Annotated in this window: 837 protein-coding genes, 11 tRNA genes, 3 rRNA genes, 1 other RNA gene, 8 pseudogenes and 1 riboswitch (2 of these 861 only partly in view); of the genes and pseudogenes, 492 read left to right on the plus strand and 368 right to left on the minus strand. The window is 71.0% G+C overall.

The features are described from left to right. The 3 genes from tig to DEJ19_RS05760 form a co-directional block, all read left to right on the plus strand. Positions 1–1,213: the 3' portion of a trigger factor gene (gene tig / locus DEJ19_RS05750; RefSeq protein WP_027464695.1), read on the plus strand. It extends 95 nt beyond the left edge of the window; 1,213 of the gene's 1,308 nt are visible here — the last part of the coding sequence; its start codon lies beyond the left edge, outside the window; the stop codon is at positions 1,211–1,213. Positions 1,214–1,380: 167 nt separating this feature from the next. Beyond that, positions 1,381–2,010 (plus strand): ATP-dependent Clp protease proteolytic subunit, encoded by a 630-nt coding sequence (locus DEJ19_RS05755; RefSeq protein ID WP_071405541.1) that lies wholly within the window; start codon positions 1,381–1,383, stop codon positions 2,008–2,010. Between the two features lie 26 nt (positions 2,011–2,036). After that, entirely contained in the window at positions 2,037–2,696 is a 660-nt protein-coding gene (locus tag DEJ19_RS05760; RefSeq protein WP_027464696.1) for an ATP-dependent Clp protease proteolytic subunit, read from the plus strand. A 63-nt stretch (positions 2,697–2,759) separates the two neighbouring features. Here DEJ19_RS05760 and DEJ19_RS05765 read toward each other — a convergent pair whose 3' ends face one another. Further along, complete coding sequence (locus tag DEJ19_RS05765; RefSeq protein WP_181441613.1) at positions 2,760–3,368, minus strand: copper resistance CopC family protein; 609 nt, start codon at positions 3,366–3,368, stop codon at positions 2,760–2,762. A 50-nt stretch (positions 3,369–3,418) separates the two neighbouring features. Further along, positions 3,419–4,147 (minus strand): YcnI family copper-binding membrane protein, encoded by a 729-nt coding sequence (locus DEJ19_RS05770; protein WP_181441612.1) that lies wholly within the window; start codon positions 4,145–4,147, stop codon positions 3,419–3,421. A 236-nt stretch (positions 4,148–4,383) separates the two neighbouring features. Here DEJ19_RS05770 and clpX point away from each other — a divergent pair, with 236 nt between their 5' ends. Next, positions 4,384–5,664 (plus strand): ATP-dependent Clp protease ATP-binding subunit ClpX, encoded by a 1,281-nt coding sequence (clpX, locus tag DEJ19_RS05775; RefSeq protein WP_017886000.1) that lies wholly within the window; start codon positions 4,384–4,386, stop codon positions 5,662–5,664. Between the two features lie 112 nt (positions 5,665–5,776). Here the strand turns inward: clpX and DEJ19_RS05780 are convergent, their stop codons facing one another. Both DEJ19_RS05780 and DEJ19_RS05785 read right to left on the minus strand, forming a co-directional pair. Next, on the minus strand, positions 5,777–7,801 hold the full coding sequence (locus DEJ19_RS05780; protein WP_111234014.1) for a M3 family metallopeptidase: 2,025 nt from the start codon (positions 7,799–7,801) through the stop codon (positions 5,777–5,779). Between the two features lie 227 nt (positions 7,802–8,028). Next, a complete protein-coding gene (locus DEJ19_RS05785; RefSeq protein ID WP_111234013.1) occupies positions 8,029–8,610 on the minus strand; it encodes a TetR/AcrR family transcriptional regulator in 582 nt (193 codons plus the stop codon). A 122-nt stretch (positions 8,611–8,732) separates the two neighbouring features. Here DEJ19_RS05785 and DEJ19_RS05790 point away from each other — a divergent pair, with 122 nt between their 5' ends. Beyond that, positions 8,733–9,572 carry an alpha/beta fold hydrolase gene (locus DEJ19_RS05790; protein WP_111234012.1) on the plus strand — a complete coding sequence of 280 codons (840 nt, stop codon included), beginning with the start codon at positions 8,733–8,735 and terminating at the stop codon, positions 9,570–9,572. Between the two features lie 206 nt (positions 9,573–9,778). Here the strand turns inward: DEJ19_RS05790 and DEJ19_RS05795 are convergent, their stop codons facing one another. Together DEJ19_RS05795 and valS are read right to left on the minus strand one after the other, a co-directional pair. After that, on the minus strand, positions 9,779–10,030 hold the full coding sequence (locus DEJ19_RS05795; protein ID WP_181441611.1) for a hypothetical protein: 252 nt from the start codon (positions 10,028–10,030) through the stop codon (positions 9,779–9,781). 65 nt (positions 10,031–10,095) lie between these two features. Continuing rightward, entirely contained in the window at positions 10,096–12,690 is a 2,595-nt protein-coding gene (gene valS, locus DEJ19_RS05800; RefSeq protein WP_258377467.1) for a valine--tRNA ligase, read from the minus strand. A gap of 288 nt (positions 12,691–12,978) precedes the next feature. On the opposite strand from valS, the gene proP reads away from it, so the two are divergent. Then, on the plus strand, positions 12,979–14,544 hold the full coding sequence (gene proP / locus DEJ19_RS05805; protein ID WP_228513609.1) for a glycine betaine/L-proline transporter ProP: 1,566 nt from the start codon (positions 12,979–12,981) through the stop codon (positions 14,542–14,544). 147 nt (positions 14,545–14,691) lie between these two features. Here proP and DEJ19_RS05810 read toward each other — a convergent pair whose 3' ends face one another. The 4 genes from DEJ19_RS05810 to DEJ19_RS05825 are packed head-to-tail and all read right to left on the minus strand — an operon-like array spanning position 14,692 to position 19,941. After that, positions 14,692–16,428: an ATP-binding cassette domain-containing protein gene (locus DEJ19_RS05810; protein ID WP_111234011.1), complete on the minus strand. Its 1,737-nt coding sequence runs from the start codon at positions 16,426–16,428 to the stop codon at positions 14,692–14,694. Next, positions 16,425–17,324 (minus strand): ABC transporter permease, encoded by a 900-nt coding sequence (locus DEJ19_RS05815; protein WP_111234010.1) that lies wholly within the window; start codon positions 17,322–17,324, stop codon positions 16,425–16,427. Before DEJ19_RS05815 ends, DEJ19_RS05810 begins: the two co-directional genes overlap by 4 nt. Further along, the gene (locus tag DEJ19_RS05820) at positions 17,321–18,316 is read right to left on the minus strand and encodes an ABC transporter permease (RefSeq protein WP_111234009.1); all 996 of its coding nucleotides are present in this window, start codon (positions 18,314–18,316) and stop codon (positions 17,321–17,323) included. The genes DEJ19_RS05815 and DEJ19_RS05820 overlap by 4 nt, the downstream gene beginning before the upstream one ends. Before the next feature lie 5 nt (positions 18,317–18,321). Then, on the minus strand, positions 18,322–19,941 hold the full coding sequence (locus tag DEJ19_RS05825; protein WP_111234008.1) for an ABC transporter substrate-binding protein: 1,620 nt from the start codon (positions 19,939–19,941) through the stop codon (positions 18,322–18,324). A 32-nt stretch (positions 19,942–19,973) separates the two neighbouring features. On the opposite strand from DEJ19_RS05825, the gene DEJ19_RS05830 reads away from it, so the two are divergent. Further along, positions 19,974–20,573 (plus strand): acyl-CoA-like ligand-binding transcription factor, encoded by a 600-nt coding sequence (locus DEJ19_RS05830; RefSeq protein WP_110864855.1) that lies wholly within the window; start codon positions 19,974–19,976, stop codon positions 20,571–20,573. A gap of 143 nt (positions 20,574–20,716) precedes the next feature. Here the strand turns inward: DEJ19_RS05830 and DEJ19_RS05835 are convergent, their stop codons facing one another. Next, a complete protein-coding gene (locus DEJ19_RS05835) occupies positions 20,717–21,739 on the minus strand; it encodes a cation diffusion facilitator family transporter (protein WP_111234007.1) in 1,023 nt (340 codons plus the stop codon). Positions 21,740–21,983: 244 nt separating this feature from the next. On the opposite strand from DEJ19_RS05835, the gene ileS reads away from it, so the two are divergent. The 5 genes from ileS to DEJ19_RS05860 are packed head-to-tail and all read left to right on the plus strand — an operon-like array spanning position 21,984 to position 28,537. Continuing rightward, a complete protein-coding gene (gene ileS / locus DEJ19_RS05840; protein ID WP_111234006.1) occupies positions 21,984–25,241 on the plus strand; it encodes an isoleucine--tRNA ligase in 3,258 nt (1,085 codons plus the stop codon). Further along, on the plus strand, positions 25,238–26,806 hold the full coding sequence (locus DEJ19_RS05845) for a bifunctional folylpolyglutamate synthase/dihydrofolate synthase (RefSeq protein WP_181441610.1): 1,569 nt from the start codon (positions 25,238–25,240) through the stop codon (positions 26,804–26,806). Before ileS ends, DEJ19_RS05845 begins: the two co-directional genes overlap by 4 nt. Then, a complete protein-coding gene (locus tag DEJ19_RS05850; RefSeq protein ID WP_111234005.1) occupies positions 26,803–27,219 on the plus strand; it encodes a DUF4233 domain-containing protein in 417 nt (138 codons plus the stop codon). The genes DEJ19_RS05845 and DEJ19_RS05850 overlap by 4 nt, the downstream gene beginning before the upstream one ends. Before the next feature lie 35 nt (positions 27,220–27,254). After that, the gene (gene ndk, locus DEJ19_RS05855) at positions 27,255–27,674 is read left to right on the plus strand and encodes a nucleoside-diphosphate kinase (RefSeq protein ID WP_017885984.1); all 420 of its coding nucleotides are present in this window, start codon (positions 27,255–27,257) and stop codon (positions 27,672–27,674) included. A 14-nt stretch (positions 27,675–27,688) separates the two neighbouring features. After that, a complete protein-coding gene (locus DEJ19_RS05860; protein WP_111039262.1) occupies positions 27,689–28,537 on the plus strand; it encodes a DsbA family protein in 849 nt (282 codons plus the stop codon). Positions 28,538–28,603: 66 nt separating this feature from the next. Here DEJ19_RS05860 and DEJ19_RS05865 read toward each other — a convergent pair whose 3' ends face one another. Together DEJ19_RS05865 and DEJ19_RS05870 are read right to left on the minus strand one after the other, a co-directional pair. Beyond that, the gene (locus DEJ19_RS05865) at positions 28,604–29,467 is read right to left on the minus strand and encodes a DsbA family protein (RefSeq protein WP_111234004.1); all 864 of its coding nucleotides are present in this window, start codon (positions 29,465–29,467) and stop codon (positions 28,604–28,606) included. Between the two features lie 31 nt (positions 29,468–29,498). Next, positions 29,499–30,101 carry a vitamin K epoxide reductase family protein gene (locus tag DEJ19_RS05870; protein WP_239001455.1) on the minus strand — a complete coding sequence of 201 codons (603 nt, stop codon included), beginning with the start codon at positions 30,099–30,101 and terminating at the stop codon, positions 29,499–29,501. 347 nt (positions 30,102–30,448) lie between these two features. Here DEJ19_RS05870 and DEJ19_RS05875 point away from each other — a divergent pair, with 347 nt between their 5' ends. Both DEJ19_RS05875 and DEJ19_RS05880 read left to right on the plus strand, forming a co-directional pair. Continuing rightward, on the plus strand, positions 30,449–33,424 hold the full coding sequence (locus tag DEJ19_RS05875; protein ID WP_181441609.1) for an Rne/Rng family ribonuclease: 2,976 nt from the start codon (positions 30,449–30,451) through the stop codon (positions 33,422–33,424). A 1-nt stretch (position 33,425) separates the two neighbouring features. Next, positions 33,426–34,355, plus strand: coding sequence for a hypothetical protein (locus DEJ19_RS05880; RefSeq protein WP_111234003.1), 930 nt, complete (start codon positions 33,426–33,428; stop codon positions 34,353–34,355). Between the two features lie 95 nt (positions 34,356–34,450). Here the strand turns inward: DEJ19_RS05880 and DEJ19_RS05885 are convergent, their stop codons facing one another. Continuing rightward, the gene (locus DEJ19_RS05885) at positions 34,451–34,723 is read right to left on the minus strand and encodes a DUF4031 domain-containing protein (RefSeq protein WP_071405560.1); all 273 of its coding nucleotides are present in this window, start codon (positions 34,721–34,723) and stop codon (positions 34,451–34,453) included. Positions 34,724–34,902: 179 nt separating this feature from the next. Between DEJ19_RS05885 and rplU the strand changes: the two genes are divergently transcribed. From rplU to DEJ19_RS05960, 15 genes are all read left to right on the plus strand, one after another. Continuing rightward, positions 34,903–35,211, plus strand: a complete 309-nt coding sequence (gene rplU / locus DEJ19_RS05890; RefSeq protein WP_027464715.1) for a 50S ribosomal protein L21 — start codon at positions 34,903–34,905, stop codon at positions 35,209–35,211. Between the two features lie 12 nt (positions 35,212–35,223). Continuing rightward, on the plus strand, positions 35,224–35,475 hold the full coding sequence (gene rpmA, locus DEJ19_RS05895) for a 50S ribosomal protein L27 (RefSeq protein WP_017885976.1): 252 nt from the start codon (positions 35,224–35,226) through the stop codon (positions 35,473–35,475). Between the two features lie 104 nt (positions 35,476–35,579). Further along, positions 35,580–37,157, plus strand: coding sequence for a GTPase ObgE (obgE, locus tag DEJ19_RS05900; RefSeq protein ID WP_111054875.1), 1,578 nt, complete (start codon positions 35,580–35,582; stop codon positions 37,155–37,157). 7 nt (positions 37,158–37,164) lie between these two features. Next, positions 37,165–37,983 (plus strand): glutamate 5-kinase, encoded by an 819-nt coding sequence (gene proB, locus DEJ19_RS05905; protein WP_258376045.1) that lies wholly within the window; start codon positions 37,165–37,167, stop codon positions 37,981–37,983. Positions 37,984–38,398: 415 nt separating this feature from the next. After that, positions 38,399–39,664, plus strand: coding sequence for a glutamate-5-semialdehyde dehydrogenase (locus tag DEJ19_RS05910; protein WP_111234002.1), 1,266 nt, complete (start codon positions 38,399–38,401; stop codon positions 39,662–39,664). Positions 39,665–39,704: 40 nt separating this feature from the next. Further along, positions 39,705–39,905, plus strand: coding sequence for a hypothetical protein (locus DEJ19_RS05915; protein WP_035807661.1), 201 nt, complete (start codon positions 39,705–39,707; stop codon positions 39,903–39,905). 11 nt (positions 39,906–39,916) lie between these two features. After that, on the plus strand, positions 39,917–40,516 hold the full coding sequence (nadD, locus tag DEJ19_RS05920) for a nicotinate-nucleotide adenylyltransferase (RefSeq protein ID WP_027464719.1): 600 nt from the start codon (positions 39,917–39,919) through the stop codon (positions 40,514–40,516). Continuing rightward, positions 40,513–42,030 carry a hypothetical protein gene (locus DEJ19_RS05925; protein WP_284176590.1) on the plus strand — a complete coding sequence of 506 codons (1,518 nt, stop codon included), beginning with the start codon at positions 40,513–40,515 and terminating at the stop codon, positions 42,028–42,030. The genes nadD and DEJ19_RS05925 overlap by 4 nt, the downstream gene beginning before the upstream one ends. A 132-nt stretch (positions 42,031–42,162) precedes the next feature. Beyond that, positions 42,163–42,537 (plus strand): ribosome silencing factor, encoded by a 375-nt coding sequence (gene rsfS / locus DEJ19_RS05930; RefSeq protein ID WP_027464721.1) that lies wholly within the window; start codon positions 42,163–42,165, stop codon positions 42,535–42,537. Positions 42,538–42,645: 108 nt separating this feature from the next. Then, positions 42,646–42,718: transfer RNA gene (locus tag DEJ19_RS05935), tRNA-Ala, on the plus strand. 79 nt (positions 42,719–42,797) lie between these two features. Further along, a complete protein-coding gene (locus tag DEJ19_RS05940) occupies positions 42,798–43,721 on the plus strand; it encodes an aldose 1-epimerase family protein (RefSeq protein WP_111234257.1) in 924 nt (307 codons plus the stop codon). Next, positions 43,700–45,217 (plus strand): anthranilate synthase component I family protein, encoded by a 1,518-nt coding sequence (locus DEJ19_RS05945; RefSeq protein ID WP_111234256.1) that lies wholly within the window; start codon positions 43,700–43,702, stop codon positions 45,215–45,217. The genes DEJ19_RS05940 and DEJ19_RS05945 overlap by 22 nt, the downstream gene beginning before the upstream one ends. 46 nt (positions 45,218–45,263) lie before the next feature. Beyond that, positions 45,264–46,133, plus strand: a complete 870-nt coding sequence (imuA', locus tag DEJ19_RS05950; RefSeq protein ID WP_258377496.1) for a DnaE2-dependent mutagenesis accessory factor ImuA' — start codon at positions 45,264–45,266, stop codon at positions 46,131–46,133. After that, positions 46,130–47,758, plus strand: a complete 1,629-nt coding sequence (locus tag DEJ19_RS05955) for a DNA polymerase Y family protein (protein ID WP_111234255.1) — start codon at positions 46,130–46,132, stop codon at positions 47,756–47,758. The genes imuA' and DEJ19_RS05955 overlap by 4 nt, the downstream gene beginning before the upstream one ends. A 34-nt stretch (positions 47,759–47,792) precedes the next feature. Beyond that, positions 47,793–51,203: an error-prone DNA polymerase gene (locus DEJ19_RS05960; protein ID WP_111234254.1), complete on the plus strand. Its 3,411-nt coding sequence runs from the start codon at positions 47,793–47,795 to the stop codon at positions 51,201–51,203. A gap of 63 nt (positions 51,204–51,266) precedes the next feature. On the opposite strand, the gene DEJ19_RS05965 is transcribed toward DEJ19_RS05960, so the two are convergent. Both DEJ19_RS05965 and DEJ19_RS05970 read right to left on the minus strand, forming a co-directional pair. Then, complete coding sequence (locus tag DEJ19_RS05965) at positions 51,267–52,778, minus strand: sensor histidine kinase (RefSeq protein ID WP_111030518.1); 1,512 nt, start codon at positions 52,776–52,778, stop codon at positions 51,267–51,269. Next, positions 52,775–53,452 carry a response regulator transcription factor gene (locus DEJ19_RS05970; RefSeq protein WP_017885962.1) on the minus strand — a complete coding sequence of 226 codons (678 nt, stop codon included), beginning with the start codon at positions 53,450–53,452 and terminating at the stop codon, positions 52,775–52,777. Before DEJ19_RS05970 ends, DEJ19_RS05965 begins: the two co-directional genes overlap by 4 nt. 195 nt (positions 53,453–53,647) lie before the next feature. On the opposite strand from DEJ19_RS05970, the gene DEJ19_RS05975 reads away from it, so the two are divergent. Next, on the plus strand, positions 53,648–53,962 hold the full coding sequence (locus DEJ19_RS05975; RefSeq protein WP_110864838.1) for a hypothetical protein: 315 nt from the start codon (positions 53,648–53,650) through the stop codon (positions 53,960–53,962). Between the two features lie 59 nt (positions 53,963–54,021). Here the strand turns inward: DEJ19_RS05975 and DEJ19_RS05980 are convergent, their stop codons facing one another. After that, on the minus strand, positions 54,022–55,116 hold the full coding sequence (locus tag DEJ19_RS05980) for an FUSC family protein (RefSeq protein ID WP_111234259.1): 1,095 nt from the start codon (positions 55,114–55,116) through the stop codon (positions 54,022–54,024). Between the two features lie 80 nt (positions 55,117–55,196). On the opposite strand from DEJ19_RS05980, the gene DEJ19_RS05985 reads away from it, so the two are divergent. Continuing rightward, the gene (locus tag DEJ19_RS05985; protein WP_110864837.1) at positions 55,197–56,441 is read left to right on the plus strand and encodes an aminoglycoside phosphotransferase family protein; all 1,245 of its coding nucleotides are present in this window, start codon (positions 55,197–55,199) and stop codon (positions 56,439–56,441) included. 567 nt (positions 56,442–57,008) lie between these two features. Beyond that, complete coding sequence (locus DEJ19_RS05990; protein ID WP_176708427.1) at positions 57,009–59,135, plus strand: DEAD/DEAH box helicase; 2,127 nt, start codon at positions 57,009–57,011, stop codon at positions 59,133–59,135. 119 nt (positions 59,136–59,254) lie between these two features. Here the strand turns inward: DEJ19_RS05990 and DEJ19_RS05995 are convergent, their stop codons facing one another. Continuing rightward, positions 59,255–59,527: a mycoredoxin gene (locus DEJ19_RS05995; RefSeq protein WP_027464730.1), complete on the minus strand. Its 273-nt coding sequence runs from the start codon at positions 59,525–59,527 to the stop codon at positions 59,255–59,257. Positions 59,528–59,585: 58 nt separating this feature from the next. Here DEJ19_RS05995 and DEJ19_RS06000 point away from each other — a divergent pair, with 58 nt between their 5' ends. Next, positions 59,586–61,115 carry a CYTH domain-containing protein gene (locus DEJ19_RS06000; RefSeq protein ID WP_071405572.1) on the plus strand — a complete coding sequence of 510 codons (1,530 nt, stop codon included), beginning with the start codon at positions 59,586–59,588 and terminating at the stop codon, positions 61,113–61,115. 111 nt (positions 61,116–61,226) lie between these two features. Here the strand turns inward: DEJ19_RS06000 and DEJ19_RS06005 are convergent, their stop codons facing one another. After that, the gene (locus tag DEJ19_RS06005; protein WP_111047942.1) at positions 61,227–63,398 is read right to left on the minus strand and encodes a S9 family peptidase; all 2,172 of its coding nucleotides are present in this window, start codon (positions 63,396–63,398) and stop codon (positions 61,227–61,229) included. 29 nt (positions 63,399–63,427) lie between these two features. Further along, complete coding sequence (locus DEJ19_RS06010) at positions 63,428–64,627, minus strand: Fic family protein (protein ID WP_284176591.1); 1,200 nt, start codon at positions 64,625–64,627, stop codon at positions 63,428–63,430. Positions 64,628–64,750: 123 nt separating this feature from the next. Between DEJ19_RS06010 and DEJ19_RS06015 the strand changes: the two genes are divergently transcribed. Beyond that, on the plus strand, positions 64,751–65,950 hold the full coding sequence (locus tag DEJ19_RS06015) for an amidohydrolase (RefSeq protein WP_111233667.1): 1,200 nt from the start codon (positions 64,751–64,753) through the stop codon (positions 65,948–65,950). A gap of 88 nt (positions 65,951–66,038) precedes the next feature. Here the strand turns inward: DEJ19_RS06015 and DEJ19_RS06020 are convergent, their stop codons facing one another. Both DEJ19_RS06020 and DEJ19_RS06025 read right to left on the minus strand, forming a co-directional pair. Beyond that, on the minus strand, positions 66,039–66,929 hold the full coding sequence (locus DEJ19_RS06020) for an aminodeoxychorismate lyase (RefSeq protein WP_027464735.1): 891 nt from the start codon (positions 66,927–66,929) through the stop codon (positions 66,039–66,041). A gap of 19 nt (positions 66,930–66,948) precedes the next feature. Then, positions 66,949–67,299 carry a tryptophan synthase subunit alpha gene (locus DEJ19_RS06025; RefSeq protein WP_027464736.1) on the minus strand — a complete coding sequence of 117 codons (351 nt, stop codon included), beginning with the start codon at positions 67,297–67,299 and terminating at the stop codon, positions 66,949–66,951. Positions 67,300–67,363: 64 nt separating this feature from the next. Between DEJ19_RS06025 and DEJ19_RS06030 the strand changes: the two genes are divergently transcribed. Further along, on the plus strand, positions 67,364–67,888 hold the full coding sequence (locus DEJ19_RS06030) for an 8-oxo-dGTP diphosphatase (RefSeq protein WP_181438017.1): 525 nt from the start codon (positions 67,364–67,366) through the stop codon (positions 67,886–67,888). A gap of 24 nt (positions 67,889–67,912) precedes the next feature. Here DEJ19_RS06030 and DEJ19_RS06035 read toward each other — a convergent pair whose 3' ends face one another. From DEJ19_RS06035 to DEJ19_RS06045, 3 genes are all read right to left on the minus strand, one after another. Continuing rightward, the gene (locus tag DEJ19_RS06035) at positions 67,913–68,200 is read right to left on the minus strand and encodes a hypothetical protein (RefSeq protein ID WP_110864711.1); all 288 of its coding nucleotides are present in this window, start codon (positions 68,198–68,200) and stop codon (positions 67,913–67,915) included. Positions 68,201–68,216: 16 nt separating this feature from the next. Beyond that, positions 68,217–69,518: an ABC transporter permease gene (locus tag DEJ19_RS06040; protein WP_111233666.1), complete on the minus strand. Its 1,302-nt coding sequence runs from the start codon at positions 69,516–69,518 to the stop codon at positions 68,217–68,219. Between the two features lie 229 nt (positions 69,519–69,747). Continuing rightward, complete coding sequence (locus tag DEJ19_RS06045; RefSeq protein ID WP_027464738.1) at positions 69,748–71,436, minus strand: cation:proton antiporter; 1,689 nt, start codon at positions 71,434–71,436, stop codon at positions 69,748–69,750. Positions 71,437–71,551: 115 nt separating this feature from the next. On the opposite strand from DEJ19_RS06045, the gene DEJ19_RS06050 reads away from it, so the two are divergent. The 3 genes from DEJ19_RS06050 to DEJ19_RS06060 all read left to right on the plus strand — a co-directional run bounded on the left by DEJ19_RS06050 (position 71,552) and on the right by DEJ19_RS06060 (position 75,296). Next, positions 71,552–72,808: an inorganic phosphate transporter gene (locus DEJ19_RS06050; RefSeq protein WP_035807670.1), complete on the plus strand. Its 1,257-nt coding sequence runs from the start codon at positions 71,552–71,554 to the stop codon at positions 72,806–72,808. Continuing rightward, a complete protein-coding gene (locus DEJ19_RS06055; RefSeq protein WP_027464739.1) occupies positions 72,808–73,104 on the plus strand; it encodes a hypothetical protein in 297 nt (98 codons plus the stop codon). Before DEJ19_RS06050 ends, DEJ19_RS06055 begins: the two co-directional genes overlap by 1 nt. 704 nt (positions 73,105–73,808) lie before the next feature. Next, positions 73,809–75,296: an aspartate ammonia-lyase gene (locus tag DEJ19_RS06060; RefSeq protein WP_111233665.1), complete on the plus strand. Its 1,488-nt coding sequence runs from the start codon at positions 73,809–73,811 to the stop codon at positions 75,294–75,296. A 75-nt stretch (positions 75,297–75,371) separates the two neighbouring features. Here the strand turns inward: DEJ19_RS06060 and DEJ19_RS06065 are convergent, their stop codons facing one another. Beyond that, complete coding sequence (locus DEJ19_RS06065) at positions 75,372–76,457, minus strand: YihY/virulence factor BrkB family protein (protein WP_110864715.1); 1,086 nt, start codon at positions 76,455–76,457, stop codon at positions 75,372–75,374. A 191-nt stretch (positions 76,458–76,648) separates the two neighbouring features. Then, positions 76,649–77,968 carry an MFS transporter gene (locus DEJ19_RS06070; protein WP_084741172.1) on the minus strand — a complete coding sequence of 440 codons (1,320 nt, stop codon included), beginning with the start codon at positions 77,966–77,968 and terminating at the stop codon, positions 76,649–76,651. Between the two features lie 69 nt (positions 77,969–78,037). Here DEJ19_RS06070 and DEJ19_RS06075 point away from each other — a divergent pair, with 69 nt between their 5' ends. The 3 genes from DEJ19_RS06075 (at position 78,038) to DEJ19_RS06085 (ending at position 81,567) form a co-directional block, all read left to right on the plus strand. Continuing rightward, positions 78,038–78,409, plus strand: a complete 372-nt coding sequence (locus DEJ19_RS06075; RefSeq protein WP_173035534.1) for an FKBP-type peptidyl-prolyl cis-trans isomerase — start codon at positions 78,038–78,040, stop codon at positions 78,407–78,409. Then, on the plus strand, positions 78,409–79,245 hold the full coding sequence (locus DEJ19_RS06080) for an aldo/keto reductase (protein ID WP_111233664.1): 837 nt from the start codon (positions 78,409–78,411) through the stop codon (positions 79,243–79,245). The genes DEJ19_RS06075 and DEJ19_RS06080 overlap by 1 nt, the downstream gene beginning before the upstream one ends. Before the next feature lie 78 nt (positions 79,246–79,323). Beyond that, positions 79,324–81,567, plus strand: a complete 2,244-nt coding sequence (locus tag DEJ19_RS06085; protein ID WP_258377441.1) for a HelD family protein — start codon at positions 79,324–79,326, stop codon at positions 81,565–81,567. Between the two features lie 150 nt (positions 81,568–81,717). Here DEJ19_RS06085 and DEJ19_RS06090 read toward each other — a convergent pair whose 3' ends face one another. Genes DEJ19_RS06090 through DEJ19_RS06100 form a run of 3 tightly spaced genes read right to left on the minus strand, consistent with a single transcriptional unit; the run spans position 81,718 to position 84,201 of the window. Further along, positions 81,718–81,987: a protealysin inhibitor emfourin gene (locus tag DEJ19_RS06090; protein ID WP_111100781.1), complete on the minus strand. Its 270-nt coding sequence runs from the start codon at positions 81,985–81,987 to the stop codon at positions 81,718–81,720. A gap of 29 nt (positions 81,988–82,016) precedes the next feature. Further along, positions 82,017–83,066 (minus strand): M4 family metallopeptidase, encoded by a 1,050-nt coding sequence (locus tag DEJ19_RS06095; RefSeq protein WP_110864719.1) that lies wholly within the window; start codon positions 83,064–83,066, stop codon positions 82,017–82,019. Positions 83,067–83,124: 58 nt separating this feature from the next. Continuing rightward, entirely contained in the window at positions 83,125–84,201 is a 1,077-nt protein-coding gene (locus DEJ19_RS06100) for a glycoside hydrolase family 6 protein (protein ID WP_146250689.1), read from the minus strand. Between the two features lie 182 nt (positions 84,202–84,383). On the opposite strand from DEJ19_RS06100, the gene DEJ19_RS06105 reads away from it, so the two are divergent. The 8 genes from DEJ19_RS06105 to DEJ19_RS06140 all read left to right on the plus strand — a co-directional run bounded on the left by DEJ19_RS06105 (position 84,384) and on the right by DEJ19_RS06140 (position 89,703). Beyond that, on the plus strand, positions 84,384–84,833 hold the full coding sequence (locus DEJ19_RS06105) for a VanZ family protein (protein WP_084741173.1): 450 nt from the start codon (positions 84,384–84,386) through the stop codon (positions 84,831–84,833). Between the two features lie 100 nt (positions 84,834–84,933). After that, positions 84,934–85,203 carry a 30S ribosomal protein S15 gene (rpsO, locus tag DEJ19_RS06110; protein WP_017885935.1) on the plus strand — a complete coding sequence of 90 codons (270 nt, stop codon included), beginning with the start codon at positions 84,934–84,936 and terminating at the stop codon, positions 85,201–85,203. Between the two features lie 323 nt (positions 85,204–85,526). Next, the gene (locus DEJ19_RS06115; protein ID WP_111233662.1) at positions 85,527–86,144 is read left to right on the plus strand and encodes a CE1759 family FMN reductase; all 618 of its coding nucleotides are present in this window, start codon (positions 85,527–85,529) and stop codon (positions 86,142–86,144) included. Positions 86,145–86,278: 134 nt separating this feature from the next. Beyond that, entirely contained in the window at positions 86,279–86,611 is a 333-nt protein-coding gene (locus DEJ19_RS06120) for a hypothetical protein (protein ID WP_146237708.1), read from the plus strand. After that, positions 86,608–87,570, plus strand: a complete 963-nt coding sequence (locus DEJ19_RS06125) for an FAD:protein FMN transferase (protein ID WP_111233661.1) — start codon at positions 86,608–86,610, stop codon at positions 87,568–87,570. Before DEJ19_RS06120 ends, DEJ19_RS06125 begins: the two co-directional genes overlap by 4 nt. Continuing rightward, positions 87,570–88,127: a ferric reductase-like transmembrane domain-containing protein gene (locus tag DEJ19_RS06130; protein ID WP_111233660.1), complete on the plus strand. Its 558-nt coding sequence runs from the start codon at positions 87,570–87,572 to the stop codon at positions 88,125–88,127. The genes DEJ19_RS06125 and DEJ19_RS06130 overlap by 1 nt, the downstream gene beginning before the upstream one ends. Beyond that, positions 88,124–89,389 (plus strand): NADH-ubiquinone oxidoreductase-F iron-sulfur binding region domain-containing protein, encoded by a 1,266-nt coding sequence (locus DEJ19_RS06135; protein WP_111233659.1) that lies wholly within the window; start codon positions 88,124–88,126, stop codon positions 89,387–89,389. The genes DEJ19_RS06130 and DEJ19_RS06135 overlap by 4 nt, the downstream gene beginning before the upstream one ends. Continuing rightward, positions 89,386–89,703: a ferredoxin gene (locus DEJ19_RS06140; protein WP_284176592.1), complete on the plus strand. Its 318-nt coding sequence runs from the start codon at positions 89,386–89,388 to the stop codon at positions 89,701–89,703. The genes DEJ19_RS06135 and DEJ19_RS06140 overlap by 4 nt, the downstream gene beginning before the upstream one ends. A 34-nt stretch (positions 89,704–89,737) precedes the next feature. Here DEJ19_RS06140 and DEJ19_RS06145 read toward each other — a convergent pair whose 3' ends face one another. Further along, entirely contained in the window at positions 89,738–90,955 is a 1,218-nt protein-coding gene (locus tag DEJ19_RS06145) for a coiled-coil domain-containing protein (protein ID WP_111233658.1), read from the minus strand. 281 nt (positions 90,956–91,236) lie between these two features. On the opposite strand from DEJ19_RS06145, the gene DEJ19_RS06150 reads away from it, so the two are divergent. Next, on the plus strand, positions 91,237–93,516 hold the full coding sequence (locus DEJ19_RS06150) for a polyribonucleotide nucleotidyltransferase (RefSeq protein ID WP_110864729.1): 2,280 nt from the start codon (positions 91,237–91,239) through the stop codon (positions 93,514–93,516). 188 nt (positions 93,517–93,704) lie between these two features. Here DEJ19_RS06150 and DEJ19_RS06155 read toward each other — a convergent pair whose 3' ends face one another. Both DEJ19_RS06155 and DEJ19_RS06160 read right to left on the minus strand, forming a co-directional pair. Then, entirely contained in the window at positions 93,705–94,232 is a 528-nt protein-coding gene (locus DEJ19_RS06155; RefSeq protein WP_110864730.1) for a YbhB/YbcL family Raf kinase inhibitor-like protein, read from the minus strand. 280 nt (positions 94,233–94,512) lie between these two features. After that, a complete protein-coding gene (locus tag DEJ19_RS06160) occupies positions 94,513–95,160 on the minus strand; it encodes a TetR/AcrR family transcriptional regulator (protein ID WP_071405592.1) in 648 nt (215 codons plus the stop codon). A gap of 251 nt (positions 95,161–95,411) precedes the next feature. Here DEJ19_RS06160 and DEJ19_RS06165 point away from each other — a divergent pair, with 251 nt between their 5' ends. Continuing rightward, positions 95,412–96,746 (plus strand): M16 family metallopeptidase, encoded by a 1,335-nt coding sequence (locus DEJ19_RS06165; RefSeq protein WP_071405593.1) that lies wholly within the window; start codon positions 95,412–95,414, stop codon positions 96,744–96,746. A gap of 8 nt (positions 96,747–96,754) precedes the next feature. Then, positions 96,755–97,357, plus strand: a complete 603-nt coding sequence (locus DEJ19_RS06170) for a histidine phosphatase family protein (RefSeq protein ID WP_027464756.1) — start codon at positions 96,755–96,757, stop codon at positions 97,355–97,357. Between the two features lie 49 nt (positions 97,358–97,406). Here DEJ19_RS06170 and DEJ19_RS06175 read toward each other — a convergent pair whose 3' ends face one another. Further along, the gene (locus DEJ19_RS06175; protein ID WP_111233657.1) at positions 97,407–97,898 is read right to left on the minus strand and encodes a GNAT family N-acetyltransferase; all 492 of its coding nucleotides are present in this window, start codon (positions 97,896–97,898) and stop codon (positions 97,407–97,409) included. A 23-nt stretch (positions 97,899–97,921) separates the two neighbouring features. Here DEJ19_RS06175 and DEJ19_RS06180 point away from each other — a divergent pair, with 23 nt between their 5' ends. Together DEJ19_RS06180 and DEJ19_RS06185 are read left to right on the plus strand one after the other, a co-directional pair. Beyond that, positions 97,922–98,668 (plus strand): 4-hydroxy-tetrahydrodipicolinate reductase, encoded by a 747-nt coding sequence (locus DEJ19_RS06180; protein ID WP_258377439.1) that lies wholly within the window; start codon positions 97,922–97,924, stop codon positions 98,666–98,668. Between the two features lie 14 nt (positions 98,669–98,682). Further along, on the plus strand, positions 98,683–99,147 hold the full coding sequence (locus DEJ19_RS06185) for a tetratricopeptide repeat protein (protein WP_017885925.1): 465 nt from the start codon (positions 98,683–98,685) through the stop codon (positions 99,145–99,147). Between the two features lie 19 nt (positions 99,148–99,166). Here DEJ19_RS06185 and DEJ19_RS06190 read toward each other — a convergent pair whose 3' ends face one another. Continuing rightward, positions 99,167–100,081 (minus strand): TIGR01777 family oxidoreductase, encoded by a 915-nt coding sequence (locus tag DEJ19_RS06190; protein WP_111233655.1) that lies wholly within the window; start codon positions 100,079–100,081, stop codon positions 99,167–99,169. Positions 100,082–100,119: 38 nt separating this feature from the next. Here DEJ19_RS06190 and DEJ19_RS06195 point away from each other — a divergent pair, with 38 nt between their 5' ends. The 14 genes from DEJ19_RS06195 to dapF all read left to right on the plus strand — a co-directional run bounded on the left by DEJ19_RS06195 (position 100,120) and on the right by dapF (position 114,916). After that, positions 100,120–100,950: a thymidylate synthase gene (locus tag DEJ19_RS06195; RefSeq protein WP_111233654.1), complete on the plus strand. Its 831-nt coding sequence runs from the start codon at positions 100,120–100,122 to the stop codon at positions 100,948–100,950. Continuing rightward, the gene (locus tag DEJ19_RS06200; protein WP_111233653.1) at positions 100,950–101,450 is read left to right on the plus strand and encodes a dihydrofolate reductase; all 501 of its coding nucleotides are present in this window, start codon (positions 100,950–100,952) and stop codon (positions 101,448–101,450) included. The genes DEJ19_RS06195 and DEJ19_RS06200 overlap by 1 nt, the downstream gene beginning before the upstream one ends. Positions 101,451–101,575: 125 nt before the next feature. Beyond that, positions 101,576–102,553, plus strand: a complete 978-nt coding sequence (dapA, locus tag DEJ19_RS06205) for a 4-hydroxy-tetrahydrodipicolinate synthase (protein ID WP_017885921.1) — start codon at positions 101,576–101,578, stop codon at positions 102,551–102,553. A 49-nt stretch (positions 102,554–102,602) separates the two neighbouring features. Beyond that, a complete protein-coding gene (locus DEJ19_RS06210; RefSeq protein WP_027464761.1) occupies positions 102,603–104,279 on the plus strand; it encodes a ribonuclease J in 1,677 nt (558 codons plus the stop codon). Between the two features lie 130 nt (positions 104,280–104,409). Next, entirely contained in the window at positions 104,410–107,343 is a 2,934-nt protein-coding gene (locus DEJ19_RS06215) for an FtsK/SpoIIIE family DNA translocase (RefSeq protein WP_111233652.1), read from the plus strand. Between the two features lie 5 nt (positions 107,344–107,348). Beyond that, the gene (gene pgsA / locus DEJ19_RS06220; RefSeq protein ID WP_071405653.1) at positions 107,349–107,993 is read left to right on the plus strand and encodes a CDP-diacylglycerol--glycerol-3-phosphate 3-phosphatidyltransferase; all 645 of its coding nucleotides are present in this window, start codon (positions 107,349–107,351) and stop codon (positions 107,991–107,993) included. Further along, the gene (locus DEJ19_RS06225; RefSeq protein WP_111233651.1) at positions 107,990–108,517 is read left to right on the plus strand and encodes a CinA family protein; all 528 of its coding nucleotides are present in this window, start codon (positions 107,990–107,992) and stop codon (positions 108,515–108,517) included. The genes pgsA and DEJ19_RS06225 overlap by 4 nt, the downstream gene beginning before the upstream one ends. Before the next feature lie 154 nt (positions 108,518–108,671). Further along, the gene (locus DEJ19_RS06230; protein WP_027464765.1) at positions 108,672–108,980 is read left to right on the plus strand and encodes a helix-turn-helix domain-containing protein; all 309 of its coding nucleotides are present in this window, start codon (positions 108,672–108,674) and stop codon (positions 108,978–108,980) included. Positions 108,981–109,066: 86 nt separating this feature from the next. Then, the gene (locus DEJ19_RS06235; protein WP_071405602.1) at positions 109,067–109,291 is read left to right on the plus strand and encodes a DUF3046 domain-containing protein; all 225 of its coding nucleotides are present in this window, start codon (positions 109,067–109,069) and stop codon (positions 109,289–109,291) included. A 272-nt stretch (positions 109,292–109,563) separates the two neighbouring features. Continuing rightward, entirely contained in the window at positions 109,564–110,625 is a 1,062-nt protein-coding gene (gene recA, locus DEJ19_RS06240) for a recombinase RecA (protein WP_027464767.1), read from the plus strand. Next, positions 110,622–111,536: a regulatory protein RecX gene (locus tag DEJ19_RS06245; protein WP_111233650.1), complete on the plus strand. Its 915-nt coding sequence runs from the start codon at positions 110,622–110,624 to the stop codon at positions 111,534–111,536. The genes recA and DEJ19_RS06245 overlap by 4 nt, the downstream gene beginning before the upstream one ends. 26 nt (positions 111,537–111,562) lie before the next feature. Continuing rightward, a complete protein-coding gene (gene miaB / locus DEJ19_RS06250; protein ID WP_111233649.1) occupies positions 111,563–113,059 on the plus strand; it encodes a tRNA (N6-isopentenyl adenosine(37)-C2)-methylthiotransferase MiaB in 1,497 nt (498 codons plus the stop codon). Then, a complete protein-coding gene (gene miaA / locus DEJ19_RS06255) occupies positions 113,046–114,029 on the plus strand; it encodes a tRNA (adenosine(37)-N6)-dimethylallyltransferase MiaA (protein ID WP_502869786.1) in 984 nt (327 codons plus the stop codon). The genes miaB and miaA overlap by 14 nt, the downstream gene beginning before the upstream one ends. Then, the gene (gene dapF / locus DEJ19_RS06260) at positions 114,026–114,916 is read left to right on the plus strand and encodes a diaminopimelate epimerase (RefSeq protein WP_111233648.1); all 891 of its coding nucleotides are present in this window, start codon (positions 114,026–114,028) and stop codon (positions 114,914–114,916) included. Before miaA ends, dapF begins: the two co-directional genes overlap by 4 nt. A gap of 112 nt (positions 114,917–115,028) precedes the next feature. On the opposite strand, the gene DEJ19_RS06265 is transcribed toward dapF, so the two are convergent. Beyond that, positions 115,029–115,640 carry a class I SAM-dependent methyltransferase gene (locus DEJ19_RS06265; RefSeq protein ID WP_111087549.1) on the minus strand — a complete coding sequence of 204 codons (612 nt, stop codon included), beginning with the start codon at positions 115,638–115,640 and terminating at the stop codon, positions 115,029–115,031. Positions 115,641–115,701: 61 nt separating this feature from the next. On the opposite strand from DEJ19_RS06265, the gene hflX reads away from it, so the two are divergent. Beyond that, positions 115,702–117,243 carry a GTPase HflX gene (gene hflX / locus DEJ19_RS06270; protein ID WP_111233647.1) on the plus strand — a complete coding sequence of 514 codons (1,542 nt, stop codon included), beginning with the start codon at positions 115,702–115,704 and terminating at the stop codon, positions 117,241–117,243. Positions 117,244–117,441: 198 nt separating this feature from the next. Here hflX and lexA read toward each other — a convergent pair whose 3' ends face one another. Next, entirely contained in the window at positions 117,442–118,086 is a 645-nt protein-coding gene (gene lexA / locus DEJ19_RS06275; RefSeq protein ID WP_027464773.1) for a transcriptional repressor LexA, read from the minus strand. A gap of 236 nt (positions 118,087–118,322) precedes the next feature. Between lexA and DEJ19_RS06280 the strand changes: the two genes are divergently transcribed. The 15 genes from DEJ19_RS06280 (at position 118,323) to DEJ19_RS06350 (ending at position 132,351) form a co-directional block, all read left to right on the plus strand. Next, positions 118,323–118,700, plus strand: coding sequence for a LysM peptidoglycan-binding domain-containing protein (locus DEJ19_RS06280; protein WP_027464774.1), 378 nt, complete (start codon positions 118,323–118,325; stop codon positions 118,698–118,700). Positions 118,701–118,764: 64 nt separating this feature from the next. After that, positions 118,765–119,871, plus strand: coding sequence for a histidinol-phosphate transaminase (locus DEJ19_RS06285; RefSeq protein ID WP_110864745.1), 1,107 nt, complete (start codon positions 118,765–118,767; stop codon positions 119,869–119,871). Next, positions 119,868–120,470, plus strand: a complete 603-nt coding sequence (gene hisB, locus DEJ19_RS06290; protein ID WP_111233646.1) for an imidazoleglycerol-phosphate dehydratase HisB — start codon at positions 119,868–119,870, stop codon at positions 120,468–120,470. The genes DEJ19_RS06285 and hisB overlap by 4 nt, the downstream gene beginning before the upstream one ends. Then, positions 120,467–121,105, plus strand: coding sequence for an imidazole glycerol phosphate synthase subunit HisH (gene hisH, locus DEJ19_RS06295; protein WP_110864747.1), 639 nt, complete (start codon positions 120,467–120,469; stop codon positions 121,103–121,105). The genes hisB and hisH overlap by 4 nt, the downstream gene beginning before the upstream one ends. 97 nt (positions 121,106–121,202) lie before the next feature. Then, the gene (gene priA / locus DEJ19_RS06300) at positions 121,203–121,949 is read left to right on the plus strand and encodes a bifunctional 1-(5-phosphoribosyl)-5-((5-phosphoribosylamino)methylideneamino)imidazole-4-carboxamide isomerase/phosphoribosylanthranilate isomerase PriA (RefSeq protein ID WP_017885902.1); all 747 of its coding nucleotides are present in this window, start codon (positions 121,203–121,205) and stop codon (positions 121,947–121,949) included. Positions 121,950–121,953: 4 nt separating this feature from the next. Continuing rightward, on the plus strand, positions 121,954–122,769 hold the full coding sequence (locus tag DEJ19_RS06305; protein WP_111233645.1) for an SseB family protein: 816 nt from the start codon (positions 121,954–121,956) through the stop codon (positions 122,767–122,769). 59 nt (positions 122,770–122,828) lie between these two features. Continuing rightward, positions 122,829–123,704 carry a ParA family protein gene (locus DEJ19_RS06310; RefSeq protein WP_017885900.1) on the plus strand — a complete coding sequence of 292 codons (876 nt, stop codon included), beginning with the start codon at positions 122,829–122,831 and terminating at the stop codon, positions 123,702–123,704. Continuing rightward, a complete protein-coding gene (locus tag DEJ19_RS06315; RefSeq protein WP_171907825.1) occupies positions 123,688–124,491 on the plus strand; it encodes a segregation and condensation protein A in 804 nt (267 codons plus the stop codon). Before DEJ19_RS06310 ends, DEJ19_RS06315 begins: the two co-directional genes overlap by 17 nt. Next, a complete protein-coding gene (gene scpB, locus DEJ19_RS06320) occupies positions 124,481–125,170 on the plus strand; it encodes an SMC-Scp complex subunit ScpB (protein ID WP_258377438.1) in 690 nt (229 codons plus the stop codon). Before DEJ19_RS06315 ends, scpB begins: the two co-directional genes overlap by 11 nt. Before the next feature lie 1,279 nt (positions 125,171–126,449). Further along, positions 126,450–127,238: a pseudouridine synthase gene (locus DEJ19_RS06325; protein WP_231495626.1), complete on the plus strand. Its 789-nt coding sequence runs from the start codon at positions 126,450–126,452 to the stop codon at positions 127,236–127,238. Between the two features lie 58 nt (positions 127,239–127,296). Then, on the plus strand, positions 127,297–128,409 hold the full coding sequence (locus DEJ19_RS06330) for a prephenate dehydrogenase (protein WP_111233643.1): 1,113 nt from the start codon (positions 127,297–127,299) through the stop codon (positions 128,407–128,409). 191 nt (positions 128,410–128,600) lie between these two features. Next, positions 128,601–129,296, plus strand: a complete 696-nt coding sequence (cmk, locus tag DEJ19_RS06335) for a (d)CMP kinase (protein ID WP_051596569.1) — start codon at positions 128,601–128,603, stop codon at positions 129,294–129,296. Positions 129,297–129,405: 109 nt separating this feature from the next. Continuing rightward, positions 129,406–130,926, plus strand: coding sequence for a ribosome biogenesis GTPase Der (gene der, locus DEJ19_RS06340; protein ID WP_071405612.1), 1,521 nt, complete (start codon positions 129,406–129,408; stop codon positions 130,924–130,926). A gap of 121 nt (positions 130,927–131,047) precedes the next feature. After that, positions 131,048–131,674 carry a hypothetical protein gene (locus tag DEJ19_RS06345; protein ID WP_146250688.1) on the plus strand — a complete coding sequence of 209 codons (627 nt, stop codon included), beginning with the start codon at positions 131,048–131,050 and terminating at the stop codon, positions 131,672–131,674. A 155-nt stretch (positions 131,675–131,829) separates the two neighbouring features. Then, on the plus strand, positions 131,830–132,351 hold the full coding sequence (locus DEJ19_RS06350; RefSeq protein ID WP_111233641.1) for a hypothetical protein: 522 nt from the start codon (positions 131,830–131,832) through the stop codon (positions 132,349–132,351). Between the two features lie 93 nt (positions 132,352–132,444). Here DEJ19_RS06350 and DEJ19_RS06355 read toward each other — a convergent pair whose 3' ends face one another. Both DEJ19_RS06355 and DEJ19_RS06360 read right to left on the minus strand, forming a co-directional pair. Beyond that, the gene (locus DEJ19_RS06355) at positions 132,445–134,601 is read right to left on the minus strand and encodes a RecQ family ATP-dependent DNA helicase (RefSeq protein WP_220035331.1); all 2,157 of its coding nucleotides are present in this window, start codon (positions 134,599–134,601) and stop codon (positions 132,445–132,447) included. A 76-nt stretch (positions 134,602–134,677) separates the two neighbouring features. Further along, positions 134,678–136,153: a hypothetical protein gene (locus DEJ19_RS06360; protein WP_111233640.1), complete on the minus strand. Its 1,476-nt coding sequence runs from the start codon at positions 136,151–136,153 to the stop codon at positions 134,678–134,680. Between the two features lie 70 nt (positions 136,154–136,223). On the opposite strand from DEJ19_RS06360, the gene DEJ19_RS06365 reads away from it, so the two are divergent. The 4 genes from DEJ19_RS06365 to DEJ19_RS06380 all read left to right on the plus strand — a co-directional run bounded on the left by DEJ19_RS06365 (position 136,224) and on the right by DEJ19_RS06380 (position 138,342). Then, the gene (locus DEJ19_RS06365) at positions 136,224–137,054 is read left to right on the plus strand and encodes an endonuclease/exonuclease/phosphatase family protein (protein WP_111233639.1); all 831 of its coding nucleotides are present in this window, start codon (positions 136,224–136,226) and stop codon (positions 137,052–137,054) included. Then, positions 137,051–137,632: a DUF2238 domain-containing protein gene (locus DEJ19_RS06370; protein ID WP_146250687.1), complete on the plus strand. Its 582-nt coding sequence runs from the start codon at positions 137,051–137,053 to the stop codon at positions 137,630–137,632. Before DEJ19_RS06365 ends, DEJ19_RS06370 begins: the two co-directional genes overlap by 4 nt. Positions 137,633–137,769: 137 nt before the next feature. After that, a tRNA-Pro gene (locus tag DEJ19_RS06375) sits at positions 137,770–137,843 on the plus strand. A 292-nt stretch (positions 137,844–138,135) separates the two neighbouring features. Continuing rightward, a complete protein-coding gene (locus DEJ19_RS06380) occupies positions 138,136–138,342 on the plus strand; it encodes a hypothetical protein (protein WP_146243503.1) in 207 nt (68 codons plus the stop codon). 737 nt (positions 138,343–139,079) lie between these two features. Here DEJ19_RS06380 and DEJ19_RS06385 read toward each other — a convergent pair. The 3 genes from DEJ19_RS06385 to DEJ19_RS06395 form a co-directional block, all read right to left on the minus strand. Beyond that, positions 139,080–139,229, minus strand: coding sequence for a hypothetical protein (locus DEJ19_RS06385; protein ID WP_220035330.1), 150 nt, complete (start codon positions 139,227–139,229; stop codon positions 139,080–139,082). A gap of 239 nt (positions 139,230–139,468) precedes the next feature. Beyond that, positions 139,469–139,987 carry a GNAT family N-acetyltransferase gene (locus DEJ19_RS06390; protein WP_111046585.1) on the minus strand — a complete coding sequence of 173 codons (519 nt, stop codon included), beginning with the start codon at positions 139,985–139,987 and terminating at the stop codon, positions 139,469–139,471. Positions 139,988–140,568: 581 nt separating this feature from the next. Continuing rightward, a protein-coding gene (locus DEJ19_RS06395) for an IS3 family transposase (RefSeq protein ID WP_284176593.1) occupies positions 140,569–141,719 on the minus strand; the annotation gives its coding sequence in 2 pieces (ribosomal slippage) (positions 140,569–141,452 and positions 141,452–141,719; 1,152 coding nt in all). Between DEJ19_RS06395 and DEJ19_RS06400 the strand changes: the two genes are divergently transcribed. Together DEJ19_RS06400 and DEJ19_RS06405 are read left to right on the plus strand one after the other, a co-directional pair. Then, positions 141,718–145,623: an SGNH/GDSL hydrolase family protein gene (locus DEJ19_RS06400; RefSeq protein ID WP_111233778.1), complete on the plus strand. Its 3,906-nt coding sequence runs from the start codon at positions 141,718–141,720 to the stop codon at positions 145,621–145,623. The genes DEJ19_RS06395 and DEJ19_RS06400 overlap by 2 nt on opposite strands. Before the next feature lie 86 nt (positions 145,624–145,709). Beyond that, entirely contained in the window at positions 145,710–146,171 is a 462-nt protein-coding gene (locus DEJ19_RS06405; RefSeq protein WP_111100753.1) for a hypothetical protein, read from the plus strand. A 595-nt stretch (positions 146,172–146,766) separates the two neighbouring features. On the opposite strand, the gene DEJ19_RS06410 is transcribed toward DEJ19_RS06405, so the two are convergent. Then, on the minus strand, positions 146,767–147,582 hold the full coding sequence (locus tag DEJ19_RS06410) for a hypothetical protein (RefSeq protein ID WP_146250697.1): 816 nt from the start codon (positions 147,580–147,582) through the stop codon (positions 146,767–146,769). Positions 147,583–147,808: 226 nt separating this feature from the next. Here DEJ19_RS06410 and DEJ19_RS06415 point away from each other — a divergent pair, with 226 nt between their 5' ends. The 3 genes from DEJ19_RS06415 (at position 147,809) to DEJ19_RS06425 (ending at position 150,615) form a co-directional block, all read left to right on the plus strand. Then, the gene (locus DEJ19_RS06415) at positions 147,809–148,957 is read left to right on the plus strand and encodes a hypothetical protein (RefSeq protein ID WP_146250696.1); all 1,149 of its coding nucleotides are present in this window, start codon (positions 147,809–147,811) and stop codon (positions 148,955–148,957) included. Between the two features lie 155 nt (positions 148,958–149,112). Next, positions 149,113–149,499, plus strand: coding sequence for a hypothetical protein (locus tag DEJ19_RS06420; protein WP_111100750.1), 387 nt, complete (start codon positions 149,113–149,115; stop codon positions 149,497–149,499). Positions 149,500–150,435: 936 nt separating this feature from the next. Beyond that, complete coding sequence (locus tag DEJ19_RS06425; RefSeq protein ID WP_111092345.1) at positions 150,436–150,615, plus strand: hypothetical protein; 180 nt, start codon at positions 150,436–150,438, stop codon at positions 150,613–150,615. Positions 150,616–150,681: 66 nt separating this feature from the next. Here the strand turns inward: DEJ19_RS06425 and DEJ19_RS06430 are convergent, their stop codons facing one another. Further along, on the minus strand, positions 150,682–151,251 hold the full coding sequence (locus DEJ19_RS06430; protein ID WP_258370802.1) for a GNAT family N-acetyltransferase: 570 nt from the start codon (positions 151,249–151,251) through the stop codon (positions 150,682–150,684). 39 nt (positions 151,252–151,290) lie between these two features. Beyond that, entirely contained in the window at positions 151,291–151,596 is a 306-nt protein-coding gene (locus DEJ19_RS06435; RefSeq protein WP_111100749.1) for a hypothetical protein, read from the minus strand. Positions 151,597–151,678: 82 nt separating this feature from the next. On the opposite strand from DEJ19_RS06435, the gene DEJ19_RS06440 reads away from it, so the two are divergent. Beyond that, a complete protein-coding gene (locus DEJ19_RS06440; protein WP_111233775.1) occupies positions 151,679–152,062 on the plus strand; it encodes a hypothetical protein in 384 nt (127 codons plus the stop codon). Positions 152,063–152,132: 70 nt separating this feature from the next. Here the strand turns inward: DEJ19_RS06440 and DEJ19_RS22005 are convergent. Continuing rightward, positions 152,133–152,794, minus strand: a pseudogene (locus DEJ19_RS22005) (ABC transporter ATP-binding protein). Here DEJ19_RS22005 and DEJ19_RS22010 point away from each other — a divergent pair. Both DEJ19_RS22010 and DEJ19_RS06460 read left to right on the plus strand, forming a co-directional pair. Beyond that, positions 152,763–154,334 carry a hypothetical protein gene (locus DEJ19_RS22010; protein ID WP_146250695.1) on the plus strand — a complete coding sequence of 524 codons (1,572 nt, stop codon included), beginning with the start codon at positions 152,763–152,765 and terminating at the stop codon, positions 154,332–154,334. The pseudogene DEJ19_RS22005 and the gene DEJ19_RS22010 sit on opposite strands and share 32 nt — an antisense overlap. An 803-nt stretch (positions 154,335–155,137) precedes the next feature. After that, complete coding sequence (locus DEJ19_RS06460) at positions 155,138–155,989, plus strand: helix-turn-helix domain-containing protein (RefSeq protein ID WP_111233771.1); 852 nt, start codon at positions 155,138–155,140, stop codon at positions 155,987–155,989. A gap of 251 nt (positions 155,990–156,240) precedes the next feature. Here the strand turns inward: DEJ19_RS06460 and DEJ19_RS06465 are convergent, their stop codons facing one another. Next, positions 156,241–160,086 (minus strand): TIM-barrel domain-containing protein, encoded by a 3,846-nt coding sequence (locus tag DEJ19_RS06465; protein WP_220035335.1) that lies wholly within the window; start codon positions 160,084–160,086, stop codon positions 156,241–156,243. A 490-nt stretch (positions 160,087–160,576) separates the two neighbouring features. Here DEJ19_RS06465 and DEJ19_RS06470 point away from each other — a divergent pair, with 490 nt between their 5' ends. Next, entirely contained in the window at positions 160,577–160,978 is a 402-nt protein-coding gene (locus tag DEJ19_RS06470; RefSeq protein ID WP_111233770.1) for a nuclear transport factor 2 family protein, read from the plus strand. A 473-nt stretch (positions 160,979–161,451) separates the two neighbouring features. On the opposite strand, the gene DEJ19_RS06475 is transcribed toward DEJ19_RS06470, so the two are convergent. The 3 genes from DEJ19_RS06475 to DEJ19_RS06485 form a co-directional block, all read right to left on the minus strand. Beyond that, positions 161,452–161,970: a GNAT family N-acetyltransferase gene (locus DEJ19_RS06475; RefSeq protein ID WP_111233769.1), complete on the minus strand. Its 519-nt coding sequence runs from the start codon at positions 161,968–161,970 to the stop codon at positions 161,452–161,454. Positions 161,971–162,104: 134 nt separating this feature from the next. After that, positions 162,105–162,635 carry a hypothetical protein gene (locus DEJ19_RS06480; RefSeq protein WP_111233768.1) on the minus strand — a complete coding sequence of 177 codons (531 nt, stop codon included), beginning with the start codon at positions 162,633–162,635 and terminating at the stop codon, positions 162,105–162,107. Positions 162,636–162,734: 99 nt separating this feature from the next. Then, positions 162,735–163,169: a winged helix-turn-helix transcriptional regulator gene (locus DEJ19_RS06485; protein ID WP_349775278.1), complete on the minus strand. Its 435-nt coding sequence runs from the start codon at positions 163,167–163,169 to the stop codon at positions 162,735–162,737. Positions 163,170–163,293: 124 nt separating this feature from the next. On the opposite strand from DEJ19_RS06485, the gene DEJ19_RS06490 reads away from it, so the two are divergent. Continuing rightward, the gene (locus DEJ19_RS06490; protein ID WP_111233767.1) at positions 163,294–163,947 is read left to right on the plus strand and encodes an FMN-dependent NADH-azoreductase; all 654 of its coding nucleotides are present in this window, start codon (positions 163,294–163,296) and stop codon (positions 163,945–163,947) included. Positions 163,948–163,956: 9 nt separating this feature from the next. On the opposite strand, the gene DEJ19_RS06495 is transcribed toward DEJ19_RS06490, so the two are convergent. Beyond that, positions 163,957–164,667 (minus strand): SDR family oxidoreductase, encoded by a 711-nt coding sequence (locus tag DEJ19_RS06495; protein WP_111233766.1) that lies wholly within the window; start codon positions 164,665–164,667, stop codon positions 163,957–163,959. Between the two features lie 55 nt (positions 164,668–164,722). Between DEJ19_RS06495 and DEJ19_RS06500 the strand changes: the two genes are divergently transcribed. Further along, the gene (locus tag DEJ19_RS06500) at positions 164,723–165,118 is read left to right on the plus strand and encodes a MerR family transcriptional regulator (RefSeq protein ID WP_111233765.1); all 396 of its coding nucleotides are present in this window, start codon (positions 164,723–164,725) and stop codon (positions 165,116–165,118) included. A gap of 10 nt (positions 165,119–165,128) precedes the next feature. Here the strand turns inward: DEJ19_RS06500 and DEJ19_RS06505 are convergent, their stop codons facing one another. Further along, positions 165,129–165,506 carry a VOC family protein gene (locus DEJ19_RS06505; protein WP_111094649.1) on the minus strand — a complete coding sequence of 126 codons (378 nt, stop codon included), beginning with the start codon at positions 165,504–165,506 and terminating at the stop codon, positions 165,129–165,131. Between the two features lie 112 nt (positions 165,507–165,618). Then, positions 165,619–166,314: a helix-turn-helix transcriptional regulator gene (locus DEJ19_RS06510; RefSeq protein WP_111233782.1), complete on the minus strand. Its 696-nt coding sequence runs from the start codon at positions 166,312–166,314 to the stop codon at positions 165,619–165,621. A 99-nt stretch (positions 166,315–166,413) separates the two neighbouring features. Here DEJ19_RS06510 and DEJ19_RS06515 point away from each other — a divergent pair, with 99 nt between their 5' ends. Further along, positions 166,414–166,977 (plus strand): hypothetical protein, encoded by a 564-nt coding sequence (locus DEJ19_RS06515; protein WP_111233764.1) that lies wholly within the window; start codon positions 166,414–166,416, stop codon positions 166,975–166,977. 239 nt (positions 166,978–167,216) lie between these two features. Next, positions 167,217–168,287: a magnesium and cobalt transport protein CorA gene (locus DEJ19_RS06520; RefSeq protein ID WP_111233763.1), complete on the plus strand. Its 1,071-nt coding sequence runs from the start codon at positions 167,217–167,219 to the stop codon at positions 168,285–168,287. 61 nt (positions 168,288–168,348) lie between these two features. Here DEJ19_RS06520 and DEJ19_RS06525 read toward each other — a convergent pair whose 3' ends face one another. From DEJ19_RS06525 to DEJ19_RS06535, 3 genes are all read right to left on the minus strand, one after another. Then, positions 168,349–169,128 carry a hypothetical protein gene (locus DEJ19_RS06525; RefSeq protein WP_111100739.1) on the minus strand — a complete coding sequence of 260 codons (780 nt, stop codon included), beginning with the start codon at positions 169,126–169,128 and terminating at the stop codon, positions 168,349–168,351. 25 nt (positions 169,129–169,153) lie between these two features. Next, positions 169,154–169,693, minus strand: coding sequence for an RNA polymerase sigma factor (locus tag DEJ19_RS06530; protein ID WP_111233781.1), 540 nt, complete (start codon positions 169,691–169,693; stop codon positions 169,154–169,156). Between the two features lie 307 nt (positions 169,694–170,000). After that, positions 170,001–171,518 carry a SulP family inorganic anion transporter gene (locus tag DEJ19_RS06535; protein WP_111233762.1) on the minus strand — a complete coding sequence of 506 codons (1,518 nt, stop codon included), beginning with the start codon at positions 171,516–171,518 and terminating at the stop codon, positions 170,001–170,003. A 213-nt stretch (positions 171,519–171,731) separates the two neighbouring features. Here DEJ19_RS06535 and DEJ19_RS06540 point away from each other — a divergent pair, with 213 nt between their 5' ends. Further along, the gene (locus tag DEJ19_RS06540) at positions 171,732–172,118 is read left to right on the plus strand and encodes a MerR family transcriptional regulator (protein WP_111233761.1); all 387 of its coding nucleotides are present in this window, start codon (positions 171,732–171,734) and stop codon (positions 172,116–172,118) included. A 29-nt stretch (positions 172,119–172,147) separates the two neighbouring features. On the opposite strand, the gene DEJ19_RS06545 is transcribed toward DEJ19_RS06540, so the two are convergent. Continuing rightward, entirely contained in the window at positions 172,148–173,008 is an 861-nt protein-coding gene (locus DEJ19_RS06545; protein WP_111233760.1) for a helix-turn-helix transcriptional regulator, read from the minus strand. A 117-nt stretch (positions 173,009–173,125) separates the two neighbouring features. Here DEJ19_RS06545 and DEJ19_RS06550 point away from each other — a divergent pair, with 117 nt between their 5' ends. The 3 genes from DEJ19_RS06550 to DEJ19_RS06560 all read left to right on the plus strand — a co-directional run bounded on the left by DEJ19_RS06550 (position 173,126) and on the right by DEJ19_RS06560 (position 176,051). Further along, positions 173,126–173,818 carry an SDR family NAD(P)-dependent oxidoreductase gene (locus DEJ19_RS06550; protein ID WP_111233759.1) on the plus strand — a complete coding sequence of 231 codons (693 nt, stop codon included), beginning with the start codon at positions 173,126–173,128 and terminating at the stop codon, positions 173,816–173,818. Between the two features lie 185 nt (positions 173,819–174,003). Then, positions 174,004–174,840: an HAD-IIB family hydrolase gene (locus DEJ19_RS06555; RefSeq protein ID WP_111233780.1), complete on the plus strand. Its 837-nt coding sequence runs from the start codon at positions 174,004–174,006 to the stop codon at positions 174,838–174,840. Then, complete coding sequence (locus DEJ19_RS06560; RefSeq protein ID WP_027464806.1) at positions 174,837–176,051, plus strand: glycosyltransferase family protein; 1,215 nt, start codon at positions 174,837–174,839, stop codon at positions 176,049–176,051. The genes DEJ19_RS06555 and DEJ19_RS06560 overlap by 4 nt, the downstream gene beginning before the upstream one ends. Positions 176,052–176,457: 406 nt before the next feature. On the opposite strand, the gene DEJ19_RS06565 is transcribed toward DEJ19_RS06560, so the two are convergent. The 3 genes from DEJ19_RS06565 to DEJ19_RS06575 all read right to left on the minus strand — a co-directional run bounded on the left by DEJ19_RS06565 (position 176,458) and on the right by DEJ19_RS06575 (position 178,275). Continuing rightward, entirely contained in the window at positions 176,458–176,658 is a 201-nt protein-coding gene (locus tag DEJ19_RS06565; protein WP_111057409.1) for a hypothetical protein, read from the minus strand. A 95-nt stretch (positions 176,659–176,753) separates the two neighbouring features. Continuing rightward, on the minus strand, positions 176,754–177,803 hold the full coding sequence (locus tag DEJ19_RS06570) for an LLM class flavin-dependent oxidoreductase (protein WP_111233757.1): 1,050 nt from the start codon (positions 177,801–177,803) through the stop codon (positions 176,754–176,756). A gap of 79 nt (positions 177,804–177,882) precedes the next feature. Continuing rightward, complete coding sequence (locus tag DEJ19_RS06575) at positions 177,883–178,275, minus strand: VOC family protein (RefSeq protein WP_111233756.1); 393 nt, start codon at positions 178,273–178,275, stop codon at positions 177,883–177,885. Between the two features lie 70 nt (positions 178,276–178,345). On the opposite strand from DEJ19_RS06575, the gene DEJ19_RS06580 reads away from it, so the two are divergent. Continuing rightward, positions 178,346–179,212: an SMP-30/gluconolactonase/LRE family protein gene (locus DEJ19_RS06580; RefSeq protein WP_111233755.1), complete on the plus strand. Its 867-nt coding sequence runs from the start codon at positions 178,346–178,348 to the stop codon at positions 179,210–179,212. 289 nt (positions 179,213–179,501) lie between these two features. After that, positions 179,502–180,509 carry an SPFH domain-containing protein gene (locus DEJ19_RS06585; protein WP_152377666.1) on the plus strand — a complete coding sequence of 336 codons (1,008 nt, stop codon included), beginning with the start codon at positions 179,502–179,504 and terminating at the stop codon, positions 180,507–180,509. Between the two features lie 24 nt (positions 180,510–180,533). On the opposite strand, the gene DEJ19_RS06590 is transcribed toward DEJ19_RS06585, so the two are convergent. The 8 genes from DEJ19_RS06590 to DEJ19_RS06625 all read right to left on the minus strand — a co-directional run bounded on the left by DEJ19_RS06590 (position 180,534) and on the right by DEJ19_RS06625 (position 187,637). Continuing rightward, positions 180,534–180,848 carry a DMT family transporter gene (locus DEJ19_RS06590; RefSeq protein WP_111233754.1) on the minus strand — a complete coding sequence of 105 codons (315 nt, stop codon included), beginning with the start codon at positions 180,846–180,848 and terminating at the stop codon, positions 180,534–180,536. Beyond that, complete coding sequence (locus DEJ19_RS06595; RefSeq protein ID WP_083389444.1) at positions 180,848–181,195, minus strand: DMT family transporter; 348 nt, start codon at positions 181,193–181,195, stop codon at positions 180,848–180,850. The genes DEJ19_RS06590 and DEJ19_RS06595 overlap by 1 nt, the downstream gene beginning before the upstream one ends. Continuing rightward, the gene (locus tag DEJ19_RS06600; RefSeq protein WP_111233753.1) at positions 181,192–181,806 is read right to left on the minus strand and encodes a TetR/AcrR family transcriptional regulator; all 615 of its coding nucleotides are present in this window, start codon (positions 181,804–181,806) and stop codon (positions 181,192–181,194) included. The genes DEJ19_RS06595 and DEJ19_RS06600 overlap by 4 nt, the downstream gene beginning before the upstream one ends. A gap of 135 nt (positions 181,807–181,941) precedes the next feature. Next, positions 181,942–183,210 carry a sugar ABC transporter permease gene (locus tag DEJ19_RS06605; protein WP_111038919.1) on the minus strand — a complete coding sequence of 423 codons (1,269 nt, stop codon included), beginning with the start codon at positions 183,208–183,210 and terminating at the stop codon, positions 181,942–181,944. Continuing rightward, positions 183,207–183,971: an ATP-binding cassette domain-containing protein gene (locus DEJ19_RS06610; protein ID WP_110864792.1), complete on the minus strand. Its 765-nt coding sequence runs from the start codon at positions 183,969–183,971 to the stop codon at positions 183,207–183,209. Before DEJ19_RS06610 ends, DEJ19_RS06605 begins: the two co-directional genes overlap by 4 nt. A gap of 129 nt (positions 183,972–184,100) precedes the next feature. Then, positions 184,101–185,216, minus strand: a complete 1,116-nt coding sequence (locus DEJ19_RS06615) for a sugar ABC transporter substrate-binding protein (RefSeq protein WP_111233752.1) — start codon at positions 185,214–185,216, stop codon at positions 184,101–184,103. Positions 185,217–185,412: 196 nt separating this feature from the next. Further along, a complete protein-coding gene (locus tag DEJ19_RS06620) occupies positions 185,413–186,585 on the minus strand; it encodes an ROK family transcriptional regulator (protein WP_027464817.1) in 1,173 nt (390 codons plus the stop codon). Between the two features lie 116 nt (positions 186,586–186,701). Continuing rightward, the gene (locus DEJ19_RS06625) at positions 186,702–187,637 is read right to left on the minus strand and encodes a ketopantoate reductase family protein (RefSeq protein ID WP_111233751.1); all 936 of its coding nucleotides are present in this window, start codon (positions 187,635–187,637) and stop codon (positions 186,702–186,704) included. A 78-nt stretch (positions 187,638–187,715) separates the two neighbouring features. On the opposite strand from DEJ19_RS06625, the gene DEJ19_RS06630 reads away from it, so the two are divergent. Further along, the gene (locus tag DEJ19_RS06630; RefSeq protein ID WP_111233750.1) at positions 187,716–188,282 is read left to right on the plus strand and encodes a TetR/AcrR family transcriptional regulator; all 567 of its coding nucleotides are present in this window, start codon (positions 187,716–187,718) and stop codon (positions 188,280–188,282) included. A gap of 9 nt (positions 188,283–188,291) precedes the next feature. On the opposite strand, the gene DEJ19_RS06635 is transcribed toward DEJ19_RS06630, so the two are convergent. Beyond that, a complete protein-coding gene (locus tag DEJ19_RS06635) occupies positions 188,292–189,473 on the minus strand; it encodes an epoxide hydrolase family protein (protein WP_111233749.1) in 1,182 nt (393 codons plus the stop codon). Between the two features lie 93 nt (positions 189,474–189,566). Between DEJ19_RS06635 and DEJ19_RS06640 the strand changes: the two genes are divergently transcribed. Continuing rightward, positions 189,567–190,160: a MarR family winged helix-turn-helix transcriptional regulator gene (locus DEJ19_RS06640; protein WP_111233748.1), complete on the plus strand. Its 594-nt coding sequence runs from the start codon at positions 189,567–189,569 to the stop codon at positions 190,158–190,160. Then, positions 190,157–191,077 (plus strand): NmrA family NAD(P)-binding protein, encoded by a 921-nt coding sequence (locus DEJ19_RS06645; protein ID WP_111233747.1) that lies wholly within the window; start codon positions 190,157–190,159, stop codon positions 191,075–191,077. The genes DEJ19_RS06640 and DEJ19_RS06645 overlap by 4 nt, the downstream gene beginning before the upstream one ends. Here the strand turns inward: DEJ19_RS06645 and DEJ19_RS06650 are convergent. The 4 genes from DEJ19_RS06650 to DEJ19_RS06665 form a co-directional block, all read right to left on the minus strand. Next, on the minus strand, positions 191,046–191,309 hold the full coding sequence (locus DEJ19_RS06650; RefSeq protein WP_220035334.1) for a hypothetical protein: 264 nt from the start codon (positions 191,307–191,309) through the stop codon (positions 191,046–191,048). The two genes, DEJ19_RS06645 and DEJ19_RS06650, sit on opposite strands and share 32 nt — an antisense overlap. 50 nt (positions 191,310–191,359) lie before the next feature. Further along, positions 191,360–191,629, minus strand: a complete 270-nt coding sequence (locus tag DEJ19_RS06655) for a hypothetical protein (RefSeq protein ID WP_181441582.1) — start codon at positions 191,627–191,629, stop codon at positions 191,360–191,362. A 184-nt stretch (positions 191,630–191,813) separates the two neighbouring features. Beyond that, the gene (locus tag DEJ19_RS06660; RefSeq protein ID WP_258375917.1) at positions 191,814–192,170 is read right to left on the minus strand and encodes a nuclear transport factor 2 family protein; all 357 of its coding nucleotides are present in this window, start codon (positions 192,168–192,170) and stop codon (positions 191,814–191,816) included. A 59-nt stretch (positions 192,171–192,229) separates the two neighbouring features. Further along, positions 192,230–197,701 (minus strand): discoidin domain-containing protein, encoded by a 5,472-nt coding sequence (locus DEJ19_RS06665; protein ID WP_111233744.1) that lies wholly within the window; start codon positions 197,699–197,701, stop codon positions 192,230–192,232. 151 nt (positions 197,702–197,852) lie between these two features. Here DEJ19_RS06665 and DEJ19_RS06670 point away from each other — a divergent pair, with 151 nt between their 5' ends. Further along, on the plus strand, positions 197,853–199,007 hold the full coding sequence (locus DEJ19_RS06670; protein WP_181441581.1) for a low temperature requirement protein A: 1,155 nt from the start codon (positions 197,853–197,855) through the stop codon (positions 199,005–199,007). Between the two features lie 167 nt (positions 199,008–199,174). On the opposite strand, the gene DEJ19_RS06675 is transcribed toward DEJ19_RS06670, so the two are convergent. After that, entirely contained in the window at positions 199,175–201,004 is a 1,830-nt protein-coding gene (locus tag DEJ19_RS06675; RefSeq protein ID WP_258377446.1) for a BCCT family transporter, read from the minus strand. 54 nt (positions 201,005–201,058) lie between these two features. Continuing rightward, the gene (locus DEJ19_RS06680; protein WP_111100716.1) at positions 201,059–201,343 is read right to left on the minus strand and encodes a YrhK family protein; all 285 of its coding nucleotides are present in this window, start codon (positions 201,341–201,343) and stop codon (positions 201,059–201,061) included. A 257-nt stretch (positions 201,344–201,600) separates the two neighbouring features. Here DEJ19_RS06680 and DEJ19_RS06685 point away from each other — a divergent pair, with 257 nt between their 5' ends. From DEJ19_RS06685 to DEJ19_RS06700, 4 genes are read left to right on the plus strand one after another with little or no spacing between them, the layout of a single operon-like run. After that, entirely contained in the window at positions 201,601–202,872 is a 1,272-nt protein-coding gene (locus DEJ19_RS06685) for an ABC transporter substrate-binding protein (protein ID WP_111233742.1), read from the plus strand. Between the two features lie 25 nt (positions 202,873–202,897). Beyond that, the gene (locus DEJ19_RS06690) at positions 202,898–203,854 is read left to right on the plus strand and encodes a carbohydrate ABC transporter permease (protein ID WP_111233741.1); all 957 of its coding nucleotides are present in this window, start codon (positions 202,898–202,900) and stop codon (positions 203,852–203,854) included. Beyond that, positions 203,851–204,762 (plus strand): carbohydrate ABC transporter permease, encoded by a 912-nt coding sequence (locus tag DEJ19_RS06695; protein WP_111038946.1) that lies wholly within the window; start codon positions 203,851–203,853, stop codon positions 204,760–204,762. Before DEJ19_RS06690 ends, DEJ19_RS06695 begins: the two co-directional genes overlap by 4 nt. A 10-nt stretch (positions 204,763–204,772) precedes the next feature. Beyond that, positions 204,773–207,283 (plus strand): glycoside hydrolase family 31 protein, encoded by a 2,511-nt coding sequence (locus DEJ19_RS06700; RefSeq protein ID WP_111233740.1) that lies wholly within the window; start codon positions 204,773–204,775, stop codon positions 207,281–207,283. Positions 207,284–207,465: 182 nt separating this feature from the next. On the opposite strand, the gene DEJ19_RS06705 is transcribed toward DEJ19_RS06700, so the two are convergent. The 4 genes from DEJ19_RS06705 to DEJ19_RS06720 are packed head-to-tail and all read right to left on the minus strand — an operon-like array spanning position 207,466 to position 210,771. Beyond that, entirely contained in the window at positions 207,466–208,512 is a 1,047-nt protein-coding gene (locus DEJ19_RS06705) for a LacI family DNA-binding transcriptional regulator (RefSeq protein ID WP_111233739.1), read from the minus strand. Between the two features lie 54 nt (positions 208,513–208,566). After that, entirely contained in the window at positions 208,567–209,280 is a 714-nt protein-coding gene (locus DEJ19_RS06710) for a GAF and ANTAR domain-containing protein (protein ID WP_111233738.1), read from the minus strand. Next, positions 209,277–209,990, minus strand: a complete 714-nt coding sequence (locus DEJ19_RS06715) for a GAF and ANTAR domain-containing protein (protein ID WP_111233737.1) — start codon at positions 209,988–209,990, stop codon at positions 209,277–209,279. The genes DEJ19_RS06710 and DEJ19_RS06715 overlap by 4 nt, the downstream gene beginning before the upstream one ends. Then, the gene (locus DEJ19_RS06720) at positions 209,983–210,771 is read right to left on the minus strand and encodes a helix-turn-helix transcriptional regulator (protein WP_111233736.1); all 789 of its coding nucleotides are present in this window, start codon (positions 210,769–210,771) and stop codon (positions 209,983–209,985) included. The genes DEJ19_RS06715 and DEJ19_RS06720 overlap by 8 nt, the downstream gene beginning before the upstream one ends. A 184-nt stretch (positions 210,772–210,955) precedes the next feature. On the opposite strand from DEJ19_RS06720, the gene DEJ19_RS06725 reads away from it, so the two are divergent. The 4 genes from DEJ19_RS06725 to DEJ19_RS06740 all read left to right on the plus strand — a co-directional run bounded on the left by DEJ19_RS06725 (position 210,956) and on the right by DEJ19_RS06740 (position 213,792). Beyond that, positions 210,956–211,288 carry a hypothetical protein gene (locus DEJ19_RS06725; RefSeq protein WP_071405799.1) on the plus strand — a complete coding sequence of 111 codons (333 nt, stop codon included), beginning with the start codon at positions 210,956–210,958 and terminating at the stop codon, positions 211,286–211,288. Beyond that, positions 211,282–212,322: an AraC family transcriptional regulator gene (locus DEJ19_RS06730; RefSeq protein WP_111233735.1), complete on the plus strand. Its 1,041-nt coding sequence runs from the start codon at positions 211,282–211,284 to the stop codon at positions 212,320–212,322. The genes DEJ19_RS06725 and DEJ19_RS06730 overlap by 7 nt, the downstream gene beginning before the upstream one ends. A 134-nt stretch (positions 212,323–212,456) precedes the next feature. After that, positions 212,457–213,566, plus strand: a complete 1,110-nt coding sequence (locus DEJ19_RS06735) for a fatty acid desaturase family protein (RefSeq protein WP_110864824.1) — start codon at positions 212,457–212,459, stop codon at positions 213,564–213,566. 4 nt (positions 213,567–213,570) lie between these two features. After that, a complete protein-coding gene (locus DEJ19_RS06740) occupies positions 213,571–213,792 on the plus strand; it encodes a cold-shock protein (RefSeq protein ID WP_306789659.1) in 222 nt (73 codons plus the stop codon). Between the two features lie 688 nt (positions 213,793–214,480). Here DEJ19_RS06740 and DEJ19_RS06745 read toward each other — a convergent pair. Further along, complete coding sequence (locus DEJ19_RS06745) at positions 214,481–215,164, minus strand: hypothetical protein (RefSeq protein WP_110865654.1); 684 nt, start codon at positions 215,162–215,164, stop codon at positions 214,481–214,483. Positions 215,165–215,363: 199 nt separating this feature from the next. Between DEJ19_RS06745 and DEJ19_RS06750 the strand changes: the two genes are divergently transcribed. The 10 genes from DEJ19_RS06750 to DEJ19_RS06795 all read left to right on the plus strand — a co-directional run bounded on the left by DEJ19_RS06750 (position 215,364) and on the right by DEJ19_RS06795 (position 223,524). Beyond that, the gene (locus DEJ19_RS06750) at positions 215,364–215,879 is read left to right on the plus strand and encodes a GNAT family N-acetyltransferase (RefSeq protein WP_111234127.1); all 516 of its coding nucleotides are present in this window, start codon (positions 215,364–215,366) and stop codon (positions 215,877–215,879) included. Further along, a complete protein-coding gene (locus DEJ19_RS06755; RefSeq protein ID WP_111234128.1) occupies positions 215,876–216,538 on the plus strand; it encodes an HAD-IA family hydrolase in 663 nt (220 codons plus the stop codon). Before DEJ19_RS06750 ends, DEJ19_RS06755 begins: the two co-directional genes overlap by 4 nt. Next, positions 216,535–217,185 carry an HAD family hydrolase gene (locus tag DEJ19_RS06760; RefSeq protein ID WP_111234129.1) on the plus strand — a complete coding sequence of 217 codons (651 nt, stop codon included), beginning with the start codon at positions 216,535–216,537 and terminating at the stop codon, positions 217,183–217,185. The genes DEJ19_RS06755 and DEJ19_RS06760 overlap by 4 nt, the downstream gene beginning before the upstream one ends. A 19-nt stretch (positions 217,186–217,204) precedes the next feature. Continuing rightward, positions 217,205–218,965, plus strand: coding sequence for an AMP-binding protein (locus DEJ19_RS06765; protein ID WP_111234130.1), 1,761 nt, complete (start codon positions 217,205–217,207; stop codon positions 218,963–218,965). A gap of 20 nt (positions 218,966–218,985) precedes the next feature. Then, positions 218,986–219,525: a GNAT family N-acetyltransferase gene (locus tag DEJ19_RS06770; RefSeq protein WP_111234131.1), complete on the plus strand. Its 540-nt coding sequence runs from the start codon at positions 218,986–218,988 to the stop codon at positions 219,523–219,525. A gap of 31 nt (positions 219,526–219,556) precedes the next feature. Beyond that, entirely contained in the window at positions 219,557–220,417 is an 861-nt protein-coding gene (locus DEJ19_RS06775; RefSeq protein ID WP_111234132.1) for a hypothetical protein, read from the plus strand. 49 nt (positions 220,418–220,466) lie between these two features. Further along, positions 220,467–220,952, plus strand: coding sequence for a luciferase domain-containing protein (locus tag DEJ19_RS06780; protein ID WP_258377480.1), 486 nt, complete (start codon positions 220,467–220,469; stop codon positions 220,950–220,952). A 196-nt stretch (positions 220,953–221,148) separates the two neighbouring features. Beyond that, complete coding sequence (locus tag DEJ19_RS06785; RefSeq protein ID WP_111095987.1) at positions 221,149–222,081, plus strand: ABC transporter ATP-binding protein; 933 nt, start codon at positions 221,149–221,151, stop codon at positions 222,079–222,081. Next, positions 222,078–222,941, plus strand: coding sequence for an ABC transporter permease (locus DEJ19_RS06790; protein WP_111055522.1), 864 nt, complete (start codon positions 222,078–222,080; stop codon positions 222,939–222,941). The genes DEJ19_RS06785 and DEJ19_RS06790 overlap by 4 nt, the downstream gene beginning before the upstream one ends. 94 nt (positions 222,942–223,035) lie before the next feature. Beyond that, positions 223,036–223,524, plus strand: a complete 489-nt coding sequence (locus tag DEJ19_RS06795; protein WP_111234133.1) for a hypothetical protein — start codon at positions 223,036–223,038, stop codon at positions 223,522–223,524. A gap of 12 nt (positions 223,525–223,536) precedes the next feature. Here the strand turns inward: DEJ19_RS06795 and DEJ19_RS06800 are convergent, their stop codons facing one another. Next, complete coding sequence (locus DEJ19_RS06800) at positions 223,537–224,142, minus strand: dihydrofolate reductase family protein (RefSeq protein WP_111234134.1); 606 nt, start codon at positions 224,140–224,142, stop codon at positions 223,537–223,539. 103 nt (positions 224,143–224,245) lie between these two features. Between DEJ19_RS06800 and DEJ19_RS06805 the strand changes: the two genes are divergently transcribed. Beyond that, positions 224,246–226,201, plus strand: a complete 1,956-nt coding sequence (locus DEJ19_RS06805; protein WP_111234135.1) for a family 43 glycosylhydrolase — start codon at positions 224,246–224,248, stop codon at positions 226,199–226,201. Positions 226,202–226,401: 200 nt separating this feature from the next. Then, positions 226,402–227,814 carry a protein kinase domain-containing protein gene (locus DEJ19_RS06810; RefSeq protein ID WP_181441631.1) on the plus strand — a complete coding sequence of 471 codons (1,413 nt, stop codon included), beginning with the start codon at positions 226,402–226,404 and terminating at the stop codon, positions 227,812–227,814. 596 nt (positions 227,815–228,410) lie between these two features. Here the strand turns inward: DEJ19_RS06810 and DEJ19_RS06815 are convergent. Then, on the minus strand, positions 228,411–229,208 hold the full coding sequence (locus tag DEJ19_RS06815; RefSeq protein ID WP_111234137.1) for an SDR family NAD(P)-dependent oxidoreductase: 798 nt from the start codon (positions 229,206–229,208) through the stop codon (positions 228,411–228,413). A gap of 110 nt (positions 229,209–229,318) precedes the next feature. Here DEJ19_RS06815 and DEJ19_RS06820 point away from each other — a divergent pair, with 110 nt between their 5' ends. Next, on the plus strand, positions 229,319–230,224 hold the full coding sequence (locus DEJ19_RS06820) for an AraC family transcriptional regulator (protein WP_111234138.1): 906 nt from the start codon (positions 229,319–229,321) through the stop codon (positions 230,222–230,224). Between the two features lie 6 nt (positions 230,225–230,230). Here DEJ19_RS06820 and DEJ19_RS06825 read toward each other — a convergent pair whose 3' ends face one another. The 6 genes from DEJ19_RS06825 to DEJ19_RS06850 form a co-directional block, all read right to left on the minus strand. Then, positions 230,231–230,716, minus strand: a complete 486-nt coding sequence (locus DEJ19_RS06825; RefSeq protein ID WP_111234139.1) for a tetratricopeptide repeat protein — start codon at positions 230,714–230,716, stop codon at positions 230,231–230,233. Continuing rightward, the gene (locus tag DEJ19_RS06830) at positions 230,713–232,611 is read right to left on the minus strand and encodes a DUF6807 family protein (protein WP_111234140.1); all 1,899 of its coding nucleotides are present in this window, start codon (positions 232,609–232,611) and stop codon (positions 230,713–230,715) included. Before DEJ19_RS06830 ends, DEJ19_RS06825 begins: the two co-directional genes overlap by 4 nt. After that, positions 232,608–234,287, minus strand: coding sequence for a hypothetical protein (locus DEJ19_RS06835; RefSeq protein WP_111234141.1), 1,680 nt, complete (start codon positions 234,285–234,287; stop codon positions 232,608–232,610). Before DEJ19_RS06835 ends, DEJ19_RS06830 begins: the two co-directional genes overlap by 4 nt. Beyond that, positions 234,287–235,237, minus strand: a complete 951-nt coding sequence (locus tag DEJ19_RS06840; protein ID WP_111234142.1) for a carbohydrate ABC transporter permease — start codon at positions 235,235–235,237, stop codon at positions 234,287–234,289. Before DEJ19_RS06840 ends, DEJ19_RS06835 begins: the two co-directional genes overlap by 1 nt. Continuing rightward, on the minus strand, positions 235,234–236,208 hold the full coding sequence (locus tag DEJ19_RS06845) for a carbohydrate ABC transporter permease (RefSeq protein WP_220035347.1): 975 nt from the start codon (positions 236,206–236,208) through the stop codon (positions 235,234–235,236). The genes DEJ19_RS06840 and DEJ19_RS06845 overlap by 4 nt, the downstream gene beginning before the upstream one ends. 123 nt (positions 236,209–236,331) lie before the next feature. Further along, positions 236,332–237,612, minus strand: coding sequence for an extracellular solute-binding protein (locus tag DEJ19_RS06850; protein WP_258377481.1), 1,281 nt, complete (start codon positions 237,610–237,612; stop codon positions 236,332–236,334). A gap of 245 nt (positions 237,613–237,857) precedes the next feature. Here DEJ19_RS06850 and DEJ19_RS06855 point away from each other — a divergent pair, with 245 nt between their 5' ends. From DEJ19_RS06855 to DEJ19_RS06870, 4 genes are all read left to right on the plus strand, one after another. Continuing rightward, on the plus strand, positions 237,858–238,925 hold the full coding sequence (locus DEJ19_RS06855; RefSeq protein ID WP_110895417.1) for a LacI family DNA-binding transcriptional regulator: 1,068 nt from the start codon (positions 237,858–237,860) through the stop codon (positions 238,923–238,925). 131 nt (positions 238,926–239,056) lie between these two features. Then, the gene (locus DEJ19_RS06860) at positions 239,057–240,259 is read left to right on the plus strand and encodes a Gfo/Idh/MocA family protein (protein ID WP_111234161.1); all 1,203 of its coding nucleotides are present in this window, start codon (positions 239,057–239,059) and stop codon (positions 240,257–240,259) included. Continuing rightward, complete coding sequence (locus DEJ19_RS06865; RefSeq protein ID WP_111234144.1) at positions 240,256–241,467, plus strand: DUF993 family protein; 1,212 nt, start codon at positions 240,256–240,258, stop codon at positions 241,465–241,467. The genes DEJ19_RS06860 and DEJ19_RS06865 overlap by 4 nt, the downstream gene beginning before the upstream one ends. Continuing rightward, positions 241,464–242,369, plus strand: a complete 906-nt coding sequence (locus tag DEJ19_RS06870; RefSeq protein WP_111234145.1) for a sugar phosphate isomerase/epimerase family protein — start codon at positions 241,464–241,466, stop codon at positions 242,367–242,369. The genes DEJ19_RS06865 and DEJ19_RS06870 overlap by 4 nt, the downstream gene beginning before the upstream one ends. 32 nt (positions 242,370–242,401) lie before the next feature. On the opposite strand, the gene DEJ19_RS06875 is transcribed toward DEJ19_RS06870, so the two are convergent. Together DEJ19_RS06875 and DEJ19_RS06880 are read right to left on the minus strand one after the other, a co-directional pair. After that, the gene (locus DEJ19_RS06875; RefSeq protein ID WP_111234146.1) at positions 242,402–243,076 is read right to left on the minus strand and encodes a class I SAM-dependent methyltransferase; all 675 of its coding nucleotides are present in this window, start codon (positions 243,074–243,076) and stop codon (positions 242,402–242,404) included. Between the two features lie 207 nt (positions 243,077–243,283). Continuing rightward, positions 243,284–244,033 carry a FadR/GntR family transcriptional regulator gene (locus tag DEJ19_RS06880; RefSeq protein ID WP_110865573.1) on the minus strand — a complete coding sequence of 250 codons (750 nt, stop codon included), beginning with the start codon at positions 244,031–244,033 and terminating at the stop codon, positions 243,284–243,286. Positions 244,034–244,317: 284 nt separating this feature from the next. Here DEJ19_RS06880 and DEJ19_RS06885 point away from each other — a divergent pair, with 284 nt between their 5' ends. Genes DEJ19_RS06885 through DEJ19_RS06910 form a run of 6 tightly spaced genes read left to right on the plus strand, consistent with a single transcriptional unit; the run spans position 244,318 to position 250,584 of the window. Next, positions 244,318–245,736 (plus strand): MFS transporter, encoded by a 1,419-nt coding sequence (locus DEJ19_RS06885; protein ID WP_110865572.1) that lies wholly within the window; start codon positions 244,318–244,320, stop codon positions 245,734–245,736. After that, positions 245,733–247,502 (plus strand): dihydroxyacetone kinase family protein, encoded by a 1,770-nt coding sequence (locus DEJ19_RS06890; RefSeq protein ID WP_111234147.1) that lies wholly within the window; start codon positions 245,733–245,735, stop codon positions 247,500–247,502. The genes DEJ19_RS06885 and DEJ19_RS06890 overlap by 4 nt, the downstream gene beginning before the upstream one ends. A 25-nt stretch (positions 247,503–247,527) precedes the next feature. After that, complete coding sequence (locus DEJ19_RS06895; RefSeq protein WP_111234148.1) at positions 247,528–248,013, plus strand: ribose-5-phosphate isomerase; 486 nt, start codon at positions 247,528–247,530, stop codon at positions 248,011–248,013. Next, entirely contained in the window at positions 248,013–248,828 is an 816-nt protein-coding gene (locus DEJ19_RS06900; RefSeq protein WP_111234149.1) for a triose-phosphate isomerase family protein, read from the plus strand. The genes DEJ19_RS06895 and DEJ19_RS06900 overlap by 1 nt, the downstream gene beginning before the upstream one ends. Continuing rightward, positions 248,825–249,670, plus strand: a complete 846-nt coding sequence (locus tag DEJ19_RS06905; RefSeq protein WP_111234150.1) for a sugar phosphate isomerase/epimerase family protein — start codon at positions 248,825–248,827, stop codon at positions 249,668–249,670. Before DEJ19_RS06900 ends, DEJ19_RS06905 begins: the two co-directional genes overlap by 4 nt. Then, positions 249,667–250,584, plus strand: a complete 918-nt coding sequence (locus tag DEJ19_RS06910) for a phosphogluconate dehydrogenase C-terminal domain-containing protein (RefSeq protein ID WP_111234151.1) — start codon at positions 249,667–249,669, stop codon at positions 250,582–250,584. Before DEJ19_RS06905 ends, DEJ19_RS06910 begins: the two co-directional genes overlap by 4 nt. Positions 250,585–250,616: 32 nt before the next feature. On the opposite strand, the gene DEJ19_RS06915 is transcribed toward DEJ19_RS06910, so the two are convergent. Then, a complete protein-coding gene (locus tag DEJ19_RS06915; protein WP_111234152.1) occupies positions 250,617–252,212 on the minus strand; it encodes a D-apionate lactonase family protein in 1,596 nt (531 codons plus the stop codon). Between the two features lie 80 nt (positions 252,213–252,292). Here DEJ19_RS06915 and DEJ19_RS06920 point away from each other — a divergent pair, with 80 nt between their 5' ends. The 3 genes from DEJ19_RS06920 (at position 252,293) to DEJ19_RS06930 (ending at position 254,108) form a co-directional block, all read left to right on the plus strand. Continuing rightward, the gene (locus DEJ19_RS06920) at positions 252,293–253,054 is read left to right on the plus strand and encodes an SDR family NAD(P)-dependent oxidoreductase (RefSeq protein ID WP_111234153.1); all 762 of its coding nucleotides are present in this window, start codon (positions 252,293–252,295) and stop codon (positions 253,052–253,054) included. Between the two features lie 258 nt (positions 253,055–253,312). Beyond that, the gene (locus DEJ19_RS06925; protein WP_071406076.1) at positions 253,313–253,507 is read left to right on the plus strand and encodes a hypothetical protein; all 195 of its coding nucleotides are present in this window, start codon (positions 253,313–253,315) and stop codon (positions 253,505–253,507) included. A gap of 85 nt (positions 253,508–253,592) precedes the next feature. After that, positions 253,593–254,108, plus strand: coding sequence for a hypothetical protein (locus tag DEJ19_RS06930; protein WP_146250725.1), 516 nt, complete (start codon positions 253,593–253,595; stop codon positions 254,106–254,108). Between the two features lie 9 nt (positions 254,109–254,117). On the opposite strand, the gene pdxR is transcribed toward DEJ19_RS06930, so the two are convergent. Next, positions 254,118–255,560 (minus strand): MocR-like pyridoxine biosynthesis transcription factor PdxR, encoded by a 1,443-nt coding sequence (pdxR, locus tag DEJ19_RS06935; RefSeq protein WP_111234155.1) that lies wholly within the window; start codon positions 255,558–255,560, stop codon positions 254,118–254,120. Positions 255,561–255,581: 21 nt separating this feature from the next. On the opposite strand from pdxR, the gene DEJ19_RS06940 reads away from it, so the two are divergent. The 9 genes from DEJ19_RS06940 to DEJ19_RS06980 all read left to right on the plus strand — a co-directional run bounded on the left by DEJ19_RS06940 (position 255,582) and on the right by DEJ19_RS06980 (position 270,247). Next, positions 255,582–256,331 carry a pyridoxamine 5'-phosphate oxidase family protein gene (locus tag DEJ19_RS06940; RefSeq protein WP_111234156.1) on the plus strand — a complete coding sequence of 250 codons (750 nt, stop codon included), beginning with the start codon at positions 255,582–255,584 and terminating at the stop codon, positions 256,329–256,331. Positions 256,332–256,513: 182 nt separating this feature from the next. Beyond that, positions 256,514–257,467 carry a C40 family peptidase gene (locus tag DEJ19_RS06945; RefSeq protein ID WP_111234157.1) on the plus strand — a complete coding sequence of 318 codons (954 nt, stop codon included), beginning with the start codon at positions 256,514–256,516 and terminating at the stop codon, positions 257,465–257,467. Between the two features lie 93 nt (positions 257,468–257,560). Beyond that, on the plus strand, positions 257,561–258,793 hold the full coding sequence (rlmN, locus tag DEJ19_RS06950) for a dual-specificity RNA methyltransferase RlmN (protein WP_111234158.1): 1,233 nt from the start codon (positions 257,561–257,563) through the stop codon (positions 258,791–258,793). Positions 258,794–259,359: 566 nt separating this feature from the next. After that, positions 259,360–260,881, plus strand: a 16S ribosomal RNA gene (locus DEJ19_RS06955). Positions 260,882–261,314: 433 nt separating this feature from the next. Next, positions 261,315–264,443, plus strand: a 23S ribosomal RNA gene (locus DEJ19_RS06960). A 152-nt stretch (positions 264,444–264,595) separates the two neighbouring features. Continuing rightward, positions 264,596–264,712 (plus strand): 5S ribosomal RNA (gene rrf, locus DEJ19_RS06965). The 16S, 23S and 5S rRNA genes sit together here, the layout of an rRNA operon. A gap of 127 nt (positions 264,713–264,839) precedes the next feature. Beyond that, complete coding sequence (locus DEJ19_RS06970; protein WP_111234182.1) at positions 264,840–265,970, plus strand: ROK family transcriptional regulator; 1,131 nt, start codon at positions 264,840–264,842, stop codon at positions 265,968–265,970. Between the two features lie 105 nt (positions 265,971–266,075). Beyond that, on the plus strand, positions 266,076–268,091 hold the full coding sequence (locus tag DEJ19_RS06975) for a beta-galactosidase (RefSeq protein WP_111234183.1): 2,016 nt from the start codon (positions 266,076–266,078) through the stop codon (positions 268,089–268,091). Then, the gene (locus DEJ19_RS06980) at positions 268,088–270,247 is read left to right on the plus strand and encodes an alpha-galactosidase (RefSeq protein ID WP_258377488.1); all 2,160 of its coding nucleotides are present in this window, start codon (positions 268,088–268,090) and stop codon (positions 270,245–270,247) included. The genes DEJ19_RS06975 and DEJ19_RS06980 overlap by 4 nt, the downstream gene beginning before the upstream one ends. Before the next feature lie 347 nt (positions 270,248–270,594). Here the strand turns inward: DEJ19_RS06980 and DEJ19_RS06985 are convergent, their stop codons facing one another. After that, on the minus strand, positions 270,595–273,141 hold the full coding sequence (locus tag DEJ19_RS06985; protein ID WP_111234184.1) for a glycoside hydrolase family 2 protein: 2,547 nt from the start codon (positions 273,139–273,141) through the stop codon (positions 270,595–270,597). 116 nt (positions 273,142–273,257) lie between these two features. Between DEJ19_RS06985 and DEJ19_RS06990 the strand changes: the two genes are divergently transcribed. The 6 genes from DEJ19_RS06990 to DEJ19_RS07015 are packed head-to-tail and all read left to right on the plus strand — an operon-like array spanning position 273,258 to position 281,000. Then, positions 273,258–274,943 carry an ABC transporter substrate-binding protein gene (locus DEJ19_RS06990; protein ID WP_111234185.1) on the plus strand — a complete coding sequence of 562 codons (1,686 nt, stop codon included), beginning with the start codon at positions 273,258–273,260 and terminating at the stop codon, positions 274,941–274,943. 34 nt (positions 274,944–274,977) lie between these two features. Further along, positions 274,978–275,967, plus strand: coding sequence for an ABC transporter permease (locus DEJ19_RS06995; protein ID WP_071247140.1), 990 nt, complete (start codon positions 274,978–274,980; stop codon positions 275,965–275,967). Between the two features lie 14 nt (positions 275,968–275,981). After that, positions 275,982–277,022 carry an ABC transporter permease gene (locus DEJ19_RS07000; RefSeq protein ID WP_111023919.1) on the plus strand — a complete coding sequence of 347 codons (1,041 nt, stop codon included), beginning with the start codon at positions 275,982–275,984 and terminating at the stop codon, positions 277,020–277,022. Then, complete coding sequence (locus DEJ19_RS07005) at positions 277,019–277,975, plus strand: ABC transporter ATP-binding protein (RefSeq protein ID WP_051596654.1); 957 nt, start codon at positions 277,019–277,021, stop codon at positions 277,973–277,975. Before DEJ19_RS07000 ends, DEJ19_RS07005 begins: the two co-directional genes overlap by 4 nt. Beyond that, the gene (locus DEJ19_RS07010) at positions 277,972–278,865 is read left to right on the plus strand and encodes an ABC transporter ATP-binding protein (RefSeq protein WP_110865154.1); all 894 of its coding nucleotides are present in this window, start codon (positions 277,972–277,974) and stop codon (positions 278,863–278,865) included. Before DEJ19_RS07005 ends, DEJ19_RS07010 begins: the two co-directional genes overlap by 4 nt. After that, positions 278,862–281,000, plus strand: coding sequence for a glycoside hydrolase family 36 protein (locus tag DEJ19_RS07015; protein WP_111234186.1), 2,139 nt, complete (start codon positions 278,862–278,864; stop codon positions 280,998–281,000). Before DEJ19_RS07010 ends, DEJ19_RS07015 begins: the two co-directional genes overlap by 4 nt. Positions 281,001–281,209: 209 nt before the next feature. On the opposite strand, the gene DEJ19_RS07020 is transcribed toward DEJ19_RS07015, so the two are convergent. From DEJ19_RS07020 to DEJ19_RS07045, 6 genes are all read right to left on the minus strand, one after another. Next, positions 281,210–281,629 (minus strand): tripartite tricarboxylate transporter TctB family protein, encoded by a 420-nt coding sequence (locus DEJ19_RS07020; protein ID WP_110865152.1) that lies wholly within the window; start codon positions 281,627–281,629, stop codon positions 281,210–281,212. 105 nt (positions 281,630–281,734) lie between these two features. After that, positions 281,735–282,367, minus strand: a complete 633-nt coding sequence (locus DEJ19_RS07025; protein ID WP_111234187.1) for a response regulator transcription factor — start codon at positions 282,365–282,367, stop codon at positions 281,735–281,737. Then, the gene (locus DEJ19_RS07030) at positions 282,364–283,566 is read right to left on the minus strand and encodes a sensor histidine kinase (protein WP_181441634.1); all 1,203 of its coding nucleotides are present in this window, start codon (positions 283,564–283,566) and stop codon (positions 282,364–282,366) included. The genes DEJ19_RS07025 and DEJ19_RS07030 overlap by 4 nt, the downstream gene beginning before the upstream one ends. Before the next feature lie 29 nt (positions 283,567–283,595). Next, a complete protein-coding gene (locus DEJ19_RS07035; protein ID WP_111234189.1) occupies positions 283,596–284,393 on the minus strand; it encodes an ABC transporter permease in 798 nt (265 codons plus the stop codon). Then, positions 284,390–285,229 carry an ABC transporter ATP-binding protein gene (locus DEJ19_RS07040; protein ID WP_181441635.1) on the minus strand — a complete coding sequence of 280 codons (840 nt, stop codon included), beginning with the start codon at positions 285,227–285,229 and terminating at the stop codon, positions 284,390–284,392. Before DEJ19_RS07040 ends, DEJ19_RS07035 begins: the two co-directional genes overlap by 4 nt. 164 nt (positions 285,230–285,393) lie before the next feature. Next, positions 285,394–285,966, minus strand: coding sequence for a hypothetical protein (locus tag DEJ19_RS07045; RefSeq protein ID WP_111100944.1), 573 nt, complete (start codon positions 285,964–285,966; stop codon positions 285,394–285,396). Between the two features lie 139 nt (positions 285,967–286,105). Here DEJ19_RS07045 and DEJ19_RS07050 point away from each other — a divergent pair, with 139 nt between their 5' ends. Next, positions 286,106–287,038: an NADP-dependent oxidoreductase gene (locus DEJ19_RS07050; RefSeq protein WP_111234191.1), complete on the plus strand. Its 933-nt coding sequence runs from the start codon at positions 286,106–286,108 to the stop codon at positions 287,036–287,038. A gap of 35 nt (positions 287,039–287,073) precedes the next feature. On the opposite strand, the gene DEJ19_RS07055 is transcribed toward DEJ19_RS07050, so the two are convergent. Then, on the minus strand, positions 287,074–287,577 hold the full coding sequence (locus DEJ19_RS07055; protein ID WP_220035349.1) for an HNH endonuclease: 504 nt from the start codon (positions 287,575–287,577) through the stop codon (positions 287,074–287,076). Between the two features lie 459 nt (positions 287,578–288,036). Next, positions 288,037–288,561, minus strand: a complete 525-nt coding sequence (locus DEJ19_RS07060; protein WP_111234192.1) for a hypothetical protein — start codon at positions 288,559–288,561, stop codon at positions 288,037–288,039. A gap of 267 nt (positions 288,562–288,828) precedes the next feature. Here DEJ19_RS07060 and DEJ19_RS07065 point away from each other — a divergent pair, with 267 nt between their 5' ends. Further along, positions 288,829–290,631 carry an alpha/beta hydrolase family protein gene (locus DEJ19_RS07065; RefSeq protein ID WP_111234193.1) on the plus strand — a complete coding sequence of 601 codons (1,803 nt, stop codon included), beginning with the start codon at positions 288,829–288,831 and terminating at the stop codon, positions 290,629–290,631. Between the two features lie 508 nt (positions 290,632–291,139). Here the strand turns inward: DEJ19_RS07065 and DEJ19_RS07070 are convergent. From DEJ19_RS07070 to DEJ19_RS07085, 4 genes are read right to left on the minus strand one after another with little or no spacing between them, the layout of a single operon-like run. Further along, positions 291,140–291,691, minus strand: coding sequence for a hypothetical protein (locus DEJ19_RS07070; protein WP_111234194.1), 552 nt, complete (start codon positions 291,689–291,691; stop codon positions 291,140–291,142). Then, positions 291,688–292,236: a hypothetical protein gene (locus tag DEJ19_RS07075; protein ID WP_146250728.1), complete on the minus strand. Its 549-nt coding sequence runs from the start codon at positions 292,234–292,236 to the stop codon at positions 291,688–291,690. Before DEJ19_RS07075 ends, DEJ19_RS07070 begins: the two co-directional genes overlap by 4 nt. Positions 292,237–292,254: 18 nt before the next feature. Beyond that, positions 292,255–294,807: a DEAD/DEAH box helicase gene (locus DEJ19_RS07080; RefSeq protein WP_111234195.1), complete on the minus strand. Its 2,553-nt coding sequence runs from the start codon at positions 294,805–294,807 to the stop codon at positions 292,255–292,257. Next, positions 294,807–297,062 (minus strand): site-specific DNA-methyltransferase, encoded by a 2,256-nt coding sequence (locus DEJ19_RS07085; RefSeq protein ID WP_258377490.1) that lies wholly within the window; start codon positions 297,060–297,062, stop codon positions 294,807–294,809. Before DEJ19_RS07085 ends, DEJ19_RS07080 begins: the two co-directional genes overlap by 1 nt. 548 nt (positions 297,063–297,610) lie before the next feature. Here DEJ19_RS07085 and DEJ19_RS07090 point away from each other — a divergent pair. Next, positions 297,611–298,789, plus strand: coding sequence for a hypothetical protein (locus DEJ19_RS07090; RefSeq protein WP_220035350.1), 1,179 nt, complete (start codon positions 297,611–297,613; stop codon positions 298,787–298,789). Between the two features lie 200 nt (positions 298,790–298,989). On the opposite strand, the gene DEJ19_RS07095 is transcribed toward DEJ19_RS07090, so the two are convergent. The 7 genes from DEJ19_RS07095 to DEJ19_RS07125 all read right to left on the minus strand — a co-directional run bounded on the left by DEJ19_RS07095 (position 298,990) and on the right by DEJ19_RS07125 (position 304,924). Further along, positions 298,990–299,658 carry a MupG family TIM beta-alpha barrel fold protein gene (locus tag DEJ19_RS07095; RefSeq protein WP_258377491.1) on the minus strand — a complete coding sequence of 223 codons (669 nt, stop codon included), beginning with the start codon at positions 299,656–299,658 and terminating at the stop codon, positions 298,990–298,992. Continuing rightward, positions 299,564–301,060 carry a PTS transporter subunit EIIC gene (locus DEJ19_RS07100; RefSeq protein ID WP_111234199.1) on the minus strand — a complete coding sequence of 499 codons (1,497 nt, stop codon included), beginning with the start codon at positions 301,058–301,060 and terminating at the stop codon, positions 299,564–299,566. The genes DEJ19_RS07095 and DEJ19_RS07100 overlap by 95 nt, the downstream gene beginning before the upstream one ends. A gap of 44 nt (positions 301,061–301,104) precedes the next feature. Then, on the minus strand, positions 301,105–302,028 hold the full coding sequence (murQ, locus tag DEJ19_RS07105) for an N-acetylmuramic acid 6-phosphate etherase (protein ID WP_111234200.1): 924 nt from the start codon (positions 302,026–302,028) through the stop codon (positions 301,105–301,107). Between the two features lie 8 nt (positions 302,029–302,036). After that, positions 302,037–302,924: a MurR/RpiR family transcriptional regulator gene (locus DEJ19_RS07110; RefSeq protein WP_181441637.1), complete on the minus strand. Its 888-nt coding sequence runs from the start codon at positions 302,922–302,924 to the stop codon at positions 302,037–302,039. Positions 302,925–303,124: 200 nt separating this feature from the next. After that, complete coding sequence (locus tag DEJ19_RS07115) at positions 303,125–303,604, minus strand: DUF4395 domain-containing protein (protein WP_111234202.1); 480 nt, start codon at positions 303,602–303,604, stop codon at positions 303,125–303,127. Continuing rightward, complete coding sequence (locus DEJ19_RS07120) at positions 303,601–304,080, minus strand: thioredoxin family protein (RefSeq protein ID WP_284176595.1); 480 nt, start codon at positions 304,078–304,080, stop codon at positions 303,601–303,603. The genes DEJ19_RS07115 and DEJ19_RS07120 overlap by 4 nt, the downstream gene beginning before the upstream one ends. Positions 304,081–304,171: 91 nt before the next feature. Beyond that, positions 304,172–304,924 (minus strand): hypothetical protein, encoded by a 753-nt coding sequence (locus tag DEJ19_RS07125; RefSeq protein WP_111233932.1) that lies wholly within the window; start codon positions 304,922–304,924, stop codon positions 304,172–304,174. A gap of 91 nt (positions 304,925–305,015) precedes the next feature. Between DEJ19_RS07125 and DEJ19_RS07130 the strand changes: the two genes are divergently transcribed. Further along, complete coding sequence (locus DEJ19_RS07130; protein ID WP_258377458.1) at positions 305,016–305,234, plus strand: DUF1653 domain-containing protein; 219 nt, start codon at positions 305,016–305,018, stop codon at positions 305,232–305,234. Positions 305,235–305,297: 63 nt separating this feature from the next. On the opposite strand, the gene DEJ19_RS07135 is transcribed toward DEJ19_RS07130, so the two are convergent. From DEJ19_RS07135 to DEJ19_RS07155, 5 genes are all read right to left on the minus strand, one after another. Continuing rightward, on the minus strand, positions 305,298–305,738 hold the full coding sequence (locus DEJ19_RS07135) for a hypothetical protein (RefSeq protein WP_146250708.1): 441 nt from the start codon (positions 305,736–305,738) through the stop codon (positions 305,298–305,300). Positions 305,739–305,995: 257 nt separating this feature from the next. Beyond that, complete coding sequence (locus tag DEJ19_RS07140) at positions 305,996–307,453, minus strand: hypothetical protein (RefSeq protein ID WP_146250709.1); 1,458 nt, start codon at positions 307,451–307,453, stop codon at positions 305,996–305,998. After that, a complete protein-coding gene (locus tag DEJ19_RS07145) occupies positions 307,450–307,710 on the minus strand; it encodes a hypothetical protein (protein WP_146237741.1) in 261 nt (86 codons plus the stop codon). The genes DEJ19_RS07140 and DEJ19_RS07145 overlap by 4 nt, the downstream gene beginning before the upstream one ends. After that, entirely contained in the window at positions 307,697–308,494 is a 798-nt protein-coding gene (locus tag DEJ19_RS07150; protein ID WP_258377461.1) for an ABC transporter ATP-binding protein, read from the minus strand. Before DEJ19_RS07150 ends, DEJ19_RS07145 begins: the two co-directional genes overlap by 14 nt. Before the next feature lie 2 nt (positions 308,495–308,496). Then, positions 308,497–308,751, minus strand: a complete 255-nt coding sequence (locus DEJ19_RS07155) for a hypothetical protein (RefSeq protein ID WP_111233936.1) — start codon at positions 308,749–308,751, stop codon at positions 308,497–308,499. A 136-nt stretch (positions 308,752–308,887) separates the two neighbouring features. Between DEJ19_RS07155 and DEJ19_RS07160 the strand changes: the two genes are divergently transcribed. After that, positions 308,888–312,397, plus strand: a complete 3,510-nt coding sequence (locus DEJ19_RS07160; protein WP_111233937.1) for a TM0106 family RecB-like putative nuclease — start codon at positions 308,888–308,890, stop codon at positions 312,395–312,397. A gap of 83 nt (positions 312,398–312,480) precedes the next feature. Continuing rightward, entirely contained in the window at positions 312,481–312,795 is a 315-nt protein-coding gene (locus tag DEJ19_RS07165; protein WP_111233938.1) for a hypothetical protein, read from the plus strand. A 208-nt stretch (positions 312,796–313,003) separates the two neighbouring features. Here DEJ19_RS07165 and DEJ19_RS07170 read toward each other — a convergent pair whose 3' ends face one another. The 5 genes from DEJ19_RS07170 to DEJ19_RS07190 form a co-directional block, all read right to left on the minus strand. Continuing rightward, complete coding sequence (locus tag DEJ19_RS07170) at positions 313,004–313,429, minus strand: SseB family protein (RefSeq protein WP_146250710.1); 426 nt, start codon at positions 313,427–313,429, stop codon at positions 313,004–313,006. Positions 313,430–313,524: 95 nt separating this feature from the next. Further along, positions 313,525–314,328: an SDR family oxidoreductase gene (locus tag DEJ19_RS07175; RefSeq protein WP_110865118.1), complete on the minus strand. Its 804-nt coding sequence runs from the start codon at positions 314,326–314,328 to the stop codon at positions 313,525–313,527. Between the two features lie 157 nt (positions 314,329–314,485). Further along, a complete protein-coding gene (locus DEJ19_RS07180) occupies positions 314,486–315,151 on the minus strand; it encodes a GOLPH3/VPS74 family protein (protein ID WP_111233940.1) in 666 nt (221 codons plus the stop codon). A gap of 76 nt (positions 315,152–315,227) precedes the next feature. Next, entirely contained in the window at positions 315,228–316,019 is a 792-nt protein-coding gene (locus DEJ19_RS07185) for an HNH endonuclease family protein (RefSeq protein ID WP_258377459.1), read from the minus strand. 71 nt (positions 316,020–316,090) lie between these two features. Beyond that, complete coding sequence (locus tag DEJ19_RS07190; RefSeq protein ID WP_146250711.1) at positions 316,091–319,480, minus strand: DEAD/DEAH box helicase; 3,390 nt, start codon at positions 319,478–319,480, stop codon at positions 316,091–316,093. A 436-nt stretch (positions 319,481–319,916) separates the two neighbouring features. Between DEJ19_RS07190 and DEJ19_RS07195 the strand changes: the two genes are divergently transcribed. After that, positions 319,917–320,918 (plus strand): helix-turn-helix transcriptional regulator, encoded by a 1,002-nt coding sequence (locus DEJ19_RS07195; RefSeq protein ID WP_111233942.1) that lies wholly within the window; start codon positions 319,917–319,919, stop codon positions 320,916–320,918. 43 nt (positions 320,919–320,961) lie between these two features. Here DEJ19_RS07195 and DEJ19_RS07200 read toward each other — a convergent pair whose 3' ends face one another. After that, positions 320,962–322,374, minus strand: a complete 1,413-nt coding sequence (locus tag DEJ19_RS07200; RefSeq protein ID WP_017886540.1) for an amino acid permease — start codon at positions 322,372–322,374, stop codon at positions 320,962–320,964. A gap of 76 nt (positions 322,375–322,450) precedes the next feature. On the opposite strand from DEJ19_RS07200, the gene DEJ19_RS07205 reads away from it, so the two are divergent. After that, the gene (locus DEJ19_RS07205) at positions 322,451–322,951 is read left to right on the plus strand and encodes a DUF427 domain-containing protein (RefSeq protein WP_181441602.1); all 501 of its coding nucleotides are present in this window, start codon (positions 322,451–322,453) and stop codon (positions 322,949–322,951) included. 93 nt (positions 322,952–323,044) lie between these two features. Here the strand turns inward: DEJ19_RS07205 and DEJ19_RS07210 are convergent, their stop codons facing one another. Next, entirely contained in the window at positions 323,045–323,377 is a 333-nt protein-coding gene (locus DEJ19_RS07210; RefSeq protein WP_111233944.1) for a hypothetical protein, read from the minus strand. A 90-nt stretch (positions 323,378–323,467) separates the two neighbouring features. Between DEJ19_RS07210 and DEJ19_RS07215 the strand changes: the two genes are divergently transcribed. From DEJ19_RS07215 to DEJ19_RS07225, 3 genes and pseudogenes are all read left to right on the plus strand, one after another. Beyond that, a complete protein-coding gene (locus tag DEJ19_RS07215; RefSeq protein ID WP_111233945.1) occupies positions 323,468–323,848 on the plus strand; it encodes a DoxX family protein in 381 nt (126 codons plus the stop codon). Beyond that, positions 323,815–324,318 (plus strand): annotated as a pseudogene (locus DEJ19_RS07220) (DUF6264 family protein); the annotation flags it as partial. The gene DEJ19_RS07215 and the pseudogene DEJ19_RS07220, both read left to right, overlap by 34 nt. Before the next feature lie 96 nt (positions 324,319–324,414). Continuing rightward, complete coding sequence (locus DEJ19_RS07225) at positions 324,415–324,849, plus strand: hypothetical protein (RefSeq protein WP_111233946.1); 435 nt, start codon at positions 324,415–324,417, stop codon at positions 324,847–324,849. A 4-nt stretch (positions 324,850–324,853) separates the two neighbouring features. On the opposite strand, the gene DEJ19_RS07230 is transcribed toward DEJ19_RS07225, so the two are convergent. Further along, positions 324,854–325,474, minus strand: coding sequence for a hypothetical protein (locus tag DEJ19_RS07230; RefSeq protein WP_071404197.1), 621 nt, complete (start codon positions 325,472–325,474; stop codon positions 324,854–324,856). A 380-nt stretch (positions 325,475–325,854) separates the two neighbouring features. Beyond that, positions 325,855–327,309 (minus strand): APC family permease, encoded by a 1,455-nt coding sequence (locus DEJ19_RS07235; protein ID WP_071404196.1) that lies wholly within the window; start codon positions 327,307–327,309, stop codon positions 325,855–325,857. Positions 327,310–327,406: 97 nt separating this feature from the next. Here DEJ19_RS07235 and DEJ19_RS07240 point away from each other — a divergent pair, with 97 nt between their 5' ends. After that, positions 327,407–327,835, plus strand: a complete 429-nt coding sequence (locus DEJ19_RS07240; RefSeq protein WP_110865109.1) for a DUF6892 domain-containing protein — start codon at positions 327,407–327,409, stop codon at positions 327,833–327,835. A gap of 35 nt (positions 327,836–327,870) precedes the next feature. Here the strand turns inward: DEJ19_RS07240 and DEJ19_RS07245 are convergent, their stop codons facing one another. The 3 genes from DEJ19_RS07245 to DEJ19_RS07255 are packed head-to-tail and all read right to left on the minus strand — an operon-like array spanning position 327,871 to position 330,527. Beyond that, positions 327,871–328,482: a uracil-DNA glycosylase gene (locus DEJ19_RS07245; RefSeq protein ID WP_111093155.1), complete on the minus strand. Its 612-nt coding sequence runs from the start codon at positions 328,480–328,482 to the stop codon at positions 327,871–327,873. After that, positions 328,479–329,681 (minus strand): glycosyltransferase, encoded by a 1,203-nt coding sequence (locus DEJ19_RS07250; RefSeq protein ID WP_111030293.1) that lies wholly within the window; start codon positions 329,679–329,681, stop codon positions 328,479–328,481. The genes DEJ19_RS07245 and DEJ19_RS07250 overlap by 4 nt, the downstream gene beginning before the upstream one ends. Before the next feature lie 9 nt (positions 329,682–329,690). Further along, on the minus strand, positions 329,691–330,527 hold the full coding sequence (locus DEJ19_RS07255; RefSeq protein ID WP_111233947.1) for a DUF429 domain-containing protein: 837 nt from the start codon (positions 330,525–330,527) through the stop codon (positions 329,691–329,693). A gap of 153 nt (positions 330,528–330,680) precedes the next feature. On the opposite strand from DEJ19_RS07255, the gene ligD reads away from it, so the two are divergent. After that, positions 330,681–331,703 (plus strand): non-homologous end-joining DNA ligase, encoded by a 1,023-nt coding sequence (gene ligD, locus DEJ19_RS07260; RefSeq protein WP_111233948.1) that lies wholly within the window; start codon positions 330,681–330,683, stop codon positions 331,701–331,703. Between the two features lie 17 nt (positions 331,704–331,720). Here the strand turns inward: ligD and DEJ19_RS07265 are convergent, their stop codons facing one another. The 3 genes from DEJ19_RS07265 to DEJ19_RS07275 form a co-directional block, all read right to left on the minus strand. Then, on the minus strand, positions 331,721–331,864 hold the full coding sequence (locus DEJ19_RS07265; protein ID WP_181441603.1) for a hypothetical protein: 144 nt from the start codon (positions 331,862–331,864) through the stop codon (positions 331,721–331,723). Further along, positions 331,861–332,022, minus strand: a complete 162-nt coding sequence (locus tag DEJ19_RS07270; protein WP_163343780.1) for a hypothetical protein — start codon at positions 332,020–332,022, stop codon at positions 331,861–331,863. The genes DEJ19_RS07265 and DEJ19_RS07270 overlap by 4 nt, the downstream gene beginning before the upstream one ends. Positions 332,023–332,165: 143 nt before the next feature. Next, entirely contained in the window at positions 332,166–333,209 is a 1,044-nt protein-coding gene (locus tag DEJ19_RS07275) for an ATP-dependent DNA ligase (RefSeq protein WP_111233949.1), read from the minus strand. Between the two features lie 203 nt (positions 333,210–333,412). Between DEJ19_RS07275 and DEJ19_RS07280 the strand changes: the two genes are divergently transcribed. Then, a complete protein-coding gene (locus tag DEJ19_RS07280) occupies positions 333,413–334,456 on the plus strand; it encodes an MBL fold metallo-hydrolase (RefSeq protein ID WP_181441604.1) in 1,044 nt (347 codons plus the stop codon). A gap of 21 nt (positions 334,457–334,477) precedes the next feature. On the opposite strand, the gene DEJ19_RS07285 is transcribed toward DEJ19_RS07280, so the two are convergent. The 4 genes from DEJ19_RS07285 to DEJ19_RS07300 form a co-directional block, all read right to left on the minus strand. After that, positions 334,478–335,110 (minus strand): FMN-dependent NADH-azoreductase, encoded by a 633-nt coding sequence (locus tag DEJ19_RS07285; RefSeq protein ID WP_111233951.1) that lies wholly within the window; start codon positions 335,108–335,110, stop codon positions 334,478–334,480. 141 nt (positions 335,111–335,251) lie between these two features. Further along, positions 335,252–336,862 (minus strand): putative Ig domain-containing protein, encoded by a 1,611-nt coding sequence (locus DEJ19_RS07290; protein WP_111233952.1) that lies wholly within the window; start codon positions 336,860–336,862, stop codon positions 335,252–335,254. Between the two features lie 253 nt (positions 336,863–337,115). Continuing rightward, positions 337,116–338,984, minus strand: a complete 1,869-nt coding sequence (locus tag DEJ19_RS07295; protein WP_111233953.1) for a hypothetical protein — start codon at positions 338,982–338,984, stop codon at positions 337,116–337,118. 178 nt (positions 338,985–339,162) lie between these two features. After that, on the minus strand, positions 339,163–340,065 hold the full coding sequence (locus DEJ19_RS07300; RefSeq protein ID WP_111233954.1) for a LysR substrate-binding domain-containing protein: 903 nt from the start codon (positions 340,063–340,065) through the stop codon (positions 339,163–339,165). A 105-nt stretch (positions 340,066–340,170) separates the two neighbouring features. Here DEJ19_RS07300 and DEJ19_RS07305 point away from each other — a divergent pair, with 105 nt between their 5' ends. After that, a complete protein-coding gene (locus tag DEJ19_RS07305; protein WP_111233955.1) occupies positions 340,171–343,653 on the plus strand; it encodes a proline dehydrogenase family protein in 3,483 nt (1,160 codons plus the stop codon). A gap of 112 nt (positions 343,654–343,765) precedes the next feature. Here the strand turns inward: DEJ19_RS07305 and DEJ19_RS07310 are convergent, their stop codons facing one another. Beyond that, on the minus strand, positions 343,766–344,209 hold the full coding sequence (locus DEJ19_RS07310) for an acyl-CoA thioesterase (protein ID WP_110865093.1): 444 nt from the start codon (positions 344,207–344,209) through the stop codon (positions 343,766–343,768). Continuing rightward, the gene (locus DEJ19_RS07315; protein ID WP_111233956.1) at positions 344,206–344,814 is read right to left on the minus strand and encodes a QsdR family transcriptional regulator; all 609 of its coding nucleotides are present in this window, start codon (positions 344,812–344,814) and stop codon (positions 344,206–344,208) included. Before DEJ19_RS07315 ends, DEJ19_RS07310 begins: the two co-directional genes overlap by 4 nt. Positions 344,815–344,873: 59 nt before the next feature. Between DEJ19_RS07315 and DEJ19_RS07320 the strand changes: the two genes are divergently transcribed. Then, entirely contained in the window at positions 344,874–346,055 is a 1,182-nt protein-coding gene (locus DEJ19_RS07320) for an acyl-CoA dehydrogenase family protein (RefSeq protein ID WP_071405382.1), read from the plus strand. A gap of 39 nt (positions 346,056–346,094) precedes the next feature. Here DEJ19_RS07320 and DEJ19_RS07325 read toward each other — a convergent pair whose 3' ends face one another. Both DEJ19_RS07325 and DEJ19_RS07330 read right to left on the minus strand, forming a co-directional pair. Beyond that, complete coding sequence (locus DEJ19_RS07325) at positions 346,095–348,173, minus strand: S9 family peptidase (protein ID WP_111233957.1); 2,079 nt, start codon at positions 348,171–348,173, stop codon at positions 346,095–346,097. After that, positions 348,170–349,066, minus strand: a complete 897-nt coding sequence (locus tag DEJ19_RS07330; protein WP_110865090.1) for a patatin-like phospholipase family protein — start codon at positions 349,064–349,066, stop codon at positions 348,170–348,172. Before DEJ19_RS07330 ends, DEJ19_RS07325 begins: the two co-directional genes overlap by 4 nt. A gap of 113 nt (positions 349,067–349,179) precedes the next feature. Here DEJ19_RS07330 and DEJ19_RS07335 point away from each other — a divergent pair, with 113 nt between their 5' ends. Then, a complete protein-coding gene (locus DEJ19_RS07335) occupies positions 349,180–349,989 on the plus strand; it encodes a GAF domain-containing protein (protein WP_110865089.1) in 810 nt (269 codons plus the stop codon). A 41-nt stretch (positions 349,990–350,030) separates the two neighbouring features. After that, positions 350,031–350,216 (plus strand): hypothetical protein, encoded by a 186-nt coding sequence (locus tag DEJ19_RS07340; protein ID WP_111093138.1) that lies wholly within the window; start codon positions 350,031–350,033, stop codon positions 350,214–350,216. A 102-nt stretch (positions 350,217–350,318) separates the two neighbouring features. Here DEJ19_RS07340 and DEJ19_RS07345 read toward each other — a convergent pair whose 3' ends face one another. Next, the gene (locus DEJ19_RS07345) at positions 350,319–351,350 is read right to left on the minus strand and encodes an NADPH:quinone reductase (protein WP_111233958.1); all 1,032 of its coding nucleotides are present in this window, start codon (positions 351,348–351,350) and stop codon (positions 350,319–350,321) included. Positions 351,351–351,498: 148 nt separating this feature from the next. Further along, positions 351,499–351,861 carry a winged helix-turn-helix transcriptional regulator gene (locus DEJ19_RS07350; RefSeq protein ID WP_111233959.1) on the minus strand — a complete coding sequence of 121 codons (363 nt, stop codon included), beginning with the start codon at positions 351,859–351,861 and terminating at the stop codon, positions 351,499–351,501. A 108-nt stretch (positions 351,862–351,969) separates the two neighbouring features. Here DEJ19_RS07350 and DEJ19_RS07355 point away from each other — a divergent pair, with 108 nt between their 5' ends. After that, on the plus strand, positions 351,970–352,617 hold the full coding sequence (locus DEJ19_RS07355) for an NAD(P)-dependent oxidoreductase (protein WP_111233974.1): 648 nt from the start codon (positions 351,970–351,972) through the stop codon (positions 352,615–352,617). Between the two features lie 177 nt (positions 352,618–352,794). Here the strand turns inward: DEJ19_RS07355 and DEJ19_RS07360 are convergent, their stop codons facing one another. Continuing rightward, complete coding sequence (locus DEJ19_RS07360) at positions 352,795–354,117, minus strand: MFS transporter (protein ID WP_111233960.1); 1,323 nt, start codon at positions 354,115–354,117, stop codon at positions 352,795–352,797. A gap of 136 nt (positions 354,118–354,253) precedes the next feature. Between DEJ19_RS07360 and DEJ19_RS07365 the strand changes: the two genes are divergently transcribed. Next, positions 354,254–355,111 carry a LysR substrate-binding domain-containing protein gene (locus DEJ19_RS07365; protein ID WP_071405389.1) on the plus strand — a complete coding sequence of 286 codons (858 nt, stop codon included), beginning with the start codon at positions 354,254–354,256 and terminating at the stop codon, positions 355,109–355,111. A 168-nt stretch (positions 355,112–355,279) separates the two neighbouring features. On the opposite strand, the gene DEJ19_RS07370 is transcribed toward DEJ19_RS07365, so the two are convergent. Then, a complete protein-coding gene (locus DEJ19_RS07370; protein ID WP_146250712.1) occupies positions 355,280–356,527 on the minus strand; it encodes a hypothetical protein in 1,248 nt (415 codons plus the stop codon). Between the two features lie 97 nt (positions 356,528–356,624). Between DEJ19_RS07370 and DEJ19_RS07375 the strand changes: the two genes are divergently transcribed. Beyond that, on the plus strand, positions 356,625–357,593 hold the full coding sequence (locus DEJ19_RS07375) for an aldo/keto reductase (RefSeq protein ID WP_111233962.1): 969 nt from the start codon (positions 356,625–356,627) through the stop codon (positions 357,591–357,593). Between the two features lie 148 nt (positions 357,594–357,741). Here DEJ19_RS07375 and DEJ19_RS07380 read toward each other — a convergent pair whose 3' ends face one another. Further along, positions 357,742–358,377, minus strand: coding sequence for an NADPH-dependent F420 reductase (locus DEJ19_RS07380; RefSeq protein ID WP_111233963.1), 636 nt, complete (start codon positions 358,375–358,377; stop codon positions 357,742–357,744). A gap of 76 nt (positions 358,378–358,453) precedes the next feature. Here DEJ19_RS07380 and DEJ19_RS07385 point away from each other — a divergent pair, with 76 nt between their 5' ends. From DEJ19_RS07385 to DEJ19_RS07400, 4 genes are all read left to right on the plus strand, one after another. Further along, entirely contained in the window at positions 358,454–358,750 is a 297-nt protein-coding gene (locus DEJ19_RS07385; protein ID WP_027465216.1) for a GNAT family N-acetyltransferase, read from the plus strand. 22 nt (positions 358,751–358,772) lie between these two features. After that, on the plus strand, positions 358,773–359,234 hold the full coding sequence (locus DEJ19_RS07390; RefSeq protein ID WP_111233964.1) for a VOC family protein: 462 nt from the start codon (positions 358,773–358,775) through the stop codon (positions 359,232–359,234). 83 nt (positions 359,235–359,317) lie between these two features. Beyond that, positions 359,318–359,788 (plus strand): MarR family winged helix-turn-helix transcriptional regulator, encoded by a 471-nt coding sequence (locus DEJ19_RS07395; RefSeq protein WP_051596672.1) that lies wholly within the window; start codon positions 359,318–359,320, stop codon positions 359,786–359,788. After that, the gene (locus DEJ19_RS07400) at positions 359,785–360,294 is read left to right on the plus strand and encodes a metallophosphoesterase family protein (RefSeq protein WP_111233965.1); all 510 of its coding nucleotides are present in this window, start codon (positions 359,785–359,787) and stop codon (positions 360,292–360,294) included. Before DEJ19_RS07395 ends, DEJ19_RS07400 begins: the two co-directional genes overlap by 4 nt. 103 nt (positions 360,295–360,397) lie before the next feature. Here DEJ19_RS07400 and thiD read toward each other — a convergent pair whose 3' ends face one another. From thiD to thiM, 3 genes are all read right to left on the minus strand, one after another. After that, on the minus strand, positions 360,398–361,984 hold the full coding sequence (gene thiD, locus DEJ19_RS07405) for a bifunctional hydroxymethylpyrimidine kinase/phosphomethylpyrimidine kinase (protein WP_111233966.1): 1,587 nt from the start codon (positions 361,982–361,984) through the stop codon (positions 360,398–360,400). Next, positions 361,981–362,730, minus strand: coding sequence for a thiamine phosphate synthase (thiE, locus tag DEJ19_RS07410; RefSeq protein WP_111233967.1), 750 nt, complete (start codon positions 362,728–362,730; stop codon positions 361,981–361,983). The genes thiD and thiE overlap by 4 nt, the downstream gene beginning before the upstream one ends. Continuing rightward, the gene (gene thiM / locus DEJ19_RS07415) at positions 362,727–363,593 is read right to left on the minus strand and encodes a hydroxyethylthiazole kinase (RefSeq protein ID WP_181441605.1); all 867 of its coding nucleotides are present in this window, start codon (positions 363,591–363,593) and stop codon (positions 362,727–362,729) included. The genes thiE and thiM overlap by 4 nt, the downstream gene beginning before the upstream one ends. Then, positions 363,582–363,677, minus strand: a riboswitch (TPP riboswitch). It overlaps the preceding gene by 12 nt. 68 nt (positions 363,678–363,745) lie before the next feature. On the opposite strand from thiM, the gene DEJ19_RS07420 reads away from it, so the two are divergent. From DEJ19_RS07420 to DEJ19_RS07440, 5 genes are all read left to right on the plus strand, one after another. Then, a complete protein-coding gene (locus DEJ19_RS07420) occupies positions 363,746–364,696 on the plus strand; it encodes an NUDIX domain-containing protein (protein WP_111233968.1) in 951 nt (316 codons plus the stop codon). 103 nt (positions 364,697–364,799) lie between these two features. Continuing rightward, on the plus strand, positions 364,800–365,546 hold the full coding sequence (locus DEJ19_RS07425) for a phosphotransferase enzyme family protein (protein WP_181441606.1): 747 nt from the start codon (positions 364,800–364,802) through the stop codon (positions 365,544–365,546). Then, positions 365,543–366,619: a winged helix DNA-binding domain-containing protein gene (locus DEJ19_RS07430; RefSeq protein ID WP_111233970.1), complete on the plus strand. Its 1,077-nt coding sequence runs from the start codon at positions 365,543–365,545 to the stop codon at positions 366,617–366,619. Before DEJ19_RS07425 ends, DEJ19_RS07430 begins: the two co-directional genes overlap by 4 nt. 113 nt (positions 366,620–366,732) lie before the next feature. After that, positions 366,733–367,662, plus strand: coding sequence for a J domain-containing protein (locus DEJ19_RS07435; protein ID WP_071405400.1), 930 nt, complete (start codon positions 366,733–366,735; stop codon positions 367,660–367,662). Positions 367,663–367,769: 107 nt separating this feature from the next. After that, positions 367,770–368,147: a hypothetical protein gene (locus tag DEJ19_RS07440; protein WP_175330823.1), complete on the plus strand. Its 378-nt coding sequence runs from the start codon at positions 367,770–367,772 to the stop codon at positions 368,145–368,147. On the opposite strand, the gene DEJ19_RS07445 is transcribed toward DEJ19_RS07440, so the two are convergent. After that, positions 368,141–368,503 carry an RNA-binding S4 domain-containing protein gene (locus tag DEJ19_RS07445; RefSeq protein ID WP_071405402.1) on the minus strand — a complete coding sequence of 121 codons (363 nt, stop codon included), beginning with the start codon at positions 368,501–368,503 and terminating at the stop codon, positions 368,141–368,143. The genes DEJ19_RS07440 and DEJ19_RS07445 overlap by 7 nt on opposite strands. Before the next feature lie 33 nt (positions 368,504–368,536). On the opposite strand from DEJ19_RS07445, the gene DEJ19_RS07450 reads away from it, so the two are divergent. Together DEJ19_RS07450 and DEJ19_RS07455 are read left to right on the plus strand one after the other, a co-directional pair. Next, positions 368,537–368,794, plus strand: a complete 258-nt coding sequence (locus DEJ19_RS07450; RefSeq protein ID WP_258377460.1) for a hypothetical protein — start codon at positions 368,537–368,539, stop codon at positions 368,792–368,794. 426 nt (positions 368,795–369,220) lie between these two features. Then, complete coding sequence (locus DEJ19_RS07455) at positions 369,221–370,378, plus strand: hypothetical protein (RefSeq protein ID WP_284176596.1); 1,158 nt, start codon at positions 369,221–369,223, stop codon at positions 370,376–370,378. A gap of 19 nt (positions 370,379–370,397) precedes the next feature. Here DEJ19_RS07455 and DEJ19_RS07460 read toward each other — a convergent pair whose 3' ends face one another. Further along, positions 370,398–371,912, minus strand: coding sequence for a S1C family serine protease (locus DEJ19_RS07460; protein WP_258377419.1), 1,515 nt, complete (start codon positions 371,910–371,912; stop codon positions 370,398–370,400). A gap of 159 nt (positions 371,913–372,071) precedes the next feature. Here DEJ19_RS07460 and DEJ19_RS07465 point away from each other — a divergent pair, with 159 nt between their 5' ends. The 5 genes from DEJ19_RS07465 to DEJ19_RS07485 all read left to right on the plus strand — a co-directional run bounded on the left by DEJ19_RS07465 (position 372,072) and on the right by DEJ19_RS07485 (position 376,221). After that, the gene (locus tag DEJ19_RS07465) at positions 372,072–373,106 is read left to right on the plus strand and encodes a FecCD family ABC transporter permease (protein WP_110864611.1); all 1,035 of its coding nucleotides are present in this window, start codon (positions 372,072–372,074) and stop codon (positions 373,104–373,106) included. Continuing rightward, positions 373,103–374,134 (plus strand): FecCD family ABC transporter permease, encoded by a 1,032-nt coding sequence (locus DEJ19_RS07470; protein ID WP_258377420.1) that lies wholly within the window; start codon positions 373,103–373,105, stop codon positions 374,132–374,134. The genes DEJ19_RS07465 and DEJ19_RS07470 overlap by 4 nt, the downstream gene beginning before the upstream one ends. A 158-nt stretch (positions 374,135–374,292) precedes the next feature. Then, a complete protein-coding gene (locus DEJ19_RS07475) occupies positions 374,293–374,772 on the plus strand; it encodes an FHA domain-containing protein (protein WP_051596676.1) in 480 nt (159 codons plus the stop codon). Continuing rightward, complete coding sequence (gene ftsR / locus DEJ19_RS07480) at positions 374,772–375,476, plus strand: transcriptional regulator FtsR (protein ID WP_111233498.1); 705 nt, start codon at positions 374,772–374,774, stop codon at positions 375,474–375,476. Before DEJ19_RS07475 ends, ftsR begins: the two co-directional genes overlap by 1 nt. Before the next feature lie 184 nt (positions 375,477–375,660). Beyond that, complete coding sequence (locus tag DEJ19_RS07485; protein WP_027465231.1) at positions 375,661–376,221, plus strand: MerR family transcriptional regulator; 561 nt, start codon at positions 375,661–375,663, stop codon at positions 376,219–376,221. Between the two features lie 348 nt (positions 376,222–376,569). On the opposite strand, the gene DEJ19_RS07490 is transcribed toward DEJ19_RS07485, so the two are convergent. Beyond that, complete coding sequence (locus DEJ19_RS07490) at positions 376,570–377,382, minus strand: ParA family protein (RefSeq protein WP_027465232.1); 813 nt, start codon at positions 377,380–377,382, stop codon at positions 376,570–376,572. 60 nt (positions 377,383–377,442) lie between these two features. Between DEJ19_RS07490 and DEJ19_RS07495 the strand changes: the two genes are divergently transcribed. The 3 genes from DEJ19_RS07495 to DEJ19_RS07505 all read left to right on the plus strand — a co-directional run bounded on the left by DEJ19_RS07495 (position 377,443) and on the right by DEJ19_RS07505 (position 381,632). Then, the gene (locus DEJ19_RS07495) at positions 377,443–380,853 is read left to right on the plus strand and encodes a pyruvate carboxylase (protein WP_111233499.1); all 3,411 of its coding nucleotides are present in this window, start codon (positions 377,443–377,445) and stop codon (positions 380,851–380,853) included. Position 380,854: 1 nt separating this feature from the next. Further along, complete coding sequence (locus DEJ19_RS07500) at positions 380,855–381,358, plus strand: peptide deformylase (protein ID WP_071405406.1); 504 nt, start codon at positions 380,855–380,857, stop codon at positions 381,356–381,358. A 142-nt stretch (positions 381,359–381,500) separates the two neighbouring features. Then, positions 381,501–381,632, plus strand: a complete 132-nt coding sequence (locus DEJ19_RS07505; protein WP_258366694.1) for a hypothetical protein — start codon at positions 381,501–381,503, stop codon at positions 381,630–381,632. A 911-nt stretch (positions 381,633–382,543) separates the two neighbouring features. Here DEJ19_RS07505 and DEJ19_RS07510 read toward each other — a convergent pair. Further along, positions 382,544–384,481, minus strand: coding sequence for an AMP-dependent synthetase/ligase (locus DEJ19_RS07510; protein ID WP_111233500.1), 1,938 nt, complete (start codon positions 384,479–384,481; stop codon positions 382,544–382,546). A gap of 121 nt (positions 384,482–384,602) precedes the next feature. Here DEJ19_RS07510 and DEJ19_RS07515 point away from each other — a divergent pair, with 121 nt between their 5' ends. From DEJ19_RS07515 to DEJ19_RS07525, 3 genes are all read left to right on the plus strand, one after another. Then, positions 384,603–385,556, plus strand: a complete 954-nt coding sequence (locus DEJ19_RS07515; protein WP_111233536.1) for an ROK family glucokinase — start codon at positions 384,603–384,605, stop codon at positions 385,554–385,556. A gap of 108 nt (positions 385,557–385,664) precedes the next feature. Next, positions 385,665–386,390, plus strand: coding sequence for a lysophospholipid acyltransferase family protein (locus tag DEJ19_RS07520; RefSeq protein ID WP_071405408.1), 726 nt, complete (start codon positions 385,665–385,667; stop codon positions 386,388–386,390). A 104-nt stretch (positions 386,391–386,494) separates the two neighbouring features. Beyond that, positions 386,495–387,880: a class II 3-deoxy-7-phosphoheptulonate synthase gene (locus tag DEJ19_RS07525; protein ID WP_111233537.1), complete on the plus strand. Its 1,386-nt coding sequence runs from the start codon at positions 386,495–386,497 to the stop codon at positions 387,878–387,880. Between the two features lie 155 nt (positions 387,881–388,035). Here the strand turns inward: DEJ19_RS07525 and pknB are convergent, their stop codons facing one another. Then, on the minus strand, positions 388,036–390,111 hold the full coding sequence (pknB, locus tag DEJ19_RS07530; RefSeq protein ID WP_111233538.1) for a Stk1 family PASTA domain-containing Ser/Thr kinase: 2,076 nt from the start codon (positions 390,109–390,111) through the stop codon (positions 388,036–388,038). A gap of 82 nt (positions 390,112–390,193) precedes the next feature. Then, on the minus strand, positions 390,194–391,459 hold the full coding sequence (locus DEJ19_RS07535) for a LysM peptidoglycan-binding domain-containing protein (RefSeq protein ID WP_258377421.1): 1,266 nt from the start codon (positions 391,457–391,459) through the stop codon (positions 390,194–390,196). Positions 391,460–391,631: 172 nt separating this feature from the next. Between DEJ19_RS07535 and DEJ19_RS07540 the strand changes: the two genes are divergently transcribed. Continuing rightward, positions 391,632–391,988, plus strand: a complete 357-nt coding sequence (locus tag DEJ19_RS07540; protein ID WP_171907813.1) for an Rv2175c family DNA-binding protein — start codon at positions 391,632–391,634, stop codon at positions 391,986–391,988. A 71-nt stretch (positions 391,989–392,059) separates the two neighbouring features. Here DEJ19_RS07540 and DEJ19_RS07545 read toward each other — a convergent pair whose 3' ends face one another. Next, positions 392,060–393,178, minus strand: coding sequence for a polyprenyl synthetase family protein (locus tag DEJ19_RS07545; RefSeq protein ID WP_111233501.1), 1,119 nt, complete (start codon positions 393,176–393,178; stop codon positions 392,060–392,062). 96 nt (positions 393,179–393,274) lie between these two features. Here DEJ19_RS07545 and DEJ19_RS07550 point away from each other — a divergent pair, with 96 nt between their 5' ends. The 23 genes from DEJ19_RS07550 to DEJ19_RS07660 all read left to right on the plus strand — a co-directional run bounded on the left by DEJ19_RS07550 (position 393,275) and on the right by DEJ19_RS07660 (position 421,146). After that, positions 393,275–393,670 (plus strand): SCO2097 family morphological protein, encoded by a 396-nt coding sequence (locus tag DEJ19_RS07550; protein WP_110864614.1) that lies wholly within the window; start codon positions 393,275–393,277, stop codon positions 393,668–393,670. 1,396 nt (positions 393,671–395,066) lie between these two features. Then, positions 395,067–395,498 carry a division/cell wall cluster transcriptional repressor MraZ gene (gene mraZ / locus DEJ19_RS07555; protein WP_111100995.1) on the plus strand — a complete coding sequence of 144 codons (432 nt, stop codon included), beginning with the start codon at positions 395,067–395,069 and terminating at the stop codon, positions 395,496–395,498. A 106-nt stretch (positions 395,499–395,604) separates the two neighbouring features. Then, positions 395,605–396,570, plus strand: coding sequence for a 16S rRNA (cytosine(1402)-N(4))-methyltransferase RsmH (gene rsmH / locus DEJ19_RS07560; RefSeq protein WP_071405412.1), 966 nt, complete (start codon positions 395,605–395,607; stop codon positions 396,568–396,570). Between the two features lies 1 nt (position 396,571). After that, positions 396,572–397,285 carry a cell division protein FtsL gene (ftsL, locus tag DEJ19_RS07565; protein ID WP_111233502.1) on the plus strand — a complete coding sequence of 238 codons (714 nt, stop codon included), beginning with the start codon at positions 396,572–396,574 and terminating at the stop codon, positions 397,283–397,285. Positions 397,286–397,334: 49 nt separating this feature from the next. Further along, a complete protein-coding gene (locus DEJ19_RS07570; protein WP_111233503.1) occupies positions 397,335–399,104 on the plus strand; it encodes a peptidoglycan D,D-transpeptidase FtsI family protein in 1,770 nt (589 codons plus the stop codon). A gap of 14 nt (positions 399,105–399,118) precedes the next feature. Further along, a complete protein-coding gene (locus tag DEJ19_RS07575) occupies positions 399,119–400,765 on the plus strand; it encodes a Mur ligase family protein (RefSeq protein ID WP_071405414.1) in 1,647 nt (548 codons plus the stop codon). After that, a complete protein-coding gene (locus tag DEJ19_RS07580) occupies positions 400,762–402,270 on the plus strand; it encodes a UDP-N-acetylmuramoyl-tripeptide--D-alanyl-D-alanine ligase (protein WP_111233504.1) in 1,509 nt (502 codons plus the stop codon). Before DEJ19_RS07575 ends, DEJ19_RS07580 begins: the two co-directional genes overlap by 4 nt. Continuing rightward, positions 402,267–403,370, plus strand: coding sequence for a phospho-N-acetylmuramoyl-pentapeptide-transferase (gene mraY / locus DEJ19_RS07585; protein ID WP_071405416.1), 1,104 nt, complete (start codon positions 402,267–402,269; stop codon positions 403,368–403,370). Before DEJ19_RS07580 ends, mraY begins: the two co-directional genes overlap by 4 nt. 4 nt (positions 403,371–403,374) lie before the next feature. Further along, on the plus strand, positions 403,375–404,910 hold the full coding sequence (gene murD / locus DEJ19_RS07590; protein ID WP_111233505.1) for a UDP-N-acetylmuramoyl-L-alanine--D-glutamate ligase: 1,536 nt from the start codon (positions 403,375–403,377) through the stop codon (positions 404,908–404,910). After that, entirely contained in the window at positions 404,873–406,138 is a 1,266-nt protein-coding gene (ftsW, locus tag DEJ19_RS07595; protein ID WP_071405418.1) for a putative lipid II flippase FtsW, read from the plus strand. The genes murD and ftsW overlap by 38 nt, the downstream gene beginning before the upstream one ends. After that, entirely contained in the window at positions 406,135–407,232 is a 1,098-nt protein-coding gene (gene murG, locus DEJ19_RS07600) for an undecaprenyldiphospho-muramoylpentapeptide beta-N-acetylglucosaminyltransferase (RefSeq protein ID WP_071405419.1), read from the plus strand. Before ftsW ends, murG begins: the two co-directional genes overlap by 4 nt. Beyond that, positions 407,229–408,650, plus strand: coding sequence for a UDP-N-acetylmuramate--L-alanine ligase (gene murC / locus DEJ19_RS07605; RefSeq protein WP_111233506.1), 1,422 nt, complete (start codon positions 407,229–407,231; stop codon positions 408,648–408,650). Before murG ends, murC begins: the two co-directional genes overlap by 4 nt. Further along, positions 408,647–410,035 carry a cell division protein FtsQ/DivIB gene (locus DEJ19_RS07610; RefSeq protein WP_111233507.1) on the plus strand — a complete coding sequence of 463 codons (1,389 nt, stop codon included), beginning with the start codon at positions 408,647–408,649 and terminating at the stop codon, positions 410,033–410,035. The genes murC and DEJ19_RS07610 overlap by 4 nt, the downstream gene beginning before the upstream one ends. A 146-nt stretch (positions 410,036–410,181) precedes the next feature. Beyond that, positions 410,182–411,342, plus strand: coding sequence for a cell division protein FtsZ (gene ftsZ, locus DEJ19_RS07615; protein WP_027465251.1), 1,161 nt, complete (start codon positions 410,182–410,184; stop codon positions 411,340–411,342). A gap of 7 nt (positions 411,343–411,349) precedes the next feature. Next, positions 411,350–412,072 (plus strand): YggS family pyridoxal phosphate-dependent enzyme, encoded by a 723-nt coding sequence (locus DEJ19_RS07620; protein WP_111233508.1) that lies wholly within the window; start codon positions 411,350–411,352, stop codon positions 412,070–412,072. 41 nt (positions 412,073–412,113) lie between these two features. Further along, positions 412,114–412,698: a cell division protein SepF gene (locus DEJ19_RS07625; protein WP_111095408.1), complete on the plus strand. Its 585-nt coding sequence runs from the start codon at positions 412,114–412,116 to the stop codon at positions 412,696–412,698. Between the two features lie 68 nt (positions 412,699–412,766). Next, on the plus strand, positions 412,767–413,063 hold the full coding sequence (locus tag DEJ19_RS07630) for a YggT family protein (RefSeq protein ID WP_084741074.1): 297 nt from the start codon (positions 412,767–412,769) through the stop codon (positions 413,061–413,063). A 185-nt stretch (positions 413,064–413,248) separates the two neighbouring features. Next, positions 413,249–413,929, plus strand: coding sequence for a DivIVA domain-containing protein (locus DEJ19_RS07635; RefSeq protein ID WP_071405424.1), 681 nt, complete (start codon positions 413,249–413,251; stop codon positions 413,927–413,929). 2 nt (positions 413,930–413,931) lie between these two features. Next, positions 413,932–414,618 carry a signal peptidase II gene (gene lspA / locus DEJ19_RS07640; RefSeq protein WP_258377423.1) on the plus strand — a complete coding sequence of 229 codons (687 nt, stop codon included), beginning with the start codon at positions 413,932–413,934 and terminating at the stop codon, positions 414,616–414,618. After that, positions 414,615–415,544 carry an RluA family pseudouridine synthase gene (locus DEJ19_RS07645; RefSeq protein ID WP_111233509.1) on the plus strand — a complete coding sequence of 310 codons (930 nt, stop codon included), beginning with the start codon at positions 414,615–414,617 and terminating at the stop codon, positions 415,542–415,544. The genes lspA and DEJ19_RS07645 overlap by 4 nt, the downstream gene beginning before the upstream one ends. 960 nt (positions 415,545–416,504) lie before the next feature. Continuing rightward, positions 416,505–419,984, plus strand: a complete 3,480-nt coding sequence (gene dnaE / locus DEJ19_RS07650; protein ID WP_071245757.1) for a DNA polymerase III subunit alpha — start codon at positions 416,505–416,507, stop codon at positions 419,982–419,984. Between the two features lie 11 nt (positions 419,985–419,995). Beyond that, positions 419,996–420,346, plus strand: a complete 351-nt coding sequence (locus DEJ19_RS07655; protein WP_111233510.1) for a DUF2200 domain-containing protein — start codon at positions 419,996–419,998, stop codon at positions 420,344–420,346. Next, a complete protein-coding gene (locus DEJ19_RS07660) occupies positions 420,343–421,146 on the plus strand; it encodes a hypothetical protein (protein WP_111233511.1) in 804 nt (267 codons plus the stop codon). The genes DEJ19_RS07655 and DEJ19_RS07660 overlap by 4 nt, the downstream gene beginning before the upstream one ends. 59 nt (positions 421,147–421,205) lie before the next feature. Here the strand turns inward: DEJ19_RS07660 and DEJ19_RS07665 are convergent, their stop codons facing one another. Beyond that, positions 421,206–422,660 carry a glycosyltransferase family 2 protein gene (locus tag DEJ19_RS07665; protein ID WP_111233512.1) on the minus strand — a complete coding sequence of 485 codons (1,455 nt, stop codon included), beginning with the start codon at positions 422,658–422,660 and terminating at the stop codon, positions 421,206–421,208. After that, positions 422,657–424,027, minus strand: coding sequence for a glycosyltransferase family 4 protein (locus DEJ19_RS07670; protein WP_111233513.1), 1,371 nt, complete (start codon positions 424,025–424,027; stop codon positions 422,657–422,659). Before DEJ19_RS07670 ends, DEJ19_RS07665 begins: the two co-directional genes overlap by 4 nt. A 168-nt stretch (positions 424,028–424,195) precedes the next feature. On the opposite strand from DEJ19_RS07670, the gene DEJ19_RS07675 reads away from it, so the two are divergent. Both DEJ19_RS07675 and DEJ19_RS07680 read left to right on the plus strand, forming a co-directional pair. Beyond that, positions 424,196–425,017, plus strand: coding sequence for an ABC transporter permease (locus tag DEJ19_RS07675; RefSeq protein ID WP_111023116.1), 822 nt, complete (start codon positions 424,196–424,198; stop codon positions 425,015–425,017). Then, the gene (locus DEJ19_RS07680; protein WP_258377424.1) at positions 425,014–425,742 is read left to right on the plus strand and encodes an ABC transporter ATP-binding protein; all 729 of its coding nucleotides are present in this window, start codon (positions 425,014–425,016) and stop codon (positions 425,740–425,742) included. Before DEJ19_RS07675 ends, DEJ19_RS07680 begins: the two co-directional genes overlap by 4 nt. Positions 425,743–425,783: 41 nt before the next feature. Here DEJ19_RS07680 and DEJ19_RS07685 read toward each other — a convergent pair whose 3' ends face one another. The 4 genes from DEJ19_RS07685 to DEJ19_RS07700 form a co-directional block, all read right to left on the minus strand. Next, positions 425,784–427,457 (minus strand): glycosyltransferase family 61 protein, encoded by a 1,674-nt coding sequence (locus DEJ19_RS07685; RefSeq protein WP_111233514.1) that lies wholly within the window; start codon positions 427,455–427,457, stop codon positions 425,784–425,786. Between the two features lie 81 nt (positions 427,458–427,538). Continuing rightward, positions 427,539–429,131 (minus strand): polysaccharide pyruvyl transferase family protein, encoded by a 1,593-nt coding sequence (locus DEJ19_RS07690; RefSeq protein WP_111233515.1) that lies wholly within the window; start codon positions 429,129–429,131, stop codon positions 427,539–427,541. 78 nt (positions 429,132–429,209) lie between these two features. Beyond that, on the minus strand, positions 429,210–430,379 hold the full coding sequence (locus tag DEJ19_RS07695; protein WP_284176597.1) for an acyltransferase family protein: 1,170 nt from the start codon (positions 430,377–430,379) through the stop codon (positions 429,210–429,212). Positions 430,380–430,400: 21 nt separating this feature from the next. After that, the gene (locus DEJ19_RS07700; RefSeq protein WP_111233517.1) at positions 430,401–433,088 is read right to left on the minus strand and encodes a bifunctional glycosyltransferase/CDP-glycerol:glycerophosphate glycerophosphotransferase; all 2,688 of its coding nucleotides are present in this window, start codon (positions 433,086–433,088) and stop codon (positions 430,401–430,403) included. A 141-nt stretch (positions 433,089–433,229) separates the two neighbouring features. On the opposite strand from DEJ19_RS07700, the gene DEJ19_RS07705 reads away from it, so the two are divergent. After that, positions 433,230–434,906: a glycosyltransferase family 2 protein gene (locus tag DEJ19_RS07705; protein ID WP_181441559.1), complete on the plus strand. Its 1,677-nt coding sequence runs from the start codon at positions 433,230–433,232 to the stop codon at positions 434,904–434,906. A gap of 41 nt (positions 434,907–434,947) precedes the next feature. Then, positions 434,948–435,649 carry an SGNH/GDSL hydrolase family protein gene (locus tag DEJ19_RS07710; protein ID WP_181441560.1) on the plus strand — a complete coding sequence of 234 codons (702 nt, stop codon included), beginning with the start codon at positions 434,948–434,950 and terminating at the stop codon, positions 435,647–435,649. Here DEJ19_RS07710 and DEJ19_RS07715 read toward each other — a convergent pair whose 3' ends face one another. The 5 genes from DEJ19_RS07715 to DEJ19_RS07735 form a co-directional block, all read right to left on the minus strand. Further along, positions 435,650–436,702, minus strand: a complete 1,053-nt coding sequence (locus tag DEJ19_RS07715; RefSeq protein WP_111233520.1) for a glycosyltransferase — start codon at positions 436,700–436,702, stop codon at positions 435,650–435,652. A gap of 22 nt (positions 436,703–436,724) precedes the next feature. After that, entirely contained in the window at positions 436,725–436,880 is a 156-nt protein-coding gene (locus DEJ19_RS07720; protein WP_181441561.1) for a hypothetical protein, read from the minus strand. 102 nt (positions 436,881–436,982) lie between these two features. After that, positions 436,983–439,637 carry a glycosyltransferase gene (locus DEJ19_RS07725; RefSeq protein ID WP_111233521.1) on the minus strand — a complete coding sequence of 885 codons (2,655 nt, stop codon included), beginning with the start codon at positions 439,635–439,637 and terminating at the stop codon, positions 436,983–436,985. Next, on the minus strand, positions 439,637–441,091 hold the full coding sequence (locus DEJ19_RS07730; protein ID WP_111233522.1) for a glycosyltransferase family 2 protein: 1,455 nt from the start codon (positions 441,089–441,091) through the stop codon (positions 439,637–439,639). The genes DEJ19_RS07725 and DEJ19_RS07730 overlap by 1 nt, the downstream gene beginning before the upstream one ends. Further along, the gene (locus DEJ19_RS07735) at positions 441,088–442,446 is read right to left on the minus strand and encodes a rhamnosyltransferase WsaF family glycosyltransferase (protein ID WP_111233523.1); all 1,359 of its coding nucleotides are present in this window, start codon (positions 442,444–442,446) and stop codon (positions 441,088–441,090) included. Before DEJ19_RS07735 ends, DEJ19_RS07730 begins: the two co-directional genes overlap by 4 nt. Before the next feature lie 53 nt (positions 442,447–442,499). Here DEJ19_RS07735 and hisD point away from each other — a divergent pair, with 53 nt between their 5' ends. From hisD to DEJ19_RS07750, 3 genes are read left to right on the plus strand one after another with little or no spacing between them, the layout of a single operon-like run. Continuing rightward, the gene (gene hisD / locus DEJ19_RS07740; protein ID WP_111233524.1) at positions 442,500–443,807 is read left to right on the plus strand and encodes a histidinol dehydrogenase; all 1,308 of its coding nucleotides are present in this window, start codon (positions 442,500–442,502) and stop codon (positions 443,805–443,807) included. Between the two features lie 13 nt (positions 443,808–443,820). Next, positions 443,821–444,321 carry a transcriptional regulator NrdR gene (gene nrdR, locus DEJ19_RS07745; RefSeq protein WP_027465260.1) on the plus strand — a complete coding sequence of 167 codons (501 nt, stop codon included), beginning with the start codon at positions 443,821–443,823 and terminating at the stop codon, positions 444,319–444,321. Continuing rightward, the gene (locus DEJ19_RS07750; protein ID WP_111095413.1) at positions 444,318–445,394 is read left to right on the plus strand and encodes a quinone-dependent dihydroorotate dehydrogenase; all 1,077 of its coding nucleotides are present in this window, start codon (positions 444,318–444,320) and stop codon (positions 445,392–445,394) included. The genes nrdR and DEJ19_RS07750 overlap by 4 nt, the downstream gene beginning before the upstream one ends. Before the next feature lie 226 nt (positions 445,395–445,620). On the opposite strand, the gene DEJ19_RS07755 is transcribed toward DEJ19_RS07750, so the two are convergent. Continuing rightward, positions 445,621–446,196 (minus strand): DUF3043 domain-containing protein, encoded by a 576-nt coding sequence (locus tag DEJ19_RS07755; protein ID WP_110864629.1) that lies wholly within the window; start codon positions 446,194–446,196, stop codon positions 445,621–445,623. Between the two features lie 52 nt (positions 446,197–446,248). On the opposite strand from DEJ19_RS07755, the gene DEJ19_RS07760 reads away from it, so the two are divergent. The 6 genes from DEJ19_RS07760 (at position 446,249) to DEJ19_RS07785 (ending at position 453,024) form a co-directional block, all read left to right on the plus strand. Further along, entirely contained in the window at positions 446,249–447,700 is a 1,452-nt protein-coding gene (locus tag DEJ19_RS07760) for a dipeptidase (RefSeq protein ID WP_111233525.1), read from the plus strand. 58 nt (positions 447,701–447,758) lie between these two features. Next, positions 447,759–448,127: a HesB/IscA family protein gene (locus tag DEJ19_RS07765; RefSeq protein WP_035808216.1), complete on the plus strand. Its 369-nt coding sequence runs from the start codon at positions 447,759–447,761 to the stop codon at positions 448,125–448,127. A 293-nt stretch (positions 448,128–448,420) separates the two neighbouring features. After that, on the plus strand, positions 448,421–449,323 hold the full coding sequence (gene ctaC / locus DEJ19_RS07770) for an aa3-type cytochrome oxidase subunit II (protein WP_111233526.1): 903 nt from the start codon (positions 448,421–448,423) through the stop codon (positions 449,321–449,323). Positions 449,324–449,334: 11 nt separating this feature from the next. Continuing rightward, complete coding sequence (gene ctaD, locus DEJ19_RS07775; RefSeq protein ID WP_027465266.1) at positions 449,335–451,071, plus strand: aa3-type cytochrome oxidase subunit I; 1,737 nt, start codon at positions 449,335–449,337, stop codon at positions 451,069–451,071. Between the two features lie 4 nt (positions 451,072–451,075). Next, on the plus strand, positions 451,076–451,492 hold the full coding sequence (locus tag DEJ19_RS07780) for a cytochrome c oxidase subunit 4 (protein ID WP_111233527.1): 417 nt from the start codon (positions 451,076–451,078) through the stop codon (positions 451,490–451,492). Between the two features lie 158 nt (positions 451,493–451,650). Beyond that, positions 451,651–453,024, plus strand: coding sequence for a glucose-6-phosphate dehydrogenase (locus DEJ19_RS07785; protein ID WP_071405720.1), 1,374 nt, complete (start codon positions 451,651–451,653; stop codon positions 453,022–453,024). Positions 453,025–453,234: 210 nt separating this feature from the next. Here DEJ19_RS07785 and DEJ19_RS07790 read toward each other — a convergent pair whose 3' ends face one another. Both DEJ19_RS07790 and DEJ19_RS07795 read right to left on the minus strand, forming a co-directional pair. Next, complete coding sequence (locus tag DEJ19_RS07790) at positions 453,235–455,196, minus strand: glycoside hydrolase family 15 protein (protein WP_258377425.1); 1,962 nt, start codon at positions 455,194–455,196, stop codon at positions 453,235–453,237. 78 nt (positions 455,197–455,274) lie between these two features. After that, complete coding sequence (locus tag DEJ19_RS07795; protein WP_111225147.1) at positions 455,275–456,339, minus strand: App1 family protein phosphatidate phosphatase; 1,065 nt, start codon at positions 456,337–456,339, stop codon at positions 455,275–455,277. Between DEJ19_RS07795 and DEJ19_RS07800 the strand changes: the two genes are divergently transcribed. The 13 genes and pseudogenes from DEJ19_RS07800 to holA all read left to right on the plus strand — a co-directional run bounded on the left by DEJ19_RS07800 (position 456,319) and on the right by holA (position 473,643). Then, complete coding sequence (locus tag DEJ19_RS07800; RefSeq protein WP_284176599.1) at positions 456,319–457,125, plus strand: TetR/AcrR family transcriptional regulator; 807 nt, start codon at positions 456,319–456,321, stop codon at positions 457,123–457,125. The genes DEJ19_RS07795 and DEJ19_RS07800 overlap by 21 nt on opposite strands. Before the next feature lie 229 nt (positions 457,126–457,354). Next, positions 457,355–458,281 (plus strand): ABC transporter ATP-binding protein, encoded by a 927-nt coding sequence (locus tag DEJ19_RS07805; protein WP_027465271.1) that lies wholly within the window; start codon positions 457,355–457,357, stop codon positions 458,279–458,281. Then, positions 458,278–458,994, plus strand: coding sequence for an ABC transporter permease (locus tag DEJ19_RS07810; protein WP_110864634.1), 717 nt, complete (start codon positions 458,278–458,280; stop codon positions 458,992–458,994). Before DEJ19_RS07805 ends, DEJ19_RS07810 begins: the two co-directional genes overlap by 4 nt. Beyond that, positions 458,991–459,719 (plus strand): ABC transporter permease, encoded by a 729-nt coding sequence (locus DEJ19_RS07815; RefSeq protein WP_071405717.1) that lies wholly within the window; start codon positions 458,991–458,993, stop codon positions 459,717–459,719. Before DEJ19_RS07810 ends, DEJ19_RS07815 begins: the two co-directional genes overlap by 4 nt. After that, entirely contained in the window at positions 459,716–460,639 is a 924-nt protein-coding gene (locus DEJ19_RS07820; RefSeq protein WP_110864635.1) for an ABC transporter substrate-binding protein, read from the plus strand. The genes DEJ19_RS07815 and DEJ19_RS07820 overlap by 4 nt, the downstream gene beginning before the upstream one ends. Before the next feature lie 273 nt (positions 460,640–460,912). Continuing rightward, positions 460,913–462,325, plus strand: coding sequence for a cytochrome ubiquinol oxidase subunit I (locus DEJ19_RS07825; RefSeq protein WP_071405716.1), 1,413 nt, complete (start codon positions 460,913–460,915; stop codon positions 462,323–462,325). A gap of 16 nt (positions 462,326–462,341) precedes the next feature. Beyond that, a complete protein-coding gene (gene cydB, locus DEJ19_RS07830; protein ID WP_027465276.1) occupies positions 462,342–463,346 on the plus strand; it encodes a cytochrome d ubiquinol oxidase subunit II in 1,005 nt (334 codons plus the stop codon). 10 nt (positions 463,347–463,356) lie between these two features. Continuing rightward, a complete protein-coding gene (gene cydD, locus DEJ19_RS07835) occupies positions 463,357–465,048 on the plus strand; it encodes a thiol reductant ABC exporter subunit CydD (protein WP_111233528.1) in 1,692 nt (563 codons plus the stop codon). Next, complete coding sequence (cydC, locus tag DEJ19_RS07840) at positions 465,045–466,733, plus strand: thiol reductant ABC exporter subunit CydC (RefSeq protein WP_111233529.1); 1,689 nt, start codon at positions 465,045–465,047, stop codon at positions 466,731–466,733. The genes cydD and cydC overlap by 4 nt, the downstream gene beginning before the upstream one ends. Before the next feature lie 50 nt (positions 466,734–466,783). Further along, positions 466,784–469,345 carry a leucine--tRNA ligase gene (gene leuS, locus DEJ19_RS07845; protein WP_111233530.1) on the plus strand — a complete coding sequence of 854 codons (2,562 nt, stop codon included), beginning with the start codon at positions 466,784–466,786 and terminating at the stop codon, positions 469,343–469,345. Between the two features lie 106 nt (positions 469,346–469,451). After that, complete coding sequence (locus DEJ19_RS07850) at positions 469,452–470,207, plus strand: ComEA family DNA-binding protein (protein WP_111233531.1); 756 nt, start codon at positions 469,452–469,454, stop codon at positions 470,205–470,207. Between the two features lie 720 nt (positions 470,208–470,927). Then, positions 470,928–471,947: pseudogene (locus DEJ19_RS22015) on the plus strand (ComEC/Rec2 family competence protein); the annotation flags it as partial. Between the two features lie 676 nt (positions 471,948–472,623). Further along, positions 472,624–473,643, plus strand: coding sequence for a DNA polymerase III subunit delta (gene holA, locus DEJ19_RS07855; protein ID WP_027465301.1), 1,020 nt, complete (start codon positions 472,624–472,626; stop codon positions 473,641–473,643). Positions 473,644–473,853: 210 nt separating this feature from the next. Here holA and rpsT read toward each other — a convergent pair whose 3' ends face one another. After that, positions 473,854–474,114: a 30S ribosomal protein S20 gene (gene rpsT, locus DEJ19_RS07860; protein WP_017886662.1), complete on the minus strand. Its 261-nt coding sequence runs from the start codon at positions 474,112–474,114 to the stop codon at positions 473,854–473,856. A 222-nt stretch (positions 474,115–474,336) separates the two neighbouring features. Between rpsT and DEJ19_RS07865 the strand changes: the two genes are divergently transcribed. Continuing rightward, positions 474,337–475,503 carry a pyridoxal phosphate-dependent aminotransferase gene (locus tag DEJ19_RS07865; RefSeq protein ID WP_111233532.1) on the plus strand — a complete coding sequence of 389 codons (1,167 nt, stop codon included), beginning with the start codon at positions 474,337–474,339 and terminating at the stop codon, positions 475,501–475,503. A gap of 291 nt (positions 475,504–475,794) precedes the next feature. Further along, entirely contained in the window at positions 475,795–477,642 is a 1,848-nt protein-coding gene (gene lepA, locus DEJ19_RS07870) for a translation elongation factor 4 (RefSeq protein WP_017886664.1), read from the plus strand. Between the two features lie 7 nt (positions 477,643–477,649). Here the strand turns inward: lepA and DEJ19_RS07875 are convergent, their stop codons facing one another. Next, the gene (locus tag DEJ19_RS07875) at positions 477,650–478,147 is read right to left on the minus strand and encodes a hypothetical protein (RefSeq protein ID WP_284176600.1); all 498 of its coding nucleotides are present in this window, start codon (positions 478,145–478,147) and stop codon (positions 477,650–477,652) included. 131 nt (positions 478,148–478,278) lie between these two features. On the opposite strand from DEJ19_RS07875, the gene DEJ19_RS07880 reads away from it, so the two are divergent. Continuing rightward, the gene (locus DEJ19_RS07880; RefSeq protein ID WP_035808235.1) at positions 478,279–478,926 is read left to right on the plus strand and encodes a DUF1990 domain-containing protein; all 648 of its coding nucleotides are present in this window, start codon (positions 478,279–478,281) and stop codon (positions 478,924–478,926) included. A 58-nt stretch (positions 478,927–478,984) separates the two neighbouring features. On the opposite strand, the gene DEJ19_RS07885 is transcribed toward DEJ19_RS07880, so the two are convergent. After that, positions 478,985–479,677, minus strand: coding sequence for an HAD family hydrolase (locus tag DEJ19_RS07885; protein WP_181438084.1), 693 nt, complete (start codon positions 479,675–479,677; stop codon positions 478,985–478,987). A 29-nt stretch (positions 479,678–479,706) separates the two neighbouring features. On the opposite strand from DEJ19_RS07885, the gene hemW reads away from it, so the two are divergent. Then, positions 479,707–480,960: a radical SAM family heme chaperone HemW gene (hemW, locus tag DEJ19_RS07890; protein ID WP_111234280.1), complete on the plus strand. Its 1,254-nt coding sequence runs from the start codon at positions 479,707–479,709 to the stop codon at positions 480,958–480,960. 42 nt (positions 480,961–481,002) lie between these two features. Here the strand turns inward: hemW and DEJ19_RS07895 are convergent, their stop codons facing one another. Next, complete coding sequence (locus DEJ19_RS07895; protein WP_309146906.1) at positions 481,003–481,476, minus strand: DUF4870 domain-containing protein; 474 nt, start codon at positions 481,474–481,476, stop codon at positions 481,003–481,005. Positions 481,477–481,586: 110 nt separating this feature from the next. Between DEJ19_RS07895 and hrcA the strand changes: the two genes are divergently transcribed. From hrcA to DEJ19_RS07970, 15 genes are all read left to right on the plus strand, one after another. Next, positions 481,587–482,606, plus strand: coding sequence for a heat-inducible transcriptional repressor HrcA (gene hrcA / locus DEJ19_RS07900; RefSeq protein ID WP_027465308.1), 1,020 nt, complete (start codon positions 481,587–481,589; stop codon positions 482,604–482,606). 33 nt (positions 482,607–482,639) lie between these two features. Further along, positions 482,640–483,752 carry a molecular chaperone DnaJ gene (gene dnaJ, locus DEJ19_RS07905; RefSeq protein ID WP_017886671.1) on the plus strand — a complete coding sequence of 371 codons (1,113 nt, stop codon included), beginning with the start codon at positions 482,640–482,642 and terminating at the stop codon, positions 483,750–483,752. After that, entirely contained in the window at positions 483,752–484,489 is a 738-nt protein-coding gene (locus tag DEJ19_RS07910; RefSeq protein WP_111234273.1) for a 16S rRNA (uracil(1498)-N(3))-methyltransferase, read from the plus strand. The genes dnaJ and DEJ19_RS07910 overlap by 1 nt, the downstream gene beginning before the upstream one ends. Before the next feature lie 38 nt (positions 484,490–484,527). Then, complete coding sequence (locus DEJ19_RS07915; protein WP_111093755.1) at positions 484,528–484,881, plus strand: histidine triad nucleotide-binding protein; 354 nt, start codon at positions 484,528–484,530, stop codon at positions 484,879–484,881. Next, a complete protein-coding gene (locus DEJ19_RS07920) occupies positions 484,871–486,013 on the plus strand; it encodes a PhoH family protein (protein ID WP_111234274.1) in 1,143 nt (380 codons plus the stop codon). Before DEJ19_RS07915 ends, DEJ19_RS07920 begins: the two co-directional genes overlap by 11 nt. Then, positions 486,010–486,471 carry an rRNA maturation RNase YbeY gene (gene ybeY / locus DEJ19_RS07925; protein ID WP_017886675.1) on the plus strand — a complete coding sequence of 154 codons (462 nt, stop codon included), beginning with the start codon at positions 486,010–486,012 and terminating at the stop codon, positions 486,469–486,471. The genes DEJ19_RS07920 and ybeY overlap by 4 nt, the downstream gene beginning before the upstream one ends. 3 nt (positions 486,472–486,474) lie before the next feature. Continuing rightward, complete coding sequence (locus DEJ19_RS07930) at positions 486,475–487,797, plus strand: hemolysin family protein (RefSeq protein WP_110864648.1); 1,323 nt, start codon at positions 486,475–486,477, stop codon at positions 487,795–487,797. Next, the gene (gene era, locus DEJ19_RS07935; protein ID WP_111234275.1) at positions 487,794–488,732 is read left to right on the plus strand and encodes a GTPase Era; all 939 of its coding nucleotides are present in this window, start codon (positions 487,794–487,796) and stop codon (positions 488,730–488,732) included. Before DEJ19_RS07930 ends, era begins: the two co-directional genes overlap by 4 nt. Before the next feature lie 73 nt (positions 488,733–488,805). Beyond that, on the plus strand, positions 488,806–490,044 hold the full coding sequence (locus DEJ19_RS07940) for a sensor histidine kinase (RefSeq protein ID WP_111234276.1): 1,239 nt from the start codon (positions 488,806–488,808) through the stop codon (positions 490,042–490,044). Further along, on the plus strand, positions 490,041–490,730 hold the full coding sequence (locus DEJ19_RS07945; protein WP_111023147.1) for a response regulator: 690 nt from the start codon (positions 490,041–490,043) through the stop codon (positions 490,728–490,730). Before DEJ19_RS07940 ends, DEJ19_RS07945 begins: the two co-directional genes overlap by 4 nt. 112 nt (positions 490,731–490,842) lie before the next feature. Next, complete coding sequence (locus tag DEJ19_RS07950; protein WP_111023148.1) at positions 490,843–491,595, plus strand: ABC transporter ATP-binding protein; 753 nt, start codon at positions 490,843–490,845, stop codon at positions 491,593–491,595. Further along, positions 491,592–492,992, plus strand: coding sequence for an ABC transporter permease (locus DEJ19_RS07955; protein ID WP_111234277.1), 1,401 nt, complete (start codon positions 491,592–491,594; stop codon positions 492,990–492,992). The genes DEJ19_RS07950 and DEJ19_RS07955 overlap by 4 nt, the downstream gene beginning before the upstream one ends. Positions 492,993–493,434: 442 nt before the next feature. Beyond that, positions 493,435–495,210 carry a 2-isopropylmalate synthase gene (leuA, locus tag DEJ19_RS07960; protein ID WP_071405366.1) on the plus strand — a complete coding sequence of 592 codons (1,776 nt, stop codon included), beginning with the start codon at positions 493,435–493,437 and terminating at the stop codon, positions 495,208–495,210. Between the two features lie 227 nt (positions 495,211–495,437). Next, positions 495,438–496,340 (plus strand): DNA repair protein RecO, encoded by a 903-nt coding sequence (gene recO, locus DEJ19_RS07965; protein WP_181441649.1) that lies wholly within the window; start codon positions 495,438–495,440, stop codon positions 496,338–496,340. Continuing rightward, entirely contained in the window at positions 496,337–497,134 is a 798-nt protein-coding gene (locus DEJ19_RS07970; RefSeq protein ID WP_071251399.1) for an isoprenyl transferase, read from the plus strand. Before recO ends, DEJ19_RS07970 begins: the two co-directional genes overlap by 4 nt. 35 nt (positions 497,135–497,169) lie before the next feature. Here the strand turns inward: DEJ19_RS07970 and DEJ19_RS07975 are convergent, their stop codons facing one another. Further along, positions 497,170–498,117 (minus strand): LysR family transcriptional regulator, encoded by a 948-nt coding sequence (locus DEJ19_RS07975; protein ID WP_111234278.1) that lies wholly within the window; start codon positions 498,115–498,117, stop codon positions 497,170–497,172. Between the two features lie 70 nt (positions 498,118–498,187). On the opposite strand from DEJ19_RS07975, the gene DEJ19_RS07980 reads away from it, so the two are divergent. The 4 genes from DEJ19_RS07980 (at position 498,188) to DEJ19_RS07995 (ending at position 501,859) form a co-directional block, all read left to right on the plus strand. Beyond that, a complete protein-coding gene (locus DEJ19_RS07980; protein ID WP_111234279.1) occupies positions 498,188–499,243 on the plus strand; it encodes an aminotransferase class V-fold PLP-dependent enzyme in 1,056 nt (351 codons plus the stop codon). A gap of 107 nt (positions 499,244–499,350) precedes the next feature. Continuing rightward, positions 499,351–500,736, plus strand: a complete 1,386-nt coding sequence (locus DEJ19_RS07985) for a glycine--tRNA ligase (RefSeq protein ID WP_110864656.1) — start codon at positions 499,351–499,353, stop codon at positions 500,734–500,736. A gap of 128 nt (positions 500,737–500,864) precedes the next feature. Beyond that, on the plus strand, positions 500,865–501,599 hold the full coding sequence (locus DEJ19_RS07990) for a DsbA family oxidoreductase (protein ID WP_111234354.1): 735 nt from the start codon (positions 500,865–500,867) through the stop codon (positions 501,597–501,599). A gap of 5 nt (positions 501,600–501,604) precedes the next feature. Beyond that, positions 501,605–501,859 (plus strand): hypothetical protein, encoded by a 255-nt coding sequence (locus DEJ19_RS07995; RefSeq protein ID WP_284176602.1) that lies wholly within the window; start codon positions 501,605–501,607, stop codon positions 501,857–501,859. Positions 501,860–501,867: 8 nt separating this feature from the next. Here DEJ19_RS07995 and DEJ19_RS08000 read toward each other — a convergent pair whose 3' ends face one another. After that, positions 501,868–502,353, minus strand: coding sequence for an aminoacyl-tRNA deacylase (locus tag DEJ19_RS08000; protein WP_110864659.1), 486 nt, complete (start codon positions 502,351–502,353; stop codon positions 501,868–501,870). 47 nt (positions 502,354–502,400) lie between these two features. Here DEJ19_RS08000 and dusB point away from each other — a divergent pair, with 47 nt between their 5' ends. The 12 genes from dusB (at position 502,401) to DEJ19_RS08060 (ending at position 518,033) form a co-directional block, all read left to right on the plus strand. Next, entirely contained in the window at positions 502,401–503,567 is a 1,167-nt protein-coding gene (gene dusB, locus DEJ19_RS08005; RefSeq protein ID WP_110860455.1) for a tRNA dihydrouridine synthase DusB, read from the plus strand. Then, entirely contained in the window at positions 503,564–504,859 is a 1,296-nt protein-coding gene (locus DEJ19_RS08010) for a deoxyguanosinetriphosphate triphosphohydrolase (RefSeq protein WP_110864660.1), read from the plus strand. Before dusB ends, DEJ19_RS08010 begins: the two co-directional genes overlap by 4 nt. Before the next feature lie 40 nt (positions 504,860–504,899). Continuing rightward, the gene (gene dnaG, locus DEJ19_RS08015) at positions 504,900–506,819 is read left to right on the plus strand and encodes a DNA primase (RefSeq protein ID WP_071405357.1); all 1,920 of its coding nucleotides are present in this window, start codon (positions 504,900–504,902) and stop codon (positions 506,817–506,819) included. Positions 506,820–507,928: 1,109 nt separating this feature from the next. Further along, entirely contained in the window at positions 507,929–509,545 is a 1,617-nt protein-coding gene (locus tag DEJ19_RS08020; RefSeq protein WP_111233421.1) for an ABC transporter substrate-binding protein, read from the plus strand. An 84-nt stretch (positions 509,546–509,629) separates the two neighbouring features. After that, positions 509,630–510,739 carry an ABC transporter permease gene (locus DEJ19_RS08025; protein ID WP_071405355.1) on the plus strand — a complete coding sequence of 370 codons (1,110 nt, stop codon included), beginning with the start codon at positions 509,630–509,632 and terminating at the stop codon, positions 510,737–510,739. Between the two features lie 2 nt (positions 510,740–510,741). Further along, positions 510,742–511,740: an ABC transporter permease gene (locus DEJ19_RS08030; protein ID WP_111100540.1), complete on the plus strand. Its 999-nt coding sequence runs from the start codon at positions 510,742–510,744 to the stop codon at positions 511,738–511,740. After that, positions 511,737–513,434, plus strand: a complete 1,698-nt coding sequence (locus DEJ19_RS08035; protein ID WP_111233422.1) for an ABC transporter ATP-binding protein — start codon at positions 511,737–511,739, stop codon at positions 513,432–513,434. The genes DEJ19_RS08030 and DEJ19_RS08035 overlap by 4 nt, the downstream gene beginning before the upstream one ends. 148 nt (positions 513,435–513,582) lie before the next feature. Then, a complete protein-coding gene (locus tag DEJ19_RS08040) occupies positions 513,583–514,512 on the plus strand; it encodes an ATP-binding cassette domain-containing protein (RefSeq protein WP_111233423.1) in 930 nt (309 codons plus the stop codon). Next, positions 514,509–515,519: a D-isomer specific 2-hydroxyacid dehydrogenase family protein gene (locus DEJ19_RS08045; protein ID WP_258377410.1), complete on the plus strand. Its 1,011-nt coding sequence runs from the start codon at positions 514,509–514,511 to the stop codon at positions 515,517–515,519. The genes DEJ19_RS08040 and DEJ19_RS08045 overlap by 4 nt, the downstream gene beginning before the upstream one ends. Positions 515,520–515,634: 115 nt before the next feature. Continuing rightward, positions 515,635–515,707: transfer RNA gene (locus tag DEJ19_RS08050), tRNA-Asn, on the plus strand. A gap of 86 nt (positions 515,708–515,793) precedes the next feature. Next, positions 515,794–517,326: a hypothetical protein gene (locus DEJ19_RS08055; RefSeq protein WP_111100542.1), complete on the plus strand. Its 1,533-nt coding sequence runs from the start codon at positions 515,794–515,796 to the stop codon at positions 517,324–517,326. Positions 517,327–517,457: 131 nt separating this feature from the next. Beyond that, on the plus strand, positions 517,458–518,033 hold the full coding sequence (locus tag DEJ19_RS08060; RefSeq protein ID WP_244993470.1) for a pentapeptide repeat-containing protein: 576 nt from the start codon (positions 517,458–517,460) through the stop codon (positions 518,031–518,033). Positions 518,034–518,046: 13 nt separating this feature from the next. On the opposite strand, the gene DEJ19_RS08065 is transcribed toward DEJ19_RS08060, so the two are convergent. Further along, a complete protein-coding gene (locus DEJ19_RS08065; protein ID WP_111233424.1) occupies positions 518,047–519,549 on the minus strand; it encodes an ArnT family glycosyltransferase in 1,503 nt (500 codons plus the stop codon). 52 nt (positions 519,550–519,601) lie between these two features. Between DEJ19_RS08065 and DEJ19_RS08070 the strand changes: the two genes are divergently transcribed. Beyond that, the gene (locus DEJ19_RS08070) at positions 519,602–520,090 is read left to right on the plus strand and encodes a hypothetical protein (protein ID WP_071405350.1); all 489 of its coding nucleotides are present in this window, start codon (positions 519,602–519,604) and stop codon (positions 520,088–520,090) included. A 70-nt stretch (positions 520,091–520,160) separates the two neighbouring features. Here the strand turns inward: DEJ19_RS08070 and def are convergent, their stop codons facing one another. Then, positions 520,161–520,736 (minus strand): peptide deformylase, encoded by a 576-nt coding sequence (gene def / locus DEJ19_RS08075; protein WP_111095210.1) that lies wholly within the window; start codon positions 520,734–520,736, stop codon positions 520,161–520,163. Positions 520,737–520,775: 39 nt separating this feature from the next. Between def and DEJ19_RS08080 the strand changes: the two genes are divergently transcribed. The 6 genes from DEJ19_RS08080 to DEJ19_RS08105 all read left to right on the plus strand — a co-directional run bounded on the left by DEJ19_RS08080 (position 520,776) and on the right by DEJ19_RS08105 (position 525,781). Further along, positions 520,776–521,690 carry a DMT family transporter gene (locus DEJ19_RS08080; RefSeq protein ID WP_171907811.1) on the plus strand — a complete coding sequence of 305 codons (915 nt, stop codon included), beginning with the start codon at positions 520,776–520,778 and terminating at the stop codon, positions 521,688–521,690. A 158-nt stretch (positions 521,691–521,848) separates the two neighbouring features. Then, positions 521,849–523,060 carry a glycosyltransferase gene (locus tag DEJ19_RS08085; RefSeq protein WP_111233425.1) on the plus strand — a complete coding sequence of 404 codons (1,212 nt, stop codon included), beginning with the start codon at positions 521,849–521,851 and terminating at the stop codon, positions 523,058–523,060. 13 nt (positions 523,061–523,073) lie between these two features. Beyond that, positions 523,074–523,148: transfer RNA gene (locus DEJ19_RS08090), tRNA-Ile, on the plus strand. Between the two features lie 7 nt (positions 523,149–523,155). Next, the gene (locus DEJ19_RS08095) at positions 523,156–524,280 is read left to right on the plus strand and encodes an AI-2E family transporter (protein ID WP_171907810.1); all 1,125 of its coding nucleotides are present in this window, start codon (positions 523,156–523,158) and stop codon (positions 524,278–524,280) included. Next, positions 524,277–525,122 carry a DUF1684 domain-containing protein gene (locus DEJ19_RS08100; protein ID WP_111233426.1) on the plus strand — a complete coding sequence of 282 codons (846 nt, stop codon included), beginning with the start codon at positions 524,277–524,279 and terminating at the stop codon, positions 525,120–525,122. Before DEJ19_RS08095 ends, DEJ19_RS08100 begins: the two co-directional genes overlap by 4 nt. A 158-nt stretch (positions 525,123–525,280) precedes the next feature. Continuing rightward, positions 525,281–525,781 (plus strand): DUF3145 domain-containing protein, encoded by a 501-nt coding sequence (locus DEJ19_RS08105; RefSeq protein ID WP_027465337.1) that lies wholly within the window; start codon positions 525,281–525,283, stop codon positions 525,779–525,781. Between the two features lie 240 nt (positions 525,782–526,021). Here the strand turns inward: DEJ19_RS08105 and DEJ19_RS08110 are convergent, their stop codons facing one another. The 6 genes from DEJ19_RS08110 to aceE form a co-directional block, all read right to left on the minus strand. Continuing rightward, on the minus strand, positions 526,022–527,266 hold the full coding sequence (locus DEJ19_RS08110; RefSeq protein WP_027465338.1) for a beta-ketoacyl-[acyl-carrier-protein] synthase family protein: 1,245 nt from the start codon (positions 527,264–527,266) through the stop codon (positions 526,022–526,024). A gap of 87 nt (positions 527,267–527,353) precedes the next feature. Further along, positions 527,354–527,602, minus strand: coding sequence for an acyl carrier protein (locus DEJ19_RS08115; RefSeq protein WP_017886710.1), 249 nt, complete (start codon positions 527,600–527,602; stop codon positions 527,354–527,356). Positions 527,603–527,724: 122 nt separating this feature from the next. Further along, positions 527,725–528,777, minus strand: coding sequence for a beta-ketoacyl-ACP synthase III (locus DEJ19_RS08120; RefSeq protein WP_258377411.1), 1,053 nt, complete (start codon positions 528,775–528,777; stop codon positions 527,725–527,727). Continuing rightward, on the minus strand, positions 528,774–529,715 hold the full coding sequence (locus DEJ19_RS08125; protein ID WP_111233427.1) for an ACP S-malonyltransferase: 942 nt from the start codon (positions 529,713–529,715) through the stop codon (positions 528,774–528,776). Before DEJ19_RS08125 ends, DEJ19_RS08120 begins: the two co-directional genes overlap by 4 nt. 95 nt (positions 529,716–529,810) lie before the next feature. After that, positions 529,811–531,037 (minus strand): PucR family transcriptional regulator, encoded by a 1,227-nt coding sequence (locus DEJ19_RS08130; RefSeq protein ID WP_027465341.1) that lies wholly within the window; start codon positions 531,035–531,037, stop codon positions 529,811–529,813. Between the two features lie 7 nt (positions 531,038–531,044). Beyond that, positions 531,045–533,789, minus strand: coding sequence for a pyruvate dehydrogenase (acetyl-transferring), homodimeric type (gene aceE / locus DEJ19_RS08135; RefSeq protein WP_110864671.1), 2,745 nt, complete (start codon positions 533,787–533,789; stop codon positions 531,045–531,047). A 241-nt stretch (positions 533,790–534,030) separates the two neighbouring features. Between aceE and DEJ19_RS08140 the strand changes: the two genes are divergently transcribed. Next, positions 534,031–534,519, plus strand: a complete 489-nt coding sequence (locus DEJ19_RS08140; RefSeq protein WP_111095207.1) for a peroxiredoxin — start codon at positions 534,031–534,033, stop codon at positions 534,517–534,519. Positions 534,520–534,575: 56 nt separating this feature from the next. After that, the gene (locus DEJ19_RS08145) at positions 534,576–535,502 is read left to right on the plus strand and encodes an alpha/beta fold hydrolase (protein ID WP_181441553.1); all 927 of its coding nucleotides are present in this window, start codon (positions 534,576–534,578) and stop codon (positions 535,500–535,502) included. A gap of 98 nt (positions 535,503–535,600) precedes the next feature. Here DEJ19_RS08145 and DEJ19_RS08150 read toward each other — a convergent pair whose 3' ends face one another. The 5 genes from DEJ19_RS08150 to DEJ19_RS08170 all read right to left on the minus strand — a co-directional run bounded on the left by DEJ19_RS08150 (position 535,601) and on the right by DEJ19_RS08170 (position 540,088). Next, positions 535,601–537,187, minus strand: a complete 1,587-nt coding sequence (locus DEJ19_RS08150) for an alpha/beta fold hydrolase (protein ID WP_111233428.1) — start codon at positions 537,185–537,187, stop codon at positions 535,601–535,603. Then, entirely contained in the window at positions 537,184–538,164 is a 981-nt protein-coding gene (locus DEJ19_RS08155) for an amino acid--[acyl-carrier-protein] ligase (RefSeq protein ID WP_204166209.1), read from the minus strand. Before DEJ19_RS08155 ends, DEJ19_RS08150 begins: the two co-directional genes overlap by 4 nt. Then, positions 538,161–539,336 carry an acyl-CoA dehydrogenase family protein gene (locus DEJ19_RS08160; protein ID WP_111233429.1) on the minus strand — a complete coding sequence of 392 codons (1,176 nt, stop codon included), beginning with the start codon at positions 539,334–539,336 and terminating at the stop codon, positions 538,161–538,163. Before DEJ19_RS08160 ends, DEJ19_RS08155 begins: the two co-directional genes overlap by 4 nt. After that, the gene (locus DEJ19_RS08165) at positions 539,333–539,632 is read right to left on the minus strand and encodes an acyl carrier protein (RefSeq protein ID WP_111033509.1); all 300 of its coding nucleotides are present in this window, start codon (positions 539,630–539,632) and stop codon (positions 539,333–539,335) included. The genes DEJ19_RS08160 and DEJ19_RS08165 overlap by 4 nt, the downstream gene beginning before the upstream one ends. 81 nt (positions 539,633–539,713) lie before the next feature. Continuing rightward, positions 539,714–540,088, minus strand: coding sequence for a holo-ACP synthase (locus DEJ19_RS08170; RefSeq protein WP_181441554.1), 375 nt, complete (start codon positions 540,086–540,088; stop codon positions 539,714–539,716). Positions 540,089–540,194: 106 nt separating this feature from the next. Here DEJ19_RS08170 and DEJ19_RS08175 point away from each other — a divergent pair, with 106 nt between their 5' ends. Together DEJ19_RS08175 and DEJ19_RS08180 are read left to right on the plus strand one after the other, a co-directional pair. Continuing rightward, the gene (locus DEJ19_RS08175) at positions 540,195–541,232 is read left to right on the plus strand and encodes a nitroreductase family protein (RefSeq protein ID WP_111233430.1); all 1,038 of its coding nucleotides are present in this window, start codon (positions 540,195–540,197) and stop codon (positions 541,230–541,232) included. After that, positions 541,229–542,803: a phenylacetate--CoA ligase family protein gene (locus tag DEJ19_RS08180; RefSeq protein WP_258377412.1), complete on the plus strand. Its 1,575-nt coding sequence runs from the start codon at positions 541,229–541,231 to the stop codon at positions 542,801–542,803. The genes DEJ19_RS08175 and DEJ19_RS08180 overlap by 4 nt, the downstream gene beginning before the upstream one ends. A gap of 18 nt (positions 542,804–542,821) precedes the next feature. Here the strand turns inward: DEJ19_RS08180 and DEJ19_RS08185 are convergent, their stop codons facing one another. The 5 genes from DEJ19_RS08185 to DEJ19_RS08205 form a co-directional block, all read right to left on the minus strand. Continuing rightward, complete coding sequence (locus tag DEJ19_RS08185; protein WP_111233431.1) at positions 542,822–543,373, minus strand: hypothetical protein; 552 nt, start codon at positions 543,371–543,373, stop codon at positions 542,822–542,824. Then, on the minus strand, positions 543,370–544,350 hold the full coding sequence (locus tag DEJ19_RS08190; protein WP_111192931.1) for an aldo/keto reductase: 981 nt from the start codon (positions 544,348–544,350) through the stop codon (positions 543,370–543,372). The genes DEJ19_RS08185 and DEJ19_RS08190 overlap by 4 nt, the downstream gene beginning before the upstream one ends. 65 nt (positions 544,351–544,415) lie before the next feature. Further along, complete coding sequence (locus DEJ19_RS08195; RefSeq protein ID WP_111233432.1) at positions 544,416–544,949, minus strand: hypothetical protein; 534 nt, start codon at positions 544,947–544,949, stop codon at positions 544,416–544,418. Between the two features lie 42 nt (positions 544,950–544,991). Continuing rightward, entirely contained in the window at positions 544,992–545,864 is an 873-nt protein-coding gene (locus DEJ19_RS08200; RefSeq protein ID WP_111233433.1) for a hypothetical protein, read from the minus strand. Further along, positions 545,864–546,508 (minus strand): SatD family protein, encoded by a 645-nt coding sequence (locus DEJ19_RS08205; RefSeq protein WP_111233434.1) that lies wholly within the window; start codon positions 546,506–546,508, stop codon positions 545,864–545,866. Before DEJ19_RS08205 ends, DEJ19_RS08200 begins: the two co-directional genes overlap by 1 nt. Positions 546,509–546,755: 247 nt before the next feature. On the opposite strand from DEJ19_RS08205, the gene DEJ19_RS08210 reads away from it, so the two are divergent. Together DEJ19_RS08210 and DEJ19_RS08215 are read left to right on the plus strand one after the other, a co-directional pair. Beyond that, positions 546,756–548,924, plus strand: coding sequence for a hypothetical protein (locus DEJ19_RS08210; RefSeq protein ID WP_146250673.1), 2,169 nt, complete (start codon positions 546,756–546,758; stop codon positions 548,922–548,924). A 54-nt stretch (positions 548,925–548,978) separates the two neighbouring features. After that, positions 548,979–549,051: transfer RNA gene (locus tag DEJ19_RS08215), tRNA-Val, on the plus strand. A gap of 47 nt (positions 549,052–549,098) precedes the next feature. Here the strand turns inward: DEJ19_RS08215 and DEJ19_RS08220 are convergent. Further along, a complete protein-coding gene (locus DEJ19_RS08220; protein ID WP_051596779.1) occupies positions 549,099–549,455 on the minus strand; it encodes a putative quinol monooxygenase in 357 nt (118 codons plus the stop codon). Between the two features lie 172 nt (positions 549,456–549,627). Between DEJ19_RS08220 and DEJ19_RS08225 the strand changes: the two genes are divergently transcribed. After that, positions 549,628–550,560: an AraC family transcriptional regulator gene (locus DEJ19_RS08225; protein WP_111233436.1), complete on the plus strand. Its 933-nt coding sequence runs from the start codon at positions 549,628–549,630 to the stop codon at positions 550,558–550,560. Between the two features lie 8 nt (positions 550,561–550,568). On the opposite strand, the gene DEJ19_RS08230 is transcribed toward DEJ19_RS08225, so the two are convergent. Then, positions 550,569–551,408 carry a helix-turn-helix transcriptional regulator gene (locus DEJ19_RS08230; RefSeq protein ID WP_111233437.1) on the minus strand — a complete coding sequence of 280 codons (840 nt, stop codon included), beginning with the start codon at positions 551,406–551,408 and terminating at the stop codon, positions 550,569–550,571. A 106-nt stretch (positions 551,409–551,514) separates the two neighbouring features. On the opposite strand from DEJ19_RS08230, the gene DEJ19_RS08235 reads away from it, so the two are divergent. Beyond that, positions 551,515–552,486 carry an SDR family NAD(P)-dependent oxidoreductase gene (locus DEJ19_RS08235; RefSeq protein ID WP_111233438.1) on the plus strand — a complete coding sequence of 324 codons (972 nt, stop codon included), beginning with the start codon at positions 551,515–551,517 and terminating at the stop codon, positions 552,484–552,486. 161 nt (positions 552,487–552,647) lie between these two features. On the opposite strand, the pseudogene DEJ19_RS08240 reads toward DEJ19_RS08235, so the two are convergent. Beyond that, positions 552,648–553,634: pseudogene (locus DEJ19_RS08240) on the minus strand (IS481 family transposase); the annotation flags it as partial. A 655-nt stretch (positions 553,635–554,289) separates the two neighbouring features. Between DEJ19_RS08240 and DEJ19_RS08245 the strand changes: the two are divergent. The 4 genes from DEJ19_RS08245 to DEJ19_RS08260 all read left to right on the plus strand — a co-directional run bounded on the left by DEJ19_RS08245 (position 554,290) and on the right by DEJ19_RS08260 (position 558,223). Next, complete coding sequence (locus DEJ19_RS08245; RefSeq protein ID WP_258377413.1) at positions 554,290–555,657, plus strand: quaternary amine ABC transporter ATP-binding protein; 1,368 nt, start codon at positions 554,290–554,292, stop codon at positions 555,655–555,657. Then, positions 555,654–556,595, plus strand: coding sequence for an ABC transporter permease (locus tag DEJ19_RS08250; protein WP_111233439.1), 942 nt, complete (start codon positions 555,654–555,656; stop codon positions 556,593–556,595). Before DEJ19_RS08245 ends, DEJ19_RS08250 begins: the two co-directional genes overlap by 4 nt. 118 nt (positions 556,596–556,713) lie before the next feature. Then, entirely contained in the window at positions 556,714–557,622 is a 909-nt protein-coding gene (locus DEJ19_RS08255; protein WP_111233440.1) for a glycine betaine ABC transporter substrate-binding protein, read from the plus strand. 403 nt (positions 557,623–558,025) lie between these two features. Next, positions 558,026–558,223, plus strand: a complete 198-nt coding sequence (locus tag DEJ19_RS08260) for a nucleoside triphosphate pyrophosphohydrolase family protein (RefSeq protein WP_146250674.1) — start codon at positions 558,026–558,028, stop codon at positions 558,221–558,223. Positions 558,224–558,251: 28 nt separating this feature from the next. Here DEJ19_RS08260 and DEJ19_RS08265 read toward each other — a convergent pair whose 3' ends face one another. Continuing rightward, positions 558,252–558,716: a hypothetical protein gene (locus DEJ19_RS08265; protein ID WP_111233441.1), complete on the minus strand. Its 465-nt coding sequence runs from the start codon at positions 558,714–558,716 to the stop codon at positions 558,252–558,254. Positions 558,717–559,046: 330 nt separating this feature from the next. Here DEJ19_RS08265 and DEJ19_RS21965 point away from each other — a divergent pair. Then, positions 559,047–559,130, plus strand: a pseudogene (locus tag DEJ19_RS21965) (hypothetical protein); the annotation flags it as partial. Between the two features lie 59 nt (positions 559,131–559,189). Here the strand turns inward: DEJ19_RS21965 and DEJ19_RS08270 are convergent. Then, positions 559,190–559,294: pseudogene (locus DEJ19_RS08270) on the minus strand (IS481 family transposase); the annotation flags it as partial. Positions 559,295–559,543: 249 nt separating this feature from the next. On the opposite strand from DEJ19_RS08270, the pseudogene DEJ19_RS08275 reads away from it, so the two are divergent. After that, positions 559,544–560,637 (plus strand): annotated as a pseudogene (locus tag DEJ19_RS08275) (fatty acid desaturase family protein). Between the two features lie 68 nt (positions 560,638–560,705). Here DEJ19_RS08275 and DEJ19_RS08280 read toward each other — a convergent pair. Further along, complete coding sequence (locus DEJ19_RS08280) at positions 560,706–562,154, minus strand: phytoene desaturase family protein (RefSeq protein ID WP_111233443.1); 1,449 nt, start codon at positions 562,152–562,154, stop codon at positions 560,706–560,708. A gap of 111 nt (positions 562,155–562,265) precedes the next feature. Between DEJ19_RS08280 and DEJ19_RS08285 the strand changes: the two genes are divergently transcribed. The 3 genes from DEJ19_RS08285 to DEJ19_RS08295 are packed head-to-tail and all read left to right on the plus strand — an operon-like array spanning position 562,266 to position 566,610. After that, the gene (locus DEJ19_RS08285; protein ID WP_111233444.1) at positions 562,266–564,101 is read left to right on the plus strand and encodes a thiamine pyrophosphate-requiring protein; all 1,836 of its coding nucleotides are present in this window, start codon (positions 562,266–562,268) and stop codon (positions 564,099–564,101) included. Further along, a complete protein-coding gene (locus DEJ19_RS08290) occupies positions 564,098–565,240 on the plus strand; it encodes an enolase C-terminal domain-like protein (protein ID WP_111233445.1) in 1,143 nt (380 codons plus the stop codon). The genes DEJ19_RS08285 and DEJ19_RS08290 overlap by 4 nt, the downstream gene beginning before the upstream one ends. Next, the gene (locus DEJ19_RS08295) at positions 565,240–566,610 is read left to right on the plus strand and encodes a sugar porter family MFS transporter (protein ID WP_220035321.1); all 1,371 of its coding nucleotides are present in this window, start codon (positions 565,240–565,242) and stop codon (positions 566,608–566,610) included. The genes DEJ19_RS08290 and DEJ19_RS08295 overlap by 1 nt, the downstream gene beginning before the upstream one ends. A 263-nt stretch (positions 566,611–566,873) precedes the next feature. Here DEJ19_RS08295 and DEJ19_RS08300 read toward each other — a convergent pair whose 3' ends face one another. Then, positions 566,874–569,921 carry an FAD-binding and (Fe-S)-binding domain-containing protein gene (locus DEJ19_RS08300; protein ID WP_111233446.1) on the minus strand — a complete coding sequence of 1,016 codons (3,048 nt, stop codon included), beginning with the start codon at positions 569,919–569,921 and terminating at the stop codon, positions 566,874–566,876. A 124-nt stretch (positions 569,922–570,045) separates the two neighbouring features. Here DEJ19_RS08300 and ctaD (DEJ19_RS08305) point away from each other — a divergent pair, with 124 nt between their 5' ends. The 3 genes from ctaD (DEJ19_RS08305) to DEJ19_RS08315 are packed head-to-tail and all read left to right on the plus strand — an operon-like array spanning position 570,046 to position 573,798. Next, positions 570,046–571,815, plus strand: a complete 1,770-nt coding sequence (gene ctaD / locus DEJ19_RS08305) for an aa3-type cytochrome oxidase subunit I (protein WP_111233492.1) — start codon at positions 570,046–570,048, stop codon at positions 571,813–571,815. A 22-nt stretch (positions 571,816–571,837) separates the two neighbouring features. After that, the gene (locus DEJ19_RS08310; RefSeq protein ID WP_111233447.1) at positions 571,838–573,031 is read left to right on the plus strand and encodes a cation:proton antiporter; all 1,194 of its coding nucleotides are present in this window, start codon (positions 571,838–571,840) and stop codon (positions 573,029–573,031) included. A gap of 53 nt (positions 573,032–573,084) precedes the next feature. Continuing rightward, positions 573,085–573,798: a DUF4396 domain-containing protein gene (locus tag DEJ19_RS08315; protein WP_111233493.1), complete on the plus strand. Its 714-nt coding sequence runs from the start codon at positions 573,085–573,087 to the stop codon at positions 573,796–573,798. Positions 573,799–575,401: 1,603 nt separating this feature from the next. On the opposite strand, the pseudogene DEJ19_RS08320 reads toward DEJ19_RS08315, so the two are convergent. Together DEJ19_RS08320 and DEJ19_RS08325 are read right to left on the minus strand one after the other, a co-directional pair. Further along, positions 575,402–576,555: pseudogene (locus DEJ19_RS08320) on the minus strand (IS30 family transposase). 99 nt (positions 576,556–576,654) lie between these two features. Beyond that, positions 576,655–576,909 carry a hypothetical protein gene (locus tag DEJ19_RS08325; protein ID WP_146250675.1) on the minus strand — a complete coding sequence of 85 codons (255 nt, stop codon included), beginning with the start codon at positions 576,907–576,909 and terminating at the stop codon, positions 576,655–576,657. Positions 576,910–577,542: 633 nt separating this feature from the next. On the opposite strand from DEJ19_RS08325, the gene DEJ19_RS08330 reads away from it, so the two are divergent. The 3 genes from DEJ19_RS08330 to DEJ19_RS08340 all read left to right on the plus strand — a co-directional run bounded on the left by DEJ19_RS08330 (position 577,543) and on the right by DEJ19_RS08340 (position 579,584). Continuing rightward, on the plus strand, positions 577,543–577,830 hold the full coding sequence (locus tag DEJ19_RS08330; RefSeq protein WP_111233450.1) for a SecDF P1 head subdomain-containing protein: 288 nt from the start codon (positions 577,543–577,545) through the stop codon (positions 577,828–577,830). 755 nt (positions 577,831–578,585) lie between these two features. Further along, positions 578,586–578,804, plus strand: coding sequence for a hypothetical protein (locus tag DEJ19_RS08335; protein WP_146250677.1), 219 nt, complete (start codon positions 578,586–578,588; stop codon positions 578,802–578,804). 126 nt (positions 578,805–578,930) lie between these two features. Further along, positions 578,931–579,584, plus strand: a complete 654-nt coding sequence (locus DEJ19_RS08340) for an HAD family hydrolase (protein ID WP_111233452.1) — start codon at positions 578,931–578,933, stop codon at positions 579,582–579,584. 18 nt (positions 579,585–579,602) lie between these two features. Here the strand turns inward: DEJ19_RS08340 and DEJ19_RS08345 are convergent, their stop codons facing one another. Continuing rightward, a complete protein-coding gene (locus DEJ19_RS08345) occupies positions 579,603–580,850 on the minus strand; it encodes an MFS transporter (RefSeq protein WP_111233494.1) in 1,248 nt (415 codons plus the stop codon). Positions 580,851–580,983: 133 nt separating this feature from the next. On the opposite strand from DEJ19_RS08345, the gene DEJ19_RS08350 reads away from it, so the two are divergent. After that, a complete protein-coding gene (locus tag DEJ19_RS08350; RefSeq protein WP_146250678.1) occupies positions 580,984–581,508 on the plus strand; it encodes a hypothetical protein in 525 nt (174 codons plus the stop codon). 145 nt (positions 581,509–581,653) lie between these two features. Continuing rightward, entirely contained in the window at positions 581,654–581,959 is a 306-nt protein-coding gene (locus DEJ19_RS08355; RefSeq protein ID WP_111233453.1) for a hypothetical protein, read from the plus strand. A 63-nt stretch (positions 581,960–582,022) separates the two neighbouring features. On the opposite strand, the gene DEJ19_RS08360 is transcribed toward DEJ19_RS08355, so the two are convergent. After that, the gene (locus DEJ19_RS08360) at positions 582,023–582,202 is read right to left on the minus strand and encodes a hypothetical protein (RefSeq protein ID WP_146250679.1); all 180 of its coding nucleotides are present in this window, start codon (positions 582,200–582,202) and stop codon (positions 582,023–582,025) included. Positions 582,203–582,301: 99 nt separating this feature from the next. On the opposite strand from DEJ19_RS08360, the gene DEJ19_RS08365 reads away from it, so the two are divergent. Continuing rightward, positions 582,302–582,787 (plus strand): GNAT family N-acetyltransferase, encoded by a 486-nt coding sequence (locus DEJ19_RS08365; protein ID WP_111233454.1) that lies wholly within the window; start codon positions 582,302–582,304, stop codon positions 582,785–582,787. A 407-nt stretch (positions 582,788–583,194) separates the two neighbouring features. Here the strand turns inward: DEJ19_RS08365 and DEJ19_RS08370 are convergent, their stop codons facing one another. The 4 genes from DEJ19_RS08370 to DEJ19_RS08385 form a co-directional block, all read right to left on the minus strand. Then, complete coding sequence (locus DEJ19_RS08370; RefSeq protein WP_258377414.1) at positions 583,195–584,388, minus strand: glycosyltransferase; 1,194 nt, start codon at positions 584,386–584,388, stop codon at positions 583,195–583,197. A 122-nt stretch (positions 584,389–584,510) separates the two neighbouring features. After that, complete coding sequence (locus tag DEJ19_RS08375) at positions 584,511–585,848, minus strand: ABC transporter substrate-binding protein (protein ID WP_111233456.1); 1,338 nt, start codon at positions 585,846–585,848, stop codon at positions 584,511–584,513. A 56-nt stretch (positions 585,849–585,904) separates the two neighbouring features. After that, positions 585,905–586,735 (minus strand): carbohydrate ABC transporter permease, encoded by an 831-nt coding sequence (locus DEJ19_RS08380; protein WP_111100576.1) that lies wholly within the window; start codon positions 586,733–586,735, stop codon positions 585,905–585,907. After that, entirely contained in the window at positions 586,735–587,607 is an 873-nt protein-coding gene (locus DEJ19_RS08385; protein WP_258377415.1) for a carbohydrate ABC transporter permease, read from the minus strand. The genes DEJ19_RS08380 and DEJ19_RS08385 overlap by 1 nt, the downstream gene beginning before the upstream one ends. Positions 587,608–587,962: 355 nt before the next feature. Here DEJ19_RS08385 and DEJ19_RS08390 point away from each other — a divergent pair, with 355 nt between their 5' ends. Continuing rightward, positions 587,963–588,808 (plus strand): inositol monophosphatase family protein, encoded by an 846-nt coding sequence (locus DEJ19_RS08390; protein WP_111233458.1) that lies wholly within the window; start codon positions 587,963–587,965, stop codon positions 588,806–588,808. 83 nt (positions 588,809–588,891) lie between these two features. Here DEJ19_RS08390 and DEJ19_RS08395 read toward each other — a convergent pair whose 3' ends face one another. The 6 genes from DEJ19_RS08395 to DEJ19_RS08420 all read right to left on the minus strand — a co-directional run bounded on the left by DEJ19_RS08395 (position 588,892) and on the right by DEJ19_RS08420 (position 594,509). Beyond that, positions 588,892–589,911: a LacI family DNA-binding transcriptional regulator gene (locus DEJ19_RS08395; RefSeq protein WP_181441556.1), complete on the minus strand. Its 1,020-nt coding sequence runs from the start codon at positions 589,909–589,911 to the stop codon at positions 588,892–588,894. A 2-nt stretch (positions 589,912–589,913) separates the two neighbouring features. Beyond that, entirely contained in the window at positions 589,914–590,564 is a 651-nt protein-coding gene (locus DEJ19_RS08400) for a heme utilization protein (RefSeq protein WP_111233460.1), read from the minus strand. A gap of 167 nt (positions 590,565–590,731) precedes the next feature. Next, positions 590,732–591,751, minus strand: coding sequence for a LacI family DNA-binding transcriptional regulator (locus DEJ19_RS08405; protein WP_111233461.1), 1,020 nt, complete (start codon positions 591,749–591,751; stop codon positions 590,732–590,734). 138 nt (positions 591,752–591,889) lie between these two features. After that, positions 591,890–592,996 (minus strand): tyrosine-protein phosphatase, encoded by a 1,107-nt coding sequence (locus DEJ19_RS08410; RefSeq protein WP_111233462.1) that lies wholly within the window; start codon positions 592,994–592,996, stop codon positions 591,890–591,892. Between the two features lie 169 nt (positions 592,997–593,165). Beyond that, the gene (locus tag DEJ19_RS08415) at positions 593,166–594,008 is read right to left on the minus strand and encodes a chymotrypsin family serine protease (RefSeq protein WP_111233463.1); all 843 of its coding nucleotides are present in this window, start codon (positions 594,006–594,008) and stop codon (positions 593,166–593,168) included. 3 nt (positions 594,009–594,011) lie between these two features. After that, on the minus strand, positions 594,012–594,509 hold the full coding sequence (locus DEJ19_RS08420) for a hypothetical protein (RefSeq protein WP_111233464.1): 498 nt from the start codon (positions 594,507–594,509) through the stop codon (positions 594,012–594,014). Positions 594,510–594,697: 188 nt separating this feature from the next. Here DEJ19_RS08420 and DEJ19_RS08425 point away from each other — a divergent pair, with 188 nt between their 5' ends. After that, positions 594,698–595,351, plus strand: coding sequence for a TetR family transcriptional regulator (locus DEJ19_RS08425; protein ID WP_111233465.1), 654 nt, complete (start codon positions 594,698–594,700; stop codon positions 595,349–595,351). Between the two features lie 45 nt (positions 595,352–595,396). On the opposite strand, the gene DEJ19_RS08430 is transcribed toward DEJ19_RS08425, so the two are convergent. Together DEJ19_RS08430 and DEJ19_RS08435 are read right to left on the minus strand one after the other, a co-directional pair. Beyond that, on the minus strand, positions 595,397–595,924 hold the full coding sequence (locus DEJ19_RS08430; protein WP_111233466.1) for a COG4315 family predicted lipoprotein: 528 nt from the start codon (positions 595,922–595,924) through the stop codon (positions 595,397–595,399). A 129-nt stretch (positions 595,925–596,053) separates the two neighbouring features. Continuing rightward, positions 596,054–596,566, minus strand: a complete 513-nt coding sequence (locus DEJ19_RS08435; protein ID WP_111233467.1) for a hypothetical protein — start codon at positions 596,564–596,566, stop codon at positions 596,054–596,056. A 133-nt stretch (positions 596,567–596,699) separates the two neighbouring features. On the opposite strand from DEJ19_RS08435, the gene DEJ19_RS08440 reads away from it, so the two are divergent. Continuing rightward, positions 596,700–597,071 carry a tRNA-dihydrouridine synthase gene (locus DEJ19_RS08440; protein ID WP_152377983.1) on the plus strand — a complete coding sequence of 124 codons (372 nt, stop codon included), beginning with the start codon at positions 596,700–596,702 and terminating at the stop codon, positions 597,069–597,071. Continuing rightward, positions 597,071–598,375: a glutathionylspermidine synthase family protein gene (locus tag DEJ19_RS08445; protein ID WP_111030207.1), complete on the plus strand. Its 1,305-nt coding sequence runs from the start codon at positions 597,071–597,073 to the stop codon at positions 598,373–598,375. The genes DEJ19_RS08440 and DEJ19_RS08445 overlap by 1 nt, the downstream gene beginning before the upstream one ends. A gap of 6 nt (positions 598,376–598,381) precedes the next feature. Here DEJ19_RS08445 and arr read toward each other — a convergent pair whose 3' ends face one another. The 5 genes from arr to DEJ19_RS08470 all read right to left on the minus strand — a co-directional run bounded on the left by arr (position 598,382) and on the right by DEJ19_RS08470 (position 601,543). After that, positions 598,382–598,804, minus strand: a complete 423-nt coding sequence (gene arr / locus DEJ19_RS08450) for an NAD(+)--rifampin ADP-ribosyltransferase (protein ID WP_111233468.1) — start codon at positions 598,802–598,804, stop codon at positions 598,382–598,384. A 20-nt stretch (positions 598,805–598,824) separates the two neighbouring features. Beyond that, a complete protein-coding gene (locus tag DEJ19_RS08455; RefSeq protein ID WP_111100586.1) occupies positions 598,825–599,217 on the minus strand; it encodes a hypothetical protein in 393 nt (130 codons plus the stop codon). Then, positions 599,214–599,786 carry a TetR/AcrR family transcriptional regulator gene (locus DEJ19_RS08460; RefSeq protein ID WP_111233469.1) on the minus strand — a complete coding sequence of 191 codons (573 nt, stop codon included), beginning with the start codon at positions 599,784–599,786 and terminating at the stop codon, positions 599,214–599,216. Before DEJ19_RS08460 ends, DEJ19_RS08455 begins: the two co-directional genes overlap by 4 nt. After that, positions 599,779–600,627 (minus strand): alpha/beta fold hydrolase, encoded by an 849-nt coding sequence (locus tag DEJ19_RS08465; protein ID WP_111100588.1) that lies wholly within the window; start codon positions 600,625–600,627, stop codon positions 599,779–599,781. The genes DEJ19_RS08460 and DEJ19_RS08465 overlap by 8 nt, the downstream gene beginning before the upstream one ends. A 73-nt stretch (positions 600,628–600,700) precedes the next feature. Then, positions 600,701–601,543 carry an SDR family NAD(P)-dependent oxidoreductase gene (locus DEJ19_RS08470; protein ID WP_111233495.1) on the minus strand — a complete coding sequence of 281 codons (843 nt, stop codon included), beginning with the start codon at positions 601,541–601,543 and terminating at the stop codon, positions 600,701–600,703. 124 nt (positions 601,544–601,667) lie between these two features. Between DEJ19_RS08470 and DEJ19_RS08475 the strand changes: the two genes are divergently transcribed. Continuing rightward, complete coding sequence (locus DEJ19_RS08475) at positions 601,668–602,867, plus strand: MFS transporter (RefSeq protein ID WP_258377416.1); 1,200 nt, start codon at positions 601,668–601,670, stop codon at positions 602,865–602,867. A 53-nt stretch (positions 602,868–602,920) separates the two neighbouring features. Beyond that, a complete protein-coding gene (locus DEJ19_RS08480; protein WP_111233471.1) occupies positions 602,921–603,496 on the plus strand; it encodes a GrpB family protein in 576 nt (191 codons plus the stop codon). A 25-nt stretch (positions 603,497–603,521) separates the two neighbouring features. Here the strand turns inward: DEJ19_RS08480 and DEJ19_RS08485 are convergent, their stop codons facing one another. The 3 genes from DEJ19_RS08485 to chrA all read right to left on the minus strand — a co-directional run bounded on the left by DEJ19_RS08485 (position 603,522) and on the right by chrA (position 606,335). Further along, positions 603,522–604,520: a nuclear transport factor 2 family protein gene (locus DEJ19_RS08485; RefSeq protein ID WP_258377417.1), complete on the minus strand. Its 999-nt coding sequence runs from the start codon at positions 604,518–604,520 to the stop codon at positions 603,522–603,524. 184 nt (positions 604,521–604,704) lie between these two features. Then, entirely contained in the window at positions 604,705–605,100 is a 396-nt protein-coding gene (locus DEJ19_RS08490; protein ID WP_071405294.1) for an arsenate reductase ArsC, read from the minus strand. A 14-nt stretch (positions 605,101–605,114) separates the two neighbouring features. Further along, positions 605,115–606,335, minus strand: coding sequence for a chromate efflux transporter (chrA, locus tag DEJ19_RS08495; RefSeq protein ID WP_111233472.1), 1,221 nt, complete (start codon positions 606,333–606,335; stop codon positions 605,115–605,117). A 45-nt stretch (positions 606,336–606,380) separates the two neighbouring features. Between chrA and DEJ19_RS08500 the strand changes: the two genes are divergently transcribed. Further along, positions 606,381–607,049 carry an arsenate reductase/protein-tyrosine-phosphatase family protein gene (locus DEJ19_RS08500; RefSeq protein ID WP_111233473.1) on the plus strand — a complete coding sequence of 223 codons (669 nt, stop codon included), beginning with the start codon at positions 606,381–606,383 and terminating at the stop codon, positions 607,047–607,049. 175 nt (positions 607,050–607,224) lie between these two features. On the opposite strand, the gene DEJ19_RS08505 is transcribed toward DEJ19_RS08500, so the two are convergent. Further along, entirely contained in the window at positions 607,225–608,382 is a 1,158-nt protein-coding gene (locus DEJ19_RS08505) for a glycosyltransferase family 4 protein (RefSeq protein WP_146250680.1), read from the minus strand. Between the two features lie 285 nt (positions 608,383–608,667). On the opposite strand from DEJ19_RS08505, the gene DEJ19_RS08510 reads away from it, so the two are divergent. Further along, positions 608,668–609,306: a hypothetical protein gene (locus tag DEJ19_RS08510; protein ID WP_181441557.1), complete on the plus strand. Its 639-nt coding sequence runs from the start codon at positions 608,668–608,670 to the stop codon at positions 609,304–609,306. 309 nt (positions 609,307–609,615) lie between these two features. After that, positions 609,616–609,957 carry a DUF4333 domain-containing protein gene (locus DEJ19_RS08515; protein WP_110863898.1) on the plus strand — a complete coding sequence of 114 codons (342 nt, stop codon included), beginning with the start codon at positions 609,616–609,618 and terminating at the stop codon, positions 609,955–609,957. Between the two features lie 25 nt (positions 609,958–609,982). Here the strand turns inward: DEJ19_RS08515 and DEJ19_RS08520 are convergent, their stop codons facing one another. Next, positions 609,983–610,480 (minus strand): hypothetical protein, encoded by a 498-nt coding sequence (locus DEJ19_RS08520; protein WP_110863897.1) that lies wholly within the window; start codon positions 610,478–610,480, stop codon positions 609,983–609,985. A 137-nt stretch (positions 610,481–610,617) separates the two neighbouring features. Then, positions 610,618–611,451, minus strand: coding sequence for an SDR family oxidoreductase (locus DEJ19_RS08525; protein ID WP_071405286.1), 834 nt, complete (start codon positions 611,449–611,451; stop codon positions 610,618–610,620). 135 nt (positions 611,452–611,586) lie between these two features. Here DEJ19_RS08525 and DEJ19_RS08530 point away from each other — a divergent pair, with 135 nt between their 5' ends. Then, positions 611,587–611,955 (plus strand): hypothetical protein, encoded by a 369-nt coding sequence (locus DEJ19_RS08530; protein ID WP_146250681.1) that lies wholly within the window; start codon positions 611,587–611,589, stop codon positions 611,953–611,955. Between the two features lie 10 nt (positions 611,956–611,965). Here DEJ19_RS08530 and DEJ19_RS08535 read toward each other — a convergent pair whose 3' ends face one another. Then, positions 611,966–612,295: a hypothetical protein gene (locus DEJ19_RS08535; protein WP_110863895.1), complete on the minus strand. Its 330-nt coding sequence runs from the start codon at positions 612,293–612,295 to the stop codon at positions 611,966–611,968. A 105-nt stretch (positions 612,296–612,400) separates the two neighbouring features. On the opposite strand from DEJ19_RS08535, the gene DEJ19_RS08540 reads away from it, so the two are divergent. From DEJ19_RS08540 to DEJ19_RS08550, 3 genes are all read left to right on the plus strand, one after another. Beyond that, complete coding sequence (locus DEJ19_RS08540) at positions 612,401–613,357, plus strand: AraC family transcriptional regulator (protein WP_111233476.1); 957 nt, start codon at positions 612,401–612,403, stop codon at positions 613,355–613,357. A gap of 118 nt (positions 613,358–613,475) precedes the next feature. Next, a complete protein-coding gene (locus tag DEJ19_RS08545) occupies positions 613,476–614,090 on the plus strand; it encodes a DapH/DapD/GlmU-related protein (RefSeq protein WP_111054623.1) in 615 nt (204 codons plus the stop codon). Positions 614,091–614,332: 242 nt separating this feature from the next. Continuing rightward, positions 614,333–614,749 (plus strand): VOC family protein, encoded by a 417-nt coding sequence (locus DEJ19_RS08550; protein ID WP_110863892.1) that lies wholly within the window; start codon positions 614,333–614,335, stop codon positions 614,747–614,749. On the opposite strand, the gene DEJ19_RS08555 is transcribed toward DEJ19_RS08550, so the two are convergent. From DEJ19_RS08555 to DEJ19_RS08565, 3 genes are all read right to left on the minus strand, one after another. After that, positions 614,730–615,677, minus strand: a complete 948-nt coding sequence (locus DEJ19_RS08555) for a methyltransferase family protein (RefSeq protein ID WP_111233477.1) — start codon at positions 615,675–615,677, stop codon at positions 614,730–614,732. The genes DEJ19_RS08550 and DEJ19_RS08555 overlap by 20 nt on opposite strands. 75 nt (positions 615,678–615,752) lie before the next feature. After that, positions 615,753–615,899 carry a hypothetical protein gene (locus DEJ19_RS08560; protein ID WP_164941096.1) on the minus strand — a complete coding sequence of 49 codons (147 nt, stop codon included), beginning with the start codon at positions 615,897–615,899 and terminating at the stop codon, positions 615,753–615,755. Between the two features lie 125 nt (positions 615,900–616,024). Then, positions 616,025–617,245 carry an alcohol dehydrogenase catalytic domain-containing protein gene (locus tag DEJ19_RS08565; RefSeq protein WP_111233478.1) on the minus strand — a complete coding sequence of 407 codons (1,221 nt, stop codon included), beginning with the start codon at positions 617,243–617,245 and terminating at the stop codon, positions 616,025–616,027. A 123-nt stretch (positions 617,246–617,368) separates the two neighbouring features. Here DEJ19_RS08565 and DEJ19_RS08570 point away from each other — a divergent pair, with 123 nt between their 5' ends. After that, a complete protein-coding gene (locus DEJ19_RS08570; protein WP_071244508.1) occupies positions 617,369–617,707 on the plus strand; it encodes a DUF3140 domain-containing protein in 339 nt (112 codons plus the stop codon). A gap of 38 nt (positions 617,708–617,745) precedes the next feature. After that, positions 617,746–617,946: a hypothetical protein gene (locus tag DEJ19_RS08575; protein WP_111110269.1), complete on the plus strand. Its 201-nt coding sequence runs from the start codon at positions 617,746–617,748 to the stop codon at positions 617,944–617,946. A 26-nt stretch (positions 617,947–617,972) separates the two neighbouring features. Here DEJ19_RS08575 and DEJ19_RS08580 read toward each other — a convergent pair whose 3' ends face one another. Together DEJ19_RS08580 and DEJ19_RS08585 are read right to left on the minus strand one after the other, a co-directional pair. Next, positions 617,973–618,827, minus strand: coding sequence for a glycoside hydrolase family 16 protein (locus tag DEJ19_RS08580; RefSeq protein WP_110863937.1), 855 nt, complete (start codon positions 618,825–618,827; stop codon positions 617,973–617,975). A 103-nt stretch (positions 618,828–618,930) separates the two neighbouring features. Continuing rightward, positions 618,931–619,191, minus strand: a complete 261-nt coding sequence (locus DEJ19_RS08585; protein ID WP_071405277.1) for a hypothetical protein — start codon at positions 619,189–619,191, stop codon at positions 618,931–618,933. Between the two features lie 75 nt (positions 619,192–619,266). On the opposite strand from DEJ19_RS08585, the gene DEJ19_RS08590 reads away from it, so the two are divergent. After that, positions 619,267–620,229: an SDR family NAD(P)-dependent oxidoreductase gene (locus DEJ19_RS08590; RefSeq protein ID WP_181441558.1), complete on the plus strand. Its 963-nt coding sequence runs from the start codon at positions 619,267–619,269 to the stop codon at positions 620,227–620,229. 196 nt (positions 620,230–620,425) lie between these two features. On the opposite strand, the gene DEJ19_RS08595 is transcribed toward DEJ19_RS08590, so the two are convergent. Continuing rightward, a complete protein-coding gene (locus DEJ19_RS08595) occupies positions 620,426–621,652 on the minus strand; it encodes a cobalamin-independent methionine synthase II family protein (protein WP_111233480.1) in 1,227 nt (408 codons plus the stop codon). Positions 621,653–621,803: 151 nt separating this feature from the next. Between DEJ19_RS08595 and DEJ19_RS08600 the strand changes: the two genes are divergently transcribed. Next, complete coding sequence (locus DEJ19_RS08600) at positions 621,804–622,652, plus strand: DUF1684 domain-containing protein (protein ID WP_111233481.1); 849 nt, start codon at positions 621,804–621,806, stop codon at positions 622,650–622,652. Between the two features lie 102 nt (positions 622,653–622,754). Further along, the gene (locus DEJ19_RS08605) at positions 622,755–623,777 is read left to right on the plus strand and encodes an SLAC1 family transporter (protein WP_111233482.1); all 1,023 of its coding nucleotides are present in this window, start codon (positions 622,755–622,757) and stop codon (positions 623,775–623,777) included. A 69-nt stretch (positions 623,778–623,846) separates the two neighbouring features. Here the strand turns inward: DEJ19_RS08605 and DEJ19_RS08610 are convergent, their stop codons facing one another. Continuing rightward, positions 623,847–624,407, minus strand: a complete 561-nt coding sequence (locus DEJ19_RS08610; protein WP_111233483.1) for a histidine phosphatase family protein — start codon at positions 624,405–624,407, stop codon at positions 623,847–623,849. Between the two features lie 103 nt (positions 624,408–624,510). On the opposite strand from DEJ19_RS08610, the gene DEJ19_RS08615 reads away from it, so the two are divergent. The 3 genes from DEJ19_RS08615 to DEJ19_RS08625 are packed head-to-tail and all read left to right on the plus strand — an operon-like array spanning position 624,511 to position 628,330. Continuing rightward, positions 624,511–625,809: an LLM class flavin-dependent oxidoreductase gene (locus tag DEJ19_RS08615; protein ID WP_111233484.1), complete on the plus strand. Its 1,299-nt coding sequence runs from the start codon at positions 624,511–624,513 to the stop codon at positions 625,807–625,809. Then, positions 625,806–627,191, plus strand: coding sequence for an NtaA/DmoA family FMN-dependent monooxygenase (locus tag DEJ19_RS08620; RefSeq protein ID WP_110863882.1), 1,386 nt, complete (start codon positions 625,806–625,808; stop codon positions 627,189–627,191). Before DEJ19_RS08615 ends, DEJ19_RS08620 begins: the two co-directional genes overlap by 4 nt. Beyond that, positions 627,188–628,330, plus strand: a complete 1,143-nt coding sequence (locus DEJ19_RS08625) for an LLM class flavin-dependent oxidoreductase (RefSeq protein ID WP_111100607.1) — start codon at positions 627,188–627,190, stop codon at positions 628,328–628,330. The genes DEJ19_RS08620 and DEJ19_RS08625 overlap by 4 nt, the downstream gene beginning before the upstream one ends. A gap of 137 nt (positions 628,331–628,467) precedes the next feature. Here the strand turns inward: DEJ19_RS08625 and DEJ19_RS08630 are convergent, their stop codons facing one another. Genes DEJ19_RS08630 through DEJ19_RS08640 form a run of 3 tightly spaced genes read right to left on the minus strand, consistent with a single transcriptional unit; the run spans position 628,468 to position 631,413 of the window. Then, positions 628,468–629,484, minus strand: coding sequence for a transporter substrate-binding domain-containing protein (locus DEJ19_RS08630; RefSeq protein WP_111233485.1), 1,017 nt, complete (start codon positions 629,482–629,484; stop codon positions 628,468–628,470). A 40-nt stretch (positions 629,485–629,524) separates the two neighbouring features. After that, positions 629,525–630,298: an amino acid ABC transporter ATP-binding protein gene (locus DEJ19_RS08635; RefSeq protein WP_111100609.1), complete on the minus strand. Its 774-nt coding sequence runs from the start codon at positions 630,296–630,298 to the stop codon at positions 629,525–629,527. Continuing rightward, the gene (locus tag DEJ19_RS08640; protein ID WP_111232816.1) at positions 630,298–631,413 is read right to left on the minus strand and encodes an amino acid ABC transporter permease; all 1,116 of its coding nucleotides are present in this window, start codon (positions 631,411–631,413) and stop codon (positions 630,298–630,300) included. Before DEJ19_RS08640 ends, DEJ19_RS08635 begins: the two co-directional genes overlap by 1 nt. 154 nt (positions 631,414–631,567) lie before the next feature. Here DEJ19_RS08640 and DEJ19_RS08645 point away from each other — a divergent pair, with 154 nt between their 5' ends. The 4 genes from DEJ19_RS08645 to DEJ19_RS08660 all read left to right on the plus strand — a co-directional run bounded on the left by DEJ19_RS08645 (position 631,568) and on the right by DEJ19_RS08660 (position 635,949). Continuing rightward, on the plus strand, positions 631,568–631,819 hold the full coding sequence (locus DEJ19_RS08645) for a DUF4287 domain-containing protein (RefSeq protein WP_111054606.1): 252 nt from the start codon (positions 631,568–631,570) through the stop codon (positions 631,817–631,819). Between the two features lie 113 nt (positions 631,820–631,932). Beyond that, complete coding sequence (locus DEJ19_RS08650; protein WP_111100610.1) at positions 631,933–632,940, plus strand: putative endonuclease domain-containing protein; 1,008 nt, start codon at positions 631,933–631,935, stop codon at positions 632,938–632,940. An 82-nt stretch (positions 632,941–633,022) separates the two neighbouring features. Then, positions 633,023–634,402, plus strand: coding sequence for an alpha/beta fold hydrolase (locus DEJ19_RS08655; protein WP_181441482.1), 1,380 nt, complete (start codon positions 633,023–633,025; stop codon positions 634,400–634,402). After that, the gene (locus tag DEJ19_RS08660) at positions 634,399–635,949 is read left to right on the plus strand and encodes a GMC family oxidoreductase (RefSeq protein ID WP_111232814.1); all 1,551 of its coding nucleotides are present in this window, start codon (positions 634,399–634,401) and stop codon (positions 635,947–635,949) included. The genes DEJ19_RS08655 and DEJ19_RS08660 overlap by 4 nt, the downstream gene beginning before the upstream one ends. A gap of 47 nt (positions 635,950–635,996) precedes the next feature. Here the strand turns inward: DEJ19_RS08660 and DEJ19_RS08665 are convergent, their stop codons facing one another. Together DEJ19_RS08665 and DEJ19_RS08670 are read right to left on the minus strand one after the other, a co-directional pair. Further along, positions 635,997–636,563 (minus strand): GIY-YIG nuclease family protein, encoded by a 567-nt coding sequence (locus DEJ19_RS08665; protein ID WP_111232813.1) that lies wholly within the window; start codon positions 636,561–636,563, stop codon positions 635,997–635,999. A gap of 539 nt (positions 636,564–637,102) precedes the next feature. Then, the gene (locus DEJ19_RS08670; protein WP_111093429.1) at positions 637,103–637,948 is read right to left on the minus strand and encodes a siderophore-interacting protein; all 846 of its coding nucleotides are present in this window, start codon (positions 637,946–637,948) and stop codon (positions 637,103–637,105) included. A gap of 84 nt (positions 637,949–638,032) precedes the next feature. On the opposite strand from DEJ19_RS08670, the gene DEJ19_RS08675 reads away from it, so the two are divergent. The 10 genes from DEJ19_RS08675 (at position 638,033) to DEJ19_RS08720 (ending at position 648,839) form a co-directional block, all read left to right on the plus strand. Next, positions 638,033–638,716, plus strand: a complete 684-nt coding sequence (locus DEJ19_RS08675) for a biliverdin-producing heme oxygenase (protein WP_111089093.1) — start codon at positions 638,033–638,035, stop codon at positions 638,714–638,716. Between the two features lie 195 nt (positions 638,717–638,911). Continuing rightward, entirely contained in the window at positions 638,912–641,569 is a 2,658-nt protein-coding gene (locus DEJ19_RS08680; RefSeq protein WP_111232812.1) for a phosphoenolpyruvate carboxylase, read from the plus strand. A 566-nt stretch (positions 641,570–642,135) separates the two neighbouring features. Further along, on the plus strand, positions 642,136–643,344 hold the full coding sequence (locus DEJ19_RS08685; protein ID WP_258377355.1) for a multidrug effflux MFS transporter: 1,209 nt from the start codon (positions 642,136–642,138) through the stop codon (positions 643,342–643,344). A gap of 59 nt (positions 643,345–643,403) precedes the next feature. Beyond that, a complete protein-coding gene (locus DEJ19_RS08690) occupies positions 643,404–643,739 on the plus strand; it encodes an STAS domain-containing protein (protein WP_017886068.1) in 336 nt (111 codons plus the stop codon). Next, positions 643,739–644,152: an ATP-binding protein gene (locus tag DEJ19_RS08695; RefSeq protein WP_035808261.1), complete on the plus strand. Its 414-nt coding sequence runs from the start codon at positions 643,739–643,741 to the stop codon at positions 644,150–644,152. The genes DEJ19_RS08690 and DEJ19_RS08695 overlap by 1 nt, the downstream gene beginning before the upstream one ends. 130 nt (positions 644,153–644,282) lie before the next feature. Further along, on the plus strand, positions 644,283–645,266 hold the full coding sequence (locus DEJ19_RS08700; RefSeq protein WP_111232809.1) for a helix-turn-helix transcriptional regulator: 984 nt from the start codon (positions 644,283–644,285) through the stop codon (positions 645,264–645,266). A 64-nt stretch (positions 645,267–645,330) separates the two neighbouring features. Then, positions 645,331–645,948 (plus strand): RBBP9/YdeN family alpha/beta hydrolase, encoded by a 618-nt coding sequence (locus DEJ19_RS08705; protein WP_111232808.1) that lies wholly within the window; start codon positions 645,331–645,333, stop codon positions 645,946–645,948. A gap of 106 nt (positions 645,949–646,054) precedes the next feature. Next, positions 646,055–647,122 carry a hypothetical protein gene (locus tag DEJ19_RS08710; protein WP_111232807.1) on the plus strand — a complete coding sequence of 356 codons (1,068 nt, stop codon included), beginning with the start codon at positions 646,055–646,057 and terminating at the stop codon, positions 647,120–647,122. Positions 647,123–647,256: 134 nt separating this feature from the next. Next, positions 647,257–648,102, plus strand: coding sequence for a Nif3-like dinuclear metal center hexameric protein (locus tag DEJ19_RS08715; protein ID WP_111232806.1), 846 nt, complete (start codon positions 647,257–647,259; stop codon positions 648,100–648,102). Between the two features lie 2 nt (positions 648,103–648,104). Then, entirely contained in the window at positions 648,105–648,839 is a 735-nt protein-coding gene (locus tag DEJ19_RS08720; RefSeq protein WP_027465445.1) for a zinc ribbon domain-containing protein, read from the plus strand. A gap of 411 nt (positions 648,840–649,250) precedes the next feature. Here the strand turns inward: DEJ19_RS08720 and rnpB are convergent. The 3 genes from rnpB to map all read right to left on the minus strand — a co-directional run bounded on the left by rnpB (position 649,251) and on the right by map (position 651,408). Further along, positions 649,251–649,611, minus strand: an RNA gene (rnpB, locus tag DEJ19_RS08725) — RNase P RNA component class A. A 142-nt stretch (positions 649,612–649,753) separates the two neighbouring features. After that, positions 649,754–650,503, minus strand: coding sequence for a polyphosphate--glucose phosphotransferase (gene ppgK / locus DEJ19_RS08730; protein ID WP_027465446.1), 750 nt, complete (start codon positions 650,501–650,503; stop codon positions 649,754–649,756). A gap of 41 nt (positions 650,504–650,544) precedes the next feature. Next, positions 650,545–651,408, minus strand: coding sequence for a type I methionyl aminopeptidase (map, locus tag DEJ19_RS08735; protein ID WP_071403965.1), 864 nt, complete (start codon positions 651,406–651,408; stop codon positions 650,545–650,547). Between the two features lie 206 nt (positions 651,409–651,614). On the opposite strand from map, the gene DEJ19_RS08740 reads away from it, so the two are divergent. The 6 genes from DEJ19_RS08740 (at position 651,615) to DEJ19_RS08765 (ending at position 661,406) form a co-directional block, all read left to right on the plus strand. Beyond that, positions 651,615–651,794, plus strand: coding sequence for an SPOR domain-containing protein (locus DEJ19_RS08740; RefSeq protein ID WP_027465448.1), 180 nt, complete (start codon positions 651,615–651,617; stop codon positions 651,792–651,794). 125 nt (positions 651,795–651,919) lie between these two features. Beyond that, positions 651,920–653,257 (plus strand): type I glutamate--ammonia ligase, encoded by a 1,338-nt coding sequence (glnA, locus tag DEJ19_RS08745; RefSeq protein ID WP_027465449.1) that lies wholly within the window; start codon positions 651,920–651,922, stop codon positions 653,255–653,257. 36 nt (positions 653,258–653,293) lie between these two features. Then, the gene (locus DEJ19_RS08750; RefSeq protein ID WP_111232805.1) at positions 653,294–656,245 is read left to right on the plus strand and encodes a bifunctional [glutamine synthetase] adenylyltransferase/[glutamine synthetase]-adenylyl-L-tyrosine phosphorylase; all 2,952 of its coding nucleotides are present in this window, start codon (positions 653,294–653,296) and stop codon (positions 656,243–656,245) included. Positions 656,246–656,816: 571 nt separating this feature from the next. Beyond that, positions 656,817–658,403 carry a glycosyltransferase family 2 protein gene (locus tag DEJ19_RS08755; RefSeq protein ID WP_110863861.1) on the plus strand — a complete coding sequence of 529 codons (1,587 nt, stop codon included), beginning with the start codon at positions 656,817–656,819 and terminating at the stop codon, positions 658,401–658,403. After that, positions 658,396–659,982, plus strand: a complete 1,587-nt coding sequence (locus tag DEJ19_RS08760) for a glycosyl hydrolase (protein WP_110863860.1) — start codon at positions 658,396–658,398, stop codon at positions 659,980–659,982. Before DEJ19_RS08755 ends, DEJ19_RS08760 begins: the two co-directional genes overlap by 8 nt. Beyond that, on the plus strand, positions 659,979–661,406 hold the full coding sequence (locus DEJ19_RS08765; protein ID WP_110863859.1) for a UDP-glucose dehydrogenase family protein: 1,428 nt from the start codon (positions 659,979–659,981) through the stop codon (positions 661,404–661,406). Before DEJ19_RS08760 ends, DEJ19_RS08765 begins: the two co-directional genes overlap by 4 nt. Before the next feature lie 443 nt (positions 661,407–661,849). Here the strand turns inward: DEJ19_RS08765 and glnA (DEJ19_RS08770) are convergent, their stop codons facing one another. Next, the gene (gene glnA / locus DEJ19_RS08770; RefSeq protein WP_027465453.1) at positions 661,850–663,274 is read right to left on the minus strand and encodes a type I glutamate--ammonia ligase; all 1,425 of its coding nucleotides are present in this window, start codon (positions 663,272–663,274) and stop codon (positions 661,850–661,852) included. 141 nt (positions 663,275–663,415) lie between these two features. Between glnA (DEJ19_RS08770) and DEJ19_RS08775 the strand changes: the two genes are divergently transcribed. After that, positions 663,416–663,871, plus strand: a complete 456-nt coding sequence (locus DEJ19_RS08775) for an RDD family protein (RefSeq protein ID WP_071244549.1) — start codon at positions 663,416–663,418, stop codon at positions 663,869–663,871. A 497-nt stretch (positions 663,872–664,368) separates the two neighbouring features. Here DEJ19_RS08775 and DEJ19_RS08780 read toward each other — a convergent pair whose 3' ends face one another. Beyond that, the gene (locus DEJ19_RS08780; RefSeq protein WP_027465455.1) at positions 664,369–665,085 is read right to left on the minus strand and encodes a DUF4191 domain-containing protein; all 717 of its coding nucleotides are present in this window, start codon (positions 665,083–665,085) and stop codon (positions 664,369–664,371) included. A 128-nt stretch (positions 665,086–665,213) separates the two neighbouring features. Here DEJ19_RS08780 and DEJ19_RS08785 point away from each other — a divergent pair, with 128 nt between their 5' ends. Next, entirely contained in the window at positions 665,214–666,068 is an 855-nt protein-coding gene (locus DEJ19_RS08785; RefSeq protein WP_146248271.1) for a hypothetical protein, read from the plus strand. Positions 666,069–666,156: 88 nt separating this feature from the next. On the opposite strand, the gene sucB is transcribed toward DEJ19_RS08785, so the two are convergent. From sucB to DEJ19_RS08800, 3 genes are all read right to left on the minus strand, one after another. Continuing rightward, positions 666,157–667,659 carry a 2-oxoglutarate dehydrogenase, E2 component, dihydrolipoamide succinyltransferase gene (gene sucB / locus DEJ19_RS08790; protein ID WP_071403959.1) on the minus strand — a complete coding sequence of 501 codons (1,503 nt, stop codon included), beginning with the start codon at positions 667,657–667,659 and terminating at the stop codon, positions 666,157–666,159. A 70-nt stretch (positions 667,660–667,729) separates the two neighbouring features. Next, positions 667,730–669,103 carry a dihydrolipoyl dehydrogenase gene (gene lpdA, locus DEJ19_RS08795; protein ID WP_027465458.1) on the minus strand — a complete coding sequence of 458 codons (1,374 nt, stop codon included), beginning with the start codon at positions 669,101–669,103 and terminating at the stop codon, positions 667,730–667,732. Positions 669,104–669,259: 156 nt separating this feature from the next. Beyond that, complete coding sequence (locus tag DEJ19_RS08800; RefSeq protein ID WP_111232803.1) at positions 669,260–670,750, minus strand: leucyl aminopeptidase; 1,491 nt, start codon at positions 670,748–670,750, stop codon at positions 669,260–669,262. A 76-nt stretch (positions 670,751–670,826) separates the two neighbouring features. On the opposite strand from DEJ19_RS08800, the gene DEJ19_RS08805 reads away from it, so the two are divergent. The 5 genes from DEJ19_RS08805 (at position 670,827) to DEJ19_RS08825 (ending at position 676,722) form a co-directional block, all read left to right on the plus strand. After that, positions 670,827–671,756: a proteasome assembly chaperone family protein gene (locus DEJ19_RS08805; protein WP_027465460.1), complete on the plus strand. Its 930-nt coding sequence runs from the start codon at positions 670,827–670,829 to the stop codon at positions 671,754–671,756. Positions 671,757–671,913: 157 nt separating this feature from the next. Continuing rightward, complete coding sequence (locus DEJ19_RS08810) at positions 671,914–673,233, plus strand: MFS transporter (protein ID WP_071403956.1); 1,320 nt, start codon at positions 671,914–671,916, stop codon at positions 673,231–673,233. Positions 673,234–673,426: 193 nt separating this feature from the next. After that, on the plus strand, positions 673,427–674,686 hold the full coding sequence (locus DEJ19_RS08815) for an RNA polymerase sigma factor (RefSeq protein ID WP_027465462.1): 1,260 nt from the start codon (positions 673,427–673,429) through the stop codon (positions 674,684–674,686). A gap of 6 nt (positions 674,687–674,692) precedes the next feature. Further along, positions 674,693–675,952, plus strand: a complete 1,260-nt coding sequence (locus tag DEJ19_RS08820; protein WP_017886091.1) for a MurT ligase domain-containing protein — start codon at positions 674,693–674,695, stop codon at positions 675,950–675,952. Then, entirely contained in the window at positions 675,949–676,722 is a 774-nt protein-coding gene (locus DEJ19_RS08825) for a type 1 glutamine amidotransferase (RefSeq protein ID WP_111232802.1), read from the plus strand. Before DEJ19_RS08820 ends, DEJ19_RS08825 begins: the two co-directional genes overlap by 4 nt. Before the next feature lie 134 nt (positions 676,723–676,856). On the opposite strand, the gene DEJ19_RS08830 is transcribed toward DEJ19_RS08825, so the two are convergent. Further along, positions 676,857–677,081 (minus strand): DUF7455 domain-containing protein, encoded by a 225-nt coding sequence (locus tag DEJ19_RS08830; protein WP_017886093.1) that lies wholly within the window; start codon positions 677,079–677,081, stop codon positions 676,857–676,859. Between the two features lie 167 nt (positions 677,082–677,248). Between DEJ19_RS08830 and DEJ19_RS08835 the strand changes: the two genes are divergently transcribed. Continuing rightward, positions 677,249–679,375 carry a DNA gyrase/topoisomerase IV subunit B gene (locus DEJ19_RS08835; protein ID WP_071403953.1) on the plus strand — a complete coding sequence of 709 codons (2,127 nt, stop codon included), beginning with the start codon at positions 677,249–677,251 and terminating at the stop codon, positions 679,373–679,375. A gap of 233 nt (positions 679,376–679,608) precedes the next feature. Here the strand turns inward: DEJ19_RS08835 and DEJ19_RS08840 are convergent, their stop codons facing one another. After that, positions 679,609–682,095 (minus strand): DNA gyrase/topoisomerase IV subunit A, encoded by a 2,487-nt coding sequence (locus DEJ19_RS08840; protein ID WP_111232824.1) that lies wholly within the window; start codon positions 682,093–682,095, stop codon positions 679,609–679,611. A 43-nt stretch (positions 682,096–682,138) separates the two neighbouring features. Between DEJ19_RS08840 and DEJ19_RS08845 the strand changes: the two genes are divergently transcribed. Beyond that, positions 682,139–683,305: an alkaline phosphatase family protein gene (locus DEJ19_RS08845; RefSeq protein ID WP_181441481.1), complete on the plus strand. Its 1,167-nt coding sequence runs from the start codon at positions 682,139–682,141 to the stop codon at positions 683,303–683,305. A 30-nt stretch (positions 683,306–683,335) separates the two neighbouring features. On the opposite strand, the gene sepH is transcribed toward DEJ19_RS08845, so the two are convergent. After that, a complete protein-coding gene (gene sepH, locus DEJ19_RS08850; protein WP_163343679.1) occupies positions 683,336–684,364 on the minus strand; it encodes a septation protein SepH in 1,029 nt (342 codons plus the stop codon). A 298-nt stretch (positions 684,365–684,662) separates the two neighbouring features. Here sepH and DEJ19_RS08855 point away from each other — a divergent pair, with 298 nt between their 5' ends. Then, a complete protein-coding gene (locus DEJ19_RS08855; RefSeq protein WP_017886098.1) occupies positions 684,663–684,962 on the plus strand; it encodes a DUF4193 domain-containing protein in 300 nt (99 codons plus the stop codon). 142 nt (positions 684,963–685,104) lie between these two features. Here the strand turns inward: DEJ19_RS08855 and DEJ19_RS08860 are convergent, their stop codons facing one another. Continuing rightward, complete coding sequence (locus tag DEJ19_RS08860) at positions 685,105–685,536, minus strand: DUF3093 domain-containing protein (RefSeq protein WP_110859581.1); 432 nt, start codon at positions 685,534–685,536, stop codon at positions 685,105–685,107. A gap of 63 nt (positions 685,537–685,599) precedes the next feature. Between DEJ19_RS08860 and dut the strand changes: the two genes are divergently transcribed. The 5 genes from dut (at position 685,600) to dxs (ending at position 692,661) form a co-directional block, all read left to right on the plus strand. Next, positions 685,600–686,091, plus strand: a complete 492-nt coding sequence (dut, locus tag DEJ19_RS08865) for a dUTP diphosphatase (protein WP_111093906.1) — start codon at positions 685,600–685,602, stop codon at positions 686,089–686,091. Further along, positions 686,088–686,810: a DUF3710 domain-containing protein gene (locus DEJ19_RS08870; RefSeq protein WP_027465470.1), complete on the plus strand. Its 723-nt coding sequence runs from the start codon at positions 686,088–686,090 to the stop codon at positions 686,808–686,810. The genes dut and DEJ19_RS08870 overlap by 4 nt, the downstream gene beginning before the upstream one ends. Positions 686,811–686,941: 131 nt before the next feature. Continuing rightward, positions 686,942–687,646 carry a DUF3159 domain-containing protein gene (locus DEJ19_RS08875; protein ID WP_258370579.1) on the plus strand — a complete coding sequence of 235 codons (705 nt, stop codon included), beginning with the start codon at positions 686,942–686,944 and terminating at the stop codon, positions 687,644–687,646. 128 nt (positions 687,647–687,774) lie between these two features. Then, the gene (gene acnA / locus DEJ19_RS08880; RefSeq protein WP_111232800.1) at positions 687,775–690,591 is read left to right on the plus strand and encodes an aconitate hydratase AcnA; all 2,817 of its coding nucleotides are present in this window, start codon (positions 687,775–687,777) and stop codon (positions 690,589–690,591) included. A gap of 132 nt (positions 690,592–690,723) precedes the next feature. Then, positions 690,724–692,661: a 1-deoxy-D-xylulose-5-phosphate synthase gene (gene dxs, locus DEJ19_RS08885; RefSeq protein WP_111232799.1), complete on the plus strand. Its 1,938-nt coding sequence runs from the start codon at positions 690,724–690,726 to the stop codon at positions 692,659–692,661. A gap of 115 nt (positions 692,662–692,776) precedes the next feature. Here dxs and DEJ19_RS08890 read toward each other — a convergent pair whose 3' ends face one another. The 4 genes from DEJ19_RS08890 to DEJ19_RS08905 form a co-directional block, all read right to left on the minus strand. After that, positions 692,777–694,915, minus strand: coding sequence for a 3-hydroxyacyl-CoA dehydrogenase NAD-binding domain-containing protein (locus DEJ19_RS08890; protein ID WP_111232798.1), 2,139 nt, complete (start codon positions 694,913–694,915; stop codon positions 692,777–692,779). A 2-nt stretch (positions 694,916–694,917) separates the two neighbouring features. Beyond that, entirely contained in the window at positions 694,918–696,135 is a 1,218-nt protein-coding gene (locus DEJ19_RS08895; protein ID WP_110863846.1) for a thiolase family protein, read from the minus strand. Between the two features lie 128 nt (positions 696,136–696,263). Further along, entirely contained in the window at positions 696,264–697,601 is a 1,338-nt protein-coding gene (locus tag DEJ19_RS08900; protein WP_502869788.1) for an HRDC domain-containing protein, read from the minus strand. Beyond that, positions 697,598–698,179: a DUF3000 domain-containing protein gene (locus tag DEJ19_RS08905; RefSeq protein WP_017886108.1), complete on the minus strand. Its 582-nt coding sequence runs from the start codon at positions 698,177–698,179 to the stop codon at positions 697,598–697,600. The genes DEJ19_RS08900 and DEJ19_RS08905 overlap by 4 nt, the downstream gene beginning before the upstream one ends. A 23-nt stretch (positions 698,180–698,202) precedes the next feature. On the opposite strand from DEJ19_RS08905, the gene DEJ19_RS08910 reads away from it, so the two are divergent. Beyond that, positions 698,203–699,426 carry an alpha/beta fold hydrolase gene (locus DEJ19_RS08910; RefSeq protein WP_111232797.1) on the plus strand — a complete coding sequence of 408 codons (1,224 nt, stop codon included), beginning with the start codon at positions 698,203–698,205 and terminating at the stop codon, positions 699,424–699,426. Positions 699,427–699,518: 92 nt separating this feature from the next. Here DEJ19_RS08910 and DEJ19_RS08915 read toward each other — a convergent pair whose 3' ends face one another. The 3 genes from DEJ19_RS08915 to DEJ19_RS08925 all read right to left on the minus strand — a co-directional run bounded on the left by DEJ19_RS08915 (position 699,519) and on the right by DEJ19_RS08925 (position 701,225). Beyond that, the gene (locus DEJ19_RS08915) at positions 699,519–699,722 is read right to left on the minus strand and encodes a hypothetical protein (RefSeq protein WP_111232796.1); all 204 of its coding nucleotides are present in this window, start codon (positions 699,720–699,722) and stop codon (positions 699,519–699,521) included. Between the two features lie 136 nt (positions 699,723–699,858). Continuing rightward, positions 699,859–700,317, minus strand: a complete 459-nt coding sequence (locus DEJ19_RS08920) for a SufE family protein (RefSeq protein WP_027465483.1) — start codon at positions 700,315–700,317, stop codon at positions 699,859–699,861. Next, the gene (locus tag DEJ19_RS08925) at positions 700,314–701,225 is read right to left on the minus strand and encodes a sulfurtransferase (protein WP_110863844.1); all 912 of its coding nucleotides are present in this window, start codon (positions 701,223–701,225) and stop codon (positions 700,314–700,316) included. The genes DEJ19_RS08920 and DEJ19_RS08925 overlap by 4 nt, the downstream gene beginning before the upstream one ends. Before the next feature lie 171 nt (positions 701,226–701,396). On the opposite strand from DEJ19_RS08925, the gene zapE reads away from it, so the two are divergent. After that, positions 701,397–702,419: a cell division protein ZapE gene (gene zapE, locus DEJ19_RS08930; protein ID WP_110863843.1), complete on the plus strand. Its 1,023-nt coding sequence runs from the start codon at positions 701,397–701,399 to the stop codon at positions 702,417–702,419. 210 nt (positions 702,420–702,629) lie between these two features. Next, a complete protein-coding gene (locus DEJ19_RS08935) occupies positions 702,630–703,904 on the plus strand; it encodes an ammonium transporter (RefSeq protein WP_110863842.1) in 1,275 nt (424 codons plus the stop codon). A gap of 197 nt (positions 703,905–704,101) precedes the next feature. Here the strand turns inward: DEJ19_RS08935 and DEJ19_RS08940 are convergent, their stop codons facing one another. Further along, complete coding sequence (locus DEJ19_RS08940; protein ID WP_071403939.1) at positions 704,102–705,073, minus strand: aldo/keto reductase; 972 nt, start codon at positions 705,071–705,073, stop codon at positions 704,102–704,104. 116 nt (positions 705,074–705,189) lie between these two features. Here DEJ19_RS08940 and DEJ19_RS08945 point away from each other — a divergent pair, with 116 nt between their 5' ends. Both DEJ19_RS08945 and DEJ19_RS08950 read left to right on the plus strand, forming a co-directional pair. Further along, positions 705,190–705,597 (plus strand): ChaB family protein, encoded by a 408-nt coding sequence (locus DEJ19_RS08945; protein WP_111232795.1) that lies wholly within the window; start codon positions 705,190–705,192, stop codon positions 705,595–705,597. Between the two features lie 67 nt (positions 705,598–705,664). Further along, positions 705,665–706,633 carry a beta-ketoacyl-ACP synthase III gene (locus tag DEJ19_RS08950; RefSeq protein WP_111022822.1) on the plus strand — a complete coding sequence of 323 codons (969 nt, stop codon included), beginning with the start codon at positions 705,665–705,667 and terminating at the stop codon, positions 706,631–706,633. 116 nt (positions 706,634–706,749) lie between these two features. Here the strand turns inward: DEJ19_RS08950 and DEJ19_RS08955 are convergent, their stop codons facing one another. Beyond that, positions 706,750–707,622 (minus strand): hypothetical protein, encoded by an 873-nt coding sequence (locus DEJ19_RS08955; RefSeq protein ID WP_181441480.1) that lies wholly within the window; start codon positions 707,620–707,622, stop codon positions 706,750–706,752. A 38-nt stretch (positions 707,623–707,660) separates the two neighbouring features. On the opposite strand from DEJ19_RS08955, the gene DEJ19_RS08960 reads away from it, so the two are divergent. Then, positions 707,661–708,308: a hypothetical protein gene (locus tag DEJ19_RS08960; RefSeq protein WP_111232794.1), complete on the plus strand. Its 648-nt coding sequence runs from the start codon at positions 707,661–707,663 to the stop codon at positions 708,306–708,308. 17 nt (positions 708,309–708,325) lie between these two features. Here DEJ19_RS08960 and DEJ19_RS08965 read toward each other — a convergent pair whose 3' ends face one another. From DEJ19_RS08965 to DEJ19_RS08985, 5 genes are all read right to left on the minus strand, one after another. Then, entirely contained in the window at positions 708,326–709,246 is a 921-nt protein-coding gene (locus DEJ19_RS08965) for a hypothetical protein (RefSeq protein ID WP_111232793.1), read from the minus strand. A gap of 259 nt (positions 709,247–709,505) precedes the next feature. After that, positions 709,506–709,874, minus strand: coding sequence for a flagellar assembly protein FliW (gene fliW, locus DEJ19_RS08970; RefSeq protein WP_027465503.1), 369 nt, complete (start codon positions 709,872–709,874; stop codon positions 709,506–709,508). Further along, positions 709,871–710,752 carry a flagellar hook-associated protein FlgL gene (gene flgL / locus DEJ19_RS08975; protein ID WP_111232792.1) on the minus strand — a complete coding sequence of 294 codons (882 nt, stop codon included), beginning with the start codon at positions 710,750–710,752 and terminating at the stop codon, positions 709,871–709,873. Before flgL ends, fliW begins: the two co-directional genes overlap by 4 nt. Before the next feature lie 2 nt (positions 710,753–710,754). Continuing rightward, entirely contained in the window at positions 710,755–712,176 is a 1,422-nt protein-coding gene (gene flgK, locus DEJ19_RS08980) for a flagellar hook-associated protein FlgK (RefSeq protein ID WP_111232791.1), read from the minus strand. Positions 712,177–712,180: 4 nt separating this feature from the next. Next, positions 712,181–712,666 carry a flagellar protein FlgN gene (locus DEJ19_RS08985; protein ID WP_111093921.1) on the minus strand — a complete coding sequence of 162 codons (486 nt, stop codon included), beginning with the start codon at positions 712,664–712,666 and terminating at the stop codon, positions 712,181–712,183. A 443-nt stretch (positions 712,667–713,109) separates the two neighbouring features. Here DEJ19_RS08985 and DEJ19_RS08990 point away from each other — a divergent pair, with 443 nt between their 5' ends. From DEJ19_RS08990 to DEJ19_RS09085, 20 genes are all read left to right on the plus strand, one after another. Further along, the gene (locus DEJ19_RS08990; RefSeq protein WP_111101193.1) at positions 713,110–713,925 is read left to right on the plus strand and encodes a sigma-70 family RNA polymerase sigma factor; all 816 of its coding nucleotides are present in this window, start codon (positions 713,110–713,112) and stop codon (positions 713,923–713,925) included. A 118-nt stretch (positions 713,926–714,043) separates the two neighbouring features. After that, positions 714,044–714,883 (plus strand): flagellin N-terminal helical domain-containing protein, encoded by an 840-nt coding sequence (locus DEJ19_RS08995; RefSeq protein WP_181420034.1) that lies wholly within the window; start codon positions 714,044–714,046, stop codon positions 714,881–714,883. A gap of 106 nt (positions 714,884–714,989) precedes the next feature. Further along, positions 714,990–716,378, plus strand: a complete 1,389-nt coding sequence (gene fliD, locus DEJ19_RS09000; RefSeq protein ID WP_181441479.1) for a flagellar filament capping protein FliD — start codon at positions 714,990–714,992, stop codon at positions 716,376–716,378. Positions 716,379–716,389: 11 nt separating this feature from the next. Next, positions 716,390–716,863 carry a flagellar export chaperone FliS gene (gene fliS, locus DEJ19_RS09005; RefSeq protein ID WP_084740422.1) on the plus strand — a complete coding sequence of 158 codons (474 nt, stop codon included), beginning with the start codon at positions 716,390–716,392 and terminating at the stop codon, positions 716,861–716,863. Beyond that, positions 716,853–717,179, plus strand: coding sequence for a hypothetical protein (locus DEJ19_RS09010; RefSeq protein ID WP_111232789.1), 327 nt, complete (start codon positions 716,853–716,855; stop codon positions 717,177–717,179). Before fliS ends, DEJ19_RS09010 begins: the two co-directional genes overlap by 11 nt. 239 nt (positions 717,180–717,418) lie before the next feature. Then, the gene (locus DEJ19_RS09015; RefSeq protein ID WP_017886135.1) at positions 717,419–717,763 is read left to right on the plus strand and encodes a flagellar basal body protein; all 345 of its coding nucleotides are present in this window, start codon (positions 717,419–717,421) and stop codon (positions 717,761–717,763) included. Next, positions 717,760–718,155 (plus strand): flagellar basal body rod protein FlgC, encoded by a 396-nt coding sequence (locus DEJ19_RS09020; protein WP_111232788.1) that lies wholly within the window; start codon positions 717,760–717,762, stop codon positions 718,153–718,155. The genes DEJ19_RS09015 and DEJ19_RS09020 overlap by 4 nt, the downstream gene beginning before the upstream one ends. After that, positions 718,155–718,496: a flagellar hook-basal body complex protein FliE gene (gene fliE / locus DEJ19_RS09025; protein WP_027465513.1), complete on the plus strand. Its 342-nt coding sequence runs from the start codon at positions 718,155–718,157 to the stop codon at positions 718,494–718,496. The genes DEJ19_RS09020 and fliE overlap by 1 nt, the downstream gene beginning before the upstream one ends. After that, a complete protein-coding gene (fliF, locus tag DEJ19_RS09030) occupies positions 718,496–720,166 on the plus strand; it encodes a flagellar basal-body MS-ring/collar protein FliF (protein WP_111232787.1) in 1,671 nt (556 codons plus the stop codon). The genes fliE and fliF overlap by 1 nt, the downstream gene beginning before the upstream one ends. Further along, positions 720,163–721,215 carry a flagellar motor switch protein FliG gene (fliG, locus tag DEJ19_RS09035; protein ID WP_253183659.1) on the plus strand — a complete coding sequence of 351 codons (1,053 nt, stop codon included), beginning with the start codon at positions 720,163–720,165 and terminating at the stop codon, positions 721,213–721,215. Before fliF ends, fliG begins: the two co-directional genes overlap by 4 nt. Further along, positions 721,208–721,882, plus strand: coding sequence for a FliH/SctL family protein (locus DEJ19_RS09040; protein WP_111232786.1), 675 nt, complete (start codon positions 721,208–721,210; stop codon positions 721,880–721,882). Before fliG ends, DEJ19_RS09040 begins: the two co-directional genes overlap by 8 nt. After that, positions 721,879–723,222 (plus strand): FliI/YscN family ATPase, encoded by a 1,344-nt coding sequence (locus tag DEJ19_RS09045; protein ID WP_111232785.1) that lies wholly within the window; start codon positions 721,879–721,881, stop codon positions 723,220–723,222. Before DEJ19_RS09040 ends, DEJ19_RS09045 begins: the two co-directional genes overlap by 4 nt. Next, positions 723,222–723,653: a flagellar FliJ family protein gene (locus DEJ19_RS09050; RefSeq protein WP_071403924.1), complete on the plus strand. Its 432-nt coding sequence runs from the start codon at positions 723,222–723,224 to the stop codon at positions 723,651–723,653. Before DEJ19_RS09045 ends, DEJ19_RS09050 begins: the two co-directional genes overlap by 1 nt. Then, on the plus strand, positions 723,650–724,387 hold the full coding sequence (locus tag DEJ19_RS09055; protein WP_111232784.1) for a C40 family peptidase: 738 nt from the start codon (positions 723,650–723,652) through the stop codon (positions 724,385–724,387). Before DEJ19_RS09050 ends, DEJ19_RS09055 begins: the two co-directional genes overlap by 4 nt. Next, entirely contained in the window at positions 724,384–725,781 is a 1,398-nt protein-coding gene (locus DEJ19_RS09060; RefSeq protein WP_111232783.1) for a flagellar hook-length control protein FliK, read from the plus strand. The genes DEJ19_RS09055 and DEJ19_RS09060 overlap by 4 nt, the downstream gene beginning before the upstream one ends. 25 nt (positions 725,782–725,806) lie before the next feature. Then, entirely contained in the window at positions 725,807–726,250 is a 444-nt protein-coding gene (locus DEJ19_RS09065) for a flagellar hook assembly protein FlgD (protein ID WP_071403921.1), read from the plus strand. Between the two features lie 70 nt (positions 726,251–726,320). After that, positions 726,321–727,496 (plus strand): flagellar hook protein FlgE, encoded by a 1,176-nt coding sequence (locus tag DEJ19_RS09070; RefSeq protein WP_111232782.1) that lies wholly within the window; start codon positions 726,321–726,323, stop codon positions 727,494–727,496. Positions 727,497–727,683: 187 nt separating this feature from the next. Then, the gene (locus tag DEJ19_RS09075; RefSeq protein WP_163343662.1) at positions 727,684–727,857 is read left to right on the plus strand and encodes a hypothetical protein; all 174 of its coding nucleotides are present in this window, start codon (positions 727,684–727,686) and stop codon (positions 727,855–727,857) included. Positions 727,858–727,935: 78 nt separating this feature from the next. After that, positions 727,936–728,262: a Cd(II)/Pb(II)-sensing metalloregulatory transcriptional regulator CmtR gene (cmtR, locus tag DEJ19_RS09080; RefSeq protein ID WP_111101187.1), complete on the plus strand. Its 327-nt coding sequence runs from the start codon at positions 727,936–727,938 to the stop codon at positions 728,260–728,262. Next, complete coding sequence (locus DEJ19_RS09085) at positions 728,244–728,933, plus strand: cation diffusion facilitator family transporter (protein WP_111232781.1); 690 nt, start codon at positions 728,244–728,246, stop codon at positions 728,931–728,933. The genes cmtR and DEJ19_RS09085 overlap by 19 nt, the downstream gene beginning before the upstream one ends. Before the next feature lie 25 nt (positions 728,934–728,958). On the opposite strand, the gene DEJ19_RS09090 is transcribed toward DEJ19_RS09085, so the two are convergent. The 3 genes from DEJ19_RS09090 to DEJ19_RS09100 form a co-directional block, all read right to left on the minus strand. After that, positions 728,959–729,249 carry an ArsR/SmtB family transcription factor gene (locus DEJ19_RS09090; RefSeq protein ID WP_110863823.1) on the minus strand — a complete coding sequence of 97 codons (291 nt, stop codon included), beginning with the start codon at positions 729,247–729,249 and terminating at the stop codon, positions 728,959–728,961. Between the two features lie 120 nt (positions 729,250–729,369). Beyond that, entirely contained in the window at positions 729,370–729,525 is a 156-nt protein-coding gene (locus tag DEJ19_RS09095; protein WP_017887460.1) for a hypothetical protein, read from the minus strand. 89 nt (positions 729,526–729,614) lie between these two features. Continuing rightward, a complete protein-coding gene (locus DEJ19_RS09100) occupies positions 729,615–730,250 on the minus strand; it encodes an isochorismatase family protein (protein ID WP_111101185.1) in 636 nt (211 codons plus the stop codon). 115 nt (positions 730,251–730,365) lie between these two features. Here DEJ19_RS09100 and DEJ19_RS09105 point away from each other — a divergent pair, with 115 nt between their 5' ends. After that, positions 730,366–731,313 carry a GlxA family transcriptional regulator gene (locus DEJ19_RS09105; RefSeq protein ID WP_111232780.1) on the plus strand — a complete coding sequence of 316 codons (948 nt, stop codon included), beginning with the start codon at positions 730,366–730,368 and terminating at the stop codon, positions 731,311–731,313. A gap of 122 nt (positions 731,314–731,435) precedes the next feature. Here the strand turns inward: DEJ19_RS09105 and DEJ19_RS09110 are convergent, their stop codons facing one another. The 8 genes from DEJ19_RS09110 to DEJ19_RS09145 all read right to left on the minus strand — a co-directional run bounded on the left by DEJ19_RS09110 (position 731,436) and on the right by DEJ19_RS09145 (position 740,209). Next, positions 731,436–733,037 (minus strand): Na+/H+ antiporter, encoded by a 1,602-nt coding sequence (locus DEJ19_RS09110; RefSeq protein ID WP_071404013.1) that lies wholly within the window; start codon positions 733,035–733,037, stop codon positions 731,436–731,438. A 135-nt stretch (positions 733,038–733,172) separates the two neighbouring features. Further along, positions 733,173–734,306, minus strand: a complete 1,134-nt coding sequence (locus DEJ19_RS09115; protein WP_111232779.1) for a DUF475 domain-containing protein — start codon at positions 734,304–734,306, stop codon at positions 733,173–733,175. A gap of 146 nt (positions 734,307–734,452) precedes the next feature. Continuing rightward, positions 734,453–736,021, minus strand: coding sequence for a helix-turn-helix domain-containing protein (locus tag DEJ19_RS09120; protein ID WP_181422612.1), 1,569 nt, complete (start codon positions 736,019–736,021; stop codon positions 734,453–734,455). Between the two features lie 110 nt (positions 736,022–736,131). Continuing rightward, positions 736,132–736,923, minus strand: a complete 792-nt coding sequence (locus tag DEJ19_RS09125) for an anti-sigma factor (protein WP_111232778.1) — start codon at positions 736,921–736,923, stop codon at positions 736,132–736,134. Then, positions 736,920–737,465 carry an RNA polymerase sigma factor gene (locus tag DEJ19_RS09130; RefSeq protein WP_071244624.1) on the minus strand — a complete coding sequence of 182 codons (546 nt, stop codon included), beginning with the start codon at positions 737,463–737,465 and terminating at the stop codon, positions 736,920–736,922. The genes DEJ19_RS09125 and DEJ19_RS09130 overlap by 4 nt, the downstream gene beginning before the upstream one ends. 68 nt (positions 737,466–737,533) lie before the next feature. Then, positions 737,534–738,166, minus strand: coding sequence for a class F sortase (locus DEJ19_RS09135; protein ID WP_181441478.1), 633 nt, complete (start codon positions 738,164–738,166; stop codon positions 737,534–737,536). A gap of 14 nt (positions 738,167–738,180) precedes the next feature. Further along, a complete protein-coding gene (locus tag DEJ19_RS09140) occupies positions 738,181–739,020 on the minus strand; it encodes a DUF4397 domain-containing protein (protein WP_111232776.1) in 840 nt (279 codons plus the stop codon). Positions 739,021–739,129: 109 nt separating this feature from the next. Then, a complete protein-coding gene (locus tag DEJ19_RS09145) occupies positions 739,130–740,209 on the minus strand; it encodes a hypothetical protein (protein WP_111232775.1) in 1,080 nt (359 codons plus the stop codon). 128 nt (positions 740,210–740,337) lie between these two features. On the opposite strand from DEJ19_RS09145, the gene DEJ19_RS09150 reads away from it, so the two are divergent. The 13 genes from DEJ19_RS09150 to csrA all read left to right on the plus strand — a co-directional run bounded on the left by DEJ19_RS09150 (position 740,338) and on the right by csrA (position 751,043). Continuing rightward, entirely contained in the window at positions 740,338–740,634 is a 297-nt protein-coding gene (locus DEJ19_RS09150) for a flagellar FlbD family protein (RefSeq protein WP_111054172.1), read from the plus strand. A 1-nt stretch (position 740,635) separates the two neighbouring features. After that, on the plus strand, positions 740,636–741,460 hold the full coding sequence (locus DEJ19_RS09155; RefSeq protein WP_111039553.1) for a motility protein A: 825 nt from the start codon (positions 740,636–740,638) through the stop codon (positions 741,458–741,460). Between the two features lie 2 nt (positions 741,461–741,462). After that, positions 741,463–742,392, plus strand: coding sequence for an OmpA/MotB family protein (locus DEJ19_RS09160; RefSeq protein WP_111232774.1), 930 nt, complete (start codon positions 741,463–741,465; stop codon positions 742,390–742,392). A 143-nt stretch (positions 742,393–742,535) separates the two neighbouring features. Further along, positions 742,536–743,414, plus strand: a complete 879-nt coding sequence (locus tag DEJ19_RS09165; protein ID WP_111101177.1) for a flagellar motor switch protein FliM — start codon at positions 742,536–742,538, stop codon at positions 743,412–743,414. After that, on the plus strand, positions 743,414–744,118 hold the full coding sequence (fliN, locus tag DEJ19_RS09170) for a flagellar motor switch protein FliN (RefSeq protein WP_111232773.1): 705 nt from the start codon (positions 743,414–743,416) through the stop codon (positions 744,116–744,118). The genes DEJ19_RS09165 and fliN overlap by 1 nt, the downstream gene beginning before the upstream one ends. A 7-nt stretch (positions 744,119–744,125) precedes the next feature. Beyond that, positions 744,126–744,686 (plus strand): FliO/MopB family protein, encoded by a 561-nt coding sequence (locus DEJ19_RS09175; RefSeq protein WP_027465539.1) that lies wholly within the window; start codon positions 744,126–744,128, stop codon positions 744,684–744,686. Then, positions 744,683–745,519 (plus strand): flagellar type III secretion system pore protein FliP, encoded by an 837-nt coding sequence (gene fliP / locus DEJ19_RS09180; RefSeq protein WP_027465540.1) that lies wholly within the window; start codon positions 744,683–744,685, stop codon positions 745,517–745,519. Before DEJ19_RS09175 ends, fliP begins: the two co-directional genes overlap by 4 nt. A gap of 9 nt (positions 745,520–745,528) precedes the next feature. Then, the gene (locus DEJ19_RS09185) at positions 745,529–745,804 is read left to right on the plus strand and encodes a flagellar biosynthetic protein FliQ (protein ID WP_027465541.1); all 276 of its coding nucleotides are present in this window, start codon (positions 745,529–745,531) and stop codon (positions 745,802–745,804) included. Beyond that, positions 745,804–746,562: a flagellar biosynthetic protein FliR gene (locus tag DEJ19_RS09190; protein WP_071403902.1), complete on the plus strand. Its 759-nt coding sequence runs from the start codon at positions 745,804–745,806 to the stop codon at positions 746,560–746,562. Before DEJ19_RS09185 ends, DEJ19_RS09190 begins: the two co-directional genes overlap by 1 nt. 4 nt (positions 746,563–746,566) lie before the next feature. Continuing rightward, positions 746,567–747,760: an EscU/YscU/HrcU family type III secretion system export apparatus switch protein gene (locus DEJ19_RS09195; RefSeq protein ID WP_111232772.1), complete on the plus strand. Its 1,194-nt coding sequence runs from the start codon at positions 746,567–746,569 to the stop codon at positions 747,758–747,760. Beyond that, positions 747,757–749,811: a flagellar biosynthesis protein FlhA gene (locus DEJ19_RS09200; protein ID WP_111022852.1), complete on the plus strand. Its 2,055-nt coding sequence runs from the start codon at positions 747,757–747,759 to the stop codon at positions 749,809–749,811. The genes DEJ19_RS09195 and DEJ19_RS09200 overlap by 4 nt, the downstream gene beginning before the upstream one ends. Then, positions 749,786–750,760, plus strand: coding sequence for a hypothetical protein (locus DEJ19_RS09205; protein ID WP_111232771.1), 975 nt, complete (start codon positions 749,786–749,788; stop codon positions 750,758–750,760). The genes DEJ19_RS09200 and DEJ19_RS09205 overlap by 26 nt, the downstream gene beginning before the upstream one ends. A gap of 4 nt (positions 750,761–750,764) precedes the next feature. Beyond that, the gene (gene csrA / locus DEJ19_RS09210) at positions 750,765–751,043 is read left to right on the plus strand and encodes a carbon storage regulator CsrA (RefSeq protein ID WP_071403899.1); all 279 of its coding nucleotides are present in this window, start codon (positions 750,765–750,767) and stop codon (positions 751,041–751,043) included. 68 nt (positions 751,044–751,111) lie between these two features. On the opposite strand, the gene DEJ19_RS09215 is transcribed toward csrA, so the two are convergent. Then, positions 751,112–753,250 carry an acyl-CoA dehydrogenase family protein gene (locus tag DEJ19_RS09215; protein WP_111232770.1) on the minus strand — a complete coding sequence of 713 codons (2,139 nt, stop codon included), beginning with the start codon at positions 753,248–753,250 and terminating at the stop codon, positions 751,112–751,114. Positions 753,251–753,448: 198 nt separating this feature from the next. On the opposite strand from DEJ19_RS09215, the gene DEJ19_RS09220 reads away from it, so the two are divergent. Further along, positions 753,449–754,915 (plus strand): peptide MFS transporter, encoded by a 1,467-nt coding sequence (locus DEJ19_RS09220; protein WP_181441477.1) that lies wholly within the window; start codon positions 753,449–753,451, stop codon positions 754,913–754,915. 166 nt (positions 754,916–755,081) lie between these two features. On the opposite strand, the gene DEJ19_RS09225 is transcribed toward DEJ19_RS09220, so the two are convergent. From DEJ19_RS09225 to DEJ19_RS09245, 5 genes are all read right to left on the minus strand, one after another. Further along, on the minus strand, positions 755,082–755,396 hold the full coding sequence (locus tag DEJ19_RS09225; RefSeq protein ID WP_146250624.1) for a hypothetical protein: 315 nt from the start codon (positions 755,394–755,396) through the stop codon (positions 755,082–755,084). Between the two features lie 777 nt (positions 755,397–756,173). After that, complete coding sequence (locus DEJ19_RS09230; protein ID WP_111232768.1) at positions 756,174–759,542, minus strand: ATP-binding protein; 3,369 nt, start codon at positions 759,540–759,542, stop codon at positions 756,174–756,176. After that, positions 759,539–760,327, minus strand: coding sequence for a DUF4194 domain-containing protein (locus DEJ19_RS09235; protein ID WP_111232767.1), 789 nt, complete (start codon positions 760,325–760,327; stop codon positions 759,539–759,541). Before DEJ19_RS09235 ends, DEJ19_RS09230 begins: the two co-directional genes overlap by 4 nt. Continuing rightward, on the minus strand, positions 760,324–761,874 hold the full coding sequence (locus tag DEJ19_RS09240) for a DUF3375 family protein (RefSeq protein ID WP_111232766.1): 1,551 nt from the start codon (positions 761,872–761,874) through the stop codon (positions 760,324–760,326). The genes DEJ19_RS09235 and DEJ19_RS09240 overlap by 4 nt, the downstream gene beginning before the upstream one ends. 115 nt (positions 761,875–761,989) lie before the next feature. After that, a tRNA-Val gene (locus DEJ19_RS09245) sits at positions 761,990–762,062 on the minus strand. Between the two features lie 215 nt (positions 762,063–762,277). Between DEJ19_RS09245 and DEJ19_RS09250 the strand changes: the two genes are divergently transcribed. From DEJ19_RS09250 to DEJ19_RS09270, 5 genes are all read left to right on the plus strand, one after another. Next, positions 762,278–762,349 (plus strand) — tRNA-Gly (locus DEJ19_RS09250). A gap of 82 nt (positions 762,350–762,431) precedes the next feature. Then, a tRNA-Cys gene (locus DEJ19_RS09255) sits at positions 762,432–762,505 on the plus strand. A gap of 47 nt (positions 762,506–762,552) precedes the next feature. Next, positions 762,553–762,627, plus strand: a tRNA-Val gene (locus DEJ19_RS09260). A 127-nt stretch (positions 762,628–762,754) separates the two neighbouring features. Continuing rightward, complete coding sequence (locus tag DEJ19_RS09265; protein WP_111232765.1) at positions 762,755–763,669, plus strand: helix-turn-helix transcriptional regulator; 915 nt, start codon at positions 762,755–762,757, stop codon at positions 763,667–763,669. A gap of 86 nt (positions 763,670–763,755) precedes the next feature. Beyond that, the gene (locus tag DEJ19_RS09270) at positions 763,756–764,940 is read left to right on the plus strand and encodes an MFS transporter (RefSeq protein WP_258377354.1); all 1,185 of its coding nucleotides are present in this window, start codon (positions 763,756–763,758) and stop codon (positions 764,938–764,940) included. Between the two features lie 10 nt (positions 764,941–764,950). Here DEJ19_RS09270 and DEJ19_RS09275 read toward each other — a convergent pair whose 3' ends face one another. Next, complete coding sequence (locus DEJ19_RS09275; protein ID WP_111232763.1) at positions 764,951–765,133, minus strand: helix-hairpin-helix domain-containing protein; 183 nt, start codon at positions 765,131–765,133, stop codon at positions 764,951–764,953. 296 nt (positions 765,134–765,429) lie between these two features. On the opposite strand from DEJ19_RS09275, the gene DEJ19_RS09280 reads away from it, so the two are divergent. Together DEJ19_RS09280 and DEJ19_RS09285 are read left to right on the plus strand one after the other, a co-directional pair. Beyond that, positions 765,430–765,924 carry a hypothetical protein gene (locus DEJ19_RS09280; RefSeq protein ID WP_111232762.1) on the plus strand — a complete coding sequence of 165 codons (495 nt, stop codon included), beginning with the start codon at positions 765,430–765,432 and terminating at the stop codon, positions 765,922–765,924. A 246-nt stretch (positions 765,925–766,170) separates the two neighbouring features. Further along, positions 766,171–767,223, plus strand: coding sequence for a BLUF domain-containing protein (locus DEJ19_RS09285; protein ID WP_181441476.1), 1,053 nt, complete (start codon positions 766,171–766,173; stop codon positions 767,221–767,223). A gap of 4 nt (positions 767,224–767,227) precedes the next feature. On the opposite strand, the gene DEJ19_RS09290 is transcribed toward DEJ19_RS09285, so the two are convergent. The 6 genes from DEJ19_RS09290 to DEJ19_RS09315 form a co-directional block, all read right to left on the minus strand. Beyond that, complete coding sequence (locus DEJ19_RS09290) at positions 767,228–767,728, minus strand: GNAT family N-acetyltransferase (RefSeq protein ID WP_111232760.1); 501 nt, start codon at positions 767,726–767,728, stop codon at positions 767,228–767,230. Positions 767,729–767,758: 30 nt separating this feature from the next. Beyond that, on the minus strand, positions 767,759–768,736 hold the full coding sequence (locus tag DEJ19_RS09295) for a DUF1345 domain-containing protein (RefSeq protein ID WP_220035297.1): 978 nt from the start codon (positions 768,734–768,736) through the stop codon (positions 767,759–767,761). A 51-nt stretch (positions 768,737–768,787) separates the two neighbouring features. Beyond that, the gene (locus tag DEJ19_RS09300; RefSeq protein WP_111232759.1) at positions 768,788–769,963 is read right to left on the minus strand and encodes a zinc-dependent alcohol dehydrogenase; all 1,176 of its coding nucleotides are present in this window, start codon (positions 769,961–769,963) and stop codon (positions 768,788–768,790) included. Next, complete coding sequence (locus DEJ19_RS09305) at positions 769,960–770,412, minus strand: hypothetical protein (RefSeq protein WP_146250622.1); 453 nt, start codon at positions 770,410–770,412, stop codon at positions 769,960–769,962. Before DEJ19_RS09305 ends, DEJ19_RS09300 begins: the two co-directional genes overlap by 4 nt. A gap of 303 nt (positions 770,413–770,715) precedes the next feature. Further along, entirely contained in the window at positions 770,716–772,371 is a 1,656-nt protein-coding gene (locus tag DEJ19_RS09310; RefSeq protein WP_111232757.1) for a catalase, read from the minus strand. A 134-nt stretch (positions 772,372–772,505) separates the two neighbouring features. Then, the gene (locus DEJ19_RS09315) at positions 772,506–773,258 is read right to left on the minus strand and encodes an HpcH/HpaI aldolase family protein (RefSeq protein ID WP_181441475.1); all 753 of its coding nucleotides are present in this window, start codon (positions 773,256–773,258) and stop codon (positions 772,506–772,508) included. Between the two features lie 256 nt (positions 773,259–773,514). Between DEJ19_RS09315 and DEJ19_RS09320 the strand changes: the two genes are divergently transcribed. Further along, on the plus strand, positions 773,515–774,108 hold the full coding sequence (locus tag DEJ19_RS09320) for an HdeD family acid-resistance protein (RefSeq protein ID WP_111232755.1): 594 nt from the start codon (positions 773,515–773,517) through the stop codon (positions 774,106–774,108). Next, complete coding sequence (locus DEJ19_RS09325) at positions 774,108–774,398, plus strand: hypothetical protein (protein WP_111031764.1); 291 nt, start codon at positions 774,108–774,110, stop codon at positions 774,396–774,398. The genes DEJ19_RS09320 and DEJ19_RS09325 overlap by 1 nt, the downstream gene beginning before the upstream one ends. Before the next feature lie 15 nt (positions 774,399–774,413). Here DEJ19_RS09325 and DEJ19_RS09330 read toward each other — a convergent pair whose 3' ends face one another. Beyond that, entirely contained in the window at positions 774,414–775,289 is an 876-nt protein-coding gene (locus tag DEJ19_RS09330; RefSeq protein ID WP_111232754.1) for an alpha/beta fold hydrolase, read from the minus strand. Positions 775,290–775,345: 56 nt separating this feature from the next. Between DEJ19_RS09330 and DEJ19_RS09335 the strand changes: the two genes are divergently transcribed. Together DEJ19_RS09335 and DEJ19_RS09340 are read left to right on the plus strand one after the other, a co-directional pair. Continuing rightward, positions 775,346–775,759: a helix-turn-helix domain-containing protein gene (locus DEJ19_RS09335; protein ID WP_111232753.1), complete on the plus strand. Its 414-nt coding sequence runs from the start codon at positions 775,346–775,348 to the stop codon at positions 775,757–775,759. Next, entirely contained in the window at positions 775,756–777,141 is a 1,386-nt protein-coding gene (locus tag DEJ19_RS09340) for a hypothetical protein (protein ID WP_111232752.1), read from the plus strand. The genes DEJ19_RS09335 and DEJ19_RS09340 overlap by 4 nt, the downstream gene beginning before the upstream one ends. Positions 777,142–777,160: 19 nt before the next feature. Here DEJ19_RS09340 and DEJ19_RS09345 read toward each other — a convergent pair whose 3' ends face one another. Then, positions 777,161–777,367, minus strand: a complete 207-nt coding sequence (locus DEJ19_RS09345) for a hypothetical protein (protein WP_111232751.1) — start codon at positions 777,365–777,367, stop codon at positions 777,161–777,163. Between the two features lie 133 nt (positions 777,368–777,500). On the opposite strand from DEJ19_RS09345, the gene DEJ19_RS09350 reads away from it, so the two are divergent. Then, positions 777,501–777,572 (plus strand) — tRNA-Gly (locus DEJ19_RS09350). Between the two features lie 284 nt (positions 777,573–777,856). On the opposite strand, the gene DEJ19_RS09355 is transcribed toward DEJ19_RS09350, so the two are convergent. Genes DEJ19_RS09355 through DEJ19_RS09365 form a run of 3 tightly spaced genes read right to left on the minus strand, consistent with a single transcriptional unit; the run spans position 777,857 to position 779,507 of the window. Then, positions 777,857–778,126 (minus strand): DUF6510 family protein, encoded by a 270-nt coding sequence (locus tag DEJ19_RS09355; RefSeq protein ID WP_111101151.1) that lies wholly within the window; start codon positions 778,124–778,126, stop codon positions 777,857–777,859. Continuing rightward, positions 778,126–778,917, minus strand: a complete 792-nt coding sequence (locus tag DEJ19_RS09360) for a ferredoxin reductase (protein ID WP_111092549.1) — start codon at positions 778,915–778,917, stop codon at positions 778,126–778,128. The genes DEJ19_RS09355 and DEJ19_RS09360 overlap by 1 nt, the downstream gene beginning before the upstream one ends. Next, positions 778,914–779,507: a molybdopterin-dependent oxidoreductase gene (locus tag DEJ19_RS09365; protein WP_027465568.1), complete on the minus strand. Its 594-nt coding sequence runs from the start codon at positions 779,505–779,507 to the stop codon at positions 778,914–778,916. Before DEJ19_RS09365 ends, DEJ19_RS09360 begins: the two co-directional genes overlap by 4 nt. Before the next feature lie 235 nt (positions 779,508–779,742). Between DEJ19_RS09365 and DEJ19_RS09370 the strand changes: the two genes are divergently transcribed. Genes DEJ19_RS09370 through DEJ19_RS09405 form a run of 8 tightly spaced genes read left to right on the plus strand, consistent with a single transcriptional unit; the run spans position 779,743 to position 788,797 of the window. Continuing rightward, a complete protein-coding gene (locus tag DEJ19_RS09370; RefSeq protein ID WP_111232750.1) occupies positions 779,743–781,344 on the plus strand; it encodes an ABC transporter substrate-binding protein in 1,602 nt (533 codons plus the stop codon). Next, positions 781,341–782,369, plus strand: coding sequence for an ABC transporter permease (locus tag DEJ19_RS09375; RefSeq protein WP_111232749.1), 1,029 nt, complete (start codon positions 781,341–781,343; stop codon positions 782,367–782,369). The genes DEJ19_RS09370 and DEJ19_RS09375 overlap by 4 nt, the downstream gene beginning before the upstream one ends. After that, complete coding sequence (locus DEJ19_RS09380) at positions 782,366–783,253, plus strand: ABC transporter permease (protein WP_071244656.1); 888 nt, start codon at positions 782,366–782,368, stop codon at positions 783,251–783,253. Before DEJ19_RS09375 ends, DEJ19_RS09380 begins: the two co-directional genes overlap by 4 nt. Then, positions 783,250–785,037 carry a dipeptide ABC transporter ATP-binding protein gene (locus DEJ19_RS09385; protein WP_111232748.1) on the plus strand — a complete coding sequence of 596 codons (1,788 nt, stop codon included), beginning with the start codon at positions 783,250–783,252 and terminating at the stop codon, positions 785,035–785,037. Before DEJ19_RS09380 ends, DEJ19_RS09385 begins: the two co-directional genes overlap by 4 nt. Beyond that, positions 785,034–787,118 carry a CocE/NonD family hydrolase gene (locus DEJ19_RS09390; protein WP_111232747.1) on the plus strand — a complete coding sequence of 695 codons (2,085 nt, stop codon included), beginning with the start codon at positions 785,034–785,036 and terminating at the stop codon, positions 787,116–787,118. Before DEJ19_RS09385 ends, DEJ19_RS09390 begins: the two co-directional genes overlap by 4 nt. Continuing rightward, positions 787,115–787,789, plus strand: a complete 675-nt coding sequence (locus DEJ19_RS09395; RefSeq protein ID WP_110863768.1) for a TetR/AcrR family transcriptional regulator — start codon at positions 787,115–787,117, stop codon at positions 787,787–787,789. Before DEJ19_RS09390 ends, DEJ19_RS09395 begins: the two co-directional genes overlap by 4 nt. A 29-nt stretch (positions 787,790–787,818) precedes the next feature. Next, complete coding sequence (locus tag DEJ19_RS09400) at positions 787,819–788,241, plus strand: SIP domain-containing protein (protein WP_111232746.1); 423 nt, start codon at positions 787,819–787,821, stop codon at positions 788,239–788,241. 52 nt (positions 788,242–788,293) lie between these two features. After that, complete coding sequence (locus DEJ19_RS09405) at positions 788,294–788,797, plus strand: Dps family protein (protein ID WP_071244661.1); 504 nt, start codon at positions 788,294–788,296, stop codon at positions 788,795–788,797. A gap of 86 nt (positions 788,798–788,883) precedes the next feature. On the opposite strand, the gene DEJ19_RS09410 is transcribed toward DEJ19_RS09405, so the two are convergent. The 6 genes from DEJ19_RS09410 to DEJ19_RS09435 all read right to left on the minus strand — a co-directional run bounded on the left by DEJ19_RS09410 (position 788,884) and on the right by DEJ19_RS09435 (position 795,506). Continuing rightward, a complete protein-coding gene (locus DEJ19_RS09410; RefSeq protein ID WP_111232745.1) occupies positions 788,884–789,546 on the minus strand; it encodes a response regulator in 663 nt (220 codons plus the stop codon). Continuing rightward, entirely contained in the window at positions 789,543–790,790 is a 1,248-nt protein-coding gene (locus DEJ19_RS09415) for a sensor histidine kinase (protein WP_181441474.1), read from the minus strand. Before DEJ19_RS09415 ends, DEJ19_RS09410 begins: the two co-directional genes overlap by 4 nt. After that, positions 790,787–791,506, minus strand: a complete 720-nt coding sequence (locus tag DEJ19_RS09420) for a DedA family protein (protein ID WP_111232820.1) — start codon at positions 791,504–791,506, stop codon at positions 790,787–790,789. Before DEJ19_RS09420 ends, DEJ19_RS09415 begins: the two co-directional genes overlap by 4 nt. A gap of 93 nt (positions 791,507–791,599) precedes the next feature. After that, positions 791,600–792,484 carry a glycosyltransferase family 2 protein gene (locus DEJ19_RS09425; RefSeq protein ID WP_071244664.1) on the minus strand — a complete coding sequence of 295 codons (885 nt, stop codon included), beginning with the start codon at positions 792,482–792,484 and terminating at the stop codon, positions 791,600–791,602. Continuing rightward, positions 792,481–793,974, minus strand: a complete 1,494-nt coding sequence (gene rfaE2 / locus DEJ19_RS09430) for a D-glycero-beta-D-manno-heptose 1-phosphate adenylyltransferase (RefSeq protein WP_111232743.1) — start codon at positions 793,972–793,974, stop codon at positions 792,481–792,483. The genes DEJ19_RS09425 and rfaE2 overlap by 4 nt, the downstream gene beginning before the upstream one ends. Next, positions 793,971–795,506 (minus strand): aldehyde dehydrogenase family protein, encoded by a 1,536-nt coding sequence (locus DEJ19_RS09435; protein ID WP_111232742.1) that lies wholly within the window; start codon positions 795,504–795,506, stop codon positions 793,971–793,973. Before DEJ19_RS09435 ends, rfaE2 begins: the two co-directional genes overlap by 4 nt. Positions 795,507–795,640: 134 nt before the next feature. On the opposite strand from DEJ19_RS09435, the gene DEJ19_RS09440 reads away from it, so the two are divergent. Beyond that, on the plus strand, positions 795,641–796,729 hold the full coding sequence (locus tag DEJ19_RS09440) for a glycosyltransferase family 9 protein (protein ID WP_111232741.1): 1,089 nt from the start codon (positions 795,641–795,643) through the stop codon (positions 796,727–796,729). A gap of 577 nt (positions 796,730–797,306) precedes the next feature. Here DEJ19_RS09440 and DEJ19_RS09445 read toward each other — a convergent pair. The 7 genes from DEJ19_RS09445 to DEJ19_RS09475 form a co-directional block, all read right to left on the minus strand. Further along, entirely contained in the window at positions 797,307–798,011 is a 705-nt protein-coding gene (locus tag DEJ19_RS09445) for an SDR family oxidoreductase (RefSeq protein WP_056068617.1), read from the minus strand. A gap of 62 nt (positions 798,012–798,073) precedes the next feature. Continuing rightward, positions 798,074–799,507, minus strand: a complete 1,434-nt coding sequence (locus tag DEJ19_RS09450; protein WP_258377353.1) for a PfkB family carbohydrate kinase — start codon at positions 799,505–799,507, stop codon at positions 798,074–798,076. After that, positions 799,504–800,127, minus strand: a complete 624-nt coding sequence (locus tag DEJ19_RS09455; protein WP_111022892.1) for a D-sedoheptulose-7-phosphate isomerase — start codon at positions 800,125–800,127, stop codon at positions 799,504–799,506. Before DEJ19_RS09455 ends, DEJ19_RS09450 begins: the two co-directional genes overlap by 4 nt. Further along, the gene (locus DEJ19_RS09460; RefSeq protein ID WP_111232740.1) at positions 800,124–801,452 is read right to left on the minus strand and encodes a glycosyltransferase; all 1,329 of its coding nucleotides are present in this window, start codon (positions 801,450–801,452) and stop codon (positions 800,124–800,126) included. The genes DEJ19_RS09455 and DEJ19_RS09460 overlap by 4 nt, the downstream gene beginning before the upstream one ends. Beyond that, positions 801,449–802,450 carry a glycosyltransferase gene (locus tag DEJ19_RS09465; RefSeq protein ID WP_111232739.1) on the minus strand — a complete coding sequence of 334 codons (1,002 nt, stop codon included), beginning with the start codon at positions 802,448–802,450 and terminating at the stop codon, positions 801,449–801,451. Before DEJ19_RS09465 ends, DEJ19_RS09460 begins: the two co-directional genes overlap by 4 nt. Positions 802,451–802,537: 87 nt before the next feature. Further along, a complete protein-coding gene (locus DEJ19_RS09470) occupies positions 802,538–803,617 on the minus strand; it encodes a glycosyltransferase family 9 protein (RefSeq protein WP_111232738.1) in 1,080 nt (359 codons plus the stop codon). Next, positions 803,614–804,171, minus strand: coding sequence for a D-glycero-alpha-D-manno-heptose-1,7-bisphosphate 7-phosphatase (locus DEJ19_RS09475; protein ID WP_111232737.1), 558 nt, complete (start codon positions 804,169–804,171; stop codon positions 803,614–803,616). The genes DEJ19_RS09470 and DEJ19_RS09475 overlap by 4 nt, the downstream gene beginning before the upstream one ends. A 100-nt stretch (positions 804,172–804,271) precedes the next feature. Here DEJ19_RS09475 and DEJ19_RS09480 point away from each other — a divergent pair, with 100 nt between their 5' ends. The 3 genes from DEJ19_RS09480 (at position 804,272) to DEJ19_RS09490 (ending at position 806,804) form a co-directional block, all read left to right on the plus strand. Next, positions 804,272–805,255, plus strand: coding sequence for a glycosyltransferase family 9 protein (locus DEJ19_RS09480; RefSeq protein WP_111232736.1), 984 nt, complete (start codon positions 804,272–804,274; stop codon positions 805,253–805,255). A 50-nt stretch (positions 805,256–805,305) separates the two neighbouring features. Continuing rightward, positions 805,306–805,662, plus strand: coding sequence for a PRC-barrel domain-containing protein (locus DEJ19_RS09485; protein WP_027465587.1), 357 nt, complete (start codon positions 805,306–805,308; stop codon positions 805,660–805,662). A 161-nt stretch (positions 805,663–805,823) separates the two neighbouring features. Beyond that, entirely contained in the window at positions 805,824–806,804 is a 981-nt protein-coding gene (locus DEJ19_RS09490; protein WP_111232735.1) for an SGNH/GDSL hydrolase family protein, read from the plus strand. Here the strand turns inward: DEJ19_RS09490 and DEJ19_RS09495 are convergent. Beyond that, the gene (locus tag DEJ19_RS09495; RefSeq protein ID WP_111232734.1) at positions 806,761–807,630 is read right to left on the minus strand and encodes a universal stress protein; all 870 of its coding nucleotides are present in this window, start codon (positions 807,628–807,630) and stop codon (positions 806,761–806,763) included. The genes DEJ19_RS09490 and DEJ19_RS09495 overlap by 44 nt on opposite strands. 176 nt (positions 807,631–807,806) lie before the next feature. On the opposite strand from DEJ19_RS09495, the gene DEJ19_RS09500 reads away from it, so the two are divergent. Continuing rightward, on the plus strand, positions 807,807–808,286 hold the full coding sequence (locus DEJ19_RS09500) for an NUDIX hydrolase (protein ID WP_111232733.1): 480 nt from the start codon (positions 807,807–807,809) through the stop codon (positions 808,284–808,286). 216 nt (positions 808,287–808,502) lie between these two features. Continuing rightward, positions 808,503–810,584: an MSCRAMM family protein gene (locus tag DEJ19_RS09505; RefSeq protein WP_111232732.1), complete on the plus strand. Its 2,082-nt coding sequence runs from the start codon at positions 808,503–808,505 to the stop codon at positions 810,582–810,584. 483 nt (positions 810,585–811,067) lie between these two features. Here the strand turns inward: DEJ19_RS09505 and DEJ19_RS09510 are convergent, their stop codons facing one another. Together DEJ19_RS09510 and DEJ19_RS09515 are read right to left on the minus strand one after the other, a co-directional pair. Next, on the minus strand, positions 811,068–812,429 hold the full coding sequence (locus DEJ19_RS09510) for an MFS transporter (protein ID WP_111232731.1): 1,362 nt from the start codon (positions 812,427–812,429) through the stop codon (positions 811,068–811,070). A 229-nt stretch (positions 812,430–812,658) separates the two neighbouring features. Beyond that, on the minus strand, positions 812,659–813,339 hold the full coding sequence (locus tag DEJ19_RS09515) for a hypothetical protein (RefSeq protein WP_146250620.1): 681 nt from the start codon (positions 813,337–813,339) through the stop codon (positions 812,659–812,661). Between the two features lie 327 nt (positions 813,340–813,666). On the opposite strand from DEJ19_RS09515, the gene DEJ19_RS09520 reads away from it, so the two are divergent. Continuing rightward, positions 813,667–813,882, plus strand: coding sequence for a hypothetical protein (locus tag DEJ19_RS09520; protein ID WP_027465592.1), 216 nt, complete (start codon positions 813,667–813,669; stop codon positions 813,880–813,882). Here DEJ19_RS09520 and DEJ19_RS09525 read toward each other — a convergent pair. Beyond that, a complete protein-coding gene (locus DEJ19_RS09525) occupies positions 813,879–814,616 on the minus strand; it encodes a YidC/Oxa1 family membrane protein insertase (RefSeq protein WP_111232729.1) in 738 nt (245 codons plus the stop codon). The two genes, DEJ19_RS09520 and DEJ19_RS09525, sit on opposite strands and share 4 nt — an antisense overlap. 61 nt (positions 814,617–814,677) lie before the next feature. Continuing rightward, positions 814,678–814,971: a hypothetical protein gene (locus tag DEJ19_RS09530; RefSeq protein ID WP_110863747.1), complete on the minus strand. Its 294-nt coding sequence runs from the start codon at positions 814,969–814,971 to the stop codon at positions 814,678–814,680. Positions 814,972–815,037: 66 nt separating this feature from the next. On the opposite strand from DEJ19_RS09530, the gene ybaK reads away from it, so the two are divergent. The 17 genes from ybaK (at position 815,038) to DEJ19_RS09615 (ending at position 833,699) form a co-directional block, all read left to right on the plus strand. Continuing rightward, complete coding sequence (ybaK, locus tag DEJ19_RS09535; RefSeq protein WP_071244681.1) at positions 815,038–815,523, plus strand: Cys-tRNA(Pro) deacylase; 486 nt, start codon at positions 815,038–815,040, stop codon at positions 815,521–815,523. Between the two features lie 96 nt (positions 815,524–815,619). Next, positions 815,620–818,226, plus strand: a complete 2,607-nt coding sequence (locus tag DEJ19_RS09540; protein WP_111232728.1) for an ATP-dependent Clp protease ATP-binding subunit — start codon at positions 815,620–815,622, stop codon at positions 818,224–818,226. 837 nt (positions 818,227–819,063) lie between these two features. Further along, positions 819,064–819,297: a hypothetical protein gene (locus DEJ19_RS09545; RefSeq protein WP_138803336.1), complete on the plus strand. Its 234-nt coding sequence runs from the start codon at positions 819,064–819,066 to the stop codon at positions 819,295–819,297. Between the two features lie 252 nt (positions 819,298–819,549). Continuing rightward, positions 819,550–820,092, plus strand: coding sequence for an adenine phosphoribosyltransferase (locus tag DEJ19_RS09550; RefSeq protein WP_017887364.1), 543 nt, complete (start codon positions 819,550–819,552; stop codon positions 820,090–820,092). A 123-nt stretch (positions 820,093–820,215) separates the two neighbouring features. Continuing rightward, positions 820,216–822,237, plus strand: a complete 2,022-nt coding sequence (gene thrS / locus DEJ19_RS09555; RefSeq protein WP_111232727.1) for a threonine--tRNA ligase — start codon at positions 820,216–820,218, stop codon at positions 822,235–822,237. After that, the gene (locus DEJ19_RS09560) at positions 822,237–822,890 is read left to right on the plus strand and encodes an HIT family protein (protein WP_258370549.1); all 654 of its coding nucleotides are present in this window, start codon (positions 822,237–822,239) and stop codon (positions 822,888–822,890) included. Before thrS ends, DEJ19_RS09560 begins: the two co-directional genes overlap by 1 nt. A gap of 13 nt (positions 822,891–822,903) precedes the next feature. Next, positions 822,904–823,824, plus strand: coding sequence for a pyridoxal 5'-phosphate synthase lyase subunit PdxS (gene pdxS / locus DEJ19_RS09565; RefSeq protein ID WP_111232726.1), 921 nt, complete (start codon positions 822,904–822,906; stop codon positions 823,822–823,824). Next, positions 823,814–824,425 carry a pyridoxal 5'-phosphate synthase glutaminase subunit PdxT gene (gene pdxT, locus DEJ19_RS09570; RefSeq protein WP_111232725.1) on the plus strand — a complete coding sequence of 204 codons (612 nt, stop codon included), beginning with the start codon at positions 823,814–823,816 and terminating at the stop codon, positions 824,423–824,425. Before pdxS ends, pdxT begins: the two co-directional genes overlap by 11 nt. Before the next feature lie 119 nt (positions 824,426–824,544). Beyond that, positions 824,545–825,312: a YebC/PmpR family DNA-binding transcriptional regulator gene (locus DEJ19_RS09575; protein ID WP_017887357.1), complete on the plus strand. Its 768-nt coding sequence runs from the start codon at positions 824,545–824,547 to the stop codon at positions 825,310–825,312. A 2-nt stretch (positions 825,313–825,314) separates the two neighbouring features. Then, positions 825,315–825,962 (plus strand): crossover junction endodeoxyribonuclease RuvC, encoded by a 648-nt coding sequence (gene ruvC, locus DEJ19_RS09580; RefSeq protein ID WP_071403845.1) that lies wholly within the window; start codon positions 825,315–825,317, stop codon positions 825,960–825,962. After that, on the plus strand, positions 825,959–826,579 hold the full coding sequence (gene ruvA / locus DEJ19_RS09585) for a Holliday junction branch migration protein RuvA (protein WP_111232724.1): 621 nt from the start codon (positions 825,959–825,961) through the stop codon (positions 826,577–826,579). Before ruvC ends, ruvA begins: the two co-directional genes overlap by 4 nt. Beyond that, positions 826,576–827,619 carry a Holliday junction branch migration DNA helicase RuvB gene (gene ruvB, locus DEJ19_RS09590; protein ID WP_111232723.1) on the plus strand — a complete coding sequence of 348 codons (1,044 nt, stop codon included), beginning with the start codon at positions 826,576–826,578 and terminating at the stop codon, positions 827,617–827,619. The genes ruvA and ruvB overlap by 4 nt, the downstream gene beginning before the upstream one ends. Positions 827,620–827,709: 90 nt before the next feature. Then, positions 827,710–828,111 (plus strand): preprotein translocase subunit YajC, encoded by a 402-nt coding sequence (locus DEJ19_RS09595; protein WP_111232722.1) that lies wholly within the window; start codon positions 827,710–827,712, stop codon positions 828,109–828,111. Positions 828,112–828,202: 91 nt separating this feature from the next. Further along, positions 828,203–829,954 carry a protein translocase subunit SecD gene (gene secD / locus DEJ19_RS09600; protein ID WP_111232721.1) on the plus strand — a complete coding sequence of 584 codons (1,752 nt, stop codon included), beginning with the start codon at positions 828,203–828,205 and terminating at the stop codon, positions 829,952–829,954. After that, entirely contained in the window at positions 829,954–830,958 is a 1,005-nt protein-coding gene (secF, locus tag DEJ19_RS09605) for a protein translocase subunit SecF (RefSeq protein WP_111232720.1), read from the plus strand. The genes secD and secF overlap by 1 nt, the downstream gene beginning before the upstream one ends. After that, complete coding sequence (locus DEJ19_RS09610) at positions 830,958–831,305, plus strand: rhodanese-like domain-containing protein (RefSeq protein WP_111232719.1); 348 nt, start codon at positions 830,958–830,960, stop codon at positions 831,303–831,305. Before secF ends, DEJ19_RS09610 begins: the two co-directional genes overlap by 1 nt. Before the next feature lie 69 nt (positions 831,306–831,374). After that, positions 831,375–833,699, plus strand: coding sequence for a RelA/SpoT family protein (locus DEJ19_RS09615; RefSeq protein WP_228513657.1), 2,325 nt, complete (start codon positions 831,375–831,377; stop codon positions 833,697–833,699). 354 nt (positions 833,700–834,053) lie between these two features. On the opposite strand, the gene DEJ19_RS09620 is transcribed toward DEJ19_RS09615, so the two are convergent. The 3 genes from DEJ19_RS09620 to deoC all read right to left on the minus strand — a co-directional run bounded on the left by DEJ19_RS09620 (position 834,054) and on the right by deoC (position 836,642). Next, on the minus strand, positions 834,054–834,626 hold the full coding sequence (locus tag DEJ19_RS09620; protein WP_181441473.1) for a type IV toxin-antitoxin system AbiEi family antitoxin: 573 nt from the start codon (positions 834,624–834,626) through the stop codon (positions 834,054–834,056). Between the two features lie 196 nt (positions 834,627–834,822). Next, the gene (locus tag DEJ19_RS09625; protein ID WP_111232717.1) at positions 834,823–835,776 is read right to left on the minus strand and encodes an ROK family protein; all 954 of its coding nucleotides are present in this window, start codon (positions 835,774–835,776) and stop codon (positions 834,823–834,825) included. Positions 835,777–835,910: 134 nt separating this feature from the next. Next, a complete protein-coding gene (deoC, locus tag DEJ19_RS09630) occupies positions 835,911–836,642 on the minus strand; it encodes a deoxyribose-phosphate aldolase (RefSeq protein WP_083404120.1) in 732 nt (243 codons plus the stop codon). Positions 836,643–836,685: 43 nt separating this feature from the next. Here deoC and DEJ19_RS09635 point away from each other — a divergent pair, with 43 nt between their 5' ends. Genes DEJ19_RS09635 through DEJ19_RS09650 form a run of 4 tightly spaced genes read left to right on the plus strand, consistent with a single transcriptional unit; the run spans position 836,686 to position 840,850 of the window. Further along, positions 836,686–838,218, plus strand: a complete 1,533-nt coding sequence (locus DEJ19_RS09635; RefSeq protein ID WP_258377352.1) for an SDR family oxidoreductase — start codon at positions 836,686–836,688, stop codon at positions 838,216–838,218. Next, positions 838,215–838,799: a GDSL-type esterase/lipase family protein gene (locus tag DEJ19_RS09640; RefSeq protein ID WP_111232715.1), complete on the plus strand. Its 585-nt coding sequence runs from the start codon at positions 838,215–838,217 to the stop codon at positions 838,797–838,799. Before DEJ19_RS09635 ends, DEJ19_RS09640 begins: the two co-directional genes overlap by 4 nt. After that, entirely contained in the window at positions 838,799–839,248 is a 450-nt protein-coding gene (locus DEJ19_RS09645) for a DUF6804 family protein (RefSeq protein ID WP_111232714.1), read from the plus strand. Before DEJ19_RS09640 ends, DEJ19_RS09645 begins: the two co-directional genes overlap by 1 nt. A 48-nt stretch (positions 839,249–839,296) precedes the next feature. Next, positions 839,297–840,850, plus strand: a complete 1,554-nt coding sequence (locus DEJ19_RS09650; protein ID WP_111232713.1) for a stealth family protein — start codon at positions 839,297–839,299, stop codon at positions 840,848–840,850. A 561-nt stretch (positions 840,851–841,411) separates the two neighbouring features. Here DEJ19_RS09650 and DEJ19_RS09655 read toward each other — a convergent pair. The 5 genes from DEJ19_RS09655 to ctaE all read right to left on the minus strand — a co-directional run bounded on the left by DEJ19_RS09655 (position 841,412) and on the right by ctaE (position 846,794). Continuing rightward, positions 841,412–842,371 (minus strand): phosphodiesterase, encoded by a 960-nt coding sequence (locus DEJ19_RS09655; RefSeq protein ID WP_071403836.1) that lies wholly within the window; start codon positions 842,369–842,371, stop codon positions 841,412–841,414. 167 nt (positions 842,372–842,538) lie between these two features. Continuing rightward, positions 842,539–844,227 (minus strand): cytochrome bc1 complex cytochrome b subunit, encoded by a 1,689-nt coding sequence (qcrB, locus tag DEJ19_RS09660; RefSeq protein ID WP_071403835.1) that lies wholly within the window; start codon positions 844,225–844,227, stop codon positions 842,539–842,541. Next, positions 844,227–845,291 carry a cytochrome bc1 complex Rieske iron-sulfur subunit gene (qcrA, locus tag DEJ19_RS09665; protein ID WP_027465615.1) on the minus strand — a complete coding sequence of 355 codons (1,065 nt, stop codon included), beginning with the start codon at positions 845,289–845,291 and terminating at the stop codon, positions 844,227–844,229. Before qcrA ends, qcrB begins: the two co-directional genes overlap by 1 nt. 33 nt (positions 845,292–845,324) lie before the next feature. Next, positions 845,325–846,134, minus strand: coding sequence for a cytochrome bc1 complex diheme cytochrome c subunit (qcrC, locus tag DEJ19_RS09670; protein ID WP_071403834.1), 810 nt, complete (start codon positions 846,132–846,134; stop codon positions 845,325–845,327). Between the two features lie 21 nt (positions 846,135–846,155). After that, positions 846,156–846,794 (minus strand): aa3-type cytochrome oxidase subunit III, encoded by a 639-nt coding sequence (gene ctaE, locus DEJ19_RS09675; protein WP_027465617.1) that lies wholly within the window; start codon positions 846,792–846,794, stop codon positions 846,156–846,158. A gap of 70 nt (positions 846,795–846,864) precedes the next feature. On the opposite strand from ctaE, the gene trpD reads away from it, so the two are divergent. Continuing rightward, the gene (gene trpD, locus DEJ19_RS09680; protein ID WP_111030102.1) at positions 846,865–847,920 is read left to right on the plus strand and encodes an anthranilate phosphoribosyltransferase; all 1,056 of its coding nucleotides are present in this window, start codon (positions 846,865–846,867) and stop codon (positions 847,918–847,920) included. A gap of 497 nt (positions 847,921–848,417) precedes the next feature. On the opposite strand, the gene glpK is transcribed toward trpD, so the two are convergent. Both glpK and DEJ19_RS09690 read right to left on the minus strand, forming a co-directional pair. Continuing rightward, complete coding sequence (glpK, locus tag DEJ19_RS09685; RefSeq protein ID WP_111232712.1) at positions 848,418–849,929, minus strand: glycerol kinase GlpK; 1,512 nt, start codon at positions 849,927–849,929, stop codon at positions 848,418–848,420. Between the two features lie 83 nt (positions 849,930–850,012). Then, positions 850,013–850,738: an MIP/aquaporin family protein gene (locus tag DEJ19_RS09690; RefSeq protein WP_111232711.1), complete on the minus strand. Its 726-nt coding sequence runs from the start codon at positions 850,736–850,738 to the stop codon at positions 850,013–850,015. A 315-nt stretch (positions 850,739–851,053) separates the two neighbouring features. Here DEJ19_RS09690 and dhaK point away from each other — a divergent pair, with 315 nt between their 5' ends. From dhaK to dhaM, 3 genes are all read left to right on the plus strand, one after another. After that, positions 851,054–852,055: a dihydroxyacetone kinase subunit DhaK gene (gene dhaK, locus DEJ19_RS09695; protein WP_071403831.1), complete on the plus strand. Its 1,002-nt coding sequence runs from the start codon at positions 851,054–851,056 to the stop codon at positions 852,053–852,055. Positions 852,056–852,159: 104 nt separating this feature from the next. Next, positions 852,160–852,786, plus strand: a complete 627-nt coding sequence (gene dhaL / locus DEJ19_RS09700; protein WP_111039347.1) for a dihydroxyacetone kinase subunit DhaL — start codon at positions 852,160–852,162, stop codon at positions 852,784–852,786. Then, entirely contained in the window at positions 852,783–853,517 is a 735-nt protein-coding gene (gene dhaM / locus DEJ19_RS09705; RefSeq protein WP_111232710.1) for a dihydroxyacetone kinase phosphoryl donor subunit DhaM, read from the plus strand. Before dhaL ends, dhaM begins: the two co-directional genes overlap by 4 nt. A gap of 62 nt (positions 853,518–853,579) precedes the next feature. Here dhaM and DEJ19_RS09710 read toward each other — a convergent pair whose 3' ends face one another. Continuing rightward, entirely contained in the window at positions 853,580–854,158 is a 579-nt protein-coding gene (locus tag DEJ19_RS09710; protein ID WP_111232709.1) for a TetR/AcrR family transcriptional regulator, read from the minus strand. Between the two features lie 54 nt (positions 854,159–854,212). On the opposite strand from DEJ19_RS09710, the gene DEJ19_RS09715 reads away from it, so the two are divergent. Beyond that, positions 854,213–855,433, plus strand: coding sequence for a beta-ketoacyl-[acyl-carrier-protein] synthase family protein (locus DEJ19_RS09715; protein WP_111232708.1), 1,221 nt, complete (start codon positions 854,213–854,215; stop codon positions 855,431–855,433). Here the strand turns inward: DEJ19_RS09715 and DEJ19_RS09720 are convergent. After that, the gene (locus DEJ19_RS09720) at positions 855,420–856,253 is read right to left on the minus strand and encodes a helix-turn-helix domain-containing protein (protein ID WP_181440244.1); all 834 of its coding nucleotides are present in this window, start codon (positions 856,251–856,253) and stop codon (positions 855,420–855,422) included. The genes DEJ19_RS09715 and DEJ19_RS09720 overlap by 14 nt on opposite strands. Before the next feature lie 102 nt (positions 856,254–856,355). Here DEJ19_RS09720 and DEJ19_RS09725 point away from each other — a divergent pair, with 102 nt between their 5' ends. Beyond that, positions 856,356–857,036: an SDR family NAD(P)-dependent oxidoreductase gene (locus DEJ19_RS09725; protein WP_071403827.1), complete on the plus strand. Its 681-nt coding sequence runs from the start codon at positions 856,356–856,358 to the stop codon at positions 857,034–857,036. Positions 857,037–857,108: 72 nt separating this feature from the next. On the opposite strand, the gene DEJ19_RS09730 is transcribed toward DEJ19_RS09725, so the two are convergent. Further along, positions 857,109–857,507, minus strand: coding sequence for a GNAT family N-acetyltransferase (locus DEJ19_RS09730; RefSeq protein ID WP_349775270.1), 399 nt, complete (start codon positions 857,505–857,507; stop codon positions 857,109–857,111). Positions 857,508–857,738: 231 nt separating this feature from the next. Between DEJ19_RS09730 and DEJ19_RS09735 the strand changes: the two genes are divergently transcribed. Further along, a complete protein-coding gene (locus tag DEJ19_RS09735; RefSeq protein WP_111232707.1) occupies positions 857,739–858,770 on the plus strand; it encodes an alcohol dehydrogenase catalytic domain-containing protein in 1,032 nt (343 codons plus the stop codon). A 15-nt stretch (positions 858,771–858,785) separates the two neighbouring features. Here DEJ19_RS09735 and DEJ19_RS09740 read toward each other — a convergent pair whose 3' ends face one another. The 6 genes from DEJ19_RS09740 to DEJ19_RS09765 all read right to left on the minus strand — a co-directional run bounded on the left by DEJ19_RS09740 (position 858,786) and on the right by DEJ19_RS09765 (position 864,012). Continuing rightward, positions 858,786–859,427 (minus strand): copper resistance CopC family protein, encoded by a 642-nt coding sequence (locus DEJ19_RS09740; protein WP_111232706.1) that lies wholly within the window; start codon positions 859,425–859,427, stop codon positions 858,786–858,788. Between the two features lie 191 nt (positions 859,428–859,618). Then, the gene (locus DEJ19_RS09745) at positions 859,619–859,774 is read right to left on the minus strand and encodes a hypothetical protein (protein WP_163343611.1); all 156 of its coding nucleotides are present in this window, start codon (positions 859,772–859,774) and stop codon (positions 859,619–859,621) included. Positions 859,775–859,912: 138 nt separating this feature from the next. Beyond that, entirely contained in the window at positions 859,913–860,179 is a 267-nt protein-coding gene (locus DEJ19_RS09750) for a DUF4190 domain-containing protein (RefSeq protein ID WP_111232705.1), read from the minus strand. Positions 860,180–860,302: 123 nt separating this feature from the next. After that, complete coding sequence (locus DEJ19_RS09755; protein ID WP_111232704.1) at positions 860,303–862,696, minus strand: ATP-binding cassette domain-containing protein; 2,394 nt, start codon at positions 862,694–862,696, stop codon at positions 860,303–860,305. Between the two features lie 91 nt (positions 862,697–862,787). After that, on the minus strand, positions 862,788–863,240 hold the full coding sequence (locus tag DEJ19_RS09760; protein WP_111232703.1) for an NUDIX hydrolase: 453 nt from the start codon (positions 863,238–863,240) through the stop codon (positions 862,788–862,790). Positions 863,241–863,250: 10 nt separating this feature from the next. Further along, positions 863,251–864,012, minus strand: coding sequence for an SDR family oxidoreductase (locus tag DEJ19_RS09765; protein ID WP_027465633.1), 762 nt, complete (start codon positions 864,010–864,012; stop codon positions 863,251–863,253). A 154-nt stretch (positions 864,013–864,166) separates the two neighbouring features. On the opposite strand from DEJ19_RS09765, the gene DEJ19_RS09770 reads away from it, so the two are divergent. Together DEJ19_RS09770 and DEJ19_RS09775 are read left to right on the plus strand one after the other, a co-directional pair. Then, positions 864,167–864,640, plus strand: coding sequence for an NfeD family protein (locus DEJ19_RS09770; RefSeq protein ID WP_110863722.1), 474 nt, complete (start codon positions 864,167–864,169; stop codon positions 864,638–864,640). Beyond that, positions 864,637–865,839, plus strand: a complete 1,203-nt coding sequence (locus tag DEJ19_RS09775; protein ID WP_110863721.1) for an SPFH domain-containing protein — start codon at positions 864,637–864,639, stop codon at positions 865,837–865,839. The genes DEJ19_RS09770 and DEJ19_RS09775 overlap by 4 nt, the downstream gene beginning before the upstream one ends. A gap of 72 nt (positions 865,840–865,911) precedes the next feature. On the opposite strand, the gene DEJ19_RS09780 is transcribed toward DEJ19_RS09775, so the two are convergent. From DEJ19_RS09780 to DEJ19_RS09820, 9 genes are all read right to left on the minus strand, one after another. Further along, positions 865,912–866,262, minus strand: a complete 351-nt coding sequence (locus tag DEJ19_RS09780) for an RNA polymerase-binding protein RbpA (protein ID WP_027465636.1) — start codon at positions 866,260–866,262, stop codon at positions 865,912–865,914. 110 nt (positions 866,263–866,372) lie between these two features. Then, positions 866,373–867,965, minus strand: a complete 1,593-nt coding sequence (gene lnt, locus DEJ19_RS09785) for an apolipoprotein N-acyltransferase (RefSeq protein ID WP_258377351.1) — start codon at positions 867,963–867,965, stop codon at positions 866,373–866,375. Positions 867,966–867,976: 11 nt separating this feature from the next. After that, complete coding sequence (locus DEJ19_RS09790) at positions 867,977–870,415, minus strand: DEAD/DEAH box helicase (protein ID WP_111232701.1); 2,439 nt, start codon at positions 870,413–870,415, stop codon at positions 867,977–867,979. Beyond that, a complete protein-coding gene (tatC, locus tag DEJ19_RS09795; protein WP_111232818.1) occupies positions 870,412–871,164 on the minus strand; it encodes a twin-arginine translocase subunit TatC in 753 nt (250 codons plus the stop codon). The genes DEJ19_RS09790 and tatC overlap by 4 nt, the downstream gene beginning before the upstream one ends. 623 nt (positions 871,165–871,787) lie before the next feature. Then, the gene (locus DEJ19_RS09800) at positions 871,788–872,759 is read right to left on the minus strand and encodes a helix-turn-helix transcriptional regulator (protein WP_111030116.1); all 972 of its coding nucleotides are present in this window, start codon (positions 872,757–872,759) and stop codon (positions 871,788–871,790) included. After that, positions 872,752–873,804 carry a helix-turn-helix transcriptional regulator gene (locus DEJ19_RS09805; RefSeq protein WP_111232946.1) on the minus strand — a complete coding sequence of 351 codons (1,053 nt, stop codon included), beginning with the start codon at positions 873,802–873,804 and terminating at the stop codon, positions 872,752–872,754. Before DEJ19_RS09805 ends, DEJ19_RS09800 begins: the two co-directional genes overlap by 8 nt. 71 nt (positions 873,805–873,875) lie before the next feature. Then, positions 873,876–874,796 (minus strand): FKBP-type peptidyl-prolyl cis-trans isomerase, encoded by a 921-nt coding sequence (locus DEJ19_RS09810; protein ID WP_111031701.1) that lies wholly within the window; start codon positions 874,794–874,796, stop codon positions 873,876–873,878. A 42-nt stretch (positions 874,797–874,838) separates the two neighbouring features. Continuing rightward, entirely contained in the window at positions 874,839–876,017 is a 1,179-nt protein-coding gene (locus DEJ19_RS09815; RefSeq protein WP_111232947.1) for a tRNA (adenine-N1)-methyltransferase, read from the minus strand. After that, positions 876,014–876,763, minus strand: a complete 750-nt coding sequence (locus DEJ19_RS09820; protein WP_232750091.1) for an HAD family hydrolase — start codon at positions 876,761–876,763, stop codon at positions 876,014–876,016. Before DEJ19_RS09820 ends, DEJ19_RS09815 begins: the two co-directional genes overlap by 4 nt. Positions 876,764–876,915: 152 nt before the next feature. Between DEJ19_RS09820 and DEJ19_RS09825 the strand changes: the two genes are divergently transcribed. Next, entirely contained in the window at positions 876,916–877,839 is a 924-nt protein-coding gene (locus DEJ19_RS09825) for a proteasome assembly chaperone family protein (protein ID WP_027465645.1), read from the plus strand. Positions 877,840–878,344: 505 nt separating this feature from the next. Here DEJ19_RS09825 and mshC read toward each other — a convergent pair. From mshC to DEJ19_RS09840, 3 genes are all read right to left on the minus strand, one after another. Then, positions 878,345–879,589: a cysteine--1-D-myo-inosityl 2-amino-2-deoxy-alpha-D-glucopyranoside ligase gene (mshC, locus tag DEJ19_RS09830; RefSeq protein WP_111232948.1), complete on the minus strand. Its 1,245-nt coding sequence runs from the start codon at positions 879,587–879,589 to the stop codon at positions 878,345–878,347. Next, positions 879,586–880,416 carry an undecaprenyl-diphosphate phosphatase gene (locus DEJ19_RS09835; protein ID WP_027465647.1) on the minus strand — a complete coding sequence of 277 codons (831 nt, stop codon included), beginning with the start codon at positions 880,414–880,416 and terminating at the stop codon, positions 879,586–879,588. The genes mshC and DEJ19_RS09835 overlap by 4 nt, the downstream gene beginning before the upstream one ends. A gap of 62 nt (positions 880,417–880,478) precedes the next feature. After that, the gene (locus tag DEJ19_RS09840) at positions 880,479–881,807 is read right to left on the minus strand and encodes a M20/M25/M40 family metallo-hydrolase (RefSeq protein WP_111232949.1); all 1,329 of its coding nucleotides are present in this window, start codon (positions 881,805–881,807) and stop codon (positions 880,479–880,481) included. Positions 881,808–881,968: 161 nt separating this feature from the next. On the opposite strand from DEJ19_RS09840, the gene DEJ19_RS09845 reads away from it, so the two are divergent. Further along, positions 881,969–882,054 (plus strand) — tRNA-Leu (locus tag DEJ19_RS09845). Positions 882,055–882,422: 368 nt separating this feature from the next. On the opposite strand, the gene DEJ19_RS09850 is transcribed toward DEJ19_RS09845, so the two are convergent. From DEJ19_RS09850 to DEJ19_RS09885, 8 genes are all read right to left on the minus strand, one after another. Then, the gene (locus tag DEJ19_RS09850) at positions 882,423–883,007 is read right to left on the minus strand and encodes a CxxCxxCC domain-containing protein (RefSeq protein ID WP_111232950.1); all 585 of its coding nucleotides are present in this window, start codon (positions 883,005–883,007) and stop codon (positions 882,423–882,425) included. Between the two features lie 11 nt (positions 883,008–883,018). Then, positions 883,019–884,158 (minus strand): zinc-dependent alcohol dehydrogenase, encoded by a 1,140-nt coding sequence (locus DEJ19_RS09855; RefSeq protein ID WP_111232951.1) that lies wholly within the window; start codon positions 884,156–884,158, stop codon positions 883,019–883,021. Between the two features lie 141 nt (positions 884,159–884,299). Continuing rightward, positions 884,300–885,781 (minus strand): HD domain-containing protein, encoded by a 1,482-nt coding sequence (locus DEJ19_RS09860; RefSeq protein ID WP_146250636.1) that lies wholly within the window; start codon positions 885,779–885,781, stop codon positions 884,300–884,302. Between the two features lie 150 nt (positions 885,782–885,931). Continuing rightward, complete coding sequence (locus tag DEJ19_RS09865; RefSeq protein WP_027465651.1) at positions 885,932–887,260, minus strand: NAD(P)/FAD-dependent oxidoreductase; 1,329 nt, start codon at positions 887,258–887,260, stop codon at positions 885,932–885,934. A gap of 32 nt (positions 887,261–887,292) precedes the next feature. Continuing rightward, positions 887,293–887,502, minus strand: a complete 210-nt coding sequence (locus tag DEJ19_RS09870) for a hypothetical protein (protein WP_017887301.1) — start codon at positions 887,500–887,502, stop codon at positions 887,293–887,295. A gap of 7 nt (positions 887,503–887,509) precedes the next feature. Beyond that, on the minus strand, positions 887,510–889,300 hold the full coding sequence (locus DEJ19_RS09875) for a DEAD/DEAH box helicase (protein ID WP_071403990.1): 1,791 nt from the start codon (positions 889,298–889,300) through the stop codon (positions 887,510–887,512). Positions 889,301–889,500: 200 nt separating this feature from the next. Next, positions 889,501–890,745 carry a DNA polymerase IV gene (dinB, locus tag DEJ19_RS09880; RefSeq protein WP_111096011.1) on the minus strand — a complete coding sequence of 415 codons (1,245 nt, stop codon included), beginning with the start codon at positions 890,743–890,745 and terminating at the stop codon, positions 889,501–889,503. 401 nt (positions 890,746–891,146) lie between these two features. Next, a complete protein-coding gene (locus DEJ19_RS09885) occupies positions 891,147–892,310 on the minus strand; it encodes an acyl-CoA dehydrogenase family protein (protein WP_111232953.1) in 1,164 nt (387 codons plus the stop codon). Between the two features lie 23 nt (positions 892,311–892,333). Between DEJ19_RS09885 and DEJ19_RS09890 the strand changes: the two genes are divergently transcribed. Next, positions 892,334–893,128, plus strand: coding sequence for an SGNH/GDSL hydrolase family protein (locus DEJ19_RS09890; protein WP_071244716.1), 795 nt, complete (start codon positions 892,334–892,336; stop codon positions 893,126–893,128). Between the two features lie 152 nt (positions 893,129–893,280). Here the strand turns inward: DEJ19_RS09890 and DEJ19_RS09895 are convergent, their stop codons facing one another. From DEJ19_RS09895 to DEJ19_RS09910, 4 genes are read right to left on the minus strand one after another with little or no spacing between them, the layout of a single operon-like run. Next, entirely contained in the window at positions 893,281–894,654 is a 1,374-nt protein-coding gene (locus DEJ19_RS09895) for a serine hydrolase domain-containing protein (RefSeq protein ID WP_181441504.1), read from the minus strand. A gap of 42 nt (positions 894,655–894,696) precedes the next feature. Continuing rightward, positions 894,697–895,929: a D-alanyl-D-alanine carboxypeptidase family protein gene (locus tag DEJ19_RS09900; RefSeq protein WP_146248641.1), complete on the minus strand. Its 1,233-nt coding sequence runs from the start codon at positions 895,927–895,929 to the stop codon at positions 894,697–894,699. Positions 895,930–895,954: 25 nt separating this feature from the next. Then, positions 895,955–896,587 carry a DUF1097 domain-containing protein gene (locus tag DEJ19_RS09905; RefSeq protein WP_111232955.1) on the minus strand — a complete coding sequence of 211 codons (633 nt, stop codon included), beginning with the start codon at positions 896,585–896,587 and terminating at the stop codon, positions 895,955–895,957. Next, positions 896,580–897,899, minus strand: coding sequence for an amidohydrolase family protein (locus tag DEJ19_RS09910; protein WP_111232956.1), 1,320 nt, complete (start codon positions 897,897–897,899; stop codon positions 896,580–896,582). The genes DEJ19_RS09905 and DEJ19_RS09910 overlap by 8 nt, the downstream gene beginning before the upstream one ends. A 147-nt stretch (positions 897,900–898,046) precedes the next feature. Between DEJ19_RS09910 and DEJ19_RS09915 the strand changes: the two genes are divergently transcribed. The 3 genes from DEJ19_RS09915 to DEJ19_RS09925 are packed head-to-tail and all read left to right on the plus strand — an operon-like array spanning position 898,047 to position 901,428. Continuing rightward, positions 898,047–898,724: a FadR/GntR family transcriptional regulator gene (locus DEJ19_RS09915; RefSeq protein ID WP_111232957.1), complete on the plus strand. Its 678-nt coding sequence runs from the start codon at positions 898,047–898,049 to the stop codon at positions 898,722–898,724. Further along, positions 898,721–899,833: an acetamidase/formamidase family protein gene (locus DEJ19_RS09920; RefSeq protein WP_111232958.1), complete on the plus strand. Its 1,113-nt coding sequence runs from the start codon at positions 898,721–898,723 to the stop codon at positions 899,831–899,833. The genes DEJ19_RS09915 and DEJ19_RS09920 overlap by 4 nt, the downstream gene beginning before the upstream one ends. After that, positions 899,830–901,428 (plus strand): AtzH-like domain-containing protein, encoded by a 1,599-nt coding sequence (locus DEJ19_RS09925; RefSeq protein ID WP_111232959.1) that lies wholly within the window; start codon positions 899,830–899,832, stop codon positions 901,426–901,428. Before DEJ19_RS09920 ends, DEJ19_RS09925 begins: the two co-directional genes overlap by 4 nt. Here the strand turns inward: DEJ19_RS09925 and DEJ19_RS09930 are convergent. Beyond that, entirely contained in the window at positions 901,425–902,243 is an 819-nt protein-coding gene (locus tag DEJ19_RS09930) for a TrmH family RNA methyltransferase (protein WP_110864530.1), read from the minus strand. The genes DEJ19_RS09925 and DEJ19_RS09930 overlap by 4 nt on opposite strands. Positions 902,244–902,497: 254 nt before the next feature. Here DEJ19_RS09930 and DEJ19_RS09935 point away from each other — a divergent pair, with 254 nt between their 5' ends. The 3 genes from DEJ19_RS09935 (at position 902,498) to DEJ19_RS09945 (ending at position 904,858) form a co-directional block, all read left to right on the plus strand. Continuing rightward, entirely contained in the window at positions 902,498–903,331 is an 834-nt protein-coding gene (locus tag DEJ19_RS09935; protein ID WP_071403987.1) for a Sir2 family NAD-dependent protein deacetylase, read from the plus strand. A 107-nt stretch (positions 903,332–903,438) separates the two neighbouring features. After that, complete coding sequence (locus DEJ19_RS09940; RefSeq protein WP_111094284.1) at positions 903,439–904,077, plus strand: histidine phosphatase family protein; 639 nt, start codon at positions 903,439–903,441, stop codon at positions 904,075–904,077. 49 nt (positions 904,078–904,126) lie between these two features. Next, positions 904,127–904,858, plus strand: a complete 732-nt coding sequence (locus DEJ19_RS09945) for a hypothetical protein (protein WP_111232960.1) — start codon at positions 904,127–904,129, stop codon at positions 904,856–904,858. Positions 904,859–904,878: 20 nt separating this feature from the next. Here the strand turns inward: DEJ19_RS09945 and DEJ19_RS09950 are convergent, their stop codons facing one another. Together DEJ19_RS09950 and DEJ19_RS09955 are read right to left on the minus strand one after the other, a co-directional pair. Further along, positions 904,879–905,949 (minus strand): glycosyltransferase family 4 protein, encoded by a 1,071-nt coding sequence (locus DEJ19_RS09950; protein ID WP_111109916.1) that lies wholly within the window; start codon positions 905,947–905,949, stop codon positions 904,879–904,881. Between the two features lie 5 nt (positions 905,950–905,954). Next, complete coding sequence (locus DEJ19_RS09955) at positions 905,955–906,947, minus strand: alpha/beta fold hydrolase (RefSeq protein WP_258377375.1); 993 nt, start codon at positions 906,945–906,947, stop codon at positions 905,955–905,957. A 113-nt stretch (positions 906,948–907,060) separates the two neighbouring features. On the opposite strand from DEJ19_RS09955, the gene treS reads away from it, so the two are divergent. Both treS and DEJ19_RS09965 read left to right on the plus strand, forming a co-directional pair. Beyond that, positions 907,061–908,770 (plus strand): maltose alpha-D-glucosyltransferase, encoded by a 1,710-nt coding sequence (gene treS / locus DEJ19_RS09960; protein WP_071403984.1) that lies wholly within the window; start codon positions 907,061–907,063, stop codon positions 908,768–908,770. Between the two features lie 35 nt (positions 908,771–908,805). After that, positions 908,806–909,552, plus strand: coding sequence for a 3'-5' exonuclease (locus DEJ19_RS09965; RefSeq protein ID WP_111223637.1), 747 nt, complete (start codon positions 908,806–908,808; stop codon positions 909,550–909,552). Positions 909,553–909,730: 178 nt separating this feature from the next. Here DEJ19_RS09965 and DEJ19_RS09970 read toward each other — a convergent pair whose 3' ends face one another. The 3 genes from DEJ19_RS09970 to glgA form a co-directional block, all read right to left on the minus strand. Further along, positions 909,731–909,979, minus strand: coding sequence for a type B 50S ribosomal protein L31 (locus DEJ19_RS09970; RefSeq protein ID WP_017887280.1), 249 nt, complete (start codon positions 909,977–909,979; stop codon positions 909,731–909,733). Positions 909,980–910,081: 102 nt separating this feature from the next. Then, complete coding sequence (locus DEJ19_RS09975; RefSeq protein ID WP_017887279.1) at positions 910,082–910,864, minus strand: ABC transporter ATP-binding protein; 783 nt, start codon at positions 910,862–910,864, stop codon at positions 910,082–910,084. Between the two features lie 9 nt (positions 910,865–910,873). Beyond that, positions 910,874–912,073, minus strand: a complete 1,200-nt coding sequence (gene glgA, locus DEJ19_RS09980) for a glycogen synthase (RefSeq protein WP_071403766.1) — start codon at positions 912,071–912,073, stop codon at positions 910,874–910,876. Positions 912,074–912,120: 47 nt separating this feature from the next. Here glgA and DEJ19_RS09985 point away from each other — a divergent pair, with 47 nt between their 5' ends. Beyond that, positions 912,121–913,362 (plus strand): glucose-1-phosphate adenylyltransferase, encoded by a 1,242-nt coding sequence (locus DEJ19_RS09985; protein WP_111232961.1) that lies wholly within the window; start codon positions 912,121–912,123, stop codon positions 913,360–913,362. A 99-nt stretch (positions 913,363–913,461) separates the two neighbouring features. Further along, complete coding sequence (gene serB, locus DEJ19_RS09990) at positions 913,462–914,100, plus strand: phosphoserine phosphatase SerB (protein ID WP_111039106.1); 639 nt, start codon at positions 913,462–913,464, stop codon at positions 914,098–914,100. Between the two features lie 12 nt (positions 914,101–914,112). Here serB and fabG read toward each other — a convergent pair whose 3' ends face one another. Then, entirely contained in the window at positions 914,113–914,826 is a 714-nt protein-coding gene (gene fabG / locus DEJ19_RS09995) for a 3-oxoacyl-ACP reductase FabG (RefSeq protein WP_071403764.1), read from the minus strand. A 165-nt stretch (positions 914,827–914,991) separates the two neighbouring features. Here fabG and DEJ19_RS10000 point away from each other — a divergent pair, with 165 nt between their 5' ends. The 3 genes from DEJ19_RS10000 to DEJ19_RS10010 are packed head-to-tail and all read left to right on the plus strand — an operon-like array spanning position 914,992 to position 916,684. Continuing rightward, a complete protein-coding gene (locus DEJ19_RS10000) occupies positions 914,992–915,414 on the plus strand; it encodes a DUF3099 domain-containing protein (protein ID WP_051596733.1) in 423 nt (140 codons plus the stop codon). Beyond that, on the plus strand, positions 915,414–915,722 hold the full coding sequence (locus DEJ19_RS10005; protein WP_371830589.1) for a hypothetical protein: 309 nt from the start codon (positions 915,414–915,416) through the stop codon (positions 915,720–915,722). The genes DEJ19_RS10000 and DEJ19_RS10005 overlap by 1 nt, the downstream gene beginning before the upstream one ends. Next, positions 915,719–916,684, plus strand: coding sequence for an SURF1 family cytochrome oxidase biogenesis protein (locus tag DEJ19_RS10010; protein WP_111232962.1), 966 nt, complete (start codon positions 915,719–915,721; stop codon positions 916,682–916,684). Before DEJ19_RS10005 ends, DEJ19_RS10010 begins: the two co-directional genes overlap by 4 nt. A 756-nt stretch (positions 916,685–917,440) precedes the next feature. Here DEJ19_RS10010 and DEJ19_RS10015 read toward each other — a convergent pair. After that, a complete protein-coding gene (locus DEJ19_RS10015; RefSeq protein WP_111232963.1) occupies positions 917,441–919,039 on the minus strand; it encodes an ABC-F family ATP-binding cassette domain-containing protein in 1,599 nt (532 codons plus the stop codon). A gap of 115 nt (positions 919,040–919,154) precedes the next feature. Here DEJ19_RS10015 and DEJ19_RS10020 point away from each other — a divergent pair, with 115 nt between their 5' ends. After that, positions 919,155–919,754 (plus strand): biotin transporter BioY, encoded by a 600-nt coding sequence (locus DEJ19_RS10020; protein WP_111094281.1) that lies wholly within the window; start codon positions 919,155–919,157, stop codon positions 919,752–919,754. 282 nt (positions 919,755–920,036) lie between these two features. Here the strand turns inward: DEJ19_RS10020 and DEJ19_RS10025 are convergent, their stop codons facing one another. The 4 genes in view from DEJ19_RS10025 to sufD are tightly spaced (at most 57 nt apart) and all read right to left on the minus strand, a layout consistent with a single transcriptional unit that may run on beyond the window. Continuing rightward, on the minus strand, positions 920,037–920,366 hold the full coding sequence (locus DEJ19_RS10025) for a metal-sulfur cluster assembly factor (RefSeq protein ID WP_017887270.1): 330 nt from the start codon (positions 920,364–920,366) through the stop codon (positions 920,037–920,039). Beyond that, the gene (gene sufC, locus DEJ19_RS10030; protein WP_071403760.1) at positions 920,366–921,139 is read right to left on the minus strand and encodes a Fe-S cluster assembly ATPase SufC; all 774 of its coding nucleotides are present in this window, start codon (positions 921,137–921,139) and stop codon (positions 920,366–920,368) included. Before sufC ends, DEJ19_RS10025 begins: the two co-directional genes overlap by 1 nt. Positions 921,140–921,196: 57 nt before the next feature. Continuing rightward, complete coding sequence (locus DEJ19_RS10035) at positions 921,197–921,523, minus strand: non-heme iron oxygenase ferredoxin subunit (protein WP_371830590.1); 327 nt, start codon at positions 921,521–921,523, stop codon at positions 921,197–921,199. Then, a protein-coding gene (sufD, locus tag DEJ19_RS10040) for a Fe-S cluster assembly protein SufD (RefSeq protein WP_111232964.1) crosses the window boundary here: on the minus strand, positions 921,523–922,746 show its 3' portion. The gene runs 87 nt beyond the window's last position; 1,224 of the gene's 1,311 nt are visible here — the last part of the coding sequence; its start codon lies off the right edge, out of view; the stop codon is at positions 921,523–921,525. The genes DEJ19_RS10035 and sufD overlap by 1 nt, the downstream gene beginning before the upstream one ends.

A 922,746-nucleotide genomic window follows, 5' to 3' on the forward strand; every position in this document is an offset into this window, starting at 1 on the left:
CTACAAGCACATCGCCGAGCAGATCAACATCCCCGGCTTCCGCAAGGGCAAGGTCCCGCCGGCGATCGTCGACCAGCGCGTCGGCCGCGGCGAGGTCCTGAACCACGCCGTCGGTGACGCCATCGACAACTTCTACCGCCAGGCGGTCGAAGAGCAGGAGCTGCGCATCCTCGGCCGTGCCGAGGCCGACGTCGCCGAACTGCCGAACGTCGCGGACTTCACCGGCGACCTCGTCCTCACCTTCGAGGTCGACGTCCGCCCCGAGTTCGACCTGCCGGACTACTCCTCGTACGAGCTCACCGTCGACGCCGTCGAGGTGTCGGACGACGAGATCGAAGAGGAACTGCAGAACCTCCGCACCCGCTTCGGCACGCTCGTGACGGTCGACCGTCCGGCGAAGACCGGCGACTTCGCGCAGATCGACCTCACCGCCAGCATCGGCGACGACGAGGTCGACTCGGCCACCGGCGTCTCCTACGAGATCGGCTCCGGCGACCTGCTCGAGGGCATCGACGAGGCGCTCGAGTCCCTGACCGCCGGTGAGTCGACGACCTTCGAGTCGAAGCTCGTCGGTGGCGACCGCGAGGGCGAGACCGCTCAGATCGCCGTCACCGTCACCGCCGTCAAGGAGCGCGAGCTCCCCGAGGCCGACGACGAGTTCGCCCAGATCGCCAGCCAGTTCGACACGATCGACGAGCTCAAGGCCGACCTGAAGGAGCAGATCGCGAAGTCCAAGACCTTCGGTCAGGGCGCCGCGGCTCGCGACAAGCTCGTCGAGAAGCTCACCGAGGACGTCAACATCCCGATCTCGGAGCAGCTCATCGCCGACGAGGTGCACCGTCACCTCGAGCAGGAGAACCGCCTCGAGGACGAGGAGCACCGCAAGGAGGTCTCCGAGTCCAGCGAGACCGCCTTCCGCTCGCAGATCCTCCTCGACGCGATCGCCGAGAAGGAAGAGATCCAGGTCTCGCAGGAGGAACTGACCCAGTACCTCATCCAGGCCGCCGCGCAGTACGGCATGGAGCCGGCCGAGTTCATCAAGGTCATCGACCAGAACGGCCAGATCCCCGGCATGGTCGGCGAGGTCGCTCGTTCGAAGGCGGTCGCGACCGTCCTGTCCAAGGTGACCGTCAAGGACACCAACGGCGACGCCGTCGACCTCTCCGCCTTCACGGCGGGCGTCGCGCAGGAGCCGGCAGGGGACGCCGAGTAACGATCTCGACGCCACCAGTACGACAGACGGGAGGCGCGGTGCCAGCTGGCACCGCGCCTCCCGTCCGTATTTCCGCACCACCGCATTGCTGTCGGCGAACAGACGAGAACTGGTGCGTTGCACCCGATAAGTTCGACAACAAGCGACAACTGAACGGGAGCTTTTCCATGGCCGAAGCAACACTGAACCCCAGTGTTTTTGACCGCCTTCTGAGAGACCGGATCGTGTGGCTCGGCTCCGAGGTCCGCGACGACAACTCGAACGAGATCGCAGCCAAGCTGCTGCTGCTCGCCGCCGAGGACCCTGAGAAGGACATCTACCTCTACATCAACTCGCCCGGTGGTTCGATCACCGCCGGCATGGCGATCTACGACACGATGCAGTTCGTCCCGAACGACATCGTCACCGTGGGCATCGGCCTCGCCGCGTCGATGGGGCAGTTCCTGCTGTCCTCCGGCACGCCCGGCAAGCGCTACATCACGCCGAACGCGCGCGTGCTGCTCCACCAGCCGTCCGGTGGCTTCGGCGGCACCGCTGCCGACATCCAGACGCAGGCCAAGGTCATCCTCGACATGAAGCAGCGCATGGCGGAGCTCACGGCTGAGCAGACCGGCAAGTCGGTCGAGCAGGTCCTCAAGGACAACGACCGCGACAACTGGTTCACGGCGCAGGAAGCGCTCGAGTACGGCTTCGTCGACCACCTCCGCGCCTCGAGCGCCGAGGTCATCGGCGGTGGTGGCACCGTCGGCGACGGCGAGACGCCCACCAGCGCAGCCGAGCCCGACGCCCAGTCCTGATCACCACCGAAGAAAAGGAAACGAGAATGCATCTCCCCATGCTCGGTGGCGCGCAGAACGTCCCGGCTCCGTCCAATCGGTACATCCTGCCGAGCTTCGAAGAGCGCACGGCCTACGGCTACAAGCGCCAGGATCCGTACGCCAAGCTGTTCGAGGACCGCATCGTGTTCCTCGGCGTGCAGGTCGACGACGCGTCGGCTGACGACGTCATGGCCCAGCTGCTCGTGCTCGAGTCGATGGACCCCGACCGCGACATCGTGATGTACATCAACTCGCCCGGTGGCTCGTTCACCGCGATGACGGCGATCTACGACACGATGCAGTACATCCGTCCGCAGATCCAGACGGTCTGCCTCGGACAGGCTGCCTCGGCCGCGTCGGTGCTGCTCGCCGGTGGCACCCCCGGCAAGCGCCTCGCGCTGCCGAACGCCCGTGTGCTGATCCACCAGCCCGCGACCCAGCAGGGTGGCGGTCAGGCGTCCGACATCGAGATCCAGGCAGCGGAGATCCTCCGCATGCGTACCTGGCTCGAGGAGACGCTGTCGAAGCACTCCAACAAGACGCCGGAGGAGATCAACCACGACATCGAGCGCGACAAGATCATGTCCGCGCAGGAAGCCGTGGAGTACGGCCTGATCGACCAGGTCCTCACCAGCCGCAAGAACCTGCCGGCGCTCGTCAAGTAGCACCAGCAGGAACGACGAAGGCCCCGCACCGAACGGTGCGGGGCCTTCGTCGTTGCGCGGTGGTCAGTCCTCGTTGTCGTCGGACTCCGGGGCCGGCTTGCGGCGCAGGAGCAGCAGCACCGCGACGACCACGCCGACCAGCACGACGCCACCGGCGCCGATCCAGATCGCGTCGGACGCCGCCGAGTCGCTCGATCCCGAGGCGGTGCCGGTGGTGGTGTCCGAGCCGGCGTCGTCGTCACCAGCGGTGGCGCAGGTCGGGGGCTTCGCCGCACCCGAGGCCGGGGTGAAGCCCGACGGCGCCTTCCACGTGAAGGGGTACTCGTCGGACACGGTGTGCCCGTCGGCGGAGACGATCTGCCACTCGACGGTGTACTTGCCCGAGTCGCCGAGGGCTGCGGCCGTGGTCATCGACGGCCCCTCGACGTCGACGCAGCCGTCCTCGTAGTACTTGCCGTCCGGGCCGACGATGCGGAACGCGAAGCCCGACCCCGAGTCGCCGATGTCGAGCAGCTTGTCGTTCGTCGTGATGTCGAACGTCTTCGGCAGTTCGGTCAGGGTGCCGCCGACCTCCGGGTCGGACGAGATCAGGTAGTTGTGTGCGCTGGCCGGACCGGCGAGCCCGAGGACCGCACCACCGGCGATCGCGACGGCCGCGGCTGTCCCGGCCACGAGCCTCCAGGCAGAGGACCGAGGCCGGGACCGACGCGAGCCGCGCTGCGTCACTTGGCGGAGCTCCGACGACGCGTGCCGGCGACGGCGACGACCAGGGCGACGGCGCCGAGCACCAGGCCGCCGAGGCCGAGGAAGCGACCGACCAGGTCGGGGTCGTTCGAGGCGGTCGAGCCGGCGGCCTCGGCCGTCGGGGTGGCGGCGATCGGGTCGCCGTCGTCGTCCGTCGCCTCGGCGGCGGTCAGCGTGATCGAGGGTGCCGGGTGCTCGGGCTCGGCTTCGCCGGCCTTCTGTTCCTGGTTCCACTCGACGCTGCCCTTCTCGCAGGTCTGGATCGCGGGGAACTCGACCAGGTCACCGACCTTGCCGTCCGGCAGCGAGAACGAGAGCGCGAAGGTGTCGCGCTCGTCGGCGGGCAGGGGGGTCTTCGCGGTGTACGTGACGCTGGTGACGCGCTCGGCGGCCGTCTCGGCGTGGTCCTCGTCGGATGCCGACGCCGACGGGTCGGTGTAGGGCTCGGTCGCCTTCGTGATCGTCCAGTTCGGGTTCACGGTGGGCGTGACCTCGATGACGGACTCCGGCACCTGGAACTGGATCTTCGTCGTGGGGGAGCCGTCGCAGCCGTGCGGGACCGAGAAGGTCGCCGTGGTGTACGAGTTCGCTGCGGTCGACGTGGCCGTGGCGGACACGTGTGCGCTGGCCGCCGTGGCGCTGCCGAGGACGATGACGGCTGCGACACCGAGGGTGACGGCGCCGCCGGCGGCGAGACGCTTCTGCATGGGGTTCCTTCCGGGGTGGTTCTGCACCTGCTGTTCTACAAGATGTAGAGAAGTCCGGATCACCGTAGCAGGCTCGCACGCCCTGGGCGAACGCGCGGGCGGATTCCGGAGGGGCATCGCGGTCGGTGTCACCGGTTGCGGTTAGGCTCGTGTCCACGACGAGGTGCCCACCAGCAGCGGTGCACCAGCGGTGGTGCGACAGCGCGGCCGGCATGTCCAATCAGGGAGGCACGGGAATGGCACGCATCGGAGAGAGCGGCGATCTCCTCAAGTGCTCGTTCTGCGGCAAGAGCCAGAAGCAGGTCCAGCAGCTCATCGCCGGACCGGGCGTCTACATCTGCGACGAGTGCGTCGAGCTCTGCAACGAGATCATCGAGGAACGTCTGGCCGAAGCCGGCGAGGACACCTCGAGCGGGGACTTCGAACTGCCCAAGCCGCGGGAGATCTTCGACTTCCTGCAGGAGTACGTCATCGGGCAGGACCCGGCGAAGCGCGCCCTCGCCGTGGCCGTCTACAACCACTACAAGCGCATCCGGGCGCAGGGGCAGATCACCGCCGCCGAAGACCGCGACGACATCGAGATCGCCAAGTCGAACATCCTGCTCATCGGCCCGACCGGCTGCGGCAAGACGTACCTGGCGCAGACCCTGGCCAAGCGCCTCAACGTCCCGTTCGCCGTCGCGGACGCCACAGCCCTGACCGAGGCCGGCTACGTCGGCGAGGACGTCGAGAACATCCTCCTCAAGCTCATCCAGGCCGCCGACTACGACGTGAAGCGTGCCGAGACCGGCATCATCTACATCGACGAGGTCGACAAGATCGCCCGCAAGGCCGAGAACCCGTCGATCACCCGCGACGTCTCGGGCGAAGGCGTGCAGCAGGCGCTGCTCAAGATCCTCGAGGGCACGGTGGCCTCGGTCCCGCCGCAGGGCGGCCGGAAGCACCCGCACCAGGAGTTCATCCAGATCGACACGACGAACGTGCTGTTCATCGTGGCGGGTGCGTTCGCCGGGCTCGAGGACATCGTGTCCTCGCGCGTCGGCAAGCGCGGGATCGGCTTCGGGGCACCCCTCCACAGCGCGACCGACCACCAGGACCTGTACTCCGAGGTGCTGCCGGAAGACCTGCACAAGTTCGGTCTGATCCCCGAGTTCATCGGTCGTCTGCCCGTCGTCACCACGGTGTCGCAGCTCGACCAGGCGGCGCTCATGCAGATCCTGACCGAGCCGAAGAACGCGCTGGTCAAGCAGTACCAGCGGATGTTCCAGATCGACGGCGTGGAGCTCGAGTTCGACCAGGGTGCGCTCGAGGCCATCGCGGACCTCGCGGTGCTGCGCCAGACGGGTGCCCGCGGGCTCCGGGCGATCCTCGAGGAGGTCCTCGGCCCGGTGATGTTCGACGTCCCGTCCGACGACGACGTCGCCCGAGTGGTGATCACCCGCGAGTCCGTGCTCGAGAACGCGGCGCCGACGATCGTGCCGCGGCCTCGGGCCAAGCGCGTCGAGAAGTCGGCGTAGCCCTCCGGAACCAGCGAACGGACACAGCACCACGGGATTCCGTGGTGCTGTGTCCGTTTCGTGGTGCGGTGCGGTGCGGTGCGACGGCGCTCGGCGGCCTGCGCCGGCGCGCCTACTCGAGCCCGCGGCGCCGCAGCAGCGGGCCGACCTCGGCGTCGCGGCCGCGGAAGTCCCGGTACGCCTCGAGCGGGTCCTTCGCCCCGCCGACCCCGAGCAGACGCTCGGCGAACCGCCTGCCGGCTGCACGGTCCAACCCGCCGTTGTCGCGGAACCACTCCACCGTGTCGGCGTCGAGCACCTCGGACCAGATGTACCCGTAGTAACCGGCGTCGTACCCGCCCGAGAACGTGTGTGCGAAGTACGTCGACGAGTAGCGCGGCGGCACGGCCTCGACCGCGATGCCGGCGGCGGCCAGGGCGTCCCGCTCGAAGTCCTCGACGGACGTCACCGCCGCGGCGTCGGCCGCCGAGAGCCGGTGCCACGCCTGGTCGAGCAGTGCGGCGGCGAGGTACTCGGTCGTGCCGAAGCCCTCGTTGAACCCCTCGGACTCGCTGAGCCCCAGGACGAGCTCGGGCGGCAGGGGTGCTCCGGTCTCGTGGTGCTTCGCGTAGTTCGCCAGCACGGACGGCCACGACAGCCACATCTCGTTCACCTGGCTCGGGAACTCGACGAAGTCCCGCTCGACGTTCGTGCCGGAGAACCGCGGGTAGGTGGTGCGGGCGATGAGGCCGTGCAGGGCGTGGCCGAACTCGTGGAAGAGCGTCTCGACCTCGTCCTGGATGAGCAGGGTGGGGGAGCCGGCGGACGGCTTCGCGACGTTGAGGTTGTTGACCACGACGGGCAGGGTGCCGAGCAGCTCGGACTGCTCGACGACCGGGTTCATCCACGCGCCGCCGCGCTTGCCGTCACGTGTGTAGAGGTCGAGCAGGTACAGCCCCACGGGCTCGCCGTCGTCGGCGGTGACCTCGAAGACCCGGACCTCGTCGTTGTAGCCGCGCAGGTCCGGGCGCTCGGTGAAGGTCAGGCCGTACAGGGCGCCGGCGGCGTGGAAGACCCCGTCGTGCAGGACCCGGTCGGCCTCGAAGTACGGGCGGAGCGCGGTGCTGTCCGCGGCGAACTGCTCGCCGCGCAGGATCTCGGTGGCGTACGCCCAGTCCCACGACTCGATGTCGAACCCGACCGTGCGCGACCGGACAGCGCGCTCGTCGTCGGCGTTCCGTGCCGCGGCGCCGACGAGCGAGGACAGCAGCCCGTCGACGGCCTCGGGGGTCTTCGCCGTTTCGTCGGCGGTCACCACGGCGGCGTGGTTCGGGAACCCGAGCAGCTCGGCGCGCTCGGCCCGCAGCCGGACGATGCGGAGCAGCACCTCGCGGTTGTCGTACTCGTTGCCGCGACGACCGCGGGCGAGCGAGGCGCGCATGATCCGCTCACGCAGGTCGCGGTTCGCCAGCGAGGACAGCCACGGGTGTCCGGTGTAGAGCGGCAGCGTGATGAGCCAGCCGTCGAGGCCCCGGTCGGCGGCAGCGGCGGCCGCGGCGGACTTCGCCCCGTCGTCGAGCCCCTCGAGCTCGTCCTCGCTCGTCACGTGCACGGCGGAGTCGTTGGTGTCCTCGAGCAGGTTCCGCTCGAAGGTCGTCGTCAGGGTCGAGAGCTCCTGGTTGATCGCGGTCAGACGCTCCTTGCCCGCGTCGTCGAGGCCCGCGCCCGCCAGGGTCATCTCGGCGTGGGTCCGCTCGACCAGGCGCAGCGCCTCACCGGTCAGCCCGGCGGCTTCGGCACCGTCGAGCACCTCCTGCACGCGGGCGTACAGGCGGGAGTCGAGCGTGATCGCGTCACGGTGGGCGGCGAGGAGCGGGGAGACCTCGGCCTCGAGGTCGTGCAGCTCCGGCGTCGAGTCGGCCGACGACAGCGTGAAGAACACGTGGCTGACGCGGGTCAGCAGCTGCCCGGATCGCTCGAGTGCGACCAGGGTGTTCTCGACCGTCGGGGCGTGCGGGTCGGTGGCGATGGCCTCGACCTCGGCGCGCTGCTCGGCCATGCCGGCCTCGAACGCCGGTCGGTAGTGCTCGAGTCGCACGTCGCCGAAGGGCGGCAGGGCGTAGGGGAGGGTGCTCGGGACGTCGAACGGGGTTGCCATCTGCCCACCCTATGCACGGGTGCTGGAGTCCGTTCCTTCCCATGACGCCCGGACTGGGAAGCGGGATCGGGCGTCCCTGGTCGAAAGAACCGACCAGGTACGCCCGGAACGACCAGGGACGCCCGGAACGACCCGGCACGCGCACCCGCGCCCGGCGCGACCAGCGGACGGACGGGAGGCCCGTGGCGGCGCCGCCACGGGCCTCCCGTCCGCTCGCTGGTCGCGTGTCAGCGCATCGCGGCGTCGATCAGGGTCACCGCGGCACGACGCGCGTGCGCGGCCGGCGCCGTGGTGCCGGCGATCGCCGCGGTGGTCTGCGCGCCCTCGGCCAGCAGCGCGAGCTGCGCAGCGAGTTCCTCGGCGTGCTCGGGGTCGGCGACGACCTCGGCGGTGAGCTGCTGCACGAACCGCTGGAACGAGTCCTTGTGCTCGCGCGCGATCTCGGCGACCGCGGGCGAGGTCGCACCGAGCTCGCCGAACGCGTTGATGAACCCGCAGCCGCGGAACGTGTCGTCGCCGAACCAGGACTCGAGGAAGTCGTAGACCGCCAGGAGCTTGTCGCGCGGGCTGGTCGCAGCCTCGACCGCGCCGTGCACACCCTGCTCCCACATGTCGTGGCGGCCGGCGAGCACCGCGGCGATGAGCTGCTCCTTGCCGGGGAACGCCGCGTACAGCTTCTTGAGGGAGACCCCGGCGCCCGTGCGGATCTCGTCCATCCCCACCGACTGGATCCCGCGCGTGTAGAACAGCTGGTCCGCGACCTCGACGATGTGTGCTCGGACGTCCGGCTCGACGGTGCTGGTGGCCATGTGTGTACCCCGTTCCCTGAGTGTTCACCGTTCTCGAGTTGCGCTGGGAACGGGCGTTCTCTACTGTAGTCCACATCGGCGGAGAACGATCGTTCTCCGCGATACTCAGGGAAGGAACGATCATGGGTGCCATCAACGTCGGAACCGAGAACAGCGTCGACATCGAACTCCACTACGAGGACAAGGGCCAGGGGCAGCCGATCGTGCTGATCCACGGCTTCCCCCTCGACGGCAACTCGTGGGAGGGGCAGGTCCCGATGCTCCTCGAGGCCGGCTACCGCGTCATCACGTACGACCGCCGTGGCTTCGGCCAGTCCTCGCAGCCGTCCACCGGCTACGACTACGACACCTTCGCCGACGACCTGCACACGGTCCTCGAGACCCTCGACCTGCGCGACGTGATCCTCGTCGGCTTCTCGATGGGCACCGGCGAGATCGCCCGCTACATCGGCCGCCACGGTGAGGACCGGATCGCGAAGGTCGCGTTCCTCGCCTCGCTCGAGCCGTTCCTCGCCATCACCGACGACAACCCCGACGGCGCCGGCCCGATGTCGTTCTTCGAGGGCATCGCCGCCGACGTGGCGAAGGACCGTTACGCGTACTTCACGAACTTCTACCAGGACTTCTTCAACCTGTCGGAGAACCTCGGCACCCGCATCTCCGAGGAGCAGGTCCGCAACGCCTGGAACATCGCGGCCGGCTCCGGCTCGATCGCGTCCGCGGCCGCACCCCTGACCTGGCCGACCGACTTCCGTCAGGACATCCCGAAGGTCACCGTCCCCGCACTGATCGTGCACGGCACGTCGGACAACATCCTCCCGATCGACGCCACCGGACGACGCTTCACCCAGGCGCTGCCCGCGGCGAAGTACGTCGAGATCGAGGGTGCCCCGCACGGCCTGCTCACCACGCACACCGCCGAGGTGAACGAGGTCCTGCGCACCTGGCTCGCCGAGTCCTGATCCCTCGGCGATCACGCGGGCGCTCCCCGGCGGGGGCGCCCGCATCGTGAGCACAAATGGTCGGGTCCCCACCGGGGACCCGACCATTTCTGCACTCCAAGCGCCGCGCAGCGAGCAGCGCGCAGCGCGCCCCCGCGCAGCGCGCCCGCGCGCAGCGCGCCCGCGCGCAGCGCGCCCCCGCGCAGCGCGCCCGCGCGCAGCGCGCGCTAGTCCTCTTCGCCCGCGTCGTCCGGGTTCGTCACCTGGGCGTGCCCGAGCGCGTCGAGGTGGATCGAGGTGCCGTCGTCGAGCTCGACGATCGGCTTGCCCTCGAGGAAGGTCAGGGTCCAGCCCCACGTCGCCGTGTCGACGGACTCCGCCGCGAGCTCGTCCTCGACCCCGCGCACGGCGACGACCATCGTCTCGGGCAGTCGCGCAGGCGGCTCCCCACCCAGGTTCCAGCGTGTGCCCAACTGCATCCGTGCCTCCAGTCCGGTGGTGGACGGGCCGGGTCACCAAGGCGACCCGGCCCGGACAGGCGACGTTACGCCTGCTGCTCCGCGAGCTCGATCTCGGTGACGGCGAGCTCGTCGCCGTCGACGAACGACAGGTTCTCGATGCGGCCGACGGCCGCCAGGTCGACCGCCGCGCGCTCGATGAGCACCCGCGTCTCGGCGGGCGCCGCGACGACCGCACGCGTCACGGGCGTCTTCTGCGACGCCTTCGCCGCCGTCTTCGCCCCGCGGATCCCGATCAGCGCCTGTCCGACGGCCGCGAGCAGCCCGGTGGGGGCCGCGTCGGTCGGCAGGTCGGCCGCGGTCGGCCAGGAGGCCCGGTGCACGCTGGAGTCGTGGGTCCAGGCCCACACCTCTTCCGTCGCGTACGGGAGGAACGGTGCCAGCAGTCGGAGCAGCACGTCGATCGCGCCGCGCAGCGCCAGGACCGCGCTCGCCTGCGTCTCGTGCGTCGCGTCGGACGCGGTGCCGTAGGCGCGCTCCTTCACGAGCTCGAGGTAGTCATCGCAGAACGTCCAGAAGAAACGCTCGGTGATCTCGAGGGCCCGGGCATGGTCGAACCCGTCGAACGCCGCGGTGGCCTGCTCGACGACGGCACCGAGCTCGGCGAGCATGTCGACGTCGAGCGCCTCGGTGACGCTCGTGGCGCCCTCGGGCAGCGGGAAGCCGTAGACGAACTTCGCCGCGTTGAGCACCTTGATCGCCAGACGACGGCCGACCTTGATCTGCTTCGGGTTCTGCGGGTCGAACGCCGCGTCGGTGCCGAGCTTGGACGAGGCCGCCCAGTAGCGGACCGCATCGGCGCCGTGCTGCTCGAGGATCGACAGCGGCGTGACGACGTTGCCCTTCGACTTCGACATCTTCTTGCGGTCGGGGTCCACGATGAAGCCGGAGATGGAGGCGTGCTTCCACGGCACCACGTCGGCCTCGAGCTGGCTGCGGAGCACGGTCGTGAACAGCCACGTGCGGATGATGTCCTGCGCCTGCGGGCGGACGTCGTACGGGTACACCAGGTCGTAGAGCGCCGGGTCGGTCTCCCACTTGCCCGCGAGCTGCGGCGTGAGCGACGAGGTGGCCCAGGTGTCCATGACGTCGAGCTCGCCCTGGAACCCGCCGGGCACGCCGCGCTGGTCCTCGGTGAAGCCGGGGGCGGGCTCGGAGGCCGGGTCGACGGGCAGCTGCGCCTCGGTCGGCACGATCGGCTGGTCGAACACCGGGTTGCCGTCGGCGTCGAGCGGGTACCAGACGGGCAGCGGCACGCCGAAGAAGCGCTGGCGCGAGATGAGCCAGTCGCCGGACAGGCCACCGACCCAGTTGTCGTAGCGCACGCGCATGAAGTCCGGGTGGAACGCGATCTCCTCGCCGCGCTGGCGGAGCGTGCTCTTCAGCTGCTCGTCGCGCGCACCGTTGACGATGTACCACTGGCGGGTCGACACGATCTCGAGGGGCTTGTCGCCCTTCTCGAAGAACTTCACCGGGTGCTGGATGGTCTTGACGTCACCGATCAGCTCGCCGGACGCGGTCAGGGCGTCGACGACGACCTTCTTGGCCGAGAACACGGTCTTGCCGGCCATCTCGGCGTAGAGCTCCCGGCCCGTCGCCGACTCGATCCAGGCGGGCTCGTCCGAGCGCACGCGGCCGTCGAAGCCGATGATCGCGCGGTTCGGCAGCTGCAGCTCCCGCCACCACACGACGTCGGTGGTGTCACCGAAGGTGCAGACCATCGCGATGCCGGCACCCTTGTCCTTCTGCGCCAGGTGGTGTGCGAGCACCGGGACCTCGACGTCGAACAGGGGGGAGCGGACCGTGGTGCCGAAGAGGTCCTGGAACCGCTCGTCGTCCGGGTGGGCCACCAGGGCGACGCAGGCGGGCAGGAGCTCGGGGCGGGTGGTCTGGATGACGACGTCGTCGCCACCGTCGGTGCGGTGGAAGGCGATGCCGTGGTACGCGCCGGGCATCTCCTTGTCCTCGAGCTCGGCCTGCGCGACCGCGGTGCGGAAGGTGACGTCCCACAGGGTCGGGGCGTCGGCCTGGTAGGCCTCGCCGCGCTCGAGGTTGCGCAGGAACGCGCGCTGGGCGCTCGCCCGCGAGGTGTCGTCGATGGTGCGGTACGACTGGGTCCAGTCGACCGACAGCCCGAGCGTGCGGAAGAGCTCCTCGAACTGCTGCTCGTCCTGCACGGTCAGGCGCTCGCACAGCTCGATGAAGTTGCGGCGCGACACGGGCAGCTGGTCGGCGGCCTTCGAGGACTTGCCGTCCCCGCCCTCGAACGGCGGCGTGAAGTCGGGGTCGTACGGCAGCGTCGGGTCGCAGCGGACGCCGTAGTAGTTCTGCACACGGCGCTCGGTGGGCAGACCGTTGTCGTCCCAGCCCATCGGGTAGAAGACGTGCTTGCCGCGCATGCGCTCGAACCGGGCCTTGAGGTCGGTGTGCGTGTACGAGAACACGTGCCCGATGTGCAGCGAGCCGGAGGCGGTGGGCGGCGGGGTGTCGATCGACCAGACGGCGTCGCGGTGACCGGCGGCGTCGCGGTCGAAGCGGTAGGTGCCGTCCTGCTCCCAGACCGGCCCCCAGACCTGCTCCAGTCCGTCGACGCTCGGCTTCTCGGGCATGGGCTTGGTCATGGGTGTGCCTTCCGTACGTGTGTGCGGCACCGAGTCCGTGATGAGGTGCCTGAGTGTTCCGCGCCTGACGCGCGGTGCCCCAATCGTAGCGGCCGTGCACGCGTACGAAGGCGGACGAACCGGTCGGACGCGGCCATCACCGAGCAGCGCCTAGCACACCGAACTGTCGGACACGCCCGGAGCCTGCTAGTCTTCCTGGGTTTGTCCGGCGAGCGCAGGGTTCGCAGGAGCTGCAACGTCGCCGTCCGCCGGACGCCCGAAGGAAGCACCGCACCCCGGAGGAACGACTTGGCACCGAACAACGCACCCCACCCGCACGGCGATCGGCCGTTGCGCACGAAGGGCGCCGCGAAGCGCGCTCGTCGCGATCTGACGAAGGACGACGTCACCGTCGTCGAGGAGTCACTGCTCAAGCGTGCCGTCGCGGCTGCCGCGCTCGGCAACGCCATGGAGTGGTTCGACTTCGGCATCTTCGCGTACCTGACGGTCACCATCTCGCAGGTGTTCCTGCCGCAGGGCGACCCGGCCGCGAACATCGTCGCCACGTTCGGCTTCTTCGCCGCCGCGTTCATCGTGCGCCCGATCGGTGGTGCCGTGTTCGGCCCGATCGGCGACAAGATCGGCCGCCAGAAGGTCCTCGCGCTGACGATGATCCTGATGGCCGCCGGCACGCTCATGATCGGCCTGATCCCGTCGTACGACACGATCGGCTTCTGGGCCCCGGTCCTGCTGCTCGTCGCCCGCTTCGTGCAGGGCTTCTCGACCGGTGGTGAGTACGGGGGTGCCGCGACCTTCATCGCCGAGTACTCGCCCGACAAGCGCCGCGGCTTCATGGGCTCGTGGCTCGAGTTCGGCACCCTCGCCGGCTACGTGCTCGGCGCCTCGATCGTCACGGGCCTGCAGTTCGGCCTGTCCGAGGACGCCCTGCTCAGCTGGGGCTGGCGCATCCCGTTCATCGTCGCGGGCCCCCTCGGCCTGATCGGCCTCTACCTGCGCCTCAAGCTCGAGGAGACCCCGGCGTTCCAGAAGCAGCAGGAGCAGGCCGCCGAGCGCGAGGGCCAGAAGACCCCGTTCCTCAAGCTCTTCGCCGAGAACTGGCGCTCGCTCATCATCTGCATCGGCCTGGTCCTGGTCTTCAACGTGACCGACTACATGCTGCTGTCGTACATGCCGACCTACCTCGAGCAGAACCTCGGCCAGAACGCCACGTTCGGCCTGATCCTCATCGTCATCGTGATGCTGCTCATGATGGTCGTCATCACGTTCGGCGGTCGGCTGTCCGACAAGTTCGGGCGTCGTCCGGTGCTCGCCGCCGGCTGCATCGGCTTCATCCTGCTGTCCTGGCCGGCCCTCAAGCTGGTCCAGACCGGCACCGGCGTCGGCGTCTTCGCCGGCCTGCTGATCCTCGGCGTCGTACTGGTCACGTTCACCTCGACCATGCCGTCGACGCTGCCCGCGCTGTTCCCGACGATCATCCGCTACGGCGCCCTGGCGATCGCGTTCAACGTGTCGGTGTCGCTCTTCGGCGGGACCACCCCGCTCGCGACCGCTGCGCTCATCAACGCCGCGAAGGACGCCGGGTACGGCTGGGCCGAGGACATCCCCGCGTTCTACCTGATGCTCGCCGCCGTGATCGGCCTGGTCGCGGTGTACTTCACCAAGGAGACCGCCGCGAGCCCGCTCATGGGCTCCGGCCCGACGGTCGGCTCCGAGGACGAGATCGCCGGCGTCATCGAGGACTACAACGACCCGACGTCGGAGCTCGCGCAGTCCGACTGGGCGAAGGACTTCTCGACGAGCGAGATCCCGATCATCTCGGCCGACGCCGCCCAGAAGGAACCCTCCGGTTCCTGACCACGGGGCCGCCCCGCGGCAACCCGGCCAGGAGGCCCGGTGCACGTCCGTCACGGACGCGCACCGGGCCTCCTGGCCGTTCAGGGCCGTCGGTGACGTCACGCGCGCAGCGACAGTCCACGGGTGCGAGTGCGCGTGGACGGTCGCTCAGCCCGTGGGGCCGGCTGCGGTCCCTGCGGCGGGGCCCGCTGCCAGCCGCTCCGCGGCGTGCAGCAGCCGCGCGGTCACCGGGTGCGCCGGGCGCGCGAAGACCTCGGCGGCGGGGCCGTGCTCGACGACCGCGCCCCGGTGCACCACGAGCACGTCGTCCGCCATCCGCCGGACCGCCCGCAGGTCGTGCGAGACGAACACCATCGCCACCCCGGTCTCGTCGCGGAGCCGTTCGAGCAGCCGCAGCACGGCGTCCTGCACCGTGGCGTCGAGGGCGGTCACCGGCTCGTCGAGCACGATCACCTCGGGGTCGGTCGCCAGCGCACGGGCGATCGCGAGCCGCTGGCGTTGCCCGCCGGACAGGGTGCGGGGGGAGCGGGACCGCAGCACGGGGTCGAGGTCGACCTGTCGCAGTGCCGCGTCGACCCGTTCGCCGAGCGCACCGCGTGCCCGCCGTTCGTCACCTCGTGAGAACGCGTCGGCGAGGACGCGCTCGACGTTCCACCGTTCGTCGAACGTCGCGCCGGGGTCCTGGACGACGGCCGCGACCCGGTGCCGTCGGGGGCGGCGCTCGCGCTCGGGCAGCGGGACCCAGGGTTCGTCGTCGAGCGTGACCGCGCCGGCGTCGGGCGTCTCGAGCCCGAGGAGCATCCGCGCCAGCGTCGTCTTGCCCGAGCCCGAGGCGCCGATCACCCCGAGCACCCGGCCGCGCTCGAGCCCGAACGACACGTCGTCCACCGCGAGCACCCCGTCGTACTCCCGCGAGAGCCCCTGCGACGCGAGCACGTCCCTCGCACCGTGCGAGGTTGCCCGCTCGGTGCCGCGGCTGCCGATCGGCGCACGGTGCGGAGTCGTGCGGTCGGTGCGAGGTTGGCCGCTCGGTGCATCGTCAGAGGGCTGCACGGAGCCATCGACCTCGCACCGGTCTGCGAGATCGGCACCGTGCGCCGGCGCGGGCGCCGCCGCGGCAGCACCGGCCGCGCGCACCAGCGCCCGGGTCGCGGGGTGCTGCGGCGCCGCGAAGACCTCGGCGACCGGGCCCTGCTCGACGATCCGGCCCTCGTGCACGACGGCGACCCGGTCGGCCCACCCCGCGACGAGCCCCAGGTCGTGCGTGATGACGAGCAGTCCGGCACCCCGGGTCTGCGCCGCCCGCAGCTGTTCCATCACGGTGACGGCGACCCCGGCGTCGAGGGCCGTCGTCGGTTCGTCGGCGACCAGCAGCGCGGGGGACCCGACGGTCGCCGCGGCGATGAGGGCCCGCTGTCGCATCCCGCCCGACAGTGTCCCGGCGAGCCGGCCGTCGGTCGCGATGTCCGGGTCGAGGCCCACCGCGGCCAGTGCGTCGCGCACGGCGTCCACGCGCTCGGCCGCACGCATCTCGGTGTGCAGGCGGAGGCTGTCGGCGACCTCGCGCCCGACGGGGCGCAGCGGGTCCAACGCGCCCAGGGCCTCCTGGCCGACGTAGCCGACCCGCGATCCCCGAAGCCGACGCCACCGCCGGTCCGTGTACCCGCCGACGTCGACGCCGTCGACCGTGAACACGTCGGCGTGCACGGCGGCGCCGGGCGCGGACAGGCCGAGCACGGCGCGGGCGGTGACGGTCTTGCCGGAGCCGGACGCCCCGACCAGGGCGACGCACTCGCCGGCGTCGACGCGCAGGCCGACACCGTGCACGATCGGGGTGCCGCCGATGGCGACGGTGAGCCCGCGGACGTCGAGGACGGCGCTCACCGCGCGGCCCCGGTCCGTCGGATCGCCCGGCCGAGCACGGTGACGGCGGTCGCGAGCACCACGATCGCGAGTCCGGGGAAGGTGCTCATCCACGGCGCGGTCTGCAGGTACGTGCGACCGTCGGCGAGCATCGCGCCCCACTCCGGCGCGGGCGGGGGCGTGCCGACGCCGAGGTAGCTCAGCGCCGAGGCCCACACGACCGCCTGCCCGACCCCGAGCGTGGCGACGGCGACGACGGGCCAGAGCGCCGTCGGCAGCACGTGCCTGACTACGGTGCGGGCGGGGGAGCGGCCGAGCAGCACCGCCGTCTCGACCACCTGCGAACTCCGGGCGGCCCGGACCAGGCCGCGCACGATCCGGGCGTAGCCGGGAGCGGTCGCGAACCCGACGGCGAGCACCGCCGGCACCGGACCCGGACCGGTCACGGCGATGACGACCAGGGCGACGAGCAGCAGCGGCAGGGCGAACGCGACCTCGGTGACGCGGCCGATGACGGCGTCGAGCAGTCGTCCGAGTCGTCCGGCCCCGGCACCGAGACCGGCGGCGACGCCGAGCAGGACGCCCACGCCGCCGCCGATCAGGGTCGCGGCGACGCCGACGACGAGCGATGCCCGGGTCCCCGCGACCACCCGCGCCAGGACGTCGCGTCCGGACTCGTCGGTGCCGAACGGGTGCGCGCCGCTCGGGGCGGCCAGGGCATCTGCGGGGTGCACCGCGAGTGGGTCCCCGCCGCCGAGCAGGGCGGGCCACACCGCCGCCACGACGGCGACCAGGACGACCACCCCCGCGGCGATGCCGCCGGCGCCGAGCGTCCCCCCACGGACGCGCTCGGTGCCGACGGCGGTCTGGTGGCCGGGCGCTCCGGTCTGGAGGCCCGGGTCGGCGATCCCGCTCACCGCGCGCCCGCCGGACGGCCGGGCCCACGGCGTCGCGCAGCACCGGGGCGCAGGGCCGCGTTCCGTGCGGCGCTGCGCGGGTCGACGGCACGTTCGACCAGGTCGGCCACGGCCAGCACGACCACGTACGCGGCCGCCGACACCATCGCGATGCCGGCGACGAGCGGCATGTCCCGCTGGGTGACCGCGGTGACCAAGGCACGGCCGATGCCGGGCAGGGCGAACACGGACTCGACGACCACGGCCCCGGAGACGAGCGACCCGAAGGCCCACGCGGACAGCGCGATCCCGGGCAGGGCGGCGTGCCGGAGCAGGTGCCGTCCGAACAGGCCGAGGCGGGTCTCGCCCCGACCCCGGGCGGCGAGTGCGAAGGCCGAGCGCTGCGCGTCGACCACGCCGTCGCGCACGGTCTCGGCCAGGTACCCGGCGACCGGCACGGCCACGGTCAGTACCGGCAGCACCCAGCCGCGCGCGGTGCCGTCACTGACCGCCGGCACCCACCCCAGGGACGTGGCGAACACCACGATGAGCACGCTGCCGAGCCAGAAGTGCGGCATCACGCTCGCGGTGACGCTCAGGGCGCTGGTGAGCCCGGCGGCGATCCGGCCGCGTTGCGTCGAGGCCCACGCGGCGACGATCGCGAGCACCCAGGCGACGACGAGGCCGGCGACCGCGAGCGTCAGCGTGACGGGCAGCTGCTGGGCGAGGAGCGTCGCGACCGGGGTGCGGAAGGCGTACGAGTCGCCGAGCTGCCCGGATGCCAGGCGTCCGAGGAACACCGCGTACTGCACCAGGACCGGCTGGTCGAGGCCGTACTCGTGGCGGACCTGGGCGACGGCCTCGGCCGAGGCCTGCGACCCCGGTCCGCCCAGGATCGCGAGCGCCGGGTCACCGGGGATGAGCCGGATCGCGACGAAGACGATCGTCGCGACGGCCCAGAGCACGCCGATGCCCCCGGCGAGCCGCCGGACGGCCCACCAGACCCACCGCATCCGGGTCAGCGGTCGATCCAGGCGGTGCCGAACCACGGCGTCGAGACCGGGGTGGTCCGGATGCCGTGCACGGCCGAGCGCACCAGGAAGTGGTTCTGCTGGTCGTACAGGGGGAGCACGGTGTCGCGCGCCAGGATCGCCTTCTGCGCCTGCTCGTACAGGTCGGCACGGTCGTCGGCGTCCGAGGTGCGGGCGGCCTGCTCGAGCAGCCGGTCGACGGCGGGGTCGTCGAGCTGGGCCAGGTTCGCGAAGTAGCCCGACGGTGCCGGTTCGATGCTCGCGCTGTCGTACAGGATGCGCAGGACGTCGGGGCCGACCTTCGTGTACGGGGCGCTGACGACGTCGTACTCGTTCGCGGCGAGGGCGGCGTACCAGCTGGACAGGTCGAGTTCGTCGAGCACGACCTTGAACCCGACGGCCTTCTCGGACGCCTGGATCTGCTGGAACAGGCTGCGCTCGGCCGGCACCGACTGGTTCGTCGAGACGGGGAACGTCACGGTGAGCTGCTGGCCGTCCTTCTCGCGGATGCCGTCGGACCCGACCTTCCACCCGGCGTCGTCGAGGAGCTGCTTCGCCTTGGTGGGGGAGTAGTCGAACCGGCTCTTCTCCGAGTACGCGAGCGGCTCCGCGCTCGAGAGCACCGAGTACGAGCGCTTCGCGGTGCCGAGGAACAGCGACTGCAGGCCGGGGTCGATCTCGGCACCGGCGATGAAGGCCTGGCGCACCGCTTCGTCGCGGAACACCCCGTGCCCGGAGTTCAGCTCGAGCCGGTTCGAGGCGCCGGGGCGCGGGGCGTCGAGGTCGCGGATGGCGCCCTTCGCCGACGCGGCCTTGAGCTGGTCGGGCTGGGCGTTGTCGATCACGTCGACCTGACCGGACTGCAGCGCGGCGTAGCGCGAGGTCGAGTCCGGCAGGAACCGCCACGTGATGCCGGACAGGCGCGGCTTCGTCGCGCCCCAGTAGTCGGTGTTCTTCGTCAGGGTGACGCGGTCGCCGTGCTTCCAACCGGTGACCTCGAAGGGGCCGGTGCCGACGGGGGACTCGCAGTTCGTCGCCTGCTTCCGTTCGAGCGCCTTCGGGGACTCCATGCCCACCCAGGGCTGCGAGAAGGACTCGAGCAGCGCGCTGTCCGGTCGGCTCAGCGTCAGCGTGACGGTGTGCTCGTCGGTGGCGGTCGCCTTCGTGATGGACTGCAGCGCCAGGTAGCCGGTGCTCGAGGCGGTGGCCGGGTCCTGCACGTGCTCGATGTTCGCCACGACCGCGGCGGCGTCGAACGGGGTGCCGTCGGTGAAGGAGACGTCGTCACGCAGGGTGAACGTCAGGGTCTTCCCGTCGTCGCTCGTGCTCCACTTCGTCGCGAGCTCCGGCGTGGGATTGCCGTCCTCGAGCCCGACCAGCTCCTCGATGTACTGCGTCGCCAGGAGCGCCTGCGGGTAGTTGCCGCCGACGTGCGGGTCGAGGCAGGTCGGTTCGGCGTCGCCGGAGGCGTAGGTGAGCGTGCCGCCGGCGACCGGGGTGCTGCTCCCGGTGCTCGTGCCCGGTCCGCTGCAGGCAGCCAGGACGAGCAGGACCGCCGAGGCGCCCGCGACGGCGGTGAGGGTTTTCTGTACTGAGTCCAAGATCATGGCTGACCGAGTCTAGCGGTTTACTGGGGCCCATGGACGAACCGATCCGCCGCGGTGGCCGACCCCGACGCTCGAGCGCCGAGGTGCTCGCGGACGCCGCCGCCGAGCTCTTCCTCGAGCAGGGGTACGGACGCACCACGGTCGACCAGATCGCCGCCCGCGCCGGGGTCAGCCGTGCGACGTTCTTCAACTACTTCCCGGCGAAGGCCGACGTGATGTGGCTCGAACTCGACGCCGCCGTCGCCGGGCTGCCCGGGTACCTCGCCGCCTCGACCGAGCCGAGCGTCGTCCGGGCCGTCGAGCAGGCGCTGCTCGCAGCAGCCCGTGCCCACGACCCCGAGCGGGTGCCGTGGGCCGTTGCGCAGGCCGAGGTCATGGGCATCGGGCCCGAGCTGGTGGCGGGCGTCGCGGTCCGGGTGACGGCGCAGCACGAGGCCGTCGCCGCCTTCGTCGCGGGCCGCACGGGGGAGCAGGCGCGCTCACTCTGGCCGCAGACGGTGTCCGGCGCGATGCTCGGTGCCGCCGCCGCGGCGTTCGGGGTGTGGGTCACCGACGGGGTCGGCCGCCGTGCGCTCGTCGAGTACGTCGCGGCGGCACTCACCCCGGTGGTCGCGGGCCTCGACGCCCGCTGACGCGCCGGCGTCTTTGCGCGACGCCGCCTCGCCCGCGTGACGCCGCCGAATCCGGCGGCGTCTCGAGCACATGGCGGCGTCAGACGGACACGCCGGCGTCTTGCGACACGAACCCCGCCGCCGGCCACCCACCCAGTCGACGCTCACTCCGTGCGCAGGGTCCCCGCGCCACCGGACGCCACGTCCGAAGCCGTGCCGTCCCGCACGACCTCGGGCACGTCGCCGTCGGTCGGCACCAGCGAATCGTCGCCCGGGTAGCTCAGGGTGAGGACGGCCTCCTCGATGTAGGGGCTGTCCTCGAGCGACTGCTCCACCTCGCGCAACCGCACCGCCACGTGTTCCTCGGTCTCGTTCCCCGTCAGGTCGACGGCCGCGACGAGGTACACCCGCGACGGCCCCACGAACTCCAGGTGCAGGTAGGTGACCCGCTCGACCTGCGACCGGCCCAGCAGCTCGACGAGCACGGCGTTCTCGAGCTCCGGGGACGTGCTCTGGCCGAGCAGGAACCGGCGGTTGCGATCGATCAGGACGATCGCGACGATCCCGAGCAGCACACCGATCGCGATGGAGCCGAGTGCGTCGAAGACCGCCAGCCCGGTGACCTGGTGCAGGAACACCCCGAGGAACGCCACGACCAGGCCGATCAGCGCCGCCGCGTCCTCGGCGAACACCGCACGGAGCGTCGGGTTCGACGACTGCAGCACGTGCCGCAGCACCGGGACCTTGCGCTTCGTCGCGGCACCGTGCGCCTGCCGGTACGCCTGCAGGAAGCTCGTGCCCTCGAGCAGGAACGCGACCCCGAGCACGACGTAGTTGAGGACGACGTCCTCGGCCGGCCCGGTGTCCCCGAACTCCGAGATGCCGTGGTAGACCGACACGATCGCACCGGCCGTGAACAGCCCGAACGCCGCGAACATCGACCAGATGTAGGTCTCGCGTCCGTACCCGAGCGGGTGTGCGGTGTCCCGCTTCCTGCCGCCCCGTCGTTCCGCGACGAGCAGGAACACCTCGTTGCCGGTGTCCGCCCAGGAGTGCGCCGCCTCGGCCACCATCGAGGCCGAACCCGACACGAGCGAGGCGATCGTCTTCGCGATCGCGACGAGCAGGTTCGCCCCGAACGCGATCAAGACGGTGACGAGTGACTCCGGGCGTTCTTCTGCGGGCATCGCTCAAGCATGCTCCCGTCCGGTAAAGTCGTGTTCCACGAGCATCGATCCGGCCATCACCGGGGAGCTTCCGGAAGAACGCGGAGCGCACCAGCGCCTCCGTCAGTAGAACCGGGCGGGTTCGGGACCGTCACCATCCCCGACACAGAGTGGTCGCACAGCGCACGTTGGGCGGCAAACGAGGTGGTACCGCGGAACCTGTTTCCGTCCTCGTGGAGATCGAGCGAACCCACAAGGAGTCCCGGTGCCGTACCCGTTGAACGCCGATGCCGATGGCGTCGTCCCCTCGCCGAGCTTCCCCGCCGTCGAGCGGGGCATCCTCGCCTTCTGGAAGCGCGACGACACCTTCCAGGCGTCCATCGACGCGCGACAGGGCTGCCCGGAGTGGACCTTCTACGACGGGCCGCCCTTCGCCAACGGTCTGCCGCACTACGGGCACCTGCTGACCGGCTACGCCAAGGACGTCTTCCCGCGCTACCAGACCATGCGCGGCAAGCAGGTGCACCGCCGCTTCGGCTGGGACACCCACGGCCTGCCCGCCGAGCTCGAGGCGATGCGCCAGCTCGGCATCACCGAGAAGCACGAGATCGACGCCATGGGCATCGACGTCTTCAACGCGGCCGCCAAGAAGTCCGTGCTGCAGTACACCGACGAGTGGCAGGAGTACGTCACCCGCCAGGCGCGCTGGGTCGACTTCGAGGACGACTACAAGACCCTCGACGTCACCTTCATGGAGAGCGTGCTCTGGGCGTGGAAGCAGCTCTGGGACAAGGGCCTCGCCTACGAGGGCTTCCGGGTCCTGCCGTACTGCTGGAACGACCAGACGCCGCTGTCCAACCACGAGCTGCGCATGGACGACGACGTCTACAAGATGCGCCAGGACCAGTCCGTCACCGTCTCGTTCCCGCTGCACGGCGACCGCGCTTCCGCGCTCGACCTGACCGGTGTGCGCGCGCTCGCCTGGACGACGACCCCCTGGACCCTCCCGACGAACGCCGCGTTGGCAGTCGGACCGGCGATCGCCTACGCGGTCGTCCCGGCAGGGCCTGGAGGCGCGGCTGACGGTGCCGACGCCGGTTCCGTCTCCTACCTGCTCGCGTCCGACACCGTGGCCGCGCACGCGAAGGAGCTCGGCTACGCCTCGGGTGACGAGGCGCTCGCCGCCGTCGCGCGCACGCTGACGGGCGCCGAGCTCGACGGCGTCGAGTACGAGCGGCTGTTCGACTTCCTAGCCGACCAGGAAGGGTACGAGAACGCTTGGCGAGTACTGGTCGCCGAGTACGTCGAGACCGGTGAGGGCACCGGCATCGTGCACCAGGCCCCGGCGTACGGTGCCGACGACCAGGAGGTCTGCGCCGCGGCCGGCATCCCCGTCGTGCTGTCGCTGGACGAGGGCGGCGTCTTCACGTCGCAGTTCGGCGAGGTCGCCGGCCTGCTCTGGTCGGACGCGAACAAGCCACTGACCAAGGCCGTCCGCGACGCCGGGCGACTGCTCCGCCAGGCGTCCTACGAGCACAGCTACCCGCACTGCTGGCGGTGCCGGAAGCCCCTCATCTACAAGGCCGTCTCGTCGTGGTTCGTCCGCGTCACCGAGCTCCGCGACCGCATGGGCCAGCTCAACCAGGACATCAACTGGGTGCCGGACAACGTCAAGGACGGCCAGTTCGGCAAGTGGGTCGGCAACGCCATCGACTGGTCGGTCTCGCGCAACCGTTACTTCGGCACGCCGATCCCGGTGTGGCAGTCCGACGACCCCGAGTACCCGCGCACCGACGTGTACGGCTCGCTCGCCGACATCGAGCGCGACTTCGGTCGCCTGCCGGTGAACGCCGAGGGCGAAGTGGACCTGCACCGGCCGTTCATCGACGACCTGACGCGGCCGAACCCCGACGACCCCACGGGCAACTCGACGATGCGCCGGATCACCGACGTGTTCGACGTGTGGTTCGACTCCGGCTCGATGCCGTACGCCCAGGTGCACTACCCGTTCGAGAACGCTGCGTGGTTCGAGTCGCACAGCCCGGCCGACTTCATCGTCGAGTACATCGGGCAGACGCGCGGCTGGTTCTACGTGATGCACGTGCTCTCCACCGCGCTGTTCGACCGGCCGGCGTTCCAGAACGTCATCAGCCACGGCATCGTCCTCGGCTCGGACGGCCAGAAGATGTCGAAGTCGCTCCGGAACTACCCGGACGTCTCCGAGGTCTTCGACCGCGACGGTGCCGACGCCATGCGCTGGTTCCTGATGTCCTCGTCGGTGATCCGCGGCGGCAACCTCGTCGTCACCGAGGAGGGCATCCGCCAGGGCGTCCGCGAGTTCATGCTGCCGCTGTGGTCGACGTACTACTTCTTCACCCTGTACGCGAACGCCTCGGGTCCCGACGGGTACCGGGCCCAGCGCCGGACCGACTCGACCGACGTGCTCGACCGGTACCTGCTCGCGAAGACCCGGGTCCTCGTCACCGACGTCCGGACGCACCTCGACGCGCTCGACACCCCGCTCGCAGCCCAGGCCGTCCGCGACTTCGCCGACGTGCTCACGAACTGGTACGTCCGCCGCTCGCGCGACAAGTTCTGGACCGGGGCCGACGCGGACGCCGGCGCCGAGACCCGTGCGGCGTTCGACACGCTGTACACCGTGCTCGAGACCCTGACCCGGGTCGCCGCCCCGCTCGCGCCGCTCGTCACCGAGGAGATCTGGAAGGCCCTGACCGGCGGACGCAGCGTCCACCTGACGGACTTCCCGGACCCCGACGAGTTCCCCGCCGACGACGCCCTCGTCGACGCGATGGACCGCGTGCGCGACGTCGCCTCGAAGGGCCTGGCGCTCCGCAAGGCCACCGGCAAGCGCGTCCGCCTGCCCCTGGCCACGCTGACCCTGGTGGTGCCGGACCCGGCCGCGGTCGAACCGTTCGCCGACATCCTGCGCGACGAGCTCAACGTCAAGCGCGTGGTGCTCGAGGCCCAGGCCGAGGAATCGCTGGCGCAGTACGGCATCGAGCGGAAGCTCACCGTGAACGCCCGCGTCGCCGGTCCCCGCATCGGCAAGCAGGTGCAGCAGGTGATCCCGGCCGCCAAGAAGGGCGACTGGACCGCGACCGACTCCGGCGTGACCGTCGGTGGCGTCGACCTGATCGAGGGCGAGTACTCACTCGACCTCACCGTGGCCGACGCCTCGGTGGCCGTGGCGTTCCTCGACGAGGGCGGTTTCGTGGTGCTCGACACCGTGACGACGCCCGAGCTCGAGGCCGAGGGGCTCGCCCGTGACGTCGTCCGCGCCGTCCAGCAGGCCCGCCGCGACGCCGACCTCGACGTCAGTGACCGCATCGCCCTGACCCTCCGGGTGGACGACACGGCCGACGGCGCGGTCCGCGCGCACCAGGAGCTCATCGCGGGGGAGACCCTGGCGACGAGCGTCGAGATCGTGCCCCTCGGGGCGGACGACACCACCACCGACGTCGGTGACGGTGCGAAGGTATCCGTGGAGGTAGCACGCGCATGAGTGACCACGACCAGTACGACGACCACGAGGCGAACGAGGAGTTCGTCGGACACGACGAGCTCGACGGTCACGGTGTTGATGGGCGCAGTGAGGACGGCATCCGGATCCCGGTCGGCCCCTCCGGCGACGCTCCAGCCGACGCCGTGCCCTACGGCGGCGACGACGACGAGGTCCGCCGCGTCGAGGCCGCCCTGTACGCCCGCATCGGCGAACAGGCCCCCGAGCGCCGGCTGACCGCCACGCGCCGCGCCGTCGAGCTGCTCGGCGACCCGCACCTGGCGTACCCGGTGATCCACGTGACGGGCACGAACGGCAAGACGTCGACCGCGCGCACCATCGAGAGCATCGTCCGGGCCCACGGCCTGCGCACCGGCCTGATGACGAGCCCGCACCTGGTGTCGATCCGGGAGCGCATCGTGGTCGACGGTCAGCCGATCGCGGCGGACCGGTTCGTCGAGAACTGGGACGACATCGCCCCGGTGCTCGAGATCACCGACCGCGAGCTCGCCGACAAGGGCGAACTCCCGCTGACCTTCTTCGAGGCGCTCACGGTCCTCGCCCTGGCGTGCTTCGCCGAGGCCCCGGTGGACGTCGCCGTGATCGAGGTCGGCATGGGCGGCGAGTGGGACTCCACCAACGTCGTGCAGAGCCAGGTGTCGGTGTTCACGCCGATCGCCATCGACCACACGAAGCAGCTCGGTGCCACCGTGGCCGAGATCGCCCGCACCAAGTCGGGCATCGTCAAGCCGTCGTCCGCCGTGGTCTCGAGTCGGCAGGTCCCCGAGGCCCTCGCCGAACTCGAGCGTGCCGCCGAGCTCACCGAGTCCACCCTGGCTGTTGAAGGCATGGGCCCCTTCGAGCCGGTCACTGACCGTCGCGGAGCGGCGGGCAGTCCGAGCTTGCAGGGAGGATTCAGCGTCGTCGATGTCACCCCGGCCGTGGGAGGACAGCTCATCACCGTGCAGGGCATCGCCGGCCGCTACGACGACCTGTTCCTCCCGCTGTTCGGCCGGCACCAGGCCGAGAACGCCGCCGTGGCGATCGCGGCGGTCGAGTCGTTCCTCGGTCGCGGGGCCCAGGCCCTCGACGAGGACGTCCTGTCCGAGGGCATCGCCGGCACGACCAGCCCCGGCCGCCTTCAGCCCATCGCGACCGACCCGACCGTCGTCGTCGACGCCGCGCACAACCCGCACGGTGCGAAGGCCCTGGCCGATGCCCTGCCGGTGGCGTTCCCGTCCGAGCACGTCGTCGGCGTCGTCGGGATCCTCGGCGACAAGGACGCCCGCGGGTTCGTCCGCGCGCTCAAGGACACCGTCGCGACGTTCGTCGTGACGCAGCCGCCGGGGGAGCGAGCGCTCGACGCGGACGAGTTCGCCCGGGTCGTCGTCGACGAGGTCGGCGAGGACCGCGTCGTCGTCGAGCCGTCCCTGGCGTCCGCACTGCAGGAAGCGCGCAGCCTGGCCGACGAGGCCGACGCCGAGGACGCCCTCGTGCTCGTCGCGGGCTCCATCGTGATGGTGGGCGCGGTCATGGACCTCGTGCACCGCGAAGGCGAGGCGAAGTGACGGACGCACCAGGGGCCTCCCGGCCGGGCCGCGCACCGCGCACCCGGAAGCCGCGCCGCGAACGCGGGGCGCAGGAGAGCCTGCTCTCGATCACGCTCGTGCTCGAGGCGATCATGTTCTTCTTCCCCATGCTCGTCGTCTTCGGCAAGGGCACGCTGCCGCCCGCCGCGGCCTTCGGCGGGGGCATCGGCGCGATCATCGTCCTCGCAGCTGCCTCACGTCTGACGGGCAACCGGGCCGGTGTATGGTTCGGGTGGCTGCTGCAGGCGGCCATCCTCGCCACCGGGTTCATCGAACCGTTCATGTTCGCGGTCGCCGTGGTGTTCCTGGCGCTGTGGGTCTTCTGCTTCGTCAAGGGCGGTCAACTGGACCGTCAGAACGCCGCGCGCCGAGCGGCCATGGGCGAGGACTGACCACCACATTCGACCCCGAACACAGGGAGTACTGCGTGTCCGACTTCGAAGAGACCCTCGTCCTCGTCAAGCCCGACGGCGTCGCCCGCCAGCTGACCGGTGAGATCCTCCGCCGGATCGAGGCGAAGGGCTACGAGCTCGTCGACCTGAAGATGCTCACCGCACCGCGCGACCTGCTCGACGCGCACTACGAGGAGCACCAGGGCAAGCCGTTCTTCGAGCCGCTCGTCGAGTTCATGCAGTCCGGTCCCGTCGTCGCCGTGCGCGTCGCCGGCAACGGTGCGATCGCGGGCTTCCGCTCGCTCGCCGGCACCACCGACCCGACCTCGGCCGCGCCCGGCACCATCCGTGGTGACCTGGGCCGCGACTGGGGCCTCAAGGTGCAGCAGAACCTGGTCCACGGTTCGGACAGCCCTGAGTCGGCCGCGCGCGAGCTCGCGCTCTGGTTCGCCTGAGCGACGGGGACGACGTGACGAACAACGACCGACCCACCAAGAACGAGCGGCGTCAGCACGCCCGAGAGGTCGCACGCCAGCGCGCGGACGCCGAGAAGCGCCGCAAGCGCCGCAACAAGTGGTTCCTGCAGGGCGGCATCGGCCTGGGCATCGTGGCGATCGCCGCGATCATCGCGATCGTCGTGGTGAACGTGAACAACGCGCCCGTGGTGTCCGCAGCCGGGCCGAAGAACATGGCCACCGGCGCGATCCAGTTCACCGGCCAGGACGGCAAGGTCACCCCGGTGACCACGCCGGCCGTCTCCCCGACGGGCTCGGCCTCGCCGGTCCCGACGGCGAACAGCGACGGTGCCGTGACGGTCACCGAGTACGTCGACTGGGCCTGCCCGGTCTGCAAGCAGTTCGAGGCGGCCTACTCCGACCAGATCCTCGACAAGGTGAAGTCGGGTGACGCGACCCTGGCGATCCAGCCGGTGTCGATCCTGGACCGCAGCTACGCGGGCTCCCGCTACGCCAGCCGTGCCGCGAACGCCGCCATGTGCGTGGCGAACTACGCACCGGACAAGTTCCTCGACGTGCAGACGCAGTTCTTCGAGAACCAGCCGGCCGAGGGCACCAAGGGCCTGACCAACTCCGAGATCGCGAAGCTCGTCAAGGCGGGCGGCGCGACCGGTTCGGACCTGTCCCAGTGCCTGTCGTCCGAGCAGTTCAAGGGCTGGGTGACGAAGTCGACGCAGGCCGTCACCACGAACGAGGCGCTCGCGGGCACGCAGGGCTTCGGCACGCCGACGATCGTCGTCGACGGCAAGCGCCTGGACGACCTGAGCACCGTCATCACCGCGATCGACGCCGCGGCGAAGTAGCACTCCCCGCACGACCGACGGCCCTCGCTCCCATCCGGGAGCGGAGGCCGTTCGTCGTGAGGGGGGCTAGGACGTTTCGCCGTGCTCCCGGACGAAGGCCGCGAACGCGTCGACGTCGGCGAGGGACGCCGCGCCGTCCGCGTTGTACTGCTCGCCGTCGACGATGATCGTCGGCGTGCTCGTGATCCCGTCGAGCGACGAGTTCGGCACCGGGTCGTTCATCGCCCGGTTCGTGGCGTCGGCGACCCACCCGACGAAGTCCTGCCGGGTGATGCACGGTGTCACGGCTGGGTCCGTCGCTCCGGCTTCGCGCGCGAGCGACGCCAGCTCGTCGTTCGTGAGTCCGCGCGTGCTCTCCGAGGGCTGGTGGTCGTAGAGCGAGCTGTTGAAGGCCAGGAACGCGTCCGGGTCGTGGTCCGCGACGCACGCGGCAGCCGCAGCGGAGCGGGTCGAGTACCGCGATCCGAGCGACACGCGGTCGAGCAGCCCGAGCGGATGCAGCTCGAGGGTGGCGGTGCCGTCCTCGACCCACTGCCGGATCCGGGGCATCTGGGCCGTCTCGAACTGGTTGCAGTACGGGCACATGTAGTCCGCGTAGATCGTGATCGCGGTCTTCGAGCCGTCCTGCTCGGTCGGCGTCGGGGTCCCGCCGTCGGGCACCGCGCGCGTCTCGACGGGCACGATCCTGCCGTGCACCCCGGTGAGCAGGACGCCGTCGCTCGCCGCGTTCCGCGGACCCGGCCCGGCGGGCTGCACGGAGTTCGCGATGACCAGGACGACCACCGCGACCACCGCGAGGCCCCCGACGATGATCCCGCTGATGCCGAGGGTGCGGAGGCGACGACGGCGCGACTGCTCCGCCGCCCGTGCCGCTCGCGCACGTTCCCGTGCGGCGTCCCGGCGCGCCCTGCTGCTCTCGATCTCGCTCATCGATCCCGAGCGTAGGGGCAGCGGGGACGGCTCAGAAGCTGGTGAGGACCGCGGGGAACTTGATGATGATCGTGACGATGATGACCAGGTAGTTCGCCAGCGCGAACGCCCAGCTGAAGGGCAGGAGCGACCGCCCGACACGCTGTGCCCCGGCGCCGAAGCGACCCTGGGCGGCGTTCCAGATCGTGAACACCCAGAACATCGGGATCGTCATCGACCAGACGAGCATGCACCACGGGCACAGCGCGCCGATGACGAACACGGTCTGCGTGAACAGCCAGGTCACGAACACCCACGCCAGGAAGACCCCGGCGTTGAAGACGATCCAGAACCAGCGCGAACCGTTCCGGAACCCGGCGAGCAGCAGCACGGCGACCGCGATCGGGGCGACGAACCCCATGACGCCGAGCAGCGGGTTCGGGAACCCGAACAGGTGCCCCTGCCAGCTGGCCATCACGTCGGAGCAGTTGATGAACGGGTTCACGTCACAGCTCAGGACGGCCTTCGGGTTCTCGTACTTCGTGAACTCGTCGAGGACGAGCCGGAACGATCCGAACAGGCCGACGATCCCGGTGACGAGCAGGAAGACCGCCATCGCGATCGGACGACGGGGGGCAGGTGCAGACGCGGTCACGCGGTCATCATCGCATGCGGGTTCCGGTGCTTTCCGGGTGCGGCATGCGATAATGCCTGGAGGTCGTGCGGCCAACCGCACACCGAAGAGAGCTTTCCGAGTGACGCCCCACCGGGCCGAACCCGGACGATCCGGTGCGGTGAGAGCGCACTGTGGTCGGGCAGCGTCACTCCGATGCCGAGCCGGAACGGGCCGGGTGCCCGGACCGGAACGGGCGCGGACGCAACGAGAAGTTGACGCGGACCGATCACGAGACAGCGAGCGCGGGGGCGTCGACGCCGCCCGCCACGACACAGAATTCCCGCCACCCGAAAGGGTGCGAGTGGGGCCGAGGAGTGCACCAGTCCATGGTGGAGCAGAACAACGACAACACGACCAACGACGAGAACGCGCCGAAGCGCCGGAGCCGCCTGTTCGGCGGTCGCCGCGCCCGGTCGTCCGGCCAGGAGGCCCGTGGGGGCGCCGAGCAGGCACCCCACGCCGACGAGACCCTCGCGCTGACGGGCGGCGCTGACGCCCGTCCCGCGGCCAGCGTCGCGTCGGCCGGTTCGCCGGACTCTCCCGATTCGCCGGACTCGCCCGACTCCCCGGCGTCGCCCGTCGAGCCGACCGACACCGGGGCGGTCTCCGTCGCGGTCGAGGCCGTCGCCGACAGCGGTGCCGAGCCGCACGACGTGAGCACGCTGACCGGCGACCTGCCGGTCGTGACGGGCGACCGGTCGGCCACCGCGACCGACGGGGCGGACGCGGACCGCGCCTCCCGTCCGGCCGACGCCGCACCGACGGCCGAGGTGAGCGGCGACGCCGCACCCGCCGACGAGCCGTTCGTGCCGAAGGCCACGAGCACGCTCAGCCTGATCTTCCACGCGCCGGTGCTGCCGGAGCTGCCGCAGCGCGCGCCCCGGTTCGAGCGTGACCGCGACCGTGACCGCGACGAGGACGACCGCTACGACCGCGAGGACCGCTTCGACCGCGACCGTGACGACCGCGACGACCAGGGCGGCTCGCGCCGTCGCTCGCGTCGCCGTGGTTCGAGCGCCGACCGCGAGGCCCGCGAGCCGCGCGACCACCAGGAGCCGCGCCGCCGCGAGCCGGAGCTCATCACCGAGCCGCAGCGCATCAAGGGCTCGACCCGGCTCGAGGCGAAGAAGCAGCGCCGTCGTGACGGCCGCGACGCCGGACGCCGCCGCCAGGTGGTCAGCGAGGACGAGTTCCTCGCCCGCCGCGAGAGCGTCGACCGCCAGATGATCGTCCGCTCCAGCTCGTCGACGATCGAGATCGGCGTGCTCGAGGACGGCATCCTCGCCGAGCACTACATCACCAAGTCCGAGAACGTGTCGCTCATCGGCAACGTCTACCTCGGCAAGGTGCAGAACGTCCTGCCCTCGATGGAGGCGGCGTTCGTCGACATCGGTCGTGGCCGGAACGCCGTGCTCTACGCCGGTGAGGTCGACTGGAACTCCGTCGAGACCGGCAACCACGGTCGCCGGATCGAAGCAGCACTCAAGCCGGGCGACAAGGTCCTCGTGCAGGTCACGAAGGACCCGGTCGGCCACAAGGGTGCCCGCCTCACCAGCCAGATCTCGCTGCCGGGTCGCTACCTGGTCTACGTGCCGAACGGCTCGATGAACGGGATCTCGCGCAAGCTGCCGGACACCGAGCGTGCCCGACTGAAGAAGATCCTGAAGGAGGTCCTGCCGGAGCACGCGGGCGTCATCGTGCGCACCGCCGCCGAGGGCGCGACCGAGGAGCAGCTCACCCGCGACGTGCAGCGCCTGACCAGCCAGTGGGAGGCCATCCAGAAGAAGGTCGCCGGTGGTCACGCACCGGTCATGCTGCACTCCGAGCCGGACCTGCTCATCAAGATCGTCCGTGACGTCTTCAACGAGGACTTCACGAAGCTGATCATCGACGGCGAGGCCGCCGGCGGCACCATCGACGAGTACCTGTCGGCCGTGGCCCCGGACCTCAAGGACCGCGTCGTCCGCTACGAGGGCCCGGACTCCTTCGAGGAGTTCCGCCTCAACGAGCAGATCGACAAGGCGCTCGACCGCAAGGTCTGGCTGCCCTCCGGTGGTTCGCTCGTCATCGACCGCACCGAGGCCATGACGGTCGTCGACGTCAACACGGGCAAGTTCGTCGGCTCCGGCGGCAACCTCGAGGAGACGGTCACGAAGAACAACCTCGAAGCCGCCGAGGAGCTCGTCCGCCAGCTCCGCCTGCGCGACATCGGCGGCATCATCGTCGTCGACTTCATCGACATGGTGCTCGAGGAGAACCGCGACCTCGTGCTCCGCCGCCTGGTCGAGTGCCTGAGCCGCGACCGCACGAAGCACCAGGTCGCCGAGATCACCTCGCTCGGCCTCGTGCAGATGACCCGCAAGAAGATCGGTGTCGGCCTGCGCGAGTCCCTCGACGAGGTCAACGCGAAGATCAACGACAACAACGCCGACCCGGGCCCGAGCAAGGGCCGTCGCAAGGGCCGCGGCGGGAACGGCAACGAGAACGGCCGATCCGACAACGGCAACGGCAACGGTGGCAAGGGGAACTCCGGTTCCTCGGGGCAGTCGAACGGTGCCTCCGGCCAGGCGCACCAGATCACCGACGACGTGAAGAACGCGCTGTCGCGGATCGCCGCCTCGACCCTCTCGCACGACGAACAAGAGGCCGCAGCAGCTGCCGTGACCGCGACCGCGACGGAGGCCACGGCACCGTCGTCGGCCGACGCGTCGACCGGCCCGGACAGCACGGGTGGCGAGCAGCCGACCGGTTCGAAGCGTCGTCGCCGTGGCCGTGGCGGCCGCGGGGCAGAGCAGCAGAGCGGAGACCAGCAGGGCGGCGACCAGCAGGCCGCTGCCGACGCTCGGGCCACCGATGCACTGCAGGCACCCGCTGCCGAGCAGTCGGACCCGTCTGGGTCGTCGGTCACCGCTGAGCCCGCCGTGATCGTCGAGCCCGAGGCGCGCGCGCCGAAGGTCGCTGCTCCGGCCGTCACCGAGCCCGCAGCCGCACCGAAGGCGAAGGCCCCGGCCCGCCGTCGCGTGAGCTCGAGCGCCACCGTGACGCCGACCGACAACACCGTGGCGATCCTGGACATCCCGATCGCCGCGGCGCCCAAGCGCGAGCCCCGCGCGGTCGCCCCGGACGCCGAGTCCCTGCTCGACTCGGTGCTCCAGGCGCTCCCGGAGCCGAAGCAGCCCGGACAGGGGCGCTCGCGCTCCCGCCGGGTCTCGTCGCCGAGCATCAGCGCTCCCGCCACGCCGACGGAGGAGTCGACCGACGACGCCGACGGCTCCGACGGCTCCGTGATCCTGGGGAACTGACGTGTCGAACCCGGGCGACCCGCAGCAGCAGCGTGGGTACTACGGTGCGGGCTGGTCCCAGCCCGCACCGCCCGGCCCGGGTGCCCAGCAGCCCGGCGGCCCGGTGCCGCCGCAGCAGGGCGGCGTGCCGCAGTACGGGCGTCAGCCCGGTGCCGGCGCGCCGTACGCCCCGCCGCGGCCGCCCCGTGCCCCGGCCGACCCCCGCCGGGCCTTCGCGCCCGGCGCCTCGGTGACGAACACGGCCGGTGCGCTCATCGCCGTGGTGGCCCTGGTGCTCGTCGAGTTCGTGTCCGGGCTCTTCGGGCTGCTCGGCACCTCGCTCGTGGTCAGTCCGTTCCGGCACTACGGCGCCGGCACGAGCCTGCTCGGCAGCTTCACGACCGGGGTCTTCGTGGCTCCGTTCCCGTACTACGTCGGCGCGTTCCTGGCCCTGGCGTTCCTGACGCCGATCGACCGCCGCAGCCCGCTGCCGAGGCTCCTGCTCCGCGTGGTCCTCGCCGGCGCCGCGGGCACGGTGGCCCTGATGCTCGTCGGGGTCTTCACCGGCTCGTTCGGAGCGGCCACCGCCGGCGGCTCCCAGCTCGTCATCGACGTGCTCACGCGACCGCTGCAGAACGGTCTGCCGTTCACCGTGATGCTCCTGGCGACCGCCACGGCAGCTTGGCTCTGGCTCGGTCGGCCGCGCCGCGGACGTGGCTCGTCGACGACCCCGGGGATGCCGGGCACCGTCCGACCCGCCGACGCGGTCCCACCCTCGACGATCCAGCCGCAGGCACCACAGCAGCCACAGCAGCAGCAGCCGGCACCGTACGGGCAGGGGCGCGTGCAGCCCGACCCCCACGGCCAGTACGGCGGCCAGTACGGCGCCGGGCCACGCCCAGACCAGCAGCAGCCCCCGGCGAACCCCTGGGGCGGTCCAGCGCCCCGCTGAGCCCGTTCGCGCGGCCCTGCGAGCCGGCGGCGCACCGTGCGCGGTGCCGGGCGGGGCGGACGCACGCCGCGCCTCCCGGGCGTCCGGACGGGCGGTCAGAGACCGCGCTTGTCCCGCTGCGCCACGCGCAGCCCACTGCGGATCAACCGCAGCACGAGCTCGCGACCGGTCACGGCCGAGGCGCCAGCGGCCACCAGTTCGTCGTACCGCGAGAGCGGGACGTCGTAGTGGTCGTGGTCGAACGCACGGCGCGGCACACCGGCCCGCGCAGCGAACGCGTGGAGTTCCGCGTAGGATTCATCACTGACGAGGTGCGACCACAGTGTGTCGTGGGCGGGCCACGTCGGTGGGTCGATCAACACGGTCACCGTGCAATCGTACGGGTGTCGCCGTTTGACCGGACCCAGGGTGATCGAGTATTCTCGGTCCCTGGTGTCAGCGGGCCGTTCTGCCTGCGTCGCCGATCGGGCCCGGCCTTCCGGGAGCCGCTCGTGCAGAAGTGGGCACCCGAGACTTCCCTCAAGCAGAGTTACGTAAGGATTTCCACGTGGTTTACGCAGTAGTGCGCGCCGGCGGCCGTCAGGAGAAGGTCGAGGTCGGCACCATCCTGACCATCGACCGTGCCAAGGCGGACGACAAGGGCAACATCGACCTCGCCCCCGTGCTCCTCGTGGACGGTGACAAGATCACGTCGGCGGCTTCCGAGCTCGCGAACGTGACCGTCACCGCCGAGGTGCTCGACGACCTCCGTGGTCCCAAGGTCATCATCCAGAAGTTCAAGAACAAGACCGGGTACAAGAAGCGCCAGGGTTTCCGCGCTGAGCTGACCCGCGTCAAGATCACCAAGATCGCGTAAGGGAGTCAACTCATGGCACACAAGAAGGGTGCGAGTTCCACTCGCAACGGTCGTGACTCGAACGCACAGCGCCTCGGCGTGAAGCGCTTCGGTGGCGAGGTCGTCAACGCCGGCGAGATCATCGTCCGCCAGCGCGGCACGCACTTCCACCCGGGCGCCAACGTCGGCCGCGGTGGCGACGACACGCTGTTCGCCCTCTCGTCCGGTTCGGTCGAGTTCGGCACCAAGGGTGGCCGCAAGGTCATCAACATCGTCAACGCGTAGTCGTTCGAGCGACTGCAGCTGGAGGGGCGGGCCGAGTGCCCGCCCCTCCTTCGCTTTTCCCGCCGACGATCCCGTCGGCACAACGAAACACCTGGAGTGGACCCATGGCGACCTTCGTCGACCGCGTGACCCTGCACCTCAGCGCGGGGCACGGCGGCAACGGCTGCGTGTCGGTCCGCCGTGAGAAGTTCAAGCCCCTCGCCGGGCCCGACGGCGGCAACGGCGGTGACGGTGGCGACATCGTGCTCGTGGCCGACCCGCAGGTGACGACGCTGCTCGGCTACCACCGTTCGCCGCACCGCTCGTCGAAGAACGGGCAGCCCGGCATGGGTGATCACCGCAGCGGTGTCAGCGGCGAGGTCCTCGAACTCCCGATGCCCGTCGGCACCGTGGTGTACGACGAGTCCGGCGAGGTCATCGCCGACCTCACCGAGCCCGGCATGCGCGTCGTCGTGGCCCCTGGTGGACAGGGCGGCCTCGGCAACGCGGCGCTCTCCACCACGAAGCGCAAGGCCCCCGGCTTCGCGCTGCTCGGCACCGAGGGCTGGGCGGGGGACATCAGCCTCGAGCTGAAGACCATCGCCGACGTGGCCCTCGTCGGGTTCCCGAGCGCCGGCAAGTCCTCGCTGATCGCGGCCGTCTCCGCCGCCAAGCCGAAGATCGCGGACTACCCCTTCACGACCCTCACCCCGAACCTCGGTGTCGTCGAGTCCGGTGACACCCGCTTCACCGTCGCCGACGTCCCCGGTCTGATCGAGGGCGCGTCCGAGGGCAAGGGCCTGGGGCTCGAGTTCCTGCGCCACGTCGAGCGGTGCGAGGCGCTGCTCCACGTCATCGACTGCGCCACGCTCGACCCGGGCCGCGACCCGATCAGCGACCTCGACGTCATCCTCGGCGAGCTCGAGCGCTACCCGGTCCCCGAGGGCCAGGTGCCGCTGCTCGAGCGCCCGCAGCTCATCGCCCTGAACAAGATCGACGTGCCCGAGGCGCAGGAGCTCGCCGAGTTCGTCACCGCCGAGCTCGAGGGCCGGGGCTACCGGGTCTTCCCGATCTCCACGGCGTCCCGCAAGGGGCTCCGCGAGCTGACGTTCGCCCTGGCCGACATCGTCGAGCAGGCCCGCGCCGCCCGTGCGGCCGAGCCGGTCCCGGAGCGCATCGTGCTCCGCCCCCGCTCGGTCAACGAGAAGCCGTTCACCGTGCGCGCCGAGGGCGGCGAGGAGCACCGCTTCTACCGCGTCCGCGGCGCCAAGCCGGAGCGCTGGGTCCAGCAGACCGACTTCACCAACGAAGAGGCGATCGGCTACCTGGCCGACCGGCTCGCGAAGCTCGGCGTCGAGGACGGCCTGTTCAAGGCCGGAGCCGTCGCCGGCTCCACCGTCGTCATCGGTGGCGACGGCGGCATGGTGTTCGACTGGGAGCCCACGCTCACGTCGACCGCGGAGCTCATCACGAGCGCCCGTGGCACCGACGCGCGCATCGGTGCGACGTCGCGTCCGACCCGCAACGAGCGGCGCGAAGAGTACTTCGAGCGGATGGACGCCAAGGCGGCCGCCCGTGCCGAGCTCGAGCAGGAGCGCGTCTCCGGGCTCTGGGTGGACGACGAGGTGGTGACCAGCGACCAGCTCGGCACCGGCGACCAGTTCGACGCCGACCAGGTCGAGACCAGCGACCAGAAGGACTGACCGCGGCATGACCGACACGACCGCCCGCACCGACCTCGGACCCGTCACACGGCGCGAGGACATCCCGCGTGCGCGGCGGATCGTGGTCAAGGTCGGCTCGTCCTCGGTCAGCGGTGACGCCGCCGGCCAGATCGGCCCCCTGGTGGACGCGCTGGCTGCCGCCTACGGCCGGGGGACCGAGGTCGTGCTCGTGTCGTCCGGTGCGATCGCGACCGGGTTCCCGTTCCTCGGACTCGAGGGCCGTCCTGACGACCTCGCCACGCAGCAGGCTGCGGCCGCCACCGGGCAGAACGTCCTGATGTTCCGGTACCAGAAGGAACTCGACCGGCACGGTGTCGTCGCGGCGCAGATCCTGCTCACCGCGGGTGACCTGCAGAACCCCACGCACCGGGTGAACGCCCAGCGCGCCATCGACCGCTTGCTCGCGCTGCGGGTGCTGCCGATCGTGAACGAGAACGACACCGTCGCCACGCACGAGATCCGCTTCGGCGACAACGATCGGCTCGCGGCCCTGGTGGCTCGGCTGCTCGGCGCCGATGCCCTCGTGCTGCTCTCCGACGTCGAGGCGCTCTACACGGCACCCCCGGAGCAGCCCGGCGCGACCCGCATCGACGAGGTGCCGTTCGGCGACGAGCTCGCCGGGGTCACCTTCGGCTCGATCGGCACCGCCGGCGTCGGCACCGGGGGAGCGGGGACCAAGGTCGCCGCCGCACGGCTCGCGGCCGAGGCGGGCACCGCGGTGCTCGTGACCGACACGGCGCTGGTCGACCGCGCGCTGGCGGGCGAACACCTCGGTACCTGGTTCCACGCCGCACCGCATTCCTGACGCAGCCCGCACCGCGCCCGGAGCGGCGGCAGCGAGTGGTCACGACTCCCCGTCGGGACGGTGCCGACTGGTCGGAGACCGTCGGTGTGGGCGTCGCCGAGCGACGGTCTGTGACCGCTCGCGTGGCGCAGGACGACGTGTCGTGACCGGTCGGTGGGGTGGACGCGACCGCCTGGAGGCCCGGCGCCGGTCCCGGAGACCGGTGCCGGGCCTCCAGGCGGTCACGGCTCACCGACGGGACGCGGTTGTGTGGTCGGGAACCGTCGGCGCGGGCGTCACGGAGCGACGATCGGTGACCGCTCGGCAGGCGGGTGACGACGTGTCGTGACCGGTCGGTGGGGCGGACCGGGCCTGGAGGCACGGCGAGCGTCCCGCACGCCCGTCACGAACCGAGGGGCGGACCTACAATCGGTCCATGTCGTCGATCGCGCCCGCCCCGACCCTCACCGACAAACTCGTGGCGGCACGGGCCGCCTCGTCGGCGCTCGCGACCGCGACGACCGCCGTCAAGGACGCCGCCCTCGGCGCGATCGCCTCGGCGGTGCGTGCCGCGACCGACGAGATCGTCGCCGCGAACCACGACGACCTCGTCGCCGGCGAGGACGGCGGGCTCTCGTCCGGGCTGCTCGACCGGCTGCGACTCGACCCCGTCCGGATCGAGGCCCTCGCCGCCGCGGTCGAACACGTCGTCGGGCTGACCGACCCCGTGGGGGAGCACGTGCGCGGGTCGCAGCTGCCGAACGGACTCCAGCTCACCCAGGTGCGCGTGCCGTTCGGTGTCGTCGGGGCGATCTACGAGGCACGCCCGAACGTCACCGTCGACATCGCCTCGCTCGCGCTCAAGTCGGGCAACGCCGTCGTGCTCCGTGGCGGATCGGCGGCCCAGCACACGAACGCCGTGCTCGTCGCCCGGATCCAGGACGCGGTCGAGTCGGTCGGCCTGCCCCGCGACCTGGTGCAGACCATCGACGAGTTCGGCCGCGCCGGTGCCACCGAGCTCATGCGGGCACGGGGCCTGGTCGACGTGCTGATCCCGCGGGGGAGCGCCGCACTCATCCAGACCGTCGTCACCGAGTCGCAGGTGCCCGTCATCGAGACCGGTGCGGGCGTCGTGCACGTGTTCCTCGACGCGTCCGCGCCCGAGCAGCGTGCGGTCGACATCGTCCTGAACAGCAAGGTGCAGCGGCCGAGCGTGTGCAACGCCCTCGAGACCCTCCTGGTGCACGAGGCCGCGGCCGAACGGCTCCTGCCGCTGCTGGCCGACCGGCTGCGGGCGTCCGGTGTCACGCTGCGCGGTGACGACGCCACGCGGGCGATCGTGCCCGGGGTGCTCCGCGCCACCGACGACGACTGGGCGACCGAGTCGATGGACCTCGACCTGTCGATCCGCGTCGTGACCGACGTCGACGCGGCGACGGCGCACATCGCCCGGTGGTCGACGCACCACACGGAGTCGATCGTGACGAACGACGTCGACACCGCCGAACGGTTCCTGGCGACCGTCGACTCGGCGGTCGTGATGGTGAACGCCTCGACCCGGTTCACCGACGGCGGCGAGTTCGGTTTCGGGGCAGAGGTCGGCATCTCGACGCAGAAGCTGCACGCGCGCGGTCCGATGGGCCTGCCGGAGCTGACGAGCACGAAGTGGATCGTGCGCGGCTCCGGGCAGATCCGCGGCTAGACTGAACGGCGTCTTTCCCCGACCGAACGGAGCACGAACGATGACCCTCCTCGCAGAAGCTGCTGAGCACGCCTCCGGGGCGCCCGCGTTCGTGTTCCCCATGGTCGGCGCCCTCTTCTTCATCTTCCTCGGCTTCGTGACCTGGAGCTTCCGCGACGTGGCCTACCGCCACTCTCAGAAGTTCGAGGCCACCCGCCACCACGAGACGGGTGTCGACGAGTTCGGTCACACCAAGATCTGACCGACCACTCGATGCTCGAGACCACCGGACGGCCACGCATCGGCGTGATGGGTGGCACGTTCGACCCCATCCACCACGGGCACCTGGTCGCGGCGTCCGAGGTGGCGCGGGCGTTCGACCTCGACGAGGTCGTCTTCGTCCCCACCGGACAGCCGTACATGAAGTCCGACGTCACCGACGCCGAGCACCGGTACCTGATGACCGTGATCGCCACCGCGTCGAACCCGATGTTCACCGTCAGCCGCGTGGACATCGACCGCCCGGGGCCGACGTACACCGTCGACACCCTGCGGGACCTGCACGAACAACGGCCGGATGCCCAGCTCGTCTTCATCTCGGGCGCAGACGCCGTTCAGCAGATCGTCGACTGGAAAGACCATGATGGTCTCTGGGACCTCGCGCACTTCGTGGCCGTGACGCGTCCGGGACACGCCTTGAGCCTCACCGGATTGCCCGAGCGGGACGTAAGCTTGCTCGAAGTCCCTGCACTGGCCATATCCTCGACGGATTGCCGTGACCGGGTTCGACGGGGGTTCCCCGTCTGGTACTTGGTTCCCGACGGTGTCGTCCAGTACATCTCCAAGCACCATCTGTATCGGAGCGTTGCATGAGTTCGTCCGACGCGCAGCCGCCCCTGTCGCGGCGCCAGGCGCGCGAGCGGGAGCGTGCCGCCGCGGCCGGTTCGCAGCCCGCGACGCCGCCCCCGACCGTCGCCGCACCCGCCGCCGAGACCCCCGAGTCCCGTCGTCGCCCCGGGTCGCACGTCGCCCCGGCCCCCGGTGGCCCCGCCCAGTCGTCCGCACCGGCATCGGCGCAGACTCACCCCGGGTCCGCCCCGTCCGTCCCGGCGTCGGCACCCGCGGCCGGTGTGCCGCCGTTCCCGCCTGCTTCGGCGACCGAGATCGTCCCCGGCAGCGGCGGGCTCACCCGACGGCAGATCCGGCAGCTGCGTGCCGCCGAGCGTCAGGCGGTCCTGCCGGTCCCGCTGCAGAACCCCACGCCCCAGTCGTCCGACCGCACCGTCGAGGACGTCCTCGGGTCGGTGGACACGATCGACCCCTCCGCCGCGCCGCAGAGCGCTCCGGACGCCGAGGCCGCGCACGACGAGCAGCCCGCTGCCCCGACGGTCCTCGACCAGGCCGCGGTCGCCCAGGCCACCGAGGCCGACGGGTCCCCGGACGCGCTCGAGCCCCTCGAGGAGGCCGCTGCGCACGCCGAGGAGCCCCGCCGCCACCGGTCGACGTGGTCGCCGCCCGCCGACGTCACCGAGTCCGACGCGTCCGCGACCGACGTCCCGGAGTCTGGAGCGCCGGAGACCGACGCCCCGGCGGGCGACGTCCCCGAGTCCGACGCTCCTGCGGACGAGACGACCGACGTCGCACCGGCGGACGAGTCGTCCGAGGACGCTCCGGCCCGGTCTGCCGACGACGCTCCCGCTCCCGCTGCCGGGTCGCAGCCCGCCGTCACGCCGGTCCCGATCCCGACGAACGCCGCCGCAGCGACCCCCGCGGTGTTCCCGCTCTCGCTCGACGCCGAGGACGACGACACCAACGAGGTGCCGCTGCCCGAGCCCGCGACCGAGGCCCCGAAGGTCCCCGCGGCGTTCCAGCGTCCGACCGAGCCGAAGCCGGTGACCACGGCCTTCGCGCCGCCCGCCGGCCACTGGTCGCAGCAGGCGCACGACTCGAACGACTCCGAGGTGCACGACGCCGAGACGGGCACCCGCCGCGTCGCGGTGACGAACACGAACGCGATCATCCTGCCGAACTCGGCCCTGGCCGACCCCACCGGTGCGCTCAACGCGACGGGCGAGGTGATCCTGACCGGGTCGATCGACCTGCCGGCGTCGCTGTCGTCGACGGGGTCGCACCGGCCGATCGACGGCGCCGAGGTCGACCGCCTGCTCGAGCAGCAGGACGAGCAGCCCGAGACCGACGCCAGCCCGGTGCGGGCCAGCCGCGCGGTGTCCAGCCACACCTCGACCCGTCAGGTCGTGCTCGCCGCCGCCAAGCCGAAGGAGTCGCGTACGCCGCTGATCCTCGGTGTGACGGTCGGCGCGGTCGGGTTGGCCGCGGCCGGCGTCATCATCACCGCACTGCTCACCACCCACGCGTTCGGCGGCTGACCGCTGCCGTCCTCGACGTCCGTTCTCCACCACCCCGCCGACCCTGGCCTGGCCGCTGTCGGCGGGGTGGCTTATGATCGTGACCCATCAAGCGAACCGGCTGCCCGTCGGTTCGACGACCGGAAGGAATCCGTGACCGCCTCCACTCGCGCACTGGAACTCGTGCAGGCCGCAGCACTCGCGGCCGACGCCAAGCAGGCCGAGGACCTCGTCGCTCTCGACGTGACCGGGCCGTTGCAGCTCACGGACGTGTTCCTGCTCGCAACCGGTCGGAACGAGCGCAACGTGCAGTCCATCGCCGATGCCGTCGAGGAACGCCTCCTCGAGCTCGGTGCCAAGACGCTCCGCCGCGAAGGCCGTACCGAGGGCCGTTGGGTCCTGATCGACTTCGGCGAGATCATCGTGCACGTCTTCCACGACGAAGACCGCCAGTACTACTCACTCGAGCGTCTCTGGGCCGACTGCCCGACGATCCCGCTCGAGCTCCCGGTGGACCACACCGCCTGATCAGCGACGCGCCCGGGTGACGGCTTCGATTTCGTTGCCCGGCGTTCGCATGGTGTACGCTTCTATGGTGCCTCCGGGGAACCGGTTGGTACGGAAGCAGCACGATCTGGGTCTGTGGCGCAGCTGGTAGCGCACCTGCATGGCATGCAGGGGGTCAGGGGTTCGAGTCCCCTCAGATCCACCCTCAACCCCGTCGTTCCTCGGAACGGCGGGGTTTTTCGTGCGCCCGGCGGGACTCGGTGGCCCGATACGCTGAGCCCATGAGCAACGACGCGCCGCTGTCCGGGTCCCCGCTGACGATCGCCTCCGCCGGGTACACGGCCGACATCGCCACGGTCGGAGCGACACTGCGGACCCTGCGGCACGAGGGCCGAGACCTGGTCGTCCCGTTCGACGCCGACGAGGTCCGCCCGGTCTTCCGCGGTGCCGTCCTGGCCCCGTGGCCGAACCGGATCGTCGACGGCGAGTACTCGTTCGGCGGCGTCGATCACGAACTGGCCCTCACCGAGCCCGCACGGCACCACGCCCTGCACGGACTCGTCGCGTGGACGGACTTCCGCGTGCAGGAGCAGGCGGACGACCGCGTGGTGCTCGCCACGACCGTCCAGGCGCAGCAGGGCTACCCGTACCGCGTCGAGGTCACCGTGGAGTACCGGCTCGACGCCGAGGGGCTGCACACGACGATCACCGGGACGAACACCGGAGCCGAGGACGCACCGTGGGGGACCGGCCCGCACCCGTACCTCGTCGCGGGTACCGGCACCGTCGACGACTGGACCCTGACGCTCCCCGCCGCCCAGGTGCTCGAGGTGACGCCGGACCGGCTCGTCCCGACCGACCTGGTCCCCGTGCACGACGAGTTCGACCTGCGCACGCCCACGCTGATCGGCGACCGGTTCATCGACCACGCCTTCACCGGCTTCGATCGCGACACCGCCGGCCTCGCCACCATCGCGGTCACGGCGGCGGACGGTCGCGGGGTCCGTGCGACCTTCGGGCCGGAGTGCGGCTGGGCGCAGGTGCACACCGCCGACCACGTCGTCCCCGAGTACCACCGCGCCGGTCTCGCCGTCGAGCCGATGACGTGCGCCCCCGACGCCTTCAACGACGGCGAGGACCGCGGCCTCCTGGTGCTCGCGCCCGGTGCCTCGCACGCCGCCGCATGGACGATCGCCGCGATCTGAGCACCCCCGACCCCGGCGTCCGCGTCGAGGTCCGCCGACTCGACCCGGTCCCCGACCTCGCGGCCCTGGCGGCGCAGGTCCCCGGGGACCTGGTGTGGCTCGACTCCGGCCTGCCCGACGGTGCCCCCGCCACGGCTCGACCCCGGGCACGGTGGTCCGTGCTGGCGTGGACGGACGGGCCGTTCGCCGCCCGGTTCCGGCACCAGGACCGTCGCGCGCACCTGACGGTCGCCGCGCCCGCCGAGGGGTGGTTCGGGCCCGCCCGATCCGAGGAGCGTCCGGCCTTCGCGGTGCTGGCGGACCTGCTCCGACGCACGCCCCGCCTGCCCGAGCCGGTCGTCGGGTGCGGGTTCGCGCTGGGCTGGGTCGGGTTCCTCGGCTACGAGCTCGGCCGCGAGTCCGGCGGCCCGGACCGCACCGCCGACGGGTACGCCGACGCCGACCTGCGGTTCGTCGACCGCGCCGTCGTCGTCGACCACACCGGTGGCGCCTGGGCGCTCGCGCTCGTCGCCGACGCGGAACCGGCGGCCAGCACGCGGAACCGCGCGTGGCTCGAGGAGCTCACCATCCCCACGACGTCGGCCGGCGTCGTGGACGCGGCCACGGGCCTCCCTGCCGGGGTGTCCACGGCGACCGGACGCGTCACGCGCGCCGCCTACGAGCGGGCGGTCGACGCGTGCCGCGCGGAGATCCGCGAGGGGAACGCGTTCCAGGTCTGCCTCACCACCGCCTTCGCGGTCGGACTGGAGGCCCGTGGCGGCCCCGGTACGGACCCGCACCTGGACGAGTACCTGCGGATGCGGGCGGCCGATCCCGTCCCGTTCGGTGCGTTCCTGCGGCTCGGCGCGCTGCGCGTGGCGAGCCGGTCACCGGAGCGGTTCCTGCGGATCGACGCGGCCGGAGCGGTGCTCGCGGAGCCGATCAAGGGCACGCGGCGGCGGCTTACCGACGCGGTGGCGGACGCGGCCGCGCGGGACGACCTGGCGGCGAGCCCGAAGGACCGCGCCGAGAACGTGATGATCGTCGACCTGCTGCGGAACGACCTGCTGCGGACCGCGGTGCCCGGGTCGGTGCACGTCGAGCGGCTGTGCGCCGTCGAGACGTACGCCAGCGTGCACCAGCTGGTCTCGACGATCGGGGCGGTGCTGCCGCCGGGGACGTCGCGGGCCGACGTGGTGCACGCGGCGTTCCCGCCGGGGTCGATGACCGGGGCGCCGAAGAGCAGTGCCACGGCGATCGCGGACCGGCTCGAGGGGGCGCCGCGCGGGGTGTACTCGGGCGCGATCGGGTACTTCTCGGCGAGCGGGGCGGTCGACCTGTCGGTGGCGATCCGTAGCCTCGTGACCGTGCTCGACGAGTCGGGTGCGGTGCGTTCCCGGACCCTCGGAGCCGGGGGAGCGGTGACCTGGTCGTCGGTGCCCGCGGACGAGGCGGACGAGGTCGAGACCAAGACGCGGTCGGTGCTCGGCGGGGTCGGGGCGGTCGCCAGCTGGTGAGCTGATGCCCTGATCCGAACACGTGTTCGACCAGGACTGTCCACGGATGTCGGACGCGATTGACATCATCGAACACATGTTCGAATATGAGGGCATGCAGACGGCGGCGGCACTCCGGTCGCCCACCCCGGACCGGGGCGGGCGGAGCGGTGCTGCACGCGGCGGCAGCGGTGCGGGCGGTGGCGGTGCGCGCCGTGGGCCGGACCACCTGAGCGATGCCCGGGCCGCGCTCGACCGCATCACGTCCCTGCGGTCCCGGGTGGCCGACATGGAGTCCACCCGGGTCGACACCGCCGGGCTCCCCACCGCCCCGGCGCTCGAACCCCTGCTGCCCGGTGGCGCGATCCGGGTCGGTGGCACCTACGCCGTCCCCGAGTCGGTGCTGCTCGCGATCACGATGCTGCAGGCGGCCTCGGCGGCCGGGGCGTGGTGTGCGGTCGTCGGGGTGCCGTCCTTCGGGATCGAAGCCGCCGCCGCCGCGGGGATCGACCTCGAACGGCTCGTGCTCGTCCCCGATCCGGGTGACCAGTGGCTCGCCGTGACGGCGGCGATGGCCGACGTCGCCCAGATCGTCCTCACCCGACCGCTCAGCCGGGTCGTGCCGGGCGACGTGGCACGGCTGTCGGCCCGCCTGCGACAGCGCGGTGGCGCACTCGTCGCGCTCGGCTCCTGGCCCGGGGCGGACGTCACGCTGCGGGTCACGTCCTCGACGTGGAGCGGCATCGGTCAGGGCCACGGCCACCTGACGGAGCGCCGGGCCACCGTGACCGCGACCGGGCGTGCCGGCGCGGTGCGTCCGGCGACCGCCGAGCTGCTCCTGCCCGCGGCCGACGGTGCGGTCCGGGCCGCCACACCGGTGCCGATGGTGGGCTCCGGGGACACCCGCGTGCTGCGGCCCGTGGCGGTGGCGTCGTGATCGCCTCCGGGCGCGTCCGGACCGACGCGATCACGCGGGGAGCGGCACTGCCCGAACCACCCCCGACCCGGACGATCGTGCTCTGGTGCCCGGACTGGCCGGTCATCGCGGCGGCTCGGGCCGGTGGCACCCCGCCGGAGCAGCCCCTCGCCCTGACCGCGAAGGGGCTCGTGTTCGCGAGCTCCGCGTCCGCGCGTGAGCAGGGTGTCGTGCGGGGGCTCCGCGTGCGTGAGGCGCAGGCGCGGTGCCCCGAGCTCCTCGTGCAGCCCTACGACGACGCCCTCGACCACCGCGCGTTCGAGCCCGTCATCCGTGCGGTCGAGGCGGCGGTCCCGGGGGTCGAGGTGCTGCGGCCGGGCACCCTCGCGCTCCGCGCCCGCGGGCCGGCCCGGTACTACGGCGGTGAGCGCGCGGCGGCGGCGACCCTCGCCGGCATCGCCGCCGACCACGGCGCCCCCGCGGTGCGGGCCGGGGTGGCCGACACCCCGTTCGCGGCGGACCAGGCCGCCCGGGCCCGTCCGGTGCGTCCCGGCGAACGGGTGCGGCTCGTGCCCGTCGGGGGATCGGCGGACTTCCTCGCGCACCTGCCGCTCGGCGTGCTCGGCGACCCCGACCTCACGACGGTGCTCGACCGGCTCGGCATCACCACGCTCGGCGACTTCGCGGCACTCGGCGACGAGCAGGTGCGGGACCGCTTCGGCGTGGCCGGGGCGTTCCTGCACCGGTTGGCCGGGGGCCGCGACCCCCGCGAGATCGCGGCGCGTGAGATCCCGCCGGAACTCCGGGTCGAGGCGTCGTTCGAACCCCCGCTGGACCGTGCCGACCAGATCGCGTTCGCGTTCCGGCGTTCCGCCGACGACTTCGCCGAGCGACTCCGGGCCGCGGGGCTCGTGGCGACGACCATCCGTGTGGGGATCGTCGACGAGCGCGACATCCTGCTCGAACGGACCTGGGCGCACCCGCGCTGGTTCGACGCCGCCGACGTGGTCGACCGGGTGCGGTGGCAGCTCGCCGGTGGGGTGGCCCCCAGCGGGCTCGAGGCGCCGGTCACCTCGGTCGTGCTCGAGCCGGTCGCCGTCGACGACATGGCGAACCACGAGCGCGGGCTGTGGGGCTCCGGCCCGGACGAGCGCGTGCACCACGGCCTCGCCCGGATCCAGGGCATGGTCGGCCACGACGGTGTGGTGAGTCCGCGCATCGGTGGTGGCCGCACCCTGTCCGAGCGCGTGGTGCTCGTGCCGTGGGGTGACGCGCCCGCCGGTGGTGAGCGTGCCCTGGCGACCGTCCGCGACCGACCGTGGCCCGGCAAGCTGCCCGGCCCGCCACCAGCCACCGTGCTCGAGCGTCCCCGAGCGGTCGACGTCGTCGCCGTCGGCGGTGCGAGCGTCGACGTCGACGAGCGCGGCGTGCTGTCCGGCGTACCCGACCGGTTCCGCGCCGAGGGCGACCGGGGCGGCGGGTTCTCCGCCGTGACGGCCTGGGCGGGGCCGTGGCCGCTCGTCGTCCGGTGGTGGGAGTCCGGCGGCCGACGCCTGCACCGGCTCCAGCTCGTCGACGCCGAGGGGCGCGCCTGGTACCTGGTGCTGGCGGACCACCGCTGGTGGGCAGAGGCGATCGCGACGTGACCCCGACCACCACCACCGACAGGAGCGTGACCTGATGGGCTACAGCAACCCACCCATCCCGTGGTCGCAGTTCGAGCGTGCCCTGTCCGACAAGCGGAGCCCGGGCACGGCCCACGACGGCGACGGCGGCGACAGCCCGGCGTGGTCGCGGAAGCGCGAGCCGTACGTCCCGTCACCGCTCGACACCGACGGCGGGCCCGTGGTGCCGTACGCCGAACTGCACGCGCACTCGGCCTTCAGCTTCCTCGACGGCGCCAGTCAGCCCGAGCACCTGTTCGAGGAAGCCGCTCGGCTCCGGCTGCACGCCCTCGCGCTCACCGACCACGACGGTTTCTACGGGGCCGCCCGGATGGCCGAGGTCGCCGAGTCGTACCCGCAGGTCGGCACCGTCTTCGGCACCGAGCTGTCCCTGGGGCTGACCGAACCGCAGAACGGTGTGCCCGACCCCGAGGGTTCGCACCTGCTCCTGCTCGCCGACGGCCAGGACGGCTACCACCGGCTCGCCGGCGCGGTGACGAGCGCACACCTGGCCGCCGGGTCCGAGAAGGGCAGCCCGCAGTACGACCTCGACGACCTCGCCGCGCGGGCGGACGGGCACTGGCGTGTCCTCACCGGGTGCCGGAAGGGCTCCGTGCGGCAGGCCCTCGAGCAGGGTGGCGAGTCCGCCGCCGAGACCGCACTCCGGGTGCTGCTCGACCGGTTCGGCAGCCGCAACGTCGTCGTGGAGCTGCTCGACCACGGCGACCCGCTCGACAGCGCCCGCAACGACGCCCTGGCCACCATCGCCGCGAAGCACGCGCTGCCCCTGGTCGCCACCGGCAACGTGCACTACGCCACCCCCGACCGGTTCCCGGTGGCGACCGCACTCGCGGCGGTGCGTGCCCGCCGCAGCCTCGACGAGATCGACGGCTGGCTGCCGGCCGCCGACACCGCCCACCTGCGCTCCGGCGCCGAGATGGCCAGACGGTTCGGGCGCTACCCCGGCGCGATCGAGCGGACCGTGGAGCTCGCCGACGAGCTCGGGTTCCGGCTGAAGACCGTGCAGCCCGGGCTGCCCGACCTCGACGTCCCGGACGGGCACACCGCGATGTCGTGGCTCCGCGAGCTCACGTGGACGGGTGCCCGGAGGTTCTACCCCGGCAGCGCCGACGGCGTCGACCCCCGCAAGCGGGAGCGCATCGAGCGTGAGCTGTCCGTGATCGAGGAGAAGAACTTCCCGGGGTACTTCCTGATCGTGCGCGACATGGTGCAGTACGCCCGCGGTCGGGGCATCCTCTGCCAGGGGCGGGGCTCGGCGGCGAACTCGGCGGTCTGCTACCTGCTCGAGATCACCGCGGTGGACTCGATCCGGTACGGGCTGCCGTTCGAGCGGTTCCTGTCGGCGATGCGCGACGAGGAACCCGACATCGACGTCGACTTCGACTCGGACCGCCGCGAAGAGGTGATCCAGTACGTGTACGCCAAGTACGGCCGGCACAACGCCGCCCAGGTCGCGAACGTCATCACCTACCGGCCCAAGGGCGCGGTGCGCGACATGGCGAAGGCGCTCGGTCACAGCCCCGGGCAGCAGGACGCCTGGTCGAAGCAGGTCGAGCGGTGGGGGTCGGTGACCGAGAGCCAGGACCACGACATCCCGCCGGCGGTCGTCGGGCTCGCGAGCGACGTCCTCGGGTTCCCGCGGCACCTCGGCATCCACTCCGGCGGCATGGTGCTGACCGACCGCCCGGTGGGCGAGGTCGTGCCGATCGAGCACGCCCGGATGGACGGCCGCACCGTGCTGCAGTGGGACAAGGACGACTGCGCGTACATGGGGCTCGTGAAGTTCGACATGCTCGGGCTCGGCATGCTCGCGGCGCTGCAGTACTCGTTCGACCTGGCGGCAGAGCACTGCGGGGAGCGCTGGGAGATGCACTCCATCCCGAAGGAGGAACAGGGGGTCTACGACCAGCTCTGCCGCGCGGACACGATCGGGGTGTTCCAGGTGGAGTCCCGTGCGCAGATGGGCACCCTGCCCCGACTGCTCCCGCGGCGGTTCTACGACCTGGTGATCGAGGTCGCACTCGTCCGCCCCGGGCCCATCCAGGGCGGCGCGGTGCACCCGTACATCCGCCGGCGCACGGGCGAGGAACCGATCACCTACATGCACCCGGCGCTCGAACCCGTGCTCGAACGCACCCTCGGGGTCCCGCTGTTCCAGGAACAGCTGATGCAGATGGCGATCGCGGTCGGCAACTGCTCCGGTGACGACGCCGACCTGCTGCGACGGGCGATGGGGTCGAAGCGCGGGCACGAGAAGATCGACCGGCTGCGCGACAAGCTCTACACGGGGATGGCGGACAACGGCATCCACGGTGCCGACGCCGACGCGATCTACGCGAAGATCCAGGCGTTCGCGAACTTCGGCTTCGCGGAGAGCCACTCGATCAGCTTCGCCCTCATCGTCTACGCGAGCGCGTGGATGCGGCTGCACTACCCGGGGGCGTTCCTGGCGGCACTGCTCCGGGCGCAGCCGATGGGGTTCTACTCACCGCAGACCCTGGTCGCCGACGCCCGGCGGCACGGCGTCCGCGTACTGCGACCGGACATCCTGCGGTCCGGGGTCGACGCCACGCTCGAACCGCTGCCGGACGGGGACGCCCCTGCCGGTGACGACGCGTGCCTGGCCACCGAGCAGCCACCGGTGCTGCCCTTCGACAAGGCGCTCCCCGACGACACCGCGAGCCACCGACGCGACGGTGCCTTCGCCGTGCGGCTCGGGCTCGCCGAGGTCGCGTCGCTCAGCCGGAAGAGCGCCGAGAAGATCGTCGCGGAGCGGGACGCGAACGGCCCCTTCCGCGACATGTCGGACCTGGCCCGCCGGGTCGGGCTCACCACGCCGCAGCTCGAGGCCCTCGCCGCCGCCGACGCCTTCGCCCCGTTCGACATCGACCGCCGCGGTGCGATGTGGTCGGCTGCCCAGGCAGCCGCCGAGCGTCCGGACCAGTTGCCGGACACGCAGGTGTTCGTGCAGCCGCCGCTGTTCGGGCAGATGACGAGCGGGGACGTGCTCATCGCCGACATGTGGTCGACGGGCATGACGACCGACGACCACCCCGTCCGGCACGTGCGCGACCGGCTCGCAGCCCGCCGGGTGCTCAGCGTGCAGGACACCGCGACCGCCGAGACCGGACGACGGGTCGAGGTCGGCGGGATCGTGACGCACCGGCAGCGTCCGGCGACGGCCTCCGGCATCACGTTCCTGAACGTCGAGGACGAGACCGGGCTGGTCAACGTCATCTGCAGCGTCGGGGTCTGGGGGCGCTTCCGCCGGGTGGCGCGGGAGTCCCCGGCGGTGATCGTCCGGGGCATCCTCGAGCGCTCGCCCGACGGGGTCGTCAACCTGGTGGCGGACCGCATCGAGCACCTGTCGCTGTCCGTCCGCACCCGCTCGCGGGACTTCCAGTGAGCGGTCTGCTCGACTGAGCGGACGTGCCCGAGTGAGCGGACGTGCCCAGGCGAGCCGTCGTGCTCAGCGCACCTCGGGCAGGCGGATCGTGACCTCGAGCCCACCGGCGGGCACGTTGCGGAGCGACGCCGTGCCTCCCGCCCGTTCCGCCACCGCACGCACGATCGCGAGTCCCAGCCCCGAGCCGCCGGGCAGGGCGCCGGCACCGGTCGACGGGTCCGGGTTCGGGCGGGACGTCCGGGCCTCGTCCGGACGGGTGAAGCGGTCGAACGCCACCGGGATGAAGGACTCGGGCACGCCGGGGCCGTCGTCGGTGATCTGCAGCACGCCCTCGCCGCCGGTGCTCCGCCAGGACACGAAGATGCCGCCGCCGCGGGGGAGTGCGGCCACGGCGTTGCCCGCGATGTTCGTGACGAGCTGGGCCATCCCGCCGGTGTCGATCCGGTACCGCGGTTCGACGGTGCCGCCGCCGATGCCCGGGCCGGAACCGCCGACGGCGACGGGCGGCTCGAGGTCGAAGTCGACGGTGACGTCCTTCGCCGACGCGATGAGCCGGACGCGGTCGACCGCGGCCATCACCTCGTCGCCGAGGTCCGACCAGGCGGTCTCGGGGCGCCGGTCGCCGTCCTGTTCACGGCGCTCCGACTCCTCGATCCGCGACAGGGCGAGCAGGTCGTTCGCCAGCCGCGACAACCGCGCGACGCTGTGCTTCGCGCGTTCGATGTGGGCGGCGAGGGCGGCGGCGTCGTTGCCGTCGAGCGAGGCGAGGTCGAGCTGGGTCGTCAGGATCGCCAGGGGCGTCCGGAGCTCGTGGCTGGCGTCCGACACCATCTGGCGTTCGCGCTCGGTCGCTTGCCGGGTCCGGGCGAGGAAGGCGTTGAGCGTGGTCGCCAGGGACGCCAGCTCGTCCTGGGCCGGGCCCACCGGCAGTTCGGCACGCTCCGGGGCGACGGAGAGCCGTTCGGCCTCGCGGCGCATCCGGTTCACCGGGCGCAGCGCGGTGGTCGCGAGCACCCAGGACGCCACGCCGAAGGCGAGCAGGATGGCCAGACCGGTCAGCGACAGCGTCGTCGTGAGGTCGTCGACGACGATGGCCTCGGCCTGCGAGTTGCGGGCGGCGACGACGGTCCAGCGGCCGGCCTCGTTGACGGGGTGCTCCACCACGACGCGGTACTCCGAGCCGGATGCCGTGATGATCGAGGTGCCGGCGGGGGTGGACCGCAGACTGCCGAGCGCCTGCTCGACACGGTCGGGCATCGTCGACAGCACGATCTCGCCGGACGGGGACACGACGGCGACGAGCTGCGCGTTGCCCGGCGGCGAGAGGTCGGGGTCGCTGTCGACCTCGAGCGTGGCGACGTACGGGTCGGCATCGGCGTCGAGCAGGGTGCGGGTCGCACTCGCGACGACGCTCACCACCTGGAAGCGCATCACCAGGACGAGCAGCAGGATGACGATCGCGGCGATCGCCGTCGACCCGATCGTGATCCGGGCACGCAGCGACAGCAGACGCAGCGGCCGGATCGGACCGCCGCGTCGGCGGTCCGATCGTGGGGCGTCGTCGGCCCCGCTCACGCCCCGAGCAGATCCAGGCGGTACCCGCGACCGCGGACCGTGGCGATGGCGACGGTGGCCTCGTGCGCGGTGAGCTTCTTGCGGAGGTACGAGATGTACTGCTCGACCACGTTCGGGTCGACGTGCTGCGAACCGTCCCAGACCTCTTCGAGGATCTTCGGGCGGTCGACGACACTGCCGGCGGACCGGGCGAGCAGTCGGAGCAGGGCGAACTCGGTGGGGCTCACGGCGACGCGCTGGCCCTTGATCGAGATGCGGCGGGCCTCGGAGTCGATGGAGACGTCCCCGACCTCGATCGTGCGGGGTGCCCCGGCGGACTCACGACGGCCGAGCGCACGCAGCCGAGCGGTGAGCTCGGCGAAGGCGAAGGGCTTGGTGAGGTAGTCGTCCGCGCCGGCGTCGAGCCCGAACACGCGGTCGTCGACGGCATCGCGCGCGGTCACGAGCAGGATCCGCACGGGGTCCTCGCGCTCACGGATCCGCCGGGCGAGCTCGAAGCCGGACATGCCGGGCATCATCACGTCCACGACCGCAAGGTCGAACGCCTGCTCGCCAAGGGCGATGAGCGCCTCGACACCGTTCTCGACGGCCGTGACCCGGTACCCCTCGGCCGCGAGTCCGCGTTCCATCAGGGCACGCATCTCGTCGTCGTCCTCGACCACCAACAGCCGCATAGTGGACCTCCTCGGACCCATCGTGGCATCGAACCGGCGCGGAGGGTCGTTCTCCGGGTCCGACTCGCTGAATCTCGTCACAGGTCAAAGCAGAACGGTCTGTCCCACGTTCTAGGGACGTGAGCGCCGCTTGCTTCGTTGCTAGGCTCCGGCAGCGGACAGCGCGACCCGATGCGCCGCCCGCACTGGGGGATCATGAACGACTCGATCGACCACCCGGCCATCGTGCGCCTGCGCGCCGAACTGGACGCCGCGTGGAAGGGCATCGGCGCGCTCGCGCAGCTGGAGGACGCACCGCGCGACCGCGTGGTCGCGGAACTGCGGACGGCGGTACCGGACGTGGCGAGCCGTGCTGCACGCGAGGTCGGCACCGAGGCCGTCGTCGCGGAGATCAGCCGGTACGCCGACGCCGGCATCCCGGGTGCGACCGCGACCGACGTCGTCCCGACCGCGGTGATCTGGTCGGACGTCGTGCGGACGGCGTCGGAAGCGGCCTGCGCGGCGCGCTGACGCCCAGCAGCGCGCCGACGCCCAGCAGCGCGCAAGCGCAACGTGCCGGTGTGCCGGCGCTAGTCGTTCTCCCCGAGCAGCTCGCCACGCACCCGACGGATGTCCTCGAGCAGCGCCCCGATGAGCACCCAGTGTCGGGAGTTCGGCCGGACCACCTCGAGCGGCGCGGTGAGCGCCGGCTCGGAGGCCTCCGCCCACAGCCCGACGTCCGGCCCGGAGGCAGCGGTGTCCGCTCCGCCGACCCCGTCCACCGGGTCGAGCCGTGTCGATTCCACCCGAGCGCTCAGCGCCCGGACGTCCGCACCGATCCGTGCCACCTCGGTCGCGATGCCGTGCACCACCGGGTCGTCGCGCAGGTCCGGCGCGGTGTTGTCGCGGATCGCCCGGGTCATCCCGGTGACCCGGGTCACCAGGACGCGCAGGTGGTCGGTGGTCACCACGTCGCGGTCGAGGATCGTCCGGTGCCGGCCACTGCGCGGGTTCATCGTCAGGGACTCGCGCGCCGACCCCAGGGACGCCTCGGCCTTGGCGTGCTGCTGCCGCAGTGCGCGGGCCGCGACGAGCGCCTCGTCCCAGCGCTCGCGGTCCCACCCCTCGGTCAGGCCGATCGCGATCCGCTCGAACGCCACCGCGGTGTCACGGGCGAGCCGGGCGACGGCGAGGTGCGCCGGTTCGAGCAGCACGGGCGGCACGATGAGCGCGTTCACGACCAGGGCGACGATCGCACCGATCACGGTCTCGAGGATCCGGTCGGCGGAGTAGTTCGGCGTCACGACCCCGGCGGTGAGCACGAGCATCCCGCTGATCCCCACCTGGGTGGCCGAGGTCGGGGTGAGCCGGAGTGCCCAGGCGATGAGGATCGCGAGCACGATGACGAGCAGCACGACGAACACGCCGTCGCCGAGCAGCAGGTGGAACCCGGTGGCCAGCACGACGCCGATCACCACGCCCGCGCTCCGCTCGAGCCCCTTCACGAACGACTGGTTGATGCTCGGCTGCACCACGAGCAGTGCAGCGATCGCCGCGAAGGTGGGGAACGGCCCCTGGATGACCAGGCGGCAGAGGAGCACGGCGGCGACCACCGCGACGGCGGTCTTCACGACCTGCAGGAACGGCGTGCGACTGGAGCTGCGGAGACGCGCGACCGGGTTCACACCGACCACGGTAGCCACCGGCCGCGCGCCGAGCCGTGCACGAACGCGACGAAACCCGCGCGACACGGTTGACTGATGTCGTGTGGCCCAACCATGAGCGCGTCATCCCGCAGGCCTTCGCCGGCTCCGGGACCTCCGTGGTGGCCGCGCGGGCGCACTCCGTCGAGCCCTCGGGCAACGGCTACCTGTACGGCTACGAGGTCGACACGGTGGACCGCAACGGCCAGCGCGCCACGGTCCTGACCTACGTCGACACCGGCGGCACCCACGACCAGAACAGCGCGATCGTCACCGATCCGGCGACAGGTGACCCGGTGTCGGTGTGGGCGTACCCGAACGACCCCGGCCTGCCGGTGCTGCCGCAGGTCACCTACCGCGACGCCGTCGCCGAGCTGCTGACCACGCTCGGCATGCCCGTCACCGACCCGGTGCTCACCGTGGCGGCGTACCGGCCCGGCAAGCGCGCGGTCGTCCGCGTGGACGCCCCCGAGCGCACCCTGTTCCTGAAGATCGTCCGCCCGCACCGGGTCGCGCCGATCGTGCAGTCGCACGAGCAGTTCGTCGCGGCCGGTCTGCCCGTGCCGCGTGTGCTGTCCAGCCGTGGCGACGGCCTGCTCGTGCTCGAGCGCATCCGCGGGGTGCCCGCCGGCAGTCGCATCCTCGACATCGCCGACGACCCCCGCTTCGTGGCGTCGCTCGCCGCGCTGAGCGGCCGGGTCGCCACCGTCCCGATGACCCAGCAGGCGCGCGCCGACGCGATGGACCACGCCGACTGGCACCGTCGCACGCTCATCGCCGCCCTGCCGCACGACGCCGAGGAGATCGACCGCCTGTACGACGCCATCGGCCGCCGCTCCATCGGCTGGTCGAGCTCGACCAAGCAGGTCGTGCACGGCGACCTGCACCTGGAGCAGGTCTTCGTCGACGAGGACGAGCCGTGGCGCATCTCCGGCCTGCTCGACATCGACACCGCGGGCTGGGGCTTCCCGGTCCGTGACGTCGGTGCCGTCGTCGCCCACCTCGTGGTCACCGGGCTCTGGCACCGGTCCCGAGGCGACGCCGAGCGCGGCGCCGCCGCCGAGCGCCTCGCCGACGCGATCGCCCGCGACTGGGTCGCGCGCAACCCGCGCGAGGCCGACCGCATCGGACCCGCCATCGGCGCCCAGCTGCTCGCCCACGCCGGCGGCCAGGCGACCACCGGTTCCGCCAACGGGATCCAGACCGCCCAGCAGCTCCTCGCCGCGACGCAGGCCGCCCTGGCGGACGCGGCCCCGAGCCTCCCGACCGGTGGTTCGACCCGCCCGCGGTCCGCACCGCAGGTCTGAGACGCGACGCCGCTGTCGCGAAAGCGACAGTTCTGCGCGGAACATCCGCGGCGTCCTGTCGCTTTCGCGGGGTCACCGGGGCAGGGAACCGGAGACGTGTCGCTTCGGTGGGGTGAACACGACCGAAGGACGGACTGGAGGCGCGGGTCGGGCCCGCCACGGGCCTCCCGTCCGCCGTCGCGACGCGCGCGGGCAACGCGCCGGTCGCCTCCGCCGGTGGTCCGGGAGTAAACTGAGCGCGCACGCACCGCGTTCCCGCGTGCCGCGTCGATTCCGGACGCAGCCGTCGATCACTTGATCGACGCGGGGACCGGGCCGTGACCGCCCCGAGGGGGCATCACGTGCGTGTGACGACGCCGGATCCCGGCGCGGACCGTCCGAACCTGCTCCCGGCAGGTGCTCGTGTGGAACGGCTCGCGGGAGTCCACCGGACGTCCCGATGCGGGGACCGGCGATGCGGTGGGCCACGGTGGCCCGCAGCTGAACCGGAGCCGCGCCAGGCACCGGTGCAGGACTTCCCGCCCCACGGGCGGATCGCCCCGACGTGTGGGCGGAACAGGAGGAGCGTTGGCTCGATCAGGCACCCGGCGTGCTGCCGGCGGGACGCGGACCGCGTCACGTCGCACCAGGCCGCTGGACAACGACGGCGTCATCCCCGTCCTCGCCCGCGCTGTGCGCGAGGTCGAGGCCGCGGCGCAGCGCGGACCGCTCAAGGCATCGAACCGGACGAAGTTCCAGGCGGTTGCCCTGCTCATGCGCGAAGAGCGCGCGCGGGTGAAGGCCGACACGGAGCTCACCGACGCGCAGCGCGCCGAGCAGCTCAAGCGGCTCGACGGCGTGGCCACGATCCTGGCGAAGACGGCTGCGCGCGACACCAGCGTCATCCAGCTCCTCGCCGAAGAGGTCCAGGTGTCCGAGGCGACGCGTGCGGTCAAGCGCGACATGATGATCGCCGGCGGCATGGAACTGCAGCCGGAGGACCTCGTCATCGCGTCCGAGCCCGCCGCGGTCGTCGAGACCCCGGTGCGGGCCGTCGTGCCGCAGGCGGTCGTGCAGCGCCAGCTGGCGAACCCCTTCATGCCACCGGACTTCGCCCTCGCCGACCAGCCCGTCGCGCACCCGCGTCGCCTGGCGAACTGGGAACTGTTCGGGCCGCTGTTCAAGTCGTTCGAGTACGGCGCGGGCGGGGGAGCGGCGACGATGCCGCTGCCGGAGCCCACGACGCTGCACTCGCGCTCGGGCACCACGCTCATGAAGCACCAGGCGGAACTCGTCGCCGCCGCGGCGCAGGGACACCGCACGTTCCTGCTCGCCGACGAGCCCGGCCTCGGCAAGACCGCACAGTCGCTGCTCGCCGCCGACGCCGCGAACGCGTTCCCGCTGCTCGTCGTCGTGCCGAACGTCGTCAAGACGAACTGGGCGCGTGAAGCCGAGCGCTGGGTGCCGAACCACCGCGCCACGGTGATCCACGGGGACGGCAACGACCTCGACGGGTTCGCCGACATCGTCATCGTGAACTACGAGATCCTCGACCGGCACGCCGGGTGGCTCGGCAACTTCGGGTTCAAGGGGATGGTCGTCGACGAGGCGCACTTCATCAAGAACAAGGACTCGCAGCGCGCCCGGTTCGTGCTGCAGATCGCCGAGCGCATCCGGCAGCGCACCGCCGCACCGCTGCTCATGGCGCTGACCGGTACCCCGCTGATCAACTCGGTCGAGGACTTCCGCACCATCTGGGAGTACCTCGGCTGGATCGACGACAAGAAGCCGCGCGCGAAGCTCATGAACGAGCTCGAGGAGATCGGCCTGACGCCGGCCGACCCCGGGTTCTTCGTCGAGGCCCGCCGTGCCGTCATCGACCAGGGCATCGTCCGACGCCGCAAGGTCGACGTCGCCGCGGACATCCCGGCACGCCGGATCGCCGACATCCCCGTCGAGCTCGACGGTGACGAGGGTCGCTCCATCCGCGACGCCGAGCGCGAGCTCACCGCGAAGCTCGTCCGCCGCTACCACCAGGCGCTCGACGCCCGCACCGGGCAGGACCCGGTCGTCGGCATCGACCACAAGCTGGTCCGCCAGGTCGCCCGCTGGGAGCTCGAGGACCAGGACGCCTCGTCGACCGGCGAGAACGTGTTCTCGATGGTCCGCCGCATCGGCCGTGCCAAGGCCCAGCTCGCGGCCGACTACGCGGCGCAGCTCGCCTCGAACGTCGGCAAGGTCGTCTTCTTCGCGAAGCACCTCGACGTGATGGACCAGGCGGAAGAGGTGTTCGCCCGTCGTGGCCTGCGCACCGCCACGATCCGCGGCGACCAGACCCCGACGCAGCGCACGGCCGAGATCGACTCGTTCGTGAACGACCCCGACGTCGCCGTCATCGTCTGCTCGCTGACCGCGGCCGGTGTCGGTCTGAACCTGCAGGTGTCGTCGAACGTCGTGCTCGCCGAGCTGTCGTGGACGAGCGCCGAGCAGACCCAGGCGATCGACCGCGTGCACCGCATCGGGCAGGAAGAGCCCGTCACCGCGTGGCGCATCATCGCCGCGCAGACGATCGACACCAAGATCGCCGAGCTCATCGACTCGAAGGCGTCCCTGGCCGCCCGCGCGCTCGACGGTTCGGACGAAGAGGTCGTCGACTCCGGTGACATCCAGCTCGACGCGATGGCTGCGCTGCTGACCGAGGCGCTCGGCGGCTAGCGCCGGCGCGTCCGGCGCGCGGCGCTGTCTCGGACAGCAAAACACCGGTGTTCGCACTCTGAACCGCGTCATGCGCGTGTTCGGAGCGTGAACACCGGTGTTTTGCGGAGGGCCGCCGCTCAGATGCGGGACTGCACCTCGGCCAGGGACGGGTTCGTCGCCGTCGTGCCGTCGGGGAACACGAGCGTCGGCACGGTCTGGTTGCCGCCGTTGACCTCGGCGACGAGCTCGGCGGTGCCCGGGGTCTGCTCGATGTCGACCTCGGTGAAGGGCACCCCGGCCTTCGACATCTGGTTCTTCAGCCGGGCGCAGTAGCCGCACCACGTGGTGGTGAACATCGTGACGCCGCCGGCTTCGGGCGTGAACTGCTCGCGGGTGATCGTGTCGCTCATCCCTGCAGGCTAACCCCGGGTGCGGGGAAACCCCGCAGTGCCTGGTAGACAAGAGCGTGTGAGCCACACGCACCTCGAGATCGAGCGCACCTACGACCTGCCCGAGGGCGGTGCCCTCCCCGACCTCGTCGGCGCGGGCGGCATCCTCCGCACCGAGCACCAGGAGCCGTTCGAACTGGACGCGACCTACTGGGACACCGAGCGGTACGACCTGGTGGCCGCGCGGGTGACCGTCCGCCGTCGCACGGGCGGCCCCGACGCCGGCTGGCACATCAAGCGCTCGGAGTCGGACACGGTCCGCCACGAGCAGCAGTTCCCCCTGACCGACGACGCCGACACGGTGCCCGACGAGGTCCTCGCCGCGCTCTTCACGGAGCGTCGTGGCCGCGGGCTGCGTCCCGTCGTCCGGATCACGACCACCCGCACCGTCACCCGACTGCTCGACGAGGACGGCGACCAGATCGCCGAGCTCGCCGACGACCAGGTCACCGCCCAGCGCCTCGACGACGACGCCCCCGAGACCCCGCGCACCTGGCGCGAGGTCGAGGTCGAGACCGTCGACGGCGTCGACCCGCAGATCGCCCACGAGCTGTTCGCGGCACTCGACGGACGCTTCGCGGCCGTCGGCGCCGGCCCCGCCGCCGTCGCGTCCAAGCTGGCACGCGGGCTTGCAGGAGCACCGGCACCGCGCCTCCAGACCGAGGAGAAGCCGGCCAAGGGCACGACCGCACGCATCCTGGCGAAGCGCGTCCGCAAGCTGCGCGTCGCGCTGCTCGGCCAGGAGGCCCGGCTCCGCTCCGGCGACACGGCCGACCTCCGGCAGGCGGCCGACACGACCCTCGAGATCGCCGCGATCCTGGGCGCCTACCGCCCGGCGTTCCCCGACGGCGAGGCCGTCGACCGCGCCGCCGAGGCGGCGGACGGCCTGGCGGGCGTCACCGCGCGTGCGGCGCTGGCCGAGTACTTGATCGACCGGCTGCCGCGGGCGTCGTCGCCGGCGCAGGACGACCTGGTCGACGCGATGACCCGCGAGCGCATCCTCGCTTCGACCCGGGAACGTCGCGACCAGGCGGTGCGGGACGTCGTCGCGTTCCTGCACGGCGAGCCGTTCCTCGAACTGCTCGACGCCCTCGACGACGCGGCCGAGCGACCGGCTCCGACGGCGTGGTCGCTCCGCGCACCGAAGCAGGTCGCGCAGGACGTCGGCGCCGACGTGAAGCCGCGCGTGCGCGAGCTCGTCCGGGCCGCCGTCGCCGACGACACCTCGGACACCGCTGCCGAGCGCGAGGCTGCCGACCGGACCACCACCGAGGCCGCGTGGCAGGAGACGATGCGCGCCCGGATGGCGATGGACGTGCTCGGCGACGACGCGTTCCCGCACGCGCTGTGGAAGCGGATCGGCACCGCGGCCGACGTGCTGACCGAACGGGTGCGGTCCCTGCACGCCCTCGACATCCTCCGGGCGAACGCGGCGATCGCGGAGCGCGGGGGTGAGGGCACGTTCGGGTACGGGGTGCTCGCGGGGGACCGGGTGCGCCTGGCCGAGGAGTCCTACGACGAGGCGGTGCACGCGCTCAACCGCGTGTGAGCGGGGTGCGCGCTGCGAGCGCTTCGTTCGCTTGGTGCGCTTGGTGAGCAGAAGAGGTCGGGTCCCGCGTTCGGACCCGACCTCTTCTGCTCACGAAGTGCGAGGCGTTGCTCAGCCCGCGGCGATCGGGTTGGCGGTGGCCGCGGCGGGCGTCTCGTCGGCGAGCCCGAGCACGTCGAGCAGCCAGGCGAGTTCGAACGCCCGCTCCTTCCACGACGCGTAGCGACCGCTGACACCACCGTGGCCGGCGGACATCTCGGTCTTCAGCAGCACCGGCGCGCCGACCTCGCGGAGCTTCGCGGTCCACTTCGCGGGCTCGACGTACAGCACGCGGGTGTCGTTGATCGAGGTCACGGCGAGGATCTGCGGGTACTGCACGTCGTCACGGACGTTCTCGTACGGGGTGTACTCGCTCATGTAGCGGTAGACCTCGGCGTCGTGCAGCGGGTCGCCCCACTCGTCCCACTCGATGACGGTGAGGGGCAGGTCCGGGTCGAGGATGCTCGTCAGCGCGTCGACGAACGGCACGGCGGCCAGGATGCCGGCGAACCGCTCGGGTGCGAGGTTGGCGACCGCACCCATCAGGAGCCCGCCCGCGCTGCCACCCTCGGCCACGAGCCGGTCGGCGCTCGTGCGGCCGGACTCGATCAGGTGCTCGGCGACCGCGACGAAGTCGGTGAAGGTGTTCTTCTTCGTCAGGGTCTTGCCGTTCTCGTACCAGTGCCGGCCGAGCTCACCGCCACCACGGACGTGCGCGACGGCGAAGACGACACCGCGGTCGAGCATCGACAGGCGCATGACGCTGAAGCCGGGGTCGATCGAGTGCTCGTACGAGCCGTAGCCGTAGAGGTGCAGCGGTGCCGGGGTGCCGTCCTCGACGGCGTCACGACGCCAGACGAGCGAGATCGGCACACGGGTGCCGTCCGACGCGGTCGCCCAGTCGCGCTCCTGCACGTAGTCGGCCGGGTCGTAGCCGCCGAGCACGGGCTGGCGCTTGAGGACGGTGACCTCGCCGGTGGCCAGGTCGAGGTCGCTGACCTCGGAGGGGGTCACGAACGACGTGTACCCGATGCGGAGCGTCGGCTGCTCCCACTCCGGGTTGCCGCCGAGCCCCGCCGAGAACAGTGCTTCGTCGAAGGGGACCTCGTGCGCGTCGCCGTAGCCGTCGCCCTCGATCGGGATGATCGCGACGCGGGGGAGCGCCTCGGACCGGTACTCCAGGGCGAGGTGTCCGGCGAAGGCGTCGACCGACTCGATGCGGCGCTCGGTGTGGTGCGCCACGACGACGCGGCGGTCACGCTCGGACGTCGGGTCGTCGGCGGGGACGTCGACGAGCTCGAAGTTCTCGGCGCCGTCGTTGTGCAGCACCAGGAACCGGTCGCTGCCGCCCACGATGGCGTGCTCGATCTCGTACTCGACACCCTCACGGCGGGGCCAGACGACCTGGAACTCACCGGTGGGGTCCGCAGCGTCGAGGACGTGCGCCTCGGACGTGATCTTCGAGCCGAGCTCGATGACGATGTACTGCGACGAACGGGTGACACCGACACCGACCCAGTAGCGGTCGTCGGGCTCCTCGAACACCAGGACGTCCTCGGACGCCGCGGTGCCGACCGTGTGGCGCCAGATCTTGTCCGGACGCCACGACTCGTCGACCGTGGGGTAGAAGACGTAGCGCCCGGCTGGATCGAACGTGGCGCCGGCGCCCGTGTTCGGGATGGCGTCGCCGAGGTCGGTCCCCGAGGCCAGGTCGCGTACGTGCAGGGTGTACCGCTCGTCGCCCTCGACGTCGATGCCGTAGACCAGGCGGGTGCCGTCGTCGCTGATGTCGTAGGTGCCGAGGGAGAAGAACTCGTGGCCGTCGGCCAGCGCGTTGCCGTCGAGGACCACCTGCTCGCCGGGGAGTGTCGACTCGCCCTCGACGACGGCGGGTGGCGTCCAGTCGTCGGGGCCGGCGACGGGCACGCGGCAGTGCACGCCGTACTGGCTGCCCTCGGCGGTGCGGGTGAAGTACCACCAGTCGCCCATGCGGACCGGCACCGAGAGGTCGGTCTCCTGGACGCGGCTCTTCACCTCGGCGAAGATGCGGTCGCGCAGTGGCGCGAGGTGCGCGGTGGCGGCGTCGGTGTGGGCGTTCTCGGCTTCGAGGTACGCCAGGGTGTCGGGGGATTCCTTGTCCCGCAGCCACTCGTAGTCGTCGACGAAGTCGATGCCGTGGTGGGTCCGTGTCACGGGCCGCTTGGCGGCGCTGGGCGGGGTGGATGCGGTGTGCTCGTTGCTCACCGTCCCACCCTATTCGCCCGCACCCCCGGTCAGGCCGCCGTGCGCTCGCGGCCGCCCACAGCCGCCTGCACCCGCTGCTCGAACGCCTCGAGCTCGTCGACCATGGCCGGTGCGACCCAGGCGCGGTCACGGCGTCGACCGGTGACCGGACGGAGCACTCCCGCCAGCACCAGGTCGTGGGTGACGCGCTCGACCTCGTCGGTGGTGAGCAGGGTGTCCAGGTGCGCTTCGGTCAGGACGGGGTCGTCGGCGAGCGCACGGCCGACGACGGCGTGCGGGCCCGAGGCGCAGGGGCCGACGGACCGATCGGCGTCGTGCTCGGCGAGCAGCAGGGCGCTCAGCGTCGCCTCGTCGCACACCGTCCCGATCGCCAGGGCCAGGTCGACCACGAACCCGGTGACCTTGCCGTCGCGGTACTGCTCGAGGTGCCGGAAGTACCGCCGCCGATCCGCCGCGAGCGCGGTGGCCACCGGTGCCGTGACCGTGGTCGTCACCCCGCGACGCCGGAGCAGGGCACCGATCAGCGCGCGCCCGATCCGACCGTTGCCGTCGGTGAACGGGTGGATCGACTCGAACTGCGCGTGGGCGATCGCGGCCTGGGCGATCGGGTGCAGGTCCACACGGTGCACGAACGCGAACAGGTCGGCCATCAGCGGTGCCACGAGCTCGGGCGGTGGTGGCACGTACACGGCATCGCGGGGCGTGGCACCGCCGCCGATCCAGTTCTGCACGTCGCGGTACCGGCCGGCGTACCGTCCGTCCACCGGGTCGTCGCGCATCAGCAGGCGGTGCGCCTCGAGCAGGGAGGCCTCGGTGACGGTGCCCGAGTCCGCTCCGGACACCAGGTGCTCGACGGCGCCGCCGGCCCGGACGACCGCGGTGGCACCGGCGTTCGCCCGGATGCCGACGAGGGCCCGTGCCAGGTCGTCGATCGACGCGGACTCGTCCTCGATCCGCGACGACGCCACGGCTTCGGTCCGGCCGAGCACGGACCCGAGCGGCGCGAGCCGGGAGCCGTGGTGGACGTCGAGGGCGCGCAGGGCCGTGGCGCTCCGGTCGAGCAGCGCGACGGTGTCGTCGTCGGGCGTCCACCGAGCCCTCGCGATGGACGGGGCCAGCGACACCCGCACGGTGGTCACCAGCCGGTCGTCACGGCACCCGCGGACGGTGCTCCGCCACGGTCGCTCGCTGCGTTCGTGCGTGGGCCAGGTGTCGCTCCGGTGTGCCATCCCGCGACGGTAGAGCCACCCGGACGCTCGACGCCAGGAATCGGTATTTCGCCCGCTCGCCGCCTGCCGCCGCCTGCCGCCGCGGGCCCGCCCGCGCACCGCGCCCCGCGTACCGTTGGTGCCATGAGCAACTCCTTCGCGATCACCGGTGCCCACGTCGTCCCCGTCTCCGCTCCAGCCTTCGACGGCGGCGCGGTCGTCGTCGAGGACGGCCGGATCACCGCGATCGGTCCGGACGTCTCCCCGCCCGAGGGGATGACGGTCATCGACGCCGCGGGTTCGTGGCTCGTCCCCGGCTTCGTCGAGGCACACGGCCACCTCGGCATCCACGAGGAGGCCAACGGCGAGGCCGGCAACGACACGAACGAGATGACCGCCCCGAACATGGCCGGCGTCCGCGCGATCGACGCGATCGACATCGACGACGAGGGCTTCCGGGACGCCCTGGCCGGCGGGATCACGAGCATCGTCGTCAAGCCCGGCTCCGGCAACCCGATCGGCGGTCAGAGCGTCGCCATCAAGACCTGGGGCGGCCGGACGATCGACGAGCAGCTCATCTCCGACTCGGTGAGCGTGAAGAGCGCCCTCGGCGAGAACCCGAAGCGCGTCTACGGCGGCAAGGGCCAGACGCCCTCGACCCGGCTCGGTGTCGCGAAGATCATCCGCGACGCCTTCGTGGAGGCGCAGAACTACCAGGCCGCCCGCGACGCCGCAGCCGCGAAGGACGAGCCGCTCGCCCGCGACCTGACGAAGGAGACGCTCGTCCGGGTGCTCGACGGCGAGCTCGTCTGGGACCAACACACCCACCGCCACGACGACATCGCCACCGCGATCCGCCTGTCCGAGGAGTTCGGCTACCGCCTCGTCGTGAACCACGGCACCGAGGCGCACAAGATCGCCGACGTGCTGGCCGCCAAGGACATCCCGGTCATCTACGGCCCGCTCTTCACCAGCCGCTCGAAGGTCGAGCTCCGCGACCGCGGCATCCCGAACCTCGCCACCATCGCGGCCGCCGGGGTCCGGGTCGCCATCACGACGGACGCGCCGGTCGTGCCGATCAACATGCTCGTCGACCAGGCGACCGCCGCCGTGAAGGAGGGCCTGCCCGCCCAGACCGCACTCGAGGCGCTCACCGTCAACCCGGCCGAGTTCCTCGGGTTCGGGGACCGCGTCGGTCGGCTGGCCGAGGGCTACGACGCCGACCTCGTGCTCTGGGACGGCGATCCGCTCGACGCGACCAGCCGCGCGACGCGCGTCTGGATCGACGGCAAGCCCGTCTTCACGTGGACCGACGGAGCGGGCGTCACCACCCCGCGCTGGTAGCGGGTGCAGAGCCGGGAGGCCCGGATCGCGACGTGCCTGCGGGTCGCGATCCGGGCCTCCAGGCCGTTGCGCCGGGGGCGCCGCGTGCTCAGACCTCGCGCGCCAGCAGGAAGTCGTTGATGCGCGTCGTGAGCTCGGCGTCGATCGGCCGCGCGTCGCCGTTCACCGAACGGATCGGCGCAGCCTGCCGCACGCTCGACACGAGCCAGAGCGCGTCCGCCGCCGCCAGGTCGGCGAGGGTGACGAGTTCGTAGGCGGTCTCGATGCCCTCCTGCTCGGCGAAGCGGAACACGTCGGCCTGCGTCGTGCCGGCCAGGATCCCGATGTCGGTGCGGGGCGTGACGAGCCGGTCGCCGACCTTCATGATCAGGTTGGCGCGCGTGCCCTCGAGCACGTAGCCGTCGCTCGAGACGAACAGGGCGTCGTCGGCGCCGCGGCGGACGGCTTCGCGCAGGGCGGCCATGTTGACGCCGTACGACAGCGTCTTCGCGCCCTGCAGCAGCCACGGCGAGGTGCGCTCGACGTCGTGCCGGTACCCGCGGTCCAGGACCACGACGGAGATGCCCTCGGTACGTGCGGCCGTGGAGTCGCCCGACGGCGCGGCGTAGACCCACCCGGTCGGGCGGTCGGTGCCCTCGACGCCGCGGGTCAGGACGGTCTTGGCGAAGGCCTCGCGCACCGGGTCGAGGCGGGCGCAGACGGCCTCGATGGCCTGGCGCCAGGCCTCCGGGTCCGGGGCGGGCAGGTCGAGCATCGCGGCGGAGCGGCCGAAGCGGGCGAGGTGCGCCTCGAGGGCCTGGGGCCGACCGTCGATCACCGTGATCGTCTCGAACACGCCGTCGCCGCGCGTGACGCCGAGGTCCTGCACCTGCACGTGCTCCTCGAGCGGCTTCGCCCAGGTGAAGGCGTCGGCCGCGGGGTCGTGCGGCGCGGCGTCGCGGGAGGGCTGGTTGAGGACGGCGAGCACGGTTTCGGTCATGCGTCCATCCAACCGCAGCTCAGCCGGCTTCGGGCAGCGCGCCCAGCAGCTTCCACACGGCGGGCGTCAGCTCGGGGTGCTGCAACGCGATCCGGCGCAGCCGGTGGTACTCCTCGCCCAGCCTGGTGCCCTGCCCGGACGCCGGGTGGCTCGACCACTGCGCGTGCCGCTTGCCGATCGCCTCGTCCAGGTCGACGGCGTCCGCACGCAGGATCAGCACGACCTGCTCGTCGACGGTGGGGAGCGTCGGCATGAACTCCCACGGGTCCTCGCCCTGACGGCTCCGGTGCTCGACGAGCATCGAGATCTCCTCGGCGGCCTCGGCGCGCAGCACTTCGAGGCTGCGCCCGGTCCTGCGGGGCTCAGCCATGGTGCCCCCGCAGCACGCCTGCCATGGGAAAAGCGTACGACACTCCATCGGTCACACTGGACGCGTGACCCTTCGCGACGAGAGCAAGTCCCAGCATCCCCGGGTGGTGGTCGTGTACCTGCTGCGCGACGGCGAGGCAGGCCCCGAGGTCCTGCTGGGGGAGAAGCGCCGCGGCCTCGGCACGGGCCGTCTGGTCGGCCCCGGCGGCAAGCGCGAGCCCGGCGAGTCGGCGGTCGAGACCGCCGTGCGCGAGGTGCGTGAAGAGGTCGGCCTGCGGATCGACGCGGTCGACCTGGAGGCCCGTGGCACGTTGGACTACCGGTTCCCGTACCGACCGTCCTGGTCCCAGGTCTCGGACGTCTTCGTCTGCCGCCGCTGGCAGGGAGACCCGTCGGGCTCCGACGAACTGGAGCCGCGGTGGATCCCCGTCGACACCGTGCCCTACGACGCGATGTGGGACGACGCCCGGTACTGGTTGCCGGGGGTGCTCGCCGGGGGCAGCGTCCGTGCGCGGTTCACGTTCGCCGAGGACGACGCGACGGTCGCCGGGTTCACCGGGACGGGCGTCGGCGTGGGCGTGGGTGAGTAGCTGCTTGCTGCTTGCTGCTTGCTGCTAGCGCGGCTGCTGGGTGCGGGTGCTGCCGGTGCGCGCTTCCTCGGCGGCGGCCATGACGTCGGCGTCGCCGCTCCGGCCACCCAGGGGCCGCACGAAGAAGTCGATGATGCCGACGACGATCGCGCCGATCATCGAGAACATCGCCCACCCGACGAACAGCCCGGCGGTGCCGCGGCCGTCGGCGGGCGCGAGCAGGACGCTCGCGGCGTAGAAGCCGACCGTCATCACGAGGAACACGACGACGACGGTGATGAGGACGCGGTGCCAGGTGATGCGCGGGTTCATCCGATCAGGATACGCGTCAGCGGTCGGCGTGCTTGCCGTGCTGCGCCGCCGCCGGTCGCGGTTCCTTCCGGTTCGCGGGGCGCTGCACGGCGATGCGACCGGTCGGCGTCGCATCCGGCTCCAGGCCGTCGCGACCGCCGGTGAAGACGTCACCGCCGGTGCGGTCGTCCTCCCAGTCGTCGTCCCGCAGCACGCTCAGGGTGCCGGTCTCGGTGGAGGTCAGGCCGTGGCGCTCGAGCTCGGCGTCGCGCTGCCCGCCGAGGAACTCGCGGTTGGCGGTGTTGGCGTCCTGGAACATCGTGGTCCGGCCGGTGACGATCGCGCGGATCCGTCGGCGCTCCCACCACTTCTTGCCGAAGTACATCAGCACCAGGCCGGCCGTGGCGTAGCAGGCCATCGTGATCAGGCCGCGAGCCGGACCGGGGCCGACGCCGTAGACCTGGTGCTTGATCATGTCGACCATGCTCGAGCCGACGACGACGTTGTTCAGCCAGGCGAAGGGCTCGGGCATGAACCACTTCGGGTAGGCGCCGCCGGATGACGGCATGGACAGGAAGACGAAGCAGATCATCGCGGGTGCGGCGATGAACCGGCCGACGAAGTAGCTCAGGCCGTTGACCGCCAGGCCGATCGCCACGATCCAGCCCCAGGCGATGAGCACGAGCTGGATCCAGTGCCCGTGGATGGCGCCGAGCACCGGCCCGGCGAGCGTGTTCGTGATGAGCGAGATGACCAGGCCGCCGACCACGATGACCGTCATCCGGGTGCGGTGCCGGAGCGGGCCGCCCATGATGCCGATGAACATCGCGACCATGTAGCCGCCGATGCACCACGCGAGCATGACGTACATCGCGACGGTGCCGTACTCGTCCCAAGCGGGCAGGGGTGCGAGCTCGGTGACCTTCGGGGTCGCCACGCCCAGGCCGGTCAGTACCGCGGTGAGGGTGGCCGGGACGAGGCTCGCGACCTGGAACTGGTGCGCGCTCGCCTTGAAGAACTCGTTCGCGGCGGGGTCGTACGCGACCGCCATGGATCCGCCGACCACGTCACGCTTCGCCTGCGCGAGCGAGTCGTACGTGTGGAACACGAACTCGCCGGGCAACGCCTGCTGCACCGCCTGCACGAACGCCGGGTCACTGCCGATCAGGGCGATCGGGACGTCGTGCGGGTGCGGGGCGTGGAACGCGAAGACGTAGCACAGGCAGAACCCGACGATGAAGAACAGCGGCATCCAGAGCTGCAGGCCGATCAGCTGGAGCGACGGGTGCAGGGTCGAGTACCACCGGCGGTAGGCACCGTGCTGCTGGGGTGCCGGCACCGGGGCCTGTCGCCGGGGTCCCGAACGCGTGTGCCCGGCGACCTTGCCACCACGACGCGGCCTGGTCCCACGTGCGGAGGGCCGGGTCCCGCGCGGCTTCGGCGGCGTGGGACGGGAACCGCCGGGGCGCTCCGGTCCGTCGTCGTTCCTGGGGACGTCGTTCCGCGGCGTGCTCACTCGGCGCTCTGCTCCTGCTCTCGATCGGAGCGCCAGGATACGCCCGGGGTGCTCAGGAGCGACTGCGCGACGCCTGCGCCGAGTCCATCGCGAGCTCTTCCGCGTCGAGGGTCACGAGCACGCGGCGCATGACCTCCTCGTCGAGGTTCCCCTTCTCCCGCTCCTCGAGCACGATCTCGCGGCGCCGGTCGAGGAGCTCGCGGCGGATGTCCTGGATCTGCGAGCCACGCAGGCGCAGTGCGACGTTCCGCCCCTCGTCCTCTTCTTCCTCGGCGTCCTGACGGAACGTCTCGGCCTGGCGCTCCAGCCGCGCCTTCAGCCGGTTCACCACCGAGTCGACGGCTTCCGAGCCGTACTGCTTCGCCCACGCCGGACGCCGTTTCTCGAGCAGCTCGATCGCGGCCTCGGTGGTCCGCTGGTTGAGCCGCATCTCGCTGCGCACGTCCTCCTCGCCCTCGGCCGGGTCCTGCACCTTGAGCGCGCGGATGACGAAGGGCAGGGTGAGTCCCTGCAGCAGCAGGGTCCCGACGGTGACGAAGAAGGCGATGATGAAGATGGTGTCCTGCGCCGGGATCTGCGTCGGGCTCGCCACGACCGACACGGCTGCGGCAAGGGTCACCACGCCGCGCATGCCCGTCCACGAGATGACGGTGAGCTCCCGCCAGTTGAGCTTCGGCTCCGCGGAACCGCGCATCCAGCGCAGCGACGGGTGCCCGCGGGACAGCTTGATCCGCAGCGGCCGGAGCCACTTCCCGTTGAACCGGTTGCGCGCGTAGGACTCGAACACGAACAGCGGCCGCACCAGGATCACCACCGCGAGCACGACGGCCGCAGCGGTGAGCGTCTGCCCGAGGCTCCGCTCGCTCTCGACCAGGTCCTGCACGACGGTGTTGAGCTGCAGGCCGATGAGCGCGAACACGAAGCCCTCGAGGATGACATCGATGCTCGTCCAGAGCGGGCGCTCCTGCAGGCGGGTGGCGTAGCCCTCCTTCGGCGAGTTGTAGCCGATGTACAGGCCGGCCGTGACGACCGCGATGACCCCGGAGCCGGACAGGTCCTCGGCGAGGATGTAGGCGACGAAGGGCAGCAGGATGCTCATGATCGTCTCGACCACGGGGTCGTTGATGCGCATCCGGATCCAGTGCACGACGACGCCGAGCACGATGCCGACGACCAGACCGACGCCGATCGCCAGGCCGAAGATGCCGAGGTCCTGCCAGATGGTCAGCGACGTGCCCGCGATGATGAGCGTGAACACCCGCACCAGGGTCAGCGAGGCCGCGTCGTTGATCAGGCTCTCGCCCGACAGCACGGTCATGACACGGCGGGGGAGTCCGAGCTTCCGGCCGATCGCGGCGGCGGACACCGCGTCCGGCGGGGCGACGATCGCGCCGAGCAGGATCGCCGCGGGCAGCGTCATGTCGGGGATGAGCAGGTACGCCACCCCGCCGACGACCAGGGCGGTGACGATCACCAGGAAGATGCCGAGCCGTCGGATCTGCTTGATCGAGCCGCGGAAGCTCTGCCACGACACGTCGAGGGCCGCCGAGTAGAGCAGCGGCGGCAGGATCACCGTGAGGATGACCTCGGAGTCGATCTCCATCGGCGGCAGCCCGGGCAGGAACGAGGCGGCCAGGGCGACCGCCGTGACGAGCAGTGGAGCGGGGAGTCCCTTGGCCCGGGCGAACCCCGTCACCGCGAGCGATCCGATCAGCAGGATGAGGAGCTCAGCGGTGTCCATGGACGCATTCTCCCATCGGCATGGTTCCGAAGCTGAACGAGTGTGAAGCTGCGGTGAACAACAGGTTGCCGATCAGGTTTGCTCGAAGGGCCGACGCCTGGGACACTTGCCCGCGGTGGACATCACACTCATAGTCGTCCTGGTCATCGCGTTGGCCCTCTTCTTCGACTTCACAAACGGTTTTCACGACACCGCCAACGCGATGGCGACCCCGATCGCGACCGGCGCCATGAAGCCCAAGGTGGCGGTCACCGTCGCTGCGGTGCTCAACCTGGTCGGTGCGTTCCTCAGCACCGCCGTGGCGACGTCGATCTCGCACGGGTTGATCAACGAGGGGCCCGGTGGCGTCGCCATCAGCCCCGAGATGATCTTCGCGGGCCTGATCGGGGCAGTCGTCTGGAACATGATCACGTGGCTCCGCGGGCTGCCGTCGTCGTCGTCGCACGCGTTGTTCGGCGGGCTCATCGGTGCCGCGATCGTCGGTGCCGGGTTCCAGTCGGTCAACTACGTCGCGCTGCTGACGGTGGTGATCATCCCGGCGTTCGCCTCGCCCGTGATCGCCGCGCTCGTGTCGTTCCTGTCGACGCGCATCGCGTACCGGATCACGAAGCGTCCGGTGTTCCCGAACGAGCGTGGCGGGTTCCGCATCGGGCAGGTCTTCACCAGCTCGATGGTGTCCCTGGCGCACGGTACCAACGACGCGCAGAAGACGATGGGTGTCATCACACTGACCCTCATCGCCTCGGGCGCGCAGTCGTCCAACCAGGGCGTGCAGTTCTGGGTCGTCGTCGCCTGTGCCCTCGCGATCGCCCTCGGTACCTACACGGGCGGTTGGCGCATCATCCGCACCCTCGGCTCGGGCATCACCGAGATCCGTGCGACGCAGGGCTTCGCCGCCGAGGCCTCGACCGCCGCGACGATCCTCGCCTCCAGCCACCTGGGCTTCGCACTGTCCACCACGCAGGTGTCCTCGGGCTCGATCATCGGTGCCGGTCTCGGCCGCCGCGGCTCGAAGATCCAGTGGTCGACCGCCGGCAAGATCGTCATCGCCTGGTTCATCACCCTGCCCGCGGCCGCCGCGGTCGGTGCGGTCGCTTCGGGCATCGCCCGCCTCGGCGTCATCGGGCTCGTGCTCGACGCCGTGATCGGCGCCGTCGTGATCCTCGGCCTGTACCTGTGGTCGCTCCGCAAGCCGCACGAGCAGGCCTCCGCGATCGAGGTCGACGTCGCCGCGAACGCGGTCCTGACCCGCAAGGAGCTGCGTGACATGCAGCGCAAGAAGCGTGCCGACGCGGTCGCCCAGCGTCGCGCCGAACTGAGCCGCGAGCGCACGCTCCGTCGCATGGCGGCCCGCAAGGGAGGCCGTCGCTGATGGGCATCGACTGGTTCGCATTCCTCACCGTGGCGCTCGTCGCCGTGGTCTCGTCGTGCTTCGTCGTCGCCGTGTACTCGGTCGGCCTCCGTCTCTGGAGTGCCGCCGACACCCGCGAAGGCAAGTTCACCGTGAAGGACGACGGAACGATCGGCCCGGCCACCGCCGGCTTCCCGAACCCCGCCGGAGCCTCGGCGGCCGCACGCGCACTCCGCGCCGCTGCCATCGCCTGCTTCGTCGTGTGCGGCGCCGTCGTGCTCTACGGCATCTACCTCATCGTCCCGCAGTTCCACTGACGGGCACGCTCACTCGTCGCGCGTTCGCCGGGCCCGCCGCGCCCGCTCGCGCGGGCGGCGCGCTTGGTGAGCAGAAGATGTCGAGTCGCCGTCCGTGACCCGACCTCTTCTGCTCACGAAGGGCGCGGGCGGACGGACGGGAGGCCCGTGGCGGCCTGGCACCGGGCCTCCAGGCCGTCGCGGGCGAGCGGGCGAAATGCCGCCGTGCGTGGCTGAAGTGGCCCCGGCATTCCGCCCGCTCGCGCGGGCGGCGCGCTTGGTGAGCAGCAGATGTCGAGTCGCCGTCCGTGACCCGACCTCTTCTGCTCATGAAGTGCGCGGGCGGGCGGACGGAAGGCCCGTGGCGGCCTGGCACCGGGCCTCCAGGCCGTCGCGGGCGAGCGGGCGAAATGCCGCCGTGCGTCGCGAAGGCGACCACTCCATTCCGCCCGCTCGCGCGGGCGGCGCGCTTGGTGAGCAGGAGATGTCGAGTCGCCGTGTGGAACCCGACCTCTTCTGCTCACGAAGTGCGCGGGGGGGCGGACGGGAGGCCCGTGGCGGCCTGGCACCGGGCCTCCCGTCCGTCGCGGGCGAGCGGGCGGAATGCCAGCGTGCGTTGCCGAGGCGACCGCGGCATTCCGCCCGCTCGCGCGGGCACGCCGCCCGCTCCGCCCAGCCCCGGCGCGTTCTCGGACCGGCCGGACGGACGGGACTAGCCTCGACGTGTGACCGGCAACGAGGAGGCACCTGTGACGACGACGACGACGCGGACCGAGAGCGACTCGCTGGGATCACGGGAGGTCCCGAACGACGCGTACTGGGGCATCAACACGTTGCGGGCACTGGAGAACTTCCCGATCACCTCCGTGCCGATCGCCGTGTACCCGGACCTCATCGAGGCGCTCGTCACCGTGAAGCAGGCGGCAGCGCGGGCGAACCGGGCGATCGGTGTCCTCGACGAGGAGCGCGCCGAGGCGATCGACCGCGCGGCGCAGGAGGTCCGTGACGGAGCGCTCCGCGAGCAGTTCGTCGTCGACGTCGTGCAGGGCGGCGCGGGCACGAGCACGAACATGAACACGAACGAAGTGCTCGCGAACCGGGCACTCGAACTCCTCGGGCGGGAGCGGGGCGACTACGCGTACCTGCACCCGATCGACCACGTGAACCGCAGCCAGTCGACGAACGACACGTACCCGACGAGCATCAAGATCGCGATGATCTTCGGGGTCCGTCGTCTGATCGTGCAGCTCGAGGAACTCTCCGCGGCGTTCGCCGAGCGGGGCCGCGCCTTCGCCGACGTGCTGAAGGTGGGCCGGACGCAGCTGCAGGACGCCGTGCCGATGACCCTCGGGCAGGAGTTCACCGGGTTCTCGCACACGATCCAAGAGGACGCAGACCTGCTCCGCAAGGTGATGCCGCTGCTCGCCGAGATGAACCTCGGCGCGACGGCGATCGGCACCGGGATCACCGCGGACCCGCTCTACCGCGACGAGGTCCGCCGGCAGCTGCAGGAGGCGAGCGGCATCGACGTCGTCACCGCCCCCGACCTCATCGAGGCGACGAGCGACGCCGGTGCGTTCATGACCCTGTCCGGCACCGTGAAGCGCAGCGCCGCGAAGCTCTCGAAGATCTGCAACGACCTGCGGCTGCTGTCGTCCGGTCCGCAGGCGGGCCTCGGCGAGATCACGTTGCCGGCTCGCCAGGCCGGCTCGTCGATCATGCCGGGCAAGGTCAACCCGGTGATCCCCGAGGTCGTGAACCAGATCGCCTACGCGGTCGCGGGGGCGGACACCACCGTGACGATGGCGGCGGAGAGCGGGCAGCTGCAGCTCAACGCCTTCGAGCCGATCATCGCCCACTCGATCCTGCAGTCGCTGCAGTGGATGTCCCGCGGCTGTGCGACCCTGCGCGAGCACTGCGTCGTCGGCATCGAGGCGAACGAGGCGAAGCTCGCAGCCCAGGTCGACACGAACGTCGGCGTCGTCACCGCGCTGACGCCGTACATCGGGTACGCGGCGGCTGCGTCGATCGCGCACACGGCGCTGACCACCTCGACGCCGATCTCGACGCTCGTCGTGGCCGCGGGCCTGATGGAGGAGGACCAGGTCATGCGCGTGCTCAGCCCGGCACGGCTGTCGGGCATCGAGCTGGCGACGGGTGCGATCCCGATCATCACCGAGGAGATGCTGGACGCCGAGGCGCGCAAGCGCTGACGCGGGGCGGGCGCGTGCAGGCACACGCGCACGCCGGCACAAGCGCGGGCACGCGCCCACGCACCCGCGACCCCGTCACGGCAGGGGGCGCTCGCCCACCCGCACCTGCTGCGCCATCGCCCGCAGGTGCTCCTCGTTCGGGGTCAGTTCGGCGTCCTCTTCCTCGGCCACCCGCGCGGCCTCGGCCCGCACGTGCTGCGCGGCCGCGATGTCCTGGTCCCGCCAGCGCGCGAGCGTGAAGTTCCGCGTGACGTCCCGCAGCGGCAGCCGGATCGACTCGTCCGCCTCGATGCCGGCGAGCAGCTGCCGCATCCGGATCACCTCGGAGTCGAGCTCCCCGCCGACCACGAGCACGAAGTTCGAGATGTACAGGTACACGAGCAGCAGGATCGCGCCACCGAGCCACCCGTAGGCGCGGTTCCCGCCACCGAGGGTCTCCACGTAGAGGGCGAACCCCACCGTGGCTATGGCCCAGGTCACGATCGCGAACGCGGCACCGGCCGACACCCACCGCAGCTGCGGGGTCTTCACGTTCGGCGTCGCGTAGTAGAGCACCGCCACCATCACGACGAGGTCGGCCGCGAGCACCGGCCACTTCACCACGTTCCACACGTCGTCGATCCAGGGCGCCCACCCGAGCTGCCGGATGACGGCCTCGGAGATCGTCGGCGTCCCGAGCAGGATGACGATGGCGACGGCGCCGCCGACCATGACGAGCAGCGTGACGAGGAGCATCATGCTGCGGAACTTCCAGATCCGCCGGCCCTCCTCGACCTCGTAGGCGGTGTTCATCGCCCGCCCGAACGCCGTCGCGTAGCCGGACAGCGACCAGAGCGTCAGCACGACGCCGATCGTGAACCCGAGCCACGGGTTGTCCAGGGTCAGCAGCTGCCGGAGCGGCCCCTCGAGGTGCTCGGCGGTCTCCGGCCGGACGATGAACCCGAGAACCTCGACGATGTCGGTCAGGCTGTCGCCCTTGCGGTCGACGATCGACAGCGCCGACACGACCGCCAGCGCGGTCGGGAACACCGTCAGCAGCGCGAAGAACGTCAGCGACGCGGCCGCGTCGACGACGCGGTGCCGGATGACCGAGTGGTAGGTGCGCCGGACGACGGCGCGGACTCCCGTCCGCTGGAGGTCGCGCGATGCGCTGTCCGGCATGTGTCGTACGGTACCCGACACGTGACGGCCTGGAGGCCCGTGGCGGGCCCGCCCCGCGCCTCCCGTCCGCCCTTCGGTCGCGTCGCGAGCTCCTGCAAGACACCGGTGTTCACGTTCCGCACCGCGGAACGCGGGTGTTCCACGCGCGAACACCGGTGTCTTGCGGACCCGCACTCGACCGCGGCCCGCGGTCAGTTGGCGTGGGGGTGCAGGGCGTCGTAGCGGCGGAACGAGGGGACCATCCGGAGCAGCAGCGCGACGAGGCCGATGATCAGCACGCCGCCGATGACCGGCGGGTACGCGATGCCGGCCGCGACGACCAGGCCGGCGTACAGGTCACCGAGCCGCGGGCCGCCCGTGACCACGACGATGAAGATGCCCTGCAGCCGACCGCGCATGCCGTCCGGCGACGCCGCCTGCAGGATCGTGTTCCGGAACACCGAGCTGACGTTGTCCGCACCGCCGGCCATGGCCAGGAACAGCGCCGCGAGCCCGAGCGCCGGCAGGATCTCGACGCCGAACGCCTCACCCGAGCGGCCGCCGAGCACGTGCGCCAACGCGATGACCACACCGAACGCCGCGATCGCCCCGCCGTACGCCGTGATGGCCCAGCCGACGGCCTCACCCTGGCGTCGGACGTGCCCGAGCGGCCCGGAGAACACGCTCGACAGCAGCGCCCCGATCGCGTACGCGGCGGTCAGGGTGCCGACGGTGATCGACCCGCCGCCGATGACGAGTGCGCCGATCGCGGGGAACAGCACGCGCGGCTGCCCGAAGGTCATCGCGATGATGTCGAGCACGAACGTCATCGTGATGTTGCGTGACCGCCGCAGGAACTTCGCGCCCTCGATGAGCGATCCGAGCCCCGGCCGCAGTGCGTCGTGGTCGGCGGCCATCCGGGGCAGCGTGAACACCCCGAGGAACGCGAACGTGAACAGCACGACGTCGATCGTGTACGTCGGCGCGAACCCGACGGTCGCGATGAGCACGCCGGCGATCGCCGGACCCACGGTGACCTGGAACCCGGACGCGATCCCGCCCAGGGCGCTCGCCGCGGGCAGCAGGTCGGTGCCGACGAGCCGCGGGACGATGGCCGAGCGGGAGGCGTTGCTGACGGTGGCGGCCACGGCGTTGACCGTCGCGAGCACGTAGAGCAGTGCGACGCTGTGCAGGTCGAGCCAGGCGTGCGTGGCGATCAGGGCGACGGCGACCCACGCGATGATCGACGACACGAGCGCGACGAGGCGTCGGTCGAAGGCATCGGCGAGCATCCCGCCGTACAGGCCGGCGACGATCATCGGCACGAGCGCGATGACACCGACCAGGGCCACGGCGAAGGTCGAGCGGGTGATCTCGTAGACCTCGAGCCCGACGGCGACGGTGGTCATCTGTGTGCCGATGCCGGCGATCGCGGTGCCGGCCCACAGCCGGGCGAAGGCGGGGGAGCGGCGGAGCGGGGTGAGGTCGGCGAGCAGGCGGCGGCGCGGCGGTGCGGGAGTCGATGGTGTCACGGTGGAACCATTCTGCGGGCTGGACGCTCGTTGCGCGTGCCCGGTGCGCGCTCTGGTTGACTGATCGGCATGACTGACCTGAACAGCAAGCCCGAGTTCGACGCCCCCGAGGGCCCCGCCCCCACCGAGCTCGTCATCACCGACATCGTCGAGGGCTCCGGCGAGGAAGCGTCCGCCGGCTCCACCGTCAAGGTCCACTACGCCGGGGTCGAGTACGAGACCGGCGAGGAGTTCGACAGCTCCTGGAACCGCGGCGAGCCCATCGACTTCCCGCTCGCGGCCCTGGTGCGCGGCTGGCAGGAGGGCATCCCCGGCATGAAGGTCGGCGGTCGCCGCAAGCTCGTCGTCCCGCCGGAGCTCGCCTACGGCCCCGCCGGTGGTGGCCACTTCCTGTCCGGCAAGACCCTCATCTTCGTGATCGACCTGCTCGGGGTCCGCTGATGCAGGTCGGCGCCCCGACGATCGAGCTGAACGACGGCCACCGGTTCCCGGAACTCGGCCTCGGCACCTACGGCCTGAACGGCGACGAGGGCGCGGCGGCGGTCGGCACCGCGATCACGAGCGGCTACCGGCTGCTCGACACGGCGCTGAACTACGGCAACGAGGACGCCGTCGGCCGCGCCGTCCGCGAGTCCGAGGTGGCACGCGAGGACCTCGTCGTCACCTCGAAGCTCCCGGGCCGGCACCACGGCTACGACGAGGCGCACCGCTCGATCGACGAGACCCTCGGCAACCTGGGGCTCGACCACGTCGACCTGTACCTGATCCACTGGCCGAACCCGTCGGTGGACCGGTTCGTCGACACCTGGAAGGCGTTCGTCGACCTGCGTGACAGCGGCAAGGTCCGCTCGATCGGCGTCTCGAACTTCACGCCCGAGCACCTGCGCCGGATCGTCGACGCCACCGGGGTCGCCCCGGCCGTCAACCAGGTGGAGCTGCACCCGTACTTCCCCCAGGCGGAACTGCGGAAGGTGCACGAGGAGCTCGGCATCGTGACCGAGAGCTGGAGCCCGCTCGCGAAGCGGTCGGAACTGCTCACCGAGCAGCCGATCGTCGACGCCGCCGCGGCGCACGGTGTGGCACCCGGCCAGGTCGTGCTGCGCTGGCACGTCCAGCTCGGTGCCGTGCCGGTGCCGAAGTCGGGTGACGCCGCCCGCCAGAAGGAGAACATCGACGTCTTCGGCTTCGAGCTGACCGACGACGAGGTGCAGGCGATCTCCGCGCTCGAGCGCGGTCGTCTGTGGGACGGCGACCCGGACACGCACGAAGAGATGTGACTCCGACGCGACCCTTCGGGGACAGCGGGGCTCCCGGTGGGCAGTACACTGGTTCCCCCTCTTCCCGAAGGGTTGCGTGTGTCCGAACCGACCGAGATCGACCGTGAACGCGGCTACGTCGACGGCCTCTTCCGTCGTCTCGACGAGCTGACCGCCGAGGCCGAACAGCGCCTCGCCGAGACCCGCCGACAGGCGGTCGGCGGGAACCACCAGAGCCGCAGCGAGCGCGACGCGTACGCGCGGCTCTACGAGGACACCGTCGCGACGCTCGAGCGGGTGGGGGACCGTCTGGTCTTCGGCCGGCTCGAGGTCGCCGAGCCCGACAGCCCAGACGACACCTTCCGGTACATCGGCCGTGTGGGGCTGCGCGACGCCGAGCACCGGCCGCTGCTGCTCGACTGGCGCGTCCCCGGTGCGAGCGCCTTCTACCAGGCCACCGCCGCGCACCCGATGGGCATGCGCTCCCGTCGGCACCTGTCCCTGCAGGGCCGTCGCGTGGTCGGCGTCGAGGACGAGGTGTTCGACGCCTCGCTCTACGACGACGAGCGGACCCACCTGCAGGGTGAAGGGGCGCTGCTCGCCGCGGTGACCGCCGAGCGCACCGGTCGGATGACCGACATCGTCGCGACGATCCAGGGCGAGCAGGACCGCATCATCCGCTCCCCGCTCGAGGGCGTGCTCATCGTGCAGGGCGGCCCCGGTACCGGCAAGACCGCCGTGGCGCTGCACCGCGCGGCCTACCTGCTCTACTCCTACCGCGAGCGGCTGCGGGGCTCCGGCGTGCTCATGGTCGGCCCGTCCCCGGCGTTCCTGACGTACATCGAGCAGGTGCTCCCGTCGCTCGGCGAGACCGGTGTCGTGATGGCGTCGCTCGGCTCGCTCTACCCGGGCGTGCACGCGACGACGCACGACACCCGCGACGTCGCCGCCGTGAAGGGCGCCGCGCAGATGGCGTCACTGCTGCGCCGGGCCGTGCGCTCGCGCCAGGTCGTGCCGACCGAGTCGGTCACGCTCGACATCGAGGGCGAGCGGCTCGTCGTGCCGCCGCAGCTCGTCGCCGACGCCATGAAGCGCGCGCAGGACCGCGGCAAGCCGCACAACGCCGCCCGCGTCACGTTCAACAAGACCGCCCTCGACGCGATGACCCGCCTGCTCGCCGAGCAGCTGCGGGAGCGCGGCACCACGGTGGACGAGGCCGACGAGAAGGTCCTGCGCGAGGACATCCGGAGCTCGTACGACGCCCGCGTGCTGCTCAACACCGCGTGGTTGCCGCTGCCGCCCGAGAAGTTCCTCGAGGACCTCTACGCCCGGCCGAACTGGCTCGCCTCGCTCACCCCCGACTGGACCCCGGAGCGCCGCGCCCTGCTGCAGCGCGCCCGCGGCACGGCCTGGACCGTCGAGGACGTCCCCCTGCTCGACGAGGCCGCCGAACTGCTCGGCCCGTTCGACCCGACCGGCGGCGCCGCCAAACGCGCGGCGAAGGCCAGCCGGAACCGCGACATCGAGAACGCCCGCCAGGCCATCGAGAACATGGGTGTCGAGGGCATCGTCAGCGCCGAGCAGGTCGCCGGCTCGTTCGCCGAGGGCGGCGACCCCCGCTCCACCGCCGAGCGCGCCGCCGACGACCGCGAGTGGACCTACGGGCACATCGTCGTCGACGAGGCGCAGGAGCTCTCGCCGATGCAGTGGCGCGTGCTCGCCCGCCGCAACCCACTGCGCTCCTTCACGATCGTCGGCGACATGGCGCAGGGCTCCTCGCCGGGTGCAGCACGCACCTGGGACGACGTCATCGGGGCGCTCGCGCGTCGCCGACGCGGCCGTGCGCCGCAGGTGCCGCTCGACCACCGCATCGAGCAGCTCACGGTGAACTACCGCACCCCGCGCTCCATCGTCGAGGCCGCCGGGGCCTTCGCGGACAGCGCCGGCCTCACGGTCACCCGCAACGAGGCCGTTCGCGACGGTGACCCCGTCGAGCGCGTCCGCGTCGCCCGGGCCGACCTGCTCGACACCGTCGTGGCGGTCGCCGACGCCGAGCGTGCCCGAATCGGCTCCGGCACCATCGGCGTCATCGTCCCCGAGGCCCAGGTCGACACGGTCCGGCAGCGGCTCGCCCGCACCGAGGCGGACGTCCGGGGCCTCGCCTCGCCGAACGCCGGCTCGCTCACGGTGCTGACGGGTGCGGACGCCAAGGGATTGGAGTTCGACGGCGTGCTGCTCGTCGACCCGGACGGCGTGGGTGCCGACGCCGCCCGCGCCGCCGCCGCGGTGTACGTCGCGATGACGCGTCCGACCCGTCGCCTGACGGTCATCGACGTCGACTGACGGTCGTGCGCGCGTCCCCGCGCGCTTCATGAGCAGGAACGGTCGGCTCCGTCGGTCCCACGCGACCGTTCCTGCGCACGATCGGTGGGTGGTGGCGTCCCCGCGGGGCGGACGGGAGGCCCGGTGCGGGCCCGCCACGGGCCTCCCGGCTCAGGTCGGGTCGCCTTCGGACCGCACCCGCGCGACCAGGTCGGCCCACGGACCGTCGAGGCGGCGACCCGGGATCGTCACGGTGGTGCGCTCGACGGTGATCGTCCAGCTGAAGTCGTCGGGGACGGGCGGTGCCGTCGGTGCCGGGGTGCGCCGCAGCGCGTCGACGACGTCGGACCACGCCGTGGGGTCGCTGCTCGTGTCGGTGTCGACCCGCCAGCGCCGTGTGGTGCCGGCGAAGCCCCCGGAGCGGCGGACCTCGATGCGCATGCCCTCGACGCTACGCCCGGGTGGCCTGCTCAGTCGAGCACGCCCACCTGCTGCCAGGCCTGACGGACCGCGGTCTGCTCGGCGGAACCGTCCCCGAACCGCCGCCCGGCCGCGTCGACGGTGACGGTCGCGAACCCCGCGAAGTCGATCGAGGCGGTCACCTCGGCCGACGTCAGGGCGTCCCACCAGACGGCGCCGGCACCCAGCCACGCGGGGCCGCCGATGGCCGTGGCCGTCAGGAAGAACGCGTGGTTCGGGATGCCGGAGTTCGTGTGGACCCCGCCGGCGTCGTCCGTGGTGACGACGAAACCGGCCATGGTCGCCGGCTGCGGGTCCTTCCCGAGCACCGGGTCGTCGTACGCGGTGCCTGGGGCCCGCATCGACCGGAGCGCGTCGCCCTGCACGGCGTCGGTGAACAGCCCCTCGCCGATGAGCCAGCTCGCCTGCTCCGCCGTCTGCCCCGCCGCGTACTGGGCGACCAGGGAACCGAAGACGTCGCTGATCGACTCGTTGAGGGCGCCCGACTGGCCCTGGTAGGTCAGGTCGGCGGTGTACTGCGTGACGCCGTGCGCGAGCTCGTGGCCGATGACGTCGAGCGCGACGGTGAAGCGGCGGAACACCTCGTCGTCGCCGTCGCCGAACACCATCCGGTTGCCGTCCCAGTAGGCGTTGTCGTAGTCCTGGCCGTAGTGCACGGTCGCGTCGAGGGGGAGTCCGGCGCCGTCGATCGACACCCGGTCGAACACCTCGAGCCAGAAGGCGTGCGTGGCGCCGAGGCCCGCGTACGCCTCGTCGACCGCGGCGTCACCGGAGTCGGCGTCGCCCTCGCGCCGGACGACGGTGCCGGGCAGCGTCGTGGTGCCGTGCGCGTCGGTGATCGTCCGCTGCGGGGAGCGGTCGACGGCGCCGCTGACGCTGCGCGGTGCGACCAGGTGCGCGTGCTTCGGCGCCTGCACGGCGTCGAGCGAGGCCAGTGCGGTGCGTGCCGCCGAGGCCGCCCGTGGGAACGCATCGGCGTCGGCGACGGCGCGGAGCAAGTAGGGCGGGACGACGGAGCGGATGCGGTCGGTCGCGGTCATGCGCACATGCAACCACCGGGCACCGACACGGCCCTGCGCGGGCCGTCTTGCGGCGTCGTCAGTCGCGCTTGCGGTGCTCGACGAGGGCCAGCGCGTACGACTCCCACCACTGGCCGGCCGCGGGGCCGCCGTTGCAGGTGCCGTCGCTGAGCCCGGGCGTCTTCACCCAGAGCAGGGCGTCGAGCCGGGTGCTGCCGCCGGTGACGTGCGGCTCCTGGCCGAGGCCGGCGCCCTCGGGGTTGCACCAGGTGCCCCGCCACCCCTGCCCGTTGCGGGAGACGTCGATGACGAAGTGCGGGTCGCCGCCGATCGCGTCGGCGAGCTCGTCGGCGTACGCGCGCTCCTGGTCGACCCGGTAGAAGTTCGACACGTTCGTGAAGAAGCCCTGCACCTCGTCGACGCCGGCCTGCCGCAGCCAGTCGGCCATGGTGGCGGTCGGCACACGGTTCTCGTTGCCGCCGTCCAGGTACACGGTGAGCCCGTGGCCGGTCAGGGCGTCGACGGCCTTCCGCAGCAGGGGCAGGCGTTCGTCGCGCAGCCGCTCGCAGTTCTGGACCTGGGCGATCGAGTCGGGTTCGACGAGCACGACCGCGTGCGAACCGGCCATCGCCCGGACGGCGGACCGGACCCACGGCAGGTAGGCGTCGTCCTCGGTGCCGCCCTTCGAGTAGCTGCCGCAGTCACGGTCCGGGATGTTGTAGAGGACGAACACGGGGGTGCCACCGCGTTGCTCGGCCGTGCTGACCACCGACCGGATCGTGGAGCGGGTCTCGGCCCGCGAGGTGTTCGTCAGCCACGTCGCGATCGGCTGGTCGGCGATCACCGCGATCTGCTCGGCGGTCTGGGTGTCACCGTCGGCACGGGCCTGGCGCTCGCGGAGGCCGGCCTGGTTCACGGCGGTCGGCTGGCGCGCGAGCCCGCCCGGGAACGCCTCGGCCGCGGACTTCCGCTCGGCGACGCTGCGGCCGCTCGGGGTACGGTCACCGTCCGGCTGGCCGCCGTTCCACGGGCCGACGACCACGAGGGTCGTGACGACCGCGGCGACGACGACGGCCGCAGCGGCGATCCACCCCCACTGCCGCAGGCCGCCGGTGCGGTTGCGGCGTGGGGTGCTGGGTGCCTCGTGCTCCGGCATGCTGCGGTGCTCCTGATCTGACCGTGCGGTGTCGGTGGTGCGGGCACCGATCGCGCCCGGACCCATGCTGACAGGTGCGGGGGAGTCCTGACCAGCGCCGATCCGCGATCGCCCAGGTGTCGCACCGACGGCTGACAGGAGCGCTCCAGCGACCGCGCAGGACCGTGCAGCACACTGTGCGGATGTTCCGTCGACTCCTCCTCCTCGCCCTGACCGCGGGCTACGCCTGGGTGATCTGGCGGATGACGCTGACCCCGCAGGTCTTCACCTCGGCCCAGAACTCCCTCGTGCTGCACGCGATCGCCTGGGTGCAGCAGCTGCCGCACGGTGCCTGGTTCACGTACGAGCGCACCGAGTTCCTCGCCAACATCGCGATGTTCGTGCCCGTGGGGATGCTCGCGGCGCTGTGGCTGCCCCGGCGCTGGTGGATCCTCGGCGCGCTCGTCGCGGTCGCCCTGTCCACGGGCATCGAGTTCGCGCAGGCCACCTACCTGCCGTACCGCGTCGCGGACCCGCGCGACGTGCTGTCGAACGGCCTCGGCGGTCTGCTCGGCGCCACGCTGGTCGGACTCGTCCGCAGTCTGCTGCCGGAGCGTCGCCGCCGACGCCGTCTGCACCCCAGGACCGCCTAGGACTCTGGTAGTCTTGTGCGGTTGCCGTCGAACGGCCGCGGACAAAGAGCGCTCGCGCATCAGGCACGGGCACCGCGCAACGGACAGGAAGGGGATCACCATGGCACTTGACGCACAGGTCAAGCAGGAGATCATCGAAGAGTACGCGACCCACCCGGGCGACACCGGATCCCCCGAGGTCCAGGTCGCCGTTCTGACGCGTCGTATCAACGACCTGAACGAGCACCTCAAGGAGCACAAGCACGACCACCACTCGCGTCGTGGCCTGCTCCTCATGGTCGGTCAGCGTCGCCGTCTCCTCGGCTACCTCTCCGACGTCGACATCGCCCGCTACCGCACGCTCATCGAGCGCCTCGGCCTGCGTCGCTAGTCGACCGACACACGCTTGACCGAACGCCCCGGTCCTCCTCGTGAGGACCGGGGCGTTCTTCGTTCCGCGGGGCGTTCGACGCTCGGCGGGGCCCCGCTCCGGCCGCACTCCGTCCTCGGTCGGTCACGACACGTCGCCCGCGCTCGTCCAGCGGTCACGACTCGTCGGCCACCACGGTCTCACGCGACACTTCGTGACCGCTCGGCGGTCAGCGCGCGGGGAGTCGTGACCGATCAGCACGATGCTCGACGGCGGGAATGGTTGTGGCGGCAACCCGGTTGGATGCTATGTTCATGCAAACGCATCGAAAGTCGGGAAGCATCATGACCACCATCGCCGTCGTCTCCGCCGGACTCTCCGAGCCCAGCTCCACCCGCCTGCTCGCCGACCGCCTGGGCGAGGCCGCCGTCGCGTCACTCGTCGCCGAGGGCACCCCGGCACACGTCGTGCACGTCGAACTCCGGCCGCTCGCGCACGAGATCACCGACGCGATGCTCACCGGCTTCGCGGCCCCGGCGCTCTCCGCAGCGATGGCCGCCGTGGTCGAGGCCGACGCCGTCGTGTTCGTCACGCCGATCTTCACCGCGGGCGTCAGCGGACTGGCGAAGTCGTTCCTGGACGTGCTCGACAAGGACTCGTTGGCCGACATGCCCGTCCTGCTCGGGGCCACCGGCGGGACCTCGCGGCACTCCCTCGCGATCGACCACGCCCTGCGGCCCGTCTTCGCGTACCTGCGCGCGGCGATCGTGCCCACCGGGGTCTTCGCCGCGACCGACGACTGGGGGACCGACGGTGACGCGGCCGCCCTGGACGGTCGCATCCGCCGGGCCGGAGCCGACCTGGCCTGGGCGATCCGGGCCTCCAGGCGAGCCCCGCAGGAAGCCGATGCGCTCCCCGCGACCCCGGACTTCGCGAGCCTGCTCGGCGGCCTCGGCCACTGACCCGCGTCCCGCCGCCGTCGACGGGAGCACGTGCTCTTAGACGGACCACAGGGTTCGTACGGTCGGTGCGCGGCGGGTGCGCGGCTGGCTCATCGGTGCCCTCGGGAACCTCGTCGTGACGACGAGGAGCACCGATGGACACCAGAGGCAGCGGCAGGCGATCCGCACGGATCACGAGTGCGCTCGTCAGCGTGGGCGGGCTCGTGGTGGCGATGGTCACCGGTGCGGGGCTCTGGCTCGGGCACGAGCAGGCGAGCACGAGCACGAGCAGTGACACGAGCACGAGCAGCTCCAGCAGCAGCGAGTCCAGCAGCAGCGACTCGAGCAGCAGTACCGACACGAGCACCGACTCGTCGACCCAGCCGACCGACTCCGCCACGAGCGACTCCGGGACCAGCGACTCGGACACCGGGGTGTCGCAGGGCACCACCGGCGGGACCTCCGACACCACGACGACGGGGTCGTGACCGTGCGCGCCGCCACCGAGTGGGACCTCTGGACCACGACCGCCCGGGTCGTCCTCGACCACCGGGACCGTCGGCACCTCGCGGACGCGGAGTCCTGCGTCCGGCAGGTCACCTCCGCCGTCGACGCCGCGTGCAGCCGCTTCCGCGACGACTCCGAACTCACCGCACGCGCCGACGACCTCGTGCGTGGCACCGAGGTGTCGCCGCTCCTCGCCGCACTGGTGCAGCAGGCGCTCGACGCAGCCCGGCTCTCCGACGGTGACGTCGACCCCACCCTCGGGCGCCGGATGGTCTCCCTCGGGTACGACGTCGCCTTCGCCGACGCCCAGCCGGTCCCGTCGCCCGAGGCCCTGTCGCGTGCACGCGACGACCGTCCGGCGTGGCAGCGCATCCTGCTGTCGGGCACGTTCCTGCGCATCCCCGAGGGCGTCACCCTCGACCTCGGTGCCACGGCGAAGGCCGCTGCCGCCGACATGGCCGCGGCGAGCATCACCGCACGGCTCGGCATCGGGGCGCTGGTGTCCCTCGGCGGTGACGTCGCGACCGCCGGCCCGGATCCGTCCGGCGGCTGGCAGGTGCGGGTGGAGGACCTCGAGGGTGACCCGGTCGACCACGTCCGGATCGCCTCGGGGTGGTCCGTGGCGACCTCGAGCACGCAGAAGCGCCGCTGGGAGCAGGACGGCACCGCCCGGCACCACATCCTCGACCCCCGGTGGGGTCTGCCCGCCGAGCCGGTCTGGCGCACGGTGACCGTCGTCGCCCCGTCGTGCACCACCGCCAACACGATGACGACCGCCGCCGTGGTGCGCGGTCGCACCGCCGCCGAGTGGCTCCGGCAGAGCGGACGCGCCGCCCGGCTCGTCGCCGCCGACGGCACGGTCGTACGGCTCGGGGGCTGGCCCGACGACCAGGGCACCGACGGCCAGCGCGCCGACGACGACCGATCGGCGGTCGCCTGATGGACACCGCGCTCTGGGTGATCGGCCGGGGCTTCGGGGTCACCGCCGTCCTGCTCCTCACCCTCGCAGTGCTCCTCGGCATCGTCACCAGGAGCGGACGACCGCTGCCCGGGCTGCCCCGGTTCGCCGTGCAGCTCGTGCACCGGGACGTCGCCCTCGCCGCCACCGTGTTCGTCGCGGTGCACGTGGGTTCGCTGCTGCTCGACACCGAGGCCGAGCTGCGCCTCCTCGACACGGTCGTGCCGTTCGTCAGCGCCGACCGGTGGTTCTGGCTGGGGCTCGGCACCCTGGCCGTCGACCTGCTCGTCGTGCTCGTCGTCACCGCACTGCTCCGCCGTGTGATCGGGCCGCGGGCCTTCCGCGCCGTGCACTGGGCGGCCTACGCCATGTGGCCGATCGCCCTGGCCCACGCGGTCGGCACCGGGACCGACGGCACCTCCGCGTGGTTCCTCGTGCTCGCCGGCGTCTGCACCGCGGCCGTCGTCGGCGCCGTCGTCTGGCGCTGCACCGCCCGTGTCACCGAGTTCCGTTCCGCGAAGCTGGAGGTCGTCCGATGACCCTGACCCACCCCCGCACCGTCGTCCCACCCACCGGCACCCGACGGCTCCTGGCCGCACCCGGTCCGGCCCGCACCGACCACGAGGACACCTTCGGCCCGCTGCCGCAGCTCGGCCCGTGGCTGGTCGACGAACTCGGCCGCGCCGGCGTCGACGGTCGCGGCGGAGCCGGGTTCCCGCTCGCCCGGAAGCTCGCCGCCGTGACCGCGAATGGTCGACGTCGGGGTCGGGGTGCGCCCCTCGTGGTCGCGAACGCCGCCGACGGCGAACCCGCCAGCCGCAAGGACGCCGTCCTGCTCGAGCGCGCACCGCACCTGGTACTCGACGGCATCGTCCTCGCGGCCGCCGCGATCGGTGCCTCCGAGGCGGTGCTCGCCACGAGCGACCGACTCGCCGGTCCGGTCCGCCGGGCCCTCGCGGAACGCGCCGACCGCGGCGGCGACCCCGTGCCGATCAGCCTGCGGGTCCTGCCCCACGCCTCCTTCGTCTCCGGGGAGGCCAGCGCCCTCGCCTCGGCCGTCGCCGGTGGCCGGGGTGTGCCCGAGGACCGCGTGGTGCGGCTCGCCGAACGGGGCCCGAGCGGGCGACCGACCCTGGTGTCGAACGTCGAGACCCTCGCCCAGGCAGCACTCGTCGTGCGCTTCGGGGCGGCGTGGGCCCGGGGCGTCGGCAGCCCGAGTGCCCCCGGCACCCGGCTCGTCACGGTGAGCGACGTGACGGACCCGACCACCGCGGTGGTGCTGGAGACCGCCGGGGGTGCGCCGCTCGGGGAACTGCTGCGGGCCTCCCGGCTGCCCGTGACCGATCCGGCGCACACACGCGCCGTACTGGTCGGCGGATGGGGCGGGACGTGGCTGCCGGCCGCGGCCCTCGACACGTCGTTCGACCCCGAGGGACTGGCTCGGTGGGGTGCCGCGCCCGGGGCCGGGGTGCTCGCCGTGCTCGACGACCGGACCTGCCCGATCGCGGTGACGGCACGGCTGGCGGCGGCGCTCGCCGGAGCGTCGGCCGGACGGTGCGGACCCTGCGTGAACGGACTGCCGCGGATCGCCGACGTCGTCGGGGACCTGGCCTCGGGGCGAGCAGCGGGGGACCTGGAGGGCGAGGTGCGTCGGGTGGCCGCGCTGGTGGACGGTCGTGGGGCGTGTCACCACCCGGACGGGGTGGCGCGGATGGTGCGGAGCGCGCTCGACGTGTTCCACGACGACGTGCAGGCGCACCTCGGTGGCCGGTGCCTGCTGCGGCGCGGGGGTGCGTGGTGAGCGGGGGCGCGGGCGCAGGCGCGGGTGTCGTCTCGCTGCACGTCGACTGGACGCGCTGCCGGGGCCGGGGGTTGTGCACGGAACTGTTCGCCGAGCGGCTCGAGCGCGACGAGTGGGGCTACCCGATCGCCCGGGCCGGCACCCCCGGCGCCCGGGCCGGAGGCGACCCCGGTGTCCGGGCCGGCAACCCGGGCGACCCAGGCACCCCCGGTGCCGGCACCCGCGACGTCCCGGTCCGTCCGCACGAGCGGGCCGCTGCGGCCGACGCCGTCGCGATGTGCCCCCTGCAGGCGCTCCGACTGGTGGAGCGGTGAGCAGCCGGCGACCGGCGCCCGGCCGGCCCCCTGCTCAGTACCAGTGCGGGTTGACGCTCATCTCGTGGCCCCACGCCCCGCAGGGTGATCCGTAGGCGCTCTTGATGTACGCGAGCCCCCAGTCGATCTGCGTGTTCGCGTTGGTGCGCCAGTCGGCTCCGGCGACCGCCATCTTCTCGGCCGGCAGCGACTGCGGGATGCCGTAGGCGCCGCTCGAGGCGTTCAGGGCGTTGGCCCGCCACCCGGACTCCTGCGTCCAGAGCGACACCAGGCACGAGAACTGGTCGGAGCCCCACCCGTACGACCCGAGCGCGCTCCGTGCGTAGGCCTGCGCGGCCGCGGGGTCCACGGCGACGCCCCCGGTGCTCGGGTAGGACGAGCCGGTGCCGCCGCTGGTCGCGCCGCCGCCGGAGGCGCTGCTGCCGGCGTTCGCCGCGGCCGTGTTCGCCGCCGCCTCGGCCGCCGCCGCTGCGGCCCGCTTGCGCTGCTGCTCCGCCTTCTGCGCGGCGACCCGCTGGCCGAGTTCGTACCCGGCCTCCTGCTTCGCGGTGCTGTCCTTGAGCGACGCGAGCTGCGCGTACAGCTCGTCGCTGTGCTGCTCCGTCGACTCGACGGCGGCGTCCGCCGCCTGTTCCGCCGACTTCGCTGCGGCCGAGCGATCCTCGGCCGCCTGGGCGCGCGTCGCGCGTTCCGTCTCGGCCCGCTCGGCCTGCTCGTGCAGCGACGACGCCGTGCCGGCCGCGACGGACGCGTCGTCCATGACGCCGGCCCAGGTCTCCGACAGCTGGTCGAGGGCGCCGAGCTGGTAGAGCAGCTGGTCCGGGTTCTTCGCGGTCGCGATGCGGGTGGTCATCTGGTTCATGCTGCCGTCGCGGTACAGGTTCGCGGCCAGTTGGCCGGCCCGCTGCTGGGCCCGGTCCGCCGTCTCGCTCGCGTGCTGCGCCTGGGCCTGGAGGCTCGTGGCGGCCTGGGTGGCCAACGCCAGCTCCGACTCGGCCGCGTCCGCCTTCGACGAGGCCACCAGGGCGGCCTGCGACTTCGCGGCTGCTTCGTCCTGCGCCGACTGCAGCGCCGCCTGCACCTTCTGCACCTCGGCGCGCTTCGCCGTCTCGTTGCCCTTGGCGCGCTGGACGTCCTGCCAGGTCGGGTACTCGGTGGCGTTCGCGGGGGCAGCGGTCAGGGCCGGGGCGACGAGCGCGCCGACGACCACGGCGGCCGCGACGAGCACGCCCCGCGAGGGGGTGAGGCGCATGTCGGCAGGCTACCGATGTTCACCAGGAGTCCAGCGAGCCGCGCCGCCGACAGCCTGAGGACTGGTAAAGTCCATCGTGTCCGAGGACTCATTCCCCGGACGTCACACACAACACTGCGCAGGCCGGGCACGGAGCTGGTCATCGGTGGTGGCTCGCGGGCCGGAACGGTTTCCCGAGTGCTTCTACTGCTGGCCAGACATGCGTCCGGAACGATCGGCGCGCACGCACCATCGAGTGCCGTCGCCATGGCCTGCCGGAAACACATCAAGGAGGCGCCCTTTTGGAGGGTCCCGAGATCAAGTTCGCCGAAGCCGTCATCGACAACGGCAAGTACGGCAAGCGCACCGTCCGGTTCGAGACCGGTCGGCTCGCACAGCAGGCCCAGGGCGCGGTCGCCGCGTACCTGGACGAGGAAACGATGCTCCTCTCGGCCACCAGCGCCGGCAAGCACCCGCGTGAGGGCTTCGACTTCTTCCCGCTGACCGTCGACGTCGAGGAGCGTTCCTACGCCGCCGGCAAGATCCCCGGTTCGTTCTTCCGTCGTGAAGGCCGTCCGTCGACCGAGGCCATCCTCGTCTGCCGTCTGATCGACCGGCCGCTGCGTCCGTCGTTCGTCGACGGCCTCCGCAACGAGGTGCAGATCGTCATCACCGTCCTGAGCATCGCTCCGGACGAGTTCTACGACGCGCTGGCGATCAACGCCGCGTCCGCGTCGACGCAGATCTCCGGTCTGCCGTTCTCCGGCCCGATCGCCGGTGTGCGCCTCGCGCTCATCGGCGACCAGTGGGTCGCGTTCCCGAAGGCCTCGCAGCTCGCCGACGCCGTGTTCGACCTGACCGTCGCCGGTCGTGTCGTCACGGACGAGGCGGGCAACGAGGACGTCGCGATCATGATGGTCGAGGCGGAAGCCACCGAGCACGCCTGGGACCTCATCCAGGGCGGCGCCACCAAGCCCGACGAGGCCATCGTCGCGCAGGGTCTCGAGGCGGCGAAGCCGTTCCTCAAGTCCCTCGTCGACGCGCAGGCCAAGCTCGCCGCGCAGTCGGCCAAGGAGATCCAGGACTTCCCGGTCTTCCCACCGTACGCGCCCGAGGTCTACTCGGCCGTCGAGGCCCTCGCGCTCTCCGAGCTCGGTGACGTCTACAAGATCGCCGCCAAGACCGAGCGTCAGGACGCCGACGACGCACTCAAGTCGCGCGTCAAGGCAGCCATCGCCGAGCAGGTCACCGCGGGCTCGCTGCCCGAGGTCGCCAACTCGCAGGTCGGCGCCGCGTACAAGTCGGTCACGAAGAAGGTCGTCCGCGGCCGCATCCTGACCGAGCAGATCCGCATGGACGGCCGCGGCCTCGCCGACATCCGTCCGCTCGACGCCGAGGTCGCCGTGATCCCGCGCGTCCACGGTTCGGCGATCTTCCAGCGCGGCGAGACGCAGATCCTCGGCGTCACCACGCTGAACATGCTCAAGATGGAGCAGCAGATCGACTCGCTGTCGCCCGTCACGAAGAAGCGCTACCTGCACCACTACAACTTCCCGCCCTACTCGACCGGTGAGACCGGCCGTGTGGGTTCGCCGAAGCGTCGCGAGATCGGGCACGGCTTCCTCGCCGAGCGCGCCCTCGTGCCGGTGCTCCCGTCGCGTGACGAGTTCCCGTACGCCATCCGTCAGGTCTCCGAGGCGCTCAGCTCCAACGGCTCGACCTCGATGGGTTCCGTCTGCGCCTCGACCCTCTCGCTGCTCAACGCCGGTGTGCCCCTCAAGGCCCCGGTCGCCGGCATCGCGATGGGCCTGGTCTCCGACACCGTCGACGGTCAGACCCGCTACGCGGCCCTGACCGACATCCTCGGTGCGGAAGACGCCCTCGGCGACATGGACTTCAAGGTCGCCGGTACCTCGGAGTTCGTCACCGCGATCCAGCTCGACACCAAGCTCGACGGCATCCCGTCGACGGTGCTCGACGCGGCGCTCAAGCAGGCCAAGGAGGCCCGCTCGGCCATCCTCGGTGTGCTGAACGAGGCCATCGACGCCCCAGACGAGATGGCGGACACCGCTCCTCGCGTCATCTCGGTGCAGATCCCCGTCGACAAGATCGGCGAGCTGATCGGCCCGAAGGGCAAGACGATCAACGGCATCCAGGACACCACCGGTGCCGACATCTCGATCGAGGACAACGGCACCGTCTACATCGGCGCCGTCGACGGTCCGTCGGCCGAGGCTGCTCGTGCCCAGGTCAACGCGATCGCGAACCCGACCAACCCGGAGATCGGGGACCAGTTCCTCGGCACCGTCGTGAAGATCGCCACCTTCGGTGCCTTCGTGTCGCTGCTCCCGGGCCGTGACGGTCTGCTCCACGTCTCCGAGGTGCGCAAGCTCGCCGGTGGCAAGCGTGTGGAGAACGTCGAGGACGTCCTGGGCGTCGGCCAGAAGGTCCTGGTCGAGGTCACCAAGGTGGACGACCGCGGCAAGCTGTCGCTCGCGCCGGTCGTGGCCGACGAGACCGAGGGTGACTCCACCTCGGCCGAGACGGTCCGCGCCCACGCCGAGGACCCGGCCGAGGGCTGATCCTCTTCCGCGTCCTGACGCACGAACGGCCGCCGTCCCTTCCGGGGCGGCGGCCGTTCGCCGTTGCAGGGCAGGTGCCACGCGTGCGTTGGCCTCGCGTGCTTTCGCGGTCAGCGACACCTCACGGGCACGGCTCCGCGTGAACTGTCGCTGTGCGCGAACGATCGCCGCGCCGTGCCACGTGCCGGTCAGGCCGCGGGGGTCTCCTGCGTGCCCATGAGCTGCGCGCGCCCGAGTAGGTGCCCGCGGAGCATGAAGCCCACGACCGCGGGGGTCGCGTCGGCGGGGACCTCGAGCACGGGGACGTCGAGGGCGCTCAGCGTGAAGAAGTAGCGGTGCACACCGTGGCCCGCGGGCGGAGCAGCCCCGAGGAACGTGTCCGTGCCGAACTCGTTGCGGCGGCGGAGTGCCTCGGCGGGCAGCAGGGCGTCGTCGGTGCCGGCACCTGCGGGGAGCGAGGTCGCCGAGCCCGGGATGTCCGTCAGGCTCCAGTGCCAGAAGCCGGAGCCGGTCGGGGCATCGGGGTCGTAGACGGTCAGGACGAAGCTCTTCGTGCCTTCGGGCGCGCTCGACCACTCGAGTGCGGGGGAGCGGTCCTCACCGCCGGCGTCGGAGCCGCGTGCCGAGGTGGGCAGCTCGCCTCCGTCGGTGAAGTCGGGGCTCGTCAGGGTGAAGGACGGGACGTCGGGCAGGTTCCAGTTGGGGTCGTTGGCCATGCCCCCAGCCAACACCCGCCGGCTCGGGCCGCGCTCGGTGCGCGCGCGGGGCTGTGGGAGTTCGCACGTGACGGCCTGGAGGCGCGGTGCGGGCCCGCCACGGGCCTCCCGTCCGGCCGCGGTCGCCTCGACCGCCCCACGAAAGCGACACATGTGCGTCGCGCGGGTGCGTCGGTGCCGCGAAGGCGACAGGATGCCGCGAACTGTTCGCGGTGATCTGTCGCTTTCGCGAAGGCGACAGCCGACAGCCGACGGCGACAGCGCTGGCGCGAGCCGGGCGTCAGCCCGCGAGCACCCGGTCGACCACGCGGTTGAGCGCGGCGGTGGCGGCGATCGCGTCACCGGCGTACGCGCCAGCCATCGCACCGTCGCGCGCGAGCATGAGCTCGTCGGCGCCGTCGCCGGGCAGGGGGTGTCCGGCCTCCTGCAGCAGGGTCGCGAGCCGCTCGGTGTACCAGTCGCGGTGCACGGCGACGACCTGGCGGACCGGGTCGCGCGGGTCGTGGTACTCGGCGGCGGCGTGCAGGAACGCACAGCCGCGGAACGCCGGGTCGTTGACGTCGTCGGCCAGCGCGGCGACCCACGCACGGACGGCCCGCTCGGGGGAGCCGGCGTCGGTGATGAGCTGCTCCATCCGCTCCTGCACGCGCTCGTGCTGGGTGCGGATGTAGGCCAGGATCAGGTTGTCCTTCGACCCGTAGTGCTTGTAGAACGTCGCCTTCGTGACGCTCGCCTCGGAGATGAGGCGGTCGACGCCGACGCTGTGGATGCCCTCTTCGTAGAAGAGTCGGGTGGCGGTCTCGAGGACACGGACCTTCGCGCCGCCGGAGCGGGGAGTCGGGGGGACGCTCGACCCGTCCGGCGACGCGAGGTTCGTGCTCGGGCCGGGGAGACGCTGGACGGCCGGTTGGGGGGAATCGACCGTCACAGCGTGTACTCCTCGGACTCATCGGCTCCGCGACCGGAGTGGGGGGACTCGGTGGTCGCGCAGGACTGATGTCCCGAGCCGCCGGATCGGAACTTAGGGGGGCTTTCGATCCGGCGTGGCCAACAGTAGCACAAGGAGGACAGACAGACGAGTCGGTCTGTCCACATTTTCTGTACCCCACTTCGAGTGGCATGCGACCGAGACCGGGAAACTGGGCGGGAGGCATCGACGGATCACTAGGCTCGTCTGCGATGAACCAGCCAGTGCCACTGCCGCTCGGGGCCCCGGACACGTCGTTCCTGACGTCCGGCGGGGCCTTCGTCCGTCGCACCGTGCTGCCCTCGGGCGTCCGTGTGCTGACCGAGGCGGTGCCGGGTGCCGCGTCGACGAGCATCGGGTTCTGGGTCGGCGTCGGTTCGCGTGACGAGCGCGACGGGCAGTTCGGGTCGACCCACTTCCTCGAACACCTGCTCTTCAAGGGCACCGAGACCCGATCGGCGCTCGACATCGCCATCGCGTTCGACTCGGTCGGCGGTGAGCACAACGCTGCGACCGCCAAGGAGTACACCTGCTACTACGCACGGGTCCGGGACACCGACGTCCCGATGGCCGTGAACGTCATCGGTGACATGGTCACCGGTTCGGTGCTCGAACCGGACGCCTTCGCCGTCGAGCGCGGGGTCATCCTCGAAGAACTCGCGATGGCCGCCGACGACCCGGCCGACGTCGCGGGCGAGGCGTTCTTCGCCGCGGCCTTCGGCGGACACCCCCTGGGCCGTCCGATCGGCGGGACCCCGGACAGCATCCGTGCGGTCCAGCGCGACGAGGTGCTGGCCCACTACCGCGAGCACTACGCGCCGAACGGCATCGTCGTGACCGCCGCCGGTGCTGTCGACCACGACCGGTTCTGCGAGCTCGTCGCCGGCGTCTTCCACGACGCCCCGGACGCCGAGCCGCTGCCGCGCCGCACCCCCGAGACCGTGGCCGACCCGGTCGAGGCGAAGCTGACCGTGGTGCACCGCCCGACCGAGCAGGTGAGCATGCTCCGCGGCTCGCAGGGCCTCGACCTGCGCGACGACCGCCGTCCCTCGCTCAGCGTCCTGAACGCCGTGCTCGGTGGCGGCATGAGTTCGCGTCTCTTCCAGGAAGTGCGCGAGCGCCGCGGTCTGGCCTACGCGGTGTCGTCGTTCGCCCCCGCGTACCTGGACAACGGTGCCTTCGGTGTCTACGCCGGCTGCGCGCCGGACAACGTCGCCGGAGTCATCGACATCGTCGACGCCGAGTTCCGCCGGATGGTCGACCACGGCATCACCGACGACGAGCTCCGACGTGCCAAGGGCCAGATCGAGGGCGCGCTGACGCTCTCGCTCGAGGACTCCGACGCGCGCATGACCCGGCTCGGCCGCTCCGAGCTCGGCACCGGCGAGTACACCGACCTGTCGACGGCGCTCGAGCGTGTCGACGGTGTCACGACCGACGGCGTGCTCGAACTCGCGCGCGACCTGCTGACCCGGCCGACGATCACCTCGGTCGTCGGTGCCGTGCAGCAGGACGAACTCGCCGCGGCCATCGGGATCGGCAGCTGAGCACGGACATGTCGCACTACCTGTACCTCGTCCGGCACGGCGAACACCAGGACGCCGAACACGGCCTGCGGGACGGCAAGCTCTCCGAACGCGGCAAGCGTCAGGCGACCCTGATCGCGGACCGTCTCGGCGGCGTGCCCTTCGACGGCGTGTACCACTCGCCGCTCGAGGCCCCGAGCGAGACCGCCGCGTTCCTGTCGCAGCGCCTGCCGTCGATCCAGCCCGAGCCCTCGACGCTGCTGTTCGACTGCATCCCCTCGGGCCCGACCCCGGACATGCCGCACGCCTACCAGGGCTGGTACGGCGGCATCACCGAAGAGGAGATCGTCGCCGGGCAGGCCCAGATGGGCGACGCCGTGTCGGAGTGGTTCACCCCGGCGCGCGAGGACCGGCACGACCTGCTGATCACCCACAACGCCGTGATCGGCTGGTTCGTGCGCGAGGCGTTCCAAGCCCCCGAGTGGCGCTGGATGGGCACGAACGTCGCACACACCGCGCTCACGATCATCCGGATCCGTTCGGCGAAGCCCGCCGAGGTCGTCACGCTGAACGACCTGGCCCACCTGCCGGTGGAGCTGCGCACGGGTCTGCCCGTCGACCAGCCCGTCTAGCGGCTGCCCGTCCGGTCCGCGGTGGCGCGGCCGGGAGGCTCGTGGCGGCTCAGGCGATCGGCTTGCGGTACCAGGCGGTCGCGTTCGGGTTGTCGTTGAACGGCTCGACCCGCTGGTACCCGCGGCCGCGGTACATCGCGCCGGCCGCCACGAGCGAGTCGTTCGTGTCGAGGACGATGCTCGTCGCGCCGAGGTCCGCCCCGGCCCGCTCGAGCAGGTCCATCACGGCCGTCGCCACGCCCGTGCCGCGCCCGGCCGGCGCCACGAAGACGTGCTTGACCTCGAACCGGACGTCGACGGCACCGGTCGCGTCGACCCCGTCCGCGATCCGACGGATGCCGCCGCAGCCGACCGCGACGTCTTCGTCGTACGCCACCGCGAACACCCCGTTCGGCGGCGTGAACTCGGCCGCGGGGGTGCGCTTCCGCGAGTACGTGCCCTGCGTGCTCGGGAACGTCGCCTCGCGCTCGTCCAGGTACGCGTCGAGCAGCGCGTCGACCTCGGGCAGATCGGCCGGCACGGTCCTGACCTCGACTGACATGCGTCGATCCTAGGATGGACCGCATGGTCACTCCCGTCGCCGTCGTCGGCGCCACCGGTCGTCTCGGGGGCCTCGTGGCGTCCGTCGTCGAGGAACTCCCGGAGTTCGAGCTCGTCGCCCGCCTGTCGTCGAAGGACGGCGCGCACGAGGCGCCGCCGTCGGTCTTCGGCGGCGCGGCCCTGGTGGTCGACGTGACGGTGCCGTCGCTCAGCCCGGCGATCGTGGAGAACGCGCTGTCGAGCGGCGCGAACGTGCTCGTCGGCACCTCCGGCTGGTCGCTCGACCGGCTCGCGAAGCTCCGCACCGGGCTGCGGGAACGCCCGGACCAGGGGGTGCTCGTGGTCCCGAACTTCTCGATCGGCTCCGTGCTCGGCACGCACCTGGCGACGATCGCGGCACCGTGGTTCCCGGCCGCCGAGATCGTCGAGACCCACCACGCCGGCAAGATCGACTCGCCCTCGGGCACCGCGGTGCGCACCGCCGAGCTGATGGCCGACGCGCGGCGCGAGGTCGGTCCCGTGGACGCCCCGCACGTCGACCAGCGCGCCCGCGGCCAGCAGGTCGCCAGCGTGCCCATCCACTCGCTCCGGCTCCCCGGGGTGAAGGCCGTGCAGGACGTCGTGCTGAGCGGCCCCGGTGAGACGCTGACGATCCGGCACGACACCAACGACGACGTCGCCTACGGCGCGGGCATCCGTGCGGCGCTGGCGAACGTGGCGTCGGCGCGCGGCCTCACCGTGGGCCTCGGCAGCGTCCTCGGCATCGGCTGACCGCCGTGGGTCGGATGGAGCGGGCCGGACGCACGATCCGCTCGCCGTTCTGGGGTGCAGCGCTGATGGCGGTGCTGCTCGCCCTGTACATCGTGCTCGTCGGCCAGCGCGCCGTCGCCTTCATCGCGACCGGGATCCCGATCGGCATCGGCATCGGCGTCGCGCTGTTCGTCGTCGCCGCGATCGGGGCGCTCCTGCTCGTGCTGGAGTTCCGCTTCGGCATCCGCATCACCCGGCTCGGCGCGCGGCTCGAAGCCGAGGGCGGCACCCCGGACGACGTCGTCCCGGTGCGGCCGTCGGGCCGGCCGATCCGCGACGCCGCCGACGAGCTGTTCCCGCGGTACCGCGACGCGGTCGAGCAGGACCCGGCCGACTGGCGTGCCTGGTACCGGCTCGGTGTGGTCTACGACGCCGCCGGTGACCGCAAGCGCGCACGGTCGGCGATGCGCACCGCCCTGGCGCGCGCCGCCGACCGCTGACCCCGGGGCCGGAGGCGGATCAGAAGACGGCGTCGATCGCGTCCGCCGCCTGCGTGTACCGGAACGTGTAGCCGGACTCGAGCAGCTTCGTGGGCACCATCCGCTGGCTCGACAGGAGCATGTCGTCGGCGGCGTCCCGCAGCGCCAGGCGCAGGGCGAACTCGGGGATCCGGAAGAGGTACGGGCGGTGCAGGACCTCGGCGACGTGCTTCGTGATGCGGTCGGCCACGACGGGCTCAGGGCCCGCCAGGTTCACCGGACCGGACACGTCCGGTGCCGCGGTCGCCAGGTGCACGATCGCGCCCACCTCGTCCTCGAGTGCGATCCAGGGCCAGTGCTGGCCACCGGTGCCGAGCCGGCTGCCGACGCCGAGCTTCGTCAGCGGGACGAGCGGCGCGAGCGCACCGCCGCCCTTGCCGATGACGATGCCGGTGCGGAGCGTGACGACCCGGACCCCGGCGGGAGCGGCGTTCGCGGCGGCTTCCCACGCGGTGCAGACGTCGGCGAGGAACCCCGTGCCCGCGGCGGCGTCGTCCTGCAGCACGTCGGCCGGGCGATCGCCGTACACGCCCGAGGCCGAGCCCGACAGGAACAGCGCCGGGGGAGTGGCGGCGTGCCGCATCGCTTCGACCAGGGTGTCGGTGGCGTCGATGCGCGAGCTGCGGATCTCCTTGCGGTACGCGTCCGTCCACGGCAGCTTGCCGATGTTCGCGCCGGCCAGGTTGATCACCACGTCGGCACCGTCGAGGATCGCCGGGTCGAGCGGACGCAGCCCCGGTGCCCAGCGGAACTCGGTCGCGGTGCGCGCTTCGCGGCGGACGAGCGTGGTGACGTGGTGCCCCGCCTCGCGCAGGGCGCGGACGAGGGGCGTCCCGATGAACCCGGACGAGCCGGCCACCAGGATCGAGAGCGGTTGTTCCGTCGTGTCGGGCATGCCCGCAACGCTACTCACACCGACGTAGGCTTCTGTGTGTGACCGACAGCGAGACCGTACAGCCCGACGCCTCCGTCCCGACGCCCTACGAAGACCTGCTCCGCCGGGTCCTGACCGAGGGCTCGCCGAAGGGTGACCGCACCGGCACCGGCACCCGGAGCCTGTTCGGCGCACAGCTCCGCTACGACCTGTCGAAGGGCTTCCCCCTCGTCAGCACCAAGCGCGTGCACTTCAAGTCGGTCGCGTACGAGCTCCTCTGGTTCCTCCGTGGCGAGGGCAACGCCACCTGGCTGCAGGAGCACGGCGTCCGGATCTGGAACGAGTGGGCGGACGCCGACGGCGACCTCGGCCCGGTGTACGGCGTGCAGTGGCGCTCGTGGCCGACCCCCTCGGGCGAGCACGTCGACCAGATCGCCCAGGTCATCGAGCAGATCAAGACCACCCCGGACAGCCGCCGGCTCATCGTCTCGGCGTGGAACGTCGCCGACGTGCCGGACATGGCGCTCGCCCCGTGCCACGCCTTCTTCCAGTTCTCCGTCAACGACGGCAAGCTCTCGTGCCAGCTCTACCAGCGGAGCGCCGACATGTTCCTCGGCGTCCCGTTCAACATCGCCTCGTACGCGCTGCTGACCCACATGATCGCGGCGCAGACCGGGCTCGAGGTCGGCGACTTCGTCTGGACCGGCGGCGACTGCCACATCTACGACAACCACGTCGAACAGGTCGAGGAGCAGCTGTCCCGCACGGCGTACCCGATGCCGACGCTCGAACTCGCACCGCGCGACTCGATCGACGACTACGAGTACGAGGACTTCACCGTCGTCGGCTACGAGCACCACCCGGCGATCAAGGCCGCGGTCGCCGTCTGATGATCGGCATGGTCTGGGCCCGGTCGACCACCGGCGTCATCGGTGCCGACGGCGGCATGCCCTGGCACGTGCCCGAGGACCTGGCGCACTTCAAGCAGGTCACCGGCGACGCGACCGTGCTGATGGGCCGGCGCACCTGGGAGTCCCTGCCCGAGCGCTTCCGGCCGCTGCCCGGTCGGCGCAACGTCGTGCTCACCCGGGACACGACGTGGACGGCCGACGGCGCCGAGGTCGTGCACGACCTGCAGGCCGAACTCGAGCGTGCCGAGGGCGCCGACGAGACCGTGTGGGTCATCGGCGGTGGTCAGGTCTACGCCGCCGCACTCGACGCGGCCGACCACGTCTCCGAGACGCTGATCGACGTCGACGTGCCCGGCGACACCGTCGCACCCACGCTCGACGAGGCTGCCGGCTGGACGCTCACCGACGAGGGCCCCTGGCAGGAGTCCCGGAACGACGGCACCCGCTACCGGTTCCTGGAGTGGCAGCGCCGCGCCTGAGCGCCCGCACGGGCCGGGCGTGACCGGCGGGACGGACGTGATCCGGGCCTCCCGGCCGCGCCGCAGGCGGTCCACCGTCCACACGGACGGCGGTCCTCGCGCGCATCCCCGGTACGCTGGTGCCCGTGTCCCCGCGTGAGAATCCCTTCGGTCAGGTCCTCGTCGCCCTCGTGACCCCGTTCACGGCCGACGGCGAGGTCGACTGGCCCGGCGTCGAGCAGCACATCGACGACTGCATCACCGCCGGCGCCGACGGCATCGTCGTCACCGGCACGACCGGCGAGACGTCGACGCTGACCGACCCGGAGAAGCTCCGTCTGGTCGAGGTCGGCAAGTCCGTCGCCGCCGGCCGCGCGAAGATCATCACGGGCGGTGGCTCGAACGAGACCGCGCACGCGATCCACCTGTACAAGCAGAGCGAGAAGGCCGGCGCGGACGGCGTGATGATCGTCACGCCGTACTACAACAAGCCGACGCAGTCGGGTGTCCTCACCCACTTCCGGATGATCGCGGACGCCACCGACCTGCCGGTGATCCTGTACGACATCCCGGGCCGCACCGGCATCCCGATCACGTACGACACGATCCTGCGTGCGTCCAAGCACCCGAACATCCTCGCCGTGAAGGACGCCAAGGGTGACTTCGCCGAGGTCTCGCGGGTGCTGAACAACACCGACCTCATGTACTTCTCCGGCGACGACACGAACGTGCTCCCGCACCTGTCGATCGGTGCCACCGGCCTGATCGGCGTGACCGCGAACATCACGAGCGCGCCGTACCGCACCATCGTCGATGCGGTGAACCGGGGCGACCTGGCCACCGCGACGGCCGAGCACAAGCGACTCGAGCCGCTCGTCCGCGCCGTGATGACGCACGTTCCCGGTACCGTGGCCGCCAAGTACATCCTGCACGGGCTCGGCCGCATCGGCAGCCCGCGCGTCCGACTGCCGCTCGTCGGCCCCGAGGACTCCGAGGCGTACGCCATCGAGACCTCCCTCGAAGCCGTGCGCGACGTGCCCGGCGCCGACTTCTCGAACTTCCGCCCCGACCGCAACGCGGCGGCCGGCGGTGCACTACCGAAGGTGCCAGGCACCACCCGCTAGCGAACACCGCGGCGCGCAGCACGCGCGTCGCCCGAATCCGTAGGACCGAATGCCCACACAGATCTCCGAACCGCAGCCGCTCGAAGCCGGCACCCTCCGCGTCGTCCCCATCGGGGGCCTCGGCGAGATCGGTCGCAACATGACCGTCTACGAGTACGAGGGCAAGCTGCTCATCGTCGACGCCGGCGTGCTGTTCCCCGAGGAGCACCAGCCCGGTGTCGACCTGATCCTGCCGGACTTCTCGCCGATCCGTGACCGCCTCGACGACGTCCTCGGTGTCGTGCTCACGCACGGCCACGAAGACCACATCGGTGCCGTCCCGTACCTGCTCAAGCTCCGCGACGACATCCCGCTGATCGGCTCCACGCTGACCCTCGCGCTCGTCGAGGCGAAGCTCAAGGAACACCGGATCAAGCCGTACACGCTCGTCGTGGCCGAGGACCAGACCGAGCAGATCGGCCCGTTCCACCTCGAGTTCGTCGCCGTGAACCACTCCATCCCGGACGCCCTCGCCGTCGCGATCACGACCCCCGCCGGTCGTGTGCTGCACACGGGTGACTTCAAGATGGACCAGCTCCCGCTGGACGACCGCATCACCGACCTCCGTGCGTTCGCCCGTCTGGGCGAGGCCGGCGTGGACCTGTTCCTGCCGGACTCCACGAACGCCGACGTGCCGGGCTTCACCGCTCCGGAGCGCGACATCGGCCCGGTGCTCGAGAACATCATCATGCGCGCCCGCAAGAAGGTCGTCGTGGCGAGCTTCTCGTCGCACGTGCACCGCGTGCAGCAGGTCCTCGACGCCGCCGCGGCCGCGAACCGCAAGGTCGCGTTCATGGGGCGCTCGATGATCCGCAACATGACGATCGCCGCCGACCTCGGGTACCTGCGGGTGCCGGAGAACGTGCTCATCGACACGAAGAAGGCGAAGAACGTCCCCGACGACCAGATCGTCTACATGTCGACGGGGTCGCAGGGTGAGCCGATGGCCGTCCTGGCCCGCATGGCGAACCTCGAGCACCAGATCGAGATCGGCGAGGGCGACACCGTCATCCTCGCGTCGTCGCTCATCCCGGGCAACGAGAACGCCGTGTACCGCGTCATCGACGGGCTGACCAAGCTCGGTGCGAAGGTCGTGCACAAGGGCAACGCGAAGGTGCACGTCTCCGGACACGCCTCCGCCGGCGAGCTGCTCTACTGCTACAACATCCTGCGGCCGCGCAACGTGCTCCCCGTCCACGGCGAGCACCGCCACCTGTACGCGAACGCCGACCTGGCGATCCAGACGGGTGTCCCGCCGCGCAACGTGATCCTCGGGCAGGACGGCATCGTCGTCGACCTGAAGGACGGCGTCGCGACGGTCGCCGGCCAGCTCGACATCGGCTACGTCTACGTCGACGGCTCCACCGTCGGCGAGATCACCGACGCCGACCTGAAGGACCGCCGCGTCCTGGCGGAAGAGGGCTTCATCTCGATCTTCTGCGCGGTGGACTTCACCACCGGACAGTGCGTGATCGGCCCGGAGATCCAGTCGCGTGGCTTCGCCGAGGACGACTCCGTGTTCGACGACGTCCGCCCGCAGATCGCCAAGGCGATCTCCGAGGCCGCCGCCAACGGCACGCGCGACTCGCACGCCTTCGCGCAGGTCGTCCGTCGCACGGTCGGTCGCTGGGTGAACACCAAGCACCGCCGTCGTCCGATGATCGTCCCGGTGGTCATCGAGGCGTAGGGCCCGTTCGCGGGGTGGGCGCGCGTCCGCGTTCGCGTCCGTCCGGCCCGGGAGGCCCGTCCAGCGTCCGTCACGGACGCTGCGGCGGGCCTTCCTGCGTTTGTCCTGAGCGGGCGTTAGGGTTCTGCCCATGGCCGGAGGCACCAAGTCGACCACGCGCTCGCGCGCGTCCACGTCGTCCCGTGGCAACGGGACGCGCGGTTCGTCGCGCACCCAGGCCACGACGAAGAAGCTGCCGCAGGCCGCACCCACGCCGGTGTTCCGCGAGCAGAACCCGCTCGTGACCTTCTGGCTCGCGATGGCGCACGGCGTCGGCGCGATGTTCCGGCTGCTCGGCAAGGAGACCCTCGAGAAGGACCAGCGGCGCGACGGGTTCCCGTTCCTGCTGTTCCTGCTGGCCATCGCCGGCGGGGTCGTCGAGTGGCTCAACCCGACCAACAGTGTCTCCGTCGCACTCGACGCGTACACGTTCGGCGGGCTGTTCGGCCGCCTGGCCTTCGCCCTGCCCGTCATCATGATCGTGTTCGCCGGGTGGTTGTTCCGGCACCCGGCCTCGGTGCACGACAACACCCGGATCGGCATCGGCCTGGGCATCCTGATCGTGTCGATCGCCTCGCTCTGCCACGTCTTCGGCGGCCGACCGAGCGCGGCCGACGGCATGCCCGCGCTGGCCGCCGCAGGTGGGGTGCTCGGCTGGGTGGTCATCGGCTGGCTCGTCACGATCGCGACCGCCTGGGTGGCCGTCCCCGTGGCGATCGTGCTGCTGGTGCTCTCGCTCTTCATCATCACCAAGACGCCGCCGAACAAGCTCGGGCGACGCCTGCACGAGCTCTACGCCTACCTGTTCGGCGCCCCGGCCCCCGCAGCAGAACCCGAGGCCGACGCCGCCGCCGTGGCGGAGCCCGCCGCCCGTGCCCGCACGTCGAAGCGCGGCAAGAAGGGCGACACCGACTTCCAGCTGTTCGACGACCTCGGGTTCGGTGACGAGCAGGCCGCTGCCGACGCCGAAGCCGGTGGCGACAACGTGCCGTGGTGGCGCCGGAACAAGTCCGGGCGCGAAGAGGACCCGGCGTACGACAGCCCCGTGCTGCCCCCGGCCAGCGGGGTCGCCCCGGCTGCCGCTGCCGTCGCGCCAGCTGCCCCCGTCGTGCCCGCTGCGCCCGCCGTGAGCCCGAACGCCGGTGCCGCCGCCGGGCTCGTCGACCTCACGCCGGCCGAGCCCGCGTCGGTCAACCTCAACGACTCCGTCGAGCAGGACCTGCAGGACGCCGAGCAGGCCCTCCGCGCGTTCGGCACCGACGTCCCCGCGCGGCCGGAGCCGACCGCCGACATCCGTCCCGCGGTGCCCGAGGTGCTGTCCGAGCCTGAGATCGTCGACGAGCCGGAGGACATCGACGCCGCCGCCGAGCTGAGCGCGGCCGCCGCCGGTTCCGATGACGATCCGTCGAAGCCCTACCGACTGCCCGCCGCCACGACGCTGAGTTCCGGAACGCCCTCGGTCGCGCGCAGCCAGGCGAACGACGACATCGTCGCCGCCATCACCGGGGTGCTCACCGAGTTCAAGGTCGACGCGAAGGTCACCGGGTTCTCCCGCGGGCCGACGGTGACCCGGTACGAGATCGAGCTCGGCCCCGGCGTCAAGGTCGAGCGGGTCACGGCCCTGTCGAAGAACCTGTCGTACGCGGTCGCCTCGAACGAGGTCCGCATCCTGTCGCCGATCCCGGGCAAGAGCGCCATCGGCGTCGAGATCCCGAACACCGACCGCGAGATCGTCTCGCTCGGTGACGTGCTGCGCTCGAACGCCGCCCGCAAGTCGAAGCACCCGATGACGATCGGCGTCGGCAAGGACGTCGAGGGCGGCTTCGTCGTCGCGAACCTGGCGAAGATGCCGCACCTGCTCGTCGCCGGCTCCACCGGTTCCGGCAAGTCGGTGTTCATCAACTCGATGATCACGTCGCTGCTGATGCGCGCGAAGCCGTCCGAGGTCCGCATGGTCCTGGTCGACCCGAAGCGCGTCGAGCTCTCGATCTACGCCGGTGTCCCGCACCTCATCACGCCCATCATCACGAACCCGAAGAAGGCGGCCGAAGCGCTGCAGTGGGTCGTGAAGGAGATGGACATGCGGTACGACGACCTGGCGTCGTTCGGGTTCCGCCACGTCGACGACTTCAACAAGGCGATCGAGAACAACGAGATCATCTTGCCGGCGGGCAGCGAGCGGAAGCTCAAGCCGTACCCGTACCTGCTCGTCGTCGTCGACGAGCTCGCCGACCTCATGCTCGTGGCGCCGCGTGACGTCGAGGAGTCGATCGTCCGCATCACCCAGCTCGCCCGCGCCGCCGGCATCCACCTGGTGCTCGCGACGCAGCGCCCCTCGGTCGACGTCATCACCGGCCTGATCAAGGCGAACGTGCCATCGCGCATCGCCTTCGCGGTGACGAGCGTCACGGACTCCCGCGTCATCCTCGACCAGCCCGGCGCCGACAAGCTCATCGGTCAGGGCGACGCGCTCTTCCTGCCGATGGGCTCGTCCAAGTCGCTCCGCGTGCAGGGCGCCTGGGTGCAGGAGGGCGAGGTCGCCGAGGTCGTCCAGCACGTCACGCGGCAGGCGCAGCCCGAGTACCGCCAGGACGTCCAGGCCGTGGTCGAGCGCAAGGAGATCGACGCCGACATCGGTGACGACCTCGAACTCCTGCTCGCGGCCGTCGAGCAGGTCGTGTCGACCCAGTTCGGCTCGACGTCGATGCTGCAGCGCAAGCTCCGCGTCGGCTTCGCCAAGGCCGGTCGCCTGATGGACCTGATGGAGTCGCGCGACATCGTCGGGCCGTCCGAGGGCTCGAAGGCCCGCGACGTCCTGGTGACCGCCGACCAGCTGCCCGCGGTGCTCGCGAAGCTCCGTGGCGAGGAGCCGCCCGCCGCGGCCGCTCCGGCAGCGCCGGCCCCGACGCCGTCCGGCGACGGTGACCGCTACGGAGCAGACCCCGTCGGGGACATGACCCGCGGGTACGATGAAGTCCACGACGAGCCCGATGAGGACGCGTGGGGACTGACGGGCAGGGAGTGACGGCGATGACCGCCTCGGACAGCACGAACACCACGCACGGCGCACGGTTCCCGTGGCGCGGGCGGCTGCTGCGCAAGGGCCCCGGCCCGGCGTCCACCGCGAACGTCGCGAACATCATCACGGTGGTGCGCATCCTCATGGCGCCGCTGTTCTTCGTCCTGCTGCTCACCGACGCCGGCAACGACGGGCCGCTGCGCATCTGGGCCGCGGTCGTCTTCGTCGTGGCCATCGTCACGGACAGCGCCGACGGCATCATCGCCCGTCGGCAGAACCTGGTCACGGACTTCGGCAAGCTCGTCGACCCGATCGCCGACAAGGTGCTCATCGGTGGTGCGCTCGTCGCGCTGTCGATCCTGCAGGAGCTGCCCTGGTACGTGACCGTGCTGATCATGGTGCGCGAGATCGGCATCACGGTCTTCCGGTTCGCGGTGCTCTCCGACCGGGTGATCCCGGCCAGCCGCGGCGGCAAGATCAAGACCGTGCTGCAGGCCGTGGCCCTGACGGCAGCGCTGTTCCCGTGGTGGAACCTGGTCGGCGACTGGGCGCACTGGGTCAACGGCATCCTGATGACGGCCGCGTTCCTGGCAACGATCCTGAGCGGGATCGACTACCTCTGGCAGGCATGGAAGCACAACCGCACCACCGCATGACCGGACCCGAGCGCTCGACGCAGGCCGCGCCTCCAGTCCCGGTCGCACCGGGACTCATCGCCGAACTGACGGCGCGGGGCGAGACCCTCGCCGTGGCGGAGTCGCTGACCGGCGGCCTCGTGGTCGCGACCCTCGTCGACGTGCCGGGCGCGAGCGCCGTCGTCCGCGGTGGCGTCGTGGCCTACGCGACGCCCGTGAAGCACTCCGTGCTCGGGGTCTCGGCGGAGCTGCTCGAGGCCGAGGGCGCCGTGCACCCGGAGGTCGCCCGGCAGATGGCCGCCGGTGTCCGGATCGCGCTGTCCGTCGACGGGGAACCCGCGACGTGGGGGATCAGCACGACGGGCGTCGCCGGCCCGGACCCGCAGGACGGCAAGCCCGTCGGCACCGTGTACGTGGGGATCGCCTCCGCCGCGGGGGCTGAGGCCTTCGAGCTGCACCTCGACGGTGACCGGGGAGCAATCCGGCACGCCACCGTCTCCGAACTCCTTGCACGGATGTCGTCCGAGGTCCGGGGCCGGGAATAGGTCCCGTTTCCACTGGGTTACATCTCACGAAATCTCCAGCAGTACGGCAGCCAGCCTGGCTAACATGCTGCAACCGGCAACGCTATTGTTGCTGAACCCGAACTCGATCCACCGGACCGAGCGGGCGCGGAGACGACAGAGAGGAGGAGTTCTCATGGTTCTCGTTCGTCAGGAAATCGGCGATGTGCTCCGGGACTTCCGCTTGCAGAAGGGCCGGACCCTCCGTCAGGTCGCGTCCAAGGCCAGTGTCGCGCTCGGGTACCTCAGTGAGGTCGAGCGCGGGCAGAAGGAAGCCAGCTCGGAGATCCTCGCGTCCGTCGCGGATGCTCTGGACACGCCCATCTCGACCATCATGCGCGAAGTGGGTGACCGCCTCGCGATCGTCGAGGGGCTGACCCCCGTCCCCGACACGCTCCCGGACGACCTCGTCGCCGAGTTCGACAACGACCTCGCGGTGCGCTGAGCGCACCGCACCGAACGCCCTCGCCGGTCCTTCCCGGCGGGGGCGTCCTGCGTTCCGGCCCACGACCACGCGCCTAGGCTGGTCGGATGCGCGTGAGTGAGTTCTGGCGAGCCGTCGACCAGGTGTTCGGTGAGGCCTACGGTTCCGTGGTCACCCGTGACGTCGTGCTCGAGGGGCTGGGCGGTCGCTCCGCCGTGGACGCCCTCGCGGCTGGCATCGAGGCCCGCCGGGTGTGGGACGCACTGTGCGACTCACAGGACGTCCCGATGGACCGGCGGCACGGCAAGGGCCTCGCCGAACCCCAGGACTGAGCGGGTCCCGCGGGGCGGCGCACCCGAAACTGTGTTCGGCGTGTTGCTCGAACGCGTGTTCGATCGGTGGTAGCTTCCTCCACAGCGGCGTCGCCCGGATGTTCCATCCACAGATCGCGTGACCGTCGGCAGTGATGTCGGTGGCTCGCCATAGGTTGATGGACATCGGGAACAGCCCGAAGCCTTGTCGCAGAACCATCGGCCTTGCACCACCGGCCGGCGTGGACGCGACAGCCTACAGGCGGCCGAACACGAGCACGAAGGAGCACCCCATGCCATCACCGGCAGACCGCGAGAAGGCCCTCGAGACCGCACTCGCACAGATCGACAGGCAGTTCGGCAAGGGTGCGATCATGCGCCTCGGTTCGGACGAACGCGCCCCCGTCAACGTCATCCAGACCGGGTCGGTGGCGCTGGACGTCGCGCTCGGCATCGGTGGCCTGCCCCGCGGCCGCATCGTCGAGATCTACGGCCCGGAGTCGTCGGGTAAGACGACCCTCACCATCCACGCCATCGCCAACGCCCAGCGCGCCGGTGGCATCGCGGCCTTCATCGACGCCGAGCACGCGCTCGACCCCGAGTACGCCAAGAAGCTCGGTGTCGACATCGACGCCCTGCTCGTGTCGCAGCCCGACACCGCCGAGCAGGCGCTCGAGATCGCGGACATGCTAGTCCGCTCCGGCTCCATCGACCTCATCGTCATCGACTCCGTCGCGGCCCTCGTGCCCCGTGCCGAGATCGAGGGCGAGATGGGTGACTCGCACGTCGGTCTGCAGGCCCGCCTCATGTCCCAGGCCCTGCGAAAGCTCGCCGGTGGCCTGAACCAGACGCAGACCACGATGATCTTCATCAACCAGCTGCGCGAGAAGATCGGCGTGTTCTTCGGTTCGCCGGAGACCACCTCGGGCGGTAAGGCGTTGAAGTTCTACGCGTCCGTCCGCCTCGACATCCGTCGCATCGAGACGCTCAAGAGCGGCACCGACGCGGTGGGCAACCGCACGCGTGTCAAGGTCGTCAAGAACAAGATGGCACCGCCCTTCAAGCAGGCCGAGTTCGACATCCTGTACGGCGTCGGCATCTCGCGCGAAGGCTCGCTGCTCGACTTCGGTGTCGACCACGGCATCGTCAAGAAGTCGGGTGCCTGGTACACCTACGACGGCGACCAGCTCGGGCAGGGCAAGGAGAACTCGCGTTCATTCCTGATCCAGAACCCCGAGATCGCTGCCGACATCGAAGGCAAGATCCTCGCCAAGCTCGGCGTCGGCGGCGCCAAGGCCGAGGACGCCCCGGTCGAGTCGATCGCGCCGAAGCTCGCGGAGCGCAAGGGCGCGTGAGCACCGACCACGACGACGACGGCCTCGCACCGGTCACCGACCTGTTCGGTGCGAGGTCGCGTCGCCGTGCCCCCGTCACCCCGGTGACGCCCGCGATCCCCGAGCCTCCGGTGTCACCGGACGAACCGCGCGACACCGACGGCTGGGCGCTGCTCGAGTCGGACGAAGGTCGTGCGGACGAGTTCCCCGCATCGTTCGACGCCGATTCGCCGGTGCCCCTGCACGGTGCCCGCGGACCGGCAGCATGGGTGTCGCCCGTCATCGGTGACGGCAGCGGGCGCTCGACCCGTGCGGAGCAGGACGGCTACGACTCCGAGACGGCTGACGCCACCACGGCGTCGGTGTTCTCCATCGCCGGCGGCGGGGAGATCGACCCGGCCGACGCACCCCGTCCGCTCGACGAACAGCGCGCCGACGCCGAACGGCTCAGCCTGCGTGCCCTCGGGCGCAAGGGCGTGAGCGAGTCCGAGATGCGGACCCTGCTGCTGCAGCAGGACCTCGACCCCGACGTGGTCGAGCACGAGATCGAGCGGTTGACCCGTGTCGGGCTCCTCGACGACGTCGCCCTCGCCACCGACCTGGTGGATCGACTGCACGCCCGCAAGGGCCTCGGTCGACAGGGTGTCGTGACGGAGCTCCGTCGCCGGGGGATCGACCAGGTGGCGATCGACACCGCACTCGACGAGGCCGCCGACGACGAGGACGACGAGTTCCTCCGCGCGCAGGAACTCGCCGACAAGCGGGCACCGCAGATGCGCGGACTCGACCGGGCCACTGCGGAACGCCGGCTGTCCGGCTTCCTGATGCGCAAGGGCTACAGCTCCGGTGTCGTCCGGATCGCCGTTGCGCGGGCACTCGACGGCGGCGGGAAACGGCCGCCTTCCGGCCGCGGGACCGTCCGTTTCGAGTAGCCGCTCCGACCTACACTGGGACGACCATGGCCACCGTCGAAGCGCGCCCCCGCACCTACGAAGTCCGCACCTACGGGTGCCAGATGAACGTCCACGACTCCGAGCGGTTGAGCGGGTCACTGCAGGCCGCGGGCTACACCGCGGCGGGCGGTGCGCAGGCCGACGTCGTCGTCATCAACACCTGCGCGGTGCGCGAGAACGCGGACAACCGCCTGTACGGCAACCTCGGGCAGCTCGCGGGGATCAAGCGCGAGCACCCGGGGATGCAGATCGCCGTCGGCGGGTGCCTGGCGCAGAAGGACAAGAACGTCATCCTCGAGAAGGCGCCGTGGGTCGACGTCGTCTTCGGCACGCACAACATGGGGTCGCTGCCGACCCTGCTCGAGCGGGCGCGGCACAACGACGAGGCGCAGATCGAGATCCTCGAGGCGCTCGACGTCTTCCCGTCGACGCTGCCCACCAAGCGCGACTCGACGCACAGCGGGTGGGTCTCCATCTCCGTCGGCTGCAACAACACCTGCACGTTCTGCATCGTCCCCTCGCTCCGTGGCAAGGAGAAGGACCGCCGTCCCGGTGACGTCCTGGCCGAGATCCAGGCGCTCGTCGACGACGGCGCGATCGAGGTCACGCTGCTCGGGCAGAACGTGAACTCCTACGGGGTCGAGTTCGGCGACCGTCAGGCGTTCGGCAAGCTGCTGCGGGCCACCGGGGCCATCGAGGGCCTCGAGCGCGTCCGCTTCACGAGCCCGCACCCGGCGGCGTTCACCGACGACGTCATCGACGCGATGGCCGAGACCCCGAACGTGATGCCCCAGCTGCACATGCCGCTGCAGTCGGGTTCCGACCGGGTGCTCAAGGCCATGCGCCGGAGCTACCGCAGCGAGCGGTTCCTCGGCATCCTCGACCGCGTCCGCGCGAAGATCCCGCACGCGGCGATCTCCACCGACATCATCGTCGGGTTCCCCGGCGAGACCGACGCCGACTTCGAGGACACCCTGCGCGTCGTCGAGCAGGCACGGTTCGCCTCGGCGTTCACGTTCCAGTACTCGATCCGCCCGGGCACCCCGGCCGCGACGATGGACGACCAGCTGCCGAAGCACATCGTGCAGGAGCGCTACGAGCGACTCGTCGCCCTGCAGGAACACATCACCGCGGAAGAGAACGCACTGCAGGTCGGCCGGAGCGTCGAAGTGCTCGTCGCCTCGGGCGAAGGGCGTAAGGACGACGCCACCCGCCGGCTCTCCGGTCGCGCGGAGGACTCCCGGCTCGTGCACTTCACCGTGCCCGCCGGGTCCGAGGTCCCGCGCCCGGGCGACGTGGTCACCGTCGACATCACCCGTGCCGCACCGCACTTCCTGCTCGCCGACGACGACGCTCCGCTGCGCATCCGACCCACCCGGGCCGGCGACGCCTGGGACCGCGCGCAGGCCGAGAGCTGCGGCGTGCCCACGCCCGCTGCCGCCACGGGCGACGGGCCCCGTCCGGTCTCGCTCGGGCTGCCGACGCTCCGTGTCGGGCGCTGAGCTCCCCGGGGCTGTGCCGACGAGCGCCGCGTCGCCCGCACCCGGTGACGCCGCGGACCTGATCGCAGTCGTCGGGGCGACGGGCACCGGGAAGTCCGACCTCGGCATCGCGATCGCGGAACGGCTGCGTGCTGCCAGCCGGAATGCCGAGATCATCAACGCGGACGCCATGCAGCTGTACCGGGGCATGGACATCGGCACTGCGAAGCTCCCGCCGGCCGAACGGCACGGCATCCCGCACCACCAGCTCGACGTGCTCGACGTCACCGACGAGGCGAGTGTCGCCGCCTACCAGGTCGCCGCCCGGGCCGACGTCGACCGGATCCAGGCCGACGGTGGCGTGGCCGTCCTCGTCGGCGGCAGCGGCCTGTACGTCTCCGCGGTGTTGTTCGACCTGGCGTTCCCGGGCACCGACCCCGAGCTCCGTGCGCAGCTCGAGCGCGAGCACGAGGAGCTCGGCCCGGGCATCCTGCTCGAGCGACTCCGCGCCCTCGACTCGGCGGCCGCCGCGACGATCGACGCGCGCAACCCACGGCGGTTGATCCGTGCACTCGAGATCGCGAGCCGATCCGAGGTCGTGACCCCGAGCCTCCCGGCCGCGCCCCGCGCCTGGCGACCGTCCCGGATCCTGCACCTGCGGCGTGACCGCGAGCAGCTCGTGTCGGCGCTGCACGAGCGGGCCACGCGGATGTTCGAGGCCGGACTCGTCGACGAGGTCGCGGCCCTCCGCGAGCAGGGACTCGAGCAGGGCAAGACCGCGCGGGGCGCGATCGGGTACTCGCAGGCGCTCGAGGTGCTCGCCGGCACGGCGACCCGCGAACAGGCGGTCGAGGCGACCGGCATCGCGACCCGGAAGTACGCCCGGCGGCAGGTGTCGTGGTTCCGCCGGTACGCCGAGGCCGAGACGCTCGACGTCACGGGCGCGGACCGCGGCGACCTGTCGGAACTGGCCCGTAGGATCGTGCCGTGACCGAGCTGCACTTCACCAAGGGCCAGGGGACCGGCAACGACTTCGTCCTGTTCGCCGACCCCGACGCCACCGTCGACCTGACCCCCGAGCGGATCCGCGCCATCGCGGACCGGCGCTTCGGCGTGGGCGGCGACGGCGTGATCCGCGCCGTGCGGTCCGAGGCGATCCCCGAGGGGCGGGCGCTCGTGGCCGTCGAGCCCGAGGCGACCTGGTTCATGGACTACCACAACGCTGACGGCACGGTCGCGGAGATGTGCGGCAACGGCATCCGCGTGTTCGCCCGGTACCTGACCGAGTCCGGCCTGGTCGAGCTCGCTCCCGGCGAGACGCTCACCGTCGGCAGTCGCAAGGGGCTGGTCGACATCCAGCGCACCACGAACGGTTTCGCCGCCGACCTCGGCCGCTGGGGCCTGGGCATCGAGGGCGGTGGTTCCGACGACGTGCTCGTCCGGGCGAAGAACCTCGACGGGGCGCGGCCCGGCATCGGCATCGACGTGGGCAACCCGCACGTGGTCGTCGCCGTCGAGACCGAGGACGAACTGGCGGACCTCGACCTGACCTTCCTGCCGGTGCTCGAACCGGCGCCGGAGCACGGTGCGAACGTCGAGTTCGTGCTGCCCGGCGACCCGCTCATCAGGGACGGCGTCGGCGAGATCACGATGCGGGTCCACGAGCGGGGCAGCGGTGAGACGCTGTCGTGCGGCACCGGGGCGGTCGCAGCGGCCCTCGCCACCCGTTACTGGGTCGGTGCGGGTGCGCCGGACACCTGGCGGGTGCGGGTGCCGGGTGGCCTGCTGACGGTGCGCATGACGGCGACCGAGGACGGCGAGCACGTGTCGTTGTCCGGTCCCGCCGAGCTCGTGTTCTCCGGCGACCTGACGGTCTGACGGTCTGACGCGGCGCCTCGTTGCCGCTTCGTGAGCAGAAATGGTCGGGTGCCCAGCGGCGACCCGACCATTCCTGCTCACGAAGTGCACGCACACGAAGTGCGCTCGCGCCCTACGCGCTGCGCTGCACCCGGATCACGCGAAACCCCTTCGCCGTCGACTCCCGCGTGACCGCGAACCCCGAGCCGAGCGCCCCGACGAGCCACTTCTGCAACGAGTCACCCCCGAGGTCCTTCGACACGACGAGCCAGGCGTCGCCCCCGACCTCGAGCCGGGGCAGCCACGTCAGCAGGATCTGGTGCAGCTCGTCCTTGCCGACACGGATCGGCGGGTTCGACCAGATCGTGCGGAAGCGCAGGTCGGCCGGCACGTCGTCGGGCAGCGCGACCGTGACGTTCGATGCCCCCGCAGCAGCAGCGTTGGCGCGCGCGAGCCCGAGCACCCGCTCGTTGACGTCGACACCCCACACCTGGGCGTCGGGGGACTGCAGGGCCATCGTGATCGCGATCGGGCCCCAGCCGCAGCCGATGTCGAGCAGCGCTCCGTCGGCAGCGGGTGCGGGCACCGAACCGAGCAGGACCTTCGTGCCGCGGTCGACGCCGTCGGGGCTGAAGACCCCCGCCGCGGTCGACAGGGTGAGGGGCTGACCGGCGAGCGTGACGTGCACCTGGCGCGGCCGGAGTTCGCTCTCGGGGCTGGCCGAGAAGTAGTGGTCGTTCGCCATGGATGAACCGTACCGGCAACCGAGTGTGTCGCAGGGCCTCCAGAGGTAGCCTGTGCACAGGATGACGGATACCCATCAGCAGAACCACCAGACCAACGACGACAGCGCAGACGGTGTCGTCGAGAGGGTGTTGCGCAACGCAGACCACCGCGCAGCATCGTCCATCTTCGCACCCGCCCAGGCCATCCAGACGCAGTCGGTCGACGACCGCAGCTGGACCGGCGACGGCGACCAGTACGACCGTGAGGACCGTGCGGCGCTGCGCCGTGTCGCCGGCCTCTCCACCGAGCTCGAGGACGTCACCGAGGTCGAGTACCGCCAGCTGCGGCTCGAGCAGGTCATCCTCATCGGCGTCTACCCCCAGGGCGATGCCTCGGACGCCGAGAACTCCCTCCGCGAGCTCGCGGCACTCGCCGAGACCGCGGGCGCCGTGGTGCTCGACGGGCTCCTCCAGCGTCGGCCGAACCCGGACCCGGCCACCTACCTGGGCAAGGGCAAAGCCCAGGAGCTCGCGATGGTCGTCAAGGCCACCGGCGCCGACACGGTCATCGCCGACACCGAACTGGCACCCTCGCAGCGTCGTGCGCTCGAGGACGTCGTGAAGGTGAAGGTCATCGACCGCACGGCCGTGATCCTCGACATCTTCAGCCAGCACGCGAAGACCCGCGAGGGGAAAGCGCAGGTCGAACTCGCCCAGCTGCAGTACCTGCTGCCTCGACTGCGCGGTTGGGGTGACTCGATGTCCCGGCAGGCCGGTGGCCAGGTCTCCGGAGGCGCTGGCATGGGCTCTCGTGGCCCCGGTGAGACGAAGATGGAGCTCGACCGCCGCAAGATCCACACGCGGATGGCGAAGCTCCGCCGGCAGATCGCCGGGTTCACCCCGGCCCGTGAGGCCAAGCGTGCCGAGCGCAACCGCAACGAGGTCCCCAGCGTCGCGATCGCGGGCTACACCAACGCCGGCAAGTCGTCGCTCCTCAACCGGCTGACGAGCGCGGGCGTGCTGGTGCAAAACCAGCTGTTCGCGACGCTGGACGCCACCGTCCGTCGGACCGAGAGCGCCAAGGGCCGGGAGTTCACGTTCGTCGACACGGTCGGCTTCGTGCGCAACCTGCCGCACCAGCTCGTCGAGGCCTTCCGCTCCACCCTCGAAGAGGTCGGCGACGCCGACGTCATCGTGCACGTGGTCGACGGCTCGCACCCCGACCCCGGTGCGCAGCTGTCCACCGTGCGCGAGGTCATCGGCGACGTCGGTGCGGGTGACATCCCGGAGATCGTCGTCTTCAACAAGGCCGACCTGATCGACGACGCGCAGCGCCTCGTGCTCATCGGACTCGTGCCGGACGCGGTGTTCGTGTCGGCGCGCACCGGCGAGGGCATCCCGGAGCTCCTCAGCGTCATCGAGGACCGCCTGCCGGAGCCCGACGTCGACCTGACGATCGTGGTGCCGTACGACCGCGGCGACCTGGTGTCGTCGCTGCACGACACCGGCTCGGTCGAGTCCGTCGACTACGTCGAGGACGGCACGCGCCTGCGAGTGCGCGTCTTCCAGCGGCAGGTCTCCGAGCTCGAGCCCTACGTGGTCACGCCGGTCCCGACCGTCTGACGGTCACCTCCGACAGGCGCTGGCGCTGGGGAGCGCTGCCGCGCGGCCTGGAGGCCCGTCACGGGTCCGCCGGACGCCGTCACGTCGCCGAGACGCCCCGGAACACACGAAACGCCGCCGGATCCGGCGGCGTTTCGTCGTGCATGGGGCGTCGTACGGTGACGACGGCGTCTCGCGCTGGTGCAGCGCGAGCCGCGGTCAGAGGGAGCGGAGGACCGCGACGACCTTGCCGAGCACGGAGGCGGCGTCGCCGAGGATCGGCTCGAAGGCGGAGTTGCGCGGCAGCAGCCACGTGTGACCGTCGCGCTGGCGGAAGACCTTGACCGTCGCCTCTTCGTCGAGCATGGCCGCGACGATGTCACCGTTCTCGGCGGTCTGCTGCGACCGGACGACGACCCAGTCCCCGTCGCAGATCGCGGCGTCGATCATCGACTCACCGACGACCTTGAGCATGAACAGCTCGCCGGTGCCGACGAGCTGTCGGGGGAGCGGGATGATCTCGTCGACGTGCTGCTCGGCGGTGATCGGGACACCGGCGGCGATCCGGCCGACGAGCGGCACGAGCGTGGTGGCGTCGATGTCCGGGCCGCCGACGTCGGACGACGGCTCGTCGACCAGGACCTCGAGCGCGCGCGGGCGGTTCGGGTCGCGGCGGATCCAGCCCCCGAGCTCGAGCTGGCCGAGCTGGTGGGAGACGCTGGAGAGCGAGGAGAGCCCGGCGGCGTCGCCGATCTCGCGCATGCTCGGCGGGTAGCCCCGTGAGGCGATCGACGCACGGATCGCGTCGAAGATCGCCTGCTGCTTCGGCGTCAGCGGCTTCTGGCCCCGCAGTTCGTCCACCACGTCGTCTCGCTTTCGTCGGTGCCGGTCCGGCCGCGGCGGGAATGTCGGTGGTCCCCGTCAGGCTTGTCCCAGTCGATCGAAACAGTATCCGACCAGCCAGGGCCGGACAAACACCTGTTCGAGCGTGTCGCAAGAAAACCCCGCAGAAATCCACTCCCAGGACTTGTGCGTCGTCTGATTCGAAACTATGTTCGGTACACGACTTCGGTTCCACCGAACGGGAAGGCAAGAACGACATGAGCACCATCGCCATCGCTGACATCCAGCGCACCGCGGCGCCCGCCGTGCGTACCCGCCTGCGTCTGACGCGTCGCGGCCGCATCGTCTTCACGACGCTCGCCGCGCTCCCGCTCCTCATCGTCGTCGCCCTCGGCGTGCTGAACGGCGGGCAGGCCTCCGCCGGAGACGCCACCGCCGGCGGCGCCCGCACCCAGTTCGAGACCGTGACGATCCAGCCGGGCGAGACGCTCTGGCAGCTCGCCGAGCAGACGGCGCCGAACTCGGACCCGCGTGACTTCGTGCAGGACGTCGTGAGCCTCAACGCGCTCGACGGCTCCGCGCTGCAGGCCGGCGAAGAGATCGCCATCCCCACCAAGTACACCGACGGCGAGTAGCCACTCGGGCAGCGCCGTCCAGACGGCTGGTCGTCGCACGGTGACAGCGGCCTACGATGGATCGGTGGCATTCACGCTCGAAGACCTCCCGATCCGAGACGACCTGCGCGGGCAGAGCCCGTACGGCGCTCCGCAGAAGCACGTCCGCGTGCAGCTCAACGTCAACGAGAACACGCATCCCGTTCCGGACGACGTCGCTGCCGACATCGTCGAGTCGATCCGGCAGGCCCTGCTGACGGTCAACCGGTACCCGGACCGCGAGTTCACCGAGCTCCGGCAGTCGCTCGCCGACTACCTCGGGCACGACCTGACCGCCGAGCAACTCTGGGCGGCGAACGGGTCGAACGAGGTGTTGCAGCAGCTCCTCCAGGCGTTCGGCGGACCAGGTCGCTCGGTGCTCGGGTTCCCGCCCACCTACTCGATGCACTCGATCCTCGCGTCGGGCACCGGCACCAGGTGGATCCCTGCCCAGCGCGACGACGAGTTCCGCATCTCGCCCGAGACCGTCGTGGCGGCGATCCGAGAGCACCAGCCGGACATCGTGTTCCTCTGCGGGCCGAACAACCCGACCGGCACCCCGCTCGACATCGAGACGATCGCGGCCGCCTACGACGCGACCGACGGCATCGTGATGGTGGACGAGGCGTACGCCGAGTTCATGCCGTCCGACGCCCCGAGTGCCCTCACGCTGCTGCCCGGTCGTGAGCGCCTGGTGGTCTCCCGCACGATGAGCAAGGCGTTCGCGTTCGCCGGTGCCCGGGTCGGGTACATGGCCGCGCACCCCGCCGTCGTCGACGCCGTCCGGCTGGTCCGGCTGCCGTACCACCTGTCCGCGCTGACCCAGGCGGCGGCGATCGCGGCACTCCGGCACGCCCCCGAGATGCTGGCGATGGTCGACGACATCAAGGCACAGCGCGACCGCATGGTCACCGAGCTGCGGGACATGGGGTACCGCACCTACGAGACGTGGTCGAACTTCGTCCTGTTCGGTGGTGTCGCCGACCCGAACGCCGCGTTCGAGGCGCTGCTCGAGCGCGACGTGATCGTGCGCGACCTCGGGATCCCGAACCACCTGCGGGTGAGTGCGGGGACCGAAGCCGAGACGACCGCGTTCCTCGACGCCATGCGGCAGGTCGCCGCCGAGCAGCCGCCGGTTAGGGTTGAGGCATGACCGCCCGCACCGCCTCGATCAGCCGTTCGACGAGCGAATCGAGTGTCGAACTCGAGCTCGACCTGGACGGTACCGGGACCTCGTCGATCTCGACCTCCGTCCCGTTCTTCGACCACATGCTGACCGCGTTCAGCAAGCACTCCCTGATCGACCTGCGGGTGCGGTCGACGGGCGACACCGTCATCGACGTGCACCACACGGTCGAGGACACCGGCATCGTGCTCGGTCAGGCGATCAAGCAGGCCCTCGGCGACCGCTCCGGCATCGGCCGGTACGGCGACGCCCTGGTCCCGTTGGACGAAGCGCTGGCCCAGGCCGTCGTCGACGTCTCCGGGCGTCCGTTCCTGGTGCACTCCGGCGAGCCCGCGGGCTTCGAGTTCCACCGCATCGGTGGCCACTTCACCGGTTCGATGGTCCGCCACGTGTTCGAGGCGATCACGTTCAACGCCGGCATCACCGTCCACGTCCGCGTGCTCGAGGGCCGCGACCCCCACCACATCGCCGAAGCCGAGTTCAAGGCGTTCGCCCGAGCCATGCGCAAGGCGGTCGAGCTGGACCCGCGCGTCGACGGCATCCCCTCCACGAAGGGCGCCCTGTGACAACCGCCAAGCCGAACGTCGTCGTCCTCGACTACGGGTCGGGGAACGTCCACTCCGCCGCCAAGGCACTCGAGCGCGCCGGCGCCGAGGTCACCCTGACCTCGGACAAGCAGGCGGCGCTCAAGGCCGACGGCCTGCTCGTCCCCGGCGTCGGGGCGTTCGCCGCCGTGATCGACCAGCTCGAGGGCGTGCAGGGCGGCGAGATCGTCGACCACCGTCTGGCCGGCGGGCGACCCGTGCTCGGCATCTGCGTCGGCATGCAGGTCCTGTTCTCGCGGGGCATCGAGCGTGGTGCCGATGTCGAAGGGCTCGGCCAGTGGCCGGGCACCGTGCAGGAGATCCAGGCCGAGGTGCTGCCGCACATGGGCTGGAACACCGTGCAGGCCCCCGAGGACTCCGTGCTGTTCGACGGGCTGCACGACGAGCGCTTCTACTTCGTGCACTCCTACGGCGTGACCGACTTCCCGCTCGAGGCGTACGGGCCGTTCCGCGCGCCCCGTCTGACCTGGGCCGAGCACGGGCAGCCGTTCATCGCCGCGGTCGAGAACGGGCCGCTCACCGCCACGCAGTTCCACCCCGAGAAGTCCGGCGAGCCGGGCATCCGCCTGCTCTCCAACTGGGTCCGCACGCTCTGAACCCGGCCGGCACCGGGCGCGACGGCCGCGCCGGACGCGCACCGGGCCTCCCGGCTGTCCGCAGCCCCTTCTCCACCGCAACGAAACCGACAGGACCATGACCGACCTCACCGACACCCCGCCCCTCGTCCTGCTGCCGGCTGTCGACGTCGTCGACGGACAGGCCGTGCGACTCACCCAGGGCGAGGCGGGGAGCGAGACCGGCTACGGCGACCCCGTCGCCGCTGCCCGGACCTGGCGTGACCAGGGCGCCGAGTGGATCCACCTCGTCGACCTCGACGCGGCCTTCGGTCGTGGCGACAACCGCCGCGTGATCGCGCACGCCGTCCGCGAGGTCGAGGGTGTCTCGGTCGAGCTGTCCGGCGGGATCCGCGACGATGCCTCGCTCGAAGCGGCACTGGCGACCGGTGCGGCGCGCGTGAACCTCGGCACCGCGGCGCTCGAGAACCCGGACTGGGCAGCGCGGGTGATCGGTGAGTACGGCGAGCAGATCGCCGTCGGGCTGGACGTCCGCGGCACCACGCTGTCGAGCCGCGGCTGGACCGAGGACGCCGGTGACCTGTGGGAGGTGCTCGACCGGCTGGAGGCCGCCGGGTGCGCCCGCTACGTGGTGACCGACGTCACGAAGGACGGCACGCTGCAGGGGCCCAACGTCGAACTGCTCCGCCAGGTGTGCGACCGGACCGACCAGCCCGTGGTGGCCTCCGGCGGGATCTCGACGCTCGACGACCTCCGTGCGCTCCGCGAACTCGTGCCGTACGGGCTCGAGGGCGCGATCATCGGCAAGGCGCTGTACTCCGGGGCGTTCACGCTGCCGGCCGCACTCGACATCGCCTCTGAGTAGCGCCGTGGCGGGGATCTCGAACGGCCGCGGCACCGGGCCGGAGGCCGACGACGCGCACACCCCCGGTGGGGCGGCGGACTCGGCGGGCTTCTCGTGGGAAGGTCGCACGTTCGACCACCACGACACCGCGTTCGCGGACGACGACGGACTCGCCGATCCCGCGGTGGTCGCGGCCATCGGTGCGATCGCCGGGGGTGCGTCCCAGGCGGCGATCGTCGAGGCGCTCCGGACCGCCCGGCTGCTCATCCCCCTCATCGCCGAGGCGGGCGACGTGGGGGAGACCGATCAGGGCAAGCTCGTCGACAAGACCCAGGAACTCTCGATCGTGACGGTCGCCGGTCCGGACGGTCGCAGCGTGATGCCGGCGTTCACCTCGGTCGACGCCATGCACGCGTGGGACCCGGACGCGCGCCCGGTGCCGGTGGAGTCCCGCCGTGTGGCGATGGCCGCAGCGAGCGAGGACACCCAGCTCGTCGTGCTCGACCCGAAGTCCCCGACCGAGTTCGTGCTGCGTCGTCCGGCCGTGTGGGCGCTCGGGCAGGACCTGCCGTGGACCCCGTGCTTCGAGGACCCCGAGGTGGCCCGCGCCTTCGCGGCCTCGGTCGAGGGGGAGCCCAGCGTCGCCCGTGTGGAACTCGCGCCGGGCGACCCGGTCGGCCGGTTCGCCGGGCCGGAGTTGACGGTGGGCCTGGCGCTGCACCCGGGGCTCGATCGCGAGCAGGTCGGCGAGCTGGTCGGGCGGCTGCAGCAGCGGTGGTCGACCGACCCCGTGATCGCGGAGCGGGTCGACAGCATGCGCGTCGCCCTGCGCGCTGCCTGACGAGCAGCAGTGCGGCGGTGCGACCCGGCCCAGCCCGAGGTCGCCGGTACGATGACGGGGTGAGCCCGAACCCGACGACCAACCCCACCGGCGCGACCACCCACGGTCCGACGGGGCGTCCCGTCCGGGACTTCCCCGTGCCCGAGGAGCTCGACAGCACCGGCCCCGCCCGCATCATCGCGCTCTGCAACCAGAAGGGCGGCGTCGGCAAGACCACGACGGCCATCAACCTGGGCGCCGCGCTCGCCGAGTACGGCCGCAAGGTCCTGGCCGTCGACTTCGACCCGCAGGGTGCGCTGTCCGCGGGCCTCGGCGTCAGGACGCACGACATCCACACCGTGTACGACCTGCTCATGGGTGCCGTGAAGGACCCGAACCAGGTCATCCAGCCGACGAACACCCCCGGCCTCGACGTCATCCCGGCGAACATCGACCTGTCCGCCGCCGAGGTGCACCTGGTCAACGAGGTCGCCCGCGAGCAGATCCTGGCGAGCGTGCTGCGCAAGGTCGCGAACGACTACGACGTGATCCTGGTCGACTGCCAGCCGTCGCTCGGCCTGCTCACCGTGAACGCCCTGACCGCGGCGCACGGCGTGCTCATCCCGCTCGAGTGCGAGTTCTTCGCGCTCCGCGGTGTCGCGCTGCTCATCGAGACGATCGACAAGGTGCGCGACCGCCTCAACCCGGCGCTCAAACTCGACGGCATCCTGGCGACCATGTACGACTCGCGCACGCTGCACTCGCGCGAGGTCATGGAGCGGGTCGTCGACACCTTCGACGACCGCGTGCTCGACACCGTCATCGGCCGCACCGTGAAGTTCCCGGACGCCACGGTGTCCGCACGTCCGATCACGCAGACCGCGCCGGACCACCCTGCCGCCCACGCCTACCGGCAGCTCGCACGAGAGCTCGTCCAGCGTGGCGCCGTCGCCTGACGCGGGGTTCCGGGTCCGGCTCGCCAACTTCGACGGACCGTTCGACCTCCTGCTGTCGCTCATCACGAAGCACGAGCTCGACATCACCGAGGTGTCGCTCGGTGCCGTGACGGGGGAGTTCATCCAGTACGTCCGGCAGGCCGAGTCCGCCGACGAGCTCGACGAGGCCAGCGAGTTCCTGGTCGTCGCGGCGACCCTGCTCGACCTGAAGATCGTCGGGCTGTTGCCCCAGGGTGAGCTCGTGGACGCCGAGGACGTCGCCCTGCTCGAGGCCCGCGACCTGCTGTTCGCCCGACTGCTGCAGTACCGGGCATTCAAGCAGGCCGCCGACTGGTTCGGGGAGCGCTGGGGCGTCGAGTCGCGCCGGCACGTCCGCAGCGTCCGGCTCGAGGAGCGGTTCCGCGCGCGGACGCCGGAGCTCGTCTGGACCCTGTCGGTGCAGGACTTCGCCGCACTGGCCGCGCTGGCCTTCGCCCCGCGGGAGATCCCGACCGTCGGCCTCGACCACCTGCACGCCCCGCTCATCAGCATCCGCGAGCAGGCCGCGATCGTCGTCTCGATCCTCCGCACCCGCGATGGTGAGGGCGTCTCGTTCCGTGAACTGGTCGCGGGCGTCGACCAGACGGGTATCGTGGTGGCTCGCTTCCTCGCGATCCTCGAGCTGTACCGGAACGCGTCGATCTCGTTCGAGCAGCTCGAGCCGCTCGGGGAGCTGACACTGCGGTGGACCGCCGAGGACTGGTCCGACGAGAGCCTCGCGAACCTGGGAGCCGACTATGACGGATGACGTGCACGACACGTCCAGCGCCGAACCCGGCGGCGCTGACGAGATGGCCGACGCCCGCGCGATCGAGCACGAGATCCACGAGCGCACCGCATCGCAGTCCCACCCCACCATCCCCATCGACCGGCAGCTCGAGGCCATCCTGATGATCGCCGACCAGCCGCAGTCACTCGTCGCCCTCGGTGCTGCCGTCGGGTCGCCCGTCCCCGTCGTCCGCCAGGCGATCGAACGCCTGGTCGCCGACTTCGACGGCGTCGACGGCACGATCCGCCGTGGCTTCGAACTGCGCGAGGTCGGTGGCGGCTGGCGCTTCTACGTCCGCGCCGACCTGGACCCCGTGGTCGAGCAGTTCGTCGAGGCCGAGCGCCCCTCGCGGCTGTCGCAGGCCGCACTCGAGACCCTGGCGGTCGTCGCCTACAAGCAGCCGATCACCCGCTCGCAGATCGCTGCGATCCGCGCCGTCAACGTCGACGGCGTCGTCCGAACCCTGGTGGCACGCGGCCTCATCGAGGAGTCGTTCACCGACGCCGAGACCGGCGCCATCAACTACGTCACGTCCGACCTGCTCCTGCAGCAGCTCGGCATCAACTCGCTCGACGAGCTGCCGCTCATCTCGCCCCTCCTGGACGACGGTGCGGACGGCTTCGAGCAGAACGAAGGGATCCCCGATGGCAGGGTTTGACGACCGGGGGCGCGGCGCGCCCCGAGACCGAGACGACCGCAACGGACGCTCGGGAGGCCCGGATCGCTCCGGCCGCCCGGCCGGCGGACGCGGCGGGGCCGGTTCCAGTGCCGGTGGCCGCTCCGGCGGGTACGGTCGCGACGACCGCGGGGGCGCACGCCCGCCGCGTGACGACGACCGTCGTGGCGGGTACCCGTCGCGTGACGACCGCGGCGGCGACCGTGGTGGGTACCGCGGGGCTTCGGCGCCGCGTGACGACCGTGGTGGGTACCGGGGTCGTGACGACCGTGCCGGTGGTGGCGACCGTGGTGGGTACCGCGGCAACTCCGCTCCGCGCGACGATCGCGGTGGCTACCGCGGCCGCGACGACCGTGGCGCGTCCGCTCCGCGCGACGACCGCGGTGGCGACCGTGGGGGGTACCGCGGGGCTTCGGCGCCGCGTGACGACCGTGGTGGCTACCGGGGTCGTGACGACCGTTCCGGTGGTGGTGACCGCGGCGGCTACCGCGGCAACTCCGCTCCGCGTGACGACCGTGGTGGGTACCGCGGCCGGGACGACCGTGGTGCTTCGGCGCCGCGCGACGACCGTGGTGGCTATCGGGGCTCCGCTCCGCGTGACGACCGTGGTGGCTACCGGGGTCGCGACGACCGTGGGAGCTCGGCACCCCGCGACGACCGTGGTGGGTACCGCGGCAACTCCGCTCCGCGTGACGACCGTGGTGGGTACCGGGGCCGGGACGACCGTGGTGCTTCGGCACCGCGTGACGACCGAGGCGGCTACCGGGGTCGCGACGATCGATCCGGTGGCGGTGACCGTGGTGGCTACCGCGGCAACTCCGCTCCGCGCGACGACCGCGGTGGGTACCGGGGCCGCGATGACCGTGGCAGCTCCGCTCCCCGCGACGACCGTGGTGGGTACCGGGGCCGCGATGACCGTGGCAGCTCCGCTCCCCGCGACGACCGCGGTGGGTGGCGGGGTCGCGATGACCGTGGCAGCTCCGCTCCCCGCGACGACCGGCGCGACGACCGCGGCCGCGACGACCGCCGCACGCCGGACGGCCAGCAAAGCCGCGTCTGGCACAACGGCCGCCGCTACGTCGGCGGCACCACGAGCGTCCGCAACAGCGACCGCACCACGCCGAAGCCGAGCGGGCAGCGCGACGACCGGGGCAACCCGGCCGAGGGCACGCCCGAACGGCCGATCATCGAGGACTGGGACGCGGCGGACGGAACGGCTCCTGCCGGGGCCGAGCCGGGCCTCCAGGCAGAGGGTGAGCGCCTGCAGAAGGTGATCGCCGCTGCCGGCGTCGCATCCCGCCGGGTCGCGGAGAACCTGATCGTCGAGGGCCGCGTGACGGTCAACGGCGAGGTCGTGGACGCCCTCGGGCGTCGCGTCGACCCCGAGAAGGACGCGATCAGCGTCGACGGCGTGCCCGTGCAGATCGACTCGTCGCGGCGCTACATCGTGCTGAACAAGCCGACCGGTGTCGTCTCGAGCCTGCAGGACGAGCGCGGTCGCCGCGACCTGACCGAGTTCGTGGACCGCTACGAGGAGCGCCTGTTCAACGTCGGCCGTCTCGACACCGAGACCTCCGGGCTGCTCGTCCTGACGAACGACGGCGACCTGGCACACGTGCTCGCGCACCCGTCGTTCGGTGTGCAGAAGACGTACATCGCGAAGGTCCACGGCAACGTGAACCCCGCCGTGGTGCAGCGCCTGACCGAGGGCGTCGAGCTCGAGGACGGTCCGATCAAGGCCGACAAGGTGCGGTTGCTCGAGTCCTCGCGGGGTGAGTCGCTCGTCGAGATCACGCTGCACTCCGGCCGCAACCGCATCGTCCGTCGCATGCTCGAGGCCGTCGACCACCCCGTCCTCGAACTCGTCCGCCGGTCGTTCGGACCGCTGCACCTGGGCAGCCTGCCGCCGGGCAAGATGCGCGAGCTCGGTACGGTCGAGGTCGGCAAGCTGCTCAGCACCGTCCGTGACGCGAAGCCGTCCGCTCGTGACGACCGCGACGTCGCGCTCGACCAGGACGACGACGAGTACGAGGACGAGTCGGCGGACTGACCGACCCCGAGGCTCGGGCATCGACCGATGCCCGAGCCTCGATCGGTAGGCTGGCCCGGTGACCGACGTGACCCCGACCGACATCGACCGCCGTCTGCGCGGCCCGGTCCGCATCGTCGGTGCCGGGCTGCTCGGCGCCTCGATCGGTCTCGCCCTGCGCGAGAAGGGCGTGGACGTCGTCCTCGACGACGTCTCACCCGCCGCGCTGGCGCTCGCCGTGGACTACGGCGCCGGGCGTCGACCGGAGGCGGGCGACCAGCCGGAGCTCGTCGTCGTCGCGGTGCCGCCGGACGTCGTCGCGACCGTGGTGGAGCGTGAACTCGCCGCGTACCCGGACGCCGTGGTGACCGACGTCGCCAGCGTGAAGTCCGGGCCGCTCGCCGCCCTGGTGGCGGCCGGCGCCGACGTCTCCCGGTACATCGGTTCGCACCCGATGGCGGGGCGTGAGCGCAGCGGGCCGACGGCCGCCCGCGCCGACCTGTTCTTCGGGCGCCCGTGGGTGATCGCCGGGCACGACGGCATCACGTACCAGCGTGCCGCGGCGGTCGAGGACCTCGCGCTCGACCTCGGCGCCACCGTCGTGCCGATGGACCCCGAGTCGCACGATCTCGCCGTGGCGTACGTCTCGCACGCACCGCAGCTCGTGTCGACGCTGATGGCATCGCGCCTGCGGGACGCCCCCGACGGGTCGCTCGGCCTGGCCGGCGGCGGCGTGCGCGACGTCACCCGGATCGCCGCGAGCGACCCCGGGCTCTGGGTGCAGATCATCGGGGCGAACGCCGGGCACATCCGGCCGGTGCTCACCGACCTGCGCGACGACCTGTCCCGCGTGATCGACGCCCTCGGCGACCCGGACGGTGCCGGATCGCCGCGCACCATCGCCGAGACCATCGCCGACGGCAACCGCGGCGTCGAACGGCTGCCGGGCAAGCACGGCACCACCAAGCGCTTCGCCCAGGTGGTCGTCCTCGTCGACGACACCCCCGGGCAGATCGCCGCGCTCCTGACGTTCATCGGGGAGATCGGCATCAACCTCGAGGACATGCGCCTCGAGCACTCACCGGGCGCACAGATCGGCATCGTCGAGGTGTCGGTGCTGCCCGAGCAGGAACAGCGACTCGTCGAGGAACTCGAGGGGCGCGGATGGAGGATCGCAGCAGCATGGGCCTGAACGACGACACGAACGACTCCGGCGTGATCAGTGGACGCGCTCCGGCCGGTGGGACCGACGGGCCCGACTCGGGCTTGCCGACGCCGACGCCCGGTGACGGGGCACGCGGCGGCGCTGAGGGCGGTCCGCTCGGTGGTCCGGCCGGCGGCCTCGGCGAACCCGGCGGGGAGCCCGGTTCGACCAGCGCCCCGATGCCGTCCGGCCTGGCCGACGGCGCCTACGTGGCGAAGATCGTCATCGCGGTCGACGGCCCCGCCGGCAGCGGCAAGTCGAGCGTCTCCCGTGCGGCAGCCCGCGCCCTGGGCTACGGCTACCAGGACACCGGCGCCGCCTACCGTGCACTCGCGTGGCACGCCCTGCAGCAGCGGGTCGACCTCGACGACGCCGCGGCGATCCTGGCGAGCTGGGACACCTTCGACTACGCCATCGGCACCGATCCCGACGACTACTACGTCAAGGTGGGGGAGACCGACGTGACCGAGGCCATCCGCACCCCCGACGTCACCGGCGCGGTCGCCCACATCGCGAAGCTCCCGGACGTCCGGAAGCGCCTGGTCCAGCTGTTCCGGAACGTGATGCGGAAGACCGATGCCCCGGGCATCATCACCGAGGGCCGGGACATCACCACGGTCGTCGCACCCGACGCCGAGGTCCGGATCCTGCTGACGGCCGACGAGTCCGTTAGAATGGCCCGACGCTCGGCAGAGGTCACGACCCAGTCGGCCGCCGAGACCTCCGCAGCACTCGCTCGTCGCGACGCGGCGGACGCGAAGGTCGTCGACTTCATGAACGCCGCCGACGGCGTCACGACGCTCGACTCCACCGACCTCGACTTCGACCAGACCGTGCAGGCGGTCGTCGACCTGGCCCGCGCGGCCACGCACTGACGCACGACCGGACGGCCTCGGCCGCCTGGTCACACCACGGCCGGACCCCCGGCCCCGGCCGGCAACGGCCACCGACACCGCGGCCCCGGCCGCTCGCGAGGAACCCAAGATGGCTCAGCTGGACAACCCGGACAACGACGACTTCCCCCGGTACGACGACGCCCTCGGCGAGCGGCTCGCCGGACTCGACGAGGCCGAGGCCGAGCAGCGCGCGACCGCGCTCCGCGCCGGACTCGAGGAGTACGACCTCGAGGACGAGGACCTCGCCCTGCTCGAGGCCGGTCAGGTCGGCGAGGACGGCGTCCACTACCTGCCCGCCTACCCGGTGCTCGCGATCGTCGGCCGTCCGAACGTCGGCAAGTCCGCGCTCGTGAACCGCATCCTCGGTCGTCGTGAGGCCGTCGTGCAGGACGTCCCCGGCGTCACCCGCGACCGCGTCAGCTACAAGGCCGACTGGAACGACAAGCGCTTCACGCTCGTCGACACCGGCGGCTGGGAGCCCGGCGCCGAGGGCATCAACGCCTCGGTCGCCGCGCAGGCCGAGGTCGCGATCGACCTCGCCGACGCCGTCCTGTTCGTCGTGGACGTCACGGTCGGGATCACCGCCACCGACGAGCACGTCGTCAAGATGCTCCGCGGCACCGACCGCCCCGTCATCGTCGTCGCGAACAAGGCCGACGACGAGCGCCGTGAACTCGACGCCTACGAGCTCTGGAACCTCGGGCTCGGCGAGCCGCACCCGGTGTCGGCCCTGCACGGCCGCGGCGTCGCGGACCTGCTCGACCTGATCATCAAGACGCTGCCCGACACCTCGGCCGTCGCCAAGCAGGAGGTCGGCGGCCCCCGCCGCGTGGCCATCCTCGGCCGCCCGAACGTCGGCAAGAGCTCGCTGCTCAACAAGGCCGCCGGTGAAGAGCGGGTCGTCGTGAACGACATCGCCGGCACCACCCGCGACCCGGTGGACGAGCAGATCGAGCTCGGCGGCAAGGTGTGGCGCTTCGTCGACACCGCCGGCATCCGGAAGCGCGTCCACATGCAGCAGGGCGCCGACTTCTACGCGTCGCTCCGCACCACCGCCGCGCTCGAGAAGGCCGAGGTCGCCGTCGTCGTCCTCGACGTCACCGAGCCGGTGTCCGTGCAGGACCTCCGCATCATCGACCTCGTCCTCGAGTCCGGCCGTGCCCTCGTGCTGGCCTACAACAAGTGGGACCTGCTCGACGACGAGCGCCGCCGCTACCTGGAGCGCGAGATCGAGCAGGACCTGGCGCACGTCGCCTGGGCCCCGCGCGTGAACATCTCCGCCCGCACCGGCCGTCACCTCGAGAAGCTCGTGCCCGCGCTCGAGACCGCCCTCGAATCGTGGGACACCCGCATCCCGACCGGCAAGGTCAACGCCTTCATCGCCGAGCTCGTGCAGGAACACCCCCACCCCGTGCGCGGCGGCAAGCAGCCCCGCATCCTGTTCGGGACCCAGGCGTCGAGCCAGCCGCCGACCTTCGTGCTCTTCACGTCGGCGTTCCTCGACCCGCAGTACCGACGCTTCATCACGCGTCGACTCCGCGAGGTGTGGGGCTTCTCCGGCACGCCGATCAACGTCAACATGCGGGTGCGCGAGCGCCGGAAGCGCTGAGCGCTCCCACCCGTCACGCAGAACGCGCCTCGATCCGTCGGGGCGCGTTCTGCGTTCTGCGTTCTCGTTCGGCCTGGAGGCCCGCAGCCGGTCCTGCACGCCGGTGCGGCATCATGGGTGCGTGCGTACCGGGCCGTGGGCAGCGGACCGACGTCGGCTCGCCCTGGTGGGTGTCCTCGTCGGTGTGGTCGTCGTGGGTTCGGTGTCCCTGTGGACGATCTCGCACGCGCCGGACGACGGCGACTCGGTCACCCGTGCCGACTCCGTGGCCTCCGAGCCGGCGCAGTCGCCCGACGTCCGACTGCCGCCGTCCAACGGCCTCGAGGAACCGATCGAGCAGGAACCCGTCCGTCCGGTCGACGGTTCGCCCATCGACCCGTGGTGGCGCCGCGTCCCGCCGGTCTCCGGTGACATCGTCGGCATCGGGGCTGCGGCCTCCGGGCACGTCCGGATCGCCGGGAACACGGGCGACGAGACCCTCGCGGTGCAGATCGACCACCTGGAGACCGGCGGGGACGGCCCGGTCGACGTCGTGCTGTCCGCGGGGACGGTGCGCGGTGGCTCGAAGCCGGTGTGGACGCCCGCCGGGGAGTCCTACGACCTGTTCCAGGCTGCCGGGGTCGAACAGGGGCTGACCGTCGTGCTCAGCGACCCGTGGTCACTGCCCGACGAGGTCCGCTCCCTGGTCCTGCTCGACGCCGACACCGGGTCGGTGCTGGGTGGTGCGGCACTCGTCCCGTCGGACTGAGCGGGGCCGGGGTGAGGCTGGGCGGGGTTGGGGTGCGTTGCGCCGACGCAGAACGACTGTGTCGTGGTCGTCCGACGTCGACAGCGTCGTTCTGCGTCGGTGCTCGTGGCTGTGCCGCGTCCGCCGCCACCGCCGGGATGGGGCACGATGTACTGGTGACGCAGCAGAACGACGGACTCGGTGTGCTCGCCGACCGTTTGTGGTGCCGTCTGCGCCTCGACCGGTTGGCCGGAGGCCGGCAGGCCGGGTACGTGATCCGCGAGGACATGCTCGAACACCCGGACACCGTCCGCTCGTTCCGGTGGATCCGGTGGCTGCTCGTCGCGGAGACGGTCGTCGGCCTCACCGCCATCGTGGTCGCCGTGCTGCTGACCCGCGCGGGGGCGTCCCTGTCGTGGGCGGTGTGGTTCCGGTCCACCGTGGTGCTGCTCATCACCCTGACGCTCTACGTGTTCGCCTGGCGGGCGCAGCTCGGGTACTACTGGGCGTACCAGCGGCTGCGGTTGTTCAGCCGGATCTTCCCGATCGTGACGCTGATCGTCGCGGCGATCCCCGGGCTCTACCCGTTCTGGATGGTCATCGAGCAGATCCTGTTCTCGGTGCTCATGGTCGGCATCGGCGACGTGCTGACGAGCGACCACATGCGCGCCACGTTCCCGAAGCCCGCACGGCGGTAGGGCTCCGGCGGCGGGTGGACCGGCTCCGCGACAGAACACGAGTCGATCGACGCGTGGAGTGTCGCAAAACAGGTGCGGGGACGGCGCGCCCGGCTACGCCACCGTGGCCAGGGCGAACGGGAGCACGGCGGAGGCCCCGGCGCGCCGGAGCTCCCGGCCGGCGACGGTCATCGTCCACCGGCTGTCGACCAGGTCGTCCACGAGCAGCACCGGGCCCTCGTGCGACTGCAGGGCGGCGGCGAGCGACGGATCGACCACGAAGGTGTCCCACACGCCGGACAGTCGGTAGGCGCTGTTCGTCGCACCGTCGCCACGAGGGGTCCCGCCAGCGCGGCCGAGCGTGCCGAGGAACTGCAGCCGCCCGATGGTGGACAGCGCCTGGGCGAGGGACCCCACGAGCTCGGGCCGTGACCGCGAGGACATCGCCACGACGCCGGTCGGCCGGGTCTCCCACGGCCAGTCCTTGAGCGCCCTGACACAGCCGTCGACGAGCTCCCGCGAGATCGGGGCATCGGGGGTGGACGGCGAGAACAGCGCACGCAGGGGACCGCCCCAGCCGAGGTCGGTCAGACGCGCCACCGCACGGCCGGGCTGCACGAGCTCGTCCGCGCCGATCTTGCCCCGCACGGAGACCCCGAGCGACGACATCCCCGAGGGCCACTGGGCACGCGGGGCGATCTCGACGCCGACCTTGTCGAGCGCGGCCGCGGCCCCGGACGAGTCGGTGTCGGACACGGCGGTCGGGAACCAGGCACCGGCGCAGTTGTCGCACCGGCCACAGGGCTCGGCCGAGGGGTCGTCGAGGTCCTGCTGCAGCAGCTGCATGCGGCAGGCCGAGGTGGACTCGTAGTCGAGCATCGACGCTGCCTCGGCGGCACGGGCCGCTGCGACCCGCTCGTACCGGGGCGCGTCGTACTCCCACGGCTGCCCGGTCGACACCCAGCCGCCGGTGACGCGGCGGACGGCGCCGTCGACGTCGAGCACCTTGAGCAGGAGTTCGAGGGTGGAGCGCTTGATGTCGACCAGGCCCTCGAGCGCCACGGTCGACATCGCGGTGTCGGTGGACAGGGCGCCGAGCACGGCGGCGGCACGGGCCTCGGTCGGCATCGAGGCGCTGGCGAAGTACTGCCAGATCTCGCGGTCCTCACGCCCGGGCAGGAGCAGGACGTCGGCGTTGTCGGTCGCACGACCCGCACGACCGATCTGCTGGTAGTAGGCGACGGGCGACGAGGGAGCGCCGACGTGCACGACGAACCCGAGGTCGGGCTTGTCGAACCCCATGCCGAGCGCACTCGTGGCGACCAGGGCCTTGAGCTCGTTGCCCTTGAGCTGCTGTTCGAGCTGTTCGCGCTCGTCGGTGTCGGTGCGCCCCGTGTAGGCGCGGACGGCGTACCCGTTGTCGCGGAGCAGCCGGGCGATGTCCTCGGCCGCCGAGACGGTGAGCGTGTAGATGATGCCGCTGCCGGGCAGGTCGCCGAGGTGCGCGAGGAGCCAGCCGAGGCGCTGCCGGGCATCGGGCAGCGTCAGCACACCGAGGCGCAGGGACTTGCGGGCGAGCGACCCACGGATCGTGAACACCGGGTCGGCCGGGCCAGCGGTGAGCTGTTCGGCGACGTCCTCGACCACGCGCTCGTTCGCCGTCGCAGTGGTCGCCAGGACGGGGACGCCGTGGGGGAGCGACCGGATGAGCTCGGCCAGTCGGCGGTAGTCCGGCCGGAAGTCGTGGCCCCAGTCCGAGATGCAGTGCGCTTCGTCGACCACGAGCATGCCCATCCGGGCGATCAGGGTCGGCATCTGCTCGTCGCGGAACTTCGGGTTGTTCAGGCGCTCGGGGGAGACGAGGAGCACGTCGACCTCGTCACGGGCGAGGGCAGCCTGGGTCTCGCCCCACTCGTGGGCGTTCGCGGAGTTGATCGACACCGCGCGGACCCCGGCCCGCGCGGCGGCGGCGACCTGGTCGCGCATCAGGGCGAGCAGCGGCGACACCAGCACCGTCGGGCCGCCCCCGCGTCGGCGCAGCAGCAGCGTCGCCAGGAAGTACACGGCCGACTTGCCCCACCCGGTGCGCTGCACGACCAGGGCGCGCTGCCGGTGCTCGACCAGCGCCGAGATCGCCTCGAGCTGGCCGGGGTGGAACACCGCGTCGGGGCGCCCCGTGAGCGCAGCGAGCGCCTGCTGCGCCTCGGCGGCGATGTCCGCAGAGGGTGACACGGAAGACGACGCGGTGGACCCGACACCAAGACCAGACATGCCCCCATGCTGTCAGCACCGACCGACGAAACGCGGGTCGCGCCTCCCTGCTGTGGACAACCGGACCAACCGGGCCCTACTGGTAGGTGACCAACGACGGTGTCGGCTGCACGTCCTGCATCGTCTGCGCGGGCGTCAGCATGGGCGTGTCCTCGTCGGTGAAGTTCTTCCAGCCCCAGTGCAACCCCTCCGGCGCGCCCTGGTGCAGTGCCTTCCACGTCGCCTGCTTGTCCGGCTGCGACCCCTGCCCGTCGACGTGCACGAGCATGTCGAGCTCCGGGTGGGTCTGCAGTGCGGAGCGGTCCTGGATCATCGACAGCCGGAACTGGTGCAGCACGAGGGCTTTCGGCGGCAGCCCCTCCTCCTTCACGAGGGCAGCCAGCCACGAGGACACCTCGTTCACCTCGGACGCCGAGACACTCCCGATCTGCTTGAGCGGCACCTGGTCCTTCGTCAGCCGCCACTCCGGGTCGAGCGCCAGCCAGACGCCGGGCTTCTTGAGCAGCGACTCGTACTTCTTGGCCTGCGACAGGAAGTCCGACCGCCCGGGCTGCAGGTCGATGATCACCGGCATGTCCGCCTCGTGCGCGGCGTCGACGTAGGGCTCGAGCGTCGACACCGGCAGCTCGGTCGAGTAGTCGCCGTCGGCTCCGGCGTCCCCCGCGGCGACGGTCGCGATGACCTCCATCGCGGGCGTCACGAGCTCGTCGGACTCCGCCCGGTACGGCTTCGCGACCTGCTCGGCACGCTGCACGGTCTCCTTCGGCCCCTGCTCGCCGAGCACGCCCAGCGCCGGGGCCCCGGGAGCCCCGTACAGCGCGACGTACCGGTGCCCGTCGAACGGCCGCTGGCCGCCGTTCCGCAGCTGGAACCCGCCCTCGGCCGCCCGCACCGTCCACTCCGGATCCGGCAGGGCCTCGAACGCCGCACCGACCAGGACGGTCGGGTGCTTCGTCCGCTCGTGCAGCGCCGTCACCACGTCGGGTGCGGCAGCCGGGTCGGTCACGCCCTCCGGCATGGTCACGACGCGAGCGCCGGCGGCCTTCGCGGTCGCCACGGCAGCAGCGTCCGCACTCGCGTCCGCCACAACCACGGTCGCCTGCCGGGAGGCCCGGGTCGACTCCGGCGCGTCACCGCCGTCCGGCGCCTGCCGCTGTTCGACGTCCGTGTCGACCGACACGTCGCCCTCGGCCTGGTACCAGTCGGCACCGAGCCGGTCGAGCTCGCGGGCGACGGCAGCGCTCGTGTCCTTGGCCGTCACCAGCACCGGGACGTGGGCGCTCGCCGCAGCCTTCGCCGCATCGCGGATGCCGTCGGTGTCGCCGGCCCGGGCCACGACCGCTCCCGGGGCACTTGCGAACAACGCCTTGCTGACGCGGACCGACCGGGCTGCGGCGTCCGAGGCATCGGCCACCGTGACGGTGTCGGCCGAGGCCTTCGCCAGGGTCGGGCGGCTCGTGTCCGGTCCGCTCGACGTGCACCCGGCGGCTCCGAGCAGCAGGCCGGAGACCGCGATCGCGACCAGGAGACGAGGGGTGGAACGAGAACGCATCGAGCCACCATACGAGCCAGACGGAGAGGTCCCTGGGAATCCGACGGGTGTCGTCTCGTAGAAGGGAGGCATGCCCCACCACCCCGACGACCGCCCGCTCATCGGACCCGTCCGGTCGCCCGAGGTGCACTGCATGACGTTCAACGTGCGTCGCCGCGTGCCGCGACAGCCGACCCACCCCGATGCTTGGGAGCGCCGCCGCGACGCCGTGCTCGCGCTCGTCACGTCCGAAGCGCCCACCGTCCTCGCCGTCCAGGAGGACCTGCCCACGCAGGCGGACGACCTCACCGCCGGCCTGGGGTCGGGTTGGGAGCCCGTCCTGGCCGGACGGGGAGCGCGCGGCGGTGGCGAACAGGTCGGGCTGTTCCTCGACCGCTCCCGCCTCGACGTCGTCGAACGCCGTACCTGGGCGCTCTCCCGGACGCCCCACCGCCCCGGCTCGCGGTCGTGGGCCACGTCCTTCCCCCGGCACGCCGTCGGAGCCGTCGTCGACGACCGCGCGACGGGCATCCGGTTCCTGGCGATCGCCACCCACCTCGACGTCGCCTCGCCGTGGGCCCGACTGCGGTCCGCCGAACTGCTCGGCCGGATCGTCCGACAGCGCGGCCTGCCCGCCGTGGTCATGGCCGACTGGAACAGCCCCGCCGGTTCCGCACCATGGCGAGCCCTGGCGGAGGCGGGGGTCGAGGACAGCTGGGGGCGGGCCTCCAGGCAGGTGGGTGAGCCCTACGGGACGTACCCGCACTACGGGAGTCCGCGTGTCGGTGGCCGGCGGATCGACGGGGTGCTCGTGACGTCCGAGGCGGAGGTGGACCGCGTCGCGGTCGACGTGCGGCGGCCGGGCGGCGTGTGGCCGTCCGACCACGCCGCCGTGCACGCGGTCGTGCGGTGGGCGTCGTGATCGCCACGCTCGGACCGACGTTCCTGCGGCCGCGGTTCCTGGTGGCCGACGTGGTGCGGGCGCTGACGCTCCTGAGTGTCGTCGTGGCGAGTGTCGGGTGGGGCGGGACGGCGTTCCCGGTCATGGCGCTGGCGCTGCTCGGTGTCGTGGTGCCGCGGATGCTCGGGCTGCGACCGGCGTTCGACGTGGCGGTGTGCGTGCTCGTGCTCCTCGCCGGGTGGTCGAGCGTGCTCGAGTGGTACACGACGGTCTTCCTGTGGGACAAGTTCATGCACGTCGTGCTGACGGGGCTGCTCGCGGCGGTGCTCTACGTCATCGGTGCCGATCTGCGGGCGGTACCGGCCCCGCACGCCGAGCGCCGGGTGGTCGTCGCGGTGCTCGCGCTGTGTGCGGGACTCGCGGTCGGGGCGGTCTGGGAGATGGGGGAGTGGCTCGGGCACAACTTCGTCGACTCGAAGATCTTCGTCGGGTACGACGACACGATCGGGGACCTGGCGGCGGACGGGTCCGGCGGGTTGCTCGTCGGGCTCGGGTTGCCGTGGTTGGCGGCGCGGCGGGAGGTGGTGCGGCCGGGCTGAGCGTGTCGTTCGGGTCGCGTTGCTCCGACTCGCCGTGGCACGGAGGGGGTCTGACGTCCGCTATGCTGGACCGGTCGCTCGCGCTCCGGTCGGACGTGGGCGAGGATCCTCCGGGATCCTGAGTTCTTCGGAACTCGCGGGCTGTGGCGCAGCTTGGTAGCGCACTTGACTGGGGGTCAAGGGGTCGCAGGTTCAAATCCTGTCAGCCCGACCGAAACGTGTCCGACACGACGACGGAAGCCCACCGAGGATCTCGGTGGGCTTCTTCGTTCTCATGGCTGTCGTTGGGTCGTACGCATGGGGTGCCTCACTGCGACGTTTAGCGGACCACCCGTGTGCGACATGGGTCTTCTGACCCCTGCGGCCCGGTCGATTCAGACACCGCGTTGCGCGACGGGACCGGCTTACGAGACGTTCCTACCGGGGCTCGTCACCGAACGAGTGCCTTTGTCCATCGAGGCGAGTCGGACACCAGCTCATGACGGCGACGATAGATTCGCGGCATGACCCCTCGACGCGTTGTACTCGTGACGCTGGGTGCACTGGTCATCATCATCGGCTTCGTGTTGATGGCCCACTCGGACAGCAGGCTCGACCGTCTGGTGGCTTTTCTCGTCATCTTCGCCGGGTTCGCTCTAGTCGTGTTCACCACGGCTCGACCGGGCCAAGCGGCGCTCGCCCGCTACTGGAGCAAGTACGAGAAGAAGTAGCCACGACACATGTCACTCCTGCCGGACCGTTGAGCGCTCGTCATGCAGGACACGGTCAGGGCCGTCAGCCCCGCCCGGTTGTGGATCCCTATCGGCAGCCGATCCGACCTCACCTGCCGTCACTCGGCGGCCCCGGTAGAGTCGGTGCGAACGCCGAAGCGGACGAGATGGGGGATCTCGATGCGCAGGATCGTGTCGGTTGCAGTGATGGCCGTTCTCGCTTGCACCGTTGTCGGTTGCACTGACAGTTCCAAGCCTGACGTCACTCCGGCCCCATCCTCCGACCAACCGTTGGCTTCGGCATCTGCGGTCTCCGAGAGTGCTCCGGCCGAAGATCACGAGAGGACCGTGACGGCGAATGGAAGCGTCACCGGCGGTCCCTCATCATTCGTCTACACCGTGGCATCGGGGGACGCCGTGACAGGAATTGCTGCGCGTTTCGGTCTCTGCACTGCCGACATTTACCTGGCCAATGAAGACCCAGAGGTATATGGGCACGAGCTTGCGGTCGGCCAGCAGCTCACTATTCGCCGGATGGTCGGACCGGGTCATACAACGGAGCAGTGCGACCAGCCATACCCAGACGGCGTGTACTGACCATGCGAGAGCGAGACTTGCAGGGTCCGCCTACCCAGCACGGCTGGAAGTCAACACCAAGTGCGGTGTTGTTCTGGGGACTCGCGGTGGTCGGGCTGCCCATCATGGCCGGCGCGTGGTTGTGGCTCAGTCTTGCCTCGTTAGAGGAAGCTACAGAACAGCCGAAGGCCGTTGTTGCGGGCACCACGATGGCTGGCACGACGCTGCTCGTGGGCGGCAACCCGCTGGCGCTCACCCATGTCCTCGGACTGGTCGTCCTTGGCGCGGTAGCAGTCAAGGGACGGTGCCACCGGTGGACGGGAATGATCGCAACCCTGGTTGCAGTTGCTGTCGCCTCCGCGGCTGGGATCGCGTTCGTATTGATCCTGAACGGCGGGCAGCTGCTCACTCCAGTGAGTGGTTCATACGCCCCGTAGCCGCTACCGGCGCGCAACATGATGCTGAGGTCCCTCGACACGTGTGGGCCGACGAGGCCAGATGAGTTCCGGCGTCCAGTAGCGCATCGGCTACTGAGACATTTGGGCCGGTTCTATGAGCCGGTCACACTTCGTGTCATAACGATGCTGCCGTAGCGCTTACCGGGGAAGCGCACGTCGTCGACGTGCTCGAATCCCCAACGCGCGTACATGGCGACAAGGTGCTCGGCCGGTGCCGCAGTGTCGAGTCCAATCCGCGTGATACCGTTCCTCGCGGCCCACGCGCACGCGACGTCGAACAGCGTTCTGGCGACGGCGCGACCGCGCAGTTCCGGCCCGACCGCCACTTGGCACAGCCATCCGGTGCCTGGCTTCTGAGCATGCTCCGACAGTGAACGGACGTCGTCCGGTGGAGGCGCGGACATCGTCATGCTCGCTGCGACACGGCCGTCGTTCTCCACAATCCAGCAGACGCCCCCTGCCACCCGCTGACGGGTCGTCTCGACGTCCTGGGTCGCTGCGGTGAAGTTCAATCCCGCATCTTGAAGCTCTCGGTAGGCCGAGTTCAGAAGAGCCGTCAGCTCCACTGCGTCCTCAGGACGGAAAGGACGCGGCTCGACGTTGGTAGTCACCCTGCAAGCCTAGGAGGCTGCCTCACGGTAAGCCGGTCCCGCCCGCCGACGCCCGGATCGAAATCGGCTACTGGACTTCTTCTTCCTCCCCTTGAGCTGAGGGATTTGCCCTATCCGCTTGCGCGGGTGGGACGACGCACGCCTGTCGCCCTGATCTCCGCATCGCCTTTCTTGCTCGTCTCTTGACAGATCCACAGGTTGGGGTCGAAGGTGAGTGTCATGGGGACGGATCGGGGGGCTGGCGCTGAGGACCAGCCCGCGGAACGGCTTGAGCGCCTCGTTGCTGAGTCGCCCGGGTCAGTGGTTTCTGCGCCGGAGCAGGCGCAAACCTCTCGTCGAGTCCTCGGTGCGGTGGGCTTGCTTGCGGGTATCGGTGTTGTTGTGGCCGTGGGGTTGATTGCCGTTTGGAACTTCGTGTTGTCGCACGTTGTGCGTGCGGCCATGAGTCATTGGGCCGGTTAGTAGAGATCTGAGGCACGTCCAGCATGGGCAGGGCCGTGTGGGCGTCATTTGGGGGAGAGATGGCTGAGTTGTGGTTGCGTCGACGTTGGGACTGCTGCAGCTTTCGTTGACTCGTCCGTTTAGGCCGCGAGTGCGACCTGTGGGTTGATGATTGCTTCGTACTCGATGGGCGTCAACTTCCCGAGGCCCCGCTGTCGACGCTTCCGGTGGTAGGTCCCCTCGATCCAGTGCACGATCGCGACGCGCAGCTGCTCCCTGCTCGCCCACCGGCGCCGGTTCAGGACGTTCTTCTGCAGGAGCGCGAAGAAGGACTCCATCGCCGCGTTGTCGGCGCACGCGCCGACCCGACCCATCGAGCCGAGCAGTCCTGCGTCGCTGAGCGCGCGGACGAATCGCTTGGAACGAAACTGACTGCCCCTATCGGAATGAACCACTGTTCCGATCGGATTCCGTCGAGAGATCGCCATCTGCAGCGCCGCGACGGCGAGCGAGGAACGCATCCGAGAGCCGATGGAGTACCCCACGATGCGTCGGGAGCAAGCGTCTTTCACGGCGCAGAGGTACAGCTTGCCCTCGCTCGTGTTGTGTTCGGTGATGTCAGTCAGCCACAGCTTGTCGATGTCCGGCGCTGTGAACGCACGCTGCACCCGGTCGTCGTGCACGGGTGGTCCCGCCTTCCGGTTCAGACCCCGCTTCTTCGCGTGCAGAGACCAGAGTCGCTGCTGTGAGCACAGGCGCCAGACGCGCCGTTCCGACACGAGGTGGCCGGCTGCGGCGAGGTCGTCGGCGATGAACCGGTACCCGAACGTCGGGTCGTCCCGGTGCGCGTCGACGGCGGCGTTGGTCAGGTGGGCGTTCACCCAATCGCGTCTACTTACGGGGTCTTTCCGCCAGGCACAGAACGCCTGCTTTGTGAAGCCCAGCACCCGGCAGGTCACCGCGACCGGGATCCGGTCGGCGGCGAGTTCGAGGACCAGCGGGTACATCATTTTGGGAGGTGCGCTTGCGAGAGATACGCGGCCGCTCGGCGCAGGATCTCGTTCTCCTGCTCAAGCAGCCGGTTCCGTTTCCGCAGTTCTCGAAGCTCCGCGTTCTCCACGGTCGTGACGCCGGGCTTGACGCCGTCGTCGACGTCCGCGCGGCGCAACCAGTTCGTCACGGTTCCTTCGGAGATCCCAAAGTCCTTCGCGACCTGCGTCAACGGGATCTCCCCGCGACGAGCGACCGCGACCACGTCGCGTCGGAACTCCTCCGGATAGGGCCTGGGCATGATCGACATCCTTCCAGCGAGGAGCACGTCCTCACAGGTCAGGAGTCAACCGAACCTGCAGCAGCCCCGTTCGTTCCGTACCACCGCAGTGGCGGTTCTGGCGTGCGTGGCAGTGTTTGCGGGAGGTCCAGCACTGGCTGCCGCGCCGCCTGCTGCGGATCCGGACGCCTCGTTGCCGCCGGTTCAGAGCCAGGGGGATGCATCGCAGCAGGTTCCGGAAGGCGACCGGCGTCAGGCTCTTGGATCTGAGTGGGCGTCCTCGGGAGATGCCGCGTATCAGCTGGTGGGGACGGCTGACGGTCTCGCGGTGGTGCGCGGCACCGCGAAGGCGGGGTACCGCTGGGAGACGTTGGCGCAGATCACCGTTCCGGGTGTTGAGACGGACCGGTGGATTGGGAACTTCTGCCTGACCGCTGATGCGTCGCGCATGGTTGTGGTTTATGCCCCGCGGACGACGACGAACTCGGAGCAGGGGTTCGGGGAGGGTGCCTGGGCAAGTGTCGTGGACACGAAGACGGGGGAGCAGTCCTCTCTCGGCCGGGGGTACAGCATCTCGTATTCCAATCCGGGCTGTGGAGCAGGGCAACGAGTCGCTTTGATGCGGTCCGTGGACGATGCGACGTCAATTGCGAGCTTTGACGCGGTGGACAAATCGAGCCAGTGGACGGCTGACATCCCGCGGCAGCTGACATCCCCCGTGCCACTTGCCGACGGGTCAGTGCTCGGCGCCACTGCTGGGAAGATTGTTCGAGTCCGTGACGGTGGTGCGGTGGAAATGGTCGCCAAGACAACCGGTACCGCCTTTGATTTGGTCGTCGCCGGAAGTCGGCTGACGTATGCCGAGTACAAGGGTGCGACCGCCACGGTGAAGACGGGGACAGTGCCCGCGACGGGGACGGCTGCGCTCCGCTCACTTGGCTCCGGGAAACTTGAACAGGTCGGGGTTGCAGCGGATTCCCGCGGCCACACCTACGTCCTCGGCGACCTCAAGGCAGCTGGTTCGGTCCCGGATGGGATCCGTACGGCACCAGAGGTGCAGCCGGGTGCGGACATCTCGACGACGGGGCTAGTGGCGACAAGCGACGCGGCATCCCCGTCCACCCTTGGTGGTAGCGCCGCTGGTGACGCAACGATCGGGGTGCAGTCTCTCGAGACGGGGAAAGCCACAACGCTCGAAGTCCCTCCGGCGGGCGGGGACGTGACTTCTTCGCCAGTCGGTTCTCCTGCCGCATCACGGTCTCGGGTCGCCGCGGCTGCGGTGGGCTCGAAGTCGAATCCATCCGAAACGGAGCGCACGTGCGCGGTGCCCCGCAACGACCCGCGCGCACAGGCGCTGCAGCCCAAGCCGCGGCAGGTCGAGTGGGCCGTCAACCGGATCGTCTCCGGCCAGCTGACCATCTCTCGCCCCGCGAACTGGAACAGCACCGGCATGGCCGCGTACAAGCCAGCAGACCTGTTCCCGACGAAGGCGCTCTCCGGCGGCGGACGCATCCCCTCGCAGGTGCTCCTCGGGATCCTCGCGCAGGAGTCTAATTTGTGGCAAGCGTCCCGCTATACGAAGCCTGGAGCGACCGGGAACCCGCAGATTGGCGTGTTCTACGGCAACCCGCAGGCCGCAGGTGTGAATGACAACGCGTTCTGGGCGGTGGACTTCTCGAACGCCGACTGCGGCTATGGAGTCGGGCAGGTCACCGACGGGATGCGTCTCGCCGGCCGCGAGCAAGGCCGCGTTACCGCACTTCCGGTCGCGAAGCAGCAAGCCATCGCCCTCGACTACACGGTGAACATCGCTGCTGCGGCGCAGATCCTGACGGACAAGTGGAACCAGAGCCGCGCCGACGGCACCACCATCAACAACGGCGACCCGACGAAGATCGAGAACTGGTTTGCAGCGGCCTGGGCGTACAACTCCGGCTACCACGCGAAGGGAGAGCCCGAGTCGAACGGCGCGTGGGGGCTTGGCTGGCTGAACAACCCGGTCAATCCGGCCTACCCGGCGAACCGGAAGGCCTTCCTCGATGGCAACGCGGCGGACGCCGCACACCCACAGGACTGGCCCTACCCAGAGAAGATCATGGGGTTCGCGGCGAACTCGCTGACCTTAACCGAGAAGCAGACCGCCGACGCACCGCCGACCGAAGTGGGCGGGTACCGCACCGCCTGGTGGAACGGCACCGACGAGACCGCTCCGAAGAACCGCACGGCGGTGAAGCCCCCGCTGACAACCTTCTGCCAGCAGGGCGTAAACGAGTGCGCACCGATCTACACCGGCTACTGCTCCCGCTCCGACCTGCACTGCTGGTGGCATGGAAACGCGACCTGGAAGAAGGACTGCGACACCACCTGCGGCAACGAGCTCTACCGGTTCGCCCCCGCTGCCGACTACATGACCGAACAGCCCAACGGGGAAAGCTTCCCGCCTGCCTGCACCCGTACCGGTCTGCCGAGTACCGCGCGAGTCATTGACGACGTCCCGATCACGCCGGACGCGGGAACCCTCACCGCCAACCCGACGAGAGCTGGATGCTCTCGAGTAGCCACAGAGGGGTCATTCCGATTCGACTTCGGTGCTGCCGGTGCATCCGGTTCGTACCCGTCGAAGATCGACACGCACCAGCTCGGCGGCGGCTTCAACGATCACTTCTACTTCACCCACACGTGGGCATCCAACAACACCCCGGCCTCTTCCGTGACTGGCACGTGGACGCTCGGCGGCAGTCTCAAACAGTGGGGAAGAGTCTGGATCCACACCCCGGACAACGGGGCATGGGCGAAAGACGCCCGCTACGACATCAATCTTGGCGACGGACGCACCAAAACCCGTGTGCTCCCACAACGCAACTGGTCCAACAAGTGGTCATCCGTTGGGGTGTTCCAGTTCAATGGCACACCGTCGGTATCGCTGTCGAACATTACGAACGACGCCGACGACAACGCCGCACGAGACGACGTCGCGTGGGACGCCGTCGCATTCGAGCCGCTGTCCGCGAAACCGAAGGACATCGTGGTCAACATCGGCGACTCGTACTCCTCGGGCGAGGGAGCGCCAGGTGACACCCCTGGCGGCTACATCCCGGTCAGCGACACCAACGGTGATGATACCTACTACCAAAACGCATGCCACCGCTCGGTGAACTCCTGGACCAACCGGGCCGTCTTGCCCGGAGCGACAGCCACTGTGGCCAGCCGCGACAGCACACGCGACGCCACGCTGGACTACCACTCCGTGGCGTGCTCGGGCGCGCAAGCGACGAATCTGCTGACGACGAAGCAATGGGAACCACCGCAGCTGTCGCAGGGGTACCTCGATGAGAACACCACCCTGGTGACGATGTCCATCGGGGGGAACGACATCGGGTTTGGCGACATCATCCGCGGTTGCATCTTCAAGGGTGTCTGCGAAGACAAGCAGAAGCCTTCCGCATACGCGGCACTCGACATTCTCAAGGGCCGCCTCGACGCCACCTACACCGAGATCAGGCGGCAAGCACCAAACGCCAAGATCGCGGTGATGGGCTATCCGAACATTTTCGAGGACGGCGTCAAATGCGTCGCGGGGATGAAGGAAGCCGACCAGGCGTGGCTCGTACAGCTCGGCGTCGACCTGAACCAAACGATCAAGGATCGCATCACGGCGCAGAACGCGGGCGCGAAGATGGTGTTCATGGACCCGGCGCCGGTGTTCAAGGGGCACAACGTCTGCAGCGCAGACCCAGCCATCCACACAACTCTGCCGATCGTCACGAACCTTTACGGTGCCCGGCGCAGCGGCGAGAAGGCCTGGTTCAACATCCCCGTTACCGAGGGCGCAGACGCGATCTTCGCGGTGTCGCAGCAGAGCTTCCACCCGAAGGTTCTCGGTACTGGCTACGAAGCGAAGCTGCTCGAGGCAGCCCTCAAATAGCAGCCCGCCGCTTTCAGACCAGGCGCCACTCGCCGCAGCACGGGTGGACGGCCGTCACAGAATGCTGCTGTCACAAGGGGATAACTATGGAACTGACCAGCAACCGCCGCATCGTCGCGACACTGCTCGCGTTCGGACTCGCCGCCGGCGCCCTCGTCGGGGGAAGCCAGACCGCCGGCGCCAGCCCGGCTGCCGCGGCCACCACCGCCGCTGCGTGCACCGACGGAGGCGAGACAGCGGACAACTTCGTCGCGTACAACATGTACGTTGAACTTCGCCGCAGCGCCAAGTGCGGAGGCACCGCCTGGTTCCGCATCAACTACAACGGCGGCGGCATCCAAGGCAACGGCGAAGTCACGCTCCAGCTCAAGTCCCGCACCGGGACCGTCTCGTCGGTATACACGAAGGACGTCCTCAGTGCCAGCCCGTCCTGGGTGAGCCCGTACTACACCGGTTACAGCCAGGCTCGGTTGGTCTACAAGAACAAGTCCGGTGGTGTCGCCAACCGCACGGGAGGGTGGAAGTCGATCTACCAGGAAGCACGGTAGTTCGACCACTTACGACTGAACGGGCTTTGAGGCGTCCTATCTCAGGGCCCGTTCAGCGCTTCATCCGACACCCTCGGGGAACGATGCATGGCACTGATCCACCTGATGACCCGGACCCTTCACATGACGGATATCCAGCCGTTGCCCGACCGAGAGTTCCTGCCCTAGGACGTCGTCATTGCTCAGGTAGATGTCCGCAGTGCAGATGCCAAACCGCTGCGCGATCGCTATCACCGCGTCTCCTTGTGCAACCCGGTACCTGTACCCGTTCCCGTCAGCGGTGCTCGATCCCGCGGCGCCGGCACGAGATCCCAGATCAGAGGGATCCGCAGAGACAACCCCCACGGGAGTCGACGAGTCGGACGGCGTAGCCGTTGGCGACGCCGATGGGAGTGGCGACTCTCGATGCGCGGTGCAACCGGTCAACAGGACCCCGCTTACAACAGCAACGACCACTGCCGTAGTCACTCGATTCACTCTGCCCCCTTAGCTCAGTGGACCCAGCATAAGGCGCGCCTTCGACAGGGCGACTCGCCGCCCGGTGGACGACGTCTTGCATCACTTCCAGCCCGCTGACATGCTCCGAGAAGCAGCATTATCGGAACCGGGCCGCGCCGACTCGGTATCCGTGTGCGCGCATGGCGGCTTCGACGGCGGTGGTGATCAGCTTGCGCTGCTCGGTGTTGTCGCCGGCGGTGAGGGCGTCGAGTTGCACGGTGCCGATCGGCGTGGTGCTGTCAAGGATCGCGACGAGCTGCTCGAGGGGGAGCTGGCTACGGGTGTGGAGGGTGTGCAAGTGGCGGGCGATACCGTCGCGGAGATGCTGTTGGAGCTCCTTGGTGAAGGTGGCGTCGTCGGCGTGTACCCAGCCGGCCTGTCGGTAGGTTCGGCGGGTGGCATAGACAGTGCGTGCGAACGTTGCGGCCGCAGCAAGGCCCGCCAGGACCCAGGTGGCGGTCGTGCCGACGGCAGCGAGCCCAACTGTGATGATCACGCCGCTGATCAGCGCGGCGAGGATCCATGGCACGTCGGATCGTGTTGCAGCGTGCGCGATGCTACGGGCGGTGTCGGCGATCGCGGTGACTTCTGATGCTGCTGGTTTCGGGACGGGAGCGCGGCTGATGGGTTCGTAGGTGGTTGCAGTCCGTTGAAGGGGAGTCGTGGAGCGGATCCGTGTGAGGTCCTCGTCGATTGCGAGGTCACGTCCTGGGTCCTGGCCCGGTGCGGTGAGATAGCTGCGGGGGACCCCGTAGAGGTCCGCGATCGCGGCGAGGGTCTCCGGGGCGATGCGGTCGACGCCGGTCGCGTAGGCGGCAGCGTCGGGGTCGACGGGTTGTCCGCCGTGCTCGACGAGTGACCACACCAGGCGAGCTCGTGGGGGAGTGTCGGCACCGTCGAGTGTGATCGCCATCATTGCTAGCCGATGTCGGAGCGTTCTGCGCGGGTCAACGTGCCGGGTCATCAGCTCGACAGACGGAGATACCGGATGATTGTGCGCCTGGTCTTCATCCCGTGAGGGTACTGCCGGGGCGGAGACTCCTCGCGTCTACGCGTACTGTCGACGCCGCCTCTGCGACGCGCAGCCCCGGAAGAGCGACCGCACGCTCGAGTGTTCCGCTCTCACGTTGGTGTGTTCGATGCCGCCCCTGGCCTGCTCGGCGCGATGTTTCCCGGTCTCATTTACCTATAGGTTTCCGAGACACTGGCGTGAGACACATTGTGGCGTTCAGGTCGCCGCCGAAGCATCTAAGGAAGCCGAGAAGGGGGACATTCTCGGCGTCATCGGCACAGTCATCACGAACTGGCAACAGGTCCCAGAACTCGTCGGGCAGGAGTATGCGCTCCGCCGGCAGGTGCAGGCGCACAATGACAACGTCACGACGACCCTCGCAAGCATCGCCTCTGAGTTCGACGGCATCACCCCATCGACTGTGAACGCGCATCCGGTTCATCTCGCATCGACGACCTCCTCGAAGGACGCATCCGACGGCAGTGGCAACTGGTTCGAGGACGCCTGGAACACCACGAAAGCAGCGGTCGGCATCGGCGGCGCTGTTCTCGGTGCGGAAGCGGATGCGGCCTGGCCGTACGTGCAGGACGCTGCCGGAGTGGCGGGGAACATCTTTGCGTCGATGGGGAACGCGATGGTGAACCATCCAGACGAAGTCGTCGAGCTTCTCGGCGGTTTGGCATTGCTGGCCGGTGGGGCGGCGGTCGAGGGTGGTGGTGTCGCCCTCGACCTCACCGGCGTCGGGGCTGTGGCTGGGGTCCCGTTGAACGTTGCCGGTGCTGCGGTGATGGCTGCAGGGGCGGGGTTGGCTGCTTCGGGCGGAATTCCGCTCGGCGTGCACGCGATGACCGATGATCGGCTCACGCCGAACCGCACCGATCACGTGGACGCCTGGAAGAAGGAGCAGAACGAGAAGCACCCGGAGCGGAACAAGGACGGTACGTACCGGTCCGAGGGGAACAAGCAGGCTCACGCGGACGTTAAAGCTAAGGAGCGACAGGGTGTCGAGGAGGTCGCTGAGGACGCTGGCCTGCCCTACCGCACCGACCAGGTCAAAGCGCGAGTTGATGGTGCTCCGAATGGCCGGTTCTTCGACGGGCTGATGGAGAAGCCGGACGGGACGTGGGCAGGGATCGAGGTGAAGAGTGGCGGTGCGACGCGCAACGCCGAGCAGCGATCCTTCGATGGTCTGCTCACCTACAGGAACCCTACATACGCCACGATTGACGGGAAGCTCCTGAAGAGCACATCCGTCATCCTCAAGAAAGTACCCTGACTCGGTTGCGGGCAGCGCGGCCGGATCTGCGCGACTTCCGCGCATACAGAACGTGACAACGGCGGAGGCCACACCTGTTCATCAACACCACCAACAGTGAGCGAGAATCCCAGCTCACGGCGGACTTCCGACCGATCAGGGACCAGCTCCGGCGGATGCTCGGTTTGCTGGACGGGCAGAGCGATGGTCGATTCGCGTACGCTATTTGGTGGCTGCCGGACGACGCTGGTTGGCCGGATGCTCCTGACTACGAGGCCGGCGAGTACGACCTGAACTACCTCCAGGCAGGCGGCACCGCTGAGCGGATGAGCGTCGATGCGCAGATCGTCGACGGTGGGCAGATGCGTCACTTCATCGTGGGTCGCGACCACGACGTCGACGAGCCGCTGACGGAGTCGGTGACCGTTGCGGGCACCGAACACGCACGCCACCCCGCCGAGGTGTTCGACGCCGACGAGGCCACCGAACTGTTCTTTCACTACTACGAGCACCGCGGCACCGTTCCCGACGGGTACGTCCTTCGCCCCCTCGACCTCTCCTAGCTTTCGAAACTAATTCGAGGGGCCGAAGGTGTTCCTGTCGGACCGCGCTGCCTTGGAGACCTTCTACCGCCGCAACGGACTGGCCCGTCGAAGCCGATGACGCTGCCCGATAGCTGATTGCTCAAGGGTCGGAGTCGGGCCTGGCGGATGCCGCCGTGGCTAGATGCGATCCTTCCCAGCTGCAGGAGAAAGGCCGTCGATGAGCAGCTGCACCAGGCGGCTGGCCAAGGGGCGTTGACTCTCGTGGCCGGCGATGACGGTGATTGGGTCGAGTGACCGGATGCCGCGGTCCTGGTGCGCAGGGGAGGGAACGCTTGCTACCGCCCGACAGGGGTGCGCGGTGGGAAAGGGACCAATGGCACCTGTTGGAAGTGGGATGAAGAAACTCGGCTACTGGGCTGCAACGATCCTGATCAGCGACGCAGCTGCATCGGTGGTTCTGCGCTACGCGGCGATCAACGGAAACGGATAGGTCGCTGAGTACGAGGGTGAGCTGCTCGAACTCGATGGGCATGAGATCAGTGCCGTCTTCACCCATCTCGACATCCGACCACTCCTCGCGCGCGCTGGCCACGCGGCACGCCAACGCTTCGACGGGCCCGTAGCCGATGTCACCTACACCGACCCGGAGACGTTGAGCACGCTGACTCGCGCTCTGGCGCTTGTCGAGGGCGGCGAGCAGCTAGATGTGTCTTACGATCCACAGACCGAGTTCGTGCGCTCCGTTCGCAGGTTCGCTGCGGAACAGATCTGCGAGAGCGTCGAAGTGTCCGTCGACTGAGATCCGTGTCAACTGCCCATCGCCACCGAGAGCGCTCAGTCCCCTCCGGTCCCTCCCCACAGTCCAGTGGGCTCGTGCGGACCGTGCGGTGAACGATCCTTCAACGGAGCATCGCTTTGCTTGCGCCCGCGGTTGGTCGCACTTACGCTGCCCGAATGTGGTGGTGGATCGGAACCGGCTTGGTCTTGGCGGTGCTCCTCGTGCTGTGGTTCGTCATGCACCGCTACACGAACTTTGGCTCTCGGGCGGCGAAGTTCGAGGGGACTGACCCCGAAGTCGCGGAGGCCCTTCGGCAGGCCGAGGCTGACATCGCGCGGGGGCGCATGTACTTCTGACGCTCTCAAGGGCCAGCGAGCCCACGGCCGTCCGGTAGCCGATCGGCTATCGGATGGGATCAGTGCTCAGCGGGCCGTAGGCAAGAAGGCTTCCCAAAGGAGCTCGCCGTCGACCAGAGCGCTCGTGGGTGCAAGCCCGGTCCGTCGCGCCACGTGCATCGAGGCGGTGTGATCGGGATGGATGAAAGCCCTGATGTGTCGGACGTCGATCGAACGCAACCACGTCACGACGGTTGCTGCTGCCTCGACGGCGATCCCTCGACCCTGTTCCTCTGGCGTGACCAGCCAGGCGAGGTCCGCCACGAGGCCGTCCTCCTTGCGCTCGAGGGTGGCCTGCACGAATCCGATCGCCGGTCCGCCGCAGGCAGGACGGACGATCCAGTTCAGCCAACCCGCGCTGCCGTCCTCAGACTGGCCCTGGGATTGGCGGCGGTACCGTGCGCCCAGTTCGTCGAGGGTCGGTGGCTCGCCACCAGTGAACCGGTAGAGCTCTGGTGGAGCCAGGGCGGTCAGCATCTCGCTTGCGTGGTCGACGGCAAGCGGTTCCAGGGCGAGGCGATCCGACTGCAGGGGATCAGCCTTTGGCCACGACATGTCCTGAGCTTTGCAGATCGCGAACGGCGTGGAGTGCCCCATGCAACATCCACACTGACCACGGCCTGACTCCGCACCTGATCACGAGAGCGGCTGTCGCCGGATCCACACGGTCACCCCGAGGTGAGCGATGCCGGTCGCAGCGAGACAGACCATCGCCCACCCGATGACGCCGTGCCTGGTGGCGACCAAGAAGATCCCGAAGGCGAGGACGAGGCCGACCAGGAGCGCACCGGCCAGGAACAACAGCAGACTGGTCACGGGGCTGGCGTTCAAGGTGAGCTGCGCGTCACGCACCCAGGCCGGGGTCCGCACACGCTTCACGAGGATCGCGACCGTGCCCACCAGGATTGCGATGCTCGCTGCGAGCAGACCTGCTTCAGCCATGGCGAGATGGTACCGGCGAAGGTGCATGCTTCGGCTGGTCCGCGGCCTCGAACACCCCGGCTGACGCTGACAAGATGAGTTCGTGCAGATCGAAGACGTGGACGAGCGGCACTACGGCACCGAAGGCGAGCGTGACACATTCGTCGTGCACTTCTTCCATGCGCTGAGCGGCGAGATGGTCGCGCCCGACTGGGACGCCACGAGTTGGTCGGTCAGTGTGATTCGCGTCACCGACGCGACGTACCGTGCGGCGTTTGCAGAGGCCCGGCGGATCGCCGCAGGCGAGGTGTTGCCGACACTGTTCTCGGTGTCCCTCGAGACCGCGGAGCCGAGTGGTCCTGGGATCCTGCGACTGTTCGGCACCGACCTCAACATGGAGGGACTCGAGCTCGAGCCCGATTCGCATGCGGCGAAACGGGAGATGTTCACCGAGTTCTTCAGCCGCGACCGTTCTGCGCACGCGTGATCGGGGATCTGGAGCGCAACCGCTGACGGGCTGGAGGCCCGGTGCCAGCTGGCACCGTGCCTCCAGTCCGTCAGTAGTCGCGCGCGATGAGCTGCTCGTGTTGTAGCTGCAGTCGACGTCCACATCGCTGTGCAACGCGCTCACTGTGGGTGACGATCACGAACTTGGTTCCCGCTTGCTGCAGCCGGTCGAAGAGGGCGAGCACGTCGTCTTCGGTCGTCTCGTCCAGTGCGCCGGTGGGCTCATCGGCGAGGACGACGGCAGGGCGCTTCGCGATGGCTCGGGCGATGGCGACGCGCTGCGCTTCTCCTCCTGACAGTCGTCGTGGGCGCTTGGCGGCGAGGTGACTGATGCCGACCGCCTCGAGAGCGTGTGCGCTCGGTCGGCCGAGTCAGCGCGAGCAGGAACTCCGAGCCGGACGTTGTCGAGCACGCTGCGGTCGCTGAGGAGGCTGTGGTCCTGGGTGACGATGCCGATGTGTCGCAGTCGGTGTGCCGCCATCCTCCGTGCGGTGCGTTCGAGCACGTGCCCGTCGTGCTCGTAGGTCCCGCCGAAGTCGGTGTCGAGACCGGCGAGGATGCGGAGCAGCGTGCTCTTGCCCGATCCGCTCCGCCCGGTGATCGCGACTGAGTGATCCTCTTCGCGAAGGTCGAAGTCGAGTCGGTCGAACAGTGCTCGGGTCGATCCGTCGGGCTCGGTGATGGTCTTCGAGACGTCGCGCAGCACGATCATCGTGGGGTACCTCTTCGGGTTGAGTGGTCAGTTCGATGCGGACGGCTCGTCGGCCGAGTGCGCCGTCCGCCACACACCAGAGGAGCAGGGCGGTGCCGGCGCCGAGTCGAGCCATCGCACTGTCGTTGGGGAGCAGCGCGCTGGACGTGAGGAACAGCCCGAGCGCGGCGGTGTACTCGGTCAGGCGGCTTGCGCGGAACAGTCGGTTCGTGGCATCCGGGCTCCTCCCGAGGAGATGGTGCACCCGTGCCACTGGCGCTCGACGGTGGTGCAGGAGCCGGTGGAGGAACGCCGTGATGATGCCCACGCCCGTGGTGAGGACGGCGAGCAGCGCGGTGACGAGCACCAGGTTGTCCTGGATGAGCTGGCGGACGAGGGAGAGCTGCACGAGGTAGGCCGGAACTCCGAGCAACGTGTACGACCGGAAGCCGGTGTCGTCTCCGATCGCGTCGAGACGCGCGACGACGCCTCCGAAATCGAGGCGGTGATCGACGGCGAGGTCGGCGTTGAGCACCTGGAACACCAGGCGCCCGAACAGCTCGGGATCCAGTCGGTCCAGTGCTGCTCGGTCGAGTCCGGCGAGTGTCGGCGGGTAGGGCACGAGGACGGTGTCATCGAGGTAGTGGTTGGCTTCACTGCGGAAGTACAGGGCACTGTCCGGTTCGAGGAACCCGACGACCTCGAGCTCCTGCTCCTGCAGGATGACCGCTCCGGTGAGTCGCTCGCCGAGCTCGTACACGCCGCGGTACTCGTTGCCGAGCAGCACCGGGATCCGGCCGGATCCCCAGTCGACAGCGCTCCACTCGATCGGCTTGCCGTCCTGCACGGAGAGCCCCGCGAACTCGTACGCGGTCTCGTTGAGCTGGATGGACTTGATGTCCTGGACGCTTCGTCCGGACTCGTCCTGGTACTTCCCGTTGAGCGTGTACTCGGTGCCGTAACCGACGTCGAAGCGGTCGTCGCCGCGGAAGCCCTGGACGGTGACGGGCTGGTCGTACGAGGAGATGAAGTCGAATCCGGGCTCGTCATCGACGCGGTCGACGAACGAGGCGACGTCGTCGAGCGCGTGCTGGTCTCGCCGGATCGCTTCGAAAGCATCCGGGTCGAGATCGTCGACCACTGTGTAGAGGTCGACATCGGCATCAGCGGACAGGCCCTGGGCCACGGCCTGCGATGTGGACTGGGTGAACGACGCCACGTTGTACCAGCAGAGTGCGAGCAGCACGAGCAGGACGATCTTGGCGGAGATGATCGTCCAGTTGGATCGAAGATCGTTCAGCAGTTCCATCGCCGGGTTCCCTGCAAGAGCGAAGCGACGGACACGGCAAGCACGAGGGTTCCGACCGCGACGACTGCGGGAGTGACGTCGAGGTCGAGGATGGTGGTCTGCCTCACGACTGCCGCGCCCGCGAGGGCGGTCGTACAGGCGGTGGTGCCGATCACAGCGACTCTGGCGGCCGCGCTGCGCAGGGTGTTCAGCGGTCGGATCCCGGTGGTGAAGCGGACGGCGGCGGTGCGGAGTTCCCATCGTCCAGCCTGAAGACCTGCGACCACGGCGATGAGCATGACGACGAGCGCGCCGATGCCGACAAGGACCGGCGACACGGCGTCGACGTTCGTCCTGCGGTTCGTGCCGTCGTCGATCATCTCGACGCTCCTGCCGGGGAATTGTGCCCTGTAGTGGTGGGCGCTGCTCGGGCCGTCGAGGAGTAGTCGCTGTGGTGACGCCGAGAACCGCGACGGATCAGCGAGGACCACATCGTCGGACAGCAGGCTGTCGCCCCGGACGCCGAGTCGCCCCACCACGTTGTAGGTCTTGCCACCGACGGTGATGTCCTCGTCGCGGACGTCGACGGCAGCGCCGACGAGGGCCTCACCGGGACGCCCGGTCAGAGCGTGCCCGTCGTGCAGTGGGACGTCTGTCCACTGTCCGGACAGGACCGCAACAGCGCGGACACCATCCTCGAGTTCCACGAACACCTTGGTTCCCGGTTCGAACGCGCTCCGCGCACGCTCGAGATCGTCGAGCGTCGCGGTCACCCACGCGCTCTGGCCCGTACGGAGGTCATCGCCTTCCGCGGCGATGACACGTCGGCGAGCGTCGAACACCCCGATCAAGACCGTCAACAGCATGGCCAACAGGAGCAGGCCCGCGATTGCCGTGATCTGTTGCTTCGTCACGGCTTTTCCTCACTGCCCGGTGTACGACCGTTAACATGTCAGTCCGAGAGCTCTTTGTCGAGGAAGCGTGTCATCAATGGCGACCGAGCTGCGAGCGTGCGACGGAGCGGTGTCCGTCTAGGATCGGCGCATGGTCGGATCTGACGGCGAGCACGGGTCCCCTTGACGGCCAACGCCTCGCTGCTCGGCAGCTACCTCCGGGCGCGACGCGCGGCGCTCAGCCCGTCCGACGTGGGTCTTCCGGCGGACGACCGGCGCCGCGTCCGGGGCCTCCGGCGGACCGAGGTCGCGCAGCTCGCCGGCATCAGCACGGAGTACTACGTGCGGCTGGAGCAGGGCCGGGAGCACGTGCCCTCGGCCCAGGTGATCGCGGCCCTGGCGCGCGCCCTTCGACTGGATGCCGACGGGGCGGCGTACCTCAGGAGCGTGGCGGATCCGGCTCCGGCACCGGCTGCCACGGTGCGCGGCCGGCAGCTGAGCGGCGACGAACTCCGACGGCTCGTGCGCCGTTGGGACGGCACCCCGGTCTTCGTCGCCGATAGGAACCTCGACATCGTCGCGTCGAACGCACTGTGCGAAGCGATCGGCGGCGGTGTCCTGAGCCGTGGGCAGAACCGGATCGAGTACGTGTTCTCCGAGGCTTGCCGCGCGAAGTACCCGGCCGAGGAATGGCGTGCGCGGGCCGCGCAGATCGTCGCCGTCTTCCGGCTCAGCGCCGACCCCGGCGACGAGCGGATGCGCGAGGTGCTCAGAGGGCTGATGACGCGCTCCGACGAGTTCGCGGACCTCTGGGAACGGCACGACGTGGCGATCCTGACCAACGGCACGTTCGTCCAGGACGTGCCGCCGTTCGGGCGGCTCGACTTCGAGTGGGAGCTCCTCGTCGTCCCGGGGACGGACGGACTCACGATCACGCCACTGTTCCCCTCCTCACCCGAGAGCGTTGCAGCGCTCGCGTTCCTCCAGGCGCAGGCGCAGACGCAGACGCATGTGGCTCCTCCGTCGCCACCGTGACGTCGCTCAACGGCGGAGCGGACGCGGCGCACGCGAACGAGCGAGCGATGCCCGCAGCCGCAGCCGCACCGCGGTCCGGTGATCGGGGATCTGCAGCGCGACCACGGACGGACGGGAGGCCCGGTGCCAGCTGGCAACGTCCCTCCAGGCACGGCCGTCACCCCGCTGGCGCGGTGCGCCGGTACCGGCTGGTGGGGCCCACCTCCCGTCCGTCCGTCATCCGCCCGTGACGGGTGACCGCTCAGGCGGGCTCAGCCACGCACTCGGCGTCGCCGACTCCGCAGCGTCCACACGAGTCCACCGGCCGCGAGCAGTGCTGCCGCCAGGAGCCCGAGGGGGAGCAGGTTCGCGCCCGTCCAGGCCAGTGCACCGCCCGGTTCGCTGCCGGCGTCCGCGCCGCCGTTGCCCGGCGCTGCCGCGCCCGGCGCACCGGATCCGTTGTCACCCGGCGTCGGAGCGCCGCTGCCCGGCGTGCCCGCACCCGGCGAGGTGGTCGGCGACGGAGCAGCCGCAGCCACCACGGTGAAAGCGGCCCGAGCCAGGGCCACACCGTCGACCGACGCGGTGACCGTCACCCGACCGAAGGCCGTGCCCGGCACCCGCAGATCGGCCGAGAACGCACCACTCGCGTCGGTGTGCGCGGTGGCGCCACCGATGCGTGGCGCGGTCGCCAGCGCCACGTCGGTGTCCGCCGGGAACCCGGTGCCGGTCAGGGTCTGCGTGTCGCCCGCGTCCACCCGAGGCGACTCGACCTGCAGGACGGGGGTCGCCGCCTCCGTGCTGCTGAAGGCGACGACCGTGCGCTTCGTCACGGACCGTTCGTCGACCGGCACGCTGATGGTGCGGGTGTCGGAGTCGTAGGTCCAGGCGGTGTCCGCGATCACCCGGCCGTCGATGGTGACGGTGCGGGGGCGGTCCGCGTTCGTGAACGTCGCCGTCCACGAGCGGTCCTGCACCTGGCCGGCGAAGGAGCCGTCGGCGGGGGCGATGGCGAGCGAGCCGCCGGTCGCCTGCTGCGTGTAGCGGACGGCGGTGGAGGCGCTGCCCGCCGTGGCCTTCGCGGACGCGGCGGCCGTGGTCATCGCGCTCGACTTCGCGGCGCCGTCAGCGGCGCTGTCCTCGCCGGCGTCTTCGTGCAGGTCGAACGAGCCGTTCGCGCCGGTCGCCACCGTCAGGGTGACGGCGTCGAGCGGTGCGGCGTCGTTCTTGACCTGCTCCGTCCGGGTGGGGACGATGCCACCGCTCTTCACGAACACGGGCATGCTGTTCAGGTCGGTCGTCACGTCGGCGGTGGTGCCTCCGGCGTACGTCTTGCCGGTGAACCAGTCCGTCCACGAGCTGCCGGCCGGGAACCAGACGGAGCGGGTCGCCTTGCCGGAATCGTCGTTCGCGGTGGTGACCGGGGCGACGAGGACGTCCGGGCCGTACAGGTACTCCGAGCCGGCCTGGGCGTAGGACTCCTGCGCCTCGGGGTACTGCAGGTAGAGCGGCTGCAGGATCGGGGTGCCCGTCTCGGTCGCCTGGGCGGCGAGCGTGTAGGTCAGGGGGACCAGGGCCTCGCGGAGGTTCAGGAACCGCTTCGCCGATGCCTCGGCAGCGGCCGGGTACTGCCACGGCAGTCGGTCGCTGTGGTTGCTGTGCAGGCGGTCGATCGGCTGGAAGGTGCCGAGCTGCACCCAGCGGGCGTAGAGGTCCTCGGGCAGCTGGGTCGTGCCCTCTTCGGCGCCCTCGATGCCGTACTGCGCACCGTTGTGGCCACCGATGTCGTGGCTGACCGAGGCCAGGCCGGTCGCGGCGGACTCACCGGGGGTGTAGCCGACCTCGGCGAGCAGCATGTCCCACGACGACGTGGTGTCGCCGGTGAAGTGCACGGTCGTGCGCTTGTCCGCCCACGGGCCGGTCGGGACCGCCTGCGGGTTGCCGTAGCCACCGGCCGTCAGCGAGCCGTACGCCCGCGAGAACGCGAGCCCGCGGCCGCCGAGTGCCTGGTCCGTGTACTTCGCGTACTGCTGGTTGATGAACGCGTCGGGGGTGACGCCGTTCGCGGAGTACTTCGAGTTCTCGCTGCAGCACCAGTCGAGCCACCACATGTCGACGCCCTTCGGCTGCAGCGAGGTGTGCAGGTCGAAGTAGGCCTTGAGCTGGTCGGGGTCGGACCAGTCGAACAGGTACCGGTCGCCGTCGCCCTTGGTGAGCTTGCCCTTCGCGGTGGCCTGCGCCTTCGCGAACTGCGGGTCCTGGCTCGAGATCGACGGGTGGATGTTGAGGGTGTTGTGGATGCCCTCGGCGTGCCAGTCGGCGAGCAGGCCGGTCATGTCCGGGATCCGGGACGGGTCGACCGACCAGCCGTTCCACTTGCTGTCGCCCTGGTTGGTGGGGCTGCCGATCTTGTAGTCGGTGTCGATCGCCATGACGTCGACGGGGACGTCCTCGTCGTCGAACTGCTTCGCGATGGCCAGGTAGTCGGCCTGTGAGCGGTCGTAGTACTCGGAGTACCAGACGCCGTACGCCCAGCGGGGGAGCAGCTTCGTCGGACCGGTCAGGACGGCGAGCTCCTGCAGGGCATGGCGGTAGTCCGAGCCGTACGCGAAGACGTAGCCGTCCTGGTAGCGCTCGCCGCCGTGGTCGCCCGCGGGGGTGATGGTGTCGGTCGCCTGGTCGTACAGCGCCGAGGCGCTGTCGTCGAGGAGCGACCAGCCGTCCTGGTAGAGCAGACCCGGGTTCGTCTTCACCGATCCGTTGGCGGTGTCGAGGTCGCGTCGGTACCCGCCGAGCGGGGCATGCGCGGCGAGGACCGGCGACGCGGTGTCGACCACGGCGACGGTGTCGAAGTTCACGTTGCAGTTGTTCGTCACGGTCGGGCACCCGATCACGACGTCGTTCGTGCCGGCGGCCAGCTGCACCGGCACAGTGGCGGTGTTCCAGTAGTCCCAGCCGCTCGTCTTCGGCAGCGGTGCAGTGGTCGACTGCTGACCGGTCGGGGCCGCGGTGAGCGTCGGCGCCCCGGCGGAGCCGTTGGCGTAACGGACCTGCAGGGCGTAGTCGCCCGCGGCCGGCACCCCGGTGACGTGGGTCGTCAGCTGCGCCCCGGCACGCTCGAACCCGGCGACGAAGCCGTCCCCGGCGAAGCCGTTGTGGTTCGTGGCAGTCGTCGCCGGAGCGGTGCGTACCGAGTCCTCGGCCTGGCACACGGTGCCGAACGCGCAGTCCTCGCCGGTGACCGTGGCCGACGGTGCCGGGTAGGCGGCGCCGGTGCCGACCAGGGCCAGGCTGTCGACGTTCACCCGGCCGGAGTCGTCCGCGGTGCGTTCGATGCGCACGCGGTGCTCGCCCGCCGTCAGGTCGAGGGTCGTGGCGGCGGTGGTCTTCCAGTCGTCCCAGTTCGCGCCGGGTGCGAGCCGGATCGTCTTCGCGGCACCGCCGTCGACGGTCACGCTGAGGGTGCGGGTGGCGACCTGGCCGTCGCCGCCCTGCGAGTTCGCGTAGCGCAGGGCGAGGTCGTACAGGCCGGCACGTTCTGCCGTGGTCGTGAAGGTCATCGCGTTGCCGACGGACTCGAAGCCCGCGGCGAACCCGGCTCCGGTGAAGCCCGTGTGGTCCGTCGCGAGGGACAGGCCGGTGAGTCCGAGCGTCTCGGCCTCGCAGAGCGACCCGATCGTGCACGAGGGGGTCGGCGTCGACACCCACGGCGTGCCGGTGACCCGCTGCCCGGACGCCGTGGTCACGGTGGTCCGCAGGGTGTCCTGCGTGAAAGCCCCCGAGCCCTCCTTGTACCGGACCGTCATCGCGCCCGTGTCGAGGGTCAGCCAGCCGTCCCGCTCGGTCTTCGTGAATGTCGTGGGTGCGAAGTCGTCGCGGCCGATGACGTTGAAGGTGCTGCCGTCGGTGAACTGCGAGTCACCCGCGTACTCGGTGCGGATCAGGGTGGGGGAGAGCACCTCGAACCGGGCCTGGCCCGAGACGACGGTGCGGTCGGCTGCGGGGTCCGCGGCGGCCGGGATCGCGGCGATCCCGAGCATGCCGAGGGCGCTCGCAGCGACGATGCCCGACGACAGCGCGCGGCGCAGCCCTCGGGAACGGAAGGAGATGGGGCGCAAGTGGGTGCTCCTCGTGGACGTCGTCGTCCATCGGGCCGTGCAACGGCCGTGACCTGCGGGCCGTCCCTGCGGCGGCCCGTTTACAACGCTGTAAACCATACGACGCGGAGGGCTCCCGAGGAAGGGGCAGCTGGGCGTCGGCTCGTTTCGCGGCTTCCGCCGCGATCGTGAGCGGCGTGGTCGCGTCGTCCGTGGCCCTGGACTCGAGACGCTGACGGACTGGAGGCACGGCGCCAGCTGGCACCGTGCCTCCAGGCTCGGCCGTCACCCCGCTGGCGCGCGCCGTTCGTGGAGGTTGCCTGCAAGTACGCTCTCGCGCGTTCCGCCTCGTGTGCTCGGCCTGGGTGACGGAGAAACATCAGCGGCGCCAGTTCGGGGAAGCCTGCGCCCGCCTCGACGAGCCCGGCGTGCGTGTTCCGCCGTGCTGCAGCGACCTGCCCGCCAGGTCGCCGGTCGCGACGGCGCTGCCGAATGGAGTTGACTCGGATCCATGGACACTCCGCACTTCGATGCCGCGGTCTCGGCGTTCACGACAGCACTTGCAGGTCGAGTCTCGCCGAGCATCGCATCGTTCCCCGACCTCTTCCGCGACGATGCCACGATCGTCGTCCCCTTCGACGGCTCGGGCGACGGGGCGCCGATCGTGGGCAAGCCGGCCATCGAGCAGATGACTCGCGACCTCGCTGGATTCCTCTGGTTCGAACACGTCACGTTCGACAGCGTTCTGCCCACTCACGACGTGAACGTCGTCGTCTGCGAGTACCAGGCGGTTCTCCGACGAGCAGACATGCCGGGAAGGCAGCGCCGCCGGTACATCTCGATCATCACCCTTCACGAGGGACGAATCAGCACGCTCCGCGAACACGGCGGGCCCTTCATGCCGATCGAGTGAGCGATGGTGGCGCCTCCGGCGCGTGCACACCTGTTCGTTGCGTGTGAAGGCTCGTCGGTGAACTCGTCGCGTTGCGCCACAACAGGCGACGGTGGATCCCTGTCCTGACCCACCCGTCGGGCGCCTGGAGGACACACGAAGCTGCTGTTGACATCCGGAGGTGCCGAGGAGCCGAGCATCCTCGCGGCGCTCGTGGATCTCCTCGGCAAGCCGATCGAGGACAGTCGCGCTACTTCGGGGATCTCACGGGGGAGGGCTGGGCATCCCTCGGCGTCCTCGATGGGCCAGCTGGGTCCGGGACGCCGACGTCTTCCTGGTCGACGGCGGCAACGCGTGGTCTCTGAGCCACTGGACACGATGATCACGGCTCGCCGACTCATGTTGCCGTCGTTGCCCGAAGCGGTCTGGGTCGGGGTGAGCGCCGGGAGCATGGGGTCGTCGACCTCTCGATCTTCCCGCAGCGTCAGAGAGTGCTACTCGCTGGGCAGGTCTCGTGTCATGACGGCGCTGTCGTAGTTCTTCCCGGGGAAGTGGATGTCGTCCACGTGTGCAAAGCCCCATCGCGTGTACATCGCGATGAGGTGCTCGGCGGAGGCAGCGGTGTCGAGTCCGATCCTCGTGATTCCGTGACTGATCGCCCATGCACAGGCCGCGTCGAACAACGTCTTCGCGACAGCGCGACCGCGCAGTTCCGGCCCGACGGCTACTTGGCACAGCCACCCTGTGTCTGACTGCTGGGCGTGCTCGGACAGCGAGCGGATGTCGTCCGGTGGAGGCACGGACATCGTCATGGTCGCTGACACCCGGCCCTGGTGTTCGACGACCCAGCAGACGCCTTCTGCCACCCGCCGTCGAGTCGTCGCGATGTCTTGCGTTGCCGCAGTGAAGTTCAACCCTGCTTCTTGCAACTCTCGGTAGGCCCGGTTCAGCAGAGTGGTCACCTCTCCGGCGTCCTCGGAGCGATAGCGTCGCGGCTCAACATCGTCGGTCACAGGGCAAGCCTAGGAGCTCCTCGAACGAAGCGACGGTCGAGCTGGTAACCGTCCGGATCAGGATCCCTTGTCGAGACCGTCCGCGAAGTCCAGTCGTACGCGCTCACCGCATCGGCGGCTATGACGACCGTCCGTCACTGCGTGAAGTGCTGCGTTGCTTCGCGTCGATCGAGCTCGGTGAGCATCGTCGTCGTGTTGCGGAGCACCCGCGGCGTGGTCACGACGGTGATGATGAAGATCGCGATGAAGAACGCTGCACCGAACCAGAAAAGTGGTTGGCCGGTGACGGCGAGCCAGATGGCGAGAGCCGTCGTCGGCAGGTAGAGCACCGGTGCCAACCATCGGAGCGGCCGGTACTGCTGTTGGCGAGATTGCAACGCTCGCCGCCAATCAGCGATGCCCACGTCCGATGGAACGGTGCCCCGACGGACAGCCTTGCTGAACTCGGGACGCTGCCCCACCCGGCCATGAGCCCGTCGTGCCCGGCCGACCCAGATCCCCATGAAGATGCCGTAGAACGCGCCGACGATGATGGACAGAAGGGCTCGAGGCCCGACGCTTAGTTCCGGCGTCGTGATGAAGGTCGCTCCGAACCATGCGCCCGCGAACATGACGGCCATGATGACGCCCGCCATCCACGTCGGCACCTGCTTCATCCACCCCATGCCCCTGAGCCTGCCATGTCCAGCCCACGGCTGGTCGGTGCACACTCCGCCAGACGTGTCCGGTAGCCCATTGGCTGTCGCACGCGAGCCTCGCCGTCGTCATTGATCTCGGGCGTCACCGTCGCCGTCGAAGTCCTGGCGGTTGCCGGCGATCACCTGCTGGTGTTCCCGCACCCAGTCGGCGAGGGCGAGCGCCACGTACTGCAGCGACCGTCCGAGGTCGGTGAGCTCGTACTCGACGCGCGGCGGCACCTCGGCGTGGACCGTCCGCGAGACGAGCCCGTCGCGCTCGAGTGCACGCAGCGTCACGGTCAGCATCCGGCGTGAGATGCCGGGGATGACCTCGGAGAGCTCGGTGAACCGCCGCCGCTCGTCACCGAGCACGCCGATCACCAACAGCGTCCACTTGTCGCCCATCCGGGACAGCAGCGACCGGAAGAGTTCCGGGTCCTCGCTCGTGCACAGCTCGGCCATCGTGGGCATCGACTGGTGGAGCCGGGCCTGCAACTGGTCCAGCGCGGTCTGGTCCGTCATGGGGTCTCCCGTGGTTACTGCCGGGTAACAGGGGATCGTTTGCGGTAACGGGAACCCGGCGGGCAGGGTTACTCATCGTAACCGAAGCCCGGGTCGTCGACTCGGGAACGATCGAAGGAGTGTCATGACACTGTTCCGCCTGGACGCCAGCATCCGCACCGAGGGCTCCACCAGCCGAGCACTCGGCGACATCGTCGAGACCGAGTGGAGTGCCGTGCACGCGGGCGCCGAGGTGACCCGCCGTCACGTCGGCACCGACCCCGTGCCCGCCGACAGTTGGGCGAACGCCGTCGCCGCCTCCGCGACGCCCGAGTCCGAGCGCACGGCGGCCCAGGTCGCCGCGGTCGCCCTGGCCGCCGAGCTGACCGACGAGCTGGCCGGTGCCGACGCCCTGCTGTTCGCCGTGCCGCTCTACAACTTCGGCGTCTCGCAGCACTTCAAGTCCTACGTCGACCTCGTGCTGACCGACCCGCGCATGGCACCCGGCGCCGTGCCCGCGACCGTGGGCAAGCCGGCCGTCCTCGTCACGGTGCAGGGTGGCAACTACTCCGCCGGCACACCCCGGGAGGGCTGGGACCACGCCACGGCCTGGATGCGACGCATCCTGGAGGACGTCTGGCAGCTCGACCTCGACGTGGTGACGCGGGAGTTCACGCTCGTCGGGGTGAACCCCGCCCTCGATCAGTTCACGGAGCTGGCCGACGAGCTGCGGGTCCGCGCCGAAGAGCAGGCGGCCCGGCACGGCCGCACGTTGGCGGCCGTGCCGAAGGCTGCGTGAAGCCGACTCCTACGACGCGAGCATCTGCGCCACCACCGCGTACAGGTCCTTGGGGTCGCCGGCGAGCATCTGCTTGATCAACGCGGCCTGCTCGTCGACGACGACCTCGTAGTCGTCACGCTCGACCCCGTCCAGGGTCGCGCGCGCCACGTCTGCAGGGTCGGTCTTGGCCATCGAGACCCCCGCGGTCATGTCGGTGTCGGCCACTCCGAGGTGCACGGACATCACCGCGGTCCCTTGTCCGGCCAGCTCGTGCCGCAACGCGTTGCCCATGTTCCACAGGGCGGCCTTCGACACCGCGTAGGCGGAGGCTCCGGGCATGGCGAGCCACGAGGCACCCGAGGCGATGTTCACGATGCTCCCACCGCCGTTCGCCGCCAGGACCGGCGCGAACGCGCGAATCACGGACAGGGTGCCCCAGACGTTCGTGTCCATGTCGGCGTGCGCTGCGTCCAGATCGCCCAGCAGGGTCGCCGTGGTCGCGATCCCGGCGTTGTTGATCAGGAGATCGACGTCGGTGGCGACCGCGGCGGCCGCTGTGACGGACGCGGGGGAGGTGATGTCGAGGGCGAGGCGCTCGACGCCCTCGAGGTCGATCAGTTCAGGGCGTCGGGCGGTGGCGTACACCTTCGCCCCGCGTGCGATCAGCTGTGCGGCGAGGTGGCGTCCGATACCGCGGTTCGTGCCGGTGACGAGGGCGGTGGCTCCAGAGAGGTTCATGCCGCTACGGTAGAACCTGACGTCAACGTGAGAATCAAGCCCGAGGGACAGAACGATGCGGATCGGCGAACTCGCAGAACGGGCCGACGTCAGCGTCCGGTCACTGCGGTACTACGAGGAACAGGGCCTCCTCGAGTCCGGGCGGACCACGGGCGGCCACCGGGAGTACGGCGAAGCCGACGTGACGCGCGTGCGCTTCATCCAGATGCTCTACGCGGCGGGCATGCCGAGTCGTCGGATCGTCGAAATCCTGCCCTTCCTCGACACCGGGGTCGCGACGCGGACGATGCTCGACCACTTCGACGAGGAGAGCGATCGCATCCGACGCCAGATCGAGGCCCTCGGTGCCACCCATGACCGCCTCGCGCGGCTCCGCGACATCGCGGCGGAGTCCGTCGCTGGGCGACCACCGGAGGAGTGCCGCTCGTCCGCGAACGCCGCCGCCGCCTGAGCCGCTCCGCCTAGTTGGCGGCGTCGGGCCTGCTGAACAGGTTGACGACGTTGCCGTCCGGGTCGCGGACCAGTGCGGAGCGGTTGCCCCACGGCATCGTGGTCGGCTCCAGGACGACGTCGTCGCTGCCGAGCTGCAGTCCGGCGAAGTCGCCGTCGACGTCGGCGACCTCGAACTCGATGAACACGGAACGGTTTGTCGCGGGCGTCAGCGCGCCGCTGAGCATGGCGACCGTGGCGGTGCTGGCGATCGCGAGGGTCCCACCCGGGCCGGTGAACTGCGCGAAGACCGGTGCGGGGCGCTCGGCCGGCTGGCCGGTGATCCGCTCGTAGAAGGCGACCATGCCCTCGAGGTCGTCGGTGATGATGCGGACGGATGCGAACGACATGGGGTTCCTCACGGTGGTGCGATTGACTCGGAGCGACCAGCTTCACCGGCCACCACGACACCGTCCTGTCGGTGTTTCCGGAAACCGACCGCGTTTCCGGAAACCGACCGCGCTAGTCGTCGAGGACCGGCCGGAGTCGTCCGTACTGGATCGCGAGGTCCTCGGATCGCAGGACGCGCTGCGCCGGCCGCTCGTCGGTGACCTCGACCGACAACATCCGGTCGCCGCGGAACGCCCGCACCCCGTCGCGGGTCCGGCACCAGGCGATCAGGTACCACTGACCGTCCTTCCCGATCGACCCCAGCGGTTCGACGTCGCGGACGGACTCCGCTCCGCCGGCATCCCGGTACCGGAGCCGCACGACTCGATCCGCACGCAGGGCAGCCGCGAACTCGGCCGGGGCGACCGTGTCCTCGTCGTCCTCCAGGAAGTGCACCCGGGACGCCAGTGCGCTGGCTCGTGCGGCGTCGCCGGCGGGCATCACCGCGAGCGTCTTCCTGGCCGCGGTCTGCGCCGCGTGCCGGAACGGACTGCGCCCCAGCGAGCCGAGCCCGATCAGCACCGCGAGGGCTTCATCCGGCGTGAAGCCCGCCGGACCGAGCGTCGCGGCCGCGTCGATGACGTACCCACCCGTCCGGCCGGGCTCCGCCCAGATGGGCACACCCGACTGCTGCAACGCGGAGATGTCCCGTTCGATGGTCCGGACCGACACCTCGAACCGCTCCGCGAGACGACGCGCGCTCCGCGGTTGCGGGGCGACGGCGCGCAACTCCTCCACGATGCCGTAGAGCCGATCGGTGCGATTCACCTCGCCATCTTCGCTGTCGTCCAGACGTTCCGTCAGATCCACGCCGTCTCGTCTGCCATGTGCTCGTGGGGCTCGCGTCCGTCGGCCTAGGCTGCGGGGGTGTCCGCAGCCCTGACCGTCGAACTCCTCCGGACGTTCGGCGTCGCTCTCGAGCCCGGGTTGTCCGAACGGGAGCTGGCCCGGGCCGAGCGTCGGTACGGCGTCCGGTTCGGCGCGGACCACCGAGCCCTGCTCTCCCTCGCGCTGCCGAGCGGGGACGGGTGGTTCGACTGGCGCGCTCGGAACGACGAACGACTGCGGCGAGCGATCCGGTGGCCGGTCGAGGGTGCCCTGTTCGACGTCCGTCACGACGCCTTCTGGCCCGGGTCGTGGGGCGAGCGACCCGGCGACGAGTCGCAGCGACTCGAGGTGGCTGAGCGACACCTGCGGCAGTGGCCGCAGCTGGTGCCGTTGTACTCGCACCGCTACCTGCCTGCCGCGCCGCTCGGCAGCGGGACGCCCGTGTTCTCGGTGCACCAGACGGACGTCGTCATCTACGGCGATGATCTCGTCGACTACGTCAAGCGGGAGTTCCGGCCGGATGGTACCGAGCGGGAGACCAGCGTCGGGATGCACGACCTGGAGCCGTGGACGCTGCTCGCCTTCGGCGAGGACGTGCCCTGAACGCAACGAGCGGATCGGGCTGCCGGCGGTCCTGAACGCGACGGCGGACGGTCTGGAGGCACGGTGCCAGCTGACACCGTGCCTCCAGTCCGTCCTGGGGTCGCGCCCAGGGCGTGTCAGGACTCCGACAGGAATCCGGCGCGAAGCGTGAGGGCTCCGTCAGGGAAGCGCGCGCGCCGTCGGCGGTCCGGCATGATCGGCAGGTTGCCCGCATGCACCACGGAACCAGGAGGACACCGGTGGCCCTCATCGACAACGGCATCTACGTCAACGGAACCCGAACGGAGTCGCCGCAGGACCTCAGCTTGACCTACGAGGCGCTCGACGCCGCGGGGAGCGGCGCGATGGCCTGGATCGGGCTGTTCCGACCGACCGCCGCCGAGCTGGCCTCGGTCGCGGACGAGTTCGGGCTGCACCCGCTCGCGGTCGAGGACGCGCACAAGGGGCACCAGCGCGCGAAGCTCGAGCGCTACGGCGACACCCTGTTCGTGGTGCTGCGACCCGCCTGGTACGACGAGGACGAGGAGACCGTCGAGTTCGGTGAGGTGCACCTGTTCACCGGGCGGGACTTCGTCGTGACCGTCCGGCATGCGGAGCAGCCGAACCTCGCCGACGTGCGGAAGCGACTCGAAGCCGATCCGGACGCCCTCGGGCGCGGGTCCGAGGCGGTGCTCTGCGCGGTCCTCGACGAGGTCATCGACAGCTACGCCCCGGTCGTCGCCGGGCTGCAGGACGACATCGACGACATCGAGGACGACCTGTTCGACGGTGAGGTCGACCCGGCGTCCTCGCGGCGGATCTACCAGCTGCTCAGCGAGGTCATCGGGTTCCAGCGCGCCATCGGCCCGCTGCCCGGGATGCTCAACGCGTTGCTGCGCGGTGCTGAGAAGTACGGCACGGACACCGAGGTGCAGAACCAGCTGCGGAACGTGCTCGACCACGCGATCCGCGTGACCGAGCGGGTCGACACGTTCCGGACGCTGCTCGAGAACGCCCTCACGTTGCACTCGACCCTGGTGACGCAGGAGCAGAACGACGCGATGCGCCGGATGACCAGCGCGAGCCTGGCACAGGGGGAGGAGAGCCGGCGGCTGGCGCGGGCGTCGATGGAGCAGGGCGAAGAGGTGAAGAAGATCTCGTCGTGGGCGGCGATCCTGTTCGCGCCCACGTTGGTCGCGTCGATCTACGGCATGAACTTCGAGCACATGCCCGAGCTGCGGTGGGTGTGGGGGTACCCCGCTGCGATCGTCGCGATGGTCCTGTTGGCGGTCGTGCTGTGGGCGGTGTTCAAGCGGCGGCACTGGCTCTGAGCGTGCGTGATGACGGACTGGAGGCGCGGTGCCAGGTGGCGCCGTGCCTCCAGTCCGCCGGTCAGTCCGTCCAGGTCTGCTGGACGAGCGCTTTCAGGAGGCCGTCGGTCGGGACGTTCGACTGCGTGATCGAGATCCAGGTGTCGCCGCGCACGAAGAACGTGTGCGTCGTCTCCACCCGGTCCGAGTAGTACATCGCCGTCTCGGTCTGCTGGCACGAACGTCCAGCGAGCGTGTCGGTGCAGGTCCAGCCCTTGCCTGCGAGCGACTGGAGCCGGGCCTGGAGGACGCCTCGGTCGACGGTGCCCATCCCGAGGAAGAGGTTGTCGACGTCCTCGGTGCTGCCGCTCGGCGACCAGTGGCAGACCAGCGTGGCGTCCGCGGTGAACGGTTCCTCCGGGTCGACGTAGTAGTCGGTCTTCCCACCGGGAACCGCGGGTCGGAGCTGGTCGAGCACCAGCGAACCGAACAAGCGGGGAGCGTCGGCGGCCGGCACAGCATCGGTGCACGCCCCGGGGATCGTCGCCGTGGTGTCGGCCGGCGCGGGGGTCGGCGTGATGCGGGCCGCGGACGGGGACGGTGACCCGGTCGGTGCCGGTGTCGGCGGTGCAGAGGACGGCGTGGGTGCGGGTGCTGCGGCGAAGGGCGTCGGAACGAGTCCGAGCGCCACCGAACCGCTCGCGGTGCCGATGCCGAGCACGGCGATCAACGCCACGATGAGGCCGACGCGACGGTGTGTGGAAGCCGGGCGTGGCTTGTCGTGCATGCCCCGGACGACCTGCTGCCGCATGCCGGCGAGCATCCGCTGCATCTCGTCGCCTCCGGGCGGCTCGTTGCTCATCGGGGACCCGTGGTCGGTTCGTCGTTCATCGTTCATCGTTCGTCACCGCCTTCTTGATCCGTGCACGGGACCGCCACACGCGCTGTGTGACGGCGCCGACGCTCATGCCGAGCAGGTCGGCGGCCTCGGCGTAGGAGCGGCCCTCGATGAGGCAGAGCTCGCACACCTGGCGATCGAGTGGTGCAAGCGCGTCGATCTCGGCGCGGACCCACCGCAGTTGCTCGCGGGCGTCGTCGTCCGGCTCGGGCGCGGCGAGCTCGTCGGGCAGGTCGACACCCTCGTGCCGTCGCTGCTGTCGCCGCAGGTTCGCGGCGTGGTTCCGGCACACGACGAGCAGCCACGGCAGGAGTGACTCCCCGGGGACCTCCACGGTGTCGGCCTTCTGCCAGAGGGTCAGGAACGCGTCCTGCACGATCTCCTCGACGTCCATGCGCCGCGTGACCAGTGCCCACGTGTAGCGGGTCATGGTCTCGGCGTGACGGTCGAACAACGCGGTGACCGCACTGCGGTCGCCGCGCGCTGCTGCCGCCACGAGCGCGCTGTCCGGCTCGGCTGATCGGTTCATGTCCACCCCCTTCACTCCGCAGTGTGCACGGAGGGGACATCCTCACAGGTCCTTCGCCGCCGGGCGTGTCGTGTGGCCGAGGGGGGCGCCCCGGAGTCGGTGGTCACAGGGGTGCCATCGCGTCGCCGGTCGCGTCAGACGTCGGTCTTCCTCTCGGCCTCCTGGAGCGGCTGGGCGACGTTCGTCGTCGTCATCGGCGTCCTGTCCGCGCTCGTCGGGTTCGTCTTCGCGCTCGTCCCGGCGGACGGCGGACGGCGGACGGCCGACGCTGACGGGCGTTGCCAGGTGGCGGGCGGAGGTCAGGAGGTCAGTGACCGGCGCCGAGGTTCCCGGCGAGGCGGCTGTGGAACGCCTGGCTGGCGTCGTTCATACCGCGGATGTCGACGCGCTTGCCGTGCTGGTGGTACTTCGTCTCGATGGCGTCGAGCGCGGCGACGGTGGAGGCGTCCCAGATGTGTGACCCGGTCATGTCGATGACGACCAGGTCGGGATCGTCGACGTAGTCGAACTGCGTGGTGAGGTCGTTGCTCGACGCGAAGAATAGTTCGCCCTCGACCGTGTAGAGCGCGTGCTGCTCACCGGTGCTGAGCGTCTCGATGCTCCGCGACACGGTGGTGAAGTGGGAAACGCGGCGTGCGAAGACGATCATCGCGGCGATCACCCCGATGATCACGCCGATGGCCAGGTTGTCCGTGGCGACGACGATCACGACGGTGAGGACCATGACGACGGTCTCGCCGACCGGCATCCGCTTGAGGGTGGAGGGCTTGATGCTGTGCCAGTCGAAGGTGCCGACGGACACCATGACCATCACGGCGACGAGTGCGGCCATCGGGATGATCGCGACCACGTCGCCGAGTCCGACGACGAGGACCAGCAGGAACACGCCGGACAGGAACGTCGAGATCCGGGTACGGGCGCCGGAGGCCTTGACGTTGATCATCGTCTGGCCGATCATCGCGCAGCCGCCCATGCCGCCGAACAGGCCGGAGGCGATGTTCGCCACCCCCTGCCCGAGGGCTTCGCGGGTCTTGCGGGAGCCGGTGTCGGTGACCTCGTCGACGAGCTTCGCCGTCATCAGCGACTCGAGCAGTCCCACCAGCGCCATCGCGAGGGCGTAGGGGGCGATGATCGTCAGCGTCTCGAGCGTCAGCGGGACGTTCGGGATGAACAGGGTCGGCAGGCTGTCCGGCAGCTTGCCCTCGTCGCCGACGGTGGGGATGGCGATCGAGGCCAGCACGCTGACGAGCGTCAGGACGACGATCGCCACGAGCGGTGCCGGGATGGCCTTGGTGACACGGGGCAGCAGCACGATGATCGCGATGCCGACGGCGCCGATCGGCCAGACGAGCCAGTCGACGCCGATGATGTTCGGCAGCTGCGCGGTGAAGATCAGGATCGCGAGGGCGTTGACGAACCCCACCATCACCGACCTCGGCACGAAGCGCATCAGCTTGGCCGCGCCGAGCCCACCGAGGACGAGCTGGAACACGCCGCCGAGCAGGACGGTGGCGATCAGGTAGTCCAAGCCGTGCTCCTTGACCACGGGGGCGACGACGAGCGCGATGGCTCCGGTGGCGCCGGTGATCATCGCGGCACGTCCGCCGACGAACGAGATGACCACGGCCATCACGAACGCCGAGAACAGCCCGACGCGGGGATCGACGCCCGCGATGATCGAGAACGAGATCGCTTCCGGGATCAGCGCGAGGGCCACGACGAGGCCGGCGAGGACCTCGCGGAGCAGGATCTTGGGGTTCCGCAGGGCGGACAGGACGGTGGGGCTTGCGTGCACCGGAGCCGGTGCGGGCGTGACGGTCGTCACGGTTCTCCTTCGCTGAGGGATGCGGACGCTCGGCGTCCGCGGGGGGAATGTCGTGGGGCGCTTCGTCGCGCGCACCGACCGAGTGCGGCCAGGGACCCGAACCTTCCGCGACGGAAGAGTTGGTCGTGTCCGACTCTAACGCAACGGAAGGGTTGCTGCGCAAGCATCGGTACGATCGGTCGGGACCGGGCAACCGGGCGGAAGGGGTCAGCAGTGACGGACGCGGCAGGAGCATCGACGATGCGGATCGGTGAACTCGCCGACCGGACCGGGCTCTCCATCCGGACCGTGCGGCACTACGACGACGTCGGGCTGCTCCACCCCACCGGCCGGACCGAGGGTGGCTTCCGGCTGTACTCCGACGACGACCTGCAACGCCTGCTCGTGATCCGCCGGATGAAGCCCCTCGGCTACTCCCTCGAGCAGATGGCCGAGCTCCTCGGCATCCTCGACGGGCTCCAGGTGGCGGACGGCACCGAGCGGGACCGGCTGCAGGCGCAGCTCGACGCGTACGTCGTGGACACCGAGGAGCGCCGGGCGAAGCTCGCCCGGAACCTCGAGTGGGCCGACGAGTTCCTCGGCATCCTGCGCCGGCACTGATCCGCTGGCACGGCCCGCAGTGCTCGTCGTCAACGACCGACGACGTCCGCTGTCTGGATCGCCCGGACCCGCAGGAAGTCGAGCTTGTCGGCGTCGGGGCCGCTCTCCGGCGTGGAGTAGACGACGAGCTTGATGTCGGAATCGGGGACGGTGACGACGTCGCAGTCCAGGACCACGTCCCCGACGATCGGGTTGTGCACCGTCTTCACGAGCGACCGGTGCGCCGCGGCTCGTCCTTCGTCCCAGTACGCGGCGAAGCGTTCGCTCTCGGCCCGGAGCCGGGCGATGAACGCGCGGAACGCTGGGTCGCCGCCGAGGACGCCGGCGGTGCGCCGGAGGTCGGCGACGAGCGCCCGCTCGAACAGTTCCGGTCCGCCGTGCGCCGTCGCGATCTCGGCGACGCTGTTGTCGATGAAGGTCTGCACGATCAGGTTCTGTTCGGGGTCCTTGCGCACGGACGGCGCGTCGAAGAGTGCCTGCCAGAGCGGCGTGGAGTGCAGCAGCGTCCAGTCGGCGGCGAACACGGCGAGCGGCAGGTCACCCATCCGGACGAGCATCCGCTGGACTCCGGGCGGGATGTGGCGGGACACCACACCGGCCCGGGGCGATGCGAGGCCGGCGGCGCGGTGGAACAGGTCCGTCTCGGCACGGTCGAGCTGGAGCGCGCGGGCGAGTGCCTGGACGACCTGCGCCGAGGGAGTGCGGGAGCGGCCCTGCTCGAGACGCATCACGTAGTCGGCGCTGACACCCGCGAGCTGCGCGAGTTCCTCACGACGGAGTCCGGGCGTCCTGCGCCGACCGTACGACTCCATGCCGACGTCTTCGGGGGTCAGCCGCCTCCGCCACGATCGGAGGAGGTCGCCGAGCGCTTCGACCTGGTCTGTGGACACCCGACCATTCTCCGCGAGTGGCCCCGCCGCTGGGTAGGACTGTCCTTCCGTGGCTGGAGATCCGGCAGCGCCGCACGCTGGTCACCTCACCACCAGCAACGAGCTCGAAGGAACACCATGACGAACACCCTCATCACCGGCGGCAACAAGGGCATCGGCCGGGAGACCGCGCGACGGCTGATCGCCGCCGGGCACACCGTGTGGATCGGCGCCCGCGACACCGATCGCGGTCGGCGAGCCGCTGACGAACTCGGCGCCTCGTTCGTGCAGCTCGACGTCACGGACGCCGCTTCCGTCGCCGCGGCCGCCGCGACGATCGGTGACCAGGCAGGGCACCTCGACGTGCTGATCAACAACGCCGGCATCCTCGGGGACGTCACCGCACCCGAGGACATGACCGTCGACCAGCTCCGCGCGGTCTACGAGACGAACGTCTTCGGCGTCGTCCGTGTGACGAACACGTTCCTACCGGTCCTCCGGCGGTCCGCTGCGCCCTCGGTGATCAACGTGACGAGCGGCCTCGGGTCGTTCACGATGATCCACGACCCCGAACGCGTGGAGTCGCAGTACCCGCTCGCGGCGTACGGGTCGTCGAAGACCGCGGTCACGATGCTGACGATGCAGTACGCGAAGACGACGCCCGACGTCCGCTTCAACGCGGTGGACCCCGGCCAGACCGCGACGGAGTTCACCGGGAACCTCGGGCACAGCGTCGAGGAGGGCGCCGACGCGGCCGTCCGGGTCGCGACCCTCGGCGCGGACACGCCGACCGGCACCGTCACGGATCGCGAGGGCACCCTGCCCTGGTGACGGCCCGGCGGTCCCCGCGCCGTGACGGACTGGAGGCGCGGTGCCAGCTTGCGCCGCGCCTCCAGTCCGTCCGCTGGTCGCGTCGCGCGACCGACGCCGGCTTGTTCACCCAACCGACGCATGCGCGTGGCAGGGTGGTCCGGGGCATCGTCGCCCGCAGCCCAGCCAGCCGCCAGCGGAGCACGATGCCAACACCCGACCTCATGATCGTCACGGACCTCGACGGGACGTTCCTCGACCACCACGACTACTCGTTCGACGCGGCCCTGCCGATGCTGGAACAGCTGCGGGCGGCCGACGTCCCCGTGGTGTTCTGCAGCAGCAAGACGCGTGCCGAGATCACGGCGCTGCAGGCGCGCACGGGGCTCGACGGGCACGCGTTCGTGGCGGAGAACGGCGCGGTCGTGGTCGGACCGGCGGGCGACGTGCTGGTCGGACCGGCGGGCGACGTGCTGGTCGGGCCGGTCGACGGCGAAGTCGAACGCCTGCGTGCCGCGCTCGACGACCTCCGAACGGTGCTGAGTCTGCAGTTCTCGACCTTCTCGGGTGTGACCGACGCCGTCGTCGCCGACTGGACCGGACTCGACGTCGCCGCTGCGGGTGCTGCCCGGGCCCGCGAAGCGTCCGAGGTGCTGCTCTGGCACGCCGAGGACGACGACCGAGCGGACGCGTTCCGCGCGGCGCTCGCCGCGGTCGGCCTCGACCTGGTGCGCGGCGGCCGGTTCTGGCACGTGCTGCCGGCCGGCCGCGACAAGGGCACGGCGGTCCGGACGTTGATCGTCGACCACGAGCGTCGGACGGGCACCGTCCCGCGCACGATCGGACTCGGTGACGGCCCGAACGACACCGCGCTGCTCGATGCGGTCGACTTCGCCGTCGTGGTCCGTGGACACGGCCCGGCACCCGGACCGCTCGCCGACGACCGCCCCGAGCGCGTCCACCGCACGACCGCCCCCGGCCCGCAGGGCTGGACCGAGGGCCTCACCCGGTTCACCACCCCGTCCGTCAGGAGCCACCGATGAGCGACTTCCACCAGAACGGCGTCATCACGACGTTCCACGACCTTGGTCGCCGCAGCACCGCGAGCCTCGAGGAGGACCTGCGGGGCTTCGCCGAGAAGCGTCCGATGAGCCTGATCCTGCCGGCGCTGTACTCCGAGCTCGAGCGTCCGGCACTGTCGCGGATCGTCGACGAGCTGGCCGAGGCGGACTGGCTCAGCGAGATCGTGATCGGGCTCGACCGCGCCGACCGCTCGCAGTTCGAGCACGCCCGCGAGTTCTTCTCGCGGCTGCCGCAGCGGCACCGGATCCTGTGGAACGACGGGCCGCGACTGCGCGAGCTCGACGCCGAACTGGAGCGCGCGGGCCTGGCGCCGGGGGAGCCCGGCAAGGGCCGGAACGTCTGGTACTGCACCGGGTACGCCCTGGCGTCGGAACGGGCGGACTGCATCGCCCTGCACGACTGCGACATCACCACCTACGAGCGGGGCATGCTCGCGCGGCTGTTCTACCCGGTCGCGAACCCCGCGTTCGACTACGAGTTCTCGAAGGGCTACTACGCCCGCGTCGCCGACGGTCGGATCAACGGCCGCGCCGCGCGGCTGCTCGTCGGGCCCCTGCTCCGCTCGCTCCGCCAGGTCTACGGAGAGTCCGAGTACCTGGAGTACCTGAGCAGCTTCCGGTACCCGCTGTCCGGCGAGTTCGCGATGCGCGCCCACGTGCTGAACGGCCTGAAGATCCCCGGCGACTGGGGACTCGAGATCGGCATGCTCTCCGAGGTCTACCGCGACTACGCGACCCGGCAGGTGTGCCAGGTGGAGATCGCCGACGCGTACGACCACAAGCACCAGCCCCTCGCCGAGGCCGACGGCACCGGAGGCCTGGCCCGGATGGGCAACGACATCGTGCAGTCGCTGCTCCGGAAGCTCGCGACGATGGGCGTCCCGCTCACGTCCGACTCGTTCCGGGTGCTCAAGGCGACCTACTACCGGAACGCGCTCGACATCGTCGAGGTCTACCGGCACGAGGCCGAGATGAGCGGGCTCGCGTTCGACCAGCACGCCGAGGAAGCCGCCGTGGAGCTCTTCACCAAGGCGATCCTCGACGCCGGTGGCGCCTTCACGGCGCGGCCGAACGACAAGCCGTTCATCCCGAGCTGGAGCCGGGTGCGCTCAGCGGTGCCGGACGTGCTCGACCGGCTGCGGGACGCGGTGGAGGCGGACCAGCAGGACTGACGGGTTCACTCGACCCGGTGACGGCCTTGAGGATGCCGTCAACGACCGGACCGGCGCAGGGCGTCGAGGGGGACCCACCCTGGCTGCGAGCGTTGCCATGATCGGAAACGGTCGATGCGAGCCTGGGCGGCCGCCACGGCAGGCCGAGCCCGTCGGATCACTCGGCCCCGCAGGACGAGGAAGCCCGAGCCCACGAGGACGAAGAAGCCCGCCAGAGCCAGCCCCGTCAGGCGGATCGGGCCGACTACCGACCAGCCGATCGCGACGCCGCCGAGCGCACACAGCACGCACCCCCAGAACAACAGTCGGCTCGCGGTGTGCCGGAAGGTCCGGACGAGCCGTTCATCGTGTTCGATCGTCGGAGTGCTGCCGGGCTCTGACTCTGCGAACCCCACCCGGAGCCGCATCACGAGCCCCAGATGACGTACGCGACGACCCCGAGTACGACCACACCGCCGATGGGGACGAAGAAGATCCAGTCGTTCCGGATCGGCGCGCTACCCGGTCGATGGTCTCGCTGGAACGGGGCGACCGGGTTGCCGCTGACCCCGGGGAGGAAGTCGGTCGAGTGCTGTCGGACCGGTTCTTCGGGACGCTGGTCGTGCATGTGACCCCCCAGAGTCGACGGGTGCTGATGACCCTCGCGTTGATCTTGCCCGACATCGAGTGCCGTGACCACCACCGGTGCAATCGGTCGACTCGTCATCCGTGCTGCGGGCCCCACGCGTCGGATCTCGGCGCCCAGCCGAGTGCCGGACCCAGCCGCTCGGCGATGTCCGTGATGATCTGCGCGTAGTCGTCGGGCTCGAACGAGAACGGGAGCGCGAAGGCGACCTCGGTGACCGCCTGGTAGCCGATGTCGGCACGCAGCCGGTCCGCGATCTCGGCCGATGTTCCCACCAGGTCGGCGGCGAAGAGCATCCCGGCGGGGCCCATCGGCACGCCGACGCGACCTGAGCGGCTGTCGACGTAGGCGCGGTAGCGGGCCTCCTGCTCGGCGGTCGCGGTGTCGGTCGGGATGACGACCAGGCCCTGCGAGACGCGGGCGGCAGCGGGGTCGGGGTGGACGTCGAGGTAGGCGTCGATCTGGGCACGCTGGTTCGTGGCGAAGTCCGTGCCGACCTCGCTGCGGGTGACGCTCGAGGTGAGCAGGTGGAAGCCGTTCTCGCCCGCCCACACGGCCGACTTCGTGCTGCCGGTGCCGTACCAGATCCGATCGGCCAGGCCGGCGCTGTGCGGCTGGACGGTGCTCGCGAACTCCTCGATGCCGCGGCGTTCGACGGTCTCGGTCGCCGTCACCGGGTCACCGCGCACGAGGTCACGGAAGCGCAGGAGCCGGTCGTTGCCGAGGTCCTCGTGCTCCAGGGTGTCGGGGTAGATCGCGTCGCGGTACAGGTCGAAGTTCATCGGCGTGCCGACCGAGAACCCGGGGTTCAGACGGCCGCCGAGCAGGACGTCGACCGTGCTGAGGTCCTCCGCGAGGCGGAACGGGTTCTCCGCGCCGATCGGGGTGACCGCGGTGCCGAGGTCGATGCGCGAGGTGCGCTGCGAGGCGGCCGCCATCACCGCGACGGGGGAGGAGATGCCGTGCTGCAGGTGCCGGTGGCGCAGCCAGGCGCTGTCCAAGCCCAGGGTCTCGGCGCGCTCGATCACGCGCAGGGTGTCCTCGTGGCCCTCGGACGGTCGGGCGGGGTCGAACGACCCGATCGTCAGGAAGCCGAGCCGGTGCAGGGGAGTTCCGTCGAGGGGCATGGGTCGATCGTGCCAGATGCGTGGTGCCGGGTCCGTCGTGCCCGGTGCGTCGCGCAGGCCCAGGCCCCGGTCCTGTGGGTCAGGGCCGGGTCTCCTTGATCAGCGCCTCGACGTTGTTGCCGTCCGGGTCGGACACGAACGCGGTGTACGCGTGGTACTCCGGCCAGTAGCGCGGCTCGTGCCGGGACACCCCGCCGGCGGCGACGGCTTCGCGGTGGAAGGCGTCGACCTCGCTCCGTGATCCGGCCTCGAACGCCAGGTGGAGTCCGCGCGTCGTCGCCTCGGGGGTCCGGGCGGTCTCGAGAGAGACGCTCGGGGTGTCGTCCCCGTGCTGCCAGAACTCGGCGACGGAGTCGGTGCGGTAGCCCGCTCCGATGCCGAGGGGCGCGAGGGCAGCGGTGTAGAACGCGTCGCTCGCGGCGAAGTCGCTGGCGAAGACGCCCAGGTGGTGGATGAGGTGACGACCCGGCATGGGACGACCCTAGGCCGCCGTCACGGCATCCGTCCGGGCAGCTTCCCGGTCCCGCTGGCAGGCTGGATCCGTGCACATCACCCTGGACTCAGCGACCGACATCGTCATCTCCGGCATCCGCTTCCCGGAGGGCAACCGCTGGCACGACGGACGGCTCTGGTACTCGGACATGCACACGGGCCAGGTCTTCTCGGTCGACCCGTCCTCGACCGACGGCCCCCGGCTCGAGGCCACCGTCGACGGGCAGTCGTCGGGGCTCGGGTGGCTGGCCGACGGACGGCTCATCATCAGCTCGATGGAGTCCCGCACGGTCGTCGCCGTCGACCCGGACGGCAGCACCTCGGTGTTCGCCGACCTGTCCACGATCGAGTCGTCGCTCGTGAACGACCTGGTCGTCGACGCTCAGACCGGCCGGACCTACATCGGTGCCTTCGGCTACGACCTGTACGCGGGCGAGGAACTGCGCCCCGGCCCGCTCTACGTGATCGACCCGGACGGCTCCGTTCGCCTCGCCGCCGAGGGCCTGGTGTTCCCGAACAGCGCCAACATCCTGCCCGGCACCCGGACCCTGGTGGTCAGCGAGACGTGGGGTGGCCGGCTCACCGCGTTCGACATCGAGGACGACGGTTCGCTGACCGGGCGGCGCGAGTGGGCAGCCCTGCCCGGTGGCGTGACCCCGGACGGCAGCACCGTCGACCGTGACGGCGCGATCTGGGTCTGCTCGGTCGACACGGGGGAGTTCCTGCGGGTCGTCGAGGGTGGCGAGGTGACGGACCGCATCGACGCACCCGGGGACTGCGCGATCGACTGTGCGCTCGGTGGCGAGGACGGTCGCACCCTCTACCTGGCGACCGCCGACAGCTACGACCCGGCCGTGACGGCGACGACGCGCGCCGGTCGGATCAGCTCGGTCCGGGTCGAGGTTCCCGGGTGGTGAACCCGAGCGACCTCGCCGAGGCGACGCGTCGTGCCGAGTACTGACGTCTGACATCCGCGGCCGGGCCAGCGGCTCGGCGTCGACGGGCGTCCGCTCGGTGCGAGGTTGCACACGTGGTGCGAGGCATCCGGGGTCGCACCACGTGTGCAACCTCGCACCAGACGGAACCGGCGCCAGGCGACCGGGGCGACACGGACGGCGCGCACCGCCCGCCACCACGCACCCCCGCGTCACCCGCACCCCTCCGGGTACGGCAGACTCAACGGACAAGCATCCAGGAGTGATCGTCATGTTCGTCGCCGCCATCGTCTTCCTCGTCATCGCGCTCGTCGCGCTCTTCTTCCGAACACGCACCTACTCCACCCCCGCACGACCGGCCACACCCGGTCGCGAGGCACGTCCCGCCGTCCCGACCCGCCGCCCGAACCTCATCGCGACGTGGACCGCGGCCGCCGCCGGCGTCCTGTTCGTCGGGCTCACGCTCGGCAGCACCCTGTACGCGCAGGACACGGGCGAGTCGAAGGTCCAGGTGGACATCTCCGGCAACATCGTCGGGCAGACCACGGACTCCGGGTTCCACTTCAAGGCACCGTGGGCCACGCTCCACACGTTCAACATCCGGAACCAGACCGTCACCTACATCAACGCGGTGAACGGCTCCGACTCGGACAACAACGGCAACGTCCGCTCCGGCCCGTACGTCACGGTGCAGGACCAGGACGGCGTCTCGTCGAACGTCAGCCTGAACCTGCAGTACAGCATCGACGCGAAGTCGGTCACCGACATCTACCGGTCGTACAAGACCGAGGAGAACTTCAAGACGCAGTTCATCGGCAACTCGGTGCGCAGCGTCGTCCGCCAGGTGCCGAACGACTTCACCACCATCGAGCTCATCACCAAGCGCGGCACCGTCGAGAAGGCGATGATCCAGGCGCTCGAGACGCGGTGGAAGGGCTCGGGTGTGCACGTCGACAACTTCGCCCTGCAGGAGATCACGCCGCCGAAGTCGGTCATCGACGCGTACGCCACCGCGCAGCAGGCGCAGATCCAGGTCACGAAGGAGCGCGCGCTCCTGGATGCCAAGAAGGTGCAGGCGCAGCAGCAGGTCGCCGAGGCGCAGGGTCAGGCCGACGCGAACGAGGTCCTCAACGAGCACCCGCTCTCCGACGCCGCGCTCAAGCAGCGCGAGATCGAGGCGCTCAAGAGCGCCGGCGACAACGGCTCGCTGATCGTCGTGCCGCAGGGCACCGACAACATCCTCAGCCTGCCGGGGACCTCGGGTTCGAAGAGCAAGTGACGGCGTCGGGCCCCTGCGCGGCGCTCAGTGCCCGAGTTCGACCAGGAACACGCCGACGATGATCAGCGCGATCCCGCCGAGCATGAGCGCCGTGAGCGGTTCCCGGAAGAGCACCCGTCCGAGGACCGCGGTCAGGGCGACGCCCGTCGCGGCCCAGATGCCGTAGGCGACCCCGATCGGCAGGCCGAGCGTCAACGCCACCGCGAGCAGGCTGAACGCGATGAGGTACCCCGCGACGACGGCGACGTACCAGATGCGTTTGCCGTCCGTCGCGAGCTTGAGGCTGATCGTCGCGCCGACCTCGGTGACGATCGCGATCGCGAGCAGGACCCACCCCATCAGCGGGCTTCCTGCTCGCGACGTGCGAGCGCCCGCTGGGACCCGATCTCGACCAGGAGCACGCCCACCGCGATGAGCGCGATCCCGATGATCATCGTGAGGGTCAGGGCCTGCCCGAACAGGACGGCGGCGAGCACCGCGGTCAGCGCGACCCCGGACGCTCCCCAGATGCCGTAGGCGACCCCGACGGCCATGCCGCTCCGGAGCACGCGGATGAGCATGACGAAGGCGGTGACGTACCCGACGGCGACGACGGCGTACCAGGCGGGTTGCTCGACGGCCGCCTGCATCGACAGGGCACCCGTGACCTCGGCGACGATCGCGATCCCGAGGAAGAGCCACTTCACGAGGCAACTCCGCCGACGAGGCTGGCGATCGCCCGAGCCGCCGTGGCGACGGTCTCGGAAGCGGCGGTGTCGTCGCGGTCAGCGAGCCACGACCCGCTGACGCCGTCGGCGGTCGCGATGAGCAGGCGAGCGACCTGCTCGACGGGTACCACCCACGTGATCCCGTCCTCGTCCGACCAGGCGTCGACGTGGATGCGGACGGCCTCGAGGTACGCCCCTTGTTCCCACGCGGCGAGCTCTGCCAGGTCGGCATCGCGACGGGAGTGCGTGACGAGTTCGACGAGGGCGAGCGCGGTCGCCGGGTCGCTCCGGGTCCGTCCGAGGTGCGCCGTCAGGCCGACGGCGATCCGCGCCCGTGGGTCGAGCCGTCTGCTCGGCGTCGCGAACGCGGCTGCCATGGCACCGCGCAGCTGCCGTTCGAGCACCGTCCGGAACAGCGCCGACTTCGAGGCGAAGCAGTAGTGGAACGCGCCGTGCGGCAGGCCGGCGGCCGTGGTGACGGCACGCGTCGTGAGCGCGGCGATCCCGCCGTCGCGCAGGACGGCGATCGCGGCGTCGACGAGTTGCTGCCGCCGCTCCTCGATGCTGCGGTGCTCTTGGTGGAGGGTCATGGACCGACCGTACTGCCGGACTTGGCCAGGTGGCCAAGTCCGGCAGTGAACTGTCAGGGACGGACGGACGGGAGGCACGGTGCCAGCTGGCGCCGTGCCTCCAGTCAGTCCGCGTGGCGGGGTCCAGGGCCCCGCTCAGGCCGCGCCGTGACTGGCGCGGCTGCGCCGCGAGAGCGAGTCGATGATGACGGCCAGCAGCAGGACCGCGCCGGTGATCATGTAGCGGATCGACGAGTCGAGGCTCAGCAGGGTGAGCCCGTTCGAGATCGACTGGATCACGATGATGCCGAGCAGTGCCGACCAGGCGCTGCCACGGCCACCGAACAGGCTGGTCCCGCCGATGACGGCTGCGGCGATCGCGTTGAGGTTCGTGTCCCCGGCGCCGGACGACAGGCTCGCCGAGTTCAGGCGGGCGGCGGCGAGGATGCCGCCAACGGTGGCGAAGAGCGAGGTCAGCATGAACACCGAGATGTAGATGCGGTTCACCCGGATGCCGGAGCGCCGTGCGGCCTCGACGTTGCCACCGACCGCGAAGACCGAACGGCCCCAGCGGGTGCGCTTCAGCACGAAGTTCATCAGCACGACCAGCACGATGAAGAACACGAACGAGGTGCCGGTGCCGAAGTCGCGCGACAGGTACCAGACCATCAGCGCGAGGCCGAGGAACAGGGCGACGGCCTTCACGACGGTCAGGGACATCGCTCCGGTCGACAGTCCGGCACGACGGCGACGGGCAGCGCGACGGACCTCGGTGAAGAAGAGTCCTCCGGCGGCCAGGACGGCGAGCAGGTACGCGAGCCACGGCGGCAGGTACGAGGCCGAGGCGAACTGCACGATCGGGGAGTCGTACGGCAGGTTGATCGAGCCGTTCGGTCCGAGGATGAGCAGCTGCAGCCCGAGGAACCCGAGCAGACCGGCGAGCGTGATGACGAAGCTCGGCACCCCGAAGCGGGTGAACAGCAGGCCGTAGAGCAGGCCGGCGGCGGCACCGACGGCCAGGGCGACGGTGAGCACGAGCCACAGCGGCCAGCCGAGCGTCGTGAGCCCCTGGCCGAGGATCGCGGCGGAGAGCCCGCTGACGCTGCCGACGGACAGGTCGATCTCGCCGAGCAGCAGCACGAGGACGATGCCGATCGCGATCGTGCCGACCGCGGCGCACTGCAGGGCGAGGTTGACCAGGTTGCCCGGGGACAGGAAGTCGGGGGAGAGCGCCTGGAACACCGCCCAGATGACGATGAGCCCGACGACCACCGGCAGCGAGCCGATGTCACCGCCGCGCACCCGGCGGACGAACGCCTTCGCCGCGCCGCCGATCCCCTGGTCGCGCAGGAGCCGCTCGTCCTGCAGGTCCGCGGCCGAGGGCGTCGGGGTCGCTGCGGTGAGGGTCTCGTCGGTCTTGCTCATGCGCTGGTCTCCTGCTCGGTCCGGGCGGCGGCGCGGCGGGTGACGGCGTTGTCGGTGGCGCCGGTGATGGCCGCGATGATCTCCTCGTAGGAGACGTCGTCGATGCGGAACGTGCCGTTGTTGCGCCCGAGCCGCAGGACCGCGACCCGGTCGGCGACGGCCTGCACGTCCGCGAGGTTGTGGCTGATGAGGACGACGCCGAGCCCGCGCTCGCGCAGGCGTTCGACGAGGTTCAGGACCTCGGCGGTCTGCGCGACGCCGAGTGCGGCGGTGGGCTCGTCGAGGACGACCACCTGCGGGTCGCCGATCAGCGAGCGGGCGATCGCCACGGTCTGCCGCTGCCCACCGGACAGCGACGCGATCGGGATCCGCACCGACGGGATCCGGGCGGCGAGCTGCTGGAGGAGCTCCCACGAGCGGCGCTCCATCTCCTCTTCGTCGAGGAAGGGGTGGGCGATCTCGCGACCGAGGAACAGGTTCGAGACCACGTCGAGGTTGTCGGCGAGGGCGAGGTCCTGGAACACCGTGGCGATGCCGAGGGTCTGGGCCGCCGCGGGGTTCGGGACGCTGACCTCGTCGCCGCCGAAGGTGATCGTGCCACCGTCCGGCGTGTAGACCCCGGCGAGGATCTTCACGAACGTCGACTTGCCGGCGCCGTTGTCGCCGACGATGGCGACCACCTCGCCCGGGTAGACGTCGAAGTCGATGTCGCTGAGGGCCTGGACGGCGCCGAACCGCTTGGTGATCCCGCGCAGGGACATCACCGGGTCGGCGGAGGGGTGTGCTGCTGGTGACGCGTTGCTCACGGGTGTCGTGCTCACGGGTGTCGTCCTCGATCGGTGAGGCCCGCCCGGTCCGCAGTCGGACCGGGCGGGCAGAGGGGGTCGGACCTACTTGATGCCGGCGCTGTCGCAGGCCGACATGTACTGCGCGGTGCAGATCTTCGACACCTCGTACAGGCCGTCCTTGACGACCGTCGACTGGACGTTGTCCGTGGTGACGGCGACCGGGTCGAGCAGCGTCGACTGGACGCTGGCGCCGCCGGCGGTGTCGACGGTGGTGTCGCCCTTCGGGGTCTCACCCTTGGCGAACTGGATCGCCAGGTCGGCGGCCTTCGACGCCTCGGGCTTGAAGGCCTTGTAGACGGTCATGTACTGCTCACCGGCGAGGATCCGCTGGATGCCCGCGAGCGAGGCGTCCTGCCCGGTGACGGGCGGGAGCTCGGTGACGCCGGCCGACTTCAGCGCCGCGATGACGCCGCCGCCGGTGTCGTCGTTCGCCGCGTAGACGCCGGTGATCTTGTCCTTGCCGAGCTTGCTGATCTGGCCGGCTGCCCAGTCCTGCGCCTTGGCGGGGTCCCACCCGGGAGTGTCGTACTCGGCGAGCACCTTGTAGCCGCTGTCGTCGATGACCGAGTGGGCGCCCTTCTTGAACTGCGAGGCGTTGTTGTCGGTGGGGGAGCCGTTCACCATGATGATGCCCGAGCCCTCCGGGACCTTCTTCGCCTTGAGGGCGTCGACGAGTGCCTGGCCCTGCAGCTCACCGACCTTCTCGTTGTCGAACGAGATGTAGTAGCTCAGGTCGGGGCTGTTGATGAGCCGGTCGTAGGAGATCACCGGCACCTTCTTGGCCTTCGCCTGCTGGACGATGGACGCTGCGGCCTCGCCGTCGAACGGGTCGAGGACCAGGACCTTGACGCCCTGCGTGAGCATCGACTGGGCCTGCTGCAGCTGCTTCGACGCGTCGCCGTCGGCGTTCGCGTAGATGACCGAGCAGCCGCTGCACTGCTTCTTCACCTCGGCGGTGAAGAGCGGGCGGTCGGCGCTGGCGTAGCGGGCGGTGACGGAGTCGGGCAGGAGCAGGCCGATCTTGGCCTTCGACGCGTCCCCGCCGCCCCCGCCGGAACCGGTCCCGGCGTCCGCGCCGTTGGAACAGCCCGCCAGGGTGGTGATCGCGAGCAGCAGGGCGCTGACGCCCAGCATCGCTCGTGTGGTGGATTTCTTCATTGAAACGTCCTCCAACAGTGGACCGCCCCCATCGGCGGTGCCCTGAGTGTGACAGCGAGCGTTCTTGGCTGCAAGAGTTGAACGCAAGGACCGCGTGCCGTGACGAAAACGTTATCCGGAGGGCGCGGGGCGGCCAGGCCAGCGGCGGGGCGGCCACGTCGGCGGGCGCGTGGGGCCCGGCAGGGAGCGTCTCCGCTCAGCGTGCGCGCGTCACGTCCACGGCTTCGATCGCCAGCGCCAGCGCGCCGGTCACCGAGGCCTTCTCGCCGAGCTGCCCCTGCACCACGTCCGGCGTGCCGTCCACGTCGACGATCAACGACGACTCGAGGGCGTGCCGCATCGGGCCGAGCAGGAGTTCCCCGGCTCGTGCGAACTCGCCCGTGACCACCACCCGCTCCGGGTCGAGGACGTTGCAGAGGCCCACCGCCGCCGAACCGATCGCGCGCCCGGCGTCCGCCACGGCACGCATGCAGACCTGGTCGCCGCCCATCGCCCGCAGGATCAGGTCCGCCAGCTTGAGGGTGCCGACCTCGTCTCGGACGCCCTCGAGCACCGCGGGCGCGCCGGCGATCGCCTCGAGGCACCCGCGGTTCCCGCACCGGCACAGGGGCCCGTTCGGCAGGACGGGGGTGTGCCCGAACTCGCCGGCGATGCCGTGGTGCCCACGGAACAGGTGCCCGCCCAGCACGAGTCCGGCGCCGATGCCGTTGCCGACGTCGAGCGTCACCACGGTGTCGCGGCCGCGGGCCGCCCCGCTCCGGTGTTCGGCCAGGGCGGCGAGGTTGGCGGAGTTGTCGACCTGCACGGGCTTGTCCATCCGCCGGGCGAGCGACTGGCCGAGCGCGACGCCGTCCCAACCCCGCAGGATCCCACCGCGCGCCGTCATCCCGGTGCGGGCGTCGATCGGGGCGGCCACGGCCAAGCCGACGGCGAGCACCTCGTCCATCGACGACTCGATCGACTCCACCATGTCCAGCACGAGCAGCGCGGTCTTGTCGAGCTCGGCGTCGGCGCGGTGGTCGCGGGCCAGGGGCATGTGCCGCTCGGCGAGGACGGCGCCGTTCAGGTCCGACAGCGCCAGCCGCAGGTGCCGCGGCGAGACGTGCACCCCGGCGACCAGCCCGAGGCCGTGCGGCAGGGTCACGCGGAGCGCCCGACGGCCGCTCGAGGTGCTCGGCGTCGCGTGCAGGGCACCGGTCGCGACGAGTTCCTTGACGATGTTCGAGACGGTCGCGGGGGAGAGTCCGGTCACCCCGGCGAGCTCGACCTGCGTCAGCCCGCCGTGCCGCTTCACCGCGCTGACGACCCGGCCCCGGTTGGCTTCACGCAGTGAAGCTTGGTTCCCCGGACTGCGGCGCGGCTCTGACACGGGGACAGCGTAACGGGCGGGTCCGGAACGCTCGCCGTGACGGCCTGGAGGCACGGTGCCAGCTGGCACCGTGCCTCCAGGCCGTGGGTGGTCGCGTCCACCGCCCGCATCCGTCGTCAGGCGCGTCGCGCCGCCCGGTCGAGGCGCGGGGTCGGGATGCCCAGGGTGGCGGCGGTCCGTCGAACGTCCTCGAGGACCGCCAGGGGTTCCGCGGCGGTCGGGTCGTCGTGCGCGGCGAGGCTCGCGCGCGCGATCGGGACGCGCGCCGTGGCCGCGGCGACGAGCGTTGCCGTCGTCCCCGGCAGTCGGACGGGCAGGGTCGTGGAGCGGTGTCGGGAGAGGTCGACGCCCCGTGCCTCCAGGACCGGCAGGAGTTCCCGACCGATCAGGAACGCCTCGCGGAGCGCCTGCCGATCCCCGACCATCGTTGCCAGGCCACCGCTCTGCAGAGCCTGTGCGAACATGCCGGCGTCGAGCACGAAGTGCAGCCACAGCCATCCGCGGATGTCGTCCTCGTCCTGCACGGTGAACCCCGCCCGCTGGAACACCGACCGCACCAGCTCCCGCCGGTCCGGAGCCGTGCCGGTCGTCCCGAGCCGGACCGAACGGAGGACGGCACCGTGCAGGACCCCGTCGGCGTCGAACCCGCCGCCGGCGCCCGGGAACCCGAACAGCACCCGGTCCGCGGCGAGCGGTGCGACCGCGGCGAGGGGTTCGTCCCACACGTTGCCGAGGACCAGCACCGTGGCGTGCCCGATGTGGGGCGCCAGGGTGGCGACGGCCTCCTGCAGCCGGTGGTGGCCGACGCTGAGGACGACGAGGTCGTACGCGTCCGCCGTGTCGACCGACTCGACCAGTCGCGTCGGCGACGTCGATCGGGTGCGCCGACCCAGGGGTCCGCGGCGACCGTCGATGACGTCGGTCTGCACGCTGTCGCCGTACTCGGCAGCACGCCCCGGCCGCACCAGGTGGTCGACCTGGTGCCCGGAGTGCTGGAAGGCCTGGCCGTAGATCGTGGCGATGACGCCCCGGCCGAGCATGAGGATTCGCATCAGGCACCTGTCCGCTAGTCTGGAGACGATCTCCACTTTGAAGATATGGAGATTGTTTCCACTTGTCAAGGAGCGCCCGTGCCGGTCGAGGAACCCCTGCCTGCCGAGAAGCCGATGCGCGCCGACGCCCGTCGGAACCGCGACGCGATCGTGGCCGCTGCCCGGACGGCGTTCGAGCGTGACGAGCAGCTCCGGTTCGACGACTTCGCCGGACGCGCGGGAGTCGGCGTCGGCACCCTCTACCGACACTTCCCGACACGCGAAGCGCTGGCGGCTGCGGTCTACCGGGGTGAGGTCGACGTCCTCTGCCGCCGTGCTCGTGACTCGACGCGACCAGCGGCCGAGAGCCTCGACGACTTCCTGCACGGGTTCGTGGAGTACGTGGTCGACCACGCGGGGCTCGCGCGCACCCTCGCCGCCGTCGTCGACGCCACCACGCAGGCCGAGGGCGGGGGAGACCTGGAGCGGACGCTCGCCGAGCTGATGGCGCGCGCTGCTGCCGACGGCACCATCCGGTCCGACGTCGCCCCCGGGATGGTGCTCATGCTGCTGCACGGCATCGGGGCCGGGATCGATCGCCCCGGGTGGGCGACGGAAGCCCGTGCTGCCGCCGACCTGATCTCCCGCGGTCTCCAGGCCCGCTGATCCGGCGCTTCAGCGCAGGTTCCGGAACGTCGCACGGACGTCGTCGACGAGCAGCTCCGGCTGTTCGAGCATCGCGAAGTGCCCGCCGCGCGCGACCTCGTTGAAGAACACCAGGTCGGTGTACCGGCGCGCTGCCCAGCGGCGCGACCGGCGGACGTACTCGCCCGGCATGATGCTCAGGCCGACGGGTAGGGTCAGTGGCTCCTCGACGGTGCCGGGGGTGGCCCAGCCGGTGCGGGTCGCCTCCCAGTAGATGCGCGCCGCGGACGCGGCGGTGTTCGGCAGCCAGTACAGCATGACGTCGTCGATGATCTCGTCGAGCGGGAAGAGCCGTTCGGCATCGCCGTGTTCGTCGTGGGAGCCGCCGACGTCCTGGAACATCGCGTAGATCCACGACGCCAGCCCGACGGGGGAGTCCGCCAACGAGTAGCCGATGGTCTGCGGGCGGGTCGACATCTGCTGCGAGTAGGCCGACAGCTCCCGCCAGTAGTGGCCGCTCTCCTGCAGCATGACCTGCTCGTCGGGAGAGGCGTTCCGGGCTTCGTCGTCGGTCGGCATGAACAGCGCCATGTTGAGGTGGATCCCGGCGAGCCCGATGTCCCCGGCGGCCTGCAGGGCTGCGAGCTCCGCGGTGACGGTGGCGCCGAGGTCGCCGCCCTGGGCGAACCAGTCCGTGTACCCGAGCCGGGACATCAGCACCGACCAGGCACTCGCGGTCCGGGCGTTGTTCCACCCGGTCGTCGTCGGCTTCCCGGAGAAGCCGAACCCGGGCAAACTCGGGATCACGACGTGGAACGCGTCCGCCGCGTCGCCGCCGTGCGCCACCGGGTCGGTGAGCGGACCGATCGCGTGGCGGAACTCCAGGACGGAACCGGGCCAGCCGTGGGTGAGCAGGAGCGGGCGGGCACCGGGGACGGCGGACCGGACGTGCAGGAAGTGGACCTCGAGCCCGTCGATGTGGGTCGTGTGCTGGCCCCAGCCGTTCAGTAGCGCCTCGGTCCGGCGCCAGTCGTACTCCGTCGTCCAGTGTTCGACGAGGGCGCGGACCTTCTCGAGTCGGGGTCCCTGCGAGGTGTCCTCGACGGTCTCGGCATCGGGCCAGCGGGTGGTCAGGAGACGCCGGCGCAGGTCGTCGAGCTCCGCCTGGGGGATGTCGAGGGTGAACGGGGTGATGGCTGCAGTGTCCGACATGGGGTCCTCGAGTGCTCGGCGTCGTGACGGCTGTCCGTCTTGATCGCAGATGATCTTTGCACAAGACGATCTTGTTCCGGTACGGTCTCCGGTATGGACAGTCCGACGCCGACCGACGCACTCCCCGAGATCGACTGGGGTGCTGAGGGCATCGAATCCGAACTCGGGTGGGCGCTGCCGCTGGCGCTCCAGGGCTTCACACGGCTGGGCAGCGAGGCGGTCGCCGACGTGCCGGGTGGTCCCCGTGGTTACCAGGTGCTCGTCGCGATCACCACCGAGGAGCCGTCGTCGCAACTCGGGCTTGCGCAGCGCCTCGGGATCGACAAGACCCAGATGACCTACATCGTCGACGCGCTCGAGGCGGGCGGGTTCGTCGAACGCAGCCCCGCCCCGACCGACCGGCGGGTGCGGCAGGTCCACCCCACCGACGCCGGCCGTGCCCTGCTCGCCCGGACGCGGTCCGCCCTGCGCGGCGCCGAGGGCGTGCTCATGCGGCACCTCGACGACGACGAACAGACGACACTGCGCCGGCTGCTGGCCCGCGTCGCGCTCACCGCCGGGCTCGGCACCGCCGGACCGGACCAGGCGGACCCCACGTTCCAACACCCCCTCGCCGTCCCGGAGCGATCCCGACGGCGCACCGCGACGACCACGTCGACCACCACTGCAGTGAGGCCCCGCCCATGACCACCACCATCCTCGTCGCCGGCGCCACCGGCGACCTCGGGCACCGCATCGTCCGCGAGCTCACCCAGCACGACGTGCGGGTCCGGGTCCTCACCCGGCCCGGCAGCAGGACCGCCGCAGAACGCTTCGGCGACGACGCCCGTGTCGACGTCGTCGCCGCCGAGTACGGCGACCACGACGCCCTGACCCGGGCCGTGAGCGGCGCCGACGTCGTGGTCTCCGCCGTGAGCGGGACCCGCCCGGTGATCGTCGACGCCCAGCGCGCGCTGCTCGCGGCGACCGTGGCGGCGGGCGTCCGGCGGTTCATCCCGTCCGACTACTCGGCTGACTACCGGCGGATCACACCCGGCACCAACCGCAACTTCGAGCTGCGGCGCGAGTTCGCCGCCGACCTCGATGCGGCCCCGGTGCAGGCGACCTCGATCCTGACCGGCATGTTCACCGACCTGCTGACCGGCGAGGCCCCGATGATCCTGTCCGGCCGTCGGCTCGTGCTGTTCTGGTCGTCGGCGGACCAGGTGCTCGACTTCACCACGAAGGACGACGTCGCGAGGGTCACGGCCCTCGCTGCCCTGGACGACGATGCTCCGCGGGTGATCGAGATGGCGGGTGACCAGGTCACCGCACGCGACGTCGCACGCACCATGAGCGAGCTGACGGGGGAGCGCTTCCGGCTGCAGTGGGCCGGCACGACCGGGACCCTGTCCGCGATGAGCGCCGTCGGCCGGCGCCTGTCGAAGAACCCTGACGAGACGTTCCCGGCATGGCAGGGGATGCAGTACTTCGTGAGCATGTTCAGCGGGCAGGCGCAGCTGCACCACGTCGACAACGACCGCTACGGCGTGCAGTCGTGGACGAGTGTCCGTGACGTGCTCCGCGCGCACCTCAGTGGGCAGGGCCACCCGGCGACGGACTGACGGGCGCGGTGTGCGGTCGTCGGCGACGGAGCAGGAACACGAGCCCGACGACGACGACCGGCACCAGCGCGAGTGCGGCGAGCCAGACGAGGACGTCCCACTCCGGTGAGAGCGGCACGCCGAGCGTGCTCGACGAGGTCCGCCAGACCTGGTCGCCGGGCCCCTCGTGCTCGTCCATCCCCGTGACCGGGAACAGCAGTGCCGTCACGACCGCCCAGCCGACCAGCACCACGACGGCGATCAATGTCCACGGGCGAGGACTTGCCGCAGGGCCTGTGCGCGTCATCGGACGGCCCTGCAAGACCGGACCGCCCGGACGATCTGCCAGCCGCAGACCGCGAGCACGACGGCGCCGGTGACAGCCGCGACCCACGTGCCGGCGACTCCGATCATCGGCGTGGTCGTGCAGGAGGTCGCGCCCGCTCCGGGGACGGCGTCGAGACAGGTGGTCGTCTGGACCAGCAGCAACATCGACACCGTCACGGTGACGACCACCGCGACCGTGGCCCACCCCACCACTCGTTCCACCGTGCGCTCCGTCCTGCCTGCCATCGGTGGCTCAACCATGCCGCACGCCGGGCCGGACCGGTGTCTCGATCCGGCAACGACTCGACCGTACCGACAGGCGGACGGGAGGACCGGTGTCAGCTGGCACCGGGCCTCCCGTCCGTCAGCCGCTCACGGTGACCGCATCGCTCGCGCCCGACTGATCGCCACCACCTGCGGGTGGTGGCGGTCAGTCGGTCAGCAGCGTGTAGACCTTCGCGATGACATCGCCCTCGATGAAGCAGATGTCCATGCCGGACACGACGGGCGGTGCTCCCTCGGGGCCGAAGTGCCAGGCGAGGTATCCCATCCCGTGGTTCTCGTAGACCGGGCCGGCCGGCGAGAACACGAACCCGGGGGCGTCGTCGAGCAGGCGCTGCGCCTTGGCGTGCAGGGCGTCGTGGCCGGTGACGACCTCGTCAGGGTCCAGGAATTCGACGTCCGGAGCGTACGTCCGCTCGATCGCGGCGCGGCGACGCTCGGGGTCCCGCTCCCCGAACACCTCGAACAGGTTCGCGTGCATGAGCGATTCGAGCGGTTGCGACATCGTGTCTCCGTCGGTTGTCGGCTGTTCGGTCGAGTGTGCGTGAAGCGGGGGCGTCAGCGCTACCGGATCTCGAGGTCGTACAGCGAGTAGCCGTACGGGGTCGCCCGTTCGACACCGTGCACGCGGACGTACCGCCACGAGCCGTCCAGGGCGTGCCGGTCGGTCCTGCCGTCACCGTCGGTCTCGGTGGCGAGGGTCGTCCACCCGTCGTCGCCCGCGTTCCGCGCCTCGATCCGGTAGGAGCGTCCGAAGGCGTCCTCCCACCGGAGCACCGCGCCGTGCAGGCGGTGCGGTGCGCCGAGGTCGACGGCGAGCCACTGGTCGTCGGTGTGCCCGCTCGCCCAGCGCGATCCCGGGTCGCCGTCCACGGCGTTCCGTGCGGGGACGCCGTCGCCCTCGTCGGCCGATGACGACACGGTCGCCCGTCGTGCCAGGTCCGGCGTCGGTTCGCCCTGCGTCGAGGTGACGCGGAGGTCCCAGAGGGAGACACCGAACGCAGTGTGCCGGCGGTCTGCGACGACCCGGACCCAGCGGCCGGTGACGTCGTCGCCCTCCAACCGGTGGATCACCTCGCCGCCGGTCCCGTGGGCTTCTTCCGCGACGGTCCGCCAGGGGGCGTCTTCGTCGTCGCGGACCTGGACGCGGTAGGCCTCGGCCCACGCGGCCTCCCAGTCGAGCTGCACCTGGTCGATCGGCACGACCTGCCCGAGGTCGACCGCCAACCACTCACCGTCGCGTGCTGCGCTGGCCCACCGGGTCCGGTCGTCGCCGTCCACCGCGTTGCCGCCGGACAGGTCGCCGCGCTCGTCCGACGAGGTGGTGACGGGCTTGCCGGCGGCCACGTCACGAGAGCGGGCGGGTGCCGTTCCGCCGTCGTCGTCACCGTCGGTCGCCTCGTCGAGGGTCGTGACGGTGGCCGTCCCGGATGCTCCTGGCACGGTGGCCGTCACCGTCGCGGTCACGCCGCCCTCGGTCGCTGCGGTGACGACGCCGTCCGGTTCGACACTTCCGCCGCCGTCGACGGCCCACTCCGGGCGGTCCGCGGCGAGCCGCCCGCCGAACCCGTGGCGGTCGAACCCGTAGGCCGCCATCCGGACCGTGTCACCGGTGCGGACGGTCGCGGTGCGCGGCGCGACGAGGACGTCCTCGACGTCGACGGTCGAGGCCGCCGGGGTGCCGGACACGTGCACCTCCCAGATGGAGTACCCGTACCCGGTGAGGCGGTCGGTCAGGTGCAGGCGCACGAACCGGGCGGTCTCGCCCACGGGCACCGTGTCCATGTCGGCCGTTGTCTTGTCGACGGTCCGCACGTCGCGCCAGGGGCCGTCGGCGGTGTCCCGGACCTGCAGCACGTACCGTGCGGCGGCGGCGTTCTCCCAGTCCACCCGCACGGTGTTGACGTCGGTCAGCCGCCCGAGGTCGATCGTGTAGTCGACCTCGTCCACACCGTGCGCGCTCTCCCACCGGGTGCTGCGGTCCCCGTCGACGGCCTTCCCGGCGACGTTCCCGCCGTCCGAGGAGCTCGCGTCGACGTCGGCACCCGCTGCGGCGTCGGGGATCGACGTCACCGAGGCGACGACCGCCGAGCCCTCGACACCGCCACCGGTCGCGACGACGTACCCGGAGCCCGCGGCGGTGGTCGTCACGGTGCCGTCGGTCCCGGCGCTTCCGGCACCGGTGTACGACCAGGTGACGTCGGCGGGCAGGGCCGCCGGGTCGCCGTACTGGTCGTGGCCGGCGGCACGGAACCGCTGTGGCGTCCCGACGACGAGCCGGTCGAAGCCGGGCGTGACGTCGAACCCGGTGAGGACCGGTGCCGGTGCGACCCGGAAGGCGTACGACCCGTGCACGCCGCCGATCGTGGCGGTGACGGTCGCCCGCTCCGCGCGCTCCGATGCACGGTGGACGCCGTCGGCGCTGATCGTGCCGGTGTCGGTCGACCAGGTGACGTCGTCCAGCGCGACGGTGGCGCCGTACTGGTCGTAGCCGGTGGCGGTGAAGGTCGTGGTCGCACCGGGGACGATCGTCTTCGGGGCGCCCTCGGTGCTGACGACCACCTCGGTGAGCCGCGCGTCCAGGTGCGACGTGATCTGCGTCTGCGCCGGGACCGCGATCTGGCCGATCACCTCGGTGCCCTCGTAGACGTCGTACGTGTGCTGCACGGTGTCGGGGTTGTCGAGCACGTAGCTGATCGTGCCGTCCGGTGCGCGGAACACCTGGCTGAGCGGGTCCGAGGTGTGGCGGTCGGTGACCTCGGTGCCGACGGTCCGGTTCGACATCGCCTGGTGGTAGACGAGGCCGGCCATCGACTGTCCGGTCACGGCCGGGTCGTCGGCGGCCCACAGTGCGGCGTGCACGTCGGCGTAGGTGTCGGGGTCGTACTGCCCGAGGAACCCGAGGACGACGTTGCCGAGGGCGTCACCCATGCCGCTGAACACCCGCGCGGCGTGCTCGGTGTCCTCGCCCGGGGTGTGGTCGGTGAGGTCGACGCCGTACAGCTGGTCGATGGTCGCGGTGTCGGCGCGGAAGTCGTCCACCAGGAACGGCATCAGCGGGGACGGCGTCGGCCAGTCCTGGGGCTTCCGGTCGGCGGTGGGACCGTCGAGCTCGGTGGGCACCAGCGAGTCGGGCAGGTTCTCCGGGGTCCAGTACCGGTCCGGGAACACCACCCGTCCGTCGTCGTCCACACTCACCAGCAGGGTGTCGGTGGCCGGGTCGTACAGGGGGTTCGCCGCGGTTCGCCGGGTGACGTACCCGGGGTGGTTCGTCTCGACCGCGCGGATCGCGTCCTGCAGCTCACCGATCGCGGCCGGGCGGTCGCGGGTGATCTTCACGTCGCCGTAGCTGCCGACGCCCCACCACTTCTTCGTGAGCATCTGGATGCGTGCCGCGTTGCCGTCGGTGACGCCGGCCTGCCCGATGGACTCCGGGCGGGCGGCCATCATCTCGCGCATCAGTGCCTTCGAGAAGCCCGGGTCCCAGCCGAAGTAGTCGAACCACGGGGCGATCGGCATCCACTGGATGCCGGAGATCCAGGCGGGGTCGCCCGAGAAGTACGTGGCGTGGGCCTGCCCGGAGTCGAACAGGATCCCCGCCTGCCCGTGCTCGTACTCGTCCGGGAACGCGCCGTTGCCGTCGTACGACGCCGAGGCGGGGTTGCCGCGGACGTTCTGCCAGTAGTCGCGGACGGCCGCGCGTTCGGTGACGTACTGCACCGCACCGGCGGCCTGCATCTCGTCGTCGCCCAGGACCGAGCCGAGCAGGAAGAGCCCCGCCTCGGACTGGATCGCCTCGGACGACGACTCCTGGTTGTTGCCGCCGGGTGACGACACACCGCCGGCGTTCGACCGGCCCTCCCAGACGCCGAACGTGCGCATGTGCGGGAACCGGGCGTCGTCGCGGTCCCAGTTCGCGTACTGCTTCGCGAGGAGTGTCGCCATGCCCTGGTACTTCGCGGCCCACTCGTGGTCGACCCGGCCGAGCATGGCGGTCGCGACGGCGAAGTACCCGTAGTGGAAGTGGTTGTCGTTGAACTGGGCCGACCCGTACGAGTCGGCGAACCCGATCAGGGCCTTCCACGTCGGGTACATCGCGAAGAAGTGCTCCGCTTCGCCGTCCGTGTACGTGTACCAGTCGGTCAGGGCGCGCTCGAGGGTGTCCTGCAGCGTCCGGGCGTCCTCGGTGGCACCGATCTGCCGCGCGATCGTCATGTACTCGGCGAGCTGCAGGACGTCCTTGCCTCCCCAGTAGGTGTCCCCGCCGTACGTCGTCTTCGCGGCGTAGTCGTGCAGGTACTCGCGCATGACCTGCTCGGAGTACGGGTCATCCCCGACCGCCTCGGGTGTGGCACCGATCGGCGTGATGCCCGTGAACGCGTAGTCCAGGGTCCAGCCGTCGTGGCCGACGGTGGTCCGCATGGTGCCGCGCGGGGTCTCGTACGTGGCGCCGGTGAAGCGCAGGTTCGTGGTGGCGTCGGCGTACTGGTGCTGCAGCCAGCCCTGCACGGTGTCGTGGTTGTCGCCCTGCAGCGGGTCGGTGCGGATCGCCCACTGCTGGCGGACGTTCGCCGCCGCCGGGTCGTACGAGTACGTCATCGTCGTGTCGCGGGGGACCGCGAAGGCGGTGCGGTGCAGGTCGTCGAGGGACAGCCCCTGCTCGGGCACCGCGCTGAGCACCAGGTAGGGCGTGCCGGATGAGGCCTCCAGCGCGTTCCCGACACGGGTGAAGGTCGTCCCGTCGGGGGCGTGCACGCCGAAGACGTGGCCGTCCTGGCGGATCTCGAACCGGTCCGTCGTCACCGGCAGGTCGAGCGGTTCGCCGTCCCCGTCGGTGATCTCGGCACCGTCCTGCAGGGTGAGGCGCGGGGTCATGCCGTGGAACTCGAACCACTCGTACGGCGAACCCTGCACGCTCGTGACGTCCATGTACTGCCCGCCCGGGCCGTCCTGCGGCATCCGCCAGCTGACGTTCCAGTCGCCCCAGCGGAGCGCATCGGCCTGCTTCGCCCGGAACGTGGTCGCGAAGCGGTCATCGAGGCCGTCCGGGGCGTCGGTGAGCAGGACCTGGTCGACCAGCACGTGTGCCCACCCGGCACGCAGGTCATCGACGATCCGCAGCTGCGCGGACTGCCCTCGGTGGGCGGAGACGTCCCAGCTGTCCCAGCGCAGCTGTTCGCTGTCCGTCCCGGTGCTGCTCGCCACGACGTCGCCGTCGACCAGGAGCTGCACGGCTTCGTGGTCGGGGTGCCGGCCACCGCCGACCAGGAACGCCAGGGTCGAACGGTCGATCGTGAACGCCGGCGAGGTGAGCGTGCCGGTCGCGCCGTCGCCGTCCTCGTCGCTGAACGAGTTCAGGAAGCGTCCGCCGAGCCACCCGGAGACCGTGCTCTGCCCGGCGGCCGTCCCCGTGGCCGTGCCGGTGAACGCGTCACCGGTCGCGGTCCAGCCGTCGGGCAGGCCGTCCTCGAAGTCGGCGAGGGCGCGGTCACTCGCGTCGGGGGTCGGCTCCACCGTCCCGCCCACCGTCACCGGGGACTCCAAGCGCATCGCTGTGCCGTCGCTGTTCCACCGCGTCGGGATCGTGAGCTTCGTGCCCGCGGCACTGTTCGACGAGACGAACGGGTACGCCCACATGTCGCCGGAGTACTTGCTGACCAGCAGGTCCGTCCACCACTGGTTCGTCGGCACCGGCTCGCCGGCCTTCGACGGGTCGATGTACAGCTCCTGGTCGAGCGTCTTCCGCACGTCCGCGATGTCGGTGATCTCGTCGGGCGGGGTCGGCGCGTAGGAGCCGGAACCCACCTGCACGCCGTCCGCGGCGGGACCGACGCGGGACGAGCCTCCAGGCTGTTCCTGTGGTGCGGCCACCGCAGCGGTCGGATCGGCCGGTGAGCGCGGGGTGTCCGAGGTCGCGGCGTGCGCCGGGGTGACGGCGAACGCGAGCAGCGTGGCGGCGGTCAGTGCGCCGGCGGTGGCGCTGACGGCCGCTCGGCGGAACGACCTGGGACGGACGGCGGGACGCGGTGAGGTCACCGGGACTCCTGTCGGAGGGGTTCAGCCGGACACGACGTCCACGGCCGAGACGGGCTGGGTCTGGTGGTGCGGGGCCTGCACACGGACAGATCGGCAGGGCCGGTCCCGCCGTCAGCAGTCCGCGTTCTGGGGATGCCCTACCGTTGGCCCCATGCCGACCATCGGACTGCGCCGGATGGTGCCGCGCGACCCCGACCAGCGACACCGGGCCGCGAGCCCCCTGGAGCTCCTGTTCGACCTGGTGTTCGTCGTCGCGGTGGGCTTCGCCGCGACGAACCTGCACGAGATCGAGCTCGAGGGACACGTCGCCTCCGCCGTCCTGGCCTACGGGCTGGTGTTCTTCTCGATCTGGTGGGCGTGGATGAACTTCACCTGGTTCGCCACGTCGTTCGACACCGACGACTGGCTCTACCGGGTGATGACCTTCGTGCAGATGGCGGGGGTGCTCGTCCTCGCCGCCGGGGTGCATGCGGCCATGGTTGAGAACGACTTCACGATCGGCGTCATCGGCTACGTCGTCATGCGGCTGGCCCTGGTCGGGCAGTGGATCCGCGCCGCCGCGTCCTCCACCCGCTACCGGCGGACCGCCACCCTGCACGCCGTTGGCATCACGGTCGTGCAGGTGCTCTGGGTGGTCTCCCTGGCCCTGCCCGACGACGTCTGGTCCTATGCGGCACCGTTCCTCGTGCTCGCCGAGCTGTCGGTGCCGATCTGGGCGCAGACCTCGACGGGGACGGCCCCGTGGCACACCCGGCACCTGGCCGAGCGGTTCTCCCTGTTCACCCTCATCGTCCTGGGCGAGGGACTGGTGGCGTCGGCCGGCGCGGTGATCGACGCCCTCGCGCACACCGAGCACCTCGGAGCCCTGCTGGCGCTCGCCGGGTGCGGGCTGGTGATCACCGTGGGCATGTGGTGGATCTACTTCTCCCGTGAGCAGCACGCACACATCCGCTCGCTGCCCACCGCGCTCGTGTTCGGCTACGGCCACTACTTCGTCTTCGCCGCCGCCGGTGCCCTGCCCGCCGGCATCGAGGTCGCCGTCAGCGCCGACGCCGGACACGTCGCGCTGTCGTCCGCCTCGGTCGCCGCGACCGTCGCGGTGCCGGTCGCGGTGTTCGTGCTGTCGATCTGGGCGCTCGCGATCCGGCCGTCGCTGTCGGCACGGGCCAACGCCATCGTGGTGGCCCTGGTGCTCGTCGTCCTCGCGTCGATCGCGGTGCCGGCGGTGTCGCTGCCGGTCACGGCGCTCGCCGTGGTGGCGGTCGTCGTGACCCTCGAGGTCGCGTCCGCACGGACCGACACCTGACGGACGACGGACGACGGACGGGAGGCACGGCGCCAGCTGGCACCGTGCCTCCCGTCCGTCAGGTGGTCGCGTCGACGGCCCGTGCGAGGTTCCGTCTCCGGTGCGAGGGCACGTTCGTCGCACCGACTACGGAACCTCGCACCACACCGCGCGCGCCGCGCGGCTCGTCAGCGCTCCGGCTGCTCCGTCGCGGGCCCGTCGTCCGCTGCCGGTCGCGCGTCGAGGCTCGGGTCGACCGCCGGGTCGGCCGAGACCGACTCGGGCCGCACCGGGAAGTCCTCGAGCGCGCCCGCGCCCACCGTCGGGGCCGCGGTTCCGCGGCCGCCGCGCACGCGGTTCTTCACCGCGGCCCAGGGGCGGCCGAGGCCGGACCGTGCCGGACGCTCGGTCGGCGCCTCGACCTCGAGGCCGTAGTAGGCGCCGACGTGCTCGAGCAACACCTCGCGCTCGGCCTTGTCGTAGGCACGGCGCTCGCGGGTGAAGGCGATGATCGTCGACCAACAGGTGAGCAGCAGGACGATGCTGAACGGCAACGCGGTCGTGATCGCCGCCGTCTTCAGGGCGTTCAGTCCACCGCTGAGCAGCAGGGCGACGGCGAGCAGTGCAGCGACACCGGCGAAGAAGACCCGCAGCCAGTTCTTCGGCTCGATGTCACCGCCCGACGCGATCATCGCCATCACGAGCGAGCCGGAGTCGGACGAGGTCACGAAGAACACGCCGATCAACAGGATCGCGCCGTAGGTCAGGACCATGCCGGCGGGCAGGTCGCCGAGGACCGCGAACAGCGACCCCTCGATGTCGACCGAGCCGTCCGAGCCGATCAGGCCACCCGAGCCGTCGGTCTGGCGGTGGATCGCGGTGCCGCCCAGGACGGCGAACCACAGGAACGTGAGCGCGGTCGGCACCAGGAGGACGCCGAACACGAACTGTCGGACCGTGCGGCCCTTGGAGATGCGGGCGATGAAGACACCGACGAACGGCGCCCACGACATCCACCAGCCCCAGTAGAAGGTGGTCCAGGCGCCCTGCCAGGCCTCGCCCTCGGCGCCCTGCTGCGCGGTGACGTTGAACGACAGACCGACGATGTTCTGCAGGTAGGAGCCGATCGACTGCACGAAGTCACGCAGCAGGAACTGCGTCGGGCCGACGATGAGCACGAACAGCAGCAGTGCGGCGGCGAGCAGCAGGTTGAAGTTCGACAGGATCTTCATGCCCTTGGTCACACCGGTGACGAGCGAGACGATCGTGACGGCGGTGATCACCGCGATGATGGCGATCTGGCTGACGATGCTGCTGTCGGCGATGCCGGCGCTCTCGAGTCCGGCGCCGATCTGGATCACCCCGAGGCCGAGCGAGGTCGCGACGCCGAACAGCGTGCCGACCAGGGCGATCACGTCGATCAGGTTGCCCCAGCCGCCGCGCACGCGGTTGCCGAGCAGCGGTTCGAGGGCCCAGCGGATCGACACCGGTCGACCCCGGCGGTGGATCGCGTACGCCAGGGCCAGGCCGAGGACGACGTAGATCGCCCACGCGTGCAGGCCCCAGTGCAGGAACGTCTGGGTCAGTGCCTGCTGCGCGAGCTCCTTCTCGTTGCCGGTGACGCCGGGGCGCGGGGAGGCGAAGTGGCTGAGGGGCTCGGAGACGCCGTAGAACACGAGGCCGATGCCCATGCCGGCGGCGAAGAGCAGTGCGAACCACGAACCGGTCGAGAACTCGGGCTCGTCCTGGTCCTTGCCGAGCTTGATGTCACCGAAACGGCTGAAGCCGACGAACAGCGAGAAGCCGACGAAGAACGCGGCGATCAGCACGTAGTACCAGCTGAAGTTCTTGACGATGCCGTCCTGCAGTCCGAGGAACATCGCCTCGGCGGTGGCGGGGGAGATCAGGGTGAACGCCACGAACCCCAGCACGATGACGGCGGCGGGCCAGAACACCCACCGCCGCAACTGCGGTGTCGTGGTCACGGGTCCGGGCAGGGGAGGAGTGGTGCTTGCCATGCAGTCCATGGTGCCTGCTCGCGATCCTGTGTGTTCGCCCAGGCGTGTCGTGGTTCAGAAATCGCGCGCGGACTCCGTGGGGTTCCCCCGGCCGACCCGGGCGAGGTGGAGCCTCCGTGACAGCCGGATCACGGGACGGATGAGCAGCTGGACGCTCCCGATCAGGAACAGCCAGGTGCCGGCCGTCGTGGTGCTCTCGGAGAAGAAGAGGACGCTGCCGACGATGAACCAGAGCGCCACCATCACGTCGTTGATGATGCTGATCGTCTCGTAGACCCCGCGGATGCGGAGCTCCTCGTGCCCCACCCGGAGTGCGATGTCCCGTTCGTCCTCAGCCATCAGACGATCCTGCCAGCTCCGTGCCGTGTCCGTCCCGGTGGGCGCGGCGCGCGGCGGTGGACGCGCTGCGCGGCGGACGGGAGGCGCGGGGCGGGCTGGCGCCGTGCCTCCCGTCCGTGGGGCGCACTGACCACTGCCACATGCGATTACAACGTTGACGTACGCTTTACAGCGCTGTAAACAGGAGCCTGCGCGACGATGCGCGACGAGGGAGAGACCCGATGGTGGGAAGCAGGACCGCAACACTCCAGGCGGCGGTGAGCCGGCGGAGGTTCCTCGCGGGCGCGGCCGGTGGCATCGCACTCGGCACGATGGCGCTCGCCGGGTGCGCGACCCCGGGGCGTGCCGCCGGTGGTGCCACGACGCTCCGCTTCTACGAGCAGAAGCAGGAGGTCATCGCGTACTTCGACAAGCTGCTGCGGCGGTTCGAGGGGGAGCACACCGGCTTGTCGGTCGTGCACGACAGCACGTCGGCCATCGCCCCGCAGTTCGTCCGCGGCGAACCGGCGGACGTCGGGTGCTTCAACGACAACCTCGAGCTCGCCCGGTACATCTCGCGCGGCGTGCTCAGCGACCTCAGCGACCTGCCGTCGGCAGCGCGGGTCCGACCGGACATCGACACCCTGACGAACCAGTACGCGAAGTTCGAGGACCGCACGAGCGTGCTGCCGTACTCGCTCGCGGCGGCCGGGGTGATCTACAACAAGCGCATCTTCGCCGAGCACGACCTGCCGGTCCCGACGACGTGGGACGAGTTCGTCGAGGTCTGCCGGACACTGCAGAAGGCTGGCGTCACGCCGATCTACGCCACCGACCGGGACACCTGGACGCTCTGGCAGGGCCTGTTCGACTACTCGGTGGGCAGCCTCGTCGACACCGGCTCGTTCTTCCGGAAGATGAAGGCCCTCGGCGCCGACGTCGGCCCGGACTCCGAGGTGTCGTTCGAGAAGGACTTCGCGGTGCCGATGGAGCGCGCGAAGACCATCTCGTCGTTCTTCAACCGCGACCACGCCACCCGGGCCTACGCCGACGGCAACCTGGCGTTCGGCAAGGGCGAGGCCGCGATGTACCTGCAGGGCCCGTGGGCGCTCGGGCAGATCGCGCTGATCGACGAGAAGCTGCCCGTCGGCACCTTCGCCCTGCCGGTGTCGAACGACCCGGCCGACCGCAAGGCCCGGGTCAACATCGACCTCGGGCTCTGGATCCCCACGGCGTCCGAGCACCCGGAGCAGGCGAAGGAGCTCGTCGAGTTCCTCATGCAGCCCGAGGTCATCGACGCCTACAACCGCGACAACCTGGCGTACTCGCCCCGCATCGACGCACCACCGCAGCAGGACGAGCGCCTCGCCGGCCTGCAGCAGTACGTCGACGACGCGGCGTTCTACCAGGGCGCCGGCACCTTCATCCCCACGTCGATCCCGCTCGGCAACTACCTGCAGTCGGCGATCCGGAGCGGGGACTTCACCTCGATGCTGCAGCGGCTCGACTCGGACTGGCGGCGGCTCGCCGGCCGTTCCGCGACGGTCTGAGCCGGACCAGGACACAGGAGTCACCATGACCATGCAGACCCCGCTCTCCCGCGACACCGACCCGGAGACCTCCGGACCGGCGACCGCGGCGTCCCGTACGCACCGCCGTGTGGGTTCCCTCCACCGGACGGAGGGCATGTACTACCTGTTCCTCGTGCCGGCCCTCGTGCTGTTCACGGCGTTCGTCGTCGCCCCCGCCTGCGTCGGCGTCTTCTACAGCTTCACCGACTACCTCGGGTTCGGGCAGTGGGACTTCATCGGCGTCGAGAACTACAAGGCGCTCGTCTCCGACCCGGCGATCCTGGCGTCGTACGGGTTCACCCTCGGCTTCGCGGCCGTCACCGTCGTCGTCACACAGGTCGTCGCGCTGTCCCTGGCGATCGCCCTGGCGAAGAAGATCCGGTTCGCCGCCGGGTTGCGATCGGTGTTCGTCATCCCGATGGTGATCTCGGGGATCATCGTCGCCTACGTGTTCAACTTCCTGTTCTCGAACACCGTGCCGGCGCTGGCCACGAGCGTCGGTTTCGGCCCGCTCGAGCAGAGCATCCTCGGCGACCCGAACCTCGCCTGGCTCGCGATCGTCATCGTGTCCGCCTGGCAGACCGTGCCCGGCGCGCTCCTCATCTACACGGCCGGCCTGACGTCCATCCCCGAGGAGCTGTACGAGGCCAGTGCGCTCGACGGCGCGACCGGCTGGAAGCAGCTCCGCTCGATCACGCTCCCGCTGCTCGGCGGCTTCATCGTCATCAACACCGTGCTCGGTGTGAAGGGCTACCTCGGCGCCTACGACGTGATCGTCGGTCTGACCAACGGCGGCCCCGGCAGCGCGACGAGCAGCGTCGCGATGACCATCTTCGGCGGCTTCACCGGCGGCGACTACGCCTACCAGATGGCGAACGCGACCGTGTTCTTCATCATCACCGTCCTCATCTCCGTGCTGCAGCTCGCGGCGACCCGCGGAAGGAACCTGCGACTCGCATGACCGCCATCGACACACGACCCCCGACCGACACCCGCGCCGTGACCACCGGCGGCACCGGTCGCTCCGGCCGCGGCCCCCGCCGACGACTGGGCGGCACGAACTGGACGCTGACCGTGGTCCTCGGCCTCGCGTCGCTGACCGTGCTCATCCCGCTGTACGTGACGCTCTCGATGGCGTTCAAGACGACCGAGCAGTCCGTCGACGGCAATGCACTCTCGCTGCCGTTCCCGTTCAACCCGGGCTCGTTCGCCGAGGCCTGGCAGCTGACCCGGTTCCCGGTGTCCTTCTCGGTGTCGCTGGGCGTCGCGGCGCTCACCGTCGTCGCCACGCTGCTGCTCAGCTCGTTCGCCTCGTACGCGATCGTCCGGAACTGGCACAAGCGGTTCTTCCGGTACTCGTTCGTCTACCTGCTCGCGGCGATGTTCCTGCCGTTCCCGGTGGTGGCGCTGCCGCAGATCAAGCTGACCGCCGAGATCGGCCTCGACAACCCGATCGGCGTCGGGATCCTGCACGCCATGTTCCAACTGTCGTTCAGCGTGCTGCTCTACTCGGCGTACCTGCGGTCGATCCCGGTCGAGCTCGAGGAGAGCGCCCGCATCGACGGGGCGTCCACGTGGCAGATCTTCTGGCGGATCATCCTGCCGCTGCTCGGCCCGATGAACGCGACGGTCGGCATCTTCGCGTTCCTGGCATCGTGGAACGACTTCATGATGCCGTCGCTCATCACGGCGGATCCGGGGTTGCAGACCCTGCCCGTGGTGCAGAACATCTTCCAGAGTCAGTTCGGCACCAACTACAACGTCGCCTTCGCCTCGTACCTGATGGCGATGGCGCCCACGATCATCGTCTACCTGTTCGCGCAGCGCTGGGTCATCAGCGGCGTGACGCAGGGCGCGGTCAAGAGCTGAGAGGCACCACGTGAGCAGCAGCAGCACCACCGGCAGCACCGACGCCGTCCTCCCCACCATCCGTCCGTTCCCGGGTTCGGACCCGGTCGCCGACCCCGAAGCCGTCGTCACCGGCGACCACTGGCGCATCACCGTGCTCGACGCCGGGGCGTTCCGCATCGAGTGGAGCGACGACGGCGGGTTCGAGGACCGCGCGTCGACCTTCGCGATGCGCCGCCGCCTGCCGGTGCCGAGGTTCACCGTGGAGCGGACAGGCGGCGGCAGCACCGACGGCGGCGTCGTCACCAGCGACACCGCCGGCGTCGTCGTCACCACGGACCGCGCCCGCCTGCGCTACGACGGCCGTCCCTTCAGCCCGAGCGGCCTGGTCGTCGAGACCACCGGTCCGGACGCCAACCGCTGGCGCTGGGGGCAGGAGCCGCGCGACCTCGGCGGCACCGGCCGCACCCTCGACGACGTCGACGGCCGGATGCCGCTCGAGCCGGGGATCCTGGCGCGCGACGGCATCACCGCGCTCGACGACAGCGAGTCGTTCCTGTTCGCCGACGACGGCTGGATCGGCACGCGGGTCCCCGGGCGCCGTGACGTCACGGTCTTCGCGTACGGCCGCGACTACGACGCCGCGCTCCGCACGTACCACGCCGTCTCCGGCCCGCCGTCGCGGATGCCGCGGTGGGCACTCGGCAACTGGTGGAGCCGGTACCACCCGTACAGCGACACCTCGTACCTCGAGCTGCTGGACCGCTTCGCCGCCGAACACCTGCCGTTCTCGGTCGCCGTCATCGACATGGACTGGCACCGGGTGGACTCGGTCCCGCCGCGCTTCGGCAACGGCTGGACGGGGTACTCCTGGGAGCCGTCGCTGTTCCCGGACCCCGAGGCCTTCCTCGCCGAGCTGCACCGCCGGGGGATGCGCACGACGCTGAACCTGCACCCGGCCGACGGCGTGCGGGCGTTCGAGGACGCCTACCCCGCGGTGGCGCGGGCGATGGGCGTCGACCCGGAGACCGAGCAGCCGATCCCGTTCGACCCGACGGACCGGCGGTTCCTGCAGGCCTACTTCGAGCAGCTGCACCGCCCGCTCGAGGAGCAGGGCGTCGACTTCTGGTGGATCGACTGGCAGCAGGGTCGTGAGACCGGGATGCCCGGGGTCGACCCGCTGTGGCTGCTCAACCACTTCCACCTGCTCGACTCGGCGCGACACGCGGCGTCGAGCGACGCAACCGCCGACACGACCGCGGACACAGACACAGACACAGACACCGACGCAACCGCGGTCCCGGCGCCCGTCGACGGCATGACCTTCTCGCGCTACGCCGGCCCCGGCAGCCACCGGTACGCCGTCGGGTTCTCCGGTGACGCCGTCGTCTCGTGGGCGTCCCTGGCGTTCCAGCCCGAGTTCACCGCCACGGCAGCGAACATCGGCTACCCCTGGTGGAGCCACGACATCGGCGGCCACACGCGCGGCGTCCGCGACGACGAGCTCGCCACCCGCTGGGTGCAGTTCGGGGTGTTCTCGCCGATCATGCGCCTGCACTCCGCGAACAACCCGTTCATCCGCAAGGAGCCGTGGGTGTTCCCGGCCGAGGCCCGTGCCGCGATGGGAGAGGCACTCCGCTTCCGTCACCGCCTGGTGCCGTACCTGCACACGATGAACCACGGCACCGCCGAGGGCACCGCGCTGGTCCGGCCGCTGTACCACCTGGAGCCGCGCCGCGACGAGGCGTACCGGGTGCCGAACACCTACGCGTTCGGTTCGGAGCTGCTCGTCGCCCCCATCGTGGCGCCGCGCGACCCGGTCAGCCGACACGGGGTCGCCCGGGCCTGGCTGCCGCCGGGCACCTGGACCGACGTCTTCTCCGGCACGGTGTACGCGGGTGACCGGTTCGTCGACCTGCACCGCACGCTCGACACGGTGCCGGTCCTGCTGCGCGCCGGAGGGATCCTGCCACTCGCGGCGGCCGATCAGCTCGACGCAACCGTCAACCCGACGGCGTTCGAGGTCCTCGTCGCACCGGGTGCGGCGGGTGACTTCACCCTGGTCGAGGACCACGAGGGCGAGGGCAGCCGCACCGCCCGGACCCGTCTGACCTGGGACCCAGAGCTCGCCGAGTTCCGGGTGCACGCCACCACCGGGGCCCTCGACGTCGTCCCCGCCCACCGCGACTGGCGGATCACGTTCCTCGCCGCACCGGCCGACGGGCAACCGACATCGGCACGCTGGGCCGACCGGTTCTCGGTCGACGTGTCCGTCGACTCGGCGTCGGGCGGATCGGTCACCTTGGTCGGCGCTCCGGTCGTCGGTGTCGACGCGCGGGAGGCCGTGCGGCGGGTCCTCGAGGGCGCGCAGGCCGGCAACCCGGAGAAGCTCGAGGCGTGGGAGGTCGTGGCGAAGGACCTGCCGCGTGCGGACCGCATCGTCGAGCTCGGCACCGTCGGGCTGCCCGACGCCCTGCGGGACGTCGTCGTCGAGCTGCTCGGCAGCGTGCACCCGGGGGAGTCGGCTCCCGCAGGCCGCTGACGGCACGCGACGGGGGGATTGCGGACGGGCGCGGCACGCTCAGCGGTGTCGCGCCAGCGACACGCGGGCCGCGCCGACCGAGCCTGCGAGGGAGGGGTGGCGGGCCCGCCACGTGACCTGGGGTCGGCCACACTTCGGACGGGAGGCCCGTGGCGGCACCGCCACGGGCCTCCCGTCTGTCGTCAGGCGCCCTGGTGCGCCGCCCGGTCGGACGTGCCGTCCGCGTACGGCGCGCTCTCCCCGACGAGCAGGCGGTGGCCGACCGTGACCAGCCGGCCCGGCACGTCGGAGCCGTCCATCCGCTCGACCAGCAGGTCGAGCGCGGTGTCGGCGAGGGCGACCGTGTCGGGCGCGACGGAGGTCAGGCTCGGCACCAGGCTCGACCCGAGTCCGACCGCGTCCCACCCGACGACGGCGACGTCTCCGGGGGCGTCCAGGCCGCGCAGGCGCATCGCCCGGAGCGCCCCGAGTGCAGCCAGATCGTCGCGGCAGAGCAGACCGTCGACCCGCAACCCGGCGTCGAGCGCGGCGCCGAAGGCGACCTCGGCACCGGCGGCGTCGCCGACCTCGCGGGGGACCAGCAACGCGTCGTCGAGCGGCAGACCCGCGGCGACGAGCCCGGCACGGTAGCCGTCCAGACGCAGTCCGGACGTGCGCGACGACGGACCGGTCTCGTGCCCGAAGAACCCGATGCGGCGGCAGCCGAGCGCCACGAGGTGTGCGACGGCCTCGGAGGCGGCCCCGGCGTTGTCGATGACGACCTGGTCGGCGTGCGGGGGCCGGACGTCCTCGCCGAGGAACACCACGGCGGTGTCCCCGCGGATCCGGTCGATGGCCTCGGGCGTGAGCACCTGCGGGTGGATCACGACCCCGTCGACCACACCGGCCTCACGTCCCCGCACCGCTGAGCGTTCACCGTCGGGGTCGCCGCCGGTCTCCTCGAGCAGGAGCTGGTAGCCGCGGTCGGCGCACACCCGCGAGAACACGTGGGCCAGTTCGGCGAAGTACGGACGCCGCAGGTCGGGGAACGCGAAGGCGAGCATGTTCGAGCGTCCGGTCGCCAGGGATCGGCCCGAGACGTTCGGGCGGTAGCCGAGCTCGTCGATCGCGGCCTGCACCCGGCTGCGCATCGGGTCGCTGACGTGCTGGTAGCCACGGACGACGTTGGACACGGTCTTCATCGAGACGCCGGCGTGCGCGGCGACGTCCTGCAGCGTGACCTTGCCCATCCGCTCACCGTAGCGGGCGGAGGGGCACCGGACCCGGCGGACCGGCCGCGCTCGTCAGGGGACGAGTCGGCGCTGCACGATCGCGCGGGCGACCTCGGAGAGCTGCTCGTGGTGCTCGAGCGCGTACCCACGGATCACCGCGAAGGCGTCCTCGATCGAGACGCCGCGCAGGTACGACACGACGCCCTTGGCCTGCTCGATCACCTCGCGCGAGCCGATCGTGCGCTGCAGCTGCGCGCGGACGACCTCGTGCTCGCGCAGGGACCGTTCGTGCAGGATGCCGATCGTCGCCACGTCCGCCAGGGCGCGGGCGACGCGCAGGTCCGACTCCACGAGCGCACCGACGCCGGCCCCGAACAGGTTGAGCGTGCCGATGACGTTGCTCCCCAGCCGGAGCGGGACGGCGTGCACCGACCGGAACCCGAGCGCGAGCGCACCCGTGCGGAACATCGCCCAGTCCGCCGGGGCGACGTCGATGTCCGGGCACGTCACGAGTCGTCCGGTCGCGAACGAGGTCATGCAGGGGCCGGCCTCGGCATCGAGCTGCAGCACCTCGACGAGCCGGGTCGCCTCGGAGGTCGAGGCCACGACCTCGAGCTCCTGGTCGTCGTTCGCCAGCAGGATGCCCGCGGCGTCGATGCCGAGCACGTCGACGCACGTCTCGACCAGGGTCTGCAGCAGCTCCACGACGTCGTAGGCGTCCACCAGGGTGTCGGCGAGCGACGTGAACGTCTCGAGGATCCGGGCTTCTCGGCCTGCCGTCGTCACTGGACCTCCTCGATCAGGTCGCCTCGCTTCTCGAACCGGACCGTGCCGTCGAGGATCCCCTCCGCCACCCGCCGCATCGTCGTCCGGCGGGCGAAGGCGTGGCCCTGCAACAGCAGGTAGGCGTCCTCGGGGCTGATGTCGAGCTGCGCGAGCACGACCCCGGTGGCCTGGTGCACCACGCGCCGCGACGACGGGCTCCGATCGAGCAGGGCGTCGTCCCCGTCCGCGATGGAGCGGAGCGCCCGGCGCAGGACCCGGCGGCTGACGGCCGAGGCGAGGGTCATGGCCTGCCGCACGGTGTCGCCCTCGATCGTCGCGGGCTGCGGCACGTACACGTCGATCGCGCCGAGCGGGAACGGCCCGAAGGCGACCGGGAACGCGAAGACCGCGCCGACGGGTTCGCTCCGGACGGCTTCGTTGAATGCGGGCCACGCGGAGTTCGGTCGACGGACGACGTCGGTCTCCAGCACCGGGGCATCGGTCGCGAGCGCGGCCCAGCACGGTCCCTCGGACAGGTCGAACTGGATCTCGTCGACGCGGGTGGCGACTTCGTCCGTCGCGGACACGGTCTCGCTCGGGCAGAGGTCACCGAAGGTCGAGATCGAGACACCGCCCATCGGCAGCGCGAGCGCGAGCGGCCGACTGAGTTCGTCGTCGGCGATCTCCGCCGACCGGAGCGCACGGAGTGCACGCTCGAATGCGTCATCCATGGGCGCCTTCCCTGCCGTCTGTCGATCCTACGCGCTGGTCGGTGTCGGACGATCCGGACGGCGCAGGCACGTTCGGCGGTGGGCCGGCGCGCCAGGCCGGCAGCTCTGCGGGCGGGTACGACCCCTGCTCGTCCTGCACCCGGAGCATCGCGTCCAGGGCCACCAGCGTCACGCCGGAGGTCTCACGCACCACCGTCCGCACCGCGTTGCCGAGCAGGAACGCCATCAGGTCCTCGCTGCCGCCGTCCGGCCGGTAGTCCCGCCACGGACCGGCGCCGGCGCGTTGCAGGGCACCGGCGAGCACCGCCTTCGCGTCGTCGACGTCGACCTCGCAGTCGAGCACCAGGCGGAAGCGCCGCTGGTTCCGGTCCGACAGGCTCGGTGCGCCGTCCTCGTCGTCCTCGGGAACGAAGGACCGCAGCGCCGACGAGGGCGCGATGCCGTACGCCGCACGGAACGCCGCAGCCATCCGGCCCGCGTTGCTGAACTGCCAGCGTTCGGCGATCTCCGCGATCGTCCGCCGGTCCGGCGCACCGGAGGCTTCCTGCAGGTCGCGACGGACACCCTCCAGGCGCACGGCGCGCAGGAAGGTTCCCGGGGACTGCCCGATCTCGGCCTGGAACCGCTTCTGCAGGCTCCGCGGCGACAGCTGCACGGCCGCGGCGACGTCGGCGACGGTGATGTGGGTCGCAGCCTGCTCGTGGACGAACCGCATCGCATCCCGGACCGCACGCGAGAGTCGGGGCGGGCCGTCCTGGGTCGCGCTGCTCCCGTCGCTCATGCGCCGACCGTACGGGACCCGCCGATGGCGCGCTCCCAGGGCACCGATCGAGGCGACGGATGATCCACCTTGCGCGGTACGAAGTCAACCCCTGACATGACCGGAATCGTCCTGTCGATACTGAAAGTGTCTCGTGCATCGCGGTCGAAGCGATGCGCCACATCGAACCGACAGGGAGGGCGCGATGGGACACCGCCAGGGATCCACGACCGTGATGACCGAGGCCGCCGTCTGGCAGCAGGTCGTCCACACCGATCGGATCCGTGCGCTCGCCGCGACGGACCCGACGGACATCCGCGTCCAGCCGGTCGACGCCGGGTGCTGGCGGGTGGTCGACGCCGCAGCTGCATGGGGGGACCCCGACATGCTCCTCGGCTTCATCGAGCGCACGGTGGACGGTTTCGACTGCACGCTCATGGCGGCGCTGCATGAGCACGACCGGCGAGCGAGCCTGCAGGACGCCCGCGCCTGGTTCGAACACCGCTGCGGACAGCGCTTCGACGAGGCACCGTGCTGACCGCGGTCCACGGGACCGACGCCGCCCGGACCGTCACCGCGAGGATCGACGCGCAGCGACGCCGCACCGAACGATCCGGTACCGACCGGGCCTTCGCCGCACGCGTGCTCGCCCAGGCCGGGCACGGCCGTGACGTGCGCTTCGACGTCGAGGACGACGCCTTCCGGCTGCCGTTCCGGTTCCGCTACCGGACCCGACGGGACGGTTGCGTGAGCCTCGTCACCGCGTCGGCGACCTCCGGCTTCTCCGGGGTCTTCGAGCCCATCGACCGCATCGTCGTCGGGTGGTCGAGCACCGGAGGTGTCCACATCGCCGTCGAGGACGGCGTCGTCCTCGAGACCCGCCCGGGCACGCCCGTCCTGATGCCGACGTCCGGGGAGTTCTCGGTGCGCGCCCCGAAGGGCACGCTGCAGCTCGTGAGCATCGACCGGTCGCTCCTCGACCAGGTGCGCTCGTCGCTGGGAGCAGCGTCCGAACTGCCGACGCGGGGTGCCGAGCCCGCCGTCGCCGCCCTCGAACACCTGCGCCGGTGCGTCGAGCAGGTGGCCGTCACCGCGACGCGGGACGGGTTCACCTCCGGTGCACGGACCGGTGCGCAGGTCGCACTGGTCGAGGCCGTACTCGGAGCCTTCGGGGTCCGGACGCCCGCGGTCCTCCGCCGTGCGGTGACGCCGTCGACGGTCGAGCTCGCCGAGGCGTACCTGGACGGACACTGCGATCGGACGTTGTGCCTCGCCGACATCTGCGACGCCGTGGGCGTGAGTCCGCGGACCCTGCAGACGGCGTTCATGCGGGAGCACGGTGTCTCACCGATGACGTTCCTGCTGCGGATGCGGCTCGACCGGGTGCACGCTGTGCTGGAGTCCAGCAGCCGGCACGAGACGAGTGTGAGCGAGGCTGCGATGGCCTGGGGCTTCCGGCACCTGGGGCGGTTCTCGGGGACGTACTTCCGCCGGTTCGGGGAGTACCCGGGGCAGACGTTGCGTGCATCGTCCGGTCGGTGCGCGGACGGTCCGGAGCGCCACGCGGGCTGAGTTCGTGCATCGCGCAACGTGTTCTGGACACCACGGTGAACACGCAACTTCGGCCCCTAGGGTCGCCGCAAGCGCAATCGCGTGAACTCCCTCGAACCGGTTGAAGGACCGATCCGTACCGGAAGGCGGTCCACATGACCACCACTCCGCTCGCTCCGGGTTACACCCGCACTCGTCCCGCTACGGGGGCCCGCAAGGGCACCTCGACCTACTCCGCGCTCCTGGCGCAGGTGAAGGAGAACGGCCTCCTGCGCCGTCGTACCGGTTTCTACTGGGCACTGTTCGGCGCACTCGTCGGCAGCCTCGCCCTCACCTGGGTCGCGTTCGCGTTCCTGGGTGACTCGTGGTTCCAGCTCATCGTGGCCGGTGCGCTGGGCGTGCTGTTCACGCAGTTCGCGTTCCTGTCGCACGAGGCAGCGCACCGTCAGGTGTTCGAGTCCCAGAAGTGGAACGACCGTGCGGGCCGCTGGCTCGGCACGTTCCTGGTGGGACTCAGCTACTCGTGGTGGATGAACAAGCACACCCGCCACCACGGCAACCCGAACACCGTCGGCAAGGACCCCGACATCGCCCCCGACGGCATCCGCTTCCTGCCGGAGGACGCCGCCGCCGTCAAGGGTGGTGCGATGAAGACCTTCATGCGCTTCCAAGGCTGGCTGTTCTTCCCCCTCCTCACGCTCGAGGGCCTGAACCTGCACCGCTACGCCGTGATGTCGATCGTCACCGGCAACGGCACCAAGGCCGACAAGAAGCACCGCCTCATCGAGGGCGCCCTGCTCGTGGCGCGGTTCGCGATCTACCTGACGGTGGTGTTCTGGTTCCTGCCGTTCGGGATGGCGTGTGCGTTCCTCGGGGTGCAGCTGGCCGTGTTCGGCGTGATGATGGGGGCCTCGTTCGCCCCGAACCACAAGGGCATGCCGACCATCGCGCACGACGCGAAGGTCGACTTCTTCTCCCGCCAGGTGCGCACCTCGCGCAACATCCGTGGCGGCTGGTGGGTGTCGTTCCTGATGGGCGGGCTGAACTACCAGGTCGAGCACCACCTGTTCCCCTCGATGCCGCGTCCGGCGCTGAAGCAGGCCCGCCTGCTCGTCCGTGACCACTGCGACACCCTCGACGTGCCCTACACCGAGACCACGCTGCTGCGTTCCTACGGCATCGTCGTCCGGTACCTCAACCGCGTCGGCCTCGCCGCCCGCGACCCCTTCGCGTGCCCCATGGTCGCGCAGCTGCGCATCCACTGACGCCGTGCTGACCGCCATGCCCACGGGCACCGTCAAGTGGTTCGACCACAGCAAGGGGTTCGGCTTCATCCACCCCGACGACGGGTCCCAGGACCTGTTCGCGCACTTCTCCAGCATCGTCGCGGCGACCGGTTCCCGGCCGCTCGCCCAGGACGACCACGTGCAGTACGAGATCGGGCCCGGCAAGAAGGGCCCGCAGGCGGACAACATCTCGATCATCCGCTGATCGGCACCACCACGAGCAACGCCCCGACCGGTCCGGTCGGGGCGTTGCTCGTTGCGCGGACGTGGCCGCGGCCGCGGCTGCGGCCGACCGAGTCTCGCCCTGCCGGACACGTTGCGTGACCCGGCATCCGCAGGGTGTCCGCGGAACCGAGTCTCGGCAGGGGCCGCCGGCCCGGCGCACCACGGGACGGACGGGAGGCCCGGTGTCAGCTGGCACCGTCCCTCCCGGCACGGCCGTCGAGCCGCTGGCGAGTGACGGCGGAACCGGCGGATGGGCCCTCCCGTCTGCCTGCGCGCAGTCCACGGCTGCGGGCTGGGCTGTCTTTCGCGCTGAGCGACAGTCCACGCGGACGTGAGCCCGTGAGGTGTCGCCCAGCCCGTGACGACGGCGGCCGCCGGCCCGGCGTCCGCACCTGACGGACGGGAGGCCCGGTGCCAGCTGGCACTGGGCCTCCCGTCCGTCTGTGCGCCCGTTCTTTCCCATCGCGCGCGCGGTGGTTCGCAAGAACGGGCGTACCTGGTCGAAAGAACTCACCAGGTACGCCCGGTTCCGCCAGGTACACCCGGTTCCGCCAGGTATGCCCGGTTCCGCCAGGTACGCCCGGTACCGCTCGACGCACGAGCCGCAACGCAAGTCGGCCCGGGCCACGCTGCTGCGTGGTCCGGGCCGACTGTGGTGGTGCGGGGTGTTACTTGATCTGTGCGGTGATGGTGGCGGTGCCGACGAGCAGGCCGCGCTTGACGGCGTCGGTGCCGAAGGTCTTGTTCAGCAGGCCGGCGGCGTCTTCGGAGATGTGGACGGTGGTGCCGGTGAGGATGGCGTTGTCGCCCTCGAGCTGGAGGGGCTTGAGGGAGCCGCCGTGCAGCTCGAACAGGAACGCGTTGGCCGCGGCGACCTTGCCGTTGACGAGGACGTCGCCGTAGAGCTTGGACGAGCCGGGGTTCACGACGAAGTTCTCCAGCGTGACGGTGGTGTCGCCGGCCTTCAGGGTCAGACCCGAGTCGTCGTGGTTCAGCAGGCCCTGCACGTACGGGCGGTAGTTGCCATCCGGCGACCAGTAGGTGACCGACCCGGCGGTGATCGGGAACGACACCGACCCGTCAGCCAGGGTCGCGTCGCCCGAGACGCCGGGGGTGAGCTTCAGGGCGGTGAGGGCGTCGGTGAAGCCGGAGTCGAGCTTCACGGCGGTGGAGCCACCGAGGACCTCGGGGACCGAGGCGACGGGTGCGGGGATCTTCGACTCGGACGACGAGGACACCGTGTGCACGTTCGGGGTCGCGGCCTGGGCGGAGGAGATCCCGAACGCGGCACCGCCGAGGACGAGGGCGCCGGTCGTGGCGAGGGTGATGGAGGTCTTGAGGCTCTTACGCATCGTGATCAGTCCTTTGCTGTTGTCGCGCTCGGCGCGGCTGCTGTGTGCGCGCCGAACACACCCTTGGATGGGGTGGAGAACCAGCGATGTGCGGCTGGTGAGCGCTCCGGGTGTTTCCCGGTCGTTGCAGGTGATTCGGCGTCGTCCGCCAGTCGGATTGGAACGAGTTCTCCGGGCCTGCCACCCCTAGGCTCGGGTCATGCGGGGAACGACGATCCGACCGACCACGGAGGACGACTGGGAGTCCGTGCGGGCACTGCGCCTGGAGATGCTCCGGGACACCCCGAAGGCCTACGGGGAGCGGCTCGCCGACGCGGAGCGGCTGCAGGAGCGTGACTGGCGTCGACGCGGCCGCCGCGAGCACGACGTCGGCGGGACGACCCTCGCAGCGATCGGTGCCGACGGCCGGTGGCTCGGGACGATGGGGGTGTTCGTACCCGGCCCCCGGGTCGGGCCGCTCCTGGTCGGCGTCTACGTCGCGCCGTCGCACCGGGGTCGTACCGCCGGTGTCGCCGATGCGCTGCTCGACGAGATCGAGGTGTGGGCGGCTGCGCACGGGTCGGCCCTGCGGCTGCACGTGCACGAGGGGAACACCCGTGCGCAGGCCTTCTACGCCCGACGTGGCTACGAGCCGACGGGTGCGACCGAGGCGTACGTGCTCGATCCGAGCGAACTCGAGGTCGAGATGATCCGGCAGCTGCGGGGATCGCTGTGAGCGGCGGGACGGCCGGAGCCGCCGGGCCCGTCGTGCGGTGGCTGCTGTCCGACGTGGGCGGCGTCCTCGAGCTCGTCGACGACGCCGCCTGGCCCGGAAGCTTCCGGGCCCGGTGGGCCGAGCGTCTCGGGATGACGACGGACGACTTCTCCGCTCGCCTCGTCGCAGCGGACCTGCCCGACGCTTCCCGCCAGACCGGCGTCGTCGACCGCTACTGGGGTGCGATCGGTACGGCGCTCGGGCTGGGGGCCGACCAGCTCGCCGTCATGCGGGCCGACTTCTGGGATGCGTACTGCGGAACCCTGAACCAGCCGTTGTACGACTTCCTCGCCGGACTCCGCGGCACGATCGGCCTCGCGATCCTGTCGAACTCGGGCGATGGTGCTCGAGAGGAAGAGGAGCGGCGCTTCCGGTTCTCGGCGGTGTTCGACCCGATCTGCTACTCCCACGAGATCGGTGTGAACAAACCCGATGCCGCGGCGTTCCGGATCACGCTCGAGCGCCTCGGTGCGGACCCGGACGAGGTGTTCTTCGTGGACGACGTGCCCGAGAACATCGAGGCCGCACGTGCGCTCGGCATCGGGGCGCACCTGCACATCGACACCGACGAGACGATCCGGGTGCTCGGTGCGGTCGTGCGGGGGAGCGGCCGGCAGTGACCACCGGCATCGTGTTCTTCGACGTCGACGGAACCCTCGTCAGCCCCGGTTCCAGCAGCAGCTTCCTGGCCGCCCGGTTCGGGCACCAGGACGCGCTCGACGACGCAGAAGCCCGCTACGCCGACGGTGCGCTCACCAACCAGCAGGTCAGTGAGGTCGACGCACTCGGCTGGCGTGGCACGTCCGTCGCGACGGTCGACCGGTGGCTCGACGACCTGCCGGTGTTGCCCGGAATCGCGGCCGTCGTCGCGTGGTGCCGTGCCCACGACGTCGAACCCGTGCTCGCGTCGCTCGCGTGGCAGCCCGTGACCCGTTCCATCGCGCGGCGGTTCGGGTTCGTCCCGAACGGCGGGCCACGCGTGGGCGAGCACGGCGGCGTCCACAACGGCACCGTCGCCGAGCACTTCGACGAGTTCGACAAGCGGGACCGGGCGCTCGCGCTCGCTCGTGACCTCGGTGTACCGATCGAACACTGCTGCGCCGTCGGGGACAGCCGCTCGGACATCCCGCTCTTCCAGGCGCTCCCCAGTGCGTTGGCGCTCAATGCGAGTCCGACGGCACGCGCGGCCGCGAGTGACGTGATCGACGCGGATGACCTCTCGAGCATCATCTCCTGGCTCGACCGCTGGCTCCGGGGACTCGCCTGATCGATCGGCTCCGAGCCGGATGCGGCATGATCGGTCCGTGTCTTCTGTGAACCCGACCGACGCGTACCGTGCCGCCCGCGATCAGCTCCTCGCCGCGGACTCTCCCGAAGCGGCACGAGCCGGGTTCCGCTGGCCGGACGTCGGCGACACCTTCAACTGGGCGACCGACTGGTTCGACGTCATCGCGACCGACAACAGCCGCACGGCGCTCTGGATCGTCGAGGAGGACGGTCGAGAACAGCGGTTCAGCTACGCCGAGATGGCCGCCCGGTCCGATCGGCTCGCCGCGCGTCTGCACGGCTTCGGTGTCCAGCAGGGCGACCACGTCCTCGTCATGCTCGGCAACCAGCTCGAGCTCTGGGAGACCATGCTCGCCGTGATCAAGCTCGGTGCAGTCATCCTGCCGACGTCGACCATGCTCGACACCGCCGACCTGCAGGACCGCGTCGACCGGGGTTCGGTGGCGCACGTCGTCACGAACCGGAGCGAGACGCACAAGTACGACGACGTCCGCGGGCCCTTCACGCGCATCGTGATCGGCGGTCCCGCCGACGGGTGGACGGAGTACCCGAGCGACCTGGGCGAGCCCGCTCCCACCGACGAGGTCCGTCCCCACGTCGTCACCCGCACGACCGACCCGTGCCTGGTCTACTTCACATCCGGCACGACGTCGAAGCCGAAGATGGTCGTGCACACCCAGACGTCGTACCCGGTCGGGCACCTCAGCACGATGTACTGGCTCGGCGTCCGGCCCGGTGACGTGCACCTGACGATCAGCTCGCCCGGGTGGGGCAAGCACGCCTGGAGTTGCTTCTTCGCGCCGTGGATCGCGGAGGCAACCGTGTTCATCCACAACACCGCGCGCTTCGACCCCGCCGCACTCCTCGCGCAGCTCGAGCGGGCCGAGGTCAACACGTTCTGCGCGCCGCCGACCGCGTGGCGGATGATGCTGCAGTCCGACCTCGGCGTGAAGCCGCGCGCGCTCCGCGAGCTCATCTCGGCCGGCGAGCCGCTCAACCCCGAGGTCATCGGCCGGGTCGAAGCGGCGTGGGGGCTCACCATCCGCGACGGCTACGGGCAGACCGAGACCACGGCGATCATCGGCAACGCCCCGGGCGCCGCCGTGACGCCCGGCGCGATGGGCAAGCCGCTCCCCGGCGTGACCGTGACGCTGCTCGACCCCGTCACCGGCGAGCCTGGCGACGAGGGTGAGGTCTGCCTCGACCTCACCGAGCGGCCCGTCAACCTGATGGCCGAGTACCTCGGCGATCCCGACCGCACGGCATCGTCGATGCGCGACGGCTTCTTCCACACCGGCGACATCGCCGTCCGCGACGCCGACGGCGAGCTGACCTTCATCGGCCGCACGGACGACGTCTTCAAGTCCTCGGACTACAAGGTGTCGCCGTTCGAGGTGGAGAGCGCCCTGCTGGAGCACCCGGCCGTGGCCGAGAGCGCGGTCGTCCCGGCCCCTGACGACGCCCGTCTGAACGTCGTCAAGGCGTACGTCACGTTGGCCACCGGATGGGAGGCGTCGGCCGACACCGCCAGGCAGGTCCTGGAGTACGCACGCACGGCTCTCCCCGCCTACGCGCGCGTCCGCCGCGTCGAGTTCGCGGAGCTCCCGAAGACCATCTCGGGCAAGATCCGCCGCGTGGAGCTCCGGGAGCGCGAGGAGCAGTCGGTGAGCAACGGCACGCGCGCTGAGGGGGAGTGGCGCGACGACGAGTTCCCCGGCCTCCGAGCACCCCGCCCGCAGGCCCCGCCCGCTGCCGGCTGACCGGCTGACGGAGATCACCGATGGTCGTCGTACTGCGCCCGTGGTCGCTCGACGACGCGGCTGCGCTCTTCGCCGCCAGTCGGTCGGACCCGGACCTCGCGACGCAGTTCCCGGACGTCGGGCTCGGTGACGAGGAGCAGGCCCGCACACACATCAGGGCTGCCCTGCGGTTCGACGAGCGGGCGAGGAACTGGGCGATCGTGGAGGACGGAGTCGCGGTCGGCAACGTCGGACTCGCGGCGATCGAGTTCCGACACGCCACGGCTTGGGCGCACTACTGGTTGGCGGCCGATGCTCGCGGCCGTGGGTTCGCCGCTCGTGCGTTGACGAGTGTGTCGACCTGGGCGTTCGATGCCGGGCTCTTCCGCCTCGAACTCGGACACCGCTCGAACAACCCGGCGTCGTGTCGGGTCGCCACGATCGCCGGGTTCCGCGCGGAGGGCGTCGAACGGCAGAAGCTCCGGTACGGCTCCGAGCGATTCGACGTGGAGACGCACGCCCGACTGGCGACCGATCCGGTGCCGGACCTGCCCGGTTTCGAGGTCCGGACGACGTCCTGACGGCTGCCCCGGTCAGTCCTAGGCTCGACACGTGGAACTGATCAAAGACGCCTCACGCGGCGACTGGTTGCTGGCCCGGGCCGGCGCGTTCACCACGTTCGGCGGCGTCGCGGGCACCGGCTTCGAGGCGTACGTCCGGATCCTGCACCCGCTCCGAGCGGATCGCGAGGACCGGACGACCGTGGACGAGCACGACGAGCACCCGGTCCTCGAGTCGGCCGAGTGGCGCTGGGCCGACGTCGCCGAGCGCACCCGTCGGACGATCGACCCGCTCGTGTCGTGGCAGACGCTCAGCGGTCGGGACGACGAGTCGGACCTGCCCTTCGAGGACGGCTGGGTCGTCCATCCGCCCGAAGAGGGGTGGTACGAGCCGACGCAACTCGCCGCGCTCACCGAGCTTCTCGCCGACGCGACGTCGACCCCGGACGACCTGGTCGGGGCGGTCTGGGACGGATGGGGCGACCTGAACGGGACGTCGACGTTGGGCTTCGGGTGGCAGGGGAGCGGCGAGCCGACGGCGGCCGAGCGCGTGGATATGCAGGCGCACATGGCCCGGGCCCAGGCGCAGCACCGGCGGGAGCAGGCTGCGCTCCGGGAGTCGCTCGCGGGTCCGCGCTTCCTGTGGCCAGCCCGCGAGTGCTTCCTGCTCGCCATGTCCCTGCCGCAGCTCAGCGACCCGTCCTGGATGGACGACGCCCGCGTGGGCACGTACGTCGACTTCGGGCACACCCCGCAGATGCTCTGGCCGGAAGGGCACGAGTGGGTGCTCGCCACCGAGATCGACTGGGACTCCACGATCCTCGCCGGGTCACGGTCGCTGGTCGACGCGATCCTGGCCGACGACCGGTTCGAGGCGTACGAGGTCGACGCGGACGCTTCCCCGTCCTCGTGAGGGCCCGAACAGGAGCGGTGCAGCCTGTCCGAGACGGTATAGTCGAGCGGTGATCAGTTTCATCCGCCGCGGCGAGCGGCCAGCTGTGTCCGACACCGGACCCCAGCGGCAGCTCACCGAGCGCGCGACGCCGGAACTGTGGGGAGCGCTCGTCGGGAGTGCCGTCGCCCTGCCCGGCGTCGAAGAGGGGCACAGCCAGGTGTCGCCGGCGTCGTCACGCGCGTTGTTCCTGCGCGATCAGCGCGACCACCTCGTCCCGTGGACCTCACTGGCGCCGGATGGACGACTCGAGCCCGTGCACCTGCACGGCGTCGAGGACACCTCGGTCCACCTCTGTCTCCCGGTCGCACGGGGCGCCGAACTGACCGAGCTCGGCTGGGCGATCCCGCACCAGTACGAGGACCACGGGACCGAGTTCATGGTCTACGGCCCGCGCGACGTCGACGAGCTTGCGGTCGTGCTGTCGATCATCGAGGAGAGCCTCGCGTTCGCTCGCGACCCTGGCGACGAACGCCCGGCGCACCACCCCGCCTGATCACTTCGCGTCCAGCGACACCTCACGGCCGGCTGCGCGCGTGGACTGTCGCCCAGCGCGAAGAGCCGCGCGATCCCGCCCGCACCCGCACCCGCGCGCCGCGCCCCCGCGCCACCCCCGCGTCACCCTGTGGGAGCGCACATCTCCCCCCAGCGGCGGACGCGGCGACGCCGAGCGCTCCCGTAGCGTCGAGGCCGTGATCGAAGTCAGCCATCTCACCAAACAGTACGGTCCGAAGACCGCCGTGGACGACGTCTCCTTCGTCGTGCGTCCCGGCAGTGTGACCGGCTTCCTCGGGCCCAACGGCGCCGGGAAGTCCACCACGATGCGCATGATCATGGGGCTCGACCGGCCCACGTCGGGCACAGCCACCGTGAACGGCCAGCCCTACACGAGCTTCCGCGACCCGCTCCGGCAGGTCGGCGCCCTGCTCGAGGCGAAGGCCGTGCACTCGGGGCGCAGCGCCTACAACCACCTGCTCTCCCTCGCGGCGACCCACGGCATCCCGAAGTCCCGCGTGCACGAGGTCATCGACATGACCGGCCTCGACTCCGTCGCGAAGAAGCGCGTCGGCGGGTTCTCGCTCGGCATGGGGCAGCGCCTGGGAATCGCTGCCGCACTGCTCGGCGACCCGAAGACCCTGATCCTCGACGAGCCGGTCAACGGCCTCGACCCCGACGGCGTCGTGTGGGTGCGTCAGCTCGCCCGGCGCATGGCCGCCGACGGCCGCACGGTGTTCCTCTCCAGCCACCTGATGAGCGAGATGGCACAGACCGCCGACCGCGTGGTCGTGCTCGGCCGGGGCAAGGTCCTCGCCGACGCCCCCATCGCCGAGTTCGTCGCCGGTGGTGGCGCCGCTGCCGGCACCGATGCCGCCGTCAGCCGCGTCATCGTCCGCACGCCGGACCCGAACGGCCTGTTCAACGCCATCGGCCCGAACGCCGCGGTCACCCAGCGCGAGGACGGCTCGTTCCTCGTCGTCGGGCCCGACGCACCGACGGTCGGCAACATCGCCGCACAGGCAGGCGTCCCCCTGCACGAACTCACCCCGACCGGCGCGAGCCTGGAAGAGGCCTACATGGCCCTCACCCGCGACGACGTCGAGTACCGATCGGAGGGCACCCGATGAGCGCCACCACCTCGCCCACCACGCCGTCGACCCGGATGTCCGGCTCGACCCGCCTGTCGTTCCCGCACCTGGTGCGGAGCGAGTGGATCAAGCTGCGCAGCATCCGGTCCACGTTCTGGTGCTACGCGATCCTGGTCGTCCTCACGATCGGCATGGCGGCGCTGATCGGGGCGAACACGAACAGCGGCGGCCAGGAGCTGCCGACGGACCTCGCCAACGGCACCTTCGTGAACGCCAACGCCGTGGGTGTCCTGCTCTCGTCGCTCGTCGTCGGCGTGCTCGGCGTCCTCATCATCACCGGTGAGTACGGCACGGGCCAGGTCCGCTCGACGTTCACCGCCGACCCGCGGCGCACCGGCGTGATCCTGGCGAAGGCCACCGTCCTCGCCATCGCGACCTTCGTCGTCAGCGCCGTCGCCACCTGGATCGGCGTCCTCATCTCGCTCCCGCTGCTGGCCGGCAACGGTGTCGAGCCGGAGCTCGGGGACCCGTCGGTGTTCCTGCCGATCCTCGGTTCGTCGGTCTTCCTGACCCTGCTGGCGCTCCTCGCGTACGGCATCGGTCTGCTCGTCCGGTCGAGCGCCGGCGGCATCGCGATCACGCTCGGCCTCCTGCTGGTCGTTCCGGGGGTGCTCGCACTCATGAGCGGACTGATGAAGGTCGACTGGCCGATGGACATCGCGGCGTTCCTGCCCGACTCGGCCGGCGGCCAGCTCTACGCCTACTCGTACGACGGCGCGAGCACGGTCGACAACAGCGGGGTCGTGCTGAACGGCTGGGGCGGCTTCGGCGTCCTCGCCGCCGAGGTGCTCGTCGTCGGTGGCCTCGCCCTGACGCTCGCGCGCCGTCGCGACGTCTGACGCGACCACCCCACGGCCGGGAGGCGCGGTGCCAGCCGGCACCGCGCCTCCCGTCGTTCCGCGGGCGGGTCCACCGCGTCACTAGGCTCACAGCGTGCGTTCCGTCCCCGCCCTGCTCCTGCCCGCGATCGCTGGTGTGCTCCTGCTGGCCGGCTGCGCCGGGCCGCCGCCCGTCGACGAGGCAGCGCTGTCCGCCTGGGAGAAGCGCCAGATGGCCACCCACTCGGACCGGGATCTCGGGGCGATGTCCGCCGACGAGTCCGCCGGGCAGAGCGCGACGGGGAACGACGACGAGATCGACCGCGGCGTCACGATCACGTTCGCGCACCCGGAAACGGTCGACCACCTCGAGTTCTCGTGCTTCGGTGACGGGCACATGAGCGGTTCCGTCATGATCGTCTCCGGTGGCACCTCTCGGAACCACATCACCGAGGCGATGCCCTGCGGCGACGGAGAGCAACGCATCGACCTGCGGCGAACCTGGCGTGCCGAGGTCGACAGCGTCTCCTTCAACGGGTTCGACAGCGACCGGGACAGCGCCTGGAACGTTCGCGTGATCGGCGCAGAGCCCGTCGAGGACTGACCGAGCGAGCGCTCAGGACCGCCGGACGTCGTACCGGTGCAGGGTGACACCGTTGTCGTAGCGCTGCTGCTCAAGCAGGTCGAGCTGCACGAGCGGGCGGTGCCCCGAGCGCGGCGGATCGAACAACGGGCGGCCGGCGCCGAGCACCGACGGGTGCGTGAAGAGCATGACCTCGTCGAGCAGCCCGGCATCGAGCAGCTGACTCGCGATGCTCGGTCCGCCCACGCCGATGTCGCCCTCGCCGTCGGCACGAATCTCGGCCAGCTCGGCGATCGCGTCGCCGTCGCCACCGATGACCCGGGTGTCGTGGTCGGCGGTCGTCCGGGTGCGGGACACCAGGATCTTCGGCTGCGCGGTCCAGATCTCGCCGTACTCGCGCAGGTACTGCGGCATCGACTCGTCGTGCCGGGCATCCGGCCAGAACGGGTCCATCATGTCGCGCACCATCCGCCCCTCGACGGACAGGGTCATCGCGGCGGCGCGGGCGTTGAACTCGCGGTGCAGCGGCTCGTCGATCCGGATCCAGTCGGGCCCGTCCAGGCCGTCGTGCTCGCCGGGGGCCCGTTCGACGAACCCGTCGACGGAGACGTTGATCCAGTAGACGAACCTCGCGGGCATGGCATGACTCCTTCGTCGAGCCGAGCGTACGCTGGCGCACGTCGCCCGTCGACACCGCAGTCCCTCCAGCAGCACCTCCCTCAACGACGAGAGCAGGTCCGGCATGCGCCGATCGTCCACCGCACTCCTCGCCGTCGTGACGTTCCTCGGCGTCGCGACCACGGGCCTCCAGGCCGCACCAGCGGATGCGTCCGCGGTGCCGGGCGGGACCACCCGGGCGACCACGACCACGACCGTGGCGTCGAGTGCCGCCAGCCGGCACGGCCGCGCGGCGCCCAGCCACCAGAACCCGGTCGCGCTCAGCCTGCCCGACGGGCAGACGGCGGCGAGCTGCGCGGATCCGACCGTGATCCACGGAGCCGGACGCGACCGTAACTGGTACCTGTACTGCACCACCGACGCGCTCACCGCGACGGAGCAGAACCCGGACGGGTCCCTGGTGCAGCACGCGGTGCCCACGTACCGGTCGACCGACCTGACCCACTGGACGTACGTCAACGATGCCTTCCCGACGAAGCCCGCCTGGGTGGGCGACGCGAACGGGATCTGGGCGCCGGACGTCGTGTACCGCGCCGGAGACCGTGGCCGGGCCGGTACCTGGTACCTGTACTACGCGGCCTCGGACACCCCGTCGGCGACGGGGCCGACCGGCGGCGGCTCCGCGGTCGGGGTGGCGACGAGCTCGAGCCCGACGGGGCCGTGGAAGGACTCCGGCGGACCGGTCGTGGCGCCGCAGACCGCACCGAACGGCGACGGAGCACGGTGGGCGTTCGACCCCGAGGTCATCACCGACAAGGGGACGACCTACCTGTACTTCGGCAGCTACTTCGGCGGCGTGAACGTCCGACGCCTCAGCGCCGACGGCCTGCGCTCCGACCCGTCGACCGAGCGGCAGATCGCGATCGACAACCGCTACGAGGGTGCGTACCTGATGCGGCACGGCGGCTGGTGGTACTTCATGGGCTCCGCGACGAACTGCTGCAACGGCGCCCTGACCGGCTACGGCGTCTTCGTCGCCCGGTCGCGCAGCCCGCTCGGACCGTTCACCGACCGCGACGGCGTAGCGATCACGAGCACCCGGGTCGGCGGCACGCCCCTGCTCGCGCAGAACGGCAACCGGTGGGTCGGCACCGGCCACAACACCGTGGTCACCGACTTCGCCGGGCAGGACTGGATCATCTACCACGCGGCCGACCGCGCCGACCCGTACTACGCGGGGCAGCCGACCTACACGAAGCGGCCGGCGCTGATCGACCCGCTCGACTGGCAGGGCGGCTGGCCGGTCGTCCGCGGTGGTGCCGGGCCGTCCGACACGGTGCAGCCGGGGCCGGTCGCGCAGCCGGGGCAACGGCCGACGTACCGGGCGTCCACCGCTCCCGTCGATGTGCCGGGCCGGACGATCCGGGCACTGTCGACCTCGTTCGACGGTGCCGCGCTGCCGGGGGCGGCGCCCGGGGCAGAGCCCGGAGCGCTGCCGGCCCAGCTCGCCTGGACGCGTGAGCCCGACCCGTCCACGTGGACCGTCGCCGACGGGACGTTCCGCTGGCAGACGCAGGACGCCGACATCCACCCGCCGGCGACGCCGCTCGCATCGGTGCTGTCCGAACCGGCACCCCGTGGGGACTACGTGCTCCAGACCACGGTCGGGGTGGACACTCCGGCCACCGGCGACGGCCTGAACTACGTGCAGGGCGGCCTGATCGTCTGGGGTGACGACGGCAACTACGTCCGGCTCACGTCGAACTCGATCTTCAACACGCGCCAGACGGAGTTCGGCAAGCAGGTGTCCGGGCAACCGGCCGGGGCGCCGAGCTACGGGAACATGGTCGTCGGTCCGGTCGGGGACACCACCACGCTCCGGATCGTCCACCGCGCAGTCCGGGGTGAGGACCGGTACACGGCCTACACGAGCCTGGACGGTCGGCACTTCGTCCGGGGCGGCACCTGGACGGCGGACCTCGGCAGTGCACCCCGCGTCGGGCTCATCTCGCTCGGAGGCCCCGGCTTCACCAGCACCTTCGAGGACCTCCGCGTGAGCACGGTCGCGACGCGTCGCTGACGGGGCGGTCGGGTGGTGCCGGGATCGCAAGACACCGGTGTTCGCACGTTGAACCGCGGTCTGCGCGTGTTCGACCCGCGAACACCGGTGTCTTGCACGCCGAACGGCGCGCGTTCAGCCGGAGAACGACGTCGGCGAACGAGATACCCGTCGGGATGCGAAGATGCATCGTTGGTGCCGGAGCCGAGAACGAGGGTTGGATGATCCCGACGGAAGACCACGACGCGAGCGCGCCGCTGCTCGACGGTCGGTACCGCGTGGAGCAAGCGATCGGCCAGGGCGGCATGTCCGTCGTCTACCGGGGTGTGGACGAGAGCCTGCACCGCCCGGTCGCGATCAAGCTCTTCCACGCGGGCATCGTCGACATCGCCCGGCAAGAGGCCGAACTCGGCGTGCTGGCGTCGCTCGAGCACCACAACCTCGTCAGCCTGCTCGACGCCGGAGTCGTCACCGGGCAGGACGGCACGCAGCAGCGCTACATCGTGATGTCGCTCGTCGTCGGGCAGGACCTCGAGGAGCGCCTGGCCGTCGGCCCGCTCGCCTCGCGGCACATCGCCGAGATCGGCTACGACATGGCCGAGGCCCTCGACTACATCCACGCCCACGGCGTCGTGCACCGCGACATCAAGCCGTCGAACATCCTGCTCGTCGACTACGGCAACGGTTCCGACCGGGCCCGGGCGCGCCTGACCGACTTCGGCATCGCGCTCGCCGCCGGTGTCGAACGCCTGACCGCCGACGGTGTGACCACCGGCACCGCCGCCTACCTCAGCCCCGAGCAGGCGCGCGGCGGCGAGGTCGGCCCGCCGAGCGACGTCTACTCGCTCGGCCTCGTGCTGCTGCAGTGCTTCACCCGCCGCCGCGAGTTCCCGGGCTCCCTCGTCGAGTCCGCCGTCGCCCGGCTGTCCCGCGACCCCGTGGTTCCCGAGCCCCTGCCCGAGCACTGGAAGCACCTGCTCCGTGCCATGACCGCTCAGGACCCCGCGGCCCGTCCGCTCGGTGCCGAGCTGGTCACGATGCTCCGCGACGTCGTGATCGCCGAGACCGCCACGGCCGACCACGTGGTCGAGCCGACCGACGAGACGGCCCCGGTACCGACGCGCCCCGAGACGGACCGCCCGGCGACCCTCGACACCCTGCCCGACGAGTCGCTGCAGCGCACCACGGCGATGGCGGCCCGGCTCTTCGATGCACCGATCGCCCTGGTCGAGGTCCTCGACGAGGATCGCGAGTGGTCCCAGTCGTACATCGCCGAGGGCATCGACGAGGCGGCCCGCAGCATCAGCTTCCGCAACGGCTTCGCGCCGGTCCCCGTCCCCGTCGTGATCCCGGACGGCTCCGCGCACCCCGAGATGCGGAACAGCCCCCTGGTCACCGGTCCGCTCGGCATCCGCTTCTACGTCAGCGTTCCGCTCGTCAAGCACGACGGCTCGCCGATCGGCACGCTCGCCGTGCTCGACACCCGTCCGCGGCAGGCCACCGAGGACGACCTCGCGAACCTCCGCGACCTGGCGGCGCTCGCCGTGTCGCAGCTCGAGATCCGCCAGGAGTCCCTCCGCACGACCAGCGACTCGCTGCCGGTCCCACGGGTGGTCGGCGACCACACCGCCTGACGGGAGGCCCGGTGCCAGCCCGCACCGCGCCTCCCGACCGTGTGGTGGTCGCGCCCACCGCCGCGCCCACGCCGTCCGCCGAGCGGTCACGATCCGTCGCCCACCGCCCCGCCCACGCCGTCCGCCGAGCGGTCACGATCCGTCGCCTGGCGCGCTCCCGCGCGACGGTCAGTGACCGCACGACCACCCGCCAGCGGCGCGTCGTGACCACTCGCGGACCGATGCCCGGCTGACCGACTCCTGCCGAGCGGGCGAAATGCCGAGGTGCCTCCACGTGCCGACCCCGGTGTTCCGCCCGTTCGCGGTGGTGGGGGTTCGCGCGGGGCGGCTGGCGCTGCCGAGCGGGCGAAATGCCGGGGTGGTTCCGCGAGAGGACCGGGGCATTTCGCCCGTTCGTGGTGGTGGGGGTTCGCTCGCGTCGGCTGGCGCTGCCGAGCGGGCGAAATGCCGGGGTGCCTCCGCGTGCCGACCCGGGTGTTCCGCCCGCTCGTGGTGGTGGGGGTTCGCTCGCGTCGGCTGGCGCTGCCGAGCGGGCGGAATGCCGGGGTGCCTCCGCGCGCCGACCCGGGTGTTTCGCCCGCTCGTGCGGGGCGCGCTCAGCCGAGGCGGGTCGCGGCGAGGCCGCCGTCCACGTCGATGGTGGCGCCGTGCACGAAGGTCGCCTCGTCGGAGGCCAGCCAGCGCACGGCGAACGCGACGTCGACCGGTCGGACGGGTGCGCCGGCCGGGGTGCCGGCCGTCATCTGCGCGAGGACGTCGTGCGAGTCCGCGTTGCCCGGTGTCGCGGTGGCCCCGGGCGACACGGTCGACACCCGGACGCCGTGCGGTCCGAACTCGGCTGCCCAGGCGCGGGTCAGCTGCTCGACCGCGGCCTTCGTCGCCGGGTAGAGCGCCGTGAACGGGACGCCGACGCGGGACATCCACGAGCCGATGTTCACGACGACGCCCGAGCCGCGTTCGACCATCGCAGGAGCCAGCGCTCCGACCAGCACGTGCGGCGCGCGGACGTTCGTGGCCCACAGCGCTTCGGCGTCGTCGTCGGCGAGCAGTGCGGTCGGTCCGACCGGGTAGACACCGGCGTTGTTGACGAGGACGTCGACCCGGCCGCCGAGGGCCTCGGTGGCGCGGGCGGCGAGGTCGCGGACCGCGTCGGGGTGCGTGTTCAGGTCGCCGATCACGGCCACGGCGGCGCCTCCGGAGGCGGTGATGACGTCCACCACGGCCTGCGTGCGCTCCGGGTCGCGACCGGCGACGGCGACGGTGGCGCCGGAGGCGGCGAGGACACGGGCGACGGCTTCGCCGATGCCGCTCGAGGCGCCGGTCACCAGCGCGGTGCGGCCGGCCAGTCGGTCGTCGGTGGTCAGGGAGTCGAGGAGTGCTTCGTTGGTCTGCATGCTCCGATGCTCGGTCCCAGGTGCGTCACGGCGGTTGCCCAGGACTCCGGAGTGCTTGCCGGATCCTGCACGGGCACCCCTCGCATCAGGAGCCTCGACAGAATGGGCACATGGACGACGTCACCTCGGACCGACTGGACCGTGCGCTGCAGAGCGTCCTCGCCCATCTGGACGACACGGAGCGCGCCGGACGGCTCGGCCTCCGCCTGGCCCGGGTGGACCGTCCGACCGACCTCGGGTACCAGCGCTACACGCCGTCGATGTCGGTGGTGCTCGCTGGGCGAAAGCGCTCGATCGTGGGGGATGACGACCAGCTCTGGGGTCGCGAGCGCTTCATCATCACGCCCGTCGACCTGCCCGTGATCGCCGGGGTGGTCGAGGTCGAACCACCCGCGGGGTTCGTCGCGGTCGTCTGGCAGCTCGACCCCACGGTGGTGGGCGAAGTGGCGACGGCGATGTCCCGGCCGCACCAGGACGATGCGCCGCCCGCACGGCTCGGCAGCTGGACCCCGGCCCTGGCGGATGCGTTCGCGCGGCTCGTCGGGTTGCTCGATGCTCCGGAGGACATGGCGGTCCTCGCCCCGCTCGTGACCCGCGAGGTCGTGCTCCGCCTGCTGCAGACGGACCAGGCGCCGCGGATCCTGGCCGCAATCGGCAACCATGAGGGGGACGTGGTCGCGGCCGCCACCGCCCTGCTCACCGACCGGATGGCGGACCCGTGGTCGGTGGCGGGCCTGGCTGCGGCGGTCCGGACGAGCAAGTCGACGCTGTTCGCCCGCTTCCGGCAGGTCACCGGGATGAGCCCGGTGCAGTACCTGCGGCGGCTGCGACTCGGAGAGGCCCGTCGTCGGATGGTCGTGCTCGGTGACACCGCCGCCCAGGCTGCGGTCGCGGTGGGGTACCGGAGCGCCTCGCACTTCTCGCGCGACTACCGTGCCCTGCACGGCCGGCCACCGGCTGCCGATGCCGATCGGGCTCGTGCGCTGCTCGCGCGGGGCGAGGCCGCGATCGCCTGAGTCGCGTCAGTCCTCGGTGAGTGCCGCCGCGTAGGCACGGACGGAGCGGTGGTACCGGGGGAGCGTCGGCTCGACGGCCTCGATGGCGACGCGGAGTGCCTCGGCGGAGCGTCCCGCGCTGTGCAGGGCGAGCGCGAGGAACACCCGCGGTGCCCCACCGGTGGCGGGGTGCTCCGGGGTGTCGCGGAGCATCGCGATGGCCGCGTCGATCCGGCCGAGGTTCCGCAGCGTCGAGGCGTGCTGGACGACCATCCGTGCGGCGCGGTCCGGATCGGCGGTGTCGAGGCCGGCTGCGGTCGCGGCGGCGTACTGCACGTCGGCGTCGGCCTCGTGTCCGCCCGAGTCGAAGGCGCCGCCGAGCTCGAACGCGCCGAGTGCGGGATGCGGAGCGTCGGCGACGAGGTCGCGCATCCGGTCGATCCGCTGCTGATCGTCGATGGTCTCGTCGTCCCACAGTGCCGCGACGCGCGACTCCCAGTCCCCGGTGCTCATCCGGCGAGCGTACCGCCGTCGGTGATCGTCGCGCGGAACGAGCGGACCAGCGGAGCGCCGGGCTGCACGACGGCGGGAGTGTCCCACGCCAGGGCCGAGCCGATCGCGGGGTACTCCTCGGCGCGGACGAACCAGGGGTCGTCGTGGTCGAGGGCCTCGATCCGGATCGTCGCCGGGCCGCCGTCGAACACCGCCGACCAGGTGATCCAGGGCGCGACCGAGCCGTGCACGGCAGCCTCGCCCTCGGCGTCGGCGGTCCGGACGACGATTCCCGTGCACTCGGGGAACCGCCAGAAGAAGCCGCCGTAGCCGGCTCCGGTCCGGCCGTTGCTGCCCGGACCCCCGAGGTGCACCGGGGCATCGCCCGGGGCGCGGAACGACGACGACCAGGACAGTTCCCACCCGCTGGTGACCGCGCGCCACCCCAGGGTGCGGTCCTCGCGCAGGACCACCGTGCGGTCCGGGCCCCGCCAGACGAGCTCTTCGGCGGACGTCGTGTCGTGCTGCTCGGCGTGCACGACCTCGACCGAGCCGTGGTCGTCGCGCCACACGTAGCCGCGGCCGTGGACGTAGGTGCGGCCGCCCCAGCCGTTCACACCGTCGATGTCCGGGATCGCGACGCCGACCCCGCAGTGCCAGTCGTGGTCGCCTGGGTGGTGCGCGCTGACGACGGTGCCACCGCGGGTGCGGACCGGGTGCAGGTACGGCCGCGGGGACGACGTGGCGATCGTGCCGGCCCCGTCGCGCTCGACGGCGACCGTGACGTCGTCCACGGTCAGCACCTGCAGCGTCTCGTCGCGCACCGTGAGTGCCCACGGTGCGCCCACCTCCGAGAACAGTGCTCGTGCGTCGGCCGCGCGGTCGATCGTGTCCTCGACCTCGGTCACCACCGGGCGTCGGGTCGGACCGTCGCCCTCCCACTCCACCCAGGGGTGGTCGAGTTGCACCGGTTCGGCTGCGCGGACCGCCTCGAGCACCTCGACGAACGCGCCGGTGGAAACCAGCGGCACCAGGAGCGCATCGCCGCGGGACCGGTGGGCGAGCAGGTTCTCGAGCAGGTCGGTGCGCTGCAGGTGTTCGGTCGCGCCGTCGATCGTGACGTCGTCCGTCGTGTAGTGCAGCACACCGTCCCCCGTCGTGCCCCGCACCCGCACGGACGGCGGGACCTCGGTCGTGGCGCAGAGCGTGAGCGCGGCAGTGGCCTCGAGGCCGGCGGTCGTGGTGACCCGGACGGCCGAGGTGTCGTCGCCCTCGATCGCGTTCGCCCGGTAGAGCTCGACCTCGACCCGGGCGACTTCGGTGGCTCGGCGGCACCCGACGAGTGCCAGGGCCGTCGCCACCGCGTGGGCGAGCGGGTTGGTGACGACACCGTCGAGCACGTCGACGCCGCCGACCCGACGCCGACCTGCCCAGGGGGAGCGGTCCCAGTACGCCTGGTCGCGGGTCCAGGTGCCGACGGCGGCCGCTGACCGGACGGCACCGACGAGCGACCCGTTGCGGAACGCCGGCAGCGCGGCGGAACCGAGGCTCTGGAATCCCACCTGCACGACCCGGCCGTTGCGACGTTCGGCCTCGAGCAGCACGCCGAGGGCGCCACGTGTGGTGACCGGGGGCTTCTCGAGCAGCACGTCGGCACCGGCGTCGAGCGCATCGAGCGTGAGCGGCAGGTGGGCCGCGATCGGTGCCGCCACGACGACGACGTCCACCGGGCCGAGGAGCCGAGCCGCGGCCACGTCGGGCACCACGGGAGCGCCGGCGTCGGTGGTCGTGCCGAGTGCGGGATCGACGACGGCGGTCAGCGCGCAGGCACCTGCGGCCACGAGCCGGTCGATGTTCGCGCGGTGGTGCAGGCCGTAGCCACGGGCCCCGACGAGCACCACGCCCGGCAAGGTCATCGGCCGGTCCCGATCACGACGCGTGTGGTGCCGGGGGCTCGGCCGGTGACGTGGACGTGCTCACCCTGCGGACGGTCCGTCCCGCCGAGGAACGCGTAGTCCTGCCCGGGAGCGTAGAAGCCCGGCTGCTCGGGACCGGAGCCGTTGCCCGGGCCGAACGTCACGACGTCGGCTCCGACGCGGTAGCTGCCGGTCCCCTCGGGCAGGACGCGCTCGCCGGTGACGGTGTCGGTCTGCACGCCCGTGACGGTCCCCCCGGGGCGGAACGTCAGCTGCAGTGACCACGGCACCTCGGCCCCCGCGGTCACGACGTCGAGGACGACGGCGTCCGGTGTCACCGCGACGTCGACGGTCGTGGTGAGGGTCACCGTGTCGACGGACCGGTCGCCGAACGCCATGGCGGCGGAGAACCGTCCTTCGTCGGCGAGCGGGTAGCGGCCGTCCGGCTGGCGGCCACCGACGGGCAACGGCTGGTGGTAGCCGGCGGACACGGTCTCCACGAGCCGGTAACGCCCGTCACCGAGCGCCTCGAGCGCGGTCGGCCGGAACGGGCCGAGGCCGAAGAACTCACGCGAGAGCCGCACGTCGGACAGCACGACCGACCCGGCAACGACCCGCAGGAACGTCGGGCTGTTCGCCAACCCCGATCGGACGTGGCCCTGGGCGGGGACGTCCGACCCGGCGAAGAGCACGACGCTGCGGTCGGGCTCGCGGACGTGCACGAGCCGTGCGTCGGAGAAGGTGTGCACGGCTGGAGCCAGGGCGACGGGCTCCGGCAACGGACGCCCGAGCAGGGGATCGGTCATCGTGCGCGCGGCGACGGTGGCGGGTTGCCACATCTCGGCCACGGCTGCCCGAGCGGCGACCGCGGCGAGGTCGCCCCGGCCGTCGAGCACCGCGACGTGCCAGAGCAGCGGCGCGAAGGCTCCGATCCCGAACGGCTGAGACTGGTCCTGCCGACGGGACTGCACAGTCTCGACGGTGTCATCGGGCAGCAGGAGCGCGAGCGTGGCGTCGAGCGAGCGGCGCACCGGGTCGAGCAGGGCGGGGCGGTCGAGCACGGAGGCGAGCACCAGGAACGACGGCCCGGACACGGCGGACGCGTAGTTCGGGCTGCGCTCCGACCACAGGCCGTCGGCGTCGATGTCCGGGCCCTCGGCCAGCCACGCGTCGATGCGCTCGACGAGCGCTGCCGACGGGTGGAGCCGGTGGACCCGGGCGAGGGCGGCCGCGATCTCCCACCGGTGGTTCGGGGTGTGCACCCCTCCGGCCAGCAGCGCGGGAGTCGCCCGGTGCACGATCGCGTCGAGGGCGTCCGCCAGTCGAGCCGCTGCCGGCACCGTCGCCCGGTGCGGTGCGAGCAGTTCGAGTGCGTCGCAGACGTCGTTGACGGTGAACGCGGAGTCCGGCGGGGAGAGCACGTTGTCGCCGCCGAAGAACGTGCCGCCGGGCGACTGCCGGGCCGCGAGGTGCCGGACCCAGCCGTGCGCGGTGGCGAGGTCGTCGTCCGCGGGGTGATCCGGTCCTCCAGGCCGTTGCCGGACCCACGCACCGACCAGCGCGAGCGCACGCGCCATCAGTTCCCGGTGCTGCAGCGCGGCCGGGTCGTCGTCAGCGAGCCGCAGGCGGGCGACCTCGGCGTCGGCGGCCGGGCCAGCCAGGTCGAGGAACCCCATCAGTCCTTCAGACCCGCGTTGAGGTCGGCACCGTTCACGTACTTCTGGAACACCAGGTAGAGCAGCACGAGCGGGATGATCGAGATGACCGATGCGCCGAGCAGGACCGTCCAGTTCACGTTCTCGGCACCGACGATGCTCTGCAGGGCGATCTGGATCGTGAACTGCTTCGGGTCGTTGAGCACCAGGAGCGGCCAGATGTAGTCGTTCCACCGCCACTGGAACGAGAAGATCGCGAGCGTCAGCATGATCGGGCGCGAGATCGGCAGCATGATCCGCCAGAAGATCCCGAACTCGCTCGCCCCGTCGATGCGGGCGGCCTCGACCAGGTCGTCCGGTACGGTGATGAAGAACTGCCGGAACATGAAGATGCCGGTCGCCGTGATGACCGACGGCACGATGATGCCGGCCAGTGAGTCGTACATGCCGAGGTCGCGGATGACGATGAACGTCGGGGCGAGGATCACCTCGGTGGGGAGCATCGTCGTGGCGAGGATGCAGACGAAGAACACCTTGAGCCACCTGTTGTCGTACTTGGCTAGGGCGTACCCGGTGGCCGCGCTCGCCAACACCGTCAGCACCGTCGTGACCAGGGCGACGATCACGGTGTTGCCGAAGTACCGGGCGAAGTCGTAGCTCGACCAGGCCTCGGCGAAGCCCTCGACCGACCAGTTCTCCGGCAGCAGGGTGAGCGGGTACGAGAACAGCTCACCGCCCGGCTTGAACGCACTGAGCACGAACCACAGCACCGGGAACCCGAAGGCGATGATGAACACCCAGAGCAGGGCCGTGGCGGCGATGGCCTTGGGACGCGGGGGAGCGTCCGTGGCCGTCGAACGACCGGGACGACCGAAGCGAGCGGAACGCCCGGAGCGCCTGGTCCGCCCGGTCCGCCCGGCTCGGCGGCCGCTTCCGGTCTGGTCGGTCTCGGCGGGGAGCGTGGCGGTCATCGACGGGACTCCGTCCGGCGGTTCACGGCCAGCTGGATCAGCGCGATGGCCATGAGGATGAGCATGAGGACCATCGACGCTGCGCTCGCGTAGCCGATGTGGGCGTTCTGGAACCCGTTCGTGTAGATGTACTGCACCAGCAGGTTGTTGTCGGTGCCCGGACCACCGCCGTTGAGCGCCTGGACGGTGGCGAACTCCTTGAACGCCCCGAGTGACGACAGCAGGATCACGATGAACGACGTCGGCGCGATGCTCGGCAGGGTGATGTAGCGGAACTGGTGCCAGGCGCCGGCGCCGTCGAGCGAAGCGGCCTCGTAGTACGACTGCGGGACGTTCCGGATCGCGGCGACGAACAGCAGCATGTTGAACGCGGCGCCGGCCCACGCGGTGGCGAACACGACGACCAGGAGCGACAGGTCGGCGTTCGACTGCCACGGGACGGCCTTGCCGCCGAGGGACTCGATGACGAAGTTCGCCAGACCGAAGTTCTCGCCGAACATCCACCGCCAGATCACACCGGTGACGATCGGGGAGATCAGCCACGGCACGAAGAACACGATGCGGGCGACGCTCCGGCCCTTCGCCGCGGGGCTCGTGAGCATGAGCGCCATCGACAGCGCGAGGACGAAGCCCAGGGGGACGGCGACGATCGCGTACAGGAACGTGCGGCCGAGGGCGGCGTAGAAGGTGTCGTCAGCGAAGAGCTCGAAGTAGTTCGCGAGGCCGATGAACTTCGGGTCGACGACACCGTTGTAGTCGGTGAAGGAGTAGCCGAGGCCGATCACGGCGGGCCACACGAAGAACACCACGAACAGGACGGCGTTCACGCTGACGAACACGATCGGGGCGAGGACGGGCTTGCTGACGCCGGAGCGTCGGCGCTTCGTCGCCCTGGGGGCGCCGGGCCGTCGGGGCGGCACCGGGGTGGGCACGGCGGTCTGCACGTCGCCGGCTGCGGTGGGGATGCTCACGATGATCCTCTTCGTTCGTCGTGCGGGCGGTGTTCGGGGCGGCGGGGCCGGCGGGGCCGGAGCCCCGCCGGGGCCGGGTGGATCTGCGGCGGGCCGGGCGCTCCACGCACCCGGCCCGGACCGTCACCCCACGTGCTCCTCGTAGTACTTCGTGATCGTGTCGAGCGTCTCCTTGGCCGACTGCTGCCCGTTGATGAGCTTGCCGACCTCGGCCGTGGTCGGGTCGGTGCCGAGTTCCTTGCCCTCGACCGCCCATCCCGAGGCCGCCTTGGCGTAGGAGCTCGAGATCGGGTCGGCCGCCTCGATCTCCTTCTGGTAGAGCGCGAAGGAGTCCTTCGCGGCCTGCGACTCGAAGGGGTACTGGATGTCCAGCCCGGACTCCACCGGCAGGAACCCGTTGGTGGTCACGAGCTTCGCGTAGTTCGTCGGGTCGTACATGTAGTCGATGAACTTCTCCGCCGCGGCACCGCGGGTGTCGGAGTTCTCGAACCCGACGATGTTGCCGCCGTAGTTGATCTCGGTCGCGTGGGTCGGGTCGGCCGGGGTGGCGGCGCTGGCCCAGTCGAAGTCGGTGATGTTCGACGCGAAGTCCGACGACTGCCAGACGCCGGAGAAGTACGCGACGACCTGGCCACTCTTGAACAGGGCGTTCGGGTCCTGGCCGCTCGTCCAGACCGACTTCGGCATGACCGAGTCATCGTTCATGTCGGCGAAGTCCTGCAGCGCGTCGACGGTCTTCGCGTCGGTGGGGAAGGAGCCGTCCTTCTCCTGCTGCATGAAGTCGGTGCCCTTGGTGAACATGTACGCCCGCAGTCGTGACGGCGACGAGTCGAACACCAGGTCGTACTTGGCGCCGGTGTCGGCCTTCACATTGTCCGCGGCGTCGAGGAACTCGTCCCATGTCCACGCCTTCGCGGGGTCGGTCGGGTACGCGACGCCGGCCTTGTCGAACAACGACTTGTTCACGAACAGCCCGGCCGCGGTGACGTCGGACGGGATCGAGGTGACCTTGCCGTCCTTGTCCTTCGCGATGAGGTCCTGGTCGATCCCGTTCGCCTCGTCGTCCACGATCGATGCGAGGTCGACGGTCTTGCCGCTCCAGATCGGGTCGATGCCCGCGGCCCGCACCACGTCGGGCAGTGAGTTCGCCTGCGCCGACTCGCGGAGCTTGGTCTGCAGGCCGTCGTACGGCAGGTTCACGATCTTCACCGCGACGCCGGTCTTCTCCTCGTACGCGGTCGCGAGGTCCTGGTAGCCCTTCTCCTGCGCGGACGAGGTGGAGAGCCAGAAGGTCAGCTCGTCCACCTTGCCGCCGCCACCGGACCCGCCGGAGGCGCAGCCGCTCAGGAGCGCGAGCGCGGCGATGCCGCCGGCGAGTGCGAGCATTCTCTTGGATGACTTCATCGTCACTGCTTTCGTTCGGGACCACGTGCTTCTGCCGTGGGCGAGCGTTCGGGGTGTCTCGGCCGAGGACCCCAGGTCTACACGACACCGGCGGTTCTGGCAAGCGCTTTCCTGAGCGATGTTCTGACAATGTGACCTGCGTTGTGCACGGTGCGAGCGGCGGGGCCGCCGCCCGCCGTGTCCGGCGGGAAATCGCTATCCTCACCACAGACCGCGCACGGCGCGGACCGGACTGGAGGCACGACATGCCCGAGCGAGGCACCGTCACCCTGGCCGACGTGGCCGAGCGGGCAGGGGTGTCGCTCGCGACCGCCTCGCGGGCGCTGAACGGCAGTACGCGGAAGGTCCGGCAGGAGTCGGTGGACCGGGTGCGCGCCGCCGCCCGCGCGCTCCGCTACACCGCCAACGTGCAGGCGCAGGCCGTCGCGCGCGGGTCCACCACGACCCTCGCCCTCGTCGTCGGCGACATCGCCGACCCGTACTTCGCCGCGATCGCCGCCGGGGCCATCCGCGCTGCCGACGACGCCGGTCTCGTCGTCACGATCACGTCCACCGGCGGCGACCCGTCGCGCGAGGCCGCGGTGCTCGCCGTCGTCGCCGGGCTCCGCCCGCGAGCCGTCGTGCTGGCGGTGAGCCGTCGGCTCGGGGTCGGCTCCGGATCCGCGACGGGCTCCGGACCGTCCGAGGTCGCCGCGGCCGTCGGGGGCCTCGTCGCCGCGGGTGCCGGGGTGTCCGCGCTCGTGTCCGACCTGGACGGCGCCGCAGCGGGCGTCCCCGGCGTGCACGGCGTGGTGATCCGCAACCTCAGCGGGGCCGCCGCGCTCGCCGGTGCGCTGGTGGAACAGGGGCACGACTCGTTCGCCGTCCTCGCCGGGGACCCGGACCTCGTCACCGCGCACGCCCGTGTCGAGGGCTTCGTCGCCGGCCTCGCGGCGCACGGCCTGCGGGTGCCCGACGACGACGTGGTGCCGTCGGAGTTCACCCGGGACGGCGGGTACCGCGCCATGGTGTCGCTGCTCGACCGCGCCGCCGCGGGTGGTGCACCGGTACCGCGGTGCGTCTTCGCCGTCACCGACCTGATGGCCGTCGGGGCGGTCGCGGCGATCCGGGAGCGCGGGCTCGTGCCCGGGGTCGATGTCGGCGTGGCCGGGTTCGACGACGTGCGGATGCTCGCCGACGTCGTGCCGGCGCTGAGCACCGTGCGGCTCCCGCTCGAGGAGATCGGCGAGCGGGCCGTCCGCCGCGCGCTCGGGCTCGAGGCGGACGGGGCCGTCGACGGCGAGGTCGTCCTGCGCGCCAGCACCGCCCGCTGACCTCGTCACACCGCGCACGGCACGCACGCCGTGGTGTACGGTTCCGGCAAGCGCTTTCCAAGACGACGGACAGCGGGCCACAGCGAGCAAGGGAGCACGCGTTGACCACCACGCGCACCATCGGGATCATCATGAACGGCGTCACCGGGCGCATGGGCTACCGACAGCACCTCGTGCGGTCGATCCTGGCCATCCGGGACGACGGCGGCCTGCTGCTGCCCGACGGCACACGCGTGCAGCTCGAACCGATCCTGGTCGGCCGGAACGCCGCCAAGCTCGAGGAGATCGCGGCCCGCCACGGCCTCGAGCACTGGACGACCGACCTCGACGCCGCCCTCGCCGATCCCCGCTGGCAGGTCTTCGCCGACTTCGCGGTCACGAGCGCCCGCGCCGACGCCCTGCGCCGCGCGATCGCCGCCGGCAAGGCCGTGTACACCGAGAAGCCGACGGCCGAGACCTCCGCCGAGGCCCTCGAACTCGCCCGGCTCGCCGCCGAGGCCGGCGTCCCGAACGGCGTCGTGCACGACAAGCTCTACCTGCCGGGGCTGCGGAAGCTCCGTCGCCTGCTCGACTCCGGGTTCTTCGGCCGGGTGCTGTCTGTCCGCGGTGAGTTCGGCTACTGGGTGTTCGAGGGGGACTGGCAGTCGGCGCAGCGCCCGAGCTGGAACTACCGCCAGCAGGACGGTGGCGGCATCGTCGTCGACATGTTCCCGCACTGGAACTACGTGCTCGAGCAGCTGTTCGGCCGCGTCGAGTCCGTCTACGCCCGCGCCGTCACCCACATCGAGCAGCGCACCGACGAGCAGGGCGTGCCCTACCCGGCCACCGCCGACGACGCCGCCTACGGGGTCTTCGACCTGGCCGGCGGCATCACGGCGCAGATCAACTCGAGTTGGGCGGTGCGCGTCGACCGTGACGAACTGGTCGAGTTCCAGGTCGACGGGACCGACGGCAGCGCCGTCGTGGGTCTCTTCGGCTGCCGGATCCAGCCCCGCACGGCGACCCCGAAGCCGGTCTGGAACCCTGACCTCAAGGACGACCGCGACTACCGCGGCCAGTGGCTCGAGGTCCCCGACAACGAGGAGTACGGCAACGGCTTCCGTGCCCAGTGGGAGGACTTCCTGCAGGACCTCGTCGCGGGCCGCCCGCACCCCTACGACCTGCTGTCCGGCGCCCGCGGCGTGGCGCTGGCCGAGGCCGGCCTGCGATCCAGCGCCGAGGGTCGGCGTGTGGACCTGCCGGAGCTGACGCTGCCCGCCGGGGCCGAGCCGCGCCTCCCGGTCGAGACGCCGGAGGTCGCCCAGCGCACCGAGACCGTCGGGGCGAGCGCATGACGGACCTGACGCTGCTGGCGGCGGACGGCACCACGAGCCGTGCGCCGCTCCGCGCACCCGCGGTCGACGACACGACCGGGCCCACGGCGCCCCTCACCGAGCGTGTCGTCTACGCCGCCGCCCACGTCGTCCCGCGCACCGCCGCCGACAACACCCCCGGTGCCCCGGCCGACCTCGACTGGGACGCCACCCTCGCGTTCCGTCACCACCTGTGGTCCTGGGGACTGGGCGTCGCCGACGCGATGGACACGGCGCAGCGCAACATGGGCCTCGACCCCGTCGCCACCCGCGAGCTCATCACCCGCAGCGCGCGCGAGGCACGGTCCGTCGGCGGCCGCATCGTCGTCGGGGTGAACACCGACGACCTGCCCGACGAACCCGTCTCCGAGCAGCAGGTCGTCGACGCGTACGTCGCCCAGCTCCACCACGCCGAGGACGCCGGGGCGGGCGTGGTCCTGATGGCCAGCCGTCACCTGGCACGACTTGCGCACGACGATCCGGCTACCTACCGCCGTGTCCACGGCCGTGTCCTCGAGCACGCGAGCGCACCCGTCGTGCTGCACTGGCTCGGCGAGGCGTTCGACCCTGCCCTCGCCGGGTACTTCGGCGGGCACCGGGCCCCCGACACCGTGCTCGACATCATGCGCGACGCCGGGCCGAAGGTCTCCGGCATCAAGATGAGCCTGCTCGACGCGTCGGCCGAGGTGGCACTCCGCGCCCGCCTGCCCGAGACCGCCCGGATGTTCACGGGCGACGACTTCCACTACGTCGACCTGATCGCCGAGCAGGACGGCCGGCACTCCGACGCCCTGCTCGGCGCGTTCGCCGCCGTCGCGCCGATCGCCTCGGCCGCCGTGCGGGCCCTGCCCGACGAGTCGGCCTACCGTGCCCTGCTCGGTCCGACCGAGGCCCTGTCCCGACACCTCTTCGGTGCGCCCACGTGGCACTACAAGACCGGCATCGCGTTCCTCGCCTGGCTGAACGGACACCAGCCGGCCTTCGCCATGGTGGGCGGCCAGCACGCCGGACGGTCGCTGCCGCACCTGTCCGAGACGGTCCGGCTCGCGAACGCCTGCGGCGCCCTGCAGGACCCGGACCTCGCCGCTTCGCGCTGGCACGCCTTGCTCGCGGTCGCCGGGGTGGAGACGACCGCCGGGAGGCCCGCCCCACGCGCCGCCGACCGCAGGGTCTCCGGGGTGGTCGCGTGAGCACGCTTGCGGGCAGGGCCGTCCCGGTCGCGCCCGGACCGCCCTCGCCGCACCCGCGGCTGTCGGTCAACCAGGCGACGATCAAGCGCGCATCCCTGCCCGAGGCGCTCGACACCGTCGGTCGGGCCGGAGTCGGGGCGATCGGCACCTGGCGCGAACCCGTCGTCGAGCTGGGGCTCACCGAGGCCGTGCGGCGGGTGGCTGACTCCGGGCTCCGGGTGTCGTCGCACTGTCGTGGCGGGTTCTTCACCCTGCCCGAGGGGACCGCGCGCCAGCGGGCACTCGACGACAACCGCCGTGCGATCGAGGAGACCGCTGCCCTGGCCGCCGCGGGCGCACCCGGTTCGGCGCCCGTGCTCGTGCTCGTCGCGGGCGGTCTGCCCGACGGGTCGCGCGACCTGGCCGGTGCCCGCTCCCGGGTCGCGGACGCCCTCGACGCCCTCGTGCCGCACGCGCTCGACGCCGGTGTCCAACTCGCGGTCGAGCCGCTCCACCCGATGTACGCCGCCGACCGTGCCGTGGTGTCGACACTCGCGCAGGCCCTCGACCTGGCGGCTCCGTTCCCCGCCGCGGCCGTGGGGGTCGTCGTCGACACGTTCCACGTGTGGTGGGACCCCGCGCTCGCGACGTCGATCGCCCGCGCCGGTGCAGCCCGCCGCATCGCGTCCTACCAGGTCTGCGACTGGACGACCCCGATCGCGGCCGACCCGCTGCTGTCCCGCGGCTACCCCGGCGACGGGCACGTCGACTTCGGGCCGGTGACCGACGCCGTGGTCGCCGCCGGGTACACCGGTGACGTCGAGGTCGAGCTCTTCAACCAAGCGATCTGGGACACCCCGCCCGCCGAGGTCGTGGCCCGGGTCGTGCAGTCCTTCGCCGCGGCGGTCCCGCTCCCGCGCTGAAGCGTGGCGGGACCTCGCACCGTTCGGTGGCGTCAGCGCGTGCGCCGGGCGAGCACGACGCTGTCGAGCACCTCGTGATGACCACCCTCCGGCGTCGTCGCGGTGCGCGGCCGGACCTCGGCCACCAGGAGGTCCCACCCGTCGTCGAGTCGCAGGGCGGCCAGGTCGTCCTCCGGCGAGGGGAACCGGTACTCCCGCAGCTCGGGCGGCAGGTCGTCGTGCGGGGGAGCGGCGTGCGCGGTGACGAGCAGGTGCCCACCGCGGGCGACGAAGCCCGCGGCACGGTGCAGGATGTCGGCTCGGGGGATCTCCACCGGCCACGACTGCAGGAACGAGGCCGTCACCAGGTCGAACCGCGCGGCGGTGTCCCACCGGGCGAGGTCCGCGGCGACGAACGCCGTCTGCTCCTGGACCCCGGCGGCGACGGCGGCCCGCGAACCGCGCTGGAGCGCCGTCACGGACAGGTCGATGCCCGTCACGTCCCACCCCTGCTCGGCGAGCCACACCACGTCGCCGCCCTCGCCGCAGCCGAGGTCGAGCGCCCGCCCCACCGGCAGCCCCCAGGTCACCGAGGCGAGCACGGCGTTCACCCGGCCCGACCAGATGCCGTCGCGCTCGGCGTAGCGGGCCTCCCACCACTCCCGGGCGGACGGTGCGGTGGTGGCGTCGTTGGCTCCGGCGGCGGAGCCGTCGTGGTGGGTGTGCATGCACGTACTCCAGCGCACCTGCCGGGCCGGACCCAAGCGGTGTTGCCGACCCGGCAACACCGCACGGTGCGGGGCGGGCGTGACCCGGGCCTCCCGTCCGCCCTGATCGTGAGCAGAAGATGTCGGGTCGGCTCGACGGACCCGACCATTCCTGCTCACGAAGCGCGCGCGCACGAGCACGAGCGCGCGCACGGGCGCGCGCGCCCGCTACTCGTCGGCGGGCAACGGCTCGGCGTGCTCGATGCGGGCGCTCGCCGTGGCCATGTGTTCGTCCATCGCGCGCTGCACGGCGGGCACGTCGCGGGCCCGCAACGCCTCGAAGACGGCGCGGTGCTCGTGGAACGCGGCCTCGGTCGCCTGCCGGGTCTGCACGCGCCGCGCGACCCAGACGCTCAGCATCGAGCGCAGGCTCTGCAGCAGGTCGGCGAGCACGTCGTTGCCCGACGCCCGCGCCAGCAGGACGTGGAACCGGACGTCGGCGTCGATGAAGGCCTGCGGGTCGTCGAGCGTCGCCTCCTGCCGCACCAGGTACTCGCCGAGCTCGGTGATCTGCTCGTCGGTGGCGCGCTGCGCGGCGAGGATCGCGGCCGTGCGCTCCAGCGAGGACCGGATCTCGAGCAGCTCGCGGGTGCGGTTCGACGCGAGCATGAGGCCCCACGACAGGGTCGTCGGGAGCAGGTCCGAGGTGCCTCCGCGCAGGTAGGTGCCCGAGCCGGGGCGGATCTGCACGATGCCCAGGATCTCGAGCGCGGCGAGTGCCTCACGGACGGCCGAGCGTCCGACGCCGAGCCGCTCGGACAGGATCCGCTCCGAGGGCAGCCGTGAGCCGGGGGCCAGCTCGCCGGCGGTGAGCAGCGAGACGAGCTGTCGGGCGACCACCGAGGCGGGGGACCCGACGGGCACGGACTCGAGCTCGAGTCGGATGTTGAGGGGGTCGTCCGGGCTGAACGCGGGCATGCAGTGAGCGTACCGGTCGGTCAACCGGTTGCGGCGAGAGCAGCGCCGAGGCGACCAGCGTCGCGAAGAACGCAGCGGCGCGCGTGAAATGGTCAACCGGTTGACAAGTTGCCCGACCGCGACGCACACTGGATCAGGCGCACCGATGCGCCCGCTCTCGATCCGCGCAGCAGCACGGAGCGTCCCGGCGAAGCCGACCGGAACACCCCGGCCCAGCAGCACGGGCCATCCCGGCGCAGCCGCCAGGACGGGAGTCGTACCACCCCCACCGAGCAGGAGTCATCGTGGACATCCCCGCCACGCGAGGCATCCCCACCTCGGTCGTCGAGAAGACGGCCATCCGCAAGATCGCGATCCGCATCGTGCCGTTCGTGGCACTGATGTTCTTCATCAACTTCCTCGACCGCACCGCGATCTCCTTCGCCGCCCCCAACGGCATGGAGGCCGACCTCGGCCTGACCGCCGCCCAGTTCGGCTTCGCGTCCGGTGTGTTCTTCATCGGATACCTCGTGCTCGAGGTGCCGTCCAACCTGGCGCTGCACAAGTTCGGCGCCCGGATCTGGCTCGCCCGCATCATGATCACGTGGGGCATCGTGTCCCTGCTCTTCACGTGGGTGCAGAACTACCCGCAGCTCGTCGGCCTGCGCTTCCTGCTCGGCATCGCCGAGGCCGGCTTCTTCCCCGGCGCGATCCTGTTCCTGTCGACCTGGGTCCCGGCACGGCACCGCGGCAAGATGCTCGCGCTGTTCTACCTGGCGCAGCCGCTCACGAGCGTCATCGGTTCCCCGCTCGCCGGCTGGCTGATGACCCACGAGGGGATCCTCGGCGGCCTGGCCGGATGGCGCTTCATGTTCCTCTGCGTCTCGATCCCGGCGATCATCGTCGGCGTCCTGTGCCTCTTCGTCCTCAAGGACAAGCCGTCGCAGGCGAAGTGGCTCGACGAGGACGAGAAGGTCTGGCTGGAGACGACGCTCGCTGCCGAGAGCGCCGCGAAGGGCGGTGGCGACGGCCACGGCAAGGGCGGCCTGCGTGCGGCCTTCGGCTCCGGCCGCGTCTGGATGCTCGCCGCGGTGTACTTCGGCTTCATCTACGGCCTCTACGCGCTCAGCTTCTTCCTGCCGACGATCATCGACGGCTTCCAGGAGCAGTTCGGCACCACGTTCGACCTGTTCCAGAAGGGCCTCATCACGGCCATCCCGTACGTGCCGGCCGCGGTCGTCCTGTACTTCTGGTCGCGTGACGCCTTCCGTCGTGGCGTCCGGGTCTGGCACATCGCCGTCCCGGCCCTGGTCGGTGGCCTGAGCATCCCGGTCGCGCTCTACATGAACAGCCCGGCCGCCACCGTCGCGGTCATCGCGATCACCGCGTGTGCGATCTTCGCGGCCCTGCCGAACTTCTGGACGGTCCCGACGCAGTTCCTGACCGGTGCCGCCGCAGCCGCGGGGGTCGCCCTCATCAACACCGTCGGCAACCTCGGTGGGTTCGCCGCCCCGTACATCACGGGTGCGGTCAGCGAGTGGACCGGCGGGTACCAGGTGCCGATGTTCATCGTCGGGTTCTTCATGGTGCTGTCGAGCGTGCTCATGTTCGTGCTCGGCCGGAACACGAAGCGCAACGAAGCGGCCGCCGCGGCATCCGAAGCCGACACCGCGGTCGCTGCCACGGACGGACCGACCGCCATCGCGAAGGAGGCCGGCGCATGACCCGCCTGTTCAACGACCCGGCGGACTTCGCCGACGAGATGGTGGACGGCTTCGTCGCCGCCAACCACGCCCGGGTGCGCAAGGTGCACGGCGGGGTCGCCCGCTCCACCACCAGCCCCGAGGGCACCGTCGCGCTCGTCGTCGGCGGTGGCTCCGGCCACTACCCGGCCTTCGGCGGCCTCGTCGGGCACGGCCTGGCGGCCGGTGCCGCGATGGGCAACCTGTTCGCCAGCCCGAGCGCCCAGCAGGTCACCGCGGTCGCGAAGGCGTCCGAGCACGGCGGCGGCGTGCTGCTGAGCTACGGCAACTACGCCGGCGACGTCCTCAACTTCGACGCGGCGGCACGGGCACTCGAGGCACAGGGCATCGACGTCCGGACGGTCCGCGTGACCGACGACGTCGCGTCCGCGCCCGCCGACCAGGCACACAAGCGCCGCGGCATCGCAGGGGACCTCTGCGTGTTCAAGGTGGCCGGCGCGGCCGCGGAACGCGGCGACGACCTCGACGCGGTCACCGCGATCGCGGCCCGGGCCAACGACCGCACCCGCAGCTTCGGCGTCGCGTTCTCGGGCTGCTCCCTGCCCGGCGCCGACGAGCCGCTCTTCACCGTCCCCGAGGGGCGCATGGCCATCGGCATGGGCATCCACGGCGAACGCGGCATCGCCGAGGCCGACGTCCCCACCGCGGACGGCCTGGCCGACCTGCTCGTCGACAAACTCCTCGCCGAGCGACCCGACGGCACCGGCACCGGGACCGGCACTGGCACCGTCACCGCACCAGACACCGCAACAGCACCCGCCACCCCCCGCGTCGTCCCGATCCTCAACGGCCTCGGCTCCGTCAAGTACGAGGAACTCTTCGTCGTCTTCGGCGCCGTCCAGCGGAAGCTCACCGACGCCGGCATCGTCGTCGTGGAGCCCGAGGTCGGCGAACTCGTCACGAGCTTCGACATGGCGGGCGTCTCGCTCACCCTGTTCTGGCTTGACGACGAACTCGAGCAGCTCTGGGCCGCCCCCGCCGACGCCCCCGCGTACCGCAAGGGCGGCGCCGTCCCGCAGGAGCCGCTGCCGGCCGAGGTGCTCGAAGCCGGCGTGGTGGTGCCCGTGACGCCCGGCACCGAGGAGTCCCGGGCCGCAGCAGTCAGCGTCGCGAGCGCGATCTCAGCGATTCGCGCCACCATCGACGACCACGCCGACGAGCTCGGCCGCATCGACGCCGTCGCCGGTGACGGCGACCACGGCATCGGCATGCAGCGCGGCTCCACCGCCGCCGACCGTGCGGCACAGGACGCCGCCGCCCGTGGCGCCGGCGCCGGTTCGGTCCTCGCGATCGCCGGCGACGCGTGGTCCGACAAGGCCGGTGGGACGTCCGGTGCGATCTGGGGCGCCGCCCTGGAGGCCCTCGGTCGCGTCCTCGGGGACGAGTCCCGTCCGACACCCGCCACCGTCCAGAGCGCGGTGCACGCCGCCGCCGAAGCCGTCCTGGCCTTCGGAGCCGTCCCCGGCGACAAGACGATGGTCGACGCGCTCGTGCCGTTCGACCAGGTCTTCTCCGCCCGGGTCGACGCAGGCGACGAACTCGTCGACGCCTGGTCGGCCGCCTCGGCTGCAGCACAGACCGCGGCGGACGCCACGGCCGATCTGTTGCCCCGGATGGGCCGCGCCCGCACCCACGGCGAGGACGCCGTCGGCACCCCGGATGCCGGCGCGATCTCCTTCGCGCTCATCACCGCCGCGGTCCTGGCGGCCATCGCCGTCCCCGCCTGACCCCCACCACGAAAGGCACACCCGCATGAGTGAGCAGCAGTTCCGCATCGTCGTCGGTTCGGACGACGCCGGCTTCGACTACAAGGAAGTCATCAAGGCCGACCTCGCGAAGGACCCCCGCGTGGCCTCGGTCGTGGACGTGGGCGTGGACGCCGACGGTCACACCGCCTACCCGCACGTCGCCGTCGACGCCGCCCGTCTGGTGGCGAACGGCGAGGCCGACCGCGCGATCCTGATCTGCGGCACCGGCCTCGGTGTCGCGATCGCGGCGAACAAGGTCCCCGGCATCCGCGCCGTGACCGCGCACGACTCGTTCTCGGTGGAGCGCTCGATCCTGTCGAACGACGCCCAGGTCCTCTGCATGGGGCAGCGCGTCGTCGGGGTCGAGGTCGCGCGCCGGATGGCGAAGGAGTGGCTCGGCTACACCTTCGACCAGACGAGCGCGAGCGCCGAGAAGGTCAACGCGATCTGCGCCTACGACGGCTCCGCCCCGGTCGGGACCGCCGCCTGATGCCCGCGACCACGGCGGCCGCCCCGGTGACGATCGGGGTGTCGCTCAAGATGTACTTCTCGCACGCCCGGACGCTCGAGTGGGCGGCCGCCGTGGCCGACATCGCCCGGAGCCACCCGGCGGTGCGGTCCGGCGCGGTCGAGCTCTTCGTGGTGCCGACGTTCCCGTCGCTCGTCCCGGTGCGTGCGGTGATCGGGGACGCCCCCATGACGCTCGGCGCGCAGGACCTGGCGTGGGCGGACAGCGGCGCCTTCACCGGCGAGGTCTCCGGTGCCGAACTCCGTGAGATCGGGGTCGACCTCGTCGAGATCGCACACGCCGAGCGACGCGAACTGTTCCACGAGACGGACGACGAGATCGCCGGGAAGGTACACGCGGCGTACCGCAACCACCTGCGGCCCCTCGTCTGCATCGGCGAGACCGAGCGCGCCGCCGACGGCGACCCCGCGGCAGCAATCGCCGAGGTCACCGCGCAGCTCGACCGCTTCACCGCCACTGCGACCGCCGACGGCTTGGCCGGACCGCTCATCGCCGCGTACGAGCCGGTGTGGGCGATCGGCGCCCCGCAGCCCGCGCCCGACGAGCACATCGTCGCGGTCCTGGCCGGCATCGAGCAGCACCTGGCGACCCGGCCGGAGCTCGCCGGCTCCGCCGCGATCTACGGCGGCAGTGCCGGCCCGGGCCTGCTGACCCGCGGTGCCGGACGCATCGGCGGGCTGTTCCTCGGCCGCTTCGCCCACGACCCGGAGGCGATCCGCACGATCCTCGACGAAGCCGAGGCGCTGGACGCGACGCAGGACGGAGCACCGGCGTGACCTCCCTGCTCGGCCTCTCCACCTACGCCTACTTCTGGCGCATGTCCGACCGCGTCCCGTCGCCGATGTCCCTCGACGACGCCCTGCGCGACGCCGCGACCCACGACGGCGTCGACCTGTTCCAGATCTGCGACCACCTGCCGCTCGACACCGCGACCGACGAGCGCCTGGCCTCGATCCGGTCCCTGGCCGCCGACCTCGGTCTCACGCTCGAGGTCGGCACCCGCGGCACCCGGCCGGAGCACCTCGCCCGGTACCTGCACGTCGCACAGCAGCTCGGCGCGACCCTCGTGCGGAGCATGTGGACGAGCGGCGACGACCAGCCCGACGCGGCCGAGACCGAACGACGCCTGCGGCAGGCGCTCCCCGCCTACGAGCGCGCGGGCGTGACCCTCGCGCTGGAGACCTACGAGGTCGTCGCCACCGCCGACCTCGTCGCCGTCGTCCAGGCGATCGGCTCCGACCACCTCGGCATCTGCCTCGACCCGGCGAACACCGTCGCCCGGCTCGAACACCCGGCCGACGTCGTGGCGATGACCGCCCCGCACGTCGTCAACTGGCACGTCAAGGACTCCGCCTTCACCCGCTCACCGGGCTGGGTCGGGTTCCAGTACACCGGCGTCCGCACGGGCAGCGGGATCCTCGACTACACCGCGGTCCGCGCCGCGCTCGAGCCGGACACCCGGGGGATCAACCGCGTCATCGAGTTCTGGCTGCCGTGGCAGGACGAGCACGCCGGCGCCGAACCCCTGCCGGGGGAGCCCCCCGCACAGACCACCACCCGCATCGAAGCGGCGTGGACCGAACACACCATCGAGTACATCAGGAGCAAGGAATCATGACCGACACCGTCACCACCACCCACACCGTCGCTGCCGGATCCGGCACGGCCGACGTCACCGTCGCCGTGATCGGTGCCGGCGGCAAGATGGGCACCCGCGTCTCGAACAACTTCGCGAAGAGCGAGTACACCACCCTGTACAGCGAGGCCTCGCCCGCCGGCCAGGAGCGCATCCAGGCCCTCGGCCGCGAGATCACCGACAGCCTCGACGCGGCGAAGGCCGCCGACGTCGTCATCCTCGCCGTCCCGGACGTCCTGCTCGGCACCATCTCGGAGCAGCTCGTCCCCGTCATGAAGCCCGGCGCGTCGATCCTGACGCTCGACCCGGCCGCCGCCTACGCGGGTCTCCTCGCCAAGCGCGAGGACATCCACTACGCCGTGGCGCACCCGTGCCACCCGTCGGTGTTCCTCGAGCGCACCACCAAGGCCGAGTGGGACGACACCTTCGGTGGCATCGCCGCCCCGCAGGAGGTCATCGCGGCCTTCGATGCCTCGGAGTCGCTCGGCGACGAGGGCGACCGCGCCAAGGCCGTCGCCGAGGCCGTCATCACCACGATGTACGCCCCGGTCATCCAGGTGCACTGGGTCACGGTGAAGCAGCTGGCCGTGCTCGAGCCGACCCTGGTCGAGACCATCGCCTGCATGATCGGCGACTTCCTCAACGACGCCCTCGAGGAGACCGTCACCGGTGTCGGCGTGCCCCGCGACGCCGCCCGCGCCATGCTCTACGGCCACACGTGGATCGCGCTGACCAACGGCCTGCGCGGCTCGAACCCGTTCTCCGACGCCTGCCACATCGCGATGGGCTACGGCCGCGAGAAGCTCATCAAGGAGGACTGGAAGCAGGTCTTCGACGACAGCGAGCTCGACTCGGTCATCGCGAAGATGCTCAAGATCGACGCAGTCCGGCGCTGATCCGGACCGCCACCGACCACCGCGCCGACCCGTCAGCGCGCCCGGACCGGAACGCCCCGCCGGCCCCCTTCCGGCGGGGCGTTCCCCGTGCCGTCGGCGGCCACGAACCCGCGCGGCCCCCACGCCTCCGTCAGCGTGATCGAGGCCACGCCCGGCACCGTCAGCGCCCGCACCGCGTCGGCGAACCACCGCTCGGCGGCCGGCGTGTGCTGCGCCGGGTCGGTCGCGTCCGGAACGGTCTCCGGCCCGTACCCGTGCTCGACGGTCGCGTCCGTCACGACCCGGGTCGGCGCCGTCGCCACCGCGTTGCACCGTGGCCGCAGCGTCACCGGTCCGACGTGCAGCGCCCTGCCGGCGGCCAGCCTGGAGGCGCTGGTCACCACCCAGCGCTGCATCCGGATCGACTCGGTCACCTGTTCGGGCGACCGGTCGTGCATCTGCGGCGTCACGCTGCAGGTCAGGGGGCCGTCCCAGCCCGAGAACACCGCGATCGACCGGTTCAGCTCGGTGAAGTGGGCCCGGGTGCCGGCGACGACCTCCAGCGTGCCGACCGCTGCCACCGCTTCGCGCAGCGCCCGCTGCAGCGCCGGCGTCGTCACGTGCGACACCGGGTCGAACGCCCCGACGCGAGCCACCGGCCCGCCGTCGAGCACCGCGTCGATCGCCGCGCGCAGCAGTGCCGGGTCGTCGGTGACGAACCGGACGTCCAGGGGTGCACCACCCGCGTCCCGCCGGGCCGAGGCGAGCACCGCCTCGACGTTCGGGGCACCGAGGACCGGTTCGACCAGGATCGGGAACCCGCGGAGCAGGTCGGCGTCGTCCGGGCGCGCAGCGACCGGCGCCGAACCCGCGAGCAGCTGGAGCGTCGGCGGCGGCGTGACCACGGCACCGGGACCCGGCCCGTCGAGCGCCGCGAGGTCCGGGGCGGGGGAGGCCGCGCCTCCCGACCGGGTGCCCGGACCACCTGCCGAACCGACCGCCGTTGCACGCAGGGTGAGCCCCTGACGGACCGTCGTCCCCGGTGAGAGGGCGATCGGGAACGGCTCGGCGAGCGGCGTCGAGTACGTCTTGAACGAGGCGTCGGTCCAGTTGCGCTGGTCTTCGGTCTCGAACACGTCGCCGGTCAGGTCGAGCGACAGCGCGGTCGCGCCCACCGCCCAGTCGAGCCCGGCGACGTCGACGGCCGGCTGGTGCGGCGCGATCCAGAACGGGAACGCCGTCGCGGTGCTGCCACCGGTCGGATGCCGCACCGTGAGCGGCTGCCCGGCGAGGGTCGGCGGGTGCAGGACGACGAGCCCGACGCGGTTGCGGCGGAAGGCCCGCGTGACCGTCCCGACCGCGGCGACCCGCAGGGTGTCGTCGTCGAGCGTGACCTCGAGGACGGCGCGCGCGACCTCGACGCCGTCGTACCGTGCACTGGTCTCGATGCGGATGCGGCCCTCGTCGCCGTCCACCGTCCGTGTCGACACCGTGTCGTCGGCCGTACGCCAGTCGTGGTCGCGGACGACGAACCGGACGGCACGCAGGACGAGCACGCCCCGGAACGTGACGTCGGCGAGTTCGGCTCCGCGCAGGGCCAGACGCCAGGGCCCGACGGACACGATCTCGTCGTTCGACGTCGCAGTCATGGTGCATGCCTAGCACCGGTCAACCGGTTGGGCAATGATGGGGGCGACGGAGCAGCGCTGCTCCGAGGACGGAGTCCCACATGACCGCACGACTCGACGGCCGGACCGCACTCGTCACGGGAGCGGGGGCCGGCATCGGCCGCGCGATCGCCGACCGGTTCGTGGCCGAGGGGGCCACCGTCGTCTACGCCGACCGCGACGCCGATGCGGCCGCCGGTGCCGCCGCCGCAGCCGGCCCGACCGCGATCGGCCTGACGATGGACATCGCCGACGAGGCGAAGGTGGCCGCGGGGTTCGCCGATCTGGCCGACCGTGGTGCGAGCCCCGACGTGGTGGTCGCGAACGCCGGTGTGCAGCTGTTCGGCCACGACGCGAAGGTCGCCGACCTGTCGCTCGAGACCTGGGACCGCACGGTCGCGGTCAACCTCACCGGCACGTTCCTGACGATCAAGCACGCCGTCCGGGCGATGCTCGCGGGCGGCACCGGCGGGTCGGTCATCGCCACGGGGTCGCCGACCGGCCTGAACGGTGAGGGCGCCGACTTCGCGGCGTACTCCTCGACCAAGGGTGGCATCCACGCACTCGTCCGGGCGACCGCGATGGCCTACGCGCGGGACGGCATCCGGGTGAACACGGTGGTGCCGGGCTACACCGAGACCGGCCTCGTGTCGGCGATCTCCGGTGACCCCGAGGCCCGAGCCGCGATCGTCGCCCGCACCCCGCTCGGTCGCCCGGGCACCCCCGACGACGTCACCGGCATCATGGTCTACCTGGCCAGCCCGGAGTCGTCCTACGCCACCGGGGCGGAGTTCCTCGTCGACGGCGGCATGACGAGCCTCTGACCCGCCTCACGCCCTGCCTGTCCTGCGAAAGCGACAGTGTTCCACCGAACGTTCGCGGCACACTGTCGCCCTGACGGGACAGTCGCCGCAGCGATGACGAGGTCTGTCGCTTCCGCGGACAGGTCCCGCCCGCCGCCGAACTCGCCACACCGCCCTGGAGGCCCGGGGCGGCCCCGTCAGGCCGTGCCACGCCCGCCGTTTGGCCGCGGAACGCAGCACGTGGTTCCGCGGCTCCCGGCACGCGTACCGTCCGTCGCGATGACCGAATCACCCACCACCACCGCCCCGTCGAACTACGAGTCCGCCGACGGTGTGGACCCCCTGCACGTCACCACCTACCGACAGGTCCGCAAGGCCGCCCGTCGCGGACACGCACTGCCCGGCGACGCCGGAGAACCCTCGCTCGCCGACCTCGTGAACGCCCGGAAGAACGGCACCGCCGACTCCCGCTGACGCAAGCTCACGATCCGGTCTCGGCGAGGTCTCGATCGGGACACGACGACGCGAACGGCACCACGGCGCTGCCACGATGTCGTCCATGGTCTCCTTCCGGTCCGCACTGCCCGTCGTCGTCGTGAGCGCGGTCCTCGTGTCCGGCTCGCTCGCCGGTTGCTCGGCCGGCGCCGACGCAGCGGCGCGGCCGACGTCGACCCCGAAGGCGACCTCGGAGACCTCGGACGCCCAGCCCGCGGGCGGCGCGACGGACCCGATGGAGGAGGACAGGAGTGCTGCGGCGATCTGCGGCCAGATCAGTGCGCTGACGACCATCTCGCTGAACGCGACGGTCGGGCGGAGCCAGGGCGATCTCTCCGAGGCGCAGTACCAGGCACTGATCGCGGCGGAACGCTTCGGCTACGAGCACCTGTCGAGCAGCGACGAGGAGCTCGACGACGCGATCGACTACGCGCACGAGTACCTCGACGCGCACCCCGCACCGAAGTCTGGGCCGGCGCTCGAGATGACCCCCGAGTGGGAACTCGTCGGCCGCACCCTGAACACCGCGTGTCAGCGGGCCGGGTCGAACGTCGTGGGCACTGCCCAGTACGGCGGCTGACGACCCTGATCAGGTTCCCGTGACCGCCGTCACCAGGGCGTCGAGCGCCCGGTCGAGCTCCGGCATCGTCACGGCGCCGTAGCCGAACACGATGCCCGGCGGCGTGCTGCCGGGAGCGAGTCCGTACTCCTCGAGCGACGCCACGAGCACCCCGGCGTCCGCCATCCGACGCGCGATCTCCGCCCCGGTGGTCGGACCCGACCACGTGACCACCGCGTGCAGCCCGCCGTTCAGGGCACGGGCCTCCAGGCCGACGACGCCGCCGAGCCGAGCCGCGATCCGGGCCCGGCGGTGCGTGTAGTCGCGTCGCACCCGACCCAGGTGCCGCCGCAGCGCACCCGTCCGCAGCAGGTGCACGAGCGCGGCCTGCACCGGTTCGGCGACGACCGCGCCACGTGCCCGACGAGCGGCGAGCACCGCCTCCGTCACCGGGGAACCGGTCGCTGCGACCATCGGCAGCACGACGTACGCGCAGCGCAGCCGGGGGTCGAGGGTCTTCGAGAAGCCGCCGACGTGCAGCACCACGCCCTCGGCGTCGTGTGCGGCCAGCGCGGGCACGGGCGCGCCGCGGTGCCGGAACTCGGAGTCGTAGTCGTCCTCCACCACCACGGTGCCGGTGGTGGCGGCCCAGGCGAGGAGCCGCCGGCGCCGGGCGACGGGCATCACCGACCCGAGCGGGTACTGGTGTGTCGGGCTGACCAGGACGGCGTCGACCGGTCCGGCGGCCTCGAGTGCGTCGAGGTCGAGGCCGTCCTCGCCGACCGGGACGCCCACCAGGGACCCGCCCGCACTCGTGACCGCACGGTGTCCGGTGCGGTAGCCGGGGTCCTCGACGGCGACGACGGGAGCGCGACCCAGCAGCCCCCGCAGCGCCTCGGTGACGAGCGACAGCGCCTCCGAGGTCCCCGCGGTCACGAGCACCCGGTCGACCGACGTCGTGAACCCGCGGGTCAGGCCGAGCTGGGCGACGACCTGTGCGCGCAGGTCGGGGGAGCCGAGCGGGTCCGCGATCGCGTTCCGGAGCGGTGCCGACGCCGCTGCGTGCCAGGCTGCCCGCCAGTCCCGCTGCGGGATGGCGGTGACGGCGGGGATGCCCGGACGGCAGTCGATGAGCGAGGACGTCGGGTCCGGACCGTCCGGATCGGGGGAGCGGGCGCCGACCGGAGCCGAATCCGGCGTCATGCCCGCGTCCACCGTCACACTCGCCGCGACCCGGGCGAGGGCACCGTGCCGCGTCCGCAGGTACCCCTCGCCGTCGAGCTGCTCGTACGCCGCGACGACCGTGCCCCGGGCCACCCCGAGCTCCGCCGCCAGCGCCCGCGTCGACGGCAACGGATCGCCCTCGCGCAGGGTGCCGTCGTGCACCATCCCACGCACCCGTGCCACCACACCGGACACCTTGCTCGACTGGTCCACCGTGATCGCCCCGATCTGGTCCAGGCGCCGGACCACTGGTGACCCTAGCGTGACGACATGCCCACCTCGAGCCCCGAACCAGAACCGACCGCCGACGACCCCTCGCTCCGCGTCCGCCGCCTGCGCGACCGCCAGTCCGACGACCCCGCCGTCCTGCACGCGATCCTCGCCGAGGCCCACCTCGCCCACGTCGGCATCGTCCGCGGCGGCCACCCCGTCGTCCTGCCGTTCCTCTGCGCCGTCGGGGACCTCGGCGACGGTCCCGTCCTGCTGCTGCACGGCTCGACCGGTGGTGGGCTGTTCCTCGACGCCGGGGCCGAGGGTGTCCCGGTCGCCGCCACCGTCACCCACCTGGACGGTCTCGTCTTCGCACGGTCGACCAACGACAGCTCGGCGAACTACCGCAGCGCGATGATCGCCGGGCGCGCGACCGTGGTGCCGACCGACCTCCGCGCCGAAGCCCTCTGGCAGGTGGCGGACCACCTCATGCCGGGCCGTCGACGCGAGGTGCGCGAGATGACCGCGAAGGAGGTCCGCGCCACGCAGGTCCTCCAGCTGCCCCTCGACCGCGCGAGCGTCAAGGTCCGAGCCCACGGAGTCGGCGAGGACCCGGCGGACGGTGAGGACCACACCGTCTGGGCGGGCGTCCTGCCACTCGCGGTGCGCGCCGGTGCCCCGATCCCGGGGGACATCTCGGGGGACAGCCCGGTGGACGCGTCCGTCGTCGCGCTGTCGGCTCGCCTCGACCGCCTGGCGGCCGACCGGGAGGCCCGGATCGCCGCCGCCATGCGGGTCACGCCGGTCTGAACCCGGGTCCACCGCCGCGGCCCGGCTCCGGAACGCCCGTGCGCGCCGTCGGAGTGGCCTGCGAGCGGTGCTCGTTCCTGTGACCAGCCGCAGGAACACTCCGGCGCTGCCCAGCCGCGAGCACCGTCGTGACCAATACGTTACTTTCCGGACCGCCGAGTGGTCCCGACCCGGAAGGACCCATGGGACGCCACACCCTGCCTGCAGCAGCCGACGACCGTCAGCCCGCGCGAACGCACACGCACCCCGCGGTCGACCCCGCGCCGCTGACGCCGGACACGCAGCAGTCCCGTCCCCGTGGTCGCCGCTCGGCCCTCGGCCCCGCGGCCGCCCGCTCCACCTTCGTCGAGCACCCGAAGCCGGCCCGGACCGTGCGGATGCAGCCGCGTCCCGCCCCCGTCGCGTCGTCGGCCGGCAGTGCGGTGCTGAGCCGGACCGCCACCCTGCGTGCCGAGCGCGCCGTCGACCCGCGGCACATCCGTCGTTCCGCGAACGCGAAGCGTGCCGCGATCCTGCTCGCCCCCGCGATCGCAGTGACCTCGAGCCTGACGCTCGCCCTGCCCGCGAACGCCGACACCCTGCCCGCGGACACCCGCTCGGGCACGACCACGGCGCAGGCCGCCCAGACCTTCACGGTGGCGCACGACGTCCAGGTCCCCGTGGTCTCCACCGACGGCATGACCACCACGACGACGATCGTGTCGTACCCGACGCTCGACCTCCGCTTCGGGGTGACGACCGCGCAGGCACAGTCCGCGTTGTCCGCCGCACTCTCGGCCGGCGGCGACCGGGCCACGATCGTGCAGACCGCCCTGCAGTACATGGGGGACCCGTACGTCGAGGGCGGCGCGAGCCACGAGGGCATCGACTGCTCCGGGCTCACGATGGTCGCGTACCAGGCGGTGGGGATCCAGCTCGTGCACTACGTGCCGACGCAGGACGCCGTCGCTACCACGATCCCCGAGTCCGAGGCGCTGCCGGGCGACCTCGTCGTGTACGACGACGAGGACCACGTCGGCCTGTACCTCAGCCAGGGACTCGTCCTGCAGGCACCGCACCCGGGCGAGGTCGTCGACATCGTCCCGATGTACTCGGCGGCGCACCACTTCGCGCGTGTCCTGCCCGCCGGCAGCTGACCCGACCAGCCGTGGTGCGGCCGCGGTGGTGACCAGCAGGACCACCCGGACGGGGCGTCCCCACCGATCACGGGCCTCCCGTATCCTGGAGTGATGGCTTCCGACACCCGCACCCCGTTCGAACAGCAGCAGTCTGCTCGTCCGCAGGTGCGCCCGCGCACCGAGGGCTGGAAGCAGGCCACCGACACCGACGGTCGCCCGCTGCTGGAGTTCGCGTCCCCGAAGCGTGGCAAGCCGCCCGTGCACCTGGCCGACCTGACGGCCGAGGAACGCGAGGCCCGCGTGAAGGAACTCGGCCTGCCCGGGTTCCGCGCCAAGCAGCTCGCGACCCACTACTTCCAGCACTACACGTCCGACCCGGCCAAGATGACCGACCTGCCCGCCGCCCAGCGGGAGCAGCTCGTCGCCGGGATGCTGCCGCCGCTCCTCACCGAGACCCGGCGGCTGGCGACGGACAACGGCGACACGATCAAGTTCCTCTGGAAGCTGCACGACGGCGCCCTGGTCGAGTCGGTCCTCATGCGCTACCCGGGCCGCATCACCCTGTGCGTCTCGTCCCAGGCCGGGTGCGGCATGAACTGCCCGTTCTGCGCCACCGGCCAGGCGGGGCTGACCCGCAACATGTCCACCGCCGAGATCATCGAGCAGATCGTCCGGGCCAACGCCGCGATCGCCGCTGGTGAGCTCGGGGGTGATCCCCGCAAGGGCGGCAACGACCGCGTCGACGCCGAGCGCGTGACGAACATCGTGTTCATGGGCATGGGGGAGCCGCTCGCGAACTACAAGCGGGTGATGGACGCCGTGCGGTTGATGGTCGCGCCGCAGCCGAACGGTCTCGGCATGAGTGCCCGCGGCATCACGGTGTCGACCGTCGGACTCGTGCCGGCGATGATCAAGCTCGCGGACGAAGGGATCCCGCTCACCTTCGCGTTGTCCCTGCACGCTCCCGACGACGAGCTCCGCGACGAGCTCATCCCGGTGAACTCGCGCTGGAAGGCCGACGAGGCGATCGACGCCGCGCACAACTACTACGTCAAGACGGGCCGTCGTGTCTCGATCGAGTACGCGCTCATCAAGGACATGAACGACCACGCCTGGAGAGCCGACCTGCTCGCCGAGAAGCTCAACAAGCGCGGCAAGGGGTGGGTGCACGTCAATCCGATCCCGCTCAACCCGACGCCGGGCTCGGTGTGGACCTCGTCCGAGGTGCACGTGCAGGACGAGTTCGTCCGCCGACTCAACGCCGCCGGCATCCCGACGACCCTGCGCGACACCCGCGGCAAGGAGATCGACGGGGCGTGCGGCCAGTTGGCCGCGGCCGAGTAGGTCGGCCCGGTTCGTTCGTTCGTTCGTTCGGGAGGCACGGTGCGGGTTCGCACCGTGCCTTCCGTCGTTCCCGGGGTCGCGCTCACCCCGCCGATCGCCGGAAACCCGGGGGACACGTGCCGTTCACCCGACTGCGACACGCCCGGGAGGGGCGACGGTTGGCAGGGCCCCCGGGGCGTGTGTAAAGTAATCACTCGTTGCCGCTGAGGCGGAGAACGGAACGGCCGAGACGGTCACAGGGTGCAAGCCCTGGATGCGCAGTCCGGACGGGGTCCCGCTCAGGCAACATCCCCCCGAAGAAGTCGAAGTGATTCGACGTGTCCGACGGTGGAACAAGACGAATGCCTCTCTGGCGGAACCTTTCGGGGTCGAGCGGGGAGTGCGTCTGGTCCTTGAGAACTCAACAGCGTGCACATTGTCAATGCCAATTTATTGATTGACCTCGTGCCTGGTCGGCTTGCTGACTGGGTCATGAAGCAATTCCTTTTGGATTGAAGATTGTCAGTAGACAGTCAACAGTCAGAATCAACTCGGTCTGATGCCTTCGGGTGTTGGGTCTGTATTTTTTTACGGAGAGTTTGATCCTGGCTCAGGACGAACGCTGGCGGCGTGCTTAACACATGCAAGTCGAACGATGATGCCCAGCTTGCTGGGTGGATTAGTGGCGAACGGGTGAGTAACACGTGAGTAACCTGCCCCTGACTCTGGGATAAGCGTTGGAAACGACGTCTAATACTGGATATGATCACTGGCCGCATGGTCTGGTGGTGGAAAGATTTTTTGGTTGGGGATGGACTCGCGGCCTATCAGCTTGTTGGTGAGGTAATGGCTCACCAAGGCGACGACGGGTAGCCGGCCTGAGAGGGTGACCGGCCACACTGGGACTGAGACACGGCCCAGACTCCTACGGGAGGCAGCAGTGGGGAATATTGCACAATGGGCGAAAGCCTGATGCAGCAACGCCGCGTGAGGGATGACGGCCTTCGGGTTGTAAACCTCTTTTAGTAGGGAAGAAGCGAAAGTGACGGTACCTGCAGAAAAAGCACCGGCTAACTACGTGCCAGCAGCCGCGGTAATACGTAGGGTGCAAGCGTTGTCCGGAATTATTGGGCGTAAAGAGCTCGTAGGCGGTTTGTCGCGTCTGCTGTGAAATCCCGAGGCTCAACCTCGGGCTTGCAGTGGGTACGGGCAGACTAGAGTGCGGTAGGGGAGATTGGAATTCCTGGTGTAGCGGTGGAATGCGCAGATATCAGGAGGAACACCGATGGCGAAGGCAGATCTCTGGGCCGTAACTGACGCTGAGGAGCGAAAGCATGGGGAGCGAACAGGATTAGATACCCTGGTAGTCCATGCCGTAAACGTTGGGCGCTAGATGTAGGGACCTTTCCACGGTTTCTGTGTCGTAGCTAACGCATTAAGCGCCCCGCCTGGGGAGTACGGCCGCAAGGCTAAAACTCAAAGGAATTGACGGGGGCCCGCACAAGCGGCGGAGCATGCGGATTAATTCGATGCAACGCGAAGAACCTTACCAAGGCTTGACATACACCGGAAACGGCCAGAGATGGTCGCCCCCTTGTGGTCGGTGTACAGGTGGTGCATGGTTGTCGTCAGCTCGTGTCGTGAGATGTTGGGTTAAGTCCCGCAACGAGCGCAACCCTCGTTCTATGTTGCCAGCGGGTTATGCCGGGGACTCATAGGAGACTGCCGGGGTCAACTCGGAGGAAGGTGGGGATGACGTCAAATCATCATGCCCCTTATGTCTTGGGCTTCACGCATGCTACAATGGCCGGTACAAAGGGCTGCGATACCGTAAGGTGGAGCGAATCCCAAAAAGCCGGTCTCAGTTCGGATTGAGGTCTGCAACTCGACCTCATGAAGTCGGAGTCGCTAGTAATCGCAGATCAGCAACGCTGCGGTGAATACGTTCCCGGGCCTTGTACACACCGCCCGTCAAGTCATGAAAGTCGGTAACACCCGAAGCCGGTGGCCTAACCCTTGTGGAAGGAGCCGTCGAAGGTGGGATCGGTGATTAGGACTAAGTCGTAACAAGGTAGCCGTACCGGAAGGTGCGGCTGGATCACCTCCTTTCTAAGGAGCATCTGGTCAGTGCTGGTCGCCCATCATGGGTGGTTGGTTGCTGGTCCAGGCGCCTGTTTCGGACCGAACGTGTCCGACGGGTAGCTCATGGGTGGAACATTGACAGTGCAGTTGGGAGTGATGCTTCCGACCTCAGTACGCTCTGCTTGCAGGGTTGGGACGGGTCGTGGGTGGAGCTGCCGGCTGGTGCACGTTGTTGGGTCCTGAGGGACCAGGCTTCCTACTGTCACGTGAGTGGTGGTGGGGGTTGGGCCTACGGGTCCTTCGTCGGGCCAGGGTGAACCTACCGTTGTGGTGGGGGAGTGCTGGTGCCGATCGTATGTTGAGAACTACACAGTGGACGCGAGCATCTTTGATTCGCGTCATCCATGATCCGCCTTCGGGTTGGTGTGGTGTGACGTTGGATCGCAATTTTAATCTTTGTGGTCAAGTTTCTAAGAGCAAACGGTGGATGCCTTGGCATCTGGAGCCGATGAAGGACGTAGAAATCTGCGATAAGCCTCGGGGAGCTGATAATCGAGCTGTGATCCGAGGATTTCCGAATGGGGAAACCCCGCCAGGCGCTTTTGCGACCTGGTGACTCCCGCCTGAATATATAGGGCGGGTAGAGGGAACGTGGGGAAGTGAAACATCTCAGTACCCACAGGAAGAGAAAACAACATGTGATTCCGTGAGTAGTGGCGAGCGAAAGCGGATGAGGCTAAACCGATCATGTGTGATAGCCGGCGGGCGTTGCATGGTCGGGGTTGTGGGACACGTCACTCAGTTCTGCCGGACTGGGACGGTTACAGCGCATCATAGTCGAACCGGTTTGAAAGCCGGGCCGTAGTGGGTGCCAGCCCCGTAGACGAAATGGTGTTATGGCCGGATGTGTATCCCAAGTAGCACGGGGCCCGAGAAATCCCGTGTGAATCTGTCAGGACCACCTGATAAGCCTAAATACTCCCAGATGACCGATAGCGGACAAGTACCGTGAGGGAAAGGTGAAAAGTACCCCGGGAGGGGAGTGAAATAGTACCTGAAACCGTTTGCTTACAAACCGTCGGAGCCTCCTTAGTAGGGGTGACGGCGTGCCTTTTGAAGAATGAGCCTGCGAGTTAGTGATATGTGGCGAGGTTAACCCGTGAGGGGCAGCCGTAGCGAAAGCGAGTCTGAATAGGGCGTTTGAGTCGCATGTTCTAGACCCGAAGCGAAGTGATCTATCCATGGCCAGGTTGAAGCGACGGTAAGACGTCGTGGAGGACCGAACCCACTTCAGTTGAAAATGGAGGGGATGAGCTGTGGATAGGGGTGAAAGGCCAATCAAACTTCGTGATAGCTGGTTCTCTCCGAAATGCATTTAGGTGCAGCGTTGCGTGTTTCTCGCCGGAGGTAGAGCTACTGGATGGCCGATGGGCCTCAACAGGTTACTGACGTCAGCCAAACTCCGAATGCCGGTGAGTGAGAGCGCAGCAGTGAGACGGTGGGGGATAAGCTTCATCGTCGAGAGGGAAACAACCCAGACTACCAACTAAGGTCCCTAAGCGTGTGCTAAGTGGGAAAGGATGTGGAGTTGCACAGACAACCAGGAGGTTGGCTTAGAAGCAGCCACCCTTGAAAGAGTGCGTAATAGCTCACTGGTCAAGTGATTCCGCGCCGACAATGTAACGGGGCTCAAGCACACCACCGAAGTTGTAGATTTCGCACTATAGACAAGCCTTCGTGGTTCAGTCGTGCGGAGTGGTAGGAGAGCGTCGTGTGGCGAGTGAAGCGGCGGAGTGATCCAGCCGTGGACGCTACACGAGTGAGAATGCAGGCATGAGTAGCGAAAGACGGGTGAGAAACCCGTCCTCCGAAAGACCAAGGGTTCCAGGGCCAGGTTAATCCGCCCTGGGTAAGTCGGGACCTAAGGCGAGGCCGACAGGCGTAGTCGATGGACAACGGGTTGATATTCCCGTACCGGCGAACAACCGCCCAAGCTAATCCAGTGGTGCTAAGAGTCCTAACCCGGTACAACCGGATCCCTTCGGGGTGATGGTGGCCGGTCTAACGCTCGACCCCATGCTGGTGCGGTTAGCGTATGAACAGGTGTGACGCAGGAAGGTAGCTGAGCCAGGCGATGGTATCCGTAAGGTGAACCTGGTGTAAGGATGTAGGGCTGACGATAGGCAAATCCGTCGTCTGTATGCCTGAGATCCGACGCGTACCCGTAAGGGGAAATCAGTGATCCTATGCTGCCGAGAAAAGCATCGACGCGAGGTTGCAGCCGCCCGTACCCGAAACCGACTCAGGTGGTCAGGTAGAGAATACCAAGGAGATCGAGAGAATCGTGGTTAAGGAACTCGGCAAAATGCCCCCGTAACTTCGGGAGAAGGGGGGCCGGACACGTGACCGGATTTACTCCGTGAGCGTTGAAGGCCGCAGAGACCAGTGGGAAGCGACTGTTTACTAAAAACACAGGTCCGTGCGAAGTCGCAAGACGATGTATACGGACTGACGCCTGCCCGGTGCTGGAAGGTTAAGAGGAAGGGTTAGCCTTTGGGCGAAGCTCTGAATTTAAGCCCCAGTAAACGGCGGTGGTAACTATAACCATCCTAAGGTAGCGAAATTCCTTGTCGGGTAAGTTCCGACCTGCACGAATGGCGTAACGACTTCCCAGCTGTCTCAACCGCGAACTCGGCGAAATTGCACTACGAGTAAAGATGCTCGTTACGCGCAGCAGGACGGAAAGACCCCGTGACCTTTACTACAGTTTGGTATTGGTGTTCGGAGTGGCTTGTGTAGGATAGGTGGGAGACTGTGAAGCGGGCACGCTAGTGTTCGTGGAGTCATTGTTGAAATACCACTCTGGTCACTTTGGATGTCTAACGTAGGACCCTGATCGGGTTCATGGACAGTGCCTGATGGGTAGTTTAACTGGGGCGGTTGCCTCCCAAAGAGTAACGGAGGCGCCCAAAGGTTCCCTCAACCTGGTTGGCAATCAGGTGGCGAGTGTAAGTGCACAAGGGAGCTTGACTGTGAGACTGACAGGTCGAGCAGGGACGAAAGTCGGGACTAGTGATCCGGCAGTGGCTTGTGGAAGCGCTGTCGCTCAACGGATAAAAGGTACCTCGGGGATAACAGGCTGATCTTGCCCAAGAGTCCATATCGACGGCATGGTTTGGCACCTCGATGTCGGCTCGTCGCATCCTGGGGCTGGAGTAGGTCCCAAGGGTTGGGCTGTTCGCCCATTAAAGCGGTACGCGAGCTGGGTTTAGAACGTCGTGAGACAGTTCGGTCCCTATCCGCTGCGCGCGTTGGAAATTTGAGAAGATCTATCCCTAGTACGAGAGGACCGGGATGGACGAACCTCTGGTGTGTCAGTTGTTCTGCCAAGGGCACCGCTGATTAGCTACGTTCGGACCGGATAACCGCTGAAAGCATCTAAGCGGGAAGCCGTCTTCGAGATGAGATTTCCATGCACCTTGAGTGTGAGAGGCTCCCAGCAGACTACTGGGTTGATAGGCCGGATGTGGAAGCGGGGACTAACGACCCGTGGAGCTGACCGGTACTAATAAGCCGAAGACTTGATAACACACTGATTTCCGTGCACTTGTTGCACGGGCTCGCGTCCACTTTGTGGTTCCCGACAGACGATCGGGAATCGAAACTGAATACACCGCTCTGCCCTCTTCACGGAGGGCAGCAGCCGGGACAGATTTGAGACCAGATCATGGTCGAAGGTGTTCCGGTGGTCATAGCGAGAGGGAAACGCCCGGTCACATTCCGAACCCGGAAGCTAAGCCTCTCAGCGCCGATGGTACTGCAAGGGGGACCTTGTGGGAGAGTAGGACGCCGCCGGACTTAACGTTGCAACACCAGGGAACCCCTGACCAGTACTGGTCAGGGGTTTTCTGCGTTTGCGGCCCGTTCGGGGTCCTTGTCGACGGGGACCGGTCAGGCCGTAGGATCAGCCGACGACGGAGGAACGATGACCGAAGCCTGGCCGGCCCTGCCCGATGGTTCCCGACTGGCGCTGCGGGAGATCCTCATCCACGGGGTGCTCTCCCGCGCCGAGATCGCCCGGTCACTCGGGCTCTCGCGGGCGAGCCTCACCCGGGCCATGCGCATCCTCGTGTCACAGCGGCTCGTGGTCGAGGTCGGCACTGATGTGCGCGGCGCCACCGGTCGCCCGTCGGAGCTCCTGCAGGTGAGCAGCGGGCAGTGGGAGTTCCTCGGCATCAAGCTCACGAAGGACCGCCTGTACGCCGCGGTCACGGACCTGGGCGGACGGGTCCTCGCCCTGCACGAAGAGGCGATCGACGACACCGCCGCCGAGCCGCTCGCGGAGCAGATCACGGCGGTGCTCGGCCGACTCCGTGCTGCGCATCCAGCCATCTGCGCGATCGGGGTCTCGCTGCCCGGTGACGTCATGGTGCGCGCGGGGGAGTCCGTCGTCGCGGCGTCGGTGTTCCTCGGGTGGCACGAGGTGCCGTTCGCGCGGATGCTCGAGGAGCGGACGGGCATCGCCACGTTCACCGCGAACGACGTCCACGCGCTCACTGCGAAGGAGCACTGGTTCGGTGCGGGTGCCGGTCGCGGGTCGATGGTGCTCGTGACGGTCGGTGAGGGCCTGGGCCTCGGGCTCATCGCGAACGGGCAGGTCTCCACCGGGGAGCACGGGCGACTGGGGCGCATCGGGCACCTTCCAGTCCTCGGGGGCGGTCCGGACTGTGGCCTCGGTCACGCCGGGTGTGCCTCGAGCTACCTGCCCAGCCCGGTCATCGTGCGGAACGCCGGCCACGAGGGGAAGACGTACGACCAGGTGGTCGAGCTCGCCCGGGACGGCGACGAGGCAGCCCTCGCTGCGTTCGAGGATGCCGGCCGTGCCCTCGGGGTCCTGCTCGCCACCGCGGTGCACATCGCGGACCCCTCGGCGATCGTGCTGACGGGCGACGGGCTGCCCGTGTACGACCTGGCGCGGGCGACCGTGGACGAGTCGATGCGGGCCGCACTGGCGCCGTACACCGAGCCGGTCACGGTGGAGGTGCAGCCGTTCGAGTTCTCCGAGTGGGCACGCGCCGGGGCAGTCCTCGCCATCCGTCGGCTGCTGGGGGAGTGAGCGGCCGAGGCATCAGGCAGAGGTGTCGGCGCGTTAGTTACACACGTTGACAAACGCGGACGCAGACGGGAGGCTTGCACGGTCCACACCATCGAAGGAGATGCCGTGACCACTGCCCCCACCGTCCCGTGGCCGACCGACGGCCTGTCGTTCGGCGGCGACTACAGCCCCGAGCAGTGGCCCCGGGAGACCTGGCTCGAGGACGTCCGCCTGATGCGCGAGGCCGGGGTGAACCTGGTCACCGTCGGGGTGTTCTCGTGGGCACTGCTCGAGCGGTCGCCGGGGGACTTCACGTGGGAGTGGCTCGACGACGTCCTCGCGCTGCTGCACGAGCACGGCATCGCTGTGGACCTCGCGACGCCGACCGCTGCCCCGCCGAACTGGCTGCTGACGGCACACCCGGAGATCCTGCCCGTGGACGCCACGGAGCGGCGGGAACGACCCGGAGGGCGACTCGGGTGGTGCCCGGCCTCCGAGCTGTTCCGGGAGCACGCGCTCCGCATGGTCGATGCGCTGGCGGAGCGGTACGGCCGGCATCCCGCGGTGCGGCTCTGGCACGTGAGCAACGAGCTCGGCGGCGGCAACGGCCGGTGCTACTGCGAGGAGTCGGCAGCGGACTTCCGGCACTGGCTCGTGGCGAAGTACGGCGACGTCGAGGCCGCGAACGACGCGTGGGGCACGGCCTTCTGGGGGCACACGTACACCTCGTTCGACGAGGTCTCGCCGCCACGGGGTGTGGGCGGGGCACCGAACCCCGGGCTCGCGCTGGACTTCGAGCGGTACTCGTCCGACGCCCTGCTCCGCCAGTACGACGCCGAGAAGGCCGTCATCGAGCAGCACTCGGACGTGCCGGTCACGACGAACTTCATGGTGGGCGCCGGGTCGCAGGTCGTCGACTACGCCGGGTGGGCCAAGCACGTGGCGATCGTCGCGAACGACCACTACACGCTCGTCGACGACGCCCGCCGCGAGCAGGACCTCGCGCTGGCCGGTGACCGGATGCGCGGGATGTCGGCGGACCGTCGTCCCTGGCTGCTGATGGAGCACTCGACGGGTGGGCCGAGCTGGCAGCAGCGCAACCGCGCCAAGGAACCGGCCGAGCTCGTCCGGAACGCCCTGGCGCACGTCGCACACGGGTCCGACGGGGCGCTGTTCTTCCAGTGGCGGGCCTCCACCGCGGGCGCGGAGCAGTTCCACTCGGCGATGCTCCCGCACGCCGGCACCCGCACACGCATCTGGCGCGAGGTGCTCGCCCTCGGCCGGGCGCTGCAGGCCCTCGCACCCGTGCAGGGCACCCGCGTCGAGCCGGCCCGGGTCGCGATCGTCGTGGACGAGGCCTCCGGGTGGGCCGTGCAGTCGGGGCTCAAGCCGCACCGGGGCCTGCGCTACGGACGGGAGCTCCGCGCCTGGCACCGCGCGTTCCACGACCGGCAGGTGCTGACGGACGTGGTCCCCGCCGACGCCGACCTGGACGGCTACGACGTGGTCGTCGTGCCGACGATGCTCATCGTCGACGACGCGACCGCCGAGCGGCTGTCCGCCGTGGTGGACCGCGGGGCCACCCTGATCGTGACGTACCTGTCCGGCGTCGCCGACGAGACCGCGCGCATCCGCACCGGCGGGTACCCGGGCGCGTTCCGCCAGGTGCTGGGCGCCTGGAGCGAGGAGTTCACCCCGCTGCAGCGCGACGAACGCTGGACCCTCGACGACGGCGAGGTCGTCACCGACTGGGCCGAGGCGGTCGTGCTCGATGACGCCGAGTCCGTGCTCCGGTACACCGACGGCCCGCTCGCGGGCCGGGCCGCCGTCACGCGCCGCGCCGTCGGCGGCGGCGCCTGGTACGTGTCCGCGATGCTCGCGGACGACAGCATCCAACGGCTCGTGGACGGGGTGATCGCGGAGCGGGGGATCCTGCGGACGGTCACCGGGCCTCCCGGCCTGGAGGCGGTGCGTCGCGTCGGCGACGACGGTTCCGCCTTCCTGTTCCTCGTCAACCACCGTGCTGACGACGTCACGGTCGTCGCGTCCGGGACGGACCTGCTCGACGGGTCCGGCCACGGGCCGGACACCGTCGTGCCGGCCGGACGCGTCCGCGTGCTGCGCGAGGAGCGGGCCTCGTGACCGTCGTGGAGCGCGAGTCGACAGCCGTCGGTGCACGCGATCGACGTGTGTACGTGCTGCGATCAGCCGGGGTGTCGCTGGTGCTGGCGTCGGCGGCGGACGGGCTGCCCGAGGTGCTGCACTGGGGTCGGGACGTCGGGCCCGTCGCGCCGGACGATGCGGCCGACCTGCTGCTCGCACTCGGACGGCCGCTCGGACCGAGTGCGCTCGACGCGCGGTGGCCCCTCACGGTGCTGCCGACCGAGCGCGACGGGTGGGAGGGGCGACCGGGGATCGCGGGGCACGTGGACGGGATGCCGCTCGTGCCGCGTTGGCTCGACGTTGTGGTGATCGGTGACGACGAGCGGATCGTCGTGACCGCCGAGTCGGACTCGGTGGCGCTCCGGAGCGAGTTCGCGCTCGACTCCGCGGGGGTGCTGCGGGTGCGGCACACGGTGACGAACACCCACGCCGAGCCCGTGCACGTGCAGGCGCTCGAGGCGACGCTGCCCGTGGGGGAGCGGATCGCCGAGGTGCTCGACCTGGGCGGACGGTGGACGCGTGAGCGCACACCGCAGCGCCGGTCGGCGACGGCCGGGAGCCACGCGCGGGAGAGTCGTCGCGGGCGGACGGGCCACGACTCGCCGACGTTGCTCGTGCTCGGGACGCCCGGGTTCTCGGATGCCGAGGGTGAGCTGTGGGCGGTGCACCTGGCCTGGAGCGCGGACTCCGTGTACCGGTACGACCAGCTCGCCGAGGCGCGACCATTGCTCGGTGCCGGAGAACTGCTGCGCGCCGGCGAGGTCGTGCTCGGCGAAGGGGAGTCGTTCGCCGCCCCCGACGCCGTGTTCGTGTGGAGCGACACCGGGATCGACGGGCTGTCCGACCGCCTGCACGACTCGTTGCGCAGCCGCCCGGGGCATCCGCGACGCCCCCGGCCGGTGGTGCTGAACACATGGGAGGCCGTCTACTTCCGACAGGAGCTCGAGCCCCTGGTGGCGCTGGCGGAGACGGCGGCGGACATCGGGGTCGAGCGGTTCGTGCTCGACGACGGGTGGTTCCTCGGCCGGCGGTCGGACTCGACCTCCCTCGGGGACTGGCGCGTCGACCCGACGGTGTGGCCGGACGGGCTGGCGCCGCTCGTTGACCGGGTGCGTGCCCTCGGCATGGAGTTCGGGCTGTGGTTCGAGCCCGAGATGGTCAGCCCGGTGTCCGAGCTGGCGGAGGCACACCCCGAGTGGATGCTGCAGCGCCCCGAGGACGACGTCCGCACGTGGCGGAACCAGTACGTGCTCGACATGGCGAACCCACTGGCCCGGCACCACGTGCTCGAGAGCATGTCCCGCGTGATCGGCGAGCACCACGTCGACTTCGTGAAGTGGGACCAGAACCGGGACATCGTGCACGCGGTGCACGCGGGACGCGCCGGCATCGACGCGCACACCCGCGGCGTGTACGCGTTGATGGACGAGCTGCGTGCGCGGCACCCGTGGCTCGAGATCGAGGCGTGCGCGAGCGGCGGTGCCCGGATCGACCTCGGCGTGCTCGAGCGCACCGACCGGGTGTGGCCGTCGGACTCGAACGACGCCTTCGAGCGACTGCCGATCCAGCGCTGGACCGAGGCATTGCTCCCGCTCGAGCTGATCGGCTCGCACGTCGGGCAGGAGATCTCGCACACCACGGGCCGGCACCTCGACCTGGACTTCCGGATGGCGGTGTCGTTGTTCGGCTCGGCCGGCATCGAGACCGACATCACGAAGCTGTCGCCCGAGGAGCTCGACCGGCTCCGGGCCTGGACGGCGCTGTACCGACGGGAGCGCGGGCTGCTGCACTCCGGGCGGCTGCGGCACCTGGACCTCGGGGACCCGGGGACGGTGGCGACGTCGGTCGTGGCCACCGACCGTTCGCGGGCGCTCGTGCGGGTGGCGCGGACGGAGACGGGGCCGAGGTCGTTGCCGGTGCCGCTCCGGGTGCGCGGACTCGACCGGTCGCGGCGCTACCGGCTCGCTCCGGTGTCCGGCCTCGCTGTGCCGCGTGGGCTCGACATGGTGCCGCCGGAGTGGCTCGTGCGCGGACACCTGGAGCTGACCGGCGCCGTGCTCGAGGACGTCGGCGCACGGCTCCCGCTGCTCGCACCCGCGACCGCGATCGTGCTGGAGCTCCGCGCGATCGACTGAGCGCCGTCAGCCGCGCTCCTTCGGCGGGGGAAGCGTTCCCTGACCGGCGACGTGACGGTTCTGGTTCGCGATCCTCGGGGATTGTGAACCAGAACCGTCACGCGTCGAGAGGAAATGTCCTTCCCGGGGCGCTCGGTGTGGGGTGTCGCGCGGTGAACGAGGCGGCGGTGCGGGACGGCCCCTCCGTCCGCGGGCTGCGGTGCTGCGGGCTGCCGGGTTGCGGGTGCAGCGGAGGTGTGCGGGCGTGCTCGGGTGACGGTTCCGGTTCGCGAACCCGGGGGATCGTGAACCGGAACCGTCAGCGGCGCGAGGGAACGTCGCCGTCCCCCCCCCCTAGGGCGCCCGAGTCAGGGCAGGAGCGAACCCGCGTGGCGGAGGACGAGCGGGTGGACGAGCTCCTGTGCAGCGATGCCCGGCGCACCCGTCACCGTGAAGGTCACCGACTCGCCGGGGAGCAGGGACACCAGGCCGTCGTCGACTCGGGCGGCCGCATCCACGCGGTCGGGGAACAGCGAGACGTCGCGCGCGTACGCGGTCGCCGTCACGGTGACCGTTGCGCCGTCCTCCGTCGCCGACACCACCGTGGACAGGGGCGAGGGCTCGAGTGCCTGGTCGACGACCTCGGCGAAGTCGTGCACGGTGCGGGTGCCGGCTCCCGTGACGACGAGGACCTCGGAACCGGGGTCGCCCGGCACCGCGAGCGACGACGGCAGCTGCACCCGGTCGGCATCGGCGGGAGCGGCCGCGAGCATGAACGACGACGACTCGAGCACGGTGCCGTCGAAGGCCACGCGGGAGACCGTGACCTCGTCGGCGACCGGCGCCCCGGACGCGTCGACGAGGACGACGTCGAGACCTCCGTCGTCGTCGCCCTGGCCACCGGACGACGGCTGGACGGTGAGCAGCACGGGCTGGTAGGCCTGCCGGACGGCGTACCAGACGGGCTTCCGGATGCCGGCGTGGTCGACGAGGGCCCACGACACCACGGGCCAGTCGTCGTTGAGCTGCCAGACGATCATGCCGGTGTTGTCGGGCGTGCGGGAGCGGAACCACTCCATGCCGAAGCGGATCGCATGCGCCTGGTTGAGCTGCGCGGCGAAGTGCCAGTCCTCGATGGAGGTCGGCTCGGGCAGGTGCCCGCGCATGCCGTCGGCGAGCTTCCGGTTGCCCTGGTCGGCCTTCTGGTGCACGAGCATCTCGTGGCCGTCCGGGTCGAGGGGCTCGTCGTGCACCACCGCGGTCAGGGTCGACCACGCCGGCGGACCTTGGAACCCGAACTCGGCGACGAACCGCGGCTCCCAGTCGGCGTAGGCGCGGTAGTCGAGGCGGTTCCAGACGTCCCAGATGTGCACGCTGCCGTTCCGCTGGTCGTTCGGCGTCAGGTACTCGTCGAACGAGAACGGGCTGCCCGGCGTGTACGGCCGGGTCGGGTCCAGCTCGGCGACGACCGACGGCAGCAGGGAACGGTAGTAGCCGTTGCCCCAGGTCCGGCCGACGAGCGACGGCCGCCAGCCCCACTCGGCGTAGGCGACGAGGTTCTCGTTGTTGCCGTTCCACACCACGAGTGACGGGTGCAGGCTGAGGCGGGTGACGGCCTCGCGGACCTCGGGCTCGACCTCGTCGGCGAGCCAGGGCTCCTCGGCGTAGGCGGCACAGGCGAACAGGAAGTCCTGCCACACCAGGACGCCGAGCTCGTCGCACCGGTCGTAGAGGTCGTCGGACTCGTAGATGCCGCCGCCCCAGATGCGGAGCAGGTTCATGTTCGCGTCGATCGCGTCCTGGATCCGGTCCGCGTAGCGCTCGGGCGTCATCTCGGTCAGGTAGGCGTGGTCGGGGATCCAGTTCGCCCCGCGCACCATGACCGGACGGCCGTTGACGCGGAGCAGGAACGGCGCGCCGCCGGCGTCGGCGGCGGTGTCGAGGGTGACCGTGCGGAAGCCGACGCGGCCGGTCCACACGTCGTCGCCGACCTCGACCCGGACGTCGTACAGCGGCTGGTCGCCCTCGCCGCGGGGCCACCAGACGGCGACGTCGGGGACCTCGAGGCGGACGGTCGCGGCGCCGTCGACGACGGGACGTGCGCCGACGACCCGGCCGGCGGTGTCGGATACCGTGTGTCCTGCGGACGCGGGGTGCGGGGCCAGGGTGATCCGGGCCTCCAGGCCGGTGCCCGCGGAACCGTCCGCGGACGCGACGGGCGCGCTGCCGATGGCCTGCGAGAAGGAGCCGGTGGAGCCGGCGTGCTCGACGTCGACGTGGGCCGTCAGCACCCCGGTGGTGCCGTCGAGGTCGACGAGCGGGCGGACGGCCGCGATGCGGACGCCGCTCCAGGACTCGATGCCGATCGACTTCCAGATGCCGCTCGTGGCGACGTCGACGCCCCAGTCCCACCCGAAGTTCGACGCGTTCTTGCGGAGTGCGTTGTAGGGGTGGTGGTTGACGTGCGGCAGCTCGCCGCCGTGCAGGGCGGACAGGCGCTCGGCTGCGGGGACGGGCGCGTCGAACGTGACGACGAGCTCGTTCGTGCCCGGTCGGAGCAGGTGCCCGACGGGGAACCGGTGCGAGCGGTGCTGGTTGGCGGTGGTCGCGACGACGATGCCGTTGAGCTCGATCGTGGCGAGGGTGTCGAGGCCCTCGGCGACGAGGTCGTGGCGGGTCTCGTCCGGCGCGGTCCACTCGAACGTGCGGCGGTAGCGCCAGACGGTGTCGCCGATCCACTGCGTGGCGGCCTCGCCGTCACCGTCGAACGGGTCGGGGATCCGGCCGGCCCGCAGCAGGTCGGTGTGCACGCAGCCGGGGACCTGTGCCTCGACCGGTTCGCGGTGCTCCGCCGACTGCTCGGGCCCGGTCACCGCCTCGAGGGTCCACGTGCCGTCCAGGGTGGTCCGCTCCATTGCGTCTCCTCATCGTTACGGGGCCGTGACCCGACCCCTTGACCGCCTTAGTTTACGCGTGTAACAATCACGCTCACAACGTGGACCCTGCGACGACGCAGACCGAGAGGACAACGATGTTCAACCCAACCCGTTCACGGCTCGCCATCGGCGGCGCCGTTCTCCTCGCAGCCGGCCTCGCGCTCAGCGGCTGCAGCTCCAGCGGCACCGCCAGCACGAACGACGCCGCTGCCTCGACCCTGGTGGCGTACACCGGCCAGTCCGGCGACTACCAGATCAACTTCAACCCGTGGTCGCCGTCCAACATCGGCGGCGTCGGCACGATCTACGAGTCGCTCTTCTTCATCACCAACGTCAACACGAAGGACCCGAAGCCGCTGCTCGGCAAGTCCTACGAGTGGAACGACGACGGCACGCAGCTCGCCATCACGCTGCGCGACGGAGCCACCTGGAGCGACGGCGAGCCCTTCACCTCGAAGGACGTCGTGTTCACGCTCGACATGCTCAAGAAGCAGAAGGCCCTGAACTCGATCGGCTACGACGGCACCGCGAAGGCCGACGGCGACGACAAGGTGGTCGTCTCGTTCGACAAGCCGTCGTTCGTGCTCGGCCCGAACCTGCTCGGCAAGACCTGGATCGTGCCCGAGCACCTGTGGAAGGACATCGACCCGACCACCGACGTCGTGCGCGAGCCCGTCGGCACCGGCCCGTACACGCTCGGCACCTTCAAGGCGCAGGCGTTCACCCTCGAGGCGAACAAGAAGTACTGGGACGGCGCCCCGGCCGTGAAGACCATCCGCTACCTGTCGCTCTCCGGCAACACCGCCGGCGCCGACGCACTGAAGCAGGGGTCGATCGACTGGCAGACCGGCCCGGTGCCGAACATGGACGACATCCCCGCCAACTACAACGGCTACGACGGCATCACCGTCGGCCAGAACCAGATGGCCCTGCTGACCTGCGCGAACACCGACCTGGGCTGCGCCGGCCCGCAGACCGACCCGGCCGTCCGCCACGCGATCGCCGATGCCATCAACCGCAAGCAGCTCAACTCGCTGGCGTTCGAGAACACCGCGAGCGAGATCTCGCCGACCTTCGCGCTCACCACGACGCAGAAGGACACCATCTCGAAGGACATCGAGCCCGCCGTGATGCCGGAGACCGCCGACACCGACGCAGCCGCCTCGACCCTCGAGGACGCCGGGTGGAAGAAGGGCTCCGACGGCATCTACGCCAAGGACGGCAAGAAGCTGTCGCTCACGGTCGAGGTCGTCACCGGGTGGACCGACTACATCACCGCGATCGACACGATGACGCAGCAGCTCAAGGCCGCGGGCATCGAGCTCAAGGCGCAGCAGTCGTCGTGGAACGAGTGGACCGACAAGAAGACCAAGGGCAACTTCGAGCTCGCGATCGACTCGCTCGGCCAGGGCCCGACGGCGAACCCGTACTACCTGTACAACAACTACTTCACGACGGCGAACACCGCGAAGGTCGGTGAAGCGGCCCCGATGAACATCTCGCGGTACAGCAACCCCGACGTCGACAAGGCCATCGCGAAGCTCGCCACGATCAACCCCGAGGACACCGCGGCGACCCAGCCCGAGCTCGACACGATCCAGGAGCACATCGTCGAGGACCTGCCCTACATCCCCGTGATGACCGGCGGCACGACGAGCGAGTTCCACGCGGCGAAGTTCACCGGTTGGCCGACGGACGACGACCTGTACGCGTTCCCGGCGGTCTGGGCGAGCCCGGACAACGCCGAGATCTTCAAGGCGCTCAAGCCGGCGAAGGGCTGACACCGATGGGATCGCGACCGAGGGGCACTCGACGATGACCTACTTCCTGCGCAAGATCGGCTTCTACGTCGTCGCACTGTGGGCGGCCCTGACGCTGAACTTCATCATCCCCAGGCTCCTACCCGGCAACCCGGTGGACATCCTGCTCGCCAAGCTCCAGCAGCGCGGCGGGCAGGTGACCCCGGCGACCCGGGAGGCGTACGAGCTGCTCCTCGGTGGCGATTCCTCGGAGCCGCTCATCTCCCAGTACGGCCACTACCTGGTCAACGTGTTCCGCGGTGACCTCGGCGTGTCCGTCAGTTACTTCCCGGCACCCGTCACCGAGGTGATCGGCAGTTCGCTGCCGTGGACCATCGCCCTGGTCGGGATCGCCACCATCGTGGCCGCGATCATCGGCGTCGGCCTCGGGGCCTTCGTCGGGTGGCGGCCCGGCACCTGGCTCGACTCGTTCGTGCCGGCCACCACCCTGCTCGCCGCGGTGCCGTACTTCTGGCTCGCGCTGATCCTGGTGTACTTCTTCGCCACCGGGCTCCACCTGTTCCCGGCGCAGGGCGGCTACGACGTCATCCTGACGCCCGGGTTCAACTGGGACTTCATCGTCTCGGCGGTGCAGTACGGAGTGCTGCCGGCGGTGACGATCGTGCTCGCGTCGCTCGGCGGCTGGCTGCTCGGCATGCGCAACATGATGGTGTCGACGCTGTCCGAGGACTACATCACCACCGCGCAGGCGAAGGGCCTGTCCGACGGCAAGATCCTGCGGAACTACGCCGCCCGGAACGCCGTGCTGCCGTCCGTCGCCGGGTTCGCGATCTCCCTCGGGTTCATCGTGTCCGGCTCCGTCGTCACCGAGCAGGTGTTCTCGTACCCGGGCATCGGGTCGAAGCTGCTGTCCGCGGTGACGAACAACGACTACGCGCTCATGCAGGGCATCTTCCTGTTCATCACCCTGGCGGTCCTCGGCGCGAACCTCGTCGTCGACCTGCTGTACGGACTGATCGACCCGCGCACGCGGGCCCGGAGCTAGGGGAGGAGACGACCATGACCAACATCCAGCAGGAGACCGAGCCCACCATCGGCGCACTGACCGAGGAGGCCGACAGCACCACGTCGATCGCCACCCGGCGCGCGTCGAAGGGCGGCATCCGTCGGTTCCTCCCCACCCTCACCCCCTGGCTCGTCACGGGCATCGCGCTCGTCGCCGGCGTCACGCTGTTCGGGGTGATCGGACCGCTGCTCGTCGGCGACCCGACCACCATCCGCGACACCGGGCTGCAGGGACCGAGCGGCTCGAACGTCCTCGGCACCACCCAGACCGGTCAGGACGTCCTGGCGCAGCTCGCCTTCGCCACCCGGGGCAGCCTGCAGATCGGGCTCATCGTCGGCGTCCTCGCCACGGTGCTGTCCGCGTTCTTCGGCATCCTCGGCGCCTACCTGGGCGGGATCATGGACGAGGCGTTCTCGCTGTTCTCGAACGTGTTCCTCGTCATCCCCGGCCTGCCGCTCGTCATCGTCATCTCCGGCCTGGTGCCGCGTGAGGCCCGCGGGCTCTGGACGATCGCGGTCGTCCTGGCAATCACGTCGTGGGCCGGGTCCGCCCGGGTGCTGCGGGCGCAGACGATGTCGATCCGCAACCGCGACTACGTGTCCGCCGCCCGCGTCGCCGGCGAACGGCCCTGGCGGGTCATCGCCGTCGAGATCCTGCCGAACCTGCTGCCGGTGCTCGCGTCGCAGTTCGTGTTCGCGGTGATCGCGGCGATCCTCGGGGAGGCGGGGCTGTCGTTCCTCGGGCTCGGGGCGTCGAACTCGTCGACGCTCGGCACGATGCTCTTCTACGCCCAGAACGGCTTCGCGCTGGCGAACGGCGCCTGGTGGTGGTTCGTGCCGCCGGGCCTGCTCATCGCCCTGCTCGGCATGGGCCTGTCCCTGGTGAACTTCTCGATCGACGAGGTCATCAACCCGCGACTCGCGAACGTGCGTGCGCAGCGACGGCGCGACCGTCGTGCGAAGCGTGCGGCCCGCTCGGGAGGCCCGGCGCGCGTCGCCACCGCCGGTCACGACACGAAGGGGGTCGCCCGATGAGCGCCACCGACACCGCACGACCGGTCACCTCCGACGCCACGGGCGACGGCCGCCGGCCGGCCGTGCTGACCATCGACCACCTCGACGTCGTCTACGAGACCGAGCACCCCGTGCACGCCGTCAAGGACGTCTCGCTCACCCTGGCACCCGGCGAGATCCTCGGGCTCGCGGGGGAGTCGGGCTGCGGCAAGACGACCCTGGCGTACGCCATCACCCGGCTGCACCGGCCGCCGGCGAAGGTCACGTCGGGCAGCATCACGTTCCACGACCGGGACGGCACCGACGTCGACCTGCTCGGCCTGCCGCACGAGCAGCTCCGGGCCGTGCGGTGGTCGAAGCTGTCGATGGTGTTCCAGGGGGCGATGAACGCGCTCAACCCGGTCACCACGATCCGCGCCCAGCTCGACGACGCCCTGGTCGAACACCGCAAGGGCCTGCCCCGCAAGGAACGACGGGCCATCGCCGAGGACGCCCTGCGCCGCGTCGGCGTCGACCCGTCCCGCATCACCGCGTACCCGCACGAACTGTCGGGCGGCATGCGGCAGCGCGTGATGATCGCGATGGCGATGCTGCTCGAACCGCAGATCATGATCATGGACGAGCCCACCACCGCGCTCGACGTCGTGGTGCAGCGGGAGATCCTGCGCGAGATCGTCCGACTGCGCGACGAGCTCGGGTTCGCCGTCGTGTTCATCACGCACGACCTGCCACTGCTGCTCGAGATCAGCGACCGGATCGCGATCATGCTCCGCGGCGAGGTCGTCGAGTGCGACCGAGCCAGCGTGATCCAGCACGACCCGCAGCACCCGTACACGCGGAAGCTGCTGCAGTCGTTCCCGAGCCTGTCCGGAGCCCGCGGCGCGTTCATCCGCACCGGGGTCGAGGACGGCGCCGAACCCGAGACCGACACCCGGGCCGTCGTGGTCCAGGCAGCACAGGAGACGGACCGATGACCAGTGTGACCGTCAGCCACCTCGGCAAGGACTTCCACACCCGCAAGGGTCTGAAGCGCACCACCCTGCGGGCCGTCGACGACGTGTCGTTCGACCTGCTGCCCGGCCGGACCGTCGCGCTCGTGGGGGAGTCCGGTTCGGGCAAGTCCACCATCGCGCGGATGCTCGCCAAGCTCGAGACCCGGACGCGCGGCTCGATCGACGTGCGGCTCGAGGACGGCACCCCCGTCGAGGGCAGCATGTACCGGCGGCACGTGCAGATGGTGTTCCAGGACCCGTTCGCCTCGCTCAACCCGTTCCACTCGATCGAGCACCACATCGCCCGGCCGCTGCAGCTGCACCACCGGGCCCGCGGCGCCGACGAGACCGCCGACAAGGTGCGGGAACTGCTCGGCCGGGTGAACCTCGACGAGGACTTCGCGTCGCGGCGGCCGCACGAGCTCTCCGGCGGGCAGCGGCAGCGCGTCGCCATCGCCCGCGCACTCGCCCCGGGCGCCCAGGTGCTCATCGCCGACGAACCGGTGTCGATGCTCGACGTCTCGATCCGCCTGAGCGTGCTCAACCTGCTCGGTCGGCTGCAGCGCGAGGACGAGCTCGCCGTGCTCTACATCACGCACGACCTGGCGACCGCGCGGCACTTCTCCGACGAGATCCTCGTGCTCTACCGCGGCCGGGTCGTCGAGCGGGGACCGTCGGACGCCGTCATCCTCGACCCGCACCACGACTACACCCGGCTGCTCGCCGAGGCCGCCCCCGACCCGGAGCGCATCGAGCGCCGGATCACCGCGGGGCCGCCGCTCGACCGGACGAAGATCGACAACACCACCTGCTACGACCACACGGTCGGGGACTGGGTGTCGAGCGAGCCCGCACCGGTCGGGGCGCGATGAGCGACGGGTCGACGTTCGTCGACTGGGTCACCGACGGGTTCGCGGCACGGTTCCGGGTCGGTGCGGACCAGCCCGCGGCGCTCGTGTCGTTCGTGCCGGCCGGCGGAGCGTCGGCCGGCGGAGCGCTCGCCGGTGGCACGCTCGCTGACGGGCCGGACGACCCGCAACCGCTCGTCGAGCTGACGACGATCGGGCACGGTCGGTTCCCGGGCGGATTTCGGCACGTGGACTCCACGATCGGTGCGCGACTGCGCCCCGTGTCGCACCACGTGCACGACGACGGGACCGACCTGTGGTTCCGGATCGTGCAGGCGGACGCGGCCACGGGCCTCCAGGCCGAGTCGGTGTTCCGGGCGCGCGCCGGCGTGCCCGCGTTCCAGACGTGGACCGAGGTGTCGGCCGAGCACGGTGAGCACGTCATCGACTCCGTGTCGTCGTTCGCGACCGGGGCGTTCCTGACCGACTCGGGCGCCACCGTCGACGAGCTCGCCCTCGTGCACGCCGACAACGACTGGGCAGCGGAGAGCCGGTGGCGGACCGATCCGCTGCGATCGATCGGGCTCGCGCGCATCGACCGGGAGGCCCAGCACCACCCGCCCCGCAGCCGCGCCGTCGTGCAGAACCGCGGCTCGTGGTCGACCGGTGAGGCGCTGCCGATCGGGGTGCTGCGGGCGGAGGGCGCTGTGTCGCTTCCGTACGCACTCGTCTGGCAGGTCGAGCACAACGGGCCGTGGCTGTACGAGCTCGGCGAGACCCGGCGGCACGCGTACGTGCTGCTCAGCGGCCCCACCGACCAGGAACACCAGTGGACCACCGTCGTCACGCCGGAGCAGCCGTTCACCTCGGTGCCGGTGTCCGTCGGCATTGCCGGGTCGATCGACGACGCCTTCGGGGTGCTCACCCGGCAGCGTCGGGCGTTCCGGCACGTGCGGGAGGCCGACCGTGCCCTGCCCCTGGTGTTCAACGACTACATGAACACGCTCATGGGCGACCCGACCACCGAGAAGCTCCTGCCGCTGATCGACGCGGCCGCCGACGCCGGAGCGGACCTGTTCTGCATCGACGCCGGCTGGTACGCCGAGGGGCACTGGTGGGACACCGTCGGAGCGTGGGAAGAGGCCGCGTCGCGGTTCCCGGGCGGGCTGTCCATCGTGCTCGATCACATCCGTTCGCGCGGGATGCAGGCCGGGCTCTGGCTCGAGCCCGAGGTGATCGGGATCCACTCGCCGCTCGCGTCGTCGTTGCCGTCGTCCGCGTTCGTCGAGCACCACGGAGTCCGGGTCGCCGAGCACGGTCGGCACCTGCTCGACCTGCGCTCGCCGGAGGCCCGCGCACACCTGGACTCGGTCGTCGATCGGCTCGTCGGAGAGCTCGGCGTGACGTTCTTCAAGATGGACAACAACACCATGGCGGGGCCGTTCGCCGGGATGCTCGACCACGAGCGGGCGCTGCTCGACTGGCTCGACGCGGTGCAGGAGCGGTACCCGGCACTGCTCATCGAGAACTGCGCCTCGGGAGCGATGCGCGCCGACTGGGCCATGCTGTCCCGCCTGCACATGCAGTCGACGTCGGACCAGCAGGACCCGGTGTTGTCCGCCACGATCGCCGCCGCCGCTCCCGCTGCGATGCTGCCCGAACAGGCGGGGAACTGGGCGTACCCGGCGCCGACGATGGACCCGGAGCTGTTCACACTGTCGCTCGTGAACGGGGTGCTCGGGCGGATGTACCTGTCCGGGTACCTGAACGAGATGTCGTCGTCGCAGCGTGCGGTGGTCGGTGAGGCGATCGCTGCGCACCGGCAAGTTCTGGACGTCGTCGAGGCGTCAGCCCCGGTCTGGCCCCTCGGGCTGCCCGCCTGGGAGGACCCGTGGATCGCGCTCGGTCTGCACGCCGCCTCGGGCGACCTGTACCTGTCGGTGTGGTCGCTGCCCGGTGCGTCGGCGTCGGTGTCGTTGCCGCTGCCGGCGTTCGCCGGGCAGGCGGTGGTCGTCGAGCCGCTGTTCCCGACGGCACTCGGGTCGTGGTCCGTGGCGTGGGACGCCGCTTCGGGCTCGCTCGAGGTCACGAACGGCGGCGCGACCCCCACAGCGCGGGTGCTCCGCGTCCGGTCGCAGGAGGCGGACGCGGGGGCCTGAGCGAGCGCGCGTCGCGATGGCAGGGCGCGCGCTGGAGCGGACGGGAGGCACGGTGCGGGCAGGCACCGTGCCTCCCGTTCCGTCGGTGGTCGCGTCCACGGCGCGGGGGACGCGGGTTCGTGTCCGCGCGGTGACGGTTCTGGTTCAGGATCCTCGGGGATCGTGAACCAGAACCGTCACCGGCGCCGCAGGATGTCTGCTCCCCCGAATCACGCGGTTTCGAGAGCGGCCTTCCACATGTTCGCGCAGCGGTGACGGGCGGACTGCCACACGTAGAGCCAGACGCCGAACACGGTGAAGCCGACTGCGACGACGACCATGCTCGTCCCGAACGCCACCTTCCAGTTCTCCGAGGATGATCCGGCGGCCACCGTCAGCGCGATGGTGGTCATCAGGGCCAAAGCCGTGAGGGCGATGGCGAACATCGCGAGGATGCCGCCAGGGCCGGTCGCGGCATCAGCTCGTACGCGGTTCAGTACTCGGAGCACCGTCTCACCGTCACGGCGGTCGGCGTTGTGGAATGCGGACACGAGGTCCTGGGTCGGTGCTTCGCGACGTCGGTACGCACGGTCGAACTTCGCTTCATCGAAGCAGATCGGTGCCGGTGCGTTCTTGTCCTTGCGAGCCATCGGGGTCCGTTCCTGGTCGAGGTGATGAGCAGGCAGTGACCGGCTCATGAACTCCCATCGACCAGAGGCGTGAATTCGTAGGCGACTTCCGAAGTCGCTCGCAGGTCAGGGAAGGAGCTGGAGCTCCATCGCGCGGGTGACGGCGCGGGTGCGGTCGTTCACGCCGAGCTTCTCGAAGACGTGGCCGAGGTGGGTCTTCACGGTGGCCTCGCTCAGGAACAGCGCACGGCCGATCGCCGGGTTGCTGTTGCCCTGGGCGACGAGGCGCAGGACGTCGAGCTCGCGCGGGGTCAGCGACGGGCCGGCGGCGGCGGGGAGCGAGCCCGTCGCTCGGCGGACGAGTGCTGCGGCAGCCGAGGGGGCCAGCGCCGTCTCGCCCCGTGCGGTCGCCCGGACGCCGGCGAGGATCTCGGACTCCGGGGCGGCCTTGATCAGGTAGCCGGTGGCGCCGGCCTCGATGGCGGCGAGGATCTGGTCGTCGGACTCGTAGGTGGTCAGGATCAGGACGCGGACACCGGGTTCGGCAGCGAGGATCTCCGCGGTCGCCGCATCGCCGTCGAGCACGGGCATCCGGAGGTCCATGAGCACGACGTCGGGGCGTTCGGCCAGTGCCACCGTCACCGCGGCGCGGCCGTCGCTGGCCTGGCCGACGACCTCGATGTCGTCGGCGTCCTGCAGCAGGGCCACGATGCCCGACCGGACGATCGGGTGGTCGTCGGCGACCACGACGCGGATCACCGGGTCACCTCTGCCACGGGGTCACGATCGACGGCCGGGAGGCTCGGCTCGGGTCCGGTGGGCAGGCTCGCGTCGACGACGGTGCCCCGGCCCGGGGTGCTCGTGATCGTGCAGGCACCGCCAGAGAGCGCCAACCGTTCGTGGAGGCCCCGGAGACCGTGCCCGGCCGTCGGGACGCCGGTGTCGAATCCGACGCCGTCGTCGGTCACGCGGACGCCGACGTGATCGGGCGCGTGCCGCAGGACGACGCTGACGGAGCCGGCGTCGGCGTGCGCACGGATGTTCGCGAGGGACTCCTGGACGACCCGGAGCAGCACGACCTGGGCGTCACGGTCGAGCGGGCCGTCGGTCGCGTCGACGGTCACGGCTGTGCCGGTCTCACGGGTGTACCGCTCGGCCAGGCGGTGCAGGGCCCCGGCCAGACTGCCGCTCGTGGCACCGGCGACCCCGGCGGCGATGAGGGCGCGGGAGTCCTCGAGCGCCGCTCGTGCCGACTCCTCGAGGACCGCCAGCCGTTCGTCGAGCGCGGCACCGCGGTCGTTCGCCAGGTCCTTGCGGGCACGTTCGGTGAGCATGACGATGCCGGCGAGGTTCTGCGCGACGGTGTCGTGGATCTCGCGGGCCAGGCGCTCCCGTTCGCTCGCGACGCCCGCGCTGCGGTGGGCATCGGCCAGGGACTGCTGGGTGGCGCGGAGTTCGTCGAGGAGCTGGCGGCGCTCCTCGGACAGGCCGGCGACGCTCGAGATCCACACGCCCATCGCGCAGGCACCGATCACGCTGATGCCCTCGATGAGCAGGGTGCTGACGAGGGCGTCCGGGCCGCCGGAGACCTGCAGGCCGATGCCGCTCGCGACGCCGACCGCGACCGAGAGCAGGACGGCGGTGCGGACCCGTTCGGATTGCACCCAGACGAGCGGGAACGCGATGCACTGCACGAACGCGGTGCTCGGCACGACGGCGGGCAGCACCAGTGCGGCGACGAGGACCAGCGGCAGGAAGGCCGCGGCGGCACGGGGGCTGTCGTAGCCGCGGTGCCCGAACACGGCGTAGGCGACGACGAGCACCACGACCGCGGTGGACGCCGGCCAGCGGGCCGACCACGGCGACCACCCGAACACGGTGATCACGGCGGTGAGGAGCATCGTGCCCGCGAAGAAGACGTGCAACCACCGGTTGCGCATCCACGTCTCGCCGTTCATGTGCCCAGCATCCCACCAGCGGGGCGCCATCAGGCGTCCTTGCGGTTCCACCGGAACGTCAGCAGGCAGGCCACCGTGCCCAGGACCAGCCACGCTGCCAAGACGAGGGCTCCGAGGCCGAGGTGCCACGCGCCTCCCGGCTCACCCGACTCGAACGCGCCGGGCAGGAAGACGGACCGCATGCCGGACGCCATCCAGCGCAGGGGGAAGACGGACGCGACGTCCTGCAACCAGGTGGGGAGCTGCGTGAAGGGCAGGTAGACGCCGGAGATGAACTGCAGCACCAGCACGATCGGGACGATGGTGGCGGTGGCGCGCCGGCCCTCGCGGGGGAGCGCCGAGACCGCGATGCCGAGGACGCAGCTGGTGGCGATGCCGAGGACCATCACCCCCGCGAAGACACCCCACTTGCCCGCGTCGGTCGGCAGGTCGACGCCGAACACCAGGCTCGCGATCGCCAGCAGCAGGGCCGTCTGCACGAGCGTGGTGACGAGGACCATGCCGATCTTGCCGACGAAGTACGACAGGACCGGGAGCGGTGTGCCGCCGAGACGCTTCAGCGTGCCGTCGCTGCGCTCCGTGGCGATGTCGACGCCCAGGGACTGCGTGCCGGAGAGCAGGATGCCCGTCGCGACGAGGCCGGGCAGGTAGTAGGTGGCGTAGTCGACGCTGACGTCGGGACCGGCCTGGATGTCGGCGGCGCCGGAGAACGCCACCGAGAAGAGCGCCAGCATGATGATCGGGAACAGGAAGGTGAAGAAGACCGCGTCGGGAGCGCGGAAGTAGGTGCGGATCTCGTACGAGATGCGGCTGGTCGCTGTCTTCACTGCTGTCCCACCATGTCGAGGTAGACGTCCTCGAGGGACGGACGGATGACTTCGAGTTCGTGCATGGGTGTGGTGCTGCTGCGGATGAGCGCCGTCGGGTCGGTCGTGCGCTCGTCGTGGTGTCCGCCGTCGTCGTCACGCCAGCGGACCCGGGGCGTGCGGGCCTCGGCACCGCCGATCTCGTCGATGGGTGCGAGGTCGAGGAGCTTCCCGTCGGCGATGACCGCGGCACGGTCGGCGAGCTGGGCGGCTTCGTCGAGGTAGTGCGTGGTGAGCAGGATCGTCGTGCCCTCGTGCTGCACCTGGCGCAGGAGGTCCCAGAACTGCCGGCGGGCCTCGGGGTCGAAGCCCGTGGTCGGTTCGTCGAGGAACAGGACCTCGGGGCGGCCGATGATGCCGAGGGCGACGTCGACGCGGCGGCGCTGGCCACCAGAGAGGCGGCTGATGCGGGTGTTGCGCTGCGTCTCGAGCCCCGTCGCGGTGAGGAGCTCCTCGGTACTGCGGTGCTTCGGGTAGAGCGTCGCGAAGTGGTTGAGCTGCTCGGCGACGGTGACGTTCGGCGACTCCGCGCTGGTCTGCAGGACGATGCCGATGCGTGCGTTGTGGCTGCGGCTCGTCCGTGCGGGGTCGTGGCCGAGGACGCGGACTTCGCCGGCGGTGCGGGAGCGGTACCCCTCGAGGATCTCGACCGTCGTGGACTTGCCGGCACCGTTGGGGCCGAGGAGCGCGAAGGTCTCGCCGCGTTCGATCGTGAAGGAGACGTCGTCCACGGCACGTTTGCCGGTGGCGTACTGCTTGCCGAGGTGCTGGACCTCGATGGCGGGGGACTCGGGCATGGGTCCAGCTTCGCCGCCCGGTGGCCGTGGGGGATCGGCCGGGGCGGTGGTCTCGGCATCGTCCGATCGGGGGATGGTGCCGGCGGGGGAGGTGGTTCGGCTTCCGGCCGGTGACGGTTCTGGTTCGTGATCGACGGGGATCGTGAACCGGAACCGTCAACGGCTCAGTACTGCGGGCGGATCCAGTCCGTCGGTTGCACGAAGCGGGCGCGCGGCAGGACCTCGTCCGGCTCGGCGGTCCGCACGCTCGTGATGATCGTGTCCTCGCCGTACTCCGACAAGCGGCGGGCGATGCCGTCGCGTTCGTCGATCACCAGTGTCGCGCGGGTCGCCGGGTTCTCGCGGTGTTCGAAGGTCACCAGGATCGAGTGTTCGCCGATGTGCTGGACCAGGATCGGGTGGAAGCTCTCGGGGCCGCGGCCCCATCGGAGCATCAGGTCGGGCACGGCCATCCGGACGACGGGATCGGAGACCATGCTCCGGGCGAACGAGATCTCGTCCGGACCGTCGTCGGGGTCGTGCAGCACGCCCTCGCGGTAGGAGACCGGCTTGGCCCGCTGGCGCACGAGAGTCCAGGTCTGCGCGGCCTCGTCGATGTCGACGCGGAACTGCCAGTACTTCTGCCGGGACTCCTGGTGGACGCCCTCGAGGACGTACCGGGCGGGTCGACGGAGGGCGGCGAGCTCCTCGGCGATCGCAGGACCGTCAGACCGGGTGAGGAGTTCGTCGAGACGCACGGCGCCAGCATGGCGCACCACGTGCCGTGGACCGCACCCCCTGACGGGCGGGAGGCGCGGGGCGGGGTGGTGCCGGGCCTCCAGGCCGTGGGGTGGTCGCGTCAGGTTGCGTCAAGCAACGTGCGCGTAGACCGGGAGGATGCAGGTCGTCGGAGTCGAACAGTTCGGAGGGCCCGAGGCCCTCGCCGTCCACGAGGTGCCGGAGCCGCACGCCGGTGCGGGATCCGTGCGGATCCGGGTGCAGGCGTTCGCCGTGAACCCGACCGACACGGGGGTGCGTGCCGGGCAGCGGGACAGCTCGCAGGCCTCGCCGCCGTACGTGCCGGGGATGGACGCCGCCGGCGTCATCGACGAGGTCGGGCCCGACGTCACCGGATGGCAGGTCGGCGACGAGGTCATGGCGATGGCGCTGCCGCTCAGCGCCCACGGTGGCGCCTACGTGCAGGAGCTCGTCGCGCCGGTGGGGTCGTTCACGCGGATCCCTCGCGGGACGTCTCTTCCGCTCGCCTCCACAGTGCCGATGAACGGGCTGACGGCGTTGCAGATCCTGTCGCACGCCTCGCTCGCGCCGGGGCAGACGCTCGCCGTGACCGGGGCCGCGGGGCTGCTCGGGAACTACGTGGTGCAGCTTGCGAAGGCCGCCGGGCTGACGGTGATCGCGGATGCTGCTCCGGCGGACGAGGCTCTGGTCCGGTCGCTCGGGCCGGACCACGTGGTGCCGCGAGGTGCTTCCTTCGCCTCCGCTGTCCGTGACCTCGTACCGGACGGGGTCGATGCGCTCGCCGATGCTGCCGTGCAGCGCGACGAGGTCGTGGACGCCGTTCGCGACGGGGGAGTCTTCTTCGACGTGCGGGGGTGGCAGGGCAACGGGGCTCGGGGGATCGAGTTCGTGCAGGTGATGGTGTTCTCGGAGTACCGGTCGTTCGACAAGCTCGAGCAGCTGCGGCATGCGGTGGAGAGTGGGACGTTGACGCCGCGGGTCGCCGAGGTGCTGCCGGCTGCTCGGGCTGTGGAGGCGCATGAGCGGTTGGAGGCTGGGGGGACGCGGGGGCGGTTCGTGTTGACCTGGTGACCCTCACTGCTCACGCGACTTGAGCGAGTCCTCGTTCAGCCCAGTGCGACGCCCTTCCTGCGGTTGCACGGTCCGCAGAGCACTTGCAAGTTCTCCGGCTCGTTGCTGCCACCACGGGAGAACGGGATCACGTGGTCGAACTGGAGTTCCGACGTCGTCCCGCACCAGTTGCAGCGGCCACCGTCGCGGGCCCACACCAGCTCTTGAACGTCACGGGGAACTGCTCCGCGACGGCGTTGCACGGGCTCGGCCGGACTGTTCGCGATCGTGTGTGCACGCGCGATCGTGGCGGCTTGTCGGCGGTCCCGGGTCTCGAGGAGCGCGAAGACCTGCTCAGGCAGCAAGTTGTCGTTGTCCCAGAACCAACGGCCCCGGAACCACCAGTACTGGCGCTCCTTCACACGGCCGACCTTGACCGGCGTACGGTCAGATGAAGCGAAGACCTCGCTGATCTCGTCCTTCCGGAGCTTCGCGCCCACGTAGTAGGTCGAACGTCCAACGGTCAGTTCGACCCGGCCCTTGCGCGTGAACAGGTTCACACGGTGCCTCATCGACACGTTGTCGGCTCTGCGTAGCACGCGCTGGTCCCTTCGATCTGCCGCTGCTTTCCGCAGATCATCTTGGCGGGCTCCGACGGCCTCGGCTATCACCCTTTTGCGGAGGAGCGCCTCCGAACAACGCCAGCTCGCTTCTTCGCTAGGCGCTGCGCCGCAAGATGCTTGATGATGGCGACGACCGATGGACTGATGTCGCGCCAGATCCCGTTGACTGACGGAACGTCGGCCTTGCGCGGAGGAATCCGCTCGCAGAGTCGGACCCAGCCTTCGCCGGACTCAGAGGCCTCGCGCCGAGCCGTCGTGTCGACGATGAAGACGCCGGCGCGGCCGACGAAGACTACGACGATGTCGACCCGCAGGAGGGGTCCCGATCCTCGAGGATGACGTGCTGGGGACAGCTCTGCCGTTCCACGCAGGAGTGAAGTGTCGGGCGCTGTGTCGTCAGGTGCGCGACAGGCTGCCGCGAGCAGTTCGCGACCAGGCCACTCCCGAATTGTCACGGAACGTCAGTTCATCGACCCCGCGGCTGTCAGACGCAGTGAACGGACGCACCGGGTCGACGATCTCGCTGACAGGCTTCACGTAGTCCCACCGGAAGAATCGTCCGTCGGGCTTTCGCTGATCACGATTCGGGACGAAGTACTCACCCGGCGGAACACAGCGGAGCGTAGGAGTCTTCTCTGTGGTGAAACCGTGGCAGGTGACACGAACGTCGTACACCGGGTCATCAGAGGAATTGCGAACAACCACTCCGTAGATCGGCTCGCCGCCGTTCAGGATCTGCATCGCCGCCCACGAGCTGATCTGCGTGGCATGCAATCGGCGCGACACTTCCTTCGATTGCTCGTCGCGGGCAGACTCGATCACGTACAGCCGTTTCGCTTGTACCCCCGCGGCTACCGCGGCGATGAGCGCCCCTGCCGTTGCGAACGCGCTGACCCCGTCGAAGAAGATGCTCCACCCCATGAACGCAACCTACCGCTGTAACGCCCTTTGCAACATGGCCAAATCGGTGGGGTGCCCATCGACTGCGACACGCAATCGTCGATTGCACGGATCACACATGACCTGCAGGTTTCCGCGCTCGCTGTCCCGCCGCTCGAGACCGGCTGACGTGGTTGAACCGCGGCTCAACTGTCGCATCTGCAACCGCGGAAACGTCGCCTTCGGGGCGTCGAAACCCACTAGCCTGAGCGACGTCGAAGGTTCGTCAACTCTTCCGGAAGGTTGCTCGTGAGCGCTGGCCCTGTCCTCTTGTTCCTGCACGGTGTCGGAACAGGCGATGTTGAAGATGGCTGGCAGGTCGCACTGTCAGGGGCGCTCGTCCGGCTGGGTTACCCCGCACTTGAGCCCGAGAGATGGATCGCGCCGAAGTACGCCTATGCCCTTCGAAACGGGGACGGCAAGTACCGCGTTCCCCCGGTCACCGTGAAACAGCTAGGCAAGGACGATGCCAGGATCAATCGGCGGGAGTTCGAGCGGCGCACGAGTGCCATGGAGTACCGGCTCGGCCAGCACGAGGATCTGCCGAACTGGCCAGGCGCTGGCACCGTCGTCGACGTGGCCTTCGAGACGAACCCCTTCAAGCAGGCGCACAACTACCTGCACGACGAGCAAGCTCGTGCGCGGGTACTCACGCGGGTGCTCGACGCACTCCCCGACTCCGGAGAAGTGTTGATCGTCGGACACAGCCTCGGGTCCGTTGTCGCCGCCGATCTCGTCCGCCGGCTCCCTGCTGGGCTGAACGTGGTCGGGATGATCACGATCGGGAGTCCTCTGGCGAGCGGTTCCGTGCGCGCGACGGACCTGCGAGAGGCGATGCAGGAGCCGCCGACGAACCTTGGCTGGTGGATCAACTTCTGGAACGGTTTTGACCCGGTCGCGGCGCACCGCGGTCTGTCGTCGGTCATGCCGTGGTTGCTCGACCTCCGAGTCACGACGCCACCAACTCCTCGTGTCCACGACGCGGTCGAGTACTTGTCTGACTCGAGAGTCGCCGAGGCGATCGGGTACGCGATGCACGGCTCGCTCTCCACTGATCTCGTACGGACCGTCAACGCAGTCGACGTGCCGCTCGATGCAGACGAGCGGGTCGTTGTGCTCGCGCTCCGGTACGCGCACCTGGTGGCGACGTACCTCAAGGACGATCAGCAGGACAGGTTCACCGGAGCGCTCCGAGCAATCCAGTCGGAAGCGGTGGAGGCGATGCTGCAGCGTCGAGACGTCGAGGGAAGGCCACGTCCTGAGCTGATCGCTCGGCTCGCATTCGACCTTGCAGATCCGACCGCGGAAGCGACTCCGCCCGCACCGGGGATGTACCTCACCAAGGAGGACGCGCTTGTTCAGCTCATCGTGCTCGTGTCCGACAACTTCCTTCGCCCCTTCGACATCGGCTTCAGCGAGTCCATCAAGCGGCAGGCGATGCGGGACCTCACCGCAGAACTCGGTCTCGGAAGCGTTCTTGGCGGGGACGTCCTCGATGCGGTCGACCGAGCCGAGAAGGTCCTCGCCGGGAGCAAGGGGCCGAACTGGATCAGGATCGGCGCGATGGGTGCCGGCGCGGTCGCCCTCGTCGTCGCGACGGGTGGTATCGCACTCGCCGCCGGTGCGGGTCTTGCCGGCGCGGCCGCTCTGACGAGTGCTCTTGCAGCATTCGGACCTGGCGGGATGATCGGCGGCCTGATCACTGCCGGAACTCTCGTCACAGCGGGCGGCGGTGGGATCGCGTTCGGGCTCGCGAGTTCGGGCACGTCATCCGAAGCAGTCGAGTCGATCGTGATGCGACAGCTCGCAGCGGTCATCCTGCGTCAGAAACTCGATCTCGAGCAGGACCCCGCCGTGTGGCACCTGCTCGTCGAGACCGAGCGGCAGGTGAGGCGGGCGCATGAGCGACTGGACGAATATTCCGATCCGAAGTCGCCGGTGCTCGTCGAACTCCGCAAGAAGATCCAGCTCGTCGAGCGGGCGCTCGACTTCATGCGCGAGGAAGGCCTCGAGCCAGCAGCAGAACCGCAGACCTCCTCGGCCGCTCGCTGATCGACTGGAAGGACACGACGATCATGAGCCGATCCGACAACAGGACGAACCGCCTTCGGGCAGCCCTTCGCTACCTCGACGAACAGGGAGGCGCAGCGAGTCGGCTCGACGTCTGGAACGCAGCACGCACGGGAGTTCCGCTCGAAGGCGAAGAACTCGCACCGAACCAGAAAGGAAAGCCGCAGGGGCAGTCGGATTTCTTCTGGGGTTCCGCTGGTCTGGTGCACGCGGGATTCCTGACCACGCGACCGCCCCGTTCTGCCTCCCGCGGTGCGCGCGGGTCTGGGGAATTGCTACCCACCGAGTTATCCGCAGGTGCGATGGTTGCCCATCCGGCTCGTGGGGCCTGACAGGAGGTCAGTGATCAACGCGATCTAGGTATCGAAGGGCGCAATACGAAACGCGAAACCCCGCCTGCTTCCTTGCGAACCCATCAGCAACCCTGAGACCCGCCCAAGAGGACGGCGTCTAGTGTGACATCGCACTTGAAACTGCGACACCGGAGCTTTCACCAGTCGAAAGTAGTGCGGGATCTCCACTCAGCGATGAAACCATCTGCAAGCTTTTTTGAGGCGTTTCGGCTTTGGCCTTCTTCGCGAAACATTCTTACGATGGATCTCCGAAAAATCCCTTCCCATGCCGCCTCGAAGCCCGTTGACGGAAGCTCCACAAGTATCCTCGGCTGATCTTCGGTAGTCGTGAAGGTGGAGCCCAAACCTCCCTCGAGTAGGAACATGCTTCGCGCCCGCAGCATGTTGTCTATCGAGCCGCCGAACTTCGGGAGCTCGAACTCGATCAGAAACTCCGTAGCTACGGGCCTCTCAAACGTGAGCTGAAGGAGCACCCGGCTCGAGTCGCCAAGCGCGGTCGACCACTGGGAAACACAGTCTCCCGCGGGAGTGTGTTCGTGGGCTCGGATGAGTTCCGTGATCTCGGGATGTCCATCGGCATCGACCATTACGACAGGGATGAGCCTGCCGCCTGCTGTGTCAACGTTGGCGATGGCTGCGGAGCTAGTGGCGCGAACCACGCGCTCGCTAGAAAGCCTTTGCACCTTCATGAACCGGGCGTCCTTGCGTAAATGATCTCCACGGGTATCTCGCTTCTGTTCTCGTACGTGTCGGTGAAGATCGCCACGAAGTCCTGTGGCCTTCGCCCTTCAAGGAGCGCCGCAGCGCCGAAAAATCGAACCTCACCTTCGATGCTTGTTCCTGCGGCTACCGTCATCGGGAGGTTGAGCGTGCCGACGGCCTCCAGGCTGGGTAGGCGCAATGAGACTCGGCTGGCGGCGACTAGGTATCGGATTTCCAGTTCACCAGACGTGATCGCGTTGCTGCTCTCGGTAGGGTTCTTCGCCCTAATGCGGAAGGTGTACTCAGTTCCCAGGTCCGTTGTGATGGAAGAACTCTCAAGATAGGTGAGTACTAGTTTTGGTCGGCGGCGAGCCTCTTGGCGCCTCGTGGCGTTGAGAGAGCGGATCGCGGTGATCAAGCCACCGAGAGCGATCCCTGACGTGACCAGAGACCACATCAGTGCGAGGAAACTGATTTTGACGGCTGGTTCTGCCGCAAAGAACCAATCGACAGGGTTGAACCCGGAATTCATGCGAGCAATCCCTTTGAATCAATATGCTACGGCCGCGCTGTCATAGGCGAACCGGCCATCGGACTCTTGCAGCACCTTCGCGCGAACGTCAGCGAGCTTGAAGTCCAGCACGCGGAGCTCGCCGTCGATCCGTGAGATGGACTCGAGCCTGTGGAAGCTGTCTCCATAGACCTCGGCAAACCGGGCCATCCCATGGAGCTTCCAGATGGCGTCGGGCAGCCAGGACCCGTGCGGATCGACAATGCTCGCGCGGACGCCTGTCTCCGTATCGACGAAGAACAGGAAGTCGGGCCGCAGCGTCCGCCACTCACCATGACGGTCCTGATAAGCGATGCTCATCGAGTCACGACCGCCAACCGGGTTCCGATACCAGGCGAGCATGTCGCCGTGGCCGATCTCGGTGTCGATGACCTCGACCTCGTCCGGGTTGAGCTTGCCGACGGGGAACATGCCCTCGTCATCAGCGATCAGGTGAAGCGGTCGACGCTCGAGTAACTGCTCGGTATCCCCCACGGCTCGCTTCGTCTCTTCCTGCCGGTTCTTGGGCAGGGCCATCGAGATGAGCTGCGGATCGGTGCTCATGGCCGTGATCTCGGCGTAGAGGCTCTGCCTAGACTCCGGCAGCGACTTGATCGCGACCCTGAACTGGTTGAGCCACTCGGCCGCGATCCTGTCGGCCTCAGCATCCAATGCGGGTCGCGTCTGCGGCAGCATTGCAAGGGCCGCGACTTTGACATGCGCGTCACGGAACACGTCCTCGTCATCGGCGTCTACCGTGAGCAGCTCAATGTACGTCCGCGCCACGTCGGGCGTGATCGTCCGCGCGCCGCTGCGGTAGGAGTCCTGGATCGCGCGGTCGTCAGCGACCTCAGTGAACGACCCATCGGCACGAGTGCCGTACCTGGCCGAGCTCTGCAGGGTTGTCCCCGCGACCGTCAGGACGTCATCGACCGCCTTCGCCATGTCCTTTGCGTACTGGGCAGCGACGCCGTTCAGCACCCCATGGAGGCGCTCGTGCGCGAGCTTCCCAGCGTCCGCGAGGAGCTTGTCGGCGGCCAGAGCATGAGCGAGAGAGGTCACTCGCTTGATCGGGTTCGCGTGCTTGCGCGGCAGTGTCTCGGCCGGGAGGTTCCCGAACAGGGTCCAGACCTCGTCGGGCACCGCCGCGTTCGGCGTCATGAGCTTCGGGTCAATGAGCACCCGCTGTCCGGTGTCACCACCGAGCGTCAGGTCGTTGCCCATGATCTTCTCGATCACCAGGCTTGCCGTTGCCTTGTTGAACCTCGGCAGGATGCACTCGACGCTGTTGAGGAGGTCGTCGCCCTCGACGCGTCGGGCAAGCGGAGTGCGGATCATCCGGCCAAGGAGCTGCGCAATGTGCGTCTCGTCCTTCGCCGGTCGGAACGACACCATAACCTCTGCGCGCGGGCAGTCCCACCCCGTACTGATGGCGTCCTTGGCGAGCAGCACGCGGACGTAACTCGCGTCCTGCACTCGCTCGGGCGAAATGTAGGGGACGCTGTGGGCGCCGAACGTCTGCGGCGAGTGGTCCCCGAACACGTGGGCCACGGCGTCGAATTCGAGCTCGGGCCACTCGTCGCGGATCACGTCGATCGCGGACGCGATCTCGTCAGCCGCGGGCTTGTTCGGCACCTGGAGCAACATGAGCGGCTTGATCGCCTCGTCGCCTTGCTCTGCTGCGTACCCAGCCCAGGCGGCAGAGAGAGCCTTTACCTTACGAACCCCGCGGCGGAGCAGGACCGTGTTGAAGTCGCCGGTCTCAGCGGGAAAGTCGAGGACGATGTCGTCCTTCAGCAGGCCCGACTCCTGGATGCGCACCGGGTCGACCTGGACGGTGCCGAGGTGCACGCGGTTCGACTGGACCTCGGCCGCGGCCATCGCTTCCTCGAATCGAGTGACGGTGGCCGAGACGCCCCAGACGATCGGAACCGGAGGCACACCGCCGTGGCCGTTGATGAGCCGCTTCACGATCGTCGGTGTCTCCACAGGGCGCTTGCCCATGCCCTTGTGGGCCTCGTCGAGGACCATGTACAGGGTGCGGCCGGAGTCCTCGATGGTGTTCCGCAACGTGTCCCAGAATGTGAACGGCACGGTGTCGGGGTGTGTCGATATGCCGTCGAGCGTGTTGGAGTCGTCGTGCCCGCGCACAAGGAGGCTGTTCTTCGACAGCTTGCTCGTGTTGAGGAAGTAGACGTGCCCAGCTTGGAGCTTCGGGTACCGGAACGGGTGCTCAACGGTCACAAGCCGATTTCGGAGTCGGTCGGAGGCCTGCTCCAGCCGGTGGCGCGTCTGCTGGTTGAGCGCGGGGTCATCGCTGAACCACAGAACGACAGCACCGGGGTCCGGCGCCACGGTGTAGTCGTCGTTCCCCCAGAACAGCGCCTCGATCACAGCTGCCGCCATGACGGTCTTTCCCGCACCCATGGTCGCGGTCAGGGCGACGGATGAGACGCGCTTGCTGGCGCTGCGGTAGAAGTCCCGCGCCGAGGCGAGCTCGCGCAGGGTGTCGCCCACAGCGTCGTCCTGGTAGTCCTTCAGCGTGTAGCGCATCAGAGTTCACCCGTGCTCTCGCAGTTGCGCAGGTAGTCCTCATAGAGGCGGACGGTCTCGATCCCGCGGAGCTCGTCGGCGACCTGCTGGTAGCGGCCTTCGTCATCGGTAACGACGTAGACGATGCGGATGCCCTCGATCTTTCTGAGCGAGGTCACGAACTCCACAGCCTGGTCGAGGTCTCGGAGGATTCCGTAGGTGTTCGCAACAGCCCAGCCTCCGTCGAGGGCGTCGATTCGCTCGCCCTGCGCGCCAGCGCGTAACCAGAGCATCGGCGCGATCGCGGCGAACGCCTTGTCGTTGCTCACCATCCAAGGCGATTCGTACGTGAGGGTGAAGAAGGCAGCGTTCTCCTCGAAGCCATCGGCCATCGGGAACTCGTCGACGAACTTGTAGTCCCCTTTGACTGCTGCGCCATCAACAGCCACACCTTCGATTGAGGCACGGATTCGGGGTTTCGTGATGTAGTCGCAGATGCCCCACTGCTCCCATTCCGGGTCGCCAGGGCGGAGGCCCAGCCGGCGGCGGCTGATCTGCTCATCCGCGGAAACATCGTTATTGGTCACTGAGATACATTGGCGACGGCCGCCATCCTGTTTATTCAGCCGCATGAGCGCGTGCGCAGTCGTGCCAGAACCAGCGAAGAAGTCAAGCACCACTGCATCCGGTTTGTCGTTTATGAAGAAACGAAGCGCATCTTCGACGGCGTAGAGAGACTTCGGAAATGGGAAGCGTCGCGACGGCAAGAACTGGTCTAGGAGCCTCGAGCCGTACTGCGTCGAATCGTGAGCGGGAACCCGCCACTGGCTGCCTGGGACGAGCAAGTGATCAACTCGAGTGGTCTTTTCGAGGTCAAGCGAACCGTCGGGCCTGCGCCCGGTATTTTCGTACTCGCCGCTGAGCACTTTGGCATATTCGCCGCCCTTCAAGTAGTAGACGACAAAGCCCTTCTCTGCATTGCCCCCGAGTCGGACGCGACCCTCAGCGACGTGCCTGAGCAGCGCGGCTTGACCGAGCTGCCAGGTGCCGTGCGACCCGTCTCTCCTTATCGGCCAGAGGATCACGCGGCCTGCCGGAGCCGTAATCGCGTCATGAGATTCGCCGCGGTCAATGGAATCACCCGCGCCGACAACCTGTGGTACTGAGGGATCAATTATAAGCGGGTAAAACAGATTGGGTCTATCGCCCCTGAGGGCGTTAGTACCAGATCTACGAAGTAAGTCCCATCTCGCCTCTCCGGTAAAAGTGCGGCCTTTGGCCGAGACCCAATCGCTACCGAGCCTCACCCTCTGGGGTGTGGCGTCGCCCAGCATGACGAAGAAGCAGTACTCATCAGATCGACCGAACGCCCCGCGTCGAGCGACGTTGGCTGGGTTGATTGCGATACTGACCATTTGGATGCGAGCCTCGGGAAAGGTCTGCTCAAGGAGGAGCCCCAGACGCAGGTACTCCTTCTCGTCGATCGTGACCATGAGCACTGAGTCCTCAGGGTTGAGGAGCCGTTTGGCGATCTTCAAGCGGCGTTCCATGAACGCGAGCCACTTCGAGTGACGGTAGAGGTCGTCACCCTCGACGTAGTCGTTGTTGTACTTCCAGTCCTTTGCCCCAGTGTTGTAGGGAGGGTCGATGTAGATCGCGTCGACCGCGTGCTCATGCGTGAATGTGAGTTGCTCGAGGACGTGGAAGTTTTCGCCGTTGATCACGGTATGGAACGGCTTGTCGCCACCGCGCTCGACAGTGCCGTCAGGTCGCAGGCCAGGGTAGATGCGATCTCGGAACTCGGCGACCAGCACGAGGTCGTCGAGCGGGACCGTGGCGGTCTCCGGCTCGGCAACGTCGAGCAGGGATATTGAGGCATGCTCGCCAGCGACCGACTCGACACGCCACAGGCGCTGATCGCCCCGCTCGGTCGAGCCACGGGGCGGGAGCACGCGCACCTTGCTCATCTTGCGGATCTTCTGGCCAGGCAGCTCTACCGCTTCGGGCGCGTGGCGTTCGAAGTTCAGGCCGAACGGAAGACGCCTCTGAAGGGGCTTGAGCTCCTCTTCGAGGTCGGCGCCGAGCTGCGGATCGAGCTGCTTGGCAGCCCGCAGAAGGTCCGTAAGCCGCGACATCGCATCCCCTTTTTCGTCATAGGCAAGATCCCGCGGCCCCGCAGCAGCGGGGCGCGAGCTCTGCCAGAATCCTATCGAGCGAGGGTTCAGCACGCCAAAGGGGGCGAGGTGGCGCACACTTGTGCAGGGGACGGCCACCATCAGTCGAACCGTCGGAGCTGCACCCGTCTCGCGCGATCCGGCGGAACCTCGGCGGCTGCGGATTCGAGGCCATCATCCCGGAACCCCGCGACCAGGGGAGTACCGGAAGCGCTAGGGGTCCCGCAGCGGCAGGCCCATTCCCACGGTAGGGCGACTACGAATCCGCAACGTCATCGAGCGTGGTTTCTGCCGACTGAATCAGCGGCGGACCTGGCGACCCAGGAGGAGCCCATCGAGTCGGCTTCCTCCATGGCTGCGCAAAGTAGCAGCGGAGCGATCGTCTGGCCAATGCAAGTCGGCGGCTCGGCAAGGTCTGCTCACGTAGAAGACGCCAGTCGTGTCCTGAACCATCACGGCAGCAGTCGAGGCTGGCTTGATCAAGGTGGGTCCACGGGTCGGTAGCTCGAGGCGCCCGCCGTGTACATCCCCTTCTTTGGGTGGGGCAGGATCTGGATCCTTCGGTCGGGGTTGTTGTAGCGTTCGTCAGAGTTGGATGTCTTGAAGATCGAGGGGGATGTGTGCCTAGGGAAGTAGTTTTACGCCCTGCGGTGGAAGCGATCGAGGCGAATGATGCCTCTAGTCTGATGCTCCTGATACGGCCGCAGTGGCAGGCTAAAGGATTGATCGAGCGCGTCCGACGACTTCTGCCTGTCGATCCGAGTAGTGCTTGCCAGCGCTTGTTGAACGCTGCGATTGCGGACCTCAGGGAGAAAATCAAGATCGCGGGAATTGACATTGCGGAAGAGTCGGCCAAGGCGTTCAGTCTCCCTCCCGTTCGGAAGGCTGACGATGTAGACAATTATTCAACCGCCCGTATCATCGATCTTGCCTATCGCATGGGGTTATTGAGTCGCCCCGAGTGGCGGCGCATGACCAGGGCTTATGATATTCGACGTGACCTCGAGCATGAGGATTCCGAATATGAAGCGGGCGTTGAGGATCTGATCTACATCTTCAAAACCTGCATAGAGGCTGTCCTTGCCCGTGACCCAGTAACACTGATCAAAGTGTCTGAGGTCAAGGATCTCGTACAGGTATCCGGCCCGGCGGTCGCCGACGAACGGATGACGGAGGATTTTGAGCACGCACCTGACACCCGCCAGATCGAAATCCTCAAGTTCCTGCTTTCTCTCTCACTGAATGAGACAGAAAGCGAACTTGTGCGCGCCAACGCCTTCGCGGTGATCGGGGTTTTGGCAGATAACGCGCGCGACAGCGTCATCGTTGAGCTTGCGAAGCACATGCAGGAGAAAGTTGGGCGCCGGGGTCTAGCGGTGCTCGAAGTGCGGGTGGCGATCAAGTCGCGCGTTTATCCCTATCTGCGGAAGGCCCAAAAGAGAGCGTTTTACTCCGACCTCGCGTCCCAGCTCGAATTGATCTCTTACAACTGGCGGTCGAACGCGAGTCACGGAGACCAGTTGAGGTCGATCATTGAGCTAGGCGGGCTTGGCCCTGTGACGTCCGACCATTTGCCGCGGTTCGTGAAGTGGATGACGCTCTGCTATCTAGGCGAGCCTGGGGGCTACGGACAGGGTATCGGCCGGTCAGTGTTCTTCAGCAACGGTGGTGCGCCGCTGGTTCGGGAGTTGTTCGAAGCTGCGCCAGAAGAGGTGAGGCCGGTTCTAGTGGGCCTAGAGAACGACAAAGACGTTGCCACCGCGAAGGGTCGCTCAGCCGCCGTGTCTCGACGATTTGACGAGCTACTGGACCTGGTGGAGCCACGCTAGGTCTGCCCACCGTTTGCTCACAACCGGCTGGTTCGGGATGTGACCCTGCACGAGTCAGGTGACCGTGAAACGTCTGCACGCACTTGATCGCGTTCGGCGCTGATGAGGCCCTTGTCGAGTCGTGTGAGTTCAAATCCCACCGGAGCCAATCTGAATCGAAAGCGCCCGACTGCCTGAATTGCAGCCGTCGTTTCGCTCTGTCAGAAGCGAAGAAACTCGCCCAGGCTGGGCGAATCGACGATCCGGGGGCAGGCCCCGGAGCATGATCGCGACTTCTCCGCAGCGCCTCCCCGCCAACCGAACTGCCGGGCATCGGCGACCGACGAAGCCACGGACGACAGCGCCAGACCGGTCCACTCCCGCGGGTAGAAGTTCTGGATCAGCTCGACATCCAGGTGGGCGAACGGCGCGAGGTCGGCGGCCCGCAGCGTGCTCGCATTGAGGGCGATGGGCAGGACGGCAGCGACAGAGAGGATCTCAGGGACCGAGAACCCGAAGTTGATCCGCGCGCGAGCCACTCCGATCGACCGCAGGAACTCCCACGGTGAATCGCCGAGCAGCGGAGCGGTGTTGGGGGAGAAGTCGGCCACGACCGACAGGCCGGCGGACGCGGCAGCGAGACGATCTCGGTCGCCGCGGGTCGTGCCCCGGCGGGGGAGTCCTCCGGGATGTGCAACGAAGTGAACGCGAGCGTCGCACCCGACTCCGCTGCGGCCGAGAACGTCGGACCGGCCAGCGGACCGTGCGCCAGGTAGGTGCTCGCGTCCAACCGCATCAGCGCGCAGCTCCCACGGAGTCAGCCGGCGTGAGCGGGGCGTCAGGAGCGACGGGGTCGCCGGACGGCACTGACGACTGCGCCTCGAGATCAGCCCGCACCGACACGGAAACCCCGAACAACAACGTCGCCACAAACCCCACGACGTACGCCACCACGAGCCCCGACCCGTACCCGAGCAACGCCCACCCGTACCCGGACGACCCGTTCAGCAGGGGGATGAGTGACAGGTCCGAGGCCCCGATGGCGATCGCCCCGACGGAGTGCCCGAGCTGGTCGAACAGCCCGACGACACCGCCGCCGAACGCTCCACCGATGCACGCGGTGATGAACGGCCGGCCGAGGGGGAGTGTCACGCCGTAGATCAGGGGCTCTCCGACACCGAGGAACCCGGCCGGCAGCGCACCGCGGATGGTCCGCACCAGCGAGGCGTTCGAACGGAACCGCATCCACAGCGCGATGCACGCACCGATCTGCCCGGCACCACCCATCGCCAGGACGGGCAGCAGCACGGTCCACCCGGTCTGGTCGATCAGGGTGGTGTGGATCGGGATGAGCCCCTGGTGCATGCCGGTCATGACGAGCGGCAGGAAGAGTCCTCCGAGGACGAAGCCGGCGAAGGCCCCGCCGTTCGCGAGCAGCCAGGTCGCAGCAGTACCGATCGCGACCGAGACGACACCGGCGACGGACATCAGGATCCCCAGCGTCACCGACCCGGCGACCAGCACGGTCACGGTCGGCACGACGATGAGCGCGATGACGTCTGGCGTGACCCGGCGCATGAAGCGCTCGACGTACGCGGCGAGGATGCCGCCGGCCAGCGCACCGAGTACACCGCCCTGGCCGGGTGCCAGGGTCTCGCCGAACACGGTGACGTTCGCGACGCCGGCCGCGACGATGATGCCGCCGACCGCACCGCCGAGGATGGGCGTGCCGCCGAACTCCTTCGCGGCGTTCATCCCGACGAACACGGCGAGCAGGGACAGGAAACCGGACGAGAGCACGCCGAGGAACGGCGTCACCCCGGGCACCCACCCCAGGTTCGTCAGGATCCCGTTGATCCCGGCGATGAGCCCGCACGCGATCAGTGCGGGGATGAGCGGGATGAAGATCGCGGAGATCTTCCGGATCGCGCGCATGGTGCGGCCGTCGGAACGGGACCGCGCGGTCGCCTTGATGGACGCACCGCGAGCAGCGAGCTCCTCAGGCGACGCACCAGGCCCACCAGCCGCAGCCGGCGGGGCGGCCGCGCGCAGGGCCTCCAGGCCGTCGGCCACGCGGTCGACGAGACCCGGGCCGAGCACGATCTGCAGGTTCGAGCCGGCCGCGATGGCGGCCATGACGCCGTCGGTGGCCTTCAGGTCGTCGAGCGCAACGGAGGAGTCGGACACGACCTCCACCCGCAGGCGGGTCATGCAGTTCTCGACGTCGGCGATGTTCGCGGAACCGCCGACGGCGTCGAGGATCTGCTGGGCGAGTTGCTGGGCATCGGGCATTGCTGTGCTCCTCGGGGGAAAGGAAACGAAAGGGGAAACGGGGTCTACAGCACGGCGCGCAACGAGCCAGCAGCAGCATCGAGGCGAGCACGCACGACGGCAGCCGAGGCGCCGGTCAGGATCACGGCGATCGCGGTCTTCACCTCGCCGTCCGAGGCGTCGAGTGCGGCCTGGACCTCGGCGGAGGCAGCGCCCGTGACGTCCTGCACGAGCGAGAACGCCCGGGCGACGAGCTTCGCGTTCGTCGCGCGCACGTCGACCATGCGGTTGCCGTACGTCTTGTGGCTGCGCACCATCGCGAGCGTGGTGAGCATGTTCAGGACGAGCTTCTGCGCGGTGCCCGCCTTCAGGCGGGTCGACCCGGCGATGAACTCGGGGCCGACGACGACGTCGATGGCGATGTCTGCCTCCCGCCCCGCGGCCGAGTCCGGGTTGCACGCGACGGAGACCGACAGGGCGGAGCGGCGCCGGGCCTCCAGGATGGCTGCGATCACGTAGGGCGTCCTGCCGGACGCGCTGATCCCGACGACCACGTCGTCCGCCGTCAGGCCGAGCGCGTCGAGGTCGCGGACGGCGGCGGCTTCGTCGTCCTCCGCGCCCTCCACCGCGGTGGTCAGGGCGGGGTCGCCGCCGGCGATCACGCCGACCACCTGGCTCGGGTCGGTACCGAAGGTGGGCGGGCACTCGCTGGCGTCGAGGACGCCGAGCCGGCCCGGCGTGCCGGCGCCGACGTAGACGAGTCGGCCACCACGCGCGAACGCTGCGGCGATCGAGTCTGCCGCCAGGGCGATGGCCGGGAGGCACGGCTCCAGCGCCGCAGGCACGCTGCGGTCTCCGGCGTTCATGCGTTGAGCGGCTTCCAGGGTGGAGATCGTGTCGATGTCGTCCAGCGAGTGGTCGGTCGCCTCGGTGGTGAGGGCCGCGAGTTCGTCGCGGAGGGCGTCGTGGGTCTCGTGCCTTGTGGTCATGGTGATGCTCAGTTCCGGTGGTGGGTGCGGACGGCGTCGCGGCTGCGGGCGAGGAGCGGCTGGGAGCGCTCGTCGGTGCGCTGCGCGACGACGATGAACAGGGTGTCGACGATGGCGAGCTGGCTCATCCGGCTGCCCATGGCCGCGGGGCGCAGGGCACTCTCGGCACCGGCGACACCGAGCAGGACGTGGTCGGCGGTGGTGGCGAGCGGGGCGGACGCGTGGCCGGTGATCGCGATGATCGTGGCGTGCTGTGCTCGGGCGGCGTGGGCGACCTCGAGGGTCTCGACGGTGGAGCCCGAGTGGCTGACGAGCACCAGGACGTCGTGCTCGCCGATGACGCTCGCCAGGGTCAGGGCGTTGTGCGGGTCGTCGGCGATGGAGCTCACGATGCCGATGCGTTCGAGCTTGAGGTGCAGGTCTCGGGCGACGATGCCGCTCGCGCCGACGCCGTAGAGGACGACGCGGCGGGCGTCGCTCACGGCTGCTGCCGCTGCTTCGAGCGCGTGCGGGTCGAGTGCGGCGCGGGTGTCGGCCATCACCGCTCGGACGTCCTCGGTGACCTTCGCGATGACGGTGGCGACGTCGTCGTCGACCGCGACCCCGGCGTGGATCTCGGTGGATTCACGCTCGTGGATCCCGCGTTCGACGGCCCGCGTCATGCTGCGCTGCAGGGCGGCGAAGTTCGCGAAGCCCAGGTGCTGGGCGAAGCGAGAGACGGTCGCGGGGGAGACCCCGGCCCTGCCGGCGAGGTCGGTGGCGTTGGTGGTGGCCGCGGCTGCCGGGTCCTCGAGGACGGCGTCGGCGATGGCACGCATGCTCGACGGCATGCTCGCCGACTGGGTCCGGACGAGGGCGAAGGCGTCGGCGCGCTCGGATCGCTCGGTGATCGTCATCCCGCTATGAAAGCGCATTGCATGGATCGGCGCTAGGGCTGCAAGTTACTTTCGTGTTTCGTCGGGGTGTTGGGGGCGCGTGCGGGCGTGCGTGCGCTTCGAGCAAGTTGAGGGCGGGGCAGAGCCGTGTTCTGGAGCCGAGCACCTGTCGGACGCTGGCGGTGTGGTCGAGGCGAGGCGGGCCTCCAGGCCGGACGCTGTCAGGCGACGCCGCGCCGCGGACGGAAGACGCCCGCCCAGACCAGCCACACGTAGAGCAGGCAGCCGATGCACACGTCGAAGACAGCGTTGAGGAACGCGGCGACCAGGGCGACTGCGGCACCGATCGGGGCGGCGTACGGCACGCCGAGCAGTGCGAGGAGCAGGGCGACCGCGGTCACGAACAGGCCGACCTGCTGGGCGAAGGTCGGGGGCTCCGGGGCCTCGAGTTCGGCGGGCGGGGCGAGGCGTGGGCGGACCACCCGTCGGAAGAGTGCGCCGTAGGGGTGTCGGCGGATGCCGGCGATGCCTCCGACGGCGAACAGTACGACGATGACCGCGAGCAGCACGATGCCGGCGACCCACGTCTCGGGGATCAGCGTGAGGACGATCGTCGCGGCGAGGAGCACCGTGGTGATGGCGGCGCCGAAGCGTGGGGAGCGCGGGTCGATGCCGCGGTCGGTGTCGTTCGTGGTGGTCATCGGGACTCCTGGGTGCCGGTGGTGCCTGCGGTGCCTGTGCTGCCTGCGGTCAGGACGGCGTCGAGGGCTGCGGCGAGCTCGGGTGGGCGGGGTGGGCCTCCGAAGCGGGTGTGGACCGAGCGGTCGGCGTCGAGCAGCAGGACCGTCGGGGTCTGCATCACGTCGAAACGCCGGGCGAGCTCGGGGTGTTCGACGAGGTCCACCTCGATGCGGCGAACGCCCTCGTGCTGGTCCGTGACGACGGCGAGCTGGCGCCGGGTGGCCGGGCACCGCGCACAGGTCGGCGTGGAGAACTGGACGAACGTGGCGGCGGTGCCGTAGTCGGTGTCGAGCGCGAGACCGTCTGCGTCCTGCCTCGTCGACGAGGCGGTGCCCGTCGATCGGGCTCGACCGGTCCGGTGGCGGAGCAGGAGACCGAGGACCGTCGCGAGCGCGATGACCCCGACGAGCACGGCCACTGCGGTTCCGACGGTCACACGGCGACGGTACGCGCAGCCGACGAACTGCTGTCGAACGTGACCGGATGTGACGCCGAGCTGTGCGCGTCGCGCCGGGCTTGGCAGGTACTCAGTCCTCGGGGAGCGTGCGGACCCACTGCTCGAACGCGGCGGCGTCGTCGTCGCTGAAGACGGCGGAAGGCCGCGACTCGTCCTTCGCCGAGTGCAGGAACAGCGTGCCGTCGGCCATCCCCGGCGTCGCGTCGTCGAGGATGGACGACTTCGCAGCGACGCCCTTCCTGGTGAGGAAGGTCAGCTGTTCGCCGTTCGCCGATTCTGCGATCGCCGCTTCACCGTCGAAGAACGAGGCGAGCTCCACCACCAGGAACGCGGTGGCACCGTCCTGCGTGGTGAGGGCGACGGCTGGCTTCGTCCGACCCTTGCCGAAGGGGTGCTCGACGGCCGTGGCCGTGACTCCCGAGCCGGTCCACGGTCGCACGTCGGTCAGGGGGAGCCTGGCGGTGACCCGCGCTGCGGGTCGTTTCGGCGGGAGGGCGGCCTGGAACAGCAACGTCCCGATCACGACCGCGAGGAACCAGGCGTACGGCGAAAACGTCTTCGTCGCGATGAGGACGAGGAAGCCACCCAGGAACCCCGCCCCGACCAGGTTCGGCCACCGCCTCGACTCCTGACGCAGGCCGAGCGGCCACACCACGGCGCCGTACACGAGTCCGACGACCGTGGGGACCCAGAAGGCCGATGGGCGGATGACGCCGGCGTGGAAGTGCAGCCAGACGTCCGCGCCCGCCATGACGACCGCCATGACGACGAAGAAGACGCGCTGTGCGCGACGGTCCCGCTCGCGCGTGCTCAGTGCGGTCATGTCGTTCCCCCGTGGTGCTCGTTCCCCGTGCTGCTCAGTCAAGCAGAACGCGCGGTCATGGTCCCACCGCTCGGGCCGTACCCTCGGTCGGGTGACTGACGACGTGACCGCGGGCCGCTACCGGCACTTCAAGGGCAACGATTACGAGGTGCTGCTCGTCGCTCGTGACGTGGAAACCGAGGAGCCCGTGGTCGTGTACCAGGCGCTGTACGGCGAACGCGCACACTGGGTGCGCTCGCTCGCCGAGTTCACGGCACACGTGACACGTGACGGGTACGACGGCCCGCGGTTCGTACCCTTGACCGACTGATCGCGGAGGCCGGACTGTTTGCCGGCCCGCTGAGAGCGCTCATGTCCGGCGGTTGGCGAGGGTTCACTGTCGGCTGGACTGTTCTCGGCGCTCGGGGAACTTTGACGAGCGGGCAGACCTGACGGCGTCGCGCAGATTGGCGCCGTCCCCGACCGGGAAAAGCAGGGTGCCAAGGTGACCTACCCCGATCGAGGCGAGAACGACCACCTCGATGACGTGGGTCGCGAAGATCATCGCGGCGGCGCAACACGACGCAACCAGGAGCGGCCCGCTCACCGCGACGACGGCCTCGCGCAGAGGTGGCAAGGAGTTGCGCACAACGTGGGCGAAACCGAGCCTCGCGACGACATGGACGTGCGACCGTTGCGCCGACAGCAGGCCAATGGCGAGGAGATGACCGAGTTCATGGCAGAGATTTGAGACGAGAAACGCGAGCACCGCCAGCAACGGTCCGTACGTCGCTCCGCTGCCGAGAAGCGTCGCCATTGCGAGTGCGGTCGTCACCGTCAAAGGAAGTGCCGCAGAACCGATGACTGCCAGGACGAGGCGCACGTACACCGAGAATCTCTTCGCATCGCCAGAATCCACAAGCGCTCCCGCAGTGAATGCCGTTCTCCATCGGCTCTCGCCTCCAGCGATGAATCCGTGGTCGATCGCTGCGCGACGCCTCGCGTTCGTGTCGGTCCGGAGCGACAGTGCGAACTCTTCACATCGAACGGCAAGGCCCTCCGGACTACAGCACGGCGGCAGCAGTCGGGAGATCATCGGGACGAGGTCAGTCGGATGCACGTGGTCACCGACCCTGCTACCAGTAGGCAGATACAGCAGATACTTCCGAGCACCTTCAATGGTCCAGCGAGCTGATCCAGATAGGAGATGAGGGAGCTGCATCCCAGGTACAGCACGGTCGTCAGCATCAGGCCGACGCTGCCTGACATGGGCTGTGTGTCGCTCCACGGGACGAGGGCGCCAGCGAGTGTCGCTGACAGGAAGAGCAGCGTCGCACGGAAGACCATCCCCGGGAGCTCGTCGAATTGGACGACGCCCAGGAGGAGGGCTGCGCCGCTCAAGCCTGTCCAGGCAAGGGCAGCGGCGACGATGTGCGCCACTGCAACGGGCGCGAACCACCACGTGCGGCGACGACCGAGCGCGGTGCCGGTCCAAGCCCATGGCAGGACGCGCCCCGGGCCGAAGAGGACGAGAGCACATCCCGCCGAAGGAACCGCCATGGCCAAGCCGTCGCGTACCTCTGCTGGAACGTTCGGCGGGAGCGCCCACGCCGTTGTCGCCAACAAGCAGATTGCGCCAGCAATCGCTAGGGAAGTCTGCGGCGCACGAATCATCACCAGGAGCTGAGAGAGGAAAGGCCCCTGCGGTCCACGGAGTATCCGATCGGCAGGGAGAAGCGCGAACGCGGACGGGACCGCCTTTGAAGTCGAGATCTTGCTGACTGCCCACACGAACACAATCGTCACGACGAAGTAGCTCACGAAGACCGGCCACGCCAGATCAGGCCTCCGGCTGGTCGCGACATCGCTGATCAGCCTTGGGAGGGACAATGCGGGCGCATCATCGGTAGCCAAACCCGAGGGCACGATGACGCCGGGGCCGAAAGCGACGAGCGCAGCGCCGATCGTCACTGCGCCACTGATCGTCGACGAGACGGCGAAGGGTGTTCGGAGCCAAGACTGCATCAAGCTCCCTACTGCGTGCAGCAGGCCTTGGGCGAGCGCTTCAACGAGAGCGACGCCCGCGAGAAGCGCGACCACGTATCGCGTCGCCTCGCTGAGGTCGAGAACACGACCTGCCACGAGCATCGCCGGGACGCACAGCGCCGTCGAGCCGATTGTGGTGAGCACGGTCAGTGGAAGCGATCTGCCGATTGCTCGAGCGCTGTTCGTCACCGGTAGGAGGCACAGAAGGTGGTCGAGGGCCGAGCCCGCTGGGGCAGTGAGCGCGAGGACGACCGTCACCAGCGCCGCGCTCAGCAAAGCACCACTCGCCGCGGTCTCCACCATGAACGCTGCGATCGGTGCCGGCACTTGGCCGCTCAACGTCGAGACTGCCGTCAACCCGAGGGCAAGTCCGAGTGCAAGGATGCCTGCAACTGTGAACGCAGCGCAGAGGAGGACTCGCCGACGTGAGACGTTGAAGGCTCCAGCGAGTTCTGATATCCAGACCAACGCGGTGGCGCGCGCGACCGTGATGGTCTGACTCACGGGTGGGGGCGAGCGCGAAGGCGCAGGGCTGCGTAGCCGACCGTGATGAGAACGACCGTCACGAGAAGCCCCAACCCGTTCGGCGTGAACTCCACCGATGGCAGCCCGTTCTCCGTGCCGACTGTGGCCGAGAACACGAACGGAATCTCAGCGGGTGTCCCACTGACGGCTGAGGTGGCGATCGTGGCAGCGATGGCAAGGAAAGTGATAGCGATGCCGAGCACGAGCCCGATGAACGTCACGCTAGCGGTCTTCATGAATTTCCTTTTCGTCGGGGGTGAACAGGGCACGGAGCCGGTCGGCGCGGGTAGCCATCGACGAAGCGCTGCTGATCCGCGCGGAGAAGCACTGGCCGACCGAGCCATGGCTGGAAACGATCTCCCGGGTGCGACCTGAAGCAACAATTGCTCCGTTGTGCAGCATGGTTATGGCCTCACAATGCGTCTCGGCGCGCAACAGGTCGTGCGTCGCCATGAGGACCGCTCCGCCTGCCGCGGTGAACAAGGAGAGGCATTCTTGGAGGACTTGCGCTGTGTCCGGGTCCAACCCCCTGAACGGTTCGTCGAGGATGAGGAGCGAGGGACTGTGCGCGAGCGCACACACCAATTGAAGCTTTCGCTTCATGCCGTGGGAGTACGAGGAGATCGGCTTTGAGAGTGCGTTTCGTACCTGGAGGACACGTGCGAGGGACATTGCTCGGGACGAGTCATCGCGGCGACGGAGTGAATCATGCAGGCGCAGGTACTCGCGGCCCGTCAAAGACTGGGGAAGCGGGAGATCATCGGGTGCGAAACCGAACCGCATCCGAGCGACGGCTTGGCTGACCGTCACGCCATGGTGAAGGACTGATCCGCGGTCCGGGTCGATGATGCCCGTGATCACATGCAAGGCTGTACTCTTCCCGGAGCCGTTCGAGCCGAGGAGCCCGTGAATGCTTCCGGGGACGATGGTCATCGAGAAGTCGACCAGTGCAGGGCGCCCGCTGTACGACTTGTCGACTCCGATCACCTCCAGGACAGTATTCACGGGCTCCTCGTGCATGTTCACTTTCGGCAGTACACCTTCCATGTGCCGCCGGCACTGAAGGACGGCATGTCCATTGCCGGGTACATGCCCTTGTTCTGGCAGGTGATCCACCACGCGGTGATGAGGCCGACCGCGAGCAACAGCGCGATCGCGATGAGCACGAGCACAACGACTCGGTCCTGTTTGAGAGCGAGCCGATCACGGATCGATTCGACTCTGTCGGTGATCGCCGATTGTGAATAGAGCGCTCCGTTGAGCACGAGGTTCGACATGAACCATCCCCTTTCTGGTCGAGCGTTAACGTATCACCGACGGAATCTAGTATGTCAAGAGCGAGTTCGAAGAACCCGTCCCGTTGTCTGACGCCGCCCCTAGGCTTTCAGCGCACCGGAGAGCAAGGGGGAGCGCATGCAGATCGGCGTCGACGGGCACGTGCTGCTCAGCCCGAGTGACCTGAGCACGTGGTCGGCCTGCGAGTGGGCGTTCCTCCGCCGCCTCGACGCCAAGCTCGGCCGCGGGGAAGCCCTGCCGGACGTGCACGACGACATGCTCGAGCGCACGGCTCGGCTGGGGGACCAGCACGAGCTCGACTACCTCGACATCCTCAAGCAGACCCGCAACGTCGTCGAGTTCGACCGCCCCGCCCCGCCGGACTACGCACGCGCCGCAGCCGAAGCACGACAGGCCTTCGCCGACGGTGCCGATGTCCTGTACCAGCCGACGTTCCACGCAGCACCGACGGCAGACGCCCCCGGCTTCATCGGCTTCGCGGACTTCATCATCCGCAACGACCGCGGCGAGTACGAGGTCTACGACACCAAGCTCGCCCGCCACGCCAAGATCAGCGCCCTGCTGCAGCTCGCCGCGTACGCCGAGCAGATGCAGGCGCACGGCATCCCGACCGGGCAGCAGGTGCACCTGGTGCTCGGCGACCGGACGACCACCACGCACGACCTCGCCGACATCGCGCCGGTGTACCGCACGCAGCGCGCCGAACTGCAGCGGGTCATCGCCGAGCGCATCGCCGCCGACGAGTCGCTGCGGTGGGGCGACCCGCGCTACTCGAGCTGTGGCCGATGCGAGGTCTGCTCGACACAGGTCGCTGAGCACCGCGACCTCGTCCTCGTCGCCGGCATGCGCCTCGATCAACGAGCGAAGCTGATCAAGCACGAGGTGCGGACGATCGACGACCTGGCGGTCCGCACCCGGGCAGTACCAGGCTTGTCCCGCGCGACGCAGGATCGGCTGGTACGCCAGGCGAGCCTCCAGATCGAGTCGGAAGACGCCCGACGGGCGGGCGCCGACGGGCCGGGCCAACCCGTCAAGCCGCGCTTCGAGGTCCTCGACGCCCGTGCGCTCGACGCGATCCCGGCGCCCGACCCGGGCGACGTCTTCTTCGACTTCGAGGGAGACCCGCTGCACACCGAGGACGGCGTGCACTGGGGCCTCGACTACCTGTTCGGCCTGGTCGACGACCGCGCCGAGTTCACCGCGTTCTGGGCGCACACCATCCGCGACGAGCGAGGTGCGCTGGAGCAGTTCCTCGCGTTCATCGAGGCCCGGCGGCAGCAGTACCCGGGCATGCACATCTACCACTACGCCGCCTACGAGCGGACGCACCTGCTGTCGCTCGCCGCCCGGCACGGGGTGGGTGAAGAGGCCGTCGACGACCTGCTGCGCGCCGGCGTCCTGGTCGACCTGTACCCGATCGTCCGCAAGGCCCTGGTCGTCGGAAGCCACAGCTACTCGATCAAGAAGCTCGAACCGCTGTACATGGGCTCGGACCTGCGCGAGAGCGACGTCACGAACGCCGCGGACAGCATCACCGCCTACGTCGACGCGATCGAGGAACTCCGGAACGGTGACGCCGTCGAGGGGCAGCGGATGCTCGACCAGGTCGCCGACTACAACGCCTACGACTGCCGCTCGACCCTGCGCCTGCGCGACTGGCTCCGCACGCTGCGCACCGACGACCCCGACGCGGCCGACCCGTCGCTCGAGCTCGAGGTCCCACCGATCCCCGTCGAGCGCGAACCGAACCCGGTGTACGTCGCGCTCGCCGCGCAACTCGAGGACGTCGACGCCCTCGACCGCACCCCTGACCAGACCGCGTTGGCGCTCGCCGCAGCCGCGATCGACTACCACCGCCGCGAGGCCAAGACCTTCTGGCAGGACCATTTCGACCGCCTGCGGAACCCGGTCGACGACTGGGCCGACACGCGTGACGTCCTGGTCGTGGAGCGTGCGTCCGTCGAGCGCGACTGGGACACGCTGCCGCGTGCCCGGTCGCAGTCGCGGGAACTCCGGTTGTCGGGGACGCTCGCGCCCGGTTCGCGGCTCCGGCCGGGAGGCACGCCCCACCTGGTCTACGACGACCCGCTTCCGCCATCGGTCGCCTCACCGGGCCCCGGGTCGAAGGGCGCGTCGTCGCGCGCCGTGATCGTGGACGTCTGGGACAACGGCGATGCCGTCGAGGTCCTTGTGAAAGAGGGACTGCCCGTCGGTGGCGAACCGCACCACGAGTTCCCGGTGGCCCTCGCCCCGTCGGCACCGCCCCGCGCGAAGCCCCAGCCCGAGGCGATCGCGTGGTGGGGCCAGGCCGTGCTCGACGAGCTGCCGGCGATGCTGCCCGACCCGGCGCTCGACCTGCTGCGTCGGGTGCCCCCGCGTGGCCCGATCGTCCCGGTGCAGGGCGACGACACGGTGTCGGCCGTCGTGTCGACCCTGCTCGGCCTCGACCGGTCGTACCTGGCGGTCCAGGGCCCTCCCGGTACGGGCAAGACCTACGTCGGCTCGAACGTCGTCGCCCGGCTCGTCCGCGAGTACGGCTGGCGCGTCGGGGTCGTCGGGCAGTCCCACGCGACGTCGGAGAACTTCCTGACCTCGGTCGTGAACGCCGGTGTCCCCGCGGACCGGGTCGCGAAGGTGCCGAAGTCCGGCGCGACCGAGGACGAGCTCGATTCCGCAGCCTGGACCCCGGTGAAGAACGGCGCCGCGGTCGCCGCGTTCCTGTCCTCGTGCGAGGCCTCGGGCACCGGCGGTGTCGTCGGTGGCACGGCCTGGACGTTCGCGAACGAGTCCACGATCGAGCGCCGTTCCCTCGACCTGCTCGTGGTCGACGAGGCCGGGCAGTTCTCCCTCGCCCCGACCATCGCCTCGTCGGTCGCCGCGACCCGGCTCCTGCTGCTCGGGGATCCCCAGCAGCTGCCCCAGGTGTCGCAGGGCTCGCATCCGGAGCCCGTCGACGAGTCCGCGCTCGGCTGGCTCGCCGACGGACAGCACGTCCTGCCGCCGGAGTTCGGGTACTTCCTGGCCCGCACCCGCCGCATGGAGCCCGCGCTGACCCGATCCGTCTCGGCCCTGTCCTACGACGGGCAGCTCGCCTCGATGGTCTCCGGCCGGCACCTCGACGGCATCGACGCGGGTGTGCACCCCGTGCCGGTCGTCCACGCGGGCAACACGACGTCCTCTGCTGAGGAGGCCGCTCGGGTCGTCGCACTCGTCGGTGACGTCGTCGGCCGCACGTGGACGGACGGTTCCGACACCCGGGCCCTGACCGACGAGGACGTCATCGTGGTGGCGCCGTACAACGCGCAGGGGGCACTGATCCGGCAGGAGCTCGACCGCGCTGGCTTCACCGGCACCCAGGTCGGCACCGTCGACCTGTTCCAGGGCCGCGAGGCCGTCGTGTCGATCGTGTCCCTGGCAGCGTCGAGTGCGGCGGACATCCCACGCGGCCTCGACTTCCTACTCATGCCGAACCGGTTGAACGTGGCGATCTCGCGGGCGAAGTGGGCGGCCTACCTCGTGCACTCGCCGGCGCTGACCACCGGACTGCCCCCGTCGATCGCGGGCCTGTCCCTGTTGTCCCGCTTCATCGAGCTCGTCGAGCCTCGCCCGCAGGCTGTCCGAGCCTGACCGCGAAGGCGAGGGACACGCTGGAGGACTGGGCGGGCCGACCCGCGCCGTGGCGCTCTCGGGCGTCGACGGCGGACCTCGTCGTGACGGTTTCACTGTTCGTCGCGACAGCGCTGGCTGGGATCGCCGCTGTGCTCATCGGGTGGGTCTTCGCCGGACTGTCGCAGTACAGCTGTGACTGGGAGACGTCGACGCGGCCGTGCACGCCGTGGGTCGCCTGGCTCCCGAGCGTGGTCGAGAGCATCGTGCTCGTCGCCGTCTTCGTCGGGGGAGCGGTGGTGGCCGCACGGGTTCGGAGGACGAGGTCGCAGGGATGGGCGGTCGCTGTCGGCACCGCGACCGTCATGGTGTTCGTGGTCTCCGTGACCTGGGTGGTCGTCGCGGAGCACGCCGGCTGAGTCAGCGCTGCGTGACGGTTCTGGTTCACGAACCCCGGGGATCGTGAACCAGAACCGTCAACGGCGCGAAACCATGGGTCCGCCCGCCGGCGCTGTGACGCCAGAACGAGGGCTGGCCGGACCAAGCGTCCTCCTGGAACACCTGCACCCGCGCTGGTCGAGGGCGAGCGTGCCACCGCCGAACGGTCTGACTCTCCGACGGAGCGGGTCAGTCGTCGCTGGTCGGGACGCCACCCTGCATCTGCGCCCGCATCTCGGCGAGGACGTCGGCGTGCAGGAAGTTCGCTTCGGCCGCACTCGTCGGGTCGACCACGATGCCGAACTCCTCGGGGAGCGCGGTCACGAGCTCGGACATCGGCACCGGACGTCCCTCGGCGTCAGGCAGGCCGGCGGCGAGTTCGCCCGGGTCGGTGAACACGGGCACGAACGGCTTGTCGCGGATCATGACGTGGGCGACGCTGCCGGCCTCCGGAGAGCCCGTCGGCTTCCAAGGGACCCACGCCGCGCTGCGCAGGAAGCCCGCGGGCGAGGCCGCCATCCTCCGTCGCAGTTCGGCGGCCGCGGTCGGCGGGGCCTTGTCGACGCCTCGGCCGAAGGCTGACCCGTTGGTCTGATCGGTACTCACACCAGCCATGCTGTCACGGTCGGCGGACACGGCGGGGCCGAGCCGCGCCTCCAGGCCGAAGCCCGGCGCACGCGGACGTGAGCCGGGCGTCAGAGGTGACGGTCTCAGTACGCGGCCGACTGCCCGCCGTCGATCGGGACGACCGTCGCGTTGACGTAGGACGCGTCGTCGGAGAGCAGGAAGGCGACGACGGCGGCGATCTCGGGAGCCTCGCCGTAGCGCTTCGTCGGGTTGACCTGGATGAACTCCTCGGCGGCCTTGCGCGGGTTCTCCGCATCGAGCTGCTTCATCGAGTTCTCGACCATGGGCGTCCAGATGGCGCCGGGGGCGATGGCGTTGATGCGGATGCCGTAGCGGCCGTACTCGACGGCCGAGTTGCGGGTGAGCCCGACGACGCCGTGCTTGGCGGCCGCGTACCCGGACTGGTTGCCGATGCCGCGGATGCCGCCGACGCTCGCGGTGTTCACGACCATGCCGGAGCCCTGCTCACGCATGACCTTGAGCACCTTCTCGAGGCCGAGGAACACGCCGCGAAGGTTGATCGACACGACGCGGTCGAACTCGGCGGCGGTGAAGGACTCGGTGGGGTTCTGCTTGCCCTCGATGCCGGCGTTGTTGAAGAAGCCGTCGATGCGGCCGAAGCGCTCGGTGGTAGCGGTGACGTAGGCGTCGACCTGGGCCTCGTCGGACACGTCGGCGACGGTCGTCAGGACCTGCGCGTCGGGGGTGGCCTCGAGCACGGCGGCCTTCGTCGCCTCGAGTCCCTGCTCGGAGACGTCGACGAGGGAGAGCGCAGCGCCCTCGGCGGCCAGGCGGACGGCGGTCGCGCGGCCGAGGCCGGAGCCACCGCCGGTGATGAGGACGACGCGGTCGGCGAAGCGGGTGGTGCCGGTGGTGGTTTCGGGCATGGTGGGAGGCCTCCTGAGGTCTTCGACGGTGAAGGGCTCGGGGTCCGCGGTGGGGCAGCGAGTCCGATCGATGCATCTGCATCGAGATACCTAGACTACACCTGTCGTCTAACGACGCAGTCAGCCGGCGTGCAGGGGCCCCGTCGCGCTGCCGACCTCAGCTCGCGGTGATCGAACCCGTCGCTGCGATGGTGCCCGCCATGATGACGACCATCGTCGCGGCCTCGATCTCCTCGAGTACGGCTTTCACCGCCGGGCTCGCCCAGGTGCCCGAGGTGATCTCCTTGACCAGGTCCTTGTCGACGGCACCGAACTGCTTGCGCAGGGTGTTCGTCGCGTCGAGCAGGCCGATGACCGCGGCGGAGAACGGCGTGGGTCCCGCCCGGCCAGCCAGCACGTCCGCGATGCCCGATCGCAGCAGCGCCTCCGGAGCTCCGTCCCGCTCCGGGTGCTTCGTGGTGGGGAAGAGGCCGAGCACCTTCCCCTGCTCGATGCTGATGACACCGCGCTCGACGAGTCCGGCGAACACGTCGTCGCGCAGCTGGCGCTTGCCGAGTCGGCTCACCCACCACTTCGCCTTGCGCGGTGCACCGGCCGCCGCGATGGAGCCGACCACGCCGTCGAGCACGGGGTCGCCCGTTGCGGCGCCGTTCACGACGGCGACGAGTCCGTCCTGCAGCGAGACGACGCCGCGCAGCGCGAGGTCGGCGAGGACCGCTCCCGCGAGACCCGTGTCGAGCGTCGAACCATCGAGAGCGTGGCGTCCGTCGGGCTCGACCTGGAGGAGCGCGAACGCCTGTGGGACCGTGAGTTGCTCAGCCATGCCCGCAGCCTGCCACGCGGGGCGGAGGTGCGCCGGGCCTCCGAGCCGACACCCAGCGGCGGCAGCCTGCCGGACGTCAGCAGGCGTCCAGCACCCGCACCATCGCGTCCCGCTCCGCCGGAGCCACCCACAGGCGGTACTTCGCCTTCACCGTGACCTGGTGCTCGATGTAGGTGCAGCGGAACGCCTTGTTCGCGGGGAGCCAGGTCGCCGCGTCGCCGGAGCCCTTCTGCGAGTTCGAGCGGCCATCGACCGCGAACAGGTTCACCGGGTCGTTCGCCAGTGCCTGCCGCTCGGTCTCGGTGAGCCGCTGCGCCCCGGTGCGCCAGGCGTTCTCGAGGGCGACGACGTGGTCGATCTGCACGAGCGTCGAGGTCGTGTTGCCGCGCACGAAGTCGACCGTCGCACCCGTGTAGGGCGAGACGAGGGTGCCGGTGAGGACCTTGCAGCGGCCCTCGCGGGTGATGCCGGCGAGGTCGCGGGCGAGGACGTCGTTCCGGGTGTCGCACCCGTTGTGGTCGACGTCGAGCCAGGCGCTGCCGAAGTCACCGGTGCGGTCGTAGCCGGTGGCCGGTGCCTTGCCCTTGACGGGCAGGTCGGCGAGCTGGGTGCGTGCGCGGACCGCGTCGGCGTCGGTTCCGCGGCTGACGGTCGGACTGGAGGCGGGGCTCGCCCCCGTCGACGCCTGCTGCGGTCCGATCGTGGTCGTCTCCCCGGCCGTGGGGCCGCCCGCAGCGTTCGTGCCCGCCGCGTCGGTGTCCGGTCCGAGGACACCGGTGGCGTCGAGCGCGTACCCGCCGACGGCGAGGGCCAGGACGAAGAGGACGGAGGTCAGGGTGATGCGGCTGCGGCGTCGGCGGGACGTCATGCGGTGGGACTCCAGTGGTGCGGGGCGGAACGTGGTGCGGGCGGAACGGTGGTACGGCGGCGGGAGGCGCCTCAGGTCAGCAGCGAGCGGATGTCGTCGGCGGTCAGGTCGTCGGCGAACAGCGCGTCGTCGTCGATCATCGTGGCGAACAGCTCGGCCTTGCGCGCGGCGAGGGCGAGGACCTTCTCCTCGATGGTGTCCTCGGCGATGAACCGCTGGACGCTGACCGACCGGGTCTGCCCGATGCGGTGCGTGCGGTCGACGGCCTGGGACTCGGCGGCGGGGTTCCACCACGGGTCGAGCACGAACACGGTGTCCGCCTCGGTCAGGGTGAGCCCGAAGCCGCCGGCCTTCAACGAGATGAGGAACGCCGGAGCGGTGCCCTGCCGGAAGCGCTCGATGACCTCCGGGCGCTTGCGGGTGGATCCGTCGAGGTACTCGTAGCCGATGCCTCGGGCGTCGAGGGCGTCGGACACCATCCGCAGGAACGAGGTGAACTGGCTGAACACCAGGGCGCGACGGCCCTCTGCCGCGAGCTGTTCGAGCTCGTCGAGCAGCAGGTCGAGCTTCGCCGAGGGGATCGGGGTCGAGCCCGACGTGACGTCCGAGTCTGACGACGACGACCCGGACGACACCAGCGCCGGCGACAGCGCGAGCATCCGCAGCAGCGTCAGCGACCGGAACACGATCATCCGGTTCTTCGACAGATCGTCGATCAGGTCGAGGACCTTCAGGCGCTCCCGGTTCAGGGTGCGCTCGTACAGCTCCCGGTGCGCCGGGTCGAGCGTGACCCGGACGACCTGTTCCTGCTTCGGCGGCAGGTCGGCCGCGACGGCCTCCTTCGTGCGGCGGAGCATGAGCGGCCGGATCCGTCGGCGCAGCCGCCCGGTGAGTTCCTGCCGGGCCTCGCCGCGGAGCTCGGGCGAGGCGAGCGGCTTCACGTAGTCGTCGCCGAACCGGGTCCAGGTGGACAGCAGCCCGGGCGCGACGACGTGGAACAGTGCCCACAGGTCGGTCAGCCCGTTCTCGAGCGGCGTGCCGGTGATCGCGAACTTCACCGGTGCCTGCAGCTCCGAGGCCACACGGTGGGTCTGGGACTGCGGGTTCTTCACGAACTGGGCCTCGTCGAGCACCAGCGCCGACCACGGCAGGTCGGTCCAGGCGCGGGCGTCGAGCCGGAGCAGTGCGTACGAGGTGACGACGATGTCCGACGCGGCGGCAGTGCGCGCGACGAGCCCCGGGTCCTTCAACGACGTCGAGGTCACCGTCGCGACCCGCAGCGACGGCACGAACTTGGCCGCCTCGGCCGCCCAGTTGCCGACGACCGAGGTCGGTGCGACGACCAGGAACGGGGGCGCGTCGGGCTCCGCGGCACGACGGGCGGCCACCATCGCGAGCACCTGCAGCGTCTTGCCGAGCCCCATGTCGTCGGCGAGCACGCCGCCGATGCCGTGCGTCACCAGGAACGACAACCACGCGTACCCGGCGTGCTGGTACGGCCGCAGGTCGGCGTGCACGGTGTCCGGCACGGGGACGTCACCCGGGGGCGTCGCCCCGAGCAGCCCCGAGGCGATCGCCTGCCACCGCTCGTCGTGCGAGGTCTCGTCGGCCAGCAGGTCGAACTCCGACCACAGCCCGGCGTGCAGGGGCGTGACGGCGATCGGCTGGTCGGGCTCCCACTCGTCCAGGTCACGGGCCTCGTCGATGAGCTCCTTGAGCCGGTCGAACGCGGGGTCGGCCAGCGACAGGTACGAGTTGTCGACGAGCTTGAGTCGTCGCTGCCGACCCGCGAGCGCGGTGAGCAGCGGCGTGAAGGGGATCTGCTTGCCGTTGACGCTGACGATGATGCCGAGGTCGAACCAGTCGTGCTTGTCCGACGGCATCGTCGTGACACGGATGTGCGGCCGCCCGCTCAACCGCTCGTAGTCGAGCCGCTCGCCCTGCACGACCGTGCGGACGCCGAGCGACGGCAGCTCGGGCAGGAACTCGTTCGCGAACACCGCGACGTCGGCCCCGTCGATGGTGCCGTCCTGGAACCAGTCCAGTCCGCCACCGGGTCCGGCAGAGCGGACCGGAGGCCCAGCCTGCGTCGCGTCGTCGGCCGTCGTCGTCGCCGTGGTCGCCTCGCCGGTGCCGGCCGGATCGTCGGCGGCGCGGAGCCCGGACAGGTCGGGGAGCGGGCCGTGCAGGGACACCGGGTCCTTCCGGCCGTCGACGTGCCAGCGCCAGTGCAGGTGCACGCGGTCGTCGGTGCGCGGGGCCCGGGCCGGCTCGAAGGTCGCGGTGAGCACGAGCTCCGGCGGGGTGCGCTCGGGTAGCTCCACCGAGCCGTCGGAGCTGACCAGGCCGAGGGCACCGCGCAGCCGGGGTGACCAGTCGGCCAGGAACTCGTCGACCTCGGCGGTCGGCACGATGATCCGGGTGCCCTCGACGAGCATGCGGCGCTGGTCCTCGGGCACCGGCGCCGGGGTCGGTGCGACGGCCACCGTGAACTCGGGGCTCTCGCGGAACACGTAGACGCCGTGGTCGCCGATCATCCGCGCGGCACCGGGCACCACGGGCCGGCCGTCGAGCACGGCACTCGCGCCGATCACCACGGTGTCGTCGTGGCGGGCGACGTCGAGCAGCACCTGTGCCTGCGTGCCGAGGACCGCTCCGCCTTCGCGCTTGCCGGTGACGAACGCGATGTCGAGCGCCGCGGCCTGCTGCAGGAGCGGCCAGAGCAGGGGACTCCGGAAGTCGTCGAGGTGCAGCCAGTCGCTCTCACCCGGCAGGCCCGCCAGCTGCCCGGCACGGTGCAGGGCGGCGAGCTGCAGGAACCAGGCGTGCTGCTCGGCACCGACGCCGAGCCGGTTCTGGGAGTAGGGGAGCGTGCCCCACGTCAGCTGCCCGCGCACCCAGTTGCCGGCGTCACTGCGGGTCACCGGCCGGACGCCGAGCCGCACGCTGCGGGACGGCGCCGGCAGGGCGCGGCCGGCGGCACGGGCGCGCGAGGCGAGCTTGGCGGGGACCGCGTCACGCAACTCGAACTGCAGTCCCATCCGGGTGCCCTGCGGGGTGGGCGCCCGCTCGTCGTCACCGGCGAGGCGGGCGAGGTCGTGCCTCCAGTCCGAGGGCGGCGGAGCCGGCGCTTCCGGGCGTGGGCCGGCGTTCGCGGCGAGGGCGCGGGCGTTGATGGTGAGGAGCGCGGCCGCGACGTGCTTGCAGTCGCCGCCGAGCGGGCAACTGCAGGTGCTGCGGACCGGGCGGACGAAGTCGCCGCGCGCCGGGGTGGTGTCGACGCGGAGTTCGTACGGGTCGTCGGCGGTGCCGGACACGACCGCGGTGACCGTGCCGTCGTCGTCGTGCCAGGTGGCGTCGTCGACCAGGCCGGCGCGGACGACGTCGCGTGCGCGACCGAAGTTCTGCGGCCCGACGAAGCGGATGACGTCGACGGCGTCGATCATCGGGGCAGCAGGCACGGGACCATCGTGCCAGTCACCACCGACGATCCGGGCCGCCACCCTGTGCGACGAACATCTGACAGGACTACCGTCCAACTCGGAGCGCGACGACAGCGGTCCACGGAATCGATTGGAACCTCATGCCGGACCGACTGCGGTGGGTACGCGACTCAGCCGACCACTGGAATGGGTTGCTCGACTCCGAGGTCGTGTGCGACATCACCCGCACTGATTCGTACACCGTCGATTCCCCGGACCACTCGTTGACCGGCGGGCACTCGTCCTTCGAGAGCGCGGCGGCACAGGTGCACGGCTGGGTTCGCTGGACCGGCCGTTAGGCCGCAGAGCGCAACCCGGTTGTACGTCCACCCGCTGCTCCCTAGCGTGAGAGGGCAGGCCGGGGTCCACCGGGAGGTGACCACACCGCTCTGCTCCAGGAGAGAGAGGTGTTCCGATGGCCGACACGACCGAGTCGCAGACGCCCGCTCCGGGGTCCGAGCCTGCTGCACGACCGGCCCCGCCGCGCTCACTCGTGGCCGTGGCCGGTCAGGACACCGACGAAGCCATCAGCTCGCTCGCCGGCATGTACGCCGGCAAGGCCTGGTACTCCCGAGCCCTCGACGAGGACTACTGGTTCAAGTACGTCGGTGTCGGTGACGAACGACTGAGCGTCCGCCGTTCCCAGATGCACGGCTACCTGCGCGGCGACGTCGCCACCGAGGGCGAGGTCGTCGTCCAGTGGCTCGAACGCGGCGAGGCCCGCGTCGACGTCGGCCGCGACGAGGTCCGCATGCAGCCCGGCGTCCCCACGCTGTTCCCCGTCGAGCGCCGGTTCGAGATGGAGTACCAGGACTGGGACCAGCGCCTGGTGCACCTGCGCCGTGACCTGGTGCTCGACGTCGCCGCCGAGGACCACCTGGTCGACGGCACCATGGCGTTCGACACCACCGCCGCGCCGAACCTCACCGCCGTCGGCCTGTGGCGGACCGCCGTGTCCGGCGCGCTCCGTGCGCTGCGCGAGGAGGGCGACGAGTCCCTAGCCTGGCACGAGGCGCAGCGTGACGTCGCCCGGGCCCTGTTCCGCATGTACCCGCTGCAGGCCGAACGGTTCCCCGCGGGCTACGGCACCCGCAGCGACGGACGGCTCCGGGCCGCGGTCGAGTTCATCCAGGCGCACGCCCACCAGCCGTTGACCGTCGCCGACATCGCCGAGGCCGCTGGACTGAGCATCCGCGGGATCCAGGAGTCGTTCCAGCGGGCGTTCGAGCGCTCGCCGATGACGTACCTGCGCGAGGTGCGGCTCGGCCGGGTGCACGAGGAACTGCGGATCCTGGACCCGCAGGCCACCTCGGTGGCGGACGTCGCCCGGCGGTGGGGCTTCGCGCACATGGGACGGTTCGCCTCGGTGTACGCGAACCGGTTCGGGGAGTACCCGCGGGAGACGTTGCGGCGCTGAGGGGCGCGGGCGCTGCCGGCGTCGGCTGCGGCGTCGGCTGTGCTCAGCGCTTCGCCGGCTCGGCCAGCTTGCTGTGCTTTCGCGAGTACCCGAAGTAGACGCCGAGCCCGATCGCGAACCAGATCGCGAACCGCACCCACGTCTCCCACTGCAGGAACGTGACGAGCCACAGCGACGCGATGACGCCGATGATCGGGATGACCGGCATGAACGGCAACCGGAACTGGCGGTCCAGGTCGGGCTGCCGGTAGCGCAGCACCACCACGGCCGAGCACACCACCACGAACGCGAGCAGGATGCCGATGTTCGTGAGCTCGGCGACGACACCGATCGGCAGCACCCCGGCCAGGATCGCCGACGCGATGCCGAGGATCCACGTCACCCGGGTCGGCACGTGCCGCTTCGGGTCGGTCTTCGCGAACCACTTCGGCATCAGGCCGTCGCGGCTCATCGAGAACCAGACTCGCGAGGCACCGAGCATGAACGTCACCAGCACCGTGACGATGCCGACGATGGCACCGATCGCGATGACGTTGGCCACACCGCCGAGCCCGACCGACGCGAACGCCGACGAGAAGCCCGACGCCGGGTCGATGTCGGTGTACTTCTGCATCCCGGTGAGCACGAGGGTCGCCAGGACGTACAGCACCATCGAGATGCCGAGGGACAGCAGGATCGCCTTCGGCATGTGCTTGCGGGCGTCGGTGGACTCCTCAGCCGCGGTGGACATGGCGTCGTAGCCGAACACGGCGAAGAACACGGTCGCGGCACCGGTCATCACGCCGCCGAAGCCGAACGGGAAGTACGGGGAGTAGTTGGCGCTGTTGATGTGGAACACGCCGAGCACGACGATGAGCACGACGAGCGCCACCTTGATGCCGACGGCGACGAACTCGAACCGGGCGGCGCTGCGGATGCCGCGCGTCAGCACGAACGCGGTGAGCAGGCACAACGCGATCGCGAAGACGTCGATCACGTGCCCGTCACCGGTGCCCGGGGCGCCGAGCATCCACGCGGGCAGGTCGATGCCGAACTGGCCGACCAGGAACCCCACGTAGCCGGAGATGCCGATCGCGACCACCGCCACGATCGCCGTGTACTCGAGCAGCAGGTCCCAGCCGATGAACCACCCGACGATCTCGCCGAGCACCGCGTAGCCGTACGTGTACGCGCTGCCGGCCTTCGGGATGAGCCCGGCGAACTCGGCGTACGACAGGGCGGCGGCGGCGCTCGCGACCCCGGCGACCAGGAAGCTGATCAGCACCGCGGGCCCGGCGACGCCGTTCGCGACGGTGCCGGCGAGCGTGAAGATGCCGGCGCCGATGATGCCGCCGATGCCGATCGCGGTGAGCTGCCACAGACCGAGGTGCCGTTTCAGGCCGCCCTCGCCCCCGGCCTCGTCATCGATCGTCTCGATGGGCTTCCGTCGGAACAGGGTGCGTGTCGTCGTCGTCACCCGCCCATGGTGCACCCGGAGGCGATTGCGCGCACGCACGCGGCTGCACCGCAGGCACCGGGCGTACACCTGGAGCATGCGCCACCCGAAGAGGATCGAGCCCGGCCCCGGCCAGGAGTCCGTCTGGGACTACCCCCGCCCACCCGCCGTCGAGCGGGTCACCGCCCGCGTCGTCGTCCGTCTGGGCGGCACGGTCGTCGCCGACACGACCGACGCCGTCCGCGTGCTCGAGACCTCGCACCCGCCGGTCTACTACCTGCCGATGGCCGACCTGGCCGAGGGCGCGCTCGTCGGGGCACCCGGCTCGAGCATGTGCGAGTTCAAGGGCCTGGCGCGCTACTTCGACGTCGTCGGCGGTGACGGGACCGTCGCGAGCCGTGCCGCCTGGAACTACCCGACGCCCGTGCCCGGCTACGAGTCGCTGCGGGAACGTGTCGCGATCTACCCGTCGGCGATGGACTCGTGCGAGGTCGGCGGCGAACGGGTCCAGGCGCAGGACGGCGACTTCTACGGCGGCTGGATCACGGCGGACATCGTCGGACCGTTCAAGGGCGCGCCCGGCACGCTCGGGTGGTGACCCGGCGCCGTCGGGCGGGGCGGCCCCGATCCGGACCGACCCGCTTCGCGCGCGACGGGGCGGACCCGACCCGGGCCTCCCGGCCGGACCGCGTCAGCGGTTGGCGTACGGCGACCAGAACGGCGGCGGGAACGCGCCCCCGGTCACGATCACGAGCACCTGCCAGACGAGCATGACGAGCCCAGCCGTCCCGATCACGATGCCGATCCACGACCACACCTGCACGGCCCGGCGACGACCGGCGATCCGGATCGCCCGCCAGCCACTGAGCACGCAGACCAGCCCGAACACCGCACCGAGCAGCACGTGCTGCACGGTCGACTGCGCGGGCACGATGATGCCGAGGTAGAACGCGACCGGTCCGAGCGCCACCGCGAAGGTCGCCGGGGCTGCCGGCGGTTCGTGGTCTCGAGCGACTGCTCCCATGGACCGCATGTTAGCGAGTGAACCTCGCTTCGAACACGTCCGAGTCGCGCAGCGCGGGCACCCGGTCGCGGGAACGGGCACCATGGAGGCATGCGTTCCTTCTTCCGCGTCCTGCTCGGCCTGGCCCTCGTCGTCGCGGGCACGAGTCACCTCACCTTCGCGCGCAAGGAGTTCACGGCGCAGGTGCCCGACTTCGTCCCCCTGGACGACGACACGACGGTGCTCGCATCGGGGGTCGCGGAGATCACGCTCGGCTCGGCCCTGGTGCTCGCCCCGAAGCCGACCCGCCGCTTCGTCGGCTCGGTCGCGGCCCTGTTCTTCACGGTGATCTTCCCCGGCAACCTGTCGCAGTGGGTCAACCGGCGCGACGCCTTCGGCCTGGACAGCGACGAGAAGCGCTTCGTCCGCCTGTTCGGTCAGCCCGTCCTCATCGCGCTCGCCCTCTGGTCGACGCGCGGCCGGCGCTCCTGATGGGCGCGCCCGCGCGGCAGAGCGGCCCGGCCCCAGGGACGGGTCCCGGGACGGGTCCTGCGTCGGGTCCGGATCCGCTCGGGTCCGGTCCGGCGCGCTTCGGTCGGGAGGCCCGGCACCCCCTGGCAGGACGCGCTCGCGTCGCGGACGTGGTCGCGTCCACCGCGCTACTCGTCGTGCTCACGGTCGGTGCGTTGGCAGCGGGGTGGGGGATCAGACTGATGTCGCTGGCGTTCGTGTCGTGCGCGGCGCCGGGGAACACCTGCAACGAGACGCTGGGGGACTCGGTCGTCGTCGTCGGACCGATCATCGTGGCGGCGGTGCTGGTCGCCACCATCGCCGTCTGCGTGCTGCGGCTCGTACGGCGTCGGCTGACCTGGCCGGTGGTGCTCGTCGGCATGGCGGCGATCGTCGCGGTGTTCTTCGCCTCGCTGCTGCTCGTCGACAGCTCGGTCACGCATGGCATCTGAGGGACTCTTCCTCCACAGGCTGGGTTCGTGGAGCGGCTCTCCACAGAACCCGGACCGCGCCTCGGGCGGTGGCTTCCGGTTCGCCACGCTGGAGCCATGCCTGACACCGAGATGCTCGACCGCCTGATCCGTGAACCCGTCCGCACCGACGACGACGTCGTCCGACTCGTCGAAGCCGTCGTCGAACGGCCGCTGCGCCGGCAGTGCTGGGTGCTGTTCCTCGACGACCGCGGGATGTCGATCCCGTTCCTGTTGCCGATCGCCGACCTGCCGTACTCCCCGGACGAACACGTCGACGACTTCGCGGCCCTGGTCGCCGACATCGTGGCGCAGCTCGGGGCCGTCGACGTCGTGCTCGTGTGGGAACGCCCCGACGCCGAGCGGCTCTACCCGGTGGACTGGGAGTGGGTCGATGCCTGCGCCTGTGCCCTCGACGAGCAGTCGGTCCGGCTCCGCGCCCAGGTCGTCGTGCACTCCGGGGGAGCCGCGATCGTCGAGTTCGACGAGGAGACGCAGGCGGTGGCCTCGTGAGCGATCAGCCCTGGGGAGCGGCGTCCGGCACGTCCTGGCCGGTGAGCTCCTCGACGATCGCCTTCGCCTGCGGCCACGACTTCGCGTAGTGGTCCGGATCGGAGTTGATCTGCACCGCGTGCGCCATCTGCGTCGGGCTCATCGTCTTCCAGCCGGGGACCTTCACGAGCTTCGTGTAGAACATCGTCGCGGCCGTGTACGGGTCCATCCGCTGCTCGTACGTGCCCCAGGCGCCGTTGTCGCGCTGCTGGAACAGGCCGCGGCTGTCCGGGCCCGCGGCGTCGCCGTGGTCCAGGTTCACCAGGCTCGACTCGCCGATCGCGGTCATCACCCCGACGGCCTGCGTGTGGGGGCCGATGCCGAGCGCCTGGGCGGCTTCGATCACGTGTGCGGCGTTCACCAGGCGGTCCTGGCAGAAACCACCGACGGGGCCGGCCGGCACGACCATCCCGCCGATCGTCTTCGAGGCGACGGCCGGGCACGCGGGCGTCGGGGTGGCGGCGCTCGACTTCGCGATGCCGGCGAGCGAGTTGACCGCGATCACCACGAGGACGACCACGCCGATGCCGACCGCCACGATCCCGGCGCCGAACACCGAGGCGAGGGTGATGCCGACACGGCGCATGACGGGACCTCTCGAGGGGCTGGGCGGGTGCTGGGCGGGCGGAGCGGGAAGAGCAGCACGAGCGTACGGGCGCCTCCTGGGAAGCCTGCGGCGGCCCGCCGTGATCGCCCGTTCGGGGGTTCGGCGTTCGGCGTTCGGCGTTCGGGGTTCGCCGCGGGTTGCTCGCCGCGGGGAAGGTGCCTCCCCGGCAACGAGTGACGGTTCTGGTTCACGAAGCGGGGGCTTCGCGAACCAGAACCGTCACGGGTCACTCGTGCGCGGCGGTCACCGGTCGCGTCGGTCGGCCCGTCGACCCCGACGCAGGCGCCAGCCTCCGGCGGACAGCGACAGCGCGGCGATCACCGCGATGACGACGGTCCAGATGACACTGGTCGCGTCCATCAGACGTCGCGGTGGTCGTGCGGCGGGCGCTGCACCTTCGTCGGCTCCGTCACGAGTCCGGTCGGGGCCTTCTCGGCCTGCTTCCGTCCGTGGGTGAACCAGGTCAGGATCCAGAGCAGCACGCCCAGGGCCAGCAGCGCGCCGGCGATCTGGTACTGCTGCGGGTCACGACCGGACGAGAACGGCAGGACGAGCCAGAGGCACGTGATGATGCCGATGACCGGGATGATGACGCCCGCGCGGAAGTGCTTGTGGTCGACCTTGTCGCGGCGCAGCACGAGCACGGTCACGTTGACGACGGCGAACACCGTCAGCAGCAACAGCGAAGTGGTGCCACCGAGGACGACGACGATGGGGGAGTCGGGGTCGAGCGAGACCCACCCGATCAGCAGCAGCGAGATGAGCGTGGTGAAGACGATCGCGGTCGACGGGGTGCGACGGGCGGGGGAGATGCGGGACAGGAAGCCCGGCAGCACGCCCTGCTTGCTCATGCCGTAGAGCAGGCGCGACGCCATCATCATGTTGATCAGGGCGGTGTTGGCGACGGCGAACATCGAGATGAAGGGCAGCAGGTCGGCGATCGGGAAGTCCGGCGCGGCGGTCTGCACGACAGTGACGAGCGGGGTCTCGTTGCCGGCGAGCTCTCCGATCGGCACCACGGCCACGGCGCAGATGGACACGAGGACGTAGATCACGGCGGTGATGCCGAGGCCGGTGAGCATGATCTTCGGGAAGATGCGCGAGGGGTCCTTGGTCTCCTCGGCCATGTTGACCGAGTCCTCGAACCCGACCATCGCGAAGAACGCCAGCGACGTCGCGGTGCTGATCGACAGCAGCAGGGACTTGTCCTCCGGCGTCTCGAACATCACGACCCGCGAGAAGTCCGCGTTGCCGCCCGCGATCGCCCAGAACCCGATCAGGATCACCATGACGAGACCGGACAGCTCGACCAGCGTCAGCACGACGTTCGTCTTGACGCTCTCGCTCACCCCGCGGAAGTTGATGAACATCACCGCGAGCATGAAGCCCATCGCGATGAGCATCACCACGCCGTTCGGCAGCTCGATGCCGAACCCGGCGCCGAGGTTCGCCGCGAACGCCCGCGATGCCGTCGACGCCGACGTGATCCCGGAACACATCACGATGAACGTCACGATGAAGGTGACGAAGTGGATGCCGAACGCCTTGTGCACGTAGAGGGCGGCACCGGCGGTCTGGGGGTACTTCGTCACGAGTTCGAGGTACGAGAAGGCCGTCAGCAGCGCGACCGCGAACGCGATGAGGAAGGGGAGCCACGCTGCCCCGCCGACCTCGGCCGCGACCTGGCCGGTGAGCGCGTAGACACCCGTGCCGAGGATGTCGCCGACGATGAAGAGCAGCAGGAGCTTGGGACCGATGACCCGGCGGAGCTCGTGCTGCTCCTGCTGTGGGCGGTCCGTCTTGGTGGTGGCCATGCGTCACCCTTGCGCGCGGAATGCCTTTCTGTCCAGTCCCACAGGAAGGTTTCTCGCGATCGCAACACGGTCGCTCGGCGACGGATACGCTCCGGCCATGGACCAGCAGTCGAACACCACCGAGGAGCCCATCGAGTTCGCGGACTTCAACGCGAAGCTCCTGGTGCTCGACGTCCTCTGCTACGACCTCGACGTCCTGGACCCCTACGACCCGGACGCCGAGGACGAGACCGACGAGGACCTCGACGTCGACGGGCAGGACGACCGGGCGCGCGAGTACTACGACGACCTCGACCTGCTGCCGTCGCACCTGTCGCTCGTCACCGAGATCACCGTGGACTCCGACCTCGAGGTCCTGCAGGACGTCCACCCCGGCTGGGACGGCTCGGACGACCGCTTCGACCCGCAGAACTGGGACGACCTGCTCGACCTGCCGGAACTCCGCACCGTGTACGCCGCCGCACCACTGCCCGCCCACGTCGCCGAGCGGCTCGCGGCCAAGGGCGTCGAGGTCCGATCCGCCTGAGCGGGACGGACCGGGCGGACCGGGCGGACCGACGGCTAGCGGTCCAGCGCTCGCAGCTGTTCGGTGAACTGCTTCGCGCCGCCCTGCGCCGGGTGCCGCACTGCGGTCGCCTCGATGCCCGCCAGGGCGAGTGCTCCCTGCGCCTTCCGACCGACGGCGACCACCCGGACCCGGTCCACGCCGCCGAGGGCCTCCAGCAGCGCGAGGGCGACGGGCGCTCCCGAGCGGACCTCGGCGGGCCGCGGCGTCCGGTTCGTCAGCCGGTCCGGTGCCACGAAGGGGTGGTGCGGGAAGATCGCCCATGCCACCGGGAGCGCACCGCGCCAGCCCTCCAGCGCGGCGTGCACGACGCGCGACGAGGCCTCCCACGGTGCCGTCGGCTCCGGTGGGACGCCGTACTCGGGTCCGAGCTCGCGCATGCTCGTGAACGGCACACCCGTGTTCGTCATGCCGCGCCACCCCGGTGCCTCGGCCACGAGCAACGTGTCAGCCCCCGGCCCGGACTGCTCCAGGTACCGCGTCAGGTTCGCTCGCCGGAGTCGTCCCTCGGGCGATCCGACGTCGTAGAGCGCCTCGGCGTCAGACTCGACGGGCACGGCGTCGAGCGCCGCCCAGAACGCGGCGAACCGGCCGCCCGTCCCGCTCACGAGCGCCCGAGCACCCGGCGGTAGACGTCCTCGAGTCCCGCGGCCGACCGCTCCCAGCTCAGGCGCTCCGCGTGCTCCCGCCCGGCAGCGGCGAGCCCGGCGGCGTACGGCGCATCCGTCAGGATCCGCTCGATCTCGGCCGCCCACTCCTGCGGGTCACGGGACTCGAGCACGACGCCCGTCTCCCCGTCGACCACGGCCTCACGCAGGCCCCCGGCAGCGGCGGCCACGACCGGCACCCCGGAAGCGGAGCCCTCGAGCGCGACGAGCCCGTACGTCTCGGAGTGTGACGGCACGAGCACGGCTGCCGCGCCACGGAACAGGAACGCCAGGTCGGCACGCGACTGCGGCCCGATGAAGGTGACGTGGTCGGCGATGCCCCGCGCGTCGGCGAGCCGACGCAGTTCGTCCACGTAGTCGCCCGCCTCACTCGAGACGTCGCCCGCGATGACCAAGGTGGGGCGGGCCTCCAGGCTGATGTCAGCGATCGCCTCGATCGCCAGGTCCAGGCCCTTGAGGGGTTGCACGCGCGCCGCCGCGACGACGTAGGGGGTGGCGGCGCGGCGCGCACCGACGGCGGCGGGGCGGAAGACGGAGCCGTCGACCCCCGGCGGCACGATCCAGATGCGGGCGTCGTCGCCGCCGAGCCGGGTGCGCACGGTCGAGGCCTCTGCCTCGGACACCACGACGACGGCGTCAGACTCGCGGGCGAGCAGTTCCTCGCCGGCGATGCGGCCCGCCGACTCGGGACGTTCGCCCTCGGACAGCGGTGTGGCCGGGTCGGCGGCGATTGAGTGGAACGACTGCACGTGGGGGATGCCGCGCTCGCGGGCGACGGGCAGCGCGGCCGCGCCGGAGAACCAGTGGTGCGAGTGCAGGACGTCGAACGGCCCGAGCTGCTCCAGCTCGTGGCGGAACGGTTCGATGAACGCGTCGTGCTCGCCCTTCGGCACCGGCTCGGCCGGCCCCGCGGACAGGAACCGCAGGCACACGCCCGGCACGAGCGACACCGAGTCCGGCTGCGTCGGGGCGGACCGGCGCGTGATGATGTCCACGTGGTGGCCCAGGTCGGCCAGCGCCTCGGCCTGGTGCCGGACGACGACGTTCATGCCGCCGACCTCGCCCGAACCGGGTTCGTCGCCGGGGGAGGTGTGCAGCGACACCAGCCCGATGTGCAGGGGTTCGGTCGTCGTGCTCACCGCTCAACCCTAGCCGCGCGGCCTCCGCTGCGACGGGCGCGCGGGCGCCACCACGACGGGCCGGCGGCCCGCCTCGTCCAGCGGGTCGGTGGGGAGGGCTGGATCACCTCCTAGGATCTGCACGCGCTGGTCGCCGTGTCGCTCCCAGAACGCCGCCGTCCACGCGCACAGGGCACCGTCGAGCAGGTCCTCGCGGTGCTTGTGGGTCGGACCGTGCAGCACCGACGGGTCGGCGAGCCGCCGCGTCAGCGGGTGCGAGTCGAGCAGCAGCGGCGGGTCGAGCGGGGTCTCGCGCAGCCGCAGCACCAGCTCGTCGAAGGCCTCGGCGCGACGGGCACGAGCCTCGGCGGCAGGGATCCGGAGGTCGAGCCGCTTGTACCGGGGTCGTTCCACGTCGTACCCGAGCTCCTCCACGCCGACCAGCGTCGTGTACGGGTAGCACTCGAACATCGCCGGACCGGTGCGTCGGCGCATCGAGTCCGTGTCGGAGACGTACCCCACGCCCAGCGCGGTCAGCCGGTCGAGCAGCGCTGCGCCGGCGCTCGCCGCCGATGCCTGGTTCGTCGGGTTCGCCGCGACCTTCCACCGGCCGTACCGCTGCCCGACCTGCCGCTCGGACTCGCGGATGCCCGTCGGGTTCGTCACGACGAGCGAGGCGTCCACGGCGATCAGGGATCGTGGCCCGAGGTGCTCGGCGATCCAGTCGGTGACGGCGTCGACCCCGCGGGCCCACCCGGCGTCGGTGAGCGTGCCGTCGTGGTCCATCGCGACCAGCCCGGTCTCGTTCGCGGCCTTCCGCTCGGAGCCGAGCCCCCACGCCAGGTCGATGCCGAGGTACGCGTTCACCCGCCCATCCTGCCGACCCTGGCCGCAAGACACCGGTGTCCGCGCGCTGAACACCGGCGTGCGCGTGTTCGACCAGGGAACACCGGTGTCTTGCGGGAGCAAGAGCGGTCCCGGCTGCGGGCGGGCGGCCGGCACGCGTGTACGGTCCGCTGCATGGCGAGCGAAGCGACGACGGTGCGGGTGCCCGGGCCCGACGGTGACCGCGAGGTCCGGATCAGCAGCCCCTCGCGGGTGCTCTGGCCCGAGGCGGGCATCACGAAGCTCGACCTCGCGGAGTACCTCGTCACGGTGGGCGACGCCTTCGTCCGGGCGAACGGCGACCGGCCGATCTCGCTGCAGCGGTTCCCCGGCGGCGTCGACGGCGAGCAGTTCTTCTCGAAGAACCCGCCGAAGGGAGCCCCCGACTACGTCCGCTCGGTGACGGTGACCTACCCGAGTGCCCGGTCGCACCCGCAGCTCGTGATCGACGAGCCGGCCGTGGCGGTGTGGGCCGCACAGATGAACACGGTGGTGTTCCACCCGTGGGCTTCTCGTGCCGAGGACAGCGACCACCCGGACCAGCTCCGCATCGACCTCGACCCGCAGCCCGGGACCGATTTCGGCGACACCGTGCCGGTGGCCGAGGAGCTGCGGAAGGTCCTCGACGAGGTCGGCCTGACCACCTGGATCAAGACGAGCGGCAACCGCGGCCTGCACGTGTTCGCGCCGATCCGCCCCGAGCACGAGTTCCTCGAGGTCCGGCACGCGGTGATCGCTGCGGCGCGCGAGCTCGAACGCCGGATGCCCGACCGGGTCACGACGGCGTGGTGGAAGGAAGAGCGAGGACAGCGGATCTTCGTCGACTTCAACCAGGCGAACCGCGACCGCACGATGGCCGGTGCCTACAGTCCCCGAGCTCTCGCACACGCCTCGGTGTCCACGCCGATCACCTGGGACGAACTGCGCACCGCGGACCCGACGACCTTCACGATCCGCACGGTGCCGGAGCGGCTGCGGACCACGGGCGACCCGTGGGAGTCGATGGGGGAGCAGCCGGGCAGCATCGCTCCGCTGCTCGAGTGGTGGGAGCGGGACCTGGCGAACGGCGAGGGTGAGCTGCCGTTCCCGCCGGACTTCCCGAAGATGCCGGGGGAGCCGCCGCGCGTGCAGCCCTCGCGGGCGAAGAAGCCGAGCTGAGGCCCAGCGGCCGAACGTCAGGCTGCGGAGGAGACGTCCCGCTGGCGGTCCGGGTCCTCGACGCGGGTGGTGTGCGTCGGCAGCCCGACGCTCGCGGTGTGCAAGCGGGTGAGCCGCGACCAGGTGCCGCGGTGCACGTCGGTGATGCCGTCGACGATCACGAGCCGAGTCCGACCGTGACGAGTGCGAGCGCCGTGGCGGTCACGCCGGCGATGGCGCTGATGACCGCGCTGAGCTGCAGGACGCGCTGGCGCCGTGCCTCTCGGACTTCTGTGAAGGGGCTCCGCCGAGGGTGGCGGACAAGCGTGCTGGTGCTCATGTCGATCCGCTCCGATCCGGGCATCCAGACTGGACGCCTCGTGCTGCTGAGATCATCCTGGCACGGCTTCGCTAGTTCGGCTAACTACTTTTCCCCGAACGTGACAGAACAGCGACAAACGGACACCGCAGTGCGTTCCGTCGTCAGGACAGCACGTCGTTCAGGTCGTACGCACTCGGCACCTCGAGCTGCTCGAACCCGCACGACGTCGCGTCGCGGTCGGGCCGCCACCGCTCGAACTGCACGGTGTGCCGGAACCGGTCGGCCTCCATCTGGTCGTACCGGACCTCGAGCACCAGCTCTGGCGCCAGCCGGACGAACGACGTGTCGCGACCCGACGAGAACCGCGACCGTTCCCCGTCACCGGTGACGGGCCTCCCGTCCGCATCGCGGAGCACGACGGGCTCGAGCTCGTCGATCAACGCGGCCCGGCGCTTGTCGGAGAAGGCGGAGACGCCGCCGACCTGGCGGAGCTCGCCGTCCGCGTCGTACAGCCCGACGAGCAGCGACCCGACGCCGGAGCCGCTCTTGTGCACGCGGTAGCCGATGGCGACGACGTCGGCGGTGCGGTGGTGCTTGATCTTGAGCATCGAGCGCTTGTTCGGTTCGTACGGCCGCGCTCGGGGCTTCGCGACGACGCCGTCGAGCCCGGCGCCCTCGAACGTGGTGAGCCACTCGCGCGCCTGCTCGACGTCGAGGGTGGTGCGGGTGACGAAGAGCGGGTCGGTCATCGCGTCGCCGAGCTGCTCCAGGCGCTCGCGGCGCTCGTCGAAGGGGCGGTCCACCAGCTCCTCGCCGTCCACCGCCAGCAGGTCGAAGGCCACGAACTGCGCCGGCGTCTCGGCGCTGAGCTTGGCGATCCGTGAGGCCGCCGGGTGGATGCGCTGCGACAGGGCATCCCAGTCGAGGCGCTCGGCACCAGGCTCGCCGGAACGCAGGATCACCTCGCCGTCCAGGACGACCGGGTGGTCGCGCCCGCCGAACTGCGCGCGGAACGCCTCGACGAGCTCGGGGAAGTACCGGGTGAGCGGCTTGGCGCCGCGGCTCCCGATCTCGACGTCGTCACCGTCGATGGTCACGATGCCGCGGAAGCCGTCCCACTTCGGTTCGTACCGCAGCCCGCCCTTCGTGCTGTCCGGGTCGGGGACGGTGGCGACGGCCTTGGCGAGCATCGGTGCGATCTCCATGGGTCCTGTCTACTCGCGAGCGTCGCGGGGGCTGTCGGCGCGGCCTGCGCCGTCTGCCTGGAGGCCCGTGCTCCGCCCGGCACGTGCGTTCGGTGAGCAGAAATGGTCGGGTCCAGTGCCCGCACCCGACCATTTCTGCTCACGATGCGTCGGGACCAGGGCCGTCGCCGGGCAGGTCGGCCAGCGTCGGTAGGGTGGCCGGCGTGACGACCGTGCCCCCGCCGGCAGCGCCGGCCCCGGAACCGATCAGCCCCGTGCAGGCCGCCGCGCTCCGCGACGGCGTCCTGCCACCCGTCGAGCAGGTCCGGCCGGGCATCTGGACCCTCGCGGTGCCGTTCCGGTTCGGGGTGCCCGACGCGACCCTCGTGTACGTCGTCGAGGGGTCGGACGGCTCGCTCGCGGTGATCGACCCCGGGTGGTCGGCCGACGGCGGGCTCGCCGAGCTGCGGGACGGGCTCGCCGCGATCGGACGGACCCTGGACGACGTGTCGCTCGTGGCCGTGACGCACCTGCACGCCGACCACCTGGGTGCCGCGGCGGCCATCCGACGGGCGACGGGTGCACGTGTGGCGATGCACGGCCTCGAGGTCCGTGCGCTCGAACGGGAACGCGCCGACGCCGAGCGGAACGACGCGGACATCGCGACGTGGGGGCTGCCCGAGCACCTGCAGGCCGGGGTCGTCGAGGCGTGGGGCAGCGGACGCCGGATCGGGATGGGCCGGATCGAGGCGCCGTACGCGGACGTGCTGCTCGGGGACGGCGACCTGCTGCCGATCCCCGGTCGGAAGATCCGCGCGCTGTGGACCCCGGGGCACACGAGCGGGCACGTGTGCTTCCTCGACGAGGCCGACGGCCTGCTGTTCTCCGGCGACCACGTGCTGCCGCGGATCAACTCCGGCATCGGACTCGGCGGCCGGACCAGGACGAACCCGCTCGGCGACTACCTGGCGTCCCTCGCGCGGCTCGACCCGTACGCCGACCTCGAGGTCTGCCCGGGGCACGAGTACCGGTTCCGCGACGTCGTCACCCGCGCGCAGACCCTGGCTCGGCACCGGGAGGAACGCTCGCGCCACGTCGCCGCGGCCCTCGACGCACTGGACCGTCCGACGCTGTTCGAGGTCGCCGCCCGGGTGCCCTTCAGCGGCGGGATCGAGTCGATGACCGGGTTCCTGCTCGCGAGCGCGCTGACGCAGACGGCCTTCCACGCGGAGCTGCTCGGGCGGGCCGACGAGGTGCGGCCCGCCTGACGAACGCCGCGGCCGCGCGGGTCAGCCGAGCGTCGTCGCCAGGCGCTCGATCGTCGTCTTCGCGTCGGCGAACTCCGCGCCGGCGTGGTCGGCCAGCGGTGCGAGGTCCGGCAGCCGGTCGGCCAGGGTCGCGCTGACGGTGATCGGGTACAGCTTCATGCCGAGCGCGGTGCCGAGCACGATGTGCAGGACGGGGGAGCCGTGGTCCCAGCCCTCGGTCGGGGTGCCAGCGTCGTAGGTCGCGCCGCGGCTCACCACGGTGACGACGGGTCGTCCGGCCAGGGGCTGCACGCCGCCGGTCAGGATGCCGGGGACGTGGATGCGGTCGATCCAGGCCTTCAGGGTCGACGGCACGGTGTAGTTGTACAGCGGCGCACCCACCACGACGACGTCGGCGGCCAGGAGCTCGTCGATGACCTCTTGACGAAGGGCCTCGGCCTCGGGCGCGACGGTCTCCTCGGCGGTGCGGTCGGCGGCGGCCCAGTGCAGCGCCGAGCTCTCCAGGTGGGGGAGCTGGTCGACGTGCAGGTCCCGTCGGACGACCGTGTACTCCGGGCCGCGGGCGCGCCAGGCGTCGGCGAAGGCCGCGGTCAGTGCGCGCGAGCGGGAGTGGGACAGGTCGGCCGAGGAGTCGATGTGCAGCAGCGTGGGCATGTCGCCAACGCTACCGGCGCGGACCCGGCCGGGCGCGGATGCGAAACGGCCCCGCCTGCTCCGGTGGAGGAGCAGGCGGGGCCGTCACGGGCCTCCCGTCCACCGCGCGGGCACGCGACGGACGGGAGACGTCTCAGGGTGTCAGCGCTGGGCGCGACGACGACGCGCGAAGCGGGCGCCGATGAGGCCGGCACCGGCGACGAGCAGGCCCAGGGCCCACGGCAGCGCGTCGGTGGTGTCCGAACCGGTGTAGGCGAGCTGGCCGCCGGTGTTGACCGGGGCGACCGGGGCCGCTGCCGGCGCGACCGGGGTCGGGTCGGCGATGCCGGCGACCGCGGTCGGCTGGACGTCCACGGCGAACGAGGTGGCGAAATCGCCGGCGGCGACGGTGAGGTTGTGGATCGAGGCGTGCGGGAACGTGACGCCGATGAAGCCGAACTCACCGATCTCGGGGTCGGCGGCGATGACGTCGGTCGAGACGTCCGACGTCACGGTGGGCGTGATCGACTCGTCGTCCTCGCCCAGGACCTCGTTGCCGAACCGATCGACGACCGTGCCGGTCACGATAAGCGTCCCGCCCTGCTTGATCGTGGGGCGACCGCCGTCGATCTCGGTGCCGACCTGGCCACCGTCGCCGTCGCCCTGCGTGACGACGGTGTAGACCTTGCCGTCCGGGTCGATGATCCAGGTGGTGCGCTTCTTGGTGTCGTTCTCGTCGAAGTCGAAGGCTCCGGCGCGGTCGGTCGTGTAGACGAACAAGCCGAGCGGCGCACCGGCCTCGACGTTGAGCGAAACGTACTGCGTGGTCGTCTCGGTGCCGCTGGTCGCCGTGACGGCGAAGGTCCAGTCCCACGCCTCGGTCGTGACGCCGCTGAGCTCACCGGTCGACGCGTCGAAGGTGAGGCCGTCGGGGAGCTGGTCCGCGGGGGACATCTCGTCCTCGGGGTACTCCTCCGCGTACTCGGCGTCGTCCTCGTCGAACCAGGCGAGGCTGTACTTCGGCTCCGGGAAGCCCTGCGCACGGAAGGTGTGCGAGAAGGCGTCACCGGCGGCGGTGCTCAGCTCGAGCGGGCTGTCCTGCGTGGCACCGGCCTTGGTGGGCTGGCCGTCCTCGCCGAGGAACGCCGGGGCCTGGGTCACGGCGGCGGTCGCCTCGGACTCGACCGTGGAGGTCTCGGTCGCGCCGGGCAGCGTGCCCGTGACGGCGACCGTGATGGTCTTGCGGACGTCGGTCGGGTCGACGACGTAGCTCGCGGCCTTCGACAGGACGTTGCCGTCCTGGTCGGTCCAGGAGTACTTGTACCCCGCCTCGTCGTCGAAGCCGGTGACGACGGCGACGAGTCGGGTGCCGACCTTGGCCGTGCCCTCGATGGTGATGGCGGCGTCGGCGGCCTTGGCCGTGACGTCCGGCTTCGGGGTCTCGGTCGGCTTCGGAGCCTCGGTGGCGGCCGGCGCGGTGGTCTCCGGCGCGGCGGGCTCGGTGGCCTCGGGGGTGGGCGCCGGGGCTTCCTCGGCCGGAGCCGGGGTCTCGGGCGCGGTCTCGACGGGCGGGTCCGTCGGCGTGGGCGTCTCGCTGCCCTCGGCCGGGGTCGGGGCCGGCGTCTCGGCGGCCACGATCGGCTGCGTGGTGTCGAGCGTCTCGGCGTTGGCGGCCGTCGCGGTCATGATGCCGAGGCCGGTGGTCAGGCCGACCAGGGCGACGGTGGTGCCGACGGCGCAGGCGCGACGGACGGTGGAGGTGCTGCGGTGCACGGGATCCCCCAGGGATTCGGTCCGGGCTCATCGCCCAGATCATGTGAATTTGCCGAGAATGTCGGCGTTCTCGGATCGTAGCGGGATGACGTTGCCGGGCTGTGACGATTCACCGGAATGTGACCCGGGTTGGGGGTGCGTGCGGGAAACCGCCGGACCCCCGAACGCCCGGCGCGCCCTGTGGGCTCGGAAGGACGGACGGGAGGCGCGGTGCGGGCCCGCACCGCGCCTCCCGTCCGTCCGGGGTCGCGTCTCAGGCGCGACGGCGACGCAGACGGTGGACCAGCAGACCGCCGCCGGCGGCGAGCAGGCCCAGCGCCCACGCGAGCGGCCCGGAGGCGTCAGCGCCCGTGTAGGCGAGGTGGCCACCGCCGCCGGCCGTCGGGGTCGTGTCGCCGACGGTCGCGACCGACGGCCGCACGTCCACGTCGAACGTGGTCGAGACGTCACCGAGGGCGACCGTGATGGTGTGCGGCGAGGCGTGCGGGAACCCGACGCGGGGCTCCCACTCGCCGTACGGCAGCGTCACTTCGTCGCTGGCCACGCTGCTCGTCACGACGGGCTGCGCGCCGTCGGACTCCTTCGTGCTGTTCCCGAAGGCGTCGAGGGCCGTCACCCGGACGACCATCGTCGCCCCCTGGGCCACCGGGACGGCGTCGACCGGGATCGACTTCGGGCTCTCCGCGAAGATCTCGCGCAGGCCCTCGGCGTCGCGGAGCCACCCCTTCGGTGACCCGATCGTGCCGACGAGCAGGCTGAGTTCCTCCGTCGCGGCGGGACGGATGGACAGGTGGACGTACTGGGTGGCAGCGCGGGACCCGTTCATCGCCATGACCTGGAAGTCGTACTCGCCGGCCACCGTCGGGGCGCCGCTCAGGACCCCGCTCGTGTCGCCGACGGCGAGGCCGAGCGGTGCGATCGGATGTTCGTTGCCGGGGACGGGGAACGCCGTCGGGCCGGTCAGCAGGACGTAGTGCAGCTCCGTCGACGACCCCGTCGCGGTGAAGGTGCGCTCGATCTGCTCGCCCGCGGTGGTCTCCATGCGGATGGGTGACTCGGGCGTCGAGGGCTCGGTGAACGTGATGGTGTCCGGGGCGGCGGGCTCGTCGGTGTCCTCGGCGCCGACGACGACCTCGAACGACGTGGAGACGCCCCCTTCGGAGACCGTCACGGTCCGGGTGCCGGTGCCGCCGAAGGTCACGGTGTTCGAGGAGTCCCCGTCGTTCCACACCGCCGAGTCGGAGTCGTCCGTGCTCGTGACGGTCGACCGGGGGTAGTCCGGACCCGGCGTGGTCCGGTTGCCGTACGCGTCGACCGCCAGCCCGGCGAGCGTGAGCGGGGTGTCCTCGGCGACGGGGATGCTCGGCACGATGCGGACGCGGCCCTGACCGGCGGCCTGTTCCCAGATCGTGCCGTCGGTCTCGACCTGCCACAGCCCGTTGTAGTCGGGGGTGGCGACGCCGAACGTCACGCCCACGGGGTCGCCGGGTGCGACCGTCAGTTCGACGTACTGCGTGATCTCGGTCGAGCCGCTCAGGGCGACGACCTGGAACCGGAAGGTCCCGGCCTCCTTCGGGTCGCCGCTCAGGACGCCGGTGTCGATGTTGACCCAGTAGTCGGAGGACGGGGCGTCCTGGATGGCGTAGCCGACGGTGCCGTCGCCGCCGGTGGTCTCGAAGGTGCGTGTGAAGGGCGTGCCGCTGGTGGCGGTGAGCTCGATCGGGTCCTCGGCGGTGGACGGTTCCGTGAAGGCGAGGTCGCTGCCGTCGTCGGCCGCGGGTGCCGCGGGTGCCGCGGGTGCCGCGGGTGCCGCAGGTGTCGCCGGTGCTGTGGGTGCCGTGGGCTCTGGTGCCGCCGTTTCCGGGACCGCAGTCGGCGTCGGGTCGGTGGACGGGCCTCCCGGCTGCTCGTCGGTGTCGACCGTCGCGACGGGCGCGGCGGGCTCGGCCGGCGTACCGGGCTCGGCCGGCGTACCGGGTGTCGCCGTGCTCGTGGCGGCCGTGGGCTCGGCCGCGACGGCGGTCGCGGCGCCGATGCCGAACGCCGACGACGCGGTGACGATGGCGACGGCTGCGCCGATGGCAGCGACCCGTCGCGTGGTGGAGGTGCAGGGCTGGTTCATGGGATCCCCCTCGGATGCCGGTCGGGGCACCGGGAGGTGCCCTCATCCAGGAGATGTCTGCGTCGACGAGATCCTGACGGATGCACAGGTCTCGATCCGGTCACGGCGCCGTCTCGCGTGCGCGCTGGCTGGCGTGCGTGTCGGCTGGAGTGCGCCGGATGGCGTGCGCGCCGGCGGATCAGTCGCCGACGGCCGCCGCCGCGCGCTCGAGCGCGTCACGGAGTGCGCGGACCGCCGGGGACGACGACCCCGCGGACCGCACCACGGTGAAGATCGTGCGTCGGGGACCCTCCGGCAGCTCGAGCAGCCGGCAGGTCGTCGTCCGACCGGTCCACATCAGGTCCGGCATCAGGCTCACCGCGTTGCCCGACTCGACCAGACGGATCTGCGTCTGCAGGTCCGCGGTCTCGTACCGGACGTCGGGCTCGAAACCCCAGCGCCGACAGACCTGTTCCGCGAAGTGCCGCGACGCGGTGCCGCGGGGCTCCATCACCCAGGGCATGGTGCGGGCGTCCTCGAGCGACGACACCGGGCGCAGGGCCGTGTCGAGCGGGGGCAGGGCGAGCCGGACGGCGTCGGTCGTCAGGTCGGAGCGGTCGAGCCCGGGCAGGTGCGGAGCGGCGTGCGCCGGGTACTGCTCGGCGATGACCATGTCGAAGTCACGGGCCCACGTCTCGTTCAGTGCGGTCTCCGGTTCCCGCTGGACCATCTCGACCCGGACGTCGGGGTGTTCCGTGGCCATCTCGTGCAGGGCGCTCGGCATCAGGGCGAGAGCCGCGGACTGGAACACCGCGACCCGCACACGCCCCTGCACGGACGACAGGGTGTCCTCGACCTGTGACTGCGCGTGCTCGAGGACGTCGAGCACCTGGCCCGCTGCGGCCACCAGCACCTCGGCCTGCGGGGTGAGCTGGAGCCGACGACCGGCTTTGCGGAGGAGGTGCACGCCGGCCTCCCGCTCCAGGGCGCTCAGCTGCTGCGAGACCGCCGACGGGGTGAAGTTCACGGCCTCGGCGACGGCTGCGATCGTGCCGCGGATGGACAGCTCACGGAGGAGCACGAGACGGCGGACGTCGAGCATGGTCCGACGCTAGCCGGATCAGGACCGGAACGGTAGCGGAACTGAACGGTATCCATCAGGAACGCTCACTTCCGCTACCGCATCCCCGACCTCCACACTGAACCCATGACGACGCTGCACGAGGACTCCGCCATCGACCACGACGCCCTGGCGGACCAGTCCGTCGCGCTCGTCCGACAGTGGCTCGCCGAGGCCGAGACCTACCCGGTCGACGGCTCCGCGAAGCAGCTCGCCGGCGTACTCGCCGACCCCGCCGGACTCGACTTCGCCGTCGGGTTCGTCGACGGGGTCGTGCGACCGGAAGACCTCGCCGTCGCCGCCCGCAAGCTCCGCCAGATCGCCCCCGACGCCCCCGGGTTCCTGCCCGCCGCGCTCCGCGGACTCGTCCGGCTCGGCGGCGGCATGGCCCCGATGCTGCCGAACGTCGTGGTCCCCATCGCTCGACGCGTCCTCCGCAACATGGTCGGCCACCTCATCGTCGACGCCACCGACTCCAAGCTCGGCCCGGCCATCGCCGGCATCAAGCGCGACGGCGTCCGCCTCAACGTCAACCTGCTCGGCGAGGCCGTCCTGGGCGAGCGCGAAGCCGCCCGCCGACTCGAGGGCACGCACAAGCTCCTGGCCCGCGACGACGTCGACTACGTCTCCATCAAGGTGTCCTCGACCGTGCACCCGCACTCGCCGTGGGCGTTCGGCCACGCGGTGGACGACATCGTCGAGCAGCTCCGACCGCTCTTCCAACGTGCCGCCGCCGCCACCCCGGCCAAGTTCATCAACCTCGACATGGAGGAGTACAAGGACCTCGACCTCACCATCGCGGTCTTCACGAAGCTCCTCGACGAGCCCGAGTTCCTCGGCCTCGAAGCCGGAATCGTGCTGCAGGCGTACCTGCCCGACGCGCTCGCCGCGATGCAGGAGCTACAGGAGTGGTCCGCCGCCCGCCGTGCCCGCGGTGGCGCCGGCATCAAGGTCCGTCTGGTGAAGGGCGCGAACCTGCCGATGGAGCAGGTCGAGGCCTCGGTCCACGGCTGGCCGCTCGCCACCTGGCACACCAAGCAGGACTCGGACACCAACTACAAGCGCGTGCTCGACTGGGCGCTCACCCCGTCGCGCGTCGAGAACGTCCGCGTCGGTGTCGCCGGGCACAACCTGTTCGACGTCGCCCACGCCTGGCTCCTCGCCGGTGAGCGCGGCGTGCGGGACGGCATCGAGTTCGAGATGCTGCTCGGCATGGCGCAGGGGCAGGCGTCGGCCGTGAAGAACACCGTCGGTTCGCTCCTGCTCTACACGCCGGTCGTCCACCCGGGCGAGTTCGACGTCGCGATCGCCTACCTGATCCGCCGTCTCGAAGAGGGCGCCTCGCAGGACAACTTCATGTCCGCGGTCTTCTCGCTGGTGTCCTCGCCGCCACTGTTCGCCCGCGAAGAGGAGCGCTTCCGCGCCTCCCTGGTGCCGCTCGCGACGCCCGAGGGTCTCGAAGCGCCGGCCTCCCACCGTGTCGCCGACCGCTACGCCGCCGTCGGCCGCCCCGGCCCCGGCCACTTCGAGAACACCCCGGACAGTGACCCCTCGGTCGGCGCCGTCCGCGCCTGGGGCGACGCCATCACCGCACGGGTCGCCTCGTCGACGCTCGGCGTCCGCGCCGTCCAGGAGGCCCGGGTCGACTCCGCCACGGCCCTCGACTCCGCGCTCGGCCGCGCCAGGGCCGCCGGTGCGGTCTGGGGGACCTGGTCCGGTGGTGCGCGTGGTGCCGTGCTGCACGCCGTCGGCGACGCACTCGAGGCGAACCGCGCTGCGCTCATCGAGGTCATGGCGTCGGAGACCGGCAAGACCATCGACCAGGCCGACCCCGAGGTGTCCGAGGCGATCGACTTCGCGCACTTCTACGGCACCCTGGCGTCCTCGCTCGACGACGTCGACGGCGCCACCTTCACGCCCGCTGCGCTGACCCTGGTCGCGCCGCCGTGGAACTTCCCCGTCGCGATCCCCGCCGGATCGACCCTCGCCGCGCTGGCGGCCGGGTCCGCCGTCGTGCTGAAGCCCGCGCCGCCCGCCGAGCGCTCCGGCGCCGTGCTCGCCTCGATCATCGAGACCGCGCTCGACGCCCACGGGGCCCCGGCCGACGTGCTCGCGTTCCTGCAGGTGTCGGAGAACGACCTCGGGCAGCAGCTCATCGCGTCGCCGATGGTCGACCAGGTCATCCTCACCGGTGCGTACGAGACGGCCGAGCTGTTCCGCTCGTTCCGCCCCGACCTGCCGCTGCTCGCCGAGACCTCGGGCAAGAACGCCGTGATCGTCACGCCGTCGTCCGACCTCGACCTCGCCGTGAAGGACGTCGTTGCGTCGGCGTTCGGGCACGCCGGCCAGAAGTGCTCGGCCGCGTCCCTCGTCGTCATGGTGGGCTCGGTCGCGAAGTCGAAGCGCTTCCGGAACCAGCTGCTCGACGCGGTGGCCTCGCTCACGGTGGGGTACCCGACCGACGCCGCGACGCAGATGGGTCCCGTCATCGAGCCGGCCTCGGGCAAGCTGCTCGACGGCCTGACGAAGCTCGGCGCGGGGGAGTCCTGGGCCGTCGAGCCGAAGCAGCTCGACGAGACCGGCAAGCTCTGGAGCCCGGGTGTCCGACAGGGCGTCCGCCGCGGCTCGGAGTTCCACCGCACCGAGTACTTCGGCCCGATCCTCGGCATGATGACCGCGGACTCGCTCGACGAGGCGATCGACATCGTGAACGAGGTCGACTACGGCCTGACCTCGGGCCTGCACTCGCTCGACCCGGCCGAGATCGGCACGTGGCTGTCGCGGATCCAGGCGGGCAACCTCTACGTCAACCGCGGCATCACGGGCGCCATCGTCCGCCGCCAGCCGTTCGGCGGGTGGAAGAAGTCGGCCGTGGGCGCCGGCACGAAGGCCGGTGGGCTGAACTACCTGCTCGGGCTCGGGTCGTGGACGCCCGCACCGGCGGTCGCTGCGTCCGGTGTCGCCGTGTCGGATCCGGTCTCGGCGTTCGCCCGGGCTGCCGAGGTCGCGTCGCCGATGCTCGACCGTGCGCTGGCGTCCGACGAGCAGGCGTGGTCGACGCTGTTCGGCACCGCGACCGACGTCTCGGCGCTCTCCGCCGAGCGGAACATCGCCCGGTACCTGCCGTTCCCGGCGGTGCAGGTGCGGCTGGCCGCGGTCGCCGACTCGGACACGGACGCTGACGCCTCCGTGATTGAGCTCGTCCGCGTCGTCGCCGCAGCGCTCCGTGCCGGCACGACGATCGAGGTCTCCACGGCCGCGACGCTGCCGTCGTCCGTCGCCTCGGCGATCCGTTCGCTGCCGATCGTCCGCTCGCTGTCGCAGACAGTGTCCGACGAGGCCTTCGCGAGCTCGGTCGCCTCGGGTCCGTCGACGCGGGTGCGGCTCATCGGCGGCGACACCTCGGCGCTGTACTCGGCCGTCGGTGGTCGTCCGGACGTCGCGGTCTACGGCGGCCCCGTGACCGAGGCCGGGCGGCTCGAGATCCTGCCCTTCGTCCGCGAGCAGGCGGTGTCCATCACGGCGCACCGCTTCGGCACGCCGAACCACCTGACCGACGACCTGATCTGACCCCGGACTGCGGCGCTGGCGTTCGGGTCCAGCGCCGCTTGCACAACCGAAGTGCCCCCGAACCGCGCGATCGCGTGGTTCGGGGGCACTTCGGTTGTGCGGAGGGTCCCGGTCAGTCGGCGACGGCCGGCTGCTGCGCGATCATCGAGCCGGTCACGAGCTCGCGGAGCTCGGCGGGCAGCGGGATCGGACGGCGGGCGCCTTCGCGGTCGATGATGACGTGCACGAACTCACCGGTGGCGAGCAGGGCGCCGTCGGACTGCCGGAACAGGCCGAACTCCCACGACAGGCTCGTGGTGCCGAGGTGCTTCGAGCGCATCCCGACCTCGATGACGTCCGGCCAGACGGCGGACTCGACGAACCGGCAGCTCGACGACACCAGCACGGCGATCCACTCCGACGAGAACGGGTCGAGCCCGGCGGCCTCGCGGAACCAGTACGTCGACGCGTTGTCCATCGCCGAGTAGTAGATCGTGTTGTTGACGTGCCCGAACATGTCGTTGTCGTTCCACCGGGTGGGGTAGGAGCGGCGGAACGGGTACTCGTCGATGGTCATCGGTCTCCGATCGGTGGTGCGGGTGTGGCGTGCACCGCGTCGGGCCGCAGGACGTACTCGAACGCCGCACGGGCCCGGTCGGGATCAGGGGTCTCACCGGAGATGAACTCGGCGTAGGTGAACGACTCGGAGATCCGGACGAGCAGCCGTGCGAGCTCCTCAGCCGACAACGGTGCCGGATCGAACGTACCGGACGACTCCTGCTGCTCGATGAGAGCGGTCACCCGGGTGACGAAGCGGCTCTGCACGTCGCTGTCCGAGGTGGTGAGCAGACGCATCGCCCGAGCGGGTTCGCGCGTCAGGAACGCCCGGAAGTACGGGGCGTCGATCAGGTCGGCGGTGAACCGGTCGAGCACGACGACGAGCCGGGCTGCTCCGGTCGCCCCGATCTCGTCGGCGGCGTGGGTGGCCCCGTCGAGGGTCGGGACTGCGAGGGACCACAGGATCTCGGACAGCAACCGGTCACGGTTGCCGACCCAGCGGAACAGCGACGTGCGGTCGACGCCGAGTGCGGCAGCCAACGCCCCCATGTCGATCCGCGAGCCGGCGATGAAGGTGTGACGGGCCTCCCGGAAGGCGCGCAGCGCAGAGTCTGATGTGTACACGCGATCCTCTCTTGCAACGTTTTCGAGAATGATGCATCGTGGTTCCCATGTCAACGACGATGCCCGCGACGCCCCTGCTCGAATCGGACTTCTACGGCTTCCAGCAACAGCTCACCGAGCAGGAGCGCGCGTCGCTCGGGCAGCTCCGGCAGTACCTCGAGCGCGAGGTCGCGCCCATCGCCGACGCGTACTGGGCGCGCGCCGAGTTCCCGATGCAGGTCATCGCGCCGCTCGCCGAGCTCGGCATGTACGGGCCGGGCGTCCCGCTCGTGCGGCAGTTCGAGAACTCGGCCGTGTACCGCGGCTGGGCGGCCCTCGAACTCGGACGCGTGGACGCGAGCGTCGCCACCTTCATCGGCGTGCAGTCCGGCCTGGCGATGAACTCGATCGCGGTCGCCGGCAGTGACGAACAGCAGCGCGAGTGGCTGCCCCGCATGGCTGCGGGTGAGATCGTCGGGGCGTTCGGGCTCACCGAGCCGTACTCGGGCAGCGACTCCGCGAAGGGTCTGCGCACCACCGCCCGGCGCGAGGGCGACGAGTGGGTGCTCGACGGCGAGAAGCGCTGGATCGGCAACGCCACCTTCGCCGACGTCGTCGTCATCTGGGCGAAGGACGTCGCCGACGGTCAGGTCAAGGGCTTCCTCGTCACCACCGACACCGCGGGCTTCACCGCGACCAAGATCGAGGACAAGATCGCCCTGCGCGGGGTGCAGAACGCCGACATCGTCATGCAGGACGTCCGGGTGCCCGAGTCGCGCCGGCTGCAGAACGCGACGTCGTTCCGCTCGACCGCCGAGGTGCTCCGACTGACCCGCACCGAGGTCGCCTGGCAGGCCGTCGGCATCGCGGTCGGTGCGTACGAGGCCGCGCTGGCCTACGCCCGCGAGCGGATCCAGTTCGGCAAGCCGATCGCCGCCCACCAGCTCGTGCAGGACCTGCTCGTCAAGTCGCTGTCGAACATCACGGCCTCGATCGCACTGTGCACGCAAGCCTCGGCCATGCAGGACGCCGGGGTCGGTGGTGACGAGCACTCGGCGATGGCCAAGGCGTTCGCCACCGCGAAGATGCGGGAGACCGTCGCCTGGTGCCGCGAAGTACAGGGCGGCAACGGCATCGTGCTCGACAAGGGCGTGGCCCGGTTCTTCGCCGATGCCGAGGCGATCTACTCGTACGAGGGCACGCGCGAGGTCAACACCCTGATCGTCGGGCGGGCGATCACCGGGCAGGCCGCGTTCGTCTAGCGGCCCACCCGGCTCGCCCCGGTTCGCCGGGCGGGTGCGCTACCCGAGCAGCGCCGGCCGCTCCCACTCCTGGTCGAGCACGTGCTGCCCGAGGAACGCGAACACCGTCTCGTACCAGACCACGGCGTGCTGCGGGGCGAGTACCCAGTGGTTCTCGTCCGGGAAGTACAGGAACCGGTGCGGCATCGTGCCGTCCGGTGCCGCGTGGTGCTCCGCGAGTTCGGACCAGAGCCGCAGCCCCTCGCCGATCGGCACCCGGTAGTCCTTGTCGCCGTGGATGACGAGCATCGGTGACGTGATCTCGGCCACGAACCGGTGCGGGTCGTTCGCCGCGATCCCGTCGGCGTCGAAGATCGACGACCAGTACTGCGACGAGTCCGTCGTGCCGTTGAACTGGTCGAGCGCCCACAGGCTCGCGTGGGTGACGATCGCCCGGAACCGGTCGGTGTGCCCGGCGACCCAGTTCGCCATGTACCCGCCGAACGACCCGCCCATCGCGGCGGTGCGGGTCGCGTCGATGTCCGCCCGCGCCTCGACCACGTCGGTGATCGCCATCAGGTCGGTGTACGGCGCCTGGCCCCAGGCGTTCCAGCCACGGTTCACGAAGTCGAGCCCGTAGCCGGTGGACAGCGCGGGGTCGGGCAGCAGCACGGCGTACCCGCGGGCTGCGAGCAGCATCGGGTTCCAGCGCCAGGACCACTGGTTCCACGAGTTGAGCGGTCCGCCGTGGATCCACAGGACGAGCGGGTGCGGCCCCTCACCCTCGGGCACGACCAGCCAGCCGCGCACGCGGGCGCCGTCGGCTGCGGTCGTCTCGACCTCTTCCAGGTGGGCGGGCACGTCCGGCAGGGTCGCCGGAGTCGCCAACGGGGTCACCGTGCCGTCCGTCGCGATCCGCACCGGGTGCAGCGGAGCCGCCCAGGAGGCCCGGAGCGCCACGACCACGCCCGTCGCCGCCGCCACGCGCAGGCTCGAGTACGCCCAGTCGTCGTGCGTCAGCTGCTCGACGGCGCCGCCGTCGAGGGGGATGCGGAAGACCGGCGCGCGGCCGTCCTGGTCGGCGACCGCCAGGAGCGCGCGGTCGCCGTGTTCGAACACGAGCTGGCTCGGCCAGCGGTCCCAGTCGGTCGCGACGCGGCGGGCGTCGGAGCCGTCGATGCCGGCGACCCAGACCTCCTGCTGGTTCGCGCCGGCGGGTGTGGAGCGGACGGTGCGGACCCAGGCGATCGTCCGGCCGTCGTGGCTGAGCGCCGGCATCTCGTGGTCGACGTCGACGTCGTCGAACAGCACCGTGCGGTGGCCGTTGGACAGGTCGATGGTGACGAGCGTCGAGCGGTCCCCACGGGCCTCCTGGACGCCGACGGAGGCCAGCAGGACCGAACCGTCGGGCGTGAGCGCCCCGTCGACGTGGTCGAGCGAGCGTCCGGGGGCCGGTGTGCGGTCGACGGGCTGGACGGGCTCGGCGCTGGCGCCGACGGCGTCGCTGCCGGTGTCGCTGTCGCTGTCGGCCGTGTCGAGCGTCAGCACGTGCGTCTGGGCCGGCCCGAGGTCGTGGTCCCAGTACCGGACCGGGTAGGTCTCGTGCAGGATCGCGCGGACCTGCTTGTCCTTCCGGCTCTTCCGGAGCTCCGCGTCGGCCTCGAGCACGGTCGCGGGATCGGAGCCGGCCCCCGGCAGCAGGTCGGCGGTCAGCGCCACGACGTCCGACGAGGCCGCGGTGGCCAGGACCCCACCGACGCCCCCGGCCAGGCGGGTGAGCGGACGTGCCTCGCCACCGTTCGCGGGCAGCACCCAGAGCTGGGCTGTCTCGAGGTCGGTGGCGTCGGCGTCGGGCCGGGCGGAGACGAAGAGCAGGTCGCCGGTGCGGGTGAAGGCGATGCCGCCCTCGCCCTTGGCGGAGCGCGTGAGGCGGACCGGGCGTGCGGCGGGTGTGCCGGCGTCGTCCGTGTCCTCCGCCGGGGCTGCTGGTACCTGCCAGATCGACCGGCGGTACCCGGTGCCGTCGGGGTCGAGGGCACTGACCGTCAGGGCGACGCGGGTGCCGTCGGGGCTGATGTCGATGCCGTCGACGCGGGGGAGCGCGACGTACTGGTCGAGGTCGGAGAACGGGGTGCTCATGCGTGCACGCTCGCCAGGTCCTCGGCCCAGAAGGCGGCGACCTGCTCGGCGACCGCGGTGCCCTGGGCGTGGCCGGCCTCGGCCGACGGTGCCTGGGTGGCGAGCGAGAGCGAGTTCGTGCCGAAGGCCTGCTGGGACGCGCTGTCCGCCACCACGACCTCGACCGACGATCCGCCGGCCCGCAGGGTCTCGACGGCGACGTCGAGCCAGGGCCCGCACGGTGACGGGCCCTCGGGGCCGCAGGCGATGACGAGCACGCGCTCGTACCCGGCGGCGGCGTCGGCGTTGGTGCCCGAGCGGACACCACCGTCGACGTACGGGCGGCCGTCGATGGCGACCGGCGTCCAGACGAAGGGCACCGAGCAGCTGGCCGCGACCGCACGGGGGAGCGGTACGCCGTCGGCCGCCGTCAGCAGGCGGAAGGTGCCGTCGGTGGCGTCGACCGCGGTGACGGCGAGCGGCTTCTCCGGCCACTCGGTGGACGGGAGCGTCTCGCCGAAGGTCGCCGTCCGCTCGTCGTCGCTCTGCCCGCCGACGACCTGCTGGGCGGCCTGGCCGAGTCGAGCGCGGGCGTCCTGCTCGCCGGTCGCACCCTGCAGTGCTGCGCCGATGTGCTGCTGCACGGCCTCGACGTCGATGGGGGCCGGCTCTTCGTAGGTGGTCGGCGCCGGGGTGTGCTGCTGGTCGTAGGCCTGCTGGACGGCACCGTTCCGGACGAACGCGCCGACGACGCTGCCGGCGCTGGTGCCGACGACGAGGTCGGCGGCGTCGAGGTCGACGCCGGCTTCCTGCAGGGCGACGAGGACGCCGACTTCCCACGCGATGCCGGCGACACCTCCGCCACCGAGGACGAGGGCTCTGGATCCGGGAACGGGCGTGCTGACGTCGGTCATGGGTCCTGCTTACCAGCTGCGTGCGACGGGCCGGTGGAGGCCGGTGCGTCCTGTGGAGAACCCGCCTGTGGACAACTCCGTCCGCGTCGGTGGCGTGACCTAGCGTCGTGGTCATGGGGAACCAGCGTTCAGGACGGGTCGGCACGGTCGTGTGGCCGATCGTGGTGGCTGCTGCGCCCACCGCGGCGTTCCAGCTGCCGAACCTGTTCGTCACGCCGGCGGTCCGGCTGTCGCTCGTCGCGTTCGGGCTCGTCGTGCTCGTCGGCGCCGTGACCGTGCAGGTGGTCCGGACCCGGCGCAGCGACGCCGCCCGGTCGGTGGCCGAGGACAACGCCACCGCGGCGGAGCTCGAGCAGTCGACGGCGGTCCGGTACGCGTTCGGCCAGATCGCCACCCGGCTCGTCCGGTTCACCGAGCTGCCCCGGTCCGAGCGCCACGGCGAACTCTCGGTCGTCGCCGACCGCGTCGCCGTGGCCCTGGCGTTCTACCTGCTGCCGAAGGTGCCCGACGTCCGCGCCAACGTGTACCAGCTGTCCACCGATCTGCGGGCGCTCGAGCCGATCGGTCACGGTGGCGCCGGCGACACCGCCGGGGTCTTCCGAGCGGGCACGCCCTACGGCGACCGCAACCTCGAGTGGGTGCTGGTCGGGGGATCACCCCGGATCGTCGGTGACCGCTCGGCCGACGTGGACGTCGACCAGGACCTGCCGGGCTTCGAGCCGCGGTACACCTCGTACGTCTCGGTGGTGATCCGGTCCGACCAGTACTCGTTCGGCATGCTCACCGTCGACTCCCCGGTCCCCGACGCCTTCACCGAACTCGACGCCAAGAACATCGCGATGATGGCGTCGTTCATGGCCGTCGCGTTCTCGTTGACCTACTCGTTCCCCGAGCGCGACCGCAATCCAAGGAAAGGCCCGTGATGCTCACACGCTCTGTCGGACGCTCGACGTACGATGCCCCCATGACGACCGTGAACCCTGCTCCGCCGTCGTTCGGGCGTGCCCGGATCTCCTCGCCGAACTGGAACGACACCACCACCGACGCCGACTACGAAGACCTCGACGTCATCGCCGCCAACATCGAACGCGAGCGCGCTGCAGCCCGGCTCCGGGTCACCGCAGCGATCGCCGCGCGTCTGGGTCGCTGACCCCTCCCGCATCGTCCACGACGAACGGCTCCCACGCATGCGTGGGAGCCGTTCGTCGTCTGCGAGCCCGAGCCGGAGCCGGAGCCGGCTCCGATGTCGCAGCTACGGCGCCTCGGTCACGTCGATGAGCACCTTGCCGACCGTGTCCTGCTCGACCGCGTCGTGCGCCTGGGCGGTCTGCTCGAGCGCGAAGCGGGTGAGCGGGAGCCCGGCGTCCTCGCCGACCGGCAGCACACCGTCGTGCAGCGCCTCGGTGACGTCCTCGGCCGCCGCGGACAGCGCCTCGTCGCCGATCGTGTAGAGCAGCAGGAACTGGTAGCGGGCGTTCACGCTCATGTTCGGGCGGATCGGCAGGCTCGCCTCGTCGCCGCCGTTGTTCGCGTAGATCGACACGACACCGTGGTTCGCCAGCACGTCGGCGACCAGCGCGGCGTTCTGCGGGATCGACACCTCGACGACGATGTCGACACCGTCCGGCGCGATCGCCCGGATGCGCTCGGCGGCGTCCTCCTCGCGGTAGTTCACGACGTGGTGGGCGCCGGCCGCAGTCGCCAGTGCTGCCTTCGCGTCCGAGCTGATCGTCGTGATGACGGTCGCTCCGGCCCAGCGGGCGAGCTGGATCGCGGCGTGCCCCACGGCTCCTGCGCCGCCGGCGACGAGCACGGTGAAGCCGTCGAGGGCTCCGGGGCCCAGGCGCGCGGGGCCGTCCTCGTGGGTGGTGAGGGCCCGGTGCGCCGTCATTGCGGGGACGCCGAGCGAGGCGCCGACGTCGAACGAGACGCCGTCGGGCAGCGGGACCACGCGCGACTCGGGCGCGACCGTGTACTCCTGTGCCGTGCCGGTCGGCCGTGACGCAGCCGCCATGAAGAGCCACACGCGGTCACCGACGGTCAGCCCGTCGACTCCGGGGCCGACGGCGTCGACGACACCGGCGCCGTCCTGGTTCGGCGTGATCTCGGGGAACGGCAGTCCGTCGCCGTACGTGCCGCCGGCACGGGCCTTCCAGTCGGTCGGGTTGACGCCGGAGACGACGACGCGGACGCGGACCTCACCGGCACCGGGCTCCGGGATCTCCCGCTCGACGAGTTCGAGGACGTTGCTGGCACCGGGCTTCGTGTAGACGATCGATCGCATGTCCCCAGGCAACCACTCGTCGCCGTCGGGGATTCCGAGTGCGTGGGCCGCGGGGCCACATCGTGAGCAGAAGGTGTCGCGTGCGGTCCTCGGACCCGACCGTTTCTGCTCACCAAGCGCCCAGCGCGCCCCGCGCCCGCGCACCGCCTCAGCGCGCGTCGTACCCTTCGCGCGCCACCGCGACGTCGGGCATGTGCGTGGTGGCCCAGTCCTCCAGTGGCACGAGCACCGTGCGCAGCGACCGCCCGAGCTCGGTCAGCTCGTACTCCACGTGCGGCGGGATCTCGGGGAACACCGTTCGCGTCACCATGCCGTCGCGCTCGAGGGCCCGCAGCGTCTGGGTGAGCATCTTCTGCGAGACCCCCTGCACCCGGGCCGCCACCGCCGAGTACCGTGCGGGACCGTCGGCGAGGGCGCCGATCGTCAGCACGCTCCACCGGTCGCCGATGCGGTCGAGCAGCTGCCGACTGGGGCAGTCCGCCGCGTAGGGGCTGTACTCGAGTGCTGACATGGTGTCCTCCGTCACGCACCGCCAGGTGCCTACTTACTCAAAGAGAGTAACTCTTGTACGGTGACTGTCAACGTCACCGACGCCCAGCACGTCCACGAAGGGAACACCATGACCAACATCGTCGTCTTCGGAGGCACCGGCTACGCCGGCTCCGCCATCACCCACGAGGCACTCTCCCGCGGCATCACCGTCACCGCGGTCGCCCGCGACACGAGCAAGCTCGAGCCGGCCGAGGGCCTGACCCTGGCGCAGGGTGACGCGTTCGACGCCGACTTCGTGTCCGAGGTCACCAAGGGTGCCGACGTCGTCATCGTCTCGCTCCACGCCGTGCAGGCCGACGGCAGCGAGCTGAAGGACAAGTTCCAGCACTTCGTCGACGCCGCCGCTGCAGCCGGTGCGCGGCTCGGCATCGTCGGCGGTGCCGGCTCGATGCGCGTGTCCGAGGACGGCCCCCGCCTCTTCGACACCGACGGCTTCCCGGACGCCTTCAAGGGCGAGGCGAAGAGCCACGCGCAGATCCTCGACGCCCTCCGTGCGTCGGACACCGAGGTCGACTGGTTCTACGTGAGCCCCGCCGCGGCCTTCGGTAGCTACAACCCGGGCGAGCGTCGCGGCACCTACCGCGCCTCGGACGAGGTCCTGCTCGCCGACGCCGAGGGCAACTCGGACATCTCCGGCGCCGACTACGCGATCGCGTTCGTCGACGAGATCGTCACCCCGGCGCACCACCAGACGCGTTTCGGCGTCGCCTACTGAGGCACTGCCCCTCGCAAGACACCGGTGTTCACGCAACACACCGCGGGATCCCGCGGCGTCGAGCGTGAACACCGGTGTCTTGCGTACCGCCCGACGCGACCAACGGGCGGACGGGAGGCGCGGGACGGAGCCGCCACGGGCCTCCAGGCCGGCGGGTGGTCACCGCCAGGGCCCCCGTCAGTGCGCAACGATCGCCGGCACCGGCAGGTGGTGGCGCATCCGCACCGCCAGGTGCAGGCCGCCCCGGCGGGCGAGCACGAGCGCGATCACGGCGGCGGCCGCGGCCGGCACGCCTCCGGCGACCATCATCCCCACGTGCGCACCGAAGCGGTCGACGATCTGGCCCATCAGCGGTCCGCCGATCGCCTGTCCACCGAGCAGCACGAGGACGTAGAGCGACATCACCCGGCCGCGGATCGCCACGTTCGACGACAGCTGCACGAGCGAGTTCGACGCGGTCTGGAACAGCAGCTGCGACATCCCCACCGCCACGAGCGCGACGGTGAACGGTGCGATCGCCGGGATCGACCCCGAGACGACGAGCAGCACGCCCGTCCAGAACACCCCGCCGACGATGGTGCGGAGCCGGACGACGGCCCTCCGGGTGGAGAGCAGTGCACCGACCAGGGCGCCGATCGCCACGGCGGAGTTGAACACCCCGTAGCCGCCAGCGCCGACGTCGTACACCTGTGACGCGAAGGCGGACAGCAGCACGGGCATCGTCAGCGCGAACACCGAGAAGAACGCGACGAGGATCACCGGCACGATGATCGTCGGCTTGTGCACGGCGTAGCGGAGGCCCTCCACGAGCTGCCCCTTGCCGCGGGGCGCCGGGGGTGTGCGGTGCAGTTCGGAGACCTTCAGGAACCCGAGCGTCACGACGACGGCGACGCAGGCGATCGCGTTCACGCCGAACGACCACCCCGCGCCGACCGCGACGAACAGGGCACCGGACAGTGCCGGACCGATCATGCCGCCCAGCTGGAACACCGACGAGTTCACGCTGATGGCGTTCCGCAGGTGCTTGTGCCCGACGATCTCGGTGACGAACACCTGCCGTGCCGGGTTGTCGATCACGGTGACCATGCCGACCAGGAACGCGATCACCCAGATGTGCCACGCCTCGACGACGCCGGCGAGTGTCAGGACGGCGAGCAGCGCGGACAGCACCGCGAAGGCTCCCTGCGTGATCATCATGAGCGCGCGCTTCGAGAACCGGTCGACCAGGACGCCGCCGAGCAGCCCGAACAGCAGCATCGGCGCGAACTGGCAGGCGACCGTGATGCCGACCTGCGCGACCGACCCGGTCAGCTGCAGCACGAGCCAGTCCTGCGCGATGCGCTGCATCCAGCCGGCGGTCATCGCCACCAGGTTGGTCGCCGTGAACAGCCGGAAGTTCGGCACGGACAGGGCGATGAGCGTGTGGCGCCACGGCGGTCGCGTGGCCTGGATCGGGAGCGGTTCGGTGGGCGGGGGGAGGGTCGTCGGTGACGCGCTCACGGTGCGGGGTTCTCCGGACGTCGGTGTGGATCTGGTACCCCAACGAAACTACGTGGCGCCGGGCCATTCGATACCCCTATGGTGGCTATCACTCCATTGCGATGTCGAATGAGGTCGCACCGACGGAAGGCGCGACGTGCTCGATCCGGTCCTGTTGCAGACGTTCCTGGCCGTGGCGGAGACCGGCAGCTTCACGCAGGCCGGCACCCGGCTCGGCATCAGCCAGCCGACGGTGTCCCAGCACGTCCGGCGCCTGGAGACCGCGGTGGCGCGCACCCTGGTCGCCCGGGACACCCGCGGCGTCGCCCTGACCGACAACGGGGACGCGATGGCCGGGTTCGCACGGACGATCCTCGCCGCGCACGCCACCGCCGACGCCTACTTCTCCGGCGCGGCCACCCGCGGGCGGCTGCGGTTCGGGGCGGCGGACGACCTCGCCATCACCCAGCTGCCGCGGATCCTGCGGGACTTCCGACGGCTGCACCCGCAGGTGAACCTCGAGCTCACGGTGAACCAGTCGGCACCGCTGCTCCGCCGGGTGCACGCCGGCCAGCTCGACCTGGTGTTCATCAAGCAGACGGCGGGGGAGTCCGCCGAGGGCACCCGGGTCGCCACCGACCAGATGGTGTGGATGGCGCAGGACGGCATCGCCCTGGAGCCCGGTGAACCCGTCCCGCTGATCGCGTACCAGGCGCCGAGCATCAGCCGGCAGATGGCGATCGACGCCCTCGAGGCCGCCGGCCGCACCTGGCGGATCACCTGCAACACCCGCGACGTCAACGGGGTGCTCGCCGCGGTGCGCGCGGGCATCGGCGTCGCGGTGTTCCCGCACTCGCTGATCCCGGCCGACCTGGTGAAGGTGTCCCAGCGGCTCGGGCTGCCTGACCTGCCGGCGGTGGACTACGTCCTCATCGCGAACCCGACGGTGCAGCGGGAGCCGATCGACGCGCTGACGAACGCGATCCTGTCCCGCGGGGTCGTCCGCGCCGTCTGAGCGCGTGCATCGGCGGCGAGACGCCGGCGTGTTCGGGCTGGTGCCCGCAGCGAGACGCCGGCGTGTTGTCTCGACACCGCCGAGCCGTCGAGACGCCGCGACTTTCGGGGGCGTCTCGACGTCGACGCGGCGTCCTGCCGAGACGACGGCGTCTGAGCGCTCGCGGCGCTACGGGGCGAGCGTCGGGGTCGTGCCGGTGCCGGTGACGTCCGGCAGCGTCACGCCCGCGAGCGGCAGCAGCGCCGCCGCGACCGCCCACAGCAGCACGACCGTACCGACGCCACCGAGCACGGCGCCGAGCAGCGCGACCGGCCGCTGCCACGTGGCCGTGCGGTCGCGCAGCGTCACGATCGAGAGGACCAGCGCGAGCAGTCCGAGCACCACGGCGACGCCGTGCACGGTCGCGGGAGCGGTGAACCACCAGGCCGCCAGACCGATCGTCGCGATCCCGGCGACGGCGCCGAGCACTGCGCCGGCGGTCGCACCGAGCGCACGGCGTGGCTCTGGCAGGGCGGCTGCGGCCACGGGCTGGTCGAGCAGTTCGGTCGGGAGGCCCGCCTCGCCCCCGCCGGCACCCTGCGGCACCGGGGTGGGTGCGACCAGGGCCGTGGTCGCCCGGGCTTTCGGGGTCGCGACGGCGGTGCCGCCGAGAGCGGCGGTGGTCGGCGCCGCGTGCAGCACGGCGTCGAACGACCCCGCGGCTGCGGGTGTGGGTGCTGCCGACCGTGCGGCGGCCTGCTGGTGGGCGAAGCGTCGGGGTGTCCGGTAGCCGATCGGGCCGACGGGCTCGGGTTCGGTGCCCTCGACGACCACGTGTTCGAGGCCGGGCACCGAGAACCGGGGCTGTCCGGCGACGGGCACCGCGGGTGCGGCGGTCGGCGGTGCCGGGGACGCCTCCGGCGAGGGGGTGGTGAGCGGCGCGACGAGCAGTGTCGCGTCCGCCGAGGCGGGTGCGGCGGCGACCGGGGAGACCGGCACCACGAGCCCGGAGGCGGGGACGACCGACGACGGCGGCACCGCGGGGGTCTCGAACGGCACGGTGTGCACGTTCGGCGACGTCGGGGCCGGGGGCAGCAGTTCCTGCTGCGGCGGGAAGTCGGGCACGGGGGCGTCGGCCTCGACCAGTGCGGCGATCGACGCGGGCTCGGACGTCGGTGCGTGCGCGGCCGGCACATGCGCGGCGGGCGCCTGCTCAGCCGCGGCGTTCCCTGCCGGGGCGACCGTGGTCGGTGGGACCGGCGCCGCGTGGGCGGCGCGTGACGAGGCGGGGGTGGGGCGGGCCTCCCGGCCGGAGGCGTTCACGTGACCGGCGGCGGCGACCCGCTCGGGCGCGACCTCGTCGACGGGCGGCGCGGTCACCCAGGCCGGGACGGGCCGACGGGGCCGGTCCGATTCGGGCATGCGATGCGCTGCCACTGCGGCGCTCCTTCCGTCGACTGATCCATGCTCAGTTGTAGCGGCAACCGCTGTGTGGATCGCAGCCCCAGTTCGGGGTCGCCGGTACGTTCGGGTGATGACCGGAATCGAACACCGTCCCCTGGGCCCCTCGGGGCTCGTCGTCTCCACCGTCGGCCTCGGCTGCAACAACTTCGGGCGGCGGGGAACCGCGTCCGAGTCGCAGGAGGGCACCGACGCCGTCGTCGCTGCGGCCCTGGACGCCGGGGTGACGCTCTTCGACACCGCGGACATCTACGGCGGCGTGCCGGGAATGTCCGAGGAGATGCTCGGACGCTCGATCCGCGGCCGCCGTGACGAGATCGTCCTCGCCACGAAGTTCGGCATGGACATGCAGGGCGCGAACGGCCCGGACTGGGGCGTCCGCGGGTCCCGCCGGTACGTGCGGCTCGCGGTCGAGTCGTCGCTCCGCCGCCTCGGCACGGACTGGATCGACCTGTACCAGATGCACCGGCCCGACGAGGTGACGCCGATCGAGGAGACCCTGTCGGTCCTCGACGACCTGGTCCGCGAGGGCAAGATCCGCTACGTCGGGCACTCGAACTTCGCTGGGTGGCAGATCGCCGAGGCCGAACTCACGGCGTCGATCGCCGGGACCACCGCGTTCGTGTCCGCGCAGAACGAGTACAGCCCGCTCGCCCGGGACGCCGAGGCCGAGGTCCTGCCGGCGGTGCGGGCGTACGCGCTCGGGTTCCTGCCGTTCTTCCCGCTCTACAACGGGCTGCTCACCGGCAAGTACACGAAGGCGGGCGGTCCGGCCGACGGGCGGCTGACGACCTCGAAGCCGCAGGTGCTCGAGGACGCCCCGTGGGACGTGCTCGACGACTACCAGCGGTTCTGCGACGACCGGGGTGTGACGATGCTGCAGGCGACGTTCGCGTGGTTGCTGGCGCAGCCGGGGCTCTCGAGCGTCATCGCCGGCGCCACGAAGCCGGAGCAGATCATGCAGAACGTCGAGGCGGGCACGACGTGGACGCCGACCGAGGACGACATCGCCGACATGACGACGATCTTCGACCGGGCCTGAGCGGGCCTTCGCGCCGGGTGGTTTCGCGCCCGGTTGTTTCGCGCTGAGCGACAGGTCACGGGCTGCGGAGCCCGTGGGGTGTCGCTCAGCGCGAAACGGCGTCGGCGGCGCGGTACAGCGGCGGTGCGGTGCCGCGCGGCGCTGCGGACTAGCGCGTCGCGGCGGCCAGGGCGTCGCGCAGCTCGCCGGCGGTCATCCGCGGGCCGTAGCCGGGGGTGTCTCGCTGGATGCGCCAGCCCTCGGCGAGCGGTCCGGCGTCGACGACGTCGAAGCCGAACGCGTCGATGAGCTCGGCGACGGTCTGCTTGGCGGAGTCGTCGTCGCCGGCGATGACCAGGGCACGACGATCAGGGGTGCCGGCGGGCGTCGCGTGGCCGGTCAGGTCGTCGGCGCCGATGTGGTTGAACGCCTTCACGACACGGGCGCCGGGCAGGTGGTCCTGCAGCATCTCGGCCGTGGTCGTGGACTGGTCGTCGAGGGCGGCGATGTGGCCGTCGCGCTCCCAGTAGTAGTTGTTCGTGTCGATGACGACCTTGCCGACGAGGGGCTCGACGGGGATCGTCTCGATCGCGGCGAGCGGCACCGTCACGACGACGATCTCGCCCGCTGCGGCTGCCTCGTCGCGGGTCGCTGCGCGTGCGCCGTCGCCGAGTTCCGTGACCAGGTCGGTCAGGGTCTCCGGGCGGCGGGAATTCGCGATGACGACCTGGTGGCCGTTCCGTACCGCGAGTCGTGCGACCTGGGATCCGATGTTGCCGGCGCCGATGATTCCGATGGTTGTCATGGTGTCCCTGCAACGCTGCCCGCCGTCGTGCATTCCCCGGGAGGCGCGAACGCCCCGCCGGGAGCATGATGGCGGCATGGACCACGAGTTCCGCGACGAGACCGACCAGGACCGCTACGCGATGTACGTCGGCGGCGAGCTCGTGAGCGTGCTCGACTACCGGGTGAACGGTGACGCGGTTGCCTTCCCGCACACCTACACGGTCCCGAAGCACCGCGGCCACGGCTACGCGGCGCAGCTCGTCGAGTACGCCGTCGCCGACGTCGAGTCGTCGACCACGAAGCGCATCGTCCCGATGTGCTGGTTCGTCGGCAAGTGGTTCGACGAACACCCCGAGAAAGCCGACCTGCTCAGCCGCAGCGCCGCGGACTGAGCACCGAACGAAGGGGCTCCCCGTGCCCACCATCACCCCGTTCCTCTGGTACGACGACCAGGCCGAACAGGCGGCCGAGTACTACGTCGGACTGTTCCCCGACAGCCGCGTCGACAGCGTGAGCCGGATGCCCGACGGTCGTGCCCTCGTCGTCGAGTTCACGTTGCTCGGTGCCCCGTACCGCGCGATGAACGGCGGCCCCGGGCACCCGCACACCGACGCGGTCTCGTTCCAGATCGACGTGGACACGCAGGACGAGCTCGACCGGCTGTGGGACGCCCTGCTCGCCGACGGCGGGAGCCCGACGGCGTGCGGGTGGTTGACCGACCGCTGGGGTCTGGCGTGGCAGGTGACCCCGTCGATGCTGGGGGAGTTGATGAGCGGATCGGGTGATCCGGAGGCGAATGCCCGCGTGTTCGAGGCCATGATGCAGATGGTCAAGTTGGACATCCCCGCACTGCAGGCTGCCGCGGCCGGTCGCTGACCCCACTCTCCGCGGACCCGCCGGTAGTGTGACCGGACCAGAAGACCGCCGGCCGGCGCCGGCACAGACAGGCTGGAGCCACCATGGACCACCCGAGTTCGAGGGTCCGCAACAGCGACATCAGCCGGGCGTACACCGAGCTCGCCCGCATCACCCGTCGGGCGAGCATCCGTGCCCGCGGCTCCGACCAGGTGTTGAGCGTCGTCGACCAGTCCCTCGTCGACTTCGTCGTCCAGCACCCGGGCTGCATGGCCATCGACATCGCCCGCTACCTGCGCCTGAACCGTTCGACGATCTCGCGGCAGCTGTCCGGGCTCCTCGCGACCGGACTGGTGCGGACGACCGACGGCGGCAGCGGCAACGCGAAGCCGCTCGAGGCGACCGACGCCGGCCGCGCCGCGCTCGAGCGGTCGGTGCAGCTGCACCGGGACGCGCTCGACGAACGGCTCGCCGACTGGTCGGACGACGACATCGCACTGCTCGCCGGGCTGCTGGAGCGCCTCGGCGCCTCGGACGAGGCCGGGCTCCCGATGCCGGCACCCACCGAGTCGTGACGACGTCGTTCCTCCTGCTGTCCGACACGCACCTGCCGAAGCGCGCGAAGGACCTGCCGCCCGGACTGTGGCACGACGTCGACGCGGCCGACCTCGTGGTGCACGCGGGGGACTGGGTCGACCTGGCCACCCTCGACGCCGTGCAGGCGCGGTCCAGCCGGTTCGAAGGCGTGCGGGGCAACAACGACGGTCCGGAGTTCGACGACCGGCTGCCGCTCGTCGCCCGGTTCGGTGTCGAGGACCTGCGCTTCGCCCTGGTGCACGAGACCGGGGCGTCGACCGGTCGGGAGCGCCGGATGGACGCCGAGTACCCGGACACCGACGTGCTCGTCTTCGGCCACTCGCACATCCCGTGGGACACCGTGGCGCCGTCGGGGATGCGCCTGCTGAACCCCGGTTCGCCGACCGACCGCCGTCGCCAGCCCGACCACACGTGGATGCGCGGCACGGTCAACGGCACCGACCTGTCCGTCGAACTGGTGCGGCTGCCGCCGGTCGCCGGCTAGCCCCGGTCGCCGGCCTGTGTCGGCGCGCCCCGTTCCCGAAAGCGACAGATCCCCGCGGAACTTCTCCGGACATCTGTCGCTTTCGCGGGGTGTTCGACGGCCGTCAGTGCAGCAGTGTCGCTTCGGCGGCACCGACCGCGTCGCCCGCAGCCGCGGCGGCACCGACCGCACCGCCCGCCGTGACCGCGTCGCCCGCAGCCGCGGTGGCCCCGGCACCAGCAGCCCCTGCCGTCGGCATCCGGAAGAACGCGAGCTCCCACTCCGCCGAACGCCGGAACGCCCGCGCCATCCGCCCCCGCTCGTCGGGTGTCGCCGCACGGGCTGCCTCCTCGACGAGCCGGGTCGCCTCGGCGCTCGACGCCGCGAACCCCGGGTCACCGTACGCCGTGATCCAGTCCGCGAAGGCGTGCCCGTCCGGCGCGACCCCGAGCTGCGACCCGACCCAGGCGTAGACCCGGAAGCAGGGCAGCACCGCGGCGGCGAGCACCGCACGGGAGCCGGAGTCGGCGGCCTGCTGTAGGTGCGCGAGGTACCCGGCACACGTGGGATGCACGGGATCGTCGGCGTGCGAATCGGCCAGCCGACGGTGGTGCAGGTCGCGCGCCTCGTCGGCACACCCCTGCGCAGCCGCCGCCCAGAACGCAGCACCAGCACCCGAACCAGCACCGCGCGCACCGACCCCGAGTGCCGCCAGGTGCCGCTCGTACGCCCGCAGGTAGTGGACGTCCTGCGCCAGGTAGCCCGCGAACACCTCCGGCTCGAGCGTCCCGTCCCGGAGCCCCACCAGGAACGCGCAGCCGATCGTCTCCTGCAGCACCGACGCCGCATCCGCCCACCACACGTCCGTGTACGACAGCGCCGGCAGGGCTGCCCGCGTCTGCGCTCCGTGGTCGACCGGGCCGTTGCCGCTCCCGACCGACAGTGCGTCGGCCCCGCGCAGCGCCGCCGTCAGCCACTCCTTCGCCACGCCGACCGCGAGTTCCCAGTCGCCGTGCCGCGCGGCGAGCGTCGCGATCGCACTGGAGAGCGAGCACCCGGTGCCGTGCGTGTTCGTCGTCGTGACCCGGGGACCGGTGAACACCCGCACGGTGCCGTCCGGTGCCACGAGCACGTCGTCCGAGGTCGGCCCCTCGTCGTGCCCGCCCTTCGCCAGCACCAGGACGTCCCAGCGCGCCGCCACCGCACGCGCCGCCGCCAGCGACGAAGCCGACGCCGACGCACCACGACCGGGCACACCGGACCCGGCCAGTTCCGCCAGCACCACGAGCTCGGCCCCGTTCGGCGTCACCAGGTCGGCGAGCCCGAACAGCGCACCCATCGCCGAGGCTGCGTCCTCGTCGAGCAGCCGGTCCCCGCTCGTCGCCACCATCACCGGGTCGACGACGACCACCGGCGGCCGGTGCTCCCGCAGCCAGTCCGTCACGACCCGCACGACGTCGGCGGTGCCGAGCATCCCGATCTTCACCGCGTCGACCACGACGTCGTCCGACACCGCGTCGAGCTGTTCCCGCAGGAACCCGACGTCCGGCACGTGCACCGACCGCACCCCGTGCGTGTTCTGCGCGACGAGCGCCGTCACGACCCCCATCCCGTACCCGTCGTGCGCGGCGATCGCCTTGAGGTCCGCCTGCATCCCGGCCCCGCCCGTCGGGTCGGTCCCGGCGATGGTCAGCACCCGTGGGACGCTCATGCGTCCGCCCCGTGGTGCGTGGCGTCGGCCTGGAGGGACGGATCGCCAGCATCTGACGGCCTCGCCTCCGCCCCGTGGCCGGGTCCAGGGCCCCACGCGGCCACGTACGCCGCCGCCGCGGATCCGGGGTCGGCCGCTGCGCAGATGCCGGAGACGATCGCGACGCCCGCGGCACCGGCAGCCCGGAGCGGCGCGACGTCGTCGAGGGTCACCCCACCGATCGCCACGCACGGCACGTCGGTCGCGGCGGCCAGCCGGGCGAACCCGTCGTAGCCGAGCGCCGGCGGGTGGTCCGCCTTCGTCGCGGTGGGGTGCACGACCCCGACGCCGAGCAGGTCCACGGTGCCGCGGGGGAGTCGGTCGACCGCAGCCAGGTGCGCGAGCGTGTTCGCGGTGAGACCGACGTGGGCGTCCGCTCCGAGCAGGGCACGGGCGGCGGTCACGGGGACGTCGGACTGGCCGAGGTGCACGCCCGCGACCCGGTGTCCGGCGTGCCGTGCGGCGAGGGCGACGTCGAGCCGGTCGTCGACCACCACCGTCGCACGGTCCCCGACGGCGTCGGCGACGGCCGCGGTGAGTGCCAGCAGGTCACGCGCCGAGGCGTCCTTGTCCCGCACCTGCACGATCCGGACCCCGGCGTGCACCGCGGCACGGACGACCCCGAGCACCCCGATGCCGTGCCGGTCGGCCAGGGCACCGTCGGTCACCAGGTAGACGCCGAACCCGGCGGACTCCAGGGTGCTCATGCGGACACCGCCCGGGCATCGACCGCAGGAGCCGTCTCGACCGTGATCCGGGCCTCGCGGACGACGTCGTCCGGGGTCAGCGACGCGAGCCGGTCGAGGAACAGCGGCTGGAAGGTCCCCGGCCCACCGGCATCCCGCGCCGCGAGCTCCGCGGCGATCGTGTGCACGGCGGTGGCGGCGACGGCAGCGGCACCCGCGTCCTCCGGCGCGACCGACGTGAACGCGGCGACGACCGCGCCGAGCGCACACCCGCCACCGGTGATCCGCGTCAGCAGGTCGGTCCCGTTCGCGACCCGGACCACACCGATGCCGGGCGCGACCAGCAGGTCGACCGCACCCGACACGGCCACCGCGGCCACGAGCCTCCCGTCCGAAGCGGCGACGGACGCGACCCGGGCGTCCTCCGTGCCCACCGTGCTGTCGACCCCGCGGCCACCGGCCGAGTCGCCGAGCAGGGCGAGCACCTCGGACGCGTTGCCCCGCAGCACCGTCGGGCGCAGCGCGAGCAGATCGCGCGCCAGGGCGGTCCGCACCGGCAGCGAGCCGACCGCCACCGGGTCGAGGACCCACGGGGTCCCCGCGTCACGGGCGGCGTGCACGGCCTCGAGCGCGGCGACCCGCGGTTCGGCGTGTGGGGTGCCGGTGTTCACCAGCAGGGCATCGGCGACGCGGGCGAACGGCCCCGCCTCGGTCGGCACATCGACCATCGCGGGCGAGGCCCCGAGTGCGAGCAGCACGTTCGCCGTGACGTTCTGCACCACGGTGTTCGTGATGCACTGCACCAGCGGCGCCCGGGCACGCACGGCCTCGAGCAGTTCGGCGGTTCGGTGGGCCCAGGCAGGGGAGGGCGCAGCGGTTTCCATGGACGATCCCTTCGCGAGTACGAGCTCGAGCAGGTTCGACGGGTGTGATCTCAGCCGCTGGATGCGGCACCCCGTGTCTCGAGCGACACCGTACACGACGCCCGGTGACCACTTCGAGGCCCGCTCCGGGCACCGTGTGCCAGGGTTGGACCGTGCCAGATGCAACGCCCCCCGGGCCCCCACCCGGCCCCCGCGACCCCGGCGACGCCTGGGCGGTCGGCCCCGACGGCACCAAGGCGTGGGGACGCTTCGGCGCCGCCGGCCTGCTCGTCGACGACGGCGCCGGCCGCGTGCTCCTGCAGCACCGCGTCGAGTGGAGCCACCACGGCGGCACCTGGGGCATCCCCGGCGGCGCACGGCACCAGGGCGAAGCAGCCGTGACCGCCGCCCTCCGCGAATCCGCCGAAGAGGCCGGTGTCCCCGACGACGCGATCGCCCTGCGCCACACGGCGCTGCTCGACCTGGGCTTCTGGACCTACACGACCGTCGTGGGGCGCGCCTCCCGACCCTTCGAACCCGTCATCGCCGACCGCGAGAGCCTCGCCCTGTCGTGGATCCCGATCGACCAGGTCGACGACCTGCCCCTGCACCCCGGCTTCGGCAGGTCGTGGCCGGCGCTCCGCGCCACGATCGCGACCACCCCGCACGTCGTCGTCGACGCGGCGAACGTCGTGGGCAGCGTGCCCGACGGCTGGTGGAAGGACCGAGCCGGCGCCGCATCGCGCCTGCTGGCACAGGTGTCGGCGCTCGCCGCGGGCGGGGTCGGCGCATCGTTGCTCGACCTGCCGTTCGCACGGTGGTGGCCGCGGTGGACCGTGGTGCTCGAGGGGGAGGCCCGGGCCGCTGCGGACGTGGGCGGTGCTGGTGGAGACGGCGGTGCGGACCGCGCTGTCGGCGCTGACCGCGGCGCCGCCACCGGCGCTGTCGGCGTCGTCCGTGCTCCGGCTTCCGGCGACGACGCCATCGTCGAGTCCGCGCAGGCCGCGGTGCAGGCCGGCGACGGGCCGGTCGTCGTCGTGACGGCCGACCGCGAGCTCCGCGACCGCGTCGAGGCCCTCGGCGCGGTCGTCCACGGGCCGTCCTGGTTGCGCGACCAGCTGTAGCCGCCTGGACCGCCGTGTTCCGGATGGTGACCGAGCGGCCGTCGGTCGCTGCCGGTACGCTGGCCCTGACGTCAACGGAGACGCAACACGCAGGAGGTTCCCCTTGGAGCGCATCACCAGGGCCGACGACCGAGTCCACCGCCCCGCCGGGCCGTGGACCCCCACGGTGCACCGGCTGCTCGCCCACCTGCACGAGCAGGGGTTCGTCGCAGCCCCCGAACCGATCGCCCTCGGTGACACCCTCGAGACGGTCTCGTTCGTGCCCGGTGTCGCGGGCGAGTACCCCTGGACCGAGGACATCGCCAGCGAGGCCGCCCTCGTCACCAGCGCCCGCCTGCTCCGCCAGTTCCACGACGCTGCCGCCAGCTTCCCGCGCAGCGCCACCGACGACCTCTGGTCGCAGGCCGCCCGTGCCCCCGTCGAGACGATCGTGCACGGCGACTTCGCCCCGTACAACTGCGTCTACGACGGCATCGCCGCCGTCGGCTTGATCGACTTCGACACCGCCCACCCCGGCCCCCGCGTCTGGGACGTCGCGAGTGCCGTCTACCGGTTCGCGCCGTTCACCACCGGCGCTGTCGAGGGATCGACCGCTCCCGACCTCGACGAGCGGCTTGCACGCGCCGCCGAGTTCTGCCGCGCCTACGCCCTCGACGACCGCTCCCGTGGCGTCCTGGCCGAGACGATGATCGCGTCCCTCGTCGCCCTCGTCACGACGATCGAGCACGAGGCCGCCGCCGGCAACCCGAAGTTCGTCAGCGACCTGCAGCACGGCCACGCCGACCTGTACCGCGCCGACGTCGCCTACCTGGAGCAGCACGCCGACGCCGTCACCGCCGCCGTCGCGTGACCACCAGCCCCGCGCGGCTCCGCACGGCGCGGTTCGCGGCGCAGGGCATCGCGGTGCCCGGGCTGCGCCCCACCGAGGTCGTCGAGCGGATGCTGGCGGTGCAGGGGCAGGACCTCGGCCAGGTGCTCTGGGCCATCGGGGTCCGCGCTCCCGGATCGTCGCGTGACGACGTCCGCGAGGCCTTCGACCGCGGGGAACTCGTCCGCTCGTGGCCGATGCGTGGCACCCTGCACGCCCTGCGCCCCGACGACCTGCGACTGCTGCTCTCGCTCACCGCCGAGCGGACGCTCCGCACGATCGCCCGACGCGCCGCCGAGCTCGGCATCGACGATGCCCTGCTCGGCCGGGCCCGTGGCGCGACGGTCGCGGCCCTGGTCGGCGGTCGCGCGCTGGTCCGGGACGACCTGTTCGCGGCGTACCGCGCTGCGGGCATCGACCCGGCCGGAGGCCGCGGCTACCACCTGGTCCTGCAGCTCGCGCAGGAGGGCCTCGTCGCCTGGGGTCCGACCGCCCGCGTCGGGCAGGGGCTCGTGCTGCTCGACGAGTGGGCACCCGCCACCGCTGAGCTGCCGGACCGCGACGAAGCCCTCCGCCGGGTCCTGCTCGGGTACCTGCGCGGCCGTGGCCCCGCGACCGAGGCCGACGCCGCGAGCTGGACGAAGCTGCCGCTCGGTGACCTCCGCCGAGCGCGGGCGGCGGCGGGGGACGCGGTGGAGGACCTCGGCGACGGGCTCCTCGACGTCGCCGACCGGCCGGCAGCCGCGCGCGTCCCCACCGGGCACCTGCTCCCCGGCTTCGACGAGTACCTGCTCGGGTACGCCGACCGGTCCGCGCAGCTCGACCCCGCCCACGCCGACCGGGTCGTCCCCGGGGCCAACGGCATGTTCCTGCCGATGGCCGTCGTCCGGGGTCGCGTCGTCGGCACCTGGAAGCGCACCGAGCGCCGGGCCGGGCACCTCGTCACCGTCACACCCTTCGGTGCCCTCGACGCGGCATCGGTCCGCGCGCTCGAGGCGGCGGCCGCGCGGTACGCGGCGTTCCTCGGTGCGCCCGTCGCGACCACGGTGGTCTGACGCGACCACCTGCGGACCGTGTGCCGAGGCTGCCCGGCCGCACCGCCCCTCCAGACCGCACCCAGCAACCATGCGGCGGACTCCGACACTGCCTCCGGTAATGTCGCAGGGCCATGACGGACAGCCCGGCCGACGCCACCCCCTACGAAGTCCTCGGCGTCCCCGCGACGGCTGACGACGAAGCGCTCCGCCGTGCCTACCGGCGGGCCGCCCGCGAGACGCACCCCGACCTCGGCGGCGACGCCCAGCGCTTCCGCCAGGTCCAGCTCGCATGGGAGCGCATCGGCACGCCGGCAGCCCGGCGGGCGTACGACGTCGGGTCCCGCGCGTACGGCGCGTCCGGGGCGACCGCCGGCAGGGGTGACACCGGTCGCGACGCCTACGCGCCCCCGGCAGCGCGTCGCGACACCCGCCCCCGGGCCCGGTCCCACGGACACCCCGGCGGTCGGTCGCGCGAGGTCTTCCTGCAGGCCGAACGCGAGTGGGTCGGGCTCGGCGACCCCATCGAGGACCCCTACGACCCCACGCTCATCCGCTCCGCGCCGCGGCACATCCGGCGCCTGCTCGCCGAGGCCCTGGCCGAAGAAGCGACCGCGCTGATCGTCTCCGACATGGGGATCGGCGTCACGGTGTGGCACGACCTCGACGCCGGAGCCGAGGGCAAGCTCGACCACGCCGTCCTCACCCCGAGCGGACTCTGGGCCGTCGAGTCCATCGACTGGGGCGCTCCGGTCCGCGTCGAGCACGGCGAGATCGTCGGCGAGACGCTCGCGCCGGGGGAACGACCCGTCAAGGAACTCGTCCGCGCCGCCCGTGCCGTGCAGAAGCAGACCCGGGTGCGGTTCTCCGGGCGGCTGCTCGTCGTGCCGGACGCCGCCGTCACCGAGGACGTGCAACTCGTCGGCTCGCCGAAGAAGCCCACCGCGCTCGTCGTCCGCCGGAGTGCGCTCGCCCAGGTGCTGAACGGCGTCTGGTCGCCGGCCGGTTCCGTCGACGTGTTCGAGATCCGCGACCGCCTGCAGCAGACCGTCCGCTTCGTCTGACCATGACGCCTGCGGCCTGACGCGTGGCGCTGGCCCCGGGCCCCGGGCTCCGGGCTCCGGGCTCCGGGCTCCGACCGTCACCGTCCGACGCGTCGTACGATCACGGCATGCGCGAAGAGGTCGTCGTCGTGGTCGGCGGGTGGGAGCACGACTGCTGCGGGCCCGCCTACGAACGGCAGGCCACGGCGGCGTTCACCGCGTACGGCAGGACGCCGCGGTTCGCCGAGTCCCGGCACCACGACGACCCGTTCGGCATCACGGAGTTCCGTGGTCGGGTGGCCGATCTGTTCGTCGTCGCGGAGGACGGCACCCGCATCCCCGTCCACCGCATCCCGTCCGGTCGCGCGCTGGGCGGATCCGATCCGGACGACGACGGGCACCTCGAGGTGCCCTGGACCGGAGAACGGATCGAGGTCGAGTCCGACACGTTCGAGATCGTGGTTGATGTCCACGTGCCCGGGTCCGGGCCCGCGAAACGTCAGTAGCCGCGGAGCTTCTCGAGGTCGCGGCGCTCCCGCTTGCTCGGCCGTCCGGCGCCGCGATCACGCATCGGGACGAACCCGGCCTCTTCCTTCGACAGCCGCGGCGGGGTCTTGTCCTCGAAGTGCTTCGCCGCCTCGGGGGCGCTCGTCCGCTTCAGGATGATGCCGGTCACCATGACGATCCGGTCGAAGCCGTTCTGCCGCACCCGCACCTCGTCGCCGGGGCCGATCGGCTGGGCCGGCTTCGCGCGCTCCCCGTTCACCCGGACGTGACCGGCCTTGCACGCGGCGGTGGCGGCCGACCGGGTCTTGGTGATCCGGACGGCCCAGATCCAGCTGTCGACCCGGGCCTTCTCCATGCCGACACTCTAGGCGGCCCGTACCCTGGGACGGTGCATGCGGACGAACAGGCGGCGATCGCCCGGGCCCGTGCGCTCGGGGTGCTGCACGACGCCGCGATCGGGGACCGCCTGGTGGTCCGGGCGCACCACGGGGAGGGTGCGCAGGACGCGCTCGGCGACCTGGTCGCCCGGACGCCCGACGCCGTGACGATCGCCACCCGCCGCGGCCCGGTCGAGGTCCGGCTCGCCGACGTCGTCGCCGCGAAGCCCGTCCCGCCGCCCCCGCCCGCGCGGCCCGCGCGGCGCTGACGCGCTCGGCTCGCACCGTGCGGACTTGTCGTGCTGTCGAGCCGGGGTCGCACGGTGCGGACTTCGTCGGCGGGTGCGTCGTCGGAGGCTGGGTGCGGGGTTGTGGTGCCGCACGGAGCCACCAGCCCCGCACGGTGTGGCGGAGGCGGCACGGTGCGGGATTCGCGGAGCCGGGGTCGCACGGTGCGGACTTCGTCGGCGGGTGCGTCGTCGGAGGCTGGGTGCGGGGTTGTGGTGCCGCACGGAGCCACCAGCCCCGCACCGGCTGACGAACCTCGCACCGTGCGAACCCGGCGCCCCGCCCCCGCGCGCACGCGCCCCCCCCCCCCCCCCGCACACCCCACCCCACCCGGCCGCGCATCCCGGCCCCGCCCACCCCGGCGAGCCGCAGGCCCCCGCGCCCCGCTCCCGACATACGCTCATCCCATGGCAGTCCCCGTCCCGCTCGGCACCGAGGACCGCACCGCCCGCCTCACCCTCCGCCGCCCGGACTCCTGGCGCCGCGAGGACTCAGCCCAGGCGGACTTGCGCGTCACCGGCGACGACGTCGTCCTCACTGTCCGATCCCGCCCCAGTGACCGCGCGATCGGCGACGAGAACACCGGCCTGCTCGAACGGCTGCCCGGCTCCGTCGAGGGCCTGCTGCTCGTCGGCTGCGACCCGTGGACCACCGCCGGCGCCCCGGCCCGGCTGGTCGAGTACGTCCGGCCCGACGAGCACGGCGACGTCGCCGGCACCCACCTGCTCTTCGTCACCGGTCGGCACCGCGTCGACCTGACGATCGAACGCCCGCTCGCCCGGCTGCTCGAGACCGACGACCTCGTGCTCGCCGTCCTCGAGAGCGTCCGCGCCACCGAGACGGCCCCGGTCCGCCCCGAGCGTGACCTCGAACCCCTGCCGGCCCCCGCCCCGTCGGCACCGCTCGACGGCCCACGGCTCAGCACGGACGCGATCGGCACCCTGCAGAGCCTCGCCGGACGCCGGTGGAACCCCACGCTCCTCCGCACCGCGGCGGGCCGCGAACTCATCGAGGCGGGCCTCGTCGGCCGACTCGGCACGCTGCCGGAGTCGACCCAGACCCTCCTCGAACCCTGGCAGGGCGATGCCCAGCCGGTCACGCTGGAACAGCACCTGCCCGACGGGGGCGAGTCGCGCCTCCAGGCCTGGTCGCAGACCGTCGTCGACGGGACCGACGCGGCGGGCGCCGTGGTCGCGTCCGTCACGCCGGACCGGGCCGTCGCGCTGCTGGCCGGGAGGCTCGGCATCGGTCCGACGTGGACCTTCCCGTTCCGCACGGGGTCGCTCCCAGGGCACCTGCTCGGCCGCAAGCTGGCCGGCGGTCCGGACGCACCGGACCTGCCGGAGGCCCTCGCCGAGGCGGACCCGCGCCTCGCGCGGTTCTGGGCCGCGCCGTGGACCGTCTCGTACCTGCGTCGACCCGGCAAGCCGAAGCCGATCACGATCGTGCGTGCCGAGGGGCACGGGTTCGCGCGGGTGGGCGCGACGAAGGCCGGGGAGACCGCCTTCCGGACGGACTCCCCGGCCAACGTCTACCGGTCGGTGGTGCGGGCGCTGCTGGGCTGAGCGCGCCCGGGTTCTCCCACTACGCGGCGGGGCCGGCGGTCAGGGTGATCGTGACCGTCTTCGCGGCGCCGGTGCTGTCGGTGTAGCGGACGCTCACCTTGTCGCCCACCGAGTGAGACTGCACGACCTTGGTGAGCTGGTCCGAGCTCGTGACCGCGGTGCCGTCGATGCTCGTGATCGTGTCCCCGGCGGTCAGGCCGGCGCTCGCGGCGCCGGAGCCCTCGACCGTGCCGGCGACGGCGACGCCGCCCGTGGTGCCGGAGGTGTTGCTGACCTCGACCCCGAGGAACGCGGGCAGCCCGATGGTGATCGTGCTCGAGGACTCCCCGGCGAGGATCTTCTCGGCGATCGTCTTCGCGGTGGTGATCGGGATGGCGTAGCCGGTGACGTCGGCCGTGCCGGAGGACGCTGCCGTGGCCATGCCGACGACCTCGCCCTCGCTGTCGAGCACCGGTCCGCCGGAGTCGCCGGAGACGATGTCCGCCGAGATCTCGATCAGGCCGGTCAGGGACTCGGTGCCGGTGCCGGACTCGCTCTGCACCTGGATGTCCTGGTCGGTCGCGGTGACGGTGCCCTCGGCGGCGACGAGGTTGCCGGTGCCCTCCGCGTTGCCGACGTCCTTGACGGTGTCACCGGTGCTCGGCTCGCCGTCGTCGTCGAGCGTGACCGTGGACAGCCCCGAGGCGTTCTCGAGCTTCAGGACGGCGACGTCGTTGGTGGCATCGGCCCCGACCACGTCGGCCTTGTACTCCTTGCCGGTGGTCTCGTCGGTGACGGTGATGCTCGTCGCGCCCTGGATCACGTGGTTGTTCGTCAGGATCGTGCCGTCGGAGGTCAGGACCATGCCGGTGCCGGCCGCCTGTGACGACTCGTCGTAGTTCAGGACGGTGTTGATGGTCACGACGCCCTTCTTGTCGGCGGCCGTCGCCGCGGTGGCGGGGGACTGGGTCGTGCCGGTGCCGGTGCTGCCGTCGCCGCTGGTGCCGCTGCCGCTGCCGTCGCCGGGCACCGTGAAGCCGTTCGTGCCGTCGCTGCTGCCGGTGCCGCCGGTGCCGCCGGTCCCGTCGGTGCCGTCGGTGCCGGATCCGGTGCCGGGGAGCGTGGCGGTGCCCTGCGACTGGCTCGACGTCGTGGTCGTCCCCTGCGAGGACAGGCCGAGGGCGGTGCCGCCGGCCGCACCGACGATGGCGAGTGCAGCGATGCCGGAGCCGATCATCAGTCCCAGGCGACGCGGGCGCTTCGTCCCACCGGGGTGGTTCGCGGTCGCCGCCGAGTACGCCCACGCGTGGTTCGCGCCGGCGAGGGCGGGGCTGCCGATCAGGTAGGGTCCACGGCCGTCCGGCGTGTAGGCGTAGGGGCCGGAGCCGTCCGGACCGTAGAGGTAGGGACCCGAGCCGTCGAACGCGTACGCCGGGCGCAGGGAGGCCGGGTCGGCGTGCGGCGCCTCCCAGTGCATCCCGGGAGCCTGCTGCTGCGCGGCGGGGGTGCCGTCCTCGTCGTGGTCGGCGGCTGCGGGGTTCGGGGTCTCGTTCATCGGTGCTCTCCGGTCGTCCCTCGACGACCCGGTCGGGCGTCGATGGAGACCAGTACAGGGCGCTTCCCCATGACGAGCCTATGAACGAACCCTGCGCACGCTCCGGGCTTGCTCGGGGGACGCCGAGTGGGGCTCCGGCGTTAGGGTGGCCTTACTTCCATGCCTCCGTCGACGTCCACGCCCCCGGCTCCCAGCTCCGTCCCCCGACTCGTCGGTGCGACCGTGCTGGCGGTCGTCGTCCTCGCCGTGGCGTGTGCGCTGTCGATCGCGTACGGCTCGCGGCCGATCCCGCTCGGCACCGTCCTCGACACGGTGATGCATCCCGGGCGGAGCGACGAGATCGGGCTCATCGTGCTCGGCAACCGCGTGCCCCGCACCGTCGTCGGACTGCTCGCCGGGGCCGCGCTCGGGGTGGCCGGGGCGGTCATGCAGGGCGTGACGCGGAACCCGCTCGCCGACCCGAGCGTCCTCGGCATCAACTCCGGAGCGACCCTGGCCGTGGTGGCCGGGATCGCGGTCTTCGGCGTGAGCGGCACGGCTGCCTACCTGCCGTTCGCGTTCGTCGGGGCCGCCCTCGCCGCCGTGCTCGTGTACGGGATCGCGACCGTCGCCCGACGCGGCCTCTCTCCTGTCGGGCTCGCCCTCGCCGGAGCCGTGGTCGCCGCGGCGCTGTCGTCGGTCACCACCGCGGTGCTCGTGACCGACCAGAGCCTGCTCGACCAGCTGCGGTTCTGGCAGGTCGGTGCCCTCGCCGGCAAGGACCTCGGCACGGCGGGGATCATCACGGCGCCGGTGCTCGTCGGTCTGGTGATCGCGTTCGGCCTCGGTCGGTCGCTCAACACCCTCGCGCTCGGGGACGAACTCGCGGCGTCGCTCGGGCAGCGGGTCGTGCTCGTCCGCGCCGTGGGCGGTCTGGTCGCGGTGCTGCTGGCCGGCTCCGCGGTGGCCGCCGCCGGGCCGATCGCCTTCGTCGGGCTCGCCGTGCCGCACGCCGTCCGCCGGCTGAGCGGCCCCGACCACCGCTGGACCATCCTGCTGTCGGCGATCGTCGCCCCAGCACTGCTGCTCGTCGCCGACGTGATCGGCCGCGTCGTGGCGTACCCGGGGGAGCTGCAGGTCGGCATCGTCACGGCGTTGATCGGGGCGCCGGTGTTCATCGCGCTCGTGCGGTCGAGGGCGGTGCGGGGACTGTGAGGCAGTTGTTCGGTTCCGGCCGCCCGCGGTCCGGCGGTCTGCGCCGCTCGGCCGGCCTGCGTCGTGAGGTCTCGGTGCTCGTCGCCGTGCTCGTGGTCGTCGTGGTGCTCGTCCTGGTCGGGCTCGGCGCCGGTTCGATCCCGCTCACCCCGGGCCAGGTGCTCGCCTCCCTGTTCGGCCAGGGGGACCGGATCTCTGACTTCGTGATCGGGCAGCTCCGCGGGCCGCGGGTGCTCGGTGCCGTCCTCGTCGGCGCCAGTCTCGGCGTCGCTGGCGCGATCGTGCAGAGCGTCGTGCGGAACCCGATCGCGAGCCCCGACGTCATCGGGATCACCTCGGGGGCCAGCGCCGCCGGACTCACCGCCATCGTGCTGTTCGGTGCCAGCGGTGGCACGCTCTTCTCGGTCGTGCTCGTCGGCGCCGTGGTGGTCTCGATCGTCATCGCCGGGCTCGCCTGGCGACGAGGGATCACCGGCAACCGGGTGATCCTCGTCGGGATCGGCGTCGCGGCGATCTGCCTGAGCATCACCGGCTGGATGCTCACGAGCGGCACCGTCACCCAGGCCGGCACCGCGCTGCTCTGGCTCTCCGGCAGCCTGAACGCCGTCGACCGCGACCTGGTCGGGGTGCTCGGCGTCGCGTTCGTCGTGCTCGGCGTGCTCGCGCTGCTGCAGTCCGCCCGTCTGCAGGTGCTGAGCCTCGGGGACGAGGTCGCCGCCGCACTCGGACTCCGGCCGGACCGGGCGAAGGTGCTCCTGCTCCTCACCGCCGTGTGCCTGACCGCCGCAGCCGTCGCCACCGCGGGGCCGGTCTCGTTCGTGGCGCTGATGGCCGCGCCGATCGCCCGACGCCTGGTCGGCGGTGGACGGGTGGCACTCGCGCCGGCCGCTGCCGTCGGAGCCGCGATCACGCTCGGCAGCGACCTCCTGGCACAGTTCGCCTTCCCCGGCACCGCGCTGCCGGTGGGCGTCGTGACGGGCGTCGTGGGGGCGCCGTACCTGCTCTGGTTGCTCGCGCGGGGACGGTGACGACGGGTCCCACGGGGCGCTGACGTCGGGTCCCACGGGTCGCTGACGCGGCTCGTGCGTTCGCGGATCGCGGAAGTCCCTCCACAGTCCCAGATCGGGGCTGCCGCTCGGGCCGTCGTTTCCGATACGCTGGTGGGCCAAGAGGAGGAGGTCCACCGATGCCAGATCCAGTGGTCCCGCAGCCGGGCGGTCAGAAGACCCCGGAGCAGCGGCTGGTCGACACCACGCTGACCTTCAGCATGGACATGGGCGCGGCGCTCACCGCCGAGTCCGGTGTCTCGACCGAAGAACGTGAAGCCGTCAACGCACTGCCCTCCGGGTCGGCGTTGCTCGTGGTCCGTCGCGGCCCCAACGTGGGTGCGCGGTTCCTCCTCGACTCCGACGTCACGACGGCCGGTCGACACCCCGACGCCGACATCTTCCTCGACGACGTCACCGTGTCGCGCAAGCACGCGCAGTTCCTGCGCCACGGCACGAGCTTCAGCGTCAAGGACAACGGTTCGCTGAACGGCACGTACTTCGACGGTGTCCGCATCGACGAAGCGCTGCTCACCGACGGGGCCGAGGTCCAGGTCGGCAAGTTCCGCCTGACGTTCTACGCATCTCGGGTCGACCTGGCGCGCCTGGCGAACGCGTAGTGGCCGCACGGTCCGCTGCGGCCCGGGCGGGGTCCGCGGCACCGGACCTGCTCACCATCGGGCAGGTCCTCGCTCGCCTCAAGCCCGAGTTCCCGGACCTGTCGAGCTCCAAGCTGCGGTTCCTCGAAGAGCGCGAGCTCGTCACCCCGATCCGCACGGCCAGTGGGTACCGCAAGTTCTCCGCTGGCGACCTCGAGCGGCTTCGGGTGATCCTCGGACTGCAGCGTGACCACTACCTGCCGCTCAAGGTCATCAAGGAGTACCTCGCCGACCTCGATGCCGGACGCGAACCCATCCTCCCCGGCGGAGGCGACGCGCCGAAGCCGTCGATCCTCGGTCGCGAACGCCGGTACACCCGCGACGAGACGGTCCGGGCAGCCGGAGCCTCCCCGATGCTCCTCGCCGACGCGGTCTCGGCTTCGCTGCTGCCGGCCACCGACACCTACGGTGACGACGGCGTCTCCGTGCTGAAGGCCCTGGTCGAACTGCAGCGCACGGGTATCGAGCCGCGCCACCTCCGCACGCTGCGCAGCACCGCCGAGCGCGAGGTCGGTCTCATCGAGTCCGCCCTCATGCCGGTCTCCCGCCGGGGTGACGCGACCTCGCGGGCCAAGGCCACCGAGCTCGCGCGTGAGATCGCCGGGCACCTCGAGATCATCAGGTCGAATCTCATCCGCCAGGCCATCGGTCGTCTCGACGCATGACGCCGTCCGGTGCTCCGACAGGGCTTGTGTGTCAGTGGCCGAGGCGTATCCTCGACACGCCGGACGCGCCGGGTCGGATGTCCCGCGCGGGAGCGGTCGGAGTCGCTACCGTGGACCTCGGAACAACTCTCAACCCGTCGTTGAAGCTTCGGGTGGGAGCTCGATCGTCGTGGAAGGCAAGCTCATGAGTGGGAACGACACCCCTGGCACCGAGTCTGATGTGACCCGGTACGACCTCGGGCTGCTCTTCACCGATGGTCTGCCCGAGCACGACGAGCAGAACGGCTACCGTGGCACCGTCGCCGCACGGGCAGCCGGCATCTCGTACCGCCAGCTCGACTACTGGGCCCGCACCGAACTCGTGCAGCCGACGATCCGTGGGGCCGCCGGCTCCGGATCGCAGCGCCTGTACGGGTTCCGCGACATCCTCGTGCTCAAGCTCGTGAAGCGCCTGCTCGACACCGGCATCTCGCTGCAGCAGATCCGCACCGCGGTCAACCAGCTCCGTGAGTCCGGCGTCTCCGATCTGGCGCAGACCACGCTGATGTCCGACGGCGCCTCGGTGTACCTGTGCACCTCCGACGACGAGGTCATCGACCTCGTGTCCCGCGGCCAGGGTGTCTTCGGCATCGCGGTCGGCAAGGTCTTGCGTGAGGTCGAGAGCTCCCTGGTCGAGCTCGACGCCACCGCCGCGGCCGACCCCTCCGACGAGCTCGCCGCTCGTCGCGCTTCCCGCGCTTCCTGACCTTTCGGGTTCGGGCCCGGGTTCAACGGTCGCGAACCGCCGTGTGCGCGTCGCTGAGAGGTCACGAACCGTGGCCTGCGACGCCGTCTGCCGACAGTTGGTGACCTTTCGGCGGACGTGAGCGGCATGTTGTGGCCGCTGGGCGAGCCGGGGTCGGGCGTGTCTGTCGGGGCCGGGGCGGGCCTCCCGGCAGTCGGCGCGCGGTCACGAACCGTCGTGTGCGCGTCGCCGAGGGGTCACGAACTGTCGCCTGCGACGCTGCCTGCCGACAGTTGGTGACCGCTCGGCGGATGTGAGCGGCATGTCACGCGACCGCGACCGCGAACACGCGACCGCACGAGCACCGACCTACGCGGCGCCACCCTCGGCGTACGGACCGATCTTGCCGGTGCGCATGATGCGCTCGAGCAGCTGGTCGAAGTTCTTCGCCATCTCCTGCGCGGACTCGCCGGGCCAGACGTGCAGCGGCTTCGCGGCACCCTGCGCCTGCTGCAGCGACGTGCGCTCCGGCAGCTGCGGGGAGAGCACGAGCGGGCCGAACATGTCCCGGAGTTCCTTGATGCGGAACTGGTGCTCGAGCGACTGCACCCGGGCACGGTTCACGATGATGCCGAGGGGCTGCAGGCGTGGGGAGAGGCCGCGGCGGATCTCCTCGATGGCACGCAGCGCACGGTCGGCGGCGGCGACGGAGAACAGGCCGGGCTCGGTGACGACGGTGACGCGGTCGGACGCGGCCCATGCGGTGCGCGTGAGGGCGTTGAGCGACGGCGCGCAGTCGATGAGGACGAGTTCGTAGTCCTGCTCGACGTTGGCCAGGGCCTCTTCGAGCTTCCAGATGTCGCGGATCGACGGGTGCGGCCCGTCGAAGTTGATGGCGGAGGGCGACCCGACCATGACGTCGATCTTGCCCTGCGACCCCTTCGTCCAGCCCGAGGGGGCGATCGCCTGACGGACGATCTTCTCCTTCGGGTTCTCGAGGACGTCGGCGACGTTGAGGTGGCCGGCGAGGTTGATGTCGAGGCCCGTCGAGACGTCGGACTGCGGGTCCAGATCCACCACCAGCGTGCGCAGTCCCTTGGCGAACGCGGCCGAGGTCAGGCCGAGCGTCACCGTCGTCTTGCCGACACCACCCTTGAGGGAGCTCACGCTGAGTACATGCACGTTGAGCAACGTTACCGCCACTAGGGTTGTCTCACCTCAACCCGGGCTGAAAGGGACGTCGTGTTCACGAAGATCCTCGTTGCGAACCGTGGCGAGATCGCCATCCGCGCGTTCCGTGCCGCCTACGAGTTGGGGGCCCGTACGGTGGCCGTCTACCCGTACGAAGACCGGAACTCCCTGCACCGGCTCAAGGCCGACGAGGCCTACCTGATCGGGGAGCGGGGCCACCCGGTCCGGGCGTACCTGGACGTCTCCGAGATCATCCGTGTCGCCCGCGAGTCGGGGGCCGACGCGATCTACCCGGGGTACGGGTTCCTGTCCGAGAACCCCGAGCTCGCCGCGGCAGCAGCCGCGAACGGCATCACCTTCATCGGTCCGGGCGAGCACGTGCTCGAGATGGCCGGCAACAAGGTCACCGCGAAGGAGCACGCGATCGCGGCCGGCGTCCCGGTCCTCGCGAGCACCCCGGCGAGCCGCGACATCGACGAACTGATCGCCGGGGCGGACGCGATCGGGTTCCCGGTCTTCGCCAAGGCCGTTGCCGGTGGTGGTGGCCGTGGCATGCGCCGGGTGGAGACGAAGCCCGAGCTGCGCGACGCCCTCGAAGCCGCCATGCGCGAGGCCGACAGTGCGTTCGGCGACCCGACGATGTTCCTCGAGCAGGCCGTCATCCGTCCGCGCCACATCGAGGTGCAGATCCTCGCCGACGCGACCGGCACCGACGCGGGCACGATCCACCTGTTCGAACGGGACTGCTCGGTGCAGCGGCGCAACCAGAAGGTCGTCGAGATCGCGCCGGCGCCGAACCTCGACCCCGCGATCGCACAGGCACTGCACCGTGACGCCGTGGCCTTTGCCCGGTCGATCGGGTACGTTAACGCCGGCACCGTGGAGTTCCTGCTCGACACCGAGGGCGAGCGCGAGGGGCAGCACGTCTTCATCGAGATGAACCCGCGCATCCAGGTCGAGCACACGGTCACCGAAGAGGTCACCGACGTCGACCTGGTGCAGTCGCAGATGCGCATCGCGGCGGGGGAGACCCTCGCCGACCTCGGCCTGTCGCAGGACACCGTCGCCGTGCACGGCGCCGCGCTGCAGACCCGCATCACGACCGAGGACCCGACGCAGGGCTTCCGTCCGGACACCGGCCGGATCAGCACCTACCGCAGCCCCGGCGGCGCCGGCGTCCGGCTCGACGGCGGCACGGTCGCCACCGGCGCACAGATCAGCCCGCACTTCGACTCGATGCTCGCGAAGATGACGTGCCGCGGCCGGGACTTCCCGGCGGCGGTGTCCCGGGCCAAGCGCGCCCTCGCCGAGTTCCGCATCCGCGGCGTCAGCACGAACATCCCGTTCCTGCAGGCCGTGCTCGAGGACCCGGACTTCGCCCGCGGCGACGTCTCGACGAAGTTCATCGAGGAACGTCCGCAGCTCTTCGGCGGCCACGTCTCGAAGGACCGCGGCACGAAGGTGCTCACCTGGCTCGCCGACGTCACGGTGAACAAGCCGAACGGTGAGCGGTCGCCGCTGGTCACCGACCCGGCCGACAAGCTCCCGGCCACCGACCTGACGGCGCCGGTGCCCGAGGGGCAGCGCGACCGCCTGCTGGCGATGGGTCCGGCCGAGTGGTCGAAGGCCCTGCGCGCCCAGACGGCCCTCGCGGTGACCGAGACGACGATGCGGGACGCCCACCAGTCGCTCCTCGCGACACGGGTCCGCACGAAGGACCTCGTCGCCGTCGCACCGCACGTCGCGCGGCTCACCCCGCAGCTGCTCAGCGTCGAGGCCTGGGGAGGTGCCACGTACGACGTGGCACTCCGGTTCCTCGGGGAAGACCCCTGGGAGCGCCTGTCCTCGCTGCGCGAAGCGATGCCGAACATCCCGATCCAGATGCTGCTGCGCGGCCGCAACACGGTCGGGTACACGCCGTACCCGACCGAGGTCACCGACGCCTTCGTCGACGAGGCTGCTCGGTCCGGCGTGGACGTCTTCCGCGTGTTCGACGCGCTGAACGACGTCAGCCAGCTGCGTCCAGCCCTGGAGGCCGTGCTCGCGACCGGCACGGCCGTCGCCGAGGCGGCGCTCTGCTACACCGCCGACCTCCTCGACCCCGCCGAGGACCTCTACACGCTCGACTACTACCTCCGCCTGGCGGAGCAGATGGTCGAGGCCGGCGCGCACGTCATCGGCATCAAGGACATGGCGGGGCTCCTCCGTGCCGGTGCGGCCGAGAAGCTCGTCACCGCCCTGCGCGAGCGCTTCGACCAGCCAGTGCACGTGCACACCCACGACACCGCCGGCGGCCAGCTCGCGACCCTGCTCGCAGCCTCGCGCGCCGGGGCCGACGCCGTCGACGTGGCCGCGGCACCCATGGCGGGCACGACCAGCCAGCCGAGCATGTCCGCCCTGGTCGCCGCGCTGGCCCACACCGAGCGCGACACCGGCCTGTCCCTCGACGCCGTCGGTGACCTCGAGCCGTACTGGGAGTCGGTTCGTCGCGTGTACGCCCCGTTCGAGTCCGGGCTCGCCGGTCCGACCGGGCGTGTCTACAAGCACGAGATCCCCGGCGGTCAGCTGTCGAACCTCCGGCAGCAGGCGATCGCCCTCGGCCTCGGTGACCGGTTCGAGCAGGTCGAGGACTGGTACGCCGAGGCGAACCGGATCCTCGGACGCCCCACGAAGGTCACGCCGTCGTCGAAGGTCGTCGGTGACCTCGCGCTGCAGCTCGCAGCGGTCGGTGCCGACCCGGTCGACTTCGAGCAGAACCCCGACAAGTACGACATCCCGGACTCCGTGGTCGGGTTCATGGCCGGCGAACTGGGCGACCTGCCCGGCGGCTGGCCCGAGCCGTTCCGCTCGAAGGTCCTGGCCGGGCGCGACGTCCGACTCGAGATCACCCCCGTGCCCGCGGACGAGCGCGCGCACCTCGAGACCCCCGGGCCGGCGCGCCAGCAGGCGCTCAACCGCCTGCTCTTCCCGAAGCCGACGCAGCAGTTCCAGCGCGTGCGGGAGCAGTACGGCGACCTGTCCGTCGTGCCGACCGTCGACTACCTGTACGGGCTGCGCCCCGGGCAGGAGCACAGCGTCCCGCTCGGCAAGGGCGTCGACCTGTTCGTCGGGCTCGAGGCGATCGGCGAGGTGGACGCGAAGGGCATCCGCACGGTCATGGCGACGATGAACGGGCAGCTCCGCCCGGTCGCCGTCCGCGACCGTTCGGTCGAGGTCGAGACGAAGGCGGCCGAGAAGGCCGACGCGTCCGACCCCAAGCACGTGGCCGCGCCGTTCTCCGGCGTGGTGACGCTCAAGGTCGCCGTCGGTGACGTCGTCGAGGCCGGTACGCCGGTGGCGAGCATCGAGGCGATGAAGATGGAAGCGGCCATCACGGCGCCCGTGTCGGGCACCGTCGGCCGACTCGCGATCCCGGTGACCCAGCAGGTGGACGCCGGCGACCTCCTGGTGGTGCTGCAGTAAATTGACCGTTCGTCCCATCCGCCTGTTCGGCGACCCCGTCCTCCGCTCGCCGGCCGACCCGATCCGCCCCGAACTGCTCGGGAGCGCCGGGGTCCGTGACCTCGTGCAGGACCTCATCGACACCGTCAAGGAACCCGGACGGGCCGGAGTGGCCGCGCCCCAGATCGGCGTCGGACTCCGTGCGTTCTCGTACAACGTGGACGGTGAGGTCGGCTACGTCCTCAACCCCGAGATCGTCGAGGTCTCCGGCGAGCCCGAGCTCATGGAGGAAGGCTGCCTCTCCGTCCCGGGGCTCGGCTACCCGACGCGTCGCTCCCCGTACGCGAAGGTGCGGGGTGTCGACGTCGACGGCGACGAGGTCGTCCTCGAGGGCACCGGCCTGATGGCCGAGGCGCTCCAACACGAGTGCGACCACCTCGACGGCACCGTCTACGTGATGACGCTCGACCCCGAGGTCCGCCGTCAGGCACTGCGCGACATCCGTGCGCAGGACTGGTTCCACTGAGCGCTTGCACAGTCCCGCGTTCGCCGGCTGTGAACAGTGGTGTGACACCCCCACGGGGGATTGTCGCTTTGTCCTGACGAGGGGGTACCGTGCTGCTGTCGGCCTCCCACCGACGACCATCCCATCCCCCCAGGACTCCCGCATGACCAGTCAGAACGACGAGCTCAGCTCGCACCGCACCCGCACCAACCGTCGACCAGCCGAGACCACCGTCACGACCGGTTCGACCGCCGTCCTCGACGCCCCCGCGACGGAGCAGTCGCAGGAGGCCTGAGCCCCGCAGGTGCCTCCGGCGCCCGCTGAACGGCCTGGAGGCCCGGATCACGTCCGACGGACGTGATCCGGGCCTCCAGGCCGTTGCGTCCACACCCGCGCGTACCTGGCGGAATCGGGCGTACCTGGTCGGAAGAATCGACGCGGTACGCCCGAATCGACCCGGTACGCCCGAATCGACCCGGTACGCCCGAAGCTGGTCACTCAGCGGGGCGGCCGCGCGCGTACCTGGCGGAATCGGGCGTACCTGGTCGGAAGAATCGACGCGGTACGCCCGAAACGACCAGGTATGCCCGGAGCTGGTCGCTCAGCGGGGCGGGCGCGCGCGTACCTGGCGGAATCGGGCGTGCCTGGTCGGAAGAACCGACCCGGGACGCCCGGAACGACCTGGTAAGCCCGGAACGAGCTGGTACGCCCGGAACGAGCTGGTACGCCCGAATCGACCGGGACGCCCGGAACGACCAGGTACGCCCGGAGCTGGTCGCTCAGCGGGGCGGCCGCGCGCGTACCTGGCGGAATCGGGCGTACCTGGTCGGAAGAATCGACCCGGTACGCCCGGAACGACCTGGTACGCCCGGAACGAGCTGGTACGCCCGAATCGACCGGTACGCCCGAATCGACCCGGTACGCCCGGGGCTGGTCGCTCAGCGGGGCGGCCGCGCGTGTACCTGGCGGAATCGGGCGTGCCTGGTCAGAAGAATCGACCAGGTACGCCCGGAACGACCAGGTACGCCCGAAAGCTGCCAGCCGCACGCGCGGCGACCGCCTGGAGGCCCGGTGCCAGTCCGGCGGACCGGCGCCGGGCCTCCTGGCGGTGGCGCCCACACCTGCGCGTACCTACCGGAATCGGGCGTACCTGGTCGGAAGAACCGACCCGGTACGCCCGGAACGACCAGGTACGCCCGGCGGGCGCTACGCGCGGTTGCGGCGCCGACCCTCGATCACCGGGGTCGCCGTCGTCTGCACTTTCGACCCGGAGTAGATGTGGTCGATGTCCGCGGCGAAGTCCTTGAGGATCACCGACCGCTTGATCGTGAGCTTCGGCGTGAGGTGCCCGGAGGCCTCGGTCAGGTCCGTGTCGAGGATCGTGAACGACCGGACCGACTCGGCGCGGGAGACCCGGCCGTTGGCGGCGTCGATGGCCTCCTGGACGGCGGAGAGCACGCGCTCGTCGTAGGCGGCCTCGTGCCCGCTCAGCGCCGGGGTGATGCCGCGGGACTCGCACCAGCCGGGGAGCATCTCGCGGTCGAGCGTCACGAGTGCTGCGACGAACGGCTTGCCCTCGCCGACGACCACGACCTGGCCGATGAGCGGGTGCTCGCGGATGCCGTCCTCGAGCGGTGCCGGCGCGACGTTCTTCCCGCTCGCGGTGACGATGAGCTCCTTGGCGCGTCCGGTGACCGTGAGGACCCCGTCGGCGTCGATCCGGCCGAGGTCGCCGGTGCGGAACCAGCCGTCGGCGAATGCGTGCTCGGTCGCCTCGTCGTTCCGCCAGTACCGGTCGAAGACGTCGACGCCGCGGATCAGGATCTCGCCGTCGTCGGCGATCCGGACCTCGATGCCGGGCAGCGCCCGCCCGACCGTCCCGATGCGGAGTTCCCGGGCACGGTTGACGGTGGCGGGGGCGGTGGTCTCGGTCAGGCCGTAGCCCTCGAGGATGAGCACCCCGATCGAGCGGAAGAAGTGCGAGAGCCGCGGGGAGAGGGGTGCCGAACCGCTGACGGCGTACTCGACGCGGCCGCCGAGGGCGTCGCGGAGCTTGGCGTACACGAGCCGGTCGAACAGCTTGAACTTCAGCCCGAGCAGGAACGGCACCCTGCCGGCTGCGAGGGCCTCGGAGTGGGCGACCGCGGTGTCGGCCGCCGCGCGGAAGATCCTGCCCTTGCCGCCGAGGTCGGCCTTCTGCTCGGCGGAGTTGTAGATCTTCTCGAACACCCGGGGGACTGCGAGCAGGAACGTCGGCTTGAAGGTCGACACCGCCCGCATCAGGTCCTTGGTGTCCGGCTCGTGGCCGACGAGGACGCCGGCGGACACCGACATCGCGGCGATGAACCGGGCGAAGACGTGGGCGAGCGGGATGAACAGCAGGGTCGAGGCGCCGTCGGCGACGACCTCGGGCATGGCTTCGCTCGCGCCCTCCACCGTGGCGGTGAAGTTGTCGTGCCGCAGGACGCAGCCCTTCGGTCGACCGGTGCTGCCCGAGGTGTAGATGATCGTGGCGTCGTCGTGGCCGTGCACGTTCGCGGTCCGGGCGTCGAGTTCGTCGTCGGTGACGTCCTCGCCGAGCCGGGTCAGGTCGTCGAGGCCGCCGCCGTCGATCGTCCAGTGCTGGCCCAGGGACGGCAGGTCGGGTGCGATGGAGGCGACGCGGCGCGCGTGTTCCTCTTGCTCCACGATGATCGCGACCGACTCGGAGTCGGACAGGATCCAGCGCACCTGGTCGGGGGAGCTCGTCTCGTACACGGGCACGGACACCAGGCCGGCTGTCCACACGGCGAAGTCGACCAGGGTCCACTCCAGACGGGTGCGGGACAGGATCGCGACGTGCGCGCCCGGTTCGAGCCCGGCGGCGACGAAGCCCTTCGCGATGCCGCGCACCCGGGCGAGCGTCTCCGCCGCGGTGAAGGTGGTCCAGGTGTCGCCGTGGCGCTGGGCCAGGATCGGACGGTCGGGCGTCAGCCGGACGCGGTCACCGAGGAGCCGCGCTGCCGAGCCGTGGTCCGGGGCGACGGGACCTGCGCTGGGCGGCGTGACGTGCCTCCCGGCCGACGGCGTGGTCCCGGTGGCGGCGGTGCCAACGGTGGACGTGTCGGTGGAGGCGCTGCTGCGTGCAGGACGCTGATCGTTCACGGTGACTCCCTTGTCTGCCGGTTCGACTCGAGTGCGCCTCAACACCGAGGCGACACCGCCAGCATAGGACGCGTCACCGGGCGTTCCGTGACTTCGCGGCGAACCGGTAGGCTCGTTGCTCGTGCACGCCATCGGAATCGACATCGGGGGCACCAAGATCGCGGGTGCGGTCGTGACGGAACTGGGCGAGATCGTCGTCGAGGACCGCGTGGCCACCAACGCTGCGGACCCGAACGCCATGCTCGACGACGTCGTCTCGATGGTCGAGCGACTCAGCTCGCTCCACCAGGTCGGCGCCGTGGGGGTCGCTGCCCCCGGGTTCATCGACGCCTCGCAGTCGATCGTCTACTACACGCCGAACATCCGGTGGCGGAACGAACCGCTCCGGCAGAAGCTGCAGCAGCGCCTCGGCGACCTGCACATCACGGTGGACAACGACGCGAACGCCGCCGGCTGGGCCGAGTTCCGGTTCGGCGCCGGTCGACTCGTGTCCGACATGACCATGCTGACCATCGGCACGGGCGTCGGTGGGGCCATCGTGACCGAGGACCGCCTGTTCCGCGGGGGCTTCGGCACCGGCGGCGAGATCGGCCACCTGCGCATCGTCCCGAACGGGCTGCCCTGCGGCTGCGGCGCCCGCGGCTGCATCGAGCAGTACGGCTCGGGCCGCGCCCTGCAGCGCATGGCGAACGACGTCGCCGACGCCGGTGGCATCGGTTCGGCCCTGGCCGACGCCCGCGCCGACAACGGCGGCCAGCTCGACGGCAAGATCGTCGGCGACCTGATCCTGGCCGACGACCCGGGTGCCCTCGCGGCCCTCCGTCGGCTCGGTCGACACCTCGGCGAGGCGTGCGCGTCGCTGTCCGCGGTGCTCGACCCGCAGCTCTTCGTGTTCGGCGGCGGCGTCGCCAGCGCGGGGGACCGGCTGCTCGACCCGATCAAGCAGGCGTACCTCAACAACCTGCCGGCCCGCGGGTACCACCCCGAGCCGGACTTCGTGATCGCCGAACTCGTCAACGACGCCGGCGTCGTCGGTGCCGCCGACCTCGCCCGCATCCACGCCCGCACGGCGTAGGGTCGGCGCGCACACGCGCACACACGCACACGCGCACACGCACACACGAACGACCGCCCACCCCCGGGCCGTGCACCACCCGGACCTTCTCACCACCTGGAGTCGTCGATGACCTACTGGCTGCTGAAGAACTTCGTGCTCGGCCCGCTCATCCTCACCCTGTTCCGGCCGTGGGTCGTCGGGCGTGAGCACGTCCCGACCTCGGGCCCGGTCATCTTCGCCTCGAACCACATCTCGTTCATCGACTCGGTGATCCTGCCGGCGGTGCTCGACCGTCGACTCTCGTTCCTGGCGAAGAGCGACTACTTCACCGGCCGTGGCCTGAAGGGCTGGGCGACGAAGACGTTCTTCAACGCCATCGGCCAGCTGCCGATCGACCGCTCCGGCGGCAAGGCGTCCGAGGCATCGCTCCGCACCGGCCTGCAGGTCCTGGCGCGCGGTGAGCAGCTCGGCATCTACCCCGAGGGCACCCGCAGCCCTGACGGCAAGCTCTACCGCGGCCGCACCGGCATCGCTCGGATGATCCTCGAGGGGCGCGTGCTCGTCGTCCCCGTGGCCATGGTCGGCACGCGCGAGGTGCAGCAGATCGGGCAGCGGTTCCCGAAGATCAAGCGCGTCGGGGTCGTGTTCGGCAAGCCGCTCGACTTCTCGCGGTTCCAGGGGTTCGAGACCGACCGCTTCATCCTGCGCAGCGTCACGGACGAGGTCATGCACGAGCTCGCCGGCCTGAGCCGTCAGGAGTACGTGGACGTCTACGCGACCAGCGTGAAGGAGCGGGCGAGCTCCGCGCGCGAGGCCGTCATGCGGGAACGGAAGTCGACGCCTGCACGTTAGGCTCTGATGGTCCCGGCACCCCGCCAGGACGCCCATCGACGACGCGCGGCCCGGTGCCGGTCAGCGTCGTCGGGCCGCCCGCACAGAACACCGAGGTAACGCCCTTGCCCGAGTCGACCGACTTCGTCGCCCTGCAGGATCCGGACGTCATCGAGGGGCTCGACTATTGGCGGACGCTCCCGATCAAGCAGCAGCCGACCTGGCCGGACGCCGCCGCGGCCGAGGCCGCCTCGGCCGAGATCGCCACGCTCCCGCCGCTCGTGTTCGCGGGCGAGGTCGACAAGCTGCGTGAGCGGCTCGCCGCCGCCGCCCAGGGCAAGGCGTTCCTGCTGCAGGGCGGTGACTGCGCCGAGACCTTCGCCGGTGCCACCGCCGACTCCATCCGCGACCGGGTCAAGACGATCCTGCAGATGGCCGTCGTGCTGACCTACGGTGCCTCGATGCCCGTGATCAAGATGGGGCGCATGGCCGGGCAGTTCGCCAAGCCCCGCTCGAGCGACTTCGAGACCCGCGGCGACGTCACGCTGCCCGCCTACCGCGGCGACATCGTGAACGGCTACGACTTCACGCCGGAGAGCCGGACGGCCGAACCGCGCCGCCTGGTGCAGGGGTACCACACCGCTGCTTCCACGCTGAACCTCGTCCGGGCCTTCACCCAGGGGGGCTTCGCCGACCTGCGCCAGGTGCACTCCTGGAACAAGGGCTTCGCCTCGAACCCCGCGAACGCCCGCTACGAGCACCTCGCCAAGGAGATCGACCGCGCGATCCGCTTCATGGACGCCTGCGGTGCCGACTTCGAGGCGCTCAAGCACGTCGAGTTCTACGCCTCGCACGAGGGGCTGCTGATGGACTACGAGCGCCCGATGACCCGCATCGACTCGCGCTCCGGCCTGGCGTACGACACGTCCGGGCACTTCATCTGGATCGGTGAGCGCACGCGCGACATCGACGGCGCCCACGTGGACTTCCTGTCGCGGGTGCGCAACCCGATCGGTGTGAAGCTCGGCCCGACGACGAGCGTCGACGACATGAAGGCGCTCGTCGACAAGCTCGACCCGAACCGTGAGCCGGGTCGCCTGACCTTCATCACGCGGATGGGCGCCGGCAAGATCCGCGACGAGCTGCCCAAGCTGCTCGAGGCGATCAAGGGCATGGACGCCAACCCGCTGTGGGTCACCGACCCGATGCACGGCAACGGCCTGACCACGCCGACGGGCTACAAGACCCGCCGGTTCGACGACGTCGTGGACGAGGTCCTCGGCTTCTTCGAGGCCCACCGCCAGGTCGGCACGTACCCGGGTGGCATGCACGTCGAGCTCACCGGTGACGACGTCACCGAGTGCCTCGGCGGCTCGGAGCACATCGACGAGGCCACCCTCGCCACCCGCTACGAGTCGCTGTGCGACCCGCGCCTGAACCACATGCAGTCCCTCGAGCTCGCCTTCCTGGTGGCCGAGGAACTCGGCGCGCACCAGCCCGACCGCTCGTAACGCCGGAACCGTCTCGCCGAAGCGACAGAACCCCGCGGCATGTTCGCGGGGTTCTGTCGCTTTCGCGTGTCGGACGGGAGGCCCGTGACGGCGCCGCCACGGGCCTCCCGTCCGTCCTGGGGTCGCGTCCAGGGCCGAGGGTGCGGTGTCCGCACCTACTGGTCGTAGGACAGGGTGATCGTGTCGCCGCGGTAGACGGTGGCGCCGGCGCCCGGGTCGGTGCCGGTGACGGGCAGCTTCGACTTCCAGTCGTAGAAGCCGCAGAGGATGTTCGTGCAGTCGGGCACGGACACCTTGAGGCCGAGGTCCTCGAGGGTCTTCGTCGCCTCGTTGATCGTGGGCCGCTCCGCTCCGAGGTCCGGCACGGTGATCGGCGTCGGCCCCTTCGACACGACGACGTCCACCGCCGACCCGCGCACGGCGGGGGAGTCCTGCACGGCGGCGGAGACGATCTGGCCCGAGGGCACGGTGTCGCTGTACTCCTCGGTGCGGGCGCCGAGGATCAGGCCGACCTCGTCGAGTGCGGCGGAGGCCTCGTCGACCGTCTTGCCGACCACGTCGGGAACCGGCCCGAGCGAGACGGTCAGGGTGACCGGCCCGGTCTCGCCGTAGGCCTGCACCGTCGTGAGGTCGAGGGCCTTGCCGCCGGACGCCCGACCGGTCGCCGCGACCACGGTGTCCTTCGGGGCATCGGCGGAGAACTCGTACCGGTCGTCCTGCAGCTCGAAGTCGTCGTCGAGCGCGGCCGTCACGGTGGAGAGCGGCTGGCCGACGATCGCCGGCAGCGGGATCATCCGGGGGCCGTTCGACACGACGATCTGCACCGCCGTGCCCTTCTGCACCTCGCGCTCCGCGGCCGGCTTCGTCGTGGAGACCTGCCCCTTCGCGACGACGGCGTCGAACCGTGTCCCGGTCTTCGACGCCGCCTGCAGGCCCTGTGCTTCGAGCAGCTGCCGGGCCTGCGAGACCGACTTGCCCGTGACTTCCGGGATCCGCACGTTGCCACCCGGCCCCGGGCCGAAGTACCAGCCGAAGCCGGCTCCGATCAGCGCGAGCACGACGACCACGGACAGCAGGATCCAGCCGCGCTTCCGACGCTTCGCCGACTGGTCGGCGAGCCGCTGTCCGGCGGGGGAGAGCACGCCCGGCTGGGCCCCGGTGCGACGGGGACCCGGAGCGTTGCCGCGGGCACGGGCGGGCGCTCGACCGCGGTCGCCGGTGTCCCGGTCGCCGGACCGGTCGATGATGGCGGCCTCGTCCGCACCTGCGACTCCTGCAGCCCTGACCGAGGCGGCGGCCGCTGCGGCGCCGAGCGTGCCGGCACCACCGGAGGGCAGGATCGCGGTCCCGTTCTCGGGGCGGAGCACGGCCGTGCGGTACTGGCCGGTCGCACGCTGCTGGTTGCCCGACATGTGGTCGAGCATCTCGCGGGCGTCGCGGGGGCGGTCCTCGGGGTCGCGTGCGGTCGACCAGGCGACCAGCTCGTCGAGCTCGGGCGGCACCCCGGACACGGCGGCACTCGGTGCCGGCACGGAGTCGTTGGCGTGCTGGTAGGCGATCTGCATCGGCTGCTCGCCCTTGTAGGGCTGCTCGCCGGTGAGCATCTCGTAGAGCATGATGCCGAGCGCGTAGATGTCGCTGCGCGAGTCGGCGGCGCCGCGCGTCACGAGCTCGGGGGACAGGTAGGCGATCGTGCCGAGCAGTGCCGCGCCGGTCGCCGTGTTCGCGGTCGTGGCGCGGGCCAGGCCGAAGTCGCCGAGCTTGATGCGGCCGTCGTCGGCGAGCAGGACGTTCTCGGGCTTCAGGTCGCGGTGCACGATCCCGGCGCGGTGGGCCGAGGCGAGGCCGGCCAGCACGGCGCGCAGGATGTCCGTCGCCTGCTCGGGCGTCAGGGCGTGGTGCTCCTGCAGCAGGTCCCGCAGCGTGATGCCGGCGATGTACTCCATGACGATGTAGGCGATCTCGCCCTCGGCGCCCTGGTCGTAGACGCCCACCAGGTTCGGGTGCGACAGCCGGGCGGCCGAACGGGCCTCCTGGATGAAGCGCTCACGGAACGCCTGGTCGTCGGCCAGGTGCCCGTGCATGATCTTGATCGCGACGCGTCGCTCGAGGCGCACGTCGGTCGCGAGGTAGACGGTCGCCATGCCCCCGCGCGCGATGCGGGAGCGGACGCGGTACCGCTGATCGATCATGCGACCGATCATCGGGTCCGTGGCGGCGTTGGTGGTCATCGGCGGCATTCTACGAATCGAGACCGCACTCGGACGCACCGGCGCACCGGCCGTGACCCAATCTCGATCTTCCGGATGAGGCTCAGAGGGTCGCCAGCCAGCCCTCGGCGGCGCTCGCCCAGGTGGCGTAGGCCTTCGGGTAGGCGGAGAGCTGCACGGCCTGGGCCGCGTCGGTGATGCTCATCGAGGACCAGCCGGGCACGTCGAGCAGCCCGCGGGTCTTGCCGGCGTTCGGGTTGTTCCGCCCGCCGAAGAACAGCGCGGTGGCGTGCGCCGGGTCCTGCAGCTTCGCCGCGCTGCCCCAGCCCTGGCTCGGCCGCTGCTGGAACAGGCCGACCGAGTCGCGGTCGCCGTGCGGCAGGTTCCGGAGGCTCGACTCCTGCATCGCGGCGGCGAGGGCCACGACGATGCCGCGGTCCGGGACGCCGAGCGATCGACCGACGGCGACGATGGTGGCCGCGTTCTGGCGCTGCTCGGCGCTCAGGCCTACGGCACCGCTCACCGCGGCGCTGGCAGCGACCGCGGCGGTGGCGTTCGACGACGGGATGACGAGCGTCTTGCCGGCGTAGATCGTGCTCGTGTACGACAGGCCGTTCGCCGACAGGAGCGACTTGACCGAGACGTGGTGCGCGGCGGCGATCGAGGCCACGGTGTCACCGGCGCTGATCTGCACGCTCGACTTGGTCGACGGGGCCGAGGCGGTCGACACCGACGGTGTCGACGACGAACCGTGCGGCACCCGCAGCGTCTGCCCGGGGTAGATGACGCTGCGCTGCGACAGCTGGTTCGCGCTGAGGAGCGCCGTGGTCGACACGCCGACGCGGGACGCGATGCCGGAGGCGGTGTCGCCCTGCTTCACGTGGTAGCTCGAGGTGTCCGAGCCGGAGCCGCCGGTCGACCCGGAGCTCCGCACCGCCGCGGTGGTGACGGCGGGGGTCGATGCCAGGTGGAGGGTCTGCCCGGGGTGGATGATCGTGTTCCAGCCGAGGCCGTTGCGCACGAGGATCTCCTGCGCCGACAGGCCGAAGCGGGCGGCGATGCCCGAGACCGTGTCGCCGTGGTGGACGGTGTATGTGGTGGGGGCCTTCGTGGTCGCGGCGACGGTCCGCACGACGGTCTGCGGCGGCCGGGCGACGGCGGTGCCGAACACCGGGCGGTCGGTCACGGCGCGGTCCTGGTCGACGTGGCGCTTGTGGTTCGCGTCGGCGTCGTCGTGCCGGGGCTCGGCGTGCGCGACCGGGCCGGTGAGGCCTGCGGTCACGGCGATGGTGCCCGCGAGGACGATGGGCATGGTGGCGAACCGGGCGGATCGTGCGCGCCGGGCGACTTCGTCTGCAGCGTGGTCCACGGGTTTCTCCTGATCTCGACTGAGCCGTGCGCACGCATGCGCGCACTCACAGGTGCCACAACGCTGGCATGGCCTGATTCCCAAGTCAACCAGAGAGTCAGATGGGGTGGATGTGACGAATGTGACGAACGAGGCGCATTCACTCCGGCGGTCACTCTGGCACCATGGGCGTGTGAGTGCCGCACCCGTCGACGACCTGTCCCTCTCCGAACGCTGGCTGACCGTCCCCGAGCTGGTGGACATGTTCAGCACCAGTCCCGGACGGATCCACCGACTCTTCGAGCAGAAGACCCTGCTCGCAGCCCGCGTCGGCGGTGTGCTGCGCGTGCCCGTCGAGTTCCTCGAGGACGGCGAGCCCATGCCCGAACTCCGCGGCACGCTGATCGTGCTCGGCGACAACGGCTTCACCGACGACGAGGCGGTGCGCTGGATGCTCACCGTCGACGACGCGATGGGCACCACGCCGATCGCGGCGCTGCGCGCCGGTCGCAAGGCCGAGGTGCGTCGCATCGCCCAGTCGCTGCTCTAGACGCGTTCCGGACATACCGGAGGCCCGGTGCCAGCTGGCACCGGGCCTCCCGTCTGTCCTGCGGGGTGCGTCTAGGACGACCGGCGGCTGACCGTGTCGGCCAGCGACGCGAGCTGCTCGCGTGCCGACGGTGTCAGCGGCGAGGCGTCCAGTGCCGCCTTGGCGCGCTGGACGTGCCGCTCGATCGACCGCTCCACAGCGGCGACGGCACCGGACTCGGTGAGGGTCGCACGGAGCATCTGCACCTGCTCCTCGTCGAGGTCGGGGTCGCCGAGGAGCTCGTCCAGGAGCTGCCGCGGGCCGCTCGCCAGCGTCTTGCGCGCCGAGGCGATGAGGACGGTGCGCTTGCCCTCGCGCAGGTCGTCGCCGGCCGGCTTGCCGGTGACCCCGGGGTCACCGAAGACCCCGAGCATGTCGTCGCGGAGCTGGTACGCCACGCCGAGGGGGAGTCCGAAGGCGCGGAGGCCCTCGAGCTGGGAGTCGCTCGCGCCGGCGACCAGGGCGCCGATGACCAGCGGGGCCTCGATCGAGTACTTCGCCGACTTGAAGACGATGACGCGCTGGGCGCGGAGCAGGTGCTCGGACTCGTCGATGACGGGCCAGGCGGTCTCCTCGTGCACGTCGAGGTACTGCCCCGCCGTGACGTCGAGGCGCATGGCGTGGAACTCCTGGCGGACGATGCGGGCCCGCACCGGGTCGAGGAGCGCGAGACCCTCGTCGAACACCGAGTCGCTCAGCGAGAGCAGCAGGTCGCCGAGGAGCAGCGCGGAGTTGGTGCCGTACTGCCCGCGGTCGCCGACGAAGCCGGACTCCTCGTGCAGGGACTCGAAGCGGCGGTGCGCGGCCGGACGCCCACGACGGGTGTCCGAGCGGTCCATGATGTCGTCGTGCACCAGAGCTGCGGCGTGGAAGACCTCGAGCGCTGCGGCGACCGTGACGACGGCCTCGGCGGTGGTCTGCCGGGACCCTTCGGCCAGCGGGTCGAACGAGCCCGAACGGCCCGCCACCGACTGCCATCCCCAGTAGCAGAACAGCGCCCGGAAGCGCTTGCCGCCGGACAACAGGTCTCGGGCGTACCGGTCGAACGGCGCGAGGTCGGGGCTGATCGCGAGGAGCCGTTCACGCTGCTCGTCGAGTGCCCGGTCGATACGCGCCGATACGAGGTCCACTAATCGCGTACTCTCAGCCACGATCCCTACCCTAGTGGAGTGGTCGAGGCATAGAATCGGTCCACTCAACCCGCGTTTTTCAACCCCGCGTCGATCCCAGGAACAGAGGGAACCAAGATGCCGCTCTCGGAACAGGAGCAGCGCCTTCTCGAAGAGATGGAGCGCAGCCTCTACCAGAACGATTCCGATTTCGTGGCTCGTGTCACACGTCGACAGGGTCGTCCGACGTACACAGCCATCACGCTCGGTGTCCTCGGCGCACTCGCCGGGGTCGCCATCGTCATCGTCGGCCTGGTGATCAAGGCGCCGCTGCTGGGCATCCTCGGTTTCGTCGTGATGCTCGCTGGTGTCCTGTTCGCGCTGCGCCCGGGCATGCGTGCCCCGAAGGCGAAGCCCGCTCGGCCGGGCAAGCCCGCGTCCGGTGGGTCGGCGCGTCCGTCCGCCGGTGGTGGCGGGTCCTTCATGGACCGGATGAACGAGCGCTGGGACAAGCGCAACGACCAGAGTCAGTAGCTGACGGGGGTCGCCAGGGCTCCCTCCACAGTCCTCCACGGGGTCGGCCTTCGGGTCGGCCCCGTTTCGTGTTCCCGGTGGCCTGTGGGTCGGGCGGGCCGGGGTCGTGCCGGCGCGAGTGGTCACGACATGCCGCGTGCTGGCCGCCGAGGGTGCAGGAACTGTCGGCTGGGGCCCGCGCGAGCGACAGTTCGTGACCACTCGGCGTCGCTGCGGCGGGACGTCGTGACCATGCGCTGACCGGGGGCCGGGCGTGGTGGAGCCGACCGTGCGCCCGCGTGAGCGCCGCGGCGGAGGTGGGACGGGCCTCCAGGCGGGGGAGGCCGGGCCGGACCGCCGCCGGTGCGTGCGCGAGTGGTCACGACGTGCCGCGCGGTGGACGCCGAGGGTGCAGGAACCGTCGGCTGGGGCCCGCGCGAGCGACAGTTCGTGACCACTCGGCGTCGTGGCGGAGGTACGTCGTGACCACGCGCTGACCGGCGGCCGGGCGTGGTGGAGCCGACCGTGCGCCCGCGTGAGCTCCGCGGCGGTGGTGGGACGGGCCTCCAGGCGGGGGAGGCCGGGGTGGACCGCCGCCGGTGCGTGCGCGAGTGGTCACGACATGCCGCGCGGTGGATGCCGAGGGTGCAGGAACTGTCGGCTGGGGGCCGCGCGAGCGACAGTTCGTGACCACTCGGTGTCGCGGCGGCGGTGCGTTGTGACCACGCGCTCCCCGGCGGCCGGGCGTGGTGGAGCCGCCCGTGCGCCCGCGTGAGCGCCGCGGCCGAGGTGGGACGGGCCTCCAGGCCGGGGAGGCCGGGGTGGATCGCCGCCGGTGCGTGCGCGAGTGGTCACGACATGCCGCGTGCTGGCCGCCGAGGTCGCACGAACTGTCGGCTGGGGGCTGCGCGAGCGACAGTTCGTGACCACTCGGCGTCGTGGCGGCGGCACGTCGTGACCATGCGCTGACCGGCGGCCGGGCGTAGTGGAGCCGACCGTGCCGCCCGCGTGAGCGCCGCGGCGGAGGTGGCACGGGCCTCCAGGCCGGGGTGGACCGCCGCGGGCGCGTGCGCGAGTGGTCACGACATGCCGCGTGCTGGCCGCCGAGGTCGCACGAACTGTCGGATGGGGGCTGCGCGAGCGACGGTTCGCGCCCACTCGGCGTCGTGAGCCCGCGGCGCGCCCCGAGGCGCTCCACCGGCTGCGAAAGTCCTCCACTTTCCTCCACGCCTGCTCCGGCCCTCGCGAACCGCATGGATCCGGGCATCCACGGTCATCCCCGCGGGGTGCATTCCGGCCTCGATGCCCCCAGTAGGGGTGTCGCGGGCGGAAAAGGGAGCGGATTCCTGGTCGGGGGGAGGGGAGTGGAGTAAAGTGGGGCTCGCAACGGTCCGGTGGAGCGGAGGGGAGGCCCGACGTGCTGCTCGGTACTCATGCCCCGAAGCTCGACGAGAAGGGTCGCGTGATCCTCCCCGCCAAGTTCCGGGACGAACTGTCCGGCGGGCTCGTGATGACCCGCGGCCAGGAACGCTGCGTCGTGGTCTTCAGCGCCCGGACGTTCGATGAACTCCACGAGCGCATCCGGACCGCCCCGATGACGTCGAAGCGCACCAGGGACTACATGCGTCTGTTCCTCTCGGGGGCCAGCGCCGAACAGCCCGACAAGCAGAACCGCGTGACGATCCCGCAGAACCTCCGCGAGTACGCGGGGCTCGAGCGGGACCTCACGGTCATCGGCAGCGGTGACCGTGCCGAGATCTGGTCCACCCCCGCGTGGGAGGCCTACTACGCCGAAGCCGAAGAGGCATTCGCCGACAACGACGAGGAGGTGATCCCGGGGATCTTCTGATCCGCGGATCGGGACTCCCAGCCGTGAAGCCCTGACGCCACTTCCCCGGTGTCAGGTCGCATGGATGGGGATCCGGACCCACGGCCCAGGAGACGAGGGGCTGCACATGGCCGACAACGACAACGAGACGCCACGCTTCCCGCACACGCCGGTGATGCTCCAGCGCATCGTCGACCTCTTCACGCCGACGCTCGAGGGCCCGGGCAAGGTCGTCGTCGACGCCACGCTCGGCATGGGCGGTCACTCCGAGGGCCTGCTCGAGCGGTTCCCGGAGCTGACGCTCATCGGGCTCGACCGCGACACCGACGCACTCGGCATCGCGGGGGAGCGCCTGGCCCGCTTCGGCGACCGTGTCCGGCTCGTGCACACCGTGTACGACGGCATCGTCGACGCGATCGAGGGCGAGGGCTTCACGAAGGTCGACGGCGTGCTGTTCGACCTCGGCGTGAGCTCGCTGCAGCTCGACCGGGCCGAGCGCGGGTTCGCGTACAGCCAGGACGCACCGCTCGACATGCGGATGGACCGGACCGAGGGGCAGACCGCCGCCGACGTCCTGGCCACCTACGACGAGGGCGAACTCCGCCGCATCTTCCAGCGCTACGGCGAGGAGAAGCTCGCCGGCCGCTACGCCCGAGCGATCGTCGAGCGGCGGGCGACGAAGCCGTTCGAGATGTCCGGCGACCTGGTCCAGGTGCTGCACGACGCGACCCCGGTCGCCATCCAGCGTCAGGGGCACCCGGCCAAGCGCGTCTTCCAGGCACTCCGCATCGAGGTCAACGCCGAACTCAGCGTGCTCGAGCGGGCGATCCCGGCGGCGCTCGACGCCATCGCGGTCGGCGGCCGGATCGTCGTCGAGTCGTACCAGTCCCTCGAGGACCGCATCGTCAAGCGGGCCCTGGTGGAGCGCACGAAGTCGAGCGCCCCCGCCGGCCTGCCGGTGGAGCTGCCCGAGCACGCCCCGACCTTCTCCCTGATCGTCAAGGGCGCCGAGCTGGCCGACGAGGCCGAACGCGCCGCCAACCCCCGAGCAACCCCCGTGCGCCTGCGCGCGGCCGAGCGGATCCGGAACTGACATGAGCACGAACCTCGCACTCGTCGACCCTGCGGTCGTCCCGTCGCGGGCCCCGCGCCCCGACCGTCAGCACCGCCCCGAGCTGGTCGAGGTCACCCCGACCGCGGCCCAGCGCCGGGCACGCCCCCGCATCGGGTACGCCGTGGTGGCCGTCGCCGCGCTCGGGATCCTGCTGCTGGCCCAGCTCGGCATCAGCATGGTGCTCAGCCAGGGCGCCTACACGCTCAACTCGCTGTCGGCCGAGCAGACGAACCTGTCCCGCACGCAGCAGTCGCTGTCCGAGCAGCTCCGGGTCCTCGACTCGCCGCAGAACCTGGCCCGCAACGCCCAGTCGCTCGGCATGATCGCCAACTCGACGCCGGTGTACCTCGACCCGAAGACCGGTCGGGTGTACGGCACGCCGACGCCGGCGAAGCCCGACGAGGCCACGGCGTCCACCGAGAACCAGGTGCCGAACTCGCTGCTGAACGACGTCCCGCTGGCCACGAAGCCGGGGGACACCTCCACCAGCAAGGAGACGGGCACGACGAGCACGACGGACACGTCGGGCACGTCGAGCACGAAGGAGTCGTCGGGCACCACGGGCGCAACGGGATCGACCGACAGCACCGCCACGTCTGAGAAGACGAGCGGCGCCAGCGCGTCGGACCAGGGGACGGCGAAGTCGTCCGTAGAGTCCGACGCGAACCCGCTCCAGGCGCCCTCCACCCGGTGACCGGCGGGTCCGCCGCACCCTCAGCACCGCCCGGGAAGGACCGCACCGCGTGACGAAGACGATCCGCAACCGACGCCTGCGCTACAGCATCGTGATGCTCGCCGTGATCGCCCTCGTCGGGGTGTTCGTGGTGCGGCTCGTCGACATCCAGGTCGTCCAGGCGTCCGAGCTGAACAAGGCGTCGGCCCAGAAGCGCAGCATCCCCGTGACGATCTACGGCACCCGGGGGTCGATCGTGGACCGCAACGGCACCGAACTCGCCGACAGCGTCACCCGGTACAACATCACGACCTCGCCGCGTCTGGTCAAGCAGTTCACGGGCAAGCTCGGCGGCACCCGCATCAAGAACGTCAGCGTCGGCACCGCCCTCAGCGCGTTGGCGAAGGCCTCCGGGGGCGACGTCGCGACCATGCGGAAGAACATCGCCGCGAACCCGAAGTCCGACTTCGCGTACCTGGTCAAGGGCCTCGACGTGCAGCACTACGAGGCCGTGCGGGCACTCGGCATCCCCTGGCTGTACCCGGAGCCGCAGGCGGCGCGGGTGTACCCGACGGGTGCGACCACGGGCAACCTGACCGGCTTCATGGGCACCGACGGTGCCCAGGCCGGCCTGGAGTACTCCTACAACCAGTGCCTGGCGGGCACCAACGGGTCCGAGACCTACGAGCGCGGCGAGGACGGCGTGCAGCTCCCGGGCAGCACCGTGACCACGAAGAAGGCCAAGGACGGCGGCACGCTCGAGACCACGATCGACAGCGACCTGCAGTACATGGCGCAGCAGACCATCGCGTCCGCCGCCAAGACCCTGCAGGCGGAGTCCGCTACGGCGACGGTCACGAGCGTCAAGACGGGTGAGCTGCTCGCGGTCGCCGACTACCCGACGGTGGACCCGAACGACGTCGACGCCACGACCGACAAGGGCGCCTTCGGTTCCCGTGCCCTGACGGCGTCGTACGAGCCGGGCTCCACGATCAAGGCCGCCATCGCCGCCGCGCTGCTCGACCAGGGCAAGTCGAACCCCACCGACCAGGCGGTCGTGCCCTACTCGCGCACGTTCCCCTGGGGCGGCACGATCCACGACTCGGAGTTCCACCCCACCGAGAACCTCACGCTCACCGGCATCCTGCAGAACTCGTCGAACGTCGGCATCACCGAGCTCGGCGCACGGCTGACCGCCCAGCAGCGCTTCGACTACATGAAGAAGTTCGGGCTGTTCGAGCCGGAGACGGCCATCGACTACCCGGGCCAGCCCTCGATGGACTACGGCACGAGTCCGAACTGGGACCAGCAGACGAACATCAACTCGATGTTCGGTCAGGGCATCTCGACGACGGCCGTGCAGGTCGCGAGCGTGTTCCAGACGATCGCGAACGACGGTGTCCGGATCCCGCTGCACTTCGTCAAGGGCTGCACCACGGCCGACGGCAAGACGATCGACGCGCCCGACGTGCAGAAGCAGCGGGTCGTCTCCGCAGCCGCCGCCACGCAGGTCACCGGCATGCTGCAGAGCGTCGTCACGGGTGGCACGCTGGTGGGCATGAAGCCGATCTCCGGCTACAACATCGCCGCGAAGACCGGCACCGCCGAGGTGGCCGAGGGGTCGCAGGGCTACGGCGGTCAGCGCATCACGTCGGTGGCCGGAATGGCACCCGCCGAAGACCCCCAGTATGTTGTCACGGTGACGTTCACGAAGCCGCAGACCAACAAGTGGTCCAGCGGAGCGGCTCCGGCGTTCCGCACACTCATGTCCCAGGTGCTCGAGAAGTACCGAGTAGCCCCCTCCGCGTCCGAGGCGAAGCTCTACCCGTCCACGTGGTGAGGAAGAAGGAACACTTGTCCGCACGGATCCCCCCGGTCCTCCGACCCGAACACCCGACCCCGAGGGCCGTCTCCGAACTCGCCAACGCGTTCGGTCTGCGAGTCGTCGGCTCGGTCGACAGCATCGAGACCACCGGTGTCACCCTGAGCGCCACCGAGGTGCAGCCGGGTGACCTGTTCGTCGGCGTGCACGGTGCGAACCGGCACGGCGCACAGTTCGCGACGGAGGCCGCCGAGCGCGGCGCCGTCGCCGTCCTGACCGACCAGGACGGCGTCGCACTGGTCGAGCCGTCCGGGCTGCCGGTGCTCGTCGTCGACGACCCCCGCGCCGCCCTCGGCGACGTCGCGGCGTGGGTCTACCGCACGCACCCCGACGAGGCCACCGACCTGCCGCAGCTGTTCGCCGTCACCGGCACGAACGGCAAGACGAGCACGTCCTACATCCTCGAGGGCATCCTCAAGCAGCTCGGCCTGGTCACCGGCCTGAGCTCGACCGCCGAGCGCCACATCGGTTCGCTCAGCGTGACGAGCCGCCTGACCACGCCCGAGGCCAGCGAGATGCACGCGCTCCTCGCCCGCATGCGCGAGAGCGAAGTCCGCGCGGTCGCCGTCGAGGTCAGCGCCCAGGCCCTCAGCCGGCACCGCGTCGACGGCATCGTCTTCGACGTCGCGGCCTTCACGAACCTGTCGCACGACCACCTCGACGACTACGCCGACATGGAGGAGTACTACCAGGCGAAGCTCCCGCTGTTCCAGCCCGAGCACGCCCGTCGCGGCGTCGTCTCGCTGGACACCGACTGGGGCCACCGCGTGGTGCAGGACTCCCGCATCCCGGTCACCACGATCACCGTGCACCCCGACGTCGAGGCTGAGTGGCACGTCGACATCGTCGAGGCGCACGCCGCCTACACCGAGTTCCGTCTGACCGGCCCCGAGGGCCGCGAACTGACCACCCGTGTGCCGCTGATCGGATGGCACATGGCGGCGAACGCGGCACTCGCGATCGTCATGCTCGTCGAGGGCGGCTTCGAGCTGGGTGCCATCGCGCACGCGCTGGAGAGCAACCACCGCCGCTACCCCGACGAGGACGACGCGAGCGAGCGTGACGGCGAGACCCACCGCGTCTCCGCCATCGAGTGCTACCTGCCCGGCCGCACCGAGCGTGTCTCCGGCGAGCACGGCCCGAGCGTCTACGTCGACTTCGGCCACAGCGCCGACGCCTTCGAGAACACCCTCGCCGCGGTCCGGCAGTTCACCTCCGGCAAGGTCCTCATGCTGTTCGGCGCCGACGGCGACCGCGACACCACGAAGCGCGGCGACATGGCCCGCGTGGCCGCGGCCGGCAGCGACATCCTCGTCGTCACCGACCACCACCCCCGCTTCGAGGACGCCGCGTCGATCCGGAAGACCCTGGTCGACGCCGCACGTGCGGCGTACCCCGACCACGAGATCCACGAGGTCAGCCCGCCCGAGGCCGCCATCCGCACGGCCGTGAGCCTGGTCGGCGAGGGGGACTCGATCCTCTGGGCCGGCCCTGGTCACCAGGACTACCGCGACATCCAGGGCGTCCGCACGCCGTACTCCGCCCGCGACGAGGCCCGCGTGGCCCTGCGCGAGGCCGGCTGGGAGCCGAACTCCGGTCCGGCGGAGGACGTCCGATGATCGCCATGACCCTCGCCGAGATCGCCACCGCGGTCGGCGGCGAGCTGATCGGCGGCGCGCAGGCGACCGACGTCGCCGAGCCCGGCGACCTGGTCGTCGAGGGCTCGGTCGAGACCGACTCCCGCCTGGTCCGCCCCGGCAGCGTCTTCTTCGCCCTGCCCGGTGAGGTCACCGACGGCCGACGCTTCGTGCCCGCAGCGGTCGACGCCGGTGCCGCCCTGGTGATCACGCCCGACCGCGTGGAGACCACCGCGCCGCAGATCGTCGTCGCCGACGGGTACGAAGCCCTCGCCGCGCTCGCGCACGAGGTCGTCACGCGCGTGCGGATGAGCACCGCGGACCGCGTCGACGCCGACGGTCGCCCGGCACCCCTGCGGGTCGTCGGCATCACCGGCTCGAACGGCAAGACGAGCACGAAGAACATGCTCCGCACGATCCTCGAGCAGCACGGTGCGACCGTCGCGCCCGAGGGCTCGTTCAACAACCACGTCGGCGCACCGATCTCGATGCTCCGCGTCACCTACGACACCCGGTACCTGGTGGTCGAGATGGGCGCGAGCGGCGTCGGTCACATCGCCAAGCTCGTCTCGATCGCAGAGCCCGACCTCGGCGTCGTCCTCAAGGTGGGCCTCGCGCACGCCGGCGAGTTCGGCGGCATCGAGGCGACGCAGCGCGCGAAGTCCGAGATGGTCACCGACCTGCCCGAGACCGCCACGGCGCTGCTCAACCTCGACGACGACCGCGTCGCGTCGATGCGCGACCTGACGGCCGCGCGGGTGGTGGGCTTCGGCACGTCGGCCGAGGCCGACTACCGCATCACCGGCATCGAGACGGACCGCAGCGGCACCCGCTTCACCCTCACCGCGCCTCCCCTCCGCCCCGAAGGCGACCGTCCGACGGATGCGACCCTGTCTGGAGGCCCGGATCACGTCGACGTGCGCCTCGCGATCCTGGGTGAGCACCACGCCATGAACGCGTCCGCCGCGCTCACCGTGGCCCACCTGTGGGGCGTCCCGCTCGCCGACGGCGCCGCGGCGCTCGCGTCGATGACGCGCGCCGAGCGCTGGCGCATGGAGCTGCTCCAGGGCGGCCCCGAGGGCGTCACCGTCATCAACGACGCGTACAACGCGTCGCCCGACTCCACCGCGGCGGCGCTGCGGACCCTGGCGCAGATCGTGCGCCCGGGGGAGCGGACCGTCGCCGTGCTCGGTGAGATGGCCGAGCTCGGTGAGTACTCCGTCGAGGAGCACGACCGCATCGGTCGGCTCGTCGTCCGCCTCGGTATCGGACAGCTCGTGGTCGTCGGCCGCGGCGCGATGCCCATCCACCAGGCCGCCACCCTCGAGGGATCGTGGGACGGCGAGTCCGTGTACATCGAGGACGTCGACGACGCCGTCCGTGCCATGCAGGAGATGCTCCGCCCCGGCGACGTCGTCCTCGTCAAGTCCTCGAAGTCTGCCGAACTGCGATTCCTCGGCGACCGCCTCGGAGGTGTCACCGAATGATCGCGCTCCTCATCGCCGGCGCCACGTCGCTGGTGTTCACGTTGCTGCTCACCCCGTCCTTCATCAAGCTCTTCCACCGTCTCGGGTGGGGGCAGTTCATCCGTGACGACGGTCCGCAGTCCCACCACACCAAGCGCGGGACCGCCACCATGGGCGGCATCGTGCTGATCATCGGTGCGGTGATCGGGTACTTCGTCGGCCACCTGATCGGAGGCGACTCGATCACGCTGTCCGGGCTGCTCGTGCTGTTCCTGATGGTCGGGCTCGGGTTCGTCGGCTTCATCGACGACTTCCTCAAGGTGCGCCGTCAGCGGAGCCTCGGGCTCGGCGGCTGGGCCAAGATCCTCGGCCAGGTCATCGTCGGCGTCATCTTCGCGACGATCGCCCTGGTCGTGCCCACGTCGAACGGCAAGCCGCCGGCGTCCACGATGATCTCGGCGATCCGCGACGTGCCGTGGCTCGACTTCATGGCGCTCGGCACCGTCATCGGCACCGTGCTGTTCCTGGCCTGGATCGTCCTGCTGACGGTGTCCACGTCGAACGGCGTGAACGTGGCCGACGGGCTCGACGGCCTGGCCACCGGGTCGAGCATCCTGGCGATCGGCTCGTACGTCATCATCGGCTTCTGGCAGTCGAACCAGATCTGCGGCGGGGCACGGCTCGACTCGAACACCGCACACGCCTGCTACACCGTCTCGAACCCGCTCGACCTCGCCGTGGTCGCGGCCGCGGTCTGCGGTGGGCTCATCGGGTTCCTCTGGTACAACACCTCGCCGGCGCAGATCTTCCTCGGTGACACCGGGTCGCTCGGCCTCGGCGGTGCCCTGGCCGGCCTCGCGATCCTCAGCCGCACCGAGCTGCTGCTCATCCTCATCGGTGGCCTGTTCTTCATCGTCACCGGCTCCGTCATCCTGCAGCGGGCCTACTTCAAGATCACCCACGGCAAGCGCATCTTCCTGATGAGTCCGCTGCACCACCACTTCGAACTGAAGGGGTGGGCCGAGGTGACCGTCGTCGTCCGCTTCTGGATCATCGCCGGGCTCTTCGTCGCGGCGGGGGTCGGACTCTTCTACCTCGAATGGATCGCACGCGTTGGTTGACCCGGTGTCCTCGCCGTCCCGCCTCCAGTCCCTCGACAGCTGGTACTCCGAGGGGTGGAAGGGACTCAACGTCGCCGTACTCGGCCTCGGTGCCACCGGCTTCTCGGTCGCCGACACGCTCGTGGAGCTCGGCAGCGAGGTGACGGTCTACTCGTCCGACGCCCCCGCCGACAGCGTCGAGCTGCTCGACGTGATCGGTGCCCGGTTCCTGCAGGCGCCGCTCGACACCGTGCCGGACGCCCTCGTGCAGCAGGCACCCGACGTGGTCATCGTGTCGCCGGGGCTGCCCCCGCACAACGCCACCGTGCAGTGGTCGGTGACGAACAGCACCGTCTGGGGCGACATCGAGCTCGCCTGGCGCGTGCGCGACAAGGTCGTCCGCGGCCCGGTCGCGGCCCCCTGGATCACGATCACGGGCACGAACGGCAAGACCACGACGACACAGCTCACGACCGCGATGTACGAGGCCGGCGGCCTGCGCGCCGTCGCGTGCGGGAACATCGGCGTGCCGGTGCTCGACGTCGTCCGCGACCCGGTCGGCTACGACGTGCTCGTCGTCGAGCTCTCGAGCCACCAGTTGCACTACGCGGCGACCTCCGGTGACGGCGCCGTGGTGCCGCTCGCGAGCGCCTGCCTGAACATCGCCGACGACCACCTGGAGTGGCACGGCTCCGCCGAGGCGTACCGCGCGGCGAAGGCCAAGGTCTACGAGCGCACCGTGATGGCGTGCGTCTACAACACCTCCGACGAGGCCACCCGGCAGATGGTGCAGGAGGCCGACGTGGTGGAGGGCTGCCGTGCGGTCGGCTTCACCCCCGGCGTCCCCGCTCCCGGTGACGTCGGCATCGTCGAGGACGTCCTGTGCGACCGGGCCTTCAACGAGGACCGCCGCAACAGCGCGCTCGAGCTGTCGACCATCGCCGACCTCGAGGCCGCCGGGCTCGCCAGCCCGCACATGACCATGAACGTCCTGGCCGCCGCTGCCCTGGCCCGTGCCGGCACCGTCCAGCCGAGCGCCATCCAGTCGGCCGTCCGGGCGTTCCGCGCCGACCACCACCGCACCGAGCTCGTCGCCCAGGCGGACGGCATCACCTGGGTCGACGACTCCAAGGCAACGAACCCGCACGCCGCCACCGCGTCGCTCGCGTCGTTCGACACCGTGGTGTGGATCGTCGGCGGTCTGTTCAAGGGCGTCGACGTCGACGGGCTGGTCGAGCGCTTCGGCCCCGGCGTCCGCGCCGTCGTGGTCATCGGCACCGACCGGTCCCCGGTGCTCGAGGCATTCGCGCGACACGCGTCCACGGTCCCGGTGCTCCAGGTGGAGACGACGGACACTGATCAGGTCATGCGCGAGGCGGTCCGGCATGCCGCATCGGTCGCGAGGCCGGGCGACACCGTCCTCCTCGCCCCGGCGGCGGCGTCGTTCGACCAGTTCGGCTCCTACGCCGACCGGGGGCAGCGTTTCGCGGCCGCGGTCAACGAGCACCTGGGAGGAGAAGTCGATGGCGACGACACCGACGGATCTTCCGAACAGCCGTAACGGCCGGACCGCGACGACCCCACGACGGACGAACGGCGCGATCGTCGCCGTCAAGAACGTCTTCGTCGCGGAGTCCAGCACCTTCTACACGATCCTCGGCGTCACGCTGTTCCTCGTCGTCTTCGGCGTCGTGATGGTGCTGTCCTCGTCGAGCGTCGAGGAGTACGCGGCGACCCACGACTTCTTCGGGGCGGCGTCCCGCCAGGGCCTGTACGCCGTGCTCGGCGTGCCGCTCATGCTCATCGCCAGCCGGGTCCCGACCCGGATCTGGCGGAAGTGGGCGATGCGGCTGCTCGGTGCGGCGCTCGTCTTGCAGCTGCTCGTGTTCACCCCGCTCGGCATCGACATCCAGGGCAACCGGAACTGGATCGAGCTCGGGTCGTTCACCGCGCAGCCGTCCGAGGTCGTGAAGCTCGGCCTGGTGCTCGGCATCGGCGCCATCATCTACGTCAAGCGGGACAAGCTCGACGACTGGAAAGAGGTGTTCATCCCGATCGGGATCGCCTCGATGCTCTCGCTCGGGCTCGTCGTCCTCGGCGGTGACCAGGGCACCGCGATGGTCATGCTCATCCTGGTGTTCGGCGCGCTGTACATCGGCGGCGTCCGCGCCCGGCACCTGCTCGTCGGCCTCGGTGCGTTCGCCGTGATGCTGCCCTTCGTGACGATGGCCTCGGCCTCGCGCTCGACCCGCATCAGCGCCTGGCTGTCGGGATGCACCGACACCAGCCAGTACCAGGACATCTGCTGGCAGCCCGTGCACGGCATGTGGGCGCTCGCGTCCGGCGGTGTGTTCGGCGTCGGCCTCGGCAACTCGAAGGCGAAGTGGTCGTGGCTGCCCGAGGCGGACAACGACTACATCTTCGCGATCATCGGCGAGGAGCTCGGCCTGATCGGCGCCGTCGTGGTGCTCAGCCTGTTCGTGGTGCTCGCCGTCGGCATGATCAAGATCATCCGGCAGTCCCGCGACCCCTTCGTGAAGACCGTCACCGGTGGCATCCTCGCGTGGATCATCGGCCAGGCGCTCATCAACATCGCGGTCGTCCTCGGCCTGCTGCCCGTGCTCGGTGTGCCGCTGCCACTCATCTCGGCCGGTGGTTCGGCCCTCATCATGACCCTGGTGGCGATCGGCGTCGTGCTCTCCTTCGCCCGTGACCTGCCCGGCAAGAACGACCCCGGCCTGACGAACGCCCCACTCGGCCGGACCTCCACGAACGGACCACTGCGGTGAGCAAGTACCTCTTCGCCGGCGGCGGCACCGCCGGCCACGTCAACCCCCTGCTCGCGGTCGCCGACCGGCTGACCGAGCGGGAGCCGGGCGCCGAGGTGCTCGTGCTGGGCACCGCCGAGGGCCTGGAGTCCCGTCTCGTCCCGATGCGCGGCTACGAGCTGCTGACGATCCCGCGCCTGCCGTTCCCGCGGAAGCTGAACGGAGCCGCCCTGCGCTTCCCGCAGCGGTTCGCGGCGGCGGTCAAGCGGACCGAGCAGATCATCCGCGACCACGAGATCGAGGTGGTCCTCGGTGTCGGTGGCTACGCGGCCGCTCCGGCGTACATCGCCGCCCGCCGCACCGGCACCCCGATCGTCGTGCACGAGCAGAACGCGAAGCCCGGGCTCGCGAACCGCCTCGCCGCGTTCCTCACCGAGCACGTCGGCCTCACCTTCTCGAACACCCGCCTCCGTCACGGCCGCGTCGTCGGCATGCCGCTCCGTCGCGAGATCGAGTCGCTCGACCGCCGTGCTGTCCGGGCCGAGGGGCTCGCCGAGTTCGGGCTCGACCCGGACCGTCCCGTGCTGCTCGTGACCGGTGGCTCCTCGGGCGCACGGAGCATCAACCGGACGATCAACAAGTCCGCCGCCGCGATCGTCGGAGCCGGCTGGCAGGTCCTGCACGTCGTGGGCGCCGCGTCGGACATCGGCCCGAGCGACCTCGACGGCTACCACGTGCTGCCCTACTGCGACCGGATGGACCTGGCGTACGCGGCGAGCGACTTCGTCGTGTCGCGGTCCGGTGCCGGCATGGTGTGCGAGCTGACCGCCGTCGGGCTGCCGAGTGTGCTCGTGCCGTACCCGGTGGGCAACGGTGAGCAGCGCCACAACGCGAAGGACGTCGTCGACGCCGGGGGAGCCGTCCTGGTGGCCGACGGGGAATTCGATCAGGACTGGGTGACGTTCCAGCTGCTGAGCATCCTGCAGGACCGCTCCCGCATCGCGGACATGACCGTCCGGGCGGGCAGCGTCGGCCACCGCGACGGCGCCGACCGGATGACCGACCTGGTCCTCGACGCCGCGAAGCAGGCCCCCAGCACCACGGAGGAACGATGACCATCAAGCCGGACCTGACCCAGCCGATTCCGAACGACCTGGGCACGGTGCACTTCGTCGGCATCGGCGGCGCGGGGATGAGCGGGATCGCGCGGATGTTCCTCGCCGCCGGGCACCGCGTCACGGGCAGCGACTCCCGCGAGACGGAGACGACCGTCACGATGCGCGACCTCGGGGCGACCGTGCACATCGGTCACGACGCCGCGAACGTCGGCCAGGCCGACACCATCGTCGTCACGAGTGCCCTCTGGCCCGACAACCCCGAACTCCTCGAGGCGCAGCGCCGCGGTCTGCCGGTGCTCCACCGCTCGCAGGCCCTCGCCGCCCTGATCGCCGAGCACCGCCTGGTCGCGGTCGCCGGTGCGCACGGCAAGACCACCTCGACCGGCATGATCGTCACCGCGATGGTCGAGCTCGGCCTCGACCCGAGCTTCGTCAACGGCGGCGTCATCCAGTCCCTCGGCACGAGTTCGGCCCCGGGGTCCAGCGACCTGTTCGTGGTCGAGGCCGACGAGTCCGACGGCTCGTTCCTGCTCTACGACGTCGCCGTGGCACTGATCACCAACGTCGACGCCGACCACCTGGACCACTACGGCAGCGAGGAGGCCTTCACCGAGGCCTTCGTCGAGTTCGCCGCGAAGGCGAGCGAGCGCGTCGTCATCTCGAGCGACGACGCCGGCGCGAAGACGGTCACGGCCGGCATCCGCCAGCGCCCGGACGCCCCCGAGATCGTCACGTTCGGCGAGGCCGTCGACGCGGACGTCCGCATCGAGGGCATCACCGAGTCGGCGGGCGTCGAGGTCGACTTCCGCGCCGGTGGCGAGGCGTACCACCTGACCCTCCGCGTGCCCGGCCGCCACAACGCGATCAACGCCGTCGGCGCCTTCGCGGTCCTGACCGGACTCGGCGTCGCCCCGGCCGACGCGGTCCGCGGGCTCGAGGCGTTCGGTGGCACCCAGCGCCGCTTCGAGCTGCACGGCGTCGAGCGCGGCGTCTCGGTCTACGACGACTACGCGCACCACCCGACCGAGGTCGCCGCGGCGCTCAAGGCCGCCCGTAACGTCGTCGGTGACGGTCGCATCATCGCGATCCACCAGCCGCACCTGTACTCGCGCACCCGCCTGATGGCCGGCGACTTCGCCAAGGTGTACGAGGAGCTCGCCGACCACACGGTCGTGCTCGACGTCTACGGCGCCCGCGAGGACCCGGAGCCCGGCGTGACCGGTGCCCTGGTGCAGGAGCGCTTCGCCGACCAGTCGCGCGTCGAGTTCCTGCCCGACTGGGACGAAGCGGCGGCCCGCGCGGCCGCGGTCGCCCGTGACGGCGACATCATCATGACGCTCAGCTGCGGCGACGTGTACCGGATCATCCCGCAGGTGCTCGGCGCCCTGGGCACCGACGGAGCGTCGTCCCGGTGAAGCGCCCCGAGGGGTTCGACGAGGGGGACGCCCGCAGGGACGCCCCGGCCGAGGCTGCGGAAGCGCCCCGGCAGCGTCGTGGTCCCTCGAAGCCGCGGCTGCCGTTCCGCGGACGAGTCGCCGACGACCGGGAGGCCCGTCCCGCGTCCGCCCCGGACGCCCCGGTCGACGAGGCCCCGGCCTCCACCACCCCGGCCATCGCTCCGGCACCCGGTCCCTCCGGATCGCGCCCCCCAGCGGTCGATGCGCCCTCGAGCATCGGGGCGCGACGACCGTCCGCGGGCGCGGATCCGACCACCGATGCCGCCGACTCGACGCGCGACCGCGTCGGCGCCCTCGCGGGCGCGGCCGGCCGTCGCGTCGGCGCCGGCTTCGGGGCGGTCGCCGACCGCCTGCGCGAGTACACACCGGACGAGGACCACCGCGATCCGCGCCCCGACGCGGGCAACGCGCCCCGAGGAGACGGGGCGCGACGACCGTCCGGGGGCGCGGCGGGCAGTGCACGCGACCGCGACGCGACCGTGACCGACGTGCTCGACGCAGGCAGTGCCTCCCGGACCGACCAGCACGCCGAAGCGCCCATCGGGGCGCGGGTGCGCGCTGCCGAGACCGCCCGCGAGGCGCGCATCGCGAAGCGGCGCCGCCGGCTGCTCGAGCGTGCCGAGGTCCGCCGGTTCACGCGGCGCAGCCGGCACCGCCGCGCCGCGTGGATCACGGCGGCGAGCGTCGTCCTGGTGCTCGGGGTCTCGATCCTCGTCGCGGTGTTCTCCCCGCTGATGGCGCTCCGCACGATCGAGGTCAAGGGCACGAACCGTGTCGACGAGTCTGCGCTGCGCCAGGCGCTGTCCGACCAGATCGGCACGCCCCTGGCCCGGCTCGACTTCGACGCGATCAAGCGGGACGTCGCCGGGTTCCCGCTCATCGAGAGCTACGTGACCGAAGAGGCCCCGCCGCACACGCTCGTCGTCACGGTGACCGAGCGAACGCCGGTGGTCGCGGTGCGCTCCGGCAGCACCTTCGACCTCGTCGACCCCGCGGGCATCGTCGTCCAGTCGTCGCCGAAGCGCCCGGCGACCATGCCGCTCGCCGACATCGCCCGTGCGCGCCTGGGGTCCTCGAGCTTCCGCACCATGACCGAGGTCGTGCTGGCGCTGCCCTCGACGGTCCGGTCCCAGGTGACGCGCGTCGCCGGGTCGACGGCAGACGACGTCACCCTGACGCTCAAGGACGGCGGGACCGTCGTGTGGGGGAGCCCGGACGACTCGGACGCGAAGGCCGAACTGCTCGCCGCACTGGTCAAGGACCACGCGGCGCGGAACCCCGGCGTCGTCGTCGAGTACGACGTCTCGGCACCGGACAACGGCGTGATCCGCGCCGAGGACTGAATTGCCGGACCTGATCGGCGACACGCGGCGTGGCGGGGCGACACTGCGCCGAACGCACCCGTAGCGTCGGAGCCAGCACCACATCTACCAGCATTGCCCCTGAACTTCAAGTAGAGGTTGAGGGTTCTACCGGAGGCCTGACTGACGTGACCACGAACCACAACTACCTCGCCGTCATCAAGGTCGTCGGTGTCGGCGGCGGCGGCGTCAACGCCGTCAACCGCATGATCGAGCTCGGTCTCCGTGGGGTCGAGTTCATCGCGATCAACACCGACGCCCAGGCACTGCTGCTCAGCGACGCCGACGTCAAGCTCGACGTCGGCCGCGAGATCACCCGCGGCCTCGGCGCCGGCGCGGACCCCGAGGTCGGCCGTCGTGCCGCCGAGGACCACGCCGAGGAGATCGAAGAGGCCCTGGCCGGTGCCGACATGGTGTTCGTCACCGCGGGCGAGGGCGGCGGCACCGGCACCGGTGGCGCACCGGTCGTCGCGCGCATCGCGAAGTCCATCGGCGCACTGACCATCGGTGTCGTCACGAAGCCCTTCAGCTTCGAGGGCAAGCGCCGCCAGTCCCAGGCCGAGAACGGCGTCGCGGGCCTCAAGGACGAGGTGGACACGCTCATCGTCGTCCCGAACGACCGCCTGCTCGAGATCAGCGACCGCGGCATCTCCATGGTCGAGGCGTTCGCCACGGCCGACCAGGTCCTCCTGGCCGGTGTGCAGGGCATCACCGACCTCATCACGACCCCGGGCCTGATCAACCTCGACTTCGCCGACGTCAAGAGCGTCATGCAGGGTGCGGGTTCCGCGCTCATGGGCATCGGCTCCTCGCGCGGCGCCGACCGTGCGATCAAGGCGGCCGAACTCGCCGTCGCGTCGCCGCTGCTCGAGGCCTCGATCGACGGTGCGCACGGCGTGCTGCTGTCGATCCAGGGTGGCTCGAACCTCGGCATCTTCGAGATCAACGACGCCGCACGTCTGGTGCAGGAAGCCGTGCACCCCGAGGCGAACATCATCTTCGGTGCGGTCATCGACGACACCCTGGGCGACGAGGTCCGCGTGACCGTCATCGCCGCGGGCTTCGACGGCGGCGAGCCGGCCCAGCAGCAGAAGGAACGTCGCTCGAGCTACGTCGACCCGGAGTCGAGCGCAGCGGCGCCCGTCGCCGCCTCGACCGGCGCGATCGAGGACTCCACCACGTCGAGCCCCTCCTGGGCCTCGCAGGAACACCAGCCGCCGGTGCAGCGCGCCGCCGACCCGGCGTTCGACGACGACGACGAGCTCGACGTCCCCGACTTCCTGAAGTAACCCACCCTTGGTAGCCGACACGCGCCTCCAGGCCTCGTCTCACGACGGTGGACTGGAGGCGCGCGTTGCGTCCGTCAGGAGCGGCATCGCCGACGCGGCGCGAGTCGCAGGGCGGTCACCCGACGAGCTGACGCTCGTCGTCGTCACGAAGTACCACCCGGCGTCGCTCGTGCGCGAGCTCGCCGCACTCGGCGTGACGGACGTGGGGGAGAACCGCCACCAGGAGGCGCAGGCGAAGGCCGCCGAGCTGGCGGACCTCGGCCTGACCTGGCACTTCGTCGGGCAGCTGCAGTCGAAGAAGGCCCGGCAGGCCCGTCGGTACGCCCACGTCGTGCAGTCGCTCGACCGTGGCTCCGTCGTCGACGCGTTCGCCCCGACCGAAGCCGAGCCGGAGCCGCCGGTCATCGACGGCTTCGTGCAGGTCAACCTCACCGACGACCCCGGCCGTGGCGGGGTGCAGCCGGACGACGTCGAGGCGATGGTGGCGCGTGTGCTCGCCACCGGGACCATCCGACTGCGAGGTGTGATGGCGGTCGCGCCCCTCGACGAGGAGCCCCGAACCGCCTTCGCCCGGCTCCGCTCGATCTCCGAACGGGTGGTGTCGCTCGAGCCCGGCGCCACCGACATCTCGGCCGGCATGAGCGGGGACTACGCCGAGGCGATCCTCGAGGGCGCGACACACCTGCGGATCGGCACCGCAATCACGGGAAACCGGCCGCCCGCACCCTAGCCTCGTTGCAGGGCACCACGAGCACGAACCCCGGAGGAACCATGGCCAACCCGCTGAAGAAGACGATGGTCTACCTCGGCCTCGCCGATGAGGAACTCGACTACGAGGACGAGCAGCAGGCCGAGCCCGCGCGCCAGCAGGCAGCCCCTGCTCGCCAGGCCGCAGCGGCTGCTCCGGCGCCCGCCGAACCGCAGGAAGCCCCCGCCGCGGCAGCAGCCCCGACGGCCGCTCCCGCAGCGGCGCCGGCTCCCACCAAGACGCACACCCACCAGCGCGGCGCCCAGGTCACTCCGCTCCGCCGCTCGCACACGACCGCACAGAAGGCGACCCCGGTCCAGGAAATGAACGAGATCCTCACCGTCCACCCGCGCGAGTACAAGGACGCCCAGTCCATCGCCGAGAGCTTCCGCGACGGCATCCCCGTCATCATCAACCTCTCGCAGATGACCGAGGGTGACGCCCGACGCATGATCGACTTCGCCTCCGGGCTGTCGCTCGGCCTGTTCGGCAAGATCGAGCGCGTCACGAACAAGGTCTTCCTCCTGTCGCCGGCCCACGTCGCAGTGAGCGGTGAGCCCGCTGAGGTAGAGTCCGACATCGAGGCGAACTTCTTCGCCCAGTCCTGAGCCGTACCCGGCACACCCGCCCCTGAGCGTCGTCCGACGACGCTCGCCCGAGACGAGCGAGCCCCATCGTGTCCGTGATCCTAGGGATCATCTCCCTCGCGTTGCTCCTGTACTTCTTCGTGATGTGGGGGCGCTTCGCGCTCGACCTCGTGCAGAGCTTCAACCGTTCCTGGCGGCCGCGCGGGGGCATGCTCGTGGTGTCCGAGTTCGTCTACACGGTCACGGATCCGCCCATCCGAGCGGTGCGACGGGTCCTCCCGCCGCTCCGCCTCGGGCCGGTGGCGCTCGACTTCGGCTGGACGATCGTGATGCTCGTCGTCATCATCGCCCGGTTCGTGGTCGCCGCTCTGGCACGCGGTATCTGAGCGGACTCCCGTCCGCGACACGCGCCACGCCCGGCGCAGGTCACGGTTCCGCCCCATCGTCGGTGTACGGTGGTCGGGATCGATGCCCGCTCCGGTGGCGCATCCGCACCGCACGGTACGACTGGTAGATTCGGTCGCACCGCACGCGGTTCCACACGTTCAGCAGTTCTATTGAGGTGACGGCAATGGCTTTGACGCCGGAAGACGTAGTCAACAAGCGGTTCCAGCCGACGAAGTTCCGCGAGGGCTACGACCAGGACGAGGTCGACGACTTCCTCGACGAGGTCGTGGTCGAGCTCCGTCGCCTGACCGCGGAGAACGACGAGCTCCGCCAGCGCCTGCAGGCGGCCGAGTCGGCCCCGCAGCCGGCGCAGGCCGAGCAGCCCGCTCCCGCAGCCGAGCCGGAGCCCACCCCGGCCCCGGTCGAGGCAGCACCGGAGCCCGCTCCGGTCGCCGCGGCGGCTCCGGCCACGACGGTCCCCGCCGACGAGGACACCGAGGGCACCACGAACCTCCTGACCCTGGCGCGTCGTCTCCACGAGGAGCACGTCCGCGAGGGCATCGAGAAGCGCGACGCGCTCATCGCCGAGGGCACGGCCCAGGCGGCTCGCCTGGTCTCCGAGGCCGAGGCGAAGCAGCGCCAGATCATCGCCGACACCGAGAACACGAACCGTCAGCGTGTCGCGGTGCTCGAGCAGGAGCAGCGCCAGCTCGAGGGCAAGATCGACGAGCTCCGGACCTTCGAGCGCGACTACCGTGCGCAGCTCAAGAGCTACATCCAGGGTCAGCTCTCCGAGCTCGACACCTCGGGCGAGCAGTCCGGTCTCACCCCGGCGCCGGCTTCGGCGCAGGGCTTCGGCAACTGACGTTGTCACGACCAGCATCACGAGCGAAGGTCAGTGTCCGCGCAATCGCGGCACTGGCCTTCGCCGCTGTCGTGGTGGTGGCGTTCGACCAGGTCGCCAAGACGCTGGTCGTCGCGAACCTGCCGTACGGCACCCCCGTCCCGGTCCTCGGCGGGGCGTTGCAGTTCTTGTACGTCCGGAACCCGGGGGCCGCGTTCTCGTTCGCGGTGAACATGACCTGGGTGTTCTCGGTCATCTCGGCCGCGGTCGTCGTCGCGATCATCGTGTACTCGCGTCGCATCCGGTCGATGTGGTGGGCCATCGTGCTCGGCATGCTGCTCGGCGGCGCGCTGGGCAACCTGCTCGACCGGCTCTTCCGTGAGCCCGGCTTCGGTCGTGGCCACGTCGTCGACTTCATCTCGACGCCGTGGATGATGCCGGCGATCTACAACGTCGCCGACTCCTTCATCTGCATCAGCATGGTGGTCTTCGTGCTGCTGGTGATCCTCGGCGTGAACCTCGACGGCACCCGCACGCTCTCGGCCAAGCGCCAGGTGCAGCTCGACGCGGCGCAGCCGGTCGATGCGGCGGAGCCGCTCGACGGTGGGGCCGCGTTCTCGTCGACCGACGCGGTTCTCGACGAGCCGACCCGCGCATCCAGGCCGGAGGACCGCGACCGTCGCGACACGCTGGGCCACGACGCCACGTGAGCGAATCGCGTTCTCTTCCCGTGCCCGACGGGCTCGCCGGTGAGCGCGTCGACGCCGCCATCGCGAAGCTCCTCGGCTTCAGCCGGTCGTTCGCGGCCGAGGTCGTCGCCGCCGGTGGCGTCCGCGTCGACGGTGTCCCCGTCGACAAGTCGGACCGGCTGCACGCCGACTCCTGGCTCGAGGTCGAGTGGACCCCGAAGGAGCCGCCGCGCATCGTGCCGGCGGCCGTGCCGGGCATGACGATCGTGCACGACGACGAGGACATCGTCGTCGTGGACAAGCCCGTCGGTGTCGCCGCGCATCCCTCGCCGGGGTGGGACGGTCCGACCGTGCCCGGGGGCCTCGCCGCCGCCGGGTTCACGATCGCGACGTCGGGTGCCGCCGAACGCGCCGGGATCGTGCACCGCCTCGACGTCGGGACCTCGGGCCTGATGGTCGTCGCGAAGACCGAGCTGGCGTACACGCACCTGAAGCGGGCGTTCAAGGAGCGCACGGTCGAGAAGGTCTACCACGCACTCGCGCAGGGCCACCCCGACCCGACCTCGGGCACGATCGACGCCCCCATCGGCCGGCACCCGTCGAGCGACTGGAAGTTCGCGGTCACGTCGGAGGGCAAGCCGAGCGTCACCCACTACGAGACGCTCGAGGCCTTCCGCGCTGCAACTCTGCTCGAGGTGCACCTGGAGACCGGGCGCACCCACCAGATCCGGGTGCACATGGCTGCCACACGCCACCCGCTCGTCGGGGACACGATGTACGGCGCCGACCCGGTGCTGGCGGCCGAGCTCGGGCTGACGCGCCAGTGGCTCGATGCCGTCCGGCTCGGCTTCGACCACCCCCGCACGGGCGAGTGGGTGTCGTTCGAGGCGCAGTACCCGGACGACCTGCAGGCAGCGCTGGAGCAGATCCGGAGCGCGTCGCTCTGACGCGCCCGGGCGCTTGCGCCGAGGGGTCACGAACGGTCGGATGCGGCGCCGCCAGGCGACGCTTTCTGCGCCCGCGGCGGCCTGCCTGCGGCGTGTCCTGCCCTCTCGGCGGGGCGGCCCGCGGGTCCAGACCGCCGCGCCTGGGCGCTTGCGCTGAGTGGTCACGAACTGTCGACTGCGGCGCCGCCAGACGACGCCTTCTGCACCCGCGGCGGACCGCGTGCGGCGTGTCCTGCGCCCGCGGCGGCGCGCGCCGCGCGTGTCGCGACCCGATGCCGGCCTGGAGGCGCGGTGCGGGCCCCGCCCCGCGCCTCCCGTCCGCCCCGCCCGGTCTCTCGAGCCGAGGGGTCACGAAGTGTCGGCTGCGGCGCCGTCAGGCGACGCCTTCTGCACCCGCGGCGGCCCGCGTACGGCGTGTCCTGCCCCCTCGGCAGCGCGCCCCGCGCCTGTCCAGACCGCCGCGCCCGGGCGCTTGTGCCGAGGGGTCACGAACTGTCGGCTGCGGCGCCGCCAGGCGACGCTTTCTGCGCCCGCGGCGGCATGGGTGCGGCGTGTCCTGGCCTCTCGGCGTGGCGCTTCGGGCGTGTCGCGACCCGCTGCCGGTCTGGAGGCGCGGTGCGGCCCCGCCCCGTGCCTCCAGGCCGACGCGCCCGGACCGTTGCGCCGAGGGGGTACGAACTGTCGGCTGGGGCGCCGCCAGGCGACGCTTTCTGCGCCCGCGGCGGCGCGCCTGCGGCGTGTCCGGCCCGCTCGGCGGCGCGCCCCGCGCGTGTCGCGACCCGCTGCCGGACTGGAGGCGCGGTGCGGCCCCGCCCCGTGCCTCCAGTCCGCCCTGACGCGCGCGGGAATGTGGGCGGCCGCGGTTAGGCTGTTCCCACCCCGCAGCACACCGTACGAACCGGAGGTTCCGTGTCGGATTCCGACTCCTTCGTCCACCTGCACGTGCACAGCGAGTACTCGATGCTCGACGGTGCCGCCAGGCTCTCCGACCTCGTGGCGGAGACCGCCGCGCAGGGGATGCCCGCCGTGGCGGTGACCGACCACGGCAACATGTTCGGCGCGTTCGAGTTCTGGAAGGCCGCCAAGGCCGGTGGCGTCAAACCGATCATCGGGACCGAGGCGTACATCACGCCCCGCACGCACCGCTCGGACAAGACCCGTGTGCGCTGGGGTGACGGCGGGGGCGACGACGTGTCCGGCGCCGGCTCGTACACGCACATGACGATGTTCGCCGAGAACACCACGGGCATGCACAACCTGTTCCGGTTGTCGTCCAAGGCGTCGCTCGAGGGCTACTACTTCAAGCCCCGCATGGACATCGAGCTCCTGCAGGAGTACCACGAGGGCATCATCGCCACGACGGGCTGCCCCTCGGGGGAGATCCAGACGCGTCTGCGTCTCGGCCAGTACGACGAAGCGGTGCAGGCCGCCGCCGACTACCGCGACATCTTCGGCAAGGAGAACTACTTCGCCGAGGTCATGGACCACGGCCTCGAGATCGAACGTCGGATCATGAGCGACCTGATCCGTCTGGCGAAGGACCTCGACATCCCGCTGGTCGGCACCAACGACCTGCACTACACGCACGCCCACGACGCCAAGTCCCACGCGGCACTGCTCTGCGTGCAGTCCGGTTCGACGCTGAACGACCCGAACCGCTTCAAGTTCGACGCCGACGAGTTCTACCTGAAGACCCCGGCGCAGATGCGGCACGTCTTCCGCGACAACCTCGAGGCCTGCGACAACACGCTGCTCATCGCGGAACGCTGCAACGTCGAGTTCGACACCTCGGCCAACTACATGCCGAAGTTCCCGGTGCCCGAGGGCGAGACCGAGCACTCCTGGTTCGAGAAAGAGGTCGCGAAGGGGCTGGACTACCGGTACCCGGACGGCATCTCGAAAGAGGTGCAGGACCGCGCCGACTACGAGGTCGGCATCATCAACCAGATGGGGTTCCCGGGCTACTTCCTGGTGGTCGCGGACTTCATCAACTGGTCCAAGAACAACGGCATCCGCGTCGGTCCGGGTCGTGGCTCCGGCGCCGGCTCGATGGTGGCGTACGCGATGCGCATCACCGACCTCGACCCGATCCGGCACGGCCTGATCTTCGAGCGCTTCCTCAACCCGGACCGCGTCTCGATGCCCGACTTCGACGTCGACTTCGACGACCGGCGCCGCGGTGAGGCGATCAAGTACGTCACCGAGAAGTACGGGTCGGAGCGCGTCGCGCAGATCGTCACGTACGGCACGATCAAGGCGAAGCAGGCGCTCAAGGACTCCTCGCGCGTCCTCGGGTTCCCGTTCGGCATGGGCGAGAAGCTCACCAAGGCGATGCCGCCGCCCGTGATGGGCAAGGACATCCCGCTCACCGGGATCTTCGACAAGGACCACCCGCGCTACAAGGAAGCCGTCGACGTCCGTACCGTGGTCGAGACCGACCCCGAGGCGAAGACCGTCTTCGACACCGCGCTCGGGCTCGAGGGGCTGAAGCGCCAGTGGGGCGTGCACGCGGCCGGCGTCATCATGTCGAGCGACCCGCTCATCGACATCATCCCGATCATGAAGCGGGAGCAGGACGGCCAGATCGTCACGCAGTTCGACTACCCGGCAGCGGAGTCGCTCGGCCTGATCAAGATGGACTTCCTGGGGCTCCGCAACCTCACGATCATCAGTGACGCCCTCGACAACATCAAGACGAACCGGGGGACCGAGCTCGACCTCGAGAACATGGGGCTCGAGGACCCCGAGGCGTACGCGCTCCTGCAGCGCGGCGACACGCTCGGCGTGTTCCAGCTCGACGGTGGGCCGATGCGTGGCCTGCTGCGGCTGATGAAGCCCGACAACTTCGAGGACATCTCCGCGCTCATCGCCCTGTACCGCCCGGGGCCCATGGGTGCGAACTCGCACACGAACTACGCGCTCCGCAAGAACGGCGAGCAGCCGATCACGCCGATCCACCCGGAGCTCGAGGAGCCCCTCAAGGACATCATCGGCACGACCTACGGCCTGATCATCTACCAGGAGCAGGTCATGGCCATCGCGCAGAAGGTCGCCGGGTTCTCCCTCGGCCAGGCGGACATCCTCCGCCGCGCGATGGGCAAGAAGAAGAAGTCCGAGCTCGACAAGCAGTACGCGGGCTTCCAGCAGGGCATGAAGGACAACGGGTACTCCGACGCGGCGATCAAGACGCTGTGGGACATCCTGCTGCCCTTCTCCGACTACGCGTTCAACAAGGCGCACTCGGCGGCCTACGGTGTGGTGTCCTTCTGGACCGCGTACCTCAAGGCGCACTACCCGGCCGAGTACATGGCGGCGCTGCTGACGAGCGTCGGCGACGCCCGCGACAAGCTCGCGCTCTACCTGAACGAGTGCCGCCGGATGGGCATCAAGGTGATGCCGCCGGACGTCAACGAGTCGATCGGCTTCTTCGCCGCCGTCGGTGACGACATCCGCTTCGGCATGGGTGCCATTCGCAACGTCGGGTTCAACGTCGTCGACGACATCGTCAAGGCGCGGACCGAGAAGGGCGCCTTCGAGTCGTTCCACGACTTCCTGCGCAAGATCCCGATCTCGTCGGCGAACAAGCGCACGGTCGAGTCGCTCATCAAGGCCGGTGCCTTCGACGAGTTCGGCGACACCCGACGAGCCCTGGTGGAGATCCACGAGGGCGCGGTCGAGGGTGCGGTCAAGGTCAAGCGCGACGAGGCCCACGGCAACGTCGGGTTCGACTTCGATTCGCTCTTCGCCGAGGCAGCCGAGGACGCCCCGAGCGCCGCGGTGTCGCAGGTGCCGGACCGTCCGGAGTGGTCCAAGCGCGACAAGCTCGCGTTCGAGCGGGACATGCTCGGGCTCTACGTGTCCGACCATCCGCTCGCCGGGCTCGAGATCGAGCTCGCGAAGCACCAGTCGATCACCATCGCCGACCTGCTCACCGCCGACGACTCGATCGAGGGCGAGACGGTGACCGTCGCCGGCCTGCTGACGAGCGTGCAGCACCGGGTGGCGAAGACGAGCGGCAACCCGTACGGCATCGTCGACATCGAGGACTTCGGGGGCCAGATCGGCGTGATGTTCCTGGGCAAGACGTACCAGGAGTTCGGCCCGTCCCTGGTGCCCGACTCGATCGTCGTCCTGCGCGGCCGCGTCAACGTCCGCGACGACGGCAAGGCCCTGCACGCGGTGAGCATGTTCCAGCCGAACGTCGGCGACGCGATGGGCTCCGGCCCGCTCACCCTGTCGCTGCCCGAACGCCAGGCCACGACGACCACGGTGACGGAACTCGCCGCCGTGCTCGGCCGCCACCAGGGTGACACCGAGGTGCGGTTGAAGCTGCTCAAGGACGACGTCGCGCGCACCTTCGAGCTGCCGTTCCCGGTGAACCTGACCCCCGACCTGTTCGGCGAGCTCAAGAGCCTGCTCGGACCCCGCTGCCTGGTGTAGGAGCAGCGACCATGGCCGGTCACCGGATCTTCGGGACGCCCGTCGCGGACGTCTACGGGCACTACCTGGCGAAGGTGGAGCGGAAGGGCCACACGAAGGCGGAGCTCGACACCGTCATCGAGTGGTTGACCGGCTTCGACGACCGGGCGCTCGCGCAGCACCTGGCCGACCGGACCACGTTCCAGGACTTCTTCGCCAGCGCGCACCTGAACCCGAACGCCCCGCTGATCACCGGGGTGATCTGCGGGGTGCGGATCGAGGAGCTCGACGACCCGCTCATGCGGCAGATCCGGTACCTCGACAAGCTCGCCGACGAGGTCGCCAAGGGCCGGCCGATGGTGAAGATCCTGCGGACCGCGTGACCGACGGCCAGCCGGCACCACCGGACCCCGGAGTGCTCGCCGCGTTCGGTGCGGGAACAGCCACACCGGTGCCACTCGTGGGCGGCCGCGGCCGCTCCTGGCGGGCGGGCGACATCGTCCTCCGGCCCCACGACGGTGCGCTCGTGACGGACTGGCGCGCTGCGGTGCTCGCGGACCTGGGCCACACGTCGGCGTTCCGGACTCCGAGACCGGTGCCCACTCGCGCCGGTGCCTGGCGGTGCGGGGAGTGGGAGGCGTGGGAGTTCGTCGCCGGGGCAGCTGACGAGACCCGTGTCGACGACGTCATCCGAGCGGGTCGGGCCTTCCACCGCGCAGTCGCCGGCGTCGGGTGCCCCGCGTTCCTCCGGACGGCCGACCCCGAGACCGACGACCCGTGGCGTCGCGCCGACCGCATGGCCTGGGGCGAGGTACCACTGCCGACCGACCCGACCCTCGACCGCCTGGCCGCGGCGTTCCGTCCCGTCCACGCGCCGGCGCAGTTGATCCACGGGGACCTGCTGGGCAACGTCCTGTTCGCGGAGGGACTCGCGCCCGCGATCATCGACTGGCCACCGTACTGGCGTCCGGCCGGCACGGGAGCCGCGATCGCTGCGGTCGACGCGGTCTGCTGGCACGGCGTGTCCGTCGACCGCCTCGACGATCTCGGCGAGGGCGAACACCATTGGCGGCAGCTGCTCCTGCGCGCCCTCGTGTTCCGGATCGCCACGCTGCACCTGCTCGGTGCGTTCGACGTGGCCAGCATCGCGCGACACCGCGCGGTCGTCAACGCACTCGCGTGACGGACGGGAGGCCCGTGGCGGCGCCGCCACGGGCCTCCCGTCCGCTCGTCGGTCGTCGCTCAGGCGCCGCGGCCGGCGATCGCGCGGAGGCGGGCGACGATGCGCGGGTTGCGCGCACCGAACGTGAGCGCGGCGAGGCGTCGGACCGACACCGTCGCGCGGTGCACCAGGAGGCCGGTCGCTTCGGCGATGTCCGAAACCGCGTGCCAGCGAGCACGCAGGGACGCCGGGTCGATCTCGTTCGCGGCGGCTGTGCGGACGAGCCGGACGAGGTCGTCCCCGTCACGCCAGCTCGTGCTCTGGTTCTCGAAGCGGCGCAGGATGCGGTCGATCGCCGACGCACGGTGGTTCGCGACCGCGTGTGACCACCGGACGTCCTGCGACACGGGGTCGACGAGGATCCAGCGGGGAGCGTTGGCGTTGAGCGCGGAGAGCTGCGCGAACGTGGTCAGCGCACCGAGCGCGACCGCGACGTCGAAGATCTGCCGTGGCCGGCCCCCGACGGCGATCGCAGCGCCCGGGAACGCCTCACGGGCGTCCCGGATCTGCGACTTCGCGACGATGACCGTGACGACGACGTCATCCGGCGCTGCAGCGAGGGTGCTGCGGGTCCGGGCGATGACCTCGTCGGTCAGGTCGGCCGGGAGGTGCAGCGCCACGCGGACGACGTCGTCGTCGGGCAGGAACGCATCGGCGAACACGTCGACGGCGTCACGGTACCGGGCGAGGAAGAGCGCGATCGCGCCTCCGTAGAAGGGGTAGCGCTCGAGCAGGATGCGCTCGTGCTCCAGGCGGAGTGACGGGCCGCGATCCCCGCTGAAGCTCGTCGAGCCGGTGTGCAGGACGAGCGCGCGGTTCGCCAACACCGAGGTGAAGCCGTGCTCGTTGATCCGCAGGCAGAAGTCGTTCTCCTCGCCGTAGCCGGGGGAGAAGACGTCGTCGAACAACCCGAAGCGCTCGACCATCTCGCGCCGGATGAGGAAGCAGAAGCCCATCGCCACCGGGGCCACCGTGTGCCGCGGGAGCAGGTACTTCGTCCGGCCGTGCAGCTCGCGAGTGCGGCGCGGTGCGAGGCTCGCTCGCGGGTTCCGCCGCGCGTAGGGGAAGGACGCGATGGTGGCGTTGTCGCTCCTCGCACACACGACACCGATCGAGTCGTCCGAGGCCTGGACCGCGGTCATCTCGTCGAGGAACCCGGGCATCGGGACGGTGTCGCTGTTGAGGAGCAGGACGTCGTTGCCTGTGCGGTCGAGGTCGAGGACCGCTCGGTTGCAGTTGCCGACGAAGCCGAGGTTCCGGCTGTTGCGCGTGTACTCGAAGCCCTCGTGGTCACCGACGAGCTCGAGCACCCGGGCCTCGATCGTGTCGACCCGGGGACCCACGTCGTTCGCCAGGAGCACGCGGTCGACAGAGAAGTCGACCGTCTCGAGCAGTGCCTCGATGCAGCGCTCGAGACCGGGGAGGTCGTCGTAGATCGGGACGACGATCGTGACCGGACGACGGTCGCGCGTCATCGCCGAGCCAGCTTCCGGACGACGACGCCCGGCCGGGCGAGGAGTCGGCCGACGGCCCCCGAGCGGGATCGCACGCGGCTCGCGAGGAGTCCGACGGCGGCTCTGGCGCTCGTCGCACCGAGCGAGGCGTACGCGCCGGGCAGCTCGAACCAGTAGCGCGCCGCCTGGGGGAGCCGGTAGCCCTCGGTGCCAACCAGCGCGACCAACCGTGCGATGGCCGCCGCGTTGTCGTGGCCCGCACCCGTGACGGTGGCGAGGCGTTCTGGTGCAGCCGCACCGTGCCTCCTGGCCGTGTCCGGGTCGGCCGCGTACGCCGCGAGGGCGTCAGCGAGGGCGTTCGTGTCGTCGGCATCGACCAACGCGCCGGTCACACCGGGCTCCACGAGTTCCGCGCTGCCACCCTGGCGCGTGGCGACGACGGCCTTGCCTAGCGCCATGTACTCGGCGGTGGTGCGACCGAAGGCCTCGATGGTTGACGGTGTGACGCAGACGTCGGCCCTGTGGATGAAGGGCGCGGGCGTGTGCTGCTCGCCAGCGAAGACGACGTGCTCGGCGACACCGAGCGCGCGGGCGTGATTGGTGAGCCGCTGGTCCTCACCCGGGTGCTTCCAGCTCCCGACGAAGCAGACGCTCGCGGTCACGCCTCGTCGGCGCAGCGCGCCGAGCGCATCGACGACGCGGTGTTGCCCCTTGGACTCCTCGACGCGGCCGAGGACCGTGATCCGCAGGCCGGGTTCTGCCTGCGGGAAGGGGGCGACGGCAGGCGTGTCGTCCTTCGTCGCCAGGAGTCGGCTTGTGTCGACCGCCGGGTAGGCGACGGAGAGCTTGCCGGCGGGGATGTACTGGGCGAGGTGCTCGCGCATCGCCTCGGAGTTGGTGACGACGGCGCCGGACAGCAGGCCGATGTCACCGAGGACACCCGCGCGCCCGGTCTGGAACTGCAGCCCGTGGTCGAGGTCGCCGTACTCACGGACGAACCACGCCTGCGGGATCCCGAGGACCGCGGCGGCGAACGACGCCCACGGTGCGACGAGGGTGTTCGTGACCACCAGGTCCGGGCGCTGCCGCTCGTACAGACGGATGATCGCGTTCACCGCGGCGTAGTCGACGGTGGCGAACGCGGCACGTTCTGCGGCCGGAGCCGGCTGCGGGCTCGGCAGCGCCCACCCGCGGAACCGCAGCGCGTCGTAGGACCAGCCACGCTCGTCGAGGGCATCGATGAACTTGCCGCGCGGGGCCTTGGTGATGAAGGTCGGCGTCATGGCCGGGTCCTGCGCCTGCCAGTCCTCCACGAAGCGGATGAGTGACCGTTCCGCCCCGCCGAGGTTCACCGGCGCGGTGGAGTGGTTGGCGAAGCTGACGATCACCCACCAACCCTACTCAGGTTTCACCAGGTGTTCGTCTCCGCGGCACCCGCAGCGGACATGCGTCACCGAGTCGAACGTGGCAAGTGCAACCTTTGTGCGAGAATGTCTCGTCCCCGAATCCCTGTGAGGAGCGCTGCGTTGCGCCCCGGAGGAGCCTGCACCCGAAGCATGACGTACCTGAACGAGCTCATGTCGTCGCGGGAACTCCTGGCGAACCTCACCGCCCGCGAGGTCAAGGGCAAGTACCGCCGCACGGTCTTCGGGCAACTGTGGTCCCTGATCAACCCGCTCGCGACGATGCTGATCTACACGATCGTGTACTCGTTCATCTTCCGGGCGCGACTCGAGGTCGGCGACCCCAGCGGGCTCAACATCTACCCGCTCTGGCTCATGTGCGGGCTGCTGCCGTGGATCTTCGCGCGCAACGTCATCAACTCCGGCATGACGTCGATCGTCGCCAACGGCTCGCTGATCAAGAAGGTGTACTTCCCGCGGATGACGCTGCCGCTCGCGGCCGTCGGGTCCTTCGGGTTCACGTGGCTGGTGGAGATGGGGGTGCTGCTCGTCGCGCTCGCGATCGCCGGGTCGAACTTCTGGCTCTACCTGCCGCTGATCGCCCTGACGATGGTGTTCCTCGCCATGTTCTCCGCCGGCCTCGGGCTGATCCTGTCGATCATCAACGTGCACTTCCGCGACATGCAGCACCTGGTCGGCATCGCACTGCAGATGTGGATGTACCTGTCGCCCATCATCTACCCGCTGTCGCTGGTCGAGGACGCGGCGGACAAGGCCGGGCACCCGTGGATCATCCACGTGTACAAGCTGAACCCGATCGAGCGGTTCTCCGAGGTCTTCCGGAACCTCATGTACGACAACCGCCTCCCGAACTGGACCGACCTGGTCGCGTGTGCCATCGCCGGGTGCGCCTCGCTCGCGATCGGCTACGTCGTGTTCTCCCGCAACGAGAAGAAGCTGGCTGAACTCCTGTGAACGACTCCGCCGTCTCCGTCGAACACGTCTCCAAGCGCTTCCGCATGTACCACGAGCGCAACGACTCGCTGAAGAGCATGGTCATGCGCGGGAAGAAGTCGGTGCACGAGGATTTCTGGGCGCTGAAGGACGTGTCGTTCGAGGTGCCGCAGGGCAAGACCTTCGGGCTCATCGGCAAGAACGGCTCGGGCAAGTCCACGCTGCTCAAGTGCTTGGCGAAGATCCTCTGGCCCGAGGAGGGTTCGATCACCGCCCGCGGTAAGCAGGCGTCGCTGCTCGAGGTGGGCTCCGGGTTCCACCCCGAGCTCTCCGGTCGCGAGAACGTGTTCCTGAACGGCTCCATCCTCGGGATGAGTCGCAAGGAGGTCACGCGGAAGTTCGACGACATCGTCTCGTTCTCCGGTGTCGGGCACTTCATCGACCAGCCCGTGAAGAACTACTCGTCCGGCATGTACGTACGCCTCGGGTTCTCCGTCGCGGTCGCTGTCACGCCGGACATCCTGGTGGTGGACGAGGTGCTGGCTGTCGGCGACGCCACGTTCCAGAAGCGCTGTCGAGAGAAGTTCAAGGAGATGAAGCAGGAGGGCCGCACGGTCATCCTCGTCTCACACTCGATGAGCACGGTCAAGGACATGTGCGACGAGGTGGCGTGGCTCGACCAGGGCAACCTGAAGATGATCGGCAAGACGAAGGAAGTCGCCGCCGCGTACAACAAGACGGTCTGATCGCGGCCGCATGGCCGATCGAGTGCCGACCGGCCTCCGCGTCAGGAGATGACGCGTTCGAGATCAGAACGATTGACTGTGAAGTCGAAGTCCCACTCAGAGTTGTAGGCCTCGCCCGAGAATCGATCCTCGGGCTGTTCGACGTCGGGCTTCGACCAGAAGTAGTGGATCTCTTCGGTCAGCAGCGAAGCGAAGAGGTGTTCGTTCCTGCCGGTGTTGGACTCGTGAGACAGCACGATGACCTTCTCCAGGTGCTCGGCGAAGAGCATGTTGTACATCCCGCCGCCGGCGAACCCGGCCACGACCGCGGCGTTGCCGAACAGGTCGACTCGCTCTTCCACGCTGACCGCGTCGACGTCGACGACTTCGAAGCCGCGCGTAGCGAAGAACGTCTCGACTTCCGACGCGTTCCGTGGTCCTGGGGTCTCCGCCGTGCGGCCTCGCGTCACGAACAACTTCTGGGGTGTCGAAGTGGCTGGACGAACGAGAGTGCTCCGCACGCTCCGCCAAACGTCGCGGGTGACCGGATGAGCGAAGTGGCTACCTCCGTTCTGCCAACCTTGCGACGCGCTCACGAAGGTCCCAACCGAGACATTGCGGTGTTCCCAGTGGATGTCGTCCGCGGAGAGCCCGTATCCCTGGAGAACGGTTCGCTCGATGAGCGGCTCCCAATCCGGGGACGGGATGCGGTAGAAGGCTCGAAGCGATGGATCACGTTCTTTGGCTTCTCTCCATCCCCAGAGCTTCGGCAGCGATTCGGTGAAGAAGTGGGCTTCGTTGCCCGGCGCTGAGTTCGTGAGGTCGTAGTAGGTGCCGTCGAGGTGGACTGCCTCGGCGTCTCCTGATCGCACCACGGCGATGAGGTCGTTGATGTTCCGGAGTTGCGTGCTGTGCGTGCGCCATGGGTGCTTGAACGAGCTCGGGAGCACAGTCGAGGTGTTGACGGCGAGCATGCCGTCCTTGATGTCGGTACGGCCTCGGAATTCGCGAAGCGTGAGTTCCGGGTACGTCATTTTCTGGGCTGGGAGGCGCGCTTCAGATGTCGAACCGTGAGACGACGCCTGCAACGATCCAGAAGACCTTCCACCTGGGCGCGAACCGAGCAGACGAACGTTGTTCGCACCGAGTCGTGTTGGAAGGAAGGCGAGCGCATCGTCGTCCTTGATCTTGACGAGGTGTTCAACTTCCTTCACCGTGACGGAGTACTTGTCCGACTGGAAGGTGATCCCTGCCGATCGCTGGAGCTCTCGGATCTCACGAGGATTGATCCGTCGCGACGTGAGCGCCAGGACTGCCGTGTCCCACGGAGTTCGCTCGGGGAGCCTCGTGGTGACAAACGAACCCCCGGGTGCGACGTGGAAGAAGAGCCGCTGCCACCGCTGTAGCTGCTCCGGGATGGACGCCGCTTGCTCGTCGATGACCGCTGCTACCGGTCCGACAGTGGTCAGGTAATCGGCCATTTCGCTGTTCGAACTGGCCACCACCGTCGTGACGCCGTCGAACGAATCCGCGGCATCGGCCACCGAGATCACGTGGAGCCGGTACTGGAACGCCTGACGCCATCGAGGGAGCGTGCCTGACGACCCCTCCCCGGCGATGAGCACCACCGGACGCTGCATCGTTTGCAGATCCTTGATGTGGTCGTTCAGCTGAGCGTCTTTGTCGGAGTTCCGTCGTCGGTCGCGCTGGTTCTTGTTCGAGACGGTTCCAAACATGGTGACGAGGTTATCCAATGGCGTTCGAGATCATTGACGGGCGCTCCGGAGCGCCCGATGATCTGTGTGGGGAGACGAGGATCATCGTTTGAGCGCCCTCTTGAGGGAGGTCACCGCGTCGGCCACGCGAACCAGACGCCGTGATCGTTCTTCGGTCAGCTGCCGGCGAAGACTCCGAATGATCCGGCCGCGCTCGGCGATACCGGCTTCAGCGAGATCTCCACGCTCGTTCGCCAGCTTGAGTTCGTTACGGAGATCGCCCTCGGTCCGGCGCGCCGCCTCCAGTGCAGAATCTGCAGCGATGGCGGTCTCGGCAGAATGGGCGCGCTGCTCACGTCCGCGGCGCTCTTCTTCCCAAAGGCGATGGGTGACCGAGAACACGGCTTTCAACGGTGCGTTCCAGGACAGGCCCTCGGTCCAGGAAGGGACGTCTCCGGTCGGCACCAGAGTGTGACCTTCACCGCGGAGGACGTCGACGATCGCATCCCACCAGACGTTCTGCTCGGCCTTCCGGGCAGCGACCGTCGTCGACATGTGATCGGTGAATGACTGCCGATTGGCGTCGATGTCGACGAGGATGCTCTCCATGGTGCCGCTCTCGACCGCGTCCACCGGCATGGCGAACCCCTCGAGCCCGACGTTGCGGAGCGCACCGCGCATCCGAACGGAGGAGTAGTACGAGGGAACGACCGTCAGGGACGGCACGCCTGCGGACGGTCCGAAGACCGCAGGGTGGTACCGACTCGACAGCGTCAGCGTTGCACCCTTCGTGAGCGCCACCAGCTGTCGAGCTGTGATCATCGGCAGAGCTTCGAGACGGCCAGAACGCGAGCGGCGGAGGATCTCCTCGTGCGTTCCGATGTCGTGTCGTCGGCGATCGTCGTGCAGCGAACCAGCGTGCGGCACGAGCAGGACGCGGGCGTCGTACCGGTCACCGAGGCTGTCGAGTTGCATCGCCAGGAGGCGGTAGTACTCGTCGTCGTCGAGGTGCGTGCCCTTGGCATGCCCGGCGAAGCTGCCGATCACGTACCGATCGGACACGTACTGCTCGACCGCCGCATGATCGGCATCGGAGGCCGTGAGCATGAGCGCGTCATCCATGCAGTGGTGCACCTTCGAAGGGTCGACACCCAGACGCAGGAGGAGTGAGCGCGTGTCCGATTCGCGAGCACCGATGAGGACCGCGTAGTCGAGAATTTCCTGCAGTAGTGCGCGATCCCCGTCCACGATGTCCGGGCCGATCGTCTGGCTCGTGAGTGCGACTGGCTTGCCGAAGTGCTTGGCGATCCGAACCATCGACACCCGCTCGAACATGTGCTGGACATGTCTTGAGTTGAGGTTGCCACCGCCCGCGATGAGGACGGCATCCGCCCGCGAGATCGCGGTGATCGCGTCCTTGGCTTCACCGGCGTCGTCGATGAACGACGCCAACTCTTCATCGAGCTGCGCGAGCCGGGCCTCCATCCGGGCACGAGACCATCGGCCAACGAAGCCGATCCTCGAAACCGCAGGCACCTGGTAGAAGTCGGCGGCGATGTCGGGGGTGCCGCCGGTGACGGTGATGTCGGTGATTCCACGTGCCCGAAGAAGTTCGATCGCGGCGTCCGTCATGGCCTCATCGCCGAGGTGGTAAAGGTCTTTCCAGCCGATGTCGCCGACAACTACGATCTTCATTCGTCTGATCCTACTTCGTGTGTGAGTTTGCTCAGCGTGAGTGGCAGGGCTTTGGTGGCGAGCCGATCCAGGGACGAGCTACCGAGATGTTGAGCGCGGAGCGCTCTCGACGGTCGTCGGCGGCGCGTCTCCGAAACCCTTGCGGATGGCTCGTCGCAGTGCGGGTCCGCCGCGCCGCTCGACGAGGTAGTGCACTCCGATGGCGAGCGCCAATGACACGAGGGTCGCGAGAGTCGCCGCAGGCACCCATCCGAGCTGCTCAGTGTGACGGATGACCGCCCATCCGATCTGTTCGTGCAAGAGGTACAGGGGATAGGTCAGGGCGCCGGCGACGGAAAGCCATTTCCAGCTCACTCGTCGCAAGGGTGTCAGCGTCACGAGCGCAACGAGCGCGTAACAGAGGAGAACACCGCCCCATGCGGCAGTCGAGGGCACACCCGCTCCGCTGGTGCTCGAGATCCGCGCCGCGAGCTCTGGGGCGGACGATGCGAACGCCATGAGGACGTCAGCGGCGAACGCGAGCCAGAGGACGAGCGAGTGCCCCTCACGCACGATGACGAACAACAGCATCCCGCCGGCGAACAATGCGGCGTGCTGCCAGACGAGGGCGTAGGCGAGGAAGTCGAGATGCGTCGTTTCTGCGATCGCGCCGACGACTGGCCACAGGACTGCGAAGCAGATGATCCGGTTCTTGGTGATCCCGACCAGGATGAAGAGCGCCATCAGCGCGTAGAAGCGCATCTCGACCCAGAGCGTCCAGTACACACCGTCGACGTGGGGGACCGCGAAAGCAGATTGGACCATCGTCAGGTTGACGAGGACACGGCTCGTCATGAGGTTCGCGCCGTCGAGTACGAGAACCGCCGCGGTGAGCAGGACGCACACCCAGTAGGCGGGGAACAGCCGCGCGACCCGAGAGGCGGTGAAGTCTGGCAAGGAGCGGTCCCACGCCGTCATCAGGATCACGAAGCCACTGATCACGAAGAAGAGGTCGACGCCGAGGACGCCGTACTTCGTCACGTCGAAGAGTCCGGGGGCGCGCTCAGCGACCGGCACCGTCCACGCGCTCGTTTCGCGCGCCGTGTAGTGGAATGCGAGCACGACGAATGCCGCACCGAAGCGCAGACCGTCGAGGAGGCCGTACCGGTTCTTCGCTCGTCCGTTCTGGGTGCGTCGGAGCAGGGGAGGAGGGGCCGTTTCAACCATCAGCTCGGTGTGCCTCGTTCTTGTGGTGGGGTGTGATCGCACCCGTTGATCGGTGGTGTGTGCTCAGGAACGGCTCAGCGATGGGGCGTCCGGCACCGCGATCTGATCCATCGGCGATGGCAGACGCTCTCCGCCGTACACGGCCTCCATCGCGGCGATGACCCGTTCGCTGCTCCGACCGTCGCGGAGCGTGAACGTTGTGAGAACGCGCGCCCGGTACGGCTCAGCGAGCTGCCAACCCTGCTCTGCGCTTGCTTCGATCGCGGCCAATGCGGCTTCGATGTCGGTCGCGACCGGGCCGAAGCCGTCGCGGCCGTAGTCGAAGTACCCGCGCCGACCGATGTGCATGCCGTTGAAGAACTCCGCTGCGTCGAACTGGAAGTACACGACGGGCACGTGGAGGAACGAGGCTTCGAAACCGAGCGAGGAGTAGTCGGTGAGGACGAGCGACGCCCTCGCGAGCACTGTCTGGACGTCGGTGTCGTCGTAGCCGCGAAGTTCGACGTAGTCCGGGACATCGAACTCGTCGAGGTGCGGTTTCATGTTCGGGTGCGGCATGAAGATCAGCTTCTTGCCGGTCGCGGTCGCCAGCTCTCGGAGCCGCGGTGATCGGAGCAGGGCTCCGTACTGCTGTGCGTACTCACTCGTCGCGAAGTTCGTTCCCTTTGCCCGCGCGTTCGAACCCGGGATGGACGCACCGAGGAGCGTCTGGCGCCAGGTGGGCATGAACACGATCGCGTCGCGCTCCTCCTCACTTCGGTCAGCGCGCTTCGCGAGCAGCGCGTCGTGCCGAGGAAAGCCGGTCAGTACCGTCTCACGGGACGTGAACGAGAACGGGCCGTCACAGGCGATCGACTGCCATTCGGGCGGTGTCGCAGTCACGAATACGTCGATCGGCTTGATGTTCAACCAGCGCGACAGGTCGTCCTTGGTGATGCCGTGCTGCAGGAAGGTGAACTTGAAGTGCGACTTGCCGTAGCGCCAGGCCTCGAGCGGGTGGATGACGTAGTGATCGATGTGGGACGACGCGAGGTGGTCCGCGCTGAGGAGCAGCGACACCCATTCGGCGGATCGGTAGGGGACCAGCCGGAAGCCTTCGGCGGCGAGACGGTCCCAGTCCGGCGAAGCACGATCCAGGATGAACCACGAGTTGATGTCCGGACGGTGACGGGCGACGTGGCGGTACAGGTGTTCTGCATTGTCGCCAGCGTGGGTGTCCTTGTCCATGAACGCCCACGCATGCGCGAAGCGGTCGCGTGTGGAACGGCGATGCAGCGCTCGCGACGTCCGAGCATCTTCACGAGCTCGCTTCGAGAGGTACTTGCTGACATCGGCGCGGACGCGCCTAGAGAGGGCTCGGGTTCGATCCGACAGCGTCTCCTCGGGTGCCCCGAGACGACCCGCCGCTCGGCGACGCTCGTCGTGGATGATCGGCGCGAGGTCCCGGATCGTGATCGCCTGAGTGTGTCCCCACTGCTCATGCCGCACGCTGGACAGGGTCGTCCCTGCCACCCGGACCACTGTGCGGAGCCCGCGCTTCAGCCAGATGTGTCGTCGGCGAATCGTCACGCGACCGTAGAACTCGAAGTCTTCGGTCTTCGCATGCAGGGGGGAAACCTCGGCATCGTCGACGACGAACGTCTCGGGGAGGTTCGGTCCGGAGAACCAGTAGGTCAGATGGGTCTCCTGGCGGAGCTCGTCCACTTCGTTGACGCGAACGTAGTCAGGCATCGAGTCGGTGCTGCGGTAGCCCTCGAGGAACGTTCGCTTGATCGAGAACTCGACGCCCATGACATTGAACTCTCGAATAGCGTCCGCTGAGATGTACTGGAGGATCGCGGCGACGAGTTCGTGGAAGCGGGGAAGTGCATCGGCCGGAGCGGCAGCGGTGATCGACCGGATCTTGCGTTCGTTCTTGTAGTACCAGAAGAGCTCGTAGAGCAGCACGTTCTCGAGCCACCGCGGCACGGCCCCGAGCTCACGCTCCGCGAGCTCGAGCAGGGTGAGGTATCCCTGCTCGAGGAGCGTCGTGTACTTCTCGGGCTTGAGGTAACTGACCTGGACCAGGGAGCTACCGTCGGTCCTGGTCCGGTAGTGGTACTTGGCTGATGCCAGGAGCCCGAGCTTGTGCGTGTTCGACAGCATCAAGTACCGAGCGATGAAGTGCCCGTCCTCGAAGTTTGGCCGGACCTCCGGGTCGAAGGTGAGCTCCAGCTCCCGGATCAGGTCGAGACGCATGAACGACGAGTTCGCGCTCATGTGGACGAGAGGTTCGCTGTGCAGGTCAGCGATACGGCTGCCGGCCTCGAACTTCTTGCGCAACGGATGGGTGTCGTTGAGTTCGCCGGTGGCCTCGTCCCAGACGATCTGGTGGGTGCCGAGGAGGCTGAGATCAGCGCGATCGTGGAGCCGGATGAACTTGACGACCTCGGCGAAGTACGTCGGAGCAAGCTTGTCGTCGGGGTCTGGGAAGGTCACCCACGTGCCGGAAGCTCGGGACATTCCCACGTTCCGAGCGTTGGAGAGACCCGCATTTTGCTGGTCGACGACCACCACGCGGTCGCGTCCGTTCGCCCAGCGTTCGATCGCGCTGAGTGTGTCATCGGTCGATCCGTCGTTGACGAAGACGAGTTCGACATCCTCGAGTCCGTTGACCTGTTCGTCGAGTCCGCCGAGGAACTCGGGGAGGTATCGAGCGACGTTGTAGCTCGGGATGATCGCCGTGATGAGCGCATCTGACTTGCCGGGCAAGCGTGGACCTTTCGCGTTCGAGCACGCGACGAATCCCCCTCGGCGCGCGGAAAACGAGCCCTGGGGCTCAACTCACGAGAGATTATCAGGCATCCGGAGGCTCTTCGGACGTGGGTCGTTCTGTGTTGGTACCGTCTGCTGGTGTCCGATCCTCAACCGGCGTTCCCCGTACTGACCGTGATCGTCCCTGCGCGGAACAGCCGGCCGTGGATTGGCGAGCTCGTGGAGAGTGCCGTTTCCCAGCGTGGTGTCGATCTTGAGCTGATCGTGCTCGACAACGGCTCGATCGATGGAACCGCCGAGTTCGTCGAGGCACTGGCGAGCGACGACGAGCGGATCCGCCTGATCCGCTCGAGCGCATCGTCGGCAGCAGCAGCCCGGAACAAGGGTCTACTTGCTGCCCGCGGAGAGTACGTGGTGTTTGCCGATTCGGACGACTTGGTGCCTGACGGTGCGTACAACTCGATGCTCACGTCCTTGCGGGCCTCCGGCTCCGACATGGTGATCGGCAATCACCTCAAGTTCTCCGCAACGGCGACGTGGAGTCCGACGAAGCGGTGGTATGGGTTCGATGCGGCGAGGACAGCCGTTGCTCCGCGCGAGCTGCCTGCCCTGATGTCCGGCCGCGCCTGCTGGAACCGCATGTTCCGTCGCTCGTTCTTGGAGCGGGCCGAGATCCGGTTCCCCGAGATCGCGAGCGTCGAGGACATCGAACCCATGACGAAGGCGTTCATCGCGGCGCGCTCGATCGACGTCGTTCCGGACTGCGTGTACCTGTACCGCGACCGGGGCGATTCGTCGTCCTTGTCTCGCCGCTCGGACGTTGATGTCACACTCCGGTACTTCGAGCAGGAGCATCGTTGTGCACGCCTGGTACGCCACGATGAGGTGCTCGCGCGCCAGCACGCCGAGATCGTGTTCGACGCGGACGGGTGGGCGCACCTGTCTCGTTTCCTCGTGAGCGACGACGGAACCCGGGCGCCCGATCGGATCCTTCGAGCGGCGAAGGACCTGGCCGAGGAGATGCCACTCGACGTGCTCGAGACGGCTGCGCCGGAGCGGCGTGCGCTTTGGATGCTCGTCCTCAGTGGCGCGGCGTCCACCGCGGGGGATTTTGCTCGCGGGATGGCGAGCGCGTCCTCTCGCGAGCGCCTCGCGGCGTGGTTCGACGCGATCAGTGCCATCCGAACCGTCGACGAGGGCGTCGCTGCCCGGCTGACGATCGACGGTCTCGTACCGCACCTGGTGAACACCGCAAGCGAGGTCGACGAGGAGTTCATCGAAGGCCTCCTCCCGGAGGTGCGCGACCTCGACCTGCCTGCAGGCTCGTCCGAACTGCTCCGTGCGATGGCCGGCGCGATGTCCGCCGAGCGAGTGGATCTGATCATGCACGTCTCCTCGCTCGCCCACAGCTTGCCCTTCGTGGTGTCCCGGGCCGATGGCTCCCCGATCGGGCTGTCCATCGAGGGAGACTTCAACGGCCAGCCGAAGGATCTGCCCGTCCGCCTCGAGTTGTCACAGCCCGGCGGTGGACAGGTGCGCCTCCGCTCCGTCCGGACGGGGGCTCACCTGGAAGCAGAACTGCACGCAGCCGACCTCGAGGGTGGTCGGTACTCCGTGGACCTCGTGCTCGACGGAGTCTCGGAGCGCTTTCCCACAGTCACCGCGCGCATGCCCCTGCCGCCCCTCGGCGACGAGCACCCGATCCAGCCCCTCGCCGACCGCACCGACGGCTGGCGCTTCCTCATCGATCGACGGGGACCGCGTCCTAGCGGCCTCAAGCAGAAGCTGACTCGTGCCCTCCGGATGGGTCGCTGACCGGTTCTCGAACTCGACGAAACGTCATGCACACTGGTCACGTGCGTCGCCTCCTCACCACCGCGCTCTTCCTCGGGCTGCTGGCAGTGCTCTCGGCCGGCGTCATCGTCGAGCCGTCGTCGCGTGACACGGTCGGCACGCATCCCATGCCACAGGCTGCCGATCCGAGCGCTCGCTGGCGATCGCTCCGGGTTGCGATCGTCGGCGACTCACTGAGTGCAGGGCGATCGCGTTTCCTCGGGAACGGGCTCGACGACGAGACCTGGATGACGTACGCGGTCGGCGACGGCATCGAGTTCGTCGGCGGCTGGGCCCGCTCCGGAGCAACACCAGATGAAATGGCGAACGCTGTCCGACCGATCGCGGACGTCGACGTCCTCGTGATCCTGGCCGGCACGAACGCGGTTCGGATCGGGAAGAACGTTGCCGACGAAGCGGCTTCGTACGAGCAGATCGTCGAAGTGATCCAGCCCGAGCACGTCATGGTGTCATCCATCCCGCCATACGACGCCCACGGTTCTGCAGCCTTGACTTACAACGAAGATCTGCACGAGTTCACCACGCGGAAGCGATGGTCGTGGATCGACCCTTGGGACGCTGCCCGCGACGGACTCGGCTGGACTCAGGGCTTCAGCACGGACGGGATCCACCCAGCAGGCCCGAGACAGTACGCGGTGCTCGGAGGGTCGTTCCGGAAGCGCATCATCGAGGCGTCTCGACTGCCACGAGGGCTGGATGTCTGATCAACGGCAGGTCTCGTCGAGCAAATCCGCGTAGCGCCGCGACAACGCGAAGGGCGCCAAGCGCTGACTGAACTCGGCCGCGCCGTCGGCCCCGAGCGCAGGCTCGGTCAGCAGCGCGGCCAGCGACGCAGCAGGGCTGCTGGTGTCGAACCAGCGGACCCATCCCTCGGCTCCGAACTCGTCGCGGAGGTGCGTCTCGTCCGGCAGTACGGACGGCACGCCGAACGACGCCGCGAGGTGGAGACTGCCTGAGTTGAGGACGCGGCGGTACGGGAACACTGCCGTGTCCGCGGCGCGGAACCACCGTTGGACGTCGCCATCGTCGACGTGCTCGTGCTCGCGGACCGCACGCACGTCGTCGCCGAGCAGTTCGTCGATCTCGGCGCGGTCCTGTTCAGAGGTCCTCCCTGCGAGCAGGAGCACCGGTCGGGCGACTGGCTCGATCCGTCGCACGGCGTCGACGAGGACGTCGAGGCCCTTGTACGGGCGCATCTGCCCGAAGGCCAGGAGGGTCCGTTCGTCGTCCCCGAGGCCGAGGGACGCTCGGGCCTCGGCGCGCGACACGGACGACGGGTAGACGCCTTGGTAGCTGGGGTGCGGGATGTGCGTGACGCGGGAGGTTTCGAGCTCGTAGAACTCGGCGACGGCCGAAGGTGTCGCGGCGTTCATGACGTGCACTGCGTCCGCGACGTCGGCCAGGTAACGGTTGAGTTCGAGCTCGAGTTCGAGGTGCCTGGCGTCGTGGGGGAGGACGTTGTGGATGGTCCACACGAGACGTGTGCCTCGTGCGCGGGCCGCGTCGACGGAGGTCCGGAACCGGTCGAGCCGTAGTCGTGCTTCGTCGAGGTCGTCCTCGTCGCGCTGCACGATCGGTGCGGTCCAGTGCATGTGGAACACGTCACCAGCGCCGAAGCGGCCGAGGTGCTGTTCGAGGTGCTCGAGGCGCAGGCTCTCGAGGACGTTCCAGCCGCGGGCCCTCGGGGCCAGCAGCATCAGGTTGAGGTAGGGGTTGTCCCGGTAGGCGGGGAACACCAGGAGGGATCGATCGGGCACTGCCCGATCCTACGGGCCGACGTCAGTCGAGCGTCGCGACGATGTACTCGGCCTCGTGCAGGACCGAGCAGAACGCGTGTCCGTCGTGGTCGAGCGCGTCGCGCTTGCGGATGACTGCGCTGCACACCACGCACTTGGTCGTGAAGGTCGACCGCATTGCTTCCGAGAGGAGCGACATACCCGGAACTCTGCTCCGCGAAGGTGAACGCTCTGCGGCACACGACCATGAGGACGGTGAACATGTCCGAAGAATCAGCCCCGGACGCGAGGGAGCCTCGCGTCAGAGCGCACGCGCGACCTGCGCAGCATCGTCCCCGGCCTCGACGACCACCGCGAAGTCCCCTTCCGTCACGACCTGCCCGGCACCGAGCCACACGATGTTCCGGGCACCCGGCTGCGGGACCCACGAGACGGACCCGCCGTCCGCGCCGCCGCTGACCAGCACGGTGATGTCGTCGAGCCCGCTCGACCCCCGGTACCAGGACGTCGGGACGTCGACCTGCACGGTGTGTCCCGCCGTCTCGAGCGCGGACAACAACGCGGTGACGTCCGCCACCCGTGACCCGTCGTGCTTGAGAGCGACCCGAAGACCGGACGCACCGGAAGCACCAGCAGCGCCGGCGCCCGCCGAACCGGAACCACCCGCAGCACCCGCAGCATCGGAGCCGCCCCGGACGACGACCGGCCGCGACGACCGCACCATCACCCGGTGCCCCTTCGGCAGCCCCGGCTCGACACCGAGGTACCGGAGCCCGGCCGCCTCGTAGCGCTCCGCAGCGTCCGCCGCTGGGTACCGCCCCCGCCAGCGCTCGTCGAACACCCGCCGGTTGTCGACGCGGGCGTCGTCCCGACCGGGGGAGCGGCTCTCGTGGTGCACGACGACCGAGGACGGCACGACGACGAACGCCGAGCCATCCGGTGACGACGCGAGCGCCCGCAGGCACAGGTCGACGTCCTCGAGTCCGTTCGCGAACACGGGGTCGAACCCCTGCCAGCGGATCAGGTCGGCGGCCCGGAACGCCGCAGCCGCAGCCGTGATGGCGGAGAACCGCGGAAGCCCAGCAGGCCGCGTAGCCCCGCCCCCGAACGCCCGGTCGGCATCGTGCCGCGGGTGGTCGCCGAGGAAGTGCCACGGCAGCACCTTGTCCCCGCCGAACACCGTGCCCGCGGCCTGCACGACACCGTCCGGGTACAGGAGCAGCGGTTGCGCGCCGAGCACCGTCGGGTCGTCGAGCGCCGACACCAGCGGCCGCAGCCACCCGGTCGTGACCTCGGTGTCGTTGTTGAGCATGACGACGGTGCCACCGCGGGACCGGGAGAGCCCGAGGTTGCTCCCGAGCGCGAAGTTCCGGTTCCGGTCCTCCCGCTGCAGGACCACGCGGGACTCGTCGCTGAACCAGGCGCCGAGGATCGCCGAGACGGATCGCGGAGAACCGTTGTCGATGAGCACGACCTCGATGCGGTCACCGTCGTGGTCCGCCGCGGCCAGCACGGCATCGACGGCGCGCCGGGTCATCGTCCAGTCGCGGAACACCGGGACGACGACCGAGACGAGTCCGGTGTCCCGTGTCGGTGCTGCGGACGCCAGGGCGTCCCAGTCGATGCGGTGGCGGGCGAGCGCGACCTCCTGCCACGACGCGGGCTGGGCGGAGGAGACCCGTCGCTGGTCCCGCACGTTGTCGTAGTCGACGCCGATGACGGGCACGTACGCAGGCACCCCGAACCGCTGCCCGATGCGGAGCAGCCACTCCCAGTCGATCCAGCGTCGGAGCGTCTCGTCGAACGGGCCGACCCCTGCGGCGACGTCACGGCGGACCACGAGCGCGTTGAGGTCGATGAAGTTGCCGGCGAGCAGGTCGTCGAGCGTGCCGTCCTCGCCGCGGTACGTCTCGACGGGCGCGGTCCGGTCGTCCGCGTTGTTCGCGCCGACCATCCGCAGCCCCGTGTGCACGGCGGGCCCGTCGGTCTCGAGCAGAGCCGCGAGGGCCGCGGTCAGGTGTTCGGGACGCCAGGTGTTGTCGGCGTCGAGGAACGCGACGAAGTCGCCACGCACGGCCGCGAGTCCGGTGTTCCGGGCGGCGCCGGCACCGCCGTTCTCCCGCTCGAGGAGCCGGATGCGCCCGTCTTCGGCAGCGAGCCCGCGCACGACGTCGACGGTGTTGTCGCCGGACCCGTCGTCGACCACGAGGAGTTCCCAGTTCGTGTGCTGCTGCCCTCGCACCGAAGCGATCGCCGCACCGACCACGTCGGCGCGCCGGTACACCGGCATCACGATCGACACGAGCGGTTGCTCCGCGTCGCGCCGCGCGACACCGCGCGGGTACCGGCCGAGGGCCTCGGCGACCTCGGGCCCGTCCCACGTGGACCGGTAGCGCCGCCGGGTGCGGTGCTGCGCACCGGCGAACGCGCGCGCAGCGGCGACGGCTGCGTCGCGTGCGGCGGCCCAGGTGGGAGCGTCGCCACGGCGGCCTGGAGGCACGGGGAGCGTGGTCGCGTCGGTCGCGTTCCGCAGGAAGTGCCGGAGCGCATCGAGCGTGGTCGCCGGGCGGTCGGCTCCCGGCACCGAGGCGGCGTACACGCCTGCGTCGAAGAGCGGCCCGGTCTGGAAGAGCTCGGGGCCCTCCTGGTGCAGGGCGTCGTACCAGGACATCGCGGGGACGGGCTGGTGCTCGCGCATCCACTCGTGCTCGATGAGCGGGTGCAGCGAGAGCCCACGCTGCCCGTCGTTGTGCACGTAGAACGCGACGGCGTCGGCGTCGGTGTCGAACGTCCGTCCGGTCTGTGCCTCGAAGTACGCGCGGTCCAGTACCTCGAACTCGGCGATCCGCCGGGCCCAGCGGTCGAGCCGGTCGGTCACGGTCAGTGGTCGGTCCGGGCCCCGGAAGGGTCGGGCGAGGCGCCGTGCGACGCGGCCGATGCCCTTCGCCTCGGCCATCAGCGGCGCCCCGGCAGTCGTGCGGCGACCTTCGCGATCGCCTGGCCGGTGCGGAAGGACCTGCTCGCGCGCAGGCCGGTGAGCTCCCGGCGCAGGCGCACGACCTCGTCCGCTGCGCTGGCCGCGGCGACGTCGGCGGCCGTGAGGTCGAGGGGGAGCAGCGCCGCCCACCGACGTTCGAGCGCGTCGGCCGTGCCCGCGAGCGGGGCCGTCAGCGCATCCTCGATGCGTGCACGGGCGTCGGTGACCGCGCCCGGTGCGACGACCACGGCGAAGTGGTCCACGACGGCCGCGAGGGTGTCGGCGCCCGTCCGGTGCGCTCGCGACGACCACGGCACCGCGTTCTGCGCGGCCCGCACGACCACCAGGTGGAGCGCCCGCCGGTTGGCCGCGACGACGTCCGCGGGCGCCGGGTCCACGAGCACGGCGACCGTGACGAGGTCGTCCGGGCTGGGGTCTCCGGTGGTGACGGTCCACGCGGCCGGTGCCGACGTACCGGCGGGGAGCCGGGCCTCCAGGTCGAAGCCGTCCCCGAAGGCCGCGTCGACCTGGCGGACGAGCGTGTCGGCGTCCTCGACGTGCCGCAGGTCCACGGCGAGCCGCGGGCGCTGCCCCGAGGGGACGAGGACGTCGGCGAACCGCTCGGTCGCCGTCATGCCGTGCCGCTGGTACGCGGCCACTGCGTCCGGCAGGAACGGGTAGCGACCCTCGAGCACGCGCTGGTGCGCGGCGCGCAGCGCGCTGCGGTTGCCGGAGAAGCTCTTGCCGCCGGCGTGCAGGACCAGCGCGCGGTTGGCGATCTTGGCGAGCCAGCCGTGGGCGGCGATCCGGAGGCAGTAGTCGTTCTCCTCGCCGTAGCCGGGCGCGAAGGCCTCGTCGAACAGACCGTGCTCGGCGATCAGCTCGCGGCGGGTGAGGAAGCAGAAGCCCATCGCGACGGGCAGGACCTGGGACACCGGGAGCAGCGGTGCGAGCTCGCCCCAGACCCGTCGCGTGCGGTCCTCGGTGCGGGCCGTACCCCGGTTGGTCAGGCGGTAGGGGATGCTCGCGATCGTCGCGTTGTCACTGCGCGCGGTCACGACGCCGGTGCGGTCCTCGTCGAGGACCGCGAGCATCGCGTCGAGGAACCCCGCCGTCGGCACGGCGTCGCTGTTGAGGAGCAGGACGGCCTCGGTGCCGGCGTCGTCGGCGCCGCGGTCGAGTTCGTCCACGGCACGGTTGCACGTGCCGACGAACCCGAGGTTGTGGTCGTTCCGCTCGTACCGGAACCCGGGGCGGTCGCCGATCCGGTCGAGCAGCGCCCGCTCGATGGTGTCCGCCTCGGGCCCGCAGTCGTTGACGAACAGGGCGCGGTGCCGTTGGGTGTCCAGGTGCTCGAGGAGCCCGTCGACGCACCGCAGCAGGGAGTCGAGGTCGCCGTACACGGGCACGACGACGAGGGTGGAGCGGGTCATCGGTCGGACTCCTCTGCTTCGAGTGCACGTGCGAGGGCGTCCACGGCGGTCTCCAGCGGGCCACCGAGCACCCCCGCGGCCAGGGGCACGTGCCCGGTCGGGCCGTCCGCAGCTGCCTGCCGGACGGCGTCGGCGACGGCCAGGCCGAGGGAACGGGCATCGGCGGGGACCGCCTCGAGGTTCGGGTGCAGGTGCGCCCGGGTGCCGCGGAACTCGTTCGTCACGACACGTGCGCCGGACACCGCGCCGTCGAACGGTGGGTGGCTCGGGTGCGGGCTGTGCTGGAGCGACAGCACCACGTTCGTCGATGCGATGAACCGGAAGTAGTCGTCCCAGGGCATGGTGCCGTGCGAGACGAGCTTCACGTCGCCCCGGCCCCCGTCGAGCTCGACGTCGCCGTGCTGTTCACCGGCCGAGTGGAACTCGACCCGGATGCCGTCGTCGGCCAGCTCCTGCACCGCGACCCGCAGCGCGGCGACGCCGAGGCGGAACAGGTTCCGGTGCTTGCTCGGACGGCCGTAGAAGAGGACCCGGACCACGTCCTCGTGCCCCCGGGCAGCGGCCACGCGTTCGAGCAGCTCGAGGTCGAGGTGCGGTGCGAAGGTGTGCTCGGAGGGGACGTCGAGGCCCTCGACGTCGGCCAGGTACCGGCGCAGCGGCTCGGAGTTCACGAGCATCCGGAAGCCGGCGCGGTAGGTCGAGGCGGCGACCGCGTACTCGGTCGACCACGGGCTGAAGCCGGGTTCGTAGTCCTGCACCAGGTACACGACGCGGTGTCGGGGGACGACACCGGCGGTGACGGCGACGTCGATCGGGTGCGCGGTCTTCCAGTGCGTGGCGACCCAGACGTCGTCGCGGCCGAACTCGGTGTCCAGGACGTCCTCGCGCCGGACCACGCGGACGCCGGGACGTCCGTCGACCCGCGACTCCGGGAACCGGTCGGCGACGAGCGCCTCGGCTGCAGCGGCACTGTTGCCGGGTGTCGTCCACCGGACCATGACGACCCGGACCCGCCGGCCGAGCCGGTCGCCGAGCGCGAGTGCGACGGCCAGGGCGGTCTGCACCCCGGCGAAGGCGGCACCCTCGCGGAGTTCGTCGACCACGAGCACCACCTCGGGATCGCGGTCCACGGTGCGGATGCCGGCGAGCGACAGGCTCGTCTCCACCAGGCCGTCGAACGGGCGCGCGGCCAGCGGCGCACGATCGCGTTCCCGCCGAGCCACACCCACGTCGACCCGGGACACCGTCCGGCCGAGTCGCTCACGGACGTCGTTGCGGTAGTGGCCGTCGCGTGCGTACCGCTCGTTCACCCGGACGAGGTCGCTCACGAGGCGCCGTGCCTTCTCGAAGTTCATCAGCCCTCACGTTACTGGGCGTCGGCGTTCGGCTCGGTAGGATCGGACCCCTCATGATGCAGCGAATCGACCTCCGCGGCGGCCTCCCCGCCCGTGCCGAACTCCTCCGACTCATGCCCCGCGCCGCGGGTGACGTGTCGCACGCGGTCGACGCCGCGCGCGAGTTGATCGAGGACGTCCGGCACCGTGGGGCCGCTGCCCTGCACGACCAGGCCGAGCGCTTCGACGGTGGGGCCCCGGCGAACGTCCGGGTGCCCGCTGCCGAGATCACCGCAGCCGTGGCCGGGCTCACGCCCGAGGTCCGGGCAGCCCTCGACGAGGCCATCCGCCGGGTCCGGGCCGCGAGTGCCGCGCAGATCCCCGCCCCGTCCGTGACCACCCTGGCCGACGGCGCCGAGGTCCACCAGCGCTGGCAGCCGATGCGCCGCGTGGGTCTCTACGTGCCCGGTGGCAAGGCCGTCTACCCGTCCAGCGTCGTGATGAACGTCGTCGCGGCCCAGGTCGCGGGCGTGCCCTCGATCGCCCTCGTGTCGCCGCCGCAGCGTGACCACGGCGGCGCGGTGCACCCGACGATCCTCGCCGCGGCGGGGCTGCTCGGCATCGACGAGGTCTACGCGATGGGCGGCGCCGGCGCCGTCGGCGCGCTGGCGTACGGCGTCGCCGAGATCGACCTCGAGCCCGTCGACCTGGTCACCGGTCCGGGCAACAACTACGTCGCCGCCGCCAAGCGCCTGGTGCGCGGGGTGGTGGGCATCGACTCCGAGGCCGGGGCGACCGAGATCCTCGTGATCGCGGACGACACCGCGGACGCCGGGTTGGTGGCCGCCGACCTCATCAGCCAGGCCGAGCACGACGAGCAGGCCGGCAGCGTGCTGGTGACGACGTCCGCGGCGTTCGCCGACGCGGTGGAAGCCGCCATCCCGGAACGCACGGCGGTGCTCGGGACGGCTGCGCGCCTCCAGACCGCCCTGGACGGACCGCAGTCCGCGATCGTCCTGGTGGACTCGCTGACCGACGCGGCGACCGTGAGCAACGCCTACGGGCCGGAGCACCTCGAGATCCAGACGGTCGACGACGACGCCGTGCTGGCCGACATCGACGCCGCCGGTGCGGTGTTCGTCGGGCCGAGCACGCCGGTGAGCCTGGGGGACTACCTGGCCGGGTCGAACCACGTGCTGCCGACGGGCGGCCAGGCCCGGTTCGGGTCCGGGCTGTCCGCGTCGACGTTCCTGCGACCCCAGCAGATCGTCCGGTACACGCCCGAGGCCCTGGCCGAGGTCGCGCCGCACATCGTCGCCCTGTCCACCGAGGAGCAGCTCCCCGCGCACGGGGCCGCCGTGACGGAGCGCACGAACCGATAGCCTGGGGAACGACATGTTCTGCCCCTTCTGCCGCCACCCGGACTCCCGCGTCGTCGACTCACGGACGAGCGACGACGGAACCTCCATCCGCCGCCGTCGACAGTGCCCCAACTGCGGTCGACGGTTCTCGACCACCGAGACCGCATCGCTCAACGTCGTGAAGCGCAACGGTGTCACCGAGCCGTTCAGCCGCGACAAGATCGTCTCCGGCGTACGCAAGGCGTGCCAGGGGCGCCCGGTCACCGACGGTGACCTGGCCGTGCTCGCGCAGCGCGTCGAGGAGACCGTGCGGTCCTCCGGATCCAGCCAGATCGACGCGAACGACATCGGCCTCGCGATCCTCGCGCCCCTGCGGGAGCTCGACGAGGTCGCCTACCTGCGGTTCGCGAGCGTCTACCAGGCGTTCGACTCGCTCGAGGACTTCGAGGACGCCATCGGCCAGCTCCGCCGCGACCACCACGGGGCATCCGACACGGCCGCCGGGTCGTCCGCACCGTCCGGCACGCGCGCGTGAGCGGCATCGCCGAACGGATCGTGCGCGGCGGCTACCGCGTCGTGTTCCGTTCCGTGTTCGCGAACATGGACCCGGAACGTGCCCACCACCTGGCGTTCGCCGTCATCGCGGGGCTGCCTCGCGTGCCGTTCCTGAGCGGCGTCGTCGAGCGGTACTGCCGTCCCGCGGCGGCCGACGGCATCACCACGATGGGCATCCACTTCCCGTCGCGCTTCGGTCTCGCGGCCGGGTTCGACAAGGACGCCCGCGGCATCGCCGGTCTCGGCCTGCTCGGATTCGGCCACGTCGAGGTCGGCACCATCACCGCCAAGCCGCAGCCCGGCAACGAGCGCCCGCGCCTGTTCCGGCTGATCGGCGACCGCGCCCTGATCAACCGCATGGGCTTCAACAACCACGGCGCCGCAGCGGCCGCCCGACGCCTCGAGCGCGCCCGCCGGAACCCCGGCCGACCGGTCATCGGCGTGAACATCGGCAAGAGCCGGGTCGTCTCCGTCGAGGACGCCATCGACGACTACCTCGAGTCCACCCGCCGGCTCGCGACGTTCGCCGACTACCTGGCGGTCAACGTCAGCTCGCCGAACACGCCCGGTCTGCGCGGACTGCAGGAACTCGACCAGCTCCGACCGCTGCTGTCCGCGGTGCGCGACGCCGCCGGCCGGACGCCGGTGCTCGTCAAGATCGCACCGGACCTGACCGACGAGCAGATCGACGCGATAGCGGGCCTCGCGGTCGAGCTCGGGCTGTCCGGGGTGATCGCGAACAACACGACGATCTCCCGCGACGGGCTGACCGCCGATCCGTCCGACGTCGAGGCGATGGGTGCCGGGGGCCTCTCCGGTGCGCCGGTCGCCGCTCGCTCGCTCGAGGTCCTGCGTCGCGTCCGCGCCGCGGTGCCCGCCGACTTCTGCGTCATCGCCGTCGGTGGTGTGACCACCGAGCAGGACGTGCAGGACCGCATCGACGCCGGCGCGACGCTCGTGCAGGGCTACACAGCGTTCCTCTACGAGGGGCCGACCTGGGCCGGGCGCATCAACCGGCTGCGCCGTCGGCGGCTGCGTCGCGCCGCGCGGTAGACGCGACCACCTGACGGACTGGAGGCCCGTGGCGACACCGCCACGGGCCTCCAGTCCGTCCTGTGGGCGCGCCCACGGCCGCTTCGTGAGCAGGAATGGTCGGGTGCGCCGCGCCCACCCGACCATTCCTGCTCACGAAGCACGAACGGGGGAGTGGGAAGTGGGGGAGCGGGAACGACGAAGCGCCGCCCGGCAGGCCGGGCGGCGCTTCGTCGTGTGCGTGTGGCTAGAGCGTGGGGTACTGCCCACGCCGGACCTGGGGCTTCGGCAGCCGCAGGAAGCGCAGCTGCCACGCCCGCGTGAGGATGTAGAGGAACGTGCCGCGCTGGAGCTCGCCGAACTTGTTGGTGAGCTTGCGGCGGAGCGACAGCCACAGCACCACGCAGTCGATGATGAACAGCGCCACGAACGCCCACACGAGCAGGAGCGAGTAGGAGGCGATGACCGTCTGCGCGGCCGCGAACCCGACGATGAGGAACAGCACGAGCACGGGCATCATGACCTCGCCGACGTTCCAGCGGGCGTCGATCCAGTCGCGGACGAAGCGTCGCTGCTCACCGCGGTCCTTCGCCGGCAGGTAGCGCTCCTCGCCGTTGGCCATGCCGACCCGGGCACGCTCGCGCTCCGAGTTGAGGCGGGCGCGGGCGGCCTTCTTGTCGACCGGCGTGTTGCCGACGAGGGGGCGGCGGTTCGCTGCCTCTCGCTCGCGGCGGGACGGCGTGGGGCGGCCCTTGCCCTGCTCGAGGAGCTCGGCCTCGGTCGGGTTGACGGTCGTGTTGGTCTTGGGGGCTGCCTTCGCCACGGTGCGTTCCTAACGGCGGTGTGCGTGCGGGATCTCCTCTAGATTACCGGGCATGACCGACAGCGAACAGCACAGCCCCGCGACCGACCCCGCGCTCCTCGACGCCCTGCGCGAACACGTGCAGGGGGCACTGCCCACGACGATCGCCGACCTGTCCGCGCTGGTGCGCCTGCCGTCGGTGTCCTGGTCGGCCTTCGACCCGGCGAACGTGCGTGCGAGTGCCGAGGCCGTCGCGGACCTCGCCCGGTCGACCGGGGTGTTCGGCGCGGACGACGTCCGGATCGTGCGGTCCGCGGTGTCCGGGTCGACGGCCGACGTCGCGGAGGCCGACGCGGAGACCGAGCTCGGCCAGCCCGCGGTGCTCGCGGTGCGCCCGGCGCGGAACGGCAAGCCGACGGTGATGCTCTACGCCCACCACGACGTGCAGCCGCAGGGCGACGAGGCCCTGTGGGAGACGCCGCCGTTCGAGCCGACCCTCCGCGGTGACCGCCTGTACGGCCGCGGTGCCTCGGACGACAAGGCCGGCGTGATGACGCACATCGCGTCGCTCCGCGCGGTGCACGCCCAGTTCGGTGACGACCTCGACCTCGGGATCGTGCTCTTCGTCGAGGGTGAGGAGGAGTTCGGCTCCCGCTCGTTCCGCACGTTCCTGCGCGAGCAGAAGGAGCAGCTCGCCGCCGACGTCATCGTCGTGGCGGACAGCGACAACTGGTCCACCGAGGTCCCGTCGATCACGGTCTCGCTGCGCGGCAACGTCACCTTCAAGCTCACCCTGACCACGCTCGAGCACGCCAGCCACAGCGGGATGTTCGGGGGAGCAGCCCCGGACGCGATGATCCCCATGGTGCGGCTGCTCGCCTCGCTGCACGACGCCGACGGCTCGGTCGCCGTCGAGGGGCTGTCCTCGTACGAGGCCGACGTGCCGGAGCGCACCGAGGACGAACTCGCCGTCGACGCCGCGCTCGTGCCCGGTGTCCGCCCGATCGGCACCGGCGCCGTGCTGTCCCGCATGTGGTTCCAGCCGTCGATCACGGTGACCGGCATGGACGTGCCGAGCGTCGCGAACGCCTCGAACACGCTGCTGCCCACGGTCTCGGCACGGGTCTCGGTCCGCGTCGCCCCCGGTCAGGACTCCCGGCAGGCGTCCGCTGCCGTCGAGCGGCACCTGCGCGAGCACGTCCCGTTCGGCGCACGGATGGAGATCACCGAGCCGGACAGCGGCGACGGGTTCCTCGTCGACACCGCCGGCTGGGCCGTCCAGGAGGCCCGCACGGCCATGCGCGAGGGGTGGGGCGCCGAGGCGGTCGAGCAGGGCATCGGTGGGTCGATCCCGTTCGTGTCCGACCTCGCCGCGGAGTTCCCGGACGCGCAGATCCTGGTCACCGGCGTCGAGGACCCGGACACCCGCGCCCACAGCCCGAACGAGTCGCAGCACCTCGGCGTCCTGCACCGTGCCATCGCGTCGGAGACGATCCTGCTCGCCAGGCTCGCGACGCGCAGCTGAGGGTGCTTACAATCGACGCCAGGCGCGGTGACCAGCACCGCCCGGAGGGAGACGCGCGATGAGCGACACCATCACCGAAGCACCGGCGACCGAAACGCAGTCGCACGGCGTCCTCCTGAGCGACGCCGCTGCCGGCAAGGTGGCGAGCCTGCTCGAGCAGGAGGGCCGCGACGACCTGCGCCTGCGCCTCGCCGTCCAGCCCGGTGGCTGCTCGGGCCTGATCTACCAGCTCTACTTCGACGAGCGCCTGCTCGACGGTGACGTCACCGCCGAGTTCGACGGGGTCGAGGTCGTCGTCGACAAGATGAGCGTCCCGTACCTCGACGGCGCGACGATCGACTTCGAGGACACGATCCAGAAGCAGGGCTTCACGATCGACAACCCGAACGCGCAGGGCAGCTGCGCCTGTGGTGACAGCTTCCACTGATCGCCAGCGATCCGACACGCGAGCGGGGAGCGACCGGAAGGGTCGCTCCCCGCTCGCGTTCGTGTGACCGGACGTGGCGCGCCGGGGCGCGGTGCGACCGGGCGAAATCGTGCCCGCAGACGTGCGGATCGAGGCCAGAACCGTGTCGTGTGTGCGCGAGCGGTACCGAGCTGCGAGTAAGCTAGGAGTGTTCCAATCAAGCTGGGAGCCAGCCATGCGCCGCCTTCGTGCGGCTCGCCGTCGGACTCGACGGGCTGACCTCCTGAAGCTCACGTCTTTTGCGAGAGGTAACAGTGCGTTCGAATCGCCGTATACGTTGGGCGGCCGTCCCGGTGGCCGTCGGTCTGGTCATCGCACTGGCTGGCTGCACGCAGCAGCAGATGAACGGATGGCTCCCCGGCACGGAGGAGACGAAGGACGTCACCAACCACACGAGCCGCATCGTCGGCCTGTGGACCACCAGCTGGGTCGTTCTCCTCGCCGTCGGTCTCATCGTGTGGGGCCTCGTCATCTGGGCAGCGATCGTCTACCGCCGCCGGAAGGGCCAGACCGGCCTGCCCGTGCAGATGCGGTACAACATGCCGCTCGAGATCTTCTACACGATCGTGCCGCTGATCCTGGTGCTGGGCTTCTTCGCCTTCACCGCGAAGGACCAGGCCGCGATCGAGAAGCCCTTCGCCGACCCGGACGCCACCGTGCACGTGTACGGCAAGCGCTGGGCGTGGGACTTCAACTACATCAACAAGGACAACCCCGAAGAGAGCGTCTACTACCAGGGCATCCAGGCCCAGGAAGAAGAGAACGCCAACGGGGCGATCGACGAGTCGCAGCTGCCGACCCTCTACCTGCCGAAGGGCAAGAAGGTCGCGATCGAGCTCTCCTCGCGCGACGTCGACCACTCCTTCTGGGTCATCGACTTCCTGTACAAGAAGGACATGCTCCCGGGCAAGACCAACTGGGAGTACTTCATCCCGGAGAAGCTCGGCACGTACCAGGGCAAGTGCGCGGAGCTCTGTGGTGAGTACCACTCGCTGATGCTCTTCCAGGTGAAGGTCGTCACGCCGGCGCAGTACCAGGACTACCTCGACACCCTGAAGGACCAGGGCAAGGTCGGTCTGCTCGGTGACGAGTACAACACCAACACCAACGAACCGAACAACAAGGCGCCGGTCGAGGCGTCCAGCGAGAACAAGTAGGGGCTCGTCAGATGACAACGTCACTCGTCGGCCAACCGACCCAGACCTCGTCGCCGGACTTCCAGGCGTCGAAGGTGGGTCGGAAGGGCAACATCGTCGTCCGGTGGATCACCTCCACCGACCACAAGACCATCGGGTACATGTACCTGATCGCGTCGTTCATCTTCTTCCTGCTCGCAGGTGTGATGGCCCTCGTGATCCGTGCCCAGCTCTTCGAACCCGGCCTGCACGTGGTCGCGACGAAGGAGCAGTACAACCAGCTGTTCACGATGCACGGCACGATCATGCTGCTGATGTTCGCGACGCCACTGTTCTCCGGCTTCGCGAACGCGATCATGCCGCTCCAGATCGGTGCGCCCGACGTCGCCTTCCCGCGACTCAACGGCTTCGCCTTCTGGCTCTACCTGTTCGGCTCGCTCATCGCGGTCGGCGGCTTCCTCACCCCGCAGGGCGCTGCCTCGTTCGGGTGGTTCGCCTACGCGCCACTGAGTGACACGACGTTCACACCAGGGCTCGGCGGAACACTCTGGGTCTTCGGGCTCGGCATGACCGGCTTCTCGACGATCCTCGGCGCGGTGAACTTCATCACGACGATCATCACGATGCGTGCCCCGGGTCTGACCATGTTCCGCATGTCGATCTTCACGTGGAACACCCTCGTGACGGCGCTCCTCGTCCTGATGGCCTTCCCGGTCCTCGCGACGGCGCTCTTCGGCCTCGGGCTCGACCGCGTGTTCGACGCACAGATCTTCAACCCGGCCAACGGCGGAGCCCTGCTCTGGCAGCACCTGTTCTGGTTCTTCGGGCACCCCGAGGTCTACATCATCGCGCTGCCGTTCTTCGGCATCGTCTCCGAGGTCTTCCCGGTGTTCAGCCGCAAGCCGATCTTCGGGTACAAGACCCTGGTCTACGCGACCATCTCGATCGCGGCCCTCTCGGTCACGGTGTGGGCGCACCACATGTACGTCACCGGTGGCGTCCTGCTCCCGTGGTTCTCGCTCATGACGATGCTCATCGCGGTCCCGACCGGCGTGAAGATCTTCAACTGGGTCGGCACGATGTGGCGCGGTTCGGTCACGTTCGAGACCCCGCTCCTGTGGGCCCTCGGCTTCCTGATCACCTTCACCTTCGGTGGTCTGACCGGTGTCATCCTGGCGTCGCCGCCGCTCGACTTCCACGTGTCCGACTCGTACTTCGTCGTCGCGCACTTCCACTACGTGGTCTTCGGAACCGTCGTCTTCGCGATGTTCTCCGGCTTCTACTTCTGGTGGCCGAAGTGGACCGGCAAGATGCTCAACGAGCGTCTCGGCAAGATCCACTTCTGGCTCCTGTTCATCGGGTTCCACACCACGTTCCTCATCCAGCACTGGCTGGGCGTCATCGGCATGCCGCGTCGCTACGCGACCTACCTGCCGAACGACGGCTTCACCTGGATGAACCAGCTGTCGACGATCGGCTCGATGATCCTCGCGATCTCGTTCCTGCCGTTCATCTTCAACGTCTACGTGACCGCCCGGAACGCACCGAAGGTCGCCGTGAACGACCCGTGGGGCTACGGCCGCTCGCTCGAGTGGGCGACCTCCTGCCCGCCGCCGCGCCACAACTTCACGTCGATCCCGCGTATCCGTTCGGAGTCCCCGGCCTTCGACCTGAACCACCCCGAGGCCGGTGTGCCGATCGGTGTGGGTCCCGCGAAGGACGCCCCCGATGCCCCGACCTACGACGCCGCGAAGGGCGAGGTGAAGTAACGCCATGCGCGCGAACACCAACCTGTTCTGGATCCTCTTCGGGTTCTTCATCCTGACGGACGCCGCCTACACCACGTGGGCGATGATCTACTACGGCGAGCCCGAGTGGGTGGGCACCGTGGCGATCGGCCTGACCGGCCTGATGTCGGCGTTCATCGCCTTCTACCTCGGCAAGGTCATGTCGTCCCAGGGCGGGGTCCTGCCCGAGGACCGTCCCGACGCCAACATCGAGGACGGCGACGCCGAGCTCGGGCACTTCAGCCCGTGGTCCTGGTGGCCCATCCTGCTGGCCGCGGCGGTCGCCGTGTGCTTCCTCGGCGTGGCCGCCGGCCTGTGGATCGTCCCGATCGGGCTCGTCCTCGTGGCGATCACCCTGGTCGGCTGGGTCTACGAGTACTACCGCGGCAACTTCGGGCACTGACCCGGCGCTGCAGCGCACCTGACACTTCGGGCGGCACCAGTACGGTGCCGCCCGAAGTGCGTCCAGGAGACGAACTCCGGTCCCGATCCGGAACAAACGGGCCCGCCCGCGACTTGACTGGAGCGGACCTCCCACCACAGCGAAAGGAGTCACCTCAGGTGACCGACAAGCGCACCCTCATCATCTTCGGCGCGACGGGCGACCTCGCCTCCCGCCTGCTCCTGCCGGGCCTCGGCACGTTCCTGCAGAGCGGCCGTGCCGTCCCCGTGCAGCTGATCGGCACGGGCCGCAGCGAGCGCAGCCCCGAGAAGTGGAAGGACATCGTCACGCAGTCCTTCGCGTCGCAGGACGTCAAGGGGCCGGAGGTCGACGCGACCATCGAGTCGACGCAGTTCATCCAGGGCGACCCCACCGACCCGAAGCACCTCGAGGCGCTCCTGGCCGCGGCCGACTCCGAGCCGATCCTCTACTTCGCCCTCCCGCCGCAGATCGCCTCCGACATCTGTGAGGCGCTCGAGCACGTCGAGCTCCCCGAGGGCACGACCCTGGCCTTCGAGAAGCCCTTCGGCACCGACGTCGCCAGCGCCCAGGCCCTCAACGAGACGGTGCTCAAGCTCGTCCCGGAAGAGCGCGTGCACCGCACCGACCACTTCCTCGGCCGCACCACGGTCCTGAACATCATCGGTCTGCGCTTCGCGAACCGCCTGTTCGAGCCGATCTGGAACGCCGACAACATCGAGAAGGTCGACGTCTTCTACGACGAGACCCTCGGTCTCGAGAACCGCGCCCAGTACTACGACGAGGCCGGCGCGATGGTCGACATGATCCAGTCGCACCTGCTGCAGATCCTCGGCATCGTGACAATGGACGCCCCGGCGGACATCGACGCGGTCGAGTTCCGCTCGTCCCTGGCCCGGGTGCTCCGTTCGACCCAGCTCAAGGGCGGCGACCCGAAGATCGCGTCGCGTCGCGCCGTCTACACGGCCGGCACGATCGACGGCAAGGAGCTGCCGTCGTACCAGGACGAGGACGGCGTCGACAAGTCGCGGAGCACCGAGACGCTCGCCGAGATCTCGGTCGAGGTCGACACGGCCCGCTGGAAGGGCGTTCCGTTCACGCTGCGCTCCGGCAAGGCACTCGGCAACAGCCGGAAAGAGGTGCTGATCACCTTCAAGCCGGTCACCCGCTTGCCCTCCGGCCTGAGCGGTCGCCCGAAGGCGGACACGCTCCGCATCGTCCTGAACCCGGACGAGATCGAGCTGACCGTGTCGGCCAACGGCGGTGGCAACCCGTTCGAGATGGGCCAGGTCACCCTGTCGTCGTCGTTCAGCGACGGCGAGCTCACCCCGTACGGCGAGGTCCTGAACGGCATCTTCCACGACGACCCGCTGCTCTCCATCCGCGGTGACGTGGCCGAGCGCTGCTGGGAGATCGTGGAGCCGGTCGTTGCCGCCTGGAAGGCCGACGAGGTCCCGCTCGAGGAGTACCGCGCCGGTTCGCGCGGCCCGGCGGACTGGGAGTCGTCGTCCTGACGGACGCGCTGCTGACGTCCTGAACGGACGCCCTGACGGACGGGAGGCCCGGTGCCAGCTGGCACCGGGCCTCCCGTCCGTCGTGGAGTCGCGTGCAGAGCATCGCAAGACGCCGTCGTGTCATCGAGACGCCGCCAGATCCGGCGGCGTCTCGACGGCTTGGCGGCGTCGCGCGAAGACGACGGCGTCTTCAGGGGGCAGAGCGGGACGTCAGGCGGGGGAGCCGGCGCGCTCACCCTCGCCCGTCCACGACCGGGTGCCGCCGTCGTGGACGGGCAACCGCGTGCGGTGCCCGACGGTCGCGCCACGGGCGCGCTCGATGGCGTCCGCTGCCGACACGAGCGTCAGGTGCGACAGCACCTGCGGGGTGTTGCCGATGTGGTGCCCGGTGGCGACGTCGATCTCCTCGGAGAGCATGCCGACGTCGTTGGCGTACCCGACGAGCACGTCCATCAGGCGCTCCGCGTCCTCGACCCGGCCGGAGGCGGCGTACTGCTCCACCAGCCAGAACGAGCACGCCAGGAACGGGTGCTCGGCGCCGGACAGTCCGTCGAAGCCGGCCGTCGTGCGGTAGCGGAGCACGAGGCCGTCGTCCCCGACCCGCAGGTCCTCCTCGATGGCGCGCACCGTGCCCGTCATCCGGGGGTCGTCGGCGCGGCAGAACCCGACCTGCGGCAGGACGAGCAGGCTCGCGTCGACCTCGTCGGTGTCGTAGTGCTGGCGGAACGAACCGCGCTCGGCGTTCCAGCCGTGCTCCTCGATCTCGGCGCGGACGGTGTCGCGCAGGGTACGCCAGCGGTCGACGGGGCCCTCGAGGCCGAACTCCTCGACCGCGGCGACCCCGCGGTCGAACGCGGCCCAGATCATCACCCGCGAGTGCGTGAAGCTGCGCCGCGGGCCGCGCATCTCCCAGATGCCGTTGTCCGGTTCCTGCCAGTGCTCCTCGACGTAGCCGAGCAGTGCCCGCTGCAGCGCCCAGGAGTCTGCGTTCTCCTCGACCCCGAGCTCGCGGGCGTCGTGCAGTGCCGCGAGCACCTCGCCGAAGACGTCGCCCTGGTACTGCGTCGAGGCGCCGTTGCCGACGCGCACGGGCGTCGACCCGAGGTACCCGGGCAGCTCGGGCAGTTCCCGTTCGGGCAGCTCGCGTTCGCCGGCGATGCCGTACATGATCTGCACGTCGGCGGGGTCGCCCGCGACGGCGCGCAGCAGCCAGCCGCGCCAGTGCGTGGCCTCGTCGCGGTAGCCGTGGGCGATGAGCGACGCGAGCGCGAGGGAGGCGTCGCGGAGCCACACGTAGCGGTAGTCCCAGTTGCGTTCGCCGCCGGGGTCCTCCGGCAGGCCCGTGGTCGCGGCGGCGACGACGCCACCGGTCTCGCCGTGGGTCATCGCGCGGAGGAACACCAGCGACCGTCGAGCGGCGACGGCGTACCGACCGGTGGTCTGCGCGGGGGCGGTCCACGCCGTCCACCACTGCACCGTGTGGGCGAGGGCCGCGTCGACGTCGAGCGGCTCCGGCGGCTCGCGGTGCGACGGGTACCAGGTGAGCACCGTGTCGAGCACGTCGCCGTCGTGGATCGTCGTGACGGCGGTGTGCCGGTGGTCGTCGGCGCGGAACTGCGGTCCCCGCACGATCACCGAGCCAGGGCCCGCCGTCGCGAGCAGCGCCGGTTCGTCGTCGTCCCCGATCTGCCGGATCCACGGCAGGGCCCGTGCGTAGTCGAACCGGATCCGGAGCGTCTGCCGGAGTTCGACGGTGCCGCGGAGCCCGCGCACCCGGCGGACGATCGAGGGGCGGTGCGCGCCGACGGGCATGAACTCGGTGACCTCGACCACACCGTCACGGGTGGTCCACACGGTCGAGAGCACCAGGGTGTCGCCGTGGTACCGCCACTGGGCCGTGGCCTCGTCGTCGACGGGTCGCAGGGTCCAGTGGCCGTGGTCCTCGGTGCCGAGCAGCGAGGCGAAGGTGGACGAGCTGTCGAAGCGCGGCAGGCACGCCCAGTCGATCGTCCCGTCTCGGCCGACCAGGGCAGCGGTGCCGGTGTCGCCGATCAGGGCGTGGTCCTCGATGCGGTTCGGCGGTGTGTGCGGTGCGGCTGGGTGTGGTGTGGCCGGATGCGGTGGGGCTGGGTGTGGTGCGGCTGGGTGCGGTGCGGCCGGCTCGGTGCTCATGGACCGATCGAACACCCGGTGCCCGAGCGCCGCGGTCGGCCACGGGTGCTCCGGGCCGAGAACGTGATGAAGGGTCGCTCAGGCCGGGTCGGAGGCGTCGGACTCGATGATGCCGACCCGCGCGAGCTCGCTCCACAGACCGGCGCCGTCCGGTGCGTACACCCACGGCGCCGACGAGTCACGGGAGCGTTCCTGCGCCCGCGAGCGTCCACCGGCCAGGACCGCTTCGCTCGTGGACAGCTGCCGGATGGCGACGCCCGCGACGTTGTCCGGGTGCTCCCGCGAGAAGTCGCCGTAGAGGCTCTCGTCGTGCTGTCCGTCGTCGCCGACCAGGAGCCAGCGGATGTCCGGGAAGTCCTTCGCGAGCCGTCGCAGGTTCTCCTGCTTGTGCAGCTGCCCGCTGCGGAAGAACCGGTCGTGGGTGGGACCCCAGTCGGTGAGCAGGAGCGTGCCGGACGGGTACATGTTGCGGGACAGGAAGCGCTGCAGCGTCGGGGCCACGTTCCACGCCCCTGTCGACAGGTAGACCGTCGGGGAGCCGGGGTGCTGCGCGAGGATCCGCTCGTACAGCACGGACATGCCCGGCACCGGGCGGCGGGCGTGCTCGGTCAGCACGAACGAGTTCCAGGCGGCGAGCATGGGGCGGGGGAGCGAGGTCACCATGACGGTGTCGTCGATGTCGGACAGCAGCCCGAAGCGGGTGTCCGGGTGCACGACGAACACGTCGGCCTCGACGTCGCGTCCGCCGCCTGCCGACAGCCGCACCGTGCGCCAGCCGGGCTCGAGGTCGATCGGGACGATGGTGTCGACGACGCCGCCACGGTCGGTCTTCACCACGTGGGAGACACCGCCGGCGGTGACGGTGACCTCGGCGTGGTCGACGGCCACGCTCGTGAAGCTCTTCCAGCCGCGGACGCCCGCGTAGGAGACGTCGGAGGCGAGACCGCGGCGCGTCAGCAGCACACGGCACAGGATGCGCACCCAACCGGGCGCGCCGTAACCGGTGTACGGGACCACCGTCGGCACCAGTCCGCGACGGCGTGCACGGTGCTCGCGGAACTCCTGGACGGCGTCCTCGATGCGGGCCGCGCGGTGCAGGAGCGGCTCGGCCAACGACGGCTCGTGGGGCGTCGGGTCGGGCATGGCGTCATCATCCCATGTACGGCTGACGAAACCGCGCGCGGGGCGGAACTGGTGAGTCGCAGCCATGTTCCAGGCGCGTTCTGCGAAAGTTGTCCCCGTCACACCAACCAACCGCGCTGGAGCGCAAGAGGAGAACACGTGCTCGTCACCGAGGTAACGAACGCTCTGCCGGGGGGATCATCACTGCTCAGGAACGAGCCGGTCCAAGCCCGCAGTTCGGCGCGCCTCGCCGGCCTCCTCGACGCCGCAGCCGCGGTGATCGACGAGATCGGGTTCGAACGGCTCACGACCGCCATGGTCGCCGAGCGCGCGGGGGCGTCGATCGGCACCGTCTACCGGTACTTCCCGGACCGCATCGCCGTGGTCGAGGCACTCGCGATCCGCTGCACCCAGCGGCTCGCCTCCCGCTTCGTCGAGGCGCTCGACGCCAGTGGCGCCGAGACCTGGCAGGACGCCAACGACGCGCTCATCGACATGACCGCCGAGATGTACCGCACAGAGCCCGGTTTCCGGGCCATCCGCTTCGGCGACCCGGCAGACACCGGCACGGGCGACGCCGAGGACCGCATGGGCGCGCTCGGCGCGACCGTGGGCCAGATCATGCGCGACCGCTTCGGGTTGCCGGACGACGAGCACATCACCCGCGCGTGGGTCGTCCTCGCCGAGTCCGGTCACGCGGTGCTGGCACGGGCGCACCGCGACCGCGAGCACCCCGACACGGAGCTGATCGAGGAGTACCGCCGGATGAACCGTGCGCACCTGGAATCGGTGATCGCCGCTTCCTGACCGTCCCGTCGAACCGGCGCGACACGCCGGGGACCGAACCGATCCGCCCGCGCCTCCGAACACCGAGGCGCGGGCGTCGTCGTCCCCGCCGATCCCGTGGTGCCCGTCGGCATCCCCACCGGCCTGTGCACCGCCGCGGGTCCGTCACGGATCGTCACAGCGAACCGATGTCGGCACCCCCGGGTACTCTCATCCGGAGTCGGGCTACCTCCGAACAGAAGGGCACCCCATGATCGAGTTCCGCTCGGTGCGCAAGACCTACCCGGACGGCACGACTGCGGTCGAGCACTTCGATCTGGTCATCCCGTCCCGGACCACCACCGTCTTCGTCGGATCCAGCGGCTGTGGCAAGACCACGCTGCTCCGCATGATCAACCGCATGGTCGACCCCACTTCCGGAACCGTCGAGATCGACGGCTCGGACGTCGCCGGGATCAACCCCGTCGAGCTCCGTCGCCACATCGGGTACGTGATGCAGAACTCCGGGCTGCTGCCGCACCGCAAGGTCGTCGACAACATCGCGACCGTCCCGCTGCTGACCGGCGTCTCCAAGGCCGACGCCCGCAAGCGCGCCCTCGAGCTCATGGACACCGTCGGACTCGACCGTGCCTTCGCCGACCGCTACCCGTCACAGCTCTCCGGCGGCCAGCAGCAGCGCGTCGGTGTGGCCCGCGGGCTGGCCGTCGACCCGAACATCCTGCTCATGGACGAGCCGTTCGGTGCGGTGGACCCGCTGGTGCGCAACGACCTGCAAGACGAGCTCATCCGCCTGCAGCGCGAACTCGGCAAGACCGTCGTGTTCGTGACGCACGACATCGACGAGGCGTTCAAGCTCGGCGACCAGGTCGTCATCCTCAAGAAGGGCGGCGAGATCGCCCAGCAGGGGACGCCGGCCGAGATCCTCGCCGCACCCGCCGACGACTTCGTCGCCACGTTCATCGGCGCCGGCCGCGGGCGCCGCGCGCTCCGCGTCGAGCAGACCCCGACCGGTCCGATCGTCGTCGACGGTGAAGGTCGTGCAGCCGGCGTGCTGACGGGCCCCGTCGGGGTCGTCGACGCCGCCGAGGCCGTTCCGCAGTCCGACTCCCGAGCAGCAGAGGCCGGAGCGTCCCACGACGCACCGGGTGCCCCGGCGCAGGGTGGGGGCACCCGGTGAAGTGGGTGCTGGCGAACCTCGACACGATCTGGGACAACACGGTCTCCCACCTCGCGATCGCGATCCCGCCGATCATCGTCGCGTTCCTGCTGTCGATCCCGATCGGGTGGCTGGTGGTCCGGCTGCAGCGCCCCGGTGGGTCGCGCTTCGCCTCGGGTGTGGGCAGCAGCATCGTGACCCTCGCCGGTCTGCTCTACGCCATCCCGTCGCTCGCCCTGTTCGTGGCGCTGCCGAGCATCATCGGCACCGGCCTGCAGAGCCCGATCAACGTCGTCATCGGTCTGACGCTGTACGGCCTCGCTCTGATGGTCCGTTCCACGGTCGACGGGCTGACCTCGGTCGACTCCGAGACCAAGTCCGCCTCGACCGCCATGGGCTACTCGCCGGCGCAGCGGTTCTTCCGTGTTGAGCTGCCGCTCGCCGGTCCGGTCCTGCTGGCCGGGCTCCGGGTGGTCTCCGTCTCCACGATCTCGCTGACCACGGTCGGCGCGGTCCTCGGCATCCCGAGTCTCGGCCTGCTGTTCACCGACGGCCTGGGGCGCGGGATCTACGAGGAGATCCTCTCCGGCATCGTGATGGTGCTCGTGCTCGCCTTCGCCCTCGACGGCCTCCTCGTGCTGCTCGGGCGCCTGGTCATGCCGTGGACCCGGACGAACTCGGTGTCACGCCGACAGGCTCGCCGAGTCCTGCAAGCAGCGGAGGTCTCCTCGTGATCATCGGTCAGGCCTTCGCATGGGTGTTCGACCCCACGAACTACGGCGGGTACAACGGCATCCCCACGCGCCTCTGGGAGCACGTCTGGATCACCCTGCTCGCGGTGCTCATCGCCGCGGTCATCGCCGTGCCGGTCGGGTACGCGATCGGCCACACCCGCCGTGCTCGTGGCTTCTCGATCGCCGTGTCCGGCGGGGTGCGGGCGCTCCCGACGCTCGGCGTGCTCTCGCTGTTCGGTCTGCTGCTCGGCATCGGGCTGCAGGCTCCCTTGCTCGCCCTCGTCATCCTGGCGATCCCGTCGGTGCTCGCCGGTGCGTACTCCGGCATCGAGTCCGTCGACCCGGGGGTCGTCGACGCCGCGAAGGCCCAGGGCATGACCGGCTGGCAGATCCTGTGGAAGGTCGAGATCCCGCTCGGGCTCCCGCTCCTGATCGGCGGCATCCGTGCCGCTGTGCTGCAGGTCGTCGCAACGGCCACGCTCGCCGCGTACGTCGGGGCCGGTGGCCTCGGCGGGTACTTCTTCCTCGGCCTGAAGACCCAGGACTACGCCGAGATGCTCGGCGCCTCCATCCTCGTGATCGCCCTCGCGATCGCGTTCGAGATCGTGTTCGCCGTGCTGCAGCGGGCGGCGGTGCCGAAGGGCACCGCGGACCCGTCGGCCCGACAGCGTCAGGGGTCGCGTGAGCGAGCCCGCAATCCACTCCCGGAAGGAAATCCCTCGTGATCACAGCACCCAAGATCCGCGCCGGTGTCGCCGCCGCGATGGCGGTGGGCGTCGTCGCCGCCCTCGCCGGCTGCGCGTCGAGCGACCCGCTCGACAGCGGCTCCAGCGACTCGTCCGACTCGAAGACCATCGTCGTCGGCTCGCAGCAGTACTACTCGAACGAGATCATCGCCGAGCTCTACGCCCAGGTCCTCGAGAAGGACGGCTTCGACGTGAAGCGCAACTTCAACATCGGGCAGCGTGAGGTCTACATCCCGCAGCTCGAGAAGGGCGCCATCGACGTCATGCCCGAGTACAGCGGCAACCTGCTGCAGTACTTCGACAAGGACTCGGACGCGAAGACCGCCGACCAGATCGACGACGGGCTCGACACGGCCCTGCCGAAGGGCCTCCGGGTCCTCGACGAAGCCGACGCGACCGACCAGGACAGCTACACCGTCACGAAGAAGTTCTCCGAGGACAACGACGTCACGAGCCTGGCCGACCTGAAGAACGTCGACGAGAAGCTCACCGTGGGTGCCAACTCCGAGAACCAGACGCGGCCGTACGGCCCGAAGGGGCTCAAGTCGGTCTACGGCGTCGACGTCGACTTCAAGGCGATCGAGGACGGCGGCGGGGCCCTGACCGTCAAGGCGCTCAAGGACGACACCGTCCAGCTGGCCGACATCTACACCGCCGACCCGAGCATCAAGGCGAACGGCTTCGTCACGCTGAAGGACCCGGAGAACCTGATCCTGCCGCAGAACGTCGTGCCGGTCGTCTCGAAGAAGGTCAACGAGAAGGCTGCGGACGCGATCGACTCGGTCAACGAGAAGCTCACGACCGAGGCCCTGATCGAGCTCAACACCAAGAGCACGGCCGACAAGGAGAAGGCGTCCACCATCGCCGAGGACTGGCTCAAGGCCGAGGGTCTGCTGTAACCACAGCCCTCCGAACAAAGCGACAGGCGTCGGGTATCCACCCGGCGCCTGTCGTCGTTCGTGGAGCAGGCAGCGCGAACATCCGTGCCGCACGGTTGTGCCGTGCAGGGGCTGTGCACGTTTGTGCACGGAGTCGTTCTACAACTTGTCGAAGTGTGATGCAGCGCGATAGCGTTGGGGTGTCCCAAGGGCTGTGACACCTGATGTATCCGTTCCACAGGAAGCAACTGACGTGCACGAACAGCGCGCGGCCACCCGTCTCGGAATCGCCGCATGAACGACCTCCTCGATCCGCTCCTCCTGTCGCGGTGGCAGTTCGGTCTGACGACCATCTACCACTTCCTCTTCGTCCCGCTGACGATCGGCATGGCAGCCGTTGTGGCCGTGTTCCAGACCGCCTGGTACCGGACCGGCCGCGCGCACTACCTGCAGCTGACGCGGTTCTTCGGGCGGATCTTCCTGATCAACTTCGCGATGGGTGTCGTGACGGGCATCGTGCAGGAGTTCCAGTTCGGCATGAACTGGTCGAACTACTCGCGCTTCGTCGGTGACGTCTTCGGCGCACCGCTCGCGCTCGAGGGCATCCTGGCGTTCTTCTTCGAAGCGGCCTTCATCGGCATCTGGATCTTCGGCTGGGACCGCCTGCCCAAGGGCCTGCACCTGGCGAGCATCTGGTGCGTGAGCGCCGGCACGATCATGTCGGCGTACTTCATCATCGCCGCGAACGCGTTCATGCAGCACCCGGTCGGCTTCGCGATGAACGAGGCCAAGGGCCGTGCGGAGCTCACCGACATCTGGGCGGTGCTCGGCAACAAGGTCGCCCTGGCCGCGTTCCCGCACACGCTCTTCGCCTGCTTCATGGTCGCCGCGGCGGTCATCATCTCGGTCGCGGCCTACCACCTGGCCCGCAACCAGAACCTCGAGACGATGCTGCCGGCGCTGAAGTTCGGCATGTGGACCATGCTCGCGGCAGGCGCGCTGACCGTCCTGACCGGCGACCAGCTCGGCCTGACGATGGTCGACACGCAGCCGATGAAGATGGCGGCGGCCGAGGCGTTGTACAACACCGCGACCGGCAAGGACGCCTCGTTCTCGATCTTCACGCTCGGCACGCCCGACGGCGTGCACGAGCTGTTCTCGATCCGGGTGCCGTACCTGCTGTCGTTCCTGTCGACGCACACGTTCAACGGCACGGTCGAGGGCATCAACGACCTGCAGGCGCAGTACACGCAGGTGTACGGCCCCGGCGACTACAAGCCGATCATCTGGGTCACCTACTGGTCGTTCCGCTGGATGATCGCCCTCGGTGTCGGCGCGGTCATGGTCTCGCTGGTCGGGCTGTGGCTGACCCGCAAGGGCCGGTTCCCGACGCAGCGCTGGGTGTGGCGCATCGCCACCTGGACGGTGCCGCTGCCGATGGCCGCGATGATCGTCGGCTGGGTCTTCACCGAGATGGGCCGCCAGCCGTGGCTCGTGTTCGGGCTGCTCCAGACGAAGGACGGTGTGTCGCCGAACGTGACCGGACTCGAGGTCCTCATCTCGCTGCTGGTCTTCACCCTGATCTACGGCTCGCTGGCCGTCGTCGAGTTCAAGCTCATCAAGAAGGTCGCGCAAGAGGGGCCCGCCGACCCGGACGAGGTCGACGAGGAGACCGGCGAGGTCAAGCACGAAGTGACGGTCTACTAGAAATGGACGCTGCCTGATGGATCTCCCCGTTCTCTGGTTCGCGATCGTCGGCGTCTTCTTCGTCGGCTACTTCGTCCTCGACGGATTCGACTTCGGTGTCGGCATGTCCCTGCCGTTCCTCGGCAAGGACGACACCGACCGTCGGGTCCTGATCAACACCATCGGCCCGGTCTGGGACCTCAACGAGACCTGGGTCATCGTCGCCGGGGCGTGCCTGTTCGCGGCGTTCCCGGAGTGGTACGCCACGATGTTCTCCGGCTTCTACCTGGCGCTGCTGCTCATCCTCGCTGCACTCATCCTGCGAGGGGTGTCGTTCGAGTACCGGCACCAGAACAAGCACCTCGAGTGGAAGCGCCGCTTCGACCTGATGATCATCGTCGGCAGTGCCGTGCCGTCGTTCCTGTGGGGCGTCGCGTTCGGCAACGTCGTCCGTGGCATCCCGATGGACGCCGGGCACAACTACACCGGCACGATCTTCGACCTGCTCAACCCGTTCGCGCTGCTGACCGGTGCCGCGACGCTGCTGGTGTTCTTCACCCACGGGGTCGTCTTCGTCGCGCTGAAGACCGAGGGCGACATCCGCGTCCGCGCCAAGCGCCTGGCGACCCGGGCCGGCATCGTCACGATCGTCGTCGGCGCCGCGTTCCTGGTGTCGATGGCCTTCGTCCGGGCCACCCCGGCCTCGCTGGTGCTCTCCGTGGTCGCCGCCCTGGCCCTGGTGCTCGCGGTGCTCTGCAACGCCTGGGGCAAGGAGGGGCGTGCCTTCACCCTGATGGCGGTCACCATCGCCGCGATCGTGCTCGCGATGTTCACGGCGATCTTCCCGGACGTCATGCCGGCCTCGAACGACGTCGCGAACAGCCTGAACGTGTACAACGCCTCGTCCGGGTCGTACACGCTCACCGTGATGAGCTGGGTCGCGCTGATCTTCGTGCCCCTGGTCTTCGCGTACCAGGCCTGGACCTACTGGGTGTTCCGCAAGCGCGTCTCCCGCGCCCAGGTCACCGCGGCCGCGCACTAGGCGGACGACGATGAAGCCCCTCGACCCCCGACTCCTGCGGTTGTCCCGGACGGCGCGCGGCTTCATCGTCGCCGCCGCCGGCACGGGTGTCCTCCGCACGCTCGCGACCATCGCGATCGCGTGGGGGATCGCCGCGGCCGTCACCCTCGGGGTCGACGCCGCCGCCGACGGCACGGTCCCGGCGGCGTTCGGGCAGGCGCTCGCGCTGCTCGGCGCGGCGTTCGTCCTGCGTGCGGTGGCCGCGTGGGCGACCGACGACCTGGCGGCACGCGCTGCGGCGAAGGTGAAGAGCGAGATGCGCACGACGGTGCTCGCCCGTGCCGCCGAGCGCGGTCCGTCGTGGCTCGCCGGCCGGTCGAGCGCCGGCTTCGCCACCACGCTCGGTCCCGGGCTCGACGCACTCGACGCCTACTTCGGCCGGTACCTGCCGCAGCTCGCGCTCACAGCGATCGCGACGCCGATGCTCCTGGTCGCGATCGGCCTGGGCGACCTGACGAGCGGGCTGGTCATCCTCTTCGCCCTGCCGGTGATCCCCGTCTTCATGATCCTGATCGGCCTGGCGACGCAGTCGCTGCAGCGGAAGCAGTCGGACGCCCTCGCGAAGCTCGGTGGCGCCTTCACCGAAGCCGTCGAGGGGCTCGCCACGCTCAAGGTCTTCGGCCGTGCGCGCCGCCAGGTCGGTCGCATCGGGGCGGTCACCGACGAGTACCGTCGCGGCACGATCGGCGTCCTCCGGCTGTCCTTCGTGAGCGGCTTCGCGCTCGAGCTCGCCGCGAGCCTGTCCGTCGCACTGGTCGCCGTCTCGATCGGCATCCGCCTGGTGGACGGCTCCCTCGGCCTCGGCGCCGCGATGTTCGTGCTCGTGCTGGCACCGGAGGCCTTCGCCCCCATCCGCCAGGTCGGCGCCGACTTCCACGCCGCCCAGGACGGCGTCGAGGCGTCGGCCGCGGTGCTCGACGTGCTGGCCGACGCCGAGACCGTATCACCGTCCGCGACCGGCCGCAGCGGCGGCAGCGGGACCGACACGGACCCCGCAGCACCCGCCACCGCCGGGGACGTCCGGGGGCTCGACGTCCGCGGACTCACCGTCAGCCGGCCCGACGTCGTGATCGGGCCGTTCGACCTGCACGCCGAGCCCGGCACCGTCGTCGTGCTGGCCGGCCCGAGCGGTTCCGGCAAGTCGAGCATCATCGCCGCACTCCGCGGCGTCCTGCCGCACGACGGCACCGTCACCGTGCCCGGCCCGGCCGGTGCCTCCGTCGCCGAGCGCACCACCTGGGCCGACCAGCGGCCGCGTCTCGTCCGCGGGACGATCGCCGAGAACGTCGCGCTCAGCGCGACCCCCGACGACGCCGACGTGCGCACCGCCCTGGGCGACTCGGGGCTGGGACTCGACCCGGGCCTCCCGGTCGGCGCCGGTGGCAGCGGACTGTCCGGCGGCCAGGCCCAGCGTGTCGCCGTCGCACGCGCGCTGTACCGCGCGCGCCGCGCCGCCACGCCCCTCGTGCTGCTCGACGAGCCGACGTCCGCGCTGGACGCCGAGTCCGAGGAACGCGTCATCGCGGCAGCCCGAGGCCTGGTGGCCGACGGCGCCGTCGTCGTGGTCGCCAGCCACCGACCCGCGGTCGTCGCCGCGGCCGACGTCCGCGTGGACGTCGGCGTCGGCGGGTCCGTGACGGTCCGCAGGGGGGTGCGCGCATGAGCCGGGAGGCCCGTGGCGGCTCCGTCCTGCGGCTCGCGATGCCGCACGGGTCGGGTTGGGCGAAGGCGGTCGCCGCCGGGTCGCTCAGCGCGGTCTGCGCGGTCGCGCTCCTCGCCGCGAGCGGCTACCTGATCACCCGTGCCGCCGAGCACCCGCCGATCCTGTACCTGACGCTCGTGATGGTCGGGGTGCGCGCGTTCGCGCTGGGGCGTGCCGTGCTCCGGTACGTCGACCGGCTCGCCGGGCACGACGCGTCCTTCCGGCAACTGGCCGTGGTGCGGACGGAGATGTACCGGCGGCTGGCGTCGATCGCGCCCGCGGGGCTCGGGCGGACCGGACGCGGCGACCTCATGACGCGCCTGGTGACCGACACCGACCGGCTGCAGGACCTGCCGATCCGTGTCGTCGGCCCGCTCGTCTCCGCCGGGGTCGTCGCGGTGCTGTCGGTGGTCGCCGTGGCGCTGGTGTCGGTGCCGGCGGCGCTCGTCCTCGTCCTCGCGCTGGCGGTCGCGGCCCTGGTCGGCACGATCGTCACCCGGTCGATCGCCGAGCGCTCGGACCGTGAGACCGCCGCCGACCGGGGTCGCGTCGCGGACCTGGTGCTCGACACCGTCCGGACGCTCGACGTCTTCGCCGCGTACGGCACCCTCGACGAGCGGCTCGCGCACATCGCCCGGCTCGACGCCGGGGTCACCCGGGCCGTCCGGCGCCGTGGCACGGTCGAGTCGCTCGTCGGTGCACTCGTCGGCCTGGTCGGCGGCGGTGCGGTGATCGGGATCCTCGCCGTCGGTGCCCCCGCCGTGGTGTCCGGTGCGCTGGACGGTCCGCTCTGGGCACTGGCGGTCTTCGTGCCGCTCGCGCTCTTCGAGGTCGTCGGGACCGTCCCCCTCGCCGTCCTGACGCTCCGCCGGGTGCGTGCTGCGGCCGAACGGGTCGAGCAGGTCGTGCCCGCCGAGGTGCCCGTCGGCATCGTCCCCGAGCCCGACGAGGACGCCGACCCGGCGTCGCTCGTGGTCGAGGGACCGGTCACACTCGCCGTCCACGACCTCACGGTCCGCTGGCCGGGGGCGGCCGAGCCGGCGGTCGACAGGGTCTCGTTCACGCTCGCCCCCGGCGAGGTCGTCGTGCTCCAGGGGCCGAGCGGTGCCGGCAAGTCGACCCTGGTCGACGCGCTCGTCCGGTTCGTGGAGCACGAGGGCTCCTACACGCTCGACGGCGTCGAGGCGAAGGCGATGCACCCCGACGCGGTGCGGGCCCGGGTCGGCCTGATCGAACAGGACCCGTTCGTGTTCGACCAGTCGGTGCGGCAGAACCTGCTCTTCGCCCGCGAGACCGCGACCGACGACGAACTGCTCGCCGTGCTCGACCGGGTCGGCCTGGGGGAGTGGGTCGTCCGGCGGGGCGGGCTGGACGCCTCGGTCGGGGAACGCGGCGTGCTCGTGTCCGGCGGCCAGGCGCACCGGCTCGCGCTCGCCCGCGCACTGCTGCACGCGTTCCCGGTGCTGGTGCTCGACGAACCGACCGCCGACGTCGACCCGGACCTCGGTGACGCCGTGCTGCGTGACCTCGTCACCACGGCCCGCGCAGCGGGCCGGACGGTCGTCATCGTGTCGCACGTCCCGGTGGCGCCGGACCTGGTCGACCGCACCCTGCGGATGCGGGACGGACGCCTGCTCGCCGGCTGAGCCGACAGGCGGACGCGGGACGGGCCTCCCGGCTTGTATCGTTGACGACCGTGACCACCGAGCAGCACGCCGAGGACCCGAACGCCTACGACTTCCGTCGTATCCAGGAGAAGTGGCAGCCCCGCTGGGAAGAGCTCGGGCTCTTCACCACCGACCTCGACGACACCCGTCCGCGCAAGTACATCCTCGAGATGTTCCCCTACCCGTCCGGCGACCTGCACATGGGGCACGCCGAGAACTGGGCCCTCGGGGACTTCGTCGCACGCTACTGGCGCCAGCAGGGCTTCAACGTGCTGCACCCGATCGGCTGGGACTCGTTCGGGCTGCCCGCCGAGAACGCGGCGATCAAGCGCGGGGTGGACCCGAAGGACTGGACCTACGCGAACATCGAGCAGCAGAAGGCGTCCTTCAAGCGCTACGCGCCGTCGTTCGACTGGACCACCGAGATCCACACCTCGGACCCCGAGTACTACAAGTGGAACCAGTGGCTGTTCCTGAAGATGTACGAGAAGGGCCTGGCGTACCGCAAGGACAGCTGGGTCAACTGGGACCCGGTGGACCAGACCGTGCTCGCGAACGAGCAGGTCCTGCCCGACGGCACCTCGGACCGGTCCGGCGCCGTCGTCGTGAAGAAGAAGCTCACGCAGTGGTACTTCAAGATCACCGAGTACGCCGACCGGCTGCTCGACGACCTGAACCAGCTCGAGGGACGGTGGCCGGCGAAGGTCATCGCGCAGCAGCGCAACTGGATCGGCCGCTCGGTCGGTGCCGACGTCGACTTCGTGATCGAGGGCCGCGACGAGCCCGTCACGGTCTTCACCACCCGCCCGGACACGATCCACGGGGCGACGTTCCTGGTCGTCGCGCCGGACTCCGACCTGGCGGCTGAGCTCGTCGCCGACCCGTCGGTGCCGGCCTCGGTCCGTGACGATTTCGACGCCTACCTGACGGCAACGCAGAAGACGTCCGAGATCGACCGGCAGAACGCCGACCGCCCGAAGACCGGCGTGCCGCTCGGCCGGTCGGCGATCCACCCCCTCACCGGGGAGCGCCTGCCCATCTGGGCCGCCGACTACGTGCTCGCCGACTACGGCCACGGCGCCGTGATGGCCGTGCCCGCGCACGACCAGCGCGACCTCGACTTCGCGCGGGCGTTCGACCTGCCCGTCAAGGTGGTCGTCGACACGAACGCCGCCGTCACCGGAGCGATCCCGGTCATCCCCGAGGGCGCGACGCTCGACGACTTCGACGTGCCGACCCTCGACCCGGTCGCCACCGGCGAAGCGCTGACCGGTCAGGGCCGGATGATCAACTCCGGGCCGCTCGACGGCATGTCGAAGCAGCACGCCATCACCGCTGCCATCGCGCTGCTCGAGGAGCGCGGCACCGGCCGTGCCGCCAAGACCTACCGCCTGCGCGACTGGCTCATCTCGCGCCAGCGCTTCTGGGGCACCCCGATCCCGATCATCCACGGCGCCGACGGCACCGAGCACCCGGTGCCCGAGGACCAGCTGCCGATCGTGCTGCCCGACACCGAGGGGCTCGACCTCAAGCCCAAGGGCACGTCCCCGCTCGGTGGCGCGACCGACTGGGTGAACGTCCCGAACCCCGTCGACGGCACGCCCGCGCTCCGCGACACCGACACGATGGACACCTTCGTCGACTCGTCGTGGTACTTCCTGCGGTTCCTGTCGGCGAACGACGACACCCAGGCGTTCGACCCGGCAGCCGCGCGCCGCTGGGCTCCGGTCGACCAGTACATCGGCGGCATCGAGCACGCGATCCTGCACCTGCTCTACGCCCGCTTCGTCACGAAGGTCCTGTTCGACCTCGGGTACCTCGACTTCACCGAGCCGTTCTCGGCACTGCTCAACCAGGGCATGGTGCTGTCCGGTGGCTCGAAGATGTCGAAGTCGAAGGGCGGCGTCTCGCTCGGTGACGAGCTCGACGCGAACGGCGTCGACGCCATCCGCCTGGTGATGGGCTTCGCGGGCCCGCCGGAGGACGACATCAACTGGGAGGACGTCTCCCCGTCCGCCTCCGCACGGTTCCTGGCGCGGGCGTACCGCCTGGCGCTCGACGTCACGTCCGCACGCGACGTCGTGTGGGCCGACGGCGACCGGGCTCTCCGCCAGGTCACGCACCGGTTCCTCGCGGACGCCCCCGGGATGATGGAGTCGTTCAAGTTCAACGTCGTGATCGCGCGACTGATGGACCTGGTCAACGTCACCCGCAAGGCGATCGACAGCGGCCCCGGTGCCGGTGACCCCGCCGTGCGCGAGGCCGTCGAGACCATCGCGCTCGGGCTGAGCGTCTTCGCGCCGTACACCGGCGAGGAGATGTGGGAGCGGCTGGGCTACGAGGCCACCGTCGCCACGTACGGCTGGCGGAAGGCCGACCCGACGCTGCTCGTGCAGGAGACCCTGACCGCCGTCGTACAGGTCAACGGCAAGGTGCGTGACTCGTTCGAGGTGTCGAAGTCGATCGAGGCGGACGACCTCGAGCAGCTCGCACGGTCGTCGGCGAACGTGCAGCGGTACATCGGTGACCGGGAGATCGTGAAGGTGATCGTCCGGGCGCCGAAGCTCGTGAACATCGCCATCAAGGGGTAGCGACCGTCGCTGGCGTCGTCCCTCACAGCAGGGGCGTTCGCGGCACCCGTCCACGGGTGTGAACTCCGGAGCCCGGCCGATCGGCCGGGCTCCGTAGCGTTCGGGCATGTCGTCCCCGTCGTCTCCCGGACCCTGGTGGTCCCGTCTCGCGTTGTCACCGCGGGCAGCCGTGGTGCTGGCGGCGGTCGTGGTGGTGGTCGCCGTCCTCGTGGTGCTCGTCGGGGCGCTGGTGTCGGGTGGTGGCGAGGGTGCCGGAGGAACGGGCGGGGTCGTCGTGCGTGGGGCGCCGACGGCCGGTGCGGCGTCGGGCGGCCCGTCGCCGTCGGCTGGTGCGTCTGCCGGTGCTGCTCCGTCCGCTCCTGGTGCCGGGCGCGTCGTGGTGCACGTGCTCGGGGCGGTGCGGCGGAGCGGCGTGGTCGAGTTGCCGGCATCGAGCCGGGTCGGTGACGCGCTCGAACGTGCTGGTGGGGCCACCGATGACGCCGACCTCGACCGGCTGAACCTGGCGCGGGTGCTGACGGACGGCGAGCGGTTGTACGTGCCGCGGGTCGGGCAACAGGAGGTGCCGGAGGCGCTCGGGCCGGTGGCGGACGGTGCTGCCGCCGGGCCGACTGCCGGGGCCGGGGCCGGGAGCGGCGGTGGCGCGGCGGGCACCGGGGGCGAGGAGTCCGCCGTCGTCGACCTGAACACCGCCGACCAGGCCGTGCTCGAGACCCTGCCCGGCATCGGACCGGGGCTCGCCGGGCGGATCATCGCCTGGCGTGACGAGCACGGCCGGTTCACCACGGTCGAGGACCTGCTCGACGTCAGCGGCATCGGCGACGTGCGGTTCGCCGAGCTCCGCGATCGTGTGCGGGTCTGAGGGGCGACGGTGCAGCTCGCGCCGAGTGCGATCGACCTGCGGGTCGCGGTGCCGGTGGCGGTCGCCTGGATCGCGACCGCCCTGCTCGTCGGCGTGCCCGACGTGGCAGCCGTGGTCGGTGGGGCCGCGGCGCTCCTCACCGGCGTCAGCGGGATCGTGCTCCGGTGGCGACGGGGCACCGGGGTCGTGCCGGTCGTCGCCGGGCTCCTGCTCGTCGCGGGGGCCCTGACGACGCTGCTCGCGGTGTCGGTCACCGTGGGGGAGTCCCGGCGGGCCCCGGAACCGCTGCGTGCGCTCGTCGCCGGGCCGGGGGCAGGGCGCGTCGACGTCGAGGCGGTGCTGACCCGCGACCTCGTGCCGGGTGACCGCTCCGTCACCGCGACGCTCGTGCGTGCGGACGACCTCGACGGGCTCCGCGTGCCGATCCGACTCGTCCCCGACCAGCACGGCGGTGCACCGGGAGCCGTGCTGGCAGCCGGTGCCCGGGTCACCGTGACCGCCGCCGTGCAGCCGGACGAACCCGGATCGGCGACCGCGTTCGTGGCGTTCCTGCGCGGGGCGCCGTCGTCGGTGCCGCCCGACGGGCTGCTCGGCGCCACCGACACCGCGCGACAGGCCTTCGTACGGGCCACTGCCGACCTGCCGCAGCCCGGAGCGGCACTGCTGCGCGGACTCGCGATCGGGGACCGCTCCGGCCTCGACCCGACGACCGAGGCAGCCATGGAGACCTCGGCGCTGACGCACCTGACGGCGGTGTCCGGGGCGAACTGCGCGGTGGTGGTCGGCCTCGTCGTGGTCCTCGGCCGTGCCTGCGGGCTCCCGAGAGGCCCCCGAGCGGCGGCGGCCGTCGGCGTGCTCCTGGTGTTCGTCGTGCTCGTGCGGCCCGACCCCTCGATCGTCCGGGCGACGGTGATGGCGATCGTGGTGCTCGTCGTGCACCTGGCCGGCCGACCGGTGCGGGGCGTCCCGCTCATCGCCCTCGCCGCGGTCGGCATGCTCGTCGTCGACCCCTGGTTCGCCCGGTCGTTCGCGTTCGCCCTGTCCGTGCTCGCCACGAGCGGGATCGTGGTGCTCGGACCGCAGCTCACCGAGCTCCTGGCGCGTCGTGTGTGGCCGCCGGTCGCCGCGGCACTCGCGATCCCCGTCGCGGCGCAGGTGGCGTGCTGGCCGGTGACGATCCCGCTGTCGGCGGCGCTCCCGACCTACGCGGTGCCGGCGAACCTGCTGGCGGAGCCGTTCGCGCCGGTCGTCACGGTGGTCGGACTCGCCGCGTGTGGCCTCGCTCCGGTGTGGCCGGTGGGTGCGCAGGGGCTCGCGGCCGTCGCCTGGGTCCCGGCCGCCGCCGTCGGGGGCATTGCACACGGGGCGGCCGCCCTGCCGTACGCCTCGGCACCCTGGCCGGCCGGGGTGCTCGGTGTGGCCGCCGCCGTGCTCGTGTGCGGCTGCATCGCGGTCGCCGTGCTGGTCCGGGGGTGGATCGGCTCCCGGCTGCTGCTCGCCGCGGGGGTCGTGGTCGTGGTCGGTGTCGCAGCGGTCACCGTCCCGGTGCTCGTCGTCCGGGGCTCGGTGCCGGGCGACTGGTCGGTCGCCGCGTGCGACGTCGGGCAGGGGGACGCCGTGCTGGTCCGCGGTGACGACGCCGTCGCGCTCGTGGACACCGGCGACGACGAGGAACGGCTCCGGGCGTGCCTGGACCTGCTCGGGGTCTCCCGGATCGACCTGCTCGTCCTGACGCACTTCGACCGCGACCACGTCGGTGCGGTGGACGCTGTGGCCGGCACCGTCGAGACCGCCCTGGTCGGACCCGTGGGCCGTGCGTCGGACGAGCGGGTGGTCGACGACCTCCGGCGTGCCGGTGTCGACGTCCGGACGGCTCAAGACCGGGTCTCCGGAACCCTCGGGCCGCTCGCCTGGCGTGTGGTGTGGCCGCTGGTCGGCAACCGTGCCGCCGGCAACGACGCGAGCATCGTGCTGGTCACGGGGCCGGCCGACGGAGACTCCTGTCCGGCGTGCCTGACCGGGGTGTTCCTCGGCGACCTGGGGGAGTCGTCGCAGCGTCGGCTCCGGAACGCCGGGGAGCTTCCGGTGGGGCCGATCGACGTCGTGAAGGTGGCGCACCACGGCTCGGCCGACCAGGACCCGCAGCTCTACCGGGGGCTCGCCGCGCGGGTCGGGCTCATCGGGGTCGGCGCGGACAACACCTACGGACACCCGACGGCATCGGCCCTCGGCATGCTCGAGGCCGCGGGCACGCTGCCGCTCCGCACCGACGAGCTCGGCACCGTGGTGCTCGCCCGGTCCGGCAGCGACGAGGTGCGGGTGTGGACGGAGCGCTCGTCGTCGGCGGCCGCCCGTAGGATCGACGGTGCACCACTCGACCCGGCACCGTCCGGGCCGGCACCACCGGAAGGACCACATGGCCGCCAAGAAGCCCGCGCGCGCCGCAGCGAAGATCGACCAGGTGCCCTGGTCGGGGATCCGTCCGGCGCCCGTCGTGCTCATCACGGGGCCCGAAGCGTTCCTCGCCGATCGCGCCCGCGGTGTGCTGAAGGACCTGCTGCAGGGCGAGGACCCCGCGCTCGAGGTGCACGACCTCGAAGCCGACCAGTACGCCCCCGGGCTCCTCGCCACCCTCGCCAGCCCGTCGCTGTTCGGCGAGCCGCGACTCGTGCAGGTCACGAACGTCGAGAAGTGCACCGACGCCTTCATCACCGAGACGATCTCGTACCTGCAAGCCCCCGCCGACGACGTCACCCTGGTGCTCCGGCACGGGGGTGGTGTGCGCGGCAAGAAGCTCCTCGACACGATCCGCAGCGGTGTCGGCGGCGGGGTCGAGGTGCTGTGCGACGAGCTCAAGCGCGAGACCGACCGCATCGACTTCGTGAACGCCGAGTTCCGCGCCGCACGACGCCGGATCGCGCCCTCCGCCGTCCGGACCCTGGTGACCGCGTTCGCCGACGACCTCGCCGAACTCGCCGCCGCCTGCCGACAGCTCCTCGCGGACGAGGCCGAGGAGATCACCGACAAGGTCGTCGACAAGTACTACGGCGGTCGCGTCGAGACGAACGCGTTCAAGGTCGCCGACATCGCGCTCGCGGGCCGGTCGGCACCGGCGATCGTCGAGCTGCGGCACGCCCTGGCCACCGGCGAGGCACCCGTGCCGATCGTCGCCGCGTTCGCGAGCAAGATCCGCACGATGGCGAAGGTCAGCGCCTTCCGGGGTCCGAGCGGGCAGGCGGCCTCGGCGCTCGGCATGGCGCCGTGGCAGGTGCAGCGCGCGCAGCGTGACGTCGCCGGCTGGAGCGAGTCCGGGTTGGCCAACGCCATCATCAGCATCGCCGAGGCCGACACCGCGGTGAAGGGTGGCTCGCGCGACGCGCACTACGCGCTCGAGGTCATGGTCCGCACCATCGCCCGACGCGGCGAGCCCCGCTGAGGCGAGTCGGGCCTCCCGGCTGTCCCGCGCCTGTCGGCCGGCACTTCGTGAGCAGAAACGGTCGGGTGCGCCCTCGCGACCCGACCGTTTCTGCTCACGAAGCGAACCCAACGCACCCCACGCCGACCACCGCACCAAACCAAAAGCCCCACGCACGACGAAGGCCCCGCACCGACGGTGCGGGGCCTTCGGACCAGAAGGGTCAGGACGTCAGAGCGACGAGACCTTCTTCGCGATAGCCGACTTGCGGTTCGCGGCCTGGTTCTTGTGGATGACACCCTTGCTCACGGCCTTGTCGAGCTTCTTCGACGCGAGGGCCAGGGCAGCAACGGCCTTGTCCTTGTCGCCGGCGGCGACGGCGTCGTTGGCACGACGGATGTGCGTCTTGAGCTCCGACTTGTACGCCTTGTTGCGCTCGGTGGCCTTGAGGTTGGTCTTGATGCGCTTGATCTGCGACTTGATGTTCGCCATGAATTGCTCCTGCTCGTCTCGTACGGGTGGGCGCGACCGCAGGGTAGAGGGGCCCTTGGTCGCATCGCGTTCCACCCGTGGGCGGGGAACGCGGAAGCCAGCCACCAACACTACCAGGCAAGCGGGCTGCCACCAAAGCACGAAACACCGCCGGATCGGCGGAAGCCCGCGGCCGACCGCGCCGAAACCCCACGGCAACACGCACCGGATACCGTGACGGACATGCCCTCCCTCGCACCGCGCATCGACACCGTGCCCGCCTCCGGCATCCGGAGGGTCTTCGAGCAGGCAGCCCTGCTGCAGTCGAGCGGCACCGACGTCACGATGCTCGTGATCGGCGAGCCGGACGTCCCGGTGGCACCGCACATCGGTGAGGCAGCCCGTCGTGCCTGGACCGAGGACCGCACCGGGTACACCCCGAACGGCGGGATCGCGCCTCTCCGCGAAGCTGTCCGCGACAAGCTCCGCCGTGAGAACCGGATCGAGGCCGACCTCGAGCAGATCTGGATGACGATCGGTGCGACGCAGGCACTGTTCCAGGCGATGACGCTGACCCTGAGCCCGGGCGACGAGGTGCTCGTGCCGGACCCCGGCTACACGACCTTCACGATGAACGCCCACATCATCGGGGCGACCCCGGTGCCGTACCGGCTGGAGCCGCAGCACGGGTTCGAACCCGACCTGCAGGCCCTCGAGGCGAGCGTCACCGAACGCACCCGGGTGATCGTCGTCAACTCGCCGTCGAACCCGCTCGGCTCGGTCTTCGGCGAGGAGACCCTGCGCGCGCTGCTGGCCTTCGCGAAGCGGCACGACCTCTGGGTCATCAGCGACGAGGTCTACGAGTACTTCACCTACGGCACCCGGCACGTCAGCCTGGCGGCGCTCGACGAGGACGACCGCGTGTTCTCGGCGTTCTCGCTCAGCAAGACGTACGCGATGACCGGCGTCCGCGTCGGCTACCTCGTCACGCCGAAGGGGCTCGGCGCGACGATGCGGACCACGCAGGAGGCCATGATCAGCTGTGTCGCCGAACCCGACCAGTACGCGGCCCTCGCGGCGATCGTGGGGGACCACTCCGCGGTGCGCGACGCCCGGGAGCACTACCGCGCGAACCTCGAGGTCGCGAAGGAGACGCTCGACGCCGCCGGCATCCGGTACCTCGACCCGCGCGGGGCGTTCTACCTGTGGGTCGACATGTCGCACGCCTCCGACGGGGACATCGCCGAGTGGGCGCTCGGGTTCCTGCAGCGCGAGCGGGTCGCCGTCGCACCGGGCAGCGCCTTCGGACGCACCGGCGAGGGGTGGATCCGCGTCTGCCTCGCAGCCACCGCGGAGGACCTCCGGCGCGGCCTCGGTGCCCTGCCGGCTCCGGTGCACGCGACCGTCTGACGCGCGGTCCACACGGCCAGGAGGCCCGGTGCCGGTCGGCAGGACGGCGCACGGTGCGTGGTCCTCCGCCTGGTGCGAGGCTGCTCGCCCCGTGCCGCGCAGCATCCGGTCACCGGGCGGTCAAGTGCGCACGGCCCCGCCGCCCTCGCACCGTGCGGGGTCCAGGACGCCGGCGCGAGGGCGCACCAAACGCGCACCGAACGCGCACCGTGCGTGGCGGACGCGCGCCGTGCCTCCAGGTCGGGTGAAGCGTGGGAGACTGTTGCGACCGTCCGACCCACCTGAGGAACCGTGAGCCCACAAGCATCCGCACCGCTGGAGCCCGCAGCGACCCCGGCCGACGCGATCCGCAACTTCTGCATCATCGCGCACATCGACCACGGCAAGTCGACGCTGGCCGACCGCATGCTGTCGATCACCGGCATCGTCGAGGACCGCGCGATGCGTGCGCAGTACCTCGACCGCATGGACATCGAGCGCGAGCGCGGCATCACGATCAAGTCGCAGGCCGTGCGCATGCCGTGGGAACTCGACGGTGAGACCTTCGCGCTGAACATGATCGACACCCCCGGGCACGTCGACTTCTCGTACGAGGTCTCGCGCTCCCTGGCCGCCTGCGAGGGCGCGATCCTGCTCGTCGACGCAGCCCAGGGCATCGAGGCGCAGACGCTCGCGAACCTGTACCTGGCGCTCGAGAACGACCTCGAGATCATCCCGGTCCTCAACAAGATCGACCTGCCGGCGGCCGAACCGGACAAGTACGCCGCCGAGCTCGCACAGCTCATCGGTGGCAAGCCCGAGGACGTCCTCCGGGTGTCCGGCAAGACGGGCGTCGGGGTGCCCGAGCTCCTCGACCTGGTCGTCCGTCGTGTTCCGGCCCCCGTCGGCGACGCCGAAGCGGCGCCCCGCGCGATGATCTTCGACTCGGTCTACGACAGCTACCGCGGCGTCGTCACCTACGTCCGCATGATCGACGGCACCATCTCGCCCCGCGAGAAGGTCCAGATGATGTCGACCAAGTCGACGCACGAGATCCTGGAGATCGGGGTCTCGAGCCCGGAGCCGAAGCCCACGAAGGGGCTGTCCGTCGGCGAGGTGGGCTACCTGATCACCGGTGTGAAGGACGTCCGCCAGTCCAAGGTCGGCGACACCGTCACGAGCGCGCAGAAGCCCGCGACCCAGGCGCTGCCCGGCTACACGGACCCGAAGCCGATGGTGTTCTCGGGCCTGTACCCGATCGACGGCAGCGACTACCCGGTGCTCCGCGAGGCGCTCGACAAGCTCAAGCTCTCCGACGCCGCACTGGTCTACGAGCCGGAGACCTCGGTCGCGCTCGGCTTCGGGTTCCGCTGCGGGTTCCTCGGGCTGCTGCACCTCGAGATCATCACCGAGCGGCTGTCCCGCGAGTTCGGCCTCGACCTCATCACCACGGCCCCGAGCGTCATCTACGAGGTCACGACCGAGGACAACGCCGTGACCGAGGTCACGAACCCCTCGGAGTTCCCGACCGGGCGCATCGTCGAGGTCCGTGAGCCGATGGTCCGCGCCGCGATCCTGGCCCCGAAGGACTACGTCGGCGCGATCATGGAGCTCTGCCAGCAGCGCCGCGGCTCCCTGCTCGGCATGGAGTACCTCGGCGAGGACCGCGTCGAGATCCGCTACGAGATGCCCCTCGGCGAGATCGTCTTCGACTTCTTCGACCAGCTGAAGAGCAAGACCCAGGGTTACGCGTCGCTCGACTACGAGCCCACCGGCGACCAGGCCGCCGACCTCGTCAAGGTCGACATCCTGCTGCAGGGCGACCAGGTCGACGCCTTCAGCGCGATCGTGCACCGCGACAAGGCGTACGCCTACGGCACGCTCATGACCGAGCGGCTCCGCAAGCTCATCCCGCGCCAGCAGTTCGAGGTGCCGATCCAGGCCGCCATCGGGGCCCGCATCATCGCCCGCGAGAGCATCCGCGCGATGCGCAAGGACGTCCTGGCGAAGTGCTACGGCGGTGACATCACCCGCAAGCGCAAGCTCCTCGAGAAGCAGAAGGAGGGCAAGAAGCGCATGAAGACCATCGGTCGGGTCGAGGTCCCGCAGGAGGCCTTCATCGCGGCGCTCTCCGGCGACGTCGAAGAGAAGAAGAAGTAGCGCCGGGTCAGCCGCTCCGGTGGGCGCGAGCCCGCAGCGCGGCCAGGCAGAGGGCCGGGAGGCTCGCTGCGGCAAGTCCCGCCAGCGCGGTCCGCAGGATGGCCCAGTGGGCAGCCGCGTCGAAGTCGGTCTGCTCGCCGGAGGCCACCCCGGCGACCACGGCGCCGACGACCATCGCGAGGGTCACGACCGCGAGGGCCACCGCCAGCCGGCGGCCGCGATCACGCCGCACCGCCGACACCAGCGAAGCACCGAACAGCAGCACCCCGGCACCGGCGCAGCTCGCCCCGACGGCGGCGATGACGTTCGCGGTGTCGAAGCCGTTCCACGACTCGGGGGCGATCGCGGCGGTCGCGTACCGCGCGGGCGACGCTGCGGCCGAGGTCGTCACGTCCACCAGCACCCGGGCGGTCGCCGCCACGCCGAACGCGACGAGCGTGAGCGCGGCGAGGACGGCGGTCCGGCGGTCGGCGGACCGCGGGCGGGCGGGGGTGGGGCGGGGCACCTGCTGACGATAGCCGCGGGGCGGGCGGTTGTCGGGCCTCCAGTTCGGGGTGCACCGAGGGTGGGCCGATCCGCCGGAGGTGAGCGCGGATCGGTTCGATCCGGGGTGGCCCGCCCAAGTACCATGGCGGCATGAGCATCCGCGGGAGCTACCGGACCGCCCTGACGTACGGCGCGGTGGGGGCGACCCAGGCGTCGGACCTCATGACCTACCCACCGGACGGCTTCACGCCGGCCGAGTCGCGCGCGCGGATCGGACACGGCGACCAGCGGTTCGAGACCGCCGTCGTGCAGGCGCTGACGTGGCAGATCCAGGAGCGCAGCGGTGTCCGCGTGCGCGTCGAGGAGCAGCCCGACGACGACGAGGTCCGGTACAACCCGGTCACCTTCGACGACGACGGTGTGCCGATCGCGCCGGCGTCCATCGGGACGCCCCGGGTCGAGAAGTTCGCCCCCGACGGCACCCCGCTGCTGACGGCGGGCACCAGCGCGACGCTGACGATCCACGCGTTCGGGCAGACCGTGCTGGCACCGGTGCGCGTCGTGTCGATCATCGACGAGCACGACCGCAAGGGGTTCGCCTACGGCACGCTCGAGGGGCACCCGCTCTCCGGCGAGGAGTCGTTCGTCGTCGAGCGCACCCCGGACGGCTCGGTGTGGCTGCAGGTCCGGCAGTTCTCGCAGCCGGCGAGCCGGAAGTGGCGCTTCGTGGCGCCGTTCGTGCGGCGGCAGCAGAAGGTCATGGCGGAGAAGTACCTGGCGGCGCTGCGAGGCGACTAGCGGTTGCTCCCGCTCCCGTTCCCGTTCCCGTTCCCGTTCCCGTTCCCGCTCCCGCTCCTCAGCGGAGCGGTGGGAGCGCGGCGATCGCGTCCTCGATGAGGGCGGCGTCCTGCTGGCAGTCGCGTGCGACGGTCACGGCGTTCGTGTGCCGCAGCGCATCGACGTCGTAGACACCCGTCGCCACGGCCAGGAAGGGGATGCCTGCGGCGTCCGCGGCCTCGCCGTCGCGCGGGGTGTCGCCGACGATGACCGCCCGGGTGCCGACCAGTTCGGCGGCGGCGCGCAGGGTGACCCCGGCCCGCTCGACCTCGGTGTCCCCGAAGTACGAGTGCTCCCAGTCGAAGACGTCGGCGTCGAACCCGGCGCCGGTGAGCTTCACCCGGGCGCGGTACTCGGAGTTGCCGGTGAGCAGGCCGTTGCGCCAGCCGAGTTCGGCGAACCGGGCCAGGAGCGCCTTCGCACCGGGGACCGGGCTGCGGTGGTCGCCGGACGCGTGCCGTTCGGCGGTGAGGTCGTGCAGGTGCCGACTGACCGAGGGGATCAGGGTGTCCTCGAACGCGTGGGCGCGCACGTGCTCGGCGATGAGCCCGGCGTCGGTCCGACCGTGCTGGTGCCCGACCCGCAGGGTGAGGTCGCGGCCCACCGCCCGTTCGAGGGCGAGGTGGTAGAGGTTGCCCGGGGACGACGCGTTCATCACGAGGGTGCCGTCGATGTCCCACAGGACCGTGGTGGGGACGGGATGGTGCTCCATGACTCCCATCATGACGGACAATGGACTCCATGCCGAGTGCTCTCCCGATCGCCGATCCAGCACCAGCGGACGGCCTGATCACCCCGTGGGCGGCAGCGGGCTCCGCTGCCGGGCCGGGGGCTGGTCCCGCCGCCGGTGACGTGCCCTTCGGCGTGTACGTGCACGTGCCGTTCTGCCGCGTGCGCTGCGGCTACTGCGACTTCAACACCTACACGGCGTCGGAGCTCCGCGGCGTCCGTCGCGACGACTACGCCGGGCACGCCGTGCGCGAGATCGAGTGGGCCGCGACCGTCCTCGATCGTTCCGGTGTGCCGCGGCGGCCGGTGTCGACCGTCTTCTTCGGCGGCGGCACCCCGACCATGCTGCCGGCGTCCGACCTGGCGATGATCCTCCGTGCGATCGACGACACCTGGGGCATCCTGCCCGGGGCAGAGGTCACCACCGAGGCGAACCCCGACTCCGTCGACGCGGCGTCGCTCGAGACCCTGCGGGCCGGCGGCTTCAACCGGATCAGCTACGGCATGCAGTCCGCCGTGCCGCACGTGCTCGCCACGCTCGACCGCACGCACGACCCGCTCCGGGTCCCCGTCGTCGTCGACCTCGCGAAGCAGCAGGGACTCGACGTCTCGCTCGACCTCATCTACTCGACGCCGGGGGAGTCCCTCGCCGACTGGCGGACCTCGCTCGACGCCGCGATCGCCTGCGAGCCCGACCACGTGTCGGCGTACTCGCTCATCGTCGAGGACGGTACCGCGATGGGTCGCATGGTCGCCCGGGGCGAGCTCCCCGCCCCCGACGACGACCTGGCCGCCGACATGTACGAGCTCGCCGACCAGGTGCTCAGCGACGCCGGCTACTCCTGGTACGAGGTGTCGAACTGGGCGCGCGGCGACGCGCACGCGAGTCGTCACAACCTGTCCTACTGGAAGGGCCACGACTGGTGGGGCGTCGGCCCCGGCGCGCACTCCGCCGTCGCCGGCACGCGCTGGTGGAACGTCAAGCACCCGGCCGCGTACGCGAACCGGGTGCTGTCGGGGGAGTCGCCGGCCGCCGGCCGCGAGACCATCGACGACGAGACGCGGTACGTCGAGCGACTGCTGCTGGCGGCGCGGGTCCGCGGGGAGCTCGCGACGAGCGAGATCCGCCAGGAGGCCCGTGGCCGGGTCGCCGGCCTCATCGCACGCGGACTCGTGGACGGGTCGGCCGCGGTGCGGGGACGGATCGACCTGACCCTGCAGGGTCGCCTGCTCGCCGACGCGGTGGTGCGGGAGCTGCTCGACTGAGGGGCGTGCGCACTGCTTGGTGCGCACTGCGTGCCGCTGCCGCTACTGCTTGATGAACTCGATCGAGAGCGGGTAGCGGTAGAACTGGCCCTGGTTCGCGGCGACCGCCGCCATGATGCTGAAGATCAGCGACACGATCGCAGCGGCGAGGATGATCAGGAACCCGACGCCGAACACCGAGGTGAGCGAACCGACGAAGTACGCGATCGCCATCGTGATGTGGAAGTTCAGGGCGACCCGGGTGTGCTCCCGGATGAAGCCGCCTCGATCGCGGAGGACCAGGTAGGCGACGAGCGGCGCGACGACGGTGAAGAAGATGCCACCGATGTGCGTCAGCGTGGCCCACAGGCGCTGGTCCTCCGGGCTCATCGGCTGGGGCGGGGTGTAGCCGGCGGGGTACTGCGGCCCGCCGGGGTACTGGGTCCCGCCGGGCTGCTGGGGGCCACCGGGGCCGTGGCCGTACGGGCCGCCGGGCTGCTCGGGTCCGGGGCCGTCGGGCTGCTGTCCGTAGGTCATGGCGGAAGCGTATCGGCCGATCGCCCGGAAGTCCCGGGCCGTCAGCGGTCGGGCGTAGGATCAGCAGTCGACACGTCCGAGTGCCAGGTCGATCGGGAAAGGAGGCGCTCGTGGTCAGTGAACGCAGCCTCGAGGTCCTCAAGGCCATCGTGCGCGACTACGTGGCGTCGCGAGAACCCGTCGGGTCGAAGACCATCGTCGAGCGGCACGCCTTCGGGGTCAGCGCCGCGACGATCCGCAACGACATGGCCCTGCTCGAGGACGAGCAGCTGATCGCCGCGCCGCACACCTCGTCTGGCCGGGTGCCGACCGACAAGGGGTACCGCGTCTTCGTGGACCACCTGGCGGGTGCCCGTCCGCTCTCCAGCGCGCAGCGGCACGCCATCGAGACCTTCCTCGGCGCCCCGAACGACCTCGACGAGGTCCTCGGGCGTACCGTCCGGCTGCTCAGCCAGCTCACCAACCAGGTCGCCCTGGTGCAGTACCCCTCGATGGTGCGCGCCCGGGTGCAGCACGTCGAGCTCGTCCGGCTCGGTGACGCCCGGTTGATGGTGGTGCTCATCACCGACACCGCCCGCGTCGAACAGCGCGTCGTCGAGACCGACGTCCCGCTCGACGAAGACTCGCTGGGCGAACTCCGCACCGTGGTGAACGGCGCGACGGTGGGGCTCCTGCTGCAGGACGTCCCGACCGCGCTCCGAGCCGTGCCGCAGCAGCTCCGCCCCGACGCCCAGACGCTCGGCGGGGTCGTCGTCGCCACGCTCATCGAGCAGGTCGCGGCGAACCGGCAGGACCGCCTGCTGATGGCCGGTGCGGCGAACCTGGCGAAGAGCGAGCAGGACTTCTCCGGCGGCCTCTTCCCGGTGCTCGAAGCGATCGAGGAACAAGTCACCCTGCTCCGGTTGTTCGGGGAGATGCAGGTGGACGACATCGCGGTGGCGGCCAGCATCGGCGTCGAGAACGCCGAGTACGGGCTCGACGCCACGAGCATCGTCGCCGGCGGCTACCTGGCCGGTGGCGAGGTGGCCCGCCTGGGCGTCCTCGGACCGACCCGCATGGACTACGGCACGAACATGGCGGCCGTCCGCGCCGTCGCCCGGTACCTGTCCAAGCTCCTGGGCGAACACTGACCAACCGACCGAACCCAACCGACTGAGGGATACGTGGCAGACCACTACGACGTCCTCGGCGTCCAGCGAGACGCCTCCGATGCCGACATCAAGAAGGCCTACCGCCGCCTGGCGCGTGAGCTCCACCCGGACGTGAACCCGGCACCCGACGCCGCCGAGCGCTTCAAGGACGTGACGCACGCGTACGACGTGCTGAGCGACCCCGAGCAGCGACGCCGGTACGACGCTGGCCCGCAGGCCGACAGCCCCTTCGGCGGTGGCGCCGGTGGCTTCAGCGACATCTTCGACGCCTTCTTCGGCGGCGGCGGTGGCGGCGGCCGTGGCTCGGGCCCGCGCAGCCGTGCCGAGCGCGGTCAGGACGCCCTGCTCCGCATCGAGGTCGACCTCGACGAGGTCGTCTTCGGCACCCACAAGGACGTCGAGGTCGACACGGCGGTGCTGTGCGAGACCTGCCACGGTTCCTGCTGCGCACCGGGCACCAGCCCGCGCACGTGCGACATCTGCGGCGGCTCGGGGCACATCCAGCGCCAGGTCCGTTCGCTCCTGGGCAACGTGGTGACGAGCGCCCCGTGCGGCACCTGCCGCGGGTACGGCACCGTCATCCCGAGCCCCTGCCCGACCTGCCAGGGTCAGGGCCGCGTCCGCGCACGTCGCACCGTGCCGGTGGACGTCCCCGCCGGCGTCGACTCCGGCCTGCGCCTGCAGATGCCCGGCCAGGGCGAGGTCGGCCCGGCCGGCGGCCCGTCCGGTGACCTGTACCTCGAGATCCGCGTGCGCCACGACGACGTCTTCAGCCGTGACGGCGACGACCTGCTGGCGACGCTCGAGGTCGGCATGACCGACGCCGTCCTCGGCACGACCACCACGATCGACGGCCTCGACGGTCCGGTCGAGCTGGAGATCCGGCCCGGCGTGCAGAGTGCCGACGTCCTCGTCATCAAGGACCGCGGCATCACGAAGCTGCGCGGGAACGGCCGCGGCGACCTGCGGGTCGGCGTGCAGGTCGTCACCCCGACCAAGCTGTCCCACAAGGAACGGCAGCTGGTCGAGCAGCTCGCGAAGTCGCACAAGACCACCGCCCCGCAGCTCGCCCGGTTCCAGCAGGGCATGTTCGGCAAGCTCCGCGACCGGTTCTTCAACCACTGATGGCGTCGCTGTACCTCGTCGACTCGCTGGACGGCGTCGCCGTCGGTGACCCGGTGTCGCTCGACGGCGCCGAGGGCCGGCACGCTGTCTCCGTCGCGCGCGTCCGGGTCGGCGAGGTCCTGCGGATCGCCGACGGTCGGGGCACCGTGGTGTCCGGGCCGGTCACCACGCTCGGCAAGGACACGCTGGAGCTCGCGGTCGAGACCGTCGAGCACCAGGATGCACCGCGCCCGTCGCTGACCCTCGTGCAGGCCCTGGCGAAGGGCGGCCGTGACGAGATGGCGGTGCAGGCCGCGACCGAGATCGGCGTCGACCGGGTCGTGCCGTGGTCAGCCGCGCGCAGCGTCTCCCGGTGGGACGGCGCGAAGGTCGAGAAGGGCCGTGCCCGGTGGGCATCGATCGCGCACGAGGCCGCGAAGCAGGCGATCCGTCCGCGCGTGCCCGTCGTCGCGCCGCTGGTGACGACCGGACAGCTCGTGTCCGCGCTCGGAGCGGGGACCGCCCTCGTCCTGCTCGACCCGACCGCGACCGTGCGACTCGCCACCTGGGAACCCCCGACGGACGCCGAGGACATCGCACTCGTCGTCGGTCCCGAAGGCGGCATCGACGGCGCGGAGCTCGACCGGCTCGAGGCCGCGGGTGCCGTGCGGGTCCGACTCGGCGACAGCGTGCTCCGAACGTCCACCGCCGGACCGGCGGCACTCGCTGTCCTGCAGGCGCGACTGGGCCGCTGGTGAGCCGGACCACGCCGTCGGTCGCGTCCTACGATGGAGCCATGAGCAGCAGCACGCCCAGCGTCTTCTCCAAGATCATCGCGCGCGAGATCCCGGCGACCATCGTCGCCGAGGACGACCGTGTGATCGCGATCGAGGACATCGCCCCGAAGGCTCCCGTCCACGTGCTCGTCGTCCCCAAGACCGAGCAGTACGTGAACGTCGGCGAACTCGCAGCGGGCGACCCCGACCTGCTGGCCCACGTCGTCGCCACCGCGCAGCGCATCGCCGACGAGCGCGCCGACGGCCAGTTCCGACTCGTCTTCAACACCGGCGAAGCCGCCGGTCAGACCGTGTTCCACGTGCACGCGCACGTACTCGCAGGTGAACTGCAGGAAGGCACCCTTGCCGGTTAACGAACCAGTACAGCCCACCGCCGCCGACGACGAGCCCGTCTCGGTCTCGCTCCAGGTCGACGGCATCGCCATGGTGCAGCTGCTCGGCCCCCAGGACCGTCTGCTCAAGACGGTCGAGCGCCAGTACCCGGGCGTCCGGGTCGTCGTCCGTGGCAACGAGGTCGCGCTGACCGGGCCGGAGCGCGACGTCGCCCGCGCGAAGGCGCTCGTCGACGAGCTCGTCGGCATGGTCAGGCGTGGGCAGGAGATCGGCCCGGCCGACATCCCGATGTCGGCACGGATCCTCGACGACGACCGCAAGCCGTCCGACACCTTCGGCACCCCGATCGTGTCGAGCCGCGGCAAGTCCGTGCGGCCGAAGACCGACGGGCAGCGTGCCTACGTCGACGCCATCGACGAGCACACCATCACGTTCGGCATCGGTCCGGCCGGTACCGGCAAGACGTACCTGGCGATGGCCAAGGCGGTGCAGGCGCTGCAGCGGCGCGAGGTCAACCGGATCATCCTCACCCGTCCCGCGGTCGAGGCCGGCGAGCGGCTCGGCTTCCTGCCAGGCACGCTCACCGACAAGATCGACCCGTACCTGCGCCCGCTGTACGACGCCCTCAACGAGATGATGGACCCGGAGCTGGTCCCGAAGCTCCTGGCGGCCGGCACCGTCGAGGTCGCCCCGCTGGCGTACATGCGCGGCCGGACGCTCAACGACTCCTTCGTGGTGCTCGACGAGGCGCAGAACACCACGCCCGAGCAGATGAAGATGTTCCTGACCCGGCTCGGGTTCGGCTCGAAGATGGTCATCACGGGCGACATCACCCAGGTCGACCTGCCGGGCAACGTCTCCGGTCTCCGGCTCGTGACCCGCATCCTCGACCAGGTCGAGGACATCCACTTCGCCCGTCTCGGCAGCGAGGACGTGGTCCGTCACACCCTCGTCGGCCGGATCGTCGACGCGTACACGGTCTACGACGAGGAGCGCCTCGCCGAGCAGGCCGGGCAGCGTCCCGGTGGCCGTGGCACCGCCCCGGTCGGCAACCCCGACGGAGCGAACCGCGCCGAACGCCGTGGGCGCCCGCCGCAGGATCGCGCACGACCCCCGTACCCCCAGAACGACGCCCGAGGAGGCACCCGGTGAGCATCGAGCTCAACAACGAGTCCGGCGTCGAGGTGGACGAGGCCGCGATCCAGCGGCTCGCCGCGTTCGCCCTGGACGCGATGCACGTCCACGCCGATGCCGAGCTCGCGATCGTGCTGGTCGACGAGGGTGCGATGGAGCAGCTGCACGTCCGGTGGATGGACGAGCCCGGACCGACGGACGTCCTGAGCTTCCCGATGGACGAACTGCGCCCCGGGACCGAGGACGACCCCACGCCGGCCGGGCTGCTGGGCGACATCGTGCTCTGCCCGCAGGTGGCCGAGGAGCAGGCGAAGACCGCCGGGCACTCGAGCACCGACGAGATGCTGCTGCTCACCTGCCACGGCATCCTGCACCTGCTCGGCTTCGACCACGCCGAGCCCGACGAGAAGGCCGAGATGTTCGGCATCCAGGGCGAGATCCTGACCGCCTTCGCCGCCCAGCACCGAGGGCGGTAGCCGGTGGTCGTCGTCGCCGGGCTCCTCGCGGTGGCGCTGGGGCTCGTCGTGCTCGGCGGACTCCTCGCCGCGAGCGACGCCGCGCTCTCCGTGGTCTCCCGTGCCGACCTCGAGGAGATCGCCAGAGGCAACAAACGCCGCCGCGCCATCGAGGCGATCGCGGACGACGTCGGGGCGCACGTCAACGCGCTGAACTTCTTCCGCGTCCTCGCCGAGACCGCGGCCGCGGTGCTCGTGACGATCGCCCTCGTGCGCGCCTTCGACAGCTGGTGGCTCGCACTCGTGCTCTCCGCCGCGATCATGACCGCGGTGTCGTTCGTGCTGGTCGGGTCGAGCCCCCGCAGCGTCGGACGCGCCCACGCCGAGCGGCTGATCGGTGCGACCGGCGGCATCGTCCGCGGGGTCCGCATCGTGCTCGGTCCGCTGGCCGGGCTGCTCGTCCGGATCGGCGACCGGGTCACCCCCGGCCGCGGCCGGAGCGCCTCCACCGTGTCGAGCGAGGAGCAGCTGCTCTCGCTCGTCGACGAGGCCACCGAGAGCAACGTGCTCGAGGACGAGGACCGCGAACTCATCCACTCGGTGTTCGAGTTCAGCGACACCCTGGTGCGCGAGGTCATGGTGCCCCGCACGGACATGCTCACCGTCGACGGTGCAGAGACGCTCGCCGCGGCCATGGAGCAGTTCCTGGCCGCCGGGGTGTCCCGGATGCCGGTGACGGGCAAGGACAGCGACGACGTGCGTGGTGTGCTCTACCTGCGCGACGTCGCGCGGTCGCTGTACGAACGACCGGCGTCCCGCAGCGAGCGGGTCAGCCGGCTGCTGCGGCCCGCCGAGTTCGTGCCGGAGTCGAAGCACGCCGACGACACCCTGCGGCACATGCAGGTCGCCAAGAACCACCTGGTGCTGGTGGTCGACGAGTACGGCGGAGTCGCCGGGCTCGTGACCATGGAGGACCTCATCGAAGAACTCGTCGGCGACATCTCCGACGAGTACGACCGCGCCGTCGTCGACCGGACCGAGGTCGAACCGGGCATCTGGCGGATCTCCGCCCGGCTGCCGATCGACGAGCTCGGCGACCTGTTCGGCATCGAGCTCGACGACGACGACGTCGACACCGCCGGTGGCCTGCTCACCAAGGAGCTCGGACACCTGGCCGTCTCCGGCGACACCGTCACCGTGTCCGGGGTCGTCCTGACCGCCGACCGGGTCGAGGGCAAGCGCCGCCACCTCATCACCGTGCTCGCCGAGCGCACCCACGCCCTGGCCGACGTCGAGGACGCCTTCGACGACGCCGAACCCACCACGACGGGAACCACGCACGCATGACCGACACCGACACCACCCAGGCCGGCTCGGACAAGCCCTACCGCGCGGGCTTCGTCTCGTTCGTCGGCCGTCCGAACGTCGGCAAGTCGACGCTGACCAACGCCCTGGTGGGCGAGAAGGTCGCCATCACCTCGTCGAAGCCGCAGACCACCCGGCGCGCGATCCGCGGGATCGTGCACCGGCCCGACGGCCAGGTGATCATCGTCGACACGCCGGGCGTGCACCGTCCGCGCACCCTGCTCGGCGAACGGCTCAACGACCTCGTGCAGTCCACCCTCGGCGACGTCGACGTGATCGGGTTCTGCGTGCCGGCGAACGAGCCCGTCGGTCCCGGTGACCGGTTCATCAACGACACGCTCGACCAGTACCCGCGGGCGAAGAAGATCGCGATCGTCACCAAGATCGACAGCGCCTCCAAGGACCGCGTCGGCGAGCAGCTGCTGGCCGTCTCGAAGCTCCGCGACTGGGACGCCGTGGTTCCGACCTCGGGCACCCGTGGCATGCAGCTCGAAGACCTGCTGGGCGTCGTCACGAGCCTGCTGCCCGAGTCGCCGCAGCTGTACGACTCGAGCGCGGTGACCGAGGAGACCGACGAGGAGCGCATCGGCGAACTCATCCGCGAGGCCGCGCTCGAAGGTGTCCGTGACGAACTGCCGCACTCGCTCGCCGTCGTCATCGAGGACATCGTCGAGCCCGACGCGGACGACGACGCCGACGGCCCGCTGCGCATCTTCGCGAACCTGTTCGTCGAGCGCGACAGCCAGAAGGCGATCGTCATCGGACACAAGGGCGAGCGCCTGAAGGACGTCGGCTCGCGAGCCCGCGTCGAGATCGAGTCGCTGCTCGGCGGCCGGCACGTCTACCTGAACATCCGCGTGAAGGTGGCCAAGGAATGGCAGCGTGACCCGAAACAGCTCGGACGCCTCGGCTTCTGACCGTCCGCCGCTCGCACCCCGGGTCATCCGGGCGAGGGACGCGGGGACGAGCGGCCCGCCGTACCGTGGACGGGTGTTCCGTCCCATGCTGCGCGCGCAGGTCATCACCGACCTGCTGATCGCCGTGCTGCTCGGCGGCCTCGTGCTGGTCGCCAGCGGGCGCGGGATCGACGGGCCGTTGTCCGTGGTCGCCGTCGTCGGGATGACCGCCGCCCTGGCACTCCGGCGCCTGTCACCCGGGCTCGCCCTGACCGTGGCGTGGGTGTTCGCGGTCTTCGAGATGGTCACCCTGCAGGTACCGGACGTGTCGAACGCGTTCATCGCCGGCGTCATGTACACGACGAGTGCGTACGGCAGCCGCCGTGTACGGCTGGCCGGGCTCGTGTCGGCGATCGTCGGGTCCGTCGCCGCGGCCGCGTACATGGGCTTCGACGACTACCAGAACCGGCTCACCTACGAGACCGCCTCCACACCACTGCAGGAGTCCCTGCAGGTCACGCTCTCGTTCTTCGCCGTCGTCCTGCTCCTGCTGCTGCTGCCGTGGCTCGCCGGACTCGTGGTCCGGACCCGTCGCTCGGCGAGCATGAGTCGCGAGGCCCAGCTGCTCGCCGAACGTGACGCCGCGCGGGCCGACCGGGCCGTCGCGGTCGAGCAGGAGCGCGTGCGGATCGCCCGCGACATGCACGACATCGTCGCGCACTCGCTCGCGGTGGTCATCGCGCAGTCCGACGGCGCCCGGTACGCCCTGAAGGCCGACCCCGCGGTGGCCGACCAGGCCCTCAGCACCATCTCGGCCACGGCCCGGCGCGCACTCGGCGACGTGCGCGAACTCCTCGGCGCGCTCCGGCACGAGCAGGGGACCGCGCCGACGCCCGAGATCGACGACATCGACCGGCTCGTCGACGAGATGCGGCAGCTCGGGCTCGACGTGCGCGTTGAACGCGAGGGCGACCCCGCCGGACTGCCCACCACCACGCAGCTCGCGGTCTACCGGATCGTGCAGGAGAGCCTGACGAACGCGTACAAGCACGGAGAGCCCGGCAGCCCGGTGCGTGCCGCTCTGACCTACCGGCCGGACACCGTCGAGATCGCCGTCGTGAACCGCCGTGCCGACGACGGCGTCCGCGGCCCCGGCACGGGCCACGGCCTGGTCGGCATGCGCGAGCGCGCCGTGATGACCGGCGGCACCATGACCGCCGGGGCCCGAGGAGACGACTTCGCGGTCGCCGTCCGGATGCCGACCGTCCCGGCCAGCGGGCAGATGCCCCGCGGCCGGATCACCCCGACCGAGCAGGAGCGCACCGCCCGATGACCACGATCCCGACCGACGAGCACCGGATCCGTGTCGCCCTCGTCGACGACCAGGCGCTGTTCCGCACCGGCATCCGGATGCTCATCGACTCGCAGCCCGACCTGCGGTTCGTCGGCGAGGCGGGCGACGGTGCCGAGGGGGTCGAACTCGTCCGACGCACCCGTCCCGACGTCGTGCTGATGGACGTCCGGATGCCCGTGATGGACGGCATCACGGCGACCGGTCACATCGTCGAGCAGTCCGGCACCGACGGTGCGAAGGTGCTCGTGCTGACCACGTTCGACTTCGACGAGGCCGCAGCCAAGGCCATCCGCGCCGGTGCGAGCGGTTTCGTGCTCAAGGACGCCGACCCCGAGTTCCTGCTCGCGGCGGTCCGGACCGTGCACGCCGGCACCGCGGTGTTCGCCGCGTCGGCCACGCGGGAGCTCCTGCGGCGGTACGACGACTCGGTCGGACGCGCCGCCGCCGTCCCCGCGGCCTTCGCCGACCTCACCCCGCGTGAGCGCGAGATCTTCGACCTGGCCGCCCGGGGGTTCAGCAACAGCGAGATCGCCCAGCACGAGTACGTCAGCGAGGCGACCGTGAAGACGCACATCTCGCGGGTCCTGACGAAGCTCGAGCTCCGCGACCGGGTGCGGCTCGTCGTCTTCGCCCACGAACACGGGCTCGTCACCAAGGCCGACTGACGCCGGGTCATCCGCGGGGATGACCCCTCCACAGGCAACCGAGCCGAGCGGACGATCCACAGGAGCCGACCGGGCGACGCGGGACAGGACCGCTGACCGCCATCGTGGATGCATGACCACGAGCCACGCCCCGATCATCCGCCTCGACCACGTGTCCAAGCACTACGGCGACGACGCCCGACGTGTGACCGCGCTCGACGACGTCAGCGTCGACATCGGCGCGGGGGAGTTCACCGCGGTGATGGGCCCGTCCGGGTCCGGCAAGTCGACGCTCATGCACGTCGCGGCCGGCCTCGACGCCGTGTCGACCGGCCGGATCCAGATCGACGGCGTCGACATCACGGCCCTGGGCGACAAGGACCTCACCGAGCTGCGTCGTCGTCGGCTGGGCTTCGTGTTCCAGTCGTTCAACCTCGTCCCGACGCTCGACGTCAGCGAGAACATCCGGCTGCCGTTCCTGCTCGGCGGGCACAAGCCCTCGCGCGAGGAGACCGCCTGGATCGACCGGCTGGTCGAGATGCTCGGGCTCGGCAACCGGCTGACGCACCGTCCGCACCAGCTCTCCGGCGGGCAGCAGCAGCGCGTCGCCATCGCACGGGCGCTCGCTTCGCGGCCGGCGGTGGTCGTCGCCGACGAACCGACCGGCGCGCTCGACTCCCGCACGGGGCGCGACGTGCTCGCGATCCTCCGCGGTGCCGTCCAGGAGTGGGGCCAGAGCGTCGTCATGGTCACGCACGACCCGGTGGCCGCCGCGAACGCCGACCGCATCCTGTTCCTGGCCGACGGCCGGATCGTCGCCGACCGCCCCGCGATGGACGCCGGCGCGATCTCCACGACGATGCTCGGGATGGAGGCAGCAGCGTGAACGGCGTCCGCTCCTTCGCCCCCACCGTCCTGGTCGCCGCCCTCGGCACCACGTTCGGTTCCGCTCTCGTCATCGCACCGGGGATCGTGACCGAGGCGCTCCGTGCCGCCGGGGTCGCCGACCTCGGCCCGATCAAGGCGATCCTGTCGGTGGTCGGGTGGCTGTTCCTCGGCATCGCGCTCTACGTCGGCGCGATCGTCACCGCGAACACCTGCGCCACCCTGATCGCCGGGCAGACCCGGATCATCGCCCTGCAGCGGTTGGTCGGCGCGACCGGTGCGACCCTGCGGGCGCGGATCACGCGCACCGGCCTGGTGGTCGGTGTGCTCGGCGGGGTCATCGGCGCCGTCGTGGGGACCGCGCTCTCGGCCCTGTTCGTCATCGTCCTGCGGGGCAACGGGGTCCTGCCCGAGACCGAGTACACGTACGTGCCGTGGGAGCTCGTCCTGCCGGTCGTGGCCGTCGTCCTCGCCACCTGGGGTGCCTTCGCTGCCGGGTCGCGCCGCGTGCTCACCGTCACCCCGCTCGAAGCGCTGTCGTCGTCCGTCGAGCCGAGCCACGACGACGTCCGGTCCGGTACGGCCCGCAAGGTCTGGGCGATCGTGCTGATGGCCGGCGGCGCGGTGCTGATGCTGCTCGGGCTCGCGGTGAGCTCGCTGTCCCCGGTCGCGGTCCTGCCGGCGGCGCTCGGCGGGTTCGTGTCCTTCGCGGGGGTCGCCGTGGGGGCGACGATCGTGATGCCGCCCGTGCTGCAGCTCATCGGCCGCATCGGCTCGCACGACCCCGTCGTCCTGCTCGCCGGACGGAACGCGATGCGGGCGCCGGGGCGGTCCTCGCGGGCGACCATCGGGCTCGTCATCGGCGTCACCCTGCTCGTCACCTTCGCGGTCGCGCTCGGCATCATGCAGCACGTGCTCGAGACCGAGATGCGCGCCATGAGCGCCGGGAGCGCCACCCCGCAGATGATCGAGGCGCAGCGGGACCTCTTCGTGCAGATCAACGCCGTCGTCAGCGTGATCGTCGGGTTCTCCGCCGTGATCGCCGCCGTCGGCGTCGTGAACGCCCTGGCGCTCGGGGTGCTCCAGCGTCGACGCGAGCTCGGGCTGCTGCGGGTGCTCGGCCTGACCGGTGCGCAGGTCCGACGGATGATCGTGACCGAGGCCGTGCAGATGGTCGTCGCGGCCGTCGTCGCGGGGCTCGCACTCGGCACGCTGTACGGCTGGGTCGGCGGGCAGACGCTCCTCGGCTCGCTCGGGACGCCCGTGGCGCCGGTGCTGCCGCCGCTGACCATCGGCATCGTGGTGATCGGCGCGCTGGTCCTGGCGGTCGTCGCCACCATCGCCCCGGTGCGGCGCGCGATGCGCGTCCCGCCGACCGAGGCGCTCGCGGTCGACTGACCCGTCGCCCTGGTCGCACCACGCGACGACACGGGAGGCCCGGTGCCAGCTGGCACCGGGCCTCCCGTCCGTCGTGGGGTCGCGCCGACGTGCCCTGCCCGGCCCCGCCACGCCGCTCACGTCCGCCGAGGTGTCACGAACCGTCGTCTGGACGCGGCCCGGGCGACACAACGTGACCACTCGCGACCGGCCCGCGGCAGGTCTCGACCACTCGGCACCGCACCCGGCACCGCACTCGGCGCCCCGTTCGACGGCGCCGGGCAGTCCCGCGTCACACGCTTGCGCCAGCCCGCTGCTCCGGTGCTACCGTGGGTCCCGATGTACTCGGCACTCCTCCTCCTTCGCTGCCGCGACGAGGCCTGACACTCCGGCCCACCTCGTCGCGGAGTCCGTCGTGGCCGCACCACAACAGCTCACGAACACGCGACGAAAGCGAAGAACGATGCAGAACACCCAGCAGCCCTCCGGGATGCCGATCCACAAGTACGTCCCGTTCCACGAGCAGATCAGCGTCGACCTGCCGGACCGGACCTGGCCCACGAAGCGCATCGACAAGGCGCCGCGCTGGTGTGCGGTCGACCTGCGTGACGGCAACCAGGCACTCATCGACCCGATGGACGCCGAGCGCAAGCGGGCGATGTTCGACCTCCTCGTCCGGATGGGCTACAAGGAGATCGAGGTCGGGTTCCCGAGCGCCTCGCAGACCGACTTCGACTTCGTCCGGTCGCTGATCGACGAGGGCGCGATCCCCGACGACGTCACCATCCAGGTCCTGACCCAGGCGCGCGAACACCTCATCCAGCGCACCTACGAGGCGATCGACGGCGCGAAGCAGGCCATCGTCCACCTGTACAACTCCACGAGCATCGTGCAGCGCGAGGTCGTCTTCCGCACCGACGTGCAGGGCGTGGTGGACATCGCGGTCACCGGTGCGAAGCTCTGCAAGGCGGCCGAAGCCACGCTGCAGCACGACACGACGATCTACTACGAGTACTCGCCGGAGTCCTACACGGGCACCGAACTCGAGGTCGCACTGGAGATCTGCAACGCCGTCCTCGAGGTCTTCGAGCCGACGCCCGAGCGCAAGGTCATCATCAACCTGCCCGCCACCGTCGAGATGGCCACGCCGAACGTCTACGCCGACTCGATCGAGTGGATGTCCCGCCGCCTCGCCCACCGCGAGGACGTCATCCTGTCGCTGCACCCGCACAACGACCGCGGCACCGCGGTCGCGGCCGCCGAGCTCGGCTACATGGCCGGTGCCGACCGCATCGAGGGCTGCCTGTTCGGCAACGGTGAGCGCACCGGCAACGTGGACCTGGTCGCCCTCGGGATGAACCTGTTCACGCAGGGGATCGACCCGGAGATCTCGTTCGCCGACATCGACCAGGTGAAGCGCACCGTCGAGTACTGCAACCAGCTGCCGGTGCCCGAGCGCCAGCCGTGGGCGGGCGACCTCGTGTACACGGCGTTCAGCGGCTCGCACCAGGACGCCATCAACAAGGGCTTCGAGGCGATGAAGGCCAAGGCCGCCGCCGCGGGCAAGGACATCGACGAGATCGAGTGGGCGGTGCCGTACCTGCCCGTCGACCCGAAGGACATCGGCCGCTCGTACGAGGCCGTCATCCGTGTCAACTCGCAGTCCGGCAAGGGCGGCGTCGCCTACCTGCTCAAGACCGACCACGCCCTCGACCTGCCCCGCAAGCTGCAGATCGAGTTCTCCGGAGTCGTGCAGCGGCACACCGACACCGAGGGCGGCGAGTTCTCGTCGCAGCGCATCTGGGACGTGTTCCAGGACGAGTACCTGCCCGCGTCGATCGACGACGAGAAGTGGGGCCGGTACGAGCTCACGAAGACGGCGACGTCGAGCGACTTCGAGGGCACGACCTCGCTGTCCGTGGCACTCCGGGTCGACGAGGGTGCGGTCACGGCCGAGGCCGTCGGCACCGGTCCCATCGACGCGTTCCTGAAGGTGCTCGCCGAGCAGGGCGTCCAGGTCACGCTGTACGACTACTCGGAGCACACGATGAGCGCCTCCGGTGACGCGAAGGCCGCGTCCTACGTCGAGCTCGACGTCGACGGCGTGCGCCTGTGGGGCGTCGGCATCGACGCCGACATCTCGACGGCGTCGCTCAAGGCGATCGTGTCCGCGGTGAACCGCGCGGTGCGCGCGGGTGCCGCGGCCGGCGCCGACGCGCCGGAGCTCGTCTCCGCCTGAGACGCAACCAGGCCGGGAGGCGCGGTGCGGGTCCGTCCCGCACCGCGCCTCCCGGCTGTGCGCACGTTCACTGCCTGACGCAAGACGCCGTCGTGTTGCCGAGGCGCCTCCGGAAGTCGCGGCGTCTCGACGAGTGCGCGGTGTCCGGCGAAGACGACGGCGTCTTGTCGCAGCGCCCCCACCCCGGACCGCACGCGGCTGTCGGCGGGGCGGGGGATACTGGGGGCATGCCGCTGTACCGGGACGAGTGCGTCGTGTTGCGCACCCACAAGCTCGGTGAAGCCGACCGCATCGTCACGATGCTCTCGCGGCAGCACGGCAAGATCCGCGCCGTGGCGAAGGGCGTGCGGCGGACGGCGTCGAAGTTCGGCAGCCGCCTCGAGCCGTTCATGGTCGTCGACGCCCAGTTCTACGAGGGCCGGTCGCTCGACATCGTCACCCAGGCGGAGTCCCTCGGCGCGTACGGGGCCCAGATCGTCGCCGACTACGGTGCGTACACCGCGGCCAGCGCCATGGTCGAGACCGCCGACCGACTGAGCGAGGCCGACGCCGGGCTGCAGCAGTACCTGTTGCTCGTCGGGGCGCTCCGCTCGTTGTCCCGCGGGGAGCACCAGTCCAGCGCGACCCTCGACTCGTACCTGCTCCGCGCGATGAGCATCGCGGGGTGGGCCCCCTCGTTCAGCGACTGTGCGGTGACGGGGGAGCCCGGCCCGCACTCGGCGTTCGTGGTGCAGCTCGGTGGTGTCGTCGCCGACCGTGCGGCACCCCCGGGCACGCCGCGGCTCGACCCGGCGACGCTCGGGGTGCTCGGCTCCCTGCTCGCCGGTGACTGGGCGACGGTCGACGCCACCGACGAGCGGACGCGTTCGCGGGCCTCCGGCGTGGTCGCGGCCTACGCCCAGTGGCACCTGGAACGATCGCTCCGGTCCCTGCCGCACGTCGACCGCTCCGAGCACCCGATGCCGGTGCCGCAGACCCACGGCGGACCCGAGGCGACGGCGCGCGCGGTGGCTTCGACCCCGGCACCCGCCGTGCCCGAACCCGAGCCCGAGCCCGAGCCCGAGCCCGAGCCCGAGCCCGAGCCCGAGCCCGACCCTGATCCCGCTGTCGAAGGAGCCCCCACCGCATGAGCCCCCGCCGCCCCGACGACGTCGAACCGTTCCGCCCGATCGACTGGACCGGCGAGACGCCCCCGGCGATCCCGGCCCGGTTCGTGCCGGAGCACGTGGCCATCGTCATGGACGGCAACGGCCGGTGGGCGAACGGCCGCGGCCTGACCCGGATCGAGGGGCACAAGGCGGGCGAGGCCTCGCTGCTCGACGTCGTAGCGGGCGCGATCCAGATCGGTGTCGGGCACGTGTCGGCGTACGCGTTCTCGACGGAGAACTGGAAGCGCTCCCCGGAAGAGGTCCGGTTCCTGATGGGCTTCAACCGCGACGTCATCCGCCGGCGCCGTGACCAGCTGCACCAGTGGGGCGTCAAGGTGCGGTGGGCCGGTCGGCGTCCGCGGCTGTGGCGGAGCGTCATCGACGAGCTCGAGACCGCCGAGCGGATGACGGCGGGCAACGACGTCCTCACGCTGACGATGTGCGTGAACTACGGCGGCCGGAACGAGATCGTCGACGCCGTGCGGGGCATGGCCGAGGACGTCGCAGCCGGTCGCCTGAAGCCGAGCCAGGTCACCGAGAAGGCACTCGCCAAGCGCCTGTACGTGCCCGAGATGCCCGACGTCGACCTGTTCCTCCGGAGCTCGGGGGAGCAGCGCACGAGCAACTTCCTGCTGTGGCAGTCCGCCTACGCCGAGATGGTGTTCCTCGACCGGCTCTGGCCGGACTTCCGTCGCACCGACCTGTGGGGTGCGATCGAGGAGTACGCCAGCCGTGACCGACGCTACGGCGGCGCCGTCGACACCCCGACGGCCTAGCCCAAGCCCGAGCCCAAGCCCCCGAGCCCGGCCCCTCAGCCCGGCAGCGGCCCCTCGAGCAGGTGGGCCGCGGAGCGCACCGCGTCGAGCGCCGCACGGACGCTCGGCACCCGGTCGGCACCACGGGCGACGACGACCTCGACACGCCGGGCCAGCTCGTCGTCCACGGGGTCGATCGCGACACCGGCGGGGATCACCGTCGTCGCGAGTGCCAGCCGGGGGAGCAGCGCCACCCCGAGCCCGGCGGCGACGAGTCCCACCACCGCGGCCGCGTTGTCCGTCTCCAGCACGATGTCCGGCGTGAACCCCGCGCTCGCGCACGAGGCGAGCAGGTGCCCACGGCAACGCGGGCAGCCCCCGATCCACCGGGCGTCGTGGTGGGACGCGAGGTCCACGACGGTGGAGCCGGCGGTGCGGAGTCGCTCCATGCCGCCCGGCTCGACCGGTGTCACCAGCGCGAGCGGGTCGCGACCGAGCGCCCGGGTGACGAGGCCCGGGTCCGGGGTGGTCCCGACCTCGTCGCCGACGTAGGTGAAGGTGAGGGCGACGTCGACCTCGCCACCGCGCAGCAGGTCGAGTGCCTCGGGCGGCTCGACCTCGACGTACGAGGTCGTCAGGCCGGGCGCCGTCGCGGCGAGCCGGGCGAGCACGGCGGGCACCAGGGCGGAGGACGCGCTCGGGAACCCGGCGAGTCGCACCCGGCCACGGCTGAGTCCGCCGACAGCGTCGAGGTCCTCGCGCGCCGCGGTCAGGGCGGCCTGCACGTGCAGGGCGTGGTCGGCGAGCACCTGCCCGGCGTGTGTGAGGGTCGCGCCCCGTCCGCCGCGCAGCACCAGCGCGTGCCCGAGACGCTGCTCGGCCCGGGCCAGCAGCTGGCTGACGGCCGGCTGGCTCGACCCGAGTGCGGCGGCGGCGCGGGTGATCGACCCGCCGTCGGCCACGGCGCGGAGGACCCGGAGCAACTGGGGATCGATCTCGTCCATCACCCGATGTTATCGGTGGCACAACGGATCGGCCCTGGTGTGATGGGTCGGGAACCGGGACGCTGTCCGCATGGACTCCTTCCCCGCCGGCCGCGGCTACCTGGCGGCGTGCACCGCGGGCCTGCCCACCCACGGCACCCTCGCCGCCCAGCGCGCCGACCTCGACGCGTGGTCCCGGGCCGAGACGTCGCCCGCCCGGTACGGCGCGCTGGTCGAGCAGGGACGTGCGCTCTTCGCCGCGCTGGTCGGCGTCCCGGCGGAGCGCGTCGCGACGGGCTCGCAGACCTCGGTGATGGCCGCGGTCGTCGCCGACGCGCTGCCGGACGGCGCCGAGGTGGTCGTCCCCGACGGGGACTTCAGCTCGGTCGTCTTCCCGTTCCTCGCCCAGGCACACCGCGGCGTCCGGGTCCGGAGCGTCCCGCTGGACCGGCTCGCCGCCTCGGTCGGGCCCGACACCGCCCTCGTCGCGTGGTCCGCGGTGCAGTCCGCCACCGGCGTGGTCACCGACCCCGACCCGGTCGTGGCCGCCGCCCGACGCGTCGGCGCTCTGACCCTCTGCGACCTCACGCAGGCCGCCGGCGTCCTGCCCGTCGACGCCGCCCCGTTCGACGTGACGCTCACGCACACCTACAAGTGGCTCTGCGCGCCGCGCGGCGTCGCCTTCATGACGCTCTCCGACACCGCCCTCGGCCGACTCCGCCCGGTGCAGGCCGGTTGGTACGCGGGAGCGGACGTGTGGTCCTCCTGCTACGGCCCCGCCATGCACCTGGCCGACGACGCGCGTCGCTTCGACGTCTCGCCCGCCTGGCAGGCGTGGCCCGGTGCCGTGGCCGCGCTCGAGCACGCGGTCGCGCTCGACCAGCAGGCGGTCTGGAGGCACGCCACCGGTCTCGCGGATCGGCTGTGCGACGCCCTCGGGTCGCCTCGGCAGGGCGACGGGCAGGCGATCGTGACGTTCGCGGACGCCGACGGGTCGGCCCTCCGGGCCCTCACCGCCGCGGGGCTCACCGCCTCGGGGCGTGCCGGGCGGCTGCGCATCGCGTTCCACCTGTGGAACGACGAGTCCGACGTGACCGACGTCGTGGCCGCGCTGGGCGGGGTGGGGCCGACCACGTCGGGCAGGTGAGCGGGGAGGGCGGACCCGGGGCGGGCCTCCCGGGCCGGGATCGCCGGTAGTCTTGCCCGGACCGTTTCCGCACCGAGCACCCAGCTCGGCGACCTCTGGAGCACCCTTTGGCACAGCCCTCCCGTCTCGACAGCGTCATCGCCCTGGCCAAGCGCCGCGGCTTCGTCTTCCAGTCGGGTGAGATCTACGGAGGCTCCCGCTCCGCATGGGACTACGGGCCCCTCGGTGTGGAGCTCAAGGAGAACATCAAGCGCCAGTGGTGGCAGCGATTCGTCCGCGGCCGCGGGGACATGGTCGGCCTCGACTCCGCGGTGATCCTGCCCCGCAAGGTGTGGGAGGCCTCCGGCCACGTCGCGACCTTCACCGACCCGCTGGTGGAGTGCCTGCACTGCCACCACCGGTTCCGCGAGGACCACCTGATCGAGGCGTTCGTCGCCAAGAAGGGCCGCGACCCCGAAGGCCGCATGGCCGAGATCGCCTGCCCGAACTGCGGCACCCGCGGCGAGTGGACCGAGCCCCGCGAGTTCTCCGGGATGCTCAAGACCTACCTCGGCCCGGTCGAGTCGGAAGAGGGCCTGAACTTCCTGCGCCCCGAGACCGCCCAGGGCATCTTCGTCGACTTCGCGCAGGTCGTCACGACGAGCCGCATGAAGCCTCCGTTCGGCATCGGGCAGGTCGGCAAGGCGTTCCGCAACGAGATCACGCCCGGCAACTTCATCTTCCGCACGCGCGAGTTCGAGCAGATGGAGATCGAGTACTTCGTCCCGCCGGCCTCGGCCCAGGAGCACTACGAGCAGTGGATCGCCGACTCGGTCGCGTTCTACACCGACCTCGGCATCGACCCCGAGAACCTGCGTCGATTCGATGTCCCGGACGGCGAGCGGGCGCACTACTCCGACGCCACCGCCGACATCGAGTACCGCTTCGGCTTCACCGGCTCGGAGTGGGGCGAGCTGATGGGCGTCGCGAACCGCACCGACTTCGACCTGAACAACCACATCGAGGCGTCCGGCCAGGACCTCCGGTTCTTCGACCAGGCCGCCAACGAGAAGTACGTGCCGTACGTCATCGAGCCGTCGTTCGGGCTGACCCGTGCACTCATGGCGTTCCTGCTCGACTCGTACCACGAGGACGAGGCCCCCAACGCGAAGGGCGGCGTCGACAAGCGCACGGTCCTGCGCCTCGACCCGCGCCTGGCCCCGGTGAAGGCCGCCGTCCTGCCGCTGTCGCGCAACGAGCAGCTCTCGCCCGTCGCCCGCGGCCTGGCCGACGACCTGCGCAAGAACTGGAACGTGGACTTCGACGACGCCGGTGCCATCGGACGTCGCTACCGTCGCCACGACGAGATCGGCACGCCGTTCTGCATCACGGTCGACTTCGACACGCTCGAGGACAAGGCCGTCACGGTGCGCGAGCGCGACACCATGGGCCAGGAGCGCGTCTCGCTCGACCAGCTGCAGGGGTACCTGGCGCAGCGGTTGCTCGGCGCCTAGGGGTTTCGGCTCCGCAAGACACCGGTGTTCGTGCGTTGCACACCCGCAATCGGGTGCTCGACCTGCGAACACCGGTGTCTTGCTGCCAGCGACGGGAATGCGTGCCGCACGAGCGCGTTGGGGTCAGCATGAACGACTCCGTGAAGGTCGATGTCTGGTCGGACATCGCCTGCCCCTGGTGCTACATCGGCAAGCGCAAGTTCGAGGCCGGCGTCGCCGCGTTCGGCGCCTCGACCGAGGGCCGTCCCGTCGAGGTCGAGTACCACTCCTTCGAGCTCAGCCCGGACACCCCCGTCGACTTCGAGGGCACCGAGGCCGAGTTCCTCTCCGGCCACAAGGGCATGTCCGTCGACCAGGCGCAGCAGATGCTCGACCAGGTCACGGCCATCGCCGCGGGCGTCGGCCTGGAGTACGACTTCGAGGCGATGCACCACACCAACACCGTGAAGGCCCACCAGGTCATCCACCTCGCCAAGCAGCACGGCAAGCAGCTCGAGATGGTCGAGCGCCTGTTCACCGCCTACTTCGAGCGCGGCGAGCACGTCGGACAGGAGTCCTCGCTCGCCGACCTGGCGGCGGAGATCGGTCTCGACCGCGACGAGGTCCTCAGCACCCTGCGCGACGACGCCCAGCTCGCTGCGGTCCGCGCCGACCAGTCCCAGGCGCAGGCGTACGGGATCAACGGCGTGCCGTTCTTCGTGATCGACGGCAAGTACGGCGTCTCGGGCGCCCAGGACCCCGCGGCGTTCGAGCAGGTGCTCCGCCAGGTGGTCGCGCTCCGCGAGACCACGCCGGAGGAGGTCGCCTCGGCGGCCGAGCGCGCTGCGGACGACGCGAGCGCCGACGTGGCGGTGACCCGATGACGGACATGACCATCAGCGACAAGGGCGCGGTGCGCCTCCAGGCCGTGACGTCGGTACCGTCCGTGCCGGACGCGCTCACGGGGCTGCCGGGCGTCCGCGGCTTCTCCGCCGCTTCCGGCGTTCCCAGCCTGGAGGCCCGTCCCGCGTTGCTGACGCTCGTCACGCCCGGCGGTGCGCCGGTCTGCGAGGGCGACGCCTGCCTGATCGACGCCGGCTCGTTCGCCGGGGCCGAGGGTGACTGGTCCGAGGTGCCGGACTGACGGCTGCGTCAGTCGCGCTGCGGTTCCTCGTCGGTGATGTCGGCGACGGTCGCGCCGTAGGCGGCGACGAGCGCGTCGGCGTCGACGAAGGCGCTCGCCCCGTGCCGGCCCGCACCCAGGGCGACGCGGCGTCCGACGATGCGCTCGTCGGCGTACACCGGCAGGTCGCCCGTGGCGCCGATCGGCGTGATGGTGCCGCGCTCGTAGCCGGACGCCCCGAGCGCGGTGGCGGCGTCGGGCATCGAGAGCTTGTTCACGCCGACGACCGTGCGCAGTTTCTTCCAGGCGATGCTGCGGCCGCCGGGCACCAGGGCGAGCAGGAACCCGCCGTCGTGGCGCTTCACCACCAGGGTCTTGACGATGTCGCCGGGCTCGATGCCGAGCAGTTCGGCGGCCTCGTGCAGGGAGTTCGCGGCCGGCCGCTCGACCACTTCGACCGGCAGGCCGCGGGCCTGGGCGTCGGCGTCGAACCGGGTGCTGGCGTCGGTCGTCATGTGGAGAACGCTACCGGCGCGCACCGACGTGGGAAGATGGAACAGGTATGACGATCACACAAGCACCCGCCTCGCGAGTCGGCGGCCCCCTGCGCATCGGCCCGATCGAGGTCGACGTGCCGGTCGTGCTCGCGCCGATGGCCGGGATCACGAACATGGCCTACCGCCGGCTGTGCCGCGAGTACGGCGCCGGGCTCTACGTGTGCGAGATGATCACCTCGCGTGCGCTGGTCGAACGGACCCCCGTGTCGATGCAGCTCATCCAGCACCACGAGTCCGAGACCCCCCGGTCGATCCAGCTGTACGGCGTCGAGCCGAACACCGTGGCCGAGGCGGCGTCGATCCTGGTGGGCGAGGACCGTGCCGACCACATCGACCTGAACTTCGGGTGCCCGGTGCCCAAGGTCACCCGCAAGGGCGGCGGCGCGGCCCTGCCCTGGAAGCTCGACCTGTTCCGCGAACTCGTCACCAAGACCGTGCGCGCCGCCGGCGACGTCCCCGTCACGGTGAAGATGCGCAAGGGCATCGACGAGGACCATCTGACCTACCTCGACGCCGCCCGCATCGCGCGTGACGCCGGGGTCGCCGCGGTCTCGCTGCACGCCCGCACCGCGAACGAGCACTACTCCGGGCACGCCGACTGGTCGGCGATCGCCACGCTGAAGGAGACCGTCACCGACATCCCGATCCTCGGCAACGGCGACATCTGGTCGGCCGCCGACGCGCTCCGGATGATCGACGAGACCGGCGCCGACGGCGTGGTCGTCGGGCGGGGCTGCCTCGGCCGCCCGTGGTTGTTCGGTGACCTGGCCGCGGCGTTCCGCGGCGAGGGACTGCGGTACATGCCGTCCCTGGGCGAGGTCGCCGACGGGTTCCGCCGGCACGCCGAGCTGCTCGTCGAGTTCTTCGGCGACGAAGAGCACGCCTGCCGCGACATCCGCAAGCACGTTGCCTGGTACTTCAAGGGGTACCCGATCGGCAGCGACGTCCGGGCCGGCCTGGCGATGGCGTCGAGCCTGCAGGAGATCGACGACTTCCTCGGCCAGCTCGACCACGACGCGCCCTACCCGGGTGCCGACGCCGAGGGGCCGCGCGGTCGTGCCGGACACCCGAAGCGCACCGCCCTGCCCGACCGCTGGCTCGAGAGCCGCGACGTCGACTCCGAGTTCCGCAAGGTCCTGGCCGCCGCCGAGCTGCACCACAGCGGCGGATGAGCGCCACCGCCTCGTACGGCCCGGCGGACGCGGAACGCTGGCTCCCCGAGGAGCACGGCAACCGCCGCTCGGACTTCGCCCGTGACCGCGCCCGACTGCTGCACTCCAGTGCGCTCCGGCGTCTGGCCGCCAAGACCCAGGTGCTCAGCCCGACCGCGGGCCTCGACTTCGCCCGCAACCGGCTGACGCACTCGCTCGAGGTCGCGCAGGTCGGCCGCGAACTCGCCGACTCGCTCGGACTCGACCCCGACGTGGTCGACACGGCGTGCCTGGCGCACGACATCGGCCACCCGCCGTTCGGGCACAACGGCGAGACCGCGGTGAACGCCTGGGCAACCGGCATCGGTGGCTTCGAGGGCAACGCGCAGACGCTCCGGCTGCTGACGCGGCTCGAGCCGAAGGTCTACGGCGTCCGGCCCGGCGCCGACGTCGACCGTCCGTTCGGGCTCAACCTGACCCGTGCGTCGTTGGACGCCAGCTGCAAGTACCCGTGGCCCGCTGCGCAGGGGGTGTCGGAGTCGTCGTCCGGGCGCACCAAGTTCGGCTTCTACGACGACGACCACGACGCCTTCGAGTGGCTCCGTGCCGGCGCCCCGCGTCGCCAGCGGTGCATCGAGGCGCAGGTGATGGACCTCGCCGACGACATCGCGTACTCGGTGCACGACTTCGAGGACGCCGTCGTCGCCGGGTTCATCGACGTCGCGGCCCTGGGTGACCGCGTCGGTGAGAACGACATCGTGACCGCCATGCACGCCTGGGTCGGCGACGACCTGAGCCGCGACGAGCTGCTCGAGGCGTTCGACCGCCTGCGTGCGCTGCCGCTCTGGATGACCGCGTACGACGGCTCCCGCCGGGACGCCGCACGCCTCAAGAACCTGACGTCGCAGCTGATCGGACGCTTCGCGCGCACCGCCACGACGGCCACCCGCGAGTCCTACGCCTCGGGATCGCTCGTGCGGTTCGCCGCGTCGGTCGTCACCCCGCCCGAGATCATCGGCGAGATCGCGGTGCTCAAGGGCATCGTCGCGGCCTTCGTGATGACCCAGGGCGACCGTCAGCCCGTGTACGAGGACCAGCGTCGCGTGCTCACCGAACTGCTCGACGCGCTGGCGGCGACCGGTGCGTCCGACCTCGAGCCGGGCTTCGCCGCCGACTGGCACGCCGCGGACGACGACGCCGGCCGACTGCGCGCCGTCGTCGACCAGGTCGCGAGCCTGACCGACCAGGGTGCACTCGCGTGGCACCGACGTCTGGTGGTGGGTGACCGTGACCCGGTCCACATCGCCGTCTGACCGGTCCGCCGACGTCGGTCCCACGAACTAGGATCGAGGGGTGGCTGGCAGGATCGCGCGGAACGACATCGACGAGGTCCGCTCGCGTGTCAACATCGCCGACGTCGTGGGCGACTACGTCACGCTGAAGCACGCGGGCGTCGGGTCGATGAAGGGCCTGTGCCCGTTCCACGACGAGCGTTCCCCGTCGTTCCACGTCCGGCCCCAGGTCGGCCGCTACCACTGCTTCGGCTGCGGCGAGGACGGCGACGTCTTCAGCTTCATCATGGCGCAGGACCACACCACCTTCGCCGAGGCCGTCGAGCGCATGGCCGCGAAGATCGGCTTCACCCTGCACTACGAAGAGGGCGACGGGCCGCGCACCGACTACAACACCCGTGCCCGGCTGATCGCCGCGAACGAAGCCGCACTCGAGTACTTCACGGGGCAGCTCACCACGGCCGCCGCCGACCCCGCCCGCCGGTTCCTGGGGGAGCGCGGGTTCGACCCCTCGGCCGCCCAGCACTTCGGCGTCGGGTTCGCGCCGAAGTCCTACGACATGCTCAAGGACCACCTGCGCGGGCGCGGCTTCACGATGGAAGAGCTCGTGTCCGCCGGCCTCGTCAGCCAGGGTGACCGCTCGCCGTACGACCGGTTCCGCGGGCGCCTGATGTGGCCGATCCGCGACGTCACCGGGGCCACCATCGGCTTCGGGGCGCGCCGCCTGCTCGAGGACGACAAGGGTCCCAAGTACCTCAACACGCCCGAGACCCCGATCTACCACAAGAGCCAGGTGCTCTACGGGCTCGACCTGGCCCGCCGCGACATCTCGAAGCAGAAGCAGGTCGTCATCGTCGAGGGCTACACCGACGTGATGGCGTGTCACGTCGCGGGCGTCACGACCGCGGTCGCCACCTGCGGCACGTCGTTCGGCGTCGACCACATCAAGGTGCTGCGCCCGATGCTCGGTGACCTGGCCGGCGCCGACCCGAACGCCAACGGCGAGGTCGTCTTCACGTTCGACCCCGACGAGGCCGGGCAGCGCGCAGCCTCGCGTGCCTTCGCGGAAGAACAGCGGTTCGCGGCGCAGACCTACGTCGCCGTGGCACCCGGCGGGCTCGACCCGTGCGACCTCCGGCTCGCCCGCGGTGACGACGCCATCCGCCGCCTGGTCACGAACAAGCGCCCGATGTTCGAGTTCATGATCCGCCGCACGCTCGACGGCCACGACCTCGAGACCGTCGAGGGGCGCGTCGGTGCCCTGCGTGCGGCCGCGCCCGTGCTCGCCGGCATCCGCGACCGCTCGCTGACACAGGGCTACGTCCGCGAACTCGCCGGCTGGCTCGGCATGGAGATCCCCGAGGTCCGTCGGTCGGTCGAGACCGCCCGACGCCGTGCGGGCTCCGCCGGGCAGGACGACCGGTCCGCAGGCGCCGGGCGCGACGGCCGCAACGGGAACGGCACCGACGGGGCCGACACCCCCGACGAGCCCGTCGCCGGCATCCGCTCGCTGCCGAACGACCCGATCAGCCGCATGGAGCGCGACGCCGTGATGGCGATGGTGCAGCAGCCCACGTCCGTCGGCGCACCGATGCTCGGGCTCGCCGCGTCGGCCACGTTCTCGACGCCGATGCTCGCCGCGGTGCGGGACGCCGTGGTCGCCAACGTCGACGTCATCGGCGCGGGGGACTGGCTCGACCGGCTGCTCGCCGACGTGCCGGCGCCCCTCCGCACCCTGACGCACGAACTCGCCCTCGCACCCATCCCCGCGCGCAACGCGGAGGACCTGGCGGCCTACTGCCGGAGCATCGTCGTGGCCCTGGTCGAGCGCGACCTGCTCGCCCGCAAGGCCTCGTTGCTCGGGCAGCTGCAGCGCGCCGACCCGCACGAGCAGGCCGAGCGTCGCGCCGAGATCCAGCGGCAGCTCGTCGACATCGACGGGCAGCGGATGCGGTTGCGCGCCGACGCCGAGGCGTCCTAGGGCCCTTCGCGCGGCTGGTGCCGGGCGTGCGCGAGGTCGCACGACGCGCCGCATGCGTGTCGCCGAGGTCGCGCGAACTGTCGCCCGGCGGGGCTGCGAGCGGCAGTTCGTGCGACCTCGGCGCTCCGTGAGTGGTCAGGACGTGCCATCTGTCTCGCCTCGAGTGGTCGCAGATCGTCGGTTGGCCGGGGTCCGGCCGCCGGGACGTGACCGCTCGGGGTGGGGCGGGCGGGGAGTCGTGACCAGTCGGCGGGGGCGATGGGCGCAGCGGACGCGGGGCGGGCCTCCCGGCCGAGGGGGCGAGGTCGCACGACGCGCCGGGTGCGTGTCGCCGAGGTCGCACGAACTGTCGTGCGGCAGGCCCGGGAGCGGTGGTTCGTGCGACCTCGGCGGTCCGTGAGTGGTCAGGACGTGCTGTCTGTCGGGCCTCGAGTGGTCGCAGATCGTCGGTTGGCCGGGGTTCGGCCGACGGGACGTGACCGCGCGGGGCAGGGCGGGCGGTGAGTCGTGACCGGTCGGCGGGGCGTGGGACGCGGCTGACGCGGGGCGGGCCTCCTGGCCCTGCGTACGAGGTCGCACGACGCGCCGCGTGCGTTTCGCCGAGGTCGCACGAACTGTCGTGCGGCGGGGCTGCGAGCGGCAGTTGGTGCGACTTCGGGAGTCCGTGGGTGGTCAGGACGTTCCGTCTGTCGGGCCTCGAGTGGTCGCGGATCGTCGGTTGGCCGGGGTCCGGCCGACGGGACGTGACCGCTCGGGGTGGGGCGGGCGGTGAGTCGTGACCAATCGGCGGGGGCGAGGGGGCGCGGCGGACGCGGGGTGGGCCTCCCGGCCGGGCGGGCGAGATCGCACGAACCGTCGCTCGACAGGCGCTCTCGACCGCCGGACCGCCCCGGTTGCACCACGCAACTTTCGTGCGTGACGCGCCGCTCGACTCCGGCGGAATCATGCATCACGCGGCGGGCCCGTGCATTACAGCGGTGTAAACAAATCGCCCCCGGTTCGTTCTGTTCCGTGACAGGGTGATACCAATGAGCGTTCCTGGCCGGGCACACAGACGTTCCACCCTCCGGCTCAGGACTCTTGCAATCATGACCAGAGAGGCAGCGGACATGGCATCCGTGACCAAGTGGGGCAAGCGCGGCATCGCGCTCGGCGCCGGTGCAGCAGCGACGGCGCTGGTGCTGACCGGCTGCGCGAGCAGCAGCGTGAGTGACACCGAACTGAACGGCCTGAGCATCGGGACGACGGACAAGATCACGTCCCTCGACCCGGCCGGTTCCTACGACAACGGCTCCTTCGCCGTGCAGAACCAGGTGTTCCCGTTCCTGATGAACACGCCCGTGGGGAGCCCGGACGTCGAGCCGGACATCGCCACGAAGGCGGAGTTCACGAACCCGACCACCTACGAGGTCACCCTCAAGGACGGGCTCGAGTTCGCGAACGGCAACAAGCTCACGTCGAGCGACGTGAAGTTCTCGTTCGACCGCGAGCTGAAGATCAACAACGAGAACGGCCCGCAGTCGCTGCTGGCCAACCTCAAGAGCATCGACACCCCGGACGACACCACCGTGGTGTTCAACCTCGACCACGCCGACCAGACCTGGCCGCAGGTGCTCTCGAGCCCCGCGGGTCCGATCGTCGACGAGGACGTCTTCAGCGCGACGAAGCTCACCAGTGCCGACGACATCGTCAAGGGCAAGGCCTTCGCCGGGCAGTACCAGATCAGCTCCTACAAGGAGAACGACACGATCCAGTACAAGACGAACCCGAAGTACGACGGCCTCCTCGGCAAGGCGAAGACCGACGAGGTCACCGCCAGCTACTACACCAAGGAGACCGACCTCAAGCTCGCCGTGCAGAAGGGCGACGTCGACGTGGCGTACCGCTCCCTGACGCCGACCGACATCTCGGACCTGCGCAAGGACGACTCCCTCAATGTCACCGACGGCCCCGGCGGCGAGATCCGCTACGTGGTCTTCAACTTCAAGACCCAGCCGTTCGGCACCGGGCAGGACGACGCCGACGAGGCGAAGGCCCTGGCCGTGCGCCAGGCAGCTGCCGACGTGGTCGACCGTGCCCAGCTCGCGAAGGAGGTCTACAACGACACCTTCACCCCGCTGTACTCGATGGTCCCGGACGGCCTGACCGGCGCGGTCCAGCCGTTCAAGGAGATGTACGGCGACGGCGACGGCGGCGCGGACGTGTCCAAGGCGAAGAAGACGCTGTCGGACGCCGGCGTCAAGGGCAAGGTGCAGCTCGACATCCAGTACGCGCCCGACCACTACGGTTCGGCCTCGGACGACGAGTACGCGCTGCTCAAGCAGCAGCTCGAGGACTCCGGTCTGTTCACCGTCAACATCCAGTCGACGGTCTACACGACCTACGCCCAGGAGCGCACCAAGGACGCCTACCCCGTGTACCAGCTCGGCTGGTTCCCGGACTTCTCCGACGCCGACAACTACCTGTCGCCGTTCTTCACCAAGGAGAACTTCGTCCAGAACCACTACGACGACCCGGAGATCCAGGACCTCATCGCGAAGGAGCAGGCCGAGTCCGACCCGGACAAGCGTGCTGACCTGATCGAGCAGGCCCAGGAGCGCGAGGCCACCCAGATCTCGACGCTGCCGCTGCTGCAGGGCAAGTCCGTCGCGGTCGCCGGCAAGGACGTCAAGGGCCTGACCCTCGACGCCTCGTTCAAGTTCCGGTACGCCACCCTGAGCAAGTAGCACCAAGCCCCACGTGCAGGCCGCGGGCGTTCCCACGAGGAGCGCCCGCGTGCCTGTGCAACGGCGACGAAAGGCACACACCCCGTGACCCTCAGCACTCCCGAGGCGACGCAGGACGTGAACGGCACCGATCCCACCAAGCCACAGGCACAACGCAGTGCCAAGAACAGTGGCGGCGGACTCGGCCGGTACATCCTCGTCAGGTTCCTCCTCATCATCCCGACCGTCTTCATCCTGGTGACGCTCGTGTTCTTCCTGATGCGCGTCATCGGGAACCCGATCACCGCGTCGGTCGGCGGTCGACTCACGCCGAGCCAGCTGCAGGAACGCCTGCACGCCGCCGGGTACGACCGGCCGGTGCTCGTGCAGTACTTCGAGTACCTCGGCAACATCCTGCGCGGTGACTTCGGCACCTCGTCGACGGACAACCGTCCGATCACCGACATCATCGTCACGTACGGCGGTGCGACCGCGGAGCTCGTGTTCTACGCGCTCGTCGTCGCGCTGGTGCTCGGCATCCCGCTCGGCATGCTCGCCGCGTACACGCGTGACAAGTGGCCGGACGTGCTGCTCCGCGCGCTGGCGATCCTGACGTACGCCACGCCGGTGTTCTTCGGTGGTCTGCTGCTCAAGCTCGTCTTCTCGGTGTGGCTCGGCTGGCTGCCCCTCGGCGACCGGGCCTCGACCCGGGTGTCGCTCATCCTCGACGGCATCCCTGGCGCGAGCGGCATATACATCATCGACGCGCTCCGCACCGGCAACGCCCAGGTCATCGGCGACGTGCTCCAGCACGCCGTCCTGCCAGCGCTGACGCTCGGCCTGCTCACCGCCGGCATCTTCCTGCGCCTGGTGCGCGCGAACATGATCGGCTCACTCGGCTCCGAGTACGTCGACGCCGCCCGGTCCCGCGGTGTGCGCGAGTCACGGTTGGTGCGCACCCACGCGTTCCGTCCGGCCCTCGTGCCGATCATCACCGTGATGGGGCTGCAGATCGCGATGCTCCTGGGCGGCTCGGTGCTCACCGAGACGACCTTCGGGTGGCGCGGTCTGGGCTTCGAGCTCAACCAGTACCTGTCGGCCCGTGACTTCGTCGCGGTGCAGGGCATCGTCGCGATGCTGGCGGTGATCGTCGCGGTGACCAACTTCATCGTCGACGTCGTCGCCGCCCTGATCGACCCGAGAGTGAGGTTCTGACGATGGTCGACACCACCCTCGTCGACCGCCACGAGCCGCTCTGGAAGCGGCTCCCCGTGGTGGTCCAGCTCCGTCGGAGCACCGGCTGGCAGCGCGCCATGCTCATCGTCGGCGTGGTCATCTGCGCCCTCTACCTGCTCGTCGCGGTGTTCGCCCCGCTCCTCGCCCCGTACGGCTTCGGCCAGCTGCAGGGCGCGGACGGGCAGAGCTTCCCGCGTACCGGCGCACCGAGTGCCGAACACATCTGGGGCACCACGGTCGGCGGCTTCGACGTGTTCAGCCGCGTGCTCTACGGTGCCCGCACGGCCGTGCTCGTCGTCATCGTCGCCGTGATCGTCTCGATCATCGTCGGCGTCCTGCTCGGCATGGTCTCCGGGTACCTGGGCGGCTGGCTCGACCGCGTGCTGGTGGTCGTGGCCGACGCCATCTACGCGTTCCCGTCGCTGCTGCTCGCGATCATCGTGTCCATCGTCATCTCCGGCGGCAACTCGAGCTACTCGGGCGGCATCATCGCGGCGGCGATCTCGATCACCGTCGTCTACGTGCCGCAGTACTTCCGCGTGGTGCGTGCCGAGGCCGTCCGGCTGAAGAACGACGCGTTCGTCGAGTCGGCGCGCGTGATGGGCACGAACCCGTGGCGCATCATGACGCGGCACGTCCTGCGGAACTCGACCCGTTCGCTGCCGCTCATCCTGACGCTCAACGCGAGCGACGCGATCCTGACCCTGGCCGGCCTCGGCTTCCTCGGGTTCGGCATCGGCCCGACGTCCGGAGCCGAGTGGGGCTACGACCTGAGCCGTGCACTCTCGGACGTCGCGAGCGGCGTCTGGTGGACCGGTGTCTACCCGGGTGTCGCGATCGTGGTGCTCGTGCTCGGTGTGACCTTCATCGGCGAGAGCCTGAACGACATCTCCGATCCCCGCCTGCGTGCACGCCGCCGGCTGAAGCAGCTGGTGTCCACGCGCAACGCCGGGAACGACACGGAAGGGACGGGCGCATGACCCCGACCACCCGCCTGCAACCGGGCGACACCACCACCGAGCCGGTCGTCGTCGTCGACGACCTGACCGTCACCTTCGCGACCGACGGCGGCGCCGTCGACGCGGTCAAGGGCGTCAGCCTCGACGTCCGCCCCGGCGAGGTCCTCGCCCTGGTCGGCGAGTCCGGCTCCGGCAAGTCCGTCACGGCCCGCAGCATGCTGCGGCTCATGCCGGAGACGGCGACACTCGGCGGCGCGGTGCTGCTCGACGGCACCGACGTCGTGTCGGTCGGCTCGCAGAAGCTCCGCGAGCTCCGCGGGACGGCCGGTGCGATGGTGTTCCAGGAGCCGTCGACCGCCCTCAACCCGGTCTTCACCGTCGGGTGGCAGATCGCCGAGGGGCTCCGTGCCCACGGCGGCGTGTCCAAGAAGGAAGCACGGGCGAAGGCCATCGACTACCTCGGCCGCGTCGGCATCCCCGACCCCGAGACCCGCGTCGACCACTACCCGCACCAGTTCTCCGGTGGGCAGAAGCAGCGCGTGGTCATCGCGAGCGCACTGGCCCTCGAGCCGAGCGTCATCATCGCGGACGAACCGACAACGGCACTCGACGTCACGGTGCAGGCCGAGATCCTCGACCTGCTGCGCCGCTGCCGCGACGAGTTCGGCACCGCGATCGTCGTCATCACGCACAACATGGGCGTGGTCGCCGACCTGGCCGACCGCGTCGCCGTGATGTACCAGGGCGAGATCGTCGAAGAGGCCACGGCGACGGCACTGTTCGCGACGCCGCAGGCCGACTACACCAAGCGGCTGCTCGCGGCGGTGCCCCGGCTCGAGGCGTCCACCGGGGTGGCCCGGCGCGCCGCGATCTCCGAGGACGTCACCCCGCTGGTGGAGGCGAAGGGGCTCGAGATCGAGTACCCCGGGCGGCTCGGTTCGCCGGCGTTCAAGGCGGTCAAGGGCGTCGACCTGGCGATCCGTCCGGGCGAGGTCCTCGGCCTGGTGGGGGAGTCCGGCTCGGGCAAGACCACCATCGGCCGGGCCATGGCGGGGCTGACGAAGGTCACCGGCGGCTCGCTCAAGGTCCTCGGCGCCGAGATGCTCGGGTACCGCGAACGCGACTTCAAGCACCTGCGCAAGGACATCGGGTTCGTGTTCCAGGACCCGGCGACCTCGTTCAACCCGCTGCTGACGATCGCCGAGTGCGTCGCCGAGCCGCTGGTCGTGCACAAGGAGGTCTCGAGCCCCCGTGCCGCGCGCAAGCGGGTGGACGAGCTGCTCGAGGCCGTGCAGCTGCCGGCCGCGTACGGCGACCGCTACCCGCACGAGCTCTCCGGTGGGCAGCGCCAGCGCGCGTCGCTCGCCCGGTCGCTCGCGCTCCGGCCGAAGCTGCTGATCGCCGACGAGCCGACGAGTGCGCTCGACGTGTCCGTGCAGGCGCGCGTGCTCGAGCTCTTCCTCGAGCTCCAGCAGGACCTCGGCTTCGCCTCGCTGTTCATCAGCCACGACCTCGCGGTCGTCGGCGCGCTCTCCGACCGGATCGCGGTGCTCTACCGCGGTGACCTGGTCGAGACGGGCACGACGGCGCAGGTCCTCGGCGCGCCGCAGCACCCCTACACGCAGCGGCTCCTCGCGTCGCTGCCGGTGCCGGACCCAGCGGAGCAGGCGGAGCGACGGCGTACGCTGGAGCGACTGGAGCACGCCGGGTCCTGACCCGACGTGACCCACCCTGGAGGCCCGGCCAGCGTCGTCGACGCACGCCGGGCCTCCAGGGTGGTCGGCTCCACTGCTGTACGCACGACGGACCTGCCAGGGCGGCCCGTCGCGAACCGCCGCCAGGGGGCGGCGTGGAAGGGGACCCATGATCGCGGTCAACGGACCGGCGGTCGTCGCGGACGACGTGTCGATCGAGTACCGGGGCGGACGCGGGGGCGAGTCCATCCGGGCCGTCGACGGCGTGAGCCTGACGGTCCGGCAGGGGGAGATCCTCGCCCTGCTCGGTGAGTCGGGCTCGGGCAAGTCGACCTTCGCCGCCGCCATCGCCGGCCAGCTCGGATCCCACGGCGAGGGCGAGGGGGCCCTCCGTCGGCACATCGTCGGCGGCGAGCTGACCGTGCTCGGCCAGAAGACCCGGGGCCTCCGCCCTTCGTCGCGCAAGCTCGAACGGCTGAGCGGCCGGATCGGGTATCTGCCGCAGGACGGCGCCGACCGGCTCAGCCCGGACCTGACCGTCGGCGAGGCCGTCGCCGAACCGATCTACGCCCGCGACCGCCGGTTCGACCGGCGCGAGGCCGGGCTCATCGTGGCCCGGCTGCTCGACGCGGTGCACCTACCGCTCGGGGCGATGCGCCTGAACACGTGGGAGCTCTCGAGCGGGCAGCGCCAGCGTGTCGCCCTGGCGAAGGCGCTCGTGCTCGAGCCCCAGCTCCTGGTCGCGGACGAACCAGCGCGTGGCGTCGACGTACTCGTGCGGCAGTCCGTGCTCGAGGCCCTGGCGACCCTGCAGCGCGGCCGGCAGTTCTCGGCCGTCGTCGTGTCCAGCGACCTGCGCGAGGCCCGCGCCCTCGCCGACCGCGTCGCCGTGATGGCCGACGCCCGGCTCGTCGGGCTCGGCACCTTCGACGAGGTCCTCGACAACCCGGTCGACCCCTACGTGAAGACCCTCGCCTCGACCGCGGCCCGCGGCGTGAAGCGTCGTCCGTCGCCGACGACGGCCCGCCGTTCGTCCGCGCCGCGCCGTCCGCTCGCCGCCGGCACCGGCCCGCGCACCGACCGTCAGGAGAACGCGTGAGCACCACTTCCCAGGGCCCCCGCGGCCACCGCGCCGTCGTCCCCACGTCGGGTGCACCGCTGCCGATCGACGCCCCGCAGCCCGGGCCGGTGGCAGTGCTGCCGGAACCGACGGACCTGCACGTGGACGCCGTGACCGAGGCCGGCGGCACCGTCGCCCCGCTCGACGCCGACACCCGCGGCGTCGTCTGGCTCGACCCTCGCGACCCGGCCGGCCTCGCCGACGCGCTGTCGTCGGCACCGGGGGTGGGCTGGGTGCAGCTGCCGTTCGCCGGCGTCGACGCCTTCGCGCACCTGATCCAGGAGCACGGCGACCGCGTGCTGTTCACCTCGGCCAAGGGTGCCTACGCGGAGCCGGTCGCCGAGCACGCGCTCGCGTTGACCCTCGGCACGCTCCGGGTCCTGCAGAAGCGCGCTCGAGCATCGTCGTGGGCCACCGAGCCCGAGGGTGTCTCGCTGTACGGGCGGAACGTCGTCGTGATCGGTGCGGGCGGGATCGCCCTCGAGTACCTCCGGCTGCTCGCGCCGTTCGACGTCGACGTCACGGTCGTGCGCCGCTCGCCCGAGCCCGTGCCGGGAGCCGCGCGGACCGTCACCACCGACGAGCTCGACCGGGTCCTGCCCGACGCCGACGTCGTGATGATCGCGGCGGCGATGACCTCGGGCACCGCGAAGCTCTTCGGTGAGCAGCAGTTCCGCATAATGAAGCCGTCCGCCCGGCTCGTGAACATCGCCCGCGGCGGCCTCGTGGACACCGATGCACTGGTCGCCGCCCTGCGCGCGGGGGAGATCGCCGCGGTCGGCCTCGACGTCACCGACCCCGAGCCGCTGCCCGACGGGCACCCGCTCTGGTCGGAGCCCGGCGCGGTCATCACCCCGCACCAGGCGGACACCCCGGAGATGGTCGCACCGCTGCTCGCCGAGCGCGTCCGGCTCAACGCCGCGGCGTTCCTCGGGGGCGACGGCGAGGGCTTCGTCGGCGTCGTCGACCCGGTCGCCGGCTACTGACACGGGGGCCTCGAAGCGCGGCGCGCCCGGGCGGCGTGTCCGATGCGGTGGAGGGCCTCAGCGTCCTGCTATGCTGTTACCCGTTGTTCGCACGTCATTCGCCAGCGGACAGTGATCCTCGATAGCTCAATTGGCAGAGCAGCCGGCTGTTAACCGGCAGGTTGTTGGTTCGAGTCCAACTCGGGGAGCGACAGGTCCTCATCCCTTCGGGGTGGGGATCTTTTGCGTTGCTGTCGTCGTGCGCGTTCGGTGCTCCCTGTACGATCGTTCCGTCATGACGAACACTCGGGAGTCCCGCCGCGGACGTTCGGAGCGAACGGAGCGGCGGTCCGTCGTGCAGGCGGTGGACGTCGCACTGTCGTCACGAGCGTCGTTCGTGGTGGTGCTGACGGTCTTCGTCGTCATGGGGTTCGCCTTCGCCGGGTGGTTCCACGTCCACGTGGCCGCGGCCCCGGACGAGCGAGGGCACGTCTGGAACATCCTGCTCTACGCCGAGCGCCCCGTGCTCGCGGGCCCCTACCTGCAGCAGGTCGACCCGTCGCAGCTCTGGATGGGCGAGCTCGTCCGGTCGCCGCTGTACCTGTACCACTACCTGATGTCGTTCCCCGCGCGCGGAGCACTCGCGATCGGGCTCGACTACGAGCAAGTCGTCTTCGTTCTCCGTGCCGTGGACGTGCTGTGGGCAGCTTCGGGGCTCATCGCGCTCCGGTCGCTGTTCCAGCACGCTCGCGTCCCCGCGTCGATCGGGCTGCTCGCGATCGTGGCGACGGCGTTCACGGGGCGGTTCACCTGGCAGGCCGCGTCGGTGAGCTACGACGCCCCGGCCATGGCAGCGCTCTTCGTGTTCGCCGCCGTCGCGGTCCGTTTCGTCCGCGGTGGGGGACTGCGCACGCTGGCCTGGATGGCCGTCGCAGCGCTGTTCGCCCTCCTGATGAAGTACTCGCAGGCGCCGTTCGTGCTCGCGGGAGGGTTCTTCGCCATCCTGCTGCGGTACCGCGCCGCCGGCTGGTCGTGGTTGCGGCACCCGGTGCAGCGAACCGTCGGGGGACTCCGCGCGCGACCCGGACAGTCGATCGTGCTCCTCGTGATCGGCGGTGTGCTGACCGCTCTCGCGATCGAGCGCTTCGGCCTGAACCTGTTGCAGTTCCACGCGGTGAACCCCGCCTGTACTGCCCTGCACAGTCGTGCCGATTGCATGGACTACGCGATCTTCCGCCGGAACTACGCCGCTTCCCGCGCCCACGACCTGGCCGAGGTGAACGGAACGCTGCCGGCGTTCGCGCCGCTGTCCTTCCTGCGGTCATGGGTGACGATCTACTTCCAGTCACTGTTCTTCTTCTGGGGCGCCTCGTTCCCGTGGCGTCCGAACCCGTCGGTCGTCGTGTTCGGAGCCTCGAGCGCCGTCGTCGGCATCGGGATCGCGCTGACGCAGGCCCGACGGATCCTGCACGATGCGGCGCTCACCTGGTGCGCCGCGGTCGCGGCGACCTACACGTTCGCCGTCCTCTGCTTCAACGCCGCCACGATGGTCAACTTGGGGGAGTCGTACGCGTTCTCCGGTCGCTACCTGTTGCCAGCGATGCCGTTGGCCGTGGTCGTCGTCCTGGTCGGTGTCCGGACGTGGCTCCGACGTCTCCGACCGCGAACGCGTGCCGTCGCGACGGCCGTGGTCGGCGTGGTGCTCGCCGCGCTCTTCGTGTTGTACAACCCGCTGAGCGCGTTCTTCCCCTACGCACACTCCGCCGCGTGGTACTCCGATTGGGGGCTCGACGTCCTGCCGAGATGGCTGACCGGGGTCGAGTCGTGAGCGCGTCCCGTCGCGCCCGTGGGGTGAGCGTCGGAGTCGCCTCAGCTGCCTTCGTCGTGGTGATCGGTGTCGCAGCCTTCCTCAGGCCGGGCGACGACGGGGGTACGAGTCACGATGTCGACGGTTGTGCGGTGGTGTCCGAGCCGGGGCCGGCCACGGCGACGGCGTGCCCCGGAGCCGACCTGTCATCGGTCGATCTCTCGACGGCCGACCTCCGGCTCGCAGACCTGCGTGGTGCTGACCTCCGTGACGCAGACCTCTCCGAGACCGTGTTCTTCGGAGCCGACCTGCGCTCGACCGACCTGCGCGGCGCGGACCTCCGGGAGGCTGATCTGCACGCCGCCGATCTGCGCGGTGCTGATCTGCGCGGAGCCCGGCTCGCGGACGCTGATCTCTCCTCCGCCCGGATCGACGGTGCAGACGTCTCCGGTGCCGACCTGTCGGGCGCTCGGATCGAGCAGATGAGCGTCCGGGGCACAGCACTGGAACCCGGAGCGCTCTCGGTCCGGAGCACCGACGGCACAGCAGTCCGCGTCGTGCTCCGACTGGAACTGCCACTCGGACTGACTTCTCCGAACTGCAGTGACCGTGTGGTCACCGCGCCGGTCGGCACGACGACCGTCCGGTGCCAGATCCGCACGGACGCACGACACGGCGGTCGTCTCGAGGCGCCGGTGGACGTCGTCGTCGCCGGACAGGACAGCTGAACCTCGATCGCGGTCAGCGAGCGTCGGGCTCGACCCTGAGCGTGCCGTCCCGGTTGTTGTCCTCGATGATGCCCTGTCGGGGCACGTAGACGTCGAGGTAGTCGAGCCGGAAGTGCTGGAGTTCTGCAGCGTGTTCGTCGAGGAACGTCCGGACCTGCTCGGGCATGGTCCGCCGGGTGTCCGAGCCGACGACGACGGCGTCGAACGGTCCGTTCTCAGGGCGCATGGAGCCACGGTCCCCGAAGTAGATGCGCCAGGTGTTGGCGCTGAACTGGCTGAAGAGGACGCCTTCGGAGTCGTGTCCGCGGACCTTCAGAGCATCCGAGAGCAGAGCGATCCCGCTCGGACGGGTCTGCACGACGGCGACGCCCAGCCGGGCGACGGGGATCAGCAGCGCGGCGACGAGCACTGCGGCCGTGATGCGTCCGACGGGCGGCCGGACGGTCGCCAGGCGCCCGTACCCGATCGCCGCCAAGGCGATGATGAACGGCATCCACGCGTCGTAGTAGTACGGCAGCGAGACGTTGGCGACGATGACGTAGAAGACGAGGAAGACGCCGAGTGCGATGCCGAGGTACGCGACCAGGCGGTCCGGTCGGACGACGAGGGCGGCGACCACACCGATGGTCAGGACGGTGAGCAGCAACCAGCCCGTGCCGTCGGCGAGGAACGCGAAGTTCGCCCACCACGGTGCCGCCGGGTAGATCGTCCCGAGGATGGTCGTCGGGTGCCCGTGGGCGTTCTGCTGCGCCTGGAACCGGAGCATCTGCCCGATGGCCCGGAAGAGCCCGACCGGCAGGTAGACGACGACGAACACGACCACGAACGCGATGCCGCCGTACAGCGCACCGACCCCCAGGTCGCGCCACCGACGGAACAGCAGGGGGAGTGCTCCCACGGCGAGGACGAGCACCGCCGTCGACACCTTCGAGGTCACGGACAGTGCGAGCAGCGCACCCGCTGCGGCCACCCACCACCGGTTGCCGGTCCGCATCCAGCGCCAGGCCGCGGCGAGCGAGGCGACGGCGAAGAAGACCATGAGGGGTTCGAGCATCGCGAACCGGTCGATGCGGACACCGATGACCGACCCGGCTTCCGCCCAGGACGAGCCCGAGCCACGCGGCGTCAGCCACCACATCGCCGCCGCGGTCAGGCCGGTCCAGAAGCCGACCTCGCGTCGCAGCCAGAGGAACAGGACGACACCCGTGCCGAGCATCGCGGTCGCAGCCACCAGCCTCGGTCCGAGCGGCCCCTGTCCCACCAGGAGCTGCGCCACGCCGTACACGTACTTCGCGAGCGGCGGGTGCTCGAGGTTGAGCGAGAAGTTCCCGTGCACGTAGGCCCAGCTCGCGCGGAGGTACACGAACTCGTCGTTCACGATGGTCGGACGGCCGAGGTGCCAGTAGGCGACGAACACAGCAGCCAGGGCGACGACCACGAGGGCCGTCGCACGGACGGGGCGGGAGTGCAGGCGGGGGATGAGGACCTCCAGGACAGAGCGATGCCGGACCATCATCGCAGGAGCCGCCGTACGGGTCGTCCGCAGCGCTTGCTGTTAGCGTTCACAGGTGCACCGTTCCCGTTCGCCTCGACTCACGCTCCTGGGCGTCGTCGTCGCCGTGACGGCGGTGCTCACCGGCTGCAGCAGTGTCGGCCCGGACACCGACGCGTCCGAGGACCCGACGAGCTCGGACACCGGCCTGGGCTCGGGCGCGTCGCCCGTGGTCTTCGCGTTCGTCTGCGCCGCCGACGGATCGGACAGCGAGACCTACACCACCTACTCGGCGGTGTGGGAGGCCGAGCGCGCCGACTGCTCGGCGAAGCGCCTGACCGGGTCGGTGCCGTCGAGCCAGCAGCAGGCCGCGGTGGCGGCGGCGCGCGGCGACGCGACCCTCGTCGAGCTCGCGAGCACGTGCGCGGTCCGCGGCTCGGCACCGTGGACGTCGGCGGTCGCCGACGCGCGCGGCGCGCACGTGGCCGCCGGGCTCCTGCGGTACTGCCCCGGGCACCCGGAGACCGACCGCCTGCGGGACGCATTGGCTGCCTACCGGGGCTGAGCCGGGCCTCCAGGCCGCCCGCCGGACCAGCGACGGGCTGGACGGCACCGGGTGCCGACGCCGACGGGCGTCAGCCTTCGGGGTGGTCGCGACCCGGCAACCAGGACTGGCCGGGGCCGCCCCAGCTGCTCTTGCGGATCGCCTTGGCGACCTGCTTGCCGTACGGGTGCACCAGGCGGTCGGCGTAGAGCCAGCCGTCCAGGTGGTCGTACTCGTGCTGGAAGATCCGGGCCAGCCAGCCGTGCGCCTCGACCTCGAACGGGGTGCCGTGCTCGTCGAAGGCCCGCAGCAGGGCGCCCTCGGAGCGGCGGAGCGGGAACCGCTCACCAGGGATCGACAGGCAGCCCTCGGACTCCTCGTCCTCGTCGAGCTCCTCGACGGATTCGGGCACCGGGGCCGTGATCCACAGGACGGGGTTCACGGCGGCGCCCCGGTGCAGGACGTCGTCGTCGTCGGTGTAGGAGTACACGAACAGGCGCTTGCCCACACCCACCTGCGGTCCGGCCAGGCCGACGCCCGGTGCCAGGTCCATGGTCTCGAGCATGTCGGCGACGAGGGTGCGGAGGTCGTCATCGAACGCGGTGACCTCGGCTGCACGCTCGTGCAGGACGGGTTCGCCGGTGATGCGGATCGGGAGAACGGCCATTCACCCAGGTTATCCGGCGGGGGACGGTAGCCTCGACGCGTGACGACGGACCTCCAGCTGCCCGACGCCGTGAGCAACCTCACGCCGTTCCAGGCGCTGATGATCCCGGTGGCGCTGATCGGTGCGGTGTTCCTGTCGCTCGGGGCGCAGTTCCAGAGCCGCGGGGTGCAGCGGGTCGAGGCACGTCTCGGTCGGCAGTCGAAGGGGCTGAGCGTCCGGCACGTCGTCGGGCTCGTCTCGAGTGGCTACTGGGTGCTCGGCACGCTCATGCTCGGCATTGCCGTGGTGCTCCAGCTCATCAGCATCACGTTCGCGCCCCTGATCGTGGTGCAGCCGTTGGGTGCCGTCGCCCTCGTCATCACGACGTGGTTCTCGTCGCGGTCGTCCGGTGTGCCGCTCGGTCGGCGTGCGCGGCGCGCGGTGTGGACGTGCATCATCGGTGTCGGCATCTTCGTCGGGATCGCCGCGTTCGTCGGGCACGAGAGCGCGATCACCCGTCAGCAGCTCGTCACCGTGCTGGTGATCCTGGCCGTCGTGCTGGTGCTCGTGCTGGTGTCCTTCCGCCTGGTCGCCAAGCACCGCAGTGCGCTGTACTACATCGTCGGGGCGGGGGTGCTCTACGGGTTCGTGGCGACGCTGGCCAAGGTGGTGCTGAACCGGTTCGTGAACGGCACCTTCGACTGGCTGACCGTGCTCGCCATCGTCGGGGTGGTCGTGGCGGCGTCGCTCGGTGGGTACTTCGTGCAGAACGCGTACTCGAGCGGCTCGGCCGACCTCGTGATCGCGGGGCTGACGGTGATCGACCCGATCGTCGCGGTCGGCATCGGCGTGATCGTGCTCGGCGAGGCCTCGGGGGCGCCGTGGTTCGCGGTCGCGGGCTTCGTGGTGGCCGCGGGCATCGCCATCACCGGGGTGTTCCTGCTCGCCAAGCACCACCCGCAGACCCGAGCCTGACGCCGGCCGGCGCGGGCGACCGGCGCGCACGCGGCGGTGCACTCGCCGCGCACCCCGGGTGGTCGCCGCCCTCATCCGCGCGGCTGACGCGACCGTCGATCCTGGTGCGATAGCGTCACTGCCGACCAGCCATCGCCCACGAGAGGACGAACTCAGCCGTGTCAGGAGACGCCACCACCGCCACCGCCGGACCGACGGAAGCGACGGGCGGTCACCGACCGTTGCGCGTGCTGATCGCAGCGGACACCTTCGCCCCCGACGTCAACGGCGCCGCCACCTTCGCCGAGCAGCTCGCCGTCGGCCTGGCCGAGCGCGGGCACGAGGTGCACGTCGTGGCCCCGGCCTCGAGCCGCCGGTACGGCACCTTCGACGAGGAGCACCACGGCGTCACGCTCGTCGTGCACCGCCTGAAGTCGTACAAGTGGCCGCTGCACCCGTGGCTGCGCTTCGTGTGGCCGTGGAGCGTCCGGAAGTGGACCGGTCCGATCCTCGACGCCGTCAAGCCCGACGTGCTGCACATCCAGTCGCACGTGGTCATCGGTCGAGGCATCGTGCACGAGGCGAACGACCGCGGCATCCGGGTCATCGCGACGAACCACTTCATGCCGGAGAACCTGCTCGAGTACACGCCGTTCGGCAAGTGGACGCTGCCCCTCGCGCTGAAGATCGCGTGGAGCGACGCCGCCAAGACCTACCGGCTGGCGGACACCATCACGACGCCGACGAACCTGGCCGCCGACTACCTGCGGAAGGCCATCGCCGGCCAGCAGGTCCTCGCGATCTCGTGCGGCATCGACGCGTCCCGGTACGTGGCGCGCGAAGGACGCCCGGTCAACAACGACATCGTCTTCGTCGGTCGCGTGGCCCCCGAGAAGAACCTCGACGTGCTCGTCCGCGCGGTGGCGCTGCTGCCCGCCGAGCTGTCCGCGACGCTGACCATCGTCGGCGACGGCGAGATGATCCCGAAGCTGACCGCGTTGGCGAAGGAGCTCGGGCTCGAGGACCGCGTGCGGTTCCTGGGGTTCGTCTCCGACGAGCGCAAGCAGGAGGCCCTGACCAACGCGACGGTGTTCGCGATGCCGTCGACGGCGGAACTGCAGAGCATCTCGTCGCTCGAGGGGATGGCGTCCGGGCTGCCCGTCGTCGCCGCCGACTCGATGGCGCTGCCGCACCTGATCGACGGCAACGGGTACCTGTTCACCCCGGGCGACGTGGACGACCTGGCGGCGAAGCTCACGACGGTGCTCACCGCGCCCGAGTCGGAGTACGTCGCGATGCGGGATCGCAGTCTGACCATGATCGAGGCACACGACATCAACCGCACGCTGTCGACGTTCGAGTCGCTGTATCGTGGTGAGCCGGTGGCCTGAGGGTCTCCGGCGAGGGGCGGTAGCCAAGCTGGTCAAGGCAGTCGGCTCATAACCGAACGATCCGCGGGTTCGAGTCCCGCCCGCCCTACGTGCACATGCCAAGGAAGCGCGACACGTCGCAGGACGACCACGCACCGACACCGAACGTCACCTTCGAGGTGACCCGTGGCGGTACCGGCGTGCGCGTGAACGCCTTCCGCCTCGGGTTCATGGGCGCCATCGGGGTGCTCGTCGCGCTGCTCGCCGGTGCGATCATCAACGAGCTCAGCACGGTGCTGGTCTACATCGGGGTCGCGCTGTTCCTGGCACTCGGTATCGACCCGCTCGTGTCGTTCCTGGAGCGGATCATCCCGCGCTGGTCCGCCATCACGATCGTCGTGGTCGCGGTCCTCGGGGCCTTCGCCGGCATCGTGTTCGCCGTGGTGCCGATCCTGGTGGAGCAGGCGTCGAACCTGATCCAGAACTTCCCCGACATCGTGCAGGACATCTCGCAGCAGCAGTGGGTGCAGGACCTGTCGAAGCAGTTCGCCGGGTCGTTCGACATCGACCACGCCCTGCAGTCGCTGCAGTCGTTCGTCGAGAAGCCGGGCAACCTGCTCAGCGTCGGCGGCGGGATCCTGGCGGTCGGCAGCGGCATCCTGTCCGGCGTCACCGGGGCGCTCATCGTCATCATCCTGATGCTCTACTTCCTCGCGTCGATGCGGGGCATGAAGCGTGCGACCTACCGGTTCGTGCCGGCGTCGCGCCGCCAGAACTTCATCGACGTGAGCGAGCAGATCACGCAGGCCGTCGGCCGCTACGTCGTCGGGCAGGTGTCGCAGGCGCTGATCAACGGCATCCTGAGCTTCATCTTCCTGCTCATCATCGGGGCGCCGCTGCCGGTGCTGCTCGCGTCGTTCGCGTTCCTCGGTTCGCTCATCCCGCTCGTCGGCACGCTCGCCGCCGCGATCGTCATCTCGCTGCTCTGCTTCTTCGCGTCGCCGGCCACCGCCCTCGCCGCCGCCATCTACTACCTCGTCTACATGCAGGTCGAGGCCTACCTGATCTCCCCGCGCATCATGTCGCGTGCGGTCCAGGTGCCCGGCGCGCTCGTGGTCATCGCGGCGGTCGCGGGCGGCACGATCGGCGGCGTGCTCGGCGCACTCGTGGCGCTGCCCGTCGCGGCGTCGGTCATCATCATCGTGCAGAAGGTCATCTACCCCCGCCAGGAGCAGGCGTGACGAGCGGCACCGGCGCACCGGACGACGCGGTCGTCGCCGCCTTCGCCGAGCACGTCCACGACCGTGACCGCTGGGCGCGCAGTGCCCGTGGGCCGCTCGCCCTCGTGAACGCCCAGCACGTCGACCATCCGCAGCCGGTCTGGCCGGTCCCCGGGACGTGGGCCCCGGCCGTCGGCGGACTCACCGTGACGGCCGAGGCCTCCAACGGCGTCGTCGTCGACGGCGTCCCGGTCGACGGCACGGTCCTGGTGGCCGGGGACACCGCCGTCGTGCCGTCGACCGTCGCGCTGCCGGACGGCTTCGCCGGCACCGTCAGCGGCGACACCCTGCGCGTCTGGGACCCGTCGTCCGAGGCGATCGCCCGCTTCGCGCAGATCGCCCGCTTCGCGTGGTCCGGCGACTGGGTGACGTCCGGCACGTACGTCCCGCTGGTGGGAGACGACCTGGAGGCCCGTGGCAGCGTCCGCGACGCCGCCGGCGACGCCCTGCCGGTCACCGGACACATCGAGACCGTCGTGGGTGGTGCAACGGTGCGCTTCGTCGCCGTCCGGTCGGCTGCCCACCGCGGAGCCCCGCGGCTGCAGCTCATCGTGCAGGACGGCACGAGTGCCCTGCCGGAGGACGACCCGGGCAGCACCTACTCCATGGGTCGATTCCTGTACCTCGACGACCCCGGCACGGAGGCCACGGTCGAGCTCGACTGGAATCGGCTGGTCCTGCCGCCGTGCGCGTTCTCGTACCAGTACGCGTGCCCGATCCCACCGGAGGACAACCGCGTCCCGGTGCCGATCACGGCGGGGGAGCGACACCCGGTCGACGCGGACGGTGCCGTCCTGCACTGATCGGGGTCGGTTCCTTGCCGTTCCCAGCCGCGGCGCTGCATAATGGGCGTGTCCCGTCGGGACATCACAATCGCATACCGATGGTTCCGTGGCCCCTCGGGTCAGGATCCTCCGCACCAGGTCGATGGGGAAGTCGCACCTGACGTATCGGAGGAACCGTGAACGGAACGACGACAGGAGTGCTCTACGTGCACTCCTCACCCCGCGCGCTCTGCCCGCACGTCGAATGGGCAGCAGGTCGCGCGATGAACCGCGCCGTGAACTTCTCGTGGCTCGACCAGCCCGCACAGGACGGTGCGCGCCGGACCGAGTACACGTGGACCGGTGCGGTGGGCGCCGGCGCCGCGATCGCGTCGGCCCTGCGCGGATGGGAACACCTGCGGTACGAGGTCACCGAGGAGCCGACGAGCGCCTCGGACGGCGGTCGCTGGATGCACACGCCCGACCTCGGCGTGTTCTACGCGCAGACCGACGTCACGGGCAACATGGTCATCCCCGAGGACCGGGTGCGCTACGCGATGGAGGTCGCGGGCAGCAACGCCCTCGAGCTGCACCGTGAGCTCCGACTCGCACTCGGGCAGGCCTGGGACGACGAGCTCGAGCCCTTCCGCCACGCGGCCGAGGGCAACCCGGTCGTCTGGCTGCACCGCGTCGGCTGAGCCAACTCGCAACACGCCGGCGTCTCGGGTGCGCCGGACGCCGACGTCGGGTGCGCAACACGCCGGCGTGCTGTCCTGACGCCGCCACAGACTCGAGACGCCGCCGAATACGGCGGCGTCTCGTCGTTTCCGGGGCGCCTCAGCGACACGACGGCGTGTTGCCGGGACTCCAACCGGCACCGGAACGACGGAAGCCCGCCCCGACGACGCGGGACGGGCCTCCTGGCAGGGTGGGACGGATCAGACGCTGCGGAACGCGACCACGGCGTTGTGGCCGCCGAAGCCGAACGAGTTGCTGACCGCGAGCAGGTCACCCTCGGGCAGCGCGCGCGGCTCGCGGGCGACGTCCATGACGATCTCCGGGTCCTGGTCGTGCAGGTTGATCGTCGGCGGGGCGACGCGGTTGTGCAGCGCGAGGACGGTGAAGACCGCCTCGATCGCGCCGGCACCACCGAGCAGGTGGCCCGTCGAGGCCTTGGTCGCGGACACCACGACGTCGTCCAGGTGGTCGCCGAAGACCCGACGCATCGCGTGGTACTCGGCGACGTCACCGACGGGGGTCGAGGTGGCGTGCGCGTTGACGTGCACGACGTCCTCGATGCTCGCGTCGGCGTGCTCGAGGGCCTGCAGGACCGCACGGGCGGCGGCGCTGCCCTCGGGGTCCGGCGCGGTGATGTGGAAGGCGTCCGAGGTGATGCCGGAGCCGGCGACCTCGGCGTAGATCGTCGCACCGCGGGCTTCCGCGTGCTCCTTCGACTCGAGGATGAGCGCCGCTGCGCCGTCACCGAGCACGAAGCCGTCACGCGTGACGTCGTACGGACGCGACGCGGTCTCGGGGGAGTCGTTCCGGCGCGACAGGGCCTGCATCGCGGCGAACGCGGCCAGCGGGAGCGGGTGCAGCGCGGCCTCGGCGCCACCGGTGATCACGATGTCGGCGTCGCCGTCGGCGATGTGCCGGTACGCCTCGGCCAGCGACTCGGTCGAGGACGCGCAGGCGGACAGGTAGGTGCGGGCACCACCACGCGCGCCGAACTCCATCTCGATGGCGGCGGCGGGTCCGTTCGCCATGAGCATCGGGACCGTCATCGGCAGGACGCGACGCGGACCCTTCTCGCGCAGGGTGTCCCACGCGTCGAGCAGCGTGTTCACGCCGCCGATGCCGGTCGCCCAGTCGACGATGAGGCGCTCGGGCACGACCGACTCGTCGTCGATGCCGGCGTCGGCCCAGGCCTCGCGCGCCGCGACGAGCGACAGCTGCGACGAGGGGTCGAGGCGCTTCGACTCGGGGCGGGTGAGCTGGTCGGTGAGGAACCGGCGCGCCTGGCCGGCGAACTCCACGGGGAGTTCGAGCTCGGCGTAGCGGGGGTCCTCGATGCGGGTGATGCCGGACTTGCCGGCGAGCAGCGCGTCCCAGGTGTCCGGGGCGGTCGCGGCGAGGGGTGAGATCGCACCGATCCCGGTGACGACGACGGTCTTCTTGGTCATGGGACGACGTGTTCTTTCGTTGGGGTGAACAAGATGAGCGCCACGGCCCGCAGGGGTCCGCGGGCCGCGGCGCTCAGGAAGCTCGTGTCAGGCCTGGGCCTTGACGATGTAGTCGACCGCGTTGCCCACGGTCTTGAGGTTCTTGACCTCTTCGTCCGGGATCTTCACGTCGAACTTCTCCTCGGCGTTGACCACGATGGTCATCATCGAGATGGAGTCGATGTCGAGGTCGTCCGTGAAGGACTTGTCGGCGGCGACGGTGTCGGTGGCGATACCGGTCTCGTCGTTGATCAGCTCGGCCAGGCCGGCGAGGACTTCTTCGTTGGACAGGGCCATGAGTGTTCTCCTTGAAGGGGGGTGTCGTTTGACCGTTGACCAGCCTAGGGCACGCGGGGTCCGGGTGCGCGGAGGCTCGTCGGGATGGGGACCGGGCGCGCGGTTGCGCGACCGGACGGGGATCAGGGGAGGACGACCACCTGGGCACCGAACACGAGTCCGGCGCCGAAGCCGATCTGCAGGGCGAGGCCGCCCGACAGGTCCGGGTGCTCCTGGAGCAGGCGGTGCGTGGCGAGCGGGATGCTCGCGGCGGAGGTGTTGCCGGTGGTGGTGATGTCGCGGGCGATCGTCACCGTCTCGGGCAGGCCGAGCTGCTTGGCGAACTCGTCGATGATGCGGATGTTCGCCTGGTGCGGCACGAAGGCGGCCAGGTCTTCGGGGCGGACGCCGGCGGTCTCGAGCGCCTGGCGGGCGACCTTGACCATCTCCCAGACGGCCCAGCGGAACACGGTCTGCCCGGCCTGGCGCATGGTCGGACGCGGTGCCCCGGCCTCCCACTCGTTGTAGGTCGCGGTCATGCCGATGGCGTCCCACTTCGAGCCGTCGGAGCCCCAGATGGTGGGGGCGATGCCCGGGAAGTCGCTCGGGCCGATCACGGCGGCGCCGGCACCGTCCCCGAGCAGGAACGAGATCGAGCGGTCGGTCGGGTCGACGACGTCGCTGAGCTTCTCGGCCCCGACGACCAGCACGTGGTCGGCGAGCCCGGACTTGATGAACGAGTCGGCCTGGGCGATGCCGTAGGCGTACCCGGCACAGGCGGCGCTGATGTCGTACGCGGCGGCCGGGGTGGCGCCGATGCGCTCGGCGAGCAGCGACGCCATCGACGGGGTCGCCACGGTGTGCGTGACGGTGCTCACGAGCACGACGCCGATCTGGGACGGCTCGATGCCGGCCTTCTCGATGGCCTCGCGTGCGGCGGCCTCGGCGAGGTCGACGGCCTCGACGTCCTTGCCCGCGCGCTTGCGGGTGATGATGCCGGTGCGCTGGCGGATCCACTCGTCGGACGAGTCGATCGGGCCGACGAGGTCGTCGTTCGGCACGACGTTCTCGCCGCGGGCGGCGCCGAACGCCAGGATCCGGGTGAACTCGTGGCCGCGGCGCTGCTGGAGCAGCGGGCGCGCGGATCCGGTCGGGAGGCCCGTGGGGGCGTCCGTCGGGGTGGTCGGGTCGGTCATGCGGTTGCGTCTGCTTCCTGGCCCGCGCGCTGCAGCAGGTCGATCGCTGCAGGCAGGTCGTCGGGGGTCTTGATGGCGACGGTCGGCGTGCCGCGGAGGCCGCGCTTCGCCAGGCCGACGAGGGCACCGGCGGGTGCGAGCTCGATGATGCCGGTCACGCCGGCGGCGGAGAAGGACTCCATGACCGCGTCCCAGTGCACGGGGCTCGCGATCTGCTGGACCATCAGGTCGACGAAGCGGCGCCCGTCGTCGACCCGGGAGCCGTCGGCGTTGGTCCAGATCGGCAGGGTCGGGTCCTGCACGGTGGCGGCGGCCGCGACCGGGGTGACCCGCTCGACGGCGGGGGCCATGTACCGGGTGTGGAACGCACCGGCCACGGCGAGCGGGATCACCCGGGCCTTGGCGGGCGGGTCGGCCGCGAGGGCCGCGATGGCGTCTGCGGCACCCGCGACGACGGTCTGGCCGCCACCGTTGTGGTTCGCGGGCACGAGGCCGTGCTCGGCGAGGGCTGCGGCCACCGCGTCGGCGTCGCCACCGAGGACGGCGGCCATCGAGGTCGGCTCGAGCGCTGCGGCGTCCGCCATGGCCCGGCCGCGCTCGGCGACCAGGGCGACGGCGTCGGTCGGCTCGAGGATCCCGGCGACCGCGGCGGCGGTGAACTCGCCCACCGAGTGTCCGGCGACCCCGCCCACCAGGGCGCGACGGCCCTCGGCGAGCAGTGCGTCGGCGGTCACCAGGCCGGCGGCCACGATGAGGGGCTGTGCGAGCGCGGTGTCCTTGATGGTGTCCGCGTCGGAGTTCGTGCCGTGCTCGGCGAGGTCGACGCCGATCGACTCCGACCACTGCCCGACTCGTTCACGAACGGTGGCGTCCTCGAGCCAGGGGGCGAGGAAGCCGGGGGTCTGGGAGCCCTGTCCGGGCGCGACGACGACGATCACCGGACAATCCTCGCGTTCTCGTCCCGCGGGGCCCGTGTGGACTTCCCACACGAATCCCCGCGGGACATTGTCGGTTCTCTACCGTCCGGAACGCTCTAGCGTCGGGGCGTGATGCGGCGACGGCCGGTCGCGGACTCGGACATCGCGCCGAGGATGAGCGCCGACTGCACGATCAGGGCGTCACGGGCGTGCGTGGCGTCCCACCCGATGATGTCGGCGACCCGGCGCAGGCGGTAGCGCACGGTGTTCGGGTGCACGAAGAGCTCGCGCGCCGTGGCTTCGAGCGACCGGCCGGTGTCCAGGTAGCACCACAGCGTCTGCAGGAGCTCGGTGGACTGGTCCTTGAGCGGGACGTAGATGCGCTGCACCAGGGCCGACCGGGCGAGCGGGTCGCCGGCAAGGGCCCGTTCGGGCAGCAGGTCGTCGGCCAGGGCCGGACGGGGCACGCCGCGCCAGGCACGCGCGACGGCGAACCCGGCGAGGGCGGCCTTCGCGCTGGTCGAGGCGTCGACGACCCCGGGGACCTCGTTGCCGAGCACCAGGTGGCCCTCACCGAACAGCGGCTCGAGGGCCTGCGCGATGGTCGTGAACGAGACGGGCTCCTCGCCCTCGGGGACGTCGTCGCGGGGGGTGGCGCGACCGATCACCACGACGAGCCGCGACCCCTGGACCCCGACGAGCACATCGGCGTCCATGTGCCGTGCGGTGCGGCGGACCTGGTCGACCTCGAGCTGCTTCGGTGCGGTGCCGACGAGCACCGCGACCTCGCCGTGGCCGTGCCATCCGAGGGCGGCGATGCGGGACGGCAGTTCGTCGTCGTACTCGCCGGAGAGGATCGAGTCGACCACGAGTGCTTCGAGCCGGGCATCCCACAGACCGCGGGCCTCGGCCGCGCGGGCGTAGACGTCGGCGGCGGCGAACGCGATGTCGCGGGAGTACTTGAGGATCGCCTCCTGCAGCATCTCGTCGTCGGCCGCGCGTTCCTCGACCACGGTCACCACGACGCGGATGAGCTGCAGGGTCTGCTGCAGGCTCACCGAGCGCAGGAGCTCCCGCGGGGCGGACCCGAAGACGTCGGCCGCGGCGATCCACGGCGTCGACGCGGTGCCCTCGAGCCAGCTGATGAACGAGGTGATGCCCGCCTGGGCGACGAGGCCCACGGCGGAGCGGCGCCCCGGCGGCATCTCGCTGTACCAGGGGAGCGTGTCCTCGAGCCGCTTGATCGTGGCGGTGGAGAGTTCTCCGGACACCTGACGGAGCCAGGAGAGCGCGCGCTCGCGCGCGCTCTCCTGGCTCTCGTGGTCCGGGCGGACCGTCGTCACGGGTTGATCAGCTCTCGCCGCCCGCGCTGCCGGTGGTGCCGGCGGTCACGTCGTGCAGGCGGTACTTGTCGATCGCCTGCTGGACGAGCGCGCCGTCGACCTTGCCCTGGCGGGCGAGCTGCTGCAGCGTCCGCACGACGACCGAGGGGCCGTCGATGTGGAAGAAGCGGCGAGCGGCCGGACGGGTGTCCGAGAAACCGAAGCCGTCGGCGCCGAGGGTGGCGTAGTCGGTCGGCACGAACGGGCGGATCTGCTCCTGCACCAGATGCATGAAGTCGCTCACGGCGACGACCGGGCCCTCGGTGCCGAGCAGACGCTCGGTGACGAACGGCGTGCGGGCCGGCTCGTTCGGGTTGAGGAACGCCTGCTGCTCGGCGGCCACACCGTCGCGGTACAGCTCACCCCAGCTCGTGACGCTCCAGACGTCTGCCGACACGCCCCAGTCCTCGGCGAGGAGCTGCTGCGCCTCGAGGATCCACGGCACGGCGACACCGGACGCGAGCAGCTGGGCCTTCGGGCCGTCGTGCTCGCTCGACTTGAGCAGGTACATCCCCTTGAGGATGCCCTCGACGTCGACGCCCTCGGGCTCGGCCGGCTGCACCAGCGGCTCGTTGTAGACCGTCAGGTAGTACATGACGTTCGGGTCGGCGTGCTTCGGCGAGCCGTCCTCGTTCGTGCCGTACATGCGGTCGAGGCCGGCCTTGACGATGTGGCCGATCTCGTAGCCGTACGCAGGGTCGTACGAGACGACGGCCGGGTTCGTCGTGGCGAGGAGCGGCGAGTGACCGTCCGCGTGCTGCAGGCCCTCGCCCGTCAGCGTGGTGCGGCCGGCGGTGGCGCCGATCATGAAGCCACGGGTCATCTGGTCGCCGGCGGCCCAGATGGCGTCACCGGTGCGCTGGAACCCGAACATCGAGTAGAAGACGTAGACCGGGATGAGCGGCTCGCCCTGCGTCGAGTACGAGGTGCCGACCGCGGTGAACGCTGCGAGGGCGCCCGCCTCGTTGATGCCGACGTGGATGATCTGGCCCTGCGGGCTCTCCTTGTAGGCCAGGAGGAGCTCGCGGTCGACCGACGTGTAGTGCTGGCCGTTCGGGTTGTAGATCTTCGCCGACGGGAAGTAGGCGTCCATGCCGAAGGTGCGCGCTTCGTCCGGGATGATCGGGACCACGCGGTCGCCGAAGTCGGGCGAGCGCAGCAGGTCCTTCAGCAGGCGTGCGAACGCCATGGTGGTGGCGACCTCCTGCTTGCCGGAGCCCTTCTTGACGACCTGGTACTTCGAGTCGTCCGGCAGCGTGAACTGCGTGTACTTCGTGCGACGTTCCGGCACGTAGCCACCGAGCGCGCGACGACGCTCGTGCATGTACTGGATCGCCTCGTCGTCGTTGCCCGGGTGGTAGTACGGCGGCGTGTAGGGGTTCTCTTCCAGCTGCGCGTCGGAGATCGGGATGCGCATCTCGTCGCGGAACTGCTTGAGGTTGTCGAGCGTGAGCTTCTTCATCTGGTGGGTCGCGTTGCGGCCCTCGAAGCTCGGGCCGAGGCCGTAGCCCTTGACCGTCTTCGCCAGGATGACGGTCGGCTGGCCCTTGTGCTCGGTCGCGGCCTTGAACGCGGCGTAGACCTTGCGGTAGTCGTGGCCACCGCGCTTGAGGTTCCAGATCTGGTCGTCGGTGTAGTCCTTGACGAGCTCGAGCGCCTTCGGGTCGCGCCCGAAGAAGTTCTCGCGCACGTAGGCACCGTTCTCGGCCTTGTACGTCTGGTAGTCGCCGTCCGGCGTCTGGTTCATCAGGTTGAGGAGCGCGCCCTCGGTGTCGCGGGCGAGCAGGTCGTCCCACTCGCGGCCCCAGACGACCTTGATGACGTTCCAGCCCGCACCGCGGAAGAACGCCTCGAGCTCCTGGATGATCTTGCCGTTGCCACGGACCGGGCCGTCGAGTCGCTGCAGGTTGCAGTTGATGACGAAGTTCAGGTTGTCGAGGCCGTCGTTCGCGGCGACCTGGAGCTGCCCGCGGGACTCGACCTCGTCCATCTCGCCGTCGCCCAGGAACGCCCAGACCTGCTGGTCCATGGCGTCCTTGATGCCGCGGTTCGACAGGTACTTGGCCTGCTGCGCCTGGTAGATCGCGTTGATCGGGCCGATGCCCATCGACACGGTCGGGAACTGCCAGAAGTGCGGCATGAGGCGCGGGTGCGGGTACGACGACAGGCCGCCGCCGGCGTGCGACTTCTCCTGCCGGAAGCCGTCGAGCTGGTCCTCGGAGAGGCGCCCTTCCATGTACGCGCGGGCGTACATGCCGGGGGAGGCGTGGCCCTGGAAGAAGACCTGGTCGCCACCGGAGGGGTGGTCCTGCGCGCGGAAGAAGTGGTTGTAGCCGACCTCGTACATCGCGGCGCTCGACGCGTACGTCGAGATGTGCCCGCCGACCCCGATGCCGGGACGCTGTGCACGGTGCACCGTGATGGCCGCGTTCCAGCGGATCCAGCGGCGGTACCGGCGCTCCAGCTCTTCGTCGCCGGGGAACTCCGGCTCGTTCTCCGGCGCGATGGTGTTCACGTAGTCCGTCGTCGGGACCATCGGCACACCGAGGTGCAGTTCCTTGGACCGCTTGAGCAGGCTCAGCATGATCTCGCGACCGCGCTGGTGTCCGTGGGTCTGGACCAGCCCGTCGAGGGACTCACGCCATTCGGCGGTCTCCTGCGGATCCTGGTCGTTCGCCCCGGCGCTGTACGGGTCCTGGTCGTTCACCGTCACCCTTGACCTCGTTCGTTCTCGTGGTGGTGGACATGGTGGCTCCGGTGGTCGGGTCGCGACCGGCTGGGGCCCCGTCCACTCTAGGCCCCAGGACCGACGCTGATGCTGATGGTGACGTGCATGTGGACGGGTGCTTGCATTCGCGTGTCGTCGGCGTAGCATGGCCGATCGTGCACACGCGATCCGCGGCGCACGGACCCGACGGGCACACCCCACGCCCGAGGAAGAAGCACACGTAGCGATGGCACTGGAGATCGGCTCACTCGCGCCGGACTTCGAGCTCCCGAACCAGTTCGGTGAGCACGTCCGACTCAGCGACTTCCGCGGCAACCGCCCGGTCGCACTCGTCTTCTTCCCGCTGGCGTTCTCGTCCGGGTGCACGAACGAGCTCTGCACCCTGCAGGACAACATCACGATGTTCCAGGACCAGCGCATCGAGCTGCTCGGCATCTCGGTCGACTCGAAGGCCACGCTCCGGTCGTTCGCCGAGGCGAACGGATACGACTTCGAGCTGCTCGCCGACTTCTGGCCGCACGGCGCGGTCTCGAAGGAGTACGGCGTGTTCCTCGAGAACAAGGGCTTCGCCACCCGCGCGACCTTCGTCATCGACGTGCAGGGCCGCATCAAGGCCTCGATCATCACCGAGCCCGGCCTGCAGCGCGACGTCGCCGAGTACAAGGCGGCCCTCGACCGGCTCGCCGCCTGCTCGGCACCCGTCCCCGTCGGCTAGCGTTCCGAATCCCTCCTGACGGACGCGTCCGCGTCGACGGTCGGACAGGAGGCCCGGTGCACGCCATCGACACCGACCCGCGTGGTCACGGGGTCGCCGCTGATGCGTACGCCCCGTACCCGGTGCGCGTCACGCCCGGCGCCTGGGGGCTGACCCGCACGGTCGTGGAGGCCCCGACCGGGCCCGTCGTGGTGCACCACCGCGCCGGCCCGGACCCGCTCCTGCTGCTGCACGGCGTCGCGGGCTCCTGGTCGACGTGGACACCGTTGCTGCACGCCGCGGACGGGATCGGGGACCGCGGGCTGGTGCTCGTCGACCTGCCCGGCTGGGGGTCCTCGCCGGCTCCGGACGGTCCGCTCGGGCTCGACGCCGTCACGGGTGCCGTGTCGGCGGTCCTCGGTGCGCTGGGCCTCGGCGCGGTCGACGTGGTCGGGCACTCCATGGGCGCGTTCGTCGGGTTGCACCTGGCCGTGGTGGCGCCCGAGCGGGTGCGGTCGCTCGCCCTGGTGTCCGGCACCACGGTCGCGACCGCCGGTGCGGCTCGGCACCCGGTGCGGGCGCTCGGCACCCTGCCGGCGTTCACCCTGCTGCGTGCGGGCCTCACGATGACCGGTGGCGCCGCGCGTCCGCTGCTCCGGGGGATCGCGCGGATCGGTCTGTTGCCGCTCGTCGCGGCGCCGGTGTTCACGCACGTTCGACGTCTGGACCCGAGCGTGCTCGAGGCCTTCGTCGAGGAGCTCCGGCCGGAGCAGTTCACCGAGGCGGCACGGTCGGCGGCGGCGTACGACGTCGACCGGTGGCGTGCCGTCACCTGCCCGGTGACGGCGATCGCCGGACAGGACGACGTGTTCGCCCGCGTCTCGGACCTCGAGGCGCTGCGGGCGCTCGTGCCGCAGGTCCGGACGGTGCTGCTCGACGACTGCGGGCACTTCGCCCACGTCGAGCGTCCCGATGCCGTCGCGCGGGAGCTCGGCCTGCGCTGAGCCGACGTGGATGCGTGTGCATGTGGCGACACCACACGAGTCGTACGACGCGTGGATCGTCGGAACATGCACCCGCACGGTCTGCCGGGCGGGGCGCGTCAGGTGTGGACAGGGAACGTCGCCGCGACGCGGGAGCGCACCTCGGCGACCACGGCCTCGCGCATCGTCGGGGAGAACAACGCGTGGTCGCCGTCCTCGACGCGGACGACGGACACCGAGCCGCGACGGTCGTCACCGGGCCAGCGCCGGACGGCCTTCTGCCCACCGAGCCGGTCGAACAGGGCGGCGTCCTCGGGAGCGACGATCACGACGACGTCGGTGCCGTGCTCGACGAGCGGGCGGACGTGGCCGACGACGCCGCCCATCCGGTCGCGGCGGGCGATGCGGTCGCGGACGGCCTTCGGCACGAAGCGGTTGTACCGCTCGCGTACCCACATCCGGGCGGGCGACGGGGCGTCGATCGCCCGGACTCCGTCGGCGTACGAGCCGGGCTCGGCCGGGACGCGACGGTAGTCGTTCGGGCTGATCTCGACGACCAGGCGCGGGGCCTCCTCGACGGCGCGGCCCGCGACCCAGGCGCCGGCGCACATGCCGACGAGCACGAGCCGGTCCGAGGGTGTGGCGAGTGCGGTGACGACGGCGGATTGGTCCTCCACCCACTCCTGCGCGAACAGGAAGCTCCGCTCGTCCTCGTGCACGCCGGTGCTCTCGCCGGTGGCACGACGGTCGACCCGGACGACCCGGGCGCCGTCGCGGGCGAGGGCGCGGGCGAGTTCGACCTGGTAGTCGGTGGCCCCCACGCGGTGCTCGGCGCCGCCGCTGTGGAGCACGACGACGGGGGCGTCGTGGTGCTGGGCGGACGAGACGGTCTCGATCCCGAACAACCCCTGATCGCCGAGGTGGACGATCCGCTCCGACACGCGGCCGTCGACGTCGAGGACCTCGTCGAGGACGGGCACGCGGACGGGCACCGCCGTCTCGGGTGCCCAGGTGTCGAGCCAGGCGACGACGGTGTCGACGGCGGCTCCGGGGATGCGGGCGTGGATGCTCGTGCCGTCGAGGAGCTCGGCGCTGCCGGTGACCTCGGTCACGTCGACGCCACCGAGGGGCTTCGGCGGCCGGGCACCCGGACGGACGAGCGCGACGGTGGGTCCGGTGCGCGGGGCGAAGGCGAGGTCCGAGAGTGCGGCGGCCTCGTCCGGCTCGACGTCGAACCCGATGAGGCTCTCGACGCCGTCGACCACGCGGTCGGCACCGATCGTGATGGTCGCGAGGGCGCGCTGCCGACGGAGCCACCCCTTGCCCGATGCCGGGGCGTCCCAGACGACGAGGCCGTCGGTGTCCGCGGCCGCGTTCGCCGCGACGAGGGCCGCCGAGGCCAGCCCGACGAAGGCGACGTGCTGCACCCCCGTCGTGCGGAGCACGGCGGCGGCGTGGCGTGCGGACCGGACCTGCGCGTCGGGCGCGGTGTCGGGTGCGCCGTCACCACGTCCGGACGGGTCGTAGCGCACCGAGGCGATGCCACGGGCCTCCAGGCGGTCGGCCAGCAGACGGAGCGTGCGGTACGCGATGACGCCCTCCTGCCCGAGCGGCGGGCAGATCACGACGCCGGCGCGCGCGGCGGCGGGGAGCTGGACCGCTGCGCGGATCGCCGGCGATCCGGACCAGCCGTGCAGCGTGGTCACAGGGCGAGGGCGGCGCGGGCGGACGCCGGCCAGGCGTCGAGGTCCGTGCCGTGGGCGGCGAACAGGGCGATGGTGATGCGTTCCAGGCCGAACGCGATGCAGGCGCTGTGCGCGACCTGTCCGTCCTCGGTGCGGAGGCCGAACGAGGTGCCGAAGTGGTCCTCGTGCAGGTTCGCGGAGCTGATCGCGGTGGCGTCGTGGTCGGGGCCGTAGACCTTCGTCACGAACTCGAACTTGAGCGCCTGCTCGACCTGGTTGCGGGCGAGCATCTGCCCGACGCGGCCGAAGAAGGGGTCGTTGGCGGGGACGACGTCGATCTCGAGCCCGAACGACTCGAGCAGCGCGCGCATCACCGGGATGCTGCCGTCCCGGTGGGCCGCCGCGGACGCGGGGGTGCCGACGTGCACGAACTCGTGCATGTGGAAGGCCTGCAGGCGCATCGGGTCGAGCGAGGGCTCGCGGCGGAAGGAGTCGCCGAGGACGTCGAAGAACCGGCCCTGCTGCGGCACGGTGTCGCCGATCAGGCCGTAGACCGGGTGGCAGACCGCGGGGGTGAGCATGAGGTCGGCCGGCTCGAGGAACCCCTCCCAGCGCTCACCGCGCTCGCGGGCGGCGAGCAGTGCGCGGTGGGTGCGGTCGTCGCCGGTGAACCCGGAGATCGACGCGGCGAGGTCCGGGAACGACGCGATGTAGTCGGTGCGCTCGAACGACGCGAGTGGCTCGACCGGCGGGAAGCGCAGGACCTCGGCGCCGAGGTGCTGCTGGCTGCGCACCGCTGCGGCGTCGACCGCGGCGTACACGCGCTCGAAGACCCCGGTGCGGCCGTAGAGGCCGGGCGTGCCGAGGTCGAGGAGGACGCCGTCGGTGAGCAGGCGGGCGCGGAGGGCTGCGCGGGCGGCGTCGAGCGCGGCTGCGTCGGCGGCGGTGTCCGCGGTGGTGGTGTCGGTGGTGTGCGTGGTGGTGTCCGTGATCGTCACAGGATCACTCCCGTCATGATGGCCAGGTCGGCGTCGTTCTTGAGGAGACGGTCGTTGCTCACCATGACGGCGGCCCCGTGGGCGTCTCGGAGGTGTCGGGCGATGCTCATCGGACCCGAGGCGGCGTAGCCCGCGATCCCGACGATGCGCAGCGCCTTCGTGACGATGTCGGTGACGCGCTCGGACGCACCGATCTTCAGGGCGTTCGCGGCAAGGGCGTACGCGCTCGAGGCCAGCACGTCCGGGTCGTCGGCTGCGGCGTCGAACCGTTCGGCGGCGTGACGCACCGAGTCGGCGAGGGCCTGCAGGTCGACCAGGAGCTCGGCGAGCCGGAGCGCACCGGGCGGGGTGGTCCCGACGGCGGCGCGAGCCTGCTTGCGGACGGCGCTGCGGGCACGTTCGGCGGACGAGACCGCGATGCCGAGCCAGACCGAGGCCCAGAGCACGTGCGACACCGGCAGGACCGTCTGGGCGGAGATCGCAGCGTAGTCGTCGCGGAACACCCGGTCGGTCGTCGTCTCGGTGTCGAGGATCCACCCGTTGCTGCACGTGCCGCGGAGCCCCATGGTGTCCCAGGTGGACGTCTGCGACAGGACCATCGTGTCGGTGCGGCAGATGAGCAGTCGCTGGTCCGACGCCGGGGCGTCCGGGTCGCGGCGGGCGGTGACGAACACCGCGTCGGCCTCGGTGGCGTACGAGATCACCGGCGCGTCCTTGCGCAGGCGGATCCGGCCGTCGTCGGTCGGCTCGATGGAGCAGGTGGACCGCCGGGCGTCGCCGCCGACGCCGCGCTCGGTGGTGGCCGACGCGACGAGTGCCCCACCCCGGACGGCCTCGATCGTCTCGAGCACGCCGGCACCGTCGCCGCCGTGCCGCCAGAGCGCCATGACCTGGCCCTGGTGCATCGCGAACACCATGCCGGTCGCGGCGCAGGCGCGGCCGAGTTCGGTCGCGATCGCGGAGAGCTCCGCCACGGAGGCACCCTCGCCACTGTGCTCGGTCGGCACCGCTGCCGCGAGCAGGCCGTACTCCCGCATCGCGGCGATGGCCTCGCGCGGGGGCCGGGCGTCGCGGTCGACCTCGTCGGCGAACTGTGCGGCGACCTCGGCCACCGCGCTCGCACGCTCGGCGAACCGGTCGACGACCGACGGTGCCGGCAGGACCAGGGTCACGAGGCGAGCTCCGCGGCGAGCTCCGCCGCGGCGACGATCGACTCGACGGTCGCGAAGGTGGACCGGTTCAGCACCGAGTCGGGGAACTCGACGTCGAGGTCCGACTCCACCGCGAGCATCACGTTGACCGTGGCGTGCGAGGTCAGGCCGAGGGCGTAGAGGTCGGCGATCGACGCGACGTCCCACGCGTCGACCGTCAGCCGGCCGTGCTCGGCGAGGGCGCGACGGACGGCCCGGTCGGTGGCCGGGTCGGCGATCGTCGCGGTGGTGCTGGAGGGGTTCGGGTCCTGTTCCATGACTGCAACCGTAAAGAGGAACGGCCCTCGGGAAACCGCCGTGCAGGTGCGGGAAACCGCACCCCTGTCCGGAGCGCCGGGTCAGCGCTCCGAGAGGGCCACCACCGTCGCCACCGCGAGCCCCCGTTCGTGTGCCAACGAGACCGCGATCGGGCCGCACCCGATCGACTCCGCCAGGGCCGCGGCCGCTCCGGACAGCTCGACCGTGGGGGCACCGCCGGCGTCGAGCACGACGGCGACGTCCCGCAGCGGGATCGCCTGGTCCGGAGCCGGCCGGAGCAGCTTCACGACGGCCTCCTTGCCCGCGAACCGGGCAGCGAGGCGCTCCGGGTCGTCGCCGGTGTCGGTGCGCTCCCGCAGGGTGAACACCCGGTCCAGGTACCGCTCGCCGTGCGCCGTCACGGCGTCGACGACGTCCTCGACCGCGGCGAGGTCGGTGCCGGTGCGGATGGTCATCACGAGGAGCAGGCTACGCACCGGTTGTCCACAGTGCATGCCCTGACCGGCATGGGGGACGCCGGGGGTTCGTATGATCGTCGCCAGGGACCACCGAGGGGGAACGATGGCATCACCGTGGACGGGCATCATCGAGGACGCGCGGCACTACCCGTCGCCGCACAACTCGCAACCGATCGTCGTGCGCGTCGAGGACGACCGCACCGCGACCGTGTTCTACGACCTGCGACGGGGGTTGCCGGCGGAGTCGTTCGGCATCCCGTTCGGGCACGTCTGCGCCGGGGTGTTCCTGGCCGGGCTCGACGTGGTGGCACGAGCGCACGGGCACACCGTGCAGGAACGGCTCGACCACGCCGAGATGGACTTCGGTCGGCTCGACGCTGGTGCGGACGACCGCCTGCACCGGCTGGGCACGGTGACGTTGCGTCCGCACGTGGTCACCGCGGACGACCGGGAGGCCCTGTCCGGCTTCCTCGCACGGCGCACCTCACGCAGGCCCTACGACGCAACGCTCGTCGACGCCACTGCGATCGAGGCCGCGTCCGCCATCGCATCGGCGGCCGGGCAGCGCTTCCGCACCACCGACGACCGGGCCACCGTCGACGAGATCGTGCGCGTCAACCAGGAGACCCTGTTCGACGACCTGCAGCACGACGCCGTGCACGACGAGATCCTGCACTGGCTGCGGTTCTCGAAGCGACAGGCAGCGGCCACCGGCGACGGGCTGTCCGCCGAGACGATGCTCATGCCCGGCCGGGTGCTCCGGTTCGCCATGGAGCACCGCGGACTCTGGCAGGCCCCGGGCATCGGCGGGGTCTTCCGCAGGGTGTACCTGTCCACCATGCGGGGCGTCCGACAGCTCGCCTGGCTCGAGGGACCGTTCAGCACCCCGGCCGAGTACGTCGAGGCCGGACGGGTCTTCATGCGCATCTGGCTCGAGTTCTCCGCCCGCGGCATCGCCATGCACCCGTTCGGCACCGTGATCACCAACCCGCGGTCACACGCCGCGTTCGTGGAACGTGCGGGCGTCGACGAGTCCGACGGGCGGATGGCCTGGATGCTGTTCCGCTTCGGACACAGCGACCCACCACCCCTGGCACACCGCCGACCCGCAGCAGCGATGACCGTCGGGGGGACCCGGTGAAGCGCGCAGCGGTGTTCTCGGTGGTGTGGGTGGTCGAGACCTTCGTCGCACTGTTCATGCCCCGGGTCGGCACCCACAAGCTCCTGCTCACGCCCGGCATCGAGCCGCTCCGCTGGACCCTCGGACGCTGGCGCGCCTGGCGGACCGCGGAACGGGCTGCGAAGCGGGTCCCCGCGTACCGGGCGTTCCTGGCGGAGTCCGGACGCGCCTCCAGGCTCGACACCCGTGGCGGGATCGCCGCGGCGATCTCGGGACTGCCCGAGATGGACAAGGACTCCTACGTCAAGCGCTGGAGCATCCCCGAGCGCTGCATCGACGGACGCCTGCCCCGACGCGGCGTCGTCGTCGACGAGTCCAGCGGGTCGAGCGGCACCCCGACCAGCTGGGTGCGCGGCCCCGACGAACGCCAGGCCACCCGACAGCTGCTGCAGCTCGGGTTCTCCCGCACCGCCAAGGACCTGTCGAAGCAGCCGTTCGTGCTCAACGCCTTCTCCCTCGGGGCCTGGGCCACCGGGATGAACGTGACCGCCTCGCTCACCGAGTCCTCCATGATCAAGTCGATCGGCCCGGACCGCGACAAGATCGTGCAGACGATGCGCGAGTTCGGCACCGACTTCACCTACATCATCTGCAGCTACCCACCGTTCCTGAAAGCCCTGTTCGAGGACGACCGGCTCGACTGGAGCCAGTACACGATCGTCGCCGCGTTCGGGGGCGAGGGCATCAGCGAGAACATGCGCGCCCACATCGAGCAGTACGCGCAGGCCGTCCTCGGCTCCTACGGGGCGAGTGACCTCGAGATCAACCTCGGCATCGAGACCCCGTTCAGCGTGCAGCTCCGCCGGGCGATCGCCGCCTCACCGGAACTCTCCGCCGCCCTGACCAAGCAGGGCGAGTACGGGGTGCTGCCGATGGTGTTCCAGTTCAACCCGTTCGGCTACCTGATCGAGACGAACGACCTCGGCGAACTCGTCGTCACCATCGCCCGCTCCGAGAACATCAGCCCACGCATCCGCTACAACATCCACGACCGCGGACACGTGGTGCGGATGAAGGAGCTGCGGTCCGTGCTGCGGGCGACCGGACACGCGGCGCTCGCCGCCGAGGCCGAGCTCGACCTGCCGCTGCTGTTCCACTACGGCCGGTCCGACCTGTCGGTCGACTACAACGGCGCCGTCGTCGCACCCGACGTGGTGCGGGACGTCGTGTACGGCGACCCGGAGCTGCTCGAGGCCGTCGAGAACCACCGGCTGATCAGCTACGAGGACGACCGCGGTGACCGGCAGCTGCACATCGCGTTCCAGCTCGCCTCGGGCGCTGGCGGGTTCGACGCGGATGCCGCCCGGGGCGACGTGATCGGCGAGCTGCGGCGGTTGAACAAGGACTTCTCGAACGCGATCCGCACGGCGCCGCCCGGCACGCTGCCGACGGTGGCGTTCTACCCGTACCGGACGGGGCCGTTCCGTGAGGACGGCAAGAAGCTCAAGAACGAGTACGTGTGGCAGCTGCCGGCCGGGTCGGTCGCGCAGTGGGACCTCGACCTGTCGTGGGTCGCGGCGAAGGAGGCCTGAGCCGAGCCGGTTCCGGCGCTAGTCGTACTGCGGCGGCCAGTCGAAGGGCGCCGGCAGGTGCGGGACCTCGCCGACGGTCGTGACGACGAGGACGATCTGGCGCAGGTCCGTCAGCTCGATCGAGCGCGGGTTGCCGATCCTCCGGTGCCCGTCGACCCACACCGTCAGTTCGCCGCGCAGGCCACCGACGTGCTCCGGACCGAGCGAGACGCCCCACTCGTCGAAGAACTGGCCGAGCGTGAACGTCTGCTCCGTCGGGGACTCGACGTGCACGATGCCCGACGTGTCGTGCGTGTGGATCTCGGCGGCGAACTTCCGGCTGTCCGAGTGCCCGACGTTCGCCGGGACGGTCACCGGTTCGTCGCCGTCCAGGATCGTCAGGTGCGTGTGCACGTGCTCGGCCAGCCGTTCACTCCAGACGTTCAGGAGCCCCGCGGACTCGGCGCGGGCCGTCAGATCGGTCGGCCGTGGCCAGGGCGGAGCGTCGCGGGCGGTGGCCGGTCCGGATGCGGCGCACCCGGACAGCAGCAGGAGTGCGGCCACCGCGACCGCGACGCTCCGGCGTCTCACCAGCGGTCGTGGACGCTCGCGCGGAACCACGTGTCGTACAGGTCGTGCACGGTGGCGTCCAGCCCCTCGATCGGCGGCAGGTCGCCGGCGGCGGCGTTCGAGCGCGCCTGCTCCGGGTTGCGCGCGCCGGGGATCGCCGCGGTGACGCCGTCCTGCGCGATGATCCACGCGAGCGCCGCCTGCGGGACCGAGACGGCGTCCGGCAGGGAGGCCGCGAAGGTCTGCGCGGCGCGCACGCCGTCGTCGTAGTCGACGCCGCTGAAGGTCTCGCCCTGGTCGAAGGCCTCGCCGTGGCGGTTGTAGTTGCGGTGGTCGCCCTCGGCGAACGACGTGTCGGTCGTGTACTTGCCGGAGAGCAGCCCCGAGGCCAACGGGACGCGCGCCAGGATGCCGACCCCTGCCTCCAGGGCGGCCGGCAGCACGCGGTCGAGCGGCTTGAGGCGGAACGCGTTGAGGATGATCTGGACGCTCGCGACGCCGGGCCGGGCGATCGCGGTGAGGGCTTGGTCGGCGGTCTCGACGCTGACGCCGTAGGCGGCGACCGAGCCGTCGGCGACGAGCGCGTCGAGGGCGTCGTAGACGGCGTCGTCCTCGTAGACCGGGGTCGGCGGGCAGTGCAGCTGCACGAGGTCGAGGGTGTCCTGCCCGAGGTTCCTCCGCGAGCGGTCCACCCACTCGCGGAAGTTCGCGGCGACGTAGTTCTCGGGGACCTGGTCGGCGCGACGGCCCATCTTCGTGGTGATCGTCAGCGGCACGTCGGGGTTCGCGGCACGCCACGCGCCGATGAGCTGCTCGCTCCGGCCGTCGCCGTAGACGTCGGCGGTGTCGAACAGGGTGACGCCCGACTCGACGGAGGCGTCCATGACGGCGTTCGCGTCGGCTTCGGAGACGGGACCCCAGTCACCGCCGAACTGCCAGGTGCCGAGACCGATGGGGGAGACGGAGCGGCCGGTGCGGCCGAGGGTGCGACTCTGCATGGATCCGAGCGTAGTCAGACGCGCACGGGCGGGGTTCAGCCGGGCAGGGTTCAGCCGCGCGGGGTTCAGCCGATCGTGGCGACCCCGCGGCGCAGGAGCGCTCGCGCGGCCCGGGCGCGGGGGATGACCCAGACGGCTGCCCACAGGGCCATCGCGCTCCACAGCAGGATGAGCATCATCGTGATGAGCGTGCCGTGCTGGTCGCGCATCGACCAGGTCATCGCGATCCACAGCACGCCGAGGACGACCTTGCCCCAGCCGGCGCCCTCGCGGTCGGCCTGTGCCTGCACGAGCGGGATCCACTGGTCTGCCGGCACACCCGCGGGCACCTGGCCGTCGGCGATCCACTCGCGGACGACGATCGACCGTTCGTAGCCGCCCTCGGCGCGCCAGGCGCGGCGCTGCAGGACGACGGCGATCGCGGCACCAGCCACGGCGGTCGGGACACCGGCCGAGACCAGGACGGTGGTGGTCGCCTCGGTCCACGAGGACAGGACCAGCATGACCAGGACGACGGCGAAGGCCGCGCCCGTCACACCGGCACCGAGCAGGCGGAGCCGCCCGGCTTCGTCGAGGACACCGACTCCGACACCGTTCACGGGGGAGAGCGTACCTGCGGTGATCGGGGGCCGGGCTGTTCGTCAGCCCAGTGCCAGCAACCAGCACATGCCGGCGGCGGCGAAGGCCATCGCCCAGCTCACCAGGCTGCCGATGAGGAAGTACTCGGCCTGGTACCCGGTCGTCTCGCGGCGGATCTCGGGGAAGCGGACGATCCCCTTCGCGGCGATCAGCGCCGCCACGACGGGGAAGGCGCCGGCCAACGAGAACCCGGCCAAGAGCAGGCGCTCGATCGGGCCGATCATGCGTCCGCCCTTGAGGGTGACCGTGCCGTCCGTGTCCGTGTCTGTGTCTGTGTCCGTGTCTGCCGCGGGCGCCCGGGTGGTGCGGCGCCAGTCGAAGCGCTTCCGGCGGGTCGGTTCGGCCGCCACAGCACCGAGCCGTGCGTCGGGCGACAGCCCCGTCGGCAGCGCCTGGGCGACGACCACGTTGGCCGAGTCGACCAGGAACAGTGCGGACCCGATGCCGGCGACGAGCGCCGCGAGCGGCACCGCTCCGACGAACGCCGGGCCGGCGTCACGGTGCCAGTCGACCACGAAGCCGGAGGCGTCGGCAGCCGGTACCCAGAGCAGCAGCACGGCGACGGCGACCGCGAGCAGGACGGCCGGCCAGGACCCGGAGCGTCGGAGCCAGGGGAGTGCCCGATCCCGACCGCCGGGTGCGCCACCGGACCGCACCGGGATCGTCGTCGCGACCCACAGGGCTGCGAGGACGACCGCGACCAGCACCGACCAGACCGCGAGGCCGAGGCCGAGCACCGCCACGGTCGTCACGACGGCCCAGAGCAGGACGATCGCCGTGGTGGTCAGCACGCGCCGAGGTGCCGCATCGGTCCCGGTCCGTGCGCGGACGACGTCGGCGAGCCCGACGAGGGTCAGGAGGACTCCGGCGAGCATCAGCGGCCCCCGTCCCCGAGGACACGCAGGCCCTCGACCAGGGCGGCGACGCCCGACTTCTGCACGGACTGGGACACCGCCGACGGGGTGATCCCCTCGTCCGCGGCGATCTGCGCCTGCGTCCGACCCTGCACCAGACCGAGTGCGATCCGGCGGGCACGGGGCGCGAGCCGCGAGACGACGTGGTCACGGCTGAGGAAGTAGGCGTTCACGAGTCGCTCCGTCGTTCCGTGGCGGTCGTCGGCGTCGTGGTACCAGGACCGCAGGAACGCGGTCCGGCCGTCCTCGCGCCGGTGGGTCTCGTTGATGGCATCCCGCGCCGACCACCAGCCCGGGCCGTCCTGCAGCGGGCCGGTGCCGCCGGTGCCGATCGTCCGGACCTGCCCGCGGCCGATGCCGAGGCGGATCTGCACGGTCGGGGGGAGTGCGAGGGTCGCGGCCGTCGTCGCGACGAGGGCGTCGGTGAGCGTGCCGTAGATGACCTGGAACTCGTCGCCGACCGTGGCGCGGAGGGGGTCGAGTGCGGCGATGTCCGCGGTACTGTCGAACGCGCGCTCGACGTCCTGCTGGGCTGCGGAGCGGTCCTCGAGCGTGCGGGAGTCGACCAGGTCGACGATCACGGCGATCACGGGCTCGGACTTCATGGGTTAAGCGTAGAGCTTCATATCGTCGAAAGTAAGGCTCGGGCTAAACCATTCGAGTCAGCCACTCTCGCCAGGCGAGGCCCGCGCGCTGAAATGTCACCTTCTGGACGTCTGGCTTCGAACCTGACAGCATGGGCGGACGCTGTCGGAGGGGGACGAGCAGATGGATGGTGCACGACCGGGGACGGGTGTCGCCAGCGCGGGACCGACCGAGACCGCGGTGCGGCGGCAGTACGGTCCGCCACCCGTGCCGTCGATCGCGTGGAGCGGCGGCCGCGCGGTGCTCGCCTTCGTCGTGCCGTTCGCTGCCGGGCTGCTGCTGGCCGGGGTGGTGCTGCTGCTCGGCGTCCCCGGTGGTCGAGTCGCCCTGGTGAACGGTGCGTTCGTGGCGCTCGACGGGGCCGCGGTACCCGTGGCCCTGCTCGCCGTGGGCACGGTCATCGCGGCGCTCGGGCTCGGCTTCGGGGTGACCGCAACCACCGTGGTCATGCTCGCGGTCGCAGACGAGGCGGTGGCGGGGCCGCGCGACGCCTGGCGGTGGTCGGTTCACCGCTGGCGGCTCATCGTCGAGGCCGCTCTCGTCACGGTGGTGGCGGTGGCGGCGGGGACAGCCACCACTGTGTCGTGGCGGGCAGGTGGATGGGGTGTCGTCGTGATCGTCGTGCTGCTGGTGGTCGGTGCCGTCGTCGCGGCGCCCCTGCTGCTCGGCTGGGCGTTGCTCGTGGCCGGTGTGCCCCGTCGTCCCGCGTTCCGTCGTGCCTGGGGGTCTGGTCGGGTCGTCGTCCGCGGTGGACACGAGGCGACGGCGACGCCGCGTCGTGCGCTCGTCGGGGGAGCAACACTGACGACGGTGCTCGGGGTCGGCGTCCTGCTGCTGCTGCGCCTGTTGCCGCCGTCCGTGCTCCGGAGCAGCGTCATCGTCGCCTGGTGCTGCATGGCCGCGACCGGACTGGTGCTGCTCGTCGTCGCGATCGCGGTGCGCGGCGCCGCAACGCGGAACGAAGGCGGTCGGCTTCGGTCACCGCTGGCGCCGGACTCGGTGGCCGGGGGACGACGGGCGCGGCCTGGACTCGTCGGAGCGGGCGTGGTGCTCGTCCCGGCGGTGGTGTTCGCGGTGATCCTCTCGAGCAATCCGCTCGGCGTCGTGCAGTACGACGCCGCGTCGGTCGATGCGCGCGCCATCTCCGGTGGAGACGTCGCCGACGTCGCAGGACAGACCGCTGTCGTGAGCGCGCCGTACACGCCTCCGAGCAGCCTTCGGATGTGTCGACAGGTGTCCTGCGACGAGGCCACGGAGATGCCCAGCCGGACACTCGGATCCGCGGTCGGCAGCGCGGGTGACGGCGGGCTGCTCACCGCCCACTGGAAGGTGCGGTTCGACGGCGAGGAAGCGCAGCAGTACGAGCTCGAAGTCGTGCACTCCAGAGCGGACCAACTCGATGCGGCGCCGAAGTCGGACGGTGCCCCCTGGCCCGCGGGAAGGCGGGCGGGGAAGCGCGACTCCGCCGACGAGGAACCGGCCGTCGATCGCCCGGAAGGGCGCCGCACCACGGTCACTGCCGTCGACATCGTCGACGGAGACCGGGATCACGTCAGCCACTGGATGACGGACGTCGCCATCGCGGGTTCCGGTGACCGGCCGGTGGTGGCCGGGATCGCCCGCCGCGGCGAACCGGACGCGCGCTCGCACCTGGTCACCGTGTTCTGCGAGGACGTGGCTTGTACTGACCACACGGTCCAGAAGGTTGCGCTGCCGTGGATCCCGCCGCTGGACCACCAGGGTGTGGACGTCGCCGTCGCACCGGACGGCGCGGCCGTGGTCTCGCTGGTGTCAGAGACTCACCAGGACTCGACCTTCTCCGCCCTGCGGCTGGTGTCGTTCGGTCCGGACGGCGGACAGCCCGTCGTCCGCGACCTGTCGCACGCGATCCCGCCGGGGGAGCCTGTCCGGGCGTGGGACGAGGCGTACGACGCACGGGTGGCGATCGGCGGCGACGGGAACCCGGTCGTGCTCGCGCGGTCGAACGGGATCGCGACCCAGCGGCTGACGTTCTGCGCGGATGCGTCGTGCTCGTCTTCGTCGCACACGGACATCACGCCGAAGGGGCCGACGGGCCTTCTTCCGGCGTTCGTCATCGACCGATCGGGGCGGCCACTCGTCGCGGTCCGTGACGAGGAACGGGGCACTCTGGGACTGCTCTCGTGCCGTGACGCGCGGTGCACCAACTCCGAGCAGACGACGATCGCCCGGTTCCCGCCGGTGCAGGACGAACGGTCGGGCACCAGCACGCTGGCGATCGGCCTCAGCGCCGACGACACCCCCATCGTGCTGTCGGGGGGCGTGTCGGAGGACCGGGACGAGGACGTGCAAGGACTCGTGATCCGCTGCGACCGACCCCGGTGCGGGGTGTCGTGACGTGCCCGCCTGGTTCGACGACGATCGAGCGCTGACACCCTAGGATCGTGGTGAGGGCCTTTAGCTCAGCTGGTAGAGCGCCACGTTTACACCGTGGATGTCGTCGGTTCGATCCCGGCAGGGCCCACCGAGCCGCCGCTGGCCGGTCTCCCACCAGGACCGGCCAGCGATCAGTCAGTCGCTGAGGGGCGACAGCCATTCGGCTTCGAGGTCGCCTTCGACGAGGTCCGCGAGCTTGCCGAAGTAGTCCTGCATGTGCGGCTGCTGCACGTGGCGCGCGATGTCCGCCCCGGAGGACCACCGCTCGTAGAACGCGAACGCCCCGGGCTGCTCCTTCGTGGTGTGCACCGAGTACTGCTCGTAGCCGTGCTCGGATCGCACCGCGGGGATGATCGCGCGGATCGCGTCTTCGAGTTCCTGCTCCTTGCCGGCCCGGGCGCGGGCGAACCCGTAGACGGCCACCGGGGTCGTCGAGGCCAGGACGTCGGGGGGCATCAGGCCATCGGGGACGGTGTCTTCGGTCGTGCTCATGGTGACTGCTTCCTTCGTGTCGTTGCCGTCCCGAACGAGTGCTCCGGACGTCGCCAACGCTAGGAGCGGCCGGTGGGACGTTCAATGACCCTGAGGACCAGTTTCATGTCCGCCAGGACCATCCGGAATCGTTCCCTGGTCCATCCGGGAAGTCCGGCGTACATTCGTCGAAGTGGACGTCCTCTCCGAAGTGCTCGACATCTCCGGAGTCCGAGGGAGTGCCGGCGCCCGGATCGCGGCCGCCGGAGACTGGGGCGTGGAGTGGGTCCGGGATCGCGACGCCGTCGTCTACGCGGTCACTGCCGGTGTCGCCTACCTGACGGTCGAGGGCGGGGCTCCGAGGCTCATGACGACGGGCGACGTCGTCGTCCTCACCACCGGCGCCGCCCATGCGCTCTCCAGTGCGCCCGGCGTCGGCATCCACTCCTGCGACGTCGCGGCCGCCGACGAGGCACGCCGGGGTGGTGGCCTCCTGCGTCTGGGTGACGGGGACGAGCCGACCCAGATCCTGGGCGCTTCGTACTCGCACGACCCCGCTGGATCCACACCGGTCTTCGCCCTGCTTCCTCCGGTGATCCACCTCCGGGCCCAGCAGCTGGACGCGAGCCTCGCGGACATCGTCCGACTCATCGGGCACGAACTCGCTCGTCCCGGCCTCGCGACCCACCTCGTCCTCGATCGTCTCGTCGACGTCCTCCTCGTCGCGATCCTGCGGACCTGGCTCGCCTCCTCGCCGGAACCCGGCGCCTCGTGGTGGGGAGTCCTCCGCGACCCGCTCCTGATGCGCGCTGTCACGAGGATCCACGACGCTCCCGGTCACCCCTGGACGACCGAGGCGCTCGCACGCGAGATCGCGACGTCGAAGCAGACGCTGGTGCGCCGCTTCCGGACGTTCGCAGGCACCACGCCGGGGGAGTACCTCACCCGCTGGAGGATGAACCTCGCAGCGCGTCGACTCCGTGACACCGACGACGGCCTCCAGAAGATCGCCGCCGACGTCGGGTACACCTCCGTCTACGCGTTCAGCCGAGCGTTCAGCCGTGAACGGTCGCTCCCGCCCGGGCGGTACCGAACGGTCACCCGCGCAGGTGAGCGGCCCGTTTGACGGATGCACTACTCGCTGATCGTCGATGTGCTTGCCGTGCCCATGGACAGCAGGATCAGCGCGCGCGCCGTTGCAGAGCCGGCCTCGCAGCCGTAGACGACGAGCTGCAGGCCGGGTGACCCCTCGACGGCGAAGGTGTGGGCGTCGAACTCCAGCCGCCCGACCTCCGCGTGCTCGAACTGCTTCGCGGTGGTCGTCTTGCGCCGTACTCGTTGCGTGCTCCACCGTTCGGCGAACTCCGGGCTGGCGTTGTTCACTTCCGCGATGAGACGGAGGAGGCGCGGGTCACTCCCGAACTCCGCGGTCGCCGCCCGCACGCTCGCGACGGTTGCGTCTGCGGCGCGGGTCCAGTCGGCGTGGAAGTGCCGCGCCGTCGGGTCGAGGAAGGTCATCCGCACGAGGTTGTCGAGCCGTCCGAAGGGTGCGTACACCGCACGGGCCAGGGCGTTCGCGGCGAGGACCTCGTGCGCGGGGTCGATCACGAACGCGGGGTGCGTCGACCACGAGTCGAGCAGCTGCCCGAGAGCCGGCGTCACCGACGTCGCCACGCGGGGGAGTCGCGGGGAAGCAACCAGCCCTGCCAACGCGAACAGGTGGGCGCGCTCGTCGCCCTCGAGCTCGAGCCCGTCGGAGATGCCCTCGAGCACGGCGGCGCCGGGGCTCACCTCCCGCCCTTGCTCGAGGCGTGTGTAGTAGTCGACGCTGACGCCGCCCAGCACCGCGAGTTCCTCCCGGCGGAGTCCGGGCACCCGGCGGACACCGCCGCCTGGCAGTCCGAGCGACTCCGGGGTGAGGCGGCCGCGGACCGCGCGCAGGTACGCGGCGAGGGTGAGGTCGTCGGCGGGCATGGGCACGGGACCAGGGTAGGTGGCAGGAGCGCCGCCTCCCTGGTCCTGCCGCACCCCGGCAGGACAGGGCGATGGTCCGGGACTGCGCGGCGTCGAGGCTGGGAGCATGGACACCAGCAGCGCACCCCAGCCCGTTCACCCCTACCTCGGCCTCTGGGTCACAGCCGATGGCCGTATCCGCCACGAGCTGCGGCCCGACGGCCGCTACGTGGAGGCCCGAGGCGACCGTGAGGCGGCGTACGTGGGCACCTACGAGGTCGACGGCGACCACATCGACTACCGAGACGACACCGGCTTCACCGCGGACGGCGACTTCAGGGACGACGTCCTGCACCACGCGGGTATGGTGCTGCACCGACGGAAGGTCGTCCTCGTGACGGGCGCCTCGAGCGGCATCGGTCGCGCGACGGCGATCCGCCTCGCCGCGGCCGGCCATCCCGTCGTGCTCGGGGCCCGGCGCACCGACCGGCTCGACGAGCTCGTCACCGAGATCGAGGGGGCGGGCGGTACGGCGATGGCAGTGCCGCTCGACGTCACCGCTCTCGCCTCGGTGCAGGAGTTCGCGGCTGCTGCCCAGGCACGCTTCGGGCGGATCGACGTGCTCGTCGCGAACGCCGGCGTGATGCCGCTTTCGCCCCTTGCCGCCGGCCTCGTCGACGAGTGGGACAGGATGATCGACGTCAACGTCCGCGGCCTCCTCCACAGCATCACGGCGACACTGCCCACGATGCTCGCGCAGGGCACGGGCCACGTCGTGACGATCGCATCCGTCGGTGCCTACGACGTCTCGCCCACGGCTGCCGTCTACTGCGGCACGAAGTTCGCAGCACGGGCGATCACCGAGGGGTTGCGTCAGGAGTCACCGCGCGGAATCCGTGTCACCACCGTGTCGCCCGGAGTCACCGAGTCCGAGCTCGCCGCAACGATCACCGACGCCTCCGCCGCCGCCGCGATGGTCGTCTACCGTGCCGAGTCGATCTCCGCCGACGCGATCGCCCGCGCCGTTTCCTACGCGGTGGCCGAGCGACCCGACGTCGACGTCAACGAGATCGTCGTGCGGCCTGCGGCCCAGCGTTGAGTTGCTCCGCAGCGTCGCAGCGAGCGAGTGGCCGACCGGGCGGGGCTTGGTGCGACTCGGTGGACGCACACCGTGACCACCAGGTGAAACACCCCGCCCGGCCAGCCTGCGTCTCCGTGTCGGATCGTCGACACGCGGGTGGAGGGCAGTGGGTCGGCGCTGTGATGTCCAGGCAGGTTGTTGAGTCTGCTGATGGGTGGGGCTCCGATGGCGGAGTGGGTCCTGTGGTGATTGTAGAAGTGGAGCCAGCCGGGGAGCGCCCCTCGGCGTTCGGTCTCTGAGTCGTAGAACCGTGCGTATGCCCAGCCCTCGCCGAGGGTGCGGTGGAACCGCTCGATCTTCCCGTTCGTCTGTGGTCGGTAGGGGCGGGTTTTCTTCGGTGTGATCCCGAGCACCGAGCATGCGTCGGTCCAAGCGTGGGACTTGTAGGCGGAGCCGTTGTCGGAGAGCACCCGCTCGACCGTGACGCCCCGATCAGCGAACCATGCGACGGCCCGCTGGAGGACACCGATCGCGGTGACGGCTCGCTCGTCGGCATGGATCTCGGCATAGGCGACGCGAGAGCAGTCGTCGATCACGGTGTGCACGAACGCCGTGCCGATCTTCCAGTTGCCCTTGGCGGTCTTGCCTGTCCGAAGCGCTGTGGCGGCTTTGTGTTTGTCGCCTTGTTGCTTCCCAACGAACCGCCAGCCGCCGCCGTCAGGGATGTTCCCGAACTTCGTCACGTCAACGTGGATCATTGCGCCGGGAGTCGCGTGTTCGTAGCGGCGGATTGGCTCGCCGGTGATCCGGTCGATGTGGGAGAGCCGGTTGATGCGGCATCGCACCAGGACGGCGTGCACCGTCGACGCCGGTAGCCCCAGCTCGCCGCCGATCTGCACCGGCCCGAGGCGGCGCCGCCACCGCGCTTTCACGATCCGTTTCACTAGTTCCGGCGGCGTCTTCGCCGGCATCCGGTGCGGACGGCTGGACCGATCTGCCATTCCCGGAGCACCATCAGTCCGATATCGGGCAGCCCACTTCCGGGCTGTGATCGGCGACACCATGAACAGCTTCGCTGCAGTCGTCGCGGGCCGTCCGCCCTCAACGATCAACTTGGCGAGACGAAGACGGGCGCGTGGGGTCAGCGCAGCGTTAGCGTGGGACACGAAGGCCTCCTGGTCGGTGAAGCGGTTCCTAGACAGCTCCACTCCACCACCGGGAGGCCTTCTTCGATCAGCGCGTCAACGACCGCCCAACGACACAACGTCCCTGGACATCACAGCTAGCGGACGGCGTGTTCGGGGAGGACACGGCACCCTTCGCACGCGGTGCCGGTCCGTAGTCGGCTTCGAGCGATTCAGAACAGCCGGGACTGCTGCAGGGTTGATCGACTCGTTCGCTTAGGAGGCTGCGGTGCTGTTGACGTGGTCGAGTTTCATGCTGCTTGTAACGAAGGCGTCACGATCGCGATCCCGATGTCTGTGGGGGACACGCCGTAGGGGGTGGCCTGGTTTGCGGTGGTTTTCCGGGCCGTCGCTTAGCGCGGGCCGCGGTGACTGGATACGGTTGATCGTCACCTCAGCTGTTGCCGAAGTGACTCAGACGATCAGAACGCGTCCTCGCTGCTCCCCTCCCTGCATCGAGGCCGTATGGCTGGCCGGACAGGGGCCTCCCCGAGAGTGGCCCCTGCGTGCGTGATCGCTCGCTCTGCGCCGTTGCGCTGGGCTCGACGTCGCCGTGCGCACCGTCCCGGACGACCCGTTCGCAACCACACCGTCGCCGTGTGTGCGCTTAGGCGCCGCGGTGTCGCGAGGAGCCCAGTTGCCCATTGCCCCATCTGAGACCCGGCACCACACGTCACCGGTTGGTACGGAAGCTGCGCTCAGCGTCCGCGGCGTTTACAAGGTCTTCGGCCGGCGTCCGGGCGATGCCGTCCGCCGTCTTGCCGCTGGTGCCACCCGCGACGAGGTGCGCGAACAGGGATCTGCCGCCGTCATTGGCGCCTCCTTTGACGTCCGACCCGGCGAGATCTTCGTCGTCATGGGCCTGTCCGGCTCTGGGAAGTCGACGCTCATCCGTATGCTCAACGGTTTGCTTGAGCCAAGCGCCGGCAGCGTGGAGATCGGTGAGCGCACGGTCACGAAGGCGAGCGCGAAGGAGATCCGCGAGATCCGTCGGTCGAGTGTCTCGATGGTGTTCCAGCACTTCGCGCTGCTACCGCACCGCACCGTTCTCGAGAACGTCGCGTTCGGCCTTGAGGTGAACGGCGTCGACAGGACGACGCGCCTTGCGAAGGCTCGGGAGGTCATTGACCTGGTCGGCCTCGATGTCTGGGCCGATGCGAAGCCGGACGAGCTGTCGGGCGGTATGCAGCAGCGCGTCGGCATCGCCCGTGCTCTCGCCGCCGAGACGGATGTCTTGCTGATGGACGAGGCGTTTAGCGCGCTCGACCCGCTGATCCGCCGGGAGATGCAGGAACAGCTGGTCGACCTGCAGCAGCGACTCGGCAAGACCATCGTTTTCATCACGCACGACCTGAATGAGGCGATGTTCCTCGGTGACCGGATCGCCGTGATGCGCGACGGCCGGATCGTCCAGATCGGGTCACCGGAGGACATCCTCACTGACCCGGCAAACGACTACGTCGCCCAGTTCGTGCAGGACGTCGACCGCGCTCGCGTGCTCACTGCCGCGAGCGTTATGGAGCCAGCGCGCGCGGTCGTCCCGTTGACGGCGGGGCCACGTGGTGCGCTTCGGGTGATGCGGGACTTGCAGACCGCCGCGGTCTTCGTCACTGGGCGTGGTCGCACGCTCGACGGGTGGGTCCGCGACCGGCACGTGATGCGCCAGGTCAAGGCGGGCGACACGAACCTCGACGCAATCGTGAACACCGAGTACGCCCGGGTCACACCTGACACCTCCCTCACCGACCTGTTCGAGCTCGCTGTAGAGTCGCCGCTGCCGATCGCGGTGGTCGACGCCGAGGGCCGCCTGCTTGGCGTTGTGCCGCGGGTCACCCTGCTGGCAGCGCTCGGCAACGTGCCGACCGCGACGATGCCGATCCCGGTGCTTGAGCCGGTTACGCGCATCTCCGATTCTGATCTCGACGCGACCCTGGCAACAGGAGAGCAGTCCATCGTGAGCGATCCGACGATCATCACGACCGACCGCACAGGAGCCGACGCATGACCTCTCTCTTCGGATTCCGACTGCCCCTCGGCGACGCGGTCAACGCGATCGTTGAGTGGATCACGACCTATCTCGGTGGCGTCTTTGACGTCATCGCAGCGATCTTCACGTTCTTCTACGAGTGGATCGAGTACTTCCTCACGACGCCGCCGTTCTGGGCCGTGATCGTCGTGCTCGTCGCCGTGGCTCTCTGGGCGAAGGGGTGGAAGCTCGCGCTGGGGACACTGATCGGTCTGGCGGTCATCGTCAGCATCGGCGAGTGGAGCTACGCGATGGAGTCGCTCGCACTTGTCGTCGTGGCCGCCGGCATCGCCGTGGTGCTCAGCCTGCCGCTCGGCGTCTGGGCCGCACGCTCCGACGCGGCGAGCCGGACGATCAAGCCGGCCCTTGACTTCATGCAGACGACCCCGGCGTTCGTGTACCTGATTCCCGCGCTCATCCTGTTCGGCATCGGGCCCGTGCCGGGTATCGTCGCGACGATCGTCTTTGCGATGGCACCGGGCGTCCGCCTCACCGAACTCGGCATCCGGGGCGTCAGCTCCGAGGTCGTCGAAGCCGGCGCTGCGTTCGGCTCGAGCCCGTGGCGAATCCTTCGACAGATCCAGCTGCCGCTCGCCCGTCCGAGCATCATGGCCGGTGTCAACCAGATCATCATGCTCTCGCTGTCCATGGTCGTCATCGCGGGCATGGTCGGCGCCGGCGGACTCGGCGGTCAGATCGTCGCCGCCCTGAACCGCATCGACGTTGGGTTGGGCTCCGAGGCTGGTATCTCGGTCGTGATCCTCGCGATCGTGCTCGACCGGATGACCGCCGCCTTCGGTGGCGATCGCAAACAGCGCGTACCGAGCCGGTCGAAGGCGGCCGCTGCGCCCACCGGCGACGACGACCAGGAGTCGGCGCCCCAGCAAGCGGAGCAGCCCGCGCCGGTCCGCGCCTGACGGCTGGGTCGTCGCGCGCCCCGCGACCGGACCTCACAGACCTCACGGTGACAGCACGCCGTGTCGACGACGCCGAACCCGGTCCGCCGGCGACGAGCGTTGAACCAGGAAGGAAACCATGAACACCCGAACCAAGATCCTCTCGGCCATCGGGCTCGGCGCCGCCGCGGCCCTCGCACTCAGCGCCTGCTCGCCCCCCGGCTCGAGCAACGCGTCCGACGCCGTCGACAACGGCGACAAGCAGGCCATGAAGATGGTCGTCTTCAACGGCTGGGACGAGGACACTGCGGCCAGCGAGCTGTGGAAGTACGTCCTCGAGAAGAAGGGGTACGACGTCGAGCTCGACTACGCGGACCCCGCGCCCGCCTACCAAGGGCTGGCGCAGGGCGACTACGACGCCGTGCTCGACACCTGGCTGCCGAACACGCACAAGGCGTACATGGACAAGTACGGCGAGGACCTCGAGGACCTCGGGTCGTGGAACGACCAGGCGTCGCTCGAGCTCACCGTGAACGCGGATGCTCCGATCGACTCTCTCGCCGACCTCGCCGCGCACAAGGACGACTTCGGCGGACGGATCGTGGGCATCGAGCCCGGGGCCGGCGAGACGAAGATCGTCAAGGAGAAGGTGATGAAGGCCTACGGCCTCGACGACTGGGAGCTCGTCACGAGCTCGACGCCGGCGATGCTGTCGGAGCTGAAGAAGTCCGAAAAGGACGGTAAGGACATCGTCGTCACGCTCTGGCGTCCGCACTGGGCCTACAACGCCTTCGACGTGAAGGACCTCGAGGACCCGAAGAACGCGCTCGGCGACAACGAGAGCATCCACACAATCGTGAACGAGGACTTCGGCGATGACTTCCCGCAGGCCCAGAAGTGGCTGCAGGCGTTCAAGATGGACTCCGACACGCTCTACTCACTCGAGGACGCGCTCGTGAACAGTGGTGCAGACCAGTCCGAGTATCAGTCGATCGTCAAGAAGTGGGCTGCTGACAACAAGGATTACGTCGACTCGCTGACGAAGTAGTCCCGTCACGTGCGAGCGGGAAGCCCGTGGTGTTCCCGCCACGGGCTTCCCGCTCGTCGACGTCCAGCAAGCTGTTGGACCCGCTTGTAGCGGATCCAGGCGGGGCAGATCCCCTTTCCTTCCAGGCCTTCATCGACGATACCGAGGCGCGAGAGCCCCGATTACCTCAGACATCTGCTGCGACCAGGCCACGGTTCTCAACGCGTTGGTGACATCGCCCATCACCGCTGGGCGAGGTCACCCTCGCGTTCGGGTCCACCTCCACCGCGCGCCGGTCAACGACGAGCTGCATGCACAGAAGACTCCCTGACTCCTGGGCTGTGAGCAGCTTCGTTCCACGTCGTCGCGTTCGCAGCCCTCAGCCTCGTGCTGCGCTGACGGCAGTCGATGCCCCACTGCCGACGTGCAGATCAACGAGCTGAGCGACGCCGACGTCGATGCGGTTTCCGCGTTCCACGCGCATCGCCCGTATCCGACGCGCCGACGACTGGCTTGTACTCAACAACTCAAAGAAGAGGTGGGCGAACTGACGCGGGCGCACCTCGCGCGCGCAGGGCAAGCGCGAGACAAGGGGCTTGCGGGTTCACATATGTCCTGGTGATTCTGCACCTCCAGGTCCTGAACGGGGCTTAGCGGTGGGCGTCGTACCGGAGGTAGACGATTGTGTGGCCACTCGAGGTGCCGGAGAACAGGGCGACGTTGCCGCTGATCTGCCCGCTGGGGGTGGCTGCCCCCTGACTGGTGAGTGCCGCAGATGCGCGCTGCGTGAGATCCGCCGGGTTTCCCTTGCGAAGGGTTGGCGGGTTGGTGTCGGCGGGAAGGCGCACCAGCGCGGACATGAATTGGCCGTCGCGGGATGCCTTGGACTTGATCAGGGTTGATCCCTCCGGCAACGTGACGCCGGTCCGGTTCTCAACGGTTGCCAACGGTGTTCCCGTGCAGAGCCCGATGTGCATGCAGTCGCCGAGGCGGCCGGTGTGCTCGACGTAAGCCTGGAGGACGATCACCGCGGCTGTGATGACTGCGAACAGCAGCGCGACGAGCGCGACGAATGCGACGATCAGGCGCGAGAGGGGAGCTTGCGCGGAGTGCATGTGGACGCACGGTACCGGAGCATTCTCGACGCCCCCTGCACCTGAGGTGTGGGATCAGAAGTCTCGGGCGGTTTCGTTCGGATGACTCGATCGGGTGCGACCGGGCTGGATGCGACGAGAGAGCCGTGGCTGGCTTCATCTGCTCGTACCTCGTGAACGCGTGGCTGTTTCGACGTGGCATCAAGGAAGCATGTGACCGCGTTACCGCCGCTGCACCCGGACGGGAAGATCGACGAGATCCTTGCAGCGTCGCGGGGGCTGCTCGGTGTGGTCGCCCGCTCGCTGGGGCCAGCGCTCGAGGACGTCACCGTGCGACAATTCCAGCTCATCGTGCTGGCGTCGACCCTGGGGCCGATATGCGCTGGTGACCTGGCCACACGATTGGCCGTCGGGCCGTCCACTCTGACACGCAACGTCGATCGTCTCGTGGCCGGTGGGTGGATTGAACGACGAACCGCACCTGGCGACCGACGCATGAACAGCTTCGCTGCAGTCGTCGCGGGCCATCCGCCCTCGACGATCAACTTGGCGAGACGAAGACGGGCGCGTGGAGTCAGCGCAGCGTTAGCGTGGGACACGAAGGCCTCCTGGTCGGTGAAGCGGTTCCTAGACAGCTCCACTCCACCACCGGGAGGCCTTCTTCGATCAGCGCGTCAACGACCGCCCAACGACACAACGTCCCTGGACATCACAGCTAGCGCACCACCAAACCTGTGGCGGCAACTTCGGGCAGGCCTCCACTTGGCGGTCCTCTCTACTTTCCCACCGATCTGTGGTTGCGTGAAGGTACGGCGTGCAGTGGGACGCCGTGGGAGGGACGCCAGACCATGACAGAGACGACGCCGATCGGGTTCACGCGCACCCGTCCAGCCCCGGCCCGATCGCACAGTGGTACTTCGAGGTACTCGGGTCTGCTGAAGCAGGTTAAGGCGCGAGGCTTGCTGGAGCGCCGCACTGGCTACTATTGGGCGGTGTTCGCCGTGCTGATCGTGACCCTCGGGCTTGCGTGGACGGCGTTCGTGTTCCTCGGTGCGTCGTGGTGGCAGTTGATCGTCGCCGGCGTGCTGGGGGTGCTGTTCACCCAGTTCGCGTTCCTGTCCCATGAGGCAGCCCACCGCCAGGTGTTCGCTTCGAACCGGTGGAATGACCGCGCCGCGCAGTACGCCGTGACGTTCCTGGCGGGGTGAGCTACTCGTGGTGGATGAACAAGCACACCCGGCATCACGGGAACCCGAACACGGTTGGGAAGGACCCGGACGTGTCTTTCGACGCGCTGTCGTTCCGGGAGGAGGACGCAGCGAAGCGTCGCGAGTTCTTTCGCGTACTGGTCCGGGTGCAGGGGTATGCGTTCTTCCCGCTGCTGCTGCTTGAAGGTGCGAACCTGCACTGGCAGTCTGCGAGGGTCCTCGGCAATGTGAAGGAGGTCCGGGGCCGCCGGATCGAGGCGGCGCTGTTCCTGCTCCGCTTCGTCGTCTACCTCGGCGTGGTGTTCTGGTTGCTGCCGGTGGGGATGGCATTCGCGTTCCTCGGCGTGCAGCTGGCCGTGTTCGGCCTGTACATGGGTGCGTCGTTTGCACCGAACCACAAGGGCATGCCGATGATCCCCCACGACCAAAAGGTCGACTTCTTCAGCCGGCAGGTCCTAACCTCCCGAAACATCCGCGGCGGCTGGTTCATGGCCCACTTCATGGGCGGACTGAACTACCAGATCGAGCACCACCTGTTCCCGAACATGCCCCGCCCGCACCTCGCTGCCGCTCGCCGGATGGTCCGCGACTACTGCGCCGAACACGACGTCCCATACACGGAGACCACGCTGATCGACTCGTACCGGATCGTCGTGGGCTACCTCAACCGCGTCGGGCTCGCCGCACGGAACCCGTTCGAGTGCCCCCTCGTCGCGGAGCGACGCATCCGATAGCGTTGCCCGGCATCGCCGTCTACCCACCAATCGTCGAGCGAGCCTTCGTGCGGTGTGTGAGCCGAACGTCACCCCTTCGAGTCGGCGAGGCGGAAATCGTCCGGCAGGTGGAAGGTGTTCCGGAGGGCGCTGCGTGCGGCGTGCCAGCCCGCCATCCCGTGGACACCAGGACCGGGAGAAGCCGCTTCTGAACACAGGTACAACCCGTTCCCGAGGACCCACGGTTCGGGTGAGAGCCGGGGCCGTTTCACGAGTTGCCAGAAGGTGGCAGCTCCGGAGGCGATGTCGCCGCCGACATAGTTCGGGTTGTACTCCTCCATCTGCGTCGCGGTCCTGCTGCTCACTGCGAGGATCGTGTCGCGGAAGCCCGGAGCGAACCGCTCAATCTGTGAGCTGACTATGTCTGCTTGGTCCACCGTCGACCCGGCTGGTACATGGGCGTAGGACCAGAACACGTGCTGCCCCTCGGGGGCCCGGGTCGGGTCCACGACGGTCGGTTGTGATCCCAGGACGAACGGCCTTGGATGGTGACGACCGTGAGCGACGGCGTGCTCAGCGGCGGCTATCTCCGTCCGCGTTCCGCCGATGTGGACCGTGCCCGCACGGCGGACGTCGGGGTTCGACCACGGGATGGGTTCGGAGAGCGCGAAGTCCACCTTCGCTACGCCGTTGCCGAACCGGAACCGACGCAACGAGCGACGGATGGCAGCGGGAACGGTTGATCCCGCGATGCGGAGCATCGCGGGGACGCTCGTGTCGAACAGCGTGACGCGGGATGGCTCGAGGTCACGTAGCGAACGGACGTCGTGGTCGGTGACGATCTCACCACCGTGGGCGATCAGGTCGGACGCGAGCGCGTCAATGATCGTGCGGCTGCCGCCGACCGGGACGGGCCAGCCGCGTGCGTGGGCGTACACGCCGAGGGTGAGCGCGGAGGCTGCGGTCGCCAGGGAGGGCATCCGCCGGATCGAGTGCGCGGCGACTCCGGTGAGCATCGCTGGTGCGATGTCATGGCGGAAGCGCGCGTTCCAGGCGGGCGAGCCTTGCTCGAGGACCCGACGCGCGAACCGCACCAACGTCACCGGATGTTGTGGGATGTTCACCAGGCTGTCGTTGGCGAAGTGCGAGAGCTCGTCGACGCGCTCGACCAGCGGCGCGAGCAAGCGCGAGTACGCGGCGCCATCTGCTCCGAGCCCGTCCGCGGTCCGTCCAAGGTCTTGGTACGCGATGCCAGCGCGATCTCCGGACAGCGGGTGGGCGTACTGCACGTCGGGCCATCGCAGCTCGATGCGGTCCTGCAGCCGGAAGCGGCGGAAGAACTCGGACTGGACCGCCATGGGGTGGACGGCCGAGCAGACGTCGTGGCGGAAGCCGGGAAGTGTGAGTTCCTCGGTGCGTGCGCCTCCGCCGATCGTGGTGTTGCGTTCGAGGACGGTGACGGACAGGCCCGCTCTGGCCAATGTCACCGCCGCCGCGAGTCCATTGGGTCCGGATCCGATCACTGTCGCGTCATGCATCCGCTTTCGTCTACGCGCTACCGGCGTGAAGACCTCGGAGGTTGCCCAGAACCGTCCGGATCGCGCAGGCTCTGTGTCGTCGCGGATGTGGTCGGGCGTAGTCACGCTGGCATGGCGAAGGTCAGCGAATTCATCATCCAGCGGATCAAAGACTGGGGCGTCACCCGCGTCTTCGGGTACCCGGGCGACGGAGCCGGCGAGATCGACGGGGCATTCGGACGCCTCGCGGAGCAGGGCGATGGGCTGGAGTACATCCGGCCCACGCACGAGGAGATCGCGGCGTTCATGGCGACCGCGCACGCGAAGTTCACCGGTGAGATCGGGGTGTGCGTTGCGACGTCGAGTCCCGGCGGGTTCCACCTGATCAACGGGCTCTACGACGCGCAGATGGACAACCAGCCGGTGGTCGCGATCGTCGGACAGCAGGGCCTCGACGCCCTCGGGACTTTCACGCAGCAGGAGTCGAACCTGGAGCGCGCGTTCCAGGACGTTGCCTGCTACGTCCAGACGATCGTCTCCCCGAAGCAGGCGCAGGCCGTCATCGACACTGCGTTCCGGACCGCGAAGCTGCGTCGGCAGCCGGCCGTCGTCGTCGTCCCGCACGACGTGCAGTCGATGGACGCCGGGGAGCTGTCGCCCGCGCACTGGGTCGCCCGTTCCAGCGACGCCGCACCGTCCGTGCGGATCACACCGGAACGCACGGAACTCCAGAAGGCCGCGGAGATCATCAACGCCGGCCAGAAGGTCACCTTCCTCGTCGGCGCTGGTGCCCGCGGTGCGACCGACACGGTGCTCGAAGCCGCGGAGATCACCGGTGCCGGGATCATCACGGCGCTGCGAGGCAAGGACGTCATCCCGTCGGACGTGCCGTTCCACACGCAGCAGCTCGGGCTCCTCGGCTCACTGCCGAGCATCAACCAGGTGCAGGGTTGCGACACCCTCGTCCTCCTCGGTACGAACTACCCGTACGGGGAGTTCATGCCCGCGAGTGGCACTGTCCGCGCCATCCAGGTCGACCTGAAGCCGGAGCAGATGGGTATCCGGTACCCCACCGAACTGAACCTCTGGGGCGACGTCGGCGCGACACTCGAGGCGTTGATCCCGCTCCTGGGCCGCAAGGAGGACCGGTCCTGGCAGGAGGGCATCGCCGAGGACTGGCGGGGCTGGGAACGCGAGATGGCCGCGCAGACCGAGATCGGCTACGAGCAGGGCGCGAATCCGCGGCGGGTGTTCGCGGCGTTGAACGACCGTCTGCCGGAGCGCGCGGTCGTCACCTGCGATGCCGGGACCACGGCCGATTGGTACGGGCACCACATCCGGCTCCGTCGCGGCATGCTCGGCGACCTCTCCGGGCGTCTGGCGAGCATGCTCGCCGCCATGCCGTACGCCACCGCAGCGAAGTTCGCGTTCCCGGACCGGCCGGTGTTCTGCACGATCGGCGACGGGGCGTTCCAGATGCTCGGCATGAACGAGCTCATCACCGTGAAGAAGTACATGGCGGACTGGCCGAACAAGCAGTTCGTGGTGCTGATCATGCACAACGACGACCTCGGCCAGGTGTCGTGGGAGATGCGCACCGAGGACGGCAACCCGAGGTGGCCTGGCTCGCAGGACGTCGAGTCCGTCGACTACGCCGGCTGGGCGGAACTCCTCGGGTTCAAGGCCATCAGGATCACCGATGACGACCAGGTCGACGCGGCGATGGACGAGGCGTTTGCCCATGACGGCATCACGGTCATCGACGCGTACGTGAGCAAGAACGTGCCGCCGTTGCCGCCGAAGATCACCAAGCAGTACGCGATGAACACGGCGAGGTCGCTGCTGAAGGGCGACCCGAACGAGGCCGACGTCATCAAGGACTCCGCGCATGCGCTGGTCACCGAGGGCGTCGAGCGCGTCAAGGGGGCGCTGCACATCGGTGACGACGAGAAGGGCCAGCGCGAGTGAACGCCGACCGCGTCGACGCGGTCACCCTCACTGCGTACCGGTTCCCGACGACCCTGGACGGCCGAGCTCGCGCCGAGCAGGACGGAACGGCCGAGTGGGACTCCACTGGCGTCTTCGTCGCCGAGGTCCGGGCGGGCGACACGACGGGACTCGGCTACGCGTACACGTCGGCCGACGCAGCGCTCACTCTGGCCCGTGAACTGCTGGTCCCGACCGTCCTCGGCACCGATCCGCTCGACACACACCGAGCGTTCCGCGCGATGGCGCGAGCGCTCCGCAACGCCGGATGGGTAGGCGTCGGCGCGAGCGCACTCTCCGCACTCGACGTCGCACTGCACGACTGCGCGGCCCGGAGGCTCGGCGTGTCGATGACACGCTTCCTCGGCGGGGCGCGGGATCGCGTCGCCGCGTACGGCAGCGGCGGATTCACCGACTTTTCGACCACGGAACTGGTCCGCCAGCTCGAGGAATGGCGAGAGCTGGGTCTTCATTCGGTGAAGATCAAGGTCGGCCGCGACCCGCAGGCAGACCCCGGACGGGTTCGGGAGGCCCGTGGTGCGGTCGGCGAGGACGTCGCGCTCTTCGTGGACGCGAACGGCGCGTACCACCGCAGGGAAGCGATCGCCATGGCGGAGCGGTTCACTGAGCAGGACGTGACCTGGTTCGAGGAACCGGTCTCGAGCGATGACCTGCGGGGGCTGCGGGACGTGCGGGACCGGACACCATCCGGCATCCGCGTCACCGCCGGCGAGTACGGGTACACCCCGACGTACTTCCACGCGATGCTCGACGCCGGCGCAGTCGACGTCCTGCAGGCCGACGCGACGCGCTGCGGTGGTGTGACCGGGTTCCTCAGCGCTGCTGCTCAGGCGGAGGCGGCGGGCATCCCGCTCAGCGCCCACACCGCCCCGGCACTGCACGCATCCATCGCGACCGCGGTGCCCAACGTGGTGCACGTCGAACGGTTCCACGACCACGCGCTCATCGAGGAGCAGCTCTTCGACGGGCTTCCCGATCTGCGTGACGGCTCGCTCGTGCCAGACCGGGACCGGCCGGGTCACGGACTGGAACTGCGAAGCGCCGATGTCGAGCCGTACTTGACCGGGCGATGGGCGACTGCTGGCGGAAAGGACATCTGATGGGGTACCTGCAGGACGTGCGCGAGAGCGTGAACCCGCTGCTGATCCGGGTGTCGGTCGTCGCGGCGATCGGTGGCCTGCTGTTCGGGTACGACACCGGGGTGGTGTCCGGCGCGATCTTGTTCATCAAGAAGGACCTCGACGCCAACGCCACGGAGCAGGAGTGGATCGTCTCCGTCCTGCTGCTCGGCGCCATCGCCGGCGCGTTCATCTCCGCGTTCGCCGCCGACGCGTTCAGCCGGAAGTGGACCAAGGTCGTGTCCGGTTCGGTGTACTTCCTCGCCGCCATCGGATGCGCCTTCGCCGTCAACGTCCCCATGCTGATCGGGTGCCGGTTCGTCCTGGGCGTGGCCGTCGGCACGGCGTCGTTCGTCTCACCACTGTTCATCTCCGAGTCCGCACCGCCGCGGATCAGAGGCGGATTGGTGTCGTTCAACCAACTCGCCGTGACGACCGGGATCCTCTTGTCGTACATCGTGGACACGATCTTCGTCGACGTCGCCAACAACTGGCGGTGGATGCTCGGCATCGCCGCGATCCCCGGCGCCGCACTCGCCATCGGGATGCTCACCGTTCCGCACACGCCACGATGGCTGATGATGCGCGGCCGTGAAGACGATGCCCGCGGCGTGCTCGAGCGGCTCCGCAGCGACGACCCGAGAGCGGACGTCGACGGGGAGATCGACAGCATGCGGAAGTCGAACGAGCAGGAGTCGTCGAGCCGATGGCGCGACCTCGTCTCGAAGTCCATCCGCCCGCTCCTGCTCGTCGGTGTGGGACTGGCGTTCTTCCAGCAGTTCGTCGGCGTCAACACAGTCATCTACTACGCACCCACGATCCTCCAGGACACCGGGCTCACCAGCAGCTCTTCAGTTGCACGGACGGTGTCCATCGGGATCACGAACGTGGTCTTCACCGCTTTGGCCGTCGTGCTGCTCGACCGGGTGGGTCGCCGTCCGCTGCTGCTCACCGGTACCGCCGGTTTGACTGTGGCGTTGGCATTCCTCGGCGTTTACTTCTGGAGTCCATGGATCCAGCACAACGCGAGTTGGACGGCCCTCGTCGGGCTGATCGTCTACATCGCCTCGTACGCAATCGGCCTCGGGCCGGTGTTCTGGCTGATGATCTCGGAGATATTCCCCGTCGGCCTCCGGAGCAAGTCGATGGCAGTGTCGACGATGGTCAACTGGGCGGCGAACTTCGTCGTCGCGGGCACGTACCTCACCGCGACGCAGCTGATCACCACCCAGGGCGTGTTCTTCGTCTACACCGGCCTCGGTGTTCTCGCGTTCCTGTTCTTCGTCTTCAAGGTGCCGGAGACCCGCGGCCGTTCCCTCGAGGACATCCAGAGCGAACTCGCTTCACGCTGATCGTTCGTCACGGCACAACCCGCCGAGGAGGTGGCCCCGGCCGGCGCGCGCCGGCCGGGTGCTCCCGTTTCCATCGCCGCCGGCGCCGTTGCCGGGAGCACCGCGAGACTACGACACCCGAACGAGGGGCGCAGCCCCTCGTCGTCGGGCAGAGCGAATCGATACCGCGCCGTTACCTGCTGACGTCATCGGAGCCGGATGACGGTGGTCGCGCCGGACCGGACCTGAGGCACAGGCCGGCTCCGTGCCTCCAGTCGGGTCCGTCAGGACTTGCGTCCTGGGAACGCGCCGAGGGCTTGTCGGATGCGCTCACGTGCGACGGTGTGTCGCGGCCCGTGGCCGCGCCCCATCTGCCGTTCCGGCAGCGCTCCTTCTCCGACGCCGCGCCTGGCGCCGTCCAGGAGCTCAGCGAGGTGGATGCCGCGACGGTAGTCTCCGAGCTGGTCGATCTGCGTACGGCAGCTGAAGCCGTCGGCCAACACGATCGTGTCGTCCTCGGCGCGGTCGAGGGCCGGCAGCAGTGCGTGGTCGGCGACGGCGACGGACACGTCCAGGTGCCCTGGTTCGAAGCCGAAGTTGCCGGCGAGGCCGCAGCAGCCCTCAAGGGTCTCGGTGGAGACCCCGGCTTCGTCGAGGATCGCATGATCGGCCTCCTCGTGCAGGATCGCGTGCTGGTGGCAGTGGGGCTGCATCACCGCGTCGCGGTCGATCTTCGGCGGGTGCCAGTCCGGCGTCTCCCGGAGCAGCTCTGCGAGCGTCCGGGTACGTCCTGCCACGAACTCCAGGTTGGTGTCCTGTGGGAGGAGCTCACGAGCGTCGGAGCGGAACACGGCTGCGCAGCTGGGCTCCAGGACAACCATCCTCGTGTCATCGCCGGGCGCCTGAGCGCCGAGGAGCGGCGCGAGGATACGACCGGTGCGAGCGAGGATGCGCTCCGCTGCGTCGAGCTGTCCGGTCGAGATCCACGTGAGACCGCAGCAGACCGCCTCCTGCGGCACGACGACCCGGTAGCCGGCGTCCTCGAGGACCCGCACCGCGGCGATCGCGACGCCAGGGTGGAACGTGTTCGTGAACGTGTCAGGCCAGAGTACGACGTCACCGTGCACGCCGGGCGCCGAGCCGCCTCGGCCCGCGAACCACTCGGTGAACCGCTGCGGCGCGAACGAGGGCAGCGGCCGATCCACCTCGATACCACCGACACGTCGGACCACGCGGCCGAGCCCCGGTGCCTGTGTCACCGCATTGACGATCCTTGGGGCAAACCGGGCGATCTGCGCCCAAAACGGCAGCCACCCCATTGTGTAGTGGGACATCGGCCGAAGGCGGCCCTTGTAGTGGTGGGAGAGGAACTCTGCCTTGTAGGTGGCCATGTCGACGTCCACGGGGCAGTCGCTCCGGCACCCCTTGCAGGACAGGCACAGGTCGAGGGCGTCCTTGACCTCTTCGGATCGCCATCCGTCCGTGATCACGGAGTCGGGGCGGTTGCCGTTGACCATCTCGAACAGGAGCCGGGAGCGGCCACGTGTGGAGTGCTCCTCTTCTCCAGTCGCCCGATACGAGGGGCACATCACGTCGCCGGTGTGGCTGCGGCAGTTGCCGATGCCGACACAGCGCAGCGCCGCGCGGTCGAAACCACCCTCCGCCTCGAACGAGAAGTGCACCTTGCCGGACACGGCGGGCCGGTAGTCGGTGCCGAGGCGGAGGTCCTGCACTTCGGTGTGCGGGTCGATCACCTTGCCGGGGTTCATCCGGTTGCCGGGGTCGAACAGCCGCTTCAGTCGTCGCATCGCGCCCACGAGCCGGTCGCCGAACATGATCGGCAGCAGCGCACCGCGCGCCTGACCGTCACCGTGCTCGCCGGAGAATGACCCACCGAACTCCGCAACGAGCTCGGCGGCGCGGTGCACGAAGCGCGAGTACTGGTCGATGCCACCCGGAGTCGTGAGGTCGAACGGGATCCGACAGTGGATGCAACCATGGCCGAAGTGGCCGTACATCGACGGGTGGTCGTAGTCGAACTCGTCGAGCAGGTCCGAGAAGCGACGCAGGTACTCGCCGGCGCGTTCTGGCGGCACGGCGGCGTCCTCCCATCCGGGCCAGGCGTCCGGGTGGTCGGGCACCCACGCCGTCGCACCGAGGCCGGCTTCGCGGACCTGGAGGATCTGGTCCTTGTGGTGCTGGTCGTCGAACACCTTGAGCGACGGTGCCGGGTCTCGTTTCGCGAACTCGTCGGCGAGCTGCTGCGTCCGACGGTCGGCGTCGTCCTTGTCCTTCCCGGGGACCTCGATGACGAGCCAACCCTTGCCCTCGGGCATCAGGTCGAGCGCACCCGGGTTCATGCGCTTCTCGCGTTCGTAGCCGAGCAGGGTGTCGTCGATGCCTTCGACGGAGACCGGGTCGAAGGGTGCCGCGGCGGGTGCGGCGTCAGCGGCGTCGAACACGGTCGGGAACCCGAACACGGCGAAGGTCTTCGCTGGGACGGTGGGCACGAGCACGAGTTCCGCTCGGAGGATCGTGACGAGGGTCGACTCCGATCCGACGAGTGCGCGGGCGACGTCGAAGCCGTGTTCCGGCAGCAGGTGGTCGAGGTTGAACCCGGACACTCGGCGCGGGATGTCGGGGTAGCGCTCGCGGATCTCGTCGCCGTACTCGTCGACGATGGCGCGCATGCCCCGGTAGAGCTCAGCGAGCCCGTTGTCCCGAGCGACGATCCGTTCGTACTCGTCGTCGCTGGTGGGGCCCACCCAGGCGCGGATGCCGTCGTAGGTCAGGACCTCGAGGCGGGTGATGTTGTCGACTGCCTTGCCGTACCGCTGCGCGGTGGAGCCGCAGGAGTTGTTGCCGAGCATCCCGCCGAAGGTGCAGTGCGAGTGGGTTGCGGGCTTCGGGCCCCACATCAGGTCGTGCGGAGCCACCGCGGCGTTCATCGCGTCGAGGACGAGGCCGGGTTGCACGACGGCCCGCCGGTTCTGGACGTCGATGCTCTCGATCGCGTCGCAGTACTTCGTCCAGTCGATGACCACCGCAACGTTCGTGCACTCACCGGCCAGGCTCGTCCCGCCGCCACGGTTCAGCACCGGCACGTCGTGCTCACGGCACACCGCGATGGTCTCGACCGCGGCGTCGATCGATCGCGGGACCACGACACCGATCGGCACCTGCCGATAGTTCGAAGCATCAGTGGCGTACGTCGCCCGAGTCCCGTCGTCGAAGCGCACCTCACCGTCCACCCGCGCCCGCAAAGCGGCGATGAGCGCCGTTGTGTCGTGTCCGCCGTTCGTGATGCCCACTCGAGCTTGCGTGATCGTCATCGTGTCGTCCCTCCGCCAGCCATGCGCCGGACGGTAGGCCGGCCCTGCTGGGTGAGAGTCCGGGAACGTCCGGAGCACGGAGCGGGTATGCGAGAGCGTGATGGCGAGGGTCGAGGAGGCCGACATGACGCGTGAGGAAACCGCCCCATACACGGGCACGGTCGGGCCTGACGATGACCGGCTGGTGCGATCCCGCGTAGGACGAAAGGGCAACCTGATCGCCCGTTGGGTGTCGACTACCGACCACAAGACCATCGGGGCGCTCTACCTCATCACATCGTTTGTCTTCTTCCTGCTCGCCGGTGTGATGGCGTTGGTGATCCGCGCGCAGCTGTTCGAGCCCGGACTGCACGTCGTCGCGACGAAGGAGCAGTACAACCAGCTCTTCACGATGCACGGCACGATCATGCTGCTGCTGTTCGCGACGCCGTTGTTCTCGGGATTCGCGAACGCCATCATGCCGTTGCAGATCGGCGCGCCAGATGTGGCGTTCCCCCGACTGAACGCGTTCTCGTACTGGCTGTACCTCTTCGGCGGCCTGGTCACGGTCGGCGGCTTCCTCACCCCCCAGGGCGCCGCGTCGTTCGGGTGGACCGCGTACGCGCCCCTGTCGGACGTGACGTTCACCCCTGGGCTCGGCGGGACGCTGTGGGTGTCGGGTCTGACGATGACTGGGTTTTCCACAATTCTCGGCTCGGTGAACTTCATCACGACGATCATCACGATGCGCGCGCCGGGCATGACGATGTTTCGGATGTCGATTTTCTGCTGGAACACCCTGATCACCTCGTTGCTCGTGCTCATGGCGTTCCCGGTGCTGGCGACCGCGCTGTTCGGGCTGCTGCTGGATCGGGTGTTCGACGCGCAGGTGTTCAACCCGGCGAACGGCGGCGCGCTGCTGTGGCAGCACTTGTTCTGGTTCTTCGGCCACCCCGAGGTGTACATCATCGCGCTACCGTTCTTCGGCATCATCACCGAGGTCATCCCGGTCTTCAGCCGGAAACCGATCTTCGGGTACAAGACTCTCGTCTTCGCCACACTCGCCATCGCGACGCTGTCGATTACCGTGTGGGCGCATCACATGTTCGTCACCGGATCGGTGCTCCTTCCGTGGTTCTCACTCCTGTCGATGCTCATCGCTGTCCCCACGGGCATCAAGATCTTCAACTGGGTCGGCACGATGATCCACGGTTCCGTCACGTTCGAGACACCCATGCTCTGGGCCGTTGGGTTCCTCGTCACCTTCACGTTCGGTGGTTTGACGGGTGTCATCCTGGCGTCGCCGCCGCTCGACTTCCACGTCTCGGACACCTACTTCGTCGTCGCGCACTTCCACTACGTCGTCTTCGGGACGGTCGTCTTCGCGATGTTCTCCGGCTTCTACTTCTGGTGGCCGAAGTTCACCGGGAAGATGCTCAACGAAAGCCTCGGCAAGATCCACTTCTGGCTGCTGTTCGCCGGCTTCCACACCACGTTCCTCGTCCAGCATTGGCTTGGCGTCGCTGGCATGCCCCGTCGCTACGCAACGTACCTGCCCTCCGACGGGTTCACCTGGCTGAACCAGGTGTCGACGATCGGCGCGATGCTCCTCGGCGTCTCAACGTTGCCGTTCCTGCTCAACGTGTACCTGACGATGCGACGAGCCCACCCCGTGCGGGTAAACGATCCGTGGGGCACGGGCCGGTCATTGGAATGGGCAACGAGCTGCCCGCCGCCGCGGCACAACTTCACCGCTGTCCCACGGATCCGTTCGGAGTCGCCGGCGTTCGACCTGAATCACCCAGAAGCCGGAGTGCCCGTCGGTACCGGGCCGGCGATGGACGCCCCGGAAGGCGAGACGCACGACAACGCAACCGGGAAGCACCGCCACCCCGAGGGGGGCGAGGGCCGCTGACCGCCTTGACTGGAGCAGCCGGATGAGCCTCCTCGTCGCGTTCGCCGTGGTGCTGATCATTGCGGTTGGGATCTCCGCGATCGCGAAACGGACGATCGTGTCGACCACCGTGATGTTCCTCGTCGCCGGGTTCGTCCTCGGTGACGGCGTGACCGACCTGGTCCACCTGACCCCGGACGACGCGTTGGTGAACACGATCTCCGAGATCGCATTGTTCACCGTGCTGTTCACCGACGGGCAGCAGATTGGCATCCGCGAGCTGCGGCACGCGTGGCGATTGCCGGGCCGTGCGCTCTTGCTGGGCCTGCCGCTGACGCTCGGGATCACCGCGGTACTCGGGGTCTGGTTGCTCGGCCTGGACTGGGCGAGCGCCTTGCTCGTCGCAGCCGTCCTCGCCCCAACCGACCCGGTCTTCGCCGCGGCGATCGTGGGGCGGGAGGAGATCCCGCAGCGCACCCGAAGTCTGCTCAACGTGGAATCCGGGCTCAACGACGGACTCGCGCTTCCGCTCGTGCTTGTCTTCTTGGCGGTCGCCGCAGGTGAGCACGCTGACGTGGGCGTGCTCGCCGTGGAGCTCCTGCTCGGTGTCGTGCTGGGAGTGGCGGTGCCGGTCGCGGTGCGCTTGCTGTTCGCGTTGCCGTTCTTCCGAGCCACGCCCCTCTACGCGACCCTGACACCGGTGGCGGTCGGCCTGCTCACGTTCGGCCTGGCGCAGATGCTCGACGCGAACCTCTACCTCGCGGCCTTCACCTGCGGCATCACGATCGCGAGTATCGCACCCCAGACCCGTGACACCTTCCGAGAGTTCGGCGAACTCCTCAGCGAAGTCGTGAAGCTCCTCGCCATCCTGGTCTTCGGAGCGCTGATCAGCCCGTCCCTACTCACCGACGTGAACCTGTCCGGCTACGTGTTCGCGATCCTCCTGCTGGTGGTGGCGCGCCCGCTCGCGGTCGAGATCGCTCTGGCGCGGAGCGGGCTGGACCGATGGGAGCGGCTGACGGCAGCATGGTTCGGCCCGAAGGGGTTTGCCAGCGTCCTCTACGGCCTGCTCGTGCTCGGCAGCGACGTCCCTGACGCGGACCGGCTCTTCCACATCATCGTCGTCGCGGTCGTGCTGTCGATCATCGCGCACTCCTCCACCGACGTTCCCATCGCAGACGCATTCGCCCGTCGCGCGGAGCCCGATACCGATCGGGCATCTGCTCCGGGACACTGAGGAACACGCTCGGCGCGTGCTGGTTGTCTGGGCGGATGCGGGCGAAGGAACTCATGACCGCCGATTTCCCGGTGGCACTCAATGCAGTCTGCATCGTGTTGCTGGCGATCGCGATCGCGTGCTCCGTGTTCGTCGCAGCGGACCTGGTTCGACGGCCGCAGCGGATGGCGGTGATGAACGCGGTCTGGCCGTTGACGATGCTGTTCGGCAGCGTCGTGTGGTTGGTGTTCTACCTGCGCGTCGGTCGGTCGCCCCGCGGCGGTACGGACACCGCGAGCCGCGGACACGGCCGCTGGGCAAGCGTTGCGACTGGTACGAGCCACTGCGGTGCCGGCTGCGCAGTTGGTGACCTCGTCGGCGAGTTCGCGCTCGTCGCGGTCCCGGCGCTCGGAGCCCTCGTCGGACTCGGCACGCTCTACCAGGAGCGCGTGTTCGCCGGATGGATCATCGACTTCGTCATAGCATTCGCGGTCGGTATCCTCTTCCAGTACTTCTCGATTGCACCCATGCGCGGCCTGTCCCGCCGGGCGGGAATCATCGCGGCCCTCAAAGCGGACACGCTCTCGATCACCGCCTGGCAGGTCGGCATGTACGGGCTGATGGCGATCGGGCAGTTCGCGGTACTCCCCGCCGTGCTCGGCGGGCGGGCGTCCGCCCTCACGCCCGAGTTCTGGGTCCTCATGCAGCTTGCAATGGTGGCCGGATTCGTGTGTTCCTACCCCGTCAACTGGTGGCTCATCCGCCGCAGTATCAAGGAAGCCATGTGAGAGCTGACGACGAGGACGTCGCACCGATGATTTCAGCGCCCAGACTGCCGGATGCAGCACTGAACCCGACAGCACACATCGCAAACTCTGGACTTCGTCGAGCGCACCGCCTGCCCTCCGCGTGATAGGGGCACAACCGCGAGGACCACCGCTCGGCCCGCGAAGCGATGTCGAGCCTGCGTCGCGAGCCGATCTGCCATTGGGCCGGCACGAGGCGGTGCTGCGTGGCGGGAGCGTTGATGCTAAGAGTCGCACGCAGCGCAATGGCTGCGGCGACGACGACGACGCAGAGGCTGCAAACCGCTATGAGAGGCTGGAAGCATGGAGACAATCACCCTCACGGTGCCCCAGGCAGCGCTCGCTTGCTCGATCTTCGCTTTCGTGGCCGCCAATCGTGAAGCTCGGAGCACGTGGTGAGTGCGCCGGGCGGCGATGTGTACTGCGGGCACCCGACTGGCCGGGTGGTCGTCGGCGCGGGGGGCCGCGCCGACTGCCGCGATTGTGGTCGAGAGGTTGCGCTCGTCGTCGGCTCCGGAGTGTGGGTAGCTGAAGAGGACCGAGTCCGTCGCCTGTAGCGGCGCTCATCGGATGTGCTGAAAGCCCTCACTCGCTCGTGCGGGCAGGGGTCTTCTCGCCAGTGACGTTCGGGTACCGATGACACGAGTCTGGCGGGCGTTGCCTTGTGACCCCCGAATGGGGCGCTTTACCGTGGAAGCTCCTTCCGCAACGTCGCGGGGGAACTCGCCGTGCGGCCGGATCGGAGTCGACCCGAACGCCCCCGGTCCTGCCGGGGATCAGGTCGGACGGCAGCCGAGGCCTCGCCCGCTAACCACGGGCGGGGCCTCTTCTATGACTGAGGTCCCACCGAGCGAGTAGACACACTCACGCAGCGGGCGAGAGATGCGGAACGGCTGCGGTGCCGCCCATTTGCGGGGTGAGCAGCTTCGCTCGGTGTCCTCCTCTTAGCTTCGCTTCGTGTCGCCTGCTTGGAGCTGCCGGTTGCGGCGATCCGGGTGGGCTGGATACTCGGCCCGGTGACCATTGCGTTGTTCGTCGTGGCCGCCCCTGCTCGCCGCTGCGGTCACCGCCGCCGTGGCTGGATCAGTTCTCTTCGTGTTGGGGCCGCGCGCTGCTCGACAGCAGCAACGTACGCAGCGGATTGAGGCAGCGAAGCGCGACCGGTAGAGGATCCCCTACCGGGCTGGTGCGCCAAGGGGCGGCAGTTCGCCTTGAGCTGCCGCGGCTGCCCGCGCGACGATCAGTGTTGGCGTTATGACGATCTACCCAGGTGACCCGCGTTACATCTACCGACGTCGTCGCGGGCTGATCAACGGCGTTCAGGGGGTGTTGTTTCTCCCGGCGCAGGGCGGTTGGCTCCTCATCGCTATGAGTCGCGGCGGAGCATGGTGGGCCGTCTGGGCAGTCGTTCTGGCCATTCTGATATGTGCGGTCATCGTCGTGAGCATCCAGGAGCATCGCCGTGGTTTGGGGGTGCTACCACCGGGCGTGACTGTCCTCCTTCTCGTGGAGTTCGCCTCGATCGCTGGTTGGTGTGCGGCGAGTCTGTTGCGCTAAAGCTCGGCCGACCCGCAGTTCCGAGCTGTCACGCCTCAGGCAGGAGGCGCGCGAAGACGGCAGCTGGGGTGCGACCATTCAGCGTCTTGCGGGGTCGGCCATTGAGCTCCGCGGCGACTTCGAGGAGCCGCTCCGGGCTGTGGATGCTGAGGTCGGTGGATTTCGGGAAGTACTGGCGGAGTAGGCCGTTGGTGTTCTCGTTGGAACCGCGCTGCCAGGGCTTATGGGGGTCGCAGAAGTAGATCGCGAGGTCGGTGGCGAGAGTGATGTCCTTGTGCCGGGCAAGCTCTGTGCCCTGATCCCACGTCAACGACCGACGCAGATGCTCGGGCAGGGTCTGGATGGTGGGGATCATCGCGTCCCGGACGGCGTCGGCGCTGTGCCCATCAGGCAGGTGCAGCAGCATCACGTACCGGCTCGTGCGCTCGACGAGAGTGCCGATAGCACTGCGCGCGTTCGTGCCGACGATCAGGTCGCCTTCCCAGTGCCCGGGCACGGCCCGATCGTCAGCTTCCGCGGGGCGTTCGCTGATCAGGATCATGTCGCGGATCTTCGACCACGACGCCCGTCGAGGCTCGCCTCGGTGTCGGCGGATGGCGCGGCCGGTGCGGAGGTGTTTGTGCAGGTCAGCGCGCAGGTGCCCGCGGCCCTGGACGAACAGGGACTGGTAGATCGTCTCGTGCGACACGTGCATCTCCGGCCGGTTCGGGAAGGACCGGGCCAGGTCATCACGGATCTGCTCCGGGGACCAGTTCCGCACCAACCGCAGCTCGACTTGCAGGGCCAGCTCAACCCGGTCCAGCTTCCGCGGTTTCGGTCGCCGCGCTCGGACGCGGCACCGCTTCTCAGCCGCGTATGGCCGGTAATCGCCGCTGCGGGAGCTGTTCCGCGCCAGCTCTCGACTGATCGTTGATGGCGCCCGCCCGAGTTCTGCTGCGATCTGTCGGATACCGACGCCAGCCAGGCGCAGGTCAGCGATCCGGAGCCGTTCCTCCTCGCTTAGGTACCGGCCGGATCGGGGTGCTCGCTCGAACGGGTTCTTCCCGCGAGCAGCTTTGAACCATCGGTATCCCTGACGTGGATGCACCCGACAGCATCGCAAGCAGCGGGCCGGCTCACACCCTGTCCGAGTAGCTCCCAGAATCGCGCCTCTCGAGCGCGCTGCTCCGGCCTGGATCCCATCTGCAACACTCCAAATCACGGTGGTGTTGCAACGACCAGCTGAACCCAGGATTGGCTATCGGACAGTTGACGCTCTGACTCTGTGCGCTGCTCTGAGCTTCAGCGGGGAGGGGCTTCGTCCGTCCGAGTACCCGTCTCCGCGGGCCGTCGTCGCCGACGGGCGAGGTAGAACGCGACGATCTGAAACACGGCGAGCACTGACCAGGCAATGGCCATGAATGTCCGAAACCCGGACGGTTCGACGACAGCGATGATGATCCAAGCGATGGCCAGAGCCAACCAGCCCCACACGACCCAGGCGCGGGGCTTGCCCAGAAGTACCTCTGCGACAGATCGTCGCTCCCTATCGGTCACGAGGCGACGCTACCCCGCAACGTGCCCCTGCCGAGATGCGTCCGGTAGCCGATCGACTACCGGAACGTCGGTCGAGTACAACTGAGGGATGCGAACACATCGGCTCTGGGTGGGATGGATACTCGGTCCGGTGACTGCCGCGTTGTTCGTCGTGACCGTTGTCGCAGCGGTCACGGGCTTCACGTCGTGGCTACCTTTGCTCGCCGCCGCAGTCGCTGCCGCCTTGGCAGGAGCCTTTCTCTTCGTGGTGGGGCCGCGCGCTGCTCGAGAGCAGCAGCGGGCAGAGTCGGCGCGGCATGACCGCTAGCCGATCCGCTACCGGGCGGCGTAGTCGGGAGGACACCGCACCCTTCGCAGGCGGTGCTCCCTTCAGAAAACATGCCCGGAAATTTCCGGGCGTTCTACCCTGAAGTGATGAAGGCTTCACGGATCACCTGTCTTGCTGTCCTCACCGGTGTCGTAGCACTCCTCACAGGATGCGGCACCGAGAGCGCCACAGATGGAAATGCAGTGATCAAATCACTGCAGCTCCGCGTAGTCGTTTCCGAGGTCGACGAGGCGTGTAGTGCACCGCCCGTGACCGTTGACGGGCCCGCAACGGCCTGTGACCGGGCTGGTACCACGACGTATCAGTTGGCCAAGTCGCTCGGCACGGTCACGCCGACCTCCACAGCACTGTCTGGTGACCCGTCCTCGAGTACATCGATCGCCCTGCAGCTCGACAAGACCGACAGCGCCACCCTCGCCGCGGCGACCCGGAAGGCGCTCAAGAAGCGCATGGCGATCGTTCTCAACGGGGAGGTGCTCTCAGCCCCGCAGGTCATGGAGCCGCTTACCACCGGCGAGGTCATCCTCGCGTTCGGGTCCTCCTCCGCAGCGCGCCAGGTCAACGACGAACTGCACGCACGAAAGACTCCCTGACTCCCAGACGCCGAACACCCGGGCGCCTGCCCGGTAGGGGATCGGGTACCGAGACGGTGCGGGCGGCGATGCCGATGGTAGACAGACGCATGCGCATCCGCCCCCGGACTCTCACGCTCCTGATCGTTCTCGCGGCTTGCGGAGTTGGCCTCCTCGTACTGCCCCCGGGAGTGCCAACGAAGATCCTCGGGGCGGCACTCATCGTTGTGGCGTTCGTGGTGCTGATCGTCTCAGGACGAGCTGGCCGGTCGGGCCGCTGACCGCCGGCAGGCGATCCATCCGCTGCCCGATGGCCGATCGGTTAACGGGACGTTCCCGCCGGGGCTCGTTCTTGAACGAGTGCCGTCGTCCGCGGGGTGGGTTGGACACCACTTCGTGACGGCGACGATAGATTCGCGCTCATGACCCCTCGACGCGTTGTACTTGTGGGACTGGGTGCACTGGTCGTCATCGTCGGCTTCGTGTTGATGGCCCACTCAGACGGCAGGCTTGACCGTCTGGTGGCGGTTCTCGTCATCTTCGTCGGGTTCGCTCTAGTGATGTTCACCACGGCTCGACCAGGTCAAGCGGCACTCGCCCGCTACTGGAACAAGTACGAGAAGAAGTAGCAACGACCGATGTCGCTCCCGCCCGACCGTTGAGCGATCGGCATCCGGGACGGGACGAGCGGACGATTCTCATCGTGATGTCAGCTGCGCCTGCTGCAAGTCTCCGCGCAAGTCTGTCGGACCTCGTCGAGCTGTAGCCTGCCTGACATGTCCGAGGAAGAATCCCGCCGACTGAGCCGACGGCTCTTCGGTCGACCCAAGATCTGGGTGAGCTGTCTGTGGCTCATAGTGGGTCTTGGATGGCTCGGCACCGCGGTCCTCGAACCGGGAGCGTTCCGCTTCTTCATAGCCGCTCTTTGGATCGTCGTCGGCGGCGCGATGCTGATCGTCGCGCTGAGAGACCGTAGCGAGCGCAACCGCCGGTGAAGGTGGCCGGTCCCGCCCGATAGCCGATCCCCTACCGGGCGGGGCCACGCGGGCCCGGTCGCGTTCGTTGAGCCACCGTCCAACGGACGCTATGTCTGCGGCACACGTCGCCCTTACGCTCAAGCTGTGACCTCTCGCGGCATCGTTTTCTTCGACATCGACGGAACGCTCGTTCCGACGGGTTCCACCAGCAGCTTCCTTGCCGCCCGTCTCGGCCATCAGCACGACCTCGATCGCGCCGAAGAGCAGTACGCCCGCGGTGAGCTGTCGAACCAAGAGGTCAGCGCAATCGACGCCCGTGGCTGGACCGGCGCTCCGACAGCAACCATCGACCGATGGCTCGAGGATCTCCCCTTGATCAACGGCGTCGACGCGGTGGTGTCCTGGTGCCGAAGACACCAGATCGAACCGGTTCTCGCCTCGCTCGCTTGGCAACCCGTCAGCACATCGATTGCCAGGCGGTACGGCTTCACCCCCAACGGTGGACCGCGTGTCGCCGTGTCTGGATCGACGTACGACGGCACCGTCGCCGAGCACTTCGACGAGTACGACAAGCGTGACCGGGCACTCGCCCTAGCTATTGAGCGCGGACTGTCAGCGGACAAGTGCTGCGCAATCGGTGACAGCCGCTCCGACCTGCCGCTGTTCGAAGCGGTTCCAGCGTCCCTCGCTCTGAACGCGGGCGACGCCGCCCGCGATGCCGCAACAGCGGCAATCAACACCCTCGACCTGACCGAGATCCTCGGCTGGCTCCAGGGGTGGGAACGCGATCTCGACTGAGCACCGGTAATCGATCCGCTACCGGACGGCGCTTGTCCGCAGTGGAGAACAAACAGCGACCAGGACAGCGCCGGCGAAGACGAGGGTCACTGCGAGCAGCGCGAAGCCATCGCCGGCGACGGTCATGAGAGCGCCGCCACCCACTGCTCCCGCAGCCGCGAGCGTTCGGTTCGCGCTGCGCATCGTGCCGTTCATCCGCCCGAGAAGCGCGTCAGGTGTGACGGTCTGGCGGAGGCTCATCTCGTTCGCGTTCTCGCACCCCGCGGCAGCGCCATGCACAGCGAATGCGACGAATAGGACCACGACAGTGGCCGTCGGCGTTGCGACACCGATGCCAACGGTCGCAAGCGTGACGGCCGCCCATGCGATCGGGTAGGCAGCCCGTGCGGCGATGATTGTGCGGCCGGCACCAAAGCGCGTGCCGAGGCGGAGAGCAGCGGTTGCGCCGATGAGCATTGCGATGCCGCTGACGGCGAGGATGGCCCCGTACACGGCTGCCGGGAGTGCGAGCGTGCGCAGCGCGAGGGTCGCGAACACTGTCAGTCCGGCGGCGTTGGCGAGGAACCAGAGGTGCGTAGACAGTGCTAATGGCGCCAACGTTGAATGACCGTACGTCCACCGCAATCCGTCTGCGATGTCGCTCCGCAGCCGCGTGCCGGCCTGTCGTGCTGGCTTCTGCTCGATGACGCGGACCCGGGCGATGAGGACAGCGTCGACGAAGTAGCTCACCGCGTCGAGGGCGATCGCGACCGGCGCTGTCACGATGCTGACCAGGACGCCTCCGAGAGCCGGGCCGACCGTCTGTGCTGCCGCGTCACTCTGATCCACCCGAGCATTCGCCGCCAGGAGGAGGTGGCGCGGCACGATCCTGGGCAGGAGGGACTGCGTGGCGGCGAAGCCCACGACGGACAAGACGCCGAACACGAACAGCGCCGCCGCTGTCACCCGGAGATTCAAGAGCCCGGTCAACCAGAGCATCGGGATTGTGCCGAGGCAGATGCCGCGACCGACACTTGCCCAGATCAGCAGTGGCTTCCTGCGGAAGCGATCGACGTACGCGCCGACGATCAGACCGAACAGTGCGTACGGGAGGAACTGGGCAGCGTTCACCAGCCCCACCTCGAAAGGACTGGCGTGCAGCACCGTGACCACGAGAACCGGCACGGCGACCGCGCTCACCGCTGATCCGAACGAAGAGACGGTTGCGGCAGACCAGTACGAGCGGAAACCGGGCACTCGACGCAGCGTGGTCACGTCGTCGTCCATGAGCCAACGCTGGCAGAGAGCATCCCCCCGAGCAAGGAAGCTCACATCAACTACCCCGTTCCGATAGCCGATCCTCTACCGGGCGGGTGCCCGGTTGGAACGACCGCCCCGCTCGCCCTATAGCCTCCTTGGCGTGCGCATCTCCGACTTCGACGTCGAGCCCAGAACCGGGTCGCGCTCTGGGGTGGTCGTGCTCGGAATCGCGAGCGCAATCGCCGGAGTTCTTGCGATCATCGGGTGGCCGTTGCCTGTCATCTCGTCGACACATGGCCGAGGTCAGCATGCTTGGGCACGAACCATCCGAGGAGTTCAAGTCTGGTTTGCGCACGACGGCTGGCGGATGTCTGGCGCATCGTGGATCTCCGGTGCTTTCGCGGTCGTCGCCGCGGGCGCCGTGGTCGTTCTGCTTCATCCTGCTTGGAGCGGACGCCGTGCGCTACTCATCGTCGTCGTGCCGGCCGGAGCGTTACTCGTGCTGGGCCCTGCACTGCAATGGGCTCTCGGGCTGCCTTGGTCTAACTACGGAAGCGGGTCGACCGGCGGCACGGTCATTGGCATCGTTGCGACGGTTGTGTGCGGCGCCGTGCTCATGGCCTTCCGCCGGGCGGCGAAGGGAAGGGCCCGACGCGACAAAGATGACGGGACGCTCGCTCACTGACTTGGTGAGCCAGCGGGCGGCCTCCCAGGGAGAAGGGCGAACTGTCTCCCCAAGACGTCTCGCAAGCTGATCGGTTCACGGGGCAAGCAGTCTGGCGATTTTGGACGTCGCCTACGTGGGACTGAGGGCGAGCTAGCATCTCGTCGTGGCTGAAGCGATCCTCCTCGCGGCGAGCGTCGTGATCCTGGTGGGGACCGTCGTGCTCTTCCTATGGCGTGTGCGGAATCCGACGTGGGTGCGTGACGCGCGGCTCACTCAGAACGCCAGTCCCGTGATCAGCCTGGTGATGCTCGTTCTCGGTGCACTCCTAGTCGCGCTCGTCTTCGCGTTCGGGATCGGCTTCATCGCCACGGGACGCAGCCTCATCGGATGGGCAATGATCTGTGCTGCTGGGAGCGGGCTCGCTCATGTAAGCGTCACCGTCTGGATCCGACAGCAGCCGCTTCCGTAGATGTGTCCAGCGCCGTGGGTCCGGAAGGATCGGCTACCGGGCGCTCGTTCGCACATGAGGGCGTCAGAAGTACATGCGGCCCCGGGCAACATCAGACTCGGCTTGCCGAAGAGCTTCCGCGACTTCGGGGTCAGTCCCCTCGAACTTCGCCGCTCGAGAACCGAAGTTGGTGTAGCGGTGCATGACGAACCACAGCACGAGGAGCACAGCGAGGAACACTCCAGTTCCGATCCACCACCACATGCGGGCAGCGTACGAGCGACCAACCGCCGGCACAAGCGTTGTGATGCGCCGTTGAAGGATCGGCCGCCGGACGCCGTTCGGGGTGGATAGCGTCATGTCGTGATCACGATCGAGACCGCCGCTCCGACCACCGCCATTGCGGCTGACATCGTTCGGGAGTACATGGCCGACGTCGCGGCACGGTGGTACCAGCGCCCGGCGACAGACGACGAGCTGAGCCAGGCACTCCAAGACGAGCCCTACGGCGATCTACAAGGGTCCACCGGCGCGCTGCTCGTCGCCGTCGAAGGCGGGCGGCCCGTTGGCTGCGTCGGCGTCCGCTTCCTCGACAGCGTGGCTGAACTCACCAAGGTCTTCACGGTGCCGTCGCATCGAGGCCGGGGAATCGGCTCGCAACTGCTGCACGCGGCCGAGCAGGTCTGCCGACAGCGATCAATGAGTACGGTCCGGCTCGACACCCGCGCGGCCCTCGCGGAAGCGTGCGCAATGTACGAGCGGAACGGCTACGAGCGCGTCGCGCCCTTCAATGACGAGCCGTACTCCGACCGTTGGTACAGCAAGACCTTTGCTGCGGGCGTCCGATAGCCGGTGGTTCACCGCTACACGACAGTTGTCGCCTTCGACAGCCTCCGTTGCCTACTGCCGCCTGACCGGGGGTATTGCCGTATGCCTGTCCCGCAAAAATGCCCGGTGAAGGTGCGCCAAACGCTTCACAGCGGCGACGTCGCTGGCAGCGACGGCGTCAGGGCTGGGAGAGGGGACCGGGCTCATCGCAAAGGCGTTGTAGTAGTTGCTCATGGGCTCCACGTTCTGCCCTCACGACGTGTGAGGGTCAAATCGGGGACTCTCGGACCAATTTGTTGGCTCGGTGCAACGAGCGGGCCGAGCGAAAGGGAGTGCATCCTTCCGAAGGACGGGCGAGACGCCGTCCTCACACGTGCCTGGTGCGCTGACCATCGGGCCTGATCGGCGCTCGTCACCGCGGTGCGCGCTCACCCACCGACCAGGCGCTCGACGGCGGCCAGGACGACAGCCGGGGGTTCACCTGTCACGATCTCGGTCCTGACCCGTTCCGCTGCGACGCGGAACGACGGCTCGGTCAGGAGTCGCGACGCGGTGGTGCGGATGTCCGCCGGGGTCGCCGTCGCGGCGTCGAGGACGAGCCCGGCGCCCATCGTCTCGACGCAGCCGTCGTTCGGCAACTGGTCCGCACCGAGCGGCAGGACCAGCAGGGGCACCCCGTGCGTGAGCGCCCCGGTCACCGATCCGGATCCGCCGTGGTTCACCACGAGGTCCACGAGCCCGAGTACCGAGTCCTGCGGGACGTACTGCTCGACCCGGATTACTCCCGGGCCCGCCGGCACCGAGAAGGTCGTCGGGTCGACCCAGGGTCCGGTGGTCACGAGGATCCGCGCCGGCAAGGCCGCGAGCGCGTCGATGAGCCGGGCGAACAGATCGCCGGACTTCGTGTTGAACTCGGTGCCGAGCGTGACGTAGACGCGGGGTCCGTCGCCGGCGGCCAACCACGCCGCGGCATCCGACGGTGGTGACGACCAGGTGTCCGGTCGCATCCGGATCACCGGGCCATGCAGCTCGTGCCCGGATCGCATCGACGCCGGGAACGGGATGACGGTGAGCGAGCCGCCGAGCATGTGTTGCTGCGGGTCGGGCCCGAGTCCCGCGCGTCGGCGGAGCGCCTCGAGCGGCTCTCGCACCGCGTCGCGCCAGGTCCCGCCGGCCGAGGCGAAGGCCAGGACCACCACGCACGGCACCCCGGCTCGTTCGGCGGCGGTCATCGCGCCGAAGTCGAACTCCCCGCAGACCACGAGGTCAGCCGTCCACCGAGTGACCAGTCGTCCGACGTCGACGACGGCCCCGGCGGCCGCGTCCCCCAGGAACACCTGGGGGACGCGCGTGAGCACCGTGCTCGGGTCGATCGGGGTCAGGGTGCCGGTGCCCGGCCTGCTCGCCGGCAGTTCCACGTCCCGCGGCTGCCGGTGCGAGAACCCGGTCTGTTCGAGGACCGCCTCGCGTGCGCCGCTCAGTGCGGTCCGGTGTCCGGCAGCGCTGGCCGCGCGGGCGAGCGGCAGCATCGGCGCGAGGTGTCCCCGCCCCCGTGGGAACGAGAACACGATGCGCAGGGGTTCCGGAGCCCCGGAGCCGGGCCGGCCGTTCGCAGCAGACACCACAGGGCTCCGATCGTCGCGCGGGCTCCCCGCCCGCTTCATCAGACAACCGTATGTCGAACGACGGTCGCGCTCCATGAACCCTTGGTCAGCCTCGCGGGGCGCTCACACGCCGACCGTCATCACTTGCCCGCGGCCTCGTTGTACGACTCGATCTGCTTGCCGGCCTGCTGCTCCGCATCGGTCATGGTCGACTCGACGTCGGCACCCTCGACGATCCGGTTGAAGGCGCCGATGACGGTGGCGCGCACCGTCGGGAACGCTCCGGTGATGCAGCCCGCCGCGGCGACGCTCGTGGGGTCGTCGGCGAGCTGCTGGTACATCGTGGCGATGTTCGGGTCGGACAGGGAGCGCTTGCCCACGGTGGTGTCCTGGGCGTCGGTGTTCATCGCGACGTAGCCGGTCGCCTTCGCCCACTCGGCCTGCACGTCCGGCGTCTGGAGCCACTTGGCGAACGTGTACGACGCCTGCTGCTCGGCGGACGAGTGGCCCTTGCCGGAGATCCACAGCGCGTTGCCGCCGATGACCTGCCCCGCGTCGTCGGAGGCCGACGTGGTGGGGAACCGGGCGACGACGGACTTCGAGCCGTCCGGGTCGACCGTCGTGTAGGCGCCGGACGAGGTCAGCAGCATGCCCACCTTGTTGCTCGAGAACGCCGAGTTCTGCACGGTCGAGTCGGTGCCGGGGTTCAGGGCGGCGCCGTCCTGGTAGAGCTTCTGCAGCGTGGTCATGAACTGCACCTGGGTGTCCGAGGTGAGTGAAACGCCGGTGACCGGCTTGCCCTTCCGCCCGTTGTCCGGCGTGCAAAAGGGCTGGCCGCCCGAGGCGCTGAGCTCCTCGAGCATCCACGAGTCGCCCATGTTCATGCTCATGCCGTAGCCACCGGTCGCGGCGTGGATCTTCTCGGCCCAGGTCGCGACCTGCGCCAGCGTCTTCGGCGGCTTCGTCGCGTCGAGGCCGGCCTTCGCGACGAGTGCCTTGTTCAGGTAGAGCACGGGCATCGAGACCGAGAACGGCATCGCCGCGAGTGACGTGCCGTCGCTGTAGTACGTGGCGGCGGCCGGGGCGATCGTGTCGGTGCCCGACGTCGATCCACTGATCTTCGCGGGGGACACCGTCTGGCCGGAGTCGATCATGAAGCCGGTCGACACGTCGTTCATCATGAGCAGGTCCGGCGTCGAGCCGGACTGCACCGCCGCCGTGTACTTCGTCTGGACGGCCGCGTAGTCGCCCTGGAACGACGACTTCACGGTGATGTGCTGGTCGTTCTCCTTGTTGAAGCGGGCGACGAGCGCGTCGAGCTCGGTCGCGGGCGGCCCGGACATGGCGTGCCAGAAGTCGACGGTGACGGGGCCGGAGCTGTCCGACGCGGAGCTCGACGTGGAGCACCCGGTCAGGGCGAGGACCGCGACGGCCCCGGTGGCGAGTGCGGTGAGGGCGGTGGAACGATGTGCGGGCATGGTGCGTCCTTCGGGTGTGGGGCGGGCGGGGGTCGGGGAGGGGAGCGAACGAGTCGTCACTTGAGCGCCCCGGCGGTGAGGCCGCCGGCGAGGAACCGCTGGGCGACGAGGACGAGGACCAGGACGGGGAGGGTCACCATGGCGGCGCCGGCGAGGACCACGCCGATGTCGGCGGCCTCGGCGTCGGACAGCTGGGCGATGCCGACCTGCACGGTGCGGTGCTCCGGCGAGTTGGTGACGAGGAGCGGCCAGAAGAACCCGTTCCAGGCGGCCGTCGCGCTCACCAGGGTGACCGAGACGAGCGTCGGGCGGGTGAGCGGCAGGAGCATGGACCGGATGAACCGGAAGTGTCCGGCGCCGTCGAGCACCGCCGCTTCGCGCAGCTCGTCCGGGAAGCTCAGGAACGCCTGGCGGAACAGGAAGATCGTCAGCGCCGAGGCCACGAACGGCAGGAAGACGACCAGGAGCGTGTCGATGAGGTGCCACGACGAGACGGTCAGGTAGTTCGCGATCAGCGTCGTCTCGCCGGGGATCATCATGCTGGCGAGCAGGACGAGGAACAGGGCACGGGTGCCCCGGAGCCGACAGAACACCAGTGCGTAGGCGGTGATGATGCCGATGACGACCTGCAGCACCGTCTGGGCGAGGGTGACGACGACGCTGTTCAGGAACTGCTGCCCGAGCGGGACGACCTGCGTGGCCCGGACGATGTTGTCGAGCGTCAGGTGGATCGGCACGAGACCGGCGAGGCCCTGGTCCAGGTACCGAGTCGGGGTGAGCGCGCCCTCGAACACGTAGTAGAGCGGGAAGCAGACGACGACGACCGCGATGACGAGCCAGGCGGAGACGAAGACGCTCCGGAGCCGGCGCGCGGTGACGGGGCGCATCAGTAGTTCACCCGCTTCTCGAACATGCCGAACTGCACCAGCGACAGCCCGAGGACCAGCAGGAACAGGACGACCCCGAGCGCGGCGGCGAGGCCGAAGTTCGCGCTGCCCGACCCGAACGCCTGCTGGTAGATCGCGTAGACGAGGGTCTTCGAGGAGTCGGCCGGACCACCGCCGGTGAGGATCTGGATCTGCCCGAAGGTCGTGAGCGCCTCGACGGTGCCGGTCACGACGACGAAGAAGAGCGTCGGCGTGACGAGCGGCAACGAGATCGACCAGAGCGTCCGGACGGGCCCGGCACCGTCGAGGTGCGCCGCCTCGATAACGTCCTGGTCGATGGCGCCGAACGCTCCGAGCAGGAGCAGCACGGTGAACCCGAGCGACCCCCAGATCGTCACGACGATGACGCTCGCCAGGGCCCACTGTGTACTCGTCAGGAACGGCACGGGCGCGCCGCCGAACTGGGTGATCACCGTGTTCAGCAGCCCGTTGCCGGGTGCGAGCATCGCCGCGAACGCGACGGACCCCGCTGACACGGACACGACCATGGGTGCCGTCAGGAGTGCGCGGAAGACCGGCAGGCCGCGGAGCTTCACGGTCAGGGGGATCACGACGAGCAGACCGAACACGATGCGGCCGACGACCACGCCGACGCAGAAGACCGCGGTGGTCAGCATCGTCCGTCCGAACGCGGGGTCGGTGAACGTGCGGACGTAGTTCTGCAGCCCCACCGAGCCCGCCGGCTGACCGAAGATGTCGGTGCCCTGGGTGCTGAGGACCAGGACGCGGCCGAGCGGGTAGAAGACGAAGACCGCGAACGCGAGCAGCGCCGGTGCGAGGAGCACCAGACCGAGCCGTCGGTCCGAGCGCAACGAGGACCTCGTCGTCCTGGTCGCCCGGGGTGGACGCGGCGACTGCGATGACCGCGGCGACCCTGCGGTACGCCGGGGACCGGCGACCAGGCCGGACCTGACGGGGACCGTCATGGGGCGGACTCCTCCGAGTAGGGAACGTTCCCTAACCGGGAACGACTCCACTGTGCGGCGGGGGTCGGAGACCGGTCAAGGCACGTCGACCACCCGCCGTCACCCGTTCACGCCGCGTTCAACCCCTCCGCCGATCGGGTGCCGACGTTCATCGCCGCACGCCGCGCGTTCACCTCGGGTTCGGCCCGTCGACCGGCGTGGTTCGCCGTCCAGGGGCCTCGACGTCGTAGAACCGGGGACCATGCGAACCGTTCCTGCTCCCCAGACACTCCGGGCGATCGCCGAGGAGGCCGCGCGCACCGTCGCGCCCGACCTGCTCGCCGTGTTCCGCGCCCCGATGACGATCAGCACGAAGCGCGATGCGCACGACGTGGTGACCCTCCACGACCGCGCCGCGGAAGAGGCGATCACGGCGGTGCTCACCGCGGCCGTGCCGGGCTCCGTCGTGCTCGGCGAAGAAGGCGGCACCACCGGCACCACCGGCAGCACCGCGGACCCCGTGGTCCGGTGGATCGTGGACCCGATCGACGGCACCGCGAACTTCGCCCGCGGACTCGCGTACTGGTGCATCTCGATCGCGGCCGAGGTCGACGGCGAGGTCGTCGCCGGGGTGGTCTTCGACCCGGTCGCGGACCACGTGTTCGCGGCGGACGACGTCGGCGCCTGGCTCGACGGCGCCCCGATGCACTCGTCGTCGGGGCCGGACGACGCAGCGACGGTCCTGACGAGCTTCCCCGTGCAGCAGGACCTGGACCTGCTCGGCGAAGCAGCGGCGTTCGACCTGCTCCGGGACCTGACGCTCCGGTACCGCCACCACCACAGCCTCGGCAGCGGTGCCCTCAACCTGGTGCACGTCGCCGCCGGGTGGTCGGACGTGACGATGGGCTTCGCCACGCACCCGTGGGACGTCGCCGCCGGAGCGCTGGTGCTCGACCGCGCCGGCGGGTGGTTCCGGGGCTTCCGTCGGGGCGAGGTCGTCGACCGCGCCCACCTGGCGGACGACTACGTCGCCGCCGGCGCCGGGGGATCGCACGCCGAGCTGGTGCGCCGGGTGCAGGAGCTGTCGGCCACGACCGCCGCCGACTGAGCCGCCGACCGAGCTGCCAGCCGGCCCGCCGACTGAGCCGCAGACCGGCCCGCCGACCGATTCGACGTGGGCGCCGCGAGCGGTCAGCCGAGCGGGTGCCCGGCGACCGCCCTCGCGGTGGACCCACGCGGCAGCAGGTGCGTCGGGAGCACCTCGTGCCGGTCGCCGCGGCGACCCCGGAGCCGCTCGACCACGAGCTCGACCGCCCGCGCGCCCATCCGGACGCGCGGCTGGTCGACACTCGTCAGGTCGAGTCGTTCGCCGAGACCGGTGCCGTCGAACCCGGTCACCGCCGCCATCCGGGGGAGCGCGAGCCCCGCGCCGTCGGCGATCGCCACGAGCCGCGCCGCGGTCGCGTCGTTCGTCGCGACGAACGCCGTCACCCCGTCACCCAGGTGCCGGGCGATCCGCGCCGGGTCCGCCGCCAGGGCCTCGACGTCGTCGACTCGGTGGTCGCCCGGTGCGCCGAGCTGTGCGGTGACCGCGGCGTGCGCGACGGCACGACGCGTCGTCGAGGGGTGGTCGGACTCCGCCACGAAGCACGTGCGCCGGTGCCCGAGTGCGGCGAGGTGGAGCACCAGCGCGCGCATGCCCGCCTCCTCGTCGGCGCGCACGGTGTCGAGTCCGAGACCGGCGAGCGCCGACCCGCTCGACCCGAGGACCGCGACCGGCAGGTCGCGCGCGACCGCAGCGAGCCGTGCCGGGGCGAGCCGACTGCTCAGGACCGCGACCCCGAGGACACCGTCGGCCGATCCGCGGGAGGCGTGCAGGGCCTCCAGGCCGTCGGCCAGCCGGGCAGGGTCACGGAACGCGTCCACGACGCGGAGCGCGAACCCCAGGGTCTGCGCGGTCGCGCGTGCGCTCCGGAGTGCTTCGTCGTGGAACGGGTTCGCGGCTTCGGTGACGAGTGCGCCCAGCACGAGCGGCGCGCCCTGCGCGCGTCGCCTGGCGAGCGTCCCGACCGGGAGGCCCAGCTCGTCCGCCGTCCGCACCGCGAGTTCCCGACGTGGCCGGGACACACCGTCGTCGCCCCGCAGGGCGAGTGACACGAGCGATCGCGAGACGGCGCAGCGCTCGGCGACGTCGCGGAGGGTCGCGGCCACGGTCAGGCGAGCTTCCAGGTGTGGACGTGCTCCCAGGTCATCGTCTGCCACCAGCGACCGGACCAGTCCGGGCTCGCGGTGCGGTAGAGCACGACGGTGTCGCCGCGGAACCCGGTCGGCACGTCGACGTCGAGCCCGCGGATGAACGCGCCGACCTCGTCGTGCAGGTCCGGCCGGCCGTACAGGTCGTGCGAGGCGAGGGAGAGGTGCGCGCGGTACTGCTCCGGGTCGTAGTCGTTCGCCAGCGGGACCTGCATCGGCTGCCGGAACGGTGCGACCACGGCGTCGATGTCGGCGGCGAGCCGGACGAAGTCGTCGTTGTGCGAGCCGTCCGGTCGGGTCGCGACGTCGTAGACGAACCCGATGCCCTGTTCACGGACGCCGGCGTTGTGGACGTCGAACCCCGGTCGGCCGTCGAACAGTGCCGTGACGGCCGCGATGACTTGGTCCTCGTGGCTGCCGAACGGCTGACTGCCGACGAGTGTGGCGTGCGGCGGGAAGGCGCCGGCCGACAGCAGGCCGTACTGCGCCCGGAGCTGGTCGGTGACGACGGTGACGGCCCGGCAGGTGCGGGCGTCCGGCCGCAGGTAGATGCCGTGGCGGTACGGGTCGCTCGGGTCGCGCGGCAGCTTGGCGGTGACGTTCTGGGGCATGGGTCCGTCCGGGATCGGGGATGGGGAACGTTCCCGATGGTCGGGAACGTTCCCCATCATCGACCGGACGGGCTCGGATCTCACCCGTTCGTCCGTGACGGAACGGTGAACGATGGGTGTCGGCGGCAGCGGGCCAGTCCGTCTCATCGGTGCGCTCCGAGCGGCGGTCAGACCCGGGCGGCGGTCCGGCCCGGCACCAGGGTGCCGTCGACCGCGTTGTGGGCGACGCCCGTCGAACGGCCGTCGATCTGGTCGACCACGTCGTCGACGGACAGACGGCCGATCAGGCCGAGCGGCTGTCGCCACGAGGTGATGCCGAGCAGCTCGGTCGCGAGCGGGGCGACGCCGTCGTAGCCCGTGACCGACAGGTCGTCCGGCGCACGGAGGCCGCGGCGGCGCATCGACTCGAGCACACCGACGGCCCAGCGGTCGCTCGGCGCCATGATCGCGGTCACGCCGCCCGCCCGCAGGACCTGCTCGAGGAACGAGTCGAGGTCCTCGGGGTCTGCGCCGTGGTCCTCGGAGCGGATCCGGAGCACCTCGGCGCCGCGCGCACGGAGTCGGCGCACCATCGCGTCGGTCCGTGCCGACTGCGTCAGGGATCCGGACGGTGTGACGGTCAGCACGGCGACGCGTCGGTGTCCGAGGTCCGCGACGTGGTCGGCGAGGCCGCGTCCGCCACCGCGCTCGTCGCAGTACGCGCTGCTCACCGCATCGTTCGTCTCGGGGCGCCCGGACACCACCGTCGGGATCCGGCGGGCGAACGGCAGGACGTCGGCGATCGGCAGGGCGCCGCTGCAGACGATGAGCCCCTCGACGCGCAGGGAGGCCAGGGTCTCGAGCGCCCGGCGTTCCTCGCTGACCGGGAACGACCCCGCACCGGTGGCGGTGACGACGCGGTACCCGCGGGCCGCGGCCTGCAGCTGGAACGCGGTCAGCAGGTGCCCGTAGAAGGGGGTGGAGGCGTCGCGGACGAACACCCCGAGCGTGTGCGTGCGGTGTGCCGACATGCCGCGGGCATTCGCGTTCGCGACGTAGCCGAGGTCGAGCGCCGCCCGCTTGACCCGCTCGGTCGTCGACGGAGCCACGCCGTACGCGCCGGCGAGGGCGCGGGAGACGACCGACTTCGACACACCGGCCAGGGCGGCGACGTCGTGGATGGTCGGGACGGCGGGGTGTCCGGTCACTGCGGGCGCCGTTGTCTGGAGGACTGCACGACTGTCACGGTAGCCGGAGGGACGCCCGGACCGGGCGACGGTGGTGGTGAACAGTTGGTCACGCCGACCGCCCGGCGCGGCTGGCGGGCGGTCGGCGTGGGTCCCGGGCTAGCGCTTCGTCGCCGGGCGACGGACCGTCAGCCGGTACTCCTTCGTCGTGGTGCCGTCCTGGGCGGTGACCGTGATGCGTGCCGTCCGGCCGGACACGTGCACTGCGGCGGCCGCGTTCGGGTTCGTCGTGTGCACGTGGACGTCGGCGACGCGCAGCGTCCGGACCGGAGCGGTCACGGTCGCACCGTGCGACGAGGCAGCGGCGGGCAGGTGGACGCGCACGCCAGCGACCGTGATCGAGGACACGGTGGGGTCGTTCGACACCAGGAAACGCTCGCGCAGGGCGGCAGCCTCGTGCTTGGTCACGCCGATCGTGTCGGTCAGGTAGGAGCCCATGCCGCCGTACTCGGTCGCGATGTCCTGCTCGAAGGTGCCCTGCAGCAGCTGCGGGGTCGCCCAGGTCACCCCGAGCTGCGTGTTCGAGAGCAGGTAGTCGTGCAGGATGTCCGCGCTGTCGACGCCGAGGACCCGGTCGAGCAGGTCCACGACGGTGCCGGTGCGGTCCATGCCGTGCGAGCAGTGGATCAGGACCGTGCCGCTGGTGTGCGTGGCGAGGATCCGGAGCACCCGGCGGTACGCGGTGATCATCGACCCGGGTGTCGCCTGGTCGACCCGGCCCTTGTCGACCAGGTCGTGGTACATCGCCGTGTCGTCGCTGTAGTCGCCGTCGGCGCCGAACATCGAGATGTCGACGTGGCGCGCACCGGGGATCGCGACGTCGGGCTTCGCGGTGATCTGGGACGGCGTGCGGAGGTCGACGACGAGGTCGACGTGGTACTCGTCGGCGAGCGTCGCGGCCCCGGCCGCGGTGATCTTGTCGAGTGACTCGGAGCGGATCAGGCGCGGGGCGTTCACGGTCTGACCGGAACGGCCGTGGACCGCGGCGAGCTCGCGGCCGTTGACCAGCCCGGGGACGTCGGTGATCGGGTGGTCGGCGGCGGTGAAGGCCGGCTGCAGGGTGTCGTCGGCGTGGGCTGCCGTGACGGAGAACGCGGCGGAGGCGACGACGGCCAAGCCGGCGAGGGCGGTCGCTGCGACGCGGGTGGTGCGCGGCGAACGGGTGAGTGGGGAGTGGGTGAGTGGGGAGCGGCGAAGCGGGGACACGGGGCAACCTCGATCTGATCAGGACCCGGGGGTCGTGGGGAGCCGGACGTGGTGGCGTCCGGCTCCCCGCAGGATCGCGGCGCGGGTCGTCGGCGGTGTGGCGGCGAGGTGGCCGGGGCGTGTCCGGGTCATGAGGCAGCGCTCAGTCGCCCACCCAGCGGCCAGCGGCTCAGGGCGCCGGGGCCAGCCGGTACCGGAAGAGCTCGGTGAGGACCTGCTGGGCGGGCGTGTAGAGCAGCACCGTCGAACCCGTCGAACCCGTCGTGCTCGTCGCGCCCGTCGCCGCCCTCGTCGTGCTGCTCGAGATGATCCCGTACAGCCGGTTCCCGGAGCTGACCACCGGTCCGCCCGAGTCGCCTGCTGCGATGGGCACGTCCGAGTCGGTGCTGGCAGCCGCGAGGTGGCGGGGACCGGACGGCGTCGTGGCCGGGACGCCGGTGGGTGTCCACGCGCACAGCACGCCGCTCACCGCGCCGCTGGTGCAGAAGGAGTCCGCGTCCGGCCGACCCGTGCCGCGGACGGCGGCGCGTGCCACGACCCCGTCGACCCGGTTGAACACACGACCCGATGCCCGGGGCGTCCACGTTGCGACGGACGGGTCGCACGACCCGGTCGCCGCCCGGGCCCGGGTGCACGCCAGGGGCGGGACGACGGCGAGTTCGAGGTCCGACTCCGCGGACTGCCAGACCACGTGGCCGACGGGCGCGCCGGCGAGCTGCACGGGTGCCTGCAGCGGCGCGCAGTGCTTCGCGAGCACGACCCACCGGGTCGCCCGTTGGTACTGCTTCAGCTGGCTCCGGAACCCTTTGGCGGCCAGCACGGCACCGACCGTGCAGGTGCCGCCGGGGACGCCGACCTCGGTGCCGGCGATGATCGGCGCTGCGACCCGGTCGGGGTCGCTCGTGGTGGCCGAGGCCGACGGAGCCCAGGTGAGGGTGGCCCCGACGACGGCCGCCAGGGACACGGCGACGGCCAGGGTGCGGACGAGCGCCGGTTGCGGGTGGCGGGTCACGGGTCAGCCGAGCGTGCGGGTGCCGTTGACGCGTCCGATCACCGACAGGGTGTCCGGGTCACCGAGACGGGCGTGCCAGTGCAGCGTCGTGGTGCCGCGCGGCAGGTCCGGGAACGCGGCGGTGAAGCGGTAGTGGCCGCTGGCGCTGACGACGTCGTCCCCCGAAGTGACCTCGGCGATGTGCTTGTTGAACAGGCCGCGCGGCTTGCCCGGTGCGTCGTAGTAGACGATGACCAGGGCGCCGGGCTTCCCGGTCCCGGCGAAGGTGATGCCGGTGAAGCTCCTCCGGTCGGGCCCGCCGTGGGTCTTCGCGGTGAACGCCACGGCCGCAGCCCGGGTCGAGGTGTGTGTGGCGTGCGTCGTGTGGGAGATCGTGGCAGCTCCGGCCTGCGCGGGGACCAGGACGCCTGCGGCGAGCGCACCGCCGAGGGTGACGCACGTCGCGAGCACGGTCAGTCGGCGGACCGACGGGGAGCGGTGGGTGGACGGGGTCGAACGCATGGGGACTCCTCTGGTTCGTGGGGGTGCGGGCCTGGGGGCCCGGTGTGCGTGAACGCTAACAATGCCCCAGACGATCGTCTAGCGAAATGCTGAAGCTGAGGAGATCAGAGGCATTGCGCCCGGCGTGACCGCTGACGACTCCTGGCCAGACGTTCGTATGATGAACCAAGACCCGACCGAGGAGTGCGATGAACCAGCGGCAGCAGGCGAAGACCCGGACCCGCGAGCAGATCATCGAGGCTGCGGCGGCGGTGTTCGCGAGCCATGGCTACGCGGGGACCTCGTTCGCACGGGTCGCCGCCGCGATGGACCGCCCGAAGTCGGCGATCGGCTACCACGTGTTCTCGTCCAAGCACGAACTCGCCTTCGCGGTCATCGAGCGGCAGCAGGCTCGCTGGGCGGCGATCGACTCGCTGATCCGGCAGCCCGAGGGGCTCGAACACCTGCTCGTCATGCTCACGTCCGCCTGCTCCGACGCCATACGGTGTCCGGTGGCTGCCGGGGCGATCCGCCTGAGTCACGAACTCCGCGGTGCGGGGGAAGTGATTCCACGGGTCTTCACGTGGGACGACTACGTCCGTCGGCACCTTTCGGCTTCGAGCGGTGGCACCGGACCGGCCACCGACCCCGAGTGGGCACGTGCGGCGGACCTCGTGCTGACGTCGACCTTCGGGGTGATGTGGGCCCGGACGAGCGCCCGGCTGACGCGGGACACCGAGGGGCAGCTCCGGGATCTGTGGGCGGCGCTGTTCACCGGGCTCGGTCTGCCGGGTGTGCACGCGTTGCTCGAGCAGGTGGAGCCCGTGCGCGTGGGCGGGCACCCGGCCGAGCCCGAGGGCTGACCCCGGCGGGCGTGGCGTCCCTGCCGTCCCGCCGGGGTGCGTGGCCTACTTCTTCTGCTCGGAGCCGTCCGGGTTCACGACGTACCAGACACCCTTGTCGCCCTGACCCGTCACGTCACCGGCCTTCTTGTCCCCGATGAAGGTGTAGATCGGTCGGCCGTCGATCGTGATCTGCCGTCCACCGTCCACGCCCGTGATGGTGCCGACCTTGCCGGTGATGCCGGACACCTTCGGCGTCGTGGTCGTCGCCTCGATCGCGGGCCACGCGGTCGCGCAGCCTCCGGTGCAGGTGCTCTTCCCGGAGTCCTTGACGTCGGCGTCGAAGTAGTAGGCGGTCATGCCCTTGCCGTCGACGACGACCTTGCCGAGTGTCGTCGCGGCGACGGTCACGTCGACCGACGGTGACGAGCCGGTCGTCGCGGGAGCGTCGCCCTGCGCGGCCGGGGACGGCGAGGGTGAGGGTGCTGCGGATCCGGCCGTGGAGCAGCCGGCGAGGCCGAGGGTCAGGAGCAGCGCGGCCCCGAGTGCGATGGACGCGGGTCGGGATGACGGGGTGCGATGGGGTGTCGACACGGGGGCTCCTCGAGGTCAGGTCTCGCCGCTGACTGCTGGCCAGACGTTCGTCTAGCGAACGTAGCCGCAGGACGGGACGGGAGCCAGCACCCTGCGCGCCCTCTCATCGTGCCGGCCGTGGATCGGTGGTCAGCGCTCGGTGTGCTCGACGAGGTGAATGCCCTCGACGCGGCCGAGGACGGCCAGCGACGTGGGGTCGATCAGCCGGGCGCTCCAGGACGCCCGGTCGGCTCCACGGGGCAGCTCGGGCAGTGCCGCCGTGAAGGCGAACCGGCCGGTCGAGCCGACGGCGCTGCTGCCCGGCTCGATCTCCGCGACGCGCTCGTTCCCGGAGTCGTCCCCGGGGCTGCCGTAGTGGACGACGACGACGGCACCGGGGGTGCCCAGTCCGGCGAACCGCACCCTGACGACTCCGCTGGTGCCGACCGTCCGTGGTGGGCGGATCGCGAACCGGTGCGCGCCACTCGTCACGGGCGGTACCCCGAGCGCGGGGCCGAGTGTGCCGGATGCGCCGAGGCCGATCGTCTCGGGACCCGGCGTGGTCGGCAACGGCGCGGGCAGGGCGATGGCGACGGCGAGCGCGGCGATCCCCACGGCGAGGACGATCGGAGACGCCCGGACCCGATCGGTGCTCCGCGGCATGGTCGGCTCCTTCGTGGACGGTGTGCGGCGGCTGCCGCCACCGCACACGCTACCGGTTCGCCAGACGATCGTCTGCGCTGGTCGAGGTGCCGACGCGGACACCGGTCCATGGGGAGCGGTACTGTTCCCCTTCGTGAGTGTTCGTCGCCGTGCTTCCCGTGTCGTCTCCATCGGGGTGGTCGCAGCCCTGGCAGCGTCGTTGACCGGGTGTGGCGAGGGAGCCGGCGTCGACAGCGACTACGCGAAGATCTGCCGCGACAACGCGACCGAGAAGCGGTTGCCGGACGACGACTGCAACAACCACGGCGGGCACGCCGGCTGGTACTTCCTGCCGCTCTTCGCCAACCGTGCCACGAGGGTCCCCGGCGTGGGGGACGCGGTCTCCGGCGGCACGAGCGCCCTGCCCGCCGGGAAGACCGCGAAGGCCGGCGTCTCGTCCCGTGGGAGCTCCGTCACCAAGGGCGGCTTCGGCGGAGCCGGCGGTCACGGTGGGTTCGGCGGCTGATGGAGCGCATCGAGTTCCCCGAGCGTCCGGACTGGCGGCGCCGGATCCAGCAGACCGGGTTGATCTACTCGCGGTCCGTCCGCGACGACGGCACGCCCGTCGAGTACTGGAACGACACCGCCGCGTACGTCTTCACGCTGCCGGAGGTCGAGGCGCTCGAGCGGCAGACCGAGGAACTGCACCGGATGTGCCTCGAAGCCGCCCGGTACCTCGCCACCGGCGCCCTCGGCACGCTGGGCCTGACGCGAGCCGGGTTCGACCTCGCCTCGTGGTCGCTCGAGCACGATGAGCCCGACCTGTACGCGCGGTTCGACCTGGCGTACGCCGGAGACGGTTCACCCGCCAAGATGCTCGAGTACAACGGGGACACCCCGACCGGGTTGATCGAGGCATCGGTCACGCAGTGGCACTGGATGCAGGACCGGCTCACCACCGGCGAACTGTCCGCCGAGACCGACCAGTGGAACGGCATCCACGAGGCGATGGTGGCGCGCTGGCGGACACTGCTGCACGAATCCCTGCGCGCCGAGGACGGTGGCCGACTGTTCGTGGCGCACTCCGACCTCGACACGGCGGGCGAGGACTGGGACACCGTGGCCTACATGCGCGACCTGGCGGGGGAGGCCGGGTGGGAGCACACCGGCATCGAGATGAAGGACATCGGCTGGCACCCGACGGCCCGCCAGTTCGTCGGCGACCAGGAGCCGGCCGGTTCGTCGCGGAGCGTGTTCACGCTGCCCGGGGACGAGCCTGGGACCCAGTACCCGGTGATCCGCAACCTCTTCAAGCTGTACCCGTGGGAGGACCTCGTCTCCGGGGACGACCGGGCGCAGGGCGACGAGGAGTTCGGCGCCTTCCTGGTCAGCGACCGCGGGCGGCTCGGCCGCTGGTACGAGCCGGCGTGGAAGATGTTCCTGTCGAACAAGCTGCTGCTCGTCGCGCTCTGGCGATTGTTCCCTGGCCACCCGAACCTGCTGCCGGCCTTCGCGGACGGTCCGAACGGCATGCGCGACTTCGTCGTGAAGCCCGTGTTCGGGCGTGAGGGCGACGGCATCGCGGTCCACCGAGCCGACGGTTCGGTCACGACGAACGGTCGCGAGTACCGGCGCCCCGGCACCGGGGCCGAACGGGTGTGGCAGCAGTACCACGAGCTCCCGGACTTCCCGGGGTCGAACGGACACAACCACCCGGTGCTCGGGTCGTGGGTCGTGGGCGGCGAGTCCTTCGGAGTCGGCATCCGCGAGTCCGACGGGCCGATCACGGACTACTGGTGCCGGTTCGCCCCGAACATCATCGCGGCCTGACGTCGGTCAGTTGACGATCTCGCCGCGTCCCTCGGGCGGGAGCGCGACGAGCCGTTCCCGCCACTGGCGCAACGCCTCTGGGGCGAGCCGTGTCCACCCGGTCTCCTCGCCGACCACGCGGAGCGGGAGGGCACTGCGGTACGACCGGGTCGGGTTGCCGGGGAACTTCTTGTCGGTCACGTTCGGGTCGTCCTCGAAGGGACCGGTCGGCTCGACGCGGTACACACGCGGCTCGCGGTCGCCGGGCACGAGCTCGGCCGCGAGTTCGGCCGCGAGCCCTGCTCCGTCGCGGGTCGCCGTGAAGTAGACGTGGTTCATCACGACGTCGGGGCGGTAGTTCGAGCGGAAACCGGGGGAGAGGAACTCCCCGGGCCGCAGGGCTGCCACTGTGCCGTGCCAGAACGGACCGGTCTCGTCTGCTGCTGCCATGGCGTCAGCCTACGAACGGCTCAGCGCCCGCGTCCGACCAGCGCGCGCCACCGTGGCTGTTCCGAGACGACGACGGCGACGCACAGGGCGGTGACGACGATCGCGACCGCCGTCGGCCACAGGACCCAGGCTGCAGCGACCGCCCCCACGAGGTGCGCGAGGACCGACGCGATGGTGACCGCTCCCGGTGCCGCGACCGGCGGGTCACCGCCGGGGCGGTCGCCCGGGGTCCCGAACACCGCCGGCGGCACGACGAGGACCAGGACGGCGGCGATCGCGAGCACCGGCGAGTGGGGCCAGAGCGCCCAGGGAACGGCCACCCACGCGACGAGCTCCGCCAGGAACCGCAGACCGCCACGGAGCGGGTCGTGACCGACGGGCCTCGACGGGCGCGCCGCCGTGGTGACGGTCACCGTGTCGTCGCGGCACGGAAGCCGCGATCCAGGAAGTCGATCATCCACGCGGCACTCGCATCGACATCGGTGTCCATCTGGAACCCGCCGGACGCCTCGATCGTGGCGAACCCGTGCAGGACGCTGCGGAGCACCCGGAGCGCGTGGACCTCGTCGGCCGGGTCGAGCGGGTAGTCGCGGAGCGCCGCGGCGAAGGACGCCAGGGTGCGGCCGAGTGCGACCGCCAGGGGGTCATCGGCACCGGTCGGCCGGACGCTGACGGCTGCCTGGTACCGCGCCGGGTGTTCCCGGACGCTCCGGCGCACGGTCTGCACCGCCGCCTCGAGCGCACTCCGACCGCTGCGCCCCTGCATGGCGTCGCGGAGCGCGTCACCGAGCTCGTTCGCACCGAGGATCGCGATCCTGCGCGTGAGGTCGCCGAGCCCGTCGACGTGCTTGTACAGCGACGGTGCCTTCACCCCGAGGCGGTCGGCGACGAGGCTCATGCTCAGCTGGGCCAGGCCGATCTCGTCGGCCAGCGTCGCCGCGGCCTCGGTGACGGTCGCCGGGTCGAGCCCCGCCCTAGGCAACGGGACCTGCGACGGGCAGCGTGCGGGCGAGGAACGGCAGCAGCAGGGCGAGGAGTGCTGCCGGCGTCTCGGTGTGGGGGTAGTGGCCGGCGCCGTCGATCACGGCGAGTTCCCCGAGGCCGTCCGGCAGGTCGGCGAGGATCCGCTCGCCCTCGGCACGGGGCACGGCCCAGTCCGGGTCGGCACTGCCCTCGACGACGAGCACGGGGCACCGGACGGCACCCAGCTGCTCGCCGGCGTCGGCGGGCGACGTGCGGGTCATGGCGCGGAGGACCGCCATCCGCTCCGGTTGCCGCAGGGTCGTCTCGATGCGGCTGCGTTCCGTCGCCCAGTCGGCGGGCTTGGTGGGCACCGCGATGTCGAGGTACGCGAGCCAGCCGGGCAGGCTGCCGCTCGTCATGACCCGCGCAAGCTGGACGGTGCCGGCGCGGTGTCGGCGGTTGCGCAGGAGTCCGCCCAGGTCGACGGACTGCTTGCGCGTGAACGGCGCCAGTTCGACGATGCCCGCGACCAGGTCCGGTGCGGTGGCTGCGGCGATGGTCGCCGCGCCCCCGCTGATGGACTGCCCGACGACCACGGCCGGGCCACCGAGGTGGCGGGCCACGGCGACGAGGTCACGTGCGATGTCGGTGCGCTGGTAGCCGTCCCACCCGGTGCTCGAGTCGCCGCAGCCGCGGAGGTCGACGTTCGCCACCCGGTAGCCGGCCGCGACGAGCTCCGGTACGACGAAACGGTAGGCGTGCCGGCTGTCGCCCATGCCGTGGGCGAGGACCACGAGCGGGCCTGTTCCGGAGAGGTCGTAGGCGATCGTGCCGCCCTCGGTGTCCAGGTGTTCGAGCATGACGTGGCTCCTTCGGCTACGGGTAGTAACTCAAAAGCTAATACCCGTAGCCAAACTTGGCAAGGGGCAGTCGTCACGCATCCAGGTCGAGCGTGGTCGACAGCTCGGGGAACGCCTGCGCCTGCTCGACGAGCTGCTGACCCTTCTGCACGATCCCCGCCACGCTGTCCGCGCCGGCGGCGAACCGCAGCGGCGGCTCGGGCATCGCGATCAGCGTCAGCAGCACCTGCGCGAGCTTCGCGGGGTCGCCGGACTGGTTGCCCCGCATGCCGCGGAAGAACTCCTTCGACCCGTCCGAGAGCGGGGCGTAGTCGTCGATGGCGACGTCGCCCCAGAAGGTCGAGTCGCCCTCGGCCAGCAGGTCGGTGCGGAAGAAGCCGGGCTCGACCACGGTGGTGTGGATGCCGAAGGGTGCCACCTCGTCGTGCAGGGCCTCCATCCAGCCCTCGAGCGCGAACTTCGACGCCGAGTAGGCGCTCCCACCGGCGCCGGCGACGATGCCAGCGGTGGAGCTGATGCTGATGACGTGCCCGGAGCGCTGCCGTCGCATGACCGGGAGCACGGCACGCGTCACCGCGAGCGCCCCGAAGAAGTTCGTCTCCATCTGCGCGCGGAACTGCTCGGCCGAGATCTCCTCGAAGTACCCGGCCTGGAAGCTCCCGGCGTTGTTCACCAGGACGTCGACGCCGCCGAAGCGGTCGGTCGCGGCGTCGACTGCGGCTCGGACCGACTCGGGGTCGGTCACGTCGAGCGCGACGGTGAGCAGGCGCTCGTGGTCGCCGAGGACGGCGCGGACCCGCTCGGGGTCGCGTCCGGTCGCCACGACCCGGTGCCCGGCGTCGAGGGCGGCCCGGGCGAAGTCGGTGCCCATCCCGCGGCTCGTGCCGGTGATGAGGAAGGTGCTGGTTCCGGTCATGGTGTTCCCTTCGTTCGTGGACACCACCATCGAAGCCCCACCACCACCCGCCCAGTGAGGCTCCGGCGAAACGGGGTCCAGCCGAACCTCCCTGTCCGCCGGACCATGCCCCTACCGTCGGTCCGTGACCACGACGACCTCCGACCTCCCCACGACCGACCGGGCGACCGACGGCCGACTGCCCTGGTTCCCGCTCACCCTGCTCGCCGCGATCGGGTTCCTCCTGGTCGCCATGGAGACGATGCCGGCCGGGCTGCTGCCCGCGATCGCCGACGGGATGGGCACGAGCGAGGGCACGGTCGGCCTGTTCGTCAGCGCGTACGCGATGGGCACGGTCATCGCCACGGTCCCGGCGATCGCCCTGACGCGCGGGTTCCGCCGCAAGCCGCTCATCGTGGCCGCCATCGCCGTGCTGCTCGTCGCGAACACCCTGACCGCGTTCGCGCCGAACGTCGCGGTCGCGCTGGTCACCCGGTTCGTCGCCGGCGCGATGTCGGGGACGATCTGGGGCATGTTCGCCACCTACGCCCGGCGGATCAGCCCGGCCCGCTCCGCCGGGGTGTCGCTCGCGATCGTCTCGACGGGCGCGCCGGTGGGGTTCGCGCTGGGCACTCCGCTCGGGTCCTTCATCGGCAACGCCCTGGGCTGGCGGTCGTCGTTCATCGGGCTGAGCCTGGTCGGCGTGGTGGTGCTGGCGCTGATCGCGCTGTTCGTGCCGGATGCCCCGGGGCAGACGAGCGCCGCGAAGCTGTCCGTCGTGCGGGTGTTCCGGATCCGCGGCATCGCGGTCATCCTCGCGGTGATCGCGACGTGGATGGTGGCGCACAACACGATCTACACGTACATCTCGCCGTACCTGCGGGCGACCGGCACCGACCTGAGCGCCGGGCTGGTGCTGCTCGTCTACGGGATCGCCGCGATCCTCGGCGTCGTCGTGACGGGCGCGCTGCTCGACCGGCACCCCCGACCTCTGCTGCACGGCAGCGTCGGCCTGTTCGTCCTGGCCGGGGTGGTGCTGCTCGTCGGCCACACGTCGCCGGTCGCGGTCCTGGTGGCCGCGGGCCTGTGGGGCATCGGCTTCGGCGGGTCCTCCACGCAGCTGCAGGCCGCCCTGACGACCGCCGGCGGCGAGGACGCCGACGTCGCGAGCGCGTTCCTGCCGGTCGCGTTCAACATCGCGATCTTCGCGGCCGGCCTGTTCGGTGCCGCCCTGCTGACGGCCTTCGACGGGCTGGTGCTCGCCGTGGTGATGATCGTGTTCGGGGCGGTCGCGGCGCTCCTCACCGTCATCGGCCGCGGATCGGCGTTCCCCGCGAAGCTCTGACGCGATCGACGACCGCGACCGCGACCACGACCACGGACTGCGATCATGTCCGGGTGCAGCACGACGAGGACCACCCCCGCCCGGACGTCACGACCGTCGAGATCATCGGCGGCCCGGAACCGGTCACGGTGACCCTGCACCCCGCCGACAGCGCGTGGGCTGCGGTCTTCGCCGACCACCGGCGACGCATCCTGGAGGCCCTCCCCGGCTCCGGCACAGACGCTCCGGTCGTCGAGCACATCGGCTCCACGGCCGTCCCCGGCCTGGCAGCGAAACCCATCGTCGACATCGTGGTCGTCGTCGCCGACGTCACCGCCGAGGCCACGTACCTCGACCAGCTCCTCGCCGCCGGGTACGAGCTCCGTGTCCGCGAGCCGGGCCACCGCCTGGTCCGGACGCCGGCCCGTGACGTCCACATGCACGTCTACGAGCGGGGCGCGACGGCGGTCGACGAGTACCTGCTCCTCCGGGACCACCTGCGCGCCGACGCCGACGACCGGGCACTGTACGAACGGACCAAGCGGGAGCTGCTCGACCGGAGCTGGGACGACATGAACGCCTACGCCGAGGCGAAGACGGCCGTCATCACCGCGATCAAGGAGCGGGCGCGACGGAGCCGCGCGTCCTGAGACGCGCGGCTCCGTCGGCCGAGCCTCAGCTCGTCGGGACGACGTCCCAGTGCTCGCGGATCAGGTTGTCGTCGACCCGGAACAGGTCGGCCGCGCCGAACGGGGCGTCGGCCTTCGCACCGACCGGCTTCGAGAACGTCCACACCAGGTCGCCGTCGGCGAGCGAGATGACGGACTCCTGCTTCGGCAGGCTCTGCGCGGCGCTGCCGGCGAAGAACTGCTTGAGCGCGGCCGTGCCGTTCGCGGCGACCGAGTTGTGCTGCAGGTACGCCGGGTCGAACTTCTCGTCCAGCACGGACACGTCGTGGTCGCGGAACAGCCGGTTGTACGCGGTCACCGCGAGCACCCGGTTGTGCTCCTCCTGCCGCTCGGTCAGGTGACGGTCACGCTTCGCGGCCGGGTACAGGTCGCTGAACATGCTGTTCGTGTTGCCGCTGGCCGGCGTGCCCGTCGGGACCGTCTGACGGAGTGCCCACCACTCGCTGATGCGCCCGTTGCGCATGCGGAACAGGTCGACGGCAGCGTCACCGGTGCGTTCGTCCTTCGGCTTCGCGGTGATCTGCCAGTGCACGGCCACCAGGTCCGCGTCACCGGCGATGTGCTTGATCACGGCGTGGGCGCCGGGCACCCGGGAGCGGTCGGCGGTGAACTCAGCGAGCAACGCGGACGGACCCGAGGCGCTCGTCGCACCGTGGGCGACGGCACCGGTCGCGACGGCGGTCCGTGCAGCCGCACGGGCCTTCGCGGACGCGGGGGACCGGAACGCGCACCGGAACAGGTGCCGGACCGTGGCCTCGTTGCGCTGCTCGGCACGACGGTCGAGCCGCGAGACCGCCGTGCCACCCGAGGTCGTCCGCGCCGCACGGTCCACCGTGTGGTGCGAGGAGGTGGTGGTGGTGTCGGAGGTGGAGGTGTGGAGGGGTGCCGCCACGGCCGGACCGGCCACGAGCGACACGGCGATGGCGACCGGAGCTGCCACCGCACACGCCTTGGCGATGATGGGGAGAAGTGATGTCGTCTGCACGGCAGAACGATGGAACCGGACCCTGGAAGCCCACGCGCGCCCTGGGGCCGCCACGCGCTGCGACCGTGACCGGCTTCTCAGTCGCGGTGCGCGCCTCCAGGGTGGCCTGTGCACGCGCTGCCAGGGTGACCCGCTCCCGCTGGTGATCGACGGTCCGGACCTGTGGGACGGCTCACGTCGCCGCTCAGGCGATCGCAAGCCCGGCGAGCAGGTCCTGCACCCGTGCGCGCACGTCGTCGCGGATCGGCCGGACGGCGTCCAGGTCGAGCCCCGCGGGGTCGGTGAGCTCCCAGTCCTCGTAGCGCTTGCCCGGGAACACCGGGCAGGCGTCCCCGCACCCCATCGTGATGACGACGTCCGCGGCGCGGACGGCATCGGTGCTGAGCAGCGCGGGCTGCTCGCTCCGGATGTCGATGCCCTCCTCGAGCATCGCCGCGACGACCACGGGGTTGAGCTGGTCGGCCGGTTCGGAGCCGGCACTCCGGACGTCGACGCGGCCACCCGCCAGGTGCTGCAGGAAGCCGGCGGCCATCTGGGAGCGGCCGGCGTTGTGGACGCAGACGAACAGGACGGTGGGCATGCGGAGTGCTCCGATCAGAGGACGACGGCGCCGAGCAGGCCGGCTCCGATGACGACGGCCCACGGGGGAGCGGACCAGCGGGCGAGGGCGGTGAAGGCGGCCACGGCGAGCGCCAGTGCGGGTGCCGAGCGGACCCCCTCGGTGATGACCGGGTCCCAGAGCGCCGCGGCGAGGAGCCCGACGACCCCCGCGTTCACACCGGCCAGCACGCGCCGGGCCCACGGCAGGGCACGGAGCACGTGCCAGAACGGCAGCGCACCGATGACCAGGAGCGCCGCCGGCAGGAAGATCGCGACGAGTGCCACCGCAGCGCCGAGGAGCCCGCTCGGACTGCCGTCGGCGACGGCGCCGAGGTAGGCGGCGAAGGTGAAGAGCGGCCCGGGCACGGCCTGTGCGGCGCCGTACCCGGCCAGGAAGTCCGCGTGGCCCACCAGGTGCGTGGCCACGGTCTGTGACTCGAGCAACGGCAGGACGACGTGGCCGCCGCCGAAGACGAGCGAGCCCGCCTGCGCGAAGACCCCGAACAGGCGCACTGCCCCGGTGCCGCTCGCGGCGACGGGTGCCGCGACGAGCAGGGCGGCGAACGCGACGAGCGCCGACACGGCGACCCAGCGGGGGAGGCGCACGGCGATCTGGGAGCCGGCGTCCTCGGTGTCTCCGACATCCTCGACCGAGTCGACCACCCGACCGAGCCACAGCACGCCGACCACACCGCACACCGCGATGACCGCGACCTGCGCCGCCGGGCCGGGGACGAGCAGCACCACGACCGCGGCGGCGGCCGCGATGGTCGCCCGACGGCGGTCCGGTGTGAGCGAGCGCGCCATGCCGAGCACCGCCTGCGCCACCACCGCGGCTGCGGCGGCCTGCAGCCCGAGCAGCCACCCGGCGCCGGCCAGGTCGGGCGTGCCGGAGACCAGCAGGGCGAACGCGACGAGCAGCACCGCGGACGGCAGGGTGAACCCGCACCACGCCGCGAGGAGCCCGGGCAGTCCGGCGCGCTGCAGCCCGAGTGCCATCCCGACCTGGCTCGACGCCGGTCCGGGCAGGAACTGGCACAGCGCGACGAGGTCGGCGTAGGCGTCGTCCCGCAGCCAGCGGCGACGCACCACGAAGGCTTCACGGAAGTACCCGAGGTGCGCGACCGGCCCGCCGAACGAGGTCAGCCCGAGCCGCAGGAACACCAGGAACACCGATGCCGCGGACGACCGCAGGGGCTCGGGGCTGGTCGTCACCCGCTCATCTTGACGACGGCAGATGGTTCAGTCAACATTGAACCGATGAACACCGGGCGGCAGGACCTCGAGCGGCGTGCGACGCAGCACGCGGCCCTCGGCGACGTCGCCCGCCTGGCGATCGTCGACCTGCTCGCCGCGTCCGACGCCAGCCCGAGCGAGGTGCGGGCCGCCCTCGGGATCTCCGGCCCGCTCCTGGCGCATCACCTGCGCGTCCTCGAGCAGGCCGGTCTGGTCACGCGCCGCCGCTCCGACGGCGACGGTCGCCGCAGCTACCTGCACCTCGAACCGAGCGGTGTCCCGCACGGTTCGGCGGCGGTGCCCGGCCCGGTGTCCCGCGTGCTGTTCGTCTGCACCGGCAACTCCGCGCGCTCCCCGCTGGCCGCGGGCGTCTGGGCGCAGGTCAGCGAGATCGGCTCGCTGTCGGGCGGGACGCGTCCCGCGGCCGCCATCGCCCCCGGGGCGGTCGCCGTCGGGGAGCGCCACGGCCTGGACCTCGGCCGCCACGTCCCGCGAGCCTTCCGCGACCTCGTCGCCGACGGCGACCTGGTCGTCACGGTCTGCGACCGTGCGCACGAGTCGATCGACGACGGCGACAGCCTGCACTGGTCGCTGCCGAACCCCTCGCGCGTCGGCACGCCGGACGCGTACGAGGCCACCTACGCGGACCTCCGGTCCCGCGCCACCGCGCTCGCTGCGCGCCTCGCCGCCTGACGCGGCCCCACGAACGGAACGCCCCGATGAGATCCCCCCTCCTCATCGGGGCGTTCTTCCTGCGCCGTGGTCTGGACGCGCCGACGGACGGGAGGCCCGGGGCGGGCCCGCCCCGGGCCTCCCGTCCGTCCCGTGGTGCGCCCAGGGCGGCGCGCGCTCGCGGGGGAGCCGTCACTCAGGGACGGCAGCTGCCGGCGACCAGCCGGAGGACCTGATCGGTGTGCCGTTCCGCCGTCACGCCTCGGGCGTGCTCGATCGCGGCGGCGGTGTGCGGTCGCAGCAGCGTCCGGTCCGAGGCGAGTTCGATGATCGTCGTGGCGAGCCCGAACGCGGTCTCGTCGTCGGTCAGGACGGCGGCGGAGCCGAACTCACTCGCCAGGCGGATGTCGGACACGATGACCGGACGGTGGTCCCGGAACGCCTCGAGTGCGGTCATCGGTTGGCCGTCGTGCTCGAGCGAGCAGACCACCGCCGCGTGCCCGCACAGCAGCAGGTCGTGGACGGCCTGCGACGACAGGCGGCCGTGGACACGGACCGACACCGGCGTGCGGGTCGGGGGGACGGTCCCGCCGGCGACGTCGACCCGAACGGCGTGTGCGCCGAGTCGGATCTCCACCAGCCGGATCGCGTTGAGGAGGACGTCGAGGCGCTTGTCCGGGGTGAACCGGGACGCCCAGACGAGCCGGAGTGGGCCGAGTTCCGGCGCCGGCGGCGGTTCGACCGGTCGGCGGCCGAGGGCGTTGGGCACGACGTGGACCGGGCCGACGCCGGCCTCGCGCAGGACGCGGGCCTGCCGCGTCGTCGGGGTGACGACGACGTCGGCCGCCCCGGAGACGGCCACTGCCATGTTGCGGCGCGCGTCGTCCATGGGATGCCCCGTGAAGCGGTGCCGCGTGGGCCGGATCCCGGTCACCACACGGTGCGCGTGCCGTGCGAGGGGCGCCATCGCCGCTGCGGTCCGGCCCCGGACCGGCGCCGAGCCGTGCACGGTGTGGATCGTCGGCAGCTCGAGGGAGCGCGCCGTGGTCAGCGCCGCCGCGGCGAGGCCGAAGTCCGAGTGGGTGACGACGAGGTCGATCCGTTCCTCGAGCATCAGCGTGCCGAGGCACCGGCGGACACGGACCGAGTTGCGGACCACCGGCAGGTCGCTCTCCGGCGCGCTGATCGACGGTTCGACCTCGAACAGGCGGACGCCGTGCTTCCGCAGCTCCGCGGTCTCGCTCGAGCGCGGAGTCGCCACCCAGACGACGTGACCGGACTCCGCGAAGGCCTTCGCCTGCTCGACCAGCGCGGCGCGTTCACCCCGCATCGCCGACAGGGGGAAGTCGCTCACGAGCAGGACGGTCGCCTTCGCCGCGGCCACGTCAGCGGCCGGTCTCGAGCTCGGTGGTCTGGCGGGGGCTGCGCATGCGGTCTCTCACGGTTCGGGAGCGGAACGGGGTGCTGGGAACCGTAGGCGTTCAGAAGACGATCGTCTAGTGAGCCGCTGTGCTGCTGAGCAGGCCTTCACGACTCCCCGGGCGGACGCCCAGCCGGGCGCGGTCCCAGCTCGCCTACCGTGGAGCCACCAGACGATCGTCTGGCGAAGCTGACGGCACACGCCGAGGAACGAGACGACATGTCCATCTCCATGCCCTCTCGGGCGCACCACGTCTCCGCGCTGCTGTCCGGCGTCGCGCTCGTCCTGGGCTCGGTCCTGGTGGCGGCTCCGGCGCCGGCCTCCGCAGACGCCGCACCGGCGGCTGCCGCCCTGCCCACAGTGACCACGCCCTCCACCTCGACCACCGCGACGGCCCCGTCCACCCCGTCGCAGCACTGGAACTACTGGTTCACCTACCCCCTGGGGCACGCGAGCCCCACGGACATCTGGAACCGGCTCCACACCTGCTTCTCGTGCGGGATCCCGATCACCGGCGCCCCGACCGCGTTCCCGAAGGTGGGTGACGTGGTGCCGTTCACCCTGAACCGGTTCGGAGACGACAGCTTCCGGGTGAGCACGTTGTACGACTACTCGGATCCGACGGTGCGACCGGGCGTGAACTCCGGCCTGATCTTGACCGCGACCGATCAGAACATCGGCGGGGCCGGATCGGTGCTGAACATCGACTTCACGGTCCGAGCCACCGACGGGCAGACGATCATGACCGTCAGTGCGAACGTCGAGAACGACTTCGGGTCGTCCGGTCGGCGACAGGCCTACGCCCAGTGGGAACACGACCAGTGGGCCCGCGTCGCGGACCGGCTGCAGCACGGCTGAGCGGCTACGGGCTGATCCGGGATCCGCCGGTTCCTGTCCGGTTCCGGCGGATCCTGTACACGTCTGAGCCGTGGTCGTCGTACAGTCTCCGGAAGCTACCCCGCCGGACCCTACCGGCGGGTGCCCGACCCCCCGTTCCCGGGCTGGCCTCGTCATGACCACCGCGTCGAACCCGACGGCGTCGTAGCGCGAGGACGTCTGCTCCTGACCCGAACTCGTGCAGACGTCCTCGCACCTTCCCGCTATCGTCGAGGAACCGCCGGTCCCCGATCTCGGGGCGAGCAGGGGCCAGGGGACCACGGGGACACCATGCAGCACCAGCGCGCCATCACCGCACTCACGACGCTCACCGCGACGATCGCCCTGGCGGTGACGCTCAGCGGGTGCACGGTGTCGACGTCGTCGTCACGGACCGTCACACCGGACGCCTTCGAACGCGTCGTCGTCGACGCGTTGGCGGACGTCTCGGACGCGACGCCCGAGGTCGACTGCGGTGCGGACGACATCGCGATCGAGGACGGCGCCGAGGTGCACTGCGACGTGAACACGGCGGGCTACGACGTGGTCTACGACTCGGTGTCCACGATCAGCACCGACGGCGGCGACGACTACCACGTGGACGTGGAAGTGGCCGACCAGCCCAAGGACTGATCGGCCACTGCGCGGTGTCCGACGACTAGCGGTCGGACGCCTCGACGACGCAGCTCTCGACCTGCTCGGCGGCCTTCGAGTCGTCGGCGAACGGCGTCGGCGCGTCCGAGGTGGTGGTCGTCTCGTCGGCGACGGCCTGCTTGGCGACGTCGTTCACGGCGTACAGCGGACCGTCGAAGTCGTCGGCCGTGGGGTCGGCGGTGGTCGCCCAGATGGTGACCTCGTCGTCGTTCGAGTCGTTGCTGTCCGCGGGGACGATCGCGGCACCGAGGTACCAGCCGCCGTCGCCCTTCTGGATGTTCGCGAACTCGGTGGTGTCGTGCGACCCGACCGCCTTGTCGATCATGTCGACGGCGGCGCTGGCGGCCACGTCGCACTGGGCCGACTGGGACTTCTCCTCGGAGCCGGGGACCTTGCCGACGGGGTTGATGTTCTGGGCTCCGCCGGGGTCGCAGGCGGTGAGCAGGAGGGCTACGGTGGCGGCGCCGAACAGCGCCGTGACGGTCTTCGCTCGCGTGGACATGGCCCTGAACGTAGGCCAGCCCCGGTGGGCGGCGATTCAGCCAGGAGCGTTCCCCGACGACGGACGGGAGGCCCGGCGCACGTCGTGCCCCGGGCCTCCCGTCCGTCACGTGGTCCCGTTGCCGGACCGGCGTTCCGTCACAGGATCGGGGTACCGCCGGTGACGGCGACCCGCGCACCGGAGACGTAGCTGCCGTCGTCACTGGCGAGCAGCACGTAGACGGGTGCGAGCTCGGCCGGCTGGCCGGGACGGCCGAGCGGCGACTGCTTGCCGAACTGCTCGACCTGCTCCGGCGGCATCGTCGACGGGATCAGCGGCGTCCAGATCGGACCGGGGGCGACGCTGTTCACGCGGATGCCGCGTTCCCCGAGCAGCTGCGCCAGCGCGGCCGACAGGTTCGCGACGCCGGCCTTCGTGACGTCGTAGGGCGCCAGGTTCGGCTTCGGGTTGTCGGAGTTCACCGAGCTCGAGCCGATGATCGACGACCCCGGGCCGAGGTGCGGCAGGGCCGCCTTGACGAGGTGGAAGTAGGCGCTGAGGTTCGTCGCGAGGGTGTGGTCCCACTCCTCGTCGCTGATCTCCTCGATCGTCTCGTGGGTCATCTGGTAGGCGGCGTTGTTCACGAGGACGTCGAGCCCGCCGAGTTCCGAGACCGCCTGGTCGATGACGGATCGGCAGTACGCGGGATCGCTCACGTCGCCCGGGAACAGCACGGCCTTCCGACCGGCCTCCTCGATCCAGCGCTTCGTGTCCTGCGCGTCGTCCTCCTCTTCCGGCAGGTAGCTGATCAGGACGTCAGCGCCCTCGCGCGCGAACGCGATCGCGACGGCCTTCCCGATGCCGCTGTCCCCGCCGGTGATGACGGCGCGCTTGCCGGTGAGCTTGCCGGAGCCGCGGTACGACTCCTCGCCGTGGTCGGCCTTCGGGGTGAGTTCCTGGTCGCTCCCCGGGGGCTGCTGCTGCTCGGTCATGTCTCTCCCTGTGGTCGGTTTCCCTGGACGTCCCCGATCGTCTGCGACCCCCACTGGGCACCGGTTCAGGCTCCGGGCGTACCCCGTCCGGAAAGCGAAGATGTGTGCGGCGCGCAACGGCGGCATACCGTGGCAGTGGATCAGGGAACCGTCACCGCGACGGATGCTCCTCTTCACCAGGGAGCAAGTGTGAAGTACGTGAACTACGCGGGCACGGTCCGTGTCCTGACGAGCGACACGATCGCCGACGCGGTGATCCGGTACGCCGCAGCACTGCACCAGAGCCGGCTGAGCGACGTCGTGTCGATCCCGACGGCCGACGACTTCGGGGTGGCGAGCACGATCGAGGTGCTCCTGGCCCCGGCGATCCCGGTCGCCCTCGAGCCCGCTCCGGACGACGACCTCGAACCCGAGGGCGAGGCGTTCCTGCTCGAACTCGGTCGGCGCACCGAGGCAGTGCTCGCCGTCGACACCAACGCGTCGCCGCCGGACTTCGGGCGCTGAGCCGGCGCCCCTACGCCACCGGCCCCTCGGTCAGGTCCGACCGGGTGTCCGCGTGGATCACCTCGTCGTGGTCGAACGTCAGCGCGGCGGCGCGCAGGCGAGCCACGAACACGGTGTCCTCAGCCTCGAGTTCGTCCTCCTCGGCGTCCTCGACGACGAGTTGGCTCGACGGACCGATGAGCACCTTGGTGGTCGTCATGGTGCCGTCGGCGGCCACGGCGGGGATCGCCACGGTGTCCGCACGGCTGCCCCCGGCCAGTGCGGCGGCGTACTCGATCACGGCATCGGCCACGTCGTCGCTCGTCAGGATCGTCGAGCGGTCGTACTGGATGTACTTCATGTTCGACCTCCTGGACCACAGCCAACAGCGCGTTGGCTGGCCGCCGTACAGGAACGCGGCGCGTCGCTCGTTGCGCGGACGCCGACTTGTCGTCAGGATCATCACGTGCCCGAGACGATGCACCGCTTGCTGCGGGAGACCCAGACCGCCGAGCCGTCGGTCGCGGCCGAGGCGATGGCTCGGACGCACATCACCCACGGACTGTCGGTCGAACCCACGGACGCCGAGTTCGTGTTCGAGGAGCGCGTGCGCGGGACGGCACTGCTGTCGCTCGAGTCGACCCGCTGCACCGGGGTCCTGAGCGGCACGATCGAGCCGGGCGACGCGATGATGATCTTCTGGATGAAGTCCGGGGTCGCCCAGGTCGACGAGAACATCGTGAAGATCGGCCGCCCGACGCTCTTCCGGCAGGGGCCCCAGCGCTTCCGCTGGATCGCGTGCAACAAGGACGTCCTGCGGATCGACCGCTCGATCGTCGAACAGGTCGCGGCCGAGCGCGGCGACTGGGCCCCGGGTCCCATCGAGTTCCGTCCGCGGCACGTCCCCGAGGGTGCGCCGCTCGCTGCCTGGTGGCTCATGGTGCGGTCCATCGCACAAGAGGTCCTGGCCGGACCGGACGCCGTCCCGATCGAACGCGAGCGGGAGCTCGCGCGCTTCGCCGCCGGCGGTCTGCTCACCGCGATCCCGCACTGGCCGGTCGGGCAGCACGAGCCGGTCATGGCCTCCACCGCCCGCTTCGCCCGCGCCGAGACCTTCCTGCTCGAGCACGCCACCGAGCAGATCACCGTCGACGACGTCGCCGAGGCCGCGGGCCTGAGCGTGCGCGGCGTGCAGGCGGCGTTCCAGCGGCACCACGGCATCACCCCGACCATGTACCTGCGTCGCATCCGGCTGCTGCTCGCCCGCGAACAGCTCGAGTCGGGCGACGGTCGGAGCATCGCCGAGATCGCCCGGGCCACCGGGTTCGCCCACCTCGGCCGGTTCGCGGGGAGCTACCGCGAGGAGTTCGGCGAGCTGCCCCGGCAGACCGCGTCCACCGCGCGGGACGGCGCCCGCGCCTAGCGAGCAGCCGCGCGGGCCCGCAAGAATCCCGCAACCGCCCGCCGTCCGGCCGATCGCCGACGATCGTCGCCCTACGTTTGCGCTGCACGGACACGCAGCCACGACGACTGGAGACCCCATGGCCGGCTCAGCAGCACCACCCGTCCCGACCACGGCCGTCCCGCCGACGACCGATCCGTCGACGTTCGGCCGCCGGCTCGTCGAGGACGCCTCCTACGCCCGTGAGCACTTCGTCTTCACGGCACTGCTCGGATCCCCGCTGCTGCCCCGGATCGTCCGGCGGCTGCTGCTCCGTGCCGCGGGGGCACGCGCCGAGTCCGGTGTGGGGACCGGGTTCTCGCTGACGGGCGACCCGAAGCACCTCACCATCGGCCGGGGCGTCTTCTGCAACCGCAACGTGACCGTCGAGGCCGTGGCCCCCGTGACGATCGGTGCGAACACCGCGATCGGGATGCAGGTGCTCATCATGACGAGCCACCACGAGATCGACGCCGAGGGCCGGTGGAGCGACGTCGCGACCGGCCGTCCGGTGGTCGTCGAGGAGCACGTCTGGATCGGCGGCCGCGCCACGATCCTGCCGGGCGCCCACATCGAGCACGACGTCGTGGTCGCCGCCGGCGCCGTGGTCGTCGGCCGCCTGGCGGCGCACGGCGTCTACGCCGGCGTCCCCGCGAAGCGGATCCGTGAGCTCGCCCCGTCCGCGCGACCGCCGGTGGTGGACCCCGCCGGGTGACGGCCTGGAGGCCCGTGGCGGCGCCGCCACGCGCCTCCCGTCCGGCGTTGGTGCTGCTTCGAACACGCCGGTGTGTTGCTGCGACGCCGTGCCGTCGTCGAGACGCCGCCGAATGTGGAGGCGTCTCGACGACCTGGCGGCGCCGAACGAAGACGACGGCGTCTCCTTCCGCGGGGACGCGGGACCTGCCACGATGATCACGACGCGGACGACGACGCCCGCGCAGGACGAGGGAGACCGTCATGACCGTTCGCCTCAACCCCTACCTCGGGTTCCGGAGCGGCGCCCGCGAAGCGCTCGAGTTCTACCACTCGGTCTTCGGCGGGACGCTCACCATCGGCACGTTCGGTGAAGCCGGCATGAGCCAGGACCCCGCCGACGCCGACAAGGTGATGCACGGGCAGCTCGACGGCGACCAGGGCCTGCTCCTGATGGCCTCGGACGCGCCGTCCGGCATGCCGACACCCGCGGAGAGCAGCATCTCGCTCTCGCTCAGCGGCGACGACCACGAACTGCTGACACGGTGGTGGAACGGCCTCGCCCAGGGCGCGACGATCATCGAACCACTCACCACAGCGCCTTGGGGCGACACCTTCGGCATGCTGACCGACCGCCACGGGGTGTCGTGGCTCGTCAACATCAGCGGCGCGACGAGCTGAGCGGCACCGAACCCACGCGTGCCGGTACCGGCCACCGCGGCACCCAGCACCGGACCTGCTCGGCGTAGCGGCGGAAGTCGTCGCCGAACCGTTCCGCCAGGTCGGATTCCTCCAGCGGGCGGACGATGCAGTTCCAGACCACGGAACCGGCGACCGCGTAGACGACGACCAGCCACGACGACAGCAGCAGGCCGACGGCGACGCCCTGGGTGATGCCGGCCAGTGCCATCGGGTTCCGCACCGACCGGTACGGCCCGGCGACCACCAGGCGGTTCGCGGTGGCCGATGGCAGCGGCGTGCCCTCGCCCTTCGTCGACATCGCCGCCGCCGAGGCGATGCCGAGCGCGCTGGCCAGCAGGAGCACGACCACACCGACGACGGTGAGGGCGGTGACGAAGGGTGCCGACAGCTGCGGGTGGAGGCCCCAGCGGTGCTCGGCGAACGCGATGAGCAGGGGGAACACCCCGAGGAACAGGCCCCAGAAGACGACGATCTGCAGCACGGTCGCGGTGACGTGCCGGGAGCGCGGGGCGCTGGCGTCGGCGGTCCGGATCCGCAGCGGACCACTCGTCACCCACTCCGTCGGGACCCGTCCGAGCAGCACCAGGGCGAGGGCGAGGGCCGAGCCGATCGTGGCGGCCAGCATGACGAGCACGCCCCAGCCGGCCTCGCCGGTCACGGTGGCCCACACGCTCAGGGCGACGAGCACCAGGGCGGTCCACACCGTCGTGCCCACCGCGGCGGCCCGGACGCCGACGGCGGCGAGCGCCGAGGCGACGACGAACAGCGGGACGTCGAACACGGCGACGAGCACCGGGTCGAGCGAGCCGAGCGTGGCCGTGCGGATCCAGGGCAGCGTCGCGACGGCGATCCACCAGGCCGCTCCACCGACGGCTTGCAGCGCGTAGTACCGCCGGCCCCAGGACATGGGTGCACGGTAGCAGTGCGCGGCGAGGGGCCGGGGGGTCGGCGGGCCGTGCGTGCCGTCGCTCCCGACGGTCGGTCAGTCGGTGTGGTTGATCTGTCCGAGCCAGCGACCGAAGGACGGGGTGCGCTCGTCGTGCAGGGTGGGCAGGACGGGCTTCGGCAGGCAGGCGCGCTCGTCGGTGACGGTTCCGGCGCCGGTGCTCTTGTGGAGGTCGAGGCTCATGGTGGGCTCCTTCGTGGTCGGTGGAGTGTTCGACACCGGGCGGGGCCGTTCCATTCCCACCCGGTGTCGTCCTGGTCCGGTGCAGCGCGTTCCGGTGCGTCGCGTTCCGGCGCGTCGCGTTCGGTTCAAGAGGTGCCGAGCTCGACCTTGATCCAGCCGGGTTCGCGTCGGTCGAACGCCTGGTAGGCAGCGATCGCGTCGGTGATCGGCTCGTGCTCGGTGATCAGGGCCGTCGGGTCGAACTGTCCGGCGGCCACCATGTCGATCAGCGGCGGGGTGACGGAGTGGTGGTCGCAGTTCCCCATCCGCACGGTGAGGTTCTTGAGCATCGCCTCGCCGATCGGGTAGTGCTCGGCCGTCGGTCCGTACACGCCGATGATCCCGATGCGGCCGTACTTCGCCACGCTCGCCACCGCCCAGCGAGCCACCTGCGAGGGGCCGTCCCCGGGCTTCCACTGCTGCTGCGCACCGAAGCCGTCGGGCGCGGCATCGGGTGCGACCGCCGCGACCTCGGCGTCGATCGCCGCCGCCTGGTCCTGGTCGACCGCCGCCGGGCCGCGCTTCGGGCGTTCGGCGTCCACGCCGACCGCGTCGATCACGCAGTCCGCGCCGATGCCGTCGGTCAGCGACATGATCGTCTCGACGGGGTCCTCGGCGTTGTAGTCGACGACCTCGCAGTGCTGGGCGAGCGCGGCGGCGAGCCGGGTCTCCTCGCCGTCGACGACGATGACGCGGGCCGCGCCCTGCTTGTACGCCGAGGCCGCCGCGAACTGTCCGACGATCCCGGCGCCGAACACCACCACGACGTCACCGCGCGTGACGCCCGCGAGCTCCGCGCCGAACCACCCCGTGGGGAAGATGTCGGACAGCAGGATCGCCTGCTCGTCGGAGACGGTGTCCGGGAGCGGGTGCATGGTGTTGCGGGCCCACGGGACGCGGACGTACTCGGCCTGCATGCCGTCGACCGGTCCGGTCGAGGCGGGGCCGCCGAAGAACGCGGTGCCCGCCTGCGGTCCGTTGCTGTTCGAGCGGTCGCACTGGGCGGTCTTGCCCATCCGGCAGTACCGGCAGGCACCGCAGGACACGGTGGAGTTGATGACGACGCGGTCGCCGGGGCTGAAGCCGCGCACCGCGTCCCCGACCTCGGTGACGACGCCGACGGCCTCGTGACCGAGGATCGTGCCCTCGACCATCGGTGCCATCGTGCCGCGGACGAAGTGCAGGTCGGTGCCGCAGATCGCACTGCGGGTGATCCGGACGATCGCGTCCTCCGGGTCCTGGATCGTCGGCTGCGGGACCTCGTCGAGCCGGATGTCGCCGATGCCGTGCCACACGACTGCGCGCATGTGATGCCTCTTCCTGTTCGGGTGCGGGGTTCGCTCGGTCAGGAAACGCGCGAGGGGCTGGGCGCGGTCGGAGGCGCATCCGCCCTGCGCAGTCGTCCAGCACCGCCGGGTTTGCTCGACGGCATGAGCGAGCACGACGACGAGCAGACCCGAGCCGACTTCGACGACGCGGTGAACATGACCGCCACCGAGTTGCGGAAGTGGCTCGACACCGACGAGTCGAAGTCCGTCGGGCAGAAGCCCTCGGGTGGCGGCGAGTCGACCGGGCACGAGAGCGGCCGACACATCATCCGCATCCTCGAGAAGCACAAGGCCGACCGCACCGACGACGACCTGGCGCACATGCGGAAGGTCGTCGGCTACGTCGCCCGGCACTCGGAGCAGCGTCCCGACGGCGACGTGCACGACACCCCCTGGCGGTACTCGCTCATGAACTGGGGCCACGACCCGGAGAAGCACTGACGGCATCGGGCAGAATGGGTGGTGTGAACGAGACGGGCATGCCGCGCTTCCGACGGATCTGGTCGACCGTGCAGGTCGGTGTCCTCGCGATCGCCGTCGCGTTCTGCGTCGTGATGCTCGTGATCGGGCAGGGCAAGCTCGACCGGGTCTACGCGGTCGCCGCGGTGTTCTTCGGTCTCGCCCTGGTCGGGCACAGCACCTACCTGTGGCTCGTCGCCCGGGCGAACCGCCGTCCCTGACGCTCGTCCGCTTCGGCGATCCCCGGCTAGGCGTTCTGGTGGACCCGCAGCCAGTCGATGGTCATCTGCTGCGGGAACCGTGTCGAGGCGTCCGGCGAACCCGGCCAGTTCCCGCCGACCGCGACGTTGAGGATCACGAAGAACGGCTTGTCGAACACCCACGTCGCCGAGCCGACGTCGGCCCGGGTGACCGTCCGGTACGCAACGCCGTCGACCGTCCAGGTGATCGAGCCAGGGCGCCAGTCGACCCCGTACACGTGGAAGTCGTCGGCGAACGCTGCTCCGGACGGGTTCGTGTACGCCGCCGAGATGCCCTGCGCGCCGGAGTACCCGGGCCCGTGCACCGTGCCGTGCACGATCCCCGGCTCGTACCCGACGTTCTCCATGACGTCGATCTCCCCGCACGCCGGCCAGCCGACCTGCCCGATGTCCGCGCCGAGCATCCAGAACGCCGGCCAGATGCCCTGGCCGCGGGGGATGCGGATCCGCGCCTCGATGCGACCGTACTGCGCGGTGTAGGTGCTCTCGGACTTCAGCCGGGCCGACGAGTACGAGCCGTCGGCCTCGCGGTGTGCGGTGATCACGAGGTTGCCGGCACCGTCGAGCGCCGCGTTCCGCCGCGAGTCCGTGTAGGTCTGCAGCTCCGCGTTGCCCCAGCCGCCGGCACCCAGGTCGTACCGCCAGATCCCGGGGTTCGGCGCGCTGCCGGCCGGGCCGTCGAACTCGTCGGCGGCGAGCAGCACGGGCGCAGCGGTCGGCGCCGCAGCTCCGGTCACGGCCTGTGCCGAGCCGTCCGGGATCGCCGTCGCGCCGAGGGCGGTCGTCGCGGCCCCGGCGAGTCCGAGCGTCATGAAGCGCCGTCGATCGATGTGCTGGTCCATGTCGTGCTCCCTGCAGCGCGATGGTGGTGTGGTCGTCGGATCATGCACCATCCGGCTGCACCTGAACAGGCCCGGATCCCGCTTCGTCCGCGGGACGCACCCGTCAGCCGAAGCGCATCGCCAGCGGCACGAGCAGGCCCGCGACCCAGACGAGCACCATCACGAGGGCGCCGACCGCGATGAGCCGTCGGCGACGCCGCAGCTTCGGGCTCCGCTCCTCGCCCCACATCTGTGCACGGACCAGCACCCGGTTCGCCTGCTCGACGACCTTCCGCACCTCGGGGTCGTCGACGTCGAGGACACCGGCGCGGGCGTGCTCGGCGATGACCGCGGCTTCGTCGACGGTCAGGTCGTCCTTGCGCATGCTCCATCTTCGCACCGCGTGCAGGGGTACGACCCGGCTGTGCGGGAACGGACCACGGCCGGGTACCAAGGACACATGGGACATCGGTACCGCGGGAAGATCGTCGTCATCACCGGAGCATCGAGCGGCATCGGGAGGGCCGCCGCACACGAGTTCGCCCGGCAGGGCGCCACACTCGTGCTCGCCGCACGCGGGCACGACTCGCTCGAGGCCGCAGCAGCCGAGTGCCGGAAGCTGGGCGCCGAGGCGATCGCGATCCCGACCGACGTCGCCGACGAGCACCAGGTCAAGGACCTCATCGGCACGGTGACGACGCGCTTCGGTCGCATCGACGTCTTCGTCGGCAACGCGGCCCTGTTCGTCTACGGCCTGTTCGAGCAGACGCCCACCGAGGCGTTCAAGCGCGTCGTCGACACGAACCTGTACGGGCACCTCAACGCCATCACGCACCTGCTGCCGCACTGGAAGCAGCGCGGGAAGGGCACCTACGTGCTCGTCGGCTCGATCCAGTCGCTGCTCTCGGCGCCGTACCAGTCGGCGTACGTGACGAGCAAGCACGCTGCGCTCGGCCTGGTCGACGTGCTCGGTGACGAGTTCGCGGGCACCGGCATCAAGTTCACCGCGCTGCTGCCGTCCACGATCGACACCCCGATCTACCAGAACGGTGCCAACTACACCGGCAAGACCTCGCACCCGCTGCCGCCCACCGTCTCGGTCGAGCGGGCCGGCCGTGCCGTCGTGCAGGCCGCCACGCACCCCAAGCGCTACCGCTTCGTCGGACGGATCCAGGCGTCGCTCGTGCCGCTGCAGTACGTGTTCCCGGGCCTGTTCCACAAGATCACGAAGCCGATGGTGGAGACGTTCGCGCTCCGTGGCGAGGGCACCCCGACCGACGGGAACCTCTACGCCCCCGCCGACGCCGCGAACGCGACGGACGGCGGCTGGGTCGCGAAGCGACGGCGCGTCACGCGCCCCCTCGTCTGGCTCGGCGTCGCGGCTGCGGGCGCGGCCGTCGTGCTCGGCCGCTCGCGTCGGTAGACGCATCCGCTGACGGCCTGGAGGCCCGGTGCCAGCTGGCACCGGGCCTCCCGTCCGTCCGCGCGTGCGTCCGAATCCGGGCGTACCTGCCCGAACCGGGCGTACCTGGCGGAAACGGGCGTACCTGCCGTGTTCTTCTTGGCAGGTACGCCCGATCTCGCCCGGTATCGCAGCTGTTCTGGGAAGGAACGGGCGGCTAGAAGAGCTTCGCGCTCGCGCGCCGGGCACCCTCGCCGAGGGACTCGAGCTTCGCCGCGGCGATCTGCGGGTGCACGCGGCCGCCGAGGCCGCAGTCGGTGCCGGCGATGACGCGCTCACGCCCGACCACCGAGGCGAACCGCTCGATGCGCTGCGCGACGAGATCGGGGTGCTCGACGACGTTCGTGGCGTGGCCGACGACGCCCGGGACGATGACCTTGCCCTCGGGCAGGGCGACGTCCTGCCAGACGGTCCACTCGTGCTCGTGGCGGGCGTTCGCGGCCTCGAACGAGTACGCGCCGGCGTCGATGTCGAGCATCAGGTCGACGATGTGGCGGAGCTCGATGTCGGTGGTGTGCGGGCCGTGCCAGGAACCCCAGCACAGGTGGAAGCGCACGCGGCTGGTGTCGAGGCCCCGCAGCGCGTGGTTGAGCGCCTCGACACGGATGCGGGTGAAGGCGCGGTAGTCCTCGATGCTCGGCCCGGGGTTGATCTGGTCCCAGTTCTCGGCGATCGAGGGGTCGTCGATCTGCAGCACGAGGCCGGCGTCGAGGATCGTCGTGTACTCCTCGCGCAGGGCGTCGGCCCACGCCCAGATGTGTTCTTCCTCCGTCGCGTAGTACTCGTTCGCGATGCGGGCGGCGGAGCCGGGGGAGAGCGCCGTGATGAAGCCGTTGTCCGCGCCGGCGGCCTCGACCGCGTGCTTGAGGTTCGCGGCGTCGGTGGCCGCGGCCTCGTGGCCGGTGTAGGTGATCGGGCCGGTGGTGGTCGGGAACGCGGTGGCGTTCTTGCCGGTGCCGATGCCCGACTCGGGGTCGGTGTAGGCGTCGTGGAAGATCGTCCAGTCGCGGCGGTCCGGGAAGCTCGTGAGCCGGATGTTCCCCGGCGTGGACCGGACCGGCTGCTGCGAGAAGATGTTCTCGTCGGTCAGGCTCAGGCCGCTGACACGCTGGAACGAGTAGCCCCACCAGGCGCCGTAGTCGACGCTGTTCGACATCGCCTTGCCGAACTCGCCGTCACCGGGCTGCGTGATGCCGAGCGCGCTCTGCCGTGCGACGACGTCGTCGACGGCCGCGCTCGTCAGGGCTCGGACCTCGTCGGTGGTCTCGAGCGTGAAGCCGTCGGCGGCCACGGGCCGTGCGGCGTTCGCGGCGATGAGCTCGGGGGTGCGGGGGAGCGATCCGGCCGTGGTGGCCTGGATGCGGTCGGTGTTCTCGAAGGGCATGCGCTGCCTTCCTCTCGATGGGTGCGGACTGTCGGGAGTCGGGGGCCGCGCGCGAGGCTTCGCGGTGCGCTGCAGTGCCACTCTGCCACGAGGGATCGGGCCCGTTACGTTCCGCGTCGCGCCGCCGGGCCACGAGTCGTACGGTCGACCCATGAGCACGACGACCCCGACGAGCGACACCACCACGACGAACCCGACGCCCCCGGCCGCACCGACCTTCGCGGAAGCGTGGACCACGTGGCACGACGACCACGAGCAGGCCCGGGCGAGCGAACACGGCTTCCTCGCGATCACGAGCATCCGCTGGCTCACCGCGACGCCGGAACGGTTCGAGGACGCCCCGGGCAGCTGGTCGACGGACGAGGACGGCCCGGTGGTCGCACTGGCCGACGACGAGACGATCGAGGTCGACGGACAGCCGGTCACCGGGACGCACCGGTTCGGCCCGCTGCCGGAGCGCTCGAGCACGAACGTGGTGTGGCGCGACGGCGACGAGACCGTGGCGATCGAGGTCGCCCGGCGCGGTGGCAGTGACCTGCTGCGCCCGCGGCACCCGTCGAACCCGACCCGCGTCGAGTACCAGGGCACCCCGGCGTACGCCCCCGCTGAGCGCTTCGTCGTGGACGCGCACTTCGAGCCGTTCGACACCCCGCGTGAGGTCACCGTCGGCAGCGTCGTCGACGGTCTGCTGCACGTGTACGAGGCCCCCGGCGTCCTGGCGTTCGACCTCGACGGGCCGCGGTCGCTCCTGGCGTTCAACGGGCACGCCGGCGGCCTGCACGTGCTGTTCACCGACCGCACGAGCGGGGTCACGACGTACGCGGCGAACCGGAGTCTCGACATCGCCGCACCGGATGCAGACGGTGCCACCCGCATCGACTTCAACCGGGCGACGAACCTGCCGTGCGCGTACACCCCGCACGCGACCTGCCCGCTGCCGCCCGCCGAGAACCGGCTCGACGTGGCGATCGAGGCGGGCGAGCAGCTGCCCGCAGCCTGACCGCGGAGCACGCACGCCCCGCCGAGCACGCACGGCCCGCGGGCGCGCACGGCCCCAGCCGCGCACCGGCGCAGCCGACCCGTCCACGAGAATGGGGGAGCCATGCCACGACCCACCTCCCGCATCCCGCTCAACACCCTCGCCGTCCCGTTCGGCCTCGCCGGCTTCGCCGAGACGTGGTCGTACGCCGCCCCCGTGCTGCACCTGCCCACCGTGGTGCCGCAGGTGTTCTGGGCGATCGCCGCCGTAGCGTGGGTGTGGCTGCTCGGTGCGCACGCCGTCCGGGGCGCACGCGTCAGCGAACGGCTCGTCGACCAGCTCCGCCACCCGGCGCAGGGGCCGATCGCCGCGCTCGTGCCCGCGACCGCGATGCTGCTCGGCGTCGACCTGGCGCGGTTCGCCCCCGTCGCCGGGCAGGTCGTCGTACTCGCCGCCGTGGCCACCGCGGCCGGGTTCGCCGCCTGGCTGCTGAGCACCTGGTTCGAGGGTCGACTCGCCCTGGAGTCCGTGCACGGCGGCTACCTGCTGCCGACCGTCGCCGCGGCCCTGGTCGCCTCGGTCGCCACGCACGAGGTCGGCGTCGGCTGGCTGTCCTGGCCGGCCCTCGGCGTCGGCGTGTTCTTCTGGGGCGTCATGACCGGCCTGCTGCTCATCCGGCTGGCGTTCCGACCGGCGCTGCCGGGGCCGCTCGTGCCGACGATGGCGATCCTGGTCGCGCCGCCGGCGGTCGCCACCCTGTCGGTGTTCGCCCTCACCGACAGCGCTGTGACCCTGCCCGTGCAGGCCATCGCGGGCCTCGGCGTCCTGATGGTCCTCGTGCAGCTGGCCCTGCTGCCGCGGTACGTCCGCCTGGCGTTCTCGCTCGGGTTCTGGTCGTTCGTGTTCCCGGCCGCCGCGGTCGCCACCGCCGCGGTGGAGTGGTTCCGGGCACTCGCGCTGCCGTCCGCCTGGATCCCCACCGCCGCGTTGCTGGCGCTGCTGAGCGTGCTCGTCGCGGTCGTCGGTGCCCGCTCGATCGGCCTCGCCGTGCACCACCTGCTCGGGCAGGCCGAGCGGACCCTGCACGACGCCGACGACGAGGACGCCGCCCCCGGCCCCGTGACGGGCGCGACGCGCGTGGTCTGACGGGCGGGGCGGTCGGGCCGCGCAGGCGGCGGACGGGAGGCCCGGGGCGGCCCCGCCCCGCGCCTCCCGTCAGGTCGCGGGGACGCGTCTCCAGCCGCTGGTCGCCCGCCAGGCGAGCGCGTCGAAGTGGAAGACGCTGCCCATGCCGGGCTGGTCGAGGGCGCGCGTGATCGGGACGCCGAGCAGGTGGGCCAGGAGCAGCGCGCCGACCGCACCGTGCGACACGATCGTGAGGTCGCCGGTGGCGCAGTGCCGCCGCACGGCCGCGACGATGCGCACCTGGGCGTCGATCGCCCGCTCCCAGCCGCGGACCGACTGCTCGGGTGCGGCGAAGAACGCGTCGACGACGCCCTCGAACTCGGACGGCGGCAGGTAGCCGGTCGCGCTCCGGTCGATCTCGCCCAGCAGAGGGTCGCGCTCGACCGGCAGTCCGACGGCGCTGGCGAGCAGGTCGGCGGTCTCGACGGCCTTGCGCTCGGTGCTCGAGACGATCCGCCGGGAGACCGGTGTCGATGCGAGCCGGTGTGCGGCGGCGGCCCGGACGCGACCCTCGGGCGACAGCCCCCACGACTCGATCGGGACCGCGGGGTCGACCACCACTTCCGCGTGGGTCAGGAACGACGAGGCCATCCGGCGATCCTCGCACGGTGCGAGGCGCGTCACACGGCGACACCGTCGGTCACGTTCCGCAACACCACTTCGCCGCCCGGCCGAACCGTCCTAGCGTCGCCCCATGACCGTGCCCGACCGCATCACCCTCGTCACCGCGCTGCAGGGCGCCGGCTGGCACCCCGCCGCCTGGCGCGCCGCAGGCCCGGCAGCGCAGCGCCTCACGAGCCTCCGGCACTGGCGCGACGTCGTCGTCGAGCAGGACCGGCTCGGCGTCGACGCCGTCACCCTCGAGGACTCCTTCACCGCCGGCCCCACCGACCCCGACGGCGACCTCGACACGTCGACCGTCGTCGGCCGCCTCGACGCCCTCCTCGTCGCGAGCGCGGTCGCCCCCGCGACCCGCGCGATCGGTCTGGTGCCGACCGTCTCGATCACGCACACCGAACCGTTCCACGTCGCCACGGGCCTCCAGACCCTCGACCACGTTTCGCTGGGGCGGGCCGGATGGCGGATCCAGGTGAGCCCGACGACCCGCGAGGCCGCCCTGTTCGGCCGCCGCCCCGGCGGCGACGACGCGGCCACGTTGTTCGACGAGGCCCGCGAGGCCGTCGAGGCCGTCTCCCGCCTCTGGGACAGCTGGGACGACGACGCGATCATCCGCGACGTCACGACCGGCCGCTTCATCGACCGCGACCGCATCCACGACGCGGCGTTCTCCGGTTCGTTCGTCTCGGTGCACGGCGCGTCGATCGTGCCGCGGTCGCCGCAGGGGCGGCCGCCGGTGTTCGCGCTCGCGCACCGCTCCGACGCGGCAGCGTTCGCGGTGGACGCCGCGGACGTCGTGCTGGTCACGCCCGGCTTCGACGGCCTGGGCCCACGCCAGCCGGTACCCGACCGTCGCGAAGCGGCGGGCGGGCCGAGCTGGTGGGGAGAGGCACGGGGTGCGCTGGCACTCGTCCGTGACGCCGAGCAGGCGGCCGGGTCCGACCTCCGTCGTCCCGTGCTCGCGGACCTCGCGGTGCTCATCGGGTCGTCGCCGGCGGCCGCCGCCGACGAGCTCGCCGCGCTCGACGCGGCAGCGGGCGCCCCGTACGCCGTCGGCTCCGGGTCGGACACGTCCGTCCTCGCGACGACGGTGCCGGACCTGGTGGCACGGATCGCGAACCTGCGGGCCCTCGGGTACGCCGGCGTCCGGCTCCGTCCGCTGCGCATCCCGATCGACTCGACCGCCATCGCGCGGCAGCTCGTCCCGGCGCTCGTCACCGCGGGGCTCCGCGCCGACGTGGCGTCCCGTCCCACCGCCGACCTGCGCACGCGGCTCGGCATCGCGCCGGCGGTCAGCCGGTACGCGCGTCCTGCCGTCACCGGTGTCGGTGTCAGTTCCGGTGTCGGTTCCGTCTCCTCGGGGGTCTCAGCATGAGCGTCAAGCGTCAGGTCCACCTCGCCGCCCACTTCCCGGGCGTCAACAACACCACCGTCTGGAGCGACGACCGCGCCGAGAGCCAGATCGCGTTCTCGTCGTTCGAGCACTTCGCCCGGAACGCCGAGCGGGGGTGCTTCGACTTCCTGTTCCTCGCCGAAGGGCTGCGGCTCCGCGAGCAGAAGGGACGCATCCACGACCTCGACGTCGTCGGACGCCCGAACACGCTCGCGATCCTGGCCGCGCTGGCCGGCGTCACCGATCACATCGGGCTCGTCGGCACGCTGCAGACGACCTTCAACGAGCCCGTGGAGCTCGCGAAGCAGCTCGCCACGCTCGACCACCTGACCGACGGCCGCGCCGGCTGGAACGTCGTGACGAGCTCGGACGCGTTCCACGGTGCGAACTTCCGCCGCGGCGGGTTCCTCGACCACGCCGACCGGTACACGCGGGCAGCGGAGTTCGTGGAGCTGTCGCGTGAGCTCTGGGACTCGTGGGAGTCGGACGCGATCGTGGCGAACGGGTCGGGCGCCGCCGGGACCCTGGCCGCCGGCGCCTTCGCCGACCGCTCCCGAATCCACGACGTCGACCACCACGGTCCGCAGTTCGACGTGACCGGCACGTTCCCGGTGCCGCGCAGCCCCCAGCGGCACCCCGTGATCGTGCAGGCCGGCGACTCCGACGAGGGCCGCGACCTCGCCGCCGGGCACGCCGAGGTGGTCTTCTCGCTGCACACCGAGTTCGACGACGCGCAGTCGTTCTACCGCGACGTGACCGAGCGACTCGAACGGGTCGGACGGTCGAAGGACGAGCTGCTGATCCTGCCCGGCGCGACCTTCGTGCTCGGCGACACGGCGGACGAGGCCGAGGAACGTTCCCGGGCGATCCGCCGCGCCCAGGTCAGCCCGGCGACGGCGATCGCGTTCCTCGAACAGGTGTGGAACCGCGATCTGTCGTCGTACGACGTCGACGGGCCGTTGCCCTCGATCGAGCCGGACCTGGAGGGCGCCGACATCACCCGTGGCCGCGTCCGTCACACCCGCGACGTCCCCGCGCTGGTGCAGTCGTGGCGTGACCTCGCCGCGGCCGAACACCTGTCGATCCGTGACCTGGTCATCCGCGCCTCGACCCGTGGCGGCTTCGTCGGCACGCCCGCCCACATCGCCGCCGAGATCGACCGGTACGTGCAGGAGCGCGCCACCGACGGGTTCGTCGTCGTGCCGCACACCAACCCGTACGGGCTCGACGAGTTCGTCGACCGGGTCGTCCCGCTGCTGCAGGAGCGCGGCGTGTACCGCCAGTCGTACGACGAGGGTGCGACGCTCCGCCAGACGCTCGACCTGCCCGGACGGGTCCTCGACCGGCAGCGGGTGCTCGCATGAGCCGGGTCCCGCTCTCCGTCCTCGACCTCGTCCCGGTGAGCAGCGGGTCGACCCCCGCCGAGGCCCTGGCGAACACGGTCGACCTGGCCGTCGCCGCGGAACGTGCCGGGTACGCCCGCTACTGGCTCGCCGAGCACCACCTCAACCCCGGCGTGGCCGGCAGCGCACCGACCGTCGTCATCGGTGCGGTCGCCGCTGCCACCAGTTCGATCCGCGTCGGCAGCGCCGCGACACTCGTCGGCAACACCCGCGGGCTGCAGATCGCCGAGACCTTCGGCACGCTCGCCGCGCTGTACGGGCCGCGCATCGACCTCGGGCTCGGCCGCTCAGGAGCACCAGCACCGGGCGCCCCGAAGCCGCCGTCGCTCGCCCCGCGGACCGACCGGGTCGTCGACGGCCTGCTCGTCCCCGCGCCGTTCGAGTTCCGCATCGCGCCGGGCAGCAGGTTCGCGCTGCAGGGTGAACTGCTCGGCCGAGTGCCCGGGGACGTCGACCGGTTCGAGGGCGAACTCGACCTGATCCGCGGGCTGTTCGCCGGCACGTGGTCGCGGGACGATGCTGTCGTCGAGGCGCCCCCGGCCTCCGGCGCACCCGTCGAGCTGTGGATCCACGGCTCCACCGGCGGCGAGAGTGCCCGGATCGCCGGCGCGCTCGGGCTGCCGTACGGCGCGAACTACCACACGTCCCCGGGCACGGTCCTGGCTTCGGTGCAGGCCTACCGCGACGCGTTCCGCCCGGGTGTGCTCGACGCGCCGCACGTCATCGTGTCGGCCGACGTGCTCGTGGCGCCGACCGCGGCCGAGGCGGACGAGCTCGGGCTCGGGTACGCCCAGTGGGTGCACTCGATCCGCTCCGGCGTCGGGGCGATCGAGTACCCCACCCCGGACCAGGCTCGGGAGCTGCGGCTCCCCGCTGAGGCCGAGGCGTCGGTGGCGGACCGGCTCGCGACGAGGTTCGTCGGCGACCCGGCACACGTCGCGGAACGGCTCGAGACGCTCCGGCGGGTCACGGGAGCGGACGAGTTGCTCGTCACGACGATCGCGCACGACCACGACGCCCGGGTGCGCTCCTACGAGCTGCTCGCCGCGGAGTGGGCGGCGCCTGTCGTCGAGGGGGAGTCCGCTCTGGCTGCGCGATAGCTCGCTGCGTGCGCATGTTCCGACGTCCCACCTGTCGTTCGACGGGTGGGACGTCGTTCGTTGCCCACGCATCGGGTGCGCCCCGCACGCACGACACCCCCGCGACCACGACGGCCACGGGGGTGTCACAGCGCACCTCAGCTGTTGTCGAGCGGCAGGCCCTCGGGGTCCACCTCGGACGTCTTCACGGCCTCGTTCGACAGGTTGTAGGCCGCGAGCCACTTCGCGTAGGTGCCGTCCTCGATCAGCTCGTTGATCGCCGCCGCGACGGGCTTCGCGATCCCGCTGCCCTGCTTCGTCGTCGCGGCGATGAGCCCCTGCAGTGACGAGCCGGCGCCGGAGTACGTGCCCGCCGTCTTCGTCGGCTTCGCGGTGCCCTTGCTCTGCGTGTTCTGGTAGGCGATCGTCGGGTTCGGGCCGAAGTAGGAGTCGATCTTGCCCGAGTCGAGCGCGAGCTTGATCGCGTTGCCGTCCGGGTAGTACTTGATCGTGAAGTCCTCGCCCTTCGCCCGGAGCTCCTTCTGCCACTCGAGCAGGATGTTCTCCTGGTTCGTGCCGGAACTCACGGACAGGGTCTTCCCCGCGAGCACGGACGGGTCGCCGTCGAAGCGCAGCGAGCTCGAGTCCAGCACCTGGAACGCGAGGTTGTCCTGCCGGTACGAGGCGAAGTCGTACTTCTCCTTGCGCTCCTCGGTCACCGTGACGTTCGAGAAGCCGGCGTCGTACTTGCCGCTGTCGATGCCGACGAACAGGTTGTCCCACGTGGCGTTCTGCACGTCCGCGCGCAGCCCGAGCTTCGCGGCGACGAGCCGTCCGAGGTCCGGTTCCGAACCGGTGATCGTCTTCTGGTCGTCGCCGGTGAAGGCGAGCGGCGGGAACCCGGCGGGCAGGGCCCCCACGCCGATCGTCAACTTGCCGGACTTCCGGACCGCGGCGGGGAGCGCGTCGTGCAGCTTCGTGTCCTCGGTGACCTCGACGGTCGTCTCCTTCGCCGCACCGTTCGAGGCGGCGCCGATGGTGACGGAGCCGTCGGGTGCGCCGCTCGTGTCGGCGGAAGCGCCCGCGGAGCACCCGGCGAGGGCGACGACGACGCCGGCTGCGAGGACGAGGAAGCCGGCGCGGTTGCGCCAGCGGGACGGGGTGGTCGTGGACATGGTTCTCCTTGGGGTGCGTGCGGGGATCGGGGGTCGGGGGTCAGCGGACGCGGGACAGGAAGTCGCGCGTGCGGGTGTGCTGCGGGTGGTCGAGCACCTGGGCCGGCGGCCCCTGCTCGACGACCCGCCCGTGGTCGAGGAACACGACGTGGTCGGCGACCTCGCGGGCGAAGGCGATCTCGTGCGTGACGATGACGAGCGTCGTGCCGGACTCGGCGAGGGACCGGATGACGCCGAGCACCTCGCCGACGAGCTCCGGGTCGAGCGCCGAGGTCGGCTCGTCGAGCAGGACGACCGACGGCTCGAGCGCCAGGGCCCGGGCGATCGCGACCCGCTGCTGCTGCCCGCCGGACAACTGCCGGGGGCGGGCCGCGCCGCGGTCGCCGAGTCCGACCCGATCGAGCAGGGTCCGTGCCCGGGCTCGGGCCGTGGCGACGGGGACCCCGGCGGCGATCGGCCCCTCGGCGACGTTCTCGAGCGCGGTGAGGTGCGGGAAAAGGTTGAAATGCTGGAACACGAACCCGATCCGGGCACGCTGCCGCAGGATGTGCCGCTCGGGCAGCTCCTTCCAGCGGGGGACCCCGTCGCGGCCGGTGCGCAGGCGGACCCCGATGGGCTCGTCGCCGACGGTGACAACCCCGCGGTCGAGCGGTTCGAGGTGGTTGATCGCCCGGAGCAGCGTGGACTTGCCGGAACCGGAGGGGCCGAGGACGACGGTCACGCTGCCGGACGGCAGCGACAGGTCGATGCCGTCGATGACGACGCTGTCCCCGAACGCCTTGACGGCTCCGTGGATCGCGATGGCGGCGCTCATCAGATGCTCCTGTCGTCGACGGTGGAAGCGGACCCGGACGCGACCGCGCGCTCGGCGGCGGCTGCCTGTGAGCGGCGACCCGCGCCTCCAGGCCGTCCCGGACCACGTCCGGTCCCGCCGCCCCGCAGCGCGCTCCGCACCCGCTGCCACGGTGTCGGCGGCAGCGCACGGACCGACCCGCGGGCCGTCCACCGCTCGACGTAGTACTGCACGATCGAGACCGCGCTGGTGAGTACGAGGTACCAGATGGTGGCGACGACGAGCAGCGGGATGATGTCGCCCGGGTACGTGCTCGACAGGTTCTGCACCACGCCGAACAGGTCGAGCAGCGACACGTAGAACAGCAGCGACGAGGCCTTCAGCAGGCCGACGACCTGGTTCACGAACGCCGGGACGATCGACCGCAGCGCCTGCGGCATGATCACCCGCAGGAACTGCCGGCGACGGGGGAGCCCGAGCGCCTGCGCGGCCTCGTGCTGGCCGTGGTCGACGGCGAGCACCCCGGCGCGGACGATCTCGGACGCGTAGGCGATCTCACTGAGGCTCAGCCCGATGACCCCGATCGCCAGGTCGCCGAGCAGGTTCGCGGTCGGCACCTCGAACTGCGGCCCGAAGGGGATCCCGATGCCGATGGTCGGGTACAGCGACCCGAGGTTGTACAGGAAGACGAGCACCAGGATGAGCGGCACCGACCGGAACAGCCACACGTACCCCCACGCCAGCCCGGACAGCACCGGGTTGTGCGACAGCCGGGCGATGGCCACCAGGATCCCGCCGGCGAAGCTGATCACGGCGCTCAGCGCGGTGGCGGTGAGCGTCAGCTGCAGGCCGGTCAGGACCGCCGGACTGAACAGCCACTTGCCGACGGCCGGCCAGCCCCACTGCTCGTTCGTGAACAGCGTCTCGCCGAAGTTCAGCAGCACGACGAGCACGAGGGCCGCGGCGATCCACCGCAGCGGGTGCCGCAACGGCACGACGGAACGGTCGAGTGCGGCGTGTCCGGCAGCGTCGATGGTCGCGGTCTCCGGCCTGGAGGCGCGGCTCGCCCCGGTCGTCCGGCCCGCGTCGTCGACGCTGGTCGCCTCCCACTGCGGGGCCCTGGTGGTGTCGGTCATGTCGCGACCGTAGGAGGGCCGGACGCCGCCGACAACGCCTCGCGCAACACCCCGCCACGCGGCGCAACACCCGGCCATCCGGCGCAACGCGGCGTCACAGAACGGTGTCCTGCGTGACGTTCCGTGACGGCCGACGGAGCGCTACCGTTGCGCCATGACAGCGCATCGTGTGACCGCCCCGGTGCCCCCGGCGGACGGCACCAAGGTGAAGGGTCCGGCGTCGTACTTCCCGAGCATCGAGACGACGTACGGGCGCCCGGTGCAGGAGTGGCTCGACCTGGTCGCCGACCGGCTCGACGACCACCAGCACATGGAGGTCGTCGGGTGGCTCAAGGCCGAGCACGGCCTCGGGCACGGGCACGCGAACGCCCTGGTCGCCTACGTGAAGCACGCGCTGGCCTCCTGAGCGGTTTTGCGTGGTGTGGTGCCGCGGCGGTGTCGGTCGCGGTGCGTGGTGCGGCGGTGTCGGTCGCGCCGCGTGGTGCGGCGGGTGTCGGTGGTCGTTCCTAGCGTGGGGGCGTGGCCGAACCCGTCGACGCGTGGTGGCGCCGCCGACAGTGGTCGCGCGGCGAAGCGGTGCCGTACGCCGTCGGACAGTTCCGCGCCGACTGGGCGCCGTACCCGGTGCTCATCCGGCAGTACCACCCCGACTGGAACCACGGCGTCGTCCTGACCCAGGTCCCCCCGGCTGCCGAGGTCCTGCTCACCTGGGAGTGCGACGTCGGGCACGTCTTCGTCGCGACCCCGTCCGAACAGCGGTCCCGCCCGGGCCGTGAACGCCGCCGCTCCGTCTGGTGCCCCGAGTGTGCGGTGCAGGCCCAGCCGCAGCGGTGGCCGGTGCTGCCGTCGGACTGGCCCCAGGCGGTACCCGTGCCGCAGCGGGTCGTCCGGAGTGCCGGACGACAGACCCTGCCCGCCGCTCCGGTGCGCGGGGTCCCGGCCGGAGCCGTCGCGTCGAGCCGATCCCGGTCCCGTCGGCCCGTCGCCGGGTCCGCCAGCGCGGCCGGCTCGGCAGGGGCGGCCCGTGGTGCACCACGGCGGACTGCTCAGTCCGTTCCCCGCACGATCTGCCCGAAGACCCCGCGGCTGCCGTCGGGTGAGTCGTTCACGAGCGTCTGCGCCCCGGCGACGGCGTCGGCGGTCGAGGCCGAACTCCGGGGCATGCTGTCCGAGCGGTTCGCGTTCACCTACGACCACTCCGCCATCCGACTCGACCGCCCGTTCTTCGACCACGTCGAGGCCTGGCCGGACATCATCCTGCCCGAGCTCCGCGTCGCCATCGAGTACGACTCCACCGGTCGTCACGGCCTCGAGCACGTCGGCCCGCGGCAGGAGACCGACCGGAAGAAGGACCGCGCCGTCCGCGCCGTGGGGTGGGAGGTCGTCCGCATCCGCACCGGGCGGCTCCCCGCGCTCGGCCCGTACGACCTCCAGGTCTCGGGGATCTCCGGCCGGACCGTCGACCGGCTGGCGGACACCCTGCGCGAGCTCCGGGGCGCGCTGTTCGTCGACGCGTACGCCCGGTGACGCCGTCGATCGGGGTACACGCACGACCCGGCGGGGTACGGCCCGGCTGGGAGCGGTCGCGAGCGACGGGTAGGTATACATGGTGACCACCGTCTTCTGTCTCCACGCCCTCGGAGCGAGTTCCGAGGAGTTCGCGCTGCTGCGCGCCGAACTCCTCGGCGACCTCGACCTGATCGGCATCGACCTGCCCGGCTTCGGCCGCAGCCCGTCGTCGTCCGGCACCACCGTCGAGGAGATGGCCGTCCTGGTGGAGCGCGCGATCGGGGCGAGTGGCTCGACGGAGTGGATGCTCCTCGGACACTCGATGGGTGGCAAGGTCGCCACGGTGGTGGCCGACCGCACGATCTCCGGCGCGAACGGCCTGTTCGGACTGCGGGCCGTGCTGCTCCTCGCCGCGTCCCCGCTCGCCCCCGAGCCGATGGACGACGACCGCCGCTGGACGATGCTCTCGTGGGCTGCCGGCGGCCCGATCTCCGTCGAGGACGCCGAGGAGTTCGTCGCCGCCAACACCGCCGCACCCCTGGCGCCCGCGCGGCACAGCGCGGCGGTGCAGGACGTCGAGCGGACCGACCCCGCGGCCTGGACAGACTGGCTCTCCCGCGGCAGCCGCGAGGACTGGTCGGACGGCGCACCGAACCCCGTGCCCGCCCTGGTGCTCGCCGGTGCCGAGGACGGCGACCTCGATGCCGACGCCCAGCGTCGCCTGACCCTGCCGCACTGGCCGAACAGCGAGCTCCACGTCGTCGACGGCGCCGCCCACCTGCTGCCGTGGGAACAGCCCGAGGCCGTGGCCGAGCGCATCCGCGACTTCTGGCAGCGCCGGGTCACGGGGTCGCCGGTCGTCCCCGTGGAGCACGCCCGCGTGATCGCCTCGCCGCGGGTCAGCGCCCGGACCCGCGGCCTGCTCGCCGAGCGCGCGCTGCCCGACGACCCGGCGGCCGCACCCCACGCGCTGACGCCGACGCAGTTGGACACCCTGCGCGCCGTCGCACGGATCGTCGTCCCGCAGCCCGGCAGCGACCAGGTCGACCTGGCGCTGCGGGTCGACGCGCAGCTGGCCGCGGGGCTCGGCGACGGCTGGCGGCCGGACGGCCTGCCGGTGGACGCCGAGGCCTACCGTGCTGCGCTCGACGTGCTCGCTGCACCAGCCCGCGACGGCGTGCTCGACCAGGCCCTCGAGTCCGTGGCTGTCGGGCGGTACCGCGCCGACGGCGACCTCGACGCCGAGCAGCTGCGCGCGTGGTTCGAGGACGCCAGCGTCGACCTCGTGAAGCACTGGCTCGCACACCCCGCCACCATGGCCGCCATCGACTTCGACGGCTACGCGAACGGCGGCGACGGCGTCCGCAAGCAGGGCTTCCAGCTGCTCGCGGCGGGCGAGCGCGAGGCCTGGGAACCCGAGGCCCCCGCCGGCACCGCCACGACGATCGACACCGCACCGACGACCGGAGCTGCACGATGAGACTCGACGGACAACGCACGTACGGCACGGACGACGTCGTCGACGTGGTGGTGGTCGGCACCGGGGCCGGGGGAGCACCGCTCCTCGCATCGCTGGCCCGCCGTGGCCTGACGGTCGTCGCGCTCGAGGCCGGGCGCAACACCGAGCCGGGCGACCACGTGCCCGACGAGGTCGCCGCCCCCGGTGACATCAACTGGATGGACGAGCGGCTGAGCGGCGGTGGAGCCCCCACGGCCTTCGGCCCGAACAACAGCGGCACGGGCGTCGGCGGGTCGACGCTGCACTGGGGTGCGTTCACCCCGCGGCCGAGCGAGCACGACCTGCGACCTCGGACCGAGAGCGGCGCGGGGCAGGACTGGCCCATCAGCCACGCCGAACTCACCGGCTGGATCGAGCAGGTCGAGCACGACGTCGGCGTCGCCGGGCCCGAGCACTACCCGTGGGACCCCTCCCGCCGGTACCGGATGCGCCCGCCGGCCCGGAACGCCTCGTCGGACATGATGATGCGCGGCACCGCGGCCGCCGGGATCACCGCGACCGACGCCCCGGTCGGCCTGACGACCGAGGACCGGCACCAGGAGCACCACGGGCTGCGCCAGGCCTGCGTGTCCTGCGGCTCGTGCCACCAGGGCTGCCGCAACGGCTCGAAGGTGTCGATGGACACGACCTACCTGCCCGCCGCCGTGGCGTTCGGTGCCGAGATCCGTCCGGAGTCCTTCGTGCACGGCATCGAGCTCGACGCGGCGGGACGGGTCGAGGCGGTCCTGTACACCGCCGACGGCCGCGAGCACCGCCAGCGCTGCCGGACCCTCGTCCTCGCCGCGGGTGGTGTCGAGACGCCGCGGCTGCTGCTGCACACCGGTGTCGCGAACGGCAGCGGACAGGTCGGCCGGAACTTCACCGCGCACGGAGCCACCCAGGTGTGGGCGCGGTTCGACGAGTCGATGCGCTCGTACCGTGGGTACCCGTCGTCGATCATCACCGAGGACTTCGTCCGACCGGCGGACGCCGACTTCGCGGGCGGCTACCTCATCCAGAGCCTGGGCGTGCAGCCGCAGACCTTCGCGACCTCGCTTGTGCGGGGTGGCGGACTCCGCGGTGCCGAGCTCGTCCGGGCGCTGCAGGACTACCCGTTCTCGGCCGGCGTCGGCATCAACGCCGAGTGCCTGCCGTACGACGACAACCGCCTCGAGCTGAGCGACGAACTCGACGAGCACGGTGTCCCGCGTGCCCGGGTCTCGTTCACCCCGGGGTCGAACGAGGAAGCGATCCGCCGCCACGCGGTCCGCACGATGACGACCATCGTCGAGGCCGCTGGCGGTCAGGACGTCCGGGTGCTCGAACGCACGGCGCACACCATCGGCACCGCGCGGATGGGCACGGACCGCGAGAGCTCCGTCGTCGACCAGGACGGCCGCTCGTGGGACGTCCCGAACCTGTGGATCGCCGACAACTCGGTGTTCCCGAGCGCGGTCATCGCGAACCCGGCCCTGACGATCATGGCGCTCTCGCTCCGCACTGCCGACCGCATGCTGCAGGCCGCCTGAGCAGGCACCGCGACCGGCTGAGCCCGCGCCGACCGCCTGGGCACGGCTCAGCCTCGCAGCGCGAGCGCCTCGCTCGTCCACCGGGCGTGCAGGTCCCACGGGTCGTCGACCCCGGCAGCGACGGTGTCCACGTGGGCCAGGAGCTCCGGCGTCACCCGGAACCACTCGGTACCCGGGTACCGGCTGGCGGCGAAGGCGGCGTGCCGTCGGCGTTCGAGGGTCCGGTCACCGCGCTCGAACGCCAGCAGGTCCTGGTGCGGGATCGCCGCGAGCCGCTGCCGGGGGTTCATCGTCGTGCCGATCTTGATGCGGTCGCCGAAGTCGTCGCGCATCCGCAGGTAGTAGACGACGTCGACCCGAGGGGGAGCGAGGTCGCCGTCCGGCACGTCACCCCACCGCCACTCGCACCGGGAACACACCATCCCCGAGGGGTACCGCACCCCGATCCGTGACCCGCACGCCGGGCACGGGCCTGGCAGGGCGTCCTCGATCCCGGGGTGTTCGGCCGCGAGGTCGGTGACGAACGCGACGTGCGCGCCGCACAGGGGGACGCCCGCGAGTCCGTCCGCGAGCACGCGTGCGCAACCCGGCACGCAGCACGACGAGGTGACCATGCGCCGAACGCTAGCCCGACCCACCGACGTGCCCCGGGCCTCCCGGCCGCTGCGCGCGCTGGGCGTACCGGGCGTCCCTGGGCGTACCGGGCGTCCCTGGTCGAATCGGGCGTCCCTGGTCGAATCGGGCGTCCCTGGTCGAATCGGGCGTACCTGGTCCGTTCTTCCGACCGGGTACGCCCGTTCCCACCAGCCATCGCGCCCGTTATGGGAAAGAACGGGCGTACCTGCGACAGCCGGGCGCCCCGGCCGCCGGGCGTTCCGACCGAGAACGGGCGTGCCGGGCGTACCTGGTCGAATCGGGCGTCCCTGGTCCGTTCTTCCGACCAGGTACGCCCGATCCCACCAGCCATCGCGCCCGTTCTGGGAAAGAACGGGCGTACCTGCGACAACCGGGCACCCCGGCCGCCGGGCGTACCGAACAAGAACGGGCGTACCTGGTCGAATCGGGCGTACCTGGTGCGTTCTTCCGACCAGGTACGCCCGTTCCCACCAGCCATCGCGCCCACCATGGGAAGGAACGGGCACGCAGGCCGCCGTCAGTCCGTGAAGATCACCCCGACGGGCTCGCGCTTCTCCTCCTGGAACTCGTCCTCACCGCGACCGAGCGCCCAGTACGCCGACAACGACATCTCGCGCTTCTCCAGCCCCCAGTCGTCCTGCAACAGCCGACGGATCGCCTTCATCGCGGTCCGCTCGCCGTGCGCGAATACCTGGACCGGCCGGGAGGCACGCGGCAGCCCGCGGGCCGTCTCCAGCAGGAGCGTGCCCGGCTGGGCGCCGGTGGCGTCCCGGTGCAGCCACCGCAGGTCGACCCCGGCCGGGTGCCGGATGTCCTGCTCGTCCGCGGGCCCGGCCACCTCGACCAGGGCGACCCCGGTGGCGGAGTCGGGCATCGACTCGAGTGCCGCGCCGATCGCGGGCAGGGCGCTGTCGTCACCGAGCAGCACGTGCGTGACCGCCGGGTCGGTGGTCGGCGCGTAGCCACCACCGGGCCCGGACAGGGCGAGCCGGTCGCCCGGCTGCGCGGACGCTGCCCAGGGACCGGCGAGGCCCTCGTCGCCGTGCACGACGAAGTCGATCGCGATGGTCCGCGTGGTGTGGTCGACCGCACGCACCGTGTAGGTGCGGCGGGCCGGGCGGTCGTGCTTCGGCAGGGTCTCGCGCAGGGCCTCGAGGTCGTACGGCGGCACGAGTCCGAGCGACGGCTTCGCGAGCAGGAGCTTGACGTACTTGTCGGTCGAGCCAAGCCGGTCGGGGTCGGCCTGGGCGACGAAGTCCTCGAAGGCCGAGCCGCCCAGGTGCACGCGCACCATGTGGGGCGAGAGCCGTTCGGTGCGGTCGACGACGAAGACGTGCTGGGGGCGTTTGGGTTTCGAGCTCATCGTGGGGGAGCTTCCTCTCGCGGGTTCGGCGTCACCTGGGTGATCCCTGCTTGACGCGCGCATCACTAAGGTTAGCCTTACCTCATGGACTCGACCGTCATCCCGTTCTCCGAGCTGCTGCGGCGTCGCACGCGGCGCTCGCACGGTGCCTCGGCCACGAGCGGCTTCATGCAGGACCTGCTCGGCGGCGACTGCGACGTCGCCGACTACGCGGACCTGCTCGGACAGTACGCCTTCGTGTACGACGCACTCGAGCGGGCGGCGGAACGCATGGCCGACCACCCCGTGGCGGCGCCGTTCGTCACCGCGCAGCTCACCCGGATGCCGGCGATCCGTGCCGACCTCGAGTACCTGATCGGCCCGGACTGGTCCGAGCTGGTGTGCCCGCTGCCCGCGACGACCGCGTACGTGCGACGCCTCAACGAGGTCGCGGCGGAATGGCCCGGCGGCTTCGTGGCGCACCACTACACGCGGTACCTCGGCGACGTGTCCGGCGGGCACGTGATCGGGCAGGTGCTGGCCGAGCGGTTCGGGTTCGACACGAACGGTGTCCTGTTCTACATCTTCGACCAGGTCGCCGACCCGAGCGACTTCGAGCACACCTACCGGGCCCAGCTCGACGCCGCGCCCTGGACGGCCGACGAGCAGGAGCGGGTGATCGCCGAGGTCGAGCTCGCCTACGACCTGAACCGGGGGCTGCTCGCCGGCCTCGATGCCCGCCGTGCGCCGTTCCGTCAGGAGCCGGGCAGCGCCTCCGTGCCTGCCTGATCCAGCGGCGGCAGCACCCCGGCACTTCCGAACCCGGACCCGCGCGGGACCGCCGGCCCCGCGCGGACCCTGCTCCGCGTCCGTCCGTCCGGACCCGGTCCCGCGTCCGTCCGGACGGTCGACGTCATGCGCCCCGGGTGCCGATACGCTGCTGGGACCCGGGACCAGCCTCCCGGACGACCCGGAAAGGACTCCATGACGGCGATCGACGGATCTGCACGCCACGAGCGCGCGCGGGACGACGTCAGCGGTGCGGTCGACAGTGACCTGCGCGCCGACGTCCGGTACCTCGGCAACCTCCTCGGCCGGGTGCTGCGGGAGAACGGGGGCGACGAACTGCTCCACGACGTGGAGTCGTTGCGCGCCGCCGTGATCGACGCCTACGAGGGCGACCACGCCGAGGGTGCCGCGCGTGCCCAGGCGATCGTCTCGGGCATGTCGGCCGAACGCGCCGAAGCCGTTGCACAGGCGTTCACCACCTACTTCCACCTCACGAACCTGGCCGAGGAGCACCATCGCGTGCGGGTCCTCCGGCAGCGCGGTGACGACGGCGGCGTGGCCGGCGACTCGTTCCCCGCCACCTACGCCGAGCTCGTCGCCGAGGTCGGCGAGTCCGAGGCCGCCGAGCGCCTCCGCGCCCTGCGGTTCCACCCGGTGCTGACGGCTCACCCGACCGAGGCCCGCCGCCGCGCGGTCACCACGGGTGTCCGCCGCATCACGGACCTCATCGACGAGCGCGACCGCGCCCGGAACGCGACGGCCCGCGCCGAGAACGAGCGCCGCCTGCTCGAGGAGATCACGACCCTCCTGCGCACTTCGCCGCTCCGCACCACCCGGCCGACCCCGCTCGACGAGGTCCGCACCGCGATGAGCGTGTTCGACCAGACCCTGTTCGAGATCGTCCCGCAGGTCTACCGCCTGCTCGACGACCGGCTGCAGGGCGACGACGCCGGCCGCGCTTCCGTGATCGCGCCCGCGTTCGTGCGGTTCGGCACCTGGATCGGCGGCGACCGTGACGGCAACCCGCACGTGACGGCCGACGTCACCCGCCAGGCCGCCGAGATCGCGGCGGAGCACATCCTGCTCGGCCTCGCCCGCGCGACCACCCGAATCGGCAGCGCCCTGACGCTCGACGCGAGCGACACCCCCGCCGACGCCGGCCTCACCGCCCTCGTCGCCGCGCAGGAGTCCCTCGACCCGGGCATCGCCGAGCGCATCGGCGTCCGCGCACCGAACGAGACCCACCGTCGTGCGCTCCTGTTCGTCGCCGCGCGCATCGACGCCACCCGGACCGGCACCACCCCACTGGCCTACGACGGTCCCGAGGCGCTGCTGGCCGACCTGCGCACCATCCAGGCGTCGCTCATCGCCGCCGGCGCGATCCGCCCGGCGAACGGCGAGCTGCAGAACCTGATCTGGCAGGTCGAGACCTTCGGGTTCCACCTGGCCGAGCTCGAGGTCCGCCAGCACTCGCAGGTGCACCGCACGGCCCTGGCCGAGATCCGCGCCGGTGGCGAACTGAGCGAGACCACCGAAGAGGTCCTCGCCGTGTTCCGCACGATCGCCGGGCTGCAGTCCCGCTACGGCGTCCGCGCGGCGAACCGGTACATCGTGTCCTTCACGCAGTCCCCGGCGGACCTGGCGAACGTGCACGAACTCGCGGTCGCCGCGCTCGGGTCCGCCGAGGCCGCGCCGGTGCTCGACGTCATCCCGCTGTTCGAGACCTTCGCCGACCTGCACGCCAGCGTCGACATCCTCGACGAGGCCGTCCGCACCGAGGCGTTCCAGCGACGCCTCGCCGCGACCGGCCGTCGGCTCGAGGTCATGCTCGGCTACTCGGACTCGTCGAAGGACGTCGGCCCGGTGTCCGCGAACCTGGCGCTGTACGACGCCCAGGCCCGAATCGCCGACTGGGCCCGAGACAACGACATCGAGCTGACCCTGTTCCACGGCCGCGGCGGTTCGCTCGGCCGCGGCGGCGGTCCCGCCAACGAGGCCGTCCTCGCGCAGCCGCCGGGATCGATCGACGGTCGGCTCAAGCTCACCGAGCAGGGCGAGGTCATCTTCGCCCAGTACGGCGACCAGGACATCGCCGCCCGCCACCTCGAGCAGATGGCCTCGGCGACGCTGTTCGCGTCGACGCCGTCGAACGAGGCGCGCACCGCCGCCGCGGCCGCCCGGTTCGCCGACCTCGCCCAGCAGCTCGACGACGTCTCGCGCGTCGCCTTCTACGACTTGGTCAAGGCCGACGGCTTCGCGCCCTGGTTCGCCCGGGTCACCCCGATGGAGGAGATCGGCCTGCTTCCCCTCGGCTCCCGCCCGGCCCGTCGTGGCCTGTCGGTGGAGTCGCTGGAGGACCTCCGCGCCATCCCGTGGGTGTTCTCGTGGACGCAGGCGCGCATCAACCTCGCCGGCTGGTACGGGCTCGGCTCCGCACTCGAGGCCGTCGGCGACGTCGACGTGCTCCGTGCCGCGTACGCCGAGTGGCCGCTCTTCGCCGCGATGATCAAGAACGTCGAGATGTCGCTCGCGAAGACCGACGAGCACATCGCCCGCCGGTACCTCGAGCTCGCCGACCGCGACGACCTCGCCGCGAAGGTGCTCGACGAGATGGTCCGCACCCGCGACTGGGTGCTCCGCGTCTCCGGCGGCAGCGACGTACTCGAGGACCGACCCGTCCTGGCCCGCGCCGTGCGCCTCCGCAGCCCGTACGTCGACGCGCTGTCGCACCTGCAGCTCCGTGCGCTGCGCGCCATCCGCACGTCCGGCAGCACGGACCCCACGGACGCCGACCACCGGCTCCTGCTGCTCACCGTCAACGGGATCGCGGCCGGCCTGCAGAACACGGGCTGACGCCCCCACCCGACGGACGGGAGGCCCGGTGCCAGCTGGCACCGGGCCTCCTGTCCGTCCCCGCGCACGTCCCGGGCCGCACCGCCCAGCGGTCACGAAGCGTCTGCCGCGCCTCGCGTCGCCGCTCCGCCGAGTGGTCAGGACTCGTCGGGCGGCCCCGGCCGGGCGGTCACGAGGCGTCGGCTGCGCCGTCGCCGAGCGACGGAACACGACCGCTCGGCGGACGTGAGCGGGGTGTCGTGACCGCTCGCGCCTCGCGCCGTCGGTCGGCCCGAGCGGTCAGGACACGTCGGGTGGCGCCTGCCGAGTGGTCACGAAGCGTCGGCTGCGCCGTCGCCGGGCGACGGAACGCGACCACTCGGCGGACGTGAGCGGGGTGTCGTGACCGCTCGCGGCGCCGGACGGGAGGCCCGTGGCGGGCCCGCACCGGGCCTCCTGTCCGTCCGCGCGCACGTCGCAGGCCCGCGCTTCGTGAGCAGGAACGGTCGCGTCCGGCACCGCGAACCGACCGTTGCTGCTCACGAAGTGTCCGTCGAATCGATTCGGGGACGCGTAGCGTGTCGGAGGTGACGACGGAGCGCAGCCTGGGACCGACGACGACCGTGCTGCCCCCGATCGTGCCGCTGGCGCTCATCGTCGGGGTATCGCCGTTCGCGACGGACATGTACATCCCCGCACTCCCGGCCATCGCGCGCGACCTCGACACGACGCCCGGCGCCGTGCAGCTGTCGCTCACGGCGTTCCTCGTGGCCTTCGCGGTCGGCCAGCTGCTCGTCGGACCGGTGAGCGACGGGATCGGTCGTCGGCCGATGCTCGTCGTCGGGACCGCCCTGTTCGCCCTCGCGTCGGTCGGCTGCGCGCTCGCCCCCGACGTCGTGACGCTGGTGGTGGCCCGCGTCGCCCAGGGACTCGCCGGAGCCGCGGGTGCCGTGGCCGGCCGGGCGATGGTGTCCGACGTGACGAGCGGTACCCGGATGGCGAAGGTGTTCGGCACGCTCGCGGCCATCAACGCGATCGGGCCCGTGGTGGCCCCGCTGGCCGGGGGAGCGGTGCTGACGATCGGCACGTGGCGGCTCATGTTCGTCGTGCTGGCCGTGCTCGGCGCCGTGTTCTTCGTGGCCGTGGTCCTGCGGTTCCGCGAGACCCTGCCGCCGGCGCGTCGTGGTGGCGTCGGGTTCGCGGCGAACGGGCAGCGGATCCGCGAGCTCCTGGCGATCCCGCGGTTCCGGGCCTACGTGCTGAGCGGGGTGCTCTCGACGGTGGGGTTCTTCGCCTACATCGCGACGAGCTCGTTCGTGTTCCAGTCGGAGTTCGGGTTCTCCGAGGGCCTGTACACGCTCGTCTTCGCCACGAACGCGTCGATGATGATCGTCACGACGCTGTTGTTCGGCCGGCTCGTCGGGCGGTTCAGCGAGGACGCCCTGCTGACCCTGGGCCTGGTCGTCGGGACGGTCGGAGCCACCGCCGTGCTGGTGTCGGCGCTCCTCGGGCTCGGGCCGGTGCCGGTGTGGTGCGCCCTCGCGGTCGTGACGGCCGCGTGGGGCTTCGTCCTGCCGGCGGCGATGACCCGCACGCAGCACGTCGGCGCGGCGCACCCGGGCACGGCGGCTGCCCTGCAGGGCGGCCTGACCTTCGGCATCGGCGGTCTCGGCACCCCGCTCGCCGGCGCCCTCGGCGGCACCGCACTGGCGATGGGCGGGGTGATGACAGCGCTGATGGCCGCAGCGGTCGTGGTCCAGGTGACGGCGACGCGGCGAAACCGGTCCCACAACTGAGGGGCTGAGCCGGTAGGTTGCTGGTTGCAAGGCGCACCGATCTGAGGAGACCCACCGAGATGGACATCGTCGTACACGAGGCGGAGACCGACACCGCCGTCCTGGAGTGCAGCGGCCGGCTCAACATGGTCTCCGCGCCCACCTTCCGCGAGACCGTCGCCCAGATCGTCGGCAACGGGCGTTCGCGGCTCGTGGTCGAGCTCTCCGGGGTCGAGTTCATGGACTCCTCCGGCCTCGGCGCCCTGGTCGGCAGCTTGAAGACCGCACGCCAGGCCGGCGGCGACCTCCGCATCGCGGCGCCGTCGGAACAGGTCCAGATGGTGCTCAAGCTCTCCAACATCGACAAGATCCTGCGGACGTACCCCGACGGGGACGCCGCGGTGACCGACTGGTGATGACCGCCCCCGTCGCCGAGCACATGCTCGCACTGGCGTGCCCCCCGGACGACGTGTCCGCCGTGCACGACTTCCTCGCGGGCGTCTGGCAGCACGAGCCGTCCGTCGCCGCCGAGGACCGGATGGCCCTCGAGCTCGCCCTGGTCGAACTCACCTCGAACGTCATCGAGCACGGCGCCCGGCCGGACGGCGTCTCGTGCGAGCTCCGGCTCGAGATCGGCGACGAGCGCTTCCAGGCGCTGCTGTCCGACGACGGGGTCGCAGCGACGGTGGATCCCGACGCCGCCGTGCTGCCCGACGACTTCGCCGAGGGTGGTCGCGGGCTCGCCCTGGTCCGGATGGTCGTCGACGACCTGCGGTACGAACGCGTGGCCGACCGGAACCGCTGGACGGTGCTGCGCTCCCGGCACTGAGCGGGAGCACGGCCGTCACGGATCGACGGAGCCGCACCGGTCGTCCGCCCAGCGCACTCCGCGGGCCGTAAACCGCAAGGAGGGATCGCCGATTGTCGCGTTTCCCGGACACCGTGTCACGATTCGCGCGATGACTGTCGAGCCTGATCCCCGGATCCGGTTCGAGACGTCCGGCGCCGGACTCGACGCGGCCGTGCAACTGTACGAAGAGGCCTACGAGAGCACGGGGTTCTCGGCGTCCCGGACCGATCGTCCGTTCGCGTACCGGTTCCAGGTCGTGGGCGACGGATCGATGACGTTCCGCTCCACCCGGTTCGACGGGCGGATGCAGGGCGAGGTCGAGGTTCCCGACGAGTACGTCGTGATGTGGACCTCGGACGGCGGTGGCCGCGTCGACGTCGGTCGCCAGGAGGTCGACTTCGCACCGGGGACGCCCCGGGTGTTCCCGACGCGGCGCCCCTTCGTGTTCGACCTGCAGGACGTCCGCCAGAGCCTCGTGCAGTTCGACCGCACGTACCTGGAGCGCGTCGCCGCCGAGGTGCACGGCACCCGGCCCGGCCCCTTGGTCTTCGACCACACCGCCGCGCCCCGGCCGGAGGACCTCCGTGCCTGGAACGCCCGGGTGCAACGAGCCGCGGCGATCGTGCTCGGCCCGGCACCGCTCACCGCGCTGGCCCTCGCCGAGACCGTGCGCGAGACCGCGCTGGCGTTCCTCGACACGTTCCCGCACGAGACCATCGCCCCCGACGTCGCGCTGCCGCAGGGGGCCACTGGTCGTGTCCGCGAGGCCGTGGAGTTCATGCACGCCTTCGCCCACACGCCCGTCACGACGACCGACGTCGCCGAGCACGTCGGCCTGAGCGTCCGGGGGCTGCAGCAGGCGTTCCAGCGGCAGGTCGGAACGGCGCCGAACGCGTTGCTGCGGGGGATCCGGCTGGACCGCGTGCACGAGGAACTCCGCCGCGCGTCGGCGGGCGACCTGACGGTGGCGAGCGTGGCGTTGCGCTGGGGCTTCGCGCACCTCGGCCGGTTCTCGGCGGCGTACGCGTCCCGCTTCGGGCAGTACCCGCGCGACACGCTGCAGCAGCCCCGGGGCGCAGTCCCGCAGCTCTGAGCCGGGCAGTGCACCGCGCGCCACACTCCGGAACGGTGCCTCGCTTCTTCGCTACGCTGCCCCGGTGAGCAGAGCGCTACCGTGGGTGATCGTCCCCGGCATCTGGAACTCGGACCAGGACCACTGGCAGTCCGTCTGGGAGCGGGAGCAGCAGGACGAGCACGACGAGCACATCCAGCACGACCACCGCCCCCAGCAGCCCGCCGCCGTCCGCATCGCCCCCACCTCGTGGAGCGACCCGGACCCGGACGACTGGCGCGCCGCGATCTCCACGGCCGTGGCCTCGTGCCCGGAGTCCCCGGTCCTCATCGCCCACAGCCTCGGTGTCCTGGCCGTCGCCGACTGGTTCGCCACCACGGCGGACGCTCCCGCGCTCGTCACCGGTGCCTTCCTCGTCGCCCCGCCCGACCCGCTCGGCGACACGTTCCCGGCCGAGGCCTCGGGCTTCGTGGCGCCGCGCCCGGTGCCCCCGGCCCAGCGGGTCCCGACGCGCCTCGTCGTGAGCGACGACGACCCGTACTGCAGCGCGGACCGGGCGCTCGTGTTCGCCGACGCGATGGGCGCGGACGTCGTCCGCGTCGGTGCCCTCGGGCACGTGAACGTCGCGAGCGGCGTCGGTGCCTGGCCCGCGGGCCGGGAACTGCTGCGGGCGTTCGAGGACGGCCTGCGCCCACCTCGGTGACGACGGGCGCGACACGCCGCTCAACTCCGCTCCGATATGGCAGGCGGTGCAGCGACACACCGCGGATGTCCCGCGTTTCGGCCCGCGCGATATTTATCCTTCGGACATGGAGACCCAGTCCGGCGCACGCACCCCGCTCGTGGACCCGTTCGGCCGCGAGCTCGAGGAGTGGCTCCGCGACGCACCGGCGACCCGTGCCCCGTACGTGCCGGACCTCGTCGTCCCGCCCGTCACCGGCCCCGTGCAGCGCCCCGGACACGCCGCGAGCAGCACTTCGACCGCCGACGAAGCGGTCGTCGACCCGACGACCGCCCCGGCGCACGTCGCCACCCCGGCCCCGGCCGACGAGATCACCCCGTCGGCACCCGTCGCCGCCCCCGCGTTCCGCCGCGACCGCGCCCGCCACGCCGCCGCCTGCGCACCGTCGTTCCCGGAGCCGCCGGAGCGTCTGGCCCTGCGCATCGAGGACCTCGCGGTCGAGGTGTCGTCGTCCACGGGCCGCAGCAGCATCGAGCGCATCGTCCTGCTCGAGGACGAGGTCCGCCGCCGTGACGAGGACCTCGCTCGCCTCGCCGCGTGGGAGGCCACCGTCGCCGGCTCGGAGGACCCCGAGGTGACGGCCGCCCGCGCCTTCGCCCACACCGTCTTCGCCGACCTGCTCACCGCCGCCGCCGAGGCGGACCGCCGCGACCGTGCCGCAGCCCGCCGCGCAGCGACCGCGCCCGTGGCGCTCGTCACCCGGTCGGCACCCGTGCCGACCCGCGCAGCACCGAGCGTCCCCGCAGCAGCGCAGGCACCCGCACGCACCGCGGAAGCCGCGCCGGTGGTGGAACTCGTCACCCCGGAACGCGACGAACCCGTCCGACCGGTGCTGGGCCTCCCGGCCGTGTCCCCGGTGTCCGCGGCCACGCGACCCACCCCGCTCGTCCTGCCCGCCACCGGGCCGACGGTCATCGACCGCGCGGCCTTCGCCGCAGCGCTCACCGCGCACCAGGGCGTCACCGCGAGCACGCCGGTCGTCCTGCCGGACGCCGTCGCCGCACCCGTCGTCCCGGCCCCCGTCGTGGACGCGACGGAAGCCGACACCGACTCCGCCACGGCGGCAGCGCCGGCCCCGGCCGGCTGGTGGTCGCGATTCGTCGACCGGCTGCTCGGCCTGCTCGGTCGTCGCTGACGACCCGCGGCCGCGGTGCGGTCGGCTGCAGCGCTTCCGGTCACACCGCTTCCGGCTGTCCTGCCTGGAGGCCCGGATCACCCCACACGGATCGGCTGCCCCGTGCGGGGCGGTCGCCTCGGTAGACTGACGGGATGCCGACGCTCCGCGAACTCCAGGCCGTGATCGAGGACCTGTGGCCCGCCGCCGGTGCCGAGTCGTGGGACTCCGTCGGACTCGTCGCGGGCGATCCGGCCGCCACCGTCGAGCACGTGCACCTCGCCGTCGACGCGGTCCCCGCCACCGCACGGGAAGCCGTCGAAATCGGTGCCGGGCTCCTGCTCACGCACCACCCGCTGCTGCTCCGTGGAGTGTCGACGATCGCCGAGTCGACCTACAAGGGGAGCGTCCTCGCGACCCTCGTGCGTGGCGGCAGCGCCCTGCTCGCGGCGCACACCAACGCCGACGTCGTGACGACCGGCACCTCGGCGGTCCTCGCCGACCGCCTCGGGCTCACCGAGCAGCGCCCGCTCGACGCCGGCGCCGACCCCGACACGGGCATCGGCCGAGTCGGGGTGCTGCCCGAGGGGACGACCCTCGGCGCCCTCGCCCGGAAGCTCGTCGACCTGCTGCCGCCCACGGCCACCGGGGTCCGCGTCTCCGGTGACTTCGACCAGCCCGTCCGCACCGTGGCGCTCTGCGCGGGTGCGGGGGACTCGCTGCTCGGTCACCCCGCCGTGCTCGGTGCCGACGTCTACATCACGAGCGACCTGCGGCACCACCCGGCCTCGGAGTTCCGCGAGCAGGCCCTGCTCGGCGGCGGGCCGGCGCTCATCGACACCTCGCACTGGGCCACCGAGTGGCTCTGGCTCGACGTCGCCGCAGAGCAGCTGCGCACCCGGGCCGGGGTCCGCGTCACCGTGAGCGACCTCCGCACCGACCCGTGGGACTTCGCCGTCCTGCCGGCCGCCGAACCCACCATCCCCACAGAAGGAGCCTGACCATGAAGGCAGCACCCGAGGACCAGGTCATCCTCCTCGACGTCCAGCGTCTCGACAACGACGTCACCCGCATCGCGCACCGCATCACGTCGTTGCAGAAGGGCGACCAGCTGACCGAGCTGAGCAAGCAGGCTGCTGCGCTCCGAAGTGAACTCGTCGCCGCCACCGGCGAGGTCGAGGACGCCGAGCGCGACCTCGCCCGCCTGGAGTCCGACACCGCTGTGGCACAGGCCCGTGTCGAACGCGACACCACGATGCTGCAGAACGTCGCGAACGCGAAGGACGCCGCCGGACTGCAGAGTGAGCTCGACTCGCTGCAGCGGCGCATCGGCGGCCTCGAGACCGCCGAGCTCGAGATCATGGAGAACCTCGACGGGCTCCGCGCCCGCGTCGGTGACATCGAGGCGAAGCTCGCCGACGTCGAGGCCGCCCGCGGTGGTCTGGTCGCCGAGCGCGACGCCGAGATCGCCCGGCTCACGGCCGATCGCGAGTCCGCCGAGCAGGCCCGTGCCGACGTCGCCGCCAAGGTGCCGGCCGAGTTGCTCGCCCTGTACGACCGGCAGCGTGCGCGCTACGGCTTCGGCGCCTCGCTGCTGCAGGGCGGCGTGTCGACGGCCTCGGGCGTGGCGCTCAACAACTCCGACCTGCAGACGATCCGCCGGGCTGCGCCCGACGACGTGGTGCTGTGCCCCGACAGCGACGCGATCCTGGTGCGGACGGCCGAGTCCGGGCTGTAGACGCGAGCGACGTCCGTGGCGGAGGCGCGGTGCCAGCTGGCACCGCGCCTCCTGTTCGTCGTGGGCTGGTCGCAACGCGTCGCGTGCGTGCCGCCGAGCGGTCACGAACCGTCGGCTGCGGCCGCGCCGACTGACGGTTGGTGACCGCTCGGCGAACCTGAGCGGGGAGTCGTGACCGTGCGCGCCGCCTGCGCCGCCTGCCGGGAGGCCCGTGGCGGCGCCGCACCGCGCCTCCCGTCCGTCGTGGGCTGGTCGCAACGCGTCGCGTGCGTGCCGCCGTGCGGTCACGAACCGTCGGCTGCGGCCGTGCCGGACGACACTTTGTGACCACTCGGTGGACCTGAGCGGGGAGTCGTGACCGCGCGCGCCGCGCGCGACGTCCGCGTGGACCGACGCGGCTCGGAGGAGGGGCGAATGGGCCGGCCGTACGCCGGGTTCTGTCCCGCCGCTTGCACGGCGGTGACGGCCATCTCTCTCGGACCGACGTTGCCGTCGGCCTCCAGCGGTCTACCCGAGGACTCGGCGAGCAGCCTCAACGTCCTCTGTCTGACCTTGCTCCGGGCGAGGTTTACCGAGCGGATCCGGTCACCCGGACCCCTGGTGGTCTCTTACACCACCGTTTCACCCTTACCGACGTTGCCGCCGGCGGTCTGCTTTCTGTGGCACTGTCTCGCGGATTGCTCCGGGTGGGTGTTACCCACCGCCCTGCTCTGTGGAGCCCGGACGTTCCTCGGCGCTCCCGGGGGAGCGACGCGACCGTCTCACCGACCCATTCGCTGGAGCGAGTCTACCCGGCTCCGCGGTGCCCGATGCGTGGGGAGCCCCACGCACACGGGTACCTGATGAGAACGGGCGTACCTGGTCGGAAGTTCCGACCGGGTACGCCCGATTCGACCAGGTACGCGCGACCAGCGCTAGACGCTGCGCGCTGCCAGGGTCGCGGCACCGATGATGCCGGCGTTGTTGCGGAGCGTCGCGGGGATGATGTCCGCCTGCAGGTCGAGCAGCGGGAGGAACTCCTCGTACTGCTTCGAGACCCCGCCGCCGACGACGAAGAGCTCGGGGGAGAGCAGGGCTTCGAGCGTCGAGTAGTACTTCTGCAGGCGCTTCGCCCAGTGCTTCCACGACAGGTCGTCGCGCTCCTTGGCGGCGAACGAGGCGCGCGACTCGGCGTCGTGTCCCTCGATCTCCAGGTGCCCGAGCTCCGAGTTGACGATGAGCACGCCGTCGTTGATGAGCGCGGTGCCGATGCCGGTGCCGAGCGTCGTCACGATGACCAGGCCGTCCTTGCCCTTGGCCGCACCGAACTGCTGCTCGGCGAACCCGGCGGCGTCGGCGTCGTTGACGAAGTGGATGGAGCGGCCGAGTTCCTTCTCGAACAGCGCCTCGGCCTCGAAGCCGATCCACTTCTTCGACACGTTCGCGGCGGACATCGTCTTGCCGTCCCGCACGATCGCCGGGAAGCAGACCCCGACGGGCACGTCGTCACCGGGGGCGAGCTCACCGATGATCTCCTTGACCACCGCCGTGATGTCCTGGGGCTTCCCGCCCTCGGGCGTGGCCTTCTTGATGCGGTCCGTGGTGAGGGCGCCGGACGCGACGTCGACGATCGCGCCCTTGATGCCCGTACCACCGATGTCGACGCCGACTGCGAGGGAGGTCATGAGGTTGTCGTGCCTTTCGGTTGCCTGCCGGAGGTGTCCGGTCAGGAGACGGTGAGGAGCTCCGCGCCGCGTTCGGTGACGACGAGGGTGTGCTCGAACTGCGCGGTCCACGACTTGTCACGGGTCGAGACCGTCCAGTCGTCGGACCAGATGTCGGCCTCGATGCCGCCGAGCGTGAGCATGGGTTCGATGGTGAACACCATGCCGGGTTCGATCACCGTGTCGTACTGCGGTGCGTCGTAGTGGGGGATGATCAGGCCGGAGTGGAACGCCCGACCGACGCCGTGTCCGGTGTAGTCGCGGACGACGCCGTAGCCGAAGCGCTTCGCGTACGCCTCGATCGCGCGGCCGATCACGTTGACCTGCCGGCCCGGGGCGACGGCCTTGATGCCGCGACGCAGTGCCTCTTCGGTCCGGGTGACCAGGTCCGACACCTCGGGCGCTGCCTGCCCGACGACGAACGTGCGGTTCGTGTCGCCGTGCATGCCGTCCTTGTAGGCGGTGATGTCGATGTTGACGAGGTCGCCCTCCTGCAGGACGGTGTCGTCGGGGATGCCGTGGCAGATGACCTCGTTGAGGCTCGAGCACAGCGACTTCGGGTAGCCCCGGTAGCCGAGCGTGGAGGGGTAGGCGCCGTGCGCGACGACGAACTCGTGCCCGATCCGGTCCAGCTCGTCCGTGGTCACACCGGGGCGGATGGCCTCGCCGACGGCGTCGATGGCCTGCGATGCGATGCGTCCGGCGACGCGGATGCGCTCGACCTCGTCCGGCGTGTAGGTGTCACCGAGGCCGTGCTCGTGGGGCTCGACCTTCCCGACGTACTCCGGACGCTCGATGTCCTTCGGGACGGCGCGGTGCGGGGAGATGCGGCCGGCGGTCAGGTGTCCGTGTTCGTCCCGGGGCATGCGGACCACTCTAGCCGCGGCGCGACGCGCCGAGCGCAACCGCCCCAGGGCGCAGCCCGACGCGCCGAGCGCAACCGCCCGACGCGTCGAGCGCAACCGCCCCACGGTGCGGCCCGACGTGGTGGACGTGACTGCCTGGAGGCCCGGTGCCGGTCCGCCGGACCGGCACCGGGCCTCCAGGCGGTTGCGTGGGTACGGTGGGCGGCATGAGCGAAGACCGCATCGAGTCCCAGTGGTGGTTCAACGACAAGACCGGCCAGGTCGAGCAGGGCCCGCAGTCCCCGCAGCGCGACCGGATCGGCCCGTTCGCGACGCGCGAGGAGGCGCAGCACGCGCTCGACCGCATCGCCGCGAACAACGAGAAGTGGGACGCCGAGGACCGCTGAGCTCCGCGGCCGGCGCCCCGCCGACGCCCCGGTGACGGCGCGTCGCACGGCCCCGCGCACACCGCCGGACCACTAGCCTGGGACGAGGCCCGCCAGCGGCCACCCGATACACGGAAAGGTCGTGCATGGACAAGCAGACGGACTTCGTGCTCCGCACCATCGAGGAGCGCGGCATCAAGTTCATCCGACTCTGGTTCACGGACGTCATCGGGACGCTGAAGTCGGTGGCGATCGCCCCGGCCGAGGTCGAGGGCGCGTTCGCCGAGGGCATCGGGTTCGACGGCTCCGCGATCGAGGGCCTCACCCGTTCCTACGAGGCCGACGTCCTGGCACACCCGGACCCCTCGACCTTCCAGATCCTGCCGTGGCGCGGCGAGATCGACCCCACCGCGCGGATGTTCTGCGACATCACGACGCCGGACGGGCAGCCCGCCGTGGCCGACCCTCGCAACGTGCTGAAGCGCACCCTGGCGCGTGCGAGCGATCGCGGGTTCACGTTCTACACGCACCCCGAGATCGAGTTCTACCTGCTCAAGAGCCGCGAGTGGAAGGACGGCGGCCCCCAGCCCGTCGACCAGGCCGGCTACTTCGACAACGTCCCCGGCGGCAGCGCGCACGACTTCCGCCGCCGGTCGGTCCGCATGCTCGAGGACCTCGGCATCTCGGTCGAGTTCTCGCACCACGAGGCCGGCCCCGGGCAGAACGAGATCGACCTCCGCTACGCCGACGCACTGACGATGGCGGACAACATCATGACCTTCCGCACGGTGGTGAAGGAAGTCGCGATCGAGCAGGGCGTCTACGCGACGTTCATGCCGAAGCCGATCTCGGGCCAGCCCGGTTCCGGCATGCACACCCACGTCTCGCTGTTCGAGGGCGACCAGAACGCCTTCTACGAGGCCGGTGGCCAGTACCAGCTGTCGCAGACCGCCAAGCACTTCATCGCCGGCGTGCTCAAGCACGCGCCGGAGATCACCGCGGTGACGAACCAGTTCGTCAACTCGTACAAGCGGCTCTGGGGTGGCGACGAGGCCCCGTCCTTCGTCACCTGGGGCCACAACAACCGCTCGGCCCTGGTGCGCGTGCCGCTCTACAAGCCGAACAAGGGCCAGTCCTCGCGCATCGAGTACCGCGGCATCGACTCGGCGGCGAACCCGTACCTGGCGTACTCGCTGCTGCTCGCCGCCGGCCTCAAGGGCATCGAGGAAGAGTACGAGCTCCCCGCCGAGGCCGAGGACAACGTCTGGAGCCTCAGCGACTCGGAGCGCCGCGCCCTGGGCTACAGCCAGCTGCCCGCGAGCCTCGACCACGCGCTGAGCCTCATGGAGGACTCCGAGCTGGTGGCCGAGACCCTCGGCGAGCAGGTGTTCAACTTCGTGCTGCTCAACAAGCGGCAGGAGTGGAAGCGCTACCGCGACCAGGTCACCCCGTTCGAGCTCGACACCAACCTCGGCGCGCTCTAGAACCGAGCGCCCTGACCCCTCGGGAGCACGTTCCACATGACCGGTCGGACGACGACGTCACGTTCGGAGCTGGCCCGTCTGGGGTTCGCCGAGCTGTCGGAGAGCCTCGAGCGGGCTGCCGACCTGGAGGCCCGGTTCGGCCCCGACGTGCCGCTGCCGGTCGCCGGGTCTGCCGCGCTCTGGGGCGGCACCGCTGATCCGGACGGCGCCCTGCGGATGCTCGAGCGGCTGCTCGAGCGTGCGCCGGACGAGCTCCGCCCCGTCCTGACGGACGACGCCGCGACCGAGCGCCTGATCCGCCTGCTCGGCGCCTCGATCGGTCTCGGGGAGTTCCTGCACCGGCGTCCGGCCGAGCTCGCAGTGCTGCTCGAACCGGTCGGTGAACCGTGGTCGCAGGAGCGGTACACGGCGTCGCTGACCGAGGCCGTCGACGGTGCCACGGGTGAGGACGCCCGGATGCGCCTGCGGGTGCGCTACCGCCGACACCTGGCCCAGGTCGCCCTGTTCGACGTGCTGCACCCCGTGCCGACGGACGCGTTCCCGGCCGTCGCGGCGGGCCTCGCCGACCTGGCGGGCGCCACCCTCGACGCCGCCGTCGACATCGCCCGGCGCGAGGTCCCGTTCCCGGCGGCCGACGTCGCGGCGACCCCGCTCGCGGTGATCGCCATGGGCAAGGCCGGTGCGCGCGAGCTCAACTACGTCAGCGACGTCGACGTCATCTTCGTCACGGAGCCCACCGACGACGTCCCCACCGACCGGGCCGTGCTCGTCTCCACCCGCATCGCGATCGCGGCCATGCACGCGATCACCGACCTCGCCGCCGAACCCGCCCTGTGGGAGGTCGACGCGAACCTCCGGCCCGAGGGCAAGGACGGCGCACTCGTCCGCACCCTCGACTCGCACGTGGCGTACTACGAGCGCTGGGCAAAGGGGTGGGAGTTCCAGGCGCTGCTCAAGGCCCGCCCGATCGCCGGATCCGCCGACCTGGGTGCCCGGTACGCCGAGGCCGTCGCGTCGTTCGTGTGGAACTCCTCCACCCGGCCGGGATTCGTGGAATCCGTGCAGCGCATGCGCGAGCGGGTGACCGAGCACATCCCCGACGCCGACGTCGACCGGCAGCTCAAGCTCGGCCCCGGTGGCCTGCGGGACGTCGAGTTCACCGTGCAGCTCCTGCAGCTCGTGCACGGCCGTGACGACCCGTCCGTGCGGGTGCGATCGACGCTCGAGGCGATGGACGCCCTGACCGACGCCGGGTACGTCGGCCGTGCCGAGGCCGCTCGGTTCGGGCCGGACTACGCGCTGCTCCGGGTGCTCGAACACCGCATCCAGCTCCGGCGTCTGCAGCGGACGCACCTCATGCCCTCCGACGAAGAGGAGCTGCGGGTGCTCGCCCGGTCGAGCGGCGTCGCGGCGTCGGCGCCGGCGCTCGAGGCCCGCTGGCGCGCCGTGAAGCTCGAGGTCCGCGGGCTGCACGAGCGCCTGTTCTACCGACCGCTGCTGTCCGCGGTGGCTTCGACCGAGGACGAGATCGTCCTGACCAACGACCAGGTCGTCGACCGGCTCGCCGGTGTCGGGTTCGTCGACCCCGCCGGAGCCGTCGGCCACATCCGCGCCCTCACGCAGGGCACGAGCCGACGCGCGGCGATCCAGCGGAACCTGCTCCCGGTGCTCCTGCGCTGGATGGCCGAGGGGCCGGCGCCGGACCGTGCGCTGCTGGCCTTCCGGCGGTTGAGCGACGGGCTGGGGGAGTCGAGCTGGTTCCTCCGCATGCTGCGCGACTCGTCCGGCGCCGCACACTCGCTCACCACCGTGCTGTCCGAGTCGGCGTTCCTGTCCGGGCTGCTCGAGCGGTTCCCCGAGGCGGTCGCCTGGCTCGACGAACCCGAGGCGCTCCTGCGTCCGCGGCCGATCGACTCCCTGCTCGCCGAGATGACCGCGACGACCGCCCGGCACGGCAACGACGTCGACGGCTCCGCGGCCCTGCTCCGGTCGGCCCGACGTCGGGAGACCCTGCGGCTCGGCATGGCCGCCGTGCTCGGCTCCCTCGACGTCGACGGGCTCGGCCCGGCCCTGAGCGACGTCACCGAGGCCACCCTCGCCGGCGCCCTCGCGCTCGCCCGCCGGGATGCGCCCGAGGGCTTCGAGTTCGGCATCATCGCGATGGGCCGGTACGGCGGTCGGGAGCTCGGCTTCGGGTCGGACGCCGACGTGCTGTACGTGTACCGCGCACCCGACCTGGCCCCCGAGGTCGCGTCCCGGACCGCCCAGACCATCGTGCGCGAGCTGAACCGCCTGACCGAGGACACCATCCACCCGCTCGACCTCGACATCGACCTGCGCCCCGAGGGCAAGAACGGTCCCGTGGTGCGGACGCTCGAGTCCTACGGCGCCTACTACGCCCGCTGGTCGCTCACGTGGGAGGCGCAGGCGCTCCTCCGCGCCCGCGGTGCCGTCGGTGACCCACAGCTCCTGCGTGACTTCGAGCACCTCGCCGACCGCACCCGGTACCCGGAGCGGATCGACGACCACCAGGTGCGCGAGGTCCGCCGCATCAAGGCCCGCGTGGAGTCGGAGCGGCTGCCCCGCGGCGCCGACCCGGCCCGACACCTCAAGCTCGGCCGCGGGTCACTCAGTGACGTCGAGTGGTTCGTGCAGCTCCTGCAGCTGCAGCACGCGCTCGAGATCCCGTCGCTCCGGACCACGTCGACGCTCGAGGCGCTCGACGCCGCGGTCGACGCCGGACTCGTCGGCCCCGAGGACGGCGAGCGACTCGGGGCCGCCTGGCGCTTCGCGTCGCGCACCCGCAGTGCCCTCGTGCTGTGGTCGGGGAAGACCACCGACGTGCTGCCCGTCGACCGCGTCCAGCTCGAGGGCGTCGCCCGCCTGATGGAGTACCCGCCGGGCTCCGCGAGCCGCCTCGAGGACGACTACCTCGGCGTCACGCGGCGCGCACGACAGGTGTTCGAGCGCGAGTTCTACGGCGCCTGACCCGCCGCCGACGCAGCGCCTGACCTGCCGCCGGCGCAGCACCTGACCCGCCACCGATGCAGCGCCGAGCACCTCGCGACACGCCCGAGCGTCCGCGGACGGACCCGACCTGAGCAGCCATCGAAGGTTAATTCTCCGTGTCGCACGACGTCCCCCGACGGCACCCTCTTCGTACCCCTGTTCGAAACGGAGCCCGGCTCGTTACCGGGCCGTGACCGAACTCCCACCGGACCGCCAGGGGACCTTTTCCGACGTCCCCCGACACGCCGCGTGATCACCTGCTGACCTGGGCTTTCCGTCGGACCCGACCCGTGCCTCCAGGCCGCACCTGTCGCCCATCAGGGCGACCCGGCGTCGAGGCGTGGTCCGCAGGAGTGCTGTCAGCACCACGGGGGACCGCTCCGACCGGCCGAGAGGGGGACCGGTGTGTACCCCGTAACGCGCCCGTAACGCCCCCGGACGGGGGCCGCGTTGCGCGCGCGTTCAGGTTCTGCATCAATTGCATCACCCGAACCGGCCCTGATTCCCCGATGAAGCGGAATCTCCACCTCGAACGTTGAAGCAGGGATCAGTGTTCACCTTCATTCTGCAGATCAGGCAGATGGTCGAAGGCCACCCCGAGTTCTACCTGTTCGCCGTGTACTCCGCGGTGATCTGGTTGCTCTGGTTGCTCAAGGTCGTCATCTCCGCCCGCTACCGCCCCTTCACCGGCACCTTCGTCGGTACCACCAGCGTCGTCGTCCCCGTCGTGGACGAACCGCTCGACCTCTTCCGTGACGTCATCGGCCGCATGGTCGAGCAGCAGCCCGGCGAGATCATCGTCGTCATCAACGGTGCCCGCAACGAGGCGCTCGAGGAGGTCTGCGACGAGTTCGCCCCGCTCGTCCGCTGGACCCACACGCCCATCCCGGGCAAGCGCAACGCCGTCAAGGTCGGCACCGAGATGTCCAACGGCGACATCACGGTGCTGGTCGACTCCGACACCGTCTGGACCCCCGGCGCGCTCGAGGAACTCCTCAAGCCGTTCGCCGACGAGTCCGTCGGTGGCGTGACGACCCGGCAGCGCATCCTCGAACCGGAGCGCAGCTGGATCACCCGCTGGGCCGACTGGCTCGAGAACTCGCGGGCGCTCTACTCGATGCCGGCACAGAGTGTCCTCGGGCAGATCGGCTGCCTGCCCGGGCGCACCATCGCGTTCCGCCGGAGCATCCTCATGCGGGTGATGGACCGGTTCATGCACGAGAAGTTCATGGGCGTGTTCCTCGAGGTCTCGGACGACCGGACACTGACGAACCTCACGCTCAAGGAGGGGTACCGGACCGTCTACCAGTACACGTCGCTGGTCTACACGGACGCCCCGCTGCAGGTGAAGAAGCTGTTCAAGCAGCAGCTCCGCTGGGCCCGCGGCTCGCAGTACAACACGCTGCGGATGCTGCCGTGGATGCTCGGCCACGCCCCGGTCCTCGCGGCGTTCTTCATCACCGACATCATCCTGCCGTTCATGCTCTTCGGCGTGATCGCCGGCTGGATCTACCGCGCCTTCACCGGCCAGGGCGAGAACCTGTACCAGGGCATCCTGTCGCAGTACGGCTTCTCGACCGGGTTCGTCTACGTCGCGGCGCTCATGGTGATCTCGAGCGTGCTGAGCATGGCGATCCGCCAGATGCGGCACCTGTCCGAGAAGCCGAGCGACTTCTTCCGCCTGCCGATGTTCATCATCGTGTCGACGTTCTTCCTGATGCCGATCCGGCTCATCGGCTTCTTCCGCCTGGCGCACGCCTCCGGCTGGGGGACCCGGGCCGGTGCCTACGCCGGCGGTCCGATGCAGGAGGACCCGGCGGACGCCGTCCAGCCGCTGTCCTCCGCGGCGCAGGTCCCGGTCAGTCCGATCGACGACGAACGTGCCCGGTCGGCCGGGGTCGACCAGGTGGCCGTGGACCGTGCGTTCGACGAGCTCTTCGGCGCCGATGCGGCGACCAACTCCACCACCACCGTGCTCGCCACCCGCCGCGAGGCCGCAGCAGCGGTCGCGCAGCAGGAGGCCCAGCGAGCAGCCGCGCCGGCCCCCGCCCGAGCCCGCCGGTACAACCCGTACGCAGCGATCCCGTACGTGATCGGCATCGCGATCTTCGCCCTGGAGGCGTTCCTCATTGTCTGACTTCATCCGTTCCTCGAGTGCTTGGTGGGCGCAGTCCAGCAAACACGCCCGCCGGACGGCCATCGGCACGACGGCCATCGTGCTGGCGCTCGGCCTCATCACCTGGTCGGTGTGGATCTCACCCTCCGGCCCCGTCTCGACCGCCGTGCACCAGGCTCTGGGCGTCGAGGCGCCGAAGGCCAAGAAGGTGTCCGCCGCCGAGCTGCAGACGCAGCTCGACGCCGCCCAGGAGCGCATCTGGTCGCTCGAGGGCAAGCTCGACTCCCGCACGGCCCAGGCCGGGTCGCGTGGCGACCAGATCTCGGAACTCAAGGCGCAGATCGCGTCGCTGCAGTCCCAGCTCGGTGCCGCGAAGGATTCGGGAGGCTCGTCCAACGTCAACGCCGCGGGTTCCGGCAGCGGTGGCTCGGGTTCCGGCGGGTCCGGTGCCGGTTCGGCCGGTGCGTCCGGGTCCGGCTCGGGCTCGTCCGACAACGGGTCCGGCAGCGGCTCCGGTTCCGGCAACGGATCCGGGTCCGGCTCTGGTTCCGGCAACGGCGGTGGCTCGAAGCCGAACCCCGGTCCCTCGACCGACCCGGGTTCCACCCCGGTCGTCACGCCCACCAAGGCCGAGATCCTCGGTCAGCAGTCGCGCTGGTACGGCCTGTACACCGCGCAGTCCCCGTTCAACTGGGCCGAGTACGACGAGGTCTCCCGTCAGGTCGGTACCGCGTCCAACATGACCGGCTTCTTCCAGGGCTTCGACCAGGAGTTCAACGCCCCCGCGGTGCAGCGCTCCTGGGCCAACGGCCGTGTCCCGCTCATGACGTGGGAGACGGTGCCGGCACAGACCGGCAACGACCAGAAGTACGTCCCCGGGTACACCAACGACGACATCTCCGGTGGATCGTTCGACGCCTACCTGACGAAGTACGCCAAGGCGCTGGCGGCCAACGGGCAGCCGATGGTCATCCGTCTCGACCACGAGATGAACGGCTCCTGGTACAACTGGTCCGAGGGTGACGCCCAGAAGAACCCGGCCGGCTCCTACAAGAAGATGTGGCAGCACGTGCACGACGTCTTCCAGGCGAACGGCGCGAACAAGTACGTCATCTGGGACTGGTCCCCGAGCCGCATCGACAAGCTCGGCAACCCGAAGTACCAGACGCTCGACTACATGCAGCAGTACTACCCGGGTGCGGACTACGTGGACTGGGTCGGCATGAGCGGCTACTACCGCGACGCCACCGAGCAGCCGACGTTCGGCACGACCTTCGGAGCGACGCTCACGCAGCTCCGCCAGATCGCGCCGGGCAAGGGCATCATGCTCAACGAGATCGGGGCGACCGAGACCGGCACGAGTGTCGCGAACCCGCAGAAGACGCAGTGGATCAACTCGCTCTTCGATGCGCTGGCGGACCCCGCCAACAAGGACATCGTCGGCTTCGCGTACTTCAGCGAGACCGCGACCACCATCATCGACGGCAAGCGCACCACGAACGACTGGCGTCTCAACTCCCGCGCCGATTCCCTCAAGGCCTTCGCCGAGGGCATCAAGCGCAACGACATCGACTACGACCTGCAGGAGGTCACGCAATGAGCGAGTCCAAGAAGTCGACCGCATCGGCCGACACCCGCCCCGCACCCGTCATCAGCGTCATCGGCACCGGCTACCTCGGCGCCACCCACGCGGCCGCCATGGCCGAGATGGGCTTCGAGACCATCGGTGTCGACATCGACCCGTCGAAGCTCGCCGCACTGTCCGCCGGTGAGGTCCCGTTCTTCGAGCCCGGTCTGCCCGAGCTCATCACGAAGCACGTCGCCAGCGGCAAGCTCCGCTTCACCTCCGACATCGCCTCGGCCGTCGCCGCTGCGGACGTCCACTTCGTGTGCGTCGGCACCCCGCAGAAGGCCGGGTCGCACGCCGCGAACCTGGCCTACGTCGAGAGCGCCACCCGTGGCGTCGCCGAGAACCTCACCCACCCGGGCCTCATCGTCGGCAAGTCGACGGTCCCGGTCGGCACGGCAGCGCGGCTCCGCGGTATCGTCCGCGAGTTCACCCCCGCCGGCATCGACGCGGAACTCATCTGGAACCCCGAGTTCCTGCGTGAGGGCAAGGCCGTCGAGGACACCCTGCACCCGGACCGTCTGGTCTGGGGTGGAGCCTCCGAGGCCGCCGACGCCGTGATCCGCGAGGTCTACGCCGCACCCATCAGCGAGGGCACCCCGGTCATCACCACAGACCTCGCCACCGCGGAGCTCGTCAAGGTGAGCGCCAACGCGTTCCTCGCCACGAAGATCTCGTTCATCAACGCGATCTCCGAGATGTGCGCCATCACCGGCGCCGACGTCTCCACGCTCGCCGACGCCCTCGGCCACGACGCCCGCATCGGCCGGAAGTTCCTGAACGCCGGCCTCGGCTTCGGCGGCGGCTGCCTGCCGAAGGACATCCGGGCGCTCATGTACCGCGCGAACGAGATCGGCGCGGGCCAGGTCGTCGGCCTCATGCAGCAGGTCGACGAGATCAACATGGGGCAGCGCCAGCGGGTCATCGACATGGCGATCGACTCGGCCGGGGGATCGGTGCTCAACCGTCGCGTGGCCGTCATCGGTGCCGCGTTCAAGCCCCTGACCGACGACGTCCGGGACTCCCCGGCGCTCAACGTCGCCGCCGCGCTGCACCTCCGCGGCGCCCAGGTGACGCTCTGGGACCCGGAGGCGATGGAGCCCGCGAAGCGCTCGTTCCCGACGCTGAGCTACGCCGCGTCGATGGCGGACGCGATCGAGGGCGCCGACGTCGTCCTCGTGCTCACCGAGTGGGACGACATCATCACCGCCGACCCGGTCGCCCTCGGTGACCTCGTCGGGCGCCGCGTCGTGATCGACGCGCGCAACTGCCTCCCGGTCCTCGACTGGGTGAAAGCGGGGTGGACCGTCCGTTCCCTGGGACGTCCCACGCCGGTCACGGGTGCACCCGTGAGCGTCGCAGCGGGGACGAACGACGCGTTGGCCACGAGCCGCTAGTCACCGTTCGCGAGACGGGGTCCGTGCCGGGCGGCGCGGGCCCCGTTCCCGTGCGCCCGGGGGCTGGTCTGTCCGGGCGTCCCTGGTCGATTCGGGCGTACCGGGTCGATTCGGGCGTACCGGGTCGGAAGATCTGACCAGGTACGCCCGATTCCGCTTTCCAGTCCGGCTGCGATGGGAAGTAACGTGCGTCGCGACCGCCTGGAGGCCCGACACCCGCCCGCCGGACCGGCACCGGGCCTCCAGGCGGTCGCGTCAGCACCCCGCGCGCACGGTGGCAGCGTCCTCGCGCGCTGAGCGACAGAATCCCGCGGAACGTTCGCGGCGTTCTGTCGCTCTCGCGGGTGCCAGCGCCCTGTCCGTCAGCGCACTGTTGCTTTGGCATACACACGAAGGGCCCCGCACCTGACGGTGCGGGGCCCTTCGTGTGGTGTCAGCGAGACTCAGACGCCGAAGTACAGCTCGTACTCGAACGGGTGCGGGCGCTGGGCCAGCGGGAGGATCTCGTTCTCACGCTTGTAGTCGATCCAGGTCTGGATGAGGTCCTCGGTGAAGACGTTGCCCTTCGTGAGGAACTCGTGGTCCGCCTCGAGCGCGTCGAGCGCCTCGTCGAGGGAGCCGGGGACCTGCGGGATGCCCTTGGCTTCCTCGGGCGGGAGCTCGTAGAGGTCCTTGTCGACCGGCTCGTGCGGCTCGATGCGGTTCTGGATGCCGTCGAGGCCCGCCATCAGCTGCGCGGCGAAGGCGAGGTACGGGTTGCCGGAGGCGTCGGGCGCGCGGAACTCGATGCGCTTGGCCTTCGGGTTGGTGCCCGTGATCGGGATGCGGATCGCCGCCGAGCGGTTGCCGGCCGAGTAGACCAGGTTGACCGGAGCCTCGAAGCCCTTGACCAGACGGTGGTACGAGTTGATCGACGGGTTGGTGAACGCGAGCAGCGCCGAGGCGTGCTTCAGGATGCCGCCGATGTACCAGCGGGCGAGGTCCGACAGACCGCCGTAGCCGTTCTCGTCGTAGAAGAGCGGCTTGCCGTCCGACCAGAGCGACTGGTGGGTGTGCATGCCCGAGCCGTTGTCGCCGAAGAGCGGCTTCGGCATGAACGTGGCGACCTTGCCCCACTGGTCAGCCGTGTTCTTGACGATGTACTTGAACTTCAGGATGTCGTCCGCGGCGTGGACCATCGTGTCGAACTTGTAGTTGATCTCCTGCTGGCCGCCGGTGCCCACCTCGTGGTGCGAGCGCTCGAGTTCGAAGCCCGCGTCGATCAGCTTGAGGGTGATGTCGTCGCGCAGGTCGGCGGTCTTGTCGACCGGCGACACGGGGAAGTAGCCGCCCTTGTACGGGGTCTTGTTGGCGAGGTTGCCGCCCTCTTCGTCACGACCGGTGTTCCAGGCGCCCTCTTCGGAGTCGACCGCGTAGAAGGACTCGTTCTGCGTGACCGAGTAGCGGACGTCGTCGAAGATGTAGAACTCGGCCTCGGGGGCGAAGAACGCGGTGTCCGCGATGCCCGTCGACGCGAGGTACTTCTCGGCCTTCTTCGCCACCTGGCGCGGGTCGCGGCCGTAGATCTCGCCGTTCCGCGGGTTGTAGATGTCGAAGATCATGATGAGCGTGCGCTCGGCGCGGAACTGGTCGACGTACGCCGTGGTGACATCGGGGATCAGCTGCATGTCGGACTCGTGGATCGACGCGAAGCCGCGGATGGAGGAGCCGTCGAACAGCTGGCCGACCGAGAAGAAGTCCTCGTCGACGGTGGATGCCGGGATGTTGAAGTGCTGCTGCACACCGGGCAGGTCCGTGAAGCGGATGTCGAGGAACTTGACGTCGGTGTCCTTGATGAAGGCCAGGACCTCGGAGGAATCGCTGAACATGGGGCCGATCTCCAATGGGTTGGGTGATGTCGGAGGCACCGGTCAAGGCACCTCCGACGAGGCTATTGACACGGGGTTTCCCGGACATGACTGGTTTGTTTCGGGCGTGTTACGCCCGGGCCGTCGCCTACGCTGGGGACCATGGCCCGCAGCACTCCCAGTCCGTCCGCGCCCTCCGAGCACCCGGACGGATGGCCGGGCAAGGACCTCGGTCTGCCCGAGTCCGGGCCCCGGAGTGTCGGGCGGATCGGTCGGCGGGTCGTCGCGCTCCTCATCGACGGCGCACTTGCTGACCTGGTCGCCTACGTCACCGGGGTCTGGTCGCCGGTGAACGGTTCGGGCGACATCGCGCACTCCTGGGTCCAGATCGCCATCTTCGCCGTGCTGCAGATCGTGTTCATCTGCCTGCTGTCCGGGTCGTTCGGGCACATCTGCGTCGGACTGCGGGTCGTCCCGATGCGTGGAGGCTACGTGGGGGTGTGGCGGCCGATCCTCCGGACGGTGCTGCTCTGCCTGGTGGTCCCGGCGCTCATCATCGACCGCGACAGCCGGGGTGCGCACGACCGCATCGCGGGGACGGTGCTCGTCCGCCGCTGAGCCGGGGCCGGCCGAGGGTGCGGGGCGCGCACCGTGGCTGTCGTCCGCGCCCTCGCACCGTGCGAGGTCGCGAGCCGGGCCTCCGCCGCTGGCCCTCGCACCGTGCGAGGTTGCTCATCGGGTGCGAGTTTGCCCGTCCCGTGCGCCGTCGGAGTCTCGCACCGAGCCGACAACCTCGCACGGTTCAGGGCCGGTGCCGCGCCCTCGCACCGTGCAAGGTTGCGCGCCGGGCCTCCGTCGATCGCCCTCGCACCGTGCGAGGTTGCGCGCCGGGCCTTCGTTGATCGCCCTCGCACCGTGCGAGGTTGCTCACCGGGTGCGAGCTTGCCTGCCGCGTGCGCCGTCGGAGTCCCGCACCGAGCCGACAACCTCCCACGGTCCAGCGAAGGTCGCACGGTGCGGGCCTCGCGAACACCTCCAGCCCCCGCGGCCTCCACACATGAGAACGCCCCCGACCAGATCTGGTCGGGGGCGTTCTCGTGTGCGGAGGGCTTCGGTCAGCGCGGCCGTCCGGCGCGAGCCCGCATCGGGTCCATGCCCTTCGGGATCGAGGCCGCGGGACTCTGCGTCAGCGAGTCGAGACGGTTCGCGACCGCCAGGACCTCGTTGCGGTTGAGCGACTTCTTGAGCTTGTTCATGGCACGGGGCAGCTTGTGCAGCGTCAGGCTCTCACCGGTGCCGTCACCCACGTGCAGCACGTGCACGGCGACGTTCGGGACGATGCGCTGCACCTTGCGGCGCTCCTCGTCGACCTGGCGGTTGAGGTTGCCACGCTGGCCCTCGGTGATCAGGACGACGCCCGGGCGACCCACGGCGCGGTAGACCGCTGCCTGCGAGCGACCGTGCACCGCGACCGGCATCTCGCTCGAGCGCCACTGGCGACGGAGCGAGTTCGACAGCACGGCACCGACGGCGCCGGGCTGGCCTTCGATCTGCGAGTACGCGGCGCGTTCGGCCAGACGACCGAGCACGATGAGGAAGAGCAGCACACCGAGCAGCACACCGGCGACGATCCACAGGACGATCGCGAGCCAGTTCTGCCCCGGCAGGAGCAGCGCCAGCAGGACACCGAGGACGACCGGACCGACGAAGGCGAGGGCGAACCACCAGACCGACGACGGGTCGGCCTTTCGGGTCATCTGGAAGACCTGGAACATCTGCTTGAGACGCCCCGGCTCCTTCGCCTTCTTGTCTGTGGAAGAGCTGCGTGCCATGCGAACAGGATACGGCCTCCGTGCGCCGGGGGAGACCGTCGCGTGTCCGGCTGTGCGCGAACACGTCTTGTCCACAGGTGGTGCGGGAGAGCCTGGAGGCCCACCGCGCCACCGCCACGCTGGTCACCATGGAGACGAGCACCGACGACCACCCGGATCGCTGGATCGCGACCGGCAACGAGCACGACGTGCTCACCTGGGTCGCCGACCGCTCCGCGGCCATCGAGCGGCACCTCGTCCCGGTGGCCGCGGTCGGCCGGACCGCGACGGGGCATCTCGTGGTCGACCTCGACCGGCCGACCGGCACACCGCTCGTGGCGGCGCTCGACCGGCTCGGCACCCCGACCATCGGCGTCGCGGTGACCCTGACGGTCCCGCTCCTGGAGCTCCTGGTGGCGGTGCACGACGGCGCGGTCCTGCTCGGTGCTGCCGGCATCGACGACGTGCTGGTGGACGACTCCGGTGCCGTCGTGCTCTGCGACCGCCCGACGAACGCGGCGAGCCCGGCGAGTCCGACGAACCCGACGAACCCGACGAACCAAACCAACGCGAGGACCCCGACGCGCACCGCACCCCCGACGCGCACCGTGCACTCGACCGACGCGACCCGGACCCTCGTGCTCGCAGCCCGGACGGTGTGGGACCGCGTCGACCCGGCCGATCCCGCTCAGCAACCGGTGCTCGACGCGCTGCAGGACGCCCTCGACGGTGACGGACCGAGCGCACGAACGGCACTCGACGTCGTGCACGGCACCGCTGCGCCCCGGCCGTTCCGCTGGACCCCTGTGCCGAGCGACCTCGTGTTCGCCGAACCGCCGACACCGGACGGGCAGGACGGACTGCTCGGGCGCCTGCGGGACGTGGTCGAGCACGGTGTCCCACTCGGAGCGGACCGACGGCTCCCGCTCCGCCGCGTGCTCGTGGGGCTCGTCGTCGCCGTCGGGTCGGTGGTCGCCGCCCTGACCCTGCTCGGCGGCGGGTGACGCCGAACCCGCCCGAGAACGGGAACCGGAACGGGAACGGCCCCGGCTCCCACGAGGGGAACCGGGGCCGTCGGCCGTGCTGCTGGGATCAGTACCCGAGGTTCGGGGCGAAGTTGCCCTCTTCGAGACGGTTCTTCACCGCGACGAGGTACCGCGAGGCATCCGCACCGTCGATGATCCGGTGGTCGTACGACAGCGCCAGGTAGACGAACGAGCGGATGGCGATGGCCTCCTGGCCGTCGACCTTCACGACCGCCGGGCGCTTCGTGACGATGCCGGTGCCGAGGATCGCCGACTGCGGCAGGAACACCACGGGGGTGTCGAACAGCGCGCCACGCGAACCGGTGTTGGTCAGCGTGAACGTGCCGCCAGCCAGCTCGTCGGGCTTGAGCTGGTTGTTCCGGGTGCGCTCGGCGAGGTCCGCGATCGACTTCGAGAACTGCGCCAGGTCCAGCGAGGCCGCGTCCTTGATCACCGGGGTCAGCAGGCCGCGCTCGGTGTCCACCGCGATGGAGACGTTCTCGGACTCCGGGTAGACGATCTCGTCACCCTCGACCGTGGAGTTGATCTTCGGGTGGGCCTTCAGCGCCTCGGACGCCGCGAGGGCGAAGAAGGGCATGAAGGAGAGCTTCGAGCCGGTCTTCTCGAGGAACTCCGCCTTGTGGGCGTCGCGGAACTGCGCCACCTTCGTGACGTCGACCTCGACGACGCTCGTGAGCTGTGCGGTCGAGGTCATCGACTGCACGGCACGCTCGGCGACCACCTTGCGCAGGCGGGTCATCTTCTCGCGGGTGCCGCGCAGCGGCGAGACCTCGGCGACGAACGGGCCGGACGCGGCGGCGGGTGCTGCTGCTGCCGAGGCGGCCGGGGCCTTCGCAGCGGCGGCGAGGACGTCCTCCTTGCGGATGCGCCCCCCGACACCGGAGCCGGTGACCGTGGACAGGTCCACACCCTGCTCGTTGGCGAGCTTGCGCACCAGCGGGGTGACGTAGCCCGAGGCTGCGCCGTCCTGCGTGGGGTTCGGCACCGCAGCGGCGGCCGTGGTGCTCGGCGCGGACGCCGGAGCCGGAGCGGCCTGGGCCGGCACGGCTGCCGGCGGAGCGGCTGCGGGCGGCGGGACCGGTGCGGCGGCCGGGACCGGCGCTGCCGCGGGCGGGGCGGACGGTGCCTGCGGGGCGGCGGGCTGCGTCTGTCCGGCGGGGGCCGGCTCGGGCTCGGTGGGCTCGGGCGCGGGGGTCTCGGCCTCCTGCTCCGTGCTCGGAGCGGCCTCGGGCTCCTCGGCGTCGGCAGCGGCGGCGTTCGCGTCGTCGGCGCCGGAGTCGGACGAGTCCGAACCGCCGTCGGACGAGCCGGAGCCGTCACCGATCTTCACGAGTGCGGTGCCGACCTCGACGGTCTCGTCTTCGGGAACGAGGATCTCCTCGACGACGCCGGCGATCGGCGACGGGATCTCGGTGTCGACCTTGTCGGTCGAGACCTCGAGCAGCGGCTCGTCGACCTCGACCCGGTCACCGACGTTCTTCAGCCATCGGGTCACCGTGCCCTCGGTGACGCTCTCGCCGAGCGCCGGGAGGTTGACGGATTCGCTCATCGGGTGGACTCCTCTTCGCGGGGGATTGCAGTGGTTGTTGATGTCATTGTCACAGTGCGGCCGGTGCCGGTCACAGCGCGTGCAGCGGCTTGCCCGCGAGGTGCAGGAACGCCTCGCCGAGGGCTTCGTTCTGGGTCGGGTGACCGTGCACCAGGGGAGCGATGTCCTCCGGGTAGGCCTCCCAGTTCACGGCGAGCTGGGCTTCGCCGATGAGCTCGCCGACGCGGGCACCGATCATGCTGACGCCGACGACGGGGCCGTCCACGACGCGCACGACCTTGACGGAGCCGGAGGTCCCGATGATGTGGCTCTTGCCGTTGCCGGCCAGGTTGTACTCGTACGAGTCGACCTTGTCGGCGCCGTACTGCTCCTCGGCCTTGGCCTGCGAGAGCCCGACCGACGCGACCTCGGGGTCGGAGTAGGTGATCTTCGGGATGTTCTTGTCCTCGATGACCACCGGGTTGAGGCCGGCGATCTCCTCGGCGACGAAGATGCCCTGCTGGAAGCCGCGGTGCGCGAGCTGCAGGCCGGGGACGATGTCGCCGACGGCGTAGACGTTCGGGATGTTCGTGGCGAGACGCTCGTTCGTGGTGACGAACCCGCGGTCCATCGCCACGCCGACCTCGTCGTAGCCGACGTTCTGCGTGACCGGGCCACGGCCGACGGCGACGAGCAGGACGTCACCGTCGAAGGTCTTGCCGTCCTCCAGCGTGACGACGACGCCGTTCTCGTGCTGCTCGACGCCCTGGAACCGGACACCGAGCGAGAACTCGATGCCGCGCTTGCGGAACGCACGCTCGAGCTGCTTCGACATCGACTCGTCCTCGGCGGGGACCAGGTGCGGCAGGCCCTCGACGATGGTGACCTCGGCCCCGAAGGACTTCCAGACGCTGGCGAACTCGACGCCGATGACGCCGCCGCCCAGGATGACGACCTTGTTCGGGACGTAGTCCATGCGGAGCGCGGTCTCGGAGGTGATGACGCGGCCGCCGATCTCGAGCCCGGGCAGCGACTTCGAGTAGGAGCCGGTCGCGAGCACGATGTTCTTGCCGGTGACGGTCTGGTCGCCGACCTGCACGGTGTTCTGCGAGGTCAGACGACCCCAGCCCTCGACCACGGTGATGCCGCGGGCCTTGATCAGGCCCTGCAGGCCCTTGTACTTGGAGTTGATGACGCCCTGCTGGTAGTCGATGACCTTGGGCACGTCGACACCGGCGAACTCCGCGATCACGCCGTACTTCTCGGCGTCACGCGTGCCGTCGGCGATCTCCGCGGCGTGCAGCAGCGCCTTGGTCGGGATGCAGCCGCGGTGCAGGCACGTCCCTCCGAGCTTGTCGCCCTCGATGAGCGCGACGCTCATGCCGAGTTCGGCGGCCCGGAGCGCAGCGGCGTACCCACCACTCCCGCCACCGAGGACAACGACGTCGTAAGTCTGTTCCGTCACCTGGTGCAACTCCCTCGTGCGTGTCGGGCCGATCGGGCCCTACGTGGACACCGCGGGGGGCGGCGTCCGACGGTCGGACCGCGTGGTTCCGGTCCCGTCCCGTGCAGTACCGGTGGGAGGCGCGTCGGTGCGCCGTTCCCACCGGTACCAAACCTACTACTCGGACTGGAGGTCTTCTGCGAGAGCGATGAGCGTCCGGACCATCACACCCGTCGCACCCTTGCCCAACCAGGCGTACCCGCCGCCCTTGTTCTCCGACGGCCCAGCGATGTCGAGGTGCGCCCAGGGGACACCGTCGCCGGCGAAGCGCTCGAGGAACTTGCCCGCGAGCAGCATGCCGCCGGCCGGGTTGCCGACCGTGGCGTTGACGATGTCGGCGACGTCGCTGGACAGCCGGGCCTCGAGCTCCTCGGGCAGTGGCATCGGCCAGATCGGCTCCGCGACGCCCTCGGCGACGGCACGGACCTTCGCGACGAGGTCGTCGCTGCCCATCAGGCCGGTGGTGCGGTCGCCGAGCGCGACGACCTGGGCACCGGTCAGCGTGGCGACGTCGACGAGCGCGTCGGGCTGCTCGAGCGACGCGGCGGCCATCCCGTCGCCGAGCACGAGGCGGCCCTCGGCGTCGGTGTTCGTGACCTCGACCGTGGTGCCGTTCTTCAGCGTCAGGACGTCGCCCGGGCGGGTCGCGGTGCCGGAGGGCATGTTCTCGGCGAGGGCGAGCCACGCGGTCACGCGCACGTTCAGCCCCAGGCGGGCGGCGGCGACGGTCGCGGCGAGCACCGTGGCGGCACCGGTCATGTCGGTCTTCATGCCGAGCATCGACGCCGCGGGCTTGAGCGAGAGGCCGCCCGAGTCGAAGGTGATGCCCTTGCCCACGAGGGCGAGGTGCTTCGTGGCGGAGTCCGGCGCGTACCGGACGACGACCAGGCGCGGGGGACGCGCCGAACCGCGGCCGACACCGAGGATGCCGCCGAAGCCCTGCTCCTCGAGCGCCTGCTCGTCGAGGACCTCGACGGTGAGCGGCAGGTCCGAGGCGAACCCGGTCGCGACGTCGGCGACGTCCTGCGGCCCGAGGTCGCCCGCGGCGGTGTTCACGAGGTCGCGCACGAGCGACGCGGCGTCGGCGACGATCGCGGGGCGCACGGCGGCGTCGGCTGCGACGTCGGCGGGGGCGACGACCTCGATGCGCTGGTCACCGCGGGCCGGGGCCTTGGTGCCGGTGCCCTTGTGCCGGGTGAAGGCGTACGCGCCGAGCGCCGCGCCCTCGAGGGCTGCGTCGACGAGCTCGGCCGAGTCCGTGGGCAGGGCGAGCGTGATCGAGTCGACCCGGGGGAGCTGTCGCACGGCGCTGCCGGCCGTAGCGCGGATCGCCGCGGCGCCCGTGGCGGAGCCGAGGCCGATCAGCGCGACCGACTTCGCACCGACGCCGGTGGCCGGCAGCCGGACGAGCTGGTCCTTCGCGCCGGTGACCCCGATCGCGGCGAGGTCGAGGCCGGCGAGGGCATCGAGCGTGCCGAGGGCGGTGGGAGCGAGCACAGCGGTGCTGTCGGCCTCGCCGGACGAGCCCGGGCGGACCCCGACGACGAGCACGTCGGCGGTGGTGGTCTCGGGGGGTGAACTGGTGGTGGAGAGCGTCGGTCGGACCATGCTCCAACCCTACCGACGGCCTGTTCGCTGTCGGCGTGGTCGTCGCGCACCGGGGACGTCGGAGGCCCCGCCTAGCATGGGGACGGTGAACCACCCCGAGGAGCTCTACACGTTCGACGCGGACGCCCCGACCGTGCCAGCAGGGTTGCACCTGATCGCCGGGCTGACCGGCTTCGCCGATGCCGGATCGGCCGTCGCGCAGGTGACGAACTCGATCCTCGAGGACCTCGACACCGAACTCGTCGCCGAGTTCGACCCGGACGTGCTGCTCGACTGGCGGGCCCGTCGGCCGGTCATCACCTTCGAGCACGACCACATCAGCGCCGTCGAGCCGCCCCGTCTGGCCCTGCACCTGGTGCGCGACGAGATCGGCCAGCCGTTCCTGTTCCTGTCGGGCTACGAGCCGGACTTCCAGTGGAACCGCTTCGTCCGCGCGGTCACCGGGCTCGCCGCCGACCTGCAGGTGGCCGACACCACGTGGGTGCAGTCCATCCCGATGCCGGTCCCGCACACCCGTCCGATCAGCCTGACCGTCTCCGGCACCCGGGCCGACCTCGTCGAGCAGATGAGCGTCTGGAAGCCCGAGACCCAGGCGCCGGCGAACGTCCTGCACCTGGTCGAGCACCGCCTCGCCGAGACGGGTGCCCAGGTCACCGGGCTCGTGCTGCTCGTGCCGCACTACCTGTCCGACACCGAGTTCCCCGACGCCGCCGTCGCAGCGCTGTCCGGCATCGCCGCCGCGACCGGGCTCATCTTCCCGACCGACGCCCTGCGGGAGTCGGGTCGCGAGTTCCTCACCCGCGTCGAGGAGCAGGTGGCCGGGAACCCCGAGCTGCAGCGGCTGGTCTCGGTGCTCGAGGAACGGCACGACACGTACATGGAGGGCAACCCCGTCGCGTCGCCGCTCACCGGCGTCGACGGCGAGGTGCCGACCGCCGACGCGATCGCGGCCGAGCTCGAACGTTTCCTCGCCGACCGGCGCACCCAGGGCGACGCGACCGACTGACCGTCGCGGGATCCGGACGTCCCGACAGGGCGGCCTGGAGGCCCGTGGCGGCCCCGCACCGCGCCTCCAGGCCGTCCTCCGGTCGCCCGCACGACGTGACGCGCGTCGACGACGCTCGTCGCGCATCGACGCGGGGACGCGTCGGTAGCCTGGTCCGGTGAACTCCCGTCGTGCCTTCCTGATCTGGGGCGTCGCGGTCCTCGCGTACGTCCTCGCCGTGGTGCAGCGGTCCTCGCTCGGGGTGTCCGGCGTCGACGCGCAGGACCGGTTCGCCGTCTCCGCCGCGGTCCTGTCCACCCTCGCCGTGGTGCAGATCGCCGTCTACGCGGGACTGCAGATCCCGGTGGGGATCGCCCTCGACCGCGTGGGCCCGCGCCGGTTGGTGCTCCTCGGCGCCGCGCTGCTGGTCGTCGGACAGGCGATCGTCGCCGTGTCCCCGTCGATCGGGCCGGCCATCGCGGGGCGGGTGCTCGTCGGTGCCGGTGACGCCATGACCTTCATCTCGGTGATCCGCCTGGTGCCGATGTGGTTCAGCGGCCGGATCCTGCCGCAGATCTCGCAGTGGACGGGCAACCTCGGGCAGATCGGCCAGATCCTGTCGGCGTTCCCGTTCGCCGTGCTCCTGCACACAGTCGGCTGGACCCCGGCGTTCGGCGTCGCGGCCGCGGCCAGCGCTGTCGGTCTCGTGCTCGCCGCGGTCTTCGTGCGGAACGGTCCCGTGCCGGTGCGGACGGACACCATCCCGCTGCCGCACTCGTGGGGTGCCGCGTTCAGCACCTTCGGGCACGCGCTCCGGCGCCCGGGCACGCAGCTCGGGTTCTGGTCGCACTACGTCACCCAGTCGTCGGGCACGGTGTTCTCGTTGCTGTGGGGCGTGCCGATGCTCCGGGGGCTCGGGTACTCCCCGGGTGAGGCTGCCGGGTTCCTCACGATCATCGTGGTCGTCGGGTTCGTCGCCGGTCCGGTGCTCGGCGTGCTCTGCGCGCGGTTCCCGATGCGCCGGTCGAACCTGGTGCTCGGCGTGGTCGTCCTGCTCGCGGTGCTCTGGACGGCGATCCTGCTCTGGCCCGGGCACCCGCCGACGTGGTTGCTCGTGCTGCTCGTCGTCGCGATGGGGATCGGTGGGCCCGGTTCCCTGATCGGCTTCGACTTCGCCCGGACCTTCAACCCGGTCGGATCGCTCGGCTCGGCGAACGGCGTGGTGAACGTCGGCGGGTTCCTGGCGGCCTTCGTGATGATGTACCTGATCGGCGTCGTCCTCGACGTCGCTGCGCGGGCTTCGGGCACCGAGGTGTTCGCCTGGGAGAACTTCCGGATCGCCCTCACGGTGCAGTACGTCGTGGTCGGTTTCGGCGTCGGGATGCTCCTGCACGCCCGCCGTCGGACCCGCCGCGTGCTGCACTCGGAAGAGGGAATACGCGTCGGGCCACTCTGGGTTGCACTCGTTGCACGCCTGCGGAAGCGGCACGTGCAATAATGATCACGGACCCGTTCGGGACCCCTGTCTGTCGGAGCACTTCGGAGCGCCGGTGAACTCGGGGGACTTGACATGGGTCCTAGTGCTGCCCGGAACGGTAGGACTCGTACGACGCGGGGGACTGCGGCGCGGGACCTGGGCGGCGAGGGAGGCCACGACCCCACGAACGTGGCACGACGAGAGAGGTGATCGCATGGCTGCCCGGAGCACGACGATCGATCCCACGAAGGACACCGAGCCCGAGGGCGCTGTGGCAGAGGACGCCACGGACACCGAGGGCACCGCAGCGCCGAAGAAGCGCGCCACGAAGGCCCCCGCCAAGAAGGCGCCCGCCAAGAAGGCGGCGCCCAAGGCGAAGAAGACCGACGCCGTCGACGAGGCGATCGCCTCCGACGAGCCCGTCGAGGAGCCGACCGACGAGGCCGACGACACCGACGACAAGACGGCCAAGCCGGACGCCGCTGCCGCGGTCGCCGCCGGTGCGCTCGTCATCTCGCAGACCGACGACGACGAGGCGCCGGTCTACTCGACGACCATCACGGGTGCCACCGCCGACCCGGTGAAGGACTACCTCAAGCAGATCGGCAAGGTCGCCCTGCTCAACGCCGAGCAGGAGGTCGAGCTCGCGATGCGCATCGAGGCCGGCCTGTTCGCCGAGGACAAGCTGCAGCACGCGACGGGGCTCTCCAAGCCCGCCGAGCGTGAACTGCGCTGGGTCGCCCGTGACGGTCAGCGTGCGAAGTCGCACCTGCTCGGTGCGAACCTCCGCCTGGTCGTCTCGCTCGCGAAGCGCTACACCGGTCGTGGCATGCAGTTCCTGGACCTCATCCAGGAGGGCAACCTGGGCCTGATCCGTGCGGTCGAGAAGTTCGACTACACCAAGGGCTTCAAGTTCTCGACCTACGCGACGTGGTGGATCCGTCAGGCCATCACCCGCGCCATGGCCGACCAGGCCCGCACCATCCGCATCCCGGTGCACATGGTCGAGGTCATCAACAAGCTCGCCCGCGTCCAGCGGCAGATGCTGCAGGACCTCGGTCGCGAACCCACTCCGGAAGAGCTCGCCCGCGAGCTCGACATGACCCCGGAGAAGGTCGTCGAGGTCCAGAAGTACGGCCGCGAGCCGATCTCGCTGCACACGCCCCTGGGCGAGGACGGCGACTCGGAGTTCGGTGACCTCATCGAGGACACCGAGGCGGTCGTGCCGGCCGACGCGGTGGGCTTCACGATGCTGCAGAAGCAGCTCGAGAGCCTGCTCGACTCCCTGTCCGAGCGCGAGGCGGGCGTGATCCGCATGCGCTTCGGCCTCGGTGACGGCCAGCCGAAGACCCTCGACCAGATCGGTGACACGTTCGGCGTGACGCGTGAGCGCATCCGTCAGATCGAGTCCAAGACGATGGCGAAGCTCCGCCACCCGTCGCGGTCGCAGTCGCTGCGCGACTACCTCGAGTAAGCCGGCATGCGCTTCTTCATCCCGATCCTGATCGGGCGGATCCTCCGTGCCCTCGCTCGTGCGAGGGGCGGCGGGTCCGCCTACCCGGGGTTCATCGTCCTGAAGCTCGTGCCGGACTTCCTGCAGCACGTGACGAAGCAGTTCCCGAACGGCGTCGTCTTCGTGCTCGGGTCGAACGGCAAGTCGACGACGACGCACATGATCTCCGACATCGTCCGGGCGCACGGACTCCGGGTCTTCACGAACCCGTCCGGCGCGAACCTGCCGCAGGGCATCGCGTCGGCCCTGCTGTCCGAGGTCTCGCTGACCGGTCGCCTGAAGGCAGACATCGGCATCCTCGAGGTCGACGAGGCCTTCGCGGTCGAGCTCGCCGGGATCCTGTCGCCCTCGACGGTGACGATGCTCAACGTGCAGGTCGACCAGCTGTACCGGTTCTTCGAGACCGAGCGCGTGGCGACGATGATGCTCGACACCGCCGCACTGTCGACGGCGAACGTCATCACCAACCACGACGACCAGTTCCTCGACGGCTACTCCGGTACCCCCGGGCAGCGTGTCCTGCGGTTCGGTGCGAGCGACGAGGTCATCGCCGCAGCGCCGAACGGTCTGCAGAACGCCGACTCGTTCGACGCCGGTGACCGTGCCCAGCACACCGCCGACGCCGAGGTCGTGGCCCACACGGGCGACGGCGCGACGATCCGTTTCGACGGCGCCGAGATCCCGGTCCGGCTGCCCGCACGCGGCCTGCACTACGCGGTCGACGCCGCTGCTGCCACCGCCACGGCGAGTGCGGCCCTCGGCGCGCAGTTCCGCGCGGACGCCGTGACCAAGGCCTTCGGCACGATGAAGCCCGCGTACGGCCGCGGCGAGCGACTGCCCATCGCGGGCGAGTCCGCCGAGTTCACGATGTTCAAGAACGCCGCGAGCCTCCAGCTCAACCTCGACGCCCTGCCGGACCAGCCCGAGCAGGTCCTCATGGCGATCGACGAGGGCACGCCCGACATCTCCTGGATCTACGACATCGACTTCTCGAAGCTCGACCACGTGGACGTCGTCTCCGGTGACAAGGCGTGGCAGATCGCGATCGCGCTCGAGCACGCCGGTGTCCGCATCGGCCGGGTCGAGCCCGACGTCGAAGCGGCCATCAAGCACATGGAGCAGCTCGGCTCGACGACCCGCGGGACGAAGAACTTCATCGTCAACTACGAGATCATGATGATCGCCCGCAAGGCCCTGGGCCACCCGGACATGGAGAAGACCGCATGACGGCCGATCGGCTGACCATCCTGCACGTCTACCCCCGGCAGATGGGCGTCTCGGGCGACCGTGGCAACGTCGCGGCGCTGGTCCGACGTGCGGCCGCCGCGGACATCGAGACCCAGGTCCTCGAGTACGCGCCCGGTGACGACCTGCCGACCTCGGCGGACGTCGTCGTCATCGGCAACGGTCCGCTCAGCGCGATGCGTTCCCTGGGCGACGACGTCACCCGCATCGGCGGCGCGCTCCGTGCGTTCGCGACCGATGGTGTGCCGGTCATCGCGGTCGGCGGTGGGTTCGACCTGGCGACGAACGAGGTCGTGCCGACCGAGGGTGCGCCGGTCGCCGGCTTCGGCGTGTTCGACGCCCGGGCCGTCCGCGGTGCCGAGCGCCGCGTGAACTACTTCGTCCTCGAGACCCGGTACCCGCTGCTCCCCGGAGCACCGAAGCGTCTCGCCGGCTTCGAGGACCACGCCACCACGATCGAACTCGCGGCCGGGGTCAGCCCGTTCGCCGACGTCGTGTCCGGTGGTGGCAACCAGGCGGGAGCCCCGGTCGAGGGTGCGATCGTCGGCACGTCGTTCGGCACGCACACGCAGGGCCCGATCCTGCCGCTCAACCCGCAGCTGACCGATGGTGTCCTCGCCGCGGCCACCGCACGGCTGGGCCGGGAGTACGCGCCGGACGCGGAGCAGACGGCGACCATCGACCGCTACGCACATGAAGCGCGCGCCACGGTCGACCGCTACGTCGACAAGGCGTTCAAGCGCATCGCCTGACGCACGAAGAAGAAGGCCGGGTCCCGAGGGGGGCCCGGCCTTCGTCGTCTCCGCGCGTTCTGAACCAGGCTGCAGACAGACAGGAGGCGCGGTGCCAACTGGCACCGCGCCTCCTGTCCGTGTGTCGGTCGCGACTACTTCGACTCGTAGAGTCGGCTGCTCTCGTCGTGCCACTCGATGGCGGTCGCCGCGAGCTTGTCCTTGAACTCGGCGCCGTGGTGGGCGCAGAAGTAGAGCTCGCCGCTCGACATCGTGGCTCGGATGTAGGCCTGCGCCCCGCAGCTGTCGCAACGGTCGGCGGCGGTCAGCTGGTGGTTGCTGACTTCGTCGATGGAGGGGTCCTGCACGGTCTGGGTCATTGCTGTGCTCCTCACGGATCGCAGGTGGTGCCGGGTGGTTGCACCATTTCAACACGTGATGCCTGAGAGCGACGCATTGTCGGGGCCTGTTTCGCTCAGCGCGGATCGCTTGGCCCCAGTGCGAGTGTCCACACGGTGCTGTCGGTGCCGCTCGGTAAACTCCGACGGTGAGCTCCGACTACTCCGCACGCCATCTCTCCGTCCTCGAAGGGCTCGAGGCGGTCCGGAAGCGGCCGGGCATGTACATCGGCTCGACGGACTCCCGGGGCCTCATGCACTGCCTGTGGGAGATCATCGACAACTCGGTCGACGAAGCCCTCGCGGGGCACGGTGACGAGATCGGTGTCGTGCTGCACGCCGACGGTTCGGTCGAGGTCCGGGACACCGCCCGGGGCATCCCCGTCGACGTCGAACCGAAGACCGGCCTCACCGGCGTCGAGGTCGTGTTCACCAAGCTGCACGCCGGCGGCAAGTTCGGCTCGGGGTCCTACGCGGCCTCGGGCGGGTTGCACGGTGTCGGCGCCTCGGTCGTGAACGCGCTGTCGGAGCGCCTCGACGTCGAGGTCGACCGGGGCGGCAAGACCTACGCCATGTCGTTCCACCGCGGCGAGCCGGGCATCTTCGACGACAGCAAGGGCATCGGGCCGGACGCCCCGTTCGCGCCCTTCACCTCGGGCAGCGAACTGCGTGTGGTGGGCAAGGTCAAGAAGGGTGTCACCGGCTCCCGGATCCGGTACTGGGCGGACCGCCAGATCTTCACCGCCGACGCCCGGTTCAGCACCGATGACCTGGTCACCCGTGCACGCCAGACCGCGTTCCTCGTGCCCGGGCTCGGCATCACCATCACCGACGAGCGCGCGGCGTCGATCGAGGCTGCTGCTGCCCGGGCCGAGGCGACGGGCACCACCGTGGCCGCCGGGCCGGTGGTCGAGCGCTTCCGGTACGAGGGCGGGATCGGTGAGTTCGTCGAGCACCTCGCCGTCGACAGCCCCCTCACCGACGTCTGGCGCGTGCAGGGGACCGGTACCTTCACCGAGACCGTGCCGATGCTCGACGACAAGGGCCACATGGTCTCGACCTCGGTCGAGCGCGAGTGCGAGGTCGACCTGGCGCTCCGCTGGGGCAGTGGCTACGAGACCGTGTTCCGCAGCTTCGTCAACATCATCGCGACGCCGAAGGGCGGCACCCACCAGGCCGGGTTCGAGTCGGGCGTCGTCAAGGCCGTCCGTGCCCAGGTCGAGGCGAACGCCCGCAAGCTCAAGGTCGGGCAGGACAAGCTCGACAAGGACGACGTCCTCGCCGGCATGACCGCCGTGCTGACCGTGCGCCTGCCCGAGCCGCAGTTCGAGGGACAGACGAAGGAGATCCTCGGCACCCCGGCGGTCCGCAAGATCGTCGACCAGGTCGTGTCGAAGCGCATCACCGAGATCCTCACCTCGACGCAGCGCACCGAGAAGGCACAGTCGGCCGCCCTGCTCGAGAAGGTCGTGTCCGAGATGAAGACCCGCATCTCGGCGCGGGCACACAAGGAGACGCAGCGCCGCAAGAACGCGCTCGAGAACTCCTCGCTGCCGACGAAGCTCGCCGACTGCCGCTCGCAGGAGACCGAGGGCACCGAGCTCTTCATCGTCGAGGGCGACTCGGCGCTGGGCACCGCGAAGCTCGCCCGCAACAGCGAGTACCAGGCGCTGCTGCCGATCCGCGGCAAGATCCTCAACGTGCAGAAGGCGTCCGTGTCGGACATGCTCTCGAACGTCGAGTGCGCGTCGATCATCCAGGTCATCGGCGCCGGTTCGGGCCGCACGTTCGACATCGACCAGGCCCGCTACGGCAAGATCATCATCATGTCGGACGCCGACGTTGACGGCGCCCACATCCGCACGCTGCTGCTGACGCTGTTCTTCCGCTACATGCGGCCGATGATCGAACAGGGCCGGGTCTTCGCCGCCGTGCCGCCGCTGCACCGGGTCGTCGTGGTGAACCGCGGCAAGCCGAACGACACGCTCTACACGTACTCCGAACAGGAGCTGCAGACGGTGCTGAAGAAGCTCGAGAAGACGGGCAAGAAGTACCAGGAGCCGATCCAGCGGTACAAGGGCCTCGGCGAGATGGACGCCGACCAGCTCGCGGAGACCACGATGGACCGCGCGCACCGCACCCTGCGCCGGGTGAACGTGACCCATGCCGAGGGCGCCGCGAAGGTCTTCGAGCTGCTCATGGGCAACGACGTCGCGCCGCGCAAGGAGTTCATCCTGGCCGGCGAGGGCCTGGACCGCGACCGCATCGACGCGTAGCGCGTCGCGGAAGCGACACCGCTCGGCCGACGCGCACGGTCCATGGCGCAAGAGCGACAGAACCCCGCCGAACGTCGGCGGGGTTCTGTCGCTTCCGCGATGCCGGACGGGAGGCCCGTGGCGGGGCCGCCCCGCGCCTCCAGGCCGGTGCGCCCTGCGTTCTCACGCGCTGGGCGACACCTCACGCATCCCCACGGGCGTGAGGTGTCGCCAGGCGCGAAACCAGTGCGCGCCTACGCCTCGCCGGCGGTGCCGTCGAGCGTCGCGGCGCTGCCGCCGATCGAGCCGATGACCGCCTCGAGCGGGGCACCCGACCCGTCACGCTTCGACAGCCAGTCGGGCAGGGTCCGTGCGGCGCCGTCCGTGCCGACGGCGTGCGGCGGCGCGATGCCGGCCCAGCCCACGGTGAGCCCGTCCTCGCCCTTCAGGAACGCGTGCGCCCGGACACCCTGGGTGGCGCGGCCCTTCGCCGGGAACTCCGACAGGGCGGAGACCTTGGCGCGGCCGGCGTCGGTGCCGGGCAGTGCGGTCGAGGTGGTGGACACCGTGGCGACCACGGCGTCGTCGGAGCGGGCGACCGAGCCGAACCAGATCACCGAGGCGCCGTCGGCCAGGGCCATGCCGGCCACGCCACCCGCGGGCAGCCCCTGCGCCCGGACGACGGACGCCGGGAACCGCAGCAGCTGCGCGTTCGAGCTGACGAACACGAGGTCGTCGGACTCCGGGGCCTGGGCAGCGCCGACCACCTGGTCGCCGGGCTTCAGGCCGATGGCGACGAACTCGGGCTTGTCCGGCCAGGCGCCGGGCACGACGCGCTTGACGACCCCGTGCGCGGTGCCGATCGCCAGCGAGTCCGACGACGCGCCGGACAGGTCGACGATCGCCACGACCGTCTCGCCCTTGGTGAGCGCCAGGAAGTCGGTGACCCGGACACCGGCGTCGAGTCGGACCGCGGCGGGCGGCACGGCGGGGACGTCGACGGGGGAGAGCCGGAGGACCCGACCGGTCGTGGTGATCGCGCCGATCTGCCCCCGCACCGTGCTCACCACGGCGGAGCGGACGGCGTCGTGCTTCGAGCGCTTCGGCACGCGGACGATGCCGAGCTCCGACGTCGGGATGTCGACGCGGATGAGCCGTCCGGTGGTGGAGAGCAGCACGCGGCAGGGCGAGTCGGCGATCTGCAGGGACTCCGGGTCGACCGCGGCCTTCCGACCGCCCTTCACCGGGGCGTCGGCCTCGGTGAGCAGCGTGCGCCGCGGGGTCGCGAACTTGTCGGACACCTCGGTGAGCTCGAGGGCGACCTGTGCGCGGAGCCGTTCGTCGGACGCCAGGAGTTCTTCGAGGGCGGCGATGTCGGCGAGCAGCTGGTCGCGCTCGGCCTCGAGCTCCATCCGTGAGAACTTCGTCAGGCGGCGCAGGCGCAGCTCGAGGATGTACTCGGCCTGCACCTCGGACAGGTCGAAGACGTCGCGCAGGCGGTTGCGCGCCGCCTCGGAGTCGTCGGAGGTGCGGATGACCTGGATGACCTCGTCGATGTCGAGGATCGCGATGAGCAGGCCCTCGACCAGGTGCAGCCGTTCCTTGCGTCGTGCCAGCCGGTACTGGGACCGGCGGGTGACGACGTCGAGGCGGTGCTGCACGTAGACGTCGAGCAGCTCGCGGAGCCCGAGGGTGCGCGGTGACCCGCCGACCAGCGCGACGTTGTTGATGCCGAAGCCGTCCTCGAGCGGGGTGTGCTTGTAGAGCTGCTCGAGCACGGCGGTGGGGTTGAAGCCGCTCTTGATGCCGATGACGAGCCGGAGCCCGTGGTTGCGGTCGGTCAGGTCGTTGACGTCCGAGATGCCGACGAGCTTCTTGGACTGGACGCCGTCCTTGATCTTCTCGATGACGCGTTCGGGGCCGACCAGGTACGGCAGCTCGGTGACGACGAGTCCCACCTTGCGCGGGGTGAGGTTCTCGACGCTCACCTTGGCGCGGGTGCGGAACGAACCACGGCCGGTGGCGTAGGCGTCGCGGACCCCGGAGAGCCCGACGATCGTGCCGCCGGACGGCAGGTCGGGGCCGGGGACGAACTCCATGAGCTCTTCGAGGCTGGCCTGCGGGTTCATGAGCAGGTGCTTCGCGGCCTCGACGACTTCGCCGAGGTTGTGCGGCGCCATGTTGGTGGCCATGCCGACCGCGATGCCGGAGGCGCCGTTGACCAGCAGGTTCGGGAACGCCGCCGGCAGCACGCCCGGCTGCATGATCTGGTTGTCGTAGTTCGGGACGAAGTCGACGACGTCCTCGCCCAGACCCTCGGTCATCGCCATCGACGGTTCGGCGAGCCTGGCCTCGGTGTACCGGGCGGCAGCGGGGCCGTCGTCGAGCGAGCCGAAGTTGCCGTGACCGTCGACGAGCGGCACGCGCATCGTGAACGGCTGGGCCATGCGGACCAGCGCGTCGTAGATCGCGCCGTCGCCGTGCGGGTGCAGCTTGCCCATCACCTCGCCGGTGACGCGGGCGCTCTTGACGTGTCCGCGGTCGGGCCGCAGCCCCATCTCGGCCATCTGGTACAGGATGCGACGCTGCACCGGCTTCAGGCCGTCGCGGGCGTCGGGCAGTGCCCGCGAGTAGATGACGGAGTACGCGTACTCGAGGAAGGAGCCCTGCATCTCCTCGGAGACGTCGACGTCCTCGATGCGCTCACCGTCGGGCAGGCCGACTACGTCCGTGCGTGCCATGGCACCTTTCTGGAGAACCGGAGTCGTCTGGGAGACTCGTGGGATGGGAACAAGCGTACCGACGGCCCCCGACGCCGTCGCGAACCTCGCCGACGTCTTCCCGAGTTGCCTCGTGGCGCTCGGCGCTGCGGACGACGCGTGGTTGCGGAACGACGGCCTGGAGGCCCGGATCGCCCTCCGCCCCGCCCGCTCGGCGATCGTCGTGCTGGTCGACGGCCTCGGTTCCGCCGCGCTGGCGGCGCGCGCCGGGCACGCCCGCTGGTTGACCGGCGCGAAGGGCACCGGCACCGCGAAGAAGCTCCGGAGCGGGTTCCCGACGACGACCGCGGCGGCGCTGAGCACCCTGACCACGGGCCGCTCGCCCGGCAGCCACGGCGTCGTCGGGTACAGCGGCTGGAACCCGGACACCGGTGCCGTGATGAACCTGCTGGGCGGCTGGGACACCGAGGTGCCCGCCGACTGGTTCCTGACGCAGACCCTGTTCACCCGGGCCGCGGAGCTCGGGCTCGACCCGGTCGTCGTCGGGCCGGACCGGTACCGCTCGTCCGGGATGACCGCGAACGTGCTCGGCGGCGCCCGGTACGTGTCCGCGGACACCATCCCGCAGCGTGTCGACGCCGCACTGGCCGAGACCGCCACCGGCCGCTCGCTCGTCTACCTGTACGTGCCGGAGCTCGACTCCATCGGGCACAAGTACGGCTGGCAGTCCGACCGGTGGACGGCCGCCCTCGAGCTGCTCGACGGGGAACTCGCCCGCCTCGATGCCCGGACCGCTGAGGACGTGGGGGTCCTGGTGACTGCGGACCACGGTGTGCTCGACGTGCCGGACCACGCGAACATCGCCATCGACCCGCTGCTGCTCACTGACGTCATCGGCGTCGCGGGTGACCCGCGCTGCCGGCAGCTCACCGTCGCACCCGGCACGGACGTCCGGGCCCTGGTCGGTGCGTTCCGCGCGCGGTACGGCAAGAAGGCGTCCGTCGCCAGTCGTGCCGAGGCGATCGAGGCCGGGTGGTTCGGGCAGGTGTCCGACCAGGTGGTGCCGCGCATCGGCGACGTGCTCGTCGTGGCGCGCGGCTCGTGGGCGTTCAACGACGACCGTGCCCTGCGCGAGGACGAGACGCCGAAGCGCATGATCGGCCAGCACGGGGCGATGACCGACGAGGAGACGATCGTGCCGCTCCGGCTCGCCGGCGCGTTCGCCCACTGAGGGCGCCAGCGCCGACGGGCGACGTGCGGATCAGGCGGGGTCGTCGTCCGGGCGGGTGCCGAAGACGATCTCGTCCCAGCTCGGCATCGAGCGGCGGTTGCGCTTCTTGCGTTCGCCACGGCTCTCGGGCTCGGGCGCCGACGCCGGACGGGCATCGGTCGACTGCGGCGCGGTGTCGTGCGCGCCGCCGTCCTCGAAGCCCTGCAGCGGGATGTCGACGACGCTGATGGACGTGCCGCGGGCGGACTCGTCGCGCTGTTCGCCGAAGGACGCTGCTTCGCGCTCACCGCGGCGACGGCGGAGCGCCTCGAGCAGGTCGGCGGTCTCGTTGCCGGGAGCACGCTCTTCCACGGCGGCCTGGCCGATGCGGGGCAGCGGTGCACGGAGCGGTGCGTGCTGCGACGGCTCGGGCTCGGCGGCCGGCTGCTCCGGCTCGTCGACGCGGAAGGCGCCGGAGTCGAAGCGGGTGCCGTCGTCGTCCTGCTGCTCGAACTCGACCGCACGCAGACGCGGGGCGATGCCCTCGTCGTCGGTGTGCGACAGCCGGTGCGCGTCGCCGTTGTCCGGCACGAGGGTCGAGGTCTTGGGGTCGAAGTGCCACTGGGCGTCGTGCTCGACCTCGCCAGCGGTGTAGCGGACGCGGACCTGCCAGCCGCTCTCCGGGTGCTTCCAGGAGCCCCAGGTGATCGCGGTGGCCTCGCCGGCCTCGAGCTTCGCGGTGATCGCGGGGCCGAAGGTGTCGGGGGCCTCGTCGTCGACCGGAGTGACCGGCACACGGTGCGAGGCGTCGAGGATGAAGGCACGCTCGGCGAGGACCGGGCCCTCGAAGCGGCGGACGTACTCGACGTCGACGTCGAGCGCGGCGGCCACGTCGGCGGCGTCGGCGCCACCACGGATGCGCGCCTGGACGTCCTTGGGGGAGACCCGCTTCTGCGGACCGGCGTCGGGGTTCGCCTGGCGCACCTGGCCTGCCAGCGACGACGTGACGGGCAACCGGAACTCGGTGCCGCCGTCGGTCGCCAGGAGGAGTGCGCCGGACTCGACTCCGATGACTCTCACGTCTTGCATGGTTCCGCCTTCCCAGCGTCGCGTACGGTCCTGCTGTCGTACCCCGTGAGTATGCAGGGACGACGGGTCGTTTCCGGGGAGGCGCACGGGCGTGCCGCGGACATCCGCACGGCCGATCCCGGACGCGCGCCGCTCCGGCAACGGGTGTCGGGAATGTCCGGTTCCGGTCAAGGGTTGCACAGCCAGCACGACCCGCCGCAGCACTCGGTTTGCGCTCTGGCGGGGCGTGGTGCAAACTGTCGCCGCCGATCACCCGGCGACGACCTCTCGATACGAGAAATGGATGGGCATGGCCACCGATTACGACGCCCCCCGGAAGACCGACGACAACTCTGACTCGGAGTCGATCGAGGCCCTCAAGGAGCGCGTTCCCGACAAGATGTCGGGGGTCGTCGACGATGATTCCGACAACCCCGGCAGCTTCGAACTCGCCGGGCAGGACCTCAGCGACGTCGACCTCGACGTCGTGGTGCTGCCCCCGCAGGTCGATGAGTTCACCTGCGTCGAGTGCTTCCTCGTGAAGCACCGTTCCCAGCTCGACCACGAGTCGAAGCTCGGACCGGTCTGCGCGGAGTGCGCTTCGCTCTAGCGAGCACAGCCGCGTCGCTCTCGACGCAACGATCAGCGAAGGCCCCCCATCCTCCAGGGATGCGGGGCCTTCGTCGTGTGCTGCGGGGCGGGGCCGAGCCGCGCCTCCAGGCCGTGGGCCGTGGCCCGTGGGTCGCGGTCCGTCAGGACCGCAGCGCCTCGACGACCTTGCCCGGGTGCCGGACGCTGACCAGCCAGTAGGGCGTCGGGTCCGCGTCGTCGCGCACCTCGACCTTGACGACCCCGCGGACGTAGCCGCGGAAGAGGGTCCAGGCGCGGGCGTCGAGTGCCGGCCCGCGCTGCTCGGTGGCCGCTGCGCCCTCGAACGCCTCGGTCGTGCCGACGAGCGTGCGGGGGAGGTGGGCCTTGCCCGCGCGGAACTCGGTGTCGGTGACCTCGATGGTGGGTGCGAGTGCCCACAGGAGGACCAGGACCCCGAGCTCCATCCCGATCGCCACGAGGACGCCGGCCAGGACGCTGATGGGGAGGAAGACGAGCAGGGTGGCGGGGATGACGAGCGCCGTCGCCAGGTAGAGGGCGGGCGGGGCCCAGAGTCGTTCGCGGTACAGGGTCACGGGTCCATTCGATCACGAGCGAGCGAGGTCACGGAACGGTCACGGCTGCACTACCCTCGTCACGTGACCGAACCAGTCGACGTCCTCTGGACCGGGGAGCACGCTCCCGGCCACGCCCACCCCGGCGACGCGGGTGCCGATCTCGTCTCCACCGAGGCCTTCGTGCTGCATCCGGGGGAGCGACACCTGGCCGCAACGGGCCTGCGCATCGCGCTGCCCGAGGGGTACGCCGCGTTCGTGGTCCCGCGGAGCGGCCTGGCGGCGAAGCACGGCATCACGATCGTGAACAGCCCCGGCACCGTCGACTCCGGCTACCGCGGGGAGATCAAGGTCGCCCTGCTCAACACCGACCAGACGGAACCGTACGAGGTGCACGTCGGCGACCGCATCGCCCAGTTGATCGTGATGCCGGTGCCGCAGGTGACCTACACCCGGGTCGACGACCTGCCGGACAGCGTCCGCGGACAGGGCGGGTTCGGCTCGTCGGGCTACGGTGACCGGAGCGACGCCGTGACCGGTGCCGCCGCAGACGCTCAGGAAGGAACGCGCGCATGAAGTTCGGCCGACGCAAGCGGGACGAGGTCGAGGTGGCGGACGCCGTCGCCGACGACATCGAGGTCGCGGACACGTCCCCCGAGGTCGACATCGCGACGGATGCCGACGCGGACCTCGACGAGGTCGACGCGGTCGCCCCGACGGACAAGTCCGCTCCGGAGGACCGGGCCGAGAACGGCCCCCACGACGAGACCGAGGCGAACCTGGTCCGCCCCTACGTCGACCTGGGCGGGGTGAAGGTGCTCCCGCGCGAGGGCCTGCACCTGCGCCTCGAGGTCGAGGAGGGCTCGCAGCGCGTCGTCGCGGTCGGGCTCGACTACGACGAGTCCACGCTGCAGGTCCAGCCGTTCGCGGCACCCCGGTCCACCGGCCTGTGGCACGAGATCCGCGCCCAGATCGCCGAGCAGATCGAGCGCCAGGGCGGTGTCGTGACCGAGGTCGACGGCCCGTTCGGCCCCGAGCTCCGCGCGTCCGTCCCGGTCGCCGTGGACGGCGACGGCGGCACCGCGGGCTCCCGTCCGGCCCGTTTCGTCGGCGTCGACGGCCCGCGCTGGTTCCTGCGCGGCGTGATCGCCGGCAAGGCCGCCGAGCAGCCCGACGACGCGAGCGAGATCGAGGAGCTGTTCCGCAGCGTCGTCGTCGTGCGCGGCACGACGCCGATGCCGCCGCGCGACCTCATCCCGCTGCACATGCCCAAGTCGACGCAGACCGCGATCTGACCGACTGACGACCAACCCCGCCTGGAGGCACGGTGCCGGACCACGACGACACCCCACGACCCGAGACGGCTGGCTCCGACCCCGTTGCACCGGCTGCTGAGTCATCGGTGGCGTCGGCGGCTGAGCCCTCGGTGGCGCCTTCGTTCTCCGCGCAGTTCCGTGACGCCGTGCAGAACGCCGGGATCGCCCGCGTGGCACCCGGTGAGGCACCGTCCGGCCGGGCGCTGCTCGGCGCGGTCGGCGGGGTGCGTGGGCTCGCCGAGTCGGTGCTGCCCGGGTTCGCGTTCCTGGTCGTCTACGCGATCACGAAGGAGCTCGTGCCGAGCGTCGTGATCCCGGTGGCGGTCGGCCTGGTGTTCGTGGTGCTCCGGCTGCTGCAGCGGCAGTCGGTGACGATGTCGTTCGCGGGCATCCTCGGCGTCGCGGTCTCGGCCGGCCTGGCGCTCATCACCGGCCGCGCGGAGAGCAACTTCATCCCCGGGATCATCATCAACGCGGTCTGGCTCGTCGGACTGCTGATCACGCTGGCGATCCGCTGGCCGCTCATCGGACTCGTCGTCGGCTTCCTGCTGCCCGCGAACGAGGACGGCTCGCACGTCGACTGGCGCGCCGACCCGGTCAAGCGCCGCGTGCTGACGGTCGCCACCTGGATCTGGGTCGGGCTGTTCGCGGTCCGGCTCGCGGTGGAGGTCCCGCTGTACCTGACGGCGCAGGTCGAACTGCTCGCCGGGCTGAAGCTCATCCTCGGCGTGCCGCTGTACGCGGCGGTGCTCTGGGTGACCTGGCTGCTGGTCCGCACCGTGTTCGTCCGACGCGACGACGTCGCCCCGGTGTAGAGTTCTCTCGACATCAAGATAGTTCTCGCAGGGCGCGCACGCGTCCTCGGGATTAGGTTTGCCTTGCTGGTGGGACGGTCCACGGCCCGCGAGGATGAGGGCAAACCGATCAGTAGGGAGGCGGCACGGTGGCTGCAGTCAATAGCTTCGGCTCGAAGGACACACTGTCGGTTGGGGGTGTCGACTACGCGATCCACCGGATCGACTCGGTTCCCGGGCACGAGAAGTTGCCCTACAGCCTGAAGGTGCTGCTCGAGAACCTCCTCCGCACCGAGGACGGCAAGAACGTCACCGAGGGGCAGATCCGGGCGCTCGGCTCCTGGCGGCCCGACGCGGAACCCGACACCGAGATCCAGTTCTCGCCGGCACGCGTCGTCATGCAGGACTTCACGGGTGTGCCGTGCATCGTCGACCTCGCCACCATGCGCGAGGCCATGGCGGACATCGGCGGCGACCCGAACAAGATCAACCCGCTGTCCCCGGCCGAGATGGTCATCGACCACTCCGTCATCGCCGACCTGTTCGGCAGCACGGACGCCCTGCAGCGCAACACGGACCTGGAGTACGAGCGGAACGGTGAGCGCTACCAGTTCCTCCGCTGGGGCCAGACCGCGTTCGAGGACTTCAAGGTCGTCCCGCCCGGCACCGGCATCGTCCACCAGGTGAACATCGAGTACCTGGCGAAGGTCACCTACACGCGTGACTTCGACGGCGAGACCTACGCGTACCCGGACACCCTGGTCGGCACCGACTCGCACACCACGATGGTGAACGGCCTCGGCGTGCTCGGCTGGGGCGTCGGCGGCATCGAGGCCGAGGCCGCGATGCTCGGCCAGCCCGTGTCGATGCTCATCCCGAAGGTCGTCGGCTTCAAGCTCTCCGGTGAGATCCCGGCCGGCGTGACCGCGACCGACGTGGTGCTCACCATCACGCAGGAGCTCCGCAAGCACGGCGTCGTCGGCAAGTTCGTCGAGTTCTACGGCGAGGGCGTCGGCGCCGTCCCGCTCGCCAACCGCGCCACCATCGGCAACATGTCGCCCGAGTTCGGTTCGACGGCGGCGATCTTCCCGGTCGACGACGTCACGCTGGACTACCTGCGGCTGACCGGTCGCGACGAGGCGCAGATCGCCCTGGTCGAGGCGTACTCCAAGGCCCAGGGCCTGTGGCACGACGCGTCGGTCGAGCCGAACTACTCCGAGTACATGGAGCTCGACCTCTCCACGGTCGTGCCCTCCATCTCCGGCCCGAAGCGTCCGCAGGACCGCATCGAGCTCACGAACGCGAAGACCCAGTTCGAGCTCGACCTGAACAACTACACGACGCCGTCCGAGCAGACCGACCTCGACGACGCGGTCGAGGAGACGTTCCCGGCCTCCGACCCGATCGCCGCCGGTTCGACCAACGAGGACACTGCGCTGCACGAGCACGTGCACGTGTCGAGCGCACCGTCGACCGCCTCGGCGCCGACGAAGGTCGCGATGGACGGGGCCGACCCGTTCACGATCGACCACGGTGCCGTCGCGATCGCCGCCATCACGTCGTGCACGAACACGTCGAACCCGTCGGTCATGATGGCCGCCGGCATCCTCGCCCGGAACGCCGCGAAGAAGGGCCTCACCGCGAAGCCCTGGGTGAAGACCACCCTCGCACCCGGGTCGAAGGTCGTCACCGACTACTACGAGAAGGCCGGTCTCACCACCTACCTCGAGCAGCTCGGCTTCTACACGGTCGGCTACGGCTGCACCACCTGCATCGGCAACTCGGGCCCGCTGCCCGAGGAGATCTCGCAGGCCGTGCAGGACAACGACCTCGCCGTCACCGCGGTGCTCTCGGGCAACCGCAACTTCGAGGGCCGGATCAACCCCGACGTCAAGATGAACTACCTGGCGTCCCCGCCGCTGGTCATCGCCTACGCCCTCGCCGGGTCGATGCACTTCGACTTCGACAAGGACGCCCTCGGCACCGACAAGGACGGCAACGACGTCTACCTGACCGACATCTGGCCCGACGCGGCCGAGGTGCAGCAGGTCATCGACGAGTCGATCGACACCGAGATGTTCACCCACGAGTACGGCTCCGTGTTCGAGGGCGACGACCGCTGGAAGAACCTGCCGACCCCGACCGGCGACACCTTCGAGTGGGACCAGGAGTCGACCTACGTCCGGAAGCCCCCGTACTTCGAGGGCATGACGATGCAGCCCGACGCCGTGTCGGACATCTCCGGTGCCCGGGTGCTCGCGAAGCTCGGCGACTCGGTCACGACCGACCACATCTCGCCGGCCGGTTCGATCAAGGCCGACAGCCCCGCCGGCCAGTACCTCGCCGAGCACGGCGTCGACCGCAAGGACTTCAACTCCTACGGCTCGCGTCGCGGCAACCACGAGGTCATGATCCGTGGCACGTTCGCGAACATCCGTCTGCGCAACCAGCTGCTCGACGGCGTGGAGGGCGGGTACACCCGTGACTTCACGACGCCGGACGGTGCGCAGTCGTTCATCTACGACGCCTCGCAGCACTACCAGGAGCAGGGCATCCCGCTCGTCATCTTCGGTGGCAAGGAGTACGGCTCCGGCTCGTCCCGTGACTGGGCTGCCAAGGGCACGAACCTGCTCGGTGTCCGCGCGGTCATCACCGAGAGCTTCGAGCGGATCCACCGCTCGAACCTCATCGGCATGGGCGTCGTCCCGCTGCAGTTCCCGGCGGGCGAGACGGTCGAGTCCCTCGGGCTCGACGGCACCGAGATGGTCTCGATCTCCGGGCTGACCGAGCTGAACGAGGGCCGCACCCCGAAGACGGTGCACGTCACCGCGACGCCGAGCGAGCACTCGCCGGCCGGCAAGCAGCCGATCGAGTTCGACGCGGTCGTCCGCATCGACACCCCCGGCGAGGCCGACTACTACCGCAACGGCGGCATCCTGCAGTACGTGCTCCGCTCGCTCGTCTGAGCGTCGTGCGCACGGGTCGCTGACGCGACCGACGACCGGCCTGGAGGCGCGGTGCCAGCTGGCACCGCGCCTCCCGTCCGTTGTCGGGTCCCCGGAATAGAGTGGGCCGACAGCCCCACGAAAGGAGCGCCCGTGAGCCTGCTCGCCAGCATCACGTCGCCGCGCGACCTGAAACGTCTCTCCGACGCGCAGATGACCGAACTCGCCGCCGAGATCCGACGCTTCCTGGTCGCCGAGGTCGCCAAGACCGGTGGGCACCTCGGGCCGAACCTGGGCGTCGTGGAGCTGACGCTCGCGATGCACCGCGTGTTCGACTCGCCGAACGACCCGTTCGTCTTCGACACCGGGCACCAGTCGTACGTGCACAAGCTCGTCACCGGGCGCCAGGACTTCTCGAAGCTGCGCGAACGCGGCGGCATCGCCGGCTACCCGCAGCGGAGTGAGTCCGAACACGACATCGTCGAGTCCTCGCACGCGTCATCGTCGCTGTCGTGGGCCGACGGCATCTCCCGCGCGTTCGGGCAGACCGGGCAGACCGACCGCACCGTCGTCGCGGTGGTCGGGGACGGCGCCCTCACCGGCGGCATGACGTGGGAGGCGCTCAACAACATCTCCGACGACAACGACCGTCGACTGGTCATCGTCGTCAACGACAACGGTCGCTCGTACGCCCCGACGATCGGTGGCATGGCCCGGTTCCTGAGCTCCGTGCGCACCCGCCGCGAGTACCGGGCCCTGTACGAGGGCACGCAGGCCGTGGCGGCGCGGTTCGGCGCTCCGGGTCGTGCGGTCTACCGGGGCATGCGCGGGGGCCTGCACGGCTTCCTGTCGCGGCTGACGAACAACGAGGCGCTGTACTCGAACCTCGACATCAAGTACATCGGCCCGGTGAACGGCCACGACCAGCAGGCGATGGAGGCAGCGCTCCGGCAGGCGAAGGAGTACGGCGCTCCCGTGATCGTGCACGCGATCACCGAGAAGGGCCACGGCTTCGAGCCCGCGCTGCGCGACCAGGCCGACCAGTTCCACGCGGTCGGGCACATCGACCCGGAGACGGGGGAGTCGCTCGACGCCGCGTCGGGTCCGTCGTGGACGTCGGTGTTCGCGTCCTCCTTGGCCGATGCCGGCGCCTCGGATCCCCGGATCGTCGCCATCACGGCGGCGATGCTCCGGCCGACCGGGCTGCACCTGTTCCAGGAGCAGCACCCCGACCGGGTGTACGACGTCGGCATCGCCGAGCAGCACGCCGTGACGACCGCCGCGGGTCTGGCCTACGGGGGACTCCACCCCGTGGTGGCGCTCTACGCGACCTTCCTGAACCGCGCGTTCGACCAGGTCCTGATGGACGTCGCCCTGCACAAGGCCGGCGTGACGTTCGTGCTCGACCGTGCCGGCATCACCGGCCCGGACGGCCCCTCGCACCACGGCATGTGGGACCTCGCGCTGCTGCAGGTCGTGCCGGGGATCCGGATCGCCGCGCCCCGCGATGCTGCGACCCTGCGCGAGGAGTTCCGCGAGGCGATCGCCGTCGACGACGCCCCCACCGTGCTGCGGTGGTCGAAGGGGCAGGTCGGACCGGACATCCCCGCGGTCCGTCGTCTCTCCGATGGTGTGGACGTCCTGCACGCCGCCGCGGACGACGTCGAGGACGTGCTCTTCGTCGCCGTCGGGTCGATGGTGCCGGTGGCACTCGAGGCCGCGGCGCTGCTCGAGGCGCAGGGCATCGGCGTCACCGTCGTGGACCCGCGCTGGGTGGTGCCGATCCCGGTGTCGCTGATCGAGCTGTCGCGCACGCACCGGCTCGTGATCACCATCGAGGACGGCGTCCGGGTCGGCGGTGTCGGGACCCGGCTGCGGCAGGACCTCCGTGCCGCCGGGGTCGACACCGGGGTGAACGAGCTCGGGCTGCCCGACGCGTTCATCGACCACGCGACGCGATCGCAGATCCTCGCCGACGCGGGGCTGACGGCGCAGGCCATCGCCCGCGACGTCATCGATCAGGTCGTCGGGACGAAGTTGCCGCAGGCGAAGCCCGCGCGCTCCCGCGAGTCGGCGGCGTCCGACCGCTGACCGCGCGGTCCGGCCCGGTCCGGTCCGGTCCGGTCAGCAAGACACCGGTGTTCGCGCTCCACGCCGCGGTTTGCGGGTGTTCGGTGCGCGAACACCGGTGTCTTGCGTGATGGTCCTAGCGGGAGGCGGGGCCGACGATCCGCGGGTCGTGGAAACTCGCGCCGAAGACCCGCTCGGACGCACCGGAGCGGTCGAGGTACGGGCTGATCCCACCGGCTTGGAACGGGTAGCCGGCACCGAGGATGAGCCCGAGGTCGATCTCCTCGACGTGCTGGACGACCTCGTCCTCGAGCATGCGGTGCAGCTCGTCGGCCAGGGCGTCCTCGAACCGGCGCTGCATCTCGGCGGCGTCGACCGGCTTCGCGTCCTTCTTGGACGGCGCGACGAGCTTGACGGCGGCAGGGTCGTACCCGGTCGCGTTGCCCTTCTTGTCGCGGATCAGGATCGTCCCGTGCTCGGCGATCTTCTTCAGCCCGTCACCGGGGTAGAAGCGCTCCGGCCAGGCCGCGTGGTGCGAGTCGAGCACGTGCGCGCCGACCGGCAGCCCGACGAGCTCCAGCAGCTCGAACGGCGACATCGGCAGGCCGAGCGGTGCGGCACCCTGGGCGACGGTGTCGAACGAGGTCCCTTCCTCGACGCCGCGCATCGCCTCACCGAGGACCCGTGCGAGCACCCGGTTGACGACGAAGCCCGGCTGGTCGGCCGTGATGATCGCCGTCTTCTTGAGGGTCTTCGCGACGGCGAGTGCCGTGACGAGCGTCTCGTCGGAGGTGTCGGCGGTGCGGACGACCTCGAGCAACGGCATCACGGCGACCGGGTTGAAGAAGTGGAACCCGACCAGGCGCGACGGGTCGGACAGCACCGAGCCCATCTCGGAGACGGACAACGACGAGGTGTTCGTGGCGAGGATGGCGTCCGGTGCGATGACCTGCTCGATCTTCCGGAGGACCTCCTGCTTGACGGTCATCTCCTCGAAGACGGCCTCGATCACCCAGTCGGCGTCGGCGAAGGCGTCGTAGGACACCGACCCGCTGACGAGTGCGGTGATGCGGTTCGCGTCGTCGGGGGAGATCCGGCCCTTGTCGAGCAGCTTCGCGACCTCGCCGCGGATCCGCTCGACGCCGGCGTCCACACGGGACTGGTCGACGTCGGTGATGACGACGGGGACGCCGAGACGTCGGGCGAACAGCAGCGCGAACTGCGACGCCATCAGCCCGGCGCCGAGGACGCCGACCTTCGTGATCTTCTTCGGTTCGACGCCCTCGGGAGCGCCGACGGGCTTCTTTGCACGCTTCTGCACGAGGTCGAAGGCGTACATCGACGCGGCGAACTGGTCGCCCGAGATGAGGTCGGCGAGGGCCTCATCCTCGTCTGCGAAGCGTTCGTCGAGCGAGCCCGACTTGGCGGCGGCGACGAGGTCGAGCGCCCGGAACGGCGACTTCGGCACGGTGCCGATCTTCGACGCGACCTGTCCGCGGGCGACCTTGACGACGGTGCCCCAGGCGGCCTTCTCGAGCATGCCCGGTTCGTTCTTCCGCACCACCTTGGTCGTTCCGGTGATGACGCCGTCCGCCCAGGCCACGGCCGAGGGCAGGAACGTGACGGACGGGACGAGCACGTCGCCGATGCCGATCTCGACCGCGGCCGGACCGTCCATCAGGCGGTTGTTCTTGAGCGGGTTCTCGACGATGACGCGGAGCGCGCGCTCCGGGCCGATCAAGCGGGGGAGCAGCGTCGCGCCGCCCCAGCCGGGGATGATGCCGAGGAACACCTCGGGCAGGCCGATGCCCTGCGCCGCGGACGAGAACGCCCGGTAGGTGCAGTGCAGGGCGATCTCGAGCCCACCGCCGAGCGCCAGGGTGTTCACGAACGCGAACGACGGCACCCCGAGGTCGGCGAACTTGCGGAGCGTGGCGTGCCCGAGGGCGGCCAGGTCGTGGGCGGCCTCGCGCGACGGGACCGCCGCTGCCTGCGACAGGTCGGCGCCGGCGGCGAAGCAGTACTCCTTGCCGGTGATCGCGACGCCCTGGATCGTGCCCGCGGCGGCCTCGGTCTTCAGGGTGTCGAGCACGCCGGACAGCTCACGGAGCGTGCGGGGCCCGAGGGTGTTCGGCCGCTTGTAGTCCTTGCCGTTGTCGAGCGTGATGAGCGCCAGCGTGCCACCCGAGGGCATCGTGACGTGCTTGACGAACGAGTGCGTGACGACCTCGTCCTCGCTGAGTTCGGCCAGTCGGTCGTTGTCGACGATGGTCATGGTCACGCCCCCTTCCGAGCCGAACGCTCGGCCGACTTGCTGTGGTTCGGGTTCTCCCAGATGACGGTGCCGCCCTGGCCGAGCCCGATGCACATCGTGGTGATGCCGTACTTGACGTCCGGTCGCTCGGCGAACTGTGCGGCGAGCTGGTTCATCAGCCGGACACCACTCGACGCGAGCGGGTGGCCGACGGCGATCGCGCCGCCCCAGGCGTTCACGTTCGGGGAGTCCTGGGCGATGCCGTAGTTGTCGAGGAACGCGAGCACCTGGACGGCGAACGCCTCGTTGATCTCGAACAGGCCGATGTCGTCGATCGACAGGCCGGCCTTCGACAGGGCCTTGTCGGTCGCGGGGACCGGGCCGACGCCCATGACCTCGGGCTCGACGCCGGCGAAGGCGAACGAGACCATGCGCATCTTCGTCGACAGTCCGTGCTGCTTCGCACCGTCCTCGGACGCGAGCAGGCTCATGGTCGCACCGTCGTTCAGACCGGCGGCGTTGCCGGCGGTGACCCGTCCGTGGGGCCGGAACGGCGTCTTCAACGCGGCCAGCGCCTCCAGGGTGGTCCCCGGCCGCGGCGGCTCGTCGGTGCTGACGACGTCCCAGCCGTCGCCCTTGTTGACCTCGACCGGGATGACGTCCGGCTGGAGCTTCCCGTTCGCCCAGGCGGCGGCGTAGCGCTGCTGGGACTGGACGGCGTAGGCGTCCGTGCGGTCCTTCGTGATCGCGGGGAAGCGGTCGTGCAGGCGCTCGGCGGTGGCGCCCATGACGAGGGCGTCGCTCGAGACCATGCGCTCCGCGACGAAGCGTGGGTTCGGGTCGGCGTTGAAGCCCATCGGGTGCCGGCCCATGTGCTCGACACCACCGGCGATCGCGATGTCGGCGGCGCCGAAGGCGATGGCACCCGCGAGCGTCGTGACGCTCGTCATGGCACCGGCACACATGCGATCGATCGCGTAGCCGGGAACCGACTTCGGCAGACCAGCGAGCATGCCCACGGTGCGGCCGAGCGTCAGCCCCTGGTCACCCTGCTGCGTGGTGGCCGCGACGGCGACGTCGTCCACCGCTGCGGTGTCGAAGGTGTTCCGGTCGAGCAGCCCGCGCATCGCGTGCACCGCGAGGTCGTCGGACCGGGTCTTCCAGAACACCCCCTTCTCGCCGGCTCGTCCGAACGGTGTGCGAACGCCGTCCACGAACACGACGTCTGATGCCTTTGGCAATCCGGGCCTCCCAGATCCTCATCGATCGGGCCGGAACGCAGGTCGCTCCGGCCTGGCCGGGCCTCGCCCGGCGACCCTCCCGACGCTATGCCCCCAGCCTGGGCGGCCGCATGCCGGTTGGGCAGTTCCTACGACTCGTCGTCGTCCGTCGCCGCGGGCCGCTGTGCAGCAGCCACAAAGGCCGAGGCGATGATCGACGCGAGTTCCTCGACCTGCCACGGGCGGGCGTCGTGCTCGGCGAGGGCGGCGCCGACCAGTTCGGTCGACGGCGGCGACGGCGGGGCCCACGACACGAGCCGGAGCGTCTCCGGCGTGAGCAGGTTCTCGAGCGGGATGTCGAGTTCCTCGGCACGCTTCGTCACCGCCGCGCGCGCGGCCTTGTACCGGCGGTCGGCGGCCGGGTTGCGGTCCGCCCAGGCTCGGGGCGGGGGCAGGGTGGCCTCGCCGGCACCGCGCAGACGGGGGAGGTCCTCGGTGGTGCGGCCTTCCTCGACGGCGGCCCACCAGCGGTCGAGCTCGGAACGGCTGGCGCGGCCAGTGAACGTCTTCAGCGCACCGAGTTCGGCGCGGGACTCGGGTGCAGCGGCCGCGGCGGCGACGATCGCCGAGTCGGGGATCGTGCGCCCGGGGGCGATGTCCGCCCGTCGGGCGTACTCGTCGCGGGCGAGCCAGAGCGACCGGGCGATCGCCAGTGCTCGCGCACCACGGAGCGCGTGCATGCCGGACAGGCGACGCCAGGGCTCGGCACGGGCGGGCTTCGGCGCACGGTGCAGGACCGCGTCGAACTCCTCCTGGGCGATCCGGGTCTTGCCGGCCTCGTCGAGCTTCTCGGCGAGGGCATCGCGGAGGTCGGGCAGCAGCTCGACGTCGAGCGATGCGTACACGAGCCACGACTGCGGCAGCGGTCGGGTCGACCAGTCGGCCGCCGAGTGCGCCTTGGCGAGCGTGATCCCGAGCAGCTGCTCGACGACGGCGCCGAGGCCGACCCGGGGGAACCCGGCGATGCGTGCGCCGAGCTCGGTGTCGAAGATGCGGGTCGGGACGAGGCCGACCTCCTGCAGGCACGGCAGGTCCTGCGACGCGGCGTGGAAGAGCCACTCCTCGTCGACGATGGCCGCCTGCAGCTCGGAGAAGTCGCCGATCGGGATCGGGTCGAACAGGAACGCGCCGGCACCGCGGCGGAACACCTGGATCAGGTAGGCGCGCTGCGAGTAGCGGTAGCCGCTGGCGCGCTCGGCGTCGACCGCGACGGGGCCGTGGCCGGCGGCGATGGCGGCGACCGCCTCGAGGTAGTCCTCGCGGGTGTCGATGACCTTGACGGCGTCGTGCGACGCCTCGAAGGCGGGGCCGGCGGCGGCAGCAGTCGGGTCGGCAGCGGCAGCCGGAGCAGTCGAACCGGCAGCCGTGGCTGCGGGCGCAGCCGGGCCGGTCGATCCAGCGGCGTCCTGGGGAGCGGGGTCGGTCACTTGGCGAGCCTCCTCGGGGCCAGCAGGGTCACGCCGTCCGATGCGGGCGGCAGACCGGCGAGCATGGCGACGATGTCCTGCCAGGCCCGGACGTGTGCGGTGAGGTCGTCGCCGCGTGGTGTCCACGACGCGCGGAGTTCCAGCTGGGCGCCGTCGCCCTGTGCGGCGAGGTCGCCGTACCCGCGCGAGATGATCTTGGTGGCTGTGCCCGAGGCGTGGTCGTACGTCGCACCGTGCGACTCGAGCGCGTCGACGAGCCAGCTCCAGGTGACGTCGGCGACGAACTCGTCGACGCCGATCTCCGGCTCGAGCGGCGCCTGCGCGAACGAGACGACACGGAACGCGCCGCCCCAGCCCTCGGGTTCTTCCGGGTCGTACAGGGCGATGAACCGGCCGGTGCCCAGGTCCGACTCGACGCCGTGCGCGGTGCCGGACACGTCCGCCGCCAGGGCGATCGAGAACGGTGCGATCCGGGTCGGCGAGGGGATCTCGGTGACGGTGGTCTCGGCACGGCCGCTGCCGCCGGACACGAACGCGCGGAGCCGCGCGAAGGCGTCGGGCTCTCGGGTTTCGGACACACATGCAGACTAGGCTCCGGGCCATGTCCCGATCCGCGCGACCCGCCGAGGACGTCGTCCAGGAGACCGCTCGATCGGCCGGGTTCATCGCACTCGGCGCCGGTCTGGCAGCTGCCGCGGTGGGGACGGCCGTCATCGGTGGCTTCGTCGCCGCCGTCGCCCGTGCCGTCGTCACCCCCGACCGCAAGCGCAACGAACGCGTCCCGATCCACGCCGTCGACCCGGTCCGGAAGACCGTCACGATCGAGCGCACGGCCGACACCGAGCTGCAGGGCCGCTACTCGCTCTGGTTCGGCGGCGGCACCGGCCACATGCGCGTCGGCGAGGTCCTCGGCACGACCGACACCACCGTCACGCGCCGCATCATCGCGATCGACGCCGGCGACCCGACCGCCGCACGTCGCGGACGCTGGGGCGGCTGGTTCTACCTGACCCCGGGCGAACTCGACGTGCCCGTCGAGGACGTCGACATCCCCACCCCGAACGGCCCCGCCCCCGCCTGGGTCGTCCGCGCCGACGACCCGGCAGCGCCCTGGGCCGTCCTGGTGCACGGCCGCGGTGTGACCCGTGCCGAGACGATCCGCGCCGTCCCCGTCTTCCGTGCCGCCGGGTACTCGGTGGTGCTCGCCTCGTGGCGGAACGACGGCGTCGCCCCTCCGAGCGTCGACGGCCGCTACGGCCTCGGCAGCACCGAGTGGGAAGACGTCGACTCCGTCCTCCGCTGGCTCACCGCGCAGGACGCCCAGAGCGTCGTGCTCATGGGCTGGTCGATGGGCGGCGCCGTCGTGCTGCAGACCCTGCTCCGCTCGCGCTTCGCCGGTCTGGTCGACGGGGTGGTGCTCGAGTCCCCGGTGGTCGACTGGCACGCCGTGCTGAAGTCGCAGAGCCAGCTCCTGCGCCTGCCACGTCCGGTCCGCAAGGTCGCGCAGCGGCTGCTCCGCACGCCGGTGCTGTACCGGCTCGCCGGGCTCCAGGCTCCTGTGGACCTGCGCGAGCTCGACATGGTCACGCGATCCGACGAGCTCACGGTGCCGATCCTGCTGCTGCACAGCGACGACGACGGGTTCGTTCCGTCCTCGGCCTCACACGACCTGGCCCGCGCACGGCCCGACCTGGTGCGGCTCGAGATCCAGACCACGGCCCGGCACACCAAGCTCTGGAACCACGACGCCGACTGGTTCGACGCCCGGATCCTCGCGTGGCTGACCGAGGTGGTCCAGCGGCGCGGGGCGGCCAGCGCGCGGTAGACGCTTCGGTCGCTTCGTGAGCAGAAATGGTCGCGTCACCGTCGCGCACGCGACCATTTCTGCTCACCAAGCGGGTGGTGCGGCAACGTCCGTCACCGGAGCGGGGAGTCCTTGCGCTCCGGGTCGACGACCACGCTGCCTCCGGACCGGTCGGTGACGGTGCAAGCAGATTCGAGCTGGACGCCGGAACCGTCGGTGAAGCGCAGATCGAGCCGGAAGTCGACGCCGATGAAGTCGAGCGTGTTCCGGGGGTGGACGGAGGATCCGGCCGGATCGTTCCCGCGGTTCGTCGCCATCGTCGGTTCCCCCTCATGGTTCTGACGACCCAGCCTGGCACGGCCAGCGGTTGCGATGCCGGAAAGCGGGTGCATCGACGGACGGGAGGCGCGGTGCCAGCTGGCACCGCGCCTCCCGTCCGTCAGTGGGTCGCGTCTACGCGACCGCCGCCTGTACCTGACGCTGCACGCGGCCGAGCATGCCCACCATGCCGCGGATCCGCAGGGGGCTGACCGCCTCGGACAGGCCGATGGTCAACGGGTAGTCCGTCGGGACGGCGAGCACCTGCTCGACGGTCAGGCCGGACAGTCCCTGTGCCAGGATCGAGGCGAAGCCGCGGGTGGTCGGCGCCTCGCGCGGGGCGGTGGCGTGCATCCGGACCACGTCCGGGGCGTCGCCGTCCTCGCCCACCGTCACGGTGATGAAGACGGGGGACTGGCACTCCTCGACGCGTTCGAGCTCGTCCTCGTGCCCCTGCAGGCGTTCGGGTAGCGCAGGCAGCTCGTTCGAGAACTCGAGCAGGAGCTGCAGGCGGTCCTTCTGGCCCAGGGCGAGGAAGTCGTCGCGGATCTCGGCGAGGGTGGCGGGGAGTGGTGCGTCGGTGCTGGCGTTCATCGGTTCGGAACAGTACCCGGCTCGGATCCCTGCACGATGGGGACGCGGACGGCGCTGCCCCACTCGGTCCACGAGCCGTCGTAGTTGCGGACGTTGTCGTAGCCGAGCAGGTGCTGCAGGACGAACCAGGTGTGGCTCGAGCGCTCACCGATGCGGCAGTAGGCGATGACCTCGTCGGCGTCACCGATGCCGGCGCCGTCACGGTAGACGGCGTCGAGCTCGGCGCGCGACTTGAAGGTGCCGTCGGGGGCGGCGGCCGTCGCCCAGGGGATGTTCACGGCGGTGGGGACGTGGCCGCCGCGCAGCGCGCCCTCTTCCGGGTAGTCGGGCGCGGTCGTGCGCTCCCCGCTGTACTCCGGGGCGCTGCGGACGTCGATGAGCGGCTTGCCGAGGTGCGCGAGGACGTCGTCCTTGAAGGCGCGGACGGGCTCGTCGTGGCGCTCGACGACGGGGTACTCGACGGGCGTGACCGGGGTCTCGTCGGTGGTCAGGGCGCGGTCCTCGGCGATCCACTTGCCGCGACCGCCGTCGAGCAGGCGGACGTCCTCGTGGCCGAACAGGGTGAGCACCCAGAGGGCGTACGCCGCCCACCAGTTGTTCTTGTCGCCGTAGATCACGACGGTGGTGTCGCGGCCGATGCCCTTGCCGCCGAGGAGCTCGGCGAACGCGGCGCCGTCGATGTAGTCGCGCTGCACCGGGTCGTTGAGGTCGGTGTGCCAGTCGATCTTCACGGCGCCCGGGATGTGGCCCGTCTCGTAGAGCAGGACGTCCTCGTCGGACTCGACGACCACCAGGTCGGGCGCGCCGGCCCCGGCGTCGAGTTGCTCCTGCAGCCACTCGGTGGAGACGAGGCGCTCCGGGTGCGCGTAGGCGGCGAACTTCTCGGACGGGTCGACCGGTGCGGTCATCGGGGGTACCTCCAGGGGTGCGGGGGAGCGTGGTGCGGGGCGAGCATGGTGCGGGGCGGGCTTGGTGCCCGGGTGCGTGCTGCCGGCGCCGGACTAGGATCGGGCGTCGGTGCCTGTGGGCAACGGTACGCGGACGTACCGTGCTCCTGACGCAACGTGACACCCCACGACATGCTTCCCGGAAGGGTTCCCCGATTGCCCGCTCACCTCGTCGACCGTGATCCCCAGGTGACGCCGCAGCAGATGGCTGCGGCGCTCGTGCCCCCGCCGCAGTTCACGGACGCGTCGTTCGACTCGTACCGGCCGGACCCGGACTACGACTCGCAGGCCTCGGTCCGCGATGCCGTCGCCGCGTTCGTGGCCGCCGGTCCGACGGAGGCCCCGCGGCGCGGGCTGTTCGGGCGCCGGAAGCAGGCGGCGGAACCCGCGGCGAAGTCCGGTGTGTACCTGGACGGCGGGTTCGGTGTCGGCAAGACCCACCTGCTCGCAGCCGCCTACCACGCGGCCACCGGCCGGAAGACGTTCGGCACCTTCATCGAGTACACCGCGCTCGTGGGCGCCCTGGGGTTCCAGGGGACCGTCGACCTGCTCCGCGGCACCGCACTGGTGTGCATCGACGAGTTCGAGCTCGACGACCCGGGCGACACGATGGTGATGACCCGGCTCATCAAGGAACTGACCGAGACCGGCACCCGCTTCGCCGCGACGTCGAACACGCCCCCGGGCGCCCTGGGCGAGGGGCGCTTCGCCGCGCAGGACTTCCTGCGCGAGATCCAGGCGATGTCCGACCGGTTCGACACCATGCGCATCGACGGCCTCGACTACCGCCGACGTGCCGTGGACGAGTCGGCGCAGGTGGTGTCCGACGTGCCCGCCGCGCTGCCGTCCGGCACCGTGACGCTCGACGACTTCGGCGCGGTGGTCGCGCACCTGGGTTCCGTGCACCCCTCGAAGTACGTCGCGCTGGTCGAGGACCTCGACGCCGTCGGGCTCACCGACGTCCGGGCGTTCACCGACCAGACCGACGCGCTGCGCTGGGTCGCCCTGGTGGACCGGCTGTACGACGCGCAGGTGCGCATCGTCGCGTCGGGCACGCCGCTCGACCAGGTGTACCCCGACGTGATGCTCGAGGGCGGGTACCGCAAGAAGTACCTGCGCGCGGCGTCCCGCGTGGTGGCGCTCACCCGCGCCTGAGCGTCGCTCGCCGTCAGACCGATCTGTCCACGGCGGTCTCCTGCCCCTCGCGCAGGGGACATCGGGCCGCTGGAAACACGACGTTTACAAACGGCGCGGTCGCGTTACATCCGCGAAACAGTTCGTGCTCCCTCGTGAAACCTCGCCTCGCCAGACTCTGTGACACCCGAGGCGGTCCAAGAGCCGCTCGTGCAATCGAGAGGTGAGCAGATGCTTGATCAGGGCAACACGACGTTCGTGTTGGTGATGGCTGCGCTGGTGTTGTTCATGACACCCGGCCTGGCCTTCTTCTACGGCGGCTTGGTGAAGGCCAAGTCCGTCATCTCCATGATGATGATGTCGTTCGGTGCGATCGCGCTCGTGAGCGTGCTCTGGGTGGTCTACGGCTACGCGATCGCCTTCGCCAACCACGGCGACGGCACGGCGGTCTCCGGCGTGGTCGGGTTCTTCAGCATCGACTGGAACCAGATCGGCCTCGGCCAGGCCTTCGAGGAAGCGCAGTCCTCGAACATCCAGGCGGCGTACCCGTCGATGGCCTTCGTCGGCTTCCAGGCGACGTTCGCGATCATCACCGTCGCGCTCATCTCCGGCGCCATCGCCGACCGCGCCAAGTTCGGCGCGTGGATGGTCTTCGCCGGCGTCTGGGTCACGGTCGTCTACTTCCCGGTCGCCTCGTGGGTCTTCAACCTGACCTCGGGCTGGGCCGCCACGTGGGGCGTCATCGACTTCGCCGGTGGCACCGCGGTGCACATCAACGCCGGTGCAGCGGGTCTCGCCCTGGCGATCGTGCTCGGCAAGCGCGTGGGCTTCGCCAAGGGTGCGCACAAGCCGCACAACCCGCCCTTCGTCCTGCTCGGTGCCGCCATCCTGTGGTTCGGCTGGTTCGGCTTCAACGCCGGCTCCGAGGGTGCAGCTGACGGCATCGCCGCGATCGCCTGGGTGAACACCCTCGCCGCCCCGGCCGCCGCCATCCTCGGCTGGCTGCTCATCGAGAAGCTCAAGGACGGCAAGGCCACCTCCGTCGGTGCCGCCTCGGGTGCCGTCACCGGCCTCGTCGCGATCACCCCGGCCTGTGCCGCGCTGACCCCGGGCTGGGGCATCCTGCTCGGCTTCCTCGCCGGCATCGTCTGCTGCTTCGCGATCGACTGGAAGTACCGCCTGGGCTTCGACGACTCGCTCGACGTGGTCGGCGTCCACCTGGTCGGCGGCATCTTCGGCACGCTGTTCCTCGGCTTCTTCGCCAACGACACCGGCCTGATCTACTCCGGCTCGTTCGAGCAGCTCGGCAAGCAGGCCGTGGCGGCCCTCGCCGTCGGCCTCTACTCGTTCGTGCTCGCCCTGGTCATCGGGTTCGCCATCGAGAAGACGATGGGCTTCCGCGTCAAGACCGAGGACGAGGTCGCCGGCATCGACACCGCCGTCCACGGCGAAGAGGGCTACGTCCTCTACGAGCAGACCGACGACAGCCCGGTCAGCGTCCGCTAGTCACCAGGCACCACCCGCACGACGACGGGCCCCGCGCACACAGCAGCGCGGGGCCCGTCGTCGTTGCGTTGGTCGCGTTCTCGACGTGACCACGGCCGGGAGGCGCGGTGCGGGTCCGGCCCGCACCGCGCCTCCAGGCAGATGGTCGCGTCAGCGACCCGTTGGTTCCGTTGGTTCCGTTGGTTCCGGTGGTTCCGTCACCAGGCGTAGTCCTCCGGCGAGGTCTCGTGCCCCGGGAAGATCTCGTCGAGACGGTCCAGCGCACGCTGGTCGAGGCGGATGTCGACGGCGCGCACCGCGGACTCCCACTGCTCCATCGTGCGGGGGCCGGTGATCGGCGCCGTGACGCCGGGCTGGTGCAGCAGCCAGGCGAGTGCCAGCTCGCCGGGCGTGTGGCCGAGCTCCTTCGCGAACGACTCGTACGACTGCAGCTGGTCGCGGTGCGCGTCGACGTACTCGGCGCTGCGGCCGGAGAGCCGACGGGAGCCGTTCTCGGTCTTCTCGATGACGCCGCCGAGCAGGCCGCCCTGCAGCGGCGACCAGGGGATCACGCCGAGGCCGTACGCGCGGGCGGCGGGCAGGACCTCGCGCTCGACGTCGCGGACCACGAGGTTGTAGATCGACTGCTCGCTGACCAGGCCGAAGGTGTTCCGGCGCTTCGCTGCCTCCTGCGCCTGGGCGATGTGCCACCCGGCGAAGTTCGACGAGCCGACGTACAGGACCTTGCCCTGCTGCACGGCGACGTCGATCGCCTGCCAGATCTCGTCCCACGGCGTCGCACGGTCGACGTGGTGGAACTGGTACAGGTCGATGTGGTCGGTCTGCAGTCGCTGCAGGCTCGCGTCGAGCGACTGCCGGATGTTCAGGGCGCTGAGCTTGCCGCCGTTCGGCCAGTCGGTCATCTCGCCGTAGACCTTCGTGGCGAGGACCGTCTTCTCGCGGCGACCGCCACCCTTGGCGAACCACCGTCCGATGATCTCCTCGGTGGCACCCTTGCCCACCGAGCCGCCGTAGCCGTTGGCGGTGTCGAAGAAGTTGACGCCGAGCTCGTGGGCCCGGTCCATGATCGCGTGCGAGTCGTCCTCGCTGGTCTCCGGGCCGAAGTTCATCGTGCCGAGCACGGCGCGGGAGACGGACAGACCGGTGCGACCGAGGTGTGTGTAGTCCATGAGACGGGTCTACTCGTGACGCGCTGGTGGCGCCAGGCCCTGGGAGTACCGGTCGGGGCTTGGTGCTCGTTGTGCTGGTCGGAGTAGTCAGGGTGGACCACCCGAGAGGAGCAGCCATGCCAGCCAAGGACGAGATCCCCAGCACCCTGCAGCGGTCCCCGGAGCACGCGCAGGAGATCTTCGAGAAGACACTGGACTCGGCGAACGAGACGTACGGCCCGGGTGAGCGGGCGCACCGCACGGCGTTCGCCGCCGTGAAGCACGAGTACGAGAAGGTCGGCGACCACTGGGAGGAGAAGGAGTCCTCCGGGCCGTCCGACTCCGGTGCCGCCGGCTCCCGCGGTGCTGGCTCGGGCTCATCCGGGAAGACCGAGGGCGGTGTGGACGCGAACGCCTCGAAGGCGCACCTGATGGACGTCGCGAAGCGGCTCGACGTCAGCGGCCGCTCCAAGATGACGAAGGACGAGCTGGTCGAGGCGATCGGCAAGGCGAACGAGCGCGCGACCGCTGCCGCGCGGAAGTGACCGTCGCGCGTGCCGTGCATGCCCCGCTCGGCATGCGGCGGCGGGGTGAGGGGGTAACGTGCCGACGATGAACATCCCAGCACTCCGCGGCAGCCGGATCCTCGGGTTCGGACACCACCAGCCCGAACGCGTCCTGACCAACGACGAGCTCTCGACGATGGTCGACACGAACGACGAGTGGATCCGCACCCGCACCGGGATCCAGACGCGTCGGATCGCCGGTCCAGACGACACCGTCACGTCGATGGCCATCGAGGCTGGGCGCCGTGCCCTCGCCGACGCCGGGGTGTCGCCCTCGGCCGTCGGACTCGTCATCGTCGCCTCCACCACCCACCAGGACCGCGCCCCGTACACGGCAGGCCGCGTCGCCGCTGCACTGGGCATGACGAACGGACCGGCGCCGATCGACATCAACACCGCGTGCAGCGGGTTCGAGTACGCGCTCGGGCTCGCCGACCAGTCCATCCGCACCGGTTCGGCCGACGTCGCGCTCGTCATCGGGTCCGAGGTGCTGTCCGGCATCGCCGACTGGACGGACCGGTCGACGTGCGTGCTCGTCGGTGACGGGGCCGGTGCCGCCGTGCTCGGGGTCGCCGAGACGCCCGAGATCGGCCCGGTGTCGTGGGGGAGCGTGCCGCACCTGCTCGACGCCGTGCGGGTGGAGGGCTCGCCGGGGCGCTTCAACCAGGAGGGTCGCTCGATCTACCGCTGGGCCATCACCGAGGCCGAGGGGCACGCCCGCAAGGTCGTCGAGGCCGCCGGACTCACGATGGACGACATCGAGGTGTTCGCGTTCCACCAGGCGAACCTGCGGATCATCGAGCCGCTCGTCACCGCGCTCGGCGGGGAATCGAAGTTCGTCATCCGGGACGTCGTCGAGTCCGGGAACACCTCGGCCGCCAGTGTGCCGCTCGGCCTGTCGAAGGCCTGGGAGCGCGGCGACCTCCCGGAAGGCGTGCCGGCCCTGCTGTTCGGGTTCGGTGGCGGGTTCGCCCACGCCGGGCAGGTCGTGACGACGCCGGTGCGGTCCTTCTAGGCGCAGCTGCACGAACGGCCCGGGCTCGGCTGCTGAGCATCCGTGCCCGGGCCCTGCTCGGTCGTCGCGCCGGGCCGTTCTCGGTCGGCGTGCCGGACCGTTCTCGGTCGTCCTGGCTAACGCTTCGAGCGGGGGTCGTCCTGCCCCGGCTCGGTCCAGAGGTCCTGGTCCTTGCCCGCGCCGCGCTTCCACGGCAGGGCACGCCGGGTCTTCTCGGCAGTCGGTGTGACCGTCAGCACGATCGGGAACTCCGCCGGCGGCATGCCGAACCCCGTCCGCGACGCCTGGATCACCTTGCGGCCCAGGGCGTGGTTCCCCAGACCGCCGACGGCCGCTCCGATGCCGAACGGGAGCGCGCGGCCGAGGACCGAACCGCCCTGCCGGATGGCGAAGCGCTTGATGAACTGGTCACGGACCTGTCCGCCGATGCCGTTGACGACCTGCTTCGGCAGCGAGGACGTCACCATCTCGCCCCAGAACGCCGTCCGGGCCTGCCCGCCGGCAGCCTGGCCGGCGAGCTGCTTGATGAGCTGCGTGCCCGGTGCGCCGAGGATCATCGCCATCACCAGGGTGCGGGCGCGCTCCGGGTCGTCCAGCGCGATGCCGTGCACCTCGGTCACCGACTGTGCGAACAGCGCGGTTGTCTCGAGGAACCCGACCGTCTCGGCGCCGCTCAGGCCGAGCGCAGCGGCCATCCCGACGCCGGGGATCACCGCGCTCGCACCGACCGCGGCGCCACCGGTCGTGACCGCGGCCAGGTACTGCCGCTCGAGGATCTGGATCACCTCGGCGGGGGTGGCGTCGGGCTTGCGGCGACGGATCGCGTTGACGTGCGCGACCACGACGGGGCGCTGCACACTGATGACCCGATCGAGCCACTTGGCCCAGCCCGAGGGCTGGACCTGCTGCGTTCGGGGGTCGGACGTGGTGGGGGAGACCGGTGCGGTCGGCAGGGGCACGATCGACTGGTCCTTCGGGGCGCGGGCCATGCGCTCACCGTACGCCGCACACGTGAGAGGCTCGCTGGATGGACACCGACCCCGCGCAGCGAGCCCTCGACGACGCCCGTCGTGCGGCCGGGTTCCTGACCGTCCGGCAGGTGGCCGCCCTCGCGCCCGAGGTCCGGGTGCTCGATCCGGCGTCCGTCCTGATCGGGGAGGGCGTGTCGGTCCTGCCCGGCGTCGTGCTGTACCCGTCCACGGCGCTCGAGACCCGTCACGGTGGGGCGATCACGCTGGCTGCCGGTGCCTGCCTGGGCCCCGGCCCCGTGACCGTCGTCGCGTCTGCGGCGACCGTGCACATCGGGGCGGGCGCCGAACTCGGCCCGGGCCCCGTCACCGTCGTCGCGGACGGGTCCGACGTCGTGATCGGTGGTCGGGCTCGCCTGACGGCCGGGTGTCTCGTCGAGGGGCCGGCGCGGATCGGTGCGGGCGCGCAGGTGCTCGGTCCGGTGTCCGTGCGTGACGTCGAGCTCGAGGACGGCGGCGACCACCGCGAACCCGACCCGGACCACCGCGGCGGCGTGGTCAAGGGCACCGGGCCGGTCCGTGGGGTGCGCGTGGGGCTCGGCGAGGTCGTGGTCGGTGGGGCAGTGGACATCGGGGCGTCCTCCGGTCGGCCGCGGATCGAGCGTCAGCGCACGTACCACCCGGATGCGCCGCGTCGTCCGCGCTGATCTTCGAACACGCAGCCTCAGCACGGGACACCCGCACGCCGCAGGGCAGCCCGCACCCGGTCGGGCCGCATCAGGTCGGCCCACGAGAGCCGCACGACCGCGCGGACCTCGGGGAACGACCGGATGAAGTCCTCACGCCGCTTCTCGCGCCAGTGCGCGTCCGCGGTGGAGCGCCCGTCGAGCAGCACCGGGTCCTCGTACTTCGCGCGGCCGTCGACCTCGACCACGACGCCCTGGTCCGGGAACCAGAAGTCCACGACCGCCGTGGCCGATCCGGCCCGGGCGAACACGTGCTGCTGCACCGGCTCCGGCACACCGAGCTCCCGGAACCGCACGCGGCACACCGACTCCGCGGGTGACCCCGACAGCGCCGACCCCATCCCCACCGCGATCTCCGCCTTCGTCCGGGCGAAGACCAGCGATGTGCGTTCCGCGTCCAGCGCCTCACGGTCGGCGAGCCGACGGGAGAGCACGGCATCGACGACGGGGAGTGCTTCGAGCAAGGAGCGCGTGGCAGCGACGTCGATGGCGGTCCTCGCGGCCGTCGTCGTGGGGGTCGCCTGCTGATCGACGAGGACTGCGGGCGCTCGCCCCTGTGCACCGTGCCGGACGAACCACGCCGTGACACGGGTGTGCGTCGTGGTCGGATCGGCGAGGTGCACCTTGGGTGGGGCGGTCCCGATCAACGGGAGTCCGAGGACCGCGCACGCAGACTGGTGTGAGACGACATCGGTCGCTCGGAGTCGGTGCGCCGAGGCCCGGACGAGCACGTGGTGCTGCTCACCGGGGTGCATCCCGTCCAGTGCACCCGGGCGGACGAGGACGCCGGGGCGGAGGCGTTCGTACCGTCCCCGTTGGACATCGCGCTCGAGCGCGCGGCGTTCAGCGGAGGTCGTACCCGTCGTGCGGATCAGTTCGACGTCGTTCGCTCTGGACATGGCACCAGGCTCGCCGAACCTCGTGGCCCAGCTCTCGCCGTCGTCCGATCTGTGGAGAGCCGGGCGGCGACGACGACCTGTGCAGGACTGACCAGCTGCAATGCGCGTGCATCTTGCGACGATCCACGCGTCGAACGACTCGTGTCTTGTCGTCGCATGCACACGCAGCCTCTGCGTGCACATCTTCCGACGATCCACGCCGAGAACGACTGGTGGGATGTCGCAGAACGGGTGTGAAGCTCGCCCGGCGCGCCCCGCGCTACACCCGCGCGAGCTCCGCCCGCAGCGGCAGGTCCTGCTCCTCGAGGATGACCTGCGCGCCCACGGCGGTCCGGGCGTTCACGACGATCGGCGCGAGCAGGTTGACCGTGGTGCCGGACGCGCCGGGGTTCGCGACGACGAGCAGCATCGCGTCGGCGGGGTCGGTCAGCCCGAGCCCGGCGGCCTGCTCGTCGGTGAGCTCCGGCGCGTACGACGGCAGGTGCACCGCGGCGTCGAGCAGGAACAGCCGCGCGTCGTCGCCGACGAGCGTGAACAGCCCCTCGGCGCCGTCGACCGGCGAGAGCTCGAAGGCCGCGGCGGGAGCGAGCCCGAACGGCGGGACGGCGAAGGTCAGGGAGATGCTCATCGGAGGTAGTCCATCAGGGTCGGCTGCAGGACCTTCGCGGTGACGGCGAGGGCTGCCTGGTAGTTGGTCTGCTGCACCTGCAGGTCGAGGACGGCCTTCGCGAGGTCGACGTCCTCGATGCCGGCGCGGCGGCTCTCGAGCGAGACGGTCGCGGACTTCAGCGAGTCCTGTGCCGCGAGGGCGGCCGCGTGCCGGACGCCGACGTCGGCCTGGGCGCCGCGGACGGTCCCGAGCGCCGTGTCGACGTCCCCGATGCGAGCGTTCACGTTCACCCCGTTCTGCAGGTCACTGACGATGGAGTCGATCATGCCGAACACCGAGTCGTCGCCGGATCCGAAGACCGCGGTGCCGGTGGTGTCGACCCGCACCGTGGTGCCGTCGCCGACCCGACGGGACACGTCGGTGCCCGATGCCGCCCAACCCGTCGCGGGGTCGTAGGCGGCAGCGGCGGTCGAGGATCCCGCGAACACCGAGCGCGTGCCGTAGGTGGTGTTCGCACGGGCCTCGAGGTCGGCTTTGAGCGACCGGAACTGCGTGACGAAGGCGTCGCGGTTCGTGTCGCTCATGGTGCCGGAGTTCGCGGCCTGCACGGTGAGGTCGCGGACGTTGTTGAGCACCGAGTAGACGCTCGACAGCGCACTGTCGGTGGTCGCGAGCCAGGCCGCGGCGTCGTTCGCGTTCCGCGAGTACTGCGCTGCAGCGGCCTGCTCCTTGCGCACCTGCATCGACGAAGCGGTGCCGACCGGGTCGTCCGAGGGCTTCTGGATCGCACGCAGCGTCGTGGCCTGGTCGGTGAGCTCGGCGACCCGCGCGGCCCCGGCCTGCAGCCGGGCCGACGCGGCCGCCATCGACATCTGGGTGGTCACACGGGTGATCACGATCAGCCCCTCCCGACGAGTCCGACGCGGTTGATGATGGTGTCGAGCATCTCGTCGACCGCGGTCAGGACGCGCGCCGCACCCTGGTACGCGTGCTGGTAGCTCAGCAGGTTGACGTTCTCCTCGTCGAGGTCGACGCCGGCGCTCGACTGCTGCTGGGTGCGTGCGTTGGTGAGCGCGAGTCCGGTCATCGTGGATTCCGACGTCGCCGACCTGGAGGCGGTGCCCACCCCCGCCACGAACGTCGCCCAGACCTGGTCGGCACCGTCCGACGACGCCCCGAGTCGCGCGAGCGCGTCGGCGAACGAGTCGTCGAGTTCCCCCGCCGCGTTCCGCGTCGCCAGCCCACTGGCGTCCGTGGGGACGACGCCGAGTGCCTGGGCGGCGGGGACGCCGGCCGTCAGGGAGAAGAAGGGTGCGCCGGTGGTGCCGGCCGGGGTGGTCCCGGCGGCGTGCAGGGTGTTCACGGTCGTGGCGAGCCGCGTGGCCACGGCGTCGTAGGACGCGGAGGCCTCGGCGAGTGCGCCGCCGGTGCCGGTGCCGGACGCGGGTGCGAGGACCGTGAGGGCGCCACCGATCGAACCGCCGCTCAGTCCGACCGCCCCGGCCGTGCCGGTGGTCCAGGTCAGGGTGACCGCGGTGCCGTCGGCGAGACGTTCGCCGCCGCCGAGGGCGACCGAGCGTGCGTCGGTGCCCTGCACGAGCGGGTTGCCGCCGAGGAGCACGTCGACCGTGCCGTCGGCGTTCGTCCGGGTGGTGCCGCCGGCGAGCGTGGCGATCTGCTGCGTGAGCTGGTCGCGCTGGTCGAGCAGCTCGTTGGCGTTGCCGCCCGAGGCGAGCGCGGTGCGGATCCGGCCGTTCAGGTCGGCGACCTGCTCCGCGGCGCCGTTCAGCTGGGCGACCTGCCCGGTCAGGGTGCCGCGCACCGAGGACCACTGCGCGTCGACGGCCTTCGAGCCGGCGGCCAGGGCGGCGACGACGGTGCCGGCGGCCCCGAGCACGGCACTGGCGGCACCCGGGTCGTCGGGGTGGCTGGCGAGCTCGCTCCAGGACGACCAGAACGCGTCGAGCTTGGCGCTCAGGCCGTCCTTGCCGGGCTCGTGCAACCCGGTCTCGAGGACGGAGAGCGCCGTGGCGCGGGCATCGGCGTAGGCCGACGAACCGGCGGCGACGCGGACACCGGCGTCGAGCGTCAGGGACGCCAGGCGGGCGATGCCGTCGACCGAGACGCCCTGGCCGGCGAGGGCCGCGGTGCCCCGCATGAACCCGGTCTGGGTCGCGGGGATCGAGTTCTGCGTGACGCGCTGGCGGGTGTAGCCCGCGGTGCCGGCGTTCGCGATGTTCTGGCCGGTGACGTCGATGCCGGCACGGGCGGCTGCGAGGCCGGAGTAGGCGGTCGCGAGGGATCCGAAGGTGCTGACCACGGTGCTACAGCGTCCCCTCGAACAGGCGGGCGCCGTCCTGGCCTGCGCCGGACGTCCCACTGGCGTCGTAGGTGGCGGCGCCGGTGACGGTCCCCGCCAGGGTCTCCTCGGTGGCCTGGGCGGCGACACGCAGGAACCGGTCGTTCTCGTCGCGCAGGGCGCCGATCTGGGTGGTCAGCTCGACCATCGCGGTGAGGTGCGACGACAGGATCTCGCCCCACGGCCCGTTCGGTGCCGCGGCGACGACGTCGCGCAGGGGAGCGTCGGCGGGGACGCCCCACTCCTCGGCGACCTCGGCGCTCTGCGCGGCGCGCTCGAGCCCGGTGCTGCGGAGCCGGTCGAGGACCTGCTCGACCTCGCGGCTGGCGTGCGACACCCAGCGGGAGCGGCCCGCGGTGAGCAGGAGCTGCTCCTCCTCGAGCTTGAAGGTGAGCAGTTCGAGCAGCTCGCGTTCGCGCCAGAGCACGGCGGACAGGTCGTTCACGCTCATCAGCTCCTCCCAGGTGGTGGTTCGTCGGGGTGGTCCCCGGTCCGTCATCCTGCGGACACCGGGACCTATCGACTCGGTGACCGCGACCGTAAGCCCCGGCGGCCGAGTGCCGTCCCCCGTACTCGTCGACTTTGTGACCCGATGACCCCCGTCGGGGGACAAGAACGAGCGTTCCCAACCCTGAGTCCCCCCAAATGCCGACCGGAAAGGGGGCCTGACACCCCCGCACTGGGGACGGTTGAGCACCTGTTCAGCGCATTGCCAGCCGATACATTCAGAACGCACCCCGGGGGACACCCGGAACCGCTCGGGAACGATGCGGGGTGCACCGCTCGGAGGGACCCGGGCGGGTCTTCGGCGTACGCACCGGCCATCCGAGGCCGGCGTCCGTCGCGCCCACGGACGGGTGAGCCGACACACGTCAGGTCGACCAGGGGAACAGCATGGACCGCACCGAACGCAACGCGATGATCGTGGAGCACCTCCCGCTCGTGGGCTACATCGTGGCCGACGTCCGCTCCCGGGCGACGCACCTGGATCGCGACGACCTCGCCGCCGTCGGATCGCTCGCACTCGTCGCAGCCGCCGAGGCCTTCGACCCCACCCTCGGCGTGCCGTTCGGTGCCTACGCCCGCACCCGGATCGCCGGTGCGCTGGCCGACGACATGCGCTCGGCCGACTGGGCCTCCCGCGGCACCCGGAAGCGGATCCGCGAGACCCTGGCCACGCAGGAGGCACTGTCCGCACGGCTCGGCCGGAGCGTCGGCGCCCAGGAGATCGCCGATGCCATGGGCGTCGACAAGCAGACCGCCGTCGACGCGATGAGCGACGCTGCCCGCACGGTCGCGCCGCTCGACGAGACCGTGCACGACCTCGTCTCCGCGGACCTGCCGCTCCCCGGGGACGACCTGCTCGAGACCGAGAAGCGCCGGTACCTCCGCGCCGCGGTCGAGGCCCTGCCGGAGCGGATGCGCTTCATCGTCGAGGCCGTGTACTTCGGCGACCGCTCGGTCACCGACGTCGCCGCCGAGCTCGGCATCACGCACTCGGCCGTCTCGCAGCAGCGCTCCGAGGCGATGCGCCTGCTCCACGACGGTCTCGCCGCCCACTACGGCGACGGCACGACCGTCGAGCCCGCGAGCCGCACCACCGCGGCCCGCCGCAGCGCCTACCTCGCCCGTGTCGCCACGAACGCCGCCGCCGGTGTCGCCCGTGCCGTGCACGACGCCGCGTCCGGCCCGGCCGTCGCTGCGAGTTGAGACGTCGGCGGAAACTTCTCCGCCGATCCCCTAACGACTCCCGGCAACCGGTCGAGAGTCATCCATGTCAGCCCACGGACGGGCCGACGTACGACCCACATTCACGGAGGAAACCACCATGGGTATGTCCATCAACACCAACCTCTCGGCACTCAACACGTACCGGAACCTCAACGCGACGCAGAACGACCTGTCGAAGTCCCTCGAGAAGCTCTCGTCGGGTCTCCGCATCAACCGTGCTGCCGACGACGCTGCCGGTCTGTCGATCTCCGAGGGGCTGAAGTCCCAGGTCGGTGGCCTCACGGTCGCCGCCCGCAACGCGCAGGACGGCATCTCCGTCGTGCAGACCGCTGAAGGTGGCCTCACCGAGACCCACTCGATCCTCCAGCGCATGCGCGACCTGGCAGTGCAGGCCGGCAACGACTCGAACAACGAGGACTCCCGCAAGGCGATCACCACCGAGGTCGGCGAGCTCACCAAGGAGCTCACCCGCATCTCGGAGTCGACCAACTTCAACGGCATCAACCTGCTCGACGGCTCCGCCGGCACCGCAGGCGTCCTGAAGTTCCAGGTCGGCGCGAACGGCGACGCGGCGAGCCAGATCGACGTGGACCTGTCGAAGTCGAACGTGGAGTCCGTGTCGACCGCGGTCGGCGCGCTCACCTTCGACTCGGCGACGAACGCTCAGGCCGCCATCACCGCGATCGACGAGCAGATCAAGTACGTCTCCTCGGCTCGTTCGAGCATCGGTGCCGTCCAGAACCGCTTCGACCACGCCATCAACGTGACGAACGTGGCCAAGGAGAACCTCACCGCTGCCTCCTCGCGCATCACCGACGTCGACATGGCGGAGGAGATGGTCAAGTACACGCGCGACAACATCCTCAGCCAGGCCGGCACCTCGATGCTCGCGCAGGCGAACCAGAGCACCCAGGGCGTGCTCTCGCTCCTGCGCTAGCCATCACGACGTCCGTCCTCCGGGCCCGATCGGGTGCCCCGGGGGGCGGACGCCGCCGTCCTGACCACCTCCACGACGCCAGGGAGTGTCGACGATGTCCTCGTCCGTGTCCTCGAGCACCAGCCTCGCGATCGATGGTCTGGTCAGCGGTCTCAAGACGACCGACCTCATCAACTCGCTGATGAGCGTCGAGGGGGTCCCGCAGACCCTGCTCAAGAACAAGCTCACCACCACCAACTCGTTCATCTCGTCACTGCAGACGCTCAACGGGTTGATCCAGGGGCTCGCCACGAAGGCCGCGGACGCCGCGAAGGCCTCGTCGCTCGACCTCTTCGCCGCGACGAGCACCGCGCCGAGCGTCACCGCCGTCACCGGTGCCGGGGCGACCGCCGGCTCCATCAGCTTCACCGTCGGTTCGACCGCCTCGGCCCAGGTCGGCGTCACGGCCGCGATGTCGACGTGGTCGACCGGTGCGCAGCCGATCACGATCGTCGGCGCGGACGGCAAGTCGACCACCGTGACGCCGGCGTCCGGTTCGCTCGACGACGCCGTGTCCGCCCTGAACAAGTCCGGTGCGGGCGTCACCGCGACGAAGGTCTCCGCCGGCACCGATGCCGACGGCACCAAGCTCTACCGCCTGCAGCTCACGTCCGCCACGACCGGGGCGGCCGGCGGGTTCCAGCTGTACCGGGGCGGCGCCGACGACGTGGCAGCGGGCACCGCGACGAACGTCCTCACCGAGACCGGTGCCGCCGTCGTCACCGCGGCGACCGACGCCAGCGTCACCCTCTGGGCCGGCACCGCCGCCGCGCAGAAGGTCACGAGCGCCACGAACACCTTCACCGGGCTCGTCCCCGGGCTCGACGTCACCGTCTCGAAGGCCACCACCGACCCCGTCACCGTGACGATCGCGCAGGACACCACCAAGGCGCAGTCCGTCGCCTCCGGGCTCGTCGACGCGATGAACGCGATCGCGGCCTACTACAAGACGAACACCGCGGTGTCGAGCTCGACCAGCGCGACGTCCGGCACCACGACGACGAAGGCCGGTGTCCTGCTCGGCGACGGTGCATCCCGCGACGCCGTGCAGCGGCTCACGAGCACGATGTCCGCCCCGGTCGACGGCAAGTCCCCGTCGACGATCGGCATCGTGATCACGAAGGACGGCACGTTCACCTTCGACCCCGAGGTCTTCCAGAAGGCCCTCGCCACCGACCCGAAGGCCACCCAGGCGATGCTCTCCGGGGTCGCCGCGAACGTCGGCGCCGCGGCCACCGCCGCGTCCGACAAGTACGACGGCTCGGTCACCACGTCCATCACCGGGCAGCAGGCCGTCGCCAAGGACCTCACCACCCAGATCGACAGCTGGACCGACCGGCTGACGATGCGCCGTGCCGCCCTGCAGACCCTCTACTCATCCCTCGAGACCAGCCTCAGCAAGCTCCAGTCGCAGTCGAGCTGGCTCGCCAGCCAGCTGGCCTCGACGTCGAGCTGACGGGAACGACCATGACCTTCGACTTCCAGGCAGCCGCCTTCCGCCAGGCCGCCCAGCCGCGCACCGTCACCGACCAGCGTCGTGCCCAGTACACGAACGAGGCCGTGCTCTCGGCGACGCCGGCCCAGCTCGTGACGATGCTCTACGACCGGCTGCTGCTCGACCTGCACCGTGCCGAGGCCGCGCAGGTCGCCGCCGATTGGGAGGCGGCCCGCGAGCAGCTCCTGCACGCCCAGGCGATCGTCGGTGAACTCTCGAGCACCCTCCGGATCGACGTCTGGGACGGCGGCGAGGGCCTGCTGGCCGTCTACAACTACGCCTCCACGTCGCTCATCACGGCGAACGTGCACCGCGACGTGCAGGCCACCCGCGACTGCATCCGGATCCTCGAGCCGCTGCGTCAGTCGTGGCACGAGGCGGCCGCGTCGCTGCCCGCGACGCCCGCCACGCAGCAGCCGACCGGGGGAGCCCTCGGTGTCGCCTGAGCCGTCCGCAGAGCTGTCGCCTGAGCAGCCGGACGGACGAGCCGCATGGGAGGCTCTGCTCACCTCCCTGGAGCACGACGCCGCCGGGCAGGCGGCCGACTCCACGGCCGTGGCCGGGTGGTCGGAACCGGCCGGGCTGGGACCGCTGCCGCGTGACCTGGTGGGACGGGCCTCCCGGCTGCTCGCCGCGCAGCGGGACCGCATGATGGTGCTCGCTGCGGACCGCCGCTCGACGCTGGAGCACCTCGGTGCCCTGCGCGCCGTCGACGCCACGCGCGAGCCCCGCGGCTCCGTGTACCTCGACGCTTCCGCCTGACCCGCGCCCCCGCACCAGTTCTGCGACAGAGCACCCGTCGACCGACGGGTGCTCTGTCGCATCTCGGGTGCTCCGCCCCGCACAGCCCCCACCGCCCCCCGTTCGGGGCGACGCCTAACGCGGCGGACGACGGGCTCCGATAGCGCCACTCGAGCACGGATCGCTCACCAGTTCGGCCAGGGATCGGCCACCACCGCACGGCGACGTCGCACCGACGACGCCTGACGAGGGGATCCTTCGTGTTCGATTCCGTGACGAGCGTCGCGCTGCAGAGCGCACTCGACGGCCTGTCGATGCGCCAGAAGGTGATCGCGAACAACATCGCGAACATCAACACGACGAACTACCACGCCGAGAAGGTGCAGTTCGAGGACGCCCTGGCGAAGTCGATCGTGGACGGCGACGGTGCCACCACGCCGACGATGGCGCGCAGCCTCGAGCCGACGAACACGAACGGCAACAACGTCAACCTCGACGAGGAGACGCTGTCGAACATCGACACCGTGCTGCGGTACCAGTTCGCCACGCAGGCGATGAACTCCGAGCTCACCAGCGTCCGCGCGGCGATGCGGACGAACTCGTGACGACCTTCGACGCGATCGGCATCGCGAGCACCGGCCTGACCGTGCACCGGAAGTGGCTCGACGCCGTCTCGGACAACATCGCGAACGCGAACACCGTGACGTCGATGGACGACACCGCGTTCCAGGCACGGTACGTCGAGGTGCAGGAGGGCGCCGGCGTCTCCGGCGCCTACGTCAAGGGCGCCGCGTTCGGCAGCGCCGCCGGCCGGGTGACCTACGACCCGGACAACCCGCTCGCGAACGAGGAGGGCTACGTCCGCATGCCCGACATCGACCTCGGCACGCAGATGGCGGACCTCATCATGGCCCAGCGCGGCTACCAGGCGAACGCCGCCGTGGTCGACCGTGCCAAGACCGCCTACGAGGCGGCACTGCAGATCGGGAAGAACTGATGCCCATCGACGCCGTGAACGGTGTGACCACCAACGCGATGACGAACGCCCTGACGAGTGTGTCCGGGACGTCCAGCGACAGCACGAACGCGACCGGTGCCGCCGGCGCGACGACCGACGGCAGCGGGTTCGCCGCGAGCCTCGGCAACGCCGTCGACGGGCTGCAGTCGTTGCAGAGCGACTCGAAGACCCTCGCGCTCAAGGCCGTGACCGGCAACCTCGACGACATCCACGACGCCACGATCGCCGCCACCCGCGCGCAGGTCACGCTCGAGCTCGTCTCCGCCGTCCGCAACAAGGGCGTCGACGCCTTCAACGAGATCATGAGGATGCAGGCCTGATGCCCGTCGCCGTCAAGAACGTCTTCGCGCGCCTCAGCGCCTACGTGAAGGGCTTCTCCGCCGCCCAGCGCACCATCGCGATCCTGGCGATCGCGGCGCTCGTGCTCGGTGGGATCGCGCTCGCGTCCTGGCTCGGCAAGGCATCCTACGCGCCGCTCTTCACCGGGCTCGCCGCGGCCGACGCGAGCTCCATCACGGACCAGCTGCAGACCGACGGCGTGCCGTTCCAGCTCACCGACGGCGGCGCGACGATCCTCGTGCCGCAGGCGCAGGTGTACTCGGAGCGGCTCAAGGCAGCGTCGAACGGCCTGCCGTCGTCGAACGAGGGCGGCTACTCGCTGCTCGACAAGATGGGCGTGACGAGCTCGGAGTTCCAGCAGGACGTCACCTACAAGCGCGCGATGGAGGGCGAGCTCGCCAAGACCATCGGCGCGATGGACGGGGTGCAGACCGCCACCGTGCAGCTCGCGATCCCGGAGAAGTCCGTGTTCGTCTCCGAGGAGAAGGACCCGACCGCGTCGGTGTTCATCGCGACCGAGAACGGCACGCAGCTCAGCACCGACCAGGTGCAGGCCATCGTGCACCTGACGAGCGCCTCGGTCGAGGGCATGCAGCCCACCGACGTCTCGGTCGTCGACGCGAAGGGCCAGACCCTGTCCGCCGTCGGCACCGGTGCGACCGGCAGCGGCGCGGACCAGGCCGCCGACTACGACGCGGCGACGAGCAAGAAGATCCAGGACCTGCTCGACACCACGCTCGGCGTCGGCAACGCGACCGTCGTGGTCTCCGGGACCATGAACCAGGAGTCCGGCACGCGGACGTCCGAGAGCTACACGAGCCCGACCTCGGGTCCGGTCGCACTGAACGAGTCGAGCACCACCGAGGAGTACGGCGCCGGCTCCGGCGCGGGGAGCGGCGCGTCGGGGGTCCTCGGTCCGGACAACATCGCCGTCCCGAACGGCACCGCGACGAGCGGCACCGGTGACGACGGGTACAAGAACGAGTCGGCGACGAAGAACAACGCCGTCGACCACACCACCGAGACCACGCAGATCCCCTCGGGCGGGCTCGACCGGCAGACCATCTCGGTCGCGCTGAACTCGAAGGCCGACGCCGTGCAGAACGCGAACCTGCAGAGCATCAACGACCTGGTGTCCGCCGCCGCGGGTGTCGACCAGGACCGTGGCGACCAGGTCAAGGTCGCGATGATGGACTTCGACACGAGCGCCTCCGACCAGGCCGCCAAGGCCCTGGAAGCCCAGCAGAAGGCCGACCAGCAGGAAGCACTGTGGTCGTCGATCCGCACCGCCGGCATCGTGATCGGCATCGTCCTCGCCGTCATCGCGATCATGTTCTTCGTCGCCCGCCGCAACCGGAAGCAGGAGCGCGAGGCCGTCGACCTCGGCGAGCTCGACGCCTTCGCCGGTGAGACGTTCCAGCTGCCCCTCGCGATGGACGGCGTCGACGACCGGGCCACGCTCGGTGCCGGTGACGCGCCGACCGCCGTGCTGTCGGCGATGCCCGCCGGCGACGCCCCCACCGAGGTGCTGACGACCGAGGAGATCACCGCAGAGCGCCGCCGTCAGGACATCTCCGCCCTGGCCGAGCGCGACCCGAAGCGCACCGCCGAGCTCCTGCGCGGGCTCCTGGACGACCGGGCACCGGTGTGAGCGCGCTCATGCCGAGCCCCGGCGGCGGCTCCGGTCCGAGCGACCGTGCCCTGACCGGTGCGCAGAAGGTCGCGCTCATCCTCATGCAGATGGAGACCGACCGCGCCGCCGAGGTGATGAAGCAGTTCACCGAGATGGAGGCCGAGGAGATCTCCGCCGAGATCGTCCGGATGCGCCGCGTCGAGGACACCGTCGTCGACCAGACGCTGTCGGAGTTCCACCGGATCACGATGAGCGGCCGGCTGCAGAAGCGCGGCGGCAAGGAGACCGCGCTCGGGCTGCTCGAGGCGTCGTTCGGCGCCGAGCGGGCCGCCGGCGTGATGGACCGTCTGGCCTCGAACCTCGCCGGCCAGTCGTTCGACTTCCTCGACGACGCCGAACCCGGCCAGGTCATCTCCCTGCTCGAGGGCGAGCTGCCGCAGACGATCGCCCTCGTGCTCGCCCACCTGGGCGCCGGTCAGGCCAGTGCCGTGCTCGCCGGGATCGACGAGCGGGTCCGCACCGACGTCGCCCAGGCCTTCGCCACGATGGGCAGCGCGACCCCCGAGGCCGTCGGCATCGTCGCCGGTGTGCTGCGCCAGCGCGCCGGGGCCGTCGTGTCGCCGCGCGAGAGCGTCGAGGTCGTCGGTGGCATCGCGCCCCTGGTCGACATCATCAACCGCTCGGACGTCGCGACCGAGAAGGCCGTGCTCGAGGGACTCGAGGCCCGCGACCCGGAGCTCGCCGAGGACATCCGCTCCCGCATGCTCACCTTCGAGGACATCGTGAAGCTCGAGTCCCGCGACATCCAGCAGGTGCTGCGCGGCATCGACTCGAAGATCCTCGCGACCGCCATGAAGGGCGCAGCCGGGCCGGTCGTCGAGACCATCCGCGCGAACGTGTCCGAGCGCAACCGCGAACTGCTCGACGACGAACTGCAGGCCATGGGCCCGGTCCGCGTCTCGCAGGTCGAGGAAGCCCGCGCCGAGGTCGTCCGCTCCGTGCGCGAACTCGAGGCCCAGGGCGTCGTCACCGTGCACCGCGCCGAGGAGGACGAGCTCGTTGACTGACACCGTCGTGCACCGCGTCGCCTTCCCGGTGCTCGCCGACCCCGCCGGACGCGAGCGCGCGTCGAGCGCCGACGTCCGCGGGCACGCGGCCGGCTACACCGCCGGCCTGCGGGCCGCGCAGGCCGAGACCGACGCCCTGCGCGCCCGGCTCGAGGCAGAGCACGCCGCGCGGATCACCGCGCTGCAGGCCGACACGGCCCGCCGGATCGCGGTCCTCGACGCCGCCACGAACGCCATGCTCTCCACGGTCGCACCCGTCCTGGCGGACGCCGAGGCGTCGGTCGCGAGCGCGGCAGTCGACCTGGCCGAGGCGATCGTCGGCAACGTGGTCCGCGCCTCCAGGCCCGCGCACGACGCGACCGTCGCCGACGGTCCTGATGGACAGGGCAGCCGGGAGGCCCGGATCGCGTCCGGCGCGGAGGCCACCGTCCGGCGGGCGCTCGCGTCCGTCGACCGCACGGTCCCGGTGGCCGTCCGGCTGAGCCCGGCGGACGCCGCGCGCGTCGCCGGCCTCGACCTGCCGGTGCCGGTCGTCGCCGACGGCGCCCTGCGCGACGGCGACGCCGTCGTCGACCTGCCGGACGGCATGCTCGACGCGCGCATCGCCACGGCGCTCGACCGCGCCCGCACCGCCCTCGGTGTCGACGCGACGGGAGCCGACCGGTGACCGCCACGCTGCTCCGTCCGCGCGGCCTCGACGAGGCGCTGCTGCGGGCCGCGCCCCAGCGGGTCGGTGTCGTCACGAGCGCCGTCGGCCTGGGGCTGACGATCGCCGGGCTCGACGCCCGCGTCGGCGAGGTCGTCACGGTCGGCGCCGAGGACGGCGAACAGACCGCGGTCGAGGTCGTCGCCACCGATGCCTCGGGCGTCCGCTGCATGCCGCTCGGCCGCCTGACCGGCGTGACCGCGGGCACCCCGGCGCGTCCGACCGGCCGCCCGGTGCTCGTGCCGACCGGATCCGGTCTGTTCGGCCGCGTGCTCGACGGACTCGGCCGACCGATCGACGACCGCGGCCCGCTCGAGGGCCCCGGCGGCGAACCGGTCACCTGGGTCCCGCTCGACCACGACACCCCGAGCGCGATGGCCCGGACCCGCATCGACACCCCGATGCAGCTGGGCGTCCGCGTGCTCGACACCCTGACCACCGTCGGCCGCGGGCAGCGCATGGGCCTGTTCGCCGGGTCCGGTGTCGGCAAGTCGTCGCTGCTGTCGATGATCGCGCGCGGGAGCGACGCGGCAGTCAACGTCATCGCCCTGGTGGGGGAGCGTGGCCGTGAGGTGCGCGAGTTCCTGGAGGACGACCTGGGACCCGAGGGGCTCGCCCGCTCGATCGTCGTGGTGTCGACCTCCGACGAGCCGGCGCTCATGCGCCTGCGTGCCGCGTTCGTGGCCACCCGCATCGCCGAGTCGTTCCGCGATGCCGGGCAGGACGTCGTGCTCATGATGGACTCGCTCACCCGCGTCGCGATGGCGCAGCGTGAGATCGGCCTGTCGGTGGGGGAACCGCCGGCCACCCGGGGCTACCCGCCGTCGACGTTCTCGGTGCTCGCCGGACTGCTCGAGCGCGCCGGGACCGACCGCGTCGGCAGCATCACCGGCATGTACACCGTGCTCGTCGACGGCGACGACCACAACGAGCCGATCGCCGACGCCGCCCGCAGCATCCTGGACGGCCACGTCGTGCTCGACCGCAAGCTCGCGATCACCGGGCACTTCCCGTCGGTCGACGCCCTCGGCTCGGTGTCCCGCGTCGCCTCGAAGGTCACCCGACCCGAGCAGCGTGCCGCCGCCACCGTGCTGCGGAAGGTGATGGCCGCCCGTGCCGGTGCCCAGGACCTGCTCGACGTCGGTGCGTACCAGCGCGGGTCGAACCCGCTCGTGGACGCCGCCGTGGACCACCAGCAATCGATCGACGCGTTCCTGCGCCAGGGCATGGACGAGCGGGCCACGGCTGATGCGTCCTGGCAGCGCCTCGGCGGCCTCGTGCAGCAGCTGGGGGTGTCGTGATGGCCCGCCGTTTCCCGCTCGCCGGGCTCCTGCGCCTGCGCCACACCGAACAGGACCGTGCCGCCGCCACACTGGCCACCGCGAACGAGCGCGTCCGCGACGCCGCCGACGCCCGGATCGCTGCACGCCGCAGCCTCGCCGACAGCGAGGACGCCCAGCCCATCCAGGACGCCGCCACCCTGAGCGCCGTCGCCGCAGCCCGTGCCGCGACCCGCGGGATGCTCGAGGAGCTCGACGCCGTGGTGCAGAACCGCCGTGCCGACGCCGACCGGGCGCAGCAGGACTACACCGCCGCGCGTCGCGCCGCCGTCGGCCTCGAGAAGCTCGAGGGCAAGCACACCGAGCAGCAGGCGGCCGAGGAACTCCGGACCGAACAGAACGCCCTCGACGAGATCGCGGCACGACGCCGCACGGAAGGTGGTGCCCGATGAGCGTCGAAGCGGTGCTCTCCCGGATCTCGGAGATCCGGTCCCAGATCGACACGCTGCGCGGCGGGACGGCCACGGCTGCCCCGAGCGCCTCCGCCACCAGCGGTGCCGCGGGATCGTCGGCCTTCGCCGATGCCCTCGCGACCGCCGACGGCACGACCGGCGCCGCGAGCGCTGCCGGTGCGACCGCCGCAGCGACCCCGACGGCCACCCGTGCCCCGGCGACCTCGGTCGACGCCGGTGCCGGCACCCTCGCCACCGGCAGCGGCGCCACCGGGGCCGACGTCGTCGCCGACGCGAAGAAGTACCTCGGCGTGCCGTACGTGTTCGGCGGGGAGACGACCGCGGGCATGGACTGCTCGGGCCTGGTGCAGACGGTCTTCAAGGACCTCGGGGTCACGATGCCCCGGGTCGTGCCGGACCAGGCGAAGATGGGCGTCGAGGTCGGCTCCCTGAAGGACGCGCAGCCGGGCGACCTGATCATCCCGAAGGGCGAGGGCCACGTCGTCATCTACGTCGGCGACGGCAAGGTGCTGCACGCCCCGCGCCCCGGCAAGGACGTCCGGATCGTCGACAACTGGTACTCCGACGCCGACATCGCGACCATCCGCCGGATCGTCCCCGCCCAGGCGGCCCCGGCGGCCGTCGCCGCGCCGACCGCCTCGGCTGCGCGTTCCGCGACCGACCTGCAGACCGCCGCGCTGCTGTCCATGATGCAGTCCGGGAGCGCCGCATGAGCCTGACCATCGCCACCCAGCCGTCCGTGCCCACCGCACCGGGCTCCACCCGGGGTGCATCGTCCGACCCCGCGGCTGCCGGGTCCTTCGGTGCGGCACTGACCGCCGCCGTCGCGACCGAGCGGCGAGCCGGCGATGGTGGTGCTGGGCGGGACGACACCGATGGCCGCACGGCGGACGGGTCGGCTGCGACGCCGGGCAGCGCCGCCACGCCGTCTGCGTCTGCGGCCACGTCCGCGTCGGACCAGCCGGTGCCCGCGACCGAGGCAGCGCCCGTCGACGCGCAGGCGTTGCTCGCCGCCGGACTCGTGGCCGTGACCGCACCGCTCGTTCCGGCCAGCCGCGCCGCCGAGACTCCCGCCCGCGACCCACACGCCGCCGTGGCCGCAGCGGTGACCGCCGGAACGACCAACACCACGACCACGACACCGCCGTCGGGGGAGGGGGACACCTCGACGCCGGTGCCGTCGACCCCGGCGCCGACCACCGCCCCCGCCACGGCGACCCCGCAGCAGGCACCGGCGTCGGGCGCGGCACGGGGGACCGCTGCCGCAGCCACGACGGGCCCGGCGACCGCCACGACCCCCGCCGTGACACCCGCTGGCACCGCGTCTCCGGCCGCGCCCGCGACGACCGTCGCCGGCGCCACCCCCACGACGACCGCTGCGTCGACGACCGCAGCCGCGACCGACCCGGCGACCACCGCCCCGACGGCCGCTGCCGCGATCGCGGCCCCCGCTGCGACCCGCACCGCCGACGGCGACACCGCCACCGCGACCCCTGCTCAGGCACCGGTCGTGGCGGCCGCCGCCCCGGCAGCCGGCCCCGGCTCCCGAGCCGGCCACGGGACGGAGCAGCAGGCGTCGACGCCGGGTGATCCGGGCCTCCCGGCCGTCGCCCCCAGCCGCGGTGGCGAGACGCCGTTCGTCATGTCGACGACGCCGACCGCCGCGCCCGCCGCGGCGACCGCGCCGGCCCCGGCACCGCTCGCCCAGCAGCTCGCGCGACCGGTGTTCTCGCTCGCGCAGGCCGGCCCCGGTGAGCACGTGGTCACCGTGCAGGTCGTGCCGGACGCCCTCGGCCCGGTCACGGTCCGCGCGCACGTCACCGCGCACGGCATGCACGTCGAGCTGTTCGCCGCGTCGGACGCCGGCCGTGAGGCCGTCCGCCAGGTCCTCCCGGACCTCCGCCGCGACGCGGCCGGCACGGGTGTGAGCACCACGCTCGACCTGTCGTCGCAGAACCAGCCGCAGGACGCGCCGGGTCGCGACGAGCGCCCGGCCGCACGTGCGCTGCCTGGCGAACCCGCTCTGGAGGCGCGGGTCACCCCGCGCACGCAGCCCACCGCCCACACGCCCTCCATCCGCACCGCGGGACTCGACGTCCTCGCCTGATCCGGCTCACGAACAGGAACGCACCATGCCCATCGACGGCATCACCGGCAGCGTGGACCCGACCGCGCAGGCCGCGGCCCTCGCCGCGAACTCCACCGCCCAGAAGTCCCAGACGATGGACTCCGAGGTCTTCATGAAGCTGCTCGTCACGCAGCTGCGCAACCAGGACCCGTCGTCGCCGATGGACACCAACCAGATGATCGGCCAGCAGACGCAGCTCGCGATGATGGAGCAGATCACCAACCAGACCACGACGGGGAACGAGAACTTCTCGCTCCAGATGCGCATCGCCGCAGCGAACCTCGTCGGCAAGCAGGTCAGCTACACCGACGCCGACTCGGGCAAGTCCGTCACCGGGACAGCCTCGGCCGTGTCGTACGCGAACAGCGTCCCCACGGTCACCGTGAACGGGAAGGAGGTCGCTCTCGACGTGATCTCCGGCATCACCACCACCGCTCCGGCGTCCTGACGCCCGCTCGTTCCTTCCTCGTTCTTCCTCGTACTCCCTCGCTCTTCCTGCCTCTCCGAAAGGACGCACCATGCTCCGCTCGCTCTACTCCGGGATCTCCGGCCTCCGCTCCCACCAGCAGATGCTCGACGTCACCGGCAACAACATCGCCAACGTGAACACCGTCGGCTTCAAGTCGTCGACCACCGTGTTCCAGGACACCCTGTCGCAGATGACCCAGGGTGCCGGCGGACCGCAGACCGGCATCGGCGGCACGAACCCGGCCCAGATCGGCCTCGGCGTGCAGGTCGCCGGCGTCTCCACGAACTTCTCGCAGGGCTCGGCGCAGGCCACCGGCAAGGCGACCGACCTGATGATCTCGGGCGACGGCTTCTTCGTCACCCGCCTGGGCAACGACACCGTCTACACCCGTGCCGGTGCGTTCGACTTCGACGCCAACGGCCGCCTGGTCACCGCCGACGGCAAGATCGTGCAGGGCTACCCGGCCACGAACGGCGTCGTCAACGAGAACGGCCAGCTGTCCGACATCACGCTGCCGCTCGAAGCAGCGGCCCCGGCGGTCCGCACCACCGCCGCCACGGTCGCCGGCAACCTGCCGTCCGAGACCGCCGCCGGCCAGACCATCACCCGCGAAGCCACCGTGTACGACGCCTCGGGCGCCAAGCACACGATGTCCCTCGCCTACACGCGCACCGCCGACGGCTGGGACGTCACCGGGCGCAACGGCCAGGGCACCACGGCGACGACCTCGCTGACCTTCGGCACCGACGGCAAGCTGACCGCCGGCGGCACCCTCGCCGTCGGGGGCATCCGGGTCGACATGGGCGACCTGACCGGGTTCGCCTCGCTCAACACCGCGGCGATCGGCTCGCAGAACGGCCGCGAGGCGGGGGCGCTGCAGGCCTACTCGATCTCGAAGGACGGCACCGTCACCGGCACGTTCTCGAACGGTGCGTCGCTCGCGCTCGGCCGCATCGCCCTCGCCACGTTCGCCAACCCGGCCGGCCTCGAGAAGACCGGGGCGTCGGGCTACCGCGCCACGGCGAACTCCGGCGGCGCGACGGTCGGCGGCCCCGGCTCGGCAGGCGTCGGTTCGCTCGCGGCGGGGACGCTCGAGATGTCGAACGTCGACCTGTCGCAGGAGTTCACGAACCTGATCGTCGCGCAGCGCGGGTTCCAGGCGAACGCCCGCATCATCACCACCTCGGACGAGGTGCTGCAGGAGCTCACGAACCTGAAGCGCTAGGCGCGGGGGCTGCTCGCGTCGCGGGCGCTGCGCTCGCGTCTCGTGTCGCGTCGTCGGGCGCTTGGTGAGCAGGAACGGTCGGGTGCTGAAGGGGGACTCGACCGTTCCTGCTCACCATCGTTCGTGGCGCAGGGAGTTCGGCGCCGGTTCGTGACGAAACGGCGCGTCGCCACGTCTCATCGGTGCGATGCGCGAGAACCACGACACCGACCACCAGTCCGACCACCGCTGCTGCAGCGTCTTCGACCGCTGGCGGTGTGATCGACCACGCGGCCACGACGGCGTGCACGAGTCGCGTGCTCCCGGTGGCCGCACGAGCTGGAACGACGCGCTGACCGGGCGGCGGCTCGGGGACGTCTGAGATCGAACGCGGCCCGGGAGCGCGACGCGTCGTCCGGATCGGTGGCGGTCTGGGCGTGGCCCGTTGTATGGTCAGCGCATGCTGACCATTGCCTCGCGGCACGACGTGCTGAACCGTCTCGGGCGCGCGCTCTCCGACCCGACCCGCGCGCGCATCCTGCTCCGGTTGCTCGACGAACCCGGCTACCCGGCACGGCTCGCCGAGGAACTCGAGCTGACGCGGACGAACGTGTCGAACCACCTGGCGTGCCTGCGCGGCTGCGGGATCGTCGTCGCCGTGCCCGAGGGGCGTCGGACCCGCTACGAGATCGCGGACCGCAACCTCACCCGCGCGCTCGAGTCCCTGGTCGACGTGGTGCTGGCGGTGGACGTTGCCGACGACGACGGATGCGAGGTGGAGCGGTGACCACGGCTGCGGTGTCGCTCGCACCGGCTCGTGTCGGCGTGCTCCGGCGACGGATCCGGTGGATCGTCGCGGCGACCATCGCCTACAACGTGATCGAGGCCGTCGTGGCGATCGCCGCTGGATCGGTTGCGTCGTCCACCGCGCTGATCGGCTTCGGGCTCGACTCGATCGTCGAGGTCCTGTCGGCAGCGGCCGTCGCGTGGCAGTTCGCCGGGCGCGACCCGGAGGCCCGGGAACGAACGGCACTGCGGGTGATCGCGGTCTCGTTCTTCGGGCTCGCCGTCGTGGTCAGTGTCGATGCCGTCCTGACCTTCACGGGTGTCCGGTCGCCGGAGCACAGTCCGGTCGGCATCGTGCTGGCCGCGGTGAGCCTGGCGGTCATGCCGTTCCTGAGCCTCCTCGAACGGCGGACCGGACGCGAACTCGGTTCTGCGTCGGCGATCGCCGACTCGAAGCAGACGCTGATCTGCAGCTACCTGTCGGCGGCGGTGCTGCTCGGCCTGCTGGCGAACAGCCTGTTCGGCTGGTGGTGGGCCGATCCGCTCGCAGGACTCGTCGTGGTCGTGTTCGCCGTGCGCGAGGGGCTCGAAGCCTGGCGCGGCGACGCGTGCAAGCAGCCGGTGTCGGCGCTGACGGGGGAGCGCGAGGGCGACGGCTGCGACTGCTGCTGAACGGAGTCTGCCCGCGGTCGGCGGTTCAGTCGGCTTCGGACTCGCTGACGTGGCTCACCGCGTCACCGACGATGTGCGCGATGTGCTCGTCGTGCAGCGAGTAGACGGCGTTCCGCCCGATGCGCTCGACCTGCACGATGCCCGCGAGCCGCAGCGTGCGGAGGTGCTGGGACACCAGGGGCTGCGACAGCTCGGTCGCTTCGGCGAGGGAGCCGACGTCGGAAGGCTGGGAGATCAACGCCGACAGGATCCGGAGTCGGGCGGGTGAGGACAGCGCCTTGAAGAGTTCGGCTGCTGCTTCGATCCCGTCTGACATGGACTCATGTAAGCGCACGCGCATACGTGCATGCAACACGACGGCCCCGGCGCGGTGCGTCGGGGCCGTCGTGCAGGTCCGTCGATCGGTGCTGATCACGGGCCTGCGCTGATCAGGGGATCAGTGCTCGTCGTAGTGGTCGCCGTGCTGGGCGTGCTTGTGTCCGTCGTGGACGAAGTCGACGTGGTCCTCGTGCTGGACCGTCTCGTGGCCGCAGCCGTCCTGGTGGGTGTGCTCGGCGACGGTGTGCTCTGCGCTGTTCTCGTGCTCGGCCATGGTGACCTCCTGCTGATCGTCGGTTGGGATGCCCTCAGCGTAGAACACGTATGCAGAAGTAGCAATACATTTATAGATGAGAACGGATGTCAGCCCGGGAATCGCTGGGTTCCCGCGACGGCCGACGTCGGCAGCGCGTCCCCGGGGATCGCGACTCCGGCGGTGAGTGCCGACGTCCACTCCGCGGTCGGTGCGACCGCGGCGAGGTTCGACTGCAACAACGCCATCAGCGTGCGGTGCACCGTCTCGGCGGACACGGCCCCGCCGGCGTTGACGATGTTGATCGCGCCGGTCGCGTCGGACAGCACCTCGACCGAGACGCCGAGCGCCTCCGCCTCGGCTGCCGAGGCGATGATGCAGTTGTTCGTCATGAAGCCGACCAGGGTGACCGTGTCGATCGACCGCTCCTGCAGCCAGGCGAGCAGGTCCGTGTGGGCGAAGACGGAGCTGAACTGCTTCGTGACCTGATGCCACTGGGGCGTCCGTCGTCGCTCGATCTCGGGGTGCAGGGCGAACGCCTCCGTCGTCGGGTTGAACACCGGCGCAGCGTCACCGGCGGTGTGCTGGACGACGACGATCGGCGTGCCGGCAGCCGTCGCGGCGTCGATCGCGGTCGTGATCTGCGCGAGCGCGTCGCGGACAGGCGGGAACCGGACCTCGAGTGGACCGCTGAAGTACTCCAGCTGGATGTCGACGAGGACGAGGGCGCGCTGGGGATCGGACACGTGAGCTCCTTGGGTCGGTGGGCGTACTCGACGATCCTCGTCCGCCGACGCCCTCGGTGCGATTGGCACGCGTGCGTCGGTACGATGGATCCAGGCCAAACCGGAGGAGTCCCGCGTGCGGATCGCCATCTACGCCTTCGACGGCATCACGATGTTCCACCTGTCGGTCCCGCAGATGGTGTTCGACGAGGTCACCCGGCTCGGTCTCGCCGACTGGGAGACCGTCGTGTTCTCCGACCGGCCCGGTTCGGTCCGGACCGCTGAGAAGCTGACGCTCGGTCCCGTGCAGGGGCTCGGCGCCGCGGCGGACGCCGACCTGGTCGTGGTGCCGTCCTGGACCGACGACGGCACTCGCCTGCCGGCACCGACGGAACGGGCGGTCGTCGACGCGCACGCCCGGGGATCGGTCGTGGTCGGTCTGTGCCTCGGGTCGATCGCCGTCGCCGGTGCCGGGCTCCTCGCGGGACGCAGCGCCGTGACGCACTGGCGCGAGGTCGACCGGCTCGCCGCCGCGCACCCCGACGTCACCGTGGACGCCGACGTGCTCTACGTCGACCACGGTGACGTGCTGACCTCGGCGGGCACGGCGTCCGGGCTGGACGCGTGCCTGCACGTCGTGCGGACGCGGCTCGGCGCCGAGGCAGCGAACCGGGTCGCGCGGAGCCTGGTCGTCGCGCCGCACCGCGAAGGCGGGCAGGCCCAGTACATCGAGCGACCGGTCGTGCAGCATCGGGGCGACGACCCGGTGGCGACGGCATCAGCCTGGGCGGTGGAGCACCTGGACGAGGAGCTCGGCGTCGACCGACTCGCTGCGGCGGCCCACATGAGCCGCCGCAGCTTCGTCCGGGCCTTCAAGGCGTCGACCGGCACCACCCCGGCGGCCTGGGTACGGAGTCGCCGTCTGGACGAGGCCCGTCGGCTGCTCGAGACCACCGACCTGCCCGTCGACCGGATCGCCGCAGCGTGCGGGTTCGGCAACCCGGTCACGCTGCGGCAGAACTTCGCCGTGGCCTTCGGCAGCACGCCCTCGAGCTACCGCCGACGGTTCGACGCGCGGTCCTGACCGGCCAGCTGAAGGAGCGCGTTCCATCCCATGACGGCTGCAATGGGAACGCGAAACGGGCATACCTGATCGGAACGACCGACCGGGTACGCCCGTTTCGACCAGGTGTGCCCGGAGTCGCCCTACGACGACGTGGGCGGCGACGCCACCGATTCGATGCCGTCCAGCCGCGCCTCTTCCGCGTCGTACCCGGCACGCACCTGACGCAGCACCAGGTCGTCGATCTCGTCGGCGTCCCGCAGGCGCAACAGGGTGTTCGCCTTGTGCTGGACGAGTGCGAGCTCGAGGGCGACCGCGTTGTCGTGCCGCTGCAGCGCGGGGTGGTCGTCGTCGTCCCCTTCGCGGGCCTCGATCACGTCGAGGTGCGCCTCGTACTCCTTCCGCAGGCGATCGACGGTGGCACGATCGGCTCCGGTCGACCGTGCGAGACGGGGGAGCGCATCGAGCGCCTCCTCGATCGCGGTGCGTTCGGCGTAGCGACGTTCCTCGCTGACGGACTCGTCCTCGGGCAGCGCGGCGCGACGCAGGACGGCCGGCAGCACGAGGGCCTGGCCGACGATCGTGACGATGACCACGCCGGCGGTGACGAAGACGATGAGGTCCCGCTCGGGGAAGTCGCCACCGGACTCGAGGGTGCGCGGCACGGCGACGGCCATCGCGAGCGACACCGCGCCCCGGAAGCCGGCGAACCCGCTGACGAGCCGGTCGCGGTGCCCCTCGCGTGGTTCTCCGCCGGTGCGTCGGGTGACGAGCCAGATGGTCCCGCCCGCGGCGTTCAGGAACGCGAACCGCACGATGACGAGCAGCACCGCGACCGCGAAGACGATGCCGGTCCCGCGCAGCAGGTCGGCGGGGTCGAGTGCACGTGCGGCGACCATCGCCTCGATGCCGACCAGGACGAACAGCGCGCCGTTGAGCAGGAAGGTCAGGAACGACCAGAACGCGCGCACCTGCTGGCGGGTCTCGGCACGGTCGAGCTTGGGACCGACCTGGCTGACGACGATGCCGGCCGCCACGACGGCGAGCACGCCGGAAGCGCCGATGGCCTCGGCGGCCAGGAAGGCTGCGAAGGGCACGAGCAGGGTGACGAGGTTCTCGAGCACGACGGTGTCGACGCGCCGCAGCACCATCGTCCCGATCCACGCGGCCGCGAGCCCGGCGGCGACCCCGCCGATGTAGGACAGGACGAGCATGCCGGACACGCCCCAGAACGTGAGCTCCTGCGTGCCGACGGTGACGGCCACCGCGATGCCGTAGACCACGAGGGTGGTGCCGTCGTTCACCAGGCTCTCGGCGCGGAGCACCGTGACGTTCCGCCGCGGCAGCATCTTCGTGAGCACGCCGACCGCGGTCGCGTCGGTCGGGGCGACCGCGGCGCCGAGCACCCAGGCCGGTCCCCACGGCATCCCGAGCAGGTGCAGCAGGACGGCGACGGCACCGGCGGTCACCACGACGAGCAGGGTGCCCATCAGGACGATGCCGCGCAGGTTCTTCCGGATCTCGCGGAGCGACGTCGTCAGGCTCTCCCAGTAGAGCAGCGCCGGCAGGAACAGCAGCAGCACGGCCTCGGCGGGGAGCTCCACGTCCGCGAACTCCGGCACGAGCCCGAGCAGCGCGCCGAAGACCAGGAGCAGCACGGGTGGTGCGATCCGGATCCGGTCGGCCACGGCCGCCGTCAGTGCGATGGCGAGGCCGAGCACGACCACCAGTTCCGGTCCCAGCACGTGCACTCCGATCGTCGTCCGACCCGCCAGTCAACGCCGATCCACGGTGGATCCTTCCAGAACAGCCGGACGACGCGCCGCACACAGCCGAACGACGCGCCGCACGACACTGCACGACGCGTCACGAGCCGCCCCTCACACCGCCCGCGGCCGCCGCACCACCCGCCGCCACCACGCGCGCCACGGCAGGGAGCTCACCAGCGCCGACCCGATCACGACGGTCCCGAACCACCCCACGACGACGCCCGGGATCGGCACGAGCAGACTCGCCCACAGCAGCACCGACAGCACCCCGAGGACGTACGCCGCCCCGGCCTTCAGGTACCGCAGCCGCTTGAGCCCCGCAGCCTGGTCGACCCGCGAGGTCAGGCGGGCCAGGAACACCGCGCCCACCCCGATCGCCCCGATGGCGACCGCGGCCTGCTCGAGCGCCCCGAGCCCGTCCGACCCGAGCGGCCCGGACCCGGACAGGCTGTACACGCCGTCGAGGATCTCGAAGAGCATGAACACGACGAGCCCCCGCTCGAACACGACCGTCGACGCGTACAGGTGGATGCGCCAGGCTCCGCGGCCGACCCCGATCGACGCCGTGTCCGACCCGCCGCCGCCGGGGCCGCTGCGCAGCGCCCATGCCGCGGTCCGCTTCGACACGAGGTACGCCGCGATGCCGGCCACCCCACCGAGCGCGACCGGCAGCAGCGCACCGGCGGCCCAGCCGGAACGCGACCCGACGAGCACGGAGGTCACGACGACCCCCGTCGCAGCGGTGACCAGCGACCAGACGCACGGTCGTGCGACGGAGGCGAGCCGTGCCTCCAGGCTGCCCAGCCACGACCTGCGGGACGCGCGGTCGGTGTTGAACAGGTACTCGGCGAAGACCTGCCAGATGAACGCGGCGCCGAAGGCGGCGAGGGCGGGACGCACCTCGGCCAGGTGCGCGGAGAACGAGCCGGGCGCGAAGACGGCTTCCTCCACCGAGCTGGCCGGGTCGGTCGCGTCACCGACCGCGACGGCGGCCGGCGGCAGGAGCAGGCGCATCGCGAGCACGCCCGCGACGATCCCGAGCGACAGGAACAGCCGCCGGGCGGGGGAGTGCAGTCGGCCGGCGATGCCGGCCATCGGCACGGACGAGTCTGCGGCCATCGCGATCTCGAGGAACGCGAGGGCGACGAAGGCGAGCGCTGCGGCGGGGCCGAGTACCAGCCAGGCCGCCGCGGCGGCCGCGACGGTGATGAGCAGGGGGACGGTCAGGAGCGATCTCGTGGCCATCTGCCCATCCAGCACGGTCGGGCTGGGCGGCGCATGGAGCGCTCCTGGGCATCGGCCTGGAGGCCCGTGGGGGCTCCGCAGAACGGGTGACGGCCCGTCCCCACTTGCGGGGACGGGCCGTCAGGTCGCGCGGGTGGGTCGTCGCGTCAGTCGTGGAACGTCTCGATGGACGCGCCGAGCGAGTTGAGGCGCTCCTGCAGCTGCTCGTAGCCACGGGCGATGATGCCGACGTTGCGCAGGACGCTCTCGCCCTTCGCCGCGAGCATCGCCAGCAGGATCACCACGGCGGGGCGCAGCGCCGGCGGGCAGCTGATCTCGGCACCGGAGAAGTGCGTCGGACCGGTCACGTCGAGGCGGTGCGGGTCACGCAGGGTGACGCTCGCGCCCAGGCGGGTGAGGTCGAGCAGGTGGATCGCCCGGCCCTCGTAGACCCAGTCGTGCACGAGCGTGGTGCCCTCGGCCATGGCCGCGATGACGACGAAGAACGGCAGGTTGTCGATGTTCAGGCCGGGGAACGGCATCGCGTGGATCTTGTCGATCGGCGCGTGCAGCTCGGACGGGTGCACCGTGATGTCGACGAGGCGGGTGCGGCCGTTGGCGGCGGCGTACTCCTCGGTGACGTCGAAGCGCAGGCCCATCTCGGCCAGGGTCGCGAGCTCGATCTCGAGGAACTCGATCGGCGCCCGGGTCACGGTGAGGGTCGACGCGGTGACGATGCCCGCGGTCAGCAGGCTCATCGCCTCGACCGGGTCCTCGCTCGGCCAGTAGTCCACGACCTCGTCGATCTTGCTCTTGCCGGTGATGCGGAGCGTGGTGGTGCCGATGCCCTCGATCTGCACCCCGAGCAGCTCGAGGAAGAAGCAGAGGTCCTGCACCATGTAGTTGGGGCTGGCGTTCCGGATGACGGTCTCGCCGTCGCGGGCCGCGGCGGCCAGGATCGCGTTCTCGGTCACGGTGTCGCCGCGCTCGGTGAGCACGACCGACTTGGTGGGGACGGCCTGGTTCGCGACGTCGACCTCGTACCAACCGGAGGTCGCCTCGACGTCCACCCCGAACGGACGGAGCGCGATGAGGTGCGGCTCGACCGTGCGGGTGCCGAGGTCGCAGCCGCCGGCGTAGGGCAGGCGGAAGGACTCGTACCGGCCGCTGAGCGGGCCGAGGAACATGAGCACGCTGCGGGTGCGGCGGGCGGCGTCGGCGTCGATCGCGTCGAGGTGCAGGTCGTCGGGTGCGACGATCTCGAGGGTCTCGCCGTCCTCCGACCAGGTGACGCTCGCGCCGAGGCTGCGGAGCACGTCGATGATGCGGTCGACCTCGACGATCCGGGCGACCTTGTGCAGCCGGGTCACGCCGCGGTTGAGCAGCGAGGCGCAGAGCAGCGCCACGGCGGCGTTCTTGCTCGAGTTCACCGCGATGGAGCCGCTGAGCTTCCGGCCGCCCTGGACGCGCAGGTGTGCACGCTGCGGGGCGCCGCCGATCGAGACGATCTGCTGGTCGAGGGCGTCGCTGATGCGGGTGAGCATCTCGAGGGACAGGTTCTGCCCGCCCTGCTCGATGCGGTTGATGGCGCTCTGGCTGGTGCCGACGCGTTCGGCGAGCTGGGCCTGCGTCATGCTGCGGCCCTTGCGGGCGCCCCGGATCAGGGCGCCGACCTCACGGAGGGGTGCTGCGGTCGCCGGAGATGCCGGCGAGACGACGGTGGTGGTGTCGGTCATGCGCGCCACGCTAACACGCTCATGAGATAAACCAGTGGAAGATCGACACCCGTCGCGCGTTCCGAGGTCTCGAATACGTCACAGTTGGGAATTTCGGGGGACGAAATTGCTCAGGGATCGGTCAGGGTGCCCCGGACGATCGAGTCGCCGGAGTGCGCCGGATCGCCGTCGTCGGCCTCGGCCGAGACGTCCACGACCGGGAACTCCGCGGTGTCGATGCCGCCGGGCACCGTGAAGCGGCCCTGGTCGCCGTCGAGGTAGCCGACGCTCACCAGTCCGCCGAGGTCCGACCGCATCATCCAGACCTCGCGCAGCGGACCGGTGTCGGAGCGACCGCGCTCTCCGTGCAGGTCGACGAGCAGGGTCACCCGGCCGTCCTGGTCACGTTCGAGTTCGGCACGGCCGGTCGTCCCCGACCAACCGGGCAGTGCTGCGAGCTCGGTGTTCGCCAGGACGGTCTCGGTGTCGCCGCGGGGGAGTCCGGGGACGATTCCCGACGCCACACCGATGCCGACGACGACGGCGAGGACACCGACGCCGGCAATCGCGATGGCGAGGGCTCGGCGACGACGGGGTCGGGGTCGGCGGGCCACGGCGTGGTGCTGCGCGTCGGACGGCCTGGCGACGGACGCGCGTTCGTCCGCTCGTCCGGCTCGGGTCGGCGGCGCCGCAGCCTGTTGTGGCGTCCGGGCGATCTCGGCCGCGATCCGGTCCCACACGTGCTCCGGGGGCGCGGCCAGCGTGACGTCCTCGGACGCACGGGTCACCGCGGCGACGCGCTGCAGTGCGGCCACCTCGTCGCGGCACCGGTCGCAGGAGGCCAGGTGCTCGGCGACGTCGTCCGCGGCGACCTGGTCGGAGACCGCGAGCATCGCCAGCGTCTCGTCGTCGACGTGCTTCATTCGATCACCTCCAGACGTGTTCGGAGCCGAGCCAGACTTCGGTGGATGTGGCTCTTGACGGTGCCCAGCGGCAGTTCGAGCCGTTCGGCGATCTCACGATGGCTGAGGTCGTCGTAGAACGCCAGTCGCATCACGCGCCGTGGGACCTCGTCGAGCCGCTCGAGCTCGCCGGCGACCAGTGCGCGTTCGGCCAGGTCGAAGGCCGGTTCCGGCGCCGGGGTGGTCTCCTCGACCACGTCCGGGTCGGCGGCGCTGGCGTGCCGTCGGCGCTCGTTCTGCGCGTCGGCGATGCAGTTCCGGGTGATGCCGACCAGCCATGCGCCGAGCGGGGCGCGGCCGGGGTCGTAGCTCGTGCTGCGCTGCCAGGCCTTCACGAAGACCTGCTGCGTGACGTCCTCCGCGGCGGCCGGGTCGGCCAGGGCGCGCAGGGCCAGCGAGTACACGAGCGACGACCACCGTTCGTAGACGGCTCGCAGGGCGTGCTCGCCCCCGGCGCGGAACGCGTCCGAGAGCTCGCTGTCGTCCGGGAGGATGGTCGTCACGTCTTCCTGTCGCTGGCGCGGTCGTCGTCGACCACGATCCGATCGTAGGGGGCGGATCGTCGCCACGGTCAGGCCGGGACCGCGGTGACGACGAGGTTGCTCTCGTAGTGTCCGGTGGCTGCGTCGAACGTCCCACCGCAGGTCACCAGGACGAGCCGTCGTGGTCCGTCGTCACGGAACACCTCGCCCCAGGGGAGTCCCTGCTTCTCGAGCATGCTGACGGAGTCGATCCGCCACGCGGTCTCGGCACCGTCCGCGTCGGTCAGGGTGACCCGGGTGCCGGCCGGGGCGTCGCCGAGCCGGGAGAACGGGCCGATGCCGTAGCCGACCGCGTCGACGTGGGCCGCGATGACGACGGTGCCCTCGGTGGACGACGGGGCGGCACCGAACCGGTACCAGCCTGCGGTCGCCGGGTCGGGCGGCAGCGCCATCGCGCCGTCCTCGTCGACCCCCTCGGGGCGGATCGGCGCACTGATGCCGGCGTGGTCGACCGTGATGGTGGTGGGGGCGGGGGCGTCCCGGACCGGGGGGATCGTGGCGGCCTGCTGCGGGACCTCGGTCGAGAACGCCGACGGGACCGGTGTGGGGGTGGTGGTCGGCAGGACGGACGGCTGCCCGCCGGGGGTGGTCCCGGCCGACGAGCATCCGGTCAGGGCGGCGGCCGCCACGGCGACGACGAGCGTCACCGTGGCGGACCGCACGGGGCGTGGCACGTTCAGCGGCGGGTCGCTGCGTGCCGGCGGCGGAGCACCACGGCCCCGATCGCGGCAGCGGCGGCCAGTGCGGCCGCCGCTGCGCCGACCAGGGGCAGGGGGTCCTGGTCGTTCGTGGCCACGAGACCGGCGTTCCCGGCGGGGACGCCGTTCGGCGTGCCACCGAGGTCCGCGATCGTCTGCGTGGCGAGGGCGAGGTTGTCGTCGTCCAGGCTGCCCCAGGCGTAGACGATGGTCGACGAGCCCGCGGTGACCGCGACGTCCGCCGGGCCGATCACGGGGTCGGTGGTCCCGGTGGCGGCGACGGTCGCCGACACGGTGCCGGCCGGCAGCTCGAGTGCCTGCTCGTCGGGGTTCGACAGGTTCGACACCACTGCCTTCCCGCCGGCGAGGACGTCGACGGCCGGTGCGGCGGCGACGTGGCGGACGACCAGGCGTCCCTGGCCGGCCGCGACGGCCGAGGTGTCGTTGGTGAACACCGTGGCGGTCGGCGACCCGTCCGTGGCGTCGTGGGCGACGGCGGTGTAGTTGCCGCCGGCGTCGAACGAGACGTCCGCCGGGCCGATGATCGGCTTCGACGCATCGGTGGCGTCCGAGGCGGTGATCGCGAGCTGGTGCGCACCAGCCGGCACCATCATCGGGCCGGCGAGGGTGCCCGGGGTGAAGTCGTCGATGGCACGTTCTCCGTCGAGGTAGACGTCGACGGTGACGTCGGGGACGGCGTGGAGGACCGAGAGCGTCGCCTCGCCGGTGGCGGCGGTCGCAGCGGTCGCGGGCAGTACAACCGCAGCGGCGGCGAACAGGACACCGGCGCTGAGGCCGGTGGCGAGTGTCTTGCGCATGACGTGTCTCCTTCGGGCCTGTCCGGGCCGGTGCGGACGACGTCGTCCTCGACGTCGTACCCCCACTACCGCCGCAGCACCCCGATCGGATGCAGCGATTTCCTGGGGATCAGCTGAGACGGCGCCAGACCCCAGCGTTGCCCGGACGCGACCAGGTCTCCGGATCGCCCGTGACGGCCTCGTCCCCGGCTCCCCGGTCGGTGAGCCGGTACGCGGAGTCCGGCGTCCACCCTGCGACGACGCTCGCGCGGCTGCCGTCGACCGGCACGGTGAGCCCGGAAGTGCGGAACCAGCCCGCGACGGTCAGGTGCACGACGTCGTACTCGGTGGCTACCGCGGACCAGTCCGGCTGCACCCAGTCGCCCTGTCGTCCGGTCGCCACGGCCCAGTCGTTCCGTCTGGTCGTCCCCGTCACGTCGAGCGGCCAGCGCCGGCACAGCGCGGCCCAGTCGGCGGGACCGTCGACGGTGCACACGCGCGCCGTGGCATCGGCCGGCACCGCCGAGACGACGGCGCGTTCCTGCCCGAAGGAGTCCTCGACCGCCCAGAGCGCCAACGGCCCGGCGGACGGGAACGGCGCTCGCGTGTGCTGCGCGAGCGGCCACGGCGGCGTGGTCCACCACACACCGCTGGCCACCCCCGGGTTCCCCTCGGCGTCCTCGCGGCGCAGCTCCCGGGACCAGTCGGCGAGCGCCTCTGCCGCTCCCGGACGTCGGGGCTGCTCGTCCTCGTCGAACTCGACGGTCCATGCTCCGCCCTGCGGGTCGAAGAGCCTGCGCACGACCGGGCTTCCGACCGCCCACCGAGCGAGCCGCCGGAGCGCGGCCTGCAGTTCCGTCCGGGCGAGGAGCGCGTCCAGCGCGTCGGGTTGCTGCCACCACAGCGCGCTCTCCGCAGTCGACTCGAGTGCGACCGCGACGTCGTCCTCGCCCACGGACGGCAGGGACACCGCCTCGAGTGCGCTCGCCACCGCTGCGAGGTCCGGAGCCGGATCGGGTTCGACCGGACCACCGATGCCGAAGAGCGTTCGGTCGTCGCCGCGTTCGACGCCGAGGTGGTGCTCCGCCCAGAAGAGCAGGTGGCCGAGCTGCACGGCGGCCGGGTCGTCGGAGTCCTGGACACCCCTGACGAGCTCCAGGCAGAAGCGCCGGCCACGCGGGTGGGCGAGCAGGTCCGAGGCATCGATCACCGATCCAGGCTAGTGACGGTCGCTAACGCACCCGTCGCACCCGCCGATAGTCCTCCGTGCAGGCCCACGGACGGGCCCGCATCCCGCCCCACGGACGGCGGCGGGACGATCGAGAACCAGGACGGGCCATGATCGTCGTCACACGACTGAACGGCAGCGGATTCGCTGTGAACCCCGATCTCGTGGAGCGCATCCAGGAGACGCCGGACACGACGCTCATCATGGTCGACGGCGCGAAGTACATCGTGCGGGAGTCGATGGCCGACGTCATCGACCTGATCGCCGCGTACCGCGCACGCATCGTCGGCATGGCCTACGGCACCGACCAGGCCCCCCGCACGAACACCGGCCCGCTGCCGACGCTCGCCCCGGTCGCCGCGCTCCGCTCCACGCAGCACGGCCGCGCGCTGGACGGGGGTCGCTGACGTGGACATCGCAACGATCGTCGGCATCCTGCTCGCCTTCGGCGCCCTGTTCGGCATGGTCCAGATGGAGCACGTCGAGCTCGGTGGACTCTTCCTGCCCGCCCCGATGCTGCTCGTGTTCGGCGCCACCATCGGCTGCGGCATCGCGAGCACCACGCTGAAGGACGCGATCGCCAGCTTCAAGGCCGTGCCGAAGGCGTTCACCGGCAAGGTCACGCCGCCGGCGTCGGTCATCGACGACGTCGTCGGGCTCGCCGAGACCGCCCGCGCCAACGGCCTGCTCGCCCTCGAGCAGGAGGCCGACAAGCACGACGACCCGTTCATGAAGAAGGCGCTGCAGAACATCGCGGACGGCACCGACGGCGACGAGTTGCGGATCCTGCTCGAGGACGAGATCGAGTCGAACGCGGCCCCGACCCGGAGCGCGAGCGCGTTCTTCATGGGCCTCGGCGGCTTCGCCCCGACCGTCGGCATCATCGGCACCGTGGTCTCGCTGACCCACGTGCTCGCGAACCTCGGCAAGCCCGACGAGCTCGGACCGCTGATCGCCAGCGCGTTCGTCGCCACCCTGTGGGGCCTGCTGACCGCGAACTTCATGTGGCTGCCGATCGGCGGCAAGCTCCGCAAGCTCGCCCAGCTCGAGTCGGACCGCCAGACGCTCCTGATGGAGGGGCTGCTCGCGGTGCAGGCCGGCAGCCAGCCCCGTCTGCTCGGCGAGCGGCTGAAGGCCATGGTCCCGCCCGCCGCCCGCGCCGACACGGGCGGCAAGGGCGGCAAGGCCGGCAAGAAGGCCGACGCGGCCGACGACCAGCAGCTGGCGGCCTGACCGTGAGCGCCAACCCCCGGGGCCGCGGCCGCGGTCGCGCGAAGAAGTCCCACGACGAGGCCGAGCACCCCGACGAGCGCTGGATGGCGTCGTACATGGACATGATCACGGTGCTGATGTGCATGTTCCTCGTGCTCTTCGCGATGTCCACCGTCGACCAGGAGAAGTACATCCAGCTGAAGCAGTCGCTCGCCACCGGCTTCGGCGAGGTCGACTCGCAGAAGATCGACACCGCGAGCGGCACCGTCGTGACGAAGGACCAGGTCGAGGACGGCTCCGGCTACTCGACGGACAAGTCCCAGGCGGACCACTCGACCGCGTCGTCGGGCACGAAGGACACCAACGTCGACCCCGCGTCGACGGTGGTGCCGACCACGGCGAGCAAGCAGGACCTCGCCGAGGCGAAGCGCGAGCTCGACGACCTGACGAGGCTCGAGCGTGCGATCCAGCGCAACCTGGCGAAGGCGGGCCAGACCGAGAACGTCCAGTTCACCGTGGACGCCCGCGGCCTGATCGTCCGGTTGATCGGCAGCGAGACGTACTTCGGCACGAACAGCGCGGACCTGTCCGACCAGGCGCGGTCGATCATGGACGCCATCGCGCCGGTGCTGAAGACCTCCGCCCACGACGTCAGCGTCGAGGGGCACGCCGACCAGCGGAACTCGACCGCGCCGTACGCCACCAACTGGGAGCTCAGCGCAGCACGGGCGACCGGGGTCCTGCGCGACCTGGTCGAGCGGGGCGGGATGCCCGGCGACCACGTGCAGAGCGTCGGGTTCGGGTCGAGCCGACCGCTGGCGAAGGGCGGCACCGAGCAGGACCTCGCCCTGAACCGGCGGGTCGACATCGTGGTCCTGTCGAACGCCGACCAGGACGTCAGCGCCCTCATGCCGGCGCTGGCGAAGGCGCAGGACGGAGCACAGCAGGGCTGAGACACGCAGCGCAGCAGGGCTGGGACACGCAGCGCAGCAGGGCTGGGACACGCAGCGCGCGGAGCGCACGAGCGCTGCCGCCACCGCCCCACTACGGGGTACAGCACTGACGGGTGCCCCACAGGTGACCGATAGACGCACTCGTGACCGAGACCCTGCCAGCGCCCGAGGTGTACGACTTCGCGCGCCCGTCGACGCTGGCCCGTGAGCACGCCCGGGTCCTCGAGCTCGCCTTCGAGACGTTCGCCCGCCAGTGGGGCACGCAGCTGACGGCGAAGGTCCGCGCGGTCAGCCAGGTCACCTGCGAACAGGTGGAGATGACGACGTACGACGAGTACGCCGCGTCGCTGCCCGCGCTCACCGGCATGGTGCTGCTGCCGATCACCGGCCTGACCCCGAAGGCCGTGCTGCAGGTCCCGCTCGACGCCGCGCTGACGTGGGTGTCGCACGCGCTGGGCGCCTCGAAGCCGCTGCCGACCCCGGACCGCACCTTCACGCCCATCGAGCAGGCCCTGGTCCGCAAGATCGTCGAGGACGCCCTCGACGACCTCCGCTACTCGTTCGGCGGGCTGCTCGCGCAGGACGTCACGGTCGGCGGGTTCCAGTTCAACAGCCAGTTCGCCCAGGCCGCGCAGAAGGGCGACCTGATGATCGTCGCCTCGTTCTCGATCCGGGTCGGCGACCGCATCGCCCCCGGCACGCTGGCCCTGCCGGCCGAGGCCGTCCTGCCGCAGCTCGGCGAGGCCGCCGCACACGTGTCGCCCGCCGACGCCCGAGCCCTGCTCGACGCGCAGCTCGAGAGCGTGCCCGTGGGCGTCAGCCTGCGCTTCGCCCCGGCCGCGGTCCTGCCGACGCAGGTCCTGCGGCTCGCCGTCGGCGACGTCCTGCCGCTGCCGCACCCGCAGCACCGGCCCCTCACCATCGCGGTCGACGGCGAACCCGTCGGCACCGCCGCGGTCGGCGCGAACGGCTCGCGCCTCGCCGGCATCGTCGTCACCACCACGAGCACGGAGCAGCACTGATGACCGAAACGACCACCCTCCACACCGCAGCGGCCGAGTCGCTCGCGGCGCAGCTCCCGACGGCCGCCCCCTTGACCGCGGTGCTCCTGCCTGGAGGCGCGACACCGGTCGTGCTCGACGCGGCGACGGACGCCGTGGTCGCCTCGTTCGTCGGCGGCCTGTCGGCCGACCTGGCGCTCGTGCTCACCGACCTCGAGTCGATCACGGCCGCCGGAGGCACCGACCACGGCATCGTGGCCGTCACGGACGTCCTGCGTCCGTCGCTCGAGGCCGCGGCCGCGGTCCTCGGCGTCGGGGTGCTCGGCGAGGCGAACCGCGAGTCGGCCGCGTCGCTGCTGGCCGACCCGGACACCGTCGTCTTCGAACTGACCGCCGGTGGCCTGCCCGCCGGGTGGTTCGGCATCCGGATCCGCGAGAACGGCACGGTGTCGGCGCCCGTCGTGGCGAACCTGCCCGCCGGCAACCTCGGCCGGATCAACAACGTCGAGATGACCCTGACGGTCGAGATCGGCCGCACCCGGATGTCGGTCCGCGACGTGCTCGGCATGGAGCCCGGCGCCGTCGTCGAGCTCGACCGCAGTGCCGGTGCCCCCGCCGACGTCCTGCTGAACGGCCGCCTCATCGCGCACGGCGAGGTCGTCGTCGTCGACCAGGACTACGCGGTCCGGATCACCCGCATCCTCGACGTCGCCGAAACGGTCTGACCCGCACGTGGACACCCTCGTCGTCACCCTCCGCGTCGCGCTCTCGCTCGGCGTCGTGCTCGCCCTCATGTGGGTGCTGCACCGCGCGAGCCGCAAGCGCTTCTCGGGCAAGCCGTCGGGCCGCCGTGCCGCGACCGTCGAGGTCGTCGGTCGGCAGGGCATCGGCGGCAAGGCGAGCGTCGTCGTGGTCGACGTCGAGGGGGAGCGGCTCGTGCTCGGCGTGTCCGAGCACGGGGTCAACCTGCTCACCAGCGGGCAGGCGCCCGCGCCGGAACTCACCATCGTGACCGGACCGGTGGCGCTGCCCGTGCGTCCCGCCCCGTCGGCCGACGCGTTCGGTCGGGAACTCGCGCAGCAGTCGGACGCCACCACGGGCCTCCCGGCAGGCACGGACGACGTGACCCGCGCGACCGACGCGACCAGCGCCGTCGCGCCGCTCCCGATGCGCCCGCGCAACCGTCGCCCGCAGCGCGCCGTGCCGAGCGCCCAGCAGCTGCAGGGCTCGATCCTGTCGGTCGACACCTGGCGCCAGGCCGCCGCCGCGCTGCGGAACCGGCGGGCCGGGTGACCGCGGCAGGGCCGCACCGGCTGGCACGGTCGGGTCGACTCGTCGCCCTCGTCCTGCTCGGCCTGGCGGTCGTGGCCGGGTTCCTGATGCTCACGACGACCGGTGCGCACGCCGCCGGTGTCGTCGAACCCACCGCCCCGGCGACCCCGACCGCCCCCGCGACCGGTGACTTCAGCGTCAGCGTGAACGGCCCGGACGGCACCCCGTCATCCGCCGTGGTGACGCTCATCGGCATCACGCTGCTGAGCGTCGCGCCGGCGCTGATGCTCATGATGACGTCGTTCACGAAGATCTTCGTCGTGCTCGCGATGACCCGGAACGCGCTCGGGCTGCAGTCCATCCCGCCGAACCAGGTGATCGCCGGACTGGCGCTGTTCCTGTCGCTGTTCGTGATGGCACCGGTGCTCGGGCACATCAACGACGACGCCCTGCAGCCCTACCTGGCCGGGCACCTCGACTTCAACCAGGCCGTCGAGATCGGCACGAAGCCCCTGCGGACCTTCATGCTCCACCAGACCCGCGACGAGGACGTCGCCCTGATCACCCGCGCCGCCGGGCTCGACAACCCGAAGTCGATGGCGGACGTGCCGATGACGACGGTGATCCCGGCGTTCATCATCTCGGAGCTCCGCAGCGCGTTCATCATCGGGTTCGTCATCTTCATCCCGTTCCTGGTGATCGACCTCGTCGTCTCCGCGGCCCTGATGTCGATGGGCATGATGATGCTCCCGCCGGTCATGATCTCGCTGCCGTTCAAGATCCTGCTCTTCGTGCTGGTCGACGGCTGGGGCCTCATCATCACGTCGCTCATCGAGAGCTACCACGTTGTCTAGGGGGCACGCATGAACCAGCAGGCCGTCATCGACCTCGTGCTCCAGGCGCTCCTGGTGTCCGGCAAGCTCGCCGCCCCGGTGCTCATCACCTCGCTCGTCGTCGGCTTCGCGATCTCGCTGTTCCAGTCGGTGACGCAGATCCAGGAGGTCACGCTCTCGTTCGTGCCGAAGGCCGTCGCCGTCGCGATCGCCCTGGTGGTCTGCGGCAACTGGATGATCTCGGAGATGATCGCGTTCACGCACGTCGCCTTCGACATGATCCCGAAGCTGCTCGGGGCCGGTTGATGGAGCTCAGCATCGACGCCGACCGTCTGGAGGCGACCATGCTCGCCGGCGTCCGGCTCGTCGCGTTCTTCGTCATCGCGCCGCCGTTCTCGTACCGGGCGTTCCCCGGCACGGTGAAGGTGATCCTCGGGCTGGGGCTCGCCATCGGCGTCGCCCCGCGCGTCGCCGTCGGCTACGAGTCGCTCGACACGGGGCCGTTCCTGCTCGCCCTGCTCACCCAGCTCGTCGTCGGGCTGTCCCTCGGGTTCCTGGTGTTCCTGGTGTTCGCCGCCGTGCAGTCGGCGGGTGCGCTCATCGACCTGTTCGGCGGGTTCACGCTCGCGCAGGCGTTCGACCCGCAGTCCCAGGTCAACGGCGCCCAGTTCACCCGCCTGTTCCAGATGACCGCGCTCGCGCTGCTCTTCACCTCGGGCGGCTACCAGCTCATCGTCGGCGGCCTGGTGCGGTCGTTCGACGCCGTGCCGCTCACCGGCACCTTCGCGGTGGACGGGCTCGCGTCGATGCTCGTGACCGCGATGTCGCAGATGTTCCTCGCCACCCTGCAGATCGCCGGCCCGCTCGTCGTCGTGCTGTTCCTGGCCGACGTCGGCCTCGGGCTGCTGACCCGCGTGGCTCCGGCGCTCAACGCGTTCCAGATGGGCTTCCCGATCAAGATCGGCCTGACCGTCCTGTTCGCCGGCGCGCTCTTCATGGCCCTGCCCTCGGTGGTGTCGTCGCTGACCGGCGATGCCGTCGAGGCGATCACGGGACGGGGGTGACGACGTGTCCGACAGCGGAGAACGTTCCGAACAGGCAACCCAGCAGCGGATGCGCGAGGTCCACGAGAAGGGCCAGATCGGTCGCTCGCAGGACCTCGGCGCGTGGATCGGGATCGCCGTCGCGGCGCTCATGATCCCGGCCGCGATCGGCAACGCCGCGGCCGCCGGACAGGACCAGCTGCTCGCCGTGCAGCGGGTCATCGAGGACCCCGAGCTCGGTGCCGTGCAGGCCCTGCTCGCCGACGCCCTCGGCTCGATGGGTGCGACCCTCGGCCCGATGCTCGCGGTCGTCGCGGTCGCGGTGCTCGCCGCCGCCGTCACCCAGGGCGGGGTGCACTTCCGCAAGATGACGCCGCAGCCCGACCACTTCGATCCCGTCGCCGGACTGAAGCGCGTGTTCGGCACCCAGGCGCTCTGGAACGGGGCGAAGGCGCTGCTCAAGACCGCCGTCGTCGGGCTCGTCCTGTGGTTCGCGGTGCAGGGGCTCATGCCGGTCCTGATGACGAGCGGCTCGCTGCCGCTGTCGGCCGTCCTCGAGGCCGCCGCCGCCGGGTCGGGCACCCTGCTGCGCGCCGCGATCGTCGCCGGGCTCGTCCTCGCAGCCCTGGACGTGTTCGTGGTGATCCGCCGCAACCGGAAGCGCACGATGATGACAAAGCGCGAGGTCAAGGACGAGAACAAGCGGAGCGACGGCGACCCGCTGGTGAAGTCGCAGCGCCGCTCCCGCCAGCTCGCGATGAGCCGCAACCGGATGATCCAGGCCATCGGCACCGCGGACGTCGTGATGACGAACCCGACCCACTACGCCGTCGCGATCAAGTACGAGCCGGGGAAGTCCGCGCCCCGGGTGGTGGCGAAGGGGGCTGGTCCGGTCGCCGACGTCATCCGCGCCCGAGCCGAGGAAGAGCGGGTGCCGATCGTCCGCGACGTCCCGCTCACCCGGGCCCTGCACGCCGCGTGCGAGCTCGGGCACGAGATCCCCGTCGACCTGTACACGCCGGTGGCCCGGGTCCTGTCCTTCGTGATGGCGCTCAAGGCCCGCGGCACCGCTGCCGGCACGCACGCACCGCCGCGGCCGACCACCCCGGACGAGGTCGCGAGCGTCATCGACCCCGCCACCCTGACCGGTGACCTCCGCCCCCGCAGGCTCCGCGTGCCGCGCACCGCAGAGAACCAGACCGAAGGACTCCCCGCATGAACCGCAAGGACCTGCCGAAGCTCGTCGTCCCGGTGTTCATCGTCGGCATCATCCTGCTGCTGATCCTGCCGGTGCCGTCGTTCCTGCTCGACTTCCTGATCATCATCAACATCCTGCTGGCGCTGGTGATCCTGCTCACGACGCTCTTCGTGAAGAAGCCGCTCGACTTCTCGGTGTTCCCGTCCCTGCTGCTCGTCGCGACGCTGTTCCGCCTCGGCCTCAACGTGGCGTCCACCCGGCTGGTGCTCGGCGAGGGCTTCGCCGGTGACGTCATCCAGGCGTTCGGCCACGTCGCCGTCTCCGGGTCGATCATCATCGGCGCGGTCATCTTCCTCATCCTCATCGTCATCCAGTTCGTCGTCGTGACGAAGGGTGCCGAGCGCGTCGCCGAGGTCGGGGCACGCTTCACCCTCGACGCGATGCCGGGCAAGCAGATGGCGATCGACGCCGACCTGAACGCCGGGCTGATCACCGACCAGGAAGCCAAGGAGCGCCGCGCCGCGGTGTCCGCCGAGGCCGACTTCTACGGCGCGATGGACGGTGCGTCGAAGTTCGTCAAGGGTGACGCGATCGCCGGCATCCTGATCATCATCATCAACCTGATCGGCGGCATCGCGATCGGCATGCTGCAGAACGGACTGTCCGTCACCGACGCCCTGTCGAAGTACGGCATCCTGACGATCGGTGACGGCCTGGTCACGCAGATCCCGGCGCTGCTCATGGCGGTGTCCACGGGCATGATCGTCACCCGGTCCGGTGCGGAGTCCGAGATGGGGTCCTCGGCCGCGACGCAGCTGTCGCAGTCGCGGAACGCCCTGATGATCGCCGGCGTCGCCGCGATCGCGATGGGCTTCATCCCCGGCATGCCGATCCTGCCCTTCCTGCTCGTCGGCGCGACCCTGCTCTTCACGGGCTGGCGCATCGGCCGGAACGCCGCCCGGGCCGAGGCCGACGCCGCCCAGCAGCAGGCACTCGCGGCCGCCGCACCGACCGGCGACACCCCGGAGGACCTGCTCGAGCAGATGCGCGTGCACGCCCTCGAGATCCTGCTCGCCCCCGACCTGGTCGACATGGTGTCCGGCGCCTCCGACGACCTGCTCGGCCGGGTGCGTGCACTCCGCCGCAAGATCGCGATCGACATGGGCATCGTCGTCCCGCCGGTCCGCACCCGCGACTCGATCGACCTGCCGCCGTCGACCTACGCCATCCGGATCGCCGGCGTCGAGGCCGGTCGGGGCACCGCGCCCGCCCGCAGCGTCCTGGCACTCGGCGACCACCTGGACGGCCTGCCCGGCACCTCGACCGTCGAGCCGGTGTTCGGCCTGACCGGCAAGTGGGTGCCCGCCGAGCTCCGGCACGCCGCCGAGATGACCGGCGCGACCGTGATCGACCGGGTCTCCGTGCTCGTCACCCACCTGCAGGCGGTCATCGGCGACAACGCCGCGCGCCTGCTCACCCGCGAGGACGTCAAGGTCCTGACCGAGGGCGTCAAGCAGGTCAACCCCGCCGCGGTCGAGGAGCTCGTCCCCGGCATGCTCTCGATGGCCGAGCTGCAGCGGGTGCTGCAGGGCCTGCTCGCCGAGCGCGTGCCGATCAACGACCTCGGCCGGATCTGCGAGGCCCTCACGCTCCGCGCCAAAGTGTCGACCGACCCCGAGGGGCTCGTCGAGTCCGCCCGTGCGGCCCTCGGCCCGGCCCTCGCCGCCCGGCACACCGACGCCGGCACCCTGCGCGTCATCATGATCGACCCGATGCTCGAGCAGTCGATGCTCGAGGGGCTCCGGCCGTCCGAGCAGGGCAGCCAGATCGTGCTCGACGCGCACCGCATCGAGCAGGTCCTGGGCTCCGTCCGCGACGCCGTGCGCTCCGTGGAGGACCAGGGACTCTCCGCCGTCCTGGTCTGCGCCCCGCAGCTCCGCCCGGCCGTGCACCGCATGGTCGCCGCCCAGTCGAACGGGCTCCCGGTGCTCTCGTACCAGGAGGCCACCGCCGCGGGCTCCACCATCGAGACCGTGGGAGTGGTCCGTGCCGCCGACCCGATTGCAGCGTAGCGGCGCCACGCTCGAGTCCCTCCGCGACGCGGTCCGGACCGAGTTCGGTGCGGGTGCGCGGATCGTCGCGGCCGAACGCGTGACCACGCCGGGCTTCGGCGGGCTGTTCCGCAAGGCGCACGTCGAGGCCACCGTCGAGGTGCCGGAACCGGGGGACCAGCCCACCGCCCGGGTGATCATCGCCGACTCGCCCGTGCAGCGCGTCGGCATCGCCGCGCTGCTCGCCGACGCCGAGGCGGCCGAGGCGGCCGAGGCCCGCATCGTCGGCACCGACGGCACCAGGGCGACGCGGGCCGACGCCTTCGCGTCGGTGCTCGACGGGTTCCAGGCGGACGGGATCACGCCGAGCGCCCCGCGCCCGACGCGCGCGCCGGCCGAGCCGGACGTGCCCGCCGGGGTCGACCCGCGCCTCCAGGCCGCCGCCGACGCGCAGACGGTGGTCGACACGCAGACGGTGGCCGTCGCGCAGCCGGTCGTCGAGCCCCGGTCGGGAGGCCCGTCCCGCGTCCTCGACGCACCCTCGCCTGCTCCGGTGGCCCGGTCCACCGCGCCCGCCGTACGGTCCGCGGACGGTGACCTGGTGCTCCTGGTCGGGCGGCCGAACGACGTCGACGCCGCCGCCGGACTCTTCGCGGTGCGGCACGCGCTCCGGCCGACGGACGCCGCCGACCGCCGTGCCGCGATCCTGGCGCGGGCCGACGGCGTCCGTGACGGGCACGCCGTGCTCGCCGTCGCCGCGTGGGACGACCGGGCGACCGGCGACGCGCTGCAGGCCGACCAGGTGTGGGTCGTGGTCGACGTCGGGCGGAAGCCCGCGGACTCGGCCGCGATGGTGTCCGCGGTGGGCTCGCGGCTGCCCGTGGTCGGTGTCGTGGCGATCGGTGCGGGGGAGACCGCCACGCCCGGGTCGGTGGACCTGCTGGGGCTCCCCGTCGTGTCGCTAGGCTGAACGGGTGCTGGTACTCACGCGGAAGGTCGGCGAGCGGATCCTCGTCGGCGACGACATCGTCATCACGGTGCTCGACTCCCGGGGCGACGGCGTCCGGATCGGCATCGACGCCCCGCGCGGCGTGAAGATCCAGCGCGAAGAGGTCGTGCGTGCGGTCGCCGAGGCGAACGCCGAGGCCGCCGCTGCCGGTGACGACGCCGAAGCGCAGCTGCGCGCGGCGCTCGGAGCGCGTGGCGGGGCTGCCGCGGACGGCTCGACTCCGTCGGGACCGACCGACTCCTAGCCGTCCGACGCAGCCACGCCCGTCGGGGGCGCGGCTGCCCGTCGATCACGGACGGGGCTGCACGTCCGTCACGGTCGGGGCTTCTTCTCCTGTTCGGCCAGGCGGCCGGCGTCGGCCTCGGCGGCGAACCAGGCGCGGGCCTCGTCCTGTCGGGCCTGCTCAGCACCGAGCGCGATCGGTGCGCGGACGTGACCCGGCTCGTACCCGAAGGTCTCGATCAGCTGCGGCACGATCGGCCGGACCCGGGCGACGAGCCGGTCGATGTACGCCGACACCGCACGGGCACGCTGCGCCGACAGCCGGCCGTGCAGCAGGTACCAGTCCAGGTGCTCCTCGAGCAGGCCGAGCGCGAACAGGTCGCGCAGCCACACCAGCACGCGTCGTGTGTCGCCCTCGGTGACCTCGTCGAGTGCCTCGGTGAAGGCGTCCCACTGCATGAGCTCGGCGTGCGCCTTCGACGCCTCGATGAGCTCGTGCTGCGAGCGGTTCAGCAGTCGGGCGGCGCGGGCGCGGTCCTTGCCGGCCGACGCCAGGCGCATGCCGATCTCGGCGACCATCGTGTCGACCCGACCGGCGAGCAGCTCGCGCTGCGTGCGGGGGTCCTGCAGGTCGGCGACGCTGGCAGCCAGGGAGCCGCGGTCCGCCACGGTCTGGCCGAGGCGACGGATGCCGGACGCGTCGGCCAGCTTCGACGCCGCGACGGCCGCCACGAACTTCGCGGTGGACGCCGGGTCCTTCGGTGCCTTCGCACGGAACTCGGTGAGCAGGCGCTTGCCGACGAGCTGCAGCAGCACGGTGTTGTCGCCCTCGAACGTCACGTAGACGTCGAGGTCGGCGCGGAGCCCGGTCAGACGGTTCTCAGCGAGGAACCCGGCACCGCCGCAGGCCTCGCGGGCCTCCTGCAGGGTGCCGAGCGCCGACCACGTCGACATCGACTTGAACGCCGCGGCCTGGGTCTCCAGGTCCTCCCGGCGCTCCGGGGTGTCCTCGCGCCCGCTGAAGACGTCGTCGAAGGTGCGCAGGAGCTTCTCGTGCGCGAACGACTGTGCGAACACCGTCGCCAGGCGCGGGATGAGACGGCGCTGGTGCCGGCCGTAGTCGAGCAGCACACCCTCGGTGCCGTCACCGGTGGGGAACTGCCGGCGCTGCATCGCGTAGGTCAGGGCGATCTGCAGCGCGATCTTCTGCGCGACGACCGCGGCGCCGTCGAGCGACACCCGGCCCTGCACCAGGGTGCCGAGCATCGTGAAGAACCGGCGGCCGGGCGAGGCGATCGGCGACGAGTAGGTGCCGTCCGCGGCGACGTCGCCGTAGCGGTTCAGCAGGTTGGTGCGGGGGACCCGGACGTGGTCGAACGCGAGCCGCCCGTTGTCGATGCCGTTCAGGCCGCCCTTGGGGCCGTCGTCCTCACCGCTCACGCCGGGCAGGAACGCCCCCGCGGCGTCGCGGAGCGGGACGTAGAACGCGTGCACGCCGTGGTCGACACCGGCGGTCACGAGCTTCGCGAACACGACGGCGGCGTGCCCGTGCAGGGCAGCGTTGCCGATGTAGTCCTTCCACGCACCGCGGAACGGCGTGTGGATCTCGAACTCCTCGGTCGCGGGGTCGTACGTGGCCGTCGTGGCGATGCTCTGCACGTCCGAGCCGTGGCCGGTCTCGGTCATCGCGAAGCAGCCGGGGACCGCGAACGAGACGATGCCCGGCAGGAACTCGCGGTGGTTGGCCTCGGTGCCCAGGTGGTGCACGGCGGACCCGAACAGTCCCCACTGCACCCCGGCCTTGATCTGCATCGACGGGTCGGCGGTGACGAGCTCCTCGAACGCGGCCAGGTTGCCGCCGTGGTTGCTCTGGCCGCCGAACTCGGCGGGGTAGGGGCGCTGGATCGCCCCGGCGTCGACCAGGGTCCGGAGCTGCTCGAGCACGCGTGCCCGGTGCTCGGGGATCGGCTGACCCTCGATCTTCTGCATCGCGGGGTCGAGCGCGAGACGCCGGGAGATCCGGCGGTCCTCGGCCCAGCGTCCGAGCAGGAGTTCCTGCACCAGCTCGACGTCGATGCGGACGTCGGTGTCCGTGCCGGCGGTCGGGGTGCCCGCTGCCGGGTCGCCGGCGGCGTCGGCGTTCGGCGCGGCGTGCTGCGCGTCGACGTCCGGCGCGGTGTCGTTGCCGCTGGCGGGGGTGGTGCGCTGGGCGGGTGCGGTGTCGACCATGGGCGGAGTCCTCCTGAACTGCGGTGTCCGTGTTGCACGGTCCACGCTAGACACCGGTGCCGACAGTGGCGGGAACGCCGTGCGGGGCGCACAACCCCGTGTCGCCGGTGCCGTCAAGGGGTCGTGGGAACCCTCCAAAGACATGAGCCGGGTTCGACGATTGGGCGCGCCCGCCCGGCCAGGGGCAGACTGGCCGCCATGTCACGTACCACCCCCGCGGACCGCGAAGGCCGTCCCGGACGCACCTTCTTCGGGCAACCGTTCGAGCTCTCGACACCGTTCGCCGTGGAGCTCTGGGAGCGGTTCTCGTTCTACGGGATGCAGGGCATCGTCCTCATCTACATGTACTACACGGTCACGCAGGGCGGCCTGGGGATCGACAAGGGCATCGCCACCGGCATCATGGGTGCCTACGGCGGCGCGGTCTACCTGTTCACGATCATCGGGGCGTGGATCGCTGACCGGCTCATCGGCGCGGACCGGACCCTGTTCGGCAGCGCGATCGTCGTGATGCTCGGGCACATCGCCCTCGCGCTCATCCCCGGGGTGGCCGGAGTCGGGGTCGGCCTCGTGCTCATCGCGCTCGGCTCCGGCGGGCTCAAGGCCACCGCCACCACGATCGTCGGCGGCCTCTACAGCCGCGAGGACCCGCGCCGCGACGCCGGCTTCTCGCTCTACTACCTCGGCGTGAACCTCGGGGCGTTCTTCGGACCGCTGCTCACCGGGCTGCTGCAGAGCTCGCTCGGCTTCCACTGGGGCTTCGGCCTGGCCGCCGTCGGCATGGCGGCGGGCCTGGTGCAGTACGCGATCCGGCGGGGGAAGCTGCCCGAGGTCGTCCGCCACGTGGCGAACCCCGTCGACCGTCGCCGTCTGCCACTCATCGGCGCCGGTGTCGTCGTCGCGCTCGTCGTCATCGTCGTCGCCGTGCTGACCGGCCTGCTCAACGTCGGCAACCTGCCCACCGTCGTGGTGGCGGTCGTCGTGCTGGCCACCATCGGCTACTTCGTGGTCATCCTGTCGAGCGGCATCACCCGTGACGAGCGGTCGCGGGTCTTCGCGTTCATCCCGCTGTTCATCGGCAGCGCCGTGTTCTGGTCCCTCTACCAGCAGCAGTTCACGGTCGTGACGGTCTACTCCGACGAGCGCCTCGACCGCTCACTGTTCGGCTGGGAGATGCCGGTGTCGTGGGTGCAGTCGATCAACCCGGTCTTCATCATCGTGCTGTCCGGCGTCTTCGCGGCGCTGTGGACCAAGCTCGGCGACCGCCAGCCGTCCACCCCGACGAAGTTCGCCCTCGGCACCGGGATCATGGGGCTCGCGTTCCTGCTCTTCCTGCCGTTCACCGGCTCGGGCGAGAACGGCACGCCGCTGCTGGCGCTCGTCGGCATCCTGCTGGTCTTCACGCTCGCCGAGCTGCTGCTCTCGCCGGTCGGCCAGTCCGTCGCCACGAAGCTCGCGCCGCCGAAGTTCCAGACCCAGATGGTCGCGCTGTTCTTCCTGTCGGTGTCGCTGGGCACCGCCGTCACCGGGGTGCTGTCCCGCTACTACGACCCGGCGGACGAGGCCCCGTACTTCACGATCCTCGGCCTGGTCGCCGTCGTGGTGGGCGTGGTCCTGCTGCTCCTGGCCAAGCCGGTGCTGCGGCTCATGCGCGGCATCCGGTAACCTGAGCGGAGCCACACGCCGACGCAACCAAGGAGTCACCACGCATGCTCGAACTCATCGCAGGGATCATCATCGGCGTCGGCGTCCTCGGTGGCGTCGGGTGCTGCATGGCCGTCGCGGCCATGATGAAGAGCGGCTCCGAGGAGTACTGAGTCCCTGACCCGGACTACTCGTTGCTGTCGGTCGTGACCGGCACCAGCTGACGACTCAGGACGGTCGCGCGCTCGAAGGGGCCGCGGCCGTCCTTCGTGTACGCGGGCTCATCGAAGGCGACGGTCCACGTGCGCTGTGTCCCGCCGATCTGACTCCCGCCGGGTGCCACGATCACCCCGATCGGCTCGTCGGCCCACTGCTCGCCAGCGCGATCGGTGTCGATGACCTGCACGAGGGCCCCGATGCCGAGACCGGGAGCGTCGTCGGGGCGGGGACTGGGGGAGCGGCGGCGTCCGAACACGCCATCACCGTAGCGGCGAGTGGTCATGGAACGTCTGTGCGGCACCTGTCGACACGCTGACGGCCCGGCCGCCGCGTGGTCGGAACACCCCGCCTGCGGCGCGTCGAGTGGTCACGAACTGTCGGCTGCGGCGCCGCCAGGCGACGCGTCGTGACCGCTCGGCGGAGGTGAGCGGGGTGTTGCGACCGGCGGGACGACGGCCGGGAGGCCCGTGGCGGGCCCGTGGCGCGCCTCCAGGCCGCTGTCGGTCGCGTCCAGAGCGCGGGCCGGGTGGTCGGGACACCCCGCCTGCCGCGCGTCGAGTGGTCACGAACTGTCGGCTGCGCCGCCGCCACCCGACAGTTCGTGACCCCTCGGCGAAGGTGAGCGGGGTGTTGCGACCGGCGGGACGACGGCCGGGAGGCCCGTGGCGGGCCCGCACCGCGCCTCCAGGCCGCTGTCGGTCGCGACCAGAGCGCGGGCCGGGTGGTCAGGACACCCCGCCTGCAGCGCGTCGAGTGGTCACGAACCGTCGGCTGCGGCGCCGCCAGGCGACGCGTCGTGACCAGCGCGCGGAGGTGAGCGGGGTGTTGCGACCGGCGGGACGACGGCCGGGAGGCCCGTGGCGGGCCCGCACCGCGCCTCCAGGCCGCTGTCGGTCGCGTCCAGAGCGCGGGCCGGGTGGTCAGGACACCCCGCCTGCCGCGCGTCGAGTGGTCACGAACTGTCGGCGGCGGCGCCGCCACCCGACAGTTCGTGACCCCTCGGCGGACCTGAGCGGGGTGTCTTGACCAGCCCGACACGCGGGACCAGACCCGGCCCGCGTCAGACGGCGGCCGGCTCCACCCGGGCGATCTCGGTGATGGACGAGTGGCCCGTCTCGGGGTGCTTGCGCATCGACAGGAGCCGCTCCATCGACGGTTCGAGCGCCGTGACCTTGTCGAGCGGCGCACTCACGACGAGCTGGAAGCCGAGCCGGAGCCACGCGGTGACGGCACGGCCGGCGAACTCCGAGTCCGCCTTGATGAACGCCTCGTCGAGGAACACCGGCGCGAACCGGGGCCGTGGGCGGGTCTCGTCACCGAGCTGGTAGCGCAGCGCGGCGCCGACGATGAACGCCACGAGCTCCTGCGTCTCACCACCGGACTTGTCGCCGAGCGACGAGTACACGCCGAGGTCGTTGCCGTCGGTGTCGTACCGGACCGCTGTGATCTCCATGTGCCGGCGGACGTCGAGCACCGCGTCGCGCTGGGTGGTGCGGCCCCGGGCGGCGTCCGGGTCGGGCCGGATGACCGCCATGAAGCGCCGGAGCCGTCGGAACCGCGTCTCGAGCACGTCGTCGGTCAGTTCGGTGTCGACCGAGGCCGACAGGGCGCGGAGCTCGCGGCGGAAGGCGGTGACGTCCTCGCGGGTGACCCGGCGGATCTGGATCTTCAGGCGGTCCCGGTTCGCGCCGAACGGCAGCTCCCGCAGGATCTCGTTGACCGGCTCGAGGCGCTCCTCGATCTCGACGACGGCGCGGTCGAAGGCGCCGGCGAGCGGGACGAGGTCCTCGCCGCTCCACTGCGACAGGCGTCGACGCCACTCGCTCCGACGCGCGTGCAGGCCGGTCGCCACGATCTGGTCGAGGATCGCGTGGTAGTCCGGGTACGACGCGACGCCGGTGCCGAGGTTCGGGTCGGGCCAGGCGTCCTGGTACCGCTGGAACGTCAGCGTCAACGAGGTCGAGGCCGCCGCGGCACCGTCGAGCGCCTGCGTGAGCCGCTCCTCGAGCCGGCGCTTCAGCCGTCGGGTGGCGTCGTCGAACCCGTCGACGCCGTCCGGGGCACCGATCTCCTCGAAGGTCTCCTCGAGCAGGCGGGCCTGCTGGTCGTCCGGCAGCGAACCGGGCGAGGAGTCGAAGCGCTCCAGGATCTCGGCGGCGGCGTCCTGGCCGTCGACGAGCACCGCGTGGCGCTCCTCGAGCCGCTGGACGGACAGGCGTGCGGCGGAGCGACGGTCCGCCGCCTCGTCGAGGGACTTCCGGAGCCGGGCGACCGAGGCCCGCAGCGTCCGGAGGCCGTCGTCGGCGGCGAGAAGCGCCTGCCGTTCCTCGTCGAGCCGGGCGAGGGACGTCCCCAGCCCGTCGACGTCGATCGCGGCCCACGTGGCGTCGACCACGTGCTGGTGCGCGGCACGGAGCACGTCGAGCGCCGTGAGGTCCTGTGCGACGTCGGTGCGGCGGGCCTCGAGCGTCGCGAGGTCCTGCGCGATCGAGGCGAGCTCCTGCTCGACCGCGGCGACGCGGGCCTCGTTCGTGAAGCCGATGACGTTCGACTGGCGGCGGTCACCGTGCGCGCCACGACGGCCGTCCCGCAGCTGCCCGGACTCGGTGACCCGGCGGCCACCACCGCCGAGGTCCGACGCCGAGGCGACACAGCGGGCGTCGGTGCGGTCGGACTCGATCCGCTCGCGCACCCAGGTGCTGAACGGCGACGGCTTGATGGCGAGCTTGCCGGACACCATCGCCGGGTCGCCGTCGAGGTCCAGGTGCGGGCCGGTCGGCACACCCTCGAACTGCACGCGGACAGGCAGGCGCAGTGCGTCGATCGCCTCGCTGAAGTCGCCGAGGCGGTCCTGGTCGACGAGCAACGTGCGGGCGACGGGTGCCAGGACGGACTCGATGGCCGTGCGCCAGCGCTCCTCGCCGGGCAGCACGTCGAGCAGTTCCGCCACGAAGGGCAGCTCGGCCGGGTCGATGCCGGCGGCGCGGGCCATCGCGAGCCGTGCCTCGTGCATCGGCAGCGGCATGGCGCCCTGCCGGTGTTCGAGCGACTGGCGCTCCTGCCGCAGGGACCGCTCGCGGTCGAGGAGCGGGTACTCCTCTCGGGTCAGGGCGTCGCGGCGTTCGTCGAGGGCGGTGCGCGCGTCGGCGTACGACCCGAGGAACTCGTGCGAGGCACGCTGGATCCCGATGAAGTCCTGCTCCGAGGAGACCGGGACCCCGAGCACCGCCGTGCGCTCGTCGAAGGTGGCGCGGGTGCGGACCACGGCGTCGCGCTCACGGGTGAGCCGTTCGATGCGGTCCTCGAGCTGGGCGAGTGCGTTGCCGCCCTGGTCGCGGAGCCGGGCCTCGGCGTCGCGCAGTTCGATCTCGACGGCGGCGTGCCGGGCCTCGGCCGCGGCGACCTCGGCGCGCGATGCCGTTCGCTCGCGGGCGTTGCGCGACACCTCGGCGTCGAGCAGGTCGCGCTTCCGCGAGGCCGTCCAGTGCGCGAACGGCGACACCTCGGCGCCGGTCGCGATGCCGTCCAGGGCCGCTGCGGCCTCGGTCGCGCGCGAGATCTCGTCGTGCAGGTCGGTGATGGGGGAGAGGATGCGGACCTTGCGCTCCTCGGTGTCCATCGCCTCGTACGCCTCGTCGAGGGCGGAGAAGTGCGCGAGGGCCCGGTCGGCCGCCTCGTACGTGCCGGGGGTCTCGAGCACGAGCGACTTGTACAGCGCGTCGACGGTCGGCAGGTGCTGGCCGGCCTGGATCCGGGCGAGCAGGCGCATCGCCCGGTTGCCGCCGCCGGAGTCACCGATGCCCAGCCGCGTCTGCAGCGTGTACGCGAGCTCCTGGTAGGTGTCGCGGATGACGAGCCCCGGCACGCGGCCGGTCAGCTCGAGGTGGTGGAACCGCGACGGCACGAACTCCTCGAGCCGGCGCAGGTCGAAGGTGTCGTCGACCGTCGCCATGGTCATCTGGATGTCGCCGACCCCGCGGGCGCGCTTCGGCACGATGTACGCACGCAGCACCGTGAAGCGTCGCTCGTCGTCGTTCCGGAACGTGACCGCCGCAGCGCCCCAGGTGGTCTGGTCGTCGCCGCGCAGGTTCACGTCGCGCAGGCTGCCGGTCTCCGGGTCGCGCCGGGTGTCGACCTTGCCGCGCAGGTACGTGAGCAGGTTGCGCTGGTCGGCGCTGCGGGCGCGGCCGGTGGTGGCGTCGTTGGAGGCGCCGTTGAACGGCACGTCGGACGGCATCATCACGGCCAGGTAGGCGTCCATCAGCGTGGACTTGCCGGTGCCCGAGGCGCCGGAGATGAGCGTCGCCGTGCCGGACAGCTCGACCTGCCGGTGGCCGTGGAACCCACCCCAGTTGACGACCTGCATCGACTCGGCGCGCCACTGCGCGACCGTGTCGAAGAGCGCCGGGATCTCGAACGTGTCGGTCACGCTTCCGTCTCGCCTTCGTCGTCGGTGTCGGTCTCGGCTTCGCCGTCTGCCGGGAGGCCCGGGTCGTCCCCGTCGGTCGGCTCGCCGCCCGGGGTGGTCGCGTCACCCTGCGCGGTGGTGGTCCGCAACCAGGTGTCCAGTTCGAGCAGGCGCTCCAGGGGGAGCAGCACCTCGACGACGCTCGCCACCCGGAAGCGGTCCGGGTCGGAGGTGCGGATCAGGATGCGTGCGGTCACGAGGCGCTCGATCGCCTTGGTGACACGGCCCTCGTCGCGGGTGCGGTCGGTCGCGGTCGCCGGACGGAAACCCGCCACGTGCCCGAGGATCTCGGAGCGGTCGACGACGACCTGGTCCGGGCCCGGTCGGGCGTCGGCGCGCAGGCGCATCCGCAGGTAGACGAGGACGATCGTCTCCTCGCGGGTGTACGGCAGGTCACGGAGCAGGGTCGGGAACGTGCGGCGCTGGCTCTCCGACCGGGCCTGGCGCTTCCACGCGACCTCGCGGTCACGGTCGACGTGCAGCTCGAGGAACAGGTCGTTCAGGCGGGACCGCAGCTGGTACTCGGCGTCGAGCACCGCACCCCACTCGTCGGGGTGTGTGCGGGAGCTGACGTACGAGTGCCGCAGCAGGGCCACCAGGGCGCGTCGCTGGTGCTCGTCGAGCCGGCCCTCGTCGCCCTCGAAGAGGGCGAAGCTGGACTCGTCACGCTCGTCGTCCTGCATCACGGATGCGGGGTCGTCGTAGGGGACCGTGTCGTCGACCGGTGCCGGCGTCGTGTCGCTCACCGTGCCTCCTGTGCGTTCTCGTCGTGTGTGTCGCCGACCGGACGGTGCTCGTCGTCGAGCGCAGCGGTGGGCATGTGGAAGGTGATCGCGGTGCCGTCGGGGCGGACCGTGCGGTGCTCGGCGACGTGCGCGGCGGACTCGAAGTCGTCGCGCCCCGTCAGCAGGTGCGCGAGGCCGAAGAGCTCGACCGGACGGCGCTGCTCGGGCGGCAGCCCGTGGAACGCGTCGACGCTGGAGTCGGCCTCGGCGAAGCGGAGTGCCGCGCGCAGCTCGGTCAGGAGCGGCCCACCGTGCTTGCGGAGCATCTCGACGTCGAGGTCCTCGAAGACGTCGTCGTCGGGTTCCTCGATGGGCGGCGGCACGGACTCGGCGTCCGGGTCGTAGAAGCGCTCGCGCAGCGTGCCGACCTCGGCGGCCGCCGGCAGGAGCGGCAGCGGGATCCGGTCGCGTGCGCCGCCCTGGTCCATCAGGGTGGCGAGGCCGCGGTTGATCGAGCGGAGCACCGCGTCGAGCTCGCGGTCGCGCACCACGTCGTGGGCCACGATCTGGTCGCGGAGCGTGGCGGTGAGCTGACGGCGCTGGGCGAGGACGTCCTCGATGCCCTGGCGCAGGATCGTCACGGTGTTGCGGAAGGCCCGACGCTCGCCCGCTCCGAGACCCTGCGCGAACGGGTGCGCCAGGATCGTCGCGATGTCGTCGCGGAGCCGCAGGAGCAGGGCGTCGTCGCGGAGGAGCTCGAAGGCGCCCTCGAAGGCACGGCCCTCGGGCGTCGCTTCCATCAGGTTGTCCGTGCGCGCCAGGTAGTCGTCGAGGATCTCGCCGATGGGGCGGACCTCTTGCCGGAAGTCCTCGACGATCGAGCGGTGCATCGTCGCGACCGCTTCTTCCACGCGCTTGAAGTCACTCGGCAGCTGCCGGATCAGGTCGGAGATGTTCGTGTACCCGTCGCGCATCCGGTCGTCGTCGACGGAGACGACGTCGTCGCCGTGCTCCAGGCGCTCCCGTTCGGCCTGCAGCTCGGCGATCTGGGCGTCGATCCGGCGGATCCGCACGTCGGGGTCGGGTTCGGCCCGGGCCGCCCACCGGTGCACGGCGTCGACGATCATCGCCAGCCGGCTCTCGCTGATCAGGGCGCGGTCGGCCGACAGGGCGTCGACGAGGCTCAGCGCCTCGAGGGCGTGGCTCGTCAGGGAGTACTGCTCGTCGCCGTCGGGGGAGTTCGAGCGGACGAGCCACTGGGCGCCGACCCACTCGCGGCACAGCGCGCGGCCGTTCGGGCGGGCCTCCTGCGCGCCCTCGGTCGGCTCGCCGACTGCCGGCACCGCCTGGTCGCTGGCGGGCACGCGGGCACCCGCCGCCTGCAGGCGCGCGACGTGCTCCTCGACCTGCAGGTGCATGCGGTCGGCGGGGACGTACTGCACGTCGCGATCGAAGACCGTGCGGAACACGGCGAGGACCGTGGCACTGGTCGGCCGGGACATGAGCCGCAGGGTCGGACGGTCGAGGACCGCTCGGACCCGGGCGAACTCGAGGTCGACGTCGGTCATGCGCCCCTTCGTCCGATCGTGCTGGTGGTCTGGCCCGCGTGCTGCGGCCTGATGAGATGACAAGAGCCCGACGCTGCTGCGTCGGGCTCTTGTCGGTGGTGTTCGTGTTGCTACGTGGGCGATACCAGACTCGAACTGATGACCTCTTCGGTGTGAACGAAGCGCGCTACCAACTGCGCCAATCGCCCCCTGCACTGTTCGTGCGGATCGATACTAGCGGAAGTCCGGCGGTGCATCGAACACGTCGCGCGGCCCGGGTGTGGCGCGCTGTCCGCAGGGGGTGTCGAACCGCCCCGATCCGCATGAACTCGGGGGACACGCCCGGTGAACGGGGAGGATTTTGGTGGAAGTGCCCCGGTGCGTATAGAGTTTACGTCGTCGCCGCGACAGCGGAACGACAAGTGCGGATGTGGCGCAGTGGTAGCGCATCACCTTGCCAAGGTGAGGGTCGCGAGTTCGAATCTCGTCATCCGCTCGAGTGTGGGTCTTCTTGAAGGCCCGCGACTCACCAGAGGGTATCCCACCGTTCGGGTACTCACGGAGACGTGAACCTCGATGGTGGGGTGGCCGAGAGGCTAGGCAGCGGCCTGCAAAGCCGTCCATGCGGGTTCGAATCCCGTCCCCACCTCCAGATCCACCCTCCAAGACCTTGATGGACTCCGGTCCACGCAGGGACTTGGGCGATTGGCGCAGCGGTAGCGCGCTTCCCTGACACGGAAGAGGTCACTGGTTCGATCCCAGTATCGCCCACCACCACGAAGCCCCCGGCAGGACCACCAGGTCCGGTCGGGGGCTTCGTCGTTCGTGGATCGTGCCAGCGGCTGTGGGCTAGCGTGGGGACGTTCGGAGCCGAGCAGGCTGTTGGGAGAACGACCACCGCATGACCGTGATGATGCTGCAGCAGGACACCGTCGACTTCGACGCGGTCAGTGAAGTACTCGGGGAGATGTACCCGAAGGTGCGCCTCGAGCCGCCGCGTGGTCGGGTGCGGTTCCGCGCGGACATCCGTGGCGACGACCGACTGAGCATCGCGCGCCTCTCGATGGGCTTCCACGCGCAGGTGACCGTCGAGCCGGCGGGGGTCTTCACCTCGGCCACCCGACTCGGCGGCGGACTCCGGACCGAGCACGGTGACGGCGGAGAGCTCGGCGGGGTGCTCTTCGGTCAGGAGGAGACCGTCGCCGAGTACGACGGTTCGGAGCTGCTCGTCGTCAACATGCCGGAGTCCTCGCTCCTCCAGCACGCCGTCCGTGCCGAGGGAGCCGACACCGGCGTCCTCCGGCTCCACGGCCACCGGCCGATCCCGGAACGTGCCGACGTCTGGGCACAGGCGGTCTCCCACGTCCACCAGAACGTCGTCCGGGTGGACTCTGCGTTCCGGAACGAGCTGGTCCGCACCGCCGCGTTCGACTACCTGCTCAGCGTCGCGACCTGGGCACTGCCGTTCGAGACCGTCACGCGGGTCTTGGCCGGCACCGGGGCGGGGGCGGCAACGGTCCGGCGGGCCGCCGCGTACATGGACTCGCACCTGAGCGACCCGATCACCCTCGAGGACGTGGCGGCGGCGGCACGGGTGTCTTCCCGCGGACTCCATTCGACCTTCCGTCGGCAACTCGACATGACGCCGATGACCTACCTGCGCCGCGCCCGGCTCGCCGAGGCGCACCGGGAGCTCCTCGACGATGAGTCGAAGCTGATCAAGGACGTCGCGGCGAAGTGGGGGTTCAGCAACCAGGGACGGTTCACCCGCCTGCGACGTGAGATGTACGGCACGGACGGTCACCGGACGCACTGACCAGATCGGTCGTCGTCGGCGGCGCACGCACCGACACCCACCGACCGTCGCTGGCGGTCTGGTCCGCCGTCCGCCAGGGTGGTCACGTGACCGCCCCGTCGACGACCACGCCCCCTCGGCTCGCTCCGCTGTACGCCGCGGGGTTCGTGACCGCCTTCGGGGCGAACGGCATCGCCGCGGCGGTCGGCGGCGAGCACCTCGAACTCGGTCTGACGCTCGCGTGGCTGGGGCTCTTCCTGGCGCTCTACGACGTCGCCGAACTCGTCCTCAAGCCGGTCTTCGGCGCACTCTCCGACCGCATCGGCCCGCGGCCGGTGATCGTCGGCGGACTCATCGTGTTCGCGGCGGCCTCGCTCATCGGCGTGTTCGGGACCGGACCGTTCTGGCTCGGGCTCGCCCGCCTGCTGCAGGGTGCCGGAGCCTCCGCGTTCTCGCCGGCGTCGTCCGCCGCGGTCGCGCGACTCGTGCCGGCGCATCGTCGCGGGACGTACTTCGGTCGGTACGGCTCGTGGAAGGGTCTCGGCTACGCCGGGGGACCGGTGATCGGTGCACTCGTGGTGCAGTTCGGCAGCACGCAGTGGCTCTTCGGGATCCTGGTCGTGATGGCCCTCGTGACGGCAGTGGCGGTGCTGATCGCCGTCGAGCCGATCGTGCCCCTGCCCCGGCAGCGGGCCACGCTCGCCGTGATGGTCCGAGCGGCCACGGACCGCCAGTTCCTGATCCCGGTCGTCGTCCTGGCCGTCGGCAGCGCTGCGATCGGTGCACTGACCGGGATGCTCCCCGCGCTCGGTACCGAGCTCGGCATCCCGCTCCTGGTGTCGACGCTCGCGGTCGCCGTCCTCGCGGTGACGTCGTCGCTCGTGCAGCCCGTCGCCGGCCGACTGCACGACGCCGGGCGTCTCGGTACCGGGGTGGCGGGTGTGGCCGGGACGGCCGCGGTTGCCGCGGCCTTCCTGGTGGTCGCCGTCGCGCCGTCCGCGGTGGCGGTCTTCATCGCGGCGCTGCTCGCCGGGGCCGGTGTCGCCACGCTGACGCCCGTTGCGTTCGCGCACCTCGCCGGGTCGACTCCGCCGGACCGGCTCGGTCGCACCATGGGCTCAGCAGAGCTCGGGCGCGAGACCGGGGACGCCGTGGGACCGCTCGTCGTCGGTGGTGTCGGCAGCGCGATCGGGCTGCCCTTCGGGTTCGCAGCGTTCGCGGTCGTGGCGCTGGTCGGGACGCTCGTGGCATCGCGGTTGCCGTCGGCGGTTGCTGCTCGGCGGGACGCGTAGGCCACCGGATTCAGTGGTCTGTTTCGGCCTCGAGCGCTTCCCTGAGCCGTCGGAGCGCCGTCGGTCCGATTCCGTGCAGCCGTGCGAGTTGATCGACACCGACACGGCGGACGTCGGCGAGCGTGTGCACTCCGGCGGCCTGGAGCGCCCTCGTCGCCGGTGCTCCGATGCGCGGGAGATCGGTTCCGTCCATGTGCCAACGGTACGTGTCGGCGGTAGCGTGGCAAACGGGCGACCACGCAGGTCGGGCCCGACGAGGGGGCACCATGAGGATCCTGAGCACCGTGGCACGAGGACTGGGCTGGTTGCTCACGACGGTCGCGAAGACGCTGGGCGGGATGTGGGGCGCGAAGCCGTTCACCGATTCGCACGCGGCGCAGGTCCCGCCATGTCGCGAGGACTACCGCCCCTAGGCAGCGAGACCGGGGTTCCTCGCCGTCATCGTAGGATCGTCGGGCCGCATCCAGCGGAACGACGGGGGAGCACCTGATGGAACAGCACACCGAACAGCGCACGCGACCGCGGGTCGTCACGGTCGCCGTGGCGCTCTGGTGGGCGTCCGTCATCATCAGCCTCGTGGCCGCTGCGCCCGGCATGGTCGTGTCCATGCGCGAAGCCGGCGGCGCGATCATCGGGGCGTCGCTCGGGCTCGTCCTCGTCCTCGCCTGGTCGGCACTGTTCGTGTGGCTGGCGACGCGGATGGGACGAGGCTCCGGGAACGCGCGACTCTGGCTCGCCATCATCGCCGGGCTGACTGCCTTCAGCGAAGTGCTCACCATCGCCACCGACGGCGTGGACTGGAGCCTCGTCGACGCCGTCTGCGTCGTCGTCGCCGCGGTGCTCAGCTACCTGCCCAGTGCCCGTCCGTTCTTCCCGCGGGACGAACGACGCCCGCGATCAGCGGGACCCCGCACCATCGGGTGGGACCCGACGACGGGTGAGCGCATCTTCGAGACGCCTCCGTCGGGCGACCGCGCGCACTGACGCGAACCCCGAGGAACAGCCGGAGAACGTGCGTTCCCCATTGTGGGGGTACCGCGGACCGACGCCGGATGGTTCCATTCAGAGGTCGGCATCCTCCGGGTGCCGATGAGCCACGGACCGTCTTGCGTCGCAGTGAAGGTGGTCGCCGCTGGTTACGGTGACCACGAGGTGCCGTCGAGTCGATTCGGGTTCGACACGGCGGCGCCTCCCACACACCGGGGGACCGTCCGACCAGGAAGCAGCACCATGCGATCGCTCGTCTACACCAGCACCCAGACCCGTCCGATCACGGATTCCGAACTCGCCCAGATCCTGGCGGTCGGTCGCGAGAAGAACACCCGGCTCGGCGTCACCGGCATGCTCGCGCACCGCGACGACAACTGCATCGGGATCATCGAGGGCGAGGACGACGTCGTCCGCGAGCGCTTCGACCAGGTCCGGGCCGACCCGCGGCACACGAACGTCCGGGTGCTGCTCGACGAGCCGATCGCCCAGCGCTCGTTCCCGGACTGGTCGATGGCGTTCCAGTCCCTCGACCCGCTGATGCACGACGTTCCGGGGTTCAGCGACCTGTTCAGCCCGGGTCGCCCGACCGATCCGGCGTTCGGGGCCTCCCGCGCTCGCGCACTCCTGGACTGGTTCCGGAAGCACCCGCTGGCACCACTGACGAACCAGAACGCCGCCGACGAGGAAGTCCCGCGCACCCGGGCGATCAACGGTGCGATCGCGCTCATCCACGACGGGGGACTGTCACGCTTCTCGCTCGAGGGCGTCGCGTCCCGGTCGGGGATGCGGCAGGCCGAGCTCCTCGAGCTCTTCCCCTCCGAGCACGCACTGCTGGCCGCCGCGGTGATGCGGTGGACCCGCGCGGTGTCGGCACCGCTGCTGCCGCTCGCCGGTGAGAAGGGCACGGTGGCGTTCCTGCACGCGCTGCTCTCCGCCCACGCCGAGGACCCGTCCCTCATGCGCCTGATCGCCGCGACGCTGGCCATCTCGACCGACCCGTCGACGGACGGCGCCGACTACTACCGGTCCGCGTACCTGCAGTTCCGCGAGACCGTCCGCACCGCGCTGCAGGAAGACGTCCGCGCCGGCCGCGAACCGGCGACGATGGACCCGATCCGCGGGGCACAGCAGCTGCTCGCCCTCTACGACGGCATCCGCCTGCAGGCGCTGCTGACGCCGGACACCGACGTCGTCGACGCGTTCGACCGTGCCGCCGCCCGCATGCGCCGCGGCTGGTCCGAGCAGTACGAGGAGACCACCGTGTGGGACATCTCCGCGCCGGCCGTGGACTGACGCTTCAGCGAACCAACCGGACTGTCCGCGGGATGGGTCCGAACGCCGACTCGGCACCGTCGGGCGTGAAGCCGTTCCGCCGGTAGAAGGCGTGCGCCCGCGGGTTGTCCGCTGCCACCCACAGCGACGCCGGACGATCGGCGAGCACGGTGTCGAGGAGTGCCTGGCCGGCGCCGGTTCCTTGCGCACGGGCCAGGACGTAGAGCGTCGTCAGCTCCTCGGGGCGGACGGCATCCGGCTCGGGGGTCGTCTGCGCCGCGGCGAAGCCCACGACCCCGGAACTGTCGAGGGCGACCCGGACGGCTCCTCGGGCGTCAGAGCTCGCGAGCGTCGACCGCCACATGTCGACCCGGCGACCCGCGTCGAACCACGGGCTCGTGTCCGGGTCGTCGACGAACCGGCCGTAGGTCTCTCGCCACGACACCGTGTGCACGTGGGCGATCGCATCCGCATCAGCGAGCGTGGCCGGGCGGATCAGCGTCGAGACGTCGTCATCGTTCCCCACTCGATCAGGGTAACGACCGGCGTCCGGTGCTCAGAGCTGGAGGTCCAGGTCGAAGAACCCGGCACCGCCGAGGAACAGCGGCACGATGACCCCGAACAACGTCAGCGTCGCCCCGATCAGGATCGCTGCGAACGCGATGCCGTCGCCCCGCTCACCGGTCAGTCGCACGTCGCGCCGCGCGATGAACCCGACGACGAGACCGCCGATCGGTGCCACGAACGCGAGGGCGATCGCCACCACCGCGAGCAGGCTCAGGGGCGGTACCGGCACGGCTGCCGATGCGGGGGACCCGGCGGCGCTCGGCGCGGTCTGGTCAGGAGCGAGGTCGGTCACGCCGGTCAGCCTAGGGGCGACGAGGATTCCTCCGCTCACCCCTGACCGAGGTTCGTCACCAGGTTGATGGGCGACCGCGATCAGCACCGTCCCGAAGAAGTACGACAGCAGCGCGTGCGGCAACGCCTTCCGCCGGGTCTCGCTGTCGTCCGGCTCGACCTCTGGTGCCGCGTACGACATGCCGATCGTGAAGGCGAAGTAGGCGAAGTCGCTGTAGGTCGGCCGCCCGTCCTGCTTGACGTCGAACCCGCCGCCCCGGTGGTCGAGGAAGAACATCCGGGCGTACTTCAAGGCGTAGACCGTGTTGACCAACGCCCACGCCACCATCGTGCCGAGCACGCCCAGGATGACCGCCGCGACGGAGGCCGGATCTCGCGCCTGGCTGGCTTCGCTCAGCGCCAGGACGACGGCGGCGAGACTCGCGAAACAGGCCACGATGAGCGCGTTGTCACTGACCCGTGTCTCGGACTCCTCGCGTGCGAGACGCTCGGTGCCGTCGGCGTCCTGGCGCCAGCACTTGTGCCAGACCTGGACCAGCGCGATCAGGCCGGCCGTGCACCAGGCCGCGAGCGGCCCGAGGGACGGAGCCCCGGTGAAGGTCAACGCGACCCCGGCCAGGACCCCGACCCCCACGATGACGAGGGCCCGGCGCGTGGAGAGAATCCGATCGTTCATCGTCGTGCCTTCATGGTCGTTCCTTCCTCCTGTCCGCTGCGTGGTCGGTCGTCACACGCCGGGGGTGAAGACGGCGCGGACGCAGCCGTCGTCCTTGTTCTTGAACATCTCGTACCCGCGCGGCCCTTGCGACAGTGGCATCACGTGCGTGGCGAGGTGCTCGGTGCTGATCTCGCCCGCGGCGATGCGGTCGAGGATCATCGGGATGTAGCGGTGCCCGTGCTGCTGAGCGCCGCGGACGGTCATGCCCTTGTTCATGATCGCGCCGAACGGGAACTTGTCGACGAGCCCACCGAAGACCCCGAGTGAGAACAGGCTGCCGCCCTTCCGGCAGGCGTAGATCGCCTCGCGCAGGGCGGTCGGCCGGTCGGTCTGCAACCGCAGCTGCTGCTTGGCCTGGTCGTACAGGTACAGCGGTCCGGTGCCGTGCGCTTCCATGCCGACGGCCTCGATGCACACGTCGGGACCCCGACCGCCGGTGCGTTCCTTGAGTTCCGGGAGCACGGCGTCGCTCGTGTAGTCGAGCGTCTCGGCACCGATGTGCTCGCGCACCTGTCGCAGCCGTTCGGGCAGACGGTCGATCACGATCACCTGCTCGGCGCCGAGGAGCATCGCTGCACGAGCGGCCATCTGGCCCACACCACCGGCGCCCCACACTGCGACGGTGTCACCCGGTGTGATCCCGGCCAGGTCGGCTCCGGTCCACCCGGTGGGTGCGGCATCGGAGGCGAACAGGGCGGCCGTGTCGGACACACCATCGGGGACCGTGAACGCCCCCTGATCGGCGTAGGGCACGCGGACGTACTCGGCGTGGCTGCCTGCGAACCCGCCGAGCGCGTGGCTGTAGGCGAAGCAGCCGCCGATCGACGACCCCCACATCGCCTCGGTCAGCCCCGGGTTCGGGTTGCCGTTGTCGCAGAGTGAGAACTGCCCGTGGGTGCAGTACCAGCACTGCCCGCAGGCGATGAACGAGCAGACGACGACCCGGTCGCCCACCTTGTGCTTCGTGACGGCCGATCCCGTCTCGACGACCTCGCCCATGAACTCGTGCCCCAGGACGTCACCGGATCGCATGGTCGGGATGTACCCGCCGAGCAGGTGCAGGTCCGAGCCGCAGGTGGTGCTCAGACGAACCTTCAGGATCACGTCGTGCTCGTTGAGGATCTTCGGGTCCTCCACCGTCTCCACCGCGGTCTCGTTGACCCCGGTCCAACAGAGCGCCTTCACAGCACACCCTCCTCGTTGCTCCGTTTCGTCGCCACGTCCACCAACGCGCCGGTGGGTGTGGCCTTCCGTCGGCCGTGGGGGACCGGATCCACCCGGAGCACCTCGCCGACCTCGATGAGTTGCTTCGCCTCACGCAGAGCGGCCCGCAGCCGACCCTGAGAATCCGGGCCGCCGCCACGGAACCGGGCACGGAGCTCGGTGCCACGATCGCCGGGCGCGGGACGGGCCTCCACCTCGACGTCCTGCCCGAACGCCGTGAGCGGCGCGGGGATCCGCCCGCCTGGCAGCACCTCGTCCTGCCCGCGGTTCACCGTGACCGCATGCCAGCCGGAACGCGGTTCGGCCAGCCCCTTCCGTGCGGGCCCGGGTGCGCCGCGTCGGCGGCGCGAGACGACGATGCCGACGGCAGCCGTGACCATCGCAGCGGCGGCGAGGTTCCGGGCCCTCATCGTGGTGTCCCAGCGAGGAGTCGGTGGGCAGCGGACGCGTTCGCGCCACACCGCCGGGGAGTCGTGTGTTCCATCGCGGCCTCCTTGAGTCGCATCGGTGCGGATCAACGGGACGGGAGCGACGACCGCGCGATCGTGCCGGTCGGGGTCGCGGAGTCGCTCCTGTCGATCCACGATGAGCGTGGCCTCCCTGGCGCCGTCCCGGGTTGTCCGTGATGCGCTGCGGCAGGTGACGGCAGCGAGACGGACGGGAGGCCCGGTGCCAGCTGGCACCGGGCCTCCCGTCCGTCCTGGGGTCGCGTGTCAGACGCGCACGGCACGTTCGTCGGGGACGCAGTGCGTCATCATCAGCCCGTCGACGTCGCGGGAGCCGTTGTGGCCGAGGTTCGCCAGGCGGGCGAGCTCGTCGTCGCTGAGCGTCTGGGACTGCAGCGGGGGCAGGTCCTTGACCTCGTCGAGGGTGATGCCGAGTCCCTCGCCCACGCGACGACCCAGGTCGTCCTCGACCATGTAGAAGTGCCAGAGCATGCGCTCCTGCACCGGACGGGCCGCCTGCGAGATGAGGTCGACGAAGTTCGCGACGAGGTCGTCGCGCTCCCAGTCCTGCAGGAGCAGGTACCGCTGGCCGGCCTGGGTGTAGTCGTTCGTCCGGGGGATCCGCTTGCGGGTGAGACGCCCGACGATCTCCGGCCCCTGGTCGTCGTGGGTCGGGTACTCCGCCTCGCGCAGGCCGCCGGTGATCGACGGCTCGTAGTTGACGTGCGGGTTCTCGCCGCCGTGGTCCTGGTGGTACGCCATCTGTCCGTCGCGCTGGTTGGTCGCGACGGCGCCGTTCTTCGGGGCGTTCACCGGCAGCTGCAGGTAGTTCGGGCCGACGCGGTAGCGCTGCGTGTCCGAGTACGAGAACGTGCGGCCGACGAGCATCTTGTCGTCGGAGAAGTCCAGGCCGTCGACGAGCACGCCGGTGCCGAAGGACAGCTGCTCGTTCTCGGCGAAGTGGTTCGTGACGTTGCGGTTCAGGACCATCTTGCCGACGGGCTTCGGCGGGAACTCGTTCTCCGGCCACACCTTCGTGTCGTCGAGCGGGTCGAAGTCGAGCTCCGGGTGCTCGTGGTCGTCCATGAGCTGCACACGGAGCTCCCACTCGGGGTACTCACCACGCTCGATCGCCTCGTACAGGTCCTTCGACGCGTGCCCGAGGTCGCCGGCCTGCACCGCGGCGGCGTCGGCCTCGGTCATCGAGGACACGCCCACCGACGGGATCCAGTGGTACTTGACGAGCTTGGTGTCACCGTCCGCGTTCACCCACTTGTAGGTGTTCACGCCGAAGCCCTGCTGGGCGCGGTAGTTCGCGGGGATGCCGCGTGGACTGAACAGGTTGACGAGCATGTGCATCGACTCGGGGGTCTGCGACATGAAGTCGAAGATGCGCGCCGGCTCCTGGCGGAAGGTCACGGGGTCGGGCTTGAGGGAGTGGATCACGTCGGGGAACTTGATGGCGTCGCGGATGAAGAAGACGCCGAGGTTGTTGCCGACGAGGTCCCAGTTGCCGTCCTCGGTGTAGAACTTCACGGCGAAGCCGCGCGGGTCGCGGGCAGCCTCGGAGGAGTCACGGCCGCCGATCACGGTGGAGAACCGGATCGCCAGGTCGGTGCGCTTGCCGGGCTCCTGGAACAGCTTCGCGCGGGTGTACTGCGCGATGGGTTCGTCACCCCACGTGCCGGTGGCCTCGAAGTACCCGAAGGCGACGGCACCGCGCGCGTGCACGACCCGCTCCGGGATCCGTTCGCGGTCGAAGTGGCTGATCTTCTCGAGGAACTGGTAGTTCTCGAGCGTCGCCGGGCCACGGGCCCCGACGGTGCGCTGGTTCTGGTTGTCGTAGACGGGGTGGCCCTGGCGGTTCGTCAGGATGCGGCGGTCGTCGCCCTCGGCGGGCGGTTGGCTGGAGACGTCGGTCATGTCTCGTCCTCTCTGCGGTCGCGGTCGGCTCGGGTTCCCGACCGAGTGTGGACCGGGGCGCGGGCACGCCCTCCCAGCGGCGCCGAGGACGCGGACGAGGGCCGCTCGCTTGCGCGGACGCCGCTGTCGAGCCGTCAGTACGAGGTGCGACCGGTGGCTGCGGCACCGAGCACCGCGGCCGCACCGTGGGCGAGCAGGGTCCCGTCGGTGACGACGGCGACGCGGTCGAACCCGAGCGCGCGGAGCCGTTCGGCGCGGGCCAGGTCACCGGCGAAGGCGCCGGTGCGCTTGCCGGCGCGGCGGGCTGCGGCGACGATCGCGGGGAGGGGGTCCGTGGCGCTGTCGGCGTCGAGCAGCTCGCGCAGATCCACGCCGAGCCCGATCGACAGGTCGAAGGGGCCGACGAACACCGCCGAGACGCTCGGGACCGCCAGGATCTGCTCGGCCGCACGGAGGCCCTCGGGTGTCTCGAGCATCACCCACACCTCGGGGTCGGCAGCGGCGGCGGATGGTGCCGCGCCGCCCCAGACACCCGCCATCGGCCCCCAGCTCCGTCGGCCCCGCGGTGGGTAGTGCGCGGCACGGACGGCGTGCTCGGCCTGCTCGACGGTCTCGATCATCGGGACGATCACGATGTCGGCGCCGAGGTCGAGCGCACGGCCGATCGCGGCGTCCGAGCCCTCGGCGACGCGAATGGCAACGGGGACCTGCGGTGCGACCGCGGCGAGCGCCGGCATCGTCGCCAGGAGTGTGGCGTCGTCGAAGGCGCCGTGCTGGGCGTCGAGGCCGAGCCAGGCGAACCCGTTCTGGGCGATCTGCGCGGTGGTCCGGGGTTCGCCGAGCGTGCACCACACGCCGTCGGCGCGGCCGTCTCCGAGTGCTGGCACCGTGGTCCTCCGTCTGGTCTGCCGTCGCGATCGCCGGTGGTTCGTCGGCCGGCGCGTCAGGCTACCGTCCACGGAGCGCTCGGCGCTCGTCCGCCGGGACTGGAGGCGTGGCCTCATGCGCACGCATGGGACATGGACAAGTGCTCACCTTCGGGTGTAGTCCTGTGCGCAGGACGCACCGCACGGGCGATCACAGGTCGCCAGCACCCACCAGCACCACAGCACCAGTCGGGACCTGCAGGGAGGTCGGACGGACATGCGTGACGAACGTGACGTCGGCCAGCGGACTGGCTCGCTTCCGCAGGGCGGCGACGGGATCCGGGTGGCGTTCGGGATCGTCGGCGCGGTGGGCGTGCTCGCCGGACTGGCTGCGATCGTCCTGCCCCACGCGACGCTGTTCGCGGTGTCGTGGGTCTTCGGGATCTACCTGGTCGTGTCGGGGGCGGCGCTGGTCGTCCGGGGACTCCAGGTGCACCCTCGGGTCTGGTGGCGTCAGGCCGGGCTGGTGGTCCTCGGGGCGCTGGTGGTCGCCGGCGGTGTCGTCGCGATCGTGTTCCCGCCGATCGGGGCGCGGTGGGTGGCGCTGCTGCTCGGGTTCGCCTGGATCATCGAGGGCATCGCACTCATCTACGCACCGTGGGTGGGCCGCCGTGCGCTGACCGTGGTGCTCGCCGTGCTCAGTGTGCTGAGCGGCATCCTGGTGATGAACCTGCCGGGCCTCGGCGCGCTCGTGACGGTGGCCGCGGTGGGGAGCGTGCTCATCGTGTTCGGTGTCGTCCAGCTCGTCGTCGCGTTCAGCTGGCCGCGTCCGGAGGGGGAGCGGACCGGCCTGCCGGTCCCTGGCCCCTGATGCTCGCCGTCCGCTGGGAGCAGCAGGGACCGAAGTCGTGGGTGGCGCGCGACCACGGGACCAGCCTGGGGCTCGTGCTGCACGTCCGTGGGCGGTTCCTGGCGTTCGACCAGGACGACCGCCCACTCGGGAGCGCAGCGTCCCTGGCGGCGGCCCAGCAGCTCGTCGCCGGTGCCGTCCGCTCGAGTGCCCCGGCCCGGCGGGACACCGTCGCGGTGGTGCTGTCCGTACTCGCGGCGCTGACCGTCGGGGGAGCGGCCGTCGTGCTCGCCGCCCGCGCCCTGATCTGAACGACGCCGTGCGGGTCAATCCGAACTCTCCGGACGGTGCACCCACTGCCGGAGTGCGGCCGTGACCGCGACGGGGTCCTCCCACGGCGCGAGGTGGCCGACGTCGTCGAGCACGACGACCTCGGGGTGCCCCGGCAGCGCCGTCTGCAGGTCGTACGCCTGGTGCAGGGGGATCCAGGGGTCCTGCCGCCCCCACCCGATCCGGGTCCGGCACCGCACGGAGCCCAACAGCTCGGCCACGGCCCGGGTGTCGTCGGGGGTCAGCGCGGCGATCTGGAGTGAGAACGCGACCTGCCCTTCGGGGCCGGCCCACGGCCGCGCCAGGGTCTCGAGGTCCGCCGGCGAGAAGCCCCGCGACGACGCACCGTCGATGTACTGCCGCACCAGGGCGGCGTGCAGGTCGCCGGGGAGTCGGTCGAAGACGTCACGGTGCTCCGCCACCAGCCGGAAGAGCGGAGACCCCCAGGGGTCGAGCACGACGGCGTCCCAGAGGAACAGGCTCGCGTACTCGGCACCGTGCAGCAGGTGCGCCCGGAGCGCCACTGCGCCGCCCACGTCGTGTGCGACCAGGTGGGGTCGATCGAGCCCCCACCGGTCGAGGAGCGCGCCGAGACGGATCGCCTGTGCTCGGAGCGTGGTGTCCACGGTCGGCCCGCGGTCCGAGTCGCCGTACCCGGGCATGTCCCAGAGGAACACCCGGTGGTCCTGCGCGAGCGCCCGGCCGACCTCGGTCCAGACCGCCGACGACCAGGGTGTGCCGTGGCACAGGACGACGTCGCCGCGTGCCGGTCCTGACGGCACGAGGACCCTCGTGGCGATGGTCGTGCCGTCCACGACGACGGGGACCGGAGCGGGGAGGGGGACGGGGAGGGGCACTCGGCGTGGCAGCATGGTCTGACGCTAGGACCTCAGGTCGACCTGAGGTCAAGAGGAACGAACGGGGCACGGTGCGGATCGGTGCAGCAGCTCGGCGGATCGGCGTCGAGGCCCACGTGCTGCGGCACTGGCACGACACGGGGGTCGTCGTCCCCGATCGAGCGCCGTCGGGACACCGGGAGTACTCCGAGGAAGACGTCCGTCGCCTGCAGGTCGTCCGGGCCTGCCAGGGCGTCGGCATGAGCCTGGCGGAGATCCGGCTGGTGCTCCGGCGGAGTGAACCCGACCGGTCCGGAGTGATCGCCGAACGTCTCCGCCGGATCCGGGCGCAGCGTGACCAGCTGGCCGATGCCGAGCGGTTCCTCGAGCACGTGATCGACTGCACCCACGACCTGCTGACGCGGTGCCCGTCGTGCTCCGCGTACGCCTCCTCGGGCACGCGGCTCGGGCCGGTGCCCTCCGCACCGGTACCGTTGCGTCCGTGAACGACGACCCCGATGCCGCCATCGCCCAGCACGTCCACGACGCTTGGGACGGTTCCCTGCGCCTGGTGCACATCACGATCTCGGATGAGGACGGTGACGCCTACCCCGGGCAGGACGTCGACCGGTGGGTGATCGACGTCCGCGTCCCGATCACCGACGACGACGACGAGACCGAGGCGGTCTCCGTCGCCGAGGTCACCGCGTTCACGAGCCGTGCACCGGAGTCGCTCGAGGCGCTGGTGCTCGGCTACCAGGTCTCCGACGTCGCCGGGTCCTTCGCGTCCGCCGTCGCCGCGCAGGACGCGACGGGGGAGACGTTCTTCTCGCTGCAGACCCACGCCGCCGAGATGCTCGGCAAGCCCGACCTGCTCGCCGTCGACCGGCTCACGGTCCGTCCCGCGTACCGGGCGCTGCCCGGACTGGTGCCGGCGATCGTCGACGCCGTCCGCCACGGACCGGCCGGCCGCACCGCATCGTGGGTGCTCACGGACCCGTCGGTGTGGGACGTGCCGTTCGGTGAGGACGACCGGTCCGCCGGCGCGTTCGTGCAGTGGGCCGACACCGCGGTGCTCACCTCGATGAACGCCGCGCCGGACGACCTGGAACACCTGTCGCTCGTCCCGCCGGCCGGTGGCATCGTGATGGGGTCCCGGGCGGACGAGGTGCACCTCGGCGACGCTATCGACCACGCGATGACGCAACCCGCGATCGCGGTGCCCTTCGACCTGCCGCCGAAGCTCCCCGCCAGCATCTGGGCCGCCGCGCCCGAGGACGTCCACGGCGTGCACCCGGACGAGACCACCGGGTCGATCACGGTCGAGACGCACGACGAACAGCTCGAGGTCGTCGGTTCGCCCGGCACCGCACCGCAGCTCGTGGGGATCTCGGCCTCGGCCGACGCCGCGACCCAGGAGTGGCTCCGCACCGTGCACCAGCGTTGGTGGCAGTACGAGCCGGACCTGCACGCCCGCATCCACGACGTCGTCGACGAGTACCTGTCCACCGGACACATCGAGTCGGCGTCGGACGAGCTCGCTGGGCACCTGCACGCACCCGACCTGCCGCCGTACCGGACGGAGTGGCCGGGGAGCGGTACCGTCCTGCTCGAGGAGCTCGGCGAGGACACCGAACCCATCGTCTTCGACGCCGTGCTCGAGGACGGCACCCGGCACGAGCACATCGGCGTGGTCGTCGTGCACGAGTCCGGACACGTCCGCGCGTTCCTGCACGACGAGTGGGAGCCCGGGTTCCCGGCCGCCGAGGCCGCGGTCGCGCACCTCATCAGCCTGGGTGCCGGAGAGTTCTTCGCGGACGCCCTGCACGACGAGCTGTCAGCGGGTGTCGAGCACGCGATCCTGACGGGAGACGTCCGCGGCCACTGACGGGCAGCCCTGGGTCGGCTCAGATCGGGCGGTAGATCGCGATCGGCGGGGTGTCGTCGTCGCCCGCGTCGTGGGCGTCGCCCGTCGCGAGCCAGGTGCGGCCCTCGTGCTCGATCGTGGTCGGCAGGTCGCCGTGCACCAGGATCCGGATCGCGGGGGCGTCGCCGTCGACCAGGTCGACGCCGTGGGCCTCGGTCCCGCCGGGATTGTCGTGCACGTAGCTCATGGTCCGATCGAACTCCGTCGACCTGACGGACCGCCCGCGCCGCGCCGGACACGCCCGGAACCTTCACCGGAACCGGTGATGCCGCCCTTCTTCGGGTAGAGTCATCTCCGCACGGCCAGGACGGCGTGTGAATGCGGATGTGGCGCAGTGGTAGCGCATCACCTTGCCAAGGTGAGGGTCGCGAGTTCGAATCTCGTCATCCGCTCAGAACAGGAAGACCGGAACCCCCGTCGCTCGGAAGAGCGGCGGGGGTTCCGTCGTTGCGGGGCGTCGCGGCACCGAAGGCGTGGGGGCCCAGCGGGCGCAGGCTTCGGGTTCCCGCGCCCACCGGGCGCGGAGGCGACCCTGCCCCCACTGGCACGCGCCGGGTGGGTGGCCCGGCGCAGTTCCGAGGATGTATCCGGAGCCGTCCCCCGTTCGGGTGGGAACCGGATCCACGGTTGCGGGAACCCGCAAGAAACCCGCACGACCCGCCGCGCAAGCCTTGTGCTACTCGATGCCGTCCGGTATCGGCGCCGACATCGTGCGGGCGCCGGGCAACCCCACCCACCGTCGGGCCCCGGACTCGACGACCGTGACGAGCACCGTGTCACACCCGCGGCAGCGCGCCACCGACCCCATCGCGGTGCGGTAGACGGTGGTCTGCCCGAGCACCCCGAGCGACCCGCACCCGGCGCAGCGCAGGGCGACCACGGTCGGCTCGGGTCCCAGACTGTCGGCCAGTGTCCCCGCCAGCGCGTTGCCGTCCACGACGACCATCAGTTGCCCCCGAACCGTTCGGCGCGGACGTCACTCGTGTCGTGTCCGAGCTCGGTGAGCCAGCGCAGCACCTGCTCGACGAACGGCGTCGACCCGCACACGTAGACCAGGGCGCCCGCGTCCGGCGGGAACACCGCGGCAGCGAGCGTGTCCCGCGTCAGCCGTCCGGCCGGCACGGTCGAGCCTGGAGGCGCGGTGCGGCTGTACACGTGGGTCACCTCGAGCGGTGCCCGGCTCGCGAGCGCCTGGTCGAGTTCCGCACGGAAGAAGACGTCGTCCGGTGTGCGGACGGCCGCGAGGAGCCGGAAGGGCGCCGGGTCGTCCGCCTCGGCGTGGGCGGTCACCATCGCGACGAGCGGCACGATGCCGGAGCCGCCGGCGATGAGCTGCACCGGCCGGGTGGACTCGCCCGGCCGCCAGACGAACCAGCCGCCCAGGGGGCCGTGGACCTCGAGTGCATCGCCGACCTCGACGGCATCGACGAGGAACGGCGAGACCTCGCCGCCGTCCACCCGGTCGACCGCGAGGACGACGTCGGTCGCGGGGCCGGCCGACGCGATCGAGTACGAGCGCTGTGCCTGGTAGCCGTCCTCGGCGGTCAGCCGCAGGTCCAGGTGCTGCCCGGGGTCGTTGCCCGGCCAGGTCGGGACGTCCAGGACGATCCGCCGCGCGTTCGTCGTCTCGCGGCCGACGGACGCGACGGTGGCGGCGTGCCAGGCCGGCCGCCTGCGGGTGGCGGGACGAGCGACGGGGGTGATCCGTGCCTCCAGGCCGGTGTCGGGGAGCGTCACCAGTACCGCTCTTCCTTCCACGGGTCGCCGTGCAGGTTGTAGCCCGCGTTCTCCCAGAAGCCGGGCTCGTCGTCGGACTGCATGACGATGCCGCGCACCCACTTGGCGCTCTTCCAGAAGTACAGGTGGGGGACCAGCAGGCGGGCGGGCCCACCGTGCTCGGGCGTCAGGGGCTCGCCGTCGGCCTCGAACGCGATCCAGGACTTGCCGTCGAGCAGCTCGTCGAGCGGGACGTTGGTCGTGTAGCCGCCGTAGCTGTGCACCATGCAGTAGTCGAGTTCGGTCTCGACGTCCGCGAACAGGCGGTCGAGCGGGACACCCCGCCACGGCATGTCGAGCTTGGTCCAGTGCGTGACGCAGTGGATGTCGACCGTGACGTCCTCGACGCCGAGTGCGTGCACCTCGTCCCAGGTCCACTGGTGCAGGCCGGACTCGGTGCGGATCGAGAAGGCCCAGTCGGTCGGCTCGATGTCGGGCGTCGCCCCGGCGGACAGGACGGGCCAGTCGCGGACCAGGGTCTGACCTGGCGGGATGCGGGTGTCGTCGCGGTCGTCGCGGCGACCGCCGAACCCGCGGGTGAACGTGGCCATGGTCCTCCTCGGGGACGTCGGTGCGTTCCCGATCATGCCGTGTGCCGGGCGGTGCCGTGTAACGGGTTGGTAAACGTTCCACCCGTGTACGGAACGGTCGTGCGCGGCGGCGGATCCGCGCGGGCTCGCCGATCGGGTCGGACGCGGTGGTGATCCGCGCGTCAGGAGCGGGCTTGGGGGATCGGCCCGGGACCTCTATCGTTCACCGGAACGATTACAGGAGGGGTCACCCCGAATGCAGCCCATCGTCCCCGAACCCCGCAATGCCCACGGTCCGAGCCGTCGGGCGCTCATCACCGGCGCCGCCGGTCTGGCCGGCCTCGGCCTGCTCACGCTCGCCGGATGCAGCTCCGGTGCGACCGCCGGCACCCCCACGATCCCCGAGGCCGCGGCCACCGGCGTCGCCCGTCGCGGCGGACGCCTGCGCATCGCGCGGCCCGCCGCGTCCGCCGCCGAGACCCTCGACTCCGCGAGCTCGCTGTCGGCCTACGAGTACCTCGGCGCGCTGTACAACCGGCTCGTCAAGCTCGACCAGCAAGGCACCCCGGTCCCGGACCTGGCCGAGGAGTGGTCCGCGAACGCCGACGGCACCGAGTGGACCTTCGCGCTCCGCCGGGGCGTGACCTTCCACGACGGCTCTCGGTTCACCGCCGACGACGCCATCGCGAGCATCCGGCACATCCTCGACGAGAAGACCGGCAGCCCGCAGGCCGGGGTGCTCGGCGAGGTCATGGACGCCGACTCGATGCGCGCCGTCGACCCGTACACGCTGCGCTTCTCGCTGACCAAGCCCAACGCCGAGTTCCCGTCGCTGCTCACGGCCTACCAGTGCTACATCGTGCCGGCCGACGCCATCGCCGACATCGGCCGCACCGGGATCGGGACGGGGCCGTTCCGGCTGTCGTCGTTCACCCCCGCCGGTGCCGGCAGCGTCGAGGCGTTCCCGGACCACTTCGCCGGCCGCCCGGCGCTCGACGGCATCGACTTCTACTCGATCCAGGACACCACCGCGCGGGTGAACGCCCTGCTCGCCGGGCAGATCGACCTCATCTCGCAGACCAACCTGGACTTCGCCACCGCCCGGGTGGTCTCGGCGTCCGACCGCGCCACCGTCGCCCGGTCGAAGAACGCCCAGTGGTACACGATCCCGATGCTCGCCACCAGCGACGAGTTCAGCGACCCGCGGGTGCGCCAGGCGATGAAGCTCGCCTACGACCCTCGGAAGATCGTCGACACCGCCCTGCAGGGCACCGGTTCGGCGGGTTGGGACAACCCCGTGCCGCCGCAGCTCGCCGCGTTCGTCGACGACCACCGCGAGTACGACCCGGACAAGGCCCGGGCGCTGCTCAAGCAGGCCGGGCACGAGGACTTCCGCGCCGCGATCTACACGTCGAGCTACGAGTCGGTGTTCACCCCGATGGCCGTCGCCTACCGCGACGCCGTCGCCGATGCGGGCATCCGTCTGACCGTCCGCAACGCCAGCTCGGACTCGTACTACACGCAGATCTGGATGCAGAAGCCACTCATGGTGAGCTACTGGTTCACGGGGCGGCCGATCGACCAGCTGCTCAACCAGATCTTCCGCTCGGGGTCGTCGTACAACGAGAGCGCCTGGTCGAACGAGACCTTCGACGGGCTGCTCGACGACGCCCGCGCCGAGATGGACGACGCCAAGCGGCTCACCCTGTACCAGGACGCCCAGCGGCTCGTCGTCGAGGACGGTGCCGACATGACGCCGATGTTCGGCGACCGGCTCGTGGGGTTGTCCCGCGACGTCGTGAACTACTCGGAGTACGGCTTCGAGTTCGACTACCTGCGGATCGGACTGCGCCGATGACGACCACGAACACACCGTCGGACGTCCTCGTCCCCGTCCTCCGCCGCGTCGGCATCGCCGTGCTGACCGTGGTGCTCGCCTCGCTGTTCGTGTTCCTCGCGGTGCAGGCGCTCCCCGGTGACGTCGCCCAGCAGCTGCTCGGGCAGAACGCCACCCCCGACGCCGTGAAGCACCTGCGCGAGACCCTCGGTCTCGACCAGAACGTCTGGCTCCGCTACCTGCAGTGGCTCGGCGGCGCCGTGCACGGCGACTTCGGCACCTCGCTCGTCAGCGGGGAACCGGTCGCCCCGACGCTGTTCACGGCCTTCCGGAACAGCATGCTCATCGCCGTGCCCGCGATGCTCGTCGGCGTCACGGTGTCCCTGACGCTCGGTGTCGTCGCCGGTGTCCGCCGCGGTCGTCCGAGCGACAAGGTGATCTCGATCGTCAGCCTGGTCGTGATGAGCGTGCCGGAGTTCATGGTCGCCACCGTCCTGGTGCTGCTGTTCGCGATCGGCCTTCCGGTGTTCCCCGCCGTCGTGCTGCGGGGGAGCGACGCCACCGTCGCCGAGCTGCTGCCCACCATCTGGCTGCCGATCATCGTGCTGACGCTCGCGATGGCCGCCTACATCGTGCGGACGGCCCGCTCGTCGACCATCGACGTGATGGCGTCGGAGTTCGCCACGACGGCCGAGCTCAAGGGCCTGACGATGCGCCGGGTGGTGTGGAAGCACGCGGTGCCGAGCGCCCTGCTGCCGACGCTCAACGTCGTCGCGCTCAACGTCGCGTGGCTGCTCGGCGGTGTCGTGGTGGTCGAGAACGTCTTCAACTACCCGGGGATGGGCAAGCTCATGCTCGAGTCGGTGTTCAACCGCGACCTGCCCACAATCGAGGCGATCGCCCTGCTGAGCGCCCTGATCTACGTCGTGTGCAACCTGGCCGCCGACCTCGTCGCGCTCGCACTCGACCCGAAGCTGCGGACCCGCCAGCGACGACCGCGCACGCGCACCCGCGGCGCCCGCAGCACCAGGAAGGCCGCCGCATGACCGCCACCGCACCCCGCCGCCGCGTCGGACGCGACGTGCTCGCCGGCGCGCTCGCACCCCTGCGCGGGTCGACGGCGCTGAGCATCGGCCTCGGCCTCATCGCCCTGCACGTCGTCCTCGCCCTGCTCGCGCCGGTCATCGCCGGGCACGACCCGGTCGCCACGAACGCGGGCGACGTGCTCGCCGGTCCGACGTGGACGCACTGGCTCGGCACCGACCAGTACGGCCGGGACGTGCTGTCCCGCACGCTGAACGGCGGCCGGTACGCGCTGTCCGTGACCTTCCTCGCCACCACGATCGCCGTCGCGGTCGGCACCGTGCTCGGCTGCGTCACGGCCTACGCCGACAACTGGTTCGACGAGGTCGTCATGCGCGTCGTCGACGCCCTGCTCAGCGTGCCGTCGATCCTCGCGCTCCTGGTCGTCGTGACGGTCTTCGACGCCGGCCTCTGGGTCATCGTCCTCGCCGTCACCGTCGTCTACGCCCCCGCGGTGACCCGGGTCGTCCGCGGCGCCGCCCGCACCGTGATCACCCAGGACTACGTCACCGCTGCCCGCGCCCGGGGCGAGCGGCCGCTGTCGATCGTGTTCCGCGAGATCCTGCCGAACGTGCTCGACGTCGTGCTCGTCGAGTACGCGATGCGGGCCTCGTGGATCGTGCTGCTCGTCGCGTCGCTGTCCTTCCTGGGCTTCGGCGCGAACCCGCCGACCCCGGACTGGGGCCTGATGGTGCAGGAGAACCGCACCGCGCTCACCGTGGTGCCGCTCGGCACCCTCGCCCCGATCGTGGCCCTCGCCACGCTGGTGATCGGACTGAACCTCGCGGCCGACGGCCTGAGCAAGTCGCTCGGCGTCGACCGCGCCAAGCAGGGAGTCAGCGCATGACCCGCACCGACACCGGCACGACGTCCGCCGCGACGACGACCGTGCCCGACGCGATCGTCCGCGTCGACGACCTGTCCATCTCGTACGCCGCCGGCAAGCGACGCGTCCCCGTCGTCCGGGGTGTCTCGTTCACGATCGAGGCCGGTCGCACCCTCGGCCTGGTCGGCGAGTCCGGCAGCGGCAAGTCGACCGTCGCGCGAACGCTCCTCGCACACCTGCGCGCCGGGTCGGCGATCGACGGCGGGACGGTCCGCGTCGACGGCGCCGACGTGTTCGCCCTGTCGCCGGCCGGCCGCCGGGCGCTCCGCGGCGGCACCGCCTCGGTCGTCGCCCAGAACGCCGGACAGGCGCTCACCCCGTCGATGCGCGTCGGCGAGCAGATCCGCGAGGCCCTCCGCGCCCACGGCGAGCCCGACGGCCCCGAACGCGTCGCCGAGCTGGTCCGGCTGGTCCGGCTGCCGGACCCCGACGGGATCGTCCGCCGGTACCCGCACCAGTTGTCCGGCGGGCAGCAGCAGCGCATCGCCATCGCGATGGCCGTCGCCGCCCGACCGCGCGTGCTCGTCCTCGACGAACCGACCACCGCCCTCGACGTGGTCACGCAGGCCGCGGTCCTCGACCTGGTCGCCGACCTCGGTCGGCAGCTCGGCATGGCCGTCCTGCTCGTCAGCCACGACCTCGGGGTGGTGTCCGCCATGGCGGACGAGATCGCCGTGATGCGCGACGGCGAGGTCGTCGAGCACGCCGCCACCACGGCGCTCTTCGCCGCACCGCAGCACGAGTACACGCGCGCCCTGCTGGCCGCGGTGCCGGACGGGCGACGGCCTGGAGGGACGGGCCACGTGCCCGACGACGCGACCGCCCCCGGGACGGTCGGCTCCACGGCCACCGGCACCGTGCCTCCCGGAAGTCCCGCCCGCCCCGTGGTGACCGCGGACGACCTGGTGATCCGCTACGGCCGCGGCCTGCCGGCCGCCGTCGACGGCGTCTCGTTCACGATCGCCGCGCACGAGACGCTCGCCGTCGTCGGCGAGTCCGGCAGCGGCAAGTCGACGCTCGCGACGGCGCTGGCCGGCCTGGTACCGGCCGAGTCGGGGACGTTCGCGTACGACGACGGCACGACGAGCGGCGACCTGCGCGAGCCGATCGCCGGCCGCGCGCCCGCCCTGCGGCGCGCCGTGCAGCTCGTGTTCCAGAACGCGGACACGTCGCTCAACCCGCGGCGCACCGTGGGTGCAGCCGTCGCGCGGCCGCTCCGGCTGTTCAGCGGCTCGTCCTCGCGCGAGCGCGTGGCCGCCCTGCTCACCCAGGTCGGACTCGGGCCCGAGTTCGCCGACCGCCTGCCCGCGCAGCTGTCCGGTGGGCAGCGACAGCGCGTCGGGATCGCGCGCGCACTGGCGGCCGAGCCGTCGCTCGTGATCGCCGACGAGATCACCACGGCGCTCGACGTGCAGGTGCAGGCGGGGATCCTCGCGCTGCTGGCCGACCTGCAGCGCGAGCGGGGCCTCGCCTGCCTGTTCATCAGCCACGACCTCGCCGTGGTGCGGGGTGTGGCGGACCGGGTCGCGGTGATGACCGGCGGCCGGATCGTCGAGATCGGGCCGACCGAGCGGGTGTTCACCGGCCCGAACCACCCGTACACGTCGACGTTGCTCGCGGCGACGCTCGAACCCGGCAGCACGACCCTGCCCGACGTCGGTGACGGGGTGCCGCGCTGGCGGCACGCTGACGGCTGGACCGACCACGGCGACGGACACCGCACCCGCAACTGGGAGGACGCATGACCACCGACGACGGCACCGCCGCCACCACCTTCACCGCCATCGGCGACCCTGGCTCGCTGCCCGCGGGCGTGACGGTCCGCGACGAGTGGATCCCGATGCCCGACGGTGTCCGGCTGCACGCCCGGATCTGGGCGCCGTCGCAGTCGCCGACGCAGTCGGGTGCGCCCAGCGACCCGACGCCGGTGCTGCTCGAGTACCTGCCGTACCGGCTCGACGACTGGACCGCACCGCGCGACTCGGAGCGGCACCCCTGGTACGCCCAGCACGGCTACGCCTCGGTGCGGGTCGACATCCGCGGCACCGGGTCGTCCGACGGGTTCTTCGACGACGAGTACAGCGAGCAGGAGCTGCTCGACGGCGAAGCCGTGATCGCCTGGCTCGCCGAGCAGCCGTGGTCGACCGGTGCCGTCGGCATGTTCGGCATCTCGTGGGGCGGCTTCAACGCGCTGCAGCTCGCAGCCCGGGCACCCGCCGCCCTCAAGGCCATCGTGACGGTCTGCTCGACGGATGACCGGTACGACAACGACGTGCACTACGTCGGCGGCGCCGTGCTCGGCATCGACATGGCGGCCTGGGGCGCGACGATGTTCGCCTTCAACTCGCGGCCGCCCCGGCCCGAGGTCGTCGGTGCCGGGTGGATCGACCGGTGGCGGGAACGCCTCGAGGCGAACCGCCCGATGACGCCGGTGTGGCTGGCACACCAGGAGCGGGACGGCTACTGGCGGCACGGCAGCGCGGCCGAGGACTACGACGGCATCCGCGCCGCGGTGCTCGCGGTCGGTGGCTGGGCGGACCCGTACCGGGACGCCGTGCTGCGGCTCGTCGACCACGTCAGCGCCCCCGTGAAGGGGATCGTCGGCCCGTGGTCGCACCAGTACCCGGACCGTGGGCTCGCGCCGGGGCCGTCGATCGGGTTCCTGCAGGAGACCCTGCGGTGGTGGGACCGCTGGCTGCGCGGGGTCGACACCGGCGTCGAGGACGACCCCGCACTGCGGGCCTGGATCAACGAGGGCGAAGCCCCCGCGCCCTACTACGCCGGCCGCCGCGGTCGCTGGATCGGTGCCGAGGCGTGGCCCTCCGCCGCGACCCACGAGCGTGTCCTGCCCCTCGCCGCCCTGCGCGGCGGTGACCTCGGGCCGGTCGTCGTGCGGTCGCCGCAGCACACCGGGGTGGACGCCGGTCGGTTCTTCCCGTTCGGCAACGCGACCGACCTGCCGACGGACCAGCGCGCCGAGGACGGCCGTTCGGTGACCTTCGACCTGCCCGTCGGCAAGGCGTTCGACCTGCTCGGCAACGTGCTCGTGCGGCTGTCCGTCACGAGCGACCAGCCCCGGGCCACCCTGACCGTGCGGCTCTGCGACGTCGCACCGGACGGCTCGTCGACGCTCGTCACGCGCGGGGTGCTGAACGCCGCGAAGCGCGACGGCATGGACCGCGACGACGTGCTCGAGCCCGGGACGCCCGCCGACCTGCCCGTGCGCCTGGTCTCGACCGGACACCGGTTCGCCGCCGGACACCGGCTGCGCATCGCGGTCTCGTCGTCGTACTGGCCGTGGGTGTGGCCGCACGGCGTCGAGGCCACGGTGACGATCGACCCGACCGCCTCGAGCGTCACCCTGCCCACCTGGACCCGATCGGCCGACGACGGGGTGGTCTTCGCCGAGCCCGAACGGTCCGAGCCCCTCGTGATCGAGCGCGTCGCGCCGGCCGACCCGCTGCCGCAGCGCACGGTGACGCACGACGTCGAGACGGGGGAGTGGACGCTCGACGTCGACCCCGGGTACGGCGGCGGGCGCGTCTACCCGGACGGCCTGGTGTTCACCGAGGACGCCCGCGAGACGTACCGGATCCGCTCCGACGACCCGACCAGCGCACGGGCGAGTTCCCGCTGGGCGATCGGGCTGACGAAGCCGGAGTGGGCCGCGCGCCTCGAGACGACGTCCGAGGTCACCGCCGACGCCGACACCTTCCACGTCGTCAACACCGTGCGCGCCTGGGCACGCGACGGCGGACCCGACGAACCCGAGGTGCTCGTGACCGAGCGGACATTCGTCGACGACGTCCCACGGACCTCGGCGTGACCGCGGCGGCACGCGTCCGGCAGCGGCCGGAGGTCCGACGCGCGATGATCGTCGAGGCCGCCCGCGCGGTGATCGTCCGGAACGGCGTCGGCGCAACCGGACTGCGCGACATCGCGGCCGAGGCCGGCGTCTCCGTCGGCACCGTGACGTACCACTTCGGCAGTGTCGCGGAGATCCTCAACGAGGTCGTGGTGCTCGAGACGGAGCGCTTCTACGGCGCCATCGTCGCAGCGGTCGACGCCGAACCCGACGTGCTGGTGGGGCTGCGGATGCTCGTCGCCCCGCTGTTCGGCGACACCGAGCAGGTCCGGCAGCACTGGCGGATCTGGTCCGACTACTGGACCGCGGTGGTCCGGCGGCCCGAGGTCGCCGCCGAGTACGCCGAACGCATCCGCGTCTGGGAGGCCTGCCTGGTGCGGGTCATCCGGCGCGGGGTGGACGCGGGGGTGTTCGGTGGCACACGCCAGGGCAGCGACGGCGGCGACCCCGTCGACGCCGAAACCGTCGCGCTGCAGCTCGCCGCGTACAGCGACGGCGTCGCGACCCAGATCGCCCAGGGCGTCCCGGGGCTGACGAACACGGTCGCCCTGTCGTGGATGTGGCGGTTCCTGTCGCACGAACTCGGTGTGCCCGCTGTGGACATCGCCGGAATGGGTCGTTCCCCCTTGTGATGAGGTAAGGCTTCCCTTACCGTTGCCACATGGCACGGACCCGGCGACAGCCCAGCGAACGCATCCTCATCGCGGGCGGTGCCGAGGACCTCGTCGAGATCCACCGCCAGCTCGAGGAACTCCCCGAGAACGCGTACGGGCAGGTGTTCGTCGAGGTCGCCCTCGACGAGCAGATCCGCATCCTGCCGGCCCCGCCGCGCGTCACCGTGACCTGGCTGGTCCGGAGCGCCCGCAGCTCGGCCGTCGCTCCGCTGGTCTTCGCGGACCACGGCGAAGCGCTGGCACACGCCCTGACCGGGTGGGCCGCCGAGTGGTGCGTGACGGGCTGCGAGCCCCGCACCTCGGTGTGGATCGGGTGCGCGGACAGCCCGTGGATCGAGGGCGCTCGGTCCATGGTGCAGCTCGAGCTCACCGACGCCGGCCAGCAGGTCCAGGTCGAGTACGGCGGGTAAGGGCAGCCTGCTCTTCCTTGCAATGTGCAAAAGACGGGGGCATGGTTGTGCCATGACCACGCAGAGCAGCACCACCACCCCGAGCACCACGTCCCCGTTCTCGACCACGCCGGAGCTCGCAGCCGGGGTCGCCCAGTTCCTCGCCCCCGTCGTCATCGACCTCGAGGCGCTCGTCGTCAACGGCAAGCAGGCCCACTGGCACGTCCGTGGCCGCAACTTCGTCGGCGTGCACGAGCTCCTCGACGAGATCGTCGAGCACGCGCAGGACTACGCGGACAAGGCTGCGGAGCGCATCGTCGCCCTCGGCCTGCCGGTCGACTCGCGCATCGCGACCGTCGCCGCGAACACCACCCTGCCGCCGCTGTCGCAGGGCTTCCAGAACTCGGACGTCACCATCACCGAGGTGATCGCCCAGATCGACGCCGCGCTGCTGCAGGTCCGCCGTGCGGTCGACGGCCTCGACGAGGTCGACCTCAACAGCCAGGACGTCGCGATCGAGATCGAGCGCGCGCTGACCAAGGACCGCTGGTTCCTGCAGGCGCACCTCGCCGCCTGAGTCGCGACCACACCGCTGACGGGAGGCCCGGTGCCAGATGGCACCGGGCCTCCCGTCCGTCTGCGGTCACGTCCCGGGCCCGCACCTCACCCGGACGGCGTGACCAGCCCGCTCTCGTAGGCCAGCACGACGGCGTGCACCCGGTCCCGCAGCTGCAGCTTCGCCAGGACCCGGCCGACGTGGGTCTTCACGGTCTGCTCCGCGATGAACAGCTCCGCCGCGATCTCACCGTTCGACCGCCCCCGCGCCATCAGCAGGAACACGTCGCGCTCCCGGTCGGTCAGCACGTCGAGCACCTCGGTCCGCGGGGCCGCCGGCTGCGGACCGGCGACGAAGGCCTCGACGAGGTGCCGGGTCACCCTCGGGGCGAGCAGGGAGTCGCCGGCCGCGACGGTCCGCACGGCCTGCACGAGCTCCTCGGCGCTCGCGTCCTTGAGCAGGAACCCGCTCGCCCCGGCACGGAGTGCGTCGAACACGTAGTCGTCGATGTCGAACGTCGTGAGCATCACCACGCGGACGGGCGACTCCGCGGGCGCCGCGGTGATCCGCCGGGTCGCCTCGATCCCGTCGAGCTCCGGCATCCGGACGTCCATCAGGATCACGTCCGGCCGGAGCCGGATCGCCATGACGACCGCGTCGGCACCGTTCGCGGCCTCGCCGACGACCTCGACGTCGTCCTGGGCCTGGAGGATCGCCCGCAGTCCGACACGGAACATCTGCTGGTCGTCGACCAGCATCACCCGCGTCATCGCGTTCCCCTGTCGGCCGTCGGCTGCGACGTGGTCGCGGTGAGCTGGGTGGGCAGACTGACGGCGACGCGGAAGCCGCCGTCCGGGTCCGGTCCGTGGTCGATGGTGCCGCGGAGCGCGGCGACCCGCTCGCGCATGCCCGCCAGACCGAAGCCGCCGTCGTCCGGCGGAGCACCGGGCACGCTGCCGGCCGGTGGCGCGGTGTTGGCGACCTCGACCGTGAGGGCCGAGCCGTGCCTCCCGACCGTCACGACGGTGGTCGCACCGGGCGCGTGCCGGGCGACGTTGCCGAGCGCCTCCTGCACGACCCGGTACACGGTGAGCTGTGCGAGCCGGTCGACGTCGTCGAGGTCCGGGTCGAGCCGCTCGTCGAGTCGGAGGTCGACGGGGATGCCGGCCGCGCGGGTGGCCTGCACCAGTGCGGGCAGGTCGGCGAGCCGCGGCTGCGGCGCACGCTCGGCGTCGGCGTCGCCACGCAGGGTGCCGAGCAGCTGCCGCATCTCCCGCAGGGCCGTGCGCGAGGTCTCGGCGATCGCGGCGAACTCGGTGCGGGCGTCCGGCGGCAGGTCCGCGACGCGGTACGGGGCGGACTCGGCCTGCATGTGCACGACGGACATGCTGTGGGCGACGACGTCGTGGAGCTCACGGGCGATCCGGGAGCGCTCCTCGACCGTCCGGCGTCGGGCCTGCTCGAGCTCGGTGTCGCGGCGGGCGGCGGCGAGTTCCTCGCGCACGGTCCGGCGCTGCCCGATGACGACCGCAGCGGCGGCCACGACGAGGGTGTCGCCGGCGCTCACCACGAAGCTCGTCGCCCAGACGTCGACCTGCCCCCACCGGTCGGGCGTCACGCCGATGAGCAGCAGGGTGAGCAGTGTCGCCGCGACCCAGACCACCGCGGTGAGCCGCCAGGTGGTGCGGACGCCCAGGACCACGAGCAGCACGCTGAGGCCGATGATGCTCGTGACGGAGACCGGCCAGGGCCCGACGGTACCGGGTGCCGTCAGGATCCCGAGGCCGGCGAGGGCGACGAGGTGCGCGACCGACGCCGTGCGGGGGACGAGCGGTGCGAGGCCGATGCTCGCCGACAGCACGGCGGTCACGAGCAACGCGAGCGGCACGGGGACGCCGTAGAACACCGCGGTCACCGGCGCGGCGACGGCGAACAGGGACACCGCGACGACGACGAAGCCGATCTGCACGGCTGGCCGGACCCAGGTGGGTCGGGGCTTCGGGACGACGGTCACGGGCGGGCGGTCTCTCCGGTTCGGGCGAGGCAGGGTTCGGGGGCGATGGCGATGGCGATGGCGGTGGCGGGTGTGGCTGTGGTGGCTGCGGCTGCGGCTGCGGCGCGGGCTTCGCGGGATTCGCGCTTGCGGCTGATGGTACCGAGCACCCGGTCGACCGCGATCCCGAGCCCGGCGGCGACCACCATCGACACCAGGGCGGCGACGATCGGTTCGTGCAGCACGCTCGACGCGGCCAGGGCGATGCCGATCGACACTGCCGACCACGCCAGCCCAGCGATCGCGCTGATCGCGAGGAACCGGCGGTAGGACAGCCGGGTCGCGCCGGCGGTCATGTTGACCGCGACCCGGCCGACCGGGATGAAGCGACCGGTCAGGATGAGGCTGGCGGAGCGGCGCTGCATCTGCCGCTCCGCGAACGCGAAGGCCGCCGCGATCCGTGGTCGCTTCGACCGGGCCAGGCGAGCGAACCCGATCCGGCGCCCGATCCAGTACGCGATCGAGTCGCCGGCGATCGCTCCGAGGGCGGCGGCGACGAGCACCACGGCGAGGACGGGCTGTCCGGACGTCGCGGCGATCGCGGCGACCGCGACCAGGGCGGACTCGCTCGGCACCGGCGGGAAGAAGCCGTCCACCAGGCACAGGACGAAGAGGACGACGTAGACGAGCGGGCTCGCGGCCAGCTCGACGACGAGCGGGGTGATCTGGTCGAACACGGGGTGCTCCCTCCCGCCGACGGAACTCGCCGACGAGGACGACGCTACGGAGCCGACGCGCCGCGGCCATCCCGCGGCGGTCTCGACCACCCCCTACCGCGGTATGACGTTCCCGTCCGCGAAGACCACGTCGGGCGCGTCCACCCGGCGGTCGACGACGGTGGTCGGGGCCTCGAGGTGCACGGCGCCCGACGGCATGATGCCCGCACCGCCGAACCGTTCCATCACCCGCCACTGCGCGACGACGTCCTCGCCGGCGTGCTCCGGCGGCAGGGTGTCCCAGAACCGGAAGCCGCCGACCTCCTCGAGCGCACGACGGTCGTACAGCGCGCAGGCACCGACCCACGCGACGCGGTAGGGCACCCACTCGCCGGGGTGCAGGTCGAGGTCGGCGGCGACGTGCGTCGGGTTCGCGGCGTTGTGCAGCGACCAGCGGTCGAAGCCGGGGGTCCCGCGGCGCACCACCTCGGGCACGACGGGGCCGTCCCACCGTTCGAACACGGAGGTCTCGTGGGGGCGGCGGTCCTGCAGGTACGACAGGCCCTGCACGGCGCTGCCGACGAACCCGCAGCCCAGGGTGCGCAGCGCGTCGAGCATCCGCGCGATCGACCCTGGCTCGAGCCAGACGTCGTCGTCGAGGAACAGCACCGCGGCGGCCTCGGCGTGGTCGAGCAGGAACTGCCGGTGCTCTGCCAGGCCACGCCGTTCCGGGTGGGTGAGGAGCGTGACGGGCCGGCCCTGCGCCTCCAGGACGCGGAGCATCGCGGCGACCGCCGGCGCGCTGGCGGCGTCTCCGTCCGCGGACTGGTCGCTCAGCACGACGCGCAGGTCGACGTCGGTCTGGGCGGCGAGGCCGGCGAGCGTCGTGGCGAGCTCGGCCGGCCTGCCGACGGTCGGGATGAGCACGTCGACGTCGACCGTGCTCGTGTCCGCTGGATCGGGGGCCTTCGCCCAGGACCCGGACCAGCGGGCGGTCACGGTGCCGGGTCCGGTTCGGGCCGCGCAGCGGCTTCGCGGATCCGACGCACGACGGCGCTGGTGGAGTGCTCGGGCACGTAGTCGACCATGACGACCTCGCCGCCGTAGCCGCGCACGACCTCGGTCTCGGTCAGCATCTCGGGGGAGTAGTCGCCGCCCTTGACGTAGACCTCGGGGCGCAGCCGCTCGATGAGCGGGATGGGGGTGTCCGTCGCGAACACCGTCACCAGGTCGACGCAGGCAAGCGCGGCGAGCACGCCGGCGCGGTCCTCGGCCGGGTTGATCGGCCGCTCCGGGCCCTTCAGCCGGCGCACCGAGTCGTCGTCGTTCAGGGCGACGACGAGCAGGTCGCCCAGGTCACGGGCCTGGCGCAGGTAGGTGGTGTGCCCGCGGTGGACGACGTCGAAGCAGCCGTTCGTGAAGACGACGCGGCGGCCGGCCTGCCGTGCGGCCTCGACGGCGGAGGCGAGCTCGTCGTGGTCGACCACGGTCGCGGCCGGCGCGGTCACCGAGTCGAGCAGGGCGGCGGCGGTGCAGACCGACGTGCCGGCCTCGCGGACGACGACGTCGGCAGCGGCCTGGGCGACGGCGACGGCGTCGCGCAGGGGTACCTGCACGGCGAGGGCGACGGTCGCGGCGGCGCAGAAGGTGTCACCGGCGCCGGAGGCCTGCTGCTCGGAGGCGGGCGTCGCACGCGTGCGGAACCCCTGGTCGGAGCCGGGCTCGAGCAGCACGGTGCCGTCGCGGTCGAGCGTGACCACCGCGGCACGGGCGCCACTGCGGGCGAGCACGTCGGCACGGGCTGCGACGACGGTGCCGACGCGGTCGGCACCGGTGCCGAGCTCCGTGCCGAGCAGTGCGGCGGTCTCACCGGCGTTCGGCGTGACGAGGTCGGGGTGCAGCGCGGCCCAGCGGGTCAGGTCGTGCGCGTCGACGACGACGGCACCGGGGCGGTCACGGTCGAGCATCGGCACGACGTCCTCGGCGCGGACGCCCAGACCGTAGTCGCACACGACGGCGGCGTCGGCGCACCTGATGGCACGGGCCACCGAACGGGCGAGGCGTTCGCCGTGCTCGGCGGTCGGGGTCGCAGCCAGCTCGTCGACCCGGACCACGACGCGGTCACCGCCGACCACGCGCGACTTGGTCGTGGTGCGGGCGCCGGGGATCTCGACCAGGAACGACGTGTCGACGCCGGCCGCCTCGAGCCGCTGGCGCAGGACGTCACCGGCCTCGTCGTCACCGATGAGCCCCACCATGCGGACCCGGGCGCCCAGGGCGCGGGCGTTCACGGCCGTGTTCGCCGCGCCGCCCGGCACCGCGATGGTCTCGGTGACGCGGACGACGGGGGCCGGGGCCTCGCGGGACACCCGCTCGGCCTCGCCGACGGTCCAGCGGTCGAGGATGCAGTCGCCGATGACGACGACGAGGGGTTCGCGGTCGTCGATCGTGGCGACGAGGTCACGGACCAGCCGGACGTCGGCGGTCATCGGGTGCCTCCCACGGTGTCGGCGCTGCCGGCGGTGGCGCCTGCTGCGGCTGCGGGGCCGGTGTCGGTCGCGGTGCCGATGGTGGCTGCGGTGCTGTTCGTGGCTGCGCTGCTGCGGTCTGCTGCCGTCGACGGCTCGGCGGTGCGGCGCGGCGGTGCGGCCTCGAGGTGCACCACGGTCGTGGTCGTCATCTCGTCGAGCAGGTGCGGGCCGTACCCGAACCCGGCGCCCGAGGCACCGCGGGGCTGGGCGCTGCCGCCCGGAGCGCCACCGAACACGGCGTTCACCTTGACGGTGCCGACGGGCAGTTCGGCCGCGGCACGGAGCGCGTGCGCGGTGTTGTTCGTGAGCACCGTGGCCGCGAGGCCGTAGCGGTCGGCCGCGGCGAGCCGGAGTCCCTCCGCGAAGTCCGACACGATGCGCACCGGGGCGATCGGGCCGAAGGTCTCCTCGGTCAGCACGAGCATGTCGTCCGTGCAGTCGGTCAGGACGGTCGCCGGGTAGAAGGATCCGAGCCCGCCGGGCGTGACGCCACCGGTCCGGGCCGAGGCGCCGCGGGCGATCGCGTCGTCGACGTGGTGCTGCACCAGCTCGCGCAGCCGGTCGTCCACGAGCGGCCCGAACTCGGCGGCGGGTGCAGCCGTGCGGCGCTCCGCCTCGGCGACGAGCGCGGCGACGAAGGGCTCGGCGACGTCCTGGTGCACGTACACCCGCTCGACGCTGGTGCAGATCTGGCCGGTGTTCGCGAACGCGCCGAGGGCGACCTGTGCGGCGGCCCACTCCGGGTCGACGTCGGCGTCGACGATGACCGGGTCGTTCCCACCGTTCTCGCGGATGACGTGGGCGCGGGTGGTCGCGGCCACCTCGCTCAGGCGGTCACCGGTGGCGGTCGACCCGACGTGCGCGTAGACGTCGATGCCCTCCTGCGCCAGGAGCACCTCGCCGGTGGTCGCGTCACCGTCGACGCCGATGAGCACGCCGTCCGGCAGGACCTCGGCGAGCAGCGCGTTGAGTCGGGCGAAGGTCGCCGGGCAGCGTTCGCTGCCCTTGTGCACCACGGTGTTGCCCGTGACGATCGCTGCGCCGAGGATCCCGCAGGCCACGGCGACCGGGTCGTTCCACGGCGTCAGGGCGAGCACCACCCCACGCGGGTGCGGCACCGACCAGTCGGCGGCACCGAACTGCCCGCGCAGGGCCTCACCACGGTGCACCGGTCCGAGCTCGGCGTACTGCACGAGCGTGCCGATGCCGGCCTCGACCCCACCGAGGGCGTCGCCGGGCACCTTGCCGGTCTCGCGGGTGTTCAGGTCCGCCAGCTCATGCGCGTGCGCACGGAGGTGCTCGGCCGCGGCGTGCAGCAGGGCACCACGCTCGGCCGGCGCGGTCCGGGCCCAGGCGCCGGCAGCGGCACGGGCGCGGGCGACGGCGTTGCGGACGTCGTCCTCGGTCGAGCGGCGCACGGTGGACGCGATCGATCCGTTCACGGGGTCGGTCACCACGAGGTCGTCGGCGGCGGGGGGTGCGATCGTCATGGGGTCCTTCCGGAGGCGGGCGGGGCCTCACACGGTGCTCGTGCTCCGCTGTGTGCGGTCACGGCATCGCGCTTCTCGTCCATCCGGGGGCGCTGCTGGGCGTCCGGACGGGTCCGACCGGTAGACGTGGAGCTGTGCAACAGATCGGTGTGGGCGGAGAACGGTTCGACGGGGTCAGCGAGATCGCGGTGCTCCGCGGCGGGGGACTGGGCGACCTGATGTTCGCCCTCCCGGCGGTCGAGGCCCTGGCCGCCGCGTACCCCGGGGCCCGGATCACGCTGCTCGGGGCACCGTCGGCGCGGCCGGTGCTCGAGGGTCGCACCGACGCCGTGCACGCCTTCGAGGAGCTCCCCGTCGTCTCCGGCGTCCGGGACTCCGGCGAGGGCGCACCGACCGAGCAGGACTTCTTCGACCGGCTGCACGGGCGCTTCGACCTCGCGGTGCAGCTGCACGGCGGCGGCCGGAACTCGAACCCGTTCCTGCTCCGGCTCGGCGCCCGACACACCGTCGGCACCGCCACCGAGGACGCCGAGGTCCTGGAGCGCTGGGTCCGCTACGTCTACTACCAGCACGAGGTCGTCCGGGCGCTCGAGGTGGCCTCGCTCGCCGGTGCCGAGCCGGTCACCCTCGACCCCCGACTGCACGTCCCCGAGGCCGCGCGGGCCGGGGTCCGGCAACGCCTCGGGGTCCGGGGACGACTCGTCGCGATCCACCCCGGCGCCACCGACCCGCGTCGCCGCTGGAGCCCCTCGCGCTTCGCCGAGGTCGCCCGTGCCCGGCTCGCCGCCGGGGACGACGTGGTGCTCGTCGGTGACGACTCCGACGTGCCGGCGTCCTCCGCCATCGTCGCGTCGCTGCCGTCCGAGCTGCGGGGACGCGTGCACGACCGCACCGGGTCACTGCCGCTGCGTGAACTGCCCGACGTCCTCGCCGCCGCCGACGTCATGGTCGGCGACGACTCCGGCCCACGGCACCTCGCCGTCGCCGTCGGCACCCCGACCGTCGGGGTGTTCTGGTTCGGCAACGTGATCAACGCCGGGCCGTTCGACCGTGGTCGGCACCGCGTGCACCTGTCCTTCGTGACGCAGTGCCCGGTGTGCGGCACCGACGTCACCCAGGTCGGCTGGACCGCCGAACGGTGCGAGCACGACCCGTCCTACGTGGACCAGGTCGAGCCGGAGGCCGTCCTCGCCGACGTCGAGGACCTGCTCCGCACGCTCTGACGAGCCTCGCACCGTGCGAGCTCCGGTCTCGTGCGCGCGCCGTCACCCCGTGCGCGGTTGCCCGCTGCGTGCGGCGCTGCAAGCGCGCACCCAGCCGTCAACGCTGCACCAGGCGACGCACCGCGCACCGTGCACGAAACGCGACCGGACGCCGGACGGGAGGCCCGCTGCCAGCCCGCAACGCGCCTCCCGGCCGCACCGTGCGCGCACCGTCACCCCGTGCGCGGTTCACCGCTGCGTGCGGCGCTGCAAGCGCGCACCCCGCCGTCAACGCTGCACCAGGCAACGCGCCGCGCACCGTGCACGAAACGCGACCAGACGCCGGACGGGAGGCCCGCTGCCAGCCCGCAACGCGCCTCCCGGCCGCACCGTGCGCACGCCGTCACCCCGTGCGCGGTTGCCCGCTGCGTACGGCGCCGCAAGCGCGCACCCAGCCGCCAACGCTGCACCAGGCAACGCACCGCGCACCGTGCACGGGACACGGGACACGGGACACGGGACACGGGACCCGGCACACGGCACACGGGAGGCGCGGTGCCAGCCGGCACCGCGCCTCCCGTCCGTCAGCGGCGAGCGGCTACGGCCAGCTCGGCTCCGTCGCCGGCATGATCGACAGCTCGCGGATCTCGCAGCCGGCCGGCTGCGACAGCGCGAAGACGATCGAGTTCGCGACGTACTCCGGCTCGATGAGCTGCGCGTCCGGGCCCGGCTTGTACTGCTCGGTCCGGTCGGCGAAGAAGTTCGTGCGCATCCCGGCGGGGATGATGTTGGTCACGCCGATGCGTCCGGCGGTCTCGGCGGCCAGCGCCTGCGAGAACCCGCGGACGCCGAACTTCGACGCCGAGTACGCGGTGCCGTCGCCGACGCCGCGCAGGGCGAGCGACGACGAGATCGTGACCACGCGGCCGTGCGTGGCCTCGAGGGCGGGCAGGGCGGCGCGCACGGTCGAGGCGGTGCCGATCAGGTTGACGCCGACGATCTGCTCCCACTTGCCGGACGAGATCGCGTCGATCGGGGCGGGGGTGTCGATGCCCGCGGCGGTGACGACGGCGTCGAGGCCGCCGTGCCGCTCGGCCGCGTCACGGACCGCCTGCTCGACGGCGTCGGTGTCCGAGACGTCCACGGCGACGGCGTCGACGCCCTCGGGGACGGCGTCGATCCGCAGGTCGAGGACGATCGGGGTGCCGCCGGCCTCGGTGACGGCGGCCACGACGGCGGCGCCGAGTCCGGAGGCGCCGCCGGTGACGAGGACGCGGCCGATGGGGGTGGTGGGGACGGGCATGGATGTCCTTTGCGTAGTGGAGCGGGAAGTGGTCGAGCTGGTGTGAAACGGCGACCGAACGCTCAGCCGACGCGTTCGATCGCGGCGGCGAGCCGGGTGGTCGAGCGGCCCGGGTGGAACGGCACGGTGACGACGCGGCCACCCCACTCGGCGAGGGTCGCCGTCTCGGGCAGTTCGCTCGCGGTGTAGTCGCCGCCCTTCGCCCAGACGTCCGGGCGGAAGCGGCGCAGGGCCTCGTCGGGGGTGGACTCGTCGAACACCACGACGGCGTCGACGCAGTCGAGCGCCAGGAGCAGCTCGACCCGGTCGTCCTGGGTCATGATCGGCCGGTCCGGGCCCTTCAGCGCGCGGACCGACGAGTCCGAGTTGAGGCACACGACCAGGCAGTCGCCGAGTGCACGGGCGGCCGACAGGGTGCGGGCGTGCCCGGCGTGCAGCAGGTCGAAGCAGCCTCCGGTCGCGACGACGGTGCCGCCGGCGCTCCGGACGTCGTGCACCAGGCGCATGGCGTCCCGGTCGGCCCCGGGCACGGCGAGCGGCGCGGGGCCGTCGTCGGCGAAGAGCGCGGTGACGCCGCCGGCGGCCAGGTACTCGGACGCGGCGACCACGCCGGCGGAGACGGCCTCCGGGACGTCCGCTCCGGATGCCAGTGCGACGGCGACGCCCGCGGCGAGCCGGTCGCCGGCACCGCAGGGGTCCCCGGCGCTGACGGACGGAGCCGGCACGAAACGGCTGTCGCCCTGGGCGTCGGCGAGCAGCGCACCGCGGTCACCCATCGTGACCGCGACGGCGCCGGCCTGCCACTGTTCGACGAGCCGGGCGGCGGCGACGGTCGCGAAGGGCACACCGTGTCCCTCGACGTCGGTGAAGCGTCGCGCCTCGGCAGCGTTCGGGGTGGCCACCGTGGTGCCGGGGACGGGCGCGGCGCCCTTGGGGTGCGGGTCCCAGACCACCGGCAGGCGCTCGGCCGCACGGGTGAGGGCCTCGCGGAGCGCCGGGGCAGCGGCGACCCCGCGGCCGTAGTCGGCGACGACGATCGCGTCGACGCCGTCGAGGGCTGCGGTCATCGCGTCGGTGGCCTCGGGCACGGGCGGGGTCGCGCAGCCCTCGTCGATCCGGACGAGGGCGTGGTCGACGACGCGCACGCGGGTCTTCACGGGGGTCGGGACTCCGGATGGTCCGGCGACGATCGTGACGTCGGGGAGCAGGTCGCGGATCTCCTGGGCACGGCCGTCGTCGCTCAGGACGGTGACCAGGGTGACGTCGTGGCCGTCGCGGGCGAGCATGGTCGCGACGAGCCCGGCACCACCGGCACGGCGGTCGTCGGTGGCGACGTCCACCACGGGGACGGGGGCGTCGGGGCTCAGGCGCTCGCTCGTGCCGGACACGTCGACGTCGAGCAGGGTGTCCCCGACGACGGCGATGCGGAAGCGCGGTCCGGCGGCCCGGCCACCGGCGGCACCGGAACGCGGTGCGACGGCAGCGAGCCCGCTCATCGACGGCCCCCGCGACGCAGCGTCGGCTCCATCGCCTTGCAGAGCGCGTGCACCAGGACGAGCTGTGCCTCCTGCACGTTGGCGGACGGCCCCTCGATGCAGATCGCGTCGTCGACCAGGTCGGCGAGTGGGTTCGGCCCGGACCCGGTCAGGGCGAGGGAACGGGCGCCCACGGCACGTGCGGCCTCGGCGGCCCGCAGCAGGTTGGGGCTCTTGCCGCTCGTCGACAGCAGCACGAGGACGTCACCGGCACGGGCGTGCGCCGACACCTGCCGCGCGAACACCTGGTCGTAGCCGTAGTCGTTCCCGATGGCGGTCACGGCAGAGGTCTCGGCGTGCAGCGAGATGGCCGAGTACGCCGGCCGGTCGCCCTCGAAGCGGCCGGTGAGCTCGGACGTCAGGTGCTGCGCCTCGGCAGCCGAGCCGCCGTTGCCCGCGGCGAGCAGCCGACGTCCGGCGACGAGCCGCCCGGCGATGTCGTCCGCCCACTCGGCGATGTGGTCCTTGTGGTCGACGAGGGAGGCGATCACGGGGACCGACGCCGCGACGTGGTCGACGACGACGCGGGCGCTGTCGGTGACGGCGCGGTCCTCGAGCCCGGTCTGCTGGTCGATGGTCATCGTGCGGTCCTCTCCGTCGACTGCGCGGCGCGGGTGACCCGGCCGGCGTGGGTGGTGCGCGAGCGGCCGGCGGCGGGCCCGGTGGTGCCGGCGGACGACGTCGTGCCGGCGAGCAGGCGCTCGTAGACGCGTTCGCTGTCGGCCGCGACCTTCTGCCACGTGTAGCGGGACTCGGCGCGCTGTCGACCAGCACGGCCGTACGCCTCGCGGCGCTCCGGGTCGTCGAGCAGTGCGCCGACGGCCTCGGCCACCGCGGTCTCGTCGCGCGGCGGCACGTGCAGGCCGGTGGCGTCCTCGACGACGGTGTCGATGAGCCCGCCGACGCTCGACGCGACCACCGGGCGGCCGCAGGCCATCGCCTCGAGCGGCACGATGCCGAACGGCTCGTACCAGGGGGCGCAGACGACGACGTCGGCGCTGCGGTAGACGGCGGGCATGTCGTGCTGCCCGAGCTGCCCGCGGAACGTCACGTGGTCGCGCACGCCGAGCGACCGGGCGAGTGCGTCGAGGCGCTGGTACTCGGGGTCGTCCACCAGGTCGGCTCCGGCGACACCGGCACCGCCCACGACGACGAGCTCGACGTCACGGCCCTGTTCGACCAGCGCGGCGAGCGCGGCGATGGTCGTCCCGACGCCCTTCCGCTGCACGAGTCGCGAGGCAGTGAGCACCCGGAGCGGACGGTCGCGCTGTTCGACGGGGCCGTCCGGACGGAAGAGCGACACGTCGACGCCGCACGGCACGACTGAGATGCGGTGCAGCGGGACACCGAGGGCCTTGAGCTCGAACGCCTCATCCGAGCACGTCGCGACGACCTGGTCGACGCTCCGGCCGACGGCGGGTTCGACCCACTCGCGCTCGGCCGGGCTGGTGTCCGCGGCACCCTGGTGCCGGCGCTTCACGACACCCAGGGCGTGGAAGGTCTGCACCACCGGGACCCGCACGCCACCGGTCCGGGCCTGCACCTGCGTCACCGCGTCGAGGGCGGCGTGGCCCGACATCCAGAAGTGCGCGTGCACCACGTCGGGACGGTCGAGGAACCACTCGGCGGCGAGCACCGACGCGAACGTCCCCATGAACGGGAACAGCTCGTCCTTCGGCACGGCACGCGCGGGACCGGCGTCGACGTGCACGACGTCCACGCCGGGGCGCAGGGGCACGCGGACGGGCTGCGACGCGTCGTCGCGTCGCGTGTAGACGGTCACGTGGTGGCCGCGGTCGGCCAGTGCACCGGACAGTTCGGCGACGTGGACGTTCTGCCCACCGGCGTCGACCCCGCCGAGCACGGCGAGCGGACTCGCGTGCTCGGACACCATGGCGATCTTCATCGCAGGCTCCCTTCGAGCGCGGCTCCCGCCGCACGGTTCCGTCGCGCACCGCGCGCGAGGGCGTCGCCGAGCAGGTCGTCCCAGTCGGCCAGGAACCGACCGAGCGCGTGCCGTGCGAGCACGGCCTCACGCGCCACGAGCCCCCGTCGGCGCGCCTCGTCCGGGTCCTCCAGCAGCAGCCTGGAGGCCCGCACCAGCTCCTCGACGTCGGTCGCGATCGCCCCGGCCTCACCGGGGACCGTGCGGGCAGCGTCCGTCGTCGCGAGCACCAGGACCGGCATGGCCATGTGCATCGACTCGATGAGCGACAGGCCGAGCGAGGTCCAGCGGTTCGGGTGCACGTAGGCCCGCCGTTCGGCCAGCGCCGCGTGCATGGGGTCGGCCTTGACGTCGCCCTGCGCGACCACGCGGTCGCCGAAGCCGAGCTCCGGCAGCCGTTCGCTGCCGATGCCCCAGACGTCGACCGGGGCGACCTCGGCGAAGCGGGGGAGCAGGTCGGTGCCGACGACGCGGTTGCGCCGGACGGGTTCGTTGATGACGACGCCGAGGCGCTCGAGCGCACCGGTGTACAGCGGGCCGGGGTCGACGACGCCGTGCTCGACGACGGTGGTCCGGGTGGTGCCGCAGTCCCACATCAGGGCGTTCCAGTGCGTCACGTGCGCGATCGTCAGGTCGTCGCGGTCACGCATCGGGTGCAGGCTGTTCGGCACGTCGACCCGGGGGGCGTTGTGCTCCACGAAGACGATCGGGACGTCGCGGCCACCGAGCAGACGACGGGCTTCCTCGAGCTCCTCGGTGCGTTGCAGGACGACCACGTCGACCTCGGCCTCGGCGATGTCGGCCGGGTCGATCTCGATCGCGGCGTCCGGCCAGGCGCGCCCGCCGCGGCCGAGTCCCCAGGCGTCGCGCGCCGGGGTGGTCGGGATGAGGTACTCGTGCTGGCCGCGGACGAAGGCGTCCATCCAGCCGCCGTGCACGTGCCACACGAGGATCCGCATGCAGGGCCTTCCGGTCGGTGTCGATGGGGTCGCTCCCCACCGCCGCCGGAGCAGCAGGAGAAGGAGCAGGAGAAGCAGTGGCGCACGCTACGCAGCGCCTTCTGGGCCGCCCCGCAGACTTCTCCGATCAGTCCGCGAAACGCGGTCGAGGAGCCGCTCGTGGGCCTCCAGGACGTCCGCGATGCGCACTCCGGACAGGCACGGGTGGCCGGGGACCGGGCACTCGCGAGCGCGGCTGAGCCGGCACGGTGCGTCCTGGTCGCCGAGCAGTTCGACGAGCGGGGCGTACGGCGCCCACTTCACGGCGGGGACGACCGGCGAGAACAGACTCACGATGGGCGCCCCGACGGCCGCGGCGAGGTGGGCCGGACCGGTGTTCCCGACGACGACGACCTCGGCGCCGGCGAGGACGGCCGCGAGTTCGGCGGGGCTGGTGCGGCCGCCGAGGTCGATGCCGGTGTCACCCGCCACGGCGGCGGTCAGCGCGCGTTCGCCGGGGGAGCCGGTGACGACGACGGGGACGCCGCGCTCGGCGTAGGCGGCGACGAGCGCACGGTGGTGGGACTCCGGCCACGACCGTGCCGGGACGCTGGCTCCGGGGTGGACGACCACGTAGCGGTCGAGGCCGGCCACGGGCGGGGGCGGGACGGCGTCGTGGCGCACCGCGAGCCTCCCGTCGTCGTCCGGCGGCAGCCGGAACCCGGCCGCCTCGGCGATCCGCAGCGCGCGCTCGGGCTCGGGGAGGTCCTCGGGCAGGTCCTCGCCGGGGCGCAGCCGCACGTCGAGCAGCGACCCGGGGTGGTCGACCGAGGCCCCGGAGACCCGGGGGACCCCGGCCAGGCGCAGGAGCAGCGCGAGGGGCAGGGGCGACTGGTGGAAGGACGTCAGGACGACGGCCTCGTCGGGCTGTTCCTCGGCGACCAGCGCGCGGAACTCGGCGAGCAGGGCGTCGTCGATCGGGCGTGCGGTCTCGGTGACCCACGGTGCCGCCCACACCCGCACCCGGTCGATGCCGGGCAGCAGGTCGGCGGCCGGCGCCCCCTGCGGTCCGCAGAGCATCGTCACGTGCGCGGCACCGGCGGCGACCGCGCGCACCGCGGGGCCGGCGACCAGGACGTCGCCGAAGGAGTCGAGCCGGGCGACGAGGACGCGCCGACCCGCGCTCACGCCCGGTCCGCCACGCTGCCGACGTGCTCGAGCACCAGGGTGACGGCCTCCTCCAGGTCCGCGGCGACGGTGTCGGCCTCGTCGATCTCCTGACGGCGGGTGCGCGGGGTGGGCACGAGGATCCCCTGCGCGCCGGCGTTCCGGGCGGCCTGCACGTCGGCGCCGATGTCACCGACGACGACGATCGACTCCGGCGGGATGCCGAGCCGCTCGGCGGCGTCGAGGACCATCCCGGGCCGGGGCTTCCGGCAGGCGCAGTCGTCACCGGCGTCGTGCGGGCAGACGCACCACACGTCGAACGGGCCGACGAGCTCGTCGACCCGGGCGTTGGTGGCGTCGACCTGTTCGCGCGTGGCCATGCCCTTCGCGATCACCGACTGGTTCGTGACGACGCCGAGCTGCAACCCGGCGGCACGCGCCCGGTCGACGGCGCGGCGGGCACCGGGGACGGGGACGACCAGGTGCGGGTCGGCGTTGTACGGGACGTCCACCACGAGGGTGTCGTCGCGGTCGAGGAGCAGGCCGCGGATGACGCGGTCCGGTGCGAGGGCCATGCTCCGTGACTACCGGTCCACGGCCGGGGACCGCCCCAGGAAGAGCCGCGGAGCGCGGTCCCGGCAGGACCGTCAGCGTGTCGGGTCTACCGTCGCGGCGGTGACCGCCTTCGAGAAGCTGCCCGACCCCGACGGACGCCCGGAACTGCTCGTCCTCCGTGCCATCAAGCTCGGCGACCTGCTCGTCGCCGTCCCCGCACTGCACGCGCTCCGCCGCGCGTTCCCCGACCACCGCATCACCCTGGCCACCACGGCGTGGCTGGCGCCGGTCGTCGAACTCGTGCCGGCGGTGGACGTCCACCTGGCCCAGCACGGTCTCGACCACCCGATCGCGGTGCCGCACGGTGCCGTCGACATCGCCGTCAACCTGCACGGCGCCGGTCCGGAGTCCTCGGACCTCGTCGCCGCACTCGCCCCGCGCCGGGTCATCGGGCACGCCGACCCGACCCACGACTACGAGGGCCCGGAGTGGCCGGACGACGTGCACGAGCGCGACCGCTGGGCGGACCTGCTCACGTGGCACGGCATCCAGGCGGACGCCACCGAGGTGCACATCGACCGCCCCGCCGAGCCGCCGGTGGTCGCCGACGCGGCCGTCGTGCACGTGGGTGCCTTCCACGGTGCGCGGCACTGGCCGACGGACCGCTTCGCCGACGTGGTGCGCGGGCTCCGGGCGCGCGGTGCCGACGTGGTCCTGACGGGAGGCTCGGACGACGTCGTGCGCGCCCGTGCCGTCGCCGACGCGGCCGGCCTGGCGCCGGAGGCGGTCCTGGCCGGCACCCTGGACCTGCAGGCCTTCGCCGCGGTGATCGCCGCGGCGCGGCTCGTCGTCACGGTCGACACCGGCGCTGCGCACCTGGCGTCCGCGTACGGGGTGCCGTCGGTCGTGCTGTTCGGCCCGGCCCCGCCCGAGGCGTGGGGCCCGCCGTCGACCGGCCCGCACATCGTGCTCACCGACGCCTCGGTCCGTCGCGGCGACGTCTTCGCCGAGGACCCGGATCCGGCGATCCTGGCCGTGACCGCGGACGACGTGCTCGGCGCGGTGGACCGGCTCCGGGTGACCGCTCAGGCGGCCGGGCGGTAGCGTCGACCGAGAGCCACCCGGACCTGCCGGATGCTCGGAGGGAGTCCTTCGTGTTCGAAGCCGCGAACATCCGTGACTGGATCGGTCTGCCGGTCGTCGACGAGGCCGACGACAAGGTCGGCACGCTCGAGAGCATCTACTACGACACCGCCACGTCCGAGCCGGCGTTCGGTGCCCTGACCACCGGCATGGTCGGGTTCCAGAAGCTCGTCTTCGTCCCGCTGTTCGGCGCCACCGTCGCCCCGAAGCACCTGCGCGTGACGTTCCCGAAGAAGCTCGTCAAGGACGCCCCGTCGATCTCGACCGACGGGGAGCTCGACGCCGCGACCGAGCCCGAGCTGTTCCAGCACTACGGGCTGGAGTACCGCACCGGCAGCGGTGGCGAACGCCGACTCGGACGCCGCTGAGCCCGTCCCGCCCCACCGACCGACCCCACCCGACCGACCGATCCGCCGCACCCGCCCGGAGGCCGCAACTGCTCCGCACCGCCCGTACGACGCTGCTCGCCGCCCTGGCGGCGGTCGCCGTCGTCGGGCTGGTGGTGGCCGGTGTCGCGACACCGGGGCCGGTGGGACCCGCGTCGGCCGCGCCGATGTGGCCCGTCCCGCAGCCCTACCCGGTGCCGGACGACCCGACCGAATCGCTCGCCGACCTCCCGCCCGGCAGCGAGTACGTCGCCCTCGGTGACTCGTACTCCGCCGGCTACGGACTCGGCGACCGGACGCGGCTGCCCACGAGCGCGTGCGTGCAGTCGGCCCGTGACTACCCGCACCGGCTCGCGGCGCGGTTCGGCCTCGACCTGACCGACGTCACGTGCGCGGGCGCCACCAGCGAGGACGTCACCACCGGACACCAGTTCACGGGCGTCCCCCCGCAGATCGAGTCGCTGTCGTCGCGCACCCGGCTCGTGACCCTGACCATCGGCGGCAACGACGCGGACCTGTTCGGCACGGCCGCGTCGTGCCTGGCGATCTCGGCCGACGGCCCGGTGTTCTCCGGACGTGACGCGCCGTCGTGCGAGAGCACGCTCGTGCAGGACGGTGAGGACCAGCTCAGCGTGAAGATCCAGTCGCGGGTCGCGCTCGGGATCGCCGACACCCTCGCAGCGGTGCAACGGGCCGCGCCGAACGCCGTCCTCGTGTTCCTCGGGTACCCGGCGATCTTCCCGGACGCCGAGCACACCCCGGCGAAGGGCTGCTTCCGCTCGGCGCTGGACCTCGGCACGCTCGCGGGATCGTTCCCCTCGGACACCTTCCCCTTCACCGACGACGACGTGGCGTACCTCCACGGCGTCCAGGAGGAGCTCGACGCGGTGTCCGCATCCGCCGCCGACGCCGCCGGGGTGCGGTTCGTCGACGTCCTCGAACGCACCGAGGCCCACTCGGCCTGCGCCCCGGCGGACGAACGCTACGTCGCCGGCGTCAGCCTGACCGGCTCGAGCGACCTGCGACGCATCGACCTCAAGGCCGGCGCCCTGCACCCGAACGGCCGCGGTGTCGCGTACCTCACCGACCAGATGGCCGACGCGATCCGGGAACTCGCCGGCTGACCCGTCCGGACCCCGCGCTGTCCGTGTGCGCCGCCGGAGGGACCACACACACCGGAGCCGCCGTCTCACGGACGACGTCGTGGAGCAGTGCGCCGGACAGCACCCGCACGTGCCCCCGTCCGAGCACCACGAGCGACGCCCGCCGGGTGCGCGATGCGATGGCGTGCCCCGGGTGCCCCTCCACGAGCAGCGGCCGGATCCGCACCGCCGGGAACCGCGCGGTCAGGTCCTCGGTGACCCGCCGCAGCAGTTCGGCGTTCCGGGCGCGCCACCGCAGGGGATCCTCGGCGAAGTCGGTGAGCCCGGTCCGGGTCAGCACGGGCATCTCCCACGCCCGGAGCAGCGTCAGTCGTCGGTGCAGCCGGACGGCCTCGGCGACGGCGATCGAGACGGCCCGTTCGTCGATGGGTTCCTCGACGGCCAGCACCACGTCGCCGTCGATCGGGTGCGGGCCCTCGGGGACGATCACGGTCGGCACGGCCGCACGGACCGCGACCCGCGCCGGGTCGCCGCCGGCGGTCGAACCCCGTCGGCTCCGGAAGGTCCCGATCACCAGGAGGTCACCGCCGTCGGACTCCTCGACCACAGCGGTGGCGAACGGCCCGGCGTGCCGGTGCACCTCGACGGTGACTCCGGGCAGGGCGGCACGAGCGGCCTCGGCCAGGCGGTCGGCGACCGGTCCGGGGCCCTCGATCGCCGGGTCGGCACCGATGATCCGGATCCGCTCGATCCCGCTGTCCGCGCGGGCGGCGATCCACCGCAGCGCCTCGTCGTGCGGCATCGCGGCGTCCGCGGCCAGCGTCACCGTCGTCCATCGTTCGTCCATCCCGATCGGCCTCCTCCATCGCAGGTCCTCCGGGGGCGTCACACGGCGCTCCGTGCGCCACACGGTACTCCCGGCGCGGGTGTGGGGAACCGGCGGTGGAACCGGGCACGTCGGGTGGTGCGCGGCGTGTGTGTGGTGATCCGGGCCTCCCGGCCGGGTCTGCGTAGTCTCGGGCCGTGGTCGTGAGCGCCGGACTGTTGCTGCACCGGACCGGTCCGTCCGGGCCCGAGGTCTTCCTCGCGCACATGGGCGGGCCGTTCTGGCGGAACCGGCCGCGTGCCTGGTCGATCCCGAAGGGGCTGGTCGAGGCGGGCGAGGAGCCGCTCGGCACCGCACTGCGCGAGTTCGCGGAGGAGATCGGCGTGTCCGCCCCGGTGACCGCCGCGGACCTGACCGACCTGGGGGAGTTCCGGCAGGCGTCGGGCAAGCGGGTGCGGGTCTTCGCGGCACGGGCGTCGGGGTTCTCGGTCAACACCGTGCGGAGCAACACCGTGCGGCTCGAGCTGCCGCGCGGGTCGGGGCGGTTCGTCGAGATACCCGAGGTGGACGACGCACGGTGGGTCGGCCTCGACGAGGCGCGGGAGCTGGTGGTGGCCGGGCAGGTCGCTGCGCTCGACGCCCTGGTGGCGCGCGGTTGTGGTGCTGGCGGTTCCTGACGCGCCGCTCGGTTTGGTCGAGTGGTCACGAACTGTCGTCCGGCGGCCCTCCAGCCGACACTTCTCGGCCACCCGGCCACCCGGCGACCGGCACGCGGCAGGTCGTGACCACTCGGCGGGACCTTCTTGCTCGTGTCGTGCCCCGGACACGAGCCTCGCCCGCTGGATAGTCTGAGGGGGTGTCGGGTTCTCCGGCGCCACAGCAGGGGAGTACACATGCAGCGCTGGCGCGCGGTCACGGCTGGGCTGACGGCCCTGGCGCTCGGAGCAGGACTCGCGATCGGCGGCGCGACGAGTGCGTCGGCGGAGCCGGTCGGCAACTGGGGGACCTTCACCCTCAGCGGAGCGAGCCGGGCCTACACCGGCACGATGACGCTCGCCGGGTTCCCCGAGACGACCTTCACGTCGGACTCCCGGCAGTCGACCGTCGTCAGCGGGGCATCGACCTGGCAGTCGGCGTCGACCCCGTCGGGCGCGGTCTACGGGACGAGCCGCGGCAAGACCTACATGAACCAGCGGCCGAACGTCGACTCGCCCACGACCGGGGCCTCGACGACCACCTACACGTTCGCCGAGCCGACGCCGGGTGCCCAGAGCTGGTCGTTCGTGCTCGGCGACGTCGACGCGGACCGGGCGACCATCTCGGCCACGGTCTCCGGGGGTGGCGCCGCGACCGCGGAGCAGCTCGGCTACGTGAGCTCCTACAACTCGTGCTCGGCCGCCGTCGCCGGAGGGCCGTCGTGCACCGCCGACCCCGACGGCACGACCGGGCAGGACCGGCCCACCTGGGACCCGGCCACCCGGACCCTGACGGGCAACACCGGCGCGGTCGACACCGCCGGTGCCACGGCGTGGTTCACGCCGACCGTGTCGCTCACCAGCCTGACGATCACGTACCAGCAGCGCAGCGGGTTCCCGGTGTACCAGACCTGGTTCGCCAACCGCACCGCCGCGATCACCGGCACGGCGACCCTCGACGGAGCGCCGATCCCCGGGGCGATCGTCCGTGTCACCGCTCCGCGCGGCACCGTCTACACGACGACCACCAACCCCGACGGCACCTACGCGTTCCCGCAGCTGCCGGTCATCGCGAACTACCGCGTCGAGATCACCCCGCCGGACGGTGCCGAGGGCCCGGACCAGCCCACGAGGGTCTCCCTTGCCCAGGCAGGCTCACCGGGCGGCGTGGACCAGCAGGCCGACTTCGCGTTCAGGTCGCCGGAGGACACCGTGTCGGTCATCGGCACCGTGGTCGACGAGGACGGCCGACCGGTCTCGAACCTCGAGGTCGTCATCACCGACCCGGACTCCGGGGACGTCCTCGTCGACACCACGACGAACAGCGACGGCGTCTACACCGGCTCGGACCTGCCGGCGGACACCGACCTCGACGTGTCCGTCGCCGACGAGCCGCCCGTGACCATCACGACCGGCGACGTCGACGCGGCACCCGCGGTCCCCGACGAGATCGACGCCCCGGCCGCCGTCGTCGCGACGGTCGCGGGTGTGGTCTCGCTCGACGGTGCACCCGTGCCCGCCGGCGCGGTGGTCGAGCTCCTCGACGGCACGGGCGCCGTGGTCGCATCGACGGAGACCGATGCGGACGGTCGCTACGTCTTCGCCACCGCGGCCGGCACGTACACCGTGCGGACCGAACGACCGGAGCCGGGGGCGACCGGGGCGACCTCGAACACCGGTGTGACAGCCGTCGCCGGCGAGCGTGCTGCGTCCGACCTGCCGTTCGCCTCCGCCGCCGCAGCCGCCGAGGTCACGACCGACCAGCCCGGCACGGTCGTCGACACGAACGGCGAACCCGTTCCGGACGTCGAGGTCGTCGCGACTCCGACGGACCCACAGTCCGGCGATCCCGTGTCGGTCGTCACGGACGACGATGGTGCGTTCGACCTGACCGGCCTGGAGCCCACGACGGAGTACGCCGTCTCGGTCGACGTCGAGGGGGCCGAGACTGCGACCGTCGTCACCCCGGAGTCCGGGGCCGCGACGCCGCTGGCGTTCGTGGTGCGGGCTGCGGCGGGTCCGGCGCCTGCTCCTGCTCCGTCGCCGTCGCCGAGTGGCTCTGCTTCGGCGGCTCCGACCGGCCCCGCTGCCGGCTCGGGCTCGGGCTCGGCACCGGTATCGGGCCAAGGTGACGCGGGGGACGGTGGACCGCTGGCGTACACGGGGGCAGACCTCGGCCCTGGGCTCATCGCCGCCGGGGTGCTCGTGCTGCTCGGTGCGGCGCTGCTGACCTACCGCGCGGTGCGCAACCGCCGCCGCACGGACCACCTGCAGGACTGACCGGGCTGCGGGCGCGGTGGCGGCGGTCGCGGTCGCGGTCGCACAACACGCCGCCCGCGTCCGCCGAGGGGTCACGAACCGTCGCCCGCCGACCCGTCAGGCGACAGTTCGTGCGACCTCGACGCCCCACCAACGGCATGTCGCGACCACTCGGCGCCGGGCCGCACGCCTCCGCCGCGGTCGCACAACACGCCGCCCCGCGTCCGCCGAGGGGTCACGAACCGTCGCCCGCCGACCCCGCAGACGACAGATCGTGCGACGCCGACGCCACGCCAACGGCATGTCGTGACCACTCGGGGGCCGGGCACCGCGCGCGTCCGCCGCAACCGCACAACGCGCCGCCGCGGGGACGCCGAGGGGTCAGAAACCGTCGCCCGCCGACCCGTCAGACGACAGTTCGTGCGACCCCGACGCCACGCCAACGGCATGTCGCGACCACTCGGCGAACGCACCCGCGCCCGCGGCCCGGGCACCGCACCGCCTCTACCGCGTCCGCGGCCGCCGCACCGAACCCGTGACGACACCGATCGACCCCGTGACCGTCTGGATCGCCCGCCCGACGACCGGCACCGACGTGGTGACGACCGCGAGCGACGACGTGATGGCCTCGATGGACGAGGTGGACAGGTGCTCCTGTGCGTGCGAGTGCACCGGGAACCCACGGCGCGCCAGCACGACGACCCCGAGCGCCCCGACCAGCACCGCGGCACCGGCGAACGGCAGGTACTGCAGCCCGACGATCCCGAGGGCCTGCCCGCCGAACGCCGCACCACCGGCGATGCCGATGTTCGACGCCCCGTTGACCAGCGCGCCCGCGATGTCGGGGGAGACGCCTCCGGCACGGATCGCCGCGGCCATGAAGAGCGTGCCGGTCGTGCCGTTCGCGGCCATCCAGATGCCCGCGACGACCATCGTCCCCATCAGGGAGCCGTGCACGAACGGCATCGTCGCGAAGGCCACGACCATCACGGCGACCGAGGCGATCAGCGTCTGCCGGGGCGCACGGTCGACGAACATGCCGGCGAGCCAGAGCCCGACCACACCGGTGCCACCGAGCACGAGCAGCGCCCCGCTGACCATGCCGGCGTCGAGCCCAGCGTCGATCGCGTACGGCCCGATGTAGGTGTAGACGACGTAGTGCCCGCCGAAAAGCAGCATGTCGGCGACCACGACGGACAGCAGCCCGGTGCGCGCCCAGGCCTTCGGCGACCCGATGTGCGGCGACGAGGCACCGCGGACGGCGGGCAGGAACAGCAGGGCGACGACCGCGAGTGCCGCTGCGGCGACACCGACGGAGAACACGGCCTGGCGCCAGCCGATGTGCTGCGCCACCCAGGTCGCGACGGGCACACCGAGCACGAACCCGAGCGAGCTGCCCGAGTACACGAACGCGATCGCCCGCCCGGCCAGCCGCGGTGGCACGATCCGGGTGGCGTACGCCGAGGCGACCGAGAAGAACAGTGCGTGCGCGATGCCGCCGACGACGCGTCCGGCGCAGACCACGGCGAACGACGGCGCGAGCGCGACCATCAGGTTCGACACGGTGTAGCCGACGAGCGTGGCGACGAGCACGGTCTTGCGGGGCAGCTTCGCGGTGAACGCGGTGAGCGGCAGCGCGAGGAGCGCGACGGCCGCGGCGTACACGGTGATGACGATGCCCATGGTGGCCTCGGTCACGCCGAGGTCGGCGCTCATCGTGCCGAGCAGCCCGACGGGCATGAGCTCGGTGGTGATGGCGAAGAACGTGGCCAGTCCGAGCACGGCGATGCCGACGATGGACTGGCTGGTGACGGTGATCGGCCGCGTGTGGGTCGACACGGCCGAGGTGGTGGTGTTGGTGGACACGCTGCTGACCTCCTCCGAGGCACGGTGGAGCGCGCGACGATGCCGTTCGTTCTGACGGCGGTGACCGGGAGGGTCTGCGGGGCGCGCTCGCTGGCGGATGTGGATGATGTGGGTACGACTCCACGACGAGTGCGCTCATCCAGTGTTGCACGATGGAACGACTCTCGCGAGGGCATCCAGCAAATACATCGGAGCGCTCCAACGAAACACTCAGGTACTGATCGCCCGCTCAGTACTCGTTCGTCACCCGGCCCTGGACCCCGCCGCCGCGCAGCTCGATCGTCAACGTGCCGCTCCTGGACTGCGCCGACATGGACACCGATCCGTGCAGCGCCGCCTGCCGCGGGAAGCACGCCGTCGACGACTCGATGCGGTCCGCCGTCGCCACCAGGCAGATCGTCGACCGGTCCGTCCCGATGCCGGCCCAGACGTTCCAGGGCGTCTCGGCGGTCCCGCCGTCGAGCGCCCGGTTCGTGAAGACGAGTCGCGTCGTGTGCAGGCTCACCGGCGCAGCGACCGGCCCCGGCAGCTGGTCGGCGTACGTCTGCGGGACGTCGAGCAGCTGTTCGAGCGTCACCGTCCCCGCCGTCGGCGTGACACTCGGCGCCGCGGCGACGTCGGGCTGCGCGGTCCCGACGAGCGTCCCGGCGGCGAACGCGACGCCCACCGCGGCAGCCGCGCCGCCCGCGATCCAGGCGCGTGGTCGCTCCGTCCACAACCACCGCCGCCACCGGGTCCGTCCGGTCGGCTCGGCCTGGAGGCCCGGCTCGTCCCCGCCGTCGCCCCGCGCGTCGTCGACGTGCTCGCCCCCACCGCCGTCGGTCACCTCCGACACGTCGGCGCCGGCAGGCACGGCAGCCACGCCGTCGGGCGAGGACACGGGACCGGGCGCGGGCACCTGCGTGGGCACGGACGCGCGCCCTGGACCCGATCGCGTCGCGGACGGGACGGACGTGCGGACCGGACCCGAGCCTCCCGGCAGTGGATCCCGCGCCGTCGCGACCGCACGCGTGCGGGGTCGTCGTCCGCGTTCCAGGTCCTGCAGCGCGATCCGGGCGCGCGCCGCGTCCGCCGGGCTCGATCCTGCTCCCCAGGCGACGGCCTCGAGCCGTGCCCGTTCCGCTGCCACGTCGTCGTGGGCCATGCGCACTCCCGCTCTGCCGGTCGCGTGGACAGGTCCATCGTGGCACCGCCGAGCCGTGCGCGCGCACCCAGAACGAGGGAGTAGGCGTGGTGCATGAGCACCGACCCCATGCCGCAGCACGACGCCGACGCCGAGACCCTCGAGCCGCTGAGCCACGACACCCAGTCCGGCGAGGCCGACTACGTCGCGACCAGCCCCGGTGGCGCCGGCACGGAACGTCACGTGCCGACCGCCGACGAGGAGCAGGGCCGCGGTACCGAGTACGACCCGGTCGACCAGGGACCGCAGCAGGAGGGCCAGGGCGGCTAGCGGACCACCCGTCGCAGCACGGCGCGTTCGCCGGAGGTCCAGGCCGCACTCGTCACCACGTAGAGCGCGGCCGCGAGCGGTGCGATCGCCGCGAACACGACCGTGACGAACGGCACGTACCGACCCACGGCGGCGGTCGCGGCGGCTCCGGGGACGCCCGGTTCCGGTGCCGGCACCGGGTTCCAGTGGGCGTTCGACCGGCGGCTGAGCTCGACGACGACCGCGAGCACCGCCAGCAGGACCAGCACCACCCAGGCGTGCACCCACAGCGGCGACGTCAGGGTGACGACGAGCGAGTGGCCGAGTGGAACCCCGACGAGCGTCGCCTCCAGCAGGGCGTTCGCGGTGCCGCCGATCGAGGCGTGCGTGAACAGGGCGTAGACGAACGACACGACGGGTGCCTGCGCGACGACGGGCAGGCAGCCGGCCAGCGGTGAGACCTTCTCGTCGGTGTACAGCTGCTGCACCGCCCGCTGCAGGCGCTGGGCGTCGCGGCCGTACCGCTTCCGCAGCGCAGCGAGCTGGGGTGCGAGGCGCCGACGGTCGCGCTCGGCCCGCACCTGCAGCACGGACAGCGGGACGAGCACCAGGCGGACGGCCAGGGTGAGGAGCACGACGGCGATCGCCGCGGCGAACGAGCCGGCGACTGGGGAGAGCGCCGCGGTGAGGGCGGCGACGAGGTCCGCGCCGCCGTGCAGCAGCGGGCCGACGAGGGGCAGGGTGGACAGGTCCATGACGGTTCCGATCGGTGGTGGGTCAGCGGGGTGCGCGAGCGGCCCGGCCACCGGTCGGTGGTCAGGCCGGGGTCGCGACCCCCGGTGCCCGTGAGCGGACGTGCCCGTCGGCGTCGGGGTGGCTCCACCCGATCCGGGTGACCAGGTCGGGCACCGCCGACCGGTCCGACACGGATGCCGAGCCGACCCCGAGGACGGCTGCCAGCACCGCGACGAGCAGCCGGGCGACGACGACGGTCACGGCGACGGCGGTCAGCCCGAGTGCCGCCACGGCCAGCAGGGGCAGCACCCCGGCGGCCGGGTCGCCGAGCACCAGCGCGGCGGTGGCGCGGAGCAGCAGCAGGACGGCGGTCATGGTCCGTTCAGCGTAACGCCCGCGTGCCGTCGAGGACCGGAAGGTGCGGCGGGGGAGGATCACGGCATGACCGCAGGTTCGCCGAGCACCCCAGCGACCGTCGCGCTCGAGGCGGCCGGGGTCCCGTACACGCCGCACGTGTACGAGCACCACGAGAGCGCCACCAACTTCGGAGAAGAGGCGGCCGCCGCCCTCGGGCTGCGCGAGGAGCAGGTCTTCAAGACCCTCGTCGTCTCCGTCGACGGCACCCTCGCCGTCGCGATCGTGCCGGTGGCGAACCGGCTCGACCTCAAGGCGATCGCCGCCGCGGTCGGCGGCAAGAAGGCGACGCTGGCCGATCCCGCCCTCGCCGAGAAGCGCACGGGCTACGTGGTCGGCGGGATCAGCCCGGTCGGCCAGAAGACCCGGCTCCGCACCGTGCTCGACGAGTCGGCGCTGTCGTACGCGAGCATCTTCGTGTCCGGCGGACGGCGCGGCTTCGACGTCGAGGTGGCACCGACCGACCTCGCACGGATCACCGAGGCGGTCGCCGCACCCATCGCGCGGACCTGAGTCGAGTCGCCGCAAGTTTTTTCGGCACCCGGGAATGACCCGGGCCCTCCTGCGTTGCATTGAGTCGAAGGCACTCAAGTTCCCCAGGAGGTCCCTTTGCCAGAGACGTTCGGCCCGACCGGTAGCAACGACTCGTTCGACGAGTTCCTCGCCCGCCTGCTCGCGGCACAGCGCACCGGTGACCAGCAGCGCGTCCGCGCGTTCGGTCGACCGGTCGACATCACCCGGCTGCTCAGCCGCCGGACCCACGAGCTGCTCCAGCACACCGCCGAGTACGCGGTCGCGCAGGGGCAGCGCGAGATCGACGCACTGCACATCCTGCACGTGCTCGTCCGCACCGAACCGTTCGACGCCGTCGTGCGTTCCGCCGGGGTCGATCCCCAGCGACTCGCCGAGGAGATCGAGCAGCGCCTGCCGATGGCGCACGAGCCGCTCGCCGAGCAGCCCGGCCGCCCGGCGCTGACCGGCACCGCCCAGCGCATCCTCGTCGAGGCGACGCAGGCCGCGCGGGGCTTCGGCAGCACCTACACCGACCCCGAGCACGTCTTCTTCGCGCTCGTGATGGACCAGGAGACCGTGACCGGCCAGCTGCTCGCCAGCGCCGGGATCACCCCGCAGGTCATGCAGGACTACGCCCAGCAGGCCGCGGCAGCAGCACGAGAGGGGCGCCCCATGCCAGGAACCAACGACGCCGTCGGCACCGACCAGGCCACCGACAGCGACACCCCGACGCTCGACCAGTTCGGCACCGACCTGACCGAGCGCGCCCGTGACGGACACGTCGACCCGGTGATCGGCCGCGCCGACGAGATCGAGCAGACCGTCGAGATCCTGCTCCGCCGCACCAAGAACAACCCGGTGCTGATCGGTGAACCCGGCGTCGGCAAGACCGCGATCGTCGAGGGCCTCGCCCAGCGCATCGTCGACGGTGACGTCCCCGCCCTGCTGCAGGGCAAGCGGGTCGTCGCACTCGACCTGCCCGGCATGCTCTCCGGCACCCGCTACCGCGGCGACTTCGAGGAGCGCCTCACCACGGCGATGGACGAGATCGCGGCGCACGCCGACGAGCTCATCGTCTTCGTCGACGAGCTCCACACCGTCGTCGGCGCCGGTGGCGGCGGCGAGGGCGGCTCGATGGACGCCGGCAACATCCTCAAGCCCCGACTCGCCCGCGGCGAGCTGCACCTGGTCGGCGCGACGACACTCAACGAGTACCGCCGGATCGAGAAGGACGCCGCGCTCGAGCGCCGGTTCCAGCCCGTCACGGTGGGGGAGCCGAACGTCGAGGACGCCGTCGCGATCCTGACCGGCCTCGCCCCGCGCTACGAGGAGCACCACGGCGTCGCCTACACGCCCGAGGCACTCCGCGCCGCCGTCGAGCTCTCGCACCGCTACGTGACCGACCGACACCTGCCGGACAAGGCCATCGACCTCATCGACCAGGCCGGTGCACGCCGTCGCCTCGCCCTGTCGGGCGACGTCGACGTCGAGGCACTGCGTGCCCAGGTCACCGACCTGACGGTCCGCAAGGACCGCGCGGTCGCCGAGGAGCACTACGAGGAAGCGTCCGACCTGCGCGACGAGATCGTCGGACTGGAGGCCCGGATCACCGCCGCCTCGTCGGCGGACGCGACCCGCCCCTCCCGTCCGGAATCCGCGGACACGTCGATCACGGAGGCCGACATCGCCGCCGTGGTGTCACGTGCCACCGGGATCCCGGTGACCCGCCTCGGCTCGGCCGACAAGACGCGGCTCGCCGCGCTCGAGTCCGAGCTGCACGACCGAGTCGTCGGCCAGGACGACGCCGTGCGGGCGATCGCCAAGGCGGTACGGCGCAGCCGGACCGGCATGGGCGACCCGCGTCGTCCGGTGGGCAGTTTCCTGTTCCTCGGCCCGACGGGTGTCGGCAAGACCGAACTCGCGAAGGCCCTGGCGTCGTCGCTGTTCGGTGACGAGTCCGCCATGCTCCGCTTCGACATGAGCGAGTTCGGCGAACGCCACACCGTCTCCCGCCTGGTCGGTGCCCCTCCCGGGTACGTCGGCTACGACGAGGCCGGCCAGCTCACCGAGCGTGTCCGCCGCAACCCGTACTCGGTGATCCTGCTCGACGAGGTCGAGAAGGCCCACCCGGACGTCTTCAACCTGCTGCTGCAGGTGCTCGACGATGGTCGCCTCACCGACGGGCAGGGGCGGACGGTCGACTTCCGGAACACGGTCGTCATCATGACGTCGAACATCGGCTCGGAGTTCCTCGCCTCCCGCTCGGGAGCGCTCGGGTTCTCCCCGGTCGGTGCGACGGACGGCTACGCCGAAGACGACCTGCGGGCCCGCGTCATGGGCAAGCTGCGCGAGGCGATGCGGCCCGAGTTCATCAACCGCATCGACGAGATCGTGCTGTTCCGCAAGCTCGACCGGTCCCAGATCGCGTCGATCGTGTCGCTGCTGCTGCAGGACACGGCGCTCCGGCTGGTCGCACAGGACATGCTCCTGTCGGTGTCCGACGCGGCGGTCGACTGGCTCGCCGAGCACGGGTACGAGCCGGAGTACGGCGCCCGCCCGCTCCGTCGGCTCATCCAGCGCGAGGTCGACGACCGCATCGCGACCCTGGTGGTCGAGGGCGGGGTCACCGCGGGTGACACCGTGCGGATCGACGTCGAGGGCGATGCCCTGACTGCGAGCGTCGCGGAGCACGCGGCGGTCTAGTCCGGTCGCACGCACACACGAAGGCCCGGTACCGATTCGGTACCGGGCCTTCGGCGCGCGCGGACCCCCGCGGTGTTGCGCTGCGCGCCGCCGGCGCGCGCCGTGCGTGCTCCGTCACACGGTGCGAGGTTGCCCGCACCGTGCAGGCCTGTGATCCCGCACCGAGCGCGCGGGCTGCCACCGGTCCGCGGACGACGCACGGTGCAGCCGGGAGGCCCGGCTCCGGTGCACGCCGGGAACTCGGCACGGGGCCTGCTCGTCGACACGAGAACACGAACCTCGCACCGTGATCAGCCTGTTCGGGAATGCAATTCCGGATGTTTTCCGGAAAAGGGGTTGCGCTCCGAATTGCGGTGCCGATAGTGTTCACTCGTCGCGAACGGTCGAACATTCGACCCGGACGACTCCGCCAGCTCGAGACCGAAAGGGGGCCGACCATGATGATCTCCGCAACCACTCCGTTCCGTGGAATCCGTGGACGCGTCGGTACCCCGTTCCGCGTCCGCTGACCCGGGGCGTCCCACTCTCCTGACACCTGTGCCTCCGGGCACCGTGCGCTGAGCCGATCAGGCTCGCGCAGCACCGGTTCGTTCATCCGCTGAGCGGCTCGACGGCACGTTGGTGCGTGCCGTCCGATCTGCGCGGACGACGCCGGAAGAATGTCGGTGGACAGTGCGACGCTCTCGGTGTCGACGAGCATTCCGCGATCGTTGTCCGAACATTTCCGGACCATCCCGGAGTGCATTCTCACGCATTCATTTCCTACTGCCCGCAACCCGGGCGGATTCGTCCTGCCCGACACCCGGGCAGCTCTGCCGTGCCCTGAAGGGGAACACCGTGTCCACGAAGACCACCACCCGTCCACCCGATACCCGCGCGGTGCGCCGCCGGGTCTCACTCGCCGACCGCATCGCACTCCGGGTCGGGATGTCGCTCATCATCTGGAGCCGACGCACCCGCAAGGAGCGGCCCGAGGTCGACCTCGCCACGCTGGCCCGCATGGAGCGCGAACGCCAGCAGCGCGAGGCCGACTGGATCACCCAGGGCGCCGCCATGCGGATGTGGCGCTGACCCGCGGCGCTGCGGCGCTGCGGCGCCGGCGCTGTCGTCGGCGTCAAGCACGCACGCACCGTGCGTCGTTCCGAAGCCCGTGCGGACTGAACGGCTCGGTGCGAGGAAACAACCTCGCACCGAGCCACCTTCGGCGAACCGTCCGACGGAATCCGCACCGTGCCGCGAACGGTTGGCCCCGCACGAGGCGACCAGCCTCGCACCGTGCGCCGACGTGTCGGACGTACCCCGGGCCTCCCGTACCGTTGGCGAGTGACCGAAACCGCAGCTGCACTCGTCGAACGCCTCACCGCCCTCGTGCCGGACTTCCCGAAGCCGGGGGTGCTCTTCCGTGACGTGACGCCGGTGTTCTCCGACGCCGTCGCGTTCGGCCGCGTGTGCGAAGCACTCGCGGCACCGTTCGCGGTCGGAGCCGGGTTCGACGCGGTCGCCGGCATCGAGGCCCGGGGATTCGCACTGGCCGGGGGCATCGCCGCCCAGCACCAGGTCGGCGTGCTCACCGTGCGCAAGGCGGGGAAGCTCCCCGGCGAGGTCCTCAGCGAGCAGTACGCGCTGGAGTACGGCGAGGCCGAGCTCGAACTGCGCCCCGGCCAGCTGCCGGCCGGCACCCGGGTGCTCGTCGTCGACGACGTCCTGGCCACCGGCGGGACCGGCGCTGCGACCATCACGCTGCTCGAACGTGCCGGGTACCAGGCCATCGGCTTCGCCGCTCTGCTCGAGCTCGACGGCCTGAACGGGCGCGAGCGTCTCGAGCCGCGGCTGCCCGTCGCGACGCTCGGCGCCGTCCCGGCCTGAGCGCGGGCAACCGCGCGGTCGGGGCGGCATCCGTTCTCTCCACAAGCGCGTCCCCGGCGTCCGCACGCGAGCACGTCTCGCACTAGTCTTGACGCACCATTTCGATCGAGGAGTCCCATCATCGTGACCGAGTCAGTCGCACCCGCGCCCGCCGAGCTTCCCCAGGCACCCGAGCCCCGGACCGCGACGACGACCACGACCGGCACCGAGCTCTTCGACGGTGAGCGCGGCGTCGTCGCGATCCGCGTCGACGGTGTCCTGAAGGACCTCGCGGCGGACGTGCAGGCCGGCGAGACCGCCGAGGCCGTCACCCTGCAGGAGCAGGACGGGCTCGACATCCTCCGCCACTCGGCCGCCCACGTGCTGGCGCAGGCCGTGCAGCAGATCAACCCGGACGCCAAGCTCGGGATCGGGCCGCCCGTCACCGATGGCTTCTACTACGACTTCGACGTCGCCGAGCCCTTCACCCCGGAAGACCTCAAGGCGATCGAGAAGGGCATGGACCGCATCGTCAAGCAGGCCCAGCGCTTCCGTCGCGTGGTCGTCACCGACGAGCAGGCACGCGAGCTGATGGCGGGGGAGCCCTACAAGCAGGAGCTCATCGGCCTCAAGGGTGCGGCGTCCGACGGTGACTCCGGCGAGAGCGTCGAGGTCGGTGCCGGCGAGCTCACCGTGTACGAGAACGTCGACCCGAAGTCGGGCGAGGTGCTCTGGCAGGACCTCTGCCGCGGCCCGCACGTCCCGCACACCCGCTGGATCGGCAACGCCGCCAAGCTCATGCGCGTCGCCGCCGCGTACTGGCGCGGCTCCGAGAAGAACCCGCAGCTGCAGCGCATCTACGGCACCGCCTGGCCCGACAAGGACCAGCTCAAGGCGTACCTGGTGCGCCTCGAGGAAGCCGCCAAGCGCGACCACCGCAAGCTCGGCGCCGAACTCGACCTGTTCTCGTTCCCCGACGAGATCGGTTCCGGCCTGGCGATCTTCCACCCGAAGGGCGGCATCATCCGCCGCGAGATGGAGGACTACTCGCGCCGTCGGCACGAGGAGAACGGCTACTCGTTCGTCTACACGCCCCACATCACCAAGGGCGACCTGTTCGAGACCTCCGGGCACCTCGGCTGGTACAAGGACGGCATGTTCCCGGCCATGCACATGGACGAGGCGAAGGACGAGGACGGCAACGTCACCCGGCAGGGCGCCGACTACTACCTCAAGCCGATGAACTGCCCGATGCACATCCTGGCGTACCGGTCGCAGCCCCGCTCCTACCGCGACCTGCCGCTCCGGATGTTCGAGTTCGGCACGGTGTACCGCAACGAGAAGTCCGGCGTCATCCACGGCCTCACCCGCGTGCGCGGCCTGACCCAGGACGACGCGCACATCTTCACCACGCAGGAGAAGATGAAGGAGGAGCTGACCACGACCCTCGCGTTCGTGCTCTCGCTCCTGCGCGACTACGGGCTCGACGACTTCTACCTCGAGCTGTCGACGAAGGACCCGGAGAAGTACGTCGGCGACGACGAGATCTGGGACGTCGCGACGAACACCCTGCGCGAGGTCGCCGAGGAATCCGGCCTCGAGCTGGTGCCGGACCCCGCCGGTGCGGCGTTCTACGGCCCGAAGATCTCCGTGCAGGCTCGCGACGCGATCGGCCGCACGTGGCAGATGTCGACCGTGCAGCTCGACTTCAACCTGCCGGAGCGCTTCGGCATCGACTACACCGCGGCCGACGGCTCGCGCCAGCGTCCGGTGATGATCCACCGCGCGCTGTTCGGCTCGATCGAGCGCTTCTTCGGCGTCCTCACGGAGCACTACGCAGGCGCGTTCCCGGCGTGGCTGTCGCCCGTCCAGGTCGTCGGCATCCCGGTCGCGGCCGAGTACGGCGACTACCTCGACGAGGTCATCGCGAAGCTCCGCGCGCACGGCGTCCGCGCCGAGGTCGACCACTCGGACGACCGCATGCAGAAGAAGATCCGCACGCACACCAAGGCGAAGGTGCCGTTCCAGCTCATCGCCGGTGGCGACGACCGCGATGCCGGCGCCGTCAGCTTCCGCTTCCGCGACGGCCGCCAGGACAACGCGGTGCCCGTCGACGAGGCCGTGGACCGCATCCTCACCGCGATCCGCGAGCGCACGCAGGTCTGATGGCGCAGTCGGGAGGCCCGGAGCAGGCCGGTGGGACCGGTCACGTCGACGACGTGGCCGGCCCCACCGCCGCCGCGCCCTCCGAAGGCGCGGACACCGATCCGCTGGTGATCCGCGACGCGGCCACCGGCGCAGCCGTCCCGGACGCGTTCCAGCGGCTCTGGAACCCGCACCGGATGGCCTACATCGACGCCGGCCGCGAAGGCCGGGGTCGCGGGCACGACGACGACTGCCCGTTCTGTGAAGCCCCGCGGAAGTCCGACGAGGACGCCCTGATCGTGGCCCGGGGCGAGCACGCCTACGTGCTGCTCAACCTGTTCCCGTACAACAACGGGCACCTGCTGGTCTGCCCGTACCGCCACGTCCCGCTGTACGACGAGGCCACGCCGGACGAACTGCGCGAGATCGGCGAGCTGACCCAGACCGCGATGCGGGTGCTGCGCGAGGTGTCGCACTGCGACGGCTTCAACATCGGCATGAACCAGGGCGAGGTCGCCGGTGCCGGCGTGGCCGCACACCTGCACCAGCACATCGTCCCGCGGTGGCAGTCGGACGCGAACTTCTTCCCGATCATCGCCCGGACCAAGTCCATGTCGCAGTTGCTCGGCGAGACCCGTCGACTCGTCGCCGACGGGTGGCCCCGGGCGCACTAGACTGGTCGGCATCATGAGCGACAGCACCAGCACCTCCGGCACCCCTGGCACCTCGATCACCGGCTCCGACCGCGTCAAGCGCGGACTCGCCGAGATGCTCAAGGGCGGCGTGATCATGGACGTCGTCGACGCCGAGCAGGCCCGCATCGCGGAAGAAGCCGGTGCGACCGCCGTCATGGCCCTCGAGCGCGTCCCCGCCGACATCCGCGCGCAGGGCGGCGTCGCCCGCATGTCCGACCCCTCGATGATCGAGGAGATCATCGCCGCGGTGTCGATCCCCGTCATGGCGAAGGCCCGCATCGGCCACTTCGTCGAGGCGCAGGTGCTGCAGGAGCTCGGCGTCGACTACGTCGACGAGTCCGAGGTGCTGTCGCCGGCCGACTACGTGAACCACATCGACAAGTGGAAGTTCACCACCCCGTTCGTCTGCGGTGCCACCAACCTGGGCGAGGCGCTCCGTCGCATCACCGAGGGCGCGGCCATGATCCGTTCCAAGGGCGAGGCCGGCACGGGCGACGTGTCCGAGGCCACCAAGCACATCCGCACCATCACCAAGGAGATCGCGGCGCTCCGCAACCTGCGTGACGACGAGCTCTACGTCGCCGCCAAGGAGCTCCAGGCCCCGATCGACGTCGTGCAGGAAGTCGCCCGCACCGGCAAGCTCCCCGTCGTCCTCTTCACCGCCGGTGGTGTCGCCACCCCGGCCGACGCCGCGATGATGATGCAGCTCGGTGCCGACGGTGTCTTCGTCGGTTCCGGCATCTTCAAGTCCGGCGACCCGGCAGCGCGTGCCGCCGCGATCGTCAAGGCGACGACCTTCCACGACGACCCCAAGGTCATCGCCGAGGTGTCCCGTGGTCTGGGCGAGGCGATGGTCGGCATCAACGTCGCCGACGTCCCCGCACCGCACCGCCTCGCCGAGCGTGGCTGGTAGTCCGACGAGCGCCGCTCGGCCCCGCATCGGGGTCCTGGCGCTGCAGGGTGACTTCCGCGAGCACATCGCCTCGCTGACCGAACTCGGCGCCGACGTGGTGCCGCTCCGTCGCCCCGAGGAGATCGAGACCCTCGACGGCGTCGTGATCCCCGGGGGCGAGTCGAGCGTGATGGACAAGCTGTCCCGCGCGTTCGGCGTCGCCGAGCCCCTCGCCGACGCGATCCGCGGTGGCCTGCCCACCTACGGCACCTGCGCCGGCATGATCATGCTGTCGTCGCGGATCACCGACGGCATCAGCGGCCAGCAGACCCTCGACGTGCTCGACACCACCGTGCGCCGCAATGCGTTCGGTGCGCAGAACGACTCGTTCGAGATCGACATCCCGATGCCCGACCTGGGCGACGCCCCGGTCCACGCGGTGTTCATCCGAGCCCCCGTGGTGGAGCAGCGCGGCGACGACGTCCACGTCCTCGGCGCACTGCCCGACGGCCAGGTCGTCGCCGTGCAGCAGGGCAACGTCATCGCCAGCGCGTTCCACCCCGAGGTCGCCGGCGAGGACCGCTTCCACCGCCGGTTCCTCGACCTGGTGCGCAACGCCTGAGGCGTGAGCGCCCACTCGCCGCACCGACGGGACGGAAGCCGCGCCGCGCCTCCAGGCCGGTGTTCGGCCCACAGGGCCGCTAAACTGAGCGGGACTTTCCGCAAGACGCAAGGAGAACCGTGTCCGGGCATTCCAAGTGGGCAACGACCAAGCACAAGAAGGCGGTCATCGACCAGCGCCGTGCCAAGTCGTTCGCCAAGCTGATCAAGAACATCGAGGTCGCCGCGAAGATGGGCGGTGCCGACATGTCCGGCAACCCGACCCTGGTCGACGCCGTGCAGAAGGCGAAGAAGACCTCGGTCCCCAACGACAACATCGACCGCGCCGTCAAGCGCGGTGCGGGTCTCACGGGCGAGACCATCGAGTACACGACGATCATGTACGAGGGCTACGGGCCCAACGGCGTCGCGATGCTCATCGAGTGCCTCACGGACAACAAGAACCGTGCCGCGGCCGAGGTCCGGACCGCGATGTCGCGCAACGGCGGCACCATGGCCGACCCGGGCAGCGTCGCCTACAACTTCTCGCGCAAGGGCGTCATCTCGGTCACGAAGACCGACGGCCTCGACGAGGACACCGTGATGACCGCGGTGCTGGATGCCGGTGTCGAGGACGTCATCGACCAGGGCGGCGGCTTCGAGATCATCACCGAGGCGAGCGACCTGGTCGCTGCCCGCACCGCCCTGCAGGACGCCGGCATCGACTACGACTCCGCCGACGCCGAGTTCGTGCCCGGCCTCAAGGTCCCGGTCGACGCCGAGACCGCCCGCAAGGTGTTCCGCCTGATCGACGCGCTCGAGGACTCGGACGACGTGCAGAACGTCTACTCGAACTTCGACATCCCCGCGGACGTCCAGGCCGAGCTCGACGAGGACGAGGGCGAGTAACCGTGCTCCGTGTGCTCGGGGTGGACCCCGGGCTCACCCGGTGCGGCGTCGGCGTCGTCGAGGTCGCACCGAACCGGCGCGCACGGCTCGTCCACGTGACGGTCGTGCGCACCCCGCCGGACATGCCGCTCGAACAGCGGCTGCTCCGCATCGCCGACGGCATCGCCGCCGAGATCGACGAGCACCGCCCGGATGCGGTCGCCGTCGAGCGGGTGTTCGCGCAGGCGAACGTCCGCACCGTGATGGGGACCGCGCAGGCGGCCGGCCTGGCGCTGCACGCCGCGGCCGCCCGCGGCCTGCCCGTCGGCCTGCACACCCCGTCCGAGGTCAAGGCCGCCGTCACCGGCTACGGCAACGCCGACAAGCGTCAGGTGCAGACCATGATCGCGCGCGTGCTCGGTCTCGACGAGGCCCCGAAGCCGGCCGACGCCGCCGACGCGCTCGCGTTGGCCGTGTGCCATGCCTGGAGGCTCGGATCACCCGACGCCGCCGGCTCGCGTGCCACGAACCTCACCCCGGCACAGCGTGCCTGGCGGGACGCCCAGGGCGGCACCGTCGACTCGCCGCTGGCCCGCGCGGCCGCCGCCGCGGCCCGCCCGCAGCGTGGCAGGTCGGCGTCGTCGGTGGGCGGCCCTAGGCTCGGAGCATGATCGCGAGTCTCCGGGGCACCTGCATCGACATCGCCGGTTCGGCCGTGGTGATCGAGGTCGGGGGAGTCGGGTACGCCGTCACCGTGACCCCCGCACACGCGCTGACGATGCGCCACGGTTCCGAGGTGTTCGTGCGGACCGCCATGATCGTGCGCGAGGACGAGCACCTGCTCTTCGGGTTCGAGTCGACCGACGCCCTGCAGGTGTTCGACCTGCTCCGCGGGGTCTCCGGCGTCGGCCCGAAGTCCGCGATGGGCGTCCTGGCCCACATGGACCCGGCGCAGATCGCGAACGCCGTCGCGAACGAGGACGACGGTACGTTCCGCAAGGTCTCCGGCATCGGCCCGAAGACGGCCAAGCTCATCATCGTCGCGCTCTCCGGCAAGCTCGTGGCCTTCGAGCAGGCAGCCGTGGTCGCGGCAGCACGGGGGACCGCAGTGCACCCCGCCGCGGTCGACGTCGTCTCGGCGCTCATCGGCCTCGGCTGGCGCGAGGACGCGGCACAGTCCGCGGTCGACGACGCCGTCGCCAACGAGCCCGGTGCCGCCGCGATGGGCACCCAGGCCCTGCTCCGTGCCGCCCTCGGCGCACTCCGACCCGCGGCAGCCGGCCGGTGAGCGGCATCACGTCCGCCGGCGCCGAGTCGCAGGAGGAACTCGCGTTCGAAGGCGCGCTCCGTCCGCGCTCGCTCGACGAGTTCGTCGGGCAGCGCAAGGTCCGCGGGCAGCTCGACTTGCTCCTCAAGGCCGCGGGCATGCAGGAGCGCACGCCCGACCACATCCTGATGGCGGGTCCTCCCGGCCTCGGCAAGACCACGCTCGCGATGATCGTCGCGCACGAGACCGGCCGACCGCTGCGCATGTCGAGCGGGCCGGCGATCCAGCACGCCGGTGACCTCGCCGCCGTGCTGTCGTCCCTGGTCCCGGGCGAAGTGCTGTTCATCGACGAGATCCACCGCATGGCCCGCTCGGCAGAAGAGATGCTCTACCTGGCGATGGAGGACTTCCGCATCGACGTGATGGTGGGCAAGGGCGCCGGTGCCACGAGCATCCCGCTCGACCTCGCGCCGTTCACGCTCGTCGGGGCCACCACCCGGGCCGGCCTGCTGCCGAACCCGCTGCGCGACCGCTTCGGGTTCACCGCCCACCTCGAGTTCTACGAGAAGGACGAACTCGAGCAGGTCCTGATCCGTGCGGCCCACCTGCTCGAACTCGACATCGACCGGACCGCCCTGCGCGAGATCGCCGGACGCTCCCGTGGCACCCCACGCATCGCGAACCGCCTGCTCCGCCGGGTGCGCGACTACGCCCTCGTGCACCGCACCACCGACGGCATGGCCGCGGTCCAGGGTGCGCTCGACCTGTACGACGTCGACGAACTCGGCCTCGACCGCCTCGACCGTGCCGTCGTCGAGACCATGCTGACCCGGTTCGACGGCGGCCCGGTCGGCCTGAACACCCTGGCAGTCTCCGTCGGCGAGGAATCCGAGACCATCGAGTCGGTCGTCGAACCGTTCCTCGTCCGCGTCGGACTCGTGACCCGCACCCCCCGCGGGCGCATCGCGACACCGCGGGCCTGGCGACACCTCGGCCTCACCCCGGGGCAGGGCGACGGCGGGCAGCCGGGGCTCTTCGACGACCCGGAATCCACCGCCTGACCGCCGATCAGTTGGGTGACATGCCACGGACACCGGCGTGCCCTAGACTGCTACGGCCCGAAACCGAGCAACCAGAGAAGGCAACGCATCATGGGTCAAGAAGTCATCCTCATCGTCATCGTCGTGGCGTTCGCGGCCTTCATGTTCTACAACAGCCGCAAGCGCAAGAAGCAGCAGGCCGAGCTCGTGGACAAGATGGTCCCGGGCGCCAAGGTCATGCTGTCCTTCGGCCTCTACGGCACGCTCCTCTCCGTGAACGAGGAGAAGGTCACCGCTGACGTCGAGATCGCGCCGGGGACCATCGTCACCGTGCACCGTCAGACCCTGTCGCGCGTCGTCGACGACAACGCGTCCGACGTCGAGACCACCACGACCACCGAGGACGAGCCGAAGCCGGTGGCCGAGCTCAACGGTGAGCCGGTCTACGGCGAGCGGGTCGACACCGACCGTGTCGACGAGACCGACGCCACGAAGCGCACGTCCGACGACTGACGCCCTCGGCCGCCGGGTCGTCTGACCCGGCGGCTTCCCTCTGCCGTCGCACGGTGTGCCGACGGTCCTGAACAGAAAGACGAGACGACCGGTGGCACGATCGACACCCGTCAAGAAGGCGCTGCGCTCGCTCACCTGGTTGGTGATCCTGATGGCGATCCTCGCCGGCGTGAACACCGCCGCGTCGATCCTCGCCGGCTCTTCGAAGGACGACACCGACAAGTGGTACCAGGGCGCGAGCTGGGTGCCGGAGCTGGCTCTGGACCTGCAGGGCGGCACGCAGCTGACCCTCGCGGCGCAGAACACCGAGGGCGACTCCGTCACCTCGCAGCAGCTGCAGCAGGCGGTGAACATCATCCGCCAGCGCATCGACGCCACCGGTGTCTCCGAGTCCGAGATCAACACCCAGGGCGCGAACAACATCGTCGTCTCGATCCCGGGCCGCCCTGACAAGGCCACGATCGACCGCATCGAGGCAGCCGCGAAGCTGACCTTCCGTCCGGTGCTCTTCACCGAGGCCGCGACGAACTCCGCCGTCGGTGACGACGGCAAGGGCACCGCATCGGCCACGCCGTACTCGCCGCCGGCCTCGCTCGCCGCGACGCCGAGCGCGAAGCCGACCAACGCGAGCGACCTGAACTGGGTCACCCCGAAGCTGCAGGACCTTTACACCAACTACAACTGCTCGGCGCCGGACGACGTCACCACAGCGCCCGACGACGAGCCCCTGGTCACCTGTGACCAGGACGGCGCGGGGAAGTACATCCTCGGACCGGTCGAGGTCTCCGGTGCCGACATCAGCAACGCCACTTCGGGTCTCGCCACCGACTCGCAGGGCACGTCGACGGGCCAGTGGGCCGTCAACCTGACGTTCAACGGCGAGGGCTCGAAGGACTTCCGCACCGTCACGAACCGTCTCGTCTCGCTCCAGCAGCCGCAGAACCAGTTCGCGATCGTGCTCGACGGTTCGGTCATCACCGCACCGACGACGGACTCCGCGATCACGAACGGCAAGGCGCAGATCAGCGGGAACTTCACCGCCGAGTCTGCCAAGACCCTCGCCGACCAGCTCAAGTACGGTGCGCTGCCGATCAACTTCCAGGTGCAGTCGAACGAGAACATCTCGGCGACGCTCGGCACCGCGCAGCTCATCGGTGGCCTCGTCGCCGGTCTGATCGGGCTGATCCTGGTGATCATCTACTCGGTCATCCAGTACCGGGCCCTGGCGTTCGTCACCGTGCTGTCGCTCGGGATCGCCGCGGTGCTCACCTACCTGGTGATCGCGATCATGTCGTGGCGCGTCGACTACCGTCTCTCGTTGGCGGGTGTGGCGGGTCTGATCGTCGCGATCGGCATCACGGCGGACTCGTTCATCGTCTACTTCGAGCGCATCCGTGACGAACTCCGCGACGGCCGTGCCCTCGAGAGCGCGGTCGAGTCCGGCTGGAAGCGTGCTCTCCGCACGATCCTGGCGTCCGACGCGGTGAACTTCCTCGCCGCCGTCACGCTCTACGTGCTCGCGGTCGCCGACGTGAAGGGCTTCGCGTTCACGCTGCTCCTCACGACCCTCATCGACATCGTGGTGGTCGCGCTCTTCACCCACCCGATGATGCAGCTCATCGCCCGCAGCCGGTTCTTCGGCGAGGGGCACCGGTTCAGTGGTCTCGACCCGGCAGCACTCGGCGCCGTCTACCGGGGGCGCGCGCAGTTCCGCGCACCCGTCGTGGACGGCAAGCGCCAGCGCAGTGCCGGTGAGGCACAGCGCCGACAGACGATCGCGGAGCGGAAGGCCCAGCAGGCCTCCGGCGACAACGGCTCGACGCCGGACGGGAAGGACGACTGATGGCCAGCTTCAGCCAGTTCGGCAGCGACCTCTACACGGGGAAGCGGTCGTACGACATCATCGGGCGCCGGAAGACCTGGTACCTCATCGCCCTGGCGATGATCGTGATCTCGCTCGTCACCCCGTGGCTCCGTGGCGGGTACCAGCTCGGCATCGAGTTCACCGGCGGCTCGGAGTTCACGATCTCCGACGTCAAGACGCTCGACCAGAACATCGCCACCGAGACCGTCGAGGACGTCGTCCCGGAGTCGATCCCGCGCGTCTCGCAGCTCGGCACGCACGGCATCCGGGTCCAGACCGGGCAGCTCACCGACCGGCAGACGACCGAGGTGCAGGACGCCCTGGCGAAGGCCTACGACGTCCCGGAGAGCCAGGTCGCCGCGACCTTCATCGGCGCGACGTGGGGTGCCGACGTGCTCGCGCAGGCCATCCGTGGTCTCGTGATCTTCCTCGCCCTCGCCGCGGTCTTCATGACGCTGTACTTCCGCACCTGGAAGATGTCACTGTCCGCGATGGCGGCGCTGCTGCACGACCTGCTCATCACGGCCGGTGTGTACGGCATCGTCGGGCTCGAGGTCACGCCCGCGGCGGTCATCGGCTTCCTGACGATCCTCGGGTACTCGCTCTACGACACCGTGGTGGTCTTCGACAAGGTGCGTGAGAACACCGCGCAGGAATCCATCCGGACGTTCAAGCAGTCGGTCAACCTCGCGGTCAACCAGACCCTCGTCCGATCGATCAACACGTCGGTCGTGGCACTGCTGCCGGTCGCGGCGATCCTCTTCATCGGGTCGTACGTGCTCGGCGCCGGTACCCTGCGCGACATCTCGCTCGCGCTGTTCATCGGCATCATCGTCGGCACCTACTCGACGATCTTCATCGCGTCGCCGATGTACGCGCAGCTGCGGGAGAACGAGCCGAAGATCAAGGAGTCGGACGCCAAGAAGACCGCGGCGGCCGAGAAGCGCCGGCGCGAGGTCGACGCAGCAGAGGCGAGCGTCTGATGCCCATCGAGATCCAGGAGATCGACGTCGCCGAGGCCCAGCGCCGCATCGACGCCGGAGCCCGCCTGTTCGACGTCCGCGAGCAGGGGGAGTGGGACGAGGTCCACGCTCCCCGGGCCACGCTCGTGCCGATGTCGGAGTTCGTGGATCGCTGGCAGGAGATCGACGGCGGCGACCAGCCGGCCATCATCGTCTGCCACTCCGGCGGCCGTTCGTCGCGCATCGTCGCGGCGCTCGAGCAGTCGGGGATCCCGGCCGTCAACCTCTCCGGCGGCATGCTCGCCTGGGAGCAGGCGGGGGCACCGGTGGAGCGCGACGCCCAGGGCGAACCGCGTCACGGGCACTGACCGGGGACGCGTAGTCTTGTCGGATCGAGCTCGGATCGAGCTCTCGGACCGAGTCCTGGGAGGCGCATCATGACGGACACCCGCGAAGAGCCGTCCGCGCCGAGCCGCCCGGGTTCCGCCCCGCGGCCCTCGAGCCCGATCGGTCCGAACACCACCGGCAACCTCGGTTCCCTCCGCTCCCTGCTGCCGCGCCTGTTCTCGCGCGCCCAACCGGCCGGCGCCGTGGACACACTGATCCGCACGGTCCGCTCGCACCACCCCAAGGCCGACGTGACGCTCATCGAGCGGGCCTACTCGGTCGCCGAGCGCGCGCACGACGGGCAGAAGCGCAAGTCCGGTGAGCCGTACATCACGCACCCCGTCGCGGTCGCGCAGATCCTGGCCGACCTCGGCATCGGCACGATCACCATCGCGGCTGCGCTCCTGCACGACACGGTGGAGGACACCGACTACCAGCTCGACCAGCTGCGGGCCGACTTCGGCGACGAGATCGCGATGCTCGTCGACGGCGTCACGAAGCTCGACAAGGTCAAGTACGGCGACAGTGCCCAGGCCGAGACCGTCCGCAAGATGGTCATCGCGATGTCGAAGGACATCCGCGTCCTCGTCATCAAGCTCGCCGACCGCCTGCACAACGCCCGCACGTGGGGCTTCGTCGAGTCGACCTCTGCCACGCGCAAGGCGAAGGAGACGCTCGAGATCTACGCGCCGCTCGCGCACCGGCTCGGCATCCAGATGATCAAGCTCGAGCTCGAGGACCTGTCGTTCGCGGTCCTGCACCCGAAGCTCTACGTCGAGATCGACAGTCTGGTCAAGGAACGCCAGCCGAAGCGCGAGCAGTTCGTCCAGAACGTCATCGGGACCCTGAAGAAGGACCTGAAGGCCGCCAAGGTCCGCGGCGACGTCATGGGCCGGCCGAAGCAGTACTACTCGATCTACCAGAAGATGATCGTGCGGGGTCGCGAGTTCGACGAGATCTACGACCTCGTCGGCATCCGCGTGCTCGTGCCGACCGTGCGCGACTGCTACGCCATGCTCGGCTCGGTGCACGCCCGCTGGACCCCGCTGCCCGGTCGCTTCAAGGACTACATCGCGACCCCCAAGTTCAACCTGTACCAGTCGCTGCACACCACGGTGCTCGGACCGCAGGGTCGTGCGGTCGAGATCCAGATCCGCACGCACGAGATGCACCAGCGCGCCGAGTTCGGTGTCGCCGCCCACTGGAAGTACAAGCAGCGTGCTGCCGGCCGTGACGCCGGTACCTCGTCGACCACGGACGACCAGGACATGGCGTGGCTCGCCCACATCACCGACTGGCAGGCCGAGACCAGCGATCCGGGCGAGTTCCTCGATTCCCTGCGCTATGAGATCGGCGCGAAGGAAACCTACGTCTTCACGCCGCAGGGCAAGGTCATCGGGCTCCCCGCCGGAGCCACCCCGGTCGACTTCGCCTACGCCGTGCACACCGAGATCGGCCACCGCACGATGGGTGCGAAGGTCAACGGCCGCCTGGTCCCGCTCGAAAGCCAGTTGTCCAGCGGCGACGTCGTCGAGATCTTCACGTCGAAGAACCCCGATTCCGGCCCCTCGCAGGACTGGTTGCAGTTCGTCCGCAGCCCCCGCGCGCGCAACAAGATCAAGCAGTGGTTCACCAAGGAGCGCCGCGAAGAGGCGATCGAGCAGGGTCGCGACGCCATCGCCCGGGCGATGCGCAAGCAGAACCTGCCGCTCCAGCGCATCATGAGCCAGGACAGCATCGCCGAGGTCGCCTCGTCGATGCGGTACGAGGACGTCTCCGCCCTGTACGCCGCCATCGGCGAGGGCCACGTCTCGACGCAGTCGGTGATCGAGAAGGTCCTCGGCAATGTCCAGACCGAGACCGAGACCGACGAACCCGAACTCGCGTTCCCGCGCCAGGTCACCAGTCGGCAGCTGCGCACGAGCGACAGCGGCGTGCTGGTCCGCGGTGCGCCCGACATCCTCGTGAAGCTCGCGAAGTGCTGCACGCCGGTGCCGGGCGACCAGATCGTGGGCTTCATCACCCGAGGCCAGGGCGTCTCGGTGCACCAGTCGTCGTGCACCAACGTGAAGTCGCTCATGAACGAACCCGACCGGATGATCGAGGTCGAGTGGGCCCCGTCGTCGAAGTCGGTGTTCCTGGTGCAGATCCAGATCGAGGCGCTCGATCGGTCGGGCCTGCTCAGCGACGTCACCCGGGTGCTGACCGACCACCACGTGAACATCCTGTCCGCGACGGTGTCGACCTCGTCCGACCGTCTCGCGCTCAGCCGGTTCGTGTTCGAGATGGGCGACACCATCCACCTCGACCGCGTGCTGAACGCGGTGCGTCGCATCGACGCCGTCTACGACGTCTACCGCGTCAGCGCCGGCTAGCGGCCCCGCCCGCGCGGCCCGTCCGTCGACCGGTCACGACTCGTCGCGCGGGCACCGTCGAGCGGTCACGAACCGTCGGCTGCGGTCCTGCCTGCCGACAGTCCGCGACCACTCGACGGATGTGAGCGGGGTGTCCTGACCGCCCGCACGCGCCGCGCCGGGAGGCCCGTGGCGGCCCCGCCCCGCGCCTCCCGTGTCTCCAGCCCGTCGACCGGTCACGACTCGTCGCGTGGGCACCGTTGACCGGTCACGAACCGTCGACTGCGGCCCTGCCAACCGACGCTTCGTGACCACTCGGCGGACGTGAGCGGGGTGTTGTGACCACCTGCACCCTCACCCCGCGCGCACGACGCCCTACCGCACAGCACCCCCAGCCGCGCCCTGCAGCCCCCGCAACCGCCGCTCGGCCTGCCGCACCATGGGGATCGTCCCGAGCGACGTCAGGCGTGCCCGCAGCTCGGCAGCCGTGACCGCCCCGATCGCGAGCAGCCCGTGCACGGCCGTCGCCTCGGCCTCCCCGAACGCACCGGCCGTCGGCCCCGGCGTCCGGAGCAGGTCGACCGCGGTCCGCGCCGGCAGCGTGACCCGCAGCCCCGAGCGCTCGACGGTGTCGTCGACGTCGATCCGGACCTCCCGCAGGCGGACGTCCGGCCCGACGTGCACGCGCACCTGCGGCGGGATGCAGGCCTCGAGCGGCGCCGGCGGCCGGGACACCGCACCCCAGATCCACGCGGCGGTCAGCGTGCAGGCGATCAGGCGCGCGTCCCGCAGGACCCAGGCGGCAGCGGCGGCGCGCAACGACGGCGTCTGCGGTTCAGCGGGGGAGGCCCAGCAGGGACCGACGGCGACCAGCTCGCCGGCCAGGACCGCCGCACGCAGCTCGGGCTCCGGCCAGTCGTCACTGGTCAGCAGTCGCGGGCGGGGCACCCGCACATCCTGCCCGACCTGCGCACGCGACCGACAGGCCTGTGGACAAGCCACGCACCGACCGGGAGGACCGTGGCGGGCCCGCACCGCGCCTCCAGGCCGTCGCCGGTCACGTCCAGGGCGTGGGCCGCGTCGACGACGCGACCAGCCGACGGCCGCGCGCCGGATCGGACGCGGCCGGGCGCGACGCGCGGGCTCAGCGCAGGACGTCGGCGCGGTGCACGAGCGCCGCGGCACCGATGAGCGGACCGTCCTGGGACAACCCGGTCGGCACGATCTGCACCTTCGTGACGAACCCGAACTCGACACGCTCCGCCACGGCCTGCCGGGCGTACTCGAACAGGTCCGGGGTGACGTGCGAGAATCCGCCACCGATGGCGACGATCTCGAGGTCGACCAGGCTCGTGGCGGCGGCGATGGCCTGCCCGAGGGCACGGCCGCTCCGCTGGACCGCGGCGACGGCGATCTCGTCGCCGGCGGCGTAGGCGGCCGAGAGTTCCTCGCCGGTCGTGCCCGCGAAGCCCTGACGACGTGCCCAGGCGACGGTCTTCGGGCCGCTGGCGATCGCCTCGAGGCAACCGGTGCCGCCGCAGGCGCAGGGGTCGTCGTAGCCGCCGCACTCGACGTGGCCGATGTGGCCGGCGTTGCCCGTCGGTCCGCTGACGGTGCGACCGTGCAGGATGAGCCCGCCGCCGACACCGGTGGAGACGATCATGCCCATGACGTGCTCGTAGCCTTGGGCCGCGCCGACCCAGTGCTCGGCGAGGGTGATCGCCAGGCCGTCCATGCGGAGCGTCACCGGGACGTCGTCCGGCACGAGCGCCGCGATCCGGTCGCGCAGCGGGTGACCACGCCAGACCGGCATGTTGAGCGGGGAGACGAGACCGTGCTCCTCGTCGACCGGGCCGGCGGAGCCGACGCCGACACCGACGAGCGTCGCGTCGGCGGGCAGCGCGCCGAGCGCGGCCGTGACGACCTCGTCGACGGCGGCCTGCAGCTCGTCCGAGGTGCGCTGTGGCCCGGTGGGGCTGCGGAACCGGGTCGACGGCAGCACGACGCCCTGGTCGGTGACGAGCGCGGCCTCGACCTTCGTGCCGCCGAGGTCGACGGCCAGGGCGAGGGCGGGGGACTGGGGTGCGGTGCTGGACATGCGCGCTCCGATGCGGCGGTCTGGAGGCACGGTGCGGGTCGCCGACGCGTCGTCGCGTCCGGTGGGCTCCGGCCTGGTCGTGGTGGGTCGTGCTGGGTGCGTGGGCTCGGCCAGGTCGGCTCAGCCCCGTGGGTTCAGTAGGACGTCGTGTCGTCGCCGAGCGCCGACGCGGCGCCCGTCTCGGCGCGGTGCGCGACCTCGTCGAGGATGCGGGCCGAGGCGCTCGTGCCGATGCGGTTCGCGCCCGCCTCGACCATCTCGAGCAGGGTGTCGAGCCCGCGGACGCCGCCGGAGGCCTTCACGCCGGTGTCGGCACCGACCGTGCGGCGCATCAGGGCGATGTGCTCGGCCGTCGCGCCCCCGCCGGCGAACCCGGTCGAGGTCTTCACGAAGGCGGCGCCGGCGGTCTGTGCCGCACGCGAGGCCGCGACGATCTCGTCGTCGGTCAGGAACGCGGTCTCGAGGATCACCTTGACGACGGTGTCGCCGGCGGCGTCGACGACCGCGCGGACGTCCTGCTCGACGCGCTGCCAGTCGCCCGACTTCGCGGCGCCGATGTTCTGCACCATGTCGAGCTCGAACGCGCCGTCGGCCAGGGCCTGCAGCGACTCGGCGACCTTCGCCGCGGTGGACGTGGTGCCGTGCGGGAAGCCGATCACGGTGCCGACGCCGACGCCGGTGCCCGTGAGGCGCTCGACGGCGTGGGCGACGTCGCTCGGACGGACGCAGACGCTGAAGACGCGGTGGGCGGCGGCTTCGTCGAGCTGGGCGTCGACGTCCGCGCGGGTGAGTTCGGGCTTCAGGATCGCGTGGTCGATGAGGCCGCGGACGGCATCGACGGTGACGGGGAAGGCTGCGTTGTCCACCCGGCAAGCCTACCCGTCAGGCGTGCCGCGTAGCGTGCAGGGCATGCAGGTCCTCGTCACCGGCGCCACCGGGTACATCGGTGGTCGTCTCGTCCCTCGTCTCCTCGAAGCCGGCCACTCCGTCCGGGTGTTCGTGCGCAACCCCCGGAAGCTCCAGGACGTCCCGTGGAGCAGTGAGGTCGACGTCGCAGAGGGCGATCTCCAGGACGCCGAGGCGGTGCGCGCCGCCGTCGACGGGGTCGAGGCGGTCTACTACCTGGCCCACGCGATGGGGGCCGACGGCGACTTCGAGTCGGCCGAGCGCGAGGCCGCCGAGACCATGGCGCGCGAGGCGAAGGCGGCCGGCGTCAGCCGGTTCGTCTACCTGGGCGGGTTGCACCCCGACGGCGAGCTGTCCAAGCACCTCCGCAGCCGCAAGGAGGTGGGGGAGATCCTCCTCGGCTCCGGCGTGCCGACGGTGGCGTACCAGGCCGGGGTCGTGATCGGCTCGGGCAGCACCTCGTTCGAGATGATCCGGCACCTGACCGACGTCCTGCCGTGGATGCCCGCGCCGCGCTGGGTCCGCAACCACATCCAGCCGATCGCGGTCCGCGACGTCCTGTACTACCTGGTGGCCGCGCTCGACGTCCCCGCCGATGTCAACCGCACCTTCGACATCGGCGGCCCCGACGTCCTGCGGTACGGCCAGATGCTGAACGGCTACGCGGTCGAGGCGAAGCTGCCCCAGCGCCCGATCACAGTCCTGCCGGTGCTCACCCCGCGCCTCGCCGCGCACTGGTTCAACGCCGTCACCCCGATCCCGCGCAAGCTCGCGACGCCGATCATCGAGTCGCTGCAGTTCGAGTGCGTGCAGCGCGAGCACGACATCGACGACGTCGTGCCGCAGCCCGAGGGCGGGCTCACCTCGTACCGTCGGGCCGTCCGCCTCGCGCTGAACAAGATGCGCAGCGGTCAGGTGCAGACGAGCTGGCGCAGCGCGACGCTCTCGAGCGCCTCGGCCGACCCGATGCCGAACGACCCCGACTGGGCCGGGCACACGGTCTACGTCGACGACCGGAAGCGGCACTCCAGTGCCTCCGCCGAGGAGGTCTGGCGTGTCGTCGAGTCGATCGGCGGCGACAACGGCTGGTACTCGTTCCCCCTCGCCTGGGTCGCCCGCGGCTGGATGGACAAGATCGCCGGCGGTGTCGGCCTGAACCGCGGCCGGCGTGACCAGCAGCGCCTGGAGCAGGGCGACGCGCTCGACTGGTGGCGCGTCGAACGACTCGAGCGCGGCCGGTACCTGCGACTCCGAGCCGAGTTCAAGTCGCCCGGTCGTGCCTGGCTCGAGATGACCGTCACACCGAACCCCGACGGCGGCAGCGACTACCACCAGCGGGCCATCTACTTCCCGCAGGGGCTGGCCGGGCGGCTGTACTGGTACGGCATCCTGCCGTTCCACGGCATCATCTTCCCCGGTATGGTCGAGCGCATCACCGCCGCCGCCGAGCGGGAGTCCGACCACACCGGGTCCACGCAGCGCAACCGGACGCAGCAGACCGGGACCCCCGAGCCGGCGCACGAGGAGGCAGCATGACCGACGACCGCAGCCCCGTCCTCTTCCTGGGGGACAGCATCACCGAACAGGGCGACTGGGACACCTGGCTCCCCGACGAGCACACGCTGAACCAGGGCATCGGTGGCGACACGACCGACGGCGTGCTGACGCGCCTCGACGCCGTCGTCGCCGAACAGCCCGAGGTGATCGTGCTGCTCATCGGCACGAACGACTTCGGCAACCACCGCGCCAGCGCCGAGCACGTGGTCCGCAACGTCGAGACCATCCTGGTCACGCTCCGCCGCGAGCTGCCGGGCGTGCGCCTGCTGCTCGTGTCGATCCTGCCCCGGCAGGCCGAGTACGCCACGAAGATCGAGCAGGCCAACCGGCACCTCCGCCAGTTCGTCGCCACGTGCCACGCGCAGTACCTCGACGCCTGGCCCGCCCTGGCCGACGGCGACCACCTGGACGCCCGCTTCACCGAGGACGGCCTGCACCTGACCGAAGAGGGCTACCGCGCGCTGGTCGGTGAACTGGTGCCGGCGCTCGAGCGCGTCCGCGACCTGCCGCCGATGTCGCGGTCGATCCAGGCGATCGACCTCGACGGCTCCGCGGACTGATGGCCACACGCAAGGGGCGACCCCCGGTGGGGTCGTCCCAGCACGGCGTGCCCGCAGGGTCCTCGCGACCCGCAGGGTCCCCGCGACCGGCAGCCGCCGCACCCGTCAACGGTGCCCGTGCCACGCCGCCCTTCACCCGCCCCGCGCTGGCGCCGTCGATGATCGCGGCGATCGTGCTGCTGGCCTGCGTCGCCATCGTCGACTCGTCGGGCTTCGTCTTCGCCCGCTGGGGCGTGACGGTGCTCGCGTTGATCGTGCTCGTCTTCAGCGTGCGCGGGAAGGTCTGGTGGGCCGCCCTGCTCATGGCCGCCGTCGCCGCGTGCTGGAACCCGCTCGTCACGGTGCCCATCCCCGGACAGGTGTGGGCGGCCCTGCAGCTGGTGGCCGCCGCGCTGTTCATCGTGGTGGGCATCGTGGTCAAGGTGCCCCGCGAGTCGGACGGACGGTAGGATCGGCAGGTCGGGTACAGGACCCGGCCGCACACCCGAAGGGCATGGATGAACGACGAGACCGAGCCGGTGACCGAGAGTCCTCTGCTGAACCCTCGACCGTCCTCCGGCGGTCTCGACCGATCCGACGTCGTCGTCCGCAAGGGGCGGCTGACCCTGATCAACGGACACCTCACGCCGCAGCAGTCGATGATCGAGGACCTGCTGTTCCTCAACGACGCGCTCACCGCGGCTGACGTCGACCACCTGCTCATCCGCGGCAACGACCAGCGCCCGGTGATCGCCCTCGACGAGCGTGACCGCCAGCGCGCCGAGAGCGCCGTGATGTCCGCGGCCGTCAACGAGCCCTTCTACGCGAAGCCCCCGGGCAAGCCGGCCGTGCTCGTGCAGGACGACGGACTCGGCTCCGTCGAGGAACCCGTGCTCCGCGTGTTCCGCCCGCGGCTCGAGCCGCTCGGACGCCTGCGCTACGGCGCCGAGACGAGCGTCCAGCTCGAGTTCTGGCGCGTCACCGACATCGAGGTCCTCGCACCCGTCGAGAACGCCCTGATGCGTCGCAGCCTGCCGATCGACGAGTTCGTCCTCGTCGACATCGAACGCTACGGCCGCACCTGGCGCACCGTCGAGCACATGTTCGACGACCACGTCTCGGACATCCGGTTCCCGATCGACATCGTCTTCTCGTGGGTCGACGGCAACGCCATCGAGTACCAGCGCGCCCGCCAGGCCGCACAGTCGAACGCCGTCCTGGGCGAGGGCGACGACGCGCCGGCCCGGTTCCGCCAGATCGACGAGCTGAAGTACGCGCTCCGATCGGTGCACACCTTCGCGCCGTGGATCCGCCAGATCTACATCGCGACGGACTCCCCGGCGCCGCACTGGCTCGCCGAGCACCCGAAGGTCCGCATCGTCCGCAGCGAGGAGTTCTTCGCCGACCCCTCCGTGCTGCCGACGCACAACTCGCAGGCCGTCGAGTCGCAGCTGCACCACATCCCGGGCATCAGCGAGCACTTCATCTACTCGAACGACGACATGTTCTTCGGGCGCCTCGTCGACCCCTCGGTGTTCTACAGCCCGGGATCGGTCACGAAGTTCATCCTCGCGTCGACCCGGATCGGCCTCGGCTCCAACAACCCGGCACGCAGCGGTTTCGAGAACTCCGCCCGCGTGAACCGTCGCCTGCTGCAGCAGCGCTTCGGTGCGGTGACGACCCGGCACCTCGAGCACGCGCCGACGCCCCTGCGCGCCTCGATCATGACCGAGATGGAGCACGAGTTCGCCGACGAGTTCGCGGCCACTGCGGCCTCACGCTTCCGCGCCGCCGACAACATCTCGGTGACGAACTCGCTGTACCACTACTACTCGCTGCTCACCGGTCGGGCGATCATCCAGGAGAACGCGGCCGTCGGGTACATCGACACGACCATGGTCTCCGGACTCAAGGCCCTCGACGAGCTGCTGAAGAAGCGGAACGTGGACTTCTTCTGCCTCAACGACGGCAGCTTCCCCGAGGTCAGCGACGAAGAGCGCACGCAGCGCGTGACGGGCTTCCTGGAGCGCTACTTCCCGTTCCCCGCGCCGTGGGAGCGCCCCAGCGCTTAGGACGCGCCAGCGGCCTGCTGGGAGCGTCCCAGCGCTCAGGACGCGCCAGCGGCCTGCTGGGAGCGTCCCAGCGCTCAGGACGCGCCAGCGGCCTGCTGGGGCGCTCCGGGCGAGCCTGCGAGCCCGGCGCCGGAACCCAGCCACGTGGTTCCGGCGCACCCACACGCTCCACCGGTCACGACACCCCGCCACCCCCACGCCGACCGGTCACAGCCCGTCGCCTGCGCCGCCCACAGCCGACGGAACATGACCACGCGACACAGCACCCGCGGTGAGTCGCGACCACCCCGCGGGCCGGGAGGCGCAAGTCGACCCCGCCACGGGCCTCCCGACCGTCGGGCGTGCCGTCGGGACGTACACGACGCCGCGCGGTCAAGACACCCCGTTGACTGCCCGCCGAGCGGTCACAAACTGTTGATTGCCGAGCCGCCAGCCGACGGAACGTGACCACTCGCCGCGCACTGACGGGGAGTCGTGATCGTCCGCGCCCGCAGTCGGTGAGCAGAAGAGGTCGGGTCCGCATGGCGGACCCGACCTCTTCTGCACCCGAAGTGCGCGGCGCTACCGGTGGATGGGGGAGACGGGCACCGAGTCGAGCGTGAACACCGGGATGCTCGAGGTCACCGGTGCCGGCTCGACGGCCGCGGGGATCGTCACGCCGTGCGCCGCGAGCTTCGCCTCGGTCTCGAGCGCGGAGACGGGCTGTCCGACGGTGGCGTAGTGCCCGATCGGCACGACCGAGTGCACGACGTTGTGGCCGTAGACGTGCACGAGGTTGAACGACTGCGCACCGTCTCGTCCGCGGGTGCCGCCCTGGAACTCGGTGAGGTCCTGGGTGTAGCAGGTGGCGCTGGCGACGGAAACCGGGATGCCGGCGAACACCGCACTGGTGGAGTAGTGCAGGTGCCCGGCGATGATGGCGAGGACGTCACTGCCCTCGACGACCTCGGCCAGGGCCTGCTGGTCGCGGAGCTCGACGAGGACGGTGAGGTCCTGGACACTCGGCACCGGCGGGTGGTGCATCGCGAGGATGGTGCCGTGCGGCGCGGCCTCGGACAGGACCTCGGCGAGCCAGTCGAGCTGCTCGGGGGAGACCTCACCGTGGTGGTGACCCGGCACGCTCGTGTCCAGGGTGATCACGCGGAGACCGTTGACGTCGTAGACGAAGTCGACCGGGCGGTCGGTGGGCTGCAGGCCGAAGAGCTCCTGGCGGAAGGCACCGCGCTCGTCGTGGTTGCCCATGGCCCAGATGACCTGTGCACCGATGCGCTGCGCGGCCGGTTCGAGGATCTCGCGGACGCGGGCGTACGCTCCCGGCTCGCCCTTGTCGGCTACGTCGCCGGTGACGACGATCGCTTCGGGACGCGTGCCCGAGGCTTCGATGTCCGCGACGATCTGCGTGAGCCGAGCGGCGGAGTCGACAGCGCCGTACAGGTTGCGGTCCCCGGAGACGAGGTGCGTGTCGCTGAGGTGGAGGAGGAAGTGGTTCGGCCTGGGGTGTTCGGCCGTCCGGCTGTCCATCGGGGTCTCATTCCGTTGGCGGATGCGTGGTGCAACACGTTGCCACACCGTCCTGGACGAGTCCAGCACGCGAGAGTGAACCAGCCGTGAACTGGGGGCGGCGTTTCGCGGTGTGGACGAAGAAACCCCCGCCACTTCGTGACGGGGGTTGCTTCGTGCGCTACCGATCAGTGATCGCCGGGGCCGACCTGGGGAGCCTGGTGGCCACCCTCGAGGTTCGGGCCGTGGTGCGCGGCGTGTGCTGCCTCGAGTTCTGCCTTCGAGACCGGCTCGATGCGGTCTTCGAAGAAGAAGCGGGAGACGCCGGCGCGGACCTTCTGCAGACCCGTGATCTTGCCCTTGGCGTTCGGGCGGATCATCAGCGGCTTGTACTCGTTGAACTGCAGGAGCTTCCAGCGCTCGTACTCGTCGAGCTGCTCGTGCACCTCGATGTACTCGCCGTGGGGGAGTCGGACGATGCGGCCCGACTCGTAGCCGTGCAGGACGATCTCGCGGTCCTTCTTCTGGAGGGCGAGGCAGACACGCTTCGTGATCCAGAAGGCAATGAACGGACCGAGGACGGTCGTTGCCTGGATCACGTGGATCACGTGTTCGATCGACACCAGGAAGTGCGTCGCGATGATGTCCGACGAGGCTGCTGCCCAGAGGCTGGCGTAGAGCGTGATGCCAGCGGCACCGAACGCCGTGCGCGTCGGGGCGTTGCGCGGGCGGTCGAGGATGTGGTGCTCACGCTTGTCGCCCGTGACCCACGCCTCGATGAAGGGGTAGAGCAGGATCGCCAGGATGAGCAGCACCAGGACCGCGATCGGCGCCAGGATGTTGAACGACACCGTGTAGCCGAACCACACGACCTCCCAGTGCGGCGGGACCAGTCGGAGCGCGCCGTCGGCGAAGCCGATGTACCAGTCGGGCTGGGTACCGGCGGAAACCGGGGAGGGGTCGTACGGGCCGTAGTTCCAGATCGGGTTGATCGTGAACAGCGACGCGATGAGGGCCAGGATGCCCGCGACGATGAAGAAGAACCCACCGGCCTTCGCGGCGAACGCCGGGAGGATCGGGACACCGACGACGTTCTCGTTGGTCTTGCCCGGACCGGCGAACTGCGTGTGCTTGTTGATCACGACGAGCACGAGGTGGACACCGAGCACCGCGACGAGGATCGCCGGCAGCAGCAGGATGTGCAGCGTGTACAGCCGGCCGACGATGTCGGTCCCTGGGAACTCACCACCGAACAGCAGGTAGGCGATCCAGACGCCGATAACCGGGACACCCTCGATCATGCCGACGATGATCCGCAGACCGTTTCCGGAGAGCAGGTCGTCGGGGAGCGAGTAGCCGGTGAAGCCCTCGGCCATGGCGAGGACCCAGAGCAGGAAGCCGAAGACCCAGTTGAGCTCACGCGGCTTGCGGAAGGCACCGGTGAAAAACACGCGGGCCATGTGCAGCATGATCGACGCCACGAACAGCAGGGCTGCCCAGTGGTGGACCTGGCGGACGAAGAGCCCGCCGCGGATGTCGAACGAGATGTCGAGCGTGGACTGCAGGGCCGTCGACATCGCCACGCCCTTGAGCGGGACGTACGAGCCGTTGTAGACGACCTCGGTCATGGACGCCTGGAAGAAGAACGTCAGGAAGGTCCCGGAGAGCAGCACGACGACGAAGCTGTACAGCGCCACCTCGCCGAGCATGAAGCTCCAGTGGTCCGGGAAGATCTTGCGGCCGACTTCCTTGACGAGGCCCGAGATGCTGGTGCGCTCGTCGATGTAGTTGGCGACCCCGCCGATGATGCGGGATCCGCGCTCCGGCGCCGGCTTGTTCGTCGACGTGTTCGGTGCGGTGGTGGTGGTGCTGGTCATCAGCGTTCACGCTCCCAGAAGGACGGTCCGACCGGCTCGTGGAAGTCGCTCTGGGCAACCAGGTAGCCGTCGTCGTCGATCGCGATCGGAAGTTGGGGGAGGGGGCGTGCTGCCGGACCGAAGATGACCTCGCAGTTGTTCGAGACATCGAAGGTGGACTGGTGGCACGGGCACAGCAGGTGGTGCGTCTGCTGTTCGTAGAGCGCGACGGGGCAACCGACGTGGGTGCAGATCTTGGAGTACGCGACGATGCCGTCGTAGCCCCAGTTCTCGTGGCCCTTGGACGGGTTGAGGTCCTTCGGGTCGAGACGCATGAGGAGGACGGAGGCCTTGGCCTTCTCCTCCAGCATGTGCTCGGACTCGAGCATGCCCTCGGGGATGACGTGGAACACCGAACCGATGGTGACGTCGGAGGCCTTGATCGGCAGACCCGTCGGGTCCTTCGTCAGGCGCAGGCCCTGCTTCCAGAAGGTGTGGCGGAGCAGCTCGTTGGGGTCCTCGGCCGGAGCGAGGTCACGGACCAGGACGATGCCGGGGAGCGGGAACGCGGCCAGGGCACCGATCATCGAGTTGCGGATCAGCTTGCGACGGCTGAAGCCCGACTCCTTGTCGGCGAGCTGGAACGCCTCGACCGCCTTGGCGCGGGTCGCGTCGGTGCCGCGGGTGCCGTGGCGGAGCTCGGTGATCTCACGGTCGACGACCAGGGACTTCGACCAGTAGACGGCGCCGAGGCCGAGGGCGAGGAGCGCGAGGGCGATCGACAGGCCCAGGAAGAGGTTCGCGGTGCGGACCGTCCCGAAGTCGCTCGGGTCGATCGGGAAGGCGACGTACGCCGCGATCGACAGGACGCTGCCGACGATCGACAGGTAGAAGTACGCGGCGACCTGGCGCTCGGCCAGACGCTGCTTCTTCGGGTCGACGTCGGTGCGACGCGGGCGGTGCGGCGGCTCGCCCGGGTTCTCGAACGGGTCGACGGGGAGGACCGCGATCCCGGGGGAGGTGGTCGTGCCGTGCTTCTCGACAGCCGAGGACGAGTTCAGCGTCTCGTCGTCGTGCTCTGCCATGGTGTTCCCTTCAGTGTCGTTCGACACGGACGATCAGTTGGACTTCGCGGTCAGCCAGACGGTCATCGCGACGACCGCGCCGAGTCCGAAGATCCAGATGAACAGACCCTCGGCGACCGGCCCCAGGGAGCCGAGTGCGAAGCCACCGGGGGACTTGTTGTCCTGCACGTACTTGAGGTACGTGATGATGTCGGCCTTCTGCTCCGGCGTCAGGTTCAGGTCGTTGAAGACCGGCATGTTCTGCGGGCCGGTGAGCATGGCCTCGTAGATGTGCTTGCCGGAGACCGTCTCGAGGTTCGGGGCGTACTTGCCCTCGGTCAGCGCACCGCCGGCGCCGGCCACGTTGTGGCACATGGCGCAGTTGATGCGGAACAGCTCGGCGCCTTCGGCGGCGTCGCCGTCCTCACCGTTGGTGAGCTCGGTGGACGGGACCGACGGGCCGGGGCCGAGGGAGGCGACGTACTGCGCGAGTGCGTCGACCTGCTCGTCCGTGAACTGCGCGGGCTTCTCTTCGGCCTGCGGGCCCTGAGCGGCCATCGGCATGCGGCCGGTGCCGACCTGGAAGTCGACCGACGCGGCGCCGACACCGATGAGGGACGGGCCCTCGCTCGTGCCCTGCGCGGAGAGACCGTGGCAGGTGGCGCAGTTCGAGGCGAAGAGCTTCTCGCCCTCGTTCACCTGCGACTGGCTCGAGGCGGCGACGGTGTTCGTGCTGTCGTCGGCGTTCGCCGTGGAGCTGAACAGTGCGTACGCGCCACCGGTGGTCATGAGACCCACGACGATGAGCGACACGGTCGCCATCGGTGAACGGCGGCCCTTCTTGGACTTGGTTCTGTTGAACATGTGCTGGGGGGTGTCCAGTTCCTACTTGAGAAGGTAGATGACGGCGAAGAGGAAGATCCACACGACGTCGACGAAGTGCCAGTAGTACGACACGACGATGGCGGTGGTCGCTTCCTTGTGGCCGAAGTTCTTGGCGGCGAAACCGCGGCCGAGCGTCAGCAGGAAGGCGATGAGGCCACCGGTCACGTGGAGCCCGTGGAACCCGGTGGTCATGTAGAACGCCGAGCCGTATGCGCTGGAGGAGAGCGTCACGCCCTCGTGCCAGAGGTTGGCGTACTCGAAGATCTGGCCGCAGACGAAGATCGCACCCATCGCGTAGGTGACGAAGAACCACTCCGTCATGCCCCAGTGGCGCGGGTTCCAGCTCGTCCGGTGCACCTGGAAGCGCTCCGCGGCGAACACGGCGAACTGGCAGGCGAAGCTGGACAGCACCAGGATGATCGTGTTCACGGAGGCGAAGGGCACCTCGAGCTTCGCGGTCTCGGTCGCCCAGAGCTCAGGGGACGTGCTGCGGAGCGTGAAGTAGATCGCGAACAGGCCGGCGAAGAACATGACCTCGCTGCCCAGCCACACGATCGTCCCCACGGCCACGGCGTTCGGCCTGTTGAGGGCCGGACCGCTGGCTGATCTGGAGAGAGAGGTGCTAGTCACGTCCTCCATTATGGCCGAAACCCCCGACAGTGTTTTCGCAGGAGACTGGCGGGTCTCTCGAATTCACTACGATCGAGCCATGCCTGACGCACTTTCTTGGCCAGCAGTGATCAGCGCGCTCATGGCGCGCGAGGACCTGACGATCAGGCAATCCACATGGGCCATGGAGGAGATCGTGCACGGGCGCGCCACCCAGGCACAGATCGCAGCCTTCGCCGTGACGCTCCGCGCGAAGGGCGAGACCGTCGACGAGGTCGTCGGGTTCCGCGACGCGATCCTGGACGCCGCTGTTCCGCTCGACGTCGATCCGATGGCGCTCGACATCGTCGGCACCGGCGGCGACGTGGTCGGCACCGTGAACATCTCGACCATGGCGGCCATCGTGATCGCCGCCGCCGGGGTCCCCGTCGTCAAGCACGGCAACAAGGCAAGCTCGTCGAAGTCCGGGTCGAGCGACGTGCTCGCCGCCCTCGGACTCGATCTCACGATGGACGCCGCGCGTGTCGCGGACACCTTCCGGCGTGTCGGGCTGACCTTCGCCTTCGCCAACGCGTTCCACCCCGGTTTCGCCCACGCAGGCCCGGTCCGGCGCGAGATCGGCGTGCCGACGGTGTTCAACTTCCTCGGCCCGCTGGTCAACCCCGCACGGTGCGAGGCCAACGCCGTGGGGGTCGCCCAGCTCGACCTCGTCCCGATCATCACGGGTGTGTTCCAGACGCGCGGCGCGACGGCCCTCGTGTTCCGCGGCGACGACGGACTCGACGAGCTGACCACCACCGGGCACAGCCACATCTGGGAGGTCACCGGGGGCCGCGTGACCGAGCACGACCTCGACCCGCGGGACCTCGGCATCGCCCGCGCACGCACGGAGGACCTGCTCGGCGGCGACCCCGAGCACAACGCCGGAGTCGTCCACCGGGTGCTCGCGGGGGAGACCGGACCCGTCCGCGACATCGTCCTGCTGAACGCCGCGGCCGGCCTCGTCTCGTTCCGGCTGGCCCAGGACCCGAACGAGTCCGACCGGCCGATCCTGCAGCGCTTCCGCGAGCAGCTTGTCGTCGCCGCCGAGGCGGTCGACTCCGGCGCCGGTGCGCGCAAACTGGCTGATTGGGTCGGCGCAGCCCCCGCCGCGTAATCCACGCCGACCCCGCGCACCGTGCGCGGCGCGTCACCCGGTGCGAGCCTGACAGCCCGGTGCTGCGCCACGAGCGCGCACCCGGCAGTCACCGCTGCACCCGGTCAACAACACCGCACCGTGCCGTGCCTGCCACCCCGTGCCGGACCGGAGGGCCGTGGCGGGCCCGCCCCGCGCCTCCAGTCCGCACCGTGCGCGGTCCGCGATCCCGTGCCACCCCAGCGCGAGCCGCACCGTGCGCGGTGCGTCACCCGGTGCGAGCCTGACGGCTCGGTGCTGCGCCACGGGCGCGCACCAGGCGGTCAGCGCTGCACCCGGTCAACAAGACCGCACCGTGCCGTGTCGGCAACCGCCCGACCACCGCACCAACCGACCAGCCGACCGCGACCGACCCGCAGGAGACGCAACGCACAGGAGGCCCGGTGCCGGTTCCTGGAACCGGCACCGGGCCTCCCGTCGGTGCGTTCAGTGCACGCGGTCAGCGTGCGCGTGCTTCGTTACTGCACGTCCTCGTCGACCCAGTCGAAGGTCTTCGTGACGGCCTTCTTCCACAGGCGGAGCGTGCGCTCGCGCTCGGCGGCGTCGAGCTGCGGCTCCCAGCGCTTGTCCTCCTGCCAGTTGGCACGGAGCTCGTCGAGGTTGGCCCAGAAGCCGACCGCGAGACCAGCGGCGTAGGCCGCACCGAGCGCCGTCGTCTCCGCGACGACCGGACGGACGACCGGCACGTTGAGCATGTCGGCCTGGAACTGCATGAGCTCGCTGTTGGCGGTCATGCCGCCGTCGACCTTGAGCTCGGTCAGGTCCACACCGGAGTCGGCGTTGACCGCGTCGAGGACCTCGCGGGTCTGCAGCGCCGTCGCCTCGAGGGCGGCACGCGCGATGTGGCCCTTGTTGACGAAGCGGGTGAGGCCGACGATCGCACCGCGGGCGTCGGGACGCCAGTACGGCGCGAAGAGCCCGGAGAACGCCGGCACGAAGTACACGCCACCGTTGTCCTCGACGGTCTTGGCCAGGGCCTCGACCTCCGGGGCGCTGCCGATGAGACCGAGGTTGTCGCGGAGCCACTGGATGAGCGAGCCCGTGACGGCGATCGAACCCTCGAGGGCGTAGTGCGTCTCCTGGTCGCCGAGCTTGTAGCCGACGGTGGTGAGCAGGCCGTTCTCGGAGCGGACGATCTCGGTACCGGTGTTGAAGATCAGGAAGTTACCGGTGCCGTAGGTGTTCTTCGACTCGCCCTGGTCGAACGCGGCCTGACCGAAGGTCGCGGCCTGCTGGTCGCCGAGGATGCCGGCGATCGGGACCTCGCGCAGCAGGCTCGAGGACTCGACGTGGCCGTAGACCTCGGAGGAGCTGACGATCTCGGGGAGCATCGACTTCGGCACGCCGAAGTCGGCGAGGATGTCGTCGCGCCACTGCAGCGTCTCGAGGTCCATGAAGAGCGTGCGGGACGCGTTCGTGACGTCGGTCTTGTGCACGCCGCCGTCGATGCCACCGGTCAGGTTCCAGAGGACCCAGGTGTCGGTGGTGCCGAAGAGCAGGTCGCCCGCCTCGGCCTTCTCACGAGCACCCTCGACGTTCTCGAGGATCCACATGATCTTGGTGCCGGCGAAGTAGGTCGCGAGCGGCAGGCCGACGATGGCCTTGTACTTGTCGGTGTCGCCGTCGGCGAGCTTGTCGACGAGCGCCTGCGTGCGGGTGTCCTGCCAGACGATCGCGTTGTAGATCGGGTTGCCGGTGGTCTTGTCCCAGACGACGGCGGTCTCGCGCTGGTTGGTGATGCCGACGGCTGCGACGTCGTGGCGCGTGATGTCGGCACGCGACAGTGCCTGACCGATCACCTCGCGGGTGTTGTCCCAGATCTCGGCGGGGTCGTGCTCGACCCACCCGGCGCGCGGGAAGATCTGCTCGTGTTCCTTCTGCCCGGTCGAGATGATCGAACCGGAGTGGTCGAACACGATTGCTCGGGTCGAGGTCGTGCCCTGGTCGATGGCGACGATGTAGTCGGCCATTGGTGCTCCTTACGGGTGTGTTCGGTGCGGGTGCGTGTTCGGTCGTGCGGAACGGCCGTCCACGCCTTCGGGGTGGGGGTGGGTCAGCTGACGATGGGCAGCAGGGCGTAGGACAGCCCGGCGGCGAGGGCGCCACCGATCAGCGGTCCGACGACCGGCACCCAGGCGTAGGCCCAGTCGCTCGAGCCCTTGCCCTTGATGGGCAGGAAGGCGTGCGCGATGCGGGGGCCGAGGTCACGGGCGGGGTTGATGGCGTAGCCGGTGGGGCCACCGAGGCTGACACCGATCGCGATCACGAGGAAGGCGACGGGGATCGCGCCGAGCGATGCCGGCGTCTGACCGTTCGAGAACGCGATGACGACGAAGACCAGCACGAAGGTGCCGATGATCTCCGTGACGAGGTTCCAGCCGTACGACCGGATCGCGGGGCCGGTCGAGAAGACGCCGAGCTTGGCGGCCGCGTCGGGCTCCTCGTCGAAGTGCTGCTTGTAGGCGAGCCAGACGATGACCGCACCGATGACGGCGCCGATCAGCTGGGCGAGCCAGAACAGGAACATCTCGCCGACGGTGATGTTGCCGAGGATCGCCTGCGCCAGGCTGACCGCGGGGTTGAGCTGTCCGCCGGACTTGTAGGACACGGTGACACCGGCGAAGACCGCGAAGCCCCAGCCGATCGTGACCATCAGGAAGCCGGCTCCGAAGCCCTTCGACTTCGCCAGCGACACGGCGGCGACGACGCCGCCACCCAGGATGATGAGCATCGCCGTACCGACGAGCTCGGACAGGAACTTGACGCCGATGTCGTCCATCGGTGACCTCCAGTGCGTGAGGTGGGGGTCCGGCCGTGCTGCGCCGCACTCCCCGTTGAGTGATTGAGGCCAACCATAGTGACGACGCTCACGGCCGGGTGGTGAATTCGTGAGCGAAATGCGGCATCGTGCACGAACGTGCAGGACGAGTGTCCCCTGCACGATCCCGAGCCGGTGGCGCGTCCTCGGCGCACTGCACGAACGTGCATCGGGAGCGGACGGCCGCCCGTGCCGTCGATGTAGATTGGGCCCACTCCGGTCGACGACGCGCGGTGTGACCGCCACGGTTCGACCCCGTACCCGTGGAGGCACCGCATGAAGAAGCTCATCAACGACCCGCAGGCCGTGGTCGAGGAGACCGTCCGGGGCTTCGCCCGGGCACACGCCGGACACGTCGTCCTGGTCGAGGACCCGATCCACCTGCACCGCGCTGACGCACCCGTCGCCGGCAAGGTCGGGATCGTCAGCGGCGGTGGCAGCGGCCACGAGCCGCTGCACGCCGGCTTCGTCGGGTACGGCATGCTCGACGCCGCGGTGCCCGGCCCGGTGTTCACGAGCCCGACGCCCGACCCGATCGTCGCCGCGACGAAGGCCGTCGACGGCGGTGCGGGCGTGCTGCACATCGTGAAGAACTACACCGGCGACGTGCTCAACTTCGAGACGGCCGCCGAACTCGCGGCGATGGACGACGTCCGCGTCGAGTCCGTCGTGGTGGACGACGACGTCGCGGTGCAGGACTCCCTGTTCACCGCCGGACGTCGCGGTGTCGCCGGGACCGTCGTGGTGGAGAAGTGCGCCGGCGCCGCCGCCGAGCGCGGGGACGACCTGGACGCGGTCGCCGCCGTGGCCCGGCACGTCAACGACGTCACGCGGTCGATGGGGCTCGCACTGGCATCGGGAACCGTCCCGCACGCGGGGGAGCCGTCGTTCGTGCTGGCCGACGACGAGGTCGAGCTCGGCATCGGCATCCACGGCGAGCCCGGCCGCGAGCGGATCGCGATGGCACCGGCGGACGAGCTGGTCGACCGCGTGCTCGAACCGATCCTGACCGACCTCGACGCCCCGGCCGGGTCGTCGCTGCTGCTCCTCGTGAACGGCATGGGCGGCACCCCGCTGTCCGAGCTCTACATCGCGTACCGACGCGCCGCCGAGGTCCTCTCGGACCGCGGCCACCAGGTCACGCGTAGTTTGGTCGGCGACTACGTCACGTCCCTCGAGATGCAGGGGTTCTCGCTCACCGTCACGGTGCTCGACGACGAACTCACGGCCCTCTGGGACGCCCCGGTGGAGACCCCGGCCCTGCGCTGGGGACGCTGACCGAGCGCGACTGCAACTGCGACCGCGACCGCGACCGACCACGGCCGCTCGACCACCGGACCACGACACCGGGCCACCGGGCCCGACACACGAAGGGAACCGCATTGGCGCTCGACACCGCATGGGCCATCGACTGGGTCCGTCGCACCGCCGCGACGATCGACGAACACCGCGCCGAGCTCGTCACGCTCGACCGTGAGATCGGGGACGGCGACCACGGCGAGAACCTCGACCGCGGGTTCCGGGCCGTGCTCGAGGCCGTCGACTCCGGGTCCTTCGACACCCCGGGTGCCGTGCTCAAGACCGTCGCGACGAAGCTCATCTCGACCGTGGGCGGGGCGGCCGGCCCGCTCTTCGGCACCGCCTACCTGAAGGCGGCGCAGGCCGCCGGTGACGCGGCCGAACTCGACGCGGACACCCTGGTCGCCGTCCTCACCGCCGCCCGCGACGGGGTCGTGTCCCGTGGCAAGGCCGCGGTCGGCGACAAGACGATGGTCGACGCGTGGAGCCCCGCGGTCGACGCCGCAGCAGCGGCCGCCGGTGCCGGCGACGACCCGAAGGCCGTGCTCAGCGCAGCAGCCGACGCCGCCGCGCAGGGTGCGGCGGACACCGAGCCGCTCGTCGCCCACAAGGGCCGCGCGAGCTACCTGGGCGACCGCGCGATCGGGTACCGCGACCCCGGTGCGCAGTCGACCGCGTACATCCTGCGCGCAGCGGTGGACGCAGCGTGACCGTCGGCATCCTGGTCGTCTCGCACAGCGCGGCGATCGCGACGGGCACCGTCGAGCTCGCACGGCAGATGGCCGCGGACGTGCCGCTCGTCGCCGCGGGCGGCACGGACGACGGCGGCATCGGCACCTCGTTCGAGGCGATCACCGCCGGCATCGAGGAACTCGCCCAGGCGGACGCCGTCGTGGTCCTGTGCGACCTCGGCTCCGCCTACCTGACGACCGACACCGCGCTCGACTTCCTGGACGACGACGTCCGCGCCCGCGTCCACGTGTCGCAGGCCCCGTTGGTCGAGGGAGCGGTGGCCGCTGCGGTCGCCGCCCAGACGGGCGGCGGCGCCGACGCGGTGCTGGCCGCCGCGGCATCGGCCGCGGGTTCCGAGGCGGACGCGAGCACCGCCTCCCGTCCGTCCGGTGACCAGCCTGGAGGCACGGGGCCGGCCGACGGGACTGCCTCCGTCGGCGACGCGGCCGGCTCCGACCGCGTGAGCGCGTCGGTCGAGCTGGTGAACGAGACCGGGCTGCACGCCCGGCCCGCCGCGGAGTTCGTGAAGACGGCGGCGAAGTACGACGCGAGCGTGCACGTCAACGGCGTGGACGCGAAGAGCCTGCTGGCGATCATGGCCCTGGCGCTGCCGAAGGGTGCGACGGTGTCGATCGACGCGACCGGACAGGACGCGCAGGCCGCGGTCGACGCCCTCGTGGAACTGGTCCGGTCCGGCTTCGGCGAGTGACACCGCCGCCAGGGGAGTGACGCCGCCGCCGGGGGAGACCCCGGCGGCGGTGCCCGCCCCGGTCAACGGATCGAGATCGTCCCCGCCAGGTCGAGGTCCGAGGGGCCGCCGGTGACCCCGGCGTCCGCGAGCAGGGTGGCACCGAACACGGCGCTCCAGAACGTGCGGGCGTCCCGGGCGACACCGCTCGGGCTCGTCCAGCCCTGGTCGGCGACGACGCGCTCCAGGTAGCGCTCGGACTGCCGGAACAGCACGGCCAGCAGCAGCCGCACGCGCTCACGCTGCGCCGGGTCGTCCCCGGCAGCGCCGAGCGCGCGGACCACGAGCGGGGTCGACGGCATCGCGAGGGCGGTGCGGGCGAGGACCTGCCGGAACGCCTCCGCCGAGCGGGCACGACGGCCGGCCGCCTGCAGTCGCGTGGTGTCGCGGAGGAACAGCGCGAACGCGGCGTCGAGCACCAGGCGGTCCTTCGAGCCGTAGTGGTGCGTGATCTGGTTCGGGTAGACACCCGCGGCCCGGGCGACCTCGCTGACGGTGACGCTCCGAGCGCCCGCGCTGAGCAGTCCGGCCGTCGCGGCGAGGATCCTCGCCCGTGTCGCCGCGCCGCGTGCCGTGCCGGAGCCGTCCACCGTGGTTGCCATGTCTGAATTGTACGTGGTACAACTCAACTTGTTCAACGTACAAGAGGAGTTCCCGTGGACATCGTCATCACCGGCTACGGCGCGGTCTCACCCTTCGGCCACGGCGTCGCACCGCTCTGGGACGCCCTGGTGGCCGGTCGCTCCGGCGTCCGCGCCCTGCACCGCGACGGAGCGCTCTGGGAACAGGTGCCGATCCGGGTCGGGGCCGATGCCGCGCTCGACGCCGAGGGGTCGCTCGGGCGGGTCCGTGCCAATCGCCTGGACCGCAGTCAGCAGCTGGCGCTCGTCGCCGCGGACGAGGCCTGGGCCGACGCCGGTGCCCCCGCGGTGGAGGGCGACCGCCTCGCCGTGGTCATCGGCACCGGGATCGGGGGAGTGGAGACGCTCCTCGACGCCCACGACGTGCTCGGTGCGTCCGGGGCCCGGCGGGTCTCACCGCGCACGGTGCCGATGCTCATGGCGAACGGTGCCGCCGCGCAGATCAGCATCGCCTACGGGGCGCGGGGCGGCGCCTACACGACGGTGTCGGCATGCGCCTCTGGTGCGGAGGCCATCGCCACCGCCGCACGGCTCATCGCCACCGGTGAGGCCGACGTCGTCATCACCGGCGGGACCGAGGCCGCCGTCACCCCGGTGACGATGGCGTCGTTCGCCCAGTCGCAGGCCCTCGCGAAGCCCGACGGCGACGACCCCACGACCCTGTCCCGTCCGTTCGACGCCGACCGCCGCGGTTTCGTCCTCGGCGAGGGCGCCGGCATCGTCGTGCTCGAGCGTGCCGACCACGCCGCCGCCCGCGGGCAGCGGTCGCACGGCACGCTCGCCGGGTGGGGGATCACCTCGGACGCGCACCACATCACCGCACCGCTGGCGGACGGCAGCGAGCAGGAGCGGGCGATGCGCGCCGCGATCCGGATGGCGGGACTCAGCGGTGCCGACGTCGACCACGTGAACGCGCACGCGACCGGTACCCCGGTCGGCGACGTCGGCGAGGCGGCCGCCATCAGCCGTGCGGTGGGGACCGGCGCGCTGGTCACCGCTCCGAAGAGCGCGATCGGGCACATGTTCGGGGCTGCCGGCGCGGTCGAGGCGATCCTGACCCTGCGGGCGCTCGAGACCGGGACCGTGCCACCGACCCTGAACCTCGACCGGCTCGACCCCGCGGTGGACCTCGACGTCGTCTCCGGCACCGCCCGGACCGCGCCGCTCCGTGCCGCGTTGAACAACTCGTTCGGGTTCGGCGGTCAGAACGCGTCGCTGGTGTTCACCGCGGCGTGAGCTCCTGCAGGCCGGTGACCCGGAGCAGGTCGAGCTTCGCGGCGTCCTCGGAGCCCGGCACGACCGTGTAGACGACGATCCGCAGGTCACCGCCGGGGACGCTCAGCACGTCGCAGTCGATCTCCACCGGCCCGACCGGCGTGTGCACGACCTTGCGGCTCGCACGGTGCTCGGCGATCCGGCCGGTCTCCCACCGCCGGGCGAACTCGGGGGACTCCCGCAGCAGCCGTTCGACCAGGTCCGCCAGGTCACGGTCCGCCGGGTAGCGCCCGTACGCCTGCCGCAGGTCGGCGGCGAGGTCGCTCGAGAACTCCTCCTGGTGCTCGTCGTCCCAGTCCACTCCGTCGCGCTCCTGCGTGAAGTGCCGCCAGACCAGGTTGCGATCGAGCCCGACGTACCGCGAGGGGTCGCCGTTCACCGCGGCCCACAACTCGTTCCAGAGCACGATGTCGTGGGTCGCCGTGAACACCGCGAGCGGCACGTCGCCGAGCCGGTCAACCAGCCGCTGCACGCCGGGCGTGATGTGCCGCGGCACGACCTGACGCGACGGCGGGGCGACGCCGGCCACCCGGCACAGGTGGTCCCGCTCCTCGGACGACAGCCGGAGCGCCGTCGCGAGGGCACCGAGCAGCTGCGGCGACGGGTTCGTCGCCCGGCCCTGCTCGAGGCGGACGACGTAGTCGACGCTCACGCCCGCCAGCGCGGCGAGCTCCTCGCGGCGGAGGCCCGGGGTCCGTCTGCCGGGGCCGGCCGGCAGGCCGACCGCCTCGGGACGCACCCGGTCGCGCCAGGAACGCAACACGTTCGCGAACTCGCTCATGTCCACCATCATCGCCCCGCGCCTCCAGTCCGTCCTGGTACTGCCGGTCCCACCGTCGCACCGTGCCTGGGGGAGCCGGGCCGGCGGGGGCAGGCTGGGCGCATGACAACGACACTGATCACCGGGGCCAACCGCAGCCTCGGACTCGAGACCGCACGCCGACTGCTCGAAGCCGGCCACACCGTGTACGCCGGCATGCGCGACCCGGCCAGCGGCGACGACGCCCGCGCACTCGGCGCCCACGTCGTGCAGCTGGACGTCACGGACCAGGCCAGCATCGACGCGGCGATCGCGACCATCCCCGAGCTCGACGTCCTCGTGAACAACGCCGGGATCCTCGGCACCTCGTTCGGGGTCGACGACCTCGACGCGAGCGCCATGGCGACCGTGCTCGACACCAACGTCACCGGCATCGTCCGGGTGACCCAGGCCGCGCTGCCCCTGCTGCGACGTTCGGCGGCACCCGTCATCGTGAACGTCTCGTCGGGGGTGGGGTTCCCGCGCTGGCTGACGACACCGGGACACGACGAGTACGGGGTGCCTGCGGTGCCGTACGCGGCGTCGAAGGCGGCCGTGATCGCGTTGACCGTGCAGTACGCGAAGAACCTGCCCGGGTTCCGGGTGAACGCGAGCGACCCGGGCTACACGGCGACGGAGTTCAACGGGTTCGGCGGACACCAGACGATCACCGAGGGCACCGACGCCACGGTCATGCTCGCGACGATCGGCACCGACGGGCCGACGGGGGAGTTCCACAACCGCGAGGGCCGCATCGAGTACTGAGGGGCAGCGCTGCGTGTGCGACCGCGCCCCGTCAGTCGTGCACGTCGGCGCCGAACCCCGGCCCGGGACGCATCATCCAGCCGTCCGGATCGGGCAGCGGGCGGAACCCGAACCGCTCGTACAGCCGTGGGCATCCGCGGTGAACAGGGCGAAGCGCTTCAGGCCGAGCGGCTCGACCGCCCCGGTCACGCCGCGCACGAGTGCGACCCCGACGCCCCGGCCCCGGGCGTCGGGGTCCACGAACACGTCGGCGAGCCAGCCGAACGTCACGCCGTCGGTGATCACGCGCGCGTAGCCGAGCTGCTCGCCGGTCGTCGCGTCGTACACGCCGAAGTTCCGGGAGCCGGCGATGATCGCCTCCTGCGTCGCCCGGTCACGGCCGCGGGCCCAGTACGACTCCTCGCTGAGCCAGCGGTGCACGCGGTCGACGTCGAGGTCTTCGGGGTCGGCGGAGAAGCGCAGATCGGTCACGTGACGAGTCAACCGGCGGACGCGCCTGCGGCGCAACGGCCGATCGGGGTGCGGTGGACCGCTCGCGTGGTCGGGTGGTCGGGCGGCCGTCGGCCTGGAGGCCCGTGGGGACCCCGGCGGACGGGTCGCCTCGGGCGGTCGGTCGCGCTGGTCCGCCGTCTGCCGTCGGGCGTCAGTCGTCCTTCGTCCTGCGTCCTGCGTCCTGCGTCCTGCGTCTGTCAGGATGGCCGCATGCGCGCTGTCCAGTACGCCCAGTTCGGCTCCGTCCCCTCGATCGTCGACCTGCCGGAACCGGTCGCACCCGACCACGGCGTCGTCGTCCGGGTGGCTGCCACCGGCGTCTGCCGCAGTGACTGGCACGCGTGGAAGGGCCACGACGACTCCGTCCGGCTGCCGCACGTGCCCGGCCACGAGTTCGCCGGCGTTGTCGCGTCGATCGGCACGGGCGTCCAGCGCTTCGCCGTGGGCGACCGGGTGACGGCACCGTTCGTGTTCGCCTGCGGGACCTGCGCCGAGTGCCTCGACGGCGCCACCCAGGTGTGCACCGCCCAGCAGCAGCCCGGGTTCGACCTGCAGGGCTCGTACGCGGACTCCCTGGTCGTCCCGCACGCCGACCTGAACCTCGTCGCGCTGCCCGACGCCGTGGACTTCGCGGTGGCGGCAGCGCTCGGCTGCCGATTCGGCACCGCGTTCCACGCCCTGCACGCCCGAGGGCGCGTCGCCGCAGGGGAGTGGGTCGTGGTCTACGGCTGCGGGGGAGTCGGGCTCTCCGCGGTCATGGTCGCCGTTGCCGCCGGCGCGCACGTCGTCGCCGTCGACGTCTCCGCGGCAGCACTCGAACGCGCCGCTGCCCTGGGCGCCGACACCGTGCTGATGGACGACGATGCCGTCACGACGGTCCGATCCCGCACGGGAGGCGGAGCGCACGTCTCGCTCGACGCCTACGGCAGCCGTGCCACCTCCGTCGCCGCCGTGGCGTCCCTGCGTCCGCGCGGCCGGCACGTGCAGGTCGGGCTGCTCCTCGACGACGAAGCCGCTCCGGCGATCCCGATGGGCCGGGTCATCGCGGACGAACTCGAACTGCTCGGCAGCCACGGCGCAGCGGTCGGAGAGTACGGCGCGATGCTCGACGCCGTCGTGGCTGGGCGGCTGCGTCCAGAGCAGACGATCGGCCGCACGATCGGCTTCGACGATCTGCCCGAGGCGCTCGTCGCGATGGACCGACCGGCAACGTCGTCGGGGATGACCGTGGCGGTGTTCTGAGGCTCGAGCGTCCCGTCAGCCCTCGGTCCGCGCGTCGGCGCCCCGGCGGATGCGGAGCACGACCGCACCGATGACGAGCACTGCCAGGATCCCGACGACCCCGAACAGGAGTGCCGGGCCGCCATGGCCGTGCGCGTGCGTTCCGGCACCCGTGTTCGGTGCGGCTCCCGCTGCCGCTGCCGTCGGTTCCAAGGACGATGTGGGCGCGGCCGTCGGGCTCGTCGTCGTGGGTGGAACGGTCGGAGATGCGGCCGTTTCCACCCAGAACGCGAGCTGCCCCTCGATCGGATGGCCGTCAGGGGAGACGTACCGCCAGACGAGGGTGTGCGGGCCGGGGGAGAGCGACACCGCCTTGGACATCGAGGTGCCGTCGACGGCCACCGCTCCGGAGGACTCGTCGGTCCCGCCGTCGTCCCGGACCTCGATGCGCAGACCGGCTTCGAGCCCGGCAAGCGGCGCCTCGCTGAAGGTGAGCGTCACTCGCTCAAGGTCGGCAGCCACGGTGGCGCCGTCCGCCGGATCACTCGATGTCAGTGCTGCGTGCGCCGATGCGGGTGTCGTGCCGATCAGCACGAGGAACGCGGACAGGGCGACGGCGAGCAGGACCCGGGGTGTCACGGTTCGTGAACGGCGTCGGTCATCTCGGTGATCGTGCACGCGTCCACGCTAGGGAAGTGATGTCGAGCGTCCCGTCAGCCGAGCGGGCAGGGCAGGAACGCCTGAGTCGACATAAGCCTGAGTTGACATAATATACATTATCGGCGCCTCGCCGGAAGTGCTTCGTGAGCAGAAGAGGTCGAGTCCGCTGCACGGACTCGACCTCTTCTGCTCACTGGATGACGACGGCGTCAGTCGGCGGGCTTCGTCGGGACGTCGTCGGCGTCGATCTCGAGCGCTGCCGGCTCGCCGCCCTGTTCCTCCAGGGTGTCCTGGTCGGTGTCGGGCTGCTCCGGCGACTCGCTCTGGGTGGTCTCTTCGGCTGGGTCAGGCTGGCTGTAGCTCATGCGCCGGACGGTACGCCCGCGTTCCTGAACAGCCGCAAGCTCGGCGCCCGAGACGCTTGCTGAGCAGCAATGGTCGAGTCCATCCGCTGGACTCGACAATTACTGCTCACGATGCGGGCCCGCCAGGCGGGCTCTGGCTCACGCCTGGGTCAGGAAGACCGCGGTGGCGATGTAGCCGATGATCCCGACGACGATGGCGACGATCGACAGGATGATGCCCGCGAGGATCATTCCCCGGCTGCCACCGCGCTTCCGCGCGAGGATGCCGAGCACCAGACCGACGATGCCCGCCACCACACCGATGATGGCGATGAAGATGCCGCCGACGGTCCCGATGATGCCGAGCACCAGGGAGACGATGGCGAAGGTGTTCGACTGCGCGGGCGCGTTGCCGGGGTTGGACATGGTGGAGCTCCTTCTGGTCAGGACGCCGATCCAGGCCGGGTAGCCGATCGTGAGCGTCAGTCAGAACGGTAGTCCTCACACACGGCTGGCGCCCAGATTCGCCGTCCGAGCCTGTCCCCCGGCTCAGGCTCCGACGTACGCAGCCAAGTGCTGGCCGGTCAGCGTCGACCGCGTCGCCACGAGTGCAGCGGGCGTCCCCTCGAACACGATCCGTCCACCGTCGTGCCCGGCACCCGGCCCGAGGTCGATGATCCAGTCAGCGTGCGCCATGACGGCCTGGTGGTGCTCGATCACGACGACCGTCCGGCCGGCGTCGACGAGCCGGTCGAGCAGGCCGAGCAGCTGCTCGACGTCGGCCAGGTGCAGGCCCGCGGTCGGCTCGTCGAGCACCACCACGCCGCCCCGGTCACCGAGGTGCGTCGCGAGCTTGAGCCGCTGCCGCTCTCCCCCGGACAACGTGGTGAGCGGCTGGCCGATCGTCAGGTACCCGAGCCCCACGTCGGCGAGCCGGGCGAGGATCGTGTGGGCGGCCGGCAGTGCGGACTCCCCCGCCGCGAAGAACGCCAACGCGTCGGCGACGGACATGCCGAGCACCTCGCTGATGTCCTTCCCGCCCAGGTGGTACCCGAGCACGGACTGGTCGAACCGCTTGCCGTCGCACTCGACGCAGGGGCTCGCGACGCCCGCCATCATGCCGAGGTCGGTGTACACGACACCGGCACCGTTGCACGCCGGGCAGGCGCCCTCCGAGTTGGCGCTGAACAGTGCGGGCTTGACGCTGTTGGCCTTCGCGAACGCCTTGCGGATCGGCTCGAGCAGGCCGGTGTACGTCGCCGGGTTGCTCCGCCGTGACCCACGGATGCCGCTCTGGTCGATGGCGACCACGTCGTCGCGCCGGGCCAGCGACCCGTGGATGAGCGTGCTCTTGCCCGAGCCGGCGACCCCCGTCACGACGGTGAGCACCCCGGTGGGGACGTCCACGTCGACGTCGTGCAGGTTGTGGGCCGAAGCGCCGCGGATCGCGATCGCCCCGTCCGGACGACGGACCTCGGACTTCACGGTGACGCGGTCGTCCAGGTGCTGACCGGTCACGGTCCCGCTGGCACGCAGCCCGTCGACGGACCCCTGGTAGCAGAGCGTCCCACCGCCGGAACCGGCACCGGGTCCGAGGTCGACGACGTGGTCGGCGATCGCGATGACCTCGGGTTTGTGCTCGACGACCAGGACGGTGTTGCCCTTGTCGCGCAGCCGGACGAGCAGCTCGTTCATCCGCTCGATGTCGTGCGGGTGCAGCCCCGTGCTCGGCTCGTCGAAGACGTACGTGACGTCACTGAGCGAGGAGCCGAGGTGCTTCACCATCTTCACGCGCTGCCCCTCTCCCCCGGACAGCGTGCCGGTCGGGCGGTCGAGCGACAGGTAGCCGAGTCCGATCTCGACGAAGGACTCGAGCAGGTCGCGGAGCCCCTCGAGCAACGGCCCGACCCCCGGGTCGTCCAGACCCCGCAGCCAGGCGACGGCGTCGGTGATCTGCATCGCGCAGACGTCGGCGATGCTGCGGCCCGCGACCTTCGACGAGCGGGCGGTGTCGTTCAACCGGGTCCCGTCGCAGGCCGGACACGTCGTGAAGGTCACCGCACGGTCGACGAACGCCCGGATGTGCGGCTGCATCGCCTCGCGGTCCTTCTGCAGGAACGAGCGGCGGACCCGGTGCACGAGCCCCTCGTAGGTCATGTTGATGCCGGCGATCTTCTGCTTCGTCGGCTCGCGGTACAGGAAGTCCTGCCGCTCCTGCTCGGTGAAGTCGCGGATCGGGGTGTCCCGGTCGAAGTAGCCCGACTCGGCGTACAGCCGCACGTTCCACCCGTCGGTCCCGTACCCGGGGATCGTGAGCGCGCCGTCCCCGAGCGACTTCGTGTCGTCGAACAGCTGCGTCAGGTCGATGTCGTTCACCAGCCCGCGACCCTCGCAGTCGGCGCACATGCCGCCGAGCCGTGTGAACGAGACCTTCCGGGCCTTCGCGTCCGCCCCCTTCTGCACCGTGATCGCTCCCCCGGCCGTCACGGTGGCGAGGTTGAACGAGAACGCGTTCGGCCCCCCGATGTGCGGCTGACCGAGTCGGCTGAACAGCACGCGCAGCATCGCGTTCGCGTCCGTGGCGGTGCCGACGGTGGAGCGCGGGTCGGCGCCGATGCGCTCCTGGTCGACGACGATCGCGGTGGTCAGGCCGTCCAGCAGGTCGACGTCCGGGCGCGCGAGCGAGGGCATGAACCCCTGCACGAACGCGCTGTAGGTCTCGTTGATCATCCGCTGCGACTCGGCGGCGACGGTGCCGAACACGAGCGAGCTCTTGCCTGAGCCGGAGACCCCCGTGAACACCGTGAGCCGCCGCTTCGGCAGGTCCACGTCGACGTCGCGCAGGTTGTTCGCGCGGGCACCGCGCACCCGGATCCGGTCGTGCCGGTCGGCACGGTGCGCGTCGGCGCCGGTGGGGTCGTCGTCGACCGGATCGGGGTGCATGCGGGTCAGCGTACCGACGGGAGGCCCGTGGCGGGGCCGCCACGGGCCTCCCGTCCGGTCCTGGGTTGGCCATCAGGCCGTGGTGCGGTGTTCAGGCGCCGTGCCGGCGCACCAGGTCCGGCAGCTCGGCGGGTTCGAACTGCTCGTCGGTCGCCTCGAGTTCGTCGGCGGTCCACCACCGCGAGGCGAGGATGTCGACGCGCTCGTCGTCGGTCCACTCGGCGTCCGACAGCTCGAAGCCGGGCGTGCGGACGACGTAGAACTCGGCGTGCCCGCGGTCGTGGTCGGCGAGGTCCCACTCGACCGTGAAGTCCCAGGACCACACCGGCTCGCCGGGTTCGTCGATGACGATCCCGGTCTCCTCGCGCAGCTCGCGGATCGCGGCGTCGCGGTGGGACTCCCCCGGGTCGACACCGCCACCCGGCGTGATCCAGCGGTGGGCTCCGTCCGACGAGGGCGAATTCGTGTCCATCAGGAACACGCGGCCCTCGGGGTCGAGCAGCAGGATGCGGGAGGTGCGGCGCAGGCCGGGCTTGGCGGTCACCCGCCCGACGTTAGCCGACGAAACCGCTGACGTCGCCGACCAGCTTGGTGTGGTCGGCGGGGATCGGCTCGACGGCGGCGAGGGCGATCTCGGCAGCGAACTCGGACACGCTGTAGAGCTTGCCGACCTCCTGCCGACGCCCCTCGATCGCGCCGGGGTTCAGGCGGTTCAGCAGCGTCGCGGTGATCGTGCCCTCGATCATGTCGCCGGAGACGACGACGAACTCGATGCCGGCGGCCTCGAGCTGCGGGATGAGCTCACGGAGGGCGAGTTCTCCGGCGCGCTTGCTCTTGGCGACCGGGACGTACTCGTCCATCGTCTCGGCGGTCTCGACGAAGTGCGCCTGGTGGCTCGTGACGAACACCACGCGGGACCCGGCGGGCATGTGCGGCACGGCGGTCTGCAGCATGTCGACCTGGGCGTCGCGGTTCAGGCGGAGCGCGTAGTCCTCGCCGACGCCGGACTCCATGCCGCCGGAGGCGTTGAGCACGAGCAGGTCGATGCCGCCCCACTCCTGGACGACGGTGTCGACGAGGGCCTGCACGGAGGCGTGCTCGGTGAGGTCGGCTCCGACGGCCAGGGCGGAACCGCCCGCCTCGACGATCTTCTCGGCGATCTGCTCCGCGCGCTTGGCCTTGTTGCGGTAGTTCACGACGACCTTCGCACCGGCCTCGGCGAGGTACCCGACGGTGTCGGCGCCGATGCCACGGGACGAACCGGTGACGACGGCGCGCTTGTCGGTGAGGGATCCGGGGGCGAGGGGGTTGCTCACAGTCGTGTTCTCCAGGTCTGGTTCCGGCCGGTCGGGCGCACCGAGCCTACCAATCGCCTGCACGACCGTCGGACGGCCCTGATATGTTGAACGGAGTTGTACCGGCTGTCGCGACGCAGCGAGCCGCCGCGCGCGACCGAGGGAGGGAGATCGCGTGAACGGAATCGATTGGATCCAGAGCACCGTCTGGATCGGCCTGGTGTTGCTCCTGGGCGTGGTCGAGATCTTCACCCTCGACTTCATCTTCATCATGCTCGCGGCGGGTGCCGCCGGCGGGTTGATCGCCGCACTGCTCGGCGCCCCGTGGTGGCTGTCCGCCATCGTCGCCGCGGTGGCCGCACTCGTGCTGCTGTCGCTCGTCCGACCGCGACTGCTCGTCGCGCTCGGCCGCGGGGCCGACCCGCACCGCACCAACGTCGAGGGGCTCATCGGGCTCGCCGGCACGGTCGCGGTCGCCTTCACCTCCTCCAGTCCTGGTCAGGTGCGCCTGGCCAACGGCGAGACCTGGAGCGCGCGGTTCGCCGCGGGCTCCGTCGACCGCACACCGCCACTCGGCACCCCCGTGGTCGTCGAGTCGATCGAGGGGTCGACCGCGGTCGTGCGCCTCGCAGAAAGGGCCACCTCGTGACCAGCATCTCCCCGGGGACGATCGCACTGCTCGTGCTCGTCCTCGTCGTCGTCATCTTCGTGATCGTCGTCCTGGCGAAGGCGATCCGGATCGTCCCGCAGGCCACCGCGGGCGTCGTCGAACGACTCGGCAAGTACCACAAGACCCTCAACCCGGGCTTGAACCTTCTGGTGCCGTTCATCGACCGCCTGCGGCCGCTGCTCGACATGCGTGAGCAGGTCGTCTCGTTCCCGCCGCAGCCCGTGATCACCGAGGACAACCTGGTCGTCTCGATCGACACGGTCGTCTACTTCCAGGTGACCGACGCCCGTGCCGCGACGTACGAGATCGCGAACTACCTCGGCGCTGTCGAGCAGCTCACCACCACCACGCTCCGCAACGTCGTCGGTGGCCTGAACCTCGAAGAGGCCCTGACCAGCCGCGACAACATCAACGGCCAGCTCCGCGTCGTCCTCGACGAAGCCACGGGCAAGTGGGGCATCCGCGTCGGCCGAGTCGAGCTGAAGGCGATCGAGCCGCCCGTGTCCATCCAGGACGCCATGGAGCAGCAGCTCCGTGCCGAGCGCAGCCGTCGTGCCGCGATCCTGCAGGCCGAGGGCACCAAGCAGTCCCAGATCCTCGAGGCCGAGGGACAGCGACAGGCCGCGATCCTGGCCGCCGAGGGTGACGCCAAGGCACAGGTGCTCCGTGCCGAGGGTGAAGCCCAGGCCATCGCGACCGTGTTCGAGGCCATCCACACCGGCGACCCGGACGAGAAGCTGCTGTCCTACCAGTACCTGCAGACCCTGCCCAAGATCGCCGAGGGCACCTCGAACAAGCTCTGGATGATCCCGAGCGAGTTCACCGAGGCACTGTCCGGCATCGCGAAGGGCTTCAGTGCCAGCCGCGGTGGCGGCGCCGGTCCGGTCGCCGGCGGCGCCGGTGGCACGGACTTCCTGTCCCGCATCTCGAAGCTCGCGAACGAGAGCCTGGCGAACACCGCAGCCGCGGACACCACCATGCCGCGTGCGGACGCCACCGCCGCGGACATCGTCCCCGAGTCCGACCTCGACGCGCGTCTGGCCGAGTCGAACCGCAGTGTCGATGCGCACCTCGCGGCCGCCGACGACGCGACCGCTGAGCAGGTCGGGGACACTCCGCCCACGCCGGGCGACGACGCCTCCGGTCACCGCACCAGCGACGGCTCCGGTCGGCGCTGACGGTCCCGCACCAACGAACGACGACGCCCGCCCCGGGGAACCGGGGCGGGCGTCGTCGTGTGTTCGGTGGTGTCAGGCGCCGCGTCGTGCGCGGAGGACCTGCAGGCGCTCTTCGAGGAGCTCCTCGAGTTCCTCGCGCGAGCGGCGCTCGAGCAGCATGTCCCAGTGGGTGCGGGGTGCCTTCACGTCCTCTTCGGCGACCTCGACGGGGATCCCGTCGTCGCCGAGCAGGCGGCCCTCGCGACCGGAGCGCGGCTCCGACCAGGTCTGGGGGACGTCCGCATCGGCCGAGAAGACGATGTCGAACGTCTCACCCGAATCCGTCTGGTAGACCGCGCGCTTGCGATCTGAGAGCTCGACGCCCTCTTCGCTCTGGAGACTCTGACTCCCGAGCCGCATGCCGCGGAGACTCCGATCAGCCATGTGTGTGCTCCTCTCGCTCGTCTGCCCTCCACAACACTGTCCCACGCCCCATCAATCCCGTACCGGCGCATTCACAGTCCGTTCCCAGTGGCTGGGCGCGGCGTGCCCGATCAGGACCGGGTTCGACGACCCCAGGGAGCGCAGGCGAGGAGCACGAGGAGTCCGCCGAGGGAGAGCAGGAGCGTGATCGAGCCGGACAGGATCGACGCCGGGGTGGTGGACGTGCCGAGCGGCACGTCGGTCACCATCGACGTCGCGGTGTACTCCGGCACCCGGTCGATCGTGCGGCCGCTCGGGTCGATGACCTGCGACGCTCCGACGGTCGAGATGTTCACGAGCGACCGACCGGTCTCGATGGCCCGCATCCGCGCGATCTCGAGCTGCTGCAGGTTCTCGTCGGTGCCCGAGAAGTCGGCGTTGTTCGTCTGCGCGAGGATCACCTGCGCTCCCCCGCGCACCATGTCGGCGGTCAGCCCGTCGTCGACGATGTCGAAGCAGATCGAGATGCCGGCACGGATGCCCGCGACGGAGAGCACGTTCGGCTTCGTCCCCGGCGTGTAGTCGCGCTGCAGCAGACCGATCAGCGACGGTGCGAGCTTGGAGAAGAACCAGCGGTCGGGCACGTACTCGCCGAACGGCACCGGGCGCTTCTTGTCGTAGGACGACTGCCAGCCGTCCGCGGTCCACACGAACGACGTGTTGTGCAGCACCCCCGACGGGGTCTGCGTGATGGCACCCGCGACGATCGGGGCGTCGAGCGAGTCGACCACCGAGTCGAGGGCGGACGCGATGACCGGCTGCTGCCGCGGGTCGTACTCCGCACCGGCCTCGGGCCACACGACGAGGTCGACGCCCTTCGCGTCCACGTCCGTCGCCGCGACCTGCGCGGCCAGGACGTCGCCGGGCTCCGCACGGTCGAAGTACCCTGCGGGACCGTTGCCCTGCACCGCCTCGACCCGGATCGTGCCGCTCGTCGCCGTCGGCCACGCCGGCACGGCCAGCACCGCCGCGACGAGCAGACCCGCCGTCGCCACCCGCACGGGCAGCCGGAGCGTGCCGCCTGGCACGGGGGGTGCCACGAGCGCGAGCGACACCACCACCGCGACGCAGTACACGACGATGAACGTCAGCCCGAGGACGCCGACGTACGCGGCCAGGTGCGTGAACGGCCCCTGCGACTGCGACAGGCCGACGCGCCCCCAGGCGAAACCGCCGTACGGCCAGCTCCCCGAGAACCACTCGCGTCCGGTCCAGAGTGCGGCGACGACGGCCGGGAGGCCCCACACGCGTCCGGCGGTCGAGGGCACCACGCGGGCGACCCAGCGGTACGCCAGGGCGATGGCGACGCTGCCGAGCGCGAAGAACGCGGCTTCGAGCAGGGCGAGTGCGAACCACGGGACCGGGCCCAGGTAGCGACCGGCCCACGAGATGGCCGGGATCCAGAACGCCGCGCCCGCGAGGTAACCGATCCACGCCGCACGCCGCGCCCGCTGCCCCATCACCGCGAGCAGCATGCAGGCGAGTGCCGGGTAGGCGAGGAACCACCACCCGGGCGACGGGAACGCGAGCGCGAAGAGGATCCCGCCGATGACGGCCAACGGCAGCGCGGTGCCCAGCGGCAACGCGGCGAACGGACCGGTCGCGACCGCCCCGCGGCCGACGCGAGCGGGCAGCCCGCGCACACTGGTCTCCGGAACCGGCACCGGGCCTCCCGTCAGACCGCCGCGTAGGCGACGATGCCGCGGCGAACCGCGTCCGTCGCCCGTCGGGCGGTCTGGGCGAGTTCGTCGTCGCCGGCGTTCCGGATCTGGTCGAGCAGGTCGATGACCTGCTTCGACCAGCGCACGAAGTCGCCGGCCGGCAGGTCGAGGGTGCGGAGGACGTCGTCGAGGGCCGAGCCCGAGGCCCAGCGGAACATGCCGACGGCCATCGCGGGGGTCGGCGGCTGCGAACCGGCCAGGCGCGCCGCACGCTCGATGTCGTCCAGGCGCGACCAGATGGTCAGTGTCTCGTCGAGCGCGGGGCGGAACGCACCGCGGGGCAGGGCATGCTCGGTGCCGGGCGCGTCCTCGCGGCGGGGCTGGTAGATGATCGTCGCGGCCATGGCGGCGAGCTGTGCCGGGGTGAGGTCCTTCCAGACCCCCGCCTCGAGGCACTCGGCGACCAGCAGGTCGCGGTCGCCGTAGATGCGCTGCAGGCGACGGCCACCCGCGGCCACCGTGGCTTCACCGTTGCCGGCGTCCACCAGGTAGCCGAGCTCGAGCAGGACCTCGGTGACACGGTCGAACGTCGTGGCGACGGCGCCCGTGCGGGACCGGATCTGCTGGACGAGCTTGTCGTTGGCGCGCTTGAGCTTCCACCAGCGCTCGGACCAGCGGGCGTGGGCCTCGCGCTCCGGGCAGGCGTGGCAGGGGTGGCGCTGCAGCTGGCGGCGGACCGCCGTGATCGCGGCCTGGCGTTCCTGGCGGGCGCCGTGCGACGCCTCGCGGCCGCCGGGCACGTTCGTGCGCTCGAGGTCGGAGAGCTCACGGCGGAGTGCCGAGTACTCGGTGAAGTCGCCGAGGTGGCACTGCATCGCCTCGCGGTAGCCGTCGAGGGATTCCTGCTGCGAGCGGACCTTGCGGGCGAGGTCGACCACCGACCGGTCGGCCTGGAACTGGGCGAACGACGTCTCGAGGACCTCGCGCGTGCGCTGCCGGCCGAACTGGTCGATCAGGTTGACGGCCATGTTGTACGTCGGCTTGAACGACGAGTTGAGCGGGTACGTGCGGCGGCTGGCCAGCGACGCGACGGCCTGCGGGTCGAGTCCGTCGGTCCACTGGATGACCGAGTGCCCCTCGACGTCGATGCCACGACGACCGGCACGACCGGTGAGCTGCGTGTACTCCCCCGGGGTGATCGGCACACGGGCTTCGCCGTTGAACTTCTCGAGCTTCTCGAGCACGACGGTGCGCGCCGGCATGTTCACGCCGAGCGCCAGGGTCTCGGTGGCGAACACGACCTTCAGGAGCTTGCGCTGGAAGAGGTTCTCGACGACCTCCTTGAAGGCGGGGAGCAGGCCGGCGTGGTGCGCCGCGACCCCGCGCTCGAGCCCCTCGAGCCACTCCCAGTAGCCGAGGACGGCCAGGTCTTCGTCGAGCAGGGTGCGGCAGTGGTACTCCGCCGTCTCGCGGATCTCGTTGCGCTCCTGCACCGTCGTCAGGGACAGGCCCGAGCGCAGGACGTTGCGGACGCCCTGGTCGCAGCCGTTGCGGCTGAACACGAAGAAGATCGCGGGCAGGAGCATCCGCTCGTCGAGCATGTGCGCGATCTGTTCGCGGTGCACCTTCTCGGTGCGGGGCCCGCGACGCTCGGGGTAGCCACCACGACCGCGCCGGCCGCGGTGGCCGCCGCCGTTCCGCTCGCTCCGGGAACCGCCGCCGACCATGCGGAGCAGTTCCGGGTTCACGCGGTTCGTCGCCGCGGCACCGCTCGAGTCGAACAGGTCGACCATCTTCGAACCGACCAGGACGTGCTGCTCGAGCGGCACCGGACGGTCTTCGGAGACGATGACGTCCGTGTCGCCGCGGACGGTCTGCAGCCAGTCGCCGAACTCCTCGGCGTTGGACACCGTGGCGCTGAGCGAGACCAGGCGGACCTCGGTCGGGAGGTGTAGGATGACCTCTTCCCACACGGCACCGCGGAACCGGTCGGCGAGGTAGTGCACCTCGTCGAGGATCACCCAGGCGAGGTCGTCGAGCAGGTCCGAGTCGGCGTAGATCATGTTCCGGAGCACTTCGGTCGTCATCACGACGACGCGGGCGCGGGGGTTCACGTTCGTGTCGCCGGTGAGCAGCCCGACCTCGGACTCGCCGTAGACGTCGACGAGCTCGGCGTACTTCTGGTTGCTCAGTGCCTTCATCGGCGTCGTGTAGAAGACCTTCGCCGTCGGCTGGCGCATGGCGAGCCAGATGGCGAACTCGGCCACGATGGTCTTGCCGGCTCCGGTCGGGGCGGCGACCAGGACGCTGCGGCCCTGGTCGAGCGAGTCGCAGGCGGCGAACTGGAACGGGTCGAGATCGAACCGCAGGTCGGTCCGGAACAGCTCGAGGTTGCGCGACCGGTTGCGAACCTTGGCCGCGGCGAACCGCTCGGCCGCACTCGTGCCACTCACAGGTCGTACTCCTCGTCGAGCTTCGCTTGGCGCTTCGCCAGACGGCGGTCGTGGATCCACGCGATGAAGCAGGCCGCGACGTACAGCACGGTCATCGGGACGGCCAGCAGGAACATCGAGATGACGTCGGCGCTCGGGGTGACGATGGCGCAGAACACCAGGATGCAGAGGATCGCGACGCGCCAGCTCTTGATGATCGCGGCAGCCGACAGCACCCCGACGAAGTTCAGCAGCACGATGAAGACCGGCAGCACGAACGCGATGCCGACCGCGACGATGAGCTTGATGACGAAGTCGTAGTACGCCTTCGCATCGACGATCGAGGTGTCCTGGCTCGACACGAAGCTGCCGAGGATGCCGACCACGTGCGGCAGGATGTACCACCCGAAGTAGCACCCGGCGAAGAACAACGGGATCGCGGTGCCGAGGAAGCCCCAGACGTACTGCCGCTCGCGCCGGACGAGCGCGGGCACGATGAACGCCCAGATCTGGTACAGCCAGACCGGGCTCGCGATGACGACGCCGATGGTGATCGCGATCTGCAGCTTCAGGTCGAACGCCCCGGTGATCATCGGGAAGTTCAGCTCGGCCGTGTGTCCGCCGACCTTGGCGAGCTCGGTCACCGGTGCCCGGAGCGCGTCGAGCACCCACGGGGTGAGGAACCAGCCGCCGATCGCACCGACGACGATCGCCACGACTGCGCGGAAGAGACGGTTGCGCAGCTCGATGAGGTGCTGCCCGAGCGACATGCGGCCTTCGGCGTCGGTCTTCTGGCGCCCCTGCCGCTTCGCTCGCCCGCGCGCGGTCGTCGAAGCCATGTGCTCGATCTTACGGGGTCGGGACCGACAGTCCGCCGGGGGTCGGCGCGGCCGCGTGGCGGGTGGGTGGCGAGCGGGCGGCGGGGGCGGGCGCGTGGGAGGCGAGCAGGTGGGTGGCGGGCGAGATCGGGCGTACCTGGCGAGATCGGGCGTACCGGGTCGGAAGATCGCACCAGGTACGCCCGGAACGACCAGGTACCCGAGGTCCGCCGTACGAGGTCGGGCGTACCGAGCGACACCGGGCATACCTGGCGAGACCGGGCGTACCTGGCGAGATCGGGCGTACCTGGTCGGAGCAACACACCAGGAACGCCCGGAACCACCAGGTACCCGAGCTTCACCGTGCGACATCGGGCGTACCTGGCGAGTTCGGGCATACCTGGCGGGAACGGGCATACCGGGTCGGAAGATCACACCAGGTACGCCCGGAACAACCAGGTACCCGAGGTCCACCGTGCGAGATCAGGCATACCTGGCGAGATCAGGCATACCTGGCGGGATCGGGCGTACCCGGTCGGAACGTGCAGCGCTCGAACGGGCCGCAGCTGCAGACGTCAGCCCGCGGCGAGGGCCGCGGCCGCGAAGTCGCGCACGGCGTCACGAGCGGCGGGCGGGTCGAGCACCACGGCACGACCAGGCAACCCGGCGACGAGCCGGACCACGCCGTCGAACCCGTGCGACGCCGCGAGCCGGATGCGGACACGGCCGTCGGAGTCGGGCGCGTCGGCCGTGTCGGACAGGAAGTCGGCGACCAGGGGCAGCGACGTCGAGTCGAGTTCCACCGTGACGATGACGTCGTCGGCGGCCTGCTGGAACAGCGTGTCCGGGATCACGACCTGATCGATGGTCTTCTCGGCCGCGCGGTCGTCGACCCGGGCCTCGGACATCCGGTCGAGCCGGAACGTCCGGAGCGCCTGCCGGTCGAGGTCCCACGCGCGCAGGTACCAGTCGGTGTCGATGGACTCGACCCGGAGCGGGTCGACCCGTCGGGTGCCGCCCTGGGTGCGCGGTCCGGCGTACTCGAAGACCAGGCCGCGGCCGTCGGACATCGCCCGCCGGATGGTGGCGAGGGCGACATCGTGCAGGTCCTGCCCGACGGCGACGGTCGACGCCGCTCCCCCGGCTCCGCGGGAGAGCTTGGCCATCAGCGCGCGGATGGCGTCACGGTCGGCGGCTTCGGGTAGCGCGGACAGGTACTGCAGACCGGCGATGAGCGCCGACGCCTCACGAGCCGACAGCCGCGGTGAGTCGTCGATCGCCACGAGGTTGGTCAGCACGATCATGTCGTTCTGGTCGAAGTCGTCCCACGCGATGTCGAACAGGTCGCCGTGCTGGTACTGCATCGTCTCGCCGGGCACCCCGGACACCGCGATGAGTTCGACGGCGCGCCGGATGCGGGCCTCCGGTACACCGAAGTGCCGAGCGGCCTCGGCCACCGAGACCCGCTCGCGGTCGATCAGGTACGGCACCAGGGCGAGCAGGAACGCGAGCTTGTCCTGCGCCTGCAGGGGTTGGGCGTCAGCCACGAACGGGGTCCTCTCCGGGGGCTGCGGCACGGTCGTCGTCGGTGTGGTCGCGCACGAGTGCACGGAGGCGCTCCTCGACCCGTGCCCGCAGGTCGTCGGGTTCGAGCACCCGGACCTCGGGTCCGAACGCGGCGAGTTCCTCGGCGAGGATCTGCGGGTCCACGTGGTGCAGCACGAGCGCGCCGTCGGCGTCGGTCTCGGTGTCGCGGCGACGGGTCAGTCGGCGCTCGGCGTCGGAACCCGGCGTCACGGCGATGCGCGCGGTGCGCTCGGCCCAGATCCGCTCGAGCTCGGCGAGGGTGCGCTCCCCCGCGCCGACGGGAGCGGTGTGCTGCCCGACCTCGTACTGGGTGACCGGTCCGACGATGCGGGCCAGCAGGTAGTTCTTGTCCGAGTCCGTCGCGAACTCGTGGGCGGCGAGCATCCACCGGCCGCCGTGCTGCACCAGGGCGAGAGGAGCCACTTCGCGCCGACGGGCGTCGTGCTGCCCCGGCGTGATGTAGTCGAAGCGAACTGCGGCGCCGCGGTCGAGCGCGGAGCGGAGCGGCTCGAAGGAGGCGTCCCGGGCGCGGAGCCGCGGGGCGTACGCGTCGACCCCGAGCTGCAGGGCGCCGTCGTCATCCTCGGCACCGGCCGAGCGGACCTTCAGCAGACCGCGGCGGGAGTCGGCGGACAGCGCGCCTTCGCGCCACGCCATCGCGGCCAGGGAGAGCAACGCGGATTCGTCCGGGGTGAAGCGGACGTCGACGGGCAGGTCGTACTCACCCTTCGGGATCCGGTACCGGAGCGTCTGGTTGTTGCCCGCGGCACCCGGGGTCTCGATGGTCTCGAGGGGGATGCCGAGTTCGCGGACGTCGTCCTTGTCGCGTTCGAACTGGCGCTCGAGCGAGGCGTTGTCGCCACCGGTCGAGAACCGCTGCCGGTACCCCTGCACGTTGGCCAGGATCTCGCCCTTGGTCAACCCGGACTCCGTCGAGAGCAGCGCGAGCACGAGGCTGAACAGCCGCTCCTCGGCGGGCACACGGGGCACACGGGTCGCTGGCACGAGCCGATCCTACGGCAGCGCGGGTGCACCGGAGTGCACCCGCGCCGCGGTCCGTGGACGGGCGGACCGGGTCAGTTCGAGATCGCCCCGAGGACGTCGATCACGTACGCGTACGCGGTTCCCTGCTGGTTGACGATGGCCAGGACCTGGTCGCCGACGTGGTGCCCGACGATGGCGGACCGGACACCCTCGTCGACCTGGCCCTTGGTGAGCGGGATGGCCTGCGCGCCGGAACCGTCGGTCCAGCTGGAGCCGGCGACGGACGGGTCGGCACCCCAGGTGACGGCGGTGTACTTGATGACCGCGGTGTCCTTCGCGGTGAGCTCGCGACCGTCGCCCTTGCGGAGCAGGTGCGTCTCGTTCGACTTCGGCGCGCTCCACGACGGGATCGTGATGCCGGGGGCGCCGGAGGGCGCGAGCACCACGGCCGGCATCTTGTCGCCTGCGAGCTGCGGGGTGCCGGTGGCACGGGCGTCGAACGCGCGCTTGACGTCGATGACGGCGATGACGGCGTCCTCGGTCTTCTTCGACGAGGAGCTGCCAGCGGTGCCCCCGGTGCTGCTGAGGGCGCTCTTCGGCAGGGCCACCGCCAGGCGGTCGCCGACCCGGGCGCACTGCAGCGAGGCACCGAGGGCCCCGTAGTTGCTCGCGCCGGCGGTGATCGGTGCCGTCTGGCCCGAGTAGCCGCTCGTCTGGGCGACCTGGCCCGTGGAGCCGTCGACCAGGGTGTACTCGACCAGGACGGGGGTGCCGTCGTCGATCGTGCGACCGGTGCCCTGCTGCAGCACGGACACCTGGGTGCCCTTGGTGGTCAGGCCCTTCGGCACGTTGACCTTCGGCTCCGAGCCGAACTTGCCGGTGGCGGTCACCGCTTCGGACGCGGCGCCGGGAGCGGCACAGCTCGAGGGCGTGGTGCCGGCACCGTTCGAGGCGCAGGCGGTGAGGGACACCGCGAGACCGATGGTGACCAGGAGTGCGGGGATGGTGCGCACGGACCCTCTTTCCGTTCGATGCAGGACGGGCACGCCGTCAGCCTACCGTTCGTCCTCGACGGCCCCGGACGGAGCCACAGCGGCCTCCGACGGAGCCACAGCGCCCTCGGACGGAGCCACAGCACCATCCGCCGCCGACGACGCCTCGGCCGCCGCGACCTTGCGCGCCTGCGCCGCCGACTGCCGGGCGACCTTGCGGAGCTTCTTGTCGCTCGTCGCCCGCTCGCCCACGGCGCCGGGGGTCCAGGCCTCGATGTCCTCGTCCGAGAACTCCGCCTTGCCCGCGCGGCGCTTCAGGTTCGGCAGCACGGTGCCGTCGGCCAGGCGTCGTGCCGTGATGAGGAACCCGGTGTGCCCGACCATGCGGTGGTCCGGGCGGACGGCGAGGCCCTCGACGTGCCAGGTGCGCACCAGGGTCTCGCTCGGCATCGGGTCGGTGAAGCGTCCGGTGTCACGCAGGGCCTCGGCCGTGCGGGACAGCTGCGTGACGGTCGCGACGTAGCAGACGATGAGTCCGCCGGGCACGAGGGCGTCGGCCGCGGCATCCACGCACTCCCACGGCGCGAGCATGTCGAGCACGACCCGGTCGACGCTCTGCGGCTCGGTTGCGTCGGGGAGCGACTCGACCAGGTCACCGACGGTGACGGACCAGTTGTCCGGGACGGCGCCGAGGAACGTGCCGACGTTGCCCTTCGCGATCGCCGCGAACTCCTCGCGGCGCTCGAAGGACTGCAGCTGCCCGGTCGGGCCGATCGCGCGGAGCAGGAACAGCGACAGCGCCCCCGAGCCGACGCCGGCCTCGACCACGCGGGCCCCGGGGAAGACGTCCGCGAAGGCCACGATCTGCGCCGCGTCCTTCGGGTAGACGATCGCGGCACCACGCGGCATCGACATGACGTAGTCGTTGAGCAGCGGACGGAGCGCGAGGTACTCGTCACCGGTGCTCGCCCGGATGACGGAGCCGTCGGGCTGGCCGATGACGTCGTCGTGCCGGAGCACCCCGCGGTGCGTGTGGTACTCACCCGCGGTCTCGAGCGACAGCGTCGTGAGCTTGCCCTTCGGACCGGTCAGCTGCACGCGGTCGCCGGCCCGGAACGGGCCGCGCGGCGGCGTGTGCGGAGCGCCGCCCGCGGTGTGCGGGAGGGCTGCGGTCGGGTCCGTGGTCGGACTGGAGGCGCTGCTCGCGTCCGCGTCGTCGCGTGCGTCGTCGGTGTGGCTCATCGGGTGACCCCTTCGGTGTCCGCAGCGTGCGCCGGGTCCGGCACCGCGCCTCCAGCCCGTGCGGCCAGTGCCGGCGTCGTCAACTCGACCAGCCGGTCGACGTCGACGCCCGCCAGGGTGGTCAGGTGCACGTCGCCGCCGGCGATCTCGGACAGCGGGACGATGTGCTCGACGGCGACCGTGACGGCGCCGGAGGCGACGGCCGACGCGACGCCGGTGGCGGAGTCCTCGATCGCGACGCACGCGGTGGGCTCGACGCCGAGCTGCGCCGCGGCGGACAGGTACGCGTCCGGGAACGGCTTCGGGCGGTCGACGTCGTCGCCGGCCACGACGACGCGGAAGCCGCGTTCGCCCAGGGCCTCGGCGGCGACGAGCGCCATCTTGCGACGGGACATCGTGACCAGGGCGGTCGGGATGCCGCGGGCGTGGAGCTCCTCGACGAGCTCACGGGCACCCGGCCGCCAGGGCAGTTCACCGGCGCGCAGGTGCTCCATCACGTAGTCGGTCATCCACTGGATGATCTCCTCGACCTCCATGTCGACGCCCTTGGCGCGCAGGAGCTCACCGGAGCGCTCGAGGCCGGACCCGACCAGGGACAGGCCGTCCTCGTGGGTCCACTCGGCGCCGTAGCGGTTCGTCAGGTCGACCTGGGACCGCTGCCAGATCGGCTCGGTGTCGATGATCGTGCCGTCCATGTCCCACAGCACGGCTGCGGGCGGGACGAGGGCAGGAGGATGCGCGGTCACGGGCGACGAGTCTACCGGGGCCGTTCCGCTGGGCGCGGACGCGCGCGTGCGTCGACACCCCCTGGGCCTACAGTGGATGCCTGAATCGTGTCCGGCCGGGGGCATCGCTCCCGCCCCGCTCCGCTCCGCTCCACCACCAGGAGGTCCGCTCCGTGCCACAGCACTCCCCCTTCAGCGACGGTCGCTTGCTCGTCGTCGCCTTCGAGGGCTGGAACGACGCCGGCGAGGCCGCGAGCGGTCTGGCGCGTCGCATCGTCGAGTCGCTCGGCCTCGACGAGTTGCGTGAGCTCGACGGCGAGCGGTACGTCGACTACCAGTTCAACCGGCCCACCGTCGGCACCGACGACAACGGCGACCGCGGCGTGCAGTGGCCCCGGATCGTGCTGCACGGCCCCGGAGCCGAGGGGCGTCCGGTCATCGGTGCCACCGGCTCCCCCACCGACCGTGACGTCTTCGTGCTCGTCGGCCCGGAACCCTCGCGCACCTGGCGGGGCTTCTGCTCGGAGATCATCGACCTGGCGGACGTCTACTCGATCGACGCCGTGGTCTTCGTCGGCGCGATGCTCGCCGACGTCCCGCACACCCGACCGATCTCGGTGTTCGTGTCGAGCGAGAACGCCGGTGTCCGCGCCGCCTTCGACGTCGACAAGTCCTCGTACGAGGGCCCGACCGGCATCCTCGGGGTCCTCGCCGACGCCATGGACAAGGCCGGGCTGACCACGCTGTCCCTGTGGGCGTCGGTGCCGCACTACGTGCACAACTCGCCCTCGCCCAAGGCCACGCTCTCGCTGCTCGACAAGATCGAGGAGCTCACGGACGTCACCGTGCCCCGTGGCTCGCTGCTCGACGACGCCACCGAGTGGGAAGAGGGCATCGACGCCCTCGCCGCCGACGACGAGGACATGGCGTCCTACATCGGGCAGCTCGAGCAGGCGCGCGACACGGTCGACTCCCCCGAGGCCTCGGGGGACGCCATCGCGCAGGAGTTCGAGCAGTACCTCCGTCGCCGTGAGCGCAAGGACGGCAAGGACGGCGGCACCGCCGGTGGTGAGGGGCCGTGGCGGCCCCAGCAGTAGCCGTCACCCGCTGACGGACAGGAGGCACGGTGCCGGCTGGCACCGTGCCTCCTGTCCGTGGTGGGCGTCCGGCGAGTGGTCGCGAACTGTCGGCTGCGGCCCGCCCGGGCGACAGTTCCTGACCCCTCGGCGGCACGCACGCGACGTGTTGCGACCACACGGCGGACGGGAGGCACGGGTCGGCCCCGCCACGGGCCTCCCGTCCGGCGGCCGCGAACGGTCACGACACCCCGCTCACGTCCGGCGAGTGGTCACGAACTGTCGGCTGCCGACCGCCCCGGCGACGGTTTCCGACCCCTCGGCGGCACGCACGCGACGTGTTGCGACCACACGGCGGACGGGAGGCACGGGTCGGCCCCGCCACGGGCCTCCCGACCGGCGGCCGCGAGCGGTCAGGACACGCCGCTCACCTCCGGCGAGTGGTCGCGAACCGTCGGCTGCGGCCCGCCCGGGCGACAGTTCCTGACCCCTCGGCGGCACGCACGCGACCGTGTTGCGGCCCCCGTCAGGCCAGGCGGATGCCGAGCAGCGCGTCGATCAGGTCGAGGAGCTCCGGCGTGCACGCCGTGCCACCGGCGATCGCCGTGTCGACCGCAGCGACGGCACCGGGGGTGTCCAGGTCGTCGGAGACCCGCGCGCGGATGCGTGCCGCGACGTCCGCCGCGTCGTCGGCGTGCCCGGCGGAGGCTCCCGAGGCCCAGGCGTCCCAGCCGGCGAGCCGCGTCTGGGCGCTCGTCAGCTCGGTGTCGAACCACTCCCAGTCGTCGGAGTACTTGTGCGACAGCAGCGCGAGCCGGATGGCACGGGGGTCGGCGCTGTCGTCGAGCAGCCCGCGCACGGTGACGAGGTTGCCGAGCGACTTCGAGATCTTCGTGCCCTGGTAGGCGATCATCCCGGTGTGCACGAACGCGTTCGCGAGGGGCTGGTGCGCGAGGGCAGCAGCGTGCCCGGCGCTCATCTCGTGGTGCGGGAAGACGAGGTCGCTCCCGCCGCCCTGCACGCTGATCGGCAGCCCGAGGCGGTCACCGGCGATGACGCTGCACTCGATGTGCCAGCCGGGGCGACCGGGGCCGATCTCGGTGTCCCAGGCCGGCTCGCCGTCACGCGCGGCGCGCCACAGCAGCGGGTCGAGCGGGTCGCGCTTGCCCGGACGATCCGGGTCGCCGCCGCGTTCGGCTGCGAGGGCGAGCATCGTCTCGCGGTCCAGGCCGCTCTCGTCACCGAGGGTCCATGCGTCGGTGGGGCGGTTCACGTCGAAGTACAGGTCGTCGCCCTCGGCGCCGTCGGTCGGGACCTCGTACGCGTAGCCGGACTCCTGCAGGAACGAGACCGCCTCGGCGACGCGCTCGACCTCGTCGGTGACGGCCACGAAGTCGTCCGGCGGCAGGATCCGGAGCGACTCCATGTCGCGACGGAACAGGTCGACCTGGGACGCAGCGAGTTCACGCCAGTCGACGCCGTCGCGGGCGGCACGCTCGAGCAACGGGTCGTCCACGTCGGTGACGTTCTGCGCGTACTCGACGTCGAGCCCCGCGTCACGCCAGGCGCGGCCGAGGGTGTCGAACGCCAGGTACGTCGCCGCGTGGCCGAGGTGCGTGGCGTCGTACGGCGTGATGCCGCAGACGTACAGCGCGGCACGGTCCTCGTCGCGGGTGGGGTCCACCGGCTTGCCCGTTGCGGTGTCGTGGACGACCGGTCGGGGCGCGGCGCCGGGGACGTCGGGGACGGATGGGGCCTGCCAGGCCTTCACGGCTGGATCACTCCGAGCGACAACAACACGATGAGCACGATACCGAGTGCGATCCGGTAAACGACGAAGGGCATGAAGCTGCGCTTGCTGATGTAGTTCATGAACGCCGCGATCACGACGAACCCGACCACGAAGGCGACGACGGTCGCGATGAGCGTGTCGGCGAGTCCGAACGGCGAGCCGTGGTCACCGAGGCTCGTCGCGGCCTCGTAGAACCCGGACAGGAACACCGCCGGGATCGCCAGCAGGAACGCGAACCGCGCGGCCGCCGGACGGGTGTACCCGAGAGCGAGGCCCATCGACACCGTCGCGCCGGAACGGGACACTCCGGGGACCAGGGCGAGCATCTGCGCCAGACCGATGAGCAGACCACCGCGGAACGTCATCTGCTCGATCCGGCGCTCCTTGCGGCCGACCCGATCGAGCACCCCGAGGACGACACCGAACACGATGAGGACGATCGCGACGATCCAGAGTGACCGGAACGTGGTCTCGATCGAGTCCTTGAGCAGGAGCCCGGCGACCCCGATCGGGATCGTGCCGAGGATCACCAGCCAGCCGAGGCGGACGTCGGGGTCGCCCTTCGGCACGTCACGCTTGACCACCGACCGGAACCACCGCCCGATGATCCGGGTGATGTCCTTCCAGAAGTAGATGAGCACCGCGGTCTCGGTGCCGAGCTGCGTCACCGCGGTGAAGGCCGCACCGGGGTCCTTCGCGTCGGGCAGGAAGAGCCCCACGATGCGCAGGTGCGCGCTGGAGGAAACGGGCAGGAACTCGGTGAGCCCCTGGACGAAGCCGAGGAAGATCGCCTCGAGGATGTGCATCGCACGGGCCTTTCAGGGGGAGGTCGGTCAGGGCACCGCCACGACGGCGACCATGAACAATATCAGTACGTGGCGAGCAGGTCGCCCAGCACCCGCCGACCGAACGCCAGCGAGTCGAGCGGCACCCGCTCGTCCACGCCGTGGAACATCGCGGGGAAGTCGACACCGGCCGGCAGCTGCAGCGGCACGAACCCGTACCCCGCGATGCCGAGCGTCGAGAGCGCCTTGTTGTCGGTGCCGCCGGACAGCAGGTACGGCAGGACCGGTGCGCCCGGGTCGTGCCGGCCGAGGACGTCGCGGACGGCATCGACCAGCGGGCCGCCGAAGTCCTGCTCGAGGCCGATGTCGCGGAACGACATGACCACCTCGACGTCGGGTCCGGCGAGCTCCCGCACCCGCTCGAGCACGGACTCCTCGTCACCCGGCAGGCAGCGGATGTCCACCAGGGCCTCGGCGGTGTCCGGGATGACGTTGTGCTTGTAGCCGGCGGTCAGCACCGTCGGGTTCGACGTGGTGTGCAGCGCGGCGTGGATGAACCGCGACGCCGAGCCGGTGGCCAGGGCGACCTCGTCCGGGCCCGTGACCGTCGGGTCGACCCCGAGGAACCGCGCCACCTCGGCCACCATCGCGTCCGTCGTGGCCGAGAGCCGGACGGGCCACTCCTCGCTGCCGATCCGGGCGACCGCCGCCGCGAGCTTCGTGACGGCGTTGTCGCGGATCACGTGCGAGCCGTGGGCAGCGGTGCCGCGCGCGATCAGCTTCACCCACATGAGCGCCTTCTCGCCGGTCTGCAGCAGGTAGGCGCGACGGTCACCGAGCGTGATCGAGTACCCGCCGACCTCGCTGATCGCCGCCGACGCCCCCGCGAAGACCTCCGGGTGCTGGTCGACCACGTGGTGGGACCCCAGGACTCCCCCGGCCTCTTCGTCGGCGAAGTACGCGATCACCAGGTCACGCTCCGGCGCACCGTGCTGTTCGATGACGTCCGCCAGCGACGTGAGCATCATCGCGTCCATGTTCTTCATGTCGACGGCGCCCCGACCCCACAGCGAACCGTCCTTGACCACGCCACCGAACGGGTCCACCGACCAGTTCGCCGGATCCGCCGGCACCACGTCGAGGTGCCCGTGCACCACGAGCGCCGACTTGTCACGGTTCCGACCGGGAACCCGCGCCACGACGCTCACCCGGTCCGGCTCGGACTCGAACAACTGCGGCTCGAGACCCAGCGCGCGGAGCTTGTCCTCGACGTAGTGGGCCGCCGCGGTCTCCCCACGGGACTTCCCCTCGCCCCAGTTCGTCGTGTCGATGCGGATGAGGTCGCGGGCGATCGCCGCGGTGGCCTCGAGCTCGGGCACGGACTGCGGCTCGGAGGGCTCCGGGTTCGTCATGGCTCCACGGTATCGGTCGGCACCGACCCCGTCGCCGGGACAGCGCGTGCAGGACTCGCCCGGGATGCGCGACCGTGTTCATCGCGCGTTCAGACCCGTGCTAGTGTCTTCTCTCGGCAGGAACGCCGGGTTCAACCCGGGAAACAGACACCAGACACCCTGTCCGGGTGGCGGAATTGGTAGACGCGCTAGCTTGAGGTGCTAGTGCCCGTATTAGGGCGTAGGGGTTCAAGTCCCCTCTCGGACACAGGAAATGCGTGCCCCCTGACCTTTCGGTCGGGGGGCATTTTCTGTTGTGTCTTCCCGGCGAGTGCCGCCATCGCTGCGCTCAGGGCGTCACCGCCTCTGGGGCGCCACTTCGCTGCGCTCAGGGCGACCACGTGCCACTTCGCTGCGCTCAGGGCGATTCGGGCGCCACCTCGCTGCGCTCAGGGCGTTCTCCGTGCAGCGTCGGTGCGCGCGGGTGGACGCGGGACGTGCGGACTGGAGGCGCGGGGCGGGGCCGCTGCGCGCCTCCAGGCCGGAACGTACGCGCGTCGCGGGCCGGTGCGAGGTTGCGCACTCCGTGTGACGGAACAAGGTCGCACCGAGTGGGCAACGCCGCACCGCGCGCGGTCAGCGCGAGCGGCGCACCCGCCGCACCACCAGCACGACGGCGCCGAGCGCCGCCAGCCAGCCCCAGTTCGCGACCACCGGGTCGAGCACCTGGTGCCGCCAGTCCGACCGACTCGACCCCAGGCGCGACGCAACGGGGCGGTTCCCCCGCTCCGCCGCGACACCGGTCTCGCTGATCACCCGGTCCGGCCGACCCCGCAGCGCATCGGTCACCCGGTGCGTCGCGACGTCCAGGCGGTCCCCCACGACGAGCAGCATCCAGTGCGCCAGGCGGCCCTCGCTGAACCGCCGGTAGGCGTACCGCCGGACGATCCCGGCGACGCCGTGCAGGGGCTGCGCGGTGCCGAACACCGGCGTCACGTGGGCGTGCTCGATCGAGCGCTCCCGGCCGTGCGCACCGTCCTGCTGCGGCGGGAGGTCCCAGTGGGCTCCGGTGGCCGAACCGGCCTCGCGCGAGAGCTTCGGCACGGACGGCCGGTCCGCCGGGTCGAGGTCGCTCCCCCACCCCGGGATGCGGGCACGGAGTTCCTCGGCCGACGGCACCCGACGGGGTGGATCGGCGATGTACGGGGTGTGGTCGGACATGTCGGGCCTCCTCACGGCACGACGACGGTCTTGATGCAACCGTCGAGCTTGGACGAGAACAGGTGGTACCCCTCGGCGATGTGCTCGAGGGGGATGCGGTGCGTGATGATGTCGCTCGGCTTGAAGTGCCCGGCCTGGATGTGCTCGAGCAACCGCGGCCACTGGCGCTTCACGTGCGCCTGGTTCGTGTGGATCGTGACGCCCTTGTTCATCGCGTCCCCGAACTTCACCGCGCTCGGGATCGGCCCGTACGCGCCGATCGCCGAGACCGTGCCGCCCTTGCGGACGCCGTCGATCGCCCAGTTGAGCGCCGTCGGGGACCCGCCCTGCAGCTTCAGCTTCGAGGCGGTGACCTGCTGGGTGAAGTTGCCGTCCGCCTCGGCTCCGACGGCGTCGATCACGCTGTCCGCACCCAGGAAGTCGGTCTGCTTCTTCATCTCGAGCACGACGTCGTCGACCTCGGCGAAGTTGATCGTCTCGGCGTGCGCGAAGCTCCGGGCCTTCTCGAGCCGGTACTCGAGCTGGTCGACGACGATGACCCGGCCGGCTCCCATGAACCACGCCGACGCCGCGGAGAACAGTCCGACCGGCCCGGCACCGAGCACCACGACGGTGTCGCCCTCGCGGATCGACGCGAGCTGCGCCCCGAAGTAGCCGGTGCTCAGTGCGTCCGTCATGAGGAGGGCGTCGTCGTCGTCGAGCCAGTCCGGGATCACCTGCGGTCCGACGTCGGCGAACGGCACCCGCACGCGCTCCGCCTGCCCGCCGTCGTACCCGCCGGTGGTGTGCGAGTACCCGTAGATCCCGCCGACCGCGGTCGCGTTCGGGTTCACGTTGTGGCAGTTCGCGAAGAGTCCGCGGGCGCAGAACCAGCACGTGCCGCAGAAGATGTTGAACGGGACCATCACGCGGTCGCCGACCGACAGGGTCTCGACGGACGAGCCGATCTGCTCGACCACCCCGATGAACTCGTGGCCGAACGTGTGCCCGACGCGGGTGTCGGGCATCATGCCGTGGTACAGGTGCAGGTCCGAGCCGCAGATCGCCGCCCGCTCGACGCGGACCACGGCGTCGTTCGGGTGTTCGATCCGCGGGTCCGGCTTCTCCTCGACGCGGACCCGGTAGGGGCCGCGGTACGTCATGGCGCGCATGGACGCTCCTCTCACTCGTCCGTCCACGCTGGCGCTCGCCACGTTGGAACGGACACAGGACCGCAGATGGCGGACAGGCGGTGGGCGTCCGCACCGACGGACGGGAGGCGCGGTGCCAGCTGACACCGCGCCTCCCGTCCGTCACCGGCGTGCGTCGACCGCTCGGCGCAGCCACGCGCGGGCTCCGGCGACGTCATCGAAGACGCCGTCGTCCTGCGCCGCCGCGGACGCCACGAGGAGTTCGCGGAACACCGGCCCCGGGGTGAGTCCCGCGTCGACGAGGTCGCGGCCGGACAGCAGCCGCACGGGTCGACGCGCGACCTGGTCCCGGAGCGCGACGTCGAACCACGACCACGCCGAGGACCGGCTCGCCCCCGGACCACGCCCCTGCGAGTCGGCTTCGCACACCCGGGCCCACGACTCCATCGCGGGCAGGGAGGATCCGAGCCGTCGGAACAGCCGCCGAGCAGCGGGAACGGACGGTGGCGCGCCGTTGGACGAGTGCGGGACCATGTGCTCGCGAACGAGCGGGACGACCCGCTCGACGATGTGGCGTGGCGCGCCGAGGCGACCGAGCAGCGCTGCTGCTGCCGCAGCGCCGGACACCTCGTGGCCCAGGCTGCGGATGCGGACCGCACCTGCGTCGTCGGCGAGGACCTGCGTGCCGGAGCCGGCCTTCCCCAGGTCGTGCAGGACGGCGGCGAGCACGATGACGACCCGGTCGTCACCCCGGATCCCGTCCGCGGTGCAGGCGCGGGCGGCAGCGTCCCCCGCCGCTCCGAGGTGGACGTGCACGGGACCCTCCGGGTGCCACCGGGGGTCCTGCGGCACGTCTCGGACCGCGGCGAGCTCGGGCAGGTGTCGCTCCCAGCCGCTGTCGTGCAGCGTTCGGAGGGCAGCCGACACGTGGTCGCCGAGTGCCAGCTTGCGGATCTCGGGCCAGACCCGTCCGGTCGCGATCGACTCGAACCGTGCCGCGAGCGACCGTGCCAGACGCAGCGTCTCGTGGTGCACGGCGAAGTCGAACCGGGCGACGAGCTGCACGGCACGCAAGACCCGGAGCGGGTCCTCACTGCAGCGTTCGGAAGCGTGCCGCAGCACGCCGATGACGGCATCGTCGATCCCACCGACCGCGTCGAGGAACACGTTCGTGCGGGGGTCCCAGGCGACGGCGTTCACCGTGAAGTCCCGACCGAGGGCGGACACCGTGACCGGATCGAGCGCACCGGACTCCGCCGTCACTGCGACGTCGACGCGGGATCCGTCGAGCACCACCTTGAGGACCGGGAACCCCGCACCGGCCTCGACGACGATCGCGCCGGCCGCACGCAACGCTCCGACGACGACATCGGTCCTGGTGCCGTGCACCTCGACGTCGACGTCACCGGTGGTGGTCGGTCGGCGCCCGGCTTCCCGGAGCAGCACGTCGCGGACTGCTCCGCCGACCAGGGGGGGCTGCCCGATCCCGCCCAGGACCTCGAGCACCGTTCGGGCTCCGGCGTCGAGGCCGAAGGCGCGGAGCGGGTCGGCCGGACCGGGGCACCGGTGGACGGTGCTGTCGTGACGCTCGGCGCCGCATCGGAGGCACGATCGGACGGAGGAGGTGGTGGTGGTGGGGCGCACGTGTCGGTCGACTTCCGGGACCTCGTCGCCGTGGGCGCCGAGGGAGTCAGTATGCCGGAGAGCGGCAGGTGGGTGCGAACGCACGTGACGGACGGACGGGAGGCGCGGTGCCAGCTGGCACCGCGCCTCCCGTCCGATCCGTGGGTGCGTCTAGCTCTTCGACGCCTCGACGAAGTTGCGTCGTGGGTCGGTCTCCTTGATGAGCGAGGTCGCGTCGCGACCCGAAACGGCACCGGTGATCCAGCCGATGATGATGCGGGCCTTCCGGTTCAGGGTCGGCATCGCGTACACGTGGTACGCGCGGTGCGCGAGCCACGCGAGCAGGTTGGTCATCTTGATGCCCTTGATGTTCGCGGCACCCTTGCCGACACCGTACGACGCGACGGTGCCGATGGAGGGGTGGCGGTACTCCTCGAGCGGCTTGCCGGTGATGGTCGCGACGATGTTGTCGGCGGCGACCACGGCCTGGCGCACGGCGTTCTGCGCGTTCGGCGGGTAGAACGCCGGCTGCTTGTCGGCGGTCAGGTCGGGCACCTGCGCGACGTCACCCAGGCCCCAGACGCCCTCGACGACCTGGTGGGTGTCCTCGGCCTCGACCTGGAGCTTCGCGTTCGCGGCGAGGTGGCCCTTCGGCCCGCGCGGCAGGTCGGAGGCGTCGAGGAGCGGGTTCGGCTTGACGCCCGCGGTCCAGACGAGCAGGCCGGTGGCGAACTCGTCGCCGTCGGAGAACTTGACGACACCGCCCTCGGCGCTCGGCATGGTGGTCTTCAGGCGGACGTCGATGCCGCGGGCGCGGAGCGACTCGAGCGTCCACTTGGACAGCTCCGGGCCGACCTCGGGCGCGACGCGGTCGAGGGCGTCGATGAGCACCCAGCGGGGCTGCTCACCGGCGAGCGACGGGTAGGTCTTGATGGCGGCCTGCGACACGTCGAAGAGCTCACCGATCGCCTCGACGCCGGTGTAGCCACCGCCGACGAAGACGCTGGTCAGCAGACGGCGACGCTCGTCCTCGTCGCGGGTGGCAGCGGCCTTCGCGATGTTGTCGAGGAGCTTGGCGCGCACGTAGGCGGCCTCTTCGACGCTCTTGAAGCCGACGCCGTACTCCTCGAGCCCGGGGGTCGGGAAGGTGCGGGTGACGGAACCGAGGGCGACGACGAGGTGGTCGTAGCCGAGGGTGCGGTCGTCGCCGCCGGCGGTCGCGATCGAGACGGTCTTGTCCGCCGAGGAGATCGCGGTGACCTTGCCCTGGATCACCCGGGTCTTGCGCAGTGCACGGCGCAGCTCGACGGTGACGTCCTTCGGCGCGATGTGGCCACCGGCGACCTCGGGCAGGAACGGCAGGTACGTGTAGTAGGTGTTCTGGTCCACCAGGGTGATGCGCATGGGCACCGTGGCCGCGTGCTTCTGGAGCTGCTTGACCGTGGTGTAGCCAGCGGAGCCGCCGCCGAGGACGAGGACGTGAGGGATCGAGTCTGCCATTCCTCCGGTCTACCGGACTTTGGCTTGGCGCGTCATGAGTTCCGCGGCCTGTCGCGGAGCCGCCACCACGCGGTCTCGGCCAGTTCGGGCCCCGTGAACACCCCGTGCGGGGTGCGGCGGGACTCGGTGAGCGAGAAGCGGCGCAGTCGGTAGCCCCCGCCGAAGCGGTCGATGATCGCCTCGGGTGACGCCTCGGGGTCGCGCTTGACGTACCAGGTGCGGTCGTCGACCGGCTCGATCACGCCGCGGTCACCGTCGTCCGCCGATGCGGGAGCGCAGGATGTCGATGCGCTTCTGGATCTGCTCGATGCTCGCCTGCGCCACGGCCGGGCCACCGCTGATCCGTCGGAGTTCGGCGTGGATCGATCCGTGCGGTTCGTTCGAGTGGCGGGACCAGATCGACACGAGCCGGGCGAGCTCGGTGCGCTGCTCCTTGATCGTCATGTACATCGGTCGGTCGGGCTCGGGCGGCTTCGGCATGCCGTCCTTGGCCGTGCGGCCCTTGGAACGCTTCGCCTGCGTCGCCTGTCGCGCGCGCAGGAGGTCGCGCACCTGATCGGGTTCGAGGAGCCCGGGGATGCCGATGAAGTCGAGCTCTTCGAGGGAACCGACCTCGCCGCCGGTGCCGAACTCACCGCCGTCGTAGAGGACGCGGTCGAAGGACGCCTGCGAGTCGAGCGCCTCGAACGGCTGGACCTCGAGCAGGCTCTCGGACGCGCGGTCTTCCTTGTTGGCCTCGGCGACCATCGCGTCTTCGGGGTTGTACATGCCGTCGTCGGCGTCCTTCGGGCGGTCGAGGGCGTGGTCGCGCTCGAGCTCGAGGGTGGCGGCGAGGGCCATCAGGCCGGGGACGCTCGGCAGGAAGACGCTCGCGGTCTCACCGCGGCGACGGGCACGCACGAAGCGGCCGATCACCTGGGCGAAGAACAGCGGCGTGCTCGCGCTCGTGGCGTAGACGCCGACGCAGAGCCGTGGGACGTCGACGCCCTCGGAGACCATGCGGACGGCGACCATCCAGCGCGAGGTGTCGTCGGCGAACGCGCTGATGCGGCTCGACCCGGCGGCTTCGTCGGACAGCACCACGGTGGGACGCTCCCCCGTGATCTGCTGCAGGATCCGGGCGTAGGCGCGCGCTGTGGTGGTGTCGGTGGCGATGACCAGGCCGCCGGCGTCGGGCACACCACGACGGACCTCGGTCAGGCGCTTGTCGGCGGCGGAGAGCACGGCCGGCATCCACTCGCCCTCGGGTGACAGCGCGGTGCGCCAGGCCTGGGCCGTGATGTCCTTCGTGACCTGTTCGCCCAGGGAGGCCGACATCTCGTCGCCCATCCGGGTCTTCCAGCGCATCTGTCCGGCGTACGCCATGAACAGCACGGGGCGGACGACGCCGTCCTTCAGCGCTCGGCCGTAGCCGTAGTTGTAGTCGGAGATCGAGGTGCGGATGCCCTGCTCGTCGGGGGCGTACTGCACGAACGGGATCGGTGCGGTGTCGGACCGGAACGGGGTCCCCGACAGCGAGAGCCGGCGGGTGGCGCCGGAGAACGCCTCTCGGATGCCGTCGCCCCACGTCAGGGCGTCGCCACCGTGGTGGACCTCGTCGAGAACGACCAGGGTGCGGCCGCCCTCGGTGATGCGCTTGTGCACCTCGGGGTTCATGCCGACCTGGGCGTAGGTGATCGCGACGCCCTGGTAGTGCCGGCCGAACATGCCGTCGCCGTTCTTGAACATCGGGTCGATCCGGATGCCCACACGGTCGGCGGAGTCGGCCCACTGGCGCTTCAGGTGCTCGGTCGGGGCCACGACGACGATGCGGTCGACGGTGCCGCGGGCGAGGAGCTCGGTCGCCAGCCGCAGCGCGAAGGTGGTCTTGCCGGCGCCGGGGGTCGCGGCCGTGAGGAAGTCGCGGGGTTCCTTCTCGAAGTACTTCGTGAGCGCTTCGATCTGCCAGGCGCGGAGCTTCGAGGCCGTGCCCCAGGCGGCCCGATCCGGGAACGCCGGCGACAGGTGCTGGACGGCGGAGTTGCCGGCCGCTTCGGCCAGGGCGGCGGCATCGGCTTCGGCACGGGCTGCGTCACCGTGCGCCTGGGTTTGGTGCGCCTGGGTTTGGTGCGCCTGGGTTTGGTGCGTCGGCGACGATCCGCCTGCGCCGGACTGGTCGTCACCCGACTCCGCCCACAGCGTGGCGGGCTGCTGGTCTTCGTACTCCGCTGCGCTCACTGAACCCGATTCTACCGCCACCGTCAGTCCTGCCGAGCGTGCGGGACGCCGCCGTCAGGGGTCCGGCGGACCAGGGATGCCGGTCGCAGCACGCCGGCGCCGAAGCGTGCGGCGACCGCGTCGACCGTGGTCTCGGTCTCGCGCCACGGCGCGTCGTCGTCCCACAGGGCGTTGCTCGCGGCCGCAGGCACGAGGTTCTCGCCGCGCACCCCGATCAGCCGGATCTGGTTGCCCGGTCGGTGCAGCACGTCGTACAGCTCGACGGCTTCGCGGTGCAGGCGCTTCGCGACGTCGGTGGGCTCCGCCAGGGTGCGCGACCGGGTCAGGGTGGTGAAGTCGGTGTACCGGACCTTGAGCGCCACGGTCCGGGCCTGCACGTCGGCCTGGCGCAGGCGGACGGCGACCTTGTCGGCCAGGCGCAGGAGTTCACGGGCGACGTCGTCGCGCTCGGTCAGGTCGCGGCCGAACGTGACCTCGTGCCCGATCGACTTCTCGCCGACGCCGGTGTCGACCACGCGTGGATCGCGACCCCACGACAGGTCGTGCAGCCGCTGCCCACCGGCCGGGCCGAGTGCCGACACCAGTGACCCGAGCGGGGTGTTCGCCAGGTCGCCGACCGTGCGGATGCCCCGGCGTTCGAGCGTCTCCTGCGTCTTGCCGCCGACGCCCCAGAGCGCGGACACGGGCTGCGGGTGCAGGAACGCCACGGTGTCCGCGGCGGGAACCACGAGCAGACCGTCCGGCTTCGACCGGCTGGACGCGAGCTTCGCGACGAACTTCGTCGATGCCGCACCGACGGAGCAGTGCAGACCGGTCTCGGCGAGGACCGTGCGGCGGATCGCCTGGCCGATCTGCCACGGGGTGCCGTACAGGCGGAGGGCGCCGGCGACGTCGAGGAACGCCTCGTCGATGCCGAGGCGTTCGACCCGTGGGGTGAACCGGTCGAAGATCGCCATCACTGCGGCCGACTGCGCCCGGTACTTCTCGAAGTGCGGTTCGACGATGACGGCGTTCGGGCAGCGGCGCTTGGCGACGGCCATCGGCATCGCGGAGTTGACCCCGTAGCGACGGGCTTCGTAGGTGGCGGCGGTGACGACGGAGCGGTCGGAGTCGTGCCCGACGATGACCGGCAGCCCCACCAGGTCGGGGCGGTCGAGCAGTTCGACGGAAGCGAAGAAGGCGTCCATGTCGACGTGCAGCACGGTCGCCGAGACGTCGTCCACCGGTGCGTCGGAGACGAGGCGGTTCCGTCCGTCCTGCTTGCTCACACCGAGATGATGCCAGGCACCGCCGACATCGCCGTGCCCGGGCGTGCTCACGGCCGCTCGGTGCGAGGTTCGTCCCGTCGTGCGGGGTTGTTCGCCCGCCGTCGCACCGTGCGCCCTTCGCGACTCGGTGCCGGGTTGGTTGCACGGTGCGGCGCCACAGGGCAGCACCGAGCGACCAAGCTCGCACCGGCCGACGGACTCCGCACCGTGCGCCGCCCCGCCATCGCCGCCGTCACGCCCATCGCACCGTGCGCCCTTCGCGACTCGGTGCCGAGATGGTTGCACGGTGCGGCGCCACAGGGCAGCACCGAGCGACCAAGCTCGAACCGGCCGACGGACCCGGCACCGTGCGCGGCCACACCAACCTCGCACCTCGCACCAGGCAGCCCCGCGCGCAGCGCTCAGCCGAGCGGGCCGAGCACCGACGCCGCGATCGTCCGCGCCGCGGAGTCCCGCGACGACGGGTGGTACTGCCCCGCCCGGACGTCACGCGCCAGCCGCGCCAGCTCGCTCGACGACCGGAACGCCGAGCCGCCGACGACGCGCATGGCCTCGTCCACGACGTGCTGGGCCGTGTCCACGGCCCGGGCCTTGGTGCCGACGAGCAGCGGGAACCAGCGGGCTCCGAGGTCGTCGAGCTCGTCGACCGACCGCGCCAGCGAGTCGACCTGCAGCGTGATCGCGTCGACCGAACCGCGCAGGTCGGCGATCGCCCGGCGCACGTCGGGGTCCTGCGACCGCCGGGTGCCGTCGGCCGCGGTCCGCCCCGCCACGGCGGCCGCCGCGAGCGTGATCGCCCGCTCCGCGATCCCGGCGTACACCGAGGCGATGAGGAGCTCGAACGACGCGAAGATCCCGAACACGAGTGGGTCCTGGTTCGGTCCGACCGGCAGCGACCGGACGATGCGGTCGTCGGGGACGTGCACGCCGTGCAGCTTCGTCGTGCGGCTCTGCGTCGCGCGCATCCCGAGCGTGTCCCAGTCGTCCAGGTGCTCGACGTCGCCGTCCGACCGCAGGACGAACCCGTGCACGAGCCGTGGCTCCGGCCCCGAGGTGTCCTTGCCGAAGACGCTCATGACGTCCCACGCCGGCGCGAGGGACGTGAAGACCTTCGTCCCGGTGAACCGGTAGCCGCCGTCGCCGTCCGGCTCCGCCGTCGTCGACGAGTCGAACAGCACGGCGTCGTTGCCGGGTTCGCTCACCCCGAAGGCGAGCAGGTGGTCGTCCGCAGCGTGGTCGGTGACGGCCTGGAGGAACGACTCGCCTCGCGTACGGACGGCGCGGGCCGCCTGCACCCACACCTGGTGCATGCCGAGACCGAGTGCCGTCGCCGGTGCGGCCTGGGCGATGGTGCGCTGCACCCGCGCGGTGGCGCGGAGGCCGAGGCCCGCCCCGCCCTGCTCGACGGGGACGCCGATCCGCAGGTAGCCGGCGGCGCGGAGCTCGTCGAGGTCCTCGGTGCAGAACGCGTTCGCAGCGTCGTAGCCGGGGGCTCGCTCGGCGATGCGGTCGAGCAGCTCGTCCGGCACCGACCAGCCGACGGCGTCCGTGTTGGCCTTCGTCATGCCACGAGACTAGGGTCCGGGACGTGTCAGATCGTCATCCTTGGACCAGGTACGTCGCGATCGGTGACTCGTTCACCGAGGGCATCGGGGACCCCGACCCCACCGTCCCGGGCGGCAACCGCGGCTGGGCGGACCGCGTCGCCGAGGTGCTCGCACACCAGACCGACGACTTCGCCTACGCGAACCTCGCGATCCGCGGGCGGTTGCTGCAGCAGATCATCGACGAGCAGGCCGAGGCCGCCGTCGCCCTGCACCCGGACCTCATCACGGTGTCCGCCGGCGGCAACGACATCATCCGCCCCGGCTCGGACCCGGACGAGCTCGCCGAGCGCGTGGACCGGCTCGTCGCCGACCTGCGCCGCGACGGAGCCACCGTCGTCCTGTTCACCGGCCCGGACGTCGGGATGACCCCGGTGCTCGGCATGGTCCGTGGCAAGACGGCGATCTACAACGAGAACCTGCACGCCATCGCCCTGAAGCACGGCGCCCTGGTGGCGAACATGTGGGCACTCCGGGTGCTCCGGGACCCGCGCATGTGGGCTCCGGACCGGCTGCACCACTCCCCGATGGGCCACTCGACGATCGCCGCGGCGGTGCTCGACACCCTCGGCGTGCCGCACGGGCTCGAACCGTTCAACCCGGACCCGCTCGAGGCACGCCCGTGGCGCGAGGCCCGCGCCGAGGACCTCGGGTGGGCCCGGGAGTACCTGGTGCCGTGGGTGGTCCGGCGCATCAAGCACACCTCGTCCGGCGACGGGGTGTCGGCGAAGCGGCCCGAGCTGCAGATCGTCACCGAGCACCCCTCCGACACCCCGTAGCCAGACGCCCGTCCGAGTCCGCACGCCTCCCCGACCGCGCCCCGCCACGGTCATCGCGCCCCGACTCCCCAGGGCGCGATGACGACACGGGGGCGCGAACCGCGTCGTGCGCGCCGCGAACGGGGTCGTGCGCGCGGTGTGGTCGGCGCAGGTCAGTCCGCCGGACGACGGAGCGTCATCGGACCGTCGTGCAGCGGCTCGGTCTTCCACTTCGCCCCGACCGTGCCCCCGTCGAGGTCGACGCGCAGGTGCAGCAGGTGCGGGGTCTCCAGGAAGCGGACCGCGACGAGCACGCTGCCCTCCGGCTCGGTGGCCGCACTCGCCGCGAGGGCGCCCTCGACGGCCCACCGTCCTTCGCCGAGCAGCACGGACTCCGACCGGCCGTCGTCGGTGATCGTCAGGCGGATCCCGTCCGCACCACGGGCGAACGTGACGGCATCGAGGATCCCGCGGGGACGCGACCGGAGCTCGACGTCGGCGAGGTGCTCCGGAAGGCGACCACCCTGGACCGGAGGCAGTCCCAGGGAGGCGAGCCGGGCCTCCAGGGCGGATGCCGATGCCGCGTCGGACGCGCGGTCGACGGCGGGCAGCAGGTGTTCCCAGACCGCGTCGAGGACGGCCTGCATGTCGAGGCTCTGACCGGTCATCGCGAGGACGACGTCCTGCTCCGGCAGGACGACGCAGAACTGGCCGTAGGCGCCGTCGCCGCGGAAGCCGTGGCGGGCCATCCAGAACTGGAAGCCGTAACCCTGGGACCAGTCGGGGTTGGCCTCGTCCGGGTTGGCGACCTGCGTGCTGGTCGCCTGCTCGACCCAGTCGGCGTCGAGGATCCGCTCGCCGTCCCAGACGCCGCCCTGCAGGTACAGCTGGCCGAGCTTGGCGACCGCGTCGGTCGGCGCGTAGCACCCGCTGTAGCCGAGCTCCGCGCCGGTGTCGTCGCGGCGCCAGGCGAGGTCGTCGATGCCGAGCGGGTCGAGCAGGTGCGGGCGGAGCCACGCGACGAGGGACCCGCCGGTCACCCGCCGGACGATCTCGGCGAGGGTGTACGTGCACGGCTGGTTGTAGGCGAAGACCGTGCCGGGTTCCTCGTCCGGCGGGAGCAGCAGGAACCCGCGCACCGTGTTCGTCGGGTCGAGGGCCTGGGCGCGGTCGATCGTCTCCTCGCGGTGGCCGCTCGCCATCGCGAGCAGGTGCCGGACGCGGATGCGGCGGCTGCGTTCGTCGGTGACGTCGGCGTCGAGCTCCGGGAAGTACGACAGCACGGTCGCGTCGAGGTCGATCAGGCCCGCCCGGACGGCGATGCCGACCCCGGCGGCGGTGAAGCTCTTGCTCAGCGAGTAGAGCAGGTGCACGCGGTCCGCGGCGTAGGGCTGCCACCAGCCCTCGGCTGCGACCTGGCCGTGCCGCAGCAGCATGATGCTGTGCGGCTCCACGCCGGGCTTGGACTCGAGGGCGTCGAGCAGGGCGGTCACACCACCGGGATCGATGCCGAGGGCGGCGGGGGTGGTCCGGGGGAACGTCGTCATCGTCGTCACCCGACCGACTCTACGGTCGGCGGCCGACGGGCGTCACGCCCCCTGGAACGGGTTCGTCCAGCGCCACCAGACGCCGGGGTCGTCGATCGTGCGTTCGAGCACGAGCGGCACCGTGACCGGGTCGTGGTCGGAGATGCGGAACCGCACCTGCCCGACCCGCTCACCCTTCGTGCCGAAGGTCACCTGCTCGAGCTTCGCCTTCGCGGTGACGGTCGTCTTGCCCCACACGAGCACCTCGGCGGCCTTCGTCGTGACCGCGTCGGCCTCGTCCTGCCACGGGGTCGAGAAGGTGCCGAAGGTCTGCCCCTGGTGCGTGAGCGTCACCACCTGGAAGTTGTCCGCCACGGACCGCAGCAACCGCTGCACGTCGACGTCGAGGGAGTCGTGGTCGACACCGCCGAGCATCACGCCGACGACGGTGACGTCCCTACCGCCGCGCTCGTACGTCGCCGCGAACAGCAGACAGGCGCCGGCTTCGTCGAGGGTCCCGGTCTTGATCCCCTCGATGCCGTCGAGCCCGAGGAGCTTGTTCGAGTTCTCGATCTCCCCGACCGTCGGGATCGTGACGTCCTGGGTACCGACGATGTCCTTCACGACCGGGTTCGCCAGCGCGAGCTGCCCGAGCTCGACCAGGTCCGTGGCGGTCGAGGTGTTGTCCGGGTCGAGGCCGGTGGGCTCGTGGATCGTGGTGTCGTCCAGGCCGTGTTCGTCGAGCCAGTCGTTCGCCGCGTGCTCGTAGGCGGCGATCGACCCGAAGGCCCAGATGGCGAGTGCGCCGGCGTAGTTGTTCGCCGACTTCATGAGCATCACCTGGAACGTCTGGTGCTCGGTGAGCTTCAGGCCGGCGGGCATCGGGGCGACCTCGCCGTTCTGCGCCGCGTACTTGGCGTACAGGCCCTCCATCTGCTTCGTGAAGCGGATGGACGGACCGGACTCCCCCGCGGCCATCGGCTTCTCGTCGAGCACCACGAGCGCCGTGACGACCTTCGTGATGCTCGCGATCGACCGGGGCTTCGTGTCGCCGCTGGTGCGCAGGCTCTCCGGGAAGTCCGTCGCTTCGACCGCCGTCGCGCCGTACCCCGGGAAGCTCAGCGCCGGGACGGTCGTCTTCGGTGCCGAGTACGTGGTGGTGCTGGCGCTCGCCGGGCCGAACGGTACGACGGCCGCGGCGACGAGGTACCCGGCCACCAGGAGCAGGACGGCGACCACCGAGATCGTGACCGGCCTCCGGACGGCGGAGCGGGGGCGGCGGACGACTCGTGACACGGGACCCGAGCGTACCGGTCCGCTCCTAGGCCGAGGCTGCGACGGGCTGGTCGGGCTGGCGTTCCGGAGCAGGAGCCGGAGTCGCTGCGCCGCCGGCGTCGGTCGCGACGACGGGGTCCGCCGAACCTGCCGAGTCGGCCGAGCCCGTCGTCTCGGGCCGCGCGAAGGTCAGGCGACGGGACAGGTACGCGAACACCGGCCCGAGCGCGTTCATCACCACGACCGACGCCCAGGCGGCCCAGGCGTTCCCCGGGTCGAAGCCGAAGCCGCCGAAGCACGTCGCGAAGAACGAGGCGAACCCGAGGAACATCCCGGGGACGAGCCCGAACAGCTTCGTGCGACCGGTGTACATCAGGGCGCAGTTCACGACGAGGATGAGCAGCGCCAGCACGGTGTTCTGCGCCGCCTGCCCCTCGCCGAACAGCGTGCCGAACCGCTGGTCGAGCAGGACGATGACCAGGCCGAACGCCGACCCGATCGGCATCGCGGCCCACAGGCGCGTGGCGTTCCGCAGCGTCGGCTTGCTGCCGAGCAGGAACATCCCCGCCCAGCTGATGAAGATCGCCCAGGTCGGCAGGTGCAGGGCGTTGCCCCCGATGAACGCCGTGGCACCGGCCAGGACGGAGGCGACGATCTCGTGCGGGATCCGTTCAGGCATGGCTGAGTTCCTTCGATCGGTTCGTGGTGCGGGTGGTGGTGAGGCGGGTGGTCCGGGTGGTCTCGGCGACGACCCGGCCGCGCTTGACGACCAGGGCGCGGTCCGGCCGGTCGAGCAGGACGCCGTCCGGGTCGGTGGTGGAGAGCACCACGAGGTCGGCGGCGGCGCCGGGCCGGATGCCGTGGGTGTCCGCGACGCCGACGACCTCGGCCGCCCCCGTGGTGGCCATCGCGAGCACCCGTCGCAGGTCGTCCGGGCCGGACAGGTGCCCGGTCTGCGCCAGGAGCAGCCCGACGTCGAGCAGGTCGGCGTTGCCGAACGGGGTGAAGGCGTTCCGGACGTTGTTCGACGCGTACGCGCTCGTGATCCCGGCGTCCCAGAGTTCGCGGACCGGCACGACCCCGCGCCGCACGTCGTGGTCGTCGGACCGTCCCCCGAGGTGCAGGTCGGTCGCGGGCAGCGGCACGACGGCGACCCCGGCGGCCGCCAGGCGATCGAACAGCACCCGGCGCTCGCCGCGGGGCAGGCTCGCGACCGAGGTCACGTGCCCGAGCGCCACCCGCCCCTGCAGCCCGCGGGCGGTCACGCGGTCGGCGATGTGCCCGGCGAGGGCGTACCGCGGGTCGGAGGTGTCGTCGGCGAAGTCGGCGTGCAGGTCGGCCGGCACCCCGAACTCCTCGGCGAGGTCGAGGACGGTCTCGACGTGCTCGTGGCACGCGGCCAGGGTGTGCTCGTTGTACGTGCAGCCACCGATGACGTCCGCCCCCGCGGCGAGCGCCTGACGGAGCAGCGCGAGGGTGCCCGGTGCCTTGGCGATGCCCTCCTGGGGGAACGCGACGATCTGCAGGTCGAGGGCGTCCCGGTACTCGTCGCGCAGGTCGAGCAGCACCTCGACGCCGGTGAGCCCGACGATCGGGTCGACGTCGGGGTGTGCGCGGACGAGCGTCGTGCCGTTCGTGATGGCCTGGTCGAGCAGGGTGCGGGCGCGGTCGCGGACGGTGGCGTGGGTGAAGCCGCGCTTGAGCTCCCCCGTGACGGCGATGGCGCCGGCGAGGGTGCCGTCGGGGTTCGGACGTTCCCGGTCGAGCAGGGCCTTGTCGACGTGCAGGTGCGCCTCGATGAGCCCGGGGATGAGCACACGCCCGGCGCAGTCGACCACGCTGGTGGGAGCAGCAACGGTGCCGGTGCCGATGCCCTGCGCCGAGCCGGGACCGGGCAGCGCGTCGGCCACGCTGACGATCACGCCGTCGGCGATGGTGACATCGACGGATCGGCCGTCGGTCAGCCGTGCGTTGGTGAGGACCAGGTCCACGTCGAACCCCTCTTCCGGTCGGTGCGGGTGGGACGTGCTCCACCATTCGCCCGCCGTGTTTCGGGTTCCGACGCCGCGTGTGACGGCCGTGTAAAAGATGGTCGTACCAATGAACCAAGCAGACCAACCGGCCCTACGGTCGAGGGCATGCACCGTGGACGGACCCTGAGCGCGGCGACCGCCGCCCACCTCGGCACGCTCGTGCTCGACGACCTGCAGCCCGGCGACAAGCTGCCGCCGGAACGCACCCTCGCCGAGGACCTCGCCGTGTCCCGCACGACCATCCGCGAGGCGCTGCAGGAACTCGAGCGCCGTCGCCTGGTCTCCCGGACCCCTGGTCGTGGCACCGTCGTGCTGCCGCGACCGGAGGAAGCGTCGGCCCTGCTCGACCACCACCGCGACGACCTGGACCACCGGGCCGAGCACGTCGCCGAGTTCCGGACCGTGGTGGAGCCGCAGGTCGCCGGACTCGCGGCGGCGCGGGCGGGCGAGGCCGACCTGCTCACCCTGGAACGCATCCTCGCCGCCACCCACGCGGGGCTCAGCCCGGAGGAGTCGCTCGCCCAGGACGTCGCCTTCCACGTGCAGGTCGCCCGGACCTCGGGGAACCCCCTGCTCGTGTCCCTGTGCGAGCTCAGCAGCGGCTGGGTGCAGGACGTCCGCGCCCGCTCGCACAGCACCAGCGAGGGGCGCCGGTCGTCGTTCGAGTGGCACGAGCGGATCTTCGAGCGGATCCGGGAGCACGACGTCGCGGGCGCGACGTGGGCGATGGCCGACCACCTCGCCGACGTGGCCCACCTGGTCGAACGGAGGACGGACCGATGACCACCGCACACGAGACCACCGCCCCGGCGGTCCCGACCCTGCAGCCCGGCACCGGACCCGCCCGCGGTGACCACGCCCTGCCCGTCGACCCGGAGACCGTCCTCTGGGGCCGGCTGCCGAGCGACGGTGACACCCCGGCCCTGACGATCGGCCCCGGGGAGTCGGTCACGATCGACACCGTCAGCCACGAGGGGATCCTGCCCGACCAGGGCAGCGACCCCGTCGCCTGGTTCGGCGACCACGGCGTCGCTCCGGAGCACGTCCTCGCCGACGCCGTCGCGATCGCCCGCTCCGGTCACCGCGACCCCGCGGCGGACGGACCGCACGTGGTGTCCGGGCCGATCGCGGTGCGCGGTGCCCGTCCCGGTGACGTGCTGACGATGACGGTCCTCGAGACCCTGCCCCGCGTGCACTACGGCGTCGTGTCGAACCGGCACGGACGCGGTGCCCTGCACGGTGAGTTCCCGGTCGACGGCACGACGGTGAGCGTCTTCGCCGACGTCGTCGACACCGACCGGGGCCGGCGGGGGCGCATCCCGCTCACCGCCGCCCGCGACCGCTTCGCGCACTTCCCCCTCGCCCCGTTCCTCGGGATCATGGGCGTCGCCACCCCCGGGGAGCGGCTGCACTCCGTCCCGCCCGGTCGGCACGGCGGCAACATCGACGTCAACCTGCTGCAGGCCGGGTCGCAGCTGCACCTGCCGGTGCTCGTCCCCGGCGCGCTCGCCCACGTCGGTGACCCGCACTTCGCCCAGGGCGACGGCGAGGTGGCACTCACCGCGATGGAGGCCTCGCTCCGCGCGACGATCCGCTTCGACCTGACCCCGGCAGCCGAGGCCGCGGCGCGCTTCGGGGACCTGGTCTGGCCCGTCGCCGAGACGCAGGAGTTCCTCGTGCCCACCGGCATGGACCCCGACCTCGACGAGGCCGTCCGGCAGTGCGTCCGGCACGCCGTCGCGATCCTCGGCGCGCGCTGGGGCATGGAACGCCACCTGGCGTACGCGTACCTGTCGGCCGCGACCGACTTCAACATCTCGCAGGTGGTGGACCTGGTCACCGGGGTCCACGCCCGCATCCGCAAGGCCGACTTCGAGGAGCCCGCCCGATGACCACGTCCCCGGCGTCGCCCGCGCCCAACGCCGCGCCCGAAGGCCTGCTCGAGGCCCTCGGCGACTACGAGACCGCCCTGCTGGCGAACGACCTCGACGCCCTCGACGCCGCCTTCGTCGACTCCCCCGGCACGATGCGCGGCGACGACCGCGGCCTGCTCGTCGGGCACGACGCGATCAGCGCGTTCCGCGGGGCACGGGGTGGGGTCGCGACCCGGTCGCTGACGCACGTCGAGGTCCGCCCCCTGACCGAGGACCGCGCCCTCGTCGTGTCGGTGTCCCGGTTCGCCGCGGGCGGGCAGGGCCTCCAGACCCAGCTCTGGCGCCGCGACGGCGACACCGGCTGGCGCATCGAAGCGGCCCACGTCACCGGCCGCCCCAAGGCCGTCGACACCACCGTCTGGCGGGCCGTCGGCGACCCGCTCGTCGCCCCCACCGCCTCCGGACCGCTCGACGGCCTGACCGTCGCCGTCAAGGACCTCTACGCCGTCCCCGGCCAGCCGGTCGGCGCCGGCAACCCGACGTACCTGCGCGAGGCACCCGTCGAGACCGCGCCCGCCGCAGCGGTCGCCGCGCTCCTCGCCGCCGGCGCCTCGATCCGCGGCATCGCACGCACCGACGAGTTCGCCTACAACCTGACGGGCCGGAACGCGCACCACGGCACGCCGCCGAACAGCGCGGCTCCCACCCGACTGCCTGGAGGCTCGTCCAGCGGATCCGCATCGGCCGTCGGCCTCGGGACGGCCGAGATCGGGATCGGCACGGACACCGCGGGATCGGTGCGGGTCCCCGCCTCGTACCAGGGACTCTGGGGCCTCCGGACGACCCACGGCACGGTGTCCCGCGACGGGCTGCTCCCGCTCGCGCCGTCGTTCGACACCGTCGGGTGGCTCACGCGGAGCCCCGGCGTGCTGCTCGCCGCCCTCGACGCCACCGTCCCGCCGCCCGCGACGGCAGGGGCACCCGACGCGACCGTGATCGTCGTCCCCGAGGAACTCGTCGCACTCGTCGAACCGGCCGTCGCCCGGTCCTTCACCGCCTTCGTCGAGGCACTCGACGAACCCGTCGCGACCGTCCGGCTGCGGGACCTCGGCATCCCGGACCCCGCAGCACTGCAGGAGCAGATGCGGCTCGTCCAGGCCGCCGAGGCGCTCGCCGCCCACGGCCCCTGGATCGACGCGCACTCCGGCGCACTGAGCCCCGTCGTCGGTGACCGGTTCCGGGCGGCACGCGCGAACGACCCCGACGCGACCGCCGACGCCGTCGCACGCCTCGACGAGGTCCGTGCGACGATCAGCCGTGCCCTCGCCGGTCGGACCCTGCTGTTCCCGACCGTGCCCGGACCCGCTCCGCTGCTCGACGCGGACACCGCTGCGCTCGAGCGCACCCGGACCGCCACGACGGCGATGACCGCGCTCGCGAGCGTCGGCGGCCTGCCCGCGGTGAGCGCACCGGCGCTGACCGTGGACGGCGCGCCCGTCGGCGTCTGCCTGGTCGGTGAGCCGGCCACCGACCGTGCCCTGGTGATCCGTGCCGGGCGCATGCTGCCGGACCAGGCCGCCCCGGGCCTCCCGACGGTCTCGGTGGTGCGCTAGGAGGCGAGCCGCCGGGCGTGGGTGACCGCCCACAGACCGACGGCGCTCGCCGCGGCCACGTTGAGCGAGTCGACGCCGTGCGCCATCGGGATCCGGACGGTCGTGTCGGCCGACGCGATCGCGGCCGGCGTCAGTCCCTGCCCCTCGGTGCCCATCACGAGCGCGACCTTCTCGGGCAGGTCCGCCACGAAGGCGTCGAGGTCGATCGACTCGTCGGTCAGCGCCATCGCGGCCAGGTGGAAGCCCTGCGCGCGGAGTTCCTCGCCCGCCGCGGGCCAGTCGCCGATGCGGGTCCACGGCACCTGCAGGACCGTGCCCATGCTCACCCGGACGCTCCGGCGGTACAGCGGGTCGGCACACCGCGGGCTGACGAGCACCGCGTCGGCGCCGAGGCCGGCGACGCTGCGGAACACCGCGCCGACGTTCGTGTGGTCGACGATGTCCTCGAGCACGACGACGACCTTCGCGTCCCGCACCACGTCGGCGACACTCGGCAGCTCGGGACGCTGCATCGCGGCGATCGCACCGCGGTGCATCCGGAAGCCGGTGAGCTCCTCGAGCAGGGCGTCGGCGCCGACGAAGACTGGCCCGTCGTGCTCCGCGACCAGGGGCAGGACGCTGTCGAGCCACTTCTCCTGCACCAGGATGCTCCGCGGCACGTGCCCGGCGCGGACCGCGCGCTCGATGACCGTGTTCGACTCGGCGATGTACAGGCCGCCCTCGGGCTCCGAGACCCGGCGGAGTGCCACGTCGGTCAGACGGGCGAAGTCGTCGAGGCGGGGATCGTCGAGGGAGTCGATGCGGACGGGGTGCACGGGGCTCGTTTCGGTGTGGTGCGGAGGCGGCGCGGGGGTTCGGCGGGCCGGGGCCGGTGCGGGTCCGGCGGGCCGGGCCGGCGCGGGTCCGGGCTGCCGACGGGCTGCTCCGGGCTGCCGCCGGACGGGTCCGCCGAGGATGCGCTCCGCCTGGGAAGCGACCGGGACGGTCGGGTGTTGAGGGTACCGTGAACAGGGTGCTGGATGATGCTGCGTCGACGACCGGACCGACCACCGGGGCGGCCGCCGGGTCGGTGACCGCGGACGACCTGGACCGCGTCGTCGAGGTGCTCGGCGGCAAGCGGATCGCCGTGCTCTCCGGTGCCGGCCTGAGCACCGACTCCGGCATCCCCGACTACCGCGGTGCCGGGCGGGTGGTGCGCAAGCCGATGACGTTCCAGGAGTTCCTGGCCGACCCCGCGAAGCGCCAGCGCTACTGGGCCGGATCGCACCTGGGCTGGCGGAGCTTCGCGGCCGCCGTGCCGAACGACGGACACCGGGCGCTCGCCGCACTCGAGGACGCCGGGATCGTCGCCGGGGTCATCACGCAGAACGTCGACGGCCTGCACCTGCGCGCCGGCTCCCGCCGCGTCGTCGAGATCCACGGCTCGATGGACCGCGCCGTGTGCCTGCGCTGCGGGCAGGTGTTCTCCCGCTCCGACCTCGCCGCCACCATCGACCGCGAGAACCCCTGGATCGACGAGCCCGGGTCCGTGCAGCTGCAGCCGGATGGCGACGTCGAGATCACCGACGTCGAACGGTTCGTCGTGCCCGCGTGCACCGTGTGCGGCGGCGACCTGAAGCCCGACGTCGTCTTCTTCGGCGAGTTCGTGCCGGCCGAGAAGTTCCGCGAGGCCGTGTCGATCGTCGCCGACGCCGACGCGCTGCTCGTCGTCGGTTCGTCCCTCACCGTGAACTCGGGCGTGCGGCTGGTCGACCACGCTGCGCGCCGCAAGAACCCGGTGGTCATCGTGAACCGCGGCGAGACCCGCAGTGACCGGCGGGCGGCCGTGAAGCTCGACGCCGGTACCACCGAGACGCTCGTGCACCTGGCGGAGCGGCTCAGCGCGGCGGCGTCGACCGACTAGCGCGGTCGCGGTCGCCGGACGAGCCTGCGCGGTCGCGGTCCTCGGACGGGGCCGCGCGAGCGCTGCCGCCGGACGGGCTTGCCGGGTACGTCTGCGAAGATCGACGGGTGACGACCCTCCTGTACCTCGTCCGGCACGGCGAGACCGACTGGAACGCGCAACGCCGCATCCAGGGCTCGACCGACATCCCGCTCAACGACACCGGACGACGGCAGGCCGCCGAGGCCGCCGAGCTCCTGAACCGCCGACCGTTCGACGCGGTCGTCGCCTCCCCGCTGTCCCGTGCGGCCGAGACGGGCGCGATCATCGCCGACCGCCTGGGCCTCGACGCACCGACGACGTACCCGGGCCTGGCCGAGCGCTCCTACGGCGAAGCCGAGGGGCTGACCGACGACGAGGTGTCGGCACGGTACCCGCACGACGACATCCCCGGTCGGGAGTCCCGCTCCGCGCTGCTCGCCCGCGTCACCGAGACCCTCGGTGAGATCGCGGTCCGGTTCGATGCCGGCGTCGTCGTGGTCGCGACCCACGGCGCGGTGATCCGCAGTGTCGTGAACGCCGCAGCCCCCGGCACGGCCGACCGCCGCAACACCCCGATCCGCAACGGGTCCATCCACTCGTTCCGGTGGGACCCCGAGCGCTTCCACGCCGAACTCGTCCGGTTCGACGACCCGATCGACGACGTGTCCGACACCACCGGAGGGTCCGCGTTCGAGTACCAGAACCCCTTGGAGCGCCGGGGCTGACCGGGGACTAGGCTCCGACGCACCCGCACACCGGGGTGAGGGGAGCCACATGTCCGACGACGGAACCAGCCGACACGGCCAGCATGCCCTCGACCAGCAGGCCGACGACCTCGACCGGGTGTTCGGTCCCGAGACGGCGAGCGTCCCCACCCGCACCCGGGCCCGCACGTGGTTCATCATCGGCGGCAGTACCCTCGCGGTGGTCGCGGTCATCGCCGTGGTGCTCGGGTCGATCATCGGGAGCGTCCAGAACGGCATCGGCGGGGTCTTCCCACGGCCGGACGTGGCACTCGACCGGTTCGACACGCGCGTGCGTGCGCTGCCCGGCGTCACCGACGTGCGGCACCATGCCCCGTCGAAGACGGCGTTCGCGAGCTACGACGCCATCGCCTCGGTCCGGGCGGACCCGGCGCTCGACCCCGCTGCCCGGCGTGACCTGGTCGCCGCCATCAGCCGCGCAGCCGACGAGTCCGGTGGCAACGGTGTCCGCGTCGTCGTGGTCGCCGACCTCGGCAACCTGGAGATCGGCGTCACCGGTGCCGGCGAGGTCGCGGCGAAGCGCCTGGCACTGGCGAACACGCTCGACCACATCGGCGGTGTGACGGAGGTCCGTTGCTCGTGGGAGCGCGGCGGGGACCCGTCCGACGCCGCACGCGACCAGTCGATCGTCGTGCGGACCCCGGGTCGGGGCGCCGCGGTGCCGCCGATCGTGTCGCGGGTCACCGAGGAGACGCAGAAGGTGTTCCCCGGGGCGGACGTGCAGGTCATCGCGCCGGAGTGATCGCGCCGTGGCCGCGGCGGTCAGCCCCGCCGGTCCCCCACGGCCCGCTCGACGGCCCGGACGACCTGCTCCGCCGAGTCCTGCCACCGGAACCGACCGGCACGCTGAATCGACTGCCGCGAGGCCTCGTCCCACCGTTCCTCGACCCGCCGGACGGCCGCGGCAAGGGCGGACGGCGACGCCGGGTCGAAGTACTCCGCCGCGGAGCCGCCGATCTCCCGGAAGATCGGGATGTCGCTGACGACGACCGGGGTCCCGACGCCCATCGCCTCGACGAGCGGGATGCCGAACCCCTCGTCGTACGACGCGGTCGCCAGCGCGGTGGCCGAACGGAGCACGGACAGGTACTCCTCGTCCGTGGCGCCGTCGTGGAACACGATCGTCCCCGTGGGAGCCAGCGCCTCGAGCCGTGCACGGTCGGCGTCGGACACCCGCGACATGCAGTGCAGCGTCCAGTCCGCCCCCAGGAGCGGCAGCGCCGCCGCCAGGGTCTCGACGTTCTTGTACGGCATGAACGAGCCCATGTAGACGAGCGAGCGTCCACGTGGCGCTCCGGCCACCCGCGGTGTCGCCGGGTCGGCCGCGTTGTAGGCGACCGTCACCGGTCGCTTCGTCAGCCGGTGCTCGGCGATCAGCCCGGCGGTCGTCTCGGACACCGTCACCACCCCGTCGGCGCCGTTCAGCAGGAACCGCTGCGGCGCCCAGGACAGGTGGAACGCCCGCCAGCCGAGCCGCAGCGGCCACGAGAACTCCCGCGGGGGCGTGCGGTTGCGGTAGTAGATCAGGTCGTGCAGCGTCAGGACGAGCGCGTACCGGCGCCCCCGTGACCCCATCGTCTGCATGGGCGAGAACACCGCGTCGAGCCCGAGCCGGTTGACGCGCCGGGCGACGAGCGGCTCCCCCGCGTCCGTCGGCGCGGGCAGCAGCTCCCACGGCAGGTCCCTCGGCAGCGACTCGAGCTGGCGCTCGTCGCTGACGAGCAGCACGTAGTCGTGCCGGTCCGGCAGGTGCGCGACGACCCCGGCGGTGAACCGGCTGATGCCGTCGTGCCGACCGATCCGCACGTACCGGCAGTCGATGCCGATGCGCAGGCGCGTCACGACGCGTCCGCCGTCCGGGAGGCCCGCCCCGCCCCCGACGGTCGGCTGTCCGTCGCGGCCGCGCCGCGTCCAGTGCGTCCATGGCGTCCCGCACGCCCGGTCGTGTCCGCCATCCGGCGGAGCACGGCCGCCGCGGCCGGAGCCGGCGTCTCGTAGTGCACCAGGTGGCCGACCCCCGGGATCACGACGAGCTCGGCGTCACGCAGCCGCTCGGCGAGTGCGCGCTGTTCGGGGACGGCGGTGATGTCGTCGTGCTCGGCCGCCACGAGCAGCACGGGCACCGTGATCCGGTCGGCGTACTCGGAGACGTCGTGGGTGACCGAGGTGCGGAACGCCTCGAGCACGCTCGTACGGTTCGCGAAGGCCGAGAAGTACCGGTCGTGCTGGTCGTGCACCCATCGGCGGACGGCGGGGTCGTGCGACTTCAGCATCGCGATGCTCATCGCCCGGACGATCGCGCCGTTCCGCAGGATCCCGAGCCCGATCGGCTTCGGCAGGACCGCGCCGGCGCGGTAGTACCCGATCGCGATCGCGGTCCCGACGGCACGCGGGCCCTGCAGTGCTGGGGCGGCGATGGGGTTCACGAGCACGAGCAGTCGGGTGTCGAGCCCGGCGGCGACGGTGGCCGACACCACGATCGACCCGAACGAGTGCCCGAGCACCACGGTGTCGCGGCCGAGCCCGAGCGCGGCGTGGAACCCGGTCAGCCAGGCCACGTACGCGTCGATGTCCGACACCGGCAGCGGATCGGACACGCCGAAACCGGGCAGGTCGGGCACGATCACACGGACACCTTCGAGGTGCGCGGCGATGGTCTCGAGCCCGTGGTGGTCCCCGCGGAACCCGTGCACGGCGAGCACGGTGCGATCCGCATCCTCGGGCCCGTAGACCCAGTAGTGCGTGGTCCGGCCGTCGACCTGGACGGCCCGGTGCACGACCGGGGTGGCGGCCATCAACGACTGGTACGGGGAGAGCACGGGCGGTTGCATCCGCGCCAGTCTAGGGAGCGAACCGCACGAAACCCCGGACACCCGCAGCATCTCGCGCCTATCGTGTCCGGGGCGGGCCGTCGACCGGTCCGTCGATGACGACGAGGAGCACGGTGACCTTCACAGCCCCGATCCAGCTGCCCGGCCTGACGCTCGACCCGCAGTGGTACAAGCGCTCGGTCTTCTACGAGTGCATGATCCGGTCGTTCGTCGACTCCAACGGAGACGGCATCGGCGACATCCAGGGCGTGATCGGCAAGCTCGACTACCTGCAGTGGCTCGGCGTCGACGCCCTGTGGCTGCCGCCGTTCTTCCAGTCGCCGATGCGCGACGGCGGGTACGACATCGCCGACTACCGGGCGATCCTGCCGGAGTTCGGCACGCTCGACGACTTCCGCGAGCTCGTCACGAAGTCGCACGAGCGGAACATGCGCATCGTGATCGACATGGTGATCAACCACACCAGCGACCAGCACGAGTGGTTCCAGCAGTCCCGCGAGGACCCGGACGGCCCCTACGGCGACTTCTACGTCTGGCGGGACACGGACGAGGACTACTCCAACATCCGCATCATCTTCGTCGACACCGAGGAGTCCAACTGGACCTTCGACCCGGTCCGACGCCAGTTCTTCTTCCACCGCTTCTTCTCGCACCAGCCGGACCTGAACTTCGAGAACCCCGCGGTCATCGAGGCGATCTACGACGTCGTCCGGCACTGGCTCGACATGGGCGTCGACGGGCTCCGGCTCGACGCGATCCCGTACCTGTTCGAGTCGGAGGAGGGCAACGGCGAGGGCGAGCCGGAGACCCACGAGTTCATCAAGAAGCTCCGCGCGATGGTCGACGACGAGTACCCCGGCCGTGTGCTCCTGGCCGAGGCCAACCAGTGGCCGCGCGAGACGGCGGCGTTCTTCGGCACCGACGAGGAGCCCGAGTGCCACATGGCGTTCGACTTCCCGGTGATGCCGCGCATCTTCTACTCGCTCCGGGCACAGCACGCCGCCGAGCTCAAGGCGATCTTGTCCGAGACGCTCGACGTGCCGGCCAGCGCGGCGTGGGGCGTCTTCCTCCGCAACCACGACGAGCTCACGCTCGAGATGGTGAGCGAGGAGTACCGGCAGGCGATGTACGGCTGGTACGGCTACGACCCGCGGATGCGCTCGAACATCGGTATCCGCCGACGCCTCGCTCCCCTGCTCGACAACTCCCGCGCCGAGCTCGAGCTCATCCACGCGCTGCTGTTCTCGCTGCCCGGTTCGCCGTTCCTGTACTACGGCGACGAGATCGGGATGGGCGACAACATCTGGCTGCCGGACCGCGACTCGTCGCGCACGCCGATGCAGTGGACGCCGGACCGCAACGCCGGCTTCTCCACCGCCGACCCGGGCAAGCTCTACCTGCCCGTCGTGCAGTCGCTCGTGTACAACTACGCGCAGGTGAACGTCGAGGCGCAGCTCGCCCAGTCGCGCTCGCTGCTGCACTGGGTCCGGAACGTCATCCACACGCGCAAGGCCCACCCGGTGTTCGGCCTCGGGTCCCTGCACGTGCAGGAGACCTCGAACGACTCGGTGCTCGCCTTCGTCCGCTCGTGGGAGGGCTCCGGCCAGCAGTTCGGCCCCTCCGCCGAGGACGTCCTGTGCGTGTTCTCGTTCGCGACGAACCCGACCTCGGTCACGATCTCCGCTCCGGAGTTCGCGGGGCGCCCGCTCTACGACCTGTTCGGCGGCAGCTCGTTCCCGTCGTTCGACGAGGACGGCACCGTCACGCTCACCATGGGCACGCAGTCGTTCTACTGGCTGCACGTCGGCGCGCCGACCCGGTAGTCGGGGGTGTCGGTGCGTCCCGTTAGCCTGACCGCGTGACGTTCCCCACAGCACAGCTCGACGCGCCCGCTCCGTCCCAGGACCTCACGGGTCGGCCCTGGTGGCACGCGCTGGGCGTCTTCGACCTCGAGACCACCGGGGTCGACGTCGAGACGGCCCGCATCGTCACCGCCCACGTCGGGCTCATCGACATGACCGGGGCCTCCATCGTCGAGGGTGCCTGGATCGCGGACCCCGGCGTCCCGATCCCGGAGGGCGCCGCCGCCGTGCACGGCTACACCACCGAGCGTGCCCAGGCCGAGGGACGCCCTGCGGCCGAGGTCGTCGCCGAGATCATCGCCGCGATCGAGGCCGTGTTCGCCCGGGGCATCCCCCTGGTGATCTACAACGCCCCGTACGACCTCACCGTCCTCGACCGCGAAGCGAAGCGGCACGGGTTCGCCTCCCCCGTCATCGGCAACGTCGTCGACCCGCTGGTGATCGACAAGGCGCTCGACACCTTCCGCAAGGGCAAGCGCACGCTCGAGGCCGCATCCGAGCTCTACGGCGTCACGCTCGACGACGCCCACGACGCCGGAGCCGACGCGATCGCTGCCGGGCGTGTCGCCCAGGCCATCGCGGGCAAGTACCCGGACGAGCTCGGCATCTCCGCCGAGGAACTCCACCGCAAGCAGGTCGGCTGGTGCGCCGAGCAGGCCACCTCGTTCCAGGACTACATGCGCAAGAAGCGCGACCCGACGTTCACCGCCGACGGCCGCTGGCCCCACCGCAACGGCGCTTGACCTCGCCCTGCCCCTCGCAAAGCACCGGTGTCCGCGCGCCGAACACCCGCAGACCGCCGTGTGACGCGTGAACACCGGTGTCTTGTGTCCGAGTACAGCGCCGGCCGGAAACGCCGCACAACGCGAACGGGCGGCCCTCCCGGAGGAGGACCGCCCGTGGGCGTTGCGTGGGGGCTGCTTACTTGCTGAAGCCCTTGAAGCGCTGGTTGAACTTCTCGACGCGACCGGCCGAGTCGAGGATGCGCTGCTTGCCCGTGTAGAACGGGTGCGAAGCGGACGAGATCTCGACGTCGATGACCGGGTAGGTCGCACCGTCGAGCTCGATGGTCTTGTCGCTGTTCGCGGTCGAACGCGTCAGGAACGTCTCACCGGAGGCCAGGTCGCGGAAGACGATGGCGCGGTACTCGGGGTGGGTGTCGGTCTTCATGGAGATTCCTCGATAGCGGTGATGGGATTGCGCGAACTGCGCGGGAAGTCGTCGGCTTGCGCCAGCCGTCCACGATACCAGAGAGACGGCGGGATCGCAGCGCTACGCGGCGCGTGCCGTGTAGCGACCGGCGTCCTTGGTGACCGAGAGGTCGATGCCGAACGCCTCGGTCAGGGTCTGGTCCGTCAGGACCTCGTCGATGGGGCCTGCGGCCTGCACGTGGCCGTCGGCGAGGACGAGCGCGTGGGTGAACCCGGCCGGGATCTCCTCGACGTGGTGGGTCACGATGACGATGGCCGGCGAGTCCGCGCTCTGGGCGTAGCCGCCGAGAGTGCGGACGAGGCTCTCACGGGCACCGAGGTCGAGCGACGCGGCCGGTTCGTCGAGGAACAGGATCTCCGGGTCGGTCATCACGGCACGGGCGATCTGCACGCGCTTCTGCTCGCCGTCGCTCAGGTCGCCGAACGTGCGGTCGGTGAAGGACCCCAGGCCCCACTCCTCGAGCACGCGCTGCGCACGGCGGACGTCGAGCTCCTCGTACTCCTCGTTCCAGCGGCCCGTCACCGAGTACGCCGCGGTGAGCACGACGTCGATGACCTTCTCGGTCACCGGGATGCGACGGGCCAGCGCGGTGGACGCGAAGCCGATGCGCGGGCGGAGCTCGAACAGGTCGGCACCGCCGAGTTCGGTCCCGAGCACCTCGACGTCACCCGAGGTCGGGAACGTCTGGGCGCCGGCGACCTGCAGCAGCGTCGTCTTGCCGGCGCCGTTCGCGCCGAGCACGACCCAGCGTTCGTCGTCCTGCACCTCCCACGAGATCGCGTCGAGGATGGTGGCCCCGTTGCGGACCACGGAGACGTCTGACAAGCGCACGACCGAGGGCATGCGACCAGCCTACGGGTTCTGGCCGAGCACCCGGTCGTAGACCTGCCGTGTCCTGGTGGCGATCGCGTCCCAGGTGAACTCGGTCTCGACACGGAGCCGTCCGGCGCGTCCCATGAGCTTCGCCAGCCCCTCGTCGGCGAGCACCTCGGTGAGGGTCGCGGCGAGGTCGGCCACGAAGCGGTCGGGGTCGGTCGGGGTGCCGGTGCCGTCCTGCACCTGGTCGATCGGGACGATCCGACCGGTGAGCCCGTCGGCGACGACCTCGGGGATGCCCCCGGTGCCGGTGCCGACGACCGGGATGCCGCACGCCATGGCCTCGAGGTTCACGATGCCGAGCGGCTCGTAGACCGACGGGCAGACGAACACGGTGCCCGAGGACAGCACGTTCACGATCTCCTCGTGCGCGAGCATCCGGTCGATCCAGACGACGCCTTCACGTTCCGCGCGGAGGCCCTCGACGAGCTCGGTGACCTCGGCCAGGATCTCGGGGGTGTCCGGCGCGCCGGCGCACAGCACGATCTGCACGTCCGACGGCAGCGACGCCACGGCACGGAGCAGGTACGGCAGGCCCTTCTGGCGGGTGATGCGTCCGACGAACACGACGCTCGGGCGCGTCGGGTCGATGCCGAGGGCGCGCACGGCGTCCTCGTCGACGGTCGGCTTCCACGCGTCGATGTCGATGCCGTTGTAGACGACGTGGACCTTCGCGGGGTCGATCGACGGGTACGAGCGCAGGATGTCCGCACGCATGGCCTTCGAGACCGCGATGACGCCGTCGGCGTGTTCGAACGCCTCGCGCTCCATCCAGCTGGACAGGCGGTAGCCGCCGCCGAGCTGCTCGGCCTTCCACGGGCGGAGCGGCTCCAGGCTGTGGGCGGTCACGATGTGGGGGATGCCGTAGGTCAGCTGCGCGATCCGGCCCGCGGAGTTCGCGTACCAGGTGTGCGAGTGCACGAGGTCGGCACCCTCGACGTCGGCCGCGATGGCCACGTCGGTGCCGAGGGCCTGCAGCGCGCCGTTCGCCTGGCCGAGGCCGTCCGGGGTCCGGTAGCCCCACACGTCGGGTTCGTCACGGAAGGCCCCGAAGGCCCGGACACGGACTTCCGTGTCCGTCCCCGACCGCAACGCGGCGGTGAGTTCGGACACGTGGACACCCGCTCCGCCGTAGACCTCCGGCGGATACTCCCTGGTCAGCAGATCGACTCGCACTGGTTCAACGTAACCGGTTCCCAGTGCTGACGCCTACTGTGAGCGGCATGGCACCAAAGAAGGTCTTCGGCATCGTGCTCGCCGGCGGCGAGGGCAAACGACTAATGCCGCTCACGGCCGATCGCGCGAAGCCCGCCGTCCCGTTCGGCGGCAACTTCCGTCTCATCGACTTCGCACTGTCGAACCTGGTCAACTCCGGTCTGCAGAAGATCGTCGTCCTGACCCAGTACAAGTCGCACAGTCTCGACCGGCACGTCGCGGAGACATGGCGCATGGAGGGGCTGCTCGGCTCCTACGTCGCGTCCGTCCCCGCGCAGCAGCGGCTCGGCAAGCGCTGGTTCGCCGGCTCGGCCGACGCGATCCTGCAGTCGCTCAACCTGCTGCGCGACGAACGCCCCGACATCGTGGTCGTCGTCGGTGCGGACCACGTGTACCGGATGGACTTCCACCAGATGGTCGAGGCGCACATCGCCTCCGGCCGCAGTGCCACGGTGGCGGCGATCCGTCAGCCGATCGGGCTCGCCGACCAGTTCGGCGTGATCCAGGTGGCCGACGACGACCCGACGAAGATCGATGCGTTCCTCGAGAAGCCGAAGGACGCGATCGGTCTGGCCGACTCCCCCGGCGAGATCCTGGCCTCGATGGGCAACTACGTCTTCAACGCGGACGCCCTCGTCGACGCGGTCCTGCGCGACGGCCAGCTCGAGACGTCCGCGCACGACATGGGCGGCGACATCGTCCCCGACTTCGTCAACCGCGGTGACGCCGGGGTGTACGACCTGCAGCGCAACGAGGTCCCCGGGTCCACCGACCGCGACAAGTACTACTGGCGCGACGTGGGCACGATCGACTCGTTCTTCGACGCCCACATGGACCTCATCGCCCCGGTCCCGGTCTTCAACCTGTACAACCAGGACTGGCCGATCTTCAACCAGCAGACGAACCTGCCGCCGGCGAAGTTCGTCCGCGACGCGAACGGCAACACCGGGTCCACGGTGGACTCGCTCGTGTCGCTCGGCTGCCTGGTGTCGGGTGCGCAGGTCGAGCGCAGCATGATCGGGCCCTGGTGCTCGATCGACTCCGGCGCAAAGGTCCTCGACTCGATCGTGTTCGAGCGCGCCACCATCGGCGCCGGCGCGGTCGTCAACCGCGCCATCCTCGACAAGGACGTCGTCATCGCACCGGGCGCGCAGGTCGGCGTCGACCGCGAGGCCGACGAGGCACGCGGCTTCACCGTCACCGAGTCGGGGATCACCGTGGTCGGCAAGGGCGTCAGCGTCGACGCGTAGGCAAGCAGACACCCGGGCGCAGCCCCGGACGGACGGCCTGGAGGCACGGCTCGCGTCACGGACGCGGCCGTGCCTTTCGTCAGTCGGTACCGTTGGTGCGTGCCCCGCTTCCTCGTCGTCCTCGATGCCGATTCCACGCTCCTCGAGGACGAGGTGATAGAACTGCTCGCCGACAGCGCCGGGACCCGGCCACAGGTGGCGGCGATCACGGAGCGCGCCATGCGCGGGGAACTCGACTTCGCCGAGAGCCTCCGGGAGCGTGTCGCGACGCTTGCGGGCCTCCAGGCAGACGTCTTCGTCCGCGCACAGCAGGCGGTCCGTGTGACGCGGGGCGCCGACCAGCTCGTCCGTGGGGTGCACGCCGCAGGCGGCACCGTCGGCGTGGTGTCGGGCGGGTTCCACGAGGTGCTCGACCCGTTCGCCGAGCAGCTCGGCCTCGACCACTGCCGGGCGAACCGCCTCGAGGTCACCGACGGCGTGCTCACCGGCCGCGTGCTCGGCGACGTGGTCGACGCGCACGCCAAGGCCGTCGCGCTCCGCGAGTGGGCGGACGCCGACGGGGTCGACCCGGCACGGACCATCGCCATCGGCGACGGCGCGAACGACCTCGAGATGATGCGCGTCGCCGCGCTGTCGGTGGCGTTCGACGCGAAGCCGCGCGTGCGGGAGCAGGCGGACGTCGCGGTCGTCGACCGTGACCTGTCCGCCGTGCTCGCGACGCTCGGTCTGCGCGGCTGATCAGTCCGGGGGCTAGTGGCCCATCCCGAGGCCGCCGTCGACCGGGATGATCGCACCGGAGACGTACCCGGCGCCGTCGCTCGCCAGGAACAGCGTGGCGTCGGCGACGTCGTCGACCGTGCCGTAGCGGGCGGCCGGGATCGCCTTCTTGAACTCGGCCTGCAGCTCCTCGGAGAGCGCGGCGGTCATGTCCGTCTGGATGAAGCCGGGCGCCACGACGTTGGCGGTGATGCCGCGCGAACCGAGCTCACGCGTGATCGACCGGGCCATGCCGACCAGGGCAGCCTTCGAGGACGCGTAGTTGACCTGGCCGATCTGGCCGTAGGCGCCCACGACGCTCGACATCAGCACGATGCGGCCGAACTTGGCCTTCATCATGCCCTTCGTGGCGCGCTTGACGACGCGGAAGGTGCCCGTGAGGTTCGTGTCGACGACGCTGGTGAAGTCGTCCTCGGACATGCGGAGGAGCAGCTGGTCGTTCGTGATGCCGGCGTTCGCGACGAGGACCTCGATCGGACCGAGCTCGGCCTCGACCTGCGTGAACGCGGCGTCGACGGAAGCCGTGTCGGTGATGTCGGCCTGCACCGTCAGCGCGCCCTCGGGACCACCCTGACCGCTGCGCGACGTCACGGCGACCCGGTGGCCGGCTGCGACGAACCGCTCGGCCAGCGCGTGGCCGATGCCGCGGTTGCCGCCGGTGATGAGGACGGTACGGGGGGTGCTCATGGTCGCTCCGTTCGGTGGGATCTGCTCGGCACGCGGTGCCGGGGACCCGGCGGACACGCCCGGACGAGCGTACCGGAGCGGACCACCCCGCCGGTTCGCGCGCGGCGCACCCACGATCGGCCCGGCGGGATTAGGCTTGACCACGGGTAGACGGAGACCATCTGTATGAAGAGCACGCACACGAGCATCACGTCGCTGCCGGACACACCGGAGCAGGACCGGGCGCACCGCCTGTCCCGCTACGTCTGGCAGATGGCCATCCGAGTGGTCCTCTTCATCTCCGCCGTACTCGTGTACTCGATCTGGCACTCGTGGCTCGCGGTCATCCCGATCGTCCTCGCCGCGGTGATCCCCTGGGTCGCCGTCGTCATCGCGAACGCCGGCAGCCGGACCGAGAGCGACATGATCTCCCCCGCCGGGTCCATCGAGCTCTACGACGCCGTCGACCCGCGCCTCCGCGAACAGCAGGAGGACGCCCGGGCCCAGGCCTACCGCGACGAGCAGGACCGCCTCCGCCAGCAGGCGCAGCACGCGCAGGACGAATGGCAGCGCAACGGCGACCGATCGAAGATGTGGGGACCCCGCTGATGGGTGCGACGTTCGACCTGCAGACCGAACCCGGTTCCACCCCGGTCTGCTCCCGCGCCGGCTGCGTGTCGACTGCCGGGTGGCGCGTGAACTGGCGCAACCCCAGGATCCACGCGATCGACCGCGTGAAGATCTGGGCCGCGTGTGAAGAACACCGCGACTTCCTCGCCGACTACCTGCGGTCCCGCTCGTTCCCGGTGCGCGTCACCGGCATGCACGAGGACGTCGACCACCTCGACGACGAGCGCGAGTCGACCGCGGCACCGAAGAACGACGTCGGGGTGCGCTCCACCGGCACCTCGCGATGACCGACGGCTTCGACCCGCAGTCCCGGTACGGCCGCAAGCATGCAGCCAAGCTGCAGCGCGCAGCCGCCGAGTCGGGTGCCCCGGCGCAGCAGCACGACCCCCGCGAACCGTTCGTCGGCTGGCGCTTCGTCCGGAGCCGCCGCTGGCTCGGCTACTTCGCGATCGCCGTCGCCTTCGCCGTCGTCTGCGCGCTGTTCGGCATGTGGCAATGGGACCGCCGCAACGAGGCCGTCCGGCAGAACGAGCAGGTCGCGCAGAACTACGACCACACCCCCGTCCCCCTCGACCGGGCGCTGCCGAAGGCCTCGAGCTGGCAGGACGAGCAGGAGTGGCTCCGGGTCTCCGTGACCGGCCGCTACGACGTCGACTCGCAGCTGCTCGTGCGCAACCGCGTGCACAACGGGCAGCCCGGGTTCGAGGTCCTGACGCCCCTGGTCACGTCCGAGGGCCGCGCCTTCATCGTCGACCGCGGGTGGGTGCCGACCGGCAACGCCCAGGACGCCCCCGACCACGTGCCCGCTCCCCCGTCGGGCGAGGTCACCGCGATCGTCCGCCTGCAGCAGAGCGAACCGCGCATCCCCGGCCGCTCCGACCCGAAGGACACCGACCAGGTGCAGTCGGTGACGCTGGCCGACGTGGCGGACAAGGTCGACGACCCGATCTGGACCGGTGCGTACGGGCAACTCGCCTCCGAGTCCCCCGCCCCGACCGAGGCCCGCCCGCTCGGCTGGGAGCGTCCGACCGCCGACACCGGGCTGCACCTGAGCTACTTCATCCAGTGGTTCCTGTTCGCCGCCGGCGGGTTCGGCTTCCTGGCGTACGTGATGGTGCAGGAGTACCGGAACCTGAACCAGGACGACCCCGAGGAGCGCGAGCGCGCCCTCGAGCGTGAACGCCGCAAGAACGCGAAGCCGAAGACCGACGCCGAGATCGAGGACGAGCTCATCGCGTCACGTCGCTGAGGCGCGGCTGAGGGCGCGCGTCAGCGCACCGTGCGCACCTCGCAACCCCGTGCGCGCTTCCGCGCACCGTGCAGCGCCACAAGCGGACACCCAGCACCCAACGCCGCACCGGATGGCGAACGCGGCACCGTGCGGACGGGAGGCGCGACGCACGACCGGCACCGCGCCTCCCGGCCGCACCGTGCGCACCCCGCAACCGCGTGCGCGCTTCCCCGCACCGTGCAGCGCCACAAACGCCCAGCACGCCACACCGCACCGGATGGCGAAACGGGCACCGTGCGGACGGGAGGCGCGACGCACGACCGGCACCGCGCCTCCAGACCGCACCGTGCGCACCTCGCAACCCCGTGCGCGCTTCCGCGCACCGTGCAGCACCACAAACGGGCACCCAGCACGCAACGCCGCACCAGACCGCGAACACCCACCGTGCGGACGGGAGGCGCGACGCACGACCGGCACCGCGCCTCCCGGCCGCACCGTGCGCACCCCGCAACCCCGTGCGCGATTCCACGCACCGTGCAGCGCCACAAACGGGCACCCAGCACGCAACCCCGCACCAGACCGCGAACACCCACCGTGCGGACGGGAGGCGCGGCGCACGACCGGCACCGCGCCTCCCGGCCGCACCGTGCGCACCTCGCAACCCCGTACGCGCTTCCGCGCACCGTGCAGCGCCACAAACGGGCACCCAGCACGCCACACCGCACCGGACCGCGAACACGGCACCGTGCGGACGGGAGACGCGAGCCGCGGCAGCTACGCGAGCTCGATGAGCTCCGCGTAGTCCTTGTTCCAGTGGTCCTCGGTGCCGTCCGGCAGCAGCAGGACGCGCTCGGGGTTGAGCGCCTCGACCGCGCCGGCGTCGTGGGACACCAGGACGACCGCCCCCTCGAAGCCGGCCAGGGCGTTGAGGATCTCCTCGCGCGAAGCCGGGTCCAGGTTGTTCGTCGGCTCGTCAAGCAGCAGGACGTTCGCGCCGGAGACCACGATCATCGCGAGCGACAGACGGGTCTTCTCGCCACCGGACAGGACGCCGGCCTTCTTGTAGCCGTCGTCGCCGGTGAACAGGAACGAGCCGAGCACCCGACGGGCCTCGGTCTCGTTGAGGTCAGTCGACGCCGACACCATGTTCTCGATCACGGTGCGGTTGATGTCGATGTTCTCGTGCTCCTGCGCGTAGTACCCGATGCGCAGACCGTGACCGGGCTGGATCTCGCCCGTGTCGGGCTGGTCGGCTCCCGCCAGGATGCGCAGCAGGGTCGTCTTGCCCGCACCGTTGAAGCCGAGGATGACCACGCGCGAACCGCGGTCGATCGCCAGGTCGACACCCGCGAAGATCTCGAGCGACCCGTAGGACTTCGACAGCCCCTCGGCCATCAGCGGAGTGCGGCCGCACGGGACCGGGGTGGGGAAGCGGATCTTCGCGACCCGGTCGGCGACGCGCTCGTCCTCGAGGCTGGCGAGGAGCTTGTCGGCACGCGCGACCATCTGGTGGGCTGCTGCGGCCTTGGACGCCTTCGCACCGAAGCGGGCGGCCTGGTCCTTGAGCGTGGCGGCCTTCTTCTCGGCGCCCGCGCGCTCCTTGCGGCGGCGCTCCTCGTCGGCGACGCGCTGCCGCTGGTACAGCTTCCAGCCCATGTTGTAGATGTCGATGGTCTGGCGGTTGGCGTCCAGGTAGAAGACGCGGTTCACGACCTCGTCGACGAGCTCGACGTCGTGGGAGATGATGATGACGCCACCGGGGTAGGTCTTCAGGTGCTCGCGGAGCCACACGACGGAGTCGGCGTCGAGGTGGTTGGTCGGCTCGTCGAGGATCATCGTCTCGGCGTCCGAGAACAGGATCCGGGCGAGTTCGATGCGGCGGCGCTGACCACCCGAGAGCGTCTTGAGCTGCTGGTCGAGGATGCGGTCGGGCAGCTTCAGGTTCGAGGCGATCGACGCCGCCTCGGCCTCGGCCGCGTAGCCACCGAGCGCATTGAACTGGTCGTCGAGGCGGCTGTAGCGCCGCATCGCCTTCTCGGCCACGGCCGCGTCGTCGCTCGCCATGTCGAGGGTCGCGAGGCGGATGCCCTCCACGAGCTCACCGAGCCCACGGGCGTCGAGGATGCGCTTCCGCGCGGTCTCCTCCGGGTCGCCGGAGCGGGGGTCCTGCGGCAGGTAGCCGATCTCCCCGCCGCGGTCGATCGTGCCGCCGTTGGGCTGCGTCTCGCCCGCGAGGGCCTTGGTCATCGTCGTCTTCCCCGCGCCGTTGCGGCCGACGAGTCCGATCTTGTCGCCCTTCTCGACACGGAAGGACACGTCTTCCATGAGGAGACGAGCTCCGACGCGGATCTCGAGTTCGTGCACGGCAAGCACAGTGGACGTCCAATCAGTTGGTGGGTTTGCACAACGGTGTGTGCGTGAGGTGCACCGCTACGCTGACGGGACCGATGGTTCCGAACGGAACCAGCAGTCCATTCTAGGAGAATCCATGACGAACGCCACCGGGTTCGCTCCCCGCGCAGTCCTCGCCGACCGTCTGCGCACGCACGGGCTGGCCACCGACGCCGCCCTCGTCGCCGGCGGAGCCCTGTTCACCGCCGCCATGGCGCAGCTCGAGGTCCCGATGTGGCCGGTCCCGATCACCGGGCAGACGCTGGCCGTCGTGCTCGTCGGCGCGACCCTCGGCGCACGCCGCGGCATGCTCTCGCTGCTCGTCTACGCCGTCGCCGGACTCGCGGGTGCCCCGTTCTTCGCCGACATGCAGGGCGGTCTGCAGGCCCTGGCCCTGCCGAGTTTCGGGTACGTCATCGGCTTCATCCCCGCCGCCGGGCTCGTCGGCTGGCTCGCCCGCCGCAACTGGGACCGCAACGTCGGCCGCGCCACCGTCGCGATGCTGCTCGCGAGTGCCATCCCGTTCGTGACCGGCCTGCCGTACCTGGCCGTGGCGCTCGGCCAGCTCGGCGCCCCGAACGACGTCCAGTCGGTGCTCGCCGCCGGCCTGTACCCGTTCATCGTCGGTGGCATCGCCAAGGCCCTCATCGCCGCCGGCATCCTGCCGCTCGCGTGGAAGGCCGTCGGTCGCCGCTGACCCGTCGCACGAGAACGGCCCCGCACCGATCGGTGCGGGGCCGTCCTGCGTCCGGCGCAGGTGACCGGCCCGGCGGTCGGTCACGACTCCCCGCCGTCCAGACGCCGAGTGGTCGCATTCCGTCGCCTGGAGCGCTGTCAGCCGACAGAACGTGACCACTCAGCGAACCTGAGCGGATGGTCGCGACCACTCGGCGGCGCGCCCCGCGCGCGGCGTGCGCATAGACGGACGGGAGGCGCGGTGCCAGCTGGCACCGCGCCTCCCGTCCGTGGTGGGTCGCGACTAGATCGCGAACCCGAGGGCGCGCATCATCTCGCGTCCGTCGTCGGTGATCCGTTCCGGACCCCACGGCGGCATCCAGACCCAGTTGATCCGGAAGGCGTCCACGATGCCGTCGAGGGCGTTCGCGGTGTCACCCTCGATGACGTCGGTCAGGGGGCAGCCGGCGCTCGTGAGCGTCATGCTGATGACGAGCGCGTTGGCGTCGTCGTCCCAGGCGAGGTCGTAGATCAGGCCGAGGTCGACGATGTTCACGCCGAGCTCCGGGTCCTGGACCTCCTTCAGGCCCTCGACGACCTCGTCGAACTTGTCGGGAGCGAGTGCGGCGATCATCAGGCCTGCGCCTCGGCGGCGGCGACCTGCACGTAGCGGTCGTAGCCCTCGTTCTCGAGGCGGTCGGCGAGCTCGGGGCCGCCCTGCTCCGCGATCTTGCCGGCGACGAACACGTGCACGAAGTCCGGCTTGATGTAGCGGAGGATGCGCGTGTAGTGCGTGATGAGCAGTACACCGAGGCCGGTTGCGGCCTTGGCGCGGTTGACGCCCTCGGAGACGATCTTCAGCGCGTCGACGTCGAGGCCGGAGTCGGTCTCGTCGAGGACGGCGAACTTCGGCTTGAGGAGCTCGAGCTGCATGATCTCGTGGCGCTTCTTCTCGCCACCGGAGAAGCCCTCGTTGACGTTGCGCTCGGCGAACGACGAGTCCATCTTCAGGTCGGCCATCGACTGGCGGAGTTCCTTGATCCAGCCACGGAGCGCCGGAGCCTCGCCGTCGATCGCCGTCTTGGCGGTGCGGAGGAAGTTCGACACCGTGACGCCGGGGATCTCGACCGGGTACTGCATCGCCAGGAACATGCCGGCACGGGCACGCTCGTCGACGCTCATCGCGAGGACGTCCTCGCCGTCGAGGGTGATCGTGCCACCGACGACGTTGTACCGCGGGTGACCGGCGATCGTGTACGCCAGGGTGGACTTGCCGGAGCCGTTCGGCCCCATGATCGCGTGGATCTCGCCCTCGTTGATGGTGAGGTCGACACCCTTCAGGATCTCCTTGGTGCCCTGATCGGTGTCGATCGAGACCTTGAGGTCACGGATTTCCAGAGTGGACATTGCGTTCCTTCGGTTGCAGCTGTGTGCGGCGTCAGCCGCGGGAAGTGTTGGGGGTGCTCAGTCGACCGGGACGACGTCCTGCACGTCGACGTAGACGTCGCCGTCGCGGACCTCGACCCGGAAGACCGGGACGGGCTCGTAGGCCGGGAAGTTCTGCGGCTTGCCGGTGGTCAGCGAGAAGCGGGACCCGTGGGCCCAGCACTCCAGCGAGTCACCCTCGACGAAGCCCTCGGCCAGCGAGATGTCGCCGTGCGTGCAGGTGTCACCGATGGCGTGGACCGTGCCGGACGAGTCCTTCACGATCGCGACCGCCGTGCCGTCGACGACCACCCGCATCGGGCTGTCCACCGCGATGTCGGCTTCGGCGCAGACCTTCTCGGCCATCAGGCGGTGGCCTGCGGAGCGGAAGCCTGCGCGGTGGCGGCCTGTGCGTCGCCCGCCTCGGCCGGTGCGGCGATGACCGAACGGCCCTCGGCCAGCTCCTGCTCGACCGCGGCGATGAGGCGTTCCTCGAGCTCGGGCGCACCGATCTTCTGGATGACCTCGACCAGGAAGCCGAGCACGACGAGGCGCCGCGCTTCTTCTTCCGGGACGCCGCGGGACTGCAGGTAGAACAGCTGCTCGTCGTCGAAGCGACCGGTCGCACTCGCGTGGCCGGCGCCCTCGATGTTGCCCGTCTCGATCTCGAGGTTCGGGATGCTGTCGGCGCGGGTGCCGTCCGTCAGCACGAGGTTGCGGTTCTGCTCGTACGAGTCGGTGCCGTCACCGGCGCGGCCGATCAGCACGTCGCCGATCCAGACGGTGTGCGCGCCCTGGCCCTGCAGCGCGCCCTTGTAGTTGACCCGACCGCGCGTGTTCGGCGCGTCGTGGTTCACGTAGACCTGCTGCTCGATGTACTGGCCGGCGTCGGCGAAGTACACGCCGTACATCTCCGTGTCAGCACCCTGCGCACCGAGGTGCGTCGAGGGGTTGACGCGGATGACGTCGCCGCCGAGCGAGACCACGACGTGCTTGAGGAAGGCGTCGCGGCCGACCTCGGCGAAGTGGGTCGAGACGTGCACCGCGTCGTCGTCCCAGTCCTGCAGGCTGACGACGGTCAGTCGTGCGTTCTGCAGCGCGACGATCTCGATGTTCTCGCTCAGCAGGGCGCTGCCGCGGTTGTCGAGCACGACGATGCCCTGGGAATTCGGCTCGGCCGTGATGACCGTGTGCGCGGCGCGGGGCTGCGACCCGAAGTCGGAACGGGTCACGGTGATGAACTCGTGCGCTTCGGTGGCCTTGATCGTGATCGCCAGGACCGCGTCACGGGCGGTCCAGGCTGCGGCCGACGCGCGGTCCTCGGGCAGGCCGGCGGAGCCGACGCGGGGGTCGTCGCTGCGACCCCACTCGACGTCGGCGCCCTCGGACTGGCGGGCGAGGTACGGGTAGGCGGATCCGTCGAGCGCGCCGTCCAGCAGCGGCTGGAGCTTGGTGAGCGGCGCGAACTTCCAGTTGACCTCTCGGCCGGTGACCTTCGGGAACGCCTCGACGTCGCCGGACTGGAACCGCTCGGAGCGGGTCTGGACCGGCACCTTCTTGTCGGGGGCGTCCCAGCCGCCGTCGGAGTG

It is taken from the genome of Curtobacterium sp. MCSS17_016 (genome assembly GCF_003234255.2).
Lineage (GTDB): Bacteria > Actinomycetota > Actinomycetes > Actinomycetales > Microbacteriaceae > Curtobacterium > Curtobacterium flaccumfaciens.

Bases quoted from the DNA above. Each gene is read 5' to 3' on its own strand.
- DEJ19_RS07020 (WP_110865152.1), bottom strand. From the start codon at position 281,629: ATGGCTCGCAAGGACAAGAACGCACCGGCACCGATCTGCTTCGATGAA.
- DEJ19_RS10035 (WP_371830590.1), bottom strand. From the start codon at position 921,523: ATGGCCGAGAAGGTCTGCGCCGAAGCCGACATCGCGGTGGACAGCCCG.
- DEJ19_RS05795 (WP_181441611.1), bottom strand. From the start codon at position 10,030: ATGCAGTTGGGCACACGCTGGAACCTGGGTGGGGAGCCGCCTGCGCGA.
- DEJ19_RS08960 (WP_111232794.1), top strand. From the start codon at position 707,661: ATGGACACCGACCCCGCGCAGCGAGCCCTCGACGACGCCCGTCGTGCG.
- DEJ19_RS06525 (WP_111100739.1), bottom strand. From the start codon at position 169,128: ATGAGCAACGAGCCGCCCGGAGGCGACGAGATGCAGCGGATGCTCGCC.
- DEJ19_RS06015 (WP_111233667.1), top strand. From the start codon at position 64,751: ATGAGCAACTCCTTCGCGATCACCGGTGCCCACGTCGTCCCCGTCTCC.
- DEJ19_RS08675 (WP_111089093.1), top strand. From the start codon at position 638,033: ATGGACTCGACCGTCATCCCGTTCTCCGAGCTGCTGCGGCGTCGCACG.
- DEJ19_RS05865 (WP_111234004.1), bottom strand. From the start codon at position 29,467: ATGAGCGAGATCGAGAGCAGCAGGGCGCGCCGGGACGCCGCACGGGAA.
- DEJ19_RS09520 (WP_027465592.1), top strand. From the start codon at position 813,667: ATGAGCACCGACCCCATGCCGCAGCACGACGCCGACGCCGAGACCCTC.
- DEJ19_RS06225 (WP_111233651.1), top strand. From the start codon at position 107,990: ATGACCGGACCCGAGCGCTCGACGCAGGCCGCGCCTCCAGTCCCGGTC.
- DEJ19_RS09375 (WP_111232749.1), top strand. From the start codon at position 781,341: ATGACGACCACGAACACACCGTCGGACGTCCTCGTCCCCGTCCTCCGC.
- DEJ19_RS08635 (WP_111100609.1), bottom strand. From the start codon at position 630,298: ATGAGCGCCGCCATCGCGATCCACGGAGCCGTCAAGGCGTTCGGGGAC.
- DEJ19_RS06090 (WP_111100781.1), bottom strand. From the start codon at position 81,987: ATGCGCATCGAGGTCCGCCGCTCCGGGGGCTTCGCCGGCACCACACGG.
- DEJ19_RS06505 (WP_111094649.1), bottom strand. From the start codon at position 165,506: ATGTCGTTCGCATCCGTCCGCATCATCACCGACGACCTCGAGGGCATG.
- qcrB (WP_071403835.1), bottom strand. From the start codon at position 844,227: ATGACCAGCACCACCACCACCGCACCGAACACGTCGACGAACAAGCCG.
- scpB (WP_258377438.1), top strand. From the start codon at position 124,481: ATGACGGATGACGTGCACGACACGTCCAGCGCCGAACCCGGCGGCGCT.
- DEJ19_RS06420 (WP_111100750.1), top strand. From the start codon at position 149,113: ATGCTCGGTTTGCTGGACGGGCAGAGCGATGGTCGATTCGCGTACGCT.
- DEJ19_RS06830 (WP_111234140.1), bottom strand. From the start codon at position 232,611: ATGACCTTGCCGGGCGTGGTGCTCGTCGGGGCCCGTGGCTACGGCCTG.
- DEJ19_RS09190 (WP_071403902.1), top strand. From the start codon at position 745,804: ATGGAGCTCAGCATCGACGCCGACCGTCTGGAGGCGACCATGCTCGCC.
- DEJ19_RS09780 (WP_027465636.1), bottom strand. From the start codon at position 866,262: ATGGCTGATCGGAGTCTCCGCGGCATGCGGCTCGGGAGTCAGAGTCTC.
- DEJ19_RS07050 (WP_111234191.1), top strand. From the start codon at position 286,106: ATGCAGGTCGTCGGAGTCGAACAGTTCGGAGGGCCCGAGGCCCTCGCC.
- DEJ19_RS07355 (WP_111233974.1), top strand. From the start codon at position 351,970: ATGACCAACATCGTCGTCTTCGGAGGCACCGGCTACGCCGGCTCCGCC.
- DEJ19_RS09635 (WP_258377352.1), top strand. From the start codon at position 836,686: ATGCAGGTCCTCGTCACCGGCGCCACCGGGTACATCGGTGGTCGTCTC.
- DEJ19_RS07805 (WP_027465271.1), top strand. From the start codon at position 457,355: ATGATCGAGTTCCGCTCGGTGCGCAAGACCTACCCGGACGGCACGACT.
- DEJ19_RS07895 (WP_309146906.1), bottom strand. From the start codon at position 481,476: ATGACCTACGGACAGCAGCCCGACGGCCCCGGACCCGAGCAGCCCGGC.
- DEJ19_RS07580 (WP_111233504.1), top strand. From the start codon at position 400,762: ATGATCGCCATGACCCTCGCCGAGATCGCCACCGCGGTCGGCGGCGAG.
- DEJ19_RS06380 (WP_146243503.1), top strand. From the start codon at position 138,136: ATGACCCCTCGACGCGTTGTACTCGTGACGCTGGGTGCACTGGTCATC.
- DEJ19_RS07380 (WP_111233963.1), bottom strand. From the start codon at position 358,377: ATGACAACCATCGGAATCATCGGCGCCGGCAACATCGGATCCCAGGTC.
- DEJ19_RS08765 (WP_110863859.1), top strand. From the start codon at position 659,979: ATGAGCGAGTCCAAGAAGTCGACCGCATCGGCCGACACCCGCCCCGCA.
- DEJ19_RS06835 (WP_111234141.1), bottom strand. From the start codon at position 234,287: ATGGGGTTCCTCGACCTGGCTGGCCCGGCCGCCGACGCCGAGGTCGCC.
- DEJ19_RS09595 (WP_111232722.1), top strand. From the start codon at position 827,710: ATGGGTCAAGAAGTCATCCTCATCGTCATCGTCGTGGCGTTCGCGGCC.
- DEJ19_RS06235 (WP_071405602.1), top strand. From the start codon at position 109,067: ATGCGCGTGAGTGAGTTCTGGCGAGCCGTCGACCAGGTGTTCGGTGAG.
- DEJ19_RS05755 (WP_071405541.1), top strand. From the start codon at position 1,381: ATGGCCGAAGCAACACTGAACCCCAGTGTTTTTGACCGCCTTCTGAGA.
- DEJ19_RS05915 (WP_035807661.1), top strand. From the start codon at position 39,705: ATGACCCTCCTCGCAGAAGCTGCTGAGCACGCCTCCGGGGCGCCCGCG.
- DEJ19_RS05995 (WP_027464730.1), bottom strand. From the start codon at position 59,527: ATGAGCGACACGATCACCCGCGAGCAGTTCACGCCCGAAGCCGGCGGC.
- DEJ19_RS09185 (WP_027465541.1), top strand. From the start codon at position 745,529: ATGAACCAGCAGGCCGTCATCGACCTCGTGCTCCAGGCGCTCCTGGTG.
- DEJ19_RS09275 (WP_111232763.1), bottom strand. From the start codon at position 765,133: ATGGACGGAACCGATCTCCCGCGCATCGGAGCACCGGCGACGAGGGCG.
- rpsO (WP_017885935.1), top strand. From the start codon at position 84,934: ATGGCACTTGACGCACAGGTCAAGCAGGAGATCATCGAAGAGTACGCG.
- DEJ19_RS06155 (WP_110864730.1), bottom strand. From the start codon at position 94,232: ATGGCCAACGACCCCAACTGGAACCTGCCCGACGTCCCGTCCTTCACC.
- DEJ19_RS08910 (WP_111232797.1), top strand. From the start codon at position 698,203: ATGTCCCGATCCGCGCGACCCGCCGAGGACGTCGTCCAGGAGACCGCT.
- DEJ19_RS07850 (WP_111233531.1), top strand. From the start codon at position 469,452: ATGTCGTCCCCGTCGTCTCCCGGACCCTGGTGGTCCCGTCTCGCGTTG.
- dnaE (WP_071245757.1), top strand. From the start codon at position 416,505: ATGCTCGACGGTGCCGCCAGGCTCTCCGACCTCGTGGCGGAGACCGCC.
- DEJ19_RS07915 (WP_111093755.1), top strand. From the start codon at position 484,528: ATGAGCAGCAGCACGCCCAGCGTCTTCTCCAAGATCATCGCGCGCGAG.
- DEJ19_RS09055 (WP_111232784.1), top strand. From the start codon at position 723,650: ATGAGCGTCGAAGCGGTGCTCTCCCGGATCTCGGAGATCCGGTCCCAG.
- ctaD (WP_027465266.1), top strand. From the start codon at position 449,335: ATGACAACGTCACTCGTCGGCCAACCGACCCAGACCTCGTCGCCGGAC.
- DEJ19_RS07440 (WP_175330823.1), top strand. From the start codon at position 367,770: ATGCGCGAAGAGGTCGTCGTCGTGGTCGGCGGGTGGGAGCACGACTGC.
- DEJ19_RS06215 (WP_111233652.1), top strand. From the start codon at position 104,410: ATGGCCGGAGGCACCAAGTCGACCACGCGCTCGCGCGCGTCCACGTCG.
- DEJ19_RS09380 (WP_071244656.1), top strand. From the start codon at position 782,366: ATGACCGCCACCGCACCCCGCCGCCGCGTCGGACGCGACGTGCTCGCC.
- DEJ19_RS08295 (WP_220035321.1), top strand. From the start codon at position 565,240: ATGGGGTACCTGCAGGACGTGCGCGAGAGCGTGAACCCGCTGCTGATC.
- ybaK (WP_071244681.1), top strand. From the start codon at position 815,038: ATGACCGCAGGTTCGCCGAGCACCCCAGCGACCGTCGCGCTCGAGGCG.
- DEJ19_RS08690 (WP_017886068.1), top strand. From the start codon at position 643,404: ATGGACATCGTCGTACACGAGGCGGAGACCGACACCGCCGTCCTGGAG.
- thiD (WP_111233966.1), bottom strand. From the start codon at position 361,984: ATGAGCGTCCCACGGGTGCTGACCATCGCCGGGACCGACCCGACGGGC.
- DEJ19_RS06145 (WP_111233658.1), bottom strand. From the start codon at position 90,955: ATGCGCCTCACCCCCTCGCGGGGCGTGCTCGTCGCGGCCGCCGTGGTC.
- DEJ19_RS07330 (WP_110865090.1), bottom strand. From the start codon at position 349,066: ATGACCGACGTCAGCACGCCCGTTCCCGGATCCAGAGCCCTCGTCCTC.
- DEJ19_RS09200 (WP_111022852.1), top strand. From the start codon at position 747,757: ATGAACCGCAAGGACCTGCCGAAGCTCGTCGTCCCGGTGTTCATCGTC.
- DEJ19_RS06970 (WP_111234182.1), top strand. From the start codon at position 264,840: ATGACCGAAGCCTGGCCGGCCCTGCCCGATGGTTCCCGACTGGCGCTG.
- DEJ19_RS09945 (WP_111232960.1), top strand. From the start codon at position 904,127: ATGTCCGACGACGGAACCAGCCGACACGGCCAGCATGCCCTCGACCAG.
- qcrA (WP_027465615.1), bottom strand. From the start codon at position 845,291: ATGGCAGAGCACGACGACGAGACGCTGAACTCGTCCTCGGCTGTCGAG.
- DEJ19_RS07030 (WP_181441634.1), bottom strand. From the start codon at position 283,566: ATGAACGGCGAGACGTGGATGCGCAACCGGTGGTTGCACGTCTTCTTC.
- DEJ19_RS09720 (WP_181440244.1), bottom strand. From the start codon at position 856,253: ATGAGCGAGTTCGCGAACGTGTTGCGTTCCTGGCGCGACCGGGTGCGT.
- DEJ19_RS06530 (WP_111233781.1), bottom strand. From the start codon at position 169,693: ATGAACCGATCAGCCGAGCCGGACAGCGCGCTCGTGGCGGCAGCAGCG.
- DEJ19_RS08990 (WP_111101193.1), top strand. From the start codon at position 713,110: ATGGACCGCACCGAACGCAACGCGATGATCGTGGAGCACCTCCCGCTC.
- rsmH (WP_071405412.1), top strand. From the start codon at position 395,605: ATGGCCGACAACGACAACGAGACGCCACGCTTCCCGCACACGCCGGTG.
- DEJ19_RS08570 (WP_071244508.1), top strand. From the start codon at position 617,369: ATGAGCGAGCACGACGACGAGCAGACCCGAGCCGACTTCGACGACGCG.
- DEJ19_RS08435 (WP_111233467.1), bottom strand. From the start codon at position 596,566: ATGCCGCGGAGCACCGATCGGGTCCGGGCGTCTCCGATCGTCCTCGCC.
- hisB (WP_111233646.1), top strand. From the start codon at position 119,868: ATGACCGCCCGCACCGCCTCGATCAGCCGTTCGACGAGCGAATCGAGT.
- DEJ19_RS06945 (WP_111234157.1), top strand. From the start codon at position 256,514: ATGGGACGCCACACCCTGCCTGCAGCAGCCGACGACCGTCAGCCCGCG.
- DEJ19_RS09240 (WP_111232766.1), bottom strand. From the start codon at position 761,874: ATGACCGACGTCGACCTCGAGTTCGCCCGGGTCCGAGCGGTCCTCGAC.
- DEJ19_RS07475 (WP_051596676.1), top strand. From the start codon at position 374,293: ATGCCAGATCCAGTGGTCCCGCAGCCGGGCGGTCAGAAGACCCCGGAG.
- def (WP_111095210.1), bottom strand. From the start codon at position 520,736: ATGGCCGTTCTCCCGATCCGCATCACCGGCGAACCCGTCCTGCACGAG.
- DEJ19_RS06055 (WP_027464739.1), top strand. From the start codon at position 72,808: ATGGGCATCGACTGGTTCGCATTCCTCACCGTGGCGCTCGTCGCCGTG.
- DEJ19_RS06410 (WP_146250697.1), bottom strand. From the start codon at position 147,582: ATGGCGATCACACTCGACGGTGCCGACACTCCCCCACGAGCTCGCCTG.
- DEJ19_RS06365 (WP_111233639.1), top strand. From the start codon at position 136,224: ATGCCCCACCACCCCGACGACCGCCCGCTCATCGGACCCGTCCGGTCG.
- DEJ19_RS06805 (WP_111234135.1), top strand. From the start codon at position 224,246: ATGCGCCGATCGTCCACCGCACTCCTCGCCGTCGTGACGTTCCTCGGC.
- DEJ19_RS08250 (WP_111233439.1), top strand. From the start codon at position 555,654: ATGACCTCTCTCTTCGGATTCCGACTGCCCCTCGGCGACGCGGTCAAC.
- DEJ19_RS07145 (WP_146237741.1), bottom strand. From the start codon at position 307,710: ATGAAGACCGCTAGCGTGACGTTCATCGGGCTCGTGCTCGGCATCGCT.
- DEJ19_RS06615 (WP_111233752.1), bottom strand. From the start codon at position 185,216: ATGAAGAAATCCACCACACGAGCGATGCTGGGCGTCAGCGCCCTGCTG.
- DEJ19_RS06815 (WP_111234137.1), bottom strand. From the start codon at position 229,208: ATGCAGACCAACGAAGCACTCCTCGACTCCCTGACCACCGACGACCGA.
- DEJ19_RS08920 (WP_027465483.1), bottom strand. From the start codon at position 700,317: ATGAACGCCAGCACCGACGCACCACTCCCCGCCACCCTCGCCGAGATC.
- DEJ19_RS06265 (WP_111087549.1), bottom strand. From the start codon at position 115,640: ATGGCGAACGACCACTACTTCTCGGCCAGCCCCGAGAGCGAACTCCGG.
- DEJ19_RS09125 (WP_111232778.1), bottom strand. From the start codon at position 736,923: ATGAAGCACGTCGACGACGAGACGCTGGCGATGCTCGCGGTCTCCGAC.
- DEJ19_RS06430 (WP_258370802.1), bottom strand. From the start codon at position 151,251: ATGGGGCACTCCACGCCGTTCGCGATCTGCAAAGCTCAGGACATGTCG.
- DEJ19_RS08580 (WP_110863937.1), bottom strand. From the start codon at position 618,827: ATGGACCAGCACATCGATCGACGGCGCTTCATGACGCTCGGACTCGCC.
- DEJ19_RS08630 (WP_111233485.1), bottom strand. From the start codon at position 629,484: ATGTCCACGACCACCCCGTCCCGCTGGCGCAACCGCGCCGGCTTCCTC.
- DEJ19_RS09475 (WP_111232737.1), bottom strand. From the start codon at position 804,171: ATGGCCCTCGCACCGGACCGCGTCATCCGCGGCCTGCTCCTCGACCGC.
- DEJ19_RS06895 (WP_111234148.1), top strand. From the start codon at position 247,528: ATGAGTGAGCAGCAGTTCCGCATCGTCGTCGGTTCGGACGACGCCGGC.
- DEJ19_RS07655 (WP_111233510.1), top strand. From the start codon at position 419,996: ATGGCCGGTCACCGGATCTTCGGGACGCCCGTCGCGGACGTCTACGGG.
- DEJ19_RS07305 (WP_111233955.1), top strand. From the start codon at position 340,171: ATGACGACGCTGCACGAGGACTCCGCCATCGACCACGACGCCCTGGCG.
- DEJ19_RS05875 (WP_181441609.1), top strand. From the start codon at position 30,449: ATGGTGGAGCAGAACAACGACAACACGACCAACGACGAGAACGCGCCG.
- DEJ19_RS08030 (WP_111100540.1), top strand. From the start codon at position 510,742: ATGGTCGACACCACCCTCGTCGACCGCCACGAGCCGCTCTGGAAGCGG.
- DEJ19_RS07155 (WP_111233936.1), bottom strand. From the start codon at position 308,751: ATGTCGAACCTCGTGCTCAACGGAGCGCTCTATTCACAATCGGCGATC.
- DEJ19_RS08390 (WP_111233458.1), top strand. From the start codon at position 587,963: ATGCGAACCGTTCCTGCTCCCCAGACACTCCGGGCGATCGCCGAGGAG.
- DEJ19_RS06550 (WP_111233759.1), top strand. From the start codon at position 173,126: ATGACGAACACCCTCATCACCGGCGGCAACAAGGGCATCGGCCGGGAG.
- DEJ19_RS10005 (WP_371830589.1), top strand. From the start codon at position 915,414: ATGGGTGCGACGTTCGACCTGCAGACCGAACCCGGTTCCACCCCGGTC.
- arr (WP_111233468.1), bottom strand. From the start codon at position 598,804: ATGGCAGCAGCAGACGAGACCGGTCCGTTCTGGCACGGCACAGTGGCA.
- DEJ19_RS09560 (WP_258370549.1), top strand. From the start codon at position 822,237: ATGGCGCAGTCGGGAGGCCCGGAGCAGGCCGGTGGGACCGGTCACGTC.
- era (WP_111234275.1), top strand. From the start codon at position 487,794: ATGACCGACACCGACACCACCCAGGCCGGCTCGGACAAGCCCTACCGC.
- DEJ19_RS07040 (WP_181441635.1), bottom strand. From the start codon at position 285,229: ATGCCCGAGTCCCCCGCCATCGAGGTCCAGCACCTCGGCAAGCAGTAC.
- DEJ19_RS06555 (WP_111233780.1), top strand. From the start codon at position 174,004: ATGCCAACACCCGACCTCATGATCGTCACGGACCTCGACGGGACGTTC.
- DEJ19_RS09285 (WP_181441476.1), top strand. From the start codon at position 766,171: ATGCGATCGCTCGTCTACACCAGCACCCAGACCCGTCCGATCACGGAT.
- DEJ19_RS06735 (WP_110864824.1), top strand. From the start codon at position 212,457: ATGACCACCACTCCGCTCGCTCCGGGTTACACCCGCACTCGTCCCGCT.
- DEJ19_RS07910 (WP_111234273.1), top strand. From the start codon at position 483,752: ATGGCGTCGCTGTACCTCGTCGACTCGCTGGACGGCGTCGCCGTCGGT.
- DEJ19_RS06910 (WP_111234151.1), top strand. From the start codon at position 249,667: ATGACCGACACCGTCACCACCACCCACACCGTCGCTGCCGGATCCGGC.
- DEJ19_RS09835 (WP_027465647.1), bottom strand. From the start codon at position 880,416: ATGCACATCCTCGAGGCGATCTTCCTCGGCTTCGTCCAGGGGCTCACC.
- DEJ19_RS07175 (WP_110865118.1), bottom strand. From the start codon at position 314,328: ATGCCCGAAACCACCACCGGCACCACCCGCTTCGCCGACCGCGTCGTC.
- trpD (WP_111030102.1), top strand. From the start codon at position 846,865: ATGCCTGACGCACTTTCTTGGCCAGCAGTGATCAGCGCGCTCATGGCG.
- DEJ19_RS08620 (WP_110863882.1), top strand. From the start codon at position 625,806: ATGAGCGTCAAGCGTCAGGTCCACCTCGCCGCCCACTTCCCGGGCGTC.
- DEJ19_RS06105 (WP_084741173.1), top strand. From the start codon at position 84,384: ATGTTCCGTCGACTCCTCCTCCTCGCCCTGACCGCGGGCTACGCCTGG.
- DEJ19_RS06010 (WP_284176591.1), bottom strand. From the start codon at position 64,627: ATGGCACACCGGAGCGACACCTGGCCCACGCACGAACGCAGCGAGCGA.
- DEJ19_RS08615 (WP_111233484.1), top strand. From the start codon at position 624,511: ATGACCGTGCCCGACCGCATCACCCTCGTCACCGCGCTGCAGGGCGCC.
- DEJ19_RS07015 (WP_111234186.1), top strand. From the start codon at position 278,862: ATGAGCGACGGGTCGACGTTCGTCGACTGGGTCACCGACGGGTTCGCG.
- DEJ19_RS07300 (WP_111233954.1), bottom strand. From the start codon at position 340,065: ATGCTCGACGTCCGCCGTCTCGTGCTCCTCCGTGAGCTGTCCATCCGC.
- hflX (WP_111233647.1), top strand. From the start codon at position 115,702: ATGACGGATACCCATCAGCAGAACCACCAGACCAACGACGACAGCGCA.
- DEJ19_RS09295 (WP_220035297.1), bottom strand. From the start codon at position 768,736: ATGAACGATCGGATTCTCTCCACGCGCCGGGCCCTCGTCATCGTGGGG.
- DEJ19_RS06810 (WP_181441631.1), top strand. From the start codon at position 226,402: ATGATCCCGACGGAAGACCACGACGCGAGCGCGCCGCTGCTCGACGGT.
- DEJ19_RS09325 (WP_111031764.1), top strand. From the start codon at position 774,108: ATGCTCGCCGTCCGCTGGGAGCAGCAGGGACCGAAGTCGTGGGTGGCG.
- DEJ19_RS07295 (WP_111233953.1), bottom strand. From the start codon at position 338,984: ATGAACCAGCCCTGCACCTCCACCACGCGACGGGTCGCTGCCATCGGC.
- DEJ19_RS07445 (WP_071405402.1), bottom strand. From the start codon at position 368,503: ATGGAGAAGGCCCGGGTCGACAGCTGGATCTGGGCCGTCCGGATCACC.
- DEJ19_RS09220 (WP_181441477.1), top strand. From the start codon at position 753,449: ATGTCACGTACCACCCCCGCGGACCGCGAAGGCCGTCCCGGACGCACC.
- DEJ19_RS05780 (WP_111234014.1), bottom strand. From the start codon at position 7,801: ATGGCAACCCCGTTCGACGTCCCGAGCACCCTCCCCTACGCCCTGCCG.
- DEJ19_RS09445 (WP_056068617.1), bottom strand. From the start codon at position 798,011: ATGCCCGTCCCCACCACCCCCATCGGCCGCGTCCTCGTCACCGGCGGC.
- DEJ19_RS06080 (WP_111233664.1), top strand. From the start codon at position 78,409: ATGCAGGTCGGCGCCCCGACGATCGAGCTGAACGACGGCCACCGGTTC.
- DEJ19_RS06495 (WP_111233766.1), bottom strand. From the start codon at position 164,667: ATGAACCTCTCTGGAGCCACCGCCCTCGTCACCGGCACGAACCGCGGT.
- DEJ19_RS06020 (WP_027464735.1), bottom strand. From the start codon at position 66,929: ATGACCGAAACCGTGCTCGCCGTCCTCAACCAGCCCTCCCGCGACGCC.
- DEJ19_RS08470 (WP_111233495.1), bottom strand. From the start codon at position 601,543: ATGACCGGAACCAGCACCTTCCTCATCACCGGCACGAGCCGCGGGATG.
- DEJ19_RS07385 (WP_027465216.1), top strand. From the start codon at position 358,454: ATGGACCACGAGTTCCGCGACGAGACCGACCAGGACCGCTACGCGATG.
- DEJ19_RS09355 (WP_111101151.1), bottom strand. From the start codon at position 778,126: ATGGTCGTCGTGGACGGCAACGCGCTGGCGGGGACACTGGCCGACAGT.
- nadD (WP_027464719.1), top strand. From the start codon at position 39,917: ATGCTCGAGACCACCGGACGGCCACGCATCGGCGTGATGGGTGGCACG.
- DEJ19_RS06695 (WP_111038946.1), top strand. From the start codon at position 203,851: ATGACCGCCATCGACACACGACCCCCGACCGACACCCGCGCCGTGACC.
- DEJ19_RS07180 (WP_111233940.1), bottom strand. From the start codon at position 315,151: ATGGCTGAGCAACTCACGGTCCCACAGGCGTTCGCGCTCCTCCAGGTC.
- DEJ19_RS09050 (WP_071403924.1), top strand. From the start codon at position 723,222: ATGGCCCGCCGTTTCCCGCTCGCCGGGCTCCTGCGCCTGCGCCACACC.
- rpmA (WP_017885976.1), top strand. From the start codon at position 35,224: ATGGCACACAAGAAGGGTGCGAGTTCCACTCGCAACGGTCGTGACTCG.
- fliW (WP_027465503.1), bottom strand. From the start codon at position 709,874: ATGAGCATCTCCCTGACCTTCGCCGTCCCGCCGTTCGGGCTCGCTCCC.
- DEJ19_RS07205 (WP_181441602.1), top strand. From the start codon at position 322,451: ATGCGCCACCCGAAGAGGATCGAGCCCGGCCCCGGCCAGGAGTCCGTC.
- DEJ19_RS09855 (WP_111232951.1), bottom strand. From the start codon at position 884,158: ATGCGCGCCATGACGTACCGCGGCCCCTACCGGGTCCGCGTCGAGGAG.
- DEJ19_RS08825 (WP_111232802.1), top strand. From the start codon at position 675,949: ATGACGGCCGATCGGCTGACCATCCTGCACGTCTACCCCCGGCAGATG.
- DEJ19_RS08595 (WP_111233480.1), bottom strand. From the start codon at position 621,652: ATGCCCTTCGAGAACACCGACCGCATCCAGGCCACCACGGCCGGATCG.
- ligD (WP_111233948.1), top strand. From the start codon at position 330,681: ATGGCGAGCGAAGCGACGACGGTGCGGGTGCCCGGGCCCGACGGTGAC.
- DEJ19_RS07225 (WP_111233946.1), top strand. From the start codon at position 324,415: ATGCCTGACACCGAGATGCTCGACCGCCTGATCCGTGAACCCGTCCGC.
- DEJ19_RS06825 (WP_111234139.1), bottom strand. From the start codon at position 230,716: ATGAGCACCGGGGACTGGGAGTCGCGCGTCGCGGCACTGTGGGACGAC.
- DEJ19_RS06705 (WP_111233739.1), bottom strand. From the start codon at position 208,512: ATGGGCAAGGTCACGCTGCAGGACGTCGCCGCGCACGCCGGCGTCTCG.
- DEJ19_RS08610 (WP_111233483.1), bottom strand. From the start codon at position 624,407: ATGGCCTCGTCGTTCCTGACCCACGCGGAAGTGGTGGTCGACCCCGCG.
- DEJ19_RS07275 (WP_111233949.1), bottom strand. From the start codon at position 333,209: ATGGAGATCGCACCGATGCTCGCCAAGGCCGTCGCCACCGTCCCCGAC.
- DEJ19_RS09865 (WP_027465651.1), bottom strand. From the start codon at position 887,260: ATGGCAGACTCGATCCCTCACGTCCTCGTCCTCGGCGGCGGCTCCGCT.
- DEJ19_RS07720 (WP_181441561.1), bottom strand. From the start codon at position 436,880: ATGTCGCTCCTCTCGGAAGCAATGCGGTCGACCTTCACGACCAAGTGC.
- obgE (WP_111054875.1), top strand. From the start codon at position 35,580: ATGGCGACCTTCGTCGACCGCGTGACCCTGCACCTCAGCGCGGGGCAC.
- DEJ19_RS05945 (WP_111234256.1), top strand. From the start codon at position 43,700: ATGGACGATCGCCGCGATCTGAGCACCCCCGACCCCGGCGTCCGCGTC.
- DEJ19_RS08205 (WP_111233434.1), bottom strand. From the start codon at position 546,508: ATGAAGTCCGAGCCCGTGATCGCCGTGATCGTCGACCTGGTCGACTCC.
- DEJ19_RS07325 (WP_111233957.1), bottom strand. From the start codon at position 348,173: ATGAGCACCCCGTTCTCCGACCTCGACCAGTACGTCGCGCTCCCCCGC.
- DEJ19_RS06485 (WP_349775278.1), bottom strand. From the start codon at position 163,169: ATGACGGACCAGACCGCGCTGGACCAGTTGCAGGCCCGGCTCCACCAG.
- DEJ19_RS06875 (WP_111234146.1), bottom strand. From the start codon at position 243,076: ATGCACACCCACCACGACGGCTCCGCCGCCGGAGCCAACGACGCCACC.
- DEJ19_RS09690 (WP_111232711.1), bottom strand. From the start codon at position 850,738: ATGGACGACATCGGCGTCAAGTTCCTGTCCGAGCTCGTCGGTACGGCG.
- cmtR (WP_111101187.1), top strand. From the start codon at position 727,936: ATGCTGACCATTGCCTCGCGGCACGACGTGCTGAACCGTCTCGGGCGC.
- DEJ19_RS09310 (WP_111232757.1), bottom strand. From the start codon at position 772,371: ATGACCGACGTCTCCAGCCAACCGCCCGCCGAGGGCGACGACCGCCGC.
- priA (WP_017885902.1), top strand. From the start codon at position 121,203: ATGACCGACCTCACCGACACCCCGCCCCTCGTCCTGCTGCCGGCTGTC.
- DEJ19_RS08710 (WP_111232807.1), top strand. From the start codon at position 646,055: ATGGAGACCCAGTCCGGCGCACGCACCCCGCTCGTGGACCCGTTCGGC.
- DEJ19_RS07505 (WP_258366694.1), top strand. From the start codon at position 381,501: ATGACCAGTCAGAACGACGAGCTCAGCTCGCACCGCACCCGCACCAAC.
- DEJ19_RS07675 (WP_111023116.1), top strand. From the start codon at position 424,196: ATGACGTACCTGAACGAGCTCATGTCGTCGCGGGAACTCCTGGCGAAC.
- DEJ19_RS06165 (WP_071405593.1), top strand. From the start codon at position 95,412: ATGAACCAGCCAGTGCCACTGCCGCTCGGGGCCCCGGACACGTCGTTC.
- DEJ19_RS09150 (WP_111054172.1), top strand. From the start codon at position 740,338: ATGATCGTCGTCACACGACTGAACGGCAGCGGATTCGCTGTGAACCCC.
- dusB (WP_110860455.1), top strand. From the start codon at position 502,401: ATGACGATCACACAAGCACCCGCCTCGCGAGTCGGCGGCCCCCTGCGC.
- DEJ19_RS05830 (WP_110864855.1), top strand. From the start codon at position 19,974: ATGGACGAACCGATCCGCCGCGGTGGCCGACCCCGACGCTCGAGCGCC.
- DEJ19_RS06645 (WP_111233747.1), top strand. From the start codon at position 190,157: ATGACCACCACCATCCTCGTCGCCGGCGCCACCGGCGACCTCGGGCAC.
- DEJ19_RS06400 (WP_111233778.1), top strand. From the start codon at position 141,718: ATGATCGACATCCTTCCAGCGAGGAGCACGTCCTCACAGGTCAGGAGT.
- mraY (WP_071405416.1), top strand. From the start codon at position 402,267: ATGATCGCGCTCCTCATCGCCGGCGCCACGTCGCTGGTGTTCACGTTG.
- DEJ19_RS08645 (WP_111054606.1), top strand. From the start codon at position 631,568: ATGACAGCGCATCGTGTGACCGCCCCGGTGCCCCCGGCGGACGGCACC.
- DEJ19_RS08805 (WP_027465460.1), top strand. From the start codon at position 670,827: ATGGGGACGGTGAACCACCCCGAGGAGCTCTACACGTTCGACGCGGAC.
- DEJ19_RS06800 (WP_111234134.1), bottom strand. From the start codon at position 224,142: ATGCCCGCGAGGTTCGTCTACTGGATCAACGTCTCCGTCGACGGGTTC.
- DEJ19_RS06470 (WP_111233770.1), top strand. From the start codon at position 160,577: ATGGACACTCCGCACTTCGATGCCGCGGTCTCGGCGTTCACGACAGCA.
- DEJ19_RS08890 (WP_111232798.1), bottom strand. From the start codon at position 694,915: ATGACCATCGTCGACAACGACCGACTGGCCGAACTCAGCGAGGACGAG.
- ctaD (WP_111233492.1), top strand. From the start codon at position 570,046: ATGACGCGTGAGGAAACCGCCCCATACACGGGCACGGTCGGGCCTGAC.
- DEJ19_RS08220 (WP_051596779.1), bottom strand. From the start codon at position 549,455: ATGAGCACGACCGAAGACACCGTCCCCGATGGCCTGATGCCCCCCGAC.
- DEJ19_RS09655 (WP_071403836.1), bottom strand. From the start codon at position 842,371: ATGGACAGCCGGACGGCCGAACACCCCAGGCCGAACCACTTCCTCCTC.
- DEJ19_RS06180 (WP_258377439.1), top strand. From the start codon at position 97,922: ATGGTCACTCCCGTCGCCGTCGTCGGCGCCACCGGTCGTCTCGGGGGC.
- DEJ19_RS08095 (WP_171907810.1), top strand. From the start codon at position 523,156: ATGCCAAGGAAGCGCGACACGTCGCAGGACGACCACGCACCGACACCG.
- DEJ19_RS08400 (WP_111233460.1), bottom strand. From the start codon at position 590,564: ATGCCCCAGAACGTCACCGCCAAGCTGCCGCGCGACCCGAGCGACCCG.
- DEJ19_RS08715 (WP_111232806.1), top strand. From the start codon at position 647,257: ATGCCGACGCTCCGCGAACTCCAGGCCGTGATCGAGGACCTGTGGCCC.
- DEJ19_RS06680 (WP_111100716.1), bottom strand. From the start codon at position 201,343: ATGGCTGAGGACGAACGGGACATCGCACTCCGGGTGGGGCACGAGGAG.
- DEJ19_RS08500 (WP_111233473.1), top strand. From the start codon at position 606,381: ATGAACACCGGGCGGCAGGACCTCGAGCGGCGTGCGACGCAGCACGCG.
- DEJ19_RS08065 (WP_111233424.1), bottom strand. From the start codon at position 519,549: ATGATGGTCCGGCATCGCTCTGTCCTGGAGGTCCTCATCCCCCGCCTG.
- DEJ19_RS06865 (WP_111234144.1), top strand. From the start codon at position 240,256: ATGACGGACCTGACGCTGCTGGCGGCGGACGGCACCACGAGCCGTGCG.
- DEJ19_RS07075 (WP_146250728.1), bottom strand. From the start codon at position 292,236: ATGAATTCCGGGTTCAACCCTGTCGATTGGTTCTTTGCGGCAGAACCA.
- DEJ19_RS06920 (WP_111234153.1), top strand. From the start codon at position 252,293: ATGACCGCACGACTCGACGGCCGGACCGCACTCGTCACGGGAGCGGGG.
- DEJ19_RS09755 (WP_111232704.1), bottom strand. From the start codon at position 862,696: ATGCACCCCGATCCGGTCGACGACGACCCCACCGGCGCCGACGCGCAC.
- DEJ19_RS06280 (WP_027464774.1), top strand. From the start codon at position 118,323: ATGAGCACCATCGCCATCGCTGACATCCAGCGCACCGCGGCGCCCGCC.
- DEJ19_RS07320 (WP_071405382.1), top strand. From the start codon at position 344,874: ATGCCCGCGACGCCCCTGCTCGAATCGGACTTCTACGGCTTCCAGCAA.
- holA (WP_027465301.1), top strand. From the start codon at position 472,624: ATGGCCGCCAAGAAGCCCGCGCGCGCCGCAGCGAAGATCGACCAGGTG.
- DEJ19_RS06720 (WP_111233736.1), bottom strand. From the start codon at position 210,771: ATGAGCGACGGGAGCAGCGCGACCCAGGACGGCCCGCCCCGACTCTCG.
- DEJ19_RS09525 (WP_111232729.1), bottom strand. From the start codon at position 814,616: ATGGACCTGTCCACCCTGCCCCTCGTCGGCCCGCTGCTGCACGGCGGC.
- DEJ19_RS07340 (WP_111093138.1), top strand. From the start codon at position 350,031: ATGACGACCGTGAACCCTGCTCCGCCGTCGTTCGGGCGTGCCCGGATC.
- DEJ19_RS07975 (WP_111234278.1), bottom strand. From the start codon at position 498,117: ATGGACGAGATCGATCCCCAGTTGCTCCGGGTCCTCCGCGCCGTGGCC.
- DEJ19_RS07880 (WP_035808235.1), top strand. From the start codon at position 478,279: ATGAGCATCCGCGGGAGCTACCGGACCGCCCTGACGTACGGCGCGGTG.
- DEJ19_RS08775 (WP_071244549.1), top strand. From the start codon at position 663,416: ATGGCCCGCAGCACTCCCAGTCCGTCCGCGCCCTCCGAGCACCCGGAC.
- DEJ19_RS10010 (WP_111232962.1), top strand. From the start codon at position 915,719: ATGACCGACGGCTTCGACCCGCAGTCCCGGTACGGCCGCAAGCATGCA.
- DEJ19_RS09925 (WP_111232959.1), top strand. From the start codon at position 899,830: ATGACCACGTCCCCGGCGTCGCCCGCGCCCAACGCCGCGCCCGAAGGC.
- DEJ19_RS07690 (WP_111233515.1), bottom strand. From the start codon at position 429,131: ATGAAGATCGTAGTTGTCGGCGACATCGGCTGGAAAGACCTTTACCAC.
- DEJ19_RS05770 (WP_181441612.1), bottom strand. From the start codon at position 4,147: ATGCAGAAGCGTCTCGCCGCCGGCGGCGCCGTCACCCTCGGTGTCGCA.
- DEJ19_RS09450 (WP_258377353.1), bottom strand. From the start codon at position 799,507: ATGAGCGGGCTCGCTGCCGTCGCACCGCGTTCCGGTGCCGCCGGTGGC.
- DEJ19_RS06640 (WP_111233748.1), top strand. From the start codon at position 189,567: ATGGACAGTCCGACGCCGACCGACGCACTCCCCGAGATCGACTGGGGT.
- DEJ19_RS06985 (WP_111234184.1), bottom strand. From the start codon at position 273,141: ATGGAGCGGACCACCCTGGACGGCACGTGGACCCTCGAGGCGGTGACC.
- DEJ19_RS07760 (WP_111233525.1), top strand. From the start codon at position 446,249: ATGACCGACAGCGAACAGCACAGCCCCGCGACCGACCCCGCGCTCCTC.
- DEJ19_RS06715 (WP_111233737.1), bottom strand. From the start codon at position 209,990: ATGGATGACGCATTCGAGCGTGCACTCCGTGCGCTCCGGTCGGCGGAG.
- DEJ19_RS09065 (WP_071403921.1), top strand. From the start codon at position 725,807: ATGCCCATCGACGGCATCACCGGCAGCGTGGACCCGACCGCGCAGGCC.
- DEJ19_RS05825 (WP_111234008.1), bottom strand. From the start codon at position 19,941: ATGATCTTGGACTCAGTACAGAAAACCCTCACCGCCGTCGCGGGCGCC.
- DEJ19_RS09625 (WP_111232717.1), bottom strand. From the start codon at position 835,776: ATGTCCAGCACCGCACCCCAGTCCCCCGCCCTCGCCCTGGCCGTCGAC.
- DEJ19_RS06690 (WP_111233741.1), top strand. From the start codon at position 202,898: ATGACCATGCAGACCCCGCTCTCCCGCGACACCGACCCGGAGACCTCC.
- DEJ19_RS09095 (WP_017887460.1), bottom strand. From the start codon at position 729,525: ATGGCCGAGCACGAGAACAGCGCAGAGCACACCGTCGCCGAGCACACC.
- DEJ19_RS07865 (WP_111233532.1), top strand. From the start codon at position 474,337: ATGCCCTCCCTCGCACCGCGCATCGACACCGTGCCCGCCTCCGGCATC.
- thiE (WP_111233967.1), bottom strand. From the start codon at position 362,730: ATGAGCACCCTGGAGTCCGCCGGGTTCGGCGTCTACCTGGTGACCGAC.
- DEJ19_RS06635 (WP_111233749.1), bottom strand. From the start codon at position 189,473: ATGTCGGACACTGCAGCCATCACCCCGTTCACCCTCGACATCCCCCAG.
- DEJ19_RS06750 (WP_111234127.1), top strand. From the start codon at position 215,364: ATGCGGGGAACGACGATCCGACCGACCACGGAGGACGACTGGGAGTCC.
- DEJ19_RS09265 (WP_111232765.1), top strand. From the start codon at position 762,755: ATGACCGTGATGATGCTGCAGCAGGACACCGTCGACTTCGACGCGGTC.
- DEJ19_RS09060 (WP_111232783.1), top strand. From the start codon at position 724,384: ATGAGCCTGACCATCGCCACCCAGCCGTCCGTGCCCACCGCACCGGGC.
- DEJ19_RS09115 (WP_111232779.1), bottom strand. From the start codon at position 734,306: ATGGCCACGAGATCGCTCCTGACCGTCCCCCTGCTCATCACCGTCGCG.
- DEJ19_RS08310 (WP_111233447.1), top strand. From the start codon at position 571,838: ATGAGCCTCCTCGTCGCGTTCGCCGTGGTGCTGATCATTGCGGTTGGG.
- DEJ19_RS08845 (WP_181441481.1), top strand. From the start codon at position 682,139: ATGGGAACAAGCGTACCGACGGCCCCCGACGCCGTCGCGAACCTCGCC.
- DEJ19_RS06940 (WP_111234156.1), top strand. From the start codon at position 255,582: ATGCCCACCTCGAGCCCCGAACCAGAACCGACCGCCGACGACCCCTCG.
- DEJ19_RS07230 (WP_071404197.1), bottom strand. From the start codon at position 325,474: ATGCGCCGTGTCGGCATCACCCTCGCCTCGGTGTTCGGCGCCGGGATC.
- DEJ19_RS08565 (WP_111233478.1), bottom strand. From the start codon at position 617,245: ATGCGCGCAGTCGTGTGGCACGGCATCGGCGACATCCGGCTCGACGAG.
- DEJ19_RS08425 (WP_111233465.1), top strand. From the start codon at position 594,698: ATGAACCAGCGGCAGCAGGCGAAGACCCGGACCCGCGAGCAGATCATC.
- DEJ19_RS08950 (WP_111022822.1), top strand. From the start codon at position 705,665: ATGAACATCCCAGCACTCCGCGGCAGCCGGATCCTCGGGTTCGGACAC.
- DEJ19_RS06480 (WP_111233768.1), bottom strand. From the start codon at position 162,635: ATGGGGTGGATGAAGCAGGTGCCGACGTGGATGGCGGGCGTCATCATG.
- DEJ19_RS08035 (WP_111233422.1), top strand. From the start codon at position 511,737: ATGACCCCGACCACCCGCCTGCAACCGGGCGACACCACCACCGAGCCG.
- DEJ19_RS07725 (WP_111233521.1), bottom strand. From the start codon at position 439,637: ATGGCCGAGGCGAAGGGCATCGGCCGCGTCGCACGGCGCCTCGCCCGA.
- DEJ19_RS07765 (WP_035808216.1), top strand. From the start codon at position 447,759: ATGAGCGACACCATCACCGAAGCACCGGCGACCGAAACGCAGTCGCAC.
- DEJ19_RS10025 (WP_017887270.1), bottom strand. From the start codon at position 920,366: ATGATCGCCGCACTCGCTCCCGACAAGTTCGACGAGGTCGTCGAGGGC.
- DEJ19_RS07980 (WP_111234279.1), top strand. From the start codon at position 498,188: ATGGACTCCTTCCCCGCCGGCCGCGGCTACCTGGCGGCGTGCACCGCG.
- DEJ19_RS08525 (WP_071405286.1), bottom strand. From the start codon at position 611,451: ATGACCGAGCAGCAGCAGCCCCCGGGGAGCGACCAGGAACTCACCCCG.
- DEJ19_RS08515 (WP_110863898.1), top strand. From the start codon at position 609,616: ATGCAGCACCAGCGCGCCATCACCGCACTCACGACGCTCACCGCGACG.
- DEJ19_RS08230 (WP_111233437.1), bottom strand. From the start codon at position 551,408: ATGCCCGCCGACGACCTCACCCTCGCCGCGTACCTGCGCGCGGTCCGC.
- DEJ19_RS06670 (WP_181441581.1), top strand. From the start codon at position 197,853: ATGCCGACCATCGGACTGCGCCGGATGGTGCCGCGCGACCCCGACCAG.
- DEJ19_RS09975 (WP_017887279.1), bottom strand. From the start codon at position 910,864: ATGCCCTCGGTCGTGCGCTTGTCAGACGTCTCCGTGGTCCGCAACGGG.
- DEJ19_RS09815 (WP_111232947.1), bottom strand. From the start codon at position 876,017: ATGAGCCACACCGACGACGCACGCGACGACGCGGACGCGAGCAGCGCC.
- DEJ19_RS08925 (WP_110863844.1), bottom strand. From the start codon at position 701,225: ATGACCGCACCGGTCGACCCGTCCGAGAAGTTCGCCGCCTACGCGCAC.
- qcrC (WP_071403834.1), bottom strand. From the start codon at position 846,134: ATGTTCAACAGAACCAAGTCCAAGAAGGGCCGCCGTTCACCGATGGCG.
- DEJ19_RS06175 (WP_111233657.1), bottom strand. From the start codon at position 97,898: ATGTCAGTCGAGGTCAGGACCGTGCCGGCCGATCTGCCCGAGGTCGAC.
- DEJ19_RS08995 (WP_181420034.1), top strand. From the start codon at position 714,044: ATGGGTATGTCCATCAACACCAACCTCTCGGCACTCAACACGTACCGG.
- DEJ19_RS07885 (WP_181438084.1), bottom strand. From the start codon at position 479,677: ATGGAGCACCATCCCGTCCCCACCACGGTCCTGTGGGACATCGACGGC.
- DEJ19_RS09435 (WP_111232742.1), bottom strand. From the start codon at position 795,506: ATGACGATCGCACCCCCCGCCGCCGACGACCTCGTGGTGACCGACCCC.
- DEJ19_RS09120 (WP_181422612.1), bottom strand. From the start codon at position 736,021: ATGACCGACACCACCACCGTCGTCTCGCCGGCATCTCCGGCGACCGCA.
- DEJ19_RS09090 (WP_110863823.1), bottom strand. From the start codon at position 729,249: ATGTCAGACGGGATCGAAGCAGCAGCCGAACTCTTCAAGGCGCTGTCC.
- proB (WP_258376045.1), top strand. From the start codon at position 37,165: ATGACCGACACGACCGCCCGCACCGACCTCGGACCCGTCACACGGCGC.
- DEJ19_RS08545 (WP_111054623.1), top strand. From the start codon at position 613,476: ATGGCCGGCTCAGCAGCACCACCCGTCCCGACCACGGCCGTCCCGCCG.
- DEJ19_RS08590 (WP_181441558.1), top strand. From the start codon at position 619,267: ATGGGACATCGGTACCGCGGGAAGATCGTCGTCATCACCGGAGCATCG.
- DEJ19_RS09225 (WP_146250624.1), bottom strand. From the start codon at position 755,396: ATGACCACTCGCCGCTACGGTGATGGCGTGTTCGGACGCCGCCGCTCC.
- DEJ19_RS09320 (WP_111232755.1), top strand. From the start codon at position 773,515: ATGCGTGACGAACGTGACGTCGGCCAGCGGACTGGCTCGCTTCCGCAG.
- DEJ19_RS06355 (WP_220035331.1), bottom strand. From the start codon at position 134,601: ATGTCTGGTCTTGGTGTCGGGTCCACCGCGTCGTCTTCCGTGTCACCC.
- DEJ19_RS05845 (WP_181441610.1), top strand. From the start codon at position 25,238: ATGAGTGACCACGACCAGTACGACGACCACGAGGCGAACGAGGAGTTC.
- DEJ19_RS07970 (WP_071251399.1), top strand. From the start codon at position 496,337: ATGAGCCCCCGCCGCCCCGACGACGTCGAACCGTTCCGCCCGATCGAC.
- DEJ19_RS08940 (WP_071403939.1), bottom strand. From the start codon at position 705,073: ATGGACTACACACACCTCGGTCGCACCGGTCTGTCCGTCTCCCGCGCC.
- DEJ19_RS06915 (WP_111234152.1), bottom strand. From the start codon at position 252,212: ATGACTGCGACGTCGAACGACGAGATCGTGTCCGTCGGGCCCTGGCGT.
- DEJ19_RS09075 (WP_163343662.1), top strand. From the start codon at position 727,684: ATGCGCGAGAACCACGACACCGACCACCAGTCCGACCACCGCTGCTGC.
- ppgK (WP_027465446.1), bottom strand. From the start codon at position 650,503: ATGACCTCCCTCGCAGTCGGCGTCGACATCGGTGGTACGGGCATCAAG.
- DEJ19_RS09970 (WP_017887280.1), bottom strand. From the start codon at position 909,979: ATGAAGACCGACACCCACCCCGAGTACCGCGCCATCGTCTTCCGCGAC.
- DEJ19_RS05785 (WP_111234013.1), bottom strand. From the start codon at position 8,610: ATGGCCACCAGCACCGTCGAGCCGGACGTCCGAGCACACATCGTCGAG.
- glpK (WP_111232712.1), bottom strand. From the start codon at position 849,929: ATGGCCGACTACATCGTCGCCATCGACCAGGGCACGACCTCGACCCGA.
- DEJ19_RS08165 (WP_111033509.1), bottom strand. From the start codon at position 539,632: ATGGAACAGGACCCGAACCCCTCCAGCACCACCGCGACGATCGCCGAC.
- DEJ19_RS08020 (WP_111233421.1), top strand. From the start codon at position 507,929: ATGGCATCCGTGACCAAGTGGGGCAAGCGCGGCATCGCGCTCGGCGCC.
- dhaK (WP_071403831.1), top strand. From the start codon at position 851,054: ATGAAGAAGCTCATCAACGACCCGCAGGCCGTGGTCGAGGAGACCGTC.
- DEJ19_RS09650 (WP_111232713.1), top strand. From the start codon at position 839,297: ATGAACGACGAGACCGAGCCGGTGACCGAGAGTCCTCTGCTGAACCCT.
- zapE (WP_110863843.1), top strand. From the start codon at position 701,397: ATGCTTCCCGGAAGGGTTCCCCGATTGCCCGCTCACCTCGTCGACCGT.
- DEJ19_RS08120 (WP_258377411.1), bottom strand. From the start codon at position 528,777: ATGACCGACCCGACCACCCCGACGGACGCCCCCACGGGCCTCCCGACC.
- ftsW (WP_071405418.1), top strand. From the start codon at position 404,873: ATGGCGACGACACCGACGGATCTTCCGAACAGCCGTAACGGCCGGACC.
- DEJ19_RS08680 (WP_111232812.1), top strand. From the start codon at position 638,912: ATGACGGCGATCGACGGATCTGCACGCCACGAGCGCGCGCGGGACGAC.
- DEJ19_RS08140 (WP_111095207.1), top strand. From the start codon at position 534,031: ATGGCACTGGAGATCGGCTCACTCGCGCCGGACTTCGAGCTCCCGAAC.
- DEJ19_RS09410 (WP_111232745.1), bottom strand. From the start codon at position 789,546: ATGACGCGGGTGATGCTGGTCGACGACCAGCAGATGTTCCGTGTCGGA.
- DEJ19_RS06820 (WP_111234138.1), top strand. From the start codon at position 229,319: ATGGACGACGTCACCTCGGACCGACTGGACCGTGCGCTGCAGAGCGTC.
- DEJ19_RS08280 (WP_111233443.1), bottom strand. From the start codon at position 562,154: ATGCATGACGCGACAGTGATCGGATCCGGACCCAATGGACTCGCGGCG.
- cydB (WP_027465276.1), top strand. From the start codon at position 462,342: ATGGATCTCCCCGTTCTCTGGTTCGCGATCGTCGGCGTCTTCTTCGTC.
- DEJ19_RS09385 (WP_111232748.1), top strand. From the start codon at position 783,250: ATGACCCGCACCGACACCGGCACGACGTCCGCCGCGACGACGACCGTG.
- DEJ19_RS06565 (WP_111057409.1), bottom strand. From the start codon at position 176,658: ATGCACGACCAGCGTCCCGAAGAACCGGTCCGACAGCACTCGACCGAC.
- DEJ19_RS06100 (WP_146250689.1), bottom strand. From the start codon at position 84,201: ATGCCGGAGCACGAGGCACCCAGCACCCCACGCCGCAACCGCACCGGC.
- DEJ19_RS05835 (WP_111234007.1), bottom strand. From the start codon at position 21,739: ATGCCCGCAGAAGAACGCCCGGAGTCACTCGTCACCGTCTTGATCGCG.
- DEJ19_RS07685 (WP_111233514.1), bottom strand. From the start codon at position 427,457: ATGTTTGGAACCGTCTCGAACAAGAACCAGCGCGACCGACGACGGAAC.
- DEJ19_RS08010 (WP_110864660.1), top strand. From the start codon at position 503,564: ATGAGCGCCACCGCCTCGTACGGCCCGGCGGACGCGGAACGCTGGCTC.
- DEJ19_RS09750 (WP_111232705.1), bottom strand. From the start codon at position 860,179: ATGTCCAACCCCGGCAACGCGCCCGCGCAGTCGAACACCTTCGCCATC.
- DEJ19_RS07455 (WP_284176596.1), top strand. From the start codon at position 369,221: ATGGCAGTCCCCGTCCCGCTCGGCACCGAGGACCGCACCGCCCGCCTC.
- DEJ19_RS06405 (WP_111100753.1), top strand. From the start codon at position 145,710: ATGGAACTGACCAGCAACCGCCGCATCGTCGCGACACTGCTCGCGTTC.
- der (WP_071405612.1), top strand. From the start codon at position 129,406: ATGGCTCAGCTGGACAACCCGGACAACGACGACTTCCCCCGGTACGAC.
- DEJ19_RS09885 (WP_111232953.1), bottom strand. From the start codon at position 892,310: ATGACGAAGGCCAACACGGACGCCGTCGGCTGGTCGGTGCCGGACGAG.
- DEJ19_RS07375 (WP_111233962.1), top strand. From the start codon at position 356,625: ATGACCGGAATCGAACACCGTCCCCTGGGCCCCTCGGGGCTCGTCGTC.
- DEJ19_RS09345 (WP_111232751.1), bottom strand. From the start codon at position 777,367: ATGAGCTACGTGCACGACAATCCCGGCGGGACCGAGGCCCACGGCGTC.
- DEJ19_RS08625 (WP_111100607.1), top strand. From the start codon at position 627,188: ATGAGCCGGGTCCCGCTCTCCGTCCTCGACCTCGTCCCGGTGAGCAGC.
- DEJ19_RS09610 (WP_111232719.1), top strand. From the start codon at position 830,958: ATGCCCATCGAGATCCAGGAGATCGACGTCGCCGAGGCCCAGCGCCGC.
- DEJ19_RS08110 (WP_027465338.1), bottom strand. From the start codon at position 527,266: ATGACCAAGAAGACCGTCGTCGTCACCGGGATCGGTGCGATCTCACCC.
- DEJ19_RS09405 (WP_071244661.1), top strand. From the start codon at position 788,294: ATGACCACGCAGAGCAGCACCACCACCCCGAGCACCACGTCCCCGTTC.
- DEJ19_RS06600 (WP_111233753.1), bottom strand. From the start codon at position 181,806: ATGACCCTCCACCAAGAGCACCGCAGCATCGAGGAGCGGCGGCAGCAA.
- DEJ19_RS09725 (WP_071403827.1), top strand. From the start codon at position 856,356: ATGACAACGACACTGATCACCGGGGCCAACCGCAGCCTCGGACTCGAG.
- DEJ19_RS09735 (WP_111232707.1), top strand. From the start codon at position 857,739: ATGCGCGCTGTCCAGTACGCCCAGTTCGGCTCCGTCCCCTCGATCGTC.
- ftsL (WP_111233502.1), top strand. From the start codon at position 396,572: ATGAGCACGAACCTCGCACTCGTCGACCCTGCGGTCGTCCCGTCGCGG.
- DEJ19_RS08335 (WP_146250677.1), top strand. From the start codon at position 578,586: ATGTCCGAGGAAGAATCCCGCCGACTGAGCCGACGGCTCTTCGGTCGA.
- DEJ19_RS07010 (WP_110865154.1), top strand. From the start codon at position 277,972: ATGACCAGTGTGACCGTCAGCCACCTCGGCAAGGACTTCCACACCCGC.
- DEJ19_RS06120 (WP_146237708.1), top strand. From the start codon at position 86,279: ATGGACACCAGAGGCAGCGGCAGGCGATCCGCACGGATCACGAGTGCG.
- DEJ19_RS07395 (WP_051596672.1), top strand. From the start codon at position 359,318: ATGGACCACCCGAGTTCGAGGGTCCGCAACAGCGACATCAGCCGGGCG.
- DEJ19_RS09305 (WP_146250622.1), bottom strand. From the start codon at position 770,412: ATGAGGGCCCGGAACCTCGCCGCCGCTGCGATGGTCACGGCTGCCGTC.
- DEJ19_RS08830 (WP_017886093.1), bottom strand. From the start codon at position 677,081: ATGACCCAGACCGTGCAGGACCCCTCCATCGACGAAGTCAGCAACCAC.
- leuA (WP_071405366.1), top strand. From the start codon at position 493,435: ATGCAGAACACCCAGCAGCCCTCCGGGATGCCGATCCACAAGTACGTC.
- DEJ19_RS07665 (WP_111233512.1), bottom strand. From the start codon at position 422,660: ATGACGCGCGACCGTCGTCCGGTCACGATCGTCGTCCCGATCTACGAC.
- DEJ19_RS09955 (WP_258377375.1), bottom strand. From the start codon at position 906,947: ATGCAACCGCCCGTGCTCTCCCCGTACCAGTCGTTGATGGCCGCCACC.
- DEJ19_RS09400 (WP_111232746.1), top strand. From the start codon at position 787,819: ATGGCACGGACCCGGCGACAGCCCAGCGAACGCATCCTCATCGCGGGC.
- DEJ19_RS08640 (WP_111232816.1), bottom strand. From the start codon at position 631,413: ATGACCGACACCACCAGGGCCCCGCAGTGGGAGGCGACCAGCGTCGAC.
- recA (WP_027464767.1), top strand. From the start codon at position 109,564: ATGCCATCACCGGCAGACCGCGAGAAGGCCCTCGAGACCGCACTCGCA.
- DEJ19_RS06990 (WP_111234185.1), top strand. From the start codon at position 273,258: ATGTTCAACCCAACCCGTTCACGGCTCGCCATCGGCGGCGCCGTTCTC.
- DEJ19_RS07060 (WP_111234192.1), bottom strand. From the start codon at position 288,561: ATGGGGTGGAGCATCTTCTTCGACGGGGTCAGCGCGTTCGCAACGGCA.
- DEJ19_RS08360 (WP_146250679.1), bottom strand. From the start codon at position 582,202: ATGTGGTGGTGGATCGGAACTGGAGTGTTCCTCGCTGTGCTCCTCGTG.
- DEJ19_RS08255 (WP_111233440.1), top strand. From the start codon at position 556,714: ATGAACACCCGAACCAAGATCCTCTCGGCCATCGGGCTCGGCGCCGCC.
- DEJ19_RS07110 (WP_181441637.1), bottom strand. From the start codon at position 302,924: ATGACGATCACCGAGCGATCCGAGCGCGCCGACGCCTTCGCCCTCGTC.
- DEJ19_RS09840 (WP_111232949.1), bottom strand. From the start codon at position 881,807: ATGACGAACCCGGAGCCCTCCGAGCCGCAGTCCGTGCCCGAGCTCGAG.
- nrdR (WP_027465260.1), top strand. From the start codon at position 443,821: ATGTTCTGCCCCTTCTGCCGCCACCCGGACTCCCGCGTCGTCGACTCA.
- ctaE (WP_027465617.1), bottom strand. From the start codon at position 846,794: ATGGAGGACGTGACTAGCACCTCTCTCTCCAGATCAGCCAGCGGTCCG.
- DEJ19_RS08600 (WP_111233481.1), top strand. From the start codon at position 621,804: ATGAGCACGACGACCCCGACGAGCGACACCACCACGACGAACCCGACG.
- DEJ19_RS09330 (WP_111232754.1), bottom strand. From the start codon at position 775,289: ATGCTGCCACGCCGAGTGCCCCTCCCCGTCCCCCTCCCCGCTCCGGTC.
- DEJ19_RS07215 (WP_111233945.1), top strand. From the start codon at position 323,468: ATGCGTTCCTTCTTCCGCGTCCTGCTCGGCCTGGCCCTCGTCGTCGCG.
- DEJ19_RS09530 (WP_110863747.1), bottom strand. From the start codon at position 814,971: ATGACCGCCGTCCTGCTGCTGCTCCGCGCCACCGCCGCGCTGGTGCTC.
- DEJ19_RS10000 (WP_051596733.1), top strand. From the start codon at position 914,992: ATGAAGAGCACGCACACGAGCATCACGTCGCTGCCGGACACACCGGAG.
- DEJ19_RS07240 (WP_110865109.1), top strand. From the start codon at position 327,407: ATGGACCAGCAGTCGAACACCACCGAGGAGCCCATCGAGTTCGCGGAC.
- DEJ19_RS07950 (WP_111023148.1), top strand. From the start codon at position 490,843: ATGACCACGAGCCACGCCCCGATCATCCGCCTCGACCACGTGTCCAAG.
- imuA' (WP_258377496.1), top strand. From the start codon at position 45,264: ATGTCGGACGCGATTGACATCATCGAACACATGTTCGAATATGAGGGC.
- DEJ19_RS06725 (WP_071405799.1), top strand. From the start codon at position 210,956: ATGGGACACCGCCAGGGATCCACGACCGTGATGACCGAGGCCGCCGTC.
- DEJ19_RS06655 (WP_181441582.1), bottom strand. From the start codon at position 191,629: ATGGCAGGCAGGACGGAGCGCACGGTGGAACGAGTGGTGGGGTGGGCC.
- DEJ19_RS06850 (WP_258377481.1), bottom strand. From the start codon at position 237,612: ATGAAGTCATCCAAGAGAATGCTCGCACTCGCCGGCGGCATCGCCGCG.
- cydD (WP_111233528.1), top strand. From the start codon at position 463,357: ATGAAGCCCCTCGACCCCCGACTCCTGCGGTTGTCCCGGACGGCGCGC.
- DEJ19_RS07115 (WP_111234202.1), bottom strand. From the start codon at position 303,604: ATGACCACCACGAACGACACCGACCGCGGCATCGACCCGCGCTCCCCA.
- DEJ19_RS09370 (WP_111232750.1), top strand. From the start codon at position 779,743: ATGCAGCCCATCGTCCCCGAACCCCGCAATGCCCACGGTCCGAGCCGT.
- valS (WP_258377467.1), bottom strand. From the start codon at position 12,690: ATGACCAAGCCCATGCCCGAGAAGCCGAGCGTCGACGGACTGGAGCAG.
- DEJ19_RS07310 (WP_110865093.1), bottom strand. From the start codon at position 344,209: ATGACCATCGACGAGTACCCGTTCCGCCGCTCCTACCCCACCCGGTGG.
- DEJ19_RS08170 (WP_181441554.1), bottom strand. From the start codon at position 540,088: ATGACCATCCGCACCGGCACCGACCTCGCCGCGGTCGAGGACGTCGTC.
- DEJ19_RS07195 (WP_111233942.1), top strand. From the start codon at position 319,917: ATGGCCGACACGACCGAGTCGCAGACGCCCGCTCCGGGGTCCGAGCCT.
- DEJ19_RS06170 (WP_027464756.1), top strand. From the start codon at position 96,755: ATGTCGCACTACCTGTACCTCGTCCGGCACGGCGAACACCAGGACGCC.
- DEJ19_RS09455 (WP_111022892.1), bottom strand. From the start codon at position 800,127: ATGACCATCGACCAGCAGACCGGGCTCGAGGACCGCGCCGTCACCGAC.
- DEJ19_RS06745 (WP_110865654.1), bottom strand. From the start codon at position 215,164: ATGCGTAAGAGCCTCAAGACCTCCATCACCCTCGCCACGACCGGCGCC.
- DEJ19_RS07635 (WP_071405424.1), top strand. From the start codon at position 413,249: ATGGCTTTGACGCCGGAAGACGTAGTCAACAAGCGGTTCCAGCCGACG.
- DEJ19_RS08520 (WP_110863897.1), bottom strand. From the start codon at position 610,480: ATGTCCACGCGAGCGAAGACCGTCACGGCGCTGTTCGGCGCCGCCACC.
- DEJ19_RS05940 (WP_111234257.1), top strand. From the start codon at position 42,798: ATGAGCAACGACGCGCCGCTGTCCGGGTCCCCGCTGACGATCGCCTCC.
- DEJ19_RS08555 (WP_111233477.1), bottom strand. From the start codon at position 615,677: ATGTCCTGGGGCCGGCGGTACTACGCGCTGCAAGCCGTCGGTGGAGCG.
- DEJ19_RS06190 (WP_111233655.1), bottom strand. From the start codon at position 100,081: ATGCCCGACACGACGGAACAACCGCTCTCGATCCTGGTGGCCGGCTCG.
- DEJ19_RS09495 (WP_111232734.1), bottom strand. From the start codon at position 807,630: ATGGACGAACGATGGACGACGGTGACGCTGGCCGCGGACGCCGCGATG.
- DEJ19_RS09460 (WP_111232740.1), bottom strand. From the start codon at position 801,452: ATGAAGATCGCCATGGTGTCCGAGCACGCGAGTCCGCTCGCCGTGCTC.
- DEJ19_RS08855 (WP_017886098.1), top strand. From the start codon at position 684,663: ATGGCCACCGATTACGACGCCCCCCGGAAGACCGACGACAACTCTGAC.
- hisD (WP_111233524.1), top strand. From the start codon at position 442,500: ATGATGCAGCGAATCGACCTCCGCGGCGGCCTCCCCGCCCGTGCCGAA.
- DEJ19_RS06890 (WP_111234147.1), top strand. From the start codon at position 245,733: ATGACCCGCCTGTTCAACGACCCGGCGGACTTCGCCGACGAGATGGTG.
- DEJ19_RS09505 (WP_111232732.1), top strand. From the start codon at position 808,503: ATGCAGCGCTGGCGCGCGGTCACGGCTGGGCTGACGGCCCTGGCGCTC.
- DEJ19_RS07780 (WP_111233527.1), top strand. From the start codon at position 451,076: ATGCGCGCGAACACCAACCTGTTCTGGATCCTCTTCGGGTTCTTCATC.
- DEJ19_RS05960 (WP_111234254.1), top strand. From the start codon at position 47,793: ATGGGCTACAGCAACCCACCCATCCCGTGGTCGCAGTTCGAGCGTGCC.
- DEJ19_RS09850 (WP_111232950.1), bottom strand. From the start codon at position 883,007: ATGTCCGACCACACCCCGTACATCGCCGATCCACCCCGTCGGGTGCCG.
- DEJ19_RS06425 (WP_111092345.1), top strand. From the start codon at position 150,436: ATGTGGTGGTGGATCGGAACCGGCTTGGTCTTGGCGGTGCTCCTCGTG.
- DEJ19_RS09280 (WP_111232762.1), top strand. From the start codon at position 765,430: ATGGAACAGCACACCGAACAGCGCACGCGACCGCGGGTCGTCACGGTC.
- DEJ19_RS06570 (WP_111233757.1), bottom strand. From the start codon at position 177,803: ATGCCCCTCGACGGAACTCCCCTGCACCGGCTCGGCTTCCTGACGATC.
- DEJ19_RS07235 (WP_071404196.1), bottom strand. From the start codon at position 327,309: ATGGCCACCACCAAGACGGACCGCCCACAGCAGGAGCAGCACGAGCTC.
- DEJ19_RS08605 (WP_111233482.1), top strand. From the start codon at position 622,755: ATGCCACGACCCACCTCCCGCATCCCGCTCAACACCCTCGCCGTCCCG.
- DEJ19_RS08840 (WP_111232824.1), bottom strand. From the start codon at position 682,095: ATGGCACGCACGGACGTAGTCGGCCTGCCCGACGGTGAGCGCATCGAG.
- DEJ19_RS06930 (WP_146250725.1), top strand. From the start codon at position 253,593: ATGGTCTCCTTCCGGTCCGCACTGCCCGTCGTCGTCGTGAGCGCGGTC.
- DEJ19_RS07435 (WP_071405400.1), top strand. From the start codon at position 366,733: ATGACGGACAGCCCGGCCGACGCCACCCCCTACGAAGTCCTCGGCGTC.
- DEJ19_RS09920 (WP_111232958.1), top strand. From the start codon at position 898,721: ATGACCACCGCACACGAGACCACCGCCCCGGCGGTCCCGACCCTGCAG.
- hemW (WP_111234280.1), top strand. From the start codon at position 479,707: ATGCCGAGTGCTCTCCCGATCGCCGATCCAGCACCAGCGGACGGCCTG.
- DEJ19_RS07160 (WP_111233937.1), top strand. From the start codon at position 308,888: ATGCAGATCGGCGTCGACGGGCACGTGCTGCTCAGCCCGAGTGACCTG.
- DEJ19_RS05970 (WP_017885962.1), bottom strand. From the start codon at position 53,452: ATGCGGCTGTTGGTGGTCGAGGACGACGACGAGATGCGTGCCCTGATG.
- DEJ19_RS06075 (WP_173035534.1), top strand. From the start codon at position 78,038: ATGACTGACCTGAACAGCAAGCCCGAGTTCGACGCCCCCGAGGGCCCC.
- DEJ19_RS08115 (WP_017886710.1), bottom strand. From the start codon at position 527,602: ATGGCCCTGTCCAACGAAGAAGTCCTCGCCGGCCTGGCCGAGCTGATC.
- DEJ19_RS05910 (WP_111234002.1), top strand. From the start codon at position 38,399: ATGTCGTCGATCGCGCCCGCCCCGACCCTCACCGACAAACTCGTGGCG.
- ruvA (WP_111232724.1), top strand. From the start codon at position 825,959: ATGATCGCGAGTCTCCGGGGCACCTGCATCGACATCGCCGGTTCGGCC.
- DEJ19_RS06860 (WP_111234161.1), top strand. From the start codon at position 239,057: ATGAACGGCGTCACCGGGCGCATGGGCTACCGACAGCACCTCGTGCGG.
- DEJ19_RS06200 (WP_111233653.1), top strand. From the start codon at position 100,950: ATGATCGGCATGGTCTGGGCCCGGTCGACCACCGGCGTCATCGGTGCC.
- DEJ19_RS06770 (WP_111234131.1), top strand. From the start codon at position 218,986: ATGGTCGTCGTACTGCGCCCGTGGTCGCTCGACGACGCGGCTGCGCTC.
- DEJ19_RS08235 (WP_111233438.1), top strand. From the start codon at position 551,515: ATGGACACCAGCAGCGCACCCCAGCCCGTTCACCCCTACCTCGGCCTC.
- DEJ19_RS06415 (WP_146250696.1), top strand. From the start codon at position 147,809: ATGCCGCCCCTGGCCTGCTCGGCGCGATGTTTCCCGGTCTCATTTACC.
- DEJ19_RS08550 (WP_110863892.1), top strand. From the start codon at position 614,333: ATGACCGTTCGCCTCAACCCCTACCTCGGGTTCCGGAGCGGCGCCCGC.
- DEJ19_RS06995 (WP_071247140.1), top strand. From the start codon at position 274,978: ATGACCTACTTCCTGCGCAAGATCGGCTTCTACGTCGTCGCACTGTGG.
- DEJ19_RS05975 (WP_110864838.1), top strand. From the start codon at position 53,648: ATGAACGACTCGATCGACCACCCGGCCATCGTGCGCCTGCGCGCCGAA.
- secF (WP_111232720.1), top strand. From the start codon at position 829,954: ATGGCCAGCTTCAGCCAGTTCGGCAGCGACCTCTACACGGGGAAGCGG.
- DEJ19_RS09915 (WP_111232957.1), top strand. From the start codon at position 898,047: ATGCACCGTGGACGGACCCTGAGCGCGGCGACCGCCGCCCACCTCGGC.
- DEJ19_RS09070 (WP_111232782.1), top strand. From the start codon at position 726,321: ATGCTCCGCTCGCTCTACTCCGGGATCTCCGGCCTCCGCTCCCACCAG.
- DEJ19_RS07790 (WP_258377425.1), bottom strand. From the start codon at position 455,196: ATGAGCACCGAGCCGGCCGCACCGCACCCAGCCGCACCACACCCAGCC.
- DEJ19_RS08380 (WP_111100576.1), bottom strand. From the start codon at position 586,735: ATGCGCCCCGTCACCGCGCGCCGGCTCCGGAGCGTCTTCGTCTCCGCC.
- DEJ19_RS09085 (WP_111232781.1), top strand. From the start codon at position 728,244: ATGCGAGGTGGAGCGGTGACCACGGCTGCGGTGTCGCTCGCACCGGCT.
- pknB (WP_111233538.1), bottom strand. From the start codon at position 390,111: ATGACCACCAACGCCGCCACGGACCCGATGATCGGTCGCATGATCGAT.
- DEJ19_RS06585 (WP_152377666.1), top strand. From the start codon at position 179,502: ATGTTCGTCGCCGCCATCGTCTTCCTCGTCATCGCGCTCGTCGCGCTC.
- DEJ19_RS07995 (WP_284176602.1), top strand. From the start codon at position 501,605: ATGACCATCAGCGACAAGGGCGCGGTGCGCCTCCAGGCCGTGACGTCG.
- fliE (WP_027465513.1), top strand. From the start codon at position 718,155: ATGCCCATCGACGCCGTGAACGGTGTGACCACCAACGCGATGACGAAC.
- DEJ19_RS08445 (WP_111030207.1), top strand. From the start codon at position 597,071: ATGGAGCGCATCGAGTTCCCCGAGCGTCCGGACTGGCGGCGCCGGATC.
- DEJ19_RS06790 (WP_111055522.1), top strand. From the start codon at position 222,078: ATGAGCGCCACCACCTCGCCCACCACGCCGTCGACCCGGATGTCCGGC.
- DEJ19_RS06045 (WP_027464738.1), bottom strand. From the start codon at position 71,436: ATGGACACCGCTGAGCTCCTCATCCTGCTGATCGGATCGCTCGCGGTG.
- DEJ19_RS08490 (WP_071405294.1), bottom strand. From the start codon at position 605,100: ATGCCCACCGTCCTGTTCGTCTGCGTCCACAACGCCGGCCGCTCCCAG.
- DEJ19_RS08465 (WP_111100588.1), bottom strand. From the start codon at position 600,627: ATGCTCGAACACCTGGACACCGAGGGCGGCACGATCGCCTACGACCTC.
- DEJ19_RS08585 (WP_071405277.1), bottom strand. From the start codon at position 619,191: ATGCGCAAGGACGACCTGACCGTCGACGAAGCCGCGGTCATCGCCGAG.
- DEJ19_RS07345 (WP_111233958.1), bottom strand. From the start codon at position 351,350: ATGCGATCGATCGTCTACACGAAGCCCGGTGCCAGCAACGTCCTCGAA.
- DEJ19_RS07210 (WP_111233944.1), bottom strand. From the start codon at position 323,377: ATGGGAGCAGTCGCTCGAGACCACGAACCGCCGGCAGCCCCGGCGACC.
- tatC (WP_111232818.1), bottom strand. From the start codon at position 871,164: ATGTCGCTCGGGCAGCACCTCATCGAGCTGCGCAACCGTCTCTTCCGC.
- DEJ19_RS10020 (WP_111094281.1), top strand. From the start codon at position 919,155: ATGACGAACGCCACCGGGTTCGCTCCCCGCGCAGTCCTCGCCGACCGT.
- DEJ19_RS06880 (WP_110865573.1), bottom strand. From the start codon at position 244,033: ATGCCCGCGTTCAGCCCGGACGACCCCCTCAACATCCGACTCGAGCTC.
- thiM (WP_181441605.1), bottom strand. From the start codon at position 363,593: ATGGAAACCGCTGCGCCCTCCCCTGCCTGGGCCCACCGAACCGCCGAA.
- DEJ19_RS07795 (WP_111225147.1), bottom strand. From the start codon at position 456,339: ATGCCCGACCCGACGCCCCACGAGCCGTCGTTGGCCGAGCCGCTCCTG.
- DEJ19_RS09140 (WP_111232776.1), bottom strand. From the start codon at position 739,020: ATGCGCAAGACACTCGCCACCGGCCTCAGCGCCGGTGTCCTGTTCGCC.
- DEJ19_RS07485 (WP_027465231.1), top strand. From the start codon at position 375,661: ATGAGTGGGAACGACACCCCTGGCACCGAGTCTGATGTGACCCGGTAC.
- DEJ19_RS07350 (WP_111233959.1), bottom strand. From the start codon at position 351,861: ATGTCAGCACTCGAGTACAGCCCCTACGCGGCGGACTGCCCCAGTCGG.
- DEJ19_RS08720 (WP_027465445.1), top strand. From the start codon at position 648,105: ATGAAGGCAGCACCCGAGGACCAGGTCATCCTCCTCGACGTCCAGCGT.
- pdxS (WP_111232726.1), top strand. From the start codon at position 822,904: ATGAGCGACAGCACCAGCACCTCCGGCACCCCTGGCACCTCGATCACC.
- recO (WP_181441649.1), top strand. From the start codon at position 495,438: ATGCCGCTGTACCGGGACGAGTGCGTCGTGTTGCGCACCCACAAGCTC.
- DEJ19_RS08315 (WP_111233493.1), top strand. From the start codon at position 573,085: ATGACCGCCGATTTCCCGGTGGCACTCAATGCAGTCTGCATCGTGTTG.
- rpsT (WP_017886662.1), bottom strand. From the start codon at position 474,114: ATGGCGAACATCAAGTCGCAGATCAAGCGCATCAAGACCAACCTCAAG.
- DEJ19_RS08785 (WP_146248271.1), top strand. From the start codon at position 665,214: ATGGAGACGAGCACCGACGACCACCCGGATCGCTGGATCGCGACCGGC.
- cydC (WP_111233529.1), top strand. From the start codon at position 465,045: ATGAGCCGGGAGGCCCGTGGCGGCTCCGTCCTGCGGCTCGCGATGCCG.
- DEJ19_RS06605 (WP_111038919.1), bottom strand. From the start codon at position 183,210: ATGAGCAAGACCGACGAGACCCTCACCGCAGCGACCCCGACGCCCTCG.
- DEJ19_RS08935 (WP_110863842.1), top strand. From the start codon at position 702,630: ATGCTTGATCAGGGCAACACGACGTTCGTGTTGGTGATGGCTGCGCTG.
- DEJ19_RS07080 (WP_111234195.1), bottom strand. From the start codon at position 294,807: ATGCGCTACACGCTGAAGGACTACCAGGACGACGCTGTGGGCGACACC.
- DEJ19_RS06115 (WP_111233662.1), top strand. From the start codon at position 85,527: ATGACCACCATCGCCGTCGTCTCCGCCGGACTCTCCGAGCCCAGCTCC.
- DEJ19_RS09895 (WP_181441504.1), bottom strand. From the start codon at position 894,654: ATGACGACGTTCCCCCGGACCACCCCCGCCGCCCTCGGCATCGATCCC.
- DEJ19_RS06900 (WP_111234149.1), top strand. From the start codon at position 248,013: ATGCCCGCGACCACGGCGGCCGCCCCGGTGACGATCGGGGTGTCGCTC.
- DEJ19_RS08780 (WP_027465455.1), bottom strand. From the start codon at position 665,085: ATGGCACGCAGCTCTTCCACAGACAAGAAGGCGAAGGAGCCGGGGCGT.
- clpX (WP_017886000.1), top strand. From the start codon at position 4,384: ATGGCACGCATCGGAGAGAGCGGCGATCTCCTCAAGTGCTCGTTCTGC.
- DEJ19_RS09710 (WP_111232709.1), bottom strand. From the start codon at position 854,158: ATGGCAACCACGGTGGACGGCTCCGGCACGGCACGCGGCGCGGCGACA.
- DEJ19_RS08800 (WP_111232803.1), bottom strand. From the start codon at position 670,750: ATGGTCCGACCGACGCTCTCCACCACCAGTTCACCCCCCGAGACCACC.
- DEJ19_RS06610 (WP_110864792.1), bottom strand. From the start codon at position 183,971: ATGTCCCTGCGCGGGATCACCAAGCGGTTCGGCGCCGTCCAGGCCCTC.
- DEJ19_RS05760 (WP_027464696.1), top strand. From the start codon at position 2,037: ATGCATCTCCCCATGCTCGGTGGCGCGCAGAACGTCCCGGCTCCGTCC.
- murC (WP_111233506.1), top strand. From the start codon at position 407,229: ATGACCATCAAGCCGGACCTGACCCAGCCGATTCCGAACGACCTGGGC.
- DEJ19_RS08670 (WP_111093429.1), bottom strand. From the start codon at position 637,948: ATGAGCTCGAAACCCAAACGCCCCCAGCACGTCTTCGTCGTCGACCGC.
- DEJ19_RS07625 (WP_111095408.1), top strand. From the start codon at position 412,114: ATGGCCAACCCGCTGAAGAAGACGATGGTCTACCTCGGCCTCGCCGAT.
- DEJ19_RS05790 (WP_111234012.1), top strand. From the start codon at position 8,733: ATGGGTGCCATCAACGTCGGAACCGAGAACAGCGTCGACATCGAACTC.
- DEJ19_RS07990 (WP_111234354.1), top strand. From the start codon at position 500,865: ATGAACGACTCCGTGAAGGTCGATGTCTGGTCGGACATCGCCTGCCCC.
- DEJ19_RS09365 (WP_027465568.1), bottom strand. From the start codon at position 779,507: ATGGCCACGTTCACCCGCGGGTTCGGCGGTCGCCGCGACGACCGCGAC.
- sufC (WP_071403760.1), bottom strand. From the start codon at position 921,139: ATGTCCACTCTGGAAATCCGTGACCTCAAGGTCTCGATCGACACCGAT.
- DEJ19_RS08965 (WP_111232793.1), bottom strand. From the start codon at position 709,246: ATGTCCAGAGCGAACGACGTCGAACTGATCCGCACGACGGGTACGACC.
- cmk (WP_051596569.1), top strand. From the start codon at position 128,601: ATGCCGTCCGGCCTGGCCGACGGCGCCTACGTGGCGAAGATCGTCATC.
- DEJ19_RS08055 (WP_111100542.1), top strand. From the start codon at position 515,794: ATGACGAACACTCGGGAGTCCCGCCGCGGACGTTCGGAGCGAACGGAG.
- DEJ19_RS06855 (WP_110895417.1), top strand. From the start codon at position 237,858: ATGCCCGAGCGAGGCACCGTCACCCTGGCCGACGTGGCCGAGCGGGCA.
- DEJ19_RS08660 (WP_111232814.1), top strand. From the start codon at position 634,399: ATGAGACTCGACGGACAACGCACGTACGGCACGGACGACGTCGTCGAC.
- pgsA (WP_071405653.1), top strand. From the start codon at position 107,349: ATGACCGCCTCGGACAGCACGAACACCACGCACGGCGCACGGTTCCCG.
- DEJ19_RS06575 (WP_111233756.1), bottom strand. From the start codon at position 178,275: ATGCCGGGTCGTCACCTCATCCACCACCTGGGCGTCTTCGCCAGCGAC.
- DEJ19_RS07100 (WP_111234199.1), bottom strand. From the start codon at position 301,060: ATGCCCGATGCCCAGCAACTCGCCCAGCAGATCCTCGACGCCGTCGGC.
- DEJ19_RS06675 (WP_258377446.1), bottom strand. From the start codon at position 201,004: ATGGCAAGCACCACTCCTCCCCTGCCCGGACCCGTGACCACGACACCG.
- DEJ19_RS07070 (WP_111234194.1), bottom strand. From the start codon at position 291,691: ATGAAGGTGCAAAGGCTTTCTAGCGAGCGCGTGGTTCGCGCCACTAGC.
- DEJ19_RS09745 (WP_163343611.1), bottom strand. From the start codon at position 859,774: ATGAGCTACAGCCAGCCTGACCCAGCCGAAGAGACCACCCAGAGCGAG.
- DEJ19_RS07170 (WP_146250710.1), bottom strand. From the start codon at position 313,429: ATGGCTGGTGTGAGTACCGATCAGACCAACGGGTCAGCCTTCGGCCGA.
- DEJ19_RS06435 (WP_111100749.1), bottom strand. From the start codon at position 151,596: ATGGCTGAAGCAGGTCTGCTCGCAGCGAGCATCGCAATCCTGGTGGGC.
- DEJ19_RS07285 (WP_111233951.1), bottom strand. From the start codon at position 335,110: ATGCCCACGCTGCTGCACATCGACTCCTCGGCCGACCTGTCCCACTCC.
- DEJ19_RS08510 (WP_181441557.1), top strand. From the start codon at position 608,668: ATGTCCATCTCCATGCCCTCTCGGGCGCACCACGTCTCCGCGCTGCTG.
- DEJ19_RS06360 (WP_111233640.1), bottom strand. From the start codon at position 136,153: ATGCGTTCTCGTTCCACCCCTCGTCTCCTGGTCGCGATCGCGGTCTCC.
- DEJ19_RS09640 (WP_111232715.1), top strand. From the start codon at position 838,215: ATGACCGACGACCGCAGCCCCGTCCTCTTCCTGGGGGACAGCATCACC.
- DEJ19_RS07550 (WP_110864614.1), top strand. From the start codon at position 393,275: ATGCCGCTCTCGGAACAGGAGCAGCGCCTTCTCGAAGAGATGGAGCGC.
- DEJ19_RS07825 (WP_071405716.1), top strand. From the start codon at position 460,913: ATGAACGACCTCCTCGATCCGCTCCTCCTGTCGCGGTGGCAGTTCGGT.
- rfaE2 (WP_111232743.1), bottom strand. From the start codon at position 793,974: ATGACCGCCGACGTCCGGCTGGTCCGTGACCTCGTCGCCACGATCGAC.
- DEJ19_RS06130 (WP_111233660.1), top strand. From the start codon at position 87,570: ATGGACACCGCGCTCTGGGTGATCGGCCGGGGCTTCGGGGTCACCGCC.
- DEJ19_RS06560 (WP_027464806.1), top strand. From the start codon at position 174,837: ATGAGCGACTTCCACCAGAACGGCGTCATCACGACGTTCCACGACCTT.
- DEJ19_RS08665 (WP_111232813.1), bottom strand. From the start codon at position 636,563: ATGGTCACCTCGTCGTGCTGCGTGCCGGGTTGCGCACGCGTGCTCGCG.
- DEJ19_RS07000 (WP_111023919.1), top strand. From the start codon at position 275,982: ATGACCAACATCCAGCAGGAGACCGAGCCCACCATCGGCGCACTGACC.
- DEJ19_RS09985 (WP_111232961.1), top strand. From the start codon at position 912,121: ATGGCACCAAAGAAGGTCTTCGGCATCGTGCTCGCCGGCGGCGAGGGC.
- DEJ19_RS07270 (WP_163343780.1), bottom strand. From the start codon at position 332,022: ATGAGCACCAGCACGCTTGTCCGCCACCCTCGGCGGAGCCCCTTCACA.
- DEJ19_RS06095 (WP_110864719.1), bottom strand. From the start codon at position 83,066: ATGACCGCGACCGACCGCATCCGCTCCGTCGTCCCGCCCTACTTGCTC.
- rlmN (WP_111234158.1), top strand. From the start codon at position 257,561: ATGGCTTCCGACACCCGCACCCCGTTCGAACAGCAGCAGTCTGCTCGT.
- DEJ19_RS07945 (WP_111023147.1), top strand. From the start codon at position 490,041: ATGACCACGATCCCGACCGACGAGCACCGGATCCGTGTCGCCCTCGTC.
- DEJ19_RS08375 (WP_111233456.1), bottom strand. From the start codon at position 585,848: ATGCCCGCACATCGTTCCACCGCCCTCACCGCACTCGCCACCGGGGCC.
- DEJ19_RS09390 (WP_111232747.1), top strand. From the start codon at position 785,034: ATGACCACCGACGACGGCACCGCCGCCACCACCTTCACCGCCATCGGC.
- DEJ19_RS08300 (WP_111233446.1), bottom strand. From the start codon at position 569,921: ATGACGATCACGCAAGCTCGAGTGGGCATCACGAACGGCGGACACGAC.
- DEJ19_RS08285 (WP_111233444.1), top strand. From the start codon at position 562,266: ATGGCGAAGGTCAGCGAATTCATCATCCAGCGGATCAAAGACTGGGGC.
- DEJ19_RS08575 (WP_111110269.1), top strand. From the start codon at position 617,746: ATGCCGCGCTTCCGACGGATCTGGTCGACCGTGCAGGTCGGTGTCCTC.
- DEJ19_RS08945 (WP_111232795.1), top strand. From the start codon at position 705,190: ATGCCAGCCAAGGACGAGATCCCCAGCACCCTGCAGCGGTCCCCGGAG.
- map (WP_071403965.1), bottom strand. From the start codon at position 651,408: ATGCCCCGGGACGAACACGGACACCTGACCGCCGGCCGCATCTCCCCG.
- DEJ19_RS08815 (WP_027465462.1), top strand. From the start codon at position 673,427: ATGGCTGCCCGGAGCACGACGATCGATCCCACGAAGGACACCGAGCCC.
- DEJ19_RS06840 (WP_111234142.1), bottom strand. From the start codon at position 235,237: ATGACCGCCACGCTCCCCGCCGAGACCGACCAGACCGGAAGCGGCCGC.
- DEJ19_RS08955 (WP_181441480.1), bottom strand. From the start codon at position 707,622: ATGGCCCGCGCCCCGAAGGACCAGTCGATCGTGCCCCTGCCGACCGCA.
- DEJ19_RS22010 (WP_146250695.1), top strand. From the start codon at position 152,763: ATGGTCTTCGAGACGTCGCGCAGCACGATCATCGTGGGGTACCTCTTC.
- DEJ19_RS06490 (WP_111233767.1), top strand. From the start codon at position 163,294: ATGACACTGTTCCGCCTGGACGCCAGCATCCGCACCGAGGGCTCCACC.
- DEJ19_RS08820 (WP_017886091.1), top strand. From the start codon at position 674,693: ATGCGCTTCTTCATCCCGATCCTGATCGGGCGGATCCTCCGTGCCCTC.
- DEJ19_RS06135 (WP_111233659.1), top strand. From the start codon at position 88,124: ATGACCCTGACCCACCCCCGCACCGTCGTCCCACCCACCGGCACCCGA.
- DEJ19_RS05925 (WP_284176590.1), top strand. From the start codon at position 40,513: ATGAGTTCGTCCGACGCGCAGCCGCCCCTGTCGCGGCGCCAGGCGCGC.
- DEJ19_RS06230 (WP_027464765.1), top strand. From the start codon at position 108,672: ATGGTTCTCGTTCGTCAGGAAATCGGCGATGTGCTCCGGGACTTCCGC.
- DEJ19_RS07185 (WP_258377459.1), bottom strand. From the start codon at position 316,019: ATGACGTCCCGCCGACGCCGCAGCCGCATCACCCTGACCTCCGTCCTC.
- DEJ19_RS06625 (WP_111233751.1), bottom strand. From the start codon at position 187,637: ATGCGAATCCTCATGCTCGGCCGGGGCGTCATCGCCACGATCTACGGC.
- DEJ19_RS08870 (WP_027465470.1), top strand. From the start codon at position 686,088: ATGAAGTTCGGCCGACGCAAGCGGGACGAGGTCGAGGTGGCGGACGCC.
- DEJ19_RS07460 (WP_258377419.1), bottom strand. From the start codon at position 371,912: ATGAACGAGACCCCGAACCCCGCAGCCGCCGACCACGACGAGGACGGC.
- DEJ19_RS09215 (WP_111232770.1), bottom strand. From the start codon at position 753,250: ATGGTCGACACCGCACCCGCCCAGCGCACCACCCCCGCCAGCGGCAAC.
- murQ (WP_111234200.1), bottom strand. From the start codon at position 302,028: ATGACCACAAGGCACGAGACCCACGACGCCCTCCGCGACGAACTCGCG.
- fliN (WP_111232773.1), top strand. From the start codon at position 743,414: ATGACCGAAACGACCACCCTCCACACCGCAGCGGCCGAGTCGCTCGCG.
- DEJ19_RS06590 (WP_111233754.1), bottom strand. From the start codon at position 180,848: ATGGGGTGGGTCCTGCTCGCGATCGCGATCGTCACCGAGGTCGGCGCG.
- glnA (WP_027465453.1), bottom strand. From the start codon at position 663,274: ATGTTCAGCGATTCCTCCGAGGTCCTGGCCTTCATCAAGGACACCGAC.
- DEJ19_RS09645 (WP_111232714.1), top strand. From the start codon at position 838,799: ATGGCCACACGCAAGGGGCGACCCCCGGTGGGGTCGTCCCAGCACGGC.
- DEJ19_RS07520 (WP_071405408.1), top strand. From the start codon at position 385,665: ATGACCTACTGGCTGCTGAAGAACTTCGTGCTCGGCCCGCTCATCCTC.
- DEJ19_RS07125 (WP_111233932.1), bottom strand. From the start codon at position 304,924: ATGACCGCACTGAGCACGCGCGAGCGGGACCGTCGCGCACAGCGCGTC.
- DEJ19_RS08535 (WP_110863895.1), bottom strand. From the start codon at position 612,295: ATGAAGTACATCCAGTACGACCGCTCGACGATCCTGACGAGCGACGAC.
- DEJ19_RS06185 (WP_017885925.1), top strand. From the start codon at position 98,683: ATGGAGCGGGCCGGACGCACGATCCGCTCGCCGTTCTGGGGTGCAGCG.
- DEJ19_RS09615 (WP_228513657.1), top strand. From the start codon at position 831,375: ATGACGGACACCCGCGAAGAGCCGTCCGCGCCGAGCCGCCCGGGTTCC.
- DEJ19_RS06765 (WP_111234130.1), top strand. From the start codon at position 217,205: ATGCGGCATGATCGGTCCGTGTCTTCTGTGAACCCGACCGACGCGTAC.
- DEJ19_RS08040 (WP_111233423.1), top strand. From the start codon at position 513,583: ATGATCGCGGTCAACGGACCGGCGGTCGTCGCGGACGACGTGTCGATC.
- DEJ19_RS08345 (WP_111233494.1), bottom strand. From the start codon at position 580,850: ATGGACGACGACGTGACCACGCTGCGTCGAGTGCCCGGTTTCCGCTCG.
- DEJ19_RS07465 (WP_110864611.1), top strand. From the start codon at position 372,072: ATGCCTCCGTCGACGTCCACGCCCCCGGCTCCCAGCTCCGTCCCCCGA.
- DEJ19_RS08200 (WP_111233433.1), bottom strand. From the start codon at position 545,864: ATGCTCGCCGGAGTCCTCCTGACCCTCGTCGGGCTCGCCGACGTCGTC.
- miaB (WP_111233649.1), top strand. From the start codon at position 111,563: ATGGCCACCGTCGAAGCGCGCCCCCGCACCTACGAAGTCCGCACCTAC.
- sucB (WP_071403959.1), bottom strand. From the start codon at position 667,659: ATGAGCGAATCCGTCAACCTCCCGGCGCTCGGCGAGAGCGTCACCGAG.
- DEJ19_RS05820 (WP_111234009.1), bottom strand. From the start codon at position 18,316: ATGCGGTGGGTCTGGTGGGCCGTCCGGCGGCTCGCCGGGGGCATCGGC.
- DEJ19_RS08420 (WP_111233464.1), bottom strand. From the start codon at position 594,509: ATGCGTTCGACCCCGTCCACCCACCGCTCCCCGTCGGTCCGCCGACTG.
- DEJ19_RS06065 (WP_110864715.1), bottom strand. From the start codon at position 76,457: ATGCCGGACAGCGCATCGCGCGACCTCCAGCGGACGGGAGTCCGCGCC.
- DEJ19_RS08695 (WP_035808261.1), top strand. From the start codon at position 643,739: ATGACCGCCCCCGTCGCCGAGCACATGCTCGCACTGGCGTGCCCCCCG.
- DEJ19_RS08985 (WP_111093921.1), bottom strand. From the start codon at position 712,666: ATGAGCGTGAACGACCTGTCCGCCGTGCTCTGGCGCGAACGCGAGCTG.
- DEJ19_RS08915 (WP_111232796.1), bottom strand. From the start codon at position 699,722: ATGGCGACGAACCGCGGGAACGATCCGGCCGGATCCTCCGTCCACCCC.
- DEJ19_RS08750 (WP_111232805.1), top strand. From the start codon at position 653,294: ATGACCGGTCGGACGACGACGTCACGTTCGGAGCTGGCCCGTCTGGGG.
- glnA (WP_027465449.1), top strand. From the start codon at position 651,920: ATGGACAAGCAGACGGACTTCGTGCTCCGCACCATCGAGGAGCGCGGC.
- DEJ19_RS06500 (WP_111233765.1), top strand. From the start codon at position 164,723: ATGCGGATCGGCGAACTCGCAGAACGGGCCGACGTCAGCGTCCGGTCA.
- DEJ19_RS08190 (WP_111192931.1), bottom strand. From the start codon at position 544,350: ATGCAGAGTCGCACCCTCGGCCGCACCGGCCGCTCCGTCTCCCCCATC.
- DEJ19_RS09465 (WP_111232739.1), bottom strand. From the start codon at position 802,450: ATGCGGATCCTCGTGTGGCACGTGCACGGCGGCTGGATGGACGCCTTC.
- DEJ19_RS08740 (WP_027465448.1), top strand. From the start codon at position 651,615: ATGAGCGAAGACCGCATCGAGTCCCAGTGGTGGTTCAACGACAAGACC.
- DEJ19_RS08700 (WP_111232809.1), top strand. From the start codon at position 644,283: ATGACTGTCGAGCCTGATCCCCGGATCCGGTTCGAGACGTCCGGCGCC.
- DEJ19_RS08560 (WP_164941096.1), bottom strand. From the start codon at position 615,899: ATGAGCCTCGACCTCCACAAGAGCACCGGCGCCGGAACCGTCACCGAC.
- DEJ19_RS07005 (WP_051596654.1), top strand. From the start codon at position 277,019: ATGAGCGCCACCGACACCGCACGACCGGTCACCTCCGACGCCACGGGC.
- DEJ19_RS06210 (WP_027464761.1), top strand. From the start codon at position 102,603: ATGCCCACACAGATCTCCGAACCGCAGCCGCTCGAAGCCGGCACCCTC.
- DEJ19_RS07150 (WP_258377461.1), bottom strand. From the start codon at position 308,494: ATGCACGAGGAGCCCGTGAATACTGTCCTGGAGGTGATCGGAGTCGAC.
- DEJ19_RS06925 (WP_071406076.1), top strand. From the start codon at position 253,313: ATGACCGAATCACCCACCACCACCGCCCCGTCGAACTACGAGTCCGCC.
- DEJ19_RS07730 (WP_111233522.1), bottom strand. From the start codon at position 441,091: ATGACCCGCTCCACCCTCGTCGTCGTGCCCGTGTACGGCGACCTCGAC.
- DEJ19_RS08265 (WP_111233441.1), bottom strand. From the start codon at position 558,716: ATGCACTCCGCGCAAGCTCCCCTCTCGCGCCTGATCGTCGCATTCGTC.
- fliS (WP_084740422.1), top strand. From the start codon at position 716,390: ATGACCTTCGACTTCCAGGCAGCCGCCTTCCGCCAGGCCGCCCAGCCG.
- DEJ19_RS06035 (WP_110864711.1), bottom strand. From the start codon at position 68,200: ATGAACCCGCGCATCACCTGGCACCGCGTCCTCATCACCGTCGTCGTC.
- DEJ19_RS07335 (WP_110865089.1), top strand. From the start codon at position 349,180: ATGGGGAACCAGCGTTCAGGACGGGTCGGCACGGTCGTGTGGCCGATC.
- DEJ19_RS07735 (WP_111233523.1), bottom strand. From the start codon at position 442,446: ATGAACTTCGAGAAGGCACGGCGCCTCGTGAGCGACCTCGTCCGGGTG.
- DEJ19_RS06660 (WP_258375917.1), bottom strand. From the start codon at position 192,170: ATGTCGCAACCGCTCGAATCGCTCATGCACGCGAACCTGTTCGAGGTG.
- DEJ19_RS06025 (WP_027464736.1), bottom strand. From the start codon at position 67,299: ATGGCTGAGCCCCGCAGGACCGGGCGCAGCCTCGAAGTGCTGCGCGCC.
- DEJ19_RS07085 (WP_258377490.1), bottom strand. From the start codon at position 297,062: ATGGTGGCCGTCCCCTGCACAAGTGTGCGCCACCTCGCCCCCTTTGGC.
- fabG (WP_071403764.1), bottom strand. From the start codon at position 914,826: ATGAGCACCCCCCGTACCGTCCTCATCACCGGCGGCAACCGCGGCATC.
- DEJ19_RS09905 (WP_111232955.1), bottom strand. From the start codon at position 896,587: ATGCCTGAACGGATCCCGCACGAGATCGTCGCCTCCGTCCTGGCCGGT.
- DEJ19_RS08175 (WP_111233430.1), top strand. From the start codon at position 540,195: ATGGCATCACCGTGGACGGGCATCATCGAGGACGCGCGGCACTACCCG.
- fliF (WP_111232787.1), top strand. From the start codon at position 718,496: ATGCCCGTCGCCGTCAAGAACGTCTTCGCGCGCCTCAGCGCCTACGTG.
- DEJ19_RS08000 (WP_110864659.1), bottom strand. From the start codon at position 502,353: ATGACGACCGACGCCAGCACCCGGTTCGACGCCGACGCCCAGGCCCGC.